The organism is Streptomyces sp. NPDC088707 (genome assembly GCF_044752725.1).
Lineage (GTDB): Bacteria > Actinomycetota > Actinomycetes > Streptomycetales > Streptomycetaceae > Streptomyces.
Map to the genome: position 1 here is coordinate 280,428 of NZ_JBIVLV010000001.1, position 922,746 is coordinate 1,203,173.

The following is a 922,746-nucleotide window of genomic DNA, read 5'->3' on the forward strand; positions in this document are numbered from 1 at the left end:
CTCTCCTCCCACCCCGGATCGCCACGGGTGTCTCTCCCCCTCGACAACGACGCACAAACGTTGCGTCTTGAGCTGCCGCCGTCCTTCGCCGGAGCCTGAGCAGGCACATGGACGGCACACGGACGGCACGCGGACACGACATCCGCACCCGTCCGAACGGGCCATGGCACCGAACCACCCATGGGAACGCTCCGCACAACCCGTGTGCAGGGGCACCGTGACGCGAGGGGGAACGAATGAACCGGCGAACCGTCGCGGTCGTCGGGGCCGGCGTGGCCGGCCTGACAGCCGCTCACGTGCTGTCGCGGACCTACGACGTGGTGCTCTACGAGGCCGACGCCCGGCTCGGCGGGCACGCCCACACCCACGAGCTGCCGACCCGGGAAGGCGGGACCGTGCGCGTGGACACCGGCTTCATCGTGCACAACGAACGCACCTACCCGCAGCTGCTCCGGCTCTTCCGCGAGCTCGGCGTCGCCACCCAGGACGCCGAGATGAGCATGTCCGTCCGCTGCGACGGCTGCGGCCTCGCCTACGCCGGCGCCCGTGGCGCCCGCGGCCTGCTCGGCGGCGGCAACCTGCGCCGCGGCCGCCATCTGAGGATGCTCGCCGACGTACCGCGCTTCCACCGGGCGGCGCGGCGCCTGCTCGCCACCGCGGACGACCGTCAGACCTTCGGCGCGTTCCTGGCACGCGGCAGGTTCTCGCCGTACTTCGTCGGCCATTTCGCCGTCCCGCTCGTCTCCGCCGTGTGGTCCTGCGCCCCCGACACCGCGCTCCTGTACCCGGCGGCCTACCTCTTCCGGTTCCTCGACCACCACGGGCTCCTCTCCACCACCGGCTCACCGCAGTGGCGGACCGTCACGGGAGGGTCCGGCGTGTACGTCGAGAAGGTGGCCAAGCAGCTTGCCGCCGTCCGCACCGCCACCCCGGTCCGTGCGATCGAACGTGGCACGGACCAGGTCCGCGTCACCACCGAGGACGGCGAGACCGAGACCCACGCGGCCGTCGTCGTCGCCGTCCACCCCGACCAGGCCCTGCGGCTGCTCAGCGATGCCACCCCCGACGAGCGCCGGGTCCTCGGGGCGTTCACGTACTCCCGCAACCCCACCGTGCTGCACCGGGACACCAGCGTGCTGCCGGCCGGACCGCATGCGCGGGCCTCGTGGAACTACTGGCTCCCCTCCTGCGACGCGCGGCCGGAAGCAGTCAAGGTCAGCTACGACATGAACCGTCTCCAGCGCCTCCCGGTGGACGAGCCGCACCTCGTGACCCTCAACGCGGACGGCCGCGTCGACGAGAGCACCGTGCTCGCCCGCATGGTGTACGAGCACCCCGTCTACACGCCCCGCTCGGTCGCCGCCCAGCGCGAACTGCCCGGCCTCACCACGTCCGTGACCGCATTCGCCGGCGCGTACCACGGCTGGGGGTTCCACGAGGACGGCTGCCGCTCGGGAGTCGAGGCGGCCCGCGCTCTGGGGGTGACCTGGTGACCACCACCCGCGACACACCCGCCACAGCGGCCGCACCCACGTCACCTGTGGTGCCGGCGCTCTATCCCTGCGAGGTCGCCCACGCGCGCGTCCAGCCCGTGCGCCACAGCCTGCGGCATCGTACGTACCTGTGGCTGGTCGATCTCGACGCCCTGCCCCGGCTGCCCCGCCCCCTGCGCCTGCTCGCCCGCTTCGACGCCCGCGACCACTTCGGCGGCCGGGCCCCCACCCTGCGGGCGGGCCTCGACGCCTACCTCGCGTCCCAGGGCGTACGGAACGCCGACGGCCGGGTGCTGATGCTCGCCCACGCGCGCGTGCTCGGGCATGTCTTCAACCCGCTCACCCTGTACTGGTGCCACGACCGGACCGGCGGCCTCGTCTGCGTCGTCGCCGAGGTCCACAACACGTACGGCGGTCGGCACTGCTACCTCCTGCGGCCCGACGGCGCCGGACGCGCCGACGTCGCCAAGGACTTCTACGTCTCCCCGTTCTTCGACGTCGAGGGCTCCTACCGGATGCGCCTGCCGCTGCCCGGCGAGCGTCTCGACCTCACCGTCCAGCTGCGGCACGGCGACGGGAGCCGGCCGCTGACCGCCACCGTCCGCGGCAGCCGCCGCCCGGCCGACACGCGCGGGCTGCTCACCGCGGCGCTGCGCCACCCGTGGTCCACCGCCGCCGTCAGCGCCGGCATCCGGTGGCATGGAATCCGCCTGTATCTCAAGGGACTTCCCGTCCGTCCCCGTCCCGTACCGCCCACCCGAGAAGGCATGCTGTGACCGTCTCCGTCCCGCCGGCCGCCCCCAGCGCCACGGCCCTCGGCCACCCGTCCGTCGACCCGGAGCGCTGGCCCGACGTCGCGCGCCTCCCGCGCGCCTCGGCCCTGCGCACGGCCATCGCCAGGCGGATCCTCGCCCGCGCCTTCGCACGGCTGCCGCTGCGAACGCATCACCACGGTGGCCCGTCCGGCGCCGTACCCCGCCCCGCGACCGGCGAGGCCGGCACCGGAGGGACAGGCACCGAAGGCGCCGGCACCGAAAGGGTCGGCCCGCCCACCCTGACGCTGCACGACCCGGCTGCCTTCCACCGGCGGATCGGCGCCGACGGACTGATCGGCTTCGGCGAGTCGTACATGGCCGGCGAGTGGGACAGCGACGACCTCGTGGGCCTCCTCACCGTGCTCGCCACCCACGTGGACGACCTCGTACCGGCACCGCTGCGCAGGCTCCGGGGCGCCTGGGTCCGCCGCCGCCCGGCCCACGACCGCAACACCCTCGAAGGCGCACGCGACAACATCCACCGGCACTACGACCTGTCGAACGACCTGTTCGCCCTGTTCCTCGACCCGGGCATGACCTACTCATCAGCCGTGTTCGACGCCCTCCCCGCCACGCCGGGCGCGTTCACGGCGGCGCAGCACCGCAAGATCGACCGCCTGCTCGACCTGGCCGGCGTCGGCCGGGGGACCCGGCTCCTGGAGATCGGCACCGGCTGGGGCGAACTCGCGATACGCGCCGCTTCCCGAGGCGCCGACGTCCTGACCGTCACGCTCTCCGAGGAACAGCGCGCGCTCGCCCTGCGCCGGATCGCCGAGGCAGGCCTGTCGCACCGGGTGCGCGTCGAACTGCGCGACTACCGGCAGGTCGACGGCCGGTACGACGCCGTCGTCAGCGTCGAGATGATCGAAGCCGTCGGCGCCGAGTACTGGCCCACGTACTTCGCCGCCCTGCGCCGCCTCCTCGCGCCCGGCGGGGCCGTCGCCCTCCAGACCATCACGATGCCGCACGAGCGGATGCTCCACACCGCCCGTACCCACACCTGGATCAGCAAGTACGTGTTCCCCGGCGGCCTCATCCCCTCGCCGGACGCCCTCGTACGCGAGAGCGCCGGGGCCGGCCTGAGCATCACCCACGACACCGGGTACGGGGAGCATTACGCCGAGACACTCCGACTCTGGCGGGAGACGTTCGTCCAGGAGTCGGCGGCAGTCGGCGCACTCGGCTTCGACCGGGTCTTCCAGCGCATGTGGGAGCTGTACCTGGCCTATTCGGAGGCGGGCTTCCGCGCGCACTACCTGGACGTCCGTCAGCTCCGCCTGGTCGCCACAGACACCACAGACACCACAGACACCACTGGATCGCGCCGATGAACGCATCCGCACTGGGGATCAACCTGGCCGTGTCGGCCGGAGCGGCGCTCGCCGTCATGCTGGTGACCTTCGCGATCGGCACGGTGAAGGGCGTCCACCGGATCGTCGACATCGCCTGGGGGCTCGCGTTCGCCGCCGTCGCCGTCGTCACCTGGGCGCTCTCCGCCGGGTACGGGGACGACGGCCGGAGGCTCGCCGTGACCCTCGCGACCTGTCTGTGGGGGTTGCGACTCGCCGTCCACATCGCCCGCCGAGGCCGCGGCCACGGCGAGGACCCCCGCTACGCGAAGATGCTCGCCCGGGCCCCCGGCCACCCGGCGCTCTACGCGCTGCGCACCGTCTACCTCCTCCAGGGCGCCCTCGTCTGGCTCGTCTCCCTGCCCGTCCAGGTGGCGGCCTACCTCCCCGACGGGCCGGACCCGCTGCTCGTGCTCGGGCTCGTCCTCTGGGCGGCGGGCCTCACCTTCGAGGCGGTCGGGGACCACCAGCTCGCCCGCTTCAAGTCCGATCCGGCGAACCGCGGCCGGATCATGGACCGGGGACTCTGGAGCTGGACCCGGCACCCCAACTACTTCGGTGACTTCCTGGTGTGGTGGGGGCTCTATCTGACCGCCTGCGCGAACTGGCCGACCGCTCTCCTCGTCCTGGTGTCACCCCTGGTGATGAGTGGCCTGTTGATCTGGGGAAGCGGCAAACGGCTCCTGGAGGCCCACATGGCACACCGTCCCGGATACGCGGCCTACGCCGCCCGTACGAGCGGCTTCCTGCCCCGCCCGCCCCGCCGTCCCGCACCCCGGGCCGAGGCGCGATGACGTACGACGCCGCCCGGGCGGTCCGGCGCGGCGCGGCAGGCTGCCTCGTCGTGCGCAGCACGCCGACCGTCCCCGCGGCGGCCGTGCTCCTGCTGCACGGCGGCCGTTCCGAGGGGCTCGGGCCACCGCCCCTCGTCAACCCTGCCCGCTCTGCGCATGCGTCCGTTCGCGAGCGCCGTCGCCCGTGCGCTCGCCGACCGGGACGTGCTCGTCGCGGAGGTCCGCTACCGGCACCGGGGCTGGAACGGCGCACGTCGTGACGCGGCCGTGGACGCGGCGGCGGCGCTCGCGCGGCTGCGGGAGCGGGCCGGGCAGATCCCCGTCGTCCTCGTCGGCCACTCGATGGGCGGCCGTGCCGCGCTGCGCGTCGCGGGCGACCCGATGGTGCGCGGTGTGGTGGCTCTGGCGCCCTGGTGTCCACCGGGGGAACCCGTCGAGCACCTCGCCGGCCGCACGGTCCACCTGCTGCACGACGAGGCGGACCGGACCACCTCCGCCCGGGAGTCCTGGGACCTCGTCCGCCGGGCCAGGGCGGCGGGCGCCGAGGCGACCGGAATCCCGATGCCCACCGGAGGCCACGCGATGCTCCGCGGCGCCGCCCACTGGCACCGCCTCACCGCCGAACTCACCGCGGCGTTGCTGGCCCGGGTGGAGCCGGGCGGATGACTCGTGCGGGACGTGGCCGACGCACGGGCGGACCGATGCGCGCGGGACCGATGCCCGGGCGGACCGACGCGCCGGGGAAGTCGACGCACAGGCGGAGTCGCACGTGTCCGCCTGTGCGCCCGCGCAGCCACCCCCGCCCGCGCCGCCGTATGATGCACAAACGATGCGAGCGAGGCGCGCGACCCGGGGGACGACCAGAGCACGCGTCCGAGGTGACCGCTGCATGCGCCCCTCGTTTGCACAGGCATGCAGTCCCACGACACCTTCCCCAGCACTGACATACCGCACGCCGCGCCCCCTCGCCCCGGCCGGAACGACGCCGAGGCGGCGCTCGTCGAGCACTACCCACGGTTCGTCCGGCTCGCCCATCTGATCCTCCCGCCGGCTCTCGGCAGACACCGACGGGTGCTCGCCGCGCACGCGCTCGTGCAGAAGTCCCTCGCGGCGGCGGCCCCGTCACGGCCCGGCCGGGCAGCCGGCCCGACGGTTCCCGCGCAGCGCGGCGAGCCGGGGCAGGTCCTCGCCTGGCTGCGGCACGGCGTCGTGGCCGCGGCCCTGCGGGCGGCCGCCCACCCCCGGTGGTCCCTCGGGCGGACCCCGCTCCCCACCGTCCTGGGACTGAGGCTCTTCCCCCGGGCCGGTGGCGACGACGAGCTGGCGCTGGAATCCACACTGGCAACGGTGGCCCCGGAGGTACGGGCCGCCTTCGCCCTGCGCGTCCTCGAAGGACTCAGCCCCCAGTCCGCCGTCCTCCATCTCGCAGCCGCGGGCGTACCGGCCCCGGACGAGGCCCTCCGCTCGGCCGAACGTCTCCGCACCGCCGTCGGCCCCGATGCCGAATCGCTCCTGCACGGCGCGCAGTTCGACCCTTGCACCGTGCAGGCACGACCGACGGACCTGCTGCGCCGCCGGCATCGCACACGACTCGGCGCGTTCGTCGCCGCGCTGCTGGTCGTCGCGTCCACGACCGCCGTACTCGCCCTGCGGCCCGCGCCGCCCGCACCGCCCGCGCCATCGCCACCGGTCACCGCCCTCGCCGCCGCATCCGCCCTCGCGGCCGACCCGAGGCTCCTTCTCCGCGCCCCCGCCGACCGATGGGCCGACACCGCGCGCGTCGACCTGACCCGGTGGCCCGCCCGCGGGGCCCGGACCGGTGACACGGCCCTGCTGTCCCGTGCCCTCGACGCCTGGGCGCGGGGCACCGGCGACCGCACCGGCGTCCGGCTGACCGTCACGCCGGACACACCGACATCCCCGCCCTCCGCACCGGCCCGACTGCTCTTCGCCGGTACGGTCGACGGCTCCGCCGTCGTCCTCCTGCACGACGGCGAGCGGATCGTCCGGTACGCCGAGCCGCTCACCGGCCAGGGCGACGCGGTCCTCGAACTGGCCCGGGCCGACGACGCAGACGTGACCGCCGGCGCGGCCGTGGCGGTGAGCAGGACTGGACAGGGAGCACGTTTCCTGCTCGCCCCCTGGATCGACGAGAGCGCGGTGCGCGACCTCCTGCGGCCCGACGTGCCCGCCCGGCGGCTGGCCGTCTCCGAAGACGGCGTCACCGACCCCGTAGCGCAGGCGTCGGACGACTGCCGCCGTGTTCCCGCTCTGCAGGTGCGCTCCTCCACGCGGATCGTCGAGGACCATTCCTTCCTCCTGGCGGACCTCGGGGAGCTCAGCCCCGCGCACCTGACGTGGACCCCGTCACCGGGGACCGGAGTCCCGGCCCGCCAGCCGCGGGAGGCGACGTCGTCGGCGGGCCTCGCCGCCTGGGCCCGTTCGGCCTGCGAGCTGCCGGGGTTGCGGGGAACGGGTGTACGCGCCCTCAACCGCTGGGAGTTCGCCCATCAGGCCCTGCCCGAACGGGCCGGACGCGCCATCTGGACGTGCACGCGCGCGGAGACCTGGGACGGGCGCGGCCGCGTGGCGGTGGCGTGGGAGGGGCCGGACCCGGGCAGCCGCCCGGTACGGGTGCCGGGCCCGACGCCCGAGGACACCGCGGCGTGCAGCCGCTTCGGCCAGCACCTGTTGGCGGGGACGTACTGGACCGCACCGTCCGGGGCACGCTACTACCTCGCCGCCGGCAGCCGCGCCGTGACCGCGATCACCGCCCGTGGCCCCGTCTCCGCCACCGTACGAGGACAGGCCCTGGCCGTCCGCACGAAGGCGGACGGCCAGGTACGGCTGACGGGTACGGTGGCCGGCTCGGGCGAACTGCGGGGCTGGGGAGAGACGGAGCCGGACTCCGGCGGTCCGTGACGTGCGGCGTGGCTCGCGAGGAGCCACCGACGCCACCGGCTCAGCGAACCCATTCCTTGAGGACGGCGGCGACCTGCCGGACGTCGATCCGGCTTTCGGCCACGCGTTCAACGAGGTCGATCGCCTCTTCCGCCGTGACGTCGACCGGGTACCCGCAGGCGTTCAGGTAGGCAGCCGCGACGACCACGCCGTACAGCTCGTTGGAGTGCTCCAGGGCCGGGACGCGGACGAGCTGCTCCAGCAGCGCGGCCGCGCGATGGTGCGGGCGCTCGTACACGGGGACGTCCATCACGCGGAAGGCGTGCCGGGCGCGGGCGGCTTCGAGTGAGCCCCAGTCGGAGATCTCCGGATCCCCGGGGATCTCCTGCTGGGCGATTTCGAGCAGCCAGGAGAGATCGACTGTGAGAAACACGCGGAGGCCGGCCGGGCTCAGGCCGCGTCGGCGCCGGCGGGGCGGCCGAAGCGCTTCGCGAAGGCCTGGCCGTGCTGGGCGACGAAGGACCGGGCGCCCTCGACGAACCGCGCACGGGTCAGGTCGGCGTCCAGTACCCGGCCCGCGTAGTCCTCGGCGGGCACGTGCTGCTCGGCGGCGACCCGCTCCAGCGCCTCGTACGCCTCGTCGCTGATCTCGATCCTGATTTCCCGCGCCATGAGGACAACGGTAGCGGCTGTCCGCCCGATGCGGCAGGGCAAGCGTCGCAGCGGTGACCATCGACGCCGAAACCGTGAGGCAGGCCGTCCACCTCACGGTCACCGAAGCGCAGGAGACGCGGGCACAAACCGGGCTCCGGTAAGGCCCACAGGGGGCGGGGGCGGCGCCGACACGGAGGGGGTGGCACGGCACGGAGGGGTCCGGGGCCCTGGTCGGCCCGACGCGTCTCACGGGGGATGATGGGAGCGGCAAGACGGAACACGAGGTCAGGAGCTTCCATGGCGAAGCGGGTTCACCAGCCCCGTGAGGACGCGGAGTTCGACTTCGTCCTCAGAATGAGCACGCTCCCGGTCCTCGCGTACTTCACCGGGACATGGCCCAAGGCCATCGAGCCCTGCCGGGCGATGGACCTCGTCGTGGGCGCCGTCGCCGACGAGTACGCGGGCCGGCTCACCGCCGTCCGGACCGACATCACACGCTGTCCGGCGGCGACCGAGCGGTACGGAATCACCGGCGCCGCGGCCTACGTCCTGCTGAAGGACGGCGAGCCGGTGGCGCAGGGCGCGGGGCCCTCGACCACCTCCGAGCTCCGAGAACTCCTCGACAGCCACATCTGACACCCGGCACCCAGACCTCCCGTGTGAGCACCCCACGGTCCCCGTCGCCCCACAGCGGGCCGCATAGACTGCGTCGGCGGGTCCGTGTCGCCACCGAGGAGCATCCGTACCCGTACCGCACGCAGCCCAGGAGCCCACCCATGCACCACTTCGATGTCGCGACCCTGACGCCGGGCCGGTGGCGCAACGGCGGCGGCGCGACCAGGGAGATCGCCTCCCAGCCCGTAGGCGCCGAGGATTTCGGCTGGCGGGCGAGTGTCGCCGACATCGACCGGCCCGGGCCGTTCTCGGCGTTCGGCGGGGTCGACCGGACGCTCACCCTGCTGGTGGGCGATGGCGTCCTGCTGACCAGTCCCGGGGTGTTCGAGCGGCTGCCGGCACGCGCCGGCGAGCCGGTCGCGTTCGCCGGCGACCTCGCGGTCTCCGCCGAACTCCCCAGTGGCGGCTGCCGGGTGCTGAACATCATGGTGCGGCGCGGGCAGTGGACCGGCCGGGTGGAGCGGGTCGCCGACCGGGTCGTGCCGCCTTCGGGACACGCCGGGGTGTTCTACGTCCTGCGCGGCCGTTGGCGGACGGACAAGGACGGGGATGTCCTGGCGTCCGACCAGGGCGCGTGGTGGGAGATCGACGACAGCGCACCGGGGGAAGGGGTCACACCGCTCTCGCCCGATGCCGTGGCCCTGTGGGCGGATCTCACCCCGATCGGGTGACAGCCGGACGGCCCGCCCGTCGGCCGACGCCGTCGACGGCCCACCGGATGTCGGCGTCGGCAGCCTGCCAGGCCCACCGGGCAGCCGTGAACGCGCCGCGCTCCACGGGATCGGCATTCTGGGTAACGTGGCCGTCCGCCGCGTGGAGCGACCACGCGCCCGGCCGGCCCCTGCCCGGGCGTCCGGCGAGAACAGTGAGGCCCCGATGAGTGAACCGACGAAGCCCGAGATCGACCTTCCCGAGGGTGACCCTCCCGCCGAGCTGACCCTCCGGGACCTCGTCATCGGGGACGGGGCCGAGGCGAAGCCCGGCAGGGTCGTCCAGGTTCACTACGTCGGAGTCACCTTCGCGTCCGGAAAGGAGTTCGACTCCTCCTGGGACCGCGGCCAACCGTTCAAGTTCGCCGTGGGTGGCGGCAGGGTCATCAAGGGCTGGGACCGAGGGATCAGGGGAATGAAGGCGGGCGGGCGGCGCGAGATCATCATTCCCCCGCGCCTCGGCTACGGCAAGGAGTCGCCCTCGCCACTCATCCCGGCCGGCTCCACTCTCGTCTTCGTCGTCGACCTGCTCACCGTCACAGCCTGAGACGACCCACTACCCCTCGCCCCTCCCCCACACCCGTACCCGGCATCGTCGGATTCCTGCCGCTGTTCGCGCGGGATCCAGCGCTCCCGGCTGCCGTCCTGGCCTCGGTCGCGAGACTCCGGTCGGGAAGCCGCCTCGGCGGTGCGGCGACCCGGGAGGCCGCGAACTCCCCTTGCCACCTGGCCGGTTACCATGCTCGCGGGTTCGCGTGCTCCGTACAGTTCGCGGCGCCGCACGGCGGCTGTATCCCCTTTGCTTCCTGGGCGTGGCCGCCGTCCATGCGCCCGTTCCGGGGTCCGGCACCGAGCAGGGCACCGGTGGACAGCCTTACGACTCCTCGGGCACGGCGGCGGCGGACGGGACCGGCCTCCTTCTGCGGTACACCACCACCCCGCACACCGCGAGGAGGAGTGCTGCCACGACGGACACCCCGAGGGCCGTTCGCTCGGCGAAGAGCCTGCCCAGCACTTCGAGCACCCCGAGCCCGGCAGTCGCGTAGACCAGCGCCCACGCCGCTCCGCCCACGAACAGGGCGGGGAGGTAGCGGGGCAACGGCATCCGCATGCTGCCGGCGAGGAAGTTCGCGGCGGTCTGGAAACCCACGGTGAGGAAGGAGACGGCGACCACCGGTGCGCCCCACCGCTGGATCGCCCGCTCCGCGCGAGCGAACTTCGCCGAAGAGATCCGCTCGGCGAACCTGCTGCGCCGGGCACCGGCGCCGGCGAGCCACCCGACGGCGAACGTCCCCCCGGCACGCAGCAGGACGATGACGTAGAGGGCTCCGGCCGTGAGCGCGATCTTATGCACGACGCCTCTTTCCGGGCAGCGAGCCGGAACCCGCGGCCCACGTCACTCGCACGGGGCGTGCCGCCTCGCCTGGCGCACGACGCACACAAGCCCGGTCACCGCTTCTCACCTGCGCCCCGCCTCTGTCCGATCCGTCCACCGGGTCCCACCTGCGGCACCGGAACCCGAGCCCGCACACCCGGTCCATACGCCAGGCAAGGTCACCCTAACCTAATGCCTGTACGGCGGATACGGTGCACCGGGCCACCCGACGAGCGACGGGTGGGGTAGCGGTCACCGAGTGTGCCGTCGACTCACCCACGGCGCGGGCAGGTGGGCACCGGCCGGCGCCGGGCCCCCTCCTGCGCATCCCGTCGCGGCCCGCCTCAGGCCCGGCCCTCCTAGCCCTCGCTCAGTCGGTCGTGAAAGCGGTCTGCGAGGTCCGTCAGCTCCTCCGCGTTCCGCGCCGTCAGCTGGAGGTCGACGAGGACCTCGTCCGCCCCGGCCGCATGAGCGGCGAGCAGGTAGTCCGCCACTTGCGCCACCGTTCCCCGGTGCGGAACGGCGTCGCCGGGGGCCGCATCGGAGGTCACCGTGCGGTTCACCCGGACGACGGTACGCAGGGTCTCGGAGTCACGTCCGTTCGCCTCCGCGATCTGCCTGATCCGGCCGATGACGTGGGCCAGGGTGACGACCGGGTCCAGGAAGGTGCGGTGTTCCTTCGGCACGGAACCGCCACCGGGATACCGGTCACGGGGCTCGGCCGGGACGACGGTCCGCTCTCCGACACCATGCCGAACGCCGATCGACATCCGATCAACGGCGCGTGAATGGGCCGCACAGCGCGGTGCGAAGGAGGTTCGGGTGGTCGGGTGCGAGGGAGGTTCGACCGCCGCTCGGCACCCTCGCCGCACCGGCATGGCGCGGGCCGGTGAGGGCGGCCACGCCGCTGGACATCGAGCACGTCGGGGGCTCGTGTCCCGCGCGACCGGCGCCCGCGCGGGCACGCCGGCGTGGCTCGTGTGTCGCATGTTTGCCCGACAGGCGCCGTGGAAGAGTTGAATCCGACGACCGGCCGGCCGCGTCGCGGTGCCGGTCGGCCGGACCTCGACGCCGCGCCTCGAACGGGAGTCACCCTTGCGCCTCTACGCCCAGACACCCGCACGCCGGAACCTCCAGGTGCTCGTGGACCTGATCGCCGTGGCGCTGATCGCCGTCGCGGTGTGGGCGGCCCTCGCCGTCCGCGAGACGATCATGCTGCTGGCCGAACCGGGGCGCAGGGTGGAGAGTTCCGGCGACCGGCTCGCCGAGGAACTCGGCAACGCGGGAGACGCGGCGTCGGGTGTGCCGCTCATCGGCGGCGTCCTGAAGAAGCCGCTCGAGGCCGCGGCGGACGCCGGCTCCGGATTCGCCGACGCGGGAGTGTCGCTCCAGGAGACCGTCGCCCAGGTCGCCGACGTGGTCACGGCGGCCCTCATCGTCGTTCCGGTGCTGTTCGTCCTGCTGCTGTGGCTCCCGCCACGCCTCGTCTGGATCCGGCGCAGCAGCACTCTGCGGCGCCTCGCCGAGGCTCCCGGAGGTGACGACCTGCTCGCCCTGCGCGCGCTCACGGGTCCTCCCGGACCGCTCGCCCAACTGCCGGTCCCGCCGGGTGGATGGGCCGACGCCTGGCGTCAGGGGGACCGCCGGGCCGTCGCCGACCTCAGTGCCGTCGCCCTCGCGCGGCAGGGGCTCCGGCCGTGAGCCGTGCCCCCGGGGGCTCTCAGTCGGGCGGTGGGAGGAGGGGGCCCAGCGGGCCGAGGTCGAGGTTGAGGTCCTGGAGTGTGTAGCCGTGCTCGGCGCAGAGGTCACTCAGCGCTTCGTGCAGCGCCATCAGGGTGGCGCCCAGTTCTTCCTCCTGTTCGTCGCTGAGGTCACCGGTGTCGACGCGCCGCAGCGCCTGTCTCTCGATGAGCTGGCGAAGGAGTTCCACGACGGTGAGCACGAGTTTGAGGAGGTCCTCCTCGACCGACTCGTGGTCGGTGCGGATCCTGCGCGCGGGGCGGCTGGGTGTGTCGGCGGGCGTCGGTGGTGCCTGCACGAGGCGGAACGCGTCTCCCAGGGCGGCGCCGATGCCTTCCAGGTGCGCAGGCGCGTCCGGAGCTCCGTCCCGCTCTCCGGGCGCCGGACCGGTCCCGGTCACGACTGCCTCGGGACGGACGGCCCGAGCGGATCGGCCTCGGAGCCGACGGACACGATCAGGGCGCGGAGCGAGATGCGGACGAGGTCGATGTCGGCGATCGAGAGCACGATGTCTCCGGAGAGGACCACACCACCGCTCAGCAGTCTGTCGAGCAGGTCGATGAGGGCGACTTGTCGGCCGGGGAGCGGCTCGTCGGGGTGGGCGACGCTCATGGCGCCGGTCCGTTCGGTGCGACACCCGTCCGGGGAGCCTCGGACGGCGACGGCGGCGGCATCGCGAAGGAGTACGGGGCCCACGGGCCGGTCACTTCGACGCGTACGCCGTCGAGGTCCGCCGCCACGGCGTCGAGCGCGGCGCGGAAGCTCTCGGTCATATCGTCCGGGACGAGGTAGGCGTCGTTGAGGACGTTCTCCTCCGGTCCCGCCAGTTCGCCGCGCTGGGCGGGATGGCGTACCCGGTGCGTGCGGAACCGGGAGGCGACTGCGTCGATGCGCTGGGCGGCCTCCTGGGCATGGCGGTAGTGGTCCTCCCGGGTGCTGTGCTGGGCCCGGCGGCGCTGGAGGTAGGCCTTGCCCGGACTGAGCGTGCCGGTGCTCCCAGGGCCGTCGGCCGCGCTGTGCTCCGGGATCCCGGCCTCGCCGATGTACAGCTTGACGCCCCACTCGCTCCGGTCGCGGAGCAGGCCGATCCGTTCCGCGAAGACGTGCCGCTGAGCGGTCAGTGCCTCGTGGGCGCGTTCGTCGTCCTGGTAGAGGGTCGCGAGCCGCAGGGGGAGGACGGTGTCCTGACGGGCGATCGCCTGCACCACCTCGTGGTGGGCGCGGGCGATGTCCTCCAGCCATTCCAGATCCTCGAACCGGGTCTTCAGCGTCCGCTCGTCGAACTCGTCCGACGACACCCGGCTGATGACGAACGCGACGGGGGGCGTGGCGTCTTCACCCTCGGGGGGCGCGTCTTCACCGAGGAGGGTCACCGCGGCGCCCGACACCCCGCGGAGGTCCTCGACGGCCGTCCGTGCCCGCCCCGTGTCCGGGACCACGGCGTAGACGTAGGTGAGGTGCGCGGGGTCGCTCATGTGCTGCGCCTTCGTCGGGTGCGCGGGGTCGCTCATGTGCTGCGCCTTCGTCGTGCCGTCCCTCGTCGCGGTCTCGGCCCGTCGTCCACGTCCGCGTCCGGTTCCGGTTCCGGCTCGTCCGCCGCGAGTTCGTCCGCCTCCGGTTCACCTGCCCCCGCGGCGTGCGGGAGGGGCTCGGGGTGCCGGCGTTCGTCGCCGGTCATCGCCTCGCGCTTCAGCGCCTCCACCTCGGCGCGGAGCCGGCGGTTCTCCTCCGCCAACGGCCCCCCGCTGTGCTTCGAGGAGAGTGAGGGATCGTGCTCCCACCAGTCGATGCCCATCTCCTTCGCCTTGTCCACGGAGGCGACCAGGATCCGCAGTTTGATCGTCAACAACTCGATGTCGAGCAGGTTGATGCGGATGTCTCCCGCGATGACGATGCCCTTGTCCAGAACACGTTCGAGGATGTCCGCGAGGTTCGCGGAGGAACTCGGCCCGTACGGCACCGGGGATGCCCTGGAGGGTACGGACCCGAAGCGGTCGGGCAGGGGGTCAGACACGGCGACGTTCCTCGTTCCCGGTCATGGTGTGTGCGTGCGGTGGGCGGAGATCTCGTCGAGGCGGTCGAGGAGTTCGTCCTCGCGTTCGTCGAAGGTCTCCTGGGAGATCTCCCCGCGTACCAGCCGGTCCTCCAGTTCCGAGAGTTCCCGCCAGACGGGCGCCGGGTCGTAGTACTCCTCCTCGGCCTTGTCCAGCACTCTCTGGGCGACCCAGGTCACTCCGCGCACCGGCGCGAGGGGAAGGGTGAGCAGGGATGTCAGCAGTCCCATCGGTTCTCGCCTCCCCCCGTCACTCCACGAAGCTGTACGGCGGCAGCGGGCCGCTGAGCCGGATCTCCACACCGTCCCCGAGCCGGCCGGCGAGGCCGGCCGCCGCGGTCCGGAACGCCTCTTGCCCGTCGTCCGGAACCAGGAGGGAGAAGTTGAGGAAGTCCTCTCCGGACGCCTGCCGGACGGTGTGCTCCCGGGCGAACGGTACGAGCGCGTCGACGATTCCTGACGCCAGGGCGTCCTGTCGTTCCCGCACCTGCGCGGCGATCAATTGTCCGAGGGCCAGCGGAAGCTGTGGGTCCCGGTCACCGCCACGGATGCGCTCGTTGAGCTCGCGGACTTCGGGTGTCTCGTCCAGGATCCGCCGCAGGAGCTCCTCCTCGGCCTGGGACGCTCTCACGTGGTACTCGGCGCACCCGGCGACCCGCTCCAGATTGGCGAGATAGCCGTCGGCGTTCGCCAGGAGCACCTGTTCGACGGTCGACTCGTCCGCGGCCGTGTAACCGAACTGAAGAGGCAGGACGGAGCCGCCGCCCATGAGGTGTTCCTGCACCTCCTGGTGGATCGACAGGTCACGCCGCTTGGGCCGGATCTCCTCCGAGATGTCGCTGACCACGGCACGCAGCGGCCCGGAGGCGATGCCGCGTACGGAGGCCGGCTCGGAGCCGACGCCGGACAGGCCGTCGAGGTCGAGGGGGTGGTTCTCCGCGGTGATCGCATAGACGTACAGGGCCATCGGTCACTCCTTCTCCCGTCGTGCCGGGCGTCGGGCGGCCGGCCGTCGACGTCGGGGCGCGGGTTCCTCCTCTTCCTCCTCCTCGTCCGGTTCCTCGTCGTCACGGGACTTCCCGGTGAGGGAGTCCGTCACGGCCTCGACCGCACCGGTGAGCGCGCCCTTGGACTTGCCGTGGGCCCCGCCCTCCATCATGCCGCCGACGACTTCGGGCAGCTGCGCCGGAGCCTTGCGGCCGGCTTCGAGGTCGAGCCTGTTGCAGGCCTCGGCGAAACGGAGGTAGGTGTCCACGCTGGCCACCACGATCCGGGCGTCGATCTTGAGGATCTCGATCCCGACCAGTGACACACGCACGAAGACGTCGATCACCAGACCGCGATCCAGGATGAGCTCCAGGACGTCGTAGAGGCTGCCTGTGGAGCCGCCACCGGCCCTGCCGGGGACGCTGCCGCCCTGCGGCACCATGGTCATGGTGCCTCCTTCCGCGGCCGAACCGGTCTCAGAACGGCCGATCGATCATTCCTCGGTTGTAGCGGCGGGTTCGTTCAAAGGAGATCAGCGTGCCTTCCTCGTCCAGGGAGACCTTGTAGCTGGCCAACACGCTCGTCGTGTCGGGGATTCGCTCCAGTTCCACCACTTCCACCTGTGCCTCCCACCCCGAATCGGTGGGCTTGAGCGAGGAGACGGACTCGGGAAGTCTGCCGAGCAGCTTCGCGAGTTGTTCGATGGCCGCGGCCATGGCCGAGCCCGCGTCCACGGTCTTCGGTCTGCCGGGCGCCGATGTACGCCGAGTGGTCGGGCGTCGCTCATCCGCGGGGCGTGAAGCTCCCCGCCGAGGACGATCCGGATCCACTGGGCCCATGACACTTCCACGAGACATAAAGCTGCTTAACGCTAGAATTTCATCTTATAGGGATATACGCCATGCCCGGAGGGCAGGCTGGTTCCCCACCGCCCCAGCGGGGCGTCCCCGCGCGCGGCTCTAGCAGACGCGTGACGTCGACACAGGACGTTCCGCGCGAGCAGCGGAACGGTCGCGCCTCCGGTGAAGGGACAGGGGTCATGGAGGACACGACCAAGATCGCCCTGGCTACCGCGGTGGCAGGCGGCTACGTACTGGGACGGACGAAGAAGGCTCGCCTCGCCTTCACCGTGGCGACGTACCTCGCCGGCCGGCGCTTCGGGCTCGAGCCGGGACAGCTCATGACGCAGGGACTCGCCAAGCTCAAGGAAGTCCCCCAAGTCGCCGAGATGGGCCAGCAGTTGCGGGGTGAGGCACTGGATGCCGGCCGTCAGGCCCTCACCGCGGCGGCCAACCGGAAGCTCGCCGACTTCGCCGACTCCCTCCACGAGCGGACGCTCTCCCTCGGCAGCGGCGGCGGCAAGGAGGACGAGGAGGAGGGTGAGGACGAGGACGAGCGGTACGACGCGGACGACGCGTGGGAGTCCGAGGAGGAACCCGAGGACGAGTACGACGAGGACGAGGGCGGGGAGGACGAGGAGTGGGAGGAGGAGCCCGAGGACGAGGCCGAGGAACCCGAGGAGGAGGAACCCGAGGAACCCGAGGAAGAAGAACCCGAGGAACCCGAGGAAGAGGAGCCCGAGGCCGAGCCTGAGCCGCCGCGGCGGCGCCGGTCCTCCAGCACCTCGTCCCCTTCCCGTTCGTCAGGCGGCACAACGTCCCGTTCACGATCGGGAACCGCCGGATCTCGCACACCCAAGTCGTCCTCGGGAGGCGGCAAGTCGCCTTCTGCCAGGTCAAGCCCTGCCAGGAAGACTCCCTCGTCGACGGCGTCGAAGGACACGCCCGGTAAGCGGGAGACGTCGAGCCGGAGCACGGCGCGGAAGGCCACCCCGGCGAAGAAGAGCGCTCCCGCGAAGAAGGCGGCCCCCGCCAAGAAGACCGCGGCCGCGAAGAAGACCTCCTCCGGACCCGCCAAGAAGACAGCCGCAGCACGCAAGCCGGCTGCCAAGAAGACGGCAGCGGGCAAGCCGGCCGCCAAGAAGACGACGGCACGCAAGCCCGCGGCCAAGAAGACAGCGGCGCGCAAGTCGGCCGCCAAGAAGACGACGGCGCGCAAGCCCGCGTCGCGGAGGTAGGTCATGGCAACCGAAGACCGCGACCGCGCCAGCTCCAAGACGTCCGAATCGGGGCTGGACCGGCTCTTCAGCGAGCTGGGCGGCTTCCTCAGCGCGCAGACCGGCCAACTGGCCGAGAAAGCCACGGACAAACTGGGGGACGTCACCGACCAGCTCTACGACGTGGCGGACAACGGCGGCAAGCTCACCGACATAGGCGGGCGACTGCTGAAGGGCGACTCCCCCATCAAGGCCGTCGTGGGCCAGTCACTGGGAGGACTGAAGGACAAGGTCACCGAGACGGCGTCGAACCTCTTCGGCTCGGGAAAGGGAAAGCGCAAGAGCGGCACCCAGAAGATCACCAGCATCGTCGAGACCATCGATGTGGGTGCACCGGTCCGCCGGGTCTACAACCACTGGACCCAGTACGAGGATTTCAGCGGATTCACCAAGGGCGTCCGTAACGTCTCGCAGGGAGACGAGACGAGCAGCGACTGGAAGGTGAAGGTGGGCCCTTCGACCCGGAGCTGGAAGGCCACGGTGCAGGAGCAGGTCCCCGACGACCACATCATCTGGACCTCGGACGGCGCCAAGGGTTCCACGCGAGGTTGCGTCAGCTTCCACGAACTCGGCCCTTCGCTCACCAGGATCCTGGTCACCGTCGAGTACTACCCCTCCGGCCTCTTCGAGAAGACGGGCAACGTCTGGCGTGCCCAGGGGCGCCGACTCCGGCTGGACGTCAAGCATTTCCGGCGCCACGTCACCCTCACCGACGACGAGCCCGAGGGCTGGCGCGGTGAGATCCGCGACGGCGAGGTGGTCCGCTCGCACGAGGAGGCGCTCGAGGAGGAGGAGAACGAAGGCTACGAGGGCGAGGAGGAGGACGAGGACCGTCCCGACGAGGAGGACCGTCCCGAGGAGGAGGACGGGAGCGACGAGGAGGACGAAGGCGCCGAGGAGGAGTACGAGCCCGAGGAGGAGGACGACGAGGAGTACGGCGAGGACGAGCCGGCCGAGGAGTACGAAGCGGACGACGAGGACGGGTACGCCGACGAGGCGGAGGACGAGCCGGAGGAGGACGAGCCGGACGAGGACGAGACCGAGACCACGGGCCAGCGCCGCCGCGGACGACGCTGAGCCGCTCGCGGCACATGGAAGAAGCGGCCCGCGGAGGCCGCTTCTTCCATGAGTGGTGGAGCGGTCCGGCATGTCGGCGCCGTATCCGCCCCGACGGGCGGATCAGCGCTTGAAGGCGTCCTTGACCTTTTCCCCCGCCTGCTTCGCGTCGCCCTCGGCCTGCTCGGCACGGCCCTTCATCTCCAGGCTCTCATTGCCGACGGCCTTGCCCGTGGTCTCCTTCACCTTGCCCTTGGCGGTCTTCGCCACGTTCTTGGCTTTCTTGCCTCCGGCCATCTCTGTCACCTTCCCGCGCTCCCCGCGTCTCGGGAGCGAAACGCATGGTGGCAGCTTCCCTGCGCGGCGGAATCCATGCATGTCCGGCCCGGTCCGGTCACCTCCTGAAGAAGTCCTTCGCCTTCTCCTTCTCCTCCCGGGCCTTTCCGCGCAGCCGCAGAGCAGCGCCTTTACCCTCCGTGGTCCTCTTTCCCCACACGTGAGCCGCCTTCTGAACGGCTTTCCCCACGATCTGCTCGGCCTTGGCTTTGACCTTCTCCTTGGCGCTCATGACGGTTCCTCCTCGCAACGTGCACGTCTACCGCCTACCCGTGACGCGGGGGAGGAACCGAGGGCGAGAGAGGCCGTCGTCGGCCGCGGACGTCGGTCGCGCCCGTACGGGTCACGGGCCGCGGTTCCGCGCCGCCGGTCCATGGCTACCGGTCGCCCCAGGGTCCGTGCCAGTCCAGGCACAGGACGGTGGCGTCGTCCTTCGGAGGCCGCCCGCCGTAGGCGTCGGAGACCGCCGCGACGAGGGTGCGTACGACCTCACGTGGATGCTCGCTCGCGGACCCGCGCAGGAGGCCGGGGAGGTCGACCGTCCGTGCGTCGCGTTCCTGCATGCCGTCGGTGTGGAGCAGCAGGCGGTCACCGGGGCGCAGGTCCACGTCCTGCACCTGGTAGGGGCCCTGCCCGGCGATGCCGAACGGCAGGTCGACCCGGAGCTGCAGCTCCTCGACGACACCGTCACGCAGTCGCAGCGGCCAGGGGTGCCCGGCGTTGACGAGCTGGGCGCTGGAGCCATCCAGGGCGATGCGCAGCAGTTGTCCGGTGGCGAGCGAGCGGCTGCCGTGGGCGAGGAGGGCGTGGTGGGTCTGCCTGGCCTGCTCCGCGAGGTCCTCCCCGGCGCGGCGGGCGCCACGGCAGGCGTTGACGAGGAGGGTGGCCATGAGAGAGGCGCTCACGTCGTGGCCCATGGCGTCGGTGACGGACAGGTGGAGGGTGCGGTCGTCGACGCTGTAGTCGTAGGTGTCGCCTGCGATGTCGGAGGCGGGGACCAGCGCGCCGGCGAGGGTGAACTGGAGTGCTTCGCAACAGGATGCCGAGGGAAGGAGCTGGCGCTGGATCTCGGCGGAGAGGCTGACGGTCGCCGTGCGGTTGCCCCAGTGGTAGAGGTCGGTGAACCTGCGGTCGGTGACGATGACGTAGGCCAGCGCACGCGCGGCCGCCTCGACCTGCTCCAGTACGTCCAGGGGGGCGTGGTCGAGTGACAGTTCGAGGACCCCGACGATGTCACCGCGGTTCGTCACGGGGGCGAGTACCCGTTGCCCCTGCTCGCCCGCCGGGGCCAGCACCAGTCGCTGCCCCCGCAGGACCTCCTCGTAGACGCCGGTGCCGGAGAGCGGGACCTGCCCCGCTCGGTCCTCGTGGTGGTTTGCCGCGGTGTCGTGGACGCGCAGCAGACGTCGGCCGACGAGGTCGACGCACAGGAAGGACACGTACCGGGCACCGAACCGGTCTCGCAGATCGCGCGTCACGACGTCGAGCGAGTCCGCGGGCGCGGCGCTCTCCGCCACTGCCAGGACCTCGGCCAGTCCGATCCGCTCGCCCGCCACGTCAGCCTCCCGTTATCGCGGCCGCCCCGGGCCACGGCACCGTCACCGCGTGGCAGGAGGCCCGCTCGCCTCGGACGCTACACACTCCTGGCCCGCTCCCGCGTTCACACGCCGGGGGTCGGCGGGGCGGCGCCGACGGAGTCGGTCGAACGGCGGCCCTGCCGCCGAGCGGGACCCTCCCCGCCCGGGGCGGTCCCGCTTCGGTGCCTCGCGGGCGGTCTCGTCCGCGCGGCGGACGGTCGCGGTCCGGTGGGAGCTCTCGTCCGGCGCCCCGGCTCCACCAGGCCGGTGCCCAACCGCGACACGTCGGCGGCGGGGCGGTGCTTCGGGACACGCTGCCCGGGTAGGCGGATCAAGGGGGGCGACGCGGGGGCCGACATGAAGGGAACACGGCATGACGTCCTTCGGCTACTTCCTGTCCTGCGAGGAGTTCACCCCGGATCAGCTGCTGCGGCAGGCCCGCCTGGCGGCGGACGCGGGTTTCACCCGTCTGGCCATCTCCGACCACTACCATCCGTGGACCAGCACTCAGGGCAGCAGCCCCTTCGTCTGGTCGATGATCGGCGCCCTGTCGCAGACCGTGGAACTGCCCGTCACCACCCTCGTGACCTGTCCCACCGTGCGCCTGCACCCGGCGGTGACCGCGCAGGCGGCCGCGACCTCCAGCGTGCTGCTGGGCGGTCGGCTCACTGTGGGCGTGGGCACGGGTGAGGCCCTCAACGAGCATGTGCTCGGCGACCGGTGGCCCGCGTTCGACGAGCGGGCGGCCATGCTGGAAGAGGCCGTGGAGGTGATGCGGGAGCTGTTCACCGGCCGCGACGTCAGTCATCGGGGGCGGCACTACACGGTCGACAACGCCCGTCTCTACACCGTTCCCGAGGCGCCGCCGGCGATTGTCGTCTCGGGCTTCGGCCCCAAGGCCGCCGCGCTCGCGGGGCGCATCGGGGACGGCTTCGTCACCATGGGCCCGGACGAGGAGGCCCTCGCGAGGTTCCGTGAGGCGGGCGGGGGCGGCAAGCCCGTCATCGGCGGCCTGAAGGTCTGCTGGGACCAGGACCGGGACGTGGCCGTCGACACCGCACACCGGATGTGGCCGACCGAGCAGCTGCCCGGCGAACTGAACCAGATCCTCCCCACTCCCGCGCACTTCGAGCAGGCGGCCGAGCTCGTCACACGACAGCAGGTGGCCGACTCCGTACCGTGCGGCCCGGACGTCGAGGAGCACGTGGCTGCCGTCCGCGCGTACGTGGACGCCGGATTCGACGAGGTGTACGTCGGTCAGATCGGACAGAGGCAGGAGGAGTTCTTCACCGCCTACCGCGAGAAGGTGCTGCCGGCACTGGGCGGCTGAGCGGTGCTCCGCATCCGCCACGGGGGCCGCGCGAAACGGAGAAGGCAGCGCCTCGCCCGACCTCGGTGACACCACAGCGAAAGGAAAGACCATGGCCCGCGACGAGTCCCAGCCCACCACAGAGGGCGACCGGCCCGAACCGAACGAGGCGCGCGGGGACGACGTGTACCAGCCCGAGCGCTCCGACCCGCACGATCCCTCCGACGACCTCGACCCCGACAACGCGCTCCAGACGGATCCCGTCGACGACATGGCGACACCCGGCTACTCCCCGCCCGAGCGTCCGCGGGGCGTCACCCGGCACGGCACCACTCAGCAGGAACAGCGGGAGGGTGAGTCGCTCGACGAGCGTCTGGCGCAGGAGATCCCGGACGCCCTGGAAGAGCCGCAGGAGGACGACGGTATCGGAGACCTTCCGGGAGGCACCGGAGAACCGGTCGACGAACAGGCGGGTGCCACCCGGGCGGGGCGGCTCGCGCCGGTCGACACGCCAGGCGGTCGCGATGACCACGCCGTCGCACGGGACGTGGGTCTGGACGACGGAACCGCCCCCGCCGAGGAGGCCGCGATGCATGTCGACACGGCGGTCGACGAGAGCGGCGAGCGGCCGGCGCCGTCCGAGGACCAGCCGGGGTGACGTGCTCGATCCGTCTCGCGACCATGTCACACGGCGCGCTCCCGGCAGCCGGTGCGGGGGCCCCGCGACGGCGCGCACGGGGCGGGGGGCGGCTGTGCGGCCGGAATCCGGCGAGTGCGTCCGGCGACAGGACCGCCGCCCCCGCGGGGCCGCCGCACCCCCTACGGGACCCGCGGGTCGGCGGAGGGCGACCTGGTCGATGTCGCCATGCGGTGGAGGGTGCTGCGCGGACGGTCGCGTCCCGGCTCCGTCCCGGCCTGAGGCGGAGGAGACCCGAGCACATGCCGCGAATCTGCTGATATCAGAGCAGAAGATGCGATAGCCGGCGACGGTTCGGGTAGCCGGATCACATGGACAACAGGACCAAGCCCGATGCGCCCTCCCCCGACCCGGCCACTCTGATCGATCCCGTCTCGCTCCACCCCCGCCCCCCGTTCCCCGAGCAGGAACAGGACCACCCCGGGTCGACCGAGGCGATGAGGCCCCGCCCCGACCACGGTGAGAACACCTATCGAGGCCACGACCTGCTGCGGGGCCGCAAGGCACTCGTCACCGGAGGGGACTCCGGAATCGGTCGCGCCGTCTGCGTCGCCTTCGCGCGGGAGGGCGCCGACGTCGTGTTCACCCACCTGCCCGAGGAAGCGGCCGAGGCCGAGGAGACCACCCGCCTGATCCGCCAGGCCGACCGCACGGCGGTACCGGTCCCCTGCGACCTCAGGTACGAGGACCAGTGCACCGCCCTCGTCGACCGAACGGTCGGCGAGCTGGGCGGCATCGACCTGCTCGTCAACAACGCCGCCTACCAGATGGCCCAGCCCGACGGCATCGAGGCGATCACCACCGAGCAGTTCGACCGGGTGATGAAGACCAACCTGTACGGGATGTTCTGGCTCACGCGCGCGGCCCTGCCCCACATGCCGCGCGGCGGATCCGTGATCAACACCGCTTCGGTGCAGGGATACCAGCCCAGCCCGCACCTCCTCGACTACGCCATGACCAAGTCCGCGATCATCTCCTTCACCCACAGCCTTGCCCAGATGCTCGCCGAGCGAGGCATCCGGGCCAACGCCGTCGCCCCCGGACCCGTCTGGACCCCGCTGATCCCCGCGACGATGCCCGACCCGACGACGTTCGGCGAGCAGTCGCCCCTGGGGCGGCCCGCACAACCCGCGGAGATGGCACCCGCCTACGTCTTCCTCGCCTCCTCCCACGCCTCGTACATCACGGGCGAGATCGTCAACGCCACCGGCGGAACCCCCCTGCCATGACCCCCGCCGAAGCCCTGCGCCAGATCGCCTTCCTGCTCGAATGGCGCGGGGCTTCCCCGTACCGGGTACGGGCCTTCCTCACGGCCGCCGACGCCGTGCGCGGTCTGGACCCGGGGCCGGTGGACGCTGCCCGGGCCCGCCGACTTCGCGGCGTCGGACCCGTCACCGCCGAGGTGATCGCCCAGGCCTCGACAGGGGCGGTCCCGAGCTACCTCGCCCACCTGCAGTCGGAGACCGACCCCGGTGCCCGCGCCGGCTGGGACCTGGCGGGCGCGAGCACCGGTGACTGCCACCTGCACTCCGACTGGTCGGACGGCGGCAGTCCTCTCGAGACCATGGCCGAAGCGGCCCGTGCTCTGGGACACCGCTGGGCGGTTCTGACGGACCACTCGCCGCGGCTGACGATCGCGCACGGGCTGAGCCCGGACCGGCTCAGAAGCCAACTGGAGGCCGTGGCCGCCGTGAATTCCGCGGCGGGCCCGGGATTTCGGCTGCTGACGGGCATCGAGTGCGACATCCTGGAGGACGGCTCGCTGGACCAGCAGGACGACCTGCTCAGCCGTCTCGACCTCGTCGTGGCCTCCGTGCACTCCAAGCTCCGCTCCGAACCCGGGCCGATGACCGATCGCCTGCTGACCGCGGTGCGCAACCCGCGCGTCGACGTCCTGGGGCACTGCACGGGCCGGATCATCACCGGACGGGGGCGTCCGCAGTCCCGCTTCGACGCCGGGGCCGTGTTCGCCGCGTGCGCGGAGGCGGGTACCGCCGTGGAGATCAACTGTCGGCCCGAGCGGCGCGACCCGCCGGACGACCTGCTCGAACAGGCCGCCGCCGCGGGCTGCAGATTCGCCGTGGACACCGACGCCCACGCCCCCGAGCAACTGCACTGGCAGATTTCGGGCTACGCCCGCGCGGCACGGACCGGCCTGGGAGCGGACAGGCTCATCACGACCTGGTCGCTCGACCGGCTCCTGACGACCAGAAGCGGCGGAGGTTGATCGTCCGTCCACTCCGCCCGTGCCCGTCGCACGCGTCCCGGGCTCAGTCGGCGGGGGACCAGAAGGCCGTCAGAGTCCCGCTGCCCGGGGACAGCCGCCCCCAACCGCCGGGCAGGTCCACGGCCACCACGCCGGAGGTCGGGAATCCCGCCCGCACGCGCTCCAGGAGGTCCTGGGGGCCGCTCCCGCACAGGGCTGCGGCAAGCTGGTGGATGCCCGGGTTGTGCCCAACGAGAACCAGGCAGCCGAGCCCCGGTCCCTTCTCCGCCATGACGGCCACCAGCGCACTCGGTGCCGCGTTGTAGAGCCGCTCGTCGTACACGACGGGCGGAGGGTCCTCCAGCGCGCGGGCCGCGAGCTGCCAGGTCTCCCTCGTCCGGCGGGACGGGGAACACAGCACCAGGTCGCACCCGAGGCCGGAGTCGGCGAGCCATCGGCCCGTCCGGGGTGCGTCGGCCTTTCCTCGCTTACCCAGAGGACGCTCGAAGTCGGCGATGGGGCGGTTCTTCGAAACGGCCTTGCCGTGCCGCACCAGCAGCAGCCGGCAGGCGGCCGCCCCACCGGAGGGCGACGCCACCGTCCGGGGCCCGGGATTGGGGGACATGACCGTCTCCTTGCCGCGTGAGCGGGTGGCCGGGATCCGTTCGGCGAACGGGCGGCTCCTCCATGGTCCCACGTCCGCAAGGACCGCTCCGGTCTCCGCCACCGACGACCCGGTGGCTTCGGCAGCCCCTTTCCCTCCGGTGCCGACGGCACCTGGCACGACGGGCTGCTCATGGACCTCCTGACCGAGGTCCTGAACAGAACGGGGACCTGAACCGAACCGAGGACCTCGCCGCGGGTCGCATACGGCGGGCGATGACGGGCAATCGCCTGGGGTGTGAGGTGAACAGTCGTGATGACGAACCTGGAAGAGCAAGCGAGGGAGACCCGCCCTGCCGGAGCAACTCCCCGGCCGCACGTGGTGGATGTGTCCGGGGACCTGGACATCCATCATGCGCGGGAGGTGCGGTCCACGCTCGTGGACGCGATCGCCGACGCGCCGCAGGGGGCCGAGGTGCTCGTCGACCTCACGTACTCGTCGTTCTGCGACTCCTTCGGTCTCGAAGCACTCCTGTTCGCGAGGCAGCGGGCCGTGGACTGCGGTCACACGCTCCGGCTCGGGGCGCCCTCCCATCAGCTGCTGCGCCTCATCGAGATCACCCACATGGTCGATCTGTTCGCAATGGGCCCCGTTCCTCCGGTCGGCCGGCCCCCCGCCTGACACCGGGATGGTTCTCCATGAGCACGTCGCTACCGCTGGTGCCCGCATCGGGCGACCGGTTGCTGATCCCGGCCGAGAAGGTCACCGGCCTTCTGCGAGGCGTCGCCGCCGGGTGGCTCGGCGCGTCGGCGACCGGTGAGGCGGACCTCGACCTCAGGACCGCGCGGACACTGGCCCGGTCTCTCAGCGACCTGGCGGACCAGATAGACGTCGAGTGCATCGCGATCATGCCGGTACGGGACGAGGGGGACGCCGCGGGGCCGGGGTGACCGGCGGAGGCGCCGGTTCTCCGCCGCCGCCCGGTCGGACCGAATGGCCCCACGGGTCACCTGTTCGCGCATCCCCGCCTGCTGTGCGGCGCACTCGATGCCAGGGTCGGGTGATTGGTTCCCGTCCGCGCGGGCAGCGGCAGGGCAGGCGGGAATCGACCGTGTACGCGTCCGCGTACGCGTCACGGGTCCGCGGCACGCGACCCGTGGAGTACGAAGGGAGCCAGTCATGCCTCGTGGATCGAGCCCGAAGCGGGAGCGACAGTACGAGCACATCAAGGAGAGCGCGGAGGACCGTGGGGCGAGTACCGAGCGTGCGAAGGAGATCGCCGCCCGCACGGTGAACAAGGAACGGGCGCGTTCCGGGGAGTCGAAGACCGCGAGCAAGTCCTCCACGCAGGACATGTCGTCGTCGAAGCGGGGCGGGCAGCGCTCGTCGAGCGGTTCGGAGGGCCCCACGTACGACCAGCTGTACGAGGAGGCGAAGCGCCGCGACATCCACGGGCGCTCCTCGATGAACAAGTCGGAGCTCAAGAAGTCGCTGGGCCGCTGACGCCCCCTCCCCCCACATGAGGCGAGGGCCCGGTGGGCGCCCGTCTGGTGGAAACCCGCAGCGCTGGTGGCACACGGCGTGGCACGAAGTTCGCGGAGGCGAGCGATGACCTTCCCCCTGCCCGACAGCGTCGACACTCTCAAGGGAATGATCGGCCGCGAGATCTCCGCCTTGCGCTCGGCGGTACGCCGCAACACCGAGCACCCGCTCAGCGGATCAGCGGGTACGGGGCTGTCCTCGCCCGTGCAGTCGCTTGCCGTGCTTCCCCCGTCCGCGCAGGCGGACGGGGCCTCCCCCTGCCTGTGCGGCGCCCATGAGCCGGACGGCAGCGGCGTGTGCTCGGTGCTCGCCGCGATCCCGGCGTCCGCCGTGCTGCTCGAAGCCGTCCAGGACGAGACGGGCACCGTTCTGGACTTCCGCATCGTGGCCGGCAACCGCGTCCGCTCGGCGGACTGGCTGGAGGCGCCCGATCACCAGGTCGGCCAGCGGTTCCTGGAGGCACGGCCGGGTGCGGCGGCCTCGGGACTGCTGACCGCGCTGGCGGACGTCGTGACCACGGGAAAGCCGCTGGACGGGCTGGTCGTGGACTACACGGAGCAGCGGCTCGGCCGGATCCACCGGGCGCCGCTGCTGTACTCCGCCGCCCGCTGCGGTGAGCAGGTGCTCGCGACGTGGCAGCCCGTGCAGACCCAGGCGGAGCTGCTGACGATCGACGCGCAGTTCCTGGCGTCGATGGGGTGGGGGCACTGGGATCTGCTCTCCGGGCAGATCACCTGGTCCGAGGGGCTCAGTCGGATCTTCCACGCCGACATCCGCATGCCGTGGACGCTGGAGCAACTGTGCGACGCGTTGCTGCCGGACGACGTGACGGCGCTCTCGGAGTTCCTGAGTTCGGTGCTGGCCGGTGAGGAGCCGGCCTGGACCCGGATCCGGTTCGTGGTGCTCGGCGAGGTGCGGACGCTCGACCTGCTGGGCCGGCCGGTCACCGGGACGGACGGCAGGGCGTGGGCGGTCAACCTGGTGGCCCGCGACCTGACTCCGCAGATCCGCAGCCGGCGGCGGCTGGCCGAGACGGAGCGTGAGTCCGACTGGCTGAGGCGGCAGACGGCGGCGGAGCGGAGGATCGCGGACGCGCTGCGCGAGGCGATCCTTCCCACGCACTCCGAGGCGCTCGCCGCGGTCGGGCTGACGGTGGCCGCCTCGTACCGGCCGGCCGAGCCCGACGCCGCGGTGGGCGGTGACTGGTACAAGTGCCGGCTGCTGCCGGACGGCCGGGTGCTCGTCGCCATCGGCGACGCGTCGGGTCACGGTCTGGACGCCGTGGCCCGGATGGCGCAGCAGCGGCACGCTCTTGCGGGGCTGGCGCAGACGGGTGCCTCCGCCGGCGAGATCACGACCTGGCTGAACGAACTGGTGTGCAGCGATCCGTCCGGACAGACGGCCACGGTCGTCGTCGGTCACCTCGACGAGGACAAGGTCCTGCACTGGGCCGACGCCGGGCATCCCGCACCGCTGTTGCTGCGCGAGGGCCGCGCCGAGCCGATGGGGGCCGAGCAGCGCGGCCCGCTCCTGGGTGCGCTGCCCGGGTACGCGTACGAGACCTCGTCGACGCGGCTGCGGGCGGGCGATCTGCTGGTGCTCTACACCGACGGCATGGTCGAGCGCCGGGGCGAGGACGTGACCGAGGGTATCGCGAGGCTGGCCCGGGCCGTGGCGGCCGCCGCCCCGCGGGATCCGCACGGGGTGATCGAGGCGCTGTTGGCCGACCCCGAGATCGCGGGCCACGAGGACGACGCCTGTGTCCTGGGGATCCGGGTGGACTGAGCCGTCAGGACGTGGGCGGATAGGGCGCGGCCTTGAGGCGCCGGGCGAGGTGGGCGGTGTTGGCGGCGAGGGTGGCGGTGGCGTCCGCGGTGGCCTTCGGCGTCTCGTCGAGGTCCTGGTAGTCCGTCTTGTGCATGGCCTCGCCGACCCAGTAGGTGACCGCGTTGGGGGCGAGGGAGAAGCCGACGTCGTTGAGCCCCTGGAAGAGGTCGGCGCTCACCTTGTGCGCCCCGTCCTCGTTGCCGACGACGCAGACCGCGGCGGCCTTGCCGTAGGTCAGCATCCGGCCCTCCTCGTCGGTCTCGGCCATTTCCGCGTTCAGACGTTCCATCACCCGTTGGGCGGTGCTGGCCGGGTGACCGAGCCAGATCGGGGTCGAGAGGACGAGGATGTCGCAGCCGAGGATCGTGTCCCGGATCTCCGGCCAGGCGTCCCCGTCGCCCATGTCGGTCGCCACGCCGGGGCGCACGTCGTGGTCGGCGACGCGGATCACCTTCCCGCTCACGCCGTGCTCGCTCAGGGCGGCCATGGTCTGCTCGGCCAGCAACTGCGAGCTGGAGGGGGCCGGAGAAGGAGAGAGCGTGCAGACGAGGGCGACGGCGCGCAGAGGGGTGTTCTCAGTGGTGTTCATGGGGCATCGCCTACCCGCCCATCGCGTTCCCATCGCGCCGATCGGTGTCATCCCGCCCGGACGGCCCGCGGAGGTCGCCGTCGGAGAATCCGTGCGTTCTCTGCGTGTGCACGACGAAAGTGGGGGCACCCGGAGTCTCGGAGGTTGATACTCATGGTTCCCCTGCTTCTCGTTCTGCTCCTGATCCTGCTTCTCTTCGGCGCGGGATTCGCACTGAAGGCCCTGTGGTGGATCGCGATCGCCGTGCTGGTCCTGTGGCTGATCGGCTTCGTCGCTCGGCCCAGGGGCGGCGGCAGCCGCTGGTACCGCTGGTAGCAGCAGGTGTCCCACCGCCGGGGTGTCATCCGACCGGCGGCGCCAGGGGCTCGCCGTCAAGGAGGCGGCCCCGCCTCGGCACCTGGTACGCAGCGAGCGGTTCGCGTGTTCCGGCCCGTGGCCGCCCCTGGTGGGGGCCGCGGGCCTTCGCGCGTACCCGCCCTTCGGCCCGGTCCCCGCGCTCGAACAGGTGAGGTGCCGGGCCATTCGGCGGTGCGGTCCTTGTCCTCGCGCCCCGGAAGGGCGTACCTGAGACGCGGCATCCAGGTCCCACGGATGTGATCGTCCGCGTCACCTCGACCGGCCGCTGACCCCCGGCCGTTGACACCTCGTCAGGCCGGACGGGAGTCCGCCGGTTCTCGTCCGGCCACGCTCGGGGGGGGCGGGCGGCGCGATCGTCTCCGTGACTGAAAGGGCGCAGAACTTGTCCGCCACCGGCACCGTCCTCGCGGCCAGCGACGTCTCCAGGACTCTCTACGCGGTCCTGGGCCTCGGGGCACTCGCCGCGGCCGTTCTGCCCCGCCTCGTACGCCGCAAGCCCCTGTCGATGCCCATGGTGTTCCTGGCGGCCGGTGCGCTGTGCGGGCTGCTGCCGCTGCCCCTGCCGGACGTGGACCCGGTGGCGAACGGGGTCTGGGTCGAGCACGTCACCGAGATCTGCGTGATCGTCTCCCTCATGGGCGCCGGCCTCGCCCTGAACCGTCCCTTCGGGTGGCGGGCGTGGGCCGGGCCGTGGCGGCTGATCGGCGTCACCCTGCCCCTCACGGTCGCCACGACGGCCGTCCTCGCCTGGCTGCTCCTGGACTGGCCCTGGGCCTGCGCGCTGCTGATCGGCGCCCTGCTGGCCCCCACCGACCCCGTCCTGGCGGCGGAGGTGCGCGTGGGGGAACCGACGGACGACGAGGACGACGAGGACGAGGTCCGCTTCACACTCACCGCCGAGGCGGGCCTCAACGACGGACTCGCCTTCCCCTTCGTCCTCGCCGCACTCGCACTCGCCGCCGCCGGCGGGTCATGGGCGGCGGTGGACTGGGCGCGATGGTTCGGCGTCGACCTTCTCGCGAAGGCGGCGATCGGCGTCGCGGTCGGTCTCGTCCTCGGCCGGCTGCTGGGACGGATGTTCTTCCGGGCCGGCGCGTCGTCGCTCAGGCTGTCCGAGCACATGGAGGGGTTCGTCGCCCTCGCGGCGACCTTCCTCTCCTACGGCCTGGCCGAACTCGCCCGCGGCTACGGCTTCGTCGCCGTCTTCGTCACCGCCTGCGCCGTACGGGCAGCGGAACGCGGCCACGGCTACCACAAGGTCCTGCACGGCTTCACCGAGCAGATCGAACGGCTCCTGACCGCCGGGCTGCTCTTCCTGCTCGGCCACTACCTGATCACCGACGGGCTGGCGGCACTGACCTGGCAGATGGTCCTGCTCGCCCTCGCACTCATCGTGGTCGTCCGCCCCGTCACCGGGTGGATCGCGCAGCACGGATTCGTCACCGGCCCCCGGGAACGGGTGGTCACCGCGGTCTTCGGGCTACGTGGCATCGGGTCCCTCTTCTACCTCTCCTACGCGCTCGGTCATCACGGATTCGACGGGCAGGCCCGAGACCTGTGGGCGCTCACGGCAGCCACGGTGGCCCTGTCCGTACTCCTGCACGGCGTCAGCGCGACACCGGCGATCCGTCACCTGGACCGGCTGCGCGAGGTCCGCCCGCTCGACACGCCGCCCTGACGCTCCGCGCCCGCGACGCGGCGGGGATGAGAAGCGCTCCGCCATGAACCCCCCTCACTCACGGAGGCACCGCCGTCATGACCGGCCGCCCGCAGTTCCTCGGCATCTACCTCAACGACCATCTGACCGGCTCCGCCGCCGGTGTGGAACTCTTTCGCCGCGCGGCCCGGGTCCACCGAGGGACGGCCCTCGGCCCGCCCGTGGCATCGCTCGCCCGGGAGGTCGAGCAGGACCACGAGAGCCTGCGACGCATCATGGCCGACCTCGGCATCCCCGCGATGCGCCACCGCATGCTGCTGGGCCGGCTCGCGGAGAGGGCCGGCCGGCTCAAGCTCAACGGCCGTCTCCTCGCGCGCTCACCGCTGAGTGACGTTCTCGAACTGGAGGCCATGCGCCTGGGCGTCGAGGGCAAGGCCTGCGCCTGGCGCTCGCTCGAAGCCCTGTCCGGCAGCGACGCGCGGATCGACGTCGCGCGCCTTCACGAGCTGCTGCGACGTGCGGAGCAGCAGATCCACGTCCTCGAGACACTGCGCGGGGAACGGGCCGCGCAGGTCCTCACACCCTGACCAAGCGACCGCCGGCGGCGACCACCGCCGGGTGGCCGGAGAGGCCGGGCGCGAACCGCGCCCGGCTGCCGGGGCGTCGACCGTGCCGCTGCGGGGGTCAGTGCCGGGTCCGGTCCCCGCCCGGGTCGAGGGCGTCGACGATCGCCGAAGTGAAGGCGTCGAGGTCCCCGGGATTGCGTGAGGTGATGAGGGGATGGCCTCCTGCGGTGTCCACGACGACCTCCCGGTCGAGCCAGGTGGCGCCCGCGTTCTCGAGGTCGGGGCGCAGTGAGGGGTACGAGGTGAGTTCACGGCCGTCGGCCAGCCCGCTGTCCACGAGGAGCCAGGGTCCATGGCAGATGACTGCCACCGGTTTGCCGGCCTGGGCGAAGGCCGACACCAGACGGCGCGCGTCCGCGTCGGTCCGCAGCCGGTCGGCGTTGACCGTGCCGCCGGGCACGACCACAGCGGCGAACCCGTCCGCCGTCGCCTTCGCCAGGGTCGTGTCGGCCGGGACGACGGTGCCCGGCCGGCGGTCCGAGACGACGGTGTGGACCTCCTCGTCCTTCTGCGCGGCAACGGTGACGCGAGCGCCGGCCTTCCGCAGGTCCGCGGCGGGCTTCGTCAGCTCGTCCTGCTCCGTGCCGTAGTTCGTCGTGAGGATCAGTACGTTCTTGCCTTCGAGTGACACGGTCTCTCCTTGTCAGGTTTCCGGTCTTCTTCGGTGGCCCTCTTCCGGTGGCCCGGGACGCGGGCGGCCCTGAGCCGGGCGGTCGGCGAGTTCCTCCGCGTGCTGATCGGGCCGCCGGCCACGGGGCTCAGGAAGGGGCCGCTCGGCGACCGTTCCACGGCGGGCGGGACGTCAGGCCGACCTCCAGCCATACGACCTTGCCCATGACACCTGATTCCCTGTCCCGGCTGCCCCAGTCGCCGGCCAGCCGGTCCAGCAGCATCAGCCCGTGCCCGCCGGGCTGCGCGGGCGTCCGGTCCACCCGCGCCCGGGGGTGTTCGGGGCTCGCGTCGACGACCTCCACCCGGAGCCGCCCGCGGTCGTGCCGCAGAACGAGTTCCTCGGCTCCGCCCGCGTGGAGGCACGCGTTGCCGACCACCTCGGACACGAGCAGGAGGACGTCCTGCACCCGCTCACCCACCTCGTCCGTCTCCGAGGGGACCCAGCCCCAGTGGGCCAGCGCCTCGGCGGTGAAGTCCCGGCTGCGGGACACCATCCCGAGGGTGCCGTGCAGCTCGAGCCGCCGGACGTCACCCGGGTGACCGTCAAGGGCCTCCGCCATGGTTCCCGCCGCCTCAGAGGGTGGTCTCGGCGAGCGCCTCGTCCAGCGTCTCGTACACCTGGAACACCGCACGGACGCCGGTGATCTCGAACATCCGGTCCACCGGTCGGCGCAATCCCGAGAGCTCCACGCTCCCTCCGTTCTCCAGCGCCCGCAGCCGTGCCCCCAGAAGGGCGTTGAGCCCGGACGAGTCGCAGAAGGCCAGTTCCGAGCAGTCGACGACGACCCTCCCGGCTCCGACGTGTTCCTCCAGGGCCGTGCTCAGCGGGGCCATCGTGTCCCGGTCGAGTTCCCCCGCGACCGACACGACATCGGTGTCCGTGCCCGGTACGGTCCAGGCCTCGACCGTGAACCGGCCGGGCGGGGACACTCCCTCTCCTGTCACCGGCGCTTCGTGCCTCATGAGCTCATCAGCCTCCCAGTGGCTTATACCCTGTTTGCGCCGTATTGGTCATACGTTCTTCTCTCGCGACGCGGCGGTGTGATCGCGAGGCGCCCCGGGTCCGTGATCGCCCTACAGTGGAGAAGTGGCCGGGGAGGTCCACGGTGCAGTCCGCAGCCGCGTCCGCACCACGATCGTCGTCCTGTACGAGGTCCCCATGACAAACCGCAGACCGCCCCCCGAGCCGTCGCCGACCCACGCGGAACTGGGCGAGGACGGCCTACGGCAACTACTCGCGGGACTCACAGCCGTGCGGGACGGAGACCTCTCCGTCCGGCTGCCCGACAGCGGCGTCGGCATCCTCGCCGAGATCGGCACGGTCTACAACGACATGGTCGGCCGGCTCTCGCTCGTCACCTCCGAGGTCACCCGCGTCGCCGGCGAGGTCGGCGGGCGGGGGCTGCTCGGCGGCCGGATCCGGGAGCCCCGGGCGCGGGGGGTCTGGCAGGAGCTGACGTCCGGAGTCAACACGATGGCCGACAACCTGACCTCGCAGGTGCGTTCCATCGCCCAGGTCGCCACCGCCGTGGCCGGCGGAGACCTCACGCGGAAGATCAGGGTGGACGCGCGCGGCGAGATCCTGGAGCTGAAGGAGACCATCAACACCATGGTCGACCGGCTCTCCTCGTTCGCCGAGGAGGTCACCCGGGTGGCCCGGGAGGTGGGCACCGAAGGCAAGCTCGGCGGGCAGGCCACCGTGCACGGCGTGTCCGGCACCTGGAAGGACCTCACCGACAACGTCAACTTCATGGCCGACAACCTCACCAACCAGGTGCGCAACATCGCCCAGGTCACGACCGCCGTCGCCCAGGGCGATCTGACCAGCCGGATCGACGTCTCGGCCCGTGGTGAGATCCTCGAACTCAAGACCACGATCAACACGATGGTCGACCAGTTGTCGTCCTTCGCCGCCGAAGTGACGCGGGTCGCCCGCGAGGTCGGCACCCAGGGCAGACTGGGAGGTCAGGCCGAGGTCGAAGGCGTCTCGGGCACATGGAAACGCCTCACGGAGAACGTCAACGAACTCGCCGGGAACCTGACCCGCCAGGTCCGCGCCATCGCCGAGGTCACCAGCGCCGTCGCCGAGGGAGACCTGACGCGTTCGATCACCGCCGACGCGCCCGGCGAGGTCGGGGACCTGCGCGACAACATCAACGCGATGGTCGAGTCACTGCGCGCCACCACGCGGTCCAACGAGGAACAGGACTGGCTCCAGACCAACCTGGCCCGGATCACCGGACTCCTGCAGGGCACCCGGAGCCTGCCCCAGATCGCCGAACTCATCATGGCCGAGGTGCCGCCGCTGGTCGACGCCCAGTACGGCGCCTTCTTCCTCGCCGCCGAGGAGGAGGAGGGTGTCGTGCTCGCCATGACCGCCGCCTACGGGTCCCCGGACGCGCCCGGGACCGAGCCGCGCCGCTTCCACCTCGGCCAGTCACTGGTCGGGCAGGCCGTGCACGACCGCCGCGCCCTCCTCGTCGAGAACGTGCCCGCCGGTTACGCCACCGTCGCCTCCGGATCGGGATCCGGCGAGCCGAGCGCGCTGATCATCCTGCCGATCGTCGTCGAGGAACAGGTCCTGGGAGCGGTCGAGTTCGCTTCGCTCCGCCCCTTCACCGGCCTGAGACGGGAGTTTCTCGACCGCTTCGTGGACAGCGCCGGGGCGGTCCTCAACTCCCTCGTCGCCAATCTCCGCACCGACGAACTCCTCGGCCAGTACCGCCAGCTCGCCGACGAGCTCCGCTCCCGGTCGAAGGAACTGCAGACACGCCAGCAGGAACTCCAGCGCTCCAACGCGGAGTTGCAGGAGAAGGCCGCTCTCCTGGCCCAGCGGAACAAGGACATCGAATCCAAGAACCTGGTCATCGAACAGGCGCGTCAGGAGCTGGAGGCGAGGGCCCAGCAGCTGTCCCGGAACTCCATGTACAAGTCCGAGTTCCTCGCCAACATGAGCCACGAGCTGCGCACACCGCTGAACAGTCTGCTGATCCTGGCCCGACTGCTCGCCCAGAACCCCCAGGGGAACCTGACCGAGAAGCAGATGGAATACGCGGAGGTCATCCACTCCGCCGGCTCCGACCTGCTGCAGCTGATCAACGACATCCTCGACCTGTCGAAGGTCGAGGCCGGCAAGATGGACATCAGACGCGAGCCGTTCCCCCTGCGGGTGCTCACGGAGTACTTGGAGACGACGTTCGGTCCGGTGGCCGACGAGCGTCAGTTGGAGTTCACCGTCGGCGTCGCGGACGACGTTCCCGACGAACTGGACAGCGACGAGGCCCGGCTCCGCCAGATCCTCCGCAACCTGCTCTCCAACGCGCTGAAGTTCACCGACGAGGGCCGGGTGGCGCTGACCGTCGCGCGCGCGACCGCCGAGCAGACGCCGCCCGGCCTGCGCGACGGCCGGCTCGTCCTCGCCTTCCGGGTGTCCGACACAGGCGTCGGCATTCCCACCGAGCAACTGAGCCTCGTCTTCGAGGCCTTCCAGCAGGGCGACGGCACGGCCGCCCGGCGTTACGGGGGCACCGGCCTCGGGCTTTCGATCAGCCGGGAGATGGCAGGGCTCCTCGGCGGGACCATCGAGGTGGAGAGCGCCCCCGACCGTGGCAGCGCCTTCACGCTGTACCTGCCCGTGGCCCGTTCGACACACCACGCGGCACCGGGTACGGCTTCCGACCGCGGCACCCGCACGGCCCTGGCCTCCCCCTCCCCCGTCGTGCATATCGACGCGAGCGTGACGGGCGTGGGGGAGGCGGCGGACGGCGAGACCGTGCTGATCGTCGACGACGACTCACGCAATGTGTTCGCCCTGACGGAGGCCCTCGAAGGGCGTGGCCTGCGCGTCCTGACGGCGGACGGCGGACGCACCGGTCTCGACGCACTCGCCGCCCACGACGAGGTCCGGCTGGTGCTGATGGACGTCATGATGGCCGGAATGGACGGCTACACCGCCATCGAGGCGATCCGAAGACTGCCGGGACGCGAGAGCCTCCCCGTCATCGTGGTCACCGCGAAGGCCATGGCGGGCGACCGCGCCGACGCCATGGCGGCCGGCGCCGACGACTACGTGTCCAAACCCGTCGACGAGGAGGAACTGGCCGCCAAGATCCGTTCCTGGCTCAAGAGCTGACAGGTTCGGTCACGGACCCGGCGGGACTCGTCAGGACTCGGCCCCGGCCTCCGCAGACGCTCCCACGCGGACGGCCACGAGGCTCGTGTCGTCGTCGGTGTCCCCGGTCGCCGTGCTGAGCAGTTCGTCCACGAGACGGCCGGGTTCGAGGTCCGCGAGCCGCGCCGCCTCCCCGGCGAGCCGCGCGAGGCCCTCGTCCAGTCCGGCGTGGCGGCGCTCGATCAGCCCGTCCGTGTACAGCAGCAGTGTGTCGCCGGGGCGCAGGCCGATCCGCTGCTCCCGGTAGGAGAACGAGGGCGCCGCACCCAGCAGAATGTCGTGCGGCGGGTCGAGCAGCCGCGCCCGGCCGTCCCGCAGCAGCAGCATGGGCAGGTGACCCGCGCTCGACCAGAGCAGGCCGCCGTCCTGCGGGTCGTACAGGGCACACACCGCCGTCGCCGTCGTGCCGCCCCCGGTCCTCAGGGTCACCTCGTTCAGCCACCCCATCAGGCGCCGGGGCGAGTCGCCGGTGAACGCGAGGGCCCGTTGGGCGTTGCGCAGCGCCACCATGCCGGTGACGGAGTCGATCCCGTGCCCCGCGATGTCGCCCACGGCCACCAGGACCTTGCCGCTCGGCAGCGCCAACACGTCGTACCAGTCACCGCCGACCCGGTACTCCTCCGTGGCGGGCCGGTACCGTACGGCCACGGTGAGGTCACCGGGAAGTTCCAGGGATGCGGGGACCTCGGGCACGATCGCCCGCTGGAGCTGGAGCGCCAGCTGATGGCGCGTCGCCGCCCGTTCGTGCAACGCGGTGAGCTGGTCGAAGGTCGCCGTCAGCGCCGCCTCGGTACGGCGGCTGTCCGACACGTCCTGGTACACCCCGGCGATCCCGGTGACCGTCCCCCCGCTGATCAGCGGCTCCGCCACGACGCGTACGTGGCGTACGGCGCCACTGGGGAGGGCGATCCTCAGGACGGCCTGCGCACCCGTCTGCTCCTCGGTCAGGGTCTTCAGCAGGGCGGTGAGTGCGGCGCCGTCGTCCCTGTGGAGCCGCGCCCGGAGGGCCGCGAGGGGGACCGGCGGTTCGTCGCGGTCGAGGCCGAACACTCCGTAGGCCTGCTCGGACCACGCGCTCGCGCCGTCGGCGAGGCTGTCCTGGAAGGTGGCCACGCTCTGCAGCCCGGCCGTCGCGCGTGCGGCGGCGAGGCCGGGGTCCGTCAGGTTGTGCCACAGGACGACGACACGCTCCTCGCCCACCGGCAGCGCGCGCACGTCGAGCAGCGGCGCGTACTCCCCTGCCCGGGCGGGTGTCGGCAGCCGCGCGGCCCGCTGGGCGCGCCGGGTGCCGACGGCCCGCCGTGCCATCCTCGCGAGCTCCGTGTGGACCAGAGGGAAGCACGTGACGAGGGCGGCGTCGTCCTCGCGCTGCGGGGCCCCCAGCGCGGCGGCCGCCCCGTCGTTCAGATGGTCGACCGTGGGCGCTCCCGCTGTGCCGGGGACGTGCAGCAGCGCCGCCGGATGCGTGAGGGCGTCGAGGACGTCGACGAGTACGGGCACGGAGACGGCGTGCCGTGTCGAGCCCACGGTGTCCAGAACGGTGCCCCCCACCTCCAGGAGGCCGGTGAGGGCCCGCCGCGTGGTTTCGTCGAGGGCCGTGGGGCACGGCCAGCCGACCAGAGCGAGACCGACCTGCTTGCCGCGGCGGAGCAGCGGGAGCAGAGCGCGCGCCGCGTACGCCGAGGGTCCCGGCAGGATCTCTCCGGGGGCCGGCCCCTCCTCCAGCCAGAGGGGCGTGCCCTCCGTCAGAACGGCTCGGAACGGCTCCGGGGCCGCGGGCGGGATCCACTGCCACGCCGCGGCTTCGGCGGCGCCGACCCCCGCGTACCCGGCGAGCCGAAGACAGCCGTGGTCGACCCGCTGCCAGAGCCAGAGGCTGTCCGCGCCGTACGGGGAGAGTCCCTCCCGCAGCAGTGTGCGTGCCGCCTCGGAAGCGGTCGACGCGGTTTCCGCCGCCACGACGGCGCGCCTGGCGCGGCGCCGGGCGGTGCGCTGGTCGGCGGCAGCGCGTCCGTGTCGCGTCGGGACGGCGTCAGCGGGCCGCCCGCCTTCGGCGACGGCGTCCACCACGTCGGCCGCGATGTCCCCGACCGACAGACCGGTGGCCTGTGCGAGGGCTGTCAGGTGCTCGGCCGCGTCGGAGGCGGACATCCGCATCTGGGCGGCGAGGACTCCGGCGGCGAGATCCAGGAGGCGGCGGTGCGCCAGCTGGGCGCGCAGCCACCTGTTCTCGGCGACCAGGGCGGCGAATCCGGGATCCACCAGAGCGCCGTACGGAGGCCCTGTGGACTTCGCGGAGCCGGTCACGACGACCTCCGTTCCACCAGCAGGTGGACGTCCGGGCACACGCGTGTACTCGTTTCGCATTCTACGCGTGAGAGGTGCGGGGGGACCGTTCCGGGACGCGCCGCGGCCCGGCGTCGACGCGATCGACGCCGGGCTTCTCCCCCGGTCGGCGGTTCTAGGCCGAACGGCGGCGCCGGGTCACCACCGGTACCAGCGACCGTTTCCGCTCCGCATCAGGAAACCCAGCAGCCACACCACGAGTACGGCGATGGCCACCCACCACAGGACGTCGAGCGCGAAGCCCGCGCCGAAGAGGATGAGTATCACCAGCAGGACGAGAAGCAGGGGAACCATGACGCCACCTCCGAATGCCGCCGGAGGCCGCCGGCCCTCTTCGACGCGTGGCCTCCGTTGCCCAGCCGCTGCCCGTTCTGCACGGTGTCATGCGTCCGGCGGCGAGCGGGTGCGCAAAGAACCGCGCTTCGGACGCTTGTGGAATCGAGCAGCGGGCATGCGCCGGTGAGAAGCACCACCGCGACGTGTACGAGGGTGACCCGCCATGACCACCGCACGTGACCTCACCGTGGTCGATCTCGCTCCGGGTCGCCTTCGGAGGCTCGGCCTTCCTCCCCGTGCCGCTGTCCGCTCACCACTCCCGCCACGACCCGCCCCTGATCGGGCGGGTCCCCCGCCGGTTGCGCCGTCTGTTCCCGCGGACGGGCACTCCTCGGGCCTTCACCGTCGTGCCGGAGGGTGCGCGCCTCGGGTTCGCCTGAGGCGGGATGCCCGGCGTCAGCGGTCATCGGCAGCACTCGCACCCACCTCGCGGAGTTGATTCCCATGGCGCCCGCCACCCGTGCCTCCCGTTCCTCCGTGCCGCACTCCTCACGCGGGGACGACAGCGGGCCCGTCACGACGGCCGTCGAGTTGCTGGAGTTGGCGCTCGTCTCCGACGAGCTGGGGACGTTCACCGTCCCCCTCGAAGGCGCCGGTGCCGACATCCCATACGAACTGCCGGAGGGCGCGGTGGTCAGTGTCGCCCTCACGTTCCGGCTGGCAGCGGACACGGACGGACTGCTCTTCGAAACCGTCAGGGTCGGGGAGGGCGAGGAACCGGTGGCCCGGCGCATCGCCTTGGGCAGCTTCCGGGCCGGCGGACCCTACGAGATCCGCCTCCCGCCCGAGCGGCTGCCTCTCGGGCGGGCGCACCGCGGCACCTATGACGTGACGGCGCGCATGAGCGACGCCGCCGGGACCGAACACGCCCGGGTGGAGCATCGCTTCACGCTCGTCCACCGACTCTCCCAAGGAGCGGACGAGGTTTCCGAGGACGACGCGCCCCGGACACGTCTCCACTGAATCGGACGCCCGCGCTTGAACCCGGGTTCGCCGGGTACGCGCGGAATGACCCCGAATCGTTCGCTACAGGCAGGAGGATGCACCATGAGCATGGTGAAGCAGACGATCGACGTGGACGTTCCCGTGCGGAACGCCTACAACCAGTGGACGCAGTTCGAGGAGTTCCCGAGCTTCATGGAGGGCGTCGAGAACGTCACCCAGGTCGACGATCGGCACTGCCACTGGCAGACCCGGATCGCGGGCGTACGGCGCGAGTTCGACACGGAGATCGTCGACCAGCTGGCCGACGAGCGGATTTCGTGGCGCACCGTGGGCGGCGACGTGAAGCAGAAGGGCGTCGTCACCTTCCAGGACCTCGACGAGGGACACACACGCGTCAGCCTCGCCATGGACGTGGAGCCCGACGGCATGGCCGAGAAGGCTGCCGACGCGCTGGGCATCCTGGATCGGCGGGTCAAGGGGGACCTGAAGCGGTTCAAGGGCTTCATCGAGGACCGCGGTCACGAGACCGGTGGCTGGCGCGGTCGCGTCCAGCCCTCGGACAGCGCCGGCGGCCCGGCCCCCACCGGCACGCCGACGCCGTCCGACGCGGCGCTCCGGGAGGCTCCGGGGTCGATGGGCGCGGCCGGCCCGACGAGTACGTCCTCGGGAAGCCAGGAGGCCTGGCCGATGCCGCCCGGCGACTCCGACGGCCCCCGTCTGAGCTGACTGCACGGACCTGCTGGACGAGGCCGGCTCGGGGGCCCCGCGGCGCCGTGGTGAAGCGCGCGGCTCGGGGCCCCTCGGGTCTGCGGACCGGCGCGCCCCCGTCCGCCTCGTCCACGAGGAAGGCCTGATGTACGCGGGAGGCGCGGGAGGCGCGCAGGGCTACACGGACTGCCCCGCCCTCCCGCGCGTCAAGGCCGGCACCGCCCGGCCCTCGCCCGGACGGATCGTCAGACGCCCGCCTGACGCTCGGCCGCCTTCCGTGTCCTCACGCCGCCGAGGACGAGTGCCAGCCCGCCGATGAGGATGCCGAGGTAGGCGGCGGACGGGAGGTCCACGATCTTGTGGATCCAGCCCCACTCCGTACCGAAGAAGGTCTGCGAAGCGAAGCTGACGAGCCCCTGGGCTCCTACGACGTAGCCGATGCTTTCGAGGGTGTATCCGATGGTTGTTCGCACGGATCAAGCCTCCCCCGGCGGAGTCGCGAGATCATCCTCCACGGGGCCGAGAACGGACTAGGCCGAAGGATGCAGTCGCCGTACGCCCCTGCCGCCGGGAGAGCTGGATGCGGTGCGCCTCGCCCGCCTCGAGGCCGGTGCCCGGCGACCGTTCGACGGTGGCCGACCGTCGCTGCGTGCCTCGTACGGGGGCAGCGGGAAAAGGAGAGGCGGCGGCGGGGCGTCGTTGGCAGGATGTCCGCGCTCTGCATCCGCTGGGAAGGGAACCACCGACCGTGGCTCGTGCCATCACTCTGATCCGCTCCGCCGCACTGTCCGACGTCGCCGAGTACGCCTATGCCGCCACGGCGCCCGCCGAGTCCCGCCTGATCTTCCTCGCCGGGGCCTGTCCCCTGAACGACGACGGCTCGACGGCGGCGATCGGGGACTACGCGGGCCAGGCGGCCAAAGCCGTCGAGAACATGCGGACCGCTCTCGCCGCCTCGGGGGCGTCGCTGCAGGACGTCATCAGTACCCGCGTCCTCGTCGCATCGGCCCGCCGGGAGGATCTGGTGGCTGCCTGGGAGGTCGTCCGGGACGCGTTCGGTGACCACGACGTCCCCAGCACACTGATGGGTGTCACCGTACTCGGCTACAACGACCAGCTCGTCGAGATCGAGGCCGTGGCCGCCGTGCTCGATCGCTGAGAGGCCGCAACCAACGTCACGGCGGGCGGCCGGGCATGTGGCGTCCGTGGCCGTCCGGCGACCCACCCCGTACGCTCAAGGACGTGCAGCCCTCGACCGAGCCCTCTGAGCACGTCCGCTCCGCCCACGGCCGACCCCGCCGACTGCTGGTCCTGCGACACGCCAAGAGCGCCTGGCCGAAGGGGGTTGCCGACCAGGACCGCCCCCTCGGTCCGCGCGGGCTGCGTGACGCCCCGGCCGTCGGGAGCTTCCTGGCCGGGGCCGGCGGGCTGCCCGATCTGGTCCTGTGCTCGCCGGCCCGGCGCGCCCACGACACCTGGAAGCTGGCGGCCGCGGAGCTGGACCGCCCCGTGCCGACCCGTCACGACCCGCGGCTGTACGGGGCGGACGGCCCGGAACTGCTCGATGTGCTCCACGGCGTGTCCGACGAGGTCGCGACGTTGCTCCTCGTCGGGCACAACCCGGGCCTGGAGGACCTGATCCTGCTGCTCGCGTCCGGTGCGGCGGGCACGGACGAGGACCTCCTGGATCGTGTACGGACCAAGTTCCCGACGTCCGCGGTCGCCGTCCTGACCTGGGCCGGCACCTGGACCGATCTGCGCCCGGGTGCTGCGCTCCTGACGGACCTGGCGATTCCTCGCGGGGTCCGCGGCTCCTCCTGAGCGGTGGTGTCGGCTGCCGTCCCCACCGCGCTTCCACCGTCAGGTCACCAGGTGCGGTCGAGCAAGTGGGTGAACAGCACGTCCAGTTCCTGTGCTGCCGCATGCTTCAGCGGTGCCTCCCGCAGTGCGTGGCGGGCGGCGTCCAGCTGTCGGCGTGCTTCCTCGCGCGTCTCGGTCCGCCCGCCGGCCTGCTCCACGAGCGCCGCGACGTGTTCGGCGGTCTCGCCGTCGATCCGCCGGCCGGAGGCCAGCAGCGCCTCGACCTCGTGTGCGGCCTTGCCTCCGGCGGCCAGTGCGATGAGGACCGGGTAGGTCTTCTTGCCCTGCCGGAGGTCGGCGTGGACGGGTTTCCCGGTCGCTCTCGGGTCCCCCCAGATACCGAGGATGTCGTCCACCGCCTGGAACGCGAGGCCGAGATGGCGCCCGGCGCGGTCGAGCGCGGTGACGGTCCTGTCGGGGGCGCCGCCTAGGATCGCCCCGAGCGCGAGCGCGCAGCCCAGCAGGGCGCCTGTCTTGTCCTCGGCCATGGACCGGTACTGTTCCGGCGCGACCGCGCCGGGCCCGGACCACGGACGCTCCTCGAAGCGCAGGTCCTCCGCCTGGCCGGACACGAGGGTGGTCAGGGTCCGGCAGAGATGCCGGACAGCGGCCGCCGTGCGGGGTCCTGGGGTCTCCGCCAGGCTGGTCACGGCCTGGGCGAGGAGCGCGTCGCCGGCCAGGACGGCCGGGCCGGTCCCGTAGGACTTCCACACCGCGGGGCGCTGCCGGCGCAGCGCGTCGGCGTCCATGATGTCGTCGTGAAGCAGGGAGAAGGTGTGCACGAGTTCCACGGCGACGGCGCCCGGGATCCCGTCGGCGCCGTCCGCGCCCACCGCCTCGGCCCCGAGCAGGGCGAGCGCCTGCCGGACCCCCTTGCCCTCGGAGCCGCCGGGGTCCGGGGTTCCGGCCGTATCGGCCCAGCCCAGCGCGTACGCCGCCATCTCACCCGTCCAGGGGTGCAGCCGGCCCACCGCCTCCACCAGCGCGGGCCGGACCCGGTCGCGGCACCGGTCCAGGAGCGCGGTCGCCGAGGCCTCGTGACCACGGGAGGCGCTCGCCACGGTCACGGCCGTGGCGCCCGGCGCGCCGGTGCGGGTGCAGCGGACCGGCCGGGCGGATGCCGGGAGGGCGTTCATCGCAGCCCCTCCACGTCGACCTTCCGCAGGGCTTCCGCCCCGACTTCCGGCAGTACCGGGCCGGCTTCGCCCGCACCGTCTCCGTGGGGGTCCGGCAGCGGGCCGACCCCCAGCTCGGCCGCGGCCTTGTCCACCATGTCCCGGGCGTGCCGCAGCCCGATGCGGTTCAGCGTCGTGCGGAGTGCGGCCAGTTCCGCGGCGGTGTGCGCGGCGTCGCGGCCCAGGCGGGCGTCGGCCTTGACCAGTCCCAGCCTCGACAGGGCGGTGCCCCGGGGCTCCTCCATGTCGCGGAACTCCTCCAGGGCCTGCGCGTACAGCTCACGCGCCTGCTCGTAGCGGCCCGCCCGGTACAGCACGTTGCCACGCATCTTGTGGTTGTAGGCGAGCGCGCTGGCCAGGCGTATCTCCCGGCATGCCTCCTCCGCCCGCGACAGCAGCGACAGGGCGCGCTCCACGTCCCCGTCCCGTACGGACACCACGTCGGCGATGCCCCGCAGGGCCCAGGCCCACCCGCGCCGGTCCTCGGCGCGCGACGCCGTCTCGGCCGCCTCCTCGAAGAGGGCGAGGGCCTTGTCGTAGGAGCCGGTGTTGCGGTGCATCTGCGCGATGCCCTCCAGGGCCCAGACCGTGTGGCGGGCCTCGCCCCGGCGGCGCGCCTCGGCCAGCAGCTGCTCGTGCAGCCGCCCCACCGCCTCGTAGTCGCCCTGGATGCGCCCGGTCTCGGCGAGCCCCGCCAGCGAGTAGCCCCGCACGACGACGTCCCCGCCCCGCTCGCCCGCCTCGGCGGCGAGCCCGAGCAGCCGGTACGCCAGCCTGAGCGCGCCGCGCTGGCGGGCCAGCGTGCCGCCGCTCCACAGCGCCCACGCCATGGCCCCCTCGTGACCGGCCGAACGGGCCGCCCGGTAGCTCGCCTTCCACGCCCGGTCGGCCTCCTCGATCCGGCCGAGCCTGCGGCATGCCTCTGCCACGGCGAGACCGCAGCGCGCCGCCTCCCGCAGGTCCCCGGTCTCCTCGGCCGCCTTGAGTTCCCGGACGCCCCGGGCGAGCACCTCGGGCAGGGAGGCGTTCACCGAAAGCGACCCCAGCGCCCCTTGGTACTCCGGAGCCGATGCCCTCGCCGGCCTCTCCGTCACCTGACCTGCCATCAGAACCTCCTCGGGTCGGCTCGACGATCAAGCCGACACGAGGATCAAGACGGTTGTCCCGGGCCCGGGTTCCCCCTCGGTGGCAATGTCCGTCTCCGTAGGGGGCTGTGGATCATCCTCAAGTACTACGCGGTGGGGGGAGATCCTCAGCGAGAAGGACGTCGGAGCGGACGGCCGCGTGTGAGGGCCGGGCTGCGGCGGCCGGGCGCGGTGGCGCGCCGCGGCCGCCGTGCGCGCGTCAGTCGGCCGGGCACTCCTTCCACGCCAGGTGGTAGACGGTGCTGATGTCACCGTCCGTGGAGTCCATGGTCATGTAGCTGGTGCTGCTCGGGCTCGACGTGCCGGCGTTCACCCGGAGTTCGGTGTTGATGTTGAAGTTGCGCTGGACACCGCAGGGCGCCCACACCAGTTGGGCCCAGTCGGTGTCGTCGGTCGCCTGCCAGTTGTCCTCGTACGGGCCGCGGAAGGTGTGCGTGCGGGAGGCCGTGTTGGGTGAGCCCTGGAAGTAGTACGAGGCCTTCTCCGTGCTGCTCGCGCCGCGTTGGAGCGAGGCGTAGCCGCGGTAGTCGGCGCTGGCGATCGCGTACGTGAAGCCCTGCGGCACGTGCACCAGAAGGTTCAGCTGGCAGTTCCTGCGGGCCGCCGTGGGCGACGAGCCGCCGCCCACCTGCGCGAGGTACTCGCTGTAGGTGACGGTGAAGGCGGTGTTGTCCTCGGACACGGCGATGGCGGCGGTGCCCAGGGGACAGCCGGATCCGTTCACCGTGGCGATGTCGATGACGATCCTGTCCGGCGGCGGGTCGACGATCGACCCGGGGCCGGCCTGGGCGGGCAGGGCCGAGGCGAACAGTGCGGCGGCCGCCGCGCTCACGAGCAGGGGACCTCTCATGTTTCTCCCATCCGGTGCTTCGGTTCCCGGGGGCCGGACGCACGGGTGCGTCCGAGCCACGGGCGGGGATGCGGCACGCCGCGTTCGGGGGCGGCGGCCGTCACGGACCTACTGCGGTGGAGACCTGGTGCCAGGTGCGGGAAATCGAGAAGGCCGGAAGTACGCAGTGGGGTAGTCCAACCGGCAATGGTTGAACTATCATGCGTATGAACTCTGTCCGACCACACCGCAGTTGTGAGCGGGGATGGTCGAATGCTAGGTGCCCGAGCACGTCGAGACAGGGTGGCGCCCGGCCATTAACCGCACCTCGGAGCACCCCGTTTTTGGCGTGGAAGCGCGCATGACGTCTCTTGACCCTCATGGAGCAGGGCGACGACCCCGGGCCGTGCCGCCCACCCGTCGGACGGCACGTGGACCGGCCGACGGGTGAGCGGAGGGAGCGATCAGTCGACCGGGTGGACCAGTTGACTGGTCAGTTCGTAGCGCGCACCGACGATCGCCAGCCGTCCCTCGCTGATCCGCGAAGCGAGGTCGGGCTCCGCCGCGAGCTGCGCCCGCACACGCCTCACCTGCGCCGAGACGGTCGCGTCGACGCGGGCGGCGCCCTCCTGCGTGTGGTCGATCGCGGGTCTGATCTGGTCGGCGATGTACTGGATGTGCGCGGGAAGCCGCTCCCCCGTCTGCTCCGCGTGGACGGCTGCGGACACGGCGCCGCACGACTGGTGTCCGAGCACCACGACGAGCGGGATGCCCAGCTCCAGCACGCCGTAGGCGACGCTGCCGAGCACCGCCTCGTCGAGGACCTCTCCGGCGGAACGTACGGTGAGCAGATCGCCCAGACCTTGGTCGAAGACGAGCTCGGGCGCGACGCGGGAGTCGATGCACCCGAGGATGACGGCGAACGGATGCTGCCCGGAGACCATCTCCCTCCGGACGGCGAGCGACTCGTGAGGGTGGCGCTCGTGGTGGGTGCGCCAGCGCCGGTTGCCCGCGTTCAGCTCGCGTAAGGCCGCCGAGGGTGTGGTGGGCCGGGGCTTGCCGTTCGCCCGGGGTGTCGCCGATGCCGCCGGAAGGTCCCATGCCCATGCCCCTGCGGTCAGCGCCGCTCCGGTGAGGGCGGTGCGCAGCAGTGTGCGGCGCGAGGAGGAAGTGGCCGCGGAAGGGCCCTGGGATATGTGTGGTTCAGAGGAAGAAGGAGTCACACGAGGAAACGTACGACCGCGTGAGGCCGCCCGGTCTTCCCTTGCCCAACGCTCAGAGCGTCTTTGACAACTCTTGAAGCCACACTGCCGAAGGGTCTCTGAGCCTTCCCTGTCGTGCTCCGCCCGGGGAGCCGGTGGCGGGACGACAGCGAGGGCATCCAGGACGACGCCGACCCCGGCGCCCCGGAGGATCTCTTCGAAGTCCTGGGTGCGGTGGTCGTTCCTCGCCCGCGCGGGGACCCGTCCGTGCGGAGGGCCGTCTTCCCGGTGCCCACCTGACGCGACCCCCGGGCGGCACACGCGCCGCCCGGTTCCCTGTCGAGGAACGAGGCGCCTCAGGGAGAGACGCGGTCCTGGAGGGCCGACTGCCAGGCGGGGGCGGGGATGGTGGGCTTGCTCTCGGGGCGGCGGCCTCCTTGGGCGAAGAAGTCGACCAGCGGCAGCAGGGCCGCGCCGACCGTGACGGCCTCCGGGCCGAGGGTGCCGAGCCCGATGCCGGTCCGGCTGGCCGGGTAGGTGAGCGCGTACTCCTTCGCGTAGCCGGACACGGTGGCGAGGAAGCGGGTGCCGAGCTGGAGGCCGGCCCAGCCGCCGACGAGGATGCGTTCGGGCTGGAAGAGGTTGATGAGGTCGGCGAATCCGGCGCCCAGGTACTCGGCGGTCTCCGCCAGGACGGCGAGCGCCGTGGCGTCGGGCTCCGTGCCGGGCTCGGCCGGGTAGGCCGCCGCCAGCATCGCGGTCAGCGCCGTCTCCTCGTCCGCGCCGGCCGGGGGCACCCCGCCGGCCTCCCGCCACCGCTCCAGGAGGGCTTCGGCTCCGGCGTACGCCTCCAGGCAGCCCTGGGCCCCGCAACGGCAGCGGCGCCCCCGCACCCGTACCGTCAGATGACCCCACTCGATCGCCCGGCCCGGCCCCATCGGGTCCGTGACCACACACGCGCCGACACCCGAACCGAACAGGACGACGACCGCGCTGCGCGCGCCCCGGCCGGCACCGAACCACATCTCGGCCTGGCCCAGGGTCTTGGCGCCGTTGTCGATCCAGTACGGGACGGTCTCGGGCAGGTCGACGGCGGCGCGGAGGAGGCGCTCGAAGGGGACCGCGTCCCAGCCGATGGTCTGGCCGTGCACGACCGCGCCGTCCTCGGGGGTGCGGGCCACGATGCCGGGGACGCCGACGCCGACACCGATCAGGCGGTCGGCGGGCACGTCCGCGATGCGCAGCACCTCGGCGATGCCCTCGCGGAGGTGCCCGACGACGAGGTCGACGTCGTAGCGGGCCGTGCGGGGTCCAGAGGGGGCCAACGGGCGTTCGGTGCGGGCGAGTTCGGTGAGGGTGAGGTCGAACAGCTCGATCCTGACCCGGGTTTCGCCGATGTCGACGCCGATCATGAAGCCGCTGGCGGGAGTGATCCTGACGAGAGTGCGGGGGCGCCCGCCGGCCGAGTCGACGCTGCCCGCCTCCTCCACGAGGCCGTCGGCGACGAGTTCGGCGACCACGTTGCTGACGGAGCCGGAGCTGAGGCCGGTCGCCGGGCCGAGCGTGAGGCGGCTCATCGGGCCGTCGAAGTACAGCCGGCGCAGAACGGCGGTGCGGTTCTCGCGCCGCAGGTCACGCACCGTGCGGCCAGTTCTCGCGTGCACTTTGGTCCCCGTCTCTGAAGTCGTTCGTTGCAACATACCCGCAGTACAAGCCTTGACGCGACCTTCTCATGGGGTTTAACTCACATCCTAAATTAAGCCGATGTTACGGCGAGGCCTCCAGCCGCCCACCACATCGGCGATCCCCTCGTCCCCGAAAGGGCCCAGGAGCCATGCGCAGAGTCAGAGCCGCTGTCACCGGTGTCGTCACCCTCTCCCTCGCCTTCACCGCCACCGCCTGCGGCGGGGGTGAGGGAAGCGAGTCGTCGCCGAAGACCCTCACCTACTGGGCCTCCAACCAGGGCGCTAGCCTGGAGGTCGACAAGAAGGTCCTGCAGCCCGAGCTCGACCAGTTCGAGAAGGAGACCGGGATCAAGGTCAAGCTGGAGGTGATCCCGTGGTCCGACCTCCTCAACCGGATCCTCACCGCGACCACCTCCGGCCAGGGCCCCGACATCCTCAACATCGGCAACACCTGGAGCGCCTCGCTCCAGTCCACCGGCGCCCTCCTGCCGTGGGACGCGAAGAACCTGGAGGCCATCGGCGGCAAGGACCGCTTCGTCGACTCCGCACTCGGCTCCACCGGCGTCGCCGGCAAGGACCCGGCCGCCGTGCCGCTGTACTCCATGGCCTACGCGCTCTACTACAACAAGAAGATGTTCAAGGAGGCGGGCATAGCCAAGCCGCCGGCCACCTGGGACGAGGTGATCGCGGCCGGCAAGAAGCTCAGCAAGGACGGCAAGGCCGGCATCGGGGTCGAGGGCTCCAACCTCTCCAACAACATCCACCAGGTCTTCGTCCTCGGCAAGCAGCACGGCGCCGACTTCTTCACCGCCGACGGCAAGCCCGACTTCACCTCCGACGGTGCCGTCGCCGCCGTCAAGCAGTACATCGACCTGATGGCCGCGCAGAAGATCGTCGCTCCCGGCAACGCCGAGTACGCGCAGAACCAGTCCCTCAGCGACTTCGCCAAGAACAAGACCGGCATGGTCCTGTGGCAGACCCCGTCGCAGACCTTCTCCGCCCAGGGCATGGGCCCGGAGGAGTGGGGCGTGGCCCCCGCCCCCGTCCCGTCGGGCAAGCCCGGCCAGGGCGCCCAGACCAACTCGATGGTCGCCGGTATCAACCTGGCCGTCTTCAAGAACACCAAGAACCTCGACGGCGCGCTGAAGTTCGTGAAGTACATGACGAGCGACGAGGAGCAGGTCGTACTCAACAAGTCGTACGGCTCCGTCCCGCCGGTCAAGAGCGCCCAGAAGGACCCCGCCTTCGCCGACCCTTCGCTCACCGTCATCCGTGACACCCTCGCCACCAGCGCCGCGGCCCTGCCGCAGGTGCCCGAGGAGTCGCAGTTCGAGACGGTCGTGGGCACCGCGGTCAAGGAGCTGTTTGCCGACGCCGCGGCCGGCCGCCCGGTCACCACGGAGTCCGTGAAGGCCAAGCTCGAAAAGGCCCAGCAGCAGATGCCCAAGAAGTAGGCCGCCCCACCATGACCGAGACCGCCGTCGCTCACCCGACCGAGCCGGCGGTGCGCAAGGCCACACCCGGAGAGGCACGCGCACCACGCCGCTCCGGGCGTCGCCGCATCGCACTGCCCTACCTGCTGCTCCTGCCCGCCCTGCTCCTCGAACTCCTCGTCCACCTCGTGCCGATGCTCATGGGCATCACCATGAGCTTCAAGGAGCTGACCCAGTTCTACATCCGGAACTGGGGCGAGGCTCCCTGGTCGGGCCTGGACAACTACACCGTCGCGATCGACTTCGACGCCCCCGTCGGACAGGCGCTCCTGAAGTCCTTCCTGACGACGTGTCTGTTCACCCTCCTCTCCGTGGGGCTGTGCTGGTTCCTCGGGACGGCCGCCGCGATCTTCCTCCAGGAGAACTTCCGGGGCCGCGGCTTCCTGCGGACCCTGTTCCTCGTCCCGTACGCCCTGCCCGTCTACGCCGCCGTGATCACCTGGGCGTTCATGTTCCAGCGGGACAACGGCCTCATCAACCACGTCCTCCACGACCAGCTAGGCATCGGCGACAGCCCCGCCTTCTGGCTCATCGGCGACAACGCCTTCTACACACTGCTCGTCGTCTCGGTGTGGAAGGGCTGGCCCTTCGCCTTCCTCACCGTCATGGCCGGACTGCAGAACATCCCCCGGGACATGTACGAGGCGGCGGCGCTCGACGGCGCCGGCGTCTGGAAGCAGATCCGGCACATCACCCTGCCGTCGCTTCGCTCGGTCAACCAGGTCCTCGTGCTCGTCCTGTTCCTCTGGACGTTCAACGACTTCAACACGCCGTTCGTGCTCTTCGGCAAGGCGGCGCCCGAATCCGCGGACCTGATCTCGCTCCACATCTACCAGTCGTCCTTCCAGACCTGGAACTTCGGCACCGGCTCTGCCATGTCCGTGCTCCTGCTGCTCTTCCTCCTCGTCGTCACGGGCGTCTACCTCCTGCTCACCACCCGCGGAAGGAAGACCTCTGATGTCTGAGCACGCATCCCGGCGCGCGGCTCCGCGCTCCCCCATGGCGGCGCCCCGCTCGTTCCTCTGGGCGCGGCGGATCTTCCTCACCCTGCTCACCGCTTTCGTGGTGCTGCCGGTGTACGTCATGGTCTCCAGCTCCCTGAAGCCGCTGGAGGACGTCTCGGGGAAGTTCGAGTGGTTCCCCTCCGGGCTCACGCTCCGCCCGTACGTCGACATCTGGGAGACCGTCCCGCTCGCCGACTACTTCATGAACTCGATCGTCGTCGCGGGCGCGGCCACGGTGTTCTCGGTGATGGTCGCGATCTTCGCCGCGTACGCCGTCAGCCGCTACACCTTCCGCGGCAAGCGGGTCTTCACGGTGACGGTGCTGTCCACGCAGATGTTCCCCGGCATCCTCTTCCTGCTGCCGCTCTTCCTCATCTACGTGAACATCGGCAACGCCACCGGCATCGCCCTCTTCGGCTCCCGGGAAGGCCTGATCCTCACCTATCTGACCTTCTCGCTGCCGTTCTCCATCTGGATGCTGACCGGCTACTTCGACTCGATCCCGCGCGAGCTCGACGAGGCCGCGAAGGTCGACGGCTGCGGGCCGATCAGCGCGCTGTTCCGCGTCATCGTCCCCGCCGCGTCCCCCGGCATCATCGCCGTCGCCGTCTACGCCTTCATGACCGCCTGGGGCGAGGTCCTCTTCGCCTCCGTCATGACCAACGACACCACCCGCACCCTCGCCGTCGGTCTCCAGGGGTACGCCACCCAGAACGACGTCTACTGGAACCAGGTGATGGCCGCCTCCCTCGTGGTCAGCGTCCCCGTCGTCGTCGGCTTCCTGCTCCTCCAGCGCTATCTCGTCGCCGGCATCACCGCAGGCGCGGTCAAGTGACGTCCCTCTCCACACCCATCACGAAGAGGTTCCCCGTGTCCGAATCCACCGACTCCCGCACCACGCTCGACCTGGAGGCCTTCCCGCCGGACTTCTCCTGGGGCACCGCGACCTCCGCCTACCAGATCGAGGGCGCCGTCGCCGAGGACGGCAGGGCGCCGTCCATCTGGGACACCTTCTCCCGCGTCCCCGGTGCGATCGACAACGGCGACCACGGCGACACCGCCTGCGACCACTACCACCGCTGGCCCGAGGACGTCGCCCTGATGAAGGGCCTCGGCACCGACGCCTACCGGCTCTCCGTCGCCTGGCCGCGTGTCCTCCCCGGCGGCGACGGACCCGTCAACGCGCCCGGACTCGACTTCTACGACCGGCTCGTCGACGGGCTCCTCGACGCCGGCATCACGCCCTCCGTCACCCTCTACCACTGGGACCTGCCGCAGGCCCTCCAGGACCGGGTGACGGACAGCCGCGGCGGCTGGACCGAGCGGGCCACGGCCGAGCACCTCGCCGCCTACGCCTCCGTCGTCGCCGAGCGGCTCGGCGACCGCGTCACCCAGTGGGCCACCCTCAACGAACCGCTCTGCTCCGGCTGGATCGGCCACCTGGAGGGGCGGATGGCCCCGGGCCTCACCGACCTCACCGCCGCCGTCCGCGCCTCGTACCACCTCCTCCTCGCCCACGGTCTCGCCACCCAGGCCATCCGCGCCGCCGCACCCGGCGCCCAGGTCGGCCTGGTCACCAACCACTCGACCGTGGCGCCCGCATCCACCCGGCCCGAGGACATCGCCGCCGCCGCCCGCGCGGACGGCCACACCAACCGCTGGTGGCTCGACCCGGTGTACGGCCGCGGCTTCCCCGCCGACATGCGCGAGCTGTACGGAGTCGAGCTGCCGGAGAAGCCCGGAGACCTGGAGACCATCGCCGCCCCGCTCGACTGGCACGGACTCAACTACTACTTCCCGGTCACCGTCGCCGACGACCCGACGGGACCCGCCCCGTACGCCCGCGAGGTGCGCCTCCCCGACGTGCCGCGCACCGGCATGGACTGGCAGATCGACGCCGGCGGCCTCGAGGCGTTCCTGCTGCGGCTCACCGAGGACTACGGCGTACGGAAGCTGTACGTCACCGAGAACGGCTCGGCCTTCCCCGACGCCGTCGGCCCCGACGGCGAGGTCCACGACCCCGAGCGCACCCGCTACCTGGAGCAGCACCTCGCGGCCTGTGCGAGCGCGCTGCGCAAGGGCGCCCCGCTCGCCGGGTACTACGCCTGGTCCCTCCTGGACAACTTCGAGTGGGCCTACGGCTACGACAAGCGCTTCGGTCTCGTCCACGTCGACTACGCCACCCAGCGCAGGACCGTGAAGACGAGCGGACGCCGGTACGCGGACATCGTCCGCGCCCACCGCGAGGCGAACGCGGGCTGACCGTACGCCCCGTCGCAGTCCTCCGGAAGGCCGCCCCGGTGTCACGGGGCGGCCTTCCGGTGTCCCCGTCTCTTCTGACGTGGACGGTCAGGTGGACTCGCGTACGACCAGCACCGGCTCGAACACCTTCGAGGCAGTCTCGGACGGGGCGCCGTCGAGCTGCTCGACGAGCAGCGTGGCCATCGCGGACGCCATGCGCTCCACGGGCTGGCGCACGGTGGTCAGCTGAGGGCGGGCCTTCCGGGCCGCCACCGAGTCGTCGAAGCCCACCACGGCCACCTCGCCGGGGACGGAGACCCCCTGCTCACGCAGATACTGGCAGGCGCCCTGGGCCATCAGGTCGTTGGCGGCGAACACGGCGTCGATCTCCGGGTGGTCCTTCAGGAGTGCGGCCATGGCGCGCCTGCCGCTCTCCACTGTGAACCTGCCCCGTACGACGGGGACCGACGTCACCCCGTGCGCCGCGAAGGCCTCCCGGAAGCCGTCGAGGCGTTCGTCGGCCGTGGGGGCGGTGACCGGGGCGGCGATGGTGGCCGGGCGCCGCCGCCCGATGGCCCACAGGTGCTCCGCCGCCAGTCGCGCGCCGGCCGGGTTGTCGAGGTCGACGTAGCCGCACCGCTCCCCGTCGCGGGGGCGGCCGAACAGCACCGTGGGCAGGCCCGCCGCCACCAGCATCGACGGGAGCGGGTCGTTCTCGTCCAGCGGCACGACCAGGGCTCCGTCCGCGCCGCCCTGCCGCAGGTACTCGACGAGTTGGGCCCTGGCCTGCTCGGACTCGGCGACGAGCAGCACGGGCTGGATCGCGCGGCGGCGCAGGACCGGCAGGACCCCGTCCACCACGCGTCCGAAGAACGGGTCGGAGAACACCCGGGCGGTGAACGACCTGCCCGTGGCGGAGAGCACCAGGGCCACGGTCCCGGTGCGCCGTGTGACCAGGGAACGGGCCGCCTGGTTGGGTGCGTAGCCGATGCGGGCGATGGCCTCGCGCACGCTCCGCTGGATGTCGGGGGCCACGTTGCGCACGCCGTTGACGACGCGGGACACCGTCGCGCGCGACACCCCCGCCTCGCGTGCGACGTCTTCCAGAGTCGGTCCTCGATTCCCCACCCGCGCACCTTAACGGTGTCGTGTGTCCGGTGGGAGGACGGTCCGCTCCTGGCCGGAAACGGTTGGCGTCGACACTTAATGAAAGCCAAAAGAAAAGTCGTGTCATACGCCTTGACCGTCAACTCGCCCTGCGGGCAAGGTTTCGGGAGAGCGCTCTCCCACGTTTCCCCCATGTATCCAGAGGAGACCCCATGTCTTCCGTCGGGTCCCCGCCGGTCTTCCGGCGACCCGCCTCACGCGTCCGCCGGGCCACCGTCGGCGCACTTGTCACCTCACTGGCCGGCAGCCTGCTCGCCCTCGCCCCCGCCACGACGGCGCAAGCGGCCCCCACCCTGCTCTCCCAGGGGAAGACCGCGACCGCCTCCTCCACCGAGGGCGGCGCCTTCTCCGCCTCCGCCGCCGTCGACGGCGACCTCACCGGCACCCGCTGGGCCAGCGCCTGGCAGGACGCCCAGTGGATCCAGGTCGACCTCGGCAGCAGCGCCACGCTCAGCCACGCCGTCCTCACCTGGGAAGCGGCCTACGGCAAGAGCTACGACATCCAGGCCTCCGAGAACGGCACCGACTGGCGGACCGTCACCACCGTCAGCGCGGGCGACGGAGGCACCGACAACGTCACGCTCTCCGGCACCGGCCGCTACATCCGCATGAACGGCCTCACCCGGGCCACCGGATACGGCTTCTCCCTCTGGGAGTTCCAGGTCTTCGGCACCACAGGCGGCACCGGCCCGACGCTCCCCGGCGGCGGTGACCTCGGCCCCAACGTGCACGTCTTCGACCCGGCCACCCCCGGCATCCAGACCAAGCTGGACCAGGTCTTCCAGGAGCAGGAGTCGGCGCAGTTCGGCAGCGGCCGGCACGCCTTCCTCTTCAAGCCCGGCACCTACAACGGCCTCAACGCCCAGATCGGCTTCTACACCCAGATCGCCGGTCTCGGTCTGCGCCCCGGCGACACCACCATCAACGGTGACGTGACCGTCGACGCCGGCTGGTTCAACGGCAACGCCACCCAGAACTTCTGGCGCGGTGCCGAGGGCCTGACCCTGAACCCGGTCAACGGCACCGACCGGTGGGCCGTCTCGCAGGCGTCCTCGTTCCGCCGTATGCACGTCAAGGGCGGCCTCAACCTGGCGCCGAACGGCTACGGCTGGGCCAGCGGCGGCTACATCGCCGACTCCAAGATCGACGGCCAGATCGGCAACTACTCCCAGCAGCAGTGGTACACCCGCGAGAGCACCATCGGCGGCTGGTCCAACAGCGTCTGGAACCAGACCTTCTCCGGCGTCGAGGGCGCCCCGGCCACCTCCTTCCCGGAGCCCCGCTACACCACGCTCGACACCACGCCGGTCTCCCGCGAGAAGCCGTACCTCTACCTCGACGGCAACGAGTACAAGGTCTTCGCCCCCGCCAAGCGCGTCAACGCCCGCGGCACCAGCTGGGCCAACGGCGCGCCGCAGGGCGAGTCGATCCCGCTGAGCCGGTTCTACGTGGTCAAGCCGGGCGCCACCGCCGCCACGATCAACCAGGCACTGGCCCAGGGCCTGCACCTGCTGTTCACGCCCGGCGTCTACCACGTCGACCAGACGATCAACGTGAACCGGGCGAACACCATCGTGCTCGGCCTCGGCCTCGCCACGATCATCCCGGACAACGGCGTCACCGCGATGAAGGTCGCCGACGTCGACGGCGTCCGCCTCGCCGGCTTCCTGATCGACGCCGGCCCGGTCAACTCCCCGACCCTGCTGGAGCTCGGGCCGCAGAACTCCGCCGCCGACCACGCCGCCAACCCCACCAGCGTGCAGGACGTGTACGTCCGCATCGGCGGCGCCGGCGCGGGCAAGGCCACCACCAGCGTGGTCGTGAACAGCGACGACGCCATCATCGACCACACCTGGGTGTGGCGCGCCGACCACGGCGAGGGCGTCGGCTGGGAGACCAACCGGGCCGACTACGGCGTCCGCGTCAACGGCGACGACGTGCTCGCCACGGGTCTGTTCGTCGAGCACTTCAACAAGTACGACGTCGAGTGGTACGGCGAGCGCGGCCGCACGATCTTCTACCAGAACGAGAAGGCGTACGACGCCCCGAACCAGGCCGCCATCCAGAACGGCGCGACGAAGGGGTACGCGGCCTACCGGGTCGACGACTCCGTGAACACCCACGAGGCCTGGGGCCTCGGCAGCTACTGCAACTACAACGTGGACCCGAACATCCGGCAGGACCACGGCTTCAAGGCACCCGTCAAGCCGGGCGTGAAGTTCCACAGCCTCCTGGTCGTGTCCCTCGGCGGCATGGGCCACTACAACCACGTCATCAACGACACCGGGGCGTCCACGGTCCCCGCCGGCACCTCGACCGTGCCGTCCACCGTCGTCTCCTTCCCCTGACAGCCCCGCCGGGACGCGCCCCATGCGGTGCGTCCCGGCCCCTCACCCCTTCCGGGCGGCGCCCAGTCCCCGCCGCGCCGCCCGGAAGGCGATCCCCCTCCCCCTCCGTCCAGGAGCCGCCATGACCACGGCCGACACCCCCACGACACGAAGGCGCACCCGCACCCGCACGACGGCCTCGCTCGTCTCCGTCGGGGCCCTGCTCGCCACCGCCCTCTCCTCCGCCACGTTGCTGACCGCGGCACCGGCCGGCGCCGCGGAGACCCTCCTCTCCCAGGGGAAGACCGCCACCGCCTCCTCCAGCGAGGGCGCCGCCTGGGCCGCCTCCGCCGCGGTCGACGGCGACCTCACCGGAACCCGCTGGGCCAGCCAGTGGAGCGACGCCCAGTGGATCCAGGTCGACCTGGGCACCAGCGCGAACATCAGCCGCGTCGTCCTGAACTGGGAGGGCGCCTACGGCAAGGCGTACGACATCCAGCTCTCCGACAACGGAAGCGACTGGCGCACCGTCAAGTCCGTGACGGCGGGCGACGGCGGCACCGACGAGCTCGCGGTCACCGGCACCGGCCGCTACGTCCGCCTCCAGGGGATCACCCGGGGCACCGGCTACGGCTACTCCCTGTGGGAGTTCCGGGTGTACGGCGGCGGATCCACGCAGCCCGAGCCCGGCGGCGCCGTCCGCGTGAGCGGCACGCAGGGCAACTGGCAACTGACGGTCGGGGGGCAGCCGTACACCGTCAAGGGCGTCACCTGGGGCCCCGCGATGGCCGACGCCCCCCGCTACATGCCGGACGTGAAGTCCATGGGCGTCAACACCGTCCGTACCTGGGGGACGGACGCCGGCACCAAGCCGCTGCTCGACTCGGCCGCCGCCAACGGCGTCAAGGTGATCAACGGCTACTGGCTCCAGCCGGGCGGCGGCCCGGGCTCCGGCGGCTGCGTCGACTACGTGGCGGACGGCGCGTACAAGAGCACCATGCTCACCGAGTTCGCGAAGTGGGTCGACACCTACAAGTCCCACCCCGCCACCCTCATGTGGAACGTCGGCAACGAGTCCGTCCTCGGTCTGCAGAACTGCTACAGCGGCACCGCGCTCGAGGCGCAGCGCAACGCGTACACGGCCTTCGTCAACGACGTCGCCAAGAAGATCCACTCCATCGATCCCGACCACCCCGTGACCTCGACGGACGCGTGGACCGGCGCCTGGCCCTACTACAAGCGGAACGCGCCCGACCTGGACCTCTACTCGATGAACGCCTACGGCGACATCTGCGGGGTCCGCGAGGACTGGGTGGAGGGCGGCTACACCAAGCCCTACATCATCACCGAGACCGGTCCCGCCGGCGAGTGGGAGGTGCCCGACGACGCCAACGGCGTCCCCGACGAGCCCACCGACGTCCAGAAGGCCGACGGGTACACCAAGGCGTGGAACTGCGTCACCGGCCACCAGGGCGTCGCCCTCGGCGCGACCGTCTTCCACTACGGCACGGAGCACGACTTCGGCGGCGTCTGGTTCAACCTGCTCCCCGACGGCCTGAAGCGCCTTTCCTACTACGCCCTCAAGAAGGCGTACACGGGCTCCGTCGCCGGCGACAACACCCCGCCGGTGATCAGCAACATGACGGTCACGCCCGCCGGATCCGCCCCGGCCGGCGGCGAGTTCACGGTCCGCGCCGACGTCCGCGACCCCGACGGCGACGCCGTCACCACCAAGATCCTCCTGAGCGGCAACTACGCCAACGGCGACAAGCGCCTGATCGACGCGCGGTACCGCTCCCTCGGCAACGGCACCTTCGCCGTCACCGCGCCCGAGAAGCTCGGCGTGTGGAAGGTGTACGTGCAGGCCGAGGACGGCCGCGGCAACGCCGGCATCGAGACGAAGTCCGTCAAGGTCGTCGCCCCGCCGGTGGCCGGCACCAACATCGCCCTGAACCGGCCCACCACCGCCTCCTCCGCGCAGGCGTCCTACGGCGACTGCCCCTGCCCGGCGACCCACGCGACCGACGGGAACACCGCCACCCGCTGGGCCAGCGACTGGAGCGACCCGCAGTGGATCCAGGTCGACCTCGGTTCGGTCCGCTCCTTCAACCGGCTCCAGCTGGTCTGGGACCCGGCCTACGCCCGCGCCTACGAGGTCCAGGTCTCCGACGACGGCGGCACCTGGCGGACCATCCACGCCACCACCACAGGAAACGGCGACATCGACACCATCGAGACCGGTGCCACCGCACGGTACGTCCGGCTCCAGCTCACCGCACGCGGCACCGGCTGGGGCTACTCGCTCCACGAGTTCGGCATCTACAGCTGACCCCCTGAGGAGAACGAGGAGATCACGATGAGAATCCGCGGCCGGACCCTGTCCGCCTTACTGCTCAGCGCAGCCCTGGGCGTCTCCGCCCTGACGGTGAACACCTACACCGCGGCCACCGCCCGCGGGGAGACCACCGCCCCGGCCGCCGGCGCCCACGGGGCGCACGCGGCGGGCGCCGCCCAGGGCCATGTCATGGCGGCCTCCGCGCTCCCCTCGGGGGACGACGCCGACGGCGACGGCTACATCCCGGCCGTACCCCAGGTCACCGGGGTGATCCCGTCCACGGCCACCCCGCCGCCGGCCTACCACCACGAGTTCCAGGCCGGCTGCTCCGTCACCCACACCGCGCCGGACGACCCGATCGTCTACCCGGGCCAGTTCGGCAAGTCCCACGACCACACGTTCATGGGCAACACCTCCACGAACGCGGCCAGCACCACCGGCTCGCTCTACGGAGGCAGCACCACCTGCAAGGCTCCCGCGGACGCCTCCGCGTACTGGATGCCCTCGCTGTACAAGGGCGACCAGAAGATCCTGCCCGTCGGCCCTCAGGTCATCTACTACAAGGCGGGCGTCACCGACTACCGGAGCGTGCGGCCCTTCCCCAAGGGTCTGCGGTTCGTCGTCGGCAACCCGACGCAGACCGCCCAGGAGTTCCGCGGCCACAAGGGCTTCGTCGAGGGCTGGGAGTGCGGTGACAGCTTCTTCAACACCGACTTCCCGGCGAGCTGTCCGAGCCGGCCCGACGTCCAGCTCAACCTGCGCATGCAGGCCCCCAGCTGCTGGAACGGCCTGTACCTCGACACCCCCGACCACAAGAGCCACATGGCGTACCCGGTGGTCAAGCCCGGCACCAACGACAACATGTGCCCGGCCTCCCACCCGGTCGCCCTGCCGATGATCGAGTTCAAGATGGCGTGGCCGGTCAACGGCGACATGAGCCAGGTCCGCCTGGCCAGTGGTCGCGGCTACTCCTTCCACTACGACTTCTTCAACGCGTGGGAGGAGCGCACCCTCAAGGCCCTCGTCGACCACTGCATCGTCGGCGGCCTGCAGTGCGACACACGGGGCTTCGACCTGTACCGCCCCGAACGCGGTGTCGTGCTGAACGAGGACCACCGCCTGCCCTGATCCGTCTCCCGTACCCGGCCCGGACGCCCGCGAGGGCGCCCGGGCCGCTTTCCCGTCCGCCTCTCGGCACCAGGAGGATCCCGTGACCGCCCCCGCCCCGTCCGCCACCGCCCACCACGACGCGCTCATCGACCTCCTCCCCCCGCGCTTCCGGTTCGGCGCCGCCACCTCCGCCTTCCAGATCGAGGGGGCCACCGCCGAGGACGGCCGCACCCCGTCCATCTGGGACACCTTCTGCCGCGTCCCGGGGGCCGTCAACAACGGCGACACGGGAGACGTGGCCTGCGACCACTACCACCGCATGCCGGAGGACGTGGCCCTGCTCGCCGCCCTGGGCCTCGACACGTACCGCTTCTCCGTCTCCTGGTCCCGCGTCCAGCCGCACGGGCGGGGCCCGGCCAATCCGGCGGGGATCGGTTTCTACGACCGCCTCGTCGACGAACTCCTCGCGCACGGCGTCACCCCCTGGCTCACCCTGTACCACTGGGACCTGCCCCAGGAGCTCCAGGACGCCGGCGGCTGGCCCGCCCGCGACACCGCCCACCGCTTCGCCGACTACGCGGAACTCGTCCACGAGCGCCTCGGCGACCGCGTCGCCCACTGGACGACCCTCAACGAGCCGTTCTGCTCGGCCGTCCTCGGCCATGTCGAAGGCGTCCACGCGCCCGGCGGCCGCTCCTTCGCCGACGGGGTGCGCGCCGTGCACCATCTGCACCTCGCCCACGGACTCGCGGTCCAGCGCCTGCGCTCCGCCGCCCGCCGCCCCCTCGACCTGGCGGTCACCCACCTCCTCGGCACCAGCCGGCCCGCCACCGACTCGGCGGCCGACCGCGAGGCCGCGCGCCGGGCGGACGCCCTCGGGTTCCGCTTCTACCTCGACCCGATCCTGCGCGGCCGGTATCCGCAGGACCTCGTGGACGACCTGGCGGCGCGCTCCGTGACGATCCCCGTCAGGGACGGCGACCTGGAGGTCATCAGCAGCCCCGTCGACACCCTGGGCGTCAACTACTACCGCTCGATGCGCACGTCGGGGGTCGACGAGGACGGCGCCTCCGCCGACGCCCGCGGCGTCCCCGTCACCCGGAACCTGCCGCACGGCGGCCTGCCGGTCACCGGCCTCGGCTGGGAGGTGATGCCGCACGACCTCACCGACCTCCTGCTGCGCATCTCCCGCGACTATCCCGGCACGCCGATGGTGGTCACCGAGAACGGTGCCGCCTACGAGGACGTTCCCGACTCCCACGGCTTCGTCGAGGACGCCGACCGCACCGCCTACCTCGCGTCCCACCTCGCCGCCGTCGCCGAGGCCCGCGTCCGGGGCGCCGACGTCCGCGGCTACTTCGCCTGGTCGCTCCTGGACAACTTCGAGTGGGCGTACGGCTACGACAAGCGCTTCGGTCTCGTCCGCGTCGACTACGCCACCCAGGCCCGTACGCCCAAGCGCAGCGCCCTGTGGCTGCGCGACACGGCCCGGCGCGTCCGCGGCGGCGCACCGGGGTGACATTCCCGGGGTGACTCGGGGAGGCCGGGCGTCATTCCTCCTGGTCCCGGGTCTGCTCCTCCCGGCCGAGGCCAGGGCGCTGCCGCTTGGCCCGGTGGCCGTCGGCGCCCTCCCGGTCGGTGTCACCGGCGCGGTGCGCCACGGCCTCCTCGGCCTCCTCGCGCGCCTCCTTGTCGCCGCTCTCGCCCTCGGCGCCCGCCGGAGTGGTGGGGGTGGTGCGGCGGCGCCGCTCGTCCTCGTTCGCTCGTTCCTTCACGGGGTCCTCCTTCGGCAATCCTCGTCGGTCCGGCCTCGGGGCGTCCTCATCGGTCCGGCCGCTCGTCCGGCGCGGTCCAGGAGTCCCGCCTCGCCTCGGCCGCCGGCGGCTGGGCGACGGGGGCGGAGGCCCGTCTGCGGGCCGCGCGCCGGGAGCCCCACCAGAAGGCGGCGATCAGCAGGACGGCGATCAGCACCCCGACCAGGATCAGCAGCAGGGCGGGTGAGCCGGAGGCGGCCAGTTCGGAGGCGGTGACTGTCGAGAAAATCATGGGGACCCTTCCTGTCGGGAACGGATCGAACCGTCTGAGTTCGGCGGCTACCCCCCGAGATCGGAATCAATCCCCCGGTCCCCTTGGACCACCGAGGCGCGCGCTCCGGCCGGCCTCCTCAGCTCGACCGCTGTGGCCGCCGCTCCGCCCCGCCGTCGAGGTGCGGGAAGCGGAACTCCGTACGCCGGTGTGCGGCGGCGCCGGGGCGCAGCACCGCGCTGGGGTACTCTGGCCGGTTGGGGGCGTCGGGGTAGTGCTGCGTCTCCAGGCAGACCGCGCTGTGGCGCTCGTGGGCGCGCCCCGTCCCGTCGATGAGGGATCCGTCCAGGTGGTTGGCGGTGTAGACCTGCATGCCCGGTGCCGTCGTCCACACCTCCATGACACGGGTCTCCGCGGGAGCCGTCAGCCGGGCCGCGTACCGCAGCGGGCCCGGCTCCCCTCCCGGCAGCGCCCAGCAGTGGTCGTACCCGCCGGCACGGCCGATCTGGTCGTCGGCCGCGCGGACGCAGTCGCCGAGAAGCCGGGGGGACGTCAGGTCGAAGGGCGTACCCGTCACGTCCCGGAGGGGGCCGAGCGGGATGCCGTCGTCGTCGACCGGCAGATAGGCCTCGGAGTCGATCTGGAGCGTGTGGCCCAGGACGTCCCCGGCACCCGCGAGGTTGAAGTAGGCGTGGTGGGTGAGGCTGACCACGGTCGGGCGGTCGGTGGTCGCGGTGCAGTCGACGGACAGCGTGCCGGCGCCGTCGAGGGAGTACGTGACGGCGACGTCGAGAGCTCCGGGGAAGCCCATGTCGCCGTCGGGGCTGTGCAGCGACAGCCGGAGCGCGGCCGTGTCGCCGTCCGTGAGGGGGCGCGCGTCCCACACCCGGGTGTCGAACCCCTGGGGACCGCCGTGCAGGGCGTGACCGCGGTCGTTGAGGGGGATGTGGTGCGTGGTGCCGTCGAGGGTGAAGGTGCCGTGGGCGATGCGGTTGGCGTACCGGCCGATCAGCGCACCGAGGTACGGGCCCTTCTCGGCGTACTGGTCCACCGAGGGCAGGGAGAGGACCACGTCGGCCGTCCGGCCTTCGGTGTCGGGCACGCCCAGGGAGTGCAGGACGCCCCCGTACGTGAGGATCTCGGCGTACACGCCGGAGGCGGATTCCAGCCGCCAGAGGCCGACCTCCCCTCCGCTCGGGGCGGTGCCGAACGGCCGGTGGCGGACGGTGGGTCGGAGCATGGCGAGTCCTCAGGGCGAGCGGATGGTCGGACGGTCAGGAGGCCGGCTCGGACCGGCTGTCGTCGCCGGAGCCGGTAGCGGGGGCGGCTTCGGGTACGGCTACGGGGTAGGGGTCGGAGCCCGTACGGCGCCGCCTCCGGTGGACTCCCGTACGACGAGCTCGTACCCGGGGCTGATCCTGCGCGGCTCGGAGTCCGACCGCCCGCTGAGCCGCTCGACGAGGCGGTCCACGGCCAGGCGGGCGATGGCGTGCTTGTCGGGGGCGACGGTGGTGAGGCTGATCGCGCCGAAGCGGCTTTCCTCGATGTCGTCGAAGCCGACCACGGCGATGTCGTCGGGGACACGGAGGCCGCGTTCGGTGAGGGTCCGCAGGGCGCCGAGGGCGATGAGGTCGTTGTACGCGAAGACCGCGTCGGGCCGCTCCCCCCGGTCCAGGAGCGCCGACATCGCCGCCGCGCCGTCGGAGCGGCCGTAGCCGTCCGTGGCGACGACCAGTGTCTCGGCGGGCTCGAGGCCCGAGGCGACGAGCTCCTCCCGCCAGCCGCGCAGCCGCAGGTGCGCGGGTCGGCGTTCGCGGTCCGTGCGGGAGCCGAGGAACGCGATGCGGCGGCGGCCCAGGCCCACCAGGTGGCGGACCGCCTCGCGCGCCGCCGCCACGTTGTCGATGGCGATCTGGTCGTACGGCGCCTCGTACTCGCGCTCGCCGAGCAGCACCAGGGGCGAGGTCTCCTGCCGGGCGACCAGATCGGCCGTCTCCAGATGGATCGGGCTCAGGATCAGGCCGTCGATGACGTGGGAGCGGAACTCCTGGCAGACCAGCAGTTCCCGCTCGCGGAGCCCCGCCGTGTGGTCGACGAGGACGGTGTAGTCGTGCTGGGCGGCGGCGTCGATGATGGCGCCGGCCAGCTCCGCGAAGTACGGGTTGCCGAGCTCGGGCACGGCGAAGGCGATGATGCCGGTGCGCCCCTTGCGCAGATGCCGGGCGGTGAGGTTCGGCCGGTACCCGAGTTCGTCGATGGCCTGCTGCACCTTGGCGCGCATCTGGGGCGTGACGTGGGGGTAGTTGTTCACGACGTTGGACACGGTCTTGATCGACACGCCTGCCCGCTGCGCGACGTCCTTGAGGCTGACGCCCACGGCACTCCTCTGATTCGGCTCTGGGTCGGTTCTGGGCCGGTTCTGGAACGGCTCTGGAACTGGTCTGGAACGGCTCTAGTCCGAGCATGATCCGTCTCCGTCAGACGGTACTTCGGCTCCGCGACAGGTAGCGCTGGGCGACCACGACGAGGATGAGGAACCCACCGCTCACCACCGACTGGTACGAGGAGTTGAGCGTGCCGATCTGGTTGATGAGGTTCTGGATGACGGCGAGCAGCAGCACCCCCCAGAGGGTGCCGCTCACCGACCCGGCGCCGCCGACCAGCAGCGTTCCGCCGATGACGACGGCGGCGATCGCGTCGAGCTCCATGCCCGCGCCGATGATCGTGACACCGGAGGAGAGCCGGGCCGCGTTGACGGCCCCCGCGAGTCCCGCGAGGAGACCGCTCAGCAGGTACACCGTCACCTTCGCCCGCGCCACCGGCAGGCCCATCAGGGTGGCCGCGTCGCTGCTGCCGCCGACGGCGAACAGTGTCTGGCCGAACGACGTGCGCTGGAGGACCAGCCCCCCGGCCGCGAAGAGGGCGAGGGCGATGAGGATCGGGTAGCCGAAGCCCCCGATGCTGCCCTGGCCGAGTTCCGCGAACGCCGAGCCCTTGGGCACCAGGTACGTGGTGGCGCCCTCGTCGGTGAGGGCGAGCAGCAGCCCGCGCGCGCCGAGGAGGGAGGCGAGCGTGACGATGAAGGGTGCCATGCCGGCCCGGGCGATCAGCAGACCGTTGACCAGGCCGATCGCCCCGCAGACCGCGAGCGGTACGAGGAGGGCGGGCAGGATGCCCCACTGGGAGGCCCAGGCGGCGAGCACCCCGCCCAGCGCGAAGACCGAGCCGACGGACAGGTCGATGCCACCGGTGATGATCACCAGGGTCATGCCGAGCGCGACGACGGCCAGGAACGACGCCTGCACCGTCACTCCCCGCGCGTTGTCGAGGGTGGCGAACGTGGGGTAGACGGAGGAGGCGATCAGGACGACGAGGAGCAGGACGGCGAGGACGCCCTGGCGCTGCACGAGCGCGGCGAGCCGTTGCCGGCCGGAGACGTCGGCCCGCCGGCGGTCGGCGGCGGCACCGCTCCCGGTGGGCACGGAGGGCGTGGTGCCCTTCCCCGGTGCGGCGAGCGAGGAGGTGGGGTTCATCGGGATCGGCGCTCCCGTGCGACGTAGACGGCGGCGATGATGATGGCGGCCTGGGCTATCTGGGCGGTGGAGTCGGGCAGGTCGTGCTTGACGAGTGTGGCGCGCAGCAACTGCATCAGCAGCGCACCCGCGACGGTGCCGAGCACCCGGATGGACCCGCCGCTCAGCGGGGTTCCGCCGACGACCACCGCGGTGATCGCGGACAGCTCCATGAGGGTGCCGAGGGACGACGGGTCGCTCGCGGTGAGGCGGGCGGTGGCCAGGATGCCCGCGAGGGCGGCGAGCACCCCGCACAGGATGTACACCCCGGTCAGCACCCGCTTGACGGGGAGTCCGGAGAGGGCGGCCGCGGACCGGTTGCCGCCGATCGCGACGACCTGGCGTCCGAACGTGGTCCGGTGCACGAGGAAGGCCACCGCGAGCGCCAGTACGGCCGCGATCAGGACGACCAGCGGGATGCCGAGGAGGCTGCCGGTGCCCAGCGACAGCAGGTCGGGGTTGACGATCTGCTTGAGCTGACCGTCCGCCATCACGAGCGCGATGCCGCGTCCGCCGACGAACAGGGCCAGGGTGGCGACGATGGGCTGGAGTCCGACGACGGACACGAGGGCGCCGTTCACCGCCCCGACGACGGCGCCGGCGAGCAGCGCGATCAGCAGGGCGGGCACGAGGCCGTAGCCCAGGTACAGCGGCAGGAGTGCCGCTGCCAGCGCCATGGCCGACCCCACGGACAGGTCGACTCCCTCGGTCCCGATCACCAGGGCCATGCCGAGGGCCACGATGACGATCGGGGCGACCTGGATCAGCTGGGTGCGGAGGTTGTCGACGGTGAGGAAGTGCTCGGTGAAGAGGGCGTTGAACAGCAGGAGCGCTGCCACCGCCGCGTACACGCCGTACTCCTGGAACCAGGCCGGGGCGCTGCGTCGTCCGGGGACGCCGACCGGCGGCGCCGCGGTCACCTGAGTGGTCATCGGAGGTCCTCCTCGGCGTCCTCGGTCCGGCCTGCGGCCGCGGCCCCGTCCGCTGTCCTTGCTGCCTTCTCGGTCGCCGTCGCCGCCGCCGGGGAGTGGTCCGCCAGTACGGCGAGCAGTTCGCTCTCCGACACCTGGTCCCCGGTCAGTTCACCCGCCGTGGCCCCGTTCCTCAGGACGACGATCCGGTCGGAGCCCTCGACCAGCTCCTCGATGTCGGACGAGATCAGGAGGACGGCGAGGCCCTCCTGGGCCAGCTCGTCGATGAGGGCCTGCACCTCGGCCTTGGCACCGACGTCGATGCCACGGGTGGGTTCGTCGAGCAGCAGCACCTTGGGTTCGAGGCACAGCCACCGGGCCAGGAGCACCTTCTGCTGGTTCCCGCCGGACAGTTCGCCGACCTTCTGCTCGGGGCTCGACGCCTTGATCCGCAGCCGCTTCACGAAGATGTCGACGACACGGTCCTGCTGCGCGCGGGAGACGATGCCCGCGCGGGAGAGGCGTGGCAGCGCCGCGAGCACGATGTTCTCGCGCACGGAGAGGCCGGGCACGATGCCCTCGGCCTTGCGGTCCTCCGGCAGGAGGCTGATCCCGGCGCGGATGGCACTCGCCGAGGACATCCGGTCGAGCGGCGCGCCGTCGACGGTGATCCGCCCGGTGTCCAGCGGCAGGGCTCCGGCGAGCGCCTTCGCGGTCTCGCTGCGGCCTGAGCCCAGCAGACCTCCGAGGCCCAGCACCTCCCCCGGGTGGAGTTCCAGCGAGATGTCGTCCAGTTGGTGCCTCCTGACCATTCCGGTCGCCGTGAGGACGGGCTTGCGCGCGATGTCGTGTCCCTCGCCCGCGAAGCTCGTCGTGCCGTGCCGGCGGACCTCGGACAGTTCCCGGCCCAGCATCATGGAGACCAGCTGCATCCGGTCGAGGGCTGCCAGGTCGCCGGTGTGGATGTGCCGTCCGTCGCGGAGCACCGTGACGCGGTCGCAGATCCGGTAGAGCTCGTCCATGCGGTGGCTCACGTAGACGACGGCGATGTTCTGCCGGCGCAGGTCGCCGATCACCCGGAACAGCGTCTCGACCTCGCGCGGCTCAAGGGAGGAGGTGGGCTCGTCCATGACGACCACATGGGCCCGGACCGACACGGCGCGGGCGAGCGCCACCATCTGCTGCGCGCCGATGCCCAGGGTGTGCAGCGGCCGGCGGGGGTCGACGCGGACGCCGAACCCGTCGAGGAGGGCCCCGGCCTCGGCGTGCATCCGCGAGAAGTCGATCAGGCGGAGGCGGGTCCGGGGCTCGCGGCCGAGGAAGATGTTGCGCGCCACGCTCATCAGCGGAACCAGGTTCACCTCCTGGTAGATCGTGGAGATGCCCGCCTGCTGCGCCTCGAACGGGCGCGAGAAGTGGACGGGCCGGTCGGAGAGCAGCAACTCGCCGCTGTCCGGCCGGTGCACGCCCGTCAGCACCTTGATCAGGGTGGACTTGCCCGCGCCGTTCTCGCCGACGAGCGCATGCGTCTCACCGGCGCGGAGCGTGAACGACACGTCGTCGAGGGCCACGACGCCGGGGAATCGCTTCCCGACGCCGCGCGCCTCCAGCACCGTCGGCGCGACGGACGGCTCGGTGCCGTCCAGCACGGACGGGGCCGCTTCGGGGGGTGCCATGAGCGTGGCCTTCCGGAGATGGTTCGTGCGGGTGCGTGGTAGGAGGGGGTCATGCGGGACGGGCCGGTCACCACGGGCGGGGAGGTCCGTGGTGACCGGACGACCGGGCGACGGGAGGTGGCGGAGTCCCGGCGTCAGTACGCTCCGCCGAGGGACGCCTTGGCGTTGGCGGCGTCGTAGGCGCGGTCCGCGATGATGACGTCCTCGGGGATGCCCTCGCCGGCGTAGAACTTCTGGGCGGTGGCGAAGGCGAGGGGTCCGAAGCGCGGGTTGGACTCGATGACGGCGTTGAGTTCGCCGTTGGCGAGGGCCTGGACGGCGTTGCGCGTGCCGTCGATGGAGACGACCTTGACGTCCTTGCCGGGGGCCTTGCCCGCGGCCTTGAGCGCGGTCACGGCGCCCAGCGCCATCTCGTCGTTCTCCGCGTAGACCGCCGTGATGTCGGGCTTCGACTGGATGAGCTGCTCCATGACCTGCTGGCCCTTGTCGCGGGCGAACTCGCCGGTCTGCTGGGCGACGATCTCGATGCCCGGGGCCTGGGCCCCGACCTGGTCGACGAAGCCCTTGGTGCGGTCGGTCGTGACGCTGTTGCCGGAGGAGCCGAGGAGGATGGCGACCTTGCCCTTGCCACCCGTTGCCTTGATCATCGCGTCGGCGGCGCGCTTGCCCTGCTCGACGAAGTCCGAGCCGAGGAAGGCCAGGTAGTCCTTGCAGGCCGTCGCGTTGACCTTGCGGTCGATCGTGAGGACCGGGACCTTCTTCGCGGCCGCCGCCTGGAGGGCCGGTTCCAGGCCGTCGGAGTTGAGCGGCGCGACGATCAGGAACTGCGCGCCCTGCGCCAGCATGTCCTGGATGTCGCTGATCTGCTTGGAGAGCTGCGACTGCGCGTTCGTGGTGAGCAGCCTCTTCACCCCGATCTTCGCGGCCTCGTCCTTGATGGACTGCGTCTCGGCGATGCGGAACGGATTGGCCTCCTTCTCCGACTGGGAGAAGCCGACGACCGCGTTCTTGAGGTCCAACTTCGGAGCGCCGTACGTGGTCAGGGAGCAGCCGGAGCCGGTGGCCGCCGACGCCGTGGGGGTCTGGACGACCTGGGCGCCCTGACTGCTGTCGCCGCCGGCCTGGTCGGAGGTCTCGGACTTGGCGCAGCCGCTCAGTGCCAGGGTGGTGCTGGCGACCACGAGACAGGCGACGGACAGCGCGCGGGATCTCTTCGGAAGGGTCACGTCAAGACACTCCTTGGCGGGGGACAGCACCGCCGAGTGGCGTGCGGTCGCGCGGGGATGGGAAACGTTGTCGGCGCGTCAGGGAAGGCTGCGCCCTCTTGGCCGACATGCGCCTGAACTGCGAAGACCCGCCCTTGACGCCCGACGGGTAGCCGGGCGGCGTCGGCGGCTTTACAACGTTATAACTGGGCCGCGGAGCACACGGCAAGGGTTCGGCACGACGTTTCTTGAACGCGCTCTCACGCGGCGACGCCGTCGCGCCACACGGGTGGTGAGGCGTGGTCAGCAGAACCGTGCAAGGGGTCTGGACAGGCGCCGGGCGGCGTGCTGTCATTCCGCTGCACGCCGATTTCCAACGTTGGAATGGTGGCCGGCCACCGCCGTCGGCCGTCCGTTCCGCACTGTGCCGGACTCGGCCGCCGTCTGCCCGACGCCGCTTGAGCGGTCGAGCGGTCGAGCGGTCGAGCGAGTGGCCGCGCGCCGGACGTACGACCGCCGTACGGCCACCGTGTGACCGGCCGCATGACGCCCGTACAGCCTCCGCGCGACCCGTACGACCGCCTCACGGCGACGGTCGTGCTGACGGCGACGGCCGTGCGGGCGGCACCCCGGCCGCCCAGACGTCGTACCAGCGGCTCGTCACCACGGCACCACGTCCCCTTGCCAACCCGCCCACCCGCGAACCCCGCACAGCGGTGCAGCCGTCACGCCCTCCCCCGGTCCGGCTCCGACTCCCCTCTCCCCCGAGGAAAGATTCGATGACACGACACACCCGCCCCCGCACCAGAATCTGGGCCCTCCTCACGGCGGCGGTCCTGGTGCTGCCCACGAGCACCCTGCTGTCCACCGCGTCGGCCGCGGCACCGCCCCGCGGTGCGAGCGCCGTCCCCGCCGAGAACGCGAACGCCGAGAAGCCCGCCATCGAGGTGCACGGCCTGAAGGGCGAGTACTTCAGCATGTCCGCACCGGGCGCGCGGGACTTCGCCACGCTCGGCGGCACGTCCCTCGACCCGCAGGTCGACTTCTCCGGTCTCACGGGCACCTTCCAGAGCCTCACCGGCCGGACCGAGCACACCACGGCCCGCTGGACGGGCCGGATCGAGGCGCCGGCCACCGGCGACTACACGTTCTACGGCATCGGCGACAACGGCTTCCGCCTCTTCATCGACGGGAAGCCGGTCATCGACCACTGGATCCCCGACTGGGACAAGGAACAGACCAGCGCCTCGATCCGGCTCACAGCCGGTGAGAAGCACGACTTCCGCCTGGAGATGTTCCAGGACGTCGGCGGCGCCAACATGTTCCTGCGCTGGTCGACTCCGACGATGGCCAAGCAGCTCGTGCCGGAGTCGGCGTTCACCCCGCCCGCCGACTTCGAGGTCTATCCCGTCGAGCTGACCGTGGACGAGAGCGGTCGCCGGCTGCGTGCGCGGTTCGACGGCAGGGTCTCCGATCTCGCCGCCGTGAAGGACCACCTCACGGTCGAGGCCGACACCACGCCCATGCCGATCCGCTCGGTCACGGTCGCTCCGGACGACCGCGACTCCGTCCTCGTCACCCTCTCCGAGCCGATCCAGAAGAACCAGCGGGTCAGGGTCGACTACGACGGGAAGGGCGGGCTGAAGAACGGCGGGGAGACGGTTCCGCCGATCCTCCGCTCCGCGAAGAACCTCTCCGCCCACCGGCTGACCACCGCGTGGGGCGACCGACTGGACGAGAAGAACCCGCTGCCCGAGTACCCGCGCCCGCAGCAGGTGCGCGGCAAGTGGAAGAACCTCAACGGCCCCTGGCAGTTCTCCGGGGCCGACGCCGGCGAGCAGCCGGCCTTCGGCAAGGACCTCGACGAGAAGATCATCGTGCCGTTCCCGGTCGAGTCGCAGCTCTCCGGCGTCGAGCGGCACGAGGACCACATGTTCTACCGCAGGCTCGTGAACGTGCCGAAGGACTGGAAGGTCGGCACCGGCGGCAGGGACAACCGCCTGAAGCTCAACTTCGGCGCCGTCGACTACCAGGCCCGGGTCTGGGTCAACGGCGAGCAGGTCGCCGAGCACACCGGCGGCTACACCGCCTTCAGCGCCGACGTCACCGACGCGATCAAGGGGACGGGACCGCAGGAGGTCGTCGTCGCGGTCACCGACACCGGTGGCCGGAACCAGCCCACCGGCAAGCAGTCCACCAACCCCGGCGGCATCTTCTACACCCAGTCGTCGGGTATCTGGCAGACCGTCTGGATGGAACCGGTCGCCCCCGTCTCCATCGACGACGTCGTCACCACTCCCGACATCGACACCGGCAGCCTGGCGGTGACCGTCGCGTCCGACGACGCCACGTCCGGCGCACGTGTCGAAGCCGTCGCCCGGGACGCCCGCGGCAAGGTCGTCGGCCGGGTCGGCGGACCGGCCAACACGCCGCTTCGCCTGCCCGTGGCGAACCAGCGGCTCTGGAGCCCGGACGACCCGTACCTCTACGACCTCGACGTGAAGCTGGTCCAGGGACGGTCGACCGACACCGTCCGGAGCTACTTCGGCATGCGGAAGATCGCGATCGAGAAGGTCGGCGGCTTCCAGAAGCTGGTGCTCAACGGCAAGCCGGTCTACTCCCTCGCCACCCTCGACCAGGGATTCTGGCCCGACGGCCTCTACACCCAGCCCAGCGACAAGGCCCTCGCCTTCGACCTGGAAGCGCACAAGAAGCTCGGTTTCAACGCCGTGCGCAAGCACATCAAGGTGGAATCGCCGCGCTGGTTCTACCACGCGGACCGGCTCGGTCTGCTGGTCTGGCAGGACTTCGTCTCGGGTGACCTCACCGACGGGACGGGCCACAAGGCCTTCGTCGACCAGGGCCGCGAGATGATGCGCCAGCACCACAACTCCCCTTCCGTCATCGGCTGGATCGTCTTCAACGAGGGCTGGGGCGAGTGGAACCGCGAGGAGACCGGACGCATCGCCGAGTCCGTCAAGGCGGCTGACCCGTCCCGTGTCGTCAACGCCCACAGCGGCGTCAACTGCTGCAACTCCAAGGGGGATTCGGGCAAGGGCGACATCATCGACCACCACGACTACAACAACACCGACCCGGCCTTCCCCGACGCCGAGCGCGCGGCCATGGACGGCGAGCACGGCGGCTTCACCCTCCGCGCCCCCGGCCACATGTGGCCCGGCGCGCCGACCGTGATCTACAGCGGCGTCGCCGACAAGGAGGCGCTCACCCGCAAGTACGTGGAGAACACGGAGAAGTACTACCTGGAGGCCGCCGGCGCCGAGCTCTCCGGCTCCATCTACACCCAGATCTCCGACCTGGAGAACGAGCTCAACGGCCTCTACACGTACGACCGCAGGGAGATCAAGGTCGACCCGGTGCGCGTCCGTGAGATCAACCGGAAGGTCATCGCGGCCGGCGCCGCGGCGGGCGAGCGCGATCAGCTCAAGGGCGGCGGGTCCTGGGCCCTCGACGAGGGCACCGGGACGACCGCCCGGGACGCGGGCCCGAACGCCCAGGACCTGAAGCTCTCCGGGGGCACCACCTGGGCCCCCGGAGTGCACGGCAGCGCCCTGAAGTTCGACGGCGAGAGCCAGTACGCCGAGACCGAGGGCCCCGTGGTGGACACCACCACCAGCTACTCGGTGTCGGCGTGGGCGACGCTCGACTCCCTGCCCGGCAACTACGCGACCGTGGTCAGCCAGGACGGCCGGCGCCAGGAGAACCCCTTCTACCTGCAGTACGGGCAGGGCGCCTTCGCCTTCAGCACGCCCGGCGGCAACCGCGCCCGCTATGTCACCACCCCCGAGACGGGCCGCTGGTACCACCTCGTCGGGGTCCGTGACGCCGCGAAGAACGAGCTCAGGCTGTACGTCGACGGTGCCCTCGTGGCGACGGCCGCCCCCGGACCGGCGGACGTCGGCACCGGGCCGCTGTCCGTGGGCCGAGCCAAGTGGAGCGGTGGGAACGTCGACTTCTGGAAGGGCTCGGTCGACCAGGTCCGCGCCTTCGACAAGGCGCTGAGCTCCGAGGAGGTGGCCGCCCTCCACGCGGAGCAGAAGCCGTAGCCCCACGGCGCGACCCGCCCGCGAGCGGCTCCGCCCCGTACGCCGCCGCCCCGCCCCGTACGCCGCCCTCTCCGGCCGGCGTGCGGGGCGGAGCCGTGCCCCCGTCGTCCGACCGGATCCGGCGATCGCCCCAGGACGGCGACGCCGCCGCCGGTCGTCAGAACGCGAAGGCCGCCCCTCCGTTCAGACTGACACCCATGGCGCAGGCGTTGCCGAACGTGTACTGCCACGAGGTGCGGGACCCCTCCCACACGCCGTCCACGGTGACGGTGACCGGGTCGAAGTGCTGCGGGCACATCCGGTCCGGGGCCGGTAAGGCGAGCAGCCCCTCGAAGGCGCCGTCCTGGGAGCCGGCCTTGAGCTCGGCGCAGGCGGCCTCGGGGGCCGGATGCGTTCCGTGGGCGGTCGGCGCGCAGCTGAGGGTGACCGCGCGCAGGACGGTGGACTCACTCGCGTCGGCGCCCTTGCTGATGCTCAGCACGACGGCGGAGGGGGTGTACAGGCTCTCGCCCCGGGCCTCCGCGAGACCGGCGGTGCCGGCGAGACAGAGGAGAGCGGACGCGGAGACCGCAGCGAAACGACGAAGCATGACAGGGATTCACTTTCAATTCGAAGGGTTGAGGCGTCATCTACCTTTCGATCACCGCCTCACTTGCGCTTCGGAGTGTGTCTGACACGCAGAGCGATCGCATCTTCGTGGTCGGTATCCGGACACGCGCGCCCGCATGCCGTTGATCGAATGAACGTTCAGCAGGTCAGGGCCCGCCCCGCACGGCTCCGCCGGCGCCCCGCCCCCGCCCACTCCAGGCCCCGGGCGGTCGCCGGCCTGCGAAAGGACGCCCGAGGTTTACCGACCGGTCGTTCAGTACGACCGATAAGCGACGCTCACCCGGGCCCCGCGCGGAGCGCATCCCTCCTATTGCCCCAAATGAGAGATATGCCGCATGCGGGTATGTTCTTGCACCGAGGCCTGTGGACAGACCTGCAGGGGTCATCTCATCGGTACGTCTGGGCGGAGGAAATCCGTGGGAACGGTCACGACACAAGACGGCACCAGCATCTTCTACAAGGACTGGGGGCCACGCGACGCACAACCGATCGTGTTCCATCACGGCTGGCCTCTGAGCGGCGACGACTGGGACAACCAGATGCTCTTCTTCCTGGAGCACGGCTACCGGGTCATCGCCCACGACAGGCGCGGTCACGGCCGTTCCGGCCAGAGCTCGACCGGCCACGAGATGGACACCTACGCGGCCGACGTGGCAGCGGTGACCGACGCGCTGGACCTGCGCGACGCCGTCCACATCGGCCATTCGACCGGGGGCGGCGAAGTCGCCAGGTACGTCGCCCGCGCCAAGCAGGGACGGGTGGCGAAGGCCGTGCTCGTCGGGGCGATCCCACCCATCATGGTCAAGTCCGACTCCAACCCGGGCGGCCTGCCGATCGAGGTCTTCGACGGCTTCCGGGCCTCGCTCGTCGCCAACCGAGCCCAGTTCTACGTCGACGTTCCGGCGGGGCCCTTCTACGGCTTCAACCGCCCGGGCGCCGAGGTGTCCCAGGGCGTGATCGACAACTGGTGGCGACAGGGCATGAGCGGCGCGGCCAACGCCCACTACCACTGCATCAAGGCGTTCTCCGAGACGGACTTCACCGAGGACCTGAAGCAGATCACCGTGCCCGTCCTGGTCGCCCACGGCACCGACGACCAGATCGTCCCCTACGACGACTCGGCACCCCTGTCGGCGAAGCTGCTGCGCAACGGCAGGCTGAAGAGCTACGAGGGCCTCCCCCACGGCATGCTGACCACGCACCCCGACACCGTGAACCCCGACCTCCTCGCGTTCGTCGAGGAGTGAGGCGGCGAGACCGCCAGGGGTGGTCACCGCTCTCCGGGAGTGGGCTGAAGATCGAGACCTAAGTCGCACTCCTCCCGCCGACTCGGAGACTCTCGGCCGATGTCCGGCCCGGTACCGGCCTGTGAAGCTGGCCAGGAGAGCTACCGGGCCGGGCCCTTCGTGAGGGGCCGGAGACCGAGAGAGTGAGAGCGACGATGGTCAAGCAGGAACCCCCGGTCACCGTGCGACTGCCCGAGGCATGGCTGTGGGCCGTCATCCTGATCGGGGCCGGGCTCGGCGTCGGTGCGGCGTTCGCCGTGGGCCCGGTCGCCGACTGGACGATCCGCCTCTTCGACGGTGCGCCGGGCCCGCTCAGGCTGGCGGCCGCACTGCCCCTCGTCTGGGCCGTGCCGGCGCTGACGCTCGTCGGCGCGTTGGCCGGGGCGTGGGTGGCGGGCGTCTGGCGCGCGGAGAACCCCGTGGTCGAGGTGGGCGCCGACCGCGTCGTCGTCCGTGCCGACGGCGGCGGCCACCACGTCGAACGGGCGCAGCTCGCCGAGGTGTTCACCGACGGCCGCGATCTGGTGCTGCGCGGTGCCGACGGTGGGGAGCATGTCCGGACGAGGGTCGACAGCGGCCTCGCGGAGCGCCTGCGGTCCGCTTTCGAGCAGCACGGCTATCCCTGGCGCGGCACCGTCGACCCGCACGAGTCCGCCTACACGGTCTGGGTCGACAACACGCCGGACCTCGACGAGCGCACGCACGCGCTGCTGCGGCAGCGCCGACGGGCGCTCGCCGACGACCGCACGGGCGCCGCCGACGAGGCCCGTGAGGAGTTGCGGACACGGGGCATCAGCGTGAGGGATCGCGGCAAGGCCCAGCAGTACCGCAAGGTGTGACCGCGGAGGCCAGGGCCGGGAGGCGGCGAGCGTGATCCCGAACCCGATCAGGACACCGTGTCGCGACGCCGTCAGGCCCTCGGATGAGGCACGTTGGAGCCATGGGCTCCCAGCTACGCAACGGTCCGCACGGCTACGGGATCGTGACCAAGACCCTGCACTGGACGCTGTTCGCGGCCATCGCCGCGCAGTTCGCCGTGGGCTACCTCCTGGACGCGGACGACAGCGGCCGGGGCAGGGGACGGGGCGAGGACTCCGGCAGGGGGCGGGGCCGTGGCGGAGACCACGACGCGTACGCACCCTTCGGGGACGACACGCTGCTCACCGTGCACGTCGTCCTCGGCGGCACCGTGCTGCTGCTCGGCATCACCCGGCTCGTCTGGCGGCTGGCCACGCCCCTTCCGCCGTGGGCACCGACCCTCACCGTCAGGGAGCGTCGCCTCGCCCACGCCACGGAGGTCGTCCTGTACGCGGCCACGTTCGCCGCCCCCGCCACCGGTCTCGCCCTGCTGCTGTCCGGTGAAGACCTGCTCGCCCTCCACATCGCCGCCCAGGTGCTCCTCCACGTCGCCGTCGCGGCGCATGTCGGGCTGGTGCTCAAGCACCAGCTGATCAACCGGGACCACCTCCTCGCCCGCATGCTGTGAACCCGAGAGGCGTGTTCGTACGGGGGTGGTGTCGCGGCGTCAGCCGCCTTCCGGCAGATACCAGCGGTGGGGGCTGATGAGCCGGCGCAGGCTGTCCGGTCCCCAGGATCCCGGGGCGTACGGCTCGACCGGCGGTGGGGACTGCAGGAGGGGAGCGGCCACCTCCCAGAGGCGTTCGATGCCTGCGGCGTCGGTGAAGAGGGACTGGTCTCCGAGCATCGCGTCCAGGATGAGGCGCTCGTAGCCCTCCAGCGCATGGTCCTGGGTGAAGGAACCGGCGTAGTCGAAGACCATCTCGGCCTGGGCCAGGCGCATGTCGGGGCCGGGCCGCTTGGCGAGGAAGCGTGCGGTGATGGTTCCGGGGTCGTCGAAGTCGATGACCAGTTCGTTGTGGCGGCCCTCGGCGGATTCCCGGGCGCCCAGCGGGAACATCCGCAGGGGCGGTTCGCGGAATCCCAGGGTGATGACGTGGCGGCTCTCGGCGAGAGCTTTGCCGGAGCGGAGGTAGAAGGGGACGCCGGCCCAGCGCCAGTTGTCGATCTCGAGGCACAGCGCCGCGAGGGTCTCGGTGTCGGAGGCCGGGTCGACTCCGGGTTCGTCGCGGTAGCCGTCGTACTGTCCGCGAACCACCCGGGCCGGGTCGAGGGGACGCAGGCTCTGGAAGACCTTGTCCTTCTCCGCGCGCAGGGAGTTCGCGTCCAGGGTGGCCGGCGGCTCCATGGCGACGAACCCGAGGAGCTGGAACAGGTGCGTGACGATCATGTCGCGGAAGGTGCCGGTGCCTTCGAAGAACTGCGCGCGGCCCTGGATGTCGATGTGTTCGGGGACGTCGATCTGCACGTGGCTGATGTGGTCGCGGTTCCAGACCGGTTCGAGGAGTCCGTTGGCGAAGCGCAGGGCGAGGATGTTGTCGACGGACTCCTTGCCCAGGAAGTGGTCGATGCGGAAGACGCGGGATTCGTCGAAGACGGTGTGGATGGCCCGGTTGAGGGCACGGGCGGAGGCGAGATCCGTACCGAAGGGCTTCTCGACGATCACCCGGGCGTCCTGGGCGAGCCCGCAGGCCCCGAGCATCTGCACGACCGAGGCGCATGCCTGCGGGGGTACGGCGAGGTGGTGGAGGAGTCGTGGACTGCCGCCGATCTCCCGCTGGGCCTCCCGTACGGCGGTGACGAGCGGCCCGGGATCCTCCGGGTCGGCGGCGCCGAAGGCCAGCCGACTCTCGAAGTCCCGCCATTCCCCGCCCTCGGGCTTGGTCCGGCCGAACTCGGCGACCGCCTCGCGCGCGTGTACGCGGAACGCGTCGTCGCCGAGGGCGACCGCGGCGGGGGCTGATCCGATGATGCGGTAGCGGTCGGGGAGCAGTCCTGCTCGGGCCAGGTGGTACAGGCCCGGCAGGAGTTTGCGCCGGGCGAGGTCGCCGGTGGCGCCGGAGATGACGATGACGTGGTCGTCGGGGCCGACGGACCCGCCGGGGCCGGGGGGTGTGGTCACGTCAGATCTTCCTTTCGCCACGGCCGCCGAGAGCGCCGTGCGGAGCGGAGTGGATCTGCTTCATGGGGCCACTGTGGTGCCGTCTCGGGACTCCGGCACCCCCGGCAGGCCGACCGGGCGACCGCACGAGCGGCATGGTCGGGGAGATCCGTCAGCGTGGCGCGGCGGGCTCCTCGCGGGGTGGGAGAGCCGCCATCGCCCACCGGATCGTCCCCGTCAGCGCCCGTCCGGACAGTCGCACGAGGTCTTCCGGCAGGTACGGCGCCGGGCGGAGGTCCAGCAGCGTGCGGGCCCACGGCGGCAGCAGCCGGACCGCGTTCGACGCGAGTACGGCGTAGGGGCCGCGGGCGGCCCACGGCAGCGGGGGTTCGTGGAGTACGAAGCGGGCCGCGTCCCGGGCCTGCGAGGTGGCCCGGAGTTCGGGACGGTAGGCCGCCAGCCGGGCCGCGAGGGCGGTGCGGTCGCGGGGCGGATCGGGGACGCCGAGGGCGTGGGCCACCCGAGCCGCGTCGGCGATGTACGCGTCACAGCCGGCGCCGTCCAGCGGGTCGGCCCCGAAGCGCTGGTGTGCGCGCAGGAAGCTGTCCACCTCCGCCACGTGCACCCAGCACAGCAGGTGCGGGTCGGCCGCGTGGTAGGGCTCGCCGGCGGGGGTGGCGCCCCTGATCCGCTCGTGCACCTCACGGACGTGGTCCACGGCACGCTGGGCGTCCTCGGCGGTGCCGTAGGTCGTGAAGGCGAGGAAGGTGCTGGTGCGCTGGAGGCGCCCCCAGGGGTCGCTCCGGAAGCCGGAGTGCCCAGCGACCGCGGCCATCGCGCGCGGGTGCAAGGACTGCAGGAGGAGTGCGCTCAGGCCGCCGATGAACATGGACGCGTCCCCGTGGACGGTGCGGATGGGCCGCTCGGGGCCGAACCAGCGCGGACCGGGGGTGCCGTGGATGCGGGCCCGGTTCTGTGCTCCCGCGGGCCCGGCGACGTGACTGAACAGGCTGGTGCCGACCCGCTCACGCAGGCCCGGACCCGACTTGTCGGACAGGTTCACGCTTCCATCGTCGCGCGGGGACGCACGGAACGCCGAGGCGGCGGGGGCCGGGGCCCACGGAACCCGTGGAGCTCCGTCAACCGCAGCGCGCGGATTCCTTCGGGAGAGTGGATCCGGTTGCCACCAAGATCGGCCGCATTCTACGGTTCTGAACTGCTGAAACAGCGTGTTCCCGCCTGCGCGGCCGGTTGACCGCATCCTCGCGTGCGGCCCGAACAGAAGGACGCCCTCATGGCTGCGGACCGGTCTGACGACATGGAACCGGCCCTGGTGCTGGGCCGGGCGCTGCGCGACCTCCAGCGGCGTTCCGGTCGCACGCTCCGCGCCCTCGAAGAGACCGTGCGCATCAGCGATTCGTCACTGTCCCGGTACTTCTGCGGCAGCACGGTGCCCCCATGGTCCACCGTCCACGACCTGTGCAGGGCGCTGGACGGCGATCCGGCCGAGTTCCGGCACCTGTGGGAGGCGGCAGACCGGAGCCAGCGCAGACCGGTGCAGACCGACCGGTCCGGTCAGCGGGACGCGGCACCTCCGCCGCCCGTGGCCGACGGCGGTCCGGCGGGGGGCTCTCCCTCCGAGCGTGCCCCGGAAGGTCGTCCCTCCTTCCGGAGCGGGCGTACCGCCTGGGCGCTGGCCGGGACCGTACTCGGGCTGGTGCTCGGCGCCGGGAGCGTCGTGCTCGTACGGCCGCCGGCACCGGCGCCCGGTGACGACGCTCCGCCCGCGGCGACGCACGGCACGTCGGACGCGAGGGAGCACGACAGGATCTTCGTGAGCCGCGCTACGGGAGCCTGTCTCGACGACAGTCTCGACAAGGGCACGCGTTCCTTCCCGTGCAACGGCATGTCGTACCAGCGCTGGACGGTCCGCACCTCGGGGGACGGCGGCACGCAGCTCCGGAACCATGCGACCGGCGAGTGCCTGGACCACGGCGCCGACGGCCTGCGCACCGGACCCTGCGGGCCGGCCGCCTCCCAGCGCTGGTCCGTCAGCGCGGGGAGCGACTCGTCGTTCGAGGTCCGCAGCACCGCGACCCGACGCTGTCTTGACGACAGTCCGGAGGGCCTGCGCGTGCTGTCCTGCGACCGGACCGTCCGACAGAAGTGGGCCTGAGCGGGAGTGGCAGGCCTGGGCGGGAGAAGCGGGTCCGGGCGAGAGGCGCGGGTCCGAGCGACGACGCGGTGGCGGCTCTACGCCACCTGCACGGCGTCCAGCTCCGTGTAGCGCTCCCCCTTCGACAGGCGGAGGGTGTTCCACCCCTCGCGCAGCTCCACCGGCACCTCACGCGGCTGCCACGCGTCCCAGCCCGTGTACGGGTAGTCGACGACGCCCGCGGCCGCGCCGTTGACCGTCAGGCCGTGCGTCGCGGCGGCCGGCGCACCCGCCGCGTCCAGCGAGCCGTTGCCGTAGCGGACGGTCAGGGTGTGCGGTCCCGAGGAGGCCGCGTAGATCCGGAACTCCACGAAGCTGCCGGATTCGTCGATGTGTCCGACGGCCCGGTCGCCCCAGGCGTCCTTCGCCTCGCGGATCGTCGCCCGGTTCACCCGCGCGAGTTCCGCCTCGTAGAGCGTCTTGCTGCCCCGGACGACCGGGCGGCCGTCCGCGAAGCCGAGGTCCGCCACGTACAGCGCGCGTCGTGAGGGGTCGGCGCCCCGGCCGTGGAAGAGGATCCGGTCCCCGCCGCCGGGCCCGGTCACGACGTCCTGGCCACCCGGCCCGCCGATCGCTCCCGAGAAGGACGTCGTGGTCAGGAGCGGCTCGTCCCCCTTCACGTAGGGACCGGTGAGGGTGTCGGCGATCGCCCAGCCCGTCGCGTACGCGGCGGTGCGGTAGTCGCCGGCCGAGTACAGGAGGACGTAGCGGCCGTCCCGTTTGACGAGGGTGGGCGCCTCGACGAGGCCGCCCTCCCACCCGCGGTCCTGCCTGAGGAGCCGGACCGGTTCCCCGGTGACGCGGGTGCCGTCCCACGAGACGGTCTGGATGTGGAGCCAGGTGTCCAGTCGGCAGCAGTTCCCGTCGCTCTTCCAGAGCAGGTGGCGGGTGCCGTTCTCGGTGTAGCTCGACGCGTCGATCGCGCCGCCCTCCTCCGTCGGACAGACCAGGGCCTCGTCCCCGGCCGGCCGGAACGGGCCGTCGGGCGTGGAGGCCAGGGCGGCGCCGATGCACTGGCGCCCGCCGACGCGGTCGCGTGCCGTGTACTGGAGGGTGAACCCGTCGCCGTTGTCGAAGACCTCCGGGGCCCAGACGTCGTGCGGGGCCTCGGGCCTGACCCAGGCGCCCGGCACCGGCAGGACGTCCTTCTCGTCGACCGTCCAATGGACCAGGTCGGTGGAGGTGGCGTGCTGGACGTTCCGGCCGGCGACGTTGGTCGCGTAGGCGTGGAACACCCCGCCGACCTCCACGACGTCCGGGTCGGCGAACTCCCGGTCGAGGACGGGTGCGGCCGGGGACGGAGCGGCGGCACCGACCGGGAGGAACCGGGGTGCCGCCGCCGTCCGGCCCCGGACCGCGTCCGGTACGGCCGCCGGGGCCCGGATCGGATCGGGTGTCGTAACCCCGGTGGGGAACGCGGTGAGCCAGGCGGCCGCGCCCAGGGCCGCCATGGCCGCGGCGAAGGCCCGGCGACGAAGAACGGGTCCCCGGCCGGTCGCCCCGAGGCCTCCGGGCCGCCCCGCACCCGCCCGGCGGCTCGGTCCGCCTCCTGTTGTGGTCCGGTCGTGCACGGATCGGCTCCTTCCGCTCCGGGTCGAACGCGCCCTCGCGGACGACGCGGTCGACGACGTTCTCCTCCCCACGCCCTGGAGGCGCGGAGCACACCACGAGAACGACGCGGCGGTCGTCACGTTGCGCGGCCGGCGGGACAACGGGGGAGGTTCGCGGCCGCTGCCTGCACCCGATGGCCGAAGCGTCCGCCCGCTGTCCCCGTCCCGGGCTCGCCCGTGTCCCGGGACAGGGACGTCCCCGCAGGTCGGAGAGGTGGAGATCCCGCGCCATCCCGACTTCGCCGCAGCACCCGGGACACGCTTGCGGCCCGCTCGCCGAACGGCACAGACTTCGGTTGTCCGGCCGCCGCACCACTCGACGGCAGCGCACCGACCGGACGTTCCGACCACCTGTGCCTCCGCGTCCCTGGTGCTCCCCGCGTCACTACGGCGCATCCGCGGAACGCGGCACCACGGTGCACACCGGCACCGGAACCCACACGCAACCGGCAGCGACACCGGCACCCGCAGCGACCACCAGCACCGATGGACCCTCACGGGACCGCACCCCCACCCACCGCAGGAGACCCCATGCCCCGGAACAGCCATGCCCGCCGCTCCCCGCTCGCCGCCGCCGTGGCGGTCACCTGCGCCACGATCGCGCTCTCCGTCACCGTGCTGTCGGGCCCCGACAGGCCGCCGGCGGGCGAACGGCCGCCCCCACCGCGCTCCATCGGCACGACGGTGACCACCGCGGACGATCGGCGGCTCCACGACGCCGAACAACGGCTGCTGCGCGACTGCATGGGCCGGCAGGGATTCACGTACCGCGTGTTCCCGCTCGGCGACGAGCCGGAGTCCACGCTCTTCCCGTACGTCGTCGACGACGCGGGCTGGGCCAGGCGGCACGGCTACGGTGCCGGGCTGCGTCGGCAGCGGGAGTCCCTCGCGAAGAGCGATCCGAACCGCGCCTACTTCGCCGCACTCCCGGCGGACCGCAAGGCGGCGGCGCTGGTCACCGCCAACGGCCCCTCCCCGGACGGGCTGACCGTACGCCTACCGGGCGGCGGAACCATGCGCCGCAGCGATCGCGGCTGTGTCGCGGAGGCCCAGCAGCAGCTGTACGGAGACCTCGGCGCCTGGTTCCGGTCATCGATCCGCGTGGGCACCCTGCGACAGATCCTCCGGAGCCGGGTCGTGGCCGACGCCGGCTACCAGAGGAGCCTGGGTGCGTGGCGGCGGTGCATGGGGCGTATCGGGTACGCCTTCACCACACCGGCGGCCGCCCGTGCCGCCGCGCTCTCCCCCGTACGCCCCCTTCCCAGGGACCGCGAGATCCGCCTCGCACTGGCGGAGGTGCGGTGCGCCGTGGAGTCGGGACTGTCCCGGACGGCCCGGCGTCTCGACGCTCACCACGACAGGCTCCTCGCCGAGGAGCACCGCGCGGACGTCGAGACGCGGGACCGGCTGAGGGCCGCCGCGCTGCCCCGCGCCCGCCGGATCCTCAGCGGCGTCCCGCAGGCCTGAGCCGCCTGCCCCTTCTGCTCCGCCGCGCGCCGCACGCACGCGGCGGCCCGCCGACCGCGGCACGAACAGCGGCCGGCAGCACCCCGCCCACCCACCGATCCACCGACCGATCCGCCGAATCACCGCATCGGATCGCACCGCATCCATCCGAGAAGGAGAAACACCATGCGCATCTTCCGCGCCCTCGCGACGGCACTCACCGTCGGAGCCCTCACCCTGCTGTCCGCCCCTGTCGCCGACGCCCGCGGCATCGTGCCCGAGGCCGTCGCCCCTGCGGCGGCTCCCGGACCGGACGGCTTCCTCTACGCCTGGGAGCACCCTCACGCGGGCGGCTTCCACTGCCGTTGGAACAGGGAGAACGCCAACTGGGCCGGCTGCCGTGACAAGGTCTCGGACGTCTGGAACAACGGCTACCCCGGCGTCGCCGAGGACGTGAAGCTCTACCGTGACACCGACTGGAACGGCTCGTGGGTCTGCCTCCACCAGGGGCATTCCCTTCCCGACCTCGGCGCGTCCGGCCTGAGGTTCTTCAGCCCCGGTCACGGCCAGGGCGAACTCGTGAACGACCGGGTCGGGTCGCACCTGTGGGTCTCCGCCTGCTGACGTCCATCGCATCGGAGCGCCGGGCCGGCGGGACTCCCCCGCCTGCCCGGCGCTCCGCTCTGCCGGTGGATCAGTCGTGCGTCGGTGCGCCGGCGGCCGAGCGACTCCCGCCGACGGAGGCAGCCAGCGCGTCCGCCACGACCGCCGCGTCCGCCTCCGCGACGTCTGCCGGGTATTCCGGCAGCAGGTCGTCCCAGACCGGCATCCATGACCCGTACAGCTGGGTCTGCCCCTCGGGCCGCGCGAAGAACCAGATGTGAAGGTGCGCGCCGCCGTCCCCGATGCGGTAGACGTGGGCTCGCGAGATGTGGGGCAGGGCCTGCACATGGCGGACGATGTGGGTGGACAGGACTCCCAACTCGGCCGCCAACTCGTCGGGCAGGTCCGCCATGTCGTGGTGTTCGAGCGGATGCAGCATGAGAACGAGGGGCACACCGACTCCCTCGATCCGCGTGAGTCGCCAGCGGTCGTTGAACCAGATCCCCTCGCCGCGGTCACGGCACGACTCGCAGTCCGCCGGGTCCTCACCGTGTCGCGGAGGCTCGGGCAGAACTGGAGGGCGCAGGGGCGAGACGCGCAGTCCGTCCGCCTCGAACGGGCTGATGCTCCAGCCTGTCATGCGCGCGAGAGGGAGCCGACGCTCGGCATCGGCGGCGGCGAGCGCGTGGTCGTAGAACTCGTCAGGTCGCAAGGCCATGAGGCGAAGACTAGTTCGACCTCGCCACCCGGCACGGACCGGGGTGATCTTGGCCCTCTCGGCGAAGGGGATCGCGCTCAGCGCAGTCGGCGGGCGCGCAGCACCAGGTCGTCCGTGTGGTGCGCGCCGGCTCCGCCGTCGGGTGCCACGCGGGCGCGCTGTTCGTCCACTTCCACCACCCAGTCGTCGCCGAGGAGTGCCGCGACCATCGAGGGCCAGACGTAGTCGGCGGGGTCGAAGCCGCTGTCGTCCGGCGGCCGGGTGTCCATTCCGGCGTGGTGGACGAGCAGCAGCACACCGCCGACCGCGACGGCCGCGATCAACGCCCGCTCGGCGGCGGCGTCGGGGGGGCGCAGCAGCGCCGGGTACTGCGCGGAGACCAGGTCGAAGGAGGCCGGCGGGAGCGCCGCGTCCGTCAGTGCGGCGTGGACCCAGCGAACGGCGACGCCTGCGTCGCGTGCGTGCCCGGCCGCCCGCTCCAGGGCCACGCCCGACACCTCGATCCCGGTCACGTCCCAGCCGCGGTGCGCGAGCCATACGGCGTCCGCGCCCTCGCCGCAGCCGACGTCGAGGACACGCCCGGGGGTGAGTCCGGCGACCTCCGCCACGAGCGCGCCGTTCGGCCGGCCGCTCCAGAGTTGTTGCCGGTCGCGGTACCGGTCGTCCCATTCCGCCCGTACTGCGGGGTCTCCGAGGTATCCGTCGACGGTGGACGTGGGAGCGTCGGGCGCGGGCGATCCCGCTGCGATGTTTTCGGTCACGAACCCACCATGCCCATCCAGCCGCTCCCATGCGGCGATTCTTGCCGGTCCGGCAAAAGCCGGGGCGGGATCGCGGGGACCGGGCCCGGCCGTACTGGACGTCGTGTGCACGCGCGGCTCTCCGGGTTGCACAGGGTGTCGACTCGGCGGCGGACTTTTCTGAAATTCTCCATTCAGGATCTTGATACCTGTTCACCCCCATGCGAGATTCGGCGCACGCAGCACGCCCCGGCGGCTGCGCTTCGTCCGGACACACCGGAATCGCTGCGGGAGAGGTCTTCACCATGCCGGTCCAGCACACCCCCGGGGAGCGACTCTCGATGGAGACGCGCACCATCGAGGTCATTCCCGACGCCGAGCGGCACGGCACGCCGCGTAGCCAGTTCACTCTGTGGTTCGGCGCCAACATGCAGATCACCGCGATCGTCGACGGCGCGCTCGCCGTCGTCTTCGGCGCCGACGCGCTGTGGGCGATACCCGCGCTCCTGATCGGCAACGTGCTCGGCGGCATCGTGATGGCGCTGCACTCCGCGCAGGGACCGCGGCTCGGCGTCCCGCAGATGATCTCCAGCCGGGCGCAGTTCGGCGTCCACGGGGCGGTGCTGCCCCTGCTGTTGGTGATCCTGATGTACCTCGGCTTCGCCGCGACCGGCAGTGTCCTGGCCGGCCAGGCACTGTCCGAGATGCTGCACATCGACAACACGAACGCCGGCATCCTCGTCTTCGGCGCCCTGACCGCCGTGGTCGCGGTCACCGGCTACCGGCTCATCCACATCGCGGGGCGCATCGCCACCGTCGTCGGCGTACTCGGCCTCGGCTACCTGCTGGTGCGGCTGTTCACGCAGTACGACGTCGGCGCGCACGTCGGGAACAAGGGCTTCGAGACGGCGACCTTCCTCCTCGCCGTGGGGCTCGGCGCCGGATGGCAGCTGACCTTCGGCCCGTACGTCGCCGACTACTCGCGCTACCTGCCGCGCGACACCAGCACGCGCGCGACGTTCTGGTCCACGTTCGCCGGCTCCGTCATCGGCTCCCAGTGGGCCATGACGCTCGGAGCGCTCACCGCCGCCGTCGCCGGCAAGACCTTCCTCAGCGATCAGGTGGGCTTCCTCGGCGACCTCGCCGGGCCCGCGGTCCTCGCCGTCCTCATCTACCTGGTGATCGTGGTCGGCAAGCTGACGGTCAACTGTCTGAACGCGTACGGCGGCTTCATGTCGATCCTGACCACCGTCACCGCCTTCGACGGCCGCTCGCGGATCTCGGCCGCCGCCCGCGCCGCCTACATCGTCGGCTTCACCGCGGTGTCGATGGTCATCGCGCTGGCCGCCAGCGACGACTTCCTCAACAACTTCAAGAACTTCGTGCTCCTGATCCTGATGGTGTTCACCCCGTGGAGCGCGATCAACCTCGTCGACTACTACCTGGTCTCCCGCGAACGCGTCGACATCCCCGCCCTGTACGACCCGAACGGCCGCTACGGCCGCTGGAACGTCACCGCCCTGACCTGCTACCTCGTGGGCGTCGCCGTCCAGATCCCGTTCCTGGCCACCAAGCTGTACACCGGCGCGATCACCGAGAGGCTCGACGGCGCCGACATCTCGTGGATCGTCGGGCTCGTGGTCACCGCGGCCCTGTACTGGCTGTGGGTGCGGCGCACAGCCGACCCGCCGGCCGAGACGATCCACCCGGCCGTGACCGAGGCCGACGACGCGGCTGCGCCCGTCGGCTGACCCCGTACGGCACGCGCCCACCGGACGGCGAAGCGTCGGGCCGGAGCGGTACGACCGCTCCGGCCCGACGCTTCGTCGTCCGCCCCACCCGACAGCCGTGCCCCGGCGCTGGTCCCGACCCGCGTGTCCCGGGGTTCGCGGGCGTTTCGATCATGCGAACTACGCGCGTCAACCTGCCCTTACGCCGTTGACGGCCCCTTCCGCCTCGACAAGACTCCTGACCCATGCAGCCCTTGCGTGACCGCTCGGTCACCCGCGTCCAGCGCCGACACGTGGACCTCGCCCGTGTCGCGAGCGCTGTCTGTCGCTGCCCCTGACCGGTCGCGCCCTCCCGCTCACCCCGCACCCACGCTTCCTCCGCTCACCCCGTCCACCGAGCCCCGGAGGCATGCCCGCACGCCCTCTGGAGACCCGTATGTCCACGCCCCTGTCCCGCCGCGCCCTCGGCGGGGTCGCCGCCGGTGCCGCAGCTGCCGCCGCCCTCGGAGCCACCGCGTCCGCCGCCCAAGCGGCTCCCGAGGGCGACCCGCGGGAGCGGCCTTTCCGAGCCGCACACCCCCGCCGCCACTCCCGACGACCCAACATCCTCTTCATCCTGGGCGACGACCTCGGCTGGGCCGACCTCTCCTCGTACGGATCCCCGCACATCCGCACCCCCCACCTGGACCGTCTCGCCCGCGAGGGCGTCCGCTTCACCGACGCCTACTCCGGCTCCGCGACCTGCTCCCCCACCCGTTTCAGCCTCTACACCGGCCGCTACCCGGGCCGTACGAAGGGCGGACTCGCCGAACCGATCGCCGACAGGTCCGTCGGCCTGGAGCCCACGCATCCGACGCTCGCCTCGCTCCTCCGGGACTCCGGCTACGCCACCGCCCTCATCGGCAAGTGGCATTGCGGCTACCTTCCCGACTACTCCCCCACCCGCTCCGGCTGGGACGAGTTCTTCGGCAACTTCGGCGGGGCGCTGGAGTACTACTCGAAGCTCGGTCTCGGTGGCGAGTACGACCTCTACGAGGGGGACGCCGAGTACAAGGACCTGCGCTACTACACCCGGATCCTCACCGAGCGGGCCGGCGAGTACGTCAGCCGCGACCACGACAAGCCCTGGCTGCTCAATCTGAACTTCACCACCCCGCACTGGCCTTGGATCGCCGACGGCGACAAGGAGGCGAGCGACGAGATCGTCCGCCGGATCAAGGCCGGCGACCGCTCCGCCCTGTGGCACCAGGACGGCGGCTCCGTCGAGAAGTACAAGGAGATGGTCGAGGACCTCGACCGCTCGATCGGGCAGGTCCTCAAGGCGCTGAAGCGCTCCGGGCAGGAGCAGGACACGCTCGTCTTCTTCGCCAGCGACAACGGTGGCGAGCGCTTCTCGTACAACTGGCCGCTCGCCGGCAACAAGGGCTCGCTGCAGGAGGGCGGCATCCGCGTCCCCTCGATCCTGCGCTGGCCCGCCCGGATCGACGGTGGCCAGGTCAGCGACCTGCCGGTGTTCACGCCCGACTGGACGGCGACCCTGCTCGACCTGGCCGGGGCCCGCCCCCACGCCGCGTACCCCCTCGACGGCACCAGCCTCGCCGGACACCTGCTCCGCGGCGCCGACGTGCCCGAGCGGGACCTCTTCTGGCGGGTGCGGGGCGAGCGGGCGCTGCGCCGCGGCGACTGGAAGTACTACCGGGGCAAGTCCGGTCGCGACCAGCTCTTCGATCTGTCCGAGGACTCCCGCGAGCAGGCGGACCGGGCACCTCTCGAACCGGCGCGACTCGCCGAGCTGCGGGCGGCCTGGGAGCGGATCGACGCGGGGCTGCTCCGCTACTGAGCCCTGCCGGCCCGGCGGCGGCAGCGGCCCGTCGGCGCCGCACCGCGTCGAGTGGGCCGTACGAAGGGTGGTGCGGGGTTTTCCGATGCTCCGTGCCACCCGCCGGGTAAGGGGGACGGGTACTGCTGACCGACGCATCCATCGCGTTCTGTAAGGAGCCCGTCCCCCATGCTCATCGATCTGACACGACGTACCGCGCTGGTCACCGGCTCCACCCAGGGGATCGGCGCCGCGATCGCCACGGGTCTGGCTCGGGCCGGAGCGCGCGTCGGTGTCAACGGGCGGACCGAGGAGCGCGTCGAGCAGGCCATCGCGAGCATGCGCGCCGAGGCCCCCGATGCGGACCTGGTCCCGGTGGTCGCCGACATCGCCACCGAGCGGGGAGCACGGCTGGCCGCCGAGGCGCTGCCGCACGTGGACATCCTGGTGAACAGCCTCGGCATCTTCGGCGAGGCCGACCCGCTGAAGATCAGCGACGACGAGTGGCGGCGCTACTTCGAGGTGAACGTCCTCGCCGCGGTGAGGCTCATCCGTCAGTACCTTCCCGGCATGAGCGAGCGGGGCTGGGGGCGGATCCAGAACATCGCGAGCGACTCGGCGGTGGTGATCCCCGCCGAGATGATCCACTACGGCATGTCCAAGACGGCCCTTCTGGCGGTCACGCGCGGCTTCGCCAAGCAGGCGGCGGGGACCGGTGTCACGGTCAACTCCGTCATCGCAGGCCCCACGCACACGGGCGGCGTGGAGCAGTTCGTGTACGAGCTGGTGGACCCTGCTATGCCGTGGGACGAGGCGCAGCGCGTCTTCATGCGCGAGTACCGTCCGCAGTCCCTGCTGCAGCGGCTCATCGAACCCGCGGAGATCGCCAACATGGTGGTGTACCTCGCCTCCGAGCACGCGTCCGCCACGACCGGCGGCGCGCTGCGCGTGGACGGCGGGTACGTCGACTCCATCCTGCCGTAGCGGAGACACCGGTCGCTTCCGGGGTGGGGCGTATCCGTCGCGGCTCGTGAGCCTCCTTCTGCGCTGGGCGCACCCGTCGGCGGCGCCATCGCGCTGAGCGCTCGCTGGATCAAGTGAATACGGGCGCGGGCGTGTTGGTCCGGTGATGTCATCGGGCACCTTCCGGTCAGTGGACCTCACCGTCGAGAAGGACACCGATGAGCCAGGTTGCCGAAGTCGAACTGGAAGGCCTTCTGCGCAAGGCGCTGCAGGCCACGGGTACGGGCGCACGGTGGGCGGCCGACTCGGACGAGATGTGGTGCCGGGTCACGCCCGGGTCGGGGACACGGCGCGCGCAGGGATGGAAGCTGCACGTGTCGGCGACGGCCGCCTCCGCTCCGGCTGTCCTGGAGAACTCCCTTGAGGTGCTGCTGCGGGAGGAGTCGGCGTTCAAGTTCGCGCGGTCGCTGGACCAGGTGAGCGCGCTCAACTCCCGTGCCACGCCCCGGGGAAGCTCGGGCAAGTTCATCACCGTCTACCCTCGCTCGGACGCCGAGGCGGCCCGGCTCGCCCACGCGTTGCACGGGGCCACGGCGGGGCTGGCCGGTCCCCGGATCCTGTCCGACCAGCCGTACGCCGTGGACTCGCTCGTGCACTACCGATACGGCTCGTTCGTCGGCCGGAGGCGGCTCTCGGACGACGGTCTGCTGGTGTGGTTCATCGAGGACCCCGACGGCAATCCCGTGGAGGACAAGCGCACCGGCCAGTACGCTCCGCCCTCTTGGGCGGTCTGCCCCTTCCCCGCCACGGTTCCCGTCGTACCGCGCGCGGCCGAGGGAGCCGACGGGACGGACGCGGCGGCCACGGCCAGGACTCCGGTGCTGCTTGGTGGTCGGTTCGCGGTACGGGAGGCGATCCGGCACACCAACAAGGGCGGGGTCTACCGGGGCACCGACGTCGGCACGGGCGCCCTCGTGGTGATCAAGGAGGCCCGCCCCCATGTGGAGGCCGACGCCTCCGGATGCGACGTCCGCGACTGGCTGCGCGCCGAGGCCCGGACGTTGGAGAAGCTCAAGGGCACGGGGCTCGCTCCGGAGCCGCTGGCGCTGTTCGAGCACGGCGGGCACCTCTTCCTGGCCCAGGAGGAGGTGCCGGGGGTGACCCTGCGGACCTGGGTCGCCGAGCACTTCCGCGACGCCGGAGCGGACCGCTACCGCGACGAGGCGCCGGCGCAGGTCGGGCGGCTGGTGGACCTGGTCGCGGCGGCGCACGCGCGAGGCTGCGTCCTGCGGGACTTCACACCCGGCAACGTCATGGTCCGTCCGGACGGCGAACTGCGCCTCATCGACCTCGAACTCGCCGTCCTCGACGACGAGGCGGCCCTGCCGACCCGCGTGGGAACCCCCGGCTTCAGCGCCCCCGAACGGCTGGCCGACGCGCCCGTCAGCCCGACGGGCGACTACTACAGCCTCGGTGCCACCGCATGCTTCGTCCTTGCCGGGAAGGTGCCGAACCTGTTGCCCGAGGAGCCTGCGACCAGGGCGGCGGAGCAGCGGCTCGCCGCATGGCTGACCGCCTGCCGGGGGCCGCTCCGACTGCCGGACGACCTCGCCGAGATGGTCCTCGGGCTGATGAAGGACGACCCCGCCGAGCGGTGGGAGCCTGCCCGGGCGCGCGAGGCCCTCCTGAAGGCGGAGCCCTGGCGGCCACGAAGCCGCTCCGTCCCCCGCCCGCCGCGGAGCGCTCGCCGCGACGACCGGCGTGACCACCGCCGCGATGACGGCCATGCGGACAGTGCCACGGGCGGCCACGCGGGCAGCTCCGCGGGCAGCCCGGGTGACGCTCCGCATGACGCGATGACCGGGACCGTGGACCGTGCCGTGACCGGCATGGTGGAGCATCTCATCGATTCGATGACTCCCGCGGACGAGCACCGGCTGTGGCCCGTGTCCACCCTGGCCGGGGAGTCCGACCCCTGCACCGTGCAGCAGGGCGCGGCCGGTGTCCTGGCCGTGCTGACGCGGTACTGGGAACTCACCGGTGACGACCGTCTGCCCGAGCTGATCTCCACCGCGGGCCGCTGGATCGCGGACCGCGCCGATCTCCGTTCCCCGCGCCCCGGCCTGCACTTCGGCGGACGCGGCACCGCCTGGGCGCTGTACGACGCCGGGCGGGCCGTGGACGACCCCGGACTCATGGGCCACGCGTCGGCTCTGGCACTGGCCCCGCAGCAGGCGACGCCCCATCACGACATCACCCACGGCAGCGCGGGCAGCGGGCTGGCCGCGGTCCACCTGTGGCGGCGCACCGGTGATCCGCGCTTCGCCGAACTGGTCGTCGACGCGGCCGACCGGCTGGTCGCCGCCGCGCGGCGTGACCCGTCCGGAGTGAGCTGGCCGGTTCCCGCCGAGGCCGCCTCGCCGGAGGGCGGCAAACGCTACCTCGGCTTCGCCCACGGAAGCGCCGGCATCGGATGCTTCCTCCTCGCCGCCGCGACCGTCTCCGGGCGCACGGAGCACAGGGACCTCGCGGTGGAGGTCGGCGAACAGCTGCTGGCGGATGCCGTGCTGACCGGCGAGGCGGCCCAATGGCCCGCCCAGGCCGGGGACCTGCCCACGGCACCGTACTGGTGCCATGGCGCGGCGGGCATCGGTACGTTCCTCGTCCGGCTGTGGCAGGCCACCGGGGACGACAGGTTCGGCGACCTCGCCCACCGCAGTACGTACGCCGTCACCGAGCGCGCCTCCCGCGCCGCCCTCGCCCAGTGCCACGGGCTTGCGGGCAACGGTGACTTCCTCCTCGACATGGCGGACGCGACGGGTGACCCCGTCCACCGGACCATGGCCGAGGACCTGGCCCGCCTCATCGTCAGCGAGAGGGCCCAACGCCATGCCCAGGTGGTCTTCCCCAACGAGTACGGGGACGTCTCGACCAGCTGGAGCGACGGATCTGCCGGAATCCTCGCCTTCCTCCTGCGGATCCGTCACGCCGATCCCCGGCACTGGATGGTCCAGCTGCCGGCCTGAGCGGCAGGGAGTCTGCCGCCAGTTCAACAAACGAAGGAGAGCCCCATGGAGAACCACGACATCGAACTGCTCGCCCACCTCCACGCCCTTCCGGAGACCGACCCCGTCGGTGTCGACGGAGCGCCGTTCGCCGCGACGTGTGAGTGCGTCGGCCTGCTGACCCTGCTCAACACGGTCTGTATCGGCATCAGCTGCGCGTAGCACAGGCCCCCACCATCCGGCCGGCGGCCCACCCGGGAAGCCGCCGGCCGGATGTCCCCCCTTCCACGCGCCCGCGGTGGCCACGGACGGCCACGGACGGCGAACCCGTAGACGAGGACGCGACAGCATGCAGCCACCCGCCGGTGACGAGGACCGACCCGACCCCATGCAACGAACCGCCGGTGTCGAGGGCCTCGCCCCCGCAGCCCTCATGACGGCCGCCGTCGCCGGCCCGCCCGCCGCCGGCCACGAAGCCGACCCCGGGCACGCCATCAGCATGCGCGGCCTGGTCAAGAGCTACCCGGGCCCGCAGGGCACGACCACCCACGCGGTACGCGGCGTGGACCTGGACGTGGCGCAGGGCGAGACCTTCGCCTTCCTCGGGCCCAACGGCGCGGGGAAGTCCACCACCATCGCCGTGCTGTGTGCCCTGGCCCGCCCCACCGCCGGTCACGCCACGGTCGCCGGGGCCGACGTGGTCAGTCGGCCCCACGAGGTACGGCGGCGTGTCGGCATGCTCTTCCAGCACAGCGCCCTGGACGCGGACCTGACGGCCGAGCAGAACCTCCACATCCACGCACGGCTCTACGGTCTGCCCCGCCGCCACGCCCGCTCGCGCGCCGCGGGGGTACTGGAGACGGCCGGGCTGACCGACCGGCGGCGCTCCCCCGTACGCACCCTGTCGGGAGGCATGCGACGCCGCCTGGAGATCGCGCGGGCCCTGCTGCACTCCCCCCGTGTGCTGTTCCTGGACGAACCGACCACCGGCCTCGACCCGCACGCCCGCGCCCTGGTCTGGGAGCATCTGCGCGCGCTGCGCGACCGGCACGGCAGCACGCTCTTCGTCACGACCCACTACCTGGAGGAGGCGGAGAACTGCGATCGCCTCGCCATCATCGACCACGGCCGCGTGGTGGCCCAGGGCACCCCGCTCGCGCTGAAGGCCGCGATCGGGGACGACCTGGTCGTGCTGCGTACCGGTGACGACGCCGCGGCACGACGGGCCGTGCGCGACATCGTGCCGCCGGAGCGGGCCATCACCGCGGACGGCGACGGAGTCTCCCTGCGGGTTCCGGACGGCAGCACCTGGATCCCGCGCCTGTGCGCGGCCCTGCAACGCCACGGCATCGCCGTGCACGCCGCTTCCGCGGCCCCGCCCACGCTTGACGACGTCTTCTTCCACCACACCGGCCGCAGCCTCGACACCGCCAAGCCCCGCCACACGCCGGCCGTCCCCGTCGTGCCGGGCGCGACCACGTCGAGCGCAGGCACGCCGGAAGCCGGTGGCGGCCGATGACGGACCTCACGGTGAAGTCCCCGGAGACTCCGCACACTCCGGACGGCCGAGTGGTCCCCGGCGCCTCGGGGGCCCCCGGCGTCTTCGGCGGACCGGGCAGCCACGGCGGCGGGTGGCCGGGCAGGCTCCGGCACGAGCTGCGCGCGATCCACGCCCTGGTCTACCGCGACCTGCTGCGCCTGGCGGGCCAGCGCACCCACACCGCGCTGATGCTGCTCCACCCGATGCTCTACCTCCTCATCCTGGGAGGCGGCCTGGCCGCCCTCATCCCCCGTTCCTCCCTGGGGGTCGGCTACCAGACCTATCTCTTCCCCGGCATGCTGATGATGACGGTGCAGACACCGGCCATCATGGTCGGGATCCGTCTGATCACCGACCGGCAGAGCGGCTACCTGCGGGAGCTCCTCATGGCCCCCGTCAGCCGCGCCACCCTCCTCCTGGGGCACTGCGTCGGCGGCACCATGACCGCCGCGGCGCAGGGCGCCGTACTGCTCGGCCTCGCCGGCACGGTCGGCCTGCCGTACGACCCGCTGCTCCTCGTCCTGCTGCTCGCCGGGATGGTCCTGGCCTCGTTCACCATCACCGCCCTGGCGCTGGCCCTGGCCGTCACCCTCCGAAGGGCGGAGACGTTCCACACGCTCCTCGGCCTGATCATGATGCCGTTGCTGTTCCTCTCCGGCGGCTTCTTCCCCCTGCACACCCTGCCGGGCTGGGCCCACACCCTCGCCGCCGCCAACCCGCTCGCCTACGCGGTGGACCTGCTCCGCCGCTGCATCACCCACCTCGTACCCGACCAGCAGGCCGCCACCGGCATCGCGTGGGCGGGCCGTCAGCCGCCCCTCCCCCTCGAAGCCGGCCTCCTCCTCACCACGGGCCTCCTCGCACTGCTCTGGGCCGCGCGCCGCTTCAACCGTCCGGAGTGAGACCGGCGTCCGGCAGGGCGCAACCGTCCTGCGTGACACACCGCCGGCGTGCGTGGTCAGGACGTGCCGACGCCGCTGCGGGCCAGCGCGAACACCCCGAGGACGATCAGGGCGACCCCCGCGAGCTGGGGCAGCAGCCACCAGCCCGCCCGTACGTGCTCCTCGTACAGCAGGACGCCGAGGGCCAGGCTCACGGTCGCGTCGCCCAGGGTGAGGGCGGGCTGCGAGGCGACGAGCGGACCGCCCTGCATGGCGTGTTCGAGCAGCAGAAGGGCCGCGATCCCCGCCGCGCCGAAGGCGTAGGTCTGCCAGGCCGTCAGGAAGGCGCCGATGCCGCCGTCGCCGAGGATGTGCATGGACGTCTTCATGAGGGCGGCGGTGAGTGCGTAGCAGATCGCCGTCGCGGCGCCGAGACAGCCGGCCCGCGCGCGCCCGGGCGGTCTGCGCAGTCCGACGGCGGCGAGGGCGACCACGGCCACGGCGCAGGCCACCAGGACCGGCACCCAGCGGTCCAGAGCGACGTGGGTGCGGTTGCCGGTGGGCGAGGCCGCCGCGAGCGCCACGCCGAGGCCGAGCACGACCCCCGCCACGGCGACCCAGAGCCGGGCGGGCAGTCGTTCGCGCGTCAGAAGGGTGGCGATCAGCAGGGCGAGGGGAAGTTCGAGAACGAAGAGCGGCTGCACGAGGGCCAGCGGCCCGGTCGCGAGGGCCGCCGCCTGCCCGACACCCGCGGCGATGACGGCGAGGATGCCGGCCAGCCACAGGGGGCGGTGCAGCAGGTCGAGGATCAGTCCCGGCCGGAAGGAGTCGGACTGCGGGACGGTGAGCGCCGCGCGCCGCTGGAGCACCGTGGCCAGCGCGTTGCTGAACGCGGCGAACAGCGAGAAGAGAACCGGCAGGACGACGCCCATGGTCCGATCCTCACCGGGGCGGCGGCCTGCCGCGGGGCGACACCGGCGGGCGCCCGTACGGAGGACCCGGTCGGGCCAATCCCGCTCTCGCACCGACGCGCCCGGCCCTCGCTCCGATACGAGCGGCGGGCCGGGCGGCGGGGTGTGTCCTGGGTGCGGTGCCGGTCGTGCCTAGGCCCTGTCGTCAAACTCCCGTCGTCGCCCGAAGGGCGGCCCCGCGGCGTCAGGTGCGTGCTCTCGGCGTGCCGGGCGCAAGTCCTCGTACTGGACGTACTCGGGCTTGTGCCCGGTGCGGCGAGAGCGCGTGCGTGGCGTCGCGGGGCAGACGGGAGTTTGACGACAGGGCCTAGGGCGCGATCTCGAACTGCGGCGGCTGGAGGCCGGCCAGGCAGCGGGTGTCCGGCGCGGCGGGGTCGGCGAAGAACGAGTTGGTGATCGTCTGGGCGCACGGCGAGTCGGCGAAGACCACATGGGCCACGTAGGGGACCGTGACGGCGTGGGACCGGCTCAGCGTACGGGCCACGTAGGCCCCGTTGCTGGGTGCGGTCTGGGCGTCGAAGCCACCGGACAGGGCGAGGGTCGGGATGTCGCTGCGGGTCACGTCCCGGATCCAGGAAGGCGCCGGGGGGACGTCCCACGCACGGCAGTCGTCGTGGAGCCAGGCGAGCTGCGGGGCGTTGGCCAGCATCGATCGGGGGAACGACGGGAACGCGCGGCGTCCGCCCCGGATGATGTCGGCCCGGCTCTCGTACGGGGTCCACTGGCTGCAGAAGACGCCGTAGACCAGTCCGTGGGCGACCCTTCCGACGGCCTGCGGGCTGTACTTGCCGCCCGCGAGCTGCTCGGCGATCCGCTGCGGGTCGCCGTGGGCGAGTTCGTCGAGGGAGCGGGGCACGCCGGCCGCCACGTGGGTGGCCGAGGTCAGCCAGGCGACCAGATTGCCCCCGTCGAGCACGACCTTCACCGGTTCGGGGTGGACCGGGACGGTGACGGTGGTGGTGATCGGGTCGGCCTCCAGCTCGCTGACGAGGCGGAGGAAGGTGGCCTTCAGGTTCGGGTAGCGGGTGTTGCAGGCGGGCTGCTCCTCGCAGGCCTTGAACAGGCCGTCGAAGCCCTCTCGCGCGGCCTTCCAGGTGACGGCCCCGCCGGCCAGGGACGGCGGCAGGACGCCGTCGATGCCGACCGACCGGATGCCCTTCGGGTGCAGGCGCATGTAGTTGAGCGCCAGGTGGGTCCCGTAGGAGATGCCGAAGACGTTCCACTTCTTGACGCCCAGCGTCCTGCGCAGGGCGTCGTAGTCGGCCGAGCTCTCGATGTCGTTGTAGGCGCTGCGGTCGGCGCCCAGGCCGTCCACCCGGTCGCGACAGGCCCGGGTCGCCTCGACGTGCAGCCGGCCGGTGGAGGGCGCGTTGGAGACGAGGGCGAGGGCGCGGGCGTTGAACTCGTCGATGTTCGGGCAGGTGAGCACCGGGTCGGCCGAGTAGGTGCCGCGCTGGGACATGAAGATCACGTCGCGGTCGCGGTTCAGGTCGCCCGCGAGCGCCATCGGGATCTCGGAGACCGCGTCGTCGCCGGGTCCGCCGGCGAACCAGACGATCGGGTCGGGTGCCGGGGTGCGGGACTCGGCGGGCATGATCGCGACGGCGAGGGTGATCCTGCGACCCTCGTGGGCCCTGGGCCCGTCGGGCTTGTGGGCGCCCTGGGGCCGGGAGCGGTTCTCGGGCACGGTGAGGGTGCCGCAGCGGGCCCGCGCGAGATCCGGGGTCGGGTCCGCGGTCCTGGGGCAGGGGCCCGGTTGGAAGCGGGCGTCGCCGACCGTACGGGCGACTGTGCCGATCGGACCGTTCGGGCCGCTCGGGCCTTCGGCGCCGGAGTCGGCGTGTGCGGGCATCGCGACGAGGCCGACGACGAGGGCGCCTGCCGTGGCTCCTGCCAGCGTCGCCGGGAGCCGTCGGGCGGGGCGCCGACGAGGGGTCGTGCGAGGGGACATCTTGCGTCCTCCGGATTCCGGGTCAGGGGATGATGGTGAACGGTTTGGGCTCGACACCCGCCACGCAGCCCGTGTCGGGCGCGGTCGGCCGGGCCAGGAACGAGACGAGGATCGAGGCGGCGCAGGGCTCCTGCGGCATCACCCAGTGGGTGATCCCGGGGACCACCACGGCGGTGGAGCGGGGCAGTGTGCGGCCGGCGAACGGCCCCCAGGCGGCGCCGGTCTTCGCGTCGAAGGTGCCGGTGATGATGAGCGCGGGCACCTTGCTGTGGGTGGCGACCCGCTGGACCGCGGTGCGGTCCGGAACGTTCCAGGCGCGGCACAGGTCGTGCTCGAAGGGCAGCTGCGGCGCGTGGGCGAGCACGGAGTCCGGGAAGCCGGGGAAGGCCCGCCGGCCGGCCTCCAGGAGGTCGCGCTTCGAGTAGCCCGGCGCCCACTCGGCGCAGGCCACCGAGTGCGTGAGGCCGTGGGCGAACTCGCCGATGGCGGGCGTCGCGCCGGCGGCCTGGGCCCGCGCGAGGCGTTCCGGATTGCCGGCGGCGAGCTCGTACAGTGCGGCGGGGACGTCGGCGGACGGAACCAGCCGGCCGTTGGCGACCAGCAGGTTCACCAGCGTGCCCCCGTCGAGGACGACCTTGACCGGGGTTCCGCCGCCGGGCGGCGGCACGGTCAGCGTGAGGGGGTTCGCCTCCAGCCGCCGGACCTGCTCCGTGAGCGTGCGGGAGAGGTCGGGGTAGCGGGACTCGCAGGCGGGCTGGGCCTCGCATGCCGCGAAGATCGCGTTGATCCCCTCCTGGGCGCTGTCCCAGGCCCACGGCAGGCTCACGGTCTGCGGCGGCACGACCGAGTCGATCGCCAGCGTGCGGATGCCCTGGGGGTGTCTGCGCAGGTAGGTGAGGCCCAGGTCGGTGCCGTACGAGTAGCCGTAGACGTTCCACTTCCTGATGCCGAGGGCCGTGCGGAGGGCGGCGAAGTCCGCCGCGTTCTCGGTGGTGTTGTACGCCGAGAGATCGTTGCCCTCGGCCGTCAGACGGTCCCGGCACTCCTTCGCCGCGCGCACCAGCCCGCGCCCGGTGGACGGGGCGTCGTAGGGCAGCCCGACGGCGGTCGCGTTGAACCGGTCCATCTCGGGGCAGGCGAGGTTCGGCTGCGAGTGGAGGGCGCCGCGCTGGGTCATGACGATCAGATCGCGGTCCCGGTTCACCTGGGAGGCGATCAGGAAGGGGATGGCTCCGATCGCGTCGCCACCGGGACCGCCTTCCATGAACACCACCGGGTCCGCGGCGGCCTTCGCCGAGGCGGCCGGGATGATAGCGACGGTCGTCCGGATGGTGCGGGTCTTCTTGCGGGTGCGGTTCTCCGGCACCTCGAGGAACCCGCAGCGCCCGGGGATCGGCTCCGGCGTCTCGGGACACGGACCGGGCACGAACCGCGCCGGATGTCCCGGCCGGGGCCCCTCGGCGGGGGGCGACAGGGCGTTGCCGGGGGTGGGGCCGAGTGCGCCGAGCACGGCCAGGCCGGCCGCGACGAGCGCCGTCCTGGTACGCGCACGGTGGGAGCTCCCCACCAGGGGGGTCCGCCGGGCCGTCCGGCGCCGTCCGCTCTCGACGGTCCCGTGTACGGAGGGCAGGTCGTCCTGACCGATGTTCTGTTCCGCCATGTGATCCCATTTCTCGGGCGTCCCCTGCCGCTCTGGGGCCGGGGCGCGTGGGCGTGGCCGACCGCCGCGTGGTCCGGCGAGGTCGGCGCACGCCAGCTTGCGGCGGCTGTGGGAGGCCCACCACTCGAGGAGTCCACTCGGAGCAGACGTTCGCCGTACGAGGAGGGATCACGTCGCGAGGACGGCCCCCGGACACCCGCCACGGGCCCGGTCCCCCGCCGGGTCCGGACCTCCGTCGCGGGCCCGGCCCGCGCCGTCGGCTGCCCGCGAGGCCTCCGGTCGGCCCCCCGGGCCTCCGGCTCCCCAGGGGTCCCTCCCGTGGGCCGGGTTCAGGAGCGCGGCCGGTTGCCCCCTTCCCCGGGGAACCGGCCGTGGCGAGAATCTGTCCCTGTGAGGGGGAAAGTCGGCCACAGCGTCAGGGGGACGGTCATGGGCGCATGGGTGGTGCCGGGGTACACCGAGGCCCGGGAGCTCGGTGCCGGTGGCAGCGGGCGGGTGGTGCTCGCCACGCACGAGGAGACCGGTCTGCCGGTCGCCGTGAAGTACCTGAGTGAGCGCTTCCGTTCGGACGAGTCGTTCGTGCGGGGGTTCCGGTCCGAGGCACGGCTGCTCGGGGCCCTGGACAGTCCGTATGTCGTCGGGCTCTACGAGTACGTCGAGGCGCCGCGGGGCGCGGCCATCGTGATGGAACTCGTCGACGGCGTCGCGTTGCGTGCCCTCATCGCGCGGGAGGGGTCGACGGGCCCCGAGGCCGCACTCGTCGTGCTCAAGGGCTCGCTCCTGGGCCTCGCCGCCGCACACCGTGCGGGTGTCGTGCACCGCGACTACAAGCCCGAGAACGTCCTGGTCGCCGCCGACGGGTCGTCCAAGCTCGTCGACTTCGGGATCGCGGCCGGCCGGGGCGCCACCCCGGGTGTCGCCGGAACGCCCGCCTACATGGCGCCCGAGCAGTGGAACGGCGCCCCCGCCTCACCCGCGGCGGACGTCTACGCGGCGACCGCGACGTTCTTCGAGTGCCTGACCGGCCGCAAGCCGTTCTCCGGCGACAACTTCGCGGAGCTCGCCCTGCACCACATCGACTCGCCCGTGCCCGACGGTCAGGCGCCGGAGCCGCTGCGCCCGTTGATCCGTCGGGGTCTGGCCAAGTCCCCGGACGAGCGGCCGGAGAACGCGGCCGCGTTCGTGACCGAGCTGGAAGCGGTCGCCGCGGCCGCCTACGGGCCGGACTGGGAAGAGCGCGGCCGGGGACGGCTGGCGGCGCTGGCGGCTCTTCTGCCTCTGCTGTTCCCCTCCTCAGGGGGCGGAGTGTCGGAGGGCACGACCGTGTTCGCCACCACCACGCTGCCGACGCCGCCGCCGCGCACTCGGTGGCGCCTCCCTCGCGGAGTGCCGGCGGGCGCGGCCGCGCTCGTCCTGGCGCTGCTGCTCGCCCTCGCCGCGCGGGCCGGTGTGGAAGCGGCGGACGGTGACAAGGCCGCCGAGGCCTTCGCGACCACCAGCACCGGGCCGGGCTCGTCCGCGCCCGGGCCCGACACATCACCACCGTCGCCTTCGGCGTCGCCGTCGGCCTCGGGCCCTGAGCTCTTTCCGTCGGCCACGACACCGTCGCCCTCCTCGTCCGGGAGCGTCGAGCCGAGCGCCACATCCGACGGGCCGCTCACCGACGACACGACGACGGCGCCGACCACGACCTCTCCCCCGACTCCCCCGTCCGGCTCGACGTCGCCCACCGCGCCGACGCCCTCGGCCCCTACCACTCCGACCGTCACGCCCACGACCACGACTCCCACTCCTCCTCCCGTCACCGTGACCGCGGTCTCGGTCACGAGCCTGCGCCAGACGGGGTCGACCACGGCCGCGGGCACCGTCGAGGTCACGACGGACGGAACGGGGCCGGTGACGATCCACATCGAGTGGTTCACCGGGGACGAGAAGGGAGCGTCGGGCGCGCCCGACGGCTCCGAGACCTACCAGCGCGAGGGCGCCACTCAGTACACCCTCACGCTCGCCCACGACGTCCGGGGCGCCGGGTGCTACTGGGGCCTGCGCGCGACCACGTACCCCGCCGCCTCGAACGGCGGTTCCCTGCAGCAGATCTTCATCCGGCGGTGCACGATCTCATGAACGACGACGACTACAGCGCCACCGAACTCGGCAGCCACTGGTTCGAGCGTCCGGCACCGGAAGCGACACCCGACCGGGTGGAAGGCGAGGTGCTGCGGTTCGGGCCGGGCGTGACCGCGGCGGCCCTCCGAAGGGCCGGGGACAGCCCCACGGTGGTCGAGATCTGGCACGGCACGCTCCCCGGCGTCCCCGCGCCACGGCCCGCCCGCTCCCGGCGGCCGTGGCGTTACGCGGTCGCCGCCGTCGTGCTGGTCGCCGTCCTGCTCTTCCTCGCCTGGCGGCAGTACGGGCCCGGCGTCGCGGTGCGGGACGTCACGGTCGGCGTCCCCGGGCCCGGGCTCGACTGCGACGGCACGGCGGACGTGGTGGGCCTGGTCCGCACGGACGGGCGGCCCGGCACTCTCACGTACCGCTGGGAGCGCAGCGACGGAACCCGGTCCGGGACGCTGAGCGAGAAGCTGGCCCGAGGGCAGAAGGAGGCGCGTCTCCATCTCCTGTGGACCTTCCACGGGCCCGGAACCCACCGGGCCGTGGCACGGCTCGTGATCACCTCGCCCAGCACTCACTCGGCGGCGGCGACGTTCACGTACGACTGCGACTGACCGGGCCGAAGAGCGGCGCGCGTCCCGTACCTCCTGAGCCCCACGGGTGGGGCTCAGGAGGTACGGAGTGGGCTGCCGAGCCCCACGGGTGGGAGCAGGAGGTACGGAGTGGGCTGCCGCCTACCGTCTGGTGCCCGGTGGACGGCGTGGTGTCACTTCAGGTGCCTGTCCAGGAAGCGGCACCCGTCCTCCAGCTCGAACCACGGGGTACCGGTGTGCCCTCCGAGGTTGGCGTGCAGCGTCTTCTCCTTGCTGCCGAAGGCGTCGAAGAGCTCCAGGGCCCGTTGCCGGGGGTTTCCCTCGTCGTCCCACTGCAGCAGGAACAGCAACGGAACGGTGACCTCCCGGGCCTCCTCGCGCTGGGCACGGGGGACGAAGCCCCCGGCGAAGAAGCCTGCGGCCGCGATGCGCGGCTCGGCCACGGCCAGCCGGATGCCGAGGGCGGTCCATCCCCCGGAGTACCCGACCCGGCCGCCGACCTCGGGCAGGTCCAGGACGGCGTCCAGGGTGGTCCGCCACTCCGGGACCGCGTTCTCGACCAGCGGGCCGATGAAGGACTCGAAGATCTCGTCGACCGGCTCACCGGCCCGCATCGCCCGCCGGAGCTCGGCGCGGACCTGCTCGTCGGCGGCGGAGCGGGGACGGTCGCCGCACCCGGCGGCGTCGATGGTGGCCACCGCGTAGCCGCGCGACGCGGTGTACCGGGCCCGGGCCACCAGCCGGGGGTCGGCCTTGGGCAGGCCGTTGTTGTGGGACATCAGGACCAGCGGGGCGGGTTCGGACCCGGGTGTCCACAGGGTGCCGGGAATCTCGCCGAGGGTGAACTCGCGCTCGAGGACGCCGTCGTCGAGGCGTTGTTCAGAAGTGAAGTGCACGGTCGTGCCTTTCGGGAGGGCTCGTGAACGGCGCTCCCGGACGACCTATCGCCCGACCGTGACCCCGGAGGGGAGCACCCATGTCGATACTGCGTTCACGGGTACCACCTCCTCGTTCTCTCGCACGGCCTCCGCGAGGCTAGCAACGGTCGCCGTGGTCCGCCAACGGGTTTCCGCGGCGGCCTCGGAGGTCGGTGCCGGTCGGGTCCCGGTCGGGGCGAGGACCCTTCGTACCGACATGCGCGGGGACCCGCCCGGTGGTGGAATGGGTCCACTGAGAGAGCCACGACACCAGGGGTTGCGCCGTGAACGACGAAGCGGAAGAACTGGGACCGATCGACTATCTGATCGTGGAGTTCCCAGGCAGTCGAATGACCGGCGAGGGCCTGCCCCTCCTGGTCGACCTCGTGGACCGTGGCCTGATCCGCATCCTCGACCTGACGTTCGTCAGGAAGGAGGAGGACGGCTCCGTGAGCGGCCTGGAGATCGCCGACCTCACCGGTGACGGCGAGCTCGACCTGGCCGTCTTCGAGGGCGCGTCCTCAGGACTCCTCGGTCAGGACGACCTCGAAGAGGCCGCGAGCGCCCTGCAGCCGGGCAGTTCCGCCGGCGTCCTCGTCTACGAGAACCGCTGGGCGGCGCCCTTCGCGGCGGCCCTGGCCCGCGGTGGTGCCCAGGTGGTCGCCTCCGGACGGATCCCGGTACCCGCCCTCCTGGCCGCGCTCGACAGCACGGACGATGCCCGCTGAGCGTCGGCTGACGCCAGTCGGGGAAAGAAGGGAACCTCCATGCCAGGCCTCCTCCGCGGTGTCGCGCGCACGGCCGTCGTCGCCGGAACCGCCACCGCCGTATCGAACCGGGTGAGCCGCCGCCAGCAGGGGCGGTGGGCGGCACAGCAGGAACCGCAGTACGCGGCCCCGCCGCCGCCCCCGCCCCCTCCGGCCGCGCCGCCCGCGCCCGCTCCGGCGGCCTCCGACATGTCGAGCAAGATCGATCAGCTGAAGCAGCTCGGCGAGCTCAGGGATCAGGGCGTGCTCAGCGACAGCGAGTTCGAGGAACAGAAGCGCAGGATTCTCCAGGACTGAGCGCGATGCGCGGTGACCGCTGAGGTGTTCGTCCTCGTGCGCCCGTGGGCCGGGGCCGCGGCTGTTTCAGCCTCGGGCCCGGCTACGGGCAGGACGCTCCTCAGGAGCGGAGGAACGCGCGGACTCCCTGGGAGACGGTGTCGTCGCCGAGGAGGTCGTTGTGGGCCAGGCAGCCCGCGGCGTTGTTGGTCGCCCCGGTCAGGGGGACGCTGCTGTCGGGGTTGATGACCTCGTCGCAGTTGGACCACCAGGTGGCGTAGCGCACGGTCCCGGGCGTCTCGTCGCCCGACGCGAGGCCCTTCTGGACGTACGAGCCGGGAGTCATGTCGCGACACGCCTGGTCCCACAGCGCGCAGGCCCACGCGGTGCTCGTGCCGTGGTTGGGGCCTGCGAGGGACACCCAGTGGGCGACCGAGGCCTGACCGGCGGGGTCGTGCTTCGTGTACCAGCGGGTGACGAGGCTGCCGAAGGAGTGCGCGACGAGGTCGACCCGGCTCGCACCGGTCTGCCGCTTCACGCCCTCGACGTACGCGGCGAGTTCGCCGGACAGCACCTCGTTCACTGACCGGTGCGTGTCGTAGCCGAAGGAGAACAGCTCGCCGTCCGTGTATCCGTCGGCCTTGAAGTCCTCACGCAGGCCGCCCCATACGCCGGGGTCGGCGTTGTAGCCGTGGACGAACACGACCGGCGTGCGGGCGGCCGCGCTCGGGACCGGTGCCTGGGCTCGGACCGTGGCGGTCGGCACGAGCAAGGACACGACGGCGGCGAGCGTCGGTACGGCGATCCTGGCGGCGATCCGGGAACCGGGCTTCAACACACTTCCCCCTACGACGTGTTACGCACGAGTAGTCAGGAGCATGGTGGGGCCTCGGGGCCTGGAAGAACAGCCCTCGTACGCCAGGAGATCTCGCGCCGCGCGCCGCGACACGCGCCGCTGCACCGCTGCACCGCGCCCTCTTCCGTCGCGCCGCCGGGCCGCGCATCTGCGTGACGTCGTGCGGTTGCGGCGCGGTCGCCGTGTCCCCGCCGGCCGTCTCCGTCACCGGAGGCGGGTCGCCGCCGGCGTCCAGCTCGGGTCGCGGCCGCTCAGGCCTACCGCCCGGTCCAGGAGCGGTGCGTCGTCCGGGACGGGCACCACGGGTCCGAAGATGCCTCCGCCTCGGGTCTCGTCCTCCGCGGCCGCCAGCAGGAACGCGTGCGCGGCTCCCAGCGCGGTGACATCGGGGGTGTACTCCTGGCCGGTGGCCCGGGCCAGGTCCCAGCCGTGGATCACCAGTTCGTCGACGGCGACCGCCGCCGCGATCTCGCCGGGCAGGTCCACGCTGCCCGCCCGGGTCATGCCCGTCCAGGCGGACGGATCCCTCCAGGCCTCGGCCAGTTCGTCCAGCACCTGCGGCAGCACCTCTCGCCAGTCGGCGGGGAGAGAGGGCGCAGCCGTGTCGGGGGCCGTGTCCGTCGTGGGCCCCAGGTCCTTGCGGGCCGCGTCGCGGAAGGCCGTGGCAAGTCCGGTGAGGTGGCCCAGGAGGTGCCGGACCGCGTAGTCGGGACAGGGGGTCGGGTCGGCGAGCCGCTCGTCGGGGACCGCCGCCGCGAGACGGGCCACGACGCGGGTCTGCGGCCCGAGGTCGAAAGTCGTCGATCGGGTCATCTGCCGCTCCTTGGGCGTGTGGGGTGTGTGGGGTGTGTGGGGTAGACCGGGCGCGGCACGCGAACTCATCGGTGGTTGTGCTCCCGATCGAGACCATGGCCACGGAGCAGTCCCGCGCGCGACGGCAGACGGTGGCGCCCCGGTTCGCGGGCTGCTCAATTTCGGCATGGGGTTTCATCGTCGCCCTGCGGCGGCCCGGGGGGCGCGGCGAACCGCCGCGCCCCGCCCTCATCAGCTCATCGGCCCATCAGGCCAGGTAGTCGGCGACCCGCTCCGCGAAGGCCTCCGGGGAGAGGACCTCGACGCCGAGTTCGGCGGCCTTGACCGCCTTCGAGCTCGGCTTGCCGTTCGCGGACGGGGCGGCCACGAGTATGGACGTCCTGGCGCTGACGCTGCTTCCGGCGCGACCGCCGGCCTTCTCGATCAGTGCGTTCATCTCGGAGCGGCCGAAGCCGTCCAGCGGGCCCGCCATCTTTCCGGTGACCACGACGACCTTGCCGTCCAGCGGTCCGCCGCCCTGGGCCGCGGACGGGTCCTCGGGCTCCGTCATGTTGACGCCTGCCGCCGCCAGCTTGTCGATGACGGAGGCCAGCGCTGCCACCTGCTCGACGATGACCGGGGCCTTCTCCGGGCCGATCCCCTCGACGTCCTGCATCTCGGTGGCGTCGGCCTGCCGGATCGCCTCCATGGTGCCGAAGTGCCGGGCGATGCGGCGGGACATGCTGCGCCCGGTGCCGAGCACTCCCAGGGCGCAGAAGACACGGTTGAGGGGGCGGTCCTTCGCCGCCGTGATCTGCTCGGCGAGCTTGGTCCCCCGCTTCGCACTGCCGGACGCGGCCGTCAGCTGCTCGACGGTCAGCGTGAAGAGGTCCGCGACGTCGCGGACGTCGCCCGACTCCACCAGAGCCGCCACGTACGTCTTGCCGAGGCCGTCGATGTCGAGCATCTCGCGCCCGGCGGCGTACTCGATCAGGGCCGGGAGCGCGCACGCCGTGCCTTTCGCGCAGCGCCACCGCTCCTGTGCCGTGTTGATCTCGCCACCGCAGCGGGGGCACGCCTCGGGCAGGGGCACCGGCGTCGCTCCGGAAGGGCGGAGCGGGACGACCGCCGCCTGGACGCGCGGGATGATGTCGCCCGCCTTGTACACGGTCACCGTGTCGCCGATGTGGAGGTCGCGACGGCGGATGTCCGCCGGGTTGTGCAGGGTCGCCCGGGTGACCGTCGATCCGTCGATCTCCACCGCGGCGAGGATGGCGGTGGGGGCCAGCACGCCGGTGCGGCCGACCTCCCACACGACGTCCTCGAGCACCGTCTGCCGCTCGATCGCGGGCAGCTTGACCGCGATGGCCCAGTGCGGGAAGCGGGAGCCGAGTCCGGCCGCCTCCTGCTCGGCCGTGTCGTTCAGCTTGATGACCAGGCCGTCGATTCCGACGGGCAGCTCCGTACGTATCGCGGCGACGGCGTCGGCCTGTGCCTGGGCGGCGACCAGGTCGGAGACGACGAGCAGGCCCGCCGGTGAGGCGGCGGTCGTCTGCACCCCCGCGTCGGCCACCGCTGCCAGCGCCTCGGCGTGGGTCGCTCCCGCGGGCAGGAACGGCACGCCGTCCAGCTCCACCACCCCGTACGCCCAGAACGTCATCCGGAGCCGGTACGGGCGGCCCTTCGCCCTCACCGTGCCCGCCGTGCCGTTGCGGGGATTGACGAAGACCTGCGCGCCATGCGCCGCGCGGACCTCGTTCGCCGTCTCGAACTGCGCCTGGGTGAAGGCGACCTCGCCCCGGACCTCGACGGTGACCGGCTCGGCGAGCTGCTCGGGCAGACCGTCGATCTGACCGATCACATGGCTGACGTCCTCGCCGTGCCTGCCGTCGCCGCGGGTGACGACCTGTACCAGGCGGCCGTCGCGGTAGCGGGCGGCCACGGCCGCTCCGTCGATCTTCGGTTCGACGGTGAAACCACCGGCCGGGGCGCGGCCGAGGCGACGCTCGACGGAGGCGCCCCAGGCCAGCAGTCCCTCGGCGTCGAAGACGTTGTCCAGACTCAGCAGTCGAGTGGTGTGCGCGACGTCGCCGGCCGGGGCGGCGCCGTCCGCCACCAGGCCGGTGGGGGTGTCCGGGGAGACGTCGGCCGGGTTCGCCTCCTCCCAGGCCAGCACGGCGAGGCGCAGCCGGTCGTACGAGGTGTCGTCCATCGTGCTGTCGCCGTCCCCGTAGTAGGACCGCGAGGCCTCACGGAGGTGCTGGAGAGCGGCCTCGTACGCGGCACGGTCGGACACGGTGGGCAGGCCGGGCAGGCCGGACAGCGCCTCATCGGCGGGAATCGTCGTCATGGGGAGATCCTCTCGCGGGGGTCTGACAACGGCCGCTGAGCCCGGCGGGGGCCAGGCAGCTGCCAGGCTGCGCGGGGCGCCCGGGGGCTGCCGTGCGTGGTTGCCGGTCACCCGCGTCCGAGGGTCGGCGCGCCTCGGCGGAGGGTGTTGTCAGTGGCTCCCGGTACGTTGTGGTCAGCTGCTCGAACTCCTGGGCGGCGCTGCACGACGGGGGTACAGACGATGAGTTCGAACGGTGTGTGGAGGGCGGTCGGGGAGCACGAGGTGACACTCGATCACTCGACCGGGACCGAGCCGGTGCTGCGCTGCCGGACGGGGGCGGGGCGCGAGCTGAGGAAGGTGCCTGCGGCGCTCGGCGCCGAGCCGGTGGTGCGGGAGCTGACCGCGCTGGCGGAGTGGATCGGTGACCATGCCGCCGGGGTGTTCGCGAGCGTCGGGCGGTGGATGACGCAATCCCTGCCGGTGCCCGCCGCGTTGATACGGGAGGTGTGGCCCGACCCGTACTGGCGGCGCGCGTTGCGGTACGCGGTGGTCGCGCCGTACGACGGGGTGGAGGCGGACGTGGAGCCGGCCGGGGTGCTCACGGGCGTGGTGTCGCAGCCTGCCGGTGCACTCGTCGTGGCGGGTCTCGACGGGGACGAGCGCGAGCTCCACGACGCGGTCGTCGTGATCCCGCATCCGGTGCTGCTCGATCCGCACGACACCGGCGTCCTCGGACGGTGGCGACACCTGCTCGTCACGCTGGGCGGAGAGCAGGGGATCGAGCAGCTGGACCGTGCGGTGTACGTACGACCGGACTGCTCTCCCGCGCCCGGAACTCGGGGCTCGCGGGAGGGGATCTCCGCCTTCCACGGCGCCGTGTACGCGTCCGGTGCGCACTTCGAGCGGGTGGCGCGGTCCTTCGGCGGACGGATCGGCGGGGAGCGTGCGGGCTTCTCGTTCGGGCATGGCGGACGCACGTACGGCATGGTGGCCGACCTGCGCCACCAGGGCCCCGCCGCGCCGGTGAACCTGTACGACTTCCGGTTCGCCGAGGCGCGGGGGCGGCAGGGGGCGGGGGCGTACGACGCGGTGCCCCGGCCCGTCTGGTCCGAGGGGATCAGAGCGATGGCGGTCCTCTACGACGAGCGGGATGCCGCTGCGGGAGGTTCGTCCGAGAGGACGGCGACCGGCGCCGACTCCGGCTCCGCCTATCGGGCCTTTCTGGTGGCGTGCGCCGAGTACGCCACGGCCGGCGCACCGGAGGCCGGTGGCCCTGAGCCTCGGCAGCCCGCCCACGCGTCGCGGTTGCTCGACGCGGGCGCTGTCCTCGCGGGTCCTCCCGGGGGTCCGGGCGAGGAGTCGTTGACCGCGCGACGCTACGGCTCACCGTTCCTGGAGGGCGACGACTGTCTCGTCCGCCTTGTCGTGGCACGGGCCGTCGGGGCGCAGGACGCCGTGGCGCGGGCGCTGGGTCTGGAGCCGGACGCGGGTGGGGCCACGCCGGTGGGCAGGGCGCCGCTCCGGCCTCTGGACCTCCTGACCAGGATCTGCCGTGCGCACCCCGGGCTCGCACGGGAGGCGATGGGATTGCTGGCCCCGTTGCGTACCTGCGCGAGGACCGCGGGTACGAAGCCGGGCCGGGCCGCGACACAACTTCGGGCCAGTCTGGAGAAGCTGACCGCACCTCACCCTGAGCTTCTGCCGTACGCCCTGGACGAAGGGGCGCGGATCGTGGCCGCGGAGGGCAGTGTCGCCATGGCCAGACCGCTGTACGTCGAGGCGCGGACGGCCGAGCAGCGGCTGGGTGGCATCGACGAGGACGCTCTGCGGGAGCTCGTCTCGGAGTTCCGCGCGCTCGGTGTCGTCGACGAGAAGCTGCTCGGGCAGTACCGCACGGACCTCGCCGCGCGCTCGTCGGAGGGCGCCGCGTACGAGAGCTTTCGTCGGCTCGTCCTGGAGTGGTGCCGGGCCGAGAGCACGATCCCGGTCTCGGTCGTCCGGGACGGGGTCACGCACCATCGGCAGCGGGACGTCCCGTCCTCGTTCGCCGTCGAGCTCGCGCAGGGGGTGGGCGGCCCGCCGCCCGTCGACGACACGCAGACGGAGATCTTTCATCTGCTGTTGCGCGGCGGCGGCTTCGAGAGAGCGACGACGCCCGTCTGGGAGGCGTGGGCCGGGCCGCTGGAGCGGGACCTCGCGGAGCACGCCGACACCGCCGACCAGCTGAGGACCCACTTCCCGGAGCCTGTGGGGTCCTCCGCCGTGGCGAAGAGGGCGGCCGCGGAAGCATGGCTCGCGCTGATGACGCGAGTCGGACTGCTGGAGCGGTTCACCGGGGCGGCCGAGCCCGTCTCCGTCGAGTCGGCGAAGCGGGCGAACGCCTGGCTGACGCAGTTCTTCGCGCGGTACGCGGGCCTGCGGCAGCCGGTCGAAGGACTGGAGCCGGTCGTGGCATCGGTTGCCGCCCTGACACGCGCGGCGGGCGAGACCCGCGAGCCGCTGGCCGGGCTGAGGGCCCGGTCGCTGGGAGGTGACTTCTGGGGCGTCGGGTTCGACCTCGCGCTGCTCGCCCTGATGAAGCGGGTCGGGATGCCCCTCGGTGAGCCGGAGGGCGAGCACGGGCCCCACGCCCTGCAGTGGATACAGCGGCGGGGGACTGCCGGTGTCGAGTGCGTGCTGGCCGACCCCGGCTTCCGGGAGCCGATCCGCGGCGAGCTGACCGGAGCCGTACGGGGAAGCCTGGGCTACACCGTGACACGGCACTGCCTGACGCCGTTTCCGAAGGTGACCCGGCAGGTGGCCGGTTCGGAGCCGTTACGGGAGCTGATGGCCGGGGTCCTGGACGAGCGGGCCCGGCGCGTGCGGGCGGGCGGTGCGGGCGGCCTGTTCGCGCTCCAGGACCTGCTGCTCCATGTGGAGCCGTTCGTCGTCGCCGGGGCGGTGAAGCACTTCGACGGGTACGTGCGGGAGGCGCTGGCCGTCGACCCGGCCGCCCTGCTCGCGGAGACCCTGCGCGCCGGCTGCCTCACCCCCGCACACGAGGGTGACGAGCGGGTGACGTCCTGCGGGCTTCGGGCGGTGACCGCCGACCACGCGCGGGAACTCCTCGAGACGACGGACGAGGCCGTCAGGGACCGCCACGCGGAGATGTTCGGCGTGGAGCCCGCCACGCGCAGGAGCAGGTACCTGGACTTCCGGCCGGGGAGCGCGTTCGCGCAGGACCTTCTGCCCGGCGTCGGGAAGGCGCTGCCGGGGATCACGGACGACTCCTGTCGGTCGCACGCCCTGGGGGTGGTGCAGGGCGTGCTGTGGTGCGAGAGGTGGCAGGCGACGCTCCGGGGGCTCATGTCCTGACGCCCGCCGGCAGCGCCTCCGGTGGCGGCGGGCGGGAAGGGCGTCGTCCCGTTCATCCGAGCGCCATTGGCTCGACAAATGACGCCTGCTCCGGCGTGGTTGACGCGCGTCGACCGGGCCGTCAGTCTCGGGGGGACTCTCAGCCCTGGGTCACCTCGGATTCGTGAGGCCTTGGAGGTTCGATGTCCCGACGCCCCCTGCGTTCCCTGCCGCTCCGCCTACTCCTCTCGTTTGTCATGATCATGACTGTCTCGTTGGGCGGTGTGGTCGCCACCGCCGGCACCGCCCAGGCGGACGGCTGCTACACCTGGTCGCGCACCCTCTCCCAGGGCGCCTCCGGCGCCGACGTCACAGCGCTGCAGATCCGGGTGGCCGGGTATCCCGGCTACGGCGGGGTGCTGGCGATCGACGGCGCCTACGGCCCCGGGACGGCGGCCGCGGTCAAGCGCTTCCAGGCCGCCTATGGGTTGGCCGCCGACGGTGTCGCGGGCCCCGCGACGTTCAGCAAGATCTACGCACTCCAGGACGACGACTGCACCCCCGTCCACTTCTCGTACGCCGAACTCAACGACTGCAACACCACCTGGGCCGGCGGCGCCGTGAGCGCGGCCACCGCCAAGTCCAACGCCCTGCGCACGATGTGGAAACTGGAAGCACTACGGCACGCCCTCGGCGACCAGAGCATCCGCGTCACCAGCGGCTTCCGCAGCCAGGCATGCAACGACGCGGTCGGCGGCGCCGCATCGAGCCGCCATCTCTACGGAGACGCGGCCGACCTCGGCGCCGGACCCCACTCGCTGTGCCTCCTGGCCCAGCAGGCCCGTCACCACGGCTTCAACGGGATCCTCGGCCCGGGCTACCCCGGACACGGCGACCACACCCACCTCGACCACCGGGCCGGCCGCTTCTGGTCGGCGTCCAGCTGCGGCATCTGACGACGCGACGGCACGCCTCGGTCAGGTCGTCGCCGCGCCGACGGGGATCGCCGCGGAGAGGACCGTACCCTCGCCCGGGAGGTATTCGATGGTGAGCGTGCCGCCGAGTTGGCCGGTGCGGGTCCGATGAAGAAGAGCGGGACCGCGCCCCAGCCGAGGCACGGAGCGAGCAGGACCAGCGCCCTCCAGACGCCGCCACGACCGCCCCCGGCCGGACGTGGCGGCGCTTCGTCGTGGCGTACGGAGACGGGTTCCCAGGCCTGGGTCGGGGCCGGGGTGTCACGCGGCGAATCGTGGGGTCGGGGTCCGGTTCCAGAGCATGCGGGACCAGGGGAGGGCGAGTTCGGTCTGGTCGGCGATGTCCCGGGGGGCGAGGTGGGCGAGGGGTGTCGCTTCGCGGTGGCGCGTGTAGACGGTGTCGGTGTACCGGTGGCCGGTGTCGGGGGCGATGAAGAGGACGGTGCGTTCGGGCGCCCGGTCGTGTTCGTGGCGGGCGGCGAGGTAGGCCGCGCCGGTGGACAGGCCCGCGAAGACGGCGTGGCGGCGCAGGAGGTCGACGGCGCCTGACAGGGCGGCGTCGAACGAGATCCAGTGGAGGGTGTCGTACAGCTCGTGGGACACGTTGCCGAAGGGGATGGAGCTTCCGATGCCGGCGATGATGATCTCGGGGTCGGAGGTGTGCTGGGCTCCGAAGGTGAGGCTGCCGTAGGGCTGGACGCCGACGAGTTCGACGTCGGCCGGGGCGGCGCCGGTCCGGACCCCGGACGGGCCGCCGGTCGGGGCGGTGCTCGCGGCGGTGCTCGGGGCCGGGTTGGTGGTCGGGGCGTGGCCTGAAGCATGCCCTGGCAGGTCGCCCGGGGCGTCGCGCAGGTAGCGGGTGAGGGCGCCTGTGGAGGCGCCCGAGCCCACTCCGCCGACGACGGTGAGCCGCTCCGTTCCCGTCTCCTCGCGGATGCGGTCGGCGATGGCACGGTAGCCGAGGTAGTGGATGTCGTCGTGGTACTGCCGCATCCAGTGGTACTCGGGGTGTGCGGCGAGGATCTCGTGGATCCGTTCGACGCGTCGCTTCTGGTCGAGTTTGAGGTCGTCGCAGGGTTCCATCTGTTCCAGCGTGGCGCCGAGTACGGCGAGTTGGGTACGCAGCGTCCTGTCGACGGTCGTGGAGCCGACGACGTGGCAGTGCATGCCGTGCCGGTGACAGGCCAGGGCGAGGGCGTACGCGTAGATCCCGCTGGAGCTGTCGAGCAGCGTGTCCCCGCGGCGTACGACTCCGGTGTCGAGGAGGTGGCGTACGGCGGCGAGCGCGGAGACCACCTTCATCGTCTCAAAGCGCAGGCAGACGAGACGGTCGTCGAGACGTATCAGGTCGGGCCGGCCGATCGCCTCGGCGACGTGCTGGTCCATCGAGCGACTCCTTGGTGGTGAACGTGCGGGTGGTGGGGATGCCGTGGGTGTTCAGGGCGTGGCGGCAGGCGCGTACGCGATGACGCAGGTCCCCGGGTCCGGCCGGGTCGAACAGGACGCCTGCCACGGCCCCGCTGTGCGCGATCTGCACGCCCGCTGCTCCGAATCGTCGGGCGATCGCGGTCAGCGCATCGAACTCCGGGTGATTCAGGACCTGTTGGGCGCGTCGAGCACTGGCCGTGGCGACCTGCCCCAGGAGTCGTCCGTCCCCCGTGGCGATCGCCCGGCGCAGGAGGGCACGCAGCCGCTCGTACTCCCGGACGTCGGCGTCGGTGGCCTCCCGTACGGGCAGGGCGAGGGTGTCGACGGGCGCTCCCCCACCGAGGACGCAGCCCACGACGGCCAGGGGCGGGAGGGCCGGACCCAGGACTTCCAGGACCCGGCCCTCCCGATGGGCGAAGAGGACCGGGCGGGCGTCGAGCATCAGCGGGTCGCTGGCCCGTTCCGCGCGGACGGCGAGGCGGGCGACGGCGTCGGGGGTGAGGCGCAGCCCGTACGAGTCGGCGACCGCGCGGACCGTCGCGATCACGTCGCTGGTGGAGCTGCCCATGCCCAGGCCCACCGGTACGTCGCCGGTGAGCCTCAACTGACCTCCGCTGGGCGGCAGTCCGGCCCGGCGCGCGCACTCCGTCACCGCGAGGCCCGCGGCGCGCGCGGCTTTCCCCCGGTCGGCGGGGACGACCGTGAGCGCCTCGGGCGGCGTACCCGGCCGAAGGACGAACTCGGCCCGGCTGCCGGGGCCGGCCAGCGGGAGCGTGACGAGGCCCGCGCACCTGCGACCTTCGGCGTCGAGGAAGACGCCCTGGAGGAGTTCGCCGTGATGGCAGGGGGCGTGGCCGGTGCCGGTGGCGGGGCCGGAACCGGTGGGGTGGCCGGTGCCGGTGGCCGGGACGGCACCGGCACCGGTCTCGGCGTGGAGCCCGGCCGCGTGACTCGTCCGTGGAGCACGGGCCCGGCGCGTGGCGGGGGTCATGCGGCGGCCACCGTGCGGTAGCGGTACAGGACGGTCTCCTCGGCGCTGAACTGGGAGAAGGGGAACGGCTCCGCCGACAGGGCGGTCACCCCCGACCCGAGGAAGGCACGGGCGACGGCGCTGCCGCTCTGCGCGTACACGATCAGCGGGATGCCACGGTGGCGGCATCGCTCCAGGATCGTGTCGAACGAGCCGTTGCTCAGGGTCATTCCCGTGGCGACGACCGCGTCGGCGCGGTCGAGCACCTCGTGCATGTCGTCGGTGACGGGGTCGCCCCACTGGGTCGCCTTGAGGTTGAAGTCGCAGGGCAGGGGCTCGCCGCCACGCTCGCGGATCGCCGCGACCAGCGGGTTGACCACGCCGATGAGGCCCACCTTCGCGCCCTCCTCGATGTCGAGCAGGCCGGCGATGGCCGCGTCGCGGGCCGTCGCGCGGGTCTCCGGCGTGCCGCTCGGGAGACCCACCGGCTCGGCGTCCCCTGCTTCGGCGGCGACCCTGTGCGGTCGTGTGTGGGCGAGGTAGGCGTCGAGGGCGGCGATCCGCAGGGGGCGCGGGGCGTCGCGCAGCAGGACGTCGAGCGGTGCGCCGGAGTGGTCGCGGCAGATCGCCGGGGTGAGTTCGCCGGCCTCGAACGCGCAGCCGCCGAAGGTACCGCCGACACGGACCAGCACGTACTGGTTGAGGTAGGTGGTGTCGCCGCCGGCCAGGCGGGTTCCGTGGTGGATCCAGAACACGCTGGTCGCGATGAGTTCGGCGGGGAGCGGCCCGTGTTCGCCGGCCAGGGCGGCCGCGATGAGTTCGTCGACGGCGGGCGACGGCAGGACGCGGGCGGGCAGGGGGACGCCGGGCTCGGGCTCGGTGTGCGGGGAAGGGGCAGTGGACGTGGTCAAGGTCGGGTCCTTTCAGAGGTGGGTGGGGGCGTCGGCACGGGTGCGCCGAGAGGACGGCGGTAACTGACGGTCGGGTGCCCCAGGGCGTCGGTGGTGAGTTCGGCGTCGACTTCGAACACCTCGGCGAGCCGGTCGGCCGTCAGGACGGTCTCGGGAGGGCCGGCCGCGACGAGTCGGCCGTGGTGCAGCAGCAGGAGCCGGTCGCAGTAGCGGGCGGCGAGGGACAGGTCGTGCAGCGCGACCAGGACGGTCCGGTCGGTGCCGGTCAGGAGCTCCATCAGTTCGAGCCGGTGTTTCACGTCGAGGTGGTTGGTGGGTTCGTCGAGCAGCAGTGCGTACGGCTGCTGGGCCAGCGCGCGGGCGATGTGGGCGCGCTGGCGTTCGCCGCCCGACAGGGCCTTCCAGGAGCGTCCGGCGAGCGCGGTCAGGCCGACGACCTCCAGGGCGGCGGCGATCACCGCCCGGTCGGTGTCGTCCGCTCCGCGCCAGCGGTCCCGGAACGGGGTGCGGCCGAGGCTGACGACGTCGGCGACCCGCAGATCGCTGTCGGCGCCCGAGTCCTGCGCGACGAAGGCGACATGGCGGGCGATCCTGCGCGCGCTCCACTCCCCCACCGATGTGCCGTCGTACCGGACCGAGCCCGCGTCCGGGGCTCGGAGCCCGGCCAGGCAGCGCAGGAGGGAGGACTTGCCGGAGCCGTTCGGGCCGAGGAGACCGACGGTCTCGCCGGAGGCGATGCTCGCGCTGACCTCACGTACCACCGGTGTGCCCGCCACCGACCAGCTCAGGTTCTCGGCGGCGATCCTCACAGTTCGCCCCTCCTGCGCAGGACGAGCAGGAAGAGCGGTACGCCGAGGAGTGCGGTGATGACGCCGACGGGGACCTCGCGGGGTGCGAAGGCGATCCGTGCGAGCGCGTCCGTCCAGACGAGGAACACCGCGCCGGCGAGCGCCGCGTACGGCAACAGCACCCGGTGCAGCGGTCCGACGAGAAACCGCACCCCGTGGGGCACGATCAGCCCGACGAACCCGATGGCGCCGACGGTGGCCACGGCGACCGCGGTGAGCGCGGCCGTCACCACGAGCAGCAGCATCCTGGTGTGCCGAACGCCGATCCCGAGGGAGGCGGCGGTGTCGGTGCCGAAGGCGAGCCCGTCGAGGGCACTCGAACACAGCCACGCCACGGCCAGGCCCAGCGGGGTGACGATCGCGCAGACCACGACGGTGCTCCAGCGGGCCGGGGCCATCGAGCCCAGCAGCCAGTGCGTGACGGCCCGCGTCGTGTCCGCGTCCGCCGACGCCATCAGGATCAGCGAGGTCAGCGCGGTGAGGAGCTGGCCGACGACCACGCCGGTGAGGACGATGCGGACGGAGTCGAGGCCGGTACGTCTCAACAGCAGGAGCAGCAGTGCGAAGGAGAGCAACGCGCCGACGAGCGCGCCCCCGGTGACCCCGAGTGTGCTCGCGCCGATCCCGAGGACGACGACGGCGACGGCTCCGGCCGACGCGCCGGAGGAGACGCCGAGCAGGTAGGGGTCGGCGAGCGCGTTACGGGTGACCGCCTGGAGCACCGTGCCGCACACGGCGAGCGAGGCGCCGACGAGCGCGGCCATCAGGACGCGCGGCAGGCGCAGGTCCCAGATGAGCGAGTCCACCAGCGGGGGCAGCGGCTCGACGTCCAGGCCGATGTGGGTGGCGAGGGCGCGGGCCAGGTCGGCCCAACCGGTGTCGGCGGTGCCGACGCGGACGGCCGCGGCGATGGAGGCCACGAGGGTGGCCGTGGAGAGGAACAGGAGGAGGGAGCGGGGGACTCCGGGGCGAGAACCTTCGGAGCGAGAACCTGCGGGGCGGGGGCGTTCGGTCCGCGAGCCCACGGGGACAGGGCCTCCAGGGCGGGGTGCCGTGGGGTGGGGTGCTGTGACCTTGCGGGGCCTGCCGGTTCGGCCGCCCGGCGTCGGCGGACCCGGCGTCAGGTGCCCGGGGGTGGCGGCCTCCGCCGTACGGCCGCTCTCGCGGGCCGTCGGGAGCAGGAGGTCGGCCGGGCTCGTTCCGGGGGGCGGGTCAGCGGGCATGTCCGAGGTCCTTCATGCCCTGGGCGAGCAGTCCGAGGGCGTGTACGGAGCGGACCGACGGGTCGAGTTCGATGCCCGGCACTTCGAGGATCCTGTCGTCGCGGACGGCGGCCAGCCGCGAGATCACCGGGTGCGCCGTCATCGTGGCCCGCTTCTCGGCGGCGCTGTCGCCGGGGCGGCCCCGCTCGGAGAGGTCGCCGATCACGATGAAGTCCGGGTCGCGCCGGGCGACTTCCTCCCAGGAGACCTCGGGCCAGTCCTCCTGGACGTCGTCGAAGGCGTTCTTGGCGCCGACGATCCGGCTCATCTCGCTGGGCAGGCCGGTCCTGCCCGCCACGTACGGCATGCCGTTGAAGACGGAGTAGAGGTAGACGACGGTCGGCCGGTCCGCGCCCCGCGGCTCCTTCGAGGCGTTCGCGCCCGCCCTGGCGACCGCGGCGCGCTGGTCCGCCGCGAGCTTGCCGGCGCGCTCCTCGGCACCGAAGAGCCTGCCCAGGTTCTCGTAGTCGGAGAAGAGCAGCTCGAAGGGGGTACGGCCGGGCGGGTTGTGCTGCGGGCAGTCCACGGCGCTGACGAAGGTGGGGACCTTCAGGGCGTCCAGCTCCTCGCGGGTGCCTGCGCGGTCCTTGGTGTAGAGGTCGGCGGAGCCGGCGACGACGAAGTCGGGAGTGGCGGCGCGCAGTTGCTCGCCGGTGGCGATCTTCGGGGCGATGACCGGGATCTTCGCGTACGCCTCCGCGTACGGGGCGGGGATCTTGGTCTTGAGGTTGGCCGTGCCGGCCATCCGGTCCTGGAGCCCGAGTTCGAGCAGGGTCTCGGTCGAGCTCTGGTCCAGGGCGACGGCCCGCCGCGGCGGCCCGGCGAGCGACATCTGGCGGCCGCAGCTGGTGACGGTGACGCCGGTGCCGGCCTTCGAGGTGGGACGTGCGGCGGGCTCGGCGTCCGCCGCCGACCCGCCGCCGCCTGCGGCGGAGCAGCCGGCGGTGGCGAGGGCGAGGGTCAGGGCGATACCGAGACGGACGGGGTGGCGCATGGGTTCTCCGGTCTGGGAGGGACGGGCATGGGTGTGGTCGTGCACCGGGCAGGAGTGCCGCGTTCGAAGGGTACTGTAATGGCAATCATTTTCATTAAGGAACCCGGGGGCGGTTCACCGACCCGCTCCCCCGCCTTCGAGGAGCACCACACCGTGGCCACCACACCCGCGCCCGCAGCGGCCAAGTCCCCCGCCCCGCCCCCGCGTTCCGTCCTGCTGGACGCCGCGTTCCTGCGCCTGTGGGCGGGCACCACCGCGTCCGGCCTCGCGACCTGGGCCCTGCCCTTCGTCCTCGGGCTCGCCGTACTGCACCGCGACCTCGGCGCCGCGGGACTCGGTCTCGTCCTCGCCGCCCGCACCGCCGGATTCCTCGCCGCCGTCGCCGTCGGGGGCGTACTGGCCGACCGGCACTCCCGCCGCGCCGTCGTCCTCTGGTCGGCCCTCGCGGCGGCGGCCGCCGCGCCCCTGCTCGCCGCGGGCCTCGGCCGGTCGCTCGCGCTGATGACGTTCGCCGCGGCCCTCGCCGGCGCCGGGCAGGGCGCCTGCCGGCCGGCGTTCCAGGCGCTCACGGCCGAGACCGTCGAACCCGCGCGACGCCAGCAGGCCAACGCCGCCATGACCATGGCCGTACGCGGCTCCACGCTCGCGGGACCCACCCTGACCGCGCTGCTCGCGGCCTTCCTCGACGTCCGTACGCTGCTGCTCGGCATCGGGGCGCTGTGGCTGGTCGCCGCGCTGGCACCGGGCAAGGGTGGCGTCGTGGCGGCGACGGAGACGGGCCCGGTCGTCGAGGCGGGTCCGGCCGCGGATTCGGGTCCGGCCACGGAGGCTGGTTCAGGTACGGAGGCTGGTGCAGGTACGGAGACGACCACGGAATCCGTCACGGGTCCGTCCCCGCGTACCGGGTTCCGCGCGGAATTCATGGAGGGCATACGGGAGGCACGCCGCCACCCGTGGTTCCTCGCCGGACTCGCCGCCTTGGTCGCCGTCATCGCGCTCGGCTACTCGGCCACCAGCGTCGCGCTGCCGCTGATCAGCCGGGACCGCTACGACACCGAGTGGGTTCTCGCCGCGGCGATGACCGCGTACACCGTGGGCGCCCTCGGAGGGGCTCTCGTCATCGCCCGCCTGCGGCCCCGCTCCCAGGGCTGGGCGGCGTTCGCCGGGCTCGGCGCGTACGGTGTCGCGCCGCTGAGTCTGATGCTGCCGGTACACCCGGCCGTGGTCGTCGCGGCGTACGCCGTCGCCGGGATCGGCATCGAGCTGTTCAACGTGCCCTGGTTCACCGCCACCCAGCGCGAGGTCGCGCCGGACAAACTGGCCCGCGTCTCGTCACTGGACTTCCTGGTGTCCTACGGGCTCGCACCCCTCGGCCTCGCCCTGATCGCGCCCGCCATCGACCACTTCGGCGTCACCCCGGTCCTCGCCCTGTGCGCCGCCGCGTGCTTCCTCGTACCGGCGGCCGCTGCACTCGTGCCCACGGCCCGCCACTTCGCGCGTACGGCCCCGACGGAGGCGCGGACCGACTGACCGGCGACCGGCCGGCCGACCCGGGAGTCTCGGACAGGACGCACACGAACGACGCCGACGCCCCCTCACGGGGGCGTCTTGGCGCGATGTCGGCCGGGCTCAGGCGAGGGCGGTGACCAGCAGAGTGAAGGCGGCGATGATGACGGCGACGCGGACGTAGTGGTAGCGGTTCCAGCGCTGCAGCTGCTCCTTCCAGTCGGCGGGCCGGTTGTCGGGGGTCCAGGTCTTGTTTCGGTTGTTGATCGGGACGAGCAGCAGGATCGACATGACCACGCTGAGGATCAGCAGCCCGCCGGCGGTGACGACGATCCCAACGCCGTGGTGATGCCGTCCGGCGACGGCCCAGATCGCGACGAGGACGAGCGAGCCTATGTACCAGACCGGCATCAGGGCGCCGAGCATCCGGCCGCCGTGGGCGTGGCCGAGCTGACCACTGTCCTCGGGAAGCGCGTCCAGGATCCGGTTCATGATGAAGGCGACGGAGAACTCCACTCCCACCATCAGTCCGACGACCACGGTGGTGAAGACCTCGAGTGCGTTGAGCATGATGACCCTCCTGGGATCTAGCGCCGCTAGCTGATGAGGCAACGCTAGTACTACTGCCGCTCGGTTGTCTAGCAGTGCTAGAATTTTCCCATGTCGGTACAACAACGCAAGGAACGCGAACGGGCCGAGCGCGAACGTCTCATCGTGGCGACGGCCCGCGAACTCGCCGAGCAGCAGGGCTGGGACGCGGTCACCACCCGCCGCCTCGCCGAGCGGATCGAGTACAGCCAGCCCGTCCTCTACAGCCACTTCCGCGGCAAGCGCGAGATCATCGGCGCCGTCGCCCTCGAGGGCGCCACCGAGATGGCCCTCGCGGTGCGGACCGCGGCCGCCGCCGCGGACGGGCCCCGCGGCCGGGTCGCCGCACTCGCCCACGCCTACCTCGACTTCGCCCAGCGCAACCCGGCGGTCTACGACGCCATGTTCCACCTCGACGGCGGCCTGGCGTTCGCGCACGAGGACACCCCGGAGCCACTCAAGGACGCCTTCGCCGCCCTTCTGGAAAGCCTCGGCGAGGTCGCCGGGGACGGCGTCCACCCGGGGCTGTTCACCGAGGTGTTCTGGGCGGCGCTGCACGGGCTGGCCACCCTGACAAGGGCGGGACGCCTGCCGCCGGAGCACACCGAAGGGAGGGTGGAACTCCTGGTGGACCGACTCGCCGTCACCTGACACGCCGTCCCTGCGACGAGCACGTCGGGTTCGGCCGCGCGCGGATCGCCGCGCCGCGGCGGGAGAAGGCAGCCGCCCGCCTCCCGGCCGATCCGCAGCGGCGGTCGGGGAGGAGGCGGGCGGGAGGACGAGGGTGAGGCCGACGCGGTGTGCCGGGCAGCCGGCCACGGTTCAGGCAGGCAGCGACCGCCCGTTCGGGTCGATCTCCGCGAGCAGCCGCCGCGCCGCCGTCGTCGCGCCGTCCGTGTCGATCGTCGCCGCCACCGCCCGGGCCCGTGCGCGGGTCTCCGCGGTCAGGGCCGTTTCGAGGCACGCCAGGAGGGAGGCGACGGTCGGGGTCGGGCCGTCGTGCGCCACGCCGATGCCGAGGCCGACCACCCGACCCGCCCAGTACGGCTGGTCCGCGCCCTGGGGCACCACCACCTGAGGCACGCCCGTCCGCGCGGCCATCGTCGTGGTGCCCGCACTGCCGTGGTGGACGACGGCCGCCACTCCGGCGAACAGCGCCTGCTGGTTGACCTCGCCGACGGCGAAGCAGTCGTCCCCGTCGTCGATCAGGTCCAGGCCGGCCCAGCCGTGGGCGAGGATCACGCGGCGGTTCTGTGCGCGGATCGCCTCGACCGCCACCCGGGCCGTGTTCTTCGCGATGTCGGCGCCCATCGGCGTACTGCCGAAGCCCACGTACACCGGCGGGGCGCCGGCGTCCAGGAACTTCACGAGGCCGGGCGGGAGCGGGCGGTCGTCCGGTCGTGTCCACGCGCCCGTCTGCACCACATCGAGACCCGACGAATCCGGCCAGGGGCTCAGGACCGGGTCCGTCGCCAGCCACGGCCGGGCGGTGAAGGCGTAGTCGCGGACATGGTGCACCGGCGGCAGGCCGATGGCCGCCCGGTGGGTGTTGATCTCCGCGCCGAACATCTCGTTCGCGTTCCTGGCGTCCAGTTCCCAGAGCTCGCGGTTGTCCTTCACTCCCGGCGGCAACGGCCGGCCCCGCCTTGCGGGCGGCGGCTGGTGCGGCGAGGGCAGGATGACCGGCTGATGGCTCGCGTGTACGTAGCGGATGCCCAGCTTCTCCGCGACCGACCGCGCGCCGGCCGTCACCGGCAGCGGACCCGTCGCCACCAGCGCGTCGCATCCCTCGGCCGTCGCGGCGACCGTGCCGAACTGGGCGGCGATCAGCTCCGCCGCCCGCTGCGCCAGGCCCACCGTGGACCCCGGTTCCACCGAGGCCACCATGGGACGCACAGGCCGGCCCACCGGGACCGGCGACACACCGATGCCGGCGAAGAGGTCGACGAACTCCTCGTCCGGCGGTGCGCACACCCGGACCTCCGCACCGAGTTCCCTCAGCCGCACCGCGAGTCCCACCATGGGCTCGACGCTCCCGCGCCCTCCGTAGGTCGACAGCACCACACGCATCCCGCAGCTCCCTGTTCCGTCTCTCGGTCAGAACGCCCTGGCGTTCGGTCGGTGATTCTGCGGCATGCCCCCGGCCTTGCCACAAGTCCCCCGCCCACCGGTAAGTTGATCATGAGGGCGCCGGCAGGTCCCGGTCGTCCGGCGCCCTCCCCCCGCGCGGCTCGTCAGTTCTCGTCGTCCGCGAAGGCGGTGTCGGGGATCCATGAGCCGTGGATGCCCGCGGTGACACGACGGGGCAGCTGGACCGTCGCGATCCGGTCAAGGCCCGAGGCGTCCAGGACCAGGAGTTGCGAGGCGTCCTGCTTGAGGTCGGAGACCACCGTGAGCAGGTAGCCGTCGTCCTCCCGGGTGCCCCCTGCGGCCTGCACGAAGACCGCCTCGCTCGGCAGTCGCGCGTCGCCGACCTCATGGATGCTCCGCGTACCGGTCGTACGGTCGTACTTGACGATCCCGTAGCCGCCGAGGCCGTTCTGGTCGGGGAAGGACACCGCGTACTGGTAGCGGTGCTCCGTACCGAGGAAGTCCTCGTTGAGGGTGGGGAACTCCACCGCCAGGTCGTCGATGATCTGCTCGTCGACGCTTCCGGTCGTCAGGTCGATCACCCATCGCCGTGTGGAGGAGCGGGTGTTGGGCTCCGTTCCGCGCCCCGGGGCGCCGACCCACCAGTTCCAGGAGAGTCGGAATCCCTCGCGGTCGACGGTGGGACCCTCGAGGACGATGCGGCCCCTGTCGTCCTCGTAGGCGTTGGCGGCGTGCAGCATGCTGCCGGGCTCGACGGGGAACCAGCGGATGCGCGCCGCGCCGTCCGCGCCCTTGGGCATGACGCCGATCCGGGCGGGCTGGGCGTCGTTCCACGCGTAGGGGATGCCGGAGTGCTCGCTCGGGTCGAAGGACACCGTGCCCTCGACGAAGACGACGTGGTGACGGGTGAGTGCGAAGTCGTGCTTGAGTGCGGCCGTGGCGCCGGGGACCTCGACGCTCCGGGTGATCGTGCCCTTCGGGTCGGCGACGTAGTACATGAGGTACGGAGGGAAGGGCGAGGAGCCGAAGAAGTGCAGTTCCCCCGTGACCGGGTCGGTCTTGGGGTGCGCGGTCATAGCGCTGCGCAGCCTGCCCCCGAAGTCGTAGGCGCCGACGGTGTCCAGATCACGGGTCAGCTCGAACGGGACGTTGGCCTCGCACAGGGCGAGGAGCCGTCCGCCGTGCTCGATGACGTGTGTGCCTGCGGTGCTCGCGGTCAGGTCGGGACCCGTCTCGGTCATGTACGGGGCGCCTTCCAGCGCGGGAGTGTGCACCCAGCGGTTGCGGTACCACTCCGCCCGGCCGTCCTGGAGCCGGATGCCGTGGACCATGCCGCTGCCCTTGAACCAGTGGGTGGGTGTGACGCCGGGCTTCGGGTTGTGGCTGTTGCGGATCAGCCGGCCGGACAGCTCCGGGGGCAGGCTGCCTTCGACGGTCAGCCCGGTCGCGGTGATCTCGTCGACGGCGGGCGTGTAGTGGCCGGTCAGGTAGGGCTTGCTGGTCATGGCTGGAACCTCGCTTCTCGGTGTGTCAGGTCGTGTCTCGACGTGCGGTGCGGGGCGGTGCGATGAGATGCGGTGCGATGAGTGGGGGTGCGGGGTCGAGCGGGGCCGTACGGCCTTACAGGCCGCGTTCCGCACGGGCCTTCAGGGCGTTCAGCCAGCTCCGCAGGGAGTGGTCGAGGGCATGGCCGAGCTCCTCGGTCGCGGCGTCGACGGGTGCGCCGCTCCACGACTCCTCGGTGCGGACGGTGACCCGGTCGCCGGTCCGCTCGAAGGTCCACACGTGGATGCCGGTGATGCCGTCGGCGGGGCCGCCCCACACGATCCGCTCGCCGGGGACGAGTTCGGTGACCGTGGAGGTGATGTCCAGGCCGTGGGTCCTCCAGGTGAAGGAAGTGCCGCTTCGCAGAGGGCCGTTGAGAGTGGCCTGGTCGACGTCCGCGTTCCAGGTCGCCCAGGCGTCGATGTCGGTGTGGAGCTGCCACACCCTCTCGACCGGAGCGTCGATCACGGTGGACAGACGGACGATGACGGGCGCGTTCTCGTCGATGGTGTGCATGGTGGGTCTTCCTTCTCTCGTGAGGGGTCGTGCGTGGGGAACGGGGCTGCTGTCGCGGTCAGGACGTGGGCGTCAGAGGGACGGGCATCGGGCGGCGGCTCGCTCGGCGGGCGAGGATCAGGGCCAGGACCGCTGTGACCGTGAGGACGGCGGCCGAGACGGCGAATGCGGTGCGGTAGCCGGCGGTGAGCGCCTCCAGGTGCGGTCGGCCGCCGTTCTCCGCATGGGCGGTGACGGAGCCGGCCACGGTGGCCAGCGCGGCGAGGCCGATGGCTCCGCCCATCTGGCGTGTGGTGTTCACCAGGCCCCCGGCCAGGCCCGCGTCGGTGCGTGGGACGCCCTCGACGGACAGGGCGGTGAGCTGGACGAAGGCGATGCTCAGACCGAGCCCGATCAGCAGGCTCGGGCCCAGGACGTCGACGGCGTAGCTGCCGTCGGCGCCGATCCGTGCGAGCCACAGCAGCCCGCCCGCCTCGGTGAGCAGGGCCGCCGTCACGGTCGCCGACGGTCCGATCCGTCGGGCGACACGCGGGGCCGAGGCCGAACCGAGCATGATCGCTCCGGCCAGCGGCAGCTGACCCAGACCCGTCGCCAAGGGGCTGGAGCCGAGCACGTGCTGCTGATAGAGCGGCAGGAAGAAGAACAGGGCGATCCACACCGACCCGAGGAGCGCCATGAGCGCGTTTCCGGTTCCCACCCTGGCGTCGGCGAACAGCCGCGGCGGCAGGAGGGGGTGGGGATGCCGTCGCTCGATCAGGGCGAAGACGACGAGGAGTACGGCGGCGATTGCAAGGGTTCCGAGCACCTGGGCGTCCGCCCAGCCGAAGCGGCGGGCGTCTGTCAGCCCCCAGACCAGGGCGGTGAGCGCGAGCGTCACGCTCGCGGTGCCGGGCAGATCGAACCGGCCCCGCTTCGGCTGCTCGTCGCCGGACAGGGCCGTCGGCTCACCGTCGGACGGGGGTGTGACGGTCACGGCGACGGCGCCCAGTACCAGCAGCGATCCCCCGGCCACCGCGTGGAAGATCCACGGCCAGCCCCACGCCTGCGTCAGAGCGCCGCCCAGGAGGACACCGGCCGCGCCTCCGGCTCCGGAGACCGCACCCCAGACCCCCAGCGCCCTCCCCCGTTCCGGACCGGGCGGGAACAGCCCCGTCAGGAGCGCGAGCGCCGCGGGGGCGACGGCCGCCGCCCCGAGGCCCTGCACGGCGCGAGCGGCGATCAGCACCTCCGGCGTGTTCGCGAGTCCGGCCGTGAGTGACGCCGCCCCGAAGAGGCCGAGTCCCGCGAGCAGGACCCGCCGGCCGCCGAGGAGGTCGGCGGCGCGGCCGCCGGCCAGGAGCAGCGCGCCGAAGGCGAGACCGTAGGCGTTGACGACCCAGGTCGTCCCGCTGTCCGACAGGCCGACTCCGGCCCGGATCTGAGGCAGGGCCACGTTCACGATCGACGTCGCGAGCATGACGGTGAACTGCGCGCCCGCCAGTGCCACGAGCGCGGCCCAGGGGCGCGGGGTGATGGTTCCGGGTGGCTTCTGCACGACAAACTCCCGCCTCGTCGAGCTCTCGCGAGCTCATTGTGTGGTCAACCACTCACATGCATGCCCGAAAAGCGGGCGGGGCCGCAACGCCCCGCCGATCGCTCCCCGCGCACCGGTCACTCACGGGCCCGCCGAAGCGGGCCCGGGGTCAGTAGTGCCTGATGCCCGCCGCGAGCGTCCGGCTCCAGGGGGCGTCCACCTCGCCCGCCCCCATCGACACGATCAGATGGCACAGCGTCCCCAGCGCGAAGAACTCCTGGACCTGCCGCTCACTGCCGCCCGAGGCGCCGCGCACGTACTCCACGAGACGGGCGTAGCCCTGCCGCACGGCCTCGCGTACGGCCGGCTCGGACGTCGCGGCCGCCTGCGCCTGGAGCTGCACGAGCATCAGGTCGCTGTCGCCCTCGCTGCCGCTGATCAACCTGGCGTACGAGTCCCCCATGGCCGACAGGACGACCTCCGGAGTACTGCCCTGCGCCTCGGCCGCAGCCCGCTCCAGGCTGGCGCGCACCTGGACGAAGCTGTGCTCCACGACGGCGACGAACAGCGATTCCTTGTTCGGGAAGAGCCGGTAGACGTAGGCCTGGGAGATGCCCGCGGCCTTGGCCACCTCGGTCGTCGTGGTGCCGAAGTAACCGCGGGCGGCGAAGGCGCCGATGGCGGTACGCAGCACCGTCGCGCGGCGCTCCTCGGCGGTGGACAACTGGCGGGGGCGTTCTGGCTTCATGTGAGTACTTAACCACTCACACTTTGTCGGCGTCAAGCGTGGCCGCGTCGGCCAGGCCTCACCGCGTCGCTCAGCAGTCGCCCCGCAGCTCAGCCGTCGCTCCGTCGGTCAGCCGTCGCCAAGCCCTCCTCACCTCGCCCCGCCGAACCGCACCCGCACCGTCAGCCCGCCGCCCTCCGGGTTCGGGAACGCCTCCGCCGTCGCGCCGTGGGCCCGGGCGATCGACTCGACGATCGAGAGGCCGAGACCCGCGCCCTCACCAGGGCCGTGGGTGCGTTCCGTCAGGCGGCGGAAGGGCTCGAAGAGCAGCGGGACCGTCTCGGGCGGGACCTCGGGTCCGGTGTTCGACACCTCGACACCTCCCGGACCCGTACGGACCTCGACCCGGCCGCCGGGGGCGTTGTGGCGTACACCGTTCACGACCAGGTTGTGCACCAGGCGGTCGAGGAGCACGGCGTCGCCGTCGACCGTCAGGGGCAGGGCCCGTACCGACACCGTCACCTCGTGGTCCGCGGCCTCCGCCGCCAGCGCGTCCGCCGCCTGCCGGGCCACCTCGTGCAAGGCCACCGGACGTCGCTCCCGGAGCCCCTGGTCGGACGCGGCGAGCAGCAGGAGGCCCTCGATGATCCGTTCGCTGTCGTCCGCGACCTCGATCAGCTTCGCCCGGATGCGGGCGACGCGCTCCGGAGAGGGTTCCCCCGCGAGCCCGATCTCGGCTGCCGCGCGCTGCACGGCCACCGGCGTGCGCAGCTCGTGGGCGGCGTTCGCGGCGAACCGCTGCTGGGCGGAGACCAGCCCCTCCATGCGGCCGAGCATCCCGTCGAAGGTGTCGGCGAGTCGCTTCAGCTCGCCCGGCGGCCCGTCGAGCGCGATCCTCTCGTGCAGGTTCTCGCCCGACAGCCGGCGGGCCGTCTCCGTGATCACGGCCACCGGCCGGAGCACCCGGCCGGCCATCCACCACGCGAGCACGACGGAGAGCACCGCGTACACGAGGAGCACGATCAGCGACACGGTCAGAAGGCGTTCCAGCGCCGCCGACTCCGCCGCGCCGCTCACCGACCGCGTGATCGCGAGCACCTCGCTGGGGAGCCGGGTGGCGCCGCTCGGGGCCGGGCTCGCGGGGAGCGGGCTCACCGGTTGGATACTGGCCGGGAACGGACTGGCCGGAACTGCGCTGGTGAGCGCGGACGGATACGGGCTCGGCAGCTCCTCCAGCCGTTGCGCCGGTACGGTCCCGGTGACGGCCAGGCTGATCGACGAGTACAGGCCCTCCTTGACGAGGAAGTACACGACCCCCGTCAGCAGGGCGCCCGCGAGCAGCAGAAGTCCCCCGTACAGGGCGGTCAGCCGCGCCCGCTCCCCCGTCATGAACTGATGCATGACCTGCTTCCTGACCCGCTTCACGACCTGGCTCACGACCTGCTTCCTGACCCGATCCGGTAGCCCGAGCCCGGGACCGTCTCCACGACCGGCGGCTCGCCGAGCTTCGCGCGGAGTTTGCTGAGCGTGACCCGGACCGCGTTCGTGCGGTAGCTGGTGTGCTCCTCCCAGACCTGCTCGATCAGGTCCTCGCCGCTGACCACCGCGCCCTCGGCCCGCAGCAGGGCCTCCAGGACGGCGAACTCCTTCCGTGACAGCTGCAGATGGCGGCCGTCCCGGCTGGCCTGGCGGCGGGCGGTGTCCAGGACGATCCCGGCCCGCTCCAGTACGGGCGGCAGGGCGGGCCGGGCACGCCGGCCCAGTGCCAGGACACGGGCGAGCAGCTCGTCGTACGCGAAGGGCTTGGCCAGGTAGTCGTCGGCACCGAGGCCGAGGCCCTCGACCCGGTCCCGTACGGTGCCCGCCGCCGTCAGCATCAGCACCCGGGTCATCAGCCGCTGTTCGACCACGCGGCGGCAGACGTCGTCGCCGTGCACCCCGGGCAGGTCCCGGTCCAGGACGAGCACGTCATACTCCCCCAACTGCATCTTCCGCAGAGCTTCGAGGCCGTCGGCCGCGACGTCCACGGCGAGCGCGTCGCGGCGCAGCCCCTCGGCGATCATCTCGGCGAGAAACGCCTCGTCCTCCACCACCAGTACGCGCATGCCCCCTGTGTATCCGAAAGCGACCTTTCGCCGGTGTAAACGAAACCGCTGAGAGAAACGAAACACCCCTTCGCGGCACGCTCCACGCCATGACGATTCGACGGATCACCCGGGCCGCCGCCGCCACCTCCCTGGCCGCCGCCCTCACCCTGCTCGCCACCGCCTGCTCGGGACCGGGCTCGGACACGGGCAGCTCCGGGAGCGGGAAGGACGGGAGCGTGAGCGACGAGGGAAAGAAGGCCGACCAGGCCTTCGAGCACCGCAAGTGCCTGCGCGAGCAGGGTCTCGACGTGCCCGAGCCGAAGCCCGGCGAGCAGGGCGTCGGGCTCACCATCGGTGGTGACGGCATGTCGAAGGAGAAGATGGAGAAGGCGTTCAAGGCCTGCCAGGGCAAGGCCGGCGGCGCCGGCTTCGGCAAGGAGCCGACGCAGGCCGACAAGGACAAGGCGCTCGCATACGCGAAGTGCATGCGGGAGAACGGCTTCAACATGCCCGACCCCAAGTTCGACGGCGGGGCGCAGGCGGCCATGCCGATACCGCAGGGCGCGGAGAAGCAGAAGTTCGACAAGGCCGCCAAGGCGTGCGAGAGCGTGGCCCGATGAGCGGCGGCGAGCGGCCGATGGCCCGGCGCCGGCTGGTGCTCGCCCTCGCGGCCATCGTCGCCGTCGCGGGCGGCGGCGCGGCGGTCACCGCCGTGTCCGCGCCCGACAGGGCGGCGGACGGATCCGGTGGTGCCACCGACGCGAAAGGCCTCCCGGCCGCGACCGCTCCTGTCACCCGGGGCGACCTGAGCAACAGCTCCCAGCAGGACGGCACCCTCGGCCACCTCGGCGAGCGCAAGATCAACGCGGGTCCGGCCGGGGTCCTCACCTGGGTCGCGGCGGCCGGCTCGGTCGTCGGGCGGGACGAGCGGCTGTACGAGGTCGAGGGCGGCCCGGTCCGTCTGATGTACGGCGCCGAGCCCATGTACCGGACGCTCAAGACCGGTGACAAGGGCAGGGACGTGCGTCAGCTGGAGGAGAACCTCGCCGCCCTCGGGTACGTCGGATTCGACGTCGACGAGGAGTACACGGCGAAGACCGCCGCCGCCGTGAAGCGGTGGCAGAAGTCCCACGACCTGAAGCAGACCGGCACCGTCGGCCCGGACCAGATCGCGTTCGCGGGCAGCGCGGTACGGGTGAAGGAGGCGGGCGGCGCGCCCGGCGACCGGACCGCGCCGGGCAGTCCTGTGCTCACCGTGACCGGCTCCGAGCGGGTCGTACGCTTCGACATCCCCGTGGCGGAGGCGGAGTCGGCGAAGACCGGGACGCGGGTGAAGGTCCGGCTGCCGGACGGTACGGAGCTTCCGGGGAAGGTGTCGGCCGTCGGGAAGACCGCGTCGGCGGGCGACGATCCGCAGGACCGGACGCCGAAGATCTCCGTCACGGTCTCCTTCGACCAGCCGGAGAAGGTCAAGGGCATCGACCAGTCCCCGGTCACCGTCGACCTCACGGGCGAGACGCGCCGGGATGTCCTGACCGTACCCGTGAACGCGCTGCTCGCCCTGCCCGGCGGCGGCTTCGGCGTCCAGGTCGTCGAGAACGGAACGGCCCGGGACCTGGAGGTCGAGCTCGGCATGTTCGGGCAGGGCCGGGTCGAGGTCAGGGGCGAGGGGCTGCGCGAGGGCATGAAGGTCGGGGTGCCGTCCGCATGACGACGACCTCGGCCATGGCCACGAGCTCGACCCCGACGCCCGGAGGGACGCCGACACCGGTCGTACGCCTCCGCGGAGTCACCAAGGAGTACGCGGGCGGGGTCCGTGCCCTCGACGGCGTCGATCTCACCATCGGGGAACGGGAGCTGCTCGGCATCGTCGGGCCGTCCGGATCCGGCAAGTCGACGCTGCTGCACATCGTCGGCACCCTGGACCGGCCGAGCGCCGGCACGGTGGAGATCGCCGGGCACGACATCGCCTCCCTGTCGGACCGCAGGCTGTCGGCGCTCCGCGCCCGCCGCATCGGCTTCGTCTTCCAGGCCTTCCATCTGGTGCCCGGCGTGGGCGCGCTGGAGAACGTGGCCGAGGGGCTGCTGTACTCCGGGCTTCCCCGTGCGCGACGGCGCAGGATGGCCGCCGACGCGCTGGCCCGGGTGGGCCTCGCCGACCGGATGAAGCACCGGCCGCACGAGCTGTCGGGCGGGCAGAAGCAGCGTGTCGCCATCGCGCGCGCGGTGGTCGGCGAACCGGCTCTGCTGCTCGCCGACGAACCGACGGGCGCGCTGGACTCGGCGTCCGGGGAGGCGGTGATGACGCTCCTGCACGAACTCAACGCGGAGGGCGCGACGATCGCGGTCATCACGCACGACACGGAGATCGCGGGGCGGTTGCCGCGGCAGGTGCGGATTCGGGACGGGCGGGTGGTGGAGGACACGTCGCTCGCGTCCGGCGGGGCCGGCGTCTCTGATGCGGCTGGTGCGGCTGATGCGGCTGATGCGGCTGATGCGGCCGGCGTCCCCGGTGCGCCGGGTGCGCCCGGTACACCCGGTGCGGCGGATGGCTCGGGTGACGGAAAGGTCGCGGCCTGATGTCCCGCACGAGGAAACTCACGGCCGCTCGGCTCGGTCCGCGGGACGTCCTTCACGTCGGCTCGGCCGGGCTGCGGAGCAGACCCGTACGCGTGGTGCTCTCGGCACTCGGCATCGCCATCGGGATCGCCACGATGATCGCGGTCGTCGGTATCTCCGCCTCCAGCCAGGCCCAACTGCTGCGCCAGCTCGACGCGCTCGGCACGAACATGCTGGTCGCCAAGCCGGGCGAGGGCATGTTCAGTGGGCAGGAGGTCAAGCTGCCGAAGGACGCGGTGGGGATGGTCGGCCGGATCGAGGGAGTGGAGGAGGCCGCCGGGACCGGTGACCTCAGGAGCTCGGTGCGCCGTTCCGAGAAGATCCCGGAGGCCGAGACCGGCGGGATCGCGGTGAAGGCGGCGACGGAGGGACTCCTCGACGTCCTCAGGGGCGAGCTCGCGTCCGGCACCTGGCTGAACGCGGCCACGGGCCGCTACCCGTCCGTGGTCCTCGGCCATGTCGCCGCCGAGCGGCTCGGGATCACCGAGCCGGGCCGGCAGGTCTGGATCGACGACCGGTACTTCACGGTCATCGGCATCCTCGACCCGCTGCCGCTCGCGCCCGAGATCGAGCGGTCGGCGCTGGTCGGCTGGGCGGGCGCGGAGCGACTGCTGGGCTTCGACGGACATCCGACGACGGTGTACGAGCGGTCCACCGACGCGTCCGTGGAGGACGTGCAGCGACTGCTCGCTCCGACGATCGATCCGCAGAACCCGCAGAACGTGTCGGTCGGCGATCCGTCGTCGGCGCTCAAGGCCAAGGCGGCGACGGAGGGCGCGTTCTCCACGCTGCTCCTGGGGCTCGGGGGGATCGCGCTCCTGGTCGGCGGGGTCGGCGTCGCCAACACGATGATCATCTCGGTCCTCGAACGCCGCCACGAGATCGGTCTCCGCCGGTCCCTGGGCGCGACCAGGGGCCAGATCAGGATCCAGTTCGTGACGGAGTCCCTGATGCTGTCCGGCCTCGGCGGCCTCGCGGGTGTGGCGCTCGGCGGGGCGGCGACGGGGGTGTACGCGTCGACGGGCGGTCTGCCATGGGTCGTACCGCTGTGGGCGGTGGGCGGCGGCTTCGCGGCGACGCTCGCGATCGGCACGGTCGCGGGCCTGTACCCGGCGGTCAGGGCGTCACGCCTGTCTCCGACGCTGGCGCTCGCGACGGCATAGGAACGCCGGGGCACCGACACGCGGTTGCTCGGCATGTCCCCGGGCCGTCCGGCTCCTCCGCACGCCCGCGCTCCTCCGCACGCCCCCGGCCGCCCGGCTCACCGCCGGGCGGCCGGGGCGTAAGCGCGGCCGGGCGTCAGCGGGCCGGTCGGCCCGGGGCGTCAGAGCGGGCGGGCGGCCCGCGGCTCAGAACGGACGGGCATCCCCTAGCCTGCCCTGCATGCCACGGGCATCCTCTAGCCTGCTCTGCATGCCCGACGACACCGCGCACGGCGCCCGGCGTGACGACCGACCTGATGCGTCCCGGCGCGTGCGGCTGAGCCGGACGTTCGACGAGGACGCGGAGTTGTACGACCGGGCCAGGCCGGGCTACCCGCCGGACCTGTACGACGACCTCGCGGAGCTCGGCGGCGCCGGCCCCGGCAGCCGCGTACTGGAGATCGGCTGCGGAACCGGCCAAGCCACCCTGCCGCTGGCCGGGCGAGGCTTCCGGATCACCGCCGTCGAAGCGGGACCGAGCATGGCCGCGGTCGCCCGCCGCAACCTGGACGGGGTCCCGGAGGTGGAGGTCGTCACGGCGGACTTCGAGAGCTGGCCCCTGCCGGACGACTCGTTCGACGTGGTCTTCGCAGCGACCGCCTTCCACTGGATCGACCCGGCGGTGCGGATGACGAAGGCCGCCGAGGCACTCCGTCCCGGCGGGGCGCTCGCCGTGGTGCGGACCCAGCACGTGAACGGTGGTACCGAGGAGTTCTTCGTCGAGGTCCAGCGCTGCTACGAGCGCTTCGATCCGGACACCACACCCGGGACACGACCTCCGGAGGCCGCCGACGTCGACGGCTCGGACCACGCCGGGGAGGTCGCGCGGTGCGGTGCGTTCGGACCCACGGCCTTCCGCCGCTACGAGCAGGACCTCACCTACACCACGGCGGAGTACCTGGAGTTGCTCCAGACCTACTCCGGCCACCGCGCTCTTCCGGAAGCTGCCAGGAACGGACTGCTGGCCTGCGTGGCGGGCCTGATCGACGGGCGGTACGACGGCCGCGTGACCAAGCGGTATCTCATCGAACTGGCGGTCGCGCACCGGCGGTGAGGCGGTCGGGCGCACCGTGGGACACAAACACGGTGCCGGGGACGCCGGCCCGCTGTGATACTCCTCCGATGATCAACGTGCCTGCCGCCGCCCTCGACTCCCTGCACGGCCTCGCCTTCGGCGACGCCTTCGGTGACCGATGGTTCGGCATCCTGCGCCGGGAGGGCCCTGCGGCCCTGGAGACACGGACCCCGCCCCCGGAGCCGCTGTGGCAGTGGAGTGACGACACCGCGCAGGCGCTCGTGCTCGTCCGGGAGCTCGCCGACGGTGGCGGCGTCGTCGACCAGGACCGTCTCGCTCGGGGCCTCGCGGCGGCCTACGCCGATGACACCCACCGCGGGTACGGGGCCTCGATGCACGACGTGCTGCGTCGGATCGGAGCGGGCGAGCCCTGGCGGGAGGTCGTCGCCGGGCAGTTCGGCGGTCAGGGCTCCTGGGGCAACGGCGCGGCCATGCGCGTCGCCCCGCTCGGTGCCTGGCACGCCGCCGATCTCGACGTCGTCGTCGAGCAGGCCGCCTGCCAGAGCACGGTCTCGCACCACCATCCGGAGGCGGTCGCCGGGGCGGTGGCGGTCGCGGTCGCCGCCGCGCTGGCGACGCGCAGCCGGGGCGGACCCGCTCCGGCGCGGCCGGAGTTCCTGCGGGACGTCGCCGCCCGCCTCCCCGACAGCGACGTCCGGTCGGGTCTGCGCATCGCGGCCCGGATGCCGGAGCGCACCTCGGTACGGCACGCCGCGGAGGTGCTCGGTTCCGGTTACCGGATGTCCGGGCCCGACACCGTTCCCTACGCGCTGTGGTGTGCGGCGGGGCACCTCGACGACCTGCATGAGGGCCTGTGGGTCACGGTCGGCGGGCGCGGTGACATCGACACCACCTGCGCCATCGCGGGCGGCGTGATCGCCGCCCGGACGGGGGTCGCCGCCCTCCCGCCGGCCTGGCACGCGGCTCGTGAACCGCTGCCGTCGGACATCCCGTGACGGCGGGTCCTGTCCCCCGGTGCCGCGCGAGGTGAGGCCCCTGGACACGGCAGGCCGCGCTGCCGGGGCGGGAGTGGCGTGAGCTCGCCCCCGCACTGCTGTCCGGTCCGCTCGGAAACTCCGCCCCGCCGGCGGGTCGGCCGGTGTGATACTCCCGGTATGCGCCTCATCGCCGACGGCAGTACGCCGCTCTCGCGGGCGGTCCTCGTGGACGCGTTCGAGCACGACGACGGATACACCTTCGAGCCGGCGTCTCCGCTCCTCCTCGCCGCGGGCGACCGGCTGCGGTTCGAGGACGGCGTGCTCGTCGTCCTGCGGGACGGCGGGGTACGGCACGATCTCGTCGGCGACTGGTACTGGCGGTGCTGCATCCGCCCCGCTTACCGGCCCGGCCCCCCGCCCGCACGGCGTACCACGGAACGCGCCCGCCCTTAGCCCGTTCTGGGTGAATTCATGGGCGTCGCCGTCTCGTTGACCACGCACCCCGAGCAGTCCCACCTCGCCCTCACCCGTGACGTGCTCACCCGGCGCACCGGATGATCGCTCGTCACTCCACCGTCCCCCACCACGTCCCGCCCCGAGCCGCGTCCGTCGCCGGGTCGCCTGGCGTGCCGTCGCCGAGGGCGAGGCGGGAGACGATCCGGTAGCGGTCGCCCCGGTAGAGGGAGCGGACGTACTCGACGGGTCTGCCGTCCGCGTCGGAGGTGATCCGGTCGAAGAGGAGGGCGGGTGACAGGACCGGGACGTCGAGCAGGGCCGCTTCCTCCTCGCTCAGCACGGTCGGCTCGATCGACTGGACGGCGTGGGCCGGCCGGATCCCGCGCCGCTCCCGCAGATGGGCGTAGAAGCCGCCCTCCATGTGGGCCGCGGTGAGACCGGGGACCAGGTCGGCCGGGACGTGGAGGTGTTCCAGGGCGATCGGGGCGCCGTCCACGTGCCGGAGGCGCGTCACGTGGACGAGTTCCGCCGCGGGGGACATCGCAAGTCTGCGGCCGATGCGGGCGCCGGCCCGTACGGTGCGGAGGGCGAGCACGGTGCTCGTCCAGTCGCCGCGGCTCCGGGGCGCGCCCGCCGCCCGGCGCTCGGCGACCAGCTCCTGGGTGATCTTGTCCGGTGCGACGAACATGCCGCGGCCGTGCTCCCGTACCAGCAGGCCGGTGGCGACGAGTTCGTCGACGGCCGCCCGCAGGGTGGGCCGGGAGACGCCGAGGGCGGCGCAGAGGGTGCGCTCGGACGGGATGGCGTCGCCGGGACGGCGGCTCTCGATCACGGTCAGCAGATGCTCCCGTACGCGCTCCCGCTTCAGCTCCATGCCGTCCACTCCCCCGTGCGCCGTTCCGCTGCGGGTCAGTATGCATCCCCCTCCGTCGAGGAGGTCACGAGGCCGTCGCGGGTGAAGTCGAGGCGGGAGACGATGCGGTAGCGGTCGCCGCGGTAGACCGAGTGGACGTACTCGACGGGGCGGCCCGCGGTGTCGAGGGTGAGGCGTTCGATCAGCAGGGCGGGCGAGAGGACGGGGACGTCGAGGAGCGCGGCCTCGTCCTCGCTGACGACGGTCGGTTCGATCGACTGGGTGGCCTCCTGGACGTGGACGCGGTGGTGCTCCCGCAGATGGTCGTAGAGGTCGCCCGCCTCGAGCTCCTCCGGGGTGAGCGCGGCGCCCACCAGGTCGGCCGGGATGTGCAGGTGCTCGATGGCCATGGGCGAGCCGTCGACCAGGCGGAGGCGGGCGACGTAGAGCAGTTCGGCGGCGGGCGAGAGGCGGAGCCTGCGGCCGATGCGGGCGCCGGCCCGGACCGTGGCGGATTCCAGGACGGTGCTGGACCAGCTGCCCGACGCCGGGGGGACGGTGAAGGCCGCGTCGTCCGGGGCGAGCCGCTGGGTGATCTTGGCGGGGGCGACGAACATGCCGCGGCCGTGCTCCCGTACCAGCGCGCCGGTGGCGACGAGTTCGTCGACGGCCGCGCGCAGGGTGGGCCGGGAGACGCCGAGGGCGGCGCAGAGGGTGCGTTCGGAGGGGATCGGGTCGCCGGGGCCGCCCGCCTCGATCAGGCCCAGCAGGTGCTCCCGTACCCGCTCCCTTTTCAGCACCCCGTTGGAGGAGCCGTCTTTCATGCCGCCCACCCTCATCCCGACTGGTCAACTGGTAAGTCCGATACTAGCCGGAGCTGTTGAGCCCGGACCCCGTGAACAACCCATGTTTTTCAAGGGATTGACGACTTCACTCGGCCGTGCCACCTTCTGGTCACACACCTGACCACTTGACCAATTGGTCAACCATTCATCGAGGTGCCCGTGAAGACTCGTCCCCTCGCCGGCTCCGTCGCCCTCGCGGCGACCGTCGCCCTCACCGCCACGGCCTGTGGCGGACCGGACGACCCGAAGGCCTCCGGCGGACCGGAGAAGGTCACCGTATGGATCATGAAGGACAGCGTCACCGACGCCTTCCTCGACCGCTTCCGCACCGGCTTCGAGGCGGAGCACAAGGACATCGACCTGGACATCCAGATCCAGGAGTGGGACGGCATAGGGGAGAAGGTCACGGCCGCCCTCGCCAGCAAGGACGCCCCGGACGTCATCGAGGTCGGCAACACCCAGATCGCGCAGTACGCGGCGAGCGGCGGCGTCCGCGACCTCAGCGACAGGACGGCCGAGCTGAACGGCGCGGACTGGCTGCCCGGTCTCGCCGAGCCGGGGAAGATCGACGGCAAGCAGTACGGCATCCCCTGGTACGCGGCCAACCGGGTCGTGATCTACCACAAGGACCTGTTCGCCCGCGCGGGCGTCACCACGCCGCCGAAGACACAGGCCGAGTGGCTCGCCGTCACCGCGAAGCTCAACCGCGGCAGGACCCAGGGCATCTACCTGCCCGGCCAGAACTGGTACACCCTCTCGGGCTTCATCTGGGAGGAGGGCGGAGACCTCGCGGTCAAGGACGGGTCCGCGTGGAAGGGCGCTCTCGACACGACCCAGGCGCGTGCCGGCATGGACTTCTACCGGCGGCTCCAGGCCCTCGGCAAGGGCCCCAAGGACTCCGACGAGGCCAGGCCTCCGCAGGCCGAGGTCTTCGCCAAGGGCGCCGTCGCCCAGATCATCGCCGTACCCGGCGGCGCGAAGATCGTCGAGGAGATCAACCCCGCGCTCAAGGGCAAGCTCGGCTTCTTCCCGATCCCCGGCAAGACCGCGGGGAAGCCCGGCGCGGTCTTCACCGGCGGCTCCGACCTCATCGTGCCGGAGGCGTCGACCCACCCGGAGGCCGCGTACGAGGTGGTCAAGGCGCTCGCGGGCGAGAAGTGGCAGACGGACATGGCCAGAACCATGAGCTACGTGCCCAACCGCACGTCGCTCGCCCGGGTGATCCAGGACGACGAGGGGACGGCGGCCATGGCCGCGGGCGCGGCGCAGGGCCGGGCGACACCGAACTCCCCGCAGTGGGCGGCCGTCGAGGCCACCAACCCGATCAAGCAGTACATGACCGCCGTGCTCACCGGTACCGATCCCGCACAGGCTGCCGCGACCGCCTCGCAGAGCATCACCAAGACCCTCGGCCCGTGAGCGGCCCCGCCGTACGGCTCCCCGACCGGTCGCGCCGAGCGGCCTTCTGGCCCTACCTCCTGGTCGCCCCCACCGTCCTCGGCGGTCTGCTCCTCCTCGGGTATCCCTTCGTCCGCAATCTGCTGATCTCCTTCCAGGAGTACGGCATGGGCGAACTCATCCGCGGCGACGCCGCGTTCGTGGGGTTCCGCAACTACCGGACCGTGCTCGCCGACCCGGAGTTCTGGGAGGTCGTCCGGCGCACCTTCTGGTGGACCCTGGTCAACGTCGTCCTGATCATGGTGATCGGCACGCTGGTCGCCCTGATGATGCAGCGGCTCGGCCGGCGGATGCGGATCCTGGTGACGACGGGTCTGGTCCTCGCCTGGGCCAGCCCGGTCATCGCCACCACGACCGTCTTCCAGTGGCTCTTCGCCTCCCGGCTCGGGGTCGTCAACTGGGTGCTCGTACGGCTCGGGTTCGAGTCCTTCGAGGGGTACTCGTGGCTGGCGGACGGCCCCGCCGCGTTCACCGTCCTGGTGCTGCTGGTGGTCTGGCAGTCGGTGCCGTTCGCCGCGATCACGCTGCACTCGGCGCTGCTGACCGTCCCCGCCGAGCTGTACGAGTCGGCCCGGCTCGACGGGGCGGGGGCCCGGCGGATCTTCCGCTCGGTCACGTTCCCCCTGCTGCGCCCGATCTTCGGCCTCGTCCTCTGCCTTGAGGTCATCTGGGTGTTCCGCTGCTTCGCGCAGATCTGGGCGGTGACCAAGGGCGGACCGGGCGAGGCGACGACCACCCTGCCCGTGTACGCCTACCGGGTGGCCCAGTCACTGCACCGCTACGACCTCGGGGCGGCCGTGTCCACGCTCACCGTGCTCCTCCTCGTGGCCGTGCTGATCGCCTACTTCCGCCAGATGCTCCGACAGGAGGCCCACCGGTGACACCACGCGCCCTGCGCCGACTCCCCCTGAACACCGCGGCGGCGCTCGTCTTCGTCCTGGCCGTCTTCCCGGTGTACTGGATGGTCCTCACGGCCTTCCGGCCGACCCGCGACATCCAGTCCGAGACACCGAGGTTCCTGCCCGTCTCCGTCACCCTGGAGCACTTCCGGAACGCCGTGGCCGCCGACGGGTTCTGGATCTTCTGGCGCAACAGCCTGCTCGTGACCGCCGGTTGCGTCCTGCTCGCCCTCGTGGTGGCACTGGCCGCGGCGTTCGCCGTCGCCCGGATGAACTGGCGCGGCCGGCGGGGCTTCATCCTCATGGTCTTCATCGCCCAAGTGGCACCGTGGGAAGCGCTGTTGATCCCGATGTACGTGATCGCCCGGGACGCCGACCTGCTCGACCGGCTCGCGACCCTCAGCCTCGTCTACTTCATGGTCACCCTGCCCTTCACCATCGTGACCCTCCGCTCGTTCCTGGCGGCGGTCCCCGCCGAGCTGGAGGAGGCCGCGCAGGTCGACGGATGCACCCGCACCGCCGCGTTCCGCCGGGTGACGCTCCCCCTGCTGGCTCCCGGACTGCTCGCGACCTCGCTCTTCGGGTTCATCACCGCCTGGAACGAGTTCGCCTTCGCCAACATGCTCATCATCAAGAACCAGGACGACCGGACCCTGCCCGTCTGGCTGTCGTCCTTCTCCAATGTCTTCGGCACCGACTGGGGCGCCACCATGGCCGCCTCCACCCTCTTCGCCCTGCCCGTCCTCGTCCTCTTCCTGGTCCTGCAGGGCCGGGTCGCCGCCGGAATGACCGGCGGAGCCGTGAAGGGATAACGCACCGCGATGCCCCAGCCCCGACTCGTCCCCGAACCCACCCACCTCCAGCTCCTGCCCGGCACGTTCACCTTCACCGACTCGACCGCGCTCAAGGTCTCACCGGGCGCCGAAGGCGCGGCGGGACTGCTGCGCACCCTGCTCGGCCCGGCGACCGGTCTGCCGCTGCCCGCCCGCGCGGACGGCTCTGTCGTCCTGGCGCTCGACCGCGCCCTCACCGGGCTCGGCGAGGAGGGGTACGGCCTCACCGTCGGCGCCGAGGGGGTGCTGCTGCGGGCCGCCCGCCCGCAGGGGCTCCTCGCCGGCGTCCAGACCCTCCGCCAGCTGCTGCCCGTCGAGGCCCTTCGCGCCGAACCCGTGGCAGGCGTCGCGTGGTCCGTTCCCTGCGCGCAGATCACCGACACCCCGCGCTTCCCCTGGCGCGGCTCCATGCTCGACGTCGCCCGCCGCTTCCGGCCGGTCTCCTACCTCCGGCGGTACGTGGACCTCCTCGCGCTCCACAAGCTCAACGTCCTCCATCTCCACCTCACCGACGACCAGGGCTGGCGCATGCCGGTCGCCGCGCTCCCCCGGCTCACCGAGGTCGGCGGAGTGCCGCACGGCGGTGCCTACACCCGTACGGAACTCGCCGGTCTGGTGGCGTACGCGGCGGAGCGCGGCGTCACCGTCGTGCCCGAGATCGAGATGCCGGGGCATGTCCGGGCCGCGCTCGCCGCCTACCCCGAGCTCGGCAACCATCCAGGCCGTACATATGACGTCTGGGACCGGTGGGGCGTGTGCGACACGATCCTCGGCGTGCACGACGGAGCGCTCGACTTCTGCCGCACCGTCCTGGACGAGGTGATGGACGTCTTCCCCTCCTCGTACGTGCACATCGGCGGCGAGGAGTGCCCCACGACCGAGTGGCACGACTCGCCCGCCGCGCGCCGACGGGCGGCCGAGGAGGGACTGCCCGGACCCGCGGGGCTGCACGGCTGGTTCATGGAACAGATCGGCCGGCACCTCCTCGACGCGGGGCGGCTGCCGCTGAGCTGGACCGAGAACGGCGCCGACCTCCCGCCGTACTTCACCGTCATGCCCTGGCGCGACGCCGACCACGGTCGTACGGCCGTCCGCCGCGGGCACCGCGTCGTCATGGCGCCCCACCGCACCACCTACCTCGACTACCCCCAGTCGACCAGCCCCGCCGAGCCGCCGGGCCAGGCCGGGGAGGTCGTCGACCTGCGCACGGTGCACGGCAACGAGCCCGCTCCGGCGGACTGGACCCCGGCGGAGGCCGCCCAGGTCCTCGGCTCACAGGTGCAGTTGTGGACCGAGTACGTGCCCACCACCGCGCACGCCGAGTACCTCACGTTTCCACGGCTCTGCGCACTCGCCGAGGTCGTCTGGACCGGTCGCCACGACTGGCCGGGCTTCCAGGAGCGCCTTCGCCACCACCGGGCCCGGCTCGACACCCTCGGTGTGCCGCGCCGTCTGCCCCCCGCGCCCGCGCCCCTCCTCACCCCCGCCCCGTGACCCCGCCCGCCGACCGGAAGCACCCCTCGGCAGCACCCCACCCAAGGAGAGGAACCACCATGAACGACCCCACAAGGAGCAGGAGCCTGCGGATCCGTGCCGCGCTCGCCGTCGCCGCGGTGACCGGACTCGGTGCCACCGCCCTCACCGCCCTGCCGGCGGCGGCCGCCGGCGAGGCCGTCACCGTCCAGTACCGGCAGAGTTCGACCGGCGGCGACCAGGTCGAGCCCTGGCTCAAGGTGGTCAACACCGGCCCGTCGAGCGTTCCGCTGAGCCAGGTCAAGGTGCGCTACTACTTCAAGGCCGACGCGGGAGCCTCGTACACCTACGCCTGCTCCTGGGCCGTGAAGGGCTGCGCGAACCTCACCGGCACCTTCGGCACCCTCGCCAACCCCACCGCGACCGCCGACCGCTACCTGGAGATCGGCTTCACCGCCGGCGCCGGCTCCCTCGCGCCGGGCGCGGACACCGGCGACATGCAGCTGCGCTTCCACCGGTCCAACTGGCAGTCGCTGAACCAGAGCGACGACTACTCCTTCGGGCCCGCCCAGACGACGTACGCCAACTGGTCCAAGGTCACGGCGACCGTGGGCGGCGTGCCGGTCTGGGGCACCGCCCCGGCGGGCAACGAGCCCACCCCGACGCCCACCGACCCGACCACTCCCCCGACCACCCCGCCGCCCAACGGGGCCGCTCTCTTCGACGACTTCGACTACAGCGGGCACAGCGACCCGGCGATCGGCGCCCACGGCTGGAGCGTCCGCTCCAACTCCGGCGGCCCCGGGGTGCCGGGCGCCACGTGGGCGCCCGAGAACGTCACCTTCGCCAAGGAGGGCACGAACTCGATCATGAACCTGCGGAGTTCGACCGCCGGGACCGGCGAGTCCACCCGGCACACCGAGATCCTCACGCGGGCCTCGAAGTTCAGGAACGGCACGTACGCGGCGCGGGTGCGCTTCTCCGACGCGCCGGTGTCGGGTCCGGACGGCGACCGTGTCGTGCAGACCTTCTTCACCATCAACGACCTCAAGGCGCCGATGGCCGACGACTACGCCGAGTACGACTTCGAGTACCTGCCCAACGGAGGCTGGGGCGAGCCGGCCAACATCCTCTACACGACGTCGTGGGAGACCTACCGGCCCGACCCCTGGGAGGCCGTCAACCAGCACTCCGAGGCCCGGACGAGCTACGCCGGCTGGCACGACCTGGTGCTGACCATCGACGACAACGCGATCGTCTACTACGTCGACGGCCAGGAGTTCGGCCGGCACGACGCCCGGTACCTGCCCGAGCGACCGATGTCGATCAACTTCAACCAGTGGCTGATCGACCTCGCCGGCCAGACCTCGACGACACCGCGGTCCTACGACCAGAAGGTCGACTACGTCCTGCACGTCAAGGACCAGGTCCTGACCCCGGCGCAGGTGGCCGCGAAGGTGGGGGCGTACCGGACGGCGGGCACGACCTTCCAGGACACCGTGCCGGCCCCGTAGGAGGCCGTCCCGGTGGGCCGCCGTCCCGCGGGGGACGGCGGCCCACCGGCAGGGGTCAGGTGGTGCGGCAGGTGGGGTCGTCGACGGCGCTCACCGTGTACGGGGGCCGGCCCGGCGGCTCGTCCAGCTGGCTGTTCACCACGTAGAGGCGGCAGCCGTGCCGGGCGAGGGTGGTGGGCAGGTCGAAGGGTTCGCCCGTGAGGCGATGGGTCACCGTTCCCGTACGCAGATCCTCGTCGAGGCGGGCGATGTACACGCCGTGCGGGGCCCCGTAGTTGAGCACGGCGTAGAGCGTCCGGCCGCGCAGCACCATGCCGTCGGGTCCGAAGGACTCCTCGCCGAGGGAGAGCCGGGTGACGGTCCGGCCGGCGATGTCGACGCGCCAGACCGCCTCGGTGCCGTTGGAGGCGACCAGCAGGGTGGTGCCCGACTCGTTCGCCACGATGCCGTTCAACAGCCAGTACTGCGCCGGGAACTGCGGGAACGCCTCGCGGATGTCGAGCCACGGTTCGAGGGGCCCGAGGGTGCCGCCCCGCGTCTCCGCCCGGTACACCACGGGGTTGGCCCAGTCGGTGACGTACACCGCGTCCTTCGTGACGGTCAGGTCGTTGAGGTCGGGTGCGCCGAGCGGTCCGCCGGCGGCCGTGCGGGTGGCGAGCAGGCGTCCGTGCCGGTCGTGGACGGTCAGGGTCGCTCCGCCGACGGAGAGGACACGGCCGCGCCGGTCGGTGTGGACCCCCAGGGTGCTGGTACGGCCCTTCAGCCCCCGCGCGGGGAACGGCCGCAGGTCCGGGCGGCCGATGTGGCCGCGGTACAGCGCGCCCGTGCCGTCCGAGGACACGTACAGGGTCCCGTCGGGGGTGACCGCGATCCCCTCGGGGAGTACGCCGGGGGCCCGGGAGACGACATAGGTGTCGGGCAGGTCCCGGGCGACGGCGGGACCGGGCGCGCCGGCGAGGGCGGCCAGCAGGACTGCGGCGAGAAGGCAGGCGGTTCGGGTGGGGGCGCGGCGCATGGGTGTTCCTCCGGGTGGGATGCGTCGGGGGAGCTCGGCGAGCGGGTCGGTGAGGTGGACACGGGAAGCGTGCTCCCTCGCCTTCGGCGACGCATCGCCTTTCACGTGCAGGCGAAAGGGTTCGCCACCCCGTCGCGAAGAGGCCCCTTGTCACGCCTTGTGAACGGTCCGCCGTCCCCTCTGGGGGAGAACGGCCGCGGGCCCGATAATCGGTCGGCATGATCCGCCTTCACTTCACGGCCGCCGATCTGCGTCGGATCACGCTCGCTCCGACGGCGAACGCGCTGTCGGAGACCGTTCTGAGCATCCGTCTGGGCCTGTGTCCGGGTCCGCGCCGAGGTGCGCGGGTGCGGGCCGCGGCCCGGCGGTTCCACGAGTCCCTGCCGGGTGGCGGGAGCGCCGGGGCGGGTGTTCTCGCCGAGCTGCTCACCGAGCACGGGTTCGTCCCGGACTTCCTGCTCCAGCCGTCGGCGCACGATTTCTCCGAAGCCCTGGAGGCGGCCGCGTCGACGCCGCGGGAGCGGCTGGCGCTTGATCTCGGGATACCGGAGGTCTCCGGCTGGAACGGCGGCCTGGGCCGCCCCGGCCGGTGGGCCCACGACCTGGTCCAGGGCGCACCGGCCGCCTGCGCGGCCCTGGTCGCCGACACGCGCGGCTACTTCCGTACGGTGATCGAGCCGCTCTGGCCACGGATCCGCAGCGACGCCCTGACCGACCGGGCGCTCCGGGCGGAGATGCTGCTGCGCGGAGGTGTCGACGCCCTCCTCACCACGCTGGGCACCACCTGGAACTGGCAGCCGCCGACGCTGCACCTGCCGTCCGCGTCGACCTACGACATCCCGTTGTGCGGGCGCGGCCTGCTCCTCGTTCCGTCGTGGTTCGCGACCGGCCCGATGGTGATGTACCGCCCCGAGGCGGCGACCGTGCTCGTCTATCCCCTGTACGACGACGGCGGCGGCGCGGGCCACGCGGACGGGTCCGGTGAACGGCCGGAGGCGCTGGCGGCGCTGCTCGGGCGCAATCGTGCGCAGGTGCTCGCGCTGCTGCGGTCTCCCGCCACCACGACGGCGCTCGCCGAACGCGCGGCGCTCTCGCTCGCGGCCGCGAGCCAGCACGCGGGGGTCCTGCGCGGGGCGGGTCTCATCACCACCGTGCGGACGGGCACGTCGGTGCTCCACAGCCTCACCCCGCTCGGCGCCTCCCTGCTGGCCGGGGGCTGAGCGGGCGCGGCACGCCGTGTGGAGGCCGGGCCGCTCCATGGGGCGCCGGACCGCCCGGGGGCACCGATCGGCGCAGGGGCGGGGGTCGCCGCATGCCGGTCGGGCGTCGTCGGGGGATGCTGGGAGGTATGGGTGGTACTCCCGGGGAGCGGCGGCTGACGAAGGCGCGGCTCCCGCCCGCCTACGCGGCGGCCGTACGGCGGTCGGTGCGCGTCACGGTCGCCGCCGCCGCCGGCTTCTACCTCTTCCTGTACGGCTTCGACTCGGCCGTCGCCGCCACCTACGCGCTCTTCGCCGCGGTCGCGATGGCGGGCCTCTCGCACATCCCCGGCACCGGACGGCAGCGCGCCGCGACCCTGCTGCCCGTGGTGCCCGCCTGCTGGGTGCTCATCACGGTCGGCACCTACCTGTCCGTGCGGACGTGGAGTGCGGTCCTCGGCATGCTGGTCATCGGATTCGTCCTGGCCTTCATGGCCGTGGGAGGACCGCGGCCGGCCGGCGCCGCTCCGGGGCTGCAACTGATGTACATCCTGCCGTCCTTCCCGCCCTACGTCCCCGAGTCCCTCGGCGAACGGCTGGTCGGAGCCACGGTCGGCCTGGCGCTGCTGATCCTCGCCGAGGCGTTCCTGCTGCCGGATCGCGCGCCGGGCGTGCCGTACCGCGAGCTCGCCGCCCGGGCCGCCGACCACGCGGGGCGCTGCGCCGACGACCTGGCGTCCGCCCCGTACGCGCTCGGCGACACGGCACTCGGGGCGGCCCGGGAACTCAGCGGCGGCCTGCGGTCCTCACGGGTGCCGGAGGCGGAACGCCCCGCGGGCCCCGGGGTCAGGGCCCGCGCCCTGGCGCACACCGGTCTGGCCGCCCGCACGCTGCTCGGGCGGCTGGTGTCGCTTCCGCCGCCGCCCGGCGGCCCGGCGGAGGCCCGGACGTGGCCCGATGTGCTGCGCGCGGTGCGTGACGCGTGCCGGGAGACCGCGTCCCTGCTGCGCGGCCGTGAGAGTCCCGGAGACGCCCGCTCCCGGCTCCAGGAGGTCCGACAGGCCCTCGCCGAGGGCGCCGAGCCCGGTGCCACACCCGCCGGGCTGCGCCGCCACGCGGCGGTCCTGGAGGTGGCCGACGCCGCGCTCGCGATGTCCACGGCGGCGGAGATCGCCGTCCGGGGCAGGGCCGCCCCGGCGGCGGCACCGGGCCGGTTCTGGTACGCGCGGATGCGGGCACCCCAGCTGTGGTGGCGGCGGCTCTCGGGCCACGCGGGGCAGCGATCGGTGTTCTTCCAGAACGCGGTGCGCATCGCGTTGGCGCTCGCGGCGGCACGGACGATCGCCGGCCTCGACACGCTGCCGCACGGGTTCTGGATGCTTCTCGCGACGCTCACCCTGACCCGTACGACGGCACGGGAGACGCGGAGCACGGTGCGGGTGGCACTCACCGGAACCCTGGTGGGGGCGGTCGTCGTGGCCGCCCTGCTCGCTCTGGTCGGGACGGACACGACGGTGTACGCCGCCGCGCTGCCACCGCTGATGCTGGTCGCCTTCACGCTGGGTCCGGTGAAGGGAGTGGGCTGGGCCCAGGCGATGTTCACGATGGTCGTCGCCCTGGTCTTCGCCCAGCTGGCCCCCGCGACCTGGCAGCTCGCCGAGTTCCGGCTCCTCGACGTGGTCGCGGGCAGCGCGGTCGGCGCCGTGTTCGGGCTGCTCGCCTGGCCCAAGGGCGCCCACGACGAACTGCGGCGGTCGGTGGCGACGATGCTCCGGAGCGCCGCGGAGGCGGTGGTGGCGACGATCTCGCAGCTCGCCACGGGCGGGGCGCGCGCCCCCGTGGCCACCTCGCCGGGCAACCGGTCGTTGCAGCACGCTCTGATCATGGCGGAATCGGCGTACGCGCAGTACCGGAGCGAGCCGAAGGCGCTGGACACGGCGGGCGACACACAGGACTGGCAGGCCGCCCTGTTGTCCGGTCACCACACGCTGTGGGGCGCGGACCGGCTGCTCGTGCCACCCGAGCCGACCGTCGTCCCGCCCCTGCCCCAGGAGTCGGCCGAGGCGGTGACGAGGATCGGAGACCGGGTGGCGGCGGGCATGCTGCTGGTCTCCGCCCGTCTGGACCCCATCGGCGACACGCCGGGCACGCCGGTCGCCGCCGGAGCACGGGACTTCGCCGATTTCGACGTCGAGCCGCCGGGGGCCCCTCGGCGGTACTACGCGGCCGTGGAGTGGCTGGATTCGCTGATGACGGACATGGAGCGGCTCGCAGGCCATCACAAGTGAGCTGTGCCACAGAGGAATTGGCTGTGCAGGGCCCGTGCCCTGGGGTTCTGGAGGACGACAGCGATGCGTTAGCACGGCGGCAGCGGGACGTGAGTGGCGCACGGGAACCTGGAGGGGACCACCGTGGCCGGCACGCCGGCCACGGACAGCACCACAGCAGACCGGTCATCGGCAGAACCAGTCATCGGCAGACCACGGGGACCTCACCATGCGGCCAGGCACGGACGGTCGAGGCGAGTGAGAAAGTGCAGGTAGCGGAAGTGCTCACCAAGCGGGTGACGGTGACCGTCCACGCGTCCGATCCACTCAGTCGGGCCGGGCTCATCAGCCACTTGAGGCATCAACCGACCGTCGACGTCGTCCCTGACCAGGACGACCTCTGCCGGGACTCCCCGGCGGTCGCGGTGATGCTCGCCGAGCGGATCGACGAACCCACCACGGCCGAACTGCGGCGCCTGTTGCGCGGCAGGGACCAGCGTGTCGTGCTCGTCGCGCGCGAGCTGCGCGAGCCCGACCTGCTGGCCGTCGTCGAGTACGGGGTACGGGCCATCATCTGGCGTCACCAGGCCACCGAGCAGAGACTGCTGAGCGCCGTGCACACCGCGGCGCGCGGCGAGGGCGAGCTCCCGCCCGACCTCGTCAGCCGGCTCCTGAACCAGGTGGGTCGCCTGCAGCGGGCGACGACGGCGGGCGCGGCCGCCGGAGGGGCGGCGCCGCTCTTCGGGATGGCGCCGCGCGAGGTGGACGTCCTGAGGCTGCTCGCCGAGGGGCTCGACACACGGCAGATCAGCGAGAAGCTCGCCTACTCCGAGCGCACCGTCAAGAACATCCTGCACGCGCTGATGACGCGTCTGCAGCTCACCAACCGGGCGCATGCCGTCGCGTACGCGCTCCGTGAAGGCTACATCTGATGCTCCATGAGATCGACGAGGCACTGCGCCGGCTGCTCACGCCCGCCGTCGAGGGCGATGTCGCCTTCGACGCGCCGACCCGCGACTGGGCGGCGCGCCGCAACGCCCCGACCCTGAACGCCTACCTGTACGACATCCGGGAGGACGTGGCCCGGCGCGAGCGCGGTGCCTACGCCGAATGGGACTCCCAGGGCGTCGTCACGCGCAAGCGTCGACCGCCACGCTGGTTCCGGCTCTCGTACCTGGTGACCGCCTGGACCTCCCGGCCCGAGGACGAGCACCGGCTGCTGTCGGGGGCGATGGCGCTGCTGCTCCCGCACGAGGTGCTGCCCGGCGAGGCGGTGCCCGAGTCGGTGCGCTCGATCACCACCCAGCTGCCGATCTCCGTCGCGGTGCCGCCCGCCGAGTCGCGCTCGCTCGCCGACATCTGGTCGGCGCTCGGCGGTGAGCTGAAGCCCTCGCTCGACGTCGTGATCACCACGCCGTTCCCGGTGACGCCGGTGTACGAGGTGGCTCCGCCGGTCACCGAGGGGGAGATCGTGGTAGGGGGCGTCGCGGGTGTGCCCGCCGCATCGAGGCCCCGGACGATACGGCGCGCGGGGTCGGCGCGGGTGACCCGTCAGGCCCGCACGCCCGAGGAGGCCAGGGGGGCGATGGACGCCGCCGAGAGCTCGGCGGCGTTCGATGCCCTGGAAGGCTTGGAAACCCTGGAGAGCGGCACCGGCGGCGGCTCGCAGGACGGGGCCGGCGCATGAGCGACCTCCGGGCCGTCCCCGGTTCCCCGCTGCTCGCCCACCTCGCCGTCCTGCGTGCGCGGGTCGGCGCGCTCGTCGACGTACGGAGTGCGGTCGACCCCACGGCCGGTGATCCCCTGCGCGGGCTGTACGTGTCCGCGGAGGCAGCACGCCGGACAGCCGCCGGACCGGTCACGGCCGGCCAGGGGGCGCATGAGGCTCGCGAGGATCAACAGGCGGAAGACGACACTCACGACACGCACCACACCCACGACACGCACCACACCCACGACGCCCGCCACACCCACGACGCCCACGACGGTCCTTTCCCGCTGCCTGACCTGGGCCGGGACGATCGCCTCGGTGCGCTCGCGCGGACCTTCGGGCTGTCCCCGCTCGACGCGCACATCCTGCTCGTCGCGCTCGCGCCCGATGTGGACCGGGGCTTCGAGGCGCTGTACGGGTACCTCAACGACGATGTCGGGCGGCGCCGCGCCACGATGGCGCTCGCCCTCGACCTCGCGGGCAGCGGCCCTCACGACCCCGCCGCACGTGACCGTTTCCATCCGGCCGCGCCGCTGCGCTCCGGGGGCCTGCTCGACGTCGAGGACGAGGACCGGCCGCTGCCGGGACGTGCCCTGCGCGTACCTGAGCGGGTGGTGGCACACCTGTTGGGCGACGACACGCGACTGGACGCCCAACTGATGGAGGTCGGACTGGAGTTGTTGACGCCTACCGTGGCCGGTACGGAGTCGGGCGTGGCGACCACGCCGCTCGGTGAACGGGTCGCGGTCGCCGGACCGGTCACCGTACATCTGCGGGAACGCGTGCCGGGAGCCGCCACGGACGCGGTCGTCGCGGCGCTGCGCGGGGCCGGGCGGCCCGTCCTGCGCTACCGGCCGGAGTGCGTCGACGCGACGGTGGCCCGGGCGGTGCTGCGTGAGGCGCGGCTGCGCGGTGCCGCCGTGGTCGTCGAGCCGCTGCCGCAGCGGCCCGGGCCGCTGGTGCGTGCGCTCGCCTCGTCCGGTACGACGGTGGTCCTCGCCGGCGCCGACGCGCCCGACCCCGGCTGGGCGCCGGACGCGGAGCTGCTGGCCCTGGAAGCGCCGGGCGGCGCGGTCGGCACCGGCGAGCTGTGGCAGCGCGAACTCGGGCCCCTGGAGGGTGACTTCGATCTGGCGGAGGCCACTGCGGCGTGCCGGCTCGGCGGCGATCAGATCCGTCGCGCGGCTCGTACGGCGCGGGCGCTCGCCGCCTTCGAGGGCACCGCGCCGACCCTTGCGCACGTGCAGCACAGTGCCCGACTGGTCTCCGCGCCGCTGCTCGACAGCCATGCCCGTCGGATCCGGCCGGCGGTCGGTTTCGCCGATCTCGTGCTGCCCGAGGAGCCGTTGGGTCTGCTGCACGAGCTGACCGCACGCGCCCGTCACAGGGACCGGGTGCTCGGGGAGTGGCGGCTGCGCACCGGTGGCGGGCGCGGGCGAGGTGTCGTGGCGCTGTTCGCCGGGGAGTCGGGCACCGGCAAGACGCTGGGCGCCGAGGTGGTGGCGGGCGAACTGGGCCTGGACCTCTATGTGGTGGACCTGTCCTCGGTGGTCGACAAGTACGTCGGAGAGACCGAGAAGAACCTGGAGCGCATCTTCGTCGAGGTGGACCGCACGGACTGTGTGCTGCTCTTCGACGAGGCGGACGCGGTGTTCGGCAAGCGGTCCGAGGTGAAGAGCTCGCACGACCGGTACGCCAACCTGGAGAGCGCGTATCTGCTGCAGCGTCTTGAGTCGTTCGACGGGATCGCGGTGCTCACCACCAACCTCCGGGCCAACATCGACGACGCGTTCACGCGCAGGCTCGACGTGGTCGTGGACTTTCCGTTCCCCGGCCCCGAAGAGCGCGTGTCGCTGTGGAACTCCTGTCTGTCGGGCACCCCGAAGGCGGCGGACGTGGCCGAGGAGATCACGCGCTGCGCCAAGGAGTTCGAGCTGGCGGGCGGTGCGATCCGGTCGGCCGCGGTGACGGCCGGCTATCTGGCCGCGGCCCGTGGCTCGGCGGTCACGGGCGAGGACGTACGGGCGGGGGCACGGCGCGAGTACCGCAAGGCGGGGCGGCTGGTCCTGGAGGGCCGGGCGCCCTGGGCCCCCTGACGGCGGGAACGGCACGGAGGAGAGGGGTCACCCGTCGGGTGGCCCCTCTTTTCCGTCGTCGACTGCCCCGGCCTCAGGTCACATGACGCTGCCGCCGATCATCTTGCGGAGCGTGGCCCAGTCGGTCGTGCCGGTCGCGGGCAGACCGACGGCCGTCTGGTAGGCGCGGATCTTGTCCGCGACCTGCTTGCTGTACGTGCTGGGCGACTCCTTGTCCGTACGGAGGTACGCGATGCCCTGCCGCGCGAACGTGCGCTCCCTGGCGAGGTCCGTGGGGCTGGACTCCCGGTTGTACGCCCACCAGAAGGCCGCCGTCAGCTGGGTGGTCTGCATCGTGGTCGAGCCGGGCTTCACCGTGTCGGGAGTGATGCGCTGGGCCCACAGGGACACGAGGGTCGCGCGGCCGAGCTCGCCCTCGGTGTCCGTCAGGAAGATCTCGGCGGAGTTCTTCTGCTTCTCGACGCCGTCCTTGTAGACGAGTCGCTGGTAGCAGATGAGCGAGTTGCGTGTCGCCGTGTCGATCACGCCCGGGTTCCAGCCCGGCTTGAGCGTGCACGCGTTGCCGAGCGACGCGAGGCGCTCCTGGGCGAACTCCACGACGTCGTCCTTCGGGTAGCCGAGGCGCCAGGGCGGCACGCTCACCGGAGCGGCGGGCGAGACCGGAGGCGGCTCGTTCCCGCCGTCACCGGGCTGCGAACCGCCCTCGGTCGGTTCGCCGCCACCGCCGCCGTCGCCTCCACCGCCACCGCCGGGCGCGCCGCCCTCGGTCGGTCCGCCGCCGTCGCCGCCGTCGCCCGGGTCCTCACCCGTCCCGTCGCCGCCGCCCGGCGACCCGCCGTCCGTCAGGGGCGGCAGGTCGCCGGGCGGCTTCTCGCCCGGGGTGGGTCCGCCGCTCCCGTCGAGCGGGGGCGGCGCGTCGGGGAGCGTGTCGCCGGTGCCCTGCGGCACGGGCCGGGGCGCGTTGGTCGCCCGGAGGTCCTTCGCCGCGCTGACGACCTTCGGAGAGAAGTTGATCCAGAGCACGACGAACGCGATCACGGCCGTCAGCAGGAGTCCGCCCGCGACGACGAGCCAGTTCCCGAAGACGGGACGCTGGTCGAAGGTGGCGTCGAGGTCGAGGGCGGTGTCGTCGCCGGCCCGCCGGACGGCCACGGTGAACCGGTGCGACTCCTCGCCGCCGGTCCATCGCACGGCCTGCGGCCGCACGACCAGTTCACCGAATGCGGCGCGGCCGGGGGCGATCTGCACGGCGTTCGGCCGTACGTCGAAGGTGAGCCGGTTCGCCTCGTCCCGCGCCACCAGGGACGCGGTCAGCGGGGTGTTGCCGAGGTTGTCCACGGCGATACGGGCCCGCCCGCGGAGGCGGCCGATCAGGGCGGGCGGCAGCAGTTCGGCGCGCGTCTCGGTGAAGGGCGTGATGGTCAGCCGCCCCTCCACCACGTCGCGGGCGCCGGAGTTCTCCCGGGGGTCGACACGGATGCCGTACGCGAGGGGCCCGGCCTCCACGTCCGAGGAGCGGGGCGGGGCGAAGGAGATCTCGGCGGTGCCCTCGCTGCCCGGGTAGAGGCGGAGCACGTCCGGCTCGATCCGGGACCAGCCCGAGGGTTTGCCGACGAGCGAGAGGCGGTATTCCTCGACGGTGTCGCCGGTGTTCCGCACCCGCAGTCGGGCGCCGGCCCGTGCTCCGGGCTCGACGGTCACCTCGGCCGGGTCCAGAGAGGTCCACATGGTCATGGGCGAACGCTAAGGGCGCGGGTGGGGTGTCCGGCTGCCCGAAAGTCCCTGCTCGGGGGCAGCGTGACGTGCCCCGGCAGCCCGTCGGCGGCGGCGGGAGCGACACAGCGCCCGGGTCCGGGGGCCGGGGAGCGCGAACCGCCGGTCGGACGTCGGGTGTCGGATGTCCGCGAGGGCAGTCCGCCCTGCCCTCGTGAGCGCCCGTTCTCCCCTGCTCGGCGCGGCGCGGTTCGGCGAGAGTCGGAGGCGTACGACCGCTGTCCACGGTCGGGGGGAGGGCGAGCGGGACGAGGTCGAAGCACCGCAGCACGCCGGACGCGGGCAACCGCACGCCCCACGCTGTGACACCGCAGAGCCACCGCATTCCGCAGAACCACGCCCTCCGAGGAGAACCCGCACCATGCCCACGTACCTGTCCCCCGGCGTCTACGTCGAGGAAGTCGCCAGCGGCTCCCGTCCCATCGAGGGCCTCGGAACCTCTGTCGCCGCGTTCGTCGGGCTGGCGCCCGTCGGGCCGCTCAACGAGCCCGTGCTCGTCACCAACTGGTCCCAGTACGTGGCGTCGTTCGGTGACTTCACGGACGGGTACTACCTCGCCCACTCCGTGTACGGGTTCTTCAACAACGGCGGCACCGCCGCGTACGTCGTGCGCGTCGGCGGTGGCGACGCGCAGGGCGCCACGCGTGCCGTCGGATCGGCCGCCGCGTCGGTGGCCGCGGCCGCGCCGCAGCTCGTCGCCGGTGAGGCCGTCGCACTCGGCACCTTCAGGGTCGCCGCGATCACGGCCGGATCCGAGGCCGGCGGGGCGCTCACCGTCGACGTGCAGGACGTCGAGGGCGAGGCCGAGCGCTTCAAGCTGGTCGTCAAGGACGGCGAGAAGGTCGTGGAGAGCTTCGACGCCTCCGCCAAGAAGAGCGCCCGCAACTACGTGGTCGCGCAGGTCAAGCAGCGTTCCAAGACGATCGTCCTGGAGGAGGCGGCGGCCGGCGGGCAGCTCGCCAGGCCCGACGCGCAGTCCGTGACGCTCGCCCCGCCCGTGCGGACACCGGCTCAGGTCGACGCGGGCGCCGATGTCGCCGCCGCACTGGAGTCCGGGCAGTTCATCGGCGACTCCGCCGACCGCACCGGCTTCGGCGGCCTGGAGGCGTACGACGAGATCAACATGGTCGCCGTGCCCGACCTGATGGCCGCCTACCAGCAGGGTCTCATCGACCTGGAGCAGGTCAAGGCCGTCCAGATCGGTCTCATCGCGCACTGCGAGCTGATGGGCGACCGGATGGCGATCCTCGACCCGCCGCCGTCGCTGAACGCCCGCGACATCCGCAAGTGGCGCCAGGAGATCGCCGGTTACGACTCCCCGTACGCGGCCCTCTACTACCCGTGGATCAAGGCCTTCGATCCGGCGAGCGGCCAGACCCGGGTGGTTCCGCCGTCCGGCCACATGGCCGGCGTCTGGGCGCGCAACGACGCCGAGCGCGGTGTCCACAAGGCCCCCGCCAACGAGATCGTCCGCGGCGCCGTGGACCTGGAGCTGCAGATCACGCGCGGTGAGCAGGACCTGCTCAACCCGATCGGCGTGAACTGCATCCGCGCCTTCCCGGGCCGCGGCATCCGGGTGTGGGGCGCGCGGACGCTGGCCTCCGACCCGGCGTGGCGCTACCTGAACGTCCGCCGCTACTTCAACTACCTCGAGGAGTCGATCCTCGTCGGGACGCAGTGGGTCGTCTTCGAGCCCAACGACCCGTCGCTGTGGGCCCGTATCCGCCGCAACATCTCGGCCTTCCTCGTCAACGAGTGGCGCCAGGGCGCGCTGTTCGGCCAGCGCGCCGAGGACGCCTTCTACGTGAAGTGCGACGCGGAGACCAACCCGCCGGAGTCGGTCGACCTCGGCCGCGTGGTCTGCGAGATCGGCATCGCCCCGGTGAAGCCGGCCGAGTTCGTGGTCTTCCGGCTCGCGCAGATCCAGGGCGGCGGGGGCGAGCTGGAGGAGTAGTCCTCCCTCCTCGCCCCCCGTACCACTCGTCCCCCCTTCCGGCCCGGGTCGGAGCGCCTGCCGCGCCCGGTCCCGCCCCTCGAACAGGAGTGAACCCCCATGTCCCTCGACACCGGTGACGCCCTCACCACCCACAATTTCGGCCTGCAGATCGACGGCGTCATGGTCGAGACCCTGCAGGAGATCAGCGGCCTCTCGATGGAGCAGGACGTCATCGAGTTCCAGCAGGTCTCCGCGGACGGCAAGCCGATCATCAAGAAGCTGCCCGGCGTGAAGAAGGCCGGTGAGTGCACGGTGACCCGTGGCGCGACCCAGTCCGCCGCGTTCACCGAGTGGATCACGTCGTCCATCGCCGGCGACATGGGCGCGGCCCGCAAGGACGCGTCCATCATCTTCCTGGACTACCAGCTCACCGAGGTCAAGCGGTACAACCTGCGCAACGCCTGGTGCACCAAGGTGGAGTTGAGCGCCACGAAGGCCGGCGACGCCGCGGCCCTCACCGAGCAGGTCACCATCACCTTCGAAGAGCTGACGCTCGGCTGATGCGACGCGAGGGATCGGCGGGCACGCAGCAGGGCCGCCCACAGGAGCCGCTCCGTACGGAGTTCGAGTTCGAGCTGCCGCGCGGGTTCGTCGACGAGGCGGGCACCGTGCACCGCAACGGGGCGATGCGGCTCGCCACGGCCCGGGACGAGCTGCTCCCGCTGCGCGACATCCGGGTCCGCGAGAACCCCGCGTACCTGTCCGTGGTGCTGCTGGGCCGGGTCATCACCCGGCTCGGCACGCTCCCGTCGGTCCACGACGGGACGGTGGAGAACATGTTCGCCTCCGACCTGGCGTTCCTCCAGGACTTCTACCGGCAGATCAACGCGGAGGGCCACACCCGGGCCGCCGTGGCGTGCCCGCACTGCGAGGAGTCCTTCGAGGTCGAGCTGGCCGGGAGCCGCCTGGGGGAATCGTGACGTACGCGGCCGACCGGATCGAGGAGGAGACCGCGTACCTCGCCTTCCACTTCCACTGGGGCATGGACGACATCCTCGATCTGGAACACGCGGACCGGCGGAGGTACGTGGCCCAGGTGGCGTCGCTGGTGGAGCGGTCGCAGGCGTGACGACAGAACAGGGAAGGGAGGGTGGAGGGAACTGTGGGCATGTTCGGGAAGTGGCGGACCGCGCGGGGCGCGCAATCCGGTGTACGCGAGGAGAGCGCGGCGTCCGCCGCGCCGACGGCGGCGTCCGGGGACGCGTGGCGGGCGTTGCCGCCCGTGCAGCGGGTCCTGGCGGACGGTCCGCGGACCGTCGCGGAGTACGGCTTCTCCGCGTCGCTCGCGACCCATTGGAACCCCTCCTTCCAGAGCGACCTCGGCCACGGCGCGGTGCCGGACGCACCGGGCGGCGTCCTGCTCGACGCGGTGCGGGCGGTCCCCGTGCCCTCCCCCGGGGAGCGCGAGTCGGCCGGGCGGTCCCAGGCGGCGGAGCTGCCGGGGCTGAGGTTGCCGGTGGCGGGATCGGCGGGTCCGGCGGGGTCGGGCCAGGAGACGGCTCCGTCCGTACAGCGTGCGCCCGCTACGTCGCCGGCCGGTCGACCCGGGCCACTCCCTCGTCCCGTACGGGGGGAGGCCGCGGCCGCTCCGGTACGGGGTGGCGGCGCGGCGCGCGAGGCCGGGAACGCGGGCGCGGCCTCGGGTGCGCCCCGCTCGGCGCCGCCCGCCGTCCAGCGGGTGGCCGGTCGGGGGACGGACGACCGGATCGCTCCGGCGTCCGCGCCCGGGGTCGGCGCGGCCGGTAGCGCGCAACCGTCGTCCGACGGCGCCACGCGGCCGAGCCCTGTACGACCCGCGCCCGTTCGGCGGTCACCGCTGGTCTCCGCACGGCCCGTGCAGCCGCCACGGCGACTTGCTCCGGCAGGTGCCGCGCGCCCCACGGGCGCGGTCGGGCCCGGCACAACGCCGGTCCAGCGGATAGCGACACCTGTCCGTACACCGGAGAACGAGGCGCGTCCCACGGATGCGCCCGACACCGCCGCACCGGAGCCTTCGGCTGCCGGTCGGCCCCAGAACGTCCCGGGTCCCGCATCCCCCGGCGGGCCCGGGACTCCCGGCCTGACGCCCGGCACCCCCGTGCAGCGCCGCCCTCCCGTACGCCGTTCGCGGCGCGCACCGGGCGGCGACTGGAGCACGACGGCGTCGACGCCGCCCGTGACTCCGGCGGCCCAAGCCGCCCCGGCGGGGCCGGCGGGTCCGGCAGTGCCGGCGCCTCAGGCGGGTCCTTCGACACGGCGGGCGTCGGCGCCCGCCGGTCCTGCGGCACCGGTGCAGAGGGCCGGTTCCGTCGCACCCGCGAGGCCGGGGGCACAAGGACCCCAGCACGGACCCGCCCGGTCGGCGCGCCCGTCGACTCCGGCCACCCCGGTGGCCCCCACCGTCGCCCGGTCCGCCTCCCCCGCGCCCGCCGCTGCGTCGGCGACCCGGTCGACCACACCGACCTCGGAAACCCCAGCGCCTCCGGTGGCCCGGGCTGTCGCCAAGGCCGCCTCCCCGGCCGGCCCCGTGACTCCTTCGGTCCCAGGGGCCCGGACATCCGTCCCGTCCGTCCCCGCGACCGGCGCGGCAGCCACGCCCGGCTCGGCCTCGACTGCACGCCCGTCGACTTCGGCACCCGTCGCCGCGCCCTCGCCTTCGCCCGCGCCGGTACGTCCCACGACGGCCTCGCCGGCATCCCCGGATGCCTCCGTGCCCGTGGCCCGATCCGCACCCGCACGCACCACCTCGCCGAAGTCCCAGGCCGGCCCGACCCCTCCGGCGCCCCTGGTCGCACCGGCGTCCACCCCCGCCCCCGCCCCCGTATCGCCGGCCACCCCGCCGCCCCCGACCAGGCCAGGACTCGGCGCTCCCGTGCAGCGCGCCACCGCCGACGCGCGGACATCGCGTGCGAACCCCGCGCCGCGGAGGTCTCCGATCGGCGCGCCGATCGCACGCCCGTCCGCGGCACCGCCGACGTCTGCTCCGGCCACGGCACCCTCACCCGCCCCGAGCGTCCCCGCCACCCCGACCCGGGCGGCCTCCCCCGTCCCGAGGCCGGCCGAGTCCGCGCCCGTACAGCGGTCGGCCGCGCACCAGCATCCGGCGCCGATCGTCCCCGCAACCCCCGCGAGCCCCCTCGCGAACGTACCCACCGGGCCGTCGACTCCGCCCCCCGTCCAGCGCGCCGCAGCCGCACCGCGGCCTCAGCCCCCCGCCGACTTCCCCGCGTCCGCGGTGCCCACCGCCCAGCACGCCCCCGTCACCACCCCCGCACCACGGCCCGTCGTCACCGTCACCGACCTCCCCCGCGCCACCGCGCCGGCCGTGCAGCGGCGGGCCGTCCGGCCGCTGGCCACCGCCCGGCCGCTCACCCCGGGCCTGCCGGACAGCGCGAGTACCTCCTCCAGCGCCCCGGCTCCCTCGGCCGCGCCCGGTCCCCGGCAGCCCACGCCCGTGCCGGTGGCACCGTCCGCCGTTCCCCTCTTCACACCGACCGCCGCCCCCGCCCCCACTGTCGCCCCCGCCGCCACCGTTCAGCGCACGGCCGCCGCTCCGCCCCGCAGCGGCACCGTCGCACCCCAGGGTTCTCCCCGTCCCGTCGTCCCCCTCGCCCGGCCGTCCGCCGCGCGGCCCGTCGCCCGGCCGGTGGTCCAGCGTCAGTCCGCCACCGGAGCGCCCCCGTCGACGGCGCCCGTGCCCACGGCGACGATCCCCGTGGTCACCCCCACCCCGCTCCAGCGGACCTCGGCCGCCCAGGCCCCCGCTTCCGCCGCGCACGCGCCGCGCGCCGCCACGACCGTCAGCCGGGCCGCCCCGGACGCGCCCTCCGCGTCCGTGCGGCGCACCGCCGCCCCGGGCTCCGCCGAGCCCGATTCACCCACCCAGCTCGACGAGTTGGCGCGTCGTCTCGTCACCCCGCTCTCGCGGCTCCTCCGCGCCGAGCTCCGCGCCGACCGCGAGCGCGTGGGCCGCCTCCGCGACCACGGCCGCTGACGGACCCCAGGCCTCACCACCACCCCGCCCACCCCTGACCGCACCGATCCGAGAGACCCGCCACCATGCCCCAGCAGCCGGACCCCGCATCCACCGTCTTCTTCAAGCTCACCATCGACGGCGAGGACCTCGGCGTGTTCAACAGCTGTGACGGTCTCTCCTCCGAGGTCGAGGTGGAGCAGCGCAGGGAGGGGGGCAACAACGGGTTCGTCTGGCAGTTGCCCACTCGTGTCACGTTCTCCACCATCCGCCTCACCCGCCCGCTCACGCCCGAGACCGCGAACGTCGCCGCCTGGATCTCGTCGCTCGCCACCGGGATCACCCGTCCGACCGCGCAGATCGCGGCGCTGCGCGCCGACGGGTCGATCGTGGCGCAGTGGGGTCTGGTGGAGGTGCTGCCGGTGCGCTGGACGGGGCCGACCCTCGACCCGGCCAGTCCGGCCGTGGCGACGGAGACCCTGGAGATCGCGCACCACGGGTTCACCGACGCGGGAGGCGCCTGAGATGGCCCCGTTCTTCGGCGGGTTGACGGCCAGCGGCCTCTCCCGCGCGGCGCTCGCCATCCACCAGCCGCCGACCGACCTGTCCAGCTCGTACGGCGGGAAGCTCGGCGAGGTGAAGTTCGAGTTCAACCCGGATCAGCTCCAACTGAGCCGGTCCGCGCACTGGTTCACCGAGCAGGCCGTCGCGTACGACCGGGGTGCGCCGCCCAAGTTCACCGGCAGCGAGCCGGCCCAGCTCCAGCTGGAGGTCTTCCTCGACCGCTCGGGCGACCCGTCGTCGAACGACGTGCAGCAGCAGGTGGAGCTGCTGCTGTCCTGTTGCGAGGTGACCCAGCAGAGCATCGCCGCGAAGGCGCCTTCGCCGCCGTGGGTGCGGTTCTCCTGGGGGTCGTTCTCGACGGTGCAGTTCGTCGCGTACGTGACGTCGGTGTCGGCGACGTACACCCTCTTCAGCCCCAGCGGGATCCCGATCCGCGCGACGTGCTCGCTCTCCCTCACCGAGGTCTCCAGCGCGACCAAGAAGCAGAACCCGACGTCCGGCGCGCTGTCGGCCCGCCGGGTGCATCGCACGGTCGCCGGTGACTCCCTCGCCTCCCTCGCCTGGCGCGAGTACGGCGACGCGACCCGCTGGCGGGTCATCGCGGAGGCGAACCGCATCGACGACCCGATGCGGCTGCGCCCCGGCACCGAACTGCTGCTCCCGTCCACCACCGAAACGCCGGAGACCGAGGGCGCCTCATGAGCGAGAAGACCTTCACCACCGTCCTCCACGTGCAGCTCGACGGCACGCCGCTGCCGGACCCGCTCGCGGTCCGCCTCACCGAGGGCTGGGTGGACGCGAGCGTCAACGTACCGTCCGCGTTCCAGCTGACGTTCAGCGACAAGGACGGCACCCTCACCACGAAGTTCCCGTTCCTCAAGGTCGGCGCGATGGCGGTGCTCTCCCCGTTCACCGACGGCAGGCTCGGTGAGCCGATGCTCACCGGCGAGGTCACGGCCGTCGAGGTGGACGCGGCCCCCGGCCACGGCCGGTACCTGATCGTGCGCGGTTACGACCCCGGCCACCGTCTGCTGCGCAGCCGGCGCGTCGAGGGCTATCCGAACATGACGGCGTCCGACATCGTCCGGAAGCTCGCGGGCCTCAACCGGATTCCGCTGGGCAGGGTCGACGCGACGCCGACGGTGTACGAGCTGGCCACCCAGCCCAACATCACCGACTGGGACTTCCTCTCCCGGCTCGCGCGCGAGAACGACGTCCGGCTGTCGCTCGACCCGGCGGGGCGGCTGGTGTTCGCCGCGCTGCCCCCTGCCTCCTCGGCGCCGGCCGACACCACGCCTGCGGCGGCCAGCCCGTACGTCCTGGACTTCGGCAGCAACACGCTGCAGAGCAGGGTGTCGGTGACCGCCGCCGGGCAGGTCGGGAAGGTCGACGTGCGGGGCTGGGATCCCCGCACCAAGCAGGCGCTGTCCTCGCCGACGCCCGCCGTCGCGAGCAAGGAGATCGTCTCGGACATCACCCCGGCTCAGCTGTCCGCGCCGTTCGGTCCGGCCGAACTGGCGGCGACTGCCACGCCGTTCACCACGCAGTCGGAGGTGACGCAGGCGGCGACGGCGCTCGCCGACGACGTCACCGGGTCGTTCGCGGAGCTGGAGGTCGCCGTCACCGGCAATCCGGCGCTGAAGCCCGGGCAGCCGGTGGCCGTGAAGGGTGCCGGTTTCCCCTTCGAGGGGCGGTACACCGCGACCGGGGTGCGTCATGTCTTCGCCTCCGGGCGGCAGTTCGCCACCTGGCTGACCGTGTCCGGGCGGCAGTTCCGTTCGCTGTACGGGACGGCCTCCGGCGGCGGTGAGGCGGCGCCTCCGATGCCCGGTGTCGCGGTCGCGCTGGTCACGAACACCAAGGACCCGCTCTCCCTCGGCCGGGTCAGACTGCGGTTCCCCTGGCTGTCGGCGACGTACGAGAGCGGCTGGTGCCGGGTCGCCCAGCTCGGCGGACGCGGGGGCGGCGGTCTGATGCTCCCCGAGGTGGACGACGAGGTGCTGTGCGCCTTCGACCGGGGCTCCCTGGAACACCCCTACGTCCTGGCGGGGTTGTACAACGGCGTCGACAAGCACACCCCGGCCACCGACCGGGTGCCGCCCGTCGATCCGACCAGCGGCCGCGTCCAGTGGCGCGCCCTGACCTCCCGGACCGGGCACACCGTGGAGCTGCGCGAGGAGGGAGGCCGGACGCGCGCCTCGCACGGCATCCGGCTGCGCACCGCGAAGGGCGGGCTGAGCGTCGAGCTGAACGAGGCCCGCACCACCCTGACCATCGACAGCGACGGCACGGTGACCATCTCGGGGGCGCGGGGGGTGACGGTCGAGTCGGGGGCTGATCTGACGCTCTCGGCGACGGGGCGGATCACGCTCGACGCGGGGCTCGGCGTGAACATCAAGGCCGGGACGAAGTTCAAGGTCGCGGCTCTCACGGAGGCCGTGGTCAACGCGCCGGCCCTCATCACGATGACACCGCCGTTGCCCAACCCCCTCAAGGCGAGTCTGCCGTTCTGACGACGCTCCCGCCGCACCGGCCCATGGAATCCAGAGGAGGACCTTCCCTTGAGTGAGCACTTCGTCGGCGCGGGCTGGGCCTTCCCGCTGCGCACCGGCCCGAGCGGCTCCATCGCGCTCGTCCGGCGCGACCGGGAGATCGAGGAGTCGATGCGGCTCGTCCTCGCCACCGCGCCGGGCGAGCGGCCGATGCGGCCCGAGTTCGGTTGCGCGGTGCACGAGTTGGTGTTCGCCCCGGTCAACGACTCGACGATGGGCCGGGTCCGGTACGAGGTGATGTCCTCGCTCGACCGCTGGGAGCCGCGCATCGACGTGGAGGAGGTCACGGTCTCTCCCGCCCCCGGGGAGCCGACCACCCTCTTCATCGACATCCGCTACCGGGTGCGCGGTGCCAACAACCCGCGCAACCTCGTCTTCCCCTTCTACGTCATCCCCTCCGAGGACTGAAAGAGCCACCATGGCCCTGCCCGCACCCCATCTCGACGACCGCCGCTTCCAGCAGTTCGTCGACGACGCCAAGCGCTACATCCAGCAGGCGTGCCCCGAGTGGACCGACCACAACGTCTCGGACCCCGGCGTCACCCTGGTCGAGGCGGTCGCGCACATGGCGGACCAGCTCGTCTACCGTCTGAACCGGGTCCCGGAGAAGAACCACCTGGCCTTCCTCGACCTGCTCGGGGTGACGCTGTTCCCGCCCGCGGCCGCCCGCGCCGACATCACCTTCCGGCTCTCGGCGCCGCAGCCGGAGCCCGTGGTTTTGCCCACGGGTACGGAGGTCTCCACCGGGCGGACGGAGACGGAGGAGGCGGTCGTCTTCGCGACGGCCGCCGATCTGACCGTCGTGCCCTGCTCGTTGACGCATCTCCTGCGCCAGGAGGCGGGTGGGGCGCCCGAGGACCGCTCGCAGGATCTCCGCGGCGGTGCGGACGTGCCCGCCTTCTCTCCTCTGCCGCGCGTCGGCGATCTGCTGCTGCTCGGTCTCTCGGCGGCGGTGCCGGACTGCGTGCTCGTCCTCGACCTGGACAGCCGGGTGGACGGTGTCGGAGTGGATCCGCGCAGGCCGCCGCTGGTGTGGGAGGCGTGGACCGGGGCCGAGGGCTGGGTCGTGTGCGAGGTCGACGAGGACAGTACGGGCGGCCTCAACCGGCCGGGCGAGGTGGTGCTGCACATGCCGTCCGGGCACGCGGTGTCGCGCCTCGGTGGGCACGAGGCGGGCTGGGTGCGCTGTCGGGTCGTCGAGGCCGCCGCGGGTCTGCCGTCGTACAGCGAGTCGCCGACGGTACGGGCCGCGGAGGCGTTCACCATCGGCGGGACGGTCCGCGCGGCGCACGCGGAGGCGGTGCGGAACGAGCAGCTCGGCGAGTCCGAGGGCGTGCCGGCGCAGCGGTTGCGGCTGGCGCACGCGCCGGTCGTGGACAGGCCGCCGCTGCTGCTCCAGGTCGCCGAGCGGGCGGACAGCGGTGTCGACGAGGAGGACCCCGAGGCCGGCTGGCAGGAGTGGACCGTCGTCCGCGACTTCGCCTCCTCGCGCCCCGATGACCGGCACGTCACCCTGGACGCGACCACGGGCGAGATCGCCTTCGGGCCGTGCGTACGCCAACCGGACGGCACACTGCGGCAGTTCGGTGCCGTGCCGCCGAAGGGGGCGGCGATCCGGGCGGTCCGGTACGGCACCGGGGGCGGCCGGGCGGGGAACGTGGCCCGCTCCACGATCACCGTGCTGCGCAGCTCCATCCCGTACATCGCGCGCGTGGAGAACCGCGAGGCGGCGCGCGGCGGGGTGGATGGGGAGACCGTCGAGGAGGCCAAGTCCCGGGCACCGATCAGCCTCCGCGCGCAGGAACGGGCCGTCACGGCCCGGGACTACGAGGAGCTGGCGCGCCGTGCGGCGCCCGAGGCGGCGCGGATCTCGTGCCTGGCGGCGGACGCCGCCGAGGCGGGCGACAACGCGGTCCGGGTCCTGGTCGTGCCGCAGGCCGTGGCGGACCGGGGCGGCCGGCTGCGGTTCGAGCAGCTCGTGCCGGGCGAGGAGCTGCTGTCCCGGGTGACGGGCTTCCTCGACGAGCGGCGGCCCCTGGGCACGAGGCTGGCCGTCGGGCCGCCGTTCTACCAGGGCGTGACGGTGGTGGCGACGCTGCACTCCTTCCGGGCCGCCGAGGCGGAGCGCGTACGGGCGGAGGCGCTGGACGCGCTGTACGCGTACCTGGACCCGCTGACCGGAGGGGCGCACAGCGAGGGATGGCCGTTCGGGCGGCCGCTGCGGGCCGGTGAGGTCTTCGCGGCGCTCCAACGGGTGCCGGGCGTGGAGCTGGTGGACGAGGTCCTGCTGCATCCTGCCGATCCGCTGACCGGCCGCAGGGGTGACACGACGGACCGGATCGAGCTGGCGCCGTCCGCGCTGCTCTTCCCGTTCGACCATCGCGTCCGTGTGATCGAGGCGCGGTGAGCGGGTCCGCGCGGGGTACGGTTCCGGGCCTGGCGACCCCGTACCCGCTGGGTGCGGCGCTGCCCGCCGTCTACGCGGAGGACGACTTCGGGCAGCGGTTCGTGTCCGGCCTCGACGTCGTCCTCGCTCCGCTCTTCAACGTCCTCGACTCCCTGGAGGCGTACTTCTCTCCGGCGCTCGCCCCGGCCGACTTCGTGGACTACCTTGCGACCTGGGTCGGCGCGGAGCTGGACGGCGACGAGCCGCTTCCGCTCCGTCGCCACGCGGTCGCCTCGGCCGTGGCGCTGCACCGGGTGCGCGGCACCCGGCAGGGGCTCGCGGCGGCGGTCCGGCTCGCCTTCGGCGTGCCCCCGGAGATCACCGAGAGCGGGGGTGCGAGCTGGTCTTCCGCTCCGCTCGGGCCGTTCCCGGGGGCGCCCGTCGCCGGACTGCACGTGGTGCTCCGGGTCGCCGACCCGGCCGCCGTGGATCCGCACCGGCTGCGCGCGGTCGTGGCCGCCGCCCGTCCCGCGCACCTGCCGTTCACGGTCTCGGTGACGAACTCCCCGCCGTCCTCGGCGACCACTTCCCGTACATCCGAAGGAGCCTGACCCTGATGAGTGACGCGCCTCTGTCCCGCCCCTGCCCGGACTGCGCGAGCCCGGTGCGGGCGGCGGACCAGTCGTTCTGTGACAGCTGCGGGGCGTTCCTGCGCTGGGACAGCCCGCCCGGCGCGGCGAGCCCGGAAGGCTCTTCCACCGCCCCGTCGTCCGCCCGGTCCGCCGCGTCCGGGTCGTCCTCTTCGACCTCTTCGGTCTCTTCGGAATCCGGGGGGACGGTCCGCGACGATCCGGAGCCCACGCCGGCGGACGACGCGCCGCGGGGGGCCGCGGAGGGTTCGGCCGGGTCCCCCGCCGAGGCGACGGACAGCCGGTCCTCCGCCGGTCCGGAGGAAGTGACCGCCCCGCTGCCCGCCGTGGCCGCCGCGCCCGAGCCCGCATCGGGTCCCGCGCCCGCCCCCGTACCGGAGTCGGCGTCCGACGGGCCGTCGGACACGCTCGTACGGTCCCTCCTCGTCCCGGTCCCCGGGAACCGTCCCGTGGAGCCCGCCGTCGCGGCGCCCGTGCTCCCCGCGCGCCCGGAGGCGGCACGGCCGACGGTCCGGGCCGCCGAGGCGCCCGCCCCCGTCCAGGGCGGCACGCCGTGTCCGGCCTGCGCGCTCGCCAACACCCCGGGCCGTCACTTCTGCCGCTTCTGCGCGACTCCGATGGTCCCCGAGCAGCTCTCGACGGCCGAGGGCCCGTACGCGGGCCGGCGTCCGGGGCTCACCCGCGACCGGAGCCGCTGGATCGTCCGCGCCCTGGTCGCGGCGGGGGTGGTCACCGTGGTGGTCGGCGGCGTCGTCGGCGGTCCCCCGGCCGTCCGCGCGGTCCAGGACCACTTCGCCAAGCGGGTCCCGGTCCACCCGGTGGCCTGGGCGGCCTCCCACTCCGCGCCGAGGCAGCAGGCGAAGCTGGCGGGTGACGGGTACTCCAACACCTGGTGGGGCACGGGGTACGCGGGCGATTCGGCGGGTCAGTACATGGAGGCCCGGTTCGCCGAGCCGACCGATCTGCTGAGCGTCCTGATCACCCCCGGCAGCTCGAAGAACACCACGCAGGCCGACGGCCAGGCGACCCCGCGCACCTTCGACCTGGTGGTCAAGGACTCCTCCGGCGAGACCCACGTGTCGCAGCACCGCATCGACGACGGCGGCACCCAGCGGGTCGACGTGCGGGTACGGGACGCGCTGACGGTGCAGCTGGTGCTGCGCACGGCGTGGCGGGCCGACCCCACGAAGCAGGTGGCCGTCGCGGAGCTGGAGTTCTTCGGCAGGTCCGTGTCCTGACCCCGTGCGAGCGGGAAAGGCCGGAAATCGCGCGGCGACCCCTACCCAGGCACGGGACGAGCGAGAACGATGATCCCGGGGTACCTGACGGAAGGAGGGGTCCGTGCGCAGCTACACCGGCGTACTCGTCGGCAATCTGATCCTCGCCGCGTTCGCCGGGCTGGCCGGACCGGTGTTCCTCGTCGTGGCGTACGTCGCCTGGGCCGAGGGCGCCGAATGGTTCTGGGTGGCCGGCGCGTCGGGCGTCGGGGCGGTGGGGACGGCGATGATCCCGTTCGCTGCCGTCCGGAGCGCGCGGCAGGAGTTTCCCCGGATCACCCGGCGGAACCGTGTGGAGGACGCGGGGCCCGCGTACGGGGACGAGACCACGGTGGTGTGGGCGCCTCGCTCCCCTGGGGGTGCGCCGGGCGCGCGCCTGGTGCGGGCGGACGTCCGCGAGGCGTCGCTGGTGCGGTACAGCCCCGAAGGGGGCGCCTCGTTCACGACGTACGGGGGTGATCACGATCCGGCGGAGTTCAAGGCGACGGTCGGACTGCGACTGTGGGTCCACGACGGGGAGGACACCGGTGAGGGTTCGGCCGGCCGGGGTTCGGGGGGACGCGAGGTCACCGAGGAGGTGCAGGTGCCGTCCCTCTGTCTCTCGGCGGTCACGGCGGGCCGGCTGGCCGTCCTCGTCGATCCCCCGGACGCGCCGACGCCGGGGAGGGTCACGGTCCTCTGGCCGCGCAGCCTCCTCCTGGCGGGGACGAGGACCTGCCGGGTGATCGACCTCGACGGGCGCGTGACCGACGTGACCCGGTGCGCCCGCCGGCAACTGGAGCAGATGCGGATCTCGCGGTCGGTCGGCGGTGTCGTGATGGACGGCGACCTCATCGACCTCCGGCGCCTCGACGCGACGACGGCGGCCCGGTACGCGGCCGTGGCCCGCGACGTCATCGAGGAGCGGGCGCCGGTGTCCGAGCCGGGCGAGGAGGCCCGTCGGCTCGCGGAGTTCCTCCCGGGCGAGGAGGGAGCGTTCGGCTCCGTCCCCCGCCGCTGGTCGCGCCGCGGTGGGCACCTGGTGCTCGCCCGGTTCCTGTCGCTGCGCGGCCGGACCACGTTCCAGGACCACGGTCCGGTCCTGGACACGCTGCTCCGCGTCCGTCCGGCGGACGGCTCTCCCGCGTACGACGTGGCCCGGCGTCTCACCGTCCCGATGAACTATCTGGCGGTCCTGCACCACACGAGGGACGTCGTTCTCCGGGTCGGCCCGGGCGGCAGGTCGCAGGTGGTCGACTGGGCCCGCACCAATCTGCTCGCCGGAGTCACGACGGCCCAGGTCATCGCGCCGGACGGTCTCGGCATCCCGCTGCCGCGGCGCTCCGAGGCCCTCTGGCCCCTCATGAACCTGCTGGTCGCCCACGGCGTCTCGAACCCGACGCAGGTCCTCGACCTCCGCGAGCCCCGGATGCACGCCGTGTCGGACGCGGTGCTGGACCTGGTCCGGGGTGCGGCGGTGAAGGTGGACGGGGTGCGGCTCTAGGCGGCCCGTCGGCGCAGGGCCGGGAGCGGGCCGAACGCCAGCAGCAGGGCGAGAGCGGCGAAGCCGAACGTGAGGGTCGTGGCCATCGAGCGTGACGGGCGTACCGAGTCCTGTGCGTGGCCGGGTTATCGCGCCGCCCCGCGGGAAGGCTCGGTCGTGGCCATCCGCTCCCAAGCTCTGCTCGACCGCGTGACGCTCCTGCTCGCGGGCGAGTTCGGCATCGTTCCGGCCTCCCTCGCCGAAGGGCCTGCTGGTACGGCGACCCGCAACTTCGTGGCGGAGACGGCCGCGGGCGAACGGTGGTTCGTGAAGACGTACCCGGCCGGGACGGATCTGGACCGGGCCGAGGCCGCGGCCGGGCTCAGCGAGTACGCGCGGCTCTGCGGTGTGCCCGTCGCGCGGGCCCGTCCCGTCGTCGACGGGGAGCGGCTGGTCGCCTCGTACCGGGGGACGGCCCTCTCCGTGACGGCGTACGTCGCCGGAGCGGTCACGGCCGCCGGACGGCTCACGGGCCCGAGGTGGGAGGCGGTCGGGACGGCGGTCGGGCGCCTGCACCGGGGCCTGGCCCGGCACCCGCTCGGCCGGCCCACGCGCGGACCGAGGGACCGGTCGTTCGATCCGGCGCGCGCCCGCGTGCGGCTCACGGACCTGGTGCGCCGGTACGAGGCGGAGCCGCCGCGCGGCGGTTTCGAGCAGTGGGCGGCGAGAGCCGCGAGGGACCGGCTGGCCGCGCTGCACCACGTGGAACGGCTGCTCGAGACGGCGCCGTCGGAGACGACCTCGCAGATCGTGCACGGGGATCTGTCAGGGCCGAACGTGCTGCTGCGCGGTGATCGCGTCGCCGCCGTGATCGACTTCCACCCGCCCGGCCGGCGCGACCCGGTGTGGGAGCTGGGGCGCCTCGCGCTCGACCCCCGCACCGTGCTGACCCACGCGGACTGGCCTGAAGGCCTCGCCCGGCTCGTCGCCGCCTACCGCGAACTCCACCCGACGCCCTCGGTGGAGGAGCTGGTGAGCGTGGTGCGGCTGACGGCGGCGTACCTCGGCTGCACGGTCTACCCCTTGAACACCGTCGTCGACGGGCTGGGACCGGTCACGCCGTCCCTGGAGGCGTACGCCCGGAACCGTGTCCGGGCGGCGGTCGTCCTGCGAGAGCGGCTCGACGAGGCGGAGGAGGTGCTCCGTGACCACCTCGGGTAGCGACCACCGCCGGGCGCGGCCCGTGGAGTTCCTCGACGTCCGCCGGGTCAGCTTCGTCGAGCGTCCTCCGCCCGTCCTGACACCGTGGGAGCAGGGTGAGGTGGACCGGCTGTGGGCCGTCACGCAGGCCCGCAGTCCCACCACCTTCGACGGACCGCTGGTCGCGAGTCTGGGGATCGACCTGCCCTCACCCGGGGTGCTGGTGGCGCGGTGGGCGCGGCTCTCCTACCGGCACAGGGCCCTGCGGGTCCTCCGGCCCCCCGGAGACGTGCCGGGGTCGGTGTTCGTCACCGTGCTGCTGCCCACCGAGCAGGGGCTCGTCGTCGGCCGCGGGGCTTCCACCACGGCCGCGCCCGGCCGTTGGACGCTCCCGGGCGGCTCGGTGGAGCCGCCCGGCGACGGTCGGCCGCTCGACGGGGCGGCCCTGCGGCGGGACGCCGTGCGCGAGCTCGACGAGGAGCTCGGGGTCCGGGTCGCCGACGGGGAGGCGCGGTTGTTCGCGGTCACCCGGGGACGTCGGTTCGGCAGCCTCGGCTTCCACTTCCTCGCCCCGCCGGTGACGCGCGACCTCGTGCTCCGTCGGCACGGCGAGCTCGTGGCGGCGGAGACCGGGCACGGCGCCGGGCCCGAGCTGGACGAGGTCGCCTTCGTGACCTCGCCCTCAGAGGCGGACCGCCTCGGTCCGGGCGCGGACTATCTGCCCCAGCTCCTCCGCCGGTACGGCGACGCGGTCTGAGCCCGTTCCTGGCGGCGACGCACTCCCGCGTGCCCCGTGCGGGGACCGGCTCCGGGCGTGCTCCGCGGCCGTACGAGCGGCGTCAGGTCCTCAGCCACACCGCCGTGTCCGCCGGCAGTCGGCCGTCGGCGTCCAGGGGACCGCTCGCCAGGAGCAGTTCCTCGTGCGTGGGCAGCCCGGCCGGGGTCGCGGAGAGGTTGACCAGGCACAGCAGGCCCTCGCCGCGGCCGAAGGCGAGTACTCCCTCCGCCGCGGGCAGCCAGGTCAGGGGGCCGTCGCCGAAGCCCGCGACCGAGCCCCGCAGCCTCAGCGCCTCGCGGTACAGCGCGAGCATCGAGTCCCCGTCCGCCTCCTGCCGGTCCACCGCGTAGTCGTCCCAGTCCCGGGGCTGGGGAAGCCACGGCTCGGAGCCGGCGTCGGAGCCGAACCCGTACCAGGGTGCTCCGGCGGTCCACGGCAGCGGTACGCGACAGCCGTCGCGCCCGGGGTCGGTGCCGCCGGAGCGGGCGTGCATGGGGTCCTCGATCCGGTCCAGCGGCACCTCCGCCTCGGGCAGGCCCAGCTCCTCTCCCTGGTACACGTACACCGAGCCCGGGAGGGCCAGGGTCAGCAGCGCCGCCGCGCGGGCCCGTCGGGTCCCGAGGACGAGGTCCGTGGGTGTGCCGAAGGCCTTCGTGGCGAAGTCGAAGCCGGTGTCGGTTCGCCCGTAGCGGGTGACCGTGCGGGTGACGTCGTGGTTGCAGAGGACCCAGGTGGCGGGGGCCCCGACGGGGGCGTGTTCGGCGAGGGTGTCGTCGATGGTGCGGCGCAGCCGGTCCGCCTCCCAGGGGCAGGAGAGGAAGTTGAAGTTGAACGCGGTGTGGAGTTCGTCGGGGCGGAGGTAGCGGGCGAAGCGTTCGGAGTCGGGGAGCCAGACCTCGCCGACGAAGACGGCGCCGTACTCGTCGGCTATCGCCCGCCACGACCGGTAGATGTCGTGGAGTTCGTCCTGGTCGATGTACGGGTGGGGGTCGACGCCCTCGACGAAGTCGGCGAGGGCCGGGTCCTTGGCGAGCAGCGCGGCGGAGTCGATGCGTACGCCGGCGACTCCTCGTTCGAACCAGAAGCGGAGGACGTCCTCGTGTTCGCGGCGGACGGCCGGGTGGGCCCAGTTGAGGTCGGGCTGTTCGGGGGTGAAGAGGTGGAGGTACCACTCGCCGTCCTCGACCCGGGTCCAGGTCGGTCCGGAGAACTGGGAGGGCCAGGTGTTGGGCGGGATGTCTCCGTTCTCGCCGTGGCCGGGCCGGAAGTGGAAGAGCTCGCGTTCCGGGCTTCCGGGGCCGGCCGCGAGGGCGGCGCGGAACCAGGCGTGCTGGTCGGAGACGTGGTTCGGGACGATGTCGACGATCACCCGGATGCCGAGTTCGCGGGCCTCGGCGATGAGCTTCTCGGCCTCGGCGAGGGTGCCGAAGGCGGGGTCGATGGTGCGGTAGTCGGCGACGTCGTAGCCGCCGTCGACCAGGGGCGAGAGGTACCAGGGCGTGAACCAGACGGCGTCGACGCCGAGTTCGGCGAGGTAGGGCAGTCTCGCCCGGACGCCCGCGAGGTCCCCGGTGCCGTCGCCGTCGCCGTCGGCGAAACTGCGCGGATACACCTGGTAGATGACGGCGTCGCGCCACCAGTCGTCGGTGCGAGGCGAGTGAGGGGCTGCCACGTGACGGTCCTTTCGGGCAGGTCGGGGTTCTTCGTCGCCGGCCCGGTTGCTGCGGGGCATGGACGGCGGGCCGGCGACGAAGGCATGGGGTGGTGCGGAGGGCGCGGAACGTGGGCGGTCGGGCCGGCGGGGAGGCCGGGGTGGCGCCGGTGACGCGGAGGGCCGGTCAGCCCTTGAGGCCGCCCGCCGTGAGGCCGCTCATGATGTTGCGCTGGAAGACCAGGAAGATGAGGAGGGTGGGCACGGAGGCGATGGTGAGCGCGGCGATCAGGACGTTGACCGGGACGCCGTTGGAGAGGGAGTAGATGCCGACGTTGAGGGTCTGGCCGGCCGGGTCGGGCAGGGTGAGCATCGGCCAGAGGAAGTCCTTCCAGACCCCCACGACGGCGAAGATGGAGACGACTCCGAGGATCGGCCGTGAGATGGGCAGCACGATGGACCACAGGATTCGCATCGGGGACGCTCCGTCGATGGACGCGGCGTCCAGGAGTTCCTTGGGGATCGAGTCGAAGAAGCGCTTGAGCAGGAAGATGTTGAACGCGTTGGTCACCGAGGGCAGCCAGATCACCCAGGGCGAGTTGAGCAGGTTGCGTTCGAAGATCGGCAGGTCCAGGACGGTCAGGTACTGGGGTACGACGAGGACGGTCGCCGGGATCATCAGGGTGGCGAGCATCATGCCGAGCACGGCCTTGCCGAAGATCGGCCGGAGCTTGGAGAGGGAGTAGGCGGCGGCCACGTCGAGGACGAGCTGGAAGGCGAGGGCGCCGAACGCGTAGTAGAGGGTGTTGAGGAGCAGCGTCGAGAGGTCCATGACCTCCCAGGCCCGTGAGTAGTTCTCCGGCGCGAAGGTCTCCGGTACGAGGGTCGGCGGTGTCTGGATGACCTCCTGGGTGTCCTTGAAGCCGCTGGACACCATCCAGTAGAGGGGGCCGAGGAACGCCAGGGTGAAACCGCCGACGACGACGGCGAAGACCACCCAGTAGAGGGCTCTGCCCCGGGGGCGGGCGAGCTGCGCCGGCGAGATGAGTGTGCGTGTGGACATGCTGGTCTCCCCGGTCCTACTCGTCCTCGGCGCGGCTGAGCTTCACGTACGCCGCCGAGAATCCGGCCAGGAGTACGAGGAGGAGCAGGCCGAGCGCCGCCGCGGCACCGTAGTTGTTGAAGTTGAAGGCGTATTGGTAGATGAGGTAGACGACGGTCGTGGTCGATCCCTCGGGGCCGGCGCCGCCGGTGAGCAGGAACGGTTCGACGAAGACCTGCATGGTGGCGATGACCTGCATGAGCAGCATCAGGGAGAGGATCAGGCGCGTCTGCGGGATGGTGACGTGCCAGATCTTGCGGAACAGCCCGGCGCCGTCGAGCTCGGCCGCCTCGTACAGCTCGCCGGGGATGCTCTGGAGCGCGGCGAGGTAGATCAGGGCCGCGCCGCCCATGTTCATCCAGGTGGAGGCGATGACGACGGAGAGCATGGAGAGGTCGGGGTCCTGGAGCCATTGCTGCTCGGGGAGGTGGAGGAAGCGGAGGAGCTCGTTGAGGAGGCCGTAGCCGGGGTCGTACAGGTACTTGAAGAGGAGTACCGAGGCGACCGGCGGGAGCATCACGGGCAGGTAGACGAGCAGGCGCAGGTAGCCCTGGCCGTGGTGGAACTCGTTGATGACGAGGGCGACGACGAAGGGGACGACGAAGCCGAAGAGGAGGGCGAGCACGGTGAACAGGAGCGTGTTGCGCCAGGCCTGCCAGAAGGCGGGGTCGTTGACGACGGTGACGAGGTTGTCGAAGCCGACCCAGGTCGACTGTCCGCTCTCGGTCTTCTGGAAGGCCAGGAGGAACTCCCTGACCATCGGGTACCAGGAGAAGAAGGCGAAGCAGAGCACGGCGCCGATGAGGAAGCCGTGGGCGGTGAGGTTGCGCCGCAGGCTCTTCGCGAAGCGGGCACGGCCACCGGGGGGTACGGGTCCCGCCGCGGCCGGCGGGGAGTGGCGGGCGCTGCCCGTCGTGCTCGGGGTCAGGCTGGGGGCCGACATCGTCGCTCCTTGGTACTGGTCTGCCGGGGTGGTCCTGGGAGGGGTGGAGGGCCGGTGGGGGCGGGCGGTCGGTCCGCCCCCACCGGTGGCCGTCACTGGGTGGCGAGGACCTGGTTGACCTGTGCCTCGGCGGTGGCGAGGAGCTTGTCGATGTCGGCGTCCTTGTTGGTGAGGAGGCCGGACATCACGTTGTCGAGGACCTTGTAGACCTCTTGGGCCTTCGGCGGCTCGGCCTTGCCGGCGACGGGGTTGTCCATGAAGGACTTGAAGTTCTGGACCGGCATGGTGGCGTTGGCGACGCGTGCGGCGTCGTCCTTGGCCTTGGAGTCGTTCAGCCAGAAGTTGGGCTGCGGGACGCCGACGGGGAGGGCGTCCCGCTTGGTGCGGGCCCAGTCGAACTGGCCCTTGCCGACGGTGAGGTTCTTGAAGTTGAGCCAGGCGACGGCGGCCTTGATCTTGTCGCCGGAGATGCCCTGCTTGATCATGTAGTTGTTGCCGCCGGCCAGGGTGTTCTTCTCGCCGGGGATGGGGCCCATGCCGAAGTTCTCGTACGTGGCCCCGAGTTGCTGGACCATGTACGCGATGTCGTCGGGGGCGGCGAGGAACATGCCGAGCTTGTCGGTGGCTATCTGCTTCTGGAGGTCGCCCCACTTGAGCAGCTGGGTCTTGCCCATGCTGTCGTCCTCCCAGCGCATGGCGTGGAGGTTCTCGGCGACCTGCCTGCCGAGCTCGTTGTTGAAGGCGGCCTTCTTGCCGCTCGCGTCGACGACCTCGCCGCCGATGCTGTACATCTGGGCGGTGAAGTGCCAGCCGCCGGTGTTGCCGGCGCTGTACTCGCCGAAGCCGGCGACGCCGTTGCCGAGTCCGGCGATCTTCTTGGCGGCGGCCCGGACCTCTTCCCAGGTGCGCGGCGGGGCGTCGGGGTCCAGCCCGGCCTGGGTGAAGAGCTTGCGGTTGACCAGCAGACCCATCGTGTAGTTGCTGGTGGGCAGGCCGTACAGCTTGCCGTCCTGCTTGAGGGAGCCGAGGACGTTCGGGTCGATGTCCTTGAGGAGCGGGACGCTCTTGTCGTTGACGTACGCGGTGATGTCCGCCGCGCCGTTCTCGGAGAGCACCTGCGGCAGGTCGGTGAAGTAGGTGTAGAACACGTCCGGCTGGGACTTGGCCTTGAGCATCGCGGTGAACCGCGGCGGCTCCAGACACTGGCCCGGGGTGGAGCGGCCCTCGATGGTGACGTTGGGGTACGTCTTGTTGAACTCGGCGACGTCCTCCTTCCACTCCTTGAGCTCGGCCGCCTTCGCCGCGGGGGGCATGCAGTCGATCGTGAGCGTGACCTTGGTCTTCGGGTCCAGCGGGGCGGTGGGGTCGGAGGACCCACCGCCCTCGGAACCGCCGCTGCCGTTGTTGTTGCTGCTGCTCGTGCCGCAGGCGGCGAGCGCGGTCAGCGTGAGCGCGGAGACGAGGGTGACCGCGCTGGCGCGGCGCGTACGGCGGAACCGGGCACTTCTCATGGGTGGTCCCCTTCGGGCCTGAACGTGGAGGTCGCCCCACCGCCTGTGCGTTTGTGGGGCGTCGCACACTCAACCACCATCAACAAGTGAACGCAAGATATCGCGCTGGTTTCGTAATTGCCTGACAGTCAGGGGCCGATGCGCCGGATTGGGCGCTCAGGAAACCGACAGTTCAGGGGCACGAGGCCGGGGCCACAGGGCTCCTCACGGAAGGCGGACGACAGAACGCACGCAAGACCGATGCAAGTGGCTGCAAGCCACCTGCATCGGCCTCGCGAGGGTGAGGGCGGGATGTCCCGCCGCCCGGACTACGGGTTGACGTTGATCTTGAAGGTGGAGGTGGTGTTACGGATGTCCACCGCGTTGCCGCTCAGCCGCAGGCCGTTGAAGGTCACCTCCCCCACGGCGGGCCCCTGCCCCGACTCGGGCATCTCGTTGGCCCACAGGCCGAACCCGGACCTGGCGTCGAAGGCGTCACCGCTCTTGCGCGCGCCCGTGATGGAGACGTCCGTGAACACGGTGTCCTTGATGGGGAACTGTGGCTGACCGCCCACGTAGTTCGTCTGGAACATCACCCCGCTGTACGTGGGGTCGACGATGTCCACATGGCTCACCCTGATGCCCTGGAAGACCTTCGACGCGGAGAACACCCAGATGCCGGGGAAGGTCTGGGAGCCCCAGAAGTGACCGCCCGCCCGGACGATGGAGATGTTCTCGAAGGTCGTGGGTTCGGTCCCGAAGCCGTTCATGGGATAGCCGAAGTCCAGGGACGAGATGGTGATGCCCGCGTAGACGAGCGTGTCGGCGATATGGATGTTGCGGAAGGTGTTGTTGTAGCCGCCGTAGACGGCCACGCCCGCCGCCCGCCACGTCAGGGTCGTGGTGAGGTTCTCGTAGACGTTGTTCTTCATGTCGGCGCCGCCGGCGTCGATCGCGGAGAACAGGGCGAAGCTGTCGTCACCCGTCGCCCGCGCGTCGTTGTTGACGACGTGGTTGTCCGTCGAGCCGTTGGTCATGTTGATGCCGTCGGCGAACATGTTGCGGATTCGGGAGTTCCTGATGGTGATCCGGTCGGTGTTGGCGCCCCAGTAGAGGCACACCATGTGCTCGTTCCAGATGTCGTCGATGACGATGTCGGTGACGTTCGCGAAGTCGAAGACCTTGCCCGGTCCGTCGATGCGCGAGGTGTAGTTCCCGAAGTAGGCGAAGCCCTTGAACAGCGAGCCCTTGGCCGCCGCCTCGGCACGGAAGCCGACGTCGGTGTTGTCCTGGGCCGACGGCGCGTGGAACGTCGTGAACCACGGTCCGGCGCCGACCACCTTGACCGGCTTCCCGTACACCTGGAACTTGCTCGCCGTCTGGTAGTCGCCCGGCGGCAGATAGACACCCACGAGCGTGCCGGTGGTGTCCATCCGGACCTTGTCCAGGGCGTTCTGCACGTCCTGGTGCCCGAATCCGGCCGGCACGGTGTACGTGGCCGGGTCCGGGTTCCCGACCGGGGCGACCTGCTCCAGGTTCACGAAGTCGATCGCGTACGTGGAGGTGTTCGCGGCGTCCTTCTGGAGCCGGATCCTGCTGCCGGCCGGGACGGTCTCACCGAGGAGCAGGTGCGCCTCGTCGTAGATGTGGCGCGGTGCGCCCGCGCTCGGGGAGTTGCCGGGTCCGGCCTCGGCGCCGTACAGCCAGGCGTACTTCGACGTCAGCGGGAGCGACTTCTTGAACACCCCGTCGACGTACACGTTGATGGTGGAGTCGATGCCGCCGCCGCCCGCGGAGTCCGGGATGGAGAAGCGGGTCACCAGGGTGTTGGTCGAGCGCCGGGTGGTGAACTCGACGTACTCCCCCGTCGCGTCCAGGCTGACGGCCTTGCGGCCTGAGGCCTCGCCCGCGATGTCGCCGATGGTGCGGTTCGGCCCCGCGACGGTGGCTCCGCCGCCGACGGTGCCGTCCTCCGCCTCGTACATGTCGTACGGCATGTTGGCGCCGCGCCCGACGAAGAGGGGCTGCGTGGAGGTGTTGTTGGCGCGCTTGACCGGGAGTTCGTTGGCGTCGTCGGCGACGACCGTCTTCACCGTGTAGGAGCCGTTGGCAGCCGTCCACGGACCCAGGTTCACCTCGGCGCCCGCACCGGCCGCGAGGGTGCCGTTGTGGGTGCCCGTCAGGGTCTTGACGGTGGCGCCCGTCGAGTCCGTCAGGGTGAGGGTCACGCCGTGGGTGCCCGCGGCGCTCGCCGCGGTGCCCTGGTTCTTCAGGGCCACCTTGAAGGTGACCGTGTCGCCGGCGGCCGGGCTGGACGGTGACGTCGTCACCGAGGCGGCGACGAGGTCGGAGCTGGACACCGGCGCGACCACCAGGGCGGCGGGGCGGGTGTAGGTGTTGTTGGACTCGTTCTGCTCGATGACGGCGTTCGCCTCGTCGGCGACGGCGCTGAGCTGGTAGCTGCCGGCGTCGCGAGCTCCGATGGAGGCGCTGACCGTGGTCTGGGCGCCGGCGGCCAGGGCGCCGACCTGCGCGGTGGCGACCTTGGTGCCGCCGAGGCGCAGCGCGACGGCGCTGGCCGGTGCGGCGGCCGGGCCGCTGTTGCGGACGGTGGCGCTGACGGTGATCGGGTCCGACTCGACGGGCGAGGCGGGCGTGGTGGTGAGGCCGGTGACCTCGAGGTCGGGGTTGGGGGCGGGGACGCCGATGACCTGGAACTCGGCGAGCTGGCCCGCCGCGGAGCCGGTGTTGGCGGTGAACCTCAGCTGGACGTCGGCGACGCGGGCGGAGACGGGGATGGTGACGGTGTTGCCGCTCGCCGGGTCGAAGGTGTAGCTCTTGGCGGCCGTGACGCCGCTGAAGCCGGTGGCGCTCTGCTCGCGGCCGAGGACCTCGACGGTCTGGCTGCGGGTCGACCAGGCCGTGTCCGGGTTGAGCTTGAGGACGAGGCTGTTGACGTCCGCGTTGGAGCCCAGCTTGACGGTCAGGGTGTTCGGGTAGCTGCCGCCGGAGCCTTCCCAGTAGGTGCTGACGTTGTTGTCGTTGGCGTTGGCCGCGACGAAGGTGTGCACGACGGAGGAGGCGCTGATCTCCTTGCCGACGGCGAGGTTGGAGCCGCCGCCGCCGCTGCCGGTGCGGGTGACGGCGTTGCTCTCGGTCGACCGGTTGCCCGCCGCGTCCTTCGCGCGGACGCGGTAGGTGACGGTCGCGGAGGGCGGCTGGGTGTCGGTGTAGGTGGTGACGTTCCCGGCGACGCTGCCCCGGAGGACGTTGTCGGCGTAGACGTCGTAGCCGGTGACTCCGGTGTTGTCCGTGGAGGCGTTCCAGGTCAGCTTGATCTGGCCGGCGGTGGGCTCGGTGAACGCGAGGTTCGCGGGCGCCGTCGGTGCCTGGGTGTCGCCGGTGTCACCGGTGCGGGTGACGGCGTTGCTGTCGGCGGACTGGTTGCCCGCCGCGTCCTTCGCGCGGACGCGGTAGGTGACCGTCTGGTTCGCCGGCCGGGTGTCGGTGAAGGTGGTGACGCTCCCGGCGACGCTGGTCAGCAGGGTGCCGTTGGCGTAGATGTCGTAGCCGGTGACGCCGGTGTCGTCGGTGGCGGCGTTCCAGGTGAGCCGGATCTGATCGGTGGCCGGCTGGGTGAGGGCGAGGTTCGCGGGTGCGGACGGCGCCTGGGTGTCTCCCGAGGTCGGCCCGTAGATCTCCAGCTCGGAGAGCTGGGCGGCGGGCTGGACGGAGTTCGCCGTGACGAGGACCCGGACGTACCGGGTGGTGGTCGCGTCGAAGGTGATCGTCGCGGCCCGTCCCCCGGCGGCGTCGAAGGTGTACGCCTGGGAGGCGGTCAGATCGGTGAAGGCGGTGCCGTTCGCACTGCCCTGGATCTTGAGGGTCTGGCTGCGCGCGCCCCAGCCGTCGGGAAGCCGGAGGACGACCCGGTCGACGCGGACGGACGAGCCGAGGTCGGCCTGGATCCACTGCGGGAGGGCGTTGTTGGCGCTCTCCCAGTAGGTGGCCCGGTTGCCGTCGTTGGCGTTGCCCGCCGTGTACACCTCGGTGTGGCTGCTCGCGGTCAGGGTGCGGCCGCTCGCCAGGTTGGCCGAGGATCCGTCGGCCGCGTGGACCTCCAGTTCGGAGAGCTGCGCGGCCTGCCAGCCGGTGTTGGCGGTGATGTGGACCCGTACGAACCGGGCCTGGGTGGCCGGGAAGGAGACCGTCACGGTGTTGGCCGCGCCCGGGGCGAAGGTGTAGGAGGCGGAGTTCCTGAGGGTGGCGAAGCTCGTGCCGTCGGCGCTGCCCTGGACGGACAGCGTCTGGTTGCGGCTCTCCCAGCCGGCGGGCAGTTTCAGGACCACCTCGTCCACGCGGGTGGTGGCGCCGAGGTCGACCTGGACCCACTGGGGCAGGGTGCTGCCGGCGCTCTGCCAGTACGTCCCCTGGTTGCCGTCGGTGATGTTCGCGGCGCCGTACTCGGCGTGGGATCCGGACGCCGCGGCGGCGTCGCCCAGGGCGATGTTGGGGCCGCCCGCCGCCTGGGCGGACATGAGGGGTCCTCCCAGGGCCAGGAGGCTGGTCGCGATCACGGCGCTCAGGCCCCGTGATCTCCAGTGGTGGAAACTCATCCGTCCTCGCTCTCGATTCATGTGCACGGGGTCAGCCGGTCCGGTTGACGACGAACTGGGAACCGGGCTCGACGAGGACGTCGCCCTCGGCCGAGTTGGTGATGGTGACGCCGGTCAGCGTCGCGCTGCCGCGGGCGCCGCTCATCGCGAGGATCCCGGAGCCGTTGACCGACTTGTCGATGCGGACGTTGGTGATCTTCACGTCCGGCATCTCGCCGCCACCGGTCTTGAACTGGATGCCGTCGTAGGTCGAGTCGAGGATCTCGGTGTCCCGGATGGTGACGCCGGGGATGGGCTGGCCCTGGGCGAAGAGGGTGATGGCGCCGAACTCCTGGTCCTCGTTCCAGAACGCGCCGCCGGTGCGGTGCAGTGCGTTGTTGGAGATGAGGGTCTGGCCGGAGAAGGGCAGCGGGTCGTGGTCGGTCGCGAGCATGATCCCGGGGTAGTTCATGGTGTCCGAGATGATGTTGTTCTCGATGGTGTTGCCGTAACCGCCGTATACCGCGATGCCGTTGGCGCGCCAGGGCAGCTGGATGGTGTTGTTGCGGAAGTGGTTGTCGTGGCCGACGTCGACCGAGGTGTCCTTGACGTACTTGCTGGCCCAGACGGCCAGGGCGTCGTCGCCGGTGTTGCGGAAGGACGAGTTGAAGACGGTCGAGTTGCGGGTGCCGTTGGCGAAGTTGATGCCGTCGGCGTAGGTGTTGCGGATCCGCATGCCGGTGAACTCGAGACCGTCTCCTGGGCCCCACAGTTCGGGGATGTTGGAGTAGTCGCGGCCGGCCCAGACGCCGACGTTGGCGTGCTCGATCCAGACGTTGCTGATCTTGGTGTCCTTGCCGAAGCGTCCGTTGAGGCCGACGCCGCCCTCGGCGTTGCCGTCACCGCCGCGGATCGCGCCGGAGCCGAAGATGGCGATGTCGGAGATCTGGGTGTTGTGGTCGATGTCGAAGCCGAAGTTGCCCTCGTGGGGGTGGTTGATGCCGCCGGCCTCGTGCGGCGGGGTGAGGGTGTAGAGCTGGGAGTGCCACATGCCCGCGCCTCGGATGGTGACGTCGCGGATGCCGACCTGGTTGAACTGGCCGCGGTTGAGCGGGTCGTCGGTGAGGATCTTCTGCTCCTGGCGCCACTGGCCGGCGGGGATCCAGACGCAGGGGATCTGGCCGTTCTGGTCGGCGGTCACCGCGCGCTGGAGGGCGTCGGTGTCGTCGATGCCGTCGTTGGGGACGGCGCCGTACTCGGTGATGGAGACGCAGTTCGCCGGCTTGGCGGCCGGGGGTGCGACCTGCTCCAGGTCGATCAGGTCGATGATGTAGAAGGACGCCGAGTCCCCGGCGTCGCGCTGGAGGCGGAACTTCGTTCCCACCGGGTACGACTGGGCCAGCAGGGCGTGGGACTCGTCGAAGAGGCGCCGGGCGTCGCCGCCGGGGCGGTTGGTGAGTCCTTCGGGGTCGTCGGTGCTGCCGTAGAGCCAGCTGTGCTTGGACGACAGGGTCAGCTTGCGGACGAAGACGTCGTTGGCGTAGAGGCTGATCGTGGCGTCGGCGCCGCCGCCCGCGGCGGCGTCGGGCACGGAGTTGCGGACGACGACGGAGTTGGCCGGGTTGGTGGAGGTGAACTCGACGAACTCACCGGTGGCGTTGAGTCGGACCGACTTGCGGCCGGAGGACTCGGTGGCGAAGTTGGTGTGCCCGAAGGTCCGCTTCTGGTCGGCGGTGAGCAGGGTGCCCTGGTAGCGGGCGTCCTCCGCCTCGTACTCGGTGTACGGAACCGCGGCGCCCCGGCCCACGACGAGGGAGCGCGAGAAGACGTTGTTCGTCTCGTCGGTCTCGGTGAGGGTGCCCGTGGCGTCGGCGGTCGCGGTGAGTGTGGCGCCGCCGGTGGTGGCGGTCCAGCTGCCGGTGATCGGCACGGTGACCGTCTGGCCCGCGGCGATGGTGCCCGTGGTGCCGCTGAGGGTGGTGGTGCCCGCGGTCAGCCGGGTGACCGTTCCGGCGGCGGTGGTCGTGCCGCGGTTCTGGACGGCGACGGTGAAGGTGACGGCGGAGCCGACGGCGGGGCTGGTCGGGTTGCTGGTGATCCCGGTGACCCGCAGGTCGGGGCCGGGGCTCTGGCCGACGACCAGTTTCGTGGCGGCGGTCCGGCTGTTGTTCCCGTTGTCCTGCTCGGGGACGGTGTCGGTCGGATCGACCACCGCCGAGACGGTGTACGAGCCCATGGGCCGCTTGCCCACGGTGACCGGGACGGTCGCCGAGGCGCCGGCGGCGAGTGCGCCGACCTGGGCGGAACCGGCCACGGCACCTTCGACACTGACCTCGACGGTCGTGGCGGCGGCCGCCGCGGTGCCGGCGTTGCGCACGGTGGCGTTGACGGTCACGGTGTCCGTCTCGGAGGGGGTGGACGGAGACCAGGTCAGATCGGTGACGGTGAGGTCGGGGCCGGGTGCCGCCGCGCCCACGACCTGGAACTCCGCGACCTGGGCGCCGGGGGCGCCGGTGTTGGAGAAGAAGGTCAGCCGCAGGTCGGCGTAGCGGCCCGTGACCGGGATGGTGACGGTGTTCTGCCCGGTGGAGGGGTTGAACGCGTAGTCGGCGCGTGCCTTGAGCGAGGTGAAGCCGGAGGCGGCCTGCTTGCGCCCGAGGACCTGGATGGCCTGGGTGCGCGGGCCCCAGACCTGAGCCGGGTTGAGCTTGACGACCACGGCCGTGACATCGGCGTCGGCGCCGAGCTTCACGGTCAGGTCGGCCGGGAAGCCGGCGGATTCCCAGTAGCTGGTGGTGCTGTCGTCGTTGGCGTTGGCCGCGACGTACGTCTGGGTCGTGGAGCTCGCCTCGATGGGCTTGTTGCGCGCGAGGTTCGTGCCGGTGGGCGGCGGGTCGACCGGGCCGCCGCCGCTCTCGCCGTAGACCTCGACCTCGGAGAGCTGGGCCGCGTTCCAGCCGGTGTTGGCCGTCACCTGCACGCGGACGTACCGGGTCGTCGTGGAGGTGGTGCCGACGGTGACGGTGTTCGACGCGGAGGGGTCGAACGCCCGTGGCTGGGGCGCGGCGAGGGTGGTGAAGGTGCTGCCGTCGGTGCTGCCGAGCACGGCGACGGTCTGGGAGCGGGCCTCCCAGGTGGTGGGGAGCTTCAGGACGACGCTGTCGACGCGGGTTCCGGCGCCGAGGTCGACCTGCACCCACTGCGGGAACGATCCTGCGGGGCCTTCCCAGTAGGACTGCTGGCCGCCGTCGGTGACGTTGCCGGCCGGGTAGGCGGCGTGGGCGCCGGATGCCGTGGCCGTTCTGCCGAGGGCGAGGTTGGTCGCGGCCGCCGCGTAGGCGGTGACCGGAAGGAGTCCGACGGCGATCAGTCCGGCTATCAGGACGCCGATCGTCAGCCGCCAGCTCAGGATTCTGCCTCTCATATGGGCCTCTCCGTCTGCTGGGCCACCGGTTGGGAGCCGGCACACGGCCTCTCGCCAGGAACCCAGCGGAACTCTGACAATGAATGACGGCGAATGACAGACTTATTGAGTGTTTCAGTTAATCTTTTGCGCCGCCGGGGTGTCAGGTTTCTAGCAGGTCACCGCTTTGTCAACAGCCGTGACAGAAACGGGGGTTGGGCCCTCGCATCCGCGCAGGTCAACGAGAAACGGCTCCGGCGCCGGGGAGGCGGTGAGGCCTCCCCGGCGCCGGAGCCGGGGAACGGTGAGCGGAGGGGTCAGACGGTCGGCGGCGGCGCCGTCGAGCCGCGCACCACGAGTTCGGGCTCGAAGAGGAGCTCACCGGGGTCCGTCTGCGTGCCCTGGATCTGGGCGCAGAGCAGCTCGACGGCGGCGCGCCCCATGGCCTCGATGGGCTGGCGCACGGTGGAGAGCGGCGGCTCGGTGCAGTTCATGAACGCGGAGTCGTCGAAGCCGACGACGGACACCTGAGAGGGGACCGAGAGTCCGCGGCGCCGGGCCGCCCTGATGGCGCCGAGGGCGAGGGGGTCGCTGGCGCACACGATGCCGGTGACGCCCCGCTCCAGGAGGCGGGTGGCGGCGGCCTGCCCGCCTTCGAGCGAGAAGATCGACCGTACGACGTACTCGTCCGGCAGTTCTCCGCCGGCGGCCTCGGCCACGGCGCGGGCGGCTTCGAGCTTGCGGCGCGAGGGGACGTGGTCACTGGGGCCGAGGACGAGGCCGATCCTCTCGTGCCCGAGGGAGGCCAGGTGGCGCCAGGCCTGCTCGACGGCGACGGCGTCGTCGCAGGAGACGCAGGGGAAGTTGAGTCCCTTGATGGAGGCGTTGATCAGGACCACCGGGATGTTGCGCTCGGCGAGCTGGTGGTAGTGGTCGTGCGGGGCGTCGGCCTGCGCGAACAACCCTCCGGCGAAGACGACTCCGGACACCTGCTGCTGGAGCAGGAGGTCGACGTAGTCCGCCTCGCTGACGCCGCCCTTGGTCTGGGTGCACAGGACCGGGGTCAGTCCCTGCTGCGCGAGCGCGCCGCCGATCACCTCCGCGAACGCGGGGAAGATGGGGTTCTGCAGCTCCGGCAGGACGAGTCCGACCAGGCGCGCGCGCTCGCCCCGCAGCTGCGTGGGCCGCTCGTATCCGAGCACGTCGAGCGCGGTGAGGACGGACTGCCGTGTCGCCTCGGAGACACCGGGCTTTCCGTTGAGGACACGGCTGACCGTCGCCTCGCTGACTCCCACCTTCTTGGCCACTTGAGCAAGTCGTCGCGTCATGAACGCAAGAGTATCGCAAACTTCGCAAGCGAGTTGCGTCGCTGCCAAGCTCTTGCAGGGAACGAACGCAACCCGTGAGAGCGGACAACGCTTGAAGGGTTGACGGGCGGAAGGGCGCCTCATAACTTCAGGCCTTGATAAAAGGCTTGCTGTGGTTACCCGTTGGGTGCGAGACGACGAAGGGGTTGTCAGGTGCATAACACACGCATGCGCGTACGCACGTTCCTCCGGCGGGGAGTGGAGAGACGAGAGCGACGAGCGGTCGCCGGGCTCCGCACCCGCCGGCTCCGGCCGCTCACCGCGCTGACCGCCGGCGCCCTCGTCGCCGGCAGCCTGGTCCTCACCGGGCCCGGCACCGCCCAGGCCGCGGGCGAGCGGGTCGACGTCTGGCTCACCACGACCTCCGACTCCGGCGGCCGTACCGTCACCCGCGGTCTCGCCCAGCAGGCCCCCCTCGCGTTCGGCCCGGCCGGCGGCACCGCGAACCACACGATCACGGTCAACGAGAACACCACGTACCAGCAGTTCGAGGGCGGAGGCGCGTCGATCACCGACACCACCGCCCACCTGCTGCGCGGCGGCGCCGTCAGCGCCGCCACCCGTGACGACGTGATGCGCAGGCTGTTCTCCCCGACCGAGGGCATCGGTCTGTCCTTCGTCCGCAACCCCATCGGCGCCTCGGACCTCTCCCGGCCCGGCAACGTCTCCCTCGACGACACCTGCTGCGACCTCGACGACTTCGGCTCCAACGGCTACGACACCAACGTGCGCCTGCTGACCGCGCAGGCCAAGCAGCTCAACCCCGCCCTCCGGGTCAAGGGCGTGCCGTGGAGCGCGCCGGGCTGGATGAAGGACAACGGCCGGATGGACCAGATGGGCTGGCTGAAGGCGGAGTACTACCCGCTGTACGCCCAGTACCTGGTGAAGTACGTGCAGAGCTACCAGGCCGCCGGGGTGAAGGTCGACTACCTCTCCGTGCAGAACGAACCGAACTGCTGTCAGGCCGGCAACCCGACCGCCATGAACTACCCGGGGATGAGCTGGAACCCGGCCGGGCTCGTCGAGTTCACCAAGAACCACGTCTACCCGGCCTTCCGCGCCGCGGGCATCACGACCAAGGTCCTCGTCCACGACTGGAACTACGGCGACTACGCCGCCTTCGGCGCCGGGATCCTGAACGACGCGGGCGTGCGCAACGACCCGCTGTTCGGCGGCATCGCCTGGCACGGCTACTTCGGCGACCCCGCCGTGGGCACCCAGGTCCACAACCAGTACCCCTCGGTGAAGCAGTTCAGCACCGAGCACTCCGGCGGCACCTGGATCGGTAACCAGCACAACGAGGACATGAGCGACATCGTCAACTACGCCCGCAACTGGAGCGGCAGCCTGGTCAAGTGGAGCCTGGGGCTCAACCAGAACATGGGCCCGCACAACGGCGGCTGCGGCACCTGCACCGGTCTCATCACCGTGCAGGAGGGCGGCGCCCGGGCAGGACAGGTCGACTACACGGTCGAGTACTACACGACGGGCCACCTCACCAAGTTCGTGAGGCCCGGCGCGTACCGCATCGACTCCACCGCGAACAGCACGATCCAGAACGTGGCCTGGCGCAACTCCGACGGCTCCAAGGCGCTGATCGCCCACAACGGCGGCGCCTCCGCCCAGTCCGTCAGGGTCGACTGGGGCAACCAGTCCTTCACGTACACGCTGCCCGCCCGCACCACCGCGACCTTCACCTGGTCGGGGACGACCGGCGGCGGCGGGACCGGCACCGGCACGCTGACCGGTCTGGCCGGCAAGTGCCTGGACGTGGCCGGCGGCGCCACAGCCGACGGCACCCCGGTCCAGCTGTACGGCTGCAACGGCACCGAGGCGCAGCGCTGGACGCTCGCCGCCGACGGCAGCGTCCGGGCTCTCGGCAAATGCCTCGACGTCACCGGCGGTTCGACGGCCGACGGCGCCCAGGTCCAGCTGTACAACTGCAACGGCACCGCGGCGCAGCGCTGGACGTACAACGCCACCACGCACGACGTGGTCAACACCGGCGCGAACAAGTGCCTGGACATCACCGGCAACTCCTCCGCCGACGGGACCCGGGCGCAGATCTGGACCTGCACCGGCGGGGCCAACCAGAAGTGGACCCACAACGCGGCATGATCCGCCGCCTCCCGCTCCCTCCGTCCCCCTCCCCCGCACAGGGCCCACAGACAGGCCCTTCAAGGAGCCCGCATGCCACCCGCACGTCCCCGCAGAACGGTGAGCGCGGCCGTCGTCGCCGCGACGGCCGTCCTCACCGGCCTGCTCACCGGCGGCCTGCCGAGCGCCGCCGCCCAGGAGCCCGCACCCCGGGCGGTCGACCGCTTCGAGGGTGAGGTCCCCTTCGCGTCACCACCCGCCGAGGGTCTGTTCACCTGGGGAGACGCCACCGAATCGCACCCGAGGCTCGAACTGAGGGAGCGCGCCGACGCCCCCGAGGGCGGCAAGGTCCTCGAAGGCCGCTACGACATCAGCGGCTGGGGCGGCTTCACCCACGACTTCGCCTTCGATCAGCCGGCGCACGACTGGACGGCGTACAAGGGCATCCGGTTCTGGTGGTACGGCCAGAACACGGCGCCGCTGCCGCCCGGCTCGGGCAAGCGGATCGCCCTGGAGATCAAGGACGGCGGCGCGAACGGCGAGGCGTCCGAACTGTGGACGACCTCCTTCACCGACGACTGGGAGGGCTGGCACCTCGTCGAGGTCCCGTTCTCGGACTTCCAGTACCGGACCGACTACCAGCCCGTCGGCGGCATCGACCAGGTCCTCGGCCTCCACCGGATGTGGGGGTACGCGGTCACGCTCCCGACCGGCGGGCCGGGGTCCTTCGCCCTGGACGGCGTCGAGCTGTACGGCACGGCGGAGCCCGCCCTGAACACGAAGGTGGTCACGAAGTCCGTGGTGCACCCCGTCGACGAGGGCGGCAGCGCCCGGATCGACGTCTCGGTGGCCACCACCGGCTCCGGGCCGACCGGTGAGCCCGTCACCGTGACCTACGCGACGGAGAGCGGCGGCGTCGAGCCGGGAGGGGCCGAGCCGGGGAAGGACTACCGGCCGGTCACGGGCAGTGTCGTGTTCCCCGCGGGGACCCCCTCGGGCACGACCCGCTCGATCACGGTGCAGACCCTGAAGGACGGTTCGGCCGAGTCCGCCGAGACGATTCCGCTGCGGCTCACGGTCGACGGCGCCAAGGCGCCCGCCGAGACCCCGCTGGTCGTGGTGAACGCGCACGGACTGCCGTACCTCGACGCCAGGCTGCCGGTACGCAAGCGGGTCGCCGATCTGCTCTCCCGGATGTCCCTGGCGGAGAAGGTCGGCCAGATGACGCAGGCCGAGCGCAACGCGCTGCGGGCCCAGGGCGACATCGCCGGCTACGCGCTCGGGTCCCTGCTCTCCGGCGGCGGCTCGGTCCCCACGCCCAACACGCCCGCGGCCTGGGCGGCGATGGTCGACGCGTACCAGCTGCGCGCGCAGGCGACCCGCTACCAGATCCCGCTGATCTACGGCGTGGACGCGGTCCACGGGCACAACAACGTCATCGGCGCGACGATCATGCCGCACAACATCGGCATCGGAGCCGGCCGTGACCCGGAGCTCGCCGCGCGGACCGGCGCCGTCACCGCGAAGGAGGTGCGGGCCACCGGCGTGCCCTGGGACTTCGCCCCGTGCCTCTGCGTGACCCGCGACGAGCGCTGGGGCCGTTCCTACGAGGCCTTCGGCGAGGACCCGGCGCTGGTCACCGCGATGGAGACCGTCATCACCGGCATGCAGGGCGCGCGGAACGGCAAGGACCTCGACCGCAACGACAAGGTCCTCACCAGCGCCAAGCACTTCGTCGGCGACGGCGGCACCGCCTTCGGCTCCTCGACCACCGGTTCGTACACCACCGACCAGGGCGTCACCAAGGTCACCCGCGCGGAGCTCGAAGCGGTGCACCTGGCCCCGTTCGCCGAGGCGGTGAAGCGCGGTACGGGCACGGTCATGCCCTCGTACTCCTCGCTCGACGTCCTCGGGGACGAGCAGGGACCCGTGAAGATGCACGCCAACGCCGAGATGATCAACGGCGTCCTCAAGGACCGCATGGGCTTCGAGGGCTTCGTCATCAGCGACTGGCAGGCCATCGACCAGATCCCCGGCGACTACCCCAGCGATGTGCGCACCTCGGTCAACGCCGGTCTCGACATGATCATGGTGCCGACGAACTACCAGGAGTTCACCCGGACCCTCACCGCCGAGGTCGGGTCCGGCCGGATCTCCACCGCCCGGATCGACGACGCGGTGGCCCGCATCCTGACCCAGAAGTTCCGCCTCGGTCTCTTCGAGAAGCCGTACGCGGACACCGCGAACCTGCCGTCGATCGGCTCGGCCGAACACCGCGCGGTGGCGCGGGAGGCCGTGGCGAAGTCGCAGGTGCTCCTGAAGAACGAGGGCTCCGTCCTGCCCCTGAAGCCCGCCCAGAAGGTGTACGTGGCCGGGTCGAACGCCGACGACCTCGGCAACCAGGCCGGTGGCTGGACCATCAGCTGGCAGGGCTCCTCCGGCCGCACCACGACCGGTACGACGATCCTCGAAGGGATGCGGAAGGCCGCGCCGGACGCCCGGATCGGCTGGTCGAAGGATGCCTCCGCGCCGACCGACGGCTACGACGTCGGTGTGGTGGTGGTCGGCGAGACTCCGTACGCGGAGGGGTTCGGCGACGTGGGCAACGGCAACGACCTCGAACTGACGGCCGCCGACAAGGCAGCGGTCGACAAGGTCTGCGCGGCGATGCCGTGCGCGGTCCTGATCGTGTCGGGACGGCCGCAGCTCATCGGCGACCGGCTGCCGGACATCGACGCCCTGGTCGCGTCCTGGCTGCCGGGCACGGAGGGCGACGGCGTCGCCGACGTCCTCTACGGCAAGCGGCCGTTCACCGGGCAGCTCCCGGTGACCTGGCCGAAGTCGGAGGCCCAGCTGCCCCTCAACGTGGGTGACAGCAGCTACGACCCGCAGTTCCCGTACGGCTGGGGGCTGACCACCCTCACTCCGGCACCGTCCGGCGGGGAACCCGCGCTGCGGGCGCTGCGCATCGCCGCCAAGGCGCTCCAGGCGGTCGGCCGGGGCGACTCCGCCGAGGGCCGGAAGCTCGTCGCGGTGGCACGGCAGATCGCCCAGAAGAGGATCGGCGGGCATCTCACCGAGGCCGCGGCCAAGCCGTTCGCCGACGCGGACCATCTGCTGCTCACGGGCGATCTCGCGGGCGCGGTCGGCAAGCTGACGGAGGCGTACCGGGCCGCGGGCTGACGGAGGACGCGGACGCGGGGCCCGGCCCCCGGGGAGGACCCCTCCGGGGGCCGGGCTTGTCGTGATCACCTTCCCGGGATCTGGAGCGCCTTGGCGTTGCGGTCCCAGCCGGACCACAGGTCGCTGTCGACGCAGTAGCCGCACCCGGGGCCGAAGAACAGGCCGCGCGCGTTCTCGTCGCCCAGCAGCCAGTAGCGCAGCCAGGCGGTGGTCGGGGCGCGGAAGTCACCGCCGTCGCCGATGGAGCTGAGGTGCCCGGCGCCGCGGACCTCGCCGTACACGGCGGGGGCGTGGTCCGTGTCCCGGTACAGCGCCTTCACCAGGGCCGGCCACACCGTCAGGTCGCGCTGGCCGGCCAGGTAGAAGACGGGCTGGTCCATGAGGTCCGGGTCGGTCAGCGGACCCGGCTGGATCGGGACGGCGGTGTCGACCCGGGGGTCGATGGCCGCGTTGACGGCGGCGGCGCCGCCCTGTGAGTGCCCCGCCGAAGCGATGTGGTCGAGGTCCACCTTGCCGTGGAACACGCTGGAGCTGTCGGCGTTCCGGTGCTCCAGGACGTCGATCCCCGCGCGCATGCTGAGGGCGAAGTTCGACGTGGGGGTGTTCGCGGCGGCGACGATGAAGCCCTGGCTCGCCCAGTGCCGCAGCAGCGAGCTGTAGACGCCGGGGACCGCGCCCGTGCCGTTGCCCCAGATCACGACCGGGTGGCGCTCGCCCGACCGCCCCATGTTCCGGGGGTAGTAGAAGGTGTGCACCGCCTCGATGTCCACGGCCACCTCGTACGGCCCTGTCCGGCCCCAGTCGGTACCGACGGACGGAACGGTGCCCGCGGTCCCCGCGCCGGCGGCCGCGCCGGCCGTGCCCGGCGCGGTGCACACGGCCATCACGGCGGCGAGCAGAAGACCGCCCAACACGCGACTCGTTCTCCCTGGCATACGAACTCCTTTACGGCTCCGGCACCTTGCGCGTCCTCGCAAGCGTGACCAGGCCATGATCGAGCTCACCGGGGCGGGTGTCTGTCCGCAGGAGCCCAGACCTGGCGCCACCCCCCTGTGCAGCTGCCCAGAACGCACGTCGCCCCCGCCGAATCCGTGGTTCGGCGAGGGCGACGTGCGGTGTGGTGCTCTGCGGTGGCGTCCGGGGTCAGCGGGCCAGCAGCTGGAGCGTGTCGATCACGCGGTTCGAGAAGCCCCACTCGTTGTCGTACCAGGCGACGACCTTGATGTGGCGGCCCTCGACGCGGGTGAGCTCCGAGTCGAAGATCGACGAGGCCGGGTTGCCCGTGATGTCGGAGGAGACCAGCGCGTCCTCCGAGTACTCCAGGACCCCGGCGAGCGGGCCGGCCGCGGCGGCGCGGTACGCCTCCAGGACGTCCTCACGGGTCACGTCGCGGGCGACGGTCGTGTTGAGCTCGACGATCGAGCCGACCGGGACCGGGACGCGGATCGAGTCGCCCGACAGCTTGCCGTCCAGGTTCGGCAGCACGTGGCCGATCGCCTTGGCGGCGCCCGTCGAGGTCGGAACGATGTTGACGCCGGCGGCACGGGCGCGACGCGGGTCGCGGTGCGGGCCGTCCTGCAGGTTCTGCTCCTGCGTGTAGGCGTGGACCGTCGTCATGAAGCCGTGCTCGATGCCGGCCAGGTCGTCGAGGACCTTGGCGAGCGGCGCGAGCGCGTTCGTGGTGCACGAGGCGTTCGAGACGATCGTGTGCAGCTCCGCGTCGTACGCGTCGGTGTTGACGCCGTACGCGAGGGTGACGTCGGCGCCGTCGGCGGGCGCGCTGACGAGGACGCGCTTGGCACCGGCGTCGATGTGGGCGCGGGCGGCCTTGGCGTTGGTGAACCGGCCGGTCGCCTCGAGGACGATCTCGACGCCGAGCTCGGCCCAGGGAAGCTGCGCCGGCTCGCGCTCGGCGAGGACCTTGATGCGGCGGCCGTCGACGACGAGGGTGTCGCCGTCGACGCTCACGGGACGGCCGAGGCGGCCCGACGTCGAGTCGAAGGCGAGCAGTCGCGCGAGGGCCTTCGGCTCCGTCAGGTCGTTGACGGCCACGACCTCGAGGTCGGTGTCGCGCTCGAGCAGTGCGCGGAGCACGTTGCGTCCGATGCGGCCGAATCCGTTGATGGCGATGCGAGTCATGAATGGTGTCCCTTCAACTTCTGCGTCGCCACCAGGTTCGCTCGCCGGGAACGGTCCTGACAGAGGCGAGATCGCCACGGTCCGCAAGGATCACGCCAAGATCCGGCCGGAGGGGCTACTCACCCTTGGTGAAGGTGCGCCGGTAGTCGCTCGGCGTCGTGCCGAGGATGCGCTGGAAGTGCAGGCGCAGATTGGCCCCGGTGCCGAGGCCGACGTCGGCGGCGATCTGCTCGACGCTCCGCTCCGAGCGCTCCAGGAGTTCCCGAGCGAGGTCGACGCGGGCGCGCATCACCCACTGCATGGGCGTGTACCCGGTGTCCTCGACGAAGCGCCGGGAGAAGGTGCGCGCCGAGACCGCCGCGTGGTGGGCGAGGACATCGAGGGTGAGCGGCTCGCCGAGCCGGTGCAGAGCCCATTCGCGCGTGGCGGCGAAGCGTTCGCCGAGCGGCTCGGGCAGGCTGCGCGGCACGTACTGCGCCTGGCCGCCGCTGCGGTAGGGGGCGGCGACGAGGCGGCGGGCGGCGTGGTTCGCGGCGGCCACTCCGAGGTCGCCGCGCAGGATGTGCAGGCACAGGTCGATGCCGGAGGCGGCGCCGGCGGAGGTGAGCACGCTCCCCTCGTCGACGAAGAGGACGTTCTCGTCGACGTGGACGAGGGGGCGCTTCGCGGCGAGGGCCTGGGTGTAGTGCCAGTGGGTGGTGGCCCGCTTGCCGTCGAGCAGCCCGGTCGCGGCGAGCGCGAAGGCTCCGGTGGAGATGGCGGCGAGGCGGGCGCCCCGGTCGTGGGCCGCGATCAGCGCGTCGACCACGCCGCGCGGCGGGTCCTCGCGGTCGGGGAAGCGGTAGCCGGGGACGAAGACGATGTCGGCCCAGGCGAGCGCGTCGAGGCCGTGGGCGACGGCGTACGAGAGGCCGTCGCCCCCGGCGACCAGACCGGGTTCCGCGCCGCACACCCTCACCTCGTACGGCATGCTCGCGCGGGTCGTGAAGACCTGCGCGGGGATGCCGACGTCGAGCGGCTTCGCCCCTTCGAGTACGAGGACGGCGACGCGGTGGAGGCGGGGAGTGGGCGGCACGGGTACAGCCTAGGCGGGCGGCCCGCGTCACCGGCCGACGGCTCCGCAGGTCAGGGCGTCACCGACGCGGCGAGGCCGGTTGTCGGCACGGCGACGGCAGCGGGGCGGGGCGTCGCCGGCGCCGGCGCCGGCCGGTCAGCGTGTCACCGTCCACTTCTGGTTCGCGCCGCCGCCGCACGACCAGATCTGCAGCCTGGTGCCGTTGGCGGAGCTGTTGCCGGTGGCGTCCAGGCACTTGCCGGATCCGAGGTTGACGATGTCCCGGGCGGCGTTGGCGGTCCACTGCTGGGCGCCGCTGCCGTTGCAGTCCCACAGCTGGACGGGGGTGCCGTCGGCCGTGCCCGCGGAGGTGACGTCGAGGCACTTGCCCAGCGCCCGGATCGTGCCGTCGGCCCCCACGGTCCACCGCTGGGCGCCGGTGCCGTTGCAGTCGTAGAGCTGCACGGGGGTGCCGTTGGCGCTGTTCGCCCCGGCCACGTCGACGCACTTGCCGGCGATGCCGGTGATCGGTCCCCCGGTGGTCGGGGTGTCGGCGGTGGTGACGCGGACGTGGTCGACGACGAGCTGCTGCGGGAAGGCGGTCGAGCCGTCCGGGTCGCCGGGCCAGTAGCCGCCGACCGCGAGGTTGAGGATGAGGAAGAACGGCTTGTCGAAGACCCAGGCGCGGCCGCCGAGGTCGGCGGGCGTTCGGGTCTGGTAGACGGTTCCGTCCACGGACCAGGTGATCTTCCCGGGCGACCAGTCGACGGCGAAGGTGTGGAAGGCGTCGGCGAAGGCCTGGCCGCCGGGCAGGGTGTAGCCGGCGCCGATCCCGCCGGAGCCGGAGTAGCCGGGGCCGTGCAGGGTGCCGTGCACGGTGGACGGCTCGAAACCGACGTTCTCCATGATGTCGATCTCGCCGGAGGCGGGCCAGCCGACCTGGCCGAGGTCGTTGCCGAGCATCCAGAACGCGGGCCACATGCCCTGGCCGCGCGGCACCTTCATCCGGGCCTCGACGTGGCCGTACTGCGCGGTGAACTTCCCCGCGGTGTTGAGCCGTGCCGAGGTGTACTCGCACCGGCCGTACCAGCACTGGTAGTTGCCCGGGTTCTCCCTGCGGGCGGTGATCACGAGGTGGCCCTGGCCGTCGAGGGCGGCGTTGCGGTTGCCGGCCGTGTAGTACTGCCGCTCGTGGTTGTTGACGTTGTCGCCGGTCTCGATCTGCCACCGCGCGCCGTCCACGGGGAGTCCCGCGGCACCGTCGAAGGTGTCGGAGAAGGTGACGGCGGCCGCGTCGGCCGCCGGCTGGAGGGCGGCGGTCCGGAGGGCGGCGTTCGCGTCGGCGGGGCCGGTGGGCCGGGTGGGGCCGGTGGGACCGAGCGCCGCGGTGGCCAGGGCCAGGGCGAGTGCGGTCACTGCGGTGAACAGCGGCCGCCGTGCTGAGCGGGCGGAGGGCATGGTTCTCACTTCCGTCGGGTGTGGGGGAACGGCAGGCTCTCGCCATGTCCATGACACGGCGAGAGCCTTAGGCGCCTCCATGATTTAAGAAGTGAAGTAAGGGGGCGTCAAGAGGTGCGGACTCCCCCGCGCGTCACGGTCAGCCGGGGTTGCCGGCGTGGGTGAGGGTCTCCCAGGCGACGAAGAGGTTGTCGGTGCCCGCCGGACGCCGGGACTCGGTGAGGTTCTGGGTGTTCGTCATCCCGTACCCCATGCGGTGGTGGAGCGCGTTGAAGCCCACCTCTGTGACCGGCCCGAGGTGGTCCTTGAGCGTGCCGCCGCAGAGCCAGCTCGGCACCGCCGCGCCGAGCTCGTACTTGGCCTGCAGACCGAGCGCGTGCCGCAGCCGGTCGGCGACCTCGGGATAGAGGTCCTGGCCCTGGATGCGGCTCGTCTCGGCGATGTGCGAGATGGCGGAGAGGCCGTAGCCGGTGTGGGTGAGGTCGCGGCAGGTCTCCTGGGTGAGGCCGTCGACGAAGGTCGTCTGCCCCTGCCAGTACCGGACGATCTCGTCGCGCGTGTCGAGGCCGCTGCCCGGCGCCGCCTTCGGCAGGGCGCCGTCGCTCGCGAGGTAGATGTACGCGGGGACGCGGCCGCGGAACTTGGCCACGGCCTTGTCGTACGCGGCGCGGTCCTCCAGGAAGACGGAGATGCCGATGGCCGCCTCGGTCATGCTGAGCTCCCAGTTGCCGTTGGAGTGGGAGCCGTTGGTGACCTCGGGGAGGTAGACGTTGCGCAGCATGGTCCTGAACCGGTCGACGCGGGCCTGCGGCCAGCCGGTGTAGGTGTAGCGGATGATCTCCGCGGCCCGCGGCCAGGAGGATCCGGCCCAGCCGGTCTGCAGGGGCGCGTTCGAGTTGGTGTGGTCGGTGATCACCCCGGACCAGGCGTCCATGATCTCGATGGCCTTCTGGGCGTACCGGCTGTCCCGCGTGATGTACCAGGCGAGGGAGAGCGTGTACGCGGCGAGGGCGTCCTCGCGCTCGTCGGTGCAGCCGTTGTTCGGGTTCGAGTACGAGCCGCACTCGACGACGGAACGGGGCTTCGGGACCCGGGAGAGCGAGGCGTACCTGCTCGCCGCCATCTGGTCGTAGGCGCCCTTCCAGGGTTGTGCGCCGGCGTTGACCCGCTCCCGCGTGAAGTCGAGTTGGCCGCGGGAGACCAGGACGCCGGGGTGCGTGAACGTGGTGGGGGCCGCCTCGGCGCGGCCTCCCCCGGGCCCGGCGACGAGGGTGGCGAGGAGAGCGGCGGCAAGCAGGGGAACGGTGAGCAGGACCTTCCTTCCCCTGCGCTTCGCAGGGGAGGCATCGCGCCGTATGGCCATGTCGTTGCTCCTTCTTCACATACATGAACACTCGATCGCTGTCGAGGGTGGAACCTAAAGGTCTGAACCAAAGGCGTCAAGGCAATGGAATGCATGCCTGTTGCACACGTCCGCCGGTTCAAGCAGTCGACGGCCGCGATCGACGATGGCCTCCAGAGTGTTCATATACTTGAACCGACCGCGATTGATCACGCCGGTCTGGACCTGACGGACCTGTCCGGCCGGCGGGTCACCACGCCGTACGATTCCCCTCGTTGTCACTTACATCGTCCTAAGGAGATCCCCCATGGCCCAGGTCACGCTGAAGGGCAGCCCGGTACAGGTCAACGGCACCCTGCCGACCCCGGGAAGCCAGGCTCCTGACTTCACGCTCGTCGCCGAGGGCCTGGCGGACAAGTCGCTGAAGGACTACGCCGGTCAGCGCAAGGTCCTCAACATCTTCCCGAGCGTCGACACGCCGACCTGCGCGTCCTCGGTCCGCGCCTTCAACGAGAAGGTCGGCGCGCTGGAGAACACGGTGGTGCTCTGCATCTCCGCCGACCTCCCCTTCGCGCAGGCCCGCTTCTGCGGCGCCGAGGGCCTCGAGAACGTCAAGAACCTCTCGACGCTCCGCGGCCGTGAGTTCCACACCAACTACGGCGTGGAGATCGCGGACGGCCCGCTGGCCGGTCTGACCGCCCGCGCGGTCGTCGTCCTCGACGAGAACGACACCGTCCTGCACGCGCAGCTCGTCGGCGAGATCGCCGAGGAGCCCAGCTACGAGGACGCGCTCGCCGCGCTCAAGTAGGAGACGCCGCCGCCTCTCGGCGACGCACGGGAGCCCCTCCACCGCCACGGTGGAGGGGCTCCTGGCGTTCCCGGTCAGACGCAGGGGCTCCGGGCGTTCCCGGTCAGGCGCAAGGGCTCCGGGCGTTCGCGGTCAGGCGCAGGCGGGGCAGAGCCCGCGGTACGTGACGTCGGCCTTCGACACGGTGAAGCCGAACCGCTCCGCAGGCGGGAGGACCGTCAGCGGGTCCCCCGTCGGGTGGACGTCGCGGATGATGCCGCAGTTCGAGCAGACCAGGTGCTGGTGCGCGTGGTGCGCGTTCGGGTCGTACCGCTTCGCCCGGCCGTCCGTGGAGAGCTCCACGACCTCACCGAGGGCCACCAGCTCGCCCAGGGTGTTGTAGACGGTCGCCCGCGCGATCTCCCGGAGGCGTGCCACGGCGCGCGCGTGCACCTCGTCGGCCGTGAGGTGGACGTGCTCGCCGGCGAGGACCTCCGCGACGACACGCCGCTGGGACGTCATGCGCCAGCCACGCGCACGCAGGCGCTCCAGCAGGTCACTCATTCGGCTCACCCTTCGGATCATTGGCGTGGTTCTTGACTTGGACTCTGTCCATCGTAGGATCGGTTCCGGCAATAGCCAAGGCACACCGCGGCTCCGGTCGGGCACACGACACCCCGCTGGTGCCCGCCCCGGCTGAGCACCACGATCCGCCCCGTCCGGAAGGATTTGCATGTCCGAGAACCACGACGCAATCGTCACCGACCCCGCCCCCGAGGGCACGGGCGGCTGCCCGGTCGCGCACGGCCGTGCCGCGCACCCGACCCAGGGCGGCGGCAACCGCCAGTGGTGGCCGGAGCGGCTCAACCTGAAGATCCTCGCCACGAACCCCGTCGTGGGGAACCCGCTCGGTGCGGAGTTCGACTACGCCGAGGCCTTCAACGCCCTCGACCTCGCGGCCGTCAAGCGGGACATCGCCGAGGTGCTCACCACCTCGCAGGACTGGTGGCCGGCCGACTTCGGCAACTACGGCCCGCTCATGATCCGCATGGCCTGGCACAGCGCGGGCACGTACCGCATCAGCGACGGCCGCGGCGGCGCCGGAGCCGGTCAGCAGCGCTTCGCGCCGCTGAACAGCTGGCCGGACAACGGCAACCTGGACAAGGCCCGCCGTCTGCTGTGGCCGGTGAAGAAGAAGTACGGCCAGAACATCTCCTGGGCCGACCTCATGATCCTCACGGGCAACGTCGCCCTGGAGACCATGGGCTTCAAGACCTTCGGCTTCGCCGGTGGCCGCGCCGACGTCTGGGAGGCCGACGAGGACGTCTACTGGGGCCCCGAGACCACCTGGCTCGGCGACGAGCGCTACACCGGTGACCGCGAGCTGGAGAACCCGCTCGGCGCGGTCCAGATGGGCCTCATCTACGTCAACCCCGAGGGCCCCAACGGCAACCCGGACCCGGTCGCCGCGGCCCGCGACATCCGTGAGACGTTCCGCCGCATGGCGATGAACGACGAGGAGACCGTCGCCCTCATCGCCGGCGGCCACACCTTCGGCAAGACCCACGGCGCCGGCCCCGCGGACAACGTCGGCGACGACCCCGAGGCCGCGCCGCTCGAGGCGCAGGGCTTCGGCTGGGCGAACTCGTACGGCACCGGCAAGGGCGCCGACGCGATCACCAGTGGTCTCGAGGTCACCTGGACCACCACGCCCGCGCAGTGGAGCAACGACTTCTTCAAGCACCTCTTCGAGTACGAGTACGAGCTCACCCAGAGCCCGGCCGGTGCGAACCAGTGGGTGGCGAAGAACGCCGAGGCGATCATCCCCGACGCCCACGACGCGTCGAAGAAGCACCTCCCGACGATGCTCACCACCGACCTCGCGCTGCGCTTCGACCCGGCCTACGAGCAGATCTCGCGCCGCTTCTACGAGAACCCGGAGCAGTTCGCGGACGCCTTCGCCCGCGCCTGGTACAAGCTGACGCACCGTGACATGGGTCCGGCCGTCCGCTACCTCGGCCCGGAGGTCCCCTCCGAGGTCCTCCTCTGGCAGGACCCGCTGCCGGCGCACGAGGGCGAGACGCTCGACGCCGCGGACATCGCCTCCCTCAAGGAGCAGATCCTCGGTTCCGGCCTCACCGTCTCGCAGCTGGTCTCCGCGGCCTGGGCCGCGGCCTCCTCCTTCCGCGGCAGCGACAAGCGGGGCGGCGCCAACGGCGGCCGTATCCGTCTGGAGCCGCAGCGCAACTGGGAGGTCAACAACCCGGACGAGCTCGCCCAGGTGCTGCGCACGCTCGAGGGCGTCAAGGCCTCCTTCGACGCCGCGGGCGCCAAGAAGGTCTCCATCGCCGACCTGGTCGTGCTCGCGGGCTCCGCGGCGGTCGAGAAGGCCGCCAAGGACGGCGGCTTCGACGTCGAGGTGCCGTTCACCCCGGGTCGCGTGGACGCCTCGCAGGACCAGACGGACGTGGAGTCCTTCGCCGCGCTGGAGCCGCAGGCCGACGGCTTCCGCAACTACCTCGGCAAGGGCAACCGCCTGCCGGCCGAGTACCTGCTGATCGACCGCGCGAACCTGCTGACCCTGAGCGCGCCGGAGCTGACGGTCCTCGTCGGCGGCCTCCGCGTCCTGGGCGCGAACCACCAGCAGTCCGCGCACGGCGTCCTCACCACGACCCCGGGCTCCCTGACGAACGACTTCTTCGTCAACCTGCTCGACATGGGGACGACGTGGACGGCGACGTCCGAGGACGCCACCACGTTCGAGGGCCGCGACTCCGCCACCGGCGAGGTCAAGTGGACGGGCACCCGCGCCGACCTGGTCTTCGGCTCGAACTCCGAGCTGCGCGCGCTGGCCGAGGTCTACGCGAGCGACGACGCGAAGGAGAAGTTCGTGACGGACTTCGTCGCCGCGTGGACCAAGGTCATGGAGCTGGACCGGTTCGACATCGCCTGATCGTCGGCCGGGAACGGCTGTGAACGGCTGAACCCCGTGTGATCCCCAGTGGCCCGGCCGGTCGACCTCCTCGACCGGCCGGGCCCCCGCGCGTGGGCGCGGACGTGCGGGTTCCAGAACCCGTGCCCCCGTGTCAGGAACCGTTCTCGGGCGTTGGCACTCATGATCCATGGGTGTCGGGCCAGGCCGCACGGTCGGGTGTTCCCGGTGCCCTGCGGCGCACGTCCGCCGTGCGCCGTACCGAACGATCCGGAAGAAGTCGAGGAATCACCGTGCCCCTGTCGTCGCACCGACGCCTGGCCGTGAGTGCCACCCTGCTCGCCGCGCTCACCGCGGGCGTTGCCCCCGCCACCAGCGCGTTCGCCGCTCCCGTCGCGCCCACCGCGGCCACCTCGGTCACCGCGGCCAAGACTCCCGCGGTCCCCGCGCCCGACATGGACGGCGTGGTCGCGGCGCTGAACTCGGCCATGGCCAACGGCGCGCCGGGCGCGATGGCCCGGTTCGTCGGTCCCGACGGGGTCCGCAGCCGGACCGTCGGCGTCCAGGACCGTGTCTCGGGCGCGGCCATGGACATCCACTCGCGCTTCCGGATCGGCAGCGTCAGCAAGACGTTCTCCACCGTCGTCCTGCTCCAGCTGGTGGAGGAGGGCAGGCTCCAGCTCGACACGCCGGTCAACACCTACCTGCCCGGTCTGCTGCCCGACGACCGCATCACGGTCCGCCATCTGCTGACCCACCGCAGCGGTCTCGCCGACTACACGAACGCGATGTTCGAGCACACGGTGCCGGGCTTCGAGGCCGTGCGGAACCGGGTGTTCAGCTACCAGGAGCTCGTCGACCTCTCGCTGAGCGAGCCGCGGACCACCGAGCCCGGCGTCTCCTACCAGTACTCGAACGCCAACTTCGTGGTCGTCGGCATGCTGATCGAGAAGCTCACGGGCCGGCCCGTGGCCGACGCGTACGAGCGCCGCATCTTCAAGCCGCTGAAGCTCACCAAGACGTCGTACGTGCACCCCGACACCCGGATCAAGGGCGCCCACGTGCGCGGCTACCTGCACCCGGACGAGGAGGGCGGTGCGCTGGTGGACTCCACGGAGCAGACGGTCTCCTGGGCGCAGTCCGCCGGCGCCGTCATCTCCAGCCCCGCCGACCTGAACACCTTCACCAGCGCGCTCATGCGCGGCCGTCTGCTGTCCCCGGCGATGATGGAGGCCATGACGACGGTCACGCCGACCGACGCCGCCAACACCCGGTTCTACGGGCTCGGTCTGCGCCGCTACAACCTGTCGTGCGGGACGCAGGTGTACGGGCACACGGGCACGGTGCAGGGCTTCTACACCTACACCTTCTCGACCCGCGACGGCCGCCGCAGCGTGTCGGCGATGGCGAACACCTCGAACCACGGTGCCGCCAACACGGCGCTCGGCGGGACGCTGGAGGCGGCGTTCTGCGGCAAGAAGCCGGCACCCGCCGCGTCCTCGCGCGCCGCCGCCTCGCCCACGGCCCGTGACCTCACGTCACTGCCGGCGGAGCGGGACCTGCCCGAGCGCCACTGAGGCGGTCGCGACCGGGGTCGTCAGGCCTCGTACTCGGTGAGGTCGATCGCGTAGACCCGCAGGGGAACGCCGAAGGCCGGATGGGTCGTCTCGCGCTCCTCGGCCATGCCGAGCTTGCCGATGACGTTCTCGGAGGCCTGGTTGCTGATGTGGGTGATGGCGACGACCCGGTCGAGCCCGCGGTCCTGGAGTGCGAACTCCAGGACCGCGTGGGCGGCCTCGGAGGCGTATCCCTGGCCCCAGAACTGCCTGCCCAGACGCCAGCCGATCTCCACGTCCGGCATCACCTCCGGGAGGAACTCCGGCAGGGACAGACCGGCGAAGCCGATCAGCTCGCCCGAGGCGATGAGCTCGACGGCGAAGATCCCGAAGCCCTCCTCGTCCCACTCCTCCTCGTACCGCTCGATGTCCTCGGCGGTCCGCTCCAGGTCCCGGACCGAGCCGTCCCCGATCCAGCGCATCACCTCGGGATCGGCGTTGATCTCGGCCAGCGGGACAAGGTCGTCGTCGCTCCAGCGCCGGAGGATGAGACGGGGGGTACGAATCTCGGTCATGCCCCCATCCTGACGCACGGGACGGGCACCCCACGCCACCGGCCCTCCCGGCCGCTCGGCCCGGGAGCGGTCCCACCACGTGGCAGACGAGCTCGTGGCCGACGAGGACCCGGCCGATCGCGTCCCCTTCGTCGGACCACTCGTGGCGGACCGGTACGCAGTGGGCCGGGCTATGCGGTTTCCGCGGGGTGCGCGAGGTCGGTGGGGTCCGTGTTGGCGCCGCAGAGGACGACGCAGACCTTCTCGCCCGGGGCGGGGCGGTAGCCGTACGTCGTGTCGTCCTGCCGGTCCGGGGCCGTGAGGGCGGCCAGGGCGGTGGCGGCCGCGTGCTCGACGGCGAGCCGGCGGTCGTCCCACAGGGCCCGGCGGGCACGGATGATCCCGGCGTCCGGTACGAGGACCGTACGGACTCCGTCGTGCCGGGCGGCGGCCAGGGCGGTGGCGGAGGCTCGCCGGGCGCCGAGCGAGTCGGCGGCTACGGAGTCGACGGGCACGTCGACGGGGTGTCCGGCCCGGAGCGCGGCGTCGAGGGCTCGGCAGTTCTCGGGTTCGACGGCGACGGTGCGGATGCCGTGGTGCCGGGCCGCGGTGGCGACGCCGGAGAAGAGGCCGCCCCCGCCGACCGCGACGACGACCGTGTCGAGGTCCGGGATCCGGTCGTGGATCTCGTCGAGCAGGGTTCCGGCCCCTGCGGCGATCAGCGGATGGTCGTACGCGTGGGAGGCGAGCGCCCCGGTCTCGGCCGCGAAGGCCTCGCAGGCCGCGAGCGCTTCGGCGTACTCCGTGCCGACGAGCCGGACGTCGGCGCCGTAGCCGACGAGCCTGTCGGCCTTCACCTTCGGGGCGGTGGTCGGCAGGAAGACGGTGGCCCGGACTCCCTGCCGCAGGGCGGCCCAGGCGCAGGCGAGCCCGGCGTTGCCGCCGGAGGCGATCGTGACTCCGGCGGCGGGAAGGGTGCCGTCCTCCCGGTGGGCGAGCAGGAAGTTCTGCGCTCCGCGTGCCTTGAAGGAGCCGGTGTGCTGCAGGTGCTCCAGGGCGAAGTGGAGCGTGTACGGCTCCGCGCCGGGCTCCGCGTCGGCCACCGTGACGGGACGGACCTGTCCGGCGATCCGATCGGCGGCGGTCTTGATGTCGGCGTAGGTGAGGGGGGTGTGCACGGGGGCTCCTGGTGCGGTCGGAGTACCGAGGGCTGTCTTGTCGTCGATCCTCTCAGGAGTGCGGTCCGCCGCGGTGGGGCCGGGGCAGGGCACGGCCCCGGAGGCGCCGGCTGCCTCCGGGGCGGTGCCCTGTCCGGAACTGTCTCGTTCGGAGCTGTCCAGTCCGGAGCCGTCCTGCCCGGAACTGTCCTGTCCGGACTACGGGACGATCTTCAGGAGCCGGTTCGGGGAGCCGCTGCCCGGGCTGGTCACCTTTCCGGTCGTGGCGCCGTTGACGAGGGCCGTGGACACCTGGGCAGGGGTCGCGGAGGGGTGCCCGGCGAGATAGATCGCGGCGGCGCCGGCGACGTGCGGGGTGGCCATCGAGGTGCCCGAGATCGTGCTGGTGGCGGTGTCGCTCGTGTTCCAGCCGGCGGTGATCGACACCCCGGGGGCGAAGAGGTCGAGGACCGCACCGTAGTTGGACCAGCTGGCCTTGGCGTCGGTGTTGCTCGTGGCGCCGACCGTGATCGCCGCCGGGACCCGGGCGGGCGACGTGGACGAGGCGTTGACGCCGGAGTTGCCGGCGGCGACCGCGTAGGTGACGCCGTCGGCGATGGAGTTCTTCACCGCGTTGTCGAGGGCGGTGGACGCGCCGCCGCCCAGGGAGAGGTTGGCGACGGCCGGGGCACCGGCGGTGTGGTGGGCGGTCACCCAGTCGATGCCCGCGATGACGCCGGCCGTGGTCCCGGAGCCGTTGTTGTCGAGGACGCGGACGGCGACGATCTTCGCCGACTTGGCCACGCCGTAGGTGGTTCCGGCGATCGTCGTGGCGACGTGGGTGCCGTGACCGTTGCCGTCCTGGGCGACGGTGTCGCCGTCGACCGCGTCGTACCCGTTCACCGCGCGCCCGGCGAGCTGGGAGTGGCTGATCCGGACACCGGTGTCGATCACGTACGCCGTGACACCGCCGCCGGCCGAGTCGGGGTAGGTGTACGTGCCGGACAGCGGCAGGTTCGCCTGGTCGATGCGGTCCAGGCCCCAGGGGGCGTTGGTCTGCGTCGCGTCGGCGCGGACGATCTGGTTCTGCTCGACGGAGGCGACGGCGGGGTCGGCGGCGAGCCGGCGGGCCTCCGTCGCGTCGAGGGTGGCGGTGTAGCCGTTGACGGCGGAGCCGAACGTCTTGCGGACCGTGCCGCCGTAACCGGAGATCAGGCTGCGGCCCTTGGCGGAGGAGGCCTTGAAGCCCGCGCCCTGCTTGAGGGTGACGATGTAGCTGCCGGGTATCGCGTCGGCCGAACCCGCCGCGAGGACGGTGCCCTCCGCGGGGGCGGCATGGGCCGGGACGGTGGCGAAGGTGCCGAGCATGGCGGCCACGCTCGCGGCGGAGGCTGTCACGGCGAGGCGGGTCCGGGTGTGCTGCGGGAGTGCCATTACGAGGGATTCCTCCTCATGGGCGTCGCGCCCGGTGGGGTGGGACTGCGCGACTGTGGGGGGCGCACGTGGGGCCACGTGCACGGTCGGGACCGGTGTGTCCGGTCCCGGCGTGATCAGCAGCCTGGCCGCTCTACGGGCGTGGCTCAAGGAAGTTGGAGCCTTGTCATGCATCTGCCATACGCCTGCAATCGAACCCCCGCCGAACCCCTCCGAAGTGGCCTGATCAGGCTCTTTCGTGGCCGGGACCCGAGGTGGCGGAGTCCGGCAGGGCGCGGGCGAGCGCCGTGGCGAATCCGTCGGGGTTGTCCAGCATCAGGTTGTGCCCCGCCCCGGGGATCTCGACCACCGGTAGCCCGAACCCGGTGGCCTTCTCCGCGTCGGCGTCCGGGAGGCTCAACTCCCCCACCAGATAGGTCCGGGGAATCGCGAGCCCGGCGAGGAGGTCACCGGGGGCGGGCGTGCTGCCCTCGACCAGCGCGACCGCACTGCGGTGCACGGCCCGCGGGTCGGCGAGGCGCAGCCGGGCCGCGTAGTCGGCGCGGTCGGCGCCTGCCACCATCCGGGCGAATCCCTCCGCCACGAACTCGTCCTCGTCCTGGGCGGCCACCGGGGAGCTGAACGGTCCCCCGCCCCCGTACAGGTTCGGCTCCGCCACCACGAGTCTCGCCACCAGCTCCGGGCGCGCCGCCGCCAGATGGATCGTCACCGCCCCGCCCATGGAGTGCCCGACGAGGTCCACGCCCGCGAGACCGAGGTGGTCGAGGATCGCGCCGACCGCCTCCGCCTGGGACTCCATGCGGTAGTCGAAGTCCGCCGGCCGGTCGCTCAGCCCGTACCCGAGCAGATCCACGAGCAGCGCCCGGCCGCCGCCGAGCGCGGGGTGGGCCGCGATATGGGCGAAGTCCGAGGCCGAGGTGCACCCGAGACCGTGGACGAACACGCGCACCGGCCCGTCCCCCGCGCCCGGCAGGTCGATCCATCGGATGTACGCCCGCCGCCCCGCCAGGAACAATTCCCGCATGCTGTGTGCTCTCCCCTGTGTCGCGCGTGTCCCTCACGTCGGGGCCAGCCTAGGAGCCGGCACTGACAACGCCGGGGGCGAGCGCGCGGCGATACCGGATCAACGAAAGGGACGCCATGCCACTCGAAGGTGAATACGAGCCCAGCCCGACGGCATGGGTGCGCAATCAGGTCGAGCTGTACGAGTCGTCCGGCGGCACCAAGGGCACCACCATGCGGGGCATGCCGGTCGTCCTGGTCACGAACCGCGGCGTGAAGAGCGGGAAGCTCCGCAAGACCCCGCTCATGCGGGTCGAGCACGAGGGGGCGTACGCGCTCGTCGCGTCGAACGGCGGCGCCGTCAAGCACCCCGTCTGGTACCACAACCTCGTGGCCTCGCCCCTCGTCGAGGTGCGCGACGGCACCCGGGCCTGGGACATGGAGGCCCGTCTGGTCACCGGCGAGGAGCGCGCCGCCTGGTGGGAGCGGGCGGTAGCGGCCTTCCCCGACTACGCCGACTACCAGCTCAAGGCCGAGCGGGAGATTCCCGTCTTCGTGGTCGAGCGGGTCGGCTAGCCGCTCGGGCAGGTGCTCCGGGCGGCACGTGCCGACCGCCCGGTGCGCGGCCGCCGTCCGGGGCGAGCCGTCCGCCTCGGACAGCTCCGTCATCTGGGTAGGTCCGTCGTCTCGGACAGCTCCGCCGCCTCGGACATCTCCGCCGCCTCGGACAGGTCCGTCGCCTCGGGCGGCTCCGTCACCTCGGGCGGCTTCGCCGCCCCGGGCCCGGCCATCGGCCTTCGCGTCCCTGACCTCGTCAGCCCCACCCCCACCAGGACGACCGCCATCCCCGCCACCACCCGTACTGTCAGCGGTTCGTCGAGGATCAGCGCGCCCAGGGCCACGGACACCACCGGGAGCAGGTAGCCGACCGTGGCGGCGGCGGTCGGGCCCTCCTCCGCGATCATGCGGTAGTTCAGGTGGAAGGTGAGCCCGGTGGCGAGGACCCCGAGGACGACGACCGCCAGGACGCCCGCCCAGGTCACCGTCGCCGTTCCGCCGGCCGCGAGCGCGGGCACGCTCAGGCCGGTGGCGGTGAGGAGTTGTGCGGCGGAGAGCGCCAGCGGCGCGGTGCCCCGGCCCGTCAGGTGACGGGCCATGTAGGCGAAGGCCACGGCATAGCTCGCGGAGGCGCCGAGGAGAGCGAGGGCGCCCCAGCTCAGCAGGCCGGAGCCGTGGCTCCAGGGCGCGAAGATCAGCAGCACTCCGGCGAAGCCGAGGGCGAACCCGGCCAGCCGGGTGGCGCGCAGCGGGCGTTCGGTGCCCAGAAGCAGGCCGATGAGGAGGGACCAGAGCGGGGTCGTGGCGTTGAGCACGCCCGCCACTCCGCTGTCCAGGGTCTGCTCTCCGACCGAGAAGAGCAGGAACGGCAGTGCGTTGCAGAAGAAGGCGGCGATGACGAGCCGCCCCCAGGTGGCCCGGTCCCGTGGCAGCCGCTGCCCCGCGCCGTACGCGAGCGCGAGCAGCACCGCCGCGCCGAGCACGCACCGGGAGAAGGTGATCCAGCCCGGGGTGAGGCCCTCGTTGAGGGAGATCTTGATCCAGAGGAAGCCCGAGCCCCAGAGCAGGGCCAGTACGCCCATTCGTGTCGCCGATGTCATGTCCTCACCGTCCCGCGACCAATCCGACAGGACAAGCGATGAATCATGCATCCAGCGTTAAGCTGTGCTACATGCTGGATGTGAGACGCATGCAGGTGCTCCGGGCCGTCGTCACCAGCGGCTCCGTCACCGCCGCCGCCGCGAACCTCGGCTACACCCCCTCAGCCGTGAGTCAGCAGATCGGTGTCCTGGAGAAGGAGGCGGGCATCGCCCTGCTCGAACGGTTCGGCCGGGGCGTGCGGCCGACCGCCGCCGGTCGGCTGCTCACGGAGCACGCCGCCGTCATCGGCCGGCAGGTCGCCGAGGCCGAGACCGCTCTCGCCGATCTGCGGGCGGGTCGCACCGGACGGATCTCGGTCCGCTACTTCGCCACCGCGGGCGCGGAGCTCGTGGCCCCCGCCCTGGCCCGCTTCCGCACCGAGCACCCGGGCGTGCGCGTCGATCTGAGGATCGCCGAAGGCGCTCCGGCCGACGAGGAGGCGGACCTCACCCTCGTCGTACGGCCCCGGGGCGGCGGCCCGGACGCGGCCGGCGACGGCCTCCGGCTGGTCCATCTGCTCGACGACCCCTATCGCGCCGTACTGCCCAGGGGTCATCCGCTCGCCGACCGCCGTACCGCCGTCGACCTGGCCGAGCTCGCCGGCGAACCATGGGTGGGCAGCGAGCGTCCCGGCCCCTGTCTGGACGCGGTCCTCGACGCCTGCGCGGCGGCCGGGTTCGCCCCGGACATCGCGGTGGAGTGCGAGGAGTACGCCACCGCCCAGGGTTTCGTCGCGGCCGGTCTCGGCGTCAGCCTGGTCCCGCTGATGGGTCTGGGCAGCCGCCATCCGAACGTGGTCGTCCGCAAGGTCCGCGGGCCCGAGCCGGTCCGTTCGATCCACGCGCTGGTACGGAAGTCCTCGCTGTCCCTCCCCGCCGTACGCGGCCTCCTCGCGGCGCTCCAGGACGTGTGACCGGGCGCGAGGAGGCATCCGGCGTGGCGGGCTCAGGCGGGCGAGAGGACCGTCAGGAGGTGGGCGACCTCGCGGGTCACGGCCGTGCGCGCCGGCGTCAGGTAGTGCCGGGGGTCCACCGCCGTGGGGTGCTCGGTCAGATGGGTGCGGACGGCCTGGGTGAAGGCCTTGTTCAGATGGGTGGAGACGTTCACCTTGGTCATGCCCGCCGCGATGGCCGCGGTGAGGTCCGCGTCCGACACACCCGAGGAGCCGTGCAGGACGAGCGGTGTGTCGACGGCGGCACGCAGGCGCGAGATGAGGTCGAAGTCCAGGACCGCGTCGCGGGTCAGCATCTGGTGGGAACTGCCGACCGCGACCGCGAGGGCGTCGACTCCGGTGGCCGCGACGAAGGCGCGGGCCTCGTCGGGGTCGGTCCGTACGCCCGGGGTGTGGGCGCCGCCCTTGCCGCCGACCTCGCCGAGCTCGGCCTCGACCCAGACGCCGTGCTGGTGGCAGGACTCCACGACCTCGCGGGTGGAGGCCACGTTCTCGGCGTAGGGGAGCTTCGACGCGTCGAACATGACCGAGCCCAGGCCGAGTCCGACGGCCTCGCGGACGAGGTCGGGGTTCTCGGCGTGGTCGAGGTGGACGGCGACGGGGGTCTTGGCGGCGCGGGCGATGGCGAGGGACGCGAGGGCGACCGGCTCCAGGGCGCCGTGGTAGCGGACGGTGTTCTCGCTGATCTGCAGGACGACGGGGCGGTCGGCGCTCTCGGAACCGGCCACGATGGCCTGGGCGTGTTCGAGCTGGAGGACGTTGAACGCCCCCACGCCGGTACCCGCCGCGCGGGCGCGGCGGACGATCTCATCGGTCGGCGTCAACGGCATGGTGGTCCTTCTCCGGGGGTGTGAACGGGTGCGGGGCGGGCGACGCGGGAGGGGCAGGGGTCGGAGCCGCGGAGACGGACGTCCTGGCGGCACCGAGGGCTGCGGTGGGGTTCAGGCCTGGGCGTCGGCGAGGACGACCGAGCGGGTCAGGTTCCGCGGGGTGTCCGGGTTCAGGCCCTGGGCCTCGGCGACCGCCACCGCCAGCCGCTGGGCGCGGATCAGGTCGGCGAGCGGGTCGAGGTCGCTCTCGACGAGGGTGCCGCCGACCTTGCGCACCTCGTCCGCGAGTCCGGCCGGCAGGGCGCCGAAGCCCCAGGTGACCCGGCCGGGACCGGTGATGCTGATGGGGCCGTGGCGGTACTCCATCGCCGGGTACGCCTCCGTCCACGCGCCCGCGGCCTCGCGCATCTTCAGACCGGCCTCCAGGGCGAGACCGTAGGCCCAGCCCATGCCGAGGAACGTGAACTGCTCCGCCGCGCGGACGTCCTCGGCGAGCGGGGAGGCGAGGGCCAGTTCGGCGTCGCGTGCGGCCTCCTCGATGGTGGCCACTCCCTCGGGCAGGGCGTCCTCGGCCTCCAGGTGCGCGCGGAAGAGGGCGAGCGCCGTGGTCGCGAAGCGGGTCTGGACCACCGACTCCTCGTCGGCGAAGTCCAGGACGGCGACCGCGTCGGCGAGGTCCATGACCGGGGTCGTGGGGTCGGCCGTGACCGCGCCCGTGGGGATCGTGCCGCGCAGCCGGGACAGGACGTCGAGCACCTCGCTGGTGGTGCCGGAGCGGGTGATGGCCACGACCCGGTCGTAGCGGCGCCCGTAGGGGAACTCGGAGGCGGCGAAGGCGTCGGTCTCCCCGTGGCCGCCGGACTCGCGCAGCTCGGCGTAGGCCAGGGCCATGAACCAGGACGTGCCGCAGCCGATCACCGCGACCCGTTCACCCCGTCGGGGCAGCGCGGAGGTGTGCTGGGGCAGTGTGCGGGCAGCCTGACGCCAGGTCGTCGGCTGGGAGGCGATCTCCACGGCGGTACGAGTGGTGCTCATGCCGGTCTCCTTGCAAGAAGTGTGCGCTGGAATGATGAAAGATGCTTGAAGTCAATGCCATTCAAGCAGAAACATGCATGCCCTTTCCAGGTCCCGCGCCCGTCGGCGGATAGAATCGGACGCGCGCACGAGCCCGAGGGAGGGACCCATGTCCAAGCACGAGCGGTGGAACACGCTCCTTGAACTACTCGCCGCCTCGGGGAAGCTGGAGGTCGAGGAGGCGGCGACCGCACTCGACGTGTCGGCCGCCACGATCCGCCGGGACCTCGACGAGCTCGCGGAGCAGCAGCTGTTGATACGGACACGGGGCGGGGCGGTCGCGCACGGCGTCTCGTACGAGCTGCCGCTGCGGTACAAGTCGACGCGGCACGCCGCGGAGAAGCGGCGGATCGCCGAGGCGGCCGCCGACCTGATCGCCCCAGGCGAGGTCGTCGGGCTCAACGGCGGTACGACGACCACGGAGGTGGCCCGCGCCCTCGCCCTGCGGTTCGCGAGCGGTCGGGCCGATACCGCGGGGACGGCCGGGACGGCGGGAACGGCGAGCTCCGGACCCGCGCTGACCGTGGTCACCAACGCGCTCAACATCGCGGGCGAGCTCGCGGTGCGCCCGCAGATCAAGATCGTCACCACCGGCGGTGTGGCACGCCCCCAGACCTACGAGCTGGTGGGCCCCCTGACGGTCGGGGTGCTCAACGAGGTCGTGCTCGACGTGGTCGTGCTCGGGGTCGACGGGGTCGACGCCGGGCTCGGGGTGATGGCGCACCAGGAGGACGAGGCGAGCATCAGCCGGCTCTTCGCGGAGCGGGCGAGCAGGGTCGTGGTGGTGACCGACTCCTCGAAGATGGGCCGCCGGGCCTTCGCGCGGATCTGTGGTCTGGACCGGATCGATCTGCTCGTGACCGACACGGGCATCGATGCGGAGATGGTCGCCCAGCTCACCGAGGCCGGGGTGAAGGTCCTCACCGTCTGAACCTTCGAACGCCATTGGTATGCAGTTGGACCAATCCACAGCCCCAAATCCCGAGGCTTCAGGGCGCCCCGAGTTGTTAATCCACCAATTACCGCACGGCTGTATACCTTTAAGCTCCCCTCCCTCATCATGTCTCCGACGTGCCGCCGGGGCACACCGTGACAGGAGAGGCGGAGCATGATTCCCATCAGCCGCAGAGGATTCGTCGGTATCGGCGCGGGGCTCGTGGCGGGCGCGGCGCTGCCGACGGCCCGGGCCTCCGCCGCCGCGAGGGCGGCCACCGGCACCCTCGCCGACGTCCGGCACGTGGTGATCCTCATGCAGGAGAACCGCAGCTTCGACCACTACTTCGGCACCCTGCGCGGCGTACGGGGCTTCGGCGACCGTGCCGCGGGCAACATCCCCGGCGGCTGGGGCGTGTTCAACCAGCCCAACTGGGGCGGCCGCCAGTACCCCTGGAAGCTCAGCGACACCCCGCCCGCCGGAGGCGTGGACGGCGAGACCCTCGCCCAGTGCAACGGCGACCTGCCGCACAGCTGGACCTCGCAGCACGCCGCGTGGAACAAGGGCCGACTCGACAACTGGGTCACCGGGGTGGGCAACACCCGGACGCTCGGCCACCTCGACCGCGAGGACATCCCCTTCCACCACGCGCTCGCCGACCACTACACGATCTGCGACGCGTACTACTGCTCGGCGCTCAGCGCCACCGGCCCCAACCGCACCTTCCTGTGGAGCGGGAGGATCGACGGCTCCAGCAAGGACGGCGGCGACGAGTCGGGCCTCACCTGGGAGACGTACGCCGAGGCGCTCCAGCGGGCCGGGGTGAGCTGGAAGGTCTACCAGAACGCCCAGGACAACTACGGCGACAACGGTCTCGCCTACTTCAAGAGGTTCACCGACGCGCGGCCCGGGGACCCGCTGTACGACCGCGGCATGGGCTCGGTACCCAAGGTGACCGGCTCGACCCCGGACGACATCGCCGCCGCGATCCGCGCCGACGTCGTCGCGGGCACGCTGCCCCAGGTGTCGTGGGTGGTCGCCAGCGAGGCGTTCTCGGAGCACCCCTACGCACCGCCCGGGGACGGCGCGCACTTCGTCGACCTCGTCCACCGTGCGCTCGCCGCCGACGCCGACGTGTTCGACTCGACCGTGCTGTTCCTCAACTACGACGAGAACGACGGCTTCTTCGACCATGTGCCGCCGCCGGTCGCTCCCCCGGGCACCCCGGGCGAGTACCTCGACGGCGTACCGATCGGCCTGGGCTTCCGGGTCCCCATGATTGTCATGTCCCCGTGGACCCGGGGCGGCTGGGTGAGCTCGGAGGTCTTCGACCACACCTCGGTCCTGCGCTTCATGGAAACGTGGACGGCCGCCCTGGGCACCCCGGCCGCCTGCCCCAACATCAGCGCCTGGCGACGGAAGGTGACGGGAGATCTGACCGGCGTCTTCGACTTCGCCCACCCGGTGTACGGAGTGCCGGCCGGCCTCCCCTCCACGGCGAAGGTCATCGGCCAGGCGACCTGCGGCCCGCTGCCGAACCCCGTGCCCCAGAACAACGCCCAGCCCGCACAGGAGGCCGGTACCCGGCCCGCCCGCGCCCTGCCGTACCAGGTGAACGGCAACCTCGACCGCTTCGAGTTCGGGGCGGCGGGCAAGATCCTCGCCTGGTTCTCGATGACGAACCAGGGCACCGAGGCCAAGCGGGCGGCCCACTTCTCGATCCATCCGCACCAGCACCGCGACACGGCCGCCTGGCAGTACACCGTCGACCCGGGCGGCACGGCCACCGACTACTTCAACATCGGACTGGGTTCGGGGTCCGGCAAGTACGACATCTCGATGATGGGCCCCAACCGCTTCCTGCGCCGGTTCATCGGGGACGCCTCCAAGGCCGGCAAGGCCGTCGAGGTCACCTCCCGGTTCGCGACCGAGGCGGGGACGGGCCGGACGGCCCTGTGGTTCAAGCTGAGCAACACCTCGGCCGGACCGGTGACGTTCACGATCCGCTCGAACGCGTACCGCACGGACGGCCCCTGGACCTACACGGTCCCGGCCGACTCCACGCGGGAGGACTTCTTCAACGCGGTCGCCTACCACAACGGCTGGTACGACTTCACCGTCCTGGCCGACATCGACGGGACCTGGTCGCGCCGGTACACCGGTCACATCGAGACCGGAGTGCCCAGCATCACCGGGTGATCCCACCCTCCGAGAGCGGGGCGGCGGCTTCTCCGCCGCCCCGCGCCCGCGGACGGGCCGTCAGGCTTCCATCGGTCGGGCCGTCAGCGTCCGGCGTGCGCCGCGCGGTGGATCGTCGCGTCGAGGAGGGCCACCGCATCGGCGGCCGTACGGCCCGGAGCACGGTTCCACGGCCCGATCAGCTCGTGCCACCCCCGCGACCGGAGCTCGGCCATGATCCAGGCGGCCGCCTCGTTCATCGTGGTCGCGCTGCCGTAGCCGAGACGGTGCGCGGCGAGGAGCGCACCGCAGACACACCGGGCCCCGCGCGCGTCGCGCAGTTTGTACGGGGCGTTCTGCCAGCCCCACTCCGTCAGCACGAGGCGCGCGTAGCCGAGGTGGACCGAGGGGCGCAGCTCGGCCCGTCCGATGCGGCGCCAGGCGTGCAGCCGGTCGGGAAGGACGGCTCCGATCCGGCCGGGAAGCCGGCGCTCGGCGGGGAGGGACGGCGGCAGCGCTTCGAGCGCGTCGGCGACGAGCCGCTCCACCGGCACGCTGAGCAGGTCACGCCAGCCCTCGACTGCGGGTGCGGGCGTCGACGGCTCGGTCCAGTCCGTGACGATCCGCTGCCATGCGGCGCTCTCGTAGAGGGCGGCGGCCTCGCGGTCGAGGGTCTCGGGGTTGAGCAGGGAGGCGGAGGACGGCATCCGGGTGACTCCTCGGTCGGGTGGCTCCATCTTTCACGAGGAATGTCGGTTTTGCTACGTATGCCCTTGCGTGTCCTCGCGACCGAACAGGCCGCTTATCACCCACTTCCCCATTAACCGAATTTGCGTGCGCATTCGGACATTACGCACCCGGTGACGCGACTCACTTTCCCCGCGACGCGCCGGCGACCGGAATCCGCGCAGGCCGTACGGGACAAGGAAGTTCGATGCCGAGGAGTCACCATCGATCTTGAATTCCATGAATTCGGTGATCCTTTCGCCGACACCCGGACACAGATCCTCTTGTTCTCCGTCGCATTACTGGCCTACGGTCACCTCCATTCGAGTGGATCGCCGAATCCTGCCACCGCTCGAAACACCTCCCTTTCACCCGATGGCAGGAGCGGGGGACCCACGAATACGCCGGCCCGGATTCCGGAACGGCTCGGGGTGAAGCCGCGTGCGCGCGGCCGGACATCTCCAGTCCGAACCCGACAGCTCACCCCGAAGGCGCCGGAGAGGAATCCCGTCATGCCTGCTCACGGTAAGCACCGCCGTCCCCGCCGCCGCCCCGTCTCCCGTGGACTCGCGCTGGTCGGCACGGGCGGAGCCGCTCTCGCCCTCCCGCTGATCGCCCCGGCCGTGGCCGGCGCCGCGCCCGTCTCCGGAGCTCCGGAATTCGCCGCCCAGGCCATCACCGCTCCCGCCGCTCCGGTCGCCGCCAAGGCTCCGGCCGCTCCGGCCGCCGCGCGCACCTACACGGTCGTCAGCGGCGACTCCCTTTCCCTGATCGCCCAGAAGAAGGGAATTCAGGGCGGCTGGAAGGGCCTTTACAGCACCAACAAGAGCGCCGTGGGTGACAATCCGTCACTTATTCACCCGGGCCTTGAACTGACGCTTCGTCCGGCTTCCGTGAAGGCCGCGGCTCCCGCGAAGGCCGCGGCTCCCGCGAAGGCCGCGGCTTCCGCGAAGGCGAAGAAGACCGCCACGACCGAACGGGCGAGCCGCTCCGAGCGCCGGAGCGCCACCCCGGCCGTCGCCACCGGCGGATCGGCCGCCGCTCCCGTTGCCGCCGCCGCTCCGGTGAAGGCCGCGCCCGTCGCCGCCACCCAGTACGCGAACAACCTCGACGGCTGGATCCGCCAGTCGCTGGACATCATGGCCCAGCGCGGCATCCCCGGCTCGTACGAGGGGATCCATCGCAACATCATGCGGGAGTCCTCCGGCAACCCCCAGGCCATCAACCTCTGGGACTCCAACGCCGTGGCCGGCACGCCCTCCAAGGGTCTGCTCCAGGTCATCGAGCCGACCTTCCTGGCCTACCACGTGCCCGGCACGTCGATGGACCTGTTCGACCCGGTCGCCAACATCACCGCCGCCTGCAACTACGCGGCCGACCGCTACGGCTCCATCGACAACGTCAACGGCGCCTACTGATTCCGGAAGTGCCCGGTGAACCAGGAGGTGGCGAGCTCCGCCACCTCCTCCAGGGCGCCAGGCTCCTCGAAGAGGTGTGTGGCGCCCTCCACGACCTCCAGCCGGCTCTCGCACCGCAGCAGCGACTCGGCCCGCCGGTTGAGGTCCAGGACCAGCGCGTCCCTGCCGCCGACCACGAGAAGCGTCGGGGCCTCGACCCGCGCCAGGTGGTCGGCCGCGAGGTCCGGCCGGCCACCGCGTGAGACGACGGCGGCCACGGAGGACTCGACGTCGCCCGCCGCCCACAGCGCGGCGGCCGCTCCCGTACTGGCCCCGAAGTAGCCCAGCGGAAGGCCGTCGCTCTCCGGCCGTCCGGCGAGCCACTCCGTGGCGCGGGCCAGCCTGCCGGCGAGCAGCGGGGTGTCGAAGACATGCGCCCGGTCGACCGCCTCGGCCTCGGTGAGCAGGTCGAACAGCAGCGTTCCCAGTCCCGCCCGGTTGAGCGCCCCCGCCACCGCCCGATTGCGGGGGCTGTGCCGGCTGCTCCCGCTGCCGTGGGCGAACAGGACGATCCCGGTGGCGCCCTCGGGCACCGCGAGCCGGCCGGCCAGCGTGACACCGTCGGCGACGGGGATGCGTACGTCCGCGTCCTGGACGACCGGTCCGTGGACGGCGCGGATGCGGTCCAGACAGGCGACGACCTCAGCGTCCGGGGTCTGCGTGAAGTCCTGGTAGAACTGCCCGATCGCGTAGAAGATCTCCGGCGCGTGGACGCTCACCGTCTCGTCGGCCTCGCCACCGAGCCGGGCCGTCCATCCGTGGGGCGCCACCGGCACCGCGAGGATGATCCGGGCGGCGCCCCGGGCCCGCACCACCCGGCAGGCCGCCAGCGCCGTGGCGCCGGTGGCGAGACCGTCGTCCACGACCAGGACCGTTCGGCCCTCCAGGGGCACGGAAGGTCTGCTGCCCCGATAGCGGCGGGCCCGCTGGTCGAGCTCGGCGTGCTCGCGCTCCTCGACCGCGGCCAGAGCACGCGCGCCGACACCGGCCTCGTGGAGCACGCGCTCGTTCACCACCCGTACGCCGCCCTCGCCGAGCGCGCCCATCGCCAGTTCCGGCTGCTGCGGCACCCCCAGCTTCCGAACGAGGCAGATGTCGAGCGGGGCGTCGAGTGCGTCGGCCACCTCGGCCGCCACCGGCACCCCACCGCGCGGCAGACCGAGCACCACGACGTCATGGCCCTTGAGATGGTCGAGCCGGGCGGCCAGTTGCCGACCGGCGTCGATGCGATCACTGAAGAACATGGCCCGTCGTCCTTCCGCCTGCGCGGCTGCGGGCACGGGGAGGAACGCCGCGCTCCGTCCCCTGCCCGTCCCTCCAGGGTAAGACGCCCCTTCCCCGGTCGGCGGGTGAGCCGGGCGTCAGCGGGACTGGAGGGCGTCCAGGGCCACGGCCTGGGCTATCGCGAGTCGCCGGTCGAGCTCCGGATCCGCTATGTCGAGCACGTACCGGTCGCGGAGACCGAAGAGCTTCTCGACGGACATCACCGAGCGGCCCGACTCGGTGAAGTCGAAGTGGTACGGCACGAAGAAGGGGAGAAGGTCGGTGTAGGGCAGGAACTCCCAGGCACGGCGCAGCAGCGCGAGGCCCTCGCTCCGCTCCTGCCCGGTCGTCTCCCCCTCGGCGCCCTCGCGGCTCAGGTGCCAGGTGCTGCGCAGCAGGGAGGCGCCGAAGTTCTTGCGGAAGCTGCCCAGCCGGGTGCCGGACGCTCCGTGCACGTCGTAGGTCGCGCCGAGGTCGATGACCTGGCGGGCCCTGAAGGTGAAGAGGACCTGGCGCCGGGACTCGTCGGTGTAGAAGGTGACGTGCTCCTTGAGCGCCATTCTCTTCTGATGGGCGAAGGCGACGAGTTCGCCCTCCTCGCCGTCCGCTCCCGCGGTGTGCACGAGGTAGCGGTTGGCCATGGGCGTCACCTTCTGCCGGACGAGGAAGCGGTGCTGCGTCTGCGCGAGGCCCATCGAACGTGCTCCTGCCGGTCGCGGGCGGGTCGGTCGAGGACCTGCCCCATGAGGTCGTGAGCACGATGATCCGGTGCCGGAGGGCCGCACCGCTGTCCTCGAAAGTCGTCGCCTTCTTCGACGTTCGGATGAGACCCCGGCCGCCGTCGCGGGCGCCTGGTCGAGGACCCGCCGCGAACCCTCACGGTCAGGTTCAGGGTGAGGATCACGTTCAGGCAGAGGGTCAGGGCACGGACCGCGGCCGGGGCCCGGCAGTGCCCGGACCCGGGGTGAGAGGCCCCGGTGCGACCCGCGCCGGGGCCGCGCGCTGGTCGAGGGCGAGGGCTCCGCGTCCGCGCTGCGGGCCGTGGACGCCGCGAGGACAGCGACCGAGCCGAGCAGCACCCCGGTGAACGCTCCCATGCCTCGGCCGCCGACGACGGCGAGCGTGGCCGACCGCGAGCGGTGCCAGGACCGCGAGCGGGTGACCAGGGACTACGAGCGGGTGGCCAGGACCGCGAGCGGCTCGCCGGTCGGCGGCCCGGGGGTGTCACCGGGACCGAAGTCCGCGGTGACGCCCGGAAACCGCGGTGACGCCCGGAAAGTCCCTCAGGCGGCGAGAAAGGCCTCGATGGCCTCGGCGAGCGCCTGCGGAGTCTCCTCTGGCGCGTAGTGGCCGGCGTCCTTGAGGACCTCAAGACGCGCGTTGGGGTACCAGCGCAGCCAGGTCGCCTCCATCGCCTCGGCGCCGAGCGCCGGGTCGTGGGCGCCGACGACGAGCAGCACGGGGGCCGGGTTGTCGCGGACGCGCTCGTGGAAGTCGGTGCGCGACCAGGAGTCCAGGTAGGCGCGGAAGGCCGTGGCCGAGGAGCGCCGGACGGACCGCTCGACGAGGGTGCTCAGCCAGGCGTCGTCGTACCGGCCGCCGGTGGTGTTGTCGATGATCGCGCGCCGGTTCGCCGCCTCCTCGGCGGCGCCTGCGAAGAGCTCCCAGGTCTCCCCGTCCATGGGGAAACCGGCCGCCGAGACGGGCGAGATCCCGATGATCGAACGCACGCGGTCGGGGGCGTCGAGGAGCATCAGCTGCGCGGCCTTGCCGCCCATCGAGTGCCCGACGACGGAGAACGAGTCCCAGCCCAGGTCGTCCGCGACCGCGAACGCGTCGGCCGCGACCTCCTCCATCGTGTAAGCGCCCGCGTGGTCGAGCGCCTCGCCGTAGCCGCGGCAGTCGACGAAGGCGTAGGAGCCGGAGGCGTCGTTCAGATGGGCCCGCAGCGGAGCGAAGCTGGTGCGGTCGCCGAACCAGTTGTGGAGCACGAGTGCCCGCCGCGGACCCTCGCCCTGCACCTCGTACGGAAGAACCCGGCCCGTCATCCTGCCCCCTGGTCATGAGGTGGTGTGGTGCGCCCTGCGGCGCCGGTCGACGACCGAGTGTGACGGTGCGGACGCGTGCGGTCAACACCCCCGTGCTCGGACAGGGCTGGGGAACGGGTCCGGGATGCGATGCCTTTCCGGTGAGGCGCATCCTGACTGTGTGACCTCGCACGGCACGACCGCCCCCGGCCCGGCGGGCAGTAGCGGGCGTCTGTCCGGGAAGGAAACTGCCGACGGGCCCGTTTCCGGCGCCCTGACCTGGACGCTCGCGGAGGCGGCACTCCGCGCTGTCGACGAGGTCGGAGGCTACGCCGGCGGGGTGTACCTGCGCTCCGGGACACCGGGACTGTTGCGGATGGCGGCCCTGGTGGGGCTGCCGGGTCCCTTGTTCCGCCCGTGGTTTCGCATGCACACGAACCGGCCCTTCCCGATCGCCGAGGTCCACCGCTCCGGACAAGCCGTCCACCTCCATGACGTCGAGGAGGCCATGCGGCGGTTTCCGCAGCTGGTGGCCAGCCTGCCGTTCCCCTTCGCCTCGCTGTACACGCCGGTCGTCGCGGGTCGCGAGCGGTTCGGGGTCCTCGTGGCCCTGCGGGCGCCGACTCCCGGGGTGCCGGTGGACACCCGCGACCGGAACCGGATGACGCGGGGCGCGCTGCGCCTCGGCGAGACCCTCGCCGAGCTCGCCCGCCAGGGGACGACCATCGAATGGCCCGGCGACCCGGTGTGCGTCCAGCTCTCCACCTCGGGCGCGCCGCCGGTGCGCTTCGGTTCCTTCGACTGGGACCTCGACACCGGCATGGTCACGCTGGACCTCGGCCTCCTGGCGATCCTCGGCGCCGACGTGCCGTCGCCGTGCCCGATCGACGTCCTCATCTCGCTCCTGGAGCCGGAGGACGGGTACGCGCTGTGGGCGGCGGCCCGGCAGGCGACGGGTCCGGACGGACGGCCGGTGGTGCGCCGGATCCGGCTGAAGGGCCCGGACGGAGGTCTGCACCTGCTAGAGGTCTCCACGCGGGCGCGTAAGACCTCCCCGGACACGGCACCACCCACGGGCGCGGGTGGGGAAGGGGCACCGCGGCTCGGCATCGGCGGCGTCAGCACCGGTCTGCGGCTCACCTGCACCCTCGTCGACCTCGGCACCGGTCTGATCGGCTCCGACGCCACGGACCGGCTCCCGCGCGCGATCCTGGCGATCGACCGCCTCGGACGCGTCACCTACGTCAACGAGCGCACCGAGCGGCTGCTCGGCCGCCCCCGCGGGGCCCTGGCGGGGCGGCCGCTGTGGGAGGCCCTGCCCTGGTTCGCCCTCCCGTTCCACGAGGAGCAGCTGCGCGCCGCGATGCTCTCCGGTGACCCGGTGCGTTTCCTGGCCCGCCCCGAGCGGAGTCAGTGGCTCTCGGTCTCCCTCCATCCCGGGCGGGACGGCGTGACCATGGTCCTGGTGCCGGAGAACGATCCGGGCCGTCCCACGGCGCCCCGCCCGACGACCGGCAGTCCGACGACCGGCAGTCCGACGACCGTCGGGCCGGCGACCGTCGGCCCGACGGAAGACACCCTGTCCCTGCCCGACGACCAGGTCTCGGCCCTCTACCGGCCGGTCGCCCTGGCGATCGCGCTGTCCGAGGCGGTGACGGCCCGCCAGGTGTCGGCTGTCGTGACGGAGGAGCTGCTTCCCGCGTTCGGCGGGCGCCAGCTGGCCATCTACCTGCTGAGCGACCGTCGGCTGTATCTGGCCTGGGAGACGGGCTTCCCGCCGGGTTTCCTCGAACCCTTCGACGGTGTTGCCCTGGACGCCCACGTGCCCGGCGTGGAGACGCTCACGACGGGCAGGCCGCTGTTCTTCGAGTCGATGAAGCAGCTGGGCCGCAGGTATCCGGATCTGCCGCTGGACGCGCACTCGGGGGCGCGGGCGTTCCTGCCGCTGATCGCCTCCGGCCGGCCGGTCGGCTCCTGCATCCTCGGCTTCGACCGGCCGCGCGGGTTCAGTTCGGAGGAGCGGACCGTCCTCACGGCGCTCGCGGGTCTCATCGCGCAGGCCCTGGAGCGGGCCCAGCGGTACGACACGGAGTCGGCGGTCGCGCGCGGCCTCCAGGACGCGCTGCTCCCCCACCGGCTTCCGGTCCGGGAGGGCGTGGAGACGGTGGGCCGCTACCTGCCGGGCACGCAGGGCATGGACGTCGGCGGGGACTGGTACGACGTCATCGAGACGGGGCGGGGACGCCTCGCGCTCGTCATCGGCGACGTCCAGGGGCACGGGGTGGCGGCCGCGGCCACCATGGGGCAGCTGCGCAGCGCCGTACGGGCCTTCGCATTGGCCGGCCACCGGCCGCAGGACGTGATGCGGGGGACCAACCGGCTGCTCATCGACCTCGATCCGGGGCAGTTCGCGAGCTGTTGCTACGTACTCCTCGACCCGAAGTCGGGGCAGCTGCGGGCGGTTCGGGCCGGGCATCCGCCGCCGTTGCTCATGCACCCGAACGGCGTGACGGAGCGGGTCGAGCTGGCGGGCGGGATGGTGCTGGGGATCGACGTCCGCGCCTCGTATCCGGTGACGCGGCTGCAGCTGGACCCGGGTGGGGTGCTCGCGCTGTTCACGGACGGGCTGGTGGAGAAGCCCGGCCAGGACATCGACGACGGGATCGAGCTGCTGCGCCGGGCGCTCGCGGCGACCGCTTCGATGCCGCTCGCGGAAGCGGCCGACCGGGTGATCCGGGACGCCCGGCAGGTCACGTCCCGCCCGGACGACATCGCGCTGCTGCTCGCGGCGCGCCGGCCGGAACACGGCTGACGGTCACCCGGTCGGGCCCGTGGCGCTGGTCGGTCGGGGTGGGCACGGGGAGGCTGGGGGTGCCGTGCCGATCAGGCCGGACGAGCCAGGGCGTGAGCCCGAGGAGGACACGTGCAGCAGGACAAGCAGCCCGAGTACGGCCCGGTGGTCTTCCGTGACCGCTCGGCCGGGTACGCCTTTCTGACCCGGTCCACGGCGACCAGCGACCGGACCATCGAGTGGGACGACGGCAACACGTACCCCGTGATCGACGTCGAGATCTCCTCCGAGAGCCACCCCTTCTACACGGGCACGGCGCGGACGGTGGACTCCGAGGGCCGGATCGCCAAGTTCGAGCGGCGCTTCGGCGAGGAGAGCTGACACCTCCCTCGTGGAACTGGCCAGAAGGTGACCGGTTCGCCTTCCAGGATGAGGTCACGAAGACGGCGGAGCGCTCGCGCTCCGCCGACGACTCCCTGGAGGGGAAGAGCTGTGATCGTGGTGACCGGAGCGACCGGAAACGTCGGACGACCGCTGGTGGAGCTGCTGGCCGCCGCCGGTGAGAAGGTGACGGCGGTGAGCCGTCGCCCGGCCGACGGGCTGCCCGCGGGAGTGACGCACCGGCAGGGGGACCTGGCCGATGTGGACGGCCTCCAGGGGCTGTTCGGGGGTGCGGACGCGGTGTACCTGCTCGTGGCGGGTCTCGGGGACGCGCTGGATCCGCGTGGGATCGTCGCGGCGGCGGTGGCCGCCGGGGTGCGGCGGATCGTGCTCCAGTCCTCGCAACTGGTGGGAACGCGGACCGATTCGGCGTCGCACGACATCCTGCGTGCGTTCGAGACGGCGGTACGGGAGTCGGGGCTGAACTGGACCGTGCTGCGGCCGGGTGGCTTCGCCTCGAACGCCTTCCTCTGGGCCGACCAGGTCCGCTCCGCGCGTACGGTGGCGGCACCGTTCGCCGATGTGGCGCTGCCGGTGGTGGACCCGCTGGACATCGCCGGCGTCGCGGCGGAGGTGTTGCGCGACCCGGCGGCGCACGCGGGCCGGACGTACGTCCTGACCGGGCCGGTGGCGGTGTCACCGCGGGAGCAGGTGCGGGCCCTGGCCGGGGTGGTGGGCGACCCGGTCGCGCTCGTGGCGCTGAGCGCGAGCGAGGCCCGCTCGCGGCTGGTGCGGTTCCTGCCGGAGGAGGCCGTCGACGGGATGCTGTCGGTGATGGGCGAGCCCAGCCCGGAGGAGCGGCGGGTGAGTCCCGATGTGGAGCGAGTCCTCGGTCGGGCGCCGCGGCCGTTCGCGGTGTGGGCGGAACGCAACGCGCCCGCCTTCAGCTGAGTGGGGGACGGCGGCTCGCGTACGGGTCGGACGTGACGCGCGTACGGGCCTGGACGCGGCTCGCGCAAGGGCGAGGCGGTTTCACAGTCGGGTGCGCGGACTGCCGAAGGAGACCTCGGCGAGGGCGGGGACGCGCGTCGCTCGGGCGGCGTCCCCCGCCCCGGCCGGGTGGGTCGAGCGAGGGCGCGCGGGGCGCCCTCGGCTCAGCTCGGAGAGGCGATCAGGCCTTCGCGATGCCGGACTCGGCGACCTTGATGACCGCGGAGGTGGCGCCGGAACGGGAGCCGAGGCCCTCGATCTTCTTGACCAGGTCCTGGCCCTCGACGACCTCGCCGAAGACGACGTGCTTGCCGTCGAGCCAGTCGGTGACGATCGTGGTGATGAAGAACTGCGAGCCGTTGCTGTTCGGGCCGGCGTTGGCCATCGAGAGCAGGAACGGGCGGTCGTGCTTCAGCGTGAAGTTCTCGTCGGCGAACTTCTCGCCGTAGATGCTCTTGCCGCCGGTGCCGTTGCCACGGGTGAAGTCGCCGCCCTGCAGCATGAACTGCGGGATGACGCGGTGGAACGGGGAGCCGGCGTAACCGAAGCCGTGCTCGCCGGTGGCGAGCTCGCGGAAGTTCTGCGCGGTCTTCGGGACGACGTCGTCGAACAGCTTGAAGGTGATGCGGCCCGCGGGCTCGTCGTTGATGGTGATGTCGAAGTAAACGTTGTCGCTCATGGGGACATCCTGTCATTAGTCACGCACGGCGCGCGCACGGGCCGCCTCCTCGCGGGTCACGGCGTGCCGGTGCCCCGCGGCCCGTCGGGGGCGCGGGGCACCGGTCGTCGCGGGTGGCACGGGTTCAGAGCAGCCCGCCGGCGCCGGGGGCGGGAAGGGTGCTCTGGGCGCCCTGGACGGTGTCGAGGACGGTGTCGACGCCCTGGTCCTCCTGGAGGAGGCCGGTCGCGCCGCCCAGGGGGTTCTCGGCGGCGTTGGCCTGCGGCGGAGGCGTGACGAGGGCGGTGACGACGCCTGCGGCGAGGGAGGCGATGGCGAGCATGCTGCGCTTCTTCATGCCCTGGTCAACTGCTGAGCGGCCGAGGAGTTACGGGCTGCGCCGGATCCGCACGAACGACCCGCCCGTCGGCCACCGCGCCGGCCGACGCCGGCGCACCCCCGCTCACGCCGCACGCACTCTGCCCCAGAAAGGGAGAATTCACCGCAGATCGGGTGGAACCGTATGGTGTGGGTGGATGTCTCTGTCAGTGACACCACTGTCCCCGGAGCAGGAGAAGGTGGGGGACGTCATGCATCACCGTCATACCCTCGCGGCCGTCGCCGCGGGAATCCTGTTGACCGCCGGAATCGGCGCCACGATCCCGGCCGGCGCCACGAGCACCCCGTCCGCGAGCTCCTCGACGCCGGCCACGGCCCTGGTCGTCAACGCCCGCTGGGGCGGCCACGCGGCCTTCGACCGGCTCGTGATCGACGTACGGGGTGCTCTGCCCCCGGTCACCGTGCACCAGGTCGGCGCGCTGCACCACGACGGCTCGGGCCGGCGGGTCCCGCTCGCGGGCAAGCAGTTCCTGGAGATCCGCCTCTCCCCCGCGGCCGCCCACGACGACGCCGGAAGGTCCGTCTACCAGGGACCCCGGTTGCTGAGGATCCACCTGCCCGCGCTCAAGGGAGTCGCCCTGACCGGCGACTTCGAGGGTGTGGTCACCATCGGAGCCGCCTTCGACACCAAACCCGTCTACAAGACCTACCGGCTGCACGCGCCGGAGCGCTTCGTCGTCGACATCGCCCACCCGGTGGGCTGCCGGGCCTGAGGGTCCGGCCGGAGGCGGGGCCGTCCGGAGCGCCGGCGCCACCTCCGTACTCCTCCCCCGTCACGCCTGCGGCCGGCCACCTTCGTGGCCGGTCTCCAGGTAGAACGGGATGCCGGTCCTGCGGGCCCGGTCGGTGCCCGCGAGGCGGGCGAACTCGCGGGGTTCCATCTCCCGCTCCCACTCGTCGAGCGTGCTCAGGCGGTACGCGCTGTGCTCCTCGGGGTCGAGGACGACGCCGGCGATCTGCTCGTCCGTCAGCTCGCCGCCGTCGAAGACGAAACCGATGTGGTTGGCGGGCCAGTCCTCGCCCCGGTCGGTGACGAAGTGGGTGCCGAGCAGCCGCGGTTCGCCGGTGAAGGTGATCCCGGTCTCCTCGTGGCACTCGCGTACCGCCGTCTCCCAGGGGGTCTCCCCCGGGTCCATGTTCCCGCCGGGCCACTGCCACAGTTCGGTGTCGTAGCTGGCACGCAGCTGGAACGGGCGGCCTCTGGTGTCGGTGAAGTAGAGGCAGGCGTATGCCGTCGCTCTCGGCAGGGTCGCGACGTACTCGGCGGGCGGCAGCCAGGTGTTCGCCATGGGCGGCTCTCCTTCGACGGGCCGATGGGATCACGTTCATCCAAGCGGTCCGGGGGACGGCGCCGGGACGCTCGGGGGTGGATCACCGGATCGTGTGATCGGTTTCCCGCCGGTCCGTCCTTTGTCAGGTCGCCCCCGTCGGATCCCGGGTGTCAGGTAGCGGAGACGGGCCCCGCCTCGTAACCGAAGCCCTCGGGCGGGCGGGGTGGTCGGGCCGCTCCCCCGCGTGGAGTCAGACGCCGGTCGGGGAGTCGCGGCGCAGCCGCCGGTCGAGCAGGCGCTCGTGGACCAGGCGGCCGACGAGGGCGCTTCCGTACACGACGAAGCCGACGCCGACCAGCCACGACTGGAGGACGAGGACGGTGCCGAACTGACCGTACGTCACCGCGTTCGAGGCGATGAGCGGGGAGAAGACGAGCTGGGAGAAGACGCGCAGCCCGAGCAGGCCGAGCGCGGTCAGCACGGCTCCGGGGGCGAGGGCGCGCCAGCGGATGCGCCCGCAGAGCAGAAAGCGCTGCGACCACCAGAAGAAGAGGAAGGTGCCGACGAGGTCGCCAAGAGCAACGAGCAGGGTGACCCCCGCCGGGGAATCGGCCGGTGCGGGAGTGGCGACGAACAGGAGCAAGCAGGCGACGAGGACGGCCAGCCAGACGACGTGCCGCCACATGGTGTGCCAGCGGGCCGTGGGGAGGTCCCAGGCCCGCTCGTACCCGGTCTGAACGGCGGATCCGAAGGTGACGCCGAAGGCGGCGAGGGCGCCGAGGCCGAAGGCGGTGGTGCGTTGCAGGGCCTGCCCCGGCTGCCCGAAGAGCTCCTCGACCTCCTCCTCGGAGACCTCGGAGACGCCGAGGCCCTGGATGAGCCAGCGGGCGAAGCCCTGACCGCTGGCGAGGTCGGCCGCCGCGATGACGATGAGGAGCGGCACGAGGGTGAGCAGGCTGAGCGCGGCGAAGCCCATGGCGCGGTGCATGAGTTCCATGGCGCGGCCGCGGTTCCAGGCGAGCCCGACGGGTGAGACGAGGACGCGGGTGTGGAGGCGCTGGAACCAGTGGCCGTGTTCCTGACCGTGTGCGCGGTCAGGAACACGGCCGTGCTCGGGGCCGCGCTCGGCGGGGGAACCGTCGTGCGGCGGACCGGGTGTGGAGGGCATGCCTCGTGAGGTACCCGGCTGGGCGGTGGGCCATCGCAAGGGTGCGGCCGAACGGGTGCCGGGGCGGGCGGCGCCGGGGATGGTTCGCCCGGGGAGTTGCCCGGCCGGACGTCAGGGGGTGAGTGGTCGGGCGCCGGGGCCGGGGCGGACGGTGACGTCGCGGGCGGCGAGGACGGCCTGTTCCTCGCCGTCGCACTGGACGACGACGCGGACCGGGGCTCCGCAGTCGGTGTGCCGGATGTCGAGGACCGGACCCTCGGGTTCGCCCGCGTGGGTGTCACCCCACTGCTTCAGGGCCAGGAGTACGGGCCAGAGGTCGACGCCCTTGCGGGTGAGCCGGTACTCGTACCGGGTACGGGAACCGGGTTCCCGGTACGGCTCCGCCCGCAGCACTCCGGCCGCGACCAGCTTGCGGAGTCGGTCGGCGAGGACGGCCTCGGAGAGCCCGAGGTGCCGACGGAACTCGTCGTAGCGGCGGACGCCGTTGAAGGCGTCGCGCAGGATCAGCAGGGTCCACTTCTCGCCCACGAGGTCCAGGGCGCGGCGGACCGGGCAGTTCTCCGTGTCCGTCTCCAGCCACTTCATCGTCACACTGTAGCCACCTGACTGTGTCGTTGACAGTCAGCTTTCGGGACAGCTAGCTTCGCAGTACAGAGCCAGCTGAGCATCAGCCGGCCACGTCGGGCGGAGAGTGGTCATGGGGCGGTCGCGCACGGTCGAGTGGGAGGACGCCGGAGCCACCGCACGGGCCGCCGGGACGATGGCGGGCCTCGACTTCCTGCGGGAGATGGTGGCGGGACGCCTGCCGGGGCCTCCGATCGCGGCGCTCCTCGGCTTCGGCCTCGATGAGGTCGAGGACGGACGCGCGGTGTTCACCTTCGAGCCGGGCGAGGAGCACTACAACCCGATCGGCAGTGTGCACGGCGGGGTCTACGCGACCCTGCTCGACTCGGCGGCCGGCTGCGCGGTCCACTCGACGCTCCCGCTGGGCACCGCGTACACCTCGCTCGACCTGTCGACGCGGTTCCTCCGGCCGATCACGGTCGACACCGGCAAGGTGCGGGCGATCGGCACGGTGATCTCACGCGGGCGCCGGACCGCGCTCGCGGAGGCGGGCCTGTACGACGCGGAGGACCGGCTGCTCGCCCACGCGACCAGCACCTGCATGCTGTTCCCGGTCCCGGCGGCGGGCCAGGGCGGCACGCGCGCGTAGCGCCGGCCGGGCGGGGCTCGGACGGGACCGGGACCCGGTTCCGTCCGGCCCCCGCACGTGGTTCGCTCAGCGAAGTCCGGGGACCGGGCGGGTGCGGGTGCAGCCGTCCGGGGCGACGTCGGGGACGCCGTTGGCCTGGAGGGCGGCGCTCACCAGGGTGGCGAGCAGGTCGATGTCCGACCCCATGTCCAGACGGACCGTCACCCACCCCGATCCGGCGCGCAGACGGACCGCGCTCGACCCCAGGAGGGCCTGGCGCAGTTTCGCGACCATGGCGCGGGTGAGATGGACGTCGGCCTCGTGCTCGCCGTGGAAATGCACGATCTCCTGCGTCGCCGTACCCAGTCCGATCGCGGCGCCGCAATGGGCGCGGCCAGGGGTCAGCGAGGGCCAGCTCATCAGGCGTTCACTGGCATGCCAGGCCGTGTTCATACGAGGAGCGTGCCGGGCTCCGGGGCCGCGCACAAGCGTCCGGCCGGAAGAATCCCGCTGAGGGCCGAAACAAGCGGGAGGCAGGGGTGGGGTGACCGTGCGTCACGGCGTTCCGTGGGGTGGGCGTGACCCTGCGTCACCGGGGTGCACGCGCGCGGATGCGGGCGGCGAGCCCCCGGGTGGCGTACCCGGTCCCCCATTGCACCAGCGGGTGGCGCCCCCAGCGCGGCACGGACCTTGCGCGGGACGGTTGTGCGGCCGTGCCTGATCTGATCGAGTACAGCAGAGGCTACTGGCCAGTACGAGATTCCGCTCCCCGGGGGGACAGCCAATGACGACCGGTTTCTTCAGCTCCGTCGACGACGTCGCCGATCGGCTCGCCGCCACCGGCTATCTCGCTTCGCCCGCCGTCGCCACGACCGTCTTCCTCGCCGACCGCCTCGGCAAGCCGCTCCTCGTCGAGGGCCCGGCCGGCGTCGGCAAGACGGAGCTCGCCAAGGCGGTCACCGAGGTCACCGGCGCGCGTCTGGTCCGGCTCCAGTGCTACGAGGGCGTCGACGAGTCCCGCGCGCTCTACGAGTGGAACCATGCCAAGCAGCTCCTGCGGATCACGGCCGGGCGTGGCGAGTCCTGGGACGAGACGCGGACGGACATCTTCGGGGAGGAGTTCCTGCTCCCCCGCCCCCTGCTCACCGCGATCCGCTCCGAGCAGCCGACCGTGCTCCTCATCGACGAGACGGACAAGGCCGACGTCGAGGTGGAAGGCCTGCTCCTCGAGGTCCTCAGCGACTTCCAGATCACCGTCCCCGAGCTCGGGACGATCAAGGCGACCCGGCGCCCCTTCACCGTGCTCACCTCCAACGCGAGCCGGGAGCTCTCCGAGGCCCTGCGCCGCCGCTGCCTCTTCCTGCACATCGGTTTCCCCGAGGAGGAGCTGGAGCGCAGGATCGTCGCCCTCAAGGTCCCCGGCCTCGACGACGCCCTCGCCGCGTCCGTGGTGCGGGTCGTGGGGGCGCTGCGGGCGATGGACCTGCGGAAGGTGCCGTCCGTCTCGGAGACGATCGACTGGGCCCGTACGCTCCTCGCACTGGGCGCCGACCGGTTGGACGAGCACGTCGTACGCGAGACCCTGGGCGTCCTGCTCAAGCACCAGGACGACATCGTGAGGGCCGCCGCCAAGCTCGACCTGGACGCGGTGTGAGCGGGCCCGTCGACGGCGTGGCCGCCACCGCGTCGGCGGCGGCCGCGACCCGCCTCACCGGTCTGGTCGGTGCGCTGCGTGCCCATGGATTCGGGATCGGGACCGGCGAGACGGTGGACGCCGGGCACGCCCTGGAGGCCGTCGGCTTCACCGACCGGGAGCGGGTCCGCGAGGCCCTGGCCGCGACCCTGCTCCACGGCGAGCCGCAGCGTCCGGTGTTCGACCGTGTCTTCGACCTGTACTTCCCTCTCGGCCACACCCCGGCCCCGGAGGCGGACCGGAACGCCCCGCCGGGTCCGGCCGATCTCGCGGCCCTGCGCGAACGGCTGGCCGAGGCCCTCAGCACCGCCGACGGCGCCGCCCTCGACCGGCTCGCCGCCGAGGCGGTGGGCGGTTTCGGCGGCTACGGATCCGGGCCCGAGTCCGACGGCTGGTCCTCGTACCAGACCCTGTCCCGTCTTCGCCCCGAGACGCTGCTCGCCCGCGTGCGGGAGCGGCTCCGGGCCGGGCCGGGGACGGAGGGGCCCGAGTTCACCGAGCGGCTGCTCGACGACGAGATCCGGCGCCGCATCGAGGCCTTCCGCGAGCGGGTGCGGACCGAGGCACGGCGGCGCGTGGCCGAGCGCCAGGGCCGCGACCGGGTCGCGCGCCGCGCGGTCGCGGGCACGGCGGACACCGTCGACTTCCTCCTCGCCGGGCGGTCCCAGCTCGACGAGCTGCGACGGACGGTACGGCCGCTGGCGCGGAAGCTCGCCACCCGGCTCGCGGCCCGTCGGCGCCGGGCGTCGCGGGGGGAGATCGATCTCCGGCGGACGCTGCGCCGCTCGCTGTCCACCGGCGGCGTACCGGTGCGGCCGGTGCTGCGCCGGCGCCCTCCCCGGCGGCCGGAGCTGGTCCTGCTCTGCGACGTGTCCGGGTCGGTGGCCGGTTTCGCGCAGTTCACGATGTTGCTGGTGCAGGCGCTGCACGACCAGTTCAGCCGGGTACGCGTCTTCGCCTTCGTCAACCGGGTGGACGAGGTGACGGGGCTGATCGCCCGGGGTTCCGTGGATCCGGCCGGTCTCGGCGACCGCATCCTCACGGAGGCGGAGCTGACCGGATGGCACGGGCAGAGCGACTACGGGACGGCCCTGGGCGAGTTCGCGGACCGGTACGCCGAGGCCCTCGGCCCGCGCACCGTGGTCTTCGTCCTCGGGGACGCCCGGACAAACGGCTCCGACCCGAACCTCGCGGCCCTGAAACGGATCGCGGACCGGGCCCGGCGGGTCCACTGGCTCAACCCCGAGCAGCCCTCGCTGTGGGGAACGGGCGATTCGGTGGCACCGGCCTACGCCGGTCTCGTCGAGATGCGCCCGTGCCGGAACGCCCGCCAGCTGGGCGCCCTGATCGGTCGCCTGCTGCCCGTGTGAGCGCGCGCGGCACGACGGCGGGCAGCGGGCAGGAACCCTCCCCCGCGTGGCACCATCGGTCCATGGCCACCGGATCCGACCGTCCCGAGACCGAGTTCCCCCGCGCCATCGGCGCGCCCGCCACCCGTGCGCTCGCCGGGGCCGGGTACACCCGGTTCGATCAGCTCGACGGTGTTCCCGCCGCCGAACTCGCGGCCCTGCACGGTGTGGGCCCGAAGGCGCTGCGCGTGCTCGGCGAGGAGCTCGCGGAGCGCGGCCTTTCGCTGCGGTGAGTGCCCGTCGCGCCCACCGGGACCTCGGCTGTACGGCGGAAGGGGCCGCGAACTAGCGTGGCCACCATGGAACTCTTGGGAGAGATCACCGCCGACCGTCCGCTGCTCGTCCTCGCCGTCAAGGAGGAGGCGCAGTTCCTGGACACGGACCTGCCGGTGCTGCTGACCGGCATGGGCAAGGTGAACGCGGCGACCGCGCTCGCGCTCGCCCTGGGCCGCGGCCCGCGGCCCTCCGGGATCGTGAACCTGGGTACGGCGGGGGCGCTGCGTACAGGCATGACGGGAACGCATGTGATCGGCACCGTGGTGCAGCACGACTTCGACGGCCGGCTGCTCGCCACGCTGACGGGCGAGTCGTACGGCGCGCCGCTGACGCTCCCGGACGGCGGTGACACGGTCCTGGCGACCGGGGACACGTTCATCTCGGACGAGGCCGCACGCGCCCGGCTCGCCGAGCAGGCCGCTCTCGTCGACATGGAGGGGTACGCCCTGGCGCACGTCGCCGCGACCGCCGGGGTGCCGCTGCGGATCGTGAAGCACGTCAGCGACGAGGCCGGGGAGGGCGCGGCGCGCACCTGGCGCGAGTCGGTCGCCGACTGCGCGCGGGTTCTCGCCGACTGGGCGGCGGCGAACACCCCGTACCGCGTCTGAGGGGACCACCCGGGCGGCCGCCGAGTGGCGGCCGCCCGGGCTGAGGGCCGGTCAGCGGTGCTGGAAGTGGACCTCCGGGTTCGCCGGCGACGGGCCGTCGAGCAGCGGGCGCGGGAGCCCGCGCAGGTGCTGGTCGAAGAAGGCGGCGACGTACGTCCGGGTGACGGCGACGGCGCGGTCGGTGGGCAGCTCGGGCTGCGGCAGGCCGAAGTGGCCTGAGATCACGGGGCCGTCCGAGAAGGTGAAGTGCTCGGAGCCGGCCACGGTGACCCAGCGTTTCCACCCGTAGAGGCCGTTCCACGTCCGGTCCCAGGTGGTGTCCGTCCCCCCGGGCAGATGCGTGGCGTCGTGGGTCCCGAGCATCATGAACGGGCGGCCTCGCAGGCCCTCCGCCGGCAGCTCCTCCCAGAAGGACCCGTCCATGTTGATCCCGGCGTCGATGCGCGGATCGGCCACCATCGCGGAGGCCGCGCTCGCCCCGCCGATGGAGTGGCCCGCCATGCCGATCCGGCGGGCGTCGATCACGTCGGCGTGCTTCCAGACGGGCCGGGGCCCGGTGAGCCGGTCCAGGACGTAGCGCATGTCGGCGGCGCGGGTCGAGGTGACGACGCTGCCGTGCACGCCTCCTTCGTCGAGGGCCGTGCAGGCGACGCAGGTGAGGGTACGGCCGCCGGGGAGGCTGATCCCGTAGGACTCGTAGGCGTGGTCGACGGAGGCGACGACGTAGCCGCGGGAGGCGAGGTCCTCGGCGAGATGGGTGAGGGTCCAGCGGGAGACGCTGAAGCCCGGTGAGAGCAGCACCAGGGGGCGACGGCCCGGGGCGGGCCGCGCGTCGGTCCTGCTGTGGGTGCGCGTACGGGCGAGGACGTCGCCGGAGACGCCGGGCCCGAGCTGCTCGGCGAGCAGGCGCGCCTCCTCCCTGGTGGCGTACGGCGCGGGGCGGCCCCCGTCGGCGCGCGCGGCCGGGTAGTGGAGGGTGACCATGAGCGCGCGTCCGTCGGCGGTGGGAACCCACGGGTCGGTGCGGGACCGGTCGACGAGCGGGAGGACGGTGCTTCCGACGGAGTACGGACCGGTGGGCGCGGGCAGCGTGGCGGCCCTCGCCGTATGGGCGACCGCCGGCGGCGGGGTGTCGGGAGCGGCCGCGGTGGCCACGCCGGCGGGTAAGGCGACGGAGCAGACGAGGAGGGCGGCCACGGCCGCTCTGGTGATTCGGATCATGGGGCCACGCTAGAAGTCCCCGCCGCCCTGTCGCGTCCTGCTGCGGGCCCATGTGCCGTCAGCCCGGAGATGTACGCGCTCCGGTCCGGGCGACGTGAAGGCGGGCCCGGGCCACGTGGCGACGGCACGGGCGAACTCCCTTGCCGGCCGCGGCCGTCCGCCCGCCCGGCTCCCGGAACGGCCTTGACAGTGCGGAAGGCGGCCTGCCTAAGCTGAGGCACTCCCTTCCCGACCTCGGACGGGATCTCGGCCCGGACCTGCGGGGAGGCGGATGTGCGCGCAGCGAGCGCGGAGCCGCACGGCCCGCGTCCCGGACTCCGGCCGCGTGCGCGGCTCGTCTGCCGACGGCACGTCGACCTCTGCCGTACCTCCTCGGCCATCTGTCCTTCCCTCCGCGTCTGACCCCGCCCCCGCGGGTCCGCGCGTCCGCTGACATCCCGCCGCCCCGGCCCCGCGCCGTCGCGCCTCCGCGCGCCCGTGGGTCCTGCCGCGTGCCGCCGTCTTCCGGAAGGACTTCCCATGCCCCGCCCCGCCCTGCGCCTGGCCGTCGAGATCGACGGTGACGGTGCCCATCCGGCCGCGTGGCGCCGTGCCGCGCATTCCCCCGGCGAGCTGCTGACCCCGCGTCGGCTCGCCCGGGTCGCGGCCGTCGCCGAGAACGCCGGGTTCACCCTGGTCACCCTGGACGACTCGATTCTTCCGCCGGGTTCCGGCGCCGGTCCCGCGGGCCGGATCGGCGCCGTCGAGCGGGCCGCGTTCGTGGCCGCGTCGACGAGCGTCCTCGGGGTGGCCCCGGTCCTCGCGACCACCTACGCCGAGCCGTTCCACGTGTCCTCGCAGCTCGCCTCGCTCGACCACGTCTCGGCCGGCCGGGCCGGCTGGGTGGTGGGGGTCGAGACGGACCCCGCCGCCGCGCGTGCCTGGGGGCGGCCGCCGGTCGAGGGACCCGAGGCGACGGCCCGCGAGGCCCGCGACGGCCTCCGGGTCGTCCGGGATCTGTGGGACTCGTGGGAGGACGACGCGGTGATCCGGTCGGTGGCCACCAGCCGCTATCTCGACCGGTCGCGGCTCCATGCCATCGACTTCACCGGTGAGACGTACTCCGTGAAGGGGCCGTCGATCGTGCCGCGGCCGCCGCAGGGGCGGCCCGTGGTCCTCGCCCGCCCGGGGATCGTTCCGGCCGAGCTGACCGATGTGGCCCTGGTCGGCGGTGGCGGCGTCGCCGACGTGGCGGCGGCCGCGGAGGGCAGCGCGTCGCCGCGCGCCTTCGCCGAGATCGAGGTGGCTCTGGACACCCCGCACGAGTCGGCCGGGGAACGGGTCGCCGACCTGGAGCGGTACGCCCCGTGGACCGGCCGGCCGGACCGGCTGCGATACACCGGCCCCGCAGCCGGTCTGGTCTCCCTGCTCACGGAGTTGCACGGGCGGGTCGACGGGGTGCGGCTGCGTCCGCTCGTGCTCGACGAGGACCTCGCCGTGCTCTCCCGGCTCGTGCTGCCCGAGCTGTTCGTCCGGCGGCTCGCGACCCGGCCGCTGCCCGGCACCACCCTGCGTGCCTCCCTGGGCCTCCCCCGGCCCCTCAGCCGCTTCACCACGACCGGCAGTGCCGCCGCCACGCCCGTACGGGAGGAGACCCGATGACCCGCACCGATCCCGCCGACGTCCCCCGTCCGGACGCGCAGCTGCACTTCGGGGTGTTCTTCCAGGGCGTCAACCACTGGACGATCTGGTCGGATCCCGCAAGCGGCTCCCAGATCGATCCGGCCTCCTTCCTCCGCGTCGCGCGGACCGCCGAGCGCGGGCTCTTCGACGCCTTCTTCCTCGGGGACGGACTGCGGCTGCGCGAGTCGGAGGGCGGCATCCACGAGCTGGACGTCGCGGGCCGCCCGGACTCGATCACCCAGTTGGCGGCGCTCGCCGCCGCGACCGAGCGGATCGGGCTCGTCTCCACGTCCAACACGACGTTCAACGAGCCGGGCGATCTCGCCCGGCGCCTCGCCGGCCTCGACCTTCTGTCGGGCGGCCGGGCCGGCTGGAACGTGGTGACCACGCACAACGCCTGGACCGGGGAGAACTTCCGGCGCGGCGGCTTCCTCGACCACGCCGACCGCTACCGGCGCGCCGAGGAGTTCCTGTCGGTGGCGCGGGCCGTGTGGGACGGCTGGACGGAGGGTGCGGTGGCCGGGTCCGTCGACGCCCGCTCCTGGTCGGTGCCGGACGGGGTGGCACGCGTCCGGTCGAAGGGCGCGCACTTCGACGTCGACCTGGTCCCGACGCTGCCGCGCAGTACGCAGGGGCATCCGGTGATCTTCCAGGCGGGCGACTCAGGCGAGGGAAGGGACTTCGCGGCCCGGCAGGCGGATGTGGTGTTCTCGGCGCACGGTACGGACTTCGACGACGCGCTCGCCTTCGCCGAGGACATCCGGCGCAGGCTGCGGGCGGCGGGCCGGGCCGAGGACGCGCTGAGGATCCTGCCGGGTACGGAGATCGTCATCGGGGCCACCGAGAAGGAGGCGGAGGAGAAGGAGCGCTGGGTCCGCCTCGAACAGGTCACTCCCGCGGTGGCCCTCGGCATCGCGAGCCGGCTGTGGGGGTTCGACCTGTCGGGGCGGGACGCCGACGGGCCGCTGCCCGCCGAGGACCCGGTGGTCGCCGCGTACGACGGGAAGTTCGGGACCCGTCAGCTGGGCGAGACCCTGGACACGGTGGCCGAGTGGCGCGCGAAGGCCGAGGCCAACGGCTGGTCGCTGCGCGAGACGGTCATCGAGCTCGGTCCGCAGCGCGGCCATGTGGGGACCCCGGCCGGGCTCGCCGAGAAGTTCGCCCGGTTCGTCCGGCACGGGGCCCTCGACGGCTTCAACATCTCGCCGTACCTGGTGCCGGACGGTCTCGACGACATCGTGGAGCTGCTCGTGCCCGAACTGCAGGAGCGGGGGGTGTACCGGTCCGCGTACACGGGCACGACGCTCCGGGAGCATCTGGGGCTCGCCCCGGTGGTGTGACAGCCGGGTCCGGCCGGGTGGGGTGACACCCGGGGCGGACGGGCACGCGCGCGGGGAGCCGCGTGCCCGTCCGTCGTACGAGGCGGGCGGGAGCCGACCGGGTCAGCCGAGCGGCAGTTCCAGGCGGGACGGTTCGTCCTCCGGGGAACCGATGACGGTCTGCGTCCAGGTGACGGAGGCGTCCCCGTACAGCGGGTCCTTGCTGTCGACGACCAGCAGCAGTCGGTTCCCCGAGGGAATGTCGTACGCGGCCGCCTGGAGACTCCAGGTGACGGTGGTGTCCTGTTCGGGCGTCAGGCCGTACACGTTGAGCGGCTCATGGCTGATGATCCTGGCCGTGCCGTCCTCGGCCACGTCCAGGAGGTGGGCGTAGAGGCTCGCCGACGTGGCCGTGGAGCGGACGGTGAGGCGCAGCCGCGGGATGCCCCGGACGCGGCGGCCCACGCCCTCCCGCCCGTCGGGCGAGACGAGCGGTTCGGTCGTCCACACCACCGCGTGCCGGCGGTCGATCTTGCGGGTGTCGTAGATCTTGGGGTTGCCCTGCCACTCCGCCTGACCGGTCTTCATGATCGCATCCATGGCGGTGGCCTCGGTGTCCACGCCCGCGAGGAACGCCCGCCGCCAGCCGGTCTCCTCCGCCCCGGGCTCGCCCGTCGGGACGAGCCGGCCGTCGGTGCCGCCCCCGCCGTCGCCGGTGAGGCCGAACACCTCGGTGGTGTCGGTGACCTCGCTCCAGCCTGGACTCGTCTCGCGGCGGGCGGGCACGACGATCCGGTTCTCGCCGGTGGGTTCGCCGGTCTCGGGGTCCAGGACGGGTTCCGTCACGTACGAGAACATCACCTGGTTGCAGACCTGCGGCCACTCCTCCACGCCGTTGCGCTCGCCCCTGAGGTGGTGGTCGAGCCAGGCGTACGCCTCCGCCATGGGGAGGTTGACCTCGCCCCGGACGGCGGGCGGGCCGATGAGCGCGGGGCCCTCGGGCGCGGCGTGGTCGCCGATCCACAGGTTGAGCCGCTTGGGGACGTCGAGGCCGTTGAAGGTCTCCAGGGTCTGGTTGACCGGGAAGAGGCTCTCGTGCCACGTGTTGGAGAAGAAGGTGGGCGTGCCCTTCTCGTTGGTCAGGGGGAGGTACGACTCGGGAGCGCGCTTGAGGCCCCACTCGACGACGGCGTCCAGGTTCCGGTCGGCCTGGAAGTCGGCGAGGATCTCGCGGTTGGCCTCGTCGAACTTGTCCTCGACCGGCCCGCCGGTGAGGGCGAGCAGAGCCTTCACCGCTGCGAGGTGGCGGGTGTTGTGGTCGTAGAGGCTGGTCGCGAGGTTGCCCCAGGTGCTGAGGGCGACGACGGCGGCGACCCGGTCGTCGTGGGCGGCGACGAGCTGGCTGATGCCGGAGCCGTACGACTCGCCCATGAAGCCGATGACGCTCGGGGCGAAGCGGTCGACGGCGAAGTCGATGACCGCGGAGCCGTCGGCCCAGTCGTGGGGGCCCGCGACGTCGACGAAGCCGCTGGAGGTGGAGGGCAGTCCGGGGATGCCGAGGCCGCGCGGGGTGTAGGCGAGGACGTGGTAGCCCTTGCGGGCGAGGACGAGGTACGACCAGAGGAAGAGCGGCCAGCCGAACGGTGTCCAGCCGGCGGGCACGACGACGAGCGGGTGCGGGCCCGGCCCGAGCTGCCGGAGGCTGAACGCGGAGAGCCGGACGTTCTCCGCGGCTCCCTCGCTCTCGGCCGCCCCTTCGATGCGGTGGTACGCGGGCAGCGCCAGGCCGCGCACCTCCTCGACGATCGCGGCGAGTTCGGCGGGGAGCAGCGCCGTGGCCGTGTCGGTGCCGTCGGTCGTGTCGCCCAGGAGGGCGTTGGCGAGGGTCTGGCCGAGCCGGACGGCGCCGGGGTCCACCGTTCCGTCGGCGGCCCAGAGGCCGCGTGCGGTGATCCGGGAGGTCTCGGCGGCGGTCAGGGCCGCCGTGACGTCCGGGAAGCCGGGAAAGTGTTCGGACGAGCCGGTGGTGAAGGGGTTCTCCTTGGGCACGTGCACCCGTTCCTCTCGACTGGACTGGTGACTGTCCGCACTGCGGACGGTCGCAAGCCTCACCTATCGGGGGCGGAGCGACCAGAGCGCACGAACAGCGCACGTGTCACGCAACCGGTCGGGAACGACACAAGCCGCCCCGAACTCGATGTTTGGGGACGCCGGGGGCGGGTCGGGCTCAGCGGGATTCGGGTGGAACCACCACGAGCAGGGCGGCGACGTCGTCGTCGAGGCCGCCGGCGCCGTAGTCGGTGAGGTCCTTGTGGAGGAGGGCCGGGACCTCCTCGGCCGGTTCCCGCACCCAGCCGCGCAGGCGCAGATCCAGCGGATAGAACGTGCCGGCCCGGTCGCGGGTCTCGCTGACGCCGTCGGTGTAGAGGAGCATCCGGTCCCCCGGCCCGAACGGCACCTCCTCGATGCGGTGGTGGGAGTCGGCGAGGCCCGCGAGGTTCACGGGCAGCGAGGGGTCGGCGAACCGCACGGGCTCGACCTCGCCGCCGCGCTGGAGCAGCGGGGCGGGATGGCCGCAACTGAGGAGCCGTGCGACGTCCTCGCCGTCGGGGAGTTCCACGAGGACGACGGTGGCGAAGCGTTCGGCTGCGTCGGAGTCCGGATCCCAGGCTCCGTAGCGGGCCAGGCCTTCGTCGAGCCGGTCGGCGAGGACGGCCAGGTCGGGGGCTTCGTTGACGGCGGCACGGAAGGAGCCGAGGAGCACGGAGGCCGTCTCGACGGCGCCGAGGCCCTTGCCCTGGACGTCGCCGAGCATGATCCGTACGGCGCCCGGGACTCGTACGGCCTCGTAGAAGTCGCCGCCGATCCTGGCCTTGGCCGCGGCCGCCACGTACAGCAGATGCAGGTCGAAGCGGCCGAGGTGGGTGGGGAGCGGGCGCAGCACGACCCGCTGGACGACCTCGGCGACGGCGGTGAGTTCGCGCATGTCCTGCTCGTAGCGCGTACGGACCCGGCTGACCCAGGCGGCGGCGGCTGTGACGCCGGCGATCACGACCAGGTTCGTGACGAGTTCGGGCGCCGCGGCGAACTCGCCCCTGATGAGGCTGAGGACCAGCCGGGCCACTACGGCGAGCAGCCCGATGGCGATCGTCCAGGGCACGCTCCAGGTGACGGCGGCGAGCGCGGGTGCGGCGACGAGCAGCCGGTCGAAGCGGTCCCGGTCGGGGGTCAGCAGATCGGCGACGAAGGCCAGCGCCAGGACCAGGAAGGGCAGCGCGCGACCGAGGTTGAACTGGGTGCGCGCCGGAGCGCCGGGGCGGGCCCGCTGACCTGCTGGCATTTCATGATCGTACGCATGGCCGGTCTCCTGCCCGTGGTGACGGGGGCCCCGGGCGTGTCCGCCGCCGGTCGGCGGCGCGGGGCAGGGCGAGGGCGGCGGGGAGCGCGAGGGCGGCGATCAGGACGAGGGCGGGGAGGGCGGCGCCCCGCGACGGTACGAAGCCGCCGTCCGGGACGAGGGCGAGCAGCAGGGTCGCGAGGGCGACGCCGAGCGCGGGTCCGATGTTCATCGCGGTCTGCTGGAGCCCGCCGGCGACTCCGGCGTGGGCCTCCGGGGCGCGGTGCACGACGACCGAGGTCGCGGTGACCATCAGGGTGACGAACCCGGCGCCCAGCAGTGCGGCGCTGACCCCGACGGCGGCGGCGCCGGCCGTCGTGTCGAGCCGGGCGAGGAGCAGCACCCCGAGGGTGAGCAGGGCGGCGCCGGCGGTCGCCGTACGCCGGGGGCCGAAGCGGCGCTGGAGCGGCGGGCAGAGGGGCGCGCCGAGAACCATGAGGACGGCGAGCGGGAGAACCCGCAGCGCGCAGCCGAGGGGGTCGAGTCCCTGGACGTCCTGGAGGAAGTACGTCGCCACGAAGAGCGAGCCTGTGAGGGCCGCCGAGGCGGCGAGCAGGACGGCGAGGCCGGCGACGACGGGCACGCTCCGGAGCAGCTCGGGGGGCAGCAGAGGACGTGCGGCACGGCGCTCGTGCCGGGCGAGGAGGACGCCGGCGGCGACGGCCCCCGCGACGGCGAGCAGGCCGGTGGGGGCGCCGCCGGGGCGGGCGGCCTCGACGAGGCCGTGGACGAGCAGCCCCAGGGTGACGGCGAGCAGCAGGGCACCGGCGGGGTCGAGCGCGGAAGGTCCGCCGGCGGCCCTGGGACCGGCGCCGGGAGCGGTTTCGTACCGCCGGCCCGGTGCGCTCGACCGGTTCGGCTCGTGCGGCTCGTGCGGAGGGTTCGGCTCGTACGGTGGGTTCAGCTCGTACGACCTGCTCGGTTCGGTCGGGCGTTCCCTGGTGGCCAGCGCGAGCAGGCCGATGGCAAGGGTCGGCGGTACACCGAGGAGGAAGACCGAGCGCCAGCCGTACGCGGAGACCAGGGCGCCGCCGATGAGCGGTCCGGCCGTTGCGGCGAGGCCGATGGCGGCCGTGCGCACCGCGATGGGGGTGCCGAGCCGATCCGGTGGGTAGGCGGTCCGGAGCATGCCCAGCGTGGCGGGCTGGAGGAGCGCGCCGCACACTCCCTGGAGCACCCGGAGCACGATCACGGTGCCGATGCCGGGGGCCAGGGCGATTCCGGTGGAGGCGGCTGCGAAGCCGAGGGCGCCGACGGCGAAGACCCGGCGGTGGCCGTAGCGGTCGCCGAGCCGTCCGGCGAAGACCAGGAGGCTCGCGACGGCGACGAGGTAGCCGGTGCTGGTCCACTGGACCTGCCCGACGTTCGCGTGCAGGTCGCGCTGGAGGGCCGGTTGGGCGACGGTGAGGACGGTGCCGTCGAGGGCGACGACCGCCGCGCCGACGACGCTGCACGCGAGGACCCGGGCACGGTGCGGGCTCATGCGGACTGCCCCGCGGGACCGAGGTGCGCGTCGAGGGCGGCCTCGAGGAACGGGGCGGGGTCGCCGCCGCCGGTCGCGAGCCGGAGGCTGCCCCAGTGCCAGAGCTGGGCGATGCCGTGGAGATTGGCCCAGAGCGCGCCGGCCAGCACGGCGGGGTCGGCGGCGTCGGGGCGGACGCGGGCGACGAGTCCGGTGAGCCGGGCGAAGAGCGGCAGGCTCGTCTCCCGCAGTCCGAGGCTGCCGCTCTCCAGCAGGTCGTGCCGGAACATCAGCTCGTACATGCCGCGTCGGGTGCCGGAGTAGTCGAGGTAGACGCCGGCGAGGAGCGCGATCCGTTCGCGCGGCGCTGCGGTCTCCCGGTCCTGGGCGGCGACGCGGGCGGCCAGCTCGGTGAAGCCCTGACGGGCGATGGCCGACAGGAGTTCGAGATGGGTCGGGAAGTGGCGGCGGGGGGCGCCGTGGGAGACGCCGGCACGGCGGGCGATCTCGCGCAGCGAGAGGGCCTGGGCGCCTTCGGCGTTCACGAGCTCGACGCCGACGCGGACGAGCCGCTCGCGCAGCCCGCCGTCGCTCCGGTCGCCGGCCATGCTCCCGGGCGCCCGGTGGTCTTCGGCCCGGTGGTCCTCGGCTCGGCGATCCTCGGCTCGGTGCTCTTGGGCCCGGTGGTCTTCGGGCAGGTGATCCCCGGCCTGGGGATCGTCGGGTTCGTTATGCATAGACACTGTCTACCAAGATCGAGTAGACGCTGTCTACTCACTCTCGCGCCCCCGTCCGCTACACTGAGGGACAGCGAAGGGGAGTAGCCCTGCAAATCGGTCGTCGACATACTGGAACCCCCGGGTTCCCGGTGACCGGGTCCGCGTTCGACGCGGACGGGCGAGACCTTCGGCCAGGCATCAACCGCGTCCGCGCTTCCGTGGGCGTGGTCCGTCATGCCGGGCCGAGTGGTCCTCCCGTCGCCCACCGAGGTGCCGTGCCGAGTCCACAGGCCCGGACCGAGCAGAGAGCCCCGGTATGCACCTCGACCCCTTGGCGATCCTCACCGCCTTCGGGCTGATCTTCCTCGCCGAGCTTCCCGACAAGACGATGTTCGCATCCCTCGCCATGGGCACGCGGATGCGTCCGCTCTACGTCTGGATCGGCACCTCGACCGCCTTCCTCGCGCACGTCGCCATCGCGGTCTGCGCGGGCAGTCTGCTCGGACTGCTCCCGGGCTGGTCCGTGAAGCTCGTCTCCGCCCTGCTGTTCGGTTTCGGCGCGTTCATGCTACTGCGCGGCGGGGGCGACGACGACGAGGCCGACGAGGGCGGCAAGACCGTCACCGGTTTCCTGCCCGTCTTCTCGACGGCCTTCATGGCCGTCTTCATCAGCGAGTGGGGCGACCTCACCCAGATCACCACCGCCAACCTGGCCGCCACGAACGGCACCTGGTCGACGGCGATCGGCTCCCTCGCCGCCCTGATGAGCGTCTCCGCACTCGCCCTGGTCGCGGGCCGCTTCATCGCGAAGCGTGTTCCCCTCAAGACCGTGCAGCGCATCGGCGGCATCTGCATGGCGGGCCTCGCGATCTGGTCCCTGACCGAGGTCTTCACCGGCTGAGAACGGTCACCCGACCGCACGGCGAACGCCCCCACCCCCGCAGGGTGGGGGCGTTCGCCGTTCCCGCACCCTTTCCCGCACCCGGCGCGTCGTCGTGGCGTGGCGCCCCTTGATGAAGCAATGAATCACTGCTTCACTCCTTCCATGCCCTACCGACGCACCCCCGCCGTCCAGGCCCGACTCGACGCCCAGCGCGCCTCCGTCGTGGACGCGGCCCGGGCCCTGCTCTCCGAGCAGGGATACGCGGGATGCACGGTCGCGGCCGTCGCCGCCCGCGCCGGAATCGCCACGGGCAGCGTGTACCGCCACTTCCCCGGCAAGACAGAGCTCTCCGTGGAGCTCTTCCGGACCGTGGTGAGCCGAGAGGTCGCGGCCGTCTCCGAGGCGGCCGGACACCCCGGGCACCGTTCCGCCGCCGAACGGGTGGTCGCCGTCATCGAGACCTTCGCCCTGCGTGCCCTCAAGTCGCCGCGCCTCGCCTACGCGCTGCTCGCCGAGCCGGTCGACCCGGCCGTGGACGCCGAGCGGCTGGTCTTCCGGCGCGCCTTCCGGGACGTGTTCGCCGCACGCGTCGAGGAGGGCGTCCGCTCGGGCGAACTGCCGCCCCAGGACCCGGTCCTGACGGCCTCGGCGCTCGTCGGTGCGGGCGCGGAGGCGCTCATCGGCCCGCTGGCGGAAGGGTCCGTCGGGCCCGGCACCGTACCCGCACTCGTCACCTTCACCCTGCGAGCACTGGGAGTCCCCGATGCCGACCACGCATGAGGTCACCAACCAGGTACCGCCCCTGACCGGCTACGACGTCTCCGCCGACCCCGCCCTCCTGGAGGCGTTGCGCCGGGAGGGCGCGGGCTGGGCCGAGACCGAGGTCCGCGAGCTCGGCGCGCGGGCCGGCGGCCAACAGGCCCAGGAATGGGGGCGGCTCGCCGAGCGCCACTCCCCCGTGCTCCACACCCACGACCGGCACGGCCACCGGATCGACGAGGTCGAGTTCCACCCGCACTGGCACGACCTGATGGACGTGGCCGTCCGGCACGGGCTGCACGGCGCGCCCTGGCGCGACGAGCGGCCGGGCGCGCACGTCGCCCGCGCGGCGAAGGTGTTCGTGTGGGGGCAGGCCGACGCGGGGCACCTGTGCCCGATCTCCATGACGTACGCGGCGGTGCCGGCGCTGCGCGCCCAGCCGGAGCTGGCCGAGGTGTACGAGCCGCTGCTGGCCTCCTCGTCGTACGACTTCGGCCTCCGGGTGCCGGCCGAGAAGCGCGGGATCATCGCCGGAATGTCGATGACCGAGAAGCAGGGCGGCTCGGACGTCCGGGCGAACACGACCCGGGCCGTGCCGACGGACGAGCCCGGCCTGTACGCGTTGACCGGCCACAAGTGGTTCACCTCGGCGCCGATGTCCGACGTCTTCCTCACGCTCGCGCAGGCGCCGGGCGGGATCTCCTGCTTCCTGGTACCGCGTGTCCTGCCGGACGGCAGCCGCAACGCGATCCACCTCCAGCGACTCAAGGACAAGCTGGGCAACCGCTCCAACGCCTCCTCCGAGATCGAGTACGAGGGTGCCCTGGGCCGGCTCGTCGGTGAGGAGGGGCGCGGGGTGGCCACCATCATCCGGATGGTGAACATGACACGGCTCGACTGCGCCATCAGCTCGGCGTCCGGGATGCGCCTCGGACTCGTCCAGGCGGTGCACCACGCCACGCACCGCGAGGCGTTCGGGGCGCGGCTCGTCGACCAGCCGCTGATGCAGAACGTACTGGCCGACCTCGCGGTGGAGGCGGAGGCGGCCACGCTCGCGGCGCTGCGCCTGGCCGGCGCGGTCGACCGGGCCGCGCGCGGCGACGCGCAGGAGGAGCAGTTGCGGCGGCTCGGGCTCGCGGTCACCAAGTACTGGGTGTGCAAGCGGGCGCCCGCCCACGCGGCCGAGGCCCTCGAATGCCTGGGCGGCAACGGCTACGTGGAGGACTCGGGCCTCCCCCGGCTTTACCGGGAGTCACCGCTGCCGTCGATCTGGGAGGGCTCGGGGAACGTCGCAGCGCTGGACGTGCTGCGGGCGATGGCCCGTCAGCCGCAGGCGGTGGAGGCGTTCTTCGCGGAGGTCGATCTGGGCGCGGGTGCCGACCGGCGTCTGGACGCGGCCGTCGCGGGCCTTCGCAAGGACCTCGTGGGGCTCGGCGACCCGGACGCCGCGGAGTACGGGGCGCGGCGTCTCGTCGAGCGCCTGGCCCTGGTGCTGCAGGGCTCGCTGCTCGTACGGCACGGGAGTCCGGCGGTGGCGGACGCGTTCTGCGCGTCGCGGCTCGACGGCGACCGCGGTCTCGCGTTCGGCACGCTGCCCGCGGGGGTGGACACGGCGGCGATCATCGCGCGGAGCGGTCCTGACGCGGTGAGCGCGGGCTAGGAGGCACCGGACGTGCTCCGCCGGCCGGCCCCGGGCCTCCCCACGGGCCGGCCGGCGAAGCCTCCGCACGGTGGGCCGCTCTACCGGCCGCACGCTGGGCCGCTCGGCGGGCGGCTCAGTGCCGGCTCCCTTCGGAGAAAAACCGCTGGTCCCGTCACACAGCCCTCGATACGATCATCGTGATGACGACCTCCTCTGCTATCAGATCGGGGGTCCCGTCCGCGCAAGGTGAGTGCTGATGCTCACTCCTGCCGCGGACGGCGACCACCGCCTTTCCCTCTGGCTGCGCGTGCGCAAGTTCGCCGTGCCGCCCTCCATGATCGAGACCGCCGGACTCCGGCGCACCGCCGGTGACTGGGCGGGTGCCTGCGCCGCCGCGGGCGTCGACGTCGATCTCGACCTGCGCTCCGCCGCCCGTGCGTACGGGCGGGAACTCGCCGCCCTGGTCAGGGCGGACCTCCGGGCACTCGCTCCCGACCTGCTGCGCTGGCACATGCCGCGGATCGCTCCCGACGGAGTCCTGCGCCCGGGACTCACCGTCCCGCTGGCCCGTTACGCCCTCTCCGGGGACGAGGCGGGGCACGACGGCGTGGGCCCCGCCTCCCCCTCGGTGTACCTCGTGGTGCGGACCGCGCCCGCGTGGGCGGACGCCGGGCAGCGGATGAGCCTCGCGCTGTGGGACGGATCCCGTTCCGCGGACGGTGAGCGCCGCCATCCGCATCCACGCCCGAGTCGGCGGTACCGCCTGGACCTCCACCGCCACCTCTGGGACGCGCGGCACAGCGGCGAACTGCGGGTCCGTTCCGGGGCCGACGCGGGTCCGTGCGCCGACCCGCCGTCGGAGCCGTGCGCCGACCCGCCGTCGCCGAACGACGAGGCACCCGGCCGCGCCGTCGACCGCTGGGTGGCGGAGGCCGGCATCCTGCTCAGGGCCGAAGGACATGACTCCGGGCGCGTCCGTGTACGGCTCGAGGGCCGCCGACAGCTGGTTCTCGACGTGCCGGCGGGCGGCGGGCCGGCATCGGCCGCCCCCGCGATGCCACCGTCGGACCTACGGGCGCTGCCCGTGCTCCCCGACGCCGCGACCTGGGTGCCGCCCGATCTGGAACTGCTGCGCGCCGGTCTGATCGAGGCCGGTCGACTGCATCCGCTGGTCGCCTCGGCACTGGTACCCGACCACCGGCCCGCCGTGCCCGCCGCGGTCGCGGATCCGCCCGGGCAGCCACGCCTGGTGGACTGCCGGGGACTCCGGCACCGGATCGGCCTGTCCGACGGCGTCCTCGCCCCGCTCGACCACAGCGCCGCCGAGATCCGGCGGGAGGAGCTCCTGGTCGCGTTGGGCGGGCCTCCCCTCCCCTGCCTCCAGGCCATCGACGACGCCCACCGCCGTCCTGACTGCCTCACGGGTGTCCGCGAGCGCCTGGACCACGGCGACACCGCCGGCGCGCTGGCCGTCGTCGAGGGCCTGCTCGGCCCCGGCGCCGCCCTGCGCAACGGTGCGCTGCGGGACGCCCTGGAGTCGGCCGCCAGGCGGCGGATCGCGTACGGGCTCTACCGGGCGGACCTCTACGGCCCGGGACCGGGACGTGCGCTGCCCGGGAAGGACCGCCCCGGGGGCCGTCGCGCCCGCCCTCGCCACCGCCACACCCGCTGACCGAAGCGGCGCCGGCCCGCACACCGGTACCGCAGGCATCCCCTCATCAAGCCGTTACCGACGGTCACGCCGGTTACGGCCCACTGACGACGAACCCACAGGTGATCACCCATGTCCTTGAGCACCCCTTCCTCCGCCCAGCTCGACATCGCCGACGAACTCCTCGCCCTGCTGCGCGACTCCACGACCGAGCCGCGCCCCGACGATCAGCTGGAGGCGCTGACCCTCGCGGTCGCCGCCGATCTCCCCGTACTCCTCTGGGGTGAGCCGGGGATCGGCAAGACGGCCGCGCTGACCCAGCTCGCCGAGTCCCTGGACCTCCCGCTGACGACGGTGATCGCCAGCGTGCACGAGCCGTCCGACTTCTCGGGGCTCCCCGTGATCGGCGACGATCCCGCCGAGCAGGGCGTCCCGATGGCTCCGCCGGACTGGGCGGTACGGCTCGTGAAGGCCGGCCGCGGGCTGCTGTTCCTCGACGAACTGTCCACCGCCCCGCCGGCGGTGCAGGCGGCCCTGCTCCGTCTTGTCCTGGAACGGCGGGTCGGCGCCCTGCGGCTGCCGTCCGGGGTGCGCATCGTGGCCGCCGCCAACCCGCGGGCCTCGGCCGCCGACGGCTGGGAGCTGAGTCCGCCGCTGGCCAACCGTTTCGTGCACCTCCATTGGACCCACGACCACGAGGTCGTCGTCCGCGGCCTCGGCGGCACCTGGCCGCGGGCGACCCTGCCCCGGCTCGACCCGGAGCGTCTGCCGCACGCCGTGGACCACGCCCGGCGCGCCGTGTGCGGCCTCCTCGCCACCCGCCCCGCACTCGTGCACCGGCTCCCCGGCGGGGAGACCCGGCGGGGTGGCGCCTGGCCTTCGCCCCGCAGCTGGGAGATGAGCCTGCGCCTCATCGCCTTCGCCACCGCCGCCGGATCCTCCCGCGAGGTGATCTCGCTCCTGGTCAGGGGCACCGTCGGGGACGGCCCTGGGCTCGAACTCCTCGCGAGTCTGGACCGGATGGACCTCCCGGACCCCGAGACGCTGCTCGCCGACCCGTCCGGCGCGGAGCTGCCGGAACGGGGTGATCTGCGCCAGGCCGCGCTCGACGGTGTCGTGGCGGCGGTCGGGGCGCGCCCCGAGAAGGCCCGCTGGGACGCCGCCTGGGCCCTGCTCGCCAGGGCGGCGGAGACCGGTGCGCCTGATCTGGTCGTCGTACCCGCGACCACGCTCGCCGCGCTCCGCCGTACGGAGTGGGACGTGCCACCCACCATCGAACGGCTCGCGGGGGCGGTCTCGCTGTCCCGGCGTGCGGACGAGGCGGCGACCCTGGTCGCGAGCGGCACGGCCCCCGCCGCGGGCGGCGCACGATGAGCACGGCCACGGACGCGGACATGGGGGCGGGCACGGATGCAGGCATGGAGACGGGTGCGGGTGCCGGCGCGGGGGCGGACATCACCGGGCCGGGTGCCGGGGCGGGGGCGGACATGGGCGCGGAGCCGGGTGCCGGCGCCGGGTCCGGTGCGGGGAACGCCCTCGACCTCGACAAGCTCTTCGCCGCCCGGCTGTACGCCGTCCGGGCCCGGCCCTATCTGGCGACCGCGTTGTTCGCCCTGCACGTCGTCGAGTCCCGGCGGGTGCCGACGATGGCGGTCGACCGGCACTGGCGCTGCTACGTCTCGCCGGTCTTCGTGAACAGGACACCGGTCGAGGAGCTCGCCGGTGTGTGGGTCCACGAGGTGTCGCACCTCCTGCGCGACCACCACGGGCGGGGTGACCGGGTCGCCCGGGAGCGCGGTCTGACCGGCCCGGGTGCCAGGCTGCTGATGAACATCGCGGCGGACTGCGAGATCAACGACGACGTGTTCGGGGACGGCCTCGTCCTGCCCGAGGGCGCGGTCACTCCGGACTCCCTCGGGCTCACCTCCGGCGAGTTGATGGAGGACTACCTGCGCCGGATCGGCCTCGGATCCGGCATGCAGCACCTGGCCTGGCTGGACTGCGGCAGCGGTGCCGACGGTCTGGAACGGGAGTGGGAGCTGGGGCCCGACGGCGCGGACGGCCTCAGCGGGCAGCAGCAGGACGCCGTCCGGTTCCGCGTGGCGCAGGCGGTCAAGGGCCGCCCGGGGAGCGCGCCGAGGGGGTGGAAGCGGTGGGCCGAGGAGGTCTTCCACCCGCCGCAGCCGTGGCGGGACCTGTTGGGGGCGGCGGTCCGCTCGGCGGCCTCCGCCTCCGGCGCGGGTGAGGACTACTCGTACGGCCGGCCGTCGCGCCGCTCGGCGGGGCTGCCGGGTGCCGTGCTGCCGAGTCTTCGGCGCAGACCGCCCCGGGTGTCGGTGATCGTGGACACGTCCGGCTCGGTGAGCGACGCGGAACTGGGCGGCGCGCTCCTGGAGGTGGCCGCGATCTCCCGGGCCGTGGGCGGGCGTCGCGACCTGGTGACCGTGATGTCGTGCGACGCGGCGGCCCGCACCGTGCATCCGTTGTGCCGTGCCGAGGGAATCCCGCTGGTGGGCGGCGGCGGTACGGATCTCCGTACGGGCTTCCCCAGGGCGCTGCGGACGGTGCCGAGGCCGGACGTCATCGTGGTCCTGACGGACGGCCAGACGCCCTGGCCGTCCGAGCGTCCGCCGTGCCGGACGGTGGTGGGGCTGTTCCCCCGTGACGGGTCGCGCGGCCGTTCGTGGATCGAGAGCGATCCCGACTACGAGCCGGACACCCCGCCCGACTGGGCGCGCGTGGTGACGATCGGTTAGCCGTCGTCTCTCGGCGATCGCCGCGACGATTCGGTCGGGTGCGGCGGGTACGCGCGGGGGCGGTGCCGGCTTCCGCCCGGGATGGCAGCCTGGTGGAGCACGTACCCCATGACCACGGCCGACGGGCATCGGCCGGAACGACAGGGAGTCACGTTGGGCGGCGAGGCGATCCATGACGAACTGGACGAGCGGGCGGCCGAGGTGGCGGATCGGGTGGTGGCCTGGCGGCATCACCTGCACCGCTGTCCGGAGCTGTCCAACCGTGAGGTGAACACGGCCCGCCTGGTGGCGGACCACCTGCGTTCCCTCGGCCTCGACGAGGTCCGTACCGGCATCGCCGGGCACGGGGTCGTGGGCGTTCTGCGCGGCGGGGCCGCGGGCGAGCGGGTCGTGGCGCTGCGGGCGGACATGGACGCGCTGCCGGTCCGGGACCTGTGCGGGGTGGACTTCGCCTCCGAGGTGGTCGACGCCGACTACCCGGGCGGCCCCTTCCCCGTCTCGCACGCCTGTGGGCACGACTGCCACACGGCGGCGCTGCTCGGCGCGGCGACGGTGCTGGCGGGGGTGCGCGACCGGCTGCCGGGAACCGTGCTCTTCGTCTTCCAGCCCGCCGAGGAGGGCCCGCCGGTCACCGAGGAGGGCGGGGCGCGGGCGATGGTCGAGGCGGGCGCGTTCGCCGACCCGGTGCCGACGATGGCGTTCGGACTGCATGTGACTCCGCATCCGAAGGGGTACGTGGGCTACCGGACCGGCAACCAGTACGGGGCCTCGGTCCTCGTCCGCATCGTCGTCACCGGGAAGCAGACCCACGGTTCCACGCCCTGGGACGGCGTCGATCCGATGCCTGCGGTGGGGGCGGTCCTGACCGGCATCGGCCAGTTGTACCGGCAGGTGTCGGCGTTCGATCCGGTCACGGTGTCCATCGGGCACGTCGAGGACGTCGGCCGCTTCAACATCGTCGGGCAGACGGTGACGCTGTGGGGCACGGTCCGGTGTGCGGTGGAGTCCGACATGGCCCGGGTCGAGCAGCGCCTCACGGTGCTCGCGGAGCACTCGGCGGCGGCGTTCGGGGCGACGGCCACGGTGGAGTACCTGCAGTACGTGCCGCCCGTGCACAACAGCGGGCCGTGGGTGGAGGCAGGCCTCCCGACCTTCCGCCGTGTGGTGGGCGAGGAGCGTGTGGTGGAGACGGGCGGGACGCTCGGGTACGACGACGTCAGCGAGTTCGTGAGCCGCTTCGGCGGCCTGTACGTGATGCTCGGCGTCCAGGACGCCACCCTGGACGCGTCCGGGCGGCCGGTGCCGGTGCCCGGCGGTCGCGGCCTGGTGACCAACCACAACCCCCACTTCTACGCGGACGACGGCACCCTGGTCACCGCCGTCCGGCTGCACGCGCACGTGGCGTACGACCATCTGACGGGCGCGCTCGTCCCCCGCGACGGGGACTGAACGGTCGGGGTCAGGCCTCCCGTACGGTGCCGACCGCCGCAACGAACGCCCTGATCAGGGCGGAGTCGGCCGCGGTGGGCCAGACCAGGCCGTACTCGAGGGGCGGGGCGTCCCGCAGGGGGACGTAGGCGATGCCGGGTCGTGGGTGGTAGCGGGCGCCCCGGGCCGCGCCCGGCGTGGCGCCCCGGCCCGCCGTCACATGGGAGAGGACCTCCTGCCAGGTGGTCGCGACCGGGCCCCGCGGGACGGCCGCCCCTGACGGGGTGTGCCGGGGGTAGTGGTGGTCGAGCCAGTGCCGCGGGTGGGCACCGCCGGTGGTGATCAGCGGCAGCTCGGCGAGGTCCTCCAGGCCGAGGGACGGGCGTCCGGCGAGCGGGTGGGCCGCGGGCACCAGCAGGACCCGGTCGTCGCGGACGGCGACAGGACCGGTGGTCAGTTCCGGCTCGCGCACGGGGAAGGCGGCGAGCTGGATGTCGAGCTCGCCGTCCTGGAGAGGCCGGACCCCTCCGTCGAGGGGGACCTCGCGGACGGTGATCTCACAGCCGGGATGGCGGCCGAGGAGGGCGTCGGCGGCAGCCGTGAGCAGTTCGGCGTCCCACGGGGTGCCGAAGCCGGCCCGCAGTCTGCCGTGGACGCCGCGCCCGGCTTCGGTGGCGCGGTCCAGGGCCGCGCGAAGCTGCCGGTGGGCGGGCACGAGGTCCTCGTACAGACGCAGACCGACCGGGGTGAGAGCGACGCTGCGACTGGTGCGGGCGAAGAGCGGGGTGCCGACGCGGCGCTCCAGTTTCTTCACGGTCTGGCTGACGCGGCCGGTGGAGACGCCGAGACGCTCGCCGGTGCGGCCGAAGTGGAGCTCCTCGGCGAGCGTGAGGAACGTTTCCAGTTCGTACCGTTCGAGCACCGGGCCCCCGCCTCCTCCATCACCTGATCGTTGAGTGTGGCTCAACGCCGGTTTCATGATGACAGCTTGTTCCGCCCGGGCGGCGGCGGGGAGCCTGGGGGCGTCCCCCTCCCCCGTACGGAAGAGAGTCCGTGGACCCTCGCGCCACCGCCGAGCAGCCGGTGAAGGTGAACGTGCCGCTCTTCGCCGTCGCCGGCGCCGTCACCGTCGCCAACATCTACTTCCCGCAGCCGCTCCTCGCCGCTGTCGCCCGGGGCCTCGACGTGACGGAGCGGACGGCGGGACTCGTCGCCTCGGCCGCGCAGATCGGGTACGCGCTCGGCATCCTGCTGCTCGTCCCCCTGGCCGACACCGCGCGGCTCCGGCGCCTGACCTCGGTGCTGCTCGCCCTCACCACCGCGGCGCTGCTCGTCGCGGCGGCGGCGCCCGGCGTGGTCACCCTGGCGCTCGCGACGCTCGCGCTGTCCACGACCACGGTGCTCCCGCAGATCCTCACCCCGGTGGCGGCCGTGCTCGCGGGCCCCGGGCGGCAGGGCCGGACCGTCGGGCTCGTGGGTCTCGGGCTCACGCTGGGCTCGACCCTGTCGCGTACGGTCTCGGGTGCCGTCACGGACGCGAGCGGCAGCTGGCGGACGGCCTACCTCGTGGCCGCGGTGGCGACGGCTGCCCTGCTGTGCGTCCTGCCGCGCAGGCTGCCCGAGCGGCTGGGTGCGCGCGGCCGCGCCTCGTACGCCGGGCTCCTCGCCGGGCTGCCCGGGCTCCTGGCGTCCCATCGCGCGCTGCGGGTCTCGGCGCTGCTCGGGGCCTGTGTCTTCGCCGCGTTCAGCGTCTTCTGGGCAGTGCTCGCCTTCCACCTGGCGTCGCCGCCGCTGGGGTACGGCCCGGGTGCGGCGGGGCTCTTCGGGGTGCTGACGCTGCCCGCCGCGCTGCTCTCGGCCACGGCGGGGCCGCTCACCGACCGGTGCGGGGCAGGTCCGGTGAGCGTCGGAGGGCTGGGGCTCGCGGGGCTCGGGCTCGGTGTGGCCGGACTGCTCCCGTACTCCCCCATGGGACTGGCCGTCGGAGCGAACCTGCTGGTGGCGGGGGTCGGCTTCGGTCAGGTGGCCAACCAGGCGAGGATCTTCGGGATCGGCCGGGAGACGGCCGCGCGGGTCAACACGGTCTTCATGCTGGCCACCTTCGGCGGCGGGGCGCTCGGCTCCCTCGCCGGGTCCTGGCTGTACGCGGAGCACGGCTGGTCCGCGGCACTGCTCGCCGCCGGGGTGTGCGTCGCCGCCGGAGGGATCGTGGTGGCGCGTTCCGGACAGTCGGTCCCGAGTTGCGTCCCGGACGTCACACGAGAGGCTGGGGGTATCCGCCCGCGCATCCCGCAGGGAGAGTCATGAAGCTGGACCTCATCGCCCTGGCCGACGAGCACATGGCCGCGGCCCGCACCGCGCCGCACGGGCGCAGCGCCCATCTGATCATGCACGACGGGGTGCTCCGGCAGTCCGTCATCGCCCTGACGGCGGGCACCACCCTGGACGAGCACAACGCGCCGCCGGCGGCGAGCCTCCAGGTGCTGCGGGGCCGGGTGAACCTGACGATGGCGGGCCGGGCGGAGGAGCTGTCGACGGGCACGCTGCGGATGCTGAGGGAACGGCACGGGATCACCGCCGTGGACGACGCGGTGGTGCTGCTGACAGCGGTGAACGACTGACGGGCGCCGCACCGCACCACCCCGGTGAACCGCCGACGCCGTGAACGGTCGCCCGCACACGGCACCGTCCTGACCTCACTCGATCGCGTCGAGGTCCTCCGCGTAGTGCTCGATGGCCGGACGATAGGCCCGTACGGAAGGATCCTCGCTGGTGGCGGCGAGCAGGCGGAGCAGCAGCCGGGTCGACTCGTGGTGCCTGCCGGTGTTGTAGAGGGCCATGGCGAGGAACGTCCGTAGGGAGCCGTCCTCCGGGAACTCCTCGACGGCGCTGGCCAGGAGGGCGACGGAATCGTCGTAGCGGCCCAGGACGCGGTAGGTGCTGCCGAGGCCGAGGAGCGCCCCGCGCCGGTCCTCGGGGCTGAGCCCGGGGCCCGCGGCGCCGCCTCCCGCGAGGGAGCGCTCGTAGTACGGCACGGCCTCCTTCTCCAGACCGAGGACGTCGTGCGCCCAGGCCGTCTGGTAGGCGATCTCCGCGTCCTCCGGGTGCCGCGCGGCGAGGGCGACGAGCCGCTCGCGGGCCTCTTCCCGCCGGCCCTGTCCTCGCAGTGCGACCGCCTCGGCCAGCCGGCCGTCCCTGTCCTCGTGATGTTCCATGACCGCATCCTCGCAGCCGGCGTCGGGCGGCCGCACGGCGGCTGCCAGGTGACGGGCCGCCATACCGGAGTGGCCGGATTGTGTCGTCCTCGCCCATGGAGGAGGGCTCCGGATCGCCCATAGCCTCCCGGCCGACCCCCCGTCAGGAACGAGCCGCCCGGGAGATCCCATGCGTTCACCCCGTCCCACCCGCCGCCGCGGGCCACGCCGCTTCGCGGCGCTGCTGCTGTCCGTCGCCGCGGCCCTGCTCCTCCCCACCGCGTCCCCCGCCGGGGCCGCCGCTCCACCGCCCGTGCCCGGCACGCTCCAGGGCTACGACATCGGCTCCGTGTTCAGCGCCGGGGTGTCGTCCGGCGGATACATGGCCACCCAGCTGCACGTCGCGTACTCGGGTACGTTCGAGGGCTCCGCGGCGTTCGCGTCGGGGCCGTACGACTGCGCGCGCGGCCAGCTCGCCACGGCGCTCAACGCCTGTATGGACACCACGCAGAACCTTCAGCTCGCCGCCCTGGAACAGGCCACGCGCGACCGGTCGGCGCAGGGTCAGGTCGACCCGGTGGCGAATCTGGCCGGTGACCCGGTGTACGTGTTCAGCGGCTCGGGCGACACCACGGTGAAGCGGCCGGTGGCGGACGCGCTCGCCGACTACTACGGCCGTTTCGGCGCCCGGGTCCAGTACGACCGCTCGACGGCCGCGGGGCACGCCTGGATCACTCCGCTCGGCCCCAACTCCTGCACCGTGACGCAGACTCCGTTCCTCAACAACTGCGGGATCGACGCGGAGAGGGCGCTGCTCGGGCATCTCTTCGGCTCGGTCGCGGCGCCCGGTTCCGGCACCGGCGGCTCGCTGATCCGCTTCGACCAGAACGCGTACGCTCCGGGCGGCTCGGCGGCGGCCCTGTCGATGGGCACGGAGGGCTTCGCGTACGTCCCGGCCCCGTGTGCGCAGGGGGCCCGCTGCAAGCTGCTCGTGGCGCTGCACGGCTGCAAGCAGGGGTACGCGTACCAGGGCTTCGGGACCCGGTTCGTCGAGAACGCGTATCTCAACGAGTACGCCGACACCAACGACATGATCGTGCTGTACCCGCAGGCGGCACCGACCGCGACCCTGGAGAACCCGAACGGCTGCTGGAACTGGTGGGGCTACCTCGGTGACACGGCCTACGCACGGCATGGCGGGAAGCAGATCGAGGCGATCATGGGCATGGTGCGGGCGCTGCGCGGCACCGGCACTCCCCCGCCCACGGGCGACCGGACGGTCCTGTCGAGCACGGACGCCGAGGACGGCTACGTGAAGGCGGCGGCGGACGGTTCGGGCCCGGCGGTCGGCACCCTGGAGGACGTGTACGGGTTCGCGCTGGGGCGGGGTACGGACGGCAAGGTGAACCGGTCGGTGGTCTCCTTCGACACCTCACGGATCCCGGCAGGCAAGGAGGTCACCCGGGCCTGGCTGACCCTCACCAGGTCGAGCGGCTCCGGTGATCCGTGGGCGTCGCCCGCCGGCAACCGGTTGCAGGCGGACCTGCGTACGGGGTGCTTCGGCGGCTGCGCGGTCGAGCCTGCGGACTGGTCGGCGGCGGCCACGGTGGCGGATGCGGCCCGCGTCGACGCGTTCACCTCGGGGAGCACGGTGTCGACGGACCTGTCGGCGGAGGCGCTCGCGGCGCTGAACCGGGGTGGGGTCACGCAGTTCCGGCTCGGATTCTCGTCCGCGCCGACCGGGACCGCGTACCTCTTCGTGAACCAGGCGACGCCGGTGACGCTGACGGTCGCATACCGGTAGGACGCCCGGTGGGGGACACGGAGGCCGGGCGTCGGGTCGGGTCGGGTCACAGTGCCGGGCGGAGGGCGGACCCGGCGCTTCCGGAACGGGGGGCCGCGGCGCCGGAGGCGAAGGCGCTGCCCCGGCGCCACTCGGGCCAGCTGAGGTTCCAGTCGCCGAAGCCGTTGTCGAAGGGGGTCATGAGCTCGCCGTACCCGTTGACCACGCGGACGAGATCGCCCTCGCGCACGGTGGAGAACAGCCAGGCGGCGTCCTCGGTGCTCATGCCGGTGCAGCCGTGGCTCACGTTCTCGCTGCCCTGCGCGTCGAGCGACCAGGGCGCGGCGTGCAGGTACTCGCCGCTCCAGGTCACCCGGGTGGCCCAGCGGACCTTCAGGTCGAAGTAGTCGCTGCTGCCGCGGGTGATGCCGATGGATTCGCCGCGCATCCGGACGAGCGGCTCCTTGCCGAGCACGACCTTGCTGCCGCCTCGCGTCCGGTAACCGGCCTTGCCGGTGGTGACCGGGAAGGTGCGGATCGGCGCGTCGTCGCGGAACACGGTCGTCGTGAGCGCGGCGACATCGGTGACGGCTTCGATCCGGGCCCCGGTGGTGAAGGTGACGGGTCGTGAGCGGCCGCCGTACAGGCCGCCCATGACCCTGGTCCCGTCGAGGCCGCTGCGCACCCGGACCGTGGTGCGGGCGGGCCAGTACGCGCGGGGCCGGTAGTGGAGGGAGTCGGAGTCGACCCAGTACCAGGCCCCCTCGACATGGGGTTCGGTCCGCACGAGGAGGGCGCGTTCGACGACGCGGCGGGCCTGGGATTCGTCCGCCGGTACGGGGTGGCTGAGTTCGGCGGTGACCGGCTGGCCCACGCCGTACGTACCGCCGTCGTCGGGGCCGAAGGCGACGGTGAGCCGTTCCCCGACGGGGGCTGCCACCGTACGGAAGTCCAGGCGGGCGAGGCGGCGGTCGGGTCCATGGGCGCGCGGCCGCTCGACGACGAGACGGGCCGCGTACCGGACGCCCGCGGGGAGCGGCGCGGCGCTGGTCCAGCGGGTGCCGTCGGGGCTCGGCGCCCCTGCGACGCGGCGGCCGCGCTGATCGGTGACGGTGACGTCGGCGAGCACGCCGGGGGTGCGCAGTGCGAGTTCCACGGGCCCGGAGACCTGGTTCCCGAGGGTGACCGCCTCCCCTGTCAGAACCCGTCCGCCCCGGAGCTCGACGGTGTGGCGGGGCGCGGTGCAGAGACCGCCGCCGGCGGAGCAGCCGTCCACCGAGACGAGGGCGGTGGGTTCCGGGACCGCGAAGGGACGCCTGTCGTGATCGGTCGGCGACTGCGCCGCCGTACTGACGAGAACGGCTCCGACGGCCAGGGAGAGCGCTCCCCACCCCCGTACATGTCTGCGTGACGACGCGTCCGACACACCCTCCCCTTTCCGACGACGACCAGGACGTCGGCGGACGGTGCCGACCGCAGCATCAAATCGGACGAAAGGACGAACGGATGATCAGGGGACTGGGCGTGGCGCCGGAGTGTCGGCCGAGACGACTCGAATGGGCGAGCGGGCTGACGCCGACCGGCTCAGCGGGGTGGCTCCGGGAGCTCCTCGCCGGTCTCCAGAAGGGACTTGAGGCTGGAGATCAGCGCGGGCCAGCCCTCCCCGACCATCCCCTTCATCAGCCCGTCGGGGTCCAGGTCGCCGTGGGTGACCGTGAGCTTGACCATGTCGCCGGAGGGCTCGATCCGAAAGGTCGCCTTGGACCGGGGCTCCCGGGCGAGCCGCTCGTACACGTCCCGGCTGAGCCGTACGGCCTCCGCCCACGCGGGCGTGAAGGTGTGCCAGGTGTAGGACAGGAGGCGGCCGGGCTCGGCCTCCAGGACGACCTGATCGGGGTCGACGGTCCGGCGGCCGGCCTCGTCCCAGACCATCGGGGCGCCGGGGGTCCACTCGCTCTCGAAGGCCACACCCCAGTACCGGCGGGTGAGCGCCGGGTCCGTGAGAGCCTTCCAGAGCTCGTCAGGGGTGGTCCGGATATAGGTGGTATAGACAAACGTGTGGCTGTCCATCGCGCTGCCCCTCGGATCTGCCGTCCCCTCCCTCCAGCCTAGGCAGGCGCCGGACGGACGTGCCAGCGTAGGACCCCCGTCCGGCCTGGGGATCGCCGGTTGATTAGGTGCGGAGGAAACTATTCAACGTGCTGCTAGCGTGTCGGAATGTCGCTCAAGCACGCCGTCCTCGCAGCTCTCCTGGAGGGCGAGGCATCCGGATACGACCTTGCCAAGATCTTCGACGTGTCCGTCGCCAACTTCTGGGCCGCCACCCCGCAGCAGCTCTACCGCGAGCTGGACAAGCTCGCCGAGGCCGGCCTGATCACGGCGCGCGTGGTGGAGCAGGAACGGCGTCCGAACAAGCGGATGTTCAGCCTCACCGAGCCGGGGATGCGGGATCTGGCCGCCTACACGGCCGCACCCCCGCGCCCCAGCGCCGTACGGGACGAGCTGCTGGTCCAGGTCCAGGCCTGCGACGGGGGCGACACGGCCGCCGTCCGCGGGTTCGTGGCACAGCGGATGGAGACCTCGCGGGCCAAGCTGGCCCGCTACGACCGGCTGCGGGAGTGGATGCTCGCCGGTCGGGACGAGGAGACGTACCTCGACGAGGCGGAGCGGGTCGGCCCGTACCTCACGCTGATGCGCGGCCGGTTCTTCGAGGAGGAGAACCTGCGCTGGGGCGAGCGCGCCCTCACCGTGCTCGACCGACGCGCCGCGGCCCGGGACGGGGCGACGGCGGACGCGACTGCGGCTCGGACGGCGACGGCTACAGCGACGGCGGGGGCACCAATCCTGACCGGACTTGGAAGGGGCGGGGCGGGCCTTGACCGGGCACCCGAAAGGGTGACGGCGAGTCCTACCGTGCGGTAACGTCACCGGCCGGCCACCGGACGCACCGGTGACGGAGCACGTACGGATCGGGGACGGGCCTCTATGAACGTCGGTGACCTCGTCGAGGACTTCAGCCTGCCGGACGAGACGGGGGCCGCTCGCTCCCTGAGCGGCCTGCTGGCCGAAGGACCGGTCGTCCTCTTCTTCTACCCGGCCGCGCTCACCCCCGGCTGCACCGCCGAGGCCTGCCACTTCCGGGATCTCGCGGCCGAGTTCCGCGCCGTGGGCGCGCTGCCCGTCGGCATCAGCACGGACCCGGTGGAGCGGCAGCAGGAGTTCGCCGAGCGGCACTCCCTCGGCTATCCCCTGCTGTCGGACCCGGACGGTGCCGTGCGCGACCGGTTCGGCGTGAAGCGCGGGTTCTCGCTCGCGCCGACGAAGCGGGTGACGTTCGTGATCGGCCAGGACCGGCGGGTGCGGGAGGTCGTACGCAGCGAGCTGCGCATGAGCGCCCACGCGGACCGCGCGCTCGCCGCCCTGCGCGGCGCCTGAACCGCGGCCCCACCCCCTCGGACGCCCCGGAGTCCGGCCTGCAGACGCCCAGGAGTCCGGCCCGGGCGCGGTACGCGGCCTCCATCCGAACACGGCGGCCGGGGGCCCGCACATCGAGCGGCCACGACATGCGGAGGCGGCCGGGCTGGGTGAAACTCGCTCCATGCCCGGCCTCCCGGCCGGTGCGGGAACGGAGTGCGCCGGAATGGACGACTACCCTCTCCTCAATCTCTTCTGGACCATGCTGTGGTTCTTCCTCTGGATCATGTGGCTGTTCCTGCTGTTCAAGGTGATCGGCGACATCTTCCGGGACCACTCCCTGAACGGCTGGGCCAAGGCCGGCTGGCTGATCCTCTGCATCGTGCTCCCGTACCTCGGCGTGCTCGTCTACGTCATCGCCCGGGGCAAGAGCATGGGCGAGCGTGACGTCAAGCGGGCCAAGGAGAGCGAGGCCGCGTTCCAGGACTACATCCGCAAGACCGCCGGCCCCCAGGAGGGCGGCGGCGGTGCCGCCCACGAGCTCGCCCGGCTGGCGGAGCTGAGGGACAAGGGCGCGATCACGCCCGAGGAGTTCGAGAAGGCGAAGGCCAAGGTCCTGGCCTGAGGCCCAGGAGGAGCTTGGGAAGAGAGCGCACGCGGACGTGCGGAGGAGGACGCGGGCGGCTCCCGCCGCCGGGCTCGCCGGATCCCTGCTGAAGGAGGTCCTGGCGGAGCCCGGCAGGCTTCCGGAGTCGCTCGCGTCCTTCGCTCTGCGCCATCTGGGCCCCGGCGCCGGCCCGAGCGTCGCCCGGCTGCGTGAAGCCCATCCCGAGGCCGACGCGGCCGCCTTGCGCGCCCTGGTCGTGACCCGTGGGCGACGGGCCGTGACGGCGGAGGGCGCGTTGGTCGGCGGACCCTTCCTGCTGCTCATCCCCGTGGCCTTCTGCGGTGCGCTCCTCACCCAGGTGCGCACCGTCCTCGAGATCGCCGCCGTCGACGGGCGGGACCCCGCGGACCCGCAGCGCGGTGCCGAACTCCTCGTCCTGCAAGGGGTGTACGGGGACACCGAGACCGCGCGGGCCGCGCTCGACCCGGCCGGAACCCGACCGGGGAGCGAAGCCGGCCGGGGGCGCCTGGCGGCGTTCCGGGATCTGATCGTGCGGATGGCCAGGCTCCTCGGCCTCGTCACGCCGGACGACCGATCCGGCCGGTGGGTCCGCGTCGGCAGGTGGGCACTCCTCGGCGCCGTGTTCCTGGTCGGCCTGGTGGCACCGCTGGTCTGGCTGCCGTACATGGCCGTCGGGTACTACCGAGGCACCACACGCCTGACAGATCGGGCCACGGTGTTCTACGCCGGCTCGCCCGACCCGCGTTCCTCGCGCGGTGTCCGACTCGACCCCGTCCTGGCGCGTGCGGGCCTGAAGGCCGTCGGTTCCGTCGTGCTGCCGTCGGTCGCCCTCTTCCTGGTGGTCGTCACGGACATTCGTATCGCGGGCGGGCGGTGGCCGGTCGTGGGCATCGTTCTCACCACCAGCTGCCTGGTCTCCGGCGGCTGGTGGCTGTGGCGGCACGTCCGGCGACGTTCTCGCCACGGACACCGGAACCCTTGAGCCGTAGGGCGGACGATCTCGTCGGCCGGGGCCTCGCGGCAGCCGGCACCCCCTACGAGGCTTCGGCCCCGGCCTGCGGCTCGGCAACGAGAACTGACCGACCCCGCCGTGGCCCTCCCCGCCCGGCTGAGCGGCGGGGAGGGTCACGGGCGGCCGTTCCACGACGCGGGGAGGGCGTGTGGAGCGGGTGTCAGCAGCCCATCGACCAGGTGTGGGAGTCACCCCGGTCGTTGGCGGCGCCGTTGTACCCGACCTCCTGGCCGGGGGCGAGACAGATGGTCATGCTGCCGCCCTGCCAGGCGCTCTCGTAGACCTTGACGTGGTCCTTGATGCCGGGTCCGGAGATGCCGTGGTTGGCCCAGGAGGAATCGGTGTCGGAGATCCAGCTCTCCCACCAGCCGTCGTCGCCGCTCCAGTTGGCGCGCTGGCCACCGAAGTTGGAGTTCTGCCAGACGCAGAACTCACCGCTGGGGCATTCGGCCGCGCCGGCGGAGGTCGCGAGGGCGAGACCGGCGGTGGCGGCGAACAGGGCCGCTGCGGTGGTGACGAGAAGTCGCTTCACGAGGGGGTGGTGCCTTTCTGCGGGTGGGTGGGCGCGGGCAGTTCGACTGCCCGCCGCAGTGCGCGGTCGCGCAGCTGCCGGTATGTGGTGAGCTCGTCCCGGCGCAGTGAGCGCACCGTGGCCAGTTCGGCGGCCTCCAGCCGCTCGCGGACCTCGTCGAGTCCGCTCTCGCGGGAGCAGCGGGCGGCGACGGACGGATCGGGACGGTCGGGGCGGGGGCTGCCCGGTGGCGTGACGCATCGGGTCCACCGGGCGAGCGCCGCCCGGTGGGCGGGGTCATCGCGCATCCGGGCCTGGGCCTCGGCGCGGAGGTTGTCCACGACGACCTGTGCCCGGAACCAGCGGCGCTGGTCGCCGTAGAGCCGCTGCCGGGCACCGGCGACGCAGCCGTCCTCGTGCGCGGTGACGGTGGCGCCTGTGGTGAGGGTGACGGAGAGCTCCCGGGGGCCGTCGCCGAACAGCGCCGTTTGGAGCCTGCGCTCCTCGTCCGGGGCCCGGGGCCTGGATGTCAGCGAGAGCCCCCGGCCGCTCAGGCAGTCCACGACGAGCCGGTGCTCGGCGGCCCTGAGGAGCGCGTCCTGAGCCGTCTTGCCGAAGGGCATCCCAGGGGGCGTGGGGGCTCCGGGCCCGACGGCGGTGCAGCCGGACAGCAGGAGCGCGGCGGCCGCGGTCAGGAGCGCACGGCGGGTGCGCGGGGTGGTGCGGAACATGGGGTCCCCCTTCGATCGTCCCTGGTCGGAGCGGTCGGCGAGTGATCGACTCGACGCCCGGGATGATCACTGCCCGAGGGCGGAGCCACCATGCCGGGGCTCACTCGAACGGGTCGAACGCGCCGGGGTGCGCGCCGCTCACGCGCCGCTGTCGTGCCGTGCGGAAGGGGGTCCGGGAACGACAGAGCCCCGGTTGGACGGGGGATTCCAACCGGGGCCGATCTGCCGTGACGCGAAGAGCGGTCACCACATGGGGGGGCCTCGGGGACCGGGCCCCTTCGGCGTCACATACGTAGGAACGACGAACCTTTCCCGAATGTTCCGAGCGTACCTCTGTGGGCGGTGTGAGCCGCCTCACCCGGTTTCGGGTGTTCTCGTCAGTCCCTCTCGGGGCGGTACACGGCGCCCGGTTCCCCCTTGCCCGGGGCCAGCAGTTCGGGGACGGTCACGAACGTGAAGCCCCGCCGCTTGAGCTCGTCGATGATGGAGGGGACGGCCGGGACGGTGCCGTCGTAGATGTCGTGGAGCAGGATGATCCCGTCGCCGTGTGCCTGCTCGAGCACACGCTGCCGTATGAGGGCGGAGTCGGTGGTGGAGTAGTCCTTGGCCGTGATGCTCCACAGGATCTGGGCGAGACCGAGTTCCCGGCTGACGTCGGACACGGCTCCGTCGGTGCGACCCTGCGGCGGGCGCATGAGTGTGGGCCTCCGGCCGGTGATCTTCTCGACGGCGTCCTGGGTGCGGGACAGCTCGTCGCGGACCTCCGACTCGTCGAGATCGGTGAGGATCCGATGGGTCCAGGTGTGGTTGGCGACCTCGTGGCCCTCGTCGGCAATGCGCTTGACCACCTTCGGGTAGCGGTCGACGTGCTTGCTGCCGAGCAGGAAGAAGGTCGCGGGGACCTTCTTCTCCTTGAGTATGTCGAGGAGCCGGGGGGTGTCCTTGCCCGGCCCGGCGTCGAAGGTCAGCGCGATGCACTTGACCTTGGCGCAGTCGACGCGACGGGCGGCGGTGCCCGCCTTGTCGTCCGTTCCCGCCTCTCCCCGGGCGTCCTGCGGCGTCACGGTGTCGACTCCGCAGCCGCCGAGCGTCAGCATCAATGACGCCGCGGCGATCAGGGCGGTGGCCGTCCCCCTGCGTCGGCCCAGCCTGGATCGGAACATGGTGGAACCCGCTTTCCCCGGTGATGTCTTCGGTACGGCCGGAAACCGCCTGGTCAGGGCGGCACTCACGGCAGACGGAAAACTCTACACACGGTGTATACCGAGGAAGGCAGGGGGGTCCTTCAGGTACGCGGGCACACGTCAACCCCGGACGGCGCCCGTCCGCTCCGTCCGGGGCGTTTGCGATTCGGCGCCTCGGGCTCGGCGCCTCAGTCTCAGCGGGAGGCGAGCAGCAGTCGGGCCTCGGTCTCCTGGTCACCGGAGACGGACTGCTGGGACTGGATGTCGAAGCCGGCGGCAAGCACCTTCTCGACCTCGTGGACGGCGTGGTAGCCACCGCTGAGCGTGGCGCCGACCGGGGAGGTCAGATGGGTGGGACGCACCTCCTGGTGGCGTCCTCCGGCCGTGTCGAAGGTGGCCGTCCAGACGGTGGGGGCCAGCGCGGCGGCGGCCTGCGGTCCCGTGGCCGTCATGTCCTCCAGCTCGTAGACACCGTCGAGGACGCCGAAGACGGCCTGCGCGTCCTCCCGGCTGCAGCCACTGAGCTGCACGGTCACGTCGGTGTCGATGTGCAAGTCGTACACGTCGCTCATCTCCTCGCGGCCGCCGGTCGCTCGTCGCGCCCCGCGCTCGTCGTGCCGGCACTCGTCGTGCCACGTCTCCAGCATCCCTCGCGGGGCGTCGTCCCGCGAGGGCCGCCTCCGTCCGCTCAGGAGCGGCCGATGACGTCCTCGACGGTGTCGGCCTCGGACGCCCGCTTGTCGGGGCGGTGGCGCAGGACGCGGGCGAAACGGAGGGTGACGCCACCCGGGTAGCGCGTCGAGGCCTGGAGTCCGTCGTAGGCGATCTCGACGACGAGTTCGGGCCGCACCCGCACGGTGAACCCGTCGTCCTCCACGGCGAGTTCACCGAGCCGCTCGGTCTGCCAGCGCAGCATGTCGTCGGAGAGTCCTTTGAAGGTCTTTCCCAGCATGACGAAGCCGCCGTCCGCCGCACGCGCGCCGAGGTGCAGGTTGGAGAGCAGCCCGGTCCTGCGCCCGTGCCCCCGCTCGACGGCGAGGACGACGAGGTCGACGGTGTGGACGGGCTTCACCTTCAACCAGGTGCGTCCCCTGCGGCCGGCCACGTAGGGCGCGTCCAGCGCCTTCACCAGGACGCCTTCGTGCCCCCTGGCCAGCGTGTCCGTGAAGAACCGCTCGGCCGCCTCCACCTGCGCGGGATCGGCGGGATCGGACACGACGAGGCGGCGGACCCGCTGGGATTCGGGGAGCAGCCGGGCGAGGACCGCGTGCCGCTCCCGGCCCGGCCGGTCGATCAGCCCCTCGCCGTCGGCCGCGAGGACGTCGAAGAAGACCGCGGTGAGGGGGAGGGCGGCGTGCGCCCCGGCGACGTCGGTGCGGGATCCGACCCGGGACGCGATGGACTGGAACGACACGGGGCGTCCGGTGCCGGGGTCGAGCGCGATCACCTCCCCGTCCAGGATGAAGCCGTCGGCCGGGACGGCGCGTGCGGTCGCGACCACTTCGGGAAGCCGGTCGGTGATGTCGTCGAGCGAGCGGGTGTGGACCCGGACGTCGTCACCGCGCCGGTGGACCTGGACACGGATACCGTCGAGCTTCTCCTCGACGACACAGGGTCCGAGCGATCCGATCGCCTCGGTGACGGAGGCCGCGGTGTGCGCGAGCATCGGCTGCACGGGGTTGCCGACCCGGAGGGTGAACCGGTCGAGCGCCGTGGCACCTTCGGCGAGCACCGCCTGCGCGACCGGGGGCAGCGAGCCTTCGAGCATCACGGCACGCCGCAGCTCGGCGGCGGGCACGGCGGCGGCCTGGGCGACGCCTTCCAGGGCGACGGCATCGAGAGCCCCCTGGCGCACCTCCCCGGTCAGCAGCCGCAACAAGAGCTGTTGCTCGTCGTGGGTGGCCGCGGCGAACAGGGCGTGGACAAGTCGGGTCCGCTCGGCGCGGGAGCCCGGTCCGGAGACCCCCGCGAGTTCCGTCATCGTCTCGTCGACCCGCCCGAGCGTGAGGCCCGGCCGTTCGGCGGGCGGGACCGAGGGTGGGACCACCTCCTTGAGCACGCTCCAGCCGATCCCGATCCGCCCCTGCGGGAGCCTGCCGGAGAGGTACGCGATGACGAGGGGGCTCTCCTCGGGCTCGGCCTCCGCGAACAGCTCGGCGAGGAGCCGGATCTTGCGCGAGCGCGCCGACACGGCGGCGACCTCGCGGGACGCATCCGCAACACGGGCGAGCAGCATGAGCCCATCCTGCCCACCCCGCGCCCGCACCGCACGCCGCGCGTCGCCGTCAGGGCCACGAGGCCGGGCGCCTCCCGCCACCGACCCGCCCTCGGTCCGCGGCCCTCCTGCGGCGCAGCCGGTCGAGGAGCCTGGCGCGCGCGGCCGGACGGCTCGGCGGACGGTCGGGCGCAGTCGGCCACCCCGCCGCAGCAGAACCAGGAGCCGAAGCCGAGGCTGTGGGCGATGCGAGTGGTGGGGGCAGTGCGGGTCGTGCCGCGGTCGCAGCCGGCCGCGGGCGCATCCGTACGGGCAACCCGGTCCCCGGCCGTGCCCCGGGCTCATCCGAACGGCCCGCATCACCGGGATACGGCGCGGGTTGCGCTGTCCGGGCCTCGTCGAGTGCCAGGGCCAGGCTCAGGCGGTGCCAGAGGATCTCGTCCGGGTCGTCGGCCCGCGTGAGCCGCTCGGCGATGTCGCGGCCCGGCGCCTGCACCGGCATGCCGGGCGGCCCCGGCGGACGCAGCCGGTCGAGGTGGGCGCGCTCGTACGGGTCGTCGACGACCTCGGCCACCTGAACCGGATCGAGCATCGATGCCATGGCCGCGGCCTGTGCCCACGGGTCGTCCGTGGCGCGGAGGAGCGCGCCGAGCCGCCGTGCCCGCCAGTTCCTCGGGCGCAGATCCTGGTGCGCGGCCAGCCGTTCGCGCATCTCCCCGGGCAGTCGCCCGGTGAGCAGCGCCGGGCAGGCGAGGCCGAATTCGGCGACCTCTTCCGCGAGATACGTCCAGACCACCGCCCGGTAGCGGTTCAGGGAGAACCGCACGGGGCTGACGTGGCCTGTCCGGGCCAGCCTGGTGAAGCGCTCCGGGGTGATCCCCAGGAGCGCCGCGGCCTCTGCCGTGCCGACCGCGCGCACCCGGTCACGCAGCCCGGCGGGAAAGTCGGGCGCGGCCCTGAGCCGGTCGAGCTCGCCCCGCTCGACCCGCCGTCGTCCGCCCTCCCGCGCCGGCACCGTCCTCACCAGGCCTAGCTGGACCGCGAGCCGGAACTCGTCGCGCCCCAGTTCCAGTTCCTGTGCGGCCCGCCCCGGTGCCACCGTCGCCGTGCGCGCCCTCTCGTCCACCGTCATCGCGTGGCCCTCCCCCGTACGTCCGTGTTCTCTCCGTGTCGCGGATCGCTCCGACCCACCACCGAGAACGTAACGCAGAGTGACCACACTCGCACTACCTGTGGATAAGCGCCTGTGGACAACGTCTTCAGGACGGCGCCCGTGGGTGTCAGATCAGGCCGCCCTCCGGGCGCCCCGGGTGCCTGGCGGCCACGCCGAGGTGCTCGCCGACGCGGTTGACCAGCAGCGTCATCTCATACGCCACCTGGCCGACGTCCGCCTCCGCCGCGCTCAGAACGCAGAGGCAGCTGCCTTCGCCGGCCGCCGTCACGAAGAGCAGCGCCTCGTCGAACTCGACCATCGTCTGGCGCGCCCTGCCCGCCCTGAAGTGCCGGCCCGAGCCGCGGGCGAGGCTGTGCAGTCCCGAGGAGACGGCCGCGAGGTGCTCGGCGTCCTCGCGTGCGAGTCCGCTGCTCGCGCCCGTCACCAGGCCGTCGTTCGACAGCACGAGCGCGTGCCGTATGAATCCGACTCGCTGGGTCAGGTCGTCGAGCAGCCAGTCCAGTCCCTTGTCCAACGCCATCAGTGGTCCTCCCCCTGGGTGGTGCGCCCCGGTGACCCGGTTGTCCCGTGATCCTCGTGCCGCAGTGGTCCGCCGTATCGCCGCAAGCCTTACGCACTGTCGTGAACAGGGCAAGCACTGCACCACGCCCGCGCGTGCCGCAGGATGGGGGCATGACGAGGATGACCGATGATCAGTGGCGGACCTTCGTGTCCGAGGGGACCCGTACCGGCAAGCTGGCGACCGTGCGCGACGACGGCAGTCCGCACGTCGTACCGATCTGGTTCCTCCTGGACGGGGACGAGTTCGTGTTCAACACGGGCAAGGACACGGTGAAGGGCCGCAACCTCGCGCGCGACGGACGGGTCTCCCTGTGCGTCGACGACGACACCCCGCCGTTCGCCTTCGTCTCGCTCAGCGGTCGCGCCGAACTCACGGAGGACCCGGCGGAGTTGCGGCGCTGGGCCGGCCGCATCGGCGCCCGCTACATGGGTGAGGACCGGGCGGACGAGTTCGGGGAGCGCAACGCGGTCCCGGGCGAACTCCTCGTCCGGGTACGCATCCAGAAGGTGATCGCCCAGGCCGGCGTCGCCGACTGACCGGCCCGGGGCGCGGTACGGCGGCTCAGCCGACGGTGTCGAGGAGTCGGGCGGTGTGCATCCGCCCGGCGTACTCGACGAGCCGGATGAGTACTTCCTTCCCGGAGTCCCGGTCGCGCGCGTCGCACAGCACGACGGGCGTGCCCCGGTCCAGGTCGAGTGCGCGGGAGACGTCGGCCGCGCCGTACGTACGCGCGCCCGTGAAGCAGTTGACGGCGACCACGAACGGGATCTTCCGGTGCTCGAAGTAGTCGACCGCCGGGAAGCAGTCCTCGAGTCGCCGGGTGTCGGCGAGGACGACGGCGCCGAGTGCGCCCTGCGACAGCTCGTCCCACAGGAACCAGAAACGGTCCTGGCCGGGTGTCCCGAAGAGGTACAGGGAGAGCCCGGAGCGGATGGTGATGCGGCCGAAGTCCATGGCCACGGTCGTGGTCGTCTTCTGGTCGACTCCCCCGGTGTCGTCGACCGACTCTCCGGCACGGCTGAGCTGTTCCTCCGTCCGGAGCGGCCGGATCTCGCTGACCGCGCCGACGAGGGTGGTCTTGCCCACGCCGAACCCGCCGGCGACCAGGATCTTCAGGGCGAGTGCGGTGGTGTCCGCGCCGTCGTCCCTGCCGTCGTCCGCGCCGGTGCTCTCAGAGCGCTCGTAGGCCATCGATTACTTCCCTCAGGATTCTTTCGTCGGGGAGCTGTGCGGGCGGTACGGGCCGGCTGACCCGTACGAAGCCCGATTCGAGGAGGTCGCCGAGGAGGACCCGGACGACGCCGACGGGCAGGTCGGCGTCGGCGGAGAGCTCCGCGACCGACTGGGTCTCGGCCCGGCACAGGGCGAGCAGGGACCGGTGCTCGGGGCCGAGGAGGGACTCCTCCGCCGGGCCGGGCGGGTCGTCGTCGACGACGACGAGGGCGATGAGGTCGAACCGTACGTTGCTCGGCCCGGGTCTGGTCCGGCCACCGGTCATCGCGTACGGGCGCACGAGCGGTCCGGCGTCGGCGTCGTACCACTGACTGCCCGGCACGGACGGGCCGCCGCCGGTGCTGTCCTCGTTCATGGGCCTTCTCCGGGTCAGCCGACGGCCGGCGGGGTCACCGTGAGCCGCGGCGGGGTGTGCAGGTGCTCGCCGACGCGCTTGACGAGGCGGGCCATCTCGTACGCGATGAGGCCGATGTCGGCGCTCACCGAGGCGAGGACGGCGAGGCAGGAGCCGTCCCCCGCCGCGGCGACGAAGAGGAAGCCGTCGTCCATCTCGACCATGGTCTGGCGGACACCGCCGGTGTGGAACTGGCGGCCCGCCCCCTTGGCGAGGCTGTTGAAGCCGGAGGCGATGGCGGCCAGGTGCTCGGCGTCCTCGCGGCTGAGACCGTTGGAGGCCCCGACGGCGAGTCCGTCGTTGGAGAGCACCACGGTGTGGCGGACCTCCCTGACCCGCATCACGAGGTCGTCGAGGAGCCAGTCGAGCTCGCCGGACCGGTGGTGGGAGATCCTCTCGTGGTCGATCATGGCTGGTCTCCTTCGGGGCGGGGGTCGTCGAGGGGGTTCGTGCCGTGGCCGGGTGCGTGACCGGTGCCCGTGCCGAGGGGGCGCCTGCTGCCCGGGGGCGCGCCGCCGCCCCGCTGCCAGCCGTCGCGGTAGGCCGCCATGCGGTCCCGTACGGCTTCCGGGGTGCGGGCGTCCGTGCCCGGCTCGGCCGGTACGAACACCGGTGCCGAGGCGGGTGCTTCGCGCAGCTGCGGGACCAGGCTCGCCTGCCGCACCCGGCGCGGCAGCTCGCCCTCCGCGTCGTCGCCGCCTCCGGCGTGACGGGCGGCACCCGCGGAGCCCGTGGCACCCGCGGGCGTGCCGGGCTGCTGTTGCCGCGTCGGCGGCGGTACGGAGGGCCCGCGGCGTCGCAGTTCGGTGACTCCGGCGGGCGGCGGCCCGGGTTCCGCGGGCGCCGCGAGCGCGGGCACGGCGGTCGGGCGTGGCAGGGACTGCGGGCGCGGGGACGCGGGAGCCTGCGGCGGCACCGGCGGCCGGGAGCCGCTCGTCCCGTTGGGCGAGATCCCGGGCCGCGCCCCGCCGAGTGGCTGCGGGGCGGTCCCGCGAGGCGCCGGAACGGGCCCGGCGGGGGTGCTTCCGCCGAGAGCGGGAGCGGGCGGACCGGCCTGCGCCGGCGGACGGGGCACCTGGGGACGGCCGAAGCGGCGTGCCTCCGCGCGCTGCGCCTCCTCGCGTTCGCGTGCGGCGCGTGCGTCGTCCGTGCGCGGGCCGGGGCGGAGGCGGTGGGAGCCGATCCCGTCGGCGCCGGACCGGCCGCCCGTCGTCCGCTCGTCGCCGCTCTGCCGGTGGTCCGCGCCCGGTTCTCCCCGGCCGGGGGCGGAGGCACGAGGATCGCGTACTCGCGGGGTTCCGGCGTGGGGTGTGTCCGTTGCGTGGCCGGCCGCTCCCGCGCTTCGGCCCGGGGGCAGGGCGCCCTGGAGGAGATCGGTCGGGAGCAGCACGACGGCCGTGGTGCCGCCGTACGGGGAGGTTCGCAGCTGGACCTTGATGTCGTGGCGGGAGGAGAGCCTGCTGACCACGAAGAGGCCGAGCCGGTCGCTGTCGAAGAGGTCGAGGGCCTCGGACTGGGCGATGCGGGCGTTGGCCTCGGCGAGGGTGTCCTTGCCCATGCCGAGACCCCGGTCCTCGATCTCCAGGGCGTACCCGTTGCCGACGGGCTCGCCGCTGACCCGGACCTTGGTGTGGGGCGGGGAGAACTGGGCCGCGTTCTCGATGAGTTCGGCCAGGAGGTGGGTGAGGTCGGCGACGGCTCCGCCGACGACGGCAGTTTCGGGGAGCCGGCGCACCTCCACGCGTGCGTAGTCCTCGATCTCGGAGACGGCGGCGCGGACGACGTTGGTGAGGGGGACGGGCATCCGCCAGGCGCGGCCGGGGGCGGCGCCGGAGAGGATGATGAGGCTCTCGGCGTGACGGCGCATCCGGGTGGTGAGGTGGTCGAGCCGGAAGAGGTCGCCGAGTTCGTTGGGGTCGTCGGCGCGCCGCTCCATGCTGTCCAGGAGGTTGAGCTGGCGGTGGACGAGGACCTGGCTGCGGCGGGCGAGGTTGACGAAGACTCCGGAGATGCCGCTGGCGAGTTCGGCCCGTTCGACGGCTGCGGAGAGCGCCGCGCGGTGGACGGTGGTGAGGGCCTCGCCGACCTGGCCGATCTCGTCCTGGGAGACGGGACCGGGTGGGGTCTCGGCCTGGACGTCGATCTCCTCCCCGGCGCGCAGCCGGCGCATGGCGTCGGGGAGTTTGCCGCGTGCGATGCCGAGGGCGGTGTTGCGGAGGCTGACGAGTTCGACGACGAGGCCGCGGCCGATCCGGACGGAGATGACGAGGGAGGCGGCGACGGCCGCGAGGCCGAAGGTCACCGCGGCGCCGCCCGCGGTGAGGATTCCTCCGGCGAAGGGGTCGGACCGGTCGGCGGCGGCGGTGCGGGCGTCGGTCTCGATCGTGGCGAGTCCGTTCCGTACGGCCGCGAGGGTGTCGTCCCAGTCGGCGCTGGGGACCGCCTGGGCGGCGGTGGGGCCCGGGGTTTCGGCGCGGATGCGGTCCTCGGCCCGGGTGAGCCGTGTGTGGTCCCCGCCGGCGGCGAGCCGTTCCCACGCGGCGCGGTCGGCGGCGGGCAGGTCGGCGGTGGCTGAGGCGGTGAGGGTGCGTCGGGTCTCGACGGCTCCGGAGAAGGCCCGGAGACCCTCCTGCGAGAACCGGCCGGTGAGATGGGCGACGGTGAGGAGCGCGTCCTCGCGGGACAGCATCTCGGAGGCCCGGCCGAATTCCAGGAGTACGCGCGCGTCGGAGCCCTGCTGGGTGTCCTGGATGCCGGTGAGGGCGCCGCCGACGGCGAAGGCGGCGGAGACCGCCGCGGTGTACTCCTCGTACACCTGGTTCCCGTCGGCGCGGCCGTCGGTGGCGGCGGTACGGAGCCGGGCGAGGCCGGCGACCTTGCCGACGAAGGCGCTGACCCGTCGCCCGACGTCGCCGGGGAGGTCCCCGGTGTCGCCGACCGTGTGCGTGTCGTTCAGGCGGAGGCGGTCGACGGCCTCGTCCGTGCGGCGTATCCGGTCCTTGAGCTCGGCGGCCCGGGTGGCGCCGGGGGCCGCGATCTGCCGTACGGCGGCGCGCCGTTCGGCCTGGAGGGCGGCGAGGGCCGCTGTCACGGGCTCACGGATCTCGGCGTCCACGCGCTGGAGCTGGCGGAGCCGGGCGACGTCCTGGGCGGTGGTGACGGTGGCGAAACCCCACAGCGCGAGGAGCGACACGACCGGGACCATCAGGAGCGAGACGATCTTGGCGCGGACGGTACGGGGGCGCAGGCCGTGCCGCGGGGCGCCGAGTCCGTGCGACATGACGGCGTGAGGCGCGGACGGGCCTTGAGCGGCGGCGTGGGCGGCGGCGCGGCCTCCGATGGTGGCCGTACGACCGCTGGTGGCCGTACGACTGCTGGTGGCCGTGCGACCGGTGCCGGTCGCGTGTCCCGCGCCGGCCGGGTGTCCGGCAGGGTCCGGGCGTCCGGTGCCGGGAAAGGCCTCGGGAGTGGGCTCGCCCGGCTCGTCGGCGGGGGGCCCGGCGTGTGCGCGCCGCCCGCGCGCGGCCGCCGACGGCGGCGCCGACGCCTTGGCGTCCTTGGTCCTGCGGGGAGTTCGCATGGCCTCCTCGTTCCGGCTGCGACGGTCTCTGGTGCGTGGCGTACGGGGGTTCGGGTTCAGCCCGCGTGCGGGCGGGCGGATTCGGCTGCCCGGAAGCCGGGCGGCGCGACGTCCACCGCGCGCTCGTCGGTGAGGCGGCCGGCGGAGGCGTACGCCGCGCGTTCCTTGGCCGTCGGCGAGAGGGCGACGAAGGCGGAGGTGATGAAGAGGTACGAGCCGAGGCCGACGGCGAGCGGGAAGATGAACTGCATGACCGTGGCGCCGGGGAGGGTGACGGTCGAGGGGGCCACGTCCACCCGCACCGCGAACATGCCGGTGTAGTGCATGCTGCTGACGGCCGCGCCCATCACGAGCGATGCGACGGCCACGGCGGCGGGTGAGTGGATGTTGAGGGCCGCCCAGAGGGCGGCGGTGGCGGCCACGACGGCGATGATCACCGAGAGGCCGACGAGCAGGGGGTCGAAGCGGACCTCGCCGTGGAGCCGGAGGGCGGCCATGCCCATGTAGTGCATGCTCGCCACGCCGACACCCGTGGTGAGTCCGCCGATCAGGAGCGAGCGGACCCGGTCGCGTCCGTAGCCGACGGCGAACACCCCGACGCCGACGACGGCCATCGCGACGACGAGGCTGAGGATGGTGAGCGGAACGTTGTAGCGGATGTCGGTACCGGTCACGCCGAAGCCGAGCATCGCCACGAAGTGCATCGTCCAGATGCCGGTGCCGATCGCGGAGGCCGCCGTGAGCAGCCAGTTGCGCCGCGAGCGGCCGGTGGCGTCGAGGGCGCGCACGGTGCAGCGCAGCCCGAGGGCGGCGCCGACGCAGGCCATCGCGTACGACAGTGCAGGTGTCAGCCAGCCGAAGGTGGCGTGGTCCAGGTGTCCCATGGCTCCCGGACGCTAGTGCGCATCGGGGGGCGCACCAGGGGCGCATTTCGAAAGCTGATGGAATATGACAGAGAGATGATCCCGAACGATCGCACCGGGCTCGAACGTGCACGCAGACGATGTGCACAAAATGTTCACACACGACGGTCACTCCTCCGGGTACGGAATCATGAGCGCATGAGCGATGACCCCACACACGTCCGAGAGTTCTTCGGCTCCCGCGCCGCCGACTGGGACAGCCGGTTCCCCGACGACGGCCCCGCGTACGCCGCCGCCGTGACGGAGCTCGGCCTGCGCCCGGGCGACGCGGTGCTCGACGCGGGTTGCGGAACCGGGCGCGCCCTCACTCCGCTCCGCGCCTCCGTCGGACCGTCCGGCACCGTACTCGGCGCCGACCTCACCCCCGAGATGCTGGAGAGGGCCGTCGCCGCCGGGCGCGGCGGCACAGCCGGGACGGCGACGCTGCTCCTCACCGACGTCGGACGCCTGCCGGTGCGGGACGGGGCACTCGACGCGGTCTTCGGGGCGGGACTCATCTCGCACCTCGCCGACCCCGTCGCCGGGCTGCGCGAACTCGCCCGCGTCGTACGGCCCGGCGGCCGGCTCGCGCTCTTCCACCCGATCGGGCGGGCGGCCCTCGCGGCCCGCCACGGCCGGCAGATCACGCCGGACGACCTGCGCGCCGAACCCCGGCTGCGCCCCGTGCTCGCCGAGGCGGGCTGGCGGCTCGTCGGTTACGTGGACGAGGACGCGCGCTACCTGGCCATGGCCGTACGGGAGGGCTGAGGGCGCGGCGCGGATCGTGGTGCTCCGCACGCCCTGGACGTCCGGGCGTCCGGCGGCGCGGCCGCCCGGCCCCGCGGCCCAGGTGGCCCCGTCCTGGATCCGGCCGGTTCCCGCACCCTGATGTGGCAGAGTCGGGGCGGGGTGCGAGGCGTGGCTGAGGGGGCTGTGAGTGGCGCGGGTGGTCGACGATCGGTTCGAGCTGGTGGGACGGCTCGGCGGGGGCGGTATGGGCACCGTGTGGCGCGCGCGGGACCTGGCGCTCCACCGTGAGGTGGCCCTCAAGGAGGTCCGCCCGCCCGACCCCGCGCTGGCCGAGTACGACCCCGAGGCCGCCCGTGAACTCCGCATCCGGGTGCTGCGTGAGGCCCGGGCACTCGCGCGCGTGGCGCACCCCCACGTGGTGACCATCCATCACATCGTGGACGGCGGCGAGGGCACGTACCCCTGGCTCGTCATGGAACTCGTCCCCGGTGGTTCCCTCCAGGACCGTCTCGACCGCGGTGAACTCGCCGTCGGCGAGGCGGCGACGCTGGGACGCGGGATCCTCGCGGGGTTGCGCGCGGCCCACGCGGTGGGCATCCAGCACCGGGACATCAAGCCGCCGAACGTCCTGCTGCGGCCCGACGGGCAGCCGGTCCTGACCGACTTCGGCATCGCGGCGATCCACGGAGCCACGGCCCTCACCGCCGCCGGGTCCATCATCGGCACGCCCGACTACATGGCGCCCGAACGCGTCAGCGGCGAGGAGGGCGGGCCGGCCGCCGACCTCTGGTCGCTGGCCATGACGCTGTACGTCGCGGTGGAGGGCCACCATCCGCTGCGCCGTGCGAACACGCTCGCCACGCTCGCGGCCGTCCTCGGCGAGGAGGTGCCGCCGCCCCTGCGGGCCGGGCCGCTGACACGGGTGCTGACGAGTGTGCTCGTACGGGATCCGGCGGCGCGCCCCGACGGCGAGACGTTCGACCGGATGCTCGCCGCAGTGGAGGCGGAAGCCGGGGCGGAGGCGCAACAGCAGCCTCAGCCCGAGGCCGAGCCCCAGCCCCAGCCCCACGATCAGCCCCAGGATCAGGTGCCTCATGCGGCCGTGGCCGCAGGACGCCCCTCCGTCGACGCGGGCGCGGACACCGCGACCGCCTTCCCCCTCGCACCCCCGGTACCGTCCAGTCCGCCCACGGCACACAAGCGGCGCGGCGGGGTGTACGCGGCGGCAGGGGCGGCCGTCGTCCTCAGCGGCGTGCTCGTCTGGAACCTCCTCCCGCTCGGCGGCGAGAAGGACGACGGAATCGGCGACCGCATCGAGGGCAGGCCGAGCGGCCAGGGGTCCACGTCGTCGTCGCCCCCCTCCGCCCCTTCCACGAGCGCGTCCGGGGCGAACCCGACCGGCGGCGGCCCCGAGATCACCATCGGCATCAAGTTCGACCAGCCCGGACTCGGCTTCAAGAACCCGGACGGCACGTACGCGGGTCTCGACGTGGACGTGGCGACCTACGTCGCTCGCGCGCTCGGGCACGATCCCGCCGACATCGTGTGGAAGGAGGCCCGGAGCTCCACCCGCGAGGCGCTCCTCACCAACGGTGATGTCGACCTCGTCGTGGCCACGTACACGTTCAACTCCCTGCGGGACAAGAAGGTCGACTTCGTCGGTCCCTACTTCATGGCCCATCAGGACGTCCTGCTCCCCGCGAACGACACCGCGACCAAGCGCCCGACGGACCTCAACGGCCGGAAGGTCTGCACGGCCACCGGCTCCAGCACCGCGCTCCTGATCCGGACAAAGCTCGCCCCCCAGGCTCAGGTCGTGACCCACGACAGCTACGCCCGCTGCATCGACGACCTCGCTGCGGGCGCCGTCGACGCCGTCACCACCGACAACACGCTCCTCGCCGGGTACGCCGCGCACGACGCGTACGAGGGACGGTTCAGGCTCGCCGGCTTCAGCGTCAGCGACGAGCCCTACGGCATCGGCGTGCCGGAAGGCGGCGATGCGAAGGGCACCGTCCGGCGGGCGCTCCAGAACATGATCGACGACGGCTCCTGGCAGAAGGCCGTCGAGAGGAACCTCCCGCTCCTGAGGAATGCCTCGCCGCCGGTCCAGCAGTGGTCCACCAGCGGCGGGGCTTCCTAGCAGACCCCAACGCACCCTTCTTTCCCGGCACTTCACTGACTACCGTGGAAGTGCCGGGCAGTCGTGCCCGGGAAAGGCGGTGCGGCGTGGCACGGGTACCCGAAAGACTGCGCAGGCTCCTTCCGTCCGCCCGGCGGGCACGCGAGGCGGCCGCGCCGGCGCCACCACGTCCCCGGCAGGGGCACAACCTCTTCGAGGCGGCCGCCGAGTACGTGGCCGCATGCGCCGAGGACGATCCGGCGCGGGCGGAGGAGGCGGCCAGCCGGGTCTCCCCCGGCATGCTGTCGTTCGGGGTCAACGAACTGGCCTGTCGAGCCCTCCTCACCCTCGCCCGGGAAAGGAACGAGTCGCCGAGGACCGTCGCCCGCTCGCTGCTGGGCCTGCGGGAGGACCCGGCGCGACGACCGGCGGCCGACGCGTAGGGCTCGCGGAACCGGGCGGGCCCGGGCGCGGGAGAGGCGGGCCCGGACGCGTGAGACACGACGGCGTCCCGGCCCGCTTCCCGACCCGCGCCCGTCCGGCGACGCAGGTCACGGCGCCGGGCTATGGACAGGGCTCCCTACTCATTGGTTAAGGTGCGCCGACGACCAGATGGGGAGGCATGCGTGGCTGGGACGGACCCGATCGCCGAGGCCGAGGCCGACGGCGCTGCCGACGCGCTGTTCGTGCTGACCGCGGCACTGCTGACGCCCGCGCGTTTCCCGAGCGTGCTCGGCGACGACTACCCGGCGGCCTGCGCGGCGCTCGGGCTCCAGCCGTACGCCGAGGGGTACGGGCTCGTGTTCGGCCAGGACGGGCTCGGCGCGCGGTGGACGGTCGTCGTCGACGACGTGTCGCTCGTCGCGGTGGCCATCTCCTCCTGGGACTGCGGCATGGCCTACGACCTCTCCCCCGACGAGGCCTCGGTGGTCGCCGGCCTGCCGGGCTGGCCGCTCGCGGTGGCGACGCGCGCGCCCGGTGTGCCGGCCCCGCACGACCCGGAGCCCGAGGAGGGCGACCCGGCCCCGCTGGCCCCGCCGTCCGGCGACGTGTGGGGGCCTGCCCAGCGGCGCCTCGGCGCGGACGAGGTGGCACTGCAGTGGTCCGCCTGGCGTAGCCAGGTGACGGACGACGCGTCGTCCGACGCGGGGACGGCGGGCCCGGCCGATACGACTGGCCCGTCCGATACCGCGGTCTCGTCCGATACCGCGGTCCCGTCCGCAACCGCGCGGTCGTCGTCCGCGTCCGCCGCCTCGACCGGGACACCGGTCGAGGCCGAGGCCGCACCCAGGCCCACGACGTGGTTCGACAGGCCCTCCTCCCGGAAGGCAGCGCAGCCCGCGAAGGCGGAGACATCGGGTGAGGGCGCGGTGTCCACCGCCCCGGCAGCGGCTGCAGACGCCGTCGCCGATCCGTACGCCGGAGTCCGCCGGGCCCTCGAGGAGCTCCGCGGCTACCTCGAGGAGCCGCCACCGATCGGGCGGGTGCGGTCCTCCGACACCGGTACGGACGGGGGCGTGCGGACGTTGCGCGCGGACGGACCCGGCTGGTCGCTGGTGGCGCGTCCGGACGACATGGCCTTCGTCCTGCTCGACGAGCTGCCGCGCGAGGTCCTGCCGGTGGCCCGCGGTCCGCGACTGCCCGCACTCCTGGCGGGGCTCGACGCGATGGCCGTACGGCCCTCCTGACCGGCTCCCGGTCGACTCCTGGCCGGCCCTCCTGACCGGCACTCCTGAGCGGCTGCCGGTCTACTCCCGATCGGCTCCGACCCCCGATCGCTCCCGATCGATCTGTACTCGCTTCCTGCCGGCAGGAGGCCGCCGAGGGGTGTCATGCCGATCCACACGGCCCGACAGCCCGAGGTGTGGTCCGGGACCATGGCCCGGTGATGAGGGTGCGTCGCACGATGTGGCGCCGCATCCCTTTCCCTGCCCCCGGAGGCCCTCATGCGCCTGTTCCCAGGCGTCCCGCTGCTCGCCGCGCTCCTGACCGCCGTCACCGTCCTGGCTCCCGCGGGGCCCGCCGGGGCGGAGGAGCGGGCAGCGGCGGGCGCCGCCGCCCACTGCGCACGCCAGGACCGGCTCCACGTTCCCGGCGCCGAGCACCAGCAGTCCGCCTGCCTGGCGGATCTCACGACCGCGGGGCTCGCGGGGACGCCGTACACCGACACCGCGGACCAGGCCGGGCTCGCCGCCCTGGGGACCCGCAACCCGTCGGGCGTGCCCGGCGTCCAGATCGACGGCTACTTCCCCGACGACTCACGGCTCAACGCCACCCACGGCTGGGCGCACGACGCGCAGTTCGTCATCAGGCTGCCCGACCGCTGGAACGGCGGCCTCGTCGTGACCGGCGCGCCCGGCACCCGCCGTCAGTACTCCACGGACGCGCTCATCTCCGACCAGGTCCTCGCCCGCGGGTTCGCCTACGCGGCCACCGACAAGGGCAACACGGGACCGGACTTCTTCACCGACGGACGCGGTCCCGGCGACGCGGTCGCCGAGTGGAACCGCCGGGTGACCGAGCTGGCACGGGCCGCCAAGAAGGCCGTTCGGCAGCGTTACGGCAGTGCCCCGGAGCGCACGTACATGACGGGCATCTCCAACGGCGGCTATCTGACGCGCTGGCAGCTGGAGAACCGTCCCGAGCTGTACGACGGCGGGGTCGACTGGGAGGGCGTGCTGTGGACCTCGCGCGGCCCCAACCTCCTGACGAGCCTGCCGGTGACGGTGGCCCGGTCGCTCGGGCAGGCCTCCGACGAGGATCTGATCGGGGCCGGCTTCGCGCCCGGGTCGCGTTTCCTGTGGCCGTACCACGAGAAGGCGTACTGGGGCCTGACGCAGAAGATCTTCCGGGCCGAGTTCGACCCCTCGTACGACCCCGCCTGCCCCGGTTCCTCCGCCGGCGGGACCGCGGAGCAGATCTTCGCGCCCTGCGCCTCGGACGCCTCGTACGACTACGCCTCCCGGCCCGCCTCCGTGCACCGCGCGGTGGCGAAGGTCGCGCTCACCGGTCGCATCGGCAAGCCGCTCATCACTCTCCACGGCGACCTCGACACGCTGCTGCCCCTCGCCACCGACTCCGACGTGTACACGCGGATGATCGACGCGCGGGGCCGGGGCGGGATGCACCGGTTCTACACGGTGCAGGACGGGACGCACACCGACGGCCTGTACGACACGTATCCGGACCGTCTGCGTCCGATCCTGCCGTGCTACCGGTCGGCGTTCGACGCGCTGACGAAGTGGGTCGAGGAGGGTACGGCTCCGCCGGCGGACCGGACGATCGCCCGTCCCGCGAGCGGTGACGTGGTCAACTCCTGCGCCCTGGAGGGGTGAGCTTCCGGGGCCCGGTTCGTCCGCCGCGGGCAGGCGCGAGGCCCCGTGACTCAGACCTTCTGCAGCGGGCGGTGCGGGCCCTCCGGCAGCTCGGTGCGGATCGGGTCTCCGGGGCGCACCTCGCCGCCGTTCAGGACGATGCCCATGATCCCGGCCTTGCGCACGATCTCGCCGTTCTCGTCGCGGCCGAGCACCTGCTTGAGCAGTCCGTGCCGGAAGGTGTCGATCTGGGCGCACGGGTTGCGGAGACCGGTGATCTCGACGACCGCCTCCGCGCCGAGGTGCAGTCGGGTGCCGGTGGGCAGGCCGAGGAGGTCGATCCCCCGGGTGGTGACGTTCTCGCCGAGGTCGCCGGGCGCGACCTCGAAGCCGGCTCCGGCGACGTCGTCGAAGAGCTCCGCGTGGATGAGGTGGACCTGACGCAGGTTCGGCTGGGTCGGGTCCTGGGCGACGCGCGAGCGGTGCTTGACCGTCACGCCCGCGTGGACGTCACCCTCCACGCCGAGCCCGGCGAGGAGGGTGATGCCCTCGCGGTTGGGCTTGGTGAACGTGTACGTGCCGTTGCTGCTGACCGTGGTGACCGTGCCGTCGCTCATGTCGAGGAGCTCCCCTTCTCCGCTTTCCGACGGCCGAAGCACCGACCGTCGGACCGATGATCACATCAGATGTGACCTTTCTCGACCTTACTCGGCCCACTCGGACCGCAGCGGCGCGCCCACGTCGTGCAGGTGGCCGAGGGCCTGGCGGTACGAGTCCACGAAGCCGGTCTCCGTGTACGGGACGCCCAGGGCGGCGCAGTGGGCCCGGACGGCCGGCTGCGCGAGACGCAGGTTCGGGCGCGGCATGCTCGGGAAGAGGTGGTGCTCGACCTGGTAGTTGAGACCGCCGAGGAACCAGTCGGTCAGGGCGCCTCCCCGGATGTTGCGCGAGGTGAGCACCTGGCGCCGCAGGTGACCCCAGCTGTCGCCGTCCGCGTGCTCGTCGGGCCGCTCCATTCCCTTGTGGTTGGGGGCGAAGGCCATGCCCAGGTGCACCCCGAGCAGCATCTGGTGGACGAGGGCGAAGGCGAGCGCCTGAAGCGGGGTGAGCAGGGTGAGCAGCAGGGCCGTGTATCCCGCGAAGTGGGTGAGGAGCAGCGCGCCTTCGACGAGCCGCTCACGGCGGGAGCGGCAGGGCCCGTCCTTGGCGAGCAGCGCCTGGACCCCGTACACCTTGAGTGCGATGCCCTCCAGGGTCGTCAGCGGGAAGAACAGCCACGCCTGGTGGCGGGTGAGGAATCCGCGCAGCCCCGAGCGGCCGGCCGTCTGGTGCTCGGCGAAGACGAGGATGTCCGCCGCGACGTCCGGGTCCTTGTCGAGGTGGTTGGGGTGGGCGTGGTGGCGGTTGTGCTTGTCGTTCCACCACTCCCGGCTCATGCCGAGGAGGAGGTTGGCATGGACCAGCTGGAGGATCCGGCCGGCCTTGCGGTTCGCGGTGATCTGGGCGTGGCCCGCGTCGTGGCCGACGAACGCGGCCCGGGCCGAGAGCAGCGCGAGGGGTACGGCGAGGAGGAGCGCCCACCAGGAGGGACCGGTCAGGGCGAGGCCGGCCACGACGGCGGCGATGCCGAGGAGGTTGACGGCGATGCCGCGGGCGTACCAGCCGGGGCGGTGTTCGAGGAGGCCCTGCGACCTGACCGTCCGCAGGAGCGGGGTGAACTCGCTGCCGCCTCTTGCGCGGGCGGGCGCCGCGGCGGGTGCGGCGGCGGCCGGGGGCAGGACGGTGGCCTGGGACATGGACGGGCTCCGGTTTCTGTCGACATCGGTAGCGGTGACGGTCGTTGGGCGCCTACCGAGAACCTACGGATCCGTGATCGTCCGGGGCCATGGCGTCACCACCCGTCCCCGGTCGGGGGCGCGCCGGGGGCAGGGGGTGGGGCGAGCCCCACCCCGTGGAAGGTGTGGCATGGATCACGTGCGGCGGGTGCCTCGTCGAGTGGGTGCGGTGAGGTACCTTCGGCCGCTCGGACGTCAGGTAGTCAAATTTGAGGAATGCGTTGTCGCTGTCGCACGGACCCGATGATTCCGCCCGCGAACCCGCTCAGATGCCCGCTCCGGCATCCACCGAGGAGCCCGCCCGGGGCACATCCCCCGGACTCACCCGCCACAACGCCGTCTTCCTCCCCGCCGATCCGCCCCGCGCGGGCCGGATCGCCTTCTGGTCCGCGGACGGCGACGCGCGGCCGAGCACCGACGCCGGGTCTGCTCGTGCCGGTGACACCGACACCTCGGCCGCCGAGATCACGGACGTCGACACCCCGGTCGCCGAGATCACGGTCGCCGACATCACGGTCATCGACGGAGAGAGCCTCCGGCCGGTGACCGTCCCCGCGCGTCTCCTCTCCGTACGGGACGCCCTGCCGCTGCTCACCCGCGCCCGCTTCGCCGACACCGCGTCACCCGCGAACGCCTTCTGGGGTGCCGCCTCGCTCCTCGCCCTCGACCTCGTCGCACGCGGCCTGCTGCTTCCCGGCCTCACCGCAGGTGACGTCGACGCGTGGCGGGTAGGTCCGCTCGGGCCCGGCGAGCTCGCCGCACTGCGGACGCTCGCGGCGTCGATGCCTCCCGAGGCCCACGCCGTACCGCTCTCGTCGGACGAGCCGCCGCTCCTGCCCGAACCCGAGGCGCTGCTGCGCGCGTTCGCCGACGCCGTCGCGGACGCCCTCCCCCGTACTCCGGCCGCTCCGCTCGCCGCCGGTGGCCCCGCCTTCGCCGCCGACGCGCCGCAGCCGATTCCCGAGCAGCGGGCGTGGGCCGCCGATGTGGCGGCTGTTCACGACGCGGGCGTCCGGCTGTCGCTCCGGCTCGAACTGCCGGGCTTCACCGCCGAGTCGGAGAAGGCGCCCGACTTCCGGGCGGTCCTGCAACTGCACGGTGTCGCCGATCCGACCCTCGTCGCGGACGCGGCGGAGGTGTGGGCGGGCTCCGGCCGGACGGCGGCCGCGTTCGGTCCCCGGGCCCGTATGGACGCCCTGCTCGCCCTCCGACGCGCCGCACGGGCCTGGCCCCCGTTGGCCCCGCTTCTGACGGCGGCGGTCCCCGACACCGTCGAACTCGCCGACGAGGAGGTCGCGGAGCTGCTCGGTACGGCAGGCCGAGCCCTGGCGGACGCGGGCGTCCAGGTGCACTGGCCGCGCGAGCTCGCGGACCGGCTGACGGCGAGTGCGGTGATCGGGCCGGTGGGCGGGGAACTGGCGGAAGGAGGGAGCACCGCCGACGGGCCCGGGTCCAGGCCCGGGGACGGCTACGGTTCCGGTTCCGGTGCCGTTTCCGGTTCCGGTTCCGGTTCCCGTGACGAAAGGCTCGGTTCCGGCGCCGAGGGTCCCGGGTCCGACGAGAAGGCGGAGGAGGCACGTTCCTCCTCGACTCTCCCCTCCTTCCTCTCCGCCGACGCTCTGCTCGGCTTCAACTGGCGCTTCGCCGTCGGCGATCAGGAGCTGACGCGCGCCGAGCTCGACCGGCTCGCCGAGGCCGGGCGGCCGCTGGTCCGCCTGCGTGACCGCTGGGTGCTGGTCGACCCGGCCGAGGTGCGCCGGGCCAGGTCGCAGCAGGACCGTACGGTGACTCCGGTGGATGCCCTCTCGGCCGTCCTCACCGGAACGACGGAGGTCGACGGCCGGCCCGTCGAGGTGGCGGCGACCGGCTGGCTGGAGCGGCTGCGGGAGCGGATCGCCGACCCCGAGGGCGGCCGTCCGCAGGTCTCCCAGCCCCCGGCGCTCGCCGCGACCCTGCGCGACTACCAGCTGCGCGGGCTCGACTGGCTGCACCGGATGACCTCACTCGGCCTCGGTGGGTGCCTCGCCGACGACATGGGTCTGGGCAAGACCATCACGGTCATCGCGCTGCATCTGCACCGGCAGTCCGACCCGGACTCCGCCGGACCCACCCTCGTCGTCTGTCCGACCTCTCTCATGGGCAACTGGCAGCGCGAGGTCGAGAAGTTCGCGCCGGGCACGCCCGTGCGCCGCTTCCACGGCGCGACCCGTGACCTGGAGGACCTCACCGACGGCGGCTTCGTCCTCACCACCTACGGCACCATGCGGCTCGACGCGGCGCGACTCGCCGAGCGGAGCTGGGGACTCGTCGTCGCGGACGAGGCGCAGCACGTCAAGAACCCGTACTCGGCGACGGCCCGGCAGCTGCGGACCATCGGGGCACGCGCGCGCGTGGCGCTGTCCGGCACGCCTGTGGAGAACAACCTCTCCGAGCTGTGGGCGATCCTCGACTGGACCACGCCCGGGCTGCTCGGCACCCTGGGCGCCTTCAGGACCCGGTTCGCCGCCGCCGTGGAGGGCGGCCGGGACCCGGCCGCGGCCGCGCGACTCGCGGCGCTGGTCCGCCCGTTCCTGCTGCGCCGCCGCAAGTCGGACCCCGGCATCGCGCCCGAGCTGCCGCCGAAGACGGAGACCGACCGGACCGTCTCCCTGACACCGGAACAGGCCGGTCTCTACGAGGCGGTGGTACGGGAGACCCTGGCGGCGATCGCCGAGGCCGACGGCATGGCGCGGCGCGGCCTGGTCGTCAAGCTGCTGACCGGTCTCAAGCAGATCTGCAACCACCCCGCCCAGTACCTCAAGGAGGAGCGGCCGAGGATCGAGGGCCGCTCGGGCAAGCTGGAGCTGCTCGACGAGCTCCTCGACACGATCCTCGCCGAGGGCGCGTGCACCCTTGTCTTCACCCAGTACGTGGGGATGGCCAGGCTGCTGGAGGCCCACCTCGCGGCGCGGGGCGTGCGGACCCAGTTCCTGCACGGCGGGACGCCGGTCGCCGAGCGGGAGGCGATGGTCGCCCGTTTCCAGAGCGGCGAGGTCCCGGTCTTCCTGCTCTCCCTCAAGGCCGCCGGCACCGGTCTCAATCTCACCCGCGCCGAGCACGTCGTGCACTACGACCGCTGGTGGAACCCGGCCGTGGAGGCCCAGGCCACCGACCGCGCGTACCGGATCGGGCAGGACCGCCCGGTGCAGGTGCACCGGCTGATCGCCGAGGGGACGATCGAGGACCGGATCGCGACCATGCTGGACCGCAAGCGGGAGCTGGCGGACACCGTCCTCGGGACCGGCGGGGACACCCCGCCGGAGCTGACCGAACTGACCGATGCCGAGCTGGCGGAGCTCGTACGACTGCGGGGTGACGCACGATGAGCGGGTACGGACACGAGGGCGACGAGCGGACGTTCGCGGCGCTGCCTCCCGCGCGGGGTGCGGCCTTCGCCAGGACCTGGTGGGGCCTGGCGTGGCTGAAGGCGCTGGAGGACACCGCGCTCGACGGCCGGCAGCTCAAGGCGGGACGCCGGCACGCGCGCGCGGGAGCGGTGGGTGCCGTGTCGGTACGGCCCGGCCGCATCACGGCAGTGGTGAAGGACCGGGACGGAACGGCGTACCGCAGCGACGTCCTGGTGCGGGAGTTCTCGGAGGAGGAGTGGGAGCGGCTCCTGGACCTCGCCGTCGACAGCGCGGGGCACATCGCCGCGCTCCTCGACCGTGAGATGCCGCCGCACCTGGTCGAGGACGCGGCGGCGGCAGGGCTCGATCTGCTGCCGGGAATCGGGGATCTCGACCCGGAGTGCGGCTGCGAGGCGTGGGACCACTGTCCGCACACGTCTGCGCTCTGCTACCAGGTGGCCCGGCTGCTCGACGAGGATCCCTTCGTCCTGCTCCTCATGCGGGGCCGCGGCGAGCGGACCCTCCTGGACCAGTTGCAGGCGCGCAGCGCCTCGCGTGCCGCGCACGGCGGGCGGGGAGCGGACGACACACCGGGCGCGGACATGCCCGAGGGCGCGGGTGGGATGCCGGGCGTGTCGGCCGAGGAGGCCTACGCGGCGGGGTTCCTCGTGCCGCCGCTCCCCGCGCCTCCGGTCGCTCAGGACGCACCGGGCCGGTCGCTGTCCCTGGACGCGGAGACGGAACCGGGGCCCGGGGTCGACCCGACTGCCCTGGAGTTCCTCGCGGCGGACGCGGCGGGCCGCGCGCACCGGATGCTGGTGGCGGCGCTCGCCGACGGGGCGTCCGACGGTGGGGCGTCCGGCGGTGGGGCGTCCGGCGGTGGGGGGTCCGGCGGTCCGTCCGTCCAGGGCGGGTCCCCGGCGCCTGCGGCTCCGACGGTTGCGCTCACGGTCGCTCAGGACGCGGTTCGGCTCGCCGCGGGCGCCCCCCTGCCCCGGATCACGGCGCGGCTCGCCTCCGGCTCGGGCCGGACACGGGCGGAGATGGACCTCGCCACGCGCGCGTGGGACTTCGGAGGAGCCGCCGCCCTCGCCGTACTGGAGGAGGACTGGACGCCGGACGCCGAGGCGCTCGCGTGGGCGGGAACCCGGCTCACGGAGGCCTGGGAGGACGACGAGCGCCCGGCGCTGCGGCGCCCCGGTGGTGCGCGGTGGACGGTGGTGGGTGGAGAGGCGCAGCTGCGCCTCGGCGAGGACGGGCGCTGGTGGCCCTACCTGAAGTCGGGTGCCCGCTGGTCCCCCGCCGGACCGGCGGACCGGGATCCGGCGACGGCTCTGGCGACGGCCCTCGCCGCCGGCCCTACTGGAGCCGACGGCTGAGGGTGCCGGCACCGCTGGTGGTGGCGGCCAGGCTGCAGGCGATGGCGTCCGAGCCGAGGAGGTAGCTCGTTCGGTACGGGTACTGGACGAAGGTGGTCCAGCGCGTGCCGAGCGGCTGCCGTGCCGCCTTGCGGCGCAGCGGTTCGCGGCAGAGCAGCGTGGCCGCCTCGCGGATCGCCGTGTCCGTGGCGTGGAGACCGGTGAGCCGGAGACGGGCGACGAGTTCGGCGTGGTGCGGCGTGTCGCAGGAGCGCCGGAGTGCGGTGCCCGGCGCGCCGCGGTCGATGTCGAAGCAGTCCCCGACACTCAGCGCATCGAAGGAGACCGGGCGGGGCGCGCCGGCGCCACCCGTCGCGGGGCGGGTCGGCCGGGATGGGGCGGTGGAACCGCCGGTCCAGGAGGGGGTCGCGGACGCGCCCTTCTCGGGGTCGGCGGTCCGGTGCGGGGAGGCGGTACGGGTCGGAGTGGCGTCCGAGGTCACGGCGCCCGACGGCGTGTCGGTGGTACGGACGCCTGCCGCTCCGGTGTCGCCCGTGCGTCGGTCGGTCGGGCCCCCGCCACCCGGCGGGGTGGCCTCGGCGCGGCCGTCGCCGGACACGACGGGTGACGGCGCGCCGACCTGGTCGCCGCCGGGTCGTTCGCCCGTGGACAGGCTCTGCTCGGTACCGCCCCGCGAGGCGACGAACGCGGTCGCGACGAGCCCGGCGACGAGCAGCGGGACGAGCGGCACGCCGAACCGGCGGGCCCCTCGGGCGGCCGGCCCGGGCCGGGGCGCGCCGAGCCGCACGATGCGGGGCGACCAGCCGGAGTCGGAACCGGCACCGGGTCGCGCGAGTGCGGCAGAGCGGGTCACCGGGTTCGTACCGGAGACGTCACCCGCCCCGGGCTCGTCATGCACATCCGGCGAATCAGGCACATCAAAGGGTTCGGACAGATCGACACGATCGGCTCGGTCGGCACGATCAGTCGTATCGAACGAGTCGGGCTCACCGAGCGGGTCGGGTTCGCCCGGTCGGCGGTCCGGCGACGGGGTGGCGGGGGACGGGTGGGGCACAAGGTCAAGGTTCGCCGGTCGGCGGCTCCGCGGCCACCTTTTTAGGGGTGCGGGGAGCGGCCTGTACAGAAACGTGACCATTGCCGGCCGCGATCGTGCCTGCCGCCCTTTCCGCCGCCCCGTCACGAACCGGTCCTACAGCCCGAGCTGGCGCTCCGCGCCCTCGACGGTCTGGGCGAGGAGCACCGCGATGGTCATGGGGCCGACGCCGCCCGGAACGGGCGTGATGAGCGAGGCGCGCTCGGCGGCCGAGGCGAAGTCGACGTCGCCGACGTTGCCCGGGTTGTAGCCGGCGTCGATGACGACGGCGCCGGGCTTGATGTCGGCGCCCTTGATGAAGTTCGGCTTGCCGACGGCGGCCACGAGGACGTCGGCCTCGCGGACGACGGAGGAGAGGTCCTCGGTGCGGGAGTGGCAGTAGGTGACCGTGGCGTCGCGGCCGAGGAGGAGAAGTCCGGCCGGCTTGCCGAGGATCGCGCTGCGGCCGACGACGACGGCGCGCTTGCCGCGGAGTTCCACGTCGTACGCGTCGAGGAGGCGGATGATGCCGCCGGGCGTGCAGGAGACGAAGCCGGGCAGGCCGAAGCCCATGGCGGCGAAGGAGGCCATGGTGACACCGTCGACGTCCTTCTCCGGGGCGATGGCCTCGAAGGCGGCGCGCTCGTCGATGTGCGGGCCGACGGGGTGCTGGAGGAGGATGCCGTGGACCTCGGGGTCCTCGGAGAGGGCCGTGATCGCGGCGACGAGTTCCTCGGTCGTCGTGGTGGCGGGCAGTTCGACGTGCTTGGAGCGGATTCCGGCCTTCGCGCAGCGGTTCTGCTTCATCTTCACGTACGTCACCGAGGCCGGGTCCGCACCGACCAGGACGGTCGCCAGACACGGCGTGACACCGGTGCGACGGGTGATCTCGGCGGCGCGGGCGGCGGTCTCCTCGACCGTACGGCGGGCGAGGGCCGTTCCGTCCATGAGGGTGGCGGTGCTGGTGGACATGGCAACTCCTGGGCGTCGTCTCTGACAGTGATTCGCCCAGGCGCACGGCATCGGTACGGTCGCGCCGGTCGAGCACGTCCCCGCCGGGCCGCTCCCCGGTGGTGATCCACCTCAAGCGCCAGTCACGGCCCGAGCCCCACTGTACGTGAGCGGTCGGGGGCGGGTCCCGGACAGGGTGCGCGGGACGGGGCGCCGGAGCGCTTGTCGACGGCGCCCCCGCGCATCACGATGAGCCGACGGGCCGGGACGACCTCGACGAGGAGGCCGAGTTGAGCGACGCGTGGGTGGCCGGACGACCGAAGCAGGCGACGGCCGGGACGGTCCGCGGCGGCGGGGAGACGGGGACGGCGCGAAGCGACGGGGAGACGGGGACGGACGGCGGCGGCAGGGAAGCGGGGAAGGCGCGGTCGTCCTCCTCGTCGGCCTCGGCACCCCGCACCGCCGCCGGGCCGGTGGCGCCCGACCTCCTTCCCGTCGAGGCCCCCGGCTCCGGGCAGGTCCGGCCGCTGGTCGCCGCTTCATGGCGCCGTTCCGCACGCGCGCGCGTGAGCCCGGACGGAGCGGCCCGGGTGGAACTGGACGAGGACGAGCTCGCCGACCTCCGGGACGGCCATCCGCTGGCGGCGGCGATGCCGGTGATCCGCGAGCTGATGGGGGCGTACGCGACGGACGGGGAGCACCTCCTCGCGGTGTGCGACGCCGCCGGCCGGATGCTGTGGGTCGAGGGCCACCCGGCCACGCTGCGCAAGGCCCGGGGGATGAACTTCGTGGCCGGGGCCCGCTGGTCGGAGGCGGCGGCCGGGACGAACGCGCCCGGCACGGCCCTCGCGGTCGACCGCCCGGTCCAGGTGGTCGCCGCCGAGCACTTCCGGCACCCGGTCCGGGCGTGGACCTGCGCCGCCGCCCCCGTGCACGACCCGCACAGCGGGCGGGTGCTCGGCGCGGTCGACATCACGGGCGGGAGGCGGCTCGCGCATCCGCACAGTCTCGGCTTCGTCCAGGCGGTGGCGCGGGCGGCGGAGTCGCAGCTCGCGCTGATCGGGCCTGCTCCGCCGGCGGACAGGGCGCGCCTCGCGGCGCTCGGCCGCGACGAGGCGTCGCTGTCGCTCGGCGGTCGGCGGGTCCGGCTGAGCCGCCGGCACAGCGAGATCCTGGTCCTGCTCGCGCACCGCCCGGAAGGGGTCGGCGGCGACGAGCTCCTCACGCTCCTCTACGAGGACGAGTCCGTCACGCCGGTGACACTGCGGGCGGAGCTGTCGCGGCTCCGGACGCTGCTGGGTCCGGACGTGCTGCGCTCGCGCCCGTACCGGCTGGCAGGTGGGGTGGAGGCGGACTTCGCGGCGGTGGACCGGCGGCTCGCCTCGGGGGCCGTCGCGGCGGCGGCCGGCGAGTACGCGGGCCCGCTGCTTCCGGCCTCGCTAGCCCCCGGGGTCGTACGGCTGCGGGAGCGGCTCGCGGGCCGGCTGCGGGCGGCGCTGGTGGACCGGGGCGATCCCGGGCTGCTCGCGGACTGGGCGTACAGCAGCTGGGGCGAGGACGACGTGGTGGTCTGGCGGGCGTTGTGCGCGGCGGTTCCGGCGGCTCGGCTCCCGCCCGTACGCGCGCGTCTCGACTCCCTGGAGGCGGAACTGTCCGCCGGTGCAACGGTCCTGCAACGTCCGGGTCCGCACACTCGCCGGTGAGCGCCGGCCAGGGACGGTCGGCGCGTCCCAGGGAGGCCATGCCATGACCCGTTACGCCGCACCCGGCACCGAGGGCGCGCTCATGTCGTACGAGGCCCGCTACGACCACTGGATCGGAGGCGCGTACGTCGCTCCGGCGCTCGGCCGCTACTTCGAGAACCCCAGCCCGGTCGACGGCCGCCCCTTCACGGACGTCGCGCGCGGCACCGCCGAGGACGTGGAGCGCGCCCTCGACGCGGCGCACGCGGCGGCCCCGGCGTGGGGGCGGACGGCGCCGGCCGAGCGCGCGGCCGTCCTGCTGCGCATCGCGGACCGGATGGAGAGCGGTCTGGAGGCGCTCGCGGTCGCGGAGAGCTGGGACAACGGCAAACCGGTGCGGGAGACGCTGGCCGCCGACATCCCGCTCGCCATCGACCACTTCCGCTACTTCGCGGGGGCGCTGCGGGCCCAGGAGGGCGCGCTGAGCGAGATCGACGACGACACCGTCGCGTACCACTTCCACGAGCCGCTGGGGGTGGTCGCACAGATCATCCCGTGGAACTTCCCGATCCTGATGGCGGTATGGAAGCTGGCGCCGGCGCTCGCCGCGGGCAACGCGGTGATCCTCAAGCCGGCCGAACAGACCCCCGCCTCGATCCACTTCTGGCTCAGCCTTGTCGCGGACCTGCTGCCGCCGGGCGTCCTCAACGTCGTCAACGGCTTCGGCGAGGAGGCCGGGAAGCCGCTCGCGTCCTCGCCGCGCGTCGCCAAGATCGCCTTCACCGGCGAGACCTCGACCGGCCGGCTGATCATGGGGTACGCCGCCGAGAACCTGAAGCCGGTGACACTGGAACTCGGCGGCAAGTCGCCGAACATCTTCTTCGACGACGTGTGGGCGGCGGACGACGACTTCCGCGACAAGGCCCTCGAGGGTTTCACGATGTTCGCCCTCAACCAGGGCGAGGTCTGCACCTGCCCCTCACGCGCGCTCGTCCAGCGGGGCCACTACGGCGAGTTCCTGGAGGCGGCCGTCGCCCGCACGGAGAAGATCGTCCCGGGCCACCCCCTGGACACCGACACGATGATCGGCGCGCAGGCGTCGGCGGAGCAGCTGCGGAAGATCGTCGCCTACCTGGAGATCGGCCAGAAGGAAGGCGCGCGGATCCTGACGGGCGGCCAGGTCGTCGAGCACGGAGGCGACCTCGCGGGCGGCTACTACGTCCAGCCGACGATCTTCGAGGGCGACAACCGCATGCGGGTCTTCCAGGAGGAGATCTTCGGCCCGGTGGTGGCGGTGACGTCCTTCACGGACTTCGACGACGCGATCAGCACGGCGAACGACACCCTGTACGGCCTGGGCGCCGGAGTCTGGACCCGCGACACGAACACGGCCTACCGCGCGGGCCGCGCCATCCAGGCTGGCCGCGTCTGGACGAACTGCTACCACGCGTACCCGGCCCATGCCGCCTTCGGCGGCTACAAGCAGTCGGGCATCGGCCGCGAGACCCACCGGATGATGCTGGACCACTACCAGCAGACGAAGAACCTGCTGGTGAGCTACTCGCCGAAGAGGCTGGGATTCTTCTAGGGGCAGGAAAGAAGGCGCCTGACCTGGGGTTCTCCCCGGGTCAGGCGCCTCTCGGCGGCGCGTGTACGGTCGGCCGGCGGAGCCACGCGCCTGCGCCGCCCGCTCGGGCCGCCGGCGTCACGGTTCGAGGTCGACGACTCCCTTGCCGCCCAGGATGTCCAGGGGCACGGAGACCTGGTCGTGCGTGATCAGCCATTCGCCGTCGATCTTCCGGAAACAGAAGGTGACCCGGACCCACATGCCGCCCACCGCCGTCCCGTCGCGCAGCGTGCCGCTGAGGCGACCGAAGCCGTGGATGAACGCCACGTCTTCGCCCACCGTGGGCGTCAGGTCGCGCACCTCGTACGTCACCTCCTGGAAGAGCGTGAACACGTTCGCCCAGTTCTTCAGTTTGGCGTCGAGCCCCACGTGCTGGAGCGGCGGATCGATGTCGAAGGACACGACGTCCGTCGAGTAGAGCCGCCGCAGCCCCTCGAGGTCCCTGGACTTGATCGCGTCGATGATCCCGTCGACGCGGCGGCGGATCGCGGCCTCGTCCGTCTCACGCTGTGTGGGCGTGGCCGCACCGCCCTCCGTGCTGCAGGCGACGACGTGGTCCAGCAGCGTGTCCAGGGCGCTGACGCGGCCGGCGGCCGGCGTGAGTGTCGCGCGGTCTTCGAAGTCGGTGTGCAGGGACAGTGACACCTGTGGGGTCACGGCCCCCATCTGGAGGAGCTCGCACAGGGTCCGCAGCTGCCGGGCCGCACGGGTGCCGCCATCGGCGCCGTAGGAGACGAACCCGACGGCCTTGTGGATCCACTCCGCGTACAGGTAGTCGATCGCGTTCTTGAGCACGCCGGGTATGGAGGCGTTGTACTCGGGGGTGACCATGACGAATCCGTCGAAGCGGGCGACGGTGTCCGCCCATGCCCGGGTGTGCCCGTGCTGGTACCGCCCGGCGAGCGCGGGCAGCGGCTCGTCGAGGTGCGGCAGGGGGTGGTCGAGCAGGTCGATCACCTCGAACGCGGCGTCGCCGCGGCGAGCCGCCCGCTCGTGGACCCAGCGGGCGACCTGGTCGCCCTTGCGGCCGGGGCGGGTGCTGCCGATGAGAATGCCGATCCTGGTCATCGCTGTCTCCTCAGGTGTTCCACCCGGGTTCTCCGGGTCGATGGCGTCTCCACCTGATACGACGAGACGGCACCGCGGAACGTCAGGGAGAGCCGCGGACCTGACAATCGGACGGGTTGTCTCGTCGAACCGGTGAGTCACGATCCGAGATCAGGGAGCCACCGGAACCATGACCTACCACCACACGACGTCAGGACACGACGAGGCCGGCGCGGGTCTGGACGCGATCATCGGCGAGCGGCGGCGGTTGATCGCTCTCGCCTACCGGCTCCTCGGTTCCCTGGCCGAGGCCGAGGACGCGGTCCAGGAGACCTACACCCGCTGGTACGCCATGTCCCGGCCGCAGCAGGACGCCATCGAGTCCCACGGCGCCTGGCTGACGACGGTCGCCACCCGGGTGTGCCTTGACCTCCTCGGCTCGGCACGGGTACGGCGCGAGCGCTACGTGGGCGAATGGATCCCCGAGCCGCTGCCCGAGCGGACCGACTGGATCAGCGGGCGCCAGGGCACCGCCGCGAACGACCCGGCGGACCCGGCCGACCGGGTCACCCTCGACGAGTCGGTGAGCATGGCCTTTCTCGTCGTCCTCGAATCCATGACCCCGGCCCAGCGCGTCGCGCTCGTCCTGCACGACGTCTTCGGCTACCCGTTCGGCGAGATCGCCGGGATCACCGGCCGCACCCCGGCGGCCTGCCGCGAACTGGCCTCCGCCGCCCGGCGCCGCGTCCGCGCCTCCCTGCCCCCTGAGACCGCTCCGACCGCCCACCAGGCACGCCTCGTCAGGGACTTCAAGCGGGCGTGGGACGCCCAGGACATCGACGCCCTGATGAGTCTCCTCGCGCCCGGCGCCACGTTCACGGCGGACGGCGGCGGCGTGGTCGCCGCCGCGCTCCACCCGATCGAGGGCCGCGAGGGGATCGCGCGCTACCTCACCGATCTCACCGGCCGGGCGTCAGGCGGCCTGGCGGTCCTGGAGCGCACGGTCAACGGCCGGGCGGGGCTGGTGATCGAGCACGAAGGCGTCACCGTGGCGGTGTACGCGTTCGACATCGCGGACGACCGGATCGCGCGCATCTGGGCGGTACGCAACCCCGACAAACTCCGCCCCTGGAGTCGGTGACTCCGAAGCCCGCTCAGATCGTGGTGTTGTCGTTCTCGGACGTCGGGGGGGGTGACCTGGAGGGCGTCCTGGTGTTCGACGATCTTGTCGTCGGCGTCGGAGCGGAAGGTGTCGATGTCGGCGTGTGCCTCCCGTCCGCCGACGGACGCTGGGGGGACGGCGGCCGGGACCCGCACCCGGAGTAGTCGCGACCTGTGACGTGGGGTCAGTCCTGGGCCTGGCTCCTGCCCCGGGCGGCCCCCCGGTCCCGCGCCGAGGCCACGTGTCCGGCAGCTGCCACCACGGCCTCGATGAGCGGTTCCGTGCGGTTCTCCCTCAGCCAGGCGAGGCCCGCCGTTGACGGAGGCAGGTCCGTGACCTCGACGTAGCGGACGCCGGGGCGCGGGAAGAGGTCGCGCGCGGCGGCCGGCAGGAAACACATGCCCTTGCCCTGGGCCACGAGGTGCAGGAGGCCCTCCAGGTCCGAGGCGACGGGTCCGTAGCGGACCGGGGTGCCGTCGGGTCGCGGGTCGGCGGCCCAGAAGTCCCACCAGAGCCGTGGCACCTGCGGCGGGACGTCGATCACCGGGTGGTGGGCCAGCTCGGCGAGGGTGATCCGGTCCCGGTGGACGAGCGGATCGCTCGCCGAGAGACAGGCCAACCGCGGCTCCGTGGCCAGGTGTTGCACCTCGACGCCGGGCGGGACCGGTGGACGGAGGAAGGCAACATCGATGTCATGGCGGAACAGGGCGTCGAAGTGGTCGGCGAAGTGGAGGCTGCGCACGTCGACCTGGACCAGCGGGTGCCGTTCGTGGAGCAGACGCAGCACGGCGTGCGTATAGGGCATCGCCGCTTCCGCGCCGATGGTGCCGACGACGAGCCGTCCGGAGAGCCTGCGCGCCTGGGTCGAAGCGCTGCGGCTCAGCCGGTCCATGGCCGCCACCACGCCGCGCGCGTCAGCCAACAGCACCCGGCCCTGCGGGGTGAGCGTCACGGCCCGGCTCGAACGGTCGAACAGCCGCACCCCGAGGCGTCTTTCCAGGTCTCTGATCTGCTGGCTCAGCGCCGACTGCGTGATGAACAGCCGGGCGGCGGCGCGCGAGAAGTGGAGTTCCTCCGCGAGGGCGACGAACAGCCGGAGTTGATGGGCGCTCGGCGTCCGCGGGTCGGGGCCCGTCGGCGCGGCGCCTTCAGCGGCCGTTCCGCCAGTAACCATGATGAATCCCTTATCGATCGTCTTTCATGTCGCATGGCCACAAGCGATGACATGAACAGAGTGCGAGTGGAAGGCTCGGCTCTCAAGCGACGCCCCGTGACAACTCCTCGGTTCCGCGGGGCCGTCCGACCACTGCTTTCTCGACAACGGGGGCCGAAACATGTCTGTGAGACGAGCGGTGGCGATGCTCGCCGCCCTCCTGGCCGTGCTGTTCAGCGCCGGCGCCGTTCAGGCGTCGTCGCCCCAGGCCGGCACGACCACCCGCGCGGTGTGGAGCGCGCCGCCGACGGCCGAGGCCGCGCCCCTCGCGGCCCAGGCGTCGTGCACCGCCCGCAACGTCAGCCACTACGACGCGTACACGGGGCGCACCTGGACGCGTGACTGGGTGTGCGGCAATCGTGCCGGCGCCCCTCTGTACGGCTGCGCCAGCTTCATCGCCGCCTGCGGGGTGATCGGCTGGATCGACACGTCGACGAGCTGGTTCGTGTGCTGGGGTCGCGGCGCCGCGCACGGCGGCGGCAACAACATCTGGTACTACACCATGGGTGACCGCGTCGCTCCCGGTCGCGACGGCAATCACGGGTGGGGCTTCGTCCCCGCCGTCGACGTGTGGACGTCGACCGATCCCTGGCCCGGCATGACGGAGTGCAACATCCCGTAGGCCGCCGGGAGTCGCCGGCCCGGCCCGCTCCGGTGGAGCCCCTCGCGTCCGGCCAGGGGCTCCGCGCCGCGGTCCCGCCGACCTCGTCCGCCGACCCTTTCCGAGACCCGGGCAGCCCGCTCTCACACCAAGCGAGGACCCCTCACGCCATGCTCCGCATCGCCAGGCACTCCCACACCACCGCTCTCCGTACGCCCCGGCGCCTGCTCGCCGCGACCGCGGCCTTCCTCTCCCTCTCCTTCACGGGCGCGGCGCTCCCGCACTCCGTCGCGGCCGCGACGGAACCGACGGGTGACTCCGTGTCGGTCACGCCCGCGAGCCCCCAGGTGCCCGCGGGGGTCACGGCGGGCGTGGCCGTGTTCGACCGGCAGACCGGGACGTTCACCGAACAGCTCGCCCCGGCCGCCACGTTCCGGTCCGCGTCGGTCGTCAAGCTCCTGATCGCCCTCGACTTCCTGTGGAACCGCAGCCCCGACACCATCCCGGCCGCCGACCGCACGCGGCTGGACGTCATGCTCCGCAGCAGTCAGGACGCCGCCGCCAACCACTACTGGTCGGCCTACGGCGGGCCGGCGATCGTCGAGCGCATGGTCACGCGGCTCGGGCTCGCCGACACCGCTCCCCCACCGGCAGGCTACGAGGGGTACTGGGGCTACACGGCCATGTCGGCCCGCGACACCGTGAAGACCTACCGACACATCCTGGAGTCCGCTCCGGCGCAGGTTCGTGACTTCGTCATGGAGCGTCTGCGCCAGTCGACCCGGTGCGCGTCGGACTCCTTCGACCAGCATTTCGGCATCGCCGCCGCGTTCGACCGCCCGTGGGCCGTGAAGCAGGGCTGGTCGGGGAGGTACGCGAAGGGGAACTGCGGCTCCGTAGGCGCCACTGCGGCTCGTGGCATCGACGCCTCGGCCCTCGCGTCCGCCGGCGCGGGTGACGCGAGCGTCGACCTGAGCCGACCGGCGCTGCACACGACCGGCACCGTCGGGGCCGGTGACCGTTCGATCGTGGCCGTCCTCACTCTGCACCCGGAGGGCACGTCGTACGGAAAGGCGTACACCGACCTCGGCCGGCTGACCCGTTCCCTGAACGTTCCCGGTGGAACGGCGCCGAAGGGGAAGTGGTACGGGACGTGGGGTGAGGACGTCGCCGTCCGGACGCAACCGGTCGTAGGGGACAACGTCGTGACCCGGCTCCCGGCCGGCGTGGAGGTGCTGGTGGGCTGCCAGAAGAAGGGGCAGCTCGTCTCCGTCCCGCCGTACACCAACGACTGGTGGGCGTATCTGCCGCAGTACGGGGGCTACGTCACCAACATCTACATCAGCCATCCGGACAACCAGTTGCCGGACGTACCGCTGTGCACGAGTCAGAAGTGAACCCGGGGATTCCCGGAGAAGGAGTGACGATGTCACGTACCTGGCGTTCCACCCTCGGTGTGGTCGGTGCCCTCCTGTGGGTGCTGGTGTCCGCCTTCGCGGCGGGCCCGGCCCAGGCGGCGGCCTCAGACGGGCCTCGCGAGGGCGGCGGCCACACCATGGTCATGCCCCCGGCACCCCGGGGCGAGGGGCCGTCCTCGCGTGCCGTGGCGGCCGTGTCGCCGACGGTCTCGCCCTGGGCGGACTACGTGCACACGACGTCGGGCAGCCCCGTCACGTGCGCGTCGGGGAATCTCTGCACCGGGGTCTGGGACCCGGTGGTGGGCAAGTACAAGGTCTTCTTCCTCTATCGGTGCCAGCAGTACTCCCTGTCCCACTGGAACGGCGTGGGCCAGGTGGTGAACAACCAGGTCGGCGCCGCCGCGTTCTTCTACGGCCAGAACGGCCAGGTGCTGGACGTCGTCCTGCCGGAGCCCACGCCCTTCACGTACGACTGGACGCCCGTGTGGTCCATCCGGAACTGCTGAGCGGCGTGCGTCGACACCGTCCGGGAACCGGGCGGATCCGCCCGGTGGTCGTGGTCGCCTTCGGTGGCCTCGGTCACCGGGCGGCGGCCTGCGTGCCCACCCGGGACGGACCGGCTCTGGCCGGGAAGCCACCGCGTCGCCGAAGCAATGGCGTGCCCTGCGTCCGGCGATGCTGCCGAAGTACTCCGTCCGGCAAAGGACGCCGGGATGCTCGCCTTTCGCAGTACGGGGGAGCTCGTTCAAGGAACCTCTGCCCAGCCGTTTCGCATGGCGTGGGCTCCGAGCTGCATCCGGGTCCTGACTCCGGCCAGGTCCATGAGGTGACGCAGGCGCCGGTGCAGCGTACGCGGTGACAGACCGAGTTGCGCGGCGGCGGTGAGGTCCGTCAGGCCGGCCAGGAGCAGGGCGAGGATCCTTCGGTCGAGGTCGGTGGGACCCGGCGTACCGACCTCGACGGTGGGATCGGACTCTCCGCCGGTGCCCAGTTCGAGGGGGCGGGCTGTGCGCCACACCGTCTCGAAGAGCGCGTCCAGCGCGTCCAGGAGGCCGCTGCGGTGCAGCAGCACGGCGCCGGGTTCTCCCGCCGCCGTGACCGCGAGCGGGACGAGTCCGAGGTCGGCGTCGGCCAGGACGAGTTTCATCGGAAGTTCGTCGGCGACCCGCAGATGCACGCCCTTCCCCAGGGAATCGATGGCGTCGTCGACGATGCCGGGTTCCGCCAGTACGGCCCGGTCCAGTACCGCGCGGAAGTGCACACCGCGGCCGATGGCCACGGGTTCGGCCGTGTTCTCGTCGGGTGGCAGGGCGACGAACGGCGCGGTGATGAAGGAGCGGACCTGCGTGCGGGCCGCCTGCTGTACCTGGAGGAAGCGATGCCGGATGGCGTCGACGCCTGTGACGACCTCGATCAGGTCGCTGATACTGCTGCCGGTCATCGCGGCCCGGTGTTCCTCGGCGAAGGTCGCCAAGGCGTGCTCGGCCATGCGCAGGCCGTCCCGGCGCTGGCTGATGAGGGCGCCGAGCGCCATGGCCGGCGGCGCGGCGGTGAACCGGCCGTCCGCCGCCGACCGGGTCACGAGTCCCCACGAGAGCAGGCGGGACAGGGCCTTGTCGACGGGTGCGTGCCCGATGTCGAGCTGCTCGGCGAGCTGGGTGGCGAGGGAGCCGGGCCGTCCGAGCAGCGCCCGGTAGACGCACTCGTCATCGGGTTCGAGGCCCAGGACATCCAGCATCGGCGACCGACTCTCTTCCACTTGCCGCAGCGGGGAGAGTATGGGCCATGGCGGCAGACCCTGAATAGTCCCTGCTGGGAGCAGGTGTGAGGGGAAGGGCCCCGGGGAGTCGCCGCCCCGGGGCCCGACGGTGCCGCTCATCGCAGGCCGTACGCCCGGATGATCTCGTTCTTGACGCTGAAGCCGCCGTCCGTCGCGGCGCCGGCGCGGACCGAGACGAAGCCGCCGGACTTCCTGGACGGCTTGAACGAACCCGTCCAGGAGCCGCCGGACCCCTTGGCCAGCGTCACCTTCCGCCAGGTCTTGCCGTCGTCGTACGACACGTCCAGCCTGACCGTGGTGATCTTGCCCGGCACGATGCCGCCGTCCATCGACACCGGCTTGAGCGCGATCCGCTGGGTCTCGTCGGCCTTGACGTCCCCGTGCAGGTCCGTGTCCAGGGTGTAGTCCAGGTTCAGCACCGAGAACCGCTCGAAGAAGTCCGAGTCGACGGTGTCGGACATGTACGTCCACTCGGTGTGGGTGCGCGTCGACAGCCGGAAGACGTCACTGGGACGCTCCGCGTCGAGGACGGCGCGGTAGGGCAGGTTGCCCGCCGGGACCTCCACCCACTGCATGTCCCCGCTGACCGGGTTGTCGTGGATCAGTGTGTCGCCCTGGAAGACCCGCAGGTGTTCCGGCGTCTCGCCCCACGGCAGGTTGCCGCCCAGCCGCATGTTGTCGCTGGCCGAGGCCCACGCCTGGACGTTCCAGGTCATGTGGTTCTGCCAGCGCGAGTTGTAGACGCCGAAGGACTCGCCCTGGGCGGGCCGGGACAGGGGAGCGAACCAGTTGAGACGGGTGGTGCTGCCCTGGGCGTACGTGTTGTCGCCCGACACCATCACCCAGGGCAGGTCGGTGTCGACGCTCTGCGCGTGGAACTCCCGCCACACCTGGCCGGGGGTCACCCATTCGGTGCGGGTGCCGGGGTGCCACTCCAGCTCGGGGAAGTTGAACGACGGGCTGAGGGTGAAGTCGGACCGGTAGCCCTCCGACAGCTTGCCGTCCGTGGCCGAGTAGTAGTGGGCGTCGATCCGGGCGAGGTCCCGCTGGGTCGGCTTGTAGACCAGGGCCCGGTCCGGCACCTGGACGGCGTACTCCCGGGTCAGGTCGTAGACGTAGGGCGTGTACTCGGTCTGCTTCACGGTCAGCTTGAAGACGCCGGCCTTGGCCATCGCGATGAGGCCCTTGCCCGCGTCACGGTGGACGGTGGCGACCGGGATGGCCGACTCGCCCACGTACTCCATCAGGGCACCGGCGCCGTCGTTGACGACGATCAGGGCCTTGGCGCGTGCCGCGACCGCGGCCTCGGTGCGCTCCTGCGGCGAGACCTCGTCGCTGCGCTCGACGACGACGACCTTCCCCTCGGCCTTGACCTTGCCGTACGCGGCCGCCGCGCCGTCGCCCGCGTAGACGGCGTCCCATCGGTCCGTGGCGGTGCTCAGCGCACTGCCCGCCTGCGCCCGGGCCTCGAACCGGAGACGGCCGCCCGACGCGCTCAGGTCGAGCTGCGGCTCGCCCTTGCGCCAGCGGGTGGTCAGGATGAACTCGCCCTGCTTCATCGGCTCCGTCGGCGCGACGTAGACGTCGTCGTACGTCGGCGGCAGCACGTAGGCGCTGCGGTAGTCCATGTACGGGTCGAGGCCCTTGTAGTGGACGTTGAAGTCGACCTTGCGCTGGCGGTCCTCGGTGCGCTGCGGCGCCTCGGTCCGCAGCAGGCGCGCCTTGCTCGCGTCCAGGACCACCTCGGCCCTGCCGTCCTTGAGCACGGTCTCCGGGTCGACCAGCACGGCCATACCGGAGCGGTCGCCCTTCTCGCCGGCCACGTCGAGGTAGCCCGCGACGGTGTAGAGGCCGGGTGCCATGCGCAGGGTCGTCGAGCCGTCGACGTAGACCGACCACGGCCAGGAGTCGCCGGCCAGATTGACGGAGACCTGGCCGGCGGCCGGCTTGCCGTCGCGTCCGACCAGCTTGACGGTCAGGTCGTAGCGCTCTTCCTCCTTGAGCAGCGCCACGGACGTGCGGGTCACCGGCTTCCCGGTGGCCGCGTCGGTGGCCGTCACATAGCCGGCGTGCCGGCCTGCCGAGGCGGCCTTCGGGTCACCGGTCACCGGGACGGCGGCGGTGCCGCCCGCCGGGACGGTCACGCTGGTGGCTCCCAGCGTGAACGGTCCCCCGTCGCCGGTCGGCGCCAGGTTCAGCGTGACGTCAGCGGAACCGGTGTTGGTGTAGGTGAGGTCCTTCGTGACGGCGACCTCGCCCGGCTCGTGCGGCCAGGTGTAGTTGCCGAAGAAGAGCGACCCGGTGCCGCGGACCGTGGTGCGCACGGCGGCGGCCACGTCGAGACGGCCGGTGCCCACCTCGTACGGCGAGTACCCGCTGTCCAGCCCCTTCGCGGTGCTCATCAGGTGTTCCTTGAGCTGCGCGCCGGCCCAGTCCGGGTGCTGCTGGGCCAGAATGGCCGCCGCGCCCACCACGTGCGGGGTGGCCATCGAGGTGCCGCTGATGGTGCGGTAGAGGCCCTGCCCGCCGTCGGTCATCTCCTGCGAGCGGGCCGCGGTGATGTCCACCCCGGGAGCCGCGATGTCCGGCTTCATGCCACCGGAGTACGCCAGCGGGCCGGTGCTGGAGAAGGACGCGAGCCGGTCCTGCTTGTCCGTGGCGGCCACGGTCAGCGCCGCGGCAGCCGCACCCGGGGCGGAGATGCTCTCCGGTCCCGCGTTTCCGGCGGCTATGACGAACAGCGTGCCGTACTGCGCGGAGAGCGCGTCGACCGTCTGCGACATCGGGTCGCTGCCGTCCGTCGGGTAGGAGTCGCCGAGGCTCATGTTGACGACGTCGGCACCGGACTCGGCGGCCCACTGCATGCCGGCCATGACCCAGGAGTCCTGGCCGTAGCCCTCCGCGCCGCCGAGCACCTTGCCGACGTACAGGTCGGCGCCGGGCGCGACGCCCTTGTTGTCGCCACCGGAGGCGGCGCCCGAACCGACGATCGTGCCGGCCACGTGCGTGCCGTGGCCGTTGACGTCGGTGATGCCCTCCCCCGGGACGAAGCTGGCCGTGCCGTCGATGAGGCCGGCGAAGTCGGGGTGGTCGGCGTCGATGCCGGTGTCGAGGACCGCCACCTTGACGCCCTTGCCGGTGTAACCGGCCGCCCACGCCTCGGGGGCGCCGATCAGCGGCACGCTCTCCTTGAGGCTGGCCTTGACGCGACCGTCGAGCCACAGCTTCGCGACTCCCGCGCCCAGCGTGTCGCGGCCCTCGGGCGCGACGGAGGTCCAGAACGTGCGGGCCTGGCGCTTCTCGGTGCTGAGCACCGCGCCGCGGATGCCCTTGAGCTTCCGGGTCAGCTTGCTGCCGCGGGGTGCCGTCGGCTCGGCGACCGCGCGGGACTTCGGCTCGGTGTACGTCGCGATCAGCGGTACCGCGGCCGACTTCGCGTCGTCGTACCCCATCTCGATCAGGTCGGTGACGTTGAACAGCCGCCGGTCCAGCTTGTCCGCGCCCACGAGCGGCGCGGCCTCGTCCGGGAGGACGAACAGGTCGCCCTTGATCTGCTGGATCTTGACGCCGCCGACGGCACTGTCAGGCCGGTCGACCTCGGCGGTCTGCTTGCCGTCGGCCATCGTGGTGACGGTGACGACGTCGCCGGTGACGAGGGTGACCTTGTGGGTCGCCGAGGGCTTGGCGGGGACGCCGGGCTTGGCGGGGACGCCGGGCCTGACCGGAGCCGCCTGCGCGGGTGCCTGCAGAGTGACGAGCCCCGAGGCCAGCAGGGGCACCACAGTGGCCGCCGCGGCCAGCCGCCAGCGGCCGCGCCGGAAGGCAGAGGGATGGGAAGGCGAGTTCATGGCATGGGTCTATCGACCGGTGAACACCGTCGTGAAGGCCTCGCGACGGCAAGTCCTCGCCATGGCAAAGGCTTGTCAGTCGTGAACCGCGCGATTCCGGGCGGAAAGACGTGGCAGGTCGCGGGTACCGACGTGCGGGGGGGACGACGGGGGTCAGATTGCAGGTGTGTCCGACCCGCCGGACGGAAACGCCTCGGCGGGCAGACGACAGGGAGGAGCCTGTCAGGCCATGGCGCGCGAAGAAGCGACAGATGAGTCGCCGCGGCTGGTTCTCGTCGTCGGCGCCGCGGGGTCGGGCAAGTCGACGGCGGGGCGTCTTCTCGCCGAGCGGCTGTGCTGGACGTACCGGGACGCGGACGCGTTCCACTCCGACAGCAACCGCGCCACGATGGCCGCCGGCTATGCCCTCACGGACAGCGACCGGGGGGCGTGGCTCGACGCGATCGGGGAGTGGCTCGACCGGGCGACCGACGCCGGTCGGCGGGCCGTCGTCACCTGCTTCCGACAACCGGGGCACGCTCGACGGCGACGCCCGCATCCGCCGCGCTCTCGACGAGAAGAACAACGTCGAGGGCCTGAAGCCGCTGAGGCACAGACTGCAGGGGAGGCTGGGCAGCCTCGGCATGCACCACGACCTCGGCAACCTGTACGTCGTCGACACGAGCTTCTTCCCGATCATCGGGGCGGTCAATCCGTCCTTGACCGCCATCGCCAACGCCCTGCGGGTCGGTGACCACTCGTGGCCCGGCTGGGTTGAGACCGGCGCTGCCCGGCCTGTGAGTGGTCCGTCCGGACGAAGACGCTCGGCTCAACGGCCCAAAGGCGATGCGGAGGAGATGCCGGCCACCTCATCGGGTGATTGCGTGAGCTGCCCGGCCGCGCCGGGCCCGGGGCGACCCCGCAGCGAGGAGGCAGGGAATGGGTTCCACTGTGGGGGCACCGCAGGATGTGATCCCGGCGCGCTTGCTGCACGGCCAGAAGGCGCTGGTCACCGGCGCCACTTCGGGCATCGGCAAGGCCACGGCCATCGGTCTGGGCCGAGCGGGTGCCGACGTGGTCGTGAACTACGTGTCGGACCGCGAGGCCGCCGAAGAGGTGGTCCAGGAGATCACCTCGTTCGGGGTTCGCGCCGCGGCGTACGAGGCCGACGTGTCCCAGGAGCTGGCTCCCGAGAAGATCCGGGTGAACGCGGTGGCCTGGGGGCGATCAGGACGCCGATCAACCGTGCCGCCTGGGAGACGCCCCAGGCACGGGAGGACCTCCTGCGGCTCATTCCGTACGACCGGATCGGCGATCCCGAGGACATCGCGAGCGCCGTCGTCGCGCTCGCTTCCGACCTCATGGACTACGTGGTGGGAACCACCCTGTACGTAGACGGCGGCATGACCCTCTTCCCAGGCTTCGCCACGGGCGGATGACCGTCTCACGCCCTGCCACGTCCACGACCAGCGAAGGCCTGCATGTCCCCCTCGCTCCATCTACTGGCGGATGCCCCGGCCCAACTCCTGCCGGCCCGGGCACTCATGGCCTTCACCTTGGCCTCCCCCATCATCCTGGTGCCCCTCGGCGTCGCCTTCCCCTTCATCACCCTCGTCATGAACACGCCGCAGGGCTTCTCGCTCGACTCCGCGGGCGACCCGGTAGACGTGGACGTGCGGAAGGCGATCTTCACGCCCAGGTTCGGCCCGCAGTACTGGCGCGGATCAGCGTCGGCTCGTCGTGCCGGCCGTCGTCCTCCTCTACCGGCTCGACGCGCACGGTGAACTCGAAAAGCTCACCGACGCCGACCTGCGGAGAGGGAGCGGCCCCACAGACGACGGGACGGCACCCAGCCCCTGATCGCCCCGTGTTCGTCCTGGACGCCCCTCACGCCAAGATTCCGAGGAAGGAAGCCGCTGTGACCGACGACGAGATCCTTCTCGGTCTCGCCCTGACGGTGGTGCTCGCGACCGGATCGCAGATCCTGGCGAGCAAACTGCGCGTCCCGGCCCTGATCATCCTGCTGCCCGCCGGGTTCACCGCCGGCGCGATCACCGACGTCATCCACCCGGACAAGCTGCTGGGGCCGGACTTCTCCGCCCTGGTGTCGCTGTCCGTCGCGGTGATCCTCTACGACGCCGGTCTGGGGCTCGACCTGCGCAAGCTGGTCCACCCCACCCGAGGGATCGTGGGCAGGCTCCTCGCGTACGGCGTGCTGCTCACCTTCCTCGTCACCGGGACGGTGGCACCGGCGATGTTCGACATGCCCCTGCGCGTGGCCGCGATGCTCGGCATGATCCTCGTCGTCTCGGGGCCCACGGTCGTCGGGCCGATCCTCGACTTCGTGCGGCCGAGCGACAAGGTGCGGCGCATCCTCATCTGGGAGGGGACGCTGACCGACCCGATCGGCGCCATCCTCGGCGCGCTCACGTTCCACGCGGTCGCCTCGTCTCACCAGATCGACATCGGCCGGGGTTACCAGCTGGGCCAGTTCATGCTCAGCCTCGCCTTCGGGCTGGCGGGCGGCGTCGTGGCCACCGCTCTGCTGTGGTTCACCCTGCGCACCCTGAGGCTCGGCGAGACGCTGGGAACGCTGGCACAGCTCGCCGTCGTGATCGGCGTATCGGCGGGCTGTGACATCGTGCGGGACGACACGGGGCTCATCGCCGCGATCGTGGCGGGCCTCGCCGTCTCCAACATCCGCGGCTTCGACATGCCCTCGCGCCGCCCGTTCCTGGAGACCCTGGTCCAGCTGATCATCGGGCTGCTGTTCGTCTCCATCTCCGCCACCGTCACCCCGTCGTCCCTCGTGCCGGTGCTCCTTCCCGCGCTCGGCCTGATCGCGATCCTCGTCCTGGTGGTCCGCCCGATCGTGGCCTTCGGCGCCTCGGCACGCACCGACCTCACCCGCGGCGAGCGCGCCTTCGTCGGATGGATGGACCCACGCGGCATCGTCGCGGCGGCGACGGCGTCGGCCTTCTCCGCCGGCCTGGTGGAACGGGGAGTGCCCGGGGCGGCGAAGATCCTCCCCGTCACCTTCCTGGTGATCGTGGGGACCGTGCTGCTCTACTCGCTGACGGCGGCGCCGATCGCCAGACGGCTGGGGGTCGTCAAGAAGGAAGGCACCCGCGTCCTTCTCGTGGGTGGCCAGCCGTGGGTGGTCGACCTGGGCAGGGCCCTGAGAACCGCCGGCCTCGACGTGCTGATGTGGGCGGGACTCGACGAGGAACGGGAACAGATCAGGCGGGCGGGCCTCGAACTGGCCGAGGGCGACCTGCTGGCCACGGCCATCAACCCCGGGGCCCGTCTGGAGGGCGTGACGGCCGTCTTCCTGGCCACCGACGACGACGACTTCAACGCACTCGCCTCGATCGTGATGCAGGACAACGTCGAGGGTCCCGTCTACCGGGTGGGGCCGCCGCACGACAGCCACGGCGTGGTCGCTCCGTACACCGGCGGCGACATCCTCTTCGGGCGCTCCCTGGTCCGCCACGTCCTGGCGGAACGCTATGCGCAGGGCGCCCGGTTCGTGGTGCGGCCGGCGGGCGGCCCGACGTCGCCGGAGGGCGACACGCTGTTCGTCGTACGGGCCGACCACCGGCTGGACCCCGTCACGGAGAGGGGCGAGACCGTACCGCAGGAGGGTGACACCCTCGTCCTCCTCGGGCCCGCGCCCACCAGCGCTCCGCGCTGAGTCGCTCGGGGCCTACGGTCCGGCGCGACCGCGGTGCAGGTCGTCAACTACGTCGAGTGGTTCCTGCACACGGTCGGGAACACACGGCTGCCAGGACGCTACGTCCTGGCCGATCGCGGCGGGAACGCGCGACTGGTGCTGCCGGGCCGGGACTGGGACGACTACCTGGAGCTCACCGTCTGCGAGATCCGTGACTACGACGGTTCATCCGTGCAGATCTGCCGCAGGTTCCGGGCCATGTTCGAGGGCCTGCTCGACGCCCTGCCGCCGTCGCGGCACTCCGCCGTGCACACGCAGTTGCTCCTCCTGCGTGAGGCGGTCGAGCGCGAGTTCACCGACCCCGGCCGCCAGCGGTCGAATGCGGCGTCGACCGCCTCAAGAGGATCCGGGCCGTGGCCACGCGGCGTGACCGGCTTGCGGTCCGATACGCGGCGCCCGTCCCCGCCGCGGCCATCGGCGAGTGGCCGTGACCAGCACATGCGACGTACCGGCGCACGTGCTCAGTCGGGGACGTGGACGGCAGCATCCGTGCCGGTGCGATCCGTCACGACCTGCTGGAAGTGGGCGCACTGGGTGAGGTCCTCGTGTTCACAGCCGAGGGCGCATTCGATGAGGTCGAGGGATGCCTGCGCAGCGGCCATACGGGAGCGAAGCGCGTCGGCCTCTGCGCGCAGGATGTTCCGTCGCTGCACGGCATCGGCGGTAGCGGTCAGCGAGCGGATGATGTCGAGGGAGAGCCCCGCGTCCTTGGCGCGCAGGATGACGGCGACGCGGGTGAGGTCGGCGACGCGGTAGCGGCGGCGGCCGGCGGCGTCACGTGCGGGGGTCAGGAGCCCCATCGACTCCCAGTGACGCAGGACGTGCGTGGCCAGGCCGAAGCGTTCGGCGAGGGCCCCGATGCCCATCGAGTCACGCTCGTCGCCACCAGGCGCGCTTTGCCCGCTTGACTTCATGCCGACATTAAGTCGCAGTCTGGCGCTCATGACCAGGGAAACGGAACAGACACCCCAGCCGGCGAACGACCTCGTAGCACGGCTCGACGCCGCCGACCGACTGCCGGGCGCCGAGTTGCTGCGAACTCTCTCCTACGACTTGCTCGGCGCCGAACCCGCAACGTCCGTGGTGGACGTGGGCTGTGGCGCCGGACGGGCCGTGGCGGAACTGGCCGAACGGGGCGTGAATGCCATCGGTGTGGACCCGAGCGAGCGGATGATCGCCACCGCCCGTGGACGGTGGCCCGAGGCGGACTTCCGGATCGCGGGAGCGTACGAGCTGCCGCTCCCGGACGCCTCGGTGGACGGTTACCGAGCCGACAAGGTCTTCCACGAACTGGACGAACCGGAGCGGGCGTTGGCGGAGGCCCACAGGGTTCTCGTGCCCGGAGGGCGGATCCTGCTGGTCGGCCAGGACTGGGACACCCTCGTCATCGACTCCGACGATCCGGCCCTCACCCGCACCATCGTGCACGCCCGCGCCGACCTGACCGCCGCCCCGCGTGCTGCTCGCCGATACCGCAACCTGCTCCTGAACAGCCGCTTCACCGATGTGACGGTCGAGGTGCACACAGGTGTCTTCACCGGGTCGGCGATGTTGCCCCTGCTCACTGGCCTGGCCGAAGCAGCCTGCTCATCCGGCGCCGTTACGCGCGAGCAGGCGGTCGACTGGATCGCCGAACAGCGTGCGCGAGCCGAGACCGACCACCTCTTCCTGGCTGTTCCGATGTTCGTGGCAGCGGCGACCGCACCACAGTGAGGCGGCGATCACCTGACCAGGCGTGGGCCGGAGCCGCGCGCCCAGGCCCGCCCCACAGGAGGACAGCCACGCGGGCGCGGCACCCTTTCGCCGGAGCCGTCACCCTTCCCGGTGGGCGAGTCCTGGTCCGTCGTCCTCCGCCGCCGCGGCCGTCCGCACCCGTTGCTCCTCGCGAGCGGAGCCGACGTCGCGTTCCAGGGGTGTACGGCTCACAGCCGTCGCGAGGTCCTCCAAGGCCTGCTTCTGCAGTTCCGCCTCGCGCCGTAGCACCGGGCTCCCGTCCCCGCCGGCGGAGCCCTCCCACGCCTGGAGCGCCTCTTCCACGCGCTCCCACTCCGGATTCCTGTGCTCGCGCACGTCGACCGCCGCCTGCGCGGTGTCCGCCTCCAGTGCCTCGGCGAACCGCTTCGCCTCCGGTGCGGGGCGGCTGCCGGCCCGCGGGACATGGCTCTCCATGAGCATCGCCGCCCGGCCGAACCCCTTGAGCGCCTCCTGCGCCTCCTGGGCCTCGCGCGACGTCAGACCCCTGGGGCGGACCGGTTCCTGCCTTGCCTGGTCGTATGTCTCCTGCCAGGCGGCACGTGCCTCCCTGCTCGCCAGTAGTGCTCTGCGCACGTCGGCGTGATGCTCGCGGGTGGGTTCGGCGTAGCTGCGGAGCACCGCGGCCGTGTACCGGCCGTCGGCGGCGAGCCAGTCCGCGAGCCGGCCCGTCAGCCGGGGTGTCTCCCATGCGGGGAAGACCACGTACGCCAGCATCGCCAGAGCCCCGCCGAGCAGGGTGAGCAGCACCCGCTCCGGGACCGTCTGCTCCCATGCGTGGCCGCCCATGCCGAGCAGGAAGACGACGTACGCGGCAGTGAAGCACTGGGAGTAGGCGTAGCCGGTACGGATCAGGGTGTAGGACAGGCCCGCCGAGAACACCGCCAGCGCGCCGAACACCTGGGCGTCCGGGCCCAGGGCCCGCACCATCCCGGTGGCGAGCCCGACGCCCGCCAGGGTCCCGGCGAGACGGGCCACCGCGCGCGCGTACGTCCGATGGAAGTCCGGCCGCATCACCATCACCGAGGTGATGGGGGCCCAGTAGCCGTGTCCCACGGGCAGCCGGGCGGCGATCAGGTAGCCGAGCGTGGCCACCGCCGCCAGGCGGACGGCGTGCCGGAACACGGGAGAGTCCCGGCGTAGCTCCCGGCGGACAGCCCGGACGACGACCGGGAGCAGCCGGAACAACGTCGGGCGCACCAGGAACTGCGCGCCCGCGGAGCCGGGTGGCGTGGGCGTCTTCCCGGGCGCGTCTCCGAGCCCGGCGATCTCCAACGCCTCGCCGAGCAGTTCCACGAGCCGCTCGGCGGCCTGCCGCGCGGGGCCCTCCAGCACCTCGTGCTCCTCGTCGACGCGCAGGACGTCTGTGCTTCCGGGCGGTACCTCGGCGGGAGTGCCGCGGCGGATCGAGCGGGCGGCCGCGTCCAGGACCTCTGCGGCCGCGTCGAGCAACTCCCGCGCGCGGTCCCGCCCGGGGCCCTCCGCCGGGGCGCCGACGTCCGGGTCGGCGAGTGCGGCGACGGCCGGCAGAATGCGCTCGGCAAGTCCCCGGGGGCCGTGGAGAACGGAGGGGCGGGAACGGGCTTGTGAGGGCGTCACCGCGGCCGCGTCCCGGGCCGTCATCAACGGCTCAGGGTCGAACGGGGCGGTCGGGTCGTGCCGCAGCCGGCGTGCGTAGTCCGCCACGGCGGCCAGGGCGTCGGCGAGCGCGTCACGATGCGCCCCCCAACGGCGGATCGGGAACAGCAGGATCAGCACAGCCTGCACCACGCCCCCGAGCGCGATGACCCCGGCGTGCTCCAGAGCCCGCCCTACGCTCGTGGGCAGGGTGATGGTCACCAGCATGCTGCCGACCATCGTCGCCGCGACGATCCCGGCGGTCGATCCGGCGGCCCACGCCATCCCCGCGACGAAGGCCCATGCGGCCAGCAGCGGGAGGAACGTCACGAGGCGCCCCGCCGCCAGATAGCCTACGAAGGTGCTGAGCGCCAGACCGGCGCCCGCGCCGAGCGCGATCACTTTGCGTGGACGCCAGGTGCGCTGGAAAGTGGCTGCGCCCGCGGAATAGGCACCGAGGGCGGCGGACGCGGCGTACGACGGGGAGGCCAGCCACAGCGCCGGCCCGACGATGATCGCCACCCCGGCAGCTGTGCGCAACGCGAGCAGGGGCTCCAGTCGCGCCTCCTCGATGGTGAGCCCGGATCGCACGACTTCCCGGAGGGCCCGCAGCCACGTCACGGACATGACCCTAGCCGGGGCCCCGGACGCGTCGCGCCAGCCGCGCCGCCGCCTCCCGCCCTCGGACCCCGTCGGTGGTGCCGCCGCCGGTCCGTCTCGGGGCCCGGATGATCACCGACCGCCGACGCGTCTCCGGCTCAGGTCGCCGGCTGGTCGCCCCGGAGCAGATGGCGACGTTCCTCCTCGCGCTTGGAGTAGGCGGCTGCGCGGATCGCCTCGTCGCTCTCCAGTCCTGATCCCAGCGCGCCGCCCACGGTGGCGACCGAAGCGACGAACCAGGACAACGTCACGTACTCCGTGGCGTCCAGCGGGGTTCGTGTCATGGAGGCGAACACTCGGTCGGTGAGGATGAACAGCGCCCACGTCAGGTTGATGACGATCAAGCCCCCGTAGCAGATGAGCACACCGATCCCCACGGTCATGACCGTCGAGGCGTTGTAGAGCCTCGTCCTCTGCCTCGCCTCCGGCGAGCCCTCTGTCGATCGATGCCACAGCTCCCCGTCCACGATCAGCCAGCCGATCATGAGCGCGATGGACCCGGCCATGGCGATCACGAGGCGTGGCGCGCTGAGGGCCTCGGCCAGGCTCCAGGTGGTGGAGTTCACGGTGGCGACTGCTCCGGTGGCGAGTGCGGCCGCCAGGGCTTTCGACAAGCCGGGCACCAACCGCCACGGCCGGTTCGCGCGGACCATACCGACGAGCACCCTCAGATATCCGCGGGGCCCGCTGACGACGTACCGGAGATCGGCGGTCTCCTCCTCACCGATCGGGCCCGGATGGACAGGCGTGAGGCGAGCGGCGAAAGGCCCCAGAAACGGCTGACTCCGCGCCGGCCCCTCAGTCCCGGTGGCGTGCGGACCCGCCAAGCCGAGCACGGCCTCTTCCACGGCCCGCAGTGCCCTCGTCTGCAGCCGCAAGCCCCCAAGGGAAGGAAGAGACAGCAGCGCCAAGCCGTGTTCGTGACTCAGATCCACCACGATCCTGCGCCCGCGTGAGTGCAGCGGAAGGTCGGTGAGAGCCACGACGATGTCCCAGTTCTCCCTGCTTCCACGGTCCATGATCCGGCGCATCAAGGTGGGCGGGTCCTCCGTCCCTGAGGTGAATGGCTCACTGACCACCTCGACGTCGAACAGTCGGCCCTGGCCCGCCTTCTCGGCGAGCCGCGCAGGAAGTATCCGGGCCATGCGCCGCGCGATGTCCGTGGGCGCGTCCGGGTCCGCCAGGAGTGCCACGACCGTAACGTCCTGCGACGACACCCGCACGACCGGACCATCCTCCTCGGCTGCCCCTTCGCGATTGCGAGGGTTCACAGGATGCCCCGGGGGTGAGGTCGAAGCCGCTGTGACACGCTGTTCCTGCGCGTGTGGCCTCGGGGTCAGCGCGAGGACCCGGACCCGCCCGCAGCCGGCTGATGTCCCTCGGAGTCGGCGGCGACCAGGTTTCCCCTCCTCTCCCGGTGCTCGTGCACGAGCCGGATCGCCATGGCCCCCTCACCGGTCGCCGAGGCCACCCGTTTCACCGAGCCGCTTCGGACGTCGCCGGCGGCGAAGACCCCGGGAAGGGTGGTCTCCAGGAGCATCGGGTCGCGGCCTAGTGAGGCCCACCGATGCGCGTCGGCCACCGCCTGGGCGTCGGCGCCGGTGAGGACGAAGCCCTTCTCGTCCAGTGCCAGCACGCCCCTGAGCCATTCCGTGTGCGGCCGGGCCCCGATGAACACGAACAGTGCCGCGGCCCGCAGCTCGCGGCGCTCACCGCTTGTGTTGTCCTCCACCGTCAGGGACTCCAGCTTCTCCTCCCCAAGGACGCCCCGTACTTCGGTGTGGAGCAGCACCTCGATCCTGGGGTGCTGCTCCACCTGGTCCACCAGGTAGCGCGACATGTCCGCATGGAGGTCACCGCCCCGGACGAGGAGGTGGACCCTGGACGCGTGGTCGGCGAGGAACAGCGCCGCCTGCCCGGCGGAGTTCCCCCCGCCGACCACGGCGACCGGATCCGCCTGGCAGAGACTGGCCTCGTGGACCGTCGCCGCGTAGTAGACGCTGATGCCTTCCAGGCGGTCGATGCCGGGCACGTCGAGCCGTCGGTACCACACGCCCGAGGCGAGCACCACGGCTCCGGCCCGGACCCGGGACCCGTCGGTGAAGGTGACGGCGTACTCATCGTCCTGCGGGATGAGCCCGCTGACCTGCGCCGGGACCATGAGGCGGGCACCGAACTTGTCTGCTTGGAGCACCGCGCGTTCGATGAGCTCGCCCCCGGAGATGCCCGACGGGAAGCCAAGGTAGTTCTCGATGCGTGACGAGGTAGCGGCCTGGCCTCCGGTGGCGACCGCGTCGACGGTGACCGTGGTGAGGCCGTCGGAAGCGCCGTACACGGAGGCGGCGAGTCCCGCGGGGCCCGCACCGACGACCATCACGTCGCACCGTCCGGCCTCGGACGAGGGGGCGGGTGCGGGGGCGGGCAGCCCGATGAGCCGGGCGAGTTCGGCGTTGCTCGGATTGCGCAGCACCCTGTCGCCCTTCCAGAGGACCACCGGTGTCTCCTCGGGGCGGATGGCGAACCGGCGCAGGAGTGCCTCGGCCTCCTCGTCCTTCTCAAGATCCACCCAGCGGTGGGGCAGCCGGTTGCGTGCGGCGAACTCCCGCAGCCGCAGCGTGTCCGGTGAATAGCACGATCCCAGGATCCGGAAGCCGGCGCCGATGCCGATGAGCAGGTACCTGCGGCCCAGGTAGGCGCGGAGGATCAGGTCGCCCAGGACGGGGTCGCGGCCGACCAGAGCGCGTTGCCGCTCCACCGGTACGGCCAGGATCTCGCCCGCCTGGCGCATCACGGCGGTGTCGAACGCCGCCTGGCCCTCCAGCAGCCCGAGTTCACCGAGGAACCTGCCGGGGCCGTGCACGGCCACCGTCCGCTCGTCGGGCCCGCCCTGGTCGTGGAGGATCTCGACGGTCCCGCTGAGGATCGCGAGGAACTCGCGGAACGGCCGGCCCTCGCGGTACAGCACCTCGCCCTCGGCGGTCCTGCGGCGTTCACCATGCGCGGTCAGGTCCTCGAGCTGCTCCGGCGTGAGACGCGGGAAAGCCCCGTACCGGTCAGGTGTCTCGCGGACCGCACCACGCTCGTGCTCGGCCGTGCTCATCAGACCAGGGCCTCGTGAACGAAGCACCAGCGCCAGTCCTCTCCCGGCTCGAAGGACTGCACGATGGGGTGACCGACGCTCCCCGCGTGCCGTCTGGCGTGCTTGAGGACAGAGGAGTCACAGCAGCCGACGTGTCCGCAGGTGAGACAGAGGCGCAGGTGCACCCACGGCGCATGCTCCCTGAGGCACTCCTCGCAGCCGTCGGGGGTACGCGGGATCACCGGGCGCACCATCGCCAGGTGGGGGTCGGGAATCGTCGTGGCCATGAGGGTTGTCCTTCCATGAATGGGCCTGATCGGCCGCGGCCGGAGGTGGTCTTCCTCAGCACCGCCATGACGGAGGCGCTGAGCGAGCGCGGCGACCGGGCGGTACCGGTATCGCGGCTGCGGCGGGCTCCCAGGTCACCGCCGTATCGCGGATACGGTGGGCTGCCAGGTCACCGCACCGTGATGTTCGCCCTCCCGCAGTGGTCTACCGCCCCTCCATCGCCTGCTCGACCCACGCGCGCAGAACGTGCGCGGGTGCCGCGCCGGCCTGCCGGGCGATCGTCGCGCCCTTGTCCAGGACGAGGAGGGTCGGCACAGCCTGCACTTCGAACCGACGGCTGAGCCGTGGGTTCTTGTCGACGTCGACCTTGACGAGCTTGATGCGTCCAGCGAGGTCGCGGGCGACCTGTTCCAGGGCGGGGCTGACCATGCGACAGGGGCCGCACCACGTGGCCCAGAGGTCGACGACGACGGGCACGGTGGCCCGCTCGGCGACCTCGTCGAAGTCGTCGTCGCCCGCGTCCACGAGCCAGGGCAGGGGTTGCTTGCAGTGGCCGCACCTGGGTCGTCCTTCGGCGGCCACGGGGATCCGGTTGACGTGCTCGCAGTGGGGGCAGGTCACCGTCGTCGTCCGGGTGGTGTTCACGCCGCCCTCGCTTCCCGGTCTCCCTGCTGCTGGTCGTAGGTGACCGCCAGCTCTCCGTGCTCGGCGTCGACGCGCACCGTCGCGCCGTCCTGGACGTCGCCGCGCAGAAGAGCGCGTCCGACGAGCGTCTCGACCTCGTGGGAGATGTAACGCCGCAGCGGCCGCGCCCCGTACACCGGGTCGTAGCCCTGGTGGGCGATCAGCTCCTTCGCGGCGTCGGTGAGTTCGACGGTGATCCGGCGCTCGGCGAGCCGGTGCCGCAGCTCGTCGAACTGCAGCTCCACGATCCGCTCGATCTGCCGCTCACCGAGCGGCTTGAACAGCACGATGTCGTCGACGCGGTTGAGGAACTCCGGGCGGAAGTGCCCGCGCAGCTCACCCATCACCAGGGCGCGGGCGTCGGGCTTGATCTCGCCCTCGGCGGTGGCGCCGTCGAGGAGGTACTCGGAGCCGATGTTGGACGTCATGATGATCACGGTGTTGCGGAAGTCGACGGTGCGGCCCTGAGCATCGGTGATGCGGCCGTCGTCGAGGGCCTGCAGCAGCGTGTTGAAGACATCGGTGTGCGCCTTCTCGATCTCGTCGAACAGCACGACCGAGTACGGCTTGCGGCGTACCGCCTCGGTGAGCTGGCCGCCTTCCTCGTAGCCGACGTATCCGGGAGGTGCGCCCATGAGCCGGCTGACGGTGTGCCGCTCCTGGTACTCGCTCATGTCGAGGCGGACCATGTTCTCCTCGGAGTCGAACAGGGCCCGGGCGAGGGTTTTGGCCAGCTCGGTCTTCCCGACGCCGGTGGGGCCGAGGAAGATGAACGATCCGATGGGGCGGCGAGGGTCGCGGATGCCGGAACGGGCGCGGATGATGGCGTCGGTGACGAGCTTGACGGCCTCGTCCTGGCCGATGACGCGCTCGCGCAGGATCTCGTCGAGGCGCAGCAGCTTCTCGCGTTCGCCCTCCTGGAGGCGGGCGACGGGGACGCCGGTCCAGGCGGCGACGATCTCGGCGATCTCCTCCTCGGTGACGACCTCCCGCAGCAGCCGGTTCTGCCCTTGCTTGGCGGCCAGTTGCTCCTCCTCTGCGGCGAGTCGGCGCTCCAGGTCCTGGAGGCGGCCGTAGCGGAGTTCGGCGGCACGGTTGAGGTCGTAGGCGCGTTCGGCCTCCTCCGCCTCGTGGCGGACCTGCTCCAGTTCCTGGCGCAGTTCCTGCACGCGGCGGATCGCCTGCCTCTCAGCCTCCCACTGGGCGTGCTTGGAGTCGGCCTCGGCGCGCAGGTCTGCCAGTTCCCTGCGCAGCTCTTGCAGACGGGCTTCGCTGGCGGCGTCGGTCTCCTTGGAGAGGGCGGCGTCCTCGATCTCCAGGCGGGTGACGCGGCGGGTGATCTCGTCGAGTTCGGCGGGCATGGAGTCGATCTCGGTACGCAGCCGGGCGCACGCCTCGTCCACGAGGTCGATGGCCTTGTCCGGCAGGAACCGGTCGGTGATGTACCGGTGGCTGAGTGTGGCCGCGGAGACCAGCGCGGTGTCCTGGATCTTCACACCGTGGAAGACCTCCAGGCGTTCGCGCAGTCCTCGCAGGATGGAGATGGTGTCCTCCACGCTCGGCTCGTCGACCAGCACTTGCTGGAAGCGGCGTTCGAGGGCGGCGTCCTTCTCGATGTGCTTGCGGTACTCGTCGAGGGTGGTCGCGCCGATCATGTGCAGTTCTCCGCGCGCGAGCATCGGCTTGAGCATGTTGCCTGCGTCCATGGCCCCTTCGGCGGCGCCCGCGCCCACGACGGTGTGCAGTTCGTCGACGAAGAGCAGGATGCCCCCCTGCGCCGCCTTGACCTCGCTGAGTACGGCCTTGAGGCGTTCCTCGAACTCACCGCGGTACTTGGCCCCGGCGACCAGGGAACCCATGTCGAGAGCGAACACGATCTTGTCGCGGAGTCCTTCGGGCACGTCGCCGCGGACGATGCGCTGGGCGAGACCCTCGACGATCGCGGTCTTGCCGACGCCCGGGTCGCCGATGAGGACCGGGTTGTTCTTGGACTTGCGGCTGAGAATCTGGGTGACACGGCGGATCTCGGCGTCCCGGCCGATGACCGGGTCGAGCCTGCCGGCCCTGGCCTCCACGACCAGGTCGCGGCCGTACTTCTCCAGAGCCTCGTAGGCGACTTCAGGGTTGGCGGAGGTGACGCGCTGGTTGCCGCGGACCTGGGTGAGCGCGCTCAGGAACGAGTCCCTGGTGATGCCCGCCTCCTTGAGCAGACGCCCGGCCGTGGTCGAGGAGCCCTCCTCAGCCAGGGCGAGCACGAGGTGCTCCACGGACACGTACTCGTCCTTGAGGCGTTTGGCCTCCCGTTCGGCGGCGTCGAGCAGGCGGGCGAGGCGCTGGGTGACGAAGACCTGACCGGGTGCCGCGCCGGGGCCGGTGACCTTCGGACGGCGGGAGAGTTCCTCGCGCACGGCTGCGCGCAGTTCCTTCGGCTCGGTGCCGGCCTGCTGCAGCAACCGGGGGATCAGACCGTCCTCCTGATCGAGAAGGGCGAGCAGCAGGTGTTCCCCGTCGACCTCGGTGTGCCCCATGCCGACGGCCGCGGTCTGGGCCTCCTGGAGGGCTTCCTGGGACTTCTGGGTGAGGCGGTTCATGTCCATGGGGGTGTTTCACTCCTCGTGCCGCGGCCGCGCAGGGCGGCTTCGAGCAGGCTGATGCGGTCGAGCAGGTCGAGCACCAGGCCGATGGATGCGTAGTTGAGGCAGAGTCCGGAGCGCAGCCGCTGGATGCGGGCGAGGACCGCCGGGGCCGTGGGGTCGAACACCAGCTGCTCCGCGGCGTCGCGTTCGGCGTCGACCAGGCCCAGGGCGACGAACCGGCGGATCAGATCGGGGTGGAGGCCCGAGCGACGGGCCACGGCATGCAGGGAGAGCCGGGGGGTGGGCACGAGTGCGTACCGGACAGACGTCGAGGCGGTGATGTCAGCGCCCGTTCGTACCGGACGGCCGCCCACGCCGGCCCGGCCGGTGCCTGCCGCTCCCGAGGGTCGGTCGTTCATCGCGTCCTCCTGGGGTCGAACGAGGAAGTGGCGGCGAGCTCCTCGAACAGTGCGCGCTCCCGGTCGCCCAAGGTGGGCGGCACCATGACGCGGAGTTCGGCGTACAGGTCACCGTCGGGGCCACGCGGGTTGGGCATGCCCTCGCCGCGCAGCCGCAGTCGCCGACCGCTGGACGTGCCCGCCGGCACCGTGACCTTGGCCGTGCCACCGCCAGGGGTGGGCACCGGCACGGTCGCGCCCAGGGCCGCCTCCCAGGGAGTGACCGGTAGCTGGACGTGGACATCGCGGCCGTCCAGCCGGAACTGTGAGTGGGGCTGGATACGCACCCGCAGGTACAGGTCACCTCCGGGGGCGTCACCGCTTCCCTGGCCGCCCTCCCCCGCCAGCCGGATCCGCTGCCCGTCGGTGACGCCCGGCGGCACCTCGACCTCGTACCGCCGCGGCTGACCGGCGGGCCCGGCGAGCGTGACGGTGCGACGGCCGCCCCTGAACGCCTCCTCCACGGTGAGCGGCAGCTCGGCCTCCTGGTCGGCTCCCGGTACACCGCCGCGGGCGGCGCCTGCTCCGAAGAGCGAGCCGAACAGGTCCTCGAAGTCGACACCTTCCGTTGTGAAGTCGTCGCCGAAGCCGGTGGCGTACCGGACGCGGGGGCCTCCCGCGCCCGCGGTCCTCCGGGCGCGGAAGCCGCCGCCGGCGCCGGCGGCGACCCGTTCGTCGAAGTCCTCGGGGATCTTGCGGAAGTCCTCGCCGAAGCGGTCGTACCGAGCCCGGGTCTTCGGGTCCGACAGGACGCTGTACGCCTCGTTGAGGTCCTTGAAGCGTTCCTCCGCCCCCGGGTCCTTGTTGACGTCGGGGTGGTACTTGCGGGCGAGCTTGCGATACGCCTGCTGGATCTCGTCCTGGCTCGCGGTCCTCGACACGCCCAGCACCTCGTAGAAGTCCTGTGCCATCACCGGTCACTCCCGCTTCGCGACAGTCACGGCGGCGGGCCTGAGCTGCCGTTCGCCGTCCCCGTAGCCCGGGCGCAGCACGTCGACGACCGTGCCAGGCGGGGCGTCGGGGTCCTGGACGACGCCGATCACCTCGTGCCGGGCCGGGTCGAACACGACGCCGGTCTCCGCGTGCCGCGGGTAGCCGAGCAGTTCGAGGACGTTCACCGCCTGGTCGCGGACCGCCTGGACACCCGCCACGATGGCACCGGGATCGGCGCCCGCATGGGTCAGGGCGAGTTCGAGGTTGTCCAGGACGGGCAGGAAGGCCGCGGCCGTCCGGGAACGCTCGGCCGTCCGCTCCCGCTCCAGTTCCCTGGTGTGCCGCTTGCGGAGGTTGTCGAGGTCGGCGAGCGCGCGCCGCCAGCGGTCCTCCAGCGCCTTGAGCTCGGCCTCGTACTCGTCCTGGGACGGTGCGGGGCCGTCGCCCGCCGCACCGGGGCCGGGTTGCCCGCCCGGGGCGGGCTCCCGCCGCGTCGGCGGGCCCGAGCGCGGCGGATCCGCGGGGGAAGGGCCTACGGCGCCCTCCCGGGCCGGATCGGTGTGGTCGCGCACGGCCGGGTCGGGTTCCTCGGGGTGGATGGGCATGACGGTTCCTCAGTCCTTGTCGAACTCGGCGTCGATGACGTCGTCGTCACCGTCACTGCCACTCGTGGGACCGCCCGCGGTGGGGTCCTGCCCGGGGCCGCCTGTGTCGGCGGCGGCGCCCTGGTGGGCCGCCAGCCCGGCGAGCAACTGCTGGAGTTCGGAGGTCAGGGGCCGCACGCGCTCGACGCCCGCCTCTTCCTTGACCGCCGCCCGGGCGTCGGACACGAGCATCTCGGCGCGTGCCTTCTCGTGCGCGGGGGCCTTGTCGCCCAGTTCCGTGAGGAGCTTCTCGACCTGGTACGCGACGGCGTCGAGCTCGTTGCGGGCGTCGACGGCCTCGCGGAGTGCCTGGTCCTGGCCCTGGTTCCGCTCGGCCTCCTGGACCATGCGTTCGACCTCACTGCGGTCCAGGTTGGAGCTCTCGCTGATCGTGATGCCCTGTTCCTTGCCGGTGTCCCGATCGCGGGCCGTGACGTTGAGGATCCCGTTGGCGTCGATGTCGAAGGTGACCTCGACCTGTGGTTCGCCCCTCGGCGCCGGCCGGATGTCGGTGAGCTGGAACCGCCCCAGCACCCGGTTGTCGGCGGCCAGCTCTCGCTCGCCCTGGAGGACGACGATGTCGACGGCGGGCTGGTTGTCCTCGGCGGTGGAGAAGGTCTCGGAGCGGCGCACCGGGATGGTGGTGTTCCGCTCGATGATCTTCGTCATCACGCCGCCGCGTGTCTCGACACCCAGCGACAAGGGGGTGACGTCGAGCAGCAGGACGTCCTTGACCTCGCCCTTGAGCACCCCGGCCTGGATCGCGGCGCCCAAGGCCACGACCTCATCGGGGTTGACGCTCATGTTGGGGTCCTTGCCGCCGGTCAGCCGGCGCACGAGGGCCTGAACGGCGGGGATGCGAGTGGAGCCGCCGACGAGGATGACCTCGTCGATGTCGCTCTCACCGACCTTGGCATCGGTCATGGCCTGCTGTACCGGTCCGAGGCATCGCTCCACCAGGTCGCTGGTGATCTGCTCGAAGGTGGACCGCATGATCGAGTCGGTGAGGTGCTTGGGGCCCGCGGCGTCGGCGGTGATGAACGGCAGGCTGACCTGCGTCTGTGTCACCGAGCTCAGCTCGGTCTTCGCCTTCTCCGCCGCCTCGAACAATCGCTGCAGCGCCTGCGGGTCCTTGCGCAGGTCGATGCCGTTCTCCTTCTGGAAGTCGTCCGCGAGGTAGTCCACCAGGCGCCGGTCGAAGTCGTCGCCGCCCAGGTGGCTGTCACCGGCGGTGGAACGCACCTCCACCACGCCGTCGCCGACATCGAGGATGCTCACGTCGAAGGTCCCGCCGCCCAGGTCGAAGACGAGGACGGTCTCGTGCTGCTGCTTGTCCATGCCGTACGCGAGGGCCGCGGCTGTCGGCTCGTTGATGATCCGCAGCACCTCGAGTCCGGCTATCCGACCGGCGTCCTTGGTGGCGGTGCGCTGCGCGTCGTTGAAGTAGGCGGGCACCGTGATGACCGCCTCCGTGACCCGTTCCCCGAGCTGCTTGGAGGCGTCCTCGGTGAGTTTGCGCAGCACCTGGGCGCTGATCTCTTCAGGCGCGTACAACTTGTCGCGCACCTTGAAGCGGGCCGCCCCGCCGTCGCCCTCGACGACGTCGTACGCGACCGCCCTGGCCTCCTCGGAGATCTCGTCGAAGTGCCGGCCGATGAACCGCTTCGCCGAGTAGATGGTCCCCTTGGGGTTGAGAATCGCCTGGCGCCGGGCCATCTGGCCCACCAGACGCTCACCGGTGTCGGTGAAGGCCACTACAGACGGTGTCGTGCGGTTGCCCTCGCTGTTGGGCACCACGGACGGCTCGCCGCCCTCCCACACAGCGATCACCGAGTTCGTGGTACCCAGGTCGATACCCACTGCCTTGGCCATGAGAACTCTCCTTCCGGTGCGGCGCCGGCGCCTGCTGAGGCTTCCAGATCCTTCCCAGGGTCACGAGGCGGGTGGGTATGCGCCTGCTCCTGGCGAGTCAGAAGTCCACGGCTCCGATCGCCCCGCGAGTACGAGAGGGAATTCTCGGGATATATCGGATGAGTCGCCCCTGAGTGGGTAGACGCAAAGACGATCGTCCCCCCAGAGCTCCGAGAAGGACGGAGTGATCCCATGGCCGGCAGCGGGGCGCGCGACGTGCGCGGCCGCTATCCCGACCGGAAGGGCAGCCTTCCGCCGGGTGGCGCCGGGCGGCGGCCCACGGATGCGCGGGGAAGCCTGCGCTCCTCTGCTAGGAGCCCGGCCGCCCGTGCCCTCCACGCGATGATGGAGCTGTCCCACGCCTTGTTCGAAGCCCCGAGCGAAGGCGAGATCCTGCGCCTGGCCATGCACCACGTAGCCGCCGCGGGGCCGTACAGGGCCGAAGCCGGATACCTCGAGGTGGACGGCGACCTGGTCCCCAGCCCGAGGAACGATCACACCCATGTCGCGTCCATGGACCGGAGGGTTCGGGAACTGGAGGGGCAGGACGGCCCTGTGACCGTCCCCGGCAGGCGCTGGGGCCGGGCCATGGGGCTGCGCGGGACGGAGAGACTTCACGGGTACCTCGTGGTGACCTCCCGAGCCCGGCCCACGGGGGCCCAGCGGTCCCTGCTCGCCACGCTCGTCTGGCACACCGCTGCCGCGCTGTCAGTCGCCTTCGCGCAGCGCCGCCGACGCGAGGACGCGATGGAGCTCCACCGGGTCAGGGAGGAACGCGCCACTCTTCAGCAGCAGCTGATCTCCGTGGTGGCTGAGCTCGGGAACCAGCAGGCCGTTCACGCGCTCATGGCCGAGATCGCCGCCTCGGGGGGCGGGGAGGAGGCCGTCACCCGCGCACTGCATGAGCTCACCGGGCTTCCGGCGCTGGTCGAGGACCGCTTCGGGCGGCTGAAGGCCTGGTCAGGTCCCGGCCGACCCGACCCGTACCCGGAACCGGATCCGGTGCGCCAGAACGGCATCCTGCACGCCGCCGCACGGGAGGCCGGGCCCGTACGGATCAAGGACCGGCTGATCGCTCTGGTCCGCCCACACGGCGAGGTCCTGGGCGTGCTGGCCCTGGTCGACACCCTGAGCGAGGCCGACGAACACACCGTGTCCGCGCTGGAGCACGCCGCCGCGTCGCTCGCCCTGGAGCTGGCGCACCTGCGCAATCTGGCCGAAGTGGAGCTGAGGCTGCACCGCGAGCTGGTCGACGACCTCCTGGCGGGAACGGACGCCGCGAGCGCCTACGCCCGGTCCGAGGCGGTCGGGCACGACCTGCACCGCAGCCACTACGTCGTCGTCGTGGAGTGGTCGAACCGGACCGCAGACGATTCGTTCGCCCGGACCGTGGGCCGGGCGGCCTCTGCCGTCGGCATGCACTCGCTGCTGACCCGACGCTCCGACCACGTGGTCCTGGTCGCTGACGACAGGCCGCACGCTCGCGCGCTGCACGAGGCGCTCGCCCGGGAGACCGGGACACAGTCCGGGACGATCGGGGTGAGCGCCCCCTCCGATTCCGTGCCCGACATCCCCCACCACTACCAGGAGGCGCAGCGCGCCCTCGAAGTACGCCTCAATTCCCGCGAGCGGTACGGCACGACCTTCTTCGACGAGCTCGGCCTGTACCGCATCCTGGGACCTGGCGCCGGTCACCAGGAACTGGAGACGTTCGTCCACGAGTGGCTCGGGCAGCTCATCGACTACGACTCCCGACATAGCGCAACCATGGTGGAGACCCTCTCCCGGTACTTCGACTGCGGCGGCAACTACGACGAGGCCGCCGCATCCCTCGCGATCCACCGCAGCACGCTGCGCTACAGGCTGCAGCGCATCCGCGAGATCAGCGGCAACGACCTCGCGAACGTCGAGGACCGGCTGAACCTCCAGGTCGCGACCCGAGTGTGGAAGATCATGCTGGGGAGATCCGGCTGATCCCCACAACAGCTGATCCCCCACCACAGCTGTGCAAGCGGGTCGGACGCAGGTGCCGTACCGTACCGCCGAGCATGACTCCGTACGCGTCGGCCCCGCTCAGCCGTGATCCAGGAGAGCCCGGGTCTCCAGGTGGATCTGCTGGGCCTCTCCCGTCGGAACGACCACGACGGGAACACGTGCGCCCGGCGCGCTGACGATCTCAGGCCGTTCGGCGACCAGCGGTCGCAGCCCGCCCGTGAGGCCGAACACGGACAGCCGGGCGCACACCTCTTCACGTACCTCAGGCTGGTCCTCACCGATCTCACCGGTGAAGACGAGAGCGTCCAGGCGGCTCAAAGATGCGGCCATCTCGGCGATACCGCGACGGCAATGGTGGGTGAAGACGTCGAGTGCGAGCGCGGCGCGCTCGTCGCCCGCCGCCCGGCTGCGGACCAGGTCGCGCGTGTCACCGGAAGTGCCGGAGAGGGCAAGCAGACCGGACCTGTGGTTCAGAGCGTCCTCGATCTCGTCCGCGGACAGGTTCTTCCGTCTCAGCAACCAGGTCAGGGCGCCAGGGTCGACGCTGCCGCTGCGACGACTCATCACCAGGCCCTCCAAGGGCGTGAAGCCCATCGTCGTGTCGACACTGCGCCCCTCGCGCACGGCGCAGGCGGAGCAGCCGCCGCCAAGGTGCACCATCACCAGCTGCAGCTGGTCCGGGCGCCGGCCGAGGAGTTCAGCGGTGCGGGCCAGCGCCCAGGCGTAGGACAGACCATGGAAGCCGTAGCGGCGCAGTCCGTACTCCTCGCGCCAGCCGGCAGGTACCGCGTACTCCCGTGCGGCAGCCGGTAGGCCGGAGTGGAAGACGGTGTCGAAGCAGAGCACATGCGGAACTCCGGGCAGCAGGTCCCGCGCTGCGTCCAGAACGGTCAAGGCTTGCGGGACGTGCAAGGGCGCGAGTTCCGCCACCCGATCCAGGCGGACCCGCACGTCGTCGTCGAGCAGGGTGTGACCGCGCAGCTCCGAGCCGCCGTGGACGATGCGGTGACCCACAGCCGCAGGAGCCGGCCCTTGCCTCAGCAGTTGCCGCAGCGAACCGAATGCGCTCTCGCCGGGAGGAGATTCGCTGTGATGTTCGCTGAGAACCTCACCGCCGTCCCCGAAGACCGTCAGACGCAAACTCGATGACCCCGCGTCTGTCACTAGTACCGGGCTGGTTCGTGTGCGCACACGCCGATCCTCTCCTCGTTCCGCATCGTAGGGCGGCTGACCGCTTCAGCCGGTCGACGCCGCACTCGACCGCCGCGCTTTCCCCCACTCGGCTGCCTGGGCTACGGCGGGTGGCTCGCCGGCCGGCCCGGCCCCGGAGCGTCGCGCGCCTAAGATCGACGGGACGAGGGCGGCGGGCGAGACAGAGGAGAAGCGGCGGACATGGCGGACGAGCGCGTGTACCTGGTGACCGGCGGCGGCACGGGGATCGGGGCGGCGACCGCACAGTCGTTGGCCCGGGCCGGCCACAGGGTGGCGGTGTCCGGGCGCCGCCCCGAGCCGCTGCGGCTGGTCGCCGAGGAGACCGGCGCCCTGCCCGTACCGTCGGACATCGGTGACCCCGCCGCGGTGGCCTCGCTCGTCGAGACGGTGGTCGGCGCGTACGGGCGGCTCGACGGTCTGGTGCTGAACGCCGGTATCGGGCGGGGCGGCGGGGTGGGCGAGGTGACCCCCGAGGACTGGGACGAGGTCATGCGGACCAACCTCACCGGTCCGTTCCTGCTGCTGCGCGCCGCGCTCCCGCACCTGCTCGACGCCCGCGGCGCGGTGGTCGCTGTGGCCTCGGTGTCCGCCCTGCGCAACGGCGTCGGGAACGCCGCCTACGCCACCTCCAAGGCAGCGTTGCTCCAGCTGTGCCGCTCGCTCGCGGTCGACTACGGGGGCGCGGGATTGCGTGCCAACACCGTGTGCCCGAGCTGGGTGCGCACCGACATGGCCGACCGCCGAATGAGCCGGTTCGCCGACGAGGCGGGCTTCGAAGGGGACGGTCTGGAAGCCGCGTACGAGGAGGTGACCCGCGTCCTGCCCGCCGGGCGGCCGGGTGAGCCGCGGGAGGTCGCGGAGGCCATCGCCTGGCTGCTGTCGCCCGCCGCCTCGTTCGTGAACGGTGCGGTGCTCACCGTCGACGGCGGCGCGACCGCACTCGACCCGGGCACCCTCGGCTTCGAGTTCCGGCTGGAGCCACGCGCCCCGCGGACCTGACCGACAGCCACGAACCGAACGACCGCCGCGCCCACGTGGACAGGGCACGACCTCTGGTCACGCGCTTTCGGACGGGCCGCGGCCCGGCGCGTGCCGGCTCGACCGGAGCGAGGCTGCTCCGGTCGAGCGGGCGTACTCGGTGGGAGTCTGGCCGTAGCGCTTCTTGAAGGCTCGGGTGAAGTGACTGCCGTCCGCGAACTGCCAGTGTGCGGCCAGTTCCGAAACGCTCAGGCGCCCTGACGGCTGGGCAAGGGCGAGCCGGGCCTCATGCAGGCGCCGGTGGCGGATGTAGGTGGTCACCTGCTCCCCCACCGCGGCGAACGCCCGGTGCAGCGTACGGACGGAGACGTTGAGTTCACGCGCGAGCATCGCCGGGGAGAGTCCGGGATCGGCGAGCCGACGGTTCGCGAGGTCCTTGGCCGCCTGGGTGAGCGCGGGAGCCAACCGGGGTTCCACGTCGTCGAACCGGCCCTTGGCCACCGCCTTGGTCAGCTCGACCAGGGTCCCCTGGGCAGCTTCCACACCGGCCGGGCCGAGGTCGGCCACGGTGGTGTGAATCATGTCCGTGAGGGCCGTCAGCAAGCGCATCTCGGCCGAGTCGGCCGGCCCGGTGATGAACCGGTTCCCGAGCAGGGGCTTGAGCTCGCCGGGGGGCAGGACGAGGAACTTCGCCGTGAGGTGCGCCGTCGTCTCGAAGGCCGTCAGGCGCCCGAGGTGCCGGACGAGGAACTGCCCGGCCGACACGGTCTGGTCGCCGTGACCGGGCGGACCGCCCAGAGTCCATCCGCCGCGCCGCACGACGTACATGGCGACCAGATCCTGATCGCCGCCCGGGACGTCCGCGGTCCTGGTCGCCGACGCGGCGTGAAGATCGGCGATCGCCGCGCCGTGCACCTTGGCCACGTTGCCCTTGACCCGGAAGTCACCGATCGTGTCCGGGCTGAAGGCCGGCAGCTGGAAGACGTCGTCGCCGACCTGCGTCTCCCACCCGCGCCTGAAGACGTCGAGCCCCCGCGGTGCGAAGCCCGGCGCGGTCGAGTCCACCGCGAACACCCCGCGCGCGCCGTCGACCTCGGCTCCAGTACCGTGCATCCCTCTCCGACCCTCTCGTACTCACTGCCCGCAACGCCGTCCTGTGGAGATCGTGTTCCGCAGGGCGTCCCCATGACTCATGGGGACACCCTGCCAATCTTCCTATGGAAGGCCCGCGTTGCAGCGGTCGGGAGGCGGAGCCGATACTTCCGGTTCGGCGGGACGAGCTGATCGCCTGAGTGCGCGAAGGGACGACGTCGGCCCGGCGACCACGGGGGACGATGCCTGCCACGGCGGTGTCCCACCGGGACCGGGACCCCTCCGTGCCGGTGCCGGCTCCGGTCACCTGCGGCCCGCGCGGCTCGACGGTCAGCGGGCGATCGAGATCGCGAACGGGGTGAATCCGGTGGACCGGATCACGTGCGGGACGAACAGTATCGCGGCCTCCGTGGCGCGGGCGGTCTGGATCCCGCCGAGATCGGTGATCCATTCCTTGTGCCAGCCGAGGTCGACGAGCAGTTCACGGACGGTCTCCTTGGCCTGCGGGTCCTCGCCGGAGAGGAAGGCGGTCGGCGGTTGGGTAAGCATGGCCGGCGCGGTCATCACGGGGAAGAGCATGGTGTTGAGGGTCTTGACGACGTGCGTCTCGGGGAGTGCCGCCTGGAGCTGTTCGGCGAGGCTTGAGCCGGGGTGGAGGAGGTCGGCGGGCAGTCCGTCCGGTCCGTCGGCGGTGGCGTTGGAGACGTCGATGAGGATCGTGCCGTGCAGCTCTTCGCGCAGGGCGGCGAGACGTTCCAGGGAGCCGGCGCCCGGGGTGGCGTTGATGACGATCCGGGCCGTCCGGGCGGCGTCGGCGGCGGCCCCCGGCGCGCGGTCCGCGACGGTCACCTCGTGCCCGGCCCGGGTGAGGGCTGCGGCCAGGTTGCCGCCGACGCGGCCGTTTCCGAGTACTGCGATCGTGGTCATGGTGATGTGGTCCTTGCGTGGGTGCGGGCGTGTGGCGTGTGGGGTGTCGGGTCAGCGGGAGAGGGTGGCTACGGCCTCGGCGTGCACGCCGGGCGCGGCGGCCAGGAAGCTGTCGCTCTGCGGGGTCCAGGGGCGGCCCTCGGCGTCCGAGATCTGTCCACCGGCCTCGGTGACGAGCAGCGCGCCGGGCAGCAGGTCCGCTCGGGCGCCGGCGAACTGCCAGAAGGCGTCGATCCGGCCGGCGGCCACGTTCGTCAGGTGCAGGGTGGCGGGCACGGCGGTGCGGACGACGAGCGCGTCGAAGAGCATCCCGGTGATCGAGGAGCCGACGCGCCGTACGACCTTCTCGTCCTCGTCCGGCCGGGCCTGGCTGGTGGCCACGATGCTCAGGCCGAGGTCCGCTGTCCCGGAGACGTGCAGCGGCCGGCCGTCGAGGTGGGCCCCGGCGCCGGTGAGCGCGGTGTAGGTCTCGCCGGTCAACGGCAGGTGTACCACGGTGAGTACCGGCCGATTCTCCCGTACGAGGGTTGCGGTCACCGCCCACTCCGGCAGCGCGTGCAGATGGTTGACGTTGCCTTCGGCCGGGTCCACGACCCACCACTCGCCGGGCGGCAGAGCCCCGCCGTCCAGCTCGTCCTCCACCCAACCGGCCTTCGGGAGAAGGCTCGTGAGCCGGGGGCGCAGGATGTCGAGTGCCGTGCTGTCGTTGACGGCGAGCGCTTGCATCAGCTCTTCGCGGGTCTCGTAGCGGACCACGTCGCCGAAGCGCTCGCGCAGCGCCGCGCCGGCGGCGCGCACGGCGATCACGGTGCGGTCGAGCAGATCGGCGTCGGAGGTGGCGACGTCCGTGGTCGGCGGCGTTTCGGACATGGTGGTGCTCCTGTCTGATGAAGGGTGGTGGGGTCGGCCGGGGCCGAACTGCGCATGAAGGCCCCGTGGGCGCGGAAGAAGGCTCAGTCGAGCAGTTCGGCAGCCCGTTCGGCGATGGCGTAGACGGTCGCGTTGGTGTTGGCCGAGGGAATGGACGGCATCACCGAGGCATCGGCGACCCGCAGTCCGGCGATCCCGTGTACGCGCAGACTTGCCGGGTCGACGACGGCATCGGCGCCGGTTCCCATACGGCAGGTGCCGGTGAAGTGGAAGTAGGGGCCGGTGGCCTTGCGGATGAACTCGTCCACGGATTCGCCGCTCGTCCCGGATCCCGGCACCGCTTCCCGCTTGCGCCAGTCGGCGAACGCGTCGGCCTCCCCGATGCGGCGCGCCACTGCCAGGCCCTTGCGCATGACCTCCAGGTCACGGTCGTCGCTCAGGTAGCCGGGGTCGACGACGGGAGCGCCGGCGGGATCGGCGTCCGCCAGGCGCACCGTGCCGCTGCTGTGCGGAGCCATCGCGGAGAAGGCGACGGAGTACCCGTCGGCCGGCGGCCGGCCCCATGCCGACGGGAGCGGTGCGGCGACGATGTAGACCTGAAGGTCCGGCCGGGCCGCGGCGGGGTCGCTGTACAACAGGCCCATCATCTCGGCCGGTGGATTGGCGGGAACGAACGGGACGGGCCGACTGGCCTCGTACACCACGGCCGCCATCGGATGGTCCTGCAGATGGGATCCCACTCCCGGCAGGTCGGCGACGACGCCGATGCCGTGTTCGCCGACGTGTCGTGCCGGGCCGATCCCTGACAGCAACAGAAGGTGGGCGGAACCGATGGCTCCCGCGGTCAACACGACCTCGGCGCTCTCGACGGACAGGTGGTCGCCGCCCACGGTGTACTCGACGCCGGTGCAGCGGCCCGCGGTGACGCGCAGCCGCCGCACGGTCGCGTCCGTGACGACGTCCAGGTTCGGCCGGTCGAGGAACGGACGGATGTAGGCGTCGGCCGCGCTCTGGCGGGCGCCGCCGGGCAGATTCATGTCACTCCACCCGAACCCGGTCTCCAGCCCGCCGCCGATGTCATCGGCGCGGGTGAACCCGGCCTGCACCGCGGCGTCGACGCCCGCCGTGGCAAGGGGATGGGGTTGCGGGACCGGGGCGACCACGACCGGCCCGTCCGTGCCCCGCACGGAGGCGTCGCGACTGCGAGCGCTCTCGCTGCGGCGGAACCAGGGCAGCAGATCGTCGAAACCCCAGCCCGGAGCACCGAGCCCGGGCCATTCGTCGTAACCGGAGCGGTGACCCCGCAGGTGGTAGAGACCGTTGATGCTCGACGACCCGCCGAGCGCCCTGCCGCGCAGCACGTCAGCGGCCCTGCCTGTACCGGCCTGCACGGTCGACGCGCCCGGCCAGAGGGATGCGGGGTCGAACCCCAGGAACCCCCAGGGAGACGCCATCGCCTCGGTCGAGTCCCGGGCTCCCGCCTCCAGCAGCAGCACCCGCACGCCGGGGCGTTCCGAAAGCCGGGAGGCGATCACGCACCCCGCCGTCCCCGCTCCCACAACGACATAGTCATAAGGACTCCGGCCCATCATGTCTCCGCTTCCCACGGCAGCACGTTCTGACCGCCGGGCTTCAGGAAAAGACTCCTCGACGATCGAAGAGCTGATTGCTTGCGTGTACTGAGGGGCGGGGACTAGAAGCCTCTTGTGTACCCGTCCATGACAGCCCGGGATTCCCCTCTGCCTTCGAATCCTAGGAACACCGGCGCGGCACGTACTTGAACCTCCGCGACGTTCGTTCGGAACCTCAGCGCCGAGCCGACGACCGGAAGGGCATGTCCACTATGTGGAAGGGGTGCCCGGGGCGATTCCCCCCGGTGCTAGCGTGCACCTCATGCAGCACACCGCCACCCTCGCCATGATGCGAATGATGCCCCCGCCCCCGGAGGCGCTTCGCTAGCGAAGCCGTGTGCGCGCAGGACGCGACGGACCCTCCGGAGACGGAGGGTCCGTTTTTTGTCGTCCCGGCCCGCCACCGAGCCTGTCGGCCCCGCACCTCACACCCCACCCACCTCATGTCCTCCCTCGACAGAAGGACGAAGTACCGCCATGCCCCTTCCCCCGGTCGTCTCCCTCACCGACTGCGCCGACCCCAACGCGCTCGCCCGCCAGTCCACCCGGATCGCCACCCTGTTCGGCTCCACTCCGACCGTCCTGCCGCTCGGCGGACCGGACCCGGAGGGCGCCGCCGCCCTGACCCTGCTCGACCTGCTCCGCTCCACGGACCTGATCGGCGGCCCGAGCCGACCGGTCGTGGTCCTCGTCAACATCGCGCCGAGGGACGGGCACTGGCCCAACGGCGTGCCCTTCTGTTCCTTCCGCCACGGGAACCACCTGGTCGTGAGCACGCTCAACCAGCGGGTCCTCGCCCCGCTGGCGACCTACCTGGGTCTGACGGAGGTCCAGGTCACCGATGTCCGCGAGGTGCTGGAAGCCGCCGCCACCGACTGGGCCGAGCTGACGCCGGCCGAGATCGAGGAGATGGTACGGACCCAGTTCCGGAGCCTCTGGTACGCGCCCCTGCTGGCTCGTTGGCTGGTGGACGAACACCCCGTTCCCGCGCAGCCGACAGCGGTGCGCCCGTCCGTCGCCGACGACGTGCGGATCGCCGTCGTCGACAACTTCGGCAACTGCAAGCTGGACCGCCCGGCCGCCGAACTGCCCGGCTACGGCACCGCCGAGAGCCTTCTCGTGCGCAACCGGATCGACGGCCGCGACATCCGGGTGCGCTGTTACGACCGACTCCCCGACGTCCCGCTCGGCGAGCCCGGAATCACCGTCGGGAGTTCCGGGGTCGGATTCGCCGAACTCGTGGTCCGCGGCGGTTCCGCGGCGGAGTCGTTCGGACTCCGCCAGGGCGACCGGGTATTCCATCTCACCAGCTGACATGTTATCAACGCGTTACCCACGCAACGGTGTTCCGGATTGACGCCGGTCTCCGTGAGCCGGAATGCTGAAAAGCATGTCCGGAACTCTCCTGCTGGTACGCCGCCGCCACGTGGACCACGTGCGCTGTGCGGCCGATCTGTGTCGCTGAGCGCACAGCACCGGCCTTCTTTCCCGTACCTTTCCCGGACTTCTCCCTAAGGACCTCCGATGTCCCGTACCCGCATATCCCTGGCGGCCTCCGCCGCCGCCCTCGTCGCGCTGGCGGCGGCCGGCTGCGCGCCGCAGCCGCAGAACACCCCCGAAGCGGCCGGCTCCAAGGACGCCGCCCGGTGCACGACGGACAGCACGAGCCTCCACAAGCCCGGCCAGCTCACCGTCGCGACCGACTCCCCGGCCTACGAACCGTGGTTCGACAGCAACACCCCGTCGAACGGAAAGGGCTTCGAAAGCGCCGTGGCCTATGCGGTGGCCGAGAAGCTGGGCTTCGAACGCGAACAGGTGAAATGGGTCGTCGAGCCTTTCGCTCATTCGTACGCCCCCGGACCCAAGGCTTTCGACTTCGACATCAACCAGATCTCCATCACGCCGCAGCGCGCGAAAGCAGTCGATTTCTCCACCAGTTACTACACGGCCAATCAGGCCATCCTGGCGCTCGACGGATCCGCGTTCGCGAAAGCCACGTCCCTGAGCGCCTTCAAGGACGCCAGGATCGGCGTGCAGGTCGCGACGACCAGCTACCAGGCCGTGCTCGACCAGATCAAGCCCTCGAAGCAGCCCAGCGTCTTCAGCACCACCAAGGACGAGGTCACCGCGCTGCGGAACGGTCAGATCGACGCGATCGTCACCGACCTTCCCACCGTCTTCTACCTGGCCGGGGCGGAGCTGGACAACGGCGAGATCGTCGGCCAGTTCGGCTACGCGGGCGGCACCCCCGAGAAGTTCGGCCTGCTGCTGCCGAAGAACAGCGGGTACACCTCCTGCGTCAACCAGGCACTCGACAAGCTCAGGGCCGACGGCACGCTCGCCAGACTCACCACGCAGTGGCTCTCCGCCTCGGCGAACGTCCCCGAGCTGAAGCGATAACGGGCCGGCTGTGGACATCAGCAAGACGGCCGTACCGGACCGGTCGGCCTCCTCTCCGGGCACGCCCGACGCCGGCTACCGGCCCAGCGACCGCGAACGGGAGCGTCAGCGGTACCGCCGCGCCCGCAAGCGCCGCCACACCTGGGTCTCCACCCTCTGCACCCTGCTCGGGCTGGTGGCGGTGGGCGCGGCCGCGGTGGCCTCACCTGGCTGGGACCGCGTCGACAGTCTGTTCCTCGACGGCGCCGAGCTGCGCTCCGCCTTCCCCGACCTTCTCCGGGGCTTCTGGCTCAACATCCAGATGTTCCTCGTCGCCGAGGTGCTGATCCTCGTCCTGGGACTGCTGATCGCCCTGGTACGGGTGACCCGCTCACCGGGTCTCCAGCCGCTGCGGCTCGCCGCGACGCTCTACGTGGACGTCTTCCGCGGCGTACCGACCCTGCTGCTGGTCTTCCTCGTCGGCTTCGGACTACCAGCGCTGCAACTGCAGGGCACCCCCTCAGAGCCCTGGCTCCTCGGCGTGATCGCCCTCACCCTCTCCTACACCGCGTACGTCGCCGAGGTCTTCCGGGCGGGACTCAACTCGGTCCATCCGGCCCAGCGGAACGCCGCCCGGGCCCTGGGCCTCAACGAGCGGCAGACCCTGCGGCACGTCGTCCTGCCCCAGGCCGTGCGCAATGTGCTGCCGCCCCTGCTCAACGACTTCATCGCCCTGCAGAAGGACACGGCGCTGGTCGCCGTCCTCGGTCCGCTGGAGGCGCTGCGGGCCGCTCAGATCAAGGCGGACTACGACTTCAACTACACCCCGTACCTGGGAGCGGCCCTCTTGTTCATCGCGGTGACCATCCCGCTGACCCGCTTCGCCGACCGGCTCCAGCGCCGGGAGGCCCAGCGCACCTGGGCGGGGGCAGGCCGATGAGCGAGCCGCTGCTGCGCATCCGCGGCCTCCGCAAGCAGTACGGGGAGCGCCTGGTGCTGCGCTCGATCGACCTGGACGTCGCCGAGCACCAGGTCGTCTGCCTGATCGGCGGCTCGGGTTCCGGGAAGTCGACCCTGCTGCGCTGTGTGGACCTGCTGGAGGTCGTCGACGACGGGACCGTCCACCTGAGCGAGACCGAGCTGACCGATCCCCGTCTCGACCCCGACGTCGCCCGCCGTCGGATCGGCATCGTCTTCCAGGCGTACAACCTCTTCCCGCATCTGAGCGTGCTGGACAACATCACGCTCGCGCCACGCCAGGTCCACGGCGTCCCGCGCAGGAAGGCCGAGGCCTCGGCCCGCGAGCTGCTCGACCGCCTCGGGCTCGCGGACAAGGCCCACGAGCACCCCGACCGGCTCTCGGGCGGACAGCAGCAGCGGGCCGCGATCGCCCGCGCCCTGGCCACCGAGCCGGAGGTGCTGCTCTTCGACGAGATCACCTCGGCCCTCGATCCCGAACTGGTCGGCGAGGTCCTGGACGTCGTCGCCGATCTGAAGCGGCGCGGCCTCACCATCCTGATGGCCACCCACGAGATGGACTTCGCCCGGCGGATCGCGGACCGGGTCTGCTTCCTGGAGGACGGCGTGATCGTGGAGCAGGGCCCCGCCGAGCAGGTGCTCACCGCTCCGCGGGAGCGGGCCACGCGGCGCTTCCTCGCCCGCGCACTCGACCGTTCCTAGCGGCGTCTCCCTCGGATCACGGAAGCCGGCCCCTGCGGATCGCGGAAGCCGGTGCCTCCCCCTGCCGCGGGGGAGGACCGGCTTCCTCCGTCCGGCCTTGACGAAGTGCCCTGCTGGAACGGTGTGTTCCGCGCCGGAGATCTTCTCCAGGTGTCTGCTCCACTGTCACCATGTGCGGTATGACGCACATGATCAAGGGCGCGAACGCGCCCGTCCCCGCCGTCCCTCTGCGTGTCGCCGTGGGCCGGCAGTCGGTGCCGGGTGCGCCGACCGTGTCAGCCGCGGCCCTTCTGCTCGACGCGGCCGGAACGGTGCGCGGCGGGGCCGACATCGTCTTCGACGAGCGGCCCGCCCACCCCTCGGGCGCCGTGCGGCTCGTCGGCACGGGGCAGGGCTCCGGGCAGCTCGCCGAATGGCTGGAGGTGGACCTGCTCCGCGTCGAAGCCGACGTCCAGCGGGTACTGATAGTGGGATCCTGCGCGGGCGGGACCTTCGGACAGGTCCGCGGTCTCTACGCCCAGGTGAGCACGCTCGACGGAAGCATCGTCGCGCGGTTCGAGGTCACGGACGCGACCGCCGAGACCGCGTTCGTGCTCGGTGAGCTGTACCGGCGCGACGGAGCATGGCGGTTCCGCGCGGTGGGGCAGGGCTACGCGGACGGGCTCGCGGGCCTGACGAAGGACGTGGGGGGCGCGGAGGCCGTGACGGCGGTGCCACCACCTGCGCCGGTGGTCCCCTCGGTGTCGCCGGCTGCGCCCTCCGTGTCCGTCCCGGTGCCGCTCGCGGGGGTGGACAAGACGTCGTCCGGCGTGGTGGTTCCCGGGGCGCCGTCGGCGCCGGGGCCGGTACCCGCCGGGTTCGTCCCGGCGTACGCTGTCGGGGCGCCCGGCGTCGGCGCATCCTTCGAGCCCTCGTCCTGGGCGGCCGGCTTCTTCGCGTTCGAGCCGCTCGTCTATCGCGGCAAGGGGGCGAAGTCGGTCACCGTCGACCTGCCGTTCCCGCCCAACGGGGAACCGGTGATCCTTGAGGCACGGACGGAGGAGTACAACTTCATCTCCGTCAAGATCCCCGGCCGCGAGGACGACGTCTTCCTGTCCGACCTGCCCGATCACTACGGCCGAACCCTGATGGTGCCCCCTCGCAAGGGCGGGCCGCTCACGCTGAAGGTGCGCAACTCCGGGGCGTGGCAACTCACGGTCCTGCCCCTGTCGGCGGCCCTGCCGCTGGACTTCGGCACCATCGCGGGCAGCGGCCAGGAGGTCTTCGTCCGCACCGGCCCCGCGGCCGAGCTGAAGGTGCGGGCGGAGGACCCCCACAAGGGCTGGTTCCAGATGCACTACCACTGGGGTGACGCGCCCGGTGACCTCAGACGCCCCGCCAAGCGGCTCGTGTACGCGTGGAACGGCCGCCGGGTCCGGGAGAAGGCCGCCCTGCCCAGCGGCCCCCTCCTGGTCACCATCGACAAGAGCAGGCACCGATGGGAACTCACCCTCGATCCGGCTGACCCGAACGAGCCGCCCCGGGGGGCACGGAAGCCCTGGCGTCGCTAGGTCCTGTCCGGCAACGGAGCTGTTCCGGAGAGCGGGAGCCGCTTCGCCCGACGCCCCGGTACCGTCCGCGCGCTTCCCCGAGCGCCGGACGGGGACGGCCGGTGCGGCTCACCACCAGTAGGCGGGGTACCGCGGTGCCGCGCGACGGACGCGGGACGCGGCGTACGCCGTCAGTACGAGCAGGACCGTGGACCCGAACAGCAGGGGGACGAACCTGCCCGGCGCGGGCTCCTGGAGGACGATCACGACGGCGGTGGCGCAGGCAGGCGAGTGCGGGGTCCGGGCCATGGTCGTCAGGGCGAGGGTGACGCCTGCGGCGAGGGCGGCGGCCCATGCGCTGCCGTGCGCCGCGAGGGCCACCGCGTATCCGGCGGCGGCGCCGATGAGGTGGCCGACGACCACGCTGCGCGGCTGGGCCAGCGGCAGAGCGGGGGCACAGTGGACCAGTGCGGCGCTGGCGGCGAGCGGGGGTATGAGCACGGGTTCGTGGAGGGCGGCACCGATCGCGACGAGCGCGAGGAGGGCCGCTGTGGCGGCGCTGACGTTGTGGGCGGCGGTCGCGGGCGTCGGGCGCGCCGGGGCACGGCCGGCCAGGCGGGCCAGGCGTGGGCTGCGGCCGCGGCCACACGGGACGGCGGCGGAGTCGGTCCCGCCCGGGGCGGGGTCGGGATGCGGAGCGATGTCGGTACTCATGTGATGCGGGGTTTCCGGGGCAGGCGGCTGTGGGCCGGACGGGACGGAGCGGGGCATGCGGTCGCACGGGGCCCTGTGGTCGACAGCCGGCCCGGTCCCGCGCCCGGCCCTGGTGCGGCGGCGCGGCCCGGCACCACTCTAACCAGCGGGCTCTCCGCTGCTCGGCCGGGGGCGGACCCGGGGCTCGCGGCGTAAAGTGGGCGAAATGAGCCCAGTCCGATATGAGCTGGTGTTCTCCGACGACACGGGTTCGGCCCAGGACGTCGTGGTCGTCGAGCGCACCTCTTCCCAAGGGCCCGGCGGCCATCCGGTCTACGCCGACCCCACAGGCATCATCCGCGCGGAGATCAGCGACCAGGACGAGGTGCGCATCCTCGCCTCGGGCGGGCACCAGGCCCCCACCCAGCACGTGCTGGCTCGCCGCCTCACCGACACCGATCCGAAGGATCCCCCCGGCCCCTCCACCTCCGCGGCCTGACCGGTACCCGACCCGGCCGAACGCCCCTGTCCGAGCGCGCTGCGCATACGGACAGGGGCGCCTCACGCTTCGGCGGCCGTTGCCTCGGCGGCCGTCGCGAGGGTCCGTGCCGCCCAGAGCGTCTTGCCTCGTCCTGAGGGCCTCACGCCCCAGCGCTGGGTCAGGTGGGCGGTGATGAACAGGCCCCGGCCGTTCTCGTCCGTGTCCAGGGCGCGGCGGAGGTGCGGACTGGCGCTGCTGTCGTCGGTGACCTCGCACACCAGCGCGCCGTCGCGGATGAGGCGCAACTGGATAGGCCCCTTCGCGTAGCGCACGGAGTTGGTGACCAGCTCGCTCACGACGAGGGCGGTGTCGTCGATGACGTCCTGGGCCAGTCCCCATTCCGCTAGTTGGTCCACGACCCTCCTGCGCGCCTGCCCGGCGCTCTCCGGACTGTTGGGAAAGGTCCACGCCTTCGTCCGGGACTCGCCCAACGTGCGGGTGCGGGCCAGCAGCAGGTAGGCGTCGCGAAGCGGCTGCTCGGGCGCGAGGACCTCGGCACACCGGTCGCAGGCGGCCTGAAGAGAGGGCTGCGGTTCGGCGAACAGGTCGGTCAGGAGACTCAGCAGCGACTCCCGGCCGCCGGCCGCGGTCAGCAGAGCGGTGTTGCAGATCAGCAGGGTGCTGCCTTCGGGCAGGACGCGTTCCGTGAGCGCGTACTCCGCGAGTCCCTGCCCGAGAGGTGGTCCGGCCGCGACATCCAGCAGTTCGACGGCGCCGCCCGGGTGCACCAGAACCGGTGACGGGTGTCCCGCGCTCGCCGCGGTGCACAGGCGGGTGACCGGATCGTAGACGAGGCAGAGGCAGGTGGCGGGCGATCCGTCACCGGCTTCGGGTGCGGCAGTGTCCGGTGGGGTGCTCGGGCGGCCGGCGAGGTCGTGAAGGCGCTGGAGGATGTCGTCGGGCGGCAGGTCGAGGTCGGCCAGCGCCTCGATCGCCGCACGCAGCTCGCTCGTCGCCGCCGGACGCGAGGTCCCGGACGTGGTGTCCCCGGCCACGAGGGCGACCCTGGACCCGAAGAGGGAGATGGCGTCGGACCAGCCGCCGCCCGTGCCCGCCGGCAGGTGGGTGCGGGCGAGTTCGACGGCCGTCACGACGGATGCCTGCGCCTGGGCGAAGCCGCCGGACAGGATGCGGGCGGCCGAGCGCTCCCGCCCGTAGAGGCGAGCGTTGTCCAGGCACTGGCCCGCGAGCATGGTGAGCTGCTGCGCCAGCCTCAGGTGCCGGTGGTCGAACGGGGTCTGTTCGCGCCAGCGGTAGAAAACGGCGAGGCCGAGCACCACACCCCGCGCACGGATCGGCACAAGCATCATGGAATGCGCCCGCGCACTCAGGATCCGGGCATGGCGCCGACGCCGCGGATCGAGCCAGGGGGCGTCCGGGCGCAGTCGTCGGATCAGCTTGGGGGCCAGGGTGTCCAGGACGGTTCGGTAGGGCGTGCCGGGCGGGTACACGTCCACCTCGCCGACGGCGGGGACGCCCTGCTGGTCCGGTCCGGCGACCGAGCGGTATCCCACGCGTCGAACGGTCTGGTCCCGGTCGAGCGCGTCCGCGACGGGAGCCCGGCCGCTCAGGACCACGTCGTAGACGTCGACGGTCACGGTGTCGGCCAGGGCCGGGGAGACGACCTCGCAGAACTCGGCCGCCGTACGGAAGATGTCGAGCGTGGTTCCGATCCGCGCGGCCGCCTCGTTCTGCAGGCGCACCTCCGCTTCGGCCCGCACCCGGGCGGTGACGTCGGTCAGCGCGGCGGCCAGCCCGAGCACGGTGCCGTCGGCCCGCTGCAGGCGGAACGCGGACGCCGAGGAGACGGTCTCGACCGGGGGGACACGGCGGTCGCGGAACCGGATGCTCATGTCGAGCTCGGGCACGCCCGTCTCCAGCACCCGGTGGGCGGCCCGTTCCACGGCCGCGGGGTCGGTGATGTCGAAGGACCGCAGGATCTCCGGCAGCGTGCGGCCGAGCAGCCGGTCGACCGGGAACTCCCGCATCAGCCGGGCCGCCGTGTTCACCCGTACCAGACGCAGCTCCTGGTCGTACACGTGCAGGCCCATGGGCGACTGGGAGAAGAGCGCGTCCAGTACGGCGTCCCCCAGCCCCTCGGGGACGGACCAGCTGTCCGGATGCTCTTCACCAACCACTGTGGAACGCCCATTCGACGAGACGGGTGGACCGCGCTGCCTCCCATGCAACGCCCACCCCACCCACCCGGCCACCGCAGTGGAGTGCCCGGGTGACGGCGGCCGGTCCCGCCGGCCGGTCCCGCTGAGGCGCGGTCGGCCGGAGCGCTGCGTACGCTGGTCGGAGGGGGCCTCTCGGGACGAGGATCGGAAGGTCTGTGAGGCCGGAGATCGACCACGGTGCGTTGTTCGCCGCGACGCCCAGCCCGTATCTGGTGCTGGCACCGGATCTGGTGATCGTGGATGTCAACGACGCGTACCTGCGGGCGACCGGCCGCACCCGGGAGGATCTGCTCGGGCAGCACGTGTTCGACGCGTTCCCCGACAATCCCGCCGACCCGGGCGCGGACGGGGTGAAGAACCTCGGGGCGTCGCTGGGGCGGGTGCTGGCCACCGGTGAGGTCGACACCATGGCGGTGCAGAAGTACGACATCCCCGTCGTCTCACAGCCCGGTGTGTTCGAGGAACGCTGGTGGTCCCCGGTGAACACCCCGGTCAAGAACGCGGACGGGCGGGTCGCGTGGATCATCCACCGCGTGGAGGACGTGACGGCGTTCATGCGGTCCCGCCGGTTCCGGGGCCGGAACGAGGGGCGGGGGATGACCGAGCGCGAGGAGGGGATGGAGGCCGAGCTGTACGTCCGCGCGCGGGAGCTGCAGCGGCTGAACGAGGAGCTGCGGGCGGCGCACGCCCGTGAGCGGGAGGTCGCCGTCACCTTGCAGGAGGCGATGCTGCACTCCCCCGACCTGGCCCGGCACAGTGACGTGGCGGTGCGCTACCTGCCGGCGATCGGTTCGCTGAACGTGTGCGGCGACTGGTACGACACCGTCGACCTGTCCGAGGGGCGCTTCACCGTCGCCGTGGGCGACGTCGTCGGGCACGGGCTGGAGGCGGCCACCGTCATGGGCATGCTCCGCAGCGCGCTCTCCGCGGCCAGCCGGGCGGTGGCCGGACCGGCGGGGGCCCTGGAAGTGCTGGGCATGTACGCCCGCTCCGTCGACGGCGCGCTCGCCGCGACGGCGGTCAGCGTGCTCGTGGACACCCGGTCCAGACTGCTCGCCTACTCCAGCGCGGGGCACCCGCCGCCGGTGCTGCTGCACGCGGACGGCACGTGCGAGCTGTTGGACCAGGCCACCGACCCACCGCTGGGAGCCAGACCCGAGCACGTTCCCCGGCCGCAGGCCGGCACCCCCTACCGCCCGGGTGACACCCTCGTCCTCTACACCGACGGACTGATCGAACGCCGCGACGAGGACATCGACACCGGCCTTGACCGCCTCACCGCCGCCCTGGGCGACCTCGCCGGCCTCGACCCGGCTCAGCTGGCCGACACGCTGCTCGCGCGACTCGGCCTCGCCAGCGGAGCCCGCGACGACATCGCCCTCGTCATCGTCCGCGTCTGAGCCCGCGGTCTACCTCCGTGGAGGGGGAACCTCACCACTATGCCCAGGGCGGGAGCCGGTGGAACGTGCGGCACGGCCGAGGCGGCAGCCCGTACGGTCCGCGACGGCGCCGACGGGGTGCCGCTTCCCTCGCTCGGACTGCGGAACCATACTGGTCGGGTCCTGATCGCCCACTGAACGGTTCCATGGCCAAGAACAGCACTTCATCGACCACCGTCCCCGACACCGCCTGGCTCGGGCGTGGGCGTCACCTCGGGCCCGAGCCCGAGCGGGACGTCCGGCGCAACCTGCTCGCCCTCAAGGCGGCCCGGGTGATCGACGACTTCCTGGACCTCGACCCCGTCGAGGCGGCGCGTTCCACCGATCTGTACCCCCGGGACGAGTCCGCCGACCCCGGCCCGTCCGCCCGGCGGCTCTTCGAGGCCCGCTGGCGCGTGGCCGACGACGTCACCGTGCGCGCGCAACTGACCACGTACGATCCCGAGTCCCGCCGTACGAAGAGCGAGGGTGTCAGCTGGGTCCTCGCCGCGGAGGCCGAGCGGGCGTGGGAGGCGGGCTGGCCCTCACCGGCCACCGTGTTCTGGCCCGACAGCGACCAGGTCCCGTGGGACCACGGGACGGTGCCGGACGTGCGCCTGCGGTCGGCGAACCACCTCCCGAAGGACGACGACGAGCTGCGCCGCCTGCTGCGGGCCTGTACCCGGCAGAGCTGGTTCATCCATGTCGTGGTGCACGAGGCGATGACGCCGGACACCCTGGGGCGCCGGCCGATCACGGCGTTCCTGCCGCCGAGCCTGCGGCACCGGGTGGTCGAGCACCGGGCCACGCCGGACCAGGCGCTGATCGCCGACTTCGTGATGAAGCGTGAGCTGGGTGTCGGGATACCGCGCGGCGGCGCCGTCATCCTGCCCCCGGCACCGCAGGCCGTCGGCTACGACGCGGAGTACTTCACGGTCCCCCATGTCTTCCTGGACGGCACGGAACCCACCAAACTCCTCGACAGGATCCAGGAGTTCGCCGCGCGACCCCAGCCGATGCCGGCCGACGCCGAACAGGTCCTGACACGGCTGCGGCAGGGCTGGCACCTGCTCACCCCCGACGAGGAGCTGGCCCACGCGCGGGCCATGGTCACCCAGTACGCCAAGGCGCTCGAAGCCATGACGGCCTCCTGCGACCTGTACCGGGAGGCCGCCGAGTCGGCACTCGAAGCCCTCGCCGAGGCGAACAGCGGCGACGGCGCCCCCCGGACGGCATCAGCGGCGGCCAAGGAGGACCCCTCTCCCTGGAAGAGCCTCACGAAGACCCTCTCGCGCTTCCGCGGCCCGAGCCCCCAAACACCGGATACGGAGGACCGGCAGCGCCCGCACGGCGAGTGAGACCCTCCGCCACGCGGTCACTCCGGAGGTGTCGGATCCGGGGCCTTCGGGATGGCGCGGTCGCCCGGGTGGCGGACGGCGCACAGGAAGCCGAGCGCCAGGGCCACGGCCATGCCGTAGAAGACCCATTGGTTGGCCTGGGCGAAGTCCATCTGGATGGACGACATGGCGTCGCGGGTGGCCTCGGCGACCTGACCGGTGCCGGTCGGCGGGGTGGCGTCGCCGTGGCCGGAGACGGAGTCGGTGATGCCGCGTGCGACCTGGTCGGCGACGGCGGGGTCGATGCCCCGCGCCCGAAGCGTGTCCGTGACGTTCTCCGTCATGGCTCGGGACAGCAGGGTGCCGAACACCGCGAGGCCGATGCTCGCCGCGTAGTTGCGGACGGTCTGCGTGATGCCGGTGACCTCGCCGTACGAGGCGCCGATGGCCCGGTTGACCGCGTCCGTCGACGCGGGGGCCAGGATGAAGCCGATTCCCGCGCCGGCGAGAGCCGCGTAGGGCCACTGGTCGTGCATGGACAGGTTCGTCAGTTCGTTGGCCCACAAGGCGAAGCCGACCGCGCCCAGGATCGTTCCCGCCTTCAGCGCGGGGCGCGCACCCCGTTTGTCGAGGATCCGGCCGCCCCACTGGGAGGCGAGGGCGAAGCCGGCGAAGAAGTACAGCAGGAAGAGCGCCGCCTGGTTGGGAGAGGCGCTGAGGGACACCTGCGCGTAGACGGAGGAGAAGAAGAACACCGGCACGAAGGCGAGCATCGCGAAGAACAGCACGGCCGTGTCCACCGTGAACGCCTTGTCCTGGAAGACCCGCAGGTCGATCAGCGGGTGGGGGACGCCGCGCTCGTACCGTACGAACACGTACAGGATCACGAGGCCGCCGACGACGCACAGCCAGGTCGCCCAGTTCCCCCATCCCCATGACCATGCCTGCTGGAAGCCGAGGACGCTCAGGCCCATGCCGGCGGCGACGAGGACGGCGCCCGGCACGTCGAGCGTTCCGGGGCGTGGGCGGTCCGCGATGTGCGCGAGGGCGGTGAGGATCAGGGCGATGATCGCGACCGGCACGTTGACCCAGAACACGGCGCGCCAGGTCCACGAGGCCGTGAGCCAGCCGCCGAGCAGCGGACCGACGGCGGTCAGCGCTCCGGAGATCCCGAAGAACAGGGCGAGGGCCCTGCCCCGCCGTTCGACGGGGAACACCGCCACGACCACGGCCAGCGCGGCCGGGAAGAGCAGTGCCGCGCCGAGACCCTGCACGGCCCGGAAGGTGATGAGCCAGGGCTGGGCGTAGTCGCCGGAGGGGACGCACCCGCAGAGGACGGACGCGATGACGAAGACCAGGGTGCCGATGACGACGATGCGCCGTGGCCCGTACAGGTCGGCGAGGCGCCCGCCGAGGGCGAAGAACGCGGCGAGGGCGAGGAGGTAGGCGTTGACCACCCATTGCATCCCCGCGCTGGAGAGTCCCAGTTCGCGCACGATGTCGGGGGCGGCGATGGAGACGATGGTCTGGTCGATGAAGGTCATCGCCACCGCGAACATCATCGCCGCGAGTGCCACTGTCTGGTTCGGGAGCCGCGCGCCCTTCTGAGACGTGGGGTACGGCTGAGGATCAGGCTCTGTCCGGCTGCTCACTCTGTCCAGTCTGAGCCCGTCCGTCGCGTCACGCACGCCGCGCGCGGGCAGGCGGGTGCCCGAGTGGGCGCGGCCAGGGAACGGGGCGTCGGGGAGGAGGGGGCGTGCGGCCTCAGCAGGGGGACCCTGACGAGCCGGCCTGACAGGCGTTCTAGGGACGTTCGAAAGCCTGGAGCACGCCACCCAGCGCGAAGCACAGCGCACCGCACAACGTCCCCCAGTTGGCGATGTCGGCGTTGACCAGGCTCTGGGTCGTGGGCCGGGTGAAGGCGGCCACCGCGGAGACCATGAAGAGCACCGACCCGAACTGGTTCACCGCGACCACCCACCAGCCGAGGCTGCGCGAGCGGAGACAGGGGCGGGAGCGATGACAGATCTCGGCGAACGCGAGATGACCCGACACCAGGAACAGCACGCAACCGACCACGTCGGGAGCCCAGATCAGCCGGTTGGTCTGCTGGACGGTGAGCCCCTGCAGGAAGGAGTCCAGCAGGTTGACTCCGAACACGAGCGTCCCGGTGAACAGTACGAACGTGCTGAGCCAGTCCAGACGCATCGGCTCGTACCCCCACCACCGCCAGACGGTCGTCGCCGGCGGGCCGCTCTGTGGTGCGTGGCGAGGCGCGTTCAGCACCTGCAGGAGCGCGGTGTAGCCCCCGATGGTGAAGAACAGCCCGCCCGCGAAGTAGACGGAGGCGCTCTCGACCGGGTCGCCCGAGCCGAACTGGGCGACGCCGGCGCCGAGCGCGAAGAGCATTCCACCGAGGAAGAACGCACCCGATGCGACGGAGTTGAGCCTCCGGAGGCGCTCAAGGGCCTTCGCGTCGGCGGTCGGGGACGTGGTGACCGCGCCCCCGGGGTCGCGGACGGACAGCACCCCGCGCTTGCGCGCGGGGCGCGACTCCCATACGACCGTCCCCCCTTCGGGGTGGGGCCAGGTGAGCCGGGTGGTGAACGGTCCCGCGCCCTCGGCGCGGTGCTCAGGCTGTTCCACGGCACCGAGCCTAGTTTCAGCTCCTCCGCCTGACGGACAGCGAAACGTGGACGTTGCGCGGTCCGCCGGACGGCCTGGCTCCGACGGCTGGAAGAGACCCCCGGCGATCCCCGGCCCTGCGGCCACGTTCGTCGGGGGATGCCAGGGGGCTCTCGCCGCCTCCTTCGTCCGTACGGCGTGTCAGGCCCGGGCGCCGCTCGTCATACTCGCGCAGTGAGTGACCACCGAGGCGAGACTGCCCTGAGTGCGCAGGAGCTCACGCTGGACGCGGGCCCCGGTGCCCCGTTCCAGCAGCGCGGCGATGCCGTCGCGGACACGCTCGTCGTCGCCGCTCTCGACCAGGGCCTCCCGGACATGGGCGTACAGCGCCCGGACGACGTCCGCCGCCGGCTCCTCCCGCATGGTCGCGGGGTGGAGGAGAGGGCCGTCCAGGCCTGACTTGCCGGCCCGCCATGAGGCCAGCCGCAACAGGCTCGTGCTGACGCGGGAGGGCGGTTCTCCGGCCTGCCAGGCTCTGGCGGCCGTCTCGACCAGAGCACGCACCAGGGCGGCGAGGAGTACCGGCGTCGACGCGTCGAGGCACACGTCCACCACCCTGACTTCCACGGTGGGGTAATTGGCCGACAGCCGGGCGTCGAAGTAGATCATTCCCTCGTCACGCAGGACGCCGGTGCCGAGCAACGCGCGGACCTGCTCGTGATAGCGGTCGGCGGATCCGAAGACGTCCATGGGGCCGGCCGAGGGCAGCCGGTTCCACACTCTGCTGCGATAACTCGCGTACTGGCTGTCCTTTCCCTGCCAGAAGGGCGAGTTCGCGCTCATCGCCGTCAGAACGGCGAGCCAGGGCCGGATCCTGTCCAGTACGGCGACGCCTTCCTCGTCCGAATCGACCGAGACGTGGACGTGGCAACCGCACGTGAGCTGCTCCTGCGCGGTCAGGCCGAACTGCTCACCCAGCCAGGCGTATCGCTCGCCCGGGTTCAGCGAGGGCTCGGCGGGCAGCGGTGAGGTGCCGAGGGCCGCGACCAGGGCGCCTGCGGAGGCGGCGTGGCGACGGGCCTCGGCGCGGCAGCGGATGATCTCCTCCTGGAGTTCGCCCATCTCCGTCACCGGTTCGGTGGCGAACTCCACCTGCTCCTTCTGCAGTTCCTTCTCGAAGGCGTGCTCCGGCTCGCCCTCGTCGCCCGGCTGCCGGCCCACGGACCGGTCCGCGGCCGCGAGGACCGCACCGGCCAGGGCGAGCGGCTCTCCGCTGCGGGCATGCACCAGCAACAGCTCTTCCTCCACGCCCACGCTTCTCATCGAGCCACCACCGTTCGCCCCTCTCTCCGTTGGACAGCACCCCACACCGCCACCGGGGTCAGCCCTTGAAGACGTCCTTGATCTTCTCCTCGGCCTATCGGGCGTCTCCCCTGTCCGACAGGCCGGACTCCCCGAAATCGGGAACACCGCTCCACACGGCTTCTGGCCTGCATTTCCACCGGCAAACCTGGCCCTGCATGTCATCCCTCGACACCGGTGTCCCCCGACGTCGAGCAGATCTGCCCGCCCGGCCCTACACGGTGGCGAACGGGCTGTCCCCGAGACGTGCCAGCAGATCGGCGGGATCGCGGTACACGGCGGCGGCGCCGGCCTCTTCCAGGTCCGCCCGCGGGATGCCGCCGCAGAGGAGGCCCACGGCGGTCACACCGGCGCGGGCGGCCGCCCGCATGTCCCACACGGTGTCGCCGACGAACACGGCCCGCTCGGGTGGCACCCCGGCGAGCCGAAGGGCGTGCCGGACGGGTTCCGGTGCGGGTTTGCCTTCCTCGACGTCCTCGGACGTACTGGTTGCCGCGATGGCGTCGTCGGCGTCGATGGCTCGCCGCAGGGCCGAGAGTTCGCTGTCCTTCGCCGACGTGACGAGAACGACCCGCCAGCCGCTGCCGGCGAGGGTGCGCAGCAGGTCGGCGACCGATGCCAGGGCGGGCAGGCGGTCGAACCAGGTGGCGTACAGGGTGTCGTGCGCGGCGCTCAAGCGGTCGTCCTGCGCGTGGTCGCGGTCGCCTCCCAGGAGGTGGTCGAGCAGGTCCTCGCCGGGCAGGCCGATCGCCCGGTGGACGGAGTGCATCTGCACGCGGTGGCCGGCCTGGCGCAGCGCTTCCCACCATGCGACCACGTGAAGGTGGTTGGTGTCGGTGAGGGTCCCGTCGACATCGAAGAGCGCGGCGCGTTCCATGGTTTCCCTTCTCACAGATCACGCGGCACGGGAGCAGTTTCTGCCTGCGCCCGGCCGCGGCTTACTTCTCGGGGTCCAGGGAGTCGCGGACGCCCTTGGCGCGCTCGACGACCGCCTCGCCCGCTTCCCGGACCTTGCCCTTCATCTGGTCCGTCTTGCCTTCCGTCTCCAGGCGCTTGTCGCCGGTCGCCTTTCCGGCGGCTTCCTTCAGCTTGCCCTTCGCCTTCTCCGTATCCTTGTCAGCCATGTCGGGGCCACCCCTCTCCTCGGGATCGATTCCACAGGTCACGCTAGTCACGGGCCGGGAATCCCGCCCGTCGGCGGAGGGGCGTGGGGAGGGCATGCGGCCGTGGCGACCTCACATCTCACCGACGGGCGTCCAGGACCTAGGATGCCTGGGTTCGACCGTGCGGGACATCGGGGGTTGCGTGGCATGAGCGGTTACGGCAGTGGTGGGTACGGTGACGCGGCGGGCAGCAGCAGCGCGAACCCGCCTCAGGGACACCCCTACGCTCCTCCTGTGCCCCCGCGGGGACACCCGGACTCCCCACCCGGTGCTCCGCAGGGGCACCCGTACCCGCAGTCCGGCCCTCCGCCGGCCTATCCGTACCCGCGGTCCGGGCCTCCGCCGGGGTACCCGTACCCGCAGTCCGGGCCTCCGCCGGGATACCCGTACCCACCGGTCTACGGACCGGTCCGGCCTCCGCGCGCAGCACCCTCGCGGGCGCGGAACATCCTGCGCGGCCTCTACAACCCCCTGTACGCCGCCCAGCGGGCCTTCCGTCCCGCACGCCCCGGGATCGTCAACGACCCGGAGGTCCGCAAGCTCCAGCTGTGGCGGACCGGGCTGGGACTCGTCGCCTGGGTGGGTCTGATGGTCACCTACAACGCCGTCGCGAGCGCCGACGACGTCCAGGGCGTGGCGAGCGAGCGCCTCGACCAGAGCTGGTCCAGTGTCCTGGTCCTCGTCTGCACCTTCCCCGTGGTGGTCGGCGCCTTCGTGGCGGCCGCACGGGAGGGCCTGCGCCGGGTGTACCTGCGCCGGGCCCTGCGCCCCCTCGGCTCGGTACTGGCCATCATGGCGTCCATGGGGACCTCGGCCCTCGCCATGGCCCCGGAATTGGCGGGGCTTCGGGACGCCGTGGGGCTGCCCGGGAGGATCGCCATCGTCGTGCTGTTCCTGTGGGCGCTCGGCTTCGCGCTCTACGGCATCGGACTGTCGCTGGTGCACGTGTTCCGCACCGCCGACATCCACGAAGTGCTGCCACCGATCCTCGCCGGCGTCCTGGTGTGGGAGATGGCCCTCCTCGATGTGATCACCGGGTCCTACGACCAGGTCCCTGCGGGGGCCCGGGTGGTCTTCATCCTCGGCGCCCCCGTCACGGTGACGGCCTTGTCGTGCTGGGAGCTGTACCGGTTGCGACGCAATCACGGACTCACGCTGCGGACGGCTCTGGGACGCTGACCCGCCTCGCCGTGTGGCGATGTGACGCTCGAACCGGGGTCGTGTCGTCGACGACCGCACGAGTCGGCGCCTCCCCCGGGCGTCGTTGTCCAACTGGCGGAAGGGCCCGTCCGACCGCCGGGCGGAGTAGGCTGAAGGTACCGGGAGTAACTCGAACACCCGCTCCCACGCGGACGTCGTTTCCGGCGATCACAGCACTGGGCCGCCCTGCAGGGCGGCCCGGAGACGGGTCCGCGATCATGACCACCGCCCTCGCGCCGATGCTTTCGGCGCGCCTTTCGCTGACGCCGAGGACCACCCTCGCCGGCCTCCTGGACGGCGCGTGGTGGCCCCGCTCACGCGACCTCACCCTCGAGATACCACCCCTGGTCGACGCGCTCGCGGGGCACTTCGGACGCATCACACGCGTCACGGTGAACCCCGCCCGCTGGCCCGTCGTCCCGCACAAGGTCGCCGTCGCCGGGCACACCGTCCACGTCGGCTGGTTCACCGAACAGGATCCCGACAAGATGATCCTGCTCTCCTATGCCGTCGGCCGCTGCGACCTCCTGGTCGTCCCGCCCGACACCGAACCCGCCGCAGCCGCCCGGCTCATGGCCTCCGCAGCCGTCCCTGGCAGCGTGCTCGCCGCCGGAGTCCTGATGTCCGACGAGGCCGCGACCGGCCGCCGCATGCGAGACGCACGCAGCGGCGAGAACGCCTGGGAGACCGACGGCGGGGCCGCCCGGCCGCCGCTGCGGCACGCGATCGTCGGCGCGCGGATGATTCCCGTGCCGGGAAGCCGTCGGCGGTGACCCCATGGAGACCCTGATCACGATCGCCGCGATCGCCCTGCTGGTCGCGCTCGGCATGCGCCTGATCCACCGGCTCAACGCCCAGCACGACGCGCGCATCGCCGCCCACCACTTCGGCGAGCCCCTCCTGGCCATCCGCCGGCCCCCCGGCCACGGCCATCCCACGCCGAGGGTGCACGGCACCCCGTCGAGGCAAGCCAGCCCCGCCGACTCACGGGCACCTGGCCCCGACCTGAGCTGACCTGTGCTGCCTGACCGGACCTGAGCTGAGCTGACCACGGCCCGACCCCCCCTGATCCCCCAGACCACTCCTCCGACCGAAGGCCGCGGGTGGGGCACCCGACACCCGGGACCACCCACCCGCCAGGCCTCTCGCTCGCCCGTGAAAGGACCACACGCCTTGAATCCCGTCGACACCGCCCTCCTGCCCTCGGCCGGGCACGCCGAGATCCGCATCGTCGCCGCCACCCCCGAAGCCGCCCGCGCGGTCGCCGAAGTGCTCCGCCGCTCCTTCGCCGGAGCGGAGCAGCGCAGTTACCCCGTGCCCGAGGGCGGCACACGGCTCCACCTCACCGTCGACACCGGGTCCGCCGCGGAACCCGCCCATTCCTGGCTCGCCACCAGCAGACCGTCCGCGTGCGGCACCCACGTCGACGAGGTGTGAGGAGCGTCGGGGCGCAGCCGGATCCCCGCTGATCACACCAGCCCTCACCGGCCCTCGCCGCCTCCAGGACGCCGGGCGGGCGCTCAGCCCACTGAGTCGAGACGTTCGCGGCAGGCGGCGGCGACGGCTTCGGCGACGCCGACCATGTCGGGCCGCCAGGTGGGATTGCAGTTCACCTCGCACACGGTGAAGGAACCATCGGCTTCGAAGAGGAGATCGACGCCGGCGACACCGAGGCCGATGGCGTCCGCCGCTTCGACGGCCAGCGCCTCGGCGTCCGGATACCGACCGGTGCAGACGGTGTGGGTGCCGCCCTGCGCCAGGTTGGAGACGAGGCGGTCGTCTGCGGCCGTGCGCACGGCGGCGGCCACGGCGCGGCGGTCGACCACGATGACGCGCAGGTCCCGGCCGTGGGAGTGGGCGACGTACCGCTGGAGGAGGTACGGGTGCCGGTCGTCCAGGCTGCCCGCCACGGCGCGCAGCGCCTTGTCGTCGGCGGCGAGGAAGACCCGTCGGCCACGATGGCCGCGCACGGCTTTCACCACGCAGGGCTGCGGTACACCGGCATCGAGTACGTGTTCCAGGGGCGCGTCGGTGTGGGTGCGGGTGTCGGGGACGGGGATGCCCGCGGCAGCGAGCTGTTGGAGCTGCCAGAACTTGTTCACCGCCGCGAGGACCGCCTCGGCGGGGTTGATCAGCTGTGTGCCCAGGGCGGCCAGGTGCCGTAGCAGGGTGACTTCGCGGTCGGTCGACAGCCGGGGCGTCGACAGGCGGGCGTAGGCCACGGCCGGCGCGGTGACGGGTCGCCCGTCGGTGTCGGCGAGGGTGAGCCGTCCGCCTTCCACCCCCAGCACCAGTCGGCTGCTGTGGACCACCGCGGCCCGGTGCCCGAGTTCCGCGGCGAAGGAGGTCATGAGCGACGACGTGACCGGACCCGGATCGCTGCCGGCGCCGCCCTCCCTGCCCCGGCTGAGCCCGGGACACAGGAGCAGCCAAGCACGTGCTGCGGTCACGGACGACATGCCGGTCCCTTCGTTCGCGGGTGCCCTCTGCCGGTCCTGACAGATCATAGGGCGGGCGTCCGCCGAAGGGTGTTCACGGTGGACGTGACGATGAACCACCGGGCAACGGACCGCGGGCGATGGTTACTTGTGGGTACGGGAGTCTTGTCAGCCGCCTGTTGTTTACGCGAACATACTGCGGCACGGCTCCCACCCGTCACCCACCGAAGGCCTTCATGAAGAAGTCACTGCTGGGAGTCGCGCTCGCCGCGGCCCTCATCGTCGCCGGGTCCCCGGCCACCGCCACACCCGCCCGCGCAGGCGCACCCGCACCCGCACCCGCACCCGCACCCGCACCCACGTCCGCATCCTCGCCCACGCCCCCGGCCTCGTCCCCGGCCTCGTCCTCGTCCGCCGGCTCCCTGCTCGCCGAGAGCTGGCAGCCGCCGCTCAGCACCCGGGGCCGCTACGTCGTGGACGCCCGCGGCAACCGCTTCAAGCTCGAGTCCGTCAACTGGCACGGCGCCCAGGGCTCGTACAACGGCAGCGGAGACGTGAACGACCCCGCAAGCCACCACGACGCCGAGAAGTCCGACCAGGTGCCCCTGGGCCTCGACCGTGTCCCGCTCGCGAGCATCCTCGCCGACTTCCACCGGCTCGGCGCCAACAGCATCCGGCTGCCGTTCTCCAACGAGATGCTGCACGATCAGCGCGCCGTGCCGGACGCCGCCGTCGCCGCCAACCCGGCCCTCAAGGGCAAGACCCCGCTCCAGGTCTTCGACGCGGTGATCGCGGCGACCACCGCGGAGGGTTTCGCGGTCATCCTCAACAACCACACCAACACCTCCCGTTGGTGCTGCGGACTGGACGGCAACGAGCGCTGGAACACCAGCCAGACCACCGCGCAGTGGGAGGCCGACTGGCTCTTCCTCGCCAAGCGCTACAAGGACGACAAGCGGGTCGTCGGCGCGGACCTCTACAACGAGGTCCGCCGCACGGTCATGGACGACGCCAACTGGGGCTGGGGCAACGACCACGACTGGTGGGCCGCCTCCCAGCGGGTCGGTGACCGGCTGCTCACCGAGGCCAACTCCGACCTCCTCGTCATCGTCGAGGGCATCAACTGGCAGGGCATACCCACCGACCTCACCCCGCACGGGCGGCCCACCCTCGAACCGGCCCGCGAGCTGTCCCACACCCTGGTCGCCTCGGACAAGCTCGTCTACTCGGCCCACTTCTACGGCTACACCGGCCCCCAGCACACCGGCGCGACCGGCACGGGCGAGACCAGCGACTGGCGCTACCAGGAGCTCCCCCGTGAAGAGCTGTTCCAGACCCTGCGGCGACAGGCCCTGTTCGTCGCCGACGACACCCGGCGTCACTACACCGCGCCCGTCTGGATCAGCGAGTTCGGCATCGGCGCCGACGAGACCGATCCGCGGGGCAGGGCCTGGTTCGCGAACTTCGTCGACTACCTCATCGAGCACGACGTCGATTTCGCCTACTGGCCGGCGGTGGGCTTCACGGGCCACGGACGGTGGAAGCTGCTGGACTACGACCTCCAGGGCCGGCGCTCCGGAGTCCTCGACGGTGACGACTGGCGTACCCCGCACTGGCAGCGGCTCGTCGGCGCCCCCGGCAGGTCGGGCGCCGTACCCGTCACCGACTCCTGGGACATGCTCACCACGGACCACGCCGACTTCGTCCAGTCACTCCGCGCCCGCGCGAAGGGCGACTGGGACCGCGGCGCCCGCAAGGCCGTCTGCCCCGACGGTCAGCGGATCGTCGGGCTCTCCCACGACGGCGGACGCGGTCTGTGCTCCGACACCGGGGCCCGTGGACTCGCCTCGCCCGCCGGCGCGTCGACCGTCGTGACCGACGAACGGCACGTCACGGACGGCGACTGGGCCGGCGGTTACACCAAGTTCCAGTGCCCCGCGAACCAGTTCATGGTCGGCTACAGCCTCCGCGGCCGGGCCGTGTCCGCCGTGCTGTGCGCCGAGGCCGCCCGGGCCCTGCCGAAGGCCGGCCGCACGCTCTGGTTCGACCGCGGCGACAACCGTCCCACCGGCACGCCCGGCGGCGAGTTCGCGCTCGGCAGCTACAAGGGCCAGTGCGGCAGCGACGAGTACGCCGCCGGCGTCGCGCACAGCGGCGCCTGGGCGAGGGGCGACAAGCCCGCCGCCCTCCTCTGCCGGACCCTCTGAGGGCAGGCGGGCCGCCGTCCGGACGCCCCACGGGCGCCGGCAGCCGTGCCGGTGACGATGTTTGACGTGCTCAACCGCGGTGAGGCGTACGGAACGACCACGTCCGACTCATTGACTGGGGAGCACATGGAGACCGTAGTTCGCCTGGCGATCTCCGTCGGCGGATCGGCGCTGGCGGCCTTCGCCGTCTGTCGTGCGGCGGACCTGCTGGCACGGTTCGCCGACGCGCGGCATCCGGAGACCCCGCTGTGGGCGCTGCTGCGCCGCTGCCGCACGCCGCTGTACCTCGTCGTGCTGGCCGCCCTGCTCAGATGGACCTACCCCGTGGCGGCGCCCGACCAGGGGCCGCTCGCGGAGCACGCGGAGGCGGTGAGCCGCGTCCTGCTGCTGTGCCTGATCGGCGGCGGAGCCTGGCTGACGGTGCGTACGGTCGCGGCCGTCGTGGAGTCCTCGTACGCGCGGTACGCCGGACGTGCACGCGACGCCGCCCGGCTCCGCCGGGTCCGTACCCAGGTCACGCTGATCATGCGGGTGGTGTCCGTCGCCGTCGGGGTGATCGCCGCCGCCGCGGCCCTCGTCACCTTCCCCTCCTTCCGTACCCTCGGCACGTCCCTGCTCGCGTCGGCCGGCATCATCGGCATCGTGGCCGGCGTGGCCGCCCAGTCGACGCTGAGCAACCTCTTCGCCGGCTTCCAGATCGCGTTCGGCGACATGGTCCGCATCGGTGACACCGTCGTCGTGGACGGCGAATGGGGTGTCGTGGAGGAGGTGACCCTCACCTTCCTCACGGTGCGGACCTGGGACGAGCGCCGTGTCACGCTCCCCGTCTCGTACTTCACCTCCCGGCCGTTCGAGAACTGGTCGCGCGGCGGCGTGGAGATGACGGGCTCGGTGTTCGTCCACTGCGACCACACGACACCGGTCGCGCTCGCACGGGCGCACCTCGAGAAGTTCCTCACCACGTGCGACACCTGGGACGGGCGGGGCTGGGACCTCGCCGTCACCGACACCTCGCCGACCGGCATCACGGTGCGGGCGATCGTGACCGCCAAGGACCCCGACGACCTGTGGACGACCCGTTGCGCCGTGCGGGAGGAACTCGTGCGCTGGCTCGCCCGGGAGCACCCGGGCGCCCTCCCGAAGGTCGTCACCGCTCCCGCGGCCGATGCCTTCGACGAGGCGCGGCCCGACCGGTCGGGGGGACCCGCCTAGGGTCATGCCCGCGGTGGGGCGGTGCTCTTCCTGACGACGAGGCTGGTCGCGAGTTCCATGCGGGTCACCGAGGGCTCCCCCGCGCGCAGCCGGAGCAGCATCTGCACCGCCTCCTCGCCCATTTCGCGCAGTGGCTGGTGGATCGTGGTGAGCGGTGGGCTCGACCAGCGCGCGATCATCACGTCGTCGTAGCCGACGACGGACAGGTCCTCGGGCACGCGCAGCCCGCACACCCGGGCGGCCTCCATGACGCCCAGCGCCTGCAGATCGCTTCCGGCGAAGACGGCGGTGGGCCGGTCCGGCAGTTGCAGCAGCTCCAGGGCCCGGGCGTGCCCGCCCTCGACGTGGAAGTCGCCGAAGCGGACGAGGGAGGGGTCGTGGGCGAGGCCGGCCATGTTCAGCGCGGACCGGTAGCCGTCGAGCCGTGCCAGTGAACACAGCATGTCCTCGGGGCCGGTGATGATGCCGATGCGGCGGTGCCCGAGGTCGATGAGGTGACGGGTCGCGGCGACGCCGCCGGACCAGTTCGCCGAGCCGACGGACGGCACGTCGGGTTCGGGGTCGCCCGCCGGGTCGACGATCACGAAGGGGATCGACCGTGCGTCGAGCTGCCGTTTGACGGCGTCGGGGAGGGAGGAGAACACCAGGACCACGCCGATCGGCCGGCGCTGCAGCACGCCTTCGATCCAGTCCGGCGCCGGGGCGTGCCGGGTGCCGCTCTCGGTCAGGACGACGCTCGCCCGGTGCGCCTTCGCGAGGTTCTCCACGCCGCGGATCAGTTCCATCGACCACACGCTGTCGAGCTCGTGGAAGACGAGTTCGATGAGGGGCGCCTCCCTGGCGACGCGCGTGGTCCGCCGGTAGGCGTGCGTGTCGAGGAGCTGCTCCACCTTGACGCGGGTGGCCGACGACACGTCCTGCCGGCCGTTGAGGACTTTCGAAACTGTCGAGAGCGACACTCCGGCCTGCTGGGCCACCTCCGCCAGCGTGATGCGCCTGCTCTCCTCGCCATCTCCCATCTGAGCAGCATAAAGCACCGCTCTGCGCCTGGACATGGTCACGCTTCGATAACTCCCCGCCGGAGGGTTGACCCGTTCGTCACGCCAACTTTACCGTCCGACGGCGATGAAGTTTCGACACAGAGAGCGAAACTCTTTCGAAAGGTGAGGCGATGAAGCGTCACGTACGGCTCCTCAGAACTGCTGTCGTCGGTGGAGCGTCGCTGGCCATGACGCTGTCCCTGGCAGCGTGCGGCGGCTCGGGGGATTCCGCCGGAGGCGGCCGGGCCGAGATCCACGTCCTGGTGTACGGCGATGCCACCAACAAGGTGGAGAAGCAGCTCGTCGACACCTTCAACAAGACCTCGAAGGTCAAGGCGGTCCTCGACACCGTCCCCGGCGCCGACTACCAGTCCAAGCTGCAGACGATCATCAGCGGCAAGCAGGCCCCCGACCTCTTCTTCAACTGGGGCGGCGGCAGCATCAAGCCGTACGTCGACGCGGGCCTGCTCATGCCGCTGGACGACTTCATCGCCAAGGACCCGGGCCTGAAGTCCCACTTCCTTCCGTCGGTCTTCAACACCGCGGTCGTCGACGGCAAGCCCTACGGCATCCCCATGCGGGGCACACAGCCCGTCCTGCTGTTCAGCAACAAGAAGGTCCTGGCGGAGGCCGGTGTCAGCGCGTCGCCGCGCACCTGGGACGAGCTCCTTGCCGCCGTCAAGGCGCTCAAGGCCAAGGGCGTCACCCCCATCGCCCTCGGCGGCGGCGACAAGTGGCCGACCCAGATGTGGTTCCAGTACGTCTACGACCGGGTGGCCGGCCCCGACCACTTCAAGAAGGCGGTGAACGGGGACAAGAACGTCTGGGCGAGCGCCGACAGCAGGAAGGCCCTCGGCATGCTCAAGGAGCTGATCGACGCCGGCGCCTTCGGTACCAACTACGACTCGGTCAAGTTCACCGACGGCGGCTCCCCCGCCCTCCTCGCCACCGGCAAGGCCGCCTTCGAACTCATGGGCTCCTGGGAGTACTCCACCCTGCAGGACGCCTACCCGGACTTCGTGAAGAGCGACCTCGGCTACGGCACCTTCCCGACCGTCGAGGGCGGCAAGGGCGACCCGGACAACCTCGCCGGCAACACCAACAACTTCTACTCGGTCCTCAAGACCACCGAGCACCCCGAGGCCGTCGCCGAGTTCCTGAAGCTCATGTACTCGGACGAGTTCGTCAAGGGCCAGCTCGGCATCGGCAACCTGCCCACCACCACCAACACCCCGAAGTTCCTGGACGGCTCCGCCAGCCCCGCCTACTCGACGTACCAGTACGACCTGGTGAAGAAGGCCCCCGCCTTCCAGCTCTCCTGGGACCAGGCCTATCCGCCGGCGGCCACGACCACCATCCACCAGGCGGTCCAGCAGTTCTTCAGCGGACAGACGGGTCCCGACGCCTTCATCGCCGCCATGCAGACCCTGCCCGCGGCCTGACCCCCGGAACCCCCGACATGACCACTGCCGCAGTCCCCACCGTGGACAGCACCGCGAAGAGCGCCCGGCGCGGACGGCCCCGCGGCCCCGCGACCGGTGTGGGCCGCCCGGGCATCGCCTGGGCGGCGCCCGCCGCCGTCTTCTTCGGCCTGTTCGCCCTCGTACCGCTCCTCCTGGTCGTCGTCCTGTCCTTCACCCGCTGGAACGGCCTCGGTTCCCCCGAGTTCGCCGGCCTGGACAACTGGAGCCGGCTGCTCGACGACCCCGTGATGGTGAAGAGCCTCTGGCTGAGCCTGGTGTTCACCGTTCTCGGCGTCGTCGTCCAGACGCCGCTCAGCATCCTGCTCGGCGTCTGGGCCGCCGGCCGGCAGCGCAACCGCGCCGTGCTCTCCGCCGTCTACTTCGTCCCGCTCCTGCTGTCCATCACCGCGGTCTCCGTCCTGTGGCGCGCCGTGCTCGACCCCAACTTCGGGGTCCCCTCTCAGGCGCGGTGGCTCTTCGACGACGGCAACCTGTTCGGCACGCAGGCCGGCGCCATCGGAGTCCTCGTCTTCGTCAGCACCTGGCAGTTCACCCCCCTGCACACCCTGATCTACCAGGGCGCCGCCCGGGCCGTCCCCGGGGTCCTCTACGAGGCCGCCCGGATCGACGGCGCGGGCACGGTCCGCCAGTTCTTCCACATCACCCTGCCGCAGCTGCGCAACACCGTCGTCACCTCGATGATCCTGATGGTGGTCGGCGGACTCACGACCTTCGACACCGTGCTGATCCTCACCCAGGGCGGGCCGGGCACCGACACCACGAACAGCGCCTACTACATGTACCAGAAGGCCTTCAAGAGCTTCGACTTCGGAGGGGCCTCCGCGATCGCGCTCCTCCTCGTCCTCGTCGCCACGCTGGTCTCCCTGGTCATGGTGCGCCTCACCGGCTACGACAGAATGCGCAGCACCATGGAGGGCGTGTGATGAGGAAGCGCCCCAACTACCTCGCCGGGCTCGGCTCGTTGATCTGGCTGTTCGTGGTCGGCCTGCCGCTGTACGTCATGCTGGTCGCCACCTTCCAGTCCCGTACCGACTACGCGGCGAACGGCCCCCTGGCCCTCCCCGAGCGCCTCACCCTCGACAACTACGTCAACGACCTCGACGCGGGCTTCGCGCAGTACTTCCTCAACACGGCCGTCGTCACCGTCTGCGTGGTCGGCATCGTCCTGCTCCTCGTACCGCCCCTCGCGTACGCCATCGTGCGCAGCGACGGCAAGGCCACCGGCCGGGTCTTCCGGCTCTTCCTGATCGGGCTCGCCATCCCGTCCCAGGCCGTCATCGTCCCGATGTTCTACCTCATCAACGAGGCAGGCCTGTACGACAACCTCCTCGGCGTCATCCTGCCGACCGCCGCCTTCGCCATGCCCGTCTGCGCCCTGATCCTCACCGGCGTCATGCGGGACATCACTCCCGAGCTGTACGAGGCGATGACCGTCGACGGGGCCTCCCCCTGGAGGATCTTCGCCCAGCTGGTGCTGCCCCTGTCGAAGAGCGGTCTCTCCACCATCGTGGTCTTCTCCTCGCTCCAGGCCTGGAACGGCTTCCTGTTCCCGCTCGTCCTGACGCAGTCCTCGGAGAACAAGGTCATCACCATGGGTCTCTACGACTTCCAGACGGAACACGGTGTCGACATCCCCGGTCTCCTCTCGGCCGTCGTCCTGTCCATGCTCCCCATCCTGCTCGTGTATCTGTTCGCCCGTCGCGCCCTGGTCCAGGGCCTGATGGGGGTCGGAGGAAAGTGACCGGCACCGTGGCCATCCAGCCCCAAGCCCCGTACCGCGCCTGGCGCGACCCCGCGCTGAGCGCGGAGGCCCGAGTCGACGCGCTGATCCCCGAGATGACCCTGGAGGAGAAGGTCGCCCAGCTCTTCGGCGTATGGGTCGGCGCCTCGGACGAGGGCGCCGAGGTCGCGCCGCACCAGCACGACATGGAGGAGCCGGTCGACCTCGACGACCTGCTGCCCGACGGCCTCGGCCAGCTCACCCGGCCCTTCGGAACCGTGCCCGTCGACCCCGCTCTCGGCGCCCTCTCCCTGATGCGGACACAGGCCCGGATCACCGCGGCGAACCGCTTCGGCATCCCGGCCGTGGCCCACGAGGAGTGCCTCGCGGGCTTCGCGGCCTGGGGCGCCACCGCCTATCCCGTCCCCCTCTCGTGGGGAGCCACCTTCGACCCGGCGCTCGTACGGGAGATGGCCGCCGCCATCGGCCGCGACATGCGGGCCGTCGGCGTCCACCAGGGGCTCGCTCCCGTCCTCGACGTCGTCCGCGACGCACGCTGGGGCCGCGTCGAGGAGACCATCGGCGAGGACCCGTACCTCGTCGGAACGATCGCCACCGCCTACGTCCAGGGGCTCGAGTCCGCCGGGGTCGTCGCCACCCTCAAGCACTTCGCCGGCTACTCCGCCTCCCGGGCCGGCCGCAACCTCGCCCCGGTCGGCATGGGCGCCAGGGAACTGGCCGACGTGATCCTGCCGCCGTTCGAGATGGCGGTCCGGGAGAGCGGCGTCCGGTCGGTGATGCACGCCTACACCGACACCGACGGCGTTCCCTCGGCGGCCGACGACCGGCTGCTCACCGGACTCCTCCGGGACACCTGGGGATTCACCGGGACCGTCGTGGCCGACTACTTCGGGATCGCGTTCCTGAAGTCCCTGCACGGCGTCGCCGGCACGTTCGGCGAGGCGGCCGGGGCCGCCCTCGCCGCCGGCGTCGACGTGGAACTGCCCACCGTCAAGACCTTCGGCGCCCCGCTCCTGGAAGCGGTCCGGCAGGGTCGCGTGCCCGAGGAGCTCGTGGACCGCGCGGTCCGGCGGGTCCTCGTGCAGAAGACCCGGCTGGGGCTGCTCGACCCCGACTGGAGCCCCGTCCCTCCGGCACTGCGCGCTGCCGACACCACGGCCGGCACCGACGCCCTCCGGGGCACGGTCGACCTGGACCCGGCCGGCAACCGGGAGCTGGCCGGCCGCATCGCCGAACAGGCCGTCGTACTGCTCCGCAACGACGGGACCCTGCCGCTCGACCCCTGCGCGCCCCGGCGGATCGCCCTGGTCGGCCCCAACTCGGAGGCTCCCACCGCCGTCCTCGGCTGCTACTCCTTCCCCGTCCACGTCGGCGGACAGCACCCCGGGGTCCCCGTCGGCATCGCCCTGCCCACCCTGCGCGAGGCCCTCGTGGCCGAGTTCCCGGGGGCCGAGGTCCTCGTGGCGCGGGGCACCGGCATCGACGACGGCGGTACCGAGGGCTTCGCCGAGGCCCTGGACCTCGCCCGCGGCGCCGACGTCGTCGTGGCGGCCCTCGGCGACCGCGCGGGGCTGTTCGGACGGGGCACCAGCGGCGAGGGCTGCGACGCCGAGTCCCTCGTCCTGCCCGGCGCGCAGAGCCGGCTGCTCGACGCCCTCCTCGACACCGGGACACCGGTCGTGACGACCCTGCTGGCCGGCCGGCCCTACGCGCTCGGCCGTGCGGCCGACGAGTCAGCCGCGGTCCTGCAGTCGTTCTTCCCCGGCGAGGCCGGGACGGCCGCCATCGCCTCCGTCCTCAGCGGACGGACCGGCCCGAGCGGCCGGCTGCCCGTCAGCGTGCCGCGCCACCCCGGCGCCCAGCCGTCCACCTACCTGGCCTCCCGCCTCGGCCACGGCAGCGAGGTCTCCAGCATCGATCCGACCCCGGCCTTCGGTTTCGGGCACGGCCTCACCTACACCGCCTTCGCATGGAGCGACCTGGTCGTCGAGGACACCGAGGTCCCCACGGACGGCGACGTGCGGCTCGCCCTCACCGTGGCGAACACCGGCGACCGCGCCGGAACCGAACTCGTACAGCTGTATCTGCACGACCCGGTGGCCTCCGTGGTCCAGCCCGTGCAGAGGCTGATCGGGTACGTGCGGGTCGACCTGGCGCCCGGCCGGAGTGCCCGGATCCGCGCGGTCGTCCCCGCGGACCTCGCGTCGTTCACCGGCAGGGCCGGGAAGCGCGTCGTGGAGCCGGGAGAGCTGGAACTGCGGTTCGCCGCGTCCAGTACGGAGCCGCGGCTGACCGCCCGGGTGACGCTGACGGGTCCGGTGCGGCAGGTCGACCACCACCGGCGCCTGCACGCCGGCTTCGAGGTCCTCCGGCACGCCTGACGCTGACCGGACGAGGGCATGAAGGAGGGCCCGAACTCGACGAGTTCGGGCCCTCCCCGGAGCCGCACTCAGATCATCGGGCCGCCGAACGGGCCGCCTCCCAACCCGTAGTGCGTGCCCAGCTCGTGGCGGTACGCGGGGTCCTCAAGATGCTTCTCGCGGGAGAACTCGGGGGCGTCCTTGATCTGCTCCTTGGTGCGGTCGACGTAGATCTTCTGGTCGTCCGGATCGATCCGGACGACGGTGGCGGCCGGAAGGAGGACCTCCTTGCCGAAGATCCAGACCCCCGTGTCCACGACCAGATAGGAGTCCCCTACCTCGTCGGAGTGCTTGTCCACCTTCCCGATGCGGCCGTCGATCGCCTCGACCTTGTAGCCGGTCAGTACGGTGCCGGCCAGGTGACCCGCGGTCGACTTGTAGCTCCACACGTGCTCACTCACGCGAAATCAACTCCTCCGGTAGGCGAGGGCTCGGCGAACTGCCGCCGCCCTCCTTCTCCGTGTGCCCTTCGCGGCGGGGCGCGTTCCCCGCCTGGGCACCGCCTGCCCCGAGCCGAGCGGGCCAATCCCGCCGTACCGCGCTGGGCAAGGTCCGCGAGACCAGCGACGCGCAGGTCACCCCCGTGGTGGCCGACCTGACGGATTCCGTGGGTTCCGATTACTCCGGCACTGCCGTTCGCGTCAACTTCAGGCTGATTCCATTCGAAAACATTCGTACAGCACGGGTGTCGCAAGGTGCTGTTCACACGGGCGCATTACCCTTCATTGACCCACCCTTGGGCTTGCGTTGGTGAATTCTGATGAGGGTGTGACCAGAGGGAGGGGCGTTTTCGCTGATGTCAGTCCGCACCTCCGCGGCCCTGCGCGCGGCCCTCCTTCTCGTCCTCGCCCTCGTCTGCGGGACGTTCGTCCTGCCCACCCCCACCGGCCCCTCGCCGCAGCTCGAACAGCCCCGCGTCCAGCAGGCCGCGTCGGTCGCGGCGTACGAGTCCGTGCACGCGGGGGGCGGCGAGGCGGACGCCTCCCGGGGCTCCGTCCTCCACCGCGACCGGCGGCGGGCGGGCGCCGCGGCGGCGGGGCCGCCCGGCCCGCCGCCGCTCGTCACCCGCACCGCGCCGTTCACGGACCCGCCGGCCGGCCGGACCTCCGGCCCGGACAGCCGGCCGAGACCGTTCGCGGCCCATGACTCCTCTGCTCTCCAGGTGTTCCTCTGCTGACGGACGGCATCACCCCGCGCCGACCTGTCAGCCCGACGCGCCCCTGGGGCGCGCCAGGAGGAAACCTCCATGCAGCCCCTCATCGACCACGCCCGCCGATTCGGACAGCGGCCGGCGGGCGGCATCGTGCCCCCAATCGTGCCCCCGTACGGCACCGGCAACCCCAGCGGGGAGGCCGCCACGATCGAGTACGCCGTCGAGGACGTCGTCGTCTGCGGCCACTCCCACTGCGGCGCGGCGGGCGCCCTCGTCCGGGGCGAGGACCTGAGCGCCGTGCCCGCCGTACGGGACCGGCTCGCCCACGCGGCGCCCGGCGGGGCCCCGGGCCGCGCCGACGACCCGGCCGTCACCGACGCCGTCCACGGCCACGTCCTCGCCCGACTGCTCCGCCCGCGCTCCCATCCGTGTGTCGGACGGCGGCTCGCGGCCGGCCGCCTCCGCCTGCACGGCTGGTTCCACGAGGTGCACACCGGCGCCGTCCTGGAGTACCGCCCCGAGTCCGACGCCTTCGAGGCGCTGTGACCGGGGACGTCCGGACGCCGGGCCCCTTCCCGTTCCCGCGGCAGGACTTCGCCGCCTCCCTCGTCGTCTTCCTCGTCGCCCTCCCGCTCTGCATCGGCGTCGCCGTCGCCTCCGGCGTCCCCGCCGAACTGGGCCTCATCACCGGCATCGTCGGCGGCCTCGTCACCGGCCTGATGCGGGGCAGCAGCCTCCAGGTCTCGGGCCCGGCCGCCGGCCTCACCGTGCTCGTTCTCGAGGCGGTCCGCACCTTCGGCCTCCCCGCGCTCGGAGTCATCGTCCTCGCGTCCGGCCTGCTGCAGATCGCCATGGGCCTCCTCCGCTGGGGCCGCTGGTTCCGCGCGATCTCCCTCTCCGTCGTCGAGGGCATGCTCGCGGGCATCGGCCTGGTCATCATCGCCGGGCAGCTCTACGCCGCGGCGGGCGTCCCCGCCCCCGACTCCGGTCTCGCCAAGCTCACCGGCCTGCCGGGCGCCCTCGTGGACGCCCTGGGGAGCCGCGCGGCCCTCGTGTCGCTCGCCGTCGGGGCCGGCACCGTCGTCCTCGTCGTCGGCTGGCGGTGGATGCCGCGCCGGGCCCGCGCGGTGCCCGGCGCCCTCGTGGCGGTCCTCCTGGCCGCCCTCGCGACCACCGTCTTCGACCTCCCGGTGCAGACCGTGCGGGTGAGCGGCGTACTGGAGGCCGTCCACCTGCCGGGCCCCGCGGCCCTGTCCTCCCTCGTGGACCCGGCTCTCCTCGGCACGGTCCTGGCGTTCGCCCTGATCGCCTCCGCCGAGTCGCTGTTCAGCGCGGCGGCGGTCGACCGGCTGCACACGGGACCGCGCACGGACTACGACAAGGAGCTCGTCGCACAGGGCGCGGGCAACACCCTCTGCGGTCTCCTCGGCGCCCTGCCGCTCACCGCGGTCATCGTGCGCAGCTCGGCCAACGTCGAGGCGGGCGCCCGGACGAAGGCGTCCCGGGTCCTCCACGGGGTCTGGCTGCTGCTCTTCGTCGCCCTGCTGCCCGCCGTCCTCGCGTACATCCCGCTGGCGGCACTGGCCGGAATCCTCGTGCACGCCGGCTGGAAGCTCATCCCGTTCAGGGGCGTCGTGACGCTCTGGCGCCGCCACCGGGGCGAGGCCCTCGTCCTCGTGGCGACGGCGACGGCCATCGTCGCGGTCGGCATGTTCGAGGGTGTGCTCATCGGCCTCGCCCTTTCGGTCGCGAAGGCCGCCTGGGAGGCGTCGCACCTGCGGATCGAGCACAGTGACGACGGCCGCGGGGCGATCCGCGTCCGGCTGCAGGGGACGATCACCTTTCTGCGGCTGCCTCAGATACTCGACAGCCTGGAGTCCCTTCCCGGCGACCGCCGGGTGGTCCTGGACCTCACCGGGGTCCACCACCTCGACCACGCCTGCCGGGCGGCACTCGAGACATGGGCCGAACGCCACAGCGGGGCCGACGCCGAGGCCGTCCGCGCCGACACCGCCGCGGGCCGCCCCGAGGACTCCGGCGCGGGCTCGGTGAGCACCCCGCGCTGAACGCCGGACGCGAGCGGGGGGCGCCGCGCGACGTCGCCCCCCGTTCGCGAACGTGCCCATGTGGGACCGCACCTCGTCGTCTGCGGAGGCCCTCCGGGGCTCCAGCCGTCACAATGAGACGCGGGCGCGGTCGAGGAAACGTCCGAACCTCCGACCCGCCTCCGCGTGGTACCGAGGAGGTCGCCATGAGTCACTCCACGGACGACCGGCGCGTGCTCGCCGAGATCGAGCGGCGCCTCGCCCGCGACGATCCCGATCTCGTCGCGCTCTTCGCCACGCTGATCCAGCAGTTTCCGCCCGTGCCGGAAGAGCCCCGTCCGGCGGCCCGTACGGAGCGGAGGAGACGTCTTCGCCGCAAGCCGGCCGTGATCCTCTTCGTGCTGATCGCGGTGCTCGGCCTGATCCTGACCGCGCTCCTGAGCGCTCCGTCGTCCCCGTCCCCCGGCGAGGACGCACCGCCCTCGGGCACCCGCTCCGGGTCCCTCCTGCATCCTTCGGGACGGTGACCGTGCGGGCCGCGGGACGGTGACCGTGCGGGCCGGATCGAGACGGTGATCCGGCCGGGGACGTTTCGAGGCGGTGATCTCGCCGGGGACCTTCCGGGAATGCTCAGGGTCGGGCCCGGGGCGGGGCGGGCGGGACGCTCGTGACGGCAGGCGCGCGGTCCGGGCGGTGGGGGCGGGGCCGGGGTCCGGACCCGCGGGTCCATAGGGTGAGCCCATGTCTGCCACGTTGAGTCCCATGAAAGCCGCCGCCGCCCTGCGTACGGCGGCTCGCGTCTCCGCCGAGTCGTTGTTGGTCCTGTTGATGGCCGGAGTGGCCCTGTGGGTCCTGGGTCGCATGTGGTCGGTCGTCTGGCCTCTCGTCGTCGGGCTGATCCTCACGACCCTGACCTGGCCACCGGCCCGTTTCCTCCGGCGACACGGCTGGCCGCCCGCCCTGGCGGCGGCGGTCGTCACGGTGTCGTTCGTCCTGGCCGTCGTCGGCGTCGTCGCGCTCATCTCGGTGCCGGTCGCCTCCCAGTCCGGGGAGCTCTCCGAGGGCGTGGTCGAGGGAATCCAGCGACTGCGCGAGTGGGCGTCCGGGCCGCCGCTGAACATCGGCGACGACGAGATCTCCGGCGCTCTCGACACGGGGATGGCCCGTCTCCAGGACAGCGTCGGCAGCATGGTCACCGCGATCGCGACCGGCGTGGGCACGGTGTTCAACGGTGTGGTCACGGCCTTCCTCGCCCTCTTCCTGATGTTCTTCTTCCTCAAGGACGGCCCCCGGTTCGTCCCGTGGCTCACCCGCCAGCTCCCCGGGCGGCTCGCCGTCGACGTCCCGACCCTGGCGGAGCGGAGCTGGGACACGCTGGGAGCGTTCGTGCGCAGCCAGGCCTTCGTCGGCCTCATCGACGCCGTGCTCATCGGCCTCGGTCTGTGGATACTCGACGTGCCGCTGGTCCTCCCCCTCGCCGTACTGACCTTCGTCACCGCGTTCGTGCCGATCGTGGGCGCCCTGTTCGCGGGCCTGGTCGCGGTGCTCATCGCGCTCGTGTCGAACGGGGTCACCGACGCGCTGATCGTGCTGGCGATCATCGTCGTGGTCCAGCAGTTGGAGGGGAACGTCTTCCAGCCCATGATCCAGAGTCGCGGACTCGGCCTGCACGCCGCCGTCGTCCTGCTCGCGGTGACCCTCGGCGGGAACCTGGCCGGCATCGTGGGGAGCCTGCTCGCCGTCCCGGTGGCCGCGCTCATCGCGGTGTTCTGGAACTACCTGCGGGAGCAGCTCGGCGACGAACGGCCGGAGCAGGATTCGGACGAGGCGGACGCCCCCGTGCCCGCCATGTCCTGAGCCGACGGCCGACCGGCCGGAGGCGAGTCACTGGCGGTCGGGCCCCGGAGAGGAGTCACTAACGGTCGGGACATGGACGCGATACGCGGCGGAAACGGGCCGTCCCTAATTTCTGTCACCCGACAGGAATTCGCAGGACCTCACTCCGCGACAGGGGACCGCCATGACCGTGACCACCGATCCCACTCCCCCAGCACCTCCCCCGCCCGGTGCGAAGGGCGAAGGGTCACCTGACGGTTCGCCCGACGGCTCGCTCGCCTCGTTCGGCTATCCCCAGGAGCTGCGCCGCAGGATGGGGCGGTACGCGTCGTTCGCCGCCGGGTTCTCCTTCATCTCCGTGCTGACCACCGTGTTCCAGTTCTTCTCCCTCGGCTACTCCTTCGGCGGGCCGGTCTTCTTCTGGACCTGGCCCGCCGTGCTCGCCGGTCAACTCCTCGTCGCCGCCTGCTTCGCCGAGCTGGCCGCCCGGATGCCCATCTCGGGGGCGATCTACCAGTGGGCGAGCAGGCTCGGCAGCCCGTCCTTCGGCTGGTACGCGGGCTGGATCATGGTGACCGGTCGGATCGTGGTCGTGGCGGCCGCGGCTCTCGCGCTCCAGGTCGTGCTGCCCGCCGTCTGGCCCGGCTTCCAGCTGGTCGGCGGCGACCCGTCGCCCACGACGACGAGCGGCGCCGCGAACGCCGCCCTCCTCGGACTGGTCCTGCTCGCGCTCACCACCCTGCTCAACGTCCTCGACAACCGCGCGCTGTCGGCCGTCAACACGATCGGCGTCACCGCCGAGATCGCCGGCGTCGGCCTCATCGTCACCCTCCTCGCCACCCACGCGGAGCGCGATCCCGGCATCACCCTGCACACCGGCGACCAGGGCGGTCTCATCGCGGCGCTCCTCGTGGGGTCGTTCACCGCCGCGTACGTCCTCATCGGCTTCGAGAGCGCGAGCGAGATGAGCGAGGAGACCGTCAACCCCCGGCGCACCGCCCCCCGTACGACGCTCAGCGCCCTCACCACCTCCGGCGTCTGCGGCGGGCTGCTGCTGCTCGGCGGACTGCTCGCCGCGCCCAGCCTCACCGACGGACGGCTCGCGTCCGAGGGCCTGGGGTACGTGCTCACCAGCACTCTGGGCGACGGCCTCGGCAGGGTCCTGCTGGCCGACGTGGCCCTGGCCGTCTGCGCGGCGACCCTGGCGATCCAGACCTCGGCGACCCGGATGCTCTACTCGATGGCGCGTGACGGTGTCCTCCCGTACTCGGCACGACTGGCGCGGGTGCCCCGGCGGACCGGGATGCCCGGCACGGCCGCCGTGGTGGTCGGTGTCTGCTCGGGGCTGCTGCTCCTGCTCAACCTCGCCTCGCCGCAGGCGATCCTGGCCATCGGCACCACGTGCATCGCGATGGTGTACCTGGCGTACCTGATGGTCACGGGCCCCATGCTGGTCCGGCGCCTGAGGGGCGAGTGGCCGCCGCCGGCCGACGACGCACGGGACGAGCTCGGCCGGCCGCTGTTCTCGCTCGGCCGCTGGGGGCTCCCCCTCAACGCGCTCGCCGTGGCCTACGGGATCCTCATGACGGTCAACCTCTCCTGGCCGCGCGCCGAGGTGTACGACCCGGAGGGCGGCCACTGGTACTTCCGGTGGTTCACCGTCCTGGTCCTCGGCGCCACGGTCGCGACGGGTGCGGCGTACCGCTGGTACCGCCGTCGCGAGGGCGCCGGTCCCGCGGTCGGGGACGCGGACCGGCGAGCCCGGCAGGACCACGGCTCCGAGGCCCTACGCGCCTGAGGCCGTGGGGCGCCCCGCCCCGTCGGATCCGCGCCGGACCAGCCGGTGCTCCGGCCGCCCCGTCAGGTCTGTGCCGCGAGGAGCAGCTGCCCCTCGCGGCGCAGTCGTGCCAGGGACCGCTGCGGCACGCCCGCCACCCGGAGCGCCGCGTCGGCGGTCGCCACCGCCAGGGTGCGGGGGTCGCGGGCCGGTTCCGCCCTGCGGATGAGGATCACGCTCTCGGTGAGGCCGAAGAGCAGGTCCGCGCGGAGTGCCAGGCCGTCCTGGGCGAGCCCTGTCCCGGGTTCCGTGGCCGCCAGCAACTCGGCGTAGCAGGACTTGAGTGCGGACCGGATCCGGTGGAAGTCGGCGAAGCGCTCCGTCTGCACCTCGGGCAGCAGGTAGAGCGCGCCGAGGTTGTGCGGGCCGCCGCACAGCAGTGCCGCGTCGGAGTGGCACAGCGCCCACAGCCGTGCCTCCGGGTCCGCCTCCGCACGGGACACGAGATCGCGCGCCACCTCCAACGAGGGCCGGACGGTGCCTTCGAGCAGCTCCGCGAGGATCGCTTCCTTGCCGTCGAAGTAGTGGTAGAGGGATGCCTGCCGCAGGCCGGCACGCTCGGCGATGGTCCGGGTAGAGGTCGCCGTGTAGCCGCGGGCGGTGAACAACTCGGCTGCGGCCGCCAGGACTTCGTCGCGCGGTTCGAGACCTCCGGCGGGACGCTCCTGGGCGCGCGGGCGGCCGACTCTTCTGCTGGTGGGCGTGCTCACTCCGTGATCCTCGCACAGGGCCGCGGGTCGCCTCGGGGCCGAGCTGCCGGGTGAGTTTCCGGTAACGGACGCGAAACCCGCGGGCAACGGCCGCGAAGCGCCCGCTGCCTAATTTCTGTCGAGCGACAGAAATAAGAGCGGCGACTTGGAGGCCGAGTCATGGCGACCCCGTCAGGGACAGCGACAGCGACGACGTATCTCGCGCGCGACCATGCCCGTGCCCAGGCGGGCACGGAGGTGGACGCCATGCCCGTGCTGCCCGCGAGCAGGTGGCCGGCGCCTCCCGAGGGCGTCGCCGCCGAGGACGTCGTCTGGGCCGAGACGGTGGCGGGCGGCAACTACACCCACAAGGTCCTCGCCCGCGGCACCGAGCTGCGGCTGACCGACCTCACCGGCGACGCCTGCGCCCATCTTCTGCTCCACTGCGCCGACCGCCCGTGGGAGCGGCTGAACGTCGCCGACACCGTCAAGGTGCTCTGGAACGCGTACCTCGGCGAGGGGCATCTGCTGCTCTCCGACCAGGGACGGGTGCTCGCCTCCGTCACCTGGGACACCTCCGGCCGGCACGACGCCCTCACCGGCACCTCCAGCCTCGCCCGCAACACCGTGCGGTACGGGGACGGCACGCCGCAGTCCGCCTCCCCGGCCGGACGTGAGCTGTTCAAGCTCGCCGCGCTCAAGCACGGTCTGACCCCGCGCGACCTCCCCCCGTCCGTCTCCTTCTTCCAGGGCGTACGGATCGCGGAGGACGGCACGACCGAGTTCACCGGCTCCGCCGGCCCCGGCGGGACCGTCACGCTCCGCGCCGAGCAGGACGTCACCGTCCTTCTCGCCAACGTCCCCCACCCGCTGGACCCGCGCCCCGCGTACACCTGCGGAAACCTAGGCGTCCTCGCGTACCGGGCCCGGCCCACCTCACCCGGAGACCCGCTGTGGGAGGCCACGCCCGAGGGCCGCCGGGCCTTCCTCAACACCGCCGACCACCTCACCGCCCGGGGGATCGCATGACCGCCACCGCCCGTCCCGGCCGTGTCGTCACCGACGACATCGTCCCCGCCCGCGCCGCCTGGTCCGCCGTCGTGCGCAGGGGGCAGCTGTTGACCATCACCGACCTGCACGGCAACCAGGCCGCGGACTTCCTCCTCTACGACGCCCACGACACCTCCGTGCGCTACAGCGCCCCCGACACCGTCCAGGCGCAGGGCTCCGTCTTCCTCACCACCGGCTCGGTGCTGATGTCCGACGAGCACACCCCCCTGATGACCGTCGTCGAGGACACCTGCGGACGGCACGACACCCTCGGCGGCGCCTGCTCCAAGGAGTCGAACACCCTCCGCTACGGCCATCACACCTGGTCGCAGCACGCCTGCGTGGAGAACTTCCTCGCCGAGGGCGCCAGACACGGCCTCGGCAAGCGCGACCTGGTCTCCAACATCAACTGGTTCATGAACGTGCCGGTCGAGAAGGACGGCACGCTCGGCATCGTCGACGGCCTCTCCGCCCCGGGCCTGAAGGTCGTGCTCCGTGCCGAGACCGACGTCCTCGCGCTGCTGTCCAACTGCCCCCAGATCAACAACCCCTGCAACGGATTCGATCCGACCGCCGTGCGGATGACCATCACCGAGCCGGACGGCACCGGGACCGGCACAGGCACCGGCACCGGCACCGGCACCGGCACCGGCACCCAGGTCGGCCCGCACGGCGAGAACCACGAGGACGACGAGGACGGAACCCGATGACGTTCGACACCCTGCTGGTGGCCAACCGCGGCGAGATCGCGGCTCGCATCATCCGCACCGCCCGGGAGCTCGGCCTGCGCACCGTCGCGGTCTACTCCGACCCCGACCGGGGCGCCGAGCACGTCCGGCTGGCCGACGAGGCCGTCCGGCTCGGCCCGGCCCCGGCCAAGGAGTCCTACCTCGACGCCGGCCTGGTCCTCGACGCGGCCAGGGCCACCGGCGCGGGCGCCGTTCACCCCGGCTACGGTTTCCTGTCCGAGGACGCCGGCTTCGCGCGCCGCTGCGCCGACGCCGGCATCGTGTTCGTCGGTCCGACCCCCGAGCAGCTGGAGCTCTTCGGCGCCAAGCACACCGCGCGCGCCGCCGCGCGGGCGGCGGGCGTTCCCCTCGCCCCCGGCACCGGGCTCCTCCCGGACGTCGACGCGGCCCTCACGGCGGCCGAGGAGATCGGCTACCCGGTGATGCTCAAGGCGACCGGCGGCGGTGGCGGCATCGGCATGCGGGCCTGCCGCGACGCGGCCGAGCTCGCCGACGCCTGGGACCGCGTGCAGCGCGTGGCCGCCGCCTCCTTCTCCTCGGCCGGTGTCTTCCTGGAACGACTGGTCGAGCGGGCCCGCCACGTCGAGGTGCAGGTCTTCGGCGACGGGCGGGGCAAGGTCGTCACCCTCGGCGACCGCGACTGCTCGCTGCAGCGCCGCAACCAGAAGGTCCTGGAGGAGGCCCCGGCCCCCGGGCTGCCGGACCGTGTGCGCCGCGGACTCGCCGCCGCCGCCCGGGACCTGTGCGCCTCGGTGGACTACCGCTCCGCCGGCACGGTGGAGTTCGTGTACGACGCCGCCCGCGAGGAGGCGTACTTCCTGGAGGTCAACACCCGCCTCCAGGTCGAGCACCCGGTCACCGAGGAGATCTACGGGGTCGACCTCGTCGCCTGGATGCTGCGCCTCGCGCAGGGCGACACCGCGGTCGTCAGCGAGCCGCCGACGCCCTCCGGCCATGCCGTGGAGGCCCGTCTCTACGCGGAGGACCCGTCCCGCGACCACCGTCCCAGCGCCGGCCTGTTGACCCGCGTCGCCTTCCCCGAGGGCGTCCGCGTGGATTCCTGGGTCGAGACCGGCACGGAGGTCACCACCGCGTACGACCCGATGCTCGCCAAGGTCGTCGTCCACGGCGCCGACCGCGCCGAGGCCCTCGACCGGCTGGACGCGGCGCTCGCCGCGACCCGCGTCGACGGCATCGAGACCAACATCGGCCTCGTCCGCACCGCTCTCCGGGACGCCGACGTCCGCGCCGCCACCCACTCCACCGCCTCGCTCGCCACCCTCTCCGACCCGACCCCGCGCATCGAGGTCGTCGCCCCGGGCACCCTCACCACCGTGCAGGACTGGCCGGGGCGCACCGGCTACTGGCAGGTCGGCGTTCCCCCCGGCGGTCCGATGGACGACCTGTCCTTCCGGCTCGGCAACACCGCGCTCGGGAACGACGAGGGCGCGCCGGGTCTGGAGTGCACCCTCCAGGGTCCGTCCCTGAGGTTCAGCCACCCGACGACGGTCTGTGTCACCGGCGCCCCCGCCCAGGTGACGGTCGACGGCAGCCGCGTACCCCAGTGGGAGCCCGTCACCGTCGAGGCCGGTCAGACCCTCGCCGTGGGTGCCCCCGACGGGCGGGGCCTGCGCACGTACGTGCTGTTCGCGGGCGGGCTGGACGTGCCGGAGTTCCTGGGCAGCGCGGCCACCTTCACCCTCGGCCGGTTCGGCGGGCACGGCGGCCGGGCGTTGCGCGCGGGCGACGTCCTGCACGGCGGCGAGGTCCGTACGGAGACCTCGGTCGCCGCCCTCGACGAGCGCCCCGCGTTCGGTACCGCATGGCGGATCGGCGCGGCCGAGGGCCCGCACGCCGCGCCCGAGTTCTTCACCGAGGACGACATCCGCGACTTCTACGCGGCGGACTGGAAGGTGCACTTCAACTCGGCGCGCACCGGCGTCCGTCTGGTCGGCCCCAAGCCGCGCTGGGCGCGCACGGACGGCGGCGAGGCGGGCCTGCACCCGTCGAACATCCACGACACGCCGTACTCCGTCGGCGCCGTCGACTACACCGGTGACATGCCCGTCCTCCTCGGCCCCGACGGCCCCTCCCTCGGCGGCTTCGTCTGCCCGGCGACGGTCGTCACCGGGCAGCGCTGGAAGCTCGGCCAGCTCCGCCCCGGCGACACCGTGCGGTTCGTGCCCGTCACGACGGAGGCGGCGACGCGGCTGCGGAAGCAGCCCTCCGCCGCACCGCGCGCCGACCGCGGCGCCGTCGTCGACGGCGGGGTCCTCGCCCGCCTGGCGGAGACCGCGGCCCGTCCGTCGGTCACCTACCGGCGGAGCGGGGACGACAACCTCCTCGTCGAGTACGGGCCGATGCAGCTCGACCTCGCCCTGCGCATGCGCGTCCACGCGCTCGCGGAGGCGCTGACCGAGCGCGGGCTTCCCGGCGTCGTGGACCTCACCCCGGGCATCCGCTCGCTCCAGATCCGGACGGACCCCGACGTCATGCCGCAGCGTGCGCTCCTCGACGTCGTGCTGAGCGTGGAGGAGGAACTGCCCGCCACCGACGCCCTGGTGGTGCCCAGCCGGGTCGTGCACCTGCCGCTGTCCTGGGACGATCCGGCGACGCGGGAGGCCATCGCCCGCTATGTCGCGGGCGTGCGTGACGACGCCCCGTGGTGCCCGTCGAACATCGAGTTCATCCGGCGCGTCAACGGCCTGGAGACGGCCGACGACGTGTACCGGACCGTCTTCGACGCCGAGTACCTGGTCCTCGGCCTCGGCGACGTCTACCTGGGCGCGCCCGTCGCGACTCCGCTGGATCCTCGGCACCGCCTCGTCACGACCAAGTACAACCCGGCCCGCACCTGGACCGCCGAGAACTCGGTCGGCATCGGCGGCGCGTACCTGTGCGTCTACGGGATGGAGGGTCCCGGCGGCTACCAGTTCGTCGGCCGTACCACGCAGGTGTGGTCGGGCTGGCAGCAGCGCGGTGCCTTCGAGCCGGGCAGGCCGTGGCTGATGCGCTTCTTCGACCGGATCAGGTGGTACCCGGTCGGCGCCGACGAACTCCTGGAGCTGCGCGCCGACATCACCTCGGGCCGCTTCGTGCCGAGGACCGAGGAAGGCACCTTCTCCCTCGCCGAGTACCAGGACTTCCTCGCCGTGAACGCCGCGTCGATCGCCGCCTTCCGGGACCGGCAGCGCACGGCGTTCGGCGCCGAGCGCGACGCCTGGGAGGCCGCCGGCGAGTTCGCCCGCGCCGAGGCGGCCTCCGAGGCCGCCCCACCGACCGCCGACATCGAGGTGCCCGAGGGCGGCCGGCTGGTCGCGGCGGAGTTCACCGCCTGCGTCTGGCAGGTGAACGTCGAGGTCGGCGACCGGGTGTCGGCGGGTCAGCAGCTGGTCGCCCTCGAAGCGATGAAGATGGAGGCACCGGTACCGGCCCCCGCCGACGGCATCGTCGCGGAGGTCCTGGTCACACCGGGCAGTCAGGTGGAGGCGGGGACGGCGCTCGTCGTCCTCGCCGCCGTGGAGACCGCGGAGGTGGGCGCGTGAGCGGCACGGTGGAGCGGGTGCGGGCCGCGTACGCCCGCATCGAGCAGGTGGACCGGCCGGAGGTGTGGATCGGTCTCCGGCCCCAGGAGGTGGCGGAGGCGGACGCCGCCGCGATCGACGCGCGCATCGCGGCCGGGGAGCGGCTCCCGCTGGCCGGGACGGTGTTCGCGGTCAAGGGCAACATCGACGTGGCCGGGCTGCCGACCACGGCGGGCTGCCCGTCGTACGCGTACGAGCCGGCGGACGACGCGCCGGCGGTGGCGCGTCTGCGGGCGGCCGGCTCGGTGGTCCTCGGCACCACGAACCTCGACCAGTTCGCGACCGGCCTCGTCGGGACGCGCAGCCCGTACGGCGCCGTCCGCAACGCCGTCGCCCCGGCCCACGTCTCGGGCGGCTCCTCGTCCGGCTCGGCGGTCGCGGTCGCCCTCGGCGTCGTGGACCTCGCGCTCGGCACGGACACCGCCGGCTCGGGCCGTGTCCCGGCGGCCTTCAACGGCATCGTCGGCCTCAAACCGACCCGCGGGCTGGTTCCGGCCGACGGCGTCGTTCCGGCCTGCGCGTCGCTGGACTGTGTGACGGTCTTCGCCCGTACGCTCCCGGAGGCCGAGCGGGCGCTGTCCCTCATGGCCTCGCCCTCGGGGCGCGAACTCCCCGCCCTGGAGCAGCGGCGGCCCGGCCCGTGGCGGATCGCGGTCCCCGACCCGGAGCGGCTCGGCGAGCTGGACAAGGGCTGGGCCGAGGCGTTCGGGTCGGTGGCGACCCGGCTGGCCGACGCGGGCGCCGAGCTCCTGCCCGTCGACCTGGCGCCGTTCACCGAGGCGGCGGCGATGCTGTACGAGGGCGCGTTCGTCGCCGAGCGCTACACCGCCGTCGGTGGCTTCGTGGACGCGCACGCGGGGTCGGCGGACCTCGACCCGACCGTGGCCGGGATCATCTCCGGGGCCCGCGACATCCCGGCCCACCGGCTCCACGCGGACCGGCAGAGGCTGTCCGCCCTCCGCACCAGGGCCCTGGCCTCGCTGGGGGACGCGGACGCGCTGCTCCTGCCGACGACGCCGGGCCACCCGACGCTCGCGGAGGCCGCGGCCGACCCGCTGGGCGCGAACGCCCGGCTCGGCCGGTTCACCAACTCGACGAACCTGTTCGACCTCGCGGCGGTCGCCGTCCCCGCGGGCGAGGTGGACGGGCGGCCGTTCGGCGTCATGCTGATCGGGCGGGCGTTCACCGACGAGCGACTCGCCCGCGTCGCGGGCCTGCTCACGGCCCCACCGCTGCGGCTCGCCGTGGTCGGCGCGCACCTGTCCGGGCAGCCGCTCAACGGGCAGCTGCTCTCCCTCGGCGGCCGTCTGGTCCGTACGACCACCACCGCCCCCGCCTACCGGCTCCACGCCCTGGACACCGTCCCGCCCAAGCCGGGCCTGGTCCGGGTCCGTGAAGGCGGCGCGCCGATCGAGACCGAGGTGTGGCAGCTGCCCGCCGAGGGGCTCGGCGCGCTCCTCGCGGCACTCCCCCGCCCGATGGCCCTCGGCACCGTGGAGCTCGCGGACGGGTCCTCCGTGACCGGCTTCCTCTGCGAGCCCGAGGCCCTCGACGGTGCCCGCGACATCACGGCGTACGGCGGCTGGCGCGCCGCCCTTCCCTCCCTCGCCCGCTCCGGGGAGCCGGGAGGGCGTCCGTCCCGTGGCTGAACCCCGGCGGTACCTCGAATCTCAGGTGCAGCACCCGGTTGCCGTGGATGACGACGGTGCTATCGCGTCCCCGTCAGGGTCGCGTAGACCACCGTGTTGGCGGCGTAGCCGGTGTCGCTGGACCACTCGCCGCCGCAGGTGATCAGCCGTAGCTCGGGGCGGCCCGAACCGCCGTAGACCTTGTCCTCGGGGAAGCGGTCCTTGGGATGGAGCTCCACCGCGGTGACGGTGAACCGGGCCGTACGGCCGTCGACGCGCTCGACCTCGATGGCGGCACCGCGGGAGAGCGAGTCGAGCCGGTGGAAGACGGCGGGGCCGAGCGGGGTGTCCACGTGTCCCGCCACGACGGCCGTGCCCACCGCCCCGGGGGCGGTGCCGTCGGCGTACCAGCCGGCCACGGTCGGGGCCGTCGCGGGCGGGGGGCGGAGCGCTCCGGCGCCGTCCAGCTCCAGGGGGATGAGGGGGACGTCGACCGCGATGGCCGGGATCCTGAGCCGTGCGGCGTCGGACGCGGGCAGCGGCCGGGGTGCGGGGCGGTCGCGTTCGGCTCCGGCGGCGGACCGGGCGGGCAGCGTCGAGGCCCGTGCCTTCGTCGTCGGCCGCGAGCCGTCGCCGTCCGGTACATGGGCGAGCAGGAGGATGCCGAGGAGCGTCGTGCAGGCGAGTGCCCTGACCGAGGGAACGCGCCGGGACGGCGCTCCCCCGGCCTGGGGACCGGAGCGGTTCTTCATGCGGATCGTGCCTCCGCTGGATGGCGGGGGCCCCGGATCCTCCTGGATCCGGGGCCCTGACCGTGCGACGTGGGGTGGGGAGGCGTGGACTAGGCGGCGTTCCGCGAGGCGGTGGCGCGGCGGCGCATCCTGACCAGAACCCCGGCGGCGGCGCCGCCGAGGAGCAGCGCGCCGAGGGCGTACGGGCTGCCGCCGCCGCCCTCGTCCGCGCCGGCCGCCCATCCGAAGCCCGCTTCCACGGCGCCGTTCGGCCGGCCGGAGATCTGGTAGGTGACGGTCTGCTGGATGCGGGGCGGGCACTTGAGGGTCACGGTGTCCGTGCCGGAGGCGGCGTCCAGCGGGAGCGTGAACCGGCCCACCAGGACGCCCTTCCGGTCACCCGGCAGGAGGTGGAACTTCCCTCCCGCCACCGACTCACCCTTGCCGTAGGTCTCCGTGCCGCAGGCGGTGGTGCTGACGGTGACGGTGGTGCCGGGGGCCGCCTTGCCGGGATTGATCCGGACGTCGCCGGCGGGTGCCGCGACGGCGGAGGGTGCGGACAGGGCGAGGGCGCTCAGGACCAGGGCGAGCTGGGTACCTGTACGTGCGAGACGCATGCTTCTTCTCTCCTTCGGCGGAGCTTTCCTGGCCGGCTGGGCCGCGCGGCGCCTGTGCTGTGCTCCGTGCACGAGGAGATCCCCGACCGCTGGTCACCGCAACGGGAGGATCGTGCGCGATGTCCCCCGGTCGGAGGCTTGATCATCCTTGCCGGCGATCATCACCGCAGGTCACAGCGGCCTGTGCGGCGCTCGGGACCGAATTGCGTGCTGCGCGCGAATGGGTCAGGCCCCTGCCGGCCCGCCCCGGAGCGGCAGCGCGGCCGTGGGCCGCACCGGCTGCCGGGCAGGAGATCCGGGGGCTCGGCCGTCGGAGTGGTTCACCGACCGACGACCGCCCCGGGCCTCCCTGCCGTGCAGGCGACGGGACAGGGTCAGTCCCGGCTCAGGAGCGCCGCGAGGGCCCGCTCCAGCGCCGCTCCGGGATCCGCCGACACCCCTTCGGACCGCCACGCGACGAACCCGTCGGGGCGGACGAGGACCGCACCGTCCGAGGTGACGCCGTGGGCCTCGGCCCAGTCGGTGTCGCTCGCGGGAGAGAGCTCCGCGTCGGGTCCGTCGCCGATCCGGTACGCGTCGAGCGGCACCGAGAGCTGCCGCCCGACGCGCGTCGCCGCGGCGTGCCACCCGCCGGCGCCGTCCTCGGCGCTCAGGAGCACCAGGGACCGCTCGTACAGGTCGAGGGTGGAGATCCGGGTACCGGCGCGGTTCAGCCACACGTGGGGTGCGCGGCTCCCGGGCTCGCCCGTCAGGCGCAGCCCGTCGGCCACGACCGGCATCGTCCGGTCGACGCCCAGGACGGCGCCCTGCGGATAGCGGTAGCCGATCACCTCGTTGAGGATGCCGCCCTTCTTTCCCGGGCCGCCGGCTCCGGGGCCGGGGACGTACCCGGGGTGGCTGTGCTCGACCGACCGCGCCGCAGCGCGGGCGCTGGTCACCTCCGCCACCGGCCGGCGCTCCGCGTCGTAGGACGCGAGCAGACCGGGGCCGGCCCAGCCGCCCAGTACGGCGGCGAGCTTCCAGGCGAGGTTGTGCCCGTCCTGGATACCGGTGTTGGAGCCGAACGCCCCGGTGGGCGGCATCTCATGGGCGGAGTCGCCGACGAGGAACACCCGTCCGTCCGCGTACCGTTCGGCGATCCTCTCGGCCGCGTGCCACGGAGCTCTGCCCGTGATCTCCACGTCGAGGTCCGGCACGCCCACGGCCCGCCGGATGTGCTCCCTGCACCGCTCGTCGGTGAACTCCTCCAGTGTCTCGCCGTGTTCGGGGTGCCACGGGGCGTGGAACACCCAGCGCTCCCGGTTGTCGACCGGCAGCAGGGCTCCGTCGGCCTCCGGGTTCGTCAGGTAGCAGACGATGAAGTGCCGGTCGCCGACGACGTCCGCGAGGCCGCGGGAGAGGAACGTGATGCTCACGTTGTGGAACAGGTCGCCCTGACCGCGCTGGCCGATGCCGAGCCGCTCGCGGACCGGGCTGCGCGGGCCGTCCGCAGCGACGAGGTAGTCCGCGCGGATGGTGGTGTGCTCACCGGACTCGCGGCTCTTGACCTGTGCGGTCACCCCTTCGGCGTCCTGCTCGAAGGACATCAGTTCCGTCGAGAACCGCAGGTCTCCGCCCAGCTCCCCGGCCCGCTCGCGCAGCACGGGTTCGAGATCGTTCTGGCTGCACAGGCACCACCCGGAGGGGCTGAAGCGGGCGACCCCGCCACCGGGGTCGATCTCCTTGAACAGCCACTCGCCGACATCGCCGACCAGGCTGGGCGTCTGCAGGATGCCGTTGTTACGCGCCAGGACGGACGCGGCCTCCTGGATGGCCGGTGCGATCCCGGCGCTGCGGAACAGCTCCATCGTGCGCAGGTTGTTGCCGCGGCCGCGCGGATGGATCGAGGTGCCCGCGTGGCGCTCGACCAGCGTGTGCGGCACTCCGAGACGCCCCAGGAACAGCGCGGTGGACAGGCCCACCAACGAGCCGCCGACGATGAGTACGGGCGTGCGGTGACCGGCTTCTTCGCCGGCCACGTCGAATCGGTTCATTGTTCGTCTCCGGCGTCACGTGCGACGCGGGTCGGGGATGGGATGCAGATTCATTCCCTTCGGGGAAGGGTCCGCGTGCCGGAGGCACCCGGATGACACGCGGTTCACTCGTCCGCTCTTTCGGGCTCGCGCGCTGTCGGCGCTCCTGTCAACCATCGACACATCACGACCGCGGCGCTTCGGTCACGCAGGTCGTTCCCGCCCCCCCACCGAGAAGAGAAGAGGTGTGCCGGATGGCCCCCTCGGGACGCATCTCACAGTCGGCATTCGACGGCTCCAGGCTCCGGGTGATCCTCCTGCTCGACCTGTACGAAGGAGCGCAGCAGCAGTTCCTGGACGCGTACGAACTCATGTGCAAGCAGGTCGCCTCCGTTCCCGGCCACATCAGCGACCAGCTCTGCCAGTCCATCGAGAACCCCTCGCAGTGGCTCATCACCAGCGAGTGGGAGAGCGCGCCGCCGTTCCTCGCGTGGGTGAACAGCGAGGAGCACGTCGAGACCGTCAAGCCCATGCACAGCTGTGTCCGGGACACCCGTTCGATGCGCTACAGCGTCCTCCGGGAGACCGGTCCCGGCCGGCCGACGGCGCGGGCCGCGGGCTCGACGGGCATGCAGGCGGCCGCCCGCGTCGGCGACGGTGTGGCCCGCCACGCCCTCACCTTCACCGTCAAGCCGGGCTCCGAGTCGAAGGTGGCGGAGATCCTCGCCGGGTACGAGTCGCCCCGGGCCCAGGTCGACGAGACCACTCGACTGCGCCGTACCTCCCTGTTCATGCACGGCAACCGTGTCGTGCGGGCCGTGGAGGTGGAGGGCGACCTCCTCGTGGCCCTGCGGCACGTCGCCCGCCAGCCCGAGGTGCGAGCGGTCGAGGAGGCCATCAACCCGTACCTGGAGCAGGACCGGGACCTGACCGACCAGGAGTCGGCCCGCGTGTTCTTCACCCGGGCGGCGCTCCCGGCCGTCCAGCACGTGGTGTCCAGCCGGCCGGCCCCGGCCGACCTGCGGCGGCACGCGCTGTACTACCCGGCCAAGGAGGGCTGCGGGATGGACCTGGCCCGGCTGCTCGCCGACCAGGACCGGGCCGCGGCTGACGACCCGGACAGCCCGGTGTACGGCAGCACCGTGTTCCAGCGCGACGACATCGTGGTGCGACTCATCGACATCACGGGCGAACTCGACCGCGACCCCGTCGCCTCCCTCGGGCTCAAGGGCGCCGACAAGGCCGCGGAGCTGGAACTCCTCCTCGACGGCGCCGCGATCGGCGTCGAGGGCTCCCTGAAGACGGAGCGCAACATCAACCGGCTTCTGTCGCACGCCGACATGCTGCCCGTCACCGACCGCTCGGCGGACCTCTGACGGCCGGTCGCGGCCCCACCGCAGTCGCTCTCCAGCACGTCACTGCCACATCCGGAGGTAACAACCATGCTCAAGCAGCGTCCACGCATCGTGAACCTGAGCGAGACGGAACCCAACCGCAGGCGCGGAGGTGACCTGAGGGCCATGCTCACGCCGGCCACCGTGGGTTCCACCAGCGGCTTCATGGGCCTGGCCATCGTTCAACCGGGCGAGCGCATCGGCGAGCACTACCACCCGTACTCCGAGGAGTTCGTGTACGTCGTCTCGGGCGCGCTGGAAGTGGATCTGGACGGCGACACGTACGCGCTCCGGACCGATCAGGGACTCCTGATCCCGATCGACGTGCGGCACCGCTTCCGCAACGTGGGCGACGTGGAGGCCCGCATGGTCTTCCACCTGGGCCCGCTCGCGCCGCGGCCGAGCCTCGGCCACGTCGACACGGAGGTCACCGACGAGGCCGAGCTCGCGGCCGCGGGCCCGCACCTGACCGTGGGCGACCCGGGTCAGGTGTCCGAGCGAAGCGGGGCCATCGAGTGACCCGCCGAGTGGCCGTCACCGGCATCGGTGTGGTCGCTCCGGGCGGCACCGGAGCGAAGGCGTTCTGGGACCTCCTCGCCGCCGGCCGTACCGCGACCCGCGGCATCACCCTGTTCGACCCGGTCGGGCTGCGCTCCCGCATAGCCGCCGAGTGCGACTTCGACCCGGCGGAGCACGGCCTCGACCCGGACCTGAGCCGGCACGCCGACCGGTACATCCAGTTCGCCGTGGTCGCCGCCGGGGAAGCCGTCCGCGACTCCGGACTCGACACCGACACCGAAGACCCCTGGCGCGTCGCCGTCTCCCTGGGCAGCGCCGTCGGGGGCACCACCCGGCTCGAACACGACTACGTCCTGGTCAGCGAGGGCGGGCGACGGTGGGACGTGGACCACCGCGCGGCCGACCCCAAGCTGCACATGGCGTTCTCGCCGAGCACGCTCGCCTCCGTCGTGGCCGAGCAGTTCGGCGCACGCGGCCCGGTCCAGACCGTCTCCACCGGATGCACCTCCGGTCTCGACGCCGTCGGCTACGCCTTCCACACCATCCAGGAAGGGCGGGCGGACGTCTGCATCGCGGGTGCGTCGGACTCCCCGATATCCCCGATCACCATGGCCTGCTTCGACGCCATCAAGGCCACGTCGCCCGACAACGACGACCCGGAGCATGCCTCCAGGCCCTTCGACAACAACCGCAACGGTTTCGTCATGGGCGAAGGCGCGGCCGTCCTCGTCCTGGAGGACTACGAGCACGCCAGGGCCCGCCGGGCGCACATCTACTGCGAGATCGGCGGTTACGCGACCTTCGGCAACGCGTACCACATGACCGGTCTGACCGGCGAGGGCCTTGAGATGTCCCGGGCGATCGACTCGACACTCGACCAGGCCCGGCTCGACCCCACGCTGATCGACTACGTCAACGCGCACGGCTCGGGCACCCGGCAGAACGACCGGCACGAGACCGCCGCCGTGAAGCGGTCCCTGGGGGCGCACGCCTACGACACGCCCATGAGCTCCATCAAATCCATGGTGGGGCACTCGCTGGGCGCGATCGGCGCGATCGAGGTGGCCGCCTGCGTGCTCGCCCTGAAGCACCAGGTGGTACCTCCGACGGCGAACTACGAGACCCCCGACCCCGAGTGCGACCTGGACTACGTGCCGCGCACCGCCCGCCCCCGGAAGCTCAGGAACGTGCTCTCCGTGGGCAGCGGATTCGGCGGCTTCCAGTCCGCGGTGCTCCTGACGGGAACGGGCGGGAGGACACGATGAGCACTGAGCACCCACGGCGCGCGGTCGTCACCGGCGTCGGTGTGATCGCCCCCAACGGACTGCGTGCCGACGCGTACTGGAAGTCCGTCCGGGAAGGGCTCGGCGTACTGGACCGGATCACCCGTGAGGGGTGCCAGGACCTGCCGCTCAAGGTCGCGGGCGAGGTCCGCGGCTTCGACGCCACCGCCCTGATCGAGGAGCGTTTCCTCGTCCAGACCGACCGCTTCAGCCATTACGCGATGGCCGCGGCCCAGCTCGCCCTCGACGACGCCGGCCTCGGCAGGGAGAACCCCGAGGAGCCGTTCGAGATCGGCGTGGTCACTGCGGCCGGTTCCGGCGGCGGCGAGTTCGGCCAGCGCGAGCTCCAGAAGCTCTGGGGCCAGGGATCCAAGTTCGTCGGCCCGTACCAGTCCATCGCCTGGTTCTACGCCGCGAGCACCGGCCAGATCTCCATCCGGAGCGGCTTCAAGGGTCCCTGCGGGGTGGTCGCGAGCGACGAGGCCGGCGGCCTCGACGGCATCGCCCATGCGGCCCGGGCCGTGCGGCGCGGGACCGGCGCGGTGATCGTCGGGGCGGCGGAGGCCCCCCTCGCCCCGTACTCGATGGTGTGCCAGCTCGGATACCCGGAGCTCAGCACCGTCGAGGACCCGGACCGCGCCTACCGGCCCTTCACCGCGGGAGCCTGCGGCTTCGTCCCGGCGGAGGGCGGCGCGATGCTCGTCGTGGAGGACGAGTCCCGCGCCCGCGACCGGGGCGCGGCCGTCCGGGCCGTCGTGGCCGGGCACGGCGCCACGTTCACCGGCGCCTCCCGGTGGCAGGAGTCCCGGGAGGGACTCGCCCGCGCCATCCGGGTCGCCCTCGACGAGGCCGGGTGCGCTCCCGAGGAGATCGACGTCGTCTTCGCCGACGCCCTGGGCGTCCCGGAGGCGGACCGCGCCGAGGCGCTGGCGATCGCCGACGCCCTGGGGGCGCACGCCCGCCGCGTCCCCGTCACGGCGCCCAAGACGGGCATCGGCCGTGCCTACTGCGGGGCGCCCGTCCTGGACACCGCCGCGGCGGTCTTCGCGATGGAACACGGCGTGGTCCCCCCCACCCCCAACGTGTTCGACATCTGCCACGACCTCGATCTGGTGATGTCCCGCGCTCGCCCCGCCGAGCTGCGCACGGCCCTGGTCCTCAGCCGGGGACTCATGGGATCCAACGCGGCGCTGGTCGTGCGCCGCGGCGACGACACCGCCCGGTAGGACCGGGCGGGAAGGAGAGTACAGATGCTCACCACCACACTGACCTTCGACGAGCTCGCCGCGCTGATGAAGCAGGCGGCCGGCGTCACCGTGGACGTCCGGGACCTGGAGAAGGCGCCGGACGCGCCCTTCTCCACCCTCGGCGTCGACTCGCTCGGCCTGCTCGGCATCGTCGGCGAGCTGGAGAACCGGTACGGCGTGGCGCTGCCGACGGACGCCGAGCGCAGCAAGACGCCCGCCGAGTTCCTCGGCCTGGTCAACAACGCCCTGAAGACGGGAGTCTGACGTTGTCCGGTCACACTGACAACAGCATCACCATCGACGCCCCCCTCGACCTCGTCTGGGACATCACCAACGACATCGAGAACTGGCCGAACCTCTTCAGCGAGTACGCCTCCCTGGAGGTGCTCTCCCGCGAGGGGAACTCCACGACCTTCCGCCTGACCATGCACCCGGACGAGTCCGGGAAGGTCTGGAGCTGGGTGTCGGAGCGCACCGTCGACCGCCCCGGGAGGACGGTCCGGGCCCGGCGCGTCGAGACCGGCCCGTTCGACCACATGGACATCCGGTGGGAGTACGAGGAGACACCGGCCGGCGTCCACATGCGCTGGGTGCAGGACTTCGCGATGAAGCCCGACGCTCCGGTCGACGACGCCTGGATGACCGACAACATCAACCGCAACTCGCGCACGCAGATGGCCCTCATCCGGGACCGCATCGAGCAGGTCGCCCGCGACCGCCGGGGCGCCTCGGTCCTGCCGGGCTGACCGCACACGGCCGCGCACACCCGCACTCCAGGAAGGAAGGTCCATGCACCACGCTCTGATCGTCGCCCGCATGGCGCCCGGTTCGGCGCCGGCGATCGCCGACGTGTTCGCCGCCTCCGACCGCGGTGAACTCCCCCATCTGGTCGGCGTCACCCGGCGTCGCCTGTTCCAGTTCGGCGACGTGTACCTGCACCTCATCGAGTCGGAGCAGGACCCGGCGCCGGCCATCGCGAAGCTGACCGGGCACCCCGAGTTCCGGGACGCGAGCGAGAAGCTGTCGGCGTTCGTCAGCGCGTACGACCCGGAGACGTGGCGGAGCCCCAAGGACGCCATGGCGCAGTGCTTCTACAGCTGGGAGCGGGACGCAGGTTCCTGATCTCCCGAGAGCAGACCCGAGGCCGCCCGCCCCGCGATCGACGCGGAGCGGGCGGCCTCGGGTTTCCCTCGTGCGGCTTCGTCAGCCGGGGACGGTGCACTCGAAGGCGTGGAGATACGCGTTGACCGGCCGGATCTCGCCGATCACGAGACCCGCGTCCGTGAGCCGGTCGACCATGCTCTGCCGGGTGTGCTTCGCACCGCCGACGTTGAGGAGCAGCAGCAGGTCCATCGCGGTCGTGAACCTCATCGACGGCGTGTCGTCCACGAGGTTCTCGATCACGACGACCCGGGCGCCGGGGCGCGCCGCCGCGCGGACGTTGGCGAGCGCCCTGCGGGTGCTGTCGTCGTCCCACTCCAGGATGTTCTTGATGATGTACACATCCGCCTGGACCGGGATGTCCTCACGGCAGTCGCCGGCCACGACGCGGACCCGGGAGCTCAGCGCGCCGCCGTCCCGCAGGCGCGGGTCGGCGTTCTCCACCACTCCGGGAAGGTCGAGCAGCGTGCCGTGCAGGGTGGGGTGCCGCTTCAGCAGACTCGCCAGGACGTGCCCCTGGCCGCCTCCGATGTCGGCGACGGAGGAGGCTCCCTGCAGGTCGAGCAGGTCGGCGACGTCCCGGGCGGACTGCTGGCTCGACGTGGTCATGGCCCGGTTGAACACGTACGCGGACTCGGGCGCCTCCTCGTTGAGGTACGTGAAGAACTCCTTCTCGTACACGTCCTCGAAAGCGTTGCGGCCGGAGCGTACGGCCTCGTCGAGCTTCGGCCACACCTCCCAGGTCCACGGCTCCGTGCACCACAGGGCGATGTACCGCAGGCTGTGCGGGTCGTCCTCGCGCAGCAGTCGGGACATCTCCGTGTGGGCGAACGTGCCGTCGGGGTTCTCCGTGAAGACGCCCTGGCAGGACAGCGCGCGCAGCAGGCGTCGCAGTGTCCGCGGCTGGGTCCGCACCGCGGCCGCCAGGTCCTCCACGGTCATGGGCGTGTCGTCCAGGGCGTCCGCCACACCGAGGCGGACGGCCGCGCGTACGGCGGCGGCGCATGCCGCCCCGAACACGAGCTCCCTGAGCCGCATGGGCGGAGGGGGAGCCGGGTCGACAGTCGGGGAAACCGGATCAACAGTCGTCATCTGTCGCCTTGTCTGTGCTGTGGTGCCGTGGGTGGGGAAGCGGAGCCGACCGTCAGCACATGCCCGCGGGCTCCGAGACCCCGCAGGTGTTGCCACGGAAGGTGTTGCCCTTGCCGGTGTCGCGGTTGGCGAGGTCGGCCGAGCCGTTGCGGAGTACGACGTTGTCGCGGATCTCGTTGCGCTCGTTGAGGGCGCCCACGAAGCTCTTGAAGAGCACGATGCCGCCCGAGAGCGGCGAGGCACCGACGTTGTCCACGATCCTGTTCTCCGCCACCAGCGTCTCCTCGGCGCCGGTGAGAACGATTCCCGAGCCCTGCAGGAAGGGCAGTCGGGGGGTCTTGGGGCACAGCTTGTTGTTGTCGTGGATGTTGTTCCTGCGCAGGGTCATCGCCCCGGCGCGCGGCGTGGACTCGTCGCCCACGACGAACACGGCGGCACAGTTGCCGGTCGCCTCGTTGCGTTCGACGGTGAGGTTCCGCAGGCGCCGCACGGTGAGGCCGATCCGGTTGCCGGAGACGCGGTTGTGGCTGATCACCGTCCCCTGGGCGTCGACGGCCCCCGACTCCGTGTCCGTGGTGTTGGAGACGAAGAGTCCGGCGTCGGCGTTGTCCCGGGCGACGTTGTGCGTCAGCACGCTGCGTACGGACCGCTCCAGGGCGATGCCCCAGTTGCCGTTCTTCTCTGCGGTGACCCGGTGGATCTTCAGCCGGTCGGTCCGCGACGCCCACAGGCCGTTCCTGGTGAAGCCCTGGAGCTTCAGCGCGCGCACGGTGACGCCCTCGACGGGACGGTCGGCGGTGCCGGTCACACAGATGCCGTGGCCGGCTGTCGCGCAGGCGTCGGCGGCGGCCTTGCCGGGCACGAGGACGGTGGGGAAGACGGTCGAGCCCCGCAGGGTCAGGTTCGACGTGGTGATGCGGACGCTCTCACGGTAGGTGCCCGGGGAGAGGACGATGGTGTCCCCGGGCTTCGCGGCGTCCACTGCTTTCTGGATCGATTCGCCGGGCTTGACCCGGTGCACCGTCAGGTGGCCGGCCGCCGGAGCGGCGGCCCCCATCCCCGAGACCACGAGGGTCACGGCGCACGCCAGGTAGGCGATCTGTCGTCTGGTCATACGGCGAAGCTATGAGCGGGCCTTCGGCCGCGCCACCGCTGCTCGTCCAGGCGGACCTAGGCATACCTCCCTCCGGTCCACGCGATGGGCGTGGCGCGCGGGTCCTGTGGGGAATCGCCGCTCCGCCGTGGAACATGAGGGGCCGCCGGGGGCGCCTCTTCGGTGCAGCGGGCAGGGAAGGGGTTCGGATGCGCAAGTGGTGGCCTCTGGTGGCGATCTGTCTGGGCACCTTCATGCTTCTGGTGGACGTCACGATCGTGACCGTGGCGCTGCCCGCGATGGCGGCGGACCTCGGCACCACGCTCTCCGATCTGCAGTGGGTGGTCGACGTCTACGCCCTGGCGCTGGCGTCGCTGCTGCTCGGCGTCGGTTCCCGCGCCGACCGCATCGGCCGCAGGAAGGTGTACCTCGCCGGGTTGGTCGTCTTCACCGCTGCGTCGGTGGTGTGCGCGGTCGCCCCGAACGCGGGTGTGCTGATCGGCGCCCGGGCGGTGCAGGGGCTGGGCGCCGCCGGGATGTTCGGCACGACGATCGCCCTGCTCGGCATGCACTACAGCGGCCGGGAGCGGGGGGTGGCCTTCGCCGTGTGGGGCGCCACCAACTCGGTCGCCGCGGCGGCCGGGCCGATGGTCGGCGGGCTCCTCACCCAGTACCTGGACTGGCGATGGATCTTCTTCGTCAACCTGCCGGTCTGCCTGGTCGCCGTCGTGCTGACGCTGCGCTCGGTGCGCGAGGCCGAGGGCCGGGGGCGGCAGCGTGCGGACGTCCTCGGCGTGATCACCTTCACGGTGGCGAGCGGGGCCCTCACGTTCGGGCTGATCCGAGCCCACTCCGACGGCTGGACGGCGCCCTTCACGCTCGGCCTGTTCGCGGTGGCGGCCGTCGCCCTCGCCCTGTTCGTCGTGGTCGAGACGCGGCACGAGCACCCCGTTCTCGATCTGTCGCTGTTCCGCAGGCCGTCGTTCACCGGCATCATGATCAGCGCTCTGTTCCTGCAGGGTGCCGCGTTCGCCTCGCTGTTGTTCGCGTCGCTGTGGATGCAGTCCGTCCTCGGGTACGAGCCCGTCGAGGCGGGTCTCTGCATCCTGCCCATGTGCGCCTCGGCGTTCCTCGTCTCGGCGCTCGCGGGCCGCTTCGGTCCCTGGCCGCCGCGGGTGTCCATCGGCGGAGGGCTGGCGCTCATCGCCCTCGGCTCCGCGATGCAGGCCACCCTGGACGCGGGGTCCTCGGGCAGCGGCATCATGGCGGGGCTCGTCGTCTCCGGTCTGGGGGTCGGGCTCGTGACACCGAGTCTGGCGGCGGCGGCCCTGGCCACGGTGCCGCCGGAGCGCGGAGGCATGGTGGGCGGTGCGGTCAACACCTTCCGCCAGTTGGGTTTCGCCCTGGGGATCGCTGTCTTCGGTCTGATCTTCCAGTCGCGGATCGAGCGTGTGCTCAGGGCCGACGGTGGTGTTCCGGACCCGCACGGGACGGCCGCCGCTCTGAGCGGCGGACAAGCCCGGTCGGTCGTGGCCGGCTGGCCGGAGGGTGAGCGCGCCGAGATGGCGCTTCTGGTACGCGAGGCGTTCACGTCCGGCCTGAACGCGGTGCTGGTCGTGGCGGCGGCGCTGGGGGCGGTGGCCTCACTGCTCGTCGTCGCGACGGTGCGCGTCCCCGCGGGCGGAGCCGAGCAGCGGAAGCCGGAAGCGGGCGTGAGTCCTCACGGTCGGGAGACGCGGGCGGACGCAGCCCTGTAGCGGCGGCGGCCCATGACGTGTGGCAGCGCGCGACCGCTGCGGCGCGGCCGCGGGCGGGCGGACGAGGTCCGCCACCTCAGCCTCCCTCGGGAGACCGGCGGCGGAACGCGAGATTCAACTGATGTTCCCCCGGATGTACGGGTGTTGACGTTGCATCAGGGCCGATCATACACACGGATGTTTGGGTGCAAGTCGGTTGAGCCCGGCGCGGACATGGAGGTTCATTCCGGGCAGTGGACGGCTCTTGACGGTGCTTTGACGGTGTGCGAATCTCTCGACAGGTCTGGACCAATGGTCCGCATCGGGCGGGGCCGGAGATACCAGACGCCTCGGGGCATCCTGGCATGTCCGGCGGTCCTGACCAGTCACGGCCGTCGACCGGTCCCCGGGGGGTGGACCAGGTCGCACGGCGGCCGGATCCGTCATCGAACACGGATGCCGCGGACTGCCGTCGGCGTCCGAAGCACCGAGCCGCGGTAGCCCGTGCCCCACGCCGGCGTCCGCACGTTCCCCCGCGCTGCTCCTCCGCTCTGCTCCGACGTCCTAAGTGAGCCGCCGATGTCCGAAGTCCTGCCCTTGACCGACCGAATCCCGGCCTCCCCCGCTCAGCAGGGGGTCTGGCTGACCGATCGGCTGGGACTGGCCCGCGAGGCGTTCCACATGCCTGTGCGGATCTCCTTCGACCGGGTCGACACCGCCGCGCTGGTCCGTGCCGTGGCCGCCGTCACCGGGCGCCATCCGGGCCTTGCCGCCCGTCTGGTGGAACGTGACGGACGGGTATGGCAGGAGCCCGCCGCATGCCGGCCTGAACTGGAGCAGCTCGAAGCGCCGGCGGACGAGGCCGACCTGGAGAAGCGACTGGAGGAGGAAGCCGCTCGTCCGTTCGCCCTGGAGACCGGTCCGCTCAGCCGCTTCACGCTGCACCGCCGCGCCGACGGGAGTGCCGAACTGCTGGTCACCGCCCACCACTCGGTCTTCGACGGCAACTCCAAGGACATCCTGACCAGGGACCTCGCGGCCGCGTACGGGTCGGCGGCCCTGCCCGTGACCACCGCACCGGCCGCGCCGGCCGCATCTGCGGCGCTCGCCGCGCCGTCGGCGGACGCGGACACCGTACGGCGGGCTGCCGAGTGGTACGGGCCGCGCTGGGCCACCGCCACCGAACCGGTACTCCCCGGCGCACCGCGCCCCCCGGCCGCGGGCGCGGGGTCCGGGGGGTCCGGCGGGTCCGGAGAGGCGGTCGAATGGCGTCTTGACGGCGTCGGGCTCGGCGAGTTGGCCGCCGCGGCCGCGCTCGGCGGCACCACGGTCTTCGAGTTCCTGATCGCGGCCCTGCACGGGCTGCTGCGCCGCTACGGCGGCGAGGCGGTGCCGGTGTCCGTCCCGCTCTCCACCCGGACTCCCGAACTCCGGGACGAGATAGGCATGTTCGTCAATGAACTGCCCGTCCACCCGCCTGTGGCCGACGCGTCGGAGACCTTCGCCGACTTCGCCGCCGCCGTCAGGGCAGAGCTGCGGGCCGGATACGCGTACCGCAGCGTGCCCTTCGGCGCCGCGGTCACCGGTCTGGGCCCCCGTGTCGGCCTGACCCCGGTCTCGCTCGGCTACCGCCGGCGCGGAGCCGACCCGGAGTTCGGCGACACCGGTGCCCGGGTCTCCTGGGCCGTCTACAACCGCGCCGCCCGCAACACCCTCCACCTCCAGATCGTCGAAGCTCCCGAGAGACCCGGCGCCCCGGGCGGCGCCCTCGACTTCAGCCTCCAGTACGACCCGGCCGTCCTCGCCCCGGACGCCGCCCGCCGTGTCGCCGGCCACTACCGCACGCTGCTCGCCGGCGCGGTCGCCTCCCCCGGCACCCGGCTGCTCGACCTGCCGCTCCTGGACGCCGCCGAGCTCCGGGCCGTCACCACCGCGCCGAACGCGACCGACCGGCCCTACCCGGCCGACCGGACCGTGCTCGACCTGGTCCGCGCCCAGGCCGCCGCCACCCCTGACGCGATCGCGGTCAGCGCCGGCGGCCGCCATCTCGGTTACCGTGAACTACTCCTTCGTACAGATGAGTTGGCAGCCGAACTCCGTGCCGCCGGCGTCCGGCCCGGCGACCTGGTCGCCCTCCATCTGGACCGCACCGCCGACCTGCCCGCCGCGCTGCTCGCCACGCTCGCCACCGGCGCGGCGTACCTGCCGCTGGATCCCGGTTATCCGGCCGAACGCCTCGCCCTCGTCCTGCGCGACTCCGGAGCCGTTCTGGTGCTCGCCGACCGCGACCCCGCGCCCGCGGTCGCCGACGCCGCCCCCGCGGTCCTGCGGGTCCCGGCACCATCGGACCAGCCCCGGGCCGAAACCGGCCCCGGCCCCTCCCCCGAAGCCGCCCATGACGCCGCCGCCGGTCCGGACGACGTGGCGTACGTCCTCTACACCTCCGGCTCCACGGGCCGCCCCAAGGGCGTCGCCGTCGGCCACCGGGCGCTGGTCAACCTGCTCACCTCCTTCGCCGACCGGCTCGACTCCGGTCCCCGGCACGCCTGGCTCGGCCTGACCTCGCTCTCCTTCGACATCTCCGCGCTGGAGCTCTACCTGCCGTTGATCACCGGTGGCCGCCTGGTCCTGGCCCCGGACGGTCTCGCCGTGGACGGCCCCGGGCTGCTCGCGCTGATCGGCGACGAAGGCGTCACCCACGTCCAGGCCACTCCGTCCGGATGGCGGGTCATGCTCACGGCGGGCAGCGGCGTCGACGCGCTCGGCACCGTCACGGGCCTGGCCGGCGGCGAGTCGCTTCCGCTTCCGCTGGCCCGCGAGCTGCGCACGCGGACCGCCCGGCTGTTCAACGTGTACGGGCCCACCGAGACCACCATCTGGTCCACCTGCGCCGAGCTTCCCGCCGCACCCGAACGGGTCAGGATCGGCCGCCCGATCGCCAACACCCAGGCCTACGTCGTCGACGAGCGGTTGCGTCCCACCCCGCTCGGCATTCCCGGAGAGCTGTTGATCGGCGGGGACGGCGTCGCCCACGGCTACCTCGGCCGACCCGAACTCACCGCCGAACGGTTCGTGCCGAACCCGTTCGGGCCGTCCGGCACCCGGCTCTACCGCACCGGCGACCAGGTCGTGTGGACGTCCGACGGCGAACTCGACTTCCTCGGCCGGATCGACGACCAGGTCAAGATCCGCGGCCACCGGATCGAACTCGGCGAGATCGAGTCCGCCCTGCTCGAACACCCGGCCCTCGCCCAGGCCGCTGTCGCCGTCCGCACCGAGGAGGACGGTGAGCCCTTCCTGGCCGGCTATCTGGTCCCGGCCGCCGGAGTCCGACCGCCCCTCCCCGCCGAACTGCGCGACCACCTGATGCGCACGCTGCCGGCCGCGATGGCGCCACAGCGCTGGCTCACCATGGAGCGCCTGCCGCTCACCCCGAACGGCAAACTGGACCGGCGGGCCCTGCCCGTACCGCCACGCGAGGCCCCGGCGCCGCGGGCCGGAACCGCCACCGGAACCGCCGCCACCACCGACGCAGAGACAGACGCAGACGAGACGACCGCGGCGGTCCGCCGGATCTGGGCCGAGGTGCTGGGTCTGCCCGACGTCGGTCCCGAGGACGACCTGTTCGACCTCGGCGGACACTCGCTGACCGTGATCCAGATCGCCGCCCGGATCCGCGACGCGCTCGGCGTGGAGGTCGACTTCGACGTCTTCTTCGACGTCCCGACCCCGGCCGGCATCGCCGCCGTCGTCCGCCAACTCCAGTAGCTCCTGCACCGGTTCACCGGGTACGGCCCTCCCGGCCGTACCCGAACCCCGCCGCGTCCGCAACCCCCTCGACTCCTCACCGAACGCCCGAACAGGAACCCGATGACGGATACCCAGGACCTGCCCACCGGCTGGTCCCCAGCCAAGCGTGCCCTGCTCAGCCAGCGGCTGCGCGGCGCCGCAGCCCCCGCCCGGGTCGTCGGCCCACGCCCGGCGGACACCGCACCACCGCTCTCCAGCGGCCAGGAGCGGCTCTGGTTCATGGACCAGTTCTCTCCCGGTTCCACGGCCTACACGCTGGCACCGGCCCGCCGGTTCCGGGGGCGTCTGGACCGCGCCGCACTGGACGCCGCGCTGACCGACCTGGTGGCCCGGCACGAGAGCCTGCGGATGACCTTCCGCACCACCGAGGCCGGCACCGCCGAGGTGCGGGTCACCGAGCCCGCGCCGTTCGCCGCCCGGTACCTGGACGCCTCCGCGGACCCGGACCCGCAGGCGCGTGCCGCCGCCGAACTCGGCGCGGTGATCGCGGAACCCTTCGACCTCAGGACCGGCCCGCTGCTGCGCGCCCTGGTGGTCCGCATCGCAGCCGACGACCACGTCCTCGCCCTGGTGATGCACCACATCATCAGCGACGGCTGGTCGATCGACCTCCTCAACCGCGAGCTGGACCTCCGCTACGCCCATCACGCGGACGGCACTCCGGGTGAACTACCGGCGCTGGAGGTCCAGTTCGGTGACTACGCGGCGTGGCAGCGGGACCGTCTGGAGAGCGGAGAGCTCGCCGCCTCACGTGCGTACTGGCGCACCGAACTCGACGGCGTCCCGGCCCTGGAGCTGCCCTCCGACCGGCCCCGCCCGCCGCTGCTCACCTTCGACGGGGCCGCGACCGAGTTCCGCTGGAGCGCCGACCTCTCCCACCGGATCAACCAGGTGGCGCGGGCCTACGGCGCCTCCACGTACATGGTGCTGATGGCCTCGTTCCAGGCGCTGCTCGGCCGGCACAGCGGCCGGCGCGACTTCGCCGTCGGCTCGGCCGTCGCCGGCCGTCTCCACCGTGAACTCGAGAACGTCGTCGGGGCGTTCGTCAACATGCTGCCGATCCGCGCCCGGCTCTCCGCCGACCTCGAATTCGGGCAGCTGATCAGCCGGGTCCGCGAGACCACGCTCGACGCGTACGCGCACCAGGAAGTCCCCTTCGAGCAGATGGTCAACGATCTCGCGGTGGAACGCGACGTCAGCCGCGCCGCCGTCTTCCAGACCACGTTCGCCTTCCAGAACTACGGCGACCCCGCCGCCGTCCCCGCCGCAGGGCCCACCGGACTGGACTCCGAGGGCTTCGGCTACGAGGCCACCACCACCCACGCCGACCTCGCCCTCTACATGCGCGAGGAGTCGGACGGCGGCCTCTACGGCCTGTTCACCTATCGCACCGACCTCTTCGACGCCGCCACCGTCGAGCGCATCGCCGAGCGGTTCGAGCTGCTCACCGCGGCCGGCGTCGCCGACCCCGGACTGCCGGTCGACCGGATCCCGATGCTCACCGAGGCCGAGCGGACGGCCGTGGTCGAGACCTGGGCCGCCGGTCCCCCGCTGCCGGACGGCGGCCCGGCCACGCTCACCCAGGCGCTGGCCCAAACGGCGGCCCGGACGCCCGACGCGCCCGCGCTGGTCTTCGAGGACCGCACGCTGACCTACGGCGACCTCGACCGCCGCGCCACCTCCCTGGCCCGGCGCCTCCGGGCGCTGGGTGTGGGGGCGGACGACCGGGTGGCCGTCTGCCTGGAGCAGTCCCCCGAGCTGGCGGTCGCCCTGGTCGCCGTCCTCAAGGCCGGCGGCGGCTACCTGCCGCTCGACCCCGAACAGCCCCCCGCGCGCCTCGCCCACCTGGTCGGCGACGCCGGTGCGAAGGTCCTCATCACCGACACCGCGCTGCGGGCGCGGCTCGGCGAGCATCCGGCGATCGACCTCCTGACCGACGACGGCAGCGACGAGGCGGAGACGGACGGGGCGCCCCTGGAGGAGGTCTCCGGACCCGACCACCTCGCGTACGTGATCTACACCTCGGGCTCCACCGGCACGCCCAAGGGTGTCGCGGTGCAGCACCGCCAGTTCCTCAACTACCTCGCGGGCGCCGGCGAGCGGCTGCGGATCCAGCCCGGGGCCTCCTTCGGACTGCTGCAGTCGCTCTCCTTCGACTTCAGCATGACCATGCTCTACCTGGCGCTCACGACCGGCGGCCGAGTGCACCTGCTGCCGAGGCGGATCGCGGGCGTGGAACTGGCCGCGGAGTTGGAACGGGCCGGCGTCGACTACCTGAAGATGACGCCCTCCCACCTGGCCGCCCTGACCGCCGACGCACCACTCGCGCGACTGCTGCCGCGCCGAGCACTGGTCCTCGGCGGCGAGGCCAGCAGTCGGTCCTGGGCGGCGGGCATCGCCGCGCTGGGCCGGTGCGCGGTGTTCAACCACTACGGGCCGACCGAGGCGACGGTGGGGATCACCGTCCACGAGGTCACCGCCGACGGCCTGGACGCGCCGGGCAACACCCCGATCGGCAGGCCGCTGGCCGGTGGGCGCTGCTATGTGCTCGACGAGGCCCGCAACCCCGTCCCGCCGGGTGTCACCGGTGAGCTGTACCTGGGCGGGGACCGGCTGGCCCGCGGCTACCTCGGGCGTCCGGACCTGACGGCCGAGCGGTTCCTGCCCGATCCGTACGCCGATCCGACGGGGGCCGAGGGCCTGCGGATGTACCGCACCGGCGACCTGGCGCGCTGGCGGGCCGACGGGACACTGGACTACCTCGGCCGCGGCGACGACCAGATCAAGGTCCGCGGCTACCGGGTCGAGCCCGGCGAGATCGAGGCCGCGCTGACCGCGCTGCCCGGCATCACCCAGGCGGTGGTCCTGGCCCGGGGCGAGGGTGTCAGACAGAACCTCGTCGCCTACCTGGAACGCCCCGCCGGCGGCGAACCGCCTGCCGCCGCCGAACTGCGCGCCGCCCTGGGCGAGGTACTGCCGGACTACATGGTCCCGGCCCGCTACGTGGTCCTCGAACGGCTGCCGCTGCTCGCCCACGGCAAGGTCGACCGGAAGGCGCTGCCCGCGCCCGCGGACGGCCCGGCGGCCGGTGCCCAGGTCGACCCCGAGGGCGGGACCGAGCAGGTGATCGCCGCGATGTGGGCGGAGCTGCTCGAACTCCCCCGGGTCGGCGCGCTGGACGACTTCTTCGAGCTCGGGGGCCATTCCCTGCTCGCCACCCAGGTGGTCGCACGGATGCGGCGGGCCTTCCCCGACCTGGCCACTCCGGTCGGCGTGATGGACCTCTTCACGCACCCGACGGTCCGTCGGCTGGCCGCGCTGGTGTCCACCCCCGAGGGTGACCGCGGCCCGCGCCGGCTGCTGCACCTGCTCACCCCCGAGCGGCGCGAGGTGGCCGCGAGTGTGGTCTGCGCCCCGTACGGCGGTGGCAGCGCACTGATCTACAAACCGCTCGCCGACGCCATGCCCGCGGACTGGGCCCTGCACTCCATCGCCGTGCCCGGCCACGAGCTGGGCGAGGAGGCGATGGACATCGACGAGGTCGCCCGGCTCTGCGCGGAGGAGATCGTCGCGAACGTGGTGGGGCCGCTGGTGCTCTACGGGCACTGCGGGGTCGGTGTCCGGCTGACCGTGGAGATCGCCCGCCGGGTGGAGGCGGCCGGCCGGGAGATCGATGCCGTCCACCTCGGAGGCATCTTCCCGTTCGCCCGCCCGAAGGGCCGCGGCGCCGCGCTGGCCGAGCGCTTCGCCGAGCTGTCCGCCCGTCTGCGCAGCGACCAGGGCATGATCAACGCCCTGGCCGCGGCGGGGCTCGACGTGGACGAGGTGGACGAGGAGCAGTTGCGGCTGATCGTGCGCAACCGCCGGGTCGGCACCCAGGGCGCCGAGCGCTACTTCGGCGAGCTGTACGAGAGCGAGGGCGGCACAATCACGGCGCCGGTGATCGCCGTCTGCGGCGACCGCGATCCGGCGACCGAGTTCTACCAGGAACGGTTCCGCGAGTGGCACCGGATCACCGGTACCACCGCCGTGGTGGTCCTGGACGAGGCCGGGCACTTCTATCTCAAGTACCGCGCCGAGGAGCTGGCCGACATCCTGACGGGGGTGCACCGCTCGATCGCCGCCGGCGAGGAGGCGCGCCACGAACGCACCGACGAGGCCACCTGGTGGCTGGCCGGAGTGTCCCGCGGCGTCGCCGGGAAGGACCCGGACCTCGACCCGGGAACCGGGCAGCCGGTGGCTCGGAACAGCTCCGGGACACCGGAGAGATCCGCGACGCCGGAGAGATCCGCGACACCGGAGCGATCTGGAGCTCCGGAGCGATTCGGACATACGGAGCGGTCCCGCGCGGCCGGCGGGCGCCGTCCCGTCCGCCCGACCATGGGTCGCTTCCTGACCATCGCCACCGGCCAGCAGCTCTCCATGATCGGCTCGGCCCTCACCGAGTTCGCCCTGCCGATCTGGATCTATCTGCAGTCCGGCTCACTGTTCCACCTCGGTCTGCTCGCCGCCTTCGGTCTGGTGCCGGGCATCGTGGTCGCCCCGCTGGCCGGCGCCGTCGTCGACCGCGGCGACCGGCGCCGGGTGATGCTCTGGGGCGACGTCGCGGCCGGCCTGACCCAGGCGGCCCTGCTGGTGCTCCACCTCACCGGCACGCTGGAGATCTGGCACGCCTACGTGACGATCTCCCTGCTCTCCGCCGCGCTCGCGTTCCAGCGCGTCGCCTGGGGCTCCGCGGTGCCGCAGCTGGTCCCCAAGCGCTACCTCGGCCGCGCCAACGGCGTGGTCCAGATGGCCCTCGGCCTGGCCCAGTTCCTCGTTCCGCTGATCGCCGTCGGCATCCTGCAGGTGATCGGCCTCGGTGGCATCCTGGTCTTCGACGTCGTCAGCTACGTGATCGCCACCGGTGTCACCCTGCTGGTGCGCTTCCCCGACGCGATGGCCGCCACCCGCCGCGAGAGCGTCGCCGCAGAGATCAGGGCGGGCTTCCAACGGGCGCTCGGAAGCCGCTCCTTCAGGGCCATGCTGTTCTGGTTCGCGGTGCTGAACGTCTTCCTCTCCCCGCTCTTCCTGCTCGTCACCCCGCTGGTGCTCTCCTTCTCCACGACCGCCGCGGCGGGCTGGGTCTCCACCGCGGCCGGTCTTGGCGCGGTCCTCGGCGGCCTCACCCTGCTGGTCTGGGGAGGGCCGCGCCGGATGCGCCTGCGCGGCGTCCTGTTCGCCACCCTCGGCCTCGCCGCCGCCTGCGTCGTGACCGGTCTGCGGCCCTCGGTGACCGTGGTCGCCGTCGGCGCGTTCGGCATGACCTACGGGCTCGCGCTGCTCAACGGGATCTACGCGACGGTCGTCCAGACCAAGGTGCCGATGCGCTTCCACGGCCGGGTGATCGCGGTGAACACCATGGTCGCCTGGTCCACCCTCCCGATCGGCTTCGCCCTGGTCGCCCCGGCGGGCCCCGGCCTGCTCCAGCCCCTGATGGACGAGGGCGGCGCGCTGGCCTCCAGCGTCGGCGCACTGATCGGCACCGGCGAAGGACGCGGCATCGGCCTGCTCTACCTGGTGTTCGGCCTCGCCATGGCCGTACTGGTGCTCGTCAGCTTCTGCATTCCCGTCCTGGCCCGCTTCGACCTGGAAGTCCCGGACGCCGAGTCCGACGACCTGATCGGCCTGGAGACCCTGCAGGCCCGCGCGCGGAGCGCCGGCCCGCAGTCCCCGCAGGCCCGCGCGAAAAGCGAGAGGAACGCATGACCTCCCCGACCCCGATCGCCCGCCATCCGCTGACCGACGAGCAGCGCCGCCTCTGGTTCCTCCAGCAACTGAACCCGCAGGACGCCGGGTTCAACATGTATCTGAACCGGCGCTGGAGCGGCCCGATCGACCCGCGGGCGCTGAGCGCGGCGCTCACCCGGCTCACCGCCCGGCACCGGGTGCTGCGCACCCGGTTCGCCATGGACGGCGAGCAACCCGTCCAACTCGTCGAACCCGTACGGGACGTCGAATTCACGCGGGTCGCGGTGGCGGACGCCGCGGAGGAGTCCTTCACCGCGGCCTGCGCCCCCTTCGTCAACGCGCCCTTCGATCTGGGCGCACGTCCGCCGCTGCGGGCCGTACTCGTCAGCGCCGGCGAGCACGAGCACGCCCTGAGCGTGGTGGTCCACCACATCGTGTCCGACGGCTGGTCGTTCACCGTGCTGTGGCGTGAACTGCTCGCGCTGTACCGCGAGGAGATCGGCGAGGGACCGGCCGAGCTGCCCGAACTCACTCTCCAGTTCGGCGACTTCGCGGCCGCTGAGCGGACCAGGCTCGACGGCGGCGCGGCCGAGGAGGCGGTCCGGTACTGGAGCGGGCGACTGTCCGGTGTCGGCGCCCTGCGGATGCCGCTCGACCACCCCAGACCCGCCGAGCCGGCCCATCCCGCGGGCTTCGCCGAGCTCACCCTGGGGCCCGACCTCGTCGCCGGACTCGACACCCTGGCCCGTGAGCAGCGCTGCACCCCGTTCATGGTGCTGCTCGCCGCCTACCAGTGCGTACTGGCCCGCTGGAGCGGCACCTACGACTTCGCCGTCGGCACCCCGCTGGCCGGCCGCAACGAGACCGCCCACGAGGCCCTGCTCGGCTACTTCTCGCGCACCGGCGTGATCCGGGCGGATCTCACCGGTGAGCCCGACTTCCGCACCGTGCTGCGCCGGGTGCGCTCCGCCACGATGGCCGCACTGTCCCATCAGGACGTCCCGGTCGAGCGGGTGGCCGCCGACCTCGGTCTGCCCGTGCTGCCCGGCGTCGGCCCGCTCTACCAGGCGGTGTTCGTCCACCAGAGCCAGTACGAGCTGGCCGGCGCCGACGAGCGGACCGGACTGCCCGCGGGCGTCCGCACGTCGGGCATGGACTCCGGCTTCGATCAGGCCAAGACGGATCTGCTGTTGGACAGTTGGCGCACCCCGGACGGCGGGATGACACTCTCGTTCTGCTTCGACCGGGAGCTCTTCGAGCGCGCCACGGTCGAGGGCCTGGCGGGCCGGGTCCGCGACCTGCTCGCCCGAGCCGTCGTGGACGTGGAGGTACCGCTGCACGGTGACTGGCTGCTGCCCGGTGAGGAGCGCGCCGCGCTGCTCGCCCTCGGCGCCGGATCCGCCGTCGCCGAGGACGCCCGGTCGATTCTGCGCGGTTTCGCCGACCAGGTCGCCGCCCGCCCCGACGCTCCCGCTCTGGAGTGCGCGGGAGAGGTTCGCACGTACGCGGAACTCGACCGCGCTTCGGACGCGTTGGCCCGGCGGCTGGGTCCGGTGGCCGGCCGTACGGGGGGCGTCCGGATCGCCCCCTCCTTCGCGCTGGTCACCGCCCTGCTCGCGATCTGGAAGGCAGGCGCAGGCTACCTGCCCCTCGACCCGGCGCACCCGGCCGAGCGCCGGCGGCTGATGCTCGACGAGGCGGACGCCGCCCTGGTGCTCGTCGGGGGCGGCCCTCCGGAGCCGGGGCCCTCGGATCCGGGGGTGGCGGACTCGGGTGTCCCCGAGCTGAGTGTCACGGAGTCGGGTGCCCCCGAAGCGGGCGGGAGTACGGGGCCCGCAGAGTCCGCGACGCTGCCCGGGACCGAGCCGGGCGGACTCGCGTACGTCCTCTTCACCTCGGGTTCCACCGGTGTCCCCAAGGGCGTCGCCGTCGAGCACGCGGCTCTGGCCGAGCGCGTCCGGTGGATGGCCGGACCGGAGGGCTACCGGCTCCGGCCGGGCGACCGGATCGTCCAGTTCGCCTCCATCGGCTTCGACACCCACGCCGAGGAGATCTGGCCCGCCCTGACCGCGGGCGCGTGCGTCGTCCTGCTGCCCGGCGGCGGCCGCACCCTGCCCGATCTGCTGCGCAGCGAGGCAGGGCGATCGGTCACCGTGCTCGACCTGCCCACCGCGTACTGGCAGGAACTGGTCTCGCTCGGGGACCAGGCGCCCTGGCCGCCGGCACTGCGCCTGGTGATCCTCGGCGGTTCCGAGGCACGCGCCGTCACTCTCGCCCAGTGGCGGGAGCGGCACGGTGACACCGTGCGACTGGTCAACACCTACGGCCCGACCGAGGCCACCGTCATCGTCACCGCGGGCGACATCGGAGGCAGCCCCGTCGGCGGGGCCGCCGCCGAGCAGCGCCCGCCGCTCGGCCGTCCGCTGCCGGGCGTGCGGCTCTACGTCCTGGACGAGCGCGGCGGCCTGCTGCCCGCCGGATCCGAGGGCGAGCTGTACATCGGCGGTCACGGCCTGGCGCGCGGCTACCTGGCCCGGCCGGAGCTGACGGCGGACGCCTTCCTGCCGGATCCGTTCGACGACGCCCCGGACGGCCGGATGTACCGCACCGGCGACCGCGTGCGGTGGCGGGCCGACGGGCAGCTGGAGTTCCTCGGCCGTGGCGACGACCAGGTGAAGCTGCGCGGGTACCGGATCGAGCCCGCGGAGATCGAGGCCGCCCTCTCCGCCCACCCGGCTGTCGGCCGTGCCGCCGTGCTGGTCCGCGACGGCCGCAGGCTGATCGCCTACGCCGTCCTGCGACCGGCCGCCGTGGAGGGGGCCGCGGCCGTACCGGAGGCGGGCGAACTGCGTGAGCACATGGCGCTGCGGCTGCCGGCCTTCATGGTGCCGGACAGCGTCGTCCTGCTCGACACCCTCCCGCTCACCGTCAACGGCAAGCTCGATGTCGCGGCCCTGCCCGACCCGGAGCCGGCGGGCGCGGCCGGCGGGTATCGGGCGCCCCGCACCGAGGCCGAGGCTCTGGTGGTCGGCCTCTGGCAGGAGGTGCTCGGCGTGGCGAAGGTCGGCGTACTGGACGACTTCCTCGCCCTCGGCGGGGACTCCCTCCTGGTCACCCGGGTCGCCGCCCGCATCCGGGCCGACGTCGGCCTCGACATGTCGATCCGCGACGTCTTCGAGAGCCCCACGCCGGCAGCCCTCGCGGCCCGGGTCGAGGCACTGCTCATCGCCGAGATCGACGCCCTGAGCGAGCAGGAGGCCGCCGACCGGCTGAGCTGACCGTCGCTCCGACGGACGATCAGCAGCGGCGCCGGGCGGCGGGGCCCGCCCGGCTGTCCGGCCTCCCACCGCACCCCACCCGGATCGCATCCCACCGCACCGCATTGCATTGCATCGCTTCGCATCTCACCGCATCGCTTCGCATCGCATCGCATCGCATCGCATCGCATCGGAGAACGCCATCACCACCACCGTGCCGCCCGCCGCGACGACCGTCCCTGAGCTCCTCGACGCGCGGGCCACCGAACACCCGGACCACACGGCGCTGCAGGTCGTCGGCGGCGGGGAACTCAGCTACCGCCGCTGGCGCGAGGAGGCGCTGCGCGCCGCCGCCGGGCTGGCCGCCGCCGGCGTCGAACCCCACGACAGGGTGGTGCTGCGGTTCTCCAACGCGCGCTGGGAGCGGTACGCCGTCGGTTTCCTCGCCGTCCAGTACGCGGGCGGCGTGCCCGTCCCGGTCCGTGAGGACCTGTCCGAGACCGATGCAGCCGCCCTGGCCGCGCTGGCCGAAGCCGGGACTGTCTTGACCGACGGCGCACTGCCCGGCGTACCGGGCCTTGTGGAGCTGCGTCTGGACGCCCTGCTGGCAGCACACCCCGAGCCGCCGGCGGGACCGCCGCACCGGGTCGGTCCGGCCGACCCGGCCCAGGTGATCGGCACCTCCGGCACCACAGGGGCACCGAAGGGCGTCGTCGCCGCGCACGGAAACCTGACCGCCGGCCTGGCCGCACACCCCCGCCGCCGCGCCTACGCCCACTCGCGGCACGCCCTGCACGCCTTCCCGATCGGGACCAACGCGGGTCAGGTCATGCTGCTCACCGCGCTGACCGCCGCGCCCACCATCCTCAGTCTGCCGCGCTTCGACGCGGAGCAGTTCGGCGTCGCGGTCGAGAGGTTCCGGGTCGGCACCGCCTTCCTGGTGCCCTCCATGGTGATCGAGCTGGTCAACGCGGGCACCGCCGGGCGGTACGACCTGGGGAGTCTGCGCCTGGTCAACTCCTCCGCCGCCGCGCTTCCCGTGCCGGTGGCGGCCGCGCTGGCCGCGGCGCTGCCGGGCGCGACGCTGGTCAACACGTACACCTCCGCCGAGGCCTCGCCCGCACAGATCTCCACCGTGGTCGACACGCGCCGCCCCGGCTCGCTCGGCCGCCCGGCGGATCCCCGTGACCTCCGGATCCTGGACGCGGACGGGCTGCCGCTGCCCGCCGGGCAGGTCGGCGAGGTCTGGCTGCGTCAGCCAGGACCGCCACGCGGCTACCTGGGCGCCGCCGGGCGGAGCGCCCAGGTGTTCCGGGACGGCTGGGTACGGATGGGCGACCTCGGACGCCTCGACCCGGACGGCTACCTGTACCTGGTCGACCGGGAGAGCGACGTCATCAAGAGCGGTGCGCTGAAGGTCTCCACGCTGCGGATCGAGGAGGTGCTGCACGAGCATCCCGCGGTCGCCGACGCCGCCGCGCTCGGCCTGCCGCACGCCGTGATGGGGGCGGTCCCGGTGGCGGTCGTGGTGGCCGCGTCCGGCGGTCTCGACCTGGACGAGCTGCGGCTGTTCCTGAGCGCCCGGTTGAGCAGACCCGAACTGCCGGTCCGGATCCTGCTCGCCGACGCCCTGCCCAGGAACCCGAGCGGCAAGGTGGTCAAGCACCGGCTCCGACCGCTGTTCGACGTGCCCGCGGAGCCGACCGGTGCCGCGGTCGCTCCGGCCACTCCGACGGAACTGCGGTTGGCCGCTCTGTGGCGGCGCCTGCTCGGCCGTCCGGTCACCGACGTGGCCGCCGAGTTCTTCGCGCTCGGCGGCGACTCGTTCCGGGCGGTCCAGCTCGCCGCCGGCATCAGCGCCGAGTTCGGGACACGGGCGGGCACCGCCCTGGTCTTCGAGCGGCCCTCGCTGCGCGCCCAGGCGGCGTGGGTGGACGACCCCGACCGGCGGCCGGCCGCTCCCGGCCGAGCGCCGGCCGGGGGTGAAACCGTGACGCCCTACCTGGCCGCGCTCCGCGCACAGCCGCACGCCGTCGCGCTCACCTCGCAGCAGGAGAACTTCTTCCGCTGGATGGCCGAGGCCCCCGGGCGGGACGCCGGTATGGTGTCGGCGCTGTTCCGGGTGGCCGACCGGCTCGACCCCGAGATCCTGGGCCGGGCACTCACCGAGGTGGTCCGGCGGCATCCGGCGCTGCGGACCCGGTTCGAGACGGTGGCGGACGGGGTCGTACGGGCGGTGCTCGACGAGGAGCCGCGGGTGCGGATCACGCTGACCGAGGCCCCGGGGGCCACGGACGCGGAGGTGGACGCCCTGCTCCTCGCCGAACGCGACCGTCTCACCGACCTGGCCCGCGATCCGATGACGCGCCTCCTGGTGGTCAGCCGATCGGAGACCGACCACGTGGTGCTGGTCGGGACGCACCACATGGTGTCCGACGGCTGGTCGGTCGGCGTGGTGCTCGCCGACCTCGGCGTCTGCTACTCCGCCCTGCGGCGGGGCCGGTCGGCGCCGCCTGTCCGCTCCGGACCTGGCTACCGGGAGCTGGTGGACTGGGCGAACGCGCACTGGCCGGTCTCCCGGGACCACTTCGGGACCGCGCTGGCCGGAGCGCCGGAGGCCGTCGAACGGTTCGCCGGCCGCCGGGTGGTGGACGAAGTGCTCATCAAGGCGCACGAGTTCGAGGTACCGACGTCGCTGGCCCAGGCCCTGCGGGCGCGGGCGGCCGAACTGGGCGCCACGCCCTTCCTGGCCGTCGCCGCGGCCTGGACCGGCCTCCTCGCGAGCCGCAGCGGCGACCCCGACCTGGTCGTGATGACCCCGGTGCCCGGCCGCCCCCGCCCGGACGCCGAACGGACGGTGGGCTGCTTCGTCCAGTCGCTGCTCCTGCGGGTGGACGCGAGCGGGCAGCCTGGGTTCGCCGAGCTGGTGGACCGGCTGCGGGTGGTCTACACCGAGGCTCTGGACCACCAGCTGTACCCGTTCGCCGAGTTCAGTCCGTCCGCGCCGTTCGCCGCCTGGCTCCGCTACGAGGCGTGGGCCGCGCCCGCGCAGCTGCCCGGCCTGGCCTGCGAGCCCTGGGAGCTGCCGCGCGGCAGCACCGTCCCCTGGCCGCTGCCCGGCGGCGACCGGAGCGTGCCCGAGCTGACCGTGGTCGAGCAGCCGGACGGCGGCCTGCGGTGCTGGCTGCAGTACAACGCGCTGGCCTTCGACCTGTCCGTGATCACCGAACTGTCCGAGGAGTTCACCGCCGCTCTCACCACCGCCTGCGGATGACCGGCCGGCGGCTCCGGCACACCGCCCGGGCGCCGGCCGGGAGGGACCGGGACGGCGCTGTCAGTCCGCTGAAGTAGGCTTCCCGCCACCGCACACCGACTCGGAGGACCCAGAGAATTGACCGTCCTGTCTGCCTTCCCGCTGCCCTTCCACTCGTCGCGTTCCCTGCCGTTCGCGACACCGCGCACGCTGCGGGAAGTGGAGATGATGCAGTGCAGCTCCCACATTCGGGCGAAGCCGCAGTGGTTCGACAAGATGAACGACGCCGGCATCGTCGCCAGGTGGACGCAGGAGGCGATCGACCAGGGCCTCACCGAAGCGCAGGTTCGCTACGTGATCGCCGAACTCGCGCACTACGCCGCGCTGCGGGACCCGCACACCGGCGTCGAGGTGTCCGCCGTCGACGGGGTCTGGCAGTCGGACACCCTGATCGACGACAAGCTCGAAGCCCGGCTGCGTGAGGCGGTGCGGGTTCTGGAGGAGGTCCCCGAGGCGGATCGGGACTGGCACCCCGGTTCCGACGGACAGGTCCTGGATCTGGTGCATCCCTCGCTGTTCTGCCTGGTGAAGGATGTCAGCGGGGCACACGAGCGGGCCTGGCGGAACCCGACGAACCAGTACTCGAAGTACGAGTTCTCGGAGAGGTTCCAGTGGCTGCCCACGGACGTCGACGTCGATGCCGAAGGCCGGGTCACCTTCCGCTCGTACGTCAACAACGTGCACCCCGAGGCCCATCGCGAACTGGCCGCGGTCCTGCCGGACCTGTTCGCGCGCATGCGTCCGCTGCTGGAGAACGTCCTCACCGACCTGCGCCATCCGCGGCCCGTGCGGATCGAGACCGACCCGTGGGGTTGGTACGGCGCGGCGCCGAAGCGTCCGGACAGGTCCTCGTTCGGCGATGACGCAGCCTACGACGAGGCCGTCCGGGCGTGGGCGAAGGAGGAGGACGACTGGTGGGAGAACCGCCGCCCGGTCGTCCCGGACGCCCCGGCCTTCACCGCGCCCGAGGTGCCCGACGCGTCCGCCCGGGTCGACCTGCGCGGCCGCGGTCTCCAGGTGATCGTCAAGCTCGCCACCATCCATCTCACCCCGGAGAAGCCCGAGTACGCCGGCGGTTCCTGGCATGTCGAGGGGATGATGAACGAGCGGATCGTCTCCACCGGCATCTACTACTGGGACAGCGAGAACATCACCGAGAGCCGGCTGGGTTTCCGGGCTGCGCTCGACGACCCCGAGTACGAGCAGAACGACGACAACGGCATGCGTGACGTGTACGGGCTGGAGGACGAGGATGCGCTGAACCAGGTGCTCGGATCGGCCTCGACGCCGGCGGGCCGCTGCCTGGCGTTCCCGAACGTCCTGCAGCATCGCGTCGGCTCGTTCCGCCTTGCAGATCCCACCCGGGCGGGACATCGCAAGATCCTCGCGTTCTTCCTGGTCGACCCGTCGGAGAGGATCGTCTCGACGTCCGACGTACCGCCGCAGCAGCCGTGGTCCACCACCTCGACCATGACGCTCCAGCAGGCGGAGGACTTCCGCGAACAGCTCATGCGGGAGCGCAAGTTCTTCGTCGACGAGCACAACGAGCAGCTGTACGAACGGGAGTTCTCGCTCTGCGAGCACTGAGCCCGACGCGGGGCGCGGAGCCCTCGCGAGGTGAGAGGGTCGGCGCGTGCTGCTCCATGTGAACGCGACCTTCGCGGCACTCCTCGCGACGCTTCTCGCCCTCGCCGCCGGGGTGGTCGCGGCCGCTCGGCTCGGCCGCCCCCGCGACACCCTCTTCGCCGGCGCCCGCGCCGCCGTCCAGCTCGTCGCCGTCTCCCTGGCGATCGGCTGGGTGGTGCGCGTTCTGCCGCTCCTGCTCTGCTTCCTGCTGCTGATGTACGCGGTGGCGGTGCGCACCGCCGGCCGCCGCGTCGTCCCCGCGCCCGGTCGCGCCTGGGTGTGGACCGCGGTCCCGATCGCCGCCGCGGTACTGCCCGTGGTCGTCGCACTGCTGCTCACGGGAGTCGTGCCGCCCGAGGGCATCGCACTGGTGCCCGTCACCGGCATCCTCATCGGTGGCGCGCTCACCGCCACCGTGCTTGCGGGTCGCCGTTCCCTCGACGAACTCGCCACGCGCCGGGGCGAGGTCGAGGCCGGTCTCGCCCTGGGGCTGACGGACCGGGAGGCGCGCATGGAGGTGGCTCGCGAGGCCGCCTCCGACGCGCTGCTGCCGGGGATGGACCAGACCCGTACGGTCGGCCTCGTCACCCTTCCGGGCGCCTTCGTCGGCATGCTCCTCGGCGGCGCGTCACCGCTGCACGCGGGCGCGGTACAGCTCTTCGTGCTCGTCGCCCTGCTCCTGGTCCAGGCCGTCGCCACGGCCGTCACCCTGGAACTCGTGACCCGCGGCCACCTCGCGCGCGCCGAGCCGTAGCCACGTCATCCGTTCGTACGCCAGCACGGGCACGCCGTAGCGAAGCCGCGCAGAGTGGGTGACGACGCCGAGACGGGGAGGTGGCGATGCCGACTCACACGATCCGCTGCTCGCGGGACCACGTGATCGGCCCCCGCCGTGTCTGAGCCGCCGACGACCACGCTGGGCGCGGGGCACTCGGCCGAACGTGTCGTCCGCCCGCGGCGGGCCCTGCGCGCCGGCGTCACGCACGCCGTGGCCGTCGGCGTGGCGGTGGTGCTCGGCCTCCTGCTCCCGGCGATCGACGGCGGCTCCCGGGTCGCCGGGGACCGCGTCGTGGCCGTGCTGAACGTGCTCGGTGTGGGCGTCCTCAGCGTCACCGCCCTGATCTTCTCGCTGATGTTCCTCGTGGTGCAGTGGGCCGCGGGGAACTTCAGCCATCGCCTCGCCCTGTTCCGCTCCGACCCGCTGGTGTGGCGTGTGTTCGCCTTCGTCATCGGGGTGCTGGTCTACTCGGTCACCGCGGTCCTGGCCATCGGCTCGCGTGCCACGGTGTCCGTGGCCGTACCGGTCGCCGCCCTGGTCATGGCCGCCGTCGCGTTCGTGCTCGTGCGTCGCCTCCAGCTCGTCGCGCTCCGCTCGATCCAGCTCTCCCACGTACTCGACGAGCTGCGCGACCGCGGCCTCCACGTACTCGACGTCTACTGTCCACCGGGCGAGGCGGCAGGCGCCCTGGACTCCCCGCCGGGGGCGGTTGCGCTGCCCGGGTCCGTCACCGCGTCGGTCCTCTGGCGTGGTGCGTCCGTACTGGTCGAGCAGTTCAACCTGGCTCCGCTGGTGGCCGCCGCACGACGAGGGGGCGCGTCCGTCGTGCTGCGGGTGAAGGTGGGGGACGTCCTCTACGACGGTGACGTGGTGGCCGACGTCCACCACGGCACGGTCCCGGAGGCCGAGGTCCTCAGGGCGGTCGTCGCCGGTCCCGAGCGCACCTTCCACCAGGACCCCCTGCTCGCCTTCCGGCTGCTGTCCGACATCGGTCTGCGGGCGCTGTCCTCGGCGATCAACGACCCCGCCACCGCCGTGCAGGCCCTGGACGCCGTCGAGGACCTGCTCCGCCGTGCCGCCGCGGGACCGATCGGGCAGGAGACCCGTGCGATCGCCGACGCGTCCGGCACGGTGCGGGTGATCCTGCCCGTGCCCGGGTGGGACGGTCTCCTCCGGGTCGGTCTGGACGACATCCTCGTCATCGCGCCCGGTATGCCGATGGTGCTCGCCCGCTGCCGGAAGCTGCTGACCGGTGTGCTCTCCGTCGCCCCCGGCCCTCTCCGCCCGCCGCTGGAGGAGCGGCTGGCGTGGACGGAGCAGCAGCTCACGGCCCGTCCCCCCTTCATGCGTGACGAGGTCCGGTAGATCCTTCTGTGGGGCGGTCGGCGGAGTGCCTCGTCCGGGCCGGCGCGAGCCCGTGGCGCGCGCCGGCGGACCGGCTCAGACGCCGGAGGGGACCTCGGCCTTCTCGGTGGATCCCGCTTGCTCCGCGTCCTCCGCCGCCAGCCTGCGGTTGCGGCGGACGGAGGACCAGAACGACCAGGCGATCAGGATGACCCCGATGAGACCGGTGACCACCTCGGGGATCTGGTAGCGGATGGAGATCATGAGGATGACGGCCAGCGCACCGATCGCGTAGTGCGCGCCGTGCTCCAGGTAGACGTAGTCGTCGAGGGTGCCCTGGCGGACCAGGTAGACCGTCAGCGAGCGGACGTACATCGCGCCGATGCCGAGGCCGAGCGACATCAGGACGATGTCGTTGGTGATGGCGAACGCGGCGATGACACCGTCGAACGAGAAGGACGCGTCCAGGACCTCCAGATAGAGGAACATGAAGAACGCCGCCTTGCCGGCCATCACGACCGCCGGGACCTTTCTACCGCTCCTCCTGGCCTCTTCCTCGGCCTCGTGCTCGCGCTCCTCCTCCTCCTCCAGCTTGTTCTCGAAGTAGCCGGACAGACCGCCCACGACGAGGTACGTGATGAGGCCGAAGACGCCGGAGAGCAGGACGGTCGCCGCCTTGTCCACGTGCAGTCCGCCGTGCTGGTGGGCCTGGGTCGCGAAGGTCATGGCGCTGATCGCCAGGACGACCAGGGCGATGCAGACCGACAGCATGTCGACCTTGCCGAGCTTGGCCAGCGGGCGCTCCAGCCAGCCGAGCCACTTGATGTCGCGGTCCTCGAAGATGAACTCGAGGAAGATCATCAGCAGGAACATGCCGCCGAAGGCCGCGATCGACGGGTGGGCGTCGGTGACGAGCTGCTCGTACCGCTCGGCGTCGTTGATCGCCAGGTCGACGGCCTCGATGGGGCCGACCTTGGCGCTGATGGCCACGATCACGACGGGGAAGACCAGCCTCATGCCGAAGACGGCGATGAGCACACCGATGGTGAGGAAGATCTTCTGCCAGAAGGCATTCATCTTCTTCAGGATCCCGGCGTTGACCACGGCGTTGTCGAAGGACACCGAGATCTCGAGGATCGACAGGATCGCCACGATCCCGAAGGCCGCCCATCCCCCGTACAGCACCGCTACGACGAGGCCGAGCGCGGTGACCGCGAACGACCAGCCGAACGTCTTCAGAAGCACTGGCTACCCAATCGTCTGTGCGGGGCTCCCCCGCGAGCCGTACCTGGCTTTACCAAACACTGACCGAAGTCTAGAGCGAGGAAGGGGAGTTCCGGCACATACCGGCCAACTTGACACCAACACCCGATACTTGAAGACGTCCGGGGCGCCCGGCAGCTTCCCGGAGCTCTCCGACTCCGCTCCTTCCCGAGCGGGGTGCCGCAGCGCCCTGAGCTCGGCCGGTCCGTCCACCACGCAAGCGCTCAGCGAGAAGTCCCGGGAATCCGGCCATGCGGCATTCGCTAGAGGCTTCGAAGTCAGACACATCTCTCGGTCACGACCACCGAACAGCTCCGCATTTCACTTTGCCCTTGCTTTAACCACCACTTGACGGTCGCCCAAAGTCCGCCAATTGTTCCAGGGGGTCAACTGCGGAGGTGCGAGGCCCCGTTGAGGTCGAGGATCGTTCCGGACGACCATTCCGCCGCCGGAGACGCCAGCCACAGGACCGCATCCGCGATCTCGGCGGGCTCGGCCACCCGGCCGAACGGGCTCTGGGCACGGATCGCGGCCCCCTCGGCCCCCTCCAGGCGGGACGAGACCCGCTCCGTGGCGAAGAATCCGGGCGCGACCGATGCGACGGCGATCCCGTACGGGGCGAGGGAGACCGCGAGCGACTGGCCGAGCGCGTGGACGGCGGCCTTGGTGGCACCGTAGGCCGGGTGGTCGGGCTCGCCGCGGAAGGCGCCGCGGGAGCCGATGTTCACGATGCGGCCGCCCGCGCCCTGGTCGATCATCCGCCGAGCGGCGAGATGGCTCAGGTGCGCGGTGGCGAGCAGGTTCACGGACACGTGCTGCTGCCAGACCGCCACCCACTCCTCGTACGGGGTCTCGGGGAGGGGATGACGGAGGTTCACCGCCGCGTTGTTGACCAGGACGTCGATCCCGCCGAGCGCCTCGGCCGCCGCGTCGACCACGGCCCGGGCGCCCGCCGGGTCCGCGAGGTCCCCTCCGACCAGGGCGTGGCCCGCGCCGTCGAGGGATTCCAGGGTGACGCGGGCCTCCTCGGCGCGCGAGCCGAAGTGGACGGCGACCCGGTCGCCGTTGGCCGCGAACGCCTGGGCGACAGCCCGGCCGAGGCCCCGGGAGGCACCGCTGACGAGGACACGACGGCCGGAAGCGGGCAGTTTCATCGGAGGGCCTTCCGCGCGGGGACGTAGCGAAGATCATTCTGCCCAGCGCCCCCGAGGACCCGGACGGCGCCCCCGCGCCTCGGACGGGCGCCGCCGTGGCCCCGCACGGCGGCACCGTGCCCCGGACGGCGCCCCCGTGCCCCCGCGGCCCCGGACGGCGGCACCGTGCCCCGGATCACCGCCACGCCGGTCCCGCCCGCGGTCAGACGACCGCCAGGACGATCTTGCCGGTGGTGCGGCCCCGCTCGCCGATCGCGTGGGCCTTCGCCGCCTCGGCGAGCGGCACGACGACGTCGACCACCGGCCTGAGCCGCCCGCTCTCCACCAGGGCCGCGATCTCGCGCAGGCCGAGGTGGTCGGGCTCCACCAGGACCCAGGACGCCCGTACACCGTCCTGCGCGGCGGGGACGTCGTCCGGGCCCGGCAGGGTGATCAGCCTGCCCCCGTCACGGAGCACCTTCAGGGAGCGTTCCGCCGTCTCTCCCCCGATGCCGTCCAGGACGACGTCCACGTCGGAGACGACGTCCTCGAAGGGGGTCTCGCGGTAGTCGACCACCTCGTCCGCGCCCAGCTCGCGCACCAGGTCGTGCTTGCCCGCGCTCGCCGTGCCGATGACGTACGCCCCGCGGGCCTTGGCGATCTGCACGGCGAGGTGCCCCACTCCGCCGGCTGCCGCGTGCACGAGCACCCGCTCCCCGGGGCGGACGTCCGCCGCGTCGACGAGGGCCTGCCAGGCGGTGAGCGCCGCGAGCGGCAGCGCGGCGGCCTCCACATGGGTCAGGGAGGCGGGCTTGGGGGCGAGGTGCCGTGCCGGGGCCACCACGTACTCGGCGTACGCACCCGCCTGCCGGGGGAAGAGCGGCATGCCGAAGACCTCGTCGCCGGGACGGAGGATCCCGACGCCGGGGCCGACGGCCTCCACCGTGCCGGAGACGTCCCACCCGACGGCCGGGACGGCGCCCCACTCGATGAGGGCCCCGCCGGCCCGGGTCTTCCAGTCCACGGGGTTCACTCCGGCCGCGTGGACGCGCACCAGGACCTCGCCCAGGCCGGGCTCGGGGCGCTCCACCTCACGCTCGACCAGGTTCTCGGGTCCGCCCCACTGCTCCACGACCACCGCACGCATGCTGTCCGCCTCGTTTCCGTCTCGATCGGTGCGCCCCCAGACAGTTCCGGCGGCGATGCGTCCACGATCCGGTACGGCGGTCCCGTGTGGTGTTGGCCGCTTGGCCAGCATGTGACAGGATCTGGCCATGGGCAGAAACGCAGAACAGACGAGGGGGACCACCGAGGCAGCGGTGCCCGCGCCACCGCACCGGGTCGCCGTCCTGGCGCTGCCCGGCGTGCCTCCGTTCGAGCTCGGCATCCCCTCCCGGGTCTTCGGCAGCGCCGAGGACCCCGACGGCCGTCCCCTGTACGAGGTCACGATCTGCACGGCCGACGGTGCCCCGGTCCTCAGCGACGCCGGGTTCACCGTGCAGCCCGCGGCCGGTCCCGAGGCGCTCGCCGCCGCCGACACCGTGGTCCTCCCGCCCACGCACGCCATGCCCGAGCTCGGCCTCGGCGGCCCGCTGCCGCCCGAGGTCGCCGCGGCCATCGCCGGCATCCGGCCCGGCACCCGACTGGTGTCCATCTGCACCGGGTCGTACGTGCTCGCCGCCGCCGGGCTCCTCGACGGCCGGCCGGCCACCACCCACTGGAACCTGGCCCCGGAGTTCCGCCGGGCCTACCCGCGGGTCAAGGTGGACGAGGACGTGCTCTTCGTCGACGACGGCGACGTGCTGACCTCGGCGGGCGTGGCCGCGGGGGTCGACCTGTGCCTGCACATGATCCGCCGCGACCACGGTGCCTCGGTCGCCAACCGCGCCGCCCGCATGTGCGTGGTGCCTCCCTGGCGGGACGGCGGGCAGGCCCAGTTCATCGACCGGCCCGTGCCGGAGCCCACCCTGGCCAGCACCACCGCCACCCGCGCCTGGGCCCTGGAGCACCTCGCCGAGCCCCTCACCCTGGCCAGACTCGCCGAGCACGCCCGGATGAGCCTGCGGTCCTTCACCCGGCGGTTCCGCGACGAGGTCGGGGTGACCCCGGTGCAGTGGCTCACCGCGCAACGACTCGAACTGGCCAAGCAGCTCCTGGAGACGACCGACCTTCCGATCGACGTCGTCGCCCACCGCGCCGGCCTCGGCTCGGGGAACTCCCTGCGCGCGCACATGCGCACGGCCTTCGGTGTCTCGCCCGCCGCCTACCGCCGCGCGTTCGGCACCGGCGCCCTCACGGGACCCCGGGACCAGAGGGAACCCTCCGCCTGAGCGGTGCGCGGCCCCAGGTGGACACCGCCCCAGGAGGGACGCCGTCGGCGTGCTGTCGCGGGCCGCCGCAGCATCCGCCGTACGCTGCAACGCCGGGACGAACCCGCCGGGACCGAGCCTCCCCGAAAGCGCGGATGTCTTGCTTGCCGTCACCGTCATCGCGGGCATTCTGTTCACCTGGTGCGTCCTGTCACGCAGGCTCGCGCTGTGGAGCATCACCGCACCGATCGCCATGATGGTGGCGGGCATCGCCCTCACCAGCGGCTCGGACCCGCCGCTCGTCTTCGACTTCGGCGACCTGGCCGGCTTCGAACGCGCGGTGGAGGTCGTCCTCGCGCTGCTGCTGTTCGTCGACGCGACCGAGGTTCCGGCCGGAGGCATCCGACGGGAGAGGCGCGTCGTCGCCCGTCTCCTGGGGGCCGCGTTGCCGCTGACCCTGGGCGCCGCCTTCCTGGCCGCGCTCGCCTTCTTCCCCGACCGGCCCGGTTGGGTGCTCGCGACCCTGGCGACGGTCGTCGTCCCCCTCGACCTCGCGCCCGCCGCGGCCCTCGTGCGGGACGAGCGCGTCCCGGCGCGCCTGCGGGAGGTGCTCAACGTCGAGGGCGGCCTCAGCGACGGCATCGTCTCACCGGTGTTCCTGATCTGCGTCGCCGCCGCCGCCGAGTACCACACGGCGGGCTCCGACTACGCCGAGGCGCTCCTCGACGCCGTCGGCGCGGCGGGCTGGGCCGTCGGAGCCGGATCGCTCGTCGGCTATGTGGCCGGATGGCTGCTGCGCCGGTCCTGGGCGAAGGGCTGGACGCTGCCCACCGCGGCGAGACTCGCGGTGCTGAGCGTGCCCCTCGCCGCGTACTCCCTGTCGGTCTTCCTGGGCGGCAACGGCTTCGTCGCCTCGTTCGTCGCCGGTGTCTGCGTCGCCCCGGCGATGCGGCATCTCCCCGAGGGCACCGTGCGGATGACGGACGACCTGGTCACCCTGTCGACACTCGCGCTGTGGTTCCTCTTCGGCCAGTTGGTCAGCGACGAGTTCTGGGACGGCTTCCACCTGTCCGTCGTGCTCTACGCCGTCCTCGCCTGCACCCTGGTGCGCCTGGTGCCGGTGATGCTCGCCCTCGTCGGTACGGATCTGTCCCTGTCCGACCGGCTGTTCCTGGGGTGGATGGGGCCCAGAGGAGTGGCCTCGGTGGTCTTCGGCCTCCTCGCCGCGATCGAACTGCCCGCCGCCGGCGGCGGTGACTTCATCTCGCGGGTGATGGTGATCACCGTCATGGTCAGCATCGTGCTGCACGGCCTGAGCGCCGAGCCCCTCGGCCGCCGGTACGCCCGAGGGCGACGCACCTCGCCGGCACCCCGGGCCAGACGATGAGGGGCTGGGGCGGGCCGGCGCGCCCCGTCGGCGGGCCGGCTCTCACGTGCGGCGGGCCGGCTCTCCCGTCCGGCCCGCCGCGCTCCGTCAGGACGGGAGCCACGTCCGCCAGGTGGCCTCGTTCTCCTTCACCCAGCGGCCCGCCGCCTCCTCCGGCGACAGCTTCTGGTCGGCGATCATCAGGGCGACGTCGTTCTGCATGTCGGTCGTCCAGCGGAACTTCTTCAGGAAGTCGGCCGCGTCGCCTCCGCCGTCCGCGAAGCGTGCGTTGAGGAACTTCTGCAGGGGCGTGTGGGGGTACGCGCAGGCCACCTTCTCCGGGTCGGCGTCGCAGCCCTTCTTGTAGGCGGGCAGCTTCACCTCCGTCATCGGTACCTTCTCGAACAGCCACTGGGGCTTGTACCAGTAGCTCAGGAAGGGCTTCTTCTCCTTGGCGAACTGCTTGATCTGCGTGATCTGCGCCGCCTCCGAGCCCGCGAACACGACCTGGTAGTCGAGGTCCAGGCTGTTCACCAGCGCCTTGTCGTTCGTCACGTACGACGGGGAGCCGTCGAGGAGCTGGCCCTTGCCGCCGCTCTCCGCGGTGCGGAACTCGTCGGCGTACTTGTCCAGGTTCCTCCAGTCGGTGACGTCGGGGTGCCGCTCGGCGAAGTACGTCGGCACGAACCAGCCGATGTGGCCGGTCACCCCGAGGTCGCCGCCGCGCCGGATCGTGCCCTTGTCGTCGATGTACCGCTTCTCCTGCTCCGGGTGGCCCCAGTCCTCCAGGATGGCGTCCACCCGGCCCTGGCTGAGCGCGTCCCAGGCGGGTACCTCGTCGATCTGCACGGTGTCCACCCGGTAGCCGAGCTCGTGTTCCAGGAGGTACTGGGCGACGGCGACGTTGGCCTGGGCGCCCACCCACGACTGCACGGAGAGCGTGACCGTACGGGAGCTCTTCGCGTCGGCGTACGGGGAGGACTGGCGGGTCATGTCGGCGGCGCCGCAGCCCGTGAGGCCCGCCGCCAGGGCGGCGGCGGTCACGAGTGCGGAGCCGCCGAGTGCGATACGTGTGCGAGCCATCTCAGGCCCCCTTTCCCGCGAGGTCACGGCGCTGCGTCGGCTGGGTCACGCGGTCGAGCATCAGGCCGAGGCAGACGATCGCCGCGCCCGCGACCAGACCGGTGGCCAGGTCGCCCTGGGCGAGGCCGAAGACCGCGTCGTAGCCGAGCGCGCCTCCGCCCACGAGGCCGCCGATGACGACGACGGCGAGGACGAGCACCACACCCTGGTTGACGGCGAGCAGCAGCGCGGGCCGGGCCAGCGGCAGCTGGACCTGGAACAGCTGCTGCCGTCCGGTCGCGCCGAGCGAGCGCGAGGACTCCATGGCGGCCGGGTCCACCCCGCGTACGCCCTGGGCCGTGATCCGTACGACCGCGGGCAGCGCGTAGACCACGGCGGCGGCGACCGCCGGGGCGCGGCCCACGCCGAAGAGGGCGACCACGGGAATCAGGTACACGAACTGCGGCATCGTCTGGAAGACGTCGAGGACCGGACGCAGCGCGCGTCCGAGGCGCGTGCTGCGGGCCGCGGCGACCCCGAGCGCGACACCGAGCACCAGCGTCACGGCGACGGCCGCCAGGACCTGCGACAGGGTGTCGAGCGCCGGGTCCCAGACGCCCAGCACACCGATCGCCGCCATCGCGAGGACGGCGGTCAGGGCGGTGCGCCAGGTGCCGATGAGCAGGGCGAGGGCGCCGACGGTCAGCAGGACCGTCCACCAGGGCAGCCACTGCAGGCCGTCGCGCAGGGGGTTGAGGACCCAGGTGGTGAACCGGCCCGCCCAGTCGGCGGTGCCGCCGACGAGGGGCACTCCGGAGTAGAGGTGGGCGGTCATCCAGTCGACGGCCTCGTTGACCGGACCGGCCATGTCGACGGTCCACGCGGCGGGCCAGGTGAGGCGGTCGGTCAGGCGGCCCGCGACGGCGACGACGGCGGTCCCCGCGAGGGCGACGGCCCAGCCGAGCCGGGCCCGGCGGGCCGGGGCCGTGCCGATCCGCTCGCCGGCCGCGGCGGTGACCCGGTCCAGGACGATCGCGAGCAGCACGATCGGCACACCTGCGGCGAGCGCGGCGCCGACGTCCACGGAGGCCAGGGCCTGGTAGACGCGGTCGCCGAGACCGCCGGCGCCGATGACGGACGCGATGACGGCCATGCCCAGCGCCATCATGATCGACTGGTTGACGCCGAGCAGGAGTTCCTTGCGCGCCAGTGGCAGCCGGGCCGTCAGCAGTCGCTGCCTGCCGGTGGCGCCGAGGGACGCGGTGGCCTCCATGACGCCGGCGTCCGCGCCGCGCAGTCCGAGCGCGGTGAGCCGGGCCATGGGCGGGGCGGCGTAGACGACGGTCGCGAGGACGGCCGCGGGTACGCCGATGCCGAAGACGAGGACGACGGGCAGGAGGTACGCGAAGGCCGGAAGCACCTGCATGGTGTCGAGGACCGGCCGCAGGATCCGGTCCATGCGGTCGGACAGGCCGGCGGCCAGGCCGAGGAGACCGCCGAGCAGGACGGACGCGGCGACGGCGACGACCATCAGGGCGAGCGTCTGCATGGTCGGCACCCACATGCCGAGCAGTCCGCAGACGCCGAAGGCGGCGACGGAGGTCAGCGCGAGGCGGAGGCCCGCGACCCGCCAGGCCAGCAGCCCCGCGGCGGCGGTGACACCGGCCCAGCCCAGGGCGAGCAGCAACAGGTACACCGCGCGGACGGACACGACCACGACGTTGCTGACGTGCCCGAGGAAGTAGAGGAACAGCGGGTGGCCGTCACGGTTGTCGATGATCCAGTCGCTGGTGCGCTCCAGCGGACCGGACAGATCGACGGCGAGCGACGACGGCCAGCTTCCGCCGCCCAGGAGCAGGGCTCCGAGGACGAGCGCGACGGCCGCGCCGGCGCCGATCAGCCGGCCGCGGTGGCGCGCGAGCGCGCGCAGCGCACCGGGCGCGGCGTCGGAAGGAGTCGTGGGGCGGGGCGGGGCGGGGGTGGCGGTGGCGGTCATCGGGCCCACCGCCCGAGGGCGTCCGGGGCGGTCGCGGAGCACCGGGGGGCCAGGTGGGCGGCGCCGGTCGTGCCGCCCGGCGGCGGCCAGGTCGTATGGGCGTACATCAGGCCACCGCCTTCCGCGTCGCGGCCGGGACCCCGGCGACGACACCGAGGAGTCCCGCGTGGTCGACGACGCCGAGGCAGCGGCCGTTCTCGACGACCCGGGCGTGGACGCCCGTACGGGCGACGGCCTCGATGGCCTCGTGGACGGTGGCGCTCGGGGCGAGCGCGGGGCCGGCCTCGTACTCGTCGGCGTGCGCGGGGCGCATCGCCGAGCGGACGGTCAGCACCTGCTCGCGCGGCACGTCCCGGACGAAGTCCCTGACGTAGTCGTCGGCGGGGGCGCCCACGATCTCCTCCGGCGTGCCGAGCTGCACGATCCGGCCGTCGCGCATCAGCGCGATGCGGTCACCGAGCTTCAGCGCCTCGCTCAGGTCGTGGGTGATGAAGACCATCGTGCGGCCCTCCTCCCGGTGCAGGCGGACGACCTCCTCCTGCATGTCCCGGCGGATGAGCGGGTCGAGTGCGCTGAACGGCTCGTCGAACAGCAGGACTTCGGGGTCGACGGCGAGCGCGCGAGCCAGTCCGACCCGCTGCTGCTGGCCGCCGGACAACTGGCTCGGCCTGCGCTTCTCCATGCCGTCGAGGCCGACCTTGGTGACGAACCCGGCGGCGCGCTCGCGCCGTTCGGCGCGTCCCACGCCCTGGATCTCCAGCCCGTAGGCGACGTTGTCGAGCACCGTCCGGTGCGGGAGCAGCCCGAAGTGCTGGAAGACCATGGCCGCCCGGTGCCGGCGCAGCTCGCGGAGCCGGCCGGTGTCCATGGACAGCACGTCCTCGCCGTCGATGGAGATGCTGCCCGAGGTCGGTTCGATGAGCCGGGTGAGGCAGCGGACGAGCGTCGACTTGCCCGAGCCCGAGAGGCCCATGACGACGAAGACCTCGCCCTTGCGGACGTCGAAGGAGACGTCGCGGACGGCGGCGGTGCAGCCGGTGCGTTCGCGCAGCTCCGTGGCGTCGAGCGCGGCGAGCTCCTGGTCCGCGGGCACACGGTCGGCCTTCGGGCCGAAGACCTTCCACAGCTCGCGTACGGAGAAGACGGATTCGGCGGTGTCCTGCGTCGGGTCGTTCATCGTCGGGTGCCTCCCAGCAGGTCCGCGCATTTCTCGCCGACCATGAGGACGCCGATCATCGGGTTGACGGCGGTCATGGTCGGGAAGACGGACGCGTCGGCGATCCGGATGCCGTCGAGGCCCCGGATCCGCAGATCGGGTGCGACGACGGCGAGTTCGTCGTCCGCAGAGCCCATCCGGCAGGTGCCGGCCGGGTGGTAGACGGTGTGCGCGACATGGCGGGCGTAGGCACTGAGCTCCTCGTCGGAGGTGACCTCGGGTCCCGGGCAAACCTCGCGCTTCAGCCACCCGGCCAGCGGTTCGCTCGCCGCGATCTGCCGGGCGACGCGGATCCCGTCGACGAGCGTCCGGCCGTCGTAGTCGTCCTCGTCGGTGAAGTACCGGAAGTCGAGCGCGGGCTTGACCTCGGGGTCGGCGCTCGTGAGGTAGAGCCGGCCGCGGCTGCGCGGCTTGGGGATGTTCGGGGTCATGGACACGCCGTGCGGGGGCCGTTCGTAGCCGATCCGCTCGGGGTTGTCGGTGAAGGGGATCTGGTAGAAGTGGAACATCAGGTCCGGCCCCTCGGACTCGGGGTCGCGGCGGACGAAGAGGCCGGCGTCGGAGTCCATCGCGGAGTTCTCCGGGATGGGGCCGTGGGTCTCCCAGACGACGACCGACTCGGGGTGGTCGAGGAGGTTCTCCCCCACACCTGGCAGGTCGTGGACGACGGGGATGCCGAGCTTCTCCAGGTCCGCGCGCGGTCCGATGCCGGAGTGCAGCAGCAGGCGCGGGGTGTCCACGGCCCCCGCGCACACCAGGACCTCGCGCCGGGCGCGTACGACGTGCTCCTCGCCCTCCTTGGTGCGGATGTGCACGCCGGTGGCGCGGGTGCCTTCGAGTTCGAGGCGGAACGCCCAGGTCTCCAGGGCGATGTGCAGGTTCGGCCGGTCCAGGAACGGGTGGAGATAGGCGACCGATGCGGACGACCGCTTGTTGTTCTCGGGGTGGTAGGCGAGGTCGAAGAAGCCGACGCCCTCGTGGAAGGGCTGCCGGTTGAAGCTCTCGACGCGCGGCACGCCGAGCGCGGCCTGGGCCGCGTCGACGAAGTCGCGGGCTATCGCGTTCCGGTCGGCCTCGTCGACGGGGACGATGTTGTTGCGCAGCCGGGCGAAGTACGGATCCATCGCCGCCGCGTCCCAGCCCTCGGCGCCTGCCTCGGCCCACTCGTCCCAGTCGGAGGGCAGGGGCTTGAAGGCGATGAGGGTGTTGTGCGAGGAGCAGCCGCCGAGGACCCGCGCGCGGCTGTGGCGGATGAAGGAGTTGCCGCGCGGCTGTTCGGTGGTGGGGTAGTCGTAGTCCAGGTCGCCGCCGAGCAGGCCCATCCAGCGGCGCAGGGTGAGGACGTCGTCGCGGCCGACGTCGCTGGGGCCGCCCTCGATGACGGCGACGGTGACGTCCGGGTTCTCGGTCAGCCGGGAGGCGATCACCGAACCGGCGGTGCCGCCGCCGACGACGACGTAGTCGTAGACGTGCTGGTCGTTCATGCCTGGGCCTTCGCCGTCGTGCCCGCGAACCAGCGCACGGGGCGCGGAGCGAGGTTCTGGTAGATGTGCTTGGCCTCGCGGTACTCGGCGAGGCCGCTGGGGCCCAGTTCGCGGCCGATGCCGGACTTCCCGAAGCCGCCCCATTCCGCTTGGGGCAGGTAGGGGTGGAAGTCGTTGATCCAGACGGTGCCGTGGCGCAGCCGGGCCGCGACCCGCCGGGCGCGGTTCTCGTCCGAGGTCCACACCGCTCCGGCGAGGCCGTACTCGGTGTCGTTGGCGAGGGCGACGGCCTCGTCCTCGGTGCGGAAGGTCTCCACGGTGAGGACGGGGCCGAAGATCTCCTCGCGGACGACGCGCATGCGGCGGTGGCACCGGTCGAGGACGGTGGGGCGGTAGAAGTAGCCGGGGCCGTCGGGGCGCTCGCCGCCCGCACGCAGGACCGCGCCCTCGCCGAGGGCGGAGGCCACGTACTCCTCGGTCCTCGCCACCTGGGCGGCGGACACAAGCGGGCCGCACTCGACGCCCTCGTCGGTGCCGCGGCCGAGCCGGATGAGTTCGGCCCGGCGGGCGAGCTCGGCGACGAAGCGCTTGCGCAGCGGCTCCTCGATGATGAGGCGGGAGCCGGCGGAGCAGACCTGGCCGCTGTGGATGAAGGCGGCGTTGAGTGCCTGGTCGACGGCGGTGTCGAAGTCCTCGGGTGTGGTGCAGGCGTCGGCGAACACGACGTTGGGGTTCTTGCCGCCCAGTTCGAGGGCGACCTTCTTCACGGTGTCGGCGGCGGCCTTGGCGACCTTCGTGCCGCTGACGAGACCGCCGGTGAACGAGACCAGGTCGACGTCGGGGTGCTCGGCGAGCCGGGCGCCGACGGTGTGGCCGGGGCCGGTGACGATGTTGGCCGCGCCGAGCGGCAGTCCGGCCTCCAGGAGCAGTTCGACCAGCACGACGGTGCTCAGCGGGGTGATCTCGCTGGGCTTGATCACGAACGTGTTGCCGGCGGCGAGGGCGGGCGCGATCTTCCAGCTGGCCTGGAGCAGCGGGTAGTTCCACGGCGTGATCAGGGCGCACACCCCGACGGGCTCGTGCACGACGACGCTGCGGATGTCGGCCGAGCCTGCGTCGACGGTCCGGCCGCCGTCCTCCTTCTCCACGAGGTCGGCGAAGTAGAGGAAGGCGTCGCGGACGCAGTCGACGTCGACGCGGCCCTCCTCGAGGGTCTTGCCCGCGTCCTGGCTCTCCAGGGCGCCGATCCGCTCGCGGTCGCGCTCCAGGAGGTCGGCGACCCGCCGCAGCAGGGCGGCGCGCTCGGCGACGGGCGTGCGCGGCCAGGAACCGTCGTCGAACGCCGCTCGTGCCGCGGCCACGGCGTCGTCGGTGTCCAGGACACCGCCCTCCGCCACGACCGCGAAGGCGGTCTCGTCGACGGGGTCGATGATCTCGCGCGTGGCCCCGGTCAGGGCCGCGCGCCACTCTCCGCCCACATGGATGGTCTGTTGTGCTGCCGTCACGTCGGGTATGGCCTTTCGTTCCTCTGAGTCCCCCTGCCGGTGTCACCGGCGGTTCGGCCGCCTGCCCTGGCTTCCCGGATCCATGCGCGAGGGAGGGCGGAGAGTGCTCCGAGTCACGCTTCAACCAGGTCTAAACGGGGCATACCGCAAGGTGGCCCGTGCGGCGGGGCCCCCGGCCGACGACGCCGGGCTCCGGGCCCGGCGTCGTACCCTGGGCCTCTGCGCACCCCCGGCGCGGCCGAGACCTCACGGCGTAAGGAGAGCAGCGTGGACGGAAGCCTCTGGCTCATCGTGGTCGTGGTGCTCCTGCTCGCGGTGGCCGGATGCGCGGCCGTTCTGCTCGTCCGTGTGCTCCGGACCCGCCGGCTGCTCGTGGACGCCGGTGTGCCGCTGCAGTCCAAGGCCTTGTTCTGGGCGGCGGTGGTCTACACGGTCTCGCCGGTCGACCTGATCCCGGACCCCGTCTACCTGGACGACATCGGCGTCCTCCTGATCGCCCTGCGGGCGCTGCACATGGCGGTCGCCAGGAGTGGGGCGGCGCCCGAGGGCCTGCCCACGGGCTCGGACGCCCCGCTCGGCGGACCGGGCAAGGTCCCGCCGCGTCCCTGAGCACCGCAATGAGGCGCCTGACCTGCGCTTCCGCCCGTCAGGCGCCTCTCGGCCGCCGCGTCCGTCACACAGTGCGACCCTCGCGTCCGGATGGGTCGGCACCGCCGCTCCGTCGGCTCCGCGCGGTCAGGCCGTCGCGCCGACGGTCTCCGCCTCACGCGCTGCCTGCCCCACACGCGCCTCCTGCTCCTCGTGGGGGAACAGCGCCGGCGGGGTCTCCCCCTCGAAGTACGTCTTGGCCCTGGTCATCGCCCGCTCGTCGGCGCGGACCTGGCCCGGGCGGGAGCCGTTGCCGAGGAGGACTCCGCCGAAGCGCATCCGCAGGTACGCCGCCGTGTTGTTGAGGGTGGTGGCCATTCCGTCGGCGACGGCCTCGTCCTCGTCGGCCATGGCCGCCACCGCCCACAGGGTCCGCCCCGCCATCCGCTGCTTGAAGCCGAGGCCGGGGACCCCGAGCCAGCCCGACCAGTAGTCGAGGTAGCGCTTCGTCTGGGCGGAGAGGGTGTACCAGTACAGCGGTGAGGCGATCACGATGTCGGTGGCCTCCATGGTGGCCTCCCGCAGGGTCCGTTCGGCCTCCGAGACCGGCCAGTCGCCCTCCTCGTGGCGTCCGTCCTGGAAGTCCGGCAGCGGCAGTCTGTTCAGGTCGATCCATCGCTGCGGGATCTCTGAGGGCAGCGCGTCGGCGGCCGCCCTGGCGAGTATCTCGGTGTTGCCGTCGGCGCGCGAACTGCCGAGCACGAACAGGAAGGAGCGGTCCGCGGGACGCGGGGAATGATTCGTCATGGCCCGACGCTAACCGTTGACACTGATGTCAAGGTCAAACGATCCACGACGGGGCGGAAGGCGGGGCACGCATGCTGATCGGGGAGTTGTCCCGGCGCACCGGGGTGAGCACCCGGCTGCTGCGCTACTACGAGGCGCAGGGGCTGCTGGAGGCGCGGCGCGGCCCGAACGGCTATCGCGCGTACGAAGAGGACGCGGTGACCGCCGTCCGCAAGGTCCGCGTCTTGCTGGCCGCCGGGCTGCCCACCGAGGTGATCCGGGTCGTCCTGCCGTGCACCGGCGAGGACGGGACGGCCTTCGACTGGTGCGCGGACATCCGGGATCTGATGCTCCGTGAACTGGCGGCCACCGACGCCCGTATCGACGACCTCCACCGGCGACGCAGCAACCTCGCGGGCTTCCTGGCCATGACCGCGGAGGTACCGGGCCCGCACCGCTGACAGGGGCCCTCGTGGCGCGAAGGCCCCTGTCAGCGGCTGTTCGCCGTGTCGGTCAGGAGCGGTGCAGGCCCGGGATACCCTGCGGCGTCGGCAGCGGGAGGTCGAGACGGTTCTGCGCCTGGGCCGGCGTGGCCCGGCAGGTCACGTCCGCGGCCGGCAGCCTGCCCGTCGTCAGGTAGGCGGTGGCGGTGCTGTCGGCGCAGGACTTGGAGCCGTAGATGCCGTGGCCCTGGCCGCCGAGGACGGTGACCATCCGGGCGCCCTTCATGGTGCTGCGCAGCCCCTGCCCGCTGACCAGCGGCGTCTGGGAGTCCCACTCGTTCTGGAGGATGAGCGCTCCGACGGAGTTGTTCACCTGGGTGGCGGGCTCGGATCCGTTCTTCCAGAACGCGCACGGCTTGATGTTCGACGCGAAGTCGCCGTACAGCGGGTACCTGGCCTTGTCGCGGATCGCGTCGCGGCGGTACTGCTCCGGGTCGCGCGGCCACGCGCGCGTGTCGGCGCACGCCACGGCCCAGAAGGCCGCGTCCGAGTTGTCCGAGGGGACGGCACGGGCGAACGACGGCGGTACGTGCCGGGGTGCCGTGCTCCGCCTCGACGGCGCCGGGACGGGGGTTCCCTCGGCGGCCTTCTTGAGCTCGACGAGCGCCTCGGCGGCGCCCTTCACGTCGAAGAACACGGCCCGGCCGGCACGGATGTCGTCACCGGTCAGGAGCGTGCCCTGGATGTCGATCGGGTCGCGGTCCGCCCGGGCTACCAGGTCCCAGAAGGTCTTCCCGACCTCGGCCGGGGTGTCGCCGAGCCCGTACGTCGTGTGCCGCTCGGCGGTCCACTCGGTCCAGCGCTTGAACGCCGGCTCCGCGCCCTCCGCCCACACCTGGATCATGCCGCGCCATATGCGCTGCGGGTCGACCGCGCTGTCCAGCACGAACCGGTCGGTCCGCTTCGGGAACATCTGCGTGTAGACCGCGCCCAGGTAGGTTCCGTAGGAGTACCCCAGGTACGAGATCTTCTTCTCGCCGAGCACGGCGCGGATGACGTCCATGTCCCGTGCGGTGTTGCGGGTGGTGAGGTGCGGCAGGACGTCACCGCCCTTCGCACGGCACTTCTCGGCCACGGTCCGCGCCCACCGGACGTCCTTCTCGAACGTCGCCGCCTTGTACGGGCGCTGCCAGTTCAGCTCCTCCTCGTTCAGGCCGCAGCTCACGGGCGAGCTCTGGCCGACGCCGCGGGGGTCGAAGCCGATGAGGTCGTACTGCTCCTTCACGGCGGTCGGCAGCTCCGGTCCCAGCCACAGGGGCATGTCGAGGCCCGGGCCGCCGGGGCCGCCGGGGTTGAGCAGCAGGACACCGCGCCGCTTCTGGGGGCTGGTCGCCTTGACCCGGGACACGACGACGTCGAGCTTCCTGCCGTCCGGCCGGGTGTAGTCGAGCGGCACCTTGAGCGTCGCGCACTGGTAGTTCGCCGGTGCCTCGGCCTCGCAGCGCTTCCAGCGCGGGGTCTGCTGGGTGTACTGCCTCAGGGGGTCGGCGGTGACCGTCCGCCGGGTGACCGGTTCGGCCGCGGAGGCGACGGCGGGTGTGAGAGCGGGCACGAGGGCCGCGACCGCGCTGATGGCCACGAGGGGTGCTATGCGGGTGCTTCGCACAGAGTCAGATCCTTGCGGGAGGTGGATGATGCGTCTCATGCACCCTTCCGCATAGGGCAGTTGTGCGAAATCCCTCCTCCGGCCATCCCCGCGTCCGACCACAGGAGGAGCGCGCCCCCGGGAATGGTTCCCGAGGCGGAGAACGCGATCCGCGGTTTTCGCGTCCGCGGACTCCGGAGTGTTCCTCGTCGCCGAACCGGGCGAGGCGCACGACTGCTGCGCAAGCTGGAGGTGTCGATCGTCGCCTCCGACGAGGAGCCGACCGACACCACGGCGCAGTGGGCGCGGACCGCGGGCGCCCGGCGAGGTGGCGGGACCTCCTCGCAGGGCCCGCGCTCGTCCGGCGTGAGGACCGGGACCGATGGCCCGGCGGGCGCCCACCGGGCCCGATGGCCCGGTGGGCGTCCCGTCAGGCCAGGACGTTCAGCGCGGCCGGCCGCACCCTGAGGGTCACCGGCAGGACCGCGTCGACCTCGCCGTCCGCGCCGTACGGGAGAGGGCGGTCCGCTTCGAGGCGGACCTCCTTGCCGCGCAGGATCTCGACCTCGGGCCGGTTCACGTGCACGCCCGTCTTCAGCTCGTTCATCATGGCGAAGAAGAGGCGCTTGGGCGCCTGCTTGATGACCACGACGTCGAGCAGCCCGTCGTCGATCCGCGCGCCGGGTGCGACCTTCCTGCCGAACCCGTAGAAGCCCGAGTTCGCCACGACCACGGTGTAGCCGGTGCGCCCGTGCCGCACCCCGTCGATGGTGACGCGGTACGCGGCGGGCTTCCAGGCGAGGACCGCCCGCAGACCCCCGGCGTAGTACGAGGCGGCGCCGCGCAGCACCCGGGAGGCGTTGGCGTGGCGGTTGGCCACCGCGTCGACGCCCGCGTACACACTGCCGAGAACGCAGGTCCGCGCGTGCACGGCGGACTCCACCTCGATCGTGTCGACGGCCCGCGGCTCGCCGTGGAGCAGTATCTCGACGAGCCGTGGAGCGTCCGTGGGCAGGCCCAGGGCACGGGCGAAGTCGTTGCCGCGCCCGGCCGGGACGAGGCCGAAGACCGTGTCCGTACCGCTGAGCGCGCCTCCGACGCAGCCTGCCATGCCGTCACCGCCGACGGCGAGCACGACGTGCCCCCGCGCCCCGGCGTCCTGGGCGAGTTCTCGGGCGTGCTCCAGGCTGCGGCTGTAGACGGTGTCGAGCCTGGCACCCGCCTCCCGCAGCAGACGGGCCAGCGGGAGCAGACCCGCCGTGCCGCTGGAACCCCCTGCGGTGGGGTTGACGACGGCGGTGAACTGTCGCATGGATCTGGCCTCCGGGCGGCAGAAGTAGGGTTCAGCGGACGGGGATGAGGACTCCGGGGCTGAGCACACCGGAGGGGTCGACCTCGGCCTTGACGGCCTGCAGCACGCGGATGCCGAGGGGGCCGATCTCCCGGGCGTACCAGTCGCGGTGGTCGGTGCCGACGCCGTGGTGGTGGCTGATGGTGCCGCCCGCGGCGAGGATCGCGTCGTTGGCCGCCCGCTTCACGGGTTCCCAGTGCGCGACGGCGTCCTCCCCCTGGGCGGAGACGACGGTGAAGTACAGGGAGGCGCCGTTCTCGTACGTGTGCGAGATGTGGCACATGACGAGTGGCGGCGTGCCGGCCTCGGTGAGCGTGCTCGTCAGCGCGTCCCGCACGGCCGTGTACAGGCCCGGGATCGCGGACCAGAAGGCCGCGGTCTCCAGCGTCTCGGCGAAGGCGCCGGCGTCGAGCAGCGCGTCCCGCAGGTAGGGCGCGTTGTACCGGCCGTGCTCCCACTTGTCGCCGGGCTCCTCGCCGATGAGCTCACCGTCGCAGGCGAGGAGGACCTCGCGGGTGACGGCGCGGCGGGCCATCGTCTCCTCCTCGGTGCCCTCGTAGCCGACGATGGCCATGCAGCCCGGGTTCTCAGGCAGTTCGGCGCTGCCGATGGCGTCCGGCTGCGCGAGACCGATGAAGGTCTCCGACTCGTCCGACAGTCGCAGCACCGTGGGCCGCGGGCCGTCCTGGGCGAGTCGGCGCAGTGCCGCCGTGCCGGCCTCGAAGGAGGCGAAGCGCCAGCCCTCGTAGATCCGCTTCGCCGGGAGCGGGCGGATGCGCACGGTCACCGCCGTGATCACTCCGAGGGCTCCCTCGGAGCCGAGGACCAGCTGGCGCAGGTCGGGGCCGGCGGCCGAGCGCGGGGCCCGGCCGGTCTCCAGGGTGCCTTCGGGGGTCGCGACCGTCAGGCCGAGGACCATCTCGTCGAAGCGGCCGTATCCGGCCGACGCCTGGCCGCTGGAGCGGGCCGCGGCGAAGCCGCCGACGGTCGCCCATTCGAAGGACTGCGGGAAGTGTCCGAGGGTCCAGCCCCGCTCGTTGAGCAGCGCCTCGGCCTGCGGGCCGCGCAGTCCGGGCTGGAGCGTCGCGGTCCGGGACACCTCGTCGACGGCGAGCAGCCGGTCGAGCCGCCGCAGGTCGAGTGCGACGAACGGCCGCTTCGTGGTGGGCGCGAGGCCGCCGACGACGGAGGTGCCGCCGCCGAACGGCACGGCGGCGACGCCGTGTTCGGCGCAGGCCCGCAGCACGGCGAGGACCTCGTCGTGGTCGCCCGGCAGCACGACGGCGGCGGGGATGTCGTCGACCTCGCCGGCGCGGATGCGCAGCAGGTCGGGGGTCGACTTCCCGCGGGTGTGCCGGATGCGGCTCTCGGCGTCCTCCCGCAGGGAGTCGGGCGCGCCGACGGCCCCGAGGAGGGCGGCGCGGGCCTCATCGGGCAGCGCCGGGACGGGCGGTTCGATGTCGGCGAGGCCGGCGGGGCCGCTCTCGCGAGGGGTGACGCCGAGCAGGTCACGCAGCAGGCCGGTGACCGAGTCGGGCAGGGGTGCCGCCTTGGCCGGGTCGCCCCAACCGCTCCACAACATGTCCACTTCGAAAGGGTTCCTCACGGTCTGTTTCACGGATGGCGCTGACACTCGGCCGACGCTGGCATTACACTGTGACAGATGACGCCCATTCGTCACAACCATGAAGACGCAGATCCCGTGCTCGACGCCGCACGCGACTGCGTGCTCGCCGTCGGGGTACGGCGGACCACCCTCACCGACATCGCCCGGCGCGCGGGCGTGTCCCGGATGACGATCTACCGGCGCTGGCCCGATGTCCGCAGCCTGGTGGGCGACCTGATGACCCGTGAGTGGATCGCCGTCGCCGCCGGGGCCATGCCCGCCTCCGACGAGGACCGGCCCGAGCGCGAGCGGATCGTCGAGGGGCTCGTCGCGGGAGCGGCGGCGTTCCGGGCCCACCCCCTCTTCCACAAGATCATCGACGTCGACCCCGAGCTGCTGCTCCCCTACATCCTCGACCGCAGGGGCGCCAGCCAGGACGCCCTGCTCGGGCTCCTCCACACGGCGCTCGAGGACGGCCACGAGGACGGCTCCGTACGCCGCGTCCGGGCGGACCTGCAGGCCCGGTCCCTGCTGCTGGTCGTCCAGTCCTTCACGCTCTCGCTGCGCACCATGACCGACGAGACCGATCCCGAACTGAGCGAAGCCGCCTTCCTCGACGAGCTGCGCACCCTGCTGGAGAGGACCATCGCCCCATGAACCCCACGAGCAGCCCCGCCCTGCCCGGCTCCTCCCTCGACGCCCGGCGGCGCCGGCGCGAACTGGACCGGCTCGCCGACGGCGGTGCCGACAGCGTGGTCGACGTCCTGGTCGTCGGGCTGGGTGCCACCGGCGCCGGAGCCGCGCTCGACGCGGCCACCCGCGGGCTCACCGTCGCCGCGATCGACGCCCACGACCTCGCCTTCGGCACGTCCCGCTGGAGCTCCAAGCTGATCCACGGCGGACTGCGCTACCTCGCGTCCGGACAGCTCGACGTGGCCCACGAGAGCGCGGTCGAGCGCGGCATCCTCATGGAGCGCACCGCCCCCCACCTCGTCCGCGCGCAGCCCTTCGTGCTTCCCCTCACCCCGCTCGTCAGCCGCGGCCAGGCCGCCCTCGCCCGCGCCGGGTTCCTCGCGGGCGACCTGCTGCGCGTCGGCGCCCGCACCTCGCGGAGCACGCTGCCCCAGCCGCGTACACTCTCCGCCGTCGAGACCCGGCACCTCGCCCCGGCCCTCCGCCCCACGGGGCTGCGCGGCGGGCTGCTCTCCTGGGACGGCCGGCTCTCCGACGACGCCCGCCTGGTCACCGCGATCGCCCGCACGGCGGCGGCGTACGGCGCCCGCGTCCTCACCCGCACCCGGGCCCTCGAGCTCCACCGCGACGGTGCGCTGGTCCGCGACGAGACCACCGGCCAGGAGCTGCGGATCCGCGCACGGACGGTCATCAACGCGGCCGGCGTCTGGGCGGGCGGCCTCGTCGAGGACGTACGCCTGCGGCCTTCGCGCGGCACCCACCTCGTCCTGCGCTCCGAGGACCTCGGCCGGCTCTCCGCGGGCCTGCACATCCCGATCCCCGGCGAGACGAACCGCTTCGTCCTGGTCCTGCCCCAGGGCGACGGACGCGTGTACGTCGGCCTCACCGACGAACCCGTAGACGGGGACATCCCCGACGTGCCCGAGGTCCCCGAGACCGACATCGGCTTCCTGCTCGACGTCCTCGGCTCCGCCCTCGACGTCACCGTCCACCGTGCCGACGTGGTCGGGGCCTTCGCCGGCCTGCGGCCCCTGCTCGACACCCGGGACGCGGCGGGCCGCACCGCCGACATCTCACGCAGGCACGCCGTGCTCACCTCCCCCTCCGGCGTCGTCACCGTCGTCGGCGGCAAGCTGACCACGTACCGCCGCATGGCCCAGGACGCCGTCGACGCCGTCGTGACCGCCGGCGACCTGACCGCCGGGCCGTGCCGTACCGCGTCCGTCCCCCTGGTCGGCGCCGCCCGGCCGCGGGTCCTCGCCGGGCTCGACGTCCCGGCCAGGCTCGTGCACCGCTACGGCTCCGAGGCACCCGCCGTGCACGCGCTCGGCCTCGAAGACCCCGCCCTCGCCCGTCCCGTCGTCCCCGGCCACCCGGTCACGGGCGCCGAGCTGGTCTGGGCCGTCCGCCACGAAGGCGCCCTCGACACCTCCGACCTCCTCGACCGCCGCACCCGCATCGGCCTGGTCCCGGAGGACCGCGCCGCGGCCGAGGAAGCGGCCCGGGGCGCCCTGGCACAGTCGGCCCAGGTGCGGTGACGTGCGGTGACGGTGGCGTGAGGACGGCGCGGCGGAGCACGGCGGCACCCGGCCGGCGCGAGGGTCTCCGTGATGTCCGATCCGGCGAGCGCGGGCAGAATTGACGGGAGAGTCCCGCTCCGCAGGTGGGCAGCACGCCCGCCGTCCGTCCGTGCCAGGAAAGGGGGCCGCGTGTCCTCGCCTCGACCGGGGGGTCGGCCGGGAGACGAACCGGCTCCCGGGCCTCTCTGGTCGGAGCCCGGGACGCTGCTCGAGCAGGTGGCCGTGGCCGTGCTCGGCATCGACGAGGACGGCCGGATCTGCTACTGGGGCCCCGGAGCGCAGCGGCTCTTCGGCCACGGAGCCGCGGACGTGCTGTCCCGGCCGGCCGCCGTCCTCTTTCCCGCCGCTCCCCTCGACGGGGCCGGTGCGGCGGAGCTCCTCGCCGAGCGCGGCCGTACGTTGGGCTACTGGCGGGCACGGGTACCGACGCTGCACCGCGACGGCAGGGTCTTCGACTGCGGGTTCCGCGTCTTCCCGGTGACCGGCGCGGGCGGTCGCTCCGTCATCCTGGGTCTGGCGAGCGAGAGCGCCGGGCTCGACCGGGTGAAGACCAACCTGGCGTTTCTCGACGCGCTGTTCGCGACCTGCCCGATCGGCCTCGTGATGCTCGACGAGGACCTGCGGTACGTCCACCTCAACCAGGCCCTGGCCGACATGGACGGGACCCCCATCGAGGACCACATCGGCCGGACCATGGCCGAGTTCATGATCACGTCCGACGGGGGTGAGTACCAGCGCATGCTCCGGGCCGTCGCCGACGGGGGACAGCCCGTCGTGAGCACGCTGGTCGTGCTGCGCACGCCGGGCCGTCCCGACCGGGAACAGGTACGCTCCGTGAGCTTCTTCCCGCTCAGCCGGGCCGTCGGCTCACGGGCGGGCGTGGGCGGTCTCCTCGTGGACGTCACCGACCGTGAACAGGCCCTCGTGGAGGCGGCCGCCGGCAGGCAGCGGCTTGCGCTGCTCGACCGGGCCGCGGCCCGGATCGGCACCACACTCGACGTGAACGTCACGGCCCGCGAGTTCGTCGAGACGGTCGTTCCCGAGTTCTGCGACGCCTCCGTGGTGGAGGTCGTGGAGTGGAAGGACGAACGCGAGGTGTTCGATCCGGACGCGGTGCTGCTCACCCGCCGGATCGCCGCCGACACCTGCCTGCCGCCGCCCGCCCCCGAACTGGTCGGCGGCCTGGAGCACGTGACCTATCCGCCCGGTTCCAGCATCCACCAGGCCCTCACGACGGGCCGTCCCGTCTGCGTCCCCGTGAACGCCGACTTCATGACCCGCACGGTCATCCACCAGGCCCGCGCCCGGCTCCTGATCGACAGCGGTCTGACGTCGCTGCTCATCGCTCCGCTGATCGCGCGGGGCACGGTGCAGGGCATCACCATGTTCGGCCGCTCCGGCGGCCGTCCTGACTTCACCGAGGAGGACCTCAGCCTGGCGGGCGAGCTCGCCTCACGGGCCGCGTTGTGCCTGGACAACGCGCGGCTCTACAGCCGGGTCCAGGACATCGCGCTCACCCTCCAGCGCGCGCTGCTGCCCACCGCCCTGGCGAGCAGCCCGGCCGTGCGCGTCGCCCACCGCTACCTGCCGGGCAGCCAGGCCACCGAGGTCGGCGGCGACTGGTACGACGTGATCGACCTGCCCGGCGGCCGGGTGGCCCTGGTGGTCGGCGACGTGATGGGGCACGGCGTGCCCGCGGCGGCGGCGATGGGAAGGCTGCGCATCACCGCCAAGGCGCTGGCCCGCCAGAACCTGGAACCCGACAGCCTCCTGGAGGAGCTCGACGCCTGCGCCCAGGACGCGGGCATCGCGTACGCGACCTGCCTCTACATCCGCTACGACCCGACAACGGGCCTGGCACGCGTCGCGAACGCGGGTCATCTGCCGCCGCTGCTGCGCCGGGCGAGCGGCGCGGTCGAGGCGGTCGACGAGGTGCTGGGGGTGCCGCTGGGCGTCGGCGGCGTGCCCTTCCGTACGACCGAGATCGAGCTCCACGACGGCGACACCCTCGCGTTGTACACGGACGGTCTCGTCGAGGCGCGCGGCGTCGACATCGATGCGGGAATGGCCGCCCTGCGAGCACGACTCGAAGGCGCGACGGGCACGTTGGAGGAGACGGCCGACGGGGTCCTGGCACGTCTGCTGCCCGAGGCACCCACGGACGACGCCGTGATCGTGCTCGCCCGGATCCAGCGTGAAGGCGCCGGGGACGTCTCGGCCTGAACGGCACGAAGCCCCCGGCGCGCGGCCGGCTCCGGTGCGGCCGACTCTCAGGCGCGGCCGACTCCGGCGCGGCCGACTCTCAGGCGCGGCCGACTCCGGCGCGGCCGACTCTCAGGCGCGGCCGACTCTCAGGCGCGGCCGGCTCGGTTGCGTCCGCCCCCGGCGCGGCCGGCTCCGCTCAGCCGCCGCTGGACGAGCGCACCCGCAGTCTCGGGAGGACGAAGAGCCGGTGCCGGGGAGCGTCCGGCTGCTCGATCCTGCGCACCAGCAACTCCACGGCGGACGCGCCGACTTCGTGCTTCGCCGGGGCGATGGCACTGAGCGGGACGTCGGCGAGTCCCGCCACCTCGTCGTCGTACGCCACGATCGCGACGTCGCCGGGGATCTGGACGGATCGCGCGCGCAGCCTCCTCAGCAGCGCGAGCGCGTGGTTGTCGGGATGGGCGATGACCGCGTCGACACGGCCGGCCGCCACGGCGTCCAGGAGTTCCTCGACCGGGTCGTCGTACTCCGGGCTCCCGGGTCCCGCGTCACCGGTGTCCAGGACGGACGCCGGAAGGGGGGATTCGAGGCCGGCCGCGCGGACGCCCGCCTCGAAGCCCTCGATGATCCACTGGGCTGTCGGGCTCGTACCGCGCACGAGCAGCGCCAGGCGCGTGCGGCCGGCCTCCGCGAGGTGACGCACGGCCAGGCGCGCGCCGTGGACGTGGTCGGACAGGACGTGGTCGATGCCCGCCGTCTCGTCCGACTCGGGGCGGCGTTCCACGATCACGACGGGGACGGGCAGGTGCTCGTACCAGCCGCGCGGCCCGCTCGGGACGACGAGGAGTCCGTCGACGCCGTCGCCGATCATCCTTTCGACCTGTGCGCGTTCCTCGTCCGCGTCGTACCCCGAGATGTCGAGCACCAGCCGGGCGTTCCGGGCGGCGGCGGCCTCGCGGGCACCCTTGATGACCTCGGGGTAGTAGTAGTCGGCGGACGGCACGATCAGGCCGAGGACGCGCTCCCGGCCGGCGCGGGCCGGTGCGGCGGGTTCCGCGTCGGCGGGCGCGGTCTCCGCCCAGGTCTCGGGCAGCATGGCCCCGCCGTGCACCCGGGCGGCCAGGCCGCGGTCGGCGAGGATCTCCACGTCGCGGCGGATGGTGACCGGGGAGACGCCCAGTTCGGCGGCGAAGTCGCTGACCCGGAGGGAGCCCTCTTCACGCAGCCTGCGCAGGATCGCCTGATGCCTGTGTTCCGCGTGCACTTCCCCGCTCCCCTCGAACGACGGCCCAGTTCAGGAGCAGTGTAGCCACCTTGCGATCGATCCTGTCTGTTTCTTGTCGAATAGACAACCCGTGGCGGTTCCTGTTCAAACCGTTGCCCTCTTGGCTTTCTTCGTGTTAGAAACCCCACGCTTACGAGCCAGCGACAGCGCCGAGGCAACGACGCGCTCCTCCCGTAAAGGTCGTCTCCCATGCCATCTCCCTGGCCTCGCCGCACCTTCCTCCACGCCGCCGGCGGGGGCGCGCTCGCCCTCGGACTCGGCGGGACCCTCACCCACCCGTCCGGCGCCTCCGAACTCCCCGCGAGCGCCGGGACGTTCGCCACCACGTCCGACGCGGAGTTCGACACGCTGCGCGCCAAGTGGCGCGACCTCATCCTCGGGACGGGCTTCAGCCCGACGGCGGAACCGTTCCGGACCATCCTCAGCACCCTCGGCACGACCGCGTCCGGCTACCTGGCGACCATGGCCCCGGCGAGCGGGTCGCTCTGGCCCGGCCGCTCCTGGGCCGATCCGGAGCCCGACCTCGACGCCGAGTCCTACGCCTTCTCGGCGACCATGAACGACAGCTACAACCGGCTGCGGACCATGGCCGAGGCGTACTCCCAGCCGGGCACCGGACTGACCGGGGACACCGGCCTCCGGGACGCCGTCCTCACCGGCCTCGACCACCTCTGTTCCGAGGTCTACAACGAACACACGACGCGGTACGGCAACTGGTACAACTGGCAGATCGGCGCCCCTCAGGCGCTGATGGACACCTGCGTGCTGATGTACGACCACCTGTCGGCGGCGCAGATCGCCGCCTACTGCCGGGCCGTGGACGCGTTCGTGCCGGATTCGGTCTTCGCCTCGTACACCGGGACCAGCACCGGTGCCAACCGGGTCGACCTGTGCCGCGGCGTCGTCCTGCGCGGCATCGTCGGCAAGGACCCGGCCAAGATCACACTGGCGTCCCAGGCACTGGCCCCGGTCTTCCCCTACGTCACCTCGGGCGACGGCTTCTACGACGACGGATCGTTCGTACAGCACCGCAACGTCCCCTACATCGGCGGCTACGGCGCGGTACTGCACGACGGCGTGGGCCGGCTGCTCGCCCTGCTGCGCGGATCGAGCTGGGAGGTGACGGGCCCGGACACCCAGCTCTTCCTCGACACGATCGAGAAGGCGGTCGCGCCCTTCATCTACAACGGCCTGATCATGGACAACGTCAGCAGCCGGGGCATCAGCCGCGTCGGTACCAGCGAACACCAGCGCGCCCACGGCCTGATGGCGACCATCCTGCTGGTCGGCCAGGGGGCGAGCCCCGAGGAGAACGCCCGCTGGCGGGCGATGGTCAAGGGCTGGCTGCAGCGCGACTACTACTACCCGGCGCTCAAGAACCCCGGCCTCAGCCTGATCAGGGCATCGCTGCTGCAGTCCCTGCAGGACGACGCCTCCGTGAAGGCCGCCCCCGAGCCCGTCGAGCACCGCCTGTTCCCCAACATGGCCCGGGCCACGCACCGGCGCCGCGACTGGGCGGCCTCCTTCTCGATGGCCTCGAACCGCATCGCCCACTACGAGTTCGGCAACGGCGAGCACGCCCGCGGCTACCACACCGGCGCCGGATGGCTCTCCTGGTGGGGCGACGACTTCGGTCTCGAACAGTACTCGGACGCGTACTGGCCCACCGTCGACCCGTACCGCCTGCCCGGCATCACCGCCTCGCGCAAGCCGCTCGCCGACGGCGAGGGCGGCAACTGGGGGCAGCCCATGCCGGACGCGGCCTGGGTGGGCGGCACGACCGACGGCGAGTACGCCGCCATCGGCCAGCACCTCAAGGGCCTGTCCAGCACCCTGGACGCCAGGAAGTCCTGGTTCTGCCTCGACGACTCCGTCGTCTGCCTCGGCGCCGGCATCACCGCCACGGACGGACACGCCGTCGAGACGACCTTCGACAACCGCGCCCTCGGCGCCACCGGCGCCCCGGTCCTCACGGTGGACGGCCGGCCTCAGCCCCCGACCCAGGGCTGGAAGGCCACCTTCGGCGATGCCGGCTGGGCCCACATCGCCGGGCAGGCGGGCTACGTCTTCCCCGGCGGCACCACCCTCGGCGCGGTGCGCGAGGAGCGCACCGGCTCCTGGCGGGACATCAACACGGGCGGCTCCCCCGACCCGGTCACCCGCCGCTATCTGACCCTCTTCACCGACCACGGCGTCGACCCGGCCGGCGGCGCGTACGCCTACGTCCTGCTGCCGGGAGCGAGCGCCAGGACCACCGCGCGCCGCGCCCACGACCGGGGCTGGCTGCGCATCCTCGCCAACTCCGTTACGCAGCAGGGCGTTCGCGTGCCGAAGCTGGGCCTCACGGCGGTGAACTTCTGGAGCGCGGGCACCGTCGAGAGGCTCCGGGCGAGCGCCCCCGCCTCCGTGCTCGTACGGGAGCACCGCAACGGCACGGCGACCCTCGTCGTCTCGGACCCCGCGCGGCAGGCGACCTCGCTGGACATCGTGTGGAACCGCCGGGTGACCAGGGTGCTCTCCACGCCCGCCACGGTCACCGCCACCACGACCGGCTCCTCGCTGAAGCTCTCCTTCGGCGACCTCAGCGGTCAGGCCGGCGCATCCCAGAAGGTCACCGTCCGCCTCGGCTGACACCGAGGCCGGAGGCGCGCACCCCGGGCCGTGCCTCCCCACTCCCCTGCCGATCGCGGGGTGCCGCGCGGCCGGCGCCGGTGGCTGCCGACCGCGACGGCCCGAAGACGGGCACGTCACGGGCCGACGTCGACTGAAACGTGCGAGGGGAGGGCGTACGGCTCGACGGAGGGGAGCGCAGGGGCACTCAGGCGCACGCAGGCTAAAGAACAAGCCAAGCATGACCCGGCGGGAACCTCGGAATCGGCTCGGAATCGGCGGTGCCGACAGCCCGCTGTGATCGCGTCGTCACAGGTCACACGGCATGCCTCCGTCGTCAACACACTCCCGGGGCGTCACCCCTGGGTGAATCGACCTTCAAAGGTTCAGCACAAATTGCATACATCCCCTCTCCAGGCGGGCCCCGATGCTCTAGATTGACCATGCTTCACAGCTCGGACACCAGGCGACAAATCATGATCTTTCGATCCAGCGTCGGGGACGGCCTTCCACGCCGTCCCCGGTCCCCTGAGACGAGCGTGTTCACGTAACGCTGCAACACCGGTACGTCATGCGCGGGGTGGGCGGGGACCCACCCTGATGCGAGGAACAGCGCGGCGCGGGAGGCGGGGGCCTCCCGAGGGGAGGAGCGGCGCGGGGGGCGGGGGTGCCTCCCGGGGGGAGGAACCGTGTGGAGCCAACACGTCGAGCCCACTGACGCCCTGGGGGGGTCTGTGCAGCAGGGTGAGTTAGTCAGTCCATTTCCATCGGCGCCCGGGCGCCTGGACAACGGGTCGATCAGCAGGACCACGATCGACTGGGAGCAGCGGTACCGCCGGGCCGTGATCACCAGCGACACCGTGACCACCGCCTTCGTGGTGGCCGCGATCGGTGGCTTCTTCGGGGTGCGGGACGCGGCCAACTGGCACGAGAAGTGGAGGATCCTGGCCTTCGCCACCGAACTGCTCGTGCTCGCGGCACTCGCGGTGAGCCGGTCCTGGTCTCCGGCCGTACTCGGCCAGGGCGCCGAGGAGTTCCGCCGGCTCGGACGCTCGCTGTGCACGGCGGCCGTCGTGCTGGCCCTGGTCGGGATCGCCCTGACCTCGCGCAACATCAAACTCTGGATCTTCGTCGCGATACCGGTGATCGCGCTCGTCACCATGACCGAGCGCTATCTGCTCCGCCTCTGGCTGCACAAACAGAGGAAGGAAGGACGGTGTCTGCGCCCGGTGCTCGCCGCCGGGAGCCCGGCCACGGTCCGCGACCTGATCAGCAGGACCCGCAAGTTCCCGCACCTCGGCTGGCGCGTGGAGGCGGTGTGCACGGCGGACGGTTCCGGGCTCGACGTCGACCAGGTCGACGGCGTGCCGGTCGTCGGTGAACTGGCCGACGTCGCGGGTCATGTACGCCGCAACGGCTACCGGGTCGTCGCGGTCACACCCGATCCGCACTGGTCACCGGACCGGCTGCAGCGGCTGGCCTGGAACCTGGAGGGCAGCGATGCCGAGATGGTCGTGGCCCCGGTGCTCATGGAGGTGGCCGGTCCGCGGCTGCACGTCGACGCGGTGCTCGGCATCCCGCTGCTGCGGGTCAGCATGCCGACCTTCACCGGCGGCCGCCGGGCGGTCAAGGAGGTCGTCGACCGGCTGGGCGCGGCGGCCCTGCTGCTGCTGTTCGCGCCGCTGATGCTGCTGGTCGCGCTGCTCGTCCTGGTGGACAGCCGGGGTGGAGCGGTCTACCGCCAGCGCAGGGTCGGCAAGGACGGCCGCGAGTTCACCATTCTCAAGTTCCGCACCATGGTCGTCGGGGCCGACGCGGCACGCGCCGAGCTGGCCCACCGCAACGAGGGCGCGGGACTGCTGTTCAAGCTCCGCCGCGACCCGCGGGTGACCCGGGTGGGAACGGTGCTGCGCCGGTACTCGCTCGACGAACTGCCGCAGCTGTTCAACGTGCTCACCGGATCCATGTCGCTGGTCGGCCCGCGGCCCCCGCTGCCGGAGGAGTCCGCCGCGTACGGCCCGGACATCCGGCGGCGGCTCCTCGTGAAGCCCGGGCTCACCGGCCTGTGGCAGATCAGCGGACGCAGCGACCTGTCGTGGGAGGAGGCGGTCCGGCTGGATCTCCGGTACGTGGAGGACTGGTCGCTGGCCCTGGACACGGTGATCTTGTGGAAGACGCTGCGTGCGGTGATCCATGGCAAGGGGGCCTACTGATGCGCGGGGGGCGTCGTCCGATCGGCTCGGGGACGGCAGGCCGCAAGGGCCTGCCCAGGGGGAGGAACAGGGCATGAGAGTCAGCGTTTTCGGGCTCGGCTACGTGGGCTGCGTGTCGGCCGCGTGCCTGGCCAGCCTCGGTCACGAGGTCATCGGAGTGGACGTGAACCAGGTGAAGGTCGACCTGGTCAACGACGGCAAGGCCCCGGTGGTCGAGGAGCGGATCGGCGAGCTCATCGCCGACGTCGTGCGGGCCGGTACGTTACGCGCCACCCGGGACGTCCACGAGGCGATCACGAACAGCGATGTGTCGCTGATCTGTGTGGGCACGCCGTCGGAGCCCAACGGCAGTCTGTGCACCACGTACCTGGAGCGGGTCACCGAGGAGATCGGTGCCGCGGTGGCCGAGCGGGGCGGGCGGCAGACCGTCGTGTTCCGCAGCACCATGCTGCCGGGCACGTGCCTGAACCTGCTCGTGCCGATCCTGGAGAAGTTCGCCGGCGGCACGGCGGGGGTGGACTTCGGGGTCGCGGTCAACCCGGAGTTCCTGCGCGAGGGCACGAGCGTGCGGGACTTCTTCGACCCGCCCAAGACCGTCATCGGCGAGCTCGACCCGGCGAGCGGCGACGTCGTGGCGGCGCTGTACGACGGCCTGCCCGGCGAGGTGTTCCGGGTGCCGGTCCCGACGGCCGAGGCGATCAAGTACGCGGACAACGCGTTCCACGGCCTCAAGATCGGCTTCGCCAACGAACTGGGCGCCGTGTGCCAGGCACTCGGGGTGGACTCGCACCAGGTGATGGACGTGTTCCTGGCCGACCGCAAGCTGAACATCAGCCCCGCCTACCTGCGGCCCGGCTTCGCCTTCGGTGGCTCCTGCCTGCCCAAGGACCTGCGCAGCCTGGTCCACGCGGCGCGGCGGCACGACGTCTCGGTGCCGATCCTCGCCCATGTGCTGCCCTCCAACGCCGACCATCTGCAGCGCGCGGTGGAGCTGGTCGAGCGCACCGGCAAACGCCGGGTGGGCATGTTCGGCCTCTCCTTCAAACCCGGCACCGACGACCTCCGCGAGAGCCCGCTCGTCGAGCTGGCGGAGCGGCTCTTCGGCAAGGGGTACGACCTGCGGATCTACGACCCCAACGTGAACCTCTCCCGGCTGCTCGGCGCGAACCGCGAGTACATCGAGACCCGGCTGCCGCACCTCGCGCAGCTGCTCGCGGACTCCGTCGACGAGGTGCTCGACCATGCCGAGGTGTGCCTGGTCGGGACCGGGGATCCGGCCGTCCTGTCGGCGCTGCCCCATGGCGACGGCCCGGTGATCGTCGATCTCATCCACCTTCCCGACGCCGACGCGCGCCGGGCCGAACCGGGGTACGTGGGCCTTGCTTGGTGACATGACCGGGGGCGACGGGCCGGCTCGGCGCGCGCTCGTCCTGGTGGAGAACCTGTCGGTGCCGTTCGACCGGCGGGTGTGGCAGGAGTGCACGACCCTGCGCGACGCGGGCTGGGAGGTGCACGTCATCTGCCCCCGCGGCGAGAAGCGGGACACGGAGCCGGAGGCGGTGATCGACGGGGTGCGGATCCACCGCTACCCCCTGCGTGCCGCCACCGGCGGTCCGGCCGGCTATCTGCGGGAGTACGGGACGGCGTTGTGGCACACGCTGCGGCTGGCGCGCGAGGTCGGCCCGGTCGACGTGGTCCACGCCTGCAATCCGCCGGACCTGCTGTTCCTGCCGGCCCGGTGGCTGAAGCGACGCGGGGCGCGGTTCGTCTTCGACCAGCACGACCTGGTGCCCGAGCTGTACCTCTCGCGGTTCGACCGCGGCGAGGACCTGCTCTACCGCGCCGTGTGTGCGCTGGAACGGATGACCTACCGGGCCGCGGACGTCGTGCTCGCCACGAACGAGAGCTACCGGGACGTCGCGCTGCGCCGCGGCGGCCGGCGGCCCGAGGACGTCTTCGTGGTGCGCAGCGCGCCCGACATCGACCGGTTCCACCCGGTGCCGGCCGAGCCGGAACTGAAGCGCGGCAAGCCGTATCTGCTGTGCTACCTGGGTGTCATGGGACCGCAGGACGGCGTCGACTACGCCCTGCGGGCGCTCGCGAAGCTGCGCGACGAGCTCGGCCGGACCGACTGGCACGCGGTGTTCGTCGGCGCCGGCGACGCCTTCGACGCGATGGTCGAGCTGTCCCGGCAGCTGGGGCTCTCGGAGCAGGTGCAGTTCACCGGCCGGATCCCGGACGCCGACCTGGTGCGCTACCTGTCCACCGCGGACGTGTGCCTCTCACCCGATCCGCGCAACCCGCTCAACGACGTGTCGACCATGAACAAGGTCCTCGAGTACATGGTCATGGGCCGGCCGATCGTCTCGTTCGACCTCCGGGAGGCGCGGGTCTCCGCCGGTGACGCCGCCGTGTACGCGCCCGCCAACGACGAGGGCGCGTTCGCCGGGCTCGTCGCCCAGCTCCTCGACGATCCGGAGGAGCGCGCCCGGATGGGCAAGATCGGCCAGGAACGCATCGGCGGGCAGCTCGCCTGGCGGCACTCGCAGCAGTCGCTGCTGGCCGCCTACGCCGCCGCCTGCCGTGATCACACCCCCGTGTCGGAGAACGGCCCGGTCCGGACGGGGAGAAGGCCGCGCCGTTGAGCGATGACACCATACGTCTGGTCACGATCGGACGGATCTTCCGTCGGCGTGGGCGGCTCCTCACCATCCTGGCCGTGGTGGGGGCGCTCGTCGGCTACGGCACCTCCCTGCTGATCCCGCCGCGCTACACGACGTCGGCGTCGGTGCTGCTGCCCGGGGCGTGGGAGGAGCGCGAGCTGCTGACCCAGGCGGAGATCGCGACCAGTTCGGTGGTGGTCGACCGCGCGGCCGCCGCGCTCGGCTGGGCCGGTGTCGACGGCATCGAGCTGCGGGACCGGGTGACCGCCAAGGCCGCCGACGGGAACATCATCAAGATCTCGGGCACGGCCGACACCCCGGAGCGCGCACAGCGCCTCTCCGACACGGTCGCCGAGGAGTTCGTGACCTTCGCCGCGCAGATCACGGGCGACAACACCGACCCCGAGAAGGCGGCGCAGCCCGAGGCCCTGCGGCAGTTGGTCGTGAAGACCACCCGCCGCATCGACGAACTGGCCGACGAGGCCGGTCCGGGGCAGAGCGTGGAGAGCGTGCAGACCCGTACCGAGCTCGCGAAACTGCGCACCGCGCTCCAGGAGGCCGTGGACAAGCTGGACAAGGCCGACCCGGAGACCGACCGGCCCGACATGGTCGTCATGGGCCCGGCGACCCGGCCGGCCGGCGAGGCGCCGCCGACGAGGACGCAGCTCGTCGTCTGCGGTGCGCTGCTGTTCGTCCTGTTCGCGGTCATCGGCCATCTCGCCGCCGCGCGGGTGGGCCGCCGGCCGCGCACCGCGGCGGACATCACCGCGGCCCTGGGCACGACGCTGCTCGGCGCCGTCGACGTACCGGGTGAGCGGGCCGCGGACCGGTCGAGGGGCGGCGGCCCCCGGGCGCTGTTCCGCCGGCTGCTCGGCGTCGACGTCCGCTGGGACGTACCGTCCCCGGGGGCCTCCGGCGACGACGAGAGCAGGCTGATCCGCTACCGGCGGGTGTGCGCCCGCCTCCGGGACCGGCTGCCGGCCCCCCGGCGGCTGCTCGTCGTCGTCCCCGAGGGCGACGAGACCGCCCGGCGGGCCGCCGTGCAGCTCGCCGCCGAGGCCGGGAACGACTCCTCCACGGACTCCTCGGGCAGTGGACTCCTCGTGCTGCACGTCGTGGAGGTCCCGGTGTCCCGGCCGATGGTGCCCGACCGTGCGGGCGAGTCGGGCGCCGTGATCGCGGTCAGCGCGGGCAGCTGGGCCGCGGGGGAACTCGCCGGGATCGCCGAGGCGTGTGCCGACGCCGGGCACGAGGTCGTCGGCACCGTCCTCGCCGGCACGGTCTGGACCCGTCCGGCGCGCTCCTCCGGCCGGTCTCGCCGTGCCGGCACGCCCGTGCCCGCCGTGGGTGCCGACGCGACCGGGGGTGTGAAGTGACGACCCGTACGACGCCGGACGCGTCGGCCACCGCTCCCCTGCTCGACCTCCAGGTCCTGGTGGTGGCGGTCCGCAGGCGACGCCGTCTCTGGGGCTCCCTGACCCTCGTCGGACTGCTCCTCGGCGTGGCGATGGCCGTACTGCTGCCGCCGCCGCCGACCGCGACGACCAAACTCCTGGTCGCCCATCAGGAGGACCAGCCGAACGACCCCGGAACCCTGATCCGGACCGACGCGGCGCTGCTGCAGACCACCCGGATCGCCGACCGGGCACTGCGGTCCCTCGGCTCGCGCGAGAAGCCCGAGGAGTTCATGAAGGACTACGAGGGTGTCGGCCTGACCAACAACCTGCTGCGGATCGACGTGGCGGGTGCCAGCGACGCGGAGGCCGTCGCGCGCGCCCAGGCGCTCGCCGACGCGTTCGTCGCCGACCATGTCCGGCGGATAAGGGAGACGGCGAACGCGGAGTCCAAGGCCCTGCTCGACCAGCGCGACCGGCTGCGGGCCGACCTCGCCCAGGTCGACAAGGCCATCGGGGAGGGATCGTCGGAGAGCGGTCCGAAGGTGTCGGCCGACATGGAGTCGCTCTTCGCCCGCCGGGCCGAACTCACCTCGCAGATATCCGACTTCGGCCGACGCGCCGCGGAGGCCCGGATCGGCACGCCCCGGCTCGTCTCCGGCACGCAGATCGTGGACGCCCCGCGCGCGGTGCGCCACTCCCTGCCCAGGACCGCCGCAACCAACGCGGCCATCGGGCTCGCCCTGGGACTCGCCCTCGGGCTGGCGGTGGCCGCGGTCGGCGCGGTGGTGGCGGACCGCCCCGTGCTGCGCCGCGAGATCGCGGCGAACCTCGGCGCGTCCGTCATCGCCGAACTCCCCCGCAGATCCCCCCGGTTGTGGCAGCGCCGACGGGTCCAGGCGGCCCGGACGAGACTCACCGCGTCCCTTGCGCGCACCGTGCGCGGCTCCGCGGGACCGGTGTCCCTCCTTGAACTGGGCTCCGCACGCGCCACCACCGGGATCGCCCTTGACCTCGCCGGCGCACTCGCGGCGGACGGGCCGGTGGCCGTCGTCGACGGCCTGCCGGGTCTGCCGCTCACCCACCGCCGCCCGAAGCCGGGAGACCCCACCGTGGTCAGCGCCGAGGGGGCCGCGTCGGTCCCGCACCAGCAGCGCCGGCTGGGCGTCGGCTCGGTGGCACCCGGCACGGCGTGGACCGACCTCCAGCACCTCGGCGCCCGGACGGTCCTCGTCGTACGCGCCGGACACGGGAGTGCCGCATGGCTGCACACCGTGGCGCGGCACCTCGCGGACCAGCGCATCGAAGTGATCGGTGTGGTGCTGATCGACCCCGATCCGGCCGACCGGACCGACGGCACGCTGTGGGACGGGCCGTACGCCGCGCCACGCGGCGAGGGCGAACGGCCGGCCCGGCGCAACGGTGGGGGCGCCTCGCACGCCGTTCAGGCGGTGGGTGACGGCCGGCGACGGGCGGAGCGGCTGCCGATGTGGGCGGCACGGGTTGCGGACAGCGACGACCAGGGGGAGCGGTAGGACATGTGTGGCATCGCAGGCACGTACCGGTGGCCGGACGGGAAGGTCGTGACCGACCGGCTCACCGACACCCTCGCCCACCGCGGCCCGGACGGGGCGGGCCGGTACAGCCATCGCGCCGGTGACGGCGAGGTGCACCTCGGGCACCGCCGGCTGGCGATCATCGACCTGTCGGAGACCGGCGCCCAGCCGATGGTCTCGGACGGCCTCGTCCTGACGTACAACGGCGAGCTGTACAACGCGCCCGAGCTGCGGGCCGAGCTCGCGGCCGGCGGGGTGCGCTTCCGCGGTACCTCCGACACGGAGGTGCTTCTGGAGGCGTGGCGGCGCTGGGGCACGGACTGCCTGCCCCGGCTGCGCGGCATGTTCGCGTTCGGCGTCTTCGACGAGCGCACCGGGGAGCTGGTGCTCGCCCGCGACCAGCTCGGCGTCAAGCCGCTCTTCCTGCTCCGGCGCGGAGAGGGCCTGGTGTTCGCCTCCGAGCTGAAGGCCCTTGCGGCCGCCACCGGCGGATCCCTCGAAGTGGACGACGCGGCGCTGGTGGCCTCGCTGCTGTACTACTGGGTGCCTGACTCGCGGTGCGCGTTCCGCGAGGCGGAGAAGCTGCCGCCGGGCAGCTGGCTGCGGGTCCGGCCCGACGGCCGGGTGGACCGCGGCCGGTACTGGAACCTGAAGGACGTCGCCGCCGAGGGCCGCGAGCGCGCCCGCGGCGGCGAGCTGCCGGACCTGGCCGCGATCGTCGAGGAGTCGACCCGGCGCCATCTGCTCTCCGACGTCCCCGTGGCGACGTTCCTGTCCGGTGGTCTCGACTCCAGCTATCTGACCGCGCTCGCGGCCCGGGACCGGCCCGGGATCTCCGCCTACACGATCGGGTTCCGCGCGGAGGACGCCAGGTTCGAGGCGATGCCGGACGACCTGCGCTATGCGCGTCAGGTGGCCGAGCGGTTCGGCGTCGACCTGCACGAGATCGAGATCGCTCCGGACGTGCTCGATCTACTGCCGAGGATGACGTACCACCTGGACGAGCCGATCGGCGACCCCGCCGCGATCAACACCTTCCTCATCTGCTCGGCCGCCCGGGAGGCCGGGGTCAAGGTGATGCTCTCGGGGATGGGCGCCGACGAGCTGTTCGCCGGCTACCGCAAGCACCTGGCCAACCTGATCGCGCTGCGCTACCAGCGCGTCCCGGGCCCTCTGCGGCGCGGCGTGTCCGCGGCGGTGGACCGGCTGCCGGTCGCCACGGCCCGCCGGGGCTACCGGTCGGTGCGCTTCGCGAAGCGGTTCCTCTCCTTCGCCGACCTGCCGGAGGAGACCGCGTTCCGGCGCAGCTACACCATGTACGACCAGGGCGAGCTGCTCGCCCTGGTCAATCCGGACCTGGCCGGGACGGTCGGGGACGTGCTGACCGAGCACGCGGACGTCTACGAGGACAACGAGCTCGACGACTTCGTGAACCGCATGTGCCTGGGCGACGCACGGATGTTCCTGCCGGGCCTGAACCTGGCGTACACGGACCGGTCGAGCATGGCGGCGTCGACCGAGGTCCGGGTGCCGTACGTGGACGTCGAGGTGGTCAGGGCGGCGTTCGCCGTACCCGGAGACCGCAAGATCGTCGGACGGCAGGGCAAGGCCGTCCTCAAGGAGGCCGCCACCTCGATCCTGCCCCGGGAGATCGTGTACCGGCCCAAGGGCCTGTTCAGCGCTCCGCTGCGCGCCTGGATGAGCCGGGACCTGGCACCGCTGGTGCGCGAGGTGGTGAACGACGGCGTGCTCGTGCGGAACGGCTTCCTGCGCCGCGACGCGCTGGCGCGCATGGTCGCCGAGGACGCGGCCGGGCAGCGGGACTTCTCCAAGCATCTCTGGCATGTGCTGACCCTCGAGTACTGGTATCGCGGCGCGACCTCCGGGTCCGGCCGGGATACGCACGAGAAGGCTTAGAAACAAGGGGACTTCGGTGAAACAGGTTGTACAGAACTACAAGACCGGCGAACTCGCGGTGCTCGACGTGCCGGTGCCGGGGTGCAAGCCGGGCGGTGTGCTCGTCCGCACCTCCTACTCGCTGATCTCGACCGGGACCGAGCTCATGAAGGTCTCCGAGGCCGGCATGTCGATGCTGGGCAAGGCCCGTTCCCGGCCGGACCAGGTGGCCAAGGTCATGCAGAGCGTGGCCACCAACGGGATTCCCGCCACCTACCAGAAGGTGATGGGCAAGCTGGACTCCTACACCCCGCTGGGTTACTCGCTGTGCGGAGTGGTCGAGCAGGTCGGCCCCGGCGTCGACGACGTGAAGGTCGGCGACGTCGTGGCCTGCGCCGGCAACGAGCACGCCCTGCACGCCGAGCTGAACTGGGTGCCGAAGAACCTCTACGCCAAGGTGCCGGACGGTCTCGCGCCGCGGCACGCGGCCTTCGGCACCGTCGGCTCGATCGCGATGCAGGGCGTCCGGCAGGGCGAGCCGCAGCTCGGCGAGGTGGCGCTCGTCATCGGTCTCGGACTGATCGGGCAGCTGGTCGTGCAGCTCCTCACCGCCGCGGGCGTCCGCGTCGTCGGGGCCGACCCCGACCCGGCGCGCTGCGAGCTCGCCGAGCGCCTGGGCGCCGTGGCCTGCGGCGACCCCGCGTCCACGGCGGTGGAGGCCGCCGTCGCCGAACTCACCGACGGCCACGGCGTGGACCAGGTGTACCTGGCGGCCGGCGGCGGCAGCAACCAGCCCGTCGAGCTGGCCGCCCGGCTGTGCCGCGACCGCGGCCGGGTCGTCGACATCGGCAAGTGCCGTCTGGACCTGCCGTGGAACGCGTACTACGAGAAGGAGCTGGACGTCCGGTTCTCCCGCTCGTACGGACCCGGGCGCTACGACCCGGAGTACGAACTGGAGGGGCGGGACTACCCGATCGGCTACGTCCGGTGGACCGAGCGCCGCAACCTGGCGTGCTTCCTCGACCTCATGGCCCGCGGCCGGGTCGACGTGGAGCCCCTGGTGTCCCATGTCGCCGACTTCGACGACGCCGTGGAGACGTACCGGCGGCTGAAGGACGGCGACCTGAAGGCCGTGGCGGTGCTGTTCCGGTACCCCGAGGAGAAGGGTGAGGCACCGGCCCCTGCGGTGACCGTGCCCGCGGTCCGACGCGGCGGCGCGGTTCCCGCCCCGGCCCGGCCGGCGAAGAGGCCGGTGCGCCTCGCGTTCGTCGGCGCGGGGAACTACGCGACGTCGATGCTGCTGCCGCACCTGGCCGGGCGCGACGGCGTCGAGCTGTCCACCGTCGTCACCACGACGGCGCTGTCCGCGGCCAACGCGCGGCGGAAGTTCGGCTTCGCCGACGCGACGACGGATCTCGACGCCGTGCTCGGCGACGCGTCCGTCGACGCGGTGTTCGTCGTCACCCGGCACAGCTCGCACGCCGAACTGACCCGCAAGGCGCTCCTCGCCGGCAAGACGGTGTTCGTGGAGAAGCCGCTCGCCCTCTCCGAGGACGAACTGGCCGGGGTCCTCGCGGCGGTGGAGGAGTCCGGCAACGACCGGCTGCAGGTGGGCTTCAACCGCCGGTTCGCGCCGCTGCTGCAGGAGGCGAAGACGCGCTTCGGCGCCCGGACCGGCCCGGCGAACCTCCGCTACCTGATCAACGCGGGCCGGCTGCAGCACGGCAGCTGGTACCTCCAGCAGGGCACCGAGGGCTCGCGGTTCGCCGGCGAGGGCGGGCACTTCATCGACACGGCGAGCTGGCTGCTCGGGGCCGACCCGGTCTCGGTGTACGCGGTCTCCACGTCCGGCACCGACGACCTGCAGGTCGTGCTGCGCTACCCGGACGGGTCCACCGCCACCATCAGCTACGTCACCACCGGGCCTTCGAGCTTCCCCAAGGAGACGCTGGACCTGGTCGCGGACGGCAAGGTGCTGCGGCTCGACGACTTCGTCCGCGCCTCGGTCTACGGAAGCAAGCGCTGGGTCAGCTCCCGGCTTCCGCAGGCCCGGGACAAGGGGCAGAACGCCGAACTGGCCGCGTTCGTCAAGGCGGTGCGGACCGGAGGGCCGATGCCGGTGCCGCTGGAGTCGCTGGTCGCCACCACGGCGGCCACCCTCGCCGTGCGGGCGGGTCTGGCCGGCGGTGCGCCGGTGACCCTGGCGGGGGCGCGATGAGCATGAGTGCGGGCTGGTACCTCCGGCGCCTGTCCCGGATGGGACCGCAGGAGGTCGGCGGCCGGGTGGGCGACACGGTGCGCAGGCGGCGCTGGCGGTCGGGACTGCCGGACGCTCCGGTCGTGACCGGCGCCCGTTTCACCGCCGTCCTGCCCACCGGGGCGATCGCCGCGGTGCCGCCGGACGCGGCGAAGCGGCTCGTCGCCGAGGCGGACCGGCTGATGGCCGGGCACGCCGAGTACTTCGGGGTGCACCGCGACGACCTGACGGACCCCGACTGGTGGTACGACCCGAAGACCGGGCGCCGGGCTCCGTGGGGGTACGCCTTCGACGTGCCGTACCGGAAGGAGGAGACGGTCGGGGACATCAAGCAGATCTGGGAGCTGTCCCGGCACCAGTACCTCACCGTGCTCGCCGCGGCCTACGCGGTCACCGGGGACGAGCGGTACGCCGAGCGGGTGGCCAGGCATCTGCGGCTGTGGTGGGCGGCCAACGCGCCGCTGCGCGGGGTGCACTGGATCAGCGGCATCGAGCTGGGGATCCGGCTGCTGTCCTGGGTGTGGATCCGGCGGCTGCTCGACGGCTGGCCGGGCGCGGCGGCACTGTTCGAGGACAACCCGGTGGCACGGAGGCAGATCTGGCACCACCAGCGCTGGCTGGCCGCCTTCCCCAGCCGGGGGTCTTCGGCGAACAACCACGTCATCGCCGAGGCCGCCGGGCAGCTCGCCGCGGCCTGCGCGTTCGGATGGTTCCCCTCGTCGGCGCGCTGGCGGACCGACGCGATGCGGTCCCTCGACCGGCACCTGCGGAGCAACACCTTCGGCTCCGGCCTCAACCGCGAGCTGGCCACCGAGTACCACGGGCTCGTGCTCGAACTCGGCCTGGCCGCGGTGGCCGAGGCGGATGCCGCGGGCGTGGCGGTCCCTCCGACGGTCCGCCTTGTGCTGCTGCGGATGACCGACGCCCTCGCCGCCATCGTGGACGGGCGGTTACGGCCGCCGCGCCAGGGCGACGCGGACGACGGGCACGGTCTGGTCGTGGACGGCGCGGGCACCGATCGCTGGGCCTCGCTCCTCGCCACCGGGGACGCCGTGTTCGGCCGGCTCGACTGGTGGCCGGAGGTGACCGGCACCGATGTGCGCACTCCGCTGCTCGCCGCGCTTGTCCGGCCGTACGCGAAGACGGGGCCGGCGGTGGCCCGGCCGGCGAGCCGCCCGGCCCACTTCGCCGACGCGGGCATGACGATCCTGCGCGGTCCCGAGGAGATCTGGTGCCGCTGCGACGGCGGCCCGCACGGTTTCCTGTCCATCGCCGCGCACGCCCACGCGGACGCGCTCTCCGTGGAGGTCCGGCACGACGGGGTCGACGTGCTCGCCGACCCGGGGACGTTCTGCTACCACGGCCAGCCCGAGTGGCGGCAGTACTTCCGGTCGACCCTCGGCCACAACACCCTGCAGTGGGACGGCGGCGACCAGTCCGTCTCGGGCGGCCCGTTCCTGTGGACCCGGCATGCCCGCACCCGCGTCCTGGTCGCGGACCCGTCCTTCGCCACCACCGGGGGGACGGCCCGCTGGTGCGCCGAGCACGACGGCTACCAGCGCTCCGTGCACCGCCGCCGGGTGGAGCTGACCCCCGCGAGCCGGGAGGTCCGCGTGGTGGACGAGGTCCGCGGCGACTCCGGGGCCGTACGCCTGGCGTTCCACCTGGGTCCGGCGATCTCCGCGGACCTGTCGGGGAACCGGGCGGAGCTCAGCTGGACCCGGGACGGCGAGGACCGCTCGGCGGTGCTCGACCTGCCCGGGGAGTTGTCCTGGCGGGCGCACCGCGGGGAGACCCACCCGCCGCTGGGCTGGTACTCCGCCGGCTTCGGGCGCAAGGAACCCGCCACCACTCTGGTCGGCACCGGCTTCGCCGACGGCGTGTCCGGGTTCACCACCGTGCTCGGGTTCCGCGGCTAGGGGGGCGCGTGGGGATCAGGGGGAGGTACGGGGCGTGGGCGGTGGCACCGCTGACGGCGGTCCTGCTGGTCGCGACCGGCTGCACGGGCACGCCGGACGCCCCGGCGAGGGCGACCGGCGGTTCCGGCGCGTCCGCCTCGTCCGGCGCGTCCGTCTCCCCCCGCGTCTCCGGGGCGTCCGACGCCCCCGGAGCGCGCTCCGCCCCCGCCCGGGTGTGCGACCGGCCCTCGGCCGGGCCGGCGAAGGCTCCGGCGGGCGCGGTGACGGTCGACCCCGCGGTCGTCGGCGACCTGGCCACGAAGACCGAGAACAGCCCGCCGCACACGACGTTCTGGCTCCGGCCGGGCAGGCACACGCTCGAACCGGACCCCTACGCCCAGGTGATGGCCAAGAAGGGCAACCGCTACCTCGGAGCGCCTGGCGCGGTGCTCGACGGCCGGAGGATCAACCAGTACGCGTTCAGCGGCACCGCCCCCGACGTCACCATCCGCCACCTCACCGTGGAGGGCTTCATCGCGCCGCACGACGAGGGCGTGGTCAACCACGACATGGCCGACGGGTGGGTGATCGAGCACGCGACCGTCCAGGACAACTCCGGGGCCGGGCTGATGGCCGGTGCTCGCCAGCGGGTCCGCGCGAGCTGCCTGCGGAACAACGGCCAGTACGGCATGAACGCGTACAAGACCGGTGACTCGATCCGCGGCCTCGCGGTCGAGGGCAACGAGATCACGGGCAACAACACCGACGACTGGGAGCGCCGGCGGCCGGGCTGCGGCTGCACCGGCGGCATCAAGTTCTGGGCCGTGGACGGCGCCGACGTGCGCGGCAACTGGGTGCACCACAACCGCGGGACCGGGCTGTGGGCCGACAACAACAACAACGACTTCCGTATCGAGGACAACCTGCTGGAGTCCAACGACGGTGCCGCTCTGATGTACGAGACCAGCTACAACGCGGTCATCCGCAACAACACCGTCCGGCGGAACAACTGGGTCGAGGGCCGCGCGTACGCCAAGGACGGCGACGACTTCCCGTACGCGACCGTCTACGTGTCCGAGGCCGGCGGCGAACCGCGCATCCCGGCCCGCACGGACCGGATCGAGATCCACGGGAACGTCCTGGAGGACAACTGGAACGGGATCACCCTGTGGGAGAACGCCGACCGGTTCTGCAACAGCCCGGCCAACACGTCGACCGGTTACTGCACCCTGCTGGTGAAGGACACCGGCCGCTGCGCGCGGCCGGCGATCGCCACCGAACCGCTCTACGGCGACTGCCGGTGGAAGACGCAGCGGGTGGACATCCACGGCAACCTCTTCGCCCTCGACCCGTCCGTCGTCGGGTGCACGACCGAGTGCGGGCGCATGGCGGTGTTCGCCGACGAGGGCACCTCCCCGGACTGGTCGCCGTACAAGGGCGGGCGGGTGGCCGAGGCGATCACCCACCGGCAGCAGAACCGCTGGCACGGCAACGTCTACCGGGGACCGTGGAGCTTCGTCGCGGGCGACAGGAGCCGGACGCTGGACTCGCGGCAGTGGCAGGGCACGCCGTACCGGCAGGACACGGGCAGCAGCTTCGGCCCCGGGGCCGGTGGTTGACATGGACGAGGACCTGAGGCGCGACCGGCTGCCGGACGCGGCGGACACCCGTCCCGCCATCATCTCGCGCCCGGAGGGCACCCCGAAGGCCGTCGGGATCGTCTGGGCGCTGCTCGGCCTCAACACGCTCGGCTCCGCGGGGGCGAAGACCGTCGTCGCGATCCCCCGCTCCCTCATCCAGATGGCCACCATGGGGGCGCTGGTCGCGGCGTTCGCGCTGGCCCTGGCGCTCAATCCCCGGCTGCGCGTCCGGCCCAGCGCCTTCGTGTTCCTGCTCACGCTGCTGCTCGTGCCGAGCCTGATCGCCAGCGTGCAGCTGGAGGTGGGGGTCGGCGCGCTGTTCCGCTGTGCCCGGCTGGCGCTCTTCGTCGGCACGCTGTGGCTGCTCAGCCGCTGGTGGGACGGCAGCCTGACGTTCGTCCGGTACCACATCCGGATGTACTTCGCGGTCCTCGTCCTGGTGGCCGCGGGGCTGGCCGTCTCCCCTGCCACGGCCATGCCCGAGTACTACGGCGGGCGTCTGGTCGGCGCGTTGTGGCCGCTCACCCCGCCGCAGATCGGGCAGTACGCCGCGGTGGTCATCGGGCTCGCCGTGCTGCTGCTGCTCGGCCGCCGGACCACCGGGGCGGGTGCCGCGGTGGTCATCGTGCCGTCCCTCGTGCTGCTCGCGATGACCCACACCCGGACGGCCACGCTCGGACTGCTCATCGGGCTCGTGCTCGCGATCGGCTCGCTCGTCCTGACGAGCGCCGCCGCCCGCCGGTTCTTCGCCTGGGCGGTGCTGTGCGCCACGGTGGCGGCGGTGGTGTTCAGCTCCGCGCTGCGGGCGTGGTTCCTGCGCGGACAGAGCCAGGAGAACTTCGCCAACCTGACCGGGCGTGCCAAGGTCTGGGACGCGCTGCTCTCGGCGCCCCGGACGACCGGGGAGAAGGTGTTCGGCACGGGCCTGGGAGACAAGTCGTTCGACGGGCTGCCGATCGACAACAGCTGGCTTGCCGTCTACGACGAGCAGGGGCTGGTCGGCGTCACCCTCGTGGCGGCGATCGTCATCGTGCTCGGCGGTGTCGCGCTGCTGCGGCCGCCGTCGCTGCCGAGGGCCTGCGCGATCTTCCTGATCGGCTACTGCGGGATCTCGTCGTACACCGAGGTGGGCCTGGGCGACGCCTCGGCGTATCTGCTCCATCTGGCGCTCGCCGCCTCGCTCCTCGCGCTCCCCGCCCCGGCCACGCCCCTCCCGACGCACGACATCCACCGACGACGTATCCCGCTCTGGGCCAGGAGGTGACCTGACCATGCATGTCCTTGTGGTCCACAACCGCTATTCCTCGACGCAGCCGAGCGGGGAGAACAGGGTCGTCGACGAGGAGGTGGGGCTGCTGCGCGCGGCCGGCCACCGGGTCGACCTGTTCGAGCGGCGCAGTGACGACATCGCCGCCCGCTCCCTGCCGGGCAAGGTCGCGGTGCCGCTGCTCGTGCCGTGGAACCCGTCGGCCCGCGCGGAACTCACCGCCCGGCTCCGCGCCGACCGGCCGGACGTGGTGCACGTCCACAACGTGTTCCCGCTGCTGTCGCCCTCGGTGCTCGCCGCCTGCGCGGACGCCGGTGTGCCGGTCGTCGCCACGCTGCACAACTACACGCAGGTCTGCCCGCCCGGCACGCTGCACCGGGACGGCCGGCAGTGCACCGAGTGCGTCGGGTCGGCGCTGCCGCTGCCCGCCGTCCGGCACGGCTGCTACCGCGACTCCCGGCTGGCGACGGTGCCGCTGGCGGTCAGCCTGTCGGTCAACCGGCGGCGGTGGTGGTCCGGCGTGGATCGGTTCCTCTGCATCTCCGCGGCACAGCGCGACATCCTGGTGCGGTCCGGCATGCCGCCCGAGCGGCTTGCCGTGAAGCACAACTTCGTGCCCGACCCGGGCACCGTACGGACAGGCGCCGGCGAGCAGTTGCTCTTCCTCGGCCGGCTCGCGGAGGCCAAGGGCGTACGGCTGCTCATGGCGGCCTGGGACGAGATCGCCGCGGACGGCGGTGTGGGCGTACCGCTCGTGATCGCCGGGGCGGGGCCGCTGGAGCCCGAGGTGACCGCCTGGGCGGCGGGCCGGGACGACGTCCGGTACGCCGGCCTGTGGGACCCGGCGGAGTGCCGGCGGGCCCTCGCCCGGTCGGTGGCGGTGGTGGCTCCGTCGCTGGCCATGGAGACCTTCGGCCTGGTGGTCGCGGAGGCGATGGCGGCGGGGGTCCCGGCCGTCGCCGCCGCGCACGGGGCCTTCGTCGAGCTCGTCGAGGACGGGGTGACCGGCCTGCTGCACACGCCGGGCGATCCCTCCTCGCTCGCGGACCGCCTCCGCCGGATCACGGCGGAGCCGGACCGCAACCGGGAGAGGGGCGAGGCGGCCCGGCGCCGGTACGAGAAGGGGTTCAGCCCGTCCGTGGGCCTTGAGCGCCTCCTGGAGGAGTACCGCACCGCGATCGCGGTGCGGTCGGGCGGCGGGAACAGCGCGCCGCCGGCAGGGAACGAAGAAGCCGGCTCGTCGCGGGGCAACCGCGCGAGCGGAGATGGGGGGCAGGAGAAATGACACGATGCCGACTCTGCGGTTCGGCGGCGCTGGCCAGCGTCGTCGACCTGGGGGCGACTCCGCCGTGCGAGAGCTTTCTCGCCGCGGACCGGCTCGACCAGCCGGAGCCCGCGTACCCGCTGCACCTGCGGGTCTGCACCGACTGCTGGCTCGCGCAGATCCCGCCGCTGATCACGCCGGAGGAGACGTTCCAGGAGTACGCGTACTTCTCCTCGTACTCGACCTCCTGGGTGGAGCACGCGCGCACGTTCGTCGACGACGCCGTGCGGCGGGTCGGGCTCGGCCCCGACGCCTTCGTCGTCGAGGTCGCGAGCAACGACGGATACCTCCTGAAGCACGTGGTGGACCGGGGGATCCGCTGCCTGGGCATCGAGCCGTCGGTGAACGTCGGTGCCGCGGCGCGGGACGCGGGTGTCCCCACGCTCACCGAGTTCCTGTCCCCGGAGACCGGCTCGGCCGTCCGCGCCGAGCACGGCCCGGCGGACCTGGTGGTGGCCAACAACGTGTACGCGCACATCCCCGATGTCGTCGGCTTCACCGAGGGGCTGCGCGCCCTGGTCGCGGACGACGGCTGGGTCTCCATCGAGGTGCAGCACCTGCTGACCCTGATCGAGGAGAACCAGTACGACACGATCTACCACGAGCACTTCCAGTACTACACGGTCGCGTCCGCCGCCCGGGCGCTCGCGAGCGGCGGCCTGACGCTCGTGGACGTCGAGCTGCTGCCCACCCATGGCGGCTCCATCCGGCTGTGGGCGCGGCCGTCCGAGGTCGCCGGCGAGCCGAGCCGCCAGGTGGCCGACGCCCTCGACCGGGAGAAGGCCGCCGGGCTCCAGGAGCTGTCCGGGTACGCGGAGTTCTCCGCCCGGGTGGCCAAGGTGCGCCGGGACCTCCTGCGGTTCCTCATCGACGCGGCCGAGCGCGGCGAGACGGTCGTCGGCTACGGCGCCCCGGGCAAGGGCAACACCCTGCTCAACCACTGCGGCATCCGGCCCGACCTGCTGGCCTACACGGTCGACCGCAACCCCTACAAGCACGGCCGGTTCACGCCGGGCACCCGCATCCCGATCCTGCCGCCCGAGCGGATCGCCGCCGACCGGCCGGACTACGTCCTCGTCCTCCCGTGGAACCTGCGGGAGGAGCTGGTCGAGCAGCTGTCCTTCGTGCACGAGTGGGGCGGCCGGCTCGTCTTCCCCATCCCGGAACTGAGCATTGTCGAGGTCACGCGATGAAGGTCGTACTGTTCTGCGGCGGTTACGGACTGCGGATGCGCAGCGGAGCCTCCGACGACATCCCCAAGCCGATGGCGATGGTCGGCCCCCGCCCGCTGATCTGGCACGTCATGCGCTACTACGCGTCCTTCGGGCACACGGAGTTCATCCTGTGCCTCGGGTACGGGGCGCACCACATCAAGAACTTCTTCCTCACCTACGAGGAGACGACGTCCAACGACTTCGTGCTGCGGGGCGGGAAGACCGAGCTGCTCTCGACCGACATAGCGGACTGGACGATCACGTTCGCGCAGACCGGCATCGAGTCGCCGATCGGGGAGCGGCTGCGCCGGGTGCAGCACCACCTGGACGGCGACGAGATGTTCCTCGCCAACTACGCCGACGTGCTCACCGACGCCCCGCTGCCGGAGATGATCGACCGGTTCTCCCAACGCGACGCCGGCGCGTCGATGATGGTGGTGCCGCCGCAGTCCTCGTTCCACTGCGTGGACCTGGGTGAGGACGGGCTCGTGGGCGGCATCACCGCGGTCGCCGACATGCCGCTGTGGGAGAACGGCGGCTACTTCGTGCTCCGCCAGGAGGTCTTCGACCACATACCGGAGAACGGCGACCTGGTCGCCGACGGCTGTGCCCAGCTCGCGAAGCGCGGAAGGCTGGTGGCCTACCAGCACCGCGGCTTCTGGAAGCCGACGGACACCGTGAAGGAGCGGGCGGCGCTCGACGCGGCCTACACCCGGGGCGACCGTCCGTGGGCCGTGTGGGAGCGGGACGGCGTGGGCACGGCCGCGCCGGTGAGGTCCGCGTGATCCGGCTCGGCTCGGGGCGTCTGGACCGGGTCGTCGCGGTGGGGGCGCACTGCGACGACATCGCCATCGGCGCCGGCGGCACGCTGCTCACGATGTGCCTCGCGCGGCCGGGCACCCGGGTCGACGCGCTGGTGCTCTCCGGCGGCGGTGGCGAGCGCGAGGAGGAGGAGCGGGCCGCGCTCGCCGCCTTCTGCCCGGGGGCCGACCTGCGGCTGACCGTGCTCAAGCTGCCGGACGGCCGGCTGCCCGCGCACTGGGAGGAGGCCAAGTCCGCGGTCGAGGAGCTGCGCGCCAGGACCGAGCCCGACGTGATCCTCGCGCCGCGCACCGATGACGCGCACCAGGACCACCGCGGCCTGGCGCGGCTGCTTCCCACAGCGTTCCGCGACCATCTCGTGCTCGGCTACGAGATCGTCAAGTGGGACGGCGATCTCGGCCGGCCGACGGCGTACCAGCCGCTGTCGCCGGAGGTCGCCGAACAGAAGGTGCGGCTGCTGCAGGAGCACTACCCCTCGCAGCGCCACCGCCCCTGGTACGACCGGGAGGCCTTCCTCGGCCTCGCCCGGATCCGCGGTATCGAATGCCACGCGCGGTACGCCGAGGCGTTCGCGGTCACCAAACTCACTCTCGATCTGGGGGAATGAACCTTGCGCGTACTGCTGACGGGACACCAGGGCTACCTGGGCACCGTGATGGCCCCTGTCCTCGCGGCCGACGGGCACGAGGTCGTCGGTCTCGACTCCGGCCTGTTCGCGGACTGCGTGCTCGGCCCGTCGCCCGCGGACCCGTCCGGGCACCGGGTGGACCTGCGCGACGTCACGGCCGAGCACGTGGCCGGGGTGGACGCCGTGATCCATCTGGCCGCGCTCTCCAACGACCCGCTGGGCTCGCTGGCGCCGGACCTCACCTACGACATCAACCACCACGCCTCCGTGCGGCTCGCCCGGCTGGCCAAGGACGCCGGGGTGCGGCGCTTCCTGTACGCGTCCACCTGTTCGGTCTACGGCGCCGCGGGGGGTGACGAACTGGTCGCGGAGGACGCCCCGCTGCGTCCGGTGACGCCGTACGCGGAGTCCAAGGTGCGGGTGGAGGACGACCTGCACGCGCTCGCCGACGGCGACTTCAGCCCGGTGTACATGCGCAACGCCACCGCGTTCGGCTTCTCTCCGCGGCTGCGCGCCGACATCGTGCTGAACAACCTGGTGGGTCACGCGCTCCTGTCCGGCGAGGTCCTCGTGATGTCGGACGGCACGCCCTGGCGGCCGCTGGTGCACGCCGTCGACATCGCGCGGGCCTTCTCCGCCGCGCTGACCGCACCGCGCGAGGCGGTGCACGACCGGGCGTTCAACATCGGCAGCGAGACCAACAACGTCACGGTCGCCGAGATCGCCGGGCAGGTCGCCGAGGCGGTGTCCGGTTCGAAGGTGGTGATCACCGGGGAGACCGGTGCCGACCCGCGTTCCTACCGGGTGGACTTCTCCCGCTTCCGGGCCGCACTGCCCGGCTTCGACTGCGAGTGGACGGTGAAGCGGGGGGCACTCGAACTCGCCGACGCCTACCGCGAGTTCGGGCTCGACCGGGAGGGCTTCGAGCGTCGTTTCACCCGGCTCGCCGTGCTGCGCGCGGCGTCCGAGGCGGGCGCCGTCGACGACACCCTGCGGTGGCGCCGATGACCGCGGCCGGCGAGGAGCCGACGGCCTCGGCCGGCGAGCGGATGCACGCGCTCGTGGAGCGGCTGTACCCGCTCTGCCGGAGCATCACCGGCGACGGGGTGCGCGCCACCCTGGACATCGTCGGCGAGTACGTTCCGCTGGAGGTGCACGAGGTGCCGACCGGGACGCAGGTGCTCGACTGGACGGTGCCGCAGGAGTGGAACATCCGGGACGCGTACATCGCCGACTCCGCCGGCCGTCGCGTCGTCGACTTCGCCGCGTCCAGCCTGCACGTGCTCGGCTACAGCGTGCCGGTGTCGCGGAGAATGCCCCTGGCCGAGCTGCGGGGACACCTGCACACCCTGCCGGACCACCCGACGTGGGTGCCGTACCGCACCAGTTACTACACACCGGAGTGGGGGTTCTGCCTGGCCCAGGAGACCCTGGACGCGCTGCCGGACGGCGAGTACGAGGTGCGGATCGACTCCACGCTCGCGGACGGCCACCTCACCTACGCCGAGCACGTGGTCCCCGGGCAGGTCTCCGACGAGGTGATCGTCTCCTGCCACGTCTGCCACCCGTCACTGGCCAACGACAACCTGGCCGGCATCGCGGTGGCGACGTTCCTGGCCAGGGCGCTGGCCGAGGAGACTCCGTACCACACCTACCGGTTCATCTACGCGCCGGGCACCGTGGGGGCGATCACCTGGCTGGCCCGCAACGCGGAGCGGATCGAGCGGGTCAGGCACGGGCTCGTGCTGGCCTGCGCCGGCGACCCGGGCCGGCTGACGTACAAGCGGAGCAGGCGCGGCGACGCGGAGATCGACCGGGTCATGTCGCATGTCCTGGCCGCCTCCGAACGACCGCACCAGGTCAACGAGTTCACGCCGTACGGCTACGACGAGCGGCAGTACTGCTCCCCCGGGTTCGACCTCGGTGTGGGCTCGCTCAGCCGCACTCCGTACGCCGGGTACCCCGAGTACCACACCTCGGCGGACAACCCGGACTTCGTCTCCCCCGAGGCGATGGAGGACACGCTGGCCGTCTGCCGCGAGGCGTTCTCCGTGCTCGACCGGAACCGGCGGTACGTGAACCTCAGCCCCTACGGCGAGCCGCAGTTGGGGCGGCGCGGGCTGTACGACTCGCTCGGCGGCCGCAGCGACGCCAAGCAGGCCCAGATGGCCATGCTGTGGGTGCTCAGCATGGCCGACGGCGAGCGCGGACTGCTGGACGTCGCCGAGCGGTCCGGGCTGCCGTTCGACTCGGTCGCCGGAGCGGCCGACGCCCTGGCCGCCGCCGGACTGATCAAGGCATGACGTGACGAGCGCCGAGAGGGAGAGGACGACGACGCCCGCGGACCCGGCCGGACCCGCCCGGCCGACCGCGCGGCGTGCCATGGCCGGCCGGCTGTCCTGGGGTCTCGCCGACCAGGCGGCGTCCAGCGCGACCAACTTCGTGGTGGGCATCTATGTGGCACGCTCGCTCGGACTGGCCGCGTTCGGCGTGTTCAGCCTGGCCTGGGTGACCTTCGGCGTGGTGCTCGGCGTCTCCCGCGGGCTGGCCACCGACCCGCTCATGGTGCGTTTCAGCGGCGTGCCGGAGGCTTCCTGGCGTGGGGCGGTGGCCCGGTCGTCGGGTACCGCCCTCGGCGTCGGCGTCGCCATCGGCGCCGTGTGTCTGGCCCTCGGACTCGGGCTCGGCGGCTCCGTGGGACCGGCGTTCGCCTGCCTCGGCGTCGTCCTGCCGGGGCTGCTGCTCCAGGACGCCTGGCGGTTCTCGTTCTTCGCGGCGGGTGCCGGGCGCAAGGCGTTCGTCAACGACCTCGTGATGGGCGTCGCGCTCGTCCCGGCCATGGTCGTGGCGGCCCGCGTGGGCAGCGTGGCGGCCTTCGTGCTCGCCTGGGGGGCGTCCGCCGCGGTGGCCGCGGGGTACGGCTACCTCCAGTCCGGGATCCGGCCCCGGCCGGCCGGGGCGCGCGCCTGGACGCGCGAGCAGCGCGACCTCGGCTACCGGTACCTCGTCGAGAACGCCGGCGTCAGCGGCGCGGGACAACTGCGGGCGTACGGGCTCGGCGCGATCGTCGGCGTCAGCGCGGTGGGGGTGGTCCGGGGCGCCGAGCTCCTGCTCGGCCCGTTCCTCGCCGTCCTGATGGGCCTGTCGCTGGTGACCGTAGCGGAGGCGGCACGGGTGCTGCGGCAGGCCCCGCACCGCCTGCGCGCGTTCTGCCTCCTGCTCGGCGGCGGACAGGCCGCCGCCGCGCTGCTCTGGGGCGCGGCGCTGCTGCTCGTGCCGGACCGGCTCGGTGAGCTCGTGCTCGGCGGCGTCTGGCAGGCCGCCTCTGAGCTCATCGTGCCGGCCACGCTCGGCGTCGCGGCCGCGAGCCTCGGCACCGGCGCGGCGGCCGGGCTCCGTGCGCTCGCCGCGGCCCGGCGCAGTCTGCGCTGCCAGTTGATCGCCTCCACCCTCTATGTCGGCGGCGGGCTCGGCGGAGCGGTCGTCGCCGGCACGGTCGGCTCGGCCTGGGGCGTCGCCGCCGCGACGCTCGGCAGCTCGGCCGTGTGGTGGCTGGAGCTGCGGTCCGCCCTGCGCGAGCACCGCCAGAACCCCCTTCCCGAAGTGAGGACACCATGACCGCCCCACCCCGGCTCGGCATCGGCCTGCCCGTGTACAACGGCGAGGAGTACCTCGCCGAGGCGCTCGACGCCCTGCTCGGCCAGACCTACGAGGACTTCGAGCTGGTCATCTCCGACAACGCCTCGACCGACGGCACCCAGGACATCTGCCGCGCGTACGCGGCACGGGACTCGCGCATCCGGTACATCCGGCTGACCCGGAACATCGGCGCCGCGCCGAACCACAACTACGTGTTCACCCAGTGCCGCGGCGAGCTGTTCAAGTGGGCCTCGCACGACGACCTGTACGCCCGGGACCTGCTGCGGCGCTGCGTGGACGCGCTGGACGAGCGGCCGGACGTGATCCTGGCCCACGCCGACCAGGCCGTCATCGACGGCGAGGGCCGGGTGAAGGTCCCGTACGAGTACACGCTCGCCACCGACTCGCCGCGCGCGCCGGAGCGCTTCCGCAGCATGCTGTTCGAGCCCGGCGGGGACGACTTCTACGGAGTGATGCGGGCCGACGTGCTGCGCCGGGTGAAGCCGCACGACAGCTACCACCACGCGGACCGCACGTTCGTCTCCGAGATCGGCCTCCACGGCCGTTTCCACCAGGTGCCGGAGCTGCTGTACTTCCGCCGGGACCATCCCACCCGCGCCGAGCGGGCCAACCCCTCCAAGCGCTCCCGCTGCGTCAACCTCGACCCGCGCCGGGCCGGCCCGCTGCACCCGACGCCCCGGCTGCTCGCCGAGTACGTCTGGGGATTCGTCGCGGCGATCCGGCGGGCGCCGCTGTCGCCCGCGGACCGGCGCGCCTGCTACGGCCACCTCGTCTCCTGGGCGGCCAGCCGGGCCCGGCCCGGTGCCGGCGAGCGGGTCGAGGACCGCGCCCCGGTCGACCCGGCCCGGCTCACCGTCTCCCTCGACGCGATCGTGGCCGGCCGGGAAGGCAGGCGGGCATGAGGCCCCCGACGGGGCCTCCGGTCCACGTCGGGCTGTTCGGGCTGCTCGGCTCGGGGAACCTCGGCAACGACGGGTCGATGGAGGCGGTGCTCGCGTACCTCCGCCGGGACCACGAGGAGGCGACCGTGGACGCGATGTGCGGCGGTCCCGAGGCCGTACGGCTCCGGCACGGGCTCCCCGCGACACGGCTGCACTGGTACCGCGGGGAGTACCGGACCGCGTCGCGGGCGGGCGCGATCGCGGGGAAGGGGATCGGCAAACTCGTCGACGCCGTCCGCACCGCCGCCTGGGTGCGGCGGCACGACGTGGTGATCGTGCCGGGCATGGGTGTCCTGGAGGCCACGCTGCCGCTGCGGCCGTGGGGCTTCCCGTACGCGCTGTTCCTGCTCTGCGCGTCCGGCCGGCTGTTCGGCACCCGGGTCGCGCTGGTCGGCGTCGGAGCCGGCCCGATCGGCAACCGGGCGACCCGGGCCCTGGTGCGCCGGTCGGCACGGCTCGCCACGTACCGGTCGTACCGGGACGACCAGTCCCGGGACGCCCTGCGGGCGATGGGCGTGGACACCGCGCGCGACGAGGTCCACCCGGATCTCGCCTTCGCCCTGCCGACACCGCCGTCCGGCGCCCCCTCGGGGGCGCCGGGCCCGGTGTGCGTCGGCGTCATGGCCTTCCACGGCGGGGACGACGACCGTGCCAGGGCGGAGGAGATCCACCGCCGCTACCTGGACGGGACGACCCGCTTCGTCCGCGCGCTGGTCGAGGACGGCAGACCGGTCCGGCTGCTCACCGGCGACCAGGTCGACGGGGAGGTGGTCGCCGCGATCCTCGACGCCGTGGACTCCCCGCTGGTCACCGCCGCCGAGACGGCCTCGCTCGACGACCTGATGAAGGAGATGGCGGCCGCCGACGCCGTGGTGGCGACCCGGTACCACAACCTGGTCTGCGCGCTGAAGGTCGGCGTGCCGACGCTCGCGCTCAGCTACGCGGCGAAGAGCAACGCGCTCATGGAACGGATGGGTCTCGGCGCCTACTGCCACCCGGCCCGCGCGGTCGACGCCGACCGCCTGCTCGACGCGTTCCGGGAGCTGGAGAAGCACGCGGCGGAGCTGCGGCTGACCCTCGCCGAGCGGAACCGGACCGTCGCGCGGCAGCTCGACGAGCAGTTCACCGCCCTGACCGCGGCCGTGTTCCCGAGAACCGGCCGTGCCCACATCCACGCCCAGCGGGAGACCTCATGAAAGCGATCCCCGTCCCCGAGATCGACGGCGCGTACCTGTTCGAGCCCACGCCGTACGCCGACGAACGCGGCTTCTTCTGCCGGACGTTCGACGCCGGCGTGGTCCGCTCGGTGGGCCTCGACCCGGACGCCTTCGTCCAGGACAGCGTGTCCCGTTCGGTCCGGGGCGTGCTCCGCGGCATGCACCTGCGCTCCGGCGCCGGCGAGGCCAAGCTGGTGCGGTGCTCGTACGGCAGGATCTTCGACGTCGTCGTGGACCTGCGGACGGACTCGCCGACGTACCGCAACCGGGCCTTCTTCGAGCTGTCCGGCGAGACGCAGACGACCCTCTACATCCCGGCGGGGTGCGCGCACGGCTTCCAGGCACTGACCGAGACCGCCGACACCTCGTACCGGATCGACCGCGAGCACGACCCGGCCGAGGACGTGACGATCGCCTTCGACGACCCGGAACTCGCCATCCCCTGGCCGCTGCCGCCCGTGTCGATGTCCCCCCGGGACCGGGAGGCCCCGAGCCTCGCCGAGGCCCTGAAGCACAAGCCCTGACGCCCTGGAGAGTGAAGTCCGCGTGGACACCGAAGAGACCGAAGAGACCGCAGAGACGCAAGAGTTCTCCCTGCCCCGGTCGCGGCAGGCGAACGAGCGGCTGCACGACCTGATCCCCGGGGGCGCGCACACCTACGCCAAGGGCGACGACCAGTACCCCGAGAACCTGGCCCCGGTCATCAGCCACGGCCGGGGGGCCCACGTGTGGGACGTCGACGGCAACCGCTACATCGAGTACGGCTCCGGGCTTCGGTCGGTCAGCCTCGGCCACGCGCACCCGCGCGTGCTCGAAGCGGTACGGCGGGAGATCGACCGGGGCGGCAACTTCGTCCGGCCGTCCATCGTGGAGGTCGAGGCCGCCGAGCGCTTCCTGGCCACGGTGCCGACCGCCGAGATGGTCAAGTTCGCGAAGAACGGCTCCGACGTCACCACCGCCGCGGTGCGCCTCGCCCGCGCCGTCACCGGGCGCCCGCGGGTGGCCGTCTGCGGCGACCATCCGTTCTTCTCCGTCGACGACTGGTTCATCGGCACCACGCCGATGTCCGCCGGCATCCCGGCGGCCACCACCGAGCTCACCGTGCCGTTCCCCTACGGGGACCTCGCCGCCACCGCGGAGCTGCTCACCCGGTACCGGGACGAGGTCGCCTGTCTGATCCTCGAACCCGCCGGGCACACCGAGCCGCCGCCCGGGTACCTCGCCGGCCTGCGCGAGCTGGCCGACCGGCACGGCTGCGTGCTGGTCTTCGACGAGATGATCACCGGTCTGCGCTGGTCCGAGGCTGGGGCGCAGGGTTTGTACGGCGTCGTCCCCGACCTCTCCACCTTCGGCAAGGCGCTGGGCAACGGGTTCGCCGTCTCCGCGCTCGCCGGGCGCCGCGAACTGATGGAGTGGGGCGGGCTGCGCCACTCCGGCGAGCGGGTGTTCCTGCTGTCCACCACGCACGGCGCGGAGACGCACGCGCTCGCCGCCGCCTCGGCCGTGCAGACCACCTACGTCGAGGAGGGCGTCACCGCGCGGCTGCACGCCCTCGGCGAGCGGTTGGCCGCCGGGGTACGCGAGGCCGCCGCCGCCATGGGCGTCGGCGACCACCTGATCGTCCGGGGCCGGGCCAGCAACCTGGTCTTCGCCACCCTCGACGAGAACCGGCGGCCGTCGCAGGAGTACCGCACGCTGTTCCTGCGCCGGCTCCTCGCCGGCGGTGTGCTCGCCCCGTCGTTCGTGGTGAGCAGCGCGCTCGACGACGACGACATCGACCGGACGGTCGAGGTGGTGGCCCAGGCGTGCGCGGTGTACCGGAAGGCGTTGGACGCCGCCGACCCCACCCCGTGGCTCGCCGGGCGGCCGGTGAAGCCCGTCTTCCGGCGCCTGGTGTGAGTGCCTCGACGTGACGTCACCCCACAGCGGGTGACGTCACGTCAGCGAGCTTTGCGCCGACGGGAGTCGGCCACCCGGTCGACCACCCACGCGGTCGCCGGGATCACCGCGAGCGCGGTGAACCAGCCGCCGAGGGCGTCGGTCGGATAGTGGGCGCCCAGGACGACCTGCGCCCAGCCCATGGCGACGCCGGCGACCAGCGCCACGAGCAGCACGAGCGCGGTGCCGGCCGTCCTGCCGAGGCCGGACCGGCCGGTCGCGAGCAGCGTCACGACGAGCGCGAGCGCGGTGAGGAAGGCGGTGTGCCCGCTCGGGTACGAGAGGTTCTCGTCGCCGTGGATGGTGCGTCCCACCAGGTGCTTGAGCAGCCTCGTCGTCACCACGGCGAGGCCGACGCCCGCGACGACGAGGACCGCCGCGCGAGGACGCCGCAGCAGCAGGCAGCCCGCGACGACGGCGGCGACCAGGGTCACCGCGCCCATGGGTTCACCCAGGAAGTCCGTGGCCAGGGCGATGTTCCGCGCCCGCGGCCCGACCCCCTCGACCGCGGCCAGGATCCGCGCGTCCATGCTGCCGGGCCGGCCGGCGTCGGCGTACAGGACGCCGAGCACGACGACCACCAGTGCGGCGACCGCCGCGGTCAGCAGGATCCGTCCGCGCATCGGCGCGGGCAGCACCGCGGGCGCGGGCCGGTCCCGTTCCGCCAGGCGTTCCAAGGCGAGCCCCCCGTCGAGTCCGACCGTCGTCGCCGGGCCGGTCTCCAGCGAGCCTATACCGCCGGTGGGGACGGTTTTGGGCCGATTCCTGTCCTCCCCCGGGCTCAGAACCGCCGGCCGTCGCCGAGGTACCGCCGGAAGAAGGCCTCGGCGTAGGCCGCGCCGACCCGTCGCTGGTCCGCTTCGGTCAGCTGGGGCGCGTAGGCGGAGCCGCCGGGTTCGGTGCACAGGCCGGGCCGGTCGGCGTCGTGTGCGGCGTCGTCGCGGGCGGCGACCTCTCCGCTCCGCGGCGACCACTCCGTGTTGAAGTAGTTGTGATTCGCTCCGGGTATCGCAAGCCGGTGGAAGCCGGCGGTGCTCCTGGCGGTGGCGTCGGCGGCGAAGGAGAAGGCCTCACGGCCGACCTGGCCGTCACAGGTCCCGCGCAGCACTGCCATGGGGGTCTTCGTGGTCTCGTACGCGGCCGTGTCCTCGGTCATGACGTTGTAGGCGGGGGCCAGGGCCAGGACCGCCCTGACCTTGACCCCGGTGGGCCACTGGTCCTCGTGGCGGTCGGCCGCCTGCCATGTCACGCCCGCGCCGCCACGGGAGTGGCCCATGGTGCCGACGTTGTTCAGGTCGACGCGGTGCCGGAGGTCGACGTGCCGCGGCTTGCCCGTGGCCGCGTCGCGGAACGCGCCGGCGAGACCGCCGCGTCCCGAGGCACTGAGCTGCTGCCACAGGGCCAGGTGCCTGTTGACCAGGTCGGCCCGCGCGGAGGCGTTCTCGTCCCCCCACACCGACGAGGCGTTGATGCCGTTGGCGCGGATGGAGACCACGACGAAACCCCGGCGGGCCAGTTGCTCGCCGAGGTAGTCGTAGCCCCGGTCGTTGGCGATCGGTCGGGTGCCGGGCGCGCAGGGCCAGCTGAACAGCTTCGCGCTCGCGGCGGCGAACGCCTCCCAGTCCTCGGCGCGTTCGGCGGCGGAGCGCGCCTCCTCCGCCGCCCGGTCCGCACAGGTCTCGTGCCAGCCGTGCAGTTGGACGACGAGGGGCCGCGGCGCGGTTCCGAGATCCGTCGGGTAGTGCACGGTCCCGGCGATCTCTACCGGCTCCCCGGTCCCCGGCAGCCGATAGGCCTGGTCGCCCAGGTCGTAGGTGACGGAGGTGACGCCCCGCGGGCCCTGGGCGGCGGGGGTGACAGCGGCGGCGGGGCCTCCTGCCAGGGCCTGCGGTACGACGAGGGCCGCCGCGGAGGCGGTGAGTGCGCGGGCGCGCAGCGGACGGCGGCGAGCGGCCGTGGACGTGTCGGCGTGCTTCAAGAGTCGGTCTCCATGAGCCGTGGGCGGTGGAACGGTGTGCCGTGCGCGTGGGCCGCCGGGAGCGGCTCCCCGCGCCCCACGCATGGCTTCAATTCGACAGACGTCCGACGACCCCCGGGGTTGCGTCGTGACCAGGGGAATTCGTGGCCGGGGTCAGGAGGCGTGCCCGGGGGCCTTTCTGATCGTCTTCCGGATCCAGTCCGCGTACGCGGGCACGTGGGTGTAGAGGCCCGGCCCGGCCGAGCAGGCGACCCCCGGGGCGCCGGGACCCGAGGTGGCCCCGACGAGCTCCCACCGCCCGTGCCCGCCCTTCTGGAGCTGCGGTCCGCCGGAGTCCCCGAAGCACGCCATGGCCTCGGGAACCCGGCTGATCGTGCACAGCCGGGTCCGGTCCGCGTAGCCGGGGGCGCACTCGCCGACGGCACCCGTGCGCGTCCGCAGCTCCTGCAGCCGCTCCGCGAAGTTCAGTTCGGTGTCGGCGGTGGTGCCGAATCCCAGGATCCGGGTCGGGGTCCCGGGCCGTCCGGCCCGCTCCGCGATCCTGACGGGCCGCTCGGAGACCGGGCGGTCGAGGCGGATCAGCGCGATGTCGTTCTTGTTGGCGCCCTTCCCGTCGCCGCTGACGAAGCCGGGGTGGACGACGGTCCGCTCGATGGCCCGGACGGTTCCCCCCGATTTCCGGGCCTGGCTGCCGATGCGGACGATGCCGTCGAGGACCAGTCCGTCGCCGGTGACGCAGTGGGCGGCCGTCAGCACCCACTGGGGGTCGATCAGCGAGGCCCCGCAGTTTCCGTCGTACAACCCGTGCTCCGGGGCCGACTCGGGGATCGTCGCCATGAAGGGATAGCGCTCCGTGGCGTCGGTCCCGTTGACGATCGCTCCGGCGCTGCCGGACATCAGGGTGGCGCAGGTCGCGACGGCAAGGGCGCCGACGGCGGTGGTGCGCGCCGCCCGGCGGCCGGCCGACTTGAAGCTGAACACAGGGGTCCTTCCGTCGTGCATCCTGGTGTGCCCGACCCACTCTGCTCGGTTCGAGATCCGCCGGACCATCCGGTCAGCGGGCGCGAACACGGTGGGGCTGTCCCCCGGCCGCGGGGCTCCGTCGCGGCAGCACCCCGGAACACACCCGTCCGGGCGTACTCGCGTTCTAGCGTGCCTGTCATGACCTCGCTCAGGCCTTGGCGGGCGACGACGCTCGCCCTCGCAGCCCTCCTGCTGTGCGTCCCGCAGTCGGCCGGGGCGCAGGCCCCGGCGCACGCCCCGGCACCGGCGGCGACACCGGACCGCCCCTCGTACGACGTGGCACTGCGCGCCGACGACGACGGCTCGCGCTGGGCCGGCCGGCAGACGGTGTCCTTCCGCAACGCCGCCCGCACTCCGCTGCGTTCGGTCGACGTACGGCTGTGGGGCAACGGCACCGACGGCTGCGGCACCCCGGGCAGTCCGTCCCCGGTCCGGGTGAGCGGGGTCGCCGGCGGCACACCGCGGCCGCTCACCGTGGGCTGCACGGCGCTGCGGATCGACCTGCCGGCCCCCCTGCCGCACGGGGCGCGCGCGAGCGTCTCCTTCGACGTCGCGATCACGGTCCCGGACCGCGTCCACCGCTTCGGCAGGGACGGCGCGTACCGCTATCTCGGCAACGCGCTGCCGCTGCTGTCGGTGCGCGACGCACAGGGCCGGCACCTCGACCCGGACGTGGGCTTCGGCGAGAGCTTCCACACCCTCGCCGGTGACTTCCGGGTCGTGCTCGACCACCCGAGCGCGCTCGTCGTCCCCGCGACGGGCACCACCACCCGGCGCGCCGGCGCGCCCGGCCGCACGGTCGGCACCAGCGTCGCGCGCGGGGTACGGGACTTCGCGTGGGCGGCGGGTCCGTTCGCGTCGAAGGAGGTGACCACGCCCGGCGGGGTCCGGCTGAACGCGTACTGGACCGCGACCACGTCCCCCGAGGGCGTCGCCACCGATCTGCGGGACGCCGTCGGCTCGGTCGACGCGTTCGGCAAGCGCTTCGGGCGCTACCCATACGGCGAGCTCGACCTCGTCATGAGCGACAGCCTCGACGACTTCGGCAGCATGGAGTTCCCCGGCCTCGTCCTCCTGTGGACCGAACCGGAGGGGTCCGCCGTCGTCCACGAGATCGCCCACCAGTGGTTCTACGGCATCGTCGGCAACGACCAGTTCGCCTCGCCCTGGCTGGACGAGTCCTTCGCCCAGTACGCGAACGAGCTCTACTACGGCCTCGCCACCACGACCTGCTGGGACGACCAGGGCATGTGGCCCAGCGACACGGCCGCCCTCACCCGGTCCATGGCCTACTACGCGGACGGTCGCCGCTCGGAGTACGTCCGCGTCGTCTACCGGCGCGGCTCCTGCGCCCTGCACGACCTGGAGCGCGTCCTGGGCGGCCCGGCGATGGCGGGCATGCTGCGCGGCTACGTACGGGACCACTGGCTGGGCGTCGCCACCACAGCGGACTTCACGCGCGCGGCCCAGGCGGCGACCCCGAAGGATCTCGGCCCGTTCTGGACGGAGCACAGGATCCACTGACCGCCGGGGTGCGGGGATAACGTTGGCCCATGCTCACCACTCCGTCACGGGTCGAACTGCGCCCGCTCACCCTCTCCGACCAGGACGAGTTCTGCTCGCTCGTACGCGCCAGCGCCGAACTGCACGGACCCTGGATGCAACTGCCCGTCACCGCGGAGGAGTTCCGGACCTGGATGCGCCGTTTCGACGACGGCAGCAACCAGGGCCTGCTGATCCGCGTCAAGGAGACCGGCGCGGCCGCCGGCATGGTCAACATCAACTCGATCATCCGGGGCCGCTACCAGGGCGCGTCCCTCGGCTATGCGGCCTTCGCCCCCTCCGCGGGGCGCGGCTACATGACCGAGGGCCTCACCGCCGTCCTGGAGTACGCGTTCACGGAGCTGCGGCTGCACCGCCTGGAGGCCAACATCCAGCCGGGCAACAAGGCCTCCCTGGCCGTGGTCCAGCGGCTGGGCTTCCGCCACGAGGGCCTCTCCCCCGCCTACCTCTACATCGACGGGGACTGGCGCGACCACGAACGCTGGGCCATCACCGCACCGGCCCCCTGGACGCCGGACCCGTCCCTGCGCGAGGTCTGAGCCCCGAGGCCCGGGGGCCACGGCGGGGCCGCCGGGCCCCACCCTTCTGCCACCGGCCGTGAGGCCGCGCGCCCGCACCGACGGCGTGCCGTCGGCTACGGGACCGAGCGGATGCGCCGTACCAGGACCGACCCCGCGAGGGCCAGGGCACCCGCGAGGGCGTACAGGGCCGTGTAGCCGCCGAAGTGGGTGACGACCGGGGCCGCGACCACGGGGGCGAGGACCTGCGGAAGCGCGTTGGCGATGTTGATGACGCCCAGGTCCTTGCCCCGGTCCTCCGCCGCCGGCAGCACGTCCGTGAGCAGGGCGAAGTCCACGGCCGTGTACACGCCGAAGCCGAGGCCGAGCACCAGCGAGGCGACGACGGCGCCCGTCCAGGTCTGCCAGACCGCGAGCAGCAGGGTGGCGGCGGAGATGACGAGGCCGGACCGGATCACGTACGACTTGCGCCGGCCGCTGCGGTCCGACCGGATGCCGCTGATCACCACCGTGGAGAGCAGGGTGAGCGCGTTGAGCGCCGTGAGGATCAGGACGCCGTTGTCCGCGTCGCCGTCGTAGCGCACGGCGTCGGTCAGGTAGTAGAGCAGGTACATCGTGCTGATGGAGTACGACAGGTTCATCAGGAACCGGGTGAGCCAGGCCCACCCGAAGTCGGGATGGCGGCGCGGGTCGATCCAGAAGCCGCCGAGGAACGTCCGCCACCGGAAGGCCGGCCGGGCGGCCGGGGAGAGCGGGCTGTCGCGCCGCATCACGACGTACGGGACGGCCGCGAGCACCGTGAAGACCGCGCAGGCGAGATATCCGCCGACCACCCCGCCCGCGACCGTGGCGAGCGCCGTGCCCACCAGGATGCCGACGACCTGGGAGACGCCGAGCCACCCGCCCACCAGACCGCGCCGCCGCGGCGGCACCTGGTCGGGGACGGCCGCGGTGAGCGCGGCGAAGGCCGCGTTGAGGGCGAGCTGGACCAGGCACCAGCCGGCGATCACGGTGGTGACGCTCTGCGCAGCGGCGAGGACGAGCAGTCCGGCCGCGCCGCCCAGCACTCCGCCGACCACCCAGGGGATCCGCCGCCCCACGGAGGCCGTCGTCCGGTCGGAGAGCGCGCCGAAGACCGGGTTGGCGACCATCGACACCGCCGCTCCGACTCCCGTCACGAGGGCGAGGGTGGACGCCTTGTGGTCGGGGGTGAGCTGTTCGGCCTGGCGGGCCAGGAGCAGTTGGAGCGGGCCGAACCAGCCGACCCAGACCCCGAGGTTGGCGAGGGAGAGCGCACCCACCCAGCGTCCGCCGGCCGGACCGGGGGGCTCGGGCGCCGGCTCGGCGGCGGTTCCCTCCGCCGCCGTCCCCTCGGTGGTCATCTGCCGCTCTTGATCAGGTCGCGGTACCAGGCGAACGACTCCTTGGGCGTCCGTACCAGCGTCTCGTAGTCGACGTGGACGAGCCCGAAGCGCTGCCGGTACCCCTCCGCCCACTCGAAGTTGTCGAGGATCGACCAGATGAAGTAGCCGCGGACGTCGGCGCCCTCGGCCATCGCCTCGTGCAGGGCGCGCACATGGCCGTCGTGGTACGCGATCCGCCGGGCGTCGTCGACGCGTCCCGTCGCGGGGTCCGGCCCGTCACCGTACGAGCAGCCGTTCTCGGTGATGCAGAGCGGCGGCAGCCGGTCGCCGTAGCGCTCGCGCAGGGTGGCGAGGAGTTCGCGCAGTCCGTCCGGGACCACGGGCCAGCCGAAGTCGGTGAGTTCGCGTCCCTCGATCTGCCGGACGGCGAAGGGGAGGTCCGGCGGAATCTCGATGCCGCCGAAGGAGGAGCCGGCGGGGGCCGCCTCGGCGCCGGATGCGGTGGCGGGCGCTGCGGCGGCCGGCTGCGGGGCGCCGACGAGCATCGGGTTGTAGTAGTTGATCCCGTACCAGTCGAGGGGTTCGGAGATCACCTTGAGGTCCTCCGCGACCGGGCCGGGGAGGAGCGAGGCGAGGCCCGCCGGGTAGGTGCCGGTCAGGATGGGGTCGGCGAAGAGCCGGTTCGTGAGGGTGTCGTACAGCTCGGCCGCCGCCCGGTCGTCGTCGCTGTCGCCGGCGGTCCAGACGGGGCTGTGGGAGACGGCGATGCCGATCTCGCGGGCGCCCGCGGCACGCAGGGCCTGCACGCCGAGGCCGTGGGCCAGGAGTTGGTGGTGGGCCGCGGGCAGGGCGTCGAAGACGAGGCGCCTGCCGGGGGCGTGCTCGCCGAGGCCGTAGCCGAGGAGGGTGACCTCGGCGGGTTCGTTGATGGTGATCCACCGGGGTACGCGGTCGGCGAGCCGCTCGGCGACCACCGAGGCGTACGCCGCGAACCGCTCGGCGGTGTCCCGTTGGAGCCAGCCGCCGTCCTTCTCCAGGGCGAGCGGGGTGTCCCAGTGGAAGAGCGTCGGCACCGGGGCGATCCCCGAGGCGCACAGCTCGTCGACGAGCCGGTCGTAGAAGTCCAGCCCCTTCTCGTTGACGCGGCCGTGCCCTTCGGGCAGGACGCGGGACCAGGAGACCGAGAACCGGTAGGCGCCGACGCCGAGTTCGGCCATCAGGGCGACGTCCTCGCGGTAGCGCCGGTAGTGGTCGGTGGCCACGTCCGCGCGCGAGCCGTCCTTGACGCGTCCCTCTTCTCCGGTGAAGGAGTCCCAGCTGGAGGGGCCCCGGCCGTCCGCCGTGAGCGAGCCCTCGATCTGGAAGGCGGAGGCCGAGACCCCCCAGAGGAAACCGGCCGGGAACTCGGGTACGGGCGCTGTCATGAGGACTCGCTTCGATCGGCGGCGTGCGGGTTGCTCACGGCACTTTCGGGTCCCCGGGCCCACCCTGTCAATGGAAAGTGAACAATTCTCAGGTTTCCCCGACGCGGGACGCGGACGGGCCCTTCCCCACACGCGGGCGATCCCTTCCCCCACACGCGGACGGGCCCTTCCCGCCCGCGGGAAGGGCCCGTCCTCCGGACAGGTGCGCTACCGGTCAGCTCCCGGTGTGCCCCCGGCGTCGGCGCCACCAGACGAGTGCCCCGCCCGCACCGATCGCGACGGCCGCGATGCCGGCGATCAGACCGACGGGAGCGCTGCTGCCCGTGTCGGCGAGACCGCCGTCAGGGTCCTTCGGACCGGGCGGAGGGGTGGCCCCCGGCGACTGGCCGGCCGTCGGCCCCGAATCCGACGGGGTCGGGGTCGGCTTGCCCGTACCCGTCGGGGACGGGGTCGCGGTCGGGCTCGCCGTACCGGTCGGGGTGGGCGTGGGACTGGGCGTACCGGTCTCGGACCGTCCGGCGCTGTTGCCGCCGAACATCAGATAACCCTGCTTGTTCGGGTCGTCGGCGATCGTGTCGACCGCGTAGCCGACCGTACGGGGCTTGTAGCGCTGCTCGGTGCGGAAGCGCACCGGGTTCATGTTGCTCTTGGGCTGCTTGGAGAAGTCGACGCCGCCCACCGTGTAGACGTAGACCTCCTCGCCGTTGGACCACTTGTACTTGAACGTGCCCTCGGTGAAGGCCTTGTAGTAGCGGTCCCAGACCTGCTTGCCGGTCCAGTTCCGGTGCGGGGCGCGCAGCGGCCAGCGGCTCACGTCGTTGCTGTTGATGATCCTGCGGTACTCGGCGGGCATGTCGGCGGCGTTCTGGCGCACCCACTCGGCGGCCACCCGTGCCGTGTAGACGCGGCGCAGGTCGGCGTAGTAGTCGCCGTTGTTGACCTTCTCCGCGACGAGCGGGGTGATGTAGCGGTCGAGCACGCGGTCGGACTGCTGCGTCTCCGCCTCGGTGAGGTCGCAGCCCTTCCCGCCGGGCGGCTGCGTGGTGGTCTCCTGCGGCACCGTGGACAGCTTGAGCGGGGTGTCGAGGATGTGGATGCCGCCGTCCTGCTCGCGCACGACCGCGGTCTCCGGCTCGATCCAGTACCGGAAGCCGGCCCAGCAGGGGAAGCCGTCGCGCTGGGGCAGGGCGTTCATGAAGTTGCGGCCCGCCTCCGTCTCCGGATCCATGGCCTTGAAGATGTCGTGCTTCAGCTCCAGGTCGGCCTCCAGGAGGACCCGGCCCGCGTCGGTCTTGCCGAAGCCCGCGTCGATGATGCGGTTCGGCTCGTCCGGATTGAGGTTCACCCAGAACGTGGACGGGTCGAGGGCGAGCCAGGTGAAGAAGGCGTCGGAGATCAGATTGCCCTTCTCCTGGCCGCCCCAGCCGGCCGCGTACTCGTCCTCCACCGACTTGGCGGAGAACGCGTAGTCCAGGCCCTTGCCGCCCTTGCCCTTGCCGATGTAGCGCAGGTCGAGGGTGGTGAAGTCGATGCCCCCGAGGCCGCGGTTCATCGCGGCGCGCTCGCCGGTCCTGCCGAGCCGGTCGAGCTGCTCCTTGAGGGTCTGCGGGTTCGGCGGGGACTGGTTGATGACCTGGTTGCCGGAGCCTCGGGACCCGGTGGAGGCGCCGTTGCCCGGCGACATGGTCGTGCCGTTCGCGCGGTACGGGCCGTTCTCGGTGCCCTTGGGGGGCACGCCCCTGTGGTGGGACTGGTAGTCGTAGGACCGGACGCGGTCGCGGCCGAGCGCGTCCCTGCCCGCGGTGTCCTTGAGCTCCTTCATGAAGTTCCTGGCGTCGCGGGTCTGGTTCTCGGCGAAGACGTAGGTGTACTTGTACGAGCGCCAGCCCTGGTTCTTGGCCCAGGCGCGGTCCGCGGGCTTCTCGCGTCCGTCGGGGTTGCCGTTGGACTTGACCTCCACGATCTCCCGGGTGCGCTTGTTGTACGCGTCGAGGCGGCGCAGGTGCTGCTTACCGGTGTCGGGGTCCTTGAAGTAGAACTCCTTCTCGCAGATCCAGTCCGGGCCGGTCAGGCCCATCTCCCGCACGACCTTGCCCATGAAGGCCTTGCCGCGGGCGTCGTAGCCCTGGTTCGGGATGTAGACCTTCGAGAGGTAGTCGCCGAAGGACGTCCACCGCCGCTGCGCGTTGAACCGGGCGTAGATGCGCCTCGGGTCGCTGTGGTCGTACCTCTTGTAGTCGGTGCCCGCCGCGTCGAGATCGGCCTGGGTGGGGTTGAGGCCGTCGAACTGGAGACCGGGGTTGGTGTAGTCGTACGTGTCCCACCGGTCCACCGCACGAGAGGCATCACCCTGGGGCAGGCCGCCCGTGGGCACGTTCTTCACCCCGTACATCTCGTCGCAGCGCTTGCCCGGCTTCAGCTTCGGCGGCGCCGGCGCGGCCTCGGCGATTCCGCCGACCGGCTGGCCGGTGATCGTGATGACGATGGCACAGGCGAGTGCCGGCAGGCTGTTCCTGAGCGCACGCCAGCGGCGCTCTATTCGTGCTGGCTTCACAGTGCTTCCCCCGGGAGCCCCACGGGTCGATGCAGGGTTGTGCGGCGCCAGGGCCCCCGATGCTCATGTGGGCGCCGCACAAGCGCTCCGATACTAGGGGTTTCCTTTGCCGCCGCAATGTGGTTTCGACGGCGTGGCATGTGTTAACTCCGTGCAGATTCCCGATTCTTGCCGTCACGCCGAGGACTAGGCTTAGCTGCCGTGAGCGATGAAATCTGGGAGTACGAGGATGACGGAGCCGACGGGGACGGGGCATCCGACGACGAGCACGACGTCGCCGAGCGCATCGACCGGGCGCACGCCGACAACCCCCGCCTGACCGCGTGGCTGGACGAGCAGCGGGAGGGCTTCGCCGACTGGAGCCGCCGCCACGGCGGCGGATGGGACTTCGGCGAGGGTTCCCTCGACCGCGTGGAAGCCCTCGTCCGTGAGCACGTCACCTCCGTCGACGACCTGTTCGCCCGCGAGCACACCCCGTTGGTCCAGGTCGCCTGCTGGTACGTCGGCGAGGTCCACAACCGTACCCGGGGCACCCGGTGGCGCCTGGACCCCGATCCCGCCGACAGCCGTCCCTGGTCCCGACGCCCCTACGTCATCGTGCCGTTCGCCCGGCTGGACGAGTTCCGGGACCCCGAGGGCATCGACTACGACGCCCGTCCACTGCACCACCCCCTGAGCAGCTTCCTCACCCTCCTCCGGGAGGGGGCCACGGCGCGCACGGGCTCCCTGCGCGCCGAACTGGACGACTACGAACCCGGCGGCGGCGAGGCGGAGTGATCCGTACGCCCAAGGTCGCGATCAAGCCCTTCCCCGGGTGCGGCGCATGCCCCGGGAGGTGAGGGGACACGCATGCCCGCGCGCACCCTGCGGAGGACTGCGACTCGCCCTCCTCGGCGACGAGGTGCCTGCCACCGGCGCCCGGACGTACCCGTCGCCCCCGGTGGCCGCCCACGACCGCCCGTACCACGTGCCGACCGTGCCTCGTCCCCGGCCGCCCGGGGGTGGCCCGCGGCGGAGCCTCGCCCACGTCGCCTGCCGCCCCCTGTCAGCAGGTCTCGCGGACGTACCCGGCTTCGCCCGCGGGGCGGACGTCGGTGTCGCGCAGGACGACGGAGAGCGTCCCGCCCCAGCGTGCGCAGGCCCGGTCCAGGCCGTTGCGCTCGTACTCGATGACGAGCACCCGGTTGTCGAAGGCGGTCGCGTAGGGGTCGCATTCGGCGTACTGACCGCACTCCTCGGCGACCGCGAAGTCGAAGCCGAGCTGCCGGCCCCGCTGCGCGAGATCGGGGGCGTTCTTCTGCCCGATGGCGAGTCCGGCCGCGTGGGCGCGGGCGACGAGCAGCCGGGCGAACGCGAGGTCGTGCTCGCGCGTGAGGCGGCCTTGGGACCGTTCGTACGAGTCGAGGTTGTCCGCCTCGACGGCCTGGTAGCCGGCGTCGGCACAGCCGTCGATCCACTCGCCGACGATCGCGGCGAGCCGCTCGCGCTTGGCCGGTGTGGAGACGTCGAAGAGGGCCTCGTCCCAGTCCTCGTCGACGACCGGTGCTCCCGAGGCACTCCGCAGGAGGAGGTCGGGGTGGTTCTCCTCCCACCACTCGGTGGCGTCCGGCTGGGCCTGGAAGGCGTTGACGTAGCAGATGTTGTACAGCCCCTCGGCCGGCTTCGCCGTACGGTCGCGGGAGACGGCGCCCACCCCGCGCGGCGGTGCGTAGGGGCCGCCGATCTGGTAGTCGAATCCGACGTGGGGCTCGGGCGGGACGACCGTGCGGGCGGAGGAGGGCGGGGTGGAGGAGGGGGCGGAGTCACCGTCTCCCCCGTCACCGGACGAGGTGCATCCGGCCGCCCCGGCGGCGAGCAGGCCGACCAGGGTCAGGGCCGTGAGGCGGCGGCGCCGGCGCGCGCTGCGGAGGGGGCGGGGTTCGCGGGCGATCACGGTGCGGGGCTCCTGGTCGTCGATTCCTCGGGACGGCACGCGGCCGCCCTCGGGCCTACGGTACGGGCGCTCTGCGGCCGGGCCGTGGCGGCCTGCCGGACGCCACGACAACGGTCCGCCACCGTCCGTGCGGGTCTCGAACACCCTCGCCGGCCATCCATCCGACGTTCTCCTCACCCGGCACCCTCGCGAACGGCCGAACGTCGCGCACGCCTCCCCACGGTGACGAACGCCGGCAGCGGCCTGAGGAACGTCCCCGTCACGCCCTGACGGGCGGGAGGAGGAGGGGGTGCGGCCCGCTTCGACGCGGGCCGCACCCCCTCCACCTGTCTCAGGGCCCGGGGATCCCCTGGCCCCGGCGGGTCAGCGGGCGCCGAAGACCTGGGTCCAGTACGGGCCGCCCTGGGAGTGGATGCCGACGCCTATCTCCTTGAAGTCGCAGTTGAGGATGTTCGCGCGGTGGCCCGGGCTGTTCATCCACGACTCCATGACCTGCTCCGGGCTGCTCTGGCCCATGGCGATGTTCTCGCCGTAGGTCGACCACGGGTATCCGGCGGCGGTCACCCGCTCCCCCGGACCTGCGCCGTCGGGGTTGGTGTGGTCGAAGAAGTCGCGGGCGGCCATGTCGTCGGAGTGGCCCTGCGCCGCCCTGGTCAGGGTCGCGTTCGCGCTCAGCGGGCCGCAGCCCGCCTTGGCGCGCTCCGCGTTGACCAGGGCGATGACCTGGTCGGCCTCCGAGCTCTGTCCGTTGTCGTGCTGCGGACCCGCGCCCGTCCCGTTCCCGGCCTCGTCGCCCGAGCCCGTTCCTCCGCCGTTGCCCGAGCCGGGCCTGGTCGGCGGCGTGTCCGGGGTCGGTGCCGCGGTGCGCGGCGGGGTCGTCTTCACCGGGGCGGGCTTGGCGGTGCGGACCGGACGGGGCGACGCGGTGGTGGCCTTCGCGCTGGGCGACGCCGGGGCGGAGGGACGTCCGGTTGCGGTCTTGGAGGCGGACGGCGAGGTGGCGGGGGTCGTCGCAGCCGCCGACGGGGTGCCGGAGTGGGTGGACGGGTCCTGGCCGAGGGGCAGTTCGAGCTCCGGGGCCGTCACGCGGTTCGCCTCGAGGATCTCGTCGTCGCCGCCGCGGCCCCCGGACAGCGAGAACGCGCCCCCCGTGACCGCCATGACCACGACACCGGCCGCGATGACGGCGCGGCGCCGGCTGCGCTCCTGCGTCCGGCGACGCTGCCGGAGCGCGGCGCGCGTGCCGTGCCGGCCGGGCGCGGAGAAGGCGGGCGCGGACCTCGGCACGGGGGGGCGGGCGTGCGCCGCGGAGCCGGCCAGGACGTACGGCTCCGCCAGGTCAGCCGCGTGTCCGTACCCGCCGAGGGGGGCCGTCCCGGACAGGTCGGCGCCGTCGGACGTACCGTACGGGTCGCCGTCCGTGGCCGCGGACGCGCCCGGGGCGGTGCCGGGCCCGCCGGCCGCGGCCGCGGACGCGGCGGCCGGCGTCGTCGCCGCCCGCGTGGCCTCCTCCGTCCGGGCCGCCAGGACGGGCGAGGTGGCCGCGAGCAGGACCTCCGCCGGGACCAGCGCGTGCCAGCGCGGGGCGCAGTGCCCGCAGCCGATCGTGTGGTGGGCGAGGTGGTCACGCCACGGGGCGGAGGGCCGGCCGTCCCATTCGGCGGCCTCTCGGCCCAGGAAGGGGCAGCCCGGGTTCCCGGCCAGCGCACCGACGACCACGCGCGCGGCGTCGAGCCGGGCCCGTACGGCCTCGATCCGGGCCGGCGCCTCCTCCGCCGGCCACCGCAGTGCGGCGGCCGTCTCGTACCGGGTCAGCTCGCCCGCGCACTCCAGCCACCACAGGGCCAGTTGCTCGCCGTCCTCCGGGTCGAGCCAGCGGGCCGCCTCGGTGATCTCGTACGCCTGCCCGTGCGCGGACGGCTGCGCGACGGCGTCGCCGTACCCGGCCGGCTGCTGGTGCCGGTGCCGCCGGATCCCGTCCACGGCGATGGCGACCAGCCAGGGCCGGAAGACCCCGGGGTCGGTCAGGGAGGGGAGCCCGTCCAGGGCGCGCAGCATCGTCTCCCGTACGACGTGCTCGACGTGTTCGGCACCGTGGCGGCCGTTCATGGCGAGTGCCACGGTGGTGTGGATCAGGGGCAGGTGGGCGGTGACCAGCTGGTCCCGCGCCCACGGGTCACCGTTCCGCGCCGCGAGGACCAGCTCCGTGTCCCGCTCGATTCCTGTGCTCTGCCGCACGCCGACCGTCCCGTTCGTTGGAGATGATTGCGCAGGGGAGAGCCTGGAGCCGGGCGCGGATAACGAAAAGGCGGCAGACGGCGAAAGTGATGTGGGTCACGTGGCCGGTGCGGCCGGTGCGGACCGCCGGCGACGACCACTGCCGAGCCCGCGCCGCGGGCTGCAGCGGTGGTGGCTCCCGCCGGTGGGTTCCGTGGTGGTGGCTCCCACCGGTGGGTTCAGTGGTGATGGCCCCCGCCGGGTGGGTTCAGTGGTGATGCCCCCCGCCGGTGGCCTGGGAGGCGGGTTCCTCCTTCGCGGTCGCCGCAGCATGCGTTCCGTGGTCTCCGTGGCCCGGCACGGTGCCGTCCGGCTTGGCCACCAGGAAGAGGCCGGCCATGCCCATGTCGGAGTGGCTCTGAACATGGCAGTGGTACATCCAGGCGCCGGCTCCGACGTGCTCGCCCGCGATGATCTGGAATCCGAACGAGTCCGCGGGTCCGGTGATCTTGTTGTCGACGACCCGGCTCACGTCCTCGGGACCCGCGAGGAGGCCCGTGCGGTTGTCGGCCCAGCGATGACCGTGCATATGGAACGTGTGGTAGTACTCGCCGTGCGTGATCATGACGATCTCCACCCGGTCGCCCACGGTGGCGAGGAAGTTCGGCGGATCGGCGGCCGGCCGGTTGTTGATCGTCATGTCGTTGAAGACGATGGTGAACTGCTTGTCCGGCAGGATGTCGCCCTTGCGGCGCACCACGAGGCCGCCGTAGAGGCCCTTGCGGATGCCGCCGGTGCCGTGGTCCGTACCCACGACGTGGTCGTGGTAGTGCCAGTAACCGGCGCTGCCGGGCCGCCAGGTGCCGTCGGGGCGGCGGCCTGGGGCGTGGGTGCGCCAGGTGTACGTGCGGGTGGCGCCCGCCTCGACATGGCTCCCGCTCATCCTCGTACCGTCGTTGTCGATGTCGTAGTCCACGCCGTGCGCGTGGAGGCTCACCGGGACGTCCATCAGGTTCTCGAACTCGATGTGGAGGGTGTCTCCCTCGTTGAGCTCGATGAGCGGGCCGGGCACGGTGGCCTTGCCCTTCTCCAGGCCGTAGCCCATGCGTCCGTCGGCCAACTTCTCGGCGTACAGCTTGAGATGGCGTACCTGGCCGCCGGCCGGGGCAGTCCTCAGCGAGGCGGCTGTGGCGGCCGCGTCGGGTGCGGCGCTGGAGGCGGAGGTGAGGGACAACGATGTCACGCCGGTCGCGGCGACCGCCCCGCCCGCGAGCAGGCGACGGTTGAAGCTGCGTCTGTCCATGTCGAACTCTCCGGTCGTCAGAGGAGATTGACGGGGTGCGGGGCCAGCGGGGGCTCCTGGGGACGGCCCACACCGTAGCGGGACGACAGTGGTTTATCCACACCCAGGACAAAGTTCGTCCGGTTGCGGCCATAGCCCTTGGCGAACCGCGCAAAGAGGTCTAGCTTCAACGGCTGTCGTTGTGACCTCAGAGGGATGGGTGACCCATGAAGCGCACACCACATCACCGGTCGAGATCGAGAACAGGCTTCGCCGTGGCGGCACTCGGGGCAGGCGCGCTGACCGCGGCCCTGCTCGGCGGCGCCCCCGCCGCCGCCAAGCCGGATCCGGACCCGCCGTCGGCCAGGGCGGCGACAACGTTATCTCTGCCGTCGCCACCGGGCGGCGCGAACGTCCGGGTCCTCGTCTTCCACGGATCCGCGACGGCCGAGTCGCCGACGGTCGACGCGGGCATCGCGGCCGTCGAGAGCATCGGCCTCACCGGCCCGGCCGCCGGCCGCTACCGGACGGTGGCCACCGACGACCCGGCCGTCTTCACCGACGCCAAGCGGCTCGGCACGTTCAACGCGGTGGTCTTCCTCACCGGCGGCGGCGATGTGCTCGACCCCGAGCAGGAGGCGGGCCTGGAGGCCTACATGGAGGCCGGCGGCGGTTTCGTCGGCGTCCACGAGGCCGCCCGCACCGAGCCCTACTCCGGCTGGTTCACCGGCCTGATCGGCGCCCGGCCCACCGGCGCCCCGAGCGGCACGCAGCGCGCGGTGGTGGAGGTCGGCGACCGGCAGCACCCGGCGACGAAGTCCCTTCCGCTGGAGTGGAAGCGGCCCGACAAGTGGTTCAACTGGGACCGCAACCCGTCCGGCACCGTGCACACCGTGGCGCGCGTCCGCGAGTCCTCCTACCAGCCCGCGGCCAAGCCCAACGGCTGGGACCATCCGGTGTCCTGGTGCCGTGACTACGACGGCGGCCGGTCCTTCTACACCGCCATGGGCGGCACCGTCGACAGCTACGCGGAGACGGACTTCCGCGACCATCTGCGCGGCGCGATCGCCTGGACCGCGCGGACCTCCCGGGCGGACTGCAAGGCGACCATCGACGCCCACTACACCGCCGAGCGCGTCACCAAGCCCAACCAGCCCGGTCAGAACGACCAGATCGGCGAGCCGCACGGTCTCGTCGCCGCTCCCGACGGCCGCATCCTGTACATCGGCCGCGGCGGCGCCGACTCGAGCGTGCCGGTGGTCACCGACTGGAACAACCCGGACATCGGCAAGGGCAACGGCGAGATCCACGTCTACGACCCGAAGACCAGGCAGGTCACCAAGGCCGGCGCGCTCACCGTCTTCGGCAACAAGGGCGGCGGCGACGAGCTGGTCAAGAACGAGGAGGGGCTGCTCGGCATCGAGCTCGACCCCGGCTTCATGACCAACGGCTGGGTGTACCTCCACTACACACCCCACTCCCGGATCGACCGCGTGGAGCACATGGGCGAGCGGCGGGTCTCCCGCTTCACCCTGGACCTCGCGACGAACAGGCTCGACCTGGCGAGCGAGAAGGTGCTGCTCAGCTGGCCGGTGCAGATCCACAGCTGCTGCCACGCGGGCGGCGGGATGGCCTGGGACTCCAAGGGCAATCTGTACATCGCCACCGGAGACACCAACTCGTCCGGATCCAGCGGAGGTTACTCGGGCAACAACCCCGCCCCGAACTTCCGGGGCGTCTCCTTCGCGGACGCGCGCCGCACCGCCGGCAACACCAACAACCTCAACGGGAAGATCCTGCGGATCCATCCCGAGCCCGACGGCACGTACACCCTCCCCGCGGGCAATCTCTTCACCGGCGAGGAGAGCGACGAGGGCGGCGGCAAGACCCGCGGCGAGATCTACGTGATGGGGGTGCGCAACCCCGCGCGCATCTCCGTCGACAAGGCGACCGACATCCTCTACGCGGGCTGGGTCGGCCCCGACGCGGGGGCCCCGTCCACGACCTGGGGCCCGGCCAAGTACGACACGTTCGCCGCGATCACGAAGGCGGGCAACCACGGCTGGCCGTACTGCATGGGCAACAAGCAGCCCTACCGGGACCGCGGTCTGCTCGACCCGGCCAAGCCGCTCGGCTGGTACGACTGCGACGCACCCAAGAACGAGTCCCCGAACAACGACGGCCTGGTGAACCTGCCGCCGGTGACGGGGAACACGATCTGGTACTCGCCCCAGGGCGGCGGCGTCGACTACCCCAGGGACGCGAACGGCATCCCGAGCTACAGGCAGGAGGAGCAGAAACTGCTGCTGCCATGGCTCAAGGGCGGCGGGCAGGCGACCATGAACGGCCCGCTCTACCGCTACGACGCGGCGAGCGACTCGGCGGTCAAGTGGCCGTCGTACTGGGACGGCAAGTGGTTCGTCGGCGACTTCTACGACGGGGACCAGCCGCGGCACGCCGTGCTCACCGACCCGAGGACCGTCGGCAAGGGCGGACTCCCGGTGCACGCCGAGTCCCTGAAGAAGATCATCCCGGTCGGGCCGGGCGGCATCCGCAACCTGATGGACTGGAAGTTCGCCCCGGACGGTTCGCTGTACGTCCTCGACTACGGGCGCGGCTTCTTCACCTCGCACACCGACTCCGCGCTGTGGCGCGTGACCTACAAGGGCGGCGGGCCCACCCCGGCCGCGGACCAGCTGGCCAGGAGGGCGGCGCAGTGATCACGAGACACAGAGGCGCGAGCCTGTGGGCGGCCCTGCTGGGCGCCCTGGCGATGGTCGTCGGCCTGACCTCGGCGGCCGCCTACGGCAGGGCGGACGACACACGACGCGGCGACGACCGAGGCCGGACCGCCGCGGCGCAGGTGCTGACCTGGAAGGCGGGCGATCCGATCGACCGCTACCTGGAGTTCCCGACCACGGCGGTGGCCGGTGCGACGACGATCGTCTTCGAGAACAGCGCGGCCACCGGCAACACGACCGGCATGCCGCACACCCTGACGTTCGACGTCTCCGACCCTGAGTACAACCACGACGTCCCGTTCAACATCCTGGCCAACCCGGGCGACGCGAACGGCGGCCGGCACACGGCCGAGGTGACGCTGACCCCGGGCCGGTACCTCTTCAAGTGCACGATCCCCGGGCACGGCCAGATGCAGGGCGTCCTGACGGTCACCGAGGGCGGCGGCGAGGACACCACCGCGCCGGAGACCACCGCGAAGGTCGAGGGCGACCGCAACGCCGACGGCGCCTACGTCGGCCAGGCGACGGTCACGCTCGGCGCGACCGACGCCGGTTCGGGCGTCGACCGGGTCGAGTACGCGATCGGCGCGGACGGCCCGTGGCAGCCGTACACCGTCCCGGTGGTCGTCGACCAGGTCGGCGCGCACACGATCCGCTACCGGGCGCGCGACAAGGCGGGCAACACCGCCGCCGAGAAGACCGCCGCGTTCTCGGTCGTCGCCCGGCCCACCGACGACACGACGGCGCCGGAGACCTCGGCGACCGTCTCGGGCGAGCGGGACGCCCAGGGCCGCTATCTCGACATGGCCACGGTGACGGTCACCGCGTCCGACACCGGGTCGGGGGTCAACACCATCGAGTACGCGATCGGCGACGGCGCCTGGCAGCCGTACACCGCTCCGGTGATGGTGCACCAGGCGGGCGAGCACACCGTCCGCTACCGGGCGACCGACAAGGCGGGGAACACCGCCGCGGTGAAGTCGGCCGCCTTCACGGTCGTCACCCAGCCCGACCCCGACACCACCGCACCCGAGGCCGCCGCCTCGGTCGCGGGCACGCGCAACTCCGACGGCGCGTACATCACCAGCGCCACGGTCACGCTGTCCGCGTTCGACGCGGACTCGGGCGTCGAGCGGATCGAGTACTCGCTCGACGGCGGCCCGTACCTCGCGTACACCACCCCGGTGATCGTCGACCGCGTCGGCCACCACACGGTGCTGTACCGGGCGACGGACAAGGCCGGCAACACCTCGACGGCCCGGAGCACGGCCTTCACCGTCGCCGAGGGCGGCGGGGTGCCCGCGCCCAGCTGTCCGGAGTTCGACGAGCGGCTGACGGTCATCGTCGGGACCGTCGACACCGGTGTCCCCAACCGGATGACGAACAGCCGCTGCACGATCAACGAGCTCATCGAGGACGAGAAGGACTGGTCCTCGCACGCGCTGTTCCTCAAGCACGTCGACACGGTGATCGACCGGCTGCTCGCCGCCGGCGTCATCGACACGCGCGAGCACAGGAAGATCTACCGCGCGGCCAAGCAGTCGGGCATCGGCAGGCCGGGCCAGACCGAGGGGTACCGCGACCTGTTCGACGGCACCGCGGCGAGCTTCTCGAAGTGGCAGCACGTCGGCGGCGGAAAGTTCGGGCTGAGCGCGGACGGCGCCATGACCAGCAGCACCACGGTGCCGGGCATGGGCATGCTGTGGTTCCCGCAGCGGCAGTACGCCGACTTCTCGCTCAAGCTCCAGTGGCGCGACGACGCCCCCGGAGCCGGCAACGCCAACGGCGGGGTCTTCGTGCGCTTCCCGTACGTCCACGGCAACCCCGAGGAGAGCCGTCCCGAGTGGGTCGCCATCAAGTACGGCCATGAGATCCAGGTCCTGGACCGGCCCGACGGCGACATGTACAAGACGGGCTCGCTCTACGGCTTCGACCGCGTCGGCCTCGCCGGCGCCGGGGTGACGCCCAAGGGCACCTGGAACGACTACGAGATCCGGGTGGAGGGCCAGCACTACTCGGTCTTCCGCAACGGCAGGCTGATCAACGAGTTCGACAACACCGGTGGGCAGGTCTTCCAGCCGCCGCGCGGCGACGACCCGGGCACGGACGGCCGGCGCTACGCCTCCGGCTACGTCGGGCTCCAGGTCCACGGCACGACGGACGTCATCTCCTACCGCAACATCCGGGTGAAGGAGCTGTAGACGAGCCGCGGACCCCGGAAGGGGGCCCCTCTCCCTCGGCGGGAGGGGGGCCCTTTCGGCTGGTCCCACCTGGGCAGGTCATGTGGGCAGGTTCTGCTCCGCCCACACCACCTTGCCGGAGACGGTGCGGCACGAGCCCCATCGGCGGCACAGCATGTTGATGAGCTGGAGGCCCCGGCCGCCCTCGTCGCTGAGGTCCGCGTGCTGGATCTGGGGCAGGTCGGGGCCCGTGTCCGAGACCTCCACGACGAGGCGTTCGCCGCGCAGCAGCCGGAGCCGGCCGGGGCCGTTGCCGTAGCGCAGGGCGTTGCCCACGAGCTCCGAGACGACGAGTTCGCAGACGTCGGCGAGCTCGGCCAGGTCCCACGCGTCGAGCTGGTCCGTGACCAGGCCGCGGGCGACGGACGCGGCCCGCCCCTCCTGCGGCAGCTGCCACTCGCACAGCTCGGCCGGGGTGCCCGGCGCGGTCGTCGCGACGAGCAGCACGGCCTCGTCGAAGCGGCTGGCGTCGGTGGGGGCGCAGTCCGTCAGGCCGCCGCGTTCGAGTGCCTCGGGGGTGAGGCCGCGCGCCGCCGACCGCAGCCGCTCCAGCTGGTGATCGAGGCCCTCGTGCCGGGACTTGACGAGGCCATCCGTGTACATGACCAGATGGCCCCCCGCCGGGACCTCCAGACGGATCGGGTCGTACGGGATCACTCCCGCGCCGAGCGGCGCCCCGATCGGTAGGTCCACGAACGCGGCGGTGCCGTCCCCGCCGACGAGCAACGGGGGCAGATGACCGGCGCTCGCCACGGTGTAGGTGGAGTCGGCCGGGTCGTGGACCGCGCAGAGGAAGGTGGCGACCTGCTCGTCCTCCAGGTCACGTGTGGCGAGGTCGAGCCGGGCGAGGACCCGCTCCGGCGCCATGTCGAGGGTCATGAGGGTGCGGGCGACCGCCCGCAGGCGGCCCATGGTGGCGGCGGCGGGCAGTCCGTGGCCCATGACGTCGCCCACCATCAGAGCCGTCCGGCCGCCGGGCAGGGCCATCACGTCGTACCAGTCGCCGCCCACGCCGTGGTGGGCCGTCGAGGGCGTGTACTCGGCGTGGACGCGCAGCCCCGGCGTCACCGGGGTCGCGCGGGGCAGCAGACTGCGCTGCAGGGACACGACGTGCTCGCGCTCGCGCCCGTACAGCCGGGCGTTGTCGATGTAGACGGCGGCCTGCGAGGCCAGCTGCTCGGCGACAGCGAGGTCCGTGTCGGAGAACGGGGGCGTCCCGGGGCCGCGTACGAAGTCGGCGCTGCCCAGCAGCAGGCCACGGGCGATCAGCGGCACCGCGAGATAGCTGTGGACTCCCGCGGCGCGCATCTTCGCCGCGGCGCTCTGCGTCGGCGCGACGCGGACGAAGTCGTCGTCGCGCATACGGCTCACGAGGACCGGTCTGCCCTGCCGCAGGCAGTACTGGTGGAGGAGCGTCTCGTGGGCCTCCTCGGTGCGGACGAAGGTCTCCCCCACCGGGGTGGGCTCCAGGGAGGAGAGCGACTCGACGGCGGACAGCGCGGTGGCCCGCAGGAGCGGGATGCCCGCCCCCGTCCAGCGCGAGCCCTCCTCGCCCCGCAGGACGCTCTCCAGAATGTCGACGGCGGCCCCGTCGGCCAAGGCGGGCACGGTGAACTCGGCCAGTTCCTGAGCGGTGCGCTCCAGGTCGAGGGTGGTACCGATCCTGGAGCCCGCGGAATTCAGCCAGGCGAGCCGGTCGCGCGTGGTGACGCGATCGAGAGGGACGTCACCGTCGCCTCGGCCGAGTCGCCTGCGGGCGCCGGCCGAGCGGAGGACCGAGGCGCCCTTTCCGGCCGAGGCACGGCGGACAACGCGCCGTCTCCCGATGCCATCGTTCACTCTTTCGGCCTCCAGACAGAAACTCGTCCGCTGTTGGTGCACATCATGCACCTGCCTCCCCCTCCTGGCCGATCAGGGCGGCACGACTTTCACTGTCTTGTGGTGCAAGACAGTGGCCGACTACCATGCGCCGCATGACAAAGGAGCTGCCGACAGCCGGTGACCAGCGGCGCAGTCAGCTTCTGCGCGGTGTGCTCGACCTGTGCCTGCTCTCACTGATCGCCGAACGTCCTCGGTACGGCTACGAGTTCATCGAGGCGCTCACGGAGAGCGGGCTCGAACTCGTCGGCGAGGGCAGCATCTACCCGCTGCTGGCCAGGATGGAGCGCGCCGGACTCGTCGAGCCGTTCCGCGCCCCGTCGTCCAGCGGCGGGGCGCCGCGCAAGTACTACCGGCTGTCCGAGGCCGGCCGGACCGAGCTGGAACACGGCCGGACCGTCTGGCGGGGGTTCACCGCCCAGGCCGACCGGATTCTCACACGAGCGACCCACGGGGGAACGACACCATGACCAACGAGCACGTCCTCGCGGTCTGCCGCAGCAACTGGGAGTACCGGGGCGTCGACGACGCGTCCGTGCGCGAGATGCTCGCCGAACTCACGGCCCACCTGGAGGACGCCGCGGCGGCCGGCCGCACTCCGCAGGACGTCGTCGGCCGCGACGTCAAGGCCTTCGCCGCGTCCTGGGCCAGGGCGAGGATGCCGCTGCACCGGCGGGCCCTGCGGATGGCGGCGACGGTCCCGTTCGTCGTGGGCGGGCTGCTGCTGGTCTCGCACCTCATCCACCGGACGACCGTCGTCGACGTCGACGCCGGGCGGCTGGCCTTCTGGCTGAGCATCGGGGTCGTCACCGTGGTCCTGGAGCTGCGCAGGGGCACTCTCGGCTTCGGCAGGGGATGGATCGTTGCGCTGGTCGTCGGACTGCCGGTGCTGTTCCTGACGCAGAAGCTGGTCGGCGAGGAGACGCTGTTCCCGGTGCCTCTGTGGGGCAGCGTCCTGCTGACCCTGCCGGGCCTCGGGTACCTCGTCACCGAACGGCGGCGCGCCCCGCGCCCCGCGGCGTCCTGACCCGGCGGCCGTCTCACCCGCACGGCCCGGCAGGGATGCCCGTCCGTCCCGGAGCGTGAACGCTGGGGGCACGGACCGGGCCGAGAGGTGGGACACGGGATGAGCCAGGACGGCAGGGGCGGCACGCGGACGACGGGATCCGGTGGGGGGACCGCGGCGCGGTTCCTGGCCCGGATCGCCGTGCTCGCGGTGGTCGGTTCGCTGGTCGTCCTCGTGCTCGCGATCGGTGACGGCGGCCTCGTGGTCGTCCTGGCCGGTCTGCTGGGTCTCGTCGTCTGCGCCGCGGGCGTGTGGTGGTTCCTGGCGCACCGCGGCGCGGTCCGCCTGCTCGGGGCGCTCGTCGCCGTCGCCGCGCCGGTCGGCGTCCTGGTGCTCTTCGCACACGACGGACTGTGGCGCACGGCGCTGGTGCTGGTCCTGAGCTGGGCCCTCGCACTCGCCTGCGCGCGGGCCGCGCTGCGCAGGGCCCACCCCCGGCGGAGGGCCCGCTCGTTCCCGGCGTCCCGACCCCGACACGCGTTCCTGATCATGAACCCGAAGTCGGGGGGTGGGAAGGTGGGCCGCTTCGGCCTGGTCGACAAGGCGGAGGCGCTGGGCGCCCGGGTGACCGTGCTCGACCCCGACGCCCCGGCCGACGTGGCCGCGCTGGCCCGCGAGGCGGTGGCCGACGGCGCCGACCTGCTCGGCGTCGCCGGCGGCGACGGCACCCAGGCCCTGGTCGCGGCGGTCGCCGCCGAACACGACCTGCCGTTCCTCGTCGTCTCGGCCGGCACCCGCAACCACTTCGCGATGGACCTCGGTCTCGACCGCTCCGACCCGGCCCGCTGCCTCGACGCGCTCACCGACGGCGAGGAGCTCCGGATCGACCTCGGCGAGGTCGGCGGGCGGCCCTTCGTCAACACCGTGTCCTTCGGTGTCTACGCCGATGTCGTGCAGCGCCCCGAGTACCGTGACGACAAGGCGGGCACGGCCCTGACCCTCATGCCCGACCTGCTGGTCGGCGAAGGGGTACGCCGGCTCGACGCGCGGATCGACGACATGACGCTGACGTCCCAGCAGGCCCTCCTGATCAGCAACAACGCGTACACCTCACCCGATGTGCTGAGCGGCGGCGGCCGCCGGCCCAGCCTGGACGACGGCGAGCTGGGCGTGCTGGCGATCCGGGTGGAGGGCGCGGCGGAGGCGGCGGACCTCGCCGTCCGCGGTTCCCAGTCCAGCGGACTCACGGTCACGACCGCCCGCCGGGTCGAGGTGACCTCCTCCGTGACGGGCGACGCCGGCTCGGACACCTCGGGTACGAGCGGCTCGGACAGCGCCCCCGGCACAGGGGGCCCGGGTACGGACGACGTCCCCGGCACGAGCGACTCCCGTACGGACGAGATCCCCGTCGCGGTCGACGGTGAGGCCCTGCGCATGACCACACCGGTCGTCTGCACGCTCCGGCCGGGTGCCCTGCGGGTCCTGGTGCCGCGCGACCGCCCCGGCGTGATCGCCCCCGCCCCGCGCGTGGACTGGCGGCGCCTGTTCGACCTGGCCTTCGGCCGTGCCGTGCCGAGCGTGGCGGGACAGGACGGCTGACGCGGTCTCTCGGCCCGTCTCATGGGGTCTGGCCTCGGGCGCGGTACGCGACGAGCTCCGGGTCGAGGGGGCGGCACCGCTCGGGGTGTGTGCTGGGGTTCGCCGGGGGCGCGGCGGTGCGGGTCGGCGCCGTGGACCCTCAGGTCGCCGAGCGCCTGCACCCGCTCGGCGTACCCGCCGGCGAGCCCGGACCCGCGCATCGCGGTGGGCGGCACGACACCTCCCGCCTGCCGACCCCGCGGAGGCGCGGGGGCGGGGGCCCCTGTCCGCCCGCGCCCGAACGGCCCGGGACAATGGCACCCCGGGCCGTTCCGCGGACGTACGCGGTCGTGGCCCGACCGAGCGGAGAGACGAAGGACCGATGACGCTGAAAGTGGGCCGGCGCGTACAGCTGGCGGTGGAACTCGCTCTGACGGGTCAGCTCGCCCCGGCCGGGAAGGCCCCGGCGGAGCCGGCCGCCGCCGTGGGCTTCCTCGCCCTGGCGGCGGGTACCGAGGGCACCGTCGAAGAGGTGGACGACGACCGCCGCGAGAGCGAGGAGGTCCGCGAGTACGCACGCCTCAAGTCGCTCCTCGACGACTTCGGCCACCAGATGCCGCCGGGGAGCAGGGCCCAGCTGGAGGAGCGGGTCGCCGCCCTGGAACCGGCGTGGATCGCGTACCAGGAGGCGGAGATCCCGGTGCGGGTCCGTGTCCGCCTCGACAACGGCTTCGTCCTCCGCGACACGGCGGGGGACGTCTTCGTCGCCGTCTGACCGGCAGCGGCCGTGGTCGTCGCCCGACCTCGGCGGGGGCGCCCTCATCGTCGTCCGACCTCGGCGGGGACGACGTCATCGTCGTCCGACCCCTGCGAGGACGCCCTCGCCGTCGTCCGACCCCTGCGAGGACGCCCTCGCCGTCGTCCGACCTCGGCGGGGACACCCTCGTCGTCCGTTCCAGCCGGTCACGGTCCCTTCGCCGGCACCGGTCGCCGGATCAGATACGCGGCTGCGGAGGCGACGAGCACCAGCATGCAGGCGATGAAGACCAGCCCCGCCCCCTCCAGGCCCAGCGGATCCGCCAGCACTCCCACACCGATCACCGGGATCGAGATGCCGGTGTACGCGACCACGAACAGCGTCGAGATCACGGCCGCGCGCCGGTCCGGCGGCGCCGCGGCGGCGACGGAGGTCAGGGCCGCGCGGAAGGCGAGGCCCTGGCCCACGCCGCCGACCACGGCGGAGAGGACTACCAGCGCCAGCAGGTCCGTGTACAGCGCCGTCCCGAGGAGGACGAGACCGCCGAAGAGCACGACGCAGCCCAGGGGCAGCGAGCGCGCCACCCCGACGCGGTCGACGGCCAGTTGCCCGGCGGTGGAGGCGAAGAAGGCGAGTGCCACGATCAGGCCGCTCACGGCGTGGTTGTCGACGTGCAGGTACCGGGCGAGGAACGCGGGGCTCACCGAGGTGAACACCCCGAAGAGGGCGAACCCCACGAAGGAGGCGATCGCCGCCGGCACGAACACCGCCCGCACCTGGGGCGGCAGCGCGGGCCGCTGCGGCCGCACCGCGGCCGGTCCGCGCCGTTCGCGTACGGTCTCGGGGAGCCACAGCAGGACGACCACGGAGACCGCGACCAGGCCGAGGTGCACGGCGAACGGCAGGACGAGGGGGTCGGGGGCGTACTCCGCGAGGAGTCCGGCGAGCAGCGGCCCGCAGCCGAGCCCTCCCATGTTGGCGGCCGTGGCCACCAACGTCGCCCGTGACCCGCCGCCGCGCGGGGCGAGCTCCATGACGTACGCGGTGGCGGCGCCGGTGAAGAGGCCGGCGGACAGACCGGAGAGCAGCCGGCCCGCATACAGCCAGCCCAGGGCGTCGGCGAGCAGGAAACAGACAGCGCTCGCCGCCGCGAACCCCAGGCCGCAGAGCAGGGTCGGGCGTCTGCCGACGGTGTCCGAGGCGTTGCCCGCAAGGAGGAGCACGCCGATGACGCCGAAGGCGTACACGGCGTAGACGACGGTCACCGTCAGCTCGGAGAAGCCGAACTTCTCCTGGTAGAGGGGGTAGAGCGGGGTCGGCAGCGTGGTGCCGGCCATGCACACGACGAACACGGCTCCGGCGAGCAGACACCGCAGCCAGCCGCGACGCCCGCCCTGCCCGCCGGTGCCACCCTCCCCGCCCCGCTCGCGTTCCCCACCACGCTCGGGTCCCACACCACGTTCGCGTTCCACGCCCCGGTCACCTTCCATGCAGCGGACCGTATCCCCGCGGGCCGCCGACCCGGGGGCGCGAACTGCGGCAATCGCCAGGACGTCACCCGGTCGACGAGGCCCGAAGGACCCGCGTCCGCGAGGCGTGAGCGGCACCCGGGCAAGGAGGCCACCCGGACAAGGGGTCGGTCCGGACGAAGGGTCCGTCCGGACAAGAGGTCGTCGGAACGTCAGGGCTCGTCTCGGCCCGGGTCGTTCCGCCGGCCCGGACGTCCTGGCCCATGGGGCCGCGCACGGGCGGGGCACCCCGCGGCTACGGGGTGACCGGGCCGCGCTCGTGTGGGATCTTCTCCCCGGCCTCGACCGCGACGGGCAGCCGGTTCTCGGCCGGCGGCAGCGGGCAGGTCGCGAAGTCGGTGTACGCGCAGGGGAGATTGGTGGCGCGGTTGAAGTCGAGCACGACCTCGCCGTCGGGGCCGGGCGCGTCGATCCGCAGGCTGCGGTTGGCCGCGTACGTGGTGACGCCCGAGGTCGCGTCGGTGAAGAGCACCGAGAAGCCGCCGGGGGTGTATCCGTTGAAGGCGGTCAGGCTCAGGTCCCGGCCGTCGAGCCGGAAGGTGATCGTGCCCGGTGCGTCGTAGACGTGCTGCAGCCCCTCGACGGAGGCGCCGACGGTGGTCGGTCGCGGCTCGGCGAAGGGGACGTACCGGCCGGTGACGGCCCAGCGCGGATCGGGCGCGTAAGCGGGTGTCCCGGCGAAGGCGACCCGCAGCGGGTGGTCGGGGCGCCTCGGCCGGACGATGTGGTGGCCGCCGCGCTTGGCGACCTCGATCACGGTGTCTCCCCAGACGGCGTCGATGCCGCCGCGCTCCGGGATGACACCGAAGTCGTACCGGCCGCGGACGGTCGTGCCGTCGACGACGAGTTCGGTCCCCTCGTCGAGGTGGACGGTGACGCTGTCGGGTCCGGTCGACCAGAGTCCGGGGGCGTCGGTGACGCGCTGCGGCTCGTCGGTGAGCCAGTGCAGGCCGGTGATGGCGAGAAAGCCGTGCTCGGCGGCGAGCCTGGCGTCCTTGTCTCGGTGCCACTCCTCCCACTCGGCGGTGAAGGCCTTCACCTCGGATGCGGCGCCGGCGTCGGCGTCGGGACCGGTCGTGGGAACGGGGATGTCACGGGTGGTCATGGGTCCTCCTGGGGTCGTCCGGGTCGTGTGCGGGGCTTGCACCGGGAGGCCGCTCGCGCCCGCCCGTGCCGGCGGGGCCCGAAGGGGCTGCCGGAGGGTGGCGCTCAGGGGGTGACGGGGGCTCGGTGGTCGCGCGGGGCGACGGCCGGCTGCCGGGACGAGGGCCTCGGGGTCAGCCGGAACAGGACGTGGTCGTGACGCGCACGTAGTCCACGTGTCGGCGCGTCACGAGCAGGGTCATACGGCCAGCAAAGCACAACTGCCGTGCTCGGTACCAGTGATCCTGGTTCCGGATCACTGGTACCGAGCACGGCGCGCGCCGGTCGGGCCGGACCAGGCGGGCATCGCGGGACGGGCGCTACCGGCCCTGGAGGGCCTTCACGTTGTCGCCGAACGTCCAGCCCTTCGACCCGTCCCAGTTCGCCGACCAGGTCATCAGGCCCTTGAGCGCCCCGCCGTAGTGGTTCCAGGCCTGCGCCACGAGCGACGGCGCCATGTGGCCACCGCCCGCGCCCGGCTGGGCGGGCAGGCCGGGGACCTGCTTGTCGTACGGCACCCGGATGGTGGTGCCCTGGATCACCAGGCCGCGGTTCAGGCAGTCGGTCTGCGCGACGAAGCCGGCGACGGTGCCCGCCGCGTAGGAGTCGCCCGAGCAGCCGTACATGCTGCCGTTGTAGTACTGCATGTTGAGCCACCACAGACGCCCGTTGTCGGCGTACTTCTTGACGATCGGCAGGTACGCGCCCCAGATCGAGCCGTAGGCGACGCTGCCGCCGGTGACGTACGCGGTCTCCGGAGCCATCGTCAGCCCGAACCCGGCGGGCATGCGGGCGAGGACGCCGTCGATGATGTACACGAGGTTGGCCTGCGACGCGGACAGGGTGCCGATGCTGCCGCTGCCGACGAGACCGGTCTCGATGTCGATGTCGATCCCGTCGAAGTTGTACGTCTTCAGGATGGGCACGATGGTCGCGATGAACCGGTCGGCGACGGCACGGGAGTTGAGGTCGATCCCCGCGGCGGCTCCGCCGATGGACATGAGGAGCGTCGCCCCCGCCGCCTTGGCGTTGCACATCTGCGCCGGGGTGGAGACACGGACGGTGCTGTCCATGCCGTCCTCCCACAGCACCGTTCCGTCCGAACGGATCACGGGGAAGGCGGCGTTGACGACGTTGTAGCCGTGGGCGGCGAAGCGCGGGTCGTCGATGGGCGCCCAGCCGAAGGGCGGATGGACGCCGTTGGCCGCGCCGTCCCAGTTCTCCCAGTAGCCCTGGAGCACCTTGCCCGCGGGCTTCTGCTTGAGGGCGCAGGTGTCGGCCGCCGGGGCGGACGGGGAGGCGACGGAGGCGGACGGGGCGGCCACGGCGGTGGGGGCCGCGAGGGTGGCGGCGGCGAGCAGGGTGGCGAGACCTGCTCCGAGGAGACGAGCGATCCGGGGCGCTGGCATGCGTGCTCCTGGGGACGTGGGGGTGTTCCTCGGCGTGGCGCGCGCTCCAGCAGACCGTAGGTTGGTCCAGACCATTCGTCAACCACCCTCGCGGGCAAGGGCGTTGCGGGCGCCCCTCAGCCCGTCACGCCGTGTGCAGCGTGAGGCCGTAGCGGCTGAGGATCTCGTTCACGGGCTGGAACCAGGTCTCTCCGCCGGTCGAGCAGTTGCCCCAGCCGCCGGACGTGACGCCCTGGGCCTGGTCGCCGCTGATGAACGCGCCGCCGGAGTCACCGCCCTCCGCGCACACACTGGTCTTCGTCATCTGCTGCACGGCGCCCTGGCTGTAGTTCACCGTCTCGTTCTTGGCCAGGACGCTGCCGCAGTGCCACTTGGTGGTGGAACCGGAGCGGCAGATCGACGCGCCGATCGGCGCCTCGGCGGACCCCTTGACGAGCCGGTCCGGTATCACGCCCCAGCCGAGCACCACGGGCACCGTCCACCAGCCGCTGTGGACGCTCACGTACGCGTAGTCGTTCCCGGGGAACGAGGAGCCCTGGAAGGTGCCCATCGCGGAACCGTCCCAGCCCCGCACCGCGGCTCCGGCCCCGCCGCAGTGCCCGGCGGTGACGAAGCCGCCGTGCACGGAGAAGCCGATGGAACAGCGGACGTTCCCGGTGTAGTACGGGTCGCCGCCGACGGTTCCCGCGGCGTACGTACGGGGCGCGGTCGCCGTTTCGGCGACGGTGACGGGTCCGGTCTCGCGGGCCCGCTCGACGAAGGCCCGGACGGCCGGCGCGTTCCGGTCGGCGCGGACGACGGTGACGACGACGCTGTTGGAGCGGGGGTCGACGTGCCAGCCGGCGACACCGCCCGGGGCAGGGCGGGCGTCGAGCCGCGCCTTGGCGCGGTCGAGCGCACCGGCGCTGTGCCGGACGAGCCGGGTGTCGGCGCCGAGCGCCTTGACCTCGGCCTCCTCGTCGCGGTCGGTGAGGGCGACCACGAGCCGCCCGGTGCCCGCGTCGAACCAGGAGCCGCCGTACGAGCCGCCGGCGGCCTTCCTCGCCTCGGACTCGACGCGGGCCGCGGCGCGTTCGGCCGCCAGCCGTTCCTCGGCCTGCCGTGCGGTGAGCCCGAGGTCCTGGCGCATGGCGTCGAGGAGTCCCGCCGAGGCGGTGGGCTTGGTGGCGGTGGGGACGGCGGTGGCGGGCACCGCCTGGGCGGCGCCGAGTCCGACGGTGAGCAGCAGGGCCGCGGCGGCGGCGCGCAGGGCGGACGTACGTTTCACAGGAGCCTCCTGGTGGGGGGGAGCAGGCACTGAGAGCGCTCTCAAGCGAGCGCGCACGCCACCGTAGCGACAGTCCACTTGTCAGGTCCATACCACGACCGGACATTCGAGCCGGAAGACGACGGGGGCCGCACCCCGGTGGCGCCACCATGCTGACCGCCGCCGGGCCGGTCCACGTCCCCGCCGCCACGCCCCGCGAGCCGGTGGTCGATTCCAACGGGGCGGGCGACGCCTTCGCCGCCGGCTTCCTCTTCAGCCGCCTGACCGGCGAGGACCTCGACCGGTGCGGGCTCTACGGCGCGGTGGCGGGCGCCTACGCGTGCACCGTGCCGGCCACCGGGTTCGACGCCATCGACCGCGCGCGGCTGCTCGACGAGGTCGCCGCGGTGCGGGGCTGAGCGGGAACGCCCGGAAGGGCCCGGTCCGTCGCGGGACGGACCGGGCCCTTCGGTGCCGCGGGCTCAGCCGGCTCAGACCCGGTCGGCCGCGATCAGGACGTACTGGAACGAGCCGTCCCTGTAGGAGTTGATGAACGCCTCCTCGATGCCGGTGACCAGGGACGACGTGGCGCGGAGCTCCCAGTAGGGCAGGGTGTCCGGCGTCAGGTCGATGACGGCCTGCGGGACCAGACGGTGGTCGGCCATCGCGCGCAGGTACTCACGGCGGGAGTGGATGTTGCACTCGAAGTGCGCGTTGATCTGGGAGACCCACTTCGACGGCTGGCCGTACCGCGGGTTCCAGCAGCCGGTGATGGTCACGTAGCGGCCGCCGACCTTGAGGAACCGGGAGTGCTCGGCGAAGAGGTCGTCGAGGTCGACGTACATGCTCGACTCGTTGTTCCACGAGGCGGCGATGCTGCCCTTCTCGAACGGGGTGTCCAGCATGTTGCAGACCTGGGCGTGGACGTGGTCGTCGATGCCGAGCTCGCGCGCACGCTTGTTGCCGAAGTCGGCCTGCGTGGAGGAAAGGGTGACGCCCTCGACCTTGCACCCGAAGCGCTGGTGGGCCATGACGCTCGAACCGCCGCGGCCGCAGCCTGCGTCCACGAGCGTGTCGTCGCGCCCGATGGCTCCGAGGTGGTCGAGGAGGACCTCGGCCTGCGCGGACTCCAGCCGGTGCAGTTCGGTGATCAGCTTCTTCTCGTACTCGCTGTCCGCGCTGTCCCCGAGGGCGGCGTGGTCGACGGCGCCGATGCCGTAGTGGTGGTGGTAGAGCCCGTCGACGTCGCCCAGGCGCAGGTTCACGGGCCTGGCCTCGTCGTTCCAGTAGCGGGCGATGTCACCCTGGTACGGCGTCGCGGGGGACGGGACGAACGCGGAGGTGCCGGTGACAGTGGTGTACTCGGTGCTGGTCACAGATAAATCCATTTCTTACCAGAAATCGGGCAGGCTGTAGCGGTAGGTGTTGGTCTGGTGCCAGTAGTGGTTGCCGTCGACCCACACGGCCACGCCCCGCAGGAAGCGCTGGACGGTCGGGACGGGGCAGGCCGCGGCGAGGGCGGCGGCCTCGGCCTCGAAGTCGCGCATGAGGTCGTTGTGGACCTCGACGGCCTTCAGATAGCCCTCGCGGTCGGAGACGCCTTCGCGGTCGGCGATCACCACGGGCAGGTTCAGGTGGGTGCCGGGGCTGTCGAGTTCCTTCGTGTACGAGTACAGGTCGTTCACGATGGTGGTCGCGTTCCCCGCGAGCGCGAGGACGCGCTGCATGGCCGGCTGGGCGTGCAGGTCCGCGGGGAGTTCGTAGCCGCCGACGGTGTCGGTGATGGTGGGGCAGGGGCGGAAGTTGTTGAACTGGCGCATCGCCAGGTACTCCCACACCTCCGGCATGTGGTCCGTCTCGGCCCAGGCGGCCTCGGCGAGGTAGCCCATGTGCAGCCGGGCCATGTCGTGCCGGAACCGGTCGGCCTGCGAAGGGGTCGACTGGTTGACGAAGTACTCCATGGCGGAGCGGTAGGCGCGCCGGGGTGCGTCCGCGTGGAGCGACTCCGCCCAGAGCGGCTGGTACTCCGTCGTCGTGTGGAGCGGGTCAAGAGCGGTGTGCGCGAGGAGGAGCCGTCCGCCGAGGCCGATGGGCGAGCCGCCGTGGTCCTCGCAGTAGCAGTCGTCGACGGCGTTCTCGGCGACCATCAGACGCGTGGCGACCATCAGGTGCTCGACGGTCGGGGCGTCGGGGTGGCAGGCGACCATGTAGCGCCCGACGGAGAATCCGTCGAACTCGCCCTCCCAGTCCTCGGGGTAGAGCTGCACCTCGTCGAGCGCCCAGGCCTTGATCCTGCGGCTGACCTCGTCGACCCGTACGGGATCGGGTTCGGGCACGGGGTGGAAGTAGAGGCCCGGGATCGGCCGGCCCACCACCGGTGCCTCGGGCGCCGGGGGTTCCGGCGGCTCGGGGGCGGCCGCGCGCCGCGCCAGGGACAGTGCCGCCGTGCCGAGGCCGGTGGGCCCGGGCAGGACGAATCCCGGCCCGGTTACCGCAGGCGCGGTCACGGCGGCGCCGGACGGCGCCGCGGGAGCGGCCATGACGGCGGACGCGACGACGGATGAGCCGGCGCCCGCGGGCGCGGCGCCGATCGCGGGCGCGGAGGCGGCCACGGTGCCGGGCGCGGAGGCGGCCACGGGCACGGTGCCGGCGCCCGTCGCGGCGGCGGCCGCGGCCGTGAGCGCGGCCGCCCCGGCCGTATCGGTGGGCACGGCCGCCCGCCCGAGGACATGGATCCCGAAGTGGGCGGCGGCGGTGGGCAGGCTCGACTGCAGAGGGGAAGGCCCGGGTTCGGGCATCCGTGACTCCTAGGTGAGGTGGTGGGCTGTCCGTGGTCCCGGGCACGGTCGGCCGGCCCGGGACGCTCCGGACCGTCGCGGCTTCGTTGCGGCCGCGGGACAGCTCCGCTAGTGCCTGCGGGCGATCTCCACGTTCTCCAGCACGCCCAGCGCGTTCGGCACGAGGATGGCGGCGGAGTAGTACGTGGTGACGAGGTACGACATGATCGCCTGCTCGCTGATGCCCATGAAGCGCACCGAGAGGCCGGGCTCGTACTCCTCCGGAAGTCCCGTCTGACGGAGGCCGATGACGCCCTGGTTGTCCTCGCCGAGGCGCATGGCCAGGATCGAGCTGGTGTTCTCCTTGGTGATCGGGATCTTGTTGCAGGGCAGCAGCGGGACTCCGCGCCAGCTCAGGACCTGCTGGCCGTCGAGGTCGACGGTGCCCGGGTTGAGGCCGCGGGCGTTCCACTCGCGGCCGATCGCGGCGATCGTCCGCGGGTGGGCGAGGAAGAGCCTGGTGCCGCGGCGGCGACAGAGGAGCTCGTCGAGGTCGTCCGGCGTGGGCGGGCCGGAGTGGGTCTGGATCCGCTGCTTGAAGTCGGCGTTGTGGAGGAGGCCGAACTCCCGGTTGTTGATCAGCTCGTGCTCCTGGCGCTCTCGCAGCGCCTCGATGGTGAGCCTGAGCTGCTCCTCCGTCTGGTTCATCGGCCCGTTGTAGAGGTCGGCGACCCTGGTGTGGACCCGCAGGACGGTCTGGGCGACGGAGAGTTCGTACTCGCGCGGCTTGAGCTCGTAGTCGACGAAGGCGCCCGGCAGCGCGACCTCGCCGGTGTGACCGGCCGACATCGCGATCTCGGCCTCGCCGTGCTTGTTCTGGCGCTGCAGCGGGAGCGAGCTGAACTCCTCGATGTGGGCCTGGAGGGCCGACGACGAGGCGAGTACCGCGGCGAACTCGGCGCGGGAGAGGGTGAGCAGCGTGCCGGCGGTCTCGGCGGTGGCGGTGTAGTCCCATCGGGCGTCGGCGTCCAGAAGGGCGTTCTCGCCGAAGCGGTCGCCGTCGGCGAGGACGGCGACCGCCACCTCGTCGTCGTACTTGCCGAGGGAGGTCTGGTTGATGCGTCCGTGGGCGACGAGGTGGATCTCCTCGGCGGGCGTGCCGCGCGTGACCAGGACCTCGCCTGCGCCGAAGTCGCGCTGGACGCACCGGCCGGCCAGCGCGTTCAGCACCTCCTCGTCCTCGAAGCCGCGCAGCAGGGCGAGTTCGCCCAGCTCCCGGGGGATCACCCGGACGCGCGCACCGTCCTGGACGAACTCGATGCGCCCGTCCCCGACCGTGTAGCTCAGCCGGCGGTTGACCCGGTAGGCGCCGCCCTTGGTCTCGACCCAGGGGAGCATCCGCAGCAGCCAGCGGGAGCTGATCTCCTGCATCTGCGGGGCGGACTTGGTCGTGGTGGCGAGGTTCCGGGCTGCGGCGGTACTGAGGCTGGACTGCTTCGGGGTGTCCTGCTGTGCTTCCGGGCTCGTGTCGACGGTCATGGGGCGGGCTCTCCTTCGCAGGGGGTGGTGACCGGCACACGGGTGCCCCGGTCAGTGAGAGAGGAGGAATGCGAGAAGACGGTGAGGACGGTGCGGCGGTGGCGGCGAGAAGACAGAGAAAAGCAGTGAAAGGGGAGAAAGAAGGATGAAGCTCTGGGAATCCGTCCAGATCCCGGGGAACAGTAACGGCCGGCGCCCCCCGTACACCCCATCGCTTCGAGGTCATTACCTCGAAGCGGCGATCTTGCTCTGTTCGAGGTTTAACCCGATGATCTGCGACATTCGGGCCACATGGCCGGGAGCCCATGGGTCGGAGTGCCCCAAGGAGCACAAATAGCCGCGTACCCGGACAAAGAGGCGCGATCCAGCTAGATTCGGCTTCCAGTCATCTCTCGCCGCTTCAAGGGGTGGGCACCGAGTGCCCTCGAGGTAGGTCATGTCGCACGCTGATACCGGAACAGACGCCGCCACCGCCGGGCCCCCGCCGGCGGCCAAACTGACGCTCGTCACGCTGACCGCGATGGTCGTCGGCTCCATGGTCGGCGCCGGCGTCTTCTCGCTGCCCCGCCGGTTCGCGCAGGAGACGGGTGTCGCCGGCGCGCTCATCGCGTGGGCGATCGCCGGCTTCGGCATGCTGATGCTCGCCTTCGTCTTCCAGGCGCTCGCGGTGCGCCGCCCGGACCTGGACGCCGGTGTCTACGCGTACGCCAAGGCCGGTTTCGGCGAGTACCTGGGCTTCTTCTCGGCGTTCGGCTACTGGGCGAGCGCCTGCGTCGGCAACGTGACGTACTGGGTGCTCATCATGTCGACGATCGGCGCGATCTGGCCGGCGCTCGGCGACGGCGACACCGCCCTCGCCATCATCCTGTCCTCGGCCGGGCTGTGGGCCTTCTTCCTGCTCATCCGGCGCGGGGTGAAGGAGGCCGCCGCGATCAACCGGATCGTGACGGTGGCCAAGGTCGTGCCGATCATCGTCTTCGTCATCCTGGCCCTGTTCTCCCTCGACGCGTCCGTCTTCGCGGACAACTGGGGTGGCGCCGACTACGCCGGCTCGCTGTTCAACCAGGTCCGCGGCACCATGCTCGCCACCGTCTTCGTCTTCCTCGGAGTCGAGGGCGCCAGCGTGTACTCCCGGCACGCCAAGCGCCGCGAGGACGTGGGCCGGGCGACGATCCTGGGCTTCCTCAGCGTCTTCTCCGTCTTCGCCTCGGTGACCATCGTGTCGTACGGCATCCTGCCGATGGCCGAGATCGCCGAGCTGCGGCAGCCCTCCATGGCGGGGGTCCTGGAGGCGGCCGTCGGCACCTGGGGCAAGGTCTTCGTCAGCGTCGGCCTGATCATCTCCGTCCTCGGCGCCTATCTCGCCTGGACTCTGATGGCCGCCGAGGTGCTCTTCGTGGCGGCCAAGGACGAGGACATGCCGCGCTTCCTGGGGCGCTCCAGCGGCGACGACGTGCCCGTGCCCGCCCTGCTCATGACCACGGCCCTCAGCCAGGTCGTCCTCGTCGTCACGGCGTTCTCCGACGACGCCTTCAACTTCGCCCTCGACCTGACCAGCGCGCTCAGCCTGATCCCCTTCCTGCTCGCCGCCGCGTTCGCGGTGAAGATCGCGGTGCGACCCGAGCGGGAGAAGGTGGCGGGCCGGAGCACCCGGAGCGAGCTGGTCATGGCCGCCCTCGCCACGGTGTACACGGCGTTCCTGCTGTTCGCGGCCGGGCTCAAGTTCGTCCTCGTCTCCTTCATCATCTACGCGCCCGCGACCTTCCTGTTCGTCAAGGCCCGGCGCGAGCAGGGCAGGCAGCTCTTCTCGCCGCGCGAGCTGGTGATCCTCGCCGTCTCGATCGCCGGCGCCGTCATGGGCGTCGCGGCCCTCGCGACCGGCTGGATCAGCCTCTGATCCCGCGGTCGTGCTCCGGTCCGTCCGTCCTCTCGTCATCCCGTCCCCGAAAGGCCCCGCATGACCAGCAACGACGCTTCCGCCAAGCCCGCGCTCGGCGTGTACTCCGAGGTCGGACGGCTCCGCAAGGTCCTTGTCTGCTCCCCGGGGCTCGCCCACCGCCGGCTGACCCCGACCAACTCGGACGACCTGCTGTTCGACGACGTGATGTGGGTGGAGAACGCGCAGCGCGACCACGCCGACTTCGTCAACAAGCTGACCCAGCGGGGCGTCGAGGTCGTGGAGCTCCACAATCTGCTCACCGAGACGATGGCGATCCCCGAGGCGCGGGCCTGGCTCCTCGACCGGAAGATCACCGCCAATGAGGTCGGTCTGGGCCTGATCGACGACACCCGCGCCTTCCTGGACTCCGTGGCGGCCCGCGATCTGGCCGAGTACCTGATCGGCGGCCTGTCGACGGCCGACCTGCCCGACGCGTTCCGTTCCGGCTACGTGTCCCTGGCCCGTGAGGCCACGGGAGTACGCGAGTACCTGATGCCGCCGCTGCCGAACACGCTCTACACCCGCGACACCACCTGCTGGCTGTACGGCGGTGTGACGCTCAACCCGCTGTACTGGCCGGCGCGGCACGGCGAGACCCTGCTCATGAAGGCGATCTACACCTTCCACCCCGACTACAGGGACGCCACCGTCTGGTGGGGCGACCCCGAGCGGGACTGGGGCCAGGCCACCTTCGAGGGCGGCGACATCATGCCCGTCGGCAACGGCGTGGTCCTCATGGGCATGAGCGAGCGCACCTCGCGGCAGGCCATCACCCAGGTCGCCGCCTCGCTGTTCGAGAGGGGAGCGGCCGACCAGGTCATCGTCGCGGGCATGCCGAAGCTGCGCGCCGCGATGCACCTGGACACCGTCTTCACCTTCGCCGACCGGGACATCGTCACGCTCTACCCGAAGATCATGGACTCGGTCCACGCCTTCACGCTGCGGCCCGGCGCCAAGGCCCCGGGCGTGGACATCACCGACGAGGGCGGCACCCCGTTCGTCGACGTGGTCGCCAAGGGCCTCGGTCTGCCGAAGCTCCGGGTCATCGAGACCGGCGGCGACGTGTACGCCTCCGAGCGGCAGCAGTGGGACAGCGGCAACAACGCCGTCGCCCTCGAACCCGGGGTCGTCTTCACGTACGACCGCAACACCCAGACCAACACGCTGCTGCGCAAGGCGGGCGTCGAGGTCATCACCATCGTGGGCGCCGAGCTCGGCCGGGGGCGCGGCGGCGGCCACTGCATGACGTGCCCGCTGATCCGGGACGCGGTCGAGTTCTGACCGCGCGCGAACGGACCGGCCCCCCGCCCCGCGGCGTCGGGGAGGGGGGCCGGTCCGGGCGCGCTCCGGGCGGGTCAGCCGGTCGCGTCGGGGCCCGCCAGCTGCTCGGCGAGCTCCCGCTCGCTCTCCTCCGACAGGGAGGTCTTGAGCACGGTTCCGCCGAACTGCTCCACGGCCGCGGCGAACTTGTCCTCGGCGACCCTCGACGCCATCACCACGACGGCGGACGAACCGGGTGTCAGCAGCGACTGGACCTTGTCGCGGAACTTGTTGTCGACGCCCATCTGGTTCAGCTTGCCGATGAGTCCGCCGACGGCGGCGCCCACCACGCCGATCCCCGGCGTGAGGATGATCATGCCGAAGACCATGCCCCAGAGGGCGCCGGCGGTGGCCGAGAGGGCGGCCTCCCCCTTCCTCCTCGCCGGGGTGTCCACATGGGTCTTGCCGTCCGCGTCCACCGAGACGACGGCGAGCCCGGTCAGTTCGATCGCGTGGCTGTCCCCCAGCTTCTGCACCTCGGCGAAGACCCTGTTCGCGACGGCGCGATCGTCGTAGCCGAGGACGATGAGTTCGGACATACGGCTCTCCTCCTGTGTCAGTCCTGGCGTCAGTACCGCTGTGCCTTGGTGAGCCGCGGGGTCAGCACCGGCTCGGGGGGCTGCCGGCTGATGACCAGCGGCTGTTGCCGCTCGCCCGGCTGGAGGTCCTCCACGCCGACGAACTGCGTCTCGACGACCTTGCCCGAGGGGTCGAGGAAGTCGACCTGCACGGCGTAGGAGGCCTCCTCGTTCGTCTTGTTGGTGATGTTCAGGACGACCGTCAGCACGCCGCCGGTGTCCGCACGGGGCTTGCCGGTCATCGCGACCTCGTTCAGCGCGTTGCCCGGGGCCTTCACGTCCTCCAGCTCGTCCTCGGCCTCCTGGCGCGAGCGCTCGATCGCCGCGCCGATGGACGCCTTGCGCTCGGCCTCCCGCGCGGAGGCGGAGGCCGCCGCGGACGAGGCGGACGCACGGGCGGACTCGACCGCGGCGGCACCCGACGAGGCGACGGAAGAGGGCAGTTCGCCCGTGAAGCCGGCCGTGTCGGGGGCCGAGGGGCGTTCGCTGAAGGCGGGGCTGCCGGTGTCGTCGTTCCCGGTGTCGCAGGACACGAGGCCGGCCGCGCCGAGGGCCGTGACGACGACGGCCGCGGCCGCGCTCGCCGCCCGTGCGCGGACCGCCCGCCTGGCGCGCGCCGATGTGGGGTTCACAGGATGCGTCCTCTTCTCGTGAGCGTTCTCGTACGTCGGTGGCTTGGTGCGGTGTGCGGTCGCGTCGTCAGTAGCGGAGGACGGCGGCGATGCGATCCATGTCGAGCAGGGTGTCGTCGCGGACGAACTGGACCTCGGCGCCGGTGTCGAGGGCCCGCTCGACGATCTCGTCGACCATGTCGTCCCGTGACGCGGGCTCGGAGGGCTCGGCGGGCTCCAGATGGCCCCCCTCGTCGCGTACGACGGTCCGGTAGTGGTCCTCGACGGCGAGCAGCCGGATGCGGCCCTCCTTCACGGCCTGCCACACCTCGTCGATGCCGCCGGCGAACTCGCGGCGTCCCCTGGCCGCGTCGAGCTCGGCCAGGACGGTGGTCGCCGCGGCGTTCTCGCGGGCGACGCGGGCGGGTTCGACGGCCTCCTGGACAGCGGTGGCCGGTCCCTTCGCGAGCCCTCCGTGGTGGACGGGTGTCGCGCCCGGCTGGAGCGGTCCGGTGTCCTCGAGGAGCGCGAGGGCGGCGGGTTCGCCGATCACGTACAGCGGGCGCGGCGCGGAGGCGAGGACGGCCCGCAGAGCCGTGTGGGCCTCGCGCAGGAACTGGCGGGTGGCCTCGTCCTGGAAGGTGCTGGGCAGGTCGCCGATGCGCTCCTTGCGCTCCGCGTCCGGGTCTTCGAGGCTGCGGGTGAGCGGGAAGCCGTCCCCGGTGTGCTCGGTGACCCGCTCGGGGCTGGCGCTCCAGAGCGAGACGCGGTCGGCGGAGACGGCGAGCGCCCAGGAGGGCTGCTCGGCGGCCCGGGCTGCGACGAGGTTCCTGGTGAGGAAGGTGTCGGCGACGACGACGCGCTCGGGGACCGACCGGGCCACGGTCCACACGTAGTGCTCCCCCGGGGCCACGAAGACGACCAGGCCGTCCTCGGCGTGCGCGAGGTCGGTCTCGGCCACCGCGCGGCTGAGCTGGTCCAGGACGTCGGCGCGCCGTTCGCGGGTCACCGCCGGGTCGTCCTGGATGGCCTTCTCCGCCGCGGCCACGAGGTTGCGGAGCCGTACGGGGTCCTGGGTGTTGTCCGGCTCGCGACGGTGGGTGGGCATCACGAGGGACACGGCGGGGTACGGGCGGGGCTGTCGCAGCTTCGCGAGTACGTCGCTGCTGAGCGCGGGGTCCATGGGGAAGCCTTCCTGACGATTCCGGCGGTCCTGCGGTGGGGCGGCCGGCTACTGGGGGCCGGCGAGCTGCTCGGCCAGCTCCTTCTCGTCCTCGTCGCTGAGCGAGGTCTTGAGGACGGTGCCGCCGTGGGGCCGCATGGCCACGGTGAACTTGTCGTCGGTGACCTTCGAGGCCATGATCACGACCGCGGCCGAACCGGGCTTGAGGAGGTCCTCCACCTGCTGGCGGAACCGGTCGTCGACGCCGGACTTGCTGATCTTCCCGACGAGGCCGCCGAGGGCGGCTCCGGTCAGGAGTCCCACGCCGGGAAGCAGGAAGAGAAGGCCGAAGATGGCACCCCACACGGCACCGGAGGTGGCGGAGACACCGACGACGCGGCTGTCGGTGTCGACGTGGGTGCTGCCGTCCGCGTCGACGGAGACGACGGCGAGCCCGTTGAGGTGCACGACGTAGTCGCGCTGCAGCTCGTGGACCGTGCCGTACGCCTGCTCGGCCACGTGGGGGTCGTCGTATCCGATGACGATGAGCTCAGCCATTCCCGCCTCCTGGGAGAAGGGGCCATGAAGTGTCATCGTGTCCCGATATGTCCACCCTCGCGACTCGGTGTTCCCCTCAACGGGCGTACGGGTTCCACGCGGGCGCGCAGCCGCGCGACCCGACGGTCGGCGGCTCCTCGGACCGTCCGGGCTACCGGCGGTTCAGCGCGGCCAGCTCCACGTCGACCGCTTCCCGCAGCAGCGTGCGCGCGGTCGATCGCGATGCCGCCGCTCAGCCGGCGCATGCTCAGGCCCTCCAGGAGTGCGGTGAGCCGTTCCGCGGAGGCGGCGAGTGCGGCCGCCGACGCCATCGGCCGCACCATGCCCCGCGTGCGCTCGGCCGCCTTCCGGAACCCCGCCCCCGGGGGCGCCGCCCCTCGGCAGTCTCCCCGACCACCTGGCGTTCTTCCGGGCCGAGACGCTCATCGCGTTCCGCGTGATCGTGGCGGTCGTGGGGGCCGTCCGGGCGGAGCACCACCTCCGCCGCGCGGCGCGCCCGGTCACCGACCCGAAGCCGGGCGTGCGCGCGCGCCCGCCGTCCCGTGACGCGGCCGGACGGCGCTGCACTCTGCCCCACACGGGCGGGTCTCGGGCGGTCCGCGGAGTGTTCGCCCCGGGGTCGACCGTCCGCCCGGACATAGTGCGGGGCATGACGCACACCCCCCTCTCCCCGCGCACGCGTGCGCGGTCCCGCAGGGCCCTGCTCTGCGCCGCCCTCCTCGCCCTCGCCGTCCAGACCACGGTCGTGGCACCCGCGCTCGCCGAGGGTCCCGGCGGCCGCGGCGGGTCCGACTGCGTGCGGACCGAGGGCCGCCTCGACGCGAAGGCCCGCACGGTCCTGGACATCACCCGCAAGGCCAAGAAGGACCTCCGCCTGAACGCCGTGCAGGTACGGGTCACGGTCGACGGGCGCGAGGTCCTCACCGACGCGCTCGGCGAGTCCATGACCGGCGTCCCGGCCGAGCCGGGCATGCACTTCCGCGCCGGGTCCGTGGCCTTCGCCCATATCTCGACGGCCCTCCTCAGGCTGGTCGAGGAGCGGCGGGTCCGGCTCGACGACACCGTGGAGCGCTGGCTTCCCGACCTGCCCAAGGCGAACCGGATCACCCTGCGCATGCTGGCGTCCAACACCACGGGCCTCCACGACTACGTCACCGACCCCGAGTTCCTGACGGAGCTGGAGGCCCACCCCTTCCGGGCGTGGACCCCCGAGCAGCTGGTCGCGTATCCGCTCCGCCACTCCTTCTGGTACGAGCCGGGCACGAGCTGGAGCTACTCCCACGCCAACTACGTCTACCTGATCGAGGCACTGGAGAAGATCACCGGCGTACGGATCGACCGCCTGGTGAGGGAGAAGGTCACGGGTCCGCTGGAGCTGCGGAACACGCAGAACAACTTCACGCCCGACATCCCGCGCCCCGTCCTGCACGCCTTCACCTCGGACCGCGGCCTCTACGAGGAGTCCACGTTCTGGAACCCGTCGTGGACCACCGGGCCCGGCGCCGTGATCACCACAGACATCTGCGATCTGGCGCGCTCGGCGCAGGCCATCGGCAGCGGAGAGCTGCTCTCGCCCCGCTCGTACCGCACCCTGATCAACCCGGGCACCGTCGGTCTCGGCGGCGGGACCGCGACCTGTCCCGCGACGATCTGCCTCAAGCAGACCGAGGCGGCCCACTTCGGTCTCGGTGTCATCGTGGTCAACGGCTGGATCCTGCAGAACCCGTCGTTCTCGGGGTACGCCGCCATCCAGGCGTACCTCCCGTCCAAGCGCCTCGCCATCGCGGTCTCGGCGACCAAGACGGCGACCACGCCCGAGGGCAACCAGGCCGAGGTGGTGGCCGAGCGGATCGCGGCCGCGCTCGCCCCGGGGGACCCGCTCGCGATCGGCTGAGCCCCGGACCGCGTGACCCGGGCCGAGGCTCCGCCGCCACCGTCGGAGCCTCACCGCCGCGCACCACGCGCGCGTACCCCCGGTTCTCACAGCACGCCCGACGCCGCTGTGTGACCGGTGTTACGGACCAAGATCCGCCGGAGTGACACAGGTGTAACGGTCGTTCCGTACGGTCGGGGCTCGAACGGTTCCACAGAGAGGCGCCCCGGTGACGCGACAGGACACGCCGACCCCCCGGGCCGGAACGGCCGGAACGGCCGGTACGCCCGACCGGGTGCGGACCGTCTGCTCGTACTGCGGCGTGGGGTGCGGCATGGTCCTCGACGTCGGTGCCGGGCCCGACGGGCGCCGTACCGTCCTGAAGGCGACGGGCGACAGGGACCACCCTGCGAACCGGGGGCGCCTGTGCACCAAGGGCGCCACCACCGCCGATCTGCTGGCCGCCCCCGGACGCCTGGCCTCGGCACTCGTACGGGAGGAGCGCGGGGCCGATCCCGTCCCGGCCGACACCGACCGGACCCTCGCCGAGACCGGCCGCCGGCTGCGCGCGATCGTGGACGGGCACGGGCCGGACGCCTTCGCGCTCTACGTCTCCGGGCAGATGAGCCTGGAGGCCCAGTACCTCGCCAACAAGCTCGCCAAGGGTTTCATCCGCACCAACCAGATCGAGTCCAACTCGCGGCTCTGCATGGCGAGCGCCGGCACCGGCTACAAGCTGTCCCTCGGCGCCGACGGCCCGCCCGGCTCGTACGACGACCTCGACCGGGCCGATGTCTTCCTCGTCATCGGCTCCAACATGGCCGACTGCCACCCCGTCCTCTTCCTCCGCATGATGGAGCGGGTCAAGGCCGGGGCGAAGCTGATCGTCGTCGACCCCCGCCGCACCGCCACCGCCGACAAGGCCGACCTCTTCCTGCGGATCAGGCCCGGCACCGACCTCGCGCTGCTCAACGGACTTCTGCACCTGCTGCACGAGAACGGCCACACCGACCCCGCCTTCGTGGCCGCGCACACCGAGGGCTGGGAGGCGATGCCGCCGTTCCTCGCCGACTACCCGCCCGCCGCCGTCGCCCGGCTCACCGGGATACCCGAGGCCGACCTCCGTACCGCCGCCGAGTGGATCGGCACGGCGGGCGAATGGACCAGCTGCTGGACCATGGGCCTCAACCAGTCCACCCACGGCACCTGGAACACCAACGCCCTGGTCAACCTGCACCTGGCGACCGGAGCGATCTGCCGCCCCGGATCGGGCCCCTTCTCCCTGACCGGGCAGCCCAACGCGATGGGCGGCCGCGAGATGGGCTACATGGGCCCCGGCCTCCCCGGCCAGCGCTCGGTCCTGGTCGCCCAGGACCGGGCCTTCACCGAGGACCTCTGGGGCCTCCCGCCCGGCACGATCCGCGAGGACGGATCCGGGCAGGGCACCGTCGACCTCTTCCGGCGCATGGCGGACGGCGGGATCAAGGCCTGCTGGATCATCTGCACCAACCCGGTCGCCTCCGTCGGCAACCGCGCCACCGTCGTCGAGGGCCTGCGGGCCGCCGAACTCGTCATCACCCAGGACGCGTTCGCCGACACCGAGACCAACGCGTACGCGGACGTCGTCCTGCCCGCCGCCCTGTGGGCCGAGACCGAGGGCGTACTGATCAACAGTGAGCGCAGCCTCACCCTCACCCGGCCGGCCGTCGACCCGCCTGGGGAGGCGCTCGCCGACTGGCGGATCATCGCCCGTGTCGCGTGCGCGATGGGGTACGAGAAGGCGTTCTCGTACGACAGCGCCGAGGAGGTCTTCGAGGAGATCAAGCGCGCCGGGAACCCCCGGACCGGCTACGACCTGAGCGGGGTGTCGTACGAGCGCCTGCGCGCCACCCCCGTCCAGTGGCCCGCCGCGCGCGGAGGTCCGGCGCGGAACCCGATCCGGTACGTGGCGGGGGACGGCGACGGGCGGAGGGCGGGCCCCGTCTTCCCGACGGCCGGCGGCCGGGCCGTCTTCCATGCCCGGCCGCACATCGACCCCGCCGAGATGCCCGACGACGCCTACCCGTTCGTTCTCAACACCGGGCGTCTGCAGCACCAGTGGCACACCCTCACCAAGACCGGAAAGGTCCCCAGGCTCAACAGGCTCGACCCGGCGCCGTTCGTCGAACTGCACCCCGAGGACGCCACGCGGCTCGGCGTCGTGGCGGGCGACCCCGTGGAGATCGCCTCGCGGCGGGGGAAGGCCGTGCTGCCCGCCGAGGTCACCGACCGGGTGGCGCCGGGGAGTTGCTTCGCGCCGTTCCACTGGAACGACCTGTTCGGCGAGGACCTGTGCGTCAACGCCGTCACCAACGACGCCGTCGATCCGCTCTCCTTCCAGCCCGAACTTAAGGTCTGCGCGGTCGCCCTGACGAAGGCGGCGGTCCCGGCGCGGACGGTCGCTGCGGCCCCGACGCCGGCCGCGCAGGCCCCCGTGGCCCCCGTGGCCCCCGTAGCCCCCGTAGTCTCCGTGGTCCCGCAGCTGGTCATCCCGGGCGGCGGCCCGCCGCCCGGTCCCGCGGCCGCCCTCGGTCTCGAACCCACCCCGCCGCCCGTCCTCTCCGCCGAGGAGCGGCAGTATCTCGTCGGCTTCCTCGCGGGACTGGAGTCGGGCGCTCCCGGAGTGCCCGTCCTGCCGCCCGGCGCGCCTTTCCGGGAGGATCACGCGCAGTGGGTGAACGGGGTGCTGGCCGGCCTGTACTCCCGCGCGCCGGAGACCGCCCCGGTCGGCGGCGCGGGGACGGCGGGCCGCGAGGTCGTCGTGCTGTGGGCCTCACAGACCGGCAACGCCGAGGACTTCGCGGCCGCCACCGCCGAGCGGCTCCTGTCCGCGGGACATCGGGCCGCGCTCGCGGGCATGGACCAGACCGACCTCACGGCGCTGCCGCCGGCCGCCGACCTGCTGCTGATCACGAGCACGTTCGGGGACGGGGACGCGCCGGACAACGGCTCCGGTTTCTGGGACGCGCTGGCCTCGGCCGACACCCCCCGCCTCGACGGTCGCCGCTATGCCGTACTCGCCCTCGGGGACTCCTCGTACGGCGACTTCTGCGGGCACGGGCGACGCCTGGACCAGCGCCTGGACGAACTCGGGGGCGTCCGCCTGGCACCCCGTGCCGACTGCGAACCGGACTACGAGACCTCCGCCCTCGCCTGGCTCGACCAGGTCATGGCCGGGCTGTCCGACGAGCCGGAGGCACGGCCCACGGCCCGCGCCCCGGGCCGCCCGGCCGTCTCCGTGTCCTCTCCCGCCTCCTCTCCCGCCTCCTCCCCCACACCCGCCCCGGCCCGTCGCTCCGGCCCGGTCACCGCCCCCGCACGGCTCGTCGGCAACCGGCTGCTCAGCCTGCCGGGCGCGGGCAAGGAGGTCCGGCGGTTCACCTTCGACACCCGGGAGAACGAGGTGCCGCTCGGGTACGAGAGCGGCGACGCGCTCGGCGTCCATCCCGTCAACTGCCCGGAACTCGTGGCCGAATGGCTGGCCGTCACCGGTCTCGACGCGGACTCCCCCGTGGACCTGCCCGGCCGCGGCCCGGTGCCCTTCGGCGAGGCCCTCCGCCGCCACCTCGACATCACCCGGGTCACGCCCGCGCTCCTGGGCTTCGTCACCGAGCGGACCGGCGACCGCGACCTCAAGCGGCTCCTGCGGCCCGACAACAAGGACGGGCTCGCGCAGTGGACGTGGGGCCGGCAGGCCGTGGACGTGCTCGCGGCGCACCCCGTGCGCGCCTCGGCGCAGGAGTGGGCCACGCTCCTGGGCCGCCTCCAGCCGCGCCTGTACTCGATCTCCTCCAGTCCGCTCACCGACCCCCATCAGGTCTCCCTGACCGTCTCCGTGGTCCGCTACGAGAACCGTCGCGGTCGCCCCCGGAAGGGTGTCTGCTCGCCGTTCCTCGCCGATGCCGAACCCGGCGCCCGAGTCCGCGTACACGTCCGGCGCGCGCCGCACTTCCGGCCGCCCGCCGACCCCTCGACCCCGATGGTGATGGTGGGGCCGGGTACGGGTGTGGCGCCGTTCCTCGGGTTCCTCGACGAGCGCCGGGCGCTCGGCCACCGGGCCCCGAACTGGCTCTTCTTCGGCGAGCAGCACCGCGCCACGGACTTCCACTACGAGGAGGAGCTCACCGCCCTCCTCGACGACGGCACCCTCGACCGCCTCGACACGGCCTTCTCGCGCGACCAGCGCGCCAAGGTCTACGTCCAGGACCGGATGCGGGAACACGGGCCGCAGCTGTGGTCGTGGCTGCAGTCCGGCGCGCACTTCTACGTCTGCGGTGACGGGGCCCGGATGGCGAAGGACGTCGACCGCGCCCTGCGCGACGTCGCCATGACGCACGGCGGGCTCGACGAGGAGTCGGCGGGGGTGTACGTCAAGCAGCTGGCCGCCGACAAGCGGTACGTACGAGACGTGTACTGAGGCCCGTACCGAGACGCGTACCGAGACGCGAACCGAGGCCCGTACCGAGGCGCCGACCGCCGCCCACGGCCGGGGAGACGAACGGGCTCACCCGCCGTCGGCAGCCCGGCACTCCGCCGCCGTCCGCGCCCCCCGGTCGTCAGCCACGCGACGACCTCGTTCGCCTTCTCGGCCCGGGCGACGTCGAGCGGGGTGCGGTCGTCCCAGCCGATCCGGTCGATGTCCGCGCCGGATTCCCGGAGTCGTACGGCGACGGCGAGCCGGCCGCCCTGGCAGGCGCCCCAGAACGCCTGGTCGATCTCCTCCGGCGAGGGCCCGGGGTCGGCGCTGAGGCGGACCTCGACCTGGTCGAGGAGACCGAGGGTCGCGGCGTCCTGGAAGGTGGGCCGGGCGCCGAGTTCGAGCAGCCGACAGGCCGCGCGCCACTGCCCGAAGGCGCGGGCGTCGGTCAGCGGCGTTCCGCCGGCGATGACCGCTCCGTCGGCCTCGATGTCGGCTCCGGCGGCGACGAGCGCGTCGATCATCGGGACGTCGTCGTTGCTCGCCGCCCAGTGCAGGGGTGTCTCCCGGTGGGCTCCGGTGAAGCGGGCGTCCGGGTCGGCGCCGGCTCCGACCAGGACGGCGACGGTCTCCGGGCCGCGCGGCCTGTGGCCGGGCCAGTCGGTGGCGAGGTGCAGCAGGCTGCGGCCGCCGGGCCCGCGGCCCTCCCGGTCCTCGACGACCCGGGCGCCGGCCAGGCCGGGATGCTCGGCGAGCAGCCCGCGCAGGGCGTCGAGGTCGCCCGTGACGATGGCCTCGGTGACGGCGACGGCCACCGGGTCCAGGGAGCGGATCGTACGCGGATTCGGCATGCCGCCAGGGTGCCGCACCGGGGACGCGGGCGCACGGACCGGGCCCGAAGAGGGGGCGCGCGGGCGGGCCCTGACCTGCACGGCTTCGTCGGGGGACGACGCGTACCGGCCCGACCTGCGATCCCGCGTCCGGGGTGGTACGGGAGCCCGGTCGGAGCCGGTTCACCCGCTTGCCGGTCCTCAGCTTGACGCTAATGTCGATATATAGGCCACATGTGCCTCCTGCGTCCCGCAGTCTTCAATGGCGGGAAGGCGGAGTACGGAAGGAGCCTCCCATGACCCGTACATTGCGGGGCGCGATAGCCCTGGCCGGAGCCACCGCCCTCTGCCTGGGCGCCGTGGCGACCAGCGGGGCCGTCCAGCCGGGCGAGGAGTCGGCGCGCCAGGACGTGAAGATCGGCCTGCTGCTGCCGGAGAGCAAGACCACGCGGTACGAGAAGTTCGACCGGCCGTACATCGAGGCCAAGATCAAGGAACTGGCGCCCGACGCGCAGATCGACTACTACAACGCCGCCGAGAGCGCCACCACCCAGCAGCAACAGGTGAACACCGCGCTCGCGAAGGGCGACAAGGTCCTGATCCTGGACGCCGTGGACGCCAAGTCGATCCAGTCCTCCGTGCAGAAGGCCCATGACGCGGGCGTGAAGGTCGTCGCGTACGACCGGCTCGCACAGGGCCCGGTCGACTCGTACGTCTCGTACGACAACCGCAAGGTGGGTGAGCTGCAGGGCCAGGCGCTCCTCGACGCGCTGGGCGACAAGGCCGGGAGCGGCCAGATCGTGATGCACAACGGGTCGCCGACCGACCCGAACGCGGCGGAGTTCAAGGCCGGCGCGCACTCGGTCCTGGACGGCAAGGTGAAGATCGGCAAGGAGTACGACACACCGAACTGGGACCCGAACAACGCCAACCAGCAGATGTCCGGTGCGATCAGCGCCCTGGGCAAGGACAACATCGTCGGCGTCTACTCGGCCAACGACGGGCTGGCGGCCGGTATCGCCACCGCCCTGAAGGCGGCGGGCATCAACGTGCCGCTGACCGGCCAGGACGCCCAGCTCGACGCGATCCAGCGGATCCTGCTCGGCACCCAGACGATCACCGTCATGAAGCCGTACAAGCCGGAGGCGGACATCGCGGCCACGATGGCGGTCGACTTCGCCGAGGGCAAGGCCCTGCCGTCCGATCTGGTACCCACCACCGTCACCAGCGGCAGTGGCCAGAAGGTCCCTGCCAACCTGCTCACGCCGGTCGTGGTCGACAAGACCAACATCAAGGACACCGTCGTGAAGGACGGCCTGTACACGGTCCAGGAGATCTGCACCCCGACGTACGCCGCTGCCTGCAAGGAGGCCGGTCTCCAGTAGCGGCACGGCGTTTCCGTCCCGGGCGCCTCCGCCCGGGACGTCCCGCCCGGGCGACCGCCGTCCCGGCGTGGCCCGGACCCGCGCGAGCGGGCGAGCGGAGGAGGCGGTTCCTTTGCCGGATCCCGTGCTCTCACTGCGGGGGGTCTCCAAGCGGTTCGGCGCGGTCCAGGCGCTGAAGGACTTCGACCTGGACGTCCACCCCGGTGAGGTGGTCGCGCTGGTCGGCGACAACGGCGCCGGCAAGTCGACCGCCGTCAAGTCGATCGCCGGGGTGAACCCGCCCGACGAGGGTGTCATCACCTGGGAGGGGAAGCCGGTCGCCATCAGCCGGCCGCACGACGCCCAGAACCTCGGAATCGCGACCGTCTACCAGGACCTGGCGCTCTGCGACAACCTCGACGTGGTCGCCAACCTGTTCCTCGGCAGGGAGCTGCGGCGCTTCGGCGTGCTCGACGAGGTCCGCATGGACCAGCGTGCGCGCGAGCTGCTCGACACCCTGTCCATCCGCATCCCGAGCGTCCGCATCCCCGTCGCCTCCCTCTCCGGCGGACAGCGCCAGACGGTGGCGATCGCCCGCTCGCTGATCGGCGCGCCGAAGGTCGTCATCCTGGACGAGCCCACCGCCGCCCTGGGCGTGGAGCAGACGGCCGAGGTCCTCGACCTGGTCGAGCGGCTCCGCGAGCAGGGCCTCGGCACCATCCTGATCAGCCACAACATGGTGGACGTGATGGCGGTCGCCGACCGGATCGCGGTGATGCGCCTCGGCCGGAACAACGGCTTCTTCGAGAAGCGCTCGACGACCACGGAAGAGATCATCTCCGCGATCACGGGGGCCAGCGACAGCGCGGTCACCCGCCGCCAGGCCCGTAAGCGGGAGCAGGAGGAGGAGCGATGAGGCGCGACCGAGGCCGCGATCCCTCCGGTGCCGACGCCGGCCAGGAACCGGCACCCGGTGCCGTGCCCGCCGTCGACACCCGTCTCCTCGTCCGCGAGGAGGGCGTCAAGGGCTATCTGGACGAGTTCCGGCGCAAGATGCGCAGCGGCGAACTGGGTTCGCTGCCCGTCGTGCTCGCCGTCATCATCATCTGGACGGTCTTCGGCAGCCTGAACAGCACGTTCCTCTCGGCCCAGAACCTGTCCGACCTCAGCCAGCAGATCGTCGGCACGGGCATGATCGCGGTCGGGATCGTCTTCGTCCTGCTGCTCGGCGAGATCGACCTCTCCGTGGGCTCGGTCAGCGGCCTGTGCGCCGCGATCTTCGCCGTGCTCAACGTCCTGAACGGCATGAACGAGTGGCTCGCGCTGCTCGTCGCCATCGCCGGCGGCGCCGCCGTCGGGCTCATCCAGGGGTTCTTCTTCGCGAAAGTCGGCGTACCGGCGTTCGTGGTGACCCTGGCGGGCAACCTCGCCTGGAACGGACTCATGCTCCAGGTGCTGGGCAGCAGCGGCACGGTGAACATCCCGAGCGAGAGCATCGTGTCCAAGCTGTACTCGACGATCTACCACAGCCCGGCGGCCGCGTATGTGGCGGCGGCCGTCGGGGTCGGGCTGTTCCTGACGGCCTCGCTGCTTGACGCCGGGCGCCGCAGGAAGGCCCGGGTGCCGTTCCGTCCGATCGCCGAGATCGTCCTGCGGACCGTCGTGATCGCGGCCCTGGCCTTCGCCACGGCGTACATCCTGAACCAGTACCAGGGGCTGCCGCTGGCCCTGCTGATCTTCCTGATCGTGCTGGTGCTGCTGGACTTCGTGCTCCGGCGCACGACGTACGGCCGCCGGATCTTCGCGGTGGGCGGCAACATCGAGGGCGCGCGCAGGGCGGGCATCAGCGTGCCGTTCGTCCGGATGTCCGTGTTCTCGATCGCCGGGACCATGGCGGCGATCGGCGGCATCTTCCTCGCCGGGCAGATCCAGTCCGCGAGCCAGACCTCCGGCGGCGGCAACCTCCTGATGAACGTGATCGCGGCGGCCGTCATCGGCGGTACGAGCCTGTTCGGCGGCCGCGGCACCGTCTGGTCGGCGCTGCTCGGCGCGCTGGTGATCGGCTCCATCCAGTCCGGCATGAACATCATGGGCGTGAGCAACGCCGTCCAGTTCATGATCACGGGCTCGGTCCTGCTGGCCGCCGTGGTCGTGGACTCCCTGTCCCGCCGCACCCAGAAGGCGGCGGGCAGGGCGTGACCGGCCGGGTGGTTCAGGGCCCGTCGGTGTCCTGGGTGCCGGGGCCGATCCTCAGCTCGAAGTCGCCGTCGTACTGCTCGTGGCCGGCGATCACGGCGAGTTCGACGACCTCCATGCCCACCTCGCCGCGGACGATCAGCGGGTCCTTGCGGAGGTCCCGCATCAGAGCCACGCACATGCCGATCATCACCAGGACGAACGGTGCCGCCACCAGGATCGTGAGGTTCTGCAGGCCCGCGAGGGCGTCGCCCTGACCGTCGCCGATGAGGAGCATGATGGCGGCGACCGCGCCGGTCACGACTCCCCAGAACACCACCACGGGGCGAGTGGGTTCGAAGGCGCCGCGCTGGGAGAGCGTGCCCATGACGATCGAGGCGGCGTCCGCGCCCGACACGAAGAAGATCCCGACGAGGATCATCACGAGCAGGCTCATGGTGCCGGTGAGGGGGAACTCCTGGAGCACACCGAAGAGTTGCCCCTCCGGCGTCGACTCGCCGGCCAGATCGCCCTGTTCCCTGAGCTTCATCGCCGTACCGCCGAAGATGGCGAACCACACCAGGCTGACGGTGCTGGGCACCAGGATGACGCCGCCGACGAACTGGCGGATGGTGCGGCCCCGGCTGATCCGGGCGATGAACATGCCGACGAAGGGCGTCCAGGAGATCCACCAGGCCCAGTAGAAGACGGTCCAACTGCCCAGCCAGTCATGGATCTCCGCACCGCTGGTCGCCTCCGTACGGCCGGCGAGCTGCGGCAGGTCGTCGATGTAGGCGGCGATGGAGGTGGGCAGCAGGTCGAGCACGATGATGGTGGGGCCCGCGATGAACACGAACAGGGCGAGGACCCCGGCGAGCACCATGTTGATGTTGGAGAGCCACTGGATGCCCTTCTCCACACCGGACACGGCGGAGAAGACGAAGGCGACGGTCAGTACGGCGATGATGGCGACGAGGAGCCCGGTGCCGGTCTTCTCCATCCAGCCCAGTTCCTCGAAGCCGCTCCCGATCTGGAGCGCGCCCAGACCGAGCGAGGCCGCGGAGCCGAACAGCGTGGCGAAGATGGCCAGGATGTCGATGACCCGCCCGGGCCCGCCGTACGCCGCCTTCTCACCGATCAGCGGGACGAACACGGCGCTGATGGTCTGCCGGCGCCGCCGCCGGAACGTGGAGTACGCGATGGCGAGGCCGACGACCGCGTAGATCGCCCACGGGTGAAGCGTCCAGTGGAAGAGCGTGGTGGCCATGGCGGTCTGCATGCGCTCGGCCGAGTCCGCGGGGTCGGTGCCGGGCGGCGGGGTGCCGTAGTGGGCGAGCGGCTCGCTCACCCCGTAGAACATCAGGCCGATCCCCATACCGGCGCTGAACATCATGGCGATCCATGACACCGTCCGGAACTCCGGCCCCTCGCTCTCCTGGCCGAGTGTGATCCGGCCGTAGCGGCTGATGGCCAGCCAGAGCGCGAAGACGACGAAGCCGGACGCGGCCAGCATGAACGCCCAGCCGCCGTTGCGGATGAGCCCGTCGAGGAGGTCGCTCGACGCGCTCTCCAGGCTGTCCGTGGCCGTGGCGCCCCAGACGACGAACGCCACGGTGAGGACGGCGGTGACACCGAACACGATCCGGTCGGTACGGGCGCGATGGTGGTGTTCGGGGCGGCCCGGAAGGTCGGCCGTCACCGGCAGCCCGGCCCGTTCGCCCCGTTCACCCCGCTCGCCCCGCTCGGCGCCTGTGGGGCGACCGTCCGGCTCCTGATCTTCCTGCGACACAGATGACACCTTTCACCGGCAAAGCGGTATTTCAACACAAACCTGACGATGTCTCTGTAAGGCAGTACCACAGCCGGAGCCGAACAGTGCGGACCAACAGACCCCGACGGCTTGACGGGTGGCCGTCGGCGGGCCGACGTATCCTCGCCCCGGGCACCCCGAACGGGGGACGGACAGCACGGCGGAGCAGGGAAGAGGGCGGGGCGCGTGACGGACGGACGACGGACCGACTCGACGGCCACGGGCGACGGGCCGGCGAGCGCGAGCCCCGGACCGGATACGGGAACGGGCTCGGCGGCCACCCCCAGAACCGCCTCCACCGCCGCACCGGCCCCGGCCCCGCTGAGCACGCGCGCGCGTGAGGCGGTCCTTCAGCGGATCGTGGACCGGCGGTACGCCCAGGGCGCCCGCCTCGTCGAGCGCGAGGTCGCGGAGGAACTCGGCATGTCGCGCGTGCCGGTGCGCGAGGCGCTGCGCGCCCTGGTCACCGAGGGGCTCCTGGAACTGCTCCCGCACAGCGGCGTACGCGTCCGGCGCCTGGAACGCGCCGACGTGGAGCATCTGTACGAGGTCTGGGAGCCGCTCACGGTCCAGGCCTCCCGGCTCGCGGCCCGGGCCCGCGCGGCGGGCGACACCGAGGGACTCGCCACCCTCGAAGCGGCCCTGCGCCAGGCCGAGTCGGCGGCCGCCGCGGACGAGGCGACCCGCGAGGTGGCCGCCCACACGGCGTTCCACGAGAGCATGGTGGCCATGTCGGGCAACCCTCTCCTCGCCCGCACGATGGAGCAGCTGAGCTGGCAGCTGCGGCTCGTGTTCGGCCTGCGCGAGGAGCCCGCGCACATGCGGGCCCAGCACGCCGAGATGTACCGGCACATCGCCGCGGGGGACGCGGAGGCCGCCGCGGCGAGCACGCTGCTGCACGTGCGGGACAGCAGGGCTGTGGCACTGCGGTCCCTCTTCGGCGAGGCCTGAGGGTGAGGCGGCCGAACGTCGCCCACCATTCGTATACCAGGATGCGCGATCGCACATCCTTCCCTGCATCGAGGTAGCCATCCACTAGGGCATATCCGTCCCGGAACGGGTGTTTCCGATTCCCTGGATCATCACCCTTGTCTGCCACCTTGAGCTTGGTATACAAAACGGGGAAGCCGTCGGCCCACTCCCCCAAGGAGCACCCGTGTGCGTCGAAGCCATCCCGCCGCCCTCCAGCAAGCTGACCCGCCGCGGCGTCCTCGCCGGAGCGGCCGCCCTCGCCGGCACCATGGCCGCGGCGGGACAGGCGACCGCCGCCGGAGACCACCGAGCCGCCGCCGGCCGCCGCGCCCCCGCCGCGCACGGGGGACACCTGGTGATCCAGGGCGGCACCCTCCTGGACCCGGCCACCGGTGAGGTCACCGAGAACGCCGTCGTCGTCATCGAGCACGGCACCGTCCGGGCCGCCGGCCGCCGGGGCGCCGTCACCGTGCCGCAGGATGTCCAGGTGCTCGACGCGCACGGCCGCTGGATCCTGCCGGGCCTGGTCGACGCCCACATCCACCTCAGCACCGCTGCCGAGGCGCGCGACGCCGTCCGCAAGGGCGCGACGAGCGCGCGCAGCGGATCGACCGCCTTCTACCAGGACATAGCCGTCCGCGAACTCGCCCGGCACAGTCCCGCGCTCGCGCCACGGCTGACGGCCGCCGGTGTGTTCGTCACGCCGAACCTCGGCGACACCGTGCTCGCCGACCCCGACCTGACCCCGCTCGCCCGCCTCAAGGACGGAGTGCGCTCGGCGGAGGCGCTGCGGCGGATGGTGGAGGTGAACCTCGCCCGTGGCGCGGACGTGATCAAGACCCGGGTCAACGAACGCGCCGGGCTCCCGGAGCAGGACCCGCTGGCTCAGGTGTACTCGCGCGAACAGCTGGCCGAGATCGTTGCGGCGGCCCGGCGGCGCGGCAAGGGCGTCCTCTGCCACAGCTACAGCGAGCAGGGCTGCCACGACGCGGTCATGGCGGGCATCCGCTCCCTGGAGCACGGCGCCTTCGTCGGCGAGCGCACGCTGAGCGAAATGCGGCGCCGGGGCACGTACTTCACGCCCACCCTCACCGCGATCGCCGGCCTGGCGGAGTCCTCGGACCCGATCCTCGCCGAGCGCGGACGCACGTACCTCCCGGTCCTGCAGCGCGCGGTCCTCGCCGCGCACGAACGCGGGGTCCCGCTGGCCGCGGGCACCGACTCGTCGGGCGGGGTGGTGGACCCGATCGGCGGTGAGGTCGAACTGATGCACGCCGCGGGCCTGTCACCCCTCGACGCGATCCGCACGGCGACGACGGGCGCCGCCCGTCTCCTCGGCCTCACCCGCACGGCGGGCCGCCTCACCCGCGGCCACACGGGCGACGCACTGCTGCTGTCGGGCGACCCGCTGTCGGACCTGACGGTGCTGAAGCGTCCGGTGGGGGTGGTACGGGCGGGGGTCGTCGCGGCCTGACACGGCCCGAGACGCCCCCTCCCCCTCGACCGGCTTCGCCGCTCACCGGACACGTCGGACCCGCCGGGCAGGCCGGATACGCCGCACCTGCCGGACACGTCGGATCCGCCGGGCAGGCCGGATACGCCGCACCTGCCGGACACGTCGGACCCGCCGGGCAGGCCGGACCCGCCGGACGCGTCGGACCCGCCGGACCTGCCGGACGCGTCGGACCCGTCGGACGCGTCGGACCTGCGACGCGGTCCGTGCCGCCTGCCTTCCCCTCACCACGGCGAACTCGCCGCCCCGTCCCCACTAGGAGCCCCCGTGCAGTCACCCTCGTCCCCTCGCTCGTCCTCTCCGGCCTCCCCCGGCGTGCCGTCCCGTCGCACGATGCTGGCGGGAGCCGCGGCGCTGGCCGGTGCCACGGCCACCGCCGCCACGGCCGTGCCCGCTTCGGCAGCGGCTCCGGTCGCCGCCGAGGCGGTGGCTTCCGGCGCCTCGGGGCGCAGGGCCAGGACGGTCGTCTTCCGCAACGTCCGCCCGTTCGGCGCGGCGAAGGCCAGGGACCTCGTTGTCGTCGACGGCCGAGTCTCGGACCGCCCGGCGCCGCACGGCGCGAAGGTCGTCGACGGAGGCGGCAGGATCGCGCTGCCGTCGCTCGTGGACGCGCACATCCACCCGGACAAGACCACCTGGGGCGGCTCGTGGGTGTCGCGGCGGCCGGCGAGCGCGATCGCCGACTACGTGGCGCAGGACGTGGAACTGTTCCGCGGCCAGCGGCGCCCGGTGGCCGAGCGGGCGTACGGGTTGATGTCGCACGCCGTGTCCCGGGGCACCCGCGGCATGCGTGCCCACGCGGACGTGGCTCCGGCGTACGGCCTGGCGGGGGTGGAGGGCGTGGCGGCGGCGCGCGAGCGGTTGCGTCACGCCCTCGACGTCCAGATCGTGGCATTCCCCCAGCACGGGGTGATCCGGACGCCGGGGACGGCCGCGCTCCTCGAGAAGGCGGCGCGCGAGGGTCTCATCGACATGATCGGCGGCATCGACCCGATCGGGTTCGACAACGCCCTCGACGATCAGCTGGACGTCGTGTTCGGCATCGCGGACCGCCACGGCGTGGGCGTGGACATCCACCTGCACGATCGCGGGGAGAAGGGCATGAAGGCGATACGCGGCATCGTGGAGCGCACGCGGGCGCTGTCCCTCGCAGGGAAGGTGACGGTCAGTCACGTGTTCTGCCTTCCGGGCCTGACGGACCGTGAACTCGGTGCGATCGCGACCGACTTGGGCGACCAGGACATCGCCCTGACCACGGTCGCGCCGTCCGACTCGCTGGTCCTGCCGATCGCGCGCCTGCGGGAGCACGGGGTGCGGGTGGGGCTCGGGTCGGACGGTGTGCGTGACTCGTGGAGCCCGTTCGGGAACGCCGACATGATGCACCGGGCGCACATCCTCGGCTGGGTGACGGATGTACGCCTGGACGACGAGCTGAGGGACTGCTACGACGTCGCGGCGCACGGCGGCGCGGACGTGATGGGCCTGGCGCACGCGGACTTCACAGCCGGCGCCCCGGCCGACTTCGTGCTCGTCCGTGGCGAGTGCCTGCCGCAGGTGGTCGTGGACATGCCTCGTCGCGACATGGTGGTGCACGGCGGCGTCGTGGTGGCCAGGGACGGCGAGTTCCTGGCCTGAGGAAGGGCCGAGGGCCGGCCGGGCACCCGCGTGGTGCCCGGCCGGCCTGACCGGCCTCGGCCTACAGGTAGGGCCGCGTGATCAGCTCGAACGCGTGACCGCCCGGGTCCTTGAAGTAGACCCCGCGGCCACCGTGCTCGTCGTTCGTCTCACCGGGCCGCTTCATCTGGGGGTCGGCCCAGTGCTCGACGCCCTGGTCGCAGAGTCGCTGGTACGCCCGCTCGAACAGCTCGTCGTCGACGAGGAAGGCGTAGTGCTGCATCTGGATGTCCACCGGGGGCTCGGCGAACTGGATGAGCACGCCGTCGGCGAGCTGGACGTTGATGAAGGGGCCCCAGGACGGCGCTTCGGGGAGTTCCAGCAACTCCCTGAAGAACCGCGCCGACTCGTGGCGGTCCTTGGCGGCGATGATGGTGTGGTTGAACGTGACTGCCATGTGGATGACCTCGCTGTTGATTCGACACGAAGGGGACTCGTCGCAGTGCCTGAGCACTGGGGGGTCCGCGTGCCGAACCGTGGGGGTGCTGTCGACGCACCCACGGAGCGATCAGTCGTCCACCGGATGGCCCGTCTGTGCATGGCGTCGAATCGCCGGTCCGGTGTTCACGTCGAAGGACGCTACTTGATCATTCCCGGCCTGACAAGCGGAAGTTCACCCCGGCACACCCGGGCCGGAGGCGTTCCGCCACGCCGCGGCGTGGCCCGCCTCGCCGTATCGCCGCCGTGAGGGGGCCCGACACGTTCGACGCTCTCGTCACCAGGACCGACTTCAGCGACGACGAACGGTGGAGTGCCGTGGTCGGGGAGCTGCGCCGCCCATGGGGCCCGTCCGGCGAACACCCCTCGACGGTACAGGTGGTCCACGCGCCCGCCTGGTCGGGAGCGACCACCGACGAGGCCCTCGCCGCGGTGGACGAGGACGCGTATCTGTGCGTCGTCTTCCTCTCCGAGCGCCACACGAGGGAGTCACCGGCGCGGGGACTCCTGACCATGCCGACGATCTGGGAGGACGAGGGCGACCTCGATCCCGTCTCCTACCGAGAGCTCACCGATTCACCGGAGCCCCGGGAGTTCCGAGTCGCGCCCGCCGCCGTGCACGGCATCCACGTGAACCTGATGCTCGGCACCATGGGCTTCGCCGAGTTCGCCGCAGCCGTCTCGGCAGAACCCGATCAGGTCCTGCGGCCCTTCTGAGCGGCACGGCGGGCAGCCGTCACCTGCTCAGACGCGGCCGTCCGCCGAACATCGTGCGCGGAGCCTTGCCACGCTCCTGGGGGCGCCCTATCGTCCAGCCGAAAGAAAGCGCTTTCTTTCCCTCTGTGGGCAGCCCTGCATCGGCCTGCCCCTCCGCGGCTTCCTCCGCACCGAACGACGTTCCGCACAGCACCGCACCGCACAGCACCGCTTTCAGGAACCAACCCCCAGCGTTCGAAGACGAGAAGGACGGCGAGCATGAGACGACCAGTCGCACTTCGGCTCCACGCGGCACTGGCCACCCTGGCCCTCGCGGCAGCTACCGGAGTGGTGTTGTCGATGCCTCAGGCATCGGCGGCAACCGGCGGCGCCACCGGTTACGCGACCCAGAACGGCGGGACCACCGGCGGCGCCGGCGGGCAGACCGTGCGGGCCACCACGGGGACCGCGATCCACGCGGCCCTCTGCGCACGGGCCCTCAGCAGCACCCCGATCACGATCGAGGTCGAGGGGACGATCAACCACGCCAACACCACCAAGGTGTCCGGCAGCAGTTGCAACACCGCCGCCGGTGTGATCGAGCTCAAGCAGATCAGCAACGTCACCCTCGTCGGGGTCGGTTCCGGCGCCGTCTTCGACCAACTCGGCATCCACATACGTGAGTCCAGCAACATCATCATCCAGAACGTGACCGTGCGGAACGTCAAGAAGTCGGGCTCGCCCCTCTCCAACGGCGGCGACGCCATCGGCATGGAGAGCGACGTCCGCAACGTCTGGGTCGACCACACCACCCTGGAGGCCTCGGGCGGCGAGTCCGAGGGCTACGACGGGCTCTTCGACATGAAGGACAACACCCAGTACGTGACGCTGTCCTACAGCATCCTGCGCAACTCCGGGCGCGGCGGCCTCGTCGGCTCCAGCGAGACCGAGCTCTCGAACAGCTTCATCACGTACCACCACAACCTCTACGAGAACATCGACTCTCGCGCCCCCCTGCTGCGCGGCGGCACCGCCCACATGTACAACAACCACTACCTGCGGATCAACGAGTCCGGCATCAACTCCCGCGCCGGCGCCCGCGCCAAGGTGGACAACAACTACTTCGAGGACTCCAAGGACGTCCTGGGCACCTTCTACACCGACGCGGCCGGGTACTGGCAGGTCGGCGGCAACGTCTTCGACAACGTGACCTGGTCCGCGCGCAGCGCCGAGAACAACCCGGCGGGACCGGACCCGCAGTCCAACACCACGGTCGCCGTCCCGTACGCCCACACCCTCGACGCCGCCGCCTGCGTACCGGACGTCGTCGCCCGAACAGCCGGTGCCGGCAAGGGACTTCTCGTATCGGACGGCAGCTGCTCCCCGCAGACTCCGAGCCCCACGCCCACTCCGGCGCCGACCTCCTCCTCGCCCACCCCGGCCCCCACCACCCCCACGCCCGGACCGACCGACCCCAGTGGCAGCAACCTCAGCCTCGGGGCCGGCGCCGACGGCTCCAGCAAGGCCGAGGGCACGAGCTACGGAAACGTCCGCGACGGCGACCTCAGCACCTCCTGGTCGCCGGCCGGCTCCACCGGCTCCGTGTCCGTCAAGTGGGGCTCCGCCACCACCGTGTCCGCGATCGCCGTCCGTGAGGCGGCCGGGTCCGCCGGTGCCATCGGGTCCTGGCGCGTCCTCAACGGTGACACCGGAGCCGTCCTCGCCTCCGGCAGCGGGGCCGGGGCCATCACCGTCCCCCGCACCGCGCTCAGGAAGATCACCTTCGAGATCGTCGGCTCCACCGGCACCCCCCGCGTCGCCGAGTTCGAGACCTACGCCGGGTAGCCGGCGGGCCACCCGGCGGGGCCCGGTCGCCGACCCGTCGTGGGCGGTACCGGCGCCGGTCCGGGTTCGGGGTGAGTGCGGCCCCGGACCCGGACCGGCCGCGCGCCGCACGCGCGCCGCCGCCCGGTCAGTTCACGAACTCCCGGTCCCCGTGACTCAGTCGGGCCTCGTTCCAGTCGGCGCCGAGGGAGACCGTGAACGTTCGCGCCAGATCCAGATCGGCGATCTCGGCGACCAGGACGAGCCGCCCGTCGAGGGTGACCGAGCCGCCGCCGAGCTTCTCCCGCGCCTCGGGATCCGCGACGAGCGCCTCGCTCAGCCGGTGCACGCTGACGCCGGGCACCTCGATCTCGACCGCGTCGGTCTCCGGCGACGTCCTGGGCAGGCACCGGAAGGTGAGCACGGCCTCCTGGCCGTACTCCTTGGCGAGGACGCCCGCGATGTGGCGGAGCCCGTCGCGGCCGACCCTGTTCACGTCGAACTCGCGGGACCGCTCGTACGTCGCCTGCCGCCCGGCCTCGGACCAGAAGACGCCGTCCAGGAGTATCGAGGCCGCCGGGCGGGCGCCATGGGCCCGGACGATCGCACGCACCTCGTGGTCGAAACGGGTCAGCCGGGTCCGGAGCCGGGGGTCGTCCGGGTCCGTGATGACCGTGGTGTTGTCGGTCGCGAAGATCTCCGCCGCCGGACAGTCCTGGCCTGCGGGGCTCGCGTGGGTGGCCGGCGCACCGGTGATGCCGAGCAGGAGGGCGAGGGCGGAGAGGCCGGTGACCGGCAGGCGGAGTCGGCGCCTCGTGCGGTGCGGGACGTGGTTCATGGCGTGACCAACGAGGCCGGCGGGTGATCGTCGCGCCGTCCGGTGCCCCGCGCGTCCGGTGTCCGGTCGGGACCACGGCCGACATGAGTACGCGTGCTCATCCCGCGCCCCCGCCCGCGCTCCTACCGTGTGGTCACGGCACACGACGACGACGCACCGCGGAGCGAGGAACCATGAGCCTCCCTATGCAGGGCTCCCCGGGAACGGCCCGGCGCACCTGGCCCACCGGTTATCTGGTGACGCTCGCGGTGCTGGTCGCCGGGGGCCTGATGATCGACATGTTCGCCTTCTACCTCTCCGTCTTCGCGACGGACAGCTGCGGATCCTCCGACGACCCGGCCCCGGTCTGTACGACGTTCGGCATGCTCTCGATGTGGGCACTGCCCTGGATCGGACTCGGCGTCGCGGCGGCCGTCTCGGCCGGGCTCGGACTGCTGGCCTGGCGACGGGGCCGGACCCCGTGGGTCCATCTGCCGATCGGTGTCGTCCTGTACGTGGCCTCGCTGGTCGGAGCCTGGACGATCATGGTCTCGTGACGCTCGTCCCGCGGAAGGCCTCACGGGGCCAGGTGTGCGAGGCCTCGGACGAGGAGGGTGAGGCCGAACTCGAACTCCTCGTCCACCGCCACGGACGTGAGGGACCGGGCGGCCCGGAGGAGGGCGGGGTAGGACGCCGGGTCGAGTCCGCCGTAGAAGGCCGCGAGTTCGGTGCCGTGGTCGGGGGCGGCCGCGGGGCCGTACTGCTGGGCGGTGAAGCCGATGACGTAGTGCGCGACGGCCGTGAAGGCACGGGCGGCCAGATCGGCCGGCAGACCGTGGTCCAGGAGGGCCGCGAGGACGCGTTCGCGTCGGGCGAGCGCGTGGGGGCCGACGGGCACGTACGCCATGAGCAGCGGCAGGGTGTTCGGGTGGCGGCGCAAGGTGTCGTGGAGCCCGTGGGCCGTCACCGTGAGGGCCTCGCGCCAGTCGGAGGACGCGGCCGGCGCGTCCACGTCCACCTCGCCGAGGACGCGGTCCACGACGTACGCCATGATCTCGTCCTTGCCGTCGAAGTGACGGTAGAGCGTGGCCGTACCGGAGTTCAGGGCCTCGGCGAGCATGCGCAGGGAGAACGCCTGTGTGCCGTGCTCGTCGACGAGCCGCAGCGCCGTGCCGACGATGTGCGCGGTGTCGAGCGACGGGCGGCCGCGCCTCGGCTCGGCGGCAGCGGACGGGGCCGTGGGGTTCGCGCGTGCCGCCCACCAGGCGGGGCTGCCGGGGGGTGGCGGGGTGGCGGCCATGCGCTGGGCCCTCTCTCGCTGAGCCGGGTCTTCGCCGCCCTGCGCGTCACGGCTGCCGGCGGCCATCGGTGGTGCGGTGACACGGTACCGGTCGTGCGGGTACGGGCCGAGCGGGGGTGCGGGCCCGGCCCGGGGTGCCGGGCGGGGGTGCCGGGCGCCCGCCCCGCCGTAGCACCGAGTCAGCGGGGAATCAGCGGGGAGTCAGGCGTGCGATCGCCGCGGCTCCGGGTGAGGCGGCTCTGCCGGCTGCGCCGTTGCCGTCGCCGGCCGCGTCGGCCGTGTGCACGATGTCGCCGATGTAGCCGTCCGGGCGGACGAGCACGATCGTGTCCTCGGTGATTCCGTACGCCGTGAGCAGGGCCGCTTCGTCCGTCGTACGCGGTCTGGTGTGCGTCAGCGCGGTGTGGCGGCGCAGCGGGACACCGCTGGGCGGCCAGGGGAGGCGGTCGAGGGCCGTGGCGGCACCGGCGCCGAACGCGAGAGCGGTGAAGTGCGGGCCTCGGTAGAGGTCGAAGAGGCGGCTCGCCGACCCGATCGCCTCCGCCGTGCCCTTCCTTCCGGCCACTCCCGCCGTCTCCGCCGTTTCCGCCGTCTCCGCCCTCCTCTGCGTCGCCACCGGCAGCGCCGCGTCCGGCGCCCGGTCGCCGCAGCGCAGGTTCGCCGTGCGGGGGGCGTCGGCCGGGGCCAGGGGGCCGCCGAAGTACGAGATGCCCAGCTGGTGTTCGTCGGGGCCCCGGGTGAGCCCGCCGGGGCGGGTGCGGCGCAGGCCCTCGTACAGCTCGGTCGAGCGGCCCAGGACCTGCGCAGCGACCGGGCGCCGCTCCCGTTCGTAGCTGTCCAGGAGGGTGTCGTCGGCCCCGGCGAGGACCTGCTGGAGTTTCCAGCCGAGGTTGTGGGCGTCCTGGACACCGGTGTTGAGCCCCTGCGCGCCGGCGGGCGTGTGGACGTGGGCGGCGTCGCCGCACAACAGGAGCCGGCCGTTGCGGTAGCGCTCGGCGAGGCGGATGTTGGGGCGGAAGACCGAGGTCCAGCTGATGTCGCGCAGGGTGAGGGAGGTGCCCGCACGGCGGCGCAGGAGGGCGGCGAGGGCCGGGCCGGTGAGGTCGACGGGGTCGTCGGGGCGGATCTTGATCATGATCTGGAAGCGTCCGTCGTCGCCCGGCAGGGGGCACGCCGCGATGCTGCGCCCGCGCGGTCGGGGCCAGACGTGCCAGTGGTCGCGGGACAGTCCGTCGACGACGGCGTCGACGAGGATCATCCGGTCGGTCCCGTCCGTGGTGCCCTCGAAGGCGATGCCCGCGGCCTTGCGGACGGTGCTGGAGCCGCCGTCGGCCCCGACCACGTACCGGCTTCCGAGTACGCGGCCGTCCTCCAGGCGTACCGTGCACCCCTCCTCGTCCTGGGTGATCTCCACGGCGCGGGCGCCGAAGTCGACGCGCACTCCCAGGCGTTCGACGGCGTCGTGGAGGAGGGCGGTGGTCGCGTACTGAGGGAGCAGGAGGACGTCGGGGTAGGGGGTGCCGATGCTGTCCGGGGCGGTGGCGTGCATCTGCCAGGCCTTGGTGAACGGGCCGACGTGGAGGCCCATCGGCGGGTAGGCGCCGCCGGCCGCGCGGGCGGCGTCGGCCAGGCCCAGGTCGTCGAGGACCTCCAGGGTGCGAGGCTGGATGCCCTTGGCCCGCGATCCCTGGAAGCGCTTCTCGTCGCGCTCGACCACGCGTACCGGGATCCCTCGGCGGGCCAGGTCGAGTGCGAGTGCGAGACCCACGGGTCCCGCGCCGATGACGGTGACGGCGGTGTCGGGCGCGCGCGCCGCCGCGGTGCCTGTGTCGTGCGATTCCGGCATGTCCGATGCTCCTCGCCGCCCCGGGTGCGCGAACGGGTACGCGCACCTCGACCGAACGTTTCGGATACAGCGTATCCGAAACCGGGATCCCCGGGTGCGCGGGACGCTCCCGCGCACCCCGGAGGTCGGCTCGCCGTCGCCCCGGCCCGACCCGTGCCCCGGCTCGGACCGTGCCCCCGGCTCAGCCGTTCGGGAGGATGACCGCTCGCCCGTTGACGCGCCCCTCGTGCAGCCGCTCGTAGGCCTTCGGAGCGTCGTCCAGGCTGTACGTCTCGGTGTGGACGTCGACGGCGCCGGCGCGGGCCAGGTCGAGCACCTCGATCAGCTCGGCCCGGGTTCCCCAGTACGGGGACGCGACCGAGACCTCGTACGGCAGGGAGCCGAATCCGACGGGCAGGGTGCCGCCGCCGAGACCGACGACGGTGACGTCGCCCTCGACCGCGACCATCGCGCCGGCGGCCGTCACGGTCGGCTGGACGCCCACGAAGTCGAGGACCACCTCGGCGCCGCGTCCGGCGGTCAGTTCACGGACCGCGGAAGCCGCCCCGGCGTCCGACAGCACCGCCTCGTGCGCGCCCACGGCGCGGGCCAGGGCCAGCTTGTCCTCCGTGACGTCCAGGGCGACGACCCTGGCCGCGGTCATGGCGCGCAGCAGCTGGATGGCGACGTGGCCGAGTCCGCCGGTACCGATGACGACGGCGGTGCTCCCGGGAACCAGCTTGGGAAGCGAGCGCTTGACCGCGTGGTACGGGGTGAGGCCGGCGTCCGTGAGCGGTACGGCCTGGACGGGGTCGAGGCCGGCGAGCGGGACGAGGTGCCGGGGACTGTCGACGACCATGTACTCGGCGATGGCACCGGGGGCGCCGAGTCCCGGCGGCCTGATGCCGAGTTCGGCGGCCCGCAGGCAGTAGTTCTCCTTGCCCTGGGCGCACTTGGAGCAGCTGCCACAGCCCCAGGGGCCGTAGACGGCGACGGCGTCACCGACGGCGATGCCCTCGGCGCCGGCACCGAGGGCCGCGACCGTGCCCACGCCTTCGTGGCCGAGGGTCAGCGGCAGCGGGAAGGGGAGCTGGTCGGCGGACCAGCTCATGACCGCGATGTCGGAGTGACAGACGCCGGCGGCGGTGACCTTCAGGAGGACCTGGCCGGGGGCGGGTTCCGGGTCGGGGACGGTGACGACCTCGGGCGGGGCGCCCACCGTGCGGTACTGCAGTGCCTTCATGACGCTTTCCTTTCGAGCTTCTCTTCTTTCACCCGCGGGCCCGCTGACTCAGCGGGCGGCGTAGGCCCCGCGTCGGGGTGATGGCTGCCGTGGACGAAGGACGCACGCTCCGGGACGCCTCCTGTCCGATGCCGGCGAGGAGGGGCGTGTCGAGGTAGCCGGGGCCGACGGCGTTGATACGTACCCCCTGGGAGGCGTACGCGAGTGCGGCCGTCTTGGTGAGACCGACGACGCCGTGCTCGGCCGCGACGCAGGGGGCGCTGCCGGCGGAGCCGTACCTTGCCGGCGAACTCCTGTTGGTCGGCGGTCCGGGCTTCGGCGGTCCGGGCCCCTGCGGTCCGGGCTTCGGGGTGTGGGCGTGGGTCATGGGGGTTCCTCAGGCGGTCGTACGGGTTTCCACCGGCGGCGGTTCCGCCGCCAGCAGGCCGAAGGCCTCCTCCACCAGGGCGGGGAGCGCCTCCCGGGGGCCGTCGAGCACCCAGGCGCGGGTGGCGGCCAGGAGCGTGGCGGCGCCCGATCCGACGGCGACGGCGGGCCGCAGGTCGCGTTCCGGATCGGCGCCGATGCGGGCCGCGACCAGCCGGACCGACGCGGCCTCGCCCTCCAGGAGGACGCGCCGGAGGACGGCGCGGAGAGGGGCGTCGGTCTCGGCGAGGCGGAGGATCTCCCGCACCCCGTCGCGGCGGTGCCAGGCCGGGGAGACCGGATCGGCGAGCCAGCTCCGCAGAGCCGCCCGGTAGGCGGTCAGCGGGGCCTCGCTCGCCGGGCGGGCGGCGAGGGCTCCGTTGATGCGTTCGCAGTCGGCGCGGAAGCCGTCGAGGGCGGCTTCCTCCTTGGAGCGGAAGTAGCGGCTGAAGGTTCGGCGGGAGACGCCGACGGCGTCGGTGACGTCCTCGACGGAGACCCCGGCCGGTCCCCGCTCCAGGACGAGCCTCAGCGCGGCCTCGCCGAGCGCCTCACGGGTCCGCGTCCCCTTCGGGCCGTGCCGCAGGATGCGGCTTCCTCGCTCCGTACTCATATGTGCACCGTACATCTAATAATGTCCCAGTGGGACATTCGGAACGGATTCCCGTGTCACACGGCACAACGTCCCTTGTGACGACTTATCGCCAATAAGCCCTATGACTCGCATGGACGGAGCCTGGCTGGGCAGATCGTCGGCGGGCCGATCGGGCCCGCGCGAAGGGAGTGTGCCGTGCTGTCCGACCTCTTCGACCGGCTGTTCAGACGCCGCGGCTCAGGCAGCCGCCCCGGGACGAGCCCCCGGGGACCCGCCCGCACACCGGGCAGGGTCGTGCTCGACGCGGACTTCTCCTCCGCCGAGCAGTGGGTCGCCGGCCGCTCCTGGGCCTATCCGGGCGGCGGGCCGACCAATCCGGGCGACAACAAGCTCGACCACCTCGTGGAGGACCCCGCGTACAGCAGGACCGGGGTGTTCCGGGCGACCCGTCGGCCCGACGGCAAGTGGGATGCGGGGCTGCTCACGACGGAGGGCAGCGCCGAGGCCTTCCTGGTGCGGGCCGACGACGTCCTGGAGGCGCGGGTCCGTCTGCCGGTGGAGACGGGCGCGTGGCCGGCCATCTGGACCTGGCTCGACGGCGGACAGGAGATCGACGTCTTCGAGTACCACCCCGACAACCCCGATCTGCTGGAACTGTCGAACCGGGTCAAGGGACGCCACCTCTACTACCGGAACGCGGCGATCCGCCCCGGCGCCTGGGTCGACCTGCGGGTCGAGTTCGGCGCCCGCAACGTGGTGTGGTGGGTGAACGGCGCGCGGGTCTTCGACGACCGCCGAGGGGTGGGGCGTTCCTGGCGGGCACACCTCATCGTGAACCTGTCCGTCTGCGCGGGCCGCTATCACCCGGCGCCGGACCCCGGGGTGTCGGAGATGTCGTACGAGGTGGCGCAGTTGCGCGTGTACCGGGACTGACCCCGTCGCACGGGGGCCGACGGGGCGGGTCGTGACGGCCCGTGACCCGTGGGATCGTCGGCGACGCGCGCGGGAGGAGGGGGATGCGGGCCCCGGAGGAACGGGCGTTGCGTAGGCTCGAACAGAGCTTTGCGCGCACCCGCACCGTGCCGCCCGTACGACGAGGAGGACCCTCCCATGAACACCCCCGACGAGGGACGGCAGCAGCAGCTGGACGTGGCCAGCGTGCTCAACGCGAAGACCACCCTCCTCCAGCTTCTCGCCCGGGCGGGGGTCTACACCGGCGACGCGGAGGAGCTGATCGGGCTCGTCGAGGCCGGCGCGCTCGCCCTCGCGCACACGGAGATCACCGAGGCCCGGAGGAGCGCCCCGCGGGAGAAGGGGGAGGTCTACGCTTCGGGCTGGTCCGACGGCGCCCTGGCCGTCACCGACGAACTCGGCGACGTCGCCGAGCGCGCCCTGATCCGCGCCGTCACCACCGGCCCCTCGGCCGACTCCCCCGACGAGCGCTCCCCCGTCGGGCGGGCGGAGATGGAGCGGGCCAAGGTGGCCGTCACCCCGCTCTACCTCTCGTTCGCCGATGTCTCCGACCTCGACCCGGAGGTCACCGAGCAGGTGCTCGGCGCGGTGCTGCGCACGATGAGCCCGCGGCAGCGGGCCGGATATCCGGGACGGCTGACGCAGTTCGCGTCCGCCCACCACGCGCACCTGGAGCGGTTGTACGCGGAGTACGGCCCGGGCAGCCCGATCGCGATCCACGGCCGCTACTCACTCGTCCACTCCCCCACCAGCGTGGCCGTGCTGGAGCGGCTGGCCGAGACGCCGACGGCCCTGCACGAGGAGTGGGACGCGGCCGAACTCCCGCCGGCCTGGCTGGACGGCCTGACCACGGCATGGGGGTCACCGGCCTGACGGCGGGGCCGCCCACCTCCCGCGGCCCCTCCAACTCGGCTCCAGTGGCGGGCCCGTCGGGCCTCGCGCGGCTCCTCCAACTCGGCTCCGGCGCGGAGTCGTTGAAAACCTCTCACCTGACGCGGTGCCACACTTCCGCGGTTCCGCCGACAACTCTACTTAGGTTAGGCTAAGTTAAGTTTCGGTGTGCCGACCTGGGCTGTCACCCCGCCGGTGCACCGACGTCCCCCACGCGTCAGGAGAGACGGAAGAACATGACCACACGGGTCGCGGTGGCCGGCGCCAGTGGCTACGCCGGCGGGGAGATCCTCCGCCTGCTCGCCTCTCATCCCGAAGTCGACATCGGCGCCCTGGCCGCGCACAGCAGTGCCGGTCGCGCCCTCGGCCAGGTGCAGCCCCAGCTGACCTCGCTCGCCGACCGGATGCTGACGGAGACCTCGGCGCAGACGCTCGCCGGGCACGACGTCGTGTTCCTGGCACTGCCGCACGGCCAGTCGGGCGCGCTCGCCGGGGAGTTGGACGGTGACACCCTGGTCGTCGACTGCGGGGCGGACTTCCGCCTGCGCGACCCGGCCGAGTGGAGACGTTTCTACGGCTCCGAGCACGCGGGCACCTGGCCGTACGGGCTGCCCGAGATGCCCGGCGCCAGGGACGACCTGAAGGGGGCGACGCGGATCGCCGTCCCGGGGTGCTACCCGACCGCCGTCACCCTCGCGCTCTACCCCGCGCACGCCGCCCGCCTCGTGGAACCCGAGGTCGTCGTCGTGGCGGCCGGCGGGACCTCGGGGGCCGGCCGCGCGGCCAAGCCGCAGCTGCTGGGCTCCGAGGTGATGGGGTCCATGACCCCGTACGGCGTGGGCGGCGGGCACCGGCACACCCCCGAGCTCACCCAGAACCTCTCCCTCGTGGCGGGCGAGCCGGTGACCGTGTCCTTCACCCCCACTCTCGCCCCGATGCCCCGCGGCATCCTCGCCACCTGCTCCGCACGGCTGCGCCCGCACGTGGCCGACGGGAGCCTCGACGAGGTCCGTGAGGTCTTCGAGGCCGCGTACGAGACCGAACCGTTCGTCCGGCTGCTACCGCGGGGCCAGTGGCCGTCCACGGCCTCGGTGCTCGGATCCAACACGGTGCAGGTGCAGGTGGCTCTCGATCCGGCCGCCCGCCGCCTCATCTGCGTGAGCGCGATCGACAACCTGACGAAGGGCACCGCCGGTGGCGCGGTGCAGAGCATGAACGTCGCCCTCGGCCTGCCCGAAGGGCTCGGCCTGCCCATGAATGGAGTGGCTCCGTGACCGTGACCGCCGCCCGAGGATTCCTCGCCAGCGGGGTGGCCGCCGGCATCAAGGCGTCCGGCGATCCCGATCTCGCCCTGGTGGTGAACCAGGGCCCCGCACCGGCCGCCGCGGGAGTCCTCACGTCCAACCGGGTCCAGGCCGCACCGGTCCGCTGGACCCGCCGGGCCCTCGCCGACGGCCGGGTCTCCGCGGTCGTCCTGAACTCCGGCGGCGCCAACGCCTGTACGGGCCCCTCCGGCGCCCACGACGCGCGGACGATGGCCGAGCGGACCGCCGTGGCGATCGGGGCGACCCCGGACCGGATAGCCGTCTGCTCCACCGGGCTCATCGGCGTACCCCTGCCCATGGAGCGGGTCACCGCCGGCATCGCCCGCGCGGCGGAGCAGCTCACCTCCGACGGGGGCGAGGACGCGGCCGTCGCGATCAAGACCACCGACTCCGTCCACAAGACCGCCGTGGTGACCCGGGACGGCTGGACCGTCGGCGGCATGGCGAAGGGCGCGGGCATGCTCGCTCCCGGCCTCGCCACCATGCTCGTGGTCCTCACCACCGACGCCGTGGCGGCCGGCGCGTCGCTCGACTCCGCGCTGCGCGCCTCCGTACGCACCACCTTCGACCGGGTGGACTCCGACGGCTGCATGTCCACCAACGACACCGTGCTGCTGCTCGCCTCGGGCGCCTCCGGCGTGACCCCGCAGGACGGGGACCTCGCCGAGGCGGTGCACGCCGTCTGCCTCGACCTCGCCCGCCAGCTCGTCGCGGACGCCGAGGGCGCCTCGAAGGAGATCGAGGTGGCGGTCGTCGGCGCCGCGTCCGAGGACGACGCCGTGACCGTGGGCCGCTCGATCGCCAGGAACAACCTCCTCAAATGCGCCCTGCACGGCGAGGACCCGAACTGGGGCCGGGTGCTCTCGGCGATCGGCACCACCGACGCGCAGTTCGACCCCGACCGCCTGGACGTGGCCATCAACGGCGTCTGGGTCTGCCGGGACGGCGCGGCCTGGGAGCCCCGCGAGAAGGTCGACATGTCCGGCCGCCGGATCACCGTCACCGTCGACCTGCGCGCCGGAGAGGCGTCCGCGGAGATCTGGACCAACGACCTGACCGCCGAGTACGTGCACGAGAACAGCGCCTACAGCTCATGAGCCGAGGGAGTACGAGAATGAGGACGCTCGGCGAGCAGCCCGCCGTGGGAGGCGTGGACTCCGTGCCGCGTGTGGACGTCGTGCGGCGGCCGGGCACCGCGAGGAGTGCGGGCGCCGAAGCACGTGCGGGCGCCGTCGACCTGCCGGCCGCGGACGTCCCGTGGTCCGAGGCGCTCCAGGGCCGGACCGTCGTCGTCAAGTGCGGGGGCAGCACCCTGGAGGACCCGGCGCTCCGGCGGTCGTTCGCCCAGGACGTCGTCGAGCTGTGGCAGGCGGGCCTGCACCCGGTCGTGGTGCACGGCGGCGGCCCCCAGATCAGCTCGATGCTCGACCGCCTCGCCCTGGAGGTCCGGTTCGAGGCGGGCATGCGGGTGACCACCCCGGAGGCCATGGACGTGGTCCGGATGGTGCTCACCGGGCAGGTCCAGCGGGACCTGGTCGGCGCCATCAACGCCCACGGGCCCTTCGCCGTCGGCATGTCGGGCGAGGACGCCCACACCCTGACCGCCGAACGCCGCCCGGCCTGGGTGGACGGCCGGCCCGTCGACATCGGTCTCGTCGGCGACATCGTGGACGTCGCCCCGGACACGGTACGGAACCTCCTCGCCGGCGGCCGCGTCCCGGTCGTGTCCCCGGTCGCGCGCGGTGCGGACGGGCAGGTCTACAACGTGAACGCCGATCTCGCGGCCTCGGCCCTGGCCGTCGCCCTCGGCGCCGACCGGCTCGTGATGCTCACCGACGTCCCCGGCCTGTACGCGGACTGGCCGCGGAGCACCGAGGTGATCCCCCGGCTGACGGCCGGAGAGCTGGAGTCCCTGCTGCCCGGGCTCGCGGGCGGGATGCTGCCCAAGATGGAGGGCTGCCTGCGGGCGGTGCGGTCGGGAGTGGGACGGGTGCACGTCCTTGACGGACGCACGCCGCACGCCGTCCTCCGGGGCGTCCTCACGGAGGAGAACCCCGGCACGACGGTCCTGCCCGACGAGGCGCGGGACGTCACGCGGGCCACCGCCCCGGCCGCCGCGCCGCACGAGGGGGAGACCCCCGCATGACCGTCACCGTCCCTCTCAGGAACCGCTGGCGTGCCGTGATGATGAACAACTACGGCACTCCCCCGCTGGCCCTGGTCCGCGGCGAGGGCTGCACCGTCTGGGACGAGGCCGGCCGTGCGTACACGGACTTCACCGGCGGGATCGCGGTCAACACCCTCGGGCACGCCCACCCCGCCGTGGTCGCGGCGGTCACCGACCAGGTCGCCCGCCTCGGTCATGTCTCGAACCTGTTCGTCGCCGAGCCGCCGGTGGCGCTCGCGGAACGGCTCCTCGGCCTGTTCGGCAGGCCGGGCGGCCGGGTCTTCTTCTCCAACTCCGGCGCGGAGGCCGTCGAGGCGGCCTTCAAGGCCGCCCGGATGACCGGGCGCCCGCGGGTCGTCGCGATGGAGGGCGGCTTCCACGGTCGCACCATGGGCGCCCTGGCGGTGACGGGCCAGCCGGCGAAGCGCGAGCCGTTCCTCCCGCTGCCCGGGGACGTGACGCACGTGCCGTTCGGCGACGCCGACGCCCTGCGCGCGGCGGTCTCCGAGGACACGGCGGCGGTCTTCGTCGAACCCGTGCAGGGCGAGGCGGGCGTGATCCCCGCGCCCGAGGGGTATCTGCGGGCGGCCCGGGCGATCACCCGCGCCGCGGGCAGCCTGCTCGTCCTCGACGAGGTGCAGACCGGGATCGGCAGGACGGGTCACTGGTTCGCGCACCAGGCCGAGCCGGGGGCGGACCCGGACGTGGTGACGCTGGCCAAGGGGCTGGGAGGCGGCCTTCCGATCGGTGCCACGGTGGCGTTCGGAGCGGCCGGCGAGCTGCTCGGCCCCGGCCTGCACGGGTCGACCTTCGGCGGCAATCCGGTGGCCTGCGCGGCGGGTTCGGCCGTCCTGGAGACCATCGCGGCGGAGGGCCTCCTGGAGCACACCGTACGGATGGGTGCACTGCTGCGGACCGGGGTGGAGGCGCTGAAGCACCCCCTGGTGGCCGGGGTCCGGGGCGCGGGGCTGCTGCTCGGCGTCGTCCTGACCGAGCCGGTCGCCATGCGGGTCCAGGAGGCTGCGCAGGAGGCCGGTTTCCTCGTCAACGCCGCCGGCCCCGGGACCGTGCGCCTGGCTCCGGCGCTGACCGTGTCGGCACGTCAGGTCGAGGAGCTGGTGGCGGCGTTGCCGGGGATCCTGGACCCGCGCTAGGCCCTGTCCCCCGCCGGTCCGGGGTCACTCCTTGGCAGGCTCGGTCCGTCCGTCGACGTATGTCGCCACGACCTCGATGTCCCCGATCCGCGAGGTCTCGACGGCCCGGGGATCGTCTCCGAGGACCACCAGGTCGGCGCGCTTGCCGGGCGTGAGGCTGCCCGCGCTGTCGTCCCAGTGGCAGGCGTACGCGCCGGCCACCGTGTAGGCGCGCAGGGCCTCGTCGACGGTGATGCCCTCGTCCGGGCCGATCGGCCGGCCGGAGAGGGAGGCGCGTTCGACCATGAACTGGATCGCGCGCAGCGGCGAGCCGTCCGTGACGGGCCGGTCGGAGCTGCCGACGAGGGTGACGCCGTGGTCGAGGAAGCCCCGGCCCCGGTACATCCAGGGGGCCCGCCGCTCCCCCATGACGTCGGCGTAGTCGTCGCCGAAGGAGCGGAGGAAGTGGGGCTGGATCACGGCGCTGACGCCGAGCCGGGCGAAGCGCGGGAGCTGGTCCGGGCGGATCAGGCCCGCGTGCTCCACGCGGTGCCGGGCGGTCGGCCGGGGCCGGAGCCGCTGCGCGCGCTCCAGGGAGTCCAGGGCGAGGTCGGCGGCGCGGTCGCCGATGGCGTGGACGGCGAGCTGCCATCCGGCGAGGTGGCCGTCGACGATGAGGTCCGCGATCCGTTCGGGCTCGTCCTGGAACTGTCCGGTGTGGGACATGCCCTCGTACGGCTCGGTGAGCGCCGCCGTACGGGCCATCATGCCGCCGTCGGTGTAGATCTTGAGGGCTCCGAGGGAGAGCCAGTCGTCGCCGAAGCCGGTGCGCAGGCCGAGGTCGAGGGCGCGCGGGATGCCGTCGTCCCGGTGCGCGGCACGCGGGCGGAGCGTGTCGCCCGCGGCCATGAGCTGGACGCGGAGGGGCAGTCGGCCCTGGTCCCTGAGGAGTTGGTACGCGCCGAGTTCGACGGGGCTGTGTCCGAGGAGGCCGCCGCCGATGCCGGCCTCGGCGCAGGCGGTGATGCCCTCGGCGAGGCAGGTGCGGCCGGCGCGCTCGATCGCGTCGGCGAGTTCCTCCTGGGAGTACGGCAGCCGGAGTCGCCGTACGGCGGTCATGGCGCTCTCGGCGAGGAAGCCGTCCTGGTGCGGTACGTCGGCCGGGAGGAGGTCGAGGACGGCGCTGTTGACGACGCAGGCGTGTCCGGAGTCGTGCATGAGGAAGATCTTCCGGCCCTGGCTGACCCGGTCGATCTCGGCGGCGGTGAGGTGGCGTCCCAGGGCCCGCTGGTCGTAGCCGGCGATGTCGACCCAGGCGCCGGGCCCGGCCTTCCGGGAGGCGGCCTCGTCGATGACGGCGAGGACGTCCTCGACCCGCTCGCAGGGGGCGATGCTCGGGGTCTCGGCCTTCAGTCCCGCCCAGGCAAGATGGACGTGGCTGTCGATGAAGCCGGGCAGCACGGTGGCGCCCTGGAGGTCGACGACCTCGCGGGCGGGGAGCGAGGTCACGGCCTCGTCCAGGCCCACGATCCGCCCCCGCCAGATGCCGAGGTCGTGGGCGACGGGGCGGTCCGGGTCCATGGTGAGAATGCGCGCGTTCGTCAGCCTCGTACAGAGCATGGGCAGTCCGTTCCCGGTCGCTGTCGCTGTCGCCGTCGTCAGGAGGTCTTGGCCATCAGGGTGTCGGCCGGGGCCGGGGCGTACCCCTTGGGTGCGGCGGGCACCATGAGCGGTGTGCCGGTCTCGGGGTCGGGGATGATCCGGCAGGGCAGGCCGAAGACGTCCTCGACCAGCTCCGCGGTCATGACGGTCGACGGGTCGCCCTCGGCCGCGACGATGCCGCCCGGGCGCATCACGATGAGGTGGGTGGCGTACCGGCAGGCCTGGTTGAGGTCGTGCAGGACGGCCACGATCGTGTGGCCGCGGCGGGCGTGGAGTTCGGCGCACAGGTCGAGGACCTCGACCTGGTGGGCGATGTCGAGGAAGGTGGTCGGCTCGTCGAGCAGCAGGATCTCGGTCTGCTGGGCGAGGACCATGGAGAGCCAGACGCGCTGGCGCTGGCCGCCGGACAGGTCGTCGACGGGGCGGTCGGCGAGTTCGAGGACGCCGGTCTGCCGCATCGCCTCGACCACGGCCGCCTCGTCGTCGGCGGACCACTGCTTCAGGAGGCCCTGGTGGGGGTAGCGGCCCCGGGCCACGAGGTCGCCCACCGTGATGCCGCCGGGCGCGGTGGAGGACTGCGGGAGCAGTCCGAGCCGGCGGGCGACCTCGCGGGAGCGGTACGAGGCGATGGCGGCGCCGTCCAGGTAGACCTGGCCGGTGCGCGGCTTGAGCATCCGGGCGAGGGCGGTGAGGAGGGTGGACTTGCCGCAGGCGTTGGGTCCGATGACGACCGTGAAGGAGCGGTCGGGGATCTCGACGTCGAGGCCGGTCGCCACCGTGCGCTGGTCGTAGGAGAGGGTCAGGTTCTCGGCGCGCAGGCGGGAGCCCGGACGGTTCGTTGCTGTCATGCGCGGCTCTTTCGCGACTCGGTGACCAGTAGCCAGATGAGGTAGAACCCGCCGACGCAGCCGGTGGCCGTCCCCACCGGGAGCAGCGCGGGGGCGAAGAGGCGCTGCACGGCGAGGTCGCTCAGGGCGAGCATGACGGCGCCCATGAGGGCGGACGGCAGCAGGGCGGGTCCGGACGAGCCGGTGATCTTGCGGGCCACCTGGGGCGCGGCCAGGGCGACGAACCAGATGGGTCCGGTCACGGCGGTGGCGAACGCGGCCAGGGCGACGCTGATCACGAGCAGGACGGTGCGGGTGCGGGAGACGTCGACGCCGAGGGCCATGGCGGTGGTGTCGCCCATCTCGACCATGGAGAGGCGGCGGGAGAGGAGGAAGGCGAGGGGAAGGAGCACGGCGACGGCGATGCCGATGGCCTGGGCGTGGATCCAGAGCCGGTTGCCCAGGCTGCCGATCAGCCAGGACTGCGCCTCCAGGGCTTCCTGGAAGGTGGCGCGGGTGATGAGGTACGAGTTGACGGCGAGGAGCAGGGCACTGACACCGATGCCGACGACGACGAGGCGGAAGCCCTGGATGCCGCGGCCGATCATGAGGAGATGGACGGCGAGGGCGGTGGCGAGGCCGCCGACGAGGGCGCCGAGCGCGATCTCGGTCATGCTGCCGTGCAGCAGGACGATGACGACGAGCGCGCCGACGGCGGAGCCGTTGGTGAAGCCGATGATGTCGGGGCTGCCCAGGGGGTTGCCCGTGATGCTCTGCAGGATGGCGCCGCTGACGGCGAGGGCCGCGCCGACGCACAGTGCGGTCACGAGGCGTGGCATGCGGAGGGTGTTGACGACGAAGTCGGCGATCCCGCTCCCGTTGCCGGTGAGCGCCTGGACGACCTCGCCGGCGGAGAGGTCGAAGTCGCCGGTGGTCAGGGTGATCCCGGCGACGAGGAGGAGGGCGACGAGGAGGGCCGCGGTGGCGGCGACGGTGCGGCCCTGGACGCGCAGGGAGACGTTCCCGGAGCGGGTGCGGACGACCCGGCCGGTGATGACCCGGGGCAGGTCCGGCACGGTGCCCCCGCCGGGTCCCTGGCGGGGCGTCGGGTCGGGCGGGGAGGCCTTCGCCTCCCGTACGGCAGTCACAGCATGACCAGCTTTCGGCGGCGGCACAGGGCGATGAACAGGGGGGCGCCGACGAACGCGGTGACGATGCCGACCTGGAGTTCGCCGGGGGCGCCGAGCACCCGGCCGAGGACGTCCGAGCCGAGGAGCAGGACGGGGGCGATCAGCATCGAGTACGCGAACACCCACCGCTGGTCGGGTCCGACGACGAACCGGGCGATGTGCGGTACGGCGAGACCGACGAAGCCGATCGGTCCGGCGGCGGCGGTGGCGGCCCCGCACAGGAGCATCACGGCGACGGCGCCCAGGGCGCGGGTCCGGCCGACGTTCACGCCGAGGGCTTTGCCCATCTGGTCGCCCATGGCGAGGGCGTTGAGCGAGGGGGCGAGGACGAGGGCGAGGACGAGGCCGGTGCCGACGAACGGCAGGGCCATCGCGACGATGTCGTAGTAGCGGCCGGCGAGGGAGCCGACGGTCCAGAAGCGGAACTGGTCGAAGGCTCGCGGGTCGAGCAGCAGGACCGCCCAGTTGAAGGCGTACAGCACGGCGGTCACGGCGGCGCCGGCGACGACGAGCCGCTCGGGGGAGGCGAGTTTCCGGCCGGAGGAGCCGAGCAGGTAGACGCCGACGGACGCGGCGGCGGCACCGGCGAGGGCGAACCAGACGTAGCCGAGCGGGGCGGCGACGCCGAGGAAGGCGATCGCGACGACGACGCCGGCGGAGGCGCCGAGGTTGACGCCGAGCATGCCGGGGTCGGCGAGCGGATTGCGTGTCAGGGCCTGCATCAGGGCGCCGGCCAGGCCGAGGGCCAGGCCGACGAGGATGCCGAGGAGGGTGCGGGGGATGCGGTAGTCGTGGATGATGACCGACGTCTCCGACCCGTCGGGGTTCCACAGGGCGTCCCAGGTGGCGGTGAAGGGGATGCCCCGGGTGCCCACCCAGACGCTGAGCAGTCCGACCAGGACGAGGGCGGCGAGGCCGACGACCAGTCCCAGTCCCCGGAACGCGGCGCCGGTGCGGCCCGACCCGCGCGCGCCGGGACCTGTGGTCCTCTCCGCGGGCTGCTCCTGGGGCTGCTGCCCCTGCACCACCCGGGATTCGACGGACAACGACAACTCCCCCTGGCGGCGGTACAGATGTACGGCGGGAACCTGGCGGCGCGAGACCGAAGGATCACGACTTAGGTGAGGCTAACCGAACCGTGTCGCGAGGTCAACGCGCGGGACGGGAGCGGAAGGGGACCGGCCCGACACCCGCCCGGAGGCTCCGCCGGACCTCCCCGCACCCACCCCGACCCCGGTCGAACTCAGAGTAGGCTTACCTAACCAACCATCTACCTCCGTGAAGGAGTCTCATGCCAACGGGCGGACCGACGGGGGGACTTGTCCTCCGCCAGGCGATCAGAGGACAACGCCGCCGAGTGATCACGGCGTCTCTGCTCGGTATGACCCACCAGGGCTGCGAGGCCCTGGTGCCGGTGGTCATCGGTGCCACCATCGACACGGCGGTCGCCACCGGCTCCACTTCGGCGCTGCTGCGCCTGCTCATCGTCCTCGCCGTGCTCTTCCTGGTCCTGTCGACCTGCTACCGCGTCAGCGCCCGGATCACCGAGGGCAGCGGCGAACTCGCCGCGCACCGGCTCCGGCTCGACCTGGCCACCCGGGTGCTCGACCCGCGAGGCGGCGCCGACGCGAACCGTCTCCCCGGCGCGCTGACCAGCATCGCCACCAACGACGCCCGCCGCGTGGGCTCGGTGGCCACCGTCATCGCGTACGGGGTGTCGGCGGTCGCCGCCCTCGTGATCAGCGCCGTCGCGCTCCTCAGGATCTCCGTCCCCCTCGGCCTGCTCGTGCTCCTCGGCATCCCGCCGCTGCTGTGGCTCGGGCACCGCATCAGCCGGCCGCTCGAACAGCGCAGCGAGGCCGAGCAGGAGCGGGCCGCCCATGCCTCGGGCGTCGCCGCCGACCTCGTCTCCGGACTCCGCGTCCTCAAGGGCATGGGCGCCGAGTCGGCGGCCGTGGCCCGCTACCGCACCACGAGCCAGGACTCGTTGTCCGCCGCCCTGCGCGCGGCGCGCAGCCGGGCCGGGCACGAGGGCGCCGTCCTCGCCCTGACCGGCGTCTTCATCGCCGTCATCGGCGTGGTCGGCGCGTACCTCGCCATGGACGGCAGCATCAGCGTCGGCGACCTGGTCGCCGCCGTCGGTCTCGCCCAGTTCCTCCTCGGCCCGTTCCAGCTCCTCGGCTACGTGAACGCCGAGCTCGCCCAGGGCCGCGCCTCGGCCAAGCGGATCGCCGAGGTCCTCGCCTCGCCCGAGGCCGTCGGGTCCGGTCACGACGCACCCGCCGGCGGGGCCGCGGGACATGTGGCCCTGCGCGGGGTGACGTTCGGCGCGCTCCGGGGTGTCGACCTCGAACTCCCGGCCGGCAGCCTGACCGGGATCGTCGCCCGGGACGCCGCCGCCGCCAACGACCTCCTCGTCTGCCTGGCCCGCGAGGCGGACCCCTCCGAGGGCGCCGTCGAGCTCGACGGCGCTCCGCTGACCTCGCTCGACCCCGACGCGCTGCGCCGGGTCGTCCTGGTCGCCCACCACGACGCCGACCTGTTCGAGAGCACGCTGCTCGACAACGTCCGGGCCGGGGCCGCGGGCGACACCTCGGCCGTCGAGCGGGCCCTCAGGGCCTCGGCCGCCGACGACGTCGCCAGGCTCCTCCCGGACGGCGGGGACACCCTCCTCGCCGAACGGGGCCGCTCGCTCTCCGGAGGTCAACGCCAGCGCGTCGCCCTCGCACGCGCTCTCGCCGCCGACCGGCCCGTCCTCGTGCTGCACGACCCGACGACCGCGGTGGACACCGTCACCGAGTCCCACATCGCCGCCCGGCTGCGCGAGGTCCGCCGCGACCGCACCACGATCCTGGTCACCACCAGCCCCGCTCTCCTCGCCGTGACCGACCGCGTGATCGTCCTGGAGGACGGCGCCGTGCAGGCCACCGGCCGCCACACCGAACTCCTCGCGGCCGACGCGACGTACCGTGCGGCGGTGCTCGCATGACGCTCGCCGACGAGACACGGACGGACAGCCGGCCGCAGCGGGACGAAGGACGGAAGAGAGAGACGGAACAGACCATGAGCGGAACCAGCCCGGACCGCGTGCTCCTGCCGACCGCCACCGGCGCCGAGTCCGTCGCGGCGCTCCGCACCATGCTGCACGGCCACCGGTTCCTCGCCGTGGCGGCGATCGCCGTCCTCGTCGCCGGCACCGCGGTCGGACTGCTCACCGCTCCCCTGCTCGGGCACATCGTGGACCTCGTGGTCGACAAGAAGGGCGCGGCGGCACTCACCCTCCCCCTGGTCCTGCTCGTCGTCGTCGCCGTCGCGCGGGGCGCGGCCGCGGCCGTCGGCAGCACCCTCGTGGCCCGGCTGGGCGAGACCGTCCTGGCCTCGCTGCGGGAGCAGTTCATCGAGCGGGCGCTGCGGCTGCCGCTCGACCGGGTCGAGGCGGCCGGCTCGGGCGACCTGGTCTCCCGGGTCACCAGCGACGTGTCGATGATCGGCAAGTCGGTGCGTCAGGCCCTTCCGGAGTTCAGCCGCTCCGCCCTGACGATCCTGCTCACCTTCGTCGGACTCGCCATCCTCGACTGGCGCTTCCTGATCGCCGCGCTCCTCGCGTCCCCGGTCCAGGTGCTCTCGGTGCGCTGGTACATGCGCCGGGCCGCGCCCGTGTACGGCGAGCACCGCGTCGCCACCGGCGCCCTGCAGCACCAGCTGCTCGACAGCGTCGGCGGTGTCCGGACCGTACGGGCGTTCCGCCTGGACGACACCCACACCGACCTGCTGGAGAAGCGGTCCGCCGCCGCCCGGGACCTGGGCCTGCGGGGCATCCACATCGTCACCGGGTTCTTCTCCCGCCTCAACCTCGGCGAGTTCATCGGCCTCGCCGCGATGCTCGCGACCGGGTTCGTCCTGGTCGACAACGGCTCGGTCAGCATCGGTACGGCCACGGCCGCCGCGCTGTACTTCCACAGCCTCTTCAACCCGATCAACGCGACCCTGTACCTCCTGGACGACGCCCAGTCGGCGGGAGCGAGCTTCGCCCGTCTCGTCGGCGTGTCGAACCTTCCTGCGGAGCGGGCCGAGACCGAGGCGCACGCCGTCGCCGACGGCTCGGTCGAGGTGGCCGGGCTCAGCCACGCGTACGGCTCCGGCGCGCCGGTCCTGCACGAGGTCGACCTGCGGGTGCGGAGCGGGGAGCGGGTGGCCCTGGTGGGCGCGAGCGGCGCCGGCAAGACCACCCTGGCCAAGCTCATCGCCGGCGTCCACAGCCCCACCGGGGGTTCGATCGCCCTCGGCGGGATCGACACCGGGGAGCTGGGCCCGGCCGGGGTGCGCCGCGCGGTGGCGCTCATCAGCCAGGAGGTGCACGTCTTCGCCGGAACGCTCGCCGACGACCTGCGCCTCGCCCGGCCCGGGGCCGACGACGAGGAGCTTCGCGCGGCGCTCGACCGCGTCGGTGCGCTGGAGTGGGCCGAAGCGCTGCCCGAGGGCCTCGCCACGGTCGTCGGCGAGGGCGGGCACCGGCTGACGGTGACGCAGGCGCAGCACCTGGCCCTGGCCCGGCTGGTCCTCGCGGACCCGCCGATCGCGATCCTCGACGAGGCCACCGCCGACGCGGGCAGCGCCGGCGCGCGCGTCCTGGAGGAGGCGGCGGCGCGGGCCCTCGAAGGCCGCACGGGGCTGCTCGTCGCGCACCGGCTGCCGCAGGCCGCGGCCGCCGACCGGGTGGTCGTCCTCGACCAGGGCCGCGTCGTGGAGACCGGTACGCACGAGGAACTGGTGGCGGCGGGCGGCCGGTACGCCGTCCTGTGGGCCGCGTGGTCGGCCAGTCGCCAGGACCCCGGGGAGCAGGTGCCGCGGCCGGCTCCGGACCCCGACGCCCAGGCCGCCCCGGTCGCCTGAGACCGGCGGCGGCACGCCGAAAAGGGGGCGGTACGACGGGAGTCGTACCGCCCCCTTTCACGCTGCCCCCTCACGCTGCCCCTCCCCCACGCACGCCGCCGCCCGCGAGGGGAACTCCCCCGCGGGCGGCGGTCGGTGTCGGGGCCGGTGGCTCCGGGTCAGTCCTGGAGGGCGATGAGGCTCGCCGGGCGCAGATCGGTCCAGTGACTCTCCACGTAGGCCAGGCACCCCTCGCGGGTGTCCTCGCCGAAGACGGTCCGCCACCCGGCGGGGACCTCGGCGAAGGAGGGCCACAGCGAGTGCTGGTTCTCGTCGTTGACCAGAACCAGGAAGCGGCCCTGCGGGTCCTCGAACGGGTTGGTGCTCATGCGTTCTCACTCCTCTTGTGTGTCACACCGAACAGCTGGGACAGGGGCTGTTCGGAGTCGTCCGTCACGGCGCGCAGCAGGGTCTGGAGTTCCGCTGCGAGCCTGCGTGCCTTGTCCGCACCGAGCCGCTCCGTCGCGTGGATCAGGCCGCAGTGCACGGGGCCTTCGCCGCGGGGCTCGTAGAAGCTGAGGGTCAGCTCCGCGCGGGTGGAACCGGTCGGCACGGCGACCAGGTCGCCGACACCGCCCTGCAGGCGCTCCAGATCGGCCTGCTCGTGGTGGATCACCATCACCTGAGGGCCCTCAGGCCGCAGGCCGGCGGCGCGGACGACCTCGTCGAAGGGCACGTCCTGCCGGTCGAGGGCGCTCAGCGTGGTCTCCCGTACGCGGGTCAGGAGCTCCGCGAAGGAGGGGTCGCCCGCCGTGTCGGTGCGCAGCACGACCGTGTTGAAGAAGCAGCCGACGAGGTCGGCGAGCTGGTCGTCGCCGCGCCCGGCCACCATCGTGCCGATGGGCAGGTCGGTGCCCGCCCCGTGGCTGGTGAGCAGGGCGGCGAGGGCCGCGTGCAGCACCATGAACATGCTGGTGCCGGTGGCCTGCGCGAGCCGGTCCACGTCCGCGTGCAGCCGCTCGTCGAGCGTGAACTCGACGACTCCGGCGGCCCTGCTCCCCCGCTGCGCGGGCACGGCGGCCCGGGCCTCCGTCGGCAGGGCCAGCTCGCGCGGTGCGTCGGCGAGTACCCGCCTCCAGTAAGCCAGTTGGCGCCCGCCCCGGCTTTCGGGGTCGGCCAGGTCTCCGAGGACCTCGCGGGCCCAGCGGGCGTAGTCGCCGTAACTCACGGGGAGCGGCTGCCAGTCGGGAGCCCGACCGGCCGTCCGCGCCCCGTACGCGGTGGTGAGGTCGCGGAACAGCGGGACCACCGACCACTCGTCGACGGCCAGGTAGTGCAGGGTGAGCAGCACCGCCTGGGTGCCGTCCGCGCCGGTGAGGAGGTGGGCCCGCAGCGGGGCCTCCCGCTCCAGGTCCGGTGCCGAGGAGGCCAGTTCGGCGAGTCGCGCGTCGAGGTCCGCGCACTCCTCCACGGCCGGCTCCGGCGCCTCGACGGCGCGGCGGAGCAGGGTTCCCTCGCGGTCGGTGAAGGCGGTGCGGAGCGGTTCGTGGCGGGCGGTCACGTCGGCGAGCGCAGCGGCGAGCGCGTCGGCGTCCAGGCCGCCGGGCGAGCGCAGGACGAGTGCGTGGTCGAAGCCGGGGTCGCGCCGGTAGGCCTGCCACTGCCACCGCTGTACGGGCGCGACCGGCGGCTCCGTGCCGTCGGAGGCGGCGGGCCCGGCCGGGCGGAGGGCGGGACGTGCCGCGCTCGCGCCCTCCAGCTTGCCGGCGATGCCGGCGACGGTGAGGGCGTCGAAGACGTCGCGGATGCTCAGTTCGACGCCGAACTCGGCGCGGATGCGGCCGAGGAGGCGCATGGAGGCCATGGAGTGGCCGCCGAGGGCGAAGAAGCTGTCGTGCACGCCGACGGCGTCCAGCTTGAGGATCTCGCAGAACAGCTCCGCGATCCGCGCCTGCGTCTCGGTCGCGGGCGCGGCGTCTCCGGTCATCGCCGACCAGTCCGGCGCGGGCAGCGCCCTGTGGTCGAGCTTGCCGTTCGGGGTGAGCGGCAGCGGACCGTCGAGCGGGACGACGAGCGCGGGCACCATGTACTCGGGCAGAACCGCGGCGACGTGGGCGCGGAGTTCCTGCGGGTCGAGCGCGGGGTCCGCGCCGGGTTCGGGGACGGCGTAGCCGACGAGGCGGACGATGTCGCCGTCGCGGTCGGGCAGGACGGCGGCCTGCGCGACCGACGGGTGCCCGGCGAGGGCGGCCTCGATCTCACCCAGCTCGATGCGGAAGCCGCGGATCTTGACCTGGGTGTCGACCCGGCCGAGGAAGTCCAGGTTGCCGTCGGCGCGCCAGCGGGCCCGGTCGCCGGTGCGGTACATACGGCTGCCGGGGGCTCCGTACGGGTCGGCGACGAACCGTTCCGAGCTGAGCCCGGCCTGCCCGAGGTAGCCCCGGGCGAGGCCGCGCCCGGCCACGTACAGCTCACCGATCACTCCCGGCGGGACGGGCCGGAGGTGCTCGTCGAGGACGTAGCAGCGGGTGTTGGGGTCCGGGCGGCCGATGGGCACCCGGCCACCGGCGCGGCCGCCGTGCTCGCGGGCCGGCCACAGGGTGGAGTTGACGGTCGCCTCGGTGAGCCCGTACGCGCAGATCAGGTTCGCGGTGGCGCCGAAGCGTTCGAAGAGGTCCGGCGGCACGGTCTCGGTGCCGACCAGGACGGTCGACCCCTCCGGCAGCCGGCAGCCGGGCGGCAGGGCCGACACCAGCGAGGGCGGCAGGATCATGTGGGTGATCCGCTGGGCTTCGAGGAAGTCGGTGAGGGCGGGTCCGGCGACCCGGGCCTCGTCGGTGATGAGGACGAGCCGTCCGCCGTGGCAGAGGGCCATGGCCAGTTCGAACGCGAAGACGTCGAAGCCGATCGAGGCGAACTGGAGGACCCGGCTGTCGTGTTCCAGGCCCATCCGGTCGACCGCCGTGGCGACCAGGCTGGCGATGCCCTCGTGCGGGACGACAACGCCCTTGGGGCGGCCGGTGGAGCCGGAGGTGTAGATGACGTACGCGGCCTGGTCGAGGCCCGCGGGTCCGCCGGACGGCGGGGTCGCGGGCAGGGCGTCGAGCTCGGCGGCGACGTCCGGGGCGTCGAGCAGCAGTACCGGGACGCCGTCGACGCCGGGGATCTTCCCGGCGACGGGCTCGGTGCCGACCACGACGGCGGCCCCGGAGTTCTCGATCATGTAGCTGAGGCGGTCGCCGGGGTGGACGAGGTCGAGCGGCAGGAACGCGGCCCCGAGCTTCAGGGCGGCGACGACCGTGGCGACCATGTCGACCGAGCGCGGGACGGCCACGCCGACGACGCTCTCGGCGCCGACGCCGCGGGCGGCGAGCAGCCGGGCGAGCCGGTTGGCGCGGGCGTCGAGCTGCGCGTACGTCACCGAGCGGGAGCGCTCGACGACGGCGACGGCGTCGGGGCGCTCGGCCACCCACCGGGCGAAGAGCGCCGGCAGTGTCTCCTCGTCGACCTCGCGGGGCAGTCCGTTGAAGCCTTCGAGGACGAGGCGGTGCTCGTCCTCGGTGAGGATCCCCGCCTCGGACAGCGGCCGGTCGGGGGCCGCGACCAGGTTCGCGACCAGCCTGCAGAAGCGGTCGCCGATGCGCTCGGCGGTCTCCTGGTCGAAGAGTTCGGTGGCGAACTCCAGGCGGCAGCCGAGGGAGTCGGCGGCGCCGTCGGCCGAGGTGTGCTCGGTGAAGCTGAACACGAGGTCGAACTTGGCGGTGCCGATGCGGTGCGGCAGGTAGCCGGCCTCGAGTCCCGGCAGCCGCAGGGCCTCGTCCGTGCGGGCGTGGTAGCCGACCATCACCTGGAACAGCGGGTTCCGGGAGAGGGAGCGGGTCGGGTTGAGCTTCTCCACGACCGACTCGAAGGGCACGTCGGCGTGGGAGAAGGCGGCGAGGTCGGTCTCCCTGACCCGGCCGAGGAGCTCGGTGAAGGACGGGTCTCCGCCGAGGTCGGTGCGGAGCACCAGGGTGTTGACGAAGAAGCCGACGAGCTCGTCCAGGGCCTCGTCGCCGCGGCCGGCGATGGGCGCGCCGAGCGGGATGTCGGTGCCGGCGCCGAGGCGGTGGAGCAGGGCGGCCACGGCCGCGTGCGCGACCATGAACATGCTGGCGCCGGTGTCGCGGGCGAGCCGCCGCAGGCCCTCGTGGACGGTGCGGTCGAAGGTGATGTCGAGTTCGGCGCCGGTGAAGGCCGGGCGGGCGGGCCGCGGCCGGTCGGTGGGGAGCTCCAGTTCCTCGGGGGCGCCGGCCAGGGCCGTGCGCCAGTGTTCGAGCTGCCGGGCGGCGAGGCTGTCGGGGTCGGCCGGGTCGCCCAGCAGCTTCTGCTGCCAGAGGGCGTAGTCGGCGTACTGGACGGGCAGCGGCTCCCAGTCGGGCGCCGCGGCGGCGAGGCGGGCGGTGTAGGCGGTGGTCAGGTCCCGCAGGAAGGGGCGGTCGGACCACTCGTCGGTGGTGATGTGGTGGAGCAGCAGGACGACGACGTGCTCGTCGGGCGCCACCTCCACGACCGTGGCGCGGATCGGCAGCTCGGAGGCGAGGTCGAACGGCCGCCGCACGGCGGCGTCGACGATGCCGGCCACCTCGTCCTCCGTGGCACGCAGGTGCTCCACGACCGGGGCGGCCGTGCCGGCGGGCAGGATCCGCTGGTACGCCTGGCCGTCGCTCTCCCGCTCGGCGAACAGCGTCCGCAGGGCCTCGTGGCGGTCGGTCACGTCGGCGAGGGCGGCGCTCCACGCCGCGCGGTCGAAGGTGCCGCGCAGCCGCATGACCAGGGGGAAGTTGTACGCGGCGGAGGTGCACTCGATCTGCTGGATGACCCACAGGCGCTGCTGGGCGTGGGAGAGCGGCAGGGCGTCGGGGCGGGCGGCCGCGACGAGCGCCGGACGGGCGGCGCCGCGCGAGGCGTCCGCCCGCTCGACGAGTTCGGCGACGGTCGGCGCCTCGAACAGATCGCGGATCGCCAGCTCGGCGTCGAGGGCCGTGCGGGCCCTGCTGACGAGCCGGGTGGCGAGGAGCGAGTGTCCGCCGAGGTCGAAGAAGTCGCTGTCGATGCCGACGCTGCCCTCGGCCAGGCCGAGGACCTCCGCGAAGAGCCCGCACAGGGTCTCCTCCCGGGGGGTCCGCGGGGCGCGGCTGCTGCCCGTGCCGGTGAGGTCGGGGGCGGGCAGGGCCTTGACGTCGAGCTTGCCGTTGACGGTCAGCGGCAGGGTGGCGACGGGGACCAGGGCCGACGGGACCATGTAGTCGGGGAGGCGGGACCTGAGGTGCTCACGGAGCTCCTTGACGAGGGCGTCGGCGTCCTCGCCGCCGGGGGTGGCGTCCTCGGAGCCGGGGGCGGCGTCCGCACGTACGACCGCGCCGTCCACCCGTGCGACCGCGCCATCCTCCCGTACGACCGCGCCGTCCTCCCGTACGACCGCGCCGTCCTCCCGTACGAAGTAGCCGACGAGGCGCTTCGTACCGGCGGTCTCGTGGACGACGACGGCCGCGTGGGCGACCTCCGGGTGGGCGGAGAGCGCCGTGGAGATCTCGCCGAGTTCGATGCGGTAGCCGCGGATCTTGACCTGGTCGTCGGTGCGGCCGAGGAAGTCGAGCAGGCCGTCGGGGCGCTGCCGGACGAGGTCACCCGTGCGGTACATGCGCTCGCCGGGCTTCCCGAAGGGGTCGGCCACGAACCGCTCGGCGTTCAGCGCGGCCCGGTCGTGGTAGCCGCGGGCGAGGCCGGTGCCGGCGATGTACAGCTCGCCGGGGCAACCCGGCGGGACGGGTCGCAGCATCGTGTCGAGGACGTGGGCGCGGGTGTTGCGGATGGGCCGGCCGACGGTCGGGGTGGCGCTCTCGGTGGTGGAGCCGCCGAGGGTGTTGATCGTGTACTCGGTGGGACCGTAGAGGTTGTAGCCGTACGTGCCCTCGGTCCGGCGCAGCTGCGTCCACACGGTGTCGGACACGGCCTCGCCGCCGAGCAGGACGAGCGCCGGCCGGTGCTTGCCCGTGGCCTCGTCCTGGTCGAGGAGGCCCTCCTCGATGAGGAGCTGGGCGTAGGTGGGCGTCACGTTGACCACGTCGACGCGGTGCTCGTCGCAGTAGGCGACCAGCGCTTCGGCGTCGCGGCGGAGTTCCTCGTCGCAGACGTGCACCTCGTGGCCCTCGACGAGCCAGAGCAGCTCCTCCCACGACATGTCGAAGGCGAAGGACACGGTGTGCGCGATGCGCAGGCGCCTGCCTCCGGCGGACGCGATGGCCGGGTCGAAGATCTCCTTCTGGTGGTTGAGCTGCATGTTCGTCAGGCCCCGGTAGGGGGTGACGACACCCTTGGGGCGGCCGGTGGAGCCGGAGGTGTAGATGACGTACGCCGGGAACTCCAGGCGGTCGGGGACCCCGTGGGCGAACGCCGGGCGTTCGGCGTCGGTGATCCCTTCCCCGGACAGCGCGGCGAGTTCGGCGAGCACGGCCTCCTCGTCGAGGAGGACTTCGAGGGCGACGGGGCCGTCCTCGCGCCGCAGCGTCGGGGCGACGGCGGTGGTGGACAGCAGGCAGAGCGGCCCGGTGTCCTCGGCCATCAGCCGCAGCCGGTCGGCGGGGTGGTCGAGGTCGAGCGGCAGGTAGGCGGCGCCGGTCCGCAGGACGGCGAACAGCGCGGCGACCATCTCGATGGACCGGGGCAGCGCGAGCGCCACGACCTTCTCGGGCCCCGCGCCCCAGGCGAGCAGCAGCCGGGCGAGCCGGTTGACCTGCGCGTCGAGTTCGGCGTACGTGAGGGCGCGCTCGCCGAAGACCAGCGCGACCGCGTCGGGGGTACGGGCGACCTGGGCGGTGAGCATGTCGGCGACGGTCTCGTCCGGCACCGGCTCGCGGCCCGACTCCCGGGCGGTGCGCAGGGCCGCGCTCTCCTCCGGGAGCAGCAGGTCCACGCCGACGGTGCGCGCGGATGCGGCGGTGGGTCCCGCGAGGGCCTCGCCGAGACGGTCGAGGACCGTGGTGAACCGGGCGAGGATCGTGCCGGCGGCGTCGGCGTCGAAGAGGTCGGGCCGGGCGGCCAGGGTCACCTTCAGTCGGGCGCCCGGGGTGACGATCAGGGTGAGCGGGAAGTGGGTGCCGTCCACGTTCGACACGTCGGTGATGCCGTGGCGTTCGCGGAGGGCGGCGGCGCGGTCCTCGCCGTCGGCCGAGCGGAGCACGAAGAGGGTGTCGAAGAGGCGGCGGTGGCCGGACTCCTGCTGGAGGGTGCCCAGGCCCACGTACTCGTACGGCATGACGGCGGCGCGCTCGGACTGCATGCGGCGCAGCAGGTCGAGGAGGGGCTCGTCCGGGGTGAAGGCGACCCGGGCGGGGATGGTGTTCAGGAACATGCCGATGATGCCGGCGACCTGGGGGACGTCCGCCGGGCGTCCGGCGACGGCCGTGCCGAAGGCGACGTCGGCGCGGCCCGTCATGGCGGAGAGCACCAGGGCCCAGGCCGCGTTGAGGACGGTGTTCAGGGTGAGTCCGTGCCGGCGGGCGACGGTGCGGAGCCGGTCGCCGGCCTCCTGGGTGAGGAGGGCGTCGAAGTCCACCGGGATGACCGGGCCGGTGTCGCGCCCGGACGGGGCGAGCAGCGTCGGCTCGTCGAAGCCGGCGAGGGCCCCGCGCCAGGCGTCGAGGGCGAGGGAGGTGTCCTGGGCGTCCAGCCAGGCGAGGTGGTCGCGGTACGAGCCGGGCAGCGGGAGGCCCGTGGGGTCGCCGGCCCGCTCGTACAGCGTGAACAGCTCCTCCAGGAACAGCCACGCGGACCAGCCGTCCCAGAGGATGAGGTGGTGGGTGACGACGAGCTTGTCCCGGCCGTCGCCGAGGCGGATGAGGAGCAGTCGGCAGAGGGGCGCGGCGGAGAGGTCGAAGCGCTGCCTGCGGTCGGCGGCGAGGAGTTCCTCGGTCCGGGTCCGCTGCTCGTCGGCGGGCAGCCCGGAGAGGTCGGCCTCGACGAGCGGGATCTCGGCGCCGTCCACGATGAACTGGACGGGGCGGGGCAGGCCGTCGCTGGTGAATCCGGCGCGGAGGCCGGTGTTGCGGTCGAGGAGGGTGCGGCAGGCGGCGCGCAGCCGGTCGGCGTCGATCCGGCGGTCGAGGTCCAGGGTCTCCTGGGATTGGTAGACGTCGAGTGCGTCGCCCGCGTCGTAGGTGGCGTGGAAGTACATGCCCTCCTGGAGCGGGGAGAGCGGCCAGACGTCCGCGACGGGCAGCCCGGCGGCGGCGTGGACGCGGGCGGTCTCCTCCGGGGTGAGCTCCGGTCCGGCGAGCGGCGCGGGAGCCGGGGGTTCCGCGGCGGGGGGTTCCGGGGCCGGGGGCGGCGCGGCGGCGGTCAGCTGGTCGAGGAGGGCCCGCAGCGCGGGGTCGACGGCGGCACCGGACTGCTGCTGGAGGGCGAGGACGGCCTGGAGGGCGGCGGCGGCCTGCCCGGCGTCGGAGGCGGAGACGGTCACGCCGTCGGAGTGCACGGGTACCTCGGTGGATTCGGTGGTCGGGGGCGCCTCGGCGTCTCCCTGAGTAGCGGCGAGGGCGGCGGGGGTGCGGTGCTCGAACACGTCACGGGGGCTGAGGGTCATGCCCCGCTCACGCGCCCGCGTGGCGACGGCGATGGAGCTGAGGCTGTCGCCGCCGAGCATGAAGAAGTCGTCGTCGGCGCCGGTGCCGGGGGCGCCGAGGACCTCGTCGAAGATCTGGCACAGGGCGCGCTCGCGGTCGTCGCGCGGCGCGCGGCCGGCGGCGCGGGGCGCGATCCCGGGTGCGGGCAGGGCGTTCTGGTCGAGCTTGCCGCTGGGTGTCAGGGGGAGTTCGGCGAGGACGACGACGGCGCTCGGCACCATGGCGGCGGGCAGTGCCTCGGCGAGGGCCGCGTGCAGGGTCTCGGAGGCGGGGGTGGCGCCGGGGGCGGGGACGGCGTAGCCGACGAGGGCGCCGTCGCGGACGATCACGGCCGCGCGGGCCACGCCGGTCTGCGCGGCCAGGGCGGTCTCGATCTCGCCGAGCTCGACGCGGTTGCCGCGGATCTTGACCTGGCGGTCGGTGCGGCCGAGGTACTCGACGGCTCCGTCGGCGCGGCGGCGCACCAGGTCGCCGGTGCGGTACATCCGCTCCCCCGGCGCGCCGAACGGGTCGGCGACGAACCGTTCGGCGGTGAGGCCGGGGCGGTCGTGGTAGCCGCGGGCCAGCTGGACGCCGGCGAGGTGGAGCTCACCGGGCACTCCGTCGGGCACGGGGCGCAGGAAGGGGTCCAGGACGTGGAGCCGGGTGTTCCAGACGGGCCGGCCGATCGGAACGGCGGGCTCGGTGCCTCCCTCGTAGGGGAAGAAGGTGACGTCGACGGCCGCCTCGGTGGGGCCGTACAGATTGTGCAGCGGTACGGGCGTGCGGCCGGCGCGTGAGGTCAGCTCCCACCAGCGGCGGGCGTCGGCTCCGGTGAGGGCCTCGCCGCTGCAGAACACCCGGCGCAGGCTCGCCGCCCAGTCCGGAGCGTCCGGGGCCGACTCCATGGCCTGGACGAACGCGGCCAGCATCGACGGTACGAAGTGCGTGGTGGTGATGGCCCGTTCGGCGATGAGGCGGGCCAGGTACTCCGGGTCGCGGTGGCCGTCCGGGCGGGCGAGGACGACGGTCGCGCCCTCGGTCAGCGCCCAGAAGAACTCCCACACCGACACGTCGAAGCTGGACGGGGTCTTCTGGAGGACCCGGTCGTCTGCGGTGAGCCCGTACGCCCCCTGCATCCAGGCGAGCCGGTTGACGATGGCGCGGTGGGTGACGGCGACGCCCTTGGGGCGGCCGGTGGAGCCGGAGGTGTAGATGAGATAGGCGGGGTCGTCGGGGCGGGCGGCCCGTACGGGGGCGTGGGCGGCGGCCCGTACGGGGGCGTCGGCGGGGGTCTCCGCCGGCTCCCCCGCGCCGATGACGAGCTGTTGCAGGCCGGACGCGGCGGGGACCCGCGCGGCGGCCTCCGCGGTGGTCACGACGAGGCGCGCGCCCGAGTCGGCGAGCATGAACGCCACCCGGTCTGCGGGGTAGTCGAGGTCGAGGGGCAGGTAGGCGGCCCCCGCCCTGTGGACGCCGAGCAGGGCGACCATCAGCTCGGCCGAGCGCGGGACCGCCACGGCCACGTACTGCTCGGGACCGGCCCCGCGGGCCCGGAGCCGCTCGGCCAGGGCCTCGGCCCTCCGGTCGAGTTCGGCGTAGCTGAGGGTGGTGTCCTCGAAGACGACGGCGGGGGCGTCGGGGGTACGGGCCACCCATCCGGCGAAGAGCGAGGCGAGGGTCGCCTCGGGGACGGGGTGGGCGGTGGCGTTGAGCTCGGAGAGATGCTCGCGTTCGCGGACGGACAGCAGGTCGGTCCGGGCGACGAGCCGGTCGGGGTCGGCCACCACGGTCCGCAGCAGGGCCGTGAAACGGTTGGCGAGGACGGCCACCGCCACCTGGTCGAGCCGGCCCGCGTCGTGCTTGAAGCGGAGCAGCAGACCGGCGTCGGCGGGCTCGACGACGAGCGCGAGCGGGTAGTGGACGGCGTCGATGACCTCGGCGTCGGTGATGAGCGGCGCGTCGGCGCCCTCCCCGGACGGCTGCTCACCGGTCGGGTAGTTCTCGAACACCACGAGGGTGTCGAAGAGTTCGCCGCCGCCGGCGATCCGCTGGATGTCGGCGAGGCCGAGGTGCTGGTGGTCGAGGAGGGCGGAATGCTCGTCCTGGACCCGGCGGAGCAGCTCGGTCAACGTCTCCTCGGGGCGGAGGGTCACCCGGGCCGGGACGGTGTTGATGAACAGGCCCACGGCGGCGTCGAGCCCCGCGACCTCGGTGGTCCGCCCGGACACGGTGGTGCCGAAGACGACGTCCTGGCCGCCGGTGAGGCCGCCGAGCAGCAATCCCCACACTCCGTTGAGGACGCTGCTCAGGGTCAGGCCCCGGGTCCTGGCGTACGTGGTCAGCGCGTCGGTGAGGTCGCGCGGGAGGCGGGTGTCCACGTGCTCGGGGCGGGCGGGCGCGTCGGCGTCGCCCGGGGTGGTGAGCGCGGGGAGCCGGGTCGGTCCCTCCACTCCCGCGAGCGCACGGCGCCACGCCTCGCGTGCGGCGTCGCGGTCGCGGCCGGCGAGCCAGGAGAGGTACGGCTCAGGGGCCGCCGGCTCCGGCAGCGGGACGCCCCGGTAGGCGTCGGTCAGTTCCCGCAGGAGGACGGAGACCGACCAGCCGTCGGCGACGATGTGGTGGAGGGTCAGGAGGAGCCGGTGGTGCCGGCCGTCCTTGACGAGGGTGGCGCGCAGGAGCGGCGGCCGGTCGAGGGCGAACCGTTCGGCGCGGTCGGCGCGGAGGATGTCGTCGAGGCCGGTCTCGGCGGTGTCGGCCTCGCGCCACGGGAGGGTCACGTGGTCGGCGAGCCGCTGGACGACCTCGCCCCCGGGGAGCTGCCGGAACGAGGCCCGCAGCAGCGGGTGCCGGTCGAGGAGCAGCTGGAGCGCCCGGCGGAGCTGGTCGGGGTCGACGGGTCCGGCGAGGTCGAGGACCTCCTGGACGAAGTAGAGGTCCGCTGCCTGGTGGTCGAACTCCGCGTGGAAGAAGAAACCTTCCTGGAGGGGGGAGACCGGCAGCGCGTCCGTGTCGAGCTCCACCCGCGGCCGGGCCGGTGCGGTGCCGGTCTGTGCGGCGGTGCGGGCGAGGGCGGCCACGGTCCGGCTGCGGAACACGTCGCGCGGGGTGATCGCGAGCCCGGCTTCGCGGGCGCGGTTCACCAGCTGGATGGCGACGATGCTGTCGCCGCCGAGTTCGAAGAAGCTGTCGTGGACGCCGACCGTCGGGAGCCCGAGGACGTCGGCGAACAGCGCGGCGAGCGTGGTCTCGGCGGCGGTGCTCGGGGTGTCGGTGCCGGTCAGGGAGGTCCAGCGGGGCTCGGGCAGGGCCTTGGTGTCGAGCTTGCCGTTGGGGGTGAGCGGCAGCGGGCCGTCGAGGACGACGACCGCGGTCGGCACCATGTAGTCGGGCAGGGCGTCGGTCACGCGGGCGCGTGCGGCGGTCACGGCCGTCTCGCCGCCCTCGTCCGTCGCTCCCTCCGGGACCAGGTACGCGACCAGCCGCTTCACGCCCCGGTGGTCCTCGCGGGCCAGGACGGCTGCCTGGGCGATGCCCGCGCAGGCCATGAAGGCGCTCTCGATCTCGCCCGGCTCCACGCGGTGGCCGCGGATCTTGATCTGGCCGTCGGCGCGGCCGAGGAACTCCAGGTTGCCGTCGGCCCCCCAGCGGACCCGGTCGCCCGTGCGGTACATGCGGGTGCCGGGAGGCCCGTACGGGTCGGCGACGAACCGCTCCGAGGTCAGCCCGTGCCGGCCCAGGTAGCCGCGTGCGAGGCCGCGGCCGGAGACGTACAGCTCGCCCTCCGCGCCGACGGGGACGGGCCGGAGCGCCGTGTCGAGGACGTATGCGCGCGTGTTGGGGTCAGGCCGGCCGATCGGCGCGGGGCCGGGGCGGTCGGGGTCGGCGAGCCAGAGCGTGGAGTTGACGGTGGCCTCGGTGAGTCCGTAGGCGACGACGACCCGGAGCCGGCCGTCCCAGCGGGCGATCAGCTCGCTGGGGACCGCCTCGGTGCCGACGACGAGGACGGCTCCCTCGGGCAGTTCGCACTCCTGCGGCAGCGCGGAGACCAGCGAGGGCGGCAGGATCATGTGGGTGGCGCGGTGGCGGGCGATGTACTCGGTGAGCGCGGGGCCCGCGACGCGGCGCTCCGCGGCCACGACGATGATGCGGCCGCCGACGCACAGCGACATGATCAGGTCCCAGACCGTGACGTCGAAGCCGACGGAGGCGAACTGGACGACCCGGCTCTCGGCGGTGATGCCGATCCGGTCGGTGGCGGTGGCGATGAGGCTGCCGACGCCGTCGTGCGAGACGACGACGCCCTTGGGGCGGCCCGTCGAGCCCGAGGTGTAGATGACGTACGCGGCCTGGTCGAGGGCGACCGGCGGTGCCGGGTCGGGGTCGGTCGCGGCGGCGAGGGCGGCCTGGGTGGCCGGGTCGTCGAGCAGCAGACGCGTGACGCCCGCCGTCTCCGGGAGGTCGCGGGCGAGGTCGCGCACGGTGACGACGGTGCGGGCCCCGGCGTCGGACAGCATGTAGGCGATGCGGTCCTGCGGGTGGTCCGCGTCCAGCGGGAGATAGGCGGCGCCGGCCTTCATCACGGCGAGCAGGGCCACCACGAGTTCCGGCGAGCGGGGCAGGGCCACGCCCACCACGTCCTCGGCGCCGACGCCCCGGGAGCGGAGGAGCCGGGCGAGCCGGTCGGCGGCGTCGTCGAGTGCGGCGTACGTCAGCTCGCGGTCCTCGCAGACGAGCGCGACGGCCTCGGGGCTCCGGCGGACCTGTGCTTCGAACGCGGCCGGCCAGGAGAGCTCCGGGACCTCGCGGGGTGCGACGCCGAACTCGTCCATGAGGCGGGCGCGTTCGGCCTCCGAGGTGAGTTCGATACGGCCGACGGGGCGGTCGAGGTCGGAGGCGAAGGCGTCGAGGAGGGCGAGGAAGCGGCGCTCGTGGCCGGCGAGGGCGGCCGCGTCGCAGACGTCGGCGTCCACGTCGAGGTGGACGGTGTATCCGCGGCCGTCGGTGCCCTCGGCGAAGCTGAACGCCAGGTCGCTGACCGGTCCGAGCCATTCCGGGCGGAGTTCGGCCCGGTGGTCGGCGAAGCGGAGGTCATCGGAGCGAGGCAGGATGTTGACGGTCGGGCCGACGAGCTCCGGTACGCCGTCGACGAGGCCGAGTTCCCTGGCCAGGTCCTCGGCGCGGTAGCGCCCGTGGGCGACGGCGTCGGCGACGGTCTCGCGCACCTGGGCGACGAGGGCGGCACCGGTCGTGCCGGGGTGGACGGCGAGGCGCAGCGGGACGATGTTGGACACCATGCCGGGGACGGTCGCGGAGACCTCGTCCTCGCGGGCGGCGACCGGCAGGCCGAGGACGAGGTCCTGTTCGCCTCCGGCCCGGTGCAGATGGGCGGCGACGGCCGCGAGCAGGATCCGGGACGGTCGTACGCCAGCGGTCCGGGCGGCCGTGTCCAGCCGTTCCACGGTCTCGGGGGGCAGCTCGGCGGTCCGCCGCAGCCGTCGGGTCATCGGGGTGGCGGCCCGGTCGACGAGCCGTACGGGCTCGGTCCGGCCCGCCATCCGTTCCAGCCACCAGGCGCGGTCGGCGGCGTGCCGGTCGGAGGCGCGGTACGCGCGGTCGGCGGCGACGAGCCGGGAGAGGGACCAGTCGCGGGGCTCGGGCGCCGTGTCGCCCGCGGTGTAGAGCTCGCCGGCCCGCCGGGTGAGGAGCGCGACGCCCATGCCGTCCATCACGATGTGGTGGTAGCGCTGGCACCACAGGACGCGGTCGTCGGCGAGCCGCAGCAGGGCGTGGGCGAAGAGCGGGTCGAGCGCGAGGTTGACGGGCCGGTCACGGTCGGCGGCCACCCACGCGGCTGCGGCCTCGTCGGGGTCGGCGGCGTCGCGCAGGTCCACGACGGGGACGTCGACGGGGAGGGTGCGGGTGCGGGGTGTCTGGCGCGGCCCGTCGGGCCCCGGGGTGACGCGTACGTGCAGGCACTCGGCCTCTTCGACGGCCTGGCGGACGGCGGCGGTCAGGCGGTCGAGGTCGGTGGCGCCGCGGAGGTGCAGTGCGAAGACGATGTTGTAGGCGGAGCTGTCCGGTTCGATCTGCTGGGCCAGCCAGATGCCGGATTGCCCGCCTGTGACGGGGAGGCCGGAGGGGGTGTTCCGGTCCGACGGCTCGACGTCAAACATCGTACGAAGTGGCCTTTCCCTGGGGGTGCGTGGCAGACGGTGACGGCGCAAGCGCCGACGGCGTGGCGAGAGTTCCGCCACGCCGTCGGTCGGTTCGGCTGCCGGCTGGTGGCACGTCAGCCGGTGGAGCGTCAGCTGGTGTGCGTCACTTGACAGCCGCGAGGAGCGGCTCGATCTGGTCGATGGCGTACGGGATCGACAGAACGGTGTTGAAGGAGAACGCGGCGCCGACGTCCGGGTCCTGGTACGGCACGAACAGGTCGCGCTTCTCCTGGTTGACCTTCAGCTTCTTGTAGAGCGGCTCGGCCTTGATCCGGTCGTTGGCCTCGGTGCTGGAGGTGACCCAGACGAGCCGGTCGACGTCGAGGACGTCGAGCTTCTCCGCGCTGAGCTCGGCGACGTTGAAGCCGGGCTTGGCCAGCGTGTCGATCTCCGGCTTGAGTTTGAAGCCCAGCTCCTGGAAGAAGATCGACTTGGGGTCGGTCCTGGTGAACGCCGAGTACTTGCCGGCCTCGAAGCTGTCGGCGACGGCGAGCGTCCTGGTGGCCCACTCGGGGTGCTTCTCGCGGGCGGTCTTGAAGCGGGCGTCGATGTCCGCGATCAGCTTGGCGGCCTCGGCGTCCTTGCCCAGCGACTTGCCGATCTGCTGGGTCATCAGCTGCCAGGGGGCGCCGTAGTCCGGGTGGTCCTTGGGCTGGGCGACGACCTTGGTGAACTTGGAGAGCGTGTCGTACTGCTCCTTCTTCATCCCCGAGTACTGGGCGATCACGAGGTCGGGCTTGAGGGCCGCGATCTTCTCGATGTTGTACTCGTCGCGCTCACCGACGATCTCCGGGGTGTTCGTGCCCCACTTGTCCTTGGTCCAGGGCCACTTGCCGTACGGCTTCTCCTTGAACCAGTCGACCGAGCCGGCCGGGGTGACGCCGAGCGCGAGGACCGCGTCCTGGTCGGAGAGGCCGAGGGTGACGACCGTCTTCGGCTCCTTGTCGATGGTCGTGGAGCCGTACTTGTGCTCGACCGTGACCGGGAACGCGGCGGGCTTGGCTCCCCCGTCGGTGGCGGCCGAAGTGGTGGCGGGAGACGGCGAGTCGGCCTTCTCGGACCCACCGCCGCAGGCGGCGAGGGTGAGGGCCGCCACGGCGAGAACGGCTACGCGGGGAGCAGATCTGGCGAACCGCGCCAGAGCGGGACGTGCACCAGCGGACACGGACGTTCCTTTCGGGGATTCACAGTGCTGCCACGCCCGCCGGGGCACGGGGTGCCGTGCGAGGGGAGTGGCGATCGGCGCGTTGGGGGTGGGGCGGGGGGACGCTAGCGCGTCGTGCCCACGCCATCGACCACGGACCTGACCTCGTCGGCGGAGGGCGGGGCGGGGACGGAGGCGGAGAAGTCGGCCGGAGCGGGGGCCCGGTCGAGGACCGAGTCGAGGATCTCGCCGACCCTGATCGCGGTGTTGGAGAGCAGCGACGAGGTGATGCCGTGGGTGTGCTCGGTCCCGCCCTGCAGGTAGATGCCGCAGCGCAGCGCCGGGTCGGTGGCCAGGCGGTAGTCCCGCTCGACGCGGACCCGGCCCTGCTCGTCGCGGTGGCAGCGGTCGCCGACCGGACCGAGGAGGCCGAGGGGCTCGGCGGGCGTGTACCCCGTGGCGTAGACGACGACATCGGCTTCGAGCACGGTCTCCTCGCCGGTGACGAGGGAGGTGACGAAGGCGCGGACCTTGTCCGGGCCGTCCTCGACGCCGGTGAGCCGGGAGATGTTGATGAAGCGCAGTCGCTCGGTGCCGAGGACCTTCTCCTGGTACGCCTGCCGGTACAGGTCGTCGATGAGGTCGATGTCCACCACGGAGTAGTTGGTGTTCCCGTGATAGTCCATCAGCTTGCGCTTGATGTCGTCGGGAGCCGTGAAGTACTCGTCGACGGCGTCGGGATCGAAGATCCGGTTGGCGAAGGCGCTGTCGTCGGCGGGGCTGTAGCCGTACCGCGAGAAGACGGCGCAGATCTCGGCGTCGGGGAAGCGGCGGTGCAGATAGGCCACGTTCTCGGCGGCGCTCTGGCCGGCGCCGACGACGACGATCCGCTCGGGGTTCGTGCCCTCCAGGCCCTCGACCTTGCGGAGCAGGTCCGAGTTGTGCCAGACGCGGTCGCTGCGCTCGACGCCCTCCGGCATCTTCGGGCGAAGTCCGGTGCCGAGGACGAGGTTTCGGGCGCGGTGGACGACCAGCTCGTCCCCGGAGCGGGCGGTCACGTCGAGGTACTCGACGACGCCGTCCCGCTCGACCGGCTCCACCGAGACGATCTCGTGGCCGTAGGAGACCATGTCGTCGACCTTGGACGCGGCCCACTCGAAGTAGTCGTGGAACTCGACGCGCAGCGGGAAGAGGTTCTTGTGGTTGACGAAGTCGATCAGCCGGCCCTTGCTCTGCAGGTAGCAGAGGAAGCTGTACTCGCTGGTCGGGTTCCGCAGCGTCACCAGGTCCTTGAGGAAGGACACCTGCATGGTCGCGTCGTCGATCAGCATGCCGCGGTGCCAGCCGAACTGCGGCTGGCGCTCGAAGAAGTGGGCGGTGACCGCTTCCTCTCTTCCGACGCGTGCGTTGTGCTCGCTGAGCGCTATCGCCATGGCCACATTGGACGGCCCGAAGCCGATGCCTATGAGGTCGTGGACCAGAGGTGCGTCACCAGGAGAACCCTGCGACATGTCACTCCCATCGTGCGGGAAAGAAGCTGGGGAACGGGGGCATCGAGCACACCGGTGTCACCGGCAGCCCTGCAGAACTTAGGTAAAGCTAACCTGATTAAGCGCGACTGTCGACGGGACGAAACGGACAAGGGGCGAAGGTTGCCCCATGAACGACCGCACAAATCAAGCCAGTTGCACTGTTAGGTAAGCCTTGCTTTACTTGCTGACGGTCAATCGCTCTTCTGAGGAGGAACCCCATATGCGGGTCGTCATGTTCGGCTATCAGACCTGGGGCCACCGCACCCTCCAAGCGCTCCTGGACTCCGAACACGACGTGGTGCTCGTCGTGACGCACCCCAAGAGCGAGCACGCCTACGAGAAGATCTGGAGCGACTCGGTCGCCGACCTGGCGGAGGAGCACGGCGTCCCGGTCGTGATCCGCAACCGGCCCGACGACGACGAGCTGTTCACCCGCCTCAAGGAGGCGGACCCGGACATCATCGTCGCCAACAACTGGCGCACGTGGATCCCGCCGCACATCTACAACCTGCCCCGCCACGGCACGCTGAACATCCACGACTCGCTGCTGCCCAAGTACGCCGGCTTCTCGCCGCTCATCTGGGCCCTCATCAACGGCGAGACCGAAGTCGGCGTCACCGCCCACATGATGGACGAGGTGCTCGACGCGGGCGACATCGTCCAGCAGCACGCCGTCCCCGTCGGGCCGAAGGACACGACGACCGACCTCTTCCACAAGACGGTCGACCTCATCGCCCCCGTCACGATCGGCGCACTCGACCAGATCGCCTCCGGCCAGGCCGAGTTCACCCCGCAGGACCGCTCCCAGGCCAGCTTCTTCCACAAGCGGGCCGAGGAGGACATCCGGATCGACTGGAACTGGCCGGCCGACGCCCTGGAGCGACTCGTCCGCGCCCAGTCCGCGCCCTACCCGAGCGCCTTCACCTTCCACCGGGGCAAGCGGCTCGAAGTCCTCTCCGCGGTCGTCTCCGAGGGGCGGTACGGCGGCACCCCGGGCCGCATCTTCTACCGCGAGGGCGAGGGCGTCGTGATCGTCGCCGGCGCCGACGCGCGCACGGGCCGCAACCACGGCCTGGCCATCACCCGCGTCCGGACGGAGGACGGCCGCGAACTCCCGGCGACCGAGTACTTCACGTCCATGGGCGGCTACCTCGTCGCCCGTCCCTGACCGGCATGGGCTCCGAGCACGTCGACGGGGGTCGTCGGTCCCGCCCGAGCCGCAGGGCGGCCCCCGTGTCAGATCTGGGTAGGTTAACCCAACCTATCGGTGAGGACCGGCGGTGGGTGACCGACCGCTCGGACAGTGAGGCACAGCGATGGAACAGCCGATCGTCAACGGTGTGGCGTGCGACGCCTCGGGGGCGACGTTCGCCGTCGTCGGCATCTCGAACATGCGGACCGACTGGGCGAAGGTCTTCAGCTCCCTCGCCGACGCCGACCTGACGCTCGACGCGACCACGGGCCGCGGCGGTGGCGAACAGGTACTGCTGCGGGCGGTCGCCGAGGCGGCCGCCGGTGGAACGGACCGCGGCGACGGCCCCGCCGCCGTCCCCCCGCCCTCCATGAGCATGACTCCCCCCAGCGTCCTGGACCTCAACGCGTACCTCATGTACGCGCTCGGCAAGGTGGCGCGCCGGAAGCTCACGGAGCGGCTGGAGGCCCGTGGGCTGCGACTGTGGCACCTCACCGTGATGACCCTGCTCGCGGACCTCGGCCCGCAGATGAAGACGGCCCTCGCGTCGCGGCTCGACATGAACGCCAGCGACCTGGTGAAGATCGTCAACGACCTCGCCCGCATCGGGCAGGTGGACTGCGTCCGCGACCGGACGGACCGGCGCCGAGTCGTCGTGGGGCTCACCGCGGAGGGCCGGACGTACCTCGCCGGTCTCAGCGCGGAGATCGCCTCCGCGGACGAAGAGATCCTGGCCCCGCTCGACGCGGCGGAACGCCGGCAGCTCGGCTCCCTGCTGCGCCGCGTGCACGGCCACCTCGAACGGCCCCCGGCCGGAGTGGCGCGCGGACGCGGACACGCTCCGCCGGCGCCGCGCACCGGGAACTGACCACCGCCGGATCCGCCACGACGAACCTGTGCCCCGTCGCCCCTCCGGGCGACGGGGCACAGCCGCTCCGGGCGGTCACGCTCGCGATGATCGACACCTGTCGAGGATCGTCCGTCACCGCCCCGCCCACCCTCAGGTCAGGGCGCACACCAGGACTCGGGAGCCCCGCGCCGGGTCGAGGCGGGAGCGCCACCCCGGCGGCGCCTCCTCCTCGCCGCCCACGACGAACCCGTGTCGCAGGAAGAGCAGTCCGCTGCCGGCGGTCGCGGTGAACACCCGGGCCGCACCCCGGGCCGCGGCCTCGGCGAGCACGGCCCGCAGCAGCGCGGAGCCGATGCCGCGCCCCTGACTCCCTTCCGCCACACAGAAGTTGTAGAGCACGGCGGCCGCCCGGCCGCGTGCGTCGGACCGAGCGCGCAGCGCGACACAGCCCGCCAGGTCTCCGTGCGCGGTCTCCGCGACGAGGAAGTCCGCCGCGTCACGGGCGTACCGGCTCGCGGGGCGGTACCGCAGCGCCCCCTCGCGCGCGAAGGGCACGGACAGCCGGTGCACGGCGGCGGCGTCGGACCGCCCTGCCGGGCGGACGACGGCGACGGGCTCCGACCGGAGGCCCGGACGGGGCATGGCTGTGGTCAACGGCTTCTCGCTCTCGTGGAGTTGGGCACTGCGGGGCCCGCCGGGAACCGCCGCTGCTCGACTCCACCACACCCTAGAGAATCAGGTAAGGGTTACCTAACCAGACGCGCCTTCTCGCCGCATCCACATCACTCCCCACGCCGGGCGGAAGGAGGGAGCACGACCACGGTCGACACTCAGGTCACGGGGGCGCCGGTGACGGCGGCGATCCGCAGGGACTCGACCAGATCGCGGTAAAGGGTGTCCGACACGAGGAGTTCCTCGTGCCGGCCCTGCGCCCGGACCCGGCCCGCCTCCATGACGACGATGGTGTCCGCGTCGACCACCGTCGACAGCCTGTGCGCGATCGTCACCACGGCGCCGGTGTCCGCGCGGGAGCGGACGCACTCCTGCACGGCCGCCTCGGTCAGCCCGTCGAGCTGGGCGGTGGCCTCGTCGAGGAGCAGCACGTCGGGGGTGGCGAGCAGCGCCCGGGCCAGGGCGATGCGCTGCCGCTCCCCGCCCGACACGTTCGCGGTGGCGAGGGGTGTGTCCAGCCCCTCCTCCAGACCGTCGACCTTCTCCGTGAGCCGTACGTCATGCAGGACGCGCAGCAGTTCCTCCGTGGTGGCGTCGGGTCGGGCGGGCAGCAGGTTGTCGCGGATGGTGCCGGGGACGACGGGGGTGTCCTGCTCGACGTAGGCGAGGCGGGCCCGGATGTCGGCGTGGGCGTGATCGCGGTACGGCCGTCCGTCGAGGAGCAGTTCGCCGCCGGTCGGCTCCAGGAAGCGCAGGACCAGGGAGAGCAGGGTGGTCTTGCCCGCTCCCGAGGGGCCGACGACGGCGGTGTGGCCGCGCCGGGGGATGACGAGGTCGATGTCCCGTACGGCCGGCTCGGCGTCCGGGCCGTAGGCCGCGGTGACGTTCCGCAGCTCCAGGACGGGCACGTCGTCCCGGAGCTCCTGGGGTCCTGAGAGCTCGTGCAGTGCGGGGAGCTCGTGCAGTGCGGGGAGTTCTCGGTGCTTCCGGAGCCCCCGGGTGTCCCGTACGGGTGCGCCGGATCCGGGCCCCGCGGACGGTGCGACCTCCTCGGACGGCAGCGCGTCGGCCTGCCGGATGCGTTCGGCGGCGGCGATGCCGGACTGGAGGGCGGTCATGTTCTGGCTGAGTTCGGTGATCGGGTCCATGAGGGCGAAGGTGTAGAGGAGGAAGGCGATCAGGCCGGACACCTCGAGCCGGCCCTCGCCGACGCGCCAGGCGCCGACGGCGAGGATCGCGATGATGGCGAGGTTGACGCCCGACCACGCGGTCGTCCAGGCCAGTGCCTCGCGGCGGACGGCCCGGATCCCGTACTCGGCGGAGGCGCGCGCGTCGGCGAGGATCCGCTCGGTCATGCGCTCCTCGGCGCGGTTGACCTTGACGGTGCGGATGGCCCGCAGCGTGCCTTCGAGGACACCGCCGAGCCGTCCCACGTGTTCCTGGGCCTGCTTCTGCGACCGGGCGATGCCGGGCATGAGGAGCCCGAAGACCACGCCGACCAGGGCGACGGCGGCCACCGTGGTGGCGAGCAGCACGAGGTCGAGGAAGCCCATGAGGACGAGGCTGCCCACCAGCATCACGGCCCCGTTGACCAGGCCGACGAAGGAGGAGGCGGCGGCCTCGCGGAGCAGCACGGTGTCGGAGGTGACGCGGGTGACGAGTTCACCGGTGGGGCTCCGGGTGATGCCGGGAACGGTGGCGCGCAGGAAGCGGCGTACGACCGACTCGCGGGCGTCGAGGACCACCCGCTCCCCCAGCGCCCCGAGCAGGGTCCACTGCCGGTAGGACACCCCGGCGCCCACGACGAGCAGCACGACGAGCGCCGCCACGGGTCCGGCCAGGGAGGACGCGCTGCCCAGCGCGTCGAGCACGTGCTTGGTGACCATGGGCGTGGCGAGGCCCAGGGCGGAGGCGACCAGGGCGAGGGCGAGTCCCTTGACCAGGGTGCGCCGGTGCGGGCGGGCGAAGGACCACAGGATGCTCAGACGGGGCGCGACGGATGATGACATACCCACAATGGAACACCTCTGTTCCAGAAAGGTCAAAGGGTTTCCCAAACGGTATGAGGGGTTACCGTGTGCGCATGGGGTCCGACGACACTCCCGCGCACGGCGCGGCCACCCGCGAGAGCGCCACCCGCGCCCGCACCCGGCGCGCGATCCTCGACGCCGCCGTCTCCGTACTCACCGCGGACCACAGCGCCTCGCTCGGCGACGTCGCCGGGGCGGCCGGGGTGGGGCGGACCACCGTCCACCGCTACTTCCCCGAGCGCTCCGACCTGCTCGCCGCGATCGGCACGGACGTGCGGGACCGGGTCGCCGCGGCGGCCGACCGGGCACGGCTCGACGACGGGCCGGCGCCCGAGGCGCTGGAGCGGCTCTGCCTGGAGTACTTCGAACTCGGGGACCGTCTGCTGCTGTTGTACGACGTGCCGCAGTTCGTCGCGTGGTCCGGCATCGAGGAGGAGTCCGCGGCCGACCTGGCCCTGCTCGCCCTCATCCGGCGGGGACAGCGGGACGGGACGCTCGACCCCGGTGTCGGCGTCAGCTGGCTCCAGGACGTCATGTGGGCGCTGCTGTACGCCGCGTGGATGCAGGCACGCGACCAGGGCACCCCCAAGCACACGGCCCTCTCCCTGTGCCTGCGGACCCTGCGGAAGGCCGTCGCACCGTAGGGACCGGCCGGCCGCCGGGTCGATCACACCGAGATCGCGGCCCCTGGCGCCCAAGCCCGGACAGGAATAGGTTAGGCTCACCTAACAAGCGCCGAGCTGATCGTCGCCTCGCGGACATCCGTCTGCGGGCGCCTTCGGTCGGCGCCTCGTACATCCCCCTGCCCGGAGACAAGGATCCACCATGCCTTCTGTGTTCACCCCCCTTCGCCGTCGCGTTCTCGTGGCGGGCGCCGCCGCGGTCTCGCTCGGCCTGATGGTGACCGGGTGCGGCTCGGACGACAAGAAGGACGACGCGGCGGGGTCGGCGGGCAAGGCCCCTGCGGGCGCCTTCCCCGTCACCATCAAGAGCGCGCTCGGTTCGGCCGTCATCAAGGACAAGCCGAAGCGCGTGGTGACCCTCGGTCAGGGCTCGGCGGAGACCGCCATCGCCCTCGGCAACGTCCCGGTCGGTATCGAGGAGTACCCCTGGGGCAGCGACAAGAGCGGCTACCTCCCCTGGATCCACGAAGCGGTGAAGAAGTCCGGCGCCACGCTGCCCAAGCAGTTCAAGGGCGGTGAGGAGCTCGACATCGAGGCCATCACCGAGCTCGAGCCCGACGTCATCCTCGCCCCGTGGTCCGGTCTGACGCAGAAGCAGTACGACATCCTCAAGGACATCGCGCCCACCGTCGCCTACCCCGAGAAGGCGTGGAGCACGAACTGGGACCAGCAGATCGAGATCATCGCCAAGGCGCTCGGTCAGCCGGAGAAGGCCAAGGACCTCGAGGCGAAGATCGAGAAGCAGCTCGCCGACGCGGCCGCCTCCCGCCCCAACTACAAGAACGTCACGTTCTCGTACATCTACAACACCGGCCCCGGCACCCTCGGCGTCTTCAAGCCCGAGGAGCAGCGCGTGGCGATGGTCTCCAAGCTGGGCCTCAAGGTCGACCCGATCGTGAACACCTTCCCGGAGACCGAGGGCACCGACTCCGCCCTCATCGGCCTGGAGAACGCCAACAAGCTGGCGAAGAGCGACATCGCCTTCACGTTCTACATGGACGAGAAGTCCCGCAAGACCGTCGAGGCCCAGCCGCTGTACGCGGCCATCCCCGCCGTCAAGAAGGACGCGCTCGTCTACAGCCACGACACCCCCTTCGTCACCGCCTCCTCGATGATCAACCCGCTGACGGTGCCGTACAGCATCGAGCGCTACCTCCCGATGATCGACAAGGCCGTCGCCAAGGCCGGGAAGTAACAACGGGTCCCCAGCGTGACCACTCTCTCCAAGACCGCTCAAGGCCCCGCCGTGGTACGGCGGGGCCTTGGCCGGCATGTGACGGCCGCCGTCCTGTGCCTGGCCCTGCTCGCCCTGGCCCTGCTCGCCAGCGTGATGTTCGGCAGCAAGCCGACGTCCGCCGGTGACGTCCTGCGGGTCGTCTTCGGCGACGGCGGCGACGAGTACACCCGTACCGTCGTCGAGAGCCGCTACCCCCGTACCGCCCTCGGTGTGCTCGCGGGGCTCTGCCTCGCAGTCGCCGGCACCCTGATGCAGGGCATCACGCGCAATCCGCTCGCCGAGCCGGGACTTCTCGGCATCAACGCGGGCGCGTCCGCCAGCATCGTCGCCGCGACCGCGTTCCTCGGCGCCTCCGGGCAGCGGGAGACGATCTGGTGGGCCCTCGTCGGCGCCCTCCTGACCGGTGTCGTCGTCCATGTCGTCGGCACCGCCGGCGGCGGCGGTGGACCGGTGCGGCTGGTGCTCGCCGGCGCGGTGCTCTCCGCCGTCCTCGCCGCCTTCATCCAGGCGGTCGCCCTGTCCAAGCCGCGGGTCTTCGACACCTACCGCTACTGGGTGGTGGGCGCGCTCGGCGGTCGCGGCTTCGACGCCTTCTGGGCGGTCCTGCCGTTCGCCGCCGTCGGCCTCCTGCTCGCCCTGCTGCTCGCGCCGGGGCTCAACGCCATGGCCATGGGCGACGACAAGGCCGCCTCCCTCGGCATCAGCCCGGCCCGCGTCAAGGGCGCCGGACTGCTCGCGGCGACGCTGCTGGCCGCGGCCGCGACGGCGGCCGTCGGACCCATCGCCTTCGTCGGCCTCGCCGTCCCGCACGTCGTCCGGGCGCTCGTGGGCGCGGACTTCCGGGCCCAGATCCTCTTCACCTCCCTCGCGGGGCCGACGCTGCTGCTGTTCGCCGATGTCATCGGCCGGATCCTGCTGCGCCCGCAGGAACTCATGGTCGGGGTCGTCACCGCCTTCGTCGGTGCGCCCGCCCTGCTCTTCGCCGTTCGCCGTATGAGGGGAGCGGGATGAAGACCGCCGACCGGACCGACACTCCGGACAGCACGGGGGTGACGAAGCCGCGCACACCGCGGCCCGCCGGCCGCGGTGTGCTGCGGATCGGCCCCTGGGTCGCCGTACCCGTGCGCCGTACCACCGTGCTCGCCGCCGTGGTCTCCCTGCTGCTGCTCTGCGCCGCCGCCGTGGCCACCCTGTCGATGGGCAGGCTCGGCATCGACCTGGCCGATCTGCCGTCGGCCCTCGCGGGCGACGCCACAGGCAAGAACGCGTTCGTCCTGAACCGGCTGCGTGGCCCGCGGCTCGTGGTGGCCATCGCCACCGGCGCGGCCTTCGGCCTGTCCGGGGCCCTGTTCCAGTCCGTCACCCGCAATCCGCTGGGCAGTCCCGACGTCATCGGGCTCGGCGCCGGAGCCGGAGCGGGAGCGGCGGCCGCCGCCCTGTTCCTGCCCGACGTCATGCCGGTGGCCGTCGGCGCGCTGCTCGGCGCGATCCTCGCGATGACGGTCGTGTTCCTCTCCACCGGCACCGGGTTCCGCAGTCCTGGACGGCTCGTGGTGGCCGGCATCGGCGTGGCCGCGATGGCGACCGCGCTGACCCAGTACGTGGTGTACGCCGTCGAGCGCGACAAGGCCAGCGCACTGACCGCCTACATCAACGGCAGCCTCTCCGCCCGCTCCTGGGACGACGCGGCGACCATCTGGACGGTGCTGCTCGTCGCCCTGCCGTTCGCGGCGCTCCTCGCCCGGCCCCTGAGCATCGGCGAGATGGGCGACGACCTCGCCACCGGTCTGGGGGCCCGCCCGGGCCGGACCGCGACCTGGGCGGTCGTGCTGTCGATCGTCCTCTCCGCCGGAGCCGTCAGTGTGGCGGGACCGATCGCGTTCATCTCCCTGACCGCGCCGCAGATCGCCAAGCGGGTCACCCGCAGCGGCGGCCCGCACCTGGTCATGTCCACCGTGCTCGGGGCCCTGCTGCTGGTCCTGGCGGACCTGACGGCGCAGCAGTTGCCGCTCTTCGACGACCTGCCCGTCGGCCTGTACACGATGGCCGTCGGCGGCGCGTACCTGGGCTATCTGCTGCTGCGTGAGTGGCGGCGCCCCGCCGCCTGACCGGGAGGGGCCTCCACCGAAGGGGCTATGCGGGCCCTAGCGGGCCGCCGACGCGCAGGTTCCAGCGCTCGGCGCGCCCGCTCAGGTGCACGGCGGTCAGGGACCGTACGTCGAGTCGCCGGGCCGCCTCGTCCGGTGCGCCGAGTGCGTGGACGAGGGCGGCGCGGATCACGTCCGGTTCGGCGACGACCGTGACGCGCCCCGAGCCGGCCCTCAGCCCGTCGAGCCAGGCCCCGACCCGTATCCGCACCTCGCGCGCGGACTCCCCGCCGTGGGGGGCCGCCGCCGGGTCGGACAGCCAGAGGCCGAGCGCCGCCTCCTCCGCGGCGGCGACGGCCGCGAGGGTCCGTCCCCGCCACCGCCCCATGGCGCAGCCGGCGAGTGCTGTCACCGGCTCCGCCGCGAGACCGAGGGCCTGAGCCGTCCGGCGGCAGCGTGCCGAGGGCGAGGCGTACGCGCGCGAGGACGGGTCGACGGCCGCGGCGGCGGACTCGGCCCGGGCGATCCCCTCGGGGTCGAGGGGGCTGTCGTCGTCGAACCCGACGTCGCGCGGTGATCCGCTCGTGGCGGGGGAGATCAGCGTCAGCCGGAGGGTCATCGGCTTCCTTCTCGGTCGGGTCCTGGGGCGGCGCCCAGGGTAGCCCCGGGCCGGCCCGCCGACCGCGCCGCTCCGGTGTCACCACCGCCGGGGGGCGCACGAACGTGATTCAGGCCTCACGCCCTTGGCGGCGCATCCGGTGCGCGGTACGGTCGGGCGACATTTGAACAGCGTGACGACGGCGAGACGGAAGTCCGGTGAGAATCCGGCACGGTCGCGCCACTGTGAACCGCGCGCCGCCCTTCCGATCCGGAGGCGGGGCACGGTGAGTCAGACCCGTGGACCGTCGTCCTGCACCACCGTCCGGGACGCGAGTTCCCGCAGGAGGTTCCATCATGGCCGAGGCTGTCGTCTCCGCTGCCGCATCCGCCCCTTCCGTGGCCGTTCCGGCCCCGCTGCCCGTCCGGGCCGTACTGCCCTGGGCGTTCTTCGTCGGCCTTCTCGCGCTGATCGCGCTGTACTTCGTGGGCGCCGAGCAGGGTGCCACCTCGCTGATCGCGGGCTCCGACGTGCACGAGTGGGTGCACGACGGTCGCCATCTGCTCGGCTTCCCCTGCCACTGAGAGGCGATCCGCACATGCACGCCTCAACTGTCAGATCCCTGCTGGTCCGCGGCATGCTCGCGGGCCTGATCGCCGGTCTCCTCGCCTTCGCCGTCGCCTACGTGGTGGGTGAGCCGCCGGTGGACGGCGCGATCGCCGTCGAGGAGGCCCAGGCGGCCCAGGAGGCGCACGCCGCTCCCGGGGCCCACGCCGGCCACGGCGGCACAGCCGCCGCGGAAGCCGCGGAGGAAGAGGAAGAGGCGGTCAGCCGCCCCGTCCAGTCGACCTTCGGTCTGGCCACCGGTGTCCTCGTGTACGGGGTGGCGCTCGGCGGCCTCGCCGCGCTGGCCTTCTCCTTCGCGCTCGGCCGCATCGGCCGGTTCAGCCCCCGGGCGACGGCGGCGCTCACCGCTGCGGCGGCGTTCACCACCGTCTATCTGGTGCCGTTCCTGAAGTATCCGGCGACCCCGCCGGCCGTCGGCAATCCGGACACGATCGGGAAGCGCACCACCCTGTTCTTCCTGATGATCCTGCTCAGTGTGCTGCTCGGGCTCGCCGCGGTGATCGCGGGGCGCCGCCTCGCACCGCGACTGGGCAACTGGAACGCGACCCTGACCGCCGCGGCCGGGTTCGCCGTCGTGACCGGTGTCGCCTTCGTGCTGCTCCCGGCGAACGACGACGCGGTCAAGGCGGGCTTCCCCGCCCCGCTGCTCTGGGAGTTCAGGCTGGCATCGCTGGCCGTCCAAGCCGTGCTGTGGGCGGTCTTCGGCGTGGTCTTCGGCGTCCTCGCCCAGAAGGTCCTCGCCGGCCGGACGTCCTCCGCCGACGCTCCGGCGCCGGTCGGGGCGCCGCTCCCGGGCTGACCGCCCGGAAGCCCCCGCGCGGACCGCACACCGACCGCCCCGTACGCCACGGCGTACGGGGCGGTTCCGCGTTGCGCGCCAAGGTGGCGGGCCCGGCGCGGAATGCGCGGCCGGGCCCCGGACGCGGAGTGCGCGGCCGGGCCCCCGGCGCCCGGGTCAGGCCCGCTGCTCCCGCTCCTGCTCCCGCTCCCGCTCCCGCTCCCACGCCTCCGCGAACATCTCGTGCAGCGGTACCGCCGGCAGCAACCGTACGAACGGGGAGCGGAGTTGATTGCTCCACATCGGGCGCACCCGGTGGCTCGCCAGCTTCACCTTCTCCAGAGGGAGGTGCGGGGACTTCAGCTCGGTCCACTCGCCGGGCAGGAACAGGGTCCGGCCCGCCCGTGCCCGCTTGGCCTCCAGGACCGCGCCGGTGGCGAGGAGTTCCGCCCGGACCTCCGCGTGCCGCTTGGTCGTCCAGCCGTTCCACCTGCGGACGTTCCGGTCGGTGGGTGCGGCCAGCGCCGCGATCTGGAGGTAGAGGGCGGCCGCGTCCGTCCCGGCGCCCAGTTCGCCGGCCACGCGCGCGACCAGCTCCGGACAGGACTGCCGGGGATCCGCCTCGTACGCGCCGTCCGGTACGGCTCCGGAGCCGGCCCGCCGCATCATCCGGTCGAGTCCGCCACCGACGAGCAGGGGTGCCACCCGGTCCAGTTCCTCCGCGAGGTCGGTGGTCTCGCGGACCCGGCGCCACGCCTCGGGGTCGGCGACCTCGGCGGGCCGCAGGAAGGCGTTGCCGCCGGGTGCGCACACCACCAGGGGGCCGGAGTCGTACGCCGTCATGGACGGCATCGGGCCCTCCTCCTTCCGGCGGTCCAGGGACACGGGCAGCGTCGCGGGCCCGAACCGCTCGGCGATCCGCTCCGAGGTGTCCTGGACCCGTCCGCCGGGCAGCTCGACGAGGAGCTCCGGGCGGGACAGCTCGGCCCGCAGCCGCTCGTGCAGAGCCGTCGCGCCGGCCACCGCCGGGTCGCCGACGGGACGGTCGGTCCACGCCCAGACCAGCGCGCTCGCGATCCGCTCGATGGGAAGGCCGACGGGGGTGCCGTAGGGCGGTTCGGGTCCCTCCGGCGGCAGGGCCCTCACCTCCACGCCCAGGCCGTACCGGGGCGCCGCGAGGTCCCAGTCGGCCGCGGGCACGGTCGTGTCCTCGGCGGCCTCGTAGCCGCCGGCGAGGCGGCGTGCCCACACCTCGGAGAGGCCGAGGTCGGCCTCCAGGGTGTCGGCGGCCTCGTCGTGCACGGCCGGCAGCCCGCCGATCCGCTCGCGCCACACGCCCGCCATCCGCTCCACGGCCGCTTCGACGCCGCCGGGCCGCCACAGCTCGGCCGGGTCCTCGGGCAGTGCGGCCGCGAGCACGGCCCTCCGGCCGGCCCCGCCGAGGCGCGCACGGAGCTCCTCATAGGCCTCCGCCGTCATCGGACTGGCCTTGTACGGCGCCTTGCGGGCCAGGGCACGGTCCTCGTCCCGGTCGGCCCGGCCGACGAGACCGGCGACCACGAGCCGGGCCACGGGCCGCCGTACGCCGGTCAGTTCCGCGAACCGAGCGGCGGCCGACTCCGGTACGGGGAGCGGGCCGTGCGCGTCGATCGCCGCGAGGAGGGCCCGCAGCCGGGCCGCGTCGTCCCGGTCCACCCGGACGAGCCGGGCGTCGGGGACCGCCGCCGGCACGGGGTCGTCCTCCGTCGCGCCGGTGGCGGGGGCGACGAACCAGCAGGCCTTCCCCGCGTCCCACCGAGCGGCGGACACCACCACGGTCCCGCCCTCCCTCAGTCGTTCCAGGATGTCCGCCCCGGGCGTCCGGCCGACCCACCACCGGCCGCCCTCGCGGGCGAACGGCTGGCCGGCCCAGGTCTCCAGGAACGCGCGGAGGGCGACCCGCTCCGGATCCGGGGTCAGTGCGACCGCCGTGCGCCAGGCGACGGCGTCGATCGCGCCGAGCAGCTGCGACCAGTCGTGCGGCAGGGCGGGCGGGGAGAGCCGCCGGACCTCCTCCACGATCGTCCCGGCCAGGCAGGCGCCGTCGGCGGCGAGCGCGCTCAGGGTGGAGGGCTGGGCGACGTCCCGGCTCCGCCGCCAGGTGTCGCCCGTCCCGTCCACGACGAGCCCGCACAGCGCGGGCATCAGCTCGGTGTCCGGCACCGCGCGGCTCGGCGGGACGGGCGGTGCCTCGGCGAGCAGGGTGACGCGCCGGTGCAGGGCGCGCCGGCGCTCCTCCACACGGGCGGCACGCCCGGCCACCGCGACGACGGCCTCGACCAGGGCCGGGGCGGTGACCTCGGGCAACTCCCGTGCCACGGCGGCGCGCAGCGCCTCCGTGCTGTCGAGGGCGGCGGCCAGGAGGGTGTCGGCCGTCGGCCCCTCCACGGTCCGCAGCGCCTTGGAACCGGCCGTGTCCCGGGTCCGCAGCAGGTACCAGAAGGCGGGCGGCAGGGCCACGCCCTGCGAGACGGTGGCCCGGCGGGACGGCTTGACGCGCGGGTGGGCCGGCGAGTGGTGGCCGTCCATCTCCCACAGCAGGACGCCGTCGGCGGCGTACGCGCGCACGCCCGTGCGGGTCTGCGCCTCGGCGAGGACGACGTCCTCCACGGCGCCCTCCGGCGCCGCCATGAGTCCCCAGGGCTCCTGTCCGGGCCGGTCGATGTCGAAGCGGGCCTTGCGGCCGTCGATGCTCTCCAGGAGGTAGTGGTCCGGCGCGTTGTCGCGGTAGCGGGTGCGGAACAGCACCCGGGTGCCGACGAGTCCGTCCCGGCTCCCCAGCGGGGAGTCGGTCATGCCGGCGGGCAGCGGCGCGAGGTGCAGCGCCTCGCGGGCGAGGGTCTTGTCCGCCTCGGACGGCTCCAGGGCCGGGTCGGTGCTCGCGGGGCGTCCCGGGAAGTCGGGCAGCGGGGTCGCGCCCTGCCGCTCGCCGGTGACCGGGTCGACGGTCTCCCACGCCCGGCGCCCGAAGACGGCGTTGGTCCAGATCCGGGTGCCGTCGCCGAGCTGCAGCTCCTCCCGGTCGATCCCCTCCGTGCCGCCGGGACGGGTCACCCGCAGGCCGCCGTGCCGCCCGCCTCCGTCGGCGGTCTCGAACTGGAAGCCGTACGCCCCGTCCAGGCTGCCGCCGAAGGGCACCAGGCCGCCCATCTGCTCCGGGGTGAACGACTCGTCGGGACGGTCGGCCCAGACGGCGGTGTCGCAGTAGTACGGGCTCGGCTTGAGGCTCCAGCTGACGAGGAACGAACCGCCGACGTAGTGGACGGCGAACATGGTCGCGTCGGCCGGCACCGTGAACCGGCAGGAGCCGCGCACTCCGTCGGGGTCGACGGCGACGGCGCGGTCCCGTCCGAAGACGGTCAGCACGGGCCAGGTGCTGGTCACCCCGGCCACGCCGGGGAGCCCGGCGGCACCGAGCCCGTCGAGGGCGAGGCGCGTGTCCGCCGAGGTATCCGTGGCGGCCGCACCCGCCGCGGTGTCCGTGGCGTCCGCGGTGTCCGCGCCGTCCGCGGCCGGGCCGGCGGCGGACGCCGCCGCGACGGCGTCCGCCGCGAACTCCTCGTACACGGCCTCCAGCGCGGGCCAGGCGAGTTCCTCCGGCAGACCGGCCGCGAGCGAACGCCGCAGCGCGCCGCCGGCGGACGCGCCCGCGAGGGCGTCGCCGATCCCGCCGAGCGCCGTCACCGTCGGCCGGTCGAGGAGGGTCTCCAGCTCGGCGACGGACTCCTCCGCGCCTGCCATGCCGCCGCCCCCGACGGCGTCGACGAGCCTGCCGACCCGCACGGCCACCTCGTGGGCGATGCCCTCGTTGCCGGGGAGCAGCGTCACGGCCGATCCGGGCTTGCGGGCGGGTGCGCCGTACCAGTGGGGCTTCAGGCGGGCGTGCACGGTGCCTTCGAGGCGCGGGCCGAACGCGGGGTCGGCGGCGAGGGCGGAGAGGTCCCGCCGGGACTTCTCGCCCCAGAAGCGCATCCGGATCTCCGGGCCGGGGTCGACGACGGTGGCCCCGGCGGCCAGGCAGGCGTCCAGGACGTCGGCGTCGAAGCCCTGGTAGTGGTGGCGGGTGGTGTGCACGGTCACGGGGTGGCCCGCGGCCCGCAGCCGGGGCCCGAGCCTGACCACGAGGTCGAGGAACTCGGGCGGGAGCTGCTGGCGCGTGACTCCGCCGCCGGACGCCCGCGTGTACTGGTACATGTGGACGAAGTGGCCGACCCAGCGGTGCAGTCCGTCCTCTGGCACGATCCGTCCGGCTTCCATCGCCTCCGTGGCGCCGCACCCGATCAGCATCCGCAGCCAGGCCCCGCCGTCGGTGACGCTCTCGGGGAAGACCTCGATGAGTCCGGCGGCGACCTGGTCCGTCGGCGGGTGAGCCGTCAGGACCGGCTCGGCGCCGACGAGAAGGGCGTCCGGCACGGACTTCTTCCGGGTGACCGACAGGATCTCGCCCACCACGCGCGCGACCTCGTCGTCCCCGTGCCCGGCGGTCTTGGCGGAGGCCCGGACGCGGCGCACCAGGTCGGCCGGGAGATCGGCCTTCGAACCGGCCCAGGCGGTCAGGAACGCCCCGAGCGCGGCGTACGCCTCGACGGGGCCGAGCGACGCGGCGAGGAACTTCTGATGGGCCCCGAACTCCTTGGCGGGCATGGCCCCGCCCCGGGCGAACAGCAGCCCGTTGGCCCGGCGGTAGGCCGGATCCACGGGCAGGCCGTGCTCGGCCTCGGCGGCCCGCGCGGCCACGTAGGCCCGACCGCCGGGGCGGCTGCCGTAACCGATCAGCCGGTGCCCGACGGTGTCCCAGAACCACGGCAGGTGCGCGACGGGCAACTGCCGGGCCCGCCACGCCATGGCGTCGACGAACGCGCCGGGCTTCGACCAGGACCGGTTGAGTTCGGCCCCCATGGCCTCGTTGAGCTCACGGGCCGCCGCGGCGGCGTCCGGATCGTGGGCGGCGACCCAGTCGGCGTACGTGGTGGAGACGTGCGTGCTGCCCTTGACGGGCACCAGGGCTTCGAGCGAGGCGATCATGAGTGGATCGTCGCACGCACCACTGACACGCCCGAAGCGGCGGTTGAGCGCACAGCGCGCGCGGCGGCGCCTCCCGGTGGGGAGGGCACCGTGCCGAGCTCCGCTGCCGCTCGGTCTCGCTCACCGGGGCTACGAGTGCGGTGAGGTCGGGGAGATCCTGCTGGGAGCGCTCTCAGAGGGTGGGGCCTACAGATATCCTGATCCGCACAGGGACGCACACCGCGCGTCACCGCACACCGCACACCGCACACCGCACACCGCACACCGCACACCGCACACCGCAGCGAACACCCCGCCCCACCACGCAGCCGAGGAGCGCACGCCTTGCCCGAGCAGACCACGGGGCCCCGCCCCACGCTGGAAGCCGTCGCCGCTCGCGCCGGTGTGTCCCGCGCCACGGCCTCGCGGGTCGTCAACGGGGGCGCGGGCGTACGGCCTCCGCTGGTCGAGAAGGTGCGCAGGGCGGTCGACGAGCTCGGTTACGTGCCGAACCACGCGGCCCGCACGCTGGTCACCCGGCGCAACGGCGCTGTGGCGGTGATCATCGCGGAGCCCGAGTTCCGGATCTTCTCGGACCCGTTCTTCGAGCAGCAGGTGCGGGGCATCAGCCGGGAGCTGACCGCGCACGACGCCCAGCTGGTGCTGCTGTGGGTGGAGGGTCCGGGGGATCACGACCGGATCGCCCGGTATCTCGGGGGCGGGCACGTGGACGGCGCGCTGGCCTTCTCGCTGCACAACGACGACGCGCTGCCGGCCGTCATCGACCGGACCCGCATCCCGGTGGTGTACGGCGGCCGGCCGGCCCCCGGCACGAGTCCGACGGTGCCGTTCGTCGACTGCGACAACCGCGGGGGCGCCCGTGCGGCGGTGCGGCATCTGGTGGATCTCGGCCGCCGGAACATCGCCCACATCTCCGGGCCGGGCGATCAGACGTCGGCGCTCGACCGGCTCCACGGCTACCGCGACGTCCTGGTCGACGCCGATCCCACCCTGCTGGCCCGGGGCGACTTCACCGAGGAGAGCGGGGCCCGCGCGATGGCGGAGCTGCTCGACCGGCGGCCCGACCTCGACGCCGTGTTCGTGGCCAACGACCTGATGGCCTCGGGTGCGTTGCTGACGCTGCGCGAGCGCGGTGTGCGGGTGCCGGAGGACGTGGCGGTCGTCGGCTTCGACGACATGGCCTCGGTGGTGCGCCGGACGTCCCCGTCCCTGACCACCGTGCACCAGGACATCGAGGACATGGGCCGGCTGATGGTGAAGGTGCTGATGCGGCTGCTCGACGGGACCGGTCCCGCGACCCCCGCGCCCGTCGTCACGCCCACGTCGCTCGTGCTCCGCGACTCGGCCTGAGGCGGCGGACGGGGAGGTCGGGAGTACACGGGACGGCGGGCCGGGTGAGGAGGAACCCGGCCCGCCGCTCCGTTCCCCGAGGGGCTCGGACGATCAGTCGAAGGGGGTCAGCCGAGAGGGTCAGCCGAGGGGGTCAGCCGAAGGGGATGACCACCACCGACCGGTCCGTGCCCGTCTGGACGCGCGAGTCGCCGTTGCCGATCGCGCTCCAGACCTCCAGGCGCACCGTGCCGCCCGTCAGGTTGCCGAGCGTTCCGGTGGCGGACCTGAGGCCGCGGGACTGGGCGTACTCCTCCCAGCCGGCGACCGGGTCGGTGGCGAAGTAGTGGTAGGTCTCCGTCCGTTCGAAGGTGCCGTCGCCGGTGAGGTCGTAGCTGATCCGGGCCTGCTGGCCGAGGCCGACGGCCGTGCCGGCGTCGATCTGGAGGCGGAAGGCGGTGGAGGCGCCCGCCTTCAGCGTGCCGTTGACGCCCCTGGCCTCGTAGACGACCGGCCGGTTGGGGGTGCCGTCGTAGTTGCCGCCCTGCGCGGAGAGGACGGTGTCGCTGCCCGCCGTGGCGCCGGTGGCCGTGGTGAGCGTGCCGCCCGTGCGGAGCTGGAAGGTGTTGCCGGTGGACGGCTCCGGGTCCGGGCCGGGATCGGTGCCGCCCGTCCCCGTTCCGCTGGCGGTGGAACGCGCGGGAACGGACAGGGACTTGCCGTCCGAGAAGGTGACGGTACGGGCGGTGGCGCCGTGGTTGTGGGCGACGTACGTCCGGGTGGTGCCCTTGGTGAAGACGGCGGAGGTGGGGATGGATCCGGTGACCGTCGCGTCGGGGGCGCCGAGCGCGTCGAGAGTGGTGAGCCAGTGGTAGGTGTGGGCCTTGGACTCGCCCGCCTCCGGGGTGTAACCGGCGTTGCCCGCGTCCCACTTGGCCTTGGCCGCGGCCGGGTCGGCGAAGGACTGGAACTCCCAGAGGATGTCGCGCCATTCGACGGCGGGGCCGGGGTTCTCCCGTTCCATCTCGGCGATGTTGCGGCGGACGGCGTCCTTGTGTCCGCCGAGGTGGAGTGAGCCACCGGTCACCGGGAGGACGTTGATGCCGTGGATCTCCTCGGGGTTGGCGGTCCACCAGGTGGCGTAGGCCGCTCCGCTGCCCCAGACCATGCCGGCGGTGTCGTGCTGGAAGGACGCGGGGAAGACCTGCTGGTCGGCGTCGAACCAGTACTGGGCGATGGCCTCGCCCTCGGTGGTGAGCAGGTACGTCCCGAGGTCGCGGAGCTGGGTGTTGCCCGTGGCCGAGCCCCAGAGGACGAGGGCGGCGCTGAGGTTGGTCGACTCGGAGGAGGACTCCTGGTTGTTGCCGGCGGCGAAGCCCTGGTGTCCGCTGGCCCAGCTGTGTCCGGCGTAGACGTCGAAGCCGCGGAGGAAGGGGAAGGCGGTGTCGGTCCGGCTGGGGTTGGCGGTGTCGCGGACCAGGGTCTTCACCATCGCGCCCCAGGCGGAGTCCGCCGCCCAGTTCGCGTCGTACTGGGCGACGATCGCGGCGGCGTACACGTAGTAGCCGTAGTGGAAGTGGTGGTCGTTGAGTTCGGTGTCGCTGCCGTACGAGGCCGGGTAGCCGGTGAGGGTCTTCCACGCGGTGTCGTACGAGAACTCGCTGGCGCCGCCGGCCGTGAACCAGTCCTGGAGCCGGCCCTTGATCTGGCCGAGGAGCTTGTCGCGGAGCGCGGTCTCGCCGATCTGGTCGGCGAGCGGCACCAGTTGGGCGAGCTTGCCGAGGGCCTTGCCGGTCCAGTAGGTGTCGACGGCCCCGGAGAAGGGGTCGGCGGAGTTCGCGACCTCGTTGAGATAGCCGCGCAGGCGGGCGGTGTCGACCCCGCCGCCGCCCGGCAGTCCGGGCAGGGTGGCGGCCGCCTTCTGGCTGGTGGTGAAGGAGGCCGACTCGCGGACCTTCATGGTGCCGCGGGGCGAGACGTAGGTGTACGGGGTGAGCGGGTCGGTGGTGTTCAGCCACTGGTGGCGGTAGAGCGCCTGGAGGGTGCCGCGCTCGGTCCCCTCCTTCGCCTCGGTGGTGAGGGCGTAGGTGGCACGGACGGTGCCCGCGTCGTAGCTCCAGTTCACGGTGGATCCGGTGACGAAGCTGTAGGCGTACTTGCGGTAGGTGGCGAGCGCGTCGGTGGAGGGCAGGACGGCGACGGAGAAGTAGTCCTTGCCGCCGAGCCCTGCGGTGATGCTGGACCCTGAGACGGTCCAGTCGGTGCCGCTGGGCGCGAAGAGGGCGTAGTGGTGGCCCGCGACGGTGATGCCGAGGACGTTGCCCTGGTCGGCGAAGACGGCGGGCGCGCCGGCGGTGGTGATCCTGGCGTCGCCGCCGGTGCCCTTGGCGTACACGAAGGGCATGCCGTGGCCGATGGTGGTGCGCAGGGTGCGGGCGCCGTCGGACCAGTAGGGGGTGACGGTCCAGTCGGACCAGGCGTCGGCCTTGGTGTCGGGCGAGTTGAGCCCGGTGAGGCCGAGGGTGAGGTCGGCCTTGTGGGCGAACTCGTACTGGCGCCCGTCGCCGACGATGGCGGGGGTGGTCGGGTAGCCGAGTTCGAGGCCGCCGGCGACGGCCTGGTAGGTGAGCGGGTGGCCGTACATGGGAGTGGAGTACGGGTTGTCGCCGTAGCGCTGGAAGGCGAGGGAGGACCACCAGTCGTTGGTGGGGACCGGCTTGCCCTGGGCGGCGGCGGTGACCTTGGGGGTGACCGGGGCGCCGGTGTTGGTGGTGGGGCCGGAGGTTCCGGCGGGGCGGGTGTCGGAGTAGCTTCCGGCGCCTGTGGGGACGGTGGCCGCTGCCGCGGGGGCGGCGGCGGGGCCGAGTCCCAGGGCGGCGAGGGCGGAGACCAGGACCAGCGCGGCGGCCGGCCTTGTGCGGGGGGCTGGCATGTACGGCACCTCATGTCGTTCGCGACGAGTGGGGGCACGGAGGGGATGCGCGGAGCGGGGATGGGCGGGGGGAGCGGACGGTCTCGCGGTGGGCGCCCGGGCGACCGCCGCGAGAGATGCGGAGAGTTGGAGGGAGGTACGGAGAGAGGCTGAGAGAGGCGGAGAGAGGCGGAAAGCTTCGAGAGAGCGCTCTCAAGACGCCGGAAACGTAAAACCGCCGAAACACGTGTGTCAAGAGATTGAACACAGGCCGGACTTGACGGCTCTTCCCGTCCGTTACGCCTTCGAGCCTTGACGGATGGGCTCCGCCCCAGGCACGCTCCCCCCGCACGCTTGAGAGCGCTCTCAGTCGCTCTCGCTCGTTCCGGAGCCAAGGGAGGCTTCCCATGCCCATCGCCAGAGCCGCCGTCACGACCACCGCCAGGCGAGCCGTCGTCCGTCTCGGGGCGGTCGCGCTCACCGGGGCCCTGCTCGCCGCCTGCGGAGGTGCGTCGGACGACACCTCCGCCGATGGCGCGGGAGGCGAGGTCACCATCACCGTCGATCTGTTCGGCTCCTTCGGATACAAGGAGGCCGGGCTCTACGCCGAGTACGAGAAGCTCCACCCCGGTGTCACCATCAAGCAGACGGACACCGAGGACGAGGCCGACTACTGGAAGTCCCTCCAGACCCGGCTCGCCGGCGGCGCCGGCCTCGCCGACGTGCAGGGCATCGAGGTGGGCCGGATCGCCTCCGTCACCCAGCAGCAGGCCGACCGGTTCGAGGACCTCAGGAAGTACGGCGCGGACTCCCTCAAGGACCAGTTCGCCCCGGCGAAGTGGGCCGCGGCGAGCGGCAAGGGCGGCGAGGTCCTCGGCCTCGGCACCGACGTCGGCCCGGAGGCGATGTGCTACCGCACCGACCTCTTCAAGCAGGCCGGTCTCCCCACCGACCGCGCGCAGCTCGCCGAGAAGTGGTCCACCTGGGACGGCTACCTCGCCCTCGGGAAGCAGTACAAGGCGAAGGCCCCCGCCAAGAGCGCCTGGCTCGACAGCGTCGGCAGCCTCTACTCGATCATGATCGGGCAGGAGAAGGAGCGGTACTACGACGCCTCCGGAAAGCTGATCTGGGAGGAGAACCCGGCGCTGCGCACCGCCTGGGACCACTCCGTCCAGGCGGCGCAGGACGGGCTGAGCGCCAAGCTCGACCAGTGGTCCCCGCAGTGGAACCAGGCCTTCGCGGCCGGCTCCTTCGCCACCATCCCGTGCCCCGCCTGGATGCTCGGCTACATCAAGGGCCAGGCCGGTGAGGCCGGCAAGGGCAAGTGGGACGTCGCCACGCTCCCCGGCGGCGCCGGCAACTGGGGCGGCTCCTACCTGGCGGTGCCGAAGGCAGCGAAGCACAAGAAGGAGGCGTACGAGCTGGTGAAGTGGCTCACCGCCCCCGAGCAGCAGACGAAGCTCTTCCAGAAGCAGGGCAACTTCCCGTCCGCCACGGGCGCGATCGCGAAGGTCGCCGGCGCGAAGGACCCGTTCTTCTCCGACGCCCCCATCGGGCAGATCTTCGGTGACGCGGCGAAGGCGGCCCCGGTGCAGGTGCTCGGCGTGCACGACCAGAACATCGCGCAGCAGATCACGAACGCGCTGAGCGAGGTCGAGCGGAAGGGGACCTCGCCGGAGAAGGCCTGGTCGAACGCGAAGAAGGGCGTCGCGAACACCGTCGGCTGACCTCCGCCGGCTCCCTGATCCCCACATCTCCCCCACTCCTCCGAAGGGCCGCGCCGTGACCCTCACCGCACCCGAGACGCCGGCCCCGCCGAAGCCGGTCCCGCCGCCCGCGCGGCGGGGGTCCGCCCGGCGGGCCTGGCAGTCGTTCTCGCCGTACGCCTACCTCGCCCCGTTCTTCACCCTGTTCGTCGCCTTCGGTCTCTTCCCGCTGCTCTACACGGCCTTCGTCTCGCTCTACCGGGTGGAGCTCCAGACACCCGGCGACATGGAGTGGCGCGGCCTCGGCAACTACACCGCGCTGTTCGGCGACGAGTACTTCTGGCTCTCGCTGCGCAACACGTTCACCATCGGTGTGCTCTCCACCGTGCCGCAGCTCGTCATGGCCCTGGGGCTCGCGCATCTGCTGAACTACAGGATGCGCGGCCGCACCTTCCTGCGGACCGCGGTCCTCCTGCCGTACGCGACCTCGGTGGCCGCCGCCACCCTCGTCTTCGCCCAGCTCTTCGGGCGGGACTTCGGTCTGATCAACTACGCGCTCGGCCTGGTCGGCATCGACCCCGTCGACTGGCAGAACGGCACGGTCGCCTCGCAGATCGCCGTGTCGACGGTCGTCATCTGGCGCTGGACGGGCTACAACGCGCTGATCTACCTGGCCGGCATGCAGTCGATCCCGCACGAGTTGTACGAGGCAGCCGCGATGGACGGGGCCTCGCGGTGGCGCCAGTTCTTCCACGTCACGCTGCCGGGGCTGCGGCCCACGATCCTGTTCACCGTCATCGTGTCGACGATCGGCGCGACCCAGCTGTTCGGCGAGCCGCTGCTGCTCGAAGGGTCCATCTCGGGCGGCATCTCGCACCAGTACCAGACGCTCGGCCTGTACATGTACGAGCAGGGCTGGGGCTTCTTCCATCTGGGCCGGGCCGCCGCCATCGCCTGGGTGATGTTCCTGCTCATCGTGGTGCTCGTCGGGGTCAACGCCCTGGTCGCGCGCCGCCGTTCCCGCAAGGAGGCCGGCCGATGACCGCGCCCGGTTCCACCGTGACGCGAGCCCCCTCCCGGGCCGGCCGCACGCCCGGTTCCACCGCGGCACGAGGCCCCTCCCGGGCCGGCCGCACCCTGCACGCGGGCCCGCTCGCGTACGGGATCCTCGTCGTCGCCGTCCTGTTCTCGGCGTTCCCCTTCTACTGGACGATCGTCGCGGCGAGCCGCTCCAACGCCGACCTGGCGAAGGTGCCGCCGACGCTGCTGCCGGGCCCGAACCTGATCCGCAACTTCGAGGCGGTCCTCGAAGAGGCGGACATCGGCAAGGCCCTGCTCAACTCCCTCATCGTGTCGGGTTCGATCACCCTCGGGACCGTGCTCTGCTGTACGCTCGCCGGTTTCGCCTTCGCCAAGCTCCGTTTCAAGGGCCGTGGCGCGCTCCTGGCGATCACGATCGGCACCATGATGATCCCGCCGCAGCTGGGTGTGATCCCGCTGTTCATGCTGATCGCCGAGCTGGGCTGGGTGAACCAGCTCCAGGCGGTGATCCTGCCGGGCCTGGTGTCCGCGTTCGGGGTGTTCTTCATGCGCCAGTACCTGGTGCAGACGCTGCCGGACGAGCTGATCGAGGCGGCGCGGGTCGACGGCGCGTCCACCGCCCGGATCTTCTGGTCGATCGTGGTGCCGATCGCCCGACCCGGTATGGCCGTCCTGGGCCTGCTGACCTTCATGGCCGCCTGGAACGACTTCTTCTGGCCGGTCGTCGCCCTCACCTCCTCCGAGCCCACGGTCCAGGTCGCCCTGCGCCAGCTCGGCGGCGGATACGTCCACGACCAGTCCGTGATCATGGCGGGCACGCTGCTCGGCACCCTGCCGGTGCTCCTGGTCTTCGGCCTGCTGGGCCGGCAGATCGTCGGCGGCATCATGCAGGGCGCGGTCAAGGGCTGACCCGCCGCCCCCCTCGTCCCCGTGTCGCCGCCTCCCCCATCCCCAGACCTCTCACTCCAGGGAGTTCCCATCCCATGACCGCGCTCGACGCCCGTACCGACACCACGACCGTCCTCCGCTTCCCCGAGGGCTTCCGCTGGGGCACCGCCACGGCCGCCTACCAGATCGAGGGGGCGGCGGCGGAGGACGGCCGCACGCCCTCCATCTGGGACACCTTCAGCCGTACGCCCGGCAAGGTGCGCAACGGCGACACCGGTGACATCGCCGCCGACCACTACCACCGGGTCGACGAGGACGTCGAGTTGATGCGGCGGCTCGGCGTGACCGACTACCGCTTCTCGATCGCCTGGCCCCGGGTGCAGCCCACCGGGCGCGGCCCCGCCGTGCGCAAGGGCCTGGACTTCTACCGGCGGCTCGTCGACCGCCTCCTCGACGCCGGTATCCGCCCGGTGGCGACGCTGTACCACTGGGACCTCCCCCAGGAGTTGGAGGACGCCGGCGGCTGGCCGCAGCGGGACACCTCGTACCGGTTCGCCGAGTACGCGGCCATCATGGCGGACGCCCTGGGCGACCGGGTGGCGACCTGGACCACGCTCAACGAGCCCTGGTGCGCGGCCTTCCTCGGCTACGGCAACGGCGTGCACGCCCCGGGCCGCACCAGCGCCCTCGCCTCGCTCCGCGCCGCCCACCACCTGAACCTGGCGCACGGGCTCGCGGCGCGTACCCTGCGCGGGGCGCTGCCCGCCGCGTCCGAGGTGTCGCTGACCCTCAACCTCCACGCGGTGCGGCCCTGCTCGCAGGCGCCGGAGGATCTGGACGCGGCGCGCCGGATCGACGCGGTCGGCAACCGCGTCTTCCTCGACCCCGTCTTCCACGGCCGGCTTCCGGAGGACCTGGTCCGCGACACGGCGTCGGTCACGGACTGGTCCTTCGTGCGGGACGGCGATCTGGCGGCGGCGGCCGCGCCGATCGACTCGCTGGGCATCAACTACTACTCCCCCTCGGTCGTCGGGGCGGGCAGCTCGGAGTCGCCCTCGCCGTGGGCGGGCGCGGAGCGGCACGTCCGGTTCGAGCCGGCCCCCGGGCCGCGGACGGCGATGGACTGGCCGGTGGACGCGAACGGGCTGCACGAGCTGCTGATCCGGCTGCGGGACGAGCTGCCGGGCGTGCCGCTGGTGATCACCGAGAACGGTGCGGCGTACGACGACTACGCCGACCCCTCGGGCAACGTGAAGGACCCGGAGCGGGTGGCGTACCTCCACGCGCATCTGGCGGCGGTGCACCGCGCGCTCGCGGACGGGGCGGACGTCCGCGGGTACTTCCTGTGGTCGCTTTTGGACAACTTCGAGTGGGCGTACGGGTACAGCAAGCGGTTCGGCATCGTGCACGTGGACTTCGCGACGCAGCGGCGGACGCTGAAGGACAGCGCCCGCTGGTACGCGGAGGTCATCGCGCGCGGGGGTCTGGCGGAGGCCTGACGGGCGGCCCGGCCCGGGCCCGGCTACTTCCGCAGCGCGCCGGCGACGAAGGCCCGGGTCCACGGGACGGCCGATTCCACGGGGATGTACTGCGTGTCCGCCGGGAAGAAGTCCACGACGCCGGCTGCGCCGTAGTTCGCCCAGAAGCAGGTGGTCATCGGGAAGGTGTCGGTGACGTTCTGCCGGCACTTCACGACGAGGGTGCCGCCGGCCGCGGTCAGGGGCTCGCCGGTGAAGTTGCGGCCGTAGCCCGTGGCGAGCTCCACGGACGCGTCGAAGATCCTGTTCAGCGCGGCGGCGGGGTCGGACACGTTCTCGTACAGGTGGGTCCTGGCGGTGAACATGGGCGCCGACGCCGACATGGTGCCCTTGCGGAGGACGTTGCGCGGGCTGCCGAAGCAGGACACCTCGTCGGCGAGGTCCTGGCTGTCGCCCTCGATCTCCTTGAGGTCGTCGTCTCCGGTGACGATGATGTCGAGGTCGCTGCCGTAGTGGAAACCGCCGTCGCCCTCGTCGCAGACGAGGCCTTCCAGTTCCGGCACGGCGATGGCCGTGTAGCGGGTGCCGGGGTCGGCGGCGAGCTTCTCGGCGGCCGGGGCGGCACCGCCCTCCCCGCCGCCGGTGGCCGAGCCGCCGGTGGAGGTCCGGCCCTCCGACGTCTTCCCGGCCGAGGCCTGTCCCGTCGAGCCCTTGGTGTCCGAGGGCGCGGAGGAGCCGCAGCCCGTCAGCGTCACCGCCACGGACGAGGCCATGACGACCGAGGCCACGACTGCCCGAAACCTGCTCATGTGCCGACTCCCCCGCGAGGCGCACGTGCCGTTCCGAGGACGGCACCCTGTAGTTGACCGTGATCGTCGACCAAGGTTGTTGATCAAGATCGCGGTGATCCTACGGCGTACCCGAGGGGGTGCCGCGACACCCCCCTCGGGTCCACGGCACCCCCGGTCACTATTCGGCCAGGGTCACAGGCGCTGCCACAGCGCCGGGACGTTCGGCGGCTGCCAGCCCGCCTGGGCCTGGTGGCCCTGGAGGCAGCGGTAGCTCGCGCCGCCGTAGGTGACGACGTCCCCGGCCGCGTAGACCTTTCCGGCCGTCCAGGTGCCGCCCGGCTCCGGCTCGCCCGGCCCGGGGCCCGGGTCGGTGCCGGTGGTCTTCAGCGTGAGCCCGTAGTTCTGGAGCAGCGGATTCAGTGGCTGGAAGAAGGTGGTGCCGCCGCTGGAGCAGTTACCCGAACCGCCGGACGTGACGCCCTGGGCCTGGCTGCCGGAGATGTACGAGCCGCCGGAGTCGCCGGGCTCGGCGCAGACGGTCGTGCGGGTCACCCCGGAGATGGTGCCCTCGGGGTAGGTGACGCTCGTGTTGTGCTGCTGCACGGTGCCGCAGTGCCAGCCGGTGGTCGAGCCGGAGCGGCACACGGAGGAGCCGACGGGCTGCAGCACCGAGCCGGTCACCTGGACGTTCCCGCCGCCGGAGCCCTTGACGTACGGGGTGGAGGTCCAGTTGGTGTTGGCGGCGACCCAGGCCATGTCGTTGCCGGGGAAGACCGAGCCCTGGAAGCTGCCCTGTGCCACCTGGTTGAACCCGCTGGTGGTGGTGCCCGCCCGGCCGCAGTGACCTGCGGTCGCGAAGCCCTGGGTGGTGCCCCGCGTCACCGCGAAGCCGACCGAGCAGCGGCCGCCGCCGCCCATGTAGTACGCGTCGCCGCCCCGGATGTCGTACAGCGGGCGGGGTGCCTGGCCGGTGCGGACGACGCGCACCAGCTCGCGCGGCACGCCGGTGGCCCGCACGAGCCGCGCCCCGGCACCGGCCCTGGTCTCCTCGACGACCAGGACGTTGGCGCGGACGTCGACGTAGCGGACGGGCGCGTCGGTGCCGGCGGACCGGTCGAGCCGCTGCTTGGCGCTTTCCAGGGCGGAAAGACTGTGCGTCACGAGCCGGGCCCGCGCCCCCGTGGCCCGTATCGCGGTGGTGTCGGCGGCGCGGGTGGTGGCCACGGTCAGGGTGCCGGCCTCGGCGCCGTCCACCCAGGCACCGGCGAAGGCACCGCCGAGGCCCTGGCGGAGCCGGGCCGCGGTGGCGCCCGCCTCGGCCTCGTTGGCGAGGCGGGTCAGGGCCTGGGAGGGGGTGAGTCCCAGGTCGCGCCGCATGGCGTCGAGCAGCTCGGGCCGGGCGGAGTCGGCGCCGAGCGTCTGCGCGGCGGTTCTGAGGGTCGGGGCGCGGTGCGGGTCCCGGACGTCCGGGGCCGCTGCGGCGGCACCGGCCTGGAGTCCGGCCAGCGCCATCGCGGCGGCGACGAGGGCGGTACACGCCGCGCGGGCGTGTCGTCGGAGCATGGGGAGTCTCCTCGGTTCTCGGATCGCGGTGCGGGGATCTCGGTCCCTGGTCCCGGATCGCGGTGGGGGATCTGCTGGAACCGTAGGGATCGCCACGCGGAGAAGGGAGTTGCCAGTCGGCCCCTGCCACGGCGTTATGCCGGGGGTGCCACCCCCGTGCGCAGCCTGCCCGCGCTGGTCGCCAGCGCCTCGGCGTGGGCGGCCCGGGTGTGGCCGAGGACCGTGGCGGACCGGGAGGCCGCGCGCCCCTCGGGATGCCAGCCGAGCAGATGCCGCCACATCAGCGGGGCGCCGGCGAGGGGGCGGGTGACGAGGCCCGGGGTGACGGGGAAGGTGGCCCGGCACAGTCCGACGGCCCGGCCGACCTGCACCAGGTGGACACAGGAGGCGGTGTCCGTCTCGTACACGCAGGCCGGGGTGAACCCGGCGCGTACGCAAGCGGCCGCGAAACAGTCGCCGAAGCAGCCGTCGCCCGGCACGTCGGTCCAGGCCTCCGCCGCCAGTTCGGCCAGGTCGATCTCGGTGCGGGGCGCCAGCGGATGGTCGGCGGCCAGCATCACGTACACCGGGTCGCGGGCGACCTCCGTCCAGGCCAGGCGTCCCGCCTCGGGCGGACCGCTCTCGCCGCAGGCCCCGACCAGGGCGAAGTCGAGGCGGCCGTCGGCGACCCCGCCGGCGATCTCGCGCTCCGACCACGAGATGTACGTGGTGACGGGGGCGCCGGGGTCGTCGCGCGCGATCCGGTCGACCAGGCCGCCGAGCAGCGGCCCGTGGGTGCCGCCGAGCCGGTAGCCCTCGGCCCCGCCCCGCGCGAAGCGCACCGCCTCCTCCTGCAGCTCACAGACGGCGGGCAGCACCACTCGCGCCCGTTCGAGCACCAGGTCACCGAGCGCCGTGGCCCGTACGCCCTCCCGCCCCCGCTCGAACAGAGCCCCGCCCAGGGCCCGTTCGATCCGCTTGAGCTGAGCACTGAGCGCCGGCTGGGCGAGCCCGAGCGCGGTCGCGGCGCGCGTGAGGCTCCCCGCGTCGGCGATGGCCCGGATCGTCTTGAGGTGCCTCAGCTCCAAGTCCATAGCGAGAGCTTGACGCGCCGACCCGCTGCGGTCCAGACCAAAGCACGACCCGAATTCCGCCATGTACACGGAACGACGCAGGTCACAGCGGGCGATGGCCCGTCGGCGGGAACCGCACACGTGCTCGGCTCGTCCTGAGCAGCGAAGGGTGCCGGGGGACGTTCGCCCGTCCGGCGGCGCCGCACACGCGCGCGTGCGGACGGTCGCATGCGGAAGTCAGGGGGGTACGGGGTGGCGGTCACGCTCGCGGAGGAGATCATGCTGCTGTCCCTGGACGACGTGTCCGGGGTCGCGAAGGAGCGGCAGACCGCCGCGTGGGCGGTCGCGGGCGGCATCGTGCTCGATCTCGTCCTGGCGGGGCGCCTGTCGGTCGACGACGGACGGCTGCGGGTCACGGACACGACGCCCACCGAGGTGCCGCTGCTGGACGAGCGGCTGCGGCAGATCGGCGCGTGGTGCGCGAAGAAGGGCAGGGCGCCGAAGGTCGCCGAGTGGCTGACCAAGGACCAGTCCAAGGCCGTGAAGGCCACGGTCGAGAGCCTTTGTGAGCGCGGCCTTGTGCGTGAGGAGCGGCAGCGGGTGATGGGCCTCTTCCCCGTCGTCCGCTACCCGGAGGCGGACGGCTCCGTCGAACGCGAACTGAGGACCAGGCTGCACACGGTCCTCACCGACGGCCCGGCCCACAGCGCCCGGACCACGGGCCTTCTCGCCCTGATCCACGGCGCCAAGCTCCACCGCCTGGCGTTCCCCGACATACCCCGCAAGGAGGTCGCGGCCCGCTTGGAGGAACTCACGGCCGGCCAGTGGGCGGCGGAGAGCGTGCGCCGGGCGATCCGGGACATGCAGGCCGCGATGCTCGTGGTCACGACGGCCACGGTGGTGGCGGTCACCAGCTGAACGGGCGCGGCGAGCGCCGTTCGAGGCGGTGCGGGGAGCGGACCGGGGCAGGCCCCCACGGCCCGCCCCGGTCCGCCACTACTGTCCCTCCCGCCGCTCACGTCTCACTCACGTTCCGCTAACGCGGACGAGGCGGCTGCCGTCCGCCGTGCGCAGCGGGCAGAGCGCGGTGCCGTATCCGGTCCGCCGTGTGCCGCCGTGCACCGGCGGGTAGGCTGCTCGCCTTTCCGATCACGTTCCCGATTCCTCCAGGGAAGCGAGCGACGCAGATGACCGATCTGAGCCGGACATACGTGGACGAGTGCCTGGGCGGGAACCGCGGGCTCGCCGAGGCCGTGGCGCGGGCCGAACTGCCGCCCGCCTTCGAGGAGGCGTGGCGGGCGCATCTGCTGCCCCGGCCCTGGTTCGTACGGGCCCCCGAGACGGCCGCCTTCGCACGGGACCTGGAGGGGCTCTTCGCGCTGCTGGTGTCGCTGCCGCTCCGGCTCTTCGACGGGGACGTCGACCGGTACGCGGCGGAGGTCGGGATCGATCCCCCGCTGGCCGCGCTGCTCCGTCGGGGCGGCTCCGGCGTCCCTGCCAAGTTCGGCCGCGCCGACGCCTATCACGACGGCACCGCGTACAAGCTCCTGGAGTTCAACCTCGGCAGCGAGGTCGGCGGTGTGGACATGGCCGTGTTCAACCAGAGGCTGCTGCGGGTGCCCGCGTTCGCGGACTTCGCGCGTGAGCACCGGCTCGACCACGTGGACATCGCGGCGCGGACGGCGGCCGTCCTGCGCGACCGCGCCAGGCCGGCGCTGTCCGGGGGCGGGGACCCGGTGGTCGGGCTGATCGAGGGGCGCGGTGGCGTCGGCCCGTACGGGAGGCTGATGCGGGCGACGGTCGAGGCGATGGCCGAGCAGGGCATCGACGTGCGGATCGGGGAGATCGACGAGGTAAGCACCCGGTCCGACGGCAAACTCACTCTGGGCGGCACCCCTCTGGACCTGGTCCTGCGGAACTTCGCGGCGAGTCAGCTGCTCGACGACCCGGCGGGTCCCGACGTGGCGGAACCGTTCTTCCGCGCCCACCAGGAAGGCCGGACCATCCTGTTCACCTCCCTGGAGAGCGGCTTCTACTCGAACAAGAGCGCCCTCGCGCTGCTGACCGACCCTCGGCGGCGCGGATCGTTCGACGCCGACGAGCGGGCCCTCGTCGACCGGGTCCTGCCGTGGAGCCGCACGCTCCACGCCTCCGTTCCCGCCGACCTCGTCGACCTCTGCCGGGAGCGGCGGGACCGGCTCATCCTGAAGCCGGGCGCCGGGTACGGCGGGCTCGACACCTTCGTCGGCTGGGAGTGCACGGACGCGGAGTGGGACAAGGCGGTGCGCGTGGCCGTCGAGCGGGGCGGCTATGTCGCTCAGGAGCGGGTCGTACCGCGCCCGGAACCGGTGTACGACCCCGTGACCGGCGAAGTCGACGACTGGATCGCGGCGTTGGGCGTCTTCCTCACCGACGAGGGGTACGCGGGCACGCACGCGCGGGCCAACCGCGCCGACGGGGGCGCGATCGTCGGGATGAGCAGCAACCCGGACACCCGGATGGTGGGCGTGTTCTCCCACCCGTGACGCCTCCCGCGCGTGACGTCTCCCGCGCGTGGCTCCCCACCGGCGTCCTCCGGCCATGGCGGAGGTCGCCTTGCCCGTGTCCGCCGGTGCCGGGCGCCCGCGGCTGTGTGTGGCCGTGGCCGTGTGGAGTCTCAGGCGCCGGCGGCCAGCTCGGCGTTGGCGCGCTCCGTGATCAGGGTCAGCACTCGTCCCGTCACCTCCAGCTCCTCGTCCGTGATGCCGGCGTACAGCCGGGCGGAGACCTCGGCGGATTCGGCCGCGGTGACCTCGTACGACTCCCGACCGGCGTCCGTGAGCCGTATCCTCGCCGGCTCCGCCGGGTCCGCCTCCAGCAGTTCGGCGGCCGTCAGCTCCTCGATCACGCCGGACACGACCGACGCGTCGGTCTTCAGGGAACCGACGACGTCGCCGACGAGCTCGTCGCGGCCGACGGACTCGCCCGCGGCCGCGACGGCCCGGAGGGTCACACTCTGGTGGAACGTGATGCCGTGACGGGTCAGGACGCCCTCCAGGCGGGCTCGTGCCGCGTGGTGCGCCAGGGCCAGGACCCGGCCGTTGGCGCGGGGTGCGGTGGTGGTCATGATGGCTCCTCGTCGGTCTCGGTGTGCGGATCAAGAGGTACGTCGAGCAGGATCGCCAGCTCGCGGGTGAAGTCCCGGGTACGCGAGCCGGTCCGGCCCCCGAGCGGCGCGAGCAACTGGTCCAGGAGGCCTTGGACGACCGTGATCGCCCGGAGCGTGACGTCGAGCCCCTGGTCGGTGAGCGACAGCTGCATGGCGCGCGGGTCACTCGGGTCGCGGGTGCGATCCAGGAGCCCGGACGCCTCCAGGGCGCGGGCGAGCTTGGAGACGTACAGCGGCTCCATCCCCGTCCGGTCGGCGAGCCCGCGCTGACTGGGCCGCAGCCCGGAGCGCGACATGCCGTACAACGACGCCATCACCACGTACTGGGCATGGGTCAGACCCAGCGGCGCGACCGCCCGGTCGACGGCCACGCGCCACTTCATCGACAGGCGCCAGACGAGAAAGCCCGCGGAGGCGTCGTTGGTTGCTGAACTCACGCTGAATACAGTACATGGCTACTATGTACATGGCTACTATTTTCGTTGCGCTCGACACCGGGCCCGCACCGGGCCCGACACCGGGCTCACGCCGGTGCTGACGGCGCGCGGGGGTGGAGCGCCGCCGCCCCGGCGAGGAGGAGTTCGAGCGCGAAGGGGTAGCCGCTGTCGCGCATGTCGGCGGCCAGGAGGGGGAACGCGGCCGCGACGTGCGGGTGCGTGCCGGTCGGCAGTCTGCCGTAGACCGCGTGCCAGACCTCCGCCTCCCTCTCCCGCGCGGCGGGCGGCAGGGCGAGTGCCGCCGCGTCCTGGGCGGCGAAGGCGAGGGCCTGGTCGACGAAGGCGTGGTAGATCCGGACCGCGAGGCCGTCCGGGAAGCCGGCCGTACGCAGCACCCCGAGGATCCCCTCGACCACCCGGGTCTCGTGGGCGCGCCCGGTGGTCCGGTGCGCCGCGAGAAGCGCGGCCTGCGGATGGGCCTGGTAACGGGCGTGCAGGCGGAGCCCGATCGCGCGGAGGTCCGCCCGCCAGTCACCGGTGGCCGTCCAGCCCTCCTGGGCGCGGCCGATGAGCTCGTCGGCGAGGGCGAGGAGCAGGGCGTCCGAGTTGCGGAAGTAGCGGTAGAGGGCGGTGGGGTCGGCGCCGAGCGCGGCGCCGAGCCTCCGCACGGAGAGTGCCGCCGCGCCGTGCTGCTCGACCAGCCGCAGGGCGGTCTCGACGATGAGGCGTTCCGAGAGGACGGCGCCCTGTCTGGTGGGGCGGCGGCGCCGTCGGCTGCCTTCGGGAACCACGCGTTCGACCATGCCCCGACCTTATGTCAACAGCATTGACGTGTATGCGGCGGTACGGATTGCATGGTGCCGGCACCCGTCGTCGCACGTCCTCAGGAGCACCCCCATGACCTCGGCCGATCTGGTCTTCACCGGCGGACCCGTCTTCACGGTCGACCCGGCCCGCACCCGGGCGAGCTCACTCGCGGTCGTCGGCGACCGCGTCGTCGACGTCGGCCACGACGAGGTGCGGGAGCTCGTCGGTCCCCGGACCGAGGTCGTCGACCTGACCGGGAAGCTGCTGCTCCCGGGGTTCCAGGACGCCCATGTCCACGCGGTGTTCGGCGGTTCGGAACTGGCCGAGTGCGATCTGACGGGCACGGTCGGCGTCCCGGAGTACCTCGGCCGGGTCCGGGCGTACGCCGACGCGCACCCGGAGCACGCGTGGATCACCGGCGGCGGCTGGTCGATGGAGAGCTTCGCGGGCGGACTGCCCACCCGGGAGCTGCTCGACTCGGTCGTCCCGGACCGGCCGGTGCTGCTGTCCAACCGCGACCACCACGGCGCCTGGGCCAACACGAAGGCCCTCGAACTCGCCGGGATCACCGCCGACACCCCGGACCCCTCCGACGGCCGCATCGAGCGCGAGCCGGACGGCACGCCCAGCGGCATGCTCCAGGAGGGCGCCACGGCGCTGGTCTCGCGCCTCGTACCGGCGAGCACGCCGGCGGACCGTCTCGCGGGGCTCCTGCGTGCCCAGGAGCTGCTGCACTCCCTCGGCGTCACCGGCTGGCAGGACGCGCTTCTCGGCGCGTTCAGCGGCCGGGCCGACCCCTCGGACGCCTACGCGACCGCCGCCCGCGACGGCTCGCTCACCGCCCGGGTGACCGGGGCGCTCTGGTGGGACCGGCAGCGCGGGTCCGAGCAGATCGCCGAACTGGTGGCGCTGCGCGAGAAGTTGAGCCACGGCCGGTTCCGTGCCACCTCGGTGAAGATCATGCAGGACGGGATCGCGGAGAACTTCACCGCCGCCATGACCTCCCCCTACCTGGACGGCTGCGGCTGCGCCACCGCCAACAGCGGACTCAGTTTCGTCGACCCCGGGGCGCTGCGGGGGTACGTGGCGGAGCTCGACGCCCTGGACTTCCAGGTCCACTTCCACGCCCTCGGCGACCGGGCGGTCCGCGAGGCCCTCGACGCGCTGGAGGCCGCGGTCGCCGCCAACGGCCGCCGGGGCAACCGCCACCACCTCGCCCATCTCCAGGTCGTCCACCCGGACGACCTCCCCCGGTTCGCCGCGCTCGGCGCCCTCGCGAACATCCAGCCGCTCTGGGCGGCCCACGAGCCGCAGATGGACGAACTCACCATCCCGTTCCTGGGTCCCGAACGCAGCGCCTGGCAGTACCCGTTCGGCGATCTGGTGCGCGCCGGAGCCACCCTCGTCGCGGGCAGCGACTGGCCGGTGAGCAGCCCCGATCCGCTCGCGGGCATCCACGTCGCCGTCAACCGCCGTGAGCCCGGCGCCACCGACGAGCGGGTCTTCCTGCCGGAGCAGCGCCTCGACCTGCCCACGGCCCTCGCCGCCTACACGGCCGGCTCCGCCCACGCGAACGGCCACGACGACGCGGGCAGTCTGCGCCCCGGGAACCTCGCCGACCTCGTGGTTCTCGACCGCGACATCCTGACCGGTCCGCCGGAGGAGATCGCCGCGGCCCGGGTGGAGCGCACGTACGTGGGCGGCCGTCTCGTGCACGCGCGCTGAGCTCACCGGCAGGGCGGCGGCCGCTCCGGCCGGCCGGAGCGGCTCGGTGAGCGTGCGCACCGGTTGCGGTGCGGCGTGGTCGAGCCGTTCGAGCGGTCTGTTCGCCCCGGGCGAGCCGGTGCTCGGCGTGGTCCACCACCATCTCTCCGTCGCCGGCACGTCCCGGTGGAGGCCGGGGCGGGCCGGCCTTCCCGCATGGTGGGCAGCCGCGCGTCCACGTAGTGGGCGGCGGGGTGGCGGAAGTCTGTCTGCGCCTGGAATCGCCGCAGGTCAGAGTGGTGCGTACAGGCTGTCAGGTGGCGCAATACTGCCGCAACACCATCCGGCACGGCCCGCCGCTACGTTCCTTTCCATGCCCGCCGAACCCGCTTCCGCCGCCCGTCCCCTCGCCGCCGCCCGCCGTCTGCGGCTGCGTGCGGACCGGGCGCGGCAGCTCGCCGACCTGCTGCGCCACCAGATCCTGGCGGGTGGCTTCCCCGGCGGGGTCCTGCCGCTGGAGGACGTGATCGCGGCCGACTACCGGGCCAGCCGGAACACCGTCCGGCAGGCACTGGACCTGCTGCGCGGCGAGCAGATCGTCGAACGGCAGCCGGGGGTCGGCACGGTGGTGGTGTGCGAGAAGTACCCGCACGGCCTGGACCGGCTCCAGGGTCTCGCCGAGACCCTGCGCGAGCACGGGCAGGTCACCAACGAGGTCCGGACGATGGGGCCGGTCGGCGCGCCGGGGCCGGTGGCCCACCGCCTCGGGCTGCCGGAGCACACCGACGTGCTCTGCATCGAGCGGCTGCGCCGGCTCAACGGGCTGCCTCTCTCCCTCGACCTGTCGTACCTCCCGATGGACATCGGCGGCGAACTCCTCGGCTGCGACCTGGAGAACACGGATGTGTTCAGGCTCCTGGAGCAGCTGACCGGCGGCCCGCTCGGGCACGCCGAGATCACGCTGGAGGCCGTCAACGCCGACGCGCACTCCGCCGCCGTCCTGCAGGCCCCGCGCGGGGCCGCCGTCCTGATGCTGGAGCGGCTGACGTGTCTGCCCGACGGGCGGCCGGTGGACCTGGAGTTCATCCGGTTCCGGGGCGACCGCATCACGATGGGCGGCATCCTGCGCCGCTCGCTCTGATCGCCTCCCCTTCTCCCATCCCCTCCCCTTCTCCCCCGCCCTCCCCCTCCCGGGCCCCTTCGGCCTCTCGCGTTCCGCCCCTTCCTGCCGACCCCTTTCCTGGAGACAGCCATGCCTCTGGTCCCCCAGCGCGCCGACGTGCCCGTGACCATCGACGAGTCCAAGTGCATCGACGGATGCACGCTCTGCGTCGACATGTGTCCGCTGGACTCGCTCGCGATCCGCGAGGAGGACGGCAAGGCGTACATGCACGTGGACGAGTGCTGGTACTGCGGCCCCTGCGCCGCCCGCTGCCCCACGGGCGCGGTCACCGTCAACATGCCCTATCTGCTCCGGTGAAAGGCCGAACACCCATGTCCCGAGGAAGACTTCCTCTGCCGCACCACCGGGGAGCCGGCCGGCTCGCCCTCCCCCTCGCGCTTCTCCTGCCCCTCGCCACCGCCTGCGGCGGGGCCGAGGCCGGGGGCTCCTCCGACGGGAAGACGGTCACGGTGACCGTCGGCTACCAGTCGAAGACGATCAACACCGTCACCGCGGGCACTCTGCTGCGGTCCCTCGGCTACTTCGAGGAGGAGCTCGCGAACCGGGGCCGCAAGGACGGCCTGACGTACCGGGTGGTCTGGCAGGACTACGCGACCGGGGCGCCGATCACGGCGCAGATGACCGCGGGGAAGATCGACATCGGCTCGATGGGCGACTTCCCGCTGCTGATCAACGCGGCACGCGGGAAGCAGCTCAAGGAGCCGACGCGGCTCGTCGCGGTCACCGGTTACAACCTGCGCGGTGGCCTCAACACCGTGGTCACCGCCCCCGGTTCGACGCTCGCGTCGCTGGCGGACCTGAAGGGCCGCAAGGTGTCCACCAGTGTCGGTTCGGCGGCCGACGGCACCCTCGTACGGGCGTTGCGACGTGCCGGGCTCGACCCCGCGAAGGACATCCGCAAGCTCAACCAGCAGCCGAGCGTGGGAGCTTCGGCCCTGACGGCCGGAAGTGTCGACGCCCTCTCCCAGTTCGTCGCCTGGCCGGGCCTGCTCGCCTTCCAGGGCAAGGCGACGGCGCTGTACGACGGCGCCGAGCTGAACCTGCCGACCTTCCACGGGGTCACCGTCCGCGAGGAGTTCGCCCAGCGCCGCCCGGACGTCCTCGACGCGTTCCTGCGGGCGCAGAACCGCGCCACGGACCATCTGCGGAAGCAGCCGGTCGCCGCCGCCGAGACGGTCGCCGAGGAGACCGGGCTGCCCGCCGAGGTGGTCTACCTCTACAACGGCGCGCAGGGCATCGCGACCTTCGACCCGGCGCTCCGCCCTGAGCTGGTCGCCGCGCTCAAGGAGGACGTGCCGGTCCTCAAGGAGGCCGGTCTGGTGAAGGACGTCGACGTGGACGCGTTCGTCGACCCGGCGCCGCTGCGCCGGGCGGTGCCGGACCTCGCGTATCCCAAGGCCGCCGGGCCCAGGTCCGAGTTGTGGCTGAAGGGCCGGAGCACGATCCAGACCTTCGACAGCCCCGCCGCACTCCTCAAGGCCGTGAAGGGTGCCTCCGTGCGGGCCGCCTACGTGCCGGACGCGGTGACGGGGACGCTGTGGTTCGCGGACCGGTCGGTGTGGGTCGCGGACGGCGCCGCGTGGCGGGCCTTCGTCACCCGCTCGGGCGCCGAGCGGTACGTCTCCGGGCACGCCGGCGCGCGCATCGTCCCGTACGCGGACGCCGTGAGGCTCGCGTCATGAGCGCGGCAGGCCGCCGGACCGGCGCCACGAGCGCCGGCCGCCGGCTGGTCCGGGTGGCCTCCCCACTCGCGGCCCTCGGGCTCTGGCAGCTGCTGACCTCCTACGACGTCGATCTGTGGCTGCGGTTCGAGCAGTTCCCCACGGTCGTCGAGGTCGCCGCCGCCCTGGGGGACCGGATCGGCACCGAGGCGTACTGGCAGGATCTCGGCCACAGTCTGCGCCGGATCGCGGTCGGCTTCCTTCTCGCCGCCGTCCTCGGGGTGGCGGCCGGGACGGCCGTCGCCCGGTCCCGGTGGGCCGCCGACATCCTGGGCCCACTGGTCGAGGTGGTGCGGCCGATCCCAGCCATCGCCCTGGTACCGGTCGCGATCCTGCTGCTCCCCACCAACGAGCAGGGCATCGTCTTCATCACCTGCGCCGCGGCCCTCTTCCCCGTCCTCGTGTCGACCCGGCACGCCGTACGGGCCCTGAACCCGGTGTGGGAGGAGGCGGTGCTCACCCTCGGCGGGAGCCGGGCGCGGGTGCTGTTCTCGGTGGTGCTGCCGGGCGCCCTGCCGGGGATCTTCGGCGGTCTGTCGGTGGGCATCGGCGTCTCGTGGATCTGTGTGATCTCGGCGGAGATGATCTCCGGCGCGTACGGGGTGGGCTACCGCACCTGGCAGGACTACACGGTCGTCGACTACCCCGGCGTCTTCGTCGGCATGGCCACGATCGGTGCCCTGGGCTGGCTCACCTCCACCGCGGTCGAGACGCTGGGCCGCCGGGTCACGGCGTGGCTGCCGCGCCCGACCGCCCGGGTGCCGGCCGGCGGCGCCGCCCGCGCGGCCAGCACGTCCGCACCCATCGCCGTTCCCGCGTCCCCGTCGGCTTCCGCCGTCCGTCGCCCCGAGAAGGAGCCGGTTCCATGAGCACCGTGAGCCCGTCCGCCGTGTCCGCGAAGCCGTCCGCACCGACGGCGCCGACGGCCTCCGCCGGTGCGGAGCTCGCCCTGCACGGCGTCCGCCTCGGCCACCCCGGCGGGGTCGCCGTGCCCGGCCCGGTCGACCTGCGGATCGCCCCCGGCGAGCTGCTGACCGTGGTCGGCCCCTCGGGCTGCGGCAAGACCACCCTGCTGCGCACGCTCGCCGGTCTGCTGCCCCCGCTGGAGGGGCGGATCACCCAGGACGGGCAGCCGGTCCGCCGGCCGGGCGCCGACCGTGCCCTGGTCTTCCAGCACGACGCGCTGCTGCCCTGGCGTTCGGTCCGCGCCAATGTCGAACTCCCCCTCGCCATCCGGCGGGTGCCCCGCGCCGAGCGGCGCCGCTCGGCCGAGGAGTGGCTGGAGCGGGTCGGGCTCGGCGCACACGCGCGCAGGCTCCCGCACCAGCTGTCCGGCGGGCAGCGGCAGCGCGTCCAACTGGCCCGCGCCCTCGCGGCCCGCCCGCGGGCCGTCCTGATGGACGAGCCGTTCGGCGCGCTCGACGCCCACACCCGCGCCGGGATGCAGGACCTCCTGGTGGAGATCCTGCGCGGCACGGGCGCGACCGTCGTCTTCGTCACCCATGACGTCGACGAGGCGATCCATCTCGGCGACCGGGTCGCCCTGTTCGCGACCGGCGACGTCCTGGACGTACCGCACCCGCGTGCGCGGGACGCCCGGCAGGCGCCGGACACGGCCGCGCTGCGCCGCCGCGTCCTCGACTCCCTCTGACGCGCGTCCCCGGACCCGCGACCCCGCGCACCACCGCATCCCCGAAAGGCGCCCCATGGAGAGCCCCGTCATCCCCCTGACCGTGCCCGATCTCGCCGACGCGACCGAGCTGTCCTGCGACGTGCTCGTCATCGGCGGCGGCACCGCGGGCACGATGGCCGCGCTGACCGCCGCCGAGCGCGGGGCGAACGTCCTTCTCCTGGAGAAGGCGCACGTCCGTCACTCGGGCGCCCTCGCCATGGGTATGGACGGCGTGAACAACGCGGTCGTGCCGGGCCGCGCGGAGCCGGACGACTACGTCGCCGAGATCACCCGTGCCAACGACGGCCTGGTGGACCAGTCGACGGTCCGGCAGACGGCGACCCGCGGCTTCGGCATGGTCCAGCGCCTCGAGTCGTACGGGGTGAAGTTCGAGAAGGACGAGCACGGCGAGTACGCGGTCCGGCAGGTGCACCGGTCCGGCTCGTACGTGCTGCCGATGCCCGAGGGCAAGGACGTCAAGAAGGTCCTCTACCGGCAGTTGCGGCGGCGCGAGATGCGCGAGCGCATCCGGATCGAGAACCGGGTGATGCCGGTCCGGGTCCTCACCCACCCCGAGGACGGCCGGGCGGTCGGCGCGGCCGCGTTCAACACCCGCACGGGCGAGTTCGTCGTCGTCCGGGCGGGCGCCGTGATCCTCGCCACCGGCCCCTGCGGTCGCCTCGGCCTGCCCGCCTCCGGCTATCTGTACGGCACGTACGAGAACCCGACGAACGCCGGTGACGGGTACGCCATGGCGTACCACGCGGGTGCGGCGCTGACCGGGATCGAGTGCTTCCAGATCAACCCGCTCATCAAGGACTACAACGGCCCCGCCTGCGCCTATGTCGCCAATCCCTTCGGCGGATACCAGGTGAACCGGCACGGCGAGCGGTTCGTGGAGTCCGACTACTGGTCGGGGCAGATGATGGCCGAGTTCGCGGCCGAACTCGCCTCGGACCGGGCCCCGGTGTACCTGAAGCTGAGCCATCTCCCCGAGGAGACCATCGGCGCCGTCGAGTCGATCCTGCACACCACGGAGCGGCCCACCCGCGGCACCTTCCACGAGGGCCGCGGGCACGACTACCGGACCCATGACATCGAGATGCACATCTCGGAGATCGGCCTGTGCGGCGGCCATTCGGCGTCGGGGGTACGGGTGGACGCCCACGCCCGGACGACCGTGCCGCGCCTGTACGCGGCCGGCGACCTGGCCTCCGTACCGCACAACTACATGATCGGCGCGTTCGTCTTCGGTGACCTGGCGGGTGAGGACGCCTCCCGGTACTCGGCGTACGAGGGCGAGTTGGACCGCGAGCAGCTCGCGGCCGCGCACGAGCTCGTCTACCGGCCGCTGCGTCATCCGGAGGGTCCGCCGCAGCCCCAGGTCGAGTACAAGCTGCGGCGGTTCGTCAACGACTACGTGGCGCCGCCGAAGACGGGCGCGAAACTCTCCCTGGCCGTCGAGGCGTTCGACCGGATGTCGGAGGAGATCGCCGGGATGGGGGCGCGTACGGCCCATGAGCTGATGCGGTGCGCGGAGGTGTCGTTCATCCGGGACTGCGCCGAGATGGCCGCGCGGGCCTCGCTCGCCCGCACCGAGTCGCGCTGGGGTCTCTACCACGAGCGGCTCGACCACCCCGAGCGGGACGACGCGGGCTGGCTGCACCACCTCGATCTGCGCAAGTCCCCTTCGGGGGCCATGGAGTTCACGGCGCGCCCGGTGGAGCCGTATCTGGTGCCGGTGCCCGAGTTCGCGCCGCCGGGCGGTCCCGAGCGGCACCTCGGCGAGGTGGAGCTGGTCCCCGTCGCCACGGCCGGCGCCCGGGACACGGCTCCGGCGGCGCGTCCGCGCACGGACGCCCCGGCCACGGTCGAGGTTCCGGCGGTCGCGTCGCCCCATCCCCGGTTGCTCCGACTCCTCTCGCTCGTCGAGGAGTCCCCCGATCTGGCCGCGCTCGGCCCCTACCTGGACGACCAGGATCCGGCCGTACGGGCTGCCGCCGTGACCGCTCTCGGCGAGACCGCGCCGACCGGTACCGGCCCCGTGCTCGCCGCCCGGCTGCGGGACGACACGCCGCTCGTCCGGGCCGCCGCCGCGGCCGCGCTGCGGGAGCTGGTCGAGGTGCTGCCCGCCGATCCGGAGCTCGGTGCCGGTCTGCGGGAGGCGCTCGCGGTGCCGGACGCGGCCGTGCGGTCCGCCGCGCTGGAGGTCCTGCGGGCCCTGCGGCTCGGGGACGCCGGCCTGTACGGCGGGGCGCTCGCCGACGCGACCGTCGAGGTACGCGTCCAGGCGGTCCGGGCCCTGGTCTCGGTGGACGCCGTCGCGGAGCTGACGGCGGCGACCGCCGATCCGGCCCGTGAGGTCCGGGTGGCGGTGGCCCGGGGTCTGGCAACCGTGCGGGATCCGGCTCCGGAGCCGCTCGGTCCGTTGCTCGACGACCCCGATCCGCTGGTCCGGGGCGCGGCGCTCGCCGCCCTGGCCGGAACCGGCTGCCCGGCCGTCTACGCCACGCGCGCCGAGGCCGCGCTCGGCGATCCGGCCTGGCAGGTCCGCTCGGGCGCCGCGACCGCGCTGCGGGCCGCCCCGGCGGACCCGGCCGTGCCCGCGCTCGCGAAGGCGCTCGCCGACGCGAACGCGGACGTCCGGAAGGCCGCCGTCCTCTCGCTCCTCGTCCACCGGGCCGATCCCGAGGCCCGTACGGCACTCGCCGGGGCATCGGACGATCCCGACGCGGACGTACGCGCCTACGCGGCCCGCGCGGCGCGCTGAGTCCCGGGCGGGGTCCGGGGGACGGACGCCGTGTGGAGGTGCTGGGCGCGCGGCCGGGCGGGCGGGGCGGCGGGAAGCGTCGTGGTGAGGGGGAAGCCGCAGGCGAGGGCGGTCCGGCACGAGCCCTCGTTGCCGACGGCGTGCACGAGTTCCGGCGTGCGCCCGGCGAAGGGGCTGTTCTCGTCCGCGACCCAGCGGGCGACGCGGGTCAGCGCCCGGGAGGCGATCCCGCGCCCGCGTGCCTCCGGCGCCGTCCAGTAGCCGACGCGTACGGCTGCCGCTCCCTCACCGGTGACGGCGATGTGGCCGAGCGGCGCCGTGCCGCCGGTCGCCGTGTCCTCGACGATCGCGAAGGCCGCCCGGGTCCCGGCGGCCCAGCCCGCGTTCTGGGCGTCCACCCACGCGCGTGCCTGCCGGGTGGTGTCCAGGTGGGTGGCGAGCCAGGCGCGCAGCTGCGGGTCGCGGTGATGGCGTACGAGCGGCTCGGCGTCCTCGTGATTCCAGGGGCGCAGCAGGAGCGGTGGTGCGGACGGGGCTGTTCCGTTCCCGGGGGTTTCATGGAGTGAGGGTTGCGGGCTGCTCATGACCGGACGGTATCGCCCGGTGTTCGGGCCGGCGCACCCGGGCGTGTGGTGTTCGGCGGCACTCGGGTGAGTCCGCGCATGCGGGGCAGTGGACCGGGGAAGGGGCGCACGACGCATCCAGCGAGCAGGACGGAACAGGAGGTGGTGCCGGTGTCGGGGCCGACGACCGGAGAGGTGGTGGGAGCGCCGTGCTGGCTGAGTCTGACCGCGCGGGATCTCGACGCGGCGGAGCGCTTCTACGGTGCCGTGCTGGGCTGGACGTTCCGGCGGGACGACCGCGGGGACCGGGAGTACGCGGTCGGCCGGCTCGACGACCAGCCCGTGGCCGTGATCGCCGCGGTGGCGGCCCGGCTGTCCGTGCGGGTGGCCTGGACGGCGTTCTTCACGGTGGACGACGTGGACGAGGCGGTGGCGCGGATCCGGGAGCGCGGCGGCACGGTCGGCGTGGGGCCGGTCGGTTATCCGCCGCACGGCCGGGCGGCGCTCGCCGCGGACCGCGAGGGTGCGGCGTTCGGTGTCTGGGAGGGGCGGACGGGGAACCGTCTGCACATCGGCATGCGCACGGCGCCGGCCTGGCTGGAGCTGCACACCCGTGACGCGTTCGAGGCGGCGGTCTTCTACGGGGAGGTGCTGCGCTGGGCGGACGAGGCACCCGCCGGCTTCGAGGTGTCGTACGAGCAGGACAAGGTGGTGCTGCGCCGGGACGGCGAGGCGGTGGCCCGGCTGAACAGCGGGCCGGTCGAGTCCGGCTCGCCCCGGCCGCAGCTGCGGCCGCGCTGGCTGGTGCGGTTCCGGGTGCCGGATCCGGAGGCGGCCGCGGTGGCGGTGGTGGCCTACGGCGGGACCGTCGTGCCCGGCGGGGACTGGGGCGGGGTGCGCGGTCCTGAGGAGCCCGACGGGCGCCGGGTGGTGGTGGTCCGGGACCCGGAGGGCGCGCTGTTCGGGCTGGAGGCGGCGGGGGACGACAAGGGCTGACCGGTGGGCGGCGCCGGGCCCGGGTGGCTTGCCCGGGCCCCGCACCGCCCCCTGTTCGGTCGGGTGGCTCAGGCGGCGGCCTCGGTGGTGGCGCGCGGCGCGGCCGCCGGTTCCGTACCGGCCGGGTCGCCGGCCGGCGCGGCGGCGGGCCTGCTCGGGATGAGCGCGGCGACGACCGCCGCCACCAGGCCGACACCGCAGCCGATGAGCATGGCGACGCGGAAGCCGTCCTCGGACGGCAGCGCGTGGCCGCCCAGGGTGGTGGTCATCTGGGCGAGGACGACACCGATCACGGCGGCGGAGACGGAGGTGCCGATGGACCGCATCAGGGTGTTGAAGCTGTTGGCGGAGGCGGTCTCCTCCTGCGGGACGGCGCCCATGATGAGCGCGGGCATGGCCCCGTAGGCGAGTCCCACACCGGTGTTGCAGATGAGGGTCACCACGAGCAGGCCGACGGTGGTGCCCATCAGGGCGGGCGAGGATCCGTAGCCGACGGCGATGACGAGGGCGCCGACGGAGAGCGTGACCTTGGGGCCGCGGGCGGCGGAGAGTGTGGCGCCGAGGGGCGCGAGGACCATCATCATCAGGCCCGCCGGGGCCATCCAGAGGCCCATGGCCATCATCGACTGACCCAGACCGTAACCGGTCGCCTCGGGCAACTGGAAGAGCTGCGGAACGACAAGTGACTGCGCGTACATGGCGAATCCGACCAGGATCGACGCCAGGTTGGTCATGAGGACGACCGGGCGCGCGGTGACCCGCAGGTCGACGAGGGGGTCACGGGTACGGAGCTCCCACCGGCCCCAGGCGAGCAGGACGACCACGGCGACGGCGAGGAGGCCGAGGGTGGTGCCGCTGCCCCAGCCCCAGGTCGCACCCTTGGAGACGGCGAGCAGCAGGGCGACGAGCCCGACGCCGAGGCCGAGCGCGCCGGGTACGTCGAAGCGGCCGGGTGCGGCGGCTCGGCGTCCCGCGGGGGCGACGCGCCAGATCAGCAGGCCGACCACGACGCTGAGTGCGGCGGCGACCCAGAAGAGGACGCGCCAGCTGGCGTTCTCGGCGACGGCCGCGGAGAACGGCAGGCCGAGGGCGCCGCCGACGCCCATGGAGGCGCTCATGAGGGCGATGGAGCCGCCCAGCTTCTCGGGCGGGAGGATGTCGCGGAGCAGGCTGATGCCGAGCGGGACGACGCCCATGCCGAGGCCCTGGAGTCCGCGTCCGACGATCATCGGGACGACGGAGGAGGCGAGCGCGCAGACCACCGAGCCGATGACCAGGGGGATCACGGAGACGAGGAGGACCCGTCGCTTGCCGAGGGTGTCGCCGAGCCGGCCGGCCACCGGGGTGGCGACGGCGCCCGCGAGCAGGGTCGCGGTGATCACCCAGGAGGCGTTGGACGCGCTGGTGTCGAGCAGCTTGGGGAGGTCGCCGATGAGCGGCACCACCAGGGTCTGCATGAGTGCGGCCACGATGCCCGCGAGCGCGAGGACGCCGACGACGCCTCCGGGTCGGGCGTCGGGCTTGGTGCCGTCCACGTGTTCTCCCTCGATCGTCCACGGCGGTCGTCCACCATGGCTCTATATGCATAGTGCACACTGATGGTGTCATACACAAGGCATGCATGATGCACATCGGATCGCGGCGAGGGACAATGGCCTCATGGACAAGCCCGAGGACAAACCCCTTCACCTGGTCGAGTTCGAGACCATGCTGCTCGGTCGGCACGCCCATCTGTACGCGCCCCGCTCCCGGGCCGCCGGCGGCCATCTGGACCGCAGCGCCTACGTCCTGCTGAGCCGCATCCGCATGCACGGGCCGATGTCCATCGGGCAGCTCAGCGAGGCCTTCGGCCTCGACGCCTCCACCCTCAACCGGCAGACCGCGGCGATGCTGCGCGCCGGTGTCGTGGAGCGCATCCCCGACCCGGACGGCGGGATCGCCCGCAAGTTCCGCATCACGGAGGAGGGCGAGCGGCGCCTGGAGGCCGACCGGAACTCGAACATCGAGGGGCTCGACCGGGTCATGGAGAAGTGGTCACCGGAGGACGTGGCCCGCTTCGCGGCCTTCCTCGAACGCTTCAACCGGGACATCGAGCGCCTGGAGGGCCGACCCTGGCCGCGCCCCTGACGGGCCGGCCGTGACGCTCCGTCAGGACGTCACGCGCTCCCGGCGATCGAGCGTCGCGAGGGCCGTGTTGACCACGACGACAACGGCGAAGGCGGTCGCCCAGCCGGGTCGCCCCAGGGCGAGGAGGGCCGCCGTCGCGGCGCCGAACACCAGCGCCTTCACGGCCAGAACACCCGCCGTCGGCACCCGGAATCGAGCCTTCGGGGCGGCGAAGAGCCCCCACAGGACAGCGGCCGCCGTGGGCGCCGCGACAGCGAGCAGGAGGCGCGGAGCGATCGACTCCGCGCTCTCCCACCCCCACCACGCGAGGGCGGCGAGGGCGGCCAACTCCAGCAGGAAGGCCAGCAGTTCGTTGACCGCGTGCGGCGGGCCGGGCAGCTTCATCGCTCGCCTTCCTTCCTCACCGGCGTGACCCACAGAGGCGATCACACCTCCACACTTCCACACCTCCGGACTTCGTCAGAACCCTTTACGACGGGGAGGGGCAGCGATACGTTCCCGCCACGCAAGACGTTTCTGCAACTTTCCGACAGCGTTTCCAGAGGGCGTCGGCTCCCGCCCGGGGCAGAGCTCTGCCCGGTGACGCGCGGTCCTGCCTGGAGATCCGGATGACACGCACCCGCGGACTGACACGTACGCACAGACGCCTGCCCCTCGGGCCGACGGCCGCCCTGGCGGCCGCCGCCGGCGTCCTCGGCCTGGTGGCCGCGCCGTCCGGCGGGCCCTCCCCCGACGCCGGCCCGCGCATGGCCCCGGTCGCCGCCGGCGCCGAGAACACCGCCACGGTCTTCTACTGGACGAAGACCAGGAACTGGGCTCAGTACAAGATCCATTGGGCCCCGGACGGCGGCTCCTGGACCACCGTCCCCGGCGTGGCCATGGAGGCCGCCTGCACGGACTGGGTGAAGAAGACGGTCACCCTCGGCACGGCCACCGGCCTCCAGGCGGCCTTCAACAACGGCAACGGCACCTGGGACAACAACGGCGGCGCGGACTACGCGATCGGCACGGGCGTCAGCACCGTACGGAACAACGCGGTGACGGCGAACGCGGCCGACCCGTGCGCCGCCGAGGTGCCCGACACCCAGGCCCCGACCGTCCCCACGAAGGTCGCCGCGGTCGCGGACGGCCTCTCGGTCCTGCTCACCTGGGACCCCGCCACCGACACCAAGGGGGTGACGAAGTACCAGGTCACACGGGTCGGTGGCAGCGGTGGAACCGTCGTCACCGATGTCGGCTCCACCGTCTTCTCCGACACGGGCCTCGCCGCGCGGACGGCGTACACCTACACGGTGAAGGCCGTGGACGCGGCGGGCAACGTCTCCGCCGCCTCGGCGCCCGCGACGGCCACCACCGGGGACGGGCCGGCCACTCCCGCCACCGGGAAGCCCCTCGGCACCGACCCGCGGAAGGACCCCATCTACTTCGTCCTCACGGCCCGCTTCAACGACGGGGATCCGTCGAACAACCGCGGTGGCGGCCAGCACGTGAAATCGGGCAACGCCGCCCACGGCGACCCCATGTTCCGGGGCGACTTCAAAGGCCTCATCCAGAAGCTGGACTACGTCAAGGGCCTCGGCTTCTCGGCGATCTGGGTGACCCCTGTGGTCCTCAACCGGTCCGACTACGACTACCACGGGTACCACGGCTACGACTTCTACAAGGTCGACCCCCGGCTGGAGTCGGCGGGCGCCTCCTACCAGGACCTGATCGACGCCGCCCACGCCAAGGGCATGAAGATCTACCAGGACGTCGTCTACAACCACTCCTCGCGCTGGGGTGCCAAGGGCCTGTTCACGCCCACCGTGTACGGCGTGCGGGACAGCCAGTGGAGCTGGTACTACGACGAGAAGCAGCCCGGTTTCGAGTACGACGGCCTGACGATCGACGCGAAGACCGGCAAGTCGTACTACAACGGCGACCTGTGGTCGACGGCCGAGCCGGCCGGCAACACCTGCCTCAACTGGGGGAAGCCCACCGGCGGCAAGAGCGCCGAGGGCTACACGCTCTACAACTGCCAGTGGCCGAGCCCGACGTCCGGGATGTTCCCCAAGGCGCTCTTCCACCAGTGCTGGATCGGCAACTGGGAGGGCGAGGACTCCCGTTCGTGCTGGCTGCACGAGGACCTGGCCGACTTCGACACCGAGAACCCGGCCGTCCAGAACTACCTGATCGGCGCGTACGACAAGTACATCGACATGGGCGTCGACGGCTTCCGCGTCGACACGGCCGTGCACATCCCGCGCACCACCTGGAACCGTCGTTTCCTGCCCGCCATCCAGGAGCGGGTGACGCGGAGCCACGGCGCCGGGGCCGCGAAGAACTTCTTCGTCTTCGGCGAGGTCGCCGCCTTCGTGAACGACAAGTGGAACCGCGGCTCGGTGAACCACTCGGCGCAGTTCTTCACCTGGAAGGAGCGCAAGGAGTACGACGCGGACGACGCGAAGGCCGCGCTGGAGATGTACGCCTACGAGCAGCAGCAGGGCACGGGCGACCAGCCCACCTCCACCAACGCCTTCCTGAACGGCAACAGCTACCACACCCCCGACCACAGCCGCTTCTCGGGCATGAACGTCATCGACATGCGCATGCACATGAACTTCGGTGACGCCTCCAACGCCTTCTCCAACGGCAAGGACTCGGACGACAGTTACAACGACGCCACCTACAACGTCGTCTATGTCGACAGCCACGACTACGGCCCCAACAAGTCGAGCGAGCGGTACTCCGGCGGCACCGACGCCTGGGCCGAGAACATGTCCCTGATGTGGACCTTCCGCGGCATCCCCACGCTGTACTACGGCTCCGAGATCGAGTTCCAGAAGGGCATGAAGATCGACTGCGGTCCTTCCTGCCCGCTGGCCACCACCGGCCGCGCGTACTTCGGCGACCATGTCGCCGGCTCGGTCACGGCCTCGGACTTCTCCCAGGTCTCCGCCGCGTCCGGAGCGGTCGCCACGACGCTCGAACAGCCCCTGGTGAAGCATGTGCAGCGGCTGAACCAGATCCGCCGGGCGATCCCCGCGCTCCAGACGGGCCAGTACTCCACGGAGGGCGTCTCGGGCGGCATGGCGTTCAAGCGCCGCTACACCAGCGGAAGCACGGACAGCTTCGCCCTGGTCACGATCTCGGGCGGCGCCACGTACACCGGCATCCCGAACGGCACGTACACCGACGCGGTCACCGGCGACGTGAAGACCGCCTCCGACGGCACGCTCTCGGTCGGCGCTCCGGGCAAGGGCAACCTGCGGGTGTACGTCCTGAACGGTCCCGGCCGGATCGGCGCACCGGGCCCGTACCTGAAGTAGCACCTCCGGCTCGGGGGCGCCCCCTCCGAGCGCAACCTCCGGCCGGGCCGGTTCCCGCTACCCGAGCGGCGTGCGGTGCAGGGTGACGAGCAGACGCCAGATCTGATGGGCGATCCGGTCGGAGTCGCCCTCCACGAGGCCGTGCAGCCAGTCGGCGAGCACACCGGCGAAGGTGGCGGCCACGGCCGAGGCGATCAGCTCCGGTTCGGGGGCACCGGCCAGGCTGCGCTCGCGCAGGCTGCGGGCCCGCAGGTCCTCGTGGAGCACGAGGCCGAGCGGTCCGCCGCCGCCCGGCCGCAGCAGGGCGCGGTAGAGGCCCGCGTGCGGGGCGAGTGCGGCGAGGAAGTCGAGCAGCGCGGGCGGCGGGGACGCCGGGTCGGGGGTGCCGCGCCAGGCGTGCAGGGCGTCCACCGCGTCGCGGACCACGTCGGCGCAGGCGTCGACGGCGAGCGCCTCCAGATCGCCGTAGTGGACGTAGAAGGTGGCACGGCCGACGCCGGCCCGGCGTACGAGCGTGGCGATGGTGACGTCGGCCAGCGGGCGCTCGGCGCACTCGTCGAAGAGGGCCTGGCGGAGCCTGGCCCGGGTCCTGGCCGCCCGGGGGTCTCCCGGTGTCGCGGTCACGGCCGGGTCACCGGCTCAGCAGGACGGCGCCGAGGGCGAGCGCTCCCGGCAGCGCCTGGGCGACCAGGATGCGGCGGTTGGCGGTGACACCGCCGTACAGACCGGCGACGACGACGCAGGCGAGGAAGAAGACCTGGACCCGGAAGCCGGTCGGGTCGTCGGCGATGAGGCCCCAGACGAGCCCGGCGGCGAGGAAGCCGTTGTAGAGGCCCTGGTTCGCGGCGAGCGGCGCGGTGGCGCGGGCCATGTCGGCGTCGAAGCCGGAGAGGCCGCGCCCCGGCTTCTTCTCCCACAGGAACATCTCCAGAACCAGGATGTACGCGTGCAGGGCGGCCACCAGGCCCACCAGCACGTTCGCCGTCGTCTCCACCGTCGTCTCCTCCACGTTCATCTGTCCCGGATTTCCTGGACAGGTGTCCACTATACATGGACACCTGTCCAGGAAATCGGCTTGATCGGTCAACAGTGCGTAACGCGAACGGGCTTCTCGGACTGAACGCTTCCTTCCGCCTCGCGACTCTGGGATCTTGCGTCCACCCCACACATCACAGGGCCCGGCCGGCGCCACCCGCGCCACCGGGTCATCGGAGGACGCATTGTTTTCCCTCATATCCAGCCGGTTGAGAACGTCGGCCATGGCCGCCGCGGCGCTCGGTACGACCGTGGCGCTCGCCGCTCCCGCGGGATTCGCCCAGGCAGCACCGACCGACACGGAGCCCGTCGCGGCCCGTTCGGCGGGGGCGACGCGGAGCGCCACCACGACGACACCGGCAGCGGCTCCGGCCGCCTGGGCCGCGGGCACCCGCGCGTACCTGGTGATCACCGCCCCCGGCGGCACCTCGGCGGTCGGCGGCGCGGTCACGAGCAACGGCGGTTCGGTCTTCGCCACGTATGACGCGATCGGCGTGATCGTGGCGCACTCGACGTCCGCGTCGTTCGCCTCGGCGATGCGCAGCGTCGGCGGAGTCCAGCAGGTCGGCGCGACCCGCACCTCCGACGTCCCCGCCGACGCCTACAACCCGGCGCTCCCGGCGAACCCGTCGCAGTCGACGACGACGCTCACGGAGTCGAACCGCTGGGACATGACGCAGATCAAGGCCGAGCAGGCCTGGGCGGTCACCACCGGTTCGGCGACGGTGAAGGTCGGCGTCCTGGACACCGGCGTCGACGACCAGCACCAGGACATCGCGCCCAACTTCAACGCCGCCGACTCGGCCTCCTGCGCCTACGGCAAGGCGGACACGCGCGCGGGCGCCTGGCGCGACGTCGGCACCCACGGCACGCATGTCGCGGGCACGATCGCGGCCGCCAAGAACGGCAAGGGCGTCATCGGTGTCGCGCCGGGCGTGAAGATCTCCGCCGTCCGCATCGCGGAGCCGACCAGCAGCCTGTTCTTCGCGGAGAACACGATCTGCGGCTTCATGTGGGCCGGTGACCACGGCTTCAAGGTCACCAACAACAGCTACTACACGGACCCGTGGCAGTTCAACTGCCCGGACAACCTGGACCAGGCCGCCATCATCGAGGGTGTCCGCCGGGCGCAGGTGTACGCCGAGGGCAAGGGTTCGCTCCAGGTGGCCGCCGCCGGCAACTCCAACTACGACCTGGCGAACAAGACGACCGACTCCGAGAGCCCCAACGACTCGACCCCGGTCACCCGCACCATCACCAACGCCTGCATCGACATCCCGACGGAGCTTCCGGGCGTCGTGACGGTCGCCTCCCAGGCCAGCGGCGGCGCCAAGGCCTCGTACTCGAACTTCGGCAACGGCGTGATCGACATCGCCGCGCCGGGCGGTGACGGCTCCACCCAGGTGTACTCGACGCTGCCGGGCGGCAAGTACGGCAACATGAGCGGCACCTCGATGGCCTCCCCGCACGTGGCGGGCGTCGCGGCGCTGATCGCCAGCACCAACCCGACCTTCACCCCGGCGCAGATCCGGGACCAGCTGGGCGTCCAGGCCACGGACCGCGCGTGCCCCTCGGACACCCGCTGCAAGGGCACCACGACCAAGAACGGCTTCTTCGGTGAGGGCGCGGTCGACGCCCTGAAGGCCGTCGGGGGCAGCACCCCGCCGCCCGGCGCGTACTTCGAGAACCTCACCGACGTGACCATCGCCGACAACGCGACGGTTGAGAGCCCGATCACGGTCAGCGGCGTGACGGGCAACGCCCCGGCCACGCTGAAGGTGGGCGTGGACATCAAGCACACGTACATCGGCGACCTGAAGGTCGACCTGGTGGCTCCGGACGGCACCGTCTACACGGTTCACAACCGGACCGGCAGCGGCACGGACAACATCGTCCAGACGTTCACGGTCAACGCCTCGGCGGAGGTCGCGAACGGGGTCTGGAAGCTCCGGGTCAACGACAACGCCAGCCAGGACACGGGCAAGATCGACGCCTGGAACCTGACCTTCTGAGCCAGGCCTTCTGAGCCAGACCTTCTGACTGACCGTGACCCCTCGACGGGGCCGGAACCCACTGGGTTCCGGCCCCGTTCGCGTGTCCGCGGGAAAAAGTCCGTACCGAGGGGTAGGCCTGCCCGGGAACCTTGCTATACGTTCCGTCTAACAAGCTTGCTAGACGCTCAGTCTAATAAGTGCCCGAGCCGCCGATCGCGCGATCCAAGGAGCCGCACCATGGCACACAGCACCGTTCGCCCGGAGAACGAGGGTCAGTTCGACAGCTCCACGGCCGAGCGGCTGCTCCGGTCGGCCGCGAAGCTGTCGTACGACCCCGCCGTCGAGGTCGACTGGGACACCCCCCTCGACAAGGACTTCCACGGCCAGAGCCCCGAGTGGAACTCCCTCTACGGCACGGCCTACTGGAACGAGATGACCGAGGAGCAGCGCAAGGAGCTGACCCGGCAGGAGACCGCCTCGGTCGCCAGCACCGGCATCTGGTTCGAGATGATCCTCCAGCAGATGGTGCTCCGCGACATCTACCGCATGGACCACACCGACCCCCGGTTCCAGTGGGCCCTCACCGAGATCGCCGACGAGTGCCGGCACTCGATCATGTTCGCCCGGGGCTCCCAGAAGCTCGGCGCGCCCGCCTACCGTCCCAGGCGGGCCGTCCTCGAACTCGGACGCTTCATGAAGACCGTCGGCTTCGGCGAGGCCGCGTACGCCGGCATCCTCGTCGCCGAGGAGGTCCTCGACGTGATGCAGCGCGACTGGATGCGCGACGAGCGGGTCGTGCCCTTCGTCCGCACCATCAGCAACATCCATGTCGTCGAGGAGTCCCGGCACATGAAGTTCGCCCGGGACGAGACGCGCCGCGCGCTCGCCCGCGCGAGCCGGGCCCGCCGGCACTTCCAGGCGCTCGTCGTCGCCATCGCCGCGTACTACATCATCACCAGCCTGGTGAACCCGGAGGTGTACGTGCGGGCCGGACTCGACCCCGAGCGGGCCCGCCGCGAGGCCGCCGCCAACGAGCACTACAAGGCGCAGCTGCGCGCCAGTTGCTCCGGACTGATGGAGTTCCTGGCCGACGTCGGGATGCTGACCCGGCCCGCGCTCTTCTTCTACCAGCGCGCCCACCTCGTCTGACCCCTCCGAGCCGAGCAGAGCAGAGCCGACGACATGACCTACGCGATCACCCAGACCTGCTGCAACGACGCCACCTGCGTCGCCGTCTGCCCGGTCAACTGCATCCACCCGACGCCCGAGGAGCCGGACTTCGGCACCACGGAGATGCTGTACATCGACCCCAAGGCCTGCATCGACTGCGGAGCCTGCGCCGACGCCTGCCCCGTCGACGCGATCTTCCCGGCGGACCGGCTCACCGGACGGCTGCGGGAGTACGAGGCCGTCAACGCCGCCTACTACGCCGGCCGGACACCCGAACCGGCCCTCGCCTCGCCCAACTTCCACCCGTGGGGCGAGCCCTCGTTCCCCCGCTCCCTGCCGGCCGACTTCGCCCCGCTGCGCATCGCGGTCGTCGGCACCGGACCCGCGGGCATGTACGCCGCGGAGGACCTCCTCCTGCACACCAACGCCGAGGTCACCCTGATCGACCGGCTGCCCGTGGCCGGCGGACTCCTCCGGTACGGCGTCGCACCGGACCACCCGGCGACCAAGGGAGCCGGGGAGACCTTCGCCCGCTTCCACACCCACCCCCGGGTCCGGATGCGGCTGGGGGTGGACATCGGCAAGGAGGTCACGGTCGAGGAACTCGCCGCGCACCACGACGCGGTGGTCTACGCGGTGGGCGCGCCCTCCGACCGGCGGCTCGGCATCCCCGGCGAGGACCTGCCGGGCAGCGTCTCCGCCACCTCCGTCGTCTCCTGGTACAACGCGCACCCCGAGACCGGCGCGGACGCCGTCCGGCTCACCGCCGAGCGGGTCGTGGTCGTCGGCAACGGCAACGTGGCCCTCGACGTGGCCCGGGTCCTCCTCACGGACCCCGAGACCCTCGCCGGAACGGACATCGCCGACCACGCCCTCGCCGCCCTGCGCGGCACGCCCGTGCGCGAGGTGGTGCTGCTCGGCCGCCGGGGCCCCGAGGACGCGGCGTACACGAGCCCCGAACTGCTCGCCCTGAAGCACCTCCCGGGCGTGGACCTGGTCGTCGACGACCGGGACCCGCGCACCGGCGCGAGCGTGGACGCGGCGGCGGACGGGGCGAAGGCCGCCCTCCTGCGGGGCGTCACGCGGGAGACGGTGGACTGGACGCGGGCCCCGGCGCCGGGGCGGCGCCGGATCGTGCTCCGCTTCCACTCCGCCCCCGTCGAGGCCGTCGGTTCCGGCGCCGTCCGCGCGGTCAGGGTCACGGAGGACGGATCGCCGTCCGGTACGGAGATCGAGGCGGGTCTGCTCGTCAGGGCGATCGGCTACCGGGGGGTCCCGCTGGCGGGGCTGCCCTTCGACGAGGCGACCGGCACGGTGCCGCACGAGGCGGGGCGGGTGGCCGGGCTGCCCGGCGGCTATGTCGTCGGCTGGATCAAGCGCGGACCCACCGGTGGCATCGGGGCCAACCGGGCCTGCGCGGAGGAGACCGTCGGGACGCTGCTCGCGGACGCCGTCGCCGGTGCGCTGCCGAAGCCGACGGGCACGGCACAGGAGTTCCGCCGTCTGGCGCGGAGGCGCAGCCGCCATCTCGTCGACGCGCGCGGGCTCGCGGCCATCGACCGGGCCGAGCGGGCGAAGGGGCGGGACGCGGGACGCCCGCGGGTCAAACTCGCCACGGTGCCGGAGCTCGTCGCGGCGGCGCGGGGCGGTCGCCTGCGCCTGAAGGTCTGAACGTCCACAGGTCTGCAGGCCGGTCTGCCTGTAGGTCAGATGGTCCGAGGGTCCGGCCCGGGACGGCGGGCCGGCGATCCGTCGCGACGTGGGACGTCAGGCCACCAGGTCCAGGGCCTGGCGGACCACGATCGCGTTGAGCCGGACCGCGAACGGCACGATGTCCGTCAGCTCCAGGGCGACGGCCCGCGCCTTCGGCAGCTCGACGGTCACGTCGACGCAGAAGGCCAGGGCGTACATGTGCTCCCCGGTCTCCTCGTCCTGCAGGGCGAAGAACAGGTCCCGGTAGAACCGGGTCCGCTCCTCCGACTCCTCGTAGAAGGACAGACCGGGCCGCCCCTCCTGCGCGGCGAGGCCGGTGAAGGCCTGGACGAGCTCCCGCTCGACGGTGGCCCAGAACCCGGCCTCCGCGCACTCCGGCGGAAGGGCCTGCCGGACGGCCTCCTTGAGGGAGAGGACCATGACGAGGACGGGGGCGTACTCCTGGAGCCCCCAGCCCCGCACCATCTTCACCACGGTGCTGTCCGGGACGGCCGCCGCGGCCTCCCGTATCGCCTCGAAGTCGAAGTTGACGGTCGCCGGCGCGATCGCCTGCTGGAACACCCGGTCGATGGACCGGGCCTGCGCGAGATGGTCCGGTCCCACCTCGACGACGGTCCTGAAACTGGCGGCCAAAGCTCCTCCTGCGTGATCTCGATGATCAGGAGGGGTCAGTATGCCGAGCACCCGCCCGTCGGAGCGGGCCGCGTCCGCCGTACGGACGGGCAGCGGGTCAGGACCGCTTGCGGGGCTTCCCGCCGGTCCGGCCCCGGCCGGAGCCTCCGGCTCCGCCGGGCTTCCGGCCCGCGGACTTGCCCGCCGTGCGCGAACCGGCACCGGGCTTCCCGGACCGGCCGGGTGTGGCGCCGGACTTCCGCTGCTTCTGGTCCTTCGGCTGCTTCTGGCCCTTCTGGGCCTCGGCGCGGCGGCCCCGGGTGCTGTTCACCGTGCGGCCGCGCACGATGCCGATGAACTCCTCCACCAGGTCGGGCGCCTCGTCCGCGGCCCGCCAGGACAGGGCCACCCGCGACTGCGGGACCTCGGTCAGCGTCCGGTAGGTGAGGTCCTTGCGGTGGTGCAGCCGGGCGAGCGACTGCGGCACGGCGAGTACGCCGACGCCCGCCGCCACCAGTTCGATCGCGTCGGCGGTCGTCGCGGGACGCTCGTTCGCCGGGAGCCCGGGCAGCTGCTCCCAGCCGAGGGTGTCGTCGAGCGGGTGCAGGACGAGTTCCTCGGCGAGGTCCTCGACGGTGACCTCCTCCGCCGCCGCGAGCAGGTGGTCCTTGGGGATGACGACGACCGTCGTCTCCGTGTAGAGCGGGATGGCGCTCAGATCGTCACGGTCGACGGGGAGCCGGACCAGACCGGCGTCGGCCGCGCCCTCCCGGAGGGCGCCGAAGGCCTCGGCGGGCGTCAGGGCGAGCAGCGTCAGGGGGACGTCGGGCAGGCGCTCGTTCCACACCCGCACCCACTTCGAGGGCGTCACTCCGGGCACGTAGGCGAGCCTGAAGGAGGAAGGGGAGGGGGAGGGCGAAGAGGGGAGGGAAGAGGGGGAATCCGCAGGGGAAGCGTCCGAGCCTGTCACCCCGCCAGGTTACCGGTAGCTGCCGTGGTCGGAACTCGCCCGCACGCTCGATACCCTTGACACCATGACGTCGCACCAGAGCACCCAGACGATGAAGCCCGCCACCGCGGCGAAGAAGCTGGGTGTGTACCTCGAGGCCACCCCCGCAGAGTTCCAGGAGGGTGTCGTCTCGCGCACCGAGCTGAACGAGCTCCAGGCCAACCCCCCGGCCTGGCTCCAGGAGCTCCGGAAGAACGGTCCGCACCCCCGCCCGGTGGTCGCGCAGCGGCTCGGCATCTCCATCGCCGGTCTCGCCCGCGGCGGCATCACCGACCCGCTCACCACGGAGCAGATCGAGGAGCTCCGGCAGGAGCTCCCCGAGTGGCTGCAGAAGGAGCGCTCCACCCAGGCGGAGGTCCGCAAGGAGACCGTCCGCATCAAGGAGCGCGACGCGGAGCGCGCCGCGCGCCGCGAGCAGGGCGCCTGATCGCCTCACCGCCGACAGGGCGCCTGACCGCCTCACCGCCGGACCGGTCCCGATGGTTCTCGCCGTCGGACCGGTCCGGCGCTGTTCTCGCCGGTCTCCCGCCGTTCTCACGCCCGCCGGATCCGGTGCCGGTCTCCCGCCGGGCGGGGCGTGACCGGCCCTGACCGGTGTGGCGCGCGCCCGGCCGCGGGAGTCATTCCCCCATGAGTGACACGAACACCGCGTCCGAGCCGCCGGTCGTCGTCGGCGTGGACGGGTCCGAGCACAGTCTCCGGGCCCTCGCATGGGCCCTGAGCGCCGCCGAGCACCTGGAGGCGCCGCTGGTCGCGGCCCACGTGCGCTCCGACGCCCTGCAGCTCGGCGCCGCCCGTATCGCCTCCCTCGGTCCGTCCCCCGAGCTGCCCGACGCGGTCATGGACGCGGTACGGACGGTCGTCGAGGGGCGCGGGCACGGCATGCCCGTCCGGTACGAGTCGCTCGACGGCTCCGTGACCGACGCCCTGCCGGCGGCGGCCCGGGGCGCCCGGCTCCTGGTGACCGGCTCCCGCGGGCACGGCGGCTTCGCGAGCCTGCTGCTCGGCTCGACCAGCCGTACGCTCGCCGCGACGGCGCCCTGCCCGCTCGTCGTCGTCCCGCACGAGGCGCGTGCGGCCGCCCTGGAGGGCGGGGCGGAGGCGGGCCGGGTGCTGCTCGGACTGCATCCGGAGGAGACTCCGGACGAGGTGGTGGCCTTCGCGTTCGAGGCGGCGCGGCAGCGGGGCGTACCGCTGGAGGCCGTGACGGCCCTCCGGCTGCCGCCTCAGCCGACCAGCGTCGTCGTGGCCCCGGCCCCCGCGCTCCAGGTACCTCCGGCCCTGCCCGTCGCCGGCCGCGCGGAGGCGTTCGTGCGGGATGCGGCGCGGGAGCAGGAGGAGCGGCTGCGGCCCTTCGTCGCGCGCCGGCCGGAGGTCGAGCTGGTCCCGTCGGTGGTGCCGGGGGACGCGGCGGGCCTTCTCGTGGAGGGCTCGCGGGACGCCGGTCTGGTGGTGGTGGGCCGGCACCACCGGCATCGGTTCGGCTCGCTGCTGATCGGCTCGGTCGCCCACGCGGTCCTGCACCACGCGCACTGTCCCGTCGCGGTGGTTCCGCCGGTGCCCCCGGCCTGACGGATACGTCTCCGCCGGCTCCGTGACGCCGTGGGGGCGCGGGGAACGCCGCGGGGAGACGGGGTGACACGAGTACCGCCGAAGGGGCCGCGGCCGCCCGCATGGTGCGGCTCGGGCCGCATCGCTCCGGGGTGGGGGAGCTGCCGGGCGACCCCCTGCGGCTCGCTCAGGCCGGGAAGGTGCGGGCGAGCCGGAAGCCCACGTCGTCGATGCGCAGGGTCGGGTGGCTGCGGCGGCGGACCGAGGCGCGGCAGCTCCAGTGCTCGTCGAACCAGCCGCCGCCGCGCAGCACCCGGTAGCTGCCGTAGACCTCGGGGTCGTACACGTCCCAGCACCACTCCCAGACGTTGCCCAGCATGTCGTGGAGGCCCCAGTCGTTGGGCCGCCGGCCGCCGACCTCGTGGAGGCGTTCGCCGGAGTTGCCGCGGTGCCAGGCGATCTCGTCGAGCGGGCCGTAGCGGGCCTCGGTGGTCCCGGCGCGGCAGGCGTGTTCCCATTCGGCCTCGGTGGGGAGGCGGTAGCCGTCGGCGGCCGGGTCCCAGTCGGGTGCCTCGGCGTCGGTGTCGTCCGCCGGGACGCGGTAGGCGGGCCGGAGTCCCTCGTGTACGGACAGTGCGTGGCAGAAGCGGACCGCGTCGCCCCAGGACACCCCTTCGACCGGCAGCCGGTCGCCGTGCGCGCTGCTCGGTCGCGTGCCCATGACCTGTTCGTACAGTCCCCGTGTGACGGGGACGGCGCCCAGGACGAAGGCGCCGACGTCCACCGCCCAGCGCCGCTCCGTGCGCCGGTCCGAGAGCGTGACCCGGCCCGCCGGCACCTCGATCATCGCGTGGTCCCCCTGTGTCCTCATGGCCCGATGGTCGCAGCATTCGGAACGGCCGCGTCGTGTCACCGAGCGGGCGGGGGCGAGCGTGGCTAGCGTGGCTCACAGGAACACATCATCGAATCGGAAACGGGAGTCACCGTCATGGCCGTACGACCTGAGGGCACGCCTGTCTGGGCCGACGCGATGTTCAAGGACGTCGAGGTTGCCAAGACGTTCTACGGCGACGTGCTCGGCTGGACCTTCGGCGAGTCCTCCACGGAATATGGCAACTACACGCAGGCGTACCGGAACGGGAAGGCGGTCGCGGCGGTCGTCCCGCCGATGCCGGGGCAGGACGACGGTGAGGCGCAGTCGGCCTGGTGTCTGTACTTCGCCTCGCCCGACGTCGCCGCCACGGCGGAGAAGATCAAGGCCGCGGGCGGAACCATCCTGATGGAGCCGATGCAGGTCGGCGACTTCGGGTCGATGTGCATCGCGCTGGACCCGGCGGGCGCCGCGTTCGGCATCTGGCAGGCGGGGCGGCACGAGGGCTTCGAGCTGGAGGGTGAGAGCGGCGCCTATGTCTGGGCCGAGGTCTTCACCCGGGAGCCGGCGAAGGCCGACGCCTTCTACACGGCCGTCTTCGGCTACAACTCGAAGAAGATGCAGGACGAGGACATGGACTACCGGGTCTTCGACCTCGGCGCCGACCCGGTGCTCGGGCGCATGGCGATGACGGCGGAGGACTTCCCGCCGGAGATCCCCTCGTACATCCAGGTGTACTTCGCCGTCGACAACTGCGACAAGGCGGTCGAGGCGGCCGAACGCCTCAACGGGCGGAAGGTGTTCGGGCCGATGGACAGCCCGTTCGGCCGCTTCGCGGCGATCCTGGACCCGCAGGGCGCCGCGTTCGCCGTGATCGACGTCAGGACCACCGTCGGCGAGATGCCCGAGATGGTCTGACCGGTACGGGAGACCGCGAGCCGCCCCGGGACCTCGGTCCCGGGGCGGCCGTGTGCGGCTCAGGCGCTGTCGCGGACCGCGACGATGCCGTTGAAGACACCGATGTACGCGGTGCCGTCGGGGCCGAGGGTGATCGGGGCCCAGTTGTTGTCGTACGCGAGGCCGGTGCCGGTGAAGCGGCTGAAGACCCGGTCGCCGGTGCGGAAGTCGACCGCGGTGAGGTACCAGGCGTCGATGCCCCAGGAGTGGGGGCGCTTCTCGTAGAAGTAGAGCAGTCCGTTGGCGGTGGAGAGCTTGGGCACGGTCGAGGGCGAGCGGACGTCGCTCTCCCAGACGGTGTCGCAGCCGCTGCCGTCGGCGCGGACGTCGATCCGGGTCGCGCCGCCGACGACGCTGCGGCCCAGGAGGAGCGTACTCGGGTTCTCGTAGCCGTAGTTGTTCTCGACGACGAGGCTGTTGCCCCAGCTGATCAGGGAGTTGTCGGTGGTGGACGCTCCCGGGCGGAAGACCGGCACCGTGCAGACGAGGCGCTCGGCGGCGGGGACGCCGGCGCCCCGGCGGTAGACGAGGACGTTCATCCGGTCGTCGGCGTTGTCGGTGATGGCGACGTACTCGTCGTGCGGGCCGAAGAGGTCCGGGGTGGTGCCCGAACCCTGGTTCACCGAGCCGGGCTTGGTGCCGGTCCCCCGGTCGTACGTCGCGCGCCAGCGCACGCGCGGGACGCCGTCCGCGTCGGCTTCGAAGCTGTACAGGGCGTGGTCGGTGACGAGGGAGACGCCGTCCTCGGCGACGGAGAAGGAGTTCTGGATCTCCTCGCCGTCGAGGCGGATCGCGCGCAGCACGCCCGTCGCCGGGTCGACGGTGCCGACGCGGCCGAGGCGGGTCACCCACCAGATGCGGCCGTCCCAGTCCGGCATGACGGAGGTGACGGGGTCGCAGACGCCGCTGGGGAGGAGATTGGTCCAGGTGACGCAGTCGTGCGGGACGAGGGAGGTGAGGTCCCAGTCGTTCTCGACGGCGAACTCCCAGGCACCGTCGGCCTTCTGACGATGTGCGATGCGCTGGATGTGCTGCCGGGAGTCGGCGAGGACGACGCGGTCCTGGTTGTCGAGGTAGAAGTAGGCGCCGCCGGAGGTGTCCTTGAAGATCTTCTCGAAGTCGAGGCGGGTGATGGCCTCGACGGTGGACGAGCGCTGCGGCAGCTTGTACTCGGCGAGGGTGTCCAGGGTGCGCGGGTCGAGCAGCTTCAGCAGGAAGCCGCTGAAGGTGCCGCAGACGGTGACGAGCCGGCCGCCGGAGTCGAAGGTCACGGTGGCGCACTCGCCGCCCACGGGGGCGATCTTCGCGCTGTGCACGCGCGGGTCGCGGCCGAGCGGGCCCGGGTAGGGGTGGGTGCCGCTGCCCGCGCCGTCGGCGTGCATGCCGCTGCGCCCGTTGGGGGCGAGGTACGGGTGCTGGGCGGTGCCCTTGCCCGGCACGGGCCGCGCGGTGGCGGGGGCGCCCTCGTAGTGCTCCACGAGGCGGTGGCCGAGGCCGAGGGGGATCTCCTGGGCCTGGGCGACGGGGGCGGACCCCACCATCACGGCGGCGCCGAGCGCGATCAGCGTGAGCGCGCGGGCTCGTCTTCGGGGCGGGTGCGTGGCCATGCGGCTCCTCGGGTTGCCGACAAACTGTCGCGCCGGCGGCCGACGCTAGGCCCGAGTGCATGAGATGTACATGCAACTGCCCCGTGTTTCACGGGCAGTTCATGATCGGGTAGTGATCACGGCTTGAGGCTGGAGACCACGTTGGCGGTGGCCGCGACCCCGTTGTGGATGGTCGGCGCCATGCTGGTGCCGGCGAGGAAGAAGCCCAGCAGGGCGCAGACGAGCGCATGGGTGACCTTGAGTCCACCGTTGCGCAGGAAGATCACGGCCAGTACCAGCAGCAGCACCACGACAGAAATGGAAACGGCCATCGCGTTCACGTCCCTCCGTCGCCGCACCGGAATTGCGGCGTTCGGCGGACAGTGTGGCGGAATGCGCGGTCCGTCCGGGGGAACGGCGGGGCGGCCATACGGGTGAGATTCGGCCGGTGTCAGTCGCGGAGGGCCTCGGCGATGCCCGGCCGGCGGACGGCGTCGAGCTCCGGATCCGCGAGCAGCGCCTCGATCAGGGCGGTGGTCCCGAACACCTCGGTCGCACTCAGGTCCACGTCGCTGAGGACGAGCCAACTCCCGTCGGCCGCCCACCAGGTGGCGGGGAACCGGAACTCGGGCGTGGTGTCGTGATGGGTGAGCGCGTCGCCGAGCCGGCCCCGCCGGGCGGCCAGCTCCTCACCCGGACGGTTCATCACGGGGGCCTGGGCGGCGCCGCACGGAGTGTCGTACCCCGAGGGTCCGCTTCTCGCCAGGTGCCCGACGAGCCGGGCGAGGGTGGTGCGGTCCAGCTCCGCCGGATCGGGCCCTTCCAGGTCGTCCGCGCCCGTCACGCCCTCGAAGACCAGGTACGACAGGGTGCCCGGCCAGTCGGCGAGCCGTCGGCCCTCCCGGGCCAGGACCTGGTCCCAGCGGAGCCGTACACCCTCGTCGTGCACGGGGTGGAGGATCCAGCAGGCGTCCGGGTACCCCGACTCCGGCTCGTAGCCGCAGGGGGCGGCGGTGAGGGCGGCGCGCAGGCCGTCCAGCGGGTCGTCCTCGGCGGCCGGTGTCCACGGGGACTCCACGGTCACGGTCCCTCCTCGGCGGGCAGGCAGTCCTTCCACTCCACCGTACGGTCGCACCACCGGCGCAGCAGGACCCGGTCGTGGCCGACGGCGAGGAGGCCCGCGCCGGTCTCCTCGCGGTAGGTCTCGACGGCGGCGACCAGGGCGGCCGTGGTGGAGGCGTCGAGCATCGCGGTCATCTCGTCGCAGACCAGCCAGCGGGGGCGCAGCGCCAGCGCCCGCCCCAGGCAGGCGCGTTGGAGCTGGCCGTCGCTGACCTCGTGCGGGCGGCGGCCGAGCAGGTCGGGGGTGAGGCCGACGGCCGGGGCGAGTTCGGCGAGGCGGGCGGCCGCCTCGGCCCGCCGGCCGGTGGCCCGGAGGGGTTCGACGAGGAGGTCAGCGAGGGTGAGGCGGGGGTCGGCGGCGGTCCGGGGCTGCTGGAACACGACGCCTACGGCGGTGCGCAATGCGCGCGGCGCGCGGTGGCGCCAGGCCGTGACCTCGGTGCCGTCGAGGACGAGACGGCCCGTGTCCGGGCGGTGGAGGAGCGCCGCGACCCGGGCGAGCGTGGACTTGCCGCAGCCGCTGGGGCCGAGGAGTCCGACGGACTCGCCGGGGGCGACGGTGAGCGACGCACCCCGGAAGACGGGGGCGCGGCGGTCGTATCCGGCGGTGACGGTGTCGAGTTCAAGCACGGGGGTGCTCCGGGTGGTGACAGGCCAGGTTGGCCGTGAACTCCGGTCGGGCGGAGCAGAGTTCGGTGGCCAGCGGACAGCGCGGGGCGAAGGCGCAGCCCTCCGGGAGGGCGGAGAGCTCCGGCGGCATGCCGGGGATCGGGGTGAACGCCCGGTCGGGCAGCGCGTCGAGCAGACCCCGGGCATAGGGATGGCGGGGGCCGGTGGGGCCGAAGAAGCGGTGGGCGGGGGCGATCTCGACGATGCGGCCCGCGTACATGACGGCGACACGGTCGGCGATGCGCGCGGCGGCGGCCAGGTCGTGGGTGATGAGGAGCAGGGCGCGGCCGTCGTCGGCGTGGCGGCGCAGTTCGTCGACGGTCCGGTCGACGAGGTCGCGGTCGAGGCCGGTGGTCGGCTCGTCGGCGAGCAGCAGCCGCGCGTCGCCGATGAGAGCGAGGGCCGTGGCGGCGCGCTGGGCGAGTCCGCCGGACAGCTCGTGCGGGTACCGGTCCAGGTGCCCGGCCGGGAACGCGGCCCGTTCCGCGGCGTCCTCGGCGGCCTTCCGGCGGCCCCGGCGGGTGGTGCCGGTGAGCGCCCGGACGGTCTCCTCCAGCTGGGACCGTACGGTGCGGACGGGGGTGAGGTGGGCGGCGGGGCTCTGCGGGACGAGTCCGACGCGGCGGCCCCGCACCGTGCGGGCGAGGGTCTTCTCGCCGGCCGCGAGCAGATCGGTCGCGGCGGCGCCCTCGGGGCCCGCGAGCAGGGCCGTGCCGGACGTCTCGGCGTTGCCGGGGAGCAGCCCGAGGAGGGCGGAGGCCAGCACGGACTTGCCGCAGCCGCTCTCACCGACGAGGGCGAGGCACTCCCCCGCGCCGAGGTCGAAGCCGGCGTCGCTGACGGCCTCGACGGTCCGCCCGCCCCGCAGCCGGAAGCGGACGCTCAGGTCGCGGACGCTGAGGACCGCGTCCTCCGCCCGACCGGCGGAGACGGCTTCGAGGGCGCGGAGCACGTTCTCTGCGGTCACAGCATGAGCTCCGATCGGCGGCGCGGGTTGAGGCGGTCGCGCCAGACGCCGGCGAGGCCGGCGATGGCGAGGGTCGGGACGATGAGCAGCAGCCCGGGGAAGAGGGTGGGCCAGCCGTGTCCGGCGAGGAGCGAGGAGCGGGCGTTCTGGACGAGGTTGCCGAGGCTCGCCTGGTGGCTCGGGAGCCCGAGGCCGAGGAAGGACAGCGCGGACTCGTGCCACATGGCGTGCGGGACCATCAGGACGGCCGCGAGCCCCGCCTGCGGCAGGACGGCGGGCAGCAGATGGCGGACGGCGACGCGCCATCGTGTGGCGCCGCCGGATATCGCGGCCTCGACGAAGGGCCGGGTGCGCAGGGAGAGGACCTCGGAGCGCACGATCCGGGCGGTGGAGAGCCAGTGGGTGACGGCCACGGAGGCGATCACCGGCCAGACACCGGGCCGGAAGAGGGCGACCACGAAGATGCCGAGCAGCAGGTGCGGCACGGAGGAGAAGGCGTCGACGAGCCGCATGAGGGTGCGGTCGATCCAGCCGCCGAGCGCTCCGGCGGCCGCGCCGACGGCGGTGCCGACGACGGTGGCCACGAGCGCGGCGACCAGGCCGACGAGCAGCGAGATCCGCAGGCCGTAGACGCAGCGCAGGAGCAGGTCGCGGCCGAGGTCGTCGGTGCCGAAGGGGTGGTCCCAGGACGGCGGGAGGAGCTTCCGCGAGAGGTCGACGGCCTGCTCGTCGAGCTGGACGAGCAGCGGCACGACCAGGACCGCGAGGAGGACGACGCCGACGACGAGGGCGGAGCTCCAGAGCCGCAGGCGGTGGGTGCGCGGGTCAGCCATCGAAGCCCACCCTCGGGTCGGCGAGTCCGTAGAGGAGGTCGGAGAGCAGGTTGCCGAGGAGGACGGCGGCCGTGGCCAGGACCGTGAGCGCGGCGAGCAGCGGGAAGTCCACGGAGGTGGCGGCCTGGACGGTGGCGGCGGCGATGCCGGGCCAGCTGAAGACGGTCTCCACGAGCAGGGCTCCGGTGATCAGCTCGGGCACGCGGGAGCCGATGAGGGTGAGCATGGGCAGCATTCCGGAGCGGAGGGCGTGGCCGGTGAGGACGGTGGACTCACGCAGGCCGCGGGCGCGGGCGCCGCGTACGGGGTCCTCGTCGAGGGCGTCGCCGACGCCCTGGCGGACGTACAGGAAGAACCAGGGCAGCTGCGAGACGCCGAGGACGAGTGCGGGCAGCACCAGGTGGCGGGCGACCTGGTCGGCGGTGACGGTGTCGCTCGCGGTGTCGGTCAGTCCGCCGGCGGGCAGCGCGCCGAGTTCCAGCGCGAAGAACCAGATGGCGAGGAGGCCGAGCCAGAAGGCCGGCGCGGCTTCCAGGGTGTACGCGACCGAGCTGACGGCCCGGTCGATCAGGCCGCCGCGGCGGCGCCCGGCGAGGACGCCGAGAAGGGTGCCGAGGGCGATGGCCACGAGGAACGCGGTGACGGCGAGGAGCACGGACCAGCCGAGGCGTTCGCCGATGACCTCGGCCACGGGCCTGCGCATGACGGCGGAGTCGCCGAGGTCGCCGGTCAGGGCGGAGGTGAGCCACTCCCACCAGCGGGTGACGAGGGGTCGGTCGACGCCGAGGTTGGCGCGGAGCTGGTCGAGGTTCTCCTGCGAGGCGGTGAGTCCGGCGGTGCCGGCGTAGGCCTTGACGGGGTCGAACGGGGAGGCTTCGGCGACGGCGAACACCGCGAAGGTGACGGCGAGGAGGACGGGGACGGCGGCCAGGGCGCGCCGTCCCGTCATCCGTGCCATGGGCCCCCAGGGGAGGCTGCGCTTCACTTCTTCGTCGCTCCGGCGGCCTTCGGCTTCCAGGTCTCGACGTTCCACCAGGGACCGGAGGCGAGACCGTGGTCGTGCGGCTCGGTCTGGGTGCTCGGCCCGTCCCAGTCGTCGTTGACGACGTAGAGGTGGTCGATGTGGGTGAGGAAGGTGTAGCCGGGGTTCTTCACCAGTTCGCGCTGGACGGTGTCGTACGCGGCGCGGCGCTTGGTGAGGTCGTTCGTGCGGCGGCCCTCGTCGAGGGCGCGGTCGACGGTCTGGTTGTCGTACCAGGCCATGTTGTTGAAGCCGTCGCCTGCGAGGCTCGACTTCAGGAGCAGGTACTGGTCGAAGTCGGGGTCGCCGGGCGCGCCGCCGCCGGCGAGGACGGCGTCGGTCTTCATCCGCGGCTCGATGACCTCCCAGGTGCCGGCCTGGGCCTTGATGTCGATGCCGGCCTTCTTGGCGTCGGACACGTACGCGAGGGCGTGGTCCTGGCGGAGCTTGTCGCCGGAGAGGTACCAGAGCGGGAAGGAGGCGCGGACGCCGTTCTTGACGCGGATGCCGTCGGGGCCGGGCTTCCAGCCCGCGTCGTCGAGGATCTTCTGCGCGCCGGGGAGGTCGTGGCGGCGCTCGGTGCCCTTCGCGAACCAGGGGCTGTCGGTGGGGACGGGCCCGTAGGCGGGCTTTCCGGCCCCTTCGAGGATCTTGTCGACCATGGCCCGGCGGTCGACCGCGATGTCGAGGGCGCGGCGGACGTCGCTGTCGCCGGTGACCTTGTCGTGGGTGGGCAGGGTGACCGTGCGGTAGTCGTAGGTCTTCGCCTGCCAGGTCTTCCTCGCCTTGTCGCCCTTGAACCCGGCGGCGAGGTTCGGCGGCAGGACGGCGCCGTCGAGGTCGCCGGCGCGGAGGCGGGTGGCGCGGACGTCGTCGTCCTTGATGATCGCCATGGTGAACTTCTTCACCGCGGGCGCGCCGTTCCAGTAGGTCGGGTTGGCCTTGAAGCTGAGCTTCTCGCCCTTGGACCAGCCGGTGAGGACGTACGGGCCGGTACCGATCGGCTTGGTGGTGAAGGCGCCGGTGTTGACGTCCTGCTTCGCCGCCGCGTGCTCGGGGGCGATGGCGTGGACGGTGCGCTCGGCGAAGGGCGCGTAGGGGTACTTAAGGTGGAAGACGACGGTGTCGTCGCCGACCGCCTCGACGCTCTTGAGGGCGTCGAGCTCGGTGCGCGAGGCGTTGTTCGTCTTCGGGTCGAGGATCGTCCGGTAGGTGAAGACGACGTCCTTGGCCGTGAACGGGGCGCCGTCGCTGAAGGTGACCCCGTCGCGGAGGGTGTACGTGTAGGTGAGCCCGCCGTCGGCGATGTCCGGCAGCTCGGCGGCGAGCGCCGGCTTCAGCTTCATGTCGGCGTCGAAGGCGAGGAGCCCGTCGAAGATCTTGGAGTTGCCGTCCTTGCCGTAGCCGAGGAGGGGGCTGAGGGTCTCGGGCTCGTAGGCGATGCCGACGACCGCGGAATCCCTGGGTCCGCCGGAGGCCCCGGCAGTGGAGCCGGGGTTCGTGCAGGCCGCCGCGGTGAGGGCGGTGGCCCCCGCGAGCGTCGCGGCGGCCGTGCCGCGGAGGAATCGGGCGGTCATCGTGTCCACACCCCTTTTGGAGATCAACTGTTATTGCGAACAGCATGCAATTAAACAGTATGTAAAGGGGTGTGGACGCGGCGGCCCCTTACCGGGGGCGTCGGGCCGGCCGGGAGGCCGACGCCGTGCAGGCTAGGACGGCGGCGCCAGGCCGACCAGGGCGGCGATCGCGTCCTGGTGCCGGCCCGTGGAACCGAGCGCGATCTGGTCCGACTTGGCCCGCTTGAGCGCGAGGTGCGCCGGGTGCTCCCAGGTCATCCCGATGCCGCCGTGCAGCTGTACGCACTCCTCGGCCGCCCGGACGGCGGCCTTGGAGCAGTACGCCTGCGCCACCGCCACGAGCAGCGGGGCGTCCGCGCTGCCGGTGGCGAGGGCGTCGGCGGCGGCGCGGGCCGCCGCCCGCGCCCCGACCAGGTCCAGCCAGAGCTGGGCCATCCGGTGCTTGAGAGCCTGGAAGGAGCCGACCGGCCGGTTGAACTGGTGGCGCTCGCGGGTGTGGCGGACGGTCTCCTCCAGGCACCACTCGGCGAGGCCGAGCTGCTCCGACGCGAGGAGCCCGGCTCCGGCGAGCAGTCCGCGCCGGACCGCCGCCCGGGCCGCGTCGGGGCCCGCGAGCCGGGCGCCGCTCCCGGCGCCGGTGGTGACCGTGGCCAGCGGACGCGTCAGGTCGAGCGGGGTCTGCGGCTCGACGGTCGCCTCGTCGGCGGGCACGGCGTACAGACCGTCGGCCCGCAGGACGAGGAACACGTCGGCGGCGCCGGCGTCGGCCACCGCCGCGACCGGCCCGCCGAGCGGGAGCTCGGCGTCCGGCGCCGTCGACAGCGGTACGGCGAGGGCCGCGACCGTACGGCCGCCCGCCAGCTCCGCGAGGAGTCCGGCCGCCGCGTCGCTCTCCCCCGCCAGGGCGAGCAGGGTCTCGGTGGCCACCACCGCACTCGTGAGGTACGGCAGCGGGGTCACCGCGCGGCCCAGCTCCTCCAGGACGACGGCCGCCTCGCGGTGGCTCGCGCCCTGGCCGCCGAGCTTCTCCGGGACGAGGAGTCCGGCGACGCCGATGTCGCCCGCGAGGGACTTCCACAGGCCGGGGACGTAGGGGCTGTCCGTCTCGATCCGCCCGAGGAGGGTCTGGTGGCCGGCCCGGTCGGCGAGCAGGGCGCGGACGGCGGCCCGCAGGTCGTCCTCCGTCTCGGAGTAGAGGAGGTCGAGCGGCTGTTCCGTCAGGTCTGACGATTCCGTCATCGGGCGAGGTCCTTCCAGGCGACGTCCTTGTCGTTGCGGGGCTCGGGCGGCAGGCCCAAGACCCGCTCGGCGACGATGTTGAGCAGCACCTCGCTGGTGCCGCCCTCGATCGAGTTGCCCTTGGACCGCAGATAGCGGTAGCCGGCGTCGCGGCCGGTGAAGTCCACGAGGTCGGGGCGGCGCATCTCCCACTCCCCGTACAACAGACCCTCGTCGCCGAGCAGTTCGACCTCCAGGCCGCTGATGGCCTGGTTGAGGCGGGCGAACGCGAGCTTCATGGCGCTGCCCTCGGGGCCGGGGCGGCCCGCGACGAGCTGCTGGCGGAGCCGCTCCCCGGCGAGCCGGGCGACCTCGGCGTCGACCCAGTGGTCGAGGAGGCGCCGGTGCAGTTCGTGGGTGCGCAGTGCGGGGCGCTCGCGCCAGGTCGTCGCGACCTTGCCGATCATGCCGCCCTCGCGGGGGATACGGGCTCCGCCGATGGAGACCCGCTCGTTCATGAGGGTGGTCTGGGCGACCCGCCAGCCGTCGCCGACCTCGCCGAGGCGGTGGGCGTCGGGGATGCGGACACCGGTGAGGAAGACCTCGTTGAACTCGGCCTCACCGGTGATCTGGCGCAGCGGCCGGACCTCGACGCCGGGGTCGGTCATGTCGCAGACGAAGTAGGTGATGCCCCGGTGCTTGGGGGCGTCCGGGTCGGTGCGGGCGATGAGGATGGCCCAGCGGGCCGTGTGGGCGCTGGAGGTCCACACCTTCTGCCCGTCCACCACCCAGTCCTCGCCGTCGCGGACGGCCCGGGTGGCGAGCGCGGCGAGGTCGGATCCGGCCCCGGGCTCGCTGAACAGCTGGCACCAGACCTCCTCGCCGACCCACAGCGGGCGGAGGAAGCGCTCCTTGACCTCGTCGGTGCCGTGGGCGAGGACGGTGGGGGCCGCCATGCCGAGACCGATGCCGATCTTGCGCGGGTCGTTGTCGGGGGCTCCGGCGGCGGCGAGCTCGGCGTCGACGACGGCCTGGAGCGCGCGGGGCGCGTCGAGTCCGCCCAGTCCGACGGGGTAGTGCACCCAGGCGAGGCCGGCGTCGAAGCGGGCGCGCAGGAAGTCGGTGCGGTCGGTGGTGGCGGGCGGATGCTCGTCCAGCAGCTTCCTGGTGCGTACGAGGAGTTCCTCGGCGTCGGTCATGCGCGGGCTCCTTCCGGGAGGACGACCAGGCGGCCGGTGGTGGTGCCGTCGGCGACGCGCTGGACGGCGTCCGCCGCGCCCGCGAAGGGGACGCGTTCGCCGATGAGGGGCTTGACGAGGCCCTTGGCCGCGTAGGCCGTGAGGGTCTCGTGGCAGCGGCCGATCGAGGCCGGGTCCTTCGCCGCGTAGAGGCCCCAGTGGAGGCCGAGGACCGAGTAGTTCTTCACCAGGGCGTGGTTGAGGGCGGGCGCCGGCACCGTGCCGCTCGCGAAGCCGACGATCACGATCCGGCCCTCGAAGGCGACGCACTTCGCGGACTGCTGGTAGGCCTCGCCGCCGACGGGGTCGTAGATCACATCGGCGCCGCGGCCGCCGGTCGCGGCCTTGACGGCGGCGACGACGTCCTCGGAGCGCCGGTCGATCACCACGTCGCAGCCCAGCGCGCGGGCGACGGCGGCCTTCTCCGGTCCGCCGACGACCCCGATGACGGTGGCGCCCGCGGCCTTGCCGAGCTGGACGGCGGCGCTGCCGACGCCGCCGGCCGCCGCGTGGACCAGGAGGGTCTCGCCCTCCTGGAGGGCGGCGCGGCGGTGCAGGCCGAACCAGCCGGTCTGGTAGCCGATGTGGAGCGCGGCGGCCTCGGCGTCGTCGAGCGACTCGGGGGCGGGGAGCAGCCCGGCGGCGTCGGCGAGGACGTGGTCGGCGAAGCCGCCGTGCGGGAGGGCGGCGGTGGTGATGACCCTGCGGCCGTCCTCGGTCTCGGCGCAGACCTCCACGCCGGGGGTGAAGGGCAGCGGGGGGCGGATCTGGTAGTGGCCGCGGCAGAGCAGCGCGTCGGGGAAGTTGACGTTCGCGGCGCGGACCTTGAGGAGGACCTGGCCGTCGCCGGGTGTCGGCGGTGCCACCTCCTCGCGGCGCATCACCGCGCGCGGTTCCCCGTTCTCGTACACACGCCATGCCTGCATCCGAAAGCCTCCTCCGTACCGAGCGGTCGGTTGCATACTAAGCGGTCGCTTGATTCGAGGGGAACCGGTCAGCCGGACTTCTTCGGGCGGGCGCGGACGTGCATCCGCTCCCCCTGCGGCCCGTACAGGCTCAGGAACTCCACCGGGCCGTCGGGCGTCGGGCCGAACCAGTGCGGGACGCGGGTGTCGAACTCGGCCGCCTCGCCGGGACCGAGGACGACATCGTGCTCCCCGAGGACGAGGCGGAGCCTCCCGGAGAGCACGTACAGCCACTCGTAGCCCTCGTGGACGCGCGGCTCCGGCTCCTCCTGCTGCGGCTTCTCCTGGATGACCTTGTACGCCTGGAGGCCGCCGGGCTGCCGAGTCAGCGGGTACATCGTGCGGCCGTGCCGCACGATCGGCCTGGCCCTGATCCGGGGGTCGCCCGTCGCCGGGGCGCCGACCAGTTCGTCCAGCGCGACCTGATGGGCGCGGGCGAGCGGGAGGAGCAGTTCCAGGCTCGGCCTGCGCTGCCCGGACTCCAGCCGGGAGAGCGTGCTCACGGAGATGCCGGTGTCCGCGGAGAGCTCGGCCAGGGTCACCCCGCGGTCGCGGCGGACCCGGCGGAGGCGGGGGCCGACCTCGTTGAGCACGGCGTCGATGCGATCGTCTTCGGTCATACGTCCAGTTTTGCAGAATCGGCAAGCTCACTTGCTCATCTTGTGGGCCCGGGTGACGCTCGGGGCATGAACGCACACCAGGAGAACAACACGTACGAGGCAGTGGTGGTCGGCGGGGGCGCGGCGGGGCTCAGCGCCGCCCTGCTCCTGGGCCGGTCGCGGCGCCGGACCCTGGTCGTCGACGCCGGCGAGCCGCGGAACGCGCCCACCGCGCACATGCAGGGCGTCCTGTCCCGGGACGGCATGAGCCCGGCCGACTACCTGGCGGCCGGGCGGGCCGAGATCGCCAGGTACGGGGTCGAGCTGCGGACCGGTGAGGTGACGGGCGCGGCAGCGGACGGGGACGGCGGGTTCGTCCTCACCCTGGCGGACGGGGAGACGGTCGGCGCACGGCGGCTCGTCGTCACCACGGGGCTCGTCGACGAGCTCCCGGTGATCGACGGACTGGCCGAGCGGTGGGGACGGGACGTGCTGCACTGCCCTTACTGCCACGGCTGGGAGGTCCGCGACGAGGCCTTCGGGGTGATCGCGCATCCGACGATGCCCGCGCACCAGGCGCTGATGGTGGCGCACTGGTCGAAGGACGTGACCCTCTTCCTGCACACCTCGGCCGAGCCGTCGGAGCACGAGGCGGCGCTCCTGGACGCGGCGGGCGTCCGGATCGAGCGGGGTGAGGTGGTGGGGTTCGCGGTGGAGGACGACCGGCTGACCGGGGTGCGGCTGGCCGACGGCAGGACCGTGGCCCGCTCGGTGGTCTTCGCGGCGGCCACCCGCCTGGCGGCCCGTGACGGGGTGCTGCGGCAGCTGGGCGCGGAGCTGCGCGAGACGCCGTTCGGGGAGTTCGTGGTCGTCGACGAGGTGGGGCGGACGAGCGTGCCGGGTGTGTGGGCGGCCGGGAACGTGACGGGTCCGCAGGAACAGGTGGTCAACGCGGTGAGCCGGGGCTACCGGGCCGCGGCCGCGCTCAACGGCGAGCTGGTCTTCGCCGACCTGGAGGAGAGGGCGGCCGGTCGGCCGGTCGGATGAACCGCGGCGGTTGAGGCTGCGCCGCAGAGGCAGAGGGGCGAGGATCGGTCACGGTGGCCGGAAACGGCACACGGGCGACGGTTCGCGGCACTCGACACGGCAGGCCGACCGCACGGCAGGCCACCGCACGGCACGGCACCGCACGGCACACGGACGACGGTTCACGGAAGGACGGGACACCTCCCATGCTCGGTACGCAGTTCACCAAGGGCTCTCCCTGCTGGATCGACCTCGGCAGCCCGGACACGGAGGCGGCTGCCGTCTTCTACACCGCCGTCTTCGGCTGGGAGTTCCGTTCGGCCGGTCCCGAGGCCGGCGGATACGGCTTCTTCCAGCAGGACGGCAGGACGGTCGCCGCGCTCGGACCGCTCACCGAGGAGGGCGCGTCCAGCGCCTGGACCGTGTACTTCCAGACCCCGGACGCGGACGCCACGGCGAAGGACGCCGAGTCGGCGGGCGGAGCCGTACGCCTCGCGCCGCTCGACGTCATGGAGGCGGGCCGGATGGCCGCCCTCACCGACCCGGGCGGCGCGCAGTTCGCGATCTGGCAGCCCGGCACGACCAAGGGCCTCGACCGCACGTCCTCGACGAACACCCTCGTCTGGGTGGAGCTGCACACGCCGGACCCGGAGGCCACCCTGGGCTTCTACCGGACGCTCTTCGGCTGGCGGGCCGCGGAGATGGACGCGCCCGGCATGAAGTACCGGGTCGTCTCGACCGCCGACGGCGACCAGCAGGACGCCTCCTTCGGCGGCGCGGCCGAACTCCAGGACACGAACGAGGGCCCCCGCTGGATCGTGTACTTCGCCGTCGAGGACGCGGACGCGGTCGTCACGGCGGCCCAGGGCAACGGCGGTTCGGTCCTGATGCCCGCGGCCGACATCCCCGACGTGGGCCGCATCGCCTGGCTCGCCGATCCCTCCGGCGCGGCCTTCGCGGTCCTGAAGCCGACGCCGATGGGCTGACCCGCCAGCACCGCTCCCCCACCGGCGAAAGTCGATTGCCCGGTCGGTACCCGGTGGGTAGCGTCGTCGTCCGTGATCCCGACGCTGCGCACCGAGCGCCTCCTCCTCGAACCCTACGTTCCCGGGGACGAGGAGGCCTTCATGGCCCTCTTCCAGGATCCGCGGGTGTCGGCGTGGATGGGAGACGGCCCGGCGTCCGAGGAGGACGACCGGGCCCTGTTCGGGCGGATCTTCACGAAGGTCTACGCGCAGGAGCTGTTCGCCGTCTGGGCCGTGCGCCGGGACGGGGCGCTGGTCGGGCACGCCGAGATCAAGCCGTCCGAGGACGTCGGCGGGCACGAGATCGTGTACGCGCTGGCGCCGGCGGCCTGGGGGTCGGGGCTCGGTACGGAGGTGGCCGAGGCCCTCGTGGGCTACGGCTTCGGCACGCTCGGCCTGACCGAGGTGCACGCCACCGTGGCCGAGCCCAACACCGCGTCGCTGAAGCTGCTCGGCAGGATCGGGTTCGAGCACGTCCGGGACCTCACCGAGGACGACGGCAGCACCACCCGCGTGCTGACCCGTCGTCCCTGATCCCCGGGCCCGGCTACCGAGCCCGGTCCGTCAGCGCCCGAAGAGTTCGAAGGCCACCGCCGGGCGGCCGCCGAAGCGGGCGGACGCCTGGCTCGTCGCCGTGGTGAGGAAGGACCGGACGTACCGCTCCGGGTCCTCGTCCGTCAGGACCTCGATGTAGGCGCGGTGGCAGAGCAGCGAGCGGATCGCCCGGTCCAGGCCCGGGGCCGCGTCCACCGCGTGGGTCGGGGTGCTGGACGCCGCGACCGCCACCCAGCGCACCCCGTTCCATGGCTCCAGTCCCTGGTCGGTGAGCTCGGGGAAGATCCAGCGGTTGCCCGCGTCCCCCGCCGCGTCGAGCGCGGCCCGGCCGACGGCCACGTGGTCGGGCGTGTTCCAGGGGGCGCCGGGGCTCCCGCCCCAGGTGTCGCGGTGGTTGAGCGTGATGACGAGCTCCGGCCGGTGCCTGCGGATCGCCGCCGCGATGTCGCGGCGCAGCCCGAGACCGTACTCGATCACGCCGTCGCGGTGGTCGAGGAACTCCACCGTGTCCACTCCGACGACCGCGGCGCTCTCCCGCTGCTCCCGCTCGCGCAGCGGACCGCAGGCGTCCGGGGCGATCGTGTCGATACCGGCCTCACCGCGGGTCGCGAGGACGTAGGCCACCTCCTTCCCGGCGTCCGTCCAGGCGGCGACGGCCGCCGCGCAGCCGTACTCCAGGTCGTCGGGGTGGGCGACGACGGCGAGGGCGCGCTGCCAGTCGCCGGGCATCTCCGCGAGGTCCGTGACATCGGTTCCGGTCATGGCCGCAGGATACGGGCGGCCTCCGACACGGTCGGGCGGAACGCTCCGGAAAGGATCACCGAACGCGAGACGTTCCTGGGCCGGTCGGGGTTGAGTCCCCGGCGCACCGCGAGCGCGACCGCGAGTCGCTGGGCGCGGACCAGCGCGGCGACCGGGTCGATCGCGTCGGCCGCGAACAGGGCGCCGGTGGACTCGACTTCGTCCTTGAGCCCCGAGGGGGCGGGGCCGAGGCACCACACGAGGCTGGACCGGTCGCTGATGCTGATCGGGCCGTGGCGGTACTCCATCGCCGCGTACGACTCCGTCCAGACGCGGGCCACCTCGCGCAGTTTGAGGGCGGCCTCGTCGGCGAGTCCGACGGTCCAGCCGGTGCCGAGGAACGTGAACTGGCCGCGCCGCTCCCACGCGGCGGGCAGCCGCTCGTAGAGGACGAGTTCGGCGTCGGCGACCGCGGGCCCCAGGTCCACACCGAGCCCCGCGCGCAGGAGTTGGAGTGCCGTGGTCGCGAACCGGGTCTGGACGACCGAGCGTTCGTCGGCGAACCCGAGGTCGATGACCCGGTCGGCGAGCCGGCCCGCGGGGCTGCCGGGCACTCCGGTGAGGACGAGGGTCGGGATGCGTCCCGCCGCGCCCGCGAGGAGCTGGACGACCTCCGTGGTGGTGCCGGAGCGGGTGAGGGCCACGACGCGGTCGTAACCTCGCCCGAGCGGTGTGGAGTCGGAGGCGGGGAACGCGTCGGTCTCGCCCGCGCCGAGGGACTCGCGCAGCGCCGCGTAGGCGCGGGCGATGAAGTACGAGGTGCCGCAGCCGACCACCGCCACCCGCTCGCCGCGGGCCGGCAGCAGACCGGCGTCGTGGTCGGCGATCTCGGCGGCGCGGCGCCAGCAGTCGGGCTGGCCGGCGATCTCCTCGCTGACGTGGGTGCTCATGTCCGGGTCCTCTCCTCGGCAGGCCCCCGCACGGGGCCCGGACGGAGTTCTACCGGCATCCGTCCGGTGCACTCCATGAGCAGGGGCGTTCCACCCCTTGGACTTTTGCGCGCCGACGGCCGCACGCCGTCCTGCCCCAGGCGGTCAGATCTCGTCGCGGGAGAGCGCGAGCAGCCGGTCCAGGACGCGCGGTCCCCCGGCCCGTACCCCGTCGTGCTCGAACTCGTCCGTCACCCAGGTGCGCAGACCGCGGATCGTGCGCGCGGTGTCGAGGGAGTGGCCGGTGTCCACGTACATGTCGTCGTGGTAGACGGCCGCGGCGACCGGGACCCGGTTGGCGGCGAGGCGCTCGGGGTCGTACAGCGGGGTCCAGTCGGTGCGGGCGGCGAGGAGCTCCGCGGTCTCGCGGAGCGGGCGCAGGGCGGGGTCGGTGGCGAAGTGCCAGGGGTGGACGGTCTCGCCGGTGAAGAGCGGCGGCCGTCCCTCGGCGAGCGCGGCGCGGGCGTCGAAGTCGGGGTACTCGGCGCGGACACGCTCGGCCGCCCAGTCGGTGGGGCTCTTCCCCTGGGCGTAGATGGCCTCGTGGAGCACGGCGTACAGCGGGTGTCCGGCGTACGACAGGTGGGCCTGGACCTGCTCCAGGAAGGCGTCGGCGAGCGCGGGCCCGCCGGGGGTGGGGACGAACGCGCCCTCCAGGAGCAGATGGAGCTGGTGGGTGCCCTCGCCGGAGCCGAGCAGGATGCCGAGGGACTGGAAGGCCTCGGGGGTGAGCAGGCCGCCGCCGGGCAGGGTGACCTCGTGGTCGAGGAGGTGGGCCAGGACGGCGCGGGCCCGTTCGGCGTCCTGCGGGTAGCGGGCGTAGTGGGCCTCGTTCTTGCGCCGGATACGGGGGTAGGCGGCGCGGTAGACCTCGTCGGCGGTGGCGTACAGGGAGGGCAGACCGCCGGTGATCAGGACCCGCTCCAGGCCCTGGGGCGCGGTCGAGAGGTAGTGGGTGGCGCAGAAGCCGCCGAAGCTCTGCCCGAGGACGGTCCAGGGAGCGCCGCCGGTGAGCCGGCGGCGGATGAGCTCGCAGTCCTCGACGATCGAGTCGGCGCGGAAGTGGGCGAGGTAGTCGGCCTGCTCGGCGGGGGTGCCGCGGAGCGGCAGGGTCTGGCGGTTGGCGGGGGTCGAGCGGCCGGTGCCCCGCTGATCGAGGAGGAGGACGCGGAACTCCTGGACGGCCCGGCCGAGCCAGGCCTGCGGACCGATGAACCGGCGGGCTCCGAAGCCGGGGCCGCCCTCCAGGTAGACCAGCCAGGGCAGCCGCTCGCGGCCCGGGCCGGCGCTGCCGCTCGCGACGACCTCACGGCCGAAGACCTCGATCCGCTCGCCGTCGGGGCGGGCGTGGTCGAGGGGGACGGGGAAGCGGTGGTCGGTGAGGACGAGTCCCGGCTGCCGGTAGGTGGTCACGGTGTTCCTGCTCCTGTTCGGTACGCCCCCGCCAGGACAGTGGATCACATGGCGGGGGCGTACCGGAGGAGGGGCGTCAGGAGGTCGGGAAGTCGTCCGCCGTCCTGATGCGGTCCCGGATCCAGACGCCGGCGGGCTTCAGCGAGCCGGTGCCCGCCCAGGGGCCGCCGGAGTCGCAGGTGCCGGTCTTGAAGACGGCGCCGCTGCGCTCGTCGTCGGAGAAGTTCCAGTTGACCCAGCTGATCTTCTTGGCGGCCATCAGGTCGAGGAACCGCTGCGACATCGCGAAGTCGTTGCTGCCCTCGCCCGCGTAGTTCTGGGTGCCGAACTCGGTGACGAAGACGGGGAGCTTGTCGGCGGCGCGGGAGAGGGTGTTCAGGTACTCGTCGCGGTGCGAGAACGCGTAGAAGTGGAAGGTGTACATGATGTTGGTCGCGTTCACCGGGTTGGACACGACCTCGGACTCGTTCGCGCCGTCGGAGACTCCGAACGAGGACCACGCGCGCGTGCCGACGAGGATCGGGGTCTCGGCGTCCTTGGCGCGGATGACCGGGATGAGCTGCTCCGCATAGCTCTTGACGCGGGACCAGGCGACGCCGTTGGGCTCGTTGGCGATCTCGTACAGCAGGTTGGTCTTGGAGCCGTGGCGCTGGGCGATCTCGGTGAAGAAGGTCTTGGCGCGGGCGAGGTTGTAGTGCGGGTCGCCCGGGTCGAGCATGTGCCAGTCGACGATGACGTACATGCCGCGCGCGGTGGCCTGCTCGATGAGGGAGTGGGCGAGGTCGGTGTACTTGCGCGGGTCGGTCTCGTAGCCCTCCTCCTGGACGTACGTGGAGACGCGCAGGACGTCGGCGTTCCAGTCCTTGGCGAGGGCGTCGAGCGAGCCGCCGGTCAGACACTGGCTGTACCACTGGGTGCCGTGGCTGGACATGCCGCGCAGTTGGATCGGCTTGTCGTGGGTGTTGCAGAGCTTGGTGCCGCAGACCTTGAGCTGGCCGTTGACCGCGGCGGGGGTGGTGCCGGTGGGCGGCTGGGTGGTGGTGCCGTCGACCTTGACGTGGTCGACGTTGGGGCCGCCGTTGGCGGTGGTGGCGGTGGCGCGGATGGTGTTGGCGCCGGCCTTGAGGGTGGTGGTGACGGTGGTGGTCGCCCAGGTGGTCCAGGCGCCGGTGCCCGCGAAGGACTTGCCGGAGGCGGCGACGGCGCCGTTGACGGCGATGTCCATGGGGCGGTTGGTGGTGGTGCCGTTGGCGTAGCGCAGGGTGAGGGTCGCGGGGCCCGCCTGGTCGGCGTTGACGTTCCACTGGACGTAACTGCCGGTGGCGTTGTCGTAGTTGACGAATCCATTGCCGGTGAACCCGGCGTGGTTGGACTCGACGGCGCCCTGGGAGACGGTGGCCGCCTCCGCCTCGTAGGTGACGGGGGCCGCGGTCGCGGTGGGCGGGGTGACGGCGAGGCCGAGGAGCAGCGCGCCGAGGGCGGTGCCGGCGACGCCGAGGCGTCGGACGCCGGGCCGCCGGCCGATTCGGGTGCGGAGTCGTGCGGATCGTGCCGAAGTCATGGGGGTCTCCACGGAACGACGAACGAGGCCTTGGGGAAGGCCGAGGGATGCTGACACGGACGCCAGTGGACTGGAAGGAAACTTTCCTAACGGATGAATAGCAGGAGCCCGCTCCGCCTCGCAAGGGTCATGACAAGAGACGCAGTTCAGCGGGCTGACGGCGGCCGGCCTCCGAACTCAGCGCGGGACGAGCCCCTTCGTCACGAGGTAGTTCCGCGCCACGTCCTCCGGGAGGCGCCGCCAGCTGTCCACCTGTTCGTTGAGCCGCGCCAGATCGGCCGTGGTCAGGACCGTGTTGAGACGGGACAGCGCACGGGTGACGCGTTCGCCGCCGGCGCGGGCGCGGTTGACGACGGGCACGACGTGGTCGGCGTTCTGCAGGCGCTTGTCGTCGGCGAGCAGGACGAGCCCGAACTCGTCGAGGGTGGCATCGGTGGTCGTGGTGAGCACCAGCTGGTCCTGGCCGTTCTGGACGGCCTGTTTGGCCGGGGTGGTGCCGACGCCCTTGGGGTCGACGGCGGTGATGTCGATGCCGTAGACCTCGCGCAGACCGGGGGCGCAGTACGGCCGCCGGACGCATTCGTCACCGGCCGCGAGCCGGATCGGGAGGCCGGTGGCGCCGAGGTCGCTGAGGGTCTTCAGCCGGTGCTCGGAGGCGAACCCGGCGGTGACTGCGAAGGCGTTCTGGTCCACGGCCCGGCCCGCGTCGAGGACGGTGAGCCCGCGGGGGGTGGCCAGCCCGCGCAGGGCCTTCATCGTGGCGTCCAGGTCGGGCGAGCCGACGGTCGGCGCGTCGGCCCCGTTGACCTTGGCGTTCAGCCAGTCGGCGAAGGTCGCCGCGTACTCCGCCACGACGTCGATCTGGCCGCGCTCCAGGGCCGGTTCGTACAGCTCGCGGTTGGTGACGGAGAGGATCTTCGTACCGTACCCGGCGTCCTCCAGGAGCAGGGCGTACATCTGGGCCAGCAGGTCGCTCTCGGTGAACCCGGCCGAGCCGACGGTCAGCCGGCGGCTGTCACCCGGTGGTGCCGTGACCTCGCCCTGGGCCTCAAGGGAGGGTCCCGTCGCGCAGCCGCCGAGCAGCGCGCAGGCCGCCAGGAGGAGACCGGGCACGACGGCGATCCGGGGCCGGCGGGGCGGGGCGGTCACGGGCCGCTCCCCCGTGCGCCGGCGGGGCGGTCCGGTCACGGGCCGCTCCTCCGGACGCCGGCGGGGGCCAGGCGCTGGACGCCCTCGAAGACCCCTTCCACGAGCAGCGCGAGGACGGCGACGAGGCACGCCCCGGCGACGACCTGCGGGGTGGAGGCGAGGTTGAACCCGGCCGTGATGATCCGGCCGAGCCCGCCGCCGCCGGCGAGCGCGGCGACGGTGGCGGTGGCGACGAGCTGGACGGCGGCGATCCGCACGCCGGTCAGGATCAGCGGCAGCGCGAGCGGCACCTCGACCAGGGTCAGGGTCTGGCGTCCCGTCATGCCCATGCCGCGGGCGGCCCGTACGACGTCGGCGTCGACACCGCGCATTCCCACGTACGCGTTGGTCAGCAGCGGGGGCACGGCGAACAGGACGAGCGCGATGATCGTCGGCCACTGGCCGTACGAGCCGATCGGGCTGAGGAGGAGCAGGACGAGGACGGCGAAGGTGGGAACCGCCCTGCCGACGTTGGACAGGTTCACGGCGAGCGCGCCGCCCTTGCCGAGGTGTCCGAGGACGAGGGCGACGGGCAGGGCGATCGCACAGCTGATGGCGAGGCAGACGACGGTGAGGAAGAGGTGCTCGGCGAGCCGGTGCCCGATGCCGTTCTCGCCGGACCAGTGCGCGGAGGTGGTGAGCCAGGACCAGGCGTCGGCGAGGGTGGTCATGCGGCCTGCCCGCGGGTCCAGGGGGTGAGCAGCCGTTGCGCGCCGAGGAGGAGCAGGTCGGCGGCGACCGCGATCACGACGCAGAGCACGGAGGCGGTGAGCACCTGGGCCTTGAAGAAGGTGTTCATGCCCGCGTAGATGAGGTTGCCGAGTCCGCCGTGGCCGACGATCGCGCCGATCGTGACGAGGGAGACGGCCGAGACGGTGGCGATCCGGAGGCCGGCCATGGCGGCGGGCACGGCGAGCGGCAGTTCGACGGCGAGCAGCAGCCGGATCGGACCGTATCCGAGGCCGCGGGCGGCCTGGCGGGTCTCCTCGGGAACGGCGCGGAGCCCGGCCAGGATGTTCCGGACGAGGAGCGTGAGGGAGTACAGGACGAGGCCGGCCACGACCAGGGCGGCGGACAGCCCGTACACGGGCAGGAGCAGTGAGAACATCGCGAGCGCCGGAATCGTGTACAGGAGTGTGGTGACCCCGAGGACCGGCCCGGCCGCCCAGCGCCACCGGCGGGCGGCGATCGCCAGGGGGAGGGCGAGCACCAGGCCGAGGGCGACGGAGACGGCCGTCAGCTGGAGGTGCTGGACGACGGCGTCGGTGAGGATCTCGCTCCGGGTGGAGAGATAGGCGCCGCAGATCCACTCGTTGCGGGCGAGGCAGTCGTCGGGCGGCGCGATCACCCTCCCATTCGAGGCGGTACGGCGCCGCCGCGCACGCGGGCCGGTCCGTTCGGGGGCGGGGACGGTGCCGGACGGCTGCGCCGGGGCGCCGGTGCCCCCGGTGTCAGCGGTTCTCCTGGAGCACCGACAGGACGTTCCCCGCCGGGTCCGTGAACCACGCGATGGCCGGTCCGCCGTCGGCCCGCACGACGCCCTTCGCGTCGGCGTCGAATCCCTCGTAGCGCTCCAGGGTCACTCCGCGCCCGGTCAGATCGTCCACGGCCCGGTCGATGTCGTCGACCGCGAAGTTGAGGATCGTGAAGGAGGCGGGGGTGTGGTCGTCCTTGGGATAGACGAAGACCCGGGCCCCGCCCGCCAGGGTGAGGAAGAGCATCCGCATGTCGTCCTGCCCCTCCTCGCCCACCTCGAGGCCGAGGGTCTCGCCGTAGAAGCGCCGGGCGGCGTCCAGGTCGTCGACCGAGAAACCGCTGAATGCCGGGGTGTCGCCGAACATGGCGTGCTCCTTTCCGGGGCCCCTTCCGGGCACCCCTTCCAGGATCCGCCGAGTGTCCGCCGCCCGCCGCTCAGGCTGACTCGCGGGGCCGGAGCCGGGGCACGGGGCCCGGCGTCAGGGGCGGGCGCCCGGCGCCCGGGGCCGGGGCGCGGCGCCCGGGGGCAGGGGCCCGGGGCCGCTCAGGGCGCGATCGGCAGCCGGCGCTTGTGCTCGGTGAGCTCGTAGCGGCGCACGATCGTGGCGAAGACGTCGTCGGTGACCGGCTTGCCCTCCAGGAAGTCGTCGATGTCGTCGTACGTGACACCGAGGGCGTCCTCGTCGGGCTTGCCCGGGTCCAGCGTCTCCAGGTCGGCCGTGGGGGTCTTCCAGACCAGCTCGGACGGGGCGCCGAGCTCGGCCGCGACCGCGCGGACGCGCCGCTTGGTCAGTCCGGTGAGCGGGACGACGTCGGCGGCGCCGTCGCCGAACTTGGTGAAGAAGCCGGAGACCGCCTCGGCGGCGTGGTCGGTGCCGACGACGAGCCCGTCGTTGGCTCCGGCGACCGCGTACTGGGCGATCATCCGCTGACGGGCCTTGATGTTGCCCTGCACGAAGTCCTGGTGGTGGGCGTCGCGGAAGGTCACGCCACCGGCGAGGGCGGCCTCCAGGGCCGCGTCGCTCGCGGCCCTGACGTCCACGGTGAGGACCTCGTCGGCGCGGATGAAGCCGAGCGCGGTCTGCGCGTCCTTCTCGTCGGCCTGCACGCCGTACGGCAGGCGCATCGCGTAGAAGGCGGCCTGGTGTCCGGCGGCGCGGGCCCGCTCCACGGCGAGCTGGCAGAGGCGTCCTGCGGTGGTGGAGTCGACGCCGCCGCTGATGCCGAGGACGAGGGAGCGCAGACCGGTGGAGGTGAGGCGCTCGGTCAGGAAGGCCACGCGGCGCTCGATCTCGGCCCGCGGGTCGAAGGTCTCGGCCACCTGGAGGTCCCGGGCGATCTGCTGCTGGAGGGCGGTGGACGCCGGGTCGGTCACGGAAGTCTCCTCGTCGGGTACGGGGGCTGCGGGAGTCGACTTTACGCACCGGGGCGACGGCGCGTCGCCCTGCCCCGGCCTCGCCGCCTCGGTCACGTGCGGGCGTCGCGTCCGGCGTCGCGTCTGGGGTCGCGTCCGGCGTCGCGTCCGGCGTCGCGTCCGGCGTCGCGTCCGGCGTCGCGTCCGGCGTCGCGTCCGGCGTCGCGTCCGGCGTCGCGTCTGGGGTCAGGAGCCGGGCCGCGCGCCCGGCGGCGCGTCCCGAGTCAGGACCCGGGCGTCGCGTCCGGCGTCGCGTCCGGGGTGCAGAGGACCTCGACCCGCTGGACGAGGTTGTTGGCGAACCCGCCGCGGTTCCAGGGCTCGACGACCGGCTGGACGTTCCCCTCGGCGTCGGTGGCCCGCACGGTCAGATGGCGCAGGCCCGGGGTCGCCGTCCACGTGGTCCGCCAGGCGGACCACGCCCAGGGATGCGCGGGGTCCCGTACGAGCTCCGCCTCGGTCCAGGCGGCCCCGCCGTCCTCGCTCACCTCGACGCGGGCGACCGGCCCGTGGCCCGACCAGGCGCGGCCGGTGAGCGGGACGGGGCCGGGGCGGACCACTCGGGTCCTCGACATGAAGTCGGGGAAGCCGGGCGGCACCATCAGGGCCCGGGGTGCGATGAGGGTGACGGGCTCCCCCGGCTCCTCGGGCGCCTGCCGTACGCGATAGGCCACGGCCTGCTGGAAGCCGGTGTACGGGGCGTCGGTGAGCGTGATGTCGTGGAGCCACTTCACGTGGGCCATGCCGTACCAGCCGGGGACGACGAGCCGGAGCGGGCTGCCGTGCTGCGGGGGCAGGGGTGCCCCGTTCATGGCGTACGCGACGAGGACGTCCCGGGCCGGGTCGGCGGCCGTCGTGAGGGGAAGGCTCCGCCGGTAGTCCTGCTCGACGCCCCGCTCCACCCCGTGGTCGGCTCCGGTGAAGACCGCCTCGACGGCGTCCTCGGCGACACCCGCCTCGGCGAGGAGCGCGGTGAGGGGGACACCCGTCCAGTCGGCGGTTCCGACGGCCTCGACGAGCCAGGGCTGGCTGACCGGCCGGGGCGACAGCCGGGCCCGTCCGTTGCCCGCGCACTCCAGGGTGACCCGGCGGGTGACGGAGGGCCGGGAGCGGAGCTCGTCGAGGCCGAGGTCGAGGTCCCGCAGCACGCGTCCGCCGACGGTGAGCCGCCAGCCGTCGGCGGCGGCGTCGGGGATGTCGTAGTGGACGAGGACGTAGTGCAGCCCGGGCGGCGTCACGTCGTACCGCAGCGCTTCCAGGGGCAGCCCGTGGTTGCGGGCAGCGAGGGCCAGCTCCTGCACCGAGACGCCCTCGTCCGGCCCGGCCACGCGTCCCGGTGTGCTGATGTCGCTCAGACCACTCAGGGATCCCTCCATGCCCTCATGGTGCGCCGCGGCCCGGGGCCCGGCACCTCGGCAGGGACGGGTCTCGGAGGGGTCTTCGACGGCCCGTCCCGGCTGTGCCGCCTCAGGTCTGGCGGGGGCTCCGCAGGGCTCGGTCCAGGCCGTCCTGGGGAAGCCCGGTCAGGGCGCGCACGAAGATCTCCTCGTATGCCGGTTCGCCGATCGTCGCGCGGGCGGTGTCCGTGTACTTCTCGTGCAGCGCCCGCAGGCCGGGCAGCCCGCGCCGGGGCTGTCCGGTGGAGCGCCAGTACGCCTCCCCCGTGCCCGAGACGTCGGCCGCCCGCTCGCCGTCGCCGGCCGCCGCGAGCGCCGTGGCGAGGACGTCGAGCCCGAGCGCCACCCCCAGGCTCGCGCCGAGTCCCCGTGTGCCTTCGAGCATCGCGCGCGCGTGCCCCGCGGCCGTCGCGGGGTCGCCCTCCAGGAGACCCGTGAGGGCGAGCTGGTACTCCAGGGCCGTCCGCGTCCAGTGCTCGTCCAGCTCCTCGCAGAGGGCCCGCAGGGCCAGCGCCCGGTCGCGGGCCTCGCCGAGCCGCCCGAGGCCCGTCAGCGCGAACACGCGGACGAGGTGGCAGCGGAGCCGGGCGGCGGAGTCGGCGGGGCCGCCCTGGGCTGCGTCGAGGACATGGCCCACGACGACGTGCGCGGCCATCGGACGGCCCGTGGTCAGGGCGAGGAGCCCGGCGAGCGCGGCGGCGTCGAGGGTCAGGTCGCCGGGGCGGCCCGCGCGCCCGGCACCGTCTGCGTCCCCGTGGCCCGCGTACTCCGTGTACTCCGTGTGCCGGGCCTCCCGGGCACAGCGTTCGCTCACGTCCTGCGCGGGGCCGAACTCGCCCTGGAGCACGAGGGTGACGCCGAGCGCCCACAAGGCCCGGGCCCTGGTGCGCCCGCGCGCACCGCTCAGCAGCAGGGCCTGTTCGAGGCCGTCACGGGCCTCGCGGAGCCGGCCCCGGCAGGACCAGGCGAAGGCGACCGAGCCGATGAGGTCGAGGGCGGCGTCGGGGTCGGTCCGCAGCAGCCGGTCGAGGGCGGTGCGCAGGTCGGTGTGGTGGGCGTCGACGGTCCGGTACCAGCGCAGTTGGCGGGCGCCGTGCCACTCGGTCTCGCCCCGCCGCGCGAGCCCCCGGAAGTGGGCGGCGTGGCGGTCGGCGACCGCCCCGGTCTCGCCGGTCCGGTCCAGCCAGGTCGCGCCGTACGCGCGGATCGTGTCGAGCATCCGCAGCCGGCCGGCCGTGTCCGGCGGGCGGACCACGGAGGCGCGGACGAGTCCGTCGAGGGCTGCCGCCAGGGTCGCCCGGTCCAGCGGGCCGCCGATGCACACGGCGGTCGCCGACGCCAGGTCGAAGGGGCCTCGGAAGACGGAGAGCCGGGCCCAGAGGAGGCGTTCGAGCGGGGCGCTCAGCTCATGACTCCAGCCGATGGCGGCCCGCAGGGTCTGGTGGCGGCTCGGCCATACCCGCTCGGTGTGCGCGAGCAGGTCGAAGCGGGCGGCGGGCGGGGCGTCGAAGCGGGTGCCGAGCTGGTCCCTGACGGCTTCGGCGCCCTGCAGGCGGATCTGGGCGGCGGCCAGTTCCAGGGCGAGCGGGATGCCTTCGAGGCGTACGCAGATCTCGCCGGCCGGGCCCGCGGCGGTGAACTCCTCGCCCGCGGCCCGGCGGAGCAGCTCCAGGGCGTCGCCCCCGGCGGGCGGCAGCGGGTCGAGGTGGACGACCTGCTCCCCGTCGACGCCGAGCGGACGCCGGCTGGTGGCCAGGACGGTGAGTCCGGGGGCGGCGGCGAGGAGTTCGGTGACGAGCCGTGCGCAGGGTTCGGCGAGGTGCTCGCAGGAGTCGAGGACGAGCAGCAGCCCGTCGTCGGCGAGCCGACGGCAGAGCCCGGTGGTCGCCATGCCGGGGGTGTGGTCGGAGAGGTCGACGGAGTCGGCGACGAGGGCGACGAGGAGCCGGTCGCCGTCGAGCGGAGTGAGATCGGTCCACCAGGCACCGTCGGGGTACCCGTCGGCGGCGCGGTGCGCGGCGCGCAGCGCGAGCCGGGTCTTCCCGACTCCCCCGACGCCGGTCACGGTGACGAGGCGGTGCTCCGCCAACGCGGCGGATATCCGCTCCAGTTCCGTGCGGCGCCCCACGAAACCGGGGTTCTCGTCCGGCAGATGTCCACGCACGGGAGCAGTCTCCCTCATGAGAGCGACGAACGGGTGGTCGGCACCGGTTCGTTACGCTGCCCGGACCGGCGCGGCGCCACCCTCCCGACCGTCACGATGCCGCACCCAGACCGTCACGGCTACCCCCTGCCGCCGTCACGGCTCCTTCACTTCGGGCGGGACGGCTGTCCCCGTCGACGGTCACGACGACGGAGTGCCAGCCCTGGGCCCCGTCGGGCATGGTGTCGGTGCGCTCCTCGGGCTGGGTGGCGCCGGTGCCGTCGGTGGCGCGGACGGTGAGGGTGTGCCGGCCCGGGGTCGCCTGCCACGGGTACAGCCACTGGCGCCAGGTGTCGCTGCTGTCCTCGGTGGCGAGCCGGGCCTCCTGCCAGGGGCCGTCGTCGATCCGTACCTCGACCCGGCGGATGCCCCGGTGCTGGGCCCAGGCGACCCCGGCGACCATGACGGTGCCGGCGGCGGGCCGGGCGAAGGCGCGGGGGGTGTCGATGCGGGACTCGGTCTTGACGGGGGCCTGGGCGGCCCAGCCGCGCGGGACCCAGTAGGCGTCGTAGGCGGCGAAGGTGGTGAGTTCGATCGACTCGATCCACTTGCAGGCGGAGACGTACCCGTAGAGGCCGGGGACGACCATGCGGACGGGGAAGCCGTGGGTGAAGGGCAGGGGTTCGCCGTTCATGCCGAAGGCGAGGAGGGCGTCGCGGCCGTCCATGACCTGTTCGACCGGGGTGCCGATGGTCATGCCGTCGACGGAGCGGGCCACCAGCTGGTCGGCGGGGCCGCCGGCGGAGGGCGGCCGGACGCCCGCCTCGCGCAGGAGGTCGGCGAGGGACACACCGAGCCAGCGGGCGTTGCCGACGTACGGGCCGCCGACCTCGTTCGAGACGCAGGCGAGGGTGATGTCCCGCTCCACGATCCGCCGGGTCATGAGCTCCGGCAGGGTGACGGTGAGCTCCTCGCGGACGCCCGCGCCGTGGACGCGCAGCCGCCACTCGCCGGCGTCGACCCGGGGGACGACGAGTGCGGTGTCGACGCGGTAGAAGTCGCGGTTCGGGGTGATGAAGGGGCTGATGCCGGGGACCCGGAGCTGGGCTCCGGCGGGTACGGCCGGCGCGGGGGACGCCGGTCGGGGCAGGCGGAGGGCGGCGCGGGAGGCGGCCGCGTTCTCCTCGACGGGGCTGCCGACCGCCCGGGCGAGCGCGGCGGCGCCGGTCGCGGCGAGGCCGGCGGAGGCGGCGGCGACGAGGAAGGTGCGGCGGTCGGAGCGGGCGGCCTGCGATCCCGTTCCGGCCCTCCGGACGAGGATGCCGATCAGGGCGTACAGCAGGGCCGCGCCGGCGAGGGCGCCCACCAGGGAGGGCACCGCGTCGAGCACGGAGTCCGAGTCCGGCCGCGTGACGGCGGCCAGGGCGCCGAGGACGCCGAAGGCACCGACGGCCGCCGAGCCGAGCAGCCGGTGGCGCAGCGCGAGGAGCCCGATCCCGACGGCGAGGACCCCGAGGACGATCAGGATGCCGAGCTGGAGAACGGCCTTGTCGCTCTCGCCGAACTCACGGATCGCCCATTGCTTGACGGCCGCGGGGGTCTGGTCGACGACGGCGCCGCCGACGGCGGTCACGGGGCTCGCCTCGGGCCGTACCCAGAAGGCGGCGAGGTCCGCGACGGCGAGGGAGACGTATCCGGCGACCAGGCCGCCGACGGCGGCCAGGAGTCGGTCCGTGCGGGTGGGCGCGCCCGGGGGCTCGGAGAGGGTCATGCTCCTCATTCGGCATCGACGGCGCTCTGGATGGGCCGATTCACCTGGAAGGTGGACACCGGTGAGGGTTCCGGGGGCCGCGGGGCGGTGTCAGCTCGCGCCGGCGGTGGCCTTGGCAGCGGTGGCGGCGGTGGCCTTGCTAGCGGTGGCGGCGGTGGCCTTGGCAGCCGTGGTCGCGGTGTGGGTGGTGGTGTGTGTGGTGCGGCTGGTGGTGTGCGTGGTGCGTCCGCCCGGTGCCTCGTTCAGCGAGCGGCGCATCCGGTCGAGGCCGCGCCGCGCGTGGCTCTTCACGGTGCCGAGGGGCAGTCCCGTGCGCTCCGCGATCTGGACCTGGGTGAGGTCCCCGTAGAACGCCATGGCGAGTACCTCGCGCTGTGCGGCGGGCAGCTTCGCCAGCTCGCCGGTGACCACGATCCGTTCGAGGACCCGGTCGGGGTCCGGGACGCAGACGCCCTCGGGGGACAGCCGCTCACCCGCCGCGACCACCAGGTCCCGGCGCCGGGTGCGCGCCGCGAGGGCGTCGGCGATCTTCCGCCGGGTGATGCCGACCAGCCAGCCGGGGAACGGACCGCGCTCCGGCCGGTAGCCGGCCCGGCCCCGCCAGGCCGCGAGGAAGACCTGCTGGCCGACGTCCTCCGCCTCCCTGGCGTCGCCGAGGGTGCGGGCGGCGAGGGCGTGCACGAGGCCGTGCCACCGGGCGTGGGCGACGGCCAGACAGTGCTCGTCGCCGCGCACGAAGCCGTCGGCGACCTCGCGGTCGGACAGGGGCCGCGGGTCGCTCCGGAACGGGGGCCGGGCTTCGACGGTCGGTGCGGTCATGGCGACTGCTCCTCAGGCCGGGACCGGCGGAGACCGGTCGGCGGGCGGGGTCCCCTCACGGGGCACCCCCAGACTCCGTCCCGGCACGGTGGCCGCACCATTCGCAACGGTTGTGCGTCGTATCGTGGGACTCATGACGGAACCCTCGCCGGGGCTCACCAGCGGTGCGGTCGCGCGCCGCCTGGGTGTCGCGCCCACCACCCTGCGCTCCTGGGACCGGCGCTACGGCATCGGCCCCGCCGCCCATGAGAGCGGCCGGCACCGGCGGTGGGGCCCGCACGACATCGCCGTGCTCCAGGAGATGTGCCGGCTGACGGCGTCCGGAGTCCCTCCGGCGGAGGCTGCCCGGGCCGCCCGGGCCGGAGCCGTACCGGCCGCGCCGGCCGCCGGGGAGGGGCCTGCCCGGCCCGCCGCCCGCGGACCGGGCCCCGGCGACGTCCGCCAGGAGCTGCGGGGCCTGGGCCGCGCGGCCGTCAGGCTGGACTCGGAGGCCATGGACGAGCTGCTGGCGTCCGCGATCGCGCGGCACGGTCTGGTCACCGCGTGGGAGGAGGTGCTGGCGCCCGCCCTGCACGCCGTGGGCCGCAAGTGGGAGACCTCGGAGGACCGCTATGTCGAGGTGGAGCACCTGTTGTCCTGGCATGTGTCGACGGCGCTGCGCCGGGTCGGCGCGGCGGGCCGTGCCAGGGCCTCGGAGGCGGGCACTCCCCCGGTCCTGCTCGCCTGTGTGCCGCACGAGCAGCACACCCTCCCCCTGGAGGCCCTCGCCGCGGGGCTGGCCGAACTCGGGGTCCCCACCCTGATGTTCGGGGCGGCCGTGCCGCCGGAGGCGCTCGACCAGGCGGTACGGAGGACGGGCCCCGCCGCGGTCGCGCTGTGGGCCCAGGCGCGCTCGACGGCCGACCACCCCCTGGCGCGCCACGTCGCCGACACCGCGTGGGGCGTCAGGGGCGCCCGGTCCCGGACGGCGGTCCTCCTCACGGGTCCCGGCTGGGCGGGCCGGACCCCGGGGCCCGGGATGCTGCGCCCCACGGGTCTGCGGGAGGCGCTGTCCCTGCTGCGCGGTCTGTGCGTCGGCGCACGGGACGGCGAGGGGACCACCGCCGCTTCGGGAGACTCCTGAGCGGACGCCGTCCGGCCCGGCCAGGGGTCCGCGCCCGGCCCGGGGTCCACGCCCCGCCCGCGGTCCACGCCCGGCCCGCGGTCCACGCCCCGCCCGGGGTCCACGCCCCGCCCGGGGTCCACGCCCCGCCCGGGCCTCCTAGTCCTTGCCCCGGGCGTTGCGGAAGCGGGCGAGGCCGTCGGCGAGGTCGACCACGGGGTCCGGGTAGTCGTACCGGGCCCGTTCGAGCCCGGGCAGCTTCCACGGCTCGTGGACCGCGGGGCCTTCGAGCCCGGCGAGTTCCGGTACCCACCGCCGTACGTACGCGCCGTCGGGGTCGTACCGCTTGCCCTGGGTCACCGGGTTGAGCACCCGGTTGGGGCGGCTGTCGGTGCCCGTGCCGGCCACCCACTGCCAGTTGAGCTGGTTGTTGGCGATGTCGCCGTCGACCAGCAGGTCCAGGAAGTGCCGCGCTCCCTCGCGCCAGTCGATGTACAGGGTCTTGGCCAGGAACGAGGCGGCGAGCAGCCGCCCCCGGTTGTGCATCCAGCCCTCGTGGGCGAGTTGCCGCATCGCGGCGTCGACGACGGGGTAGCCCGTGCGGCCCTCGCGCCAGGCCCGCAGGTCGGCGTCCGCCTCCTTCCCGCGCCGCCAGTGGTCGTGACGGGTGCGGTAGTCGTCGGCGGCGGCGGCGGGGCGCGCGGCGAGGACCTGGTGGTGGAAGTCGCGCCAGCAGAGCTGGCGTACGAACGCCTCGGCACCCGCCCCGCCGAGCGACCGGGCCCGGTGGATCGCCTCGGTCGCCGAGACGGCGCCGAAGTGGAGGTACGGCGAAAGGCGGGAGGTCGCGTCGCCCGCGAGGTCGTCGTGGCCTTCCTCGTACCCGTCGACGCCCCCCGCCAGCCAGGCGGCGAGCCGCTTGCGGCCCTCCCGCTCACCGCCGTCGGCGAGACCCTCGGAGACGGACGGGACGTCCGCGCGGGCCGGCGGCTCCTCGGAGCGGATGCCCGTGGGCGTCCGGACCACCCGTGGTGCCGCGAGCGGCTCGCGCAGCCGCTCGTACGACCAGCGGCGGAAGTAGGGGGTGAAGACCGCGTAGTGGTCCGAGCCGTCCGGTGTCACGGCGCCCGCCGGCAGCGCGGTGACGACGGCGTCGTGGACGTACAGGCGCCGCCCGTCCGCCTCCAGGGCACGGCGGAGCCTGTCCTCACGGCGGCGGGCGAACCCGCTGCAGCCGGCCGCCATGTGGACGTCGTCGGCGTCGGCCTCCCGGACGACCGCGCACACCTCGGCGACGGGATCACCCGAGCGCACCACGAGCCGGCCGCCGCGCTCGCGCAGTCCGGTGTCGAGGGCGGCGAGGCAGTCCGCGAGGAACGCGTCCCGGTTCGGCGCCCCGTGGCCCGCGCGGGCCACGGCCGGATCCCGTACGAACAGGGGGACGACCTCGTTCCCCCGGCCCAGCGCGGCGCGCAGCGGCGGGTGGTCGTGGACACGGAGGTCCGAGGTGAAGAGGACGACCGAGACGTTCATGGCACCGCTCCTGGCATGGACTCACCGACCGGCCCGGCGAGACGTCTGCCCCGTGGGTCGCCGTACTGATGTGACGTGCGGAGGTCATTCGCCCCGCGGGGGCCTGCCGGATGCGGGTGCCCGGGACGACGCGGACGACGAGCCGGGCACGGGTGGCGAACCGGATGAGGACGACGAGCCGGATGCGGGCGGCGGACCGGACGCGGGCGGCGGACCGGCGGTCCCCTCCGCCTCGCTCGCCTCCGCCGTCAGCGCGATGTTGCGGACCATGCCGCCGAAGACGGCGGCGTGGAACGGCGCGACGCACCACCAGTAGACGTGGCCGGCGAGGCCGTGGGGGTGGAACAGGGCCCGCTGCCGGTAGCGGGTGTCCCCGTTCTCGTCGCGCTCGACGTACATCTCCAGCCAGGCGAGGCCGGGGAGCCTCATCTCGGCGCGCAGCCGCAGCAACCGGCCCCTTTCGATCTCCTCCACGCGCCAGAAGTCCAGCGAGTCGCCGGCTCTCAGGTGCAGGGCGTCGCGGCGGCCCCGGCGCAGACCCACCCCTCCGACGAGCCGGTCGAGCCAGCCTCGGACGGCCCAGGCGAGCGGGAAGGAGTACCAGCCGTTCTCCCCGCCGACGCCCTCGACGACCTTCCACAGCGCCTGCGGTGACGCGCCGACGGTGCGTTCGCGCTCGTCGGTGTAGAGGCTGCCGCCCGCCCAGTCGGGGTCGGTGGGCAGCGGATCGCTCGGCGCGCCGGGCACGGACGCGGAGGACCAGCGGGTGGTCGTCTTCGCCTCGCGGACCCGTTGGAGGGCGAGGGCGAGCGCCCGCTCGAAGGCGAGCGGGGCGTCGGGCGGATCCGGCACCCAGTCGGCGATGTCGTGCTCGTCGCAGACGACCTCGTAGCGGAGCGACTCGGCCAGCGGGCGGGCGATGGACCGGGGCACCGGGGTGACGAGGCCGATCCAGTGGCTGGACAGCCGGGGCGTGAGGACCGGCACGGGGAAGATGAGCCGCCGGGGCAGTCCCGCGACGGCGGCGTAGCGGCGCATCATGCCGAGGTACGTGAGGATGTCGGGGCCTCCGATGTCGAAGGCCCGGCTGACCTGCGCGGGCATCCGCGCGCTGCCGACCAGGTAGCGCAGGACGTCCCGGACGGCGATCGGCTGGATCCTGGTGCGGACCCAGCTCGGGGTGACCATCACGGGCAGGCGTTCGGTGAGGTAGCGGAGCATCTCGAACGAGGCCGAGCCGGAGCCGATGATGACGGCGGCGCGGAGCACCGTGGTGGGGACCCCGGATTCCAGGAGGATGCGGCCCACCTCGGCCCGGGACCGCAGATGCGGCGAGAGCTCCCGGTCGGGTACGCCGCGCGGGGTGAGGCCGCCGAGGTAGACGATGCGGCCGACGCCGGCGGCGCGGGCCTCCCGGGCGAAGTTCCCGGCCGCCGTGCGGTCGGTGCGCTCGAAGCCGTGCCCGGCGCCCAGGGCGTGCACCAGGTAGTACGCGACGTCGACGTCGCGGAAGGCGGAAGCGAGGGTCCCGGCGTCGGTGACGTCGCCCCGGACGATGTCCACCTCCCCGGCCCAGGGGTGGTCGCGCAGTTTCGCGGGGGTACGGGCCAGGCACCGCACCCGGAAGCCGGCCGCCAGGAGCTCCGGGACGAGGCGGCCGCCGATGTAGCCGCTGGCGCCGGTGACCAGGCACAGCGGTCCCGGGGTCTCCTGCCCTGACGTGTCGCTCATGGATCTGCTCCGTTCCGCTGTGTGGGGGGCTGCCGCGCTCCCCCACCGGCCGGGGGCCCGGCTTCCTCCTGCTCCTCTTCCGGAGGGGCGGCCGCCGCGGATGCGCCGGCCGTTTCTATAGGCTGATCGTGTGGCCAGTACAGAGGAACCCGAGACCGGTGGTACCGCGCCCCGGCGCGTGCCGGGTGATGCGCAGAGCTTCGCCCGCGCGCTGCGGCGGACGAACGGCGAGATCAATCGCCTGGTCCATGGTTTCGCGCTCGCGCAGGGACTGCATCCCACGGACGTGCAGGCGCTCTCGGTCGTGCTGGACAGCCCGGAGCCGCTGACGCCGGGTCGGCTGAGGGAGCACCTGGGGTTGACCTCGGGCGCGGTCACGGCCTGCCTCGACCGGCTGGAGCGGGCCGGGCACATCCGGCGCTCCCGGGAGAGCGCCGATCGCAGGGTCGTCCATGTGCACTACGTGGAGGGGGCGAAGGCCGCCGCACGCAGCTACTTCATGCCGTTGGCGCAGGCGGCGGAGCGGGCCCGGCTGCGGTTCGACGCGGAGGAGCTGGCCGTGGCCGTGCGTTTCCTGGACGCGTTGAACGAGGAACTCGGCGACCTGCCCGTGCCGCGCCGCTGACCTGGCCCTCCGGCGGCTGCGGCGCGCACTGGTCGGGTACCGGTCGCGGCGCCCCGGGCAGGCCCTCGACTCGTCCGCTCGCTGCTCGTACCCGCGCTCGTTCCGGACCTCGGCCCCGTCGCGTGGTGGCCCGGCAGGCTGAGCCGGGAAGCGACGGGGCCGGAGGACGGTGCCTCCCAGAAGGACGCCTCCGCTACTTGGGCATCAGCACCGTGTCGACGATGTAGACGGTGGCGTTGGCGGTGGGGACGTTGCCGCAGACCACCTTCGCGGACTCGTTGACCGTGAAGGACTCGCCGGAGCCCTGGGTGGTCAGCCGGCCCTTCTGGAGGGTCTCGAAGGAGCCGTTCTCCAGCTGCTTCGGGGTCAGCTTCTGGCCCACGACGTGGTACGTGAGGATGTCCGTCAGCATCGCCTTGTCGGCGAGGACCTTGTCCAGGTCGGCCTTCGGGATCTTGGCGAAGGCGGCGTTGGTCGGCGCGAACACCGTGATGTTCTCGGCGTTGTTCAGCGTGTCGACGAGACCCGCCTGCTTGACGGCGGTGACCAGCGTCGACAGCTCGGGGTTGTTCGAGGCTGCCGTGGCGACCGGGTCCTTCGCCATGCCGTCGAAGGAACCGGCGCCGTCCTTCGGCACCGACGCGCACCCGGGGCCGAAGGGGCCGTCGGCCGTCATGCCGGTCGCCGTCGACGAGGCCGCCGCGGGGGCCGCCGCTCCGTCACCGCTCGCCTCGGCCGAACAGGCGGTCAGGCCCAGCGGCAGCAGCACGGCGGCGGTCACGGCGACGGAGGCGCGACGGAAGGTCTGGGTGTTCATGATCACTCCTGGGGCTTCGGGTCCACCGGTCGGCGACCCATCACCAGTCATTCGGTGCGCGGCTGCGTCCGGATGGCTCCCCTCACCCGAAAGAGTGATGAGGATCGGCTGCCGCGCCTCGGCCGGCGGAGCTGTGCGGAAAGACCTCCGCGCGACCCGTCCACCGGGCCGCCGGCTCCGAACACCTCCTGTACTCGAGTGATTCCTGGAGGAAACCGCCGGTGAGAGAGAACGTGTGGATCGGCGACGTCCGACCAGCGGCTCCGGACCTTCCCGAGCTGATGGGGCGCGTGGCGCTCGGCGACCAGCAGGCCTTCACGGCCGTCTTCGAGGCGGTCTCGGGGCCGGTGCTCGGCCTCGTCCGCACCGTGCTGCGGGACCCCGCCCAGTCGGAGGAGGTCGCCCAGGAGGTGCTGGTCGAGGTGTGGCGGACCGCGGCCCGCTACGAGCCCGCCCGGGGGTCGGTCCTGGCCTGGGTCATGACGCTCGCGCACCGCAGGGCCGTCGACCGGGTGCGCTCCGAGCAGGCGGCGTCCAACCGGGAGAAGCGGGTGGCCCTGCTGGAGCACACGGCCGCCTACGACGAGGTGGTGGAGCAGGTGGAGAGCCGGCTGGAGCGCGAGCAGGTCCGGCGCTGCCTGCGGGGTCTCACCGAGCTGCAGCGCCAGTCGGTGAACCTGGCGTACTACCGGGGCCTCACCTATCGCGAGGTCGCGGAACTGCTGGCCGTGCCGCTGGGCACCGTCAAGGCGCGGATGCGCGACGGGCTCATCCGGCTCAGGGACTGTCTGGGGGTGGGCGTGTGAACGCCGCGGATCCGCACACGATGACCGGCGCGTACGCGCTCGACGCACTGGACCCCGAGGAGCACGAGGCCGTACGCCGGCATCTGGCGGAGTGTCCCTCGTGTGCCCAGGAGGTCCAGGAGTTCTCCGAGACCGTGGTCCGGCTGGGTCTCGCCGTCGCGGTGACGCCGACCGCCACGCTGCGCACGGGCGTCCTGGAGCGGATCGCGACCGTACGCCAGGAGCCGCCGGCGACCGCGAGGGCGGCCCGGGCCCGGCGCGGGCGGCGCGGCCTGCGCCGGTGGTCGCACTGGGCACTGGCGGCCTGTCTCGCCGGGGCGGTCGGGCTCGGCGGGGTCGCGGCCTGGCAGCACGGGCTCGCCGAGGACGCCCGGCAGGAGACGGCCCGCGCACGGGAGGCGAACGACGCCGTCGCCGAGGTCCTCGCTGCCCCGGACGCCCGGGTCTCCACCAGCCGGCTCGAAGGCGGCGCCGTGGGCACGGTCGTCGTCTCGGCCTCGCTCGACCGGGCGGTCTTCGCCGCCTCCGGCATGGCGCCGCCACCGGCCGGCAAGGTCTACCAGCTCTGGTACGACGACGGGGGCACCATGCGGTCCGCGGGGCTGATGGACCCGGGGGCCACCGCCGAGGCGACCCTCCTCGACGGTCCCGTGAACCAGGCGTCCGGAGTGGGGGTCACCGTCGAACCAGCCGGTGGCTCACCGAGTCCGACCTCCGCACCGGTGGCGGTGCTCGCCCTCCCCCGGGCCTGACCCGGGGGCACGCACGCGGGGGCACGCGCACACGCGCACGCGTGCCCCCGTCCCGTCCTGCAGGGCTCCGCCCTGCCCCTGCCCCCGTACCTGCGCCGGCCTCTGCCTCTGCCTCTGCCTCTGCCTCTGCCTCTGCCCGGAGGATCACCTGGTCCCGTCGGTCGGGCCCGTGTGTTCGCCGGGTGTGGCCAGTTCCTCCACCGCGTCCGCTCCGACGACCACGCCCGTGGACCTCTTGCCGCGCCGCAGCCGGCCTTCGAGCCAGGAGGCGAAGGTGGTGAGCGCGAAGTTGAGGATGACGAAGAGCACGGCGACGACGGTGAAGCAGGCGATCGTGTTCGCTCCGTAGTTGGCGCTCATCGGACGGACGGAGGCGAGGAGTTCGGAGAAGCCGAGCATCGCGCCGCCCAGCGCGGTGTCCTTGACGATGACGACGAGCTGGCTGACGAGCGCGGGCAGCATGGCCGTGACCGACTGCGGGAGGAGCACGTACGTCATGGTCTGGCCCTTGCGCATGCCGATGGCCTTCGCCGCGTCGGTCTGGCCTGCGGGAAGGGCGAGGATGCCGGCCCGGACGACCTCGGCGAGCACGGATGCGTTGTAGAGGACGAGGCCGGTGACGACGGCATACATCGGGCGGATGTCCGGGCTGACGTCGGTGAACTCGGAGTACGCGGCGTTGGCGAAGAGCATGAGGATCAGGACGGGGATGGCGCGGAAGAACTCGACACCGGTGCCGGCCGCGGCACGCACCAGGCGGTGGTCGGAGAGCCGGGAGATGCCGAGGAGGGCGCCGAGCGGCAGCGCGATCACCATGGCGAGCGCGGCGGCGATCACGGTGTTCTTCAGGGCGGGCAGGATGTACGTCTCCCAGATGCGGGCGTCGGTGAAGAAGGGCGCCCACTTGGACCATTCGAGCTGGTTCTTGTCGGCGAGGCTCACCACGACCCACCACACCACGGCGGCCACGGCGACCAGGAACAGCAGCGTCCAGAGGACGTTGCGCCGCCGGGCGCGCGGCCCGGGGACGTCGTAGAGGACCGTGGGTCTCTCCTTCTTCACCGTTTCACCGCCACCTTCTTGGCGACCCAGCCGAGGAAGAGTCCGGTGGGCAGGGTGAGGCAGATGAACCCGAACGCGAAGATCGCGGAGATGAGGATGAGCTGGGCCTCGTTCTCGATCATCTCGCGCATCAGCAGGGCCGCTTCGGCGACGCCGATCGCGGCGGCCACGGTGGTGTTCTTGGTGAGGGCGATGAGGACGTTGGCGAGTGGGCCGACGACGGAGCGGAAGGCCTGGGGGAGCACGACGATGCGCAGGACCTGCGGGAAGCTGAGCCCGATGGCGCGGGCCGCCTCGACCTGGCCGAGGGGGACGGTGTTGATGCCGGAGCGGACCGCCTCGCAGACGAAGGCGCTGGTGTAGGCGGTGAGACCGAGGACGGCGAGCCGGAAGTTGATGACGGTGAACCGGTCGGCGCCGAGGCTCACTCCGAGGGTCTGGAAGAGGCCGAGGGAGGTGAAGACGATGATGACGGTGAGGGGGATGTTGCGGACGATGTTGACGTAGAGGGTGCCGAAGCCCCGCATGAGGGGGACGGGGCTGACGCGCATGGCGGCCAGCAGCGTCCCCCAGATCAGGGAGCCGATCGCGGAGTAGACGGTGAGCTGCACCGTCACCCAGAAGGCTCCGAGCAGGTCGTACCCCTGGAGGAAGTCGAACACGACGGCCTGCTCACTTGACGATGACGCCGATCTTCGGGGCGGGTTCGTTCTGGTAGCCGGCGGGGCCGAAGTTCTTCTCCACCGCCGCGTCCCAGGAGCCGTCGGCGACCATCTTCTCCAGAGCGGTGTTGATCTTCGCCTTGAGCTCGCTGCCCTTCTGGACGCCGATGCCGTAGTTCTCGTTGCTCATCTTGAAGCCGCCGAGCTTGAACTTGTCCTTGAACTCGTCCTGCGACGCGTACCCGGCGAGGATCGAGTCGTCGGTGGTGACGGCGTCGATGACACCGTTCTCCAGACCGGTCAGGCACTCGGAGTAGCCGCCGTACTCCTGGAGCTGGGCGTCGGGGGCGATCTTGTCCTTCACGTTCTGCGCGGACGTCGAGCCGGTGACCGAGCAGAGCTTCTTGTTGTTCAGGTCGGACGGCTTGGTGATGGAGTCGTCGTCCGCGCGGATCAGGACGTCCTGGTGGGCCAGGAGGTAGGGACCGGCGAAGTCGACCTTCTTCGCCCGCTCGTCGTTGATCGAGTACGAGGCCGCGATGAAGTCCACGTCGCCGCGCTGGAGCAGCGACTCCCGGTCGGCGCTCTTGGCCTCCTTCCAGACGATGTCGGACGGGTCGTGGCCGAGTTCCTTGGCGATGTACGTCGCCACGTCGACGTCGAAGCCGGTGTAGGTGCCGTCCGGGGTCTTGAGACCGATGCCGGGCTGGTCGTACTTGATGCCGACGGTGATCTCGTCGCCTCCGTGATCGCGTGGCACGGCGCCGGTCGCGCCGTTCGCGAATCCTGCGGAGGTGAAGGAGAGGACGACGGCCGCGGCGACGGCGACGGTGGCCCTGCCGGTCCTGAGCGGGTTCATGTGGATCACCCCTGGGGGCTGCTGGTCGGGCGACGGCCGCGGCTCAGTGGTGGAGGATCTTGGACAGGAAGTCCTTGGCCCGGTCGCTGCGCGGATTGTTGAAGAACTCGTCCGGGGTCGTCTCCTCGACGATCCGTCCGTCCGACATGAAGACGACACGGTTGGCGGCGGAACGGGCGAAGCCCATCTCGTGGGTGACGACCACCATCGTCATGCCGTCCCGGGCGAGTTGCTGCATGACCTCCAGGACCTCGTTGATCATCTCGGGGTCGAGCGCGGAGGTCGGCTCGTCGAAGAGCATCACCTTCGGATCCATGGCGAGGGCGCGGGCGATCGCCACGCGCTGCTGCTGACCACCGGAGAGCTGCGCCGGGTACTTGTCCGCCTGCGAGGCGACCCCGACCCGGTCGAGCAGGGCGCGGGCGCGCTGCTCCGCGGCCTTCCGGTCCTTCTTGCGGACCTTGATCTGGCCCAGGGTGACATTGCCGAGCACGGTCTTGTGCGCGAAGAGGTTGAAGGACTGGAAGACCATGCCGACGTCGGCGCGCAGGGCCGCCAGTTCGCGCCCCTCGGCCGGGAGGGGGCGTCCGTCGACGACGATCTCGCCCGAGTCGATGGTCTCCAGGCGGTTGATCGCCCGGCAGAGCGTCGACTTTCCCCCGCCGGACGGCCCGATGACCACGACCACCTCGCCGCGGTGCACCGTCAGGTCGATGGACTGCAGGACGTGCAGGGCGCCGAAGTGCTTGTCGACCCCGCGGAGCACGACGAGCTCGTCGCCCCCTTCCGGGACGCCACCTTCCGGGACGGGCATGTCACCCTCCTGGCTCACGCCCCCGCTGCCGCTCCTTCTCACGTTCATGCTCCGCCCTCCACCCGGCCCCCGCACTCCGGAGGGGGTGCACGGAGAGTGAGCGGTCACGCCGGAACGTGGCCCCTGGCCCGGGTAGGCCGGGGCCGCGTGGAGCCTGAGCAGGCGTGCGCCCGCTTACGCGCGCGTGGGGGCGGGCTGGCGGACACTGGGGGTGGGAGCCGAGTGCGTGAGGAGGGTCCGCCATGAGCAGTGCCGCACCCAAGGTCAGCACGTTGCCGCCGGAGCACCGGGAACGCCTGATGGCCTTCGCCGAGGACGTGTACTTCGAGTCCGGTCACCGGCTGTTCGAGGAGCAGCAGCACGCCGACCGGTTCTGGATCGTGAAGACGGGCGCGGTGACGCTCGACGCGAAGGTGCCGGGGCGCGGGGCGCCGGTGATCGAGACCCTGCACCACGGCGAGCTGGTGGGCCTGTCGTGGCTGTTCCCGCCGTATCTGTGCCAGTCGGGGGCGGAGGCGATGACCCCCGTCCGGGCGCAGGAGTTCGACGCCCCGGCCGTGCGCTCGATGTGCCGCTCGGACGCGGAGTTCGGAGCCTCGGTCATGTTCTGGGTGGGTTCGATCCTGGCCCACCGCCTCCAGGTGACCAGGGTCCGGCTCCTCGACCTGTACGCGCCGCACGGGAGCGGCATCCTGACCTGACGGACGGCGCGGCCGGCCGGTGGCGGCGGGACGGAGCCCAGGCCCGCGGAGAGAGGGAGCGGGGGCGGGCCCGCACCGTCGGAGCACCGGACGCTACGGTGACGGTGCACCGGCGGGTCCGGTCCCCGGCGGCCCCCTCGCGGGGCGGACGGGCCCTCCGCCCCACTCCGTCGACGAGCTGCGAGGTCCGGATGAGCGAGCCCACGACGGCACGCGAGGCGATCGCCCTCGTCGCCGGCGACGACTTCACCGAATTCCCCTTCGCCGAGGGGCCCTTGACGGGCGACGGTCCGCTGGGATGGCCCGGCTACTCCGCCGCGCACGCGCGCGCCTCCGCCCGTACCGGCGAGACCGAGTCGGTGATCTGCGGCACGGCCGGCATCGGCGGGGTGCGGGCGGTCCTGATCTCCTTCGAGTTCGGGTTCCTCGGCGGCTCCCTCGGGGAGCGGACGGGGGCGCGCGCCGCCGCGGCCCACGCGCAGGCCCGCGCGCGACGCCTGCCCGTGGTCGTGCTGCCGGCGACCGGCGGCAGCCGGATGCACGAGGGCATGCGGGCGCTGCTCCAACTGCAGCTCCTGGCGGGTGAGTCGGCCCTCACCCGCGCCGCCGGGCTGCCGCAGATCGCCGTCCTGCGGGACCCGACGACGGGCGGCGGCTGGGCCACGCTGGGCGCCGGATCGGATGTGGTGCTCGCACTGCCCGGCGCGCAGGTCGGCTTCGCCGGTTCCCGGGTCAGGCCGCCGGACGCGGACCCGGCCGCGTACACCGCGGTGGCGCAGTTCGCGCACGGCCACGTCGACGCGATCGTGGCGCCCGACGCGCTCCGTGCCACCCTCGGGCGCTGGCTCTCCCTGCTCACGCGTCCCGCCGAGGGGCCGGCGGCGCCGCCGCGCGCGCTCGGCGCCCCTGGCACGCCGCCGGCCGCGAGCGGACGGGAGGCGGTGGCCCGGGCCCGGCACCCGGGGCGCCCCCGGGCGGCGGCGTACCTCGACGCGCACTTCTCCGTCCGTGCGGAGATCTCGGGCGACCGCGCCGGGGGTGTCGACCCGGGGATGCGGTGCGGCTTCGGACGGCTCGCCGACGGCCGTACGGTGGCGTACGCGGCGCAGTGCGGGACCGCGACGCGCCCGGCCGGCTTCCGTACGGCCGCCCGGCTCGTCCGGCTCGCCGACCGGCTGGGGGTCCCGGTCCTCACCCTCATCGACACGCCCGGGGCGGCCAACGATCCGGAGGCGGAACGCGCGGGCGCGGGCCCGGCCATCGCCGACCTGTTCGCCGCCGTCGCCACCGCGCGCGTCCCCGTCACCTCGCTCCTCGTCGGCGAGGGCGGCTCGGGCGGCGCCCTCGCCCTCGCGGCCCCCGGCAATCTCTGGGCCACCCCCGACAGCTACTTCTCGGTGATCGCCCCGGAGGCGGCGGTGTCGATCCTGAAGCGCGCGCCGGAGGAGTCCGCCGCGACGGCGGACCAACTCCGCCTGCGCCCAAGGGACCTCCTGGACCTGGGCGTCGTCCGGGGGATCGTGGAGAGCTGAGGCCACCCGCGTCGGGGACGGCTCCGGGTCTCTGCCGCTCAGCGCGGGTGGCGGGCGCCGGCCTCGACGGCGCCCGGCCGCACGCCCCTGACGCCGCCGGCCGGCTCCGTGGGCCGGCCTGTGCGGCTCGCACGAGGCCGTGGGTGGTCCGGACCGCACGGCTCGCCGAACCCGCGGCCGCGGGTGACCATGGAGAACGGGATCTGGCGAGAACCGGGCCGGCACTGGAGGGCACCCGTGGCGCACACCGGCAGCACCACCGACGTACTCATCGTGGGCGCGGGTCCCGTCGGACTGAGCGCGGCCGCCGAGCTCCGCAGGCACGGGGTGCGCTGCCGGCTCGTCGACCGGCTGCCGGCGCGACTCCCGTACGCCAAGGCCGTCGGGATCCAGCCGCGCACCCTGGAGCTGTGGGACCGGATGGGCCTGATCCGGTCCGTGCTGGAGGCCGCCGTCCCGATGCGCGGCCAACTGACCTACGTCAACGGCGCGGTGGCGGCACGGATCGCGCTCGAACTGCCTCCCGACGTGCCGTACGGCTTCGCCGCGCTGCCGCAGTACGAGACCGAGCGGCTCCTGGAGGAGTACGTCGCCGGCTTCGGGACGCACATCGAGCGCGGGACCGAACTCGTCTCGTTCGTCCAGGACCCGGACGGGGTCACCGCACTGCTGCGCGGCGCGTCGGGGGTCACCGAGGAGCTGCGGGTCCCCTACCTGATCGGCTGCGACGGCGCTCACAGCGTCGTCCGCAAGACGCTGGGCCTGTCGTACGAGGGCGGCGCGTTCCCGGAGGCGTACATGCTCGGCGACGTCGTGGCCGAGTCCGACTGGGACCTGCCACAGGGGTACGCGCTGCGCTGCGAGCACCGTGCCGCCGACGGGTCCCTCGACGACGTCCTCGTGTGCATCCCGCTGCCCGGCGCCGGCCGCTACCGGATGTCGATGAAGGTGCCGCCCGAGCTCGCCGAACCGGCCGATCCGGCGCAGGCGACGCGACCGCCCCGCGGCGGCTTCCCGTCGGACGGACTCGCCCACGGCCTCCAGGACGGCCGCGGTCCCGGGCTTTCCCCCCTGCAGGCCGTCGTCGACCGGCTGGCCCCGGGCCCGGCCCGGCTCTCCGATCTGCGCTGGTCGTCGGTCTTCCGCATCAGCCACCGCATCGTCGGCCGTTACGGCGAGGGGAGGGTCTTCGTCGCGGGCGACGCCGCGCACATCCACCCGCCCACCGGCGCCCAGGGCATGAACACCGGTATCCAGGACGCCGCCAATCTGGCGTGGAAGCTCGCCCTCGTGGTGAAGGGCGAGGCCGGGCCCGCGCTGCTCGGCAGCTACGACGCCGAGCGGCGCCCGGTGGGCGAGGAGGTCGTCGGCCGGACCGTGCGACACGCCACCCGGGGCATCGAGAACGATCCGGACGACCTGACGACGCTGCTGCTCCGTGAGGCCCAACTGCTCGTCGGCTACCGGGACGGCCCGCTCGCCGGCGCCCCCTACGGCCCGGTCGACGCGCCGCAGCCCGGAGATCTCGCCCCGGACTGCGGCGGTCTGGCCACACCGGTCGCCGTCTACCCGCTGCGGCTGCTCGACGTCCTGCGCGACCGGCCGGGACACGTGGCCGTGCTGTACGGGGCCGACGCCACCGGGCTGGCGCGGGCGGTGGCGGCGGCCGGGGCCGTCGCCGTCGAGCGGCTGCCGCTCGACGTCGTCGCCCTGCTCCCCCGGGAGGCCGATCCGGACACCTCTCCCGCCCTCGGCGCTCCGGCCTACCGGGACGCCGCCGGGGAGTTCGCGCGGATCTACCTCCCCGACGGCGACACCGGCTTCGTCGTGCGCCCCGACGGGCAGCTCGCCGCGCGGTTCCCGCTCGGCGCCACCACGGCGGCGCTGACGGACTGCCTCCAGGCGCTGTCCGTACCGCTACGGGACCCAGTGGTTGCCTGAGACCGTGATCATGACCTGGAGCTGGATGCTCGCGGAGAAGTAGCTGCTGGTGTCGATCGGGGTGGCCAGCATCTTGTTCCACAGGGCGTCGAGCCAGGCCTGGCTGCCGGAGTCGGTCATCGCGGCCACCGCGAACGGGGCGAAGAAGGCGGCCTCACTGCCCGCCGAGATCTGGGTGCCGTTGAGCTTGTAGCCGATGGCGATCTTGTTCGGGTCACCGCCGGTCTTCGTCTTGATCCAGCTGTTGAGCTTCCGCGCGGCCGCGAGCGACGTGGTGTCGCCGCTGGTCACCGCGTCGTCCGCGATGCGCCACGGGGTGCGGCAGGCGTTCCACCAGTACGCGCCGTCGTTGGGGTCCTCGAGGACCTGGCCCGGGGCGGGCTTGGGGGTGGTGTGGGTGTCGACGACGAAGTCGGGGAGAAGTCCGGTGCCGGAGGCGTAGGTCGACTGGAGACGGGAGATCTGGGTCTGGTGCGCGGTGCGCACGGCGTCCCAGGTCGTGTCGCCGGAGGCCGTGCGGAAGGCGCGGAAGTGGTCGACCATCCAGTCGGACGTACGGGTGATGTAGTAGTACTGGTCTCCGGAGCTGCTCCAGTCGCCGAGCTTCAGGAGCTTGGTCGTCGGGTTGAGCTCGTCCTTCTTGATCGCGGCTATATGCTTGAGCGCGAGGTCCTTGTAGTTGTACGTGCCGGTGCTGCCCCACTGCTTGTCGGCGAGGAGCAGGCCGTAGGCCACGTCCATGTCGCCGTCCGTGGCGCCGTCACCGCCGTTGACGCTGCGGCAGTTGACGTCCTGCTCGGCGGCGAGCAGGTTGGGGTTGACGGCGGACGGGTGGTCGATCTTCCACTTGACGAGGCCGTCGAAGATCTTCTTCGCGTCGGGGTCGGCGCCGGCCATGGTCGCGGCGACGACCATGCCGTAGCCCTGCGCCTCGGCGACGTACGGGTGGTCGGCGTCGGGCGAGATGATCTGGTACCAGCCGTTGCCGCAGTTCTGCCGGACGAAGGCGGACTTCCACCGGTTGTAGTAGTCGACGACCTTCTGGTCGAGGGTGGCCTGGGACCCGGACGGCTTCAGCGTCCCGGCGGCATAGGGCTTGAGGTGGCTGCCGAAGGGGACGGCCGTGCCACCACCGCCCCCGGTGCCGGTGGGCGCTCCGTACACCTCGAACTCCCAGAGGGAGTAGCCGTAGGCGGTGCCGCGGCCGGTCCCGTACATACGGACGTAGCGACCGCTGCCGGAGACCGTCAGGTCGTCGGTCGCGCCGTCACCGGCCGTGGTGGAGTAGACGTCGGACCAGGTCGAGCCGTCGGCCGAGGTCTGGATCCTGTACGTCTTCCCGTACGCGTCCTCCCAGTTGAGCTTGACGCGGGAGATCGTGTGATTCGCCCCGAGGTCGATGCGGATCCACTGCGGATCGACCCCTTCGAGGCTCGCCCAGCGAGTGGCCGCGCTGCCGTCCACCGCGAGACCGGGCCCGAAGGCCGAGGTCTCGACGGACGAGGCCGTCACCGCCTTTCCGGTGGACACCAGACTGTCGGCGGCCTGTGCCTGCGGCAGCACCGTCAGGGGCAACGCCAGCAGGCCCGCGAGCCCGAGAAGCGAGACGCTTCGTCGACGCATGACAACTCCCTTTCCCTCCATGGCCAATGGTTAGGAAATATTCCTAACCATTGGCCCGGAGAGTAGAGAGACCGGAACTCCCGCGCAAGACCCCGCACCAGAACCGAACGTGAGGAGGCCGGGTCCGTCCCGCACCGGGGCGGACCGCTGCCGCGTCGAGACGGGCACCGGGCCTCAGTCCTCCGTGGGCTCGGCTTCATCCCCTGCCGCGTCGTCCTCTGCCGGCTCCGCGTCGCCCTCCGTGGGCGCCGCCCCGGCCCCTGCCGCCGCCGCGCGGGCATCCCGTAGCGCCGTGTGCACCGACCAGACCACCGAGACCAGGGGGACGGCCACCACGGCACCCACGATGCCCGCGGCGATCGAGCCCGCGATGACCGAGATCGCGACTACCAGCGGGTGGAGCCGTACGGCCCAGCTCATGACGAGCGGATGCAGCAGGTGGCCCTCGATCTGGCCGATCACCACGATCAGGCCGATGACGATCGCGGCCACCAGGGGACCCTGCGAGGCCAGCGCCACGACGGCGGCGACCGCCAGGGCGATGGGAGAGCCGATCAACGGCACGAACGCGGCGACGAACTCCAGGAGGGCCAGCGGCACCGCGAGAGGCACGCCGAGGAGCCACAGGGCGATCCCGACGAGCACCGCGTTCACCGCCGCCACGAGGACGATCCCGTGGGTGTAGCCGGTGAAGGTCCGCCAGGCGGCGCGCCCGCCCACCGCCACCCGCTCGCGGACCGATCCGGGCAGCTGCTGACGGAACCAGGCCCACTGGCGGTCCCCGGAGTGGATGAAGAACACCGCGGAGAACACGGCGAGGGCCAGCGTCGTCAGCACGGCCACCACATGATGGGCGCCGCTCACCGCCTCACTGACCAGGGCCGAGCGATGACTGGAGAGGTACTCCCCGACCTTGGCCTGGAGGTCGCTCAACGCCCCCGGGTTCAGCCGGAACGGCGGCCGCTCCAGCCAGTCCTCGATCCGGCCGACCCCCACCCGGAACTCGCGCACGAGGGTCGTCCGCTCCCCCGCCACCGCCTCCCCGACCAGCGCGAGCACGCCCAGGACGAGCGCGATGCTGCCGAGGAGGGTGAGCGCCACGGCGAAGGGCCGGGGCAGCCCCCGGGAGACCACATCGGCGAGAGGACGGAGCAGCGCGGTGATCACGAGCCCGAGGAAGAGGGCCACACCGATCTCGTGGAAGCGTCCGAGTACCGCGAACAGGCTGTAGACCAGCACGCCGACGACGAGCAGCCGCCACGCGTACGCGGCGGCCGTACGGAGGAAGGGGCTGACCATGACCGTCGTCGATGTGCCTGGCTGCATCCCACCGACCTACCACCCGCGACGACCTCCTGTCGTCAGGATCACAGGCCGGGCGCCGGGAACTCCGCCGATCGGCGGTGCGTCGGCGCCGTATCGACGAGGACACGCACCGGAGCACCCGGTGCCTTCCGGAGGGACACGAAGGGACCCCCTGGGGTGGTGGCGGGGCGGATCGTCAGACGGAGGCGATCGTGATCCGCGTCGTACAGGCCACGGCTGCGACGGCGCCACGGGGGCGGTCCGTCCAGTCGAGGAGCCGAATGTCGCCCTGCTCGACCTGCCCTGCTTGCTCGCCCTGCCCTGCCTGCCCGGTCCGGCCGGCCTTCAGTCGGGCTTCCGCCCGGACCCACAGGCGCAGCAGCGCCGGGCCGGAGTCCGGTCGGGCCGCGGCCTCCGCGAAGTCCGCGTCGGGGAGGAGACGGCGGAGTACGTGGACGGGGCCGGGGCGCCGCGTCGCGGGCTCGACGTCGATGCCGATCGCGCCCGGGCCCACGGCGGCCGCGACAAGACCGTCGGCGTGACTGAGGCTGACGCCCACGCCGGGCCTGCCCTGCAGGTACGGGCGCCCGTGGCCGTGCCCTCCGCACCCCGGGCACCGCTGGGCGAGGGCCGGCGTGTCCGGCGGAAGGCCGGTGACACGGGCGACGCACAGCCGCACGAGGAGGCGCGCCGCCAGTACGTCGTCCCGGCGGCTCGGCAGCCGTATCCCCGCGAGACGACGCCGTTCCCACGGGGCCAGCAGACCCTCGTCCAGATCGGGATGGGCCAGCACCTCCGGGGTCGTCGCCACGACGGCCAGCGCCCTGTCCCGGTCCGGCTCCGGACCGTCCGTCATCGGGAACGCTCAGCCGGCGGCGGCGCTCAGGAAGCGCTCCCGGACGCGCCCGAGGGTGCGGAAGTCGTCGATGGTGACTTCCTGGAGATCGATGGTGTTCCCGGAGAGCTCCTCCAGGAGGTCGATGAACTCGAGGAAGTCCATCGAGTCGATGAGACGCGCCTCGATGAGGTCCTCGTCGTGGGCGATGGGACCGTCGAGGCCGGGGTTCTTCTCGTGAAGCCACTCGGCGATGCGTTCCATGGGGAGGGTCGCTCCTTGCTCACAGCTGGCGTGGGGAAACGGGAGAGGGATGAAGGATTGCGGGATGCGGGATGCGGAGACCGGGCTGCGTGAGGCGCCCGGCGCCGCCGCCTCGCTTCGGACGCGGGCCTCGTGGAGCCGCGGCCTCGCCTCAGACGCGGGCGTCGTGGAGCCGGTCCAGGGCCTGTTCGGGGGTGCCGTGGGCGAGGATCATCGCGTGGATCCAGCGCTCGATCCCGAAGGCGACGCAGGCGCTGTACGCCGGTCCCTCCGAGCCCGCGCGGATGTCGAGTCGTTCGCCGAAGAAGTTGCGGTGCCGGTTCACGGAGGCGATGGCCGTGCCGTCGGGGGCGCAGAACTCGTGCTTGACCGGGTCGAGCGCCATCAGCCTGGCCCGGGAGCCACCCTTGTCATAGAAGGGGTCGTCGGCCACGGCCCTGTTCAGCTCCAGGCCGAGGAGGGCGGCCGCTTCGAGGATGAACTCGGCTCCCCGCTCCAGGTGTTCGACGGAACCCTGCTTGGTGCCGAGGTACAGGACCTCGCGCATGTGGAAGCCCCACAGGCGGCGCAGGCCGTCGTAGTGGGTCTCGTTGCGGAAGCAGCGGCCGGTGGCGGAGAGGCGGAGGCCTTCCTCGCCGACGTCCCGGCCCTCCAGGGAGAGCAGCAGTCCGTAGCAGGTCGCGGACGGCAGCAGATGGCCGGTCGGCCGCAGGGGCAGCTCCCCCGGCGTCTCACCGGCCGCGAGTCCGTCGAGCGCGTCCGGGGCGAACCGCCCGGCGGAGACGCCGAGATGGGGGAAGTTGCGGAAGAAGTCGAGGCGTGTCAGGCCTTCCACGGAGAGCAGCGGCGGACCGACGACCTCGGGTGCCGAGAGCCGTGTGGCGAGACCGGTGAGCAGCTCGTCGAGTCCGTGCAGGAGCGCGGTCCGCACCGGGTCCAGGGTGATCAGGCCCGCGCCGGGGCTCTTCAGGCCGCCGTCCGGCAGGGCCGTGGCGCTGGGTGTGCTCATGGAAACCGCTCCCTCTGGGCGTGGGCGAACCGGGATGCGGGTGAACGCCCATGGATGTGGTCGCCGTCGACCGCGAAGCGCAGCAGCGATGAAGCCGGCTGACGTCCCTGCGGGACCGGACCGCGCAAGGGGACACTAGGTCAGCCTCGCACAGGTTGTCTAGACCAAAGCCGAGAGGTTGTCACATGCAACTCCGCATATTGAGACGTCACTTGACAGCAGGTATGGTCTAAACCAATTGTTCTGAACGGCGCGGCTCCGACATCCCACGCCGGGCGCCGCCGTGCGTCCGTTCCGTCCACCCGACGTCCGCCCTTCCGTCCGTCCATGCCACTCGCCCCCGGCTCCGCGCCGAGGGTTTCTCCGTGCTGTCCACCGGCCGGGGAACGCGTGCCCCGACTCCCGCCCTGGAGGGACCAGATGACGACGCCCGCACCCCATCGCCCCCGCCGCCGCCCCCACCTCCACCGGGCGGCCTCGGACCTGCCGTACTTCAGCGCGGACGGCGAGTCCTACCTCGCCCAGACCACGCTGCGGGAGCTGAAGAAGTCACGGCCGCTGCGGGTGCTCTCCGAGGAGGACTTCGCGCACTGGCAGACGTACGGCTACGTCATCGTCCGCGAGGCGATCCCGGCGGAGGCGGCGAAGCGCCTGCTCGACTTCACGTGGGACTTCCAGGGTCTCGACCCGGACAGACCGGAGAGCTGGTACGAGGACCGGCCGTTCCGCTCCGAGCTGGACCAGCAGCTGCACGTCTACGGCTTCGTGGAGGCGTACCACCACCAGCTCCTCTGGGACAACCGCCAAGCGCAGCGCGTCTACGACGCCTTCGTGGACGTCTGGGACTGCGAGGAGCTGTGGGTCACCCAGGACCGGCTCAACCTCAACCCGCCCAACACCCGGAACCGCGACCGCGCCCTCATCGAGCCCACGGACCGCGGCTTCGACATCGAGCTGCACTGGGACATCGACACCACGCTCGGGGTCCCTCCGCAGCGGGTGCAGGGGATCATCGCGCTCAACGAGACCCGGCCGGAGTCGGGCGGCTTCCAGTGCAACCCGGAGCTGTTCCGGCGGTTCGAGGAGTGGAAGGTCGCCCAGCCGGCCGACCGCGACCCGCTGCGCCCCGCCGTGGACCGCACCGAGTTCCCCGTCGTACGCCCCGATCTGCACCCCGGCGACCTGCTGATCTGGAACGGCCTGCTCGCCCACGGCGTGGCGCGCAACGTGTCCGAGAACCAGGTACGGGCGGTCCAGTACCTGTCGATGATGCCGGCGCTCGAAGAGCACGAGCGGCTCAGGCGGTCCCGCGTCGACTCCTGGCGGCACCTGCGGACCCCGCGCTGGAACCGGACCCTCGTCGGCGACCCCGTGCTCCACGAGTCCAAGCGGTACCCCACGGCCACCCTGAACGACCTCGGCAGCCGTCTGCTGGGACTCACCTCGTGGAAGGACGCGGGGGACGCCTCGACGGCCGACGGAGGCGCGGGTTCGGGCGCGGGTACGGGTACGGGTTCGGGCGCGGGTACGGGTTCGGGTTCGGGCGGGGGTTCGGGCGTGGGCGTGGGTGCGGGTGCGGGCGTGGGTGAGGCCACGGGGGCGGGCGCCGCCTCCGTCCCCGGCCAGGGCGGGGAGCCGGCGTGCGCCGTGTCTGCCTGACCCTGCCCACCGACCGGGCCTGCGGCGCGACCCTCCGTGCCGTGGCCGAGGAGGCCGCCTACGGCGCCCGTGCGTTCGGTGTCGAGGTGCGGCTCCTCGTCCTGGACTCCTCCGACGCGGCGACCGTCGCCGAGCACCGCGCGGTCGTCGCCTCGCTGCCCACGGTCCCCGGCGTGGTCGTGCACCACCTCGACGAGGACGAGCAGCGGACCTTCCTGCGAGTGGTGATCGCCCGGTCCGGCGTGCCGGCGCCGGACCGCGTGCTCGGCCTGATGCTGCCGGACCGCGTCTCCTACGGCGCGTGCACCAACCGCGCCTTCCTCCTCGCGGAGGCCCTGGGCTGCGCGTCGGTCCACCGCCGCGACTCGGACAGCCGCTACCAGTACCTGGCCGGGGAACCGGTCTTCCCGCTCCACCACGAGCTCACCGCCCTGGGGCTGCGGGCCGCCGACGTGGCCGGTCTGGTCTCCCGGAGCAGGCTCGACCCCGCCTGCGCGGACCGACCGGTGGCCGTGGTCGGCGGCTCCTTCGTCGGCGAGATGTCCGTGGACGTCGAGGAGATCCGCCGACTCGACCCGGGGATCTACGAGGACGTCATCGGCCTGTCGATCCCCGCCGGCTACCCGGAGATCTGGCGCAGGAACCTGATCGCGGAGTCCTTCCGGGGCGCCGGGACCGCCGCGTACACCGGCGACCGGACGACGCTCACGAGCGTCAGCCCGACGCGCGTGGACATGTGCAACATCGCCTTCGACCGCGAGGTGTACGGGCGAGTGCCGCTGCCGCCCGCCACCGACACCATCGGCAGCGACTACTTCCTCATCCACCTCGTCCAGGCCGCCCGCCTGCCCGGCGTCCTGCACAACCGGCACATCGTCAACTTCCATACGGCTGAGCGGCGTTCGGACGCGGGATTCCTCGCCTACCAGCGTCGGTTCGCCAAGTACCTCCTGTCCACCCCGCACTTCGCCTCGGTGTACGCCGCCATGAAGGAGGCCGGTGACTCACTGCTCGACGCCGAGGGCCACGTCCGGGCCTCCGTCGTCGCCGGCTTCGCCAGGGACAGCACCCGGGTGGACCGGTCGGAGAACGCGGCACGGCTCGACGTCCTCGACCGCTCCTTCCGCTCCCTGGGGGGCCGCTACACCACCGCCGCCGACGCCCTTGCCCCTCTCCGCGAGCAGCTCCTCGACGAGGCACGACAGGACATGGAGGAGTTCGCCCTGCTGACCGACGCATGGGAGGCCCTGGCCCGCGCGAGCCGGGCGGTCACCCCGGGGAGCGCCCGCACCCTCACCGTGGCGTACGCCGGGGGCGAGGAGCGCCGGGGCCCCGTGACCATGGGGCAGGCCAACATGATCCGCTGCATGCTGCGGGACGAGCCGGAGCACATCAACATCCACGACGTGTGGCCCGTCCCCGAGGGGACCCGGACGGAGGCCACGGTCGAGGCCCTCCGGGCGCTCGCGATACGGCACGAGGCACTGCGCACGACGTTCCCGCACACGGTCGGGAGCGCGCCCCGGGAGCAAGTGGTCGCGGCCGAGGGGACGTTCACCGTCACCGTCCTCGATCATGAAGACCTGCCGGACGACCCCGCCGGGTATGCCGAGTCACTGGCTCGAGGGGCCCGCTCCGAACGTTTCCACCTGGACCGGGACTTCCCCCTCCGTATCTCCCTCGTGGCCCGGTCCGGCGCGCCCGCCTTCGTGTCCATGGCGGCCAGCCACGCCGTGACCGACGTCGGCGCCCTCGGGATCCTCAAGGAGGAGTGGCGGAGCATCCTCGCCGGTGAGACCCTCCCGCCACCGGCGTCGCTCACTCCGCTCGACCTCGCCGCGGAGGAGGCGAGCCCCGCCGGGCTCCGCAAGTCCGAGGCCTCGCTGCGGCACTGGGAGCGGATCATCCGCACCGGACCCCAGGCCATGTTCGCCGAGCCGGGCGCCGGGGGGACCGAGGTGCGGACGCCGCAGCTCACCCTCCGGTCGCGGCGGGGCGCGCGGGCCCTCGCGCTCGTGGCCGCGCGTACCGGGAGCATGCCGTCCACGGTGCTGCTGACCGCGTGGTGCGCGCTCGTCGCCCACCGCGCGGACCAGCACGCGTGCGTGGCCGCCGTCCCGACGTCCAACCGCTACCACCCCCGGCTCACCCGCTCGGTGAACACCCTGTCCCAGGACGCGCTGCTCTCCCTCGACGTCCGGGTACCGACGTTCGACGCCCTGCTCAAGAAGGCCTGGGGGGCGGCGCTCAACGCGTACCGGCACAGCCAGTTCGACGCGGCGGCCCTCTGGGAGATGATCGGGAGGACGACGCACGAACGGGGCAGCCGGTTCGCGCGCGACGTCGTCTTCAACGACGTCAGCACGCTGCCCGCGACGGTCACGTCCGCGACCGGGGAGGACGCGGCGGACCCGAAGGCGGCCGAACCCACCGGCCCTGGACTGGAGCTGAGTTGGGGCCCGGACCAGGTGCTGCCGACCCGTGTCCTGACCTTCGTCCACGCGACCGACCCGCTGCTCCACCTGAGCACCTGGGTGGATCCCGCGCTGTTCAAGCGGGACGAGGCGGAGGCCTTCCTGACAGGTCTCGTACGGCTCCTGGAGGCGGCCGCCACGGACGACGTACCGCTCGCGTCGCTGACCGGTGTGACGGGTGTCCGTCCGGTCGAGCGCGGGCCGCTGTGGTGCCGGGTCGACGGGTCCTGGACGTCACCGCCGCTCGTGGCGCGGACGCTGAGCGAGGCCCTGGAGGGCCTGCCCGTACACGTGACCGCCGATGCGCCGGAGGCCGCGGAGGATGGGGCCACGGACGGCAGCACGCCGGACGCGACGGCCCCGCACGGCAGCACCCCGGACGCGACGCACGACGGCACGGCCCCGCACGGCAGCACCCCGGACGCGACGCACGACGGCACGGCCCCGCACGGCACGCCGCCGTGGGGCGGGGCCCTGACGGCGTTCATCGCCGTCGGCGACACCCCGCTGACACCGGCCCAGGCCCACACCGCACTCATGGACGCGCTCCCCGGCCGCCCCGGATTGCTGGCCCCGCGCCGGTACGTGATCGTCCAGAACCCGCCGGCGGAGGCGGACCGCACCAGCGCCTGGCTCCGGCAGCAGATTCTCAGGGAAGGGACCGGCCGGGACCGGGATGTGACATGACGATGGATGAGGCAACCGCGCAGCGGGAGCAGGACTCTCCGCCCAGCCCGTGGCGATCGAGTCGCTTCCGGCTGTTCTTCACGGCGCGCAGCACCTCACTGCTCGCCGACGGCATGCTGATGGTGTCGCTCACGACCGCCGTACTCGGCGCGGGGTACGGGGCGGCCGGTGTGGGATACGCGCTGGCCGCGTGGATGGCGCCGATCGTGCTGCTCGTGCTGTTCGGCGGCGTGCTCGCCGACCGGTTCACCCCGCAGGTGATGATGGTCGGCGCGGACGTGGTGCGCATGGTGGCCATGCTGGCGCTCGCGGTGCTGCTCATCGGCTCGGACGTCCAGCTGTGGCACATCATGGCGCTCCTCGCGCTCAGCGGCGCCGCGACCGCGATGTTCCAGCCGGGTCTGGCGAGTCTGGTCCCCCAGGTCGCCGAGGACATCCAGCGGGCCAACGCGCTGCTGCGGATCTCCGAGGCGATCTGCACCCTGCTCGGGCCGGGTGTGGCGGGCCTTCTCGTGGCCTACTGGAACGTGGCCGGTTCGTTCGTGGTCATCGCGGCGGCGTACGCGATGAGCGCGCTCGGACTGGCGCCGCTGCGCAGGCTCGGCACCGCCAAGGACGAGAGCGACGACCCGATGTGGCACCGACTCGCCACGGGCTGGCACGAGTTCAGGTCGCGCTCGTGGCTGTGGGGGGTCATCGCGGTGTGGGCGGTGTACGGCCTGTTCGTCTTCGGCCCGGCGCTGCCGCTCGGCGCGGCACTGCTCACCGAACAGCACGGGGCGAGCGGCTACGGCTGGATCGCCTCGGCCGACGGCGCCGGCACGATCGTCGGCGGCCTGCTCGGCATGCGGGTCCGCCCGACGCGCCCGCTGGTCGCGGGGGCCTGCGCGATGTTCTTCTTCACTCTCAACCCCCTTGCCCCGGCTCTGGGTTGGTCCTTCACGGTGACGGCCCTCACCGGCGTCGTGGCGGGCTGCGGGTTCGCGTTCTGGGGCGTGATGTGGGCGACGAGCGTGCAGTCGCACATTCCGCTCGCCGTCCTGAGCCGCGTCTCGGCCTATGACGTGGCCGGCTCCATCATGGTCATCCCCCTGGGCAGAGCCCTGGCCGGCCCGGCGGCGGACGCGTACGGCGCCGACCGGGTGCTGCTGTTCTCGTCGGTCATGGGCATCGCACTCATCGGTGTCATGCTCTCCGTGCCCGCGATCCGCGCACTGGGACGCGCACCGAAGGAGTCACCGACTCCGGTCGCGGGTACGTAGCGCCTGCCCGCCGGTCGCGCCGGTTCCTCGCACAGCCGGAGACCGCGTCCGAGGCCGGGTACGAGACCGAGGCCACGCCCTCGCCGCGGGGCTGTCGTGTCCGCGGTGTCCGGCCGCCGCTCGCATGCGGGCGCCGTTCCCGGGCACACGCTCAGAGAGAGCCCGCGGGCTCCCTGGGTTCCGCACGCAGCTGTGAGGCGATTCCAGTCATGACCGCCAAGAAGATCATCGCGGTGTTCGGCGCGACCGGACAGCAGGGCGGTGGCCTCGCACGGGCCGTTCTGACGGACCGGGACGGGGCCTTCACGGTCCGTGCCGTCACGAGGCACCCCGACGGTGACCCCGCCGCCGAACTGGAGCGGCTGGGCGCCGAGGTCGTACGGGGCGACATGGACGACCCGTCGAGCCTCGGCCCCGCCTTCGAGCACGCGTACGGCGCCTTCCTCATGACGAACTTCTGGGAGCACATGTCCGCCGAGCGGGAGAAGGCCCAGGCCGAAGCGCTGGCACGGGCCGCCTCGCACGCGGGGGTGCAGCACGCGATCTGGTCGACGCTCGAGGACACCCGCACGTGCGTACCCCTCGACGACGAGCGGATGCCGACGCTCCAGGGGCACTACAAGGTCCCGCACTTCGACGGCAAGGCGGAGGCGGACCACTTCTTCCTCGACGCGGGCGTGCCGACGACGTTCCTCCGCACCACCTTCTTCTGGGAGAACCTGTTCGCCGCCTTCGCCCCGCAGCGGGGCGCGGACGGGGCCCTGTGGCTGACGTACCCGATGGGTGACGCCAGGCTCTCCGGGATGGCCGTGGACGATGTCGGCAGGACGGCACTGGCCGTCTTCGCACGCGGTACGGATCTCCTCGCGGCGACGGTCAGCATCGCCGGCGAGCACCTGAAGGTCGCCGACATGGCCGCGGCCCTCACGGAAGCGCTCGGCGAACCGGTGCGCTACCGACCCCTCACTCCTGACGAATGGCGTGCGCAGGGATTCCCGGGCGCGGACGAGTCGGGGAACATGTTCCAGTACTACACGGACTGCGAGCAGCACTTCACGGAGGCCCGGGACATCGACGCTGTCCGGGGCCTCGACCCCGCCCTCCAGGACTTCGGCACATGGCTCGCGGCACACCGGGACCGTCTGCGCACCACCTGGACGTGACCGGTGCCGCCGTGACGGTGGCCGGACCGCTCGACGCTCGACGGGAGTTCGTCATGCACGATCCCAATCCCAGGCTTCCCAAGCTCACCCAGCAGGAACAGAAGATCCTCGACGGGATCGAGGCGGGCCTTCGCAGCGATGTGTCCCTCGATCGCAGGCTGCGTTCCCTCGGACACACCGTCGCGGGGACGGCAGGCAGGGGCGGCACCCGGGGCGGGGCCCTGCGCCCTCGCCTCGGCTGGTTCACCGCCGTCCTCGGCATCGCCTGCGTGGCCCTGTTCCTCCTCGCGGCCGCGTCCTCGTCGTCCGGCCCGCTGTGGCTCTTCGCCGCGGTGTGGGTGGTCACCGCGGTGTGCCTGATGCGGCTGCTGCTGGGTGCGGTGGCCCGACGGAGGAGCGCGGCGGCACGGCGCAGGGCGGACTGACCCCCCGGCACGGGACGCCAGGACCCTCGCCGGGCGGTCGCCGCCCACGACCGTGCGAGGAGTCCGCCGCATGAACCCCGGCAGTAGGGGCAGTGGCCCGTTGTAGGGGAAGCGGACCCTGCGCGGGGATGCGACGGAAGGATTCCGGTCATGCGCAAGAGCACCGTGCAGAAGGGCAAGGGGACCGTCAAGGAGGCCGCGGGAAAGGCCACCGGAGACGCGCGCCTGGAGTCGGAGGGCAAGGCCGACCAGATGGCGGCCGAGGCCCGAGCGGCCATCGAGCGGGTGCACGAGAGCGCGCGGAAGGCACGCGACGACATGAAGTGAAACGGCTCGCTCCTGACGAGGGCTCTGGCGGTCAGGCCTGACCGTCATCGGCCCCAGCCCGCCGGAGCGGGCGGAAGGATCTACTCCTCCGCCGCACGACCCGGGACGCGCCGCTCGGCGACGCTGCGCCGCGCTGGGCCGCGGGATCATTCGTCTCCCACCTGATGCCCTGTCAACGAGGTAACGATTCAGGCCGGTTATCCGGGAAAACCCTTGGACGGCGTGCGTCCTCACTTGAAAAACTGCCCATCCTGTCCACTTTGATCCGAAAGGCAGGATTGGATGGGAACACCCGAATCGCGCAAGAGTTCGCCGGGCAGGGGCTCGGTGCTCCTCGCGCTTCGTTTCTACACACAGGAGCTGATCCGCCTCAAACGGTGGACCGTGCCCGCGATGCTGCTCCCGGCACTGGGCAACATCGGGATCTTCTACATCGTGCCGCTGATCGTCGCCAAGCTCGTCGGCCGTATCGCGGGGGACACCGGAGGCGGCGTCGGCGGTGACATCGGCCCGATACTGCCGTACGTCCTCGGCTTCGCCGGCGTGCTGCTGTTCGCCGAGGCCCTGTGGCGCGTGGGGCTGCACTGTCTGAACCGTCTGGACGCCCTCGGCATCGAGCACCTGTACGTGATCGGGATGGACGCGCTGTTCGCCAAGGACGCCGCCTTCTTCCACGACAACTTCGCCGGCTCGCTGACCAAGCGGGTCCTCAGCTTCGCCTCGCGGTTCGAGGAGTTCGTCGACACGCTCACCTTCTCGGTGATGGGCAAGTTCGTGCCCCTGATGTTCGCGTCGGTGGTGCTCTGGACGTACGAACCCCTGCTCGTGGTCGGTCTCCTGACGATGATCGCGGTCACGACGCTGTGCGTACGGCCGCTGATCCGTCGCCGCCAGGCGCTCGTCGACCGACGCGAGGAGGCCATCGCCCGGGTGTCGGGGCACGTCGCCGACAGCCTGATGAACATGGACACGGTCAGGTCGTTCGCCGCCGAGGAACGTGAGGCGGCCGAACACCGCTCCCGGGTGGCCGAGTCGCGCCGCCTCACGCTGCGTTCATGGGACTACGGCAACCTGCGCATCGACACGCTCATCGCACCGATGTCCGTGCTGACCAACGTCCTCGGCCTGGTGCTCGCACTCTCGCTCGGCGTCGGGGAACACGGCGTCGAGGCCGTCGTCGTCGCCTTCACCTACTACTCCAACGCCACCCGGATCATGTTCGAGTTCAATCAGATCTACCGCCGCCTGGAGAGCTCGATGACCGAAGCCGCGCAGTTCACCGAACTGCTGCGGACCCCACCGACCGTACAGGACCCGGAGAAGCCGGAACCGCTGCTCTCCGACGGCGCCGACGTGCGCTTCGAGCAGGTGACCTTCGCCCACGCGGGCGCGAAGCCGCTCTTCGAGGGCCTCGAACTGGCCGTGCCCAGCGGGGCGAAGGTGGGCTTCGTCGGCCGGTCCGGCGGAGGCAAGACTACGCTCACCCGGTTGCTGCTGCGGATGACGGACATCGACGGCGGTCGGATCACGATCGGCGGACAGGACATCAGCCGGCTGCGGCAGACCGACCTGCGCAGCCTGATCGCCTATGTGCCGCAGGACCCGGCGATGTTCCACCGCACGCTGCGGGAGAACATCGCCTTCGCCCGGCCGGACGCCACCGACGCCGAGATCCGCCGTGCGGCCGAGGCCGCCCACGTCACGGAGTTCGTCGACACCCTGCCCGAGGGCTTCGACACGATGGTGGGAGAGCGCGGGGTGAAGCTGTCGGGCGGCCAGCGCCAGCGGGTCGCCCTGGCGCGGGCGATTCTGCGGGACGCGCCGATCCTGCTGCTGGACGAGGCGACCAGCGCCCTCGACTCCGAGAGCGAGATCCTCGTACAGGACGCGCTCTGGCGTCTCATGGACGGGCGGACGGCGCTCGTGGTGGCGCACCGGCTCAGCACGGTCGCCACCATGGACCGGCTCGTCGTCCTCGACAGCGGTCGCATCGTCGAGCAGGGCACGCATCACGAACTGCTCGCCGCGGAGGGCGCCTACGCGAAGCTGTGGCAGCACCAGTCGGGCGGCTTTCTCGACGACACCGCGACCAGGGCGGAGCAGGTGTAAGGGCCCGGTGGGCGTGGCGGCACGCCCACCCTCCGTGACCGGGCGGTCGTGAAGGCGCGACTTCGCGCGACTTCGACGCACCATCGACGCGCGTGGCGGGCCCCAGGGGTTCGAGGGACGGTGGAGTGACCGGCGGCCGAGCGCCGTCCCGCACCACCTTGGGAGAGGCCATGACTCAGCCGCTCGTACCGCCCCAGGAGACCCCGCCAGCGGAGGGCTCCACGTCCTCGGCCCACCAGGAGCGCGCTGACGGCGGCGTCTGGGAGCACCCGATGGTCTGGCTCTCCCTGATCGCACTGGGTGCGGTCATGGGAGGGCTCTTCTTCATCTTCCGGACCCTCGCCTTCTGACTGCGGATGCCACTTGCCGTACGAGACCCGCGTCCACGGCGCACCCGCGCGACGAACTGGGGTTGCCCCCAGGTCAGCGCACGCGTCCTCGGGCCCTCAGATGGGCCGCCGCGACCTCCGGGGCCGGCAGGGGGTCGCCGTCGTAGCCCTTGACGTCGCCGAAGCGGGTGCCCGTCGTCCAGGCCTCGCGTGCCTCGCGGATCTCCTCGTCGGTGCGGCCCACGAAGTTCCACCACATGACGATCTCCTCCTCGAACGGTTCGCCGCCGAGGAGCATCAGACCGGCGTCGGAGGCCGCGCGCAGGGGAAGTTCGGTGCGGCCGCAGCCGAGGTAGAGCATGGAGCCGGGCAGGACCGGGACGCCGTCGACGTGGATCTCGCCGGACATGGCGAGGACCGCGTACTCGAAGTCGGGGTCCAGGGGGAGGCGGGTCTCCGTGCCGGAGGTGAGTGCGAGGTCGGCGCCGACGATCGGGGTGTACGTCGTGCCGGGCGAGGCGGCGCCGTCGAGCTCGCCGAGGATCACCGTGGCCGTCAGGCCGGGGCTCGCGATCCGGGGCAGGTCGGCGTGGTGCTGGAAGTGCGGCTCCACGTGGCGGTGGGCGTCGGGGAGCGCCACCCAGAGCTGTGCGCCGTGGAGGTAGCGGGCGTGCGGGCGCGGGCTCTCCTCCGAGTGGGAGATGGCCCGGCCCGAGGTCATCAGGCCCAGCTCGCGCGGCCGGATGGTCTGGAGGCTTCCGGTGGAGTCGCGGTGCAGGACCTCGCCGTCGTGGAGCCAGCTGACGGTCTGGAGTCCCATGTGCGGGTGCGGCGGAACCTGCATGCCCGGTTCGTCGGCGATGTCGTCGGGACCGTAGTGGTCGACGAACGCCCAGGCCCCGACCATCCGCCGGCCCAGGTTCGGGAGCAGTCGGCGGACCTCGGTCGACTCGCCGAGCTGGACGTGGCGGGGGCTGAGGAGTTCCCGTACCGGCTCGGCGACGACGAATCCGCGGCCGCCGCACACGGTCAGCGCGGCCTGACGATCAAGATTGCTCATGCTCAACCTGTTCCTGTCCGGAGACGGCACCCATTGTGGAATGTTCAACCATCTCGGTGTGTTGACGTGGTCGACCACCCCACAGGGTGGCAGATCCGGGCCTCGGGAAAGGGCGAGCAAGTGAGCGACACGTACTACGAGTTCGGAACGGCCGGCGAGCGCTGGGACCGCGCCCGGCTCTTCTTCGACGCGAAGGAGTACGGAACAGCCGTCCGCATCCTCACCGGGCTGGTCGCGGAGCACCCGGAGCAGACGGCCCAGCGGCTCCTTCTCGCCCGCGCCTACTACCACTCCGCCCAGCTCTCCCGGGCCGAGACCGAGCTGCGGGCGATCCTGGAGCGGGACCCGGTCGAGCACTACGCCCGGCTGATGCTGGGCCGCACCCTGGAGCGCCTGGGGCGCACGGACGAGGCCGCCCCGCATCTGCGGATGGCCGCCGCGATGTCGGGCGAGACACCGCAGCCCTGACGCGCTCCTGATACCCCCGTCCGGTATATTCGCCGACCAGGAGGTCCTGGTCGTGCGTACACACCGAGCGGAACGCCGCAGACGAGCAGAAGGTGCCCTGGCGCACCTTCTGCTCGTCGTCGTGCTCGCGCTCGGGGTGTTCCTGATGCACGCCGTCGGCCACCCCGAGGGGTCCGGCGGCGGCACGGGCACCGGTGCGGCGTCCGCCCACCACTCCGCCACCCACCACGGTGACGAGGGATCCGGCACCGACGCGGGGCACGAGCCGGGTCCGGGGACGGACATGACCACCCTGTGCGTGGCCGTCCTCGCCGGCTGGCTGTTCGCGGGGCTCGTGCGGGCCGCGCTCCGCCGCCGCCCCGACTGGCTGACCCTGCTGCTCGCGCGGCTGACACCCGCGCTGGGACCGCACGCGCCCCCACCCCTCCCTCCCGACCTCGCCCAGCTGTCCGTCCTGCGGATCTAGGCCGTACCGCGACCGCGGGCGCCTCGCGCTGCCCGTGAACGCCTTCGGCCTGCCCCTTTCCGTCTGTACGACCAGCACACGAGGTATCACCCATGCGTTCCTTCACCCGCCGTACCACCAGGATGTTCGCCCTCGTCGGCGCCGCCACCGCGACCGGGCTGCTGCTCACCGCCTGCGGCACGGCCGACGGCAAGAGCGGAATGGACCACGGCGCCACGTCCGCCAAGACGTCCGCCTCCGGTTCCCCGTCGGCCACCCCGTCCGTCTCCGGTTCCGGCTCCTCCGAGGCGACCGCCGCACCCGGCGCACCCGGCGCCTTCAACGACGCGGACGTCATGTTCGCCCAGATGATGATCCCCCACCACGAGCAGGCCCTGGAGATGGCGAAGCTCGCCGAGGGCCGGGCCGAGGACCCCGAGATCAGGAAGCTGGTCACCGCGATCGAGCAGGCCCAGGCCCCGGAGATCCGGAAGATGAGGGCCTGGCTCAAGGGTTGGGGCAAGCCCGAGTCCGCCGGTCACGGCGCCGGTGGCGGTGGCGGCCACGGCATGGCCGGGATGATGTCCGAGCAGGACATGAAGGACCTCGCCGCCGTCAGGGGCAAGGCCTTCGACCGCACGTTCGCCGAGCTGATGATCGCCCACCACGACGGCGCCGTCGCCATGGCGAAGGACGAGCAGAGGAACGGCGAGAACCCCACCGCCAAGGCGCTCGCCGACGACGTCGTTCGGACCCAGTCCGACGAGGTCGCCGCCCTGAGGAAGGTCCTCGACCGGCTCTGACCCGGTCCGGCTCGCCTTCCCGTACACCTGGCACCCCGGCACCCGGACCCGGCCGCGTGCCCCGGGCGGCCCGTCCCCCTCCGGGACGGGGTGTACGAGTCACGGGACGCGGGCCGGGCCTTCGAACGCCGGATGGCGGTGAAGGCCGCGGGCGGAGACCACCGACCGGTACCGAGCCCTGTGATCCCGACCCGGGTCGGCCGCAGCACGGGCCGGTCGGGTCGGCCGCTGTCCGGGCCTGTCGGATCGGCCGCGGCCGGGGCCGGCTCCGGTCGGCCGCAGCCGGCTCGGGTCCGGTCGGCCGCGGCCCGGGGCCGGGTCCCCTCGCGCCCGCGCTCCCCCGCTCAGCGCTCCACGACCACCTCGCCGCCCACCACGACCGTCTCCGCCACCGTGCCCGGGATCTCCTCCGGGGCGATACGCAGGATGTCGCGGGAGAGCACGACGAAGTCGGCCAGCTTGCCGACCGTCAGCGAACCCCGCTCGTCCTCCAGGAAGTTGGCGTACGCCGAGCCCATCGTGTAGCCCTCGACCGCGGTCTCGACGTCGATCGTCTCCCCCGCCGTCCACGCCTCCCCGCCACCGGGCGGGCGGCGCGTCACGGCGGCGTGGATGCCGACCATGGGGTCCATCTCGGCGACGTTCCAGTCGCTGGAGAGGGCGAGGACGGCGCCCGCCTCACTCAGACTGCGCAGTGGCCAGGCCTTGTGCCAGCGGTCGGGGCCGACGTTCTCGGCCCAGTCCTGGCCCGGTCCCGCGATGTCCGGGGCGGCGTGCCGGGGCTGCATGCAGGCGACGACGCCGAGTTCGGCGAACCGCGGGGTGTCGGCCGGGTCGAGGCACTCGACGTGGACGATCTGGTGGCGGGCGTCGCGGGGCCCGTTGGCGGCGCGGGCCCGCTCGACGGAGTCGAGCACGGTCCGGATGCCCCGGTCGCCGGTGGCGTGGACGAAGCACTGGAAGCCGCGGGCGTCGAGCCGGGTGAGCAGCTCGGCGAACTCCTCGGGCGGGTAGAAGGTGTCGCCGCGGTGGTGGGCGCAGCCCGCGTACGGTTCCAGGAGGGCCGCCGTACGGGGTTCCACGACGTCGTCGATGTACAGCTTGAGCGGTCCGACCCGCAGCCGGTCGTCCGCGAACTCCTGTGCCACGCAACGGAATTCGTCCAGGTCACTGTCGGTCGTGCCGCGCGGGTGGAAAAGCGCGGCGACGATCCGGGAGCGCAGGCGGCCCTCGGCGCGGGCACGCTGGAAGAGGGCGAGGTCGTCGAGGGAGTTCTGGGGTTCGACGACGGTGGTGATGCCGAAGCCGATGGCGTCGTCGAGGCTCTTGGCGAGCCGGCCGTACTGCCGGTCAGGCGCGGCCCAGGGGACACCGAGCTCGCGCAGGGCGCGGTGGCCTGCGCGGGACAGCCCCTTGACCGCGAAGTCCTTGACGAATCCGGTGGGTTCGCCGGTCGTGGGGTCGGTGACGGCCCGCCCGAAGGGGAGGTCGGTGTGGTCGCGGTCGACGCCGAGCCTGCGGAGGGCGGCGGTGTTGAGCCAGGCGGTGTGCACGTCGTAGCTGAGGACGAGGGCGGGGGTGTCGCCGGTGGCCGGGTCGAGATCGGCGGCGGTGGGCATGCGCCCGCCGGGGACGGCGGAGTAGTCGAAGGCCTCGGCTTCGATCCACTCGGCGTCGGGGTGCGCGGCGTGCCAGGCGCGGATGCGGTCGTGGATCGCGTCGAGGGTGCGGGCGCCTGCGAGCTGGACGCAGGCGTCGTCGGAGCCGAGGCGGACGTGGTTGTGGGCGTCGACGAAGCCGGGCAGGACGAGCCGTCCGCCGGCGTCGAGAACCCGGGTGCCGGGCCCGGCCCAGGCGCGTGCTTCCGCGTCGGAGCCGATCCAGACGATCCGGCCGTCGCGGACGGCGAGGGCCTCGGCCTCGGGGAGGGCGGGGTCGACGGTGTGGATCCGCGCGCCGGTGAGGAGGAGGTCGGCGGAGGAAGAGGTGGCGGTGCTGTTCATGCGGGGTGACTCCGTGACGTGCGTACGAGGGGTGTTCATGCGGTTCGGGGCGCCCGGGGGTTCAGGGGCGTACCGACGCCGGATCCGGTGCGCCCGAGGACTCAGGCGGGTACCGGCGCTGGTTCCGGTGCGACCGTGGACTCAGGCGGGAACGGACGCCGGTTCCGGTGCGACCGTGCGGCGCGCGAGGAGCACGTAGACGAGCGCCGAGACTCCCGCGCCGAGCAGTGTGAGGTCCGCGCCGCCGAGCGGGGCGACCAGCGGGCCGGTCCACAGCTCGGAGTCGCAGGTCAGCGCCGAGAAGAGCAGGCCCGCGAGGAGCGCGATCAGGCCGGGCGGGTGCCAGCCGGAGCGGTACCAGTAGGCGCCACCGGTGCTCGCGTGCAGTCCGGCGGAGTCGTACGTACAGCGGCGGAGCACCATGTCGGCGAGGAAGACCCCGCCCCAGGGGGCGAAGACGATGATCAGGAGGGAGAGGAAGGCGAGGAGCGACGTGGTGAAGTCGGTGAGGAACAGGGCGCCGAGGGAGCCCGCGGCGGTCACGGCGGCGCTGATGACGATGGCGCGGGCCCGGCTCCAGGGGATGCCGAGGACCTGGAGGTTCAGGCTCGACGAGTACAGGGTGATGATCGAGTTGGTGACGGACCCGCCGAGGACCAGGGCGAGGAAGAGCGGCTGGAACCAGCCGGGGAGCAGGCTCTCGGTCCCGGCGACGGCGTCGGTCATGTCGGTCTGGGTCGCCGCGGCCACCCCGGCGACCCCGAGGGCGACGGAGGAGACGAAGCCGCCGAGGGCTCCGCTCCAGGTCACGGCCTTGAGGGAGGTCGTGCGGGGCAGATAGCGGGTGTAGTCGGCGGGCATGGGGAGGTACGAGAAGGGCCCGGCGAGCATCACGACGAAGGCGAGGCTCCAGCCGGCGGCGCCGGGCGCGGCGGAGGGTGCGGAGGTGTCGGCGCCCGGCAGGACGAGGACGAGCAGGGCGGCGAAGCCGACGGCGAGGACGTAGGCCATCCAGCGTTCGGCGAACTGGACGGTGGCGTGGCCCCAGAGGGCGACGGCGAAGGTCAGCGCGAGGGTGACGCCGAGGGCGAGGGCGCGGCTGGTGGAGCCGCCGCTCCAGCCGAGGTCGGCGAAGAAGGCTTCGAGGGCGAGGGTGCCCACCACGGTGTTGACGATGGTGTAGCCGATGCTGACGATCCAGTTGAGCAGACCGGCCGGCCAGTTGCCGCGCAGGCCGAAGGCGGCGCGGGAGATGACGAGGGTGGCGGTGCCGGTGCGGACGCCGCTGAGGCCGGCGGCGCCGATGGCGAGGAAGGAGAGGCCGCCGATCACGACGACGGCGGTGGCCTGCCAGAAGGAGAGCCCGAAGGCGACGGCGAGGGCGCCGTTGATCACGTAGGTGAAGGTGAGGTTCGAGCCGAACCAGAGCCAGAAGACGTCCTTGGCGCTGCCGTGGCGTTCGGCGTCGGGGATGGGGTCGATCCCGTGCTCCTCGACCTGGAACACCTCGTCCCGGGCCGTGGTCGCCGTGGCTCCCGTGGTTCCGGGCGCCGTCTCGTGTCCGGGCACTGCGCACCTCCTGATCCTGAGCGTCGTCGCGGACGCTGCCGTGAACGCCGTCGTGAGCACCGTCGCGCATGCGTCTTGAATGACGTTCTAACTTCTTGAATGGCATTCAAGATGTGCGATGAGTTCCGGCCACGTCAAGACCTTGGGCGGTTGCGATTAAGGTCGGTCCAGCAGAGGCACCGGTGGATCGACGGAACGGGGACAGCGGCGGTGGCAGGGGCGGCACGACGGCGGGACGGGCACGTCACCCAGGAACGGATGCTGGAGGAGGCCATGACGGCGATCGCCGAGGACGGCCTCTCCTCGCTCACGATGTCGGCGCTCGCGGAGCGGCTCGGCACGAGCGGCGGCCACATCCTGTACTACTTCGGCAGCAAGGACCTGCTGCTGCTCGCCGCGCTCCGGTGGAGCGAGGCCGCACTGGCCGAGGAGCGCCGTGCGCTGCTGTCCCGGCGGATCACGGCCGAGCGCAAGCTCGACCGGTTCCTGCGGCTCTACCTGCCGCGCGGGCCGCGCGATCCGCGCTGGACCCTGTGGATCGAGCTGTGGGCCCGCACCCCCGGCAACAGCGCGCTCGGCGAGGCCCAGGAGGAGCTGGACCGGGGGTGGCACGAGGACCTGGAGGCGCTCCTTGCGGCGGGCGTCGCGCGGCGGCGCTTCGCCCCGCTCGACGCCGCGGCACGCGCCTCCGAACTCCTGGCCCTGCTCGACGGGTTGAGCACCCGGGTCGTCCTGGGCCAGGCGTCGGGACGCGATCCTCGGCCCGCCCTCGAGGTGGCCAGGTCGGCGGTACGGGCGCTGGTCACCCCGTACGCCTCCGGCGCCGACGACGTCCCCGGCGGTGCCCAGGACGTCCCGGGAGTGAGCCGCGACGTCCCCGGCGCGGGCCGCGACGTCCCGGGCCGCGCCGGCGACGAACCGGCCGCCACCGGCAACACCCCGGACAGCGCCGCGTCGTGATGGCCCGTCAGCCCCGGTAGGCCTCCAGGAGGCGCAGCCACGCCTCGCTCAGCGTCGGGTACGACGGTACGGCGTGCCACAGGCGGGCGATCGGGACCTCTCCGACGACTGCGACCGTCGCCGAGTGGACGAGCTCGCCGATGCCCGGGCCGACGAAGGTGGCACCGAGGATCACCTCGCGGTCGAGGTCGACGACCATCCGGGCGTGCCCCTGGTAGCCCTGGGCGTAGAGCCCGGCCCCGGCGACGTTGCTCATGTCGAGGTCCACGGCCCGGACCCGGTGGCCCGCCCGCTCCGCCTCGGCGAGCGAGAGCCCGACGGCGGCCGCCTCGGGGTCGCTGAACACCACCTGCGGTACGGCGGCGTGGTCGGCGGTGGCCGCGTGCGCACCCCAGGTCGACTCGTCCAGGGCTTCCGTGCCCTGCGCGCGGGCCGCGATCGCCGCGCCGGCGATCCGGGCCTGGTACTTTCCCTGGTGGGTCAGGAGCGCGCGGTGGTTGACGTCCCCGACGGCGTACAGCCAGTCGGTGCCGGTGACCTTGAGGCTGTCGTCGACGTCGAGCCAGGAGCCCGGCTTCAGGCCGACGTTCTCCAGACCGATGTCCTCGGTGCGCGGTGCCCGGCCGGTCGCGAACAGCACCTGGTCGCCCTCGACGTGGTCGCCGCCCTCCAGGACCACGGTGACCGGTCCCGTACCGCCGTCGCGTACGACCGCGGTGACCGAGGCGCCGGTGAGGATGTCCGCGCCGCGGGCGGTGAGCGCCGCGGCCACGTGCTCGCCGACGAAGGGCTCCATCCGGGGCAGCAGTCCCCCGCCCCGTACGAGCATCGTCACCTGCGACCCGAAGGCGTGCCAGGCGGTCGCCATCTCGACGCCCACGACTCCCCCGCCGACCACGATCAGCCGCCCCGGCACCCGGTCTGAGCTGGTCGCCTCCCGGCTGGTCCAGGGGCGCGCCCCGGCCAGGCCGGGCAGGTCGGGCAGGACGGCGCGGCTGCCGGTGCAGACGGCGACCGCGTGGCGGGCGGTGAGGACGTGGCGCTCCCCCTCGGGGCCCGCGACCTCGATCCGGCGCGGCCCGAGGAGACGGCCGTGGCCCCGGAAGATCCGTACGCCGATCGAGTCGAGCCAGTCCACCTGGCCGTCGTCCGTCCAGTCGCCGACGACCTCGTCCCGGTGGGCGAAGATCTCCCGGGCGTCGAGGGACCCCCGCACCGCCTCGCGCAGGCCCGCCACCTTCCGGGCGTCGGAGCGGGCGATCACGGGACGAAGGAGGGCCTTGCTGGGCATGCAGGCCCAGTACGAGCACTCGCCGCCGATCAGCTCGCTCTCGACGATCGCGGCGCTGAGGCCGGCGGCCCGCACCCGGTCGACGACGTTCTCGCCCACGGGGCCGGCCCCCAGGACCACCACGTCGTACTCGTGCTCGTGCTCGCTGTCCACCGTTCGTGTCATGGGTGACAGTCTGGCTCAGCGGTGCGGAATAGCGCGGCTCGATACGCCGTTGTGCGGGGCGAGTCCCCAGGGGACCGTGAGGACACCGCCAGGAGATCCCCGAAAGGTAGGAACATGAGCACCGTAGAGCTCACCAAGGACAACTTCGACGAGGTCGTGAGTGGGAACGACTTCGTCCTGATCGACTTCTGGGCTTCCTGGTGCGGTCCCTGCCGTCAGTTCGCCCCGGTCTACGACGCGGCCTCCGAACGCCACGAGGACCTGGTCTTCGCCAAGGTGGACACGGAGGCGCAGCCGGAGCTGGCGGCGGCGTTCGAGATCCGCTCGATCCCGACGCTGATGATCGTCCGCGACAACGTGGCGATCTTCGCGCAGCCCGGCGCCCTGCCGGAGGCCGCGCTGGAGGACGTCATCGGCCAGGCACGGAAACTGGACATGGACGAGGTCCGCAAGTCCGTCGAGGACGCCAAGCAGAAGTGATCCACCGCGAAGGGGGTACGGGAGCCGCTCCCGTACCCCCTTCGCGTGCTCTCCGGGCGCTCAGCGCTCCAGGACCAGGGCGAGGCCCTGGCCGACGCCGATGCAGAGGGCGGCCAGCCCGGTGCCCGAGCCGGCCGCCGCCAGCTGGTGGGCGACCGATCCGGCGAGCCGGGCGCCCGAGGCACCCAGCGGGTGGCCGATGGCGACGGCTCCACCGCGAGGGTTCACGATCTCGGGGTCGAGTTCCGGCCATTCCGCGAGGCAGCCGAGGGACTGGGCCGCGAAGGCCTCGTTGAGCTCGAAGGTCCGCAGGTCGGCGAAGGACCGACCCGCCTTCTCCAGGGCCCGCCGGACCGCCTCGACCGGGCCGAGGCCGAAGAGCTGGGGCTCGATGCCGGTGACCGCGGAGGTGCGGATCCGGGCGAGCGGCTCCCGGCCGGTCTCGCGCAGCCCGTCCTCGTCGACGAGCAGCAGGGCGGCGGCGCCGTCGTTGAGCGGGGAGGAGTTGCCGGCCGTGACCGTGCCCCCCTCGGGACGGAAGGAGGGCTTCAGCTTGGCGAGGGCCTCCAGCGACGTGGAGTCGCGGATGCACTCGTCGCGGGCGAGCTCCACCCCCGGGTAGGGGACGACCTCGTCGTCGTACAGGCCCTTCGCCCAGGCCTCCGCCGCCTTGCGGTGGCTGGCGAGCGCGAAGGCGTCCTGCTGCTCGCGGGTGATGCCGTGCCTGTCCGCGATCAGCTCCGCTCCCTCGCCGAGCGGGACCGTCCACTCGGCGGGCATGCGCGGGTTCGTCATGCGCCAGCCGAGGGTGGTGGAGTGCAGCTGCTGGTGGCCCGCCGGGAAGGCCCGCTCGGGCTTCTGCAGGACCCACGGGGCGCGGGACATCGACTCGACACCGCCGGCGATCGCCACGGAGGCGTCGCCGAGGGCGATGGCGCGGGCGGCCTGGATGACGGCCTCGAGGCCGGAGCCGCAGAGGCGGTTGACGGTGACGCCGGGCACGGAGACGGGCAGCCCGGCGAGCAGCACGGCCATCCGCGCGACGTCGCGGTTGTCCTCGCCGGCGCCGTTCGCGTCGCCGAAGTAGACGTCGTCGACGCGCGCCGGGTCGAGCGCGGGAGTGCGGTCCACGAGGGCCCGGACGACGTGCCCGGCGAGGTCGTCGGGGCGTACCGAGGCGAGGGCACCCCCGAACTTCCCGATCGGGGTGCGGACGGCGTCGACGATGTAGACGTCGCGGATGCTCATCGGTTCTCTCCCACGTGACCTTCGGAACGACTCTGTTCGCCTGGTGCCAGGACTCTCGCCCCGCACACTCACGTCTTGGCGCGCGCGCAGAGTCTCTGCCCGTCGGACCGCCCTGTCAACGGGCTCCTTCGGGACAGGACGCCCCAGGTCAGTCGCGTCCCGCCGGGCGGGCGAGGGCCGTGAGGCCGTAGTCGAGCTCGCGTCCGTCGACGAGCAGCGCCTCCACGGTGCGCGTCTCGGGGTCGATGTCGGCCCTGATGCCGTGGCCCTCGTAGATCGGATAACCCGACTCGCCGTGCCGGCCGGTGGCCTCCACGAGGGCGGTGCGCACGGCGCTGTCCGTCACGGCGGCGCCGCCCCGGTCCTCGACGTGCGCGGGCACCAGCAGGATCTCGAAACGCTGCGGAACTGTGCTCATGGATCGACGCTAAGCGCTCGGCCGCCCGCCCGCCGGGCGGCCGGTCAGCTGGACTCGCGCCGGACGACCCGCGAGGCGAGCAGCGCGCGGGTGCGGGGCGGGACCTCCGGTTCCCGGACGGCCCGGTCGACCAGCTCCGCGAGTTCACGTCCGAGCACCATGTCGATCCGCACGGTGCTGAGCCGGGGCCGCAGCAGCCGACCGAGCAGCAGATCGTCCGCGCCGACGACCGCGACCTCCTCCGGCACGGCCAGGCCGGCGTCCTGGAGCGCCCGCATCAGGAGCATCGCGTACTCGTCGTTGTAGGCGAAGACGGCGTCGAGGCCGAGTTCCCGCCAGCGCGCCGCGAGCTCGTCCGCCGACTCCTCGTCGTACCTCAGCGGCAGGGGTACGACGGTGGCGCCGGTGCCGTGGACCGCGCGCCGCGCGCCGTCGAGGCGGGGGCCGGAGAACATGCCGAGGCCCGGCTCCTCGGGGATGACGACGCCGACGCGGCGGCGGCCGCTCTCCACGAGGTGGGCGGTGGCCACCTCGCCCACCCGTCCCTGGTCCATGACGAGGGCGTGGGTGCCCTCGACGTCCTGAGTGCCGAGGGTGATCACGGCCCGTGCCCCGGACCGCTTGAGGATCTCGACGCCCTGGCCGGTCAGCTGGACCTCGCCGAGCGAGACCACGGCCACCGGCCGGAGCTCGGCCCAGGCGCGGGCGGCCTCCTCGGCCTCCAGGCCGACGCTGCCGTACTGGACGACGGTGTAGTCGAGGCGCCGCAGGGCCCACTGGAACTCGTTGAAGAACTGGCTGTACAGCGGTCCGACCGGCACGTGGGAGGTCGGGAGCAGCACCATCCGGCTGTGGCCGGCCCGCAGGCTGCGGGCGGCGGCGTGCGGCACGTACCCCAGCTCCTCGGCCGCCTCGCGCACCCGGCGGCGGGTGGGCTCGCTGATGCGGACGGCCGAGGTGTTGTTCAGGACGTACGAGACGGTGGCCCGGGAGACGCCCGCGAGACGGGCGACATCGGCGCTGGTCGGGACCGCGCGCCCGGTGAGGCGTTCGGGGGTGTGTTCGGTTGGCTGACTCATCGCTTCGGCATCTTTCCAGAACAATCCGGCCCGGGGTCTGGCGGATGGCCGGAAACGGGTGCTACACAATGCTGACACGCGTCACTGACACGTGTAACTACTCGCTCGATCCGCTTCTCGCCCCTCGTCGGGCGATCTCCCCAGGAGGGCACCGTGGCCCTTTCCTCCCCCGGCTCCACCACTTCCGGCAACGGCGATCCGGGACCCGGCTCCGCCGCGCCCGGCCGGCCGGCCCGCGGGCTGCTGCCCCTGCTCCTCACCGGGAACACCGCGATGTACGCCCTGTACATCGGTGTCCCCGGGCTGCTCCTCGCGCTCCAGATCGAGGAGATCGACCCGGCGGACAAGGTGGCCAACTTCGGCCTCGTCTCCGGCATATCCGCGATCTTCGCCACCGTCTTCAACCCGGTGGCGGGCGCCCTGTCGGACCGCTCGGGCCGCCGCAACCCCTGGATCCTCGCCGGCGGCCTGCTCGCGCTGCCCGTGATGCTGCTCCTCGGCAGCGTCCACACGATCCTGCTGGTGACCATCGCCTGGTGCCTCGGCCAGGCCGTCATGAACGTCTACCAGGCGGCCCTGACCTCCGTGGTGCCCGACCGGGTCCCCGTGGCCGCCCGGGGCAAGGCGTCCGCGGCCGTCGGCCTCGGCCTCCCCGTCGGCTCGACGATCGGCGCCCTGGTCGGCGCCGCCTTCTCCGAGGACTACCGCACCGGCTATCTCGTCTTCGGCGCGATCGTCGCGGCCACCGCCGTGCTGTTCACGACCTGCGCCCGCGAGCAGCGCATGCCCGCGAAGGCCCCGCTGCCGGTGAAGGAGCAGTTGGCGGCCTTCGGCAGCGCCCTCGGGGACCACGACTTCCGCTGGGCCTTCATCGGCCGGGCCCTGCTGGTCCTGGGCTACTTCGCGGTCGCCGGGTTCCAGCTGTACATCCTCAAGGACCACACCGAGCTGCCCGCCGGACTGAGCCCCGAGGAGGCGGTGGCGGTCCTCATGCCGCTCAACGCGGTCGCCATGGTGGTCTCCACCGTGCTCGGCGGCTGGCTGTCGGACCGCTTCGACCGGCGCAAGCTCTTCGTGGGCGCCTCCGCCGCGCTGGCCGCCGCCGCCCTGCTCATCCCCGCCGTCTCGACGAGCTGGACCGCGATGCTGGCCTTCTCCGCGGTCAACGGCCTCGGTTTCGGCTGCTACATGGCCGTCGACACCGCACTGGTGACCATGGTGCTGCCGAAGGCCGAGGACGCCGCCCGTGACATGGGCGTCCTCAACGTCGCCAACGCGGGGCCGCAGATCGTCGCCCCCTTCGTGGCCTCGCTCGTCGTCTCGCTGAGTGGCGGGTACACGGCGCTGTTCTTGATCGCCGCCGTACTGTCGGTACTCGGCGCGCTCGCCGTGCGCCCCATCCGCAGCGTGCGCTGACCCCGGTCGGCGCGCACCCGGCACCGTCAGAAAGGCCACACCGTGCGTCTGCACACGACCACTTGGGGTTCGGGCGACCGGATCGCCCTGCTCGTCCACGGACTGATGGCCGACCACCGCACCTGGCGGCGGGTCGGCCCGGCGCTCGCGGAGCGCGGCTACCGGGTGATCGCGGTGGACCTGCGGGGGCACGGGGCGAGCGGGCGGGCCGCGGGCCCGGAGGCGTACCGGCCGGCGGACCACGCCGACGACCTCGTCGAGTCCCTGCCCTCCGGGGCGGAGCTGGCGATCGGCCACTCGCTCGGCGGGCTCGCGCTCGTCCGGGCGGTGGAGCGGCTGGCGCCGGCCCGGGCGGTGTACTCCGACCCGGCATGGCACCTGGCGGCGGGTCCCTGCGGCTACCGGGCGGAGATGTTCGTCCGGGGCAGCTCGATGACCCGGGAGCAGATCAAGGGGTTCAACCCGCACTGGCCGGACGAGGACGTCGACGTGGAGATGGCGTCGGTGCGGGACTGGGACGAGGGGACGGCGCACGGCCTCACGGCGTTCGTGGGCGTCGACATGTGGCCGGTCCGGCCCGTGGTGCCCTCCCTGGTCGCCCTCGCCGATCCGAGCACGCTGGTGCGGCCTGAGCACGCCCGGATGCTGACGGACCGCGGATTCGAGCTCCGTACGGTGAAGGGGGCGGGTCACACGATCCACCGGGACGAGTTCGACGGGTTCATGTCCGCGCTGGACGAGTCGGTCTGACGTACCGTTCAGCCATGGACGACGCGTCGATGGACTCCTCGATGGTGGGACTGCTCGGCCGGGTGACCGGCACCGTCGGGCCCGGTCTCGTCGGTGAGGTGATCGTCCGGATCCGGGGCGGTGCCGAGCACTTCCTCGCCCATCCGGCCTCCCCGAAGGAGCGGATCGGCGTCGGAACGGTGGTGATGGTCATGGAACATCTCCCTCCACGCACCGTCTATGTCACAGCCGCGTACGACAGTTGACGCGACCGTTGAGTGGCGCCGGTCACCGGCGCACACTCCCTTCACCGGATCCGCACCGGATCCGGTGAAGGGGGACCATGTCCATGGGCATCGGCATTCTCGCGGGCGCCGTCGTCGGCGCCTTCGCCGTTCTCGTCATCGTCTTCAAGATGATGTGGCGCGTCGCGGAACCCAACGAGGCGCTGATCATCTCCGGTTCGAACCACAAGAACGAGGGCCTCGGCGCGGGTATGGGGTTCCGCATCGTCACCGGGCGCGGCACGCTCGTCCTGCCGGGTGTGCAGGCGGTACGCAAGCTCTCGCTCGACCTCAACGAGACCCAGCTGTCCGTCGAGTGCGTCACCCACCAGGGCATTCCGCTGAAGGTCCGCGGTGTGGTGATCTTCAAGGTCGGTGACGACTTCGTGTCGATCGCCAACGCAGCACGCCGCTTCCTCGACCAGCAGAAGCTGATGAGCGAGCGGGTGCACATCGTCTTCGCCGGTCATCTCCGCGCCATCGTCGGCGGGTTGACCGTGGAGGACATGATCCGTGACCGGGAGAAGCTGACCGGGCAGGCGCGTTCGGCCTGTGGCACGGAGATGGAGAAGCTCGGACTGATCGTCGACTCGCTGCAGATCCACGAGATCGAGGACCCGACCGGGTACATCAAGAACCTGGCCGCCCCGCACGCGGCCGCCGTCCAGCGGGACGCGCGGATCGCGCAGGCCGAGGCCAACCGGCGGGCCACCGAGGCCGAGCAGCAGGCCGCGGCGCGCATGTCGGAGGCGACCCGTGACAGCGAGATCCTCCAGGCGGGCTACCAGGCCGAGCGGGACCAGGCGTCCGCGAAGGCACGGCAGGCCGGTCCGCTGGCGGAGGCGGCCTCGCGCCAGGAGGTCGTGGTCCAGGAGACCCGGGTCGCGGAGCTGGAGGGACACCGCAAGGAGCAGCAGCTCCAGGCGGAGGTCCGCAAGCCGGCCGACGCGACGGCGTACGAGACCCGGACGCTGGCCGCGGCCGAGCGTGACGCCCGGATCTCGGCGGCCGAGGCCGATGCGAAGGAGACCGAGCTGGCGAGCGCGGCCAAGGCGACGGCGACCCGGCTCACCGGTGAGGCGGAGGCGGCGGCGCAGCACGCCAGGGGGCTCGCGGTCGCGGAGGCGACCCGGGCGAAGGGTCTGGCGGAGGCCGAGTCGATCAAGGCCCGTGCGGCGGCGCTCGCGGAGAACCAGGAGGCCGTGGTCGCGCAGCAGCTGGCCGAGAAGTGGCCGGAGATCGTCTCCGCGGGTGCCTCGGCGTTCGGGAACGTGGACCAGATGGTGCTGCTCAACGGCGCCGACGGCATGGCGGACGTGTTCGCCAAGGCGCTGACCATGGGCGGGACCGGTCTGGGTCTGGCCCGGCAGTTGCTGTCCACGATGAACCCGGCCGCCCAGGAGCGGCTGGGCACGGGAGTGCCTCCGGCGCCGCGGGCGCCGGAGGCGAGCGTCGAGATCAGGGTCGGCGACGGGGAGTAGCCGACATCGTGCGGGAGGGACACGGGCCGGGGCCCGGTGCCGTGACGGCGCCGGGCCCCGGCCTCGTACCCCGTCGGCTCCCCGCCCCGCTACGTGCTCGCTCGGCCCGGCCGGCTGCGGCCGACCAGGTCGCGGCCGAACTCAGGGGTGGCCGAACCGGGGGGCGGCCACGGTCAGTTGTGGCCGAACTTCCGTTCCTTGCGGTGCGACGAGTGCTCCACCAGGGGCATCGACGTCTCGCTCTTGGGAGCCGCCGAGGTCTGTTCCTTCGTGGTCGCCTCGGTGCGGTGCTCATGGCCGCCGGTACGGGCTCCCCGGTTCGTCCGGGTCTGTTTCTTGCCCACGATCGTGCCTCCCGTGACGGGTGTCGGACGCTGGTCCGTATCCCCTCAGCCTGGCACGGGGGTGCGGGCGCCGCATGTCAGGCGGCGGCTGCCCCGACGACCCGGGCGAAGGCGGTCAGCGTCGGTGCGCCCTGGGCGCGGTCCAGTACGGCGAAGACGATCTCCTCGAAGTGGCCGGCGAAGCGGCCGTCCCCGGTGAGCAGGGTCGTGAAGGCGCCGGCGACCTGTTCGGGGTCGTTCTGGAAGACGCCGCAGCCCCAGGCTCCGAGCACGAGCCGGCGGTAGCCGGCCGCGGCGGCCGTCTCGAGGACGCGCTCGGCGCGGGACGCGAGGGCGCCCGGCAGGCGGTGGACGAGGGCGGGGGTGCGGCGGCGGAGGACGCCTGCGTTGGGCGCGGGCGAGGTGAGGAAGCCGACGGTGAACGGCTCGGCGAGGAGGGCGCCGCGGTCGTCGCGGAAGACCGGCACGCGGGGCGAGTGGATGACCCGGTCGGTGTAGAGGACGTCGCGGTCCTCGCGGTGGTGGGCGTAGTAGTCGGGGGCGCGGAGCAGGGTGGCGTGCAGGCCGGAGGAGCGGCAGAGGGCCTCCTCCTGGGCCTGGGCGCCGTTGAGGTAGCCGCCGCCGGGGTTGCGGGCGGAGGCGAAGTTCAGGACGGCCACGGGGCGCCTCGCGTCGGCGGCGGTCATCCGCCGGGCGGCGGCCAGGCTGCTCTCGCCGGTGACGTCGAGGGTGGGCGTCCGGTCGGTGTCGGGGGTGACCGGGACGGGCTCGGGGCCGTGGAGTCGCGTTCCGGCCAGGGCGGCGGCGAGGTCCGCCGCGACGGAGACGGTACGGCCGTCCGGGGCCTGGTAGTGGCCCGCGGCAACGATCTCCTCGGTCTGCCGCGCGATCGCGCGCAGTCGTGCACTCATGACCTCAGGATGATCGTTTCGTCCCGCCCGGGACAACGGAATTTCCCGGGATCCGGCCGGGTCCCCGGAGACCCTGTACCCGGCGGTTTCCAGCCTGGTGGGGGCGCAGGGGGCGCGTCCGGCGGGTTCGGGGCGCTCTTGCACGCCGCTCAGTGGTGGCTTTAGGTGGAAGCAGAACGTCCCGGGGCCGGTCCCGACCGGCCTGACGACCAGGAGGTGTACGGATGTCGTCCAGCGGCATACGGGGCGGCGAACCCCCTCTCGCCGAGGCGGAGGCGGAGGAACTGCTGCGATGTATCTGCTTCAAGACCGGCCCGCCCCGCACCGTGGGGGTGGAGCTGGAATGGCTCGTGCACGAGCTGCGTGACCCCCGGCTCCCCGTCCGCCCGCCGAGGCTCGCCGCGGCCCTGGACACCGTACGGTCCCTGCCGCTGGTGTCGTCCCTGACCTTCGAACCCGGCGGGCAGCTGGAGCTCAGCTCGCGCCCGGCCGGTTCGCTCATGGAATGTCTCGACTCCCTCGCGGCCGACCTGCGGGCGGTACGGTCGGCGCTCGGACCGCTCGGCCTCACCCTCAGCGGATACGGGGTGGACCCCTGGCACTCGCCCCGCGGCCGGGTGCTCCACGAGCCGCGGTACGACGCCATGGAGGCCGCGCTCGACCGCACAGGACCCGCCGGTCGGGCCATGATGTGCGACTCCGCGTCGGTGCAGATCTGCCTGGACGCGGGCCTGGAGGAACCGGGGCCGCTCGGCTACCACCGGCGCTGGCAGCTCGCCCATCTCCTCGGTGCGGTGCTCGTGGCGGCCTTCGCCAACTCCCCCCTGCACGGGGGCCGTCCCACCGGCTGGCGCTCGACGCGGCAGGCGCTGTGGGCGGACCTCGACCCCCGCAGGACCCTCGCCCCCCTGCCGGACGGGGAGCCGCGCGCCGACTACGCGGCCCACGTCCTGGACACCCCGGTGCTGTGCGTACGGGCCGACGAGGGGCCGTGGGCCGTGCCGGAGGGGCTGACCTTCCGCGACTGGCTGCGCTCGGGACAGCCCCGGCCGGCCGACGCCGACGACCTGCGGTACCACATGACGACGCTCTTCCCGCCGGTGCGGCCGCGCGGCCATCTGGAACTGCGGATGGTCGACGCGCAGCCGGGCCCGGACGGGTGGATGGTGCCGGTGGCCGTGACGACGGCGGTGTTCGACGACCCTGAGGCGGCGGAGACCGTGTACCGGGCCGTGAAGCCGCTGGCGGAGCGGGCCGGCTACGCCCCCGCCCCGCGCAACCCCCTCTGGCTGGCGGCGGCCCGTGACGGCCTGACCGACCCCGAGCTGCACGCCACCGCCCTCACCGTGTTCGCCGCGGCCCTCGACGCGCTGCCCCGGATCGGGGCGAGCGAGGAGGTGCGGCAGGCCGTCGCCGCCTTCCACGAGCGGTACGTGATCCCCGGGAGCTGCCCGGCCGACGACCTGGAGGTGCTGACGACATGACGGAGACCCGGACCGAGCTGGGCCCCGAGGCCCTGCGCCGGCACGCCCTGGACGCCCTGACCGCAGCGCGGGCCCGAACGGCGCTGCTCACCTCCTGCGTCGAGGACGGTGAACTCACCGCCCAGCACTCCCCCTTGATGTCGCCGCTGGTCTGGGACCTGGCGCACATCGGCAACCAGGAGGAGTTGTGGCTGTGCCGGGCCGTCGGCGGGCAGGAGGCCCTGCGGCCCGAGATCGACACGCTCTACGACGCCTTCGAGCACCCGAGGTCCGCCCGCCCCTCGCTGCCGCTGCTCGCACCGGGCGAGGCACGGACCTACGCCGCCGACGTACGGCTGAGGGTCCTCGACGTGCTGGAGCGCGCCGAGTTCGACGAGCGTCCACTGCTCCGCGCAGCCTTCGCCTTCGGCCTCGTCGCCCAGCACGAACAGCAGCACGACGAGACGATGCTGATCACCCATCAGCTGCGGAAGGGCCCCTCGGCGCTGACCGCTCCCCCGCCGCCGCCCCTGCGGAGCGGCCCGCTTCCCGCCGAGATCCTGGTGCCCGGTGGCCCGTTCACCATGGGGACGTCGGAGGAGCCGTGGGCGCTGGACAACGAGCGCCCTGCGCACGTGCGGATGGTGCCCGCCTTCCACATCGACACCGTGCCGGTCACCAACGGCGCCTATCTGGCCTTCATGGCCGACGGCGGCTACACGGACCGGCGCTGGTGGCGGCCCGAGGGCTGGGCGCAGATCAGGGAGCACGACATCGCGGCCCCGCTGTTCTGGCGCCGGGACGGCGCCCAGTGGCTGCGCCGCCGGTTCGGGGTCACCGAGCCGGTACCTGACGACGAGCCCGTCCTGCACGTGAGCTGGTACGAGGCGGACGCCTACGCGCGCTGGGCGGGCCGGCGGCTGCCGACCGAGGCCGAGTGGGAGAAGGCCGCCCGGTACGACCCGGACTCCGGGCGCTCGCGCCGCTATCCGTGGGGTGACGCCGATCCGGGTCCCGAGCACGCCAACCTCGGCCAGCGGCACCTGCGGCCGGCCGCCGCGGGCAGCTATCCGGCGGGCGCGTCGCCGCTCGGCGTACGGCAGTTGATCGGTGATGTGTGGGAGTGGACGGCGAGCGACTTCCTGCCGTACCCGGGCTTCACCGTGTTCCCGTACAAGGAGTACTCGGAGGTGTTCTTCGGCCCCGACCACAAGGTGCTGCGCGGCGGCTCCTTCGCCGTCGACCCGGTCGCCTGCCGGGGGACCTTCCGCAACTGGGACCTGCCGGTGCGGCGCCAGATCTTCTCCGGCTTCCGTACGGCCCGCAGCGCGGAGCTCTCCTGATGTGCCGTCACATCGCCTCCGTGGGCGAACCGGTGGCGCTGGGCGAGCTGCTCGTCGAGCCGGAGCACGCGCTGCTGCGCCAGTCCTGGGAGCCCCGTCAGCAGACCAGTGGCGTGGTGAACGCCGACGGGTTCGGGGTGGGCTGGTACGCCGAGGACGATCCGGTGCCGGCCCGGTACCGGCGCTCCGGTCCCCTCTGGGGCGACCTCTCCTTCGCCGACCTGGCCCGGGTGGTGCGCTCCCGTGCGCTGCTCGCCGCGGTGCGCGGGGCGACCCTGCCGGGCGCCGACGGGGAGGCCGCCGCGGCGCCGTTCGCCGCCGGGCCCTGGCTGTTCAGCCACAACGGCGCCGTCAGGGGCTGGCCCGGCTCGCTCGCACCGCTCGCCGCGACCCTCCCGGCCGGCGAGCTGCTCGGGCTCGAGGCGCGGACCGACTCGGCGCTGGTCTGGGCGCTCGTCCTGCACCGACTGCGGTCAGGCGACGCGCCGGGCCGCGCCCTGGCCGACACGGTGCGGGAGGTCGCCGAGGCGGCCCCCGGCTCCGGCCTCACCCTGCTGCTCACCGACGGGTCGCTGATCGCGGCGACCGCCTGGGAGAACAGCCTGTGGTACCTGACGGGCCCCGACCGGGTGGTCGTGGCCTCCGAACCGTACGACGACGATCCGCGCTGGCAGGAGGTTCCCGGGCACACGCTCGTGACCGCCACCCGCACCGACGTCACCCTCTCCCCGCTCAAGGAGCCCTCCGCGTGAGCCCGTTCCAGCTGACCCGCACCCTCGCCCCGGACGCCGCCGGCGCCGATCTTCGCGCCGACGTCCTCCACGGGCTCAACCGCTCCCCCAAGGAGCTGCCACCGAAGTGGTTCTACGACGCCCGGGGCAGCGAGCTCTTCGAGGAGATCACCCGGCTGCCCGAGTACTACCCGACCCGGGCCGAGCGGGAGATCCTGAAGGAGCGGGCGCCGGACATCGCCGCCGCCACCGGCGCCAGAACGCTGGTGGAGCTGGGTTCCGGCTCCTCGGAGAAGACCCGGTTCCTGATCGACGCGCTGCTGCCGGGCCTGGAAGGCTACGTGCCGGTGGACGTGAGCGAGTCCGCGCTGACCGGGGCCGCGGAGTCGCTGCTCGCCGAGCGGCCGGGGCTGCACGTCCACGCCCTCGTCGCCGACTTCACCCGGGGGCTCGCGCTGCCCGGGACGCCGGGGCCGCGCCTGGTGGCCTTCCTCGGCGGCACGATCGGCAACCTGCTGCCCGGCGAGCGGCGGACCTTCCTCCGCTCCGTACGGGCGATGCTCACGCCCGGCGACGCGCTGCTGCTCGGCACGGACCTGGTGAAGGACGAGTCGACGCTCGTCGCCGCGTACGACGACTCGTCCGGGGTGACGGCGGCCTTCAACAAGAACGTGCTCGCGGTGATCGACCGGGAGCTGGGCGCGGACTTCGACCCGGACGCCTTCGACCACGTGGCGGTGTGGGACCGCGAGCGGGAGTGGATCGAGATGCGGCTGCGGGCCCGCCGCGCGCTGACCGTGAAGATCCCTGAGCTGGATCTCGTGGTGCCGTTCGCGGCGGGCGAGGAGATGCGGACGGAGGTGTCCGCGAAGTTCCGTCAGGCGGGCGTCCGGGCCGAGCTCGCGGAGGCGGACCTCGACCTCGACCGCTGGTGGACCGACAGCGAGGGCAGGTTCGCGCTGTCGCTCGCCACCGCCCGCTGAGCGGCCGCCGCCAGGGCACGGCGGTCCGGGTACAGGGCTCCGGGCAGGGGTTCCCGGAGCCGGACGACGGCGGTGAGCCGGCGGGTGGAGACCACCCGCCACAAGGAGGAGCCGAGCGGGTCGGCCCCGACGTACGCGGCGGCGTCCGTGGGCCGGTAGTCGAGCCGTACCGGCCGCACCGCGCAACCGGCGTCGAGTGCGGCCTGGAACGCGGCCGGGCGGAACCGGCCGCGTTCCCGTCCGCACCAGGTCGAGCCCTCGGGGAAGACGACCACGCGGCCGCCGCCCGCGAGCACGCCCGCCACGGTCCGCACGGTGGCGGGCAGCGTCATGATCCCTTCCCGGTCGATGAAGAGGGTGCCGCCGAGCGCGGCGAGCGTGCCGAGCACGGGCCAGCGGCGCACCTCCGACTTGGCGACCGTGCGGCCCGGCAGGACGGCGGCGATCAGCGGTATGTCGAGCCAGGAGACGTGGTTGGCGACGACGAGGAGCGGACCGCCGGCCGGGGCGGGCGGTCCCTCGTACCGGGCGTGGACGCCGAAGGCGCGGACCACGGCCCGCATCCAGTACCGGACGAGGGTGAGCCGGGTGGCGGCCGGCAGAAGGCCGGCCGGCGGGGCGAGGAGGAGGCCGAGGAGGACGGCGCCGAGGCCGGCGATCAGCCGGACCACGGCCCGGACGACGCCGGCCGGTTCCGTGTCGCCGCCGCTCCGGCGGGGGGCTGGCTCGGGATGGGCGGCGCAGTGGCCCGGGGTGCAGGGCGCCGTGGGGAGCCACGGCGAGAGGGCCGTGGTCCCGTTCACCGTGCCGGGGCGAGCGAGAGGAAGTGGTTGAGGTAGCGCGGGTTGGTGCGGCGCAGCGAGAGCAGGACGTGGAGGTCGGCGACGCCGAAGTCGGGGTCGTGTGCGGGGGCGCCGCAGACCCAGGCGCCGAGCCGGAGGTAGCCGCGGAGCAGCGGCGGCAGCTCGGTGCGGCCCTCGGGGCGGGTGATGCCTTCGGGGCTCCAGAGCTTGTGCGGGGTGACCCGGTACTCCTCGGGGGCGAGGTGCTTGGCCTTGACCGTGTCCCAGGTGGCGGCGGCGAGGGTGCCGCCGTCGGCGAGCGGGAGGGAGCAGCAGCCGGTGAGCCAGTTGTGGCCGGTGTTCGTCATGTAGCGGGCGAGTCCGGCCCAGATGAGGGCGATGACGGCGCCGTTGCGGTGGGCGGGGTGGACGCAGGAGCGCCCGACCTCGACCAGGTCGTGCCGGATGGGGGCGAGCCGGGTGAGGTCGAACTCGCTCTCGGAGTAGAGGCGCCCGGCGACCGCGGCCCGCTCGGGCGGCAGGATGCGGTAGGTGCCGACGATCTCGCCGGTGGTCTCCTCCCGTACGAGGAGGTGGTCGCAGTACGCGTCGAAGGCATCGATGTCGAGGCCGGGCTCCGGGCCGTCGAGCCGGGCGCCGAGTTCGCCGGCGAAGACCTGGTGGCGCAGCCGCTGGGCGGCGCGGACGTCCTCCTGGTCGCGGGCGAGCCCGACGAGGTAGCGGGGGGCGGGCTCCGCGGCCGGGGCCTGCGGCGCCGCCTGCTCGGCGAGGGCCCCGGGCGCGGGCTGCTCGATGAGGGGCCGGGGCTGGGCGGGGACGGCGAGCGGCTGGGCGGGGACGGCGAGCGTGGGGGTCGGTGCGGCCATGTCGGGCTCCTCCGGCGTACGGAAGGGTAAGGGGCGGTGCCGGACCGTGTGAGCGGTGGCCCGGCTCCTTACTTCTTCCGTCACCGGCTGGATTCGACATGACCGTCCGGGGACCCGCGGGTGTGGAGGCGCTGAATGCTATTCGGCGAGGGTGTCCGTGATCTCGGCCGAGGCCCGCTTGGCGGCCTCCAGCGGGTCCTCGCCCTGGAGGACGGCCGTCATGTAGGGCTTGATGGGGTTGTCGGCCTCGACGTCGGCCCACTGGGGGGAGTTGGGGGTGGCGCGGCCGTGCGCGGCGCCCCTGGCCATGACGGCGGTGGCCTCCTGGCCGGCGACGACGGAGGCGAGGCCCTTCTTGTTGGGCACGTAGCCCATGGTGCGGGCGAGATCGGTCTGCCACTTCTCGCCGGCGAGCGCCTTGACGACGTCGACGGCGGCGCCGCGCTGGGGCGCGTTCTCCGGGATGATGAGGTCGGAGCCGCCGGTGAAGACGGCGCAGGGCTGGCCTTCCTTGGCGCCGGGTATCGGGAAGTAGCCGAGCTTGTCCTTGAGGGCCGGGTTGGCCTTGAGGATCGCGGCGACGGCACTGGGCGCGGCGATGAGCTGGGCCACGTCGCCCTTGGCGAAGACGTCGGCCTGCGGCGGGTTCTGCTCGTCGGCGTCCTTGGGGCCGGAGCCGAGGGACTGGAGTTCCTTGTAGTAGGCCATGCCGCGCCGGGCCGCCGCGCTCTCGAGCGCACCGGTCCACTCGCCGCCCTTGTCGGTGGCGAGTTCGCCGCCCTCGTCCCAGATGAACCCGGCGAGGGTGTACCAGTCCTGGCCGGCGAGGTAGATGCCCTGGGTGCCCTTGCTGTTGAGCTTCTCGGTGTCGGCGAGCCACTGGGCGCGGGTGGCCGGCGGCTTGTCGATGCCGGCGTCGGCGAACAGGTCCTTGTTGTAGATGACGATGCGGTTCGCCGCGTACCAGGGGATGCCGTACTGGGATCCGCCGATGCTGCCGGGCTCGGCGAGACCGGGCAGCCAGTCCTCGCTGCCGAGGTCGCGGACCGATTCCAGGGTGAGGTCGAAGAGCTTCTCGGTGTCGGCGTACTGGGCGACCTGGGTGTTGCCGACCTCGATGACGTCGGGTCCGCCGGAGCCCTGGATGGCTTCGGTGACCTTCTTCCCGATGCCGGTCCAGTCCTGGATGGTGACCTGGAGTTCGACGCCGTCGTGCTCCTCCTCGTACGCCTCGGTGAAGCGGTTGAGGAAGTCCTCGCTGACGCTGTCCCGCATGAGCCAGACGTTGACGGTCTTCGTCCCACCGCCGCCCGGGAGCATCCCGCAGCCGGCGAGGGCGAGCGCTGTGGCGGCTGCCAGGGGGCAGGCCAGATGGCGGTTCTTCACGTAGGTCACCTTCTGCGGGTTCAGCACAGGGTCGTGCGTGCATGGGGGGCTGACCCGACATGGGGGGACCGAACGGGGTGTTCGCGCGGGTATGTGGCCTGGATTCTGGTCTGGACCAACGGGATGGTCAAGTCCTTGACCATCCCGTTGGTCACCGCGAGCGCACCATGGGTTCCGTTACCTCAGGTAACTCCCCATCGGTGACCTTTGATCCACTGTGCGCCCGAAGAGGAAGCACGACAAAGCCCCCGAGCGACGCCGCTGAGGCATCGTCGGGAGCTTCGGGCGAAGGGCGGGCTCTAGGTGGGCTCCTCCAGGCGGAAGCCGACCTTCATGCCCACCTGGAAATGGGCGACCTGCCCGTCCTCGACGTGACCGCGGATCTCGGTGACCTCGAACCAGTCGACCGAGCGCAGCGTTTCGCAGGCGCGGGTGATCCCGTTCCGGATGGCGGTGTCGACGCCTTCCGAGGACGACCCGACGATCTCCGTGACGCGGTAGACGTGATCTCCCATGGCGGCCTCTCCTTCGCGTTCCGACTCCATCCACACTGCACGGAACCGGAGACCGCCGCGAGTCGAGGTGGACCGCCCTCCCGCGTCGCAGCGGGGTCACCTCGGCGTCACATCGGCCGGGAATGCAGCCGGACCGGCCCCTCCGGCCACCGGCTTCCCGTCCGGAGCGGGAACCACATCGTGCGCAGCGGCATCGTCGCCGGACCGTCGGGCTGCTCCACCTCCACCTCGCCCTCCACCTCGTTCCACCCGAGCCGCGCGTAGAGGCCGGAGACCTCCGGGCGGCAGAACAGCAGCGCGAACTCGGGCCCCAGCGTCCGCGCATGCGCGAGGGCACCGCCCACCACCCGGGCGGCGAGCCCGCGGCCCCGCTGGTCCGAGGCGACGGCGACCCCTCCGAGACCCACCACGTCCATCCGGCTCCCACCGACCGACAGGGGCAGCACGAGGAGCCCCGCGTGGGCGAGGAGCCGCCCGTCCGCCCTGATCCCGAAGTGGTGCTCCTTGGGCAGCCAGACCAGACCCCACGCGTCCACCCCGAACGGGTCGGCGGCGTCCCCGAAGATCTCGGACCGGTCGTAGGCCGCCAGCCGCACCACCGCCGGCGCCGCGGTGGACCGCTCCGTGCCCATCAGGTCCGGCCCTCCTTCTCCTGGGCGTCCCTCAGTTCCTCGGAGGGGGCCGCCCACCGGGCGCGTACGACGGGGAAGCCGGCCTCCTCGGCCGCGTCGCAGACCAGCATGTCGTCGTCGACGAGCATCCTGATCGCGCGGTCGGCGCCCAGCCGCCGCAGGATCTCCACCTTGGTCACCCGGGCCGGGCGGAAGTCCCGGTTGCGGCGCATGTGGATCGGCCCCTCGGGGAGCCCCTGCGCCGCCAGCCAGGCCAGGGTGTCCCTGCGGCAGCGCTCCGGGCGTCCGGTGAGGTAGACGACGTCGCACTCCCCGGCCGCCTCGCGGCACAGCGCGATCCCCTCGTCCAGCGGCGGGTCGTCGGGCGCCGCCGCGAAGAAGGCGTCCCAGTCCTTGGGGCGCCGCTCCAGGAAGTGCTGCCGGTGGGCGGTCGCGGCGAGCGTGTTGTCCAGGTCGAAGACGGCCAGCGGCCGGTGGTTCTCGGCTGTCACACGCCCCAGCCTAGAAGGTGGCCGCGGCCGGCACCCCGGCGCCGTGGATCAAGAGCGCGATACGGGAATCCCTCCCCGCCCCGGACGTTGAACCCCTTGTGAGCATCTTTCCCGGCGACGTCCGCTTCTCCGTCCTCGATCGCTCCCGTACGCGGGAGGGCGAGGACGCCCCGCAGGCGCTGCGCGACACCGTGCGCCTCGCCCGGGAGGTGGAGGCCCTCGGCTACCACCGCTTCTGGGTGTCGGAGCACCACAGCGTGCCCGGGGTCGCCGGTTCCGCGCCGACGGTCCTCGCGGCCGCCGTGGCCGCCGCCACGACGGGCATCCGGGTGGGTACGGGCGGGGTGATGCTCCCCAACCACCAGCCCCTGGTGGTGGCCGAGCAGTTCGGCGTCCTGGAGTCCCTCTTCCCCGGCCGGATCGACATGGGCGTCGGCCGCTCGGTCGGCTTCACCGACGGAATCCGCCGGGCGCTCGGGCGGGACAAGGACGACGCCGACCGCTTCGGTGAGCAGCTCGGCGAGCTGCTCGGCTGGTTCACCGGCGAGCAGACCGCCCACCCGCAGGTGCACGCCCGGCCGGCCGAGGGGCTGCGGGTGCCGCCCTTCGTCCTGGCGACCGGCGAGGGCGCCTCGATCGCCGCGGCGGCCGGACTGCCGCTGGTCATCGGCGACCTCCGCGGCCGGGACCGGCTGCTGGCCGCCGTGGAGACGTACCGCTCCGCGTTCCGCCCCTCGCCGTGGTCCGCCGAGCCGTACGTGGTGATCGCCGGTACGGTCGCGGTCGCCGGGACGGAGGCGGAGGCCCGGCGGCTGCTGATGCCGGAGGCCTGGTCGCTCGCCCACTCCCGGACGCTGGGCGTCTTCCCGCCGCTCGTCGCGCCCGAGGCGATCGAGGGGCTCGCGATGACGGAGAAGCAGCGCGGTTTCTACGAGTCGGGCCTGAGCGGCCATGTGCACGGCACGGAGGAGCGGGTGGCCGATGCGCTGGAGAGGGCGGTGAGGGAGACCGGGGCGCAGGAGGTCCTGGTCACGACGAGCACGTACGACAGGGCGGCGCTGAGCGAGTCGTACCGGAGGCTCGCGAGGGCGGTCGGCCTCACGCCGCTCGCGGAGGCGGGCGGCTTCGGCCCGATCGCGGAGGCGGTCGGTTCAGGGGCGGCGGACGGGGTCCGGTGACCGCGTAGAACGCGGATCGGCGGCGAAGAACGGGGCCGGTCAGTTCTCTCGGGGTGCTGAGCTGGAAGGCTACTCCCACCGCCGCCAGGCACAGAAGGGCCAGAGCTCGGGCGCGCTGCCGGAGCGGGTTCCGCCGGGCGGCACGCCCGGGGCACCGCCTGCACGATCGTCCATGCGGCCCTCCAGGGAGGGCGCTGGGCCGCTCCCGGTATGCGGGCGCCGCCACACCCCGGCGAGCGAGGGGCTTCCCGGTTCGCCGGATAAAATCACGGTATGCCCGAAAGCCGTCATGATCCGTACGTCCGTGTCCGCGGAGCCCGTGAGCACAACCTCGCCGGGGTGGACGTCGACATCCCCCGCGACGCGCTCGTCGTCTTCACCGGGGTCTCCGGATCCGGCAAGTCGTCCCTGGCCTTCGGCACGATCTACGCGGAGGCCCAGCGGCGCTACTTCGAGTCGGTGGCGCCGTACGCGCGCCGGCTGATCCACCAGGTGGGCGCGCCCGCGGTCGGTGAGATCACCGGGCTCCCGCCGGCGGTCTCCCTGGAACAGCGCCGGTCCTCCCCGAACGCCCGCTCGTCCGTCGGCACGGTCACCACCCTCTCCAACTCGCTCCGCATGCTGTTCTCCCGGGCGGGCAGCTATCCGGAGGGCGCGGAGCGGCTCGACTCCGACGCCTTCTCGCCCAACACGGTCGCGGGCGCCTGCCCTTCGTGCCACGGACTCGGCCGTGTCCACGACACGAGTGAGGAACTCCTCGTTCCGGACCCCGAGCTGTCGATCCGTCAGGGGGCCATCGCCGCCTGGCCGGGTGCCTGGCAGGGGAAGAACCTGCGGGACGTCCTCGACACGCTCGGGTACGACGTCGACCGGCCGTGGCGCGAGCTCGACGCGAAGGACCGGGAGTGGATCCTCTTCACGGACGAGCAGCCGGTCGTCACGGTCCATCCGGTACGGGACGCGGACCGCATCCAACGCCCCTATCAGGGCACGTACATGAGTGCCCGGCGCTACGTCCTGCGGACCTTCGCCGATTCGAAGAGCCCCACCCTGCGGGCGAAGGCCGAGCGGTTCCTCACCAGCGCGCCCTGCCCGGTCTGCGGCGGCGGCCGGCTGCGGCCGGAGGCGCTCGCGGTGACGTTCGCCGGCCGCACCATCGCCGACCTTGCGTCGCTGCCGCTGACGGCGCTGGCCGCACTCCTCTCCGCCGCGGCGGCGGAGGACGGGGAGACCGCGCGCGTCCTGACCGAGGACCTCGTCGCCCGGATCGCGACCGTGACGGAGCTCGGCCTCGGCTATCTCAGTCTGGACCGGGCCACCCCCACCCTCTCCAACGGCGAGCTCCAGCGGCTGCGCCTCGCCACCCAGCTGCGCTCGGGGCTCTTCGGTGTGGTGTACGTCCTGGACGAGCCCTCCGCGGGTCTGCACCCGGCGGACACGGAGGCACTGCTCGTGGTGCTCGACCGGCTCAAGGCCGCCGGGAACTCCGTCTTCGTCGTCGAGCACCACCTCGACGTGATCCGGCACGCCGACTGGCTCGTGGACGTCGGACCGCTCGCCGGGGTGCACGGCGGGCGGGTCCTGCACAGCGGGCCGCCGGGCGGACTCGCGGACGTCGGGGCCTCCGCGACCCGCCGTTTCCTCTTCGACCGGGTGCCGGGCCCCGCGCGGGAGGTGCGCGCACCGGCCGGCTGGCTGCGGACGGGGCCGGTCACCCGGCACAATCTGCGGTCGGTCGACGCCGCCTTCCCCGTCGGGGTCCTGACGGCGGTCACCGGCGTCTCGGGCTCGGGAAAGTCGACGCTCGTGGGGGCGCTCACCGGGGAACTCTCCGGGGTGGGGCGCCTGGTGACGGTGGATCAGCGTCCGATCGGGCGCACCCCACGCTCCAACCTGGCCACGTACACGGGCCTGTTCGACGTGGTGCGCAAGCTGTTCACGGAGACCGAGGAGGCCCGGGCCCGCGGCTACAAGGCGGGGCGCTTCTCCTTCAATGTCCCTGGCGGCCGGTGCGAGACCTGCCAGGGCGAGGGCTTCGTCTCCGTCGAGCTGCTGTTCCTGCCCAGTACGTACGCGCCCTGCCCCGACTGCCACGGCGCCCGCTACAACCCCGAGACCCTCCAGGTGCGGCTGCGGGGACTCACCATCGCGGAGGTCCTCGATCTCACCGTCGAGTCCGCCGCCGTGTTCTTCGAGGACACGCCCGCGGCCGCCCGGAGCCTGCGCGCCCTGCTCGACGTGGGCCTCGGCTATCTGCGGCTCGGGCAGCCCGCGACGGAGCTGTCCGGGGGCGAGGCACAGCGCATCAAGCTCGCGTCCGAGCTCCAGCGGCCGCACCGCTCCCCCACGCTGTACGTCCTGGACGAGCCGACGACGGGTCTGCACCCGGCGGACGTCGAGGTCCTGATGCGGCAGCTCCACGGCCTTGTGGACGCCGGTCACTCGGTGATCGTCGTCGAGCACGACATGGACGTGGTCGCCACCGCGGACTGGGTGCTCGACCTCGGCCCGGGCGGCGGCGACGAGGGCGGCCGGATCGTTGCCGCGGGTCCCCCGGACCGGGTGGCGCGGGCGGCGGAGAGCCGCACCGCGCCGTATCTGCTCCGCGCCCTGGCGCCCGCCGCACGGGGCTGAGACCGTACGGCGGGGCCGGGCCGCGCCGCACGGCCCCGCCGGGCCGGGCCGCCGGAGCGGAGACCCGGCCCGGCGGGCTCGGGCCCTCAGGAACGAGGTCCGGGCCCGGCGGGATCAGGCCGCCGTGTCGAAGGTGTAGTGGCGGGTGTGGTCGAGCATGTCCGCCGGGGTCACGTCGTTCCACGGACGCATGGTGTCGCCGAGGTCGACGACGTTCGCGGTGCCCGCGGCCGGCAGGTACGGCGACCGGGGGTGGCGGGCCTGCCAGTCGGCCCACAGCTTGTCGATGAAGGCGTGGTGCAGCCAGAAGACCGGGTCGTTCGGGGAGACCCCGGTGCCCATCTGGCCGCCGACCCAGACGTGGACGCGGTTGTGGAGGTTCACACCGCGCCAGCCCTCCAGGTGGTTGCGGAAACCGTCCGACGAGCTGTTCCAGGGAGCGGTGTCATAGGTCTCCATGGCGAGGACGGAGTCGACCTCGGCCCGGGTGGGGAGCTGGCGGCCGCCCGCGCCGAGATCGCGCCGCAGGTAGTCGCGGCCGTCGACGCGGACGGTGATCGTCCAGCGGTTGCCGCTGCGGGCGAACGGGCCGTCGAGCACCTGGCCGTCACGGGCGCGCCCGGTGCCGCCGAGGAAGTCGGGCGCCCAGAGCGAGGAGCGGGAGGTGCGGTCGGCCGTCCAGTCCCAGTAGGGGAGGTTGACCGTCGGGTCGACGGACTGCAGCGCCTGCTCGAACTCTATGAGGAAGCGCCGGTGCCAGGGCAGGAACGACGGCGAGCGGTGGCCGACGCGGTCGCCGTTGTCGGTGTCGCTCATGATGAAGGCGTTGTGGGTGGTGACGAAGGTGTCGTACCGCCCGGAGCGCTTGAGCTCCAGGACGGCGTTGACGAAGCGCCGCTTCTCGTCGGCGGTGAGGGAGGCCTGGTTCTTGCGTACGGTCATGACGAGTGCCGCTCCTGGATCGATCAGCCGAGGGTGAGGGGTACGAGCGGGGCGCCCTGGAGTTCGCGGACGGCCGCACGGGCCAGCGACTTGGGCGTGGCGACGGGCTCGTAGTGGTTGATCACGCTGATCCAGGTGCCGTCGGCGTTCTGCATGACGTGCAGTTCCTCGCCGTCGATCGTCACGGAGTAGCCCCCTCCGTGGTGCCCCCCGTGGTGGCCTCCGCCGTGCGCGGGCCCGCCCTTGATGCGGCGGCCCTGGTAGACCTCGTCGAAGGACGCCGGTGCCGGGCCGGCCGCGGGAGCGGCGGCTCGGGGACCGTCGGCCATGGCGGATCCGGCCAGGGCGAGGCCCGCGGCGGCCCCTGCGGCCCCGGCCGCGACGCCGAGGACCCGGCGGCGGGTGATGCTGGACATGAAACCCCCAAATGGTCTGTGCGACCGGGGGTTTGGTCATATGCCCCCGGCAGTGCTCATCAGTACCCGGGGGTGGGGGCGGGGCGGAAATCACCGGGAGCCGGTTGGCCGCGATGTGGACAACTTGCCATGAAATGTACAGAGTTGAACGGAGTTGATCTTGCTGTTCGCGCGGTCGACAGCACCCCGAAGCGAAGATCTTACGGAGAAAGTGATCGTTTCGTGAATGATCTTTCGCTTCGGGGTGCCCCGTGTGGCGGAGCCCACGCCCCGAGACTGTCCTGATCCGGACTCAGCCGCGGGCCGTCTTCCGCTGCGCCCGCAGCCACTCCTTGTTCATCGCGGAGATCGACGGCAGGGGGATGCCCTTCGGGCAGGCCGTCGCGCACTCGCCCGTCAGGGTGCAGCCGCCGAAGCCCTCGGCGTCCATCTGGGCCACCATGTCGAGGACCCGGGTCTCACGCTCCGGGGAGCCCTGGGGCAGCACGTTCAGGTGGTTGACCTTGGCGGAGGTGAAGAGCATCGCCGAGCCGTTGGGGCAGGCCGCCACACACGCGCCGCAGCCGATGCACTCGGCGTGCTCGAAGGCGGAGTCCGCGTCCGCCTTGGGGACGGGGGTCGCGTGGGCCTCGGGGGCCGAGCCCGTGGGGGCGGAGATGTAGCCGCCGGCCTGGATGACGCGGTCGAAGGCGGAGCGGTCGACGACCAGGTCCTTGACGACCGGGAAGGCGGAGGCCCGCCAGGGCTCGACGTCGATGGTGTCGCCGTCGTCGAAGGACCGCATGTGGAGCTGGCAGGTCGTGGTCCGCTCCGGCCCGTGCGCCTCGCCGTCGATGACGAGGCTGCACGCGCCGCAGATCCCCTCGCGGCAGTCGTGGTCGAAGGCCACCGGGTCCTCGCCGCGCAGGATGAGGTCCTCGTTGAGGGTGTCGAGCATCTCCAGGAACGACATGTCGGCGGAGATCCCGTCCACGTCGTAGGTGGACATCGCGCCGGGGGTGTCGGCGTTCCGCTGGCGCCAGACGCGCAGGGTGAGCCTCATGCGTAGCTCCGCTGGGTGGGGTGGACGTACTCGAAGGTGAGGTCCTCCTTGTGGAGGACGGGGGCCGTGCCGGTGCCGCCGAACTCCCAGGCCGCCGCGTACGCGAACTCCTCGTCGTGGCGGGCTGCTTCGCCGTCGGGCGTCTGGGACTCCTCGCGGAAGTGACCGCCGCAGGACTCGGCGCGGTGGAGCGCGTCGAGGCACATGAGCTCGGCGAGTTCCAGGTAGTCGACGATGCGGTTGGCCTTCTCGAGCGACTGGTTGAACTCCTCGCCGGTGCCGGGGACCTTGATCCGGCTCCAGAACTCCTCGCGGATCTCCGGGATCCGGGCGAGGGCGGTGCGCAGCCCGGCCTCGGTGCGGGCCATCCCGCAGTACTCCCACATGAGTTCGCCGAGTTCCCGGTGGAAGGAGTCGGGGGTGCGGTCGCCGTCGACGGCGAGGAGCAGGTTCAGCCGGTCCTCGGTCTCGGCGAGCACCTCCCGCACGGCCGGGTGGTCGTCGGCGACGGGCTCCGTGTGGGGGTGCCGGGCAAGGTAGTCGTTGATGGTGGCGGGGAGGACGAAGTAGCCGTCGGCGAGGCCCTGCATGAGGGCGGAGGCGCCGAGCCGGTTGGCCCCGTGGTCGGAGAAGTTGGCCTCGCCGATGGCGAAGAGCCCGGGGACGGTGGTCTGGAGGTCGTAGTCGACCCAGAGCCCGCCCATCGTGTAGTGGACGGCGGGGTAGATCCGCATGGGGACCTCGTACGGATTCTCGGCGGTGATCCGCGCGTACATGTCGAAGAGGTTCCCGTACTTCTCCTCGACGGCGGCCCGGCCCATGCGGCGGATCGCGTCGGCGAAGTCGAGGTAGACGCCCTGCCCGCCGGGGCCGACGCCGCGGCCCTCGTCGCAGACGTTCTTCGCGGCGCGGGAGGCGATGTCACGCGGGACGAGGTTGCCGAAGGAGGGGTAGATCCGCTCCAGGTAGTAGTCGCGCTCGTCCTCGGGGATGTCGGCCGCGGCGCGGGTGTCGCCCTTGGCCCTGGGGACCCAGATGCGGCCGTCGTTGCGCAGCGACTCGCTCATCAGGGTCAGCTTGGACTGGTGGTCGCCGGTGCGCGGGATGCAGGTGGGATGGATCTGGGTGAAGCAGGGGTTGGCGAAGTACGCGCCGCGCCGGTGGGCCCGCCAGACGGCGGTGGCGTTGGAGTTCATGGCGTTCGTCGACAGGTAGAAGACGTTGCCGTAGCCGCCGCTGGCGAGGACCACCGCGTCCGCGTAGTGGGTGGAGATCTCGCCGGTGATCAGGTCGCGGGCGACGATGCCGCGGGCCCGCCCGTCGACGACGACCAGATCGAGCATCTCCGTACGGGCGTGCATCTCGACGTTTCCGGCGGCGATCTGCCGGGACAGCGCCTGATAGGCGCCGAGCAGAAGCTGCTGGCCGGTCTGGCCGCGGGCGTAGAAGGTCCGGGAGACCTGGACGCCGCCGAAGGAGCGGGTGTCGAGGAGTCCGCCGTACTCGCGGGCGAAGGGGACGCCCTGGGCGACGCACTGGTCGATGATCTCGACGGAGATCTGGGCGAGCCGGTGGACGTTGGACTCACGGGCGCGGAAGTCCCCGCCCTTGACGGTGTCGTAGAAGAGACGGTGGATCGAGTCGCCGTCGTTGCGGTAGTTCTTGGCGGCGTTGATGCCGCCCTGGGCGGCGATGGAGTGGGCCCGGCGCGGGGAGTCCTGGAAGCAGAACTGGACGACGTGGTAGCCCTGTTCGGCGAGGGTGGCGCCGGCCGAGCCGCCGGCCAGACCGGTGCCGACCACGATGATGCGGTGCTTGCGGCGGTTGGCGGGGTTGACCAGCCTGGCCTGGAAGCGACGGGTGTCCCAGCGTTCGGCGACGGGTCCCGTGGGGGCCTTGTCGTCGACGACCGGCTCTCCGGTCGTGAAGTCGAGGAAGCTCATGTCAGCTCACCACTCCGGTCATGACGGCGACGGGGACGGAGATGAAGCCCGCGGTCAGGACGAGCGCGAGGGCGTTGGCGAGGCCTCGCAGGAGGCGCTCGCGGCGGGCGCTGCCGATGCCGAGGGTCTGGGCGGCGCTCCAGAAGCCGTGGCGGACGTGGAGGCCGACGGCGAGCATGGCGAGGATGTAGATGACGTTGCCGTACCAGGTGGAGAAGGTGTCGACGACGTTCTGGTAGGGCTTGCCCTCCTCGAATCCGCCGGGGTGGACGGTGCCGGTGGTCAGGTCGAGGACGTGCCACACGATGAAGAGCGCGAGGATGATCCCGCCCCAGCGCATGGTGCGGGTGGCGTACGAGGAGCGCTTGCGGCGGTGGACGTAGGCGGTGGGGCGGGCCTTCACGTCCCGGCGGCTGAGCTGGTACGCGGAGACGGCGTGGGCCACCACGGCGGCGAGGAGCGCGATCCGGACGAGCCACAGGGCCCACTCGTGGTGCAGGACGGGGGCGCCCATGACCCGCAGCCAGTGGCCGTACGCGTTGAACTCCTCCGGGCCGAAGAAGACCTTCAGGTTGCCGGCGACATGGGCGACGAGATAGCCGAGCATGAGCAGCCCGCTGACTGCCATGACCGTCTTCTTGCCGAGGGTCGATGACAGGAATCCGCGTGACGGTGTGGGGGACGGCGGGCGGCCCGCCGTCCGGTCCCTCGTGGGTGCCAGAGCCATGCGTACGACGCTAGGGCCGAAGGGCCCGAGAGGTCCAAGACATGGTCCGGCTGATCTCGATAGGCCCACCCTATGAATGTCGCCTACCCTGGTGACCATGCAGTTCCAGCAGCTCCTCTACTTCGTCGCCGTGGCCGAGACCCGTCACTTCACCCGGGCCGCCGAGCGCGTCCATGTCTCTCAGCCCTCCCTCTCCCAGCAGATCAAGGCCCTGGAACAGGAGTTGGGCGCCGAGCTGTTCAGCCGGGCCCGGGGGAACATCACGCTCACCGACGCGGGCGAGGCCCTGCTGCCGCTCGCGCGGCGGATCCTCGCCGACACGGAGACCGCCCGGATCGAGGTGCAGGAGCTGGCCCGGCTGAAGCGGGGCCGGGTGCGGCTCGGCGCGACCCCGAGCCTGTGCACGGGGCTGCTGCCGGACGTGCTGCGCGCCTTCCACGACCTCCACCCGGGGATCGAGCTCCTCATCGAGGAGGGCGGCTCGCACGATCTCGTCCGGGAGCTGGCCCGCGGGGCCCTCGACCTGGCGCTGGTGGTGCTGCCGCTGCCGAGCCCGTCACCGGCCCTGACGACGGTGGAGCTGCTCCGCGAGGACCTGGTGGTCGTCTCCTCCGCCTCGGCTCCCGCACCGCGCCGCCCGGTACGGATCGCCGACCTGCGCGACCAGCCGCTCGTGATGTTCCGGCACGGCTACGACCTGCGGGAACTGACCGTGGCGGCCTGCCGGGCGGAGGGCTTCGAGCCGACGTTCACGGTCGAGGGCGGCGAGCTGGACGCGGTCCTCGGGTTCGTGCGGGCCGGGCTCGGCCTCGCGGTCGTCCCCGCGATGGTGGCGGCGCGGGCGGGCCGGGACCTCCGCGTGACCGCCCTGGCCCGGCCGGGCCTGCGCCGGACCATCGCCCTGGCGCACCGGAGCGACGTCGCACCGCCGAGGGCCGCGCGGGAGCTCCAGCGGATGCTGCTGGCCTCGCGGCGGGGCGGGCCGGACCGGGCGGTGGGCGCCGTCTGAGGGGGTCGTCCGGGGCGCCGTCGCCCCTCCCGCACCCCCGTAAATCCGCGTGCGACGGACCAGCGGCGGCTGCGAGCATGCCCCCATGGTCCACGCTCTCGAACACCTGGTCGTCCGGCACACCCACCGTCTCCCCTCCCCCACCGGTCCGGCGGGGGACGGGGCCGCCGCCACGCGCAGGTTCGACGCGGCCCTGCTGACCGCCGGGTTCAAGCTGTCGGGCGAACTGGTCGAGCGTCTGTCGGGGCTGGCCGGGCCGACGGTCGTCGAGACCGCCGTCCGCACCCTCGCGACCGTCCGCGAACTCGTCGGCGACCACGTCCGGCACAACGTGTACTTCGTCGACTTCCCGGACAACGTGCCGGACACACTCGACTTCTGGAGGGGGTGCGTGGCCGAGGCCCTCGCCGACGGCGACACCCGCGCCCGTACCGTCGAGCAGCTGAACGCCGGCGTCCTCGACCTGCTGACCCTCCCGTCGTACGGCCGCTACCAGCACACGTACGAGGAGATGCTCGCCGTCCACGACGAGCTGATCGCCGCGGCCGGCGACCGGCTGACGGTGCTGCACCTCGGCGCGGACCCGGACACCGAGGTCACCGCCCTCTATCTGGCCCTGGCAGGCAGCACGACCCCGCTCGGCGAGGAACATCTGCGGGACCTCGCCGTGCTCGCCGAGCACGGCGCGGACGGCCCCCAGCCCGAGACGATCACGGTCCGGGAGAGCCGCGCCGTCGTCAACCACGCCCGGCTGCGGGTGGGCGCCACGCCGCTGCTCGACACCGTGACCGACGTCCTGCGGCTGGCCTGCGCCCTATCGCACGGCGATGTCACCCTGCGCGAGCCCACCCGTTTCCGCGCGCTCTCCCGTCCGCACCGCCGCGCCCTGCTCGCGGGTCTCGACGCGGTCCTGGCCGCGTCCCCGGCGAAGCTGTCGGACGTGTCCGCGCACGGGGAGGCGTGGAAGCGGCTCGGGGAGCGCCTGCACCCCCACGAGTACCCGCACTGGCCGCACGCCGCCGAGGTGTTCGCCGTCGCCCGGGGCGAGCGGAGGGCGCCGTCGTTCGACAGCCGTGTGGAGGAGCTGCTCGCGCGGGGCGATGTCACGGGAGCGGCGGAACTGCTCGCCTCGCACGCGCCGGGACGGCTGTTCCGCGCCCTGGACCGGCTGCTGCGCCTCGCGGCGGACGGCAAGGAGCGGGAGGCGGTCCTCGCGGCCGTCGAACGGGCCGCGCCGGAGGTGTCGGGCCGGGTCGTCCTGTCGGTGCGCGAGCACGTCCAGAACCGCGCGGGCGGGAGCGGCGCGCGCAGGGTGTTCGTGAACCGGGCGGGCTCGGCCTGGGTCGCCGACGACACGCGACCGCCGCTGGAGGACACCGACCGCGAGCGACTCGTCGCGGTGCTCGACGCCGAGACCCGGCGCCGACTCCCCGCTCCCGGGAGCCTGTTGATCGATCCGGACGTGCTGGACGTGGCCCTGCCGCTGAGCGGCCGGGCGGCTTCTGCGGGGCTCGGCGTGCTGCCGCGCGGTTCGGTCTCGCCGGTCGAGGGGGAGCTGCTGCGCTTCTTCACGTACTGGCGGCAGGCGCGGCACACGACCGACCTCGATCTGTCGGCGCTCGTCCTGGACGCGGAGTACGGGACGGTGACCTGGCTCTCGTACACGGCCCTGACCGACGTCGAGGGCCGGCACTCGGGTGACATCACCGAAGCCCCGGACGGCGCTTCGGAGTTCATCGATCTGCGGCTCGGGGCGGTACGGGGCACGTTCATCGTGCCGCAGGTCCACGTCTTCTCGGGTGAGGGCTTCGACAAGGTGGCGGAGGGCTTCTTCGGCTTCATGCTGCGGGAGTCCGAGCAGCGGGGCCGGCCGTTCGAGCCCCGTACGGTGCGGATGAAGTCGGATCTGCGAGGCCCCGGCACAGTGGCGCTGCCGCTCGCCTTCCGCCGGGACGACGAGGGGCGCTGGCACGCGCACTGGCTGCACCTGTACCTGCGGGGGGCGCCGTCGGCGAACCAGGTCGAGGGGCACCGGGTGACGATCGCGGTCGTGATGCGCGCCCTGTTCGGCCGCACCCACCTGACCCTGCGTCACCTCGTGTCCCTGATGGAGGAGTCGGGGGCGGAGACGACGCTGTGGGACGGCCGGACCGTGCCGGAAGGACCGGTCACGTACATCGGTCTGGAGCGGCCGGACGGGCTCGCCCCCGGCTCGCGTGTGTTCACCCCGGAGAATCTGCGCGACCTGCTGCCCGCCTGAGTGCTACGGTCTTTCCGGGGCGAGGCCATGGAGAGGCTTCCTTCTACCACTCCTCGAATAGTCTCTCCGCTTTCCTCCCCCGAACCTCTTCCCGGCCTCCCCGCTTCGCGCGGGGAGGCCGGCTTCGTGGGTCCGGGTCTCAGACCGCGTCCGCCAGGAGCAGCGAGTGGATGCGGTCCGGGGCGCCGGGACGGGCGTAGTACCAGCCCTGGGCCGTGTCGCAGCCGAGGTCGCGGAGCTGGCGGGCCTGGGCTCCGGTCTCCACGCCCTCGACGGTGACGGCGAGTTCCAGGCTGTGCGCCAGGGAGACGATCCCCTCGACGATCTTGAGATCGACCGGGTCCACCGGATGCTGCTGCATGCCCCGGGTGAAGGAGCGGTCGAGCTTGAGGACGCTCACCGGCAGCCGGCGCAGATTGGCCAGGTTGGAGTAGCCGGTGCCGAAGTCGTCGAGCGCGATGTCCACGCCCATCTCGGCGAGCTGCCGCAGCGGCTTGAGCAGGTCCTCGTCGGCGCCGATCAGCGCCGATTCGGTCACCTCCAGGCAGAGCGCGCCCGGTTCGAGCCCGGACCGCTCCAGGACGTCGACGGTGTCGGCGACCAGCCGTGGGTGGTGGAGCTGCGTCGGGGAGAGGTTGACGTTGATCCTCAGCGGCCCGCCGTCGGCGTGCCGGGCCTGCCAGAAGCGGGCCTGGCGCACGGCCTCCTGGAGGACCCAGCGGCCGAGCGGCACGATGAGCCCGGTGTCCTCGGCGAGCGGGATGAACCGGTCGGGGCCGAGCACTCCGTGCTGCGGGTGGCACCACCGTACGAGCGCCTCGGCGCCGTGCACGCTGCCGTCGCCGAGGTGGACGAGCGGCTGGTACTCGATGAAGAACTCGCCGCGTTCCAGCGCGGTCGGCAGGGCCGTGGTGAGGCCGTGCCGGGTGATGGCGCGGGCGTCGGCCTCCGGGTCGGCGAGCTCGAAGCGGTTGCCGCCGGCGGACTTGGCCCGGTACATGGTGATGTCGGCGCTCCGCAGCACCTCGGCGGGCGTGCGTTCGCCGGCCGGGCCCTCGACGACGCCGAGGCTGCCGCGGACGGTCAGTTCGCGACCGTCGATGCGGAGGGGGGTGGCGAGGGCGGCGAGGATGCGGTCGGCGAGTTCGGTGACGTCCTGTTCGCCGGCGGCGCCGGTGGTGAGGGCGACGAACTCGTCGCCGCCGAGCCGGGCGACCATCTCGCCGGACCCGGTGACGCAGCTCTGCAGGCGGTCCGCGACCTCGACGAGGAGCCGGTCGCCGGTGGAGTGTCCGAGGCTGTCGTTGATCACCTTGAAGCCGTCGAGGTCCAGGTAGCAGAGGCCGAAGCGGGCGTTCTCGCCGGGTGCGAGGGCCTTCTCCAGGCGCTCGAAGAACAGCGTCCGGTTGGGAAGTCCCGTCAGCGCGTCGTGGGTGGCCTCGTACCGCAGGCGCAGATGGAGCAGGCGCCGCTCGGTGGTGTCCTCCATGAGAGCCAGCTGGTACTGGGGGTTGCCCTCCGCGTCGCGGAGGAGCGAGACGGTGAGGTTGGTCCAGAGAACCGTTCCGTCTCCGCGGTAGTACGGCTTCTCGACCCGGTAGTGCTCACGGTCGCCGCGGACCAGCTCGTCGTACAGCTTCCAGACGTGCGGGCCGTCCTCCGGGTGGACCCACTCGCTGACGTTCCGGCTGCGCAGCGGCCCCTCCATTCCGCCGAACATGCGGGTGAGGGTCTCGTTGACCTCCAGGACGTTGCCGTCGAGGTCGGCGATGCCGATGCCGATCGCCGCCCCGTCGAAGACCGCCCGGAAGCGGCTCTCGGTGGCGTGCAGGGCGATCTCGGCTGCGCTGCGGGCGGAGAGCGCGGAGCGCGCGATGGCCTCCTGCTCGGCCCGGGTGCGCTCGCGCAGGGCCTGGGCATAGCCGGTGGCCATCGCGTGCTGGAGCCGGGCGCAGCGGGCCCGGAGCTCCTCGGCGGGCAGGTCCGACTCCGTACCGCAGTAGAGCACCAGGTACGAGTCCACCACCCCGAGGCTGCGGCCGAGAGCGTCCGGGTCGGTGCAGTGGGCGCCGACGAGCTCCGCTCCGGTGCGGTGGCCCGGGGCCGTGTCGAACGGCCGGGCGTGCAGCGCGTCGTACAGGGTCCGGGCCAGCGGCAGCAGATGGACCTCGAACTCGGCACGGGTCAGCGAGGTGGCGGTCACCGGGAAGATCGCACGGCTCCAGATGGTGACGAACCGCCTGAGTCTGTCCTCCGGACCGTCGGCTTCGGCAACACCGCCGGACGGCTGAGACGGGACCTTCACGCCTTGCGCCCCACCCCTGCGAACCCGGAGAAGGCGTAGGGATCCTCCTCCTGGGCCGGACTCTCCGGACGCCAGAGGGGCATCGGGACGAGGCCGGGCTCGATCAGTTCGGTGCCCTCGAAGAAGCGGGCGACCTCGGCGCCGGAACGCATCACCAGCGGGTTGCGGATGTTCCGGTAGACCCCGACGGTGCCTCCTGCCTGCTCCTCGGAGAGCGGGATGCCCTCGTACGAGGCGTGGGTGAGCACCAGGAGGCTGCCGGGCGCGAGGCCGTCGAGCAGTTCGGTGACGGCCTCGTACGGCCGGTCCTCGTCCTCCAGGAAGTGCAGGACGGCGACGAGGAGCAGCGCCACCGGCCGCTCCAGGTCGAGGAGCCGGGACACCTCGGGGCTGTAGAGGATGTCGGCCGGCTTGCGCAGATCCGCGGCGACGACCGCGGCGCCCTCGTCGCCCTCCAGGACGGCGCGGCTGTGGGCCACGGCGACCGGGTCGTGGTCGACGTAGACGACCCGGGCCGCGGGGTCCGCGGTCCGGGCGACCTCGTGCACGTTGCCGAAGGTGGGTATGCCGGAGCCGATGTCCAGGAACTGGGTGACGTCGTTGTCAACGGCGTGGCGGACGGCGCGCCGCATGAAGGCGCGGTTCGCCTGCATGACCTTGGGCAGGCCAGGCATGAACTCCATGGCCTTGCGCGCCGCTTCCCGGTCCACTTCGAAGTTGTGCGAGCCGCCCAGATAGAAGTCGTACATACGGGACACGCTCGGCACCGAGATGTCGATACCAGGCGGAGCCCAGGCGGGACGCTCCATCAATGTCTCCAACAAGTCGCCATGGGGGATGCGGCCATGTGTTCGCGGCCGGTGTTCGAGGTGAGGCTACTGATCGCCCGCCGAGAGAGCGAGTAGAAACGGAAATTCGCGGTCCGTTCTTGGTCACACGCCATTGGCACGTGCTCTCGGGAACGAAGAGTTCACGCCTTCAGGCTGTGCAAATTCACGTGCATATGAGTGTGCGTCGGCTCCTCGGCCGAGTGCGGCTCCCCGCGTCGGACGCCCAGGCCCCGCCCGTACCTCGGCTGTTGCCGCCGGAGGGGTCTGGTCGCCGGTGCAGGATGCCCCGTTCTCCTTCCCGTCCGACAGGGCGACAACCGGACAGTTATCGATCCGAGGCCGGAACGGACCCGGTCCGCCGTCTTCCGGAATCCATCTGCCCGGCGTCACGAGGGCTTTGATCCCGTCGAGTCGCCCCGGCCGACTTCGACCGAGGCGAAACGTCAAACCAGTGCGACCGGAGATCCGCTCCATCCGGCGAATCCCGCTCGAATCCGCCCCGGCGCGGCCCGCCTCTGATCAAGCTCGACGGCGTGTCTCTGAACGGATCACTCCTCGCGCGGTCGCTGGCGGCCCTCGCACTGGTGTGGCTCCTCGCCACCCCCGTGCCCACCGCCGCGGACGCCTGCGCCTACGCCTCGACCGGCCCGGGCGGTTCCCACGTCGCGGTGGCGATCGCCGGCGACGGCGACGGCCACGGCAGCTCAGGGAAGGGCAAGGGAAAAGGCAAGGGAAAGGAAAAGGGAAAGGGGCACGGCCATCACCACCACCCGAAGCCCTGCCCCCCCGAGCCGCCCCCGCCGTGCCCGACCCCCACGCCGACGCCGACGCCGACGCCCTCGCCTACGCCCTCTCCGACGCCGAAGCCCACGCCCACGCCCACACCGTCACCCGAACCGCCGTCCCCGTCCCCGACGCCCACGCCCACGCCGTCACCGAAGCCGCCGCCACGACCGACCCCTCCGCCGCCCCGGCCCGCGCCGAAACCACCGGCCACCAGGCCCGCACCCCCGGAGCCGCCACCCCCCGCGCCGCCGACCACGAGGCCGCCGGAGCCCGCGCCCGCGCCGCCTCCGCCTCCGCCTCCGCCGAGCCCGAGCCCGAGCCCGAGCCCGACGCCGACGCCGACCGTGCAACCCCGGCCCGCCGCGACCGTCCCCGTGGCGATGCCCCATTACCGGCGTGTCTCGCGCCCCCAGCCGAAGACGGGCACCTCCGTCGTCACCGCGACCCTCATGATCACCGCGCCCGCGGTGCTCGCGACGGCGATCCTGCGCCCCCGGTCCAAGTGACCCGGCGCCCCACGACCCCTTCGCCCCTCTGAATCCCGCAAGAGGAATCCATGTCTGAATGGCTTGTTCTCACCCTTGCGATGGCCGCCGCGTGCGCCGTCGTCCTCACGATCGTCGTCATCAACCACCGCCGGATCCCCGATGACGACGACCCGAGCGAGACCCCGGACGTCATCGAGTACATGACGATGATGATCGGCGTGATCTACGCGATCGTCCTCGGTCTCGCCATCGCCGGGGTCTGGGAGGCCCGCGGCGCCGCCCAGGAGACCGTGCGGCAGGAGGCGCAGGCGATGCACGAGATCTCGGCCCGCGCGGAGGTGTACCCGCAGGCGGTCCGTGAGCGCATCCGCGCCGACGTCGACGCGTACGTCGGCTACGTCGTCAACGACGAGTGGACGTACATGGCGGAGAACGGCGAGCTGAGCGAGGAGGGCACCGCGCTCCTGGAGAAGGTGCGGCGCAGCGTCACCGACTACCAGCCGGCCGACGACTTCGAGGGGCAGGCGTACCAGCCTCTCGTCGACCAGGTGGCGGTGGCCGACGACGCCCGGGGAGCCCGGGGGCAGAACGCGGGGGCGACCATGCCGGGGGTGGTCTGGTTCGGCCTGATCATCGGTGCCCTGGTGACGGTCGGACTGATCTTCACCCTGCAGATCCGCAGAACCGGCCGCGAACTGCTGCTCGCCGGACTCTTCAGCGTGCTGATCGCCTTCCTGCTGTTCCTCATCTGGGACTTCGACGCGCCGTTCGGCCGCGGCATCTCGGCCACCGCCGCACCGTTCACCGATCTGTTCCCGCAGCTCACACGGTGAGGCGACACGCCGGGTGAGCCGATCGGGGGACATGCGTGCCCCATTCGCCCGCCTGGGATCGCGGCTGTGGTAATGCCCTTCTAGCGTTTCCGGCATCGAGGTGTACGCACGGTCTTTCGCGGAAACCCCCTTTCCGCGGCTGCCCCTCGGGACCCGGAGGATTCACCATGCGCGCGATACGTGCCGCGTCCACTGCCCTGCTGGGGGCGGCCGCCCTCGCCCTGGCCGCCCCCATCGCCGTCGCGGCGGACGGTGCTCCCGCACCGAACCCGCGAGCGGCACGGGCCAAGGCACCGGGCGATTTCGTCGTGTCGCCCTCGGTCGTCGCCCCGGGCGGCCGGGTGACGCTGAGCGCCCCCGGCTGCGCCAGTACGGCGACGGCCTCGGCCGGCATCTTCGACACCGTCACCATCGCACCGGGCTCGGCGGCCCTCGCCACCGTGGACCTGGACGCCCGACGCGGCGCCGTGTACACGGTGTCGTTCAACTGCACCGGCGGGATCTCGGACACGGCGACCCTGACGATCAGCGGAACGCCCACCGCCACTCCGACCATCAGCTCCACCATCCTCACTCCCCCGCGTGGCGTGCAGGGCGGTCTGGGCGGTTCGGTGGGCGGATTCGAGCCGCTCCAACTGGCGGCCGGAGGCGCCCTCGTGCTCGCCGCGACCGTCGGCGGCGTGTACGTGGTACGCCGCCGCTCCGGCTCGGCCCGTCGCCACTGAGCGGCCGTCGTGACCGGCCCGGTGCCGGCCCGGCGTCCGTGGACGCCCGTCGCCCCCGGGTCCCTGCCGGGACTCGGGGGCGACGGGCGGAGCGGGCCGACCGGGAGGTTCGACCGGTCAGACCCCCGCGCCGGTCATACGGCGACGACGGACGATGAAGAGCCCGCCGCCGAGCGCGGCTGCGGCGACCAGGCTTCCGCCGACGGCCATCTCCGTGGAGCTGGGGGCCAACGAGCCGCCGAGGCCGCCCTGGGCGCCGCGGCCCGGGAGGACGCGGAACGGCTCCGTGACCACGTTGGAGCCGCCGTTGCACCTGACGGCCAGGTTGTAGTTGCCGGGAGTGGCGTTGTTGTAGACGCGGGCGACGGCGGTGGAGACGCCGTTGCCGCCCGAGAGGGTGGCGTCCGGGAAGGCGTTGGACGTGACCGTGCCGCCACGGTTGCAGCCCCTGGCGGTGATCGTGAGCGTCGACCCCGGGTGGACCTCGAAGGGGCTGACGGTGACGTTGCTCGGGGTGTTGTTGGAGCCACCGCTGACGACGTTGCCCGGACCGTAGGTGGCGGCGGCAAGGGGGGCCGCGAGGCCGACCGCCGCGATCGCGGTGGCGGTCACCGCCAGAGTGCGTGCTGCACGCATGGTTGAACCTCCAGTGGAAGACGCCCCAAAGCGGTGCTCCGGGAGTGTCGACGAGTACGCCTTCCATGACGAACCATCACAAGACGGAGCGAGACGCGCATTTCGGCGCTGGTCCACCCCGGTGAGGCGACACGCCCGGAATCGGGTCATCGGAGGAGGGAGAACCGCAGGTCAGGGCCGAGTGAGCTGCTTATCTGACGAATACTCGGATGGGTCAGCCCCGTGTCACCCACCTGTCGGCTGCCCGTCCTCCGGGACGCACTCCACGCCGCCCCAGGGCGCGCGGGGCAGGAGGGACGTCGGCGCACCCCCGCACCCGCGCTCCGGCACCCGTCCGGGGGCGGCCCCCACCCGTTCGCCCCGTCCGGCGCGACGGTCCGTCAGGTCGCCTTTACCGTTCTGACGACGCCACGAAGGGAGAACCATGCCCCCGAAGGACTTCCGCGTCTTCCAGCGCAGGAGACGCCGCCCCTGGGGCGTCCTGACCCTCGCCATGCTGTCCGGGATCGCGATGATGCGCAACGGAGTGGACCTCGCGGACGGGCCTCCGCAGCCCGCCGCGGCGGCCCGTCCGGTGGCGCGCCCGGTCACCCCGCCGGACGGGGCGACCGAGGGCCTGGAACCGCTGCCCTTCGCTCCCGCCTCCCGGATCAAGATCCCCGCGATCCAGGTCGCGGCCCCGATCATGGACGTGGGTCTGGACCCGGACGGCTGGGTGGCGGCCCCGCCGCCCCAGGACGCCAACCTCGCGGGCTGGTACCAGAACGGCATCTCCCCCGGCCAGCGCGGCACCGCGGTGGTCGTCGGCCATGTCGACAACGCCCAGGGACCCGCGGTCTTCTACGGCCTGGGCTCCCTGGAGAAGGGCCAGCACATCGAGGTCGAGCGGTACGACGGCCGGATCGCGGTCTTCGAGATCTACGGGCTCGAGGTGTACGCGAAGGACAACTTCCCCGGCGTGCAGGTGTACGCCGACACGGGCGAGCCCGAGCTCCGGGTCATCACCTGCGGTGGCGGCTACACGCGGGCGCGTGGTTACGACGGGAACGTCGTCGTGTACGCGCGGATGATCGGCTCCCGCTAGCGGGGCACGGCGAAGGGCCCCGGCACCTGGTGGTGCCGGGGCCCTCTCCGTGCCGGAGTCCGTACCGCGCCCGTGCCGCCCGTACCGGAGCGGTCAGCGCCGGGGGACGGTGATGTGGTAGCCCGCGTCGAGGAGTTCGGGCAGATAGCGGCGGAGCGCGGTCACGCTCTGGGCGCGGTCGCCGCCGGCGTCGTGGGAGAGGACGACGGCGCCGGGCGCGGCGCCGTCGAGGACCCGGCGGACGATGGTGTCGGCGCCGGGTTCCTTCCAGTCCAGGGTGTCGACGGTCCAGGCGAGCGGCTCCATGCCGAGCTCGGCCCCGATCTCGAACGAGTGCCGGTTCCAGGCCCCGTAGGGCGCGCGGTACCAGAGCGGGGCCGTACCCAGGGTCCTTTCCACGACCTCGCTGGTGGAGCCGAGCTCGTCGCGGATGCGGGAGGGCCGCAGTCTGGGGATGAGCGGATGCGACCAGGAGTGGTTGCCGACGACATGCCCGTCCGCGGCCATCTCCCGCAGCAGGTCGGGGTTCTCGACCACCATCTCGCCGCAGACGAAGAACATGGCCCGGCAGTCGTAGCGGCGCAGGGTCTCCAGGATGCCCGGGGTGTAGCGGGGGTCAGGGCCGTCGTCGAAGCTGAGCACCATCGAGCGGCCGACCCCGGACATGCTGAGGAAGGGCCGCTGGCGGACCGGCGGCACGGCCCGCCGGTACGCGGGGGGCGCGTACGCGGTCATCGGCTGGAGGCGGTACGCGGTGGGGCGCAGCCGGGCGGCCTGCGCCTGCGGGCCGGCGGCGGGGCCCGGTGGAGCCGGAGGCGCGGCGGCCCCGCCGGCCCGTTCGGGCGTCGCGAGCCGGTCCGCCGCGATGACTCCGACGGTGGCGGTGGCCCCGAGGGCGGCGGCGAGCCGCAGCACCGCGCGGCGCCCCTTGGGCATCTGATCATTTTTCATGACCAATGGTTCATACGGATGAGGACCCGCGCGGCTCATCGACACCGACCGCCCCGTCGAAAGCACCCGATGAGCCGATAACCTCGAAGAGTGAGCGAACAGCAGCCCGATCGGTTCGAACGCGGTACCGACGGTCCGAAAGTGATCATGGCGGGAATCGACGGCTCCGACTCCTCGCTGCGCGCGGCGGCGTACGCGGCCGGGCTCGCACGGCGGCAGAACGCCCTGCTCGCGCTCGTCTACGTGCAGCCGGTGATCACCGCGGGGGCCGCGATGGGCGCGCCGACAGCGGGCACCACCGAGGAGATCGCCCAGGACCTGGCCGCCGAGATCCGTACGTCCGCCGAGCGCGTGAAGGACCTCTGGCGGATGCGGTGGGAGTTCCACACCTTCCGGGGCGACGCCTACGCGGGTCTGGTCCAGGCGGCGGAGGAGCTGACAGCGGACGCCGTGGTGGTGGGCGCCTCCGAGTCGGCCGGTCACCGGTTCGTGGGCTCGGTGGCCGTCCGGCTCGTGAAGGCGGGCCGCTGGCCGGTCACCGTCGTACCGTGACCGTCCGACGGCTGCCGTGACCGGGCTCCCCCGTCCGGCCGCTGCCGTGACCGGACGATGGGGTCGGCCGCTGCCGTGACCGGACGATGCGGTCGGCCGCTGCCGTGACCGGACGATGCGGTCGGCGGCGGGCTACCTGCCCATCACCAGGCCGTCCGCGGCCGCGCCGCGGCTGAGGACCACCTGCCGGACGGTGTCCCGGATCTCGGTGAGGCGCGGGTCGGCACCGTCGGCGGCGCCGAGGTTGACCACCCGGCCGCGACCGGTGTCGAACCACTGGGGGACGAACTCGGCCTTGGTGACCTCCCAGCGCCCGCCGGGGGTCCTGGGCGGGCCGAAGGTGAAACGGCCGATGCTGCCCTGGTTGCCGCGGGGGTCGTAGGCGCCCTCGTGGTTGATCATGTCCCCGGCGATCTGGTCGCCCATCCCGTAGATGATCCAGGTGCCGTTGACCTTCTCGTACGCCTGCGGGACATGGGCGTGCGTCCCGATGATCAGGTCGATGTCGGGGCGGCCCCCGCTCCGCGAGGCGGTGAGCGCCCGGCCGAGCGTGAGCTGCCGCTCGTCGGGTTCGGCCTGCCACTCGCTGCCCCAGTGGACGCTGACCACGACCACGTCGGCGCCGGCCGCGCGGGCGGCCCGGGCGTCGGCGATCACCTTCTGCTCGTCGAGCTTCTGCACGGCCCACGGCTGCCCCTCGGGCATCGGGTAGCCGTTCGTGTCATAGGTGTAGGCGAGCTGGGCCACGGTGGCGCCGCCCGCCGTGAGCAGCGTGGGCTTCGCCGCCTCCTCGGCCGTGCGGGCCGAGCCGGCGTGACGGACACCTGCGCGGTCCAGGGCGTCGAGGGTGCGGCCGAGGCCCGCCGCTCCGTCGTCGAGGGTGTGGTTGGAGGCGGTGGAGCAGGAGTCGTAGCCGGTGGCCTTGAGCGCGGCGGCGACCTCGGGCGGCGACTTGAAGGCGGGGTAGCCGGTGTAGGGGCCGCCCTCCTGCCCGTACACGGTCTCCATGTGGCAGAGGGCGAGGTCGGCCCGGGAGACGACGGACTTCACCCCGGAGAACATGGGGGCGAAGTCGTAGCCGTCGCCGCCCGCGTCCTGGGCCGCGCGGCGGATGATCGAGTCGTGCGGAAGGATGTCCCCGGAGGCGACGAGGGTGAACCCGGCGGGCGCGGACGCCCCGCCCGGTGCGGCGGAGGGGGCGGAGGGCCGCCCGGATCCCGGTCGTCCGCCGGCGGCCTCGGGGCTGGGGGATCCGCCGGCGGGATCGCCGCTGCGGTCGGTGCAGCCGGTCGCCGCCGCGAGCAGGACGGCGGCGAGCGCCACCGCACCCGCGGGGCTGGTGCGTGAGGTCATGTCGGCACTCCGCCCGATTTATGGGATGAACATCTCTTCACACGAATTGATCCCGCGAGACAGCCGCAGTCAAGGGTCAAGGCCGCAGGGCGTCAGGAACCCCGCTGAAACGGACGCAACGGCTCCGGTCGACCGGCCCGTGACCGTTCGCCGTACCATTCGCCGCTCGGTGCGACCGTTCGTCGCAGACCGATGTCCGTCCCCTGTCCCCCGCCGTCCGAATGGGTTCCGATACGCCCCGGACGACGAGCCGCAGGAGAGGCGGGGAGCATGACAACGGCGACCACCGACGAACGGACCCTCGAGGAGCTGCAGCGGGACCACGGCCCCGCGCTCCTCTCCTTTCTGCTCGGCCTCACCTACGGGGACCGCCAGCGGGCCGAGGACCTCGTCCAGGAGACCCTGGTACGGGCCTGGCTCCACCCCGAGGCCTTCGACGGCCCGTACGAGTCGATGCGCCCCTGGCTCTTCACCGTGGCCCGCCGCCTCGCCATCGACGCCCGGCGCTCACGCCTCGCCCGGCCCGCCGAGATCGGGGACGGCGTCCTCGCGGTGACGCCCGACCCCGACGACGCCACCGCCTCGGCCGAGGCCGCGCTCGACGTACGGGCGGCCGTCCGCGAACTGAGCCCCGAGCACCGCGCGGTCCTGGTCCGGATCTACTTCCACGGCCTGACCGTCAACGAGGCCGCCGTCGACCTCGGCATCCCGGCCGGCACCGTCAAGTCCCGCTCCCACTACGCCCTGCGGCAGCTGGGCCGGTCCCTGCCCGGCTACCGGCCGCACCGCGCGGCCGTTGCCCGGCCCCGTGCCACGGCCCCACAATGACGCTGTGACGCTGACCATCGCCGCCGCCGAAAAGATCCTCGCCGACAACTTCGCCCCCTGGGTGCTCGATCTGGGGCTCACCGTCGAATCGGTCGACGACCAGGGGGCCGCGCTCCGGCTACCGTGGTCGGAGCGGCTCGCCCGGGAGGGCGGTGGCCTGTCCGGGCAGGCCCTGATGGCCGCCGCCGACACGGCGACCGTGATCGCGGTCGCCGCGGCCCGGGGCGGGTTCGTGCCCATGACCACCGTCCAGCAGTCGATCAGCTTCCAGCGGGCGGTCGTCGGCGCCGACGTCCTCGTGCGGGCCCGGCTCACCAAGGCGGGAAAGCGGATGGCCTTCGCCGACATCACCATGACGGCCGAGGGCACGGAGGAGACCGCGGCCCACGCGACCGCCGTCTACGCGCTCCTCGGCTGAACCACCGCTCCCCGGCCGCCACTTCCCGGCCGCCACCCCGGCGGCCGGCGGAGCCGGTGCCGACCCGCCGCCGCCGATGCCGCTGCCGCCGGAGACGCCTCCCCCGCCCCGTACGCCTCCCGGGACATCAGCAATCCCACCGGCACCGATCCGGCCGGGAAACGTATCCGAAACCACACGGGCGAGTTGAGCAAAGCGGGACACGCGGGCGCCTTCCACGGAGGAAGCTCTCCCCGGGTCCCTCACGTCCGGGTCCCCGATGTCCGGGAGAAGGTGGGAGCGTTGCGCCCCGAGAGCACGAACGGCGCCGGCGGCACGAGTGGCGGCGAACTCGCCGTCCCGATGGCCTGGCTGTGCGCCGAGTACCTGGCCGACGAGGTGCTGCGGGCCGCCGCCCTCGTGGCACCCGGCTCACTGGAGTACCGGGCGGGCCTCCAGGCGCTCGCCCTCACCGTCCACCTCTCGGAGGAGCCGGACGGACCGGTGGGCGGCGGGCCCGCGGGCCGCGTCGACGAGTGGCTGCGGCACACGGCGTACGACCGGCCCTGGCCGCCCTGGGTCGAGGAACGGCTCGCGGCGCGCCGCACGGCCGGCGGCGACGGCCCCGACCTGGCACTCGCGGAGACCGCGTGGCGACGCCTGCGCGACACCTGGGTCCGCGCCGCCGACCTCGACGGCCGCACGGACGACGAGTCCGGCGGCACGGTCGACGAGGAGGAGCAGATCTGGCTGCCCGCCTGGAAGCTGGGCCTGCCGCTCGCCCATCTCTCGCTGCACCTGCGCTGACCCGGCCCGGCTGCCCGGCCTCCACGCGGTCAGGCCGGTGAACGGTGGACGCCGGGGCGGTACTTGGGGATGCGCACCGTCACCTTCATCCCCGCGCCGACCCCCGTCTCGATGACCAGGCCGTACTCCGACCCGTACACCTGGCGCAGCCGCTCGTCCACGTTGGACAGGCCGATGCCGGAGCCGGCGGGGTGCTCTCCGCGCAGGACCGCGCGCAGCAGCTCCGGGTCCATGCCGATGCCGTCGTCCTCGACGGTCACCACGGCCTCCGCGCCCGCGTCGCGGGCGGCGATCGTGACCCGGCAGCCCCGCTCCCGGTCCTCCAGGCCGTGTTTCACGGCGTTCTCCACGAGGGGCTGGAGGCACAGGAAGGGCAGGGTGACCGGCAGCACCTCGGGGGCGATCTGCAGCGTCACCTTCAGCCGGTCCCCGAAGCGCGCCCCGGCGAGCGCCAAGTACTGCTCGATGGACCGCAGTTCGTCGGCGAGCTGGGCGAACTCGCCATGCTTGCGGAAGGAGTAGCGGGTGAAGTCGGCGAACTCCAGGAGGAGTTCGCGGGCCTGTTCCGGGTCGGTGCGGACGAACGAGGCGATGGCGGCGAGGGAGTTGAAGATGAAGTGCGGGGAGATCTGCGCGCGCAGCGCACGGATCTCCGCCTCCACGATGCGGGTGCGCGAGCGGTCGAGTTCGGCGAGCTCCAGCTGTACGGAGGCCCAGCGGGCCACCTCGGTCGCGGCCCGCACCAGGACGGCCGACTCCCGCGAGCCGTAGGCGACGAGCGCGCCCAGCACCCCGTCCTCCCCGGTGAGCGGGGCGATCACCGCCCAGCGCAGCGGGCACGCGGGGTCGGCGCAGTCCGTGTGCACGGACCGGCTGCGGCCGGTCTCCAGGGTCTCGGCGGCCTGTTCCGGCACGTGCGTCCGGTGATGGTCCTCGCCCGGCCCGTCCCAGGCGAGGACGGCGCCCCGGTCGGTCAGACAGAGCGCCTCGGTGCCCAGCAGCGAGCGGAGGGTGCCGGCCGCCCTGCGCGCGGTCTCCACCGTGAGCCCGGCACGGAGCGGCGGCGCGGCGAGGGAGGCGGTGTGCAGGGTGTGGAAGGTGGCCCGTTCGACGGGTGTGCCGAGGTCGGGATCGGCGGCGCGCCCGGCGCGCCGGGCGGTGAACCGCCCGAGGACGAAGCCCGCGGCGAGCAGCACGGCACCGGCGGCGGCCGCGGCGGCGAGGGCGATGCCGCTCATCGGCGGACCTCCGGGGCGGGGGCGGGCACGGTGCCGGTGATCTCCTCCGGCAGATGGAGGCGGGCGAGGAGCGCCGGAGTGCCGGGCGGGACGCGACGGGGTGTGGCCAGGGAGACCAGGACCATGCTGAGGAAGCCCAGCGGCACCGACCAGACCGCGGGCCAGGCCATCAGGGTGTGCGGCCAGCCCTCGGGGGCGAGCCCCGCCCGGGTCGCCATCACGGCCGCGAGCGCGGAGCCGCCGCCCAGCAGCAGCCCGGCCGCCGCGCCGGGCGGGGTGAGGCGCCGCCACCAGATGCCGAGCACGAGCAGCGGGCAGAAGGAGGAGGCGGAGACGGCGAACGCGAGGCCGACGGCGTCGGCGACCGGCACCTTCGAGGCGAACACGCCCACGACCAGCGGTACGGCGGTGGCGAGCAGGGTCGCGAGACGGAAGTGCCGTACGCCCCGGGACGGCAGGACGTCCTGGGTGAGGACTCCGGCGACGGACATGGTGAGCCCCGAGGCGGTGGAGAGGAAGGCGGCGAAGGCTCCGCCCGCGAGGAGCGCGCCCAGGAGGTCGCCGAGCAGCCCGCCCAGGATGCGGTCCGGCAGCACGAGCACGGCGGCGTCGGCGGAGCCCGTGAGCGCGAGCTCGGGGGCGTAGATCCGGCCGAGGGCGCCGTAGAGCGGCGGCAGCAGGTAGAAGGCGCCGACGAGTCCGAGCACGACGAGGGTGGTGCGGCGGGCCGCCCGGCCGTGCGGGCTGGTGTAGAAGCGGACGGCGACGTGCGGCAGGCCCATGGTGCCGAGGAAGGTCGCGAGGATCAGTCCGTACGTGGCGTACAGCTGGTGTCCGTCTCGGCCGCCGGCCAGCGGCTGCGACCAGCCGAGCGGATCGAGACGGGAGTCCCCCCGGCCGGAGGACGCGGGCGGGTCCGCGCCGCCGGCGACCCTCTCGGGGAGTGCCGCTCCCGGCGCGAAGGCGAGGGTCGTGCCGCCGGTGACGTGATGGGTGCCGGGGACCAGGGTCACGGTCCGCCTCTCGTACGGGACCGAGTCGACGCTGCCGGTGACCGTGACGGTGAGCGGGTCGTCGAGCCCGATCCGTACCGTGTCGGCCACTGTGACGACGGTGTGACCGCGCAGCACGGCGGGGGCGTCGAAACGAGCCCGGGGTGCCCCGTCGCCGTACCAGGCGGCGAGCAGGAAGAGGACGGGGACGAGCAGGGCGGTCAGCTTCAGCCAGTACTGGAAGGCTTGTACGAAGGTGATGCTGCGCATGCCGCCCGCGGCGACCGTGCCCGTGACGACGAGGGCGACGAGCAGCCCGCCGACCCAGTCGGGGGCGCCCGTGAGGATCTCCAGGGTGAGCCCGGCGCCCTGGAGTTGGGGCAGCAGATAGAGCCAGCCGATGCCGACGACGAAGAGGCTGGCGAGACGGCGCACCTGCGGGGATTCGAGGCGGGCCTCGGCGAAGTCGGAGAGGGTGTACGCCCCGGAGCGGCGCAGCGGGGCGGCGACGAGGACCAGCAGCACGAGGTAGCCGGCGGTGTAGCCGACCGGGTACCAGAGCATCGCGGGGCCCTGGACGAGGACGAGCCCGGCGATGCCGAGGAAGGAGGCGGCGGAGAGGTACTCGCCGCTGATGGCGGCGGCGTTGAGGCCTGGCCGGACGGTGCGCGAGGCCACGTAGAAGTCGGAGGTCGTCCGGGAGATCCGCAGGCCGAGGGCGCCGATGAGGACGGTGGCGAGGACGACCGCGGTGACGGCTGCGACGGCGTAGGTCTGGTTCACGGGGTGGATCAGCGTTCGACGAGGCCGGTGAAGTCGCGCTCGTTGCGTTCGGCGCGCCGTACGTACCAGTGGGCGATCCCCCAGACGACGGGGTACACCCCGACACCGAGGGCGAGCCAGACGAAGGCCTCGGGGGCGGGCAGGGCGAGGAGCAGCGGCAGCGGGCCGACGAGCAGCGCGAGCGCGCCCAGGGCGGTGAGCGCGGCACGCAGCTGGCTGCGCATCAGGGAGCGGACGTAGGTGTGGCCGAGGGTTGTCTGCTCGTCGATCTCGGAGCGCGCCGGCGGATGGACGGGCCGGCGCCGGGCGGGGCCCGGCACGGTCGTCCCGGCGCCGTGCGCGGAGGCGTACGTGACGGTCTCGCGGCGGGGGCGGCGCTGGGGGTCCCCCCGGCCGGAGGACGAGGGAGGGTGCTGCTCGGACATCGTCGTCCGCATCGGTCGGAAGGAGCGGCCACCGGGGCCCGGGTCGCGTGGAGTCTACGCAGGTGGGAGCACCCGCGGTAGGGGGCTTGCGCAGCTCGGCCTCAGCCGCCGGCGCGGCGCATCAGCAGGTCGCGCAGGGGGCGGGCGTGCCGCCGGCTGACCGCCAGGTCGGTGTCGCCGACCCGTACGGAGGTGGCGCCGCCGTCGAGGCGGAGCTCGTCGATCCGGGCGAGCGCCACGAGATGGCTGCGGTGGATGCGGACGAAGCCCCGGGCCGCCCACCGCTCCTCGAGGGTGGAGAGCGGGATGCGGACGAGGTGGCTGCCCTGGTCGGTGTGGAGGCGGGCGTAGTCGCCGTGGGCCTCGACGTAGACGATGTCGTCGACCGGGACGAACCGGGTGATGCCGCCGAGTTCGACGGGGATCTGCTCGGGCACGGCGGGTGCGGTCGGACCGGCCGGGACGGCGGTGGCGTGCACGAGGTCGTGGACGCGGCGGACGGCCTCGGCGAGGCGCTCGCGCCGGACGGGCTTCAGGACGTAGTCGACCGCCTTCAGGTCGAAGGCCTGGAGCGCGAAGCCCTCGTGGGCGGTGACGAAGACGACGAGCGGCGGGCGGGCGAAGCCGGCGAGCAGGCGGGCCACGTCGAGTCCGGTGAGGCCGGGCATGTGGATGTCGAGGAAGACGACGTCGACGGTGTCGTCGCCGTCCGGCCCGGCCTCCAGGGCCCGCCCGATCCTGCGGAGGGCCGCGGTGGCGTCCCCCGCTCCCTCGGCGGAGCGCACGCGGGGGTCGGCGCGCAGCAGATAGAGCAGCTCCCCGAGGGCGGGTTCCTCGTCGTCGACGGCCAGTACGCGCAGCATGCGGCGGAGTGTAACGGGGGCGGCGAGCGCCTCCGCGGCCTCGGGCTACTTGAGGAGCTTGGACAGACGGCGGTCGGCGAGCGGTCGGCCGCCGGTCTGGCAGGTGGGGCAGTACTGGAGGGAGGAGTCGCTGAAGGAGACCTCGCGGATGGTGTCCCCGCACACGGGGCAGGGTTGGCCGGTGCGGCCGTGGACGCGCAGGCCGCTCTTCTTCTCGGCCTTGAGCCTGCCGGCGGCGAGGCCGTGGGAGCGTTCGACCGCCTCGTGAAGGGTGGTCCGCATCGCCGTGTAGAGGGCGGCGGTCTCGTCCGCGGTGAGGTTCTGGGTGGGTTTGAAGGGGGACATCTTCGCGGCGTGGAGGATCTCGTCGCTGTACGCGTTGCCGATGCCGGCGATGAGGCTCTGGTCGCGCAGGGCGCCCTTGATCTGGCGCCGTTCGCCGGAGAGCAGGGCGGCGAACTCCTCGGGACCGAAGTCCTCGGCGAGCGGGTCGGGTCCGAGGCGCGCGACACCCGGCACCTCCTGCGGATCGCGCACCACGTACACGGCGAGGCGTTTGGTGGTGCCCGCCTCGGTGAGATCGAAGCCGTCGCCGCCGGTGAGCGCGGTCCGCAGCGCCAGCGGGCCCTTGCCCGGCTTGGGCGGCCCCGAAGGCAGCGTGTCCTGCCAGCGGAGCCAGCCCGCGCGGGCGAGGTGGATCAGCAGGTGCAGCTCGCCGGCGGGGCCCGTGGCGGTGAGGTCGAGGAACTTCCCGTGCCGTCCGACCGCGGTGACCTCGGCGCCCTCGACGGCGCTCAGGGGCGGGTCGTACGTCTTGAGGACGCTGATCGCGACGGGCAGCATGCGGGCGATCTCCTTGCCCACCAGGTGCGTGTCGAGGAACACGCGGAGCGCTTCCACCTCGGGGAGTTCGGGCATGGTCCCACCCTGCCGCACCGGTGGCGGGGCCGCTCGCCGGACGCCCTCGGGGCGCCTCGGGTACGGTCGCGCCCCCTGCGCCGGCGGGAAGGCCGAGGAGCATCTCGTCCGTCCCACGAAGGCCCGCCCCGACACGACCTCACCCGCGTGGGTCCGCCGGGCACGGCCCCGTACCGCGCGGACGGCGGGGCTACGGGGTCTGCGGCGGGTCCAGGAGGTCGAGTTCGGCCGTCAGGGCCTCGGCCAGCGCGTCGAGGTCGGGGACGGCCTCGCCGTCGGCGACGAGGCCGATGTGGACCTGGCCGCCGTACGGGGACATGGCGACCGCGAGGGACTGGCCGCGGGCCAGCGGGGCCATGGGGAACAGCGCGCGCAGCGGCGCCCCGCCCAGGGAGAGCGCGGAGCGGGGCAGCGGCACCTGGGTGACCAGCAGATCGAACAGGAGCCGGGCGGCGCCGGCGGCGAACGGGGCGCCGAAGCGGTGGGCGAGCGGCGGCAGTTGGTCGGCGAGGAGGGCGACGGCCCCGGCGCCCCTGAGGGGGCCTGCGGCCTTGTTGCGGTCCATGGCGCTCCGGACCGCGGCCAGCCGGGTCGCCGGGTCGGCCTCGGTGACGGGCAGGTCGAGGAGGTAGCCGGAGAGGCTGTTGCCGGGGCCGGGCGGGGTGCCGGGGCGGCGCCGGGAGACGGGGACGAGAGCCCGGAGGTCGGCTCCGGGGAGGGCCGGCCCGCGCCCGTCGAACCAGCGGCGCAGCGCCCCTGCGACGAGGGCGAGGAGGACGTCGTTGGCGGTGCCGCCGGTGGTGCGGCGGATCCGGTGGACCCGCTCCAGGGGCAGCGAGGCGGTGGCGATCCGGCGGGTGCCGCTGGACTCGGCGGCGAGAGCGGCGGTGGGCCGTCCGTCGAGGCGGCTGGCGCGGACGACGGAGGCGCCGACCTCGACGGCCCGGCCGAGGTCGCCGAGCCGGTCGCGGGCCATGCCGATGAGCCGTCCGGGCCCGGGGAGCCAGGAGCGCGGGGGCACGGGGCGGGCGCGGCCGGCGGTGCGGCGGCCCGCGGCGATCTCGTCGAAGATGCCGGCGCCGATGGCGACCGCGCGCATGCCGTCGGCGAGGGCGTGGTGGAGTTTCACGAGGACGGCGAAGGAGCCGTCGGGTGCGCCGCTGAGCAGGTACATCTCCCAGGGCGGCAGGCCGCGGGCGACGGGCCGTTCCATGAGTTCGGCGGCGAGGCGGGCGGCCTCGGCGGGGAAGTCGGCGCCGGGGAGGGCGACCTCGTGGACGTGCCGGCGTACGTCGAAGTCGGGGTCGGCGCTCCAGGCGGCGCCGCCGACGGGGAGCAGGACGTCGCGGACGCGCATCCGGAGCCTGGGGACGGCGGCGGCGCGGCGGGCGAGCAGGCCGAGGATGTCCGGCGGTTCCTGACCGCCGGACGTCGGGGCTGGACCGAAATGGGCGAGCGCCCCGAGGTGCAGGGGGTGCGCGGTGGATTCCAGGTGCCAGAAGGCCAGGTCTAGCGGTGCCAGTAGCTCGCTGCTCACTCGTGTCCTCACGTACATGCTGCGCGGAGAGCCGGGAACACGAAGTCAATCGCGTACCGACAGTTACGGTCAAGGACGATCGGTGCACGCTCTGTCAACAGTCGCGCCCTTCCGTCAACAGTCGCACCTCTCTGTGACGGGCTCAGTTCTGCACGGTGAATTCGCACCACACGCACTTGCCGCTCCCCCGCGACTCCACTCCCCAGACGTCGGAGATCTGGTCGACGAGCAGCAGTCCGCGCCCGGAGACGCCCGCCTCCCCCGCCTCGCGGCGCCGGGGCAGCGCGCTGGAGCGGTCCTCGACCTCCACCCGGAGCCGCCGTTCGGGCCCGCCGAGGATCCGCAGGGTCACGATGGCCCCGCCGTCGGTGTGCATCAGCGCGTTGGTCATGAGCTCGTCGGCGACCAGTTCGATCTCGTCGGCCCGTTCCTCGGCGCCCCAGGCCCGGACGGCGGCCCTGATCATGTGCCGGGCCGAGCTCAGCGCCTCGGGGTCGTTCTGGGCCACGTGCTGCTGGAACCGGCCGGCGCCGTGGCCGGCGGTCGCGGCCTCGCGGCGCAGGAGCAGGATCGCGACGTCGTCCTCGCCGCCCCGGTCGGCGACCACGTCGCACAGGTGGTCGGCGAGCTCCTGGAGGTCGGCGGGCCCGCGCCGGACGAGGGCGGAGAGCCACTGGAGGCCTTCGTCGAGGTCGGAGCCGGGCTTCTCGACCAGACCGTCGGTGTAGAGCATGAGCGTCTGTCCGGGGTCCAGTTCCAGCGTCGTCACCGGGTAGTCGAGCCGGCCGAACTCGGCGGAGAGCCCGAGCGGCAGTCCGCCCTCCACGGGGATCCTGCGGCAGCGCCCGTCCAGCTCCCGGATCAGCGGGTCGACGTGGCCGGCACGGACCACCTGGACGACCCCGGTGCCGAGGTCGACTTCGGCGTACGTGCAGGTGGCGAAGCGCTCGGTGTCGAGTTCGTGCAGGAAGACGGAGGCGCGGGCCATCACCGTGGCCGGGGTGTGCCCCTCGGCGGCGTACGCGCGCAGCACGATCCTCAGCTGGCCCATGACGGCCGCCGCGTGGGTGTCGTGACCCTGTACGTCCCCGATGACGGCGCCGACCCGGCCGCCGGGGAGCGCGATGATGTCGTACCAGTCGCCGCCGATGTCCCGGCCGAGGCGGGCCGAACGGTAGCGGACGGCCGTCTGGGCGCCCGGCACCTCGGGGATGCGGCGGGGCAGCATCGCCTGCTGGAGCCCCTCGGCGAGGTCGTGCTCCTGCTCGTACAGCATGGCCCGCTGGAGGCTCTGGGCGATGCTGCTGCCGAGGGCGACGAGCAGGGTCCGCTCGTCCTCGCTGAAGCCCGTCTTGTCGCTGTAGAGGAGCCCGAGCGCGCCGATGGGACGGGCCTGGGCGATGAGCGGCAGATAGACGGCGGCGGTGATGCCGAGTCCGCTGATGTGCGGCCAGAGCACCGGGAAGGACTCGGCGAAGTCCCGGGGCGACTCGATGAACCGCGGCCGCAGGGTGCGGATCACCTCGCTCATCGGGTACGGCTCGTCCACCCGGGTGAACCGGGTGCCCGGCACGAACGCGCCGTCGGGACCCTCGGCGACCAGATGGATGCGGCCGGCATCGAGGAGGCCCATGACGAGGCTCGCGGCGCCGAAGTGCTCCAGCGCGTGGGAGTCGTTGAGCAGGTCGATGACGTCCTGCACGGTCCGCGCGTAGGCGAGGGCGGCCGTGGTGCCCTCGACGACCCCGGCGCGCCGGCGCCGCCCCTCGTCGAGACCGAGCCGGGCGGCGGACTCGGTGAGTTCGTGGGTGGCGTCCCGGACGACACCGACGATGCGGACCGGTCGGCCGCTGTCGTCGCGGTGGACGATCCCCTGGGTGTGGGTCCACTGGTGCACGCCGTCCCGGCGGCGGATGCGGAAGTACGCGCCGTACTCCGCGCTGCCGTCCTTGAGCGCCTGCGTGACCAGGGTGTCGAGGCGGCGGGCCTCGTCCGGCAGGACCCGCGAGCCGAGCGATTCGGGGTGGTCGTCGTACTCGGCGCGGTCCATGTCGAAGACGTCGAGGGCGGCCTCGTCCATGGTCATCGTGCCGTCGACGAGATCCCAGTCGAAACCGCCCATCCGGAAGGCCGTTCCGAACTCGGCCAGGATCCGGGCCCTCCCGGCGTCCGTCCCCTCCAGGGCGCGGCTGAGCCGCTCGACCGCATCCCCTCCCCCGTTGCCCGCGTTCATGGGGCCACGCTAGGCGCAGCCCCGCCCGTGCGCACCATGAAGATCCGTTTCATCCCTCGAAGGTCTCGGGCTGATCCGGGACCGGTCGGGCGGGGAAGAGCTCCTCGGGCGGCAGTTCGCCGTCCGGGACGGTGGGCTCGCCCGGGGGCTCCGCGAAGGGGTCTGCGGGGTGCGTGTCCGGTTCCTGGTACGGATCCTCGTCGGGCACGGGGTAGGGGTCGGGGTCGACGGGGCTCGGGTCGGTGCCGGTGCCACCGGTCCCGTCGGGCAGCGGGCTCTCCGGGGCCGGGGGGATCGGAGCGGACGGGACGGGCCGGGAGGGGCTGTCCGGGGAGGCGGGGTCGGACGGCGGACGGCGGCCCGGGGCGCTCGGGTCGGGTGTGGCGCCGTCGGGCGTCGCCTCGGCGAGGGCGCACGCGTCCGGGTCGCAGTCGGGTTCCACGGCGGGTTTGCGGTCCTCGGCCCCGTCGCTGCCGGTGGCCCGCTCGATCCAGCTGCGGTCGGCGTTGTTGACGATGAACAGGCTGGTGACGACGGTGGTGGTCGGCCGGACGACGATCACGCGGTCGGGGTCGAAGCCGTCCCAGGGTTCGCCCTGGTGGATGCCGTCCCGGGCCGCGGACGGGGTGCGGAGCGGGTTGCCGCAGGCGCAGCGGACGCGCGGGGAGCCGTACTGGTCGACGAGGACCGCCGTACCGGTCTGGAGGACGGACTGGAAGGCGTTGGCCCTGCCTTCGCTGAAGCCGTGGTTGGTGACCCGGGTGTCCGAGCGCAGGACGACGGGGGTCAGCCCGCGCAGCCAGTCGGCGAGGTCGGTGTCGGGGATCCCGGCGGCCTCGGCGAAGGCGCGGGTCCTGTCCTGGTCGGCGGAGAGGGACGCGACCTGCCGCTCGACGTCGCAGCTGCCCTCGGCGCGCGTGCCGCCGTAGAGGCCGGGGGTGGAGCCGGTGACCTCACGGATCTGCGTGCCGTCGGCGTCCGGGCCCCTGGCCGGGGCGGACAGCCGCGCGGCCGGGCGGGCCGAGGACTCGGTGAAGGGGTCGGGGCCCTGGGCGGCGAGCGGCTGGAGGAGGACGTCCTGCGTCGAGTCGGCCGCGGCGGGCTGGGCGCCGCCCCGTGACCCCTCCCAGACGGAGGTGCACCCCGCGAGGAGGAGCGACGCGGCGAGCGCCGCGAGCGCGGAACGGGCGACGCCGGCTCGGGGGGCGGCCGGGTCGGGCGCGCGGGGAGCGGTCGGGTCGGGAGCGGTCGGGTGGGTCGCGCCGGGGGCGGTGGGGGTTCGCCGCGTCCGGCAGAGGGGTGAGCGCACCTGGTTCTCCCGCTTTCTCTCCCCGGGCCACGGCGCCCGGTTCCGGCCAGTCCTTCATGTCTGTCGCAGTGCGCGGGGCCCCGCAAGCCGGGGGCCGCCGACCGTGTCACCCCAGCACTTGAACGTGTTCAAGAAAGCCTCTAGGCTCGGGGAGTCGAGTTGAACACGTTCAAGTGGGGGATGCGCGATGACGGCACTGTCGGTCCTGGTGGGCACGGTCGTCACGATCGGCATGTTCTGGGTGGTCCCGACGGGACTCGCGCTCCTCGACGGCCCCCGACCACCGGGCTGGGACCCGCTCCGGCGCGCCTGGCCGCTGCTCGCCGCCCCGGGCGCGCTCGCCCTGTGGCTGCCCCGCTCCGGGCTCTCGACCGCGCTCGCCGCCGTCTACGCCCTCGCCACGCTCGCCCTCGCGCTCCAGGCCCCGGCCCGGCTGGTCCTGACCCGCTCCCTCGGGCCGGGCGAGGTCGCGGTCCTCACCGCCCTGGTCGCGCCCTCCGTCGCCGGGCTCGCCCTGGTCGCGGAACGGGCCTCGTACCCGCTCTTCGGCTTCGACCTGGACATCCTGGCGCTGACCGTCCCGCACTTCCATTTCGCGGGCTTCGCCGCCGCCCTCGTCGCCGGACTCCTCTGCCGCGTCGCCGACGGCCCCACCGCCCGCTTCGCCGCGCTCAGCGTCCCGGCGGGCACCCTGCTCGTCCTGCTCGGCTACTTCGTCGACGACTGGGCCGAGCTGCTCGGCGCCGTCGTCCTGACGGCCGGCATGACGGCGGTCGCGGTCCTGACCCTGCGCGAGCGCCGCACCGTGGCATCCGACCGCCTCACCCGGGGGCTGCTCGCGGTCTCGGCCCTGGTCCTCTTCGCCACCATGCTGCTCGCGCTGAGCTGGGCGCTGGGCGAGGCGACCGGCCTTCCGCACCTCGACCTGACCTGGACGGCCGCGACCCACGGCCTGGGCAACGCCCTGGGCTTCGCCGTCTGCGCGCTGCTCGCCCACCGCCGCCTCCGCTCGGACCGCCCGACGCCGCACCCGCCGTCGGCACACCTCACGACTCCCGCCGTTCCCACGGACCCCACCCATCCCACGGCTCACCCGCGAACGGAGCTTCCGGCATGACCCGCCTCATGAGCAGCCTGTCCCGGCCCGACCGGCCCCGCCCGACCCTCAGCTACCGCGAGGTCGCCGCCACCCGTACCCCGGCCGCCCTGCCCGAGGGCTACCACCACCTGCGGCACAGCGCGGTCGTCGGCCACGGCCGGGCCGCCTTCGAGGCCGCCGGAGCCGCCGTCACCACCTGGCGGATGCACCGCGCCACCGGAGCGCGTCTCCTCGCCGACTCCGACCGTGCCGCGCCCGGCGTGAGCGTCGAGATATCGGCGGGCCTCGGCCCGCTCCGGCTCGGCGCCCCCTGCTCGGTGATCTGGACGGCGTACGAGGAACAGCGCGTCGGCTTCGCCTACGGGACCCTCACCGGGCACCCGGAGTGCGGCGAGGAGTCCTTCATGGTCCACCTGGAGCCGGACGGCACGGTCCGGTTCGCGGTCACCGCCTTCAGCCGCCCCGCCGCCTGGTACACCCGGCTCGGCGGCCCCGTGATCCCCCTCCTCCAGCGTGCCTACGCGCGTCAGCTGGGCCGGACGCTGCGGCGCCTCGTCAGGACGTGATCCCGGACCGATACTGGAAGCGATGGAGTGGTTCACCGCACCCGACCACTGGCTGAGCCGGATCGTCTTCCAGCGGGGCCTCGCCGGGCTGTACTGCGTGGCGTTCCTGTCGGCGGCCCTGCAGTTCCGGGCGCTGATCGGGGAGCGCGGCATGCTCCCCGTACCGGAGTACGTGCGCGGGACCCGGCCGCGGCACACCCCGTCGCTCTTCCACTGGCGCTACTCCGACCGCCTCTTCGCGGCCGTCGCCTGGTCCGGCGCCGCGCTCGCCCTCGCGCTGCTCGCGGGCGCCGGGGACGCGGTGCCGCTGCCGGTCTCGATGCTGCTGTGGCTGGTCCTCTGGGCGCTGTACCTGTCGATCGTGAACGTGGGCCAGACCTGGTACGCCTTCGGCTGGGAGTCGCTGCTCCTGGAGACCGGGTTCCTGGCGGTCTTCCTCGGCAACGACGACACCGGGCCGCCGGTCCTCGTGCTGTTCCTGCTGCGCTGGCTGCTCTTCCGGGTCGAGTTCGGCGCCGGGCTCATCAAGATCCGCGGCGACCCGTGCTGGCGCGCCCTGACCTGCCTCTACCACCATCACGAGACCCAGCCGATGCCCGGCCCGCTGAGCTGGTTCTTCCACCACCTCCCGCGCCCGCTGCACCGGGTGGAGGCGGCGGCCAACCACGTCGTCCAGCTCTTCGTGCCGTTCCTGCTGTTCACCCCGCAGCCGGTGGCCACGATCGCGGCCGGCCTGATGATCGCCACCCAGCTGTGGCTGGTGCTCTCCGGCAACTTCGCCTGGCTGAACTGGATCACCATCGTGCTCGCCCTCTCCGTCGTGGACGCCTCCCCCGTCACCGGCGAGCACCCCCGGCCCGATCCGCCGCTCTGGTACGTGGTCCTGGTCGTCGCGGTCACCGCGTTCGTCCTGGTACGGAGCTACCGCCCGGTGCGCAACCTGCTCTCCCGCAACCAGGCGATGAACCGCTCGTACGACCCGTACCACCTGGTCAACACGTACGGGGCGTTCGGCACGGTCGGGCGGATCAGGGACGAGATCGTCGTCGAGGGCACCGACGACCCGGTGCCGCACGCGGGCACGGTGTGGCGGGAGTACGGCTTCAAGGGCAAGCCCGGTGATCCGCGCCGGCTGCCCCGGCAGTTCGCCCCGTATCATCTGCGGCTCGACTGGCTGATGTGGTTCGCGGCGCTCAGCCCGGGATACGCCCGCGACTGGTTCGGCCCGTTCGTCGAGCGGCTGCTCGACGGCGACCGGGACACCCTGCGGCTGCTCGCCCACAACCCGTTCCCCGACGCGCCACCGGCGTTCGTCCGCGCCCGGCTCTACCGGTACCGCTACACGAGCTGGAGCGAGCTGCGCGCCACCGGGGCCTGGTGGCACCGCACGCTCGTACGCGAGTACCTGCCGCCGACCCGGCTGCGGGAACCGGCGCGCGGGCCCCGCTGAACGCGCCGGTGCCCCGGGCCGCGAACGGCCGGGGCACCGGGGGTGAAGAGGGGATCAGTCGATGCTGGGCAGGATGTGGGGCTCGGCGAGGTCGTCCTCGTAGCCCGCAAGCCGGATCGGGGCCGCGTGGGCCCACACGTCGAGGCTCCCCAGCTCGCCGTTCCTGCGCGTCCGGTCGTTGGGTTCGGCCGGTCGCGTTTCCTGCTTCGTCAGTTCTGGTGTCACCGCGCACTCCTCTGTGTCGCGTACCTGTAGGACAGATGCCGGTCGGTCGCGGTGGCGCCGTTGTCGGGCGGGACCGCGGCCTTGGTGGCAGGCCTGTCCCTGGAAGACCGTGAGGACGGTGTGTCTCCTCGGTGGTCGACCGTGGACATCACAGTAACCAAATGAGCACGCCTGCGCTCTACCGGGCTCCGAACTGTGACGCAATCGGGTGAACCGAGCCGAAAGAGCGCCCCACCTGGCCGGTGAGGCGCTCTTGCCTGAGCAGCGGAAACCGCCTGCGCGGGCGATCTCGGACGGTTTCTACCAGTTCGCGGGGGCGTAGTCCTTCAGGAAGCAGCCGTAGAGGTCCACGCCGTCCTCGCCGCGCACGATCGGGTCGTAGACACGGGCCGCGCCGTCGACCAGGTCGAGCGGGGCGTGGAAGCCGGCCTCGGCGAGGCGCAGCTTGTCGAAGTGCGGACGCTCGTCGGTGATCCAGCCGGTGTCGACCGAGGTCATGAGGATGCCGTCGGTCTTGAACATCTCCTCGCCGCTGGTCCGCGTCACCATGTTCATCGCGGCCTTGGCGGCGTTGGTGTTCGGGTGGCCGGCGCCCTTGTAGCCGCGGCTGAAGACGCCCTCCATCGCGGAGACGTTGACGACGTACGAACGTCCGCTGGCGGCCTTCTTCGCCGCCTCGGCCATCACCGGGCGCAGCTTGCTGATGAGGATGAACGGCGCCGTGTAGTTGCACAGCTGGGTCTCGAGCAGCTCCACCGGGGAGATCTGCTCGATGCTCTGCACCCAGGTGTTGGAGTCGACGACGTCCGGGACCAGGCCGCCCGCGTCGATGGCGGTGCCGTCGAGGTGCTTGGCGATGGTGGCGTTGCCCGCGACGAGCGCCAGATCGGCGACCTGCTGGGCCTCCAGGTCGCGCACGCCGGCGGGAAGCTCGGACGATCCGACGAGCTCGCCGACCGCGCCGGAGTTGAAGGCGCCGATCACGTGGTGGGCGGGCAGCTCGCCGGCCGGCAGCGCGGCGCTCTCGCCCTCGACCAGGGCGGCGTACGCGGACGGCAGCCGCCGCACGGTCTGCGTCGCGTTGTTGATGAGGATGTCCAGCGGACCGGCCTCGGTCATCTGGTCGGCGAGCGCCACGGCCTGGGCCGGATCGCGCAGGTCGATGCCGACGACCTCGAGGCGGTGCATCCAGTCCGCCGAGTCCTCCATCGCCTTGAAGCGGCGGATCGCGTCCTTGGGGAAGCGGGTCGTGATGGTGGTGTGGGCACCGTCGCGCAGCAGCCGCAGCGCGATGTACATGCCGATCTTGGCCCGGCCGCCGGTGAGCAGGGCGCGCTTGCCCGTGAGGTCGGCGCGGGCTTCGCGCTTGGCCCGGTTCTCGGCGGCGCACTTCTGGCAGAGCTGGTGGTAGAAGTAGTCGACCTCGACGAACCGCGTCTTGCAGACGTAGCAGGAGCGCGGACGCTGGAGTATCCCCGCGATCCGGCCCTCCTCGGTGACGGAGGACGGCAGGATGCCCTCGGTCTCGTCGTCGATGCGCTGCGCGGAGCCGGTGGCCGTGGCCTCGGTGACCGCCTTGTCGTTGGCGGTCTTGGACGCCCGGCGCTCCTGGCGGCGGCGCTGCTTCACGGTCCGGTAGATCCCGGCGGTGGCGCGCCGGACGCGGATGGCGTCCGGGTGGTCGACGTCCAGCTTGTCGAGCTCGTCGAGGACGCCGAGGCAGACGGCCAGGCGATCGGGGTCGATACCCGGCCCGTAGTCCTGGTTTTCTTCGGTCACCGTCATGGCCTTCGGGTTCCTCGTTCGCTCGTACGTCACCGTTCGTGGGCTGTCACCGTCCGTGGGCTCGCGGCACGGCAACCTCGGCAACTTTACGGAGCGGGGGCCCGCCCCTCCAAACCCGTTCGGGGGGCGTGGTCGAAGACACAGTCGCCGCACAGTCCCGCGCCGGGGCAGCGGTAGTAGAGGCAGCAGCTGGCGCGGCGCAGCCGGGGGCCGCGGACCGTACCCGCGAGGTCGGGGTGGCCGAGGAGTCCGGAGACCAGCTCGGCGGCCCGTGCGGCGGCCTCGGGGCGGCCGTGGGCGTGCGCCCAGCGGGTCAGCTCGCGCAGCGCGCCGGCCAGGGCGGAGCCCGCGTTGCCCCAGAGCAGGCGCGGCGAGATGCGCCCGTCGCGGCGCAGCGCCGCGTGCAGCGGCACGAGGTGAGCCTCCTGGACGGCCGCGCGGAGCTCCTCGACGGTCGCGGGGCGGGTGTCGGAGCCGGCCCACCACAGGTCGTCCGGGGAGGTGAGCGCCCCGTCCCAGTACAGCTCGGCGGGGTCGAGGGCGGGGAAGCGGCCGTGCAGGGCGGCGGGCCCGAGGGCGGTCGACCAGAGCCGCGCGGCGAGCCCGAGGTGGGCGACGGACGCCCCGACGCGCCGCTCGGGGGCGCCCAGCCGGGCGGCGACCCGGCCTACGCGCGCGTGGAGCGGCCCGTCCTCGCCCGCGTACAGGCGCGCGAGCGGGCGGTGCGCTCCGCCGCTCTCCGGCGCGCTGGTGCGCAGGGCGAAGAACCCGCCCACCGAACTGCTCTCGCCGAGATCCACCCGGGCTCCCCCTCGTTCCGGTCACGTCGCGTGCCCGAGGTCTTCCGGGCACGGATTCAGACCACCGTAACCGCTCCGCACGGCTCGTCTTAACGGCTCGAAAAAGTCGCTTTGCACCCGTTCTGACCTGCACGGGTGTACATCTCCAGGCGTACGTGGGGCCCACGTACTGCGCCAGGTGTACCCGCGAAGACGTCCCCTGGTACGACGACGCGATCGGCCGGGAAGAGAGATCGTGGAAGGTATGAGTCCCCTCCTGCTGTCCGTCCTCCTGGCCCTGGTCTCGGCGGTCGCCTACGCGGCCGCGGCGATCGTGCAGGAGCGGGTCGCGGCCTCCGCCGCAGGTCCGCGCTACGCGCCGCTGCGCAGCCCGGCCTGGTGGGGCTCCGTCCTGCTCAACGGCGTCGGCGCCGCCCTGCACGTGGCGGCCCTCGCGTACGGACCGCTCAGCCTGGTCCAGCCGCTGGGTGCGCTCACGATCGTGTTCGCGCTGCCCATGGCCGCGCTGTTCGTCGGCCGCAAGGCCGGATCGCGGGCCTGGCGCGGCGCCGTGATGGCCACGGTGGGTCTGGCCGGACTGCTCAGCCTCACGAGCGGTGCCGAGGACAGGTCCCTCGCCGACGGCGATCGGTGGCTGCTCGCCGGCTGCACCTTCGGGGTGGTGGCCGTGCTGTTCGCCGCCGCGCACCTGGTGGGCAGGTCGGTGCTGCGCAGCGTCGTCCTGGCCGCCGCCGCGGGTGTCGCCTTCGGTATCGCCTCGGTCTTCACGAAGTCGGTGGCGGAGGAGTGGACGTCCGGCGCGCCGCTCGCCGAGTGGACCGCTCTCCTCGTCCTCTCGGCGCTCGCGGTGACCGGGCTGCTCCTGTCCCAGGCGTCGTACCGGGGCGCGGGGCTCGCGGCTCCGCTGGCCACGGTCACGGTGGTCAATCCGGTGGTCGCCGCGGCCGTGGGCCTGACCCTGTTCGGCGAGAGCTTCCGCTACGGCACGGCGGGCACCGTCGCCGCGCTGATCAGCGGCGCGGTGGCCGCGGGCGGCCTGATCCAGCTCACGCTGGACCGGATGACGGTGCCGGCCGAGTCGCCGGCACCGGGTCAGGGGCGTGCGCCGGACTCCGGACCAGCGGCGGGGTCAGAGGGAGACCCCGCGCGCCCTGAGGTAGGCCAGGGGGTCGATGTCGGAGCCGTACCCGGGACCCGTCCGTACCTCGAAGTGCAGGTGCGGTCCCGAGCTGTTGCCGGTCGATCCTGAGCGGCCGATGCGCTGGCCGGCGGTGACCCGCTGGCCCTCGCGGACGGAGAGCGCGGACAGGTGGGCGTACTGGCTGTAGCGGCCGTCGTCGTGGCGGAGCACGATCTGGTAGCCGTACGCGCCTCCCCATCCGGCGGAGACGATCCGTCCCCCCGCCACGGCCTTGACGGAGGTGCCGGTGGGCACGGGGAAGTCGACGCCGGTGTGGTAGCCGCTGGACCAGGAGGAACCCGGCTTGCCGTAGCGGGTGCCGATCCCGGCGGAGACGGGGGCGGAGTAGCGGTCCTCGGCCGCGGCGGGCGGCCGCGGCTTGGTGGCGGGCCGCGGGGCGGGCTTCGGCTTGGGCTTCGCGGCGGGCTTGGACGTCTGCTTCGGCACGGGTTTCGTGGCGGGCTTGGACACCTGCTTCGCCACGGGCTTCGTGGCCGGCCTGGACACCTGCTTCACGGGCGGCTTGGACGCGGGCCCGGTGGCGGGCTTGGTCACCGGCTTCGCCGCGGGCTGCTTGGCCACCGGCTTCGTGGTCGGCTTCGCGGTCGGCGGTGCGACGGGCCTGACCCGGGGCGCGGTGCCGGGTGCCGAGAGCTTCGGCGGGGTCGTCGCGACCGAGGGGGCCTTCGTCGGTGGCTTCGTCGGGGCGGCGATGCGCAGGGTCAGGCGCTGGCCGGGGTGGATGAGATCGGGGTCGTCGCCGACGACGGGCCGGTTCGCGTCGTACAGGCGCTTCCAGCCGCCCTGCACCCGCTCGTCGCGGGCGATCTTCGACAGGGAGTCGCCGGGCGTCACCGTGTACATCTCACGGACGGTGGGGACGGCGGTCGGGCCGACGTTCCTGGCCGGCCGCTCGGACAGGGCGCGCTGGCCTGGCAGGGAGGCGGTGCCGGGCGCGTTCCCGACGCGGGACGCCTTCGTGGTGCCCGTACCGGGGGTGATGTCCGGGGCGTCTCCGCCCCGCGCGAGCCCCGCGCCGGGGCCGCAGGACGGCCAGGCGCCCGGCCCCTGCCCCTTCAGGACCCGCTCCGCGATCGCGATCTGCTGGTCCTTGGAGGCGAGGTCGGCGCGCGGCGCGTAGTGCGTGCCGCCGTAGGCCTCCCAGGTGGACTGGCTGAACTGCAGACCGCCGAAGTAGCCGTTGCCCGTGTTGATGTGCCAGTGGGAGGTGGACTCGCAGGACGCGACCTTCTCCCAGACATCGAGCGAGGCGGCGTGAACGGTGCCCGCGCCGATGAAGGGCAGCGCCATTCCGGCGCCTCCCGCGGTGACGGTGAGCGAGGCACGGTTGATCCGGCTCGGCTGGTGGCGGCGGTGACGTCCGCGTACGGCCATGGGCCCCCCTTGAACACAGCAGCAGCCGTCCAAGTTAGGGGTGGCGCACGCTCCGTGACAAGGGATACGTCAAAGCCCAAGGCCCGTATGTCACCTTCCCGTTGACGCCGACCTCAGACCGGCGGGTCCCGGCTGGGGCTGAGGCTCGGGTTCCGGTACGGGTCCGCCGGGTTGCGGCGCCGGGCTCGGATCGGGGTCCGGCGGGACCGGAACGGGGTTCGGCGGAGGGACCGGCTGCGGTGTGGGAACCGGCGGCGGAATGGGCGAGGGGGGCAGCGGATCGGGGTACGGGTGGGTCATCACGGACCTCTCGGTCGACGGGTTCCTCCCTCCCCAGGGTGGCCCGGCGGGCGCCGCGGCGCCCGCCGGGCCCCGCCCTCCGGGTCAGCCGCCGGCCGCGCCGCCCGGACCGGACACCGCGTCGGCCGCGGCGGCGAGGCCGAGGCGTGGACTCGCCAGGACCGGGCGCGAGGTGGTCGTCCGCCCGACGGCGGCGGCCATGGACGCCTGCGCGAGGACGACGACGCCGTCCTCCGCCGGGGGCGCGCCGTCCACGGCCGCCGCCACGGCGTCGAGGTAGCCGTCCCGGTCCCCCGCCTCGAACAGCTCCCAGGCCCCGTCCACCACGACGGTGTCGATGATCGGGGTCTCTGGTGCCGCCTCCTCGGTGATGAGGTCGACGGTGGGGCCGAGGGTGGAGCGCAGTGCGGCCACCACGACGATCCTGCGGTACCGGGCGGCCTCGGCGGCCATCGGCCGGTCCACCCGGAGCACGGGTACGCCGAGGACACCCGCCTGCCGCTCGGCGATCCCGCCGAGCGTGGAACAGGTGCAGAGCACGGCTTCCGCGCCGTCCGCGACAGCCGCCGCGAGGGCGGCGGCCACCGACCCGGCGACCGCCTCCGGACCCGCCGCCCGGGCGCGTACCAGCAGATCCTCGTCGACGAGGTGGCGCAGGACGAGCCCGGGGTGGTGCCGGTCGCGGAGCCCCTCGAAGACGGGGACGTGGACCGGCGAGGTGTGCAGCAGGGCCAGGATGCCGGTCGCGGTCACCACAGGCCCGGGGTGGCCCTCAGCTGCAGCTTCGCCGCGTCGACCACCTCGGACGGGGCGACCGGCGCCTCGTCCGGGTGACGCTCGGCCCAGGCGGCGGCGTACGGGCAGAGCGGCACGACGGGTACGCCCTCACGTGCGGCGATCGCGTAGAGCTCGCGCACGAGCGCCCCGGCGATGCCCCTGCCCTCGTGGCCGTCCTCGACGACCGTGTGCACGGCGACGAGGGCGTGCGGCTCGGCGGTGAGCACGAAGTAGCCGACGACACCGACGTAGGTGCCGTTCTCGAAGGCCTCCAGGCGGCCCTTCGCCCGGTCGTCACGAATCTCCGGCTCGGCCATGCGGCGACGCTCCCTCGGGTGGATCGGTCAGCTGTGCGCGGCGGCGGGCACGGCGTGCGGGCCGCGCACCGTGTCGCTCCCGGGGACGGGCGCGGAGGCGTCGGTCCCCAGCTCCACGATGCGGTTGTCACCGTCGACGTGCACGACACGCGGCACGAACGCCCGGGCCTCGGCGTTCTCGATCTGCGCGTAGCTGATGAGGATCACGAGGTCACCGGGGTGGACGAGGTGGGCGGCGGCACCGTTGATCCCGATGACACCGGAACCGCGCTCGCCCTCGATGACATAGGTCTCGAGCCGGGCGCCGTTGTCGATGTCGACGATGTGCACGAGCTCCCCGGGCAGGAGGTCGGCCGCCTCCATCAGCTCGGCGTCGACGGTGACCGAACCGACGTAGTGCAGGTCGGCCTGGGTCACGGTGGCCCGGTGGATCTTGGACTTGAACATGGTGCGCAGCACTATGGACTCCTCGAAGACGGCTCCCTGCCTGCTTCGTGCAGGTCAAGGGCGGTCGCGACTCTACACCGGCACGCTCGAACGATGCCTGTGAGGAACATCGCTCCCGTCGGGCTGGACGGCTTCCTGCCTGAGGTTTCCCTTAGCAGCGGCTCCTGTTGGGACGACCGCTCCGGAACGCGCGGGGACTCATGCTGACCAGATGCTGACGTCGATGACGACACGTCAGTCGTCTGCCGGGCAACGTGTCGGGATCACGGGTGGATGAGGGACCCGCCTGCAGCGGTGCGGTCCCGAGGGAGGAGGTGGCGGCCGCGGATCTACCACGGCCTCGTGCCGAAGGAGGAGCTCGCGGCGCGACACCTCCCGGTCCGGTCGGACCCTGGCTGTTCGAGCGGCGCCGGACACTCGGCCGCCGACAGGTCCGCGCGTACACCGCCTACCGCACCCGCCTGGCCGCCGAGTACGACCAAGTGTGGGCCGCACCGTCGGCTCCGGCCTTCGTCGGGATCGACCGCTGGGGCCACATCACCGGAGGCATGGTCCCCGACTCCGTCACCCGCGCCATCACGCGCATCTCGACCCGGGCCGGGGTCCCGGTCGCCTGGACCGGCCACTCCCTAGGCATCGGCCTGGCGGCCCCCCGCCGATCATGGCGAGGGGCCTTTGACACCTAGCTCTGGCCCCTACAGGCGGTCACTCCCGACCGGGGGATGTGCCCCCTGAGCCGATCCGTGGGTGACGGCTTCCGCTCTGCATGGGGCTCCCCGTTCGCGTTTGGTCTCTTTGCCCTCAGACCGACCGCCGGCGGGGCCGCCGCGAACTGCTTATCCCTTCCAGCCCAGGTTGATCTCCCGCTTCGAACCGAGGCCTCCGTCAGCCGTTCCGGGGTAGAGGTAGGACTTGCCATCGGCCCATATGGCAACCACGTCTGGCAGGCCGTCATTGGTGAGGTCGCCGACACCGGTCATGTCCCGCACGATGCTCCAGCCGGTGGAGAGCTGATCTCGGGGGCCGAGGCCGCCCTGGACGCCGGGATACCGGTAGAGGACTCCGGCCTGGTCGACAGCAAGGAAATCGGGATAGGCGGGAGTGCCCGCAGGGCTCTTCACGAGGTCGCCCACGCCCGCGATCAGGCGCATCGCATCCCAGTTCGAGCCGATCACGCTCCAGGGGCCGAGGCCTCCGCTGGCGGTGCCGGGGTAGAGCCGGGCTTCGCCGGTGCTGAGCACGGCGAAGAGGTCAGGTATGCCGTCGCGAGTCATGTCGCCCGCTCCGGTCATCTTGATCACGCTGCCCCAGCCGGTGGAGAGCTGTTCTCTGGTGCCGAGGCCGCCCTGGACACCGGGATACCGGTAGAGGACTCCGGCTTGGTCGACAGCGAGGACATCGGGGTAGGCGGGAGTACCTGCAGGGCTCTTCACGAGGTCGCCCACGCCCGCGATCAGGCGCATCGCATCCCAGCTGGAGCCGATCGAGGTGCGGGGTGAGAAGCCTGCCTGGGTTGCGAGTACGGGGTCATCAGCGACGCCCTCATAGCGCACGAGGTTGCCGTTGCCCGGCCCGGCCTGAGTGGATGCCTGAGGCCGGACGGCGAGCATGTCCGGGGTGGCATCACCGCTGAGGTCTCCGCCCAGTCCGGTCAGGGACCGCAACGGTACGGGCGGCTCCGGCCACGGTATGCGGAAGACCGTGCGGAAGGTGACGGTCGTTTGCGTCACCTCGTTCCACTCGGAGCTCTTCTCGTTGACGTTCCACAGCTCGTTCGTCGCAGGCCAGTAGGAAAGGTTCTGGGCGTAGACGCCGACCCGGGTCCACAGGCGGACCGGCTCGTTCGGCCAGGCGTGGTACAGGCAGCCGACGATCTCCGACTTGCCGTCCCCTGCCTTGTAGCCCGGGCAGACCGCGGAGACGACGAACCGGCCCCGGTTCATGGCGATGCCCTGTGCACCGTTCACCGTTGAGGTGTAGAGCTGCGCCGGGCGCGAAACACCCTCTTCGAGCTCTGGGGAGGGGTCCTGCCACTTCGGGGAGTCAGCGAGGAGACCGGTGGCCGGATTCAGATTCCAGCGGGTGATCGTTCTCACCTGGTCGAAGGCCTGGAATGTGTCATTAGGGACCTCGCCTACCTCGGTGGTCACGAGCGCCGGCGTGGGGCCGCTCGTGTCGAGGGATATGCCGGCGAAGCACGGGGGTATCTGGTACGGCGGAGGCGGCTGGTCCTGCACGGGTTCGGTCACCGTGAACTGCGATCCGCAGCTTCCCGGTGTGAGTTCGTGCTCGTAGCTGTTGACCTGCGGAAGCGCGTACGTGTATCCCGCGGCCGAAGACGTCGTCCCTGACATCCCGACGCCGGGACCCTTGCTGCTCATCTTCCAGATCGTGTTGAGGTCGAAGACAGCCAGCCCCGCAGCCGTGGAGACGTACAGGTAGTTCTTGTACCAGGTCAGTGAGTCGGCGTGCCCCCTCAACGCGGCGAAGTCAGTGCTGGAGTTCGCTGTCACCAACAGTGCATGCCAGTACTTCACCTCCGGCTCCGTCGCATCCGACTTCGTCACGTCCGCGAACGTGACGCGCATCATCGCGTTATAGCCCAGCGGGTGACCCGTCGTCGTAGACCAGCTCGTGGCCACTACTCGACGTCTGGGCGCGAACGACTGGTTCTCGACGGCCTCGCCGGTACCCGTGAGGCCTTGCGGAACCCAAGTCTTGTCGGCGTCGTCCGCCGCGCTCCAGCAGAAACCTTTCGCCTGGCTAGCGTTCGTCTGGTGACACAGTGAACGCCCCTCCACCTCCGATGTGGTGTCTTCAAGAACGTCGCGGAGCTCCACGACCTCTGCGACGCGATCCTTCAGCGTGAAGTTGTTCTGAGCGAAGTACGTACGACCGCGCTTCCTGGGTCCCGTCTCTGTGGAGATGAGCTTCCAGTGCTCGCGGCTGTCGTCATCGGTCGCTAGCGGGACGATGGTTCCGGCCACTACGGAGCCGTTCGGTACGGGCGCGGGGACGGTATCGGCTGCCGCCTGCGGCGCCAGAACCCCTATGACTGCCATCACGGACAGGGCCACGCTCCCTGTGCGGACCTTCCAATTCTTCAACTACGGTACCCACTCGTTCATATGATCGGTGATCAAACGTTCGAGATGGTACGTCAGGCGATCACTGGGAAATCTGACGGGTAGCCATCTGGCGGCCGTGGGCGAGCGGGGCGACGTACGTCGACCCTCCTCATCGCCTGGTGACGGCGGGCCGCTAGCGCTTCACGCGATCGCACCGCCCAAGGGTGCGGTGGGCACGTTGGTGGTGGACTGCGCGCGGAGAACTGCGGTTGCAGTGCCTTCCGATGGCGACGGTGCTGCCGGTCGGAGTAGTCCGGCAAGGGCGAATCCCTTATGGCCGGCGGCACTTGCACTGCGGTCAAGGATGTTGACCGCGACGCCTCCAACGACGAACACATCAGAATCAGCTGGACGCCGACCTGCCACGGGGGTGCGGGCGACACCCCCACGGGGCCTGACTACACGGCCTGGCCCCGCAGCGCCCCGGTCAGGTGGGCACCCTGGGCACCCTCACGTAGTCGATCCAGGGTTCCCGAGGGGAGGATCTCGCCAGCCTGACCGGCTCCCCCGCATGCCACGCTCAGTGAGCGTGGGAAGCACCAGCACCTACTCGGACACGTTCACCGCGCCCACGCGAACTCGTCGGACTCCTCGTTGGCGTCGCGGTCATCGTCTCCGGAGGGAGTCTCGGTTCGGCCGGAACCACTGCCACCTCGCGTGGGTGGAGGTATGGGTGGTGCGAGTTGCGCCGGTGGAGTTTAGGGTCCTCATCTCGTGACATCGTTCCTTCATAGGCCGCTTCATTCCTCCGACGATCTCTTTCGTCGTTTGAGGGGCTGCTTTCCCGCAGCTGAGGTCGAACGGGCTGTGACGGCGGCGGGTGTGGAGGTCCTCGGTGTGCGCGTGCCGCGCGAGCGGGCACGGGATGTGTGGGAGGAGTGGCGTGGCCGGCACGGCGAGAGTGGCTGGTGGCCGTACATCACACTGATCTCGCCGACCGATATGGCCGAGAGGCGCGCAGAGTTGGGGCGCGACGACGGTGTGCTGGAGCATTGGGTCAGGGAAGCTGTGTGCCAGGACCATGACGCAAGGGCGGCGTCCATACTGGTGTCGGCTTGCCGGTGGGCCGTGGAAGAGACCGCCAACGTGGACGACGACCTGGACCTCTGGCGGTCCGTCTACGACCCCGACCGGCTGGCACCACTGCTTCAACCTCCGGTGGAACGGCCGCTGCGAGGGGTGTCGCATTGGGCGACCGGCACCCGGGACTTCTTCACGGAGGACCTGCGGTGGTTGCATTTCGTGGCCGCGCGCGGCGGGTACGAGGTTCCGGTGCTTCTGCCGTTCCTCTACACGACGTGGAACTGGTCCGGATACGCCGACCGTGGCCTGACACCCCTCGACGCCTCCGCGCTCCTGCGTCGCTGGCACGAGCAGTGGGGCGCCGAGCTCTTCTTCGCCATGGGCCCCCGCCTGGAGCTGGTCGTCGACCGGCCACCCCTGGACCCAAGGGGCGCCGCGCAGGCCGCCACGGAGCTGCACGCCTACTGCATTGACACCGTGCAGGACTCGGTGGAGGCCGGCGACACGATGGCCCGCTCGACGATGTGGTCACTCTGGTGGGACTGAAACAGACTGGAGCCCCCGACAGGGCGGTGTGCGGCTGACGGTCCCACACCGCCCTGTCAGTTCGGAATGGGGAAGCAGACCTTCTGGTCGCTCCTGCAGATCTCGGCCTCCGGGGCGAACTCATATCCGCGCTCGGGGTAGTCGTATGTCAGGAAGGTGACCATTCGGCCGGAGGGGAACCTCGCGACCGCCTGGTGGACCGGCCCCATCCCCTTACCGGGTTTGACGTGGTCGAAACGCTGCGGGCCACCCTCGGCGATCACGAAGTGCACTCTGCGGACCTCGGCAGCATTGTCCTCCCTGGTCACCCGGTCAGACTCGCCCGGGAGCATGAGAAGCAGTCCGGGCGCCGGTGCCTTCTCAGGGAGTTGGTCGCACGTGTACGAGCTGTAGCCTTCCCGGATCTTGCCGTAGCAGAAGGTGCGACCGTCAGACATCCAGGCCAACTCCCCGTTCTTGGCGTCCATGCGATGGATCACGACCACCTCGTCGGCTGGTGGAACCTCGTGTCCTGGCGGCCTTTGGACCGCGAATGCCGTGCGCAGAAAAGCACGGTCACGGCCGCCAGCCCCCGCCTTCCCCAGCGGCCGCGCCGGCATCCTGTCGTATGGCCGTTGCTCGACTTTCGCTCGTGGAGCGACCGAGGGCTTCACGGCAGCGGATTCCGAGGCTCCCCGTGACTGTTCCGGCCCCGACGTGCAACCAGCCAGCGCCACCAGCAGCGTGACTGCGGCGCTTATGAGAAACCGCTCTCTCAAGACCCCTCCCCCGGGCGTCAGATCTCGTCCGGCAGACGATAGCGCCGAAAGCGTCCCCAACGGTGACTGCCCGGCAGGGAGCGCCCACAGCGTCGCAGACGGCCATGGTCTACAGGGTTGCGGCCACCTGGCCCGGGGAGCTGGGGACCTGGGTCAGTGCCTCCGGGCGGCGAAGAGCCCGAGTCCGTGCGGCGGCCCAACGAGCTCGTGCATGATCAGGGGCGAGACGATGAGGTTCCCAACAAGGCTTGGTGTTCACATCTGCCGTGCGGGCAGCAGGTCTGCCGCCTGGTGGTGGGAGAGCAGGCCGGCGACGGCCTGGATCATGTCGCTCACGTGCTCGCGGCGGTCGAGGTGGCGGGTCAGTGCCCGCCAGTTCTTGAGGTGGCCGATGCCGTGTTCGACGGGGATCCGCCTGGAGGGGTGGGCCATCCGCTGGCGGTCGTGGATCTCCTCACACCAGCCCGGTGCGTTCTTCTTGAACTTCCGGTGTGGTGGCGTCACGACGCGTCCGTCGGTCTGTGCTCCGAGTCCTTGGTAGCCGGCATCGGCAAGGATCTCGACTGCTGCCCGTCGGCCAGGAGTTGACCCCCGACGGCGAGGAGATCAAGACATCATCCCGAGCAACGGCGGCGAGCCGGCCTCTGCGTATCCGTATCCACGACCGCCCTGGTCCGGGGTACAGCGGCCCCCGCAACGCATTCGCGCTGTTGGACGCGGTGCGGGTAGCGGCGCGAATGCGTTGCGGAAGGCCATCGCACGCGAGGCGGACCGGGAGGCGGACCGCGAACCGCAGAGGCGGGCGCAGAAGGCCGCCGAGAAGGCCAGGACGGAACCTGGGTTGGATTCCCAACCCGGTTGATTGGAAATCCAACCCAGGTTCCGGGGCCGACCTGCAAGATCACGTTCCCGTTCGCTCACGTGCCATCTCCCGTCCGTCCCAAAGGCTGAGGACTCCCGCGCGCGAGCGGTTCCACCACGGATGGAGGGACGGCCGGGGGCTGCGGCGTCATCGAGCACCAGGAGCACGGGCCGGTGACGGCTGGAGGTGTCGGCGTACACGTGGACGTGCCCAGTCACGTACGGATGAACGAACGTGCCCACCTCCGGACGTACCGACGGTTGATCGTGGGCAGTCTGCTGTCGGCCTGTCGGCGGCCTTGAGCTGACGGACCATGTCGTCGTCCCGCCGGCTTCCTAGGGCCTGTCCGATGGGACGCAGCACCGATCGGGCACAGGGTGGCCAGTGATCGCTGTTAACCTCGGCAGTCCGTTGATGGCTGGTCATTGGGAAGGGAGCCCAGATGGAAGCACCGGGCAGGCCGTTCCTGATGCATATCGGAGATCTCTTCTGGCAGAACCAGGGCAGGGTGGTCATGCTGGCCGGCCTGATCGAGCGCGGGCGGGTTCGTAAGGGCGATGCGGTGGAGATCGTCGGTTTCGGTGGGGCCGTACTCGTCGCCGTCGAAGAGATCGAAGCTTCGCGGCGGTATGTCGACGAGGCGATTGCAGGCATGAACGTGGGCCTGCTGATACGTGGGGCGGCAGCCGGCGCGGTGGAGCGGGGGCAGGTGCTGGCGGCACCTGGCTCAATCAGCGGACACACCCGTTTTGCCGCGGACATCACACTCTTGTCCGAGGAACACGGTGGTACTGAAGTACGCGCTGGTGAGCGACTCCACTTCCACTTCGGCACTGCCGCTGTAGCGGGAGACGTGACGCTTACCGGGGGATCGGATGTGTTGAATCCGCTCCACCGAGGCGACGTGACGATCACGCTCGAACGGCCTGTCGCCTTGGAGGAAGGGCAGTCCTTTGCTTTTCGGCACCGCGGACGGGCTGCTGGCTCAGGGAGTGTGATGCGCCTTCTCGACTGAGCCTCGTCAACGAAGCCAGAGCCGAATCGTTGCGGCAGCGACCGTGCCATGGAAGACATAGACGCGCTTGTCAAAGCCTGTCGCCACGGCGCGTGATCTCTTGAGGCTATTAATCGTTCGTTCTACCTCGTTCCTGCGGACGTACTTGGCCCGGTCGAAGCCGTCAGGTCTCCCTCCCCTGATGCCACGCTTCTGTCGATGGTCTCGCTGATCGCGGCGTTCGGGAATGGTGTGCTTGATCTATCGGCGACGCGGGTAACGGCGGTTGCGAGGGGAGCTGTACGCCTTGTCCCCGCTCAGGTGGTCGGGTCGAGTGCGAGGATGGCCGCCGGCCGGACGCGGTACGCGAATACGCTCCAGTACAGGGATCAACTGAGGCCCGTCGCCAGCCTGACCGGGTGTGACCAAGATAGCCAGCGGCCGCCGACCACCTTCGCCCGCCAAGTGGATCTTCGTGGTCAGCCCTCCTCGGGAACGGCCCAGCCCCTCGTCGCCCCGATGATGGGCAGGCCGGGCCCGTCTGCCCGGAATCCGTGGAGGCGCCCCCGGGGCGCCCGCCGCACGGCACACCGTCGAATCCAAGCCCACCATGGACCAGTCGATGCGGCCATCGGCATCAGCCGCGATCAAGAGGGCCTGCAGTATCCCGTCCCACGTGCCGTCCGCCGACCAGCGGCGGTGCCTGTCGTGCACCGTCTTCCAGCTCCCAAAACGCTCTGGCAAATCCCGTCAGGGGATGCCCGTCCGTTGCCGGAAGAAGATGCCGTCGATGATCACGTGATGACTCTTCCACCGTCCGCCCCGTCCTGCGTTCTTCGGCAAGTGCGGCTCCAGCCGAGCCCACTCCAGGTCTGTCAGATCGCCCCGCCCCATGTGGGACAGAACGATCCGGGAACGCGCCCGTCACCTGACCCACCGGACACGACCTAGCAACGCTGGCGGGCGGGCAGTCCCGCTCGGGCCCGCCAGCAGTCCGCGTCGCGAGGGTCGGTCAGCCATCCGATCACACGCTCAGCGCCTGTTTGGAAGGCGCCAGGCAGCGAGTTCTCCTCGCCGACGACAAGCCTGAGGGCGTCGACGTCATGGGTGGCGTGATCGGTGTCGCACCAGCAGGCCACGTTCACCGCCGCGTCGACTGCGAGCCGGCCTCGGTCTGTCCACACCACCTCAAGCCGGAACTCCAACTGATCGGCCCCAGCCCCATGCTCGACGACATCCAGGCCGAGGATGATCGGCGTCCACGGCTGCGTGCCTGGGAAGACCGCGTGCTGCAGTGCCCATTCCCACTCCGCCCTGTCTCCGTCGACGCGAGCCGTATCGACGGTCCGAGCCGCATGCCTCAGGGATTCCACGTCGGCAGGCGACAGAAAAGGGAAGAGCGTGGTCAACGGGACGTCGTGAAAGGCACCTCGGTTCATGGCCATGCGTCGCCGAGACCGCGACTATGCCGAGAAAGCTGTCGGCAAGCCTGAGCGGGGCCGTGCGGCGGCTGCTGTGCTCGGCATAGTGGATGGCGGGATGATCTATCCCGCCCAGGGATTCGGGCCCTGCTTGAGGACGACGATCCCGCATGGCTGGTCGGCGGGCCAGAGGTCGATCCGATAGAGGAAGTGATCGCCGGGGCCGCCGTTGGTGTCGACGGCCGGTGGGTCAGTCGGGATGTAGGAGACCCGGGCTCGCAACAGCCCAGCGGGAACGGTCATGCTCGGTCCGTCCTCCGGGTGGACTCCCGGGCTGGACACGGCGAGTTGGCCAGTCCGGGCAGCCAGGTCCACCTCCACGATGTGTTCGGCCGCCGACTCGATCATTGGCGCGGACGTGTGGATGGTGATCAGTGATTCGACCATGTCATCCCGTGCGGTGCCGACGGAGATCGAGTGCGGTTCCACCCCGATGCGGTGAACGTGTACGGCTTCGTCGGTCCAGCCAGCCGGCGGCAGGTCCGGGTCCATCGCGTGCTCGGCCATCCACGCGTCATAGGGTTCAAGGTCTTGGACATAGAACTGCCCGTGATCGGCATCGATCAGGAACTTCAACGATTCATCAGCCACCGCCGCAGGCTATCGAAGCGGACTGTCACCCCCGGCTCCGCTCACGACTCACAGGCGGTCGAGGAACGCGAGGACCTTGTCGGTGGGCTGGTAGCGGCCGGGGCGGGCGGTGACCGGTGCAGTCAGGGAGAGCGCCTTCTCCTTGATGGTCATGTCAGCGTGGACGTAGGCGTCGGTGGAGCGGACGCCGGCGTGTCCGAGCCAGAGCGCGATCACCGTGGTGTCGACACCGGCCTGGAGCAGGGACATCGCGCAACTGTGGCGTAAAACGTGCGGGTGGACGCGTTTGTCCAGGAGGGTCGGGCAGGCTTCGGCGGCGGCTCGGACGTGGATGGCCAGGCGCTGGGCGACGGCGTCGCGGGTGAGGCGCCGTCCGGTTCGGGTGCAGAACAGCGGATCTCCGCGCTTGCCGGAGCGTTCACCGAGCCAGGCCCGCAGCAGGTCCTGAATGCTGCGGTCCAGTGGGACGGCGCGGTGTTTGCGGCCTTTGCCCTCGCAGCGGACGGACTCGCCGTCGCCGAGGGTGACGTCGTCGCAGTCCAGGCTCGTGAGTTCGGAGACTCGCAGGCCGGTCCAGACGGCCAGGGCCAGCATCGCCTTGTCCCCCGGCCCTCCCAGCGCCGCGGATCCGGCGCCGCCAACAGGGCGTCGACCTCGGCGCCGGTCAGGAAGGTCACTCCTCTTGTCGAACCGCTTGGGCGGGATGTCGAGGACGCGTTGGATCAGGAGGGCGTGTTCGGGGTGTTGCAGGGCCGCGTAGGAGAAGAGGGAGCGGATCGCGGTCAGCCGGACGTTTCGGGTGCGGGCGCTGTTGCCGCGTTCGTCCTCCAGGTAGTTGAGGAAGGCGGAGACGGCGTCGGCGTCCAGGTCGGTCCAGTCCAGCCTCTCCGGGGCGTTGCCCGTGCGCTGGTGGACGAACCCGAGGAGGAGTCGGAGCGCGTCGCGGTGGGCGGCGACGCTCACCTGGCGTTGGCGGACCAGCCGGTCGGTGAAGAACGACTGGAGGGTGGGAGCGATCGAGGTCATGGCCGTGCCGCCTTTCCGATGCCCTGGCGGCGGGCTGCCGCCAGGGCCAGCAGTTCCGGTGCCGCTGACAGGTACCAGTAGGTCGAGGACGGTTCCCGGTGCCCGAGGTAGGTGGACAGCGACGGGATCCTCGCCTGGATGTCGACGCCGGTGCGATACCAGGTCAGCAGGGTACGGACGGCGAAGGTGTGGCGGAGGTCGTGCAGCCGGGGCGGGTTGGGGGCACCGGTCCCGACACCGGCGCCGGCCACCATCTGCCGGAACGTGGGGGCGACGACCGCGTAGATCAAGCACCGCCGGGTCCGCGAGACGAAGAACGACGGGTCCGTTGGACGTGGCGAGTCCCGGTCGCGGAGGTTGTCGTAGGCGCGGCGCGCGTCAACGCTGCTGGCGTCCAGGGGAACCAGGCGGGACGTGCCGAACTTGGTCTCCCGGATCCGCAGCACGCCCTCGGCCCAGTCGATGTCGTAGTGGTCGAGCTTGATCGCCTCCCTGACCCGCAGCCCGGTGGCGGCGAGCAACCCGACCAGGGTGCGGTAGGTGGCCGCTCGCAACGGCGGGCCGAGCCTGTCGGCCCGCCCCATCACCGCGGTGACGTCGGCGTCGGAGTAGATGAACGGCTGCCGCCAGCGCTGCCGGTGCGGCATTCACACCCACCGGTGCGGAGGCTCCAGCCCTGCCCGCAACCTGAAGACCCTGGTCCACGACACCCTGGCCTACAACCAGAAGCATCCGGGATACGGCTACTTCGGCGACCCTCGACGACCTTTGCCTGACCGGCATTACGGTGCCCTCATCGCTGCGGACCTCTACTGAAGCATCCTGCGGCATCCAGTTCGTTCATTCGCATCTCCCGAAGCACCGGCGCCCCAGGACCGGCCCGGGGCCCAGCGGGCTACCCAGCCGGTGCATGCGGGGGCGTCCGGCATCGGGGACGTGCCCGGCGTAGTGCCGAAAGGCATCGCGCCGCACTCATCGATCAGTCAGACGTGACCGCGCTGGGGCCCGGCGACGACCAAGTGCCAGTACATGCCGCAGCATGGGGGGCAAGGGCGGGGCTGGCCTTGGCGGGTCTTCACCCGCGACAGTGTCCACCGTTGATCAGCCCAGCCATGCGCCAGCGGCCCACATTCCAACTCGCGCTCCAGCCGCGCCATTTGCGTAACGCTCAGCCTCGGCCGCCCCGGCGAGCTGGTACCCAGGGCCGCCCCGGCCGGACTCCGGCCCGCGCAACCCCGCACCTCCGGGGATCGAAAGGGTGCCCAGAGGCGGTCTCCCGTGGGGTGGGTGGTTCGGCCGGTCCAGGCCCTCGATTCGACAGTAGGACCCGGGACTGACGCGTCGCGGGCCTGCGGCCTTCCCCCGCCGCCGGCCTGCGGTGCTTCGACCGCCCCGCCCCGTACCCCTTTCGGGGCCGGGCGGTCGTATTGAGCCTCTGGCCGGTAGAGAGTGGCCAGGGGCGGCGGGTGTGTGCCCGGCGATCGGGGGTATCCGGAGCGCCGGACGTGCACAACTTGACGGGGGATCGGGCGGTATGGACTTGCAGACGTGGTATGAGGACCGCCGGTTGTTCACGGAGCAGGCAGTCTCGGTTTCGGCGGCATTCGAAGGCAGCGAGGACATTGCCGTCTCCCGTGCCATGAGCCAGGACTTCTTGCACTCGCTCCAGCGCGTGCACGGCCTGCCGGTCTCCGAGCGGGCCATGGCCACCGTGCAGCTGGTGGTGAGCGAGCTGGTGACGAACGCCCGCAAGTACGCCCCCGGCCCGTGTCTGCTGACCCTGGAACTGCGCGAAGGATGTGTGGAGGTGACCGTCTGGGACAGCAGCACCGCCGTGCCGCTGTGCATGGCGCCGGACCCGGAACGGATCGGTCAGCACGGCCTCGAGATCGTGATGGCCGTGAGCCGTGGTTTCGAGGTGCACCGCGAACCGATCGGCAAGCGTGTCAAGGCGACCCTCGTCCTGGCCGACGACCCGGGCGGCCACCCCGCAGGCTGGCAGACCATGTGATTCACCCTGTTCTCACGTCAGTCCAGGCGCTACGGCCAGCACGCATCAAGCGGCTTAGACCCGCCTGATGCGGGGATCTGCCTCCGGAAGGATTCTCAGGCGCGGCGCCCACACGAGAGCACCGGTCACGTAGGCCCGCAGTCCCCATTCCGCCCCGTCCCCTCTTTCCGACGGCTTTGACCTGCGGGGTGTGCATTCCGGCTCGGTGGAGAGGATGGTGGGGGACCGGACCGATCCGGGTCCCGCCGGCGTTCCACCTTCCCGCCCGCGGTGATGTCGCCTCGACGCCAGGCCCCGACGCCTGGCACCCCGCGGAGGCCAGCGGGCGCACCATGCCGGAGGGCTCTCCGCACGGATCGAGGCGATGCCCGTGATACCCGACCGACCCCAGCGCGACAGACCCCGCACCCCCCTCCACTTCATCGACGGCGTCCCCGCCTGGCGCCCCGACGGAGGCCACGCCCTCGTCCGCTACGCCCCCGTCGGCTCCCCGACGACGGCCGCCCTGGTCCTCACCGGGGAGTTCGATGCCGACACCGTTCCCTGCCTGCACGAGGCTCTTGAGGCGGTACGCACCCCGCAGATCGAGCTGGTCCTGCTCGATCTGGCGGCCGTGCGCTTCGGCGACTCCGCGTTCGTCCACGCACTGACCGACACACAGTGCCGGCCCGAGCGGCACGTCCTCATCGGCCCGCTTCCCGGACCGCTCGCCCGCCTGCTCGACCTCACCGGCACCCGGCACGCACTCGACATCGGCCTCGACAACGCCGCCTGAAACCCAGCAATCCAGGAAGCCGACTTCCCGCCCCGGCCTCAACCGCCGCGCCAGCCGACTGGTCCCGCGGCCCTGTCCCTTGGGGTCCGCGCACATCCCGTGGCGCGGGGAGCGGCGCCCTCCCGCCGCCATCCTGTCTCCGCTCCCTCCACGGGCCTGATGCTGCCGGCTCTGAAGAGGCTTCGGCCCACCGGCGGGGCACAGACGCCTCCGCTGCGGGTGTGACCTTCGTTTTGCGGGCACAGGCTCGAATTGGGGCAGTGCGTTGCCGTGCTCCCCCGTATTCGGAGTGCTTGGGGGTGGCGTCAGTCGGCCGTGATGCTGGCGAGGGCGCTCTGGAGTCGGCGGATCGCGTCTTCGGCTTCGGTGTACTGCTGGGGTTCTGGGGTGATGGCGCCGAAGGTCGGGCCGTCTTCAGATGGCAGGGCGCGCCAGTGCAGGACTGGTGTGAAGACGGTGACGGCTGCGCCGAGGAACCAGGCCAGGCGTCCGTGTACGTGGGCGAGGGCGATGGCCAGAGCGGCGAGTGCTTCCCGCAGGTGTGCCAGCCGGTCGACCGTGGACAGCGCCTCCTGAGAGTGTGGAGCGCCGATGGCGGCTTGCAGGTCGGCGGCCGCCTTCGCAGCGACAGCACGGTCGTCGCTGGTGGGGACCCACACCTGGGCGCGGATCTGCTGCTCGGCTTCCTCCGCGAGGTTCACGATGACTGTCCGCATGTCCACGTCCTTCACTGTATGCCTGTGAGCGCAGTCCTTACAGTGCGCATGGGGCGGGGCGACCTGTTCGGGCCATGCTCTCGGACTTCTAGAGGGCTACGGATTGTCGGGGCCGCCCGGACAAGGTGCTCTATCCGGGGGCGTGCGATCACGGTGGGAGTCTGCTTAGCCTGAGGGCGGACCCCGGGGGGCGTCCTGGAGGAGTGCGACTGGATGCCCCGAGCCATGTGGAACGGCGCCATCTCGTTCGGTCTGGTCACCGTGCCGATCACCTTGGAGCCGGCGACCGAGTCGCATGACGTGCACTTGCCCACGATGTAACCGCTGCGGCAACGGCCTTACGGAGTCTGGCCAGCCTCGGTGACCACGCCGCTGCTGACGAGGGCGACGGAGGTGCCGGCCTTGCCCCAGGCGTTGTCTTTGACGAGGACCGTGCGCTCGCCGAGGAGCCGGGCCGTGCCCGTGTCGAAGATCCATTCCGTACGTTCACCGTCGTGCACGCGGGCGACAGCGATCCCGCGGCGCCCAGCGGCGTCTACGGCGTCGGGGGCGACATCGACTCCCGGGGTGAGGGCAGCGGCGCGGTAGAGCGCGGCAGTGGTCGCAGGCGGAGTCACTCCGCTGCGCAGGAGATCGCCGATCGTGACGAAGGCCTCGTGGTCCGGGCCCGTAGTGGAGCCCGAGCCGGCTCCATGGTTCCGCTCCGCGTCGTCACGGATCTGCTTCAGCAGGGCCTCGGGATCGGTCGGCAGGGCGGCCAGAAAGTTGTAGGTCGGCGAGTTGAGGCTGCCAGGAGCCTCGGGTAGCAGGCTGTCCTTGCCTGCCTTGCGCTGCAGAGTGCGCTCACTGCCGTCCACCGACGTCCACTGCTCCATGGCCTCGTCCTGGCGCAGGAGCTCCATCTGGCCGGCCTTGTTCTCGGACAGTACCGACGTGTGGCCGACCGTCCTGACATAGACGTACTGCCCGGCGACCACCTTCACCGGCGACGTCGCGCCGGCGGCCAGGGCAGCCCTCTCCACCTCCTGAACCGATGCGGCCGAGGCCGGCGGCGCGTTGTTCGGACCGCCGGTGGTTCCGGAACCGAGGCTGAGGACGACGATGCCCGCACCGGCGGCCATCGCCGCACCCAGCACCAGAACCATGCGTCGCCTCGGCCGCAGAGCCGGGCGAGAACGGACGTGGGTCTGCCGGTCGATTTCGCTCAACAGGTGCCGACGCCGGGCCTCCGTCCGTCCAGGCGCGGGTTCCGGGTAGCCGGCCGGCGGTAGCACCCGCCCCGCCTGCTCACGCTCTGCTTGTTCCCGCTGCTCCGGATTCATCGCGTACCCCTCCTGTGGGAAGCGCGGACTGCCGCCACTCCGCTACCCGGTATGTGTCCGCTGCCGGTCCGCGGTTCCACATCCGCCGCCAACTCCTCGTCGACAAACCGGCGCAGCTTCTCTCTCGCACGGGAGAGCCGCGACCGCACGGTTTCCACCGGAATCCCCAGCGCCTCAGCGGCCGCCGCGTATCCCGGGTCGGACCAGACCACCAGGGTGAAGACCTCGCGCTCTGAACGCTTCAGCCGCTGCAGCGCACGGGCCGCGGCGGCCAGACGCTGTGCGTCGGCCAGCTGCCCCATGACCCCCTCGTCCGAGAAGTCGGGCGACGTCTCTGGCAGAGACAGACGGGCCATCGCCTCCCGATGCCGGCGGGCCGACCGGGCGGTGTTGCGCATGACGCTGGTCGCGATGCCCAACAGCCATGCCCGGACGCTTCTGACCTCGTCGCGCAGCTTGTCCCGTAACCACCAGGCCTCCAGAAAGGTGAGTGACATGACGTCCTCGGCGAGGGCCCAGTCCCCCGTCGTGCGGACGGCATGGGCATAGACGACGCGCGCATGCTCGTCGAAGATCTCGGCGAACGCCGCCCGATCACCGGACCGGACGCGTTCATTGAAGGGAAGCTGCAGCAAGAAGTGTCCGCACAGCACCGTCGGTTCCATCTCTCTTCCGCCAGAAGCAGAGACGGGGCAGGGCCAACGTCACTGTCCGCAGCTGCTGTCGGCCCACGGTATGCCACAGGCGCTGGGTGGCGTGCTTGACGGAATGGTCGGCTGGCATCCCCGGCCCGCGGTTCCTCGCGAGCCGCACGACGTCCTGGCGGAAGTCAGGCCGCCAAAGGCACGGTGGCTGTCGCCTGATGCGGCGGCGAGGTCCGCCACGTCTCCTGGGACGCAGAAGATTGACTGACGACACGCCCTGCGCGGCCCCCGCCACGCCTGACGGCACCGTCAACCGCCGAGAACGGGATGGCCCGTCGACCGTCAACTGACCGATGTGGGGTGTCCGCCTCCGTCGAAGAGTGAGAGGTGCAGATCTCGCTCTACAGAGGGAAACCCACCATGCATCGTGACCAGCCGTCTTTGCGTGCTCGCTCGACCCCGGACCTCGTGCCGCCGCTGTACCTGGACCTCGACCAGATGCTCGACGAGTTCACCCGGCTGCCGATGCGCGCGAAGTTCCTCTTCGACCCGGAGATGGCCGCGGTGATCACGGTCGAGTTCCTCGCGGAACGTGGCCCCAGCCTCATCTGGCACATCGGACGCGAACTGCTCCACCTCGGCGTCACGTCGATGAGCGGTACCGGCGACGTACGGATGTGGCCGACGCTGGACCGCGAGCGCCCCTCGTCGTGGCTGCTGCTGGAGTCCGAGGAGGTGGAGGCGCTGTTCGAGGTACCGGCCGAGCCGCTGACGGCGTGGCTAGCCGCCACGTACCGGATCGTCCCGGCCGCTATGGAGATGGAGGGCCTGAACTGGGACGGCTTCCTCAGGAGCCTCCTCGGCAGTCCATAGACACCGGCCGGCTGACGGTCGGCTGTCCCGATCGCTCCGCCTGCCGGAACTTGCCCTCCCGCGCGTCACCTGTCAGAGTGGTGACGCAAAGGTTGTCGCCAGATACGCCGGCGACCCCGGCACACGTGTGCCGAAGCGGGCTCCGCCACAACCCTTTGCAGCGGGCCGCGCACGGCGGCGGACGAGGAGGAACGACGTGAGGACCAGGACCAGCAACCCGATCTTCTCCCGCTGGGGCGCCACGCGTGACGCCGGCCTGGCAGGCGCGTACGAGCGCGAACCGGTAGGGGCCGCGGCCGGCCGCCGGCTGGCGGACGAGTACGCGACCAACCCCTACGCCTCCCCCGCCGGCACGGGCCACCAGGCCGGCCCGAACGCGATGACCATGGACGACGTCGTCGTCCGCACGGCCACGACCCTCGGCTCCGTGGTACTGGCCGCCGTCCTCTCCTGGGTCCTGCTGCCCGTCGACGAGGCGAACCTCGGCCGGTCCTACGGCATCGCCCTGGGCGCCGCCCTCGGCGCCTTCGTGCTGTCGCTCGCCCAGACGTTCAGGCGGAAGCCGACCCCGGCACTCATCCTCGGGTACGCGGCGCTGGAGGGCGTGTTCCTCGGGGTGCTGTCCAGCACGCTGTCGACGTACATCGCGCCGGGCGTGGTCGTCCAGGCGGTGCTCGGCACCTTCGCCGTCTCCGGGGCCACGCTCCTCGCCTACCGGATGCGATGGATCCGGGTCACCCGACGGTTCACCGGCTTCGTCCTCGTCGCCGCGACCGGTTTCCTGCTGCTGCTGGTCGTCAACGCCCTCTTCGCCGCGTTCGGCGCCGGCAACGGCCTCGGCTTCCGCAGCGGAGCCGTGGGCGTCGCCTTCGGCATCATCGGCATCCTGCTCGGTGCCGCTTTCCTCGCCCTGGACCTCAAGCAGGTCGAGGACGCGGTCGCCTACGGCGCCCCGCGCGAGGAGGCGTGGCTGGCCGCCTTCGGCCTCACCCTGACGCTGGTGTGGATCTACCTGGAGGTGCTCAACCTGCTGACGATCTTCAACAGCGACAACTGACTCCGCCGACACCGCAGGGGCACGTGACACACGCGTGCCCCTGCGGCGCGTCCGCCCCCCTGTCCGGCCCTTCCTGGCTGCCCCTACATTCTCAAGTGACCTTCCATGTGCCATCCCGATCAGTGCTGCCCGTACCAAGGCGACAGGGGAAAGCTGAGTCCGGCCTTTCACCGCGGACGCTCCCACGCGGTACGCCCGGTCGCGCGAACTCGGACCATCCATCCGGCACGGTTCCACCTCGGGCCGGAGGACTGGCTGGTCGTCGGCCACGAACTGGCCCCGGAGGCACTGACCCACCCCTCGCTGCTCAAGGACTGCACTCCGGCCGCCGAAGCCCTCGTCGCCGTCCGCGACGATCAGGACGGACGGCTGCACGAGGAGGAGTCGGTGGGTGCCGGAGTGATGCTGTTCGTCACCGGTCACGAGAGCACCCTGAACCTGGTGGGCCATGCCGTGCCGACGCCGCTGCGCCGCCCGACCAGCTCGCCGTGCTCGGCGATCGCCCTGCGCGTCCTGCTCTCCCGCCTGCCCGAGCTGGAACTCGCCGTGCCGGTGGACGCGCTGGACTGGATCGGCTCCGTCATCATCCGCGGTGTGCGGTCCCTTCCGGTGAACTACCGCGTGGGACCCGCGTCGGAAGCGGCCTGGCTTTCCCACGGTACGCGGTCATCGCGCCGCACCGTCGGAGCGTGCGGGCCGAGGACCACGCACCCGGCCAGGCGTACGGGGACGGTCACTCGGGAAGGTCCGTCCCCAGCCACACGGTCTTGCCCCGGCCGGTCGGGAAGGTGTGCCACGTGCCGGCGAGGGCCTCGACCAGATACAGACCTCGATCGTGCTCGGCCCGCGCGCGGCCCTGCTCCGTGAACGAGTGGGTGGTCGGCACCGGCGGATCGATCCCGCCAGGTGGTCCAGGTCGCCGCCCGGCGACGGACGGCCGACGGCGGGACGCGACCGAACGTCGTCGTTGCCGGGTTCGTGCAGCCCGTCCGCGTACAACACGAGCACGGTGCCCGGCTCAATCGGGTGTTCCTGAGACGGGTAGGCGCCGGGCGCGTCCCGTCCGAGCGGCGCGTTGGCGGGCGCCGACAGTGGCCGGACGGTCTCATCGGACAGGCCGGCGAGCGGCACCGCGTGCCCTGCCAGTGCCACCTCGTCTCTTCCCGTCCGTGTGTCCCGGCCGTCCGGCATCGCGATCACGTCGTACCAGTCCCCGCCCGCCCCGTTCGCGGACTGCGTGGACCGGTAGCCGGCCCGTCGCCTTCCTCCCGCAGCCAGTGGGAGTGGTACCGCTCGGCCCAGGACCGGCTGACGTACCCAGTACGCATCCCGAGCCGCGACTCCGGATCCTCAAGGGCCTTGCGGATGTGCCCGATGACGACGAAGGTGATCAGCCAGGCCATCAGGTCGTGGACGAAGATCGCGCTGGTGCGCGAGACGAAGGGCAGCAGCCCCATGAACCACATCAGCAGACCGGTGAACATCATCACCAGAACCGCGCCGGCGATCCAGCCCGCGTAGAGCTTCTGCCCCGCGTTGAACTTGCCGGCCGGCCGAGCCTCCGGCGAGGTCCTGCGCCCGCGTGCGGCCGCCAGCCACTGCCGGTCGTACGGGGCGGAACGGTTGAGCCTGCGCAGATCCGCGCGGAAGTCCGCCGACAACAGACCGAGCAGGAAGGGCGCCGGCAGCAGGATGCCCGACCATTCGTGCAGCGTGGCTATCAGGTGCCGGCGTCCGACGAGTTGGGCGATCGGGCCGAGATAGAGGCATGCGGCGGTGGCCAGGCACACCAGCATCAGGTAGCCGGTGGCGCGGTGAACCATCCGTTCGGCGGTGCTGAAGCGGCGAACCCAGCCCGAGGGGTCAGGCCGCACTGCGGTCGGCGCCGTCGAGCCAGCCGTCGATCGCATATCCACGCTCCTCCCAGAATCCGGGAACGACCTCGTCCGTGACCGAGATGCCGGACAGCCACTTGGCCGACTTGTAGAAGTACATGGGCGCCACGTAGAGGCGGACAGGGCCGCCGTGTTCGTGGGTGAGGGGCTTGTCCTGCATGTTCAGTGCCACCAGAACGTCGGAGCGGCGCGCCTGCTCCAGGGTGAGACTCTCGGTGTAGGCACCGTCGAAGCACGTGAAGTGCACCGCGGCTCCCGACGAGCGCACCCCGGAGGCGTCGAGGATGTCCGCCAGCTTCACGCCCCCGAAGGGCGTGTCGTCCACACGCCATCCGTCCGTGCACAGCACGTCGGCGACGACCCGGGTCTGGGGCATCGCGCGCAGGTCGGCGAGCGTGTAGGTCTTCGGCTTCTCCACGAGGCCGCCGACCGTGAGGGCGTAGTCGGTCTCGTTCTTGCGCGGTACCGATCCGACGACGCTGTAGTAGCGGAAGCCGCCCGGATCAGGCAGCAGACCGGTCAGTCCGGTCGAATCGGCCTGGGAGGCGGTGGCGAGGAACTTCTCCCAGCCGCGCTGCAGCGGAGACGCGAGGGCCAGTGAGGCGGCTCCCGCTCCCAGCATGCCCAACATCGCCCGCCGCCCCATCGGCGCGCCGCCCCCGGCTTCCGGTTTCGATTTCCGTGCCATGGTCCGTGTGCTCCTCACGTGGTGCTGAATCCCCGGCGATCAGTGGGCGCGCGAGGTCGTCGACACATGTGTGCGTGCTCCAGAGCCCGCTGAATCACCAGTTTAACCGGTGACGGTCGTGACATGCGCCCCAGGGGCCGTCAACGGCGCCTAGATCGCGTGTCTGAAGCGAATGAGCCAGTTAATGGGGCGGCGGCGGTGCGCGAGGTCTTGCAGACTGCCACTTCCCGAGGGACCCAGAGTCACCCGCCAGAGGGGTGACTTCGCACGAGATGCTCGCGGCTCCGACTTGGCTCGACCCCTGGCGCCTGGGGTCCAGAGTCGTGGACATGGTCGCGCCCGGCACGAGGAGTGCGTTTGCCGCTCAGCGGACAGGACACGCGAGCGCGCCAGCGGTCCGCGCAGCCGCCATGCGACCACGAGGACGTCGTGCACCGCCTCAACGCTGCCGGAATCGGCGAGCGATGGGGGTCTCTACTCCGAGGAACATATTCCACCCCCGCTCACCCACCTGACAGCATCAGCCGAAGTCACCGCAGCACCGCTGGGAGAGGCCCGTGGTCCCACGTACGGGTTCAGCACGACCATGACGAAGGTTCTGCGCGACGGAGACATCGTCCGCGTCGCGGGCGATGCCCCCTCGGTAGCGGACAGCGGTACCAGCTGGCTGATAGGGAAGGACGGCGACAGTTGCACGCTCGTCAACGGTTCGCGGGTCCTGTTGTCGTTGGCCGTGCTGGAGGAGGTGGACGCCGAGGTCCCGTGCACCACGCCCCGTGAAGGAGGCGACGGCCACAGTCCGTGACCGCGCCTCGACCCACACCTGCCGAACGAGCGGAGCGGCGGGAAGGGGGCGGTAGACCACACACTTGCCCGCCGCCTCAGGGCGGTACGACGTGTCGGCGGGTGTCCACCCCCTGCAGGCAGGAACGGTCTTGGCCCTGCGTGTACGCAGGAGCGTCGGCGCTTACCGTGAGAGGGAGCACGATCCGTCGCGACCTCGCGCGTCGACACCTATCTGCGCAGGGTGCTCCAGGCCTGGGTAGCATGCGGAGCTACGTTCGTATCGAGGGAGTGAAGCCTTGTGACCGTCCAGTCAACCGCCACCCGGCTGGTGGACCAAGCCGCGTCGGACCTGGAGGCGAACCGCCAGCTGCAGCAGAAGCTGACGGATCGGATCACGGTGCTGCAGCAGGAGGAGGCCCTCCTGACGGACATCCTGAACCTCGCCCGGCAGTACGAAGGCTTTGCTGACCCGTCCCGGCTGCCCGAGCAGCTGCAGGACGAGCCCGGCACCGCCACCACGAAGGCGAAGCGAGTCTCCGCGGGTGCCGCCGCCCGTCGTTCGGCCCCGGCCAGGACCCCTGCGGGAGGTCACACGCGCAAGGCCAGCACGAAGACGAAGGCCCGACAGCCGCTGCTCGGTGACCTCCTGGTGGAACTGCTCGGAGCTGACGAAGAACCCCGCCTCGCCAAGGAGTTGCGGGACGAGCTCCTCGCACAGCATCCGGACCGCAACCCGACCCCGCAGGTGGTACGGAACACGCTCGAGGCTCTGGTCGCGAAGGGGCGCATCCAGCGTCACAGGCAGCAGCGATCCGTCATGTACACGCTCGTCCGCCCGGACTCCGCGCACTGAGGTCACGGGGCGGAGTTCGCGGTCGGACCCCGGCTCGCCGCAGATGGCCGAAGGTGTCGAGCCTCCACGCCTCTCCGCAGCCGTAGCGCGTCCGCTCCCGACCATGTCCCCGAGGCACGGACGTCCTCGGTTCGGCCGTCACCCGTCGGTCACAGGAAGCCGGAGGAGGACGGGCCGTAGCCGGCGAAGGTCGCGCTCCGCGCCCAGTTCCACACCTGCGTGTCCGTGGGCCATGCCCGCCCGGCGAGACCTTCCGCGGCCGGGGAGGTGCGCTCGTCGAGGGCCTCGAAGGCGCGCCTGATGCCTGGACGGCCGTACCCGCCGGAAGGTGTGCGCGTTCCGGAGTCCATGACCTGTCCTTGCTCTTTGGTGGGGAGGGACGCGGGTCCCGCGTGGGGGCGCGCGGGACCCGCGGTCTGTGGGGCCGTCAGGCGGCGTCGGCCACGATGACGACGGGGACGTTGTCGCGCGTGGCCCTGGAGTACGGGCAGATCTGGTGGGCCGCCTGCGCGAGCTGCTCGGCGGTGGCCTGGTCGACACCGCCGAGGACGGGACGCAGGACGGCGGACAGGGAGAACTGGTCGTCGTCGCCGTGCGTGAGGGTGATCTCGGCCGTGATGGTGGTGCTGGTCAGCCGGATCTTGCGCAGGGACGCGGCGCGCCGCAGCGCACCGAGGAAGCAGGCGGCCCAACCCGCGGCCAGGAGCTGCTCGGGGTTGGTCGCGGCGCCGGAGCCGCCCAGCTCCTTCGGGAGAGCGAGACTCGTCTCCAGCAAGCCGTCGGAAGAGCGGACACGACCGCCGTTGCGGCCCTCTCCGTCGACATCGACAACGGCGGTGTAGGTGACTGCCATGACTGTTGCTCCCCATCTGTGCGGACTCTTGAGAACGCCTTCTTTCCGGACTCTGAGAGTCACCGGTTGAGGCGGTGACGCAATCATGGCAGTCGCGATCGTCACCAGTCAAGATGGTGACTCGCGCCCGAATGTGATCCGCCCGGCGACCCGACCAAGAGGCCTGATCGCCTCACACATACATGCTCGATTCAGCGTGATGCATGTGTGTGATTGTGCGCTCTGCGCTCGTCCCGCATCAGGGGCCCTTCGGTCCCTGATCGGTGGGAATCCCCAGGTCAGATGGGAGAGTTGACCTGACAGAGGGAGCGACGAGGACAGGGCGCGGCTCCGGCAGCCGGCACGGCCGGCCGTCGCCGGGATCGTTCCCTTCGCTGCTTTCACCAGCTTCGCGAACCGGTCGATTCGCTGGCCCGTGAACGTCTCCACCCACGACGACTCAGCCCTCAGCACCCCACCCAGAGAGGGGAATGCCCACACGCGGGCGGATCACCTGGTTGCCACACCTCTCTACCGTCACCACCTTGACAGGTGACGAACGGAGATGCAGGCTGATACCGGTCGTCCGAGCACGACCACAGGACGCGATCCACGACCGACGAAGTGGAGCATGGCCATGAACGACACCCCTGCCAGTGACCCCGACGCGATCACCCGCCTCGCCCGCTTCGGCACGCTGCCGGAGCGTATCCGTCCCGAGGACATGACCCTCGAGACCGAGGTCGACCCAGCCGGCGCGAACGGTGGCTACAACCCCGAGAGCGCGTGGAAGTTCTACTCGTGCGTGGCCCTCGACCTGGGCCTGTAATGGCTCGGACCACCACGGAGCGAGCTGTCGTCGGCCACCGAGCACGGAAGTGCGACCGGTATGACGACCACACGGGAAACGGCGCCTCCAGCCCTGGTCCGCGGCGAACTGAGGCCAGCCGACCACGGCTGACTGTTGGCGCCCTCCACGGCGGTCGAGCCGATGGGCTCGGGGCGGACGCGGGGGTGCGGTTCCTGCGGCGCACCCGGCAGCACTCCACCGACCGGCGAGGCCTTTCACGCCCTCGGTGCGGTGGGCCCCCTTCCGGGAACTGGTGGGGTCGCGACGCCCGTCCTTCGGACGGCGCCCGCCTCCGCGCGCGGCGGACGCCAACGATACGTGTGCGGTGCGAATCGGCCGGGTCCGGTCACATGTGAACTCCAGGGGCCCAAACTCCGCGGGTGTGGTCCGGGACTCTCCCAAGGTTCGATTTCCAGCCGTGACCTCTGCTCGACCGGCAACGGACGAGACAACCCGAAGCGGTCCACGTCCTGAGCTCTCGCTGACCGCCCGGCGGACGAGCGGAACACCCGCCAATCCCAGGCGACGGCGCGGGGCAGCGCCGACACGTGTGCCCCAGGCCCGTCATCACACTCGGCGACCGCCCTGTGAGCTGGGACGACGCGGGTGCGCGCCGATGATCGCGCGCTCCTACAATGGCCCGGCACCGACGGAGGGACGCAGATGGCACGCTTCGCGAGGACGCGGAGGACCGGTCCGGCGCGACGCGGCCCCGCCACGGTGCCGCCCGGCGTGGCGCCGGGAAGCGCGCCACGCGGAGCCGTACGCGATGCCGCCGCGACCCTCGGAGGCGGCCTGGAGGAGGTGGTCCCCGGTGCGCTTCGTCGTTGATTCCTCGAGGGACTCGGCGCGCCCGGGGTCCACCGCCTCCCTGGTGGGACGCGAACGGGACCTGGACCGCATCCGTGCACTACTGGACTGGCCGACGGGCGGCACCCTGCTGCTGTCCGGGGAGCCCGGCGTCGGCAAGTCCGCGGTGCTGGACGTCCTGGCGGGGGCTGCCGCCCGGGACGGTGCCCGGGTCCTGCGCGCGGCCGGCGCCGAGTTCGAGGCCGACGTCGCCTACTCGGCCTTGAACCAGGTCCTCCTCCCACTGCACGGCATCCTCGACCGACTCGCCGCTCCGAGACGGGAGGCCCTGGGTTTCGCCCTGGGTTTCGGCGCCGGGCCGGCGCCCGAGCGCCTGGTGGTCTGCAACGCCGCGCTCGCCCTGCTGCGGTCGGCGGCCGAGGACGGACCCGTTCTGCTCGTGGTGGACGACCTTCCGTGGGTGGACCGGGCCAGCGCCTCCGTGTTCGGTTTCCTCGCGCGGCGGCTGTCCGGCATCCCCGTCCGGTTCCTCGCCGCCTCGCGCACCGGTGTCGACAGCTTCTTCGACGGCAACGGACTGCCGTCCTACGACCTGCCCGCCCTGGACCGTGAGGCCGCCGCCCGTCTCGTGGACCTCTGCTTCCCGGACCTCGCGCAACCGGTTCGCCGACGGCTCCTGGAGGACGCGCAGGGCAATCCGCTGGCGCTGCTGGAGCTCCCCGAGGCCCTGCGTGCGGACCAGCGCCGGGCCCGGGAGGTCCTTCCGGCCGTGCTGCCGCTGGGCGAACGTCTGCGGTCGCTGTTCGCCACCCGGGTCCGCTCCCTGCCCGCCGCGACCCGCACCCTGCTACTGCTCGCCACCCTGGACGACACGGGCGACCTCGGCGTCCTGTCCGCCGCCGCGTCGGCCGCGGACCGGGACGCCGACCTGGGCGATCTGGACGCGGCCGAGGTGGACGGGCTCGTACGGGTGGAGGACTCGCCGCGCCGGCTGGTGTTCCGCCACCCGCTGATCAAGTCGGCCGTCGTCGGGGAGGCCACCAGCAGCGCCCGGCGCGCGGCACATAGCGCCCTGGCGGCGGTGCTGGCCGACAAGCCGGAGCGGCGGGCCTGGCACTTGGGGGAGGCCACGCTCCAGCCCGACGAGGAGGTCGCCCTCCTGCTGGAGCGGACGGCGCGGTGCATCCAGGACCGCGGGGACGCCGTGGCCGCGATCGCCGCGCTGACCCGGGCCGCGGACCTCAGCCCGCGGGACTCCGACCGCGCGCGACGGCTGGCGGAGGCCGCGTACGTGGGCGCCGAGGCCATCGGCGCGCTGAGCAGCGCGTCGGCGCTGCTGGAGGACGCCTGGCGGGCCGACCCCCGGCACGGCGCCTCGCTGCGGTCCGCGACCGCGGCGGTGCAACTCGTGCTGAACAGCGAGGGTGACCTGGCGACCGCGCACCGACTGCTGGTCGGCGCCATCGAGGACGGCGACCACGGCTTCGACGCCGAGGACCCTGCGCTGATCGACGCGCTGCACTTCCTGCTGCTGCTGTGCAACTACGGGGCCCGCGAGGAGCTGTGGGTGCCCTACTACGCCGCCGTCGCCAAGCTGCGGCCCGCGCCCCCGCCGCTGCTACTGGTGGCCGCCCGTACCTGGGGCGACCCGTCGCACGCCGACGCGGCGACCCTGCGGGAGCTGGACGAGATCGTCGCCGACGCGGCGAACGAGACCGACCCGGCCCGGATCGTCCGGGTGGGGACGGCCGCGCTGTACCCGGACCGGTTGGCGGGGGTGCGCGAGGTTGCCTGGCGGCTGGTACGGCAGGGCCGGGACGGCGGCGCGGTGCGCCGGCACATCGGCGCCCTGCTGCACCTGTGCCTGGAGGACTACCACCGGGGGAACTGGGACTCGGTCCTGAAGCTGTCCGTGGAGGGTCTGACGCAGTGCGCGGAGTCCGGGTACACCGTGTGCACCTGGTTCTTCCAGTACACCAAGGGCCTGGTAGCGGCGTCGCGCGGGGACACCGGGACGGCGCACGCGCTCGCCGAGGCGATGATCAGCTGGGCGGCCCCCCGCGGTATCCGCGAGTCCGTCCACTGCGCCCAGCACGTACACGCCCTCGCGGACATCGCCGACGGCGACTTCGACGCGGCGTTCGGCCGGGTGACCGCCATCAGCCCGGCCGGCGAATTCCCCCCGTACGTCGCGCACGCGTCGTGGGTGTTCTTCGAGCTGGTGGAGGCGGCGGTGCGCACTGACCGGCGGGAGGCGGCGGTCGCACACGTGCGCGCCCTGCGCGAGGACACCGGCATCGCCGGGCTCTCGCCCCGGCTGAGTCTGCTGGCGGATGCCGCCGAGGCGCTCGTGACGAAGGACGACGCCGAGGCGGCCCGCCTGTTCACCGGAACTCTGGCCGTCGCCGACGCGGAGCGGTGGCCGTTCACGGTGGCCCGCGTGCGTCTCGCCCAGGGGGAGCGGCTGCGCCGGGCCCGGGCGCTGTCCGACTGCAAGGCGCCGCTGACGGCCGCGCTGAAGGCCTTCGAGCAGCTCGGCTCAACCACCTGGGCGGTGCGCGCGCGTAAGGAACTGCGCGCGGCCGGCCGGGTCGTGCCGAACGGTGAGGTCGGGACGGGGGCCGGACTCACCGCCCAGGAACGCGAGATCGCGGAGCTGGCCGCCACCGGTCTGACGAACAAGCAGATCGCGGAGCGGCTGTTCATCTCGCACCGGACCGTCGGCGCGCATCTGTACCAGATCTATCCCAAGCTCGGCATCGCGTCCCGGGTGGCGCTGCGGGACGCCCTGCGGCGGCTGGACGCCTGAGGCGAGGGGCGCCGTGGCCTCGCCGTGTGGACTCGGGAGGTACGACGACGGAACGGCGGGTGTTTTCGTGGGCGGCCCCGCTCCCTCTGACCGGGGTGAGCGGGGCCGCCCGGGAGAAGCCAGCCGACGGCCGGGGGGCGCGTGACCGCCGGGGCCGCCTGCCGGGACCGGTTCCCCATCCCTCACGACGTGAGCGGACAACCGGACCCTTACCTCGGCCGAGCCGGTCAGTGACGACGGGAGGTGCTTACCACCCGGGTAACGGACGATGCCCCCGCCCGGGTTCACGGGAAGGATCGTTCTTCCCGGCGTCTCAGGCCGCAGCCGGGGCCGCGGCCGCTTCGCCGGGAGTGGTCTCCCGGTCGGCGAGCGTCCAGACGCCCAGGTCGTCGCGGCGGACCTCGCGCGCCTCTACGGTGGTGGCGCTCTCGACGTCGAGTCCGCCGCGAAGGACGCGCTCGGCGGGCGTACGGGCCCTGCTGAGGCCGCACTCTCAGGCGGCTTCGGCGGCGACCCCGGTCGACCTGCTCGACCTCTCCCTGGTCGCGAAGCAGGCGCACTGGAACCTGTACGGCCCCCGGTTCCGCTCCCTCCACCTCCGGCGCGACGAGGTCGTCATCACCGCGCGCGCCTTCGCCGACACCGTGGCGGAGCGCGCCGCCGCGCTCGCGGTCGGCCCCGACGGGCGTGCCGCCACCATGGCCGGGACCAGCGGTGTGCCGCCGCTCCCGTCGGGCCGGACGAAGGACGGTGACACGGTCGAGGCGGTGGTGCGCACGTTCGCCGCGGTCATCGAACGGGGGCGGGCGCGCGTCGAGGAGACCGGTCCGGTGGACGCCGTGACGCAGGACCTGTTGCTCGGTCTGACAGCCGAACTGGAGAAGCACAGCTGGATGTTCCAGGCGAGAACCGGATCTGAGCTCCGTGGGCGGGCGGTCACTTTCGCACGTGGCCCGCGCGGGGCGGCCGCCTCGGCATGGTGTAGCACATGCACAGCCTACGTAACCACCTTGACAGGTGACGATGAAACGCGGGAACCTGTCGTCACCGGTCAGAGCGGTTACTCGATAGTGAGGAAGTCCCATGGCAGTCGTGCGGTTCCATCTCGTCTCCCAGCTCAGCCCGCAGGACGTGCTGGGGGTGCTGACCGATTTCGGTCCCTCCCGAGCTGACGCCTGGCCCACCATCGACGCGGAGCACTACCAGGTCCACGAGCTGGGCGACGCCTGGGCGGAGGTCACCGAGGGCACCGCCGCCGCCTGGGAGCGCGCGCGGTACGAGTGGACGCCGGGTGGCGACACGGTCACCATCACCACCCTGGACTCCAAGCTCTTCGGCGCGGGTGGCGGCTGGGTCTTCAGGATGACCCCCGAGGACGGCGGCACCCGGGTCGACGTCGAGCTGACACGGCAGCCCAGCACGATCAAGGGCAAGATGCTCGCCTCGCTGCTGCCGCTGGCGGCGCCTTCGTCCCTGCGTAAGTCGTTCGCGGTGCCCCTGCGGGGCAAGTGAACCGAGCCGGCGGTTCCGTCCGGCGGCCTTCGGCCCGATCCCGGGGGCGTGAGCGCCCAGCTCACACCTTCACACACCCAGACGTGTCCGCGCACTTCTGATCCGACACCGATCTTCGCCTGCTCGCGCTTCGACACGTCTGATCTCCGGCGACGCACCTGACGGCGTGTCATCGAGTGGGCGTCCGTGTCCGGTTCTGGCTCATGCCCCGCGGACGGAACCGACGTGAACGACTTACACCCCGGCCGCAGACGTCTGCTGAAGGTGTTCGGCCCGGGCGCCGCCGCGCCGACCGCGGCCGTCGTCCAGGCCGATCCGGTACTCGCCGCGATGCTCGGACACGACGGGAGGAGCAGCGTCTCCCCCACCTCGCACGCGACTCCGGCGGGCCTGGCGAAGGCCACCGCCGCCAAGCGGACGGCGCTCGGCTGGATCACGACCGACGAGGGTGCGATCACCGGACCGAGCGACGAGGTGTGGCAGTGCGCGGAGCCGTCGCCGCGCGAGTGGAAGTCGTCCCTCGCCCACGCCAGGCTGCTGCAGGAGCACGGCTCAAGGGTTCAGCGGGGCCCGGCCGGCTTCCCGACCGCGTTCCGTCGCCACGTACGACACGGACGGCCCCGTCATCGGCTTCAACACCGAGTACGACGCCCTCCCCGGCCTGTGGCAGAAGAAGGGCGTGGCCACGCACGATCCCCTCGTGGACCACTCCGACGCCTACGGACCCACCTACGGCATCGGCCACGGAGACGCCCACGACTGTCTCGGGGCGGGCGGCATCGCAGTCGCCCAAACGATCCGCGCGGACGGGCTCAAGGCGCGGGTCAAGGTGTTCGGCAGTGCGGGCGAGGAACAGCTGGCATCGGCAAGGCCTACACGGTGAAGGTGGCGCCACCGCGACGCCGGGCACCGACATCGGCCACCAGGCCCCGCTGCCCGCCGCGCGCTGCCTGGCAGCGGGCGCGATCGACCTGATCGAGCAGCCGGACCTGCTGGACAGGATGCAGCAGGAGTGCAAGGACCGCACCGAGGGCATCGGCGTGGACCTCGGTGTCCCCAGACGCACCCAGACCCCGCTGTACGAGCCCCTGCCTCGTTCCCGGCCGCGACCGGGCAGGACCGGCCGCCGGCGGGCGTAACCTGGCCGGTACCGCCGACGGTGGCCGACGAGCAACTCGCCACCACCGGCCCCGGCCTCGCCCCGGCGACCTGACGGACCGGCGCCCCACCCACTCCCCCGCCGACGGCGGCACGTCCCCCGTCCACCGCTGGCGGGGGTTTTCCCGTCGCGGTGCGGGCAGGGCGTCACGCCGATGAGCGGGACCGGCGACGTACGGATGTGGCCGACGCTGGACCGCGAGCGCCCCTCGTCGTGGCTGCTGCTGGGGTCCGAGGAAGTGGAGGCGCTGTTCGAGGTGCCCACCGAACCGCTGACGGAGTGGCTGGACACCACCTACCGGACGGTCACGGCTCAGGCGGAGATGGACGGGCTGAACTGCGACGGCTTCCTGGCGGAACTGCTCGACGCACCGGGGGCACCGCCCGCCTGACCGGCCCGACGCCGCAGGGGCATGCGAGGTACGCATGCCCCTGCGGCGTTCGCGGACGTGTCCGGCGCCGGCCGGTGGAGGAACCTCCACCAGAGCCGGCCGCGCCGGCACCGCTCGGACCGGTCCCTTCGCAGCGCTCCGCCCCGCCGGCTACATCCAGCGGGGCGGACTCGGCTCCAGGGGCCGGCCCTTCTCGATTCAGCGGGTCAGGCCGCCAGTTCAGTACTGGGACGGGGAGACGCAGCGGAAGCTGGTCGCCTCGTCGAGGTCGCCGTAGCCCTTGTAGTGGGACACCTGGGGGTAGCGGCACAGGTTGCGCTCGACCTGCTTGCCGTCGGCGTTCACCAGCGTGGCAGGCAGCGTCCTGGGCGCCTTGCCCTGCTCGACCCAGGTGGTGAGGGCGGCGAGGCCGTCGGTGGAGCCGTCCTGGCCGTTCAGGCCGCAGTGGTTGGTGCCGGGGGCGAGGAACAGGCGGTAGAAGTCGTCGACGTTCTCGGTGCCGCCCATCATCCGCTCGACCTGCTTGCGGTACTTCACGGTGCCCTGGGTGGGGATGAACTCGTCGGCGCTGCCGTGCCAGGTCAGCAGCTTGCCGCCGGAGTCGCGGAAGGCGGACAGGTCGGCGTCGTCCGTGCCGATGATCTCGTCGTACTCAGCCTGGGACTGCTTGAACAGTTCGCTGAACTGGCCGTAGGTGATGGTCGAGATGTCGAAGGACGGGTTCTTCTTCACCCAGTGGGTGAGCCAGTAGGCGGGCACCGGGAAGGGCGCGCCCTTGACGGTGGCGTCGGTGTCGGCGACGGTGCCGGCCAGGCCCTTCAGGTCCGCGCCGACCGGGACGCCGGGCCACAGCTTCTTGCCGGTCGTGGTGCGCGGGCCGTCCCAGATCTTGCGGACGACGGCCGCGTCGGCGGCGGAGATGGTCAGCTCCCTGCCCTCGCACACGACCTTCGTCCCGATCAGCCGGCGCGGGTCGAAGTCGCAACGGGAGGCGTCGTTGACCAGCCCGTCCCGGGCCCCGTCGAGCCTGTCGCACGCCTTGACGGCGGCGTTGGTGAAGGCGTCCAGCTCACAGCCGGTCGGGTAGGTCTTCTCGTTGTTCATGACGACCTGCGGCCACAGAGTGGCGACCTCGTACTCGTCCCAGCTGATGGCCGGCGCGTCGGCGAGGATGCCGTCGTAGTCGTCCGGGTATCGCTGCGCCTCCATATAGCCCTGACGGCCGCCGGTGGAGCAGCCGGTGAAGTAGGCGTACGAGGCGCGCTTGCCGAAGACCGCGGCGACGACGTCCTTGCCGACGACGGCCGCCTCGTGCTGCGACCGGGAGGCGAAGTTCTCCAGCGGGGCCTTGTTGGTCCTGCCATCGCCGTCCAGCGCCCAGCTCACGTCGAGTACGTCGCCGACACCGGCGTCTGTCGTGGTGACGGCGTAGCCGTTCTTCACCGCGGCGCCGAGCCCTACGCCGTTGTCCCCGGCGAGGTAGGCGCTGCCGCCGATCGCCTGGAAACGCCCGTTCCAGCCCTGCTCGGGCAGCCAGGTCCTGATCCTGGCGTGATCGCCGTCGCCCGGGTGGGTGAGAGTGACGGTCACCTCGCAGAAGGCCGGCACACCGCTGACCTCGCCGCCGAGGAGGCCGGAGCCCTTGATGGTGCCGCCGGCCTGGCGGACCGCCGTCACGGACTCCACCTCGGTACCGGCCGGGCTCTTCACCTGCACGGTCTGGCAGTTGAGGGGGGTCGAGGCGGCGGAGGTCTCAGTCTCCGCCGACGCGGTCGGAAGATACACGGCCGCGGCAAGCGGCACACCGGCCGCGACAGCGATCAGAAGTCGTCGTCTCATGAAGTCCGTCCAGAGGTAGGAGTGCACGCGGTCGTGCCGCGACACGTGTGTACGAAAGGGGGGAGGCGGCGGGCAGCCGGCGCTCAGAACTCTCGGTGCGCCGAAGACCGATCCGGACCCTATCACCGGTTAGACCGGTGACGAAAGAGGCGAGTGAACTCATCCGGCCCCGCCCGCCACGGCGACAGGCAACCCCAGACTGACGCCTCGCCGGGCGGTGGAGAACCGTCAAATGACGGTCGGTTCCCCGCACACTCCGAACCCATTGCGAGGGAGAACCGCTACCTCATGCGCCGGATTCAGCACCTGCCCACGGAAGGTTCGCCGCAGGCCGTACGGCCCGACCTGCCGCCTTCGCAGCCCCGGGTCGGCCACAGCCTCGGGGCGACGCCCCCGCACGGGACGCGCGGCCTGCACGACATTCGACACCAGTTCAACAGGTGACGTTGCTGACACGTATCCCTTCAACCCACAATGCCCCTCGACAACCCTCACCGCTGATACACACTTTCGCGACCCCGACACGACCTACCGGACATACGCCATCTGGTCCAGTCGAGCTGATACGGTGAAAGAGAGACAGGTTGTCGACCGAGGAGTCACAGACGTGGTGGGTGAAGACGACATCTCCGGGTGAGATCCGGATCTGACGGCCACCGGCCGGCGCTCGAAAGCGCTGCCGCAGTGGTCCGTTTCGTCGTACCCCCTTTCCACCGTCTCTCCGGGGCAGAGGTCCAAGCTCTGCCCTCAGCGCCTCCGAGGTCTTTCATGTCCGACGCCGCCATCGTCTGTTCGAATCTCTCCTTCGTCTGGCCCGACGACACCCCGGTCTTCCACGACCTGTCCTTCAGCGTGCCCCCCGGCCGCACCGGCCTGGTCGCGCCCAACGGCTCCGGCAAGTCCACCCTGCTCAAGCTGATCGCCGGTGAACTCAAGCCCGCCACCGGATCCGTGCGCGTCAGCGGCGTTCTCGGTCACCTCCCGCAGAGCCTCCCCCTGACCGGGAACCTCACGGTCGCCGAGGTCCTCGGCATCGCCGAGGTGATCCGCGCCCTGGACGCCGTCGAGTCCGGCGACGTCGACGAGAAGCACTTCACCACCATCGGCGACGACTGGGACATCGAGGAGCGCACCCGCGCCCAGCTCGACCGCCTGGGCCTGGCCGACCTCACCCTGGACCGCAGTCTGAGCACGCTCAGCGGCGGCCAGGTCGTCTCCCTCGGCCTCGCCGCCCAGCTTCTCAAGCGCCCCGACGTCCTCCTCCTCGACGAACCCACCAACAACCTCGACACACAGGCCCGCCATCATCTCTACGACGTCCTGTCGGACTTCAACGGCTGCCTGCTCCTCGTCAGCCACGACCGCGCACTGCTCGACCGGATGGAACGCATCGCCGAACTCGGCAGCGACGAACTGCGCTCGTACGGTGGCAACTTCACCGCATACGAAGAGGCCGTCCGCGCCGAACAGGAAGTCGCCGAGAAGAACGTCCGCAACGCCGAACAGGAACTCAAGCGCGAGAAGCGCGAGGCCCAGCAGGCCCGTGAGCGCGCCGACCGCAGGGCCGGCAACGCCGCGAAGAACCTGAAGAACGCCGGCCTGCCGCGCATCTTCGCCGGGAACATGAAGCGGGGCGCGCAGGAGAGCGCGGGCAGGTCCGGCACGATGCACGCCGCCCGGGTCAGCGAGGCGAAGGCCCGCCTGGACGAGGCCGGGCACGCGCTGCGTGAGGAGGTTCGCCTCACCCTGGAACTGCCCGACACCCACGTGCCCGCCGGCCGCAACCTGTTCACCGGCGAGCAGATGCAGGTCCGGCTCGGCGACGCGGACGTGTTCGCCGCGGGCGGCGTCGACCTGGCCGTCCGCGGCCCGGAGCGCATCGCGCTGACCGGTCCCAACGGCGCCGGGAAGAGCACCCTCATGCGGCTGATCACCGGTGACCTCGCCGCAAGCGGCGGAGAGGTCAAGCGGAACGACGGCCGCGTCGCCTATCTGTCCCAGCGCCTCGACCTGCTGGACCTGAACCTCACCGTCGCGGAGAACTTCGCCAAGTTCGCCCCCGAGCGGCCCGAGGCGGAGCGCATGAACCTCCTCGCCCGCTTCCTCTTCCGGGGGCCCCGCGCTCACCTCTCGGTCGGGACCCTCTCCGGCGGCGAGCTGCTGCGCGCCACCCTGGCCTGCGTGCTGTGCGCCGCACCGGCCCCGCACCTCCTGCTGCTCGACGAGCCCACGAACAACCTCGACCTCGTCAGCGCGAGCCAGCTGGAGAGCGCCCTCAACTCCTACCAGGGCGCCTTCATCGTCATCAGCCACGACGAGCGGTTCCTCGCCGAGATCGGCATCGACCGCTGGCTGCGACTGGCCGACGGGGTGCTGAAGGAGACGGGAGCCCCCGTGGCGTGAGCCGCCGGCGTGTGACCTGGCCCGCGCCCGAGGCTCCGCGCCCGGCGGGCCGACCACCGATCGCCCGGACGGACTCCCATGCACCGAACTGCCCTGCTCGCCCACGACCTCGTCCTCAACCTGGCCGGACGACGCGTCCTCGACGGCGTCTCCCTGACGTCCTCCCCCGGTCACCGGATCGGCCTGATCGGGGAGAACGGCGTCGGCAAGTCCACCCTCCTGCGGGTACTCGCCGGCGTGGAGAAACCCGACGCAGGGAGCGTCACCCGCCCCGCGGACCTCGGCTTCCTCCACCAGGAGATGCCGTTCGACGCCGCCTCGACCATCGCCGCCGTGCTCGACGAGGCGCTCCGCGAGGCCCGCGAGGACCTCGCGGAGCTGGACCGGCTCGGCGAGGAACTCGCCCGGGTCCCCGAGGACGACCCCGGCCACCGGGAACTCCTCGACAGCTACGGCAGGCGGCTGGAGCAGGCCCAGGACCGGGAGTCCTGGGACGCCGACCGTCGCGCCGCCCTGGTACTGGACGGTCTCGGTCTCGGCGCGGTGGCGCACGACCGCCCCCTCGGGTCGCTCTCCGGCGGGCAGCGCGGCCGGCTGGCCCTGGCCGCGCTGCTCGTCCGGCGCCCCTCCGCCCTGCTCCTCGACGAACCGACCAACCACCTCGACGACGGGGCCGCCGCGTTCCTGGAGGAGCAGATCCGCTCCCTGCCCGGCACCGTGGTGGTCGCCGGCCACGACCGGGCGTTCCTCGACGCCGTCTGCACCGACCTGATCGACCTCGACCCGGCGGTGGACGGCCCGGTCCGCTACGGCGGGAACTACAGCGCCTACCTTTCCGAGAAGCGCGCCGAACGGGAGCGCTGGGAACGGCATTACGCCGAGGAGCAGGAGGAACTGGAGGAGCTGCGCCGGTCGGCGGGCGTGACCGCGCACCGGGTCGCCCCGGACCGCGGGCGCGTCGACAACGAGAAGATGGGCTACGGCCACCGGGCGGGCCGGGTGCAGAATCAGATCTCCCGCCGGGTGCGCAACGCCACCCGGCGGCTGGAGGAGCTGGAGCGGGCTCAGATGCCCGAGCCGCCTCCCCCTCTGCGGTTCGCCGGCGGCGACCTGGCGGCCGGCGCGGAGGAGGGCCCGCAGCCGCTGGTGGCCCTGCGCGGCGTCCGGGTCCCGGGCCGGCTGGCACTGGACCGCCTGGAGGTGGCGGCGACCGACCGATTGCTGGTCACGGGCGACAACGGGGCGGGCAAGTCGACGCTGCTCGGCGTGCTCGCCGGTCTTCTCCCGGCCGAGGGCGAGGTGGGCAGGCGGCGCGGTCTGACGGTGGGGCTGCTCACCCAGGACACCGTGTTCGACCGTCCCGAACATACCGTTCGCGACACCTACGAGCTGTCGGTGGGTGCGGCGAGGGCCGAGCGGGTGCCGCTCGGTTCGCTCGGACTGCTCCCCGAGGCGGACCTGGGCAGGCCGGTCGGGCACCTGTCGGTGGGGCAGCGCCGTCGGCTGGCACTGGCCTTGCTCGTGGCGCGCCCGCCCCAGCTGCTGCTGCTCGACGAGCCGACCAATCACCTCTCACCCCGCCTGTGCGACGAACTGGAGGAGGCGCTGGGCACCGGTCCGGGCGCGATCGTGGTGGCCAGCCACGACCGGTGGCTTCGCCGCGGCTGGCGGGGCCGCGAGATCCGGCTGGAGCCGGTCCGCGGCCTCCGGGCGGAGGTGGCCCCGGCCCGGTCCTGACGCGTGGGCACCGCGGCAGGCACGGGTGGTATCGGCCCGCCCCCGACCGGCGGCATCGTCCGTCGGGGGCGGTGGTCCCTTGCATTCCGAGAGAGTCACCTGTCAAGATGGTGACGTGAATCTTGACCATGCCTTCGTCTGTGGAAACCCGGCGCTCGACTTCGCGGCCACCCTCCGGGCCCGGCGATCGACCCGGTTCGAGATGTTCGTGACCCCGGAGCGGTTGAACGCCTGGTACCTGGAGTCCGGACTCGTGGACGCGATCACCCCCGGTGACGAGAAGGACGTCCGGGAGGCGATCACGGTACGCGAGGCCCTCTACCGGCTGATCACCGACCGCCGCCTCGGTGAGGACTTCGACCGCGAGGCACTCGCGCTGCTCAACGGAGCCGCGCGAAAGATCCCCGTGACGCCGCAGCTCACCATGACGGGCAGGCACGCCGAGGCCACGCCCGAGCAGGCCCTGGCGACCGTCGCCCGACAGGCCGTCGAGCTGCTCAGCGGCCCGGACGTGCCCCTGCTGAAGGAGTGCGGCAACCCCGAGTGCACCCGCGTCTACATCGACCGGTCCCGCGGCATGCGGCGCCAGTGGTGCGGCATGGAGTCCTGCGGCAACAAGCACAAGGCCGCGGCCTACCGCGCCCGCAAGAAGACCACGTCCGGCGTGAGCGCGTGACGAGGGCCTGACCCCGGGTGCGGCGTCCCGCGCCCGTATCCGGGTCAGGACGCCTCAAAGCCGTGTGCCGCTATACAGGACCCTCTGGGGGACGGCTGGCTTCGTACCGGCCCGACCGGGGCATTTCTGGCACACGGACACGAGCAGGGTCCCCGGCCTTCGTCATCGTCGCGCCCCGGACCCTCCAGAGGAACGACTCGCCCGTGGAACTGACGCTCCCACAGCTGTCGATCGCGGGGGGGCGCCGACGAGGGGCGCGTCACCGTCGTCCCGTCCACGGTGCCGTCGTACCACGAGCCCATCGCCGTAGACACATGAACGGCCGTCCCGGCCGCCCTGTGGCGCGTCGCGCATGTGAGAAGTTGACACACACGTTCCACGTGGTGGCGCCGGATCCGCTCGGCGACCGTTTCGCGTCCGGGGCTTCCTGGGAGTCGGCGGGTACCTGACCTGACAGGACGGGTCGCCCACCTCGCACAGACGAACACATGCAGCCATCAGCCACGTGCGCGGGCGCATCGGCGCTTATGGTGAAAGGTGAACATGTCCGGCGTACCGTCCGGCGTCGACACCTATCTGCACCAAGGGCTCACCGTGAGTACCGTGCGCAGCGACATCTATACCGAGGGAGTGAAACGGTTGTGACAGACGAGTCGACCGGCACGCTCCGGTCGCGGCTGGTGGACCAAGCCGCGTCGGACCTGGAGGAGAACCGCCACCGGCAGCAGGAGCTGGCGAAGCGCATCGCGGTGCTGCGGCAGGAGGAGGCCCTTCTGACGGGGATTCTGGACCTCGCCCGGCGGTACGAGGGCTTCGCGGACCCGTCCCGGCTGCCCGAGCAGTTGCAGGACGAGTCCGACCTCCCGAAGGCGAAGCAAGCCTCCGCCGGTGCGGCCACGCGTCGCCCTGGATCGGCGCGGAAGGCGTCGGCGGGTGCCTCGGCGAGGGCGGGCGCGAAGGGGAAGTCGCGTCGGCCCCTGCTCGGTGACCTCCTGCTGGAGTTGCTCGACGGGCACGACGGCCCTCAGCCTGCGAAGGAGTTGCGGGACGAGCTGCTGGCGAAGTACCCGGACCGCGATCCGACCCCGCAGGTGGTACGCAACACCCTGGAGTCGCTGGTCGCCAAGGGCCGCGTCCAGCGTCACAAGGAGCAGCGCTCCGTGATGTACACCGTGGTCGGCGGCCACTCAAAGAGCTGACGCCGCCCCCTCCTTCCTCCGCCACGGCACATGTGGTCACGGTGCTCCCATGCCGTACGCGGCGGGGTCAGCGGTAAGGCACGTGACGGGTCCGGCGCCGCAGGCGTCGATCAGCCGGGCCATATGTTGTCGAACGCATCGCTCTCGACGCTCCGGCGCAGCCGTACGGCCTCCCGTTCCGTCACCGCCTCGCCCACGGCCGCCAGCACCGTGGCGACGGCGGCGTCCCCGTCCGGGCCGTCCCCGGGAGGAGAGTGCCTGGTCGAGCAGGCGGTCGCCGGGGCCGTTCGGCGGCAGGTCGGCTGCCTCTGCCCCGGCCAGCGCGAGGCTCACGGCGGGGTCGTGGGAGGCGGCCTCACGGACCGCGGTGAGCACCGCGTGAGGGGCGCGGTGGATCGCGATCACGTCTCCGAAGATGCGGGCGAAGCGCTCGGCCCCGTCCTCCCCCGCGTCCGGGCCACCGCCGAACGCGCCGCGACATGGTGCCGTCTGGCGTCGTGTCACGGGCCTCATCGACGCCGGTCCGCATGCGGTCCGGTCCGCGGCCCGTCCTCCGCCCCCCTGCCTCACTGCCGCGCGATCCGGTCCAGCACTCCTGCCAGTTCCTCGGGCATCGAAAGCATCGGCGTGTGGCCGCTGGTCAGGTGGTACGTGGTGTCGGTCCGCTCGGCGAACGGCTCCTGGTACGACGGAGGCAGGCTCCGGTCGTCGTCGCACACCACGTAACTCGTGGGGAGGGTCTTCCAGCCGGCCTGGTTCACCGGCTCGGCGAACGAGAGCGCGGTCTGCGGCAGCAGCCGCGCGAGGGCTGCGTCCCGCTTGTCCTCGGGCACGTCGTTGTAGAGGGTCTCCGCCGGGTTCTCCCGTACGGGGATGACGCCCTCCACGATCGCGAGGTCCGGCTGCTCGCCACCGAAGCAGGTCGTCAGGCTCTCGCCCTCGTCCAAGGCGAAGGCGGCCACGTAGACGACGTGGGCGACGTCGGCGGCTCCCGCGGTGGCCTGGGTGACCGGCGCGCCGCCGTAGGAGTGGCCGACGACCACGACGGGGCCCTCGATGGCGGCGATCTTCTCGCGGATCACCCTCGCGTCGTCGAGGAGACCAGGCAGACGGCCCCCGGTCCCTTCGTCGACGACGCTCGGCAAGTCGACGGTGTGGCTGGTCCAGCCGTGCGCCGAGAGGGCGTCCTGGAGCTCGCTCCAGCACCACGAGCGGTGCCAGGCTCCATGCACCAGGAGGAACTCGGGGGTGCGTTCGGTGTCGTTCATCGTCTTCCTCGTCCTGTCGTCCGGTGATGCGCGGCGTTACCCCGTGGCCGACGGGCGTCAGCGCACCACGGGAAGCGAGAGGTCCCACAGCCGGTCCGCGGCGGCCGGATCGACCGACCATCGGGCGACGCCCGCCATCGGGTCGGGGCCGCCGTCGACGACCTCCGCCTCCTGGTTGTCCTCGAAGTACTTCCCGCTCACCCCGTCAAGGAGCGGGGAGGCGGCCAGCAGCGCGGTGGTGGCGGCGCCCTGAGCCGGGGTCTTGTAGTGGTCGGGGGTGAGGAGCGCGCCGTCCTCGTCCATGGCTCCGAGCGCCTGCATGGTCGCCATGTCAAGGTGGCGTGTCAGGTTGGTGTGAATCCATCCGGGGGCGCAGGAGTTGGCCACGATGCCGTACTCCGCCCAGCGGCGGCTGATCCCCACCGCGAACAGGACCAGGGCGGTCTTCGACTGCGCGTAGGCGGGGAAGGGGTCGTAGGGCCGTCGCTCGAACTGCGGGTCGTCGAAGTCGAAGTGCTCTCTCAGCTGGGCACCGGAGCTCACCGCGACCACGCGCGGCCGCTCCGCCCGCCGCAGAGCGTCGCGCAGACCGACGGCAAGCGCGAAGTGGCCGAGGTAGTTGGTGGCGAGCTGCGCCTCCCAGCCTTCGGCGGTGACCTGCCGCGTGGGGAGCATCATGACCCCGGCGTTGGCGACGAGGGTGTCAAGCGGCCCGCTCCAGGCTTCGCAGAAGGCCCGGACCGAGGCCAGGTCCGCGAGGTCGAGTGCGACCGCCCGCGTTCCCGGGACTTCCTTGACCAGCGCGTCGGCCGCGGCCGGGTTGCGGGTGGCGATGGTCACCTCGGCCCCCGCTCCGGCGAGCGCGCGCACCGTCTCGACGCCGAGACCGGAGGACCCGCCGGTGACGATCATCCGTCGCCCGCCGAGGTCGACTCCCCGGAGTACCTCGGCGGCGGTGGCCCACATGCCGAACGGTGTGGTGGTCAGTGTCATGCCTGCGCCCTGTCTTCACGAAGGGATGGTTGCCGCCCCAGTGCGGGGCCCGACTCGGGCCCGCACCTGCCGGGGATCGCACTGCGGAAACCATACAACGTGTTCATACGTGTCGCCTTCGTCGGAGACACTTCAGGTGTGCGAAAGCCGCCCCCTCCACTCCGGAGGAATACATGTGCACAGCGAGTGTGAGGGGGCGGGCACACGCCGGACGCCATCTACTGGGCCTTGTAGCCGCGTCGACGTTGACGGTGGTTCCGGTCACGAAGGACGCCGCCGGCGAGGCGAGCCAGGTGATGGCTTCGGCGACCTCCGTGGGGCCTTCGGAGTCAACGTCGACGGCGACGAGGACGGCTTCCCCGCCGTTGTCGCGGATCTCGCGGACGACGGCTTCGCCCGCTTCCACGCGACGACCGGAGACGACGACGGCGTGGCCCGCGCGGGCCGTGAACACCTGACCGCGCTGGAGCGGCGGGGCGTCGGGGGTGACCGAGGCGGCGAGCTGTTCGGGGAGGGCGGCGGTCCACTGCCGCCAGTCGCGGTCCAGCAGTTCCAGCAGTTCCAGGAGGATGGGGGCGCTGGCACGCTCCCTCGAACAGCGGCGGGTTCTGTGTGACCTGCTCAGCGCCCAGGCAGGCGTCCTGGAGCACAACCCGCGTGGCCGTCGAGTGCGGGGATGTAGCGGTGGGCGAGCGAGGCCAGGGCGGCGACGTTGGACTTGGCCACCACCCTGAAGGAACTGCTGGCGACCCGCATCGCGGGCACCCCCTCCAGGACGGAGCACGGCGGCCCCCCGCCGGGGAACGCTCACCCGCATCCTCGCCGTCAGACGGTGATGGTCTTGTACTCGGTGTAGGTGCCGAGACCGACCGCGCCGTACTCGCGGCCGACGCCGCTCGCCTTGAAGCCGCCGAACGGACCGTCGAAGCCGACGGAGACGCCGTTGACCGTGATGGTGCCGGTGCGCACACGGCGGGCGACGGCGAGGGCGTGCTCCTCGTGGGCGGACCAGACGCCGCCGGAGAGGCCGTACTCGGAGTCGTTGGCGATGCGGACGGCGTCGTCCTCGTCGTCGTAGGCGATGACTACCAGGACCGGGCCGAAGATCTCCTCCTGGGCGATCCGCATGGAGTTGTCGACGTCGGCGAAGACGGTGGGCGTGACGTAGTTGCCCTTCTCCAGCCCCTCGGGAATCTGCGGGCCGCCGGTGACCAGGCGGGCGCCCTCCTCGATGCCGAGCCGGATGTAGTCGCGCACCCGCTCCTGCTGGTCGGGGCGGATCATCGGGCCGATGAAGGTGTCGGGGTCGGCCGGGTCGCCGACCTTGAGCGATTCGACCAGTTCCTTCAGCCCGACCACGACCTCCTCGTACCGGCTGCGCGGGGCAAGGATGCGGGTCTGGGCGATGCAGGACTCGCCGTTGTTGAGCAGCGAGCCGAACTTGACGCCCGCGACGGCCTTCGCGATGTCCGCGTCGGGCAGGATGATCGCGGCGGACTTGCCGCCCAGTTCCAGGCTGACCCGCTTGAGCTGCTCGCCCGCGATGGCGGCGATGCGGCGGCCGGCGCGCGTCGACCCGGTGAAGGCGATCTTGTCGACGTCCTGGTGGGACACCAGGTACTCGCTGGTCTCGCGGTCCGCGGGCAGAACGCTGACGACGCCCCCGGGAAGACCGGTCCGCTCCAGGAGCTCGGCCAGGAAGCCCATGCTCGGTGAGTTCTCGGGGGAGACCTTGAGGACCACGGAGTTTCCGGCGACGAGGGCGGGGATGATCTTCGAAGTGGCGGAGGAGAAGGGCGAGTTCCACGGGATCACCGCGGCCACGACGCCGATCGCCTCGCGGCGGACCACGCTGCGCACCGCCGCCGACGGGTCGGACGGCACCAGGGTCTCCTCCCAGCCGAACTCCTCCGCAGCCTTCAGGTAGGCGTTGGCCTGCCGGGACAGGCCGGGCTGGCCGGCCCGGGTGAACCACCCCGCCGAGCCGTTCTCCAGCGAGATCAGGTGCGCGATCTTCTCCGCGTTCTCCTCACGCAGTGCGTTGAACCGGCGCAGGAGCGCGATGCGTTCGGCGGGCGGCGTCAGCCGCCACACCCCCTGGTCGAAGGACTCGCGGGCCGCGGCGACCGCGCGGTCGATGTCCGCGGGCCGCGCCTGGGCGGCCCGGGCGACCACCGACTGATCGTGCGGCGACGTGATGTCGAGGAGCTCCGGGCTGCTCGGCCGGACCCAGGAACCACCGATGAAAAGCCGGTCGTAGGTGATCACGTGCTTCCTCTCTTCTCTGCTGTGGCCGTGTGAACCGCTCACCAATCTGTCACATCAATGTAGCACTTACGTTAATTAGCTTCACGTCAGTGAGACGGATAGTGCTATTTCCTCTACACCGTAGGTACTCTTCAGGGTGCTCGCCGACGAGGACATCCGCCGGCGCCGTGACACCTGCGTCGCGGAGGTCGCGGACAAGACCGCGGCGGCCGGCGATACCGCCCGACGTGGGAGCCGTCCCGCCGAGGGCCGGTGAGCAATCCGCCGACGTCCAGGATCGGCGGATCAGGGGATCAGCGGATCAGTCGAATGACCCAAGCCGCCGAGGGCCGGGGACCTCGCTCGGCCCCCTCGCGCCAGACCGTCATCTGACTGATGTGTCCGCATTCGCCGCGATCCAGAATGTGGGCGTCGGCCCGGCGCCGGCACGGTGTCGGGCAGACCCGGGCCGGCGCCGGTCCGCGTCCGGAACTCGTGCGGCACATCAGCCCGCCACCACCTGACCGGCAGGTGCCTACGTGCGAGAGCGAGCGTCATCGCGCCGAAGCGCCGCGGCCCTCTCGTACCGCAGCTGCGCACGGCGGGTTCCGGACGCGAGCCGGCCACCGTAAACACACGACGGAGGGCTTCACATGATCGACAGGCGCACCTTCAGCAAGGCCGTCGGCCTGGGCACCGGCGCGGCAGCCGTCTCGCTGACCGGGCTGCAGACCGGCGCGGCGGCGGCCGCCGCCTCACACCGGACGAGTGGTGCAACGGCACCCACCGTGCCGGACATCGCCCCCGGCACCCACACCGGTTTCGTCAGGCTGAAGCACGTCAAGGCGGGCGTCCTCGACATCGGCTATGCCGAGACGGGCCCCGCCCACGGCCCGGTCGTCCTCTGCCTGCACGGCTGGCCGTACGACATCCACAGCTTCGTCGACGTCGCCCCGCTCCTCGCCGACCTGGGCTACCGCGTCATCGTCCCCTACCTGCGCGGCCACGGCAGCACCCGCTTCCTGTCCCGCCGCACCCCCCGTACGGCGGAGCAGTCGGCCATCGCGCTCGACATCGTCGCCCTGATGGACTCCCTGAAGATCGACAAGGCGGTCCTGGCGGGCTTCGACTGGGGCTCGCGCACCGCCGACATCATCGCCGCCCTGTGGCCCGAGCGCGTCAAGGCCCTGGTCTCCACCAGCGGGTACCTGATCACCAACCGCAAGGCACAACTGGAGCCGGCGGCCGCGGCCGTCGAGCACAACTGGTGGTACCAGTGGTACTTCGCCACCGACCGCGGCAAGAAGGCCATGGAGAGCGTCGAGGACCGTCTAGCGCTGTGCCGTTACGTGTGGACCCTGGTCTCTCCCAACTGGAACTTCGACGACGTCACGTACCAGCGCACCGCCGAGGCGTTCACGAATCCCGACTACGCGGCGATCGTGCTGTTCAACTACCGCTGGCGCATCGGGCTGGTCGACGGAGAGGCCCGCTACGACCGCTACGAGCGCGCGCTGTCCGCCCAGCCCTCCATCCACGTCCCCACGGTCACCCTCGACGCGGCTCTCGACCCCTTTACGGCGCCCGGCGACGGGGCCGGCTACCGCAACCACTTCACCGGCCCCTACGCGCACCGCACCATCGCGGACATCGGCCACAACCTGCCACAGGAGGCGCCCACCGCCTTCGCGCAGGCGGTCGTCGACGCCGACCGCCTCTGACCTCCGCACCCGACACCGGCCCGGCGCCCCGTGTCCCGGGCCGGCACCTCCAGGACCAGTCCCAGATGAGCGAAGTCCAGTGGCACCGTCTCACCGCCGCGGAGCTGCGCGACCACGCGGCGTGGGACGCGGCGGTGTTGCTACCGATCGGGGCCACGCAACGGCACTGGCGAGACGTCCATGATGACGGCCGTCTTCCCGGGCTGATCCACACCGAGCGCCTGGCCGAGGCACACGGGCTGCGGACCGTCCTTCCGCTCGAGTCCACCGAGCCCGTGTTGGTGGCCGTGACCTTCGCCCGCGTCACCGGGTCCGTTGTCGCGTGGGACGCCCGGGCGACGAGCCCCGAGAAGGGCGAGCGGCTCCTGTCCCGCTGCGCGCGAGCCCTGGCCGACATCATCGTGCGGGATCCGTGGGAGAAGGACGAGGCCGGAACCGCGGCGACGCACTGACCACGCCCCGACGGCCCCGCCCCATGAGGGAACCACCGCCATGGGGCGGCCGGCGCGGGGTCGACAGCCCGACGCCGTGCCAACATTCCACAGTACTCAAATCCGTCACCGCCTTGACAGGTGACGTAACGCCTGACAGGTTCGTCACCAGTCAGAGCGGTGACGAAGAGTCGGCGAAGCCGCCGCTCCGTGCCCGTTGTAGAAGCGCCTGAAGGGAAAATGCCGTGGTCAGCAACAAGGGTGGACGCAAGCGACTGGTGACGGGCTCGGCCTGGACGCTCACGGCAGGCCTCGCGCTCGGCGCGTTCGCCCTCGCCGGCACCGCCAACGGCGCATCCGCCGACACCACCACCGAGGCCGTGGACACCAGCCGGCACACCAAGGCCAAGCCGACCATCGTCCTGGAGCACGGCGCCTTCGCCGACGGCTCCAGCTGGAACGACGTCATCGCCGAACTGCGCGCCGACGGCTACCCGGTCGTCGCCGCCGCGAACCCCCTGCGCGGCCCCTTGGCCGACGCCGCCGCCCTGCGCACGCTGCTCGACCACATCGAGGGCCCCAAGATCCTCGTCGGCCACTCCTACGGCGGCAACGTCATCAGCCAGGCCGCCGCGGCCGACCCCGACGTCAAGGCCCTCGTCTACGTCGCCGCGTTCCTCCCTGCCCCCGGTGAGAGCGCGCTGGAACTCACCAACAAGTTCCCCGGCTCCACCCTCCCCAACGCCCTCGACCCCATCACCTACAAGCAGAGCGACGGCTCCACCGCAACCGACCTGTATATCCGGCAGGACAAGTTCCGCCGCCAGTTCGCCGCCGACGTCCCCGCGGAGCAGGCCGCCCTCATGGCCGCCACGCAGCGGCCGATCGCCCAGGCCGCCCTCGAGGAGAAGGCCACCTCGGCCGCCTGGAAGACGAAGCCCTCCTGGGCCATCGTCACCACCCGCGACCTCAACATCCCCGCCGCGGCCCAGCGCTTCATGGCCGAACGCGCCAACGCCCGCACCACCGAAGTCGCCGCCTCCCACTCCGTAGCCGTCTCTCACCCCCACCTCGTCGCCGACATCATCGAACGAGCCGCCCGCACCACCACCCGCTGACACTGCACGGGGGCGCGGGGCCCCTCCGGCCCCCGCCCCCGAGCGCCCCACCAGGGGGGGCCGATCCGAGGCACCACACCCTCGCTCGCGAACGCCCGCGGCCCGGGCCGAGTGCTCCGTCCAAGCGGCTTCAAGCTGCGGCCTGCCGATTCCCCTGCCCCTGGCCGGCCGTGGTCGCGGTACACGGCGACGCGGACACCAGCAGGGCGGCCAGGGTGATGGTCGAGACGATCGGACCGACGAGGTCTGACGAGCCCCAGCGCCCGCCGAAGGACGTGACCAGGACCAGCCCGCCGGCGATGGCCGCCAGGACGGTGGCGCCGACGCAGTCGATCCGAGCCTTGGCACCCCGGGTGGCGGCGGGCAGTGATGACGAACCGCCTCTCACATCTGTCACTTGGATGTAGCAGTTAGAAACAGATGCTCCTCTCTGGAGAGGCACTAAGAGCGCGAGAGGTCACAGCTCGCGGGTAAGATCGGCGGGATGAGAGCCGACGCAGCACGCAATATCGAAGCCGTACTGACCACCGGGGCACGCATGCTCGCCGCCGACCCCGGGGTGAGTATCGCGAGCATCGCCGCCGAGGCGGGTATGGACCGACGCACCGTCTATCGGCGCTTCGCCTCCCGCGAGGAACTCCTCGCCGCCGTCTACGCGGCGCGTCTCGCCGCCATCGAGGAGGCGATCGAGGACGCCCGACTGCGCGAGGCCCCCGTCGCCGTCGCCCTGCACCGGTACGTGGAGAACATCACCGGCGTCAATCGCACCTGGCCTGTGGACCTCACCGACATGCTCGCCGACGACACCATGCGGGCCCGCCGGGATGCCCTGGCACACGAGGTCGACGTATTCCTCGACCGCGCCAGGGACGAGGGCCTGCTGCGCGCCGGAATCCCGGAGGGCTGGGCAAGCGCCCTCCTGCCACAGCTCATGCACCTGGTGGCGCGACAGCTCCCGGAGCTGTCCCCCGCCCAGGCCGCGGACGTCGTCGTCGACACCCTGCTGCGCGGCCTCGGAACATCCTGACGCTGAAGATCCCCCAGGGGGATCTTCAGCGATCTCCGTCATCATGGCCCACCGTCAGGGCCCGACGTCAGGGCCTCGCGTGAGAGCCCGGCGTCAGAGCCCGGCGCCCGGGTCGTCAGCCGCGGCGGACGCCTTCGAGGAACCGGCCGGCGAGGTCGATCCGCTCCTCCAGGCCAGTACTTCCCGTGTCCTCCCCGGTGCGGGAGACGTGCAGGATGCCTTCCGGGCCGGCGTCGGGACCGAAGGTCGGCAGGGCCAGTCCCAGTCTCACGCGTCTCTCCTTCAGGACGTGACCCGGTGGGGCTCGTCGCCGGTCAGCGGGATGCCGAGCAGGGCCTCCAGGGCGGTGACCGTCCGGGCCGGGTCCACGGCGTGGACGGTGGCGAATCCCAGGTCCGCCGCGGGCGGCAGGTACTGCTCGGTGTCGTCGACGAACACGCACTCCTCGGCCCTCAGGCCGAGTTCCTCCAGCACCAGCCGGTACATCCCGGGTTCGGGCTTGCGGGTCCCGTGGACCTCCGACACAACCACGGCGTCGTAGCGCCGCTCCAGCTCGTACCCGTCGTACAAGTTCCACGGTGCCAGGCCGACGGAGTTGGAGAGGATCCCGACCTTCACCCCGGCCCGGCGTGCGGCCGCCGCCGCGGCGATGAGGGCGGGCTCGGGCCGCAGGCCGGCGAAGATCCGGCCCATCAGGTTGTCCGGCGGGATACCGAGGAGCCGGCCGGCCGCCTCGTTCCACTCGGTCTGCGTGAGTGTGCCGCGCTCCAACGCCTCGGTGAGCCGGACTCCCTCAGGGTCCAGGTAGAGACCGGTGAGCAGCGCCCCCTCGGCCAGTCCCTCGCGTTGCTCGAAGGAGAGGGCGGCGGGGAGCAGAGGAGTCGTCAGCACACCGCCGAAATCGAGAATGAGGCCCTTGCGGTGCTGAGTCATACGCACACCTTAGAAGGTGCCCGATCCCAGCCGCACATCAGGTCGAAATGTTTCTCACCACACATGTGCGTACGCCCCCTGGCGTGGCCGCCGCACCATCGGAAACACGCCAAGCACAGGTGCATGTCATCTGGTACACATGTGTCGACGGCGTCGCACTCCGGCAGACTCACGAGACAGAGCACGACAAGGAGCTCTCCAGAGCAACCCGCCGCCGCAGCGCGGCGGAACGACGACGTACCCTCCCCATGGCGCCGGCGATCCGCGTACACCGGTGCGGCGCCTGGGTCGGGTACCGACTCGGCGGTCAAGGGAGTTGGGGGGACGATGGATTCGACGGGCGGGACCATGATCGGCCGTGAACGGGAGCAGAAGGTGCTCTCCGAGTTCGTCACGGCACCAGGAGGCCAGGCACTCGTCCTCAGGGGCGACGCCGGCGTGGGCAAGAGCACTCTGCTGGAACATGTCGTCGGTCTCGCGCACACCCACGCGCACAGGGTGGTGCGTGCGGCCGGCGTCGAGGCCGAGTCGGAACTCCCGTTCGCCGGCCTGCACCAGTTCCTGTACCCGCTGCTGTCCCATATCGACCGGCTGGACGACGTCCACCGGCGGGTGTTCGACGTCGTCTTCGGCAGGAACGAGAGCTCACCCCCCTCCGTCATGACCCTTGGCATCGCGGTGCTCGACCTGCTCTCGCTCGCGGCGTCGGAGAACCCCCTCATGCTGGTTCTCGACGACGGTCAGTGGCTGGACGGCTCCAGTACGGAGGTCTGCGGGTTCGTGGGACGCCGGCTCACCGGCAGCTCCGTGAGGCTCGTCGTCGGACTGCGCTCGGACGTGCCGTCGGGCTTCGACACCGCCGCGCTGTCCGAGCTGACCGTGCCCGCCCTGTCGGCGCGTGCCTCCGAAGAGCTCCTGAACGCACGCTACCCGGACCTCGACTCCCAGATCCGCCGTCTGGTGCTGGACGAGGCCCGTGGCAACGCGCTGGCCCTGCTGGAGCTGCCGCCCTACGTACGCGGCGCCCGCCAGGCACGCGGCCCCGAGGCGGCACTCGGAATCCGCGGCGTCACCCTGCCCCAGCGCCTCCAGCAGGTGTACGGCTCGCGCATCGAGGGCCTCGGGGACAGCGTGCGCGCGGAGTTGCTGCGCGGGGCCCTGGACGGCGTCGAGGCGGGCTCCGTCTCCGGTCACATCAGGGGCACCCGTTACCGCATGTCGGACCTCGACGAGGCGGCAGCCTGTGGGCTCCTGGACATCGACCCGGTCGGCGGCGCGTTCGTCTTCCGGCACCCTCTGGTGCGCTCGACGGTCGTACAGATGGCGACCCCCAACGAACGGCGCGCGGCGCACGCCGTGCTGGCCCGCATCCACCATGACGACCTGGAACGGCGCGCCACCCACCTGGCGGCGTCGACGGTCGACCCCGACGAGGAGGTCGCGGCGACGCTGGAGGCGGCGGCGGACTCCGCCACCCTCCAGGGCGGCGCGATGGCCGCCGTGGCCTGGCTGACCCGGGCCGCCGAACTCAGCGAGAGCCCCGCGGAGCGGTCCAGGCGGCTGGGCAGTGCCGCCTACGTCGCCGGACACTCCGGGCTGCTCGGGCACGCCCGGCAGCTGATCCACTCGGACACCGGGCCGGGCGGACACGAGTCCCCCGCCTCAGTGGTCGCCTCGGGCTACGTCGCGTTCTTCGAGGACGGGGACGTGCGCTCCTCGCAGCGCCAGGTGTTCGCGACGATCGAGACCATGCGTGACGAGGGGGTGCGCGAGCCGGACGAGACACTCACCCGGCTGATCGACCTGCTGCTGGCCATCAACCAGTACGCCAGTGACGCAGGCGCCTGGGAGCGGACGCACGAACTGCTGGCCCCCCTGGGCGACCTGATGTCCCCGTACTCGCGGATCTACCAGGACGCGTGGGGTGACGTGGTGCGTCGCGGCGCGGGCGTGCGCCTGCGCGTGGAACAGGCATTCTCCGATCACGGCCGGCTGGAACCGTGGGACATCACGAGGCTGGGTGCCGCCTCGTACCACGTGGACATGCTCAGCCAGTACCGGCCGCTCATCGAGCGCACCATGGACCGCGAGATGGAGACGGGTGCCTTGGCCGACGCCATGACGATGCAGCACCTGGTCATGCTGGACCAGATCGCGGTCGGGGAGTGGGACGAGGCCGAGCGGACCGGGCAGCGCAGCCTGGAGCTGACGACGGCGCACGGGCACGAACTGTTCGTCCAGCACACCCGGGCGTATCTGGGCCTGCTGGCCGCCCTGCGCGGACAGGTCGAGCGCGCCCGGGAGCTCCAGGCGTCCGTCGACGCCTGGGCCCGTCCTCGCGGTGTCGGCTTCCTCACCCAGATCACCGACGCCGTCGGCACCACCGCCGCCCTCAGCGAGGGCGACTACGAAGCCGCGTACCTCCACGCCATCGGCATCACACCACCCGGCATCTTCCACCCCTACGCCCACCAGGCCAGCCGCACCCTCCTCGACCTCGTCGAAGCGGCCCTCTACACCGGCCGCGCCGAACAGGCCCGCACCCACGCCCTCGCCGCACGAGACGCCGGCCTCCCCGACATCTCCCCCCGCCTCGCCCTCACTACCTACGGGGCCCTCGGCATGACCGCGACCGACCAGACCGAGGCCGACGAGATGTACCGCCGGGCCGAAACGCATCCCGCCGCCGCCCAGTTCCCCTTCGAACTCGCCCGGATCCATCTCGCCCACGGCATCCGCCTGCGGCACACCAGAGGACGCAAGGCCGCTCGCCCTCCCCTCACCCTCGCTTCCGACACGTTCCGCCGGCTCGGCGCCCCCACCTGGGCCGAACGCGCCCAGGCCGAACTGCGCACCGCCGGCGCCCAGGCCGCCCCCTCAGCACACCTGACAGCCCTCACATGGCAGGAACACCGGATCGCGGACCTCGCCGCCGGCGGGCTGACCAACAAGGAGATCGGCGAGCGGATGCACCTGTCCCCCCGCACCGTCAGCTCCCACCTCTACCGCGTCTTCCCCAAACTCGGCATCACCTCCCGAGCGGCGCTGCGTGACGCGTTGGGCAGGCTCCCCAGCGACCAGGGCGCCTGAGCGTCCCGGGAGTGTCAGCCCGTCTCGGTGAGCGGGCGAACGCCGTGCTCGTCCAGCCATCCGAGCACGTAGTCGGCGACGAACCGCCATCCGGCGTCGACCACCAGTGAGTGGGCGCGGTCCGCGAACTGCTTCAGATCGGTCACGGCCGTCGAGTCGCCGTACTCCTTGTAGACGGCGCGGGTGACAGCGTCGGGGACCAGCAGGTCCTCCTGCCCGGAGATCAGCAGGAGCGGCCCGCGGACCGCGTTGCCGGTGTCCACCCGGGCGAGCGGACTGCGTGCCGCGCCGTCGCAGCCGAGGTCGGTCAGCAGACGCCGCGGTACGGGCACGGCGTAGCGCTCGAAGAGCCGGTCGGACTCCTCCGCGGTCACGGTGTTCGCGAGCACCTGATGGAACTGCTCCGGTGACAGGGCCATGAGCGGTTCAGCGGCGCCGTCGCCGCCGGGCGTGCGCGCGGTGACGGGCGCCCCGGGCAGCGGCACCTGGTTGATCGGGGCCGGCGCGATGGCCACGGCCGCCCGGCCGGCGTCGTCGGCGACGAGGCGCTGCGCGATGAGTCCGCCGACGGAGTGCCCGATGATCACCGGCGGTACGCCGAGCGACCGCACGATGCCGGCGTAGTGGTCCGTCAGCGTGTCCAGGTCGAGGCCGGCGAGCGGCCCGGGGGACAGACGCGTGTCCCGGGGGGTGGGCGCTTCCCCCGGCCACCCCGGCGTGAGGGCGAGGAACCCCCGGTCGGCGAATCGTTCCGCCCACGCCTCCCAGGAAAGCGCGTGCAGCCACGCGCCGTGGATGAAGACGACGGGAGTACGGTTCACGGCTGGTTCCTCCGAGCACGACAACCACCCGGCACCGGCACACGGGCGACTGTTCAAGGGTCGTTCAGACACGGGCCGCGGACGACAGTCGAATGACTGAATGCTCGCCGGTCCACGACGGTGCGGAAGGGTGCGCGCGCCGCACAAGGACGCACGTACGAGGACGCCCCAAAGGCCGGCAAGGACCGGCACGCCGTCCGGCGCGCCCGTCGGTCACCGTCCCGCCGGGCGAAGACTGACCGTCAAGTTACCTATGTACGTCACCGGCGCGGCGACGAGAGTGGCACCTGCCACCGCATGTCACCGGGAAGGACCGCCCCGCCATGAACCACAACCGTTCCGATGTCCAGCGCCGCACGGCACCGAACGGCGATCTCGCCCTGAGCCTGGACATCGAGCGCGTGCTGGGCGTCTCCGCCCGGCAACCGGTCGAAGCGGAGTTCCGGTTCAGCCCCGAAGCTCCCTGGATCGTGTCCGTGGAGCTTCTGGTGGAAGGCGGTCCGCGCGCACGGTGGCGTATCGGGCGGGAGCTGCTCCAGCAGGGGCTGCACTCGATGAGCGGCCTCGGCGACATCCAGATGTGGCCGTCGAACCTGGAGAAGCGGGCGACATCGTGGCTCCAGCTGTGCTCGGGCGACATGGCAGCGCTGTTCGAGCTGCCCGTGCCTCCGCTGGCGGACTGGCTGGAGCGCACCTACGAGCTGGTCCCTGCGGGTCGTGAGCTGGCCAGGGTGGACTGGGGCGTAGCCGCCGCCGATCTGCCGCCCGCCCGCCGTCGTGCGTAGTAGCGGGCCGGTACCCGGGCGATGCCCCGACCCCGGAGGAGGCGGCAACGTTCGGCGCCTTCCAGGGCGGCATGCGATCTTCTCGTCCACGGCCTGCACGACTCGGAAGCTCCATAGGGCCAGCCGACGCGTCGAAGAACGTCGTGGGGCGCCGCCCCCGCACGGGCTGACGGGCGCAGCCCTCGCGGGTCGCGTGGATCGGCGCGGCCGGGACGGGCCATGCGTGCCGGCCGTCCCAGCCCGGCCTCATCGGATCTGCTTCGCCGGCTTGGTGGCGGCGTTGAGCAACGCCTCCAGCGGTCCGCGGCGGAAGAAGCGGGACCAGACCGCGGCGAACACGATCGCCCCCAGGATGAACAGGAGCACGGGGATCCAGGACGTCTGGCTGCTCTCGCCGGCCGAGACGCCGAGCATGGACTGGGCGAGGAAGTGACCGACGTAGGCCGTCAGGGACATGGTGCCCACGGCGACGACCGGCTTCGCCAGGCTGCGCAGGCGCGGCAGGCGGCCCATGAGCACCGTCGCACCGACGATCACGAGGACGGCGACGCCGACGCTGCCGATGATGTCGAAGGTGGTGCCGCTGTGCGGTCCGGCGGACAGCAGGTCCGAGGCCGCCGGCTGGGGGACCTCCAAGGATCCGCTGCCGAACGACGACGACTTCCCGCCCTCCGCCGTGCTGCGCAGCGCGTTCGGGCCCGCCAGCAGCAGGGACAGGCCGTACGCACCCACGGTCAGGGCGGTTCCGAGCGCGGCCAGGCGACGCTGGACGAGGACGGCCGACAGGTCGAGGCGGGCCAGCGCCATGCCGGCGACCACGAACGACATCCACGTGATCGTCGGATAGAAGCCGGTGAGCAGCAGGTCGAGCACGCCGACCTCGCTGATCTTCTTGAGCGGGTCGTAGGCGTCGATGGTCTGCTGGACGGACTCGCTGAGCCGCGAGTTCAGGACGAACGCCACCTGGGGTGTGGCGAGGGCGAGCCCGGCCGCGGTGATCGCCAGTGCCTTGGCGGACAGCCGCAGCAGGGGCAGGGCGAGGAGGAAGTAGACACCGTAGAAGCCGAGGATGATCACTCCCCCGTACTCCGTCGCCAGCACGGTGCCCAGCGCCAGCAGGACCACGGCGCGGATCGCGATCCGGGCCTTCGCCTGCCGGCCCGCCAGGCCGGTCCTCGGCTCACGGCGGCCGGCGATCAGCATCAGCGAGAAACCGGCGAGGGTGGCGAACAGGGCCGACGAGTGGCCGTCGGCCATATATCGGACCCAGGTGCCAGCGCCGTGCGTGGACGAGAGCGCCGGACCGATGTGCACGACGTACATGCCGAACACCGCCAGCGCGCGGGCCAGGTCCACCCCGACCAGGCGCCCCGTCGAGGGACCTCCGGAGAGCTTTCCGGCGGGTTCGGTCGAAGTGCGGGGCGGTGGAGGGGAGTTCTCCTGCGGGGGCTGTATCCGTGTCATACGGACAATTTCCGGGCGCCGCCAGGAGGCGGACCATCCGACGGGCTTCGGTGGATCCCCGCCGACCGTCCGGGACCGCCCCCGCCGAGTGGCGGAACACCGCCCAGGACGGTGCGCGGGCCCGGACGGCCCACCGTCCTACTTGATGACGGCGTTGGCCACCACGACCACGAGGCCGAGCAACGCGTCCACCGTGCCGACCCTCACGGCGGAGCCCCAGGTGCGACCGGCGGCGCGGGCCGCGGAAAGACCCCAGGCGAACAGCAGCACCACGTTCACGGCGAAGACCGCGCACTCGACGTCCGCCGTGGGCCACCATCCCCAGGCAGCACCGAGCAGCACGCCCAGCGTCGGCACCGTCGCCGCCACCAGCGGCCACTCGGACAGCAACAGCCGCACCCCGGCGCGCACACCGTGATGGGTCCGGTCGCCACGCAGGGCCATCAGATGCGCGTAGCCGTGGGCCAGAGCCGAGGCGAAAGCCGTCACGAGGAGCCATTGGGCGCTGTTGAAGCGGTCGGCGGGCGCCGTCTCACCCTGTTCCGTCAGGGCGGCCACCATGGAACTGGCCAGCACCGCCCCGTACACACCCCCGAAGAGCACACGGGGTCGCGCGGCACAGCGACGCAGAGCGCGGACGGGCTGACGCAGGAACGGGCGGGGCATGACGGGGTCGTCCTCGAACGGTAGGGAACGGCTGCGGCCCGCGGACTCGTGCGGGCCCATGGACCGACTCCAGCGGACGGGGACGACGGACACCATCCGCCGTCCTTCGTGCACCTGCCCGCCGACGGACGGGATCGTCCCCCCGAACGGCTGGCGCCGAACCGCCGGATGTCCACACTCCACGGTCATCGCGCCACCGCGTACCGTGCCGGACGTACTGTCGAGGGCAGGCGATCACCGTACGAGAGCGTGTACGCCCCGGTGCGGGTGCCGGCGGGTGCCGACACGGATCGCCGAGTTGCCGGACGGAGCAGACGAGTGTGAGGCGGAACGCCGGTGATCCGGGTAGTGGTAGTGGACGACGAGGCCCTGGTGCGGTCCGGTTTCCAGATGATCCTGAACGCGTCCGACGACATCGAGGTCGTCGCGACCGCCGAAGGGGCGCAGGCGGCCGACGTCATCCGGCGCGAGAGGCCGGACGTCGTACTCCTCGACATCCGCATGCCGGACGTGGACGGCCTGACCGTCCTGCGGAGGATCCAGGAACTGGCCGCACCGCCGCATGTCGCCATGCTGACCACCTTCGACACCGACGAGTACATCCTCACCGCGCTGCGGTCGGGCGCCGCCGGCTTCCTGCTCAAGGACACCGAGCCCGAGCAGCTCGCCCAGCTCGTGCGCACCCTGGCCGCCGGCGGGGTGGTGATGTCCCCGAAGGCCTCACACGCGCTGCTGCGCGGTCATCCTGGGGCGGGAGCACCCCAGGACGCGGAGGTGGCACGCGTGAACCTGCTCAGCGACCGGGAGCGCGCCGTCCTCGTCCTGGTCGCGGAAGGACTGTCCAACGCCGAGATCGGCACCCGTATCCATCTGAGCGCGGGCACCGTCAAGGACCACGTCAGCTCGATCCTGAACAAACTGCGGGTCGCCGGCCGTGTCCAGGCCGCACTGCTCGCCGAGCGCGCCGGACTGCTCGGCAGGAACGGCGACGACCCGTCACGGGACAACGGGCGATGAGCACGGGCCGGGCACTGTGGCGGCACGTACCCCCCTGGGCCGTCGACGGGGGTCTCGTCGTCCTCGCCGTGCTCGACGCCTGGATCAACCTCTACGGCGAGGGGACCCCTCTCGTCTGGGCCTGCGTCGCCCTCGGCAGCACGGCGTTGTTCCTGCGGAGGCGCTTCCCGCTTGCCGTCTTCCTGTTCACCCTGCCCATGACCCTGTTCATGGACGTCGCGGTCGCGCCGATCACCGCCCTGTACACACTGGCCGCGTCCACCCGCAACCGACCGATGCTGGCCGGCTGTGCCCTGCTGAACGCGGCGGTGGACACCCTCGTCTGGCCGGTGTCCGACACGTTCGACGGCGACCGGGCATGGACGCTGGTCCAGTTCGTCTACACGCTGGCCACGGCCGTCGCCCCCGTGCTGTTCGGCCAGCTCGTGCAGGCCCGGCACGACGTGGCCCGCCAGCTCGTCGAGGTCGAGGAGGCACGGGAACACGAACGGGCCCTGTACGCCCAGACCGTCCTCGCCCGGGAACGCGCCCAGCTGGCCCGCGAGATGCACGACGTCGTCTCCCACCAGGTCAGCCTGATCGCCGTACAGGCCGGAGCCCTGCAGGTTGCGGCCAGGGATGACGACGCCCGCGAGGCCGCCCGCACCATCCGCACCCTGAGCGCCGACACCCTCGACGAACTCCGCCACATGGTCACCCTGCTCCGCGCCTCCGGCGGCAAGGCAACCGCACTCACGCCCCAGCCGACCCTCGCCGACCTCCGGCAGCTCATCGCCAACAGCGGCATCGAGACCGCTCTGACCGGAGAGCTTCCTCCCGGCATCAGCACCACCGCTCAGCGCACCGTCTACCGTACGGTCCAGGAAGCCCTCACCAACGTGCGCAAGCACGCTCCCGGAGCCCGTGCCGAGGTGCGCCTGTGGCACGACGCGCATCAGTTCGGCGTCACTGTCACCAACACCGCCCCCACCCGCCCGACCGTCGCCCTGCCCAGCGCCCGCCACGGACTCATCGGCCTGAAGGAACGCGCGGATCTCCTCGACGGCACCCTCGCCGCCGAACCCACCCCGCAGGGCGGGTACAAGGTCGAACTACGAGCCCCCGCCCGGTCCGACTGAGCCGGCCGCGCAAGCAGCCCCCGAGGCGTGTCGGCAACGGGTCGCCCCTCCGGGGGGAGGCCGTAGCACCTGCCGGGGCCGCAGGCGCCGTGCCTGCGGCCCCGCTCGGGGGTGAGGGTCAGGACGGGTCGCCGTACTGGAGGCCGCGTCCGTTGGTGCCGACGTACACGCGGCCGTAGGTGTCGGGGTCGCCGGTGACGACGCCGACGCCTCCGATGGCGCCCCACTGGTGGGCGTCGTCGTTGACACGGAGCCAGGTGGCGCCCTGGTCGGTGGAGCGGAAGACTCCGGTGACGTCCTTGACGGTGCCGATCAGGTAGAGGGCCTGGTAGGAGGCGCCGGGTGCGGCCTTGCCGAAGCCGAGGGCGGACGCGTCCCGCACCGTGGTGAGCGTGGTGAAGGTGCGGCCGGCGTCCGTGGAGTGCAGCAGCCCCTTGGCGCTGCCGGCGATCCACAGGTCTCCGGCGACGCCGGGGACGGCCGTGAGCCGGCCGGCGGGCAGGTTCGTGGCGCGGGTGGTGAAGGTCGCGCCGCCGTCGGTGCTGGCGTGGAGCGTGCCGCCGGACAGTGAGTAGAACGTCCTGGCCGAGGAGCGGTCGGCGATGACGACGGCGTCGGTGCCGAGGCCCTGGACCTTGGACCAGCTCGCGCCCTTGTCGGTCGAGCGGTACGGGGCCTGGCCGGCCTGGGTCCAGACGATGGTGGAGCCGTCCGCCGCGAGCGCGACATGGCCGTCCTGGGCGCCGGCCGCCGGCTCCGCCGTGAAGCCGGTCCAGCTGATGCCGCCGTCGGTGGAGTAGGCGCCGTCCTGCGCGCCGCCCCGGCCGACGCGGACCATCGTCGAGGGGTTGGCCTGGGCGAAGTCGATGTCGGTGCTGTTGGTCATCATCGGGTTGTTCAGCCGCCCGGCGGGCACCTTGGTCAGGTCGTCATGGCGGAAGCCGCCTTGGTCACCCATGGCGGTGATGACGGTGGCTCCGCCGGGCGGGGCGATCGCGTCCATCAGCGCGGTCTCCTCCAGCCCTCGGGCGCCCATGCTCCAGTGGCTGGTGCCTCCGCGGTCGGAGGCGTCGGCGTCCTTGCTGCGCAGGATGCCGTTGCCGGTGCCGTACAACACGTGTCCGGAGTTGAACGGGTCGATGGCCAGGGCGGTCATCCAGTGCCCGGTGTGGGTACCGACGTAGGGAGCGGCGGAGGCGTCCCGTACCGATTTCCCGGCCAGTGCCTTCCAGGTCGTGCCGCCGTCGGTGGACCGGTAGATCTCGTCCTCGGGCCACCAGCGGCCGAGGGTGGTGACCATCACCGTGGACGGCTTCCGCGGGTCGACGGACAGGCCGGAGAACCCGTAGTCGCCCTGGGACGGGGAGATGTTCTTCCACGTCCCGCCGGCCGGCGTGTGCTTCCACAACGAGCCCGCCGTCACGCCGTTGGGTCCGAGGGCGTTGGTGTACGTCAGGTAGAGCGAGCCGTCACCGGAGAGCACGCCGTGCTGCGGCAGCTGTCCGGTGGGCTGCCCGGGGACGGCCTGCCAGGTGCTGCCGCCGTCGGTGGAGCGGTACAGGGAGGTGGACCTGTCGGCGACACCGGCGTAGATCGTCCTGCTGCCGGCCGGACCGTATGTCACGAAGGAGATGCCCGCGCCGCTGCTCGCCCCGTCCTTGACGGGGAACGAGGAGACCTGCCGCCATGTCACACCGCTGTCCGTGCTGCGCCACAGGCCGTTCCTGCGGGTGCCCAGCAGCAGGGTGCGGTTGTCCGACGGGTCGATCACGAGCCGTTCGCCCGCCCCGCGGCCGTCCTCGTTGCCACCCAGCTTGAACGGCAGGTCGGTGCGCCGGAAGGTCCGGCCCCGGTCGGTGGAGCGCAGGAGCGCGCCGTTGCCGGCCCACTCGTTGGTGTAGGTGCCGGCCGCGAGGTAGAGCCGGTCGGGGTCGACGGGGTCGGTGGCCAGGGCGTCGATGCCCAGCAGGTTCCAGTCCTTCTCACCGAGCCAGTCGGTCAGCGGGATCCACTGCTCGGCCGCGCTGTCCCAGCGGTAGGCGCCGCCCATGTCGGTACGCGCGTACAGCAGCCCCTTCTCCCGCGGGTTGAACACCAGCCCGGTGACGTAACCGCCGCCGACCACCTGGGCGTTCTTCCACGTGTACGGTCCGGTCCCGGTGGCCGGCGCCTCGGCCGTCTCCACCAGCTTCCACTGCTGGTTGGTGCTGCCATGGCCGCCGTACTGGATGACCGCCGCGCCGTCGGCCGTGGAGCCTCCGGAGACGTCCAGGACCTGGCCGCTCCTGCGGGAGGTGAAGGTGACGGCGCCGGAACCGCTCACCTCGTCGATCCGCCACTCCTGGGAGGCGGAGGGGCTGTCGGTCTGCTGCTCGGCGGCGGCCGCCTGTGCGGTGGCATCGCCGGCTATGCCCAGCACCTTGCCGCTGTTGCGGTTCACCAGCTCGTAGTATCCGTCGCCGGTGGGCCGCAGCCGCCACTGCTGGTTGGCGGTGTTCTGGTCGGTCCACTGCTGGATGCGGGTGCCGTCGGCGGTGGAGAAGGCGTTGACGTCCAGGGCCTTGCCGCTGCGCACGGAGAGCAGCCGGTAGTAGGCGTTGGTGTCGACCGTCGCGGCCTGCGAGTCCTCCTGGGTGAACAGGAGGTACGGGACGACGGCGGCGGGCACACCGAGCAGCAGGGCGGTGGCGCTCCAGCGACGACGGTGACGCCCGCGGCGCGCGCCGTTCGTGGGGTTGTTCATGAGGGGGGTGTTCTCCTTGGGTAACCGTGGATCGGGCGGGTCAGCGCTGCAGGGTGAGGACGCCCGGCCGGTACGGCAGCTGGTCGTAGGGTCCGCTCGCCTGCGGGGACTTGCCCTGGTAGAGCAGCTGCAGGTTGCAGGGGTCGATGGTCATGGTCTGATCGGGGTTGGTGCGGATCAGGTCACCGTGGCTGATGTCGTCGGTCCAGGTGGCACCGCTGTTGGCCCTGCCCGCGAAGGGGGTGCTCTCGGTCGCGGCCTGTGGGGTCCACGCACCGCTCAGGCTGGAGGCCGTGAACGAGCGGAAGAAGCGCTGTTCGTTCGCACCCCGGGCCTCGACGATCATGAGGTACTGGTCCTGGCCCTGGACCTTGTAGACCTGCGGTGCCTCGAACAGGTTCTTCGCGGTGTCGCTCATGACCGTCGTGTATGACGAGCCGAAGCTGCCCGGGAAGTTTCCGATCGGCATGCTCGCCCGGTAGATCTTGCCGTTGTCACCGGCGAAGAACAGGTACATGTTCGTCCCGTCGCCGATGAGCGTCTGGTCGATCGGGCCGGTGCCGGATTCGGTGCGGGGAATGCTGCCGGTGAACAGTGGCTTCGGCGCGGACCAGCCGTCGGGGTCGGTGGGGTCGCTGGACGTGCGGTAGCTGAAGGGCGACGCACCCCACTGGTACGCGAGCACCCAGGTCTTCTTGGGCGCGAAGTAGAAGAGCGTCGGTGCCACCGCGTTCTGGCTCATCTTCGTCTGCCCGGCCGACGCCATGTCCGACCAGTTCGTGAAGGGGCTGAACGCCATCGAGCCGTACGAGGTTCCCGACGCGCTCGACGCGTAGACCAGGTGCTTGCCGTTGTGCGTCACATGGGTGAAGTCCTTCAGCGCGGCCCACCCGTTCGACGGCTGCGCGAGGGGGCCGGTCGAACTCCACTTGTACGTCGAGGGAAGAGCACACGAGCCGCTGCCCGTCGCGGAGGGGGCGGTCCACTTCTGGTTGCCGACCGACGCGCAGGTGTACAGCTGGATCGTGGTGCCGTTCGCGGTGGCCGCGCCGACGGCGTCGAGGCACAGCCCGGACTGGACGCCGGTGATCGTGCCGTCGGTGTTGATGGTCCACTGCTGGTTGGCGCCGCCGTTGCAGTCCCAGATGACCACCGGGGTGCCGTTGGTGGTGCCCTTGCCCTTGGCGTCCAAGCACTTGCCGCCGTATGCCTTCAGCTGCTTCGCGGCGGTGTGGGTCCAGCGCTGGTCGGCCTGTCCGCCGCAGTCCCACAGTCGCGCCCGGGTGCCGTTGGCCGTGGCGGAGCCGGGGATGTCGATACAGCGGCCGGAGGCCACACCCTTGATCTCCCCGGCACGGTCGGTCGGCTTGGTCGGCGTGCTGCCGGAGCCGGACGTGAGAGCGTTCATGACGGCGGTGTAGGCGGGTTTGGGCTTGCCGTTCCGGTCGAACAGCAGGGGGCTCTCGCCGCTCCGCCAGGAGTCGCTGTCACGGACGCCCCACACCGTGACGCCGGTGCACCGGGCCACGGACAGGCAGGTGCTGACCGTGTTCGCGTAGGGGGTGGGTGATGCCTGGGTGATGTCCAGCTCGGTGATCTGGACGTCGACGCCCAGGGAGGCGAAGGCGGCCAGGGTGGTCCTGAAGCTCGCCGGTGGGCCGCCCGCCCCGAAGTGGCTCTGGAACCCGACGCAGTCGATCGGCACGCCCCGGGACCTGAAGTCCTTGACCATGCGGTAGACACCCTGAGTCTTGGCGTCCGACCAGTTCTCGATGGTGTAGTCGTTGTAGCAGAGCTTGGCCGAGGGATCGGCCGCGCGGGCGGTGCGGAACGCTTCCTCGATGAAACCGTCGCCCAGCACCTTCTGGAAGACCGAGTCACGGAGCCGGCCGCTGCCGCCGTCGGCGAACGCCTCGTTGACCACGTCCCAGGCGTAGATCTTGCCCTTGTAGTGGTTCATCTGGGTGGTGATGTGGTGGTTCATCACACCGCGCAGCGTCTGCGCGTCGCGGATGGAGCCCACCCAGGAGGGCAGCTGCGAGTGCCAGACCGTGGTGTGGCCGCGTACGCGCTGACCGCGTGCCAGGGCACGGTCGACGATCCGGTCCGCGGGACCGAAGTCGAAACGGCCGCGGGACGGCTCGATGGCGTCCCACTTCATCTCGTTCTCCGGGGTGATCATGTTGAACTCCCGGTCGGCGATCGCGGTGTACGCCGAGTCGCCGAGCCGGCCCGCGGCCACAGCCGTGCCGAAGTACCGGCCCGAGGGGGCCGCGTGAGTACCCAGGCCTGCGGCGCCGGCGGAGCTGGGGAGGAACGTCACGACACCGGTCACCACCGCCGCGGCCGACAGCCCTATCGCCCAGGTACGGCGACGGCGGCGGAGCCGGTGCAGGCCCTTCATGCCTTTCCTCGCGGGTCGCGGTTCAGGTGGGGGCGTTGCGTCATGGGAGGCCTCTCTTCAGGGGGATACGCCAGTGGGGGAAGGTCACCCCTGAAGTGGAGGCTGCCGAACTCGCGGTCGCGTAACAGAAAAGTCGCGCCGCCCGGAAGTTCGCTCAGTGACGCATGTCGCAGGCAGAAAGCGTTATGCCGAGCCCCGCGGTTCGGTCGTCCCCGCGAAGGCGGTGCGAGGGACCCGACTCACTGCCTGGTGGGAGGCGGCATGGCGCAGGAGCGACTCTCAGGACCAGGTCCGGCGCACGATGAAGGATGCCTGCCCGGCGAAGGTCCGTGTTCCGTCGGAGCCGTCGAGCCAGATGCCTCCGTCACGGTGGCGGAGGACGGAGCCGGGATAGTTGTGCGCGTGCAGGGTCACCGACCCCGCGACCGACCCAGGGCGCGGACAGAAGGTCGCGTCTTCTCGGAACAGATCGCTGCCGTCGTCGGCGCTCAGCCGCAGCCGGAGGTAGTAGTGGCGAAGGTACCGGCCGTCCGCGGCACGGAAGGTGACGCACCGTGTGTCGGCCAGCCCCGCGACGACCGTGAAGGTGCTCCGGTTGCGGGTCTGCGCGCCGCTGGACGCGGAGACCCGGCCGAGCGTCGCGTGGTCGCCGGCGTAGGTGACGAACAGGCCGGGTTCGTCCACGGACTCCAGCGACCGCGCGCCGAGCGGAACAGTGGCTGCGGCGGCGGACGGACGCACGGGGGAAGGTGCCGTCGTGGTGCCCGACGGCGCCGGCGAGGCGGTGCCGGCCGTGGGGGCGGCGATGACGGCGGGCACCCGAGGCGCCGGTTCGGGCCAGGTCGCGTATACGGCGGTTCCGGCGATGAGCACCGCGCCGGTGGCGAGGCTCACCAGCGGGTGAGCGGTGATCGCCGCGAGTTTGCCGGTCAGCGCGACGGGCAGGCCACCTCCCCCCGTCGCGGTGCCGACAGCGAGGTGTGCCGCGGCCGGCCCGGCGGCGATCGCGGCGGTACCCGGCAGCAGGCCCTTGGCGGCGAGCGCGGAGACCAGTCCGGCCGGCACGGCCAGCGTCGCGAGGCCGAGGGGGAGCAGCTCGGCCGGAACCCGTTCCGCGGTCGGCGCCGTGCAGACCGGGCAGTCACGGGTGTGCCGCGCCAAGCGCTTGCGCCACACCGATGCGCGCAAGCCGTCCCAGCCGACGACGGCCTCGTCCAGTCGGGGACAGCGCGGGTCGGCCTCCAGCGCGGCGACGATCGTCCTGCACAGTTCCAGCTGCTCACGCATGCGTTGCAGGCGCACTCCGACGTGGGCGACCGTGAGCCCGGTCGCGGCGGCGATGTCGTCACGGCTCAGCGAACCGGCGCATTCCTGCCACCAGAGCGACAGCAGCACCCGATGATCCGGATCGAGCCACCGGCTGGCTTCGACGACGCGACGGCGCTCGTCCGAGACGTGCAGCCGGAGGATCGCCGTGTCCACGGGCTCCGCGCCGGCGTCCGGTATCCGGTGCGCCTCGTCGATGACCGCGGTCCGTTGGTCGAAGGCGTGCCTCCGGTGCAGGTGGGTGTTGATCTGGCGGAGCGTGATCGACACGAGCCAGGACCGGAAGCTCTCCGGGGTGCGCACGGCCGGCAGGTCGCGCACCACACGCAGCAGGGTCTCCTGGACGACGTCGTCGACGTCGGCATGGCCGCTCAGCGCTCGCCCGACGATGTTGTAGACCAGCGGCAGATACGCGGCGATCAGCTCCTCGCGCGCCCGGTCGTCACCGGCCTGCGCCGCGACGACCAGCCCCGCGTGGTCCACGTCGATGAGCCCCATTCCCACCCTCTCCAGGGAAGCGGTCCACCGGCGGACGGCGACCGGCCTGCGCGTCGGCAAAGAATACGACGTGAGACGGGGTCGGTCCGCCGGCATCGCGGTGGGCGGCCGGCACAGGTGACGCTGGTCCCGAACGCGGCCCGGGCCAGCGGCCATGGCGGGCTCGGGTGACCACCGAGCCCGCCACCCCGTCAGCGCTGGAGCGTCAGCAGACCCGGGCGGTAGGCCCACTGGCCGTAGTCGCCGCCGGAGTTGGGATCACGACCCTGGTAGAGGAACTGCAGGTTGCAGGGGTCGATCGTGAAGGTCTGGTCGGCGCCTGCGCGGATCAGCTCGCCGTGGCTGATGTCGTTGGTCCAGGTGGCGCCGCTGTTGGCCTTGCCGGCGAAGGGGTTGCTCTCGGTCGCGGCCTGCGGCGTCCACGAGCCGTTGAGGCTGGTGGCCGTGAACGAGCGGAAGTAGCGGTGCTCGCTCGCGCCCCGCGCCTCGACGATCATGAGGTACTGGTTCTGGTCCTTGACCTTGTAGACCTGGGGGGCTTCGAAGAGGTTCTTCTCCGTGTCGCTCATGATCGTCGTGTACGACGAGCCGAAGCTGCCCGGGAAGTTCCCGATCGGCATGCTGGCGCGGTAGATCTTGCCGTTGTCACCGGCGAAGAACAGGTACATGTTCGTCCCGTCGCCGATGAGCGTCTGGTCGATGGGACCCGTTCCCGAGGCGGTGATGCTTCCGGAGAAGAGCTCCTGCTCCGCCGACCAGCCGTTCGGGTTGGTGGGGTCGGTCGACGTCCGGTAGGAGAACGCCGTCCTGCCCCACTGGTAGGCGAGCACCCAGATGTTCTTCGGCGCGAAGTAGAAGAGCGTGGGTGCGACGACGGAGTTCGTCATCGCGTTCTGGCCGGTGGAGGCCATCTGCGACCAGTCGGTGAACGGGGTGAAGTTCATCGAGCCCCAGCCCACTCCCGTTCCCGTGGTGCCGTGCGTCGTCGCGTAGACGAGGTGCTTGCCGTTGTGGGGTGCGACGGTGAAGTCCTTGAGCGAGGCCCATCCGGCCTTGGGCTGCGCCAGCGCGCCCGTCGACGTCCAGCGGTAGGTCGAGGGAAGTGCACAGGTGCCGGGGGTGCCGCCGCCCACCTTGACGAGCTGCCACTGCTGGTTGGCGCCGCCCCAGTCGTCGTACTGGACGATGTTCGCGTTGTCGGCGTTGGCGGCGCCCTGGACTTCGAGGGCCTTGCCGCTGTGGCGGGCGACGAGCCTGACATGCCCGTCCGCGCTGTCGGCCAGGCGCCACTGCTGGTTGGTGCCGTTCACGTCGGCCCACTGGACGATGCCGGCGCCATTGGCCGTGGAACTGTTCTGGACGTCCAGGACCTTGCCGGAGTGGCGGGACTTGACGCGGTAGTAGCCGTCGCCTGAGGCGACGAACTGCCACTGCTGCTGGTTCTGGTCGTTCCTGGTCCACTGGGTGATGCGGGCGCCGTCACCGGTCGCCAGGTTGTACACGTCCAGGGCCTTGCCGCTGTTGCGGTTCACCAGCACGTACCAGGCATGGGTGTCGACCGTCGCGGCGGCGGCGGCGGGCGGGGCGGTGAGGAGGGAGGTCCCGAGCAGCAGCGACGAAAGGACCGCGAGGACGAGACCCAGGACCAGGGGTGGACGGTGACATCTCATCAGGAGAGCTCCTTCGGAGGGTGGGGTGAGGTGACTCCGACGAACCGCGCGGCGGCCCCGTCGGGAGGTCGGCGACGGAATGGCCGCAGCCCTCCTTCGCGGCGCAGGGTCAGGAATCCCCCCAGTGCCAGGTCACGGCGGCGCGCCGCCGCGGGATGGTCGCCGGTCGGGACGGCCGCCGCCCGGGAGGCGTCGGGATCGACTAGCACGGGCGCGGGGAACCGTCGATGGGCTGGAGCTCGGCCCGAGCGTCGATAGCGGGGCCGGTGGCGGGTGGTGCGGGGTCAGCGGCGGCAAGGCAGGTTGTTAGCGCTAACAGCTTGACTGCGGTCAGCGTGGTCAGGCGTTTCACGGAGTCTCCTCGGGGGTGGAGGTCACGCGGGACAGGTCAACCCTGGGTGGCGCCGGCGGTGAGGCCGCCGATCAGCCGGCGCTCGGCGACGGCGTGGAAGACGAGGGCGGGGATCATGGCGAGCACGCCGAAAATGTTTCGAAACACTCTCGAATTCCGTGGTCCCATAAACTAGGAACGCCAGGCTGAACGGTCAAGACCTCTCACCGACTTATCTCGGAGAAGCCTGTGATCCTGGGCTTGACAAGCAGTCACACCGACCAGAAACTCTTCGAAAGTTTGCGATACCCGTCGTCGACGACGGCGTCGAAGAGGAGAGAAGTTGAGCGAGCGGCGTGCGACTCTGGCGGTCATCGCCGCAGAGGCAGGGGTCTCCCAGGCCACTGTCTCCAAGGTGATCAACGGCCGCTCCGATGTCGCGCCCTCGACACGCGAACGGATCGAGGGCCTGCTGCGGTCCCACAACTACCTCCCGCGCGGTCGGCAGGGCAGGGCACGCAGGTCGGGCCTGGTCGACCTGATCATCGGCGGGCTGGACAGCGCGTGGGCTGTGGAGATACTGCGCGGTGTCGAGGCCGAGTGCGCCCGACGGGGCGTCGGCACCGTCGTATCGCTCGTCCCGCCCGGCGAAGCCACGCCGTCGAGTTGGGCCGCGCTGCCGGTCCTGCACCACAGCGACGGCGTCATCCTCGTCACCGCGTCGGTCACCCAGGCTCAGCGCGCCCGGATCGAGCGGGGCGGGGTGGCGCTCGTCGTCATCGACCCGATCGACCTGCCGGGCAACGGCGTGCCGAGCATCGGCGCGACCAACTGGGCGGGCGGCCTCGCCGCCACCGAGCACCTGCTGGAACTGGGGCACCGCCGGATCGCCGCGATCGGCGGGCGCAAGGAGATGCTCTGCAGCCAGGCCCGCATCGACGGCTACCGGGCCGCTCTGGAGCGGGCCGGTATCGAGGTCGAGCGCGACCTGATCCGGTTCGGCGACTTCCAGCACGAGGGCGGGTTCCGGTGTGCCCAGGAGCTGCTCGCCCTGCCCGATCCACCGACGGCCGTCTTCGCCGGGAGCGACCAGCAGGCGATGGGCGTCTACGAGGCTGCCCGGCAGGGCGGACTGAGCATCCCGCAGGACCTCAGTGTGGTCGGTTTCGACGACCTGCCGATGTGCGAATGGCTGTCGCCTCCGCTGACGACGGTGCGTCAGCCGCTGGAGGAGATGGGCCGGCTCGCCGCCCGCACACTGTTCCAGCTTCTGGAGGACCAGCCCCTGGTCAGCCCTCGGATGGAGCTCTCGACCGAGCTCAAGGTCCGGGTCTCCACCGCCCCGCCCCGTCCCTAGGGGACCCCCTTGACCGAGCCCGATGTCATCATCCGCTGCCCGCTTCCGTGCGAGTCGCCGATCTGCCGAGTCGGATCACACCGGAGGAGAAGACCGGGCGACTCGCCGGCTTCTGGGCACTGCCCTCGAATCCCGGGACACCCGTCGCGCCGATGGAGGACGACTCGAACCACGCCCACTCCACGTGGTTCGACATCGCGTACCCGCGCCGGTCCTCCGGGGCGACGGGCATCGACGACCCGGAAATGTGAACCGAAGCAAGAACCCGCTTATGAAGAAGCAGTCCCTATCGAAATACTTTCGACAGGGACTGCTTCTTCATGGCGCTCCCGACATTCCTTGAAGGACCCTTTCGAGAGGCCTCAAAGGCCTCATTCCCGGGCCGCATTGCCGAAACATCTCCGAAACTCTTGACATGTTCCTGCAGAGTTTCCAGACTGAATTCCGGAGGCCGCCACCGCCCCTTGACCTGCATGTCGCGGCGCCGGCCTCGCCTCATTGCGCCCTGATGGTCCGCGTCCTTTTCCATGCACGCGGACATCACCCTCGCGGAATCCTGCCGCCGCGCTCGCATCCATCCGTGATTTCCGTACCGGAGGTCCAGCCATGCGTTCACATGCCATTCCCCCGTCCACCGTCCGCCGGAAAGCAGGTGGCCTCGGCGCGGCGCTGATCGTCGGCGTCCTCGGTTCCGCCACGGTGCTGGTGGCGCCGCCGGCCTCACACGCCGCCGAGAGCACACTCGGCAGTGCGGCGGCGCAGAGCGGCCGGTACTTCGGCACCGCCATCGCCTCGGGCAGGCTCGGCGACTCGACGTACACGACGATCGCGAACCGCGAGTTCAACTCGGTGACCGCCGAGAACGAGATGAAGATCGACGCCACCGAACCCCAGCAGGGCCGGTTCGACTTCACCGCCGGCGACCGCGTCTACAACTGGGCGGTGCAGAACGGCAAGCGGATACGGGGCCACACGCTGGCCTGGCACTCCCAGCAGCCCGCCTGGATGCAGAACCTCAGCGGCAGCGCGCTGCGCCACGCCATGAACAACCACATCAACGGCGTGATGGCCCATTACAAGGGCAAGATCGGCCAGTGGGACGTCGTGAACGAAGCCTTCGTCGACGGCACCTCCGGAGCCCGGCGCGACTCCAACCTGCAGCGCACCGGCAACGACTGGATCGAGGTCGCCTTCCGCACCGCACGTGCCGCCGACCCGGCCGCCAAACTCTGCTACAACGACTACAACGTCGAGAACTGGACGTGGGCCAAGACCCAGGCCATGTACGCCATGGTCAAGGACTTCAAGCAGCGCGGCGTGCCCATCGACTGCGTCGGGTTCCAGTCGCACTTCAACAACGACAGCCCCTACAACAGCAACTTCCGTACCACCCTGCAGAGCTTCGCGGCCCTCGGCGTCGACGTGGCCGTCACCGAACTCGACATCCAGGGCGCCTCGGGCGCGACCTACGCCAACGTCACCAACGACTGCTTGGCCGTCCCGCGCTGCCTCGGCATCACCGTCTGGGGTGTGCGCGACACCGACTCGTGGCGAGCCGAGCACACACCGCTGCTCTTCAACGGCGACGGCAGCAAGAAGCCCGCCTACTCCTCCGTCCTCAACGCGCTCAACTCCGTCTCCCCCAACCCCACTCCGACCCCCTCCCCCGGCTCCGGACCGATCAGGGGAGTCGCCTCGGGCCGCTGCCTGGACGTACCCGGTGCCGTCACCACCGACGGCACCCAGGTCCAGCTGTGGGACTGCAACAACCGCACCAACCAGCAGTGGATCCACACCGCCGCCGGTGAGCTCAGGGTCTACGGCGACAAGTGCCTGGACGCCGCCGGTACAGGCAACGGCGCCAAGGTCCAGATCTACAGCTGCTGGGGCGGCGACAACCAGAAGTGGCGCCTCGACTCCGACGGATCCATCGTCGGCGTCCAGTCCGGCCTCTGCCTCGACGCCGCTGCCAACGGTACCGCCAACGCCACGCTGATCCAGCTCTACTCCTGCTGGAACAGCGGCAACCAGCGCTGGACCCGTACCTGACCCGCTGCGGCACACCATGGAGGGGAGCCAGGATGATCCTGGCTCCCCTCGGTGCGTTCAGGCGGAGGAAGGGTTGCCGTAGTAGGCGTCCGGGCCGTGCTTGCGGGTGAAGTGGCGGTCCAGGAGGTGCTGCGGAGGCTCGACCGTGCCCAGGGCGATGGTGTGGAGGGCCATCTCGGCCACCGCCTCGCAGATGATGGCGTGCTCCAGGGACGCGGTGGCGTCGGCGCCCCAGGTGAAGGGGCCGTGGTGGGCCACCAGGGCGCCGGGGACCTCGCGGGCCCGGATGTCGTCACTTCGCAGCAGGTCCACGATGACCTGCCCGGTGTTGAACTCGTAGTCCGTGGCGCACTGCTGGGAGGTGAGAGCCGCGGTGACGGGGACGGGACCGTTGAAGGTGTCCGCGTGGGTCGTGCCGAGCACCGGTATCGGACGACGGGCCTGGGCGAAGGCCACGGCATGGGTGGAGTGCGTGTGGGTCACGCCTCCGATGGAGGGGAAGGCCAGGTAGAGGCTCCGGTGCGTCTCTGTGTCGGTGGACGGTCGCAGGTGGCCCTCCACGACGCTTCCGTCGGACAGGGAGACGACGACCAGGTCCTCCTCGCTCAGCACGTCGTAGGCCACACCCGAGGGCTTGATGACGAAGACGCCGGCTTGTCGGTCCACTCCGCTCACGTTGCCCCAGGTGAGGGTGGCCAGACCGGCCCGGGGGATGCGGAGGTTGGCCTCCAGCACCTCCCGGCGCAGTTCCTTGGAGACGGCGGTGCTCACGGAGGGCTCCGTCCTCGTGGGGGTGGACGGGGTGGCGGGGGTGCTCACAGGCTCTGGGCCAGACGGTGGTACGCCTGGTTCCAGCGCAGCTCGCGCGTGAAGGCCCGGACCGTGGTGCCCTCGTCGATGACGGCGAGTTCGGTCCGCAGCATCTCGGCGAGGTCGTCGAGCTCCTCGCCGCCGAGGGCGGTGGTCAGGACGGTGTGGTGCGGCGCTCCGGCCGTCAGCCAGGCCTCGGTGGAGGTGCGCAGGTCGGGACGGGGGCGCCAGACGGCCCGGGCGACGGGGAGCCTGGGCAGCGGCTCGGGCGGGGCGACGACGTCGATGTGGTTGGCGACGAGGCGGAACCGGTCGCCCATGTCGGCGAGACCGACGACGACGGCCGGACCGGGGTCCGCGTCGAAGACGAGTCGGACCGGGTCCTCGCGTCCGCCGATGCCGAGCGCGTGGATCTCGCAGCTGGGCGTGGCCGTCGTGAGGGAGGGGCAGACCTCCAGCATATGGGCGCCGAGGATGAGTTCCTGGCCTGGCGTGAGGTCGTAGGTGTAGTCCTCCATGAAGGAGGTGCCGCCGGGCAGGCCGTGGGCCATGGCCTTCAGCGCGCGCAGCAGTGTGGAGGTCTTCCAGTCCCCTTCGCCGCCGAAACCGTAGCCGTCCGCCATCAGGCGCTGCACGGCGAGGCCGGGCAGCTGGCGCAGACCCCCGAGGTCCTCGAAGTTGGTGGTGAAGGCGCGGAACCCGCCGTCCGTGAGGAAGGTGCGCAGACCGGCTTCGACGCGGGCGGCGTAGCGCAGGGATGCGTGGCGCTCGCCGCCGGGCCGCAGCTCGGGCGCGAGGCTGTAGAGGTCCTGGTACTCCTTGACGAAGGCGGTGACGGTGTCCTCGTCGGCGGCGTCGACCGCGGCGACGAGGTCGTTGACGCCGTACGTGTTGACCGAGACCCCGAACCGCAGCTGCGCCTCGACCTTGTCGCCCTCGGTGACGGCGACGTCGCGCATGTTGTCGCCGAACCTGGCGAGCTTGAGGGTGGTGAGTTCGGAGCGGCCGACGGCGGCGCGGGCCCAACCGGCGATGCGGTCGACGACCTCGGGGGTGGAGACGTGGCCCGCCACGGTCTTGCGCGGGACACCGAGGCGGGTCTGGAGGAAGCCGAACTCGCGGTCGCCGTGGGCGGCCTGGTTCAGGTTCATGAAGTCCATGTCGATGGTGGACCACGGCAGTTGGCGGTTGGCCTGGGTGTGCAGGTGGAGCAGGGGCTTGCGCAGGGCGTCGAGGCCGGCGATCCACATCTTGGCCGGGGAGAAGGTGTGCATCCAGGCGACAAGACCGATGCAGCGGTCGTCGGCGTTGGCCTCCAGGCAGATCGCGCGGATGGCGGCCGCGTCGGTGAGGACCGGCTTCCACACCAGGCGGACGGTCGTCCGGAGCTGCCCGGCGAGGGTGTCGCAGATGGCACGGGACTGGTCGGCGACCTGAGCCAGGGTGTCGTCGCCGTAGAGGGCCTGGCTGCCGGTGAGAAACCAGATCTCGCGGTCGGGCTGGGCGAGCGTCATGTCGGGTGTGCTCCTCGGAGGTGCGGGGGCGGAGAGGTCGGGCCGGCGGAGGACGGGGGTGGGGAGGCGGCCCGGTCAGCGGGTGGTGACGAGGCGCGCGGTGTTGCGGATCCGTCTCAGGCGGTGCAGGAGGAGGTCCGCTCCGGTACCGAAGTGGTCGTGCAGGGCGCGGTACTCGTCGAACAGCGCGTCGTAGGCGTCCGCCCGTGCGGGGTCGGGCACGTACGCGTGGCGCTGGACGCTGCCCATCACGGAAGCGGCGGAGCGGACGTCGGGGTAGGCGCCCGCGGCGACCGCGGCGTGGATGGCCGAGCCGAGCGCCGGCCCCTGCTCGGAGATGCCGAGGGACACGGGGCGGCGGAGCACGTCGGCGTAGATCTGCATCAGCAGCGCGTTCTTCCTCAGCCCTCCGGTGACGATGAACTCCTCGACGGGAATCCCGCCGCCCTCGAAGGTCTCGACGATCACCCGGGTGCCGTAGGCGGTGGATTCGAGCAGGGCCCGGTAGACGTCCTCGGGCCGGGTGTCGAGGGTGAGGCCGGCGATGACTCCGGAGAGGTGGTGGTCGACCAGGGTGGAACGGTTGCCGTTCATCCAGTCCAGGGCCACCAGGCCGTGCGCGCCGACCGGCTGGTCGGCGGCCTTGCGGGTCAGGAGCCCGTGGAGGTCCTCGCTCGCTGCCTCTGCCTCGGCGCGGTAGTGGTCCGGGACGCCCTGGCGGAGCCACCAGGCGAAGATGTCGCCGACCGCGCTCTGACCGGCCTCGTAACCGTAGGCACCCTCGACGATGCCGCCGTCGACGACCCCGCAGATGCCGGGGACCTCGGCGAAGGTGGCGCCGTTGAGTACGTGGCAGGTGGAGGTGCCCATGATGGCGAGCATCCGGCCGTTCTCCACGGCGCCCGCCGCGGGTGCGGCGACGTGGGCGTCGACGTTGCCCGCCGCGACGGCGATGCCCTCGGGGAGACCCGTCCAGTCTGCGGCGCGGCTGCTCAGGGTGCCGACGCGGGAGCCCAGCGGGGACAGGGGGTGCTCCAGGCGGGTGGCGGGGAAGTCGGCGAAGTCCGGGTGGAGTCCGGCGAGGAAGGCGGGCGAGGGGTAGGCACCGTCCTGGTGGATGCCCTTGTAGCCGGCGGTGCAGGTGTTGCGGGACTCGGCGCCGGTCAGCTGCCAGACGATCCAGTCCGCCGCCTCGATCCAGCGGGCGCAGGCGGCGTAGACGCCCGGGTCCTCTTCGAGGACCTGGAGGGCCTTGGCGTACTGCCACTCGGAGGAGATCTTGCCGCCGTACCGTGCGATCCACTTTTCGCCGTGGGCGTGGGCGAGGGCGTTGATGCGGTCGGCCTGCTCCTGGGCCGCGTGGTGCTTCCACAGTTTGGGCCAGGCGTGCGGCCGGTCGGCCCACTCGGGCGTCAGGGCGAGCGGGGTGCCGTCCGGGGTCGTCGGCAAGACCGTACAGGCGGTGAAGTCGGTGGCGATGCCGATGACGCGGTCCGGGTCGACTCCGGCGTCGGCGAGCGCCGCGGGTACGGCGGTACGCAGGACGTCGCGCCAGTCCTCGGGGTGCTGGAGGGCCCAGTCGGGGGGCAGGGGGGCGCCGGTGGAGGGGAGGCTGTCCTCGATGACCGCGTGGCGGTACTCGTGGACCGACGAACCGAGTTCGGCGCCGTCCCGGACCCTGACCACGACGGCGCGCCCGGAGAGGGTGCCGAAGTCGACTCCGATGGTGCATGCCTCGGGATGGTGAGGGGCTGCGGGGCCGGAAACGGTGTGTGGGGTCACGATGCGGTCTCTCTCGTCATGAACAGGGCCAGAGGAGCACCCTGATTGTTAACGCTCACAATCAGTCTGGACAAGAGCTGCGTGCAGTTCTTGCCGAACTTTCGGCAGGAAGATGGCCTTATGAAGTGAGCGCTCACGGACCGTCCCTGAGACGGCCTCGGCGTCGCGACCGGCCCGGTGGGAGGACTAGTGGGAGGACGAGCGGAGGGAACGGTCGACGGAGCACTTGCGCGGGCGGACCGACGCGCGTGCGCAACCGGACGCCCGGTCGACGGAGCGCTTGCGCGGGCGGACCGACGCGCGTGCGCAGCCGGACGCCCGGTCGACGGAGCGCATGCGCGGGCGGACCGACGCGCGTGCGCAGCCGGACGCCAGACGCGGACATCGAGCGACAGACGGCAGGCCCCGGACAGCAGAAACAGCGGACAGGAGACCTGACGCCGGCCTCCATGAGGTGGTGGCGGGAGCCCACCCCCCGCGTCAGGATTCGTTCGAGGGGCGCGTGCTCGCGCGCATGATGAGCTGCGGTTCCACCAGGAGGTGCTCGGGCTTCCGGGCGCGACCCTCGATGTGGTCCACCAGCAGCCCGATGCTGCGGCGCCCGATGGCGGCGAAGTCCTGGCGGACCGTCGTCAGCGGCGGAGGGAAGAACTCGGCCTCCGGGATGTCGTCGAAGCCGGCGACGGCGATCTGTCCGGGGGTGCGGATCCCGCCCTCGCGCAGCGCCCGCAGGACGCCGAGCGCCATCTGGTCGTTGGCGACAAAGACGGCCGTGACCGGTGTCGAGCCGCGACGGGCCAGGGCGAGTCCCGCGAGTTCCTGCCCCGCCCGGTACCCGGACAGCGGGCTCCAGTCCCCCGTCAGTACGCGCGGAGGGCGGATACCGCTCTCCTCCAGGACGGCGCGCCATCCCGCGGTGCGGGCCTCGCTCTCCAGCCAGTCGTCGGGACCCGCCACGTGCCAGACGTTGCCGTGCCCGGCGGCGAGCAGGTGCTCCGTGACCATGCGGGCGCCGAGCTCCTGATCGAGGGAGACGCCGGGCAGGTCGAGCTGGTGTCCGCCCTCCACGGTGACCACGGGGAAGGGTGCGTCCAGTTCGGCGAGCGCCTGCACGTGCGAGCGTTGCGGGGTGATGGCGACGACGCCCTCCACGCCCCAGGACGCGAGGTGGTCGATGGCGTCCTTGAGCCCCTGCCCCTCTCCGGTGCGCAGGCTGACGGTCGAGACGAGGTAGCCCTGCTCCCGGGCCGCCTCCTCCAGGCCGGTCAGGGTGCTGGCAGGGCCGTACAGGGCGGTGTTGACGGCGATGACGCCCAGCGTCCTCGTACGACGCGTCACCAGGGCGCGTGCGGCGGAGTTGCGACGGTAGCCCAGCCGCTCGATGGCCAGGGTGACCTGCTCCCGGGTGGCCGCGCGCACGTTGGGGTGATCGCTCAGCACCCGGGAGACGGTCTGATGGGAGACCCCCGCCTCTCGTGCGACGTCGGCCATCGTCGGCGGGCGGACGTCATCCGCGGGATGCACCACGTTCGCCTCCCTTCTCCGTGCTCACGGCTGTGTATCGATGCGAGAAAAACCTTAGCGCCTCTTGTATCACGCTGTTGTGAGCGCTAACAATCAACCTCGACCGGGGCGCCGACGCCCCGGCCACCCAGCCGGAACGGCGCCGTCCCGGTGGTGCGAGCTCACGCGCCGCCGCCGGACCCGTCCCTCGGCCGGAGCCGCCCTCGACGACGGGATTGCCAGGTAACCCATGAAGAAGTTTCGATCCGCATCCGCCCTCCTGGCCGTGACCACCGGCTGTGCCCTGCTCCTGACGGCCTGCGGGCAGAACGGCGAGGGCGGCAGCCAGGAGTCGAAGGACACGAAGGACCTCACCATCGGCATCGCGATGCCCACCAAATCCTCCGAGCGGTGGATCGCCGACGGCCGCAACATGACCGAAAGCCTGAAGAAGGCCGGCTTCGCCACGACCCTGCAGTACGGCGAGGACGACCCCGACCAGCAGGTCGCCCAGATCGAGAACATGATCACCCAGGGCGTCGACGCCCTGGTCGTGGCCGCCATCAACGGCGAGGCACTGTCCAACGTCCTGCAGCAGGCGGCCGACGCCCGCATCCCGGTCATCTCCTACGACCGGCTCATCCTGGGCTCCCCGCACGTCGACTACTACGCCTCCTTCGACAACGAGAAGGTCGGCGAGCTCCAGGCCACGTACATCGTCGAGAAGCTGGGGCTGAAGGCCGGCTCGAAGAAGGGCCCCTTCAACATCGAGCTGTTCGCCGGATCCAACGACGACAACAACACCAAGTACTTCTTCGACGGCGCCATGAAGGTGCTGAAGCCCTACCTCGACAAGAAGCAGCTGGTCGTACGCTCCCAGCAGACCCAGCTCAACCAGGTCACCACGTTGCGCTGGGACGGAGGGACGGCGCAGAAGCGCATGGACGACCTGCTGACCTCCTCGTACTCCACCGCCCGGGTCGACGCCGTGCTCTCCCCCTACGACGGCATCTCCATCGGCATCCTGTCCGCCCTGAAGTCCGACGACTACGGGAGCGCCGCCAAGCCGCTGCCGGTCGTCACCGGCCAGGACGCGGAGGTCGCCTCCGTGAAGTCGATCATCGCGGGCCAGCAGACGCAGACCGTCTACAAGGACACACGCGCACTCGCGCAGGTCGCCGCAGACATGGTGACCGCCGTCCTCGCCGGCAAGAAGCCCGAGATCAACGACAAGGCCACCTACGACAACGGCAAGAAGGTGGTTCCGGCCTTCCTGCTCGATCCGGTGAGCGTCGACAAGACGAACTACCGGAAGGTCCTGGTCGACTCCGGCTACATCAACGCCGAGGAACTGCGGTGACGCCCGCCCCGGCCCACCCGGTCCCCGTCTCCGGCCCGTCCCCGGCCGGCCCCGTCCTCGAGATGCGGTCCATCGTCAAGACCTTCCCCGGGGTCAGAGCACTGTCCGACGTGACCCTGTCCGTGGAGCGCGGCGAGGTCCACGCCCTGTGCGGAGAGAACGGTGCCGGCAAGTCGACGCTCATGAAGGTCCTGTCCGGCGTGCACCCGCACGGCAGCTACGAAGGAGAGATCCTCTTCGAAGGCGAGCCGTGCCGGTTCAAGGACATCAGGGCCAGTGAACGGCGCGGCATCGTCATCATCCACCAGGAGCTCGCACTCGTCCCCTATCTGTCGATCGCCGAGAACGTCTTCCTCGGCAACGAGCCGTCCCGGCGCGGGATCATCGACTGGCACGAGGCGCTGCGCCGTGCTTCCGAACTGCTCAGGCGGGTCGGGCTCGACGAACACCCCGAGACCCGGGTCGCCGACATCGGTGTCGGCAAGCAGCAACTCGTGGAGATCGCGAAGGCACTGGCGAAGAACGTCCGCCTCCTGATCCTCGACGAGCCCACCGCGGCGCTCAACGACGAGGACAGCGCGAAGCTGCTGCGGCTGATGCGGGAGCTGAAGAGCCAGGGCATCACGTCGATCATCATCTCGCACAAGCTGAACGAGATCGCCCGGATCGCCGACTCCGTCACCATTCTGCGCGACGGGCGCTCCATCGAGACCCTCGACGTCAGGGATCCCGCCACCACCGAGGAACGCATCATCCGCGGCATGGTGGGGCGGGACCTCGACAGCCGGTTCCCCGACCGGACGCCGTACGAGGGCCCGGCCGACGCCGGCCCTGTCCTGGAGATCCGGGACTGGACCGTACGTCACCCCCTCGACCGCGGCCGCAAGGCCGTCGACGGGGTCTCGCTCCAGGTCCGCCGCGGGGAGATCGTCGGCGTCGCGGGGCTCATGGGTGCCGGCCGGACCGAACTCGCGATGAGCGTCTTCGGCCGTTCCTACGGCCACTACGAGCAGGGCACCGTACTCAAGGACGGCCGCGAGGTACGGACACGCACGGTCCCCGAGGCGGTCGCCCACGGCATCGCGTACGTCACCGAGGACCGCAAGCACTACGGGCTCGACCTCGGGGACTCCGTGAGCCGGAACATCTCGCTCGCGTCCCTCGGCGCCCTCGCCCGCCGCGGCGTCGTCGACGGGCACGAGGAGCGCAAGGTGGCCGAAAGGTACCGGCGGACGATGAACATCAAGGCTCCGAACGTCCTCGAGCCGGTCGGCCGCCTTTCCGGCGGCAACCAGCAGAAGGTCGTTCTCAGCAAGTGGATCCTCGCCGGGCCGGACGTCCTCATCCTCGACGAGCCCACACGCGGAGTCGACGTGGGAGCCAAGTTCGAGATCTACACCGTGATCGACCGGCTCGCCGCCGAGGGCAAGGCGATTCTCCTCATCTCCTCCGAGCTTCCCGAACTGCTCGGCATGTGCGACCGCATCTACACCATGGCGGCAGGCCGGCTGACCGGCGAAGTCGCCCGCGAGGACGCCACCCAGGAAGTCCTGATGCGGCACATGACGCAGGACACCCCCGCACCACCGGCGGTCACCGCGGGCGCCGCCTCCAGCGAAGGACACCAGGCATGAGCACCGACGTCAGCACGAAATCGACCACGCCGGCGCCCCCGGGCCGCGGGGCTCCGTCCACCGGGGCACCGCTGGCCCGGGTGCTTCTGGACGGCGTCCGGCGGAACATGCGCCAGTACGGGATGCTCTTCGCACTCGCCCTGATCGTGCTCCTGTTCCAGATCTGGACGGGTGGCGACCTCCTGCTGCCGCGGAACGTCTCCAACCTGGTGCTGCAGAACAGCTACATCCTCATCCTGGCCATCGGCATGATGATCGTCATCGTCTCCGGGCACATCGACCTGTCCGTGGGCTCCCTGATGGCACTCGTCGGTGGCATCGGGGCGGTGCTCATGGTCGAGCACCATGTGGCCTGGCCCGTCGCGGTGCTCCTCACCCTGCTGCTGGGAGCCGTCGCCGGAGCCCTGCAGGGCTTCTTCATCGCATACGTCGGCATACCGTCGTTCATCGTGACCCTCGCCGGCATGCTGCTGTTCCGCGGGCTCACGGAGATCTTCCTCAAGGGTCAGACGCTCGGCCCGTTCCCGGACGGACTGCAGAAGGTCGCCAACGGCTTCCTGCCGGAGGTGGGGCCGCAGACCAACTACCACAACGGGACCCTGCTCCTCGGCCTGGGACTGGTCGCCTACGTGGTGTTCCGGGAGGTACGGGACCGCCGTCGCCAGCGCGAGTTCGCTCTGGAGCCGCTTCCCACGGCCCTGTTCGCGCTGAAGCTGACGGCACTGGTCGCCGCTGTCCTGGTCACCACCCTGCTGCTCGCAAGCTACAAGGGCGCCCCCGTGGTCCTCCTGATCCTGGCCGCGCTGCTGGTCGGCTTCGGTTACGTGATGCGCAACGCGGTGATCGGCCGCCACGTCTACGCGATCGGGGGGAACCTGCCGGCCGCCAAGCTGTCCGGGGTCAAGGACAAGAAGGTGACCTTCGCCGTGTTCCTCAACATGGGCATGCTCGCGGCGCTCGCCGGGCTCGTCTTCGCCGCGCGCTTCAACGCGGCCTCGCCGAAGGCGGGCGTGAACTTCGAACTGGAGGCCATCGCCGCCGCGTTCATCGGCGGGGCGTCGATGAGCGGTGGAGTCGGGACCGTCCTGGGAGCCATCATCGGCGGCCTGGTCCTCGGCGTGCTCAACAACGGCATGAACCTCGTCGGGGTGGGCACCGACTGGCAGCAGGTCATCAAGGGCCTCGTGCTGCTCGCGGCGGTCGGCTTCGACGTGTGGAACAAGCGCAGGGCGGGTGCCTGACGTCCCTCCGATCACGGCTGTGCCCGCCGGCTCCTCCACCGGCGGGCACAGCCATGTCAGCGTGCTCGTACGCGGTCAGCCGCGCGCGCGTCCTCGACCGGTACTCGTCGCCGGGGCGCCGTCCTCCATGCGGCGGCCCGTGGACGGCGCGTGGAGGACGGCGGCCCGGCGGAGGGTTTCGTCGCCATGCGGGCTCAGGACGAAGGGTTCGTGGCCGGGGCCCTGCCCCCTCCCTGGCCGCGTTCGTACGCGGAGGACGGTTCGGGGTTCGCTCTCGGCGAGGGGTCTATTCCGCCTGGCGCGATCCTCCGAAGAGGCGCTGGAGGAGGATGAAGACGAACAGCAGACCGCCGATGACGATGCGGGTCCACCACGAACTGAGCGTGCCCTGGAAGCTGATGACGGTCTGGATCAGGCCGAGGACCGTCACGCCCAGGGCGGTTCCCAGGACGAAACCGGAACCACCGGTCAGCAGCGTCCCGCCGATCACGGCGGCGGCGATGGCGTCGAGTTCCATGCCGACGGCGTGCAGGGCGTAGCCGGACAGCATGTAGAAGGTCAGCAGCAGACCTCCGAGGGCGGAACACAGGCCGCTCACGGCGTACACCGCGACCTTGGTGCGCCCCACGGGCAGGCCCATGAGACGGGCGGAGGACTCGTTGCCGCCCAAGGCGTAGACGGTGCGGCCGAAGCGGGTGTGGTGGAGGACGACGAAGGCGAGCGCCAGCACGACCAGGGCGATGACCACGGCGGGTGAGACGAACAGGCCCCCGGGCAGGAGCACCCGTGTCTGGGCGATCCGCGTGGTCGTCGGGTCGGTGAGGGAGATGGACTCGGTGCTGATCATGTAGCAGAGGCCGCGGGCGAGGAACATGCCCGCGAGAGTGACGATGAAGGGCTGGATCTCGAAGGCGTGGATCACCCAGCCCATGAGGGCGCCGCCCCCGGCTCCCACCAGCAGGACCACCGGCACCGCCAGGGCGAGCGGCAGGCCGTTCTGTTCGACGAGCCAGGCCGTCAGCATGGTCGACAGGGCCACCATCGAGCCGACCGACAGGTCGATCCCGCCGGTGAGGACGACGAACGTCATGCCGATCGCCACGACGAGCAGGAAGCCGTTGTCGATCAGGACGTTGAGCAGGACCTGCGCGGAGAAGAAGCCGTCGTACTGCACGGAGCCGATCGAGAACATCGCGACCAGCAGCGTCGCCGTCACCATGAGCGGCAGGCGGGCGGCGTGCCGTGCCGAGAAGCGGTGGAGCGGCTTGGTGAGGGGGGTGCTCACGGGTGGACCTCCTGCCGGCGGGCCGTCAGGTCACCGGCCGCGGATGCCGGGTCCGGGGCGGCCGTTCGGCGACGGCGTGAGAGTCGCGCGCGGAACGCGGGCGACTGGACGAGACACACGACGATGACCACCAGGGCCTTGAAGACGAGGGTGGTCTCGGGCGGTACGCCGAGGGTGTAGATCGTGGTCGAGAGGGTCTGGATGATCAGCGCGCCCAGGACCGTCCCACCGAGGGAGAAGCGACCGCCCGTCAGAGCGGTGCCGCCGATGACGACGGCGAGGATCGCGTCCAGTTCGATCCACAGGCCGGCGTTGTTGCCGTCCGCACTGGACACGTTGGAGCTGATCATCAGGCCGGCCACCGCGGCGCACACGGCGCTGACGACGTAGACCATGACCAGGAGGCCGACCGCCCGGATGCCGACGAGTCGGCTGGCGACCGGGTTGCCGCCCACCGATTCGATGAGCAGCCCGAGCGCGGTCCGCCGGGTGACGAGGGAGGTGACGACGACGAGCGCCGCAGCGAGGAGGACGGCGAAGGGGAGGGTGAGCCAGTAGCCGCCGCCGATCATCTTGTAGGTGCTGCTGGAGACGCTGATGATCTGGCCGTCGGTGATCAGCTGGGCCACGCCGCGCCCGGCGACCATGAGGACCAGCGTGGCGACGATGGGCTGGACGCCGAGCCGGGCGACGAGGAAGCCGTTCAGCAGTCCGATCCCGGCGGCCACGCCGACCGCCACCGCGATCGCCGAGAGGACGGTGGACAGGCTTTCCGGGTCCTCCGCGGTGGCGATGTGCTCGCACGCGAGGGCGCCTGCGATGGCGACCGTCGAGCCGACCGAGAGATCGATGCCCCGGGTGGCGATCACGAGCGTCATGCCGAGCGACACCAGGATCAGGGGGGCACCGAACTGCAGGACGTCGATCAGGCTGCCGTACAGGTGTCCGTTCTGGACGCGGACGGCGAGGAAGTCATGGGTGAACACGAGGTTCCCCACCAGCAGGGCGGCCAGCACCGCGGCGGGCCAGAACAGGCGGTGCTCGATGAGCCGCCGGACCGCGGGGGCGTGGACCGGACGCCCCCCGGCGCCGGTGTCGTCAGGTGCTGTCATGAGCTGGCTCCGGTGGCGATGGCGTCCAGGATCCGGTCGGGCGTCAGGGTGGGGTCGTTGGAAAGGGTGGCGACGAGCCGGTGGTCGCGCAGGACGCCCACGCGGTGGCTCAGCCGCAGCACCTCCTCGAGTTCGGCGGAGATGAAGAGGACCGCGGTGCCTTCCGCGGCCAGGCCGGTGACCAGCTTCTGGATCTCCGTCTTGGCGCCGATGTCGATGCCCCGGGTCGGTTCGTCCAGGATCAGCAGTTCGGGGTCGGTGAGCAGCCACCGGGCGAGCAGCACCTTCTGCTGGTTGCCTCCGCTGAGGTTGCGGACCTGTGCCTCGGGTGCGGCGGGGCGGATATCGAGGACCTCGATCCACCGGGCGGCGATCTCTTCCTGCCGGGTGCGGGAGACGGGCCTGGTCCAGCCGCGTGCGGCCTGGAGGGCGAGCACGATGTTCTCGCGGACGGTGAGTTCGCCGATCAGGCCCTCCGCCTTGCGGTTCTCCGAGCAGAAGGCGATCTTGTGGGCGATCGCGGCGCGCGGGGATCGCAGGGCGGCCCGCTCGCCGTCGATCCGGAGCTCTCCCGCGTCGGCGTGGTCGGCTCCGAAGAGCAGCCGGGCCGCCTCGGTGCGTCCGGAGCCGAGGAGCCCGGCCAGGCCGATGACCTCGCCGCGGTGGATGTCCAGGTCGTAGGGCTGGACGGCACCGGCCCTGGCGAGGCCGCGGGCGCTGAGGAGGGGCGTGTCCCCGGAACCGGGTCCGGCCGTGGGGCCGGTGTGGGATGTCCCGGCCAGTTCGTCGAGGACGCGCAGTTCGCTGCCGACCATGCGGTGGACGAGGGTGACGGGTGTCAGCTCGTCGATCCGGTACTCGCCTTCGAGGCGCCCGTTGCGCAGGACGGTCACCCGGTCGCACAGGTCGAAGACCTGGTCGAGGAAGTGGGTGACGAAGAGGATCGCGACACCCCGGTCGCGCAGTCTGCGGACCAGGGTGAACAGCTGGGCGACTTCGTCCCGGTCGAGGCTGGAGGTGGGCTCGTCGAGGATGAGGACCTTCGCCTTGACGTCCACGGCCCTTACGATCGCGACCAGTTGCTGGACGGCGAGGGAGTGCGTGCTCAGCGGCATGCTGACGTCGAGGTCGAGTTCCAGTTCGGTGAGGAGCCGTGCAGCGCGTTCATGGAGGGCCGACCAGTGGACCAGCCCCAGGCGCCGGGGTTCACGGCCGATGAGGATGTTCTCCGCGACCGAGAGGTTGGGGCACAGGTTCACCTCCTGGTAGACCGTGCTGATTCCGGCGTGCTGCGCTTCCAGCGGTTCGGCGAATCGCTGGGGGCTGCCGTCGATCGAGACCGTTCCCGCGTCGGGCGGGTGGACGCCGGTGAGCACCTTGATGAGGGTCGACTTCCCGGCGCCGTTCTCGCCCATCAGGGCGTGTACCTCGCCGGGGAAGAGGCGCAGGTCCACCCCGTCGAGCGCGAGGACGCCGGGGAACGCCCTGCGGATGCCGAGGGCCTCCAGGACCGGCCGGTCGGTGCGGGTGGGTGTGGGGATGGGTGGGGCTGTCATCCGCCCTCCTCGCCTGAGGGGTCGGGGGCGGCGCGAGGACCGCCCCCGGTCTGGTGCGGGCGTCGGGTCAGTACTGGCGGCCGGGCAGGGCGGCCGCGGCCTCGTCCTGGGTGAAGACGCCCTCCTTGACCTCGACCCGTCGCGGGACGCTCTCCCCCGCCGCGACCTTCTCGGCGAGTTCCATCAACTGGTCGCCGAGGGGTGGGTTGCACTCGACCACCACGTTGATCTTCTTCTCCTGCATGGCGACGAAGGCGTCCTTGATGCCGTCGACGGAGATCACCTTGATGTCGGTGCCCGGCTTCTTGCCTGCCTCCTCGATGGCCTGGATGGCGCCCAGGGCCATGTCGTCGTTGTGGGCGTACAGGACGTCGATGTCCTTGTGGGACTTGAGGAAGGCCTGCATGACCTCCTTGCCCTTGGCGCGGGTGAAGTCCCCGGTCTGGGACGCGACGACCTTGAACTTGGGCTCTCCCTTGATGACTTCGGCGAAGCCGGCCTTGCGGTCGTTGGCAGGTGCGGAGCCGGTGGTGCCCTGGAGTTCGACGACGTTGACCGGTTCGGACGTCCCCTCGTACTCCTTCACGAGCCACCGGCCGGCCTCCTGCCCCTCCTTGACGAAGTCGGAGCCGAGGAAGGTCTGGTAGAGGGAGGTGTCCTGCGAGTCGACCGCACGGTCGGTGAGGATCACCGGGATGCCGGCGCTCTTGGCCTCCTTCAGGACGGTGTCCCAGCCGGACTCCACCACCGGGGAGAAGGCGATGACGTCCACCTTCTGCTGGATGAACGTGCGGATCGCCTTGATCTGGTTCTCCTGCTTCTGCTGCGCGTCGGAGAACTTCAGCGTGATCCCGGCCTTCTCGGCCGCCTCGCGTACGGACTTGGTGTTGGCGGTGCGCCAGCCGCTCTCGGCTCCCACCTGGGCGAACCCGAGCACCAGCTTGCCGTCGGAGGAGCCCTTGCCGGTACCGCCGGTGGTACCGGTGGGCGCGGGCTCGGTGGTGCAGGCGGTCAGCACACCAGCGGCCAGAACGGCGGCGGTGACGACACGGAGAGCTCTGTGGGCCATCTCGTGGTTCCTTTCGGGGACGTACGTCGTGCAGGGCGGTGCCCTGAAGGGGCCGGGCCCGGCGAAGGTGCGGCTGCGCAGCGGTGGTTGCGCTGGGCGGAGGCGGAGTGAGCGGAGGCCCCCGACGACCGGCGGCCTTCCGAACGCGACACATTGTGAGCGCTAACAGACGCGTAACTCAAGGGTCTGTACGGCTGTTACCGGTTTTCTGGTGCGGAGAGACCAGCCGTTGCGCAGTCAGTCGCGGCCCAAGGATGTGAGCGTTAACAGACTTCTGAGGCGCCCTGCGGCACAGAAGGCCCCGCCGAACGAGTCCGCCTCGTCAGCCGGGGCCCGGCGAAGCCCACGTGCGCGTCCACGCCGTGGGGATCAGCCGCAGCGACCGCGACGTCTATCTGGGTCGCCGACCGTTCCGTACGTGCGCTGTCCGGTCCCCCCTGGCCACGAGTGGTCCGGCACCGTCACCGCCGTGGGAGGGGTGCGCCGGCTTCCCTGCTCGACCGCAAGGTCGTGGGCGAAGGGCTGCGGAACCGCGAGACCTGCGCGCCCTGTCGCGGCGGCGACACCAACCTGTGCACCGTCGGCTACGACGAGACGGGGTTCACCCTGCCCGGCGCCATGGCCCCCACCCCCGCGCCAGCTGGGCCTCGACGAGTTCGAGCGGGCCGTGGAACTCACGGGCAGCGGTGATCCCCGCGTCGGGAGAATCCTGCTCCGTCCCTGAGGCCCGAAGAGCCGGGAGCGCGTTCGCGGCGATGGCTCTGGCGTACCAGCGGGCGCTGCGCTTCGGCGCACGCAGAGGGTGGGCCGGAGCACGGGGCCGTACGCCGGGCCGGCCGCGAGGCGGTTCGTCAGGCGCTGGCGCGGGTGACCAGACGCGTGGGGAGGATCAGTGGGGTGGCGGCCTGCCCGTTGATGAGCGCGACGAGCATGCGCGCCATCTCGCGACCGAGACCCTCTACGGGCTGGTGCACCGTGGTCAGCGGCGGATCGGAGATCCTGGCCACGGCCAGGTCGTCGAAACCGATCACGGCGACGTCGGCGGGGACGCGGCGGCCGGCATCACGCAGTGTGCGCAACGCCCCCGCCCCCATGTTGTCGCTGGCGGCGAACACTCCGTCCAGCTCCGGGTGCCGCGCCGACAGCGCCGCCATGGCGGCCGCGCCGCTCAACTCGGTGAAGTCACCGGCTTCCGGCGGATACGGTTCGAGGCCGGCCGCCAGCATGGCGTCCTGATAGCCGCGGTGACGGGCGCGCCCCACCTCGGTGTCCAGCCGCCCGCAGATCGTCACGACCCTGGTCCGGCCGAGCGAGATCAGGTACTCGGTCGCCGCGCGCGCTCCTCCGAGGTTGTCCACGTCCACATACCACCGCGGGTGCAAACCGACCGGACGCCCACCGAACACCACGGGAATCTCCGCCTCTTCCGCCATGCGGGCCAACGGATCGTCTTCACGCAGCGCCATCAGCATCACTCCGTCGGCCCCCTTGGACCGGAGAAGCCGCTCCACGCGTCGGCGTCCCCGGTCGGAGGCCGCCAGACACAGCATCAGGTGCAGTTCGGCCTCATCCAGCGCGGCCGAGGCACCCACGATCACCTGAGCGAAGAACGGGTCCGCGAAGATCGACGGATCCTCTCCCGAGACGACCAGGGCGGCCGCACCGGTCTGCCGGGTCGCCAGCGCCCGGGCGGTCGGATTCGGCACGTACCCGAGTTGACGGACCGCCCGTTCGACGGCCTCCCGTTTCGTGCGGCTGACGTGCGGGGCGTTGTTGAGCACACGCGAGGCCACCGATCGCGAGACACCGGCCAGTTCGGCCACCTCGTCGAGTGTCGACTGCCGGTTCGGCTCACCTTGTGCCATGAGCGGCCCTCCTCCCTCCATCTGAACACCTGGAAGGCTGGGAGCGCTTCCAGTCTCAGGACGGTTTCAGGACAGTAAGCCCGTCCTGTCGTCCTGTGAAGTGCTGTTCAAGTGGGCGCACTTGACAGTCCCGATGGGCGCATCACACGATACGGCCACACCCCGGCCTCACAGATCACGGCCTGGGAGCGCTTCCAGTGGGAGCGCTTCCACGGGTTCTTGTGCGTCCGGAGTGCGCTGGTGTCCCCGCCGGGGCGCCGCCTCCGTGAGGCGCGCCGCACGGGGAACGTCGTACCACCGCAATTCCTCACCGTGTCGCACCGCTCGGGACGAGAGCGGTCGACGCGTTCGCCGTCAGGAAATCGAGGTACAGCCATGCGCCGCAGAATCCGCGCCCTCGTCGCAGCCCTCTCCGCACTGCCGTTGGCGCTCGTCGTCGCACCGTCCGCCCACGCGGCGGATCCCACCACCATGACCAGCGGGTTCTACACGGACCCGGACTCCAGCGGGAGGAAGTGGGTCGCCGCCAACCCCGGCGACGGCCGGGCCCCCGCGATCAACGCCTCCCTCGCCAACACCCCCACGGCCCGCTGGTTCGGCGCCTGGAGCGGCACGATCGGCACCGCGGCGGGCGCGTACGTCGGCGCGGCGGACCACCACGACAAGCTGCCCATCCTGGTCGCGTACAACATCTACCTCCGTGACTCGTGCGGCGGGCACTCCGGAGGCGGAGCCTCGTCGGCCTCCGCCTACGCGACCTGGATCGCGCAGTTCGCCGGCGGGATCGCGGGCCGCCCGGCCGTCGTCCTCCTCGAACCCGACTCCCTCGCGGACTACGGCTGCCTGAACCAGACCCAGATCCGCGAACGCCAGGGCATGATCAGCGGCGCCCTCGCCGAGTTCAACCGCCAGGCCCCCAACACCTGGGTCTACCTCGACGCCGGCAACCCCGGCTGGGTGAGCGCGGCGACGATGGCCCAGCGCCTCCACGAGGCCGGGGTCCGACAGGCACACGGCTTCTCCCTCAACATCTCGAACTACTACACCACCGACCAGAACACCGCCTACGGCAACGCCGTCAACAGCGAACTGGCCGCCCGCTACGGCTACACCAAACCGTTCGTCGTCGACACCAGCCGCAACGGCAACGGCTCCAACGGCGAGTGGTGCAACGCGGCCGGCCGCCGCATCGGCACGCCCACCCGACTGGGCGGGGGCGCCGAGATGCTGCTGTGGATCAAGGCCCCGGGTGAGTCCGACGGCAACTGCGGCGTCGGAACCGGCTCCACGGCCGGCCAGTTCCTCCCGGAGGCCGCCTACAAGATGATCTACGGCTACTGACGTCCGACTCCTGTGGTCCGGACTCCGCCGCCCCGCGACCGGGCCACAGGCGCCACCGGCACTCCACACCCCCGACGCCCTCCGCCCCTCGACGCCCTCCGCCCCTCCAACCCTCCGACCAGGAGCCCTCGTGAAGCCACGCACCCTACGGCGCCGTGCGACCGCCGCCCTCGCGGCGCTCGCGGCCTGTGCCGCCCTCATCGCGACGCAGGGACAGGCGCAGGCCGCACCCGCCACGGACCCGCTCCTTGCCACCAGGTTCTACGTGGACCCGAACAGCAAGGCCGCGAAGCAGGCACTCACCGACCTCGGCAACGGAGACTTCGCGAACGCCGCGAACATGGCCAGGCTCGCGAGCTGGCCGCAGGCCGAGTGGTTCACCGAGGGCACACCCGACGAGGTCCGGGCCAAGGTGAGAAGCCTCGTCCGCGAGGCCCGGCTGGTGAACCGGACCCCCGTCCTGGTCGCCTACAACGTCCCGGGCCGCGACTGCTCGCAGTACTCCAGCGGCGGCGCCGCGTCCTCCGCCGCCTACCGCCAGTGGATCGACGCCTTCGCCGCCGGCATCGGCGACGGCCAGGCCGTCGTCGTGGTCGAGCCGACGGCCTGGCGCTCCTCCCGAACGACTGCGGACCGGACGTGGACCCGACCGGCGAGCTCACGGCGACCCGCGTCGCCGACCTCGCCTACGCCGTCAGTACCCTCAAGTCCAAGGCCCGCACCGCGGTCTACCTCGACGCCGGGAACGTCCTGTGGCGGCCGGTCGGCGAGATGGCGCGGCGCCTACTCGACGCCGGCGTCCAGCACAGCGACGGCTTCGCCCTCAACGTCTCCAACACGCACCCCACCGACCACAACGCGCGCTATGGCACCTGGATCTCCAAGTGCATGTGGTACGCCGTCGAGGGGCCCGAGCACGCCCGCGGCCACACCGACTGGTGCGCCACCCAGTACTACTCGGCCGCCGCGCCCAACGACGGCGCCCCGGGCAACGCGGTCGACTCCGCCGACCCCGTCACCTGGCGCTGGACCGACGCCTGGTTCGACCAGGCCATGGGGACCCCGCCGGCCGCCGCACTGCGGCACTTCGTCATCGACACCAGCCGCAACGGCCTGGGCGCCTGGGCCCCGGAGCCCGGCAAGTACACCGGCGACCCGGAGATCTGGTGCAACGCACCCGGCCGCGGCCTCGGGGCGCGCCCGACCGCCGACACCGGCGTCCCGCTCGTCGACGCCTACCTGTGGATCAAGATCCCCGGCGAGTCCGACGGCAGCTGCACGCGCAACACCGGCGGCACGATCGACCCCGAGTACGGCATCGTCGACCCGCCCGCCGGCACCTGGTGGCCCGACCAGGCACACACCCTGGCCCGCAACGCGGCACCACGGCTGACCTTCAACCGCTGAGCCCCGGTTCCGGGCATGTCTCCTGTATCCAATGTGGGTGGAGACGTTCACGGGCTTGCGGATCGACCGGTGGTGAAGGAGCGGGGCGGGAACGGTCCCGGTGGTGGTCGGCCGTGGTGCCTGCCGCTGGCCGACCGGGTCCTGCTGGTGGCCGTCTACTACCGCACCAACCTCACGATGCGGCAGCTCGCCCCACTCTTGTGCTCGGGCAGCAGCCCCGTGCCGTGGTGCTGGCCGTCACCTGTGCCGTTGCCGGGGACGAGTTCGGTGAAGGCGGCGATGGAGCCGCAGAGTTGAGCTCGGCCGCCTCTTGACTGACCCCTGACCTGATGGCGAAACGCCGCGGCTTGCCGGGGGCGTTTCCTCAGTTCAGCGCAAGCCGTCTGTGTCGTCGTGCTCTTCGCCGACTGGGAGTGGCCGACGGTCCTCCCTCGGGTCATCGCTGTAGATGACCGCGGAGACCGCGCTGTCGTAGGCATCGTCGAGGTCGTTACCGCTTGCGCCGAGTATGTTCTCCCAGTCAATTCCCATACCTACGAGCCTACCCGTAGCGTTCGAGGAACCGAGCGATGCGGGCGTTGAGCTCGTCCGCCTGGGCAAAGATCGCAGCTTCCTCTCCTGGAAGGTGGGCGGCGCGGCCAGCCTCGTCATCGGGCTAAAGGGTGTTGCGGAAGGCTCAGTTCCGGCATGTCTCCTATTTGGGTGGGGTGTTGCGGCTGATCCGGTGTGGGTGGAGACGTTCACGGGCTTGCGGATCGACCGGTTCGCGAAGCTGGTGAGAGTGGTGAAGGAGCGGGGCGGGAACGGTCCCGGTGGTGGCCGGCCGTGGTGCCTTCCGCTGGCCGACCGGGTCCTGCTGGTGGCCGTCTTCTACCGCACCAACCTGACCATGCGGCAGCTCGCCCCACTCTTCGGGACCTCCCCGGCCACCGTCTGCCGGGTCATCCACCGCCTGCGACCGCTGCCGGCCCTGGAGCCGGCCCCGCGGCCCGTTACCGGCACGGACCGATTGTGGATCGTGGACGGAACCCTGATCCCGGTCCGCGACCGCACCGTCGCAGCCTCCTCCCGCAACTACCGGTTCTCGGCGAACGTGCAGGTCATCATCGACGCCGACACCCGCCTGGTCATCGCCTCCGCCCGGCCCGCACCGGGCAACAAGACGCCCACGTGTGGCGGGAGTCAGACCTGCCGACCACGGCGGCCGGGACAACGGTCATCGCGGACGGCGCCTACCTCGGCACCGGCCTGATCATCCCGCACCGCAGAAGAGCCGGTCGCCCCCTTCTGCGCGGGCAGGAAGAAGACAACGCCGAACACCGACGGGTCCGTGCCCGCATCGAGCACACCTTCGCCCGCATGAAGAACTGGAAGATCCTCCGCGACTGCCGCCAGAAACGAGACGGCCTCCACCACGCCGTCCAGGCCGTCGCCACCATGCACAACCTCACCATGACACGGTGAAACACCAGGTCAGACGATACTTCGGCCTGCTGAAACCGGACCTTCTGCAACACCCCTTAGGACGGCAGGACCGAGCGCGCCGCCCCCGAGGGGCGCAGAGCCAGGGGCGAGGACTTGATGACGTACATGCCGAGATCGTCCGCCTCGACGAGCGGAACTACTTCTTGCCGCGTACGGATGTCGCCGTGGCCACGAATGCGGACGCCGCAGCGAGGCTGGCAAGCGCTCCGAACAGCTCTGGGTAGCCACCCAGGATCGAGGCGAGAGTGGCTGCTGCGAAGGGTGCGAGAGCTGAGGCTGTCGTGGCTGGGGCGCTGAGGATCGCGGAGAGCCGACCGTAGTGCCGTGTTCCCCAGCGGTCGGTGATCGCCGTGGCCTGAAGGAGGGTGAGGTTGCCGCGGACCATGCCGGCCGCGATCGACACCGCGATCACCAGGCCGTACGGGCCCGGGGTGACGGCGAGGGCCGTCGTGGTCAGGGCGCCCAGTGCGATGAGGGTCGTGGTGCGCACCGTCGTGCCGGTGTGGCGGGCGAGCGGGGCGTAGAGCGTGCGGCCGAGGGTCTGGCCGGCGCCGCCGAGGCCGAGAGCCCAGGCCGCTTGGGATGTGGTGTAGCCGCGTTCGAGTAGGAGCGGGACGAGAGTGACGACCACGGCGTACATCGCGAAGGCCGAGAGAGTGAACGCGACAGCGAGCAGGAGGAACGGTCGGCTGCGGGCGACCGAGCCGGGACTCGCGTCCGTACCGGCCGGGGAGGGTGCCGCCGGGGGCCAGGGGGCTCTGAGGGCGATCGCGTGGGCCGGGATCGTGACGGCGGCGAGGATCGCCGCCAGCACCAGATAGGTCTCGCGCCACGACAGCCGGTCGGCCAGGGCAGCGGTGAGCGGGGCGAAGACCGTGGAGGCGAGGCCGCCGGCGAGGGTGACGATCGTGAGGGCGCGGACGTGATCGGGGGCCCACCAGCGGGTGAGTGCGGCGAACGCGGGCTGGTAGAAGGTGGCCGCCATGGCGAAGCCGGCCAGCAGCCAGCCGGCGAAGAACACCGGAAGGTTCGGCGCCAGGGCCACGATCACCAGACTCAGGACCCCGGCCACGGAGCCTGCCGTCATGACCGTACGTGGGCCGCGGCGGTCGATGATTCGGCCGACCCGGATTCCGGTGAGGCCGGAGACGGCCAGGGCGAGTGAGAACGCGGCCATGGTGGCGCCGGTGGACCAGCCGCTGTCGGCGGTGATCTGCGGGTTCAGGACCGGGAAGGCGTAGTAGACGATGCCCCAGCTGGTGATCTGGGTGGCGCAGAGCGCGGCCAGAACGGCACGGGGCCGCGACCGGTCCCCTGCTCCGGTCGCGGCTCCGCGGGTGTGAAGGTCGGTCATCGAGTGATCAGCAGCATCCGCCGGCGGCGACCGGTTCACTCGCCTCGTCGTCGGCGGTGGTCGCTGTGCCGGCACAGCAGGTGCTGCCCTGTTGCCTGGTCAGGGTGTCGGCGTCGGCCTTGACCACGTACACCTCCCACGGTTCACGGCCGGGGCCGTGGACCCACACCTTGTCCTGGAGGGCGGAACAACAGGTGGTGTCGTGCTCCTCCGTCGTCGGCAGACCGGCCTCGCCCAGGCGGGCGGTGGCGGCGTGCACCGCCTCGGTGGTGCCTACCTCGACGCCGAGGTGGTCCAGACGGGTGTCCTCGTTCCCGGCGCCTTCGACGAGGACGAGCTTGAGCGGCGGTTCCTCGATGGCGAAGTTGGCGTAGCCGTCACGAAGCTTGGCCGGTTCGGTGCCGAAGAGCTTGCTGTAGAAGGCGACGGACGCCGCCAGGTCGGGTACGCGCAGGGCGAGCTGTACGCGGGACATCGTGTTCCTCCAGGTGCGAGTGGGTGGATGGGCCGGGGTCAGCAGCCGCCGGAGACGGCCGGGGCTCCGACGCCGATCTGGAGCGCCGTGGGGCTCGCGCAGCACCCGCCGTCGTCGGTCGGGGTGTCGGCGGCCTGGTCGAAGAGGCCGGCGCCGCCGCAGACCCCGGTCTCGGGGAGTACGAGCTCGACGCGTTCGGCGGACTCGCGGTCGCCGGCGATGGCGGCGACGACCGAGCGGACCTGCTCGTAGCCGGTGAGGGCCAGGAAGGAGGGAGCGCGGCCGTAGGACTTCATGCCCACCAGGTACACGCCTTCCTCCGGGTGCGCCAGCTCCTTCACACCGTGCGGGTAGACCGTGCCGCAGGAGTGCTGGTTCGGGTCGATCAGCGGAGCCAGCTCGACCGGGGCCTGGAGACGGTCGTCCAGGCCGAGGCGGAGCTCATCGAGGAAGGTCAGGTCGGGGCGGAAGCCGGTGAGGACGATGACCTCGTCGACCGGGTCGAGCCGTCGGCCGTCCTCGGCAACCAGGACCAGGCGCTCGCCGTCGCGCTCGATCGCATCCGTACGGAAGCCGGTGACGGCGTCCGCGTACCCCTCGTCGACCGCGGCCTTCGCGGCGAGGCCGAGGGCGCCGCGGGCGGGGAGCTGGTCAGCGCTGCCTCCGCCGAAGGTGTTGCCCGAGAGGGCGCGCCGCAGGATCCATGTCGCGCGGGTGTCCGCGCCGTCCCGGGACTTCGCGAGAGCCGCGAGCGAGGCGAGAGCGGTGAAGGCGGAGGCTCCGGAGCCGATGACGGCGGTGCGCCGGCCTGCGTAACGGGCCCGCACGGCGGGGTCCTTGAGATCGGGAACGCGGTAGGAGATTCGGTCTGCCACCGCGCGCTCGCCCAGGGCCGGGAGGCCGTCGCCGCCGGCGGGGCTCGGATTGGCCCACGTACCGGAGGCGTCGATCACGGCCCGGGCGAGGACGCGCTCCTCGCGTCCGTCGCCGTACCGGATGTGCACGGTGAAGGGCTGCTGCTCGCGGTCGGCGTCGACGACGCGGTCGCGTCCGGTGCGGGAGACACCGGTGACCCGGGCGTCGAGCCGGACCCTGTCGCCGAGGACGTCCGCGAGCGGCTGTAGGTAGGCGGCCGCCCAGTCCCCGCCGGTCGGGTAGGTGTCCGCGTCGGGCTTGACCCAGCCGGCCGGCGCCAGAAGCTTCTCGGCGATGGGGTCGACGACCTCGCCCCAGGCGGAGAAGAGCCGCACGTGGGACCACTCCCGCACAGCGGCTGCCGCGTGGGCGCCGGCCTCCAGGACCAGGGGTTCCAGGCCCCGGTCGACGAGGTGCGAGGCAGCGGCCAGACCGGCGGGCCCGGCTCCGACGACCACGACGGGCAACTGGTCGATGGCGGTGACGTTCACGGATCTTCCCCTTTTGATTCGACGTTCGTCGATCTCTTGCACCTTGAGCATGGCACTTGATTCGACAAGCGTCAACATAGACATCCATCGAACCCCGACAGTGCTTCGGCGCGCCCTGCCGACCACCCGTTGCGCGACGGACTGCCCCACGCTCCACCCGGCAGCGTCCCGGCCCAGCCGGCTGCAACCGTCGGCAGACCTGAGGGCACGGTTCACGAGGTGAATTCCTGGGCTCCTGGTTCGACATGTGTCAACATAGATACATGTCGAACGTGAAGGTGCTGCCTGTACTGGAGCCCGAGATAGCGCCCTGCTGCCCGCCTCTCAACGAACGGCCGCTGACCCCCGAGGAGGCCGAGCGGACCGCTGTCATGTTCAAGGCACTGGGCGATCCGGTCCGGCTGCGGCTCTTCTCCTCCGTCGCATCACACGAGGGCGGCGAGGCGTGCGTCTGCGACATCTCCGACGTCGGCGTCTCCCAGCCCACGGTCTCCCACCACCTGAAGAAGCTGAAGGAAGCCGGGCTGCTCTCCTCGGAACGGCGCGGCACCTGGGTGTACTACCGCGTCGAGCCCACCGTGCTCGCGGCCATGGGAGCCCTCCTCACCAAGGCGGCTTCGGCCTGACCGGCCTCCGCCGGCCTCGCCGTCCACGCACGTGCGGGCTTCCGGGTCATCGGCACGCGTGAGCGCGTCGGCCGCCACCACGGCTTCTGGCGCAGCACCGTCCTCGTCGAGCGTCGCGACCCGCACATCGACTGACGCAAGCAAGCCCGGGCGCACGCCTGCCCGCATGCAGGCAGGCCACGGCAGAACGGCGCCGCCGCCCGGATTCAGGGGCGGCGGCGCCGAACATCAGGAGACCTGGGCCGCCAGAGAGAGATCTTCCGTGCCGGCCTTCTCGGTGTCGGCGAGAAACTCGCCCAGCGAGGCCAGGATGCCGGGCGCCGGGCGGTAGTACACCCAGGTGCCGCGCCGCTCGGAGGTGAGCAGGCCCGCTTCCCGGAGCTTCTTCAGATGGTGGCTGACCGTGGGCTGGGAGACGCCCACGTCGGCTATGTCGCAGACGCATGCCTCACCGTTGGGGTGCGAGGCCACTCTGGACAGGAGGCGGAGCCGGACGGGGTCGGCCAGCGCCTTGAACATCGACGCCATGATCTCGGCGTCCCCTTCGGACAGCGCGGCGGTCACGATGGGTGGGCAGCAGGCTGCAGGGGTCGCGCCGGGTATGTGGGGGGTCGACCTGGTCAAGGGGCCGGTCCTCACGCCGAGGCCGCGGGGCGGCCCATGACGGCGTCGGCAGCACTGGGGAAGCAGGCCACGCAGGCGACGTTGATGGAGTAGAGCATCGAGGTCCCCTGGCGCTCGCGCAGGACGAATCGCACGTCGGCGAGCAGCTTCAGGTGGTGGGACACCGTCGACTGGCCGACGCCCATCCGGTCCACGATCTCTCCGACACTCATCGGCCCGGTTGCCAGCGCGAGGAGATTGAGGATCTGCACGCGGGTGGGGTCGGAGAGGGCCTTGAACCAGGTTGCGTAGGACTCGGCCGTGCTTCGGTCGATCAGCTGGGCATTCATCGTACCGCTCATGATCCATCGATGTTATTCGATGACCACCCGCGACGGCAAGGTTCGCTCCACGCAGAGGGGGCCTGCGGAGGGCCCACGGAGGCTCGCCGGCGTCATAACTGTGCCCGAAACCGCTGGCGCGAGCGACTGTGTAGACACCACATGGAAGGCGGTCGTATCGGTGCGACCTGGGAACGAGCCCCACTTCCTGGACGCCGCCACCGATAGTGCGGGGCGAGCCCCTTCGGAGCGATGAGGGACCCTGGATCCCCATTGCCGGGCATCTCTTTAATCGTCTATCATCGATATTCGATAAAGGGGATGCCGATCGAGCCTCCCCACGCGGCTCGCCACGTCCCCCGTACGTCCCTTCACGGCGCCGCTCCCCTCATGTGTCACCGTCTCAGAGAGGTTCACCTGTGGACGAATTGCTGGCCCTTGGCCGGTTCATCCTGTTCGAGGTGCTGCACTATCTCCCGTGGTTCCTGGTCGCCATCGTCCTCGGGATCGCCGTACAGCGTCTGTCGATCGACGTGGTCGCGCGCCGCAGCTTCGCCCACGGGCGCAGGGGCATCCTCGGCATCGCCATCGTCACGGCCATCGGAGCGTTCAGCCCCTTCTGCTCCTTCACTGTGATCCCCCTGATCCGCCGCTTCCTGATAGCCGGCGTCCCGCTCTCGGCGGTCATGTCGTTCTGGATCGCCTCCCCCTCCATGGACCCGGAGATCTACGCGCTCTCCGCCGCTCAGCTCGGGCTCCCCATCGCCACGGCCCGCCTCATCGGCGCCCTGGTGCTGAGCTTCGGCGCAGGTCTCATCGTCCTGGCGCTCGAACGGCGTGGGCGGTTCGCCGATCCGTTGCTCGACTCCACTGAGGAGAAGACGCCCGCGAAGAGCTGCTCGCAGGAGGCGGTGACCGTTCCCGAGACGGCATGCTCCACGGCGAAGGCGACCGTCCCCGAGCCCGTGACCGTCGGTGGCGGCGGTGGCGGCGGCGGCACGTCCGAGGGTGGCTGCGGAGGTGCCGCTCAGGAGCCCGCGCCCGCGGCAGGAGGCTGCTCCACCGCCGCACGGAACGACGAGGACGACGACGGGACTCCGTGGCGTGTGCTCGTCCGGCGTGACATCAAGAACCTGCGCGCCGGCGAGATCCTCAAGGAGATCGTCAGCGACTCGCTGATCCTGGGCAAGTGGCTGCTGCTCGCCATCGTCCTCGAAGCCCTGATCGTCCGCTACGTGCCCACCGACGTCGTGTCAGGCATCCTGGGCACGGACGGCGTTCTCTCCGTGCTGGTCGCCGGGCTCATCAGCGTCCCTCTCTACCTCAACGGCGTCGGTGCGATCCCGGTCGTCGAGGGCCTCCTGGACCAGGGCATGGTCGCTGCCGCGGGTGTCACCTTCCTCCTCGGCGGTGCCATCACGACGATCCCGGCGATGGTGGCCGTCAAGAGCGTCGTCAAGGCGAAGGTCTTCGCGTTCTACCTCGGCGTGGGCCTGCTCGGCAGCGTGGGCATCGGCCTGGTCTCGCTGGCGATTCTCTGACCTGGAACTCCTCCTCACCCCCCACCCACGCTCCTGTGGCGGTCGACGCCGCCACAGGAGCGTCGCCGTACCCGCCCGTGCGCACCTTCCAGGAGCGCACCCGGAAAGGAGCCGAGCATGGCCACACCCCCACGCACCGCAATCGCTCTCGCCCCCATGACAGACGACCACGCGTCCGCCGTCATGGCGATCTACCAGCAGGGCATCGACGAGGGAAACGCCACGTTCGAGACGGTCGCACCGCCGTGGAGCGCCTTCGACACCTCCAAGCTGCCGGCCCACCGGCTCGTGGCGCTCGACCCGCGACGGCGGGTCGTCGGCTGGACGGCGGTGTCCCGCGTCTCGGCTCGCCCTGCGTACGCGGGGGTGGTCGAGCATTCCGTGTACGTGAGTCCCACGGCGCGCGGAGCCGGTGTGGGGCGCGCGCTTCTGGAGGCGTTGATCGGCTCCACGGAGAAGGCGGGCATCTGGACGATCCAGGCCGGCATCTTCCCCGAGAACGTGGCGAGCCTGGCCCTGCACGAGTCCGCGGGATTCCGCGTGCTGGGCAGGCGGGAGCGCGTGGCCCGCCACCACGGCGTCTGGCGCGACGTCCTGCTCGTGGAGCGCCGCAGCCCGGTGGTCGAATGACTGATGCCGGTCACCACGGTGACCGGCATCGGCCCGCATGTTCCTGATCGGTACGGACATGGCCCGCACCGATCACCATGTCAGGGCAGCTCGAACGGCAGGTCCATCCCGTCCAGTGCCGTCGCGCACGCGCAGGCCCGCTCGCGGGCCAGGACGTCGACGGTCTTCAGGACCAGGCCCTTCAGGCGTTCCACGTTCGCCGCGAACACGCGGAACACCTCGTCCTGCGAGACGCCTTCTCCGTGCTCCACACCCGCGTCGTAGTCGGTGACCAGGGCTATGGAGGTGTAGCAGAGGGCGAGTTCACGGGCGAGTACGGCTTCGGGGTGCCCGGTCATGTTGATCAGGGACCAGCCGGCCGAGGCGTACCACTGGGACTCCGCCCGGGTGGAGAACCGGGGGCCTTCGACGACCACCATCACTCCCCCGTCGTGGACGTCGGCGCCCGCCTCCCCCGCGGCCTTGAGCACGGCCGCGCGGCCCGAGGCGCAGTACGGGTCGGCGAACGACACGTGGGTGGCGCCGTGCTCGTAGTACGTCTGCACGCGGCCGGCGGTCCGGTCGACGAGCTGGTCGGGGAGGACGACGCTGCCGGGGCCGAGGGAAGCGCGTAGCGAGCCGACGGCACAGGGCGCGAGGACCTGCCGTACTCCCAGGGAGCGCAGGGCCCACATGTTGGCGCGGTAGTTGATGCGGTGCGGGGGCAGTTCGTGGTGGCTTCCGTGCCGGGGCAGGAAGGCCACTCTGCGGTCGCCCACGGTGCCGACGGACACCGCGTCGGAAGGTGCGCCGTACGGGGTGGTGACCTCGACGCGCTGTACCGATTCCAGGAGTTCGTAGAAGCCGCTGCCGCCGATGACCGCGATGTCGGCCTTCGGCGCCGAGTCGGACGGATCACTCATCGTCTGGGTCCTCCTGCGTGTGCGGGTCGGCCGGGGGCCGTGGAGCCGGCCTGGCCGGGTCGGGAAACGAGTGGGGTGAGAGAGGCGATGGCCTCGTGGCCGGGCACGGCCGCGCGTTCGTCGTCGGGGCGGCGCACGGCCACCGTCTGCCAGCCGGCCTCGGCAGCGGCGTCGAGCTCGGCACCGACGTCGCTGACGAACAGCAGGTCGGCGGGTGCGTGCCCCAGCTCCGCCGCGATCGCACGGTAGGAGTCGGCGTCCGCCTTGGGGCCGGCCGTCGTCAGGTCGAAGTAGCCGTCGAGCAGGGCGCGCAGGTCGCCGTGGGCGGTGTGGCCGAACCAGTCCCGCTGGGCGGCCACGGAGCCGGAGGAGTAGATGAATCGGCCTGTGCCCTGCGACTTCCAGTGCTCCAGCGCGGGCGGCACGTCCGGGTACACGTGACCGTGCAACTCGCCCGCCGCGTAGCCGCCGGACCAGATCAGTCCCTGGAGCGTCTTCAGCGGCGGCGCCTTCACATCGGCGTCGGCCCACTGCTCCAGGAGCGCCAGGGCGCTCGCCTCGTCCTGGACCTCCCCGGTGTGGGCGGTGACCGCGTCGAGGATCTGCCGCCAGGGGGCGGTGCCGCGGTGAGCCGCGAGCCAGGGAGCAAGCCGCTCACGCGCGTAGGGGAAGAGGACGTCCCGTACGTGGCTGAGGGAGCCGGTGGTTCCCTCGATGTCGAGGACGACGGCCCGCGGCCCGTCGTCGGGGACTCGGCCCTGTCGGCTGCCCGGCATCAGCCTTCTCGCAGCAGCGCGTCGAGGCGGGGGAAGCCTTCGGCGATGGGCTCCCGGGTGAAGTCGCCCACCCAGCCGTCCTCCTTCTCGAAGAACCGGATGGCGCAGAAGTCCGGTACGGGTCCCATGTCGAACCAGTGCCGGGTGCCGGCCGGGACCGACAGCAGGTCACCGGCCTCGCACACCACGGCGTACACGCGGTCGTCCAGGTGCAGGTAGAAGCAGCCGGTGCCGTGGGCGAAGAACCGGACCTCGTCCTCGGCGTGCCGGTGCTCGTCGAGGAACGTCGAGCGTGCCGTGGCGGCACGCTCCTGCCACTCCGCCCCTTCCTCCGGGTGCAGACGGGCCACATCGACGAGGCGCAGCCCCTGGTCGGCGCACAGCTCGCCGACCTCTGCCCGATAGGCGTCGAGCAGTTCCTCGGACGATGTCTGCGGCGTCACCTCTGCGCGCAGCGGCCATCGGGTGAAGGAGACCGACCGTTCGCGCAGGGCCTGCGCGATGGCCTCCTCGTCGCGGGTGCGGAGCAGGACGGTGTCCGGTGCGTCGTCCGGCATGATCTGCAGCAGTGTCATGGCGCGGTCCTGTGGTCGGGTGCCTGCGCGGCACGGGAGACATGCTGCTCGGTGCGGGAGAGCACGAGCAGTTGGCAGAGCGACTCCAGGCATTCGAGCCTGCTCTTCGCCTGGCCCAGCGAGTCGCCCCACGCGGTGATGCCGTGATCGGCCAGGAGGAGCCCGGGCGGGCCTTCCCGGTCCGCCGTGAGGTGGGCGGCCACGTCGTCGGCGATCCGGTCGACCTGGGGCCAGTTGGGGAACACCGGCAGGTCCGCGAAGGTCGGATCCTTCAGTCCCAGGCCCTTGAGCAGCTCGAAGCGCTCCACTCGGACCGAGGAGACAGCGTCCCGGGCAGCGGCTCGGTGGGCGACGACGGTGGCGTACGGCGAGTGGACGTGGATGACGGCGCGGGCGCCCGTGACGCGGTAGACCGCCGCGTGGATGGAGGTCTCCGCCGAGGGGCGGTCCTGGCCGGGATGGGAGGCCTGGCCGGTGCGGGCGGCGACCTCGACGACGTCCCGGGCGGTCAGTTCGCCCTTGTCCCGGCCGCTCGCCGTGATCAGCGCGCGGCCGGGATCGTCGGGCAGCCGCATGGAGATGTTGCCGGAGGTGCCCGGCATCCATCCGCGCTCGTACAGGGTGCGGGAGATGTCGGCCAGCTGCTGGGCGGCCTGCTTGCCGGCGGCGGTGGACGGCGCGTAGCTCATGCGCTCACCTCGGATACGTGGTGGACACCGTGCTCGGAGACGATGGCGGAGATCAGGGAGGCGGGGGTGACGTCGAAGGCGGGGTTGTACGCGCGTGTACCGCGCGGCGTGGTGCGGACCCCGCCGTAGGACGTCACCTCGTCGTCGGCACGCTCCTCGATGACGATGTCCCGGCCGTCGGTGAGAGACCTGTCCCACGACGACTCCGGGGCGACGACGATGAACGGAATGTTGTGGTGGGCGGCGGCGATCGCCAGTCCGTAGGTGCCGATCTTGTTGGCCACGTCCCCGCGCGCGGTGATGCGGTCGGCTCCGACGAGGACGCAGTCGACGAGCCCCTGGCTCATGGCCGCGGCGGCCGCGCTGTCGACGCACACGCGATGCGGCACGCCGGCCTCGGCCAGTTCCCAGGCCGTCAGCCGGGCGCCCTGCAGGAGCGGCCGGGTCTCGTCGACGAGGACCTCGGTGACCTTTCCGGCGTCGGCGAGGGCGAGGATCGCGCCGAGGGCGGTGCCCACGGCGGCGGTCGCGAGCCTGCCGGTGTTGCAGTGGGTCAGGAGCCGCAGGGAGCGCTGCGGGCAGCGGTCCCGTACGGCCTGGACGGCGTGGGCGACCATCTGCCGGTTGACCGCCAGGTCCTCGTCGATCATCGCGGTGGCTTCGGCGAGGACCGCGTCCGGACCGTCACCGAGCTTCGCCAGAGCCCGGTCGACGGCCCAGGCCAGGTTGACGGCCGTCGGGCGGGCGGCGGCGAGCCGCTGTGCGTCGGCGCGCACGGCCGCCTGACCGTCGGCGGTGCTGCCCGGCGAGCAGTGGGCGTACGCCGAGAGCGCGACGCCCAGGGCCCCCGCGAGACCGATGGAGGGGGCGCCCCGTACCGCGAGGGTCGTGATGGCGGTGATGACGTCGTCCACGGTGCTCAGGTGCAGGAACCGCCGCTCGTGGGGCAGCGCGCGCTGGTCGAGGGTCACGATCGCGTTGTCGTCCCAGCGCAGTGACGGCTGATCGGAGTGCTTACTCACGGGCGGCGGCTCCTTGGGGCCTGAAAGGTGGAACCGGTGGGTCTGACGGTCAGCCGGTCAGCGGACGAGCCCGCAGTTCGACCAGGGTGGGAGCCGCCTCCACGTCGGCGGTCACCTGCTCGTGCTCGTCGCCGACGGCGATGACATAGCCGTACCGGTTCATGTACGCCCGGGGCGGGAGGGCGAGCCGGGTGCCGGGGCCGGCCGTCGCGACCGCGCTGTGAACCGTGGGCCCGAAGAGGTCGGTGCGGACGGTCACTTCGACCGCCTCGCAGTCGCGCTCCGGGTAGAGGAACCTGATGGCTGCGGTCTTCCGCGCCTTCGGCGCGGTGTCGGGGACGAGTCCGGCCGCCACGTGGGCGGCTGCGACGGCGGGGTCGGTCCCGGTGGCGAGCATTCCGATGAGGGGGATGAAGTCGCCGCCGAGGCGCGCGTTGATCTCGACGAGGCGGGGACCCTTGGGAGTGAGCTTGAACTCGGTGTGCGTGGAGCCGTGTTCGAAGCCGAGGGCCTTGTGGATGCGGTGCAGCTGGTCGAGGAGTTCAGCGTCCTGGAGGAGGGGGTCAGCGGCTGCGACCGTGTGGCCGGTCTCCTCGAAGTACGGGTCCATGCCGACCTGCTTGCGCGCCACGATCATCGGGGTGCACACGCCGTCGACGACAACCGCGTCGATGCTGATCTCGGGGCCGGTGAGGTACTCCTCGACCAGGACGTCGGCCTCGTAGCGGGGCACTCCGGGCCAGTGGGCGGAGCTGGCCGCCTCGAAGGCCGCTTCGACGGCGTCGCCGTGGTCGGCCCGGACGACACCGAGGCTGCCGGCGAGCCCACGGGCCTTGACCACCACGGGATAGCCGGTCGCGTCGGCCGCACGACGTGCCTCGGCCGCCGTGGAGACCGCGGTGCAGGCCGGCTGTGGCACGTCGGCCGCCGTCAGCCGGGCCCGGGTGGTCGCCTTGTCGCGGCAGGCGAGCACCGCGTCGGGCGCGCTTCCGGGCAGGCCGAGGGCTTCGGCGAGTCGCGCGGCGGCGTGCACGAGGGACTCGTCGTAGGTGAAGACCCCCGCAACGGGCAGCTGTTGCATGATCTTCCTCGCCTCGACCAGGAGTTCGTCGAGGTTCTTGGTGTCGAGGAGCGTGGTCCCCTCCACGTACGGCAGTTGCCAGCTCGGCTCGTGGGCGTCGAGGAGCCACAGGCGGAAGTGGCGGGAGACGGCCGCCACGATGTACTCCCGGTAGCGGCGGTCACCGCTGCCCATGAGGAGCAGGACCGGTGCCTCGGTGGTAGACGAGTGCGGAGGGGGCGTGGCGGCCATGGCGGAAACCTTTGTGTCGACGTGTGGTCGGGGCCGAGGCCGGCCGACGGAGCGGGGCAGCGTCCAGGTCGGCAACGGCGCTGTCGGCCGACGGCCGGAACCTTGCCAGCGTTAAGCGATGTATGTCAATAGATCGATGAATGGCCGAAGGGTCACCCCTTGCCGGACGTCACCGCCGCACGGCACCACTGCCCCGATTCGCCCACCTCTGTGGGTTCTTGCGCCAGCCGCTCAGGTTACCCAGGGTGGGTGTTCATGCAGATGAGACCCGTAAGGACCAAGGGCGCCCACGCGCCCTGAGACTCTGAAGGACTCCGCCTCCAGGGCTGGGCAAGGGCGCCCGGGTCGCGAGCCGCGCGACCGAAATCGATCGGCGGCCATCGATTTTCCAGACCCGGCGGACGATTCTGGTCCCCATCTCCTCCGCGTTGTTGCCGAGGCGATCGAGCCACCTGCACCAGGGTCGCCAGAGAGGCGGGGAGAGGATAACCTTCGCGCGCGGATCGCGATCCGCGGCCCGCGAGGTCGCGGGTGAGTGAACGTCGAGACGACGCGGGCCCTCCGATGGAGAAGCGGCCGGGTTCTCAACCGCAAGGCCGCCGGGGTGGAGAGGCTTCGCATCCCCCGTCGGCCAAACCACCGAAGAACGTGGCCAGGCCGGTCAGCACCTCGGGACACAGCCGGTAATAGGTGAAACGCCCGCAGGGCTCGGTCTCCACGACGCCCGCTCCCCGGAGAACCCGGAGATGGTTCGACAGGTTCGTCTGCCGCGCGCCCGTCTCCTCGACGAGGTGAGTCGTACACAGCGACTCGCGGGCAAGCAGGCACACGATGCGAAGCCGCAGGGGGTCCGCCAGGGCCCTCAGCAGTTCCGCGTTCACCGACGTCAGCATGGCCCGATCGTGACACACCGAGCGCAACCGGTGTCAACGACCGGTTTCCGAACCCCCTTGCACCGCAACCTACTTGAGGGGACGCAGGTGGCCCGGACGGACGCGGGCCTCGTCGAGCATCCCCCGTGGAGATGGACGCGGCGCAGGCGCGTTGAACCGGAGCGGTCAGAACGACGAGCAGTCGATGCCTCGGGGGAAAGCGTGCTTCCTGAGCTCCTGAAGTGCGTCCCAGCGGATCGAGAACCAGGCCCAGGTTCCTCGCTGTTCGCGGCGCAGCAGCCCCGCCGCGGTGAGGATCTTCAGGTGACGGCTCACCGTGGGCTGCGCCAGTTCGAGCGAATCGGTCAGGTCACAGACGCAGAGCTCTCCGGCCGGCGCCTGGTCGATGAGGTGGACGATCTGGAGGCGGGTCTGGTCGGCCATCGCCTTCAACTGGACGGTCAACGTCTCGACTTCGTCGCGGCCGATCAGCAGCCCAGGAGAGCAGGGCACACAGTGCTCCTCACTCACGTCCTCGATCGGTATGCCAGCCAACGGAGTTGCCATCCGGACACCATACGAGCCGACAAGATCACATGGCGAATCCGACGGTCGATATCCGCCAGGCGTTCACCTTTCGTTCACCCACCGAGCCTCATCGCAGGAGGGCGGCGATCGCTCGCGTGCATGCGCGGGCGGGACGGCCGACGCCGACGAGGGTGGTCGAGGCGGGTCGTGACCATGTTCCGGTGGCGCTGACGACGGCGCGGGCGCGCCAGGTACCGGAGTCGGTCTCGACGCGAAGGTGCTCGCCGTGGCGGCGGACCGCGTCGACGCGAACGGGCCGGTGGACGGGGAGCCCGTATCGCTGCTCGTAGTCGGTCAGGTAGTCGACGACGTGCGCGGCGTCGGGGTACGTCTCCCCCTGCTGCGGCGGCATGAGGCGACCGGGCAGGGACGAGTAAGGGGCCGGTGAGAAGAGGTGCAGCGAGTCCCACGTGTGCTGCCAGGCTCCGCCCGGCGTGGGCTGAGCGTCCAGGACGGCGAAGTCGAGGCCGCCGAGGCGGCGCAGGTGGTATCCGGCGGCGAGTCCCGCCTGGCCACCGCCGATCACGACGACGTCGAGTGAGCTGCTCATCTCTCCGGCTTCCCTTCGTACGACGGTGCCTCGCCCGGTCGGAGGGGCGGGGCACCGAGGAGTGGCGTGGCGGGGTTACCTCTGGGCGGGGACGGCGAACTTCTTGCGCCAGGCCAGCGACACGTAGACGAGCGCGACCAGGACGGGCACCTCGATGAGCGGGCCGACGACTCCGGAGAGTGCCTGGCCCGAGGTGACGCCGAAGGTGGCGATGGCGACGGCGATGGCGAGTTCGAAGTTGTTGCCGGCGGCGGTGAAGGCGAGCGTCGCGGTGCGGTCGTAGGTGAGGCCGATGGCCTTGCCGAGGGCGAAGGCGCCGAACCACATGACCGCGAAGTAGACGAGGAGCGGCAGCGCGATCCTCACGACGTCCAGCGGTTGCGAGGTGATGGTCTTCCCCTGGAGGGCGAAGAGGATGACGATCGTGAAGAGCAGCCCGTAGAGCGCCCATGGTCCGATCTTCGGCAGGAACTTCGTCTCGTACGACTCCCGGCCCATCCGCTTCTCACCGATGCGGCGGGTCAGGAAGCCGGCGACCAGGGGGACACCGAGGAAGATGACGACGTTCAGGGCGATCTTCCACATCGAGATGTCGAGCGTCTCGCCCTCGCCGAGGCCGAGCCGGCCGGGCAGCAGGTCGAGGTAGAACCAGCCCAGAACGCCGAAGGCGATGACCTGGAAGACCGAGTTCAGGGCGACGAGGACGGCGGCGGCCTCGCGGTCGCCGCAGGCCAGGTCGTTCCAGATGATCACCATGGCGATGCAGCGCGCCAGGCCGACGATGATCAGGCCGGTGCGGTACTCGGGCAGGTCGGGAAGGAAGATCCAGGCGAGGGCGAACATGAGTGCCGGGCCGAGGACCCAGTTGATGACGAGCGACGAGACCATGAGCCTCTTGTCGCCGGTGACGGCGTCGAGCTTGTCGTAGCGGACCTTGGCGAGGACCGGGTACATCATGATCAGCAGGCCGACGGCGATGGGTAGCGAGATCCCGCCTGTCTCGACCTTGGCCAAGGCGTCGTTCAGGCCGGGGATCAGGCGCCCGAGCCCGAGGCCGAGGCCCATGGCGAGGAGAATCCAGACGGCGAGGAAGCGGTCGAGCGTCGACAGCTTCGCGACGACCGAGGAATCCTCCGCCCGGGCGGGCGCGTGGGTGGGGGTCACGGACAGGCCCTCTTGTTCTCGGCAGCGGTACGGGCGGACTCGGCCAGGTCGGCGAACCGGCCGGCGAGCTGGGCGATGACGTCCGGCTTCAGGCGGTAGTACGTGAAGCGACCGCACGGCTCTGTCTCCACCACACCGGCCTCACGCAGCACGCGCAGGTGGTTGGAGAGGTTCGTCTGCCTGGCGCCCGTCTCCTCGACGAGGTGGGTGGTGCAGAGGGTCTCACGGGCGAGCAGGGTCACGATCTGGAACCTGAGGGGATCGGCCAGAACCCGGATCAGATCAGTATCGACTGACGTCATCATGGACTGATAGTGTCACATCACTCGCTGCTGATACCAGCCGGGGCTGACCTCTTGCCGGCAAGGAAGAACCGATGACCACCGCTCCGCTCGCCTCCGTGCTCTTCGTCTGCGTCCACAACGCGGGCCGCTCCCAGATGGCCGCCGGGTTCCTGCGCCACCTGGCCGGCGACCGCGTCGAGGTCCGCTCCGCAGGTTCGATTCCGGGCGACCAGGTCAACCCGGCCGCCGTCGAGGCCATGGCCGAGGTCGGCGTCGACATCTCCGACCAGCAGCCGAAGGTGCTGACCACCGAGGCCGTCCAGGCGTCCGACTACGTCATCACCATGGGATGCGGCGACGCCTGCCCGATCTTCCCCGGCAAGAAGTACCTCGACTGGGCCCTGGAGGACCCGGCCGGTCAGGGTGTCGAGGCCGTCCGTCCGATCCGTGACGAGATCAGGGGTCTGATCGAGGGCCTCATCGCCGAGATCGACGCGAAGCGGGAGGCGTGACTCCCTTGACCGACTCGAATGCGGCGAACGAGGGCGAGGTCCGTGAGGTCATCGTCATAGGCTCCGGCCCCGCCGGATACACCGCAGCCCTCTACACCGCCCGCGCCCAGCTCAGGCCCCTGCTCTTCGGCAGCTCGATCTTCGTCGGCGGCTCCCTGACCACGACGACCGAGGTCGAGAACTTCCCCGGCTTCCCCACCGGCGTCGACGGACCCGACCTCATGGACGACATGCGGGCCCAGGCCGAACGCTTCGGCGCCGAGATGGTCGACGACGACATCGTCTCCGTCGACCTGACCGGAGACATCAAGGAAGTCACCGACAGCGAGGGAACGGTTCACCGCGCCAAGGCCGTGATCATCGCGACCGGCTCCGGCTGCCAGGCCGCACTCGACGCGGAGCGCTACCTCGCCGCCCTTGCCGACACGCGCAAGGCCGCCGCGAGCGCCGCCGTCACGGCCTGAGGCCCCAGCGAAGCCCACGCCGTCGGCCCTCCCCATGAACACCAGCTCCTGCCCGTCGCGTTGGCGGACCTGACGGGCAGGAGCTGGCACTCTGCTCCGGTCGGCACGGTAAGTCGTACTCCAGCCGGTCTTCCGTCTTCGTACGGCCGCACGTGAGCTCGAGAAGCCGGCAACGAGACTCGTTGCCGGCTGATCTGCTGTACCCACGGCTCGGACCCGCGATGCCGACGCGTGCGGCGCGGCTGCGGCCGCAGGGCCTTCAGCCGGATTCCGGTTCCCCGCACGAGTGGACCGGTGCGCCGATGAGGATGTCGGCGGCGCTGGGGAACTCGGTGACACAGCGGGGGTTGACGGCGTACTGGATGCTGGCACCGGCCCGGCGCCTGGTCAGGAAGCGGACGGAGTGGAGGATCTTCAGGTGGTGCGAGACGGTCGACTGGTGGAGTCGAAGGTGGTCGACGATCTCGCCCACCGGCACGGGCTCCGGTCGACCGCTCAGGAACCGCATGATGCGGATACGTGTGGGGTCTGCCAGGGCTCGGAACCAGCGGGCGTACTCCTCGACGGTCTCCCGGTCGAGTGACGTTTCGGACATGGGAATCCTTAGCGGCCACGGAGATCACCTCCGCGCCGTCGGCCGCGGCGGAGTGCGTACCGGTCGTGCCATCGGAAGCCTGGTCGTCCGCCCGCGGTCGCGAGGGGACGCGGGCGCGTACAACGGTGCGAACCGTGGCCGGAGCTCTGAGCTCCGGCCACGGTTCGCGTGCGATGACGTGGTCAGCAGCAGGTGCCGCCGGGCGCGCACTCCTCCGCGCCGGAGGTGCTGTCGAGCGGCTTCCGGGCCCGGATGATCGCGGCGTGGAGGCCGTCGGCCGCCTCCTGCGTGAACACGACCTCCGCGTCCTTCAGGCCGACCGCGTCGAGGAGTTCCCTGTACTCGGCCACCGAGAGGGCGCCGGCGATGCACTGGCTGTGTCCGCCGCGTTGCGCCCGCTCCTCAGGGCTCAGCCGGTCCTCGGCGACCACGTCGCTGATGCCGAGGCGGCCGCCGGGGGTGAGGACGCGTGCCATCTCGGCGAAGACGGCGGGCTTGTTCAGCGACAGGTTGATCACGCAGTTGGAGATGATCACGTCGACCGTGTCGGCGGGCAGCGGGATGGACTCGATCGTTCCCTTGAGGAGGACGACGTTGTCGATCTCGGCGTCGGCCACGTTGCGGGCGGCGAGGGCGAGCATCTCCTCCAGGAAGTCCAGGCCGAAGACGCGGCCGTCGGGGCCGACGCGCCGGGCGCTGAGGATGACGTCCAGGCCGCCGCCGGAGCCGAGGTCCAGGACCGTCTCCCCCTCGCGCAGTTCGGCGACGGCGCTCGGGTTGCCGCAGCCGAGGCTGGCGAGGAGGGCAGCGTCCGGGGCGGTGCCGGGGCCGATCTCGTCGTACGCCGCCGGGCCGAAGGTCTGCGGGTCCGGCGAGCAGCAGGCGCCGCTCGTCTCGGCTTCGGCGGCCTTGGCCCGGTAGTACTCCCGGACTTCTTCCTGCAGGCTGCCGGCGGTGGTGGTGTCGCTCATGACGGGTGGTCCTTCTCGGTCAGGCGCCGGCGGGGGCGAGGCGGTGCACGGGGCGCGGGTAGGAGGGCTTGAAGGACACCGGGGTGGTCGCCGAGGAGGTGACGGCGGTGGCCAGGTCGGCGGCCTTGACGGCCTCGGTGACGGCCGCGTCCAGGGCGTCGGGCTCGCAGGCGACCCGGGCGTTGACGACGGCCCGGCCGGCCGGCGCGTGCGCCTCGGCGGCGCGGTCGAGGGTGGGCTGGGCGCCGGACTCGGTGAGGCTGAGCTTGGCGAAGTCGCCGTCGGCGATCTCGACGGTGATCTTGGCGTGGCCGATCACGGCGTCGTGCTCCGCGGCCCAGACGGACAGTTCCTGAAGGACGGTGCGGGCCCAGGCGGTCGCGTCGAAACCCTCGCCGGCGGCGGTGAGGTCGAGCTCCTGGTTCATCCAGGCGAGCTGGGCCTCGGCGGCCGCGTAGCGGTCGTAGTCGATGTCGAGGACCACGTCCTCGTTCGTCGCCGGCGCCTGCCACGCGTCGAGCAGCGTCTCCAGGTGGGCGCCCGTGGTCGCGGAGTAACCGACGACGGTCGCCTTCGGGTTGCTCGTACGGAGCGAGGCGAGCAGCTCCTCGGCCCGGTCCGGCTTGATGGTGTCCAGCTTGTTCACCGCGATGACGTCGGCCTCGGTGACCTGCTGACGGAAGAGGTACGACAGGTCCGACTCCGGCTCGCCCCGCTCGGCGGCGCGGGCGAACGCCAGGTGCCGCAGCGGGTCGACCACGGTGGTCAGCGGGGCGACGACCATGTCGTCGCCGTAGTACTGGCGCAGCGGTCGTACGACGGTGGCCTGGAGGTCCGTGCAGCTGCCGACGGCCTCGGCGATCACGGTGTCGACGCTGTCGGAGGCGACCAGAGCGACGATGGCCTCGACGAGGTCCTCGAACTTGCAGCAGAAACAGCCGCCGGTGACCTCGGCGACGCTGTCGAGCTTGCTGCGCACCAGCTTGGTGTCGACGAGTTCGACGCCCTGGTCGTTGGTGATGACGGCGACCTTGCGGCCCTTCTCCTGGAGCGCGAGCGCGGCGGCGGTCATGGTGGTGGTCTTGCCCGCCCCGAGGAATCCGGTCAGGGGGATGAAGGTGATCATGTGGTCCTTCTCGTCCTTGTCGTGGAGTCGGGCGGGGTCAGCCGCAGCAGCCGCTGTCGCCGGAGCCGCCCAGGAGGGGCAGGTTCGCGGGCTGGGCCGGGGCGGGGGACGCGGCGCCGAACGCGACGCGCCTGCTGTTGCCGAAGGCGTCGAGCCAGGCGCTCGCCTGCGGCCGCAGCGCCGGGTCGGAGAGCAGCATCGAGGTACGGACCTCGCGCGGGGTGCAGCCGCGCAGCGCCTTCGCCTGGTGGGCTCCGGCGCCGAACTCGACGGTGCGCAGCCCCTCGGCGTAGGCGTCGCGGACGGGCGCGTCCAGGACGAGGGCGAAGTAGATGCCGCTGCGCTCGCCGATCGCCGCGTAGTCGAAGCCGGCCCACTTCGGGAAGAGGCGGTGGTTCTTGCGGATGGTGACGCAGGTGGCGACCAGCGCGCCGTCCTTGTAGCCGAGGTAGGCGCGGACGTCCGCGCCCTCGTCGATGAGCGCGGAGAGGATGCCGACGATGTGCTCGGGCTCCTCGCCGGCTCCGTTCTTCTCCCGGTTGAGACAGGTGAGTTCGGCGATCCGGGCCACGTAGGGGCGGATGTCGGTGCCGTCGACGCGCTCGATCGTCACGCCGGCGGCCTCGGCGCGGCGGACGTCGCCCTTGATGCGCTGGCGCTTCTTCAGCGGCAGGGCGGCGAGGTGTCCTTCCCAGTTCGGCGCGTCGAGGCTCATGAAGTCCTCGTAGCCCCAGAAGGTGGTGGACGCGCCGGCGGCGTCGAGCGCGTCGACGAGGGCGTCGTTGCCGCGCCGGCTGGGGATCCAGGGGGCGACGATGCAGCGGATGCCGGCCTCGAAGGCGGCCGGCACGAGCTTGTCGACGATCGCCCCCATCAGGGTGGGGGTCCAGAAGTTGTAGGCGACCTCGGTGCGGTAGCCCAGCGGGGAGCCGAGCAGGAGCGTCGGGAAGAAGGGCTCGGTTCCCAGGGCGTCGACCTCGGCGCTGCGCGCGGCGTCGGTCTCTGCGCCGCAGCAGACCTCTTCGCCGGAGGGCGCCTGCCATCCGAGGTAGGTGCGCGGCTCGTGGTCGACGACCGGCGGGGTGGTGAGGATGTAGCCGGGGAGGAGGGCCAGCTCGCCGCGGGCGCGGTGGGCGAGGGTGTGCCAGGGCTGGACGTCGGGGAGTACCTTCTCCGTGGCGCGCAGCCAGGTGGGTCCGAGGTACGGCCACGAGTCCGTGAGGCCGGCGAGCTCGCCGGCCCAGTCCATGTCCGGGAGGGCCTGGCCGGTGGAGATGACGACGCGGGGTGATCCACCCATGTCAGTGTCCTTTTCTTGTCAGCGGGTGGGTCAGCACTTCACGCAGCAGCGGATCTTGCCCGCGTCCTCGGCGTCGGTGCGGCGCTCCTGCCAGAGCTCCTCGACGCGCTTGTCGGGGTGGGTCCACTCCACCCAGAAGCCGCGGTCGACGGTGGCGATGTCCTCCATCCAGGGCGAGGAGAGCAGCGGGGAGCCCTTGAACAGCAGCAGTCGGGTCTGCAGGGCGGTGGGGTCGGTGACGCGGGCGAGGCCCGTCTCGACCAGCCAGTCCTCGAAGCCCAGGAGCTCCTCGTACTCGATCCACGGGGTGAACGGGATGAACGTCGGGTAGAGCTCGAAGCCGATCCGCTCGGCCTCGTCGACCGCCTCGCGCATGTGGTCGACGTCGATGTGCTTGTCGAAGATGCGCAGGATGCGGTTGGAGGGGAACTCGAGGGCGCAGGTGACGCGGCGCAGCCCGAGCGAGACGAGCTTCTCCAGTTCCTTGGTGTAGTCGAGGACGTGGTCGACGCGGGTGGTGAACTCGAACGTGATGGGGCCGATGGCCTCGACGAGTCGCTCGACCACACCGATGCCGATGGTGCGGGAGTTGAAGAACTCGGCGTCGATGAAGCAGAAGTGCCGGACGCCCTCCTCCGCCAGCTGCAGGGCGTCGGCCAGGACGCTGTCGGCGTCGTAGGCGGCGACACCGCCGTCGTACGCGCCGTAGACGGAGCAGTAGGTGCACTTGTGGTGGCAGCCGCGGGATGCCTCGATGTTGCCCATCAGGCCGAACGGCGAGTGGTGCGCCGGGTAGTGCACGAGGGAGGGGAAGAGGTCCCGGGCGGGCTTGGTGACCGAGATGCGCCGGCGCGGGGGCTTGGGCCGCATGCCCGTGCGGGTCATCAGGGCGGGCACCGCGTCGAGCGCGAGGGTGCCGGCGGCGAGCTGGGCCAGCTCCTCGCTGATGAGCTCGGGCTCCTCCATGATGATGCCGTCGGCGACCTCGAGGAACTCCCGGTGGTTCATCTGCGCGTACTGGCCGAAGGTCACGACCGTGGTGCCGTACGCCTCCGAGACCCTGCGTGCCAGGGCGATTCCCCGCTCGAGGCCCTCGAACTGCTGGACCGAGACGAGCGTGAGGTCGAAGGGGCCTTCCGGAATGGCGTCGGGAAGCAGGTGCGCGTCCCAGCCGACGACGTCGGCGCCGTGCTGCTGTAGAGCGGCGGCCGCACACGCGGACGTCAGAGGCTGGAGCTCCGCTTCGAACGCGGAGGCAACCAGAACACGGGCACTACTCACACTTCCCCCCAGGGAGTGATCAAGGAGCGTGACGGATCGAGTGGGGCCGGGTCAGAGCCCAGGTCGGTAACGACGCTGTCGACCGACGGCCGGAACCCTGCCAGCGTTGAGCGATGTATGTCAATAGATCGATGAATGACTGAAAGACGAGCCCCCCGGCCCCCCGTTGCCGCAGAACACCGCTGCCCCGATTCGCCCTCGTCTGTAGCTGGTTGCGAAGAGAGGTCACGCGCTTGCATCGCGTTGTTCACACAGCTCGAAGCTGCTTGGAGCGAGGGTGTCGACCAGCGACCACGCGTCTTCGGAATTCGTGGCCGACCTCCGGCAGCTCACCCGCCGACCCGGCGTGTGACTCAAATTCAATCGCTGATCATCGATGATTTCGCCCCTCAAGATCTCGCCAGGGCGACTCCGAGGCGGTAGCGTTCGCCCACGGCATCGCGGTCCGCACCCGGGGTCAGCGGGTGAACGGATACCGGTGCCTTGATGCTTCAGCCCTGTCAATGGGGAGCGGGCCGAGCATCACCGCTCAGGTCGCGAGCGTCCTACGGCAGCCCAAGGGTCCTGAGCGAGTTCAACGGGGAACGCGGTTAAGGACCGCAAGGACATCTCGACTGCGCGTCGCCGGCAGCCGTCACCCGCACCCTCCATGTCCCACGCCGCGCCCGCGGAGCGCCTGCGGGCTCGCCAGGTGTCCGCCCGCCTCGTCCACGCGGCGGGGGGTGCCACCGTCGGCACGGCTGCGCCCCTTCCACGTCCCGACCCCAGACCTGCTTGCCCTAAGGGGCCTGGCCGCGGCGATCCGCCGACGGCTTTCCCCGACTCCCACCCCTTCCCTCACCGCAAAGGCACCGCCATGTCTTTCATGTCCAGCGAAACCCGCAGTAGAGCATCGCGCCTCACCGGACGGCGTGTCCGCCAGAGCGCCTCTGCCGCCTCCGCCGCTCTCCTCCTCTCAGCCGCCCTGACCGGCTGCGCCGGCTCCGCCGAGGCCGACTCGGACGCCATCCAGGCCAGCGGCTCCACCACCGTCGCTCCGGTCGCCTCCGACGCCGCCGAGGCACTGAAGGCCAAGGGCCTGAACATCACCGTCGCCACTCAGGGCGGCTCCGCCGGCGGCATCTCCCAGCTCGGGACCGGCCAGATCAACATCGCCCTCAGTTCCAAGCCCTTGTCCGAGAAGGACCGCAAGGCGTACCCCGACACGGACTTCGTCACCACGCAGATCGGCGCGGACGCCGTCGGCGTCATCATCACGAAGGAAGTGGCCGACGGCGGGGTCAAGGGCCTGTCCAAGGCGCAGGTGGCGGGCCTGTTCGAGGGGAAGATCACCAACTGGAAGGAGGTCGGCGGCCCCGACCTCCAGGTCTTCGTGTACGACAAGGAGCCCGGCCGCGGCACCCGTGAGGTGCTCGACAAGTTCATCTACGGCAAGGACGAGCCGCCGGCCCCGCCCAAGTCCGCGAACTACGCCATCGTCGGCGGCAACCTGGAGACCCGCAACAAGCTGAAGTCCACCCGCGGTTCCGTCGCCCCGCTGTCGACCGGCTTCATCGACGGTCACCCCGAACTGGTCGCCGTGCCTCTGGAGGGCGTCGCCCCCACCCTGGCGAACGTGGCGTCCGGCAAGTACCCGATGACCCGTCCGCTGTACATGATCACCAACGGCAGCCCGAAGGGCACCGTCAAGCAGTACATCGACTACATCCTCTCGCCCGAGGGCCAGAGGCTGCTGCCCAAGCACGGCTACCTCACGCGCGAGCAGATGGGCCTCTGACCATGGGTCTCACTCTGGAGCGCCCCGCCCAGGCGCCCGGACCCACCCTGCCGCGGCCCTCCTCCGGGAACGGCCGCGGCAGCCGGGCGAGATGGGTCTGGGGCTGGGCGTACAGCGGCATCCTGTCCGTACTGCTCACCCTCGCCGTCCTGCTCGGCTACCTGGTCACGGGCATCGCAAGCGGTACCGTCGACTGGGCGGCCCTGTTCACCTCGTCCACCTGGAATCCAGGCACCCTGGCCTTCGGCGGCCTGGCCATGATCTACGGCTCGGCGGCCGTATGCGTCCTGGCACTGGTGCTCGCCGTCCCGATCGGCTGGGCGGCGGCCATCGCCCTGTCCGAGTACCTGCCGCCCCGTCTCGCCAAGGCACTGCGCCTGAGCATCGAACTCCTGGCAGCGGTCCCCTCCATCGTCTACGGCCTGATCGGCATCATGGTGATCCGGCCGTTCGTGGCGGACCTCGGTGACGTGCCGGGCGGCGACAGCCTCCTCGCCGCCGGCATCGTCCTCGCGGTGATGATCATGCCGACGATCGTGGCGGTCAGCGTGGACGCACTGGCCGCCGTACCCGGCCGGTACCGGGAGGCGGCGTACTCCCTCGGTCTGACCCGCCGCGAGGTCGTCCGATCCGCCGTCCTGCCCCAGGCCCGGTCGGGCATGCGCGCCGGCGTCCTCCTCGGCCTGGCCCGTGCACTGGGTGAGGCCATCGCGGTCTTCATGGTCATCGGCCGCGCCGACGGGCGGTTGCCGGAATCGCTGGGGGACATCTTCTCCTCCCTCGTACGCCCCGGTCAGACGCTCACCACGAAGCTGGCAGGCCCCGAGCCGATGCTGGCGGGCACCTCCGGCCCGTACTTCGCAGCACTGTGCGGACTGGGCGTCATCCTGCTGGCCCTGGTCGCCGGAGCCACCGTATGGGGGACCCGCGGCTCGACGGGACGGACCGCGCGCGCCCCGCGTGCCCGTCGGTCCTCCGCGTGGCTGCGCACTCCGAAGGACCGGGTCACCACCGTCGTCCGTCTCGGCGCCCTGCTGCTGCCGGGGGCCCTGCTCGTCGGCATGCTCGGCATCCTGCTGGCCCGCGGCGGCGCGGCACTCCATCCGGCCTTCTGGTTCTCGCCTTCCGAGGGCGCGGCAGGTGGCGGCATCCGCGACCAGATCCTCGGTACGCTCCTGCTCCTCGCCACGACGGCGCTGATCGCACTTCCGCTCGGCTACGGAGCGGGCATCGTGATCGGCACGCGTGCCTCCGCGAAGTCCGCCCGCGTCCTGGAGACCCTGACCGTGGCGATCGGCGGGACGCCGACCATCCTGCTGGGCCTCGCGGGGTACGTCCTCTTCTGCACGACCATGGGCTGGGGCCGTTCCTGGCTGGCCGGCGCCGTGGTCCTGGTGCCCGTGGTGGTGCCGGTGGTCGCCCTCACCACCGCGGGCCGGATCCGGAGCATCCCGGCGGAGATCACCGAGGCCGCATTCGCCCTGGGCCTCACCAGCTCCCAGTACGTCCGCTCCGTGGTCATCCCGTACACCTGGCCGGCCACGCTCACCGGCCTGCTGCTCGGGCTGGCCCGCGCGGCGGGAGAGACGGCCCCCCTGATCTTCACCGCCACGGTGTTCTTCGGGGCCCCCGCCCTCCCGACCGGCGTCGTCAACGCTCCGGTCCAGGCCCTGCCCACGCACATCTTCACCCTGTCGCAGGATTCGGGCGCCCCCGAGGCGATCGCCCAGGCGTGGGGCAGCGCCCTCGTCCTGGTCCTGATCACCGCGGGCCTGCTCAGCCTGGCGGTCCTCCTGCGCAACCGCTTCGAAGGAGCACGACGATGGACGACGTGACAACAGGTGGCACGACCACGGACAAGAGGGTCGACGGGACTGTCATCGCGGCCCGCGACCTGCAGATCCTCGACGGCACCACACGCCTGGTCGGCCCCGTGACGTTCGAACTGGCCGCCGGGTCCACCACCGGCCTGTGCGGCCCGTCGGGCGCCGGCAAGTCCACCGTGCTCCGCGCCCTGGTCGACCTGCTGCCCCACGGGCTCCGCCGTCAGGGGGAGGTGGAGGTCCTCGGGCGTCCGGTCCGTTACGGCAAGGGGGACGCCGATCTGCGCAGCACCGTCGTCCTGGTGCCGCAGACACCCGTGGTCTTCGGCGGCAGCATCCTGGACAACGCCCTGTTCGGCCTCCGTCACCTGGTGAGGGCGTCCCGCACGGAGATGCACGACCGCGTCGAGCAGGCACTGCGCGAGGCGGGCCTGTGGAGCGAGGTCTCCGACCGACTGGACACGCCGGCCCACACCCTGTCCAACGGCCAGCGCCAACGGCTCTGCCTGGCCAGGGCGTTGGCCCTCGAACCGGCCGCCCTCCTCCTCGACGAGCCGACGAGCGCCCTGGACGAGCGGAGCCGCGACACGGTCGAGGAGTCCGTGGCCGCCTTGCGGGGCAACCGGACGGTCCTGCTCGTCTCGCATGACCCCGCGCAGGTGGAACGGCTCTGCGACCGGACGGTCCGCATCGACGCGGCGAACGCCTGCGAGCCTTCCGCAGCGGCGGTCTGAGCGCTCGTCCGTCCCGCAGGACCCGATGGTCCTGGGCCCGCCTGGGGCAGGGGACGCTGGTGCGGGCCATGCCCGGCTCGCGGTGGCGGGCGACCAGGTGGGCGCGGGACGCACGGAAGGAGAGGGGCCGGCGGGCGGTACTCCCGCCGGCCACGCGCGCGAGCGCCGACCCGGGCCGGGGGCTTCCGGGCCGGGTCGGCGCTCGCGCCGGTCATGCGGTCGTGCTCGTCATGTACGGGACGGGTCAGCGACGTAGCTTCAGGCGGTGTACCCCGCCGTCGACCGCGCCGACGTAGAGCGTGCGGCCGTCGGGGGCGGCGGCCAGCTTGGTGGTGTCGGTGTTCTGCAGGCCGCTGGAGATGTTCTCCCAGGTGAGGCCGTTGTCGGTGCTGCGCAGTACGCCCCGGCCGCCCTGGACGAGTCCGGACGCGGTCGAGCGGGCGGTGGCCGCGTAGAGCGCCCCGTTCACCCGCAGCAGGTCCGAGACGTGGACCGCGAGCGGGCCGGTGTCGGCGGTGCGGAAGGTCCTGCCGTCATCGGTGCTGACCCGGACGGACGATCCGCCGACGACCAGGCGTCGGCCGTCCGTCACGATCGCGGAGACGGGGCCTTCGGCGACCTTGGTCTTGGTGACGCCGCCGTCGTCCGAGCGGTAGAGGCCCGAGGCGTTGCCGAGCCAGACGCGGCGCGGGTCGCGCGGGTCACCGGCCATGACGTCGAAGGACCTCTCGTGGAAGAGGTTCTTCCATGTCCTGCCGCCGTCGGAGGTCGAGAAGAGTCCGTGGCCGAAGATGCTCCTGAAGCTGATCGCCACCCGGTCCGGATCGGCCGGGTGGACCAGGATCGAGGTCGGTATCTCCGATGACGTGCCCTTCACCCGCCAGGTCCGGCCGGCGTCTCCGCTGCGGGAGACCTCGAAGAGGCCGGTCGCGGTGCGCCGGACCTGCCACACCACCTTGGTGTCCTGAGGTGAGACGGCGAGGTGCGAGGTGAGACGACCGGTCATGCCCTCCGCCCCGGACTGTCCCCACTCGGGGCCGGCGACGGGGATGGTGGTGCGATAGGTGCCGCTCACCGTTCCGGCGAGGAGCTGGTTGCCGGAAGCCGCGAGGGCGAAGGTGGTCAGGCCCTGGACACCGATCCTCCGGTATCCGGTGCCGTCGGCCGAGCCGCGGTACAGGCCGTCCTGTTCGCTGGACACGGTCACCGAGCCGTCGGCCCAGCGGTCGTAGTCCATCGCGATGGCGGCCTTCGACGGGGCGGGCACGGACTTCCAGGTCCTGCCGTGGTCGTGGCTCACCTGCCCGGCGCCGAACAGCGCGCGCAGGTACAGGTCGCCGCCGGAGGCGGACAGGCCGTTCCCGCCCTCCGCCCGGGGCAGCAGGGTGGACCAGGTGCGGCCCTTGTCGTAGGAGCCGCGGATGCCCGTACCAGGGACGTAGGCCGCCACCACGGTGGAGTCGGCCGTCATGCCGCGGATGGTGTTCACGGGCTCGTCGAGGACGAGGTGGGCCGTACCCGGGTCGCCCCTGCCGACTCCGTCGATCCGCCAGACGCTGTCGAAGGTCGCCAGGTACAGGGTGTCGCCGGTGAGGGTCGCGTCGCGGACGTCGGTCACGCCGGTGGGGTACGTCGCCCAGCTGTCGCCCGCGTCCGTGCTGACCAGCAGTGTGCCGTCGACGACCGCGGCGAGGGTACGGGTCTGCTCGTCCGGGACGAACTCGTCGATGTGCGCGTCGGGCACGTCGAGCTCGCGCCAGGAGCGACCGTTGTCATCGGTGCGCAGGATCGTGCCCCGGCGGGTGGGGTCGGCGGCCGTGTTCACGGCGTACCACCAGCGATCGGGGCGGCGGGCGTCGACCACGACCGCTCCGGTGCCGTTGCCGTCGGCGATCGGAAGCCTGCCCACCTGGCGCCAGTTGGCGCCGCCGTCGGTGGTCAGCCAGGGGGCGGCCTTCCGGAACTGGGTCACGACGGCCTGCTGGGGCCGGGCAGGCGAGAGCGCGAGGTGACCGGCCTCACCGTTCGGGCCGATGGGCTCCCAACGGTCGCCGCGGCTGCGGGCGGGGGTGACCTCGAAGGCGCTGGTTCCGGTGATCCGCCGGCCGTCGGTGGTCGTGGCCCGCACGGCCAACCGGTAGGCGCCCGCCGCCTTCCCGGTCACGTCGGCCTGGTAGTAGCCGGCACCGTTCATGGTGGTGGGCAGGGGGAAGGCCTTGCCGTGCGGTGGCGTGACCCTGATCTCCGGCGGCGCGTTCAGGGCGGCCGGGGCGGCGATGTGCACGGTGGAGCGGCCGTCGCTCGGGTCGGGGGACGCCTGGACGACCAGGTGCCGGACGACGAGCAGGTACGGCACCCGGAGGGCCGGGCCGTGCGCGGGGGTGGCCGTGATCCGGCCGCTGATCTCCGTGTCGTCGGCCGGGCGGTCGGCGCGCAGGGTCACGGTGACGGTTGCCGACCCCCCGGCGGGGACGGTCACCCGCGACGGAGACACGCCGGTGGGCCCGGTACTGCCGAGGGTGACGGCCAGCGGCCTCTTGCCGGGGTTGGCCAGGCGTACCTTCGCGGTGCCGCCCACGGTCCGGTCCGCCAGGTCGGCGAGGCCGAACGACACGCTCGTCGGAGAGGCCGTGAGGGTGGCCGACGCCGCGGCGGCCACGTCGAGCCGTCCGTTGCCCTGGACGGTGGGGCCGGTGCCGGCTAGCTGCTTCGCGGTGCCGACCAGTGCGGACCTGATCGCGTCGGGGTCCTGGTCGGGGCGCAGTTGGCGCAGCAGGGCGGCGGCTCCGGCGACGTGCGGGCTCGCCATCGAGGTGCCCGACATGCGGTAGACACCAGGTGCGTACATCGAGGTGGGGACCGCGGAGCGGATCTCCACGCCGGGTGCGACCAGGTCGGGTTTGAGTCCGAAGCCGGTGCCGGGTCCGCGCGACGAGAACGAGGCGATCTCGTCGGTGGAGTCGGTGCCGCGCAGGGTGACGGACACCTTTCCGGCGGCCAGTTCACGGCTCAGCTGGGCGTACTGGGTCGTGTCGATGCCCATGACGACCAGGCGGTCCATGCGCAACGAGTCACCGGAGGCGGCGGTCCGGGTCAGGTCGGGGCGGGCGGGGGTCTCCCGGGCCTCGACCGTTCCCGGGCCGGCGGCAAGCACGGGTCCTTCGTGGGCCGGGAGGCCGCCGAGCACGGCGAGCGCGCCGCGTTTCTCGGCTTCGCGTGCCCAGTCGATGTCGCTCTGGCTCAGGACGTCCGTACCGGGGGCGACGAGCAGGTCGGCCCGCAGGATCTTGCCCCGTACGTCACCGACCCGCTTCCAGTCCTCGACGGTGCCCGCGCCGACGTCCACGAGCGGCGCGGTGACCGGTTTCCGGGGCGGGTTGGCGGACAGGACGCCTCGGTACGTCTGGATCAGTTCGGGCTCCTTGCCCGCCAGGTACGCGCTGGGGATCCGCAGCCCGCTGGTGGAGGCGCCGACCGCGATGACGCCGTCGGCCGCCGCCGGTGTGCTCACGGTGCCGCTGCCGGGGCCGTCGTTGCCCGCCGCCGCGACGACGACCACTCCGGCCCGCACGGCGGCGGTCGCCGCGCGGCCCAGCGGGTCGGTGCCGTCGCCGGGGCCGCCGAGGCTCATGTTGATGACGTCGGCCCGGTGGGGGTTGCCCGGATCGGCCGCGGCCTCGATGCCGGCGATGATGTCGGAGGTGTAGCCGCTGCCGTCGGCGCCGGTGACCTTGTAGGCGAGCAGGCGCGCGTCGGGCGCCATGCCGGTGACGCCTCCCTCCTTGGCCGCCTTGCCCGCGATGATGCCCGCGACGTGGGTGCCGTGGCCGTTGTCGTCCATCGGGTCGTCGTCGCCGTTGGCGAAGTCGAAGCCGCCGACGACCTTGTGGCCCTCGCCGAAGCCGCCGCCCAGGTCGGGGTGGCCGTAGTCCACGCCGCTGTCCAGGACCGCCACGACGGTGCCCTTGCCGGTGGCCTTCACCCCGGCCGGGTCCTCGCGCTTCCAGACGTCGGGTGCGCCGGTCAGCGGGACGCTGATGTCCGTGCGCACCTGTACGCGGGTGTCGGGCCGGACGGCGACGACGCCCGGCAGCGCGGCCAGCCGTGCCCTCTCGGAGGCGGGCACCGTCATCGCCACGGCGTTGACGAGCAGCCCGAGTCCGCGGGGTGCGGTGGGGTGCAGTCCGGCTTGCCGTACCGTCCTGACGAAGGCGTCCTGCCGTACCGCCAGGGCCCGTCGGGCATCGCCGACGGCGGAGGTGGCGCCTGCGGCCAGGGATGTGAGCGAGCCGCCGGGGGCGGCTGCCACGGCGGCGTCTCCGGACAGCTCGACGATGACCCGCCGGCTGGAGTCGGGTGACTTCGCGGTCGCGGTGCCGGGTGTCGCGGTGAGCGTCCCGGCCAGCGCGACGGTGGTGACCGTGGCAGCCACCAGACGTCGGCTTCTTCGTGGGTTCTTGGCCATGGGAAGAAGTCCTAGCGCCGAAGTCACTCTCCGTACAACGGATCTTGACGGCCCATTGCTGCACCTGGCACAAGTGGGCCAGGATCCGGATATGACGAACGACTTCACCGCGGCAGGCATCGATCCGTTCGACGAGAGCGTCTACCGGGCCGTGTTGACCCGGCGTACGGCGGCCCCTGCCGAGCTCGCCGCCGACCTCGGCTGCTCCCCCCTCCGCGCCGCCAGGGCGCTGGACCGGCTGCACGACCACGGCCTGGTCGGGCGGCTCGCGGGGGGCCGCCGCCGGTACGCGGCGATCGAGCCGGGAGCCGCGGTCGAGTCCCTGCTACGGCACAGAGCAGCGGAGTTGGACCGGGTCCGTTCGGCGGCGGGCGAGCTGTCCCGCCTCTTCGCGGCCGCCCAGGCCGGCACCGCCGGGGAGGACGAGGTGGAGATCACCACCGGCCGCGAGGCGCTCGGCCGCTGGTTCGTCCGCCTCCAGCAGGAGGCGCGCGAGGACGTCATGACGCTGGACCGGCCGCCGTACGCACTGACCACCTCCAACCCGGTGGAGAGCACGGCGCTGGGGCGCGGCGTGCGCTACCGCGCGGTCTACGCCCCCGAAGCGCTGGAGTGGCCGGGGGTGCTCGATGACATCCGCGGACTCGTACGCCGTGGCGAGCAGGCCCGGGTGATGCCGGGCCTGCGGATCAAACTGGCCATCGCGGACCGCCGGTTGGCGCTGATGCCGCTCTCCCTGGACCTCGACGGCGTGCGCGCTGCGGTCATCCGCCCCTCCACGCTGCTGGACGCCCTCACCGACTACTGGGAACTGTGCTGGAAACAGGCCCTGCCGCTCGAAGCCCCCGCCGAGGACCCGCTCGGCGAGGAGGATCGTCTGGTGCTCACCCTGCTGGTCAGTGGCCTCAAGGACGAGGCCATAGCCCGCCAGCTCGGCTGGTCGGTCCGCACCATGCGCCGGCGCATGAGCCGCCTCCACGAACTTCTGGGCGCGGTGAACCGCTTCCAGGCCGGCGTCGTCGCGGCACGCCGCGGCTGGATCTGACCTGACCGTCCGGACGTGTAACAGTCCGGGGGCTCCTGCCTCGGAAGGGACGAGGGGGGAGGTCGGTCGCGCTCCTCCGCGGTTCCCTCGTCGGGCCGGGAACTCGGCGCCTCCGCCGTACGACTCCTCCACCGCACCGGCACGGAAGCGGCGAGAGGCACGGGATGGGCGGACTGGACATACGCATGCGCGGGGTCGCCTGCCGGCACGGCCGTGCCGAGGCCGTGGTGGGCGTGGATCTGGAGATCGCCGCCGGCGAGCGGGTCGCCCTGACGGGGACGAACGGGTCCGGGAAGACGACGCTGCTGCGCGCGGTCCTCGGGATGCACCGGCAGACCAGCGGCTCCATCGAGGTCGGTGGGCGCGTCGCGCGCTCCGCCGCCGAGTGGGCGTGGCGGCGCCGGTCGTGCGCCTGGATCCCCCAGAAGCCCGCTGCCGGCCGCTTCCCGCTGCGGGGCGACGAGCTGCTCGCGAGCAGCGGGGCGCCCGGCGAAGCGGTGCTGGCGGCCGGGCGGCTCGGGGTCGGCGCCCTGGCCTCGCGTCCCGTGGGCACCTTGTCCGGTGGGCAGTTGCAGCGCATGTACCTGGCGCGGGCGATCGGCTGTGTCGCGGCGGGCGCCCAGGTGCTGCTCGCGGACGAGCCGACCGCCGCCCTCGACTTCGAGGGGCAGGACGAGGCGGCCGACGTACTGACCGCGCTGCCCGTCACGCTCGTGGTCGTCACCCACGACCGGGCGCTGGCGGACCGGTGCGACCGGGTCCTGGAGATGGCCGCCGGCCGGCTGCGGGAGGTGCGGTGAGCGCGCTCGCGGCGGCCGATCTCGGCGCCATGCTCCAGCTCGTGCCGGTCCAGCGGGCGGGGGTGGCGCTGCTCCTCGCGGCCGTCGGCCTGCCGGTGATCGGCGTCGTCATCGTGGGCCTCGACATCATGCCGGTGCGGTTCGCGATGATGCACGTGGCGCTGCTCGGCATCGCGGTCGGGCTGCTGACCGGGATCGACCCGATGGTGTGCGCCCTGGTGGCCTGCGCGTTGTCGGGAGCGGGTGTCGCGCCGCTGGCCCGGACGCCGGCGGGGCTCTCGGGGGCGATGGGTCTGCTGATGAGCCTCGCCATCGCCGCCGCGCTGCTCGTCCTCGCCGTCTCCGGCGTCAACGCGTCGGGGGCCTTCGCCCTGCTGTGGGGGTCGATCCTCTCGGTCGGCACCGCGGACCTCGTGGTCCTCGGCGTGCTGGCCGTGGTCGTACCCGGACTGTTCTGGTGGCGTCGCCGAGAGGTGGCACTGCTGCTGTACGACCGCGAGCTCGCCCAGTGCTCGGGGGTGCCGGTCCACTTCCTCACCACGGCTCTTCTCGTCCTGGTCGCGGTCGCGGTGGCCGGCGCGATCAAGCTGACCGGGGCGCTCCTGGTCGACGCGCTGACCCTGCTGCCCGCGCTGGCGGCCCGCCGTCTCGGCCGCTCGCTGGGGTCGATCACGCTCTGGGCGGTCGGCATCGGCGTCGCGGTCAACGTCACGGGCTTCCTGTTGGCCCTGTGGCTGGACTGGCCTCCCGGCCCGGTCCTCGTCCTGACGGCGGGGGTTGTCGTCCTCGCCGCGCATCTCATCCCCGAACGGAGAAACAGCTCATGGCGCGCACCCGCGTCCGTACCGCCCGTTTCGCTCCCCTCGTCGCACTGAGTGCGGCACTGCCCCTGCTCGCGGGGTGCGGGGAGGACAAGCCGGCCTCCGGCACCGACGCCACGGGGGCGGGTGACAAGCCGGTGGTCGTCGTGACGACCACCTGGGAAGGCGCCTTCGCCAAGGCCGCCGGGGCCGAGGACGTCACGGTGATCGTGCCGCAGTCCGTGCACCACGCCCCGGACTACGACCCGAAGCCGTCCGACCTGGCGGCCGTCGCGAAGGCGGACTTCGTGCTGTACGCGCCGTTCGAGCCGTACGCGGCGAAGATCAAGGAGGCGGCCGGTTCGAAGGCGAAGCTCGTCGAGGTGAACCTCGACAACGACCCGGCCAAGGCCGGGGCCGAAGTCGAGCGCCTCGGCGCCCTGTTCGGCACGAAGGACACCGCCTCGCGGTGGAAGGCCCGTCTCGACGAAGAGGTCACGAAGCTGAACGGCGAGCTCAGGGCCGCCTGGCCGGACGGCAAGAGCCCGACGGTCGTCTCCCAGGTCTTCACGGCCTGGGCGGCCGGCCTCGCGGGTGCCACGCCGGTGGGCACGTACGGCCCGGAGCCGGTGACCCCCGCGCAGTTGGCCTCGCTCTCGGCGAAGAAGCCCGCCTTCGTCCTCGACAACGCGCACATGTCGACCGGCACCGTGCTGCCGGACTCGGGCGCGAAGCAGGTCACGGTGGTGAACTACCCCGGCACGGACCTGGATCTGCTGGCGGTCTACCGCGCCGCGGCTGCCGAGTGGAAGAAGGCCATGAGCGGTTCCTGACCGCACCGACCGCACGGCGGGGCGCGGAGCGAAGGGGGAGGGCCGTGGTGCGGCCCTCCCCCTTCGGTTCGTCCGGCGGATCACCGCCGGGGGCACGCCCGATCCGCCGGACACGCCCTTGTCATCGCGCTCGATCCGCCGGACACGCCCGTGTCGTCAGGCCCGTGCCGTCACGCCTCGACGAGAACGGACGTCCGGTCCTCCGCGATCCGGGTCCGCAGCGCGGCACGGTCGGGCTTTCCCGCGGCGGTGAGCGGCAGTTCGGGCAGCACCAGGAGGTGCTCGGGGTGCTTGTGCCGGTCGACTCCGCGTGCGGTCAGGAACGTCCCGAGGTCGGCGAGGGACGGGGCCGCCGGACCCTTGGCGACCAGGCAGGCGGCGAGCCGCTCGCCCATCAGCGGGTCGGGCACGCCGACGCAGACCGCGTCCCGGACCTGCGGGTGGGAGACGAGTTCGCGCTCGACCTCGGCGGGGCTGATGTTGGCGCCGCCGCGTATCACCACGTCCTTGAGGCGGCCGGCGACGTGCAGGACGCCGTCGGCGTCGAGGAACCCGAGGTCTCCGGTCCTGACCCAGCCCTCGGGTGTGCGGTAGCGGGCGTCGAGCTCGGGTGAGCCCACGTAGCAGAGCGGGGTCATGGGGCCGCGGGCGACGATCTCGCCGATCCGCCCTTCGGGCAGCGGCTCGTGGGTGTCGGGGTCGGTGATGCGGATCTCGGCGACCCGGGGGTCGGGGCGGCCGGCGACGACACCGGAGCGGTCGGTGGGCGGCACGGCGTTCTGGAGCCCGGTGTGGCAGTTAACGCCGTCGGCCGATCCGTACAGGTTGACGACGGGGCAGCCGAAGGCGTCGGCCGCGGCCTCGGCGGTCGCTTCGTCGAGGGGCGCTCCGCCGAGGACGAGCGCGGTCGGGGCGGGCAGGGGTTCGTCCGTCCGCTCCAGGGCCTCCAGCATCATGCGGATCATGGTGGGCACGCCGAGGATGTGGGTGGGCCGGTGGTCCCGTACGGCGGCGAGGGCGGCCTCGGGGGTGAAGTGGTCGAGCAGGACGAGGGTGCCGCCGTGGCGGGCGAGGGCGACGGCCGTGCCGTTGGAGCCGAAGGCCGAGGCCAGGGGAACCAGGAAGAGGCAGCGGGGCGGGGTGTCGTCGGGCATGAGGGAGGCGAGGAAGTTCCCGCGGCCTCCGGCCAGGGCGTTGTGCGAGTACGCCACCATCTTCGGCTCCGTCTCGGAGCCGGACGAGACGAGGATGCGGGCAGCGCTGTCGGGGTCGGGGCGGGCCGGGACGAAGCGGGCGGGGTCGGTCCGCAGCAGCTGGGACAGCGGAATCGTTCCGTCGGGCGCGGGGCCGCGGCCGGCGGCGATGACGTGCCGCAGGGCAGGCAGGGCCGGAGCGAGGCTCTGGAGGTCGGCGGCGTGGGTCTGTCCCCGGTGTTCCACGGCGGCGATGACCGCGACGGCCTCCGCGCGGCGCAGCAGGCATTCGGCCTCCACCGCGCCGCGCCCGACCGGGAAGGGAAGGGCGATCGCGCCCAGAGCGGCGAGTGCCAGGTCCGCGATGACGGCGTTGCGGTGGTTGGGCAGTTGGACGCCCACGACGTCACCGGCGCCGACACCGAGCCCTCGGAGTCCCTCGGCGAGGGATCGGACCTTGCGGTCGAGGGCCGTGTAACAGAGCTTGCCCTTGGCGTCGATCACGGCGGTGCGGTGCAGATCGGCGATCTGTCTGGCCCGGTAGAGGCTGTAGACGTCGAGGTCGGGGCAGATGCCGTCGACCGCCCAGGAGCGGCGGAGGTCGGCGGGGAGCAGGTCGGTCAGGGTGACGGTCACGCGAGGCTCCAGGGGTCGGGAACGGCGGGGGCTCCGTGCGCGTCCCGGCCGATCGGGCCGGACAGGCGCGGGTCGTGGTGAAGGGCGGACAGGTCGGTGGTGACGGCCGTGGCGGTCAGGCCGTGGCCGCGCAGCTGGTCGAGCGCGTCCTCGGTGCACATGCCCGTGACGTCGTACGCCGTGGCGGCGGCCGCGCTGCCGTCGCTCGGCGCGATCCAGCCGTCGGAGGTCCTGAGCGGGTGCCGGAACCCGGCGGGCCGGCGGGGGTCGGCGCCGGTGGCGGCCCGTCGCAGGGCGGGGGCGAGGAGGGTGTCGGCCGCGCCGAGCAGTGAGGATTCGACCCGGACCCCGTGGCCCGTGCGCTCGCGCAGGAGCAGGCCCGCGAGGACGGCCTCGGTGCCGTGCAGGCCGCCGAGGACGTCGAGGAGCGTCATGAGGGAGGGCACGGGCGGTTCGCCGGCCGGATGGGCGGCCTCCCCCGCGCCCGTCCGGGCCTGCACCATGAAGTCGGTGCCCATGGGGGCGTCGTCGATCCGGTCGGCCCAGCCGCCGGTGTACGCGTACACGAGGGACGGGTTCACGGGGGCGAGGTGCTCGGCGTCGAGCCGAAGCTCCGCCGCCTTGCCCGGGGCCCAGTTGTGCAGGAACACGTCGGCCTCGGCGACGAGTTCACGCAGTCGCGTCCGGTCCCGGGGTGCCTTGATGTCGATCTCGACGGCCTCCTTGCCGCGGTTGAGCGCGAGCCAGCGGGCGGAGATCCCGTCACAGGCCGGCGGCATGCCCCGGAGCGGGTCACCGCCCGGGGGCTCGATCCGGATCACCCGGGCACCGAGCAGGCCGAGGAGGTGGGCGGCGAGCGGTGCCTGGATGCGGCGGCCCGCCTCAAGGACGGTCAGGCCGGCCAGCGGCAGGTCCTCGGTGGGGGCGGGGGCGGACCGGCCGGCGGCGCTCGCCGCGCGGTCCGGGCCGAGCGCGCGCACGGACCAGGGGTCGGCGCCGTCGTCCTCGGCGGCGCGCTCGGCGAGCGTACGCAGTCGGCACACCTCCGCCTCGGACCGCGCGGCGGCCTGCCGGATCCGTGCCCACGGGTGCCGACGGGCCACCTCGTGCAGGTCGACGGGGAAGGGCGCGCAGGCCGTGGCGTACCGGAACTGGAAGGGCCGCCAGCCCGCCCGTATCGCGTCGGCGGGAGCCTCCAGGGCGCGCCAGAACGCCGCCCAGGCTCCCGGGTCGAGCGTCTCCAGTTCGAACAGGACGCCGTCGGCGGAGAGGAACGGCGGTCCTCCCGGCGCGGGTTCGACGGCTTCCGGTTCGTCGGCACCGGCTGCCGCGAGGTACTGGGAGACGGTGAGCAGCCCGGCCCTGTCGGCCGTGGTCGTCCGCACGCGGGCCGGTGGCCCGCCCCGGGCCTGGCCGACGAGCCCCGCGAGCAGGCCCTGGACGGTGAGCACCCCGGTGGCGGTGGCCAGGTAGTCGACGGCGAGGCCGCGCGGGGCCCCGTGGCGGCGGCCGTGGACGGCCATGACACCGGTGACGGCCTGGGCGGTGGCCTCGTCCTCGATCCCGGAGCCGGTGGTCCCCCAGGCGGTACGGGCCAGGGCGGGCGCGAACTCCCCGCCGCCCAGGGCGATGTCCCCCGGCCCGCCGTCCCTCACCGTCGCCCCGAGTCGCCGCAGGTGGTCGGAGACGACCCGGGTCAGGGGCTCGGGGCCGCCGATGTCGCACCGCAGTGCGTCGAGCGGACGGGCTGTGTCGAGCGGGCGGCGGACCGCGGTGTGCGCGGTCGGCGATGACGCCATGCCTCTCCTCTCCTGGCGCGGCGGTGATGGCCGTCGCGCGGGGACTGTCACGGTCACGGGAACTCGGGGGGCGGTGGGCCCGACCTCTTCCACGGGCAGGCAGTCGGACGCGTGTTCTGCCGAGTTCCCGAGACGGAGGAAACAGTGACGGATCATGACGTACCGGATGTGGATCTGCTGCGGAAGCGGGTCTTCGCGTTCGTCCGTGACCGCGTGTTCCCCGTGGAGCAGGTGCTCGACGCCGGCGGGCCGCCCGCCGCGGACGTGCGCGAGCGGTTGCGCGAGGACGCCCGGAAGGCCGGCCTGTGGGCGCTGCCCCTGCCGGCCGAACTGGGCGGCGGCGGAATCTCCCTGGGCGCGTACGCGACCATCGCCGAGGCGGAGGGCGCCAGCGACCACGGCCCCGCGGCGCTCGGGTCGGCCTCACTCCTCGACGTGACCATGCTGGCCAGGCACGGTTCGGCCCGGGTGCGCTCGGCGTACCTCCCGGGCCTGGTCTCCGGCGGGCTCCGCACCTGTTACGCGATGACCGAGCCGGACACGCCCGGGACGGAGCCGGCGCTGACGGCGACCCGGGCGGAGCGGCTGCCGGGCGGCGGCCGGCGCGTGACCGGCCGGAAGTGGTTCGTGTCGAACGCGGGGCACGCGGACCTGGTGACCGTGCTCGCCCGCACGAGCGGATCGGCGGGGGACCGCGCCGGACTCTCCCTCCTCCTCGTGCCGACCGACTCGCCCGGCTTCCGGGTCGTGCGCGAACTGCCGATCCTGGGCGCGACCGGCCAGTACGAGATCGAGTTCGACGGTGTCGAGGTCGCCGAGGACCATCTCGTCGGCGACCTCGGGCAGGCCTTGGCGGTCGCGGGCGAGCGTCTCCAACTGGGGCGCACGCTCAGGGCGTTGCGGTGGCTCGGCCAGGCCCAGCGGGCCTTCGACCTGCTCTGCGACCGCGCCACGGAGCGCCGGGGCGGCCGGGGCCCGCTCGCGGACCGCCAGCTCGTCCAACAGCACGTCTTCGAAGCCCTGTTGGCTCTGCGGACGGCCCGCCCGCTCGTGTACGAGGCGATGGCGCTGGTCGCGGACGGACGCGATGCCCAGGTGGAGGTCGGCCTGGCGAAGACGGCGGCGGCCCGCACCCTCCAGGACGTCGCGGACCGGGCCGTCCAGGTGTTCGGCGCGGCCGGGCTCGGCCCGGACACTCCCCTGCCCGCGCTGTTCCGTACGGGGCGGACGGCCCGGATCCTCGACGGGCCGGACGAGCAGCACGTCTCCTCCGTCGCCCGGCGCGTCCTGCGGAGCCGTCGGGACTCCGCCGTCACACCCGCCTGAGGTCGGCCCGGCCGAGGAGTGCCGCGAGTCCGAGGGCCAGGAAGAAGTCGCCCCAGACGAGTTCGTGGCGGACGGCCGTGCCGCTGGGCGCGTCGTAGCAGCCGTCGAGGAGCATCCCGGCGGGCCGGGTCCCGCCCGGCCGGGTGAGGTGGTCCTGCGTGAGCCGGAGCAGGACGGCCTGCGCCCGGGCCGCGCACGCCGTCGCCCACACGGCTCCGGGCACGAGCGCCAGCTTCAGGAGGGCGACCGCGGCGACGGCGGCGGCGGAGGTGTCGAGCGGGCCGTCCGGATGACGGGCGTCCGTCGGCGGGACCAGCGGGCCGCCGAGCATCGCGCAGTCGGCGAGGAGGAGTTCGGCCGCCCCGGTCAGCCGGGCCGCGCGCCAGGAGGAGGTGTCCGCGAGCAGCAGGGCGTCCGCGACGGCCAGGAGGAGCCACGCCTCGCCCCGGGTCCAGCCGGGTGCGGGATCGGCTTCGGCCAGCCAGCCGTGCGTCCGGTCCAGGCGCCATGCCGGGGCGGGCCGCTCCGCGCCGTCGCGGGGCAGGCACAGGTCCAGATGGCGGTGGAGGTGCCGGGCGGCCGCTTCCCGCCCCTCGGGTCCGGCCGAGGCCAGCAGCGGTACGAGACCGGGGACACCGTCCGTACGAGCCCGCAGCCGCTCGCCGCCGAGGGCCGAGCCCCAGGGGACGAGGCCGAGTTCCGGGTCGAAGGCGCCGACGGCGGCCTTCGCCGCCCGCTGCCGAAGGGCCTGCGCCGTCGCGTCCCTGGTGGCCAGGGCGGTGCCGTACCAGAGGATGAGGCCCCGGGCCGCGGTGTCCGCCTCGCCCCAGGGGGCGAGCCGGCTGGTGACGGCGGCGGCGGCCGCGCGGTCCTCGTCGCCCCCGGTGCGGGCCGCCCTGAGCCACAGCAGACCCGCCCAGAAGCCGCCCGTCCACGATCCGCGTCCTGTGGTCGTCCACCGGCCGTCGGCCGGATCGGCGTACAGGGGAAAGCGGTCACCGACCTGTTCCGCGGTCTCCCCCACCCGCCGCAGGAGGAGGCCGAGGGCCTCCTCGGCCCAGTCCGTGACGGTCACCGCGAACCGGTCGGGCGGGTACGGCGATCCGGGGCCCGCACCGCGAACCGTTCGCGCGGGTACGGCGGCCCCGCGGCCGTCACGGCGAACCACCCGCGCGCGTGCGGCGATCCCGCGGCCGTCACCGCGAACCGTCCGCGCGCGTGCGGCGGTCACGTACCGCCCAGGCGAGCGCGACCGCCCCCGCGACGGCGAACTCCACGGCGACCAGCGTCCAGCCCTCCCCGTACCGCCCGCGCTCCGCGAGGAGTCCGAACAGCGGCGGGCCCACCGCGAACCCGGCGAAGAAGCCGGCGGCGACCAGGGCCGAGTCCTGTCCGGCCCGGCCGGGCGCGGAGCGCTGCATGACCAGGACCATCGAGACCGCGTTGCCGGACACGGCGAACACGCCGACCGCCACGGCCGCCGCCCACACCAGCAGGTCGACGTGGACGGCGGCGGTCAGGAGCGCGGCCGCTCCCACCGCCCCACCCGCGAGCAGGGCCGGCAGCCACGGAGCCCGGCCGGGCGTGGCGGCCCGGGACCAGCCGACCCGGCCGCCGATGCCGGCGACGCCGAGGACGGCGACCAGCGCGCCCGCCATCGTCGGCCCCATGCCGAGGCGTTGGGCCCCGAAGAGGGCCAGGTAGGTGTTGACGGAGGCGATGCCCGCGCCGAGGAAGAGCGAGAAGGCGGCAAGCCAGGGCACGGGGCCACCTCGACGGGACGGTGCCGGACCACCGGCGGCTCCCTTCGGCGGCGGTGACACGTCGACCGGCAAGGCCCGCCAGGCCCACAGGGCCGCGCCCAGCGCGGCACCGGCGGCCGCCCATACGGCACCCCGCCAGCCGATCGCGCCGGCGGCCGCCGCGAGCGGCAACCCGGCGACGAAGGCCCCCAGTTGGACGCCGGACTGCTTGGTGCCGGTGACCGCGCCCCGCCTCGGCGCCGGTACGGACGCCAGGATCGCCTTGTTCGTCGCCGGGTTGGCGAGCGCCTGGGGCAGTCCGCCGAGCGCGACGGCCACGAGCAGCAGGCCGGGGCCGGGCACGGAGCCGATCAGCCCCAACGCGAGTGCCGAGAGGGCGAGCAGGGCAACGAGGGCCCGGCGGGGGCCGACCCGGTCGACGAGCCGGCCTCCGACGGGAGAGAGGACGGCCGCCGTGCCGAAGCCCACCGTGGTGGTCAGCCCCAACACGGTCTCCGTGACGCCGAGTCGGTCGACGAGACGCGGACCCAGCGCACCGAGCAGGAACAGCTGCATCATCGAGAAGGCCATCGCCGTCGTGAGGAGCGCGGTCAGCCCGCGGGCCGGCCCCTCTCCGGTATCGGCAGGTGCCTCCGCCGCCGTACCCGCGCTCGTCACCGCGTACCCCTCCCCCGTTCGGCGACCGGGCCGAACGCCGTCGCCTTCGAGGAGTCGTGGCGACCGTGCCGGAAGTTCCCGCGGCGCTCTTGTGGGACCCGTCACAGTCGCGTACTCATGTCCCGACAGGTCGTGGGGGCGGCCGAGGGACGGCCGTTCCCGCTCTCATTCCTCCGGGAGGGTGCAAGGATGGGCGCGCCATGACACCAGGCCGATGTTCGCGAGGAGGGCGGGCCGCGATGTTCGCGGCCGTCTGCGTGCTGCTCGCTGCCACCGGCCACATCCTCATGTCGGGCCAGGGCGTGCCCGCCTGGACTCTCTCCCTCGCCTTCACCGCCACCGTGGCGGCCACCTGGGTCCTCGCGGGTCGCGAGCGCGGCGTCCTGGCCGTCACCGCGGCGAGCGTGGCCGTGCAGAGCGCGCTCCACACGGCCTTCTCGTGGTCCCAGACGACGGCCATGCCGACGACGACCGCACTGACGGCCACGCCCATGCCGACGTCCATGCCGACGTCCGTGCCGACGCCCATGTCCACGTCCATGTGGACGTCCGTGCCGACGTCCATGTCGATGAGCGACGTGCACGCGGCGCACGCGCACATGGCGCACGCGGCCATGGGTCACGGAGACGTGACCGCGTCCGTCGGCATGCTGTCCGAGGCTCAGGCCGGGCACGACATGACGGATGTGTCGTCGTCCTTAGGGATGTTGTCGGCCCACCTCCTGGCCGCGCTCCTGAGCGGCCTGTGGATGGCGTTCGGCGAGCAGGCGGCGTTCCGCCTGCTGCTCGCCGCGTCCCTGCGGGTCTTCCGCCCGCTGCGTCCGCTGCTCGCGTCCTTCGCCCTCGTCGTACGGAACCGGCCCCGGTTCCGGCCGGTGCGAGCCGGTGACGCGCGGACTCCACGCCGGCTCCTCCTCGCCCATTCGCTCATCTCCCGCGGTCCTCCCCAGGCACTCGCTGTCCTCTGACAGCCGGCTCCCCGAGCTCGACGGCTCCGTTCCGTCGCTCGGGCATCGGCCATGCCGCTTCCACCCGGTCGCGGCCGGCCGTACCAGTCACCGGCAACGGCGCCGACCTCATCCGCGCGCCGGCCGGATTCCCTTTGCCTCGTAAGGACTTGTGGCGATGACCCCTGCCCACGACACCCTCCTTCAGCGCCCGACGAGCACCTCCCGCTCGGCGCACGCACCGGACGCCGACACGGACGCGGCGACGACCCGGCTCGCTCTGGCCGCCCGGGACGGCGACCCGGCCAAGGCCGACCTCTTCGTACGCGCCCTGCACCGCGACGTCCGGCGCTACGTGACCTATCTCAGTGCCGACCGCCAGGCCGCCGACGACCTCACCCAGGAGGTGTTCCTCCGCGCGCTCGCCGCACTGCCCCGCTTCCAGGGGCGCTCATCGGCCCGCACGTGGCTGCTGTCGATAGCCCGTCGGACGGTGGTCGACAGCCTGCGGCACGCGGCCGCCCGCCCCCGGCTTTCCGACCGCGACGACTGGCAGGCGGAGGCCGAACACACCCAGCCCCGGGGGCTTCCCGGTTTCGAGGACGGCGTCGCGCTCGCCGAGCTCCTGGCCGCCATCCCGACCGAGCGGAGGGACGCCTTCGTCCTCACCCAACTCCTCGGCCTGCCCTACGCGGAGGCCGCCGAAGCCATCGGCTGTCCCGTCGGCACGGTCCGCTCGCGGGTCGCCCGCGCCCGGATCTCCCTGGTCGCCCTGGTGCGCGGCGCCGAGGAACCGGTGCCGTCGCCGGTGCTCGGCCCGGGCGGCGACGTTCCGGCACGCAGACGGTTCACTCGGGCGCCCGCGCTCGCCTGACCGTTCGCCTGGCCGTCGGCCTGACCGTCGGGCCCGACCGTTCGCCTGTCCGCCTGCCTGTCCGCTCGCCTCGGGTAGGCGACGAGGGTGGGGGCGGGGGCCTGGGGCGCGTCGCGGGATCGCCGCGACCCGGGCCCCCGCCCCCTCCCCGCATCCCCGCCCCTCCCCGCATCCCCGTACGCGTCCCCTCTCGCGGGAACCGGACCGCCAGGCTGTCCGACTCCTCCGGAAACACGGCCCGATCCCTCCGGTGCCGTACGACGCGCTTTGGAGAGGCGACCGATGGAGAAGTCACGCGCACCCTCGTCCCCTGCGGCAGGCACGGGGCGGTCAGGTTCTCCTCCCGTCGTTCTGGGGGGCTTCCTCCTGCTCCTCGCCCTGGTCTTCACGGGGTCGTACGCGCTGGGTTCGGTGGTGGGGCCGGTCGGCCCGATGCCGGACCCGCCGGTGACGACGGGCCCGACCTCCGCCACCACGGAGCACCCGCACCACGGGGGTCACTCATGACACGCGGACCGGCCGCCGCTCAGGCAGGCACAGGGACCGCCGACGCGGTCACGACGGACCTCGTCGTCGGCGGGATGACGTGCGCCGCGTGCGTCAACCGGGTCGAGAAGAAGCTCTCCCGCCTGGTGGGAGTCACCGCCTCGGTCAATCTGGCGACCGGACGGGCGCGGGTGTGTCACCCCGCTGGGCTGCCCGTCGAGGAACTGCTGGCCACGGTCGAGAAGGCCGGCTACACGGCGGCGCTTCCGGAGCCTCCCGCCGACCGGGGGTCCGCCCCCGCCCCGGTCCGCGACGGGGAGGAGGCGGAGCGCGCCCGGCTCGTGATCACGGCGGCTCTCGCTCTGCCGGTGCTCGTCCTGTCCATGGCGCCCGCCCTGCAGTTCCGCAACTGGCAGTGGCTGTGCTTCGCGCTGGCCGCGCCGGTGGCCGCGTGGGGAGCGTGGCCGTTCCACGTCCGGGCGTTGCGCGGCCTGCGTCACTCCACGTCGACCATGGACACGCTGGTGTCGCTGGGCGTGCTGGCGTCGTTCGGCTGGTCGGCGTACGCGCTGTTCCTCGGCGGCGCGGGAGAGCCCGGCATGCGGATGCCGTTCAGCCTGGCCCCCGGGGCAGCCGCCGACGGTATGGCGCACGTCTATCTCGAAGCGACCGTCGGCGTACCGCTGTTCGTGTGGGCGGGCCGCTTCCTCGAAGCCCGGGCCCGACGGGGTACGGGGGCGGCCCTTCGCGCGCTCGCCGGGCTGAGCGTCAAGGACGTGGCGGTACGGGGCGAGGACGGTGGCGAACGCCTCGTACCTCTGGAGCGGTTACGTGAAGGGCAGACGTTCCTCGTGCGGCCGGGCGAGCGGGTCGCCACCGACGGCGTCGTGGTCGAGGGCGGTTCGGCCGTGGATCTGTCCCTGGTGACCGGGGAGAGCGAGCCGGTCGAGGTCGAACCGGGCTCCGAGGTGGTCGGAGGCTCGGTCAACGTCGCCGGGCTGCTGCTCGTACGCGCCACGGCGGTCGGTGCGGACACCCGGCTCGCCCGCATCGGCCGGCTGGTGGAAGAGGCGCAGGCCGGGAAGGCCCGCGCGCAGCGCCTCGCCGACCGGGTGGCGGGCGTCTTCGTCCCCGTCGTCCTGGCCCTGGCCGCGGGCACCCTCGGCTTCTGGCTCGGGACCGGCCGGGACGCGCAGTCGGCGGTCACTGCCTGCGTGGCCGTCCTGGTCGTGGCGTGTCCGTGCGCGCTGGGCCTGGCCACGCCGGCGGCTCTCACGGCCGCGACGGGGCGGGGAGCCCAGCTCGGGATCCTGGTCGGCGGCCCCGAGGCCTTGGAAGGGCTCCGGCACGTCGACACCGTGGTACTCGACAAGACCGGCACGCTGACCTCCGGCCGGACGACCGTCGCCCGCTTCACCGTCGTCCCTTCCGGCGGCCTCGCCGAGGGGGCCGTCGTGCGGTACGCCGGGGCCGTGGAGCGGGGTTCGGAGCATCCGCTGGGCCGGGCGCTCGTCGATCACGCGCGGGCGCACGCCGGCGCGGACCTTCCCGACGTCGTCGACTTCCGCGCCCTGCCGGGCAGAGGGGCCCGGGGCGTCGTCGACGGCAGGCTGGTCGAAGTCGGGGCGCCGACGGGCGACCTGCCGGCCGTCCTCGCCGACGCCCTGACGGCGGCAGAGACCACCGCCCGTACGCCGGTCCTCGTGCGGGTCGACGGCGAGGCCGCGGCCCTCGTCGAGATCGGGGACGTGGTGCGACCCGGGACCTACCGGGCCGTGGACGCCCTCCGCCGCCTCGGCGTACGTCCCGTCCTGGCCACCGGGGACGCGAAGGCTCCGGCCCTGGCCGTGGCCGCCGGCCTGGGCATCCAGGAGGTCCACGCCCGCTGCACCCCCGAGGAGAAGGCCGCGCTGGTCCGCGCGCTGCGGGATCAGGGGCATCGGGTCGCGGTCGTGGGCGACGGCGTGAACGACGCGGCCGCGCTCGCCGGCGCGGACCTGGGCATCGGTCTCGGCAGTGGCACCGACGCCGCCATCGGCGCCGCGGACGTCACTCTCGTCCGTACGGGGATCGAGGCCCTGCCCGACGCCGTACGGCTCGCGCGGCGCACCCTGGCCACGATCCGCGTCAACCTCGTCTGGGCCTTCGGCTACAACGTGGTGACCGTGCCCCTGGCGATGGTCGGCGTGCTCAACCCGATGGTGGCGGCGGCCGCGATGTCGGCGAGCTCGGTCCTGGTGGTGGGCAACAGCCTGCGGCTGCGTGCCTGGCGCCCCTCGGCAGCGCCCCGGCGCCGGCGGCCCTGACACTACGCACACGACTGACACGGGCGGCGAGGTCGCCTACTCGGCCGTGACGTCCAGGAGTCTGCGGGTGCGGGCGCTCGCACCGCTCAGGGTCAGCGGGATGTCCAGGCTCGCGCACATGCGGTGGGCGCGGGCCAGGGCGCTGACGGTGGCAGGGGTGGGCTCGGCGGTCGGGACGGCGACGGTCACCCGGGTCGGGCGGAGCGTCTGGACCAGGGCCTGGATCTGGAGGGCCACGGCGGCCCGGTTGGTGACGTCCAGGTCGCGGTGGAGCGTCACGTGCAGCACATGGTGACGTACGACGTGGCTGATGAGCATGGTCCCTCCGCGCAGGACGACGAAGGCCCACGACTGGACACGCTGTGGGCGGTTCGTCCGAGGATGTCACGGCGACCGGCCCGGAGCCCTTCTCGTGACCCCGACGGCGTGGGGTGTCCGACCACATCTGCCACAGTTCACGTAGATGAACTGGCGGGGTGTCGCGTCCAGGGTGGCCGGGCCGGGGTGAACCGGTCCAGGTTCGCATGTGACCCCGCACCACGGTCGAGACCCTCGACGTCACCTTCGCAGGGTTCGACGGACAGCCGGTCGAGGGGCGGGCTCGTCCTGCCCGCCGACACCTCCCAACCGCTGCCCGCCGGCTCCGGCAGTGAAAGGATCAGTGCCGTGAAGAGCCGTATATGGAGTGACGGGCCGGTCGGCGACGAGTCGGCCGCGAGCGGCGGCCTGCTGCGGTTGCTCGGCGCGGCCGGGGCCGAGGCCGGAGGGGCCGAGGCCGGAGGGGCCGAGGCCGGAGGAGTCGAGGCCGGAGGGGTCGAGGCCGGAGGGGTCGAGGCCGGAGGAGTTGTGACTGGTACGCGGTTCGGCGGGGCCGAGCCGGGCGCCGAGTCCGGCGGGGCCGAGCGGCGGATCGTGACCGGGCCGCTCGTCTGCCGGTACTGCGACGGGGACCGGTTCGAGGTGACGTCGGACGAGTGCTTCTGCGAGGGCTGCTGCCTGCCGCTCGACGTACAGGAGGCGGACGAGGACGAGAACGGGGGCGGCGGTGCGGACCCGGTGGTCCGGGAACTCCGGCCGCCGACGGCTCCGGCCCCCGGGACGGACACGGGAATGGTCAGGTGTCCCGCCGGCCACGACCTGTTCCAGGTGGCCGCCGCGTACACGCTCGGCCCGGACGGCCGCATGCGCCGTCTGTCGGTCGGCCTGCGGTGTCCCGTGGACGGGGCGCTGAGCCTGCTCGTCGACGACGCGCGCATGGCGCCCGGCCTCGTCCGGTGACCCATCGCCCGGCCTGACGCGTCGACCCGACTGTCCATCGGCCCGCCGTTCCGGCGGCCCACCGGTTCCCCGGGCCTCGTCAGGCGCGCGGCGGCGCGTAAGGGCCGGAGCCCGAGCCGTGCAGCGGACTCGGGCTCCGGCGAGGTGCACGGATGCCGTGCACCGGCGTGGTGCCCGCCTCATGGACGGGCCGCACGCTCACTGGTTTCAGTGCCAGTACTTCATGGTCGTACCTCCTCCCCCGTGTCTGGACGCAGGGTGACCTCGAAGCGGTCGAGACCGCGGAGGGTCAGGTTGCGCCGGTGTTCTGGTTCCGCGACTGCCCGTGCCTGCGGATAGTCCCTGGCCAGGGCGCCGAGGACCGATCCGGTGAGCCGGATCGCCATGGACGCGCCCAGACAGGCATGGGCCCCGCGGCCGAACCCGAGGTGAGGGTTCGGGGCGCGGTCGAGTCGCAGCTCTGTGGGGTGGGCGAAACGGAGCGGGTCGTGGTTGGCCGCGCCCAGGAACAGCGTGACCGGATCACCCGCCTTCATCGTGACGCCACCCAGTTCGGTGTCGGTGACGCAGACCCGGGCGTCCGCCTGGACCGGTGCGTCGTACCGGATGAGTTCGTCCACGGCCGTGGCCGGGGTCGCCGGGAACGCTTCGAGCGCACCGGGGGTGGTGAGGAGTGCGGCCGCCGCGTTGCCGAGGAGCCGGGAGGCGGATTCGTAGCCGGCGTGGAGGACGGCGCGCAGACTGTTGCGCAGAACCGTTTCTGCTACACCGCTGTCCGCCGCGTGCTCGGCGACGTACGCGATGAGGCCTTCCTTGGGCGGGTCCGCGAGCCACCAGCCCGCGTACTCCGCGAGCCGGGCGCGGGCCGCGACGGCCGGTTCGTGCTTCTCGGGCCAGAGGCCGGCGTCCATGCCGTCGACGACGGTACGGGACATGGGCACGAACCAGTCGAGCCCGGGGGCCTCGACGCCGAGGAAGGCGGTCACGAAGCGAAGCGCCACCGGCTCGGCGAGCTCCCCGACGAGATCGAAGGAGGGGCGGCGGGCCAACTCCGCGAGCAGATCGGCGATCTGCCCCTCCAGGTCGTCGTGGAGCGCCTGCCGGTCCTGTGCCCGGAATCCGTCGAGCAGCAGGTGCCTGATGGCGGTGTGCTCCGGCGGGTCGAGGGTCTGCACGCTGAGCAGCGGGGCGGGGATCTCCTCCCCGGCGCGCCGCCAGTCGGAGGCGAAACGGTTGCTGTCGGTGAGCACGGCGAGGCAGTCGGCGTGCCGGGTCAGGACCCAGGAGCCGAGCAGTTCGTGCCACAGGACGGGAGAGGCCTCACGCATCCGGGCGTACGAGGGGTAGGGGTTCCGCAGGATCGACGGGCGGGCCAGATCCAGAATCGGGTCCACGGCTGCCGCTTGCTCCACGAAACGTCTCCCCCTGCGCATAGGGCCTGGTTGAGGCCTTGGCTGCTACCGAGTCGAGCTGTACGAGGCACCGGTCACCGGTGGGTGGAGCACCCCGTTGATCTTGTCACCGACGGTCCGCCGGCCCTTCTCCGAACATCAATGCGAGCCGAGCGCCGGTGACGCTACCACGCAACTGGGGTGGCTGGTATGACTACCTGCCAGAGATCTTTCACAAAGCGTCGGGGAGTTACGGAAGATGACCGGTCAAGAGCAGACAATCGTTCACGATGTCCCGGTAAACGTTGCCCAACAGCCCAACCCGTACCCGCTCTTCGAGCGCATCCGAGAACACGGTGTCGTCCAGCGCGTACGGCTGAATCCCACCCTTGAAGTCTGGATGGTCACCGGTTACGACGAGGCCGTCGCCGCGCTCACCGACCCCCGGCTCAGCAGTAGTCCCGTCGGGGTGAACGGACTTGAGGAGGAGATGGCCCACCAGGAGCGCACCAACGTCCTGATGGCCAGCATGCTCGTCGCCAACGGCGAGGACCACACCCGGCTGCGCAACCTCGTCTCGAAGGCCTTCACCGCCCGCCGGGTGGAGCAGCTCGCACCCCGCGTCCAGGCGCACACCGACGCCTTCCTCGACGCCTTCGCCTCACGCGGAACCGCCGATCTGGTCTCCGAGTTCGCGCTGCCCCTGCCCATGGCCGTCCTCAGCGAACTCATCGGCATCCCGGCCGAGGGGCAGCCCGACTTCGCCCGGCTCGCGGTGGGTCTGATCATGCCGCCGAACACCCCGGAGCGACTCGCCAAGGGCGCCCGTGCGCGGGCCGAACTCACCGAGTTCTTCGAGCCGTTGATCGCGCAGCGGAAGGCAGACCCGAAGGATGATCTGCTGAGCGCGCTGTGCGCCGCGCAGGCGGAGGCGCGGATCAGCGACCGCGAGCTGACGGCGATGACGATCCTGCTCACACTCGCCGGACACGAGACGACGGCGAGCCTCATCGCCAACGGCGTGCACGCCCTGCTGCGCCACCCGGACCAGTTCGCCGCGCTCCGCGACGACCCCTCGCTGCTGCCGGGGACGATCGAGGAACTCCTGCGCTACGAGGGGCCGGTGAGCCGTGGCGTCGCCCGTTTCACCACCGACGCGTACGAGATCGGCGGGGTCACCGTCCCGCCGGGTGAGATGATCATCATCGGGCTCGCCGCCGCCAACCGCGACCCGGGCCGTTACGACCGTCCCGACATCCTCGACGTCGCACGCCGCGAGGTTCCGCAACAGCTTGCTTTCGGCCATGGTGTGCACTTCTGCCTGGGTGCGCCGCTGGCCCGCGCGGAGGCGCGGATCGCCATCGGGACGCTGCTGCGCCGCTTCCCGGACCTGCGGCTCGCCGACCCGGACGCGGATCTGAGCCGGCGCGAGGGCATCCTGCGCGGCATGGCGACCCTGCCCGTGGCCTTCACGCCCGAAGCCTGACCCGTCGTCCCGACGGCGGAGAGACGAACGGAGACAGACGGATGACTACGGCCTCCGGTACGGCGGAGTTCGACGCGATCGCCCCCGGCTACGACGCCTCGCGCGGCGGCACCGCCCGGGCCGCCGGCTTCGCCGAGCAACTCGCGCCGCTGCTCGCCCCCGGCCTCCCGGTGCTCGACATCGGCGTGGGCACGGGCATCGTGGCGGCCGAACTGACCGCGCGCGGCCACGTGGTGTACGGGCTCGACCTGTCCAGCGGGATGCTCGCCCGCGCCGTGGCACGGCTCGGTCCGCGGGTGGCGGTGGCCGACGCCTGCCGGCTTCCGGTGCAGACCGGCTCGGTGGGCCAGGCGGTGTCCACCTGGCTGCTGCACACCGGGCCCGACCACGGCATGGTCTTCGACGAGGTCGCCCGGGTCCTGCGCCCGGGCGGCCGCTATCTGGTGATCCCGGCCGGGGGCACCCGTCCCACCGACGACATCGGGCTCGTGGTGGGCGAGTTGGAGGACCGTATCGACCCGCTGCGGACCCGTCAGGACGGGCCGTGGACCCTCGCCCCGATCGCCGAGGCACGGGGGCTCGTCTACCGGGGCCCGGCCTCCGAACGCCCCACGACCTTCCGGGTGTCGCCCCGGGCGATGGCCCGCTCCCTGTCGGGCGGCCTCTTCACCGGAGCCTGGTCGGTCACGGGCGACGCCACCCGCCTGGTGGCGGAGACCCAGGAGAGGCTCCTCGCACTCCCGGACCCGGACGTTCCCCGCGTGCGGGAGATGGCCGACTTCGTCATGGTGTTCGAGAAGCCCTGAGGCCGCGTGTCCCTGAGGTCGGGCGCGGAACCGCGGGTCGGCCGTAAGGCGGGTCGGCCGTCAGGTCAGGTGCGGGACCGCAGTTCGGCCGTCGGCCTCGCCGCTCCACCGCGGCCACGCAGGGACGCCGCGTAGGCGTCGTCCGGGTCGAGGCGGCGCAGTTCCTCGGCGATCAGCTCGGCCGTCGTCCGGACCTTGAGGGCGAGGACCCGGCCGGGCTGACCGGGAATGGAGAGCCGCGCCACCGGCCCCTCGGGCCGGTCGATGCGGATCTCGCCGTCCGCGGTGCCCATCCGGACGGCCGTGACGACGGGCCCGTCGGTGACGACCCGCTCGACGGGGACGCCCAGCCGGACCTCGAACCAGCGGGCGAGGAGTTCGGCGCTCGGGTTCTCCGCCTCGCTCTCGACGGCGGCCGAGGTCACCGTGAGCGGGGCCTGGTCGAGCGCGGCGGCCAGCATCGAGCGCCACGGGGTGAGCCGGGTCCAGGCGAGGTCGGTGTCGCCGGGTGCGTAGGAGGCGGCCCGCTTCTCCAGAGCGCCGAGGGGGTCTTCGACCGCGTACATGTCCGTGATGCGGCGCTGGGCGAGTGAGCCCAGCGGGTCGAGGGACGGCACCTCGGGGGCGTCGACGGGCCACCAGACGACGACGGGCGCGTCGGGCAGGAGCAGCGGCAGGACCACGGAGTCGGCGCGGTCGCCGAGTTCGCCGTGGAGCCGGAGCAGTACGGTCTCGCCCGAACCGGCGTCGGTGCCGAGCCGGACCTCGGCGTCGAGGCGGGTCTCGTGGCGCCCGTGGGGCGAGCGGGCGTGGCGCTTGATGACCACCAGGATGCGGGAGGGGTGTTCCCGGGAGGCGTCGTTGGCGGCCTTGACCGCGTCGTAGGCGTTCTCCTCGTCGGTGACGACGACAAGGGTGAGCACGACGCCGGCGGCGGGTGTGCCGACGGCCCTGCGGCCTTCCAGGATCGCCTTGTTGATCTTGCTGGAGTTGGTGTCCGTCAGATCGATCTTCATGCGCGGCGACCGTCCCTTCCTCTGCGGCGAGCCTAACCCTCCCGCGCGGCGGAGGCGTGCGGACCCCCGCTCTCGACCGGAGTCACACGGATTCCGGTCCCGCCTCCTCCGCCGCGGCCGCGGCGGAGGCCTGCTCGTCGGCCCGCCGGTTGACCACGGCCGCGGCGGCGATCGCGGTGCCGAGGAATGCGGTGATCACCACCCAGGGACGGTCGAGGACATGGTCGGTGGCGTGGTCGAGGGAGTACCGGCCGGCGCCGGTGACCCCGATCGCGGCGGCGACGAAGCCCAGGAACGCCGGGTACTCGTAGCCGCCGCTCTGGGCGAAGAAGCCGGCCGGTGCGTGGACGGCGACGGCGCCGGTCATGGCTCCGGCGGCGGCGGCTCCGGCGGCCGGGGTGGCGAGGCCGAGGGCGAGCAGGGCGCCGCCGCCGGCCTCGCCGAGGCCGGCGGCGATGGCGCTCTCCCGGCCCGGGTGGAAGCCCATGGCCTCCATGGCCTTGGTGGTGCCCTCGATGCCGCCGCCGCCGAACCAGCCGAAGAGCTTCTGGGTGCCGTGTGCGGCGAGTACGGCTCCGGTGCCGACCCGCAGCACGAGGAGCCCGAGGTCGCGTCGGTTGGGGTGGCCCATGGGGTTCTCCAGGTGCGGGAGGAGGAAAGGGGCGGACTCGTACGCGCTCCACTGTCGTCGCCCTGTCCGGCCCCCGCCGCCCGGGAGCCGGGCGAATACTCCGTACGAGTCACCTTTTGCGGCACTTGTCCGGGGGTGCTTGGGTGAGAAGGCCGTCGCCGTCCCGGGCCCGCGAGCCGCGCCCCGCCACGGCCCGAGGGAAGTGGGTACGCATGACCGCAGAGTCCACCGGGACCGCAGCCCTGCGGGAGAAGGTCCGGGCCCTGATGCCCCGGGCGAAGGAGGACCTGACCGCGCTCGTGGCGATGCGGTCGGTCGCCGACCCCCGCCAGTTCCCGCCGGAGGAGTGCGCGAAGACCGCCGACTTCCTCGTACGGGCCTTCACGGAGGCGGGACTCCAGGACATGCGGCGGGTGACGACCCCGGACGGCACGGACGCGGTCGTGGGGCACGCCCCGGGCCCCGAGGGGGCGCCCACCGTGCTCCTGTACTGCCACTACGACGTACAGCCGCCGCTGGACGACGCGGCGTGGGAGACCCCGCCGTTCGAGCTCACCGAGCGCGACGGGCGGTGGTACGGCCGCGGCTCGGCCGACTGCAAGGGCAACATCGCCATGCATCTCACGGCCCTCCGTGCGCTCGGCGGTCCGGACGGCCGGGGCTTCCCCGTGAACATCAAGTTCGTGGCGGAGGGTTCGGAGGAGCAGGGCACCGGCGGCCTGGAGCAGCTCGTCCCCCTGCAGCCCGAACTCTTCGCCGCCGACACCCTGCTGATCTGCGACACGGGCAACTTCGCCAAGGGCCTGCCCACCACGACCACCTCACTGCGCGGGCTCGCCAACGTCGTCGTCACCGTCTCCACCCTCAAGGGGGCGATGCACTCCGGCATGTTCGGCGGCCCCGCGCCCGACGCGCTGGCCGCACTGATCCGGATCCTCGACAGCCTCCGCGACGAACACGGCAACACCGTGATCAAGGGACTGCCGGCCGACGGCGTCTGGGACGGGGTCGCCTACCCGGCCGACCAGTTCCGCGCCGATGTCGGCGTCCTCGACGGGGTGTCCCTCGTCGGTACGGGGTCGGTCGCCGACGAACTGTGGGCGCGGCCCGCCGTCACCGTGCTCGGCATCGACTGCCCTCCGGTGGTGGGTTCCTCGGCCGCCGTGCAGGCCGAGGTGAGCGCCCGGGTCAGCCTGCGGATCCCGCCGGGGGTCGACACCGACGACGCCCAGCGTGCCCTCGCCGCCCACCTGACCTCGGCCGCGCCGTGGGGCGCCCGGGTGGAGGTGGAGCCGGAGAGCGGCGGCCAGCCGTTCCGGGCGAGGACCGACGGCCCCGCCTACCGAGCTCTGGCGACGGCGCTCCGCGAGGCGTACGGGAAGGACATGGTCCAGTCGGGGCAGGGCGGTTCGATCCCGCTCTGCAACGTGCTGGCCGCCCACTTCCCCGACGCCGAGATCGCCCTGATCGGCGTCGAGGAGCCCGGCTGCCTCATCCACGCGCCCAACGAGAGCGTGGACCCCTCGGAGATCGAGCACATGGCGCTGGCCGAAGCGCTCTTCCTCCGCGACTACGCCGGCCCGCACTGACCACACACCCACCACGGAAGGACGGAAACCGTCCATGACACAGACTCACGACGGCCCGAGGCACCAGGACATGCCGCCCGGCCCGCTGGGCATGCTCGCGGGTGCGGCCTGGCAGGCGCTCCTCCTCGCCGGAATCGCGTCCCTGGTCCTCGGCATCCTCGTGCTGGCCTGGCCGGAGGCCTCGCTGTTCGTGGCCGGCCTGCTCTTCGGCCTCTTCCTGCTGTTCAGCGGTGTGATGCAGCTGATCGCCGCGTTCGGCACGCACACCACGACCGCGCTGCGCATCATGGCCTTCATCAGCGGCGCCCTCTCGATCCTGCTCGGCCTGCTCTGCTTCCGGGGCGCGACGCAGTCGATCCTGCTGCTCGCGCTCTGGATCGGGATCGGCTGGCTCTTCCGCGGCATCACCGAGACCCTCGCGGCGGCCTCCGACGCCGCGATGCCGGCGCGCGGCTGGCACGTCTTCCTCGGCATCGTGAACGCGCTCGCCGGTGTCGTCCTCATCGTCTCCCCGCTGGAGTCGGCCACGGTGCTCATGGTCCTGGGAGGCATCTGGCTGCTCGCCGTCGGCGCGGTCGAGATCTTCACGGCGTTCCAGGTGCGCGCCCGCGCCAAGAGCCTGCCGCCGGGGGCCTGACGGCCTCCGCGGCTCTCCGGCCCGAGCCTGTCCGAGCGCTCGCCCGGCCGCTGTCGCACCCCCTCGCCGTCCGCCCGATTCCCGGGCGGGCGGCGAGCGCTGTTGACGCGTGCGCTACATTTTGCCGGTCCTTGACCACCGATCCCCCGCGATCGCGATTCCCGGAGACCGGCACACCATGAGCGACATCGTCAACGGCCTCGGCCGGGCCGGCGCCTACGGCGCCCTCGGCGTGGTCCTGCTGATCCTCGGCATGGTCCTCGTGGATCTGCTGACCCCCGGGAAGCTCCGCCGGCAGATCTGGGAGGACCGCAACCGCAACGCCGCGATCCTGCTGAGCTCGGCACTCCTGGGCATCGGCGGCATCGTCTTCACCTCGATCTGGACGACGTACGAGAACTTCGGCAAGGGCCTCGTGTCGACGGCCGCGTTCGGCCTGCTCGGCCTGGTGATGATGGCCGTGGCGTTCCTGGTCGTGGACCTCGTCACGCCGGGCAGGCTCGGCGCCACCCTGGTCGACCCCGAGCCGCACCCGGCGGTCTGGGTGACCGCCTCCTGCAACATCGCCGTCTCGGCGATCGTCTCGGCCTCGATCGCCTGAGCCCACCGGGACGTCCGAGCCCACCGGCGACGTCCGAGCTCACCCCCCGGGGATGTCCGAGCCCACGGCGACGTCCGAGCCCTCGGGGTTCAGCCCGGCATCGGCTCCACCTCCAGGAAGCGGCGCCCGCGCGGCCCCTTGTACAGCAGGGCCTCCCAGCCGAGCCGCGTCAGGGCGGGTACGCACGCGCCGAGGGCCGTCGCCTCCTCCTGAGCGGCTCCCGAGCCCGCCGGGCCCAGCCACTCGACCACGGCCGTCCCCGGCCGGTCTCCCGGCCTGACGCGGTAGCCCGTGGTGATCCGCGCCCCGGAGTCGTCCACGGCCGAGGGGGCGAGGCCGCCCGACTCCAGGGCCAGGGCCACCGCGCGGACCGGCTGCCGGCGCTCCCAGTCCGCGGGAACGGTCTTCGGGTCACCACCGTCCCCACGGTGGGTCAGCCTTCTGATCTGGAGCAGCCCGTCGAGGGCGGCTCTGACCTCCCTCGACCGCTGCTCGACGTCCACCACGGGCACCGGCGGGCCGTCCCCCGTTGCCGCGTCGAACGTGCCGCCGCCCCCGTGACCCGCCGTCACTGCAGCCGCCGGATGTCACCGCGCACGCGGTAGAAGCCTCCTGCGGCCGCGTGCAGGGCATCGACGACGTACCGCGCACCGGGCTCCCGGATCGCACGTGGGAACTGCACGTTCCACGCGGAGTCGTAGCCCTCGGAGACGACCCGGACCCGCGTCCTGCCCGACTCGTTCACACACTCCACGACCACCGACCCCGCCGGGGCGACGCTGACGGTGGTGACGGCGGTGACGGTCGTCGCCGGCTCGTACACCGGCATGGCCGCGGCGAGCTTGATGTCCCGCGCGACCGGCACCGTACCGCCCTGGGCGGCCTGGATCGCCGCCTCGCTCGCGTCCACGCACACCAGCGAACCGTCCGTGGTCACCAGGTAGAGGCGCTCGTCGCGGTACTGCATGGAGAGCGCCGAGCCCCCTCCCGTACCGAGCTTCCACAGCCGGGTGCCGTCCTCCGCGAAGCAGTAGACGGAGGAGGCCGAGTCGGCCGCGAAGACGAACCGGCCGCCGGGGGAGGTGGCGCAGGAGTACACGGGGCTGTCACAGCCGTAGACCGCCTCGACGCGCCCGTCCTTCTTCGCGAGCCGCTGGACCTTCTTGCGGGCCGTGCCCGCGTAGACCGCGGTGTCCTCCTGCCAGCCGAAGAGCACCCCGCCCTCGGTGGCCGTGTGCCACAGCTCGCCGCCGCCGTCCGGCGCGTGGGCGGCGACGCCCCGCGTGTCCCCGTAGTAGACGGCGTCCCCGTCGGCGCGGACCATCCAGGCGTGCTCGCCCTGGCCGCCGCGTGCCCACTGGTGCTCGTCCTCGTGGTCGATGACGGTGAGCCGGCCCGAGCGGTCGGCGACGTGCAGGACACCCTCGTGGATGTCGAGCCAGAAGATGTCGACGTCGGTGGCGATGTCGTACGCGGCGAAGGGCAGCTTCGACGACAGGTCGTACACCTTGCCGTCGTCACAGCCGGCGTAGATCCAGAAGTCGTCGGCGACCAGGCACTTGACGCCGTCCGGCAGGCTGAACCGGGCCTGCACCTCGCCGGAGCGGTCGAGCGTGAAGACGTCCCCCGCCTGGTTGCCGACCCAGCAGCGCTCCTCGTCGACGTGGATGCCGAAGGCGGCCGAACCGGTCCGGAAGCGCCACAGGACGGGGGCGACGGCGCGCGCGGTGGAGGGCGCGGAGGTCACCGCGCGGCGCGTCACGGCACGGGCCGCCCGCTGCCCCCGGACCGCCGGGGCGTATCCCTTGCGGACCTTCTCCCCTATCTTCTTCGCCGCGGCCGCCTGCGCCTTCGCCGCCGTGGGGAACGTGGAGCTCTGCGTCTGGCCCGGCGTCCCGATCCGGCCGTAACGGACCGACACCGCGAGGTCCTCGACCGTCACTTCGTAGAACTTGTGGGCGCCGCCGTCGTCCTGCGACAGCTCCAGATAGGTCGTCGTCGTCATGGTGAAAACGGTAGGGGCACCCACTGACAACGGCCCCCGGTGAAGCCTTGGCCAAGGGACCTAAGTCCCCGACATTCGGGACGTTCGTCGCGGCATTCCGGACATACACCCCTGTGACGATGGCTCCTGAAGATCATCCGACGTGCCGTCACCTCAGGAACGGCCGGAAGGGCCTCATGACCGAGTACCAGAAGCGGCCCCTGCCCGTCCGTGCGCGCCGCCACGGGGACGGCATACCGATGGACGACCTCTTCCGGTCGGACCCCACCCGGCGACCGACCGCGCCCCCACCCGTAACCGCGGTCCTGACGGAGGGTCGGACCGAACCAGGACCAGGACCCGGGCCCGAATCCGGACCCAGACCCGGACCCGAATCCGGGCCCAGACCCGGCGCCGGCGCCGGCCCCGAACTCGCCGGCCCCTCAGAGCCGTCGGAGCCGTCGGAGCCGTCGACGCCCTCCGGGGCGCCGGAGGAGGCCTCCACCCCGCTCCCCCGCCGTCCCCCGCCCGTCGACCCCGGCCTCCAGGAACGCCCCGGAGCGGCCGTCCCCGGCTGGGTGGCCGTCCTGACCGCGCTCACGGCGCTCACCGGCATCGCCACCACCCTCCGGCGGGCCCGACCGCTCCGCGAGGTCGAGCTGCTGCCCTGGCAGTGGGCCGCGCTCGCGAGCTGCGTCGTCGTCGCCGTCGTCTCGTTCGGCGGCCTGACCCGTGGGCGGACCGGCTCCGCCTGGGTGCTCTCGCTCTTCGGCCGCTACCGGGGCAGTGTCCGCCGCACCGGCCTCGTCTGGATCAGCCCGTTCGTGCTGCGCCGCCGGATCGACGTCCGCCTGCGGCACTGGCGCAGTGAACCGATCGCCGTCGTCGACGCCGAGGGTTCGGCGCTGCGCGTGGTGGTCCTGGTCGTGTGGTCGGTACGGGACACGGCGCGGGCGCTGCTCTCCGTCGACGACCATCTCGGCTATCTGCGCGAGCAGGTGGAGGCCGCCGTCGCACGGGTGCTCTCCCGGCTGCCCGCCGACGCCTTCCGCGGCGACACGCCGACCCTGCGCGACGCCGAGGCGGTCGGCGACGCGCTGACGCGCATGCTCGCCGCCGAGTGCCGGCCGGTCGGCATCGCCGTCTTCTCCGCGCAGCCGACCCGGATCGAGTACGCCCCCGAGGTCGCCGCCGCGATGCGGCGCCGGCAGATCGCCGTCCTGGACGCCAAGCACCGGGACTCCGTCCTCACCGGCGTGATCGACGCCGTGGACGACACCGTGACCCGGCTGACCGCGCGAGGCCTCGTCGAGCTCGACGACTTCGAACGCCAGTCCCTGGTGAAGGACTTGACCGTGGCCTTCTACACCCGCGGCGGCAGCCCTGCCGATCCCCGTCAGGAGTGAGGAACACCGTGGACACCCCCGCCTTCACCGATGAGATACCTACGGGCTGCGCCTGCGTGGGCTGCGCCGACGCCGACCGACGTACGGCCACCGGCGGTTCACGCCGCACGCCCACCCCGCACGGCGTGCGCCGCGCGGTCGTCGCGACGGTGGGCGCGGTCGTTCTGGCAGGAGCGACGGTCGGCACGTCCGCCGCCGAGCCGGCCCCGGCGCACGCCGGTCGGGACGGCTCGACGTACTGGTTCCGGAACGAGGCCGGCGCATGGCGCTGGACCAGCCACGCCACGACCTACCGACAGCGCTCCGCCGCGTCGGCCGCCGCGTCGGCCGGGGGCGGAAGCCGGACCGTCGAGCCCGTCTTCCGAGGACGGCAAGGCTGGGACGCCCAGGACGGGGTCTACTGGTACACGTCCCGTGGTCACTGGTACTGGACCAGCCACGCCTGGAAGTACCGGCAGCGGACGGGGCTTTCCGGTGGCACCTCCACGTCGTCCACGCCCTCGAAGCCGCGGGAGCCGGCGAAGCCGTCCGCGCCGTCAGGCTCCTCCCGCGGCTGGACGGCACCGGTCTCCCCGGCCGCCTACACCGGCTACTACGGGCAGCGCGGTTCCTGGTCGAAGGGGTATCACACGGGTCAGGACTTCGCCGTGCCGACGGGGACGACGGTCCGCTCGGTCGGTCCCGGCCGCGTCGTGACCGCCGGCTACGGCCGGTCGTACGGCCACGAGGTGGTGATCCGCCACCCGGACGGCCGTTTCACCCAGTACGCCCATCTCTCCCGTATCGATGTGTCGCCCGGCCAGAGCGTGTCGGCCGGGCAGCGCATCGCCCGGTCGGGGGCGACCGGACGGGTGACGGGTCCGCATCTGCACTTCGAGGTGCGGACCACGCCGTCCTTCGGTTCGGACGTCAACCCGCTGGCCTATCTGCGCGGCCACGGCGTGCCCGTGTAGCGGCCGCCCGGGAGTCGGACCGGTCGTGGCGCGGTCGGTCAGGCCTCGACCGGGTCCGGCACGGTGTCCAGCACGGGCTCCGGTGTCCGCTCCGGCGTTGCCGCCCGGGGGTTCTCCTTGATCGTGATCCGGCCCTTGCGGATCGTGGCGAGGCGGGGCGCCCTGCGGGCGATCGCGCTGTCGTGGGTGACCATGACGAAGGTCAACCCGTGCTCCCTCCACAGCCCTTCGAGCAGCTCGACGATCTCGTCGCGCATCGACTCGTCGAGGTTTCCGGTGGGTTCGTCGGCGAGCAGCACCTTCGGGCGCTTCACGAGCGCGCGGGCGATCGCCACCCGCTGCTGCTGACCGCCGGAGAGCTCGGACGGAAGGTGCCCACGGCGTTCGCCGAGCCCGACCGACTCCAGGGCCTCGGCGGCCCGGCTCCGCCGCTCGGCGGGCTTGACGCCGAGCGGGACGAGCGCGGTCTCCACGTTCTCCTGGGCGGTGAGCGTGGGGATGAGGTTGAAGCTCTGGAAGACGAAGCCGATGTTCTGGCCGCGGACCGCGGTCAGCTTGCGCTCCGGGAGCGCGGCGAGGTCGGTGCCGTCGAGCAGGACCTGGCCCGACGTGGGGCGGTCGAGGCCGCCGAGCATCTGGAGCAGCGTCGACTTGCCACCGCCCGTGGGGCCTTGGATGACCAGCCGGTCGCCCTGGCCGAGCGTGAGGTCGACCCCGGCGAGCGCGTCGACTCTCTCCTGCCCCCGCCGGTACTGCTTGGTGACGCCGATCAGTTCGTACATGGTTGAACTCCTTTGGTACGTAGGTGGGTTCGCGCGCTGTTACTCGACGCGGCGCAACGCGTCGGCGGGACGCAGCCGCGAGGCGCGCCAGGCGCCGAAGGCTCCCGCGACGAGGCCGCCGCCGAGGGCCAGGAGGACGGCGAGACCCACCGTGGTGACGCTGACCGGGGCACTGAGGGCGATGTCGACGGTCTTCCCGGCGGCCGTACCGGCCGGGCCGCCGCCGAAGGCCATGCCGCCTCGGCCGCCACCGCCGCCGGTGCCGAACATGCCGCCGGTGGGGCCGAGTTCGGCGGTCAATGTCGGGCTGGCGGCGGTCACCGCGTACGCGCCGGCCAGGCCGATCGCGATGCCGAGGGCACCGCCGATGAAGCCGTTGACGAGCGCTTCGCCGACCACCTGGCGGGTGACGCGGCCGCTCTTCCAGCCGAGCGCCTTGAGCGTGCCGAACTCACGGACCCTGCGGGTGACGGCGGAGGAGGTGAGGAGGCCCGCGACGAGGACGGCGGCGAGCAGCACGGCGTACGAGAGCCACCTGCCCACGTTCGAGGCGAGGTCGGCGGCGGTGTCGAGCGAGCCCGAGACCGTCTGGGCCAGGTCGGCGGAGGTGGTGACGGTGGTGCCGGTGACGTTCTTCTGGATGGCGGTCTTAACGGCGTCGATCTTCGTCGAGTCGGTCGCCTTCACGTAGATCGTGGTGATCTTGGCGGCGGAGGCCGAGAGCGTCTGGGCCTGCTTCAGCGGCAGATAGACCTGGGCAGCGGACTGCCCTCGGTCGGCGGTCGCGATGCCGATGATCTCGAACTTGACGTTCTTCACGGCCAGTTCGTCGCCGACGGCGAGGTCCTTCTCCTGGGCGTAGGCGCTGTCGACGACGGCCACCTCGGCGTCCGTCTCGGTGGTCTCGAACGTACGGCCCTGGGAGACGGTGGAGGTGGTGAGGGGACCGAGGTCGGGCGCGGTGACGTCGGTGCCGTAGAGCGTGAAGGAGTCGACGTCGAAGGCCGCGCCGCCGCCGGTGACCGTGTCACCGGGGCCGGATCCGCCACCGTTGCCACCGCCGGTCTCGGCGCCCGGCTGCCCCGGCTGCCCCTGCTGGGTCTGGCCTCGCTGGATCTGGCCCCGCGCGAACTCTCCGCTGATCTTCAGGTTGACGAGGCTGAGTCCGCCCACCGCACGGTCGACACCGGGCTGTCCCGCGACGGTGGCGACGGTGGAGTCCGCGAGGGTCTGGAAGCCCTGGACCATCAGCCGGTCGCTGCTCTGCTCCTCGCCCTCGTCCCTGCCCTGGAACTCGAACCGGGGGCGCTGCGGCTGTGCGCCGTCGGCCGGCCGTTCCTGCGCCTTGGTCACCGTCAGGTCCGTACCCAGGCCGTAGAGGGACTGGAGGACCTTGCTCTGGGCCTGAGTCATGCCGGAGGACACGGAGTTGACGACGATGACCAGCGCGATCCCTAGCGCGAGCCCGGAGGCGACGACGAGCGCCGCCTTTCTGCGGCGGCGCAGTTCGCGCCGGAGGTAGGTGAAGAACATGGCGCGAAACTAGGGGCGGCGCGTGATGACGGGATAAGGCCGGCGTGAGAGCGGGATGAGAGTGATCGGTCTCCTGTACGCGCGGAGTCCGTCGATGGCAGGCTCGGTGTCATGTCGAGCGGCGGCGAAGTGACGCGCATGGGGCCGGTGACGGCACTCCTGGACGCCTCCGGGCTGTTCTTCGCGTCGGCGCGGGACGCCTTCCCGGGGGCTGTCGCGGCGGACTGGGCGGCCGCCGCGGCCCTCGATCCCGGTGCGGTCGGGCCCGGCGGCGGGTGGCGGCTGGACTTCCGCTGCTTCGCCGTCGCCGACCCCGACGGTTCGGGCTGGACGCTGATCGACGCGGGCGTGGGTCCCGCAGAAGGCCCCGGGGCACCGTGGTGCCCCGTACCCGGCCGGCTGCCGGACGTCCTCGCGCGGGCCGGCATCGACCGGGCGGACATCCACACCGTCGTTCTGACACATCTGCACGAGGACCACTCCGGCTGGGCCGCCGACGCCGCCGGGCGGCCGTTCTTCCCGGACGCCCGGTACGTCGTCCAGCGCGCGGAGACGGCGGCCCTCGACCGCCTCGACCCGGTGTGGGACTGGGTGGTGGAACCGCTCCGCGCCGCGGGGCAGCTGCACGAGGTCGACGGCAGGCACCGACTGCGCCCGGGTGTCACGCTGCTGCCCACCCCCGGGCACACCCCCGGCCACCAGTCCGTCCTGGTCGAACGGCCGGACGGCCGGGACGTCCTGGTCACCGGCGACCTCCTCGTGCACGCCGTGCAGCTCGCCGCGCCCGCCGTCGCCTACGCCCACGAGCGCGAACCGGCGACCGCCCGGACCTCCCGGGAAGAGCTGCTCGCGCGCGCCGCGGGCAGCGGGGCGGTCCTCGCGACGGCCCACCTGACCAGGCCGTTCGTCGAAGTACCAGGGCGTGCCCGGGGGTTGTGACCTCGCGGACGGCTCTCGGGCGGCCCCCGACGGCTCTCGGGCGGCCCTCGGGCGGCCCCCGAACGGCTCCTCGGAGGGCCCCGGTCAGGCCCCCGCTACCGCCCCTGCCCCTGCCCCTGCCCCTGCCCCTGCCCCTGCCACCGTGGCGTACGCCAGGGGGTCGGCCAGGACGTCGTGGAGGACGAGGGCCGCCGCGCCCCGGGAGGCGTCGGTGGCGGCTGAGGCGGGGCGGAGGCGGCCCGCGTCCGGGGTCCAGAGGCCGGAGACGACGCGGTCGGAGAGCTCCTCGGCCAGGGCGGGGACGAGCCACCGCATCAGCTGCGGGTAGATGCCACCGAGGACGACCGCCTCGGGATCGAGGAGGTTCACGGCGCCCGACAGGGCGCGCCCGAGCATCCTGCCCGCCTCGGCGAGCGCGGCGAGGGCCTGCGGGTCCCCCGCACCGGCGCGGTCCGCCAGTTCGGGGACTCCGGCGGCCCCTGCCGCGCGGAGGAGCGCGGCCTGGCCTGCGTACTGCTCCAGGCACCCGCGTGAACCGCAGCGGCAGCGCGGACCCTCGGCGTCGACGACCAGGTGGCCGATCTCTCCGGCGAAGCCGTGCGCCCCGCGCAGGAGTTCGCCGTGTACGACGATCGCGCCGCCCACGCCGATCTCGCCCGTCAGGTGCAGAAAGGTGCGGAGGTCGCCGAGCGTGCCGAACCACAGCTCGGCGAGGGCCGCCATGTTGGCCTCGTTGTCGGAGGTCAGGGGGAGCCCCGCGGTGCCGGGGCGCAGGGCGGTGAGGGCCTGGCCGAAGAGGCGCTCGGCGTCGACCTCGTACCAGCCGAGGTTGGGTGCCTGCCGGACGGCTCCGCCGGATACGAGGCCCGGCAGGGCGAGTCCGGCACCCGCCGGGGCGAGCCCTCGCTCGGCGGCCGTGTCGAGGACGTCGGCGGCGATGCGGGCGGCACGGGCGAGCACCTCGGGGGCACCGGCGGCCCGGTTGTCGAGGCGCTCGGTACGGCGGACGCGGTCGGTGCCGGTGAGGTCGACGACGCAGACCGTCACGTAGTCGACGTTGATCTCGACGCCGAGTCCGGCGGGACCGGTGTCCGCGGGCTTCAGGACGGTGCCCGGCCGTCCCGCCTGCCCGCTGAACGTCTTGCCCGATTCGACGAGGAAGCCCAGTTCGAGGAGCTGCTCGACGAGGGAGGAGACGGCGGGCCGGGTGAGCCCGACGCGGGCGGCGACGGCCGCCCGGGTGGTCTCGCCCGCGTCGTGGACGGTCCGCAGGACGAGACTCAGGTTGTGCCGACGCACGCCCGACTTGTCGGCCTTGGGTTCCGTGGGCTGGTTCATGGTGAGCGCGAGCCTAGCCGCCCCTTTCACTCACCCGAAAACAGCTCCGCCGCAGGAGGAGGACACCCGTCGCCTGGAACAGTTCGGTCACCGAACTGTTGTGCGCTAGGGTCATGGCCATGACGCTTCCGCGTGACTACCGCGGTCAGACCTGTGCGCTCGCCCGCTCCATGGAGATCGTCGGCGAACGCTGGACGCTGCTGATCCTGCGGGACGCCTTCTACGGGGTCCGCAGGTTCGGGGAGTTCGCCGCGCACCTGGGCGTGCCCCGGGCCGTGCTCACCGACCGTCTCACCACGCTCACCGAGGCGGGCGTCCTGGAACGCCGCCCCGAGACGGGCACGGGCCGCCGCGAGGTGTACGGGCTCACGCCCAAGGGGGTCGCCCTCTGGCCGGCGGTCCGCGCGCTCACCGCCTGGGGCGAGGAGTTCCACCCGGCGGACGGCGGGCCGCGCCGCGTCTTCCTGCACGCCGGGGACGAGGCCCCGCTCGAGGCGGACGGACGCTGTACGGGCTGCGGCACGGCCGTACCCGTCGCGGACGTCGTGGTCGCCCCGGGCCCGGGTCTCGCACCCGCCACCCCGGACGACGACCCGGTGACGGCCGCGCTCGCCAGGCCCCACCGGCTGCTCCGGCCCCTGCTCCAGCCCCCGCTCCGCCCTCCGCTCACCACCGCGCCCCCGGGGCGCCCCACGAGAGGTCCACAACGATGAAGATCCTGGTCGTCGGCGCCGGTGCCACCGGTGGCTACTTCGGCGCCCTGCTCGCCCGCGCCGGGCAGGACGTCACCTTCCTGGTCCGCCCGGCCCGTGCGGCGGCGCTGCGCGAGCGCGGGCTTCGGGTGGTGGGCCGGGACGAGGAATGGGTCCTCACGCCCCGCCTCGTGACGGCCGACGCGCTCGACACCCCGTACGACCTCGTGCTCCTTTCGGTGAAGTCCACCGCCCTCGATCAGTCGATCGAGGACATGGCGCCGGCCGTGGGACCGGACACGGCCGTCGTGCCGCTCCTCAACGGTCTCGCCCACATCGACGCGCTCAACGCCCGCTTCGGGGCCCCGGCCGTCCTGGGCGGCGTGGCCAAGGTGGTGACCACGCTCGACGAGACCGGTGACATCCGGCGCCTCGCCCCGCTGGCCCATCTGACGCTCGGCGAACAGGACGGCACGCGCTCCGCGCGCGTGGCGACGTTCCGGGCGGTGCTCGAAGAGGCGGACATCAGCTCGCCGGAGCCGGAGCACGTGGTCACGGCGATGTGGCACAAGTGGGTGTTCATCACGACCTTCGGCGCCGTGACCAGCCTGATGCGGGGCACTGTCGGCGACGTCTACGACGTGGCGGGCGGTCCCTCCCTGGCCCCGGCGCTGCTCGACGAGGCGTCCGCGGTCGCCGCCGCGGCCGGACACCCCGTACCGGAGGCGGAGCGGGCGGCGACGCTCGCCGTGGTGGCCGCCCCGGGGTCGCCGATGGTGCCGTCCCTCTACCGCGACCTGACGGCGGGCCGCCCGACCGAGGTCGAGCACCTCTTCGGCGACCTCACCACCCGCGCGCGTGCCCTGGACGTGGCGACCCCGCTCCTGGACCTGGCGACCCTGCACCTGCGGGTGCACCAGCGGCGCGTCACGGCGGGGGCGGGCGTGGACGGCGGGGCCTGAGGGGAGGAGCGGGGCGGCCGGGGGCGGGGACCGGACGTCGAGCGCCGACACCGGATGCCGCCTGCCGGTTGCGGGACACCGGGTGCCGTCGCCGCCAGGCCGGTGGGCCGTGGGGGGGGACGCGTGACGTAGTCGCGGCCAGGCCGGTGCGCCGGGGATGGACGCCGGGGGGCGCCACCGCCAGACCGGTGGGCCGGGGTTGGGGCTCGGGCCCAGACCCAGACCCAGACCCAGGCCCGGCAGCAACAGGGCCGCCACCGGCGGTGGTTCGCCGGGCCCGCTCCCCGGAGGCGCCGCCGAGTTGGACTCTCGTTCCACTTCTTGGATCCTCGGCGAACTCCATGACACGCTCCCGGCACGCTCACGATCATGACGTCATGAACGTCGACACCTCACTCCCCCTCGGCCTCGACTGGGTGACCGCCCCCGCCGCCTGGTCCCTCACCGGCGGTGTCCTCACCGTCACGGCCGCCCCGCACACGGACGCCTTCACGGACCCGGTCGGCGGGGCGGCCCGGTCCGACGCCGCCGTGGCCCTGACCACTCCGCCGGACGGCGACTGGCAGCTCTCGGCCCGCCTTCGCGTCGGCTTCCGGTCCGCATGGGACGCGGGAGCCCTGTTCATCCGCTCCGACGACGACCACTGGGCCAAGCTCAACTTCGAGCAGGCCCCCGACGGAACTCCCAGCGTCTACTCCGTCGTGACCCGCGGCCGGTCCGACGACGCGCTCGCCGGCCCGGTCGAGGGAGAGGCGCTGTGGCTGCGCGTCAGCCGGATCGGCGAGGGGTTCGCCTTCCACGTCTCGGACGACGGCACGTTCTGGCGTTTGGTGCGACAGTTCGCCCTGGACGGACCCGGTCCCGTACGGGCCGGCATCGAGGTCCAGTCACCCGTCGGCGAGGGATGCCGCGTCGACTTCGACGACATCCGCCTCACCCCGACCACCCTGGCCCACCTCTTCGACGGTCGATGACAGCAACGTCGGCGTCGCGGCCGACAGGACCCCCGCGATGCGGTGCCAGGTCTCCTCGTCGCGGCCGACCGCGGGGAGGACCTCGCCCGTACCCGTGCCCCAGGCCGTCGTCAGGGCCACCGGGTCCGCGCCCGTCACCGCGCCCGCCGCGAGGGCCGCGGCGCCGAGGGCCACGAGCTCCTCGGCGGCCGGGACGACCAGGGGCCGGCCGGAGAGCCTGCGGACGGTCTCGGTCCAGGCCCGGCCGCGTGCCCCGCCGCCGATCAGGCGGAGCGGCCGGTCGCGTACGTCGGGGGCGGCCGGGTCGAGGCCGCAGGCGGCGAGGAGGTGGTCGAGGGCGCGCAGCACGGTGAAGGCCGCGCCCTCGTAGGCGGCGCCGAGGATCGACCGCGGGTCAGTGCCGTGCCGCAGGCCGGTGACCAGGCCGGCCGCGTGGGGCAGGTCGGGGGTGCGTTCGCCGTCGAGGTAGGGCAGTACGACGACTCCGCCACCCCCGATTCCGCCCGGTGCCGCGTCCTCGCGGTCCAGGCCCAGGAGCGTGGCGAACCGGTCGACTGCGAGCGTGCAGTTGAGGGTGCAGCCGAGGGGGAGGTACGTCCCGTCGGTGGCGGCGAACCCCGCGAGGCCGGGGTCCGCCGGGCGGGCGCGGGTCGCGGCGAAGACCGTGCCCGAGGTGCCGAGGCTGACGACCGGGTGGTCGAGGAGGCCGGCGCCGCCGAGGCCGAGGCCGACCGCGGCGGCCATGTTGTCGCCGGTACCGGCGGCGACGACGACGGTACGGGGCAGCCCGAGGGCCTCGGCGGCGGCCGCGGTGAGGGTGCCCACGCGGGTGGCGCCGCCGGGGGCGACGGCAGGCAGCAGAGCCGGGTCGAGGCCGATGAGGTCCAGGATCTCCGGGTCGTACGCACCGGAGGCACCCGCACCGGAGGCCTCGCTCTCGGCTCCCTTCGCACCCCCGCCGCCCTGAGCGCCCCCGCCGTCCCGAGCGCCATCGCCGTCCTGAGGGCCCCCGCCGTCCCGAGCATCCCCGCCGCCCCGAGCGCCCCCGCCCCTCCCGTACCAGCACGTCCCCGAGGCGTCCCCCGGGTCGGTCACCGCGATTCCGGTGAGGCGCTCCGTCAGGTGGTCGTGCGGGAGACGGACCCCGGTGACGGCCTCCGCGTGGCGGGGTTCGTGCGCGCGCAGCCACTGCCACTTCGCGGCGGTCATGGAGGCGACGGGCACCGAGCCCGTGCGTTCCAGCCAGCCGGCGGGGCCGCCGAGGCGGGCGGCGAGGGCGGCGGCCTGCGGGGCGGAGCGGGTGTCGTTCCAGAGCAGGGCGGGCCGCAGGGGGCGGCCGTCGGCGCCGAGGGTGACGAGACCGTGCTGCTGTCCGGCGACGGCGATGCCGGTGACCGCTCCGGCCGGGACGCCCGCGTCCCGTACCGCCGCGCGGACGGCCGTGACGAGGGCGGTCCACCACTCCTCGGGGTCGCTCTCGCGCGCGCCGGCGGAGCCGGTGACGGTGTGCGGGGCGCGGCCGACGGCGAGGAGTTCGCCGGTGTCGGCGTCGACGGCCGCGGCCTTGGCGGACTGCGTGGAGCTGTCCACGCCGATCACGACGGAGCGCCTCGTGGGCACGTCCTCACCTCTTCCCTGTACTGCGTCACCGTAGGTCTTCACGGGGGCCGATTCGTGGCTGGGGCTGGCGCCCCGGTGTGTCCGTCCCGTATTAGTTATCTCAGAAAACAAATCCCCAGAGCAAGAGAGGGACACACCATGCCGGAGCTCTTCGCCCCCACCCCCGAGGACCGCTTCACCTTCGGCCTGTGGACCGTCGGCTGGCAGGGCCGCGACCCGTTCGGCGAGGCCACCCGCCCGGCCCTCGACCCCGTCGAGACGGTCGAGCGGCTCGCCGCGCTCGGCGCGTACGGCGTCACCTTCCACGACGACGACCTGATCCCCTTCGGCGCGCCGGAAGCCGAGCGCGACGCGATCGTCAAGCGCTTCCGGGCCGCGCTCGACCGCACGGGGCTCGCGGTGCCGATGGCCACCACGAACCTCTTCACCCACCCCGTCTTCAAGGACGGCGGCTTCACCGCCAACGACCGGGACGTGCGCCGCTTCGCGCTCCGCAAGACCCTCCGCAACATCGATCTGGCCGTCGAACTCGGCGCCACGGTGTACGTGGCCTGGGGCGGCCGGGAGGGCGCCGAGTCCGGCGCGGCGAAGGACGTCCGGGTCGCGCTCGACCGCATGAAGGAGGCCTTCGACCTGCTCGGCCAGTACGTCACCGAGCAGGGCTACGACCTGCGCTTCGCCATCGAGCCCAAGCCGAACGAGCCGCGCGGCGACATCCTGCTGCCCACCATCGGGCACGCCCTGGCCTTCATCGAGCGCCTGGAGCGCCCCGAACTCGTCGGCGTGAACCCGGAGACGGGCCACGAGCAGATGGCCGGACTCAACTTCCCGCACGGCATCGCCCAGGCACTCTGGGCGGGCAAGCTCTTCCACATCGACCTGAACGGCCAGTCCGGCATCAAGTACGACCAGGACTTCCGCTTCGGGGCGGGCGATCTGCGCCAGGCGTTCTGGCTGGTCGACCTGCTCGAGACGGCCGGGTACGAGGGCCCGCGCCACTTCGACTTCAAGCCGGTGCGGACGGACGGCTCCGACGGGGTGTGGGAATCCGCGAAGAACTGCATGCGCAACTACCTGATCCTCAAGGAGCGCGCGGCGGCCTTCCGCGCCGACCCGGACGTCCAGCAGGCCCTCGCCGCCTCCCGGCTGCCCGAACTCGCCGTCCCCACGGCCGCCGACGGCCTCGCGGAGCTGCTCGCCGACCCCACGGCGTACGAGACCTTCGACCCGGACGCGGCGGCGGCCCGTTCCATGGCCTTCGAGCACCTCGACCAGCTGGCCCTGGAGCACCTGCTCGGCGTCCGCTGACGGCCGCTACCGGGTCATGGCCCGCGTGTCGAGCGGCGGACGGCCGGTTCCGGCCGGAGCACCACGTGTGCGTGCCGGTGGTCGGCCGCCCGCTCGCCGGTCACGTCCAGGCCCGCGGGCGGCCGGGCTCCTCGGCGAACCCGGCGCGATGCGCCGGCTCGTCGCGCGCACACAACCCCTGCCACACTACGAACCCGTGAAAGCAGAGCAGCGTGTGAAGGCAGAGGAGCCCGAGGACCCCGTGATGCGTGTCGCCCTCTTCGTCACCTGTGTCAACGACGCCGTCTTCCCCGCGACGGGCGTGGCCACCGTCCGCGTCCTCGAACGCCTCGGCGTGGAGGTCGACTTCCCCGCCGCGCAGACCTGCTGCGGACAGCCGCAGTTCAACACCGGGTACCGCGCCGAGACCGCGCCGCTGGTGCGGCGTACGGTACGGGCCTTCGAGGGGTACGCCTACGTCGTCACCCCGTCGGGCTCGTGCGCGGCGATGGTGCGCCACCACTACGCGGCGTTCGGCGCGGAGGCGGCGGGCCTGGCTCCCCGGGTGTACGAGCTGACGGAGTTCCTGGTGGACGTGCTCGGGGTGACGGACGTCGGCGCGTACTTCCCCCACCGGGTGACCTACCACCCGTCCTGTCACGGCCTGCGTCTCCTCGGGCTCGGGGAGCGGCCGCGCCGGCTCCTGGAGGCCGTGAAGGGGCTGGAGCTGGTGGAGCTGCCGGGCGCGGAGGAGTGCTGCGGCTTCGGTGGCACGTTCGCGGTGAAGAACCCGGACGTGTCGGCGGCGATGGGCGCCGACAAGATCGCGAACGCGCTGTCCACGGGCGCCGAGGTCCTGTGCGGCGCGGACAACTCCTGTCTGCTGCACGTGGGCGGCATGCTGAGCCGGCAGGGCGCGCCGCTGCGCGCGGTGCACCTGGCGGACATCCTGGCGAGTACGGAAGAGGAGCCCTGGCGATGAACGAGACGTCCGGCGGGACCTTCGTCGGCATGCCGGCCTTCCCGGAGGCGGCGCGGGCCGCGGTCGGGGACGCGACGCTCCGCGCCAACCTGCGGCACGCGACCCGCACCATCCGCGACAAGCGGGCGCGGGCCGTGGCGGAGCTCGACGACTGGGCGGAGCTCAGGCGGGCCGGGAAGGAGATCAAGGACCGGACGCTCCGTCACCTCGACGAGCACCTGATCCGGTTGGAGGAGGCGGTGACGGCGGCGGGCGGCACCGTGCACTGGGCCGCCGACGCGGCCGAGGCCAACCGGATCGTCACGGACCTCGTCAGGGCGACGGGCGAGACAGAGGTGGTCAAGGTCAAGTCGATGGCCACCCAGGAGATCGGGCTCAACGAGCACCTGGAGGCCGAGGGGATCACCGCTTACGAGACGGATCTCGCGGAGCTGATCGTGCAGCTCGGCGACGACCGGCCCTCGCACATCCTGGTCCCCGCCATCCACCGCAACCGGGGCGAGATCCGTGACATCTTCCGCGAGAAGATGGGGAGTTGGGGTCGACCCGCGCCAGAGGGGCTGAGTGACAGCCCGGCCGAGCTCGCGGAGGCGGCCCGGCTGCATCTGAGGGAGAAGTTCCTGCGGGCCAGGGTCGGGATCTCCGGGGCGAACTTCATGGTCGCCGAGACCGGCACCCTTGTCGTCGTCGAGTCCGAGGGCAACGGCCGGATGTGCCTGACGCTTCCCGAGACCCTGATCTCCGTCGTCGGGGTGGAGAAGGTGGTGCCGACCTGGCGGGACCTCGAGGTGTTCCTCCAGACACTGCCGCGCTCGTCGACCGCCGAGCGCATGAACCCGTACACGAGCATGTGGACCGGCACCAGCGACGACGACGGGCCGTCCGCCTTCCATCTGGTGCTCCTCGACAACGGACGCACCGACGCGCTCGCCGACGAGGTCGGGCGCCAGGCGCTGCGCTGCATCCGCTGCTCGGCCTGCCTCAACGTCTGCCCGGTGTACGAACGGGCCGGCGGTCACGCGTACGGCTCCGTCTACCCCGGGCCGATCGGCGCGATCCTCACCCCCCAGCTCCGGGGCACGGTGAGCGAGGTCGACGCCTCCCTGCCGTACGCCTCCTCGCTCTGCGGGGCCTGTTACGAGGTGTGCCCGGTGGCCATCGACATCCCCGAGGTCCTGGTGCACCTGCGCGAGCGGGTCGCGGCCGAGGGCGGCACGGGGCACCGGCTCGAACGGGCCGCGGTCAAGGCCTCCTCGTGGGTCCTCGACCACCCGACCGCCCTCGCGGCGGGCGAGCGGATCGCCTCCGCCACGCGCGCGCTGCACCCGAAACGGCTGCCGGGGCCGGGTGCCCGCCAGTGGTCCGAGCACCGGAACCTGCCCGAACTGCCCACCGAACCGTTCCGCGACTGGTGGAAGAAGAACCGCCGATGACCACCGACTCACGCGCGCGCGTGCTCGCCCGCATCCGCGCCGCCGTCGCCGACGCCCCCGAGGCCCCGGACGTCACCCGCGACTACCGCACGAGCCACAGCCCCGAGGACCCCGGCGCGCTCCTCGACCTGCTCCACGAGAACCTCGCCGACTACCGCGCCCACGTCCACCGCTCCACGCCGGAGGGCCTCCCGGAGCTCATCGCCCGGCTCCTCGCGGAGCACGGCGCCCGCAGTGTCGTCGTACCGCCCGGGCTGCCCGAGGAGTGGCTGGCGGCGACCGGCGCCGAGCGGCGGACCGACGCGCCCCGGCTCACCCCGTACGCACTCGACGGCATCGACGCGGTGGTGACGGGGTGCGCGCTCGCGATCGCCGAGACCGGCACGATCGTCCTCGACGGCGGCCCGGGTCAGGGCCGTCGCGCCCTCACTCTCGTGCCCGATCTGCACCTGTGCGTGGTCGGGGCTCCCGAGCAGGTGGTGGCCTCCGTGCCACAGGCGCTCCCCCGGCTCGACCCGGCCCGCCCGCTGACCTGGATCTCGGGGCCGTCCGCGACGAGCGACATCGAACTCGACCGGGTCGAGGGCGTCCACGGCCCGCGGACGCTGGAAGTGATCCTCGTCCAAGACCTTCCCTAGGCGGACTCCCTACGGACCAGCCGCGTCGGCAGGATCACCGTCGCCGGGTCCTCGCCCGCGATCCGGGCGAGGAGCGTCCGTACCATCTCGGCGCTGATCCGGTCCCAGGGCTGCCGGATGGTGGTCAGCGAGGGGCGGGAGGACAGGGCCGCCGGGGAGTCGTCGAAGCCGCCGACGGCGATGTCCTCGGGGACCTTCCGGCCCGCGCGGGAGAGGGCGTCGAGGACCCCCTGCGCCATCAGGTCGGAGGCGACGAACACGGCGTCGATGTCCGGGGCGCGCTCCAGGAGGGCGCGGGCCGCGTCCTCGCCGCTGACCCGGCTGTAGTCGCCGGTGGCGATCAGCGTCTCGTCGGCGGGCAGCCCGAACTCGGCGAGCGTCTCGCGGTATCCGGCGAGGCGCTCCACCCCGCCCGGGGTGTCGAGCGGGCCGGTGACGGTGGCGATCCGGCGCCGCCCGGAGGCGTACAGGTGGCGGACCATGTCGCGGGCGCCCTCGCGGTCGTCGGCGGCGACGTAGCCGATCCTGGCGGTCTGGCCGAGGGGCTTGCCGCAGGCGACGACGGGGACGCCGGCCTCGTGCAGCCGGGCCACCACCGGGTCGCCGGAGTGACTGGAGACGAGGAGGACGCCGTCGACGTGACCGGCCTCGATGTAGCGGAGGTTGCGGCGGCGCTCGTCCTCGGTGCCCGCGATCATCAGGAGGAGCGGGATGTCCTGGGCCGCGAGCGCCTGGGTGCAGGCGCGGAGCAGCACGTTGAAGTTGGGGTCCTCGAAGAACCGCTCCTGGGGTTCGGTCAGGAGGAAGGCGACCGAGTCGGACCTGCCGGTGATCAGCGAGCGGGCGTGCCGGTTGACGACGTAGCCCGTTCTGCGGATCGCGGCGTCCACGGCCGCCTTGGCTGTCGGGCTGACGTAGTGGCCGCCGTTGAGGACACGGGAGACGGTGCCGCGCGACACCCCGGCCTCGCGGGCCACGTCGTGGATGGTCGCCGGGCGGCGCCTGCTCGCTGTGCTCATGCTGTGTGTTTCCCCTCGATCCCCTGTGGTCAGGACTTTACGGCGCCGGACAGCAGGTCGAGGCTCCAGAAGCGTTGAATGACGAGGAACAGGGCGATGAGCGGGGCGATCGCGAGGAGCGCGCCGGTGATCACCAGGGTGTACAGGGAGGGCTGGGAGGCACCCTGCTTGAGCAGGGTGAACAGGCCGACGGTCATGGGGAACTTCTCGTCGTCGCCGAGCATGATGAAGGGCAGCAGGAAGTTGTTCCAGATGGCGACGAACTGGAAGAGGAAGATCGTCACCAGGCCCGGGGCCATCATCGGGACGGCGATCCGCCGGAAGATCCGCCACTCTCCCGCGCCGTCCATGCGGCCGGCCTCGACGAGCTCCATCGGGATGGCGGCCTCGGCGTAGACGCGGCCGAGGTAGACGCCGTACGGGGAGAGGATCAGCGGCAGCAGCACGGACGCGTAGCTGTCCGTCAGGTCGGCCTCGGCCATCAGCAGGTACTGGGGGATGGCGAGGATGACCGGGGGCATCAGGACGCCGGTGAGCATCACGTTGAAGAAGGCCTCGCGGCCGGGGAAGCGGTAGACCGCGAGGGCGTAGCCGGCGAGTGCGGAGACGGCGGTGGACAGGACGGCGCCGAGGCCCGCGTAGAACACGGAGTTGAGCATCCAGCGCCAGTAGATGCCGTCGCGGTACGCGCCGAGGTCGGTGACGTTGTCGGCGAGGCCGCCGCCGGGCAGGAAGGTGAAGGTGGAGAAGAGCTCGTTGTCGGGCTTGGTGGCGGCGACCACGACCCAGGCGACGGGCAGCAGGCAGTAGAGCGCGCCGAGGACCAGGGCGGCCGTGGGGAGCAGCGCGGTGCGGCGGGGGCGGCGCGGGCCCTGGGGGGTGCCCGGAGTGGTTCCCGCGGCCGGGGCCGCCTTGTGGAGCGGCGGGGAGGCGAGCCCGGTCATCGGCTGGCTCCTTGCGTGGTGCGGCGGTTGGAGATCCTGAGGAGGGCGAAGGAGAGGACGAAGGTGGCGAGGGCGAGTACGACGGCGGTGGCCGAGGCTGCGTGGATGTTCCCGCCGGTGAAGGCGTCGTTGTAGACCTTCATGAGGGGGCTCCAGGTGGAGGGGATGCCGTTGGTGAGCGGCTTGAGCGTCATGGGCTCGTTGAAGACCTGGAGGGTGGCGATGATGGAGAAGAAGAAGGTGAGCACCAGCGAGGGCACCACCATCGGGATCTTGATGCGCAGGG

At 72.5% G+C, this 922,746-nt stretch carries 772 protein-coding genes, 25 pseudogenes and 3 riboswitches (1 of these 800 cut by a window edge); of the genes and pseudogenes, 407 read left to right on the forward strand and 390 right to left on the reverse strand.

All coding sequences use genetic code 11. From position 1 onward, the window contains the following. The first annotated feature begins 236 nt into the window (after positions 1-236). From ACIP84_RS01375 to ACIP84_RS01400, 6 genes and pseudogenes are all read left to right on the forward strand, one after another. Positions 237-1,493 (forward strand): NAD(P)/FAD-dependent oxidoreductase, encoded by a 1,257-nt coding sequence (locus tag ACIP84_RS01375; RefSeq protein WP_401793133.1) that lies wholly within the window; start codon positions 237-239, stop codon positions 1,491-1,493. A gap of 50 nt (positions 1,494-1,543) precedes the next feature. After that, a complete protein-coding gene (locus ACIP84_RS01380; protein ID WP_401795590.1) occupies positions 1,544-2,269 on the forward strand; it encodes a DUF1365 domain-containing protein in 726 nt (241 codons plus the stop codon). Then, on the forward strand, positions 2,266-3,639 hold the full coding sequence (locus tag ACIP84_RS01385; protein ID WP_401793136.1) for a class I SAM-dependent methyltransferase: 1,374 nt from the start codon (positions 2,266-2,268) through the stop codon (positions 3,637-3,639). Before ACIP84_RS01380 ends, ACIP84_RS01385 begins: the two co-directional genes overlap by 4 nt. Continuing rightward, on the forward strand, positions 3,636-4,451 hold the full coding sequence (locus tag ACIP84_RS01390; RefSeq protein WP_355965280.1) for a DUF1295 domain-containing protein: 816 nt from the start codon (positions 3,636-3,638) through the stop codon (positions 4,449-4,451). Before ACIP84_RS01385 ends, ACIP84_RS01390 begins: the two co-directional genes overlap by 4 nt. Then, positions 4,448-5,117, forward strand: a pseudogene (locus tag ACIP84_RS01395) (alpha/beta fold hydrolase). Before ACIP84_RS01390 ends, ACIP84_RS01395 begins: the two are co-directional and overlap by 4 nt. A 246-nt stretch (positions 5,118-5,363) precedes the next feature. Further along, positions 5,364-7,373 (forward strand): hypothetical protein, encoded by a 2,010-nt coding sequence (locus ACIP84_RS01400; protein ID WP_401793139.1) that lies wholly within the window; start codon positions 5,364-5,366, stop codon positions 7,371-7,373. A gap of 40 nt (positions 7,374-7,413) precedes the next feature. On the opposite strand, the gene ACIP84_RS01405 is transcribed toward ACIP84_RS01400, so the two are convergent. Then, the gene (locus ACIP84_RS01405) at positions 7,414-7,785 is read right to left on the reverse strand and encodes a fic family toxin-antitoxin system, toxin component (RefSeq protein WP_355965276.1); all 372 of its coding nucleotides are present in this window, start codon (positions 7,783-7,785) and stop codon (positions 7,414-7,416) included. Positions 7,786-7,802: 17 nt separating this feature from the next. Further along, positions 7,803-8,024, reverse strand: coding sequence for a hypothetical protein (locus tag ACIP84_RS01410; protein WP_355965274.1), 222 nt, complete (start codon positions 8,022-8,024; stop codon positions 7,803-7,805). 279 nt (positions 8,025-8,303) lie between these two features. Between ACIP84_RS01410 and ACIP84_RS01415 the strand changes: the two genes are divergently transcribed. From ACIP84_RS01415 to ACIP84_RS01425, 3 genes are all read left to right on the forward strand, one after another. Next, the gene (locus ACIP84_RS01415; protein ID WP_355965272.1) at positions 8,304-8,642 is read left to right on the forward strand and encodes a thioredoxin family protein; all 339 of its coding nucleotides are present in this window, start codon (positions 8,304-8,306) and stop codon (positions 8,640-8,642) included. 140 nt (positions 8,643-8,782) lie between these two features. Beyond that, positions 8,783-9,352, forward strand: a complete 570-nt coding sequence (locus ACIP84_RS01420) for a HutD family protein (RefSeq protein ID WP_401793143.1) — start codon at positions 8,783-8,785, stop codon at positions 9,350-9,352. Between the two features lie 205 nt (positions 9,353-9,557). Further along, positions 9,558-9,938 carry an FKBP-type peptidyl-prolyl cis-trans isomerase gene (locus ACIP84_RS01425; RefSeq protein WP_355965269.1) on the forward strand — a complete coding sequence of 127 codons (381 nt, stop codon included), beginning with the start codon at positions 9,558-9,560 and terminating at the stop codon, positions 9,936-9,938. A 327-nt stretch (positions 9,939-10,265) separates the two neighbouring features. Here ACIP84_RS01425 and ACIP84_RS01430 read toward each other — a convergent pair whose 3' ends face one another. Both ACIP84_RS01430 and ACIP84_RS01435 read right to left on the reverse strand, forming a co-directional pair. Next, positions 10,266-10,745: a DedA family protein gene (locus tag ACIP84_RS01430; protein ID WP_401793147.1), complete on the reverse strand. Its 480-nt coding sequence runs from the start codon at positions 10,743-10,745 to the stop codon at positions 10,266-10,268. 380 nt (positions 10,746-11,125) lie between these two features. Next, positions 11,126-11,452, reverse strand: coding sequence for a hypothetical protein (locus ACIP84_RS01435; RefSeq protein WP_401793150.1), 327 nt, complete (start codon positions 11,450-11,452; stop codon positions 11,126-11,128). Positions 11,453-11,861: 409 nt separating this feature from the next. Here ACIP84_RS01435 and ACIP84_RS01440 point away from each other — a divergent pair, with 409 nt between their 5' ends. After that, a complete protein-coding gene (locus tag ACIP84_RS01440) occupies positions 11,862-12,467 on the forward strand; it encodes a hypothetical protein (protein WP_401793153.1) in 606 nt (201 codons plus the stop codon). Positions 12,468-12,486: 19 nt separating this feature from the next. On the opposite strand, the gene ACIP84_RS01445 is transcribed toward ACIP84_RS01440, so the two are convergent. The 8 genes from ACIP84_RS01445 to ACIP84_RS01480 are packed head-to-tail and all read right to left on the reverse strand — an operon-like array spanning position 12,487 to position 16,385. After that, on the reverse strand, positions 12,487-12,906 hold the full coding sequence (locus ACIP84_RS01445) for a gas vesicle protein K (RefSeq protein ID WP_401793155.1): 420 nt from the start codon (positions 12,904-12,906) through the stop codon (positions 12,487-12,489). Then, positions 12,903-13,118 (reverse strand): gas vesicle protein, encoded by a 216-nt coding sequence (locus ACIP84_RS01450; protein WP_355965261.1) that lies wholly within the window; start codon positions 13,116-13,118, stop codon positions 12,903-12,905. Before ACIP84_RS01450 ends, ACIP84_RS01445 begins: the two co-directional genes overlap by 4 nt. After that, the gene (locus tag ACIP84_RS01455) at positions 13,115-14,017 is read right to left on the reverse strand and encodes a GvpL/GvpF family gas vesicle protein (protein ID WP_401793158.1); all 903 of its coding nucleotides are present in this window, start codon (positions 14,015-14,017) and stop codon (positions 13,115-13,117) included. Before ACIP84_RS01455 ends, ACIP84_RS01450 begins: the two co-directional genes overlap by 4 nt. Beyond that, positions 14,014-14,520 (reverse strand): gas vesicle protein, encoded by a 507-nt coding sequence (locus ACIP84_RS01460; RefSeq protein ID WP_401793161.1) that lies wholly within the window; start codon positions 14,518-14,520, stop codon positions 14,014-14,016. Before ACIP84_RS01460 ends, ACIP84_RS01455 begins: the two co-directional genes overlap by 4 nt. A 21-nt stretch (positions 14,521-14,541) precedes the next feature. Beyond that, on the reverse strand, positions 14,542-14,790 hold the full coding sequence (locus ACIP84_RS01465) for a gas vesicle protein GvpG (RefSeq protein ID WP_355965256.1): 249 nt from the start codon (positions 14,788-14,790) through the stop codon (positions 14,542-14,544). Positions 14,791-14,809: 19 nt separating this feature from the next. After that, positions 14,810-15,526, reverse strand: coding sequence for a GvpL/GvpF family gas vesicle protein (locus ACIP84_RS01470; RefSeq protein ID WP_355965254.1), 717 nt, complete (start codon positions 15,524-15,526; stop codon positions 14,810-14,812). Positions 15,527-15,529: 3 nt separating this feature from the next. Next, entirely contained in the window at positions 15,530-15,994 is a 465-nt protein-coding gene (locus ACIP84_RS01475) for a gas vesicle structural protein GvpA (RefSeq protein ID WP_355965252.1), read from the reverse strand. A 28-nt stretch (positions 15,995-16,022) separates the two neighbouring features. Then, the gene (locus ACIP84_RS01480; RefSeq protein ID WP_355965250.1) at positions 16,023-16,385 is read right to left on the reverse strand and encodes a gas vesicle protein; all 363 of its coding nucleotides are present in this window, start codon (positions 16,383-16,385) and stop codon (positions 16,023-16,025) included. A gap of 200 nt (positions 16,386-16,585) precedes the next feature. On the opposite strand from ACIP84_RS01480, the gene ACIP84_RS01485 reads away from it, so the two are divergent. Together ACIP84_RS01485 and ACIP84_RS01490 are read left to right on the forward strand one after the other, a co-directional pair. Next, entirely contained in the window at positions 16,586-17,623 is a 1,038-nt protein-coding gene (locus tag ACIP84_RS01485) for a histone H1-like repetitive region-containing protein (RefSeq protein ID WP_401793166.1), read from the forward strand. A gap of 3 nt (positions 17,624-17,626) precedes the next feature. Continuing rightward, positions 17,627-18,739 carry an SRPBCC family protein gene (locus tag ACIP84_RS01490; RefSeq protein WP_401793169.1) on the forward strand — a complete coding sequence of 371 codons (1,113 nt, stop codon included), beginning with the start codon at positions 17,627-17,629 and terminating at the stop codon, positions 18,737-18,739. Positions 18,740-18,841: 102 nt separating this feature from the next. On the opposite strand, the gene ACIP84_RS01495 is transcribed toward ACIP84_RS01490, so the two are convergent. The 3 genes from ACIP84_RS01495 to ACIP84_RS01505 all read right to left on the reverse strand — a co-directional run bounded on the left by ACIP84_RS01495 (position 18,842) and on the right by ACIP84_RS01505 (position 20,610). After that, a complete protein-coding gene (locus tag ACIP84_RS01495) occupies positions 18,842-19,015 on the reverse strand; it encodes a CsbD family protein (RefSeq protein ID WP_355965245.1) in 174 nt (57 codons plus the stop codon). Positions 19,016-19,112: 97 nt separating this feature from the next. Further along, on the reverse strand, positions 19,113-19,286 hold the full coding sequence (locus tag ACIP84_RS01500; protein WP_355965243.1) for a hypothetical protein: 174 nt from the start codon (positions 19,284-19,286) through the stop codon (positions 19,113-19,115). Between the two features lie 145 nt (positions 19,287-19,431). Further along, positions 19,432-20,610 carry a PP2C family protein-serine/threonine phosphatase gene (locus tag ACIP84_RS01505; RefSeq protein ID WP_401793173.1) on the reverse strand — a complete coding sequence of 393 codons (1,179 nt, stop codon included), beginning with the start codon at positions 20,608-20,610 and terminating at the stop codon, positions 19,432-19,434. 394 nt (positions 20,611-21,004) lie between these two features. Here ACIP84_RS01505 and ACIP84_RS01510 point away from each other — a divergent pair, with 394 nt between their 5' ends. The 4 genes from ACIP84_RS01510 (at position 21,005) to ACIP84_RS01525 (ending at position 24,864) form a co-directional block, all read left to right on the forward strand. After that, positions 21,005-21,961 (forward strand): TIGR03557 family F420-dependent LLM class oxidoreductase, encoded by a 957-nt coding sequence (locus ACIP84_RS01510; protein ID WP_401793176.1) that lies wholly within the window; start codon positions 21,005-21,007, stop codon positions 21,959-21,961. Between the two features lie 91 nt (positions 21,962-22,052). Then, positions 22,053-22,598 (forward strand): DUF5709 domain-containing protein, encoded by a 546-nt coding sequence (locus tag ACIP84_RS01515; protein WP_401793179.1) that lies wholly within the window; start codon positions 22,053-22,055, stop codon positions 22,596-22,598. Positions 22,599-22,948: 350 nt separating this feature from the next. Beyond that, positions 22,949-23,866 carry an SDR family oxidoreductase gene (locus tag ACIP84_RS01520; RefSeq protein ID WP_401793182.1) on the forward strand — a complete coding sequence of 306 codons (918 nt, stop codon included), beginning with the start codon at positions 22,949-22,951 and terminating at the stop codon, positions 23,864-23,866. Beyond that, positions 23,863-24,864 carry a PHP domain-containing protein gene (locus ACIP84_RS01525; RefSeq protein WP_401793184.1) on the forward strand — a complete coding sequence of 334 codons (1,002 nt, stop codon included), beginning with the start codon at positions 23,863-23,865 and terminating at the stop codon, positions 24,862-24,864. The genes ACIP84_RS01520 and ACIP84_RS01525 overlap by 4 nt, the downstream gene beginning before the upstream one ends. Positions 24,865-24,907: 43 nt before the next feature. On the opposite strand, the gene ACIP84_RS01530 is transcribed toward ACIP84_RS01525, so the two are convergent. Continuing rightward, positions 24,908-25,468, reverse strand: a complete 561-nt coding sequence (locus ACIP84_RS01530) for a SixA phosphatase family protein (RefSeq protein ID WP_401793187.1) — start codon at positions 25,466-25,468, stop codon at positions 24,908-24,910. A gap of 294 nt (positions 25,469-25,762) precedes the next feature. Here ACIP84_RS01530 and ACIP84_RS01535 point away from each other — a divergent pair, with 294 nt between their 5' ends. From ACIP84_RS01535 to ACIP84_RS01550, 4 genes are all read left to right on the forward strand, one after another. Next, on the forward strand, positions 25,763-26,128 hold the full coding sequence (locus ACIP84_RS01535) for an STAS domain-containing protein (protein WP_401793190.1): 366 nt from the start codon (positions 25,763-25,765) through the stop codon (positions 26,126-26,128). Between the two features lie 17 nt (positions 26,129-26,145). Next, the gene (locus tag ACIP84_RS01540; RefSeq protein WP_355965231.1) at positions 26,146-26,397 is read left to right on the forward strand and encodes a DUF6213 family protein; all 252 of its coding nucleotides are present in this window, start codon (positions 26,146-26,148) and stop codon (positions 26,395-26,397) included. A 229-nt stretch (positions 26,398-26,626) separates the two neighbouring features. Next, positions 26,627-26,950, forward strand: coding sequence for a plasmid stabilization protein (locus ACIP84_RS01545; RefSeq protein WP_401793193.1), 324 nt, complete (start codon positions 26,627-26,629; stop codon positions 26,948-26,950). Between the two features lie 105 nt (positions 26,951-27,055). After that, the gene (locus tag ACIP84_RS01550) at positions 27,056-28,774 is read left to right on the forward strand and encodes a SpoIIE family protein phosphatase (protein ID WP_355965228.1); all 1,719 of its coding nucleotides are present in this window, start codon (positions 27,056-27,058) and stop codon (positions 28,772-28,774) included. 4 nt (positions 28,775-28,778) lie between these two features. On the opposite strand, the gene ACIP84_RS01555 is transcribed toward ACIP84_RS01550, so the two are convergent. Further along, positions 28,779-29,405: an NAD(P)H-dependent oxidoreductase gene (locus tag ACIP84_RS01555; protein ID WP_355965227.1), complete on the reverse strand. Its 627-nt coding sequence runs from the start codon at positions 29,403-29,405 to the stop codon at positions 28,779-28,781. 153 nt (positions 29,406-29,558) lie between these two features. On the opposite strand from ACIP84_RS01555, the gene ACIP84_RS01560 reads away from it, so the two are divergent. From ACIP84_RS01560 to ACIP84_RS01570, 3 genes are all read left to right on the forward strand, one after another. Next, a complete protein-coding gene (locus tag ACIP84_RS01560) occupies positions 29,559-29,720 on the forward strand; it encodes a hydrophobic protein (RefSeq protein ID WP_355965226.1) in 162 nt (53 codons plus the stop codon). Positions 29,721-30,144: 424 nt separating this feature from the next. Continuing rightward, the gene (locus ACIP84_RS01565; RefSeq protein WP_401793197.1) at positions 30,145-31,440 is read left to right on the forward strand and encodes a cation:proton antiporter; all 1,296 of its coding nucleotides are present in this window, start codon (positions 30,145-30,147) and stop codon (positions 31,438-31,440) included. 77 nt (positions 31,441-31,517) lie between these two features. Further along, a complete protein-coding gene (locus ACIP84_RS01570; RefSeq protein ID WP_401793200.1) occupies positions 31,518-32,006 on the forward strand; it encodes a hypothetical protein in 489 nt (162 codons plus the stop codon). Positions 32,007-32,103: 97 nt separating this feature from the next. On the opposite strand, the gene ACIP84_RS01575 is transcribed toward ACIP84_RS01570, so the two are convergent. The 3 genes from ACIP84_RS01575 to ACIP84_RS01585 form a co-directional block, all read right to left on the reverse strand. Further along, positions 32,104-32,676, reverse strand: coding sequence for a type 1 glutamine amidotransferase domain-containing protein (locus ACIP84_RS01575; protein WP_401793203.1), 573 nt, complete (start codon positions 32,674-32,676; stop codon positions 32,104-32,106). A gap of 127 nt (positions 32,677-32,803) precedes the next feature. Further along, on the reverse strand, positions 32,804-33,277 hold the full coding sequence (locus tag ACIP84_RS01580) for an ATP-binding protein (protein WP_401793205.1): 474 nt from the start codon (positions 33,275-33,277) through the stop codon (positions 32,804-32,806). A gap of 13 nt (positions 33,278-33,290) precedes the next feature. Continuing rightward, positions 33,291-33,647 carry an STAS domain-containing protein gene (locus ACIP84_RS01585; protein ID WP_401793208.1) on the reverse strand — a complete coding sequence of 119 codons (357 nt, stop codon included), beginning with the start codon at positions 33,645-33,647 and terminating at the stop codon, positions 33,291-33,293. A 229-nt stretch (positions 33,648-33,876) separates the two neighbouring features. On the opposite strand from ACIP84_RS01585, the gene ACIP84_RS01590 reads away from it, so the two are divergent. Then, positions 33,877-36,849: a HAMP domain-containing protein gene (locus ACIP84_RS01590; protein WP_401793211.1), complete on the forward strand. Its 2,973-nt coding sequence runs from the start codon at positions 33,877-33,879 to the stop codon at positions 36,847-36,849. Positions 36,850-36,879: 30 nt separating this feature from the next. On the opposite strand, the gene ACIP84_RS01595 is transcribed toward ACIP84_RS01590, so the two are convergent. Both ACIP84_RS01595 and ACIP84_RS01600 read right to left on the reverse strand, forming a co-directional pair. Further along, positions 36,880-39,195 (reverse strand): SpoIIE family protein phosphatase, encoded by a 2,316-nt coding sequence (locus ACIP84_RS01595; RefSeq protein ID WP_401793214.1) that lies wholly within the window; start codon positions 39,193-39,195, stop codon positions 36,880-36,882. A gap of 177 nt (positions 39,196-39,372) precedes the next feature. Continuing rightward, a complete protein-coding gene (locus ACIP84_RS01600; protein ID WP_355965214.1) occupies positions 39,373-39,528 on the reverse strand; it encodes a hydrophobic protein in 156 nt (51 codons plus the stop codon). A 486-nt stretch (positions 39,529-40,014) separates the two neighbouring features. Here ACIP84_RS01600 and ACIP84_RS01605 point away from each other — a divergent pair, with 486 nt between their 5' ends. After that, complete coding sequence (locus ACIP84_RS01605) at positions 40,015-40,533, forward strand: hypothetical protein (protein WP_401793216.1); 519 nt, start codon at positions 40,015-40,017, stop codon at positions 40,531-40,533. 84 nt (positions 40,534-40,617) lie between these two features. Next, entirely contained in the window at positions 40,618-41,241 is a 624-nt protein-coding gene (locus ACIP84_RS01610; RefSeq protein WP_401793219.1) for an SRPBCC family protein, read from the forward strand. A 227-nt stretch (positions 41,242-41,468) separates the two neighbouring features. Here the strand turns inward: ACIP84_RS01610 and ACIP84_RS01615 are convergent, their stop codons facing one another. Beyond that, entirely contained in the window at positions 41,469-41,696 is a 228-nt protein-coding gene (locus ACIP84_RS01615; protein WP_401793222.1) for a hypothetical protein, read from the reverse strand. Positions 41,697-41,971: 275 nt separating this feature from the next. Between ACIP84_RS01615 and ACIP84_RS01620 the strand changes: the two genes are divergently transcribed. Beyond that, entirely contained in the window at positions 41,972-42,382 is a 411-nt protein-coding gene (locus ACIP84_RS01620; protein ID WP_355965206.1) for a Rid family hydrolase, read from the forward strand. 83 nt (positions 42,383-42,465) lie between these two features. Beyond that, positions 42,466-43,044, forward strand: coding sequence for a SixA phosphatase family protein (locus ACIP84_RS01625; RefSeq protein ID WP_401793226.1), 579 nt, complete (start codon positions 42,466-42,468; stop codon positions 43,042-43,044). 44 nt (positions 43,045-43,088) lie between these two features. Here the strand turns inward: ACIP84_RS01625 and ACIP84_RS01630 are convergent, their stop codons facing one another. The 4 genes from ACIP84_RS01630 to ACIP84_RS01645 all read right to left on the reverse strand — a co-directional run bounded on the left by ACIP84_RS01630 (position 43,089) and on the right by ACIP84_RS01645 (position 47,455). Continuing rightward, a complete protein-coding gene (locus ACIP84_RS01630) occupies positions 43,089-44,150 on the reverse strand; it encodes a polyprenyl synthetase family protein (RefSeq protein WP_401795593.1) in 1,062 nt (353 codons plus the stop codon). 65 nt (positions 44,151-44,215) lie between these two features. Continuing rightward, positions 44,216-45,364, reverse strand: a complete 1,149-nt coding sequence (locus tag ACIP84_RS01635) for a tetratricopeptide repeat protein (protein WP_401793228.1) — start codon at positions 45,362-45,364, stop codon at positions 44,216-44,218. Positions 45,365-45,602: 238 nt separating this feature from the next. Continuing rightward, a complete protein-coding gene (locus ACIP84_RS01640; RefSeq protein ID WP_401793231.1) occupies positions 45,603-46,253 on the reverse strand; it encodes a DUF4360 domain-containing protein in 651 nt (216 codons plus the stop codon). 443 nt (positions 46,254-46,696) lie between these two features. After that, on the reverse strand, positions 46,697-47,455 hold the full coding sequence (locus tag ACIP84_RS01645) for a carbonic anhydrase (protein ID WP_401793234.1): 759 nt from the start codon (positions 47,453-47,455) through the stop codon (positions 46,697-46,699). A 114-nt stretch (positions 47,456-47,569) separates the two neighbouring features. On the opposite strand from ACIP84_RS01645, the gene ACIP84_RS01650 reads away from it, so the two are divergent. Next, positions 47,570-47,734 carry a hypothetical protein gene (locus ACIP84_RS01650; RefSeq protein ID WP_401793237.1) on the forward strand — a complete coding sequence of 55 codons (165 nt, stop codon included), beginning with the start codon at positions 47,570-47,572 and terminating at the stop codon, positions 47,732-47,734. A 56-nt stretch (positions 47,735-47,790) separates the two neighbouring features. Here ACIP84_RS01650 and ACIP84_RS01655 read toward each other — a convergent pair whose 3' ends face one another. Beyond that, on the reverse strand, positions 47,791-49,098 hold the full coding sequence (locus ACIP84_RS01655) for an ROK family protein (RefSeq protein ID WP_401793240.1): 1,308 nt from the start codon (positions 49,096-49,098) through the stop codon (positions 47,791-47,793). A 170-nt stretch (positions 49,099-49,268) separates the two neighbouring features. Here ACIP84_RS01655 and ACIP84_RS01660 point away from each other — a divergent pair, with 170 nt between their 5' ends. Genes ACIP84_RS01660 through ACIP84_RS01675 form a run of 4 tightly spaced genes read left to right on the forward strand, consistent with a single transcriptional unit; the run spans position 49,269 to position 53,878 of the window. After that, complete coding sequence (locus ACIP84_RS01660) at positions 49,269-50,573, forward strand: extracellular solute-binding protein (RefSeq protein ID WP_355970336.1); 1,305 nt, start codon at positions 49,269-49,271, stop codon at positions 50,571-50,573. An 11-nt stretch (positions 50,574-50,584) separates the two neighbouring features. Beyond that, the gene (locus tag ACIP84_RS01665) at positions 50,585-51,577 is read left to right on the forward strand and encodes a carbohydrate ABC transporter permease (RefSeq protein WP_401793243.1); all 993 of its coding nucleotides are present in this window, start codon (positions 50,585-50,587) and stop codon (positions 51,575-51,577) included. Positions 51,578-51,611: 34 nt separating this feature from the next. Then, the gene (locus tag ACIP84_RS01670) at positions 51,612-52,451 is read left to right on the forward strand and encodes a carbohydrate ABC transporter permease (protein WP_401795596.1); all 840 of its coding nucleotides are present in this window, start codon (positions 51,612-51,614) and stop codon (positions 52,449-52,451) included. 35 nt (positions 52,452-52,486) lie between these two features. Continuing rightward, a complete protein-coding gene (locus ACIP84_RS01675; protein ID WP_401793246.1) occupies positions 52,487-53,878 on the forward strand; it encodes a GH1 family beta-glucosidase in 1,392 nt (463 codons plus the stop codon). An 87-nt stretch (positions 53,879-53,965) separates the two neighbouring features. Here ACIP84_RS01675 and ACIP84_RS01680 read toward each other — a convergent pair whose 3' ends face one another. Then, positions 53,966-54,985, reverse strand: a complete 1,020-nt coding sequence (locus ACIP84_RS01680; protein WP_401793249.1) for a LacI family DNA-binding transcriptional regulator — start codon at positions 54,983-54,985, stop codon at positions 53,966-53,968. Between the two features lie 191 nt (positions 54,986-55,176). Here ACIP84_RS01680 and ACIP84_RS01685 point away from each other — a divergent pair, with 191 nt between their 5' ends. The 4 genes from ACIP84_RS01685 (at position 55,177) to ACIP84_RS01700 (ending at position 62,315) form a co-directional block, all read left to right on the forward strand. Further along, on the forward strand, positions 55,177-57,372 hold the full coding sequence (locus ACIP84_RS01685) for a discoidin domain-containing protein (RefSeq protein ID WP_355968384.1): 2,196 nt from the start codon (positions 55,177-55,179) through the stop codon (positions 57,370-57,372). Between the two features lie 121 nt (positions 57,373-57,493). Beyond that, positions 57,494-59,680 carry a discoidin domain-containing protein gene (locus ACIP84_RS01690; protein WP_401793252.1) on the forward strand — a complete coding sequence of 729 codons (2,187 nt, stop codon included), beginning with the start codon at positions 57,494-57,496 and terminating at the stop codon, positions 59,678-59,680. A 27-nt stretch (positions 59,681-59,707) separates the two neighbouring features. Next, positions 59,708-60,814, forward strand: a complete 1,107-nt coding sequence (locus tag ACIP84_RS01695; RefSeq protein ID WP_355968390.1) for a DUF1996 domain-containing protein — start codon at positions 59,708-59,710, stop codon at positions 60,812-60,814. An 82-nt stretch (positions 60,815-60,896) separates the two neighbouring features. Continuing rightward, positions 60,897-62,315 (forward strand): GH1 family beta-glucosidase, encoded by a 1,419-nt coding sequence (locus ACIP84_RS01700; RefSeq protein WP_401793255.1) that lies wholly within the window; start codon positions 60,897-60,899, stop codon positions 62,313-62,315. 31 nt (positions 62,316-62,346) lie between these two features. Here the strand turns inward: ACIP84_RS01700 and ACIP84_RS01705 are convergent, their stop codons facing one another. From ACIP84_RS01705 to ACIP84_RS01740, 8 genes are all read right to left on the reverse strand, one after another. Beyond that, a complete protein-coding gene (locus ACIP84_RS01705) occupies positions 62,347-62,571 on the reverse strand; it encodes a hypothetical protein (protein WP_355968392.1) in 225 nt (74 codons plus the stop codon). A 46-nt stretch (positions 62,572-62,617) separates the two neighbouring features. Then, complete coding sequence (locus tag ACIP84_RS01710) at positions 62,618-62,842, reverse strand: DUF6479 family protein (RefSeq protein ID WP_401793258.1); 225 nt, start codon at positions 62,840-62,842, stop codon at positions 62,618-62,620. 118 nt (positions 62,843-62,960) lie between these two features. After that, the gene (locus ACIP84_RS01715) at positions 62,961-64,061 is read right to left on the reverse strand and encodes an aldose epimerase family protein (protein ID WP_401793261.1); all 1,101 of its coding nucleotides are present in this window, start codon (positions 64,059-64,061) and stop codon (positions 62,961-62,963) included. Between the two features lie 99 nt (positions 64,062-64,160). Continuing rightward, a complete protein-coding gene (locus ACIP84_RS01720) occupies positions 64,161-65,198 on the reverse strand; it encodes a LacI family DNA-binding transcriptional regulator (RefSeq protein ID WP_355968401.1) in 1,038 nt (345 codons plus the stop codon). A 100-nt stretch (positions 65,199-65,298) separates the two neighbouring features. After that, positions 65,299-66,354: an ABC transporter permease gene (locus tag ACIP84_RS01725; protein ID WP_401793265.1), complete on the reverse strand. Its 1,056-nt coding sequence runs from the start codon at positions 66,352-66,354 to the stop codon at positions 65,299-65,301. Beyond that, entirely contained in the window at positions 66,351-67,325 is a 975-nt protein-coding gene (locus tag ACIP84_RS01730; RefSeq protein WP_401793268.1) for an ABC transporter permease, read from the reverse strand. The genes ACIP84_RS01725 and ACIP84_RS01730 overlap by 4 nt, the downstream gene beginning before the upstream one ends. Continuing rightward, positions 67,322-68,980 carry a sugar ABC transporter ATP-binding protein gene (locus ACIP84_RS01735; RefSeq protein WP_401793271.1) on the reverse strand — a complete coding sequence of 553 codons (1,659 nt, stop codon included), beginning with the start codon at positions 68,978-68,980 and terminating at the stop codon, positions 67,322-67,324. Before ACIP84_RS01735 ends, ACIP84_RS01730 begins: the two co-directional genes overlap by 4 nt. 134 nt (positions 68,981-69,114) lie before the next feature. Then, a complete protein-coding gene (locus tag ACIP84_RS01740) occupies positions 69,115-70,206 on the reverse strand; it encodes an ABC transporter substrate-binding protein (protein WP_355968411.1) in 1,092 nt (363 codons plus the stop codon). A gap of 758 nt (positions 70,207-70,964) precedes the next feature. On the opposite strand from ACIP84_RS01740, the gene ACIP84_RS01745 reads away from it, so the two are divergent. Next, positions 70,965-74,252 (forward strand): LamG-like jellyroll fold domain-containing protein, encoded by a 3,288-nt coding sequence (locus tag ACIP84_RS01745; RefSeq protein WP_401793274.1) that lies wholly within the window; start codon positions 70,965-70,967, stop codon positions 74,250-74,252. A gap of 157 nt (positions 74,253-74,409) precedes the next feature. Here the strand turns inward: ACIP84_RS01745 and ACIP84_RS01750 are convergent, their stop codons facing one another. After that, positions 74,410-74,841 carry a subtilase-type protease inhibitor gene (locus tag ACIP84_RS01750; protein ID WP_355968417.1) on the reverse strand — a complete coding sequence of 144 codons (432 nt, stop codon included), beginning with the start codon at positions 74,839-74,841 and terminating at the stop codon, positions 74,410-74,412. Between the two features lie 436 nt (positions 74,842-75,277). Here ACIP84_RS01750 and ACIP84_RS01755 point away from each other — a divergent pair, with 436 nt between their 5' ends. The 3 genes from ACIP84_RS01755 (at position 75,278) to ACIP84_RS01765 (ending at position 77,633) form a co-directional block, all read left to right on the forward strand. Continuing rightward, entirely contained in the window at positions 75,278-76,108 is an 831-nt protein-coding gene (locus tag ACIP84_RS01755; RefSeq protein ID WP_401793277.1) for an alpha/beta fold hydrolase, read from the forward strand. Between the two features lie 182 nt (positions 76,109-76,290). Then, the gene (locus tag ACIP84_RS01760) at positions 76,291-76,986 is read left to right on the forward strand and encodes a hypothetical protein (RefSeq protein WP_401793280.1); all 696 of its coding nucleotides are present in this window, start codon (positions 76,291-76,293) and stop codon (positions 76,984-76,986) included. A 101-nt stretch (positions 76,987-77,087) separates the two neighbouring features. Beyond that, on the forward strand, positions 77,088-77,633 hold the full coding sequence (locus ACIP84_RS01765; RefSeq protein WP_401793283.1) for a cytochrome b: 546 nt from the start codon (positions 77,088-77,090) through the stop codon (positions 77,631-77,633). Positions 77,634-77,672: 39 nt separating this feature from the next. Here the strand turns inward: ACIP84_RS01765 and zwf are convergent, their stop codons facing one another. Both zwf and ACIP84_RS01775 read right to left on the reverse strand, forming a co-directional pair. Continuing rightward, on the reverse strand, positions 77,673-79,127 hold the full coding sequence (gene zwf / locus ACIP84_RS01770; RefSeq protein ID WP_401793286.1) for a glucose-6-phosphate dehydrogenase: 1,455 nt from the start codon (positions 79,125-79,127) through the stop codon (positions 77,673-77,675). 151 nt (positions 79,128-79,278) lie between these two features. After that, entirely contained in the window at positions 79,279-80,169 is an 891-nt protein-coding gene (locus ACIP84_RS01775; protein WP_401793289.1) for an oxygenase MpaB family protein, read from the reverse strand. Positions 80,170-80,400: 231 nt separating this feature from the next. Between ACIP84_RS01775 and ACIP84_RS01780 the strand changes: the two genes are divergently transcribed. Beyond that, positions 80,401-81,282 (forward strand): RICIN domain-containing protein, encoded by an 882-nt coding sequence (locus ACIP84_RS01780; RefSeq protein ID WP_401793292.1) that lies wholly within the window; start codon positions 80,401-80,403, stop codon positions 81,280-81,282. 77 nt (positions 81,283-81,359) lie between these two features. On the opposite strand, the gene ACIP84_RS01785 is transcribed toward ACIP84_RS01780, so the two are convergent. Next, positions 81,360-82,892, reverse strand: a complete 1,533-nt coding sequence (locus ACIP84_RS01785; protein ID WP_401793295.1) for a family 43 glycosylhydrolase — start codon at positions 82,890-82,892, stop codon at positions 81,360-81,362. Between the two features lie 570 nt (positions 82,893-83,462). On the opposite strand from ACIP84_RS01785, the gene ACIP84_RS01790 reads away from it, so the two are divergent. Together ACIP84_RS01790 and ACIP84_RS01795 are read left to right on the forward strand one after the other, a co-directional pair. After that, on the forward strand, positions 83,463-84,398 hold the full coding sequence (locus ACIP84_RS01790; RefSeq protein WP_401793298.1) for a hypothetical protein: 936 nt from the start codon (positions 83,463-83,465) through the stop codon (positions 84,396-84,398). Positions 84,399-84,563: 165 nt separating this feature from the next. Further along, a complete protein-coding gene (locus tag ACIP84_RS01795; RefSeq protein ID WP_401793301.1) occupies positions 84,564-85,001 on the forward strand; it encodes a peptidase inhibitor family I36 protein in 438 nt (145 codons plus the stop codon). Positions 85,002-85,071: 70 nt separating this feature from the next. Here ACIP84_RS01795 and ACIP84_RS01800 read toward each other — a convergent pair whose 3' ends face one another. Then, entirely contained in the window at positions 85,072-85,698 is a 627-nt protein-coding gene (locus ACIP84_RS01800; RefSeq protein WP_401793303.1) for a hypothetical protein, read from the reverse strand. A gap of 77 nt (positions 85,699-85,775) precedes the next feature. Continuing rightward, positions 85,776-86,459, reverse strand: a complete 684-nt coding sequence (locus tag ACIP84_RS01805) for a class I SAM-dependent methyltransferase (protein WP_401793306.1) — start codon at positions 86,457-86,459, stop codon at positions 85,776-85,778. Positions 86,460-86,743: 284 nt separating this feature from the next. Between ACIP84_RS01805 and ACIP84_RS01810 the strand changes: the two genes are divergently transcribed. The 8 genes from ACIP84_RS01810 to ACIP84_RS01845 all read left to right on the forward strand — a co-directional run bounded on the left by ACIP84_RS01810 (position 86,744) and on the right by ACIP84_RS01845 (position 96,397). Continuing rightward, on the forward strand, positions 86,744-88,189 hold the full coding sequence (locus tag ACIP84_RS01810) for a purine-cytosine permease family protein (RefSeq protein ID WP_401793309.1): 1,446 nt from the start codon (positions 86,744-86,746) through the stop codon (positions 88,187-88,189). A gap of 224 nt (positions 88,190-88,413) precedes the next feature. Further along, positions 88,414-88,506 carry a putative leader peptide gene (locus ACIP84_RS01815; RefSeq protein WP_401793312.1) on the forward strand — a complete coding sequence of 31 codons (93 nt, stop codon included), beginning with the start codon at positions 88,414-88,416 and terminating at the stop codon, positions 88,504-88,506. Between the two features lie 98 nt (positions 88,507-88,604). Further along, positions 88,605-90,008 carry a sulfatase gene (locus ACIP84_RS01820; RefSeq protein ID WP_401793315.1) on the forward strand — a complete coding sequence of 468 codons (1,404 nt, stop codon included), beginning with the start codon at positions 88,605-88,607 and terminating at the stop codon, positions 90,006-90,008. Between the two features lie 168 nt (positions 90,009-90,176). After that, a complete protein-coding gene (locus ACIP84_RS01825) occupies positions 90,177-90,971 on the forward strand; it encodes an SDR family NAD(P)-dependent oxidoreductase (protein WP_401793318.1) in 795 nt (264 codons plus the stop codon). 197 nt (positions 90,972-91,168) lie between these two features. Continuing rightward, complete coding sequence (gene lanL, locus ACIP84_RS01830) at positions 91,169-93,976, forward strand: class IV lanthionine synthetase LanL (RefSeq protein WP_401793321.1); 2,808 nt, start codon at positions 91,169-91,171, stop codon at positions 93,974-93,976. A 45-nt stretch (positions 93,977-94,021) separates the two neighbouring features. Further along, positions 94,022-94,177, forward strand: coding sequence for a class IV lanthipeptide venezuelin (venA, locus tag ACIP84_RS01835; protein WP_015031827.1), 156 nt, complete (start codon positions 94,022-94,024; stop codon positions 94,175-94,177). A gap of 166 nt (positions 94,178-94,343) precedes the next feature. Then, positions 94,344-95,474 (forward strand): ATP-binding cassette domain-containing protein, encoded by a 1,131-nt coding sequence (locus ACIP84_RS01840; protein ID WP_401793324.1) that lies wholly within the window; start codon positions 94,344-94,346, stop codon positions 95,472-95,474. After that, positions 95,471-96,397, forward strand: a complete 927-nt coding sequence (locus ACIP84_RS01845) for an ABC transporter permease (RefSeq protein WP_401793327.1) — start codon at positions 95,471-95,473, stop codon at positions 96,395-96,397. Before ACIP84_RS01840 ends, ACIP84_RS01845 begins: the two co-directional genes overlap by 4 nt. A gap of 56 nt (positions 96,398-96,453) precedes the next feature. Here ACIP84_RS01845 and ACIP84_RS01850 read toward each other — a convergent pair whose 3' ends face one another. The 3 genes from ACIP84_RS01850 to ACIP84_RS01860 form a co-directional block, all read right to left on the reverse strand. Continuing rightward, a complete protein-coding gene (locus ACIP84_RS01850; protein ID WP_401793330.1) occupies positions 96,454-97,308 on the reverse strand; it encodes a DMT family transporter in 855 nt (284 codons plus the stop codon). Between the two features lie 346 nt (positions 97,309-97,654). Beyond that, complete coding sequence (locus ACIP84_RS01855; RefSeq protein WP_401793333.1) at positions 97,655-99,298, reverse strand: alpha/beta fold hydrolase; 1,644 nt, start codon at positions 99,296-99,298, stop codon at positions 97,655-97,657. A 22-nt stretch (positions 99,299-99,320) separates the two neighbouring features. Next, on the reverse strand, positions 99,321-100,958 hold the full coding sequence (locus tag ACIP84_RS01860) for an alpha/beta hydrolase (protein WP_401793336.1): 1,638 nt from the start codon (positions 100,956-100,958) through the stop codon (positions 99,321-99,323). 429 nt (positions 100,959-101,387) lie between these two features. Between ACIP84_RS01860 and ACIP84_RS01865 the strand changes: the two genes are divergently transcribed. Beyond that, positions 101,388-103,082: a serine/threonine-protein kinase gene (locus tag ACIP84_RS01865; RefSeq protein WP_401793339.1), complete on the forward strand. Its 1,695-nt coding sequence runs from the start codon at positions 101,388-101,390 to the stop codon at positions 103,080-103,082. After that, positions 103,079-103,684, forward strand: a complete 606-nt coding sequence (locus tag ACIP84_RS01870) for a hypothetical protein (RefSeq protein ID WP_401793342.1) — start codon at positions 103,079-103,081, stop codon at positions 103,682-103,684. Before ACIP84_RS01865 ends, ACIP84_RS01870 begins: the two co-directional genes overlap by 4 nt. A gap of 152 nt (positions 103,685-103,836) precedes the next feature. Here the strand turns inward: ACIP84_RS01870 and ACIP84_RS01875 are convergent, their stop codons facing one another. Continuing rightward, positions 103,837-104,559, reverse strand: a complete 723-nt coding sequence (locus tag ACIP84_RS01875; protein ID WP_355967487.1) for an alpha/beta hydrolase — start codon at positions 104,557-104,559, stop codon at positions 103,837-103,839. A gap of 305 nt (positions 104,560-104,864) precedes the next feature. On the opposite strand from ACIP84_RS01875, the gene ACIP84_RS01880 reads away from it, so the two are divergent. Then, the gene (locus ACIP84_RS01880) at positions 104,865-105,308 is read left to right on the forward strand and encodes a DUF6325 family protein (protein WP_355967498.1); all 444 of its coding nucleotides are present in this window, start codon (positions 104,865-104,867) and stop codon (positions 105,306-105,308) included. 39 nt (positions 105,309-105,347) lie between these two features. Next, positions 105,348-105,644 carry an SHOCT domain-containing protein gene (locus ACIP84_RS01885; RefSeq protein WP_355967503.1) on the forward strand — a complete coding sequence of 99 codons (297 nt, stop codon included), beginning with the start codon at positions 105,348-105,350 and terminating at the stop codon, positions 105,642-105,644. 100 nt (positions 105,645-105,744) lie between these two features. Here ACIP84_RS01885 and ACIP84_RS01890 read toward each other — a convergent pair whose 3' ends face one another. From ACIP84_RS01890 to ligA, 3 genes are all read right to left on the reverse strand, one after another. Beyond that, a complete protein-coding gene (locus ACIP84_RS01890) occupies positions 105,745-106,461 on the reverse strand; it encodes a triacylglycerol lipase (RefSeq protein WP_355967506.1) in 717 nt (238 codons plus the stop codon). A 222-nt stretch (positions 106,462-106,683) separates the two neighbouring features. Then, positions 106,684-107,292, reverse strand: a complete 609-nt coding sequence (locus tag ACIP84_RS01895; RefSeq protein ID WP_401793347.1) for a TIGR03086 family metal-binding protein — start codon at positions 107,290-107,292, stop codon at positions 106,684-106,686. 247 nt (positions 107,293-107,539) lie between these two features. Next, positions 107,540-109,621, reverse strand: coding sequence for an NAD-dependent DNA ligase LigA (gene ligA / locus ACIP84_RS01900; protein ID WP_401793350.1), 2,082 nt, complete (start codon positions 109,619-109,621; stop codon positions 107,540-107,542). A gap of 264 nt (positions 109,622-109,885) precedes the next feature. Between ligA and ACIP84_RS01905 the strand changes: the two genes are divergently transcribed. Beyond that, the gene (locus ACIP84_RS01905; RefSeq protein ID WP_401793353.1) at positions 109,886-112,957 is read left to right on the forward strand and encodes a DUF4132 domain-containing protein; all 3,072 of its coding nucleotides are present in this window, start codon (positions 109,886-109,888) and stop codon (positions 112,955-112,957) included. Between the two features lie 242 nt (positions 112,958-113,199). Beyond that, the gene (locus ACIP84_RS01910; RefSeq protein WP_401793356.1) at positions 113,200-113,892 is read left to right on the forward strand and encodes a D-Ala-D-Ala carboxypeptidase family metallohydrolase; all 693 of its coding nucleotides are present in this window, start codon (positions 113,200-113,202) and stop codon (positions 113,890-113,892) included. 279 nt (positions 113,893-114,171) lie between these two features. Here the strand turns inward: ACIP84_RS01910 and ACIP84_RS01915 are convergent, their stop codons facing one another. The 6 genes from ACIP84_RS01915 to ACIP84_RS01940 form a co-directional block, all read right to left on the reverse strand. Then, positions 114,172-115,296: a pyridoxal-phosphate dependent enzyme gene (locus ACIP84_RS01915; protein WP_401793359.1), complete on the reverse strand. Its 1,125-nt coding sequence runs from the start codon at positions 115,294-115,296 to the stop codon at positions 114,172-114,174. After that, on the reverse strand, positions 115,217-116,329 hold the full coding sequence (locus ACIP84_RS01920; RefSeq protein WP_401793362.1) for a GHMP kinase: 1,113 nt from the start codon (positions 116,327-116,329) through the stop codon (positions 115,217-115,219). The genes ACIP84_RS01915 and ACIP84_RS01920 overlap by 80 nt, the downstream gene beginning before the upstream one ends. Beyond that, complete coding sequence (locus ACIP84_RS01925) at positions 116,326-117,150, reverse strand: Rossmann-like domain-containing protein (protein ID WP_401795599.1); 825 nt, start codon at positions 117,148-117,150, stop codon at positions 116,326-116,328. Before ACIP84_RS01925 ends, ACIP84_RS01920 begins: the two co-directional genes overlap by 4 nt. A gap of 65 nt (positions 117,151-117,215) precedes the next feature. Next, on the reverse strand, positions 117,216-118,028 hold the full coding sequence (locus ACIP84_RS01930; protein WP_401793365.1) for an ABC transporter ATP-binding protein: 813 nt from the start codon (positions 118,026-118,028) through the stop codon (positions 117,216-117,218). Continuing rightward, positions 118,025-118,987 carry a FecCD family ABC transporter permease gene (locus ACIP84_RS01935; RefSeq protein ID WP_401793368.1) on the reverse strand — a complete coding sequence of 321 codons (963 nt, stop codon included), beginning with the start codon at positions 118,985-118,987 and terminating at the stop codon, positions 118,025-118,027. The genes ACIP84_RS01930 and ACIP84_RS01935 overlap by 4 nt, the downstream gene beginning before the upstream one ends. Before the next feature lie 292 nt (positions 118,988-119,279). Continuing rightward, positions 119,280-120,323 carry an ABC transporter substrate-binding protein gene (locus ACIP84_RS01940; RefSeq protein WP_355967531.1) on the reverse strand — a complete coding sequence of 348 codons (1,044 nt, stop codon included), beginning with the start codon at positions 120,321-120,323 and terminating at the stop codon, positions 119,280-119,282. Between the two features lie 153 nt (positions 120,324-120,476). On the opposite strand from ACIP84_RS01940, the gene ACIP84_RS01945 reads away from it, so the two are divergent. Then, positions 120,477-121,853 carry an MFS transporter gene (locus ACIP84_RS01945; protein ID WP_401793371.1) on the forward strand — a complete coding sequence of 459 codons (1,377 nt, stop codon included), beginning with the start codon at positions 120,477-120,479 and terminating at the stop codon, positions 121,851-121,853. Positions 121,854-121,952: 99 nt separating this feature from the next. Here ACIP84_RS01945 and ACIP84_RS01950 read toward each other — a convergent pair whose 3' ends face one another. Next, positions 121,953-122,399 (reverse strand): anthrone oxygenase family protein, encoded by a 447-nt coding sequence (locus ACIP84_RS01950; protein WP_401793373.1) that lies wholly within the window; start codon positions 122,397-122,399, stop codon positions 121,953-121,955. A gap of 90 nt (positions 122,400-122,489) precedes the next feature. On the opposite strand from ACIP84_RS01950, the gene ACIP84_RS01955 reads away from it, so the two are divergent. Beyond that, positions 122,490-123,068, forward strand: a complete 579-nt coding sequence (locus tag ACIP84_RS01955) for a TetR/AcrR family transcriptional regulator (RefSeq protein ID WP_401793376.1) — start codon at positions 122,490-122,492, stop codon at positions 123,066-123,068. A 171-nt stretch (positions 123,069-123,239) separates the two neighbouring features. On the opposite strand, the gene ACIP84_RS01960 is transcribed toward ACIP84_RS01955, so the two are convergent. The 7 genes from ACIP84_RS01960 to ACIP84_RS01990 all read right to left on the reverse strand — a co-directional run bounded on the left by ACIP84_RS01960 (position 123,240) and on the right by ACIP84_RS01990 (position 130,914). Further along, a complete protein-coding gene (locus ACIP84_RS01960) occupies positions 123,240-124,487 on the reverse strand; it encodes a glycosyltransferase (protein WP_401793377.1) in 1,248 nt (415 codons plus the stop codon). 164 nt (positions 124,488-124,651) lie between these two features. Continuing rightward, a complete protein-coding gene (locus ACIP84_RS01965; protein WP_401793380.1) occupies positions 124,652-126,013 on the reverse strand; it encodes a carotenoid oxygenase family protein in 1,362 nt (453 codons plus the stop codon). Between the two features lie 115 nt (positions 126,014-126,128). Further along, on the reverse strand, positions 126,129-126,569 hold the full coding sequence (locus ACIP84_RS01970; protein WP_401793383.1) for an SRPBCC family protein: 441 nt from the start codon (positions 126,567-126,569) through the stop codon (positions 126,129-126,131). A 58-nt stretch (positions 126,570-126,627) separates the two neighbouring features. Next, positions 126,628-128,103 (reverse strand): MFS transporter, encoded by a 1,476-nt coding sequence (locus tag ACIP84_RS01975; protein ID WP_401793386.1) that lies wholly within the window; start codon positions 128,101-128,103, stop codon positions 126,628-126,630. Between the two features lie 148 nt (positions 128,104-128,251). Beyond that, positions 128,252-128,830, reverse strand: coding sequence for a TetR/AcrR family transcriptional regulator (locus tag ACIP84_RS01980; protein ID WP_355967549.1), 579 nt, complete (start codon positions 128,828-128,830; stop codon positions 128,252-128,254). A gap of 129 nt (positions 128,831-128,959) precedes the next feature. Continuing rightward, positions 128,960-130,198 carry an ATP-binding protein gene (locus ACIP84_RS01985; RefSeq protein WP_401795602.1) on the reverse strand — a complete coding sequence of 413 codons (1,239 nt, stop codon included), beginning with the start codon at positions 130,196-130,198 and terminating at the stop codon, positions 128,960-128,962. Between the two features lie 44 nt (positions 130,199-130,242). Further along, positions 130,243-130,914, reverse strand: coding sequence for a response regulator transcription factor (locus tag ACIP84_RS01990; protein ID WP_355967551.1), 672 nt, complete (start codon positions 130,912-130,914; stop codon positions 130,243-130,245). Positions 130,915-131,003: 89 nt separating this feature from the next. On the opposite strand from ACIP84_RS01990, the gene ACIP84_RS01995 reads away from it, so the two are divergent. From ACIP84_RS01995 to ACIP84_RS02025, 7 genes are all read left to right on the forward strand, one after another. Next, positions 131,004-131,516 (forward strand): hypothetical protein, encoded by a 513-nt coding sequence (locus ACIP84_RS01995; RefSeq protein ID WP_355967554.1) that lies wholly within the window; start codon positions 131,004-131,006, stop codon positions 131,514-131,516. After that, positions 131,513-132,607 carry a peptidoglycan-binding protein gene (locus tag ACIP84_RS02000; protein WP_355967556.1) on the forward strand — a complete coding sequence of 365 codons (1,095 nt, stop codon included), beginning with the start codon at positions 131,513-131,515 and terminating at the stop codon, positions 132,605-132,607. The genes ACIP84_RS01995 and ACIP84_RS02000 overlap by 4 nt, the downstream gene beginning before the upstream one ends. A 14-nt stretch (positions 132,608-132,621) precedes the next feature. Next, positions 132,622-133,476: an ABC transporter ATP-binding protein gene (locus ACIP84_RS02005; protein WP_401795605.1), complete on the forward strand. Its 855-nt coding sequence runs from the start codon at positions 132,622-132,624 to the stop codon at positions 133,474-133,476. Continuing rightward, positions 133,476-134,678 carry an ABC transporter permease gene (locus ACIP84_RS02010; RefSeq protein ID WP_355967562.1) on the forward strand — a complete coding sequence of 401 codons (1,203 nt, stop codon included), beginning with the start codon at positions 133,476-133,478 and terminating at the stop codon, positions 134,676-134,678. The genes ACIP84_RS02005 and ACIP84_RS02010 overlap by 1 nt, the downstream gene beginning before the upstream one ends. Before the next feature lie 250 nt (positions 134,679-134,928). Beyond that, positions 134,929-135,771: a class I SAM-dependent methyltransferase gene (locus tag ACIP84_RS02015; protein ID WP_401793391.1), complete on the forward strand. Its 843-nt coding sequence runs from the start codon at positions 134,929-134,931 to the stop codon at positions 135,769-135,771. Positions 135,772-135,839: 68 nt separating this feature from the next. After that, positions 135,840-136,748 (forward strand): ADP-ribosylglycohydrolase family protein, encoded by a 909-nt coding sequence (locus tag ACIP84_RS02020; RefSeq protein WP_401793394.1) that lies wholly within the window; start codon positions 135,840-135,842, stop codon positions 136,746-136,748. A 159-nt stretch (positions 136,749-136,907) separates the two neighbouring features. After that, positions 136,908-137,183 (forward strand): hypothetical protein, encoded by a 276-nt coding sequence (locus tag ACIP84_RS02025; RefSeq protein WP_401793396.1) that lies wholly within the window; start codon positions 136,908-136,910, stop codon positions 137,181-137,183. A gap of 112 nt (positions 137,184-137,295) precedes the next feature. Here the strand turns inward: ACIP84_RS02025 and ACIP84_RS02030 are convergent, their stop codons facing one another. Then, entirely contained in the window at positions 137,296-138,060 is a 765-nt protein-coding gene (locus ACIP84_RS02030; protein WP_401793399.1) for a GntR family transcriptional regulator, read from the reverse strand. A 35-nt stretch (positions 138,061-138,095) separates the two neighbouring features. After that, positions 138,096-138,863, reverse strand: a complete 768-nt coding sequence (locus tag ACIP84_RS02035) for a GntR family transcriptional regulator (RefSeq protein ID WP_355967575.1) — start codon at positions 138,861-138,863, stop codon at positions 138,096-138,098. A gap of 180 nt (positions 138,864-139,043) precedes the next feature. Here ACIP84_RS02035 and ACIP84_RS02040 point away from each other — a divergent pair, with 180 nt between their 5' ends. The 5 genes from ACIP84_RS02040 to ACIP84_RS02060 are packed head-to-tail and all read left to right on the forward strand — an operon-like array spanning position 139,044 to position 145,061. Further along, positions 139,044-140,303, forward strand: a complete 1,260-nt coding sequence (locus tag ACIP84_RS02040; protein ID WP_401793402.1) for an extracellular solute-binding protein — start codon at positions 139,044-139,046, stop codon at positions 140,301-140,303. After that, on the forward strand, positions 140,300-141,223 hold the full coding sequence (locus tag ACIP84_RS02045) for a carbohydrate ABC transporter permease (protein WP_401793405.1): 924 nt from the start codon (positions 140,300-140,302) through the stop codon (positions 141,221-141,223). The genes ACIP84_RS02040 and ACIP84_RS02045 overlap by 4 nt, the downstream gene beginning before the upstream one ends. Next, a complete protein-coding gene (locus tag ACIP84_RS02050) occupies positions 141,220-142,053 on the forward strand; it encodes a carbohydrate ABC transporter permease (RefSeq protein ID WP_187624841.1) in 834 nt (277 codons plus the stop codon). Before ACIP84_RS02045 ends, ACIP84_RS02050 begins: the two co-directional genes overlap by 4 nt. A gap of 9 nt (positions 142,054-142,062) precedes the next feature. Next, complete coding sequence (locus tag ACIP84_RS02055) at positions 142,063-143,568, forward strand: beta-N-acetylhexosaminidase (RefSeq protein ID WP_401793409.1); 1,506 nt, start codon at positions 142,063-142,065, stop codon at positions 143,566-143,568. Between the two features lie 59 nt (positions 143,569-143,627). Further along, complete coding sequence (locus ACIP84_RS02060) at positions 143,628-145,061, forward strand: cellulose binding domain-containing protein (protein ID WP_355967585.1); 1,434 nt, start codon at positions 143,628-143,630, stop codon at positions 145,059-145,061. Between the two features lie 55 nt (positions 145,062-145,116). Here ACIP84_RS02060 and ACIP84_RS02065 read toward each other — a convergent pair whose 3' ends face one another. Continuing rightward, positions 145,117-146,076, reverse strand: coding sequence for a hypothetical protein (locus ACIP84_RS02065; protein WP_401793412.1), 960 nt, complete (start codon positions 146,074-146,076; stop codon positions 145,117-145,119). Positions 146,077-146,294: 218 nt separating this feature from the next. Between ACIP84_RS02065 and ACIP84_RS02070 the strand changes: the two genes are divergently transcribed. From ACIP84_RS02070 to ACIP84_RS02090, 5 genes are all read left to right on the forward strand, one after another. After that, complete coding sequence (locus tag ACIP84_RS02070; RefSeq protein WP_401793415.1) at positions 146,295-147,296, forward strand: ArsR family transcriptional regulator; 1,002 nt, start codon at positions 146,295-146,297, stop codon at positions 147,294-147,296. Between the two features lie 128 nt (positions 147,297-147,424). Continuing rightward, positions 147,425-149,563, forward strand: coding sequence for an FUSC family protein (locus ACIP84_RS02075; protein WP_401793418.1), 2,139 nt, complete (start codon positions 147,425-147,427; stop codon positions 149,561-149,563). A 260-nt stretch (positions 149,564-149,823) separates the two neighbouring features. Beyond that, entirely contained in the window at positions 149,824-150,474 is a 651-nt protein-coding gene (locus tag ACIP84_RS02080) for a LuxR C-terminal-related transcriptional regulator (RefSeq protein WP_401793421.1), read from the forward strand. After that, positions 150,474-151,229, forward strand: coding sequence for a DUF4255 domain-containing protein (locus ACIP84_RS02085; protein ID WP_401793424.1), 756 nt, complete (start codon positions 150,474-150,476; stop codon positions 151,227-151,229). The genes ACIP84_RS02080 and ACIP84_RS02085 overlap by 1 nt, the downstream gene beginning before the upstream one ends. Continuing rightward, a complete protein-coding gene (locus ACIP84_RS02090; protein ID WP_401793427.1) occupies positions 151,226-153,349 on the forward strand; it encodes an ATP-binding protein in 2,124 nt (707 codons plus the stop codon). The genes ACIP84_RS02085 and ACIP84_RS02090 overlap by 4 nt, the downstream gene beginning before the upstream one ends. A gap of 78 nt (positions 153,350-153,427) precedes the next feature. Here the strand turns inward: ACIP84_RS02090 and ACIP84_RS02095 are convergent, their stop codons facing one another. Then, positions 153,428-155,083: a hydrolase gene (locus ACIP84_RS02095; protein ID WP_401793430.1), complete on the reverse strand. Its 1,656-nt coding sequence runs from the start codon at positions 155,081-155,083 to the stop codon at positions 153,428-153,430. 400 nt (positions 155,084-155,483) lie between these two features. On the opposite strand from ACIP84_RS02095, the gene ACIP84_RS02100 reads away from it, so the two are divergent. The 15 genes from ACIP84_RS02100 (at position 155,484) to ACIP84_RS02170 (ending at position 171,918) form a co-directional block, all read left to right on the forward strand. Beyond that, positions 155,484-157,076, forward strand: a complete 1,593-nt coding sequence (locus ACIP84_RS02100) for a phage tail sheath family protein (protein ID WP_401793433.1) — start codon at positions 155,484-155,486, stop codon at positions 157,074-157,076. Between the two features lie 99 nt (positions 157,077-157,175). Further along, a complete protein-coding gene (locus tag ACIP84_RS02105) occupies positions 157,176-157,619 on the forward strand; it encodes a phage tail protein (protein ID WP_055604137.1) in 444 nt (147 codons plus the stop codon). After that, complete coding sequence (locus tag ACIP84_RS02110; protein ID WP_030317097.1) at positions 157,619-158,038, forward strand: hypothetical protein; 420 nt, start codon at positions 157,619-157,621, stop codon at positions 158,036-158,038. The genes ACIP84_RS02105 and ACIP84_RS02110 overlap by 1 nt, the downstream gene beginning before the upstream one ends. Further along, positions 158,035-158,187, forward strand: coding sequence for a DUF6760 family protein (locus tag ACIP84_RS02115; RefSeq protein ID WP_167346856.1), 153 nt, complete (start codon positions 158,035-158,037; stop codon positions 158,185-158,187). The genes ACIP84_RS02110 and ACIP84_RS02115 overlap by 4 nt, the downstream gene beginning before the upstream one ends. Before the next feature lie 2,145 nt (positions 158,188-160,332). Further along, positions 160,333-161,091, forward strand: a complete 759-nt coding sequence (locus tag ACIP84_RS02120; protein WP_401793438.1) for a hypothetical protein — start codon at positions 160,333-160,335, stop codon at positions 161,089-161,091. A gap of 65 nt (positions 161,092-161,156) precedes the next feature. Further along, the gene (locus tag ACIP84_RS02125; RefSeq protein WP_030317091.1) at positions 161,157-161,594 is read left to right on the forward strand and encodes a phage tail protein; all 438 of its coding nucleotides are present in this window, start codon (positions 161,157-161,159) and stop codon (positions 161,592-161,594) included. Position 161,595: 1 nt separating this feature from the next. Continuing rightward, positions 161,596-162,336, forward strand: coding sequence for a LysM peptidoglycan-binding domain-containing protein (locus ACIP84_RS02130; protein WP_073905653.1), 741 nt, complete (start codon positions 161,596-161,598; stop codon positions 162,334-162,336). Next, entirely contained in the window at positions 162,333-164,147 is a 1,815-nt protein-coding gene (locus tag ACIP84_RS02135; RefSeq protein WP_401793440.1) for a VgrG-related protein, read from the forward strand. The genes ACIP84_RS02130 and ACIP84_RS02135 overlap by 4 nt, the downstream gene beginning before the upstream one ends. Positions 164,148-164,195: 48 nt before the next feature. Then, entirely contained in the window at positions 164,196-164,594 is a 399-nt protein-coding gene (locus tag ACIP84_RS02140; protein ID WP_030317086.1) for a GPW/gp25 family protein, read from the forward strand. Between the two features lie 10 nt (positions 164,595-164,604). Further along, a complete protein-coding gene (locus ACIP84_RS02145) occupies positions 164,605-166,593 on the forward strand; it encodes a putative baseplate assembly protein (RefSeq protein ID WP_401793442.1) in 1,989 nt (662 codons plus the stop codon). Continuing rightward, a complete protein-coding gene (locus ACIP84_RS02150; protein ID WP_355966870.1) occupies positions 166,590-167,183 on the forward strand; it encodes a phage tail protein in 594 nt (197 codons plus the stop codon). Before ACIP84_RS02145 ends, ACIP84_RS02150 begins: the two co-directional genes overlap by 4 nt. 344 nt (positions 167,184-167,527) lie before the next feature. Continuing rightward, positions 167,528-168,460: an NADase-type glycan-binding domain-containing protein gene (locus ACIP84_RS02155; RefSeq protein WP_355966872.1), complete on the forward strand. Its 933-nt coding sequence runs from the start codon at positions 167,528-167,530 to the stop codon at positions 168,458-168,460. Positions 168,461-168,563: 103 nt separating this feature from the next. Further along, a complete protein-coding gene (locus ACIP84_RS02160; protein ID WP_401793444.1) occupies positions 168,564-169,982 on the forward strand; it encodes a hypothetical protein in 1,419 nt (472 codons plus the stop codon). 156 nt (positions 169,983-170,138) lie between these two features. Further along, a complete protein-coding gene (locus tag ACIP84_RS02165; protein ID WP_355966877.1) occupies positions 170,139-171,182 on the forward strand; it encodes a phosphotransferase in 1,044 nt (347 codons plus the stop codon). Further along, a complete protein-coding gene (locus ACIP84_RS02170) occupies positions 171,166-171,918 on the forward strand; it encodes an NUDIX hydrolase (protein ID WP_401793446.1) in 753 nt (250 codons plus the stop codon). The genes ACIP84_RS02165 and ACIP84_RS02170 overlap by 17 nt, the downstream gene beginning before the upstream one ends. A gap of 82 nt (positions 171,919-172,000) precedes the next feature. Here ACIP84_RS02170 and ACIP84_RS02175 read toward each other — a convergent pair whose 3' ends face one another. The 7 genes from ACIP84_RS02175 to ACIP84_RS02205 all read right to left on the reverse strand — a co-directional run bounded on the left by ACIP84_RS02175 (position 172,001) and on the right by ACIP84_RS02205 (position 186,451). Beyond that, entirely contained in the window at positions 172,001-173,611 is a 1,611-nt protein-coding gene (locus tag ACIP84_RS02175; RefSeq protein ID WP_401793448.1) for a glycoside hydrolase family 13 protein, read from the reverse strand. Positions 173,612-173,777: 166 nt separating this feature from the next. Next, positions 173,778-174,653 (reverse strand): carbohydrate ABC transporter permease, encoded by an 876-nt coding sequence (locus tag ACIP84_RS02180; protein ID WP_355966884.1) that lies wholly within the window; start codon positions 174,651-174,653, stop codon positions 173,778-173,780. A 16-nt stretch (positions 174,654-174,669) separates the two neighbouring features. Beyond that, a complete protein-coding gene (locus tag ACIP84_RS02185; RefSeq protein WP_401793449.1) occupies positions 174,670-175,635 on the reverse strand; it encodes a carbohydrate ABC transporter permease in 966 nt (321 codons plus the stop codon). A 92-nt stretch (positions 175,636-175,727) separates the two neighbouring features. Further along, a complete protein-coding gene (locus tag ACIP84_RS02190; protein WP_355966889.1) occupies positions 175,728-177,146 on the reverse strand; it encodes an extracellular solute-binding protein in 1,419 nt (472 codons plus the stop codon). A 308-nt stretch (positions 177,147-177,454) separates the two neighbouring features. Continuing rightward, entirely contained in the window at positions 177,455-181,741 is a 4,287-nt protein-coding gene (locus ACIP84_RS02195) for a discoidin domain-containing protein (protein WP_401793451.1), read from the reverse strand. Positions 181,742-181,772: 31 nt separating this feature from the next. Beyond that, positions 181,773-185,144: a CARDB domain-containing protein gene (locus ACIP84_RS02200; protein WP_401793454.1), complete on the reverse strand. Its 3,372-nt coding sequence runs from the start codon at positions 185,142-185,144 to the stop codon at positions 181,773-181,775. 296 nt (positions 185,145-185,440) lie between these two features. Continuing rightward, positions 185,441-186,451, reverse strand: a complete 1,011-nt coding sequence (locus tag ACIP84_RS02205; protein WP_187624817.1) for a LacI family DNA-binding transcriptional regulator — start codon at positions 186,449-186,451, stop codon at positions 185,441-185,443. A 207-nt stretch (positions 186,452-186,658) separates the two neighbouring features. On the opposite strand from ACIP84_RS02205, the gene ACIP84_RS02210 reads away from it, so the two are divergent. Together ACIP84_RS02210 and ACIP84_RS02215 are read left to right on the forward strand one after the other, a co-directional pair. Next, the gene (locus ACIP84_RS02210; protein WP_355966896.1) at positions 186,659-188,608 is read left to right on the forward strand and encodes a lectin; all 1,950 of its coding nucleotides are present in this window, start codon (positions 186,659-186,661) and stop codon (positions 188,606-188,608) included. Positions 188,609-188,680: 72 nt separating this feature from the next. Next, the gene (locus ACIP84_RS02215) at positions 188,681-191,770 is read left to right on the forward strand and encodes a glycoside hydrolase family 3 protein (RefSeq protein WP_401793458.1); all 3,090 of its coding nucleotides are present in this window, start codon (positions 188,681-188,683) and stop codon (positions 191,768-191,770) included. Between the two features lie 65 nt (positions 191,771-191,835). On the opposite strand, the gene ACIP84_RS02220 is transcribed toward ACIP84_RS02215, so the two are convergent. From ACIP84_RS02220 to ACIP84_RS02240, 5 genes are all read right to left on the reverse strand, one after another. Next, positions 191,836-192,684: an alpha/beta hydrolase family protein gene (locus ACIP84_RS02220; RefSeq protein WP_401793461.1), complete on the reverse strand. Its 849-nt coding sequence runs from the start codon at positions 192,682-192,684 to the stop codon at positions 191,836-191,838. A gap of 229 nt (positions 192,685-192,913) precedes the next feature. Continuing rightward, the gene (gene gap / locus ACIP84_RS02225; RefSeq protein WP_319317338.1) at positions 192,914-193,909 is read right to left on the reverse strand and encodes a type I glyceraldehyde-3-phosphate dehydrogenase; all 996 of its coding nucleotides are present in this window, start codon (positions 193,907-193,909) and stop codon (positions 192,914-192,916) included. Between the two features lie 115 nt (positions 193,910-194,024). Then, on the reverse strand, positions 194,025-194,984 hold the full coding sequence (locus ACIP84_RS02230; RefSeq protein ID WP_355966906.1) for a helix-turn-helix domain-containing protein: 960 nt from the start codon (positions 194,982-194,984) through the stop codon (positions 194,025-194,027). A 135-nt stretch (positions 194,985-195,119) separates the two neighbouring features. Continuing rightward, positions 195,120-196,421, reverse strand: coding sequence for a ricin-type beta-trefoil lectin domain protein (locus ACIP84_RS02235; protein ID WP_401793464.1), 1,302 nt, complete (start codon positions 196,419-196,421; stop codon positions 195,120-195,122). Between the two features lie 139 nt (positions 196,422-196,560). Next, on the reverse strand, positions 196,561-197,784 hold the full coding sequence (locus ACIP84_RS02240; protein WP_401793467.1) for an alginate lyase family protein: 1,224 nt from the start codon (positions 197,782-197,784) through the stop codon (positions 196,561-196,563). Positions 197,785-198,070: 286 nt separating this feature from the next. On the opposite strand from ACIP84_RS02240, the gene tpx reads away from it, so the two are divergent. Then, positions 198,071-198,571 carry a thiol peroxidase gene (gene tpx / locus ACIP84_RS02245; RefSeq protein ID WP_055601924.1) on the forward strand — a complete coding sequence of 167 codons (501 nt, stop codon included), beginning with the start codon at positions 198,071-198,073 and terminating at the stop codon, positions 198,569-198,571. A 132-nt stretch (positions 198,572-198,703) separates the two neighbouring features. Here tpx and ACIP84_RS02250 read toward each other — a convergent pair whose 3' ends face one another. Beyond that, positions 198,704-199,114 carry a Fur family transcriptional regulator gene (locus ACIP84_RS02250; RefSeq protein WP_401793471.1) on the reverse strand — a complete coding sequence of 137 codons (411 nt, stop codon included), beginning with the start codon at positions 199,112-199,114 and terminating at the stop codon, positions 198,704-198,706. Positions 199,115-199,283: 169 nt separating this feature from the next. Here ACIP84_RS02250 and katG point away from each other — a divergent pair, with 169 nt between their 5' ends. Both katG and ACIP84_RS02260 read left to right on the forward strand, forming a co-directional pair. Beyond that, positions 199,284-201,503, forward strand: a complete 2,220-nt coding sequence (gene katG / locus ACIP84_RS02255) for a catalase/peroxidase HPI (protein WP_355966915.1) — start codon at positions 199,284-199,286, stop codon at positions 201,501-201,503. A gap of 272 nt (positions 201,504-201,775) precedes the next feature. Further along, entirely contained in the window at positions 201,776-203,059 is a 1,284-nt protein-coding gene (locus tag ACIP84_RS02260; RefSeq protein WP_401793474.1) for a serine hydrolase domain-containing protein, read from the forward strand. A gap of 20 nt (positions 203,060-203,079) precedes the next feature. On the opposite strand, the gene ACIP84_RS02265 is transcribed toward ACIP84_RS02260, so the two are convergent. The 4 genes from ACIP84_RS02265 to ACIP84_RS02280 all read right to left on the reverse strand — a co-directional run bounded on the left by ACIP84_RS02265 (position 203,080) and on the right by ACIP84_RS02280 (position 207,207). Beyond that, positions 203,080-203,613: a GNAT family N-acetyltransferase gene (locus ACIP84_RS02265; RefSeq protein WP_355966919.1), complete on the reverse strand. Its 534-nt coding sequence runs from the start codon at positions 203,611-203,613 to the stop codon at positions 203,080-203,082. A gap of 170 nt (positions 203,614-203,783) precedes the next feature. Further along, entirely contained in the window at positions 203,784-204,770 is a 987-nt protein-coding gene (locus tag ACIP84_RS02270; RefSeq protein WP_401793478.1) for a serine/threonine dehydratase, read from the reverse strand. Positions 204,771-204,968: 198 nt separating this feature from the next. Further along, on the reverse strand, positions 204,969-206,183 hold the full coding sequence (locus ACIP84_RS02275) for a S8 family peptidase (RefSeq protein WP_401793480.1): 1,215 nt from the start codon (positions 206,181-206,183) through the stop codon (positions 204,969-204,971). A 226-nt stretch (positions 206,184-206,409) separates the two neighbouring features. After that, positions 206,410-207,207: an alpha/beta fold hydrolase gene (locus tag ACIP84_RS02280; protein ID WP_401793483.1), complete on the reverse strand. Its 798-nt coding sequence runs from the start codon at positions 207,205-207,207 to the stop codon at positions 206,410-206,412. Between the two features lie 116 nt (positions 207,208-207,323). Here ACIP84_RS02280 and ACIP84_RS02285 point away from each other — a divergent pair, with 116 nt between their 5' ends. Further along, entirely contained in the window at positions 207,324-207,761 is a 438-nt protein-coding gene (locus ACIP84_RS02285; protein WP_355966929.1) for a nitroreductase family deazaflavin-dependent oxidoreductase, read from the forward strand. Positions 207,762-207,850: 89 nt separating this feature from the next. On the opposite strand, the gene ACIP84_RS02290 is transcribed toward ACIP84_RS02285, so the two are convergent. Next, on the reverse strand, positions 207,851-208,843 hold the full coding sequence (locus tag ACIP84_RS02290; protein WP_401793486.1) for a DMT family transporter: 993 nt from the start codon (positions 208,841-208,843) through the stop codon (positions 207,851-207,853). Between the two features lie 71 nt (positions 208,844-208,914). Here ACIP84_RS02290 and ACIP84_RS02295 point away from each other — a divergent pair, with 71 nt between their 5' ends. Further along, the gene (locus tag ACIP84_RS02295) at positions 208,915-209,796 is read left to right on the forward strand and encodes a LysR family transcriptional regulator (RefSeq protein WP_355966934.1); all 882 of its coding nucleotides are present in this window, start codon (positions 208,915-208,917) and stop codon (positions 209,794-209,796) included. Positions 209,797-209,828: 32 nt separating this feature from the next. Here ACIP84_RS02295 and ACIP84_RS02300 read toward each other — a convergent pair whose 3' ends face one another. Both ACIP84_RS02300 and ACIP84_RS02305 read right to left on the reverse strand, forming a co-directional pair. Continuing rightward, positions 209,829-210,665 (reverse strand): ketose-bisphosphate aldolase, encoded by an 837-nt coding sequence (locus ACIP84_RS02300; RefSeq protein ID WP_401793489.1) that lies wholly within the window; start codon positions 210,663-210,665, stop codon positions 209,829-209,831. Positions 210,666-210,776: 111 nt separating this feature from the next. Further along, on the reverse strand, positions 210,777-211,700 hold the full coding sequence (locus ACIP84_RS02305; RefSeq protein ID WP_401793492.1) for an SIS domain-containing protein: 924 nt from the start codon (positions 211,698-211,700) through the stop codon (positions 210,777-210,779). 148 nt (positions 211,701-211,848) lie between these two features. Between ACIP84_RS02305 and ACIP84_RS02310 the strand changes: the two genes are divergently transcribed. Next, on the forward strand, positions 211,849-212,670 hold the full coding sequence (locus tag ACIP84_RS02310) for a DeoR/GlpR family DNA-binding transcription regulator (RefSeq protein WP_355966943.1): 822 nt from the start codon (positions 211,849-211,851) through the stop codon (positions 212,668-212,670). A gap of 177 nt (positions 212,671-212,847) precedes the next feature. Beyond that, on the forward strand, positions 212,848-214,872 hold the full coding sequence (locus tag ACIP84_RS02315) for a phosphocholine-specific phospholipase C (RefSeq protein ID WP_401793495.1): 2,025 nt from the start codon (positions 212,848-212,850) through the stop codon (positions 214,870-214,872). Between the two features lie 83 nt (positions 214,873-214,955). Here ACIP84_RS02315 and ACIP84_RS02320 read toward each other — a convergent pair whose 3' ends face one another. Continuing rightward, on the reverse strand, positions 214,956-215,558 hold the full coding sequence (locus ACIP84_RS02320) for a hypothetical protein (RefSeq protein ID WP_401793498.1): 603 nt from the start codon (positions 215,556-215,558) through the stop codon (positions 214,956-214,958). A 342-nt stretch (positions 215,559-215,900) separates the two neighbouring features. Next, a riboswitch (cyclic di-AMP (ydaO/yuaA leader) is annotated at positions 215,901-216,084 on the forward strand. A gap of 5 nt (positions 216,085-216,089) precedes the next feature. Here ACIP84_RS02320 and ACIP84_RS02325 point away from each other — a divergent pair. Next, positions 216,090-216,995 carry a transglycosylase SLT domain-containing protein gene (locus ACIP84_RS02325; RefSeq protein ID WP_401793501.1) on the forward strand — a complete coding sequence of 302 codons (906 nt, stop codon included), beginning with the start codon at positions 216,090-216,092 and terminating at the stop codon, positions 216,993-216,995. On the opposite strand, the gene ACIP84_RS02330 is transcribed toward ACIP84_RS02325, so the two are convergent. The 3 genes from ACIP84_RS02330 to ACIP84_RS02340 all read right to left on the reverse strand — a co-directional run bounded on the left by ACIP84_RS02330 (position 216,989) and on the right by ACIP84_RS02340 (position 220,345). Further along, positions 216,989-218,278, reverse strand: coding sequence for a phosphoribosyltransferase family protein (locus ACIP84_RS02330; protein WP_355966955.1), 1,290 nt, complete (start codon positions 218,276-218,278; stop codon positions 216,989-216,991). The two genes, ACIP84_RS02325 and ACIP84_RS02330, sit on opposite strands and share 7 nt — an antisense overlap. A 117-nt stretch (positions 218,279-218,395) precedes the next feature. Then, positions 218,396-218,992, reverse strand: coding sequence for a hypothetical protein (locus tag ACIP84_RS02335; RefSeq protein ID WP_355966956.1), 597 nt, complete (start codon positions 218,990-218,992; stop codon positions 218,396-218,398). A 588-nt stretch (positions 218,993-219,580) separates the two neighbouring features. Then, the gene (locus ACIP84_RS02340; RefSeq protein WP_355970249.1) at positions 219,581-220,345 is read right to left on the reverse strand and encodes an alpha/beta hydrolase; all 765 of its coding nucleotides are present in this window, start codon (positions 220,343-220,345) and stop codon (positions 219,581-219,583) included. Positions 220,346-220,505: 160 nt separating this feature from the next. On the opposite strand from ACIP84_RS02340, the gene ACIP84_RS02345 reads away from it, so the two are divergent. From ACIP84_RS02345 to ACIP84_RS02355, 3 genes are all read left to right on the forward strand, one after another. Continuing rightward, positions 220,506-223,136, forward strand: a complete 2,631-nt coding sequence (locus ACIP84_RS02345; RefSeq protein WP_401793506.1) for a SpoIIE family protein phosphatase — start codon at positions 220,506-220,508, stop codon at positions 223,134-223,136. A gap of 111 nt (positions 223,137-223,247) precedes the next feature. After that, a complete protein-coding gene (locus ACIP84_RS02350) occupies positions 223,248-223,496 on the forward strand; it encodes a type B 50S ribosomal protein L31 (protein ID WP_030317014.1) in 249 nt (82 codons plus the stop codon). A 111-nt stretch (positions 223,497-223,607) separates the two neighbouring features. Next, a complete protein-coding gene (locus tag ACIP84_RS02355; RefSeq protein WP_401793510.1) occupies positions 223,608-224,447 on the forward strand; it encodes an NAD(P)H-binding protein in 840 nt (279 codons plus the stop codon). Positions 224,448-224,667: 220 nt separating this feature from the next. Here ACIP84_RS02355 and ACIP84_RS02360 read toward each other — a convergent pair whose 3' ends face one another. Together ACIP84_RS02360 and ACIP84_RS02365 are read right to left on the reverse strand one after the other, a co-directional pair. Next, entirely contained in the window at positions 224,668-225,165 is a 498-nt protein-coding gene (locus ACIP84_RS02360) for a peptidylprolyl isomerase (protein WP_355970257.1), read from the reverse strand. Between the two features lie 124 nt (positions 225,166-225,289). Next, the gene (locus ACIP84_RS02365; RefSeq protein WP_355970260.1) at positions 225,290-225,502 is read right to left on the reverse strand and encodes a hypothetical protein; all 213 of its coding nucleotides are present in this window, start codon (positions 225,500-225,502) and stop codon (positions 225,290-225,292) included. A gap of 232 nt (positions 225,503-225,734) precedes the next feature. Here ACIP84_RS02365 and ACIP84_RS02370 point away from each other — a divergent pair, with 232 nt between their 5' ends. After that, a complete protein-coding gene (locus tag ACIP84_RS02370) occupies positions 225,735-226,256 on the forward strand; it encodes a hypothetical protein (RefSeq protein WP_355970268.1) in 522 nt (173 codons plus the stop codon). Between the two features lie 60 nt (positions 226,257-226,316). Here the strand turns inward: ACIP84_RS02370 and ACIP84_RS02375 are convergent, their stop codons facing one another. The 3 genes from ACIP84_RS02375 to ACIP84_RS02385 form a co-directional block, all read right to left on the reverse strand. Next, on the reverse strand, positions 226,317-226,832 hold the full coding sequence (locus tag ACIP84_RS02375) for an NUDIX hydrolase (protein ID WP_355970263.1): 516 nt from the start codon (positions 226,830-226,832) through the stop codon (positions 226,317-226,319). A gap of 232 nt (positions 226,833-227,064) precedes the next feature. Continuing rightward, on the reverse strand, positions 227,065-227,982 hold the full coding sequence (locus tag ACIP84_RS02380; RefSeq protein WP_401793515.1) for a YhjD/YihY/BrkB family envelope integrity protein: 918 nt from the start codon (positions 227,980-227,982) through the stop codon (positions 227,065-227,067). Between the two features lie 111 nt (positions 227,983-228,093). Then, a complete protein-coding gene (locus ACIP84_RS02385) occupies positions 228,094-228,567 on the reverse strand; it encodes a winged helix-turn-helix transcriptional regulator (RefSeq protein WP_401793517.1) in 474 nt (157 codons plus the stop codon). A gap of 112 nt (positions 228,568-228,679) precedes the next feature. Here ACIP84_RS02385 and ACIP84_RS02390 point away from each other — a divergent pair, with 112 nt between their 5' ends. Continuing rightward, the gene (locus ACIP84_RS02390) at positions 228,680-229,195 is read left to right on the forward strand and encodes a PaaI family thioesterase (protein ID WP_401793520.1); all 516 of its coding nucleotides are present in this window, start codon (positions 228,680-228,682) and stop codon (positions 229,193-229,195) included. Between the two features lie 66 nt (positions 229,196-229,261). On the opposite strand, the gene ACIP84_RS02395 is transcribed toward ACIP84_RS02390, so the two are convergent. Next, entirely contained in the window at positions 229,262-229,627 is a 366-nt protein-coding gene (locus tag ACIP84_RS02395; RefSeq protein ID WP_355964730.1) for a luciferase family protein, read from the reverse strand. 331 nt (positions 229,628-229,958) lie between these two features. Between ACIP84_RS02395 and ACIP84_RS02400 the strand changes: the two genes are divergently transcribed. From ACIP84_RS02400 to ACIP84_RS02415, 4 genes are all read left to right on the forward strand, one after another. Continuing rightward, the gene (locus tag ACIP84_RS02400) at positions 229,959-230,828 is read left to right on the forward strand and encodes an AAA family ATPase (RefSeq protein ID WP_401793523.1); all 870 of its coding nucleotides are present in this window, start codon (positions 229,959-229,961) and stop codon (positions 230,826-230,828) included. Next, positions 230,825-232,237, forward strand: coding sequence for a VWA domain-containing protein (locus ACIP84_RS02405; RefSeq protein ID WP_401793526.1), 1,413 nt, complete (start codon positions 230,825-230,827; stop codon positions 232,235-232,237). The genes ACIP84_RS02400 and ACIP84_RS02405 overlap by 4 nt, the downstream gene beginning before the upstream one ends. Before the next feature lie 62 nt (positions 232,238-232,299). After that, complete coding sequence (locus ACIP84_RS02410; protein WP_355964733.1) at positions 232,300-232,509, forward strand: DNA-binding protein; 210 nt, start codon at positions 232,300-232,302, stop codon at positions 232,507-232,509. 66 nt (positions 232,510-232,575) lie between these two features. Next, complete coding sequence (locus tag ACIP84_RS02415; protein WP_401793529.1) at positions 232,576-233,160, forward strand: nucleosidase; 585 nt, start codon at positions 232,576-232,578, stop codon at positions 233,158-233,160. Positions 233,161-233,211: 51 nt separating this feature from the next. On the opposite strand, the gene ACIP84_RS02420 is transcribed toward ACIP84_RS02415, so the two are convergent. Continuing rightward, entirely contained in the window at positions 233,212-234,381 is a 1,170-nt protein-coding gene (locus ACIP84_RS02420; protein ID WP_401793531.1) for an alpha/beta hydrolase family protein, read from the reverse strand. A gap of 273 nt (positions 234,382-234,654) precedes the next feature. Between ACIP84_RS02420 and ACIP84_RS02425 the strand changes: the two genes are divergently transcribed. From ACIP84_RS02425 to ACIP84_RS02435, 3 genes are all read left to right on the forward strand, one after another. Continuing rightward, on the forward strand, positions 234,655-234,783 hold the full coding sequence (locus ACIP84_RS02425) for a putative leader peptide (RefSeq protein ID WP_355964737.1): 129 nt from the start codon (positions 234,655-234,657) through the stop codon (positions 234,781-234,783). A 117-nt stretch (positions 234,784-234,900) separates the two neighbouring features. After that, positions 234,901-236,022, forward strand: coding sequence for an LLM class flavin-dependent oxidoreductase (locus ACIP84_RS02430; RefSeq protein ID WP_401793534.1), 1,122 nt, complete (start codon positions 234,901-234,903; stop codon positions 236,020-236,022). Continuing rightward, positions 236,019-237,383 carry an NtaA/DmoA family FMN-dependent monooxygenase gene (locus ACIP84_RS02435; protein WP_401793537.1) on the forward strand — a complete coding sequence of 455 codons (1,365 nt, stop codon included), beginning with the start codon at positions 236,019-236,021 and terminating at the stop codon, positions 237,381-237,383. The genes ACIP84_RS02430 and ACIP84_RS02435 overlap by 4 nt, the downstream gene beginning before the upstream one ends. Before the next feature lie 102 nt (positions 237,384-237,485). On the opposite strand, the gene ACIP84_RS02440 is transcribed toward ACIP84_RS02435, so the two are convergent. The 4 genes from ACIP84_RS02440 to ACIP84_RS02455 all read right to left on the reverse strand — a co-directional run bounded on the left by ACIP84_RS02440 (position 237,486) and on the right by ACIP84_RS02455 (position 242,829). Beyond that, a complete protein-coding gene (locus ACIP84_RS02440) occupies positions 237,486-239,411 on the reverse strand; it encodes a CocE/NonD family hydrolase C-terminal non-catalytic domain-containing protein (RefSeq protein WP_355964740.1) in 1,926 nt (641 codons plus the stop codon). Positions 239,412-239,589: 178 nt separating this feature from the next. Continuing rightward, positions 239,590-240,702 carry a PP2C family protein-serine/threonine phosphatase gene (locus ACIP84_RS02445; RefSeq protein WP_401793541.1) on the reverse strand — a complete coding sequence of 371 codons (1,113 nt, stop codon included), beginning with the start codon at positions 240,700-240,702 and terminating at the stop codon, positions 239,590-239,592. A gap of 1 nt (position 240,703) precedes the next feature. Then, the gene (locus tag ACIP84_RS02450; RefSeq protein ID WP_401793543.1) at positions 240,704-242,242 is read right to left on the reverse strand and encodes an MFS transporter; all 1,539 of its coding nucleotides are present in this window, start codon (positions 242,240-242,242) and stop codon (positions 240,704-240,706) included. Beyond that, entirely contained in the window at positions 242,239-242,829 is a 591-nt protein-coding gene (locus ACIP84_RS02455) for a TetR/AcrR family transcriptional regulator (RefSeq protein WP_401793545.1), read from the reverse strand. Before ACIP84_RS02455 ends, ACIP84_RS02450 begins: the two co-directional genes overlap by 4 nt. A gap of 427 nt (positions 242,830-243,256) precedes the next feature. Here ACIP84_RS02455 and ACIP84_RS02460 point away from each other — a divergent pair, with 427 nt between their 5' ends. From ACIP84_RS02460 to ACIP84_RS02490, 7 genes are all read left to right on the forward strand, one after another. Continuing rightward, complete coding sequence (locus tag ACIP84_RS02460; protein WP_401793547.1) at positions 243,257-243,841, forward strand: TMEM165/GDT1 family protein; 585 nt, start codon at positions 243,257-243,259, stop codon at positions 243,839-243,841. Between the two features lie 144 nt (positions 243,842-243,985). Next, positions 243,986-244,603 (forward strand): TetR/AcrR family transcriptional regulator, encoded by a 618-nt coding sequence (locus ACIP84_RS02465; protein WP_073905520.1) that lies wholly within the window; start codon positions 243,986-243,988, stop codon positions 244,601-244,603. After that, positions 244,587-246,242, forward strand: a complete 1,656-nt coding sequence (locus ACIP84_RS02470) for an acyl-CoA dehydrogenase family protein (RefSeq protein WP_401793550.1) — start codon at positions 244,587-244,589, stop codon at positions 246,240-246,242. The genes ACIP84_RS02465 and ACIP84_RS02470 overlap by 17 nt, the downstream gene beginning before the upstream one ends. A 238-nt stretch (positions 246,243-246,480) precedes the next feature. Next, positions 246,481-247,896 carry a hypothetical protein gene (locus tag ACIP84_RS02475; protein ID WP_401793553.1) on the forward strand — a complete coding sequence of 472 codons (1,416 nt, stop codon included), beginning with the start codon at positions 246,481-246,483 and terminating at the stop codon, positions 247,894-247,896. Positions 247,897-248,007: 111 nt separating this feature from the next. After that, the gene (locus ACIP84_RS02480) at positions 248,008-249,249 is read left to right on the forward strand and encodes an AAA family ATPase (protein ID WP_401793556.1); all 1,242 of its coding nucleotides are present in this window, start codon (positions 248,008-248,010) and stop codon (positions 249,247-249,249) included. A 113-nt stretch (positions 249,250-249,362) separates the two neighbouring features. Next, complete coding sequence (locus ACIP84_RS02485) at positions 249,363-250,631, forward strand: VWA-like domain-containing protein (RefSeq protein ID WP_401795608.1); 1,269 nt, start codon at positions 249,363-249,365, stop codon at positions 250,629-250,631. 108 nt (positions 250,632-250,739) lie between these two features. Further along, the gene (locus ACIP84_RS02490) at positions 250,740-252,080 is read left to right on the forward strand and encodes an amidohydrolase (protein WP_355964746.1); all 1,341 of its coding nucleotides are present in this window, start codon (positions 250,740-250,742) and stop codon (positions 252,078-252,080) included. 10 nt (positions 252,081-252,090) lie between these two features. On the opposite strand, the gene ACIP84_RS02495 is transcribed toward ACIP84_RS02490, so the two are convergent. Continuing rightward, on the reverse strand, positions 252,091-252,981 hold the full coding sequence (locus tag ACIP84_RS02495) for a LysR substrate-binding domain-containing protein (protein WP_401793559.1): 891 nt from the start codon (positions 252,979-252,981) through the stop codon (positions 252,091-252,093). 131 nt (positions 252,982-253,112) lie between these two features. On the opposite strand from ACIP84_RS02495, the gene ACIP84_RS02500 reads away from it, so the two are divergent. After that, a complete protein-coding gene (locus ACIP84_RS02500; RefSeq protein ID WP_401793562.1) occupies positions 253,113-254,366 on the forward strand; it encodes an MFS transporter in 1,254 nt (417 codons plus the stop codon). Further along, the gene (locus tag ACIP84_RS02505) at positions 254,363-254,680 is read left to right on the forward strand and encodes a cupin (protein WP_355964749.1); all 318 of its coding nucleotides are present in this window, start codon (positions 254,363-254,365) and stop codon (positions 254,678-254,680) included. Before ACIP84_RS02500 ends, ACIP84_RS02505 begins: the two co-directional genes overlap by 4 nt. A 75-nt stretch (positions 254,681-254,755) precedes the next feature. Here ACIP84_RS02505 and ACIP84_RS02510 read toward each other — a convergent pair whose 3' ends face one another. Further along, a complete protein-coding gene (locus ACIP84_RS02510; protein ID WP_401793565.1) occupies positions 254,756-255,274 on the reverse strand; it encodes a tetratricopeptide repeat protein in 519 nt (172 codons plus the stop codon). Between the two features lie 169 nt (positions 255,275-255,443). On the opposite strand from ACIP84_RS02510, the gene ACIP84_RS02515 reads away from it, so the two are divergent. Beyond that, complete coding sequence (locus ACIP84_RS02515; RefSeq protein WP_401793568.1) at positions 255,444-257,057, forward strand: PHB depolymerase family esterase; 1,614 nt, start codon at positions 255,444-255,446, stop codon at positions 257,055-257,057. 46 nt (positions 257,058-257,103) lie between these two features. Here the strand turns inward: ACIP84_RS02515 and ACIP84_RS02520 are convergent, their stop codons facing one another. Together ACIP84_RS02520 and ACIP84_RS02525 are read right to left on the reverse strand one after the other, a co-directional pair. After that, positions 257,104-258,462 carry an Ig-like domain-containing protein gene (locus tag ACIP84_RS02520; protein ID WP_401793571.1) on the reverse strand — a complete coding sequence of 453 codons (1,359 nt, stop codon included), beginning with the start codon at positions 258,460-258,462 and terminating at the stop codon, positions 257,104-257,106. Positions 258,463-258,620: 158 nt separating this feature from the next. Further along, the gene (locus tag ACIP84_RS02525; protein WP_401793574.1) at positions 258,621-259,106 is read right to left on the reverse strand and encodes an SRPBCC family protein; all 486 of its coding nucleotides are present in this window, start codon (positions 259,104-259,106) and stop codon (positions 258,621-258,623) included. Between the two features lie 147 nt (positions 259,107-259,253). On the opposite strand from ACIP84_RS02525, the gene ACIP84_RS02530 reads away from it, so the two are divergent. The 4 genes from ACIP84_RS02530 (at position 259,254) to ACIP84_RS02545 (ending at position 262,060) form a co-directional block, all read left to right on the forward strand. Next, positions 259,254-259,958, forward strand: a complete 705-nt coding sequence (locus ACIP84_RS02530; protein ID WP_401793577.1) for a PadR family transcriptional regulator — start codon at positions 259,254-259,256, stop codon at positions 259,956-259,958. Between the two features lie 63 nt (positions 259,959-260,021). Next, entirely contained in the window at positions 260,022-260,471 is a 450-nt protein-coding gene (locus ACIP84_RS02535; RefSeq protein WP_030316940.1) for a peroxiredoxin, read from the forward strand. A 205-nt stretch (positions 260,472-260,676) separates the two neighbouring features. Next, positions 260,677-261,075: an SHOCT domain-containing protein gene (locus ACIP84_RS02540; protein WP_355964756.1), complete on the forward strand. Its 399-nt coding sequence runs from the start codon at positions 260,677-260,679 to the stop codon at positions 261,073-261,075. A 37-nt stretch (positions 261,076-261,112) separates the two neighbouring features. Then, entirely contained in the window at positions 261,113-262,060 is a 948-nt protein-coding gene (locus ACIP84_RS02545) for a hypothetical protein (RefSeq protein ID WP_401793581.1), read from the forward strand. Positions 262,061-262,250: 190 nt separating this feature from the next. Here ACIP84_RS02545 and ACIP84_RS02550 read toward each other — a convergent pair whose 3' ends face one another. From ACIP84_RS02550 to ACIP84_RS02580, 7 genes are all read right to left on the reverse strand, one after another. Next, complete coding sequence (locus ACIP84_RS02550) at positions 262,251-262,622, reverse strand: peptidase inhibitor family I36 protein (protein WP_355964758.1); 372 nt, start codon at positions 262,620-262,622, stop codon at positions 262,251-262,253. Beyond that, positions 262,619-263,332, reverse strand: a complete 714-nt coding sequence (locus tag ACIP84_RS02555; RefSeq protein WP_401793584.1) for a hypothetical protein — start codon at positions 263,330-263,332, stop codon at positions 262,619-262,621. The genes ACIP84_RS02550 and ACIP84_RS02555 overlap by 4 nt, the downstream gene beginning before the upstream one ends. Positions 263,333-263,709: 377 nt before the next feature. Next, the gene (locus ACIP84_RS02560; protein ID WP_401793587.1) at positions 263,710-264,495 is read right to left on the reverse strand and encodes a polysaccharide deacetylase family protein; all 786 of its coding nucleotides are present in this window, start codon (positions 264,493-264,495) and stop codon (positions 263,710-263,712) included. A gap of 215 nt (positions 264,496-264,710) precedes the next feature. Continuing rightward, positions 264,711-265,163 (reverse strand): hypothetical protein, encoded by a 453-nt coding sequence (locus tag ACIP84_RS02565; protein ID WP_401793590.1) that lies wholly within the window; start codon positions 265,161-265,163, stop codon positions 264,711-264,713. Positions 265,164-265,204: 41 nt separating this feature from the next. Continuing rightward, entirely contained in the window at positions 265,205-266,752 is a 1,548-nt protein-coding gene (locus tag ACIP84_RS02570; RefSeq protein ID WP_401793593.1) for an ATP-dependent DNA ligase, read from the reverse strand. A 49-nt stretch (positions 266,753-266,801) separates the two neighbouring features. Beyond that, complete coding sequence (locus ACIP84_RS02575; protein WP_401793596.1) at positions 266,802-267,863, reverse strand: DUF6397 family protein; 1,062 nt, start codon at positions 267,861-267,863, stop codon at positions 266,802-266,804. Between the two features lie 148 nt (positions 267,864-268,011). Beyond that, positions 268,012-268,425, reverse strand: a complete 414-nt coding sequence (locus ACIP84_RS02580) for a roadblock/LC7 domain-containing protein (RefSeq protein WP_355964763.1) — start codon at positions 268,423-268,425, stop codon at positions 268,012-268,014. Positions 268,426-268,577: 152 nt separating this feature from the next. Here ACIP84_RS02580 and ACIP84_RS02585 point away from each other — a divergent pair, with 152 nt between their 5' ends. Then, entirely contained in the window at positions 268,578-269,003 is a 426-nt protein-coding gene (locus tag ACIP84_RS02585) for a PPOX class F420-dependent oxidoreductase (RefSeq protein WP_401793599.1), read from the forward strand. Positions 269,004-269,028: 25 nt separating this feature from the next. Here ACIP84_RS02585 and ACIP84_RS02590 read toward each other — a convergent pair whose 3' ends face one another. Genes ACIP84_RS02590 through ACIP84_RS02610 form a run of 5 tightly spaced genes read right to left on the reverse strand, consistent with a single transcriptional unit; the run spans position 269,029 to position 274,558 of the window. Then, positions 269,029-269,658, reverse strand: coding sequence for an ATP/GTP-binding protein (locus ACIP84_RS02590; protein WP_355964765.1), 630 nt, complete (start codon positions 269,656-269,658; stop codon positions 269,029-269,031). Beyond that, complete coding sequence (locus ACIP84_RS02595) at positions 269,639-270,055, reverse strand: DUF742 domain-containing protein (RefSeq protein WP_401793602.1); 417 nt, start codon at positions 270,053-270,055, stop codon at positions 269,639-269,641. Before ACIP84_RS02595 ends, ACIP84_RS02590 begins: the two co-directional genes overlap by 20 nt. Before the next feature lie 14 nt (positions 270,056-270,069). Then, positions 270,070-270,504, reverse strand: coding sequence for a roadblock/LC7 domain-containing protein (locus ACIP84_RS02600; RefSeq protein WP_073905453.1), 435 nt, complete (start codon positions 270,502-270,504; stop codon positions 270,070-270,072). Continuing rightward, on the reverse strand, positions 270,501-273,674 hold the full coding sequence (locus tag ACIP84_RS02605) for a nitrate- and nitrite sensing domain-containing protein (protein WP_401793605.1): 3,174 nt from the start codon (positions 273,672-273,674) through the stop codon (positions 270,501-270,503). The genes ACIP84_RS02600 and ACIP84_RS02605 overlap by 4 nt, the downstream gene beginning before the upstream one ends. A 56-nt stretch (positions 273,675-273,730) precedes the next feature. Then, positions 273,731-274,558 (reverse strand): MHYT domain-containing protein, encoded by an 828-nt coding sequence (locus ACIP84_RS02610; protein ID WP_401793608.1) that lies wholly within the window; start codon positions 274,556-274,558, stop codon positions 273,731-273,733. Between the two features lie 177 nt (positions 274,559-274,735). On the opposite strand from ACIP84_RS02610, the gene ACIP84_RS02615 reads away from it, so the two are divergent. The 5 genes from ACIP84_RS02615 (at position 274,736) to ACIP84_RS02635 (ending at position 280,783) form a co-directional block, all read left to right on the forward strand. Next, positions 274,736-275,344: a class I SAM-dependent methyltransferase gene (locus ACIP84_RS02615; protein ID WP_401793611.1), complete on the forward strand. Its 609-nt coding sequence runs from the start codon at positions 274,736-274,738 to the stop codon at positions 275,342-275,344. 226 nt (positions 275,345-275,570) lie between these two features. After that, positions 275,571-277,469: a bifunctional serine/threonine-protein kinase/glutamate ABC transporter substrate-binding protein gene (locus ACIP84_RS02620; protein ID WP_401795611.1), complete on the forward strand. Its 1,899-nt coding sequence runs from the start codon at positions 275,571-275,573 to the stop codon at positions 277,467-277,469. A gap of 86 nt (positions 277,470-277,555) precedes the next feature. Continuing rightward, on the forward strand, positions 277,556-277,891 hold the full coding sequence (locus tag ACIP84_RS02625; RefSeq protein WP_401793613.1) for a hypothetical protein: 336 nt from the start codon (positions 277,556-277,558) through the stop codon (positions 277,889-277,891). 183 nt (positions 277,892-278,074) lie between these two features. Further along, the gene (locus ACIP84_RS02630; protein ID WP_401793616.1) at positions 278,075-279,136 is read left to right on the forward strand and encodes a hypothetical protein; all 1,062 of its coding nucleotides are present in this window, start codon (positions 278,075-278,077) and stop codon (positions 279,134-279,136) included. 258 nt (positions 279,137-279,394) lie between these two features. After that, the gene (locus ACIP84_RS02635) at positions 279,395-280,783 is read left to right on the forward strand and encodes a tannase/feruloyl esterase family alpha/beta hydrolase (RefSeq protein ID WP_401793619.1); all 1,389 of its coding nucleotides are present in this window, start codon (positions 279,395-279,397) and stop codon (positions 280,781-280,783) included. Between the two features lie 50 nt (positions 280,784-280,833). Here the strand turns inward: ACIP84_RS02635 and ACIP84_RS02640 are convergent, their stop codons facing one another. Together ACIP84_RS02640 and ACIP84_RS02645 are read right to left on the reverse strand one after the other, a co-directional pair. Beyond that, entirely contained in the window at positions 280,834-281,379 is a 546-nt protein-coding gene (locus tag ACIP84_RS02640) for an MOSC domain-containing protein (RefSeq protein ID WP_401793622.1), read from the reverse strand. Positions 281,380-281,466: 87 nt separating this feature from the next. Next, on the reverse strand, positions 281,467-282,558 hold the full coding sequence (locus ACIP84_RS02645; RefSeq protein WP_401793625.1) for an acyl-CoA desaturase: 1,092 nt from the start codon (positions 282,556-282,558) through the stop codon (positions 281,467-281,469). 308 nt (positions 282,559-282,866) lie between these two features. Here ACIP84_RS02645 and ACIP84_RS02650 point away from each other — a divergent pair, with 308 nt between their 5' ends. Together ACIP84_RS02650 and ACIP84_RS02655 are read left to right on the forward strand one after the other, a co-directional pair. Further along, a complete protein-coding gene (locus tag ACIP84_RS02650) occupies positions 282,867-285,962 on the forward strand; it encodes a DEAD/DEAH box helicase (RefSeq protein ID WP_401793628.1) in 3,096 nt (1,031 codons plus the stop codon). Then, positions 285,959-287,362, forward strand: a complete 1,404-nt coding sequence (locus tag ACIP84_RS02655; RefSeq protein ID WP_401793631.1) for an SWF or SNF family helicase — start codon at positions 285,959-285,961, stop codon at positions 287,360-287,362. The genes ACIP84_RS02650 and ACIP84_RS02655 overlap by 4 nt, the downstream gene beginning before the upstream one ends. Here the strand turns inward: ACIP84_RS02655 and ACIP84_RS02660 are convergent. Next, complete coding sequence (locus tag ACIP84_RS02660; RefSeq protein WP_401793634.1) at positions 287,343-288,260, reverse strand: hypothetical protein; 918 nt, start codon at positions 288,258-288,260, stop codon at positions 287,343-287,345. The genes ACIP84_RS02655 and ACIP84_RS02660 overlap by 20 nt on opposite strands. Before the next feature lie 291 nt (positions 288,261-288,551). Continuing rightward, complete coding sequence (locus tag ACIP84_RS02665; RefSeq protein WP_073905420.1) at positions 288,552-289,406, reverse strand: bifunctional 5,10-methylenetetrahydrofolate dehydrogenase/5,10-methenyltetrahydrofolate cyclohydrolase; 855 nt, start codon at positions 289,404-289,406, stop codon at positions 288,552-288,554. A 27-nt stretch (positions 289,407-289,433) separates the two neighbouring features. Then, positions 289,434-289,542: riboswitch (ZMP/ZTP riboswitch) on the reverse strand. A gap of 316 nt (positions 289,543-289,858) precedes the next feature. Here ACIP84_RS02665 and ACIP84_RS02670 point away from each other — a divergent pair. Both ACIP84_RS02670 and ACIP84_RS02675 read left to right on the forward strand, forming a co-directional pair. Further along, positions 289,859-291,088, forward strand: coding sequence for a GAF domain-containing protein (locus ACIP84_RS02670; protein ID WP_401795613.1), 1,230 nt, complete (start codon positions 289,859-289,861; stop codon positions 291,086-291,088). Positions 291,089-291,131: 43 nt separating this feature from the next. Beyond that, positions 291,132-292,655, forward strand: a complete 1,524-nt coding sequence (locus tag ACIP84_RS02675; RefSeq protein ID WP_401793637.1) for an aldehyde dehydrogenase family protein — start codon at positions 291,132-291,134, stop codon at positions 292,653-292,655. A gap of 117 nt (positions 292,656-292,772) precedes the next feature. Here ACIP84_RS02675 and ACIP84_RS02680 read toward each other — a convergent pair whose 3' ends face one another. Continuing rightward, on the reverse strand, positions 292,773-293,762 hold the full coding sequence (locus ACIP84_RS02680; protein WP_401793639.1) for an NAD(P)H-dependent oxidoreductase: 990 nt from the start codon (positions 293,760-293,762) through the stop codon (positions 292,773-292,775). A 169-nt stretch (positions 293,763-293,931) separates the two neighbouring features. Between ACIP84_RS02680 and sigJ the strand changes: the two genes are divergently transcribed. Continuing rightward, entirely contained in the window at positions 293,932-294,882 is a 951-nt protein-coding gene (sigJ, locus tag ACIP84_RS02685; RefSeq protein WP_401793642.1) for an RNA polymerase sigma factor SigJ, read from the forward strand. Positions 294,883-295,087: 205 nt separating this feature from the next. Here sigJ and ACIP84_RS02690 read toward each other — a convergent pair whose 3' ends face one another. Then, positions 295,088-296,077, reverse strand: a complete 990-nt coding sequence (locus tag ACIP84_RS02690; RefSeq protein ID WP_401793645.1) for a LysR family transcriptional regulator — start codon at positions 296,075-296,077, stop codon at positions 295,088-295,090. Between the two features lie 160 nt (positions 296,078-296,237). On the opposite strand from ACIP84_RS02690, the gene ACIP84_RS02695 reads away from it, so the two are divergent. The 3 genes from ACIP84_RS02695 to ACIP84_RS02705 all read left to right on the forward strand — a co-directional run bounded on the left by ACIP84_RS02695 (position 296,238) and on the right by ACIP84_RS02705 (position 298,641). Beyond that, complete coding sequence (locus ACIP84_RS02695; RefSeq protein WP_401793647.1) at positions 296,238-296,738, forward strand: hypothetical protein; 501 nt, start codon at positions 296,238-296,240, stop codon at positions 296,736-296,738. Positions 296,739-296,887: 149 nt separating this feature from the next. Further along, complete coding sequence (locus tag ACIP84_RS02700; protein WP_401793650.1) at positions 296,888-298,114, forward strand: hypothetical protein; 1,227 nt, start codon at positions 296,888-296,890, stop codon at positions 298,112-298,114. Between the two features lie 29 nt (positions 298,115-298,143). Beyond that, positions 298,144-298,641 carry a hypothetical protein gene (locus tag ACIP84_RS02705; RefSeq protein ID WP_401793653.1) on the forward strand — a complete coding sequence of 166 codons (498 nt, stop codon included), beginning with the start codon at positions 298,144-298,146 and terminating at the stop codon, positions 298,639-298,641. A gap of 239 nt (positions 298,642-298,880) precedes the next feature. Here the strand turns inward: ACIP84_RS02705 and ACIP84_RS02710 are convergent, their stop codons facing one another. Further along, positions 298,881-299,873, reverse strand: a complete 993-nt coding sequence (locus ACIP84_RS02710; protein WP_355961647.1) for a helix-turn-helix domain-containing protein — start codon at positions 299,871-299,873, stop codon at positions 298,881-298,883. A gap of 137 nt (positions 299,874-300,010) precedes the next feature. After that, on the reverse strand, positions 300,011-303,763 hold the full coding sequence (locus tag ACIP84_RS02715) for a S8 family peptidase (RefSeq protein WP_401793657.1): 3,753 nt from the start codon (positions 303,761-303,763) through the stop codon (positions 300,011-300,013). Positions 303,764-303,992: 229 nt separating this feature from the next. On the opposite strand from ACIP84_RS02715, the pseudogene ACIP84_RS02720 reads away from it, so the two are divergent. The 6 genes and pseudogenes from ACIP84_RS02720 to ACIP84_RS02745 form a co-directional block, all read left to right on the forward strand. After that, positions 303,993-304,148, forward strand: a pseudogene (locus ACIP84_RS02720) (shikimate kinase); the annotation flags it as partial. A gap of 97 nt (positions 304,149-304,245) precedes the next feature. Continuing rightward, positions 304,246-304,500 (forward strand): annotated as a pseudogene (locus ACIP84_RS02725) (GMC oxidoreductase); the annotation flags it as partial. 181 nt (positions 304,501-304,681) lie between these two features. After that, positions 304,682-305,181 (forward strand): annotated as a pseudogene (locus ACIP84_RS02730) (SDR family oxidoreductase). 42 nt (positions 305,182-305,223) lie between these two features. Further along, positions 305,224-305,460: pseudogene (locus ACIP84_RS02735) on the forward strand (hypothetical protein); the annotation flags it as partial. 200 nt (positions 305,461-305,660) lie between these two features. Further along, entirely contained in the window at positions 305,661-307,436 is a 1,776-nt protein-coding gene (locus ACIP84_RS02740) for a cation:proton antiporter (protein WP_401795616.1), read from the forward strand. 33 nt (positions 307,437-307,469) lie between these two features. Further along, positions 307,470-307,667, forward strand: a pseudogene (locus tag ACIP84_RS02745) (DUF2254 domain-containing protein); the annotation flags it as partial. A 269-nt stretch (positions 307,668-307,936) separates the two neighbouring features. Here ACIP84_RS02745 and ACIP84_RS02750 read toward each other — a convergent pair. Continuing rightward, the gene (locus ACIP84_RS02750) at positions 307,937-308,341 is read right to left on the reverse strand and encodes a MerR family transcriptional regulator (protein ID WP_355961639.1); all 405 of its coding nucleotides are present in this window, start codon (positions 308,339-308,341) and stop codon (positions 307,937-307,939) included. A 76-nt stretch (positions 308,342-308,417) separates the two neighbouring features. On the opposite strand from ACIP84_RS02750, the gene ACIP84_RS02755 reads away from it, so the two are divergent. Next, positions 308,418-309,188, forward strand: coding sequence for a methyltransferase domain-containing protein (locus ACIP84_RS02755; protein ID WP_401795619.1), 771 nt, complete (start codon positions 308,418-308,420; stop codon positions 309,186-309,188). A gap of 99 nt (positions 309,189-309,287) precedes the next feature. Here the strand turns inward: ACIP84_RS02755 and ACIP84_RS02760 are convergent, their stop codons facing one another. From ACIP84_RS02760 to dnaK, 10 genes are all read right to left on the reverse strand, one after another. Then, complete coding sequence (locus tag ACIP84_RS02760) at positions 309,288-311,465, reverse strand: FUSC family protein (RefSeq protein WP_401793660.1); 2,178 nt, start codon at positions 311,463-311,465, stop codon at positions 309,288-309,290. 137 nt (positions 311,466-311,602) lie between these two features. Continuing rightward, a complete protein-coding gene (locus tag ACIP84_RS02765; RefSeq protein ID WP_401793663.1) occupies positions 311,603-312,697 on the reverse strand; it encodes a hypothetical protein in 1,095 nt (364 codons plus the stop codon). Positions 312,698-312,840: 143 nt separating this feature from the next. Then, positions 312,841-314,604: an FAD-dependent oxidoreductase gene (locus ACIP84_RS02770; RefSeq protein WP_401793666.1), complete on the reverse strand. Its 1,764-nt coding sequence runs from the start codon at positions 314,602-314,604 to the stop codon at positions 312,841-312,843. Then, the gene (locus ACIP84_RS02775) at positions 314,604-314,870 is read right to left on the reverse strand and encodes a UBP-type zinc finger domain-containing protein (protein ID WP_401793669.1); all 267 of its coding nucleotides are present in this window, start codon (positions 314,868-314,870) and stop codon (positions 314,604-314,606) included. The genes ACIP84_RS02770 and ACIP84_RS02775 overlap by 1 nt, the downstream gene beginning before the upstream one ends. 205 nt (positions 314,871-315,075) lie before the next feature. Next, entirely contained in the window at positions 315,076-315,516 is a 441-nt protein-coding gene (gene trxA, locus ACIP84_RS02780; RefSeq protein ID WP_355961629.1) for a thioredoxin, read from the reverse strand. Further along, entirely contained in the window at positions 315,513-318,152 is a 2,640-nt protein-coding gene (gene clpB, locus ACIP84_RS02785) for an ATP-dependent chaperone ClpB (protein ID WP_401793673.1), read from the reverse strand. The genes trxA (ACIP84_RS02780) and clpB overlap by 4 nt, the downstream gene beginning before the upstream one ends. Then, on the reverse strand, positions 318,143-318,550 hold the full coding sequence (locus tag ACIP84_RS02790; RefSeq protein ID WP_401793676.1) for a chaperone modulator CbpM: 408 nt from the start codon (positions 318,548-318,550) through the stop codon (positions 318,143-318,145). The genes clpB and ACIP84_RS02790 overlap by 10 nt, the downstream gene beginning before the upstream one ends. Beyond that, complete coding sequence (locus ACIP84_RS02795; RefSeq protein WP_401793679.1) at positions 318,547-319,500, reverse strand: DnaJ C-terminal domain-containing protein; 954 nt, start codon at positions 319,498-319,500, stop codon at positions 318,547-318,549. Before ACIP84_RS02795 ends, ACIP84_RS02790 begins: the two co-directional genes overlap by 4 nt. 6 nt (positions 319,501-319,506) lie before the next feature. Next, positions 319,507-320,127, reverse strand: a complete 621-nt coding sequence (locus ACIP84_RS02800; RefSeq protein WP_401793682.1) for a nucleotide exchange factor GrpE — start codon at positions 320,125-320,127, stop codon at positions 319,507-319,509. 9 nt (positions 320,128-320,136) lie between these two features. Then, entirely contained in the window at positions 320,137-322,038 is a 1,902-nt protein-coding gene (dnaK, locus tag ACIP84_RS02805) for a molecular chaperone DnaK (RefSeq protein WP_401793685.1), read from the reverse strand. A 384-nt stretch (positions 322,039-322,422) separates the two neighbouring features. On the opposite strand from dnaK, the gene ACIP84_RS02810 reads away from it, so the two are divergent. Next, positions 322,423-324,051: a PucR family transcriptional regulator gene (locus ACIP84_RS02810; RefSeq protein ID WP_401795622.1), complete on the forward strand. Its 1,629-nt coding sequence runs from the start codon at positions 322,423-322,425 to the stop codon at positions 324,049-324,051. 99 nt (positions 324,052-324,150) lie between these two features. Here ACIP84_RS02810 and ACIP84_RS02815 read toward each other — a convergent pair whose 3' ends face one another. Next, positions 324,151-325,263, reverse strand: a complete 1,113-nt coding sequence (locus tag ACIP84_RS02815) for an acetate/propionate family kinase (protein WP_401793688.1) — start codon at positions 325,261-325,263, stop codon at positions 324,151-324,153. A gap of 201 nt (positions 325,264-325,464) precedes the next feature. On the opposite strand from ACIP84_RS02815, the gene ACIP84_RS02820 reads away from it, so the two are divergent. Next, the gene (locus ACIP84_RS02820) at positions 325,465-326,283 is read left to right on the forward strand and encodes an SDR family NAD(P)-dependent oxidoreductase (RefSeq protein WP_401793691.1); all 819 of its coding nucleotides are present in this window, start codon (positions 325,465-325,467) and stop codon (positions 326,281-326,283) included. Between the two features lie 57 nt (positions 326,284-326,340). Here ACIP84_RS02820 and ACIP84_RS02825 read toward each other — a convergent pair whose 3' ends face one another. From ACIP84_RS02825 to ACIP84_RS02840, 4 genes are all read right to left on the reverse strand, one after another. Continuing rightward, positions 326,341-327,375 (reverse strand): helix-turn-helix domain-containing protein, encoded by a 1,035-nt coding sequence (locus ACIP84_RS02825; protein ID WP_401793694.1) that lies wholly within the window; start codon positions 327,373-327,375, stop codon positions 326,341-326,343. Between the two features lie 309 nt (positions 327,376-327,684). After that, positions 327,685-328,281 carry an NAD(P)-binding domain-containing protein gene (locus ACIP84_RS02830; RefSeq protein ID WP_355961610.1) on the reverse strand — a complete coding sequence of 199 codons (597 nt, stop codon included), beginning with the start codon at positions 328,279-328,281 and terminating at the stop codon, positions 327,685-327,687. A gap of 51 nt (positions 328,282-328,332) precedes the next feature. Continuing rightward, a complete protein-coding gene (locus ACIP84_RS02835) occupies positions 328,333-329,151 on the reverse strand; it encodes an inositol monophosphatase family protein (RefSeq protein WP_401793697.1) in 819 nt (272 codons plus the stop codon). Positions 329,152-329,234: 83 nt separating this feature from the next. Further along, the gene (locus tag ACIP84_RS02840; protein ID WP_401795625.1) at positions 329,235-330,743 is read right to left on the reverse strand and encodes a GMC family oxidoreductase; all 1,509 of its coding nucleotides are present in this window, start codon (positions 330,741-330,743) and stop codon (positions 329,235-329,237) included. 516 nt (positions 330,744-331,259) lie between these two features. Here ACIP84_RS02840 and ACIP84_RS02845 point away from each other — a divergent pair. The 5 genes from ACIP84_RS02845 to ACIP84_RS02865 all read left to right on the forward strand — a co-directional run bounded on the left by ACIP84_RS02845 (position 331,260) and on the right by ACIP84_RS02865 (position 336,391). Then, positions 331,260-332,096 carry an SAM hydroxide adenosyltransferase gene (locus tag ACIP84_RS02845; RefSeq protein ID WP_355961604.1) on the forward strand — a complete coding sequence of 279 codons (837 nt, stop codon included), beginning with the start codon at positions 331,260-331,262 and terminating at the stop codon, positions 332,094-332,096. A 210-nt stretch (positions 332,097-332,306) separates the two neighbouring features. After that, positions 332,307-333,182, forward strand: coding sequence for an ABC transporter substrate-binding protein (locus ACIP84_RS02850; RefSeq protein ID WP_401793700.1), 876 nt, complete (start codon positions 332,307-332,309; stop codon positions 333,180-333,182). A 10-nt stretch (positions 333,183-333,192) separates the two neighbouring features. Continuing rightward, a complete protein-coding gene (locus ACIP84_RS02855) occupies positions 333,193-334,101 on the forward strand; it encodes an amino acid ABC transporter permease (protein WP_401793703.1) in 909 nt (302 codons plus the stop codon). After that, positions 334,098-334,841, forward strand: coding sequence for an amino acid ABC transporter ATP-binding protein (locus ACIP84_RS02860; protein ID WP_355961596.1), 744 nt, complete (start codon positions 334,098-334,100; stop codon positions 334,839-334,841). The genes ACIP84_RS02855 and ACIP84_RS02860 overlap by 4 nt, the downstream gene beginning before the upstream one ends. A gap of 179 nt (positions 334,842-335,020) precedes the next feature. Further along, positions 335,021-336,391: a TerD family protein gene (locus ACIP84_RS02865; protein WP_401793706.1), complete on the forward strand. Its 1,371-nt coding sequence runs from the start codon at positions 335,021-335,023 to the stop codon at positions 336,389-336,391. Between the two features lie 108 nt (positions 336,392-336,499). Here ACIP84_RS02865 and ACIP84_RS02870 read toward each other — a convergent pair whose 3' ends face one another. Next, positions 336,500-337,084 (reverse strand): HPP family protein, encoded by a 585-nt coding sequence (locus tag ACIP84_RS02870; RefSeq protein ID WP_401793709.1) that lies wholly within the window; start codon positions 337,082-337,084, stop codon positions 336,500-336,502. Between the two features lie 205 nt (positions 337,085-337,289). Between ACIP84_RS02870 and ACIP84_RS02875 the strand changes: the two genes are divergently transcribed. Further along, entirely contained in the window at positions 337,290-337,562 is a 273-nt protein-coding gene (locus tag ACIP84_RS02875) for a DUF6296 family protein (RefSeq protein ID WP_355961587.1), read from the forward strand. A 62-nt stretch (positions 337,563-337,624) separates the two neighbouring features. Here ACIP84_RS02875 and ACIP84_RS02880 read toward each other — a convergent pair whose 3' ends face one another. After that, the gene (locus tag ACIP84_RS02880; RefSeq protein ID WP_401793712.1) at positions 337,625-339,742 is read right to left on the reverse strand and encodes a SpoIIE family protein phosphatase; all 2,118 of its coding nucleotides are present in this window, start codon (positions 339,740-339,742) and stop codon (positions 337,625-337,627) included. Between the two features lie 197 nt (positions 339,743-339,939). Here ACIP84_RS02880 and ACIP84_RS02885 point away from each other — a divergent pair, with 197 nt between their 5' ends. Together ACIP84_RS02885 and ACIP84_RS02890 are read left to right on the forward strand one after the other, a co-directional pair. Next, on the forward strand, positions 339,940-341,184 hold the full coding sequence (locus tag ACIP84_RS02885) for a PP2C family protein-serine/threonine phosphatase (RefSeq protein ID WP_401793715.1): 1,245 nt from the start codon (positions 339,940-339,942) through the stop codon (positions 341,182-341,184). Between the two features lie 185 nt (positions 341,185-341,369). Continuing rightward, entirely contained in the window at positions 341,370-342,560 is a 1,191-nt protein-coding gene (locus ACIP84_RS02890) for a hypothetical protein (RefSeq protein ID WP_401793718.1), read from the forward strand. A gap of 17 nt (positions 342,561-342,577) precedes the next feature. Here ACIP84_RS02890 and ACIP84_RS02895 read toward each other — a convergent pair whose 3' ends face one another. The 5 genes from ACIP84_RS02895 to ACIP84_RS02915 form a co-directional block, all read right to left on the reverse strand. Further along, positions 342,578-344,101: an MFS transporter gene (locus ACIP84_RS02895; protein WP_401795628.1), complete on the reverse strand. Its 1,524-nt coding sequence runs from the start codon at positions 344,099-344,101 to the stop codon at positions 342,578-342,580. Positions 344,102-344,342: 241 nt separating this feature from the next. Continuing rightward, entirely contained in the window at positions 344,343-345,185 is an 843-nt protein-coding gene (locus ACIP84_RS02900) for a hypothetical protein (protein ID WP_401793721.1), read from the reverse strand. Positions 345,186-345,365: 180 nt separating this feature from the next. After that, positions 345,366-346,487 (reverse strand): glutamate--cysteine ligase, encoded by a 1,122-nt coding sequence (locus ACIP84_RS02905; RefSeq protein WP_401793724.1) that lies wholly within the window; start codon positions 346,485-346,487, stop codon positions 345,366-345,368. Between the two features lie 253 nt (positions 346,488-346,740). Beyond that, the gene (locus ACIP84_RS02910; protein ID WP_355961573.1) at positions 346,741-347,403 is read right to left on the reverse strand and encodes an HAD family hydrolase; all 663 of its coding nucleotides are present in this window, start codon (positions 347,401-347,403) and stop codon (positions 346,741-346,743) included. A 61-nt stretch (positions 347,404-347,464) separates the two neighbouring features. After that, positions 347,465-347,650, reverse strand: a complete 186-nt coding sequence (locus tag ACIP84_RS02915; protein WP_401793726.1) for a CsbD family protein — start codon at positions 347,648-347,650, stop codon at positions 347,465-347,467. 273 nt (positions 347,651-347,923) lie between these two features. On the opposite strand from ACIP84_RS02915, the gene ACIP84_RS02920 reads away from it, so the two are divergent. From ACIP84_RS02920 to ACIP84_RS02935, 4 genes are all read left to right on the forward strand, one after another. Then, positions 347,924-348,868 (forward strand): hypothetical protein, encoded by a 945-nt coding sequence (locus tag ACIP84_RS02920; protein WP_401793728.1) that lies wholly within the window; start codon positions 347,924-347,926, stop codon positions 348,866-348,868. Between the two features lie 239 nt (positions 348,869-349,107). Further along, entirely contained in the window at positions 349,108-349,662 is a 555-nt protein-coding gene (locus ACIP84_RS02925; protein WP_401793730.1) for a DUF5994 family protein, read from the forward strand. Between the two features lie 4 nt (positions 349,663-349,666). Further along, entirely contained in the window at positions 349,667-349,903 is a 237-nt protein-coding gene (locus tag ACIP84_RS02930) for a hypothetical protein (protein WP_401793732.1), read from the forward strand. A 159-nt stretch (positions 349,904-350,062) separates the two neighbouring features. Further along, positions 350,063-350,326, forward strand: coding sequence for a hypothetical protein (locus ACIP84_RS02935; protein ID WP_401793735.1), 264 nt, complete (start codon positions 350,063-350,065; stop codon positions 350,324-350,326). A gap of 83 nt (positions 350,327-350,409) precedes the next feature. On the opposite strand, the gene ACIP84_RS02940 is transcribed toward ACIP84_RS02935, so the two are convergent. Continuing rightward, positions 350,410-351,240, reverse strand: a complete 831-nt coding sequence (locus tag ACIP84_RS02940) for a RimK family alpha-L-glutamate ligase (protein WP_401793738.1) — start codon at positions 351,238-351,240, stop codon at positions 350,410-350,412. A 323-nt stretch (positions 351,241-351,563) separates the two neighbouring features. On the opposite strand from ACIP84_RS02940, the gene ACIP84_RS02945 reads away from it, so the two are divergent. Both ACIP84_RS02945 and ACIP84_RS02950 read left to right on the forward strand, forming a co-directional pair. Further along, a complete protein-coding gene (locus tag ACIP84_RS02945; RefSeq protein ID WP_401793741.1) occupies positions 351,564-353,534 on the forward strand; it encodes a cellulase family glycosylhydrolase in 1,971 nt (656 codons plus the stop codon). Between the two features lie 126 nt (positions 353,535-353,660). Then, positions 353,661-354,746: a mechanosensitive ion channel family protein gene (locus ACIP84_RS02950; RefSeq protein WP_401793743.1), complete on the forward strand. Its 1,086-nt coding sequence runs from the start codon at positions 353,661-353,663 to the stop codon at positions 354,744-354,746. 2 nt (positions 354,747-354,748) lie between these two features. Here the strand turns inward: ACIP84_RS02950 and ACIP84_RS02955 are convergent, their stop codons facing one another. After that, complete coding sequence (locus tag ACIP84_RS02955; RefSeq protein WP_401793746.1) at positions 354,749-355,765, reverse strand: LacI family DNA-binding transcriptional regulator; 1,017 nt, start codon at positions 355,763-355,765, stop codon at positions 354,749-354,751. A gap of 152 nt (positions 355,766-355,917) precedes the next feature. On the opposite strand from ACIP84_RS02955, the gene ACIP84_RS02960 reads away from it, so the two are divergent. From ACIP84_RS02960 to ACIP84_RS02975, 4 genes are all read left to right on the forward strand, one after another. Continuing rightward, entirely contained in the window at positions 355,918-357,228 is a 1,311-nt protein-coding gene (locus ACIP84_RS02960; protein WP_401793749.1) for an ABC transporter substrate-binding protein, read from the forward strand. A 17-nt stretch (positions 357,229-357,245) separates the two neighbouring features. Next, positions 357,246-358,193: a carbohydrate ABC transporter permease gene (locus ACIP84_RS02965; RefSeq protein WP_401793752.1), complete on the forward strand. Its 948-nt coding sequence runs from the start codon at positions 357,246-357,248 to the stop codon at positions 358,191-358,193. After that, the gene (locus ACIP84_RS02970) at positions 358,193-359,011 is read left to right on the forward strand and encodes a carbohydrate ABC transporter permease (RefSeq protein WP_401793755.1); all 819 of its coding nucleotides are present in this window, start codon (positions 358,193-358,195) and stop codon (positions 359,009-359,011) included. The genes ACIP84_RS02965 and ACIP84_RS02970 overlap by 1 nt, the downstream gene beginning before the upstream one ends. A gap of 95 nt (positions 359,012-359,106) precedes the next feature. Further along, positions 359,107-361,392: a beta-glucosidase gene (locus ACIP84_RS02975; protein WP_401795630.1), complete on the forward strand. Its 2,286-nt coding sequence runs from the start codon at positions 359,107-359,109 to the stop codon at positions 361,390-361,392. 68 nt (positions 361,393-361,460) lie between these two features. On the opposite strand, the gene ACIP84_RS02980 is transcribed toward ACIP84_RS02975, so the two are convergent. Then, positions 361,461-361,832: a PRC-barrel domain-containing protein gene (locus ACIP84_RS02980; RefSeq protein ID WP_355961545.1), complete on the reverse strand. Its 372-nt coding sequence runs from the start codon at positions 361,830-361,832 to the stop codon at positions 361,461-361,463. Positions 361,833-362,227: 395 nt separating this feature from the next. Here ACIP84_RS02980 and ACIP84_RS02985 point away from each other — a divergent pair, with 395 nt between their 5' ends. The 6 genes from ACIP84_RS02985 to ACIP84_RS03010 all read left to right on the forward strand — a co-directional run bounded on the left by ACIP84_RS02985 (position 362,228) and on the right by ACIP84_RS03010 (position 368,263). Beyond that, positions 362,228-362,608 carry a hypothetical protein gene (locus ACIP84_RS02985; RefSeq protein WP_401793759.1) on the forward strand — a complete coding sequence of 127 codons (381 nt, stop codon included), beginning with the start codon at positions 362,228-362,230 and terminating at the stop codon, positions 362,606-362,608. Between the two features lie 69 nt (positions 362,609-362,677). Then, positions 362,678-363,130 (forward strand): carbonic anhydrase, encoded by a 453-nt coding sequence (locus tag ACIP84_RS02990; RefSeq protein ID WP_401793762.1) that lies wholly within the window; start codon positions 362,678-362,680, stop codon positions 363,128-363,130. Further along, the gene (locus ACIP84_RS02995; protein ID WP_401793765.1) at positions 363,127-364,650 is read left to right on the forward strand and encodes a SulP family inorganic anion transporter; all 1,524 of its coding nucleotides are present in this window, start codon (positions 363,127-363,129) and stop codon (positions 364,648-364,650) included. Before ACIP84_RS02990 ends, ACIP84_RS02995 begins: the two co-directional genes overlap by 4 nt. Positions 364,651-364,835: 185 nt before the next feature. Beyond that, the gene (locus ACIP84_RS03000; protein ID WP_355961536.1) at positions 364,836-365,156 is read left to right on the forward strand and encodes a DUF3040 domain-containing protein; all 321 of its coding nucleotides are present in this window, start codon (positions 364,836-364,838) and stop codon (positions 365,154-365,156) included. Positions 365,157-365,370: 214 nt separating this feature from the next. After that, positions 365,371-366,486 carry an AI-2E family transporter gene (locus tag ACIP84_RS03005; RefSeq protein WP_401793768.1) on the forward strand — a complete coding sequence of 372 codons (1,116 nt, stop codon included), beginning with the start codon at positions 365,371-365,373 and terminating at the stop codon, positions 366,484-366,486. A gap of 163 nt (positions 366,487-366,649) precedes the next feature. Beyond that, complete coding sequence (locus tag ACIP84_RS03010) at positions 366,650-368,263, forward strand: amino acid permease (protein WP_401793771.1); 1,614 nt, start codon at positions 366,650-366,652, stop codon at positions 368,261-368,263. A 62-nt stretch (positions 368,264-368,325) separates the two neighbouring features. On the opposite strand, the gene ACIP84_RS03015 is transcribed toward ACIP84_RS03010, so the two are convergent. Next, complete coding sequence (locus ACIP84_RS03015) at positions 368,326-369,012, reverse strand: TetR/AcrR family transcriptional regulator (RefSeq protein ID WP_401793773.1); 687 nt, start codon at positions 369,010-369,012, stop codon at positions 368,326-368,328. Between the two features lie 159 nt (positions 369,013-369,171). Here ACIP84_RS03015 and ACIP84_RS03020 point away from each other — a divergent pair, with 159 nt between their 5' ends. Genes ACIP84_RS03020 through atzF form a run of 4 tightly spaced genes read left to right on the forward strand, consistent with a single transcriptional unit; the run spans position 369,172 to position 376,023 of the window. Continuing rightward, positions 369,172-370,020, forward strand: coding sequence for an urea amidolyase associated protein UAAP1 (locus ACIP84_RS03020; protein WP_401793776.1), 849 nt, complete (start codon positions 369,172-369,174; stop codon positions 370,018-370,020). Further along, positions 370,017-370,751, forward strand: a complete 735-nt coding sequence (locus ACIP84_RS03025; RefSeq protein WP_401793779.1) for an urea amidolyase associated protein UAAP2 — start codon at positions 370,017-370,019, stop codon at positions 370,749-370,751. The genes ACIP84_RS03020 and ACIP84_RS03025 overlap by 4 nt, the downstream gene beginning before the upstream one ends. Then, positions 370,748-374,335: an urea carboxylase gene (gene uca, locus ACIP84_RS03030; protein WP_401793782.1), complete on the forward strand. Its 3,588-nt coding sequence runs from the start codon at positions 370,748-370,750 to the stop codon at positions 374,333-374,335. Before ACIP84_RS03025 ends, uca begins: the two co-directional genes overlap by 4 nt. Beyond that, the gene (atzF, locus tag ACIP84_RS03035) at positions 374,332-376,023 is read left to right on the forward strand and encodes an allophanate hydrolase (protein ID WP_401793785.1); all 1,692 of its coding nucleotides are present in this window, start codon (positions 374,332-374,334) and stop codon (positions 376,021-376,023) included. Before uca ends, atzF begins: the two co-directional genes overlap by 4 nt. A 59-nt stretch (positions 376,024-376,082) precedes the next feature. Here the strand turns inward: atzF and ACIP84_RS03040 are convergent, their stop codons facing one another. The 3 genes from ACIP84_RS03040 to ACIP84_RS03050 all read right to left on the reverse strand — a co-directional run bounded on the left by ACIP84_RS03040 (position 376,083) and on the right by ACIP84_RS03050 (position 379,383). Further along, on the reverse strand, positions 376,083-376,754 hold the full coding sequence (locus ACIP84_RS03040; protein ID WP_401793788.1) for a class F sortase: 672 nt from the start codon (positions 376,752-376,754) through the stop codon (positions 376,083-376,085). Positions 376,755-376,843: 89 nt separating this feature from the next. Continuing rightward, a complete protein-coding gene (locus tag ACIP84_RS03045) occupies positions 376,844-377,350 on the reverse strand; it encodes a sortase (RefSeq protein ID WP_401793791.1) in 507 nt (168 codons plus the stop codon). A gap of 374 nt (positions 377,351-377,724) precedes the next feature. Further along, the gene (locus ACIP84_RS03050; protein ID WP_401793794.1) at positions 377,725-379,383 is read right to left on the reverse strand and encodes an FAD-dependent oxidoreductase; all 1,659 of its coding nucleotides are present in this window, start codon (positions 379,381-379,383) and stop codon (positions 377,725-377,727) included. A gap of 233 nt (positions 379,384-379,616) precedes the next feature. Here ACIP84_RS03050 and ACIP84_RS03055 point away from each other — a divergent pair, with 233 nt between their 5' ends. The 7 genes from ACIP84_RS03055 to ACIP84_RS03085 all read left to right on the forward strand — a co-directional run bounded on the left by ACIP84_RS03055 (position 379,617) and on the right by ACIP84_RS03085 (position 384,927). Continuing rightward, positions 379,617-380,738 (forward strand): SchA/CurD-like domain-containing protein, encoded by a 1,122-nt coding sequence (locus ACIP84_RS03055; RefSeq protein ID WP_401793797.1) that lies wholly within the window; start codon positions 379,617-379,619, stop codon positions 380,736-380,738. A gap of 66 nt (positions 380,739-380,804) precedes the next feature. After that, positions 380,805-381,275, forward strand: a complete 471-nt coding sequence (locus ACIP84_RS03060; RefSeq protein WP_401793800.1) for a cupin domain-containing protein — start codon at positions 380,805-380,807, stop codon at positions 381,273-381,275. Further along, complete coding sequence (locus ACIP84_RS03065) at positions 381,272-382,540, forward strand: beta-ketoacyl-[acyl-carrier-protein] synthase family protein (protein ID WP_401793803.1); 1,269 nt, start codon at positions 381,272-381,274, stop codon at positions 382,538-382,540. Before ACIP84_RS03060 ends, ACIP84_RS03065 begins: the two co-directional genes overlap by 4 nt. Further along, positions 382,537-383,784, forward strand: coding sequence for a ketosynthase chain-length factor (locus ACIP84_RS03070; RefSeq protein WP_355961503.1), 1,248 nt, complete (start codon positions 382,537-382,539; stop codon positions 383,782-383,784). Before ACIP84_RS03065 ends, ACIP84_RS03070 begins: the two co-directional genes overlap by 4 nt. Positions 383,785-383,808: 24 nt before the next feature. After that, positions 383,809-384,069 carry an acyl carrier protein gene (locus ACIP84_RS03075; protein WP_355961501.1) on the forward strand — a complete coding sequence of 87 codons (261 nt, stop codon included), beginning with the start codon at positions 383,809-383,811 and terminating at the stop codon, positions 384,067-384,069. A 2-nt stretch (positions 384,070-384,071) separates the two neighbouring features. Beyond that, positions 384,072-384,551: an SRPBCC family protein gene (locus ACIP84_RS03080; protein ID WP_401793806.1), complete on the forward strand. Its 480-nt coding sequence runs from the start codon at positions 384,072-384,074 to the stop codon at positions 384,549-384,551. 43 nt (positions 384,552-384,594) lie between these two features. After that, positions 384,595-384,927, forward strand: coding sequence for a TcmI family type II polyketide cyclase (locus ACIP84_RS03085; protein WP_355961498.1), 333 nt, complete (start codon positions 384,595-384,597; stop codon positions 384,925-384,927). A gap of 81 nt (positions 384,928-385,008) precedes the next feature. Here ACIP84_RS03085 and ACIP84_RS03090 read toward each other — a convergent pair whose 3' ends face one another. Further along, positions 385,009-386,058 (reverse strand): methyltransferase, encoded by a 1,050-nt coding sequence (locus ACIP84_RS03090; RefSeq protein ID WP_401793809.1) that lies wholly within the window; start codon positions 386,056-386,058, stop codon positions 385,009-385,011. A gap of 52 nt (positions 386,059-386,110) precedes the next feature. Next, positions 386,111-387,172 carry a nitrous oxide reductase family maturation protein NosD gene (locus ACIP84_RS03095; protein ID WP_401793812.1) on the reverse strand — a complete coding sequence of 354 codons (1,062 nt, stop codon included), beginning with the start codon at positions 387,170-387,172 and terminating at the stop codon, positions 386,111-386,113. Positions 387,173-387,360: 188 nt separating this feature from the next. On the opposite strand from ACIP84_RS03095, the gene ACIP84_RS03100 reads away from it, so the two are divergent. From ACIP84_RS03100 to ACIP84_RS03135, 8 genes are all read left to right on the forward strand, one after another. Further along, positions 387,361-388,908: an MFS transporter gene (locus ACIP84_RS03100; RefSeq protein ID WP_401793815.1), complete on the forward strand. Its 1,548-nt coding sequence runs from the start codon at positions 387,361-387,363 to the stop codon at positions 388,906-388,908. Between the two features lie 576 nt (positions 388,909-389,484). Next, a complete protein-coding gene (locus ACIP84_RS03105) occupies positions 389,485-392,655 on the forward strand; it encodes an amino acid adenylation domain-containing protein (RefSeq protein ID WP_401793818.1) in 3,171 nt (1,056 codons plus the stop codon). Between the two features lie 102 nt (positions 392,656-392,757). Beyond that, on the forward strand, positions 392,758-398,445 hold the full coding sequence (locus ACIP84_RS03110) for an amino acid adenylation domain-containing protein (protein ID WP_401793821.1): 5,688 nt from the start codon (positions 392,758-392,760) through the stop codon (positions 398,443-398,445). Continuing rightward, the gene (locus tag ACIP84_RS03115; RefSeq protein WP_401793823.1) at positions 398,442-401,705 is read left to right on the forward strand and encodes an amino acid adenylation domain-containing protein; all 3,264 of its coding nucleotides are present in this window, start codon (positions 398,442-398,444) and stop codon (positions 401,703-401,705) included. Before ACIP84_RS03110 ends, ACIP84_RS03115 begins: the two co-directional genes overlap by 4 nt. Positions 401,706-401,898: 193 nt before the next feature. Beyond that, complete coding sequence (locus tag ACIP84_RS03120) at positions 401,899-404,958, forward strand: AMP-binding protein (RefSeq protein ID WP_401793826.1); 3,060 nt, start codon at positions 401,899-401,901, stop codon at positions 404,956-404,958. A 117-nt stretch (positions 404,959-405,075) separates the two neighbouring features. Beyond that, on the forward strand, positions 405,076-406,584 hold the full coding sequence (locus ACIP84_RS03125) for a DUF4246 domain-containing protein (RefSeq protein WP_401793829.1): 1,509 nt from the start codon (positions 405,076-405,078) through the stop codon (positions 406,582-406,584). Positions 406,585-406,630: 46 nt separating this feature from the next. After that, positions 406,631-407,377, forward strand: a complete 747-nt coding sequence (locus ACIP84_RS03130) for an ABC transporter permease (RefSeq protein ID WP_355961475.1) — start codon at positions 406,631-406,633, stop codon at positions 407,375-407,377. A 138-nt stretch (positions 407,378-407,515) separates the two neighbouring features. Continuing rightward, on the forward strand, positions 407,516-408,766 hold the full coding sequence (locus ACIP84_RS03135; RefSeq protein WP_401793833.1) for a DUF2254 family protein: 1,251 nt from the start codon (positions 407,516-407,518) through the stop codon (positions 408,764-408,766). Between the two features lie 75 nt (positions 408,767-408,841). Here the strand turns inward: ACIP84_RS03135 and ACIP84_RS03140 are convergent, their stop codons facing one another. The 3 genes from ACIP84_RS03140 to ACIP84_RS03150 all read right to left on the reverse strand — a co-directional run bounded on the left by ACIP84_RS03140 (position 408,842) and on the right by ACIP84_RS03150 (position 412,288). Further along, positions 408,842-409,990 carry a DUF475 domain-containing protein gene (locus ACIP84_RS03140; RefSeq protein ID WP_401793835.1) on the reverse strand — a complete coding sequence of 383 codons (1,149 nt, stop codon included), beginning with the start codon at positions 409,988-409,990 and terminating at the stop codon, positions 408,842-408,844. A 404-nt stretch (positions 409,991-410,394) separates the two neighbouring features. Further along, complete coding sequence (locus ACIP84_RS03145) at positions 410,395-411,162, reverse strand: SDR family NAD(P)-dependent oxidoreductase (protein ID WP_401793838.1); 768 nt, start codon at positions 411,160-411,162, stop codon at positions 410,395-410,397. Positions 411,163-411,364: 202 nt separating this feature from the next. Beyond that, positions 411,365-412,288 (reverse strand): NADP-dependent oxidoreductase, encoded by a 924-nt coding sequence (locus tag ACIP84_RS03150; RefSeq protein WP_401793841.1) that lies wholly within the window; start codon positions 412,286-412,288, stop codon positions 411,365-411,367. 127 nt (positions 412,289-412,415) lie between these two features. On the opposite strand from ACIP84_RS03150, the gene ACIP84_RS03155 reads away from it, so the two are divergent. Both ACIP84_RS03155 and ACIP84_RS03160 read left to right on the forward strand, forming a co-directional pair. Then, positions 412,416-413,471, forward strand: coding sequence for a GlxA family transcriptional regulator (locus tag ACIP84_RS03155; RefSeq protein WP_401793844.1), 1,056 nt, complete (start codon positions 412,416-412,418; stop codon positions 413,469-413,471). Positions 413,472-413,610: 139 nt separating this feature from the next. After that, positions 413,611-414,837: a cation:proton antiporter gene (locus ACIP84_RS03160; protein ID WP_355963017.1), complete on the forward strand. Its 1,227-nt coding sequence runs from the start codon at positions 413,611-413,613 to the stop codon at positions 414,835-414,837. Positions 414,838-414,924: 87 nt separating this feature from the next. Here the strand turns inward: ACIP84_RS03160 and ACIP84_RS03165 are convergent, their stop codons facing one another. The 5 genes from ACIP84_RS03165 to ACIP84_RS03185 all read right to left on the reverse strand — a co-directional run bounded on the left by ACIP84_RS03165 (position 414,925) and on the right by ACIP84_RS03185 (position 422,079). After that, positions 414,925-415,899: an ABC transporter substrate-binding protein gene (locus tag ACIP84_RS03165; protein WP_401793847.1), complete on the reverse strand. Its 975-nt coding sequence runs from the start codon at positions 415,897-415,899 to the stop codon at positions 414,925-414,927. 1 nt (position 415,900) lies between these two features. Further along, positions 415,901-417,874 (reverse strand): ABC transporter permease, encoded by a 1,974-nt coding sequence (locus ACIP84_RS03170; protein ID WP_401793850.1) that lies wholly within the window; start codon positions 417,872-417,874, stop codon positions 415,901-415,903. A 106-nt stretch (positions 417,875-417,980) separates the two neighbouring features. Beyond that, complete coding sequence (locus ACIP84_RS03175; RefSeq protein WP_355963010.1) at positions 417,981-419,051, reverse strand: betaine/proline/choline family ABC transporter ATP-binding protein; 1,071 nt, start codon at positions 419,049-419,051, stop codon at positions 417,981-417,983. Continuing rightward, positions 419,048-420,574, reverse strand: a complete 1,527-nt coding sequence (locus ACIP84_RS03180) for a GMC family oxidoreductase (protein ID WP_401793854.1) — start codon at positions 420,572-420,574, stop codon at positions 419,048-419,050. The genes ACIP84_RS03175 and ACIP84_RS03180 overlap by 4 nt, the downstream gene beginning before the upstream one ends. Continuing rightward, positions 420,571-422,079: an aldehyde dehydrogenase family protein gene (locus ACIP84_RS03185; protein ID WP_355963005.1), complete on the reverse strand. Its 1,509-nt coding sequence runs from the start codon at positions 422,077-422,079 to the stop codon at positions 420,571-420,573. The genes ACIP84_RS03180 and ACIP84_RS03185 overlap by 4 nt, the downstream gene beginning before the upstream one ends. Before the next feature lie 267 nt (positions 422,080-422,346). Between ACIP84_RS03185 and ACIP84_RS03190 the strand changes: the two genes are divergently transcribed. Next, on the forward strand, positions 422,347-422,688 hold the full coding sequence (locus tag ACIP84_RS03190) for a YkvA family protein (RefSeq protein WP_355963003.1): 342 nt from the start codon (positions 422,347-422,349) through the stop codon (positions 422,686-422,688). Positions 422,689-422,814: 126 nt separating this feature from the next. Here ACIP84_RS03190 and ACIP84_RS03195 read toward each other — a convergent pair whose 3' ends face one another. Next, the gene (locus ACIP84_RS03195; RefSeq protein WP_401793859.1) at positions 422,815-423,474 is read right to left on the reverse strand and encodes a flavodoxin family protein; all 660 of its coding nucleotides are present in this window, start codon (positions 423,472-423,474) and stop codon (positions 422,815-422,817) included. A gap of 71 nt (positions 423,475-423,545) precedes the next feature. Here ACIP84_RS03195 and ACIP84_RS03200 point away from each other — a divergent pair, with 71 nt between their 5' ends. Then, on the forward strand, positions 423,546-423,914 hold the full coding sequence (locus tag ACIP84_RS03200; RefSeq protein ID WP_401793862.1) for a MerR family transcriptional regulator: 369 nt from the start codon (positions 423,546-423,548) through the stop codon (positions 423,912-423,914). Between the two features lie 52 nt (positions 423,915-423,966). On the opposite strand, the gene ACIP84_RS03205 is transcribed toward ACIP84_RS03200, so the two are convergent. From ACIP84_RS03205 to ACIP84_RS03215, 3 genes are all read right to left on the reverse strand, one after another. Next, positions 423,967-425,562, reverse strand: coding sequence for an alpha/beta hydrolase (locus ACIP84_RS03205; RefSeq protein WP_401793865.1), 1,596 nt, complete (start codon positions 425,560-425,562; stop codon positions 423,967-423,969). 409 nt (positions 425,563-425,971) lie between these two features. Continuing rightward, a complete protein-coding gene (locus ACIP84_RS03210; protein WP_355962995.1) occupies positions 425,972-426,853 on the reverse strand; it encodes a YegS/Rv2252/BmrU family lipid kinase in 882 nt (293 codons plus the stop codon). A 31-nt stretch (positions 426,854-426,884) separates the two neighbouring features. Then, the gene (locus ACIP84_RS03215; RefSeq protein WP_401793868.1) at positions 426,885-428,480 is read right to left on the reverse strand and encodes an FAD-binding oxidoreductase; all 1,596 of its coding nucleotides are present in this window, start codon (positions 428,478-428,480) and stop codon (positions 426,885-426,887) included. A gap of 75 nt (positions 428,481-428,555) precedes the next feature. Between ACIP84_RS03215 and ACIP84_RS03220 the strand changes: the two genes are divergently transcribed. The 3 genes from ACIP84_RS03220 to ACIP84_RS03230 all read left to right on the forward strand — a co-directional run bounded on the left by ACIP84_RS03220 (position 428,556) and on the right by ACIP84_RS03230 (position 432,994). Then, positions 428,556-429,155, forward strand: coding sequence for a TetR/AcrR family transcriptional regulator (locus tag ACIP84_RS03220; protein ID WP_401793871.1), 600 nt, complete (start codon positions 428,556-428,558; stop codon positions 429,153-429,155). After that, positions 429,152-430,729 (forward strand): glycerol-3-phosphate dehydrogenase/oxidase, encoded by a 1,578-nt coding sequence (locus tag ACIP84_RS03225; RefSeq protein WP_401793874.1) that lies wholly within the window; start codon positions 429,152-429,154, stop codon positions 430,727-430,729. Before ACIP84_RS03220 ends, ACIP84_RS03225 begins: the two co-directional genes overlap by 4 nt. Positions 430,730-430,900: 171 nt before the next feature. Further along, positions 430,901-432,994, forward strand: coding sequence for a SpoIIE family protein phosphatase (locus ACIP84_RS03230; protein ID WP_401793877.1), 2,094 nt, complete (start codon positions 430,901-430,903; stop codon positions 432,992-432,994). Between the two features lie 178 nt (positions 432,995-433,172). On the opposite strand, the gene ACIP84_RS03235 is transcribed toward ACIP84_RS03230, so the two are convergent. Then, positions 433,173-434,240 carry a substrate-binding domain-containing protein gene (locus ACIP84_RS03235; protein WP_401793880.1) on the reverse strand — a complete coding sequence of 356 codons (1,068 nt, stop codon included), beginning with the start codon at positions 434,238-434,240 and terminating at the stop codon, positions 433,173-433,175. Between the two features lie 210 nt (positions 434,241-434,450). On the opposite strand from ACIP84_RS03235, the gene ACIP84_RS03240 reads away from it, so the two are divergent. The 22 genes from ACIP84_RS03240 to ACIP84_RS03345 all read left to right on the forward strand — a co-directional run bounded on the left by ACIP84_RS03240 (position 434,451) and on the right by ACIP84_RS03345 (position 465,360). Beyond that, positions 434,451-436,892 carry a polysaccharide lyase 8 family protein gene (locus ACIP84_RS03240; RefSeq protein WP_401793883.1) on the forward strand — a complete coding sequence of 814 codons (2,442 nt, stop codon included), beginning with the start codon at positions 434,451-434,453 and terminating at the stop codon, positions 436,890-436,892. A 713-nt stretch (positions 436,893-437,605) separates the two neighbouring features. After that, on the forward strand, positions 437,606-439,084 hold the full coding sequence (locus tag ACIP84_RS03245; RefSeq protein WP_355962981.1) for a sugar transferase: 1,479 nt from the start codon (positions 437,606-437,608) through the stop codon (positions 439,082-439,084). 73 nt (positions 439,085-439,157) lie between these two features. Then, complete coding sequence (locus ACIP84_RS03250; RefSeq protein ID WP_401793887.1) at positions 439,158-440,474, forward strand: nucleotide sugar dehydrogenase; 1,317 nt, start codon at positions 439,158-439,160, stop codon at positions 440,472-440,474. 1 nt (position 440,475) lies between these two features. Then, the gene (locus ACIP84_RS03255) at positions 440,476-441,729 is read left to right on the forward strand and encodes a glycosyltransferase family 4 protein (RefSeq protein WP_355962977.1); all 1,254 of its coding nucleotides are present in this window, start codon (positions 440,476-440,478) and stop codon (positions 441,727-441,729) included. Continuing rightward, positions 441,726-443,123, forward strand: a complete 1,398-nt coding sequence (locus ACIP84_RS03260; protein WP_401793889.1) for a polysaccharide biosynthesis protein — start codon at positions 441,726-441,728, stop codon at positions 443,121-443,123. Before ACIP84_RS03255 ends, ACIP84_RS03260 begins: the two co-directional genes overlap by 4 nt. After that, positions 443,120-444,676: a Wzz/FepE/Etk N-terminal domain-containing protein gene (locus ACIP84_RS03265; RefSeq protein WP_401793892.1), complete on the forward strand. Its 1,557-nt coding sequence runs from the start codon at positions 443,120-443,122 to the stop codon at positions 444,674-444,676. Before ACIP84_RS03260 ends, ACIP84_RS03265 begins: the two co-directional genes overlap by 4 nt. Positions 444,677-444,679: 3 nt before the next feature. Then, a complete protein-coding gene (gene asnB / locus ACIP84_RS03270; RefSeq protein ID WP_401793895.1) occupies positions 444,680-446,614 on the forward strand; it encodes an asparagine synthase (glutamine-hydrolyzing) in 1,935 nt (644 codons plus the stop codon). A 16-nt stretch (positions 446,615-446,630) separates the two neighbouring features. Continuing rightward, positions 446,631-448,811 (forward strand): bi-domain-containing oxidoreductase, encoded by a 2,181-nt coding sequence (locus tag ACIP84_RS03275; RefSeq protein ID WP_401793898.1) that lies wholly within the window; start codon positions 446,631-446,633, stop codon positions 448,809-448,811. Further along, the gene (locus tag ACIP84_RS03280; protein ID WP_401793901.1) at positions 448,808-450,769 is read left to right on the forward strand and encodes an alginate lyase family protein; all 1,962 of its coding nucleotides are present in this window, start codon (positions 448,808-448,810) and stop codon (positions 450,767-450,769) included. Before ACIP84_RS03275 ends, ACIP84_RS03280 begins: the two co-directional genes overlap by 4 nt. 8 nt (positions 450,770-450,777) lie before the next feature. Next, entirely contained in the window at positions 450,778-452,367 is a 1,590-nt protein-coding gene (locus ACIP84_RS03285) for a right-handed parallel beta-helix repeat-containing protein (RefSeq protein WP_401793904.1), read from the forward strand. Position 452,368: 1 nt separating this feature from the next. Next, positions 452,369-453,652, forward strand: coding sequence for an O-antigen ligase domain-containing protein (locus ACIP84_RS03290; RefSeq protein WP_401793907.1), 1,284 nt, complete (start codon positions 452,369-452,371; stop codon positions 453,650-453,652). 7 nt (positions 453,653-453,659) lie between these two features. After that, on the forward strand, positions 453,660-454,940 hold the full coding sequence (locus ACIP84_RS03295) for a glycosyltransferase (protein WP_401793910.1): 1,281 nt from the start codon (positions 453,660-453,662) through the stop codon (positions 454,938-454,940). Next, on the forward strand, positions 454,937-456,172 hold the full coding sequence (locus ACIP84_RS03300) for a class I SAM-dependent methyltransferase (protein WP_401793913.1): 1,236 nt from the start codon (positions 454,937-454,939) through the stop codon (positions 456,170-456,172). Before ACIP84_RS03295 ends, ACIP84_RS03300 begins: the two co-directional genes overlap by 4 nt. Beyond that, on the forward strand, positions 456,169-456,978 hold the full coding sequence (locus ACIP84_RS03305) for a glucose-1-phosphate cytidylyltransferase (RefSeq protein ID WP_401793915.1): 810 nt from the start codon (positions 456,169-456,171) through the stop codon (positions 456,976-456,978). The genes ACIP84_RS03300 and ACIP84_RS03305 overlap by 4 nt, the downstream gene beginning before the upstream one ends. Continuing rightward, complete coding sequence (locus ACIP84_RS03310; protein WP_401793918.1) at positions 456,975-457,622, forward strand: PIG-L deacetylase family protein; 648 nt, start codon at positions 456,975-456,977, stop codon at positions 457,620-457,622. The genes ACIP84_RS03305 and ACIP84_RS03310 overlap by 4 nt, the downstream gene beginning before the upstream one ends. A 3-nt stretch (positions 457,623-457,625) precedes the next feature. Continuing rightward, a complete protein-coding gene (locus tag ACIP84_RS03315) occupies positions 457,626-458,651 on the forward strand; it encodes an NAD-dependent epimerase/dehydratase family protein (RefSeq protein WP_401793921.1) in 1,026 nt (341 codons plus the stop codon). Next, positions 458,648-459,946 carry a DUF4910 domain-containing protein gene (locus ACIP84_RS03320; RefSeq protein WP_401793924.1) on the forward strand — a complete coding sequence of 433 codons (1,299 nt, stop codon included), beginning with the start codon at positions 458,648-458,650 and terminating at the stop codon, positions 459,944-459,946. The genes ACIP84_RS03315 and ACIP84_RS03320 overlap by 4 nt, the downstream gene beginning before the upstream one ends. 79 nt (positions 459,947-460,025) lie before the next feature. Continuing rightward, on the forward strand, positions 460,026-461,261 hold the full coding sequence (locus tag ACIP84_RS03325) for a hypothetical protein (protein ID WP_401795633.1): 1,236 nt from the start codon (positions 460,026-460,028) through the stop codon (positions 461,259-461,261). Then, complete coding sequence (locus tag ACIP84_RS03330) at positions 461,258-462,205, forward strand: glycosyltransferase family 2 protein (RefSeq protein ID WP_401793927.1); 948 nt, start codon at positions 461,258-461,260, stop codon at positions 462,203-462,205. The genes ACIP84_RS03325 and ACIP84_RS03330 overlap by 4 nt, the downstream gene beginning before the upstream one ends. Next, a complete protein-coding gene (locus ACIP84_RS03335; protein WP_401793929.1) occupies positions 462,202-463,440 on the forward strand; it encodes a polysaccharide pyruvyl transferase family protein in 1,239 nt (412 codons plus the stop codon). Before ACIP84_RS03330 ends, ACIP84_RS03335 begins: the two co-directional genes overlap by 4 nt. After that, a complete protein-coding gene (rfbC, locus tag ACIP84_RS03340) occupies positions 463,437-463,985 on the forward strand; it encodes a dTDP-4-dehydrorhamnose 3,5-epimerase (protein WP_355962943.1) in 549 nt (182 codons plus the stop codon). Before ACIP84_RS03335 ends, rfbC begins: the two co-directional genes overlap by 4 nt. Before the next feature lie 22 nt (positions 463,986-464,007). After that, positions 464,008-465,360, forward strand: coding sequence for a glutamate-1-semialdehyde 2,1-aminomutase (locus ACIP84_RS03345; RefSeq protein ID WP_401793932.1), 1,353 nt, complete (start codon positions 464,008-464,010; stop codon positions 465,358-465,360). Positions 465,361-465,401: 41 nt separating this feature from the next. On the opposite strand, the gene ACIP84_RS03350 is transcribed toward ACIP84_RS03345, so the two are convergent. The 3 genes from ACIP84_RS03350 to ACIP84_RS03360 all read right to left on the reverse strand — a co-directional run bounded on the left by ACIP84_RS03350 (position 465,402) and on the right by ACIP84_RS03360 (position 468,358). Continuing rightward, the gene (locus tag ACIP84_RS03350) at positions 465,402-466,022 is read right to left on the reverse strand and encodes a phosphatase PAP2 family protein (protein ID WP_401795636.1); all 621 of its coding nucleotides are present in this window, start codon (positions 466,020-466,022) and stop codon (positions 465,402-465,404) included. A gap of 158 nt (positions 466,023-466,180) precedes the next feature. Beyond that, positions 466,181-467,377 carry an alpha/beta hydrolase gene (locus tag ACIP84_RS03355; RefSeq protein WP_401793935.1) on the reverse strand — a complete coding sequence of 399 codons (1,197 nt, stop codon included), beginning with the start codon at positions 467,375-467,377 and terminating at the stop codon, positions 466,181-466,183. A 153-nt stretch (positions 467,378-467,530) separates the two neighbouring features. Continuing rightward, the gene (locus ACIP84_RS03360) at positions 467,531-468,358 is read right to left on the reverse strand and encodes a serine protease (RefSeq protein WP_355962934.1); all 828 of its coding nucleotides are present in this window, start codon (positions 468,356-468,358) and stop codon (positions 467,531-467,533) included. A 180-nt stretch (positions 468,359-468,538) separates the two neighbouring features. Between ACIP84_RS03360 and ACIP84_RS03365 the strand changes: the two genes are divergently transcribed. Beyond that, positions 468,539-469,924, forward strand: coding sequence for a M1 family metallopeptidase (locus ACIP84_RS03365; RefSeq protein ID WP_401793938.1), 1,386 nt, complete (start codon positions 468,539-468,541; stop codon positions 469,922-469,924). A gap of 29 nt (positions 469,925-469,953) precedes the next feature. After that, positions 469,954-470,502 carry a GNAT family N-acetyltransferase gene (locus tag ACIP84_RS03370; RefSeq protein WP_401793941.1) on the forward strand — a complete coding sequence of 183 codons (549 nt, stop codon included), beginning with the start codon at positions 469,954-469,956 and terminating at the stop codon, positions 470,500-470,502. 95 nt (positions 470,503-470,597) lie between these two features. Here the strand turns inward: ACIP84_RS03370 and ACIP84_RS03375 are convergent, their stop codons facing one another. The 3 genes from ACIP84_RS03375 to ACIP84_RS03385 form a co-directional block, all read right to left on the reverse strand. Beyond that, the gene (locus ACIP84_RS03375) at positions 470,598-471,863 is read right to left on the reverse strand and encodes an MFS transporter (RefSeq protein WP_401793944.1); all 1,266 of its coding nucleotides are present in this window, start codon (positions 471,861-471,863) and stop codon (positions 470,598-470,600) included. Beyond that, positions 471,860-473,269: a glycoside hydrolase family 1 protein gene (locus ACIP84_RS03380; protein WP_401793947.1), complete on the reverse strand. Its 1,410-nt coding sequence runs from the start codon at positions 473,267-473,269 to the stop codon at positions 471,860-471,862. The genes ACIP84_RS03375 and ACIP84_RS03380 overlap by 4 nt, the downstream gene beginning before the upstream one ends. A 214-nt stretch (positions 473,270-473,483) precedes the next feature. Next, positions 473,484-475,823, reverse strand: a complete 2,340-nt coding sequence (locus ACIP84_RS03385; protein WP_401793949.1) for an LPXTG cell wall anchor domain-containing protein — start codon at positions 475,821-475,823, stop codon at positions 473,484-473,486. 201 nt (positions 475,824-476,024) lie between these two features. Here ACIP84_RS03385 and ACIP84_RS03390 point away from each other — a divergent pair, with 201 nt between their 5' ends. Further along, the gene (locus tag ACIP84_RS03390) at positions 476,025-476,600 is read left to right on the forward strand and encodes a hypothetical protein (protein ID WP_355962920.1); all 576 of its coding nucleotides are present in this window, start codon (positions 476,025-476,027) and stop codon (positions 476,598-476,600) included. Between the two features lie 268 nt (positions 476,601-476,868). Here the strand turns inward: ACIP84_RS03390 and ACIP84_RS03395 are convergent, their stop codons facing one another. The 3 genes from ACIP84_RS03395 to ACIP84_RS03405 all read right to left on the reverse strand — a co-directional run bounded on the left by ACIP84_RS03395 (position 476,869) and on the right by ACIP84_RS03405 (position 481,276). Next, the gene (locus ACIP84_RS03395) at positions 476,869-477,753 is read right to left on the reverse strand and encodes an endo alpha-1,4 polygalactosaminidase (RefSeq protein WP_401795638.1); all 885 of its coding nucleotides are present in this window, start codon (positions 477,751-477,753) and stop codon (positions 476,869-476,871) included. Positions 477,754-478,119: 366 nt separating this feature from the next. Continuing rightward, entirely contained in the window at positions 478,120-479,994 is a 1,875-nt protein-coding gene (locus tag ACIP84_RS03400) for a CAP domain-containing protein (protein ID WP_401793953.1), read from the reverse strand. A 247-nt stretch (positions 479,995-480,241) separates the two neighbouring features. Continuing rightward, positions 480,242-481,276 carry a multicopper oxidase domain-containing protein gene (locus ACIP84_RS03405; protein ID WP_355962914.1) on the reverse strand — a complete coding sequence of 345 codons (1,035 nt, stop codon included), beginning with the start codon at positions 481,274-481,276 and terminating at the stop codon, positions 480,242-480,244. Between the two features lie 206 nt (positions 481,277-481,482). Here ACIP84_RS03405 and ACIP84_RS03410 point away from each other — a divergent pair, with 206 nt between their 5' ends. Further along, a complete protein-coding gene (locus tag ACIP84_RS03410) occupies positions 481,483-483,975 on the forward strand; it encodes a ThuA domain-containing protein (RefSeq protein WP_401793957.1) in 2,493 nt (830 codons plus the stop codon). Between the two features lie 53 nt (positions 483,976-484,028). Beyond that, positions 484,029-486,197 carry an OmpL47-type beta-barrel domain-containing protein gene (locus tag ACIP84_RS03415; RefSeq protein ID WP_401795641.1) on the forward strand — a complete coding sequence of 723 codons (2,169 nt, stop codon included), beginning with the start codon at positions 484,029-484,031 and terminating at the stop codon, positions 486,195-486,197. Positions 486,198-486,275: 78 nt separating this feature from the next. On the opposite strand, the gene ACIP84_RS03420 is transcribed toward ACIP84_RS03415, so the two are convergent. Continuing rightward, entirely contained in the window at positions 486,276-488,075 is a 1,800-nt protein-coding gene (locus ACIP84_RS03420) for a SpoIIE family protein phosphatase (RefSeq protein ID WP_401793960.1), read from the reverse strand. 134 nt (positions 488,076-488,209) lie between these two features. Between ACIP84_RS03420 and ACIP84_RS03425 the strand changes: the two genes are divergently transcribed. The 4 genes from ACIP84_RS03425 (at position 488,210) to ACIP84_RS03440 (ending at position 491,473) form a co-directional block, all read left to right on the forward strand. Beyond that, positions 488,210-488,584, forward strand: coding sequence for a PadR family transcriptional regulator (locus ACIP84_RS03425; RefSeq protein WP_401793963.1), 375 nt, complete (start codon positions 488,210-488,212; stop codon positions 488,582-488,584). Beyond that, positions 488,581-489,141, forward strand: coding sequence for a hypothetical protein (locus ACIP84_RS03430; protein WP_401793965.1), 561 nt, complete (start codon positions 488,581-488,583; stop codon positions 489,139-489,141). The genes ACIP84_RS03425 and ACIP84_RS03430 overlap by 4 nt, the downstream gene beginning before the upstream one ends. 99 nt (positions 489,142-489,240) lie before the next feature. Then, on the forward strand, positions 489,241-490,719 hold the full coding sequence (locus ACIP84_RS03435) for a diacylglycerol/lipid kinase family protein (protein ID WP_401793968.1): 1,479 nt from the start codon (positions 489,241-489,243) through the stop codon (positions 490,717-490,719). A gap of 361 nt (positions 490,720-491,080) precedes the next feature. Further along, a complete protein-coding gene (locus tag ACIP84_RS03440) occupies positions 491,081-491,473 on the forward strand; it encodes a hypothetical protein (protein WP_401793971.1) in 393 nt (130 codons plus the stop codon). A 188-nt stretch (positions 491,474-491,661) separates the two neighbouring features. Here the strand turns inward: ACIP84_RS03440 and ACIP84_RS03445 are convergent, their stop codons facing one another. The 4 genes from ACIP84_RS03445 to ACIP84_RS03460 form a co-directional block, all read right to left on the reverse strand. Then, positions 491,662-492,927 carry an MFS transporter gene (locus ACIP84_RS03445; RefSeq protein ID WP_401793974.1) on the reverse strand — a complete coding sequence of 422 codons (1,266 nt, stop codon included), beginning with the start codon at positions 492,925-492,927 and terminating at the stop codon, positions 491,662-491,664. A 292-nt stretch (positions 492,928-493,219) separates the two neighbouring features. Next, positions 493,220-494,089, reverse strand: coding sequence for a DUF1684 domain-containing protein (locus ACIP84_RS03450; RefSeq protein ID WP_355962897.1), 870 nt, complete (start codon positions 494,087-494,089; stop codon positions 493,220-493,222). Positions 494,090-494,447: 358 nt separating this feature from the next. Further along, positions 494,448-495,536 (reverse strand): chitinase, encoded by a 1,089-nt coding sequence (locus tag ACIP84_RS03455; protein WP_355962894.1) that lies wholly within the window; start codon positions 495,534-495,536, stop codon positions 494,448-494,450. Positions 495,537-495,660: 124 nt separating this feature from the next. Next, positions 495,661-496,803: a S1 family peptidase gene (locus ACIP84_RS03460; protein WP_401793977.1), complete on the reverse strand. Its 1,143-nt coding sequence runs from the start codon at positions 496,801-496,803 to the stop codon at positions 495,661-495,663. A gap of 149 nt (positions 496,804-496,952) precedes the next feature. Here ACIP84_RS03460 and ACIP84_RS03465 point away from each other — a divergent pair, with 149 nt between their 5' ends. Further along, on the forward strand, positions 496,953-497,201 hold the full coding sequence (locus ACIP84_RS03465) for a PfkB family carbohydrate kinase (RefSeq protein ID WP_401793980.1): 249 nt from the start codon (positions 496,953-496,955) through the stop codon (positions 497,199-497,201). A gap of 72 nt (positions 497,202-497,273) precedes the next feature. Here ACIP84_RS03465 and ACIP84_RS03470 read toward each other — a convergent pair whose 3' ends face one another. The 3 genes from ACIP84_RS03470 to ACIP84_RS03480 form a co-directional block, all read right to left on the reverse strand. Continuing rightward, positions 497,274-498,170 (reverse strand): geranyl diphosphate 2-C-methyltransferase, encoded by an 897-nt coding sequence (locus ACIP84_RS03470; RefSeq protein ID WP_355962888.1) that lies wholly within the window; start codon positions 498,168-498,170, stop codon positions 497,274-497,276. Between the two features lie 3 nt (positions 498,171-498,173). Then, entirely contained in the window at positions 498,174-499,580 is a 1,407-nt protein-coding gene (locus tag ACIP84_RS03475; RefSeq protein WP_401793983.1) for a family 2 encapsulin nanocompartment cargo protein terpene cyclase, read from the reverse strand. Between the two features lie 108 nt (positions 499,581-499,688). After that, positions 499,689-501,098: a family 2B encapsulin nanocompartment shell protein gene (locus ACIP84_RS03480; RefSeq protein ID WP_401793986.1), complete on the reverse strand. Its 1,410-nt coding sequence runs from the start codon at positions 501,096-501,098 to the stop codon at positions 499,689-499,691. A 436-nt stretch (positions 501,099-501,534) separates the two neighbouring features. On the opposite strand from ACIP84_RS03480, the gene ACIP84_RS03485 reads away from it, so the two are divergent. Both ACIP84_RS03485 and ACIP84_RS03490 read left to right on the forward strand, forming a co-directional pair. Further along, positions 501,535-502,995, forward strand: a complete 1,461-nt coding sequence (locus ACIP84_RS03485; RefSeq protein ID WP_401793989.1) for a basic amino acid/polyamine antiporter — start codon at positions 501,535-501,537, stop codon at positions 502,993-502,995. Positions 502,996-503,055: 60 nt separating this feature from the next. Then, on the forward strand, positions 503,056-504,318 hold the full coding sequence (locus ACIP84_RS03490; RefSeq protein WP_401793991.1) for an arginine deiminase: 1,263 nt from the start codon (positions 503,056-503,058) through the stop codon (positions 504,316-504,318). A gap of 74 nt (positions 504,319-504,392) precedes the next feature. Here the strand turns inward: ACIP84_RS03490 and ACIP84_RS03495 are convergent, their stop codons facing one another. The 5 genes and pseudogenes from ACIP84_RS03495 to ACIP84_RS03515 all read right to left on the reverse strand — a co-directional run. Then, positions 504,393-504,896, reverse strand: a complete 504-nt coding sequence (locus ACIP84_RS03495; protein ID WP_355962875.1) for a DUF1269 domain-containing protein — start codon at positions 504,894-504,896, stop codon at positions 504,393-504,395. A gap of 29 nt (positions 504,897-504,925) precedes the next feature. After that, positions 504,926-505,567, reverse strand: coding sequence for a hypothetical protein (locus ACIP84_RS03500; protein WP_355962872.1), 642 nt, complete (start codon positions 505,565-505,567; stop codon positions 504,926-504,928). A gap of 67 nt (positions 505,568-505,634) precedes the next feature. Further along, positions 505,635-506,729, reverse strand: a complete 1,095-nt coding sequence (locus ACIP84_RS03505) for a chemotaxis protein (protein ID WP_401793994.1) — start codon at positions 506,727-506,729, stop codon at positions 505,635-505,637. A gap of 48 nt (positions 506,730-506,777) precedes the next feature. After that, on the reverse strand, positions 506,778-507,266 hold the full coding sequence (locus ACIP84_RS03510) for a DUF1269 domain-containing protein (RefSeq protein WP_355962868.1): 489 nt from the start codon (positions 507,264-507,266) through the stop codon (positions 506,778-506,780). A gap of 151 nt (positions 507,267-507,417) precedes the next feature. Continuing rightward, a pseudogene (locus ACIP84_RS03515) lies at positions 507,418-507,592 on the reverse strand (TetR family transcriptional regulator); the annotation flags it as partial. A gap of 323 nt (positions 507,593-507,915) precedes the next feature. Between ACIP84_RS03515 and ACIP84_RS03520 the strand changes: the two are divergent. Next, a complete protein-coding gene (locus tag ACIP84_RS03520; RefSeq protein WP_401793997.1) occupies positions 507,916-509,160 on the forward strand; it encodes a serine hydrolase domain-containing protein in 1,245 nt (414 codons plus the stop codon). Positions 509,161-509,473: 313 nt separating this feature from the next. Further along, complete coding sequence (locus ACIP84_RS03525; protein ID WP_401795644.1) at positions 509,474-513,595, forward strand: molybdopterin-dependent oxidoreductase; 4,122 nt, start codon at positions 509,474-509,476, stop codon at positions 513,593-513,595. 431 nt (positions 513,596-514,026) lie between these two features. Here the strand turns inward: ACIP84_RS03525 and ACIP84_RS03530 are convergent. Continuing rightward, positions 514,027-514,446, reverse strand: a pseudogene (locus tag ACIP84_RS03530) (ankyrin repeat domain-containing protein); the annotation flags it as partial. Between the two features lie 275 nt (positions 514,447-514,721). On the opposite strand from ACIP84_RS03530, the gene ACIP84_RS03535 reads away from it, so the two are divergent. From ACIP84_RS03535 to ACIP84_RS03545, 3 genes are all read left to right on the forward strand, one after another. Continuing rightward, on the forward strand, positions 514,722-515,810 hold the full coding sequence (locus tag ACIP84_RS03535) for a substrate-binding domain-containing protein (RefSeq protein ID WP_355962862.1): 1,089 nt from the start codon (positions 514,722-514,724) through the stop codon (positions 515,808-515,810). A 112-nt stretch (positions 515,811-515,922) separates the two neighbouring features. Next, entirely contained in the window at positions 515,923-516,705 is a 783-nt protein-coding gene (locus ACIP84_RS03540) for an ATP-binding cassette domain-containing protein (protein ID WP_401794000.1), read from the forward strand. After that, entirely contained in the window at positions 516,702-517,988 is a 1,287-nt protein-coding gene (locus tag ACIP84_RS03545) for an ABC transporter permease subunit (RefSeq protein WP_355962858.1), read from the forward strand. The genes ACIP84_RS03540 and ACIP84_RS03545 overlap by 4 nt, the downstream gene beginning before the upstream one ends. A 13-nt stretch (positions 517,989-518,001) precedes the next feature. Here ACIP84_RS03545 and ACIP84_RS03550 read toward each other — a convergent pair whose 3' ends face one another. Beyond that, entirely contained in the window at positions 518,002-519,753 is a 1,752-nt protein-coding gene (locus ACIP84_RS03550) for a BCCT family transporter (protein WP_401794003.1), read from the reverse strand. A 342-nt stretch (positions 519,754-520,095) separates the two neighbouring features. On the opposite strand from ACIP84_RS03550, the gene ACIP84_RS03555 reads away from it, so the two are divergent. From ACIP84_RS03555 to ACIP84_RS03565, 3 genes are all read left to right on the forward strand, one after another. Then, the gene (locus ACIP84_RS03555) at positions 520,096-520,725 is read left to right on the forward strand and encodes a GntR family transcriptional regulator (RefSeq protein WP_401795647.1); all 630 of its coding nucleotides are present in this window, start codon (positions 520,096-520,098) and stop codon (positions 520,723-520,725) included. A gap of 205 nt (positions 520,726-520,930) precedes the next feature. Next, a complete protein-coding gene (locus ACIP84_RS03560; protein ID WP_401794006.1) occupies positions 520,931-522,220 on the forward strand; it encodes an amidohydrolase family protein in 1,290 nt (429 codons plus the stop codon). Positions 522,221-522,592: 372 nt separating this feature from the next. Next, entirely contained in the window at positions 522,593-523,894 is a 1,302-nt protein-coding gene (locus tag ACIP84_RS03565; RefSeq protein ID WP_401794009.1) for an amidohydrolase, read from the forward strand. A 61-nt stretch (positions 523,895-523,955) separates the two neighbouring features. On the opposite strand, the gene ACIP84_RS03570 is transcribed toward ACIP84_RS03565, so the two are convergent. Further along, positions 523,956-524,330: a VOC family protein gene (locus ACIP84_RS03570; protein ID WP_231070499.1), complete on the reverse strand. Its 375-nt coding sequence runs from the start codon at positions 524,328-524,330 to the stop codon at positions 523,956-523,958. Between the two features lie 287 nt (positions 524,331-524,617). Between ACIP84_RS03570 and ACIP84_RS03575 the strand changes: the two genes are divergently transcribed. Both ACIP84_RS03575 and ACIP84_RS03580 read left to right on the forward strand, forming a co-directional pair. Next, positions 524,618-525,088, forward strand: a complete 471-nt coding sequence (locus ACIP84_RS03575) for a DUF6924 domain-containing protein (protein ID WP_401794012.1) — start codon at positions 524,618-524,620, stop codon at positions 525,086-525,088. Between the two features lie 258 nt (positions 525,089-525,346). Beyond that, positions 525,347-526,912: a polysaccharide lyase family 1 protein gene (locus ACIP84_RS03580; RefSeq protein ID WP_401794015.1), complete on the forward strand. Its 1,566-nt coding sequence runs from the start codon at positions 525,347-525,349 to the stop codon at positions 526,910-526,912. A 127-nt stretch (positions 526,913-527,039) separates the two neighbouring features. Here the strand turns inward: ACIP84_RS03580 and ACIP84_RS03585 are convergent, their stop codons facing one another. After that, positions 527,040-527,729, reverse strand: a complete 690-nt coding sequence (locus ACIP84_RS03585; RefSeq protein ID WP_401794018.1) for a hypothetical protein — start codon at positions 527,727-527,729, stop codon at positions 527,040-527,042. Between the two features lie 173 nt (positions 527,730-527,902). Here ACIP84_RS03585 and ACIP84_RS03590 point away from each other — a divergent pair, with 173 nt between their 5' ends. Next, positions 527,903-528,265: a hypothetical protein gene (locus ACIP84_RS03590; protein WP_401794021.1), complete on the forward strand. Its 363-nt coding sequence runs from the start codon at positions 527,903-527,905 to the stop codon at positions 528,263-528,265. 20 nt (positions 528,266-528,285) lie between these two features. Here the strand turns inward: ACIP84_RS03590 and ACIP84_RS03595 are convergent, their stop codons facing one another. From ACIP84_RS03595 to ACIP84_RS03615, 5 genes and pseudogenes are all read right to left on the reverse strand, one after another. Then, positions 528,286-529,008: a TetR/AcrR family transcriptional regulator gene (locus ACIP84_RS03595; protein ID WP_355962842.1), complete on the reverse strand. Its 723-nt coding sequence runs from the start codon at positions 529,006-529,008 to the stop codon at positions 528,286-528,288. A gap of 190 nt (positions 529,009-529,198) precedes the next feature. Continuing rightward, positions 529,199-530,854 carry an FAD-dependent monooxygenase gene (locus ACIP84_RS03600; protein ID WP_401794024.1) on the reverse strand — a complete coding sequence of 552 codons (1,656 nt, stop codon included), beginning with the start codon at positions 530,852-530,854 and terminating at the stop codon, positions 529,199-529,201. A 181-nt stretch (positions 530,855-531,035) separates the two neighbouring features. After that, entirely contained in the window at positions 531,036-532,076 is a 1,041-nt protein-coding gene (locus ACIP84_RS03605) for an NAD(P)-dependent alcohol dehydrogenase (RefSeq protein WP_401794027.1), read from the reverse strand. 127 nt (positions 532,077-532,203) lie between these two features. Beyond that, positions 532,204-532,350 (reverse strand): annotated as a pseudogene (locus tag ACIP84_RS03610) (SDR family oxidoreductase); the annotation flags it as partial. Between the two features lie 102 nt (positions 532,351-532,452). Beyond that, a complete protein-coding gene (locus ACIP84_RS03615) occupies positions 532,453-533,094 on the reverse strand; it encodes a TetR/AcrR family transcriptional regulator (RefSeq protein WP_401794030.1) in 642 nt (213 codons plus the stop codon). 276 nt (positions 533,095-533,370) lie between these two features. Between ACIP84_RS03615 and ACIP84_RS03620 the strand changes: the two genes are divergently transcribed. The 6 genes from ACIP84_RS03620 (at position 533,371) to ACIP84_RS03645 (ending at position 539,585) form a co-directional block, all read left to right on the forward strand. Next, positions 533,371-534,009 carry a beta-glucanase gene (locus ACIP84_RS03620; protein ID WP_401795650.1) on the forward strand — a complete coding sequence of 213 codons (639 nt, stop codon included), beginning with the start codon at positions 533,371-533,373 and terminating at the stop codon, positions 534,007-534,009. Between the two features lie 177 nt (positions 534,010-534,186). After that, the gene (locus ACIP84_RS03625; protein ID WP_401794033.1) at positions 534,187-534,921 is read left to right on the forward strand and encodes a hypothetical protein; all 735 of its coding nucleotides are present in this window, start codon (positions 534,187-534,189) and stop codon (positions 534,919-534,921) included. A 254-nt stretch (positions 534,922-535,175) separates the two neighbouring features. Further along, on the forward strand, positions 535,176-536,213 hold the full coding sequence (gene argC, locus ACIP84_RS03630) for an N-acetyl-gamma-glutamyl-phosphate reductase (RefSeq protein WP_401794036.1): 1,038 nt from the start codon (positions 535,176-535,178) through the stop codon (positions 536,211-536,213). Next, a complete protein-coding gene (gene argJ, locus ACIP84_RS03635) occupies positions 536,210-537,361 on the forward strand; it encodes a bifunctional glutamate N-acetyltransferase/amino-acid acetyltransferase ArgJ (protein ID WP_401794039.1) in 1,152 nt (383 codons plus the stop codon). The genes argC and argJ overlap by 4 nt, the downstream gene beginning before the upstream one ends. Before the next feature lie 17 nt (positions 537,362-537,378). Beyond that, positions 537,379-538,410 (forward strand): acetylglutamate kinase, encoded by a 1,032-nt coding sequence (gene argB / locus ACIP84_RS03640; protein WP_401794042.1) that lies wholly within the window; start codon positions 537,379-537,381, stop codon positions 538,408-538,410. Next, positions 538,407-539,585 carry an acetylornithine transaminase gene (locus tag ACIP84_RS03645; RefSeq protein ID WP_401794045.1) on the forward strand — a complete coding sequence of 393 codons (1,179 nt, stop codon included), beginning with the start codon at positions 538,407-538,409 and terminating at the stop codon, positions 539,583-539,585. The genes argB and ACIP84_RS03645 overlap by 4 nt, the downstream gene beginning before the upstream one ends. Before the next feature lie 24 nt (positions 539,586-539,609). Here ACIP84_RS03645 and ACIP84_RS03650 read toward each other — a convergent pair whose 3' ends face one another. From ACIP84_RS03650 to ACIP84_RS03665, 4 genes are read right to left on the reverse strand one after another with little or no spacing between them, the layout of a single operon-like run. After that, positions 539,610-541,184 (reverse strand): amidohydrolase, encoded by a 1,575-nt coding sequence (locus ACIP84_RS03650; RefSeq protein ID WP_401794048.1) that lies wholly within the window; start codon positions 541,182-541,184, stop codon positions 539,610-539,612. 38 nt (positions 541,185-541,222) lie between these two features. After that, positions 541,223-542,074: an ABC transporter ATP-binding protein gene (locus ACIP84_RS03655; RefSeq protein ID WP_355964328.1), complete on the reverse strand. Its 852-nt coding sequence runs from the start codon at positions 542,072-542,074 to the stop codon at positions 541,223-541,225. Next, on the reverse strand, positions 542,071-543,201 hold the full coding sequence (locus ACIP84_RS03660) for a FecCD family ABC transporter permease (RefSeq protein ID WP_401794051.1): 1,131 nt from the start codon (positions 543,199-543,201) through the stop codon (positions 542,071-542,073). The genes ACIP84_RS03655 and ACIP84_RS03660 overlap by 4 nt, the downstream gene beginning before the upstream one ends. After that, positions 543,198-544,295, reverse strand: a complete 1,098-nt coding sequence (locus ACIP84_RS03665) for an iron chelate uptake ABC transporter family permease subunit (RefSeq protein ID WP_355964326.1) — start codon at positions 544,293-544,295, stop codon at positions 543,198-543,200. The genes ACIP84_RS03660 and ACIP84_RS03665 overlap by 4 nt, the downstream gene beginning before the upstream one ends. A gap of 239 nt (positions 544,296-544,534) precedes the next feature. Here ACIP84_RS03665 and ACIP84_RS03670 point away from each other — a divergent pair, with 239 nt between their 5' ends. Together ACIP84_RS03670 and ACIP84_RS03675 are read left to right on the forward strand one after the other, a co-directional pair. Then, positions 544,535-546,232: an ABC transporter ATP-binding protein gene (locus tag ACIP84_RS03670; protein WP_401794054.1), complete on the forward strand. Its 1,698-nt coding sequence runs from the start codon at positions 544,535-544,537 to the stop codon at positions 546,230-546,232. Positions 546,233-546,306: 74 nt separating this feature from the next. After that, the gene (locus tag ACIP84_RS03675; RefSeq protein WP_401794057.1) at positions 546,307-548,136 is read left to right on the forward strand and encodes an ABC transporter ATP-binding protein; all 1,830 of its coding nucleotides are present in this window, start codon (positions 546,307-546,309) and stop codon (positions 548,134-548,136) included. Between the two features lie 158 nt (positions 548,137-548,294). Here the strand turns inward: ACIP84_RS03675 and ACIP84_RS03680 are convergent, their stop codons facing one another. From ACIP84_RS03680 to ACIP84_RS03695, 4 genes are all read right to left on the reverse strand, one after another. Continuing rightward, the gene (locus ACIP84_RS03680; protein WP_055599362.1) at positions 548,295-548,504 is read right to left on the reverse strand and encodes an MbtH family protein; all 210 of its coding nucleotides are present in this window, start codon (positions 548,502-548,504) and stop codon (positions 548,295-548,297) included. Beyond that, positions 548,501-562,933 carry an amino acid adenylation domain-containing protein gene (locus ACIP84_RS03685; RefSeq protein ID WP_401794060.1) on the reverse strand — a complete coding sequence of 4,811 codons (14,433 nt, stop codon included), beginning with the start codon at positions 562,931-562,933 and terminating at the stop codon, positions 548,501-548,503. The genes ACIP84_RS03680 and ACIP84_RS03685 overlap by 4 nt, the downstream gene beginning before the upstream one ends. Positions 562,934-563,078: 145 nt before the next feature. After that, on the reverse strand, positions 563,079-564,140 hold the full coding sequence (locus tag ACIP84_RS03690) for an iron-siderophore ABC transporter substrate-binding protein (RefSeq protein WP_401794063.1): 1,062 nt from the start codon (positions 564,138-564,140) through the stop codon (positions 563,079-563,081). Positions 564,141-564,244: 104 nt separating this feature from the next. Then, on the reverse strand, positions 564,245-565,630 hold the full coding sequence (locus ACIP84_RS03695) for a lysine N(6)-hydroxylase/L-ornithine N(5)-oxygenase family protein (protein WP_355964321.1): 1,386 nt from the start codon (positions 565,628-565,630) through the stop codon (positions 564,245-564,247). A gap of 241 nt (positions 565,631-565,871) precedes the next feature. Between ACIP84_RS03695 and ACIP84_RS03700 the strand changes: the two genes are divergently transcribed. Continuing rightward, the gene (locus tag ACIP84_RS03700; protein WP_401794066.1) at positions 565,872-566,819 is read left to right on the forward strand and encodes a methionyl-tRNA formyltransferase; all 948 of its coding nucleotides are present in this window, start codon (positions 565,872-565,874) and stop codon (positions 566,817-566,819) included. Between the two features lie 148 nt (positions 566,820-566,967). After that, on the forward strand, positions 566,968-567,711 hold the full coding sequence (locus ACIP84_RS03705) for a winged helix DNA-binding protein (RefSeq protein ID WP_355964319.1): 744 nt from the start codon (positions 566,968-566,970) through the stop codon (positions 567,709-567,711). A 132-nt stretch (positions 567,712-567,843) separates the two neighbouring features. Here the strand turns inward: ACIP84_RS03705 and ACIP84_RS03710 are convergent, their stop codons facing one another. Both ACIP84_RS03710 and ACIP84_RS03715 read right to left on the reverse strand, forming a co-directional pair. After that, entirely contained in the window at positions 567,844-568,335 is a 492-nt protein-coding gene (locus ACIP84_RS03710) for a GNAT family N-acetyltransferase (RefSeq protein WP_401794068.1), read from the reverse strand. Positions 568,336-568,523: 188 nt separating this feature from the next. Further along, positions 568,524-570,374, reverse strand: coding sequence for an ABC transporter ATP-binding protein (locus ACIP84_RS03715; RefSeq protein ID WP_401794070.1), 1,851 nt, complete (start codon positions 570,372-570,374; stop codon positions 568,524-568,526). Positions 570,375-570,448: 74 nt separating this feature from the next. On the opposite strand from ACIP84_RS03715, the gene ACIP84_RS03720 reads away from it, so the two are divergent. The 4 genes from ACIP84_RS03720 to ACIP84_RS03735 all read left to right on the forward strand — a co-directional run bounded on the left by ACIP84_RS03720 (position 570,449) and on the right by ACIP84_RS03735 (position 574,423). Then, positions 570,449-571,039, forward strand: a complete 591-nt coding sequence (locus ACIP84_RS03720) for a TetR/AcrR family transcriptional regulator (RefSeq protein WP_401794071.1) — start codon at positions 570,449-570,451, stop codon at positions 571,037-571,039. A 181-nt stretch (positions 571,040-571,220) separates the two neighbouring features. Next, positions 571,221-572,273 carry an iron-siderophore ABC transporter substrate-binding protein gene (locus ACIP84_RS03725; protein WP_401794073.1) on the forward strand — a complete coding sequence of 351 codons (1,053 nt, stop codon included), beginning with the start codon at positions 571,221-571,223 and terminating at the stop codon, positions 572,271-572,273. A gap of 51 nt (positions 572,274-572,324) precedes the next feature. Next, positions 572,325-573,326 carry an iron ABC transporter permease gene (locus ACIP84_RS03730; protein ID WP_355964333.1) on the forward strand — a complete coding sequence of 334 codons (1,002 nt, stop codon included), beginning with the start codon at positions 572,325-572,327 and terminating at the stop codon, positions 573,324-573,326. Beyond that, positions 573,323-574,423: an iron chelate uptake ABC transporter family permease subunit gene (locus tag ACIP84_RS03735; protein WP_355964314.1), complete on the forward strand. Its 1,101-nt coding sequence runs from the start codon at positions 573,323-573,325 to the stop codon at positions 574,421-574,423. Before ACIP84_RS03730 ends, ACIP84_RS03735 begins: the two co-directional genes overlap by 4 nt. 25 nt (positions 574,424-574,448) lie before the next feature. Here the strand turns inward: ACIP84_RS03735 and ACIP84_RS03740 are convergent, their stop codons facing one another. Then, positions 574,449-575,021: a histidine phosphatase family protein gene (locus ACIP84_RS03740; protein ID WP_401794076.1), complete on the reverse strand. Its 573-nt coding sequence runs from the start codon at positions 575,019-575,021 to the stop codon at positions 574,449-574,451. A gap of 188 nt (positions 575,022-575,209) precedes the next feature. Next, positions 575,210-575,297: riboswitch (cobalamin riboswitch) on the forward strand. Between the two features lie 59 nt (positions 575,298-575,356). Between ACIP84_RS03740 and ACIP84_RS03745 the strand changes: the two genes are divergently transcribed. Next, positions 575,357-575,584, forward strand: coding sequence for a CbtB-domain containing protein (locus tag ACIP84_RS03745; RefSeq protein ID WP_073904881.1), 228 nt, complete (start codon positions 575,357-575,359; stop codon positions 575,582-575,584). 14 nt (positions 575,585-575,598) lie between these two features. Beyond that, positions 575,599-576,426, forward strand: a complete 828-nt coding sequence (locus ACIP84_RS03750) for a CbtA family protein (protein ID WP_401794079.1) — start codon at positions 575,599-575,601, stop codon at positions 576,424-576,426. A gap of 156 nt (positions 576,427-576,582) precedes the next feature. Here ACIP84_RS03750 and ACIP84_RS03755 read toward each other — a convergent pair whose 3' ends face one another. Next, the gene (locus ACIP84_RS03755) at positions 576,583-581,469 is read right to left on the reverse strand and encodes a hypothetical protein (protein WP_401794082.1); all 4,887 of its coding nucleotides are present in this window, start codon (positions 581,467-581,469) and stop codon (positions 576,583-576,585) included. A gap of 324 nt (positions 581,470-581,793) precedes the next feature. On the opposite strand from ACIP84_RS03755, the gene ACIP84_RS03760 reads away from it, so the two are divergent. Further along, complete coding sequence (locus ACIP84_RS03760; RefSeq protein ID WP_401794084.1) at positions 581,794-582,819, forward strand: LacI family DNA-binding transcriptional regulator; 1,026 nt, start codon at positions 581,794-581,796, stop codon at positions 582,817-582,819. A 133-nt stretch (positions 582,820-582,952) separates the two neighbouring features. Here ACIP84_RS03760 and ACIP84_RS03765 read toward each other — a convergent pair whose 3' ends face one another. Continuing rightward, positions 582,953-585,730, reverse strand: coding sequence for a glycosyl hydrolase (locus ACIP84_RS03765; protein ID WP_401794087.1), 2,778 nt, complete (start codon positions 585,728-585,730; stop codon positions 582,953-582,955). Between the two features lie 386 nt (positions 585,731-586,116). Between ACIP84_RS03765 and ACIP84_RS03770 the strand changes: the two genes are divergently transcribed. The 4 genes from ACIP84_RS03770 (at position 586,117) to ACIP84_RS03785 (ending at position 590,843) form a co-directional block, all read left to right on the forward strand. Next, on the forward strand, positions 586,117-587,436 hold the full coding sequence (locus ACIP84_RS03770; protein WP_401794090.1) for an extracellular solute-binding protein: 1,320 nt from the start codon (positions 586,117-586,119) through the stop codon (positions 587,434-587,436). A gap of 55 nt (positions 587,437-587,491) precedes the next feature. Continuing rightward, positions 587,492-588,457, forward strand: a complete 966-nt coding sequence (locus ACIP84_RS03775; protein ID WP_355964306.1) for a sugar ABC transporter permease — start codon at positions 587,492-587,494, stop codon at positions 588,455-588,457. After that, positions 588,454-589,365: a carbohydrate ABC transporter permease gene (locus ACIP84_RS03780; RefSeq protein WP_401794094.1), complete on the forward strand. Its 912-nt coding sequence runs from the start codon at positions 588,454-588,456 to the stop codon at positions 589,363-589,365. Before ACIP84_RS03775 ends, ACIP84_RS03780 begins: the two co-directional genes overlap by 4 nt. A 74-nt stretch (positions 589,366-589,439) precedes the next feature. After that, positions 589,440-590,843: a GH1 family beta-glucosidase gene (locus ACIP84_RS03785; RefSeq protein ID WP_355964304.1), complete on the forward strand. Its 1,404-nt coding sequence runs from the start codon at positions 589,440-589,442 to the stop codon at positions 590,841-590,843. Between the two features lie 23 nt (positions 590,844-590,866). Here ACIP84_RS03785 and ACIP84_RS03790 read toward each other — a convergent pair whose 3' ends face one another. The 3 genes from ACIP84_RS03790 to ACIP84_RS03800 all read right to left on the reverse strand — a co-directional run bounded on the left by ACIP84_RS03790 (position 590,867) and on the right by ACIP84_RS03800 (position 594,249). Further along, positions 590,867-591,631: a hypothetical protein gene (locus tag ACIP84_RS03790; RefSeq protein ID WP_401794097.1), complete on the reverse strand. Its 765-nt coding sequence runs from the start codon at positions 591,629-591,631 to the stop codon at positions 590,867-590,869. Between the two features lie 174 nt (positions 591,632-591,805). Further along, a complete protein-coding gene (locus ACIP84_RS03795) occupies positions 591,806-593,176 on the reverse strand; it encodes a carbohydrate-binding protein (RefSeq protein WP_401794100.1) in 1,371 nt (456 codons plus the stop codon). A gap of 134 nt (positions 593,177-593,310) precedes the next feature. Next, positions 593,311-594,249 carry a LysR substrate-binding domain-containing protein gene (locus ACIP84_RS03800; RefSeq protein WP_401794103.1) on the reverse strand — a complete coding sequence of 313 codons (939 nt, stop codon included), beginning with the start codon at positions 594,247-594,249 and terminating at the stop codon, positions 593,311-593,313. 231 nt (positions 594,250-594,480) lie between these two features. Between ACIP84_RS03800 and ACIP84_RS03805 the strand changes: the two genes are divergently transcribed. Together ACIP84_RS03805 and ACIP84_RS03810 are read left to right on the forward strand one after the other, a co-directional pair. Then, positions 594,481-595,146: a GPP34 family phosphoprotein gene (locus ACIP84_RS03805; RefSeq protein WP_401795653.1), complete on the forward strand. Its 666-nt coding sequence runs from the start codon at positions 594,481-594,483 to the stop codon at positions 595,144-595,146. A gap of 269 nt (positions 595,147-595,415) precedes the next feature. Further along, on the forward strand, positions 595,416-596,753 hold the full coding sequence (locus tag ACIP84_RS03810; RefSeq protein WP_401794106.1) for a hypothetical protein: 1,338 nt from the start codon (positions 595,416-595,418) through the stop codon (positions 596,751-596,753). A 131-nt stretch (positions 596,754-596,884) separates the two neighbouring features. Here ACIP84_RS03810 and ACIP84_RS03815 read toward each other — a convergent pair whose 3' ends face one another. From ACIP84_RS03815 to ACIP84_RS03825, 3 genes are all read right to left on the reverse strand, one after another. Beyond that, complete coding sequence (locus ACIP84_RS03815; RefSeq protein WP_401794109.1) at positions 596,885-597,334, reverse strand: MarR family transcriptional regulator; 450 nt, start codon at positions 597,332-597,334, stop codon at positions 596,885-596,887. After that, entirely contained in the window at positions 597,331-597,813 is a 483-nt protein-coding gene (locus tag ACIP84_RS03820; RefSeq protein WP_401794112.1) for a MarR family winged helix-turn-helix transcriptional regulator, read from the reverse strand. Before ACIP84_RS03820 ends, ACIP84_RS03815 begins: the two co-directional genes overlap by 4 nt. 86 nt (positions 597,814-597,899) lie before the next feature. Next, entirely contained in the window at positions 597,900-598,616 is a 717-nt protein-coding gene (locus tag ACIP84_RS03825) for a TetR/AcrR family transcriptional regulator (RefSeq protein ID WP_401794114.1), read from the reverse strand. 94 nt (positions 598,617-598,710) lie between these two features. On the opposite strand from ACIP84_RS03825, the gene ACIP84_RS03830 reads away from it, so the two are divergent. The 7 genes from ACIP84_RS03830 (at position 598,711) to ACIP84_RS03860 (ending at position 607,670) form a co-directional block, all read left to right on the forward strand. Beyond that, positions 598,711-600,345, forward strand: a complete 1,635-nt coding sequence (locus ACIP84_RS03830) for an amidohydrolase (protein ID WP_401794117.1) — start codon at positions 598,711-598,713, stop codon at positions 600,343-600,345. Between the two features lie 352 nt (positions 600,346-600,697). Further along, positions 600,698-601,465: a GntR family transcriptional regulator gene (locus ACIP84_RS03835; RefSeq protein ID WP_355964295.1), complete on the forward strand. Its 768-nt coding sequence runs from the start codon at positions 600,698-600,700 to the stop codon at positions 601,463-601,465. Positions 601,466-601,576: 111 nt separating this feature from the next. Next, a complete protein-coding gene (locus tag ACIP84_RS03840) occupies positions 601,577-601,804 on the forward strand; it encodes a ferredoxin family protein (protein WP_030313017.1) in 228 nt (75 codons plus the stop codon). Between the two features lie 14 nt (positions 601,805-601,818). Further along, positions 601,819-603,189, forward strand: a complete 1,371-nt coding sequence (locus ACIP84_RS03845) for an ABC transporter substrate-binding protein (RefSeq protein WP_355964294.1) — start codon at positions 601,819-601,821, stop codon at positions 603,187-603,189. After that, on the forward strand, positions 603,186-604,097 hold the full coding sequence (locus ACIP84_RS03850) for an ABC transporter permease (protein WP_401794122.1): 912 nt from the start codon (positions 603,186-603,188) through the stop codon (positions 604,095-604,097). Before ACIP84_RS03845 ends, ACIP84_RS03850 begins: the two co-directional genes overlap by 4 nt. Then, positions 604,094-604,879, forward strand: coding sequence for an ABC transporter ATP-binding protein (locus ACIP84_RS03855; protein WP_355964292.1), 786 nt, complete (start codon positions 604,094-604,096; stop codon positions 604,877-604,879). The genes ACIP84_RS03850 and ACIP84_RS03855 overlap by 4 nt, the downstream gene beginning before the upstream one ends. Before the next feature lie 55 nt (positions 604,880-604,934). Continuing rightward, positions 604,935-607,670: a fumarate reductase/succinate dehydrogenase flavoprotein subunit gene (locus ACIP84_RS03860; RefSeq protein ID WP_401794124.1), complete on the forward strand. Its 2,736-nt coding sequence runs from the start codon at positions 604,935-604,937 to the stop codon at positions 607,668-607,670. Here ACIP84_RS03860 and ACIP84_RS03865 read toward each other — a convergent pair. Next, the gene (locus ACIP84_RS03865; protein WP_401794127.1) at positions 607,646-608,254 is read right to left on the reverse strand and encodes a GNAT family N-acetyltransferase; all 609 of its coding nucleotides are present in this window, start codon (positions 608,252-608,254) and stop codon (positions 607,646-607,648) included. The genes ACIP84_RS03860 and ACIP84_RS03865 overlap by 25 nt on opposite strands. A 141-nt stretch (positions 608,255-608,395) precedes the next feature. Here ACIP84_RS03865 and ACIP84_RS03870 point away from each other — a divergent pair, with 141 nt between their 5' ends. Next, complete coding sequence (locus ACIP84_RS03870) at positions 608,396-609,229, forward strand: VOC family protein (protein WP_401794129.1); 834 nt, start codon at positions 608,396-608,398, stop codon at positions 609,227-609,229. Between the two features lie 68 nt (positions 609,230-609,297). Here ACIP84_RS03870 and ACIP84_RS03875 read toward each other — a convergent pair whose 3' ends face one another. Further along, on the reverse strand, positions 609,298-610,764 hold the full coding sequence (locus ACIP84_RS03875) for an MFS transporter (protein WP_401794132.1): 1,467 nt from the start codon (positions 610,762-610,764) through the stop codon (positions 609,298-609,300). A gap of 124 nt (positions 610,765-610,888) precedes the next feature. Between ACIP84_RS03875 and ACIP84_RS03880 the strand changes: the two genes are divergently transcribed. Further along, the gene (locus ACIP84_RS03880) at positions 610,889-611,356 is read left to right on the forward strand and encodes a MarR family transcriptional regulator (protein WP_355964287.1); all 468 of its coding nucleotides are present in this window, start codon (positions 610,889-610,891) and stop codon (positions 611,354-611,356) included. A 21-nt stretch (positions 611,357-611,377) separates the two neighbouring features. Here the strand turns inward: ACIP84_RS03880 and ACIP84_RS03885 are convergent, their stop codons facing one another. Then, a complete protein-coding gene (locus tag ACIP84_RS03885; RefSeq protein ID WP_401794134.1) occupies positions 611,378-611,740 on the reverse strand; it encodes a YrdB family protein in 363 nt (120 codons plus the stop codon). A 224-nt stretch (positions 611,741-611,964) separates the two neighbouring features. On the opposite strand from ACIP84_RS03885, the gene ACIP84_RS03890 reads away from it, so the two are divergent. Next, positions 611,965-614,664, forward strand: a complete 2,700-nt coding sequence (locus ACIP84_RS03890) for an alpha-amylase family glycosyl hydrolase (RefSeq protein WP_401794137.1) — start codon at positions 611,965-611,967, stop codon at positions 614,662-614,664. A 57-nt stretch (positions 614,665-614,721) separates the two neighbouring features. Here the strand turns inward: ACIP84_RS03890 and ACIP84_RS03895 are convergent, their stop codons facing one another. Continuing rightward, positions 614,722-615,288, reverse strand: a complete 567-nt coding sequence (locus ACIP84_RS03895; RefSeq protein WP_401794140.1) for a TetR/AcrR family transcriptional regulator — start codon at positions 615,286-615,288, stop codon at positions 614,722-614,724. A gap of 7 nt (positions 615,289-615,295) precedes the next feature. Further along, the gene (locus ACIP84_RS03900; RefSeq protein ID WP_355964331.1) at positions 615,296-615,658 is read right to left on the reverse strand and encodes a DUF1304 domain-containing protein; all 363 of its coding nucleotides are present in this window, start codon (positions 615,656-615,658) and stop codon (positions 615,296-615,298) included. 265 nt (positions 615,659-615,923) lie between these two features. Here ACIP84_RS03900 and ACIP84_RS03905 point away from each other — a divergent pair, with 265 nt between their 5' ends. The 3 genes from ACIP84_RS03905 to ACIP84_RS03915 all read left to right on the forward strand — a co-directional run bounded on the left by ACIP84_RS03905 (position 615,924) and on the right by ACIP84_RS03915 (position 620,534). Continuing rightward, positions 615,924-617,711 (forward strand): S8 family peptidase, encoded by a 1,788-nt coding sequence (locus tag ACIP84_RS03905; protein ID WP_401794143.1) that lies wholly within the window; start codon positions 615,924-615,926, stop codon positions 617,709-617,711. Between the two features lie 219 nt (positions 617,712-617,930). Then, the gene (locus ACIP84_RS03910; RefSeq protein ID WP_319314301.1) at positions 617,931-618,842 is read left to right on the forward strand and encodes a diiron oxygenase; all 912 of its coding nucleotides are present in this window, start codon (positions 617,931-617,933) and stop codon (positions 618,840-618,842) included. Between the two features lie 33 nt (positions 618,843-618,875). Then, positions 618,876-620,534, forward strand: a complete 1,659-nt coding sequence (locus ACIP84_RS03915) for an FAD-dependent oxidoreductase (RefSeq protein WP_401794146.1) — start codon at positions 618,876-618,878, stop codon at positions 620,532-620,534. 96 nt (positions 620,535-620,630) lie between these two features. Here the strand turns inward: ACIP84_RS03915 and ACIP84_RS03920 are convergent, their stop codons facing one another. Both ACIP84_RS03920 and ACIP84_RS03925 read right to left on the reverse strand, forming a co-directional pair. After that, the gene (locus ACIP84_RS03920; protein ID WP_355964281.1) at positions 620,631-621,209 is read right to left on the reverse strand and encodes a Type-2Aa cytolytic delta-endotoxin; all 579 of its coding nucleotides are present in this window, start codon (positions 621,207-621,209) and stop codon (positions 620,631-620,633) included. Between the two features lie 97 nt (positions 621,210-621,306). Then, positions 621,307-622,158, reverse strand: a complete 852-nt coding sequence (locus tag ACIP84_RS03925) for a LysR family substrate-binding domain-containing protein (RefSeq protein ID WP_401794149.1) — start codon at positions 622,156-622,158, stop codon at positions 621,307-621,309. Between the two features lie 64 nt (positions 622,159-622,222). Between ACIP84_RS03925 and ACIP84_RS03930 the strand changes: the two genes are divergently transcribed. Then, the gene (locus ACIP84_RS03930; RefSeq protein ID WP_355964279.1) at positions 622,223-622,624 is read left to right on the forward strand and encodes a DUF5997 family protein; all 402 of its coding nucleotides are present in this window, start codon (positions 622,223-622,225) and stop codon (positions 622,622-622,624) included. Between the two features lie 203 nt (positions 622,625-622,827). After that, entirely contained in the window at positions 622,828-623,769 is a 942-nt protein-coding gene (locus ACIP84_RS03935; protein WP_401794152.1) for a universal stress protein, read from the forward strand. A gap of 166 nt (positions 623,770-623,935) precedes the next feature. On the opposite strand, the gene ACIP84_RS03940 is transcribed toward ACIP84_RS03935, so the two are convergent. Beyond that, entirely contained in the window at positions 623,936-624,619 is a 684-nt protein-coding gene (locus tag ACIP84_RS03940) for a formylglycine-generating enzyme family protein (RefSeq protein ID WP_401794155.1), read from the reverse strand. 117 nt (positions 624,620-624,736) lie between these two features. Between ACIP84_RS03940 and ACIP84_RS03945 the strand changes: the two genes are divergently transcribed. Beyond that, the gene (locus ACIP84_RS03945; protein ID WP_355964276.1) at positions 624,737-625,537 is read left to right on the forward strand and encodes a VOC family protein; all 801 of its coding nucleotides are present in this window, start codon (positions 624,737-624,739) and stop codon (positions 625,535-625,537) included. Positions 625,538-625,596: 59 nt separating this feature from the next. Here the strand turns inward: ACIP84_RS03945 and ACIP84_RS03950 are convergent, their stop codons facing one another. The 12 genes from ACIP84_RS03950 to ACIP84_RS04005 form a co-directional block, all read right to left on the reverse strand. Beyond that, positions 625,597-627,183 carry a hypothetical protein gene (locus ACIP84_RS03950; RefSeq protein ID WP_401794158.1) on the reverse strand — a complete coding sequence of 529 codons (1,587 nt, stop codon included), beginning with the start codon at positions 627,181-627,183 and terminating at the stop codon, positions 625,597-625,599. A gap of 116 nt (positions 627,184-627,299) precedes the next feature. Further along, entirely contained in the window at positions 627,300-627,494 is a 195-nt protein-coding gene (locus tag ACIP84_RS03955) for a hypothetical protein (RefSeq protein WP_015038168.1), read from the reverse strand. A 119-nt stretch (positions 627,495-627,613) separates the two neighbouring features. Beyond that, positions 627,614-628,246, reverse strand: a complete 633-nt coding sequence (locus ACIP84_RS03960) for a hypothetical protein (RefSeq protein ID WP_401794161.1) — start codon at positions 628,244-628,246, stop codon at positions 627,614-627,616. Further along, the gene (locus ACIP84_RS03965) at positions 628,243-628,914 is read right to left on the reverse strand and encodes an ABC transporter ATP-binding protein (protein WP_401794164.1); all 672 of its coding nucleotides are present in this window, start codon (positions 628,912-628,914) and stop codon (positions 628,243-628,245) included. The genes ACIP84_RS03960 and ACIP84_RS03965 overlap by 4 nt, the downstream gene beginning before the upstream one ends. After that, complete coding sequence (locus tag ACIP84_RS03970) at positions 628,907-629,920, reverse strand: ABC transporter ATP-binding protein (RefSeq protein ID WP_401794167.1); 1,014 nt, start codon at positions 629,918-629,920, stop codon at positions 628,907-628,909. The genes ACIP84_RS03965 and ACIP84_RS03970 overlap by 8 nt, the downstream gene beginning before the upstream one ends. Next, positions 629,917-630,753, reverse strand: a complete 837-nt coding sequence (locus tag ACIP84_RS03975) for an ABC transporter permease (protein WP_401794169.1) — start codon at positions 630,751-630,753, stop codon at positions 629,917-629,919. Before ACIP84_RS03975 ends, ACIP84_RS03970 begins: the two co-directional genes overlap by 4 nt. Beyond that, positions 630,746-631,738: an ABC transporter permease gene (locus ACIP84_RS03980; RefSeq protein ID WP_355964270.1), complete on the reverse strand. Its 993-nt coding sequence runs from the start codon at positions 631,736-631,738 to the stop codon at positions 630,746-630,748. Before ACIP84_RS03980 ends, ACIP84_RS03975 begins: the two co-directional genes overlap by 8 nt. Next, positions 631,735-633,351 (reverse strand): ABC transporter substrate-binding protein, encoded by a 1,617-nt coding sequence (locus tag ACIP84_RS03985; RefSeq protein WP_401794172.1) that lies wholly within the window; start codon positions 633,349-633,351, stop codon positions 631,735-631,737. The genes ACIP84_RS03980 and ACIP84_RS03985 overlap by 4 nt, the downstream gene beginning before the upstream one ends. Positions 633,352-633,483: 132 nt before the next feature. After that, positions 633,484-634,590, reverse strand: a complete 1,107-nt coding sequence (locus ACIP84_RS03990; protein ID WP_401794175.1) for an acyl-CoA dehydrogenase family protein — start codon at positions 634,588-634,590, stop codon at positions 633,484-633,486. Beyond that, complete coding sequence (locus ACIP84_RS03995) at positions 634,587-635,768, reverse strand: acyl-CoA dehydrogenase family protein (protein ID WP_355964267.1); 1,182 nt, start codon at positions 635,766-635,768, stop codon at positions 634,587-634,589. The genes ACIP84_RS03990 and ACIP84_RS03995 overlap by 4 nt, the downstream gene beginning before the upstream one ends. Further along, on the reverse strand, positions 635,765-636,733 hold the full coding sequence (locus ACIP84_RS04000; RefSeq protein WP_401794178.1) for an NADPH:quinone oxidoreductase family protein: 969 nt from the start codon (positions 636,731-636,733) through the stop codon (positions 635,765-635,767). Before ACIP84_RS04000 ends, ACIP84_RS03995 begins: the two co-directional genes overlap by 4 nt. Positions 636,734-636,801: 68 nt before the next feature. Then, positions 636,802-637,392, reverse strand: coding sequence for an XRE family transcriptional regulator (locus ACIP84_RS04005; RefSeq protein WP_355964265.1), 591 nt, complete (start codon positions 637,390-637,392; stop codon positions 636,802-636,804). Positions 637,393-637,458: 66 nt separating this feature from the next. Here ACIP84_RS04005 and ACIP84_RS04010 point away from each other — a divergent pair, with 66 nt between their 5' ends. The 3 genes from ACIP84_RS04010 to ACIP84_RS04020 all read left to right on the forward strand — a co-directional run bounded on the left by ACIP84_RS04010 (position 637,459) and on the right by ACIP84_RS04020 (position 639,956). Next, positions 637,459-638,418, forward strand: a complete 960-nt coding sequence (locus tag ACIP84_RS04010; RefSeq protein ID WP_401794181.1) for an NAD(P)/FAD-dependent oxidoreductase — start codon at positions 637,459-637,461, stop codon at positions 638,416-638,418. A gap of 185 nt (positions 638,419-638,603) precedes the next feature. After that, complete coding sequence (locus ACIP84_RS04015) at positions 638,604-639,383, forward strand: VOC family protein (protein WP_401794184.1); 780 nt, start codon at positions 638,604-638,606, stop codon at positions 639,381-639,383. A gap of 72 nt (positions 639,384-639,455) precedes the next feature. Then, positions 639,456-639,956, forward strand: coding sequence for a GNAT family N-acetyltransferase (locus tag ACIP84_RS04020; RefSeq protein WP_401794187.1), 501 nt, complete (start codon positions 639,456-639,458; stop codon positions 639,954-639,956). Positions 639,957-639,986: 30 nt separating this feature from the next. Here ACIP84_RS04020 and ACIP84_RS04025 read toward each other — a convergent pair whose 3' ends face one another. The 13 genes and pseudogenes from ACIP84_RS04025 to ACIP84_RS04085 form a co-directional block, all read right to left on the reverse strand. Further along, complete coding sequence (locus ACIP84_RS04025; RefSeq protein WP_401794190.1) at positions 639,987-640,739, reverse strand: PIG-L deacetylase family protein; 753 nt, start codon at positions 640,737-640,739, stop codon at positions 639,987-639,989. Continuing rightward, complete coding sequence (locus ACIP84_RS04030) at positions 640,736-641,668, reverse strand: SIS domain-containing protein (RefSeq protein WP_401794193.1); 933 nt, start codon at positions 641,666-641,668, stop codon at positions 640,736-640,738. Before ACIP84_RS04030 ends, ACIP84_RS04025 begins: the two co-directional genes overlap by 4 nt. A gap of 144 nt (positions 641,669-641,812) precedes the next feature. Further along, on the reverse strand, positions 641,813-643,120 hold the full coding sequence (locus tag ACIP84_RS04035; protein ID WP_401794196.1) for an alpha/beta fold hydrolase: 1,308 nt from the start codon (positions 643,118-643,120) through the stop codon (positions 641,813-641,815). 76 nt (positions 643,121-643,196) lie between these two features. Continuing rightward, on the reverse strand, positions 643,197-644,681 hold the full coding sequence (locus ACIP84_RS04040) for a cellulase family glycosylhydrolase (RefSeq protein ID WP_401794199.1): 1,485 nt from the start codon (positions 644,679-644,681) through the stop codon (positions 643,197-643,199). 177 nt (positions 644,682-644,858) lie between these two features. Beyond that, a complete protein-coding gene (locus ACIP84_RS04045; RefSeq protein ID WP_401795656.1) occupies positions 644,859-645,830 on the reverse strand; it encodes an ABC transporter substrate-binding protein in 972 nt (323 codons plus the stop codon). A gap of 35 nt (positions 645,831-645,865) precedes the next feature. After that, positions 645,866-646,540, reverse strand: a complete 675-nt coding sequence (locus tag ACIP84_RS04050) for an ABC transporter permease (protein WP_401794202.1) — start codon at positions 646,538-646,540, stop codon at positions 645,866-645,868. Continuing rightward, positions 646,537-647,217 carry an ABC transporter permease gene (locus ACIP84_RS04055; protein ID WP_355964256.1) on the reverse strand — a complete coding sequence of 227 codons (681 nt, stop codon included), beginning with the start codon at positions 647,215-647,217 and terminating at the stop codon, positions 646,537-646,539. Before ACIP84_RS04055 ends, ACIP84_RS04050 begins: the two co-directional genes overlap by 4 nt. A 103-nt stretch (positions 647,218-647,320) precedes the next feature. Continuing rightward, positions 647,321-647,710, reverse strand: coding sequence for a VOC family protein (locus tag ACIP84_RS04060; protein ID WP_401794205.1), 390 nt, complete (start codon positions 647,708-647,710; stop codon positions 647,321-647,323). A 179-nt stretch (positions 647,711-647,889) separates the two neighbouring features. Beyond that, positions 647,890-648,720, reverse strand: coding sequence for an ammonia-dependent NAD(+) synthetase (gene nadE, locus ACIP84_RS04065; protein WP_401794208.1), 831 nt, complete (start codon positions 648,718-648,720; stop codon positions 647,890-647,892). Positions 648,721-648,983: 263 nt separating this feature from the next. Next, positions 648,984-650,135 (reverse strand): sulfite oxidase, encoded by a 1,152-nt coding sequence (locus tag ACIP84_RS04070; protein ID WP_401794211.1) that lies wholly within the window; start codon positions 650,133-650,135, stop codon positions 648,984-648,986. 91 nt (positions 650,136-650,226) lie between these two features. Beyond that, positions 650,227-652,338: an ATP-binding protein gene (locus tag ACIP84_RS04075; RefSeq protein WP_401794214.1), complete on the reverse strand. Its 2,112-nt coding sequence runs from the start codon at positions 652,336-652,338 to the stop codon at positions 650,227-650,229. Between the two features lie 73 nt (positions 652,339-652,411). Continuing rightward, positions 652,412-654,070 carry a molybdopterin-dependent oxidoreductase gene (locus ACIP84_RS04080; RefSeq protein WP_401794217.1) on the reverse strand — a complete coding sequence of 553 codons (1,659 nt, stop codon included), beginning with the start codon at positions 654,068-654,070 and terminating at the stop codon, positions 652,412-652,414. Between the two features lie 237 nt (positions 654,071-654,307). After that, positions 654,308-654,889, reverse strand: a pseudogene (locus ACIP84_RS04085) (sigma-70 family RNA polymerase sigma factor); the annotation flags it as partial. 133 nt (positions 654,890-655,022) lie between these two features. Between ACIP84_RS04085 and ACIP84_RS04090 the strand changes: the two are divergent. After that, positions 655,023-656,012 (forward strand): MerR family transcriptional regulator, encoded by a 990-nt coding sequence (locus ACIP84_RS04090; RefSeq protein WP_401794220.1) that lies wholly within the window; start codon positions 655,023-655,025, stop codon positions 656,010-656,012. Between the two features lie 138 nt (positions 656,013-656,150). Here the strand turns inward: ACIP84_RS04090 and ACIP84_RS04095 are convergent, their stop codons facing one another. Next, complete coding sequence (locus tag ACIP84_RS04095; protein ID WP_401794223.1) at positions 656,151-657,524, reverse strand: cryptochrome/photolyase family protein; 1,374 nt, start codon at positions 657,522-657,524, stop codon at positions 656,151-656,153. 84 nt (positions 657,525-657,608) lie between these two features. After that, entirely contained in the window at positions 657,609-659,255 is a 1,647-nt protein-coding gene (locus ACIP84_RS04100; RefSeq protein WP_401794226.1) for an SDR family oxidoreductase, read from the reverse strand. 130 nt (positions 659,256-659,385) lie between these two features. Here ACIP84_RS04100 and ACIP84_RS04105 point away from each other — a divergent pair, with 130 nt between their 5' ends. Continuing rightward, a complete protein-coding gene (locus tag ACIP84_RS04105) occupies positions 659,386-659,880 on the forward strand; it encodes a MarR family winged helix-turn-helix transcriptional regulator (protein ID WP_401794229.1) in 495 nt (164 codons plus the stop codon). A 193-nt stretch (positions 659,881-660,073) separates the two neighbouring features. On the opposite strand, the gene ACIP84_RS04110 is transcribed toward ACIP84_RS04105, so the two are convergent. Continuing rightward, the gene (locus ACIP84_RS04110) at positions 660,074-660,697 is read right to left on the reverse strand and encodes a fasciclin domain-containing protein (RefSeq protein ID WP_355965362.1); all 624 of its coding nucleotides are present in this window, start codon (positions 660,695-660,697) and stop codon (positions 660,074-660,076) included. A gap of 221 nt (positions 660,698-660,918) precedes the next feature. On the opposite strand from ACIP84_RS04110, the gene ACIP84_RS04115 reads away from it, so the two are divergent. Both ACIP84_RS04115 and ACIP84_RS04120 read left to right on the forward strand, forming a co-directional pair. Then, positions 660,919-661,503, forward strand: a complete 585-nt coding sequence (locus tag ACIP84_RS04115) for a sigma-70 family RNA polymerase sigma factor (protein ID WP_355965363.1) — start codon at positions 660,919-660,921, stop codon at positions 661,501-661,503. Continuing rightward, positions 661,500-662,255 carry an anti-sigma factor gene (locus tag ACIP84_RS04120; protein ID WP_355965364.1) on the forward strand — a complete coding sequence of 252 codons (756 nt, stop codon included), beginning with the start codon at positions 661,500-661,502 and terminating at the stop codon, positions 662,253-662,255. The genes ACIP84_RS04115 and ACIP84_RS04120 overlap by 4 nt, the downstream gene beginning before the upstream one ends. Positions 662,256-662,399: 144 nt before the next feature. Here the strand turns inward: ACIP84_RS04120 and ACIP84_RS04125 are convergent, their stop codons facing one another. From ACIP84_RS04125 to ACIP84_RS04140, 4 genes are read right to left on the reverse strand one after another with little or no spacing between them, the layout of a single operon-like run. Beyond that, complete coding sequence (locus ACIP84_RS04125) at positions 662,400-663,317, reverse strand: amino acid ABC transporter permease (RefSeq protein WP_401794233.1); 918 nt, start codon at positions 663,315-663,317, stop codon at positions 662,400-662,402. Then, on the reverse strand, positions 663,314-663,979 hold the full coding sequence (locus ACIP84_RS04130) for an amino acid ABC transporter permease (protein ID WP_355965368.1): 666 nt from the start codon (positions 663,977-663,979) through the stop codon (positions 663,314-663,316). The genes ACIP84_RS04125 and ACIP84_RS04130 overlap by 4 nt, the downstream gene beginning before the upstream one ends. A gap of 10 nt (positions 663,980-663,989) precedes the next feature. Next, positions 663,990-664,838 (reverse strand): glutamate ABC transporter substrate-binding protein, encoded by an 849-nt coding sequence (locus tag ACIP84_RS04135; RefSeq protein ID WP_266971920.1) that lies wholly within the window; start codon positions 664,836-664,838, stop codon positions 663,990-663,992. A 43-nt stretch (positions 664,839-664,881) separates the two neighbouring features. Continuing rightward, entirely contained in the window at positions 664,882-665,652 is a 771-nt protein-coding gene (locus tag ACIP84_RS04140) for an amino acid ABC transporter ATP-binding protein (protein ID WP_355965370.1), read from the reverse strand. Between the two features lie 242 nt (positions 665,653-665,894). Between ACIP84_RS04140 and ACIP84_RS04145 the strand changes: the two genes are divergently transcribed. The 3 genes from ACIP84_RS04145 to ACIP84_RS04155 all read left to right on the forward strand — a co-directional run bounded on the left by ACIP84_RS04145 (position 665,895) and on the right by ACIP84_RS04155 (position 669,826). Continuing rightward, complete coding sequence (locus ACIP84_RS04145) at positions 665,895-666,353, forward strand: cyclic nucleotide-binding domain-containing protein (RefSeq protein WP_401794238.1); 459 nt, start codon at positions 665,895-665,897, stop codon at positions 666,351-666,353. 191 nt (positions 666,354-666,544) lie between these two features. Then, positions 666,545-667,885, forward strand: a complete 1,341-nt coding sequence (locus tag ACIP84_RS04150; RefSeq protein ID WP_401794241.1) for a carboxyl transferase domain-containing protein — start codon at positions 666,545-666,547, stop codon at positions 667,883-667,885. 237 nt (positions 667,886-668,122) lie between these two features. Next, a complete protein-coding gene (locus tag ACIP84_RS04155) occupies positions 668,123-669,826 on the forward strand; it encodes an FAD-dependent monooxygenase (RefSeq protein WP_401794244.1) in 1,704 nt (567 codons plus the stop codon). Here the strand turns inward: ACIP84_RS04155 and ACIP84_RS04160 are convergent. From ACIP84_RS04160 to ACIP84_RS04180, 5 genes are all read right to left on the reverse strand, one after another. Further along, a complete protein-coding gene (locus ACIP84_RS04160) occupies positions 669,803-671,449 on the reverse strand; it encodes a glycosyl hydrolase family 8 (RefSeq protein ID WP_355965377.1) in 1,647 nt (548 codons plus the stop codon). The two genes, ACIP84_RS04155 and ACIP84_RS04160, sit on opposite strands and share 24 nt — an antisense overlap. 174 nt (positions 671,450-671,623) lie before the next feature. Beyond that, the gene (locus ACIP84_RS04165; protein ID WP_401794247.1) at positions 671,624-672,775 is read right to left on the reverse strand and encodes an AI-2E family transporter; all 1,152 of its coding nucleotides are present in this window, start codon (positions 672,773-672,775) and stop codon (positions 671,624-671,626) included. Between the two features lie 175 nt (positions 672,776-672,950). Then, entirely contained in the window at positions 672,951-673,610 is a 660-nt protein-coding gene (locus ACIP84_RS04170) for a 4'-phosphopantetheinyl transferase family protein (protein WP_401794250.1), read from the reverse strand. 9 nt (positions 673,611-673,619) lie between these two features. Beyond that, positions 673,620-673,853, reverse strand: a complete 234-nt coding sequence (locus tag ACIP84_RS04175) for an acyl carrier protein (RefSeq protein WP_187621233.1) — start codon at positions 673,851-673,853, stop codon at positions 673,620-673,622. Between the two features lie 151 nt (positions 673,854-674,004). Next, the gene (locus tag ACIP84_RS04180) at positions 674,005-674,862 is read right to left on the reverse strand and encodes a hypothetical protein (protein WP_401794254.1); all 858 of its coding nucleotides are present in this window, start codon (positions 674,860-674,862) and stop codon (positions 674,005-674,007) included. A 420-nt stretch (positions 674,863-675,282) separates the two neighbouring features. On the opposite strand from ACIP84_RS04180, the pseudogene ACIP84_RS04185 reads away from it, so the two are divergent. From ACIP84_RS04185 to ACIP84_RS04225, 9 genes and pseudogenes are all read left to right on the forward strand, one after another. Beyond that, positions 675,283-676,353: pseudogene (locus ACIP84_RS04185) on the forward strand (phytanoyl-CoA dioxygenase family protein); the annotation flags it as partial. 149 nt (positions 676,354-676,502) lie between these two features. Further along, positions 676,503-677,783, forward strand: a pseudogene (locus tag ACIP84_RS04190) (DUF6271 family protein); the annotation flags it as partial. Positions 677,784-677,819: 36 nt separating this feature from the next. Next, positions 677,820-679,682 (forward strand): condensation domain-containing protein, encoded by a 1,863-nt coding sequence (locus tag ACIP84_RS04195; RefSeq protein WP_401795659.1) that lies wholly within the window; start codon positions 677,820-677,822, stop codon positions 679,680-679,682. Next, a complete protein-coding gene (locus tag ACIP84_RS04200) occupies positions 679,679-680,944 on the forward strand; it encodes an MFS transporter (protein WP_401794257.1) in 1,266 nt (421 codons plus the stop codon). Before ACIP84_RS04195 ends, ACIP84_RS04200 begins: the two co-directional genes overlap by 4 nt. A gap of 209 nt (positions 680,945-681,153) precedes the next feature. Then, the gene (locus ACIP84_RS04205; RefSeq protein WP_401794260.1) at positions 681,154-682,107 is read left to right on the forward strand and encodes an NmrA/HSCARG family protein; all 954 of its coding nucleotides are present in this window, start codon (positions 681,154-681,156) and stop codon (positions 682,105-682,107) included. A gap of 53 nt (positions 682,108-682,160) precedes the next feature. Beyond that, the gene (locus tag ACIP84_RS04210; protein WP_355965386.1) at positions 682,161-682,532 is read left to right on the forward strand and encodes a hypothetical protein; all 372 of its coding nucleotides are present in this window, start codon (positions 682,161-682,163) and stop codon (positions 682,530-682,532) included. 150 nt (positions 682,533-682,682) lie between these two features. After that, the gene (locus tag ACIP84_RS04215) at positions 682,683-682,859 is read left to right on the forward strand and encodes a CsbD family protein (protein ID WP_401794264.1); all 177 of its coding nucleotides are present in this window, start codon (positions 682,683-682,685) and stop codon (positions 682,857-682,859) included. 282 nt (positions 682,860-683,141) lie between these two features. Next, a complete protein-coding gene (locus ACIP84_RS04220; protein ID WP_355965390.1) occupies positions 683,142-684,968 on the forward strand; it encodes an ABC transporter ATP-binding protein in 1,827 nt (608 codons plus the stop codon). Positions 684,969-685,138: 170 nt separating this feature from the next. Next, entirely contained in the window at positions 685,139-685,318 is a 180-nt protein-coding gene (locus tag ACIP84_RS04225; RefSeq protein ID WP_401794267.1) for a DUF6480 family protein, read from the forward strand. Positions 685,319-685,391: 73 nt separating this feature from the next. Here the strand turns inward: ACIP84_RS04225 and ACIP84_RS04230 are convergent, their stop codons facing one another. After that, positions 685,392-686,357: a pirin family protein gene (locus tag ACIP84_RS04230; RefSeq protein ID WP_401794270.1), complete on the reverse strand. Its 966-nt coding sequence runs from the start codon at positions 686,355-686,357 to the stop codon at positions 685,392-685,394. A gap of 120 nt (positions 686,358-686,477) precedes the next feature. Here ACIP84_RS04230 and ACIP84_RS04235 point away from each other — a divergent pair, with 120 nt between their 5' ends. From ACIP84_RS04235 to ACIP84_RS04245, 3 genes are all read left to right on the forward strand, one after another. Continuing rightward, positions 686,478-686,825 (forward strand): tetratricopeptide repeat protein, encoded by a 348-nt coding sequence (locus tag ACIP84_RS04235; protein ID WP_401794273.1) that lies wholly within the window; start codon positions 686,478-686,480, stop codon positions 686,823-686,825. 52 nt (positions 686,826-686,877) lie between these two features. Next, positions 686,878-687,291: a DUF6153 family protein gene (locus tag ACIP84_RS04240; RefSeq protein ID WP_401794276.1), complete on the forward strand. Its 414-nt coding sequence runs from the start codon at positions 686,878-686,880 to the stop codon at positions 687,289-687,291. Between the two features lie 92 nt (positions 687,292-687,383). Further along, the gene (locus tag ACIP84_RS04245; protein ID WP_401794279.1) at positions 687,384-688,073 is read left to right on the forward strand and encodes a DUF305 domain-containing protein; all 690 of its coding nucleotides are present in this window, start codon (positions 687,384-687,386) and stop codon (positions 688,071-688,073) included. A gap of 344 nt (positions 688,074-688,417) precedes the next feature. Here the strand turns inward: ACIP84_RS04245 and ACIP84_RS04250 are convergent, their stop codons facing one another. Both ACIP84_RS04250 and ACIP84_RS04255 read right to left on the reverse strand, forming a co-directional pair. After that, complete coding sequence (locus tag ACIP84_RS04250; protein WP_401794281.1) at positions 688,418-690,076, reverse strand: amidohydrolase; 1,659 nt, start codon at positions 690,074-690,076, stop codon at positions 688,418-688,420. Positions 690,077-690,217: 141 nt separating this feature from the next. Then, positions 690,218-691,645, reverse strand: a complete 1,428-nt coding sequence (locus ACIP84_RS04255) for a purine-cytosine permease family protein (RefSeq protein ID WP_401794284.1) — start codon at positions 691,643-691,645, stop codon at positions 690,218-690,220. 210 nt (positions 691,646-691,855) lie between these two features. On the opposite strand from ACIP84_RS04255, the gene ACIP84_RS04260 reads away from it, so the two are divergent. Next, a complete protein-coding gene (locus ACIP84_RS04260; RefSeq protein WP_401794286.1) occupies positions 691,856-692,605 on the forward strand; it encodes a TetR/AcrR family transcriptional regulator in 750 nt (249 codons plus the stop codon). Positions 692,606-692,612: 7 nt separating this feature from the next. Here the strand turns inward: ACIP84_RS04260 and ACIP84_RS04265 are convergent, their stop codons facing one another. After that, positions 692,613-694,061 carry a dihydrolipoyl dehydrogenase family protein gene (locus tag ACIP84_RS04265; RefSeq protein WP_401794289.1) on the reverse strand — a complete coding sequence of 483 codons (1,449 nt, stop codon included), beginning with the start codon at positions 694,059-694,061 and terminating at the stop codon, positions 692,613-692,615. 114 nt (positions 694,062-694,175) lie between these two features. On the opposite strand from ACIP84_RS04265, the gene trxA (ACIP84_RS04270) reads away from it, so the two are divergent. Continuing rightward, positions 694,176-694,541 carry a thioredoxin gene (gene trxA / locus ACIP84_RS04270; RefSeq protein ID WP_355965405.1) on the forward strand — a complete coding sequence of 122 codons (366 nt, stop codon included), beginning with the start codon at positions 694,176-694,178 and terminating at the stop codon, positions 694,539-694,541. A 60-nt stretch (positions 694,542-694,601) separates the two neighbouring features. Here trxA (ACIP84_RS04270) and ACIP84_RS04275 read toward each other — a convergent pair whose 3' ends face one another. The 3 genes from ACIP84_RS04275 to ACIP84_RS04285 form a co-directional block, all read right to left on the reverse strand. Next, the gene (locus ACIP84_RS04275) at positions 694,602-695,789 is read right to left on the reverse strand and encodes a thiolase family protein (RefSeq protein WP_355965407.1); all 1,188 of its coding nucleotides are present in this window, start codon (positions 695,787-695,789) and stop codon (positions 694,602-694,604) included. 148 nt (positions 695,790-695,937) lie between these two features. Then, positions 695,938-696,207 (reverse strand): hypothetical protein, encoded by a 270-nt coding sequence (locus ACIP84_RS04280; RefSeq protein WP_319314118.1) that lies wholly within the window; start codon positions 696,205-696,207, stop codon positions 695,938-695,940. 44 nt (positions 696,208-696,251) lie between these two features. Next, a complete protein-coding gene (locus ACIP84_RS04285; protein WP_355965408.1) occupies positions 696,252-697,286 on the reverse strand; it encodes a LacI family DNA-binding transcriptional regulator in 1,035 nt (344 codons plus the stop codon). Between the two features lie 153 nt (positions 697,287-697,439). Here ACIP84_RS04285 and ACIP84_RS04290 point away from each other — a divergent pair, with 153 nt between their 5' ends. The 4 genes from ACIP84_RS04290 to ACIP84_RS04305 all read left to right on the forward strand — a co-directional run bounded on the left by ACIP84_RS04290 (position 697,440) and on the right by ACIP84_RS04305 (position 701,196). Then, entirely contained in the window at positions 697,440-698,702 is a 1,263-nt protein-coding gene (locus tag ACIP84_RS04290; protein ID WP_401794294.1) for an MFS transporter, read from the forward strand. Between the two features lie 42 nt (positions 698,703-698,744). Then, positions 698,745-699,452 (forward strand): alpha/beta fold hydrolase, encoded by a 708-nt coding sequence (locus tag ACIP84_RS04295; RefSeq protein ID WP_401794297.1) that lies wholly within the window; start codon positions 698,745-698,747, stop codon positions 699,450-699,452. 14 nt (positions 699,453-699,466) lie between these two features. Continuing rightward, positions 699,467-699,697 carry a hypothetical protein gene (locus tag ACIP84_RS04300; RefSeq protein WP_266971690.1) on the forward strand — a complete coding sequence of 77 codons (231 nt, stop codon included), beginning with the start codon at positions 699,467-699,469 and terminating at the stop codon, positions 699,695-699,697. Between the two features lie 83 nt (positions 699,698-699,780). Then, a complete protein-coding gene (locus ACIP84_RS04305) occupies positions 699,781-701,196 on the forward strand; it encodes an SPFH domain-containing protein (protein ID WP_401794300.1) in 1,416 nt (471 codons plus the stop codon). 173 nt (positions 701,197-701,369) lie between these two features. On the opposite strand, the gene ACIP84_RS04310 is transcribed toward ACIP84_RS04305, so the two are convergent. Together ACIP84_RS04310 and ACIP84_RS04315 are read right to left on the reverse strand one after the other, a co-directional pair. Then, positions 701,370-701,540 (reverse strand): hypothetical protein, encoded by a 171-nt coding sequence (locus ACIP84_RS04310; protein WP_355965418.1) that lies wholly within the window; start codon positions 701,538-701,540, stop codon positions 701,370-701,372. A gap of 77 nt (positions 701,541-701,617) precedes the next feature. Beyond that, complete coding sequence (locus ACIP84_RS04315) at positions 701,618-702,451, reverse strand: TIGR02452 family protein (protein WP_401794303.1); 834 nt, start codon at positions 702,449-702,451, stop codon at positions 701,618-701,620. A gap of 224 nt (positions 702,452-702,675) precedes the next feature. Here ACIP84_RS04315 and egtA point away from each other — a divergent pair, with 224 nt between their 5' ends. The 4 genes from egtA to egtD are packed head-to-tail and all read left to right on the forward strand — an operon-like array spanning position 702,676 to position 706,971. Next, positions 702,676-703,935, forward strand: coding sequence for an ergothioneine biosynthesis glutamate--cysteine ligase EgtA (gene egtA, locus ACIP84_RS04320; RefSeq protein WP_401794306.1), 1,260 nt, complete (start codon positions 702,676-702,678; stop codon positions 703,933-703,935). Then, positions 703,932-705,257 carry an ergothioneine biosynthesis protein EgtB gene (egtB, locus tag ACIP84_RS04325; RefSeq protein ID WP_401794308.1) on the forward strand — a complete coding sequence of 442 codons (1,326 nt, stop codon included), beginning with the start codon at positions 703,932-703,934 and terminating at the stop codon, positions 705,255-705,257. The genes egtA and egtB overlap by 4 nt, the downstream gene beginning before the upstream one ends. Beyond that, on the forward strand, positions 705,257-706,009 hold the full coding sequence (gene egtC / locus ACIP84_RS04330) for an ergothioneine biosynthesis protein EgtC (RefSeq protein ID WP_401794309.1): 753 nt from the start codon (positions 705,257-705,259) through the stop codon (positions 706,007-706,009). Before egtB ends, egtC begins: the two co-directional genes overlap by 1 nt. Beyond that, positions 706,006-706,971, forward strand: a complete 966-nt coding sequence (gene egtD / locus ACIP84_RS04335; RefSeq protein WP_401794311.1) for an L-histidine N(alpha)-methyltransferase — start codon at positions 706,006-706,008, stop codon at positions 706,969-706,971. Before egtC ends, egtD begins: the two co-directional genes overlap by 4 nt. Here the strand turns inward: egtD and ACIP84_RS04340 are convergent. The 6 genes from ACIP84_RS04340 to ACIP84_RS04365 all read right to left on the reverse strand — a co-directional run bounded on the left by ACIP84_RS04340 (position 706,866) and on the right by ACIP84_RS04365 (position 711,664). Next, complete coding sequence (locus ACIP84_RS04340) at positions 706,866-707,774, reverse strand: lysophospholipid acyltransferase family protein (protein ID WP_355965429.1); 909 nt, start codon at positions 707,772-707,774, stop codon at positions 706,866-706,868. The two genes, egtD and ACIP84_RS04340, sit on opposite strands and share 106 nt — an antisense overlap. After that, the gene (locus tag ACIP84_RS04345) at positions 707,771-708,640 is read right to left on the reverse strand and encodes a GNAT family N-acetyltransferase (RefSeq protein WP_401794314.1); all 870 of its coding nucleotides are present in this window, start codon (positions 708,638-708,640) and stop codon (positions 707,771-707,773) included. Before ACIP84_RS04345 ends, ACIP84_RS04340 begins: the two co-directional genes overlap by 4 nt. Before the next feature lie 138 nt (positions 708,641-708,778). Then, positions 708,779-710,026 (reverse strand): extracellular solute-binding protein, encoded by a 1,248-nt coding sequence (locus ACIP84_RS04350; RefSeq protein WP_401795661.1) that lies wholly within the window; start codon positions 710,024-710,026, stop codon positions 708,779-708,781. A gap of 299 nt (positions 710,027-710,325) precedes the next feature. Then, complete coding sequence (locus ACIP84_RS04355) at positions 710,326-710,541, reverse strand: dodecin (protein ID WP_355965432.1); 216 nt, start codon at positions 710,539-710,541, stop codon at positions 710,326-710,328. Between the two features lie 107 nt (positions 710,542-710,648). After that, positions 710,649-711,173 carry a GNAT family N-acetyltransferase gene (locus ACIP84_RS04360; protein ID WP_401794317.1) on the reverse strand — a complete coding sequence of 175 codons (525 nt, stop codon included), beginning with the start codon at positions 711,171-711,173 and terminating at the stop codon, positions 710,649-710,651. After that, a complete protein-coding gene (locus ACIP84_RS04365; RefSeq protein ID WP_401794320.1) occupies positions 711,173-711,664 on the reverse strand; it encodes a hypothetical protein in 492 nt (163 codons plus the stop codon). Before ACIP84_RS04365 ends, ACIP84_RS04360 begins: the two co-directional genes overlap by 1 nt. Before the next feature lie 98 nt (positions 711,665-711,762). On the opposite strand from ACIP84_RS04365, the gene ACIP84_RS04370 reads away from it, so the two are divergent. Next, positions 711,763-712,842 carry an LLM class flavin-dependent oxidoreductase gene (locus ACIP84_RS04370; RefSeq protein WP_401794323.1) on the forward strand — a complete coding sequence of 360 codons (1,080 nt, stop codon included), beginning with the start codon at positions 711,763-711,765 and terminating at the stop codon, positions 712,840-712,842. Positions 712,843-713,115: 273 nt separating this feature from the next. Then, positions 713,116-715,476, forward strand: coding sequence for an ATP-binding cassette domain-containing protein (locus tag ACIP84_RS04375; protein WP_401794326.1), 2,361 nt, complete (start codon positions 713,116-713,118; stop codon positions 715,474-715,476). A gap of 114 nt (positions 715,477-715,590) precedes the next feature. Here the strand turns inward: ACIP84_RS04375 and ACIP84_RS04380 are convergent, their stop codons facing one another. The 5 genes from ACIP84_RS04380 to ACIP84_RS04400 form a co-directional block, all read right to left on the reverse strand. Continuing rightward, the gene (locus ACIP84_RS04380; protein ID WP_355965441.1) at positions 715,591-716,418 is read right to left on the reverse strand and encodes a tyrosinase family protein; all 828 of its coding nucleotides are present in this window, start codon (positions 716,416-716,418) and stop codon (positions 715,591-715,593) included. Positions 716,419-716,441: 23 nt separating this feature from the next. Then, positions 716,442-716,834 carry a tyrosinase cofactor gene (locus ACIP84_RS04385; protein WP_401794330.1) on the reverse strand — a complete coding sequence of 131 codons (393 nt, stop codon included), beginning with the start codon at positions 716,832-716,834 and terminating at the stop codon, positions 716,442-716,444. 292 nt (positions 716,835-717,126) lie between these two features. After that, positions 717,127-717,876, reverse strand: a complete 750-nt coding sequence (locus ACIP84_RS04390) for a succinate dehydrogenase/fumarate reductase iron-sulfur subunit (RefSeq protein WP_355965444.1) — start codon at positions 717,874-717,876, stop codon at positions 717,127-717,129. After that, positions 717,873-719,819 (reverse strand): fumarate reductase/succinate dehydrogenase flavoprotein subunit, encoded by a 1,947-nt coding sequence (locus tag ACIP84_RS04395; protein WP_355965445.1) that lies wholly within the window; start codon positions 719,817-719,819, stop codon positions 717,873-717,875. Before ACIP84_RS04395 ends, ACIP84_RS04390 begins: the two co-directional genes overlap by 4 nt. A 1-nt stretch (position 719,820) precedes the next feature. Further along, complete coding sequence (locus tag ACIP84_RS04400) at positions 719,821-720,546, reverse strand: succinate dehydrogenase (RefSeq protein WP_401794334.1); 726 nt, start codon at positions 720,544-720,546, stop codon at positions 719,821-719,823. A 97-nt stretch (positions 720,547-720,643) separates the two neighbouring features. Here ACIP84_RS04400 and ACIP84_RS04405 point away from each other — a divergent pair, with 97 nt between their 5' ends. Next, positions 720,644-721,555, forward strand: a complete 912-nt coding sequence (locus ACIP84_RS04405; RefSeq protein WP_355965448.1) for a LysR substrate-binding domain-containing protein — start codon at positions 720,644-720,646, stop codon at positions 721,553-721,555. 85 nt (positions 721,556-721,640) lie between these two features. Beyond that, positions 721,641-723,815 (forward strand): hypothetical protein, encoded by a 2,175-nt coding sequence (locus ACIP84_RS04410; protein ID WP_401794338.1) that lies wholly within the window; start codon positions 721,641-721,643, stop codon positions 723,813-723,815. A 139-nt stretch (positions 723,816-723,954) separates the two neighbouring features. Here the strand turns inward: ACIP84_RS04410 and ACIP84_RS04415 are convergent, their stop codons facing one another. Both ACIP84_RS04415 and ACIP84_RS04420 read right to left on the reverse strand, forming a co-directional pair. Then, positions 723,955-726,120 carry an EAL domain-containing protein gene (locus ACIP84_RS04415; RefSeq protein ID WP_355965452.1) on the reverse strand — a complete coding sequence of 722 codons (2,166 nt, stop codon included), beginning with the start codon at positions 726,118-726,120 and terminating at the stop codon, positions 723,955-723,957. Next, complete coding sequence (locus ACIP84_RS04420; protein WP_355965454.1) at positions 726,117-726,929, reverse strand: SAM-dependent methyltransferase; 813 nt, start codon at positions 726,927-726,929, stop codon at positions 726,117-726,119. Before ACIP84_RS04420 ends, ACIP84_RS04415 begins: the two co-directional genes overlap by 4 nt. Before the next feature lie 823 nt (positions 726,930-727,752). Between ACIP84_RS04420 and ACIP84_RS04425 the strand changes: the two genes are divergently transcribed. The 3 genes from ACIP84_RS04425 to ACIP84_RS04435 all read left to right on the forward strand — a co-directional run bounded on the left by ACIP84_RS04425 (position 727,753) and on the right by ACIP84_RS04435 (position 729,782). Then, positions 727,753-728,274: a hypothetical protein gene (locus tag ACIP84_RS04425; protein ID WP_401794342.1), complete on the forward strand. Its 522-nt coding sequence runs from the start codon at positions 727,753-727,755 to the stop codon at positions 728,272-728,274. Between the two features lie 18 nt (positions 728,275-728,292). Then, positions 728,293-729,057, forward strand: coding sequence for a hypothetical protein (locus tag ACIP84_RS04430; RefSeq protein ID WP_355965458.1), 765 nt, complete (start codon positions 728,293-728,295; stop codon positions 729,055-729,057). Between the two features lie 167 nt (positions 729,058-729,224). Continuing rightward, positions 729,225-729,782, forward strand: coding sequence for a hypothetical protein (locus ACIP84_RS04435; protein WP_401794346.1), 558 nt, complete (start codon positions 729,225-729,227; stop codon positions 729,780-729,782). Positions 729,783-729,899: 117 nt separating this feature from the next. Here ACIP84_RS04435 and ACIP84_RS04440 read toward each other — a convergent pair whose 3' ends face one another. Next, positions 729,900-730,418 carry a hypothetical protein gene (locus ACIP84_RS04440; protein WP_355967728.1) on the reverse strand — a complete coding sequence of 173 codons (519 nt, stop codon included), beginning with the start codon at positions 730,416-730,418 and terminating at the stop codon, positions 729,900-729,902. Between the two features lie 424 nt (positions 730,419-730,842). Between ACIP84_RS04440 and ACIP84_RS04445 the strand changes: the two genes are divergently transcribed. Beyond that, positions 730,843-731,502, forward strand: coding sequence for a class F sortase (locus ACIP84_RS04445; RefSeq protein ID WP_355967726.1), 660 nt, complete (start codon positions 730,843-730,845; stop codon positions 731,500-731,502). A gap of 93 nt (positions 731,503-731,595) precedes the next feature. Here the strand turns inward: ACIP84_RS04445 and ACIP84_RS04450 are convergent, their stop codons facing one another. Continuing rightward, the gene (locus ACIP84_RS04450; RefSeq protein WP_401794350.1) at positions 731,596-732,453 is read right to left on the reverse strand and encodes a polysaccharide deacetylase family protein; all 858 of its coding nucleotides are present in this window, start codon (positions 732,451-732,453) and stop codon (positions 731,596-731,598) included. Positions 732,454-732,543: 90 nt separating this feature from the next. Here ACIP84_RS04450 and ACIP84_RS04455 point away from each other — a divergent pair, with 90 nt between their 5' ends. Beyond that, positions 732,544-733,005, forward strand: a complete 462-nt coding sequence (locus ACIP84_RS04455; RefSeq protein ID WP_401794352.1) for a universal stress protein — start codon at positions 732,544-732,546, stop codon at positions 733,003-733,005. A gap of 132 nt (positions 733,006-733,137) precedes the next feature. Here the strand turns inward: ACIP84_RS04455 and ACIP84_RS04460 are convergent, their stop codons facing one another. After that, a complete protein-coding gene (locus tag ACIP84_RS04460) occupies positions 733,138-734,358 on the reverse strand; it encodes a CapA family protein (protein ID WP_401794354.1) in 1,221 nt (406 codons plus the stop codon). A gap of 270 nt (positions 734,359-734,628) precedes the next feature. On the opposite strand from ACIP84_RS04460, the gene ACIP84_RS04465 reads away from it, so the two are divergent. The 3 genes from ACIP84_RS04465 (at position 734,629) to ACIP84_RS04475 (ending at position 736,390) form a co-directional block, all read left to right on the forward strand. Then, positions 734,629-735,186, forward strand: coding sequence for a sigma-70 family RNA polymerase sigma factor (locus tag ACIP84_RS04465; RefSeq protein WP_355967718.1), 558 nt, complete (start codon positions 734,629-734,631; stop codon positions 735,184-735,186). Between the two features lie 4 nt (positions 735,187-735,190). Then, positions 735,191-735,604: a PaaI family thioesterase gene (locus tag ACIP84_RS04470; RefSeq protein ID WP_355967716.1), complete on the forward strand. Its 414-nt coding sequence runs from the start codon at positions 735,191-735,193 to the stop codon at positions 735,602-735,604. A gap of 282 nt (positions 735,605-735,886) precedes the next feature. Beyond that, entirely contained in the window at positions 735,887-736,390 is a 504-nt protein-coding gene (locus ACIP84_RS04475) for a hypothetical protein (RefSeq protein ID WP_355967714.1), read from the forward strand. A gap of 29 nt (positions 736,391-736,419) precedes the next feature. On the opposite strand, the gene ACIP84_RS04480 is transcribed toward ACIP84_RS04475, so the two are convergent. The 8 genes from ACIP84_RS04480 to ACIP84_RS04515 all read right to left on the reverse strand — a co-directional run bounded on the left by ACIP84_RS04480 (position 736,420) and on the right by ACIP84_RS04515 (position 746,688). Further along, complete coding sequence (locus ACIP84_RS04480; RefSeq protein ID WP_355967713.1) at positions 736,420-737,628, reverse strand: histidine kinase; 1,209 nt, start codon at positions 737,626-737,628, stop codon at positions 736,420-736,422. Then, positions 737,625-739,403, reverse strand: a complete 1,779-nt coding sequence (locus tag ACIP84_RS04485; protein WP_401794359.1) for a cation acetate symporter — start codon at positions 739,401-739,403, stop codon at positions 737,625-737,627. Before ACIP84_RS04485 ends, ACIP84_RS04480 begins: the two co-directional genes overlap by 4 nt. Positions 739,404-739,411: 8 nt before the next feature. Then, positions 739,412-739,828, reverse strand: coding sequence for a hypothetical protein (locus tag ACIP84_RS04490; protein ID WP_355967711.1), 417 nt, complete (start codon positions 739,826-739,828; stop codon positions 739,412-739,414). 101 nt (positions 739,829-739,929) lie between these two features. Continuing rightward, complete coding sequence (locus tag ACIP84_RS04495; RefSeq protein WP_401794362.1) at positions 739,930-740,691, reverse strand: LytR/AlgR family response regulator transcription factor; 762 nt, start codon at positions 740,689-740,691, stop codon at positions 739,930-739,932. A gap of 45 nt (positions 740,692-740,736) precedes the next feature. Next, positions 740,737-741,609, reverse strand: coding sequence for an Fpg/Nei family DNA glycosylase (locus ACIP84_RS04500; protein WP_401794365.1), 873 nt, complete (start codon positions 741,607-741,609; stop codon positions 740,737-740,739). A gap of 190 nt (positions 741,610-741,799) precedes the next feature. After that, entirely contained in the window at positions 741,800-743,146 is a 1,347-nt protein-coding gene (locus ACIP84_RS04505; protein WP_401794368.1) for a wax ester/triacylglycerol synthase family O-acyltransferase, read from the reverse strand. A gap of 142 nt (positions 743,147-743,288) precedes the next feature. Next, positions 743,289-745,268, reverse strand: coding sequence for a SpoIIE family protein phosphatase (locus tag ACIP84_RS04510; protein WP_355967736.1), 1,980 nt, complete (start codon positions 745,266-745,268; stop codon positions 743,289-743,291). Between the two features lie 160 nt (positions 745,269-745,428). After that, positions 745,429-746,688, reverse strand: coding sequence for a DUF6777 domain-containing protein (locus tag ACIP84_RS04515; protein ID WP_401794371.1), 1,260 nt, complete (start codon positions 746,686-746,688; stop codon positions 745,429-745,431). Between the two features lie 196 nt (positions 746,689-746,884). Between ACIP84_RS04515 and ACIP84_RS04520 the strand changes: the two genes are divergently transcribed. From ACIP84_RS04520 to ACIP84_RS04530, 3 genes are read left to right on the forward strand one after another with little or no spacing between them, the layout of a single operon-like run. Beyond that, the gene (locus ACIP84_RS04520; protein WP_401795665.1) at positions 746,885-747,805 is read left to right on the forward strand and encodes a YndJ family protein; all 921 of its coding nucleotides are present in this window, start codon (positions 746,885-746,887) and stop codon (positions 747,803-747,805) included. Further along, positions 747,802-748,353, forward strand: coding sequence for a DUF1990 family protein (locus ACIP84_RS04525; RefSeq protein ID WP_401794374.1), 552 nt, complete (start codon positions 747,802-747,804; stop codon positions 748,351-748,353). Before ACIP84_RS04520 ends, ACIP84_RS04525 begins: the two co-directional genes overlap by 4 nt. A gap of 22 nt (positions 748,354-748,375) precedes the next feature. Further along, a complete protein-coding gene (locus tag ACIP84_RS04530) occupies positions 748,376-749,803 on the forward strand; it encodes a lipase maturation factor family protein (protein ID WP_401794377.1) in 1,428 nt (475 codons plus the stop codon). A gap of 54 nt (positions 749,804-749,857) precedes the next feature. On the opposite strand, the gene ACIP84_RS04535 is transcribed toward ACIP84_RS04530, so the two are convergent. The 3 genes from ACIP84_RS04535 to ACIP84_RS04545 all read right to left on the reverse strand — a co-directional run bounded on the left by ACIP84_RS04535 (position 749,858) and on the right by ACIP84_RS04545 (position 752,613). After that, positions 749,858-750,028: a hypothetical protein gene (locus ACIP84_RS04535; protein WP_355967698.1), complete on the reverse strand. Its 171-nt coding sequence runs from the start codon at positions 750,026-750,028 to the stop codon at positions 749,858-749,860. 300 nt (positions 750,029-750,328) lie between these two features. After that, the gene (locus tag ACIP84_RS04540) at positions 750,329-751,813 is read right to left on the reverse strand and encodes an SDR family NAD(P)-dependent oxidoreductase (RefSeq protein ID WP_355967696.1); all 1,485 of its coding nucleotides are present in this window, start codon (positions 751,811-751,813) and stop codon (positions 750,329-750,331) included. An 86-nt stretch (positions 751,814-751,899) separates the two neighbouring features. Then, positions 751,900-752,613, reverse strand: coding sequence for a (2Fe-2S)-binding protein (locus ACIP84_RS04545; protein ID WP_401794381.1), 714 nt, complete (start codon positions 752,611-752,613; stop codon positions 751,900-751,902). A gap of 244 nt (positions 752,614-752,857) precedes the next feature. On the opposite strand from ACIP84_RS04545, the gene ACIP84_RS04550 reads away from it, so the two are divergent. After that, positions 752,858-753,862 (forward strand): DMT family transporter, encoded by a 1,005-nt coding sequence (locus tag ACIP84_RS04550; protein ID WP_401794384.1) that lies wholly within the window; start codon positions 752,858-752,860, stop codon positions 753,860-753,862. Here ACIP84_RS04550 and ACIP84_RS04555 read toward each other — a convergent pair. The 5 genes from ACIP84_RS04555 to ACIP84_RS04575 all read right to left on the reverse strand — a co-directional run bounded on the left by ACIP84_RS04555 (position 753,743) and on the right by ACIP84_RS04575 (position 760,106). Beyond that, complete coding sequence (locus tag ACIP84_RS04555; protein WP_401794387.1) at positions 753,743-755,188, reverse strand: transglycosylase family protein; 1,446 nt, start codon at positions 755,186-755,188, stop codon at positions 753,743-753,745. The two genes, ACIP84_RS04550 and ACIP84_RS04555, sit on opposite strands and share 120 nt — an antisense overlap. Before the next feature lie 384 nt (positions 755,189-755,572). Then, entirely contained in the window at positions 755,573-756,244 is a 672-nt protein-coding gene (locus tag ACIP84_RS04560) for an arylsulfatase (RefSeq protein WP_401794390.1), read from the reverse strand. Then, on the reverse strand, positions 756,238-756,582 hold the full coding sequence (locus ACIP84_RS04565) for a GNAT family N-acetyltransferase (protein WP_401794393.1): 345 nt from the start codon (positions 756,580-756,582) through the stop codon (positions 756,238-756,240). Before ACIP84_RS04565 ends, ACIP84_RS04560 begins: the two co-directional genes overlap by 7 nt. Positions 756,583-756,609: 27 nt before the next feature. Continuing rightward, positions 756,610-757,041 (reverse strand): aspartate 1-decarboxylase, encoded by a 432-nt coding sequence (gene panD / locus ACIP84_RS04570; protein ID WP_355967679.1) that lies wholly within the window; start codon positions 757,039-757,041, stop codon positions 756,610-756,612. Positions 757,042-757,865: 824 nt separating this feature from the next. Next, on the reverse strand, positions 757,866-760,106 hold the full coding sequence (locus ACIP84_RS04575) for a hypothetical protein (protein WP_401794396.1): 2,241 nt from the start codon (positions 760,104-760,106) through the stop codon (positions 757,866-757,868). Positions 760,107-761,225: 1,119 nt separating this feature from the next. Here ACIP84_RS04575 and ACIP84_RS04580 point away from each other — a divergent pair. Continuing rightward, positions 761,226-761,726: a DUF4253 domain-containing protein gene (locus tag ACIP84_RS04580; RefSeq protein ID WP_401794399.1), complete on the forward strand. Its 501-nt coding sequence runs from the start codon at positions 761,226-761,228 to the stop codon at positions 761,724-761,726. A 56-nt stretch (positions 761,727-761,782) separates the two neighbouring features. Here the strand turns inward: ACIP84_RS04580 and ACIP84_RS04585 are convergent, their stop codons facing one another. Further along, positions 761,783-762,193 carry a hypothetical protein gene (locus ACIP84_RS04585; RefSeq protein ID WP_401794402.1) on the reverse strand — a complete coding sequence of 137 codons (411 nt, stop codon included), beginning with the start codon at positions 762,191-762,193 and terminating at the stop codon, positions 761,783-761,785. A gap of 546 nt (positions 762,194-762,739) precedes the next feature. Continuing rightward, positions 762,740-762,988, reverse strand: a complete 249-nt coding sequence (locus ACIP84_RS04590; RefSeq protein WP_401794405.1) for a transposase — start codon at positions 762,986-762,988, stop codon at positions 762,740-762,742. A gap of 800 nt (positions 762,989-763,788) precedes the next feature. Here ACIP84_RS04590 and ACIP84_RS04595 point away from each other — a divergent pair. Further along, the gene (locus ACIP84_RS04595) at positions 763,789-764,361 is read left to right on the forward strand and encodes an EF-Tu/IF-2/RF-3 family GTPase (RefSeq protein ID WP_401794408.1); all 573 of its coding nucleotides are present in this window, start codon (positions 763,789-763,791) and stop codon (positions 764,359-764,361) included. Positions 764,362-764,367: 6 nt separating this feature from the next. On the opposite strand, the pseudogene ACIP84_RS04600 reads toward ACIP84_RS04595, so the two are convergent. From ACIP84_RS04600 to ACIP84_RS04620, 5 genes and pseudogenes are all read right to left on the reverse strand, one after another. Beyond that, positions 764,368-765,234 (reverse strand): annotated as a pseudogene (locus ACIP84_RS04600) (IS5 family transposase). A gap of 53 nt (positions 765,235-765,287) precedes the next feature. Then, positions 765,288-765,749: a hypothetical protein gene (locus ACIP84_RS04605; protein ID WP_401794411.1), complete on the reverse strand. Its 462-nt coding sequence runs from the start codon at positions 765,747-765,749 to the stop codon at positions 765,288-765,290. A 135-nt stretch (positions 765,750-765,884) separates the two neighbouring features. Beyond that, positions 765,885-766,412 (reverse strand): hypothetical protein, encoded by a 528-nt coding sequence (locus tag ACIP84_RS04610; RefSeq protein WP_401794414.1) that lies wholly within the window; start codon positions 766,410-766,412, stop codon positions 765,885-765,887. Positions 766,413-766,460: 48 nt separating this feature from the next. After that, positions 766,461-767,438: a tyrosine-type recombinase/integrase gene (locus ACIP84_RS04615; RefSeq protein WP_401794417.1), complete on the reverse strand. Its 978-nt coding sequence runs from the start codon at positions 767,436-767,438 to the stop codon at positions 766,461-766,463. After that, complete coding sequence (locus ACIP84_RS04620) at positions 767,435-768,085, reverse strand: tyrosine-type recombinase/integrase (RefSeq protein WP_401794420.1); 651 nt, start codon at positions 768,083-768,085, stop codon at positions 767,435-767,437. The genes ACIP84_RS04615 and ACIP84_RS04620 overlap by 4 nt, the downstream gene beginning before the upstream one ends. Before the next feature lie 887 nt (positions 768,086-768,972). Between ACIP84_RS04620 and ACIP84_RS04625 the strand changes: the two genes are divergently transcribed. After that, positions 768,973-769,449: an ATP-binding protein gene (locus ACIP84_RS04625; RefSeq protein ID WP_401794423.1), complete on the forward strand. Its 477-nt coding sequence runs from the start codon at positions 768,973-768,975 to the stop codon at positions 769,447-769,449. Positions 769,450-769,813: 364 nt separating this feature from the next. Then, entirely contained in the window at positions 769,814-770,224 is a 411-nt protein-coding gene (locus ACIP84_RS04630; protein WP_401794426.1) for an STAS domain-containing protein, read from the forward strand. 305 nt (positions 770,225-770,529) lie between these two features. On the opposite strand, the gene ACIP84_RS04635 is transcribed toward ACIP84_RS04630, so the two are convergent. Beyond that, positions 770,530-770,940: a hypothetical protein gene (locus ACIP84_RS04635; RefSeq protein WP_355967731.1), complete on the reverse strand. Its 411-nt coding sequence runs from the start codon at positions 770,938-770,940 to the stop codon at positions 770,530-770,532. Positions 770,941-771,153: 213 nt separating this feature from the next. Here ACIP84_RS04635 and ACIP84_RS04640 point away from each other — a divergent pair. Next, positions 771,154-771,243, forward strand: a pseudogene (locus tag ACIP84_RS04640) (Ku protein); the annotation flags it as partial. A 35-nt stretch (positions 771,244-771,278) separates the two neighbouring features. Here the strand turns inward: ACIP84_RS04640 and ACIP84_RS04645 are convergent. Together ACIP84_RS04645 and ACIP84_RS04650 are read right to left on the reverse strand one after the other, a co-directional pair. Beyond that, on the reverse strand, positions 771,279-772,262 hold the full coding sequence (locus ACIP84_RS04645) for a CU044_5270 family protein (protein ID WP_401794429.1): 984 nt from the start codon (positions 772,260-772,262) through the stop codon (positions 771,279-771,281). Continuing rightward, positions 772,259-772,927: an RNA polymerase sigma factor gene (locus tag ACIP84_RS04650; RefSeq protein WP_401794432.1), complete on the reverse strand. Its 669-nt coding sequence runs from the start codon at positions 772,925-772,927 to the stop codon at positions 772,259-772,261. The genes ACIP84_RS04645 and ACIP84_RS04650 overlap by 4 nt, the downstream gene beginning before the upstream one ends. A 399-nt stretch (positions 772,928-773,326) precedes the next feature. On the opposite strand from ACIP84_RS04650, the gene ACIP84_RS04655 reads away from it, so the two are divergent. Both ACIP84_RS04655 and ACIP84_RS04660 read left to right on the forward strand, forming a co-directional pair. Further along, positions 773,327-773,779: an SsgA family sporulation/cell division regulator gene (locus ACIP84_RS04655; protein WP_401794435.1), complete on the forward strand. Its 453-nt coding sequence runs from the start codon at positions 773,327-773,329 to the stop codon at positions 773,777-773,779. Between the two features lie 196 nt (positions 773,780-773,975). Continuing rightward, on the forward strand, positions 773,976-774,836 hold the full coding sequence (locus tag ACIP84_RS04660) for a Bax inhibitor-1/YccA family protein (protein WP_401794438.1): 861 nt from the start codon (positions 773,976-773,978) through the stop codon (positions 774,834-774,836). A gap of 419 nt (positions 774,837-775,255) precedes the next feature. On the opposite strand, the gene ACIP84_RS04665 is transcribed toward ACIP84_RS04660, so the two are convergent. The 5 genes and pseudogenes from ACIP84_RS04665 to ACIP84_RS04685 form a co-directional block, all read right to left on the reverse strand. After that, positions 775,256-775,420, reverse strand: coding sequence for a hypothetical protein (locus ACIP84_RS04665; protein ID WP_401794441.1), 165 nt, complete (start codon positions 775,418-775,420; stop codon positions 775,256-775,258). Positions 775,421-775,569: 149 nt separating this feature from the next. Continuing rightward, on the reverse strand, positions 775,570-775,722 hold the full coding sequence (locus tag ACIP84_RS04670) for a hypothetical protein (RefSeq protein ID WP_401795734.1): 153 nt from the start codon (positions 775,720-775,722) through the stop codon (positions 775,570-775,572). Positions 775,723-775,856: 134 nt separating this feature from the next. After that, positions 775,857-776,027: pseudogene (locus tag ACIP84_RS04675) on the reverse strand (hypothetical protein); the annotation flags it as partial. A 5-nt stretch (positions 776,028-776,032) separates the two neighbouring features. After that, a complete protein-coding gene (locus ACIP84_RS04680; protein ID WP_401794444.1) occupies positions 776,033-776,746 on the reverse strand; it encodes a cytochrome b/b6 domain-containing protein in 714 nt (237 codons plus the stop codon). Next, entirely contained in the window at positions 776,700-777,419 is a 720-nt protein-coding gene (locus ACIP84_RS04685) for a molybdopterin-dependent oxidoreductase (protein WP_401794446.1), read from the reverse strand. Before ACIP84_RS04685 ends, ACIP84_RS04680 begins: the two co-directional genes overlap by 47 nt. A 586-nt stretch (positions 777,420-778,005) precedes the next feature. On the opposite strand from ACIP84_RS04685, the gene ACIP84_RS04690 reads away from it, so the two are divergent. Together ACIP84_RS04690 and ACIP84_RS04695 are read left to right on the forward strand one after the other, a co-directional pair. Next, a complete protein-coding gene (locus ACIP84_RS04690; protein ID WP_355967633.1) occupies positions 778,006-778,224 on the forward strand; it encodes a hypothetical protein in 219 nt (72 codons plus the stop codon). 279 nt (positions 778,225-778,503) lie between these two features. Further along, entirely contained in the window at positions 778,504-779,058 is a 555-nt protein-coding gene (locus ACIP84_RS04695; protein WP_401794449.1) for a hypothetical protein, read from the forward strand. A gap of 149 nt (positions 779,059-779,207) precedes the next feature. Here the strand turns inward: ACIP84_RS04695 and ACIP84_RS04700 are convergent, their stop codons facing one another. Together ACIP84_RS04700 and ACIP84_RS04705 are read right to left on the reverse strand one after the other, a co-directional pair. Next, on the reverse strand, positions 779,208-779,408 hold the full coding sequence (locus ACIP84_RS04700) for a hypothetical protein (protein ID WP_401794452.1): 201 nt from the start codon (positions 779,406-779,408) through the stop codon (positions 779,208-779,210). Between the two features lie 77 nt (positions 779,409-779,485). Further along, entirely contained in the window at positions 779,486-779,911 is a 426-nt protein-coding gene (locus tag ACIP84_RS04705) for an Ohr family peroxiredoxin (RefSeq protein WP_355967625.1), read from the reverse strand. 616 nt (positions 779,912-780,527) lie between these two features. Here ACIP84_RS04705 and ACIP84_RS04710 point away from each other — a divergent pair. The 7 genes and pseudogenes from ACIP84_RS04710 (at position 780,528) to ACIP84_RS04740 (ending at position 787,421) form a co-directional block, all read left to right on the forward strand. After that, positions 780,528-780,719 carry a hypothetical protein gene (locus ACIP84_RS04710; protein WP_355967622.1) on the forward strand — a complete coding sequence of 64 codons (192 nt, stop codon included), beginning with the start codon at positions 780,528-780,530 and terminating at the stop codon, positions 780,717-780,719. 895 nt (positions 780,720-781,614) lie between these two features. Next, positions 781,615-784,359, forward strand: coding sequence for an AAA family ATPase (locus ACIP84_RS04715; protein ID WP_401794456.1), 2,745 nt, complete (start codon positions 781,615-781,617; stop codon positions 784,357-784,359). Between the two features lie 476 nt (positions 784,360-784,835). Next, positions 784,836-785,270, forward strand: a pseudogene (locus ACIP84_RS04720) (DNA starvation/stationary phase protection protein); the annotation flags it as partial. A 172-nt stretch (positions 785,271-785,442) separates the two neighbouring features. Further along, positions 785,443-785,871, forward strand: a complete 429-nt coding sequence (locus tag ACIP84_RS04725) for a hypothetical protein (protein ID WP_401794459.1) — start codon at positions 785,443-785,445, stop codon at positions 785,869-785,871. Between the two features lie 679 nt (positions 785,872-786,550). Further along, complete coding sequence (locus tag ACIP84_RS04730) at positions 786,551-786,754, forward strand: hypothetical protein (protein ID WP_401794462.1); 204 nt, start codon at positions 786,551-786,553, stop codon at positions 786,752-786,754. After that, positions 786,711-787,010 (forward strand): hypothetical protein, encoded by a 300-nt coding sequence (locus tag ACIP84_RS04735; protein ID WP_401794464.1) that lies wholly within the window; start codon positions 786,711-786,713, stop codon positions 787,008-787,010. Before ACIP84_RS04730 ends, ACIP84_RS04735 begins: the two co-directional genes overlap by 44 nt. Positions 787,011-787,139: 129 nt before the next feature. Next, the gene (locus ACIP84_RS04740; protein ID WP_401795668.1) at positions 787,140-787,421 is read left to right on the forward strand and encodes an SsgA family sporulation/cell division regulator; all 282 of its coding nucleotides are present in this window, start codon (positions 787,140-787,142) and stop codon (positions 787,419-787,421) included. 219 nt (positions 787,422-787,640) lie between these two features. Here the strand turns inward: ACIP84_RS04740 and ACIP84_RS04745 are convergent, their stop codons facing one another. After that, positions 787,641-789,260, reverse strand: coding sequence for a tannase/feruloyl esterase family alpha/beta hydrolase (locus tag ACIP84_RS04745; protein WP_401794467.1), 1,620 nt, complete (start codon positions 789,258-789,260; stop codon positions 787,641-787,643). A gap of 768 nt (positions 789,261-790,028) precedes the next feature. On the opposite strand from ACIP84_RS04745, the gene ACIP84_RS04750 reads away from it, so the two are divergent. The 4 genes from ACIP84_RS04750 (at position 790,029) to ACIP84_RS04765 (ending at position 795,275) form a co-directional block, all read left to right on the forward strand. Further along, entirely contained in the window at positions 790,029-791,663 is a 1,635-nt protein-coding gene (locus ACIP84_RS04750; RefSeq protein ID WP_401794469.1) for an ABC-F family ATP-binding cassette domain-containing protein, read from the forward strand. A 78-nt stretch (positions 791,664-791,741) separates the two neighbouring features. Beyond that, on the forward strand, positions 791,742-793,400 hold the full coding sequence (locus tag ACIP84_RS04755) for an ABC-F family ATP-binding cassette domain-containing protein (protein WP_401794472.1): 1,659 nt from the start codon (positions 791,742-791,744) through the stop codon (positions 793,398-793,400). A gap of 115 nt (positions 793,401-793,515) precedes the next feature. Next, positions 793,516-794,076: a CGNR zinc finger domain-containing protein gene (locus ACIP84_RS04760; protein WP_355968536.1), complete on the forward strand. Its 561-nt coding sequence runs from the start codon at positions 793,516-793,518 to the stop codon at positions 794,074-794,076. Positions 794,077-794,717: 641 nt separating this feature from the next. Next, positions 794,718-795,275: a hypothetical protein gene (locus ACIP84_RS04765; protein ID WP_401794475.1), complete on the forward strand. Its 558-nt coding sequence runs from the start codon at positions 794,718-794,720 to the stop codon at positions 795,273-795,275. Positions 795,276-795,841: 566 nt separating this feature from the next. Here ACIP84_RS04765 and ACIP84_RS04770 read toward each other — a convergent pair. From ACIP84_RS04770 to ACIP84_RS04780, 3 genes are all read right to left on the reverse strand, one after another. Next, positions 795,842-796,543 (reverse strand): alpha/beta hydrolase, encoded by a 702-nt coding sequence (locus ACIP84_RS04770; RefSeq protein ID WP_401794478.1) that lies wholly within the window; start codon positions 796,541-796,543, stop codon positions 795,842-795,844. 57 nt (positions 796,544-796,600) lie between these two features. Further along, entirely contained in the window at positions 796,601-797,536 is a 936-nt protein-coding gene (locus ACIP84_RS04775; RefSeq protein ID WP_401794481.1) for an SDR family NAD(P)-dependent oxidoreductase, read from the reverse strand. 103 nt (positions 797,537-797,639) lie between these two features. Beyond that, on the reverse strand, positions 797,640-798,188 hold the full coding sequence (locus tag ACIP84_RS04780) for a hypothetical protein (protein ID WP_401794484.1): 549 nt from the start codon (positions 798,186-798,188) through the stop codon (positions 797,640-797,642). Between ACIP84_RS04780 and ACIP84_RS04785 the strand changes: the two genes are divergently transcribed. Continuing rightward, positions 798,145-798,270 carry a hypothetical protein gene (locus tag ACIP84_RS04785; protein ID WP_401795671.1) on the forward strand — a complete coding sequence of 42 codons (126 nt, stop codon included), beginning with the start codon at positions 798,145-798,147 and terminating at the stop codon, positions 798,268-798,270. The genes ACIP84_RS04780 and ACIP84_RS04785 overlap by 44 nt on opposite strands. Positions 798,271-798,361: 91 nt before the next feature. Here the strand turns inward: ACIP84_RS04785 and ACIP84_RS04790 are convergent, their stop codons facing one another. Next, complete coding sequence (locus ACIP84_RS04790) at positions 798,362-799,804, reverse strand: aldehyde dehydrogenase (protein ID WP_401794487.1); 1,443 nt, start codon at positions 799,802-799,804, stop codon at positions 798,362-798,364. Between the two features lie 632 nt (positions 799,805-800,436). On the opposite strand from ACIP84_RS04790, the gene ACIP84_RS04795 reads away from it, so the two are divergent. The 3 genes from ACIP84_RS04795 to ACIP84_RS04805 all read left to right on the forward strand — a co-directional run bounded on the left by ACIP84_RS04795 (position 800,437) and on the right by ACIP84_RS04805 (position 803,053). Further along, the gene (locus ACIP84_RS04795) at positions 800,437-801,504 is read left to right on the forward strand and encodes an alpha/beta fold hydrolase (protein ID WP_401794490.1); all 1,068 of its coding nucleotides are present in this window, start codon (positions 800,437-800,439) and stop codon (positions 801,502-801,504) included. A 65-nt stretch (positions 801,505-801,569) separates the two neighbouring features. After that, entirely contained in the window at positions 801,570-801,956 is a 387-nt protein-coding gene (locus ACIP84_RS04800) for a hypothetical protein (protein ID WP_401794493.1), read from the forward strand. Between the two features lie 224 nt (positions 801,957-802,180). Next, positions 802,181-803,053 carry an alpha/beta fold hydrolase gene (locus tag ACIP84_RS04805; protein WP_401794496.1) on the forward strand — a complete coding sequence of 291 codons (873 nt, stop codon included), beginning with the start codon at positions 802,181-802,183 and terminating at the stop codon, positions 803,051-803,053. Positions 803,054-803,183: 130 nt separating this feature from the next. On the opposite strand, the gene ACIP84_RS04810 is transcribed toward ACIP84_RS04805, so the two are convergent. Next, entirely contained in the window at positions 803,184-803,450 is a 267-nt protein-coding gene (locus ACIP84_RS04810) for a hypothetical protein (RefSeq protein ID WP_401794499.1), read from the reverse strand. A gap of 141 nt (positions 803,451-803,591) precedes the next feature. On the opposite strand from ACIP84_RS04810, the gene ACIP84_RS04815 reads away from it, so the two are divergent. Next, a complete protein-coding gene (locus tag ACIP84_RS04815; protein WP_355968546.1) occupies positions 803,592-804,080 on the forward strand; it encodes a TetR family transcriptional regulator in 489 nt (162 codons plus the stop codon). Positions 804,081-804,195: 115 nt separating this feature from the next. Here ACIP84_RS04815 and ACIP84_RS04820 read toward each other — a convergent pair whose 3' ends face one another. After that, positions 804,196-804,351 (reverse strand): hypothetical protein, encoded by a 156-nt coding sequence (locus tag ACIP84_RS04820; protein ID WP_355968511.1) that lies wholly within the window; start codon positions 804,349-804,351, stop codon positions 804,196-804,198. Positions 804,352-804,362: 11 nt separating this feature from the next. After that, positions 804,363-805,013: an HAD-IA family hydrolase gene (locus tag ACIP84_RS04825; protein WP_401794502.1), complete on the reverse strand. Its 651-nt coding sequence runs from the start codon at positions 805,011-805,013 to the stop codon at positions 804,363-804,365. A 327-nt stretch (positions 805,014-805,340) separates the two neighbouring features. Between ACIP84_RS04825 and ACIP84_RS04830 the strand changes: the two genes are divergently transcribed. Further along, positions 805,341-808,103 (forward strand): ATP-binding protein, encoded by a 2,763-nt coding sequence (locus ACIP84_RS04830; protein WP_401794504.1) that lies wholly within the window; start codon positions 805,341-805,343, stop codon positions 808,101-808,103. Between the two features lie 14 nt (positions 808,104-808,117). On the opposite strand, the gene ACIP84_RS04835 is transcribed toward ACIP84_RS04830, so the two are convergent. Continuing rightward, positions 808,118-808,924 carry an alpha/beta hydrolase gene (locus ACIP84_RS04835; RefSeq protein ID WP_401794506.1) on the reverse strand — a complete coding sequence of 269 codons (807 nt, stop codon included), beginning with the start codon at positions 808,922-808,924 and terminating at the stop codon, positions 808,118-808,120. A gap of 323 nt (positions 808,925-809,247) precedes the next feature. On the opposite strand from ACIP84_RS04835, the gene ACIP84_RS04840 reads away from it, so the two are divergent. Continuing rightward, on the forward strand, positions 809,248-809,709 hold the full coding sequence (locus ACIP84_RS04840) for an SsgA family sporulation/cell division regulator (protein WP_355968500.1): 462 nt from the start codon (positions 809,248-809,250) through the stop codon (positions 809,707-809,709). Between the two features lie 246 nt (positions 809,710-809,955). Here ACIP84_RS04840 and ACIP84_RS04845 read toward each other — a convergent pair whose 3' ends face one another. Together ACIP84_RS04845 and ACIP84_RS04850 are read right to left on the reverse strand one after the other, a co-directional pair. Continuing rightward, on the reverse strand, positions 809,956-811,173 hold the full coding sequence (locus ACIP84_RS04845) for a DUF418 domain-containing protein (RefSeq protein WP_401794508.1): 1,218 nt from the start codon (positions 811,171-811,173) through the stop codon (positions 809,956-809,958). A 138-nt stretch (positions 811,174-811,311) separates the two neighbouring features. Next, positions 811,312-811,839, reverse strand: a complete 528-nt coding sequence (locus tag ACIP84_RS04850) for a hypothetical protein (protein ID WP_355968495.1) — start codon at positions 811,837-811,839, stop codon at positions 811,312-811,314. Positions 811,840-812,175: 336 nt separating this feature from the next. Here ACIP84_RS04850 and ACIP84_RS04855 point away from each other — a divergent pair, with 336 nt between their 5' ends. After that, positions 812,176-812,856, forward strand: a complete 681-nt coding sequence (locus tag ACIP84_RS04855) for a response regulator transcription factor (protein WP_355968492.1) — start codon at positions 812,176-812,178, stop codon at positions 812,854-812,856. After that, on the forward strand, positions 812,853-813,974 hold the full coding sequence (locus ACIP84_RS04860) for a sensor histidine kinase (protein ID WP_401794513.1): 1,122 nt from the start codon (positions 812,853-812,855) through the stop codon (positions 813,972-813,974). Before ACIP84_RS04855 ends, ACIP84_RS04860 begins: the two co-directional genes overlap by 4 nt. Before the next feature lie 118 nt (positions 813,975-814,092). Here ACIP84_RS04860 and ACIP84_RS04865 read toward each other — a convergent pair whose 3' ends face one another. The 5 genes and pseudogenes from ACIP84_RS04865 to ACIP84_RS04885 all read right to left on the reverse strand — a co-directional run. Beyond that, positions 814,093-816,717 carry an RICIN domain-containing protein gene (locus ACIP84_RS04865; protein WP_401794516.1) on the reverse strand — a complete coding sequence of 875 codons (2,625 nt, stop codon included), beginning with the start codon at positions 816,715-816,717 and terminating at the stop codon, positions 814,093-814,095. Between the two features lie 40 nt (positions 816,718-816,757). Further along, positions 816,758-819,121, reverse strand: coding sequence for a non-reducing end alpha-L-arabinofuranosidase family hydrolase (locus tag ACIP84_RS04870; RefSeq protein ID WP_401794519.1), 2,364 nt, complete (start codon positions 819,119-819,121; stop codon positions 816,758-816,760). A 279-nt stretch (positions 819,122-819,400) separates the two neighbouring features. Continuing rightward, positions 819,401-820,945 (reverse strand): sigma-70 family RNA polymerase sigma factor, encoded by a 1,545-nt coding sequence (locus ACIP84_RS04875; RefSeq protein ID WP_401794522.1) that lies wholly within the window; start codon positions 820,943-820,945, stop codon positions 819,401-819,403. Between the two features lie 191 nt (positions 820,946-821,136). After that, positions 821,137-822,615, reverse strand: coding sequence for a non-reducing end alpha-L-arabinofuranosidase family hydrolase (locus tag ACIP84_RS04880; RefSeq protein WP_401794525.1), 1,479 nt, complete (start codon positions 822,613-822,615; stop codon positions 821,137-821,139). Between the two features lie 388 nt (positions 822,616-823,003). After that, positions 823,004-823,093, reverse strand: a pseudogene (locus ACIP84_RS04885) (carbohydrate ABC transporter permease); the annotation flags it as partial. A 196-nt stretch (positions 823,094-823,289) separates the two neighbouring features. On the opposite strand from ACIP84_RS04885, the gene ACIP84_RS04890 reads away from it, so the two are divergent. From ACIP84_RS04890 to ACIP84_RS04900, 3 genes are all read left to right on the forward strand, one after another. Next, complete coding sequence (locus ACIP84_RS04890; RefSeq protein WP_401794528.1) at positions 823,290-824,303, forward strand: LacI family DNA-binding transcriptional regulator; 1,014 nt, start codon at positions 823,290-823,292, stop codon at positions 824,301-824,303. Positions 824,304-824,350: 47 nt separating this feature from the next. Next, on the forward strand, positions 824,351-824,554 hold the full coding sequence (locus ACIP84_RS04895; protein ID WP_401794531.1) for a hypothetical protein: 204 nt from the start codon (positions 824,351-824,353) through the stop codon (positions 824,552-824,554). 355 nt (positions 824,555-824,909) lie between these two features. Continuing rightward, positions 824,910-826,352: an endo-1,4-beta-xylanase gene (locus ACIP84_RS04900; protein WP_401794534.1), complete on the forward strand. Its 1,443-nt coding sequence runs from the start codon at positions 824,910-824,912 to the stop codon at positions 826,350-826,352. 57 nt (positions 826,353-826,409) lie between these two features. Here ACIP84_RS04900 and araD read toward each other — a convergent pair whose 3' ends face one another. The 4 genes from araD to ACIP84_RS04920 all read right to left on the reverse strand — a co-directional run bounded on the left by araD (position 826,410) and on the right by ACIP84_RS04920 (position 831,949). After that, positions 826,410-827,123 (reverse strand): L-ribulose-5-phosphate 4-epimerase AraD, encoded by a 714-nt coding sequence (araD, locus tag ACIP84_RS04905; RefSeq protein WP_401794537.1) that lies wholly within the window; start codon positions 827,121-827,123, stop codon positions 826,410-826,412. A 44-nt stretch (positions 827,124-827,167) separates the two neighbouring features. After that, positions 827,168-828,676: an L-arabinose isomerase gene (araA, locus tag ACIP84_RS04910; RefSeq protein WP_401794540.1), complete on the reverse strand. Its 1,509-nt coding sequence runs from the start codon at positions 828,674-828,676 to the stop codon at positions 827,168-827,170. 75 nt (positions 828,677-828,751) lie between these two features. Further along, positions 828,752-830,458, reverse strand: a complete 1,707-nt coding sequence (araB, locus tag ACIP84_RS04915; protein ID WP_401794543.1) for a ribulokinase — start codon at positions 830,456-830,458, stop codon at positions 828,752-828,754. Positions 830,459-830,938: 480 nt separating this feature from the next. Beyond that, a complete protein-coding gene (locus tag ACIP84_RS04920) occupies positions 830,939-831,949 on the reverse strand; it encodes a LacI family DNA-binding transcriptional regulator (protein ID WP_355968634.1) in 1,011 nt (336 codons plus the stop codon). 262 nt (positions 831,950-832,211) lie between these two features. Between ACIP84_RS04920 and chvE the strand changes: the two genes are divergently transcribed. The 3 genes from chvE to mmsB all read left to right on the forward strand — a co-directional run bounded on the left by chvE (position 832,212) and on the right by mmsB (position 836,196). Then, the gene (gene chvE / locus ACIP84_RS04925) at positions 832,212-833,321 is read left to right on the forward strand and encodes a multiple monosaccharide ABC transporter substrate-binding protein (protein WP_355968628.1); all 1,110 of its coding nucleotides are present in this window, start codon (positions 832,212-832,214) and stop codon (positions 833,319-833,321) included. Positions 833,322-833,383: 62 nt separating this feature from the next. Further along, positions 833,384-834,955 (forward strand): multiple monosaccharide ABC transporter ATP-binding protein, encoded by a 1,572-nt coding sequence (gene mmsA / locus ACIP84_RS04930; protein WP_355968632.1) that lies wholly within the window; start codon positions 833,384-833,386, stop codon positions 834,953-834,955. Then, positions 834,952-836,196, forward strand: coding sequence for a multiple monosaccharide ABC transporter permease (gene mmsB / locus ACIP84_RS04935; protein ID WP_401794546.1), 1,245 nt, complete (start codon positions 834,952-834,954; stop codon positions 836,194-836,196). Before mmsA ends, mmsB begins: the two co-directional genes overlap by 4 nt. 286 nt (positions 836,197-836,482) lie before the next feature. On the opposite strand, the gene yjfF is transcribed toward mmsB, so the two are convergent. The 4 genes from yjfF to ACIP84_RS04955 form a co-directional block, all read right to left on the reverse strand. Then, a complete protein-coding gene (gene yjfF, locus ACIP84_RS04940) occupies positions 836,483-837,481 on the reverse strand; it encodes a galactofuranose ABC transporter, permease protein YjfF (RefSeq protein WP_355968623.1) in 999 nt (332 codons plus the stop codon). After that, positions 837,478-838,593 carry an ABC transporter permease gene (locus ACIP84_RS04945; protein ID WP_401794549.1) on the reverse strand — a complete coding sequence of 372 codons (1,116 nt, stop codon included), beginning with the start codon at positions 838,591-838,593 and terminating at the stop codon, positions 837,478-837,480. Before ACIP84_RS04945 ends, yjfF begins: the two co-directional genes overlap by 4 nt. Continuing rightward, complete coding sequence (locus ACIP84_RS04950) at positions 838,590-840,149, reverse strand: sugar ABC transporter ATP-binding protein (protein WP_401794552.1); 1,560 nt, start codon at positions 840,147-840,149, stop codon at positions 838,590-838,592. The genes ACIP84_RS04945 and ACIP84_RS04950 overlap by 4 nt, the downstream gene beginning before the upstream one ends. A gap of 67 nt (positions 840,150-840,216) precedes the next feature. After that, the gene (locus ACIP84_RS04955) at positions 840,217-841,218 is read right to left on the reverse strand and encodes an ABC transporter substrate-binding protein (protein ID WP_401794555.1); all 1,002 of its coding nucleotides are present in this window, start codon (positions 841,216-841,218) and stop codon (positions 840,217-840,219) included. A gap of 284 nt (positions 841,219-841,502) precedes the next feature. On the opposite strand from ACIP84_RS04955, the pseudogene ACIP84_RS04960 reads away from it, so the two are divergent. Then, positions 841,503-841,848, forward strand: a pseudogene (locus ACIP84_RS04960) (alcohol dehydrogenase catalytic domain-containing protein); the annotation flags it as partial. Positions 841,849-842,069: 221 nt separating this feature from the next. On the opposite strand, the gene ACIP84_RS04965 reads toward ACIP84_RS04960, so the two are convergent. Continuing rightward, positions 842,070-843,083 (reverse strand): LacI family DNA-binding transcriptional regulator, encoded by a 1,014-nt coding sequence (locus ACIP84_RS04965; protein WP_401794558.1) that lies wholly within the window; start codon positions 843,081-843,083, stop codon positions 842,070-842,072. Between the two features lie 375 nt (positions 843,084-843,458). On the opposite strand from ACIP84_RS04965, the gene ACIP84_RS04970 reads away from it, so the two are divergent. From ACIP84_RS04970 to ACIP84_RS04985, 4 genes and pseudogenes are all read left to right on the forward strand, one after another. Continuing rightward, positions 843,459-844,424 (forward strand): glycoside hydrolase family 6 protein, encoded by a 966-nt coding sequence (locus tag ACIP84_RS04970; protein WP_401794561.1) that lies wholly within the window; start codon positions 843,459-843,461, stop codon positions 844,422-844,424. A gap of 340 nt (positions 844,425-844,764) precedes the next feature. Continuing rightward, positions 844,765-844,998 (forward strand): annotated as a pseudogene (locus ACIP84_RS04975) (glycoside hydrolase family 6 protein); the annotation flags it as partial. 65 nt (positions 844,999-845,063) lie between these two features. Then, positions 845,064-845,831, forward strand: a complete 768-nt coding sequence (locus ACIP84_RS04980) for a glycoside hydrolase family 6 protein (RefSeq protein WP_401794564.1) — start codon at positions 845,064-845,066, stop codon at positions 845,829-845,831. Between the two features lie 31 nt (positions 845,832-845,862). After that, a pseudogene (locus ACIP84_RS04985) lies at positions 845,863-846,029 on the forward strand (transposase family protein); the annotation flags it as partial. Positions 846,030-846,200: 171 nt separating this feature from the next. On the opposite strand, the gene ACIP84_RS04990 reads toward ACIP84_RS04985, so the two are convergent. Further along, positions 846,201-846,362: a hypothetical protein gene (locus ACIP84_RS04990; protein ID WP_401794567.1), complete on the reverse strand. Its 162-nt coding sequence runs from the start codon at positions 846,360-846,362 to the stop codon at positions 846,201-846,203. Between the two features lie 193 nt (positions 846,363-846,555). Between ACIP84_RS04990 and ACIP84_RS04995 the strand changes: the two are divergent. Then, a pseudogene (locus ACIP84_RS04995) lies at positions 846,556-847,295 on the forward strand (transposase). A 157-nt stretch (positions 847,296-847,452) separates the two neighbouring features. Here ACIP84_RS04995 and ACIP84_RS05000 read toward each other — a convergent pair. From ACIP84_RS05000 to ACIP84_RS05010, 3 genes are read right to left on the reverse strand one after another with little or no spacing between them, the layout of a single operon-like run. After that, complete coding sequence (locus tag ACIP84_RS05000; RefSeq protein ID WP_401794570.1) at positions 847,453-848,670, reverse strand: MFS transporter; 1,218 nt, start codon at positions 848,668-848,670, stop codon at positions 847,453-847,455. Positions 848,671-848,677: 7 nt separating this feature from the next. After that, positions 848,678-849,145 (reverse strand): ArsI/CadI family heavy metal resistance metalloenzyme, encoded by a 468-nt coding sequence (locus ACIP84_RS05005; protein WP_401794573.1) that lies wholly within the window; start codon positions 849,143-849,145, stop codon positions 848,678-848,680. A 38-nt stretch (positions 849,146-849,183) separates the two neighbouring features. Beyond that, positions 849,184-850,551 carry an NAD(P)-binding domain-containing protein gene (locus tag ACIP84_RS05010; protein WP_401794576.1) on the reverse strand — a complete coding sequence of 456 codons (1,368 nt, stop codon included), beginning with the start codon at positions 850,549-850,551 and terminating at the stop codon, positions 849,184-849,186. Between the two features lie 263 nt (positions 850,552-850,814). Here ACIP84_RS05010 and ACIP84_RS05015 point away from each other — a divergent pair, with 263 nt between their 5' ends. Both ACIP84_RS05015 and ACIP84_RS05020 read left to right on the forward strand, forming a co-directional pair. After that, on the forward strand, positions 850,815-851,177 hold the full coding sequence (locus tag ACIP84_RS05015; protein WP_355968599.1) for a metalloregulator ArsR/SmtB family transcription factor: 363 nt from the start codon (positions 850,815-850,817) through the stop codon (positions 851,175-851,177). A gap of 6 nt (positions 851,178-851,183) precedes the next feature. Next, positions 851,184-851,312 (forward strand): annotated as a pseudogene (locus ACIP84_RS05020) (N-acetyltransferase); the annotation flags it as partial. Between the two features lie 93 nt (positions 851,313-851,405). Here ACIP84_RS05020 and ACIP84_RS05025 read toward each other — a convergent pair. Both ACIP84_RS05025 and ACIP84_RS05030 read right to left on the reverse strand, forming a co-directional pair. Next, positions 851,406-851,705 carry an ArsR/SmtB family transcription factor gene (locus ACIP84_RS05025; protein ID WP_401795676.1) on the reverse strand — a complete coding sequence of 100 codons (300 nt, stop codon included), beginning with the start codon at positions 851,703-851,705 and terminating at the stop codon, positions 851,406-851,408. 107 nt (positions 851,706-851,812) lie between these two features. Continuing rightward, on the reverse strand, positions 851,813-852,142 hold the full coding sequence (locus tag ACIP84_RS05030) for a metalloregulator ArsR/SmtB family transcription factor (protein WP_229902042.1): 330 nt from the start codon (positions 852,140-852,142) through the stop codon (positions 851,813-851,815). 398 nt (positions 852,143-852,540) lie between these two features. On the opposite strand from ACIP84_RS05030, the gene ACIP84_RS05035 reads away from it, so the two are divergent. Then, positions 852,541-853,662 (forward strand): permease, encoded by a 1,122-nt coding sequence (locus ACIP84_RS05035; RefSeq protein ID WP_401794580.1) that lies wholly within the window; start codon positions 852,541-852,543, stop codon positions 853,660-853,662. A 117-nt stretch (positions 853,663-853,779) separates the two neighbouring features. Next, entirely contained in the window at positions 853,780-854,292 is a 513-nt protein-coding gene (locus ACIP84_RS05040; protein WP_401794583.1) for a GNAT family N-acetyltransferase, read from the forward strand. An 80-nt stretch (positions 854,293-854,372) separates the two neighbouring features. On the opposite strand, the gene ACIP84_RS05045 is transcribed toward ACIP84_RS05040, so the two are convergent. The 11 genes and pseudogenes from ACIP84_RS05045 to ACIP84_RS05095 all read right to left on the reverse strand — a co-directional run bounded on the left by ACIP84_RS05045 (position 854,373) and on the right by ACIP84_RS05095 (position 863,047). Then, positions 854,373-855,194: an S-methyl-5'-thioadenosine phosphorylase gene (locus ACIP84_RS05045; protein ID WP_401794586.1), complete on the reverse strand. Its 822-nt coding sequence runs from the start codon at positions 855,192-855,194 to the stop codon at positions 854,373-854,375. Continuing rightward, complete coding sequence (gene mtnC, locus ACIP84_RS05050; protein ID WP_401794589.1) at positions 855,191-855,970, reverse strand: acireductone synthase; 780 nt, start codon at positions 855,968-855,970, stop codon at positions 855,191-855,193. Before mtnC ends, ACIP84_RS05045 begins: the two co-directional genes overlap by 4 nt. Further along, entirely contained in the window at positions 855,970-856,545 is a 576-nt protein-coding gene (locus tag ACIP84_RS05055) for a 1,2-dihydroxy-3-keto-5-methylthiopentene dioxygenase (protein ID WP_401794592.1), read from the reverse strand. The genes mtnC and ACIP84_RS05055 overlap by 1 nt, the downstream gene beginning before the upstream one ends. After that, on the reverse strand, positions 856,542-857,234 hold the full coding sequence (gene mtnB / locus ACIP84_RS05060; RefSeq protein ID WP_401794595.1) for a methylthioribulose 1-phosphate dehydratase: 693 nt from the start codon (positions 857,232-857,234) through the stop codon (positions 856,542-856,544). Before mtnB ends, ACIP84_RS05055 begins: the two co-directional genes overlap by 4 nt. Further along, on the reverse strand, positions 857,231-858,256 hold the full coding sequence (mtnA, locus tag ACIP84_RS05065) for an S-methyl-5-thioribose-1-phosphate isomerase (protein ID WP_401794598.1): 1,026 nt from the start codon (positions 858,254-858,256) through the stop codon (positions 857,231-857,233). Before mtnA ends, mtnB begins: the two co-directional genes overlap by 4 nt. A 49-nt stretch (positions 858,257-858,305) precedes the next feature. Then, positions 858,306-859,568 carry an ATP-grasp domain-containing protein gene (locus ACIP84_RS05070; protein WP_401794601.1) on the reverse strand — a complete coding sequence of 421 codons (1,263 nt, stop codon included), beginning with the start codon at positions 859,566-859,568 and terminating at the stop codon, positions 858,306-858,308. A gap of 584 nt (positions 859,569-860,152) precedes the next feature. Next, the gene (locus ACIP84_RS05075) at positions 860,153-860,461 is read right to left on the reverse strand and encodes an ArsR/SmtB family transcription factor (RefSeq protein ID WP_401794604.1); all 309 of its coding nucleotides are present in this window, start codon (positions 860,459-860,461) and stop codon (positions 860,153-860,155) included. Positions 860,462-860,626: 165 nt separating this feature from the next. Continuing rightward, positions 860,627-861,007 carry a metalloregulator ArsR/SmtB family transcription factor gene (locus ACIP84_RS05080; RefSeq protein WP_355968572.1) on the reverse strand — a complete coding sequence of 127 codons (381 nt, stop codon included), beginning with the start codon at positions 861,005-861,007 and terminating at the stop codon, positions 860,627-860,629. A gap of 142 nt (positions 861,008-861,149) precedes the next feature. Then, positions 861,150-861,578, reverse strand: a pseudogene (locus tag ACIP84_RS05085) (FAD-dependent oxidoreductase); the annotation flags it as partial. 75 nt (positions 861,579-861,653) lie between these two features. Then, on the reverse strand, positions 861,654-862,742 hold the full coding sequence (gene arsB / locus ACIP84_RS05090; RefSeq protein ID WP_355968567.1) for an ACR3 family arsenite efflux transporter: 1,089 nt from the start codon (positions 862,740-862,742) through the stop codon (positions 861,654-861,656). Continuing rightward, on the reverse strand, positions 862,739-863,047 hold the full coding sequence (locus ACIP84_RS05095) for a metalloregulator ArsR/SmtB family transcription factor (protein ID WP_355968565.1): 309 nt from the start codon (positions 863,045-863,047) through the stop codon (positions 862,739-862,741). Before ACIP84_RS05095 ends, arsB begins: the two co-directional genes overlap by 4 nt. A 71-nt stretch (positions 863,048-863,118) precedes the next feature. On the opposite strand from ACIP84_RS05095, the gene ACIP84_RS05100 reads away from it, so the two are divergent. Beyond that, entirely contained in the window at positions 863,119-863,538 is a 420-nt protein-coding gene (locus tag ACIP84_RS05100; RefSeq protein WP_401794609.1) for an arsenate reductase ArsC, read from the forward strand. Positions 863,539-863,543: 5 nt separating this feature from the next. After that, positions 863,544-863,912, forward strand: a pseudogene (locus ACIP84_RS05105) (NAD(P)/FAD-dependent oxidoreductase); the annotation flags it as partial. A 349-nt stretch (positions 863,913-864,261) separates the two neighbouring features. On the opposite strand, the gene ACIP84_RS05110 reads toward ACIP84_RS05105, so the two are convergent. The 5 genes from ACIP84_RS05110 to ACIP84_RS05130 form a co-directional block, all read right to left on the reverse strand. Continuing rightward, the gene (locus ACIP84_RS05110) at positions 864,262-864,597 is read right to left on the reverse strand and encodes an ArsR/SmtB family transcription factor (RefSeq protein ID WP_401794612.1); all 336 of its coding nucleotides are present in this window, start codon (positions 864,595-864,597) and stop codon (positions 864,262-864,264) included. Between the two features lie 182 nt (positions 864,598-864,779). Next, a complete protein-coding gene (locus ACIP84_RS05115) occupies positions 864,780-865,568 on the reverse strand; it encodes a methyltransferase domain-containing protein (protein ID WP_401794615.1) in 789 nt (262 codons plus the stop codon). Positions 865,569-865,587: 19 nt separating this feature from the next. Further along, positions 865,588-866,694: a GTP-binding protein gene (locus ACIP84_RS05120; RefSeq protein WP_401794618.1), complete on the reverse strand. Its 1,107-nt coding sequence runs from the start codon at positions 866,692-866,694 to the stop codon at positions 865,588-865,590. Between the two features lie 37 nt (positions 866,695-866,731). Further along, positions 866,732-867,994: a GNAT family N-acetyltransferase gene (locus ACIP84_RS05125; RefSeq protein WP_401794621.1), complete on the reverse strand. Its 1,263-nt coding sequence runs from the start codon at positions 867,992-867,994 to the stop codon at positions 866,732-866,734. Between the two features lie 30 nt (positions 867,995-868,024). Further along, the gene (locus tag ACIP84_RS05130) at positions 868,025-869,275 is read right to left on the reverse strand and encodes an RCCLKC-tail radical SAM protein (protein WP_401794623.1); all 1,251 of its coding nucleotides are present in this window, start codon (positions 869,273-869,275) and stop codon (positions 868,025-868,027) included. A gap of 865 nt (positions 869,276-870,140) precedes the next feature. Between ACIP84_RS05130 and ACIP84_RS05135 the strand changes: the two genes are divergently transcribed. Genes ACIP84_RS05135 through ACIP84_RS05145 form a run of 3 tightly spaced genes read left to right on the forward strand, consistent with a single transcriptional unit; the run spans position 870,141 to position 873,609 of the window. Next, positions 870,141-871,052: a phosphate ABC transporter substrate-binding protein gene (locus ACIP84_RS05135; protein ID WP_401794625.1), complete on the forward strand. Its 912-nt coding sequence runs from the start codon at positions 870,141-870,143 to the stop codon at positions 871,050-871,052. A 2-nt stretch (positions 871,053-871,054) separates the two neighbouring features. Then, positions 871,055-872,887 carry a phosphate ABC transporter permease subunit PstC gene (gene pstC / locus ACIP84_RS05140; RefSeq protein ID WP_401794628.1) on the forward strand — a complete coding sequence of 611 codons (1,833 nt, stop codon included), beginning with the start codon at positions 871,055-871,057 and terminating at the stop codon, positions 872,885-872,887. Next, entirely contained in the window at positions 872,875-873,609 is a 735-nt protein-coding gene (locus ACIP84_RS05145; RefSeq protein ID WP_401794631.1) for an ATP-binding cassette domain-containing protein, read from the forward strand. Before pstC ends, ACIP84_RS05145 begins: the two co-directional genes overlap by 13 nt. Before the next feature lie 244 nt (positions 873,610-873,853). Here ACIP84_RS05145 and ACIP84_RS05150 read toward each other — a convergent pair whose 3' ends face one another. Then, positions 873,854-878,041: a S8 family serine peptidase gene (locus tag ACIP84_RS05150; protein ID WP_401794634.1), complete on the reverse strand. Its 4,188-nt coding sequence runs from the start codon at positions 878,039-878,041 to the stop codon at positions 873,854-873,856. A 124-nt stretch (positions 878,042-878,165) separates the two neighbouring features. Here ACIP84_RS05150 and ACIP84_RS05155 point away from each other — a divergent pair, with 124 nt between their 5' ends. From ACIP84_RS05155 to ACIP84_RS05170, 4 genes are all read left to right on the forward strand, one after another. After that, positions 878,166-879,119 carry a helix-turn-helix domain-containing protein gene (locus ACIP84_RS05155; protein WP_401794637.1) on the forward strand — a complete coding sequence of 318 codons (954 nt, stop codon included), beginning with the start codon at positions 878,166-878,168 and terminating at the stop codon, positions 879,117-879,119. 164 nt (positions 879,120-879,283) lie between these two features. Next, positions 879,284-879,919 carry an ATP-binding cassette domain-containing protein gene (locus tag ACIP84_RS05160; RefSeq protein WP_355965671.1) on the forward strand — a complete coding sequence of 212 codons (636 nt, stop codon included), beginning with the start codon at positions 879,284-879,286 and terminating at the stop codon, positions 879,917-879,919. Then, positions 879,916-880,794, forward strand: coding sequence for a metal ABC transporter permease (locus tag ACIP84_RS05165; protein ID WP_355965669.1), 879 nt, complete (start codon positions 879,916-879,918; stop codon positions 880,792-880,794). The genes ACIP84_RS05160 and ACIP84_RS05165 overlap by 4 nt, the downstream gene beginning before the upstream one ends. Continuing rightward, positions 880,743-881,552, forward strand: coding sequence for a metal ABC transporter solute-binding protein, Zn/Mn family (locus tag ACIP84_RS05170; protein ID WP_401794641.1), 810 nt, complete (start codon positions 880,743-880,745; stop codon positions 881,550-881,552). Before ACIP84_RS05165 ends, ACIP84_RS05170 begins: the two co-directional genes overlap by 52 nt. 170 nt (positions 881,553-881,722) lie before the next feature. On the opposite strand, the gene ACIP84_RS05175 is transcribed toward ACIP84_RS05170, so the two are convergent. Together ACIP84_RS05175 and ACIP84_RS05180 are read right to left on the reverse strand one after the other, a co-directional pair. Next, positions 881,723-883,381 carry a class I adenylate-forming enzyme family protein gene (locus ACIP84_RS05175; protein ID WP_401794644.1) on the reverse strand — a complete coding sequence of 553 codons (1,659 nt, stop codon included), beginning with the start codon at positions 883,379-883,381 and terminating at the stop codon, positions 881,723-881,725. Then, a complete protein-coding gene (locus ACIP84_RS05180) occupies positions 883,378-885,180 on the reverse strand; it encodes a CoA transferase (protein ID WP_401794647.1) in 1,803 nt (600 codons plus the stop codon). The genes ACIP84_RS05175 and ACIP84_RS05180 overlap by 4 nt, the downstream gene beginning before the upstream one ends. Positions 885,181-885,324: 144 nt before the next feature. On the opposite strand from ACIP84_RS05180, the gene ACIP84_RS05185 reads away from it, so the two are divergent. Next, complete coding sequence (locus ACIP84_RS05185; protein WP_401794650.1) at positions 885,325-886,506, forward strand: acyl-CoA dehydrogenase family protein; 1,182 nt, start codon at positions 885,325-885,327, stop codon at positions 886,504-886,506. Here ACIP84_RS05185 and ACIP84_RS05190 read toward each other — a convergent pair. Both ACIP84_RS05190 and ACIP84_RS05195 read right to left on the reverse strand, forming a co-directional pair. Continuing rightward, entirely contained in the window at positions 886,493-887,581 is a 1,089-nt protein-coding gene (locus ACIP84_RS05190) for a sugar ABC transporter permease (RefSeq protein WP_401794653.1), read from the reverse strand. The genes ACIP84_RS05185 and ACIP84_RS05190 overlap by 14 nt on opposite strands. Positions 887,582-887,702: 121 nt before the next feature. Next, positions 887,703-888,926, reverse strand: coding sequence for an MFS transporter (locus tag ACIP84_RS05195; protein ID WP_401794655.1), 1,224 nt, complete (start codon positions 888,924-888,926; stop codon positions 887,703-887,705). A 239-nt stretch (positions 888,927-889,165) separates the two neighbouring features. On the opposite strand from ACIP84_RS05195, the gene ACIP84_RS05200 reads away from it, so the two are divergent. From ACIP84_RS05200 to ACIP84_RS05210, 3 genes are all read left to right on the forward strand, one after another. Further along, entirely contained in the window at positions 889,166-889,894 is a 729-nt protein-coding gene (locus ACIP84_RS05200) for a hypothetical protein (RefSeq protein ID WP_401794658.1), read from the forward strand. Between the two features lie 157 nt (positions 889,895-890,051). Beyond that, complete coding sequence (locus ACIP84_RS05205; protein ID WP_401794661.1) at positions 890,052-890,747, forward strand: sigma-70 family RNA polymerase sigma factor; 696 nt, start codon at positions 890,052-890,054, stop codon at positions 890,745-890,747. A 503-nt stretch (positions 890,748-891,250) separates the two neighbouring features. Then, positions 891,251-893,539 carry a heavy metal translocating P-type ATPase gene (locus ACIP84_RS05210; RefSeq protein ID WP_401794664.1) on the forward strand — a complete coding sequence of 763 codons (2,289 nt, stop codon included), beginning with the start codon at positions 891,251-891,253 and terminating at the stop codon, positions 893,537-893,539. A gap of 36 nt (positions 893,540-893,575) precedes the next feature. On the opposite strand, the gene ACIP84_RS05215 is transcribed toward ACIP84_RS05210, so the two are convergent. Then, complete coding sequence (locus ACIP84_RS05215; RefSeq protein WP_401794667.1) at positions 893,576-893,857, reverse strand: hypothetical protein; 282 nt, start codon at positions 893,855-893,857, stop codon at positions 893,576-893,578. Between the two features lie 348 nt (positions 893,858-894,205). Between ACIP84_RS05215 and ACIP84_RS05220 the strand changes: the two genes are divergently transcribed. Further along, the gene (locus ACIP84_RS05220; protein ID WP_401794670.1) at positions 894,206-894,817 is read left to right on the forward strand and encodes a hypothetical protein; all 612 of its coding nucleotides are present in this window, start codon (positions 894,206-894,208) and stop codon (positions 894,815-894,817) included. A 221-nt stretch (positions 894,818-895,038) separates the two neighbouring features. Here the strand turns inward: ACIP84_RS05220 and ACIP84_RS05225 are convergent, their stop codons facing one another. Further along, the gene (locus ACIP84_RS05225) at positions 895,039-896,211 is read right to left on the reverse strand and encodes a cytochrome P450 (protein ID WP_401794673.1); all 1,173 of its coding nucleotides are present in this window, start codon (positions 896,209-896,211) and stop codon (positions 895,039-895,041) included. 397 nt (positions 896,212-896,608) lie between these two features. Between ACIP84_RS05225 and ACIP84_RS05230 the strand changes: the two genes are divergently transcribed. Both ACIP84_RS05230 and ACIP84_RS05235 read left to right on the forward strand, forming a co-directional pair. Then, on the forward strand, positions 896,609-897,694 hold the full coding sequence (locus ACIP84_RS05230) for a cytochrome P450 (RefSeq protein WP_401794676.1): 1,086 nt from the start codon (positions 896,609-896,611) through the stop codon (positions 897,692-897,694). Positions 897,695-897,735: 41 nt separating this feature from the next. Next, positions 897,736-898,500 carry a class I SAM-dependent methyltransferase gene (locus ACIP84_RS05235; RefSeq protein WP_401794679.1) on the forward strand — a complete coding sequence of 255 codons (765 nt, stop codon included), beginning with the start codon at positions 897,736-897,738 and terminating at the stop codon, positions 898,498-898,500. A 65-nt stretch (positions 898,501-898,565) separates the two neighbouring features. Here the strand turns inward: ACIP84_RS05235 and opcA are convergent, their stop codons facing one another. Together opcA and ACIP84_RS05245 are read right to left on the reverse strand one after the other, a co-directional pair. Beyond that, a complete protein-coding gene (gene opcA / locus ACIP84_RS05240) occupies positions 898,566-899,516 on the reverse strand; it encodes a glucose-6-phosphate dehydrogenase assembly protein OpcA (protein WP_401794681.1) in 951 nt (316 codons plus the stop codon). 82 nt (positions 899,517-899,598) lie between these two features. Next, positions 899,599-900,147, reverse strand: a complete 549-nt coding sequence (locus tag ACIP84_RS05245; RefSeq protein WP_355965641.1) for a DoxX family membrane protein — start codon at positions 900,145-900,147, stop codon at positions 899,599-899,601. Positions 900,148-900,359: 212 nt separating this feature from the next. Here ACIP84_RS05245 and ACIP84_RS05250 point away from each other — a divergent pair, with 212 nt between their 5' ends. The 3 genes from ACIP84_RS05250 to ACIP84_RS05260 all read left to right on the forward strand — a co-directional run bounded on the left by ACIP84_RS05250 (position 900,360) and on the right by ACIP84_RS05260 (position 902,974). Beyond that, a complete protein-coding gene (locus ACIP84_RS05250; RefSeq protein WP_401794685.1) occupies positions 900,360-901,736 on the forward strand; it encodes a dipeptidase in 1,377 nt (458 codons plus the stop codon). A 34-nt stretch (positions 901,737-901,770) separates the two neighbouring features. Beyond that, positions 901,771-902,373 carry a DUF308 domain-containing protein gene (locus ACIP84_RS05255; protein ID WP_355965637.1) on the forward strand — a complete coding sequence of 201 codons (603 nt, stop codon included), beginning with the start codon at positions 901,771-901,773 and terminating at the stop codon, positions 902,371-902,373. Between the two features lie 178 nt (positions 902,374-902,551). After that, positions 902,552-902,974 carry a DUF350 domain-containing protein gene (locus ACIP84_RS05260; RefSeq protein ID WP_355965635.1) on the forward strand — a complete coding sequence of 141 codons (423 nt, stop codon included), beginning with the start codon at positions 902,552-902,554 and terminating at the stop codon, positions 902,972-902,974. Between the two features lie 89 nt (positions 902,975-903,063). On the opposite strand, the gene ACIP84_RS05265 is transcribed toward ACIP84_RS05260, so the two are convergent. Together ACIP84_RS05265 and ACIP84_RS05270 are read right to left on the reverse strand one after the other, a co-directional pair. Then, complete coding sequence (locus ACIP84_RS05265) at positions 903,064-903,486, reverse strand: hypothetical protein (protein WP_401794689.1); 423 nt, start codon at positions 903,484-903,486, stop codon at positions 903,064-903,066. 56 nt (positions 903,487-903,542) lie between these two features. Further along, entirely contained in the window at positions 903,543-904,979 is a 1,437-nt protein-coding gene (locus tag ACIP84_RS05270) for a WGR domain-containing protein (RefSeq protein WP_355965631.1), read from the reverse strand. A gap of 176 nt (positions 904,980-905,155) precedes the next feature. Here ACIP84_RS05270 and ACIP84_RS05275 point away from each other — a divergent pair, with 176 nt between their 5' ends. Beyond that, positions 905,156-906,364, forward strand: a complete 1,209-nt coding sequence (locus ACIP84_RS05275; RefSeq protein WP_401794693.1) for an SPFH domain-containing protein — start codon at positions 905,156-905,158, stop codon at positions 906,362-906,364. An 8-nt stretch (positions 906,365-906,372) separates the two neighbouring features. Next, the gene (locus ACIP84_RS05280) at positions 906,373-907,317 is read left to right on the forward strand and encodes a M23 family metallopeptidase (RefSeq protein ID WP_401794695.1); all 945 of its coding nucleotides are present in this window, start codon (positions 906,373-906,375) and stop codon (positions 907,315-907,317) included. A 38-nt stretch (positions 907,318-907,355) separates the two neighbouring features. On the opposite strand, the gene ACIP84_RS05285 is transcribed toward ACIP84_RS05280, so the two are convergent. Both ACIP84_RS05285 and ACIP84_RS05290 read right to left on the reverse strand, forming a co-directional pair. Beyond that, positions 907,356-908,099, reverse strand: coding sequence for an ABC transporter ATP-binding protein (locus ACIP84_RS05285; RefSeq protein ID WP_401794698.1), 744 nt, complete (start codon positions 908,097-908,099; stop codon positions 907,356-907,358). A gap of 39 nt (positions 908,100-908,138) precedes the next feature. Beyond that, complete coding sequence (locus tag ACIP84_RS05290; protein ID WP_401794700.1) at positions 908,139-909,632, reverse strand: ABC transporter permease; 1,494 nt, start codon at positions 909,630-909,632, stop codon at positions 908,139-908,141. A 111-nt stretch (positions 909,633-909,743) separates the two neighbouring features. Between ACIP84_RS05290 and ACIP84_RS05295 the strand changes: the two genes are divergently transcribed. Beyond that, positions 909,744-910,571, forward strand: coding sequence for an MBL fold metallo-hydrolase (locus ACIP84_RS05295; protein WP_401794703.1), 828 nt, complete (start codon positions 909,744-909,746; stop codon positions 910,569-910,571). Positions 910,572-910,655: 84 nt separating this feature from the next. Here the strand turns inward: ACIP84_RS05295 and ACIP84_RS05300 are convergent, their stop codons facing one another. After that, complete coding sequence (locus tag ACIP84_RS05300) at positions 910,656-911,909, reverse strand: ROK family protein (protein WP_401794706.1); 1,254 nt, start codon at positions 911,907-911,909, stop codon at positions 910,656-910,658. A gap of 119 nt (positions 911,910-912,028) precedes the next feature. Between ACIP84_RS05300 and ACIP84_RS05305 the strand changes: the two genes are divergently transcribed. From ACIP84_RS05305 to ACIP84_RS05315, 3 genes are all read left to right on the forward strand, one after another. Then, on the forward strand, positions 912,029-912,622 hold the full coding sequence (locus ACIP84_RS05305) for a winged helix-turn-helix transcriptional regulator (protein ID WP_401794709.1): 594 nt from the start codon (positions 912,029-912,031) through the stop codon (positions 912,620-912,622). Further along, entirely contained in the window at positions 912,619-913,563 is a 945-nt protein-coding gene (locus ACIP84_RS05310; RefSeq protein ID WP_401794712.1) for a ketopantoate reductase family protein, read from the forward strand. The genes ACIP84_RS05305 and ACIP84_RS05310 overlap by 4 nt, the downstream gene beginning before the upstream one ends. A gap of 377 nt (positions 913,564-913,940) precedes the next feature. Further along, on the forward strand, positions 913,941-914,537 hold the full coding sequence (locus tag ACIP84_RS05315; protein ID WP_355965615.1) for a DUF1349 domain-containing protein: 597 nt from the start codon (positions 913,941-913,943) through the stop codon (positions 914,535-914,537). Here the strand turns inward: ACIP84_RS05315 and ACIP84_RS05320 are convergent. Beyond that, positions 914,538-916,157, reverse strand: a pseudogene (locus ACIP84_RS05320) (FGGY family carbohydrate kinase); the annotation flags it as partial. Positions 916,158-916,295: 138 nt separating this feature from the next. On the opposite strand from ACIP84_RS05320, the gene xylA reads away from it, so the two are divergent. The 4 genes from xylA to ACIP84_RS05340 all read left to right on the forward strand — a co-directional run bounded on the left by xylA (position 916,296) and on the right by ACIP84_RS05340 (position 920,497). Then, the gene (gene xylA / locus ACIP84_RS05325) at positions 916,296-917,465 is read left to right on the forward strand and encodes a xylose isomerase (RefSeq protein ID WP_355965611.1); all 1,170 of its coding nucleotides are present in this window, start codon (positions 916,296-916,298) and stop codon (positions 917,463-917,465) included. A 244-nt stretch (positions 917,466-917,709) separates the two neighbouring features. After that, positions 917,710-918,426, forward strand: coding sequence for a (Fe-S)-binding protein (locus tag ACIP84_RS05330; protein WP_355965685.1), 717 nt, complete (start codon positions 917,710-917,712; stop codon positions 918,424-918,426). Beyond that, a complete protein-coding gene (locus ACIP84_RS05335) occupies positions 918,423-919,859 on the forward strand; it encodes a lactate utilization protein B (protein ID WP_401794716.1) in 1,437 nt (478 codons plus the stop codon). Before ACIP84_RS05330 ends, ACIP84_RS05335 begins: the two co-directional genes overlap by 4 nt. After that, positions 919,856-920,497, forward strand: a complete 642-nt coding sequence (locus ACIP84_RS05340; RefSeq protein WP_401794719.1) for a lactate utilization protein C — start codon at positions 919,856-919,858, stop codon at positions 920,495-920,497. The genes ACIP84_RS05335 and ACIP84_RS05340 overlap by 4 nt, the downstream gene beginning before the upstream one ends. Here ACIP84_RS05340 and ACIP84_RS05345 read toward each other — a convergent pair. The 3 genes in view from ACIP84_RS05345 to ACIP84_RS05355 are tightly spaced (at most 29 nt apart) and all read right to left on the reverse strand, a layout consistent with a single transcriptional unit that may run on beyond the window. After that, complete coding sequence (locus ACIP84_RS05345) at positions 920,494-921,516, reverse strand: LacI family DNA-binding transcriptional regulator (RefSeq protein ID WP_401794722.1); 1,023 nt, start codon at positions 921,514-921,516, stop codon at positions 920,494-920,496. The genes ACIP84_RS05340 and ACIP84_RS05345 overlap by 4 nt on opposite strands. A 29-nt stretch (positions 921,517-921,545) precedes the next feature. After that, positions 921,546-922,460, reverse strand: coding sequence for a carbohydrate ABC transporter permease (locus tag ACIP84_RS05350; RefSeq protein WP_401794725.1), 915 nt, complete (start codon positions 922,458-922,460; stop codon positions 921,546-921,548). Continuing rightward, positions 922,457-922,746 carry the end of a carbohydrate ABC transporter permease gene (locus ACIP84_RS05355; RefSeq protein ID WP_401795680.1) on the reverse strand. Its footprint extends 643 nt past the window's final position, so 290 of the gene's 933 nt are visible here — the last part of the coding sequence; its start codon lies off the right edge, out of view; it ends in the stop codon at positions 922,457-922,459. Before ACIP84_RS05355 ends, ACIP84_RS05350 begins: the two co-directional genes overlap by 4 nt.

Coding starts and splice junctions, on each gene's coding strand:
- ACIP84_RS01375 (WP_401793133.1), top strand. CDS start 237: ATGAACCGGCGAACCGTCGCGGTCGTCGGGGCCGGCGTGGCCGGCCTG.
- ACIP84_RS01390 (WP_355965280.1), top strand. CDS start 3,636: ATGAACGCATCCGCACTGGGGATCAACCTGGCCGTGTCGGCCGGAGCG.
- ACIP84_RS01400 (WP_401793139.1), top strand. CDS start 5,364: ATGCAGTCCCACGACACCTTCCCCAGCACTGACATACCGCACGCCGCG.
- ACIP84_RS01410 (WP_355965274.1), bottom strand. CDS start 8,024: ATGGCGCGGGAAATCAGGATCGAGATCAGCGACGAGGCGTACGAGGCG.
- ACIP84_RS01415 (WP_355965272.1), top strand. CDS start 8,304: ATGGCGAAGCGGGTTCACCAGCCCCGTGAGGACGCGGAGTTCGACTTC.
- ACIP84_RS01420 (WP_401793143.1), top strand. CDS start 8,783: ATGCACCACTTCGATGTCGCGACCCTGACGCCGGGCCGGTGGCGCAAC.
- ACIP84_RS01425 (WP_355965269.1), top strand. CDS start 9,558: ATGAGTGAACCGACGAAGCCCGAGATCGACCTTCCCGAGGGTGACCCT.
- ACIP84_RS01450 (WP_355965261.1), bottom strand. CDS start 13,118: ATGAGCGTCGCCCACCCCGACGAGCCGCTCCCCGGCCGACAAGTCGCC.
- ACIP84_RS01455 (WP_401793158.1), bottom strand. CDS start 14,017: ATGAGCGACCCCGCGCACCCGACGAAGGCGCAGCACATGAGCGACCCC.
- ACIP84_RS01465 (WP_355965256.1), bottom strand. CDS start 14,790: ATGGGACTGCTGACATCCCTGCTCACCCTTCCCCTCGCGCCGGTGCGC.
- ACIP84_RS01470 (WP_355965254.1), bottom strand. CDS start 15,526: ATGGCCCTGTACGTCTATGCGATCACCGCGGAGAACCACCCCCTCGAC.
- ACIP84_RS01475 (WP_355965252.1), bottom strand. CDS start 15,994: ATGACCATGGTGCCGCAGGGCGGCAGCGTCCCCGGCAGGGCCGGTGGC.
- ACIP84_RS01480 (WP_355965250.1), bottom strand. CDS start 16,385: ATGGGCCCAGTGGATCCGGATCGTCCTCGGCGGGGAGCTTCACGCCCC.
- ACIP84_RS01485 (WP_401793166.1), top strand. CDS start 16,586: ATGGAGGACACGACCAAGATCGCCCTGGCTACCGCGGTGGCAGGCGGC.
- ACIP84_RS01490 (WP_401793169.1), top strand. CDS start 17,627: ATGGCAACCGAAGACCGCGACCGCGCCAGCTCCAAGACGTCCGAATCG.
- ACIP84_RS01495 (WP_355965245.1), bottom strand. CDS start 19,015: ATGGCCGGAGGCAAGAAAGCCAAGAACGTGGCGAAGACCGCCAAGGGC.
- ACIP84_RS01500 (WP_355965243.1), bottom strand. CDS start 19,286: ATGAGCGCCAAGGAGAAGGTCAAAGCCAAGGCCGAGCAGATCGTGGGG.
- ACIP84_RS01510 (WP_401793176.1), top strand. CDS start 21,005: ATGACGTCCTTCGGCTACTTCCTGTCCTGCGAGGAGTTCACCCCGGAT.
- ACIP84_RS01515 (WP_401793179.1), top strand. CDS start 22,053: ATGGCCCGCGACGAGTCCCAGCCCACCACAGAGGGCGACCGGCCCGAA.
- ACIP84_RS01520 (WP_401793182.1), top strand. CDS start 22,949: ATGGACAACAGGACCAAGCCCGATGCGCCCTCCCCCGACCCGGCCACT.
- ACIP84_RS01525 (WP_401793184.1), top strand. CDS start 23,863: ATGACCCCCGCCGAAGCCCTGCGCCAGATCGCCTTCCTGCTCGAATGG.
- ACIP84_RS01530 (WP_401793187.1), bottom strand. CDS start 25,468: ATGTCCCCCAATCCCGGGCCCCGGACGGTGGCGTCGCCCTCCGGTGGG.
- ACIP84_RS01535 (WP_401793190.1), top strand. CDS start 25,763: ATGACGAACCTGGAAGAGCAAGCGAGGGAGACCCGCCCTGCCGGAGCA.
- ACIP84_RS01540 (WP_355965231.1), top strand. CDS start 26,146: ATGAGCACGTCGCTACCGCTGGTGCCCGCATCGGGCGACCGGTTGCTG.
- ACIP84_RS01545 (WP_401793193.1), top strand. CDS start 26,627: ATGCCTCGTGGATCGAGCCCGAAGCGGGAGCGACAGTACGAGCACATC.
- ACIP84_RS01550 (WP_355965228.1), top strand. CDS start 27,056: ATGACCTTCCCCCTGCCCGACAGCGTCGACACTCTCAAGGGAATGATC.
- ACIP84_RS01555 (WP_355965227.1), bottom strand. CDS start 29,405: ATGAACACCACTGAGAACACCCCTCTGCGCGCCGTCGCCCTCGTCTGC.
- ACIP84_RS01560 (WP_355965226.1), top strand. CDS start 29,559: ATGGTTCCCCTGCTTCTCGTTCTGCTCCTGATCCTGCTTCTCTTCGGC.
- ACIP84_RS01570 (WP_401793200.1), top strand. CDS start 31,518: ATGACCGGCCGCCCGCAGTTCCTCGGCATCTACCTCAACGACCATCTG.
- ACIP84_RS01580 (WP_401793205.1), bottom strand. CDS start 33,277: ATGGCGGAGGCCCTTGACGGTCACCCGGGTGACGTCCGGCGGCTCGAG.
- ACIP84_RS01590 (WP_401793211.1), top strand. CDS start 33,877: ATGACAAACCGCAGACCGCCCCCCGAGCCGTCGCCGACCCACGCGGAA.
- ACIP84_RS01600 (WP_355965214.1), bottom strand. CDS start 39,528: ATGGTTCCCCTGCTTCTCGTCCTGCTGGTGATACTCATCCTCTTCGGC.
- ACIP84_RS01605 (WP_401793216.1), top strand. CDS start 40,015: ATGGCGCCCGCCACCCGTGCCTCCCGTTCCTCCGTGCCGCACTCCTCA.
- ACIP84_RS01610 (WP_401793219.1), top strand. CDS start 40,618: ATGAGCATGGTGAAGCAGACGATCGACGTGGACGTTCCCGTGCGGAAC.
- ACIP84_RS01635 (WP_401793228.1), bottom strand. CDS start 45,364: ATGGCAGGTCAGGTGACGGAGAGGCCGGCGAGGGCATCGGCTCCGGAG.
- ACIP84_RS01640 (WP_401793231.1), bottom strand. CDS start 46,253: ATGAGAGGTCCCCTGCTCGTGAGCGCGGCGGCCGCCGCACTGTTCGCC.
- ACIP84_RS01660 (WP_355970336.1), top strand. CDS start 49,269: ATGCGCAGAGTCAGAGCCGCTGTCACCGGTGTCGTCACCCTCTCCCTC.
- ACIP84_RS01665 (WP_401793243.1), top strand. CDS start 50,585: ATGACCGAGACCGCCGTCGCTCACCCGACCGAGCCGGCGGTGCGCAAG.
- ACIP84_RS01670 (WP_401795596.1), top strand. CDS start 51,612: ATGGCGGCGCCCCGCTCGTTCCTCTGGGCGCGGCGGATCTTCCTCACC.
- ACIP84_RS01685 (WP_355968384.1), top strand. CDS start 55,177: ATGTCTTCCGTCGGGTCCCCGCCGGTCTTCCGGCGACCCGCCTCACGC.
- ACIP84_RS01690 (WP_401793252.1), top strand. CDS start 57,494: ATGACCACGGCCGACACCCCCACGACACGAAGGCGCACCCGCACCCGC.
- ACIP84_RS01695 (WP_355968390.1), top strand. CDS start 59,708: ATGAGAATCCGCGGCCGGACCCTGTCCGCCTTACTGCTCAGCGCAGCC.
- ACIP84_RS01710 (WP_401793258.1), bottom strand. CDS start 62,842: ATGATTTTCTCGACAGTCACCGCCTCCGAACTGGCCGCCTCCGGCTCA.
- ACIP84_RS01715 (WP_401793261.1), bottom strand. CDS start 64,061: ATGCTCCGACCCACCGTCCGCCACCGGCCGTTCGGCACCGCCCCGAGC.
- ACIP84_RS01725 (WP_401793265.1), bottom strand. CDS start 66,354: ATGAACCCCACCTCCTCGCTCGCCGCACCGGGGAAGGGCACCACGCCC.
- ACIP84_RS01730 (WP_401793268.1), bottom strand. CDS start 67,325: ATGACCACTCAGGTGACCGCGGCGCCGCCGGTCGGCGTCCCCGGACGA.
- ACIP84_RS01735 (WP_401793271.1), bottom strand. CDS start 68,980: ATGGCACCCCCCGAAGCGGCCCCGTCCGTGCTGGACGGCACCGAGCCG.
- ACIP84_RS01745 (WP_401793274.1), top strand. CDS start 70,965: ATGACACGACACACCCGCCCCCGCACCAGAATCTGGGCCCTCCTCACG.
- ACIP84_RS01750 (WP_355968417.1), bottom strand. CDS start 74,841: ATGCTTCGTCGTTTCGCTGCGGTCTCCGCGTCCGCTCTCCTCTGTCTC.
- ACIP84_RS01765 (WP_401793283.1), top strand. CDS start 77,088: ATGGGCTCCCAGCTACGCAACGGTCCGCACGGCTACGGGATCGTGACC.
- ACIP84_RS01780 (WP_401793292.1), top strand. CDS start 80,401: ATGGCTGCGGACCGGTCTGACGACATGGAACCGGCCCTGGTGCTGGGC.
- ACIP84_RS01790 (WP_401793298.1), top strand. CDS start 83,463: ATGCCCCGGAACAGCCATGCCCGCCGCTCCCCGCTCGCCGCCGCCGTG.
- ACIP84_RS01795 (WP_401793301.1), top strand. CDS start 84,564: ATGCGCATCTTCCGCGCCCTCGCGACGGCACTCACCGTCGGAGCCCTC.
- ACIP84_RS01800 (WP_401793303.1), bottom strand. CDS start 85,698: ATGGCCTTGCGACCTGACGAGTTCTACGACCACGCGCTCGCCGCCGCC.
- ACIP84_RS01810 (WP_401793309.1), top strand. CDS start 86,744: ATGCCGGTCCAGCACACCCCCGGGGAGCGACTCTCGATGGAGACGCGC.
- ACIP84_RS01815 (WP_401793312.1), top strand. CDS start 88,414: ATGCAGCCCTTGCGTGACCGCTCGGTCACCCGCGTCCAGCGCCGACAC.
- ACIP84_RS01820 (WP_401793315.1), top strand. CDS start 88,605: ATGTCCACGCCCCTGTCCCGCCGCGCCCTCGGCGGGGTCGCCGCCGGT.
- ACIP84_RS01825 (WP_401793318.1), top strand. CDS start 90,177: ATGCTCATCGATCTGACACGACGTACCGCGCTGGTCACCGGCTCCACC.
- lanL (WP_401793321.1), top strand. CDS start 91,169: ATGAGCCAGGTTGCCGAAGTCGAACTGGAAGGCCTTCTGCGCAAGGCG.
- venA (WP_015031827.1), top strand. CDS start 94,022: ATGGAGAACCACGACATCGAACTGCTCGCCCACCTCCACGCCCTTCCG.
- ACIP84_RS01840 (WP_401793324.1), top strand. CDS start 94,344: ATGCAACGAACCGCCGGTGTCGAGGGCCTCGCCCCCGCAGCCCTCATG.
- ACIP84_RS01845 (WP_401793327.1), top strand. CDS start 95,471: ATGACGGACCTCACGGTGAAGTCCCCGGAGACTCCGCACACTCCGGAC.
- ACIP84_RS01850 (WP_401793330.1), bottom strand. CDS start 97,308: ATGGGCGTCGTCCTGCCGGTTCTCTTCTCGCTGTTCGCCGCGTTCAGC.
- ACIP84_RS01855 (WP_401793333.1), bottom strand. CDS start 99,298: ATGTCCCCTCGCACGACCCCTCGTCGGCGCCCCGCCCGACGGCTCCCG.
- ACIP84_RS01860 (WP_401793336.1), bottom strand. CDS start 100,958: ATGGCGGAACAGAACATCGGTCAGGACGACCTGCCCTCCGTACACGGG.
- ACIP84_RS01865 (WP_401793339.1), top strand. CDS start 101,388: ATGGGCGCATGGGTGGTGCCGGGGTACACCGAGGCCCGGGAGCTCGGT.
- ACIP84_RS01870 (WP_401793342.1), top strand. CDS start 103,079: ATGAACGACGACGACTACAGCGCCACCGAACTCGGCAGCCACTGGTTC.
- ACIP84_RS01885 (WP_355967503.1), top strand. CDS start 105,348: ATGCCAGGCCTCCTCCGCGGTGTCGCGCGCACGGCCGTCGTCGCCGGA.
- ACIP84_RS01895 (WP_401793347.1), bottom strand. CDS start 107,292: ATGACCCGATCGACGACTTTCGACCTCGGGCCGCAGACCCGCGTCGTG.
- ligA (WP_401793350.1), bottom strand. CDS start 109,621: ATGACGACGATTCCCGCCGATGAGGCGCTGTCCGGCCTGCCCGGCCTG.
- ACIP84_RS01910 (WP_401793356.1), top strand. CDS start 113,200: ATGACTGTCTCGTTGGGCGGTGTGGTCGCCACCGCCGGCACCGCCCAG.
- ACIP84_RS01915 (WP_401793359.1), bottom strand. CDS start 115,296: ATGGACCAGCACGTCGCCGAGGCGATCGGCCGGCCCGACCTGATACGT.
- ACIP84_RS01920 (WP_401793362.1), bottom strand. CDS start 116,329: ATGACCCCCGCCACGCGCCGGGCCCGTGCTCCACGGACGAGTCACGCG.
- ACIP84_RS01940 (WP_355967531.1), bottom strand. CDS start 120,323: ATGCGCCACCCCGTCCGTCTCGGTATCGCCCTGACCCTCGCCCTCGCC.
- ACIP84_RS01950 (WP_401793373.1), bottom strand. CDS start 122,399: ATGCTCAACGCACTCGAGGTCTTCACCACCGTGGTCGTCGGACTGATG.
- ACIP84_RS01955 (WP_401793376.1), top strand. CDS start 122,490: ATGTCGGTACAACAACGCAAGGAACGCGAACGGGCCGAGCGCGAACGT.
- ACIP84_RS01960 (WP_401793377.1), bottom strand. CDS start 124,487: ATGCGTGTGGTGCTGTCGACCTACGGAGGGCGCGGGAGCGTCGAGCCC.
- ACIP84_RS01965 (WP_401793380.1), bottom strand. CDS start 126,013: ATGACCAGCAAGCCCTACCTGACCGGCCACTACACGCCCGCCGTCGAC.
- ACIP84_RS01970 (WP_401793383.1), bottom strand. CDS start 126,569: ATGCACACCATCGACGAGAACGCGCCCGTCATCGTCCGTCTGTCCACC.
- ACIP84_RS01980 (WP_355967549.1), bottom strand. CDS start 128,830: ATGAAGCCAGAACGCCCCCGCCAGTTGTCCACCGCCGAGGAGCGCCGC.
- ACIP84_RS01985 (WP_401795602.1), bottom strand. CDS start 130,198: ATGACGGGGGAGCGGGCGCGGCTGACCGCCCTGTACGGGGGACTTCTG.
- ACIP84_RS01990 (WP_355967551.1), bottom strand. CDS start 130,914: ATGCGCGTACTGGTGGTGGAGGACGAGGCGTTTCTCGCCGAGATGATC.
- ACIP84_RS01995 (WP_355967554.1), top strand. CDS start 131,004: ATGACGATTCGACGGATCACCCGGGCCGCCGCCGCCACCTCCCTGGCC.
- ACIP84_RS02000 (WP_355967556.1), top strand. CDS start 131,513: ATGAGCGGCGGCGAGCGGCCGATGGCCCGGCGCCGGCTGGTGCTCGCC.
- ACIP84_RS02005 (WP_401795605.1), top strand. CDS start 132,622: ATGGCCACGAGCTCGACCCCGACGCCCGGAGGGACGCCGACACCGGTC.
- ACIP84_RS02010 (WP_355967562.1), top strand. CDS start 133,476: ATGTCCCGCACGAGGAAACTCACGGCCGCTCGGCTCGGTCCGCGGGAC.
- ACIP84_RS02015 (WP_401793391.1), top strand. CDS start 134,929: ATGCCCGACGACACCGCGCACGGCGCCCGGCGTGACGACCGACCTGAT.
- ACIP84_RS02020 (WP_401793394.1), top strand. CDS start 135,840: ATGATCAACGTGCCTGCCGCCGCCCTCGACTCCCTGCACGGCCTCGCC.
- ACIP84_RS02025 (WP_401793396.1), top strand. CDS start 136,908: ATGCGCCTCATCGCCGACGGCAGTACGCCGCTCTCGCGGGCGGTCCTC.
- ACIP84_RS02030 (WP_401793399.1), bottom strand. CDS start 138,060: ATGGAGCTGAAGCGGGAGCGCGTACGGGAGCATCTGCTGACCGTGATC.
- ACIP84_RS02035 (WP_355967575.1), bottom strand. CDS start 138,863: ATGAAAGACGGCTCCTCCAACGGGGTGCTGAAAAGGGAGCGGGTACGG.
- ACIP84_RS02055 (WP_401793409.1), top strand. CDS start 142,063: ATGCCCCAGCCCCGACTCGTCCCCGAACCCACCCACCTCCAGCTCCTG.
- ACIP84_RS02060 (WP_355967585.1), top strand. CDS start 143,628: ATGAACGACCCCACAAGGAGCAGGAGCCTGCGGATCCGTGCCGCGCTC.
- ACIP84_RS02065 (WP_401793412.1), bottom strand. CDS start 146,076: ATGCGCCGCGCCCCCACCCGAACCGCCTGCCTTCTCGCCGCAGTCCTG.
- ACIP84_RS02070 (WP_401793415.1), top strand. CDS start 146,295: ATGATCCGCCTTCACTTCACGGCCGCCGATCTGCGTCGGATCACGCTC.
- ACIP84_RS02075 (WP_401793418.1), top strand. CDS start 147,425: ATGGGTGGTACTCCCGGGGAGCGGCGGCTGACGAAGGCGCGGCTCCCG.
- ACIP84_RS02085 (WP_401793424.1), top strand. CDS start 150,474: ATGCTCCATGAGATCGACGAGGCACTGCGCCGGCTGCTCACGCCCGCC.
- ACIP84_RS02090 (WP_401793427.1), top strand. CDS start 151,226: ATGAGCGACCTCCGGGCCGTCCCCGGTTCCCCGCTGCTCGCCCACCTC.
- ACIP84_RS02095 (WP_401793430.1), bottom strand. CDS start 155,083: ATGACCATGTGGACCTCTCTGGACCCGGCCGAGGTGACCGTCGAGCCC.
- ACIP84_RS02100 (WP_401793433.1), top strand. CDS start 155,484: ATGCCCACGTACCTGTCCCCCGGCGTCTACGTCGAGGAAGTCGCCAGC.
- ACIP84_RS02105 (WP_055604137.1), top strand. CDS start 157,176: ATGTCCCTCGACACCGGTGACGCCCTCACCACCCACAATTTCGGCCTG.
- ACIP84_RS02110 (WP_030317097.1), top strand. CDS start 157,619: ATGCGACGCGAGGGATCGGCGGGCACGCAGCAGGGCCGCCCACAGGAG.
- ACIP84_RS02125 (WP_030317091.1), top strand. CDS start 161,157: ATGCCCCAGCAGCCGGACCCCGCATCCACCGTCTTCTTCAAGCTCACC.
- ACIP84_RS02130 (WP_073905653.1), top strand. CDS start 161,596: ATGGCCCCGTTCTTCGGCGGGTTGACGGCCAGCGGCCTCTCCCGCGCG.
- ACIP84_RS02135 (WP_401793440.1), top strand. CDS start 162,333: ATGAGCGAGAAGACCTTCACCACCGTCCTCCACGTGCAGCTCGACGGC.
- ACIP84_RS02145 (WP_401793442.1), top strand. CDS start 164,605: ATGGCCCTGCCCGCACCCCATCTCGACGACCGCCGCTTCCAGCAGTTC.
- ACIP84_RS02180 (WP_355966884.1), bottom strand. CDS start 174,653: ATGTCCACACGCACACTCATCTCGCCGGCGCAGCTCGCCCGCCCCCGG.
- ACIP84_RS02185 (WP_401793449.1), bottom strand. CDS start 175,635: ATGTCGGCCCCCAGCCTGACCCCGAGCACGACGGGCAGCGCCCGCCAC.
- ACIP84_RS02190 (WP_355966889.1), bottom strand. CDS start 177,146: ATGAGAAGTGCCCGGTTCCGCCGTACGCGCCGCGCCAGCGCGGTCACC.
- ACIP84_RS02195 (WP_401793451.1), bottom strand. CDS start 181,741: ATGAGTTTCCACCACTGGAGATCACGGGGCCTGAGCGCCGTGATCGCG.
- ACIP84_RS02200 (WP_401793454.1), bottom strand. CDS start 185,144: ATGAGAGGCAGAATCCTGAGCTGGCGGCTGACGATCGGCGTCCTGATA.
- ACIP84_RS02205 (WP_187624817.1), bottom strand. CDS start 186,451: ATGACGCGACGACTTGCTCAAGTGGCCAAGAAGGTGGGAGTCAGCGAG.
- ACIP84_RS02210 (WP_355966896.1), top strand. CDS start 186,659: ATGCGCGTACGCACGTTCCTCCGGCGGGGAGTGGAGAGACGAGAGCGA.
- ACIP84_RS02215 (WP_401793458.1), top strand. CDS start 188,681: ATGCCACCCGCACGTCCCCGCAGAACGGTGAGCGCGGCCGTCGTCGCC.
- gap (WP_319317338.1), bottom strand. CDS start 193,909: ATGACTCGCATCGCCATCAACGGATTCGGCCGCATCGGACGCAACGTG.
- ACIP84_RS02235 (WP_401793464.1), bottom strand. CDS start 196,421: ATGCCCTCCGCCCGCTCAGCACGGCGGCCGCTGTTCACCGCAGTGACC.
- ACIP84_RS02240 (WP_401793467.1), bottom strand. CDS start 197,784: ATGGCCATACGGCGCGATGCCTCCCCTGCGAAGCGCAGGGGAAGGAAG.
- tpx (WP_055601924.1), top strand. CDS start 198,071: ATGGCCCAGGTCACGCTGAAGGGCAGCCCGGTACAGGTCAACGGCACC.
- ACIP84_RS02250 (WP_401793471.1), bottom strand. CDS start 199,114: ATGAGTGACCTGCTGGAGCGCCTGCGTGCGCGTGGCTGGCGCATGACG.
- katG (WP_355966915.1), top strand. CDS start 199,284: ATGTCCGAGAACCACGACGCAATCGTCACCGACCCCGCCCCCGAGGGC.
- ACIP84_RS02265 (WP_355966919.1), bottom strand. CDS start 203,613: ATGACCGAGATTCGTACCCCCCGTCTCATCCTCCGGCGCTGGAGCGAC.
- ACIP84_RS02275 (WP_401793480.1), bottom strand. CDS start 206,183: ATGGCACTCCCGCAGCACACCCGGACCCGCCTCGCCGTGACAGCCTCC.
- ACIP84_RS02280 (WP_401793483.1), bottom strand. CDS start 207,207: ATGCGGGAATTGTTCCTGGCGGGGCGGCGGGCGTACATCCGATGGATC.
- ACIP84_RS02285 (WP_355966929.1), top strand. CDS start 207,324: ATGCCACTCGAAGGTGAATACGAGCCCAGCCCGACGGCATGGGTGCGC.
- ACIP84_RS02290 (WP_401793486.1), bottom strand. CDS start 208,843: ATGACATCGGCGACACGAATGGGCGTACTGGCCCTGCTCTGGGGCTCG.
- ACIP84_RS02295 (WP_355966934.1), top strand. CDS start 208,915: ATGCTGGATGTGAGACGCATGCAGGTGCTCCGGGCCGTCGTCACCAGC.
- ACIP84_RS02300 (WP_401793489.1), bottom strand. CDS start 210,665: ATGCCGTTGACGCCGACCGATGAGATCGTCCGCCGCGCCCGCGCGGCG.
- ACIP84_RS02305 (WP_401793492.1), bottom strand. CDS start 211,700: ATGAGCACCACTCGTACCGCCGTGGAGATCGCCTCCCAGCCGACGACC.
- ACIP84_RS02310 (WP_355966943.1), top strand. CDS start 211,849: ATGTCCAAGCACGAGCGGTGGAACACGCTCCTTGAACTACTCGCCGCC.
- ACIP84_RS02315 (WP_401793495.1), top strand. CDS start 212,848: ATGATTCCCATCAGCCGCAGAGGATTCGTCGGTATCGGCGCGGGGCTC.
- ACIP84_RS02320 (WP_401793498.1), bottom strand. CDS start 215,558: ATGCCGTCCTCCGCCTCCCTGCTCAACCCCGAGACCCTCGACCGCGAG.
- ACIP84_RS02325 (WP_401793501.1), top strand. CDS start 216,090: ATGCCTGCTCACGGTAAGCACCGCCGTCCCCGCCGCCGCCCCGTCTCC.
- ACIP84_RS02330 (WP_355966955.1), bottom strand. CDS start 218,278: ATGTTCTTCAGTGATCGCATCGACGCCGGTCGGCAACTGGCCGCCCGG.
- ACIP84_RS02335 (WP_355966956.1), bottom strand. CDS start 218,992: ATGGGCCTCGCGCAGACGCAGCACCGCTTCCTCGTCCGGCAGAAGGTG.
- ACIP84_RS02340 (WP_355970249.1), bottom strand. CDS start 220,345: ATGACGGGCCGGGTTCTTCCGTACGAGGTGCAGGGCGAGGGTCCGCGG.
- ACIP84_RS02360 (WP_355970257.1), bottom strand. CDS start 225,165: ATGAGCGACAACGTTTACTTCGACATCACCATCAACGACGAGCCCGCG.
- ACIP84_RS02365 (WP_355970260.1), bottom strand. CDS start 225,502: ATGAAGAAGCGCAGCATGCTCGCCATCGCCTCCCTCGCCGCAGGCGTC.
- ACIP84_RS02370 (WP_355970268.1), top strand. CDS start 225,735: ATGCATCACCGTCATACCCTCGCGGCCGTCGCCGCGGGAATCCTGTTG.
- ACIP84_RS02375 (WP_355970263.1), bottom strand. CDS start 226,832: ATGGCGAACACCTGGCTGCCGCCCGCCGAGTACGTCGCGACCCTGCCG.
- ACIP84_RS02380 (WP_401793515.1), bottom strand. CDS start 227,982: ATGCCCTCCACACCCGGTCCGCCGCACGACGGTTCCCCCGCCGAGCGC.
- ACIP84_RS02385 (WP_401793517.1), bottom strand. CDS start 228,567: ATGAAGTGGCTGGAGACGGACACGGAGAACTGCCCGGTCCGCCGCGCC.
- ACIP84_RS02390 (WP_401793520.1), top strand. CDS start 228,680: ATGGGGCGGTCGCGCACGGTCGAGTGGGAGGACGCCGGAGCCACCGCA.
- ACIP84_RS02395 (WP_355964730.1), bottom strand. CDS start 229,627: ATGAACACGGCCTGGCATGCCAGTGAACGCCTGATGAGCTGGCCCTCG.
- ACIP84_RS02400 (WP_401793523.1), top strand. CDS start 229,959: ATGACGACCGGTTTCTTCAGCTCCGTCGACGACGTCGCCGATCGGCTC.
- ACIP84_RS02410 (WP_355964733.1), top strand. CDS start 232,300: ATGGCCACCGGATCCGACCGTCCCGAGACCGAGTTCCCCCGCGCCATC.
- ACIP84_RS02415 (WP_401793529.1), top strand. CDS start 232,576: ATGGAACTCTTGGGAGAGATCACCGCCGACCGTCCGCTGCTCGTCCTC.
- ACIP84_RS02420 (WP_401793531.1), bottom strand. CDS start 234,381: ATGATCCGAATCACCAGAGCGGCCGTGGCCGCCCTCCTCGTCTGCTCC.
- ACIP84_RS02430 (WP_401793534.1), top strand. CDS start 234,901: ATGCCCCGCCCCGCCCTGCGCCTGGCCGTCGAGATCGACGGTGACGGT.
- ACIP84_RS02435 (WP_401793537.1), top strand. CDS start 236,019: ATGACCCGCACCGATCCCGCCGACGTCCCCCGTCCGGACGCGCAGCTG.
- ACIP84_RS02445 (WP_401793541.1), bottom strand. CDS start 240,702: ATGCCAGCAGGTCAGCGGGCCCGCCCCGGCGCTCCGGCGCGCACCCAG.
- ACIP84_RS02450 (WP_401793543.1), bottom strand. CDS start 242,242: ATGAGCCCGCACCGTGCCCGGGTCCTCGCGTGCAGCGTCGTCGGCGCG.
- ACIP84_RS02455 (WP_401793545.1), bottom strand. CDS start 242,829: ATGGCCGGCGACCGGAGCGACGGCGGGCTGCGCGAGCGGCTCGTCCGC.
- ACIP84_RS02460 (WP_401793547.1), top strand. CDS start 243,257: ATGCACCTCGACCCCTTGGCGATCCTCACCGCCTTCGGGCTGATCTTC.
- ACIP84_RS02465 (WP_073905520.1), top strand. CDS start 243,986: ATGCCCTACCGACGCACCCCCGCCGTCCAGGCCCGACTCGACGCCCAG.
- ACIP84_RS02470 (WP_401793550.1), top strand. CDS start 244,587: ATGCCGACCACGCATGAGGTCACCAACCAGGTACCGCCCCTGACCGGC.
- ACIP84_RS02475 (WP_401793553.1), top strand. CDS start 246,481: ATGCTCACTCCTGCCGCGGACGGCGACCACCGCCTTTCCCTCTGGCTG.
- ACIP84_RS02480 (WP_401793556.1), top strand. CDS start 248,008: ATGTCCTTGAGCACCCCTTCCTCCGCCCAGCTCGACATCGCCGACGAA.
- ACIP84_RS02485 (WP_401795608.1), top strand. CDS start 249,363: ATGGGCGCGGAGCCGGGTGCCGGCGCCGGGTCCGGTGCGGGGAACGCC.
- ACIP84_RS02490 (WP_355964746.1), top strand. CDS start 250,740: ATGACCACGGCCGACGGGCATCGGCCGGAACGACAGGGAGTCACGTTG.
- ACIP84_RS02505 (WP_355964749.1), top strand. CDS start 254,363: ATGAAGCTGGACCTCATCGCCCTGGCCGACGAGCACATGGCCGCGGCC.
- ACIP84_RS02510 (WP_401793565.1), bottom strand. CDS start 255,274: ATGGAACATCACGAGGACAGGGACGGCCGGCTGGCCGAGGCGGTCGCA.
- ACIP84_RS02515 (WP_401793568.1), top strand. CDS start 255,444: ATGCGTTCACCCCGTCCCACCCGCCGCCGCGGGCCACGCCGCTTCGCG.
- ACIP84_RS02525 (WP_401793574.1), bottom strand. CDS start 259,106: ATGGACAGCCACACGTTTGTCTATACCACCTATATCCGGACCACCCCT.
- ACIP84_RS02530 (WP_401793577.1), top strand. CDS start 259,254: ATGTCGCTCAAGCACGCCGTCCTCGCAGCTCTCCTGGAGGGCGAGGCA.
- ACIP84_RS02535 (WP_030316940.1), top strand. CDS start 260,022: ATGAACGTCGGTGACCTCGTCGAGGACTTCAGCCTGCCGGACGAGACG.
- ACIP84_RS02540 (WP_355964756.1), top strand. CDS start 260,677: ATGGACGACTACCCTCTCCTCAATCTCTTCTGGACCATGCTGTGGTTC.
- ACIP84_RS02555 (WP_401793584.1), bottom strand. CDS start 263,332: ATGTTCCGCACCACCCCGCGCACCCGCCGTGCGCTCCTGACCGCGGCC.
- ACIP84_RS02560 (WP_401793587.1), bottom strand. CDS start 264,495: ATGTTCCGATCCAGGCTGGGCCGACGCAGGGGGACGGCCACCGCCCTG.
- ACIP84_RS02565 (WP_401793590.1), bottom strand. CDS start 265,163: ATGCTGGAGACGTGGCACGACGAGTGCCGGCACGACGAGCGCGGGGCG.
- ACIP84_RS02570 (WP_401793593.1), bottom strand. CDS start 266,752: ATGCTGCTCGCCCGTGTTGCGGATGCGTCCCGCGAGGTCGCCGCCGTG.
- ACIP84_RS02575 (WP_401793596.1), bottom strand. CDS start 267,863: ATGACGGTGGACGAGAGGGCGCGCACGGCGACGGTGGCACCGGGGCGG.
- ACIP84_RS02580 (WP_355964763.1), bottom strand. CDS start 268,425: ATGGCGTTGGACAAGGGACTGGACTGGCTGCTCGACGACCTGACCCAG.
- ACIP84_RS02585 (WP_401793599.1), top strand. CDS start 268,578: ATGACGAGGATGACCGATGATCAGTGGCGGACCTTCGTGTCCGAGGGG.
- ACIP84_RS02590 (WP_355964765.1), bottom strand. CDS start 269,658: ATGGCCTACGAGCGCTCTGAGAGCACCGGCGCGGACGACGGCAGGGAC.
- ACIP84_RS02595 (WP_401793602.1), bottom strand. CDS start 270,055: ATGAACGAGGACAGCACCGGCGGCGGCCCGTCCGTGCCGGGCAGTCAG.
- ACIP84_RS02600 (WP_073905453.1), bottom strand. CDS start 270,504: ATGATCGACCACGAGAGGATCTCCCACCACCGGTCCGGCGAGCTCGAC.
- ACIP84_RS02605 (WP_401793605.1), bottom strand. CDS start 273,674: ATGCGAACTCCCCGCAGGACCAAGGACGCCAAGGCGTCGGCGCCGCCG.
- ACIP84_RS02610 (WP_401793608.1), bottom strand. CDS start 274,558: ATGGGACACCTGGACCACGCCACCTTCGGCTGGCTGACACCTGCACTG.
- ACIP84_RS02615 (WP_401793611.1), top strand. CDS start 274,736: ATGAGCGATGACCCCACACACGTCCGAGAGTTCTTCGGCTCCCGCGCC.
- ACIP84_RS02620 (WP_401795611.1), top strand. CDS start 275,571: ATGGGCACCGTGTGGCGCGCGCGGGACCTGGCGCTCCACCGTGAGGTG.
- ACIP84_RS02635 (WP_401793619.1), top strand. CDS start 279,395: ATGCGCCTGTTCCCAGGCGTCCCGCTGCTCGCCGCGCTCCTGACCGCC.
- ACIP84_RS02640 (WP_401793622.1), bottom strand. CDS start 281,379: ATGAGCGACGGCACGGTCACCACGGTCAGCAGCAACGGCACGTACACG.
- ACIP84_RS02645 (WP_401793625.1), bottom strand. CDS start 282,558: ATGTCCCAGGCCACCGTCCTGCCCCCGGCCGCCGCCGCACCCGCCGCG.
- ACIP84_RS02650 (WP_401793628.1), top strand. CDS start 282,867: ATGCCCGCTCCGGCATCCACCGAGGAGCCCGCCCGGGGCACATCCCCC.
- ACIP84_RS02655 (WP_401793631.1), top strand. CDS start 285,959: ATGAGCGGGTACGGACACGAGGGCGACGAGCGGACGTTCGCGGCGCTG.
- ACIP84_RS02665 (WP_073905420.1), bottom strand. CDS start 289,406: ATGTCCACCAGCACCGCCACCCTCATGGACGGAACGGCCCTCGCCCGC.
- ACIP84_RS02675 (WP_401793637.1), top strand. CDS start 291,132: ATGACCCGTTACGCCGCACCCGGCACCGAGGGCGCGCTCATGTCGTAC.
- ACIP84_RS02680 (WP_401793639.1), bottom strand. CDS start 293,762: ATGACCAGGATCGGCATTCTCATCGGCAGCACCCGCCCCGGCCGCAAG.
- sigJ (WP_401793642.1), top strand. CDS start 293,932: ATGACCTACCACCACACGACGTCAGGACACGACGAGGCCGGCGCGGGT.
- ACIP84_RS02690 (WP_401793645.1), bottom strand. CDS start 296,077: ATGGTTACTGGCGGAACGGCCGCTGAAGGCGCCGCGCCGACGGGCCCC.
- ACIP84_RS02695 (WP_401793647.1), top strand. CDS start 296,238: ATGTCTGTGAGACGAGCGGTGGCGATGCTCGCCGCCCTCCTGGCCGTG.
- ACIP84_RS02700 (WP_401793650.1), top strand. CDS start 296,888: ATGCTCCGCATCGCCAGGCACTCCCACACCACCGCTCTCCGTACGCCC.
- ACIP84_RS02705 (WP_401793653.1), top strand. CDS start 298,144: ATGTCACGTACCTGGCGTTCCACCCTCGGTGTGGTCGGTGCCCTCCTG.
- ACIP84_RS02710 (WP_355961647.1), bottom strand. CDS start 299,873: ATGCTGGATGTCCTGGGCCTCGAACCCGATGACGAGTGCGTCTACCGG.
- ACIP84_RS02715 (WP_401793657.1), bottom strand. CDS start 303,763: ATGAACTCGCCTTCCCATCCCTCTGCCTTCCGGCGCGGCCGCTGGCGG.
- ACIP84_RS02750 (WP_355961639.1), bottom strand. CDS start 308,341: ATGGGCATCGGGGCCCTCGCCGAACGCTTCGGCCTGGCCACGCACGTC.
- ACIP84_RS02755 (WP_401795619.1), top strand. CDS start 308,418: ATGACCAGGGAAACGGAACAGACACCCCAGCCGGCGAACGACCTCGTA.
- ACIP84_RS02770 (WP_401793666.1), bottom strand. CDS start 314,604: ATGAGCACGGCCGAGCACGAGCGTGGTGCGGTCCGCGAGACACCTGAC.
- ACIP84_RS02775 (WP_401793669.1), bottom strand. CDS start 314,870: ATGGCCACGACGATTCCCGACCCCCACCTGGCGATGGTGCGCCCGGTG.
- clpB (WP_401793673.1), bottom strand. CDS start 318,152: ATGGACATGAACCGCCTCACCCAGAAGTCCCAGGAAGCCCTCCAGGAG.
- ACIP84_RS02790 (WP_401793676.1), bottom strand. CDS start 318,550: ATGAACGACCGACCCTCGGGAGCGGCAGGCACCGGCCGGGCCGGCGTG.
- ACIP84_RS02795 (WP_401793679.1), bottom strand. CDS start 319,500: ATGGCACAGGACTTCTACGAGGTGCTGGGCGTGTCGAGGACCGCGAGC.
- ACIP84_RS02800 (WP_401793682.1), bottom strand. CDS start 320,127: ATGCCCATCCACCCCGAGGAACCCGACCCGGCCGTGCGCGACCACACC.
- dnaK (WP_401793685.1), bottom strand. CDS start 322,038: ATGGCCAAGGCAGTGGGTATCGACCTGGGTACCACGAACTCGGTGATC.
- ACIP84_RS02810 (WP_401795622.1), top strand. CDS start 322,423: ATGGAGCTGTCCCACGCCTTGTTCGAAGCCCCGAGCGAAGGCGAGATC.
- ACIP84_RS02820 (WP_401793691.1), top strand. CDS start 325,465: ATGGCGGACGAGCGCGTGTACCTGGTGACCGGCGGCGGCACGGGGATC.
- ACIP84_RS02825 (WP_401793694.1), bottom strand. CDS start 327,375: ATGCACGGTACTGGAGCCGAGGTCGACGGCGCGCGCGGGGTGTTCGCG.
- ACIP84_RS02830 (WP_355961610.1), bottom strand. CDS start 328,281: ATGACCACGATCGCAGTACTCGGAAACGGCCGCGTCGGCGGCAACCTG.
- ACIP84_RS02835 (WP_401793697.1), bottom strand. CDS start 329,151: ATGTCCGAAACGCCGCCGACCACGGACGTCGCCACCTCCGACGCCGAT.
- ACIP84_RS02840 (WP_401795625.1), bottom strand. CDS start 330,743: ATGATGGGCCGGAGTCCTTATGACTATGTCGTTGTGGGAGCGGGGACG.
- ACIP84_RS02845 (WP_355961604.1), top strand. CDS start 331,260: ATGCCCCTTCCCCCGGTCGTCTCCCTCACCGACTGCGCCGACCCCAAC.
- ACIP84_RS02850 (WP_401793700.1), top strand. CDS start 332,307: ATGTCCCGTACCCGCATATCCCTGGCGGCCTCCGCCGCCGCCCTCGTC.
- ACIP84_RS02860 (WP_355961596.1), top strand. CDS start 334,098: ATGAGCGAGCCGCTGCTGCGCATCCGCGGCCTCCGCAAGCAGTACGGG.
- ACIP84_RS02865 (WP_401793706.1), top strand. CDS start 335,021: ATGACGCACATGATCAAGGGCGCGAACGCGCCCGTCCCCGCCGTCCCT.
- ACIP84_RS02870 (WP_401793709.1), bottom strand. CDS start 337,084: ATGAGTACCGACATCGCTCCGCATCCCGACCCCGCCCCGGGCGGGACC.
- ACIP84_RS02875 (WP_355961587.1), top strand. CDS start 337,290: ATGAGCCCAGTCCGATATGAGCTGGTGTTCTCCGACGACACGGGTTCG.
- ACIP84_RS02890 (WP_401793718.1), top strand. CDS start 341,370: ATGGCCAAGAACAGCACTTCATCGACCACCGTCCCCGACACCGCCTGG.
- ACIP84_RS02895 (WP_401795628.1), bottom strand. CDS start 344,101: ATGATGTTCGCGGTGGCGATGACCTTCATCGACCAGACCATCGTCTCC.
- ACIP84_RS02905 (WP_401793724.1), bottom strand. CDS start 346,487: ATGAGAAGCGTGGGCGTGGAGGAAGAGCTGTTGCTGGTGCATGCCCGC.
- ACIP84_RS02910 (WP_355961573.1), bottom strand. CDS start 347,403: ATGGAACGCGCCGCGCTCTTCGATGTCGACGGGACCCTCACCGACACC.
- ACIP84_RS02915 (WP_401793726.1), bottom strand. CDS start 347,650: ATGGCTGACAAGGATACGGAGAAGGCGAAGGGCAAGCTGAAGGAAGCC.
- ACIP84_RS02925 (WP_401793730.1), top strand. CDS start 349,108: ATGACCACCGCCCTCGCGCCGATGCTTTCGGCGCGCCTTTCGCTGACG.
- ACIP84_RS02930 (WP_401793732.1), top strand. CDS start 349,667: ATGGAGACCCTGATCACGATCGCCGCGATCGCCCTGCTGGTCGCGCTC.
- ACIP84_RS02940 (WP_401793738.1), bottom strand. CDS start 351,240: ATGACCTCCTTCGCCGCGGAACTCGGGCACCGGGCCGCGGTGGTCCAC.
- ACIP84_RS02945 (WP_401793741.1), top strand. CDS start 351,564: ATGAAGAAGTCACTGCTGGGAGTCGCGCTCGCCGCGGCCCTCATCGTC.
- ACIP84_RS02950 (WP_401793743.1), top strand. CDS start 353,661: ATGGAGACCGTAGTTCGCCTGGCGATCTCCGTCGGCGGATCGGCGCTG.
- ACIP84_RS02955 (WP_401793746.1), bottom strand. CDS start 355,765: ATGGGAGATGGCGAGGAGAGCAGGCGCATCACGCTGGCGGAGGTGGCC.
- ACIP84_RS02960 (WP_401793749.1), top strand. CDS start 355,918: ATGAAGCGTCACGTACGGCTCCTCAGAACTGCTGTCGTCGGTGGAGCG.
- ACIP84_RS02965 (WP_401793752.1), top strand. CDS start 357,246: ATGACCACTGCCGCAGTCCCCACCGTGGACAGCACCGCGAAGAGCGCC.
- ACIP84_RS02970 (WP_401793755.1), top strand. CDS start 358,193: ATGAGGAAGCGCCCCAACTACCTCGCCGGGCTCGGCTCGTTGATCTGG.
- ACIP84_RS02975 (WP_401795630.1), top strand. CDS start 359,107: ATGACCCTGGAGGAGAAGGTCGCCCAGCTCTTCGGCGTATGGGTCGGC.
- ACIP84_RS02985 (WP_401793759.1), top strand. CDS start 362,228: ATGTCAGTCCGCACCTCCGCGGCCCTGCGCGCGGCCCTCCTTCTCGTC.
- ACIP84_RS02990 (WP_401793762.1), top strand. CDS start 362,678: ATGCAGCCCCTCATCGACCACGCCCGCCGATTCGGACAGCGGCCGGCG.
- ACIP84_RS03000 (WP_355961536.1), top strand. CDS start 364,836: ATGAGTCACTCCACGGACGACCGGCGCGTGCTCGCCGAGATCGAGCGG.
- ACIP84_RS03005 (WP_401793768.1), top strand. CDS start 365,371: ATGTCTGCCACGTTGAGTCCCATGAAAGCCGCCGCCGCCCTGCGTACG.
- ACIP84_RS03010 (WP_401793771.1), top strand. CDS start 366,650: ATGACCGTGACCACCGATCCCACTCCCCCAGCACCTCCCCCGCCCGGT.
- ACIP84_RS03020 (WP_401793776.1), top strand. CDS start 369,172: ATGGCGACCCCGTCAGGGACAGCGACAGCGACGACGTATCTCGCGCGC.
- ACIP84_RS03025 (WP_401793779.1), top strand. CDS start 370,017: ATGACCGCCACCGCCCGTCCCGGCCGTGTCGTCACCGACGACATCGTC.
- uca (WP_401793782.1), top strand. CDS start 370,748: ATGACGTTCGACACCCTGCTGGTGGCCAACCGCGGCGAGATCGCGGCT.
- ACIP84_RS03040 (WP_401793788.1), bottom strand. CDS start 376,754: ATGAAGAACCGCTCCGGTCCCCAGGCCGGGGGAGCGCCGTCCCGGCGC.
- ACIP84_RS03045 (WP_401793791.1), bottom strand. CDS start 377,350: ATGCGTCTCGCACGTACAGGTACCCAGCTCGCCCTGGTCCTGAGCGCC.
- ACIP84_RS03050 (WP_401793794.1), bottom strand. CDS start 379,383: ATGAACCGATTCGACGTGGCCGGCGAAGAAGCCGGTCACCGCACGCCC.
- ACIP84_RS03055 (WP_401793797.1), top strand. CDS start 379,617: ATGGCCCCCTCGGGACGCATCTCACAGTCGGCATTCGACGGCTCCAGG.
- ACIP84_RS03060 (WP_401793800.1), top strand. CDS start 380,805: ATGCTCAAGCAGCGTCCACGCATCGTGAACCTGAGCGAGACGGAACCC.
- ACIP84_RS03070 (WP_355961503.1), top strand. CDS start 382,537: ATGAGCACTGAGCACCCACGGCGCGCGGTCGTCACCGGCGTCGGTGTG.
- ACIP84_RS03075 (WP_355961501.1), top strand. CDS start 383,809: ATGCTCACCACCACACTGACCTTCGACGAGCTCGCCGCGCTGATGAAG.
- ACIP84_RS03085 (WP_355961498.1), top strand. CDS start 384,595: ATGCACCACGCTCTGATCGTCGCCCGCATGGCGCCCGGTTCGGCGCCG.
- ACIP84_RS03090 (WP_401793809.1), bottom strand. CDS start 386,058: ATGACGACTGTTGATCCGGTTTCCCCGACTGTCGACCCGGCTCCCCCT.
- ACIP84_RS03095 (WP_401793812.1), bottom strand. CDS start 387,172: ATGACCAGACGACAGATCGCCTACCTGGCGTGCGCCGTGACCCTCGTG.
- ACIP84_RS03100 (WP_401793815.1), top strand. CDS start 387,361: ATGCGCAAGTGGTGGCCTCTGGTGGCGATCTGTCTGGGCACCTTCATG.
- ACIP84_RS03110 (WP_401793821.1), top strand. CDS start 392,758: ATGACGGATACCCAGGACCTGCCCACCGGCTGGTCCCCAGCCAAGCGT.
- ACIP84_RS03115 (WP_401793823.1), top strand. CDS start 398,442: ATGACCTCCCCGACCCCGATCGCCCGCCATCCGCTGACCGACGAGCAG.
- ACIP84_RS03145 (WP_401793838.1), bottom strand. CDS start 411,162: ATGAAACTGCCCGCTTCCGGCCGTCGTGTCCTCGTCAGCGGTGCCTCC.
- ACIP84_RS03150 (WP_401793841.1), bottom strand. CDS start 412,288: ATGCGTGCGGTGGTCGTGGAGCAGTGGGGCGGACCCGAGAACCTGGTC.
- ACIP84_RS03155 (WP_401793844.1), top strand. CDS start 412,416: ATGGGCAGAAACGCAGAACAGACGAGGGGGACCACCGAGGCAGCGGTG.
- ACIP84_RS03165 (WP_401793847.1), bottom strand. CDS start 415,899: ATGGCTCGCACACGTATCGCACTCGGCGGCTCCGCACTCGTGACCGCC.
- ACIP84_RS03170 (WP_401793850.1), bottom strand. CDS start 417,874: ATGACCGCCACCGCCACCCCCGCCCCGCCCCGCCCCACGACTCCTTCC.
- ACIP84_RS03175 (WP_355963010.1), bottom strand. CDS start 419,051: ATGAACGACCCGACGCAGGACACCGCCGAATCCGTCTTCTCCGTACGC.
- ACIP84_RS03180 (WP_401793854.1), bottom strand. CDS start 420,574: ATGAACGACCAGCACGTCTACGACTACGTCGTCGTCGGCGGCGGCACC.
- ACIP84_RS03195 (WP_401793859.1), bottom strand. CDS start 423,474: ATGACGAATCATTCCCCGCGTCCCGCGGACCGCTCCTTCCTGTTCGTG.
- ACIP84_RS03200 (WP_401793862.1), top strand. CDS start 423,546: ATGCTGATCGGGGAGTTGTCCCGGCGCACCGGGGTGAGCACCCGGCTG.
- ACIP84_RS03210 (WP_355962995.1), bottom strand. CDS start 426,853: ATGCGACAGTTCACCGCCGTCGTCAACCCCACCGCAGGGGGTTCCAGC.
- ACIP84_RS03220 (WP_401793871.1), top strand. CDS start 428,556: ATGACGCCCATTCGTCACAACCATGAAGACGCAGATCCCGTGCTCGAC.
- ACIP84_RS03225 (WP_401793874.1), top strand. CDS start 429,152: ATGAACCCCACGAGCAGCCCCGCCCTGCCCGGCTCCTCCCTCGACGCC.
- ACIP84_RS03240 (WP_401793883.1), top strand. CDS start 434,451: ATGCCATCTCCCTGGCCTCGCCGCACCTTCCTCCACGCCGCCGGCGGG.
- ACIP84_RS03250 (WP_401793887.1), top strand. CDS start 439,158: ATGAGAGTCAGCGTTTTCGGGCTCGGCTACGTGGGCTGCGTGTCGGCC.
- ACIP84_RS03255 (WP_355962977.1), top strand. CDS start 440,476: ATGACCGGGGGCGACGGGCCGGCTCGGCGCGCGCTCGTCCTGGTGGAG.
- asnB (WP_401793895.1), top strand. CDS start 444,680: ATGTGTGGCATCGCAGGCACGTACCGGTGGCCGGACGGGAAGGTCGTG.
- ACIP84_RS03280 (WP_401793901.1), top strand. CDS start 448,808: ATGAGCATGAGTGCGGGCTGGTACCTCCGGCGCCTGTCCCGGATGGGA.
- ACIP84_RS03290 (WP_401793907.1), top strand. CDS start 452,369: ATGGACGAGGACCTGAGGCGCGACCGGCTGCCGGACGCGGCGGACACC.
- ACIP84_RS03295 (WP_401793910.1), top strand. CDS start 453,660: ATGCATGTCCTTGTGGTCCACAACCGCTATTCCTCGACGCAGCCGAGC.
- ACIP84_RS03300 (WP_401793913.1), top strand. CDS start 454,937: ATGACACGATGCCGACTCTGCGGTTCGGCGGCGCTGGCCAGCGTCGTC.
- ACIP84_RS03305 (WP_401793915.1), top strand. CDS start 456,169: ATGAAGGTCGTACTGTTCTGCGGCGGTTACGGACTGCGGATGCGCAGC.
- ACIP84_RS03320 (WP_401793924.1), top strand. CDS start 458,648: ATGACCGCGGCCGGCGAGGAGCCGACGGCCTCGGCCGGCGAGCGGATG.
- ACIP84_RS03325 (WP_401795633.1), top strand. CDS start 460,026: ATGGCCGGCCGGCTGTCCTGGGGTCTCGCCGACCAGGCGGCGTCCAGC.
- ACIP84_RS03330 (WP_401793927.1), top strand. CDS start 461,258: ATGACCGCCCCACCCCGGCTCGGCATCGGCCTGCCCGTGTACAACGGC.
- ACIP84_RS03335 (WP_401793929.1), top strand. CDS start 462,202: ATGAGGCCCCCGACGGGGCCTCCGGTCCACGTCGGGCTGTTCGGGCTG.
- rfbC (WP_355962943.1), top strand. CDS start 463,437: ATGAAAGCGATCCCCGTCCCCGAGATCGACGGCGCGTACCTGTTCGAG.
- ACIP84_RS03350 (WP_401795636.1), bottom strand. CDS start 466,022: ATGCGCGGACGGATCCTGCTGACCGCGGCGGTCGCCGCACTGGTGGTC.
- ACIP84_RS03365 (WP_401793938.1), top strand. CDS start 468,539: ATGACCTCGCTCAGGCCTTGGCGGGCGACGACGCTCGCCCTCGCAGCC.
- ACIP84_RS03370 (WP_401793941.1), top strand. CDS start 469,954: ATGCTCACCACTCCGTCACGGGTCGAACTGCGCCCGCTCACCCTCTCC.
- ACIP84_RS03375 (WP_401793944.1), bottom strand. CDS start 471,863: ATGACCACCGAGGGGACGGCGGCGGAGGGAACCGCCGCCGAGCCGGCG.
- ACIP84_RS03380 (WP_401793947.1), bottom strand. CDS start 473,269: ATGACAGCGCCCGTACCCGAGTTCCCGGCCGGTTTCCTCTGGGGGGTC.
- ACIP84_RS03405 (WP_355962914.1), bottom strand. CDS start 481,276: ATGGACAGACGCAGCTTCAACCGTCGCCTGCTCGCGGGCGGGGCGGTC.
- ACIP84_RS03410 (WP_401793957.1), top strand. CDS start 481,483: ATGAAGCGCACACCACATCACCGGTCGAGATCGAGAACAGGCTTCGCC.
- ACIP84_RS03415 (WP_401795641.1), top strand. CDS start 484,029: ATGGTCGTCGGCCTGACCTCGGCGGCCGCCTACGGCAGGGCGGACGAC.
- ACIP84_RS03425 (WP_401793963.1), top strand. CDS start 488,210: ATGACAAAGGAGCTGCCGACAGCCGGTGACCAGCGGCGCAGTCAGCTT.
- ACIP84_RS03430 (WP_401793965.1), top strand. CDS start 488,581: ATGACCAACGAGCACGTCCTCGCGGTCTGCCGCAGCAACTGGGAGTAC.
- ACIP84_RS03435 (WP_401793968.1), top strand. CDS start 489,241: ATGAGCCAGGACGGCAGGGGCGGCACGCGGACGACGGGATCCGGTGGG.
- ACIP84_RS03440 (WP_401793971.1), top strand. CDS start 491,081: ATGACGCTGAAAGTGGGCCGGCGCGTACAGCTGGCGGTGGAACTCGCT.
- ACIP84_RS03450 (WP_355962897.1), bottom strand. CDS start 494,089: ATGACCACCCGTGACATCCCCGTTCCCACGACCGGTCCCGACGCCGAC.
- ACIP84_RS03455 (WP_355962894.1), bottom strand. CDS start 495,536: ATGCCAGCGCCCCGGATCGCTCGTCTCCTCGGAGCAGGTCTCGCCACC.
- ACIP84_RS03465 (WP_401793980.1), top strand. CDS start 496,953: ATGCTGACCGCCGCCGGGCCGGTCCACGTCCCCGCCGCCACGCCCCGC.
- ACIP84_RS03470 (WP_355962888.1), bottom strand. CDS start 498,170: ATGGATTTATCTGTGACCAGCACCGAGTACACCACTGTCACCGGCACC.
- ACIP84_RS03475 (WP_401793983.1), bottom strand. CDS start 499,580: ATGCCCGAACCCGGGCCTTCCCCTCTGCAGTCGAGCCTGCCCACCGCC.
- ACIP84_RS03480 (WP_401793986.1), bottom strand. CDS start 501,098: ATGACCGTCGACACGAGCCCGGAAGCACAGCAGGACACCCCGAAGCAG.
- ACIP84_RS03485 (WP_401793989.1), top strand. CDS start 501,535: ATGTCGCACGCTGATACCGGAACAGACGCCGCCACCGCCGGGCCCCCG.
- ACIP84_RS03490 (WP_401793991.1), top strand. CDS start 503,056: ATGACCAGCAACGACGCTTCCGCCAAGCCCGCGCTCGGCGTGTACTCC.
- ACIP84_RS03495 (WP_355962875.1), bottom strand. CDS start 504,896: ATGTCCGAACTCATCGTCCTCGGCTACGACGATCGCGCCGTCGCGAAC.
- ACIP84_RS03505 (WP_401793994.1), bottom strand. CDS start 506,729: ATGGACCCCGCGCTCAGCAGCGACGTACTCGCGAAGCTGCGACAGCCC.
- ACIP84_RS03510 (WP_355962868.1), bottom strand. CDS start 507,266: ATGGCTGAGCTCATCGTCATCGGATACGACGACCCCCACGTGGCCGAG.
- ACIP84_RS03520 (WP_401793997.1), top strand. CDS start 507,916: ATGACGCACACCCCCCTCTCCCCGCGCACGCGTGCGCGGTCCCGCAGG.
- ACIP84_RS03525 (WP_401795644.1), top strand. CDS start 509,474: ATGGTCCTCGACGTCGGTGCCGGGCCCGACGGGCGCCGTACCGTCCTG.
- ACIP84_RS03535 (WP_355962862.1), top strand. CDS start 514,722: ATGACCCGTACATTGCGGGGCGCGATAGCCCTGGCCGGAGCCACCGCC.
- ACIP84_RS03545 (WP_355962858.1), top strand. CDS start 516,702: ATGAGGCGCGACCGAGGCCGCGATCCCTCCGGTGCCGACGCCGGCCAG.
- ACIP84_RS03565 (WP_401794009.1), top strand. CDS start 522,593: ATGCTGGCGGGAGCCGCGGCGCTGGCCGGTGCCACGGCCACCGCCGCC.
- ACIP84_RS03570 (WP_231070499.1), bottom strand. CDS start 524,330: ATGGCAGTCACGTTCAACCACACCATCATCGCCGCCAAGGACCGCCAC.
- ACIP84_RS03580 (WP_401794015.1), top strand. CDS start 525,347: ATGAGACGACCAGTCGCACTTCGGCTCCACGCGGCACTGGCCACCCTG.
- ACIP84_RS03585 (WP_401794018.1), bottom strand. CDS start 527,729: ATGAACCACGTCCCGCACCGCACGAGGCGCCGACTCCGCCTGCCGGTC.
- ACIP84_RS03590 (WP_401794021.1), top strand. CDS start 527,903: ATGAGCCTCCCTATGCAGGGCTCCCCGGGAACGGCCCGGCGCACCTGG.
- ACIP84_RS03595 (WP_355962842.1), bottom strand. CDS start 529,008: ATGGCCGCCACCCCGCCACCCCCCGGCAGCCCCGCCTGGTGGGCGGCA.
- ACIP84_RS03600 (WP_401794024.1), bottom strand. CDS start 530,854: ATGCCGGAATCGCACGACACAGGCACCGCGGCGGCGCGCGCGCCCGAC.
- ACIP84_RS03605 (WP_401794027.1), bottom strand. CDS start 532,076: ATGAAGGCACTGCAGTACCGCACGGTGGGCGCCCCGCCCGAGGTCGTC.
- ACIP84_RS03615 (WP_401794030.1), bottom strand. CDS start 533,094: ATGAGTACGGAGCGAGGAAGCCGCATCCTGCGGCACGGCCCGAAGGGG.
- ACIP84_RS03625 (WP_401794033.1), top strand. CDS start 534,187: ATGAACACCCCCGACGAGGGACGGCAGCAGCAGCTGGACGTGGCCAGC.
- argC (WP_401794036.1), top strand. CDS start 535,176: ATGACCACACGGGTCGCGGTGGCCGGCGCCAGTGGCTACGCCGGCGGG.
- argB (WP_401794042.1), top strand. CDS start 537,379: ATGAGGACGCTCGGCGAGCAGCCCGCCGTGGGAGGCGTGGACTCCGTG.
- ACIP84_RS03645 (WP_401794045.1), top strand. CDS start 538,407: ATGACCGTCACCGTCCCTCTCAGGAACCGCTGGCGTGCCGTGATGATG.
- ACIP84_RS03650 (WP_401794048.1), bottom strand. CDS start 541,184: ATGCTCTGTACGAGGCTGACGAACGCGCGCATTCTCACCATGGACCCG.
- ACIP84_RS03655 (WP_355964328.1), bottom strand. CDS start 542,074: ATGACAGCAACGAACCGTCCGGGCTCCCGCCTGCGCGCCGAGAACCTG.
- ACIP84_RS03670 (WP_401794054.1), top strand. CDS start 544,535: ATGCCAACGGGCGGACCGACGGGGGGACTTGTCCTCCGCCAGGCGATC.
- ACIP84_RS03675 (WP_401794057.1), top strand. CDS start 546,307: ATGAGCGGAACCAGCCCGGACCGCGTGCTCCTGCCGACCGCCACCGGC.
- ACIP84_RS03680 (WP_055599362.1), bottom strand. CDS start 548,504: ATGAGCACCAACCCGTTCGAGGACCCGCAGGGCCGCTTCCTGGTTCTG.
- ACIP84_RS03685 (WP_401794060.1), bottom strand. CDS start 562,933: ATGTTTGACGTCGAGCCGTCGGACCGGAACACCCCCTCCGGCCTCCCC.
- ACIP84_RS03695 (WP_355964321.1), bottom strand. CDS start 565,630: ATGTCGCAGGGTTCTCCTGGTGACGCACCTCTGGTCCACGACCTCATA.
- ACIP84_RS03700 (WP_401794066.1), top strand. CDS start 565,872: ATGCGGGTCGTCATGTTCGGCTATCAGACCTGGGGCCACCGCACCCTC.
- ACIP84_RS03705 (WP_355964319.1), top strand. CDS start 566,968: ATGGAACAGCCGATCGTCAACGGTGTGGCGTGCGACGCCTCGGGGGCG.
- ACIP84_RS03710 (WP_401794068.1), bottom strand. CDS start 568,335: ATGCCCCGTCCGGGCCTCCGGTCGGAGCCCGTCGCCGTCGTCCGCCCG.
- ACIP84_RS03715 (WP_401794070.1), bottom strand. CDS start 570,374: ATGTCATCATCCGTCGCGCCCCGTCTGAGCATCCTGTGGTCCTTCGCC.
- ACIP84_RS03720 (WP_401794071.1), top strand. CDS start 570,449: ATGGGGTCCGACGACACTCCCGCGCACGGCGCGGCCACCCGCGAGAGC.
- ACIP84_RS03725 (WP_401794073.1), top strand. CDS start 571,221: ATGCCTTCTGTGTTCACCCCCCTTCGCCGTCGCGTTCTCGTGGCGGGC.
- ACIP84_RS03735 (WP_355964314.1), top strand. CDS start 573,323: ATGAAGACCGCCGACCGGACCGACACTCCGGACAGCACGGGGGTGACG.
- ACIP84_RS03740 (WP_401794076.1), bottom strand. CDS start 575,021: ATGACCCTCCGGCTGACGCTGATCTCCCCCGCCACGAGCGGATCACCG.
- ACIP84_RS03745 (WP_073904881.1), top strand. CDS start 575,357: ATGGCCGAGGCTGTCGTCTCCGCTGCCGCATCCGCCCCTTCCGTGGCC.
- ACIP84_RS03750 (WP_401794079.1), top strand. CDS start 575,599: ATGCACGCCTCAACTGTCAGATCCCTGCTGGTCCGCGGCATGCTCGCG.
- ACIP84_RS03755 (WP_401794082.1), bottom strand. CDS start 581,469: ATGATCGCCTCGCTCGAAGCCCTGGTGCCCGTCAAGGGCAGCACGCAC.
- ACIP84_RS03765 (WP_401794087.1), bottom strand. CDS start 585,730: ATGCCAGCCCCCCGCACAAGGCCGGCCGCCGCGCTGGTCCTGGTCTCC.
- ACIP84_RS03770 (WP_401794090.1), top strand. CDS start 586,117: ATGCCCATCGCCAGAGCCGCCGTCACGACCACCGCCAGGCGAGCCGTC.
- ACIP84_RS03780 (WP_401794094.1), top strand. CDS start 588,454: ATGACCGCGCCCGGTTCCACCGTGACGCGAGCCCCCTCCCGGGCCGGC.
- ACIP84_RS03785 (WP_355964304.1), top strand. CDS start 589,440: ATGACCGCGCTCGACGCCCGTACCGACACCACGACCGTCCTCCGCTTC.
- ACIP84_RS03790 (WP_401794097.1), bottom strand. CDS start 591,631: ATGAGCAGGTTTCGGGCAGTCGTGGCCTCGGTCGTCATGGCCTCGTCC.
- ACIP84_RS03795 (WP_401794100.1), bottom strand. CDS start 593,176: ATGCTCCGACGACACGCCCGCGCGGCGTGTACCGCCCTCGTCGCCGCC.
- ACIP84_RS03800 (WP_401794103.1), bottom strand. CDS start 594,249: ATGGACTTGGAGCTGAGGCACCTCAAGACGATCCGGGCCATCGCCGAC.
- ACIP84_RS03810 (WP_401794106.1), top strand. CDS start 595,416: ATGACCGATCTGAGCCGGACATACGTGGACGAGTGCCTGGGCGGGAAC.
- ACIP84_RS03815 (WP_401794109.1), bottom strand. CDS start 597,334: ATGACCACCACCGCACCCCGCGCCAACGGCCGGGTCCTGGCCCTGGCG.
- ACIP84_RS03825 (WP_401794114.1), bottom strand. CDS start 598,616: ATGGTCGAACGCGTGGTTCCCGAAGGCAGCCGACGGCGCCGCCGCCCC.
- ACIP84_RS03830 (WP_401794117.1), top strand. CDS start 598,711: ATGACCTCGGCCGATCTGGTCTTCACCGGCGGACCCGTCTTCACGGTC.
- ACIP84_RS03835 (WP_355964295.1), top strand. CDS start 600,698: ATGCCCGCCGAACCCGCTTCCGCCGCCCGTCCCCTCGCCGCCGCCCGC.
- ACIP84_RS03840 (WP_030313017.1), top strand. CDS start 601,577: ATGCCTCTGGTCCCCCAGCGCGCCGACGTGCCCGTGACCATCGACGAG.
- ACIP84_RS03845 (WP_355964294.1), top strand. CDS start 601,819: ATGTCCCGAGGAAGACTTCCTCTGCCGCACCACCGGGGAGCCGGCCGG.
- ACIP84_RS03850 (WP_401794122.1), top strand. CDS start 603,186: ATGAGCGCGGCAGGCCGCCGGACCGGCGCCACGAGCGCCGGCCGCCGG.
- ACIP84_RS03855 (WP_355964292.1), top strand. CDS start 604,094: ATGAGCACCGTGAGCCCGTCCGCCGTGTCCGCGAAGCCGTCCGCACCG.
- ACIP84_RS03860 (WP_401794124.1), top strand. CDS start 604,935: ATGGAGAGCCCCGTCATCCCCCTGACCGTGCCCGATCTCGCCGACGCG.
- ACIP84_RS03865 (WP_401794127.1), bottom strand. CDS start 608,254: ATGAGCAGCCCGCAACCCTCACTCCATGAAACCCCCGGGAACGGAACA.
- ACIP84_RS03880 (WP_355964287.1), top strand. CDS start 610,889: ATGGACAAGCCCGAGGACAAACCCCTTCACCTGGTCGAGTTCGAGACC.
- ACIP84_RS03885 (WP_401794134.1), bottom strand. CDS start 611,740: ATGAAGCTGCCCGGCCCGCCGCACGCGGTCAACGAACTGCTGGCCTTC.
- ACIP84_RS03890 (WP_401794137.1), top strand. CDS start 611,965: ATGACACGCACCCGCGGACTGACACGTACGCACAGACGCCTGCCCCTC.
- ACIP84_RS03905 (WP_401794143.1), top strand. CDS start 615,924: ATGGCCGCCGCGGCGCTCGGTACGACCGTGGCGCTCGCCGCTCCCGCG.
- ACIP84_RS03910 (WP_319314301.1), top strand. CDS start 617,931: ATGGCACACAGCACCGTTCGCCCGGAGAACGAGGGTCAGTTCGACAGC.
- ACIP84_RS03915 (WP_401794146.1), top strand. CDS start 618,876: ATGACCTACGCGATCACCCAGACCTGCTGCAACGACGCCACCTGCGTC.
- ACIP84_RS03930 (WP_355964279.1), top strand. CDS start 622,223: ATGACGTCGCACCAGAGCACCCAGACGATGAAGCCCGCCACCGCGGCG.
- ACIP84_RS03935 (WP_401794152.1), top strand. CDS start 622,828: ATGAGTGACACGAACACCGCGTCCGAGCCGCCGGTCGTCGTCGGCGTG.
- ACIP84_RS03940 (WP_401794155.1), bottom strand. CDS start 624,619: ATGAGGACACAGGGGGACCACGCGATGATCGAGGTGCCGGCGGGCCGG.
- ACIP84_RS03945 (WP_355964276.1), top strand. CDS start 624,737: ATGGCCGTACGACCTGAGGGCACGCCTGTCTGGGCCGACGCGATGTTC.
- ACIP84_RS03950 (WP_401794158.1), bottom strand. CDS start 627,183: ATGGCCACGCACCCGCCCCGAAGACGAGCCCGCGCGCTCACGCTGATC.
- ACIP84_RS03955 (WP_015038168.1), bottom strand. CDS start 627,494: ATGGCCGTTTCCATTTCTGTCGTGGTGCTGCTGCTGGTACTGGCCGTG.
- ACIP84_RS03975 (WP_401794169.1), bottom strand. CDS start 630,753: ATGGCTGACCCGCGCACCCACCGCCTGCGGCTCTGGAGCTCCGCCCTC.
- ACIP84_RS03985 (WP_401794172.1), bottom strand. CDS start 633,351: ATGACCGCCCGATTCCTCCGCGGCACGGCCGCCGCGACGCTCGCGGGG.
- ACIP84_RS03990 (WP_401794175.1), bottom strand. CDS start 634,590: ATGACGGAATCGTCAGACCTGACGGAACAGCCGCTCGACCTCCTCTAC.
- ACIP84_RS03995 (WP_355964267.1), bottom strand. CDS start 635,768: ATGACCGACGCCGAGGAACTCCTCGTACGCACCAGGAAGCTGCTGGAC.
- ACIP84_RS04000 (WP_401794178.1), bottom strand. CDS start 636,733: ATGCAGGCATGGCGTGTGTACGAGAACGGGGAACCGCGCGCGGTGATG.
- ACIP84_RS04005 (WP_355964265.1), bottom strand. CDS start 637,392: ATGACCGAAGACGATCGCATCGACGCCGTGCTCAACGAGGTCGGCCCC.
- ACIP84_RS04010 (WP_401794181.1), top strand. CDS start 637,459: ATGAACGCACACCAGGAGAACAACACGTACGAGGCAGTGGTGGTCGGC.
- ACIP84_RS04015 (WP_401794184.1), top strand. CDS start 638,604: ATGCTCGGTACGCAGTTCACCAAGGGCTCTCCCTGCTGGATCGACCTC.
- ACIP84_RS04025 (WP_401794190.1), bottom strand. CDS start 640,739: ATGACCGGAACCGATGTCACGGACCTCGCGGAGATGCCCGGCGACTGG.
- ACIP84_RS04030 (WP_401794193.1), bottom strand. CDS start 641,668: ATGAGCACCCACGTCAGCGAGGAGATCGCCGGCCAGCCCGACTGCTGG.
- ACIP84_RS04040 (WP_401794199.1), bottom strand. CDS start 644,681: ATGACTTCGGCACGATCCGCACGACTCCGCACCCGAATCGGCCGGCGG.
- ACIP84_RS04050 (WP_401794202.1), bottom strand. CDS start 646,540: ATGACCACCCTCGCCGACGCCTGGTCCTGGCTCACCACCTCCGCGCAC.
- ACIP84_RS04060 (WP_401794205.1), bottom strand. CDS start 647,710: ATGTTCGGCGACACCCCGGCATTCAGCGGTTTCTCGGTCGACGACCTG.
- ACIP84_RS04070 (WP_401794211.1), bottom strand. CDS start 650,135: ATGGAGGGATCCCTGAGTGGTCTGAGCGACATCAGCACACCGGGACGC.
- ACIP84_RS04075 (WP_401794214.1), bottom strand. CDS start 652,338: ATGAGGGAGACTGCTCCCGTGCGTGGACATCTGCCGGACGAGAACCCC.
- ACIP84_RS04080 (WP_401794217.1), bottom strand. CDS start 654,070: ATGACCCTCTCCGAGCCCCCGGGCGCGCCCACCCGCACGGACCGACTC.
- ACIP84_RS04090 (WP_401794220.1), top strand. CDS start 655,023: ATGACGGAACCCTCGCCGGGGCTCACCAGCGGTGCGGTCGCGCGCCGC.
- ACIP84_RS04095 (WP_401794223.1), bottom strand. CDS start 657,524: ATGAACGTCTCGGTCGTCCTCTTCACCTCGGACCTCCGTGTCCACGAC.
- ACIP84_RS04100 (WP_401794226.1), bottom strand. CDS start 659,255: ATGAGCGACACGTCAGGGCAGGAGACCCCGGGACCGCTGTGCCTGGTC.
- ACIP84_RS04110 (WP_355965362.1), bottom strand. CDS start 660,697: ATGAACACCCAGACCTTCCGTCGCGCCTCCGTCGCCGTGACCGCCGCC.
- ACIP84_RS04135 (WP_266971920.1), bottom strand. CDS start 664,838: ATGAACCCGCTCAGGACCGGCAGGGCCACCGTCGCCGTCGCCGCGGCC.
- ACIP84_RS04140 (WP_355965370.1), bottom strand. CDS start 665,652: ATGCCCGTCCCGGAAGGTGGCGTCCCGGAAGGGGGCGACGAGCTCGTC.
- ACIP84_RS04145 (WP_401794238.1), top strand. CDS start 665,895: ATGAGCAGTGCCGCACCCAAGGTCAGCACGTTGCCGCCGGAGCACCGG.
- ACIP84_RS04150 (WP_401794241.1), top strand. CDS start 666,545: ATGAGCGAGCCCACGACGGCACGCGAGGCGATCGCCCTCGTCGCCGGC.
- ACIP84_RS04160 (WP_355965377.1), bottom strand. CDS start 671,449: ATGCGTCGACGAAGCGTCTCGCTTCTCGGGCTCGCGGGCCTGCTGGCG.
- ACIP84_RS04165 (WP_401794247.1), bottom strand. CDS start 672,775: ATGCAGCCAGGCACATCGACGACGGTCATGGTCAGCCCCTTCCTCCGT.
- ACIP84_RS04170 (WP_401794250.1), bottom strand. CDS start 673,610: ATGACGGACGGTCCGGAGCCGGACCGGGACAGGGCGCTGGCCGTCGTG.
- ACIP84_RS04175 (WP_187621233.1), bottom strand. CDS start 673,853: ATGGAACGCATCGCCGAGTGGCTTCACGAGAAGAACCCCGGCCTCGAC.
- ACIP84_RS04180 (WP_401794254.1), bottom strand. CDS start 674,862: ATGAGCACACCCAGCGCCACGGCCCTGCCGGACGGCGGCCTGAAGAGC.
- ACIP84_RS04200 (WP_401794257.1), top strand. CDS start 679,679: ATGACGATGGATGAGGCAACCGCGCAGCGGGAGCAGGACTCTCCGCCC.
- ACIP84_RS04205 (WP_401794260.1), top strand. CDS start 681,154: ATGACCGCCAAGAAGATCATCGCGGTGTTCGGCGCGACCGGACAGCAG.
- ACIP84_RS04210 (WP_355965386.1), top strand. CDS start 682,161: ATGCACGATCCCAATCCCAGGCTTCCCAAGCTCACCCAGCAGGAACAG.
- ACIP84_RS04215 (WP_401794264.1), top strand. CDS start 682,683: ATGCGCAAGAGCACCGTGCAGAAGGGCAAGGGGACCGTCAAGGAGGCC.
- ACIP84_RS04220 (WP_355965390.1), top strand. CDS start 683,142: ATGGGAACACCCGAATCGCGCAAGAGTTCGCCGGGCAGGGGCTCGGTG.
- ACIP84_RS04225 (WP_401794267.1), top strand. CDS start 685,139: ATGACTCAGCCGCTCGTACCGCCCCAGGAGACCCCGCCAGCGGAGGGC.
- ACIP84_RS04230 (WP_401794270.1), bottom strand. CDS start 686,357: ATGAGCAATCTTGATCGTCAGGCCGCGCTGACCGTGTGCGGCGGCCGC.
- ACIP84_RS04245 (WP_401794279.1), top strand. CDS start 687,384: ATGCGTTCCTTCACCCGCCGTACCACCAGGATGTTCGCCCTCGTCGGC.
- ACIP84_RS04250 (WP_401794281.1), bottom strand. CDS start 690,076: ATGAACAGCACCGCCACCTCTTCCTCCGCCGACCTCCTCCTCACCGGC.
- ACIP84_RS04265 (WP_401794289.1), bottom strand. CDS start 694,061: ATGACACGAACGGTGGACAGCGAGCACGAGCACGAGTACGACGTGGTG.
- trxA (WP_355965405.1), top strand. CDS start 694,176: ATGAGCACCGTAGAGCTCACCAAGGACAACTTCGACGAGGTCGTGAGT.
- ACIP84_RS04275 (WP_355965407.1), bottom strand. CDS start 695,789: ATGAGCATCCGCGACGTCTACATCGTCGACGCCGTCCGCACCCCGATC.
- ACIP84_RS04280 (WP_319314118.1), bottom strand. CDS start 696,207: ATGAGCACAGTTCCGCAGCGTTTCGAGATCCTGCTGGTGCCCGCGCAC.
- ACIP84_RS04285 (WP_355965408.1), bottom strand. CDS start 697,286: ATGAGTCAGCCAACCGAACACACCCCCGAACGCCTCACCGGGCGCGCG.
- ACIP84_RS04300 (WP_266971690.1), top strand. CDS start 699,467: ATGGACGACGCGTCGATGGACTCCTCGATGGTGGGACTGCTCGGCCGG.
- ACIP84_RS04305 (WP_401794300.1), top strand. CDS start 699,781: ATGGGCATCGGCATTCTCGCGGGCGCCGTCGTCGGCGCCTTCGCCGTT.
- ACIP84_RS04315 (WP_401794303.1), bottom strand. CDS start 702,451: ATGAGTGCACGACTGCGCGCGATCGCGCGGCAGACCGAGGAGATCGTT.
- egtA (WP_401794306.1), top strand. CDS start 702,676: ATGTCGTCCAGCGGCATACGGGGCGGCGAACCCCCTCTCGCCGAGGCG.
- egtB (WP_401794308.1), top strand. CDS start 703,932: ATGACGGAGACCCGGACCGAGCTGGGCCCCGAGGCCCTGCGCCGGCAC.
- egtC (WP_401794309.1), top strand. CDS start 705,257: ATGTGCCGTCACATCGCCTCCGTGGGCGAACCGGTGGCGCTGGGCGAG.
- ACIP84_RS04345 (WP_401794314.1), bottom strand. CDS start 708,640: ATGGCCGCACCGACCCCCACGCTCGCCGTCCCCGCCCAGCCGCTCGCC.
- ACIP84_RS04355 (WP_355965432.1), bottom strand. CDS start 710,541: ATGGGAGATCACGTCTACCGCGTCACGGAGATCGTCGGGTCGTCCTCG.
- ACIP84_RS04360 (WP_401794317.1), bottom strand. CDS start 711,173: ATGGGCACGGAGCGGTCCACCGCGGCGCCGGCGGTGGTGCGGCTGGCG.
- ACIP84_RS04375 (WP_401794326.1), top strand. CDS start 713,116: ATGCCCGAAAGCCGTCATGATCCGTACGTCCGTGTCCGCGGAGCCCGT.
- ACIP84_RS04380 (WP_355965441.1), bottom strand. CDS start 716,418: ATGACCGTACGCAAGAACCAGGCCTCCCTCACCGCCGACGAGAAGCGG.
- ACIP84_RS04385 (WP_401794330.1), bottom strand. CDS start 716,834: ATGTCCAGCATCACCCGCCGCCGGGTCCTCGGCGTCGCGGCCGGGGCC.
- ACIP84_RS04390 (WP_355965444.1), bottom strand. CDS start 717,876: ATGAGGCTCACCCTGCGCGTCTGGCGCCAGCGGAACGCCGACACCCCC.
- ACIP84_RS04395 (WP_355965445.1), bottom strand. CDS start 719,819: ATGAGCTTCCTCGACTTCACGACCGGAGAGCCGGTCGTCGACGACAAG.
- ACIP84_RS04400 (WP_401794334.1), bottom strand. CDS start 720,546: ATGGCTCTGGCACCCACGAGGGACCGGACGGCGGGCCGCCCGCCGTCC.
- ACIP84_RS04405 (WP_355965448.1), top strand. CDS start 720,644: ATGCAGTTCCAGCAGCTCCTCTACTTCGTCGCCGTGGCCGAGACCCGT.
- ACIP84_RS04410 (WP_401794338.1), top strand. CDS start 721,641: ATGGTCCACGCTCTCGAACACCTGGTCGTCCGGCACACCCACCGTCTC.
- ACIP84_RS04420 (WP_355965454.1), bottom strand. CDS start 726,929: ATGGAGCGTCCCGCCTGGGCTCCGCCTGGTATCGACATCTCGGTGCCG.
- ACIP84_RS04430 (WP_355965458.1), top strand. CDS start 728,293: ATGTCTGAATGGCTTGTTCTCACCCTTGCGATGGCCGCCGCGTGCGCC.
- ACIP84_RS04435 (WP_401794346.1), top strand. CDS start 729,225: ATGCGCGCGATACGTGCCGCGTCCACTGCCCTGCTGGGGGCGGCCGCC.
- ACIP84_RS04440 (WP_355967728.1), bottom strand. CDS start 730,418: ATGCGTGCAGCACGCACTCTGGCGGTGACCGCCACCGCGATCGCGGCG.
- ACIP84_RS04445 (WP_355967726.1), top strand. CDS start 730,843: ATGCCCCCGAAGGACTTCCGCGTCTTCCAGCGCAGGAGACGCCGCCCC.
- ACIP84_RS04450 (WP_401794350.1), bottom strand. CDS start 732,453: ATGAAAAATGATCAGATGCCCAAGGGGCGCCGCGCGGTGCTGCGGCTC.
- ACIP84_RS04460 (WP_401794354.1), bottom strand. CDS start 734,358: ATGACCTCACGCACCAGCCCCGCGGGTGCGGTGGCGCTCGCCGCCGTC.
- ACIP84_RS04465 (WP_355967718.1), top strand. CDS start 734,629: ATGACAACGGCGACCACCGACGAACGGACCCTCGAGGAGCTGCAGCGG.
- ACIP84_RS04480 (WP_355967713.1), bottom strand. CDS start 737,628: ATGAGCGGCATCGCCCTCGCCGCCGCGGCCGCCGCCGGTGCCGTGCTG.
- ACIP84_RS04490 (WP_355967711.1), bottom strand. CDS start 739,828: ATGTCCGAGCAGCACCCTCCCTCGTCCTCCGGCCGGGGGGACCCCCAG.
- ACIP84_RS04495 (WP_401794362.1), bottom strand. CDS start 740,691: ATGCTGCGCGTACTGGCCGTCGACGACGAGGAACCCGCCCTCGGGGAG.
- ACIP84_RS04500 (WP_401794365.1), bottom strand. CDS start 741,609: ATGCCCGAACTCCCCGAGGTGGAAGCGCTCCGCGTGTTCCTCGACACG.
- ACIP84_RS04510 (WP_355967736.1), bottom strand. CDS start 745,268: ATGGGCGGTTTCGACTGGGATCTCGTCGACGGCACGATGACCATGGAC.
- ACIP84_RS04525 (WP_401794374.1), top strand. CDS start 747,802: ATGACCCGCCTCATGAGCAGCCTGTCCCGGCCCGACCGGCCCCGCCCG.
- ACIP84_RS04530 (WP_401794377.1), top strand. CDS start 748,376: ATGGAGTGGTTCACCGCACCCGACCACTGGCTGAGCCGGATCGTCTTC.
- ACIP84_RS04540 (WP_355967696.1), bottom strand. CDS start 751,813: ATGACGGTGACCGAAGAAAACCAGGACTACGGGCCGGGTATCGACCCC.
- ACIP84_RS04550 (WP_401794384.1), top strand. CDS start 752,858: ATGAGTCCCCTCCTGCTGTCCGTCCTCCTGGCCCTGGTCTCGGCGGTC.
- ACIP84_RS04555 (WP_401794387.1), bottom strand. CDS start 755,188: ATGGCCGTACGCGGACGTCACCGCCGCCACCAGCCGAGCCGGATCAAC.
- ACIP84_RS04565 (WP_401794393.1), bottom strand. CDS start 756,582: ATGGCCGAGCCGGAGATTCGTGACGACCGGGCGAAGGGCCGCCTGGAG.
- ACIP84_RS04585 (WP_401794402.1), bottom strand. CDS start 762,193: ATGGACGCCAAGAACGGGGAGTTGGCCTGGATGTCTGACGGTCGCACC.
- ACIP84_RS04595 (WP_401794408.1), top strand. CDS start 763,789: ATGGAAGCACCGGGCAGGCCGTTCCTGATGCATATCGGAGATCTCTTC.
- ACIP84_RS04615 (WP_401794417.1), bottom strand. CDS start 767,438: ATGACCTCGATCGCTCCCACCCTCCAGTCGTTCTTCACCGACCGGCTG.
- ACIP84_RS04620 (WP_401794420.1), bottom strand. CDS start 768,085: ATGCCGCACCGGCAGCGCTGGCGGCAGCCGTTCATCTACTCCGACGCC.
- ACIP84_RS04625 (WP_401794423.1), top strand. CDS start 768,973: ATGGACTTGCAGACGTGGTATGAGGACCGCCGGTTGTTCACGGAGCAG.
- ACIP84_RS04630 (WP_401794426.1), top strand. CDS start 769,814: ATGCCCGTGATACCCGACCGACCCCAGCGCGACAGACCCCGCACCCCC.
- ACIP84_RS04635 (WP_355967731.1), bottom strand. CDS start 770,940: ATGCGGACAGTCATCGTGAACCTCGCGGAGGAAGCCGAGCAGCAGATC.
- ACIP84_RS04645 (WP_401794429.1), bottom strand. CDS start 772,262: ATGAATCCGGAGCAGCGGGAACAAGCAGAGCGTGAGCAGGCGGGGCGG.
- ACIP84_RS04650 (WP_401794432.1), bottom strand. CDS start 772,927: ATGGAACCGACGGTGCTGTGCGGACACTTCTTGCTGCAGCTTCCCTTC.
- ACIP84_RS04655 (WP_401794435.1), top strand. CDS start 773,327: ATGCATCGTGACCAGCCGTCTTTGCGTGCTCGCTCGACCCCGGACCTC.
- ACIP84_RS04665 (WP_401794441.1), bottom strand. CDS start 775,420: ATGACGGAGCCGATCCAGTCCAGCGCGTCCACCGGCACGGCGAGTTCC.
- ACIP84_RS04680 (WP_401794444.1), bottom strand. CDS start 776,746: ATGCGATCGACGGCTGGCTCGACGGCGCCGACCGCAGTGCGGCCTGAC.
- ACIP84_RS04685 (WP_401794446.1), bottom strand. CDS start 777,419: ATGGCACGGAAATCGAAACCGGAAGCCGGGGGCGGCGCGCCGATGGGG.
- ACIP84_RS04690 (WP_355967633.1), top strand. CDS start 778,006: ATGACGAAGGTTCTGCGCGACGGAGACATCGTCCGCGTCGCGGGCGAT.
- ACIP84_RS04700 (WP_401794452.1), bottom strand. CDS start 779,408: ATGGACTCCGGAACGCGCACACCTTCCGGCGGGTACGGCCGTCCAGGC.
- ACIP84_RS04705 (WP_355967625.1), bottom strand. CDS start 779,911: ATGGCAGTCACCTACACCGCCGTTGTCGATGTCGACGGAGAGGGCCGC.
- ACIP84_RS04710 (WP_355967622.1), top strand. CDS start 780,528: ATGAACGACACCCCTGCCAGTGACCCCGACGCGATCACCCGCCTCGCC.
- ACIP84_RS04725 (WP_401794459.1), top strand. CDS start 785,443: ATGGCAGTCGTGCGGTTCCATCTCGTCTCCCAGCTCAGCCCGCAGGAC.
- ACIP84_RS04745 (WP_401794467.1), bottom strand. CDS start 789,260: ATGAGACGACGACTTCTGATCGCTGTCGCGGCCGGTGTGCCGCTTGCC.
- ACIP84_RS04750 (WP_401794469.1), top strand. CDS start 790,029: ATGTCCGACGCCGCCATCGTCTGTTCGAATCTCTCCTTCGTCTGGCCC.
- ACIP84_RS04755 (WP_401794472.1), top strand. CDS start 791,742: ATGCACCGAACTGCCCTGCTCGCCCACGACCTCGTCCTCAACCTGGCC.
- ACIP84_RS04770 (WP_401794478.1), bottom strand. CDS start 796,543: ATGAACGACACCGAACGCACCCCCGAGTTCCTCCTGGTGCATGGAGCC.
- ACIP84_RS04775 (WP_401794481.1), bottom strand. CDS start 797,536: ATGACACTGACCACCACACCGTTCGGCATGTGGGCCACCGCCGCCGAG.
- ACIP84_RS04795 (WP_401794490.1), top strand. CDS start 800,437: ATGATCGACAGGCGCACCTTCAGCAAGGCCGTCGGCCTGGGCACCGGC.
- ACIP84_RS04800 (WP_401794493.1), top strand. CDS start 801,570: ATGAGCGAAGTCCAGTGGCACCGTCTCACCGCCGCGGAGCTGCGCGAC.
- ACIP84_RS04815 (WP_355968546.1), top strand. CDS start 803,592: ATGCTCGCCGCCGACCCCGGGGTGAGTATCGCGAGCATCGCCGCCGAG.
- ACIP84_RS04825 (WP_401794502.1), bottom strand. CDS start 805,013: ATGACTCAGCACCGCAAGGGCCTCATTCTCGATTTCGGCGGTGTGCTG.
- ACIP84_RS04830 (WP_401794504.1), top strand. CDS start 805,341: ATGGATTCGACGGGCGGGACCATGATCGGCCGTGAACGGGAGCAGAAG.
- ACIP84_RS04840 (WP_355968500.1), top strand. CDS start 809,248: ATGAACCACAACCGTTCCGATGTCCAGCGCCGCACGGCACCGAACGGC.
- ACIP84_RS04845 (WP_401794508.1), bottom strand. CDS start 811,173: ATGACACGGATACAGCCCCCGCAGGAGAACTCCCCTCCACCGCCCCGC.
- ACIP84_RS04850 (WP_355968495.1), bottom strand. CDS start 811,839: ATGCCCCGCCCGTTCCTGCGTCAGCCCGTCCGCGCTCTGCGTCGCTGT.
- ACIP84_RS04860 (WP_401794513.1), top strand. CDS start 812,853: ATGAGCACGGGCCGGGCACTGTGGCGGCACGTACCCCCCTGGGCCGTC.
- ACIP84_RS04865 (WP_401794516.1), bottom strand. CDS start 816,717: ATGAACAACCCCACGAACGGCGCGCGCCGCGGGCGTCACCGTCGTCGC.
- ACIP84_RS04870 (WP_401794519.1), bottom strand. CDS start 819,121: ATGAAGGGCCTGCACCGGCTCCGCCGCCGTCGCCGTACCTGGGCGATA.
- ACIP84_RS04875 (WP_401794522.1), bottom strand. CDS start 820,945: ATGGGGCTCATCGACGTGGACCACGCGGGGCTGGTCGTCGCGGCGCAG.
- ACIP84_RS04880 (WP_401794525.1), bottom strand. CDS start 822,615: ATGAGATGTCACCGTCCACCCCTGGTCCTGGGTCTCGTCCTCGCGGTC.
- ACIP84_RS04900 (WP_401794534.1), top strand. CDS start 824,910: ATGCGTTCACATGCCATTCCCCCGTCCACCGTCCGCCGGAAAGCAGGT.
- araA (WP_401794540.1), bottom strand. CDS start 828,676: ATGACGCTCGCCCAGCCCGACCGCGAGATCTGGTTTCTCACCGGCAGC.
- ACIP84_RS04920 (WP_355968634.1), bottom strand. CDS start 831,949: ATGGCCGACGTCGCACGAGAGGCGGGGGTCTCCCATCAGACCGTCTCC.
- chvE (WP_355968628.1), top strand. CDS start 832,212: ATGAAGAAGTTTCGATCCGCATCCGCCCTCCTGGCCGTGACCACCGGC.
- mmsA (WP_355968632.1), top strand. CDS start 833,384: ATGCGGTCCATCGTCAAGACCTTCCCCGGGGTCAGAGCACTGTCCGAC.
- mmsB (WP_401794546.1), top strand. CDS start 834,952: ATGAGCACCGACGTCAGCACGAAATCGACCACGCCGGCGCCCCCGGGC.
- ACIP84_RS04945 (WP_401794549.1), bottom strand. CDS start 838,593: ATGACAGCACCTGACGACACCGGCGCCGGGGGGCGTCCGGTCCACGCC.
- ACIP84_RS04950 (WP_401794552.1), bottom strand. CDS start 840,149: ATGACAGCCCCACCCATCCCCACACCCACCCGCACCGACCGGCCGGTC.
- ACIP84_RS04955 (WP_401794555.1), bottom strand. CDS start 841,218: ATGGCCCACAGAGCTCTCCGTGTCGTCACCGCCGCCGTTCTGGCCGCT.
- ACIP84_RS04965 (WP_401794558.1), bottom strand. CDS start 843,083: ATGGCACAAGGTGAGCCGAACCGGCAGTCGACACTCGACGAGGTGGCC.
- ACIP84_RS04970 (WP_401794561.1), top strand. CDS start 843,459: ATGCGCCGCAGAATCCGCGCCCTCGTCGCAGCCCTCTCCGCACTGCCG.
- ACIP84_RS04990 (WP_401794567.1), bottom strand. CDS start 846,362: ATGGGAATTGACTGGGAGAACATACTCGGCGCAAGCGGTAACGACCTC.
- ACIP84_RS05000 (WP_401794570.1), bottom strand. CDS start 848,670: ATGACCGACCTTCACACCCGCGGAGCCGCGACCGGAGCAGGGGACCGG.
- ACIP84_RS05005 (WP_401794573.1), bottom strand. CDS start 849,145: ATGTCCCGCGTACAGCTCGCCCTGCGCGTACCCGACCTGGCGGCGTCC.
- ACIP84_RS05015 (WP_355968599.1), top strand. CDS start 850,815: ATGTCGAACGTGAAGGTGCTGCCTGTACTGGAGCCCGAGATAGCGCCC.
- ACIP84_RS05025 (WP_401795676.1), bottom strand. CDS start 851,705: ATGGCGTCGATGTTCAAGGCGCTGGCCGACCCCGTCCGGCTCCGCCTC.
- ACIP84_RS05030 (WP_229902042.1), bottom strand. CDS start 852,142: ATGAGCGGTACGATGAATGCCCAGCTGATCGACCGAAGCACGGCCGAG.
- ACIP84_RS05040 (WP_401794583.1), top strand. CDS start 853,780: ATGGCCACACCCCCACGCACCGCAATCGCTCTCGCCCCCATGACAGAC.
- ACIP84_RS05045 (WP_401794586.1), bottom strand. CDS start 855,194: ATGAGTGATCCGTCCGACTCGGCGCCGAAGGCCGACATCGCGGTCATC.
- mtnC (WP_401794589.1), bottom strand. CDS start 855,970: ATGCCGGGCAGCCGACAGGGCCGAGTCCCCGACGACGGGCCGCGGGCC.
- ACIP84_RS05055 (WP_401794592.1), bottom strand. CDS start 856,545: ATGACACTGCTGCAGATCATGCCGGACGACGCACCGGACACCGTCCTG.
- mtnB (WP_401794595.1), bottom strand. CDS start 857,234: ATGAGCTACGCGCCGTCCACCGCCGCCGGCAAGCAGGCCGCCCAGCAG.
- ACIP84_RS05070 (WP_401794601.1), bottom strand. CDS start 859,568: ATGGCCGCCACGCCCCCTCCGCACTCGTCTACCACCGAGGCACCGGTC.
- ACIP84_RS05075 (WP_401794604.1), bottom strand. CDS start 860,461: ATGCTGACGTCGGTGAACGCGGAACTGCTGAGGGCCCTGGCGGACCCC.
- ACIP84_RS05080 (WP_355968572.1), bottom strand. CDS start 861,007: ATGGCAACTCCGTTGGCTGGCATACCGATCGAGGACGTGAGTGAGGAG.
- ACIP84_RS05095 (WP_355968565.1), bottom strand. CDS start 863,047: ATGATGACGTCAGTCGATACTGATCTGATCCGGGTTCTGGCCGATCCC.
- ACIP84_RS05100 (WP_401794609.1), top strand. CDS start 863,119: ATGACCACCGCTCCGCTCGCCTCCGTGCTCTTCGTCTGCGTCCACAAC.
- ACIP84_RS05110 (WP_401794612.1), bottom strand. CDS start 864,597: ATGTCCGAAACGTCACTCGACCGGGAGACCGTCGAGGAGTACGCCCGC.
- ACIP84_RS05115 (WP_401794615.1), bottom strand. CDS start 865,568: ATGAGCGACACCACCACCGCCGGCAGCCTGCAGGAAGAAGTCCGGGAG.
- ACIP84_RS05120 (WP_401794618.1), bottom strand. CDS start 866,694: ATGATCACCTTCATCCCCCTGACCGGATTCCTCGGGGCGGGCAAGACC.
- ACIP84_RS05125 (WP_401794621.1), bottom strand. CDS start 867,994: ATGGGTGGATCACCCCGCGTCGTCATCTCCACCGGCCAGGCCCTCCCG.
- ACIP84_RS05135 (WP_401794625.1), top strand. CDS start 870,141: ATGTCCAGCGAAACCCGCAGTAGAGCATCGCGCCTCACCGGACGGCGT.
- pstC (WP_401794628.1), top strand. CDS start 871,055: ATGGGTCTCACTCTGGAGCGCCCCGCCCAGGCGCCCGGACCCACCCTG.
- ACIP84_RS05145 (WP_401794631.1), top strand. CDS start 872,875: ATGGACGACGTGACAACAGGTGGCACGACCACGGACAAGAGGGTCGAC.
- ACIP84_RS05155 (WP_401794637.1), top strand. CDS start 878,166: ATGACGAACGACTTCACCGCGGCAGGCATCGATCCGTTCGACGAGAGC.
- ACIP84_RS05160 (WP_355965671.1), top strand. CDS start 879,284: ATGGGCGGACTGGACATACGCATGCGCGGGGTCGCCTGCCGGCACGGC.
- ACIP84_RS05170 (WP_401794641.1), top strand. CDS start 880,743: ATGGCGCGCACCCGCGTCCGTACCGCCCGTTTCGCTCCCCTCGTCGCA.
- ACIP84_RS05180 (WP_401794647.1), bottom strand. CDS start 885,180: ATGGCGTCATCGCCGACCGCGCACACCGCGGTCCGCCGCCCGCTCGAC.
- ACIP84_RS05200 (WP_401794658.1), top strand. CDS start 889,166: ATGTTCGCGGCCGTCTGCGTGCTGCTCGCTGCCACCGGCCACATCCTC.
- ACIP84_RS05205 (WP_401794661.1), top strand. CDS start 890,052: ATGACCCCTGCCCACGACACCCTCCTTCAGCGCCCGACGAGCACCTCC.
- ACIP84_RS05210 (WP_401794664.1), top strand. CDS start 891,251: ATGACACGCGGACCGGCCGCCGCTCAGGCAGGCACAGGGACCGCCGAC.
- ACIP84_RS05215 (WP_401794667.1), bottom strand. CDS start 893,857: ATGCTCATCAGCCACGTCGTACGTCACCATGTGCTGCACGTGACGCTC.
- ACIP84_RS05230 (WP_401794676.1), top strand. CDS start 896,609: ATGGTCACCGGTTACGACGAGGCCGTCGCCGCGCTCACCGACCCCCGG.
- ACIP84_RS05235 (WP_401794679.1), top strand. CDS start 897,736: ATGACTACGGCCTCCGGTACGGCGGAGTTCGACGCGATCGCCCCCGGC.
- opcA (WP_401794681.1), bottom strand. CDS start 899,516: ATGAAGATCGATCTGACGGACACCAACTCCAGCAAGATCAACAAGGCG.
- ACIP84_RS05245 (WP_355965641.1), bottom strand. CDS start 900,147: ATGGGCCACCCCAACCGACGCGACCTCGGGCTCCTCGTGCTGCGGGTC.
- ACIP84_RS05250 (WP_401794685.1), top strand. CDS start 900,360: ATGACCGCAGAGTCCACCGGGACCGCAGCCCTGCGGGAGAAGGTCCGG.
- ACIP84_RS05255 (WP_355965637.1), top strand. CDS start 901,771: ATGACACAGACTCACGACGGCCCGAGGCACCAGGACATGCCGCCCGGC.
- ACIP84_RS05260 (WP_355965635.1), top strand. CDS start 902,552: ATGAGCGACATCGTCAACGGCCTCGGCCGGGCCGGCGCCTACGGCGCC.
- ACIP84_RS05270 (WP_355965631.1), bottom strand. CDS start 904,979: ATGACGACGACGACCTATCTGGAGCTGTCGCAGGACGACGGCGGCGCC.
- ACIP84_RS05275 (WP_401794693.1), top strand. CDS start 905,156: ATGACCGAGTACCAGAAGCGGCCCCTGCCCGTCCGTGCGCGCCGCCAC.
- ACIP84_RS05285 (WP_401794698.1), bottom strand. CDS start 908,099: ATGTACGAACTGATCGGCGTCACCAAGCAGTACCGGCGGGGGCAGGAG.
- ACIP84_RS05290 (WP_401794700.1), bottom strand. CDS start 909,632: ATGTTCTTCACCTACCTCCGGCGCGAACTGCGCCGCCGCAGAAAGGCG.
- ACIP84_RS05295 (WP_401794703.1), top strand. CDS start 909,744: ATGTCGAGCGGCGGCGAAGTGACGCGCATGGGGCCGGTGACGGCACTC.
- ACIP84_RS05300 (WP_401794706.1), bottom strand. CDS start 911,909: ATGAACCAGCCCACGGAACCCAAGGCCGACAAGTCGGGCGTGCGTCGG.
- ACIP84_RS05305 (WP_401794709.1), top strand. CDS start 912,029: ATGACGCTTCCGCGTGACTACCGCGGTCAGACCTGTGCGCTCGCCCGC.
- ACIP84_RS05310 (WP_401794712.1), top strand. CDS start 912,619: ATGAAGATCCTGGTCGTCGGCGCCGGTGCCACCGGTGGCTACTTCGGC.
- ACIP84_RS05315 (WP_355965615.1), top strand. CDS start 913,941: ATGAACGTCGACACCTCACTCCCCCTCGGCCTCGACTGGGTGACCGCC.
- xylA (WP_355965611.1), top strand. CDS start 916,296: ATGCCGGAGCTCTTCGCCCCCACCCCCGAGGACCGCTTCACCTTCGGC.
- ACIP84_RS05330 (WP_355965685.1), top strand. CDS start 917,710: ATGCGTGTCGCCCTCTTCGTCACCTGTGTCAACGACGCCGTCTTCCCC.
- ACIP84_RS05335 (WP_401794716.1), top strand. CDS start 918,423: ATGAACGAGACGTCCGGCGGGACCTTCGTCGGCATGCCGGCCTTCCCG.
- ACIP84_RS05340 (WP_401794719.1), top strand. CDS start 919,856: ATGACCACCGACTCACGCGCGCGCGTGCTCGCCCGCATCCGCGCCGCC.
- ACIP84_RS05345 (WP_401794722.1), bottom strand. CDS start 921,516: ATGAGCACAGCGAGCAGGCGCCGCCCGGCGACCATCCACGACGTGGCC.
- ACIP84_RS05350 (WP_401794725.1), bottom strand. CDS start 922,460: ATGACCGGGCTCGCCTCCCCGCCGCTCCACAAGGCGGCCCCGGCCGCG.